The sequence below is a fragment of the Halomonas sp. BLK-85 genome (assembly GCF_044792155.1).
Lineage (GTDB): Bacteria > Pseudomonadota > Gammaproteobacteria > Pseudomonadales > Halomonadaceae > Vreelandella.
Window position 1 is genome coordinate 1,671,059 of the sequence record NZ_CP087731.1, and the last position, 922,746, is coordinate 2,593,804.

The 922,746-nt window shown below is 56.5% G+C and carries 835 protein-coding genes, 12 tRNA genes, 1 other RNA gene, 7 pseudogenes and 2 riboswitches (2 of these 857 only partly in view); of the genes and pseudogenes, 307 read left to right on the plus strand and 548 right to left on the minus strand.

Annotated features, from left to right (window positions below; translation table 11 throughout):
• From LL947_RS07530 to LL947_RS07545, 4 genes are all read right to left on the minus strand, one after another.
• A protein-coding gene (locus LL947_RS07530) for a PilW family protein (protein ID WP_499832829.1) crosses the window boundary here: on the minus strand, positions 1–173 show its start. The gene continues 409 nt to the left of window position 1, outside the view; only the first 173 of its 582 coding nucleotides appear in the window; its start codon is at positions 171–173; its stop codon lies off the left edge, out of view.
• Positions 170–604: a type IV pilus modification protein PilV gene (pilV, locus tag LL947_RS07535; RefSeq protein ID WP_499832830.1), complete on the minus strand. Its 435-nt coding sequence runs from the start codon at positions 602–604 to the stop codon at positions 170–172. Before pilV ends, LL947_RS07530 begins: the two co-directional genes overlap by 4 nt.
• Positions 597–1,046, minus strand: a complete 450-nt coding sequence (locus tag LL947_RS07540) for a GspH/FimT family pseudopilin (RefSeq protein WP_499832831.1) — start codon at positions 1,044–1,046, stop codon at positions 597–599. The genes pilV and LL947_RS07540 overlap by 8 nt, the downstream gene beginning before the upstream one ends.
• 302 nt (positions 1,047–1,348) lie before the next feature.
• Entirely contained in the window at positions 1,349–1,723 is a 375-nt protein-coding gene (locus tag LL947_RS07545; RefSeq protein WP_499832832.1) for a type IV pilin protein, read from the minus strand.
• A gap of 186 nt (positions 1,724–1,909) precedes the next feature.
• Here LL947_RS07545 and pilB point away from each other — a divergent pair, with 186 nt between their 5' ends.
• The 6 genes from pilB to LL947_RS07575 are packed head-to-tail and all read left to right on the plus strand — an operon-like array spanning position 1,910 to position 7,611.
• The gene (gene pilB / locus LL947_RS07550; RefSeq protein WP_499832834.1) at positions 1,910–3,664 is read left to right on the plus strand and encodes a type IV-A pilus assembly ATPase PilB; all 1,755 of its coding nucleotides are present in this window, start codon (positions 1,910–1,912) and stop codon (positions 3,662–3,664) included.
• Between the two features lie 17 nt (positions 3,665–3,681).
• The gene (locus tag LL947_RS07555; RefSeq protein ID WP_499832835.1) at positions 3,682–4,908 is read left to right on the plus strand and encodes a type II secretion system F family protein; all 1,227 of its coding nucleotides are present in this window, start codon (positions 3,682–3,684) and stop codon (positions 4,906–4,908) included.
• A 58-nt stretch (positions 4,909–4,966) separates the two neighbouring features.
• Positions 4,967–5,800 (plus strand): prepilin peptidase, encoded by an 834-nt coding sequence (locus tag LL947_RS07560; RefSeq protein WP_499832836.1) that lies wholly within the window; start codon positions 4,967–4,969, stop codon positions 5,798–5,800.
• Between the two features lie 13 nt (positions 5,801–5,813).
• Positions 5,814–6,425: a dephospho-CoA kinase gene (gene coaE / locus LL947_RS07565; RefSeq protein WP_290824126.1), complete on the plus strand. Its 612-nt coding sequence runs from the start codon at positions 5,814–5,816 to the stop codon at positions 6,423–6,425.
• A gap of 22 nt (positions 6,426–6,447) precedes the next feature.
• A complete protein-coding gene (gene yacG, locus LL947_RS07570; protein ID WP_290824124.1) occupies positions 6,448–6,681 on the plus strand; it encodes a DNA gyrase inhibitor YacG in 234 nt (77 codons plus the stop codon).
• A 12-nt stretch (positions 6,682–6,693) separates the two neighbouring features.
• Positions 6,694–7,611, plus strand: a complete 918-nt coding sequence (locus tag LL947_RS07575; protein ID WP_499832837.1) for a DNA replication terminus site-binding protein — start codon at positions 6,694–6,696, stop codon at positions 7,609–7,611.
• Here LL947_RS07575 and LL947_RS07580 read toward each other — a convergent pair.
• The 9 genes from LL947_RS07580 to LL947_RS07620 all read right to left on the minus strand — a co-directional run bounded on the left by LL947_RS07580 (position 7,608) and on the right by LL947_RS07620 (position 19,915).
• Positions 7,608–7,988 (minus strand): hypothetical protein, encoded by a 381-nt coding sequence (locus LL947_RS07580; RefSeq protein WP_499832838.1) that lies wholly within the window; start codon positions 7,986–7,988, stop codon positions 7,608–7,610. The genes LL947_RS07575 and LL947_RS07580 overlap by 4 nt on opposite strands.
• Before the next feature lie 476 nt (positions 7,989–8,464).
• The gene (locus LL947_RS07585; protein WP_404413322.1) at positions 8,465–8,839 is read right to left on the minus strand and encodes a histone-like nucleoid-structuring protein, MvaT/MvaU family; all 375 of its coding nucleotides are present in this window, start codon (positions 8,837–8,839) and stop codon (positions 8,465–8,467) included.
• A 742-nt stretch (positions 8,840–9,581) separates the two neighbouring features.
• Positions 9,582–11,267 carry a 30S ribosomal protein S1 gene (rpsA, locus tag LL947_RS07590; RefSeq protein WP_499832839.1) on the minus strand — a complete coding sequence of 562 codons (1,686 nt, stop codon included), beginning with the start codon at positions 11,265–11,267 and terminating at the stop codon, positions 9,582–9,584.
• 183 nt (positions 11,268–11,450) lie between these two features.
• A complete protein-coding gene (gene cmk, locus LL947_RS07595) occupies positions 11,451–12,140 on the minus strand; it encodes a (d)CMP kinase (protein WP_290823377.1) in 690 nt (229 codons plus the stop codon).
• Positions 12,133–14,358 (minus strand): bifunctional prephenate dehydrogenase/3-phosphoshikimate 1-carboxyvinyltransferase, encoded by a 2,226-nt coding sequence (locus LL947_RS07600; protein ID WP_499834386.1) that lies wholly within the window; start codon positions 14,356–14,358, stop codon positions 12,133–12,135. Before LL947_RS07600 ends, cmk begins: the two co-directional genes overlap by 8 nt.
• A 62-nt stretch (positions 14,359–14,420) precedes the next feature.
• A complete protein-coding gene (pheA, locus tag LL947_RS07605) occupies positions 14,421–15,512 on the minus strand; it encodes a prephenate dehydratase (RefSeq protein WP_290823376.1) in 1,092 nt (363 codons plus the stop codon).
• A 4-nt stretch (positions 15,513–15,516) separates the two neighbouring features.
• Complete coding sequence (serC, locus tag LL947_RS07610) at positions 15,517–16,620, minus strand: 3-phosphoserine/phosphohydroxythreonine transaminase (protein ID WP_404413324.1); 1,104 nt, start codon at positions 16,618–16,620, stop codon at positions 15,517–15,519.
• The gene (gyrA, locus tag LL947_RS07615; RefSeq protein WP_499832840.1) at positions 16,604–19,324 is read right to left on the minus strand and encodes a DNA gyrase subunit A; all 2,721 of its coding nucleotides are present in this window, start codon (positions 19,322–19,324) and stop codon (positions 16,604–16,606) included. The genes serC and gyrA overlap by 17 nt, the downstream gene beginning before the upstream one ends.
• Before the next feature lie 153 nt (positions 19,325–19,477).
• Positions 19,478–19,915 (minus strand): acyl-CoA thioesterase, encoded by a 438-nt coding sequence (locus LL947_RS07620; protein ID WP_290823373.1) that lies wholly within the window; start codon positions 19,913–19,915, stop codon positions 19,478–19,480.
• A 179-nt stretch (positions 19,916–20,094) separates the two neighbouring features.
• Between LL947_RS07620 and LL947_RS07625 the strand changes: the two genes are divergently transcribed.
• From LL947_RS07625 to nth, 6 genes are all read left to right on the plus strand, one after another.
• A complete protein-coding gene (locus tag LL947_RS07625; protein ID WP_499832841.1) occupies positions 20,095–21,024 on the plus strand; it encodes a recombination-associated protein RdgC in 930 nt (309 codons plus the stop codon).
• A gap of 51 nt (positions 21,025–21,075) precedes the next feature.
• Positions 21,076–22,281, plus strand: a complete 1,206-nt coding sequence (locus LL947_RS07630) for a 1-acyl-sn-glycerol-3-phosphate acyltransferase (RefSeq protein ID WP_499832842.1) — start codon at positions 21,076–21,078, stop codon at positions 22,279–22,281.
• Between the two features lie 142 nt (positions 22,282–22,423).
• Entirely contained in the window at positions 22,424–22,705 is a 282-nt protein-coding gene (locus tag LL947_RS07635) for a hypothetical protein (protein ID WP_404413328.1), read from the plus strand.
• Between the two features lie 97 nt (positions 22,706–22,802).
• Complete coding sequence (metG, locus tag LL947_RS07640; protein ID WP_290823370.1) at positions 22,803–24,839, plus strand: methionine--tRNA ligase; 2,037 nt, start codon at positions 22,803–22,805, stop codon at positions 24,837–24,839.
• Between the two features lie 10 nt (positions 24,840–24,849).
• Entirely contained in the window at positions 24,850–25,638 is a 789-nt protein-coding gene (gene rsxB / locus LL947_RS07645; RefSeq protein WP_499832843.1) for an electron transport complex subunit RsxB, read from the plus strand.
• Entirely contained in the window at positions 25,628–26,269 is a 642-nt protein-coding gene (nth, locus tag LL947_RS07650) for an endonuclease III (RefSeq protein WP_404413331.1), read from the plus strand. The genes rsxB and nth overlap by 11 nt, the downstream gene beginning before the upstream one ends.
• 4 nt (positions 26,270–26,273) lie before the next feature.
• On the opposite strand, the gene LL947_RS07655 is transcribed toward nth, so the two are convergent.
• On the minus strand, positions 26,274–27,368 hold the full coding sequence (locus tag LL947_RS07655) for a tRNA-queuosine alpha-mannosyltransferase domain-containing protein (protein WP_499832844.1): 1,095 nt from the start codon (positions 27,366–27,368) through the stop codon (positions 26,274–26,276).
• Positions 27,369–27,557: 189 nt separating this feature from the next.
• Here LL947_RS07655 and LL947_RS07660 point away from each other — a divergent pair, with 189 nt between their 5' ends.
• The 4 genes from LL947_RS07660 to LL947_RS07675 are packed head-to-tail and all read left to right on the plus strand — an operon-like array spanning position 27,558 to position 32,925.
• Positions 27,558–27,932 carry a response regulator transcription factor gene (locus tag LL947_RS07660; protein ID WP_290822811.1) on the plus strand — a complete coding sequence of 125 codons (375 nt, stop codon included), beginning with the start codon at positions 27,558–27,560 and terminating at the stop codon, positions 27,930–27,932.
• Positions 27,929–29,986, plus strand: coding sequence for a 3'-5' exonuclease (locus LL947_RS07665; RefSeq protein WP_290822809.1), 2,058 nt, complete (start codon positions 27,929–27,931; stop codon positions 29,984–29,986). The genes LL947_RS07660 and LL947_RS07665 overlap by 4 nt, the downstream gene beginning before the upstream one ends.
• A complete protein-coding gene (locus LL947_RS07670) occupies positions 29,986–30,186 on the plus strand; it encodes a hypothetical protein (RefSeq protein ID WP_290822808.1) in 201 nt (66 codons plus the stop codon). Before LL947_RS07665 ends, LL947_RS07670 begins: the two co-directional genes overlap by 1 nt.
• A gap of 3 nt (positions 30,187–30,189) precedes the next feature.
• The gene (locus LL947_RS07675; protein ID WP_499832845.1) at positions 30,190–32,925 is read left to right on the plus strand and encodes an ATP-binding protein; all 2,736 of its coding nucleotides are present in this window, start codon (positions 30,190–30,192) and stop codon (positions 32,923–32,925) included.
• 1 nt (position 32,926) lies between these two features.
• On the opposite strand, the gene LL947_RS07680 is transcribed toward LL947_RS07675, so the two are convergent.
• Genes LL947_RS07680 through LL947_RS07690 form a run of 3 tightly spaced genes read right to left on the minus strand, consistent with a single transcriptional unit; the run spans position 32,927 to position 35,700 of the window.
• Positions 32,927–34,078, minus strand: a complete 1,152-nt coding sequence (locus LL947_RS07680) for a DUF294 nucleotidyltransferase-like domain-containing protein (protein ID WP_499832846.1) — start codon at positions 34,076–34,078, stop codon at positions 32,927–32,929.
• A gap of 8 nt (positions 34,079–34,086) precedes the next feature.
• Positions 34,087–34,422, minus strand: coding sequence for an HlyU family transcriptional regulator (locus LL947_RS07685; protein WP_290822802.1), 336 nt, complete (start codon positions 34,420–34,422; stop codon positions 34,087–34,089).
• 57 nt (positions 34,423–34,479) lie between these two features.
• Positions 34,480–35,700, minus strand: a complete 1,221-nt coding sequence (locus tag LL947_RS07690; protein ID WP_290822800.1) for an argininosuccinate synthase — start codon at positions 35,698–35,700, stop codon at positions 34,480–34,482.
• A 217-nt stretch (positions 35,701–35,917) separates the two neighbouring features.
• Between LL947_RS07690 and rnt the strand changes: the two genes are divergently transcribed.
• Together rnt and LL947_RS07700 are read left to right on the plus strand one after the other, a co-directional pair.
• A complete protein-coding gene (rnt, locus tag LL947_RS07695) occupies positions 35,918–36,586 on the plus strand; it encodes a ribonuclease T (RefSeq protein ID WP_290822799.1) in 669 nt (222 codons plus the stop codon).
• Positions 36,587–36,743: 157 nt separating this feature from the next.
• A complete protein-coding gene (locus LL947_RS07700; protein WP_499832847.1) occupies positions 36,744–38,003 on the plus strand; it encodes a 6-phosphofructokinase in 1,260 nt (419 codons plus the stop codon).
• A gap of 73 nt (positions 38,004–38,076) precedes the next feature.
• Here LL947_RS07700 and LL947_RS07705 read toward each other — a convergent pair whose 3' ends face one another.
• Positions 38,077–39,786 carry a bifunctional protein-serine/threonine kinase/phosphatase gene (locus tag LL947_RS07705; protein WP_290822795.1) on the minus strand — a complete coding sequence of 570 codons (1,710 nt, stop codon included), beginning with the start codon at positions 39,784–39,786 and terminating at the stop codon, positions 38,077–38,079.
• A 211-nt stretch (positions 39,787–39,997) separates the two neighbouring features.
• Between LL947_RS07705 and ppa the strand changes: the two genes are divergently transcribed.
• The 9 genes from ppa to LL947_RS07750 all read left to right on the plus strand — a co-directional run bounded on the left by ppa (position 39,998) and on the right by LL947_RS07750 (position 50,377).
• Positions 39,998–40,528: an inorganic diphosphatase gene (ppa, locus tag LL947_RS07710; RefSeq protein WP_290822793.1), complete on the plus strand. Its 531-nt coding sequence runs from the start codon at positions 39,998–40,000 to the stop codon at positions 40,526–40,528.
• A 217-nt stretch (positions 40,529–40,745) separates the two neighbouring features.
• Positions 40,746–42,653 (plus strand): protein-disulfide reductase DsbD, encoded by a 1,908-nt coding sequence (dsbD, locus tag LL947_RS07715; RefSeq protein ID WP_499834387.1) that lies wholly within the window; start codon positions 40,746–40,748, stop codon positions 42,651–42,653.
• Between the two features lie 307 nt (positions 42,654–42,960).
• Positions 42,961–43,434, plus strand: coding sequence for an acetyl-CoA carboxylase biotin carboxyl carrier protein (accB, locus tag LL947_RS07720; RefSeq protein ID WP_499832848.1), 474 nt, complete (start codon positions 42,961–42,963; stop codon positions 43,432–43,434).
• Positions 43,435–43,465: 31 nt separating this feature from the next.
• Positions 43,466–44,806 (plus strand): acetyl-CoA carboxylase biotin carboxylase subunit, encoded by a 1,341-nt coding sequence (gene accC, locus LL947_RS07725; RefSeq protein WP_290822789.1) that lies wholly within the window; start codon positions 43,466–43,468, stop codon positions 44,804–44,806.
• A 141-nt stretch (positions 44,807–44,947) separates the two neighbouring features.
• Complete coding sequence (prmA, locus tag LL947_RS07730; protein WP_499832849.1) at positions 44,948–45,862, plus strand: 50S ribosomal protein L11 methyltransferase; 915 nt, start codon at positions 44,948–44,950, stop codon at positions 45,860–45,862.
• A 114-nt stretch (positions 45,863–45,976) separates the two neighbouring features.
• A complete protein-coding gene (gene dusB / locus LL947_RS07735; protein WP_499832850.1) occupies positions 45,977–47,014 on the plus strand; it encodes a tRNA dihydrouridine synthase DusB in 1,038 nt (345 codons plus the stop codon).
• A complete protein-coding gene (gene fis, locus LL947_RS07740; RefSeq protein WP_404413342.1) occupies positions 47,011–47,349 on the plus strand; it encodes a DNA-binding transcriptional regulator Fis in 339 nt (112 codons plus the stop codon). Before dusB ends, fis begins: the two co-directional genes overlap by 4 nt.
• Positions 47,350–47,399: 50 nt before the next feature.
• Positions 47,400–48,980, plus strand: a complete 1,581-nt coding sequence (gene purH / locus LL947_RS07745; RefSeq protein WP_404413343.1) for a bifunctional phosphoribosylaminoimidazolecarboxamide formyltransferase/IMP cyclohydrolase — start codon at positions 47,400–47,402, stop codon at positions 48,978–48,980.
• Between the two features lie 200 nt (positions 48,981–49,180).
• A complete protein-coding gene (locus LL947_RS07750) occupies positions 49,181–50,377 on the plus strand; it encodes a DEAD/DEAH box helicase (RefSeq protein ID WP_499832851.1) in 1,197 nt (398 codons plus the stop codon).
• Between the two features lie 8 nt (positions 50,378–50,385).
• On the opposite strand, the gene LL947_RS07755 is transcribed toward LL947_RS07750, so the two are convergent.
• The 5 genes from LL947_RS07755 to LL947_RS07775 form a co-directional block, all read right to left on the minus strand.
• Positions 50,386–50,826: a YtoQ family protein gene (locus tag LL947_RS07755; RefSeq protein ID WP_290822777.1), complete on the minus strand. Its 441-nt coding sequence runs from the start codon at positions 50,824–50,826 to the stop codon at positions 50,386–50,388.
• Positions 50,827–50,959: 133 nt separating this feature from the next.
• Positions 50,960–51,727, minus strand: coding sequence for an ABC transporter ATP-binding protein (locus LL947_RS07760; protein ID WP_499832852.1), 768 nt, complete (start codon positions 51,725–51,727; stop codon positions 50,960–50,962).
• A complete protein-coding gene (locus LL947_RS07765) occupies positions 51,724–52,695 on the minus strand; it encodes a FecCD family ABC transporter permease (RefSeq protein WP_290822818.1) in 972 nt (323 codons plus the stop codon). The genes LL947_RS07760 and LL947_RS07765 overlap by 4 nt, the downstream gene beginning before the upstream one ends.
• A complete protein-coding gene (locus LL947_RS07770) occupies positions 52,695–53,618 on the minus strand; it encodes a cobalamin-binding protein (RefSeq protein WP_499832853.1) in 924 nt (307 codons plus the stop codon). Before LL947_RS07770 ends, LL947_RS07765 begins: the two co-directional genes overlap by 1 nt.
• Positions 53,608–55,482 carry a TonB-dependent receptor domain-containing protein gene (locus LL947_RS07775; RefSeq protein WP_499832854.1) on the minus strand — a complete coding sequence of 625 codons (1,875 nt, stop codon included), beginning with the start codon at positions 55,480–55,482 and terminating at the stop codon, positions 53,608–53,610. Before LL947_RS07775 ends, LL947_RS07770 begins: the two co-directional genes overlap by 11 nt.
• A 140-nt stretch (positions 55,483–55,622) precedes the next feature.
• Positions 55,623–55,878: riboswitch (cobalamin riboswitch) on the minus strand.
• A 288-nt stretch (positions 55,879–56,166) separates the two neighbouring features.
• Between LL947_RS07775 and edd the strand changes: the two genes are divergently transcribed.
• From edd to LL947_RS07790, 3 genes are read left to right on the plus strand one after another with little or no spacing between them, the layout of a single operon-like run.
• Positions 56,167–58,053 (plus strand): phosphogluconate dehydratase, encoded by a 1,887-nt coding sequence (gene edd, locus LL947_RS07780; protein ID WP_499832855.1) that lies wholly within the window; start codon positions 56,167–56,169, stop codon positions 58,051–58,053.
• Complete coding sequence (glk, locus tag LL947_RS07785; RefSeq protein WP_499832856.1) at positions 58,053–59,018, plus strand: glucokinase; 966 nt, start codon at positions 58,053–58,055, stop codon at positions 59,016–59,018. Before edd ends, glk begins: the two co-directional genes overlap by 1 nt.
• A 21-nt stretch (positions 59,019–59,039) precedes the next feature.
• The gene (locus LL947_RS07790; protein ID WP_499832857.1) at positions 59,040–59,984 is read left to right on the plus strand and encodes a carbohydrate kinase family protein; all 945 of its coding nucleotides are present in this window, start codon (positions 59,040–59,042) and stop codon (positions 59,982–59,984) included.
• 77 nt (positions 59,985–60,061) lie between these two features.
• On the opposite strand, the gene LL947_RS07795 is transcribed toward LL947_RS07790, so the two are convergent.
• The 3 genes from LL947_RS07795 to zwf are packed head-to-tail and all read right to left on the minus strand — an operon-like array spanning position 60,062 to position 62,929.
• Positions 60,062–60,724, minus strand: a complete 663-nt coding sequence (locus LL947_RS07795) for a bifunctional 4-hydroxy-2-oxoglutarate aldolase/2-dehydro-3-deoxy-phosphogluconate aldolase (protein WP_290824116.1) — start codon at positions 60,722–60,724, stop codon at positions 60,062–60,064.
• Between the two features lie 32 nt (positions 60,725–60,756).
• Positions 60,757–61,422: a 6-phosphogluconolactonase gene (gene pgl, locus LL947_RS07800; RefSeq protein ID WP_499832858.1), complete on the minus strand. Its 666-nt coding sequence runs from the start codon at positions 61,420–61,422 to the stop codon at positions 60,757–60,759.
• A gap of 1 nt (position 61,423) precedes the next feature.
• Positions 61,424–62,929, minus strand: a complete 1,506-nt coding sequence (zwf, locus tag LL947_RS07805; protein ID WP_404413352.1) for a glucose-6-phosphate dehydrogenase — start codon at positions 62,927–62,929, stop codon at positions 61,424–61,426.
• Positions 62,930–63,329: 400 nt separating this feature from the next.
• Here zwf and malE point away from each other — a divergent pair, with 400 nt between their 5' ends.
• The 3 genes from malE (at position 63,330) to malG (ending at position 67,036) form a co-directional block, all read left to right on the plus strand.
• Positions 63,330–64,517, plus strand: a complete 1,188-nt coding sequence (gene malE / locus LL947_RS07810; RefSeq protein ID WP_499832859.1) for a maltose/maltodextrin ABC transporter substrate-binding protein MalE — start codon at positions 63,330–63,332, stop codon at positions 64,515–64,517.
• A 61-nt stretch (positions 64,518–64,578) separates the two neighbouring features.
• Complete coding sequence (gene malF / locus LL947_RS07815; RefSeq protein WP_499832860.1) at positions 64,579–66,135, plus strand: maltose ABC transporter permease MalF; 1,557 nt, start codon at positions 64,579–64,581, stop codon at positions 66,133–66,135.
• A 10-nt stretch (positions 66,136–66,145) separates the two neighbouring features.
• On the plus strand, positions 66,146–67,036 hold the full coding sequence (malG, locus tag LL947_RS07820; RefSeq protein WP_499832861.1) for a maltose ABC transporter permease MalG: 891 nt from the start codon (positions 66,146–66,148) through the stop codon (positions 67,034–67,036).
• A gap of 181 nt (positions 67,037–67,217) precedes the next feature.
• On the opposite strand, the gene ugpC is transcribed toward malG, so the two are convergent.
• The 4 genes from ugpC to LL947_RS07840 all read right to left on the minus strand — a co-directional run bounded on the left by ugpC (position 67,218) and on the right by LL947_RS07840 (position 74,551).
• Positions 67,218–68,333 (minus strand): sn-glycerol-3-phosphate ABC transporter ATP-binding protein UgpC, encoded by a 1,116-nt coding sequence (ugpC, locus tag LL947_RS07825; protein ID WP_499832862.1) that lies wholly within the window; start codon positions 68,331–68,333, stop codon positions 67,218–67,220.
• Positions 68,321–70,000 (minus strand): alpha-amylase family glycosyl hydrolase, encoded by a 1,680-nt coding sequence (locus LL947_RS07830; RefSeq protein ID WP_499832863.1) that lies wholly within the window; start codon positions 69,998–70,000, stop codon positions 68,321–68,323. Before LL947_RS07830 ends, ugpC begins: the two co-directional genes overlap by 13 nt.
• 154 nt (positions 70,001–70,154) lie before the next feature.
• Entirely contained in the window at positions 70,155–72,884 is a 2,730-nt protein-coding gene (gene malT / locus LL947_RS07835; RefSeq protein ID WP_499832864.1) for an HTH-type transcriptional regulator MalT, read from the minus strand.
• Between the two features lie 119 nt (positions 72,885–73,003).
• A complete protein-coding gene (locus LL947_RS07840; RefSeq protein WP_499832865.1) occupies positions 73,004–74,551 on the minus strand; it encodes a carbohydrate porin in 1,548 nt (515 codons plus the stop codon).
• Between the two features lie 409 nt (positions 74,552–74,960).
• Here LL947_RS07840 and LL947_RS07845 point away from each other — a divergent pair, with 409 nt between their 5' ends.
• The 6 genes from LL947_RS07845 to LL947_RS07870 all read left to right on the plus strand — a co-directional run bounded on the left by LL947_RS07845 (position 74,961) and on the right by LL947_RS07870 (position 82,183).
• On the plus strand, positions 74,961–76,232 hold the full coding sequence (locus tag LL947_RS07845) for an ABC transporter substrate-binding protein (RefSeq protein WP_499832866.1): 1,272 nt from the start codon (positions 74,961–74,963) through the stop codon (positions 76,230–76,232).
• 14 nt (positions 76,233–76,246) lie between these two features.
• Positions 76,247–77,224, plus strand: a complete 978-nt coding sequence (locus LL947_RS07850) for a carbohydrate ABC transporter permease (RefSeq protein ID WP_499832867.1) — start codon at positions 76,247–76,249, stop codon at positions 77,222–77,224.
• Positions 77,224–78,066, plus strand: coding sequence for a carbohydrate ABC transporter permease (locus tag LL947_RS07855; RefSeq protein WP_404413356.1), 843 nt, complete (start codon positions 77,224–77,226; stop codon positions 78,064–78,066). The genes LL947_RS07850 and LL947_RS07855 overlap by 1 nt, the downstream gene beginning before the upstream one ends.
• 26 nt (positions 78,067–78,092) lie before the next feature.
• Positions 78,093–79,709, plus strand: coding sequence for an alpha-glucosidase (locus LL947_RS07860; protein WP_499832868.1), 1,617 nt, complete (start codon positions 78,093–78,095; stop codon positions 79,707–79,709).
• 98 nt (positions 79,710–79,807) lie between these two features.
• Entirely contained in the window at positions 79,808–80,914 is a 1,107-nt protein-coding gene (locus tag LL947_RS07865; RefSeq protein WP_404413359.1) for an ABC transporter ATP-binding protein, read from the plus strand.
• 219 nt (positions 80,915–81,133) lie between these two features.
• Complete coding sequence (locus tag LL947_RS07870) at positions 81,134–82,183, plus strand: LacI family DNA-binding transcriptional regulator (RefSeq protein WP_499832869.1); 1,050 nt, start codon at positions 81,134–81,136, stop codon at positions 82,181–82,183.
• Positions 82,184–82,260: 77 nt separating this feature from the next.
• Here the strand turns inward: LL947_RS07870 and gap are convergent, their stop codons facing one another.
• A complete protein-coding gene (gene gap, locus LL947_RS07875; RefSeq protein ID WP_499832870.1) occupies positions 82,261–83,265 on the minus strand; it encodes a type I glyceraldehyde-3-phosphate dehydrogenase in 1,005 nt (334 codons plus the stop codon).
• Between the two features lie 266 nt (positions 83,266–83,531).
• Here gap and pyk (LL947_RS07880) point away from each other — a divergent pair, with 266 nt between their 5' ends.
• The 4 genes from pyk (LL947_RS07880) (at position 83,532) to LL947_RS07895 (ending at position 88,126) form a co-directional block, all read left to right on the plus strand.
• Positions 83,532–85,010, plus strand: a complete 1,479-nt coding sequence (pyk, locus tag LL947_RS07880; RefSeq protein ID WP_499834388.1) for a pyruvate kinase — start codon at positions 83,532–83,534, stop codon at positions 85,008–85,010.
• Positions 85,011–85,039: 29 nt separating this feature from the next.
• Positions 85,040–85,513, plus strand: a complete 474-nt coding sequence (locus tag LL947_RS07885) for a methylglyoxal synthase (protein ID WP_290821606.1) — start codon at positions 85,040–85,042, stop codon at positions 85,511–85,513.
• An 81-nt stretch (positions 85,514–85,594) separates the two neighbouring features.
• Positions 85,595–87,256 (plus strand): glucose-6-phosphate isomerase, encoded by a 1,662-nt coding sequence (gene pgi / locus LL947_RS07890; RefSeq protein ID WP_499832871.1) that lies wholly within the window; start codon positions 85,595–85,597, stop codon positions 87,254–87,256.
• A 138-nt stretch (positions 87,257–87,394) separates the two neighbouring features.
• Positions 87,395–88,126, plus strand: coding sequence for an RNA methyltransferase (locus tag LL947_RS07895; protein ID WP_499832872.1), 732 nt, complete (start codon positions 87,395–87,397; stop codon positions 88,124–88,126).
• A 103-nt stretch (positions 88,127–88,229) separates the two neighbouring features.
• On the opposite strand, the gene LL947_RS07900 is transcribed toward LL947_RS07895, so the two are convergent.
• The 4 genes from LL947_RS07900 to fabI form a co-directional block, all read right to left on the minus strand.
• Positions 88,230–89,588 (minus strand): Na+/H+ antiporter family protein, encoded by a 1,359-nt coding sequence (locus LL947_RS07900; RefSeq protein WP_499832873.1) that lies wholly within the window; start codon positions 89,586–89,588, stop codon positions 88,230–88,232.
• A 110-nt stretch (positions 89,589–89,698) separates the two neighbouring features.
• Complete coding sequence (locus tag LL947_RS07905) at positions 89,699–90,928, minus strand: acetate/propionate family kinase (protein ID WP_499832874.1); 1,230 nt, start codon at positions 90,926–90,928, stop codon at positions 89,699–89,701.
• 2 nt (positions 90,929–90,930) lie between these two features.
• A complete protein-coding gene (locus LL947_RS07910; RefSeq protein WP_290821615.1) occupies positions 90,931–92,367 on the minus strand; it encodes a bifunctional enoyl-CoA hydratase/phosphate acetyltransferase in 1,437 nt (478 codons plus the stop codon).
• A gap of 41 nt (positions 92,368–92,408) precedes the next feature.
• Positions 92,409–93,188, minus strand: a complete 780-nt coding sequence (gene fabI / locus LL947_RS07915) for an enoyl-ACP reductase FabI (RefSeq protein WP_499832875.1) — start codon at positions 93,186–93,188, stop codon at positions 92,409–92,411.
• A 129-nt stretch (positions 93,189–93,317) separates the two neighbouring features.
• On the opposite strand from fabI, the gene LL947_RS07920 reads away from it, so the two are divergent.
• Positions 93,318–93,776 carry an ion channel gene (locus LL947_RS07920; RefSeq protein ID WP_499832876.1) on the plus strand — a complete coding sequence of 153 codons (459 nt, stop codon included), beginning with the start codon at positions 93,318–93,320 and terminating at the stop codon, positions 93,774–93,776.
• Between the two features lie 34 nt (positions 93,777–93,810).
• Positions 93,811–95,346: a cation:proton antiporter domain-containing protein gene (locus LL947_RS07925; protein WP_499832877.1), complete on the plus strand. Its 1,536-nt coding sequence runs from the start codon at positions 93,811–93,813 to the stop codon at positions 95,344–95,346.
• Between the two features lie 35 nt (positions 95,347–95,381).
• Here LL947_RS07925 and LL947_RS07930 read toward each other — a convergent pair whose 3' ends face one another.
• From LL947_RS07930 to LL947_RS07940, 3 genes are all read right to left on the minus strand, one after another.
• Positions 95,382–96,251, minus strand: coding sequence for a metal ABC transporter permease (locus LL947_RS07930; RefSeq protein WP_499834389.1), 870 nt, complete (start codon positions 96,249–96,251; stop codon positions 95,382–95,384).
• 78 nt (positions 96,252–96,329) lie between these two features.
• A complete protein-coding gene (locus LL947_RS07935; RefSeq protein ID WP_404413369.1) occupies positions 96,330–97,100 on the minus strand; it encodes a metal ABC transporter ATP-binding protein in 771 nt (256 codons plus the stop codon).
• An 8-nt stretch (positions 97,101–97,108) separates the two neighbouring features.
• On the minus strand, positions 97,109–98,029 hold the full coding sequence (locus LL947_RS07940) for a metal ABC transporter solute-binding protein, Zn/Mn family (RefSeq protein WP_290821625.1): 921 nt from the start codon (positions 98,027–98,029) through the stop codon (positions 97,109–97,111).
• A gap of 167 nt (positions 98,030–98,196) precedes the next feature.
• On the opposite strand from LL947_RS07940, the gene mntR reads away from it, so the two are divergent.
• Positions 98,197–98,679, plus strand: a complete 483-nt coding sequence (gene mntR, locus LL947_RS07945; protein ID WP_290821628.1) for a manganese-binding transcriptional regulator MntR — start codon at positions 98,197–98,199, stop codon at positions 98,677–98,679.
• Between the two features lie 51 nt (positions 98,680–98,730).
• Here mntR and LL947_RS07950 read toward each other — a convergent pair whose 3' ends face one another.
• Complete coding sequence (locus LL947_RS07950; protein ID WP_499832878.1) at positions 98,731–99,573, minus strand: fructosamine kinase family protein; 843 nt, start codon at positions 99,571–99,573, stop codon at positions 98,731–98,733.
• Between the two features lie 263 nt (positions 99,574–99,836).
• On the opposite strand from LL947_RS07950, the gene LL947_RS07955 reads away from it, so the two are divergent.
• From LL947_RS07955 to LL947_RS07970, 4 genes are all read left to right on the plus strand, one after another.
• Positions 99,837–100,910, plus strand: a complete 1,074-nt coding sequence (locus LL947_RS07955; RefSeq protein ID WP_499832879.1) for a phytoene/squalene synthase family protein — start codon at positions 99,837–99,839, stop codon at positions 100,908–100,910.
• 78 nt (positions 100,911–100,988) lie between these two features.
• Complete coding sequence (locus LL947_RS07960; RefSeq protein WP_499832880.1) at positions 100,989–101,930, plus strand: cobyrinic acid a,c-diamide synthase; 942 nt, start codon at positions 100,989–100,991, stop codon at positions 101,928–101,930.
• 14 nt (positions 101,931–101,944) lie between these two features.
• Positions 101,945–103,117, plus strand: a complete 1,173-nt coding sequence (locus LL947_RS07965; protein WP_499832881.1) for a toxic anion resistance protein — start codon at positions 101,945–101,947, stop codon at positions 103,115–103,117.
• Positions 103,118–103,320: 203 nt separating this feature from the next.
• A complete protein-coding gene (locus tag LL947_RS07970) occupies positions 103,321–104,574 on the plus strand; it encodes a DEAD/DEAH box helicase (RefSeq protein ID WP_404413375.1) in 1,254 nt (417 codons plus the stop codon).
• A 68-nt stretch (positions 104,575–104,642) separates the two neighbouring features.
• Here the strand turns inward: LL947_RS07970 and LL947_RS07975 are convergent, their stop codons facing one another.
• Positions 104,643–106,127, minus strand: coding sequence for a bifunctional 2-methylcitrate dehydratase/aconitate hydratase (locus LL947_RS07975; protein WP_499832882.1), 1,485 nt, complete (start codon positions 106,125–106,127; stop codon positions 104,643–104,645).
• Positions 106,128–106,288: 161 nt separating this feature from the next.
• On the opposite strand from LL947_RS07975, the gene LL947_RS07980 reads away from it, so the two are divergent.
• A complete protein-coding gene (locus LL947_RS07980) occupies positions 106,289–107,572 on the plus strand; it encodes an MgtC/SapB family protein (RefSeq protein WP_499832883.1) in 1,284 nt (427 codons plus the stop codon).
• A gap of 11 nt (positions 107,573–107,583) precedes the next feature.
• On the opposite strand, the gene LL947_RS07985 is transcribed toward LL947_RS07980, so the two are convergent.
• Entirely contained in the window at positions 107,584–108,057 is a 474-nt protein-coding gene (locus LL947_RS07985) for a YehS family protein (RefSeq protein ID WP_499832884.1), read from the minus strand.
• Positions 108,047–108,490 carry a tetratricopeptide repeat protein gene (locus LL947_RS07990; protein ID WP_290821646.1) on the minus strand — a complete coding sequence of 148 codons (444 nt, stop codon included), beginning with the start codon at positions 108,488–108,490 and terminating at the stop codon, positions 108,047–108,049. The genes LL947_RS07985 and LL947_RS07990 overlap by 11 nt, the downstream gene beginning before the upstream one ends.
• A 213-nt stretch (positions 108,491–108,703) precedes the next feature.
• Here LL947_RS07990 and LL947_RS07995 point away from each other — a divergent pair, with 213 nt between their 5' ends.
• A complete protein-coding gene (locus tag LL947_RS07995) occupies positions 108,704–109,183 on the plus strand; it encodes a TspO/MBR family protein (RefSeq protein WP_499832885.1) in 480 nt (159 codons plus the stop codon).
• Positions 109,184–109,187: 4 nt separating this feature from the next.
• On the plus strand, positions 109,188–110,126 hold the full coding sequence (locus LL947_RS08000; RefSeq protein ID WP_499832886.1) for a ketopantoate reductase family protein: 939 nt from the start codon (positions 109,188–109,190) through the stop codon (positions 110,124–110,126).
• Between the two features lie 104 nt (positions 110,127–110,230).
• Here the strand turns inward: LL947_RS08000 and mmsB are convergent.
• From mmsB to LL947_RS08040, 8 genes and pseudogenes are all read right to left on the minus strand, one after another.
• Positions 110,231–111,139: pseudogene (gene mmsB / locus LL947_RS08005) on the minus strand (3-hydroxyisobutyrate dehydrogenase); the annotation flags it as partial.
• A 30-nt stretch (positions 111,140–111,169) separates the two neighbouring features.
• Positions 111,170–112,285, minus strand: coding sequence for an enoyl-CoA hydratase/isomerase family protein (locus LL947_RS08010; protein ID WP_499832887.1), 1,116 nt, complete (start codon positions 112,283–112,285; stop codon positions 111,170–111,172).
• Between the two features lie 47 nt (positions 112,286–112,332).
• A complete protein-coding gene (locus LL947_RS08015) occupies positions 112,333–113,487 on the minus strand; it encodes an acyl-CoA dehydrogenase family protein (RefSeq protein ID WP_290821654.1) in 1,155 nt (384 codons plus the stop codon).
• Between the two features lie 270 nt (positions 113,488–113,757).
• Entirely contained in the window at positions 113,758–114,750 is a 993-nt protein-coding gene (locus LL947_RS08020; RefSeq protein ID WP_290821656.1) for a branched-chain amino acid ABC transporter permease, read from the minus strand.
• Between the two features lie 2 nt (positions 114,751–114,752).
• The gene (locus LL947_RS08025; RefSeq protein WP_290821658.1) at positions 114,753–115,640 is read right to left on the minus strand and encodes a branched-chain amino acid ABC transporter permease; all 888 of its coding nucleotides are present in this window, start codon (positions 115,638–115,640) and stop codon (positions 114,753–114,755) included.
• Between the two features lie 84 nt (positions 115,641–115,724).
• Complete coding sequence (locus tag LL947_RS08030; protein WP_404413380.1) at positions 115,725–116,948, minus strand: ABC transporter substrate-binding protein; 1,224 nt, start codon at positions 116,946–116,948, stop codon at positions 115,725–115,727.
• A 107-nt stretch (positions 116,949–117,055) separates the two neighbouring features.
• Positions 117,056–117,796, minus strand: a complete 741-nt coding sequence (locus LL947_RS08035; protein ID WP_499832888.1) for an ABC transporter ATP-binding protein — start codon at positions 117,794–117,796, stop codon at positions 117,056–117,058.
• Positions 117,793–118,587, minus strand: a complete 795-nt coding sequence (locus tag LL947_RS08040; protein ID WP_290821664.1) for an ABC transporter ATP-binding protein — start codon at positions 118,585–118,587, stop codon at positions 117,793–117,795. Before LL947_RS08040 ends, LL947_RS08035 begins: the two co-directional genes overlap by 4 nt.
• A 350-nt stretch (positions 118,588–118,937) precedes the next feature.
• Between LL947_RS08040 and LL947_RS08045 the strand changes: the two genes are divergently transcribed.
• From LL947_RS08045 to LL947_RS08080, 8 genes are all read left to right on the plus strand, one after another.
• Positions 118,938–119,399 carry a MerR family transcriptional regulator gene (locus LL947_RS08045; RefSeq protein ID WP_290821666.1) on the plus strand — a complete coding sequence of 154 codons (462 nt, stop codon included), beginning with the start codon at positions 118,938–118,940 and terminating at the stop codon, positions 119,397–119,399.
• 149 nt (positions 119,400–119,548) lie between these two features.
• Entirely contained in the window at positions 119,549–120,718 is a 1,170-nt protein-coding gene (locus LL947_RS08050) for an isovaleryl-CoA dehydrogenase (protein WP_499832889.1), read from the plus strand.
• 52 nt (positions 120,719–120,770) lie between these two features.
• Positions 120,771–122,378 carry a carboxyl transferase domain-containing protein gene (locus tag LL947_RS08055; protein WP_499832890.1) on the plus strand — a complete coding sequence of 536 codons (1,608 nt, stop codon included), beginning with the start codon at positions 120,771–120,773 and terminating at the stop codon, positions 122,376–122,378.
• 10 nt (positions 122,379–122,388) lie between these two features.
• A complete protein-coding gene (locus LL947_RS08060; protein WP_499832891.1) occupies positions 122,389–123,219 on the plus strand; it encodes an enoyl-CoA hydratase-related protein in 831 nt (276 codons plus the stop codon).
• Positions 123,216–125,300, plus strand: a complete 2,085-nt coding sequence (locus LL947_RS08065) for an acetyl/propionyl/methylcrotonyl-CoA carboxylase subunit alpha (RefSeq protein ID WP_499832893.1) — start codon at positions 123,216–123,218, stop codon at positions 125,298–125,300. Before LL947_RS08060 ends, LL947_RS08065 begins: the two co-directional genes overlap by 4 nt.
• A gap of 33 nt (positions 125,301–125,333) precedes the next feature.
• The gene (locus LL947_RS08070) at positions 125,334–126,242 is read left to right on the plus strand and encodes a hydroxymethylglutaryl-CoA lyase (protein WP_499832894.1); all 909 of its coding nucleotides are present in this window, start codon (positions 125,334–125,336) and stop codon (positions 126,240–126,242) included.
• A gap of 77 nt (positions 126,243–126,319) precedes the next feature.
• Positions 126,320–128,035, plus strand: coding sequence for an AMP-binding protein (locus tag LL947_RS08075; RefSeq protein ID WP_499832895.1), 1,716 nt, complete (start codon positions 126,320–126,322; stop codon positions 128,033–128,035).
• A gap of 5 nt (positions 128,036–128,040) precedes the next feature.
• Positions 128,041–128,853, plus strand: coding sequence for a class I SAM-dependent methyltransferase (locus LL947_RS08080; RefSeq protein WP_499832896.1), 813 nt, complete (start codon positions 128,041–128,043; stop codon positions 128,851–128,853).
• 12 nt (positions 128,854–128,865) lie between these two features.
• Here the strand turns inward: LL947_RS08080 and LL947_RS08085 are convergent, their stop codons facing one another.
• The 8 genes from LL947_RS08085 to cysM all read right to left on the minus strand — a co-directional run bounded on the left by LL947_RS08085 (position 128,866) and on the right by cysM (position 140,357).
• Positions 128,866–130,308, minus strand: coding sequence for a coniferyl aldehyde dehydrogenase (locus LL947_RS08085; protein ID WP_499832897.1), 1,443 nt, complete (start codon positions 130,306–130,308; stop codon positions 128,866–128,868).
• Positions 130,309–130,439: 131 nt separating this feature from the next.
• Positions 130,440–131,489 (minus strand): 23S rRNA pseudouridine(2604) synthase RluF, encoded by a 1,050-nt coding sequence (gene rluF / locus LL947_RS08090; RefSeq protein WP_499832898.1) that lies wholly within the window; start codon positions 131,487–131,489, stop codon positions 130,440–130,442.
• A 23-nt stretch (positions 131,490–131,512) separates the two neighbouring features.
• The gene (locus tag LL947_RS08095; RefSeq protein ID WP_404413388.1) at positions 131,513–132,058 is read right to left on the minus strand and encodes a DUF924 family protein; all 546 of its coding nucleotides are present in this window, start codon (positions 132,056–132,058) and stop codon (positions 131,513–131,515) included.
• An 82-nt stretch (positions 132,059–132,140) separates the two neighbouring features.
• Positions 132,141–134,789: a phosphoenolpyruvate carboxylase gene (ppc, locus tag LL947_RS08100; protein WP_290823018.1), complete on the minus strand. Its 2,649-nt coding sequence runs from the start codon at positions 134,787–134,789 to the stop codon at positions 132,141–132,143.
• 24 nt (positions 134,790–134,813) lie between these two features.
• Positions 134,814–135,695, minus strand: coding sequence for a nucleoside triphosphate pyrophosphohydrolase (mazG, locus tag LL947_RS08105; protein ID WP_499832899.1), 882 nt, complete (start codon positions 135,693–135,695; stop codon positions 134,814–134,816).
• A complete protein-coding gene (relA, locus tag LL947_RS08110; RefSeq protein ID WP_499832900.1) occupies positions 135,696–137,972 on the minus strand; it encodes a GTP diphosphokinase in 2,277 nt (758 codons plus the stop codon). It lies immediately after the preceding gene.
• A 70-nt stretch (positions 137,973–138,042) separates the two neighbouring features.
• Positions 138,043–139,461, minus strand: a complete 1,419-nt coding sequence (gene rlmD / locus LL947_RS08115) for a 23S rRNA (uracil(1939)-C(5))-methyltransferase RlmD (RefSeq protein ID WP_499832901.1) — start codon at positions 139,459–139,461, stop codon at positions 138,043–138,045.
• Positions 139,461–140,357: a cysteine synthase CysM gene (gene cysM, locus LL947_RS08120; protein ID WP_499834390.1), complete on the minus strand. Its 897-nt coding sequence runs from the start codon at positions 140,355–140,357 to the stop codon at positions 139,461–139,463. The genes rlmD and cysM overlap by 1 nt, the downstream gene beginning before the upstream one ends.
• Positions 140,358–140,448: 91 nt before the next feature.
• Here cysM and LL947_RS08125 point away from each other — a divergent pair, with 91 nt between their 5' ends.
• Entirely contained in the window at positions 140,449–143,157 is a 2,709-nt protein-coding gene (locus LL947_RS08125; protein ID WP_499832902.1) for an ATP-binding protein, read from the plus strand.
• On the opposite strand, the gene acpS is transcribed toward LL947_RS08125, so the two are convergent.
• The 10 genes from acpS to rpoE form a co-directional block, all read right to left on the minus strand.
• Positions 143,138–143,518, minus strand: a complete 381-nt coding sequence (gene acpS / locus LL947_RS08130) for a holo-ACP synthase (protein ID WP_499832903.1) — start codon at positions 143,516–143,518, stop codon at positions 143,138–143,140. The two genes, LL947_RS08125 and acpS, sit on opposite strands and share 20 nt — an antisense overlap.
• Positions 143,518–144,327 carry a pyridoxine 5'-phosphate synthase gene (gene pdxJ, locus LL947_RS08135; RefSeq protein ID WP_290823025.1) on the minus strand — a complete coding sequence of 270 codons (810 nt, stop codon included), beginning with the start codon at positions 144,325–144,327 and terminating at the stop codon, positions 143,518–143,520. The genes acpS and pdxJ overlap by 1 nt, the downstream gene beginning before the upstream one ends.
• Before the next feature lie 70 nt (positions 144,328–144,397).
• The gene (gene recO / locus LL947_RS08140) at positions 144,398–145,117 is read right to left on the minus strand and encodes a DNA repair protein RecO (protein WP_404413396.1); all 720 of its coding nucleotides are present in this window, start codon (positions 145,115–145,117) and stop codon (positions 144,398–144,400) included.
• Between the two features lie 6 nt (positions 145,118–145,123).
• The gene (gene era, locus LL947_RS08145) at positions 145,124–146,023 is read right to left on the minus strand and encodes a GTPase Era (RefSeq protein ID WP_290823027.1); all 900 of its coding nucleotides are present in this window, start codon (positions 146,021–146,023) and stop codon (positions 145,124–145,126) included.
• Positions 146,020–146,712 (minus strand): ribonuclease III, encoded by a 693-nt coding sequence (gene rnc / locus LL947_RS08150; protein WP_499832904.1) that lies wholly within the window; start codon positions 146,710–146,712, stop codon positions 146,020–146,022. The genes era and rnc overlap by 4 nt, the downstream gene beginning before the upstream one ends.
• A gap of 51 nt (positions 146,713–146,763) precedes the next feature.
• Positions 146,764–147,567: a signal peptidase I gene (lepB, locus tag LL947_RS08155; protein ID WP_499832905.1), complete on the minus strand. Its 804-nt coding sequence runs from the start codon at positions 147,565–147,567 to the stop codon at positions 146,764–146,766.
• Between the two features lie 15 nt (positions 147,568–147,582).
• Positions 147,583–149,397: a translation elongation factor 4 gene (gene lepA, locus LL947_RS08160; RefSeq protein ID WP_290823030.1), complete on the minus strand. Its 1,815-nt coding sequence runs from the start codon at positions 149,395–149,397 to the stop codon at positions 147,583–147,585.
• Positions 149,398–149,593: 196 nt separating this feature from the next.
• Complete coding sequence (locus LL947_RS08165; protein WP_499832906.1) at positions 149,594–151,009, minus strand: DegQ family serine endoprotease; 1,416 nt, start codon at positions 151,007–151,009, stop codon at positions 149,594–149,596.
• A gap of 473 nt (positions 151,010–151,482) precedes the next feature.
• A complete protein-coding gene (locus LL947_RS08170; RefSeq protein WP_290823032.1) occupies positions 151,483–152,205 on the minus strand; it encodes a sigma-E factor negative regulatory protein in 723 nt (240 codons plus the stop codon).
• A gap of 197 nt (positions 152,206–152,402) precedes the next feature.
• Entirely contained in the window at positions 152,403–153,005 is a 603-nt protein-coding gene (gene rpoE / locus LL947_RS08175; protein WP_290823033.1) for an RNA polymerase sigma factor RpoE, read from the minus strand.
• Positions 153,006–153,496: 491 nt separating this feature from the next.
• Between rpoE and LL947_RS08180 the strand changes: the two genes are divergently transcribed.
• Positions 153,497–154,573, plus strand: coding sequence for a 3-deoxy-7-phosphoheptulonate synthase (locus LL947_RS08180; protein WP_499832907.1), 1,077 nt, complete (start codon positions 153,497–153,499; stop codon positions 154,571–154,573).
• A 62-nt stretch (positions 154,574–154,635) separates the two neighbouring features.
• On the opposite strand, the gene dinG is transcribed toward LL947_RS08180, so the two are convergent.
• Entirely contained in the window at positions 154,636–156,765 is a 2,130-nt protein-coding gene (gene dinG / locus LL947_RS08185) for an ATP-dependent DNA helicase DinG (protein ID WP_499832908.1), read from the minus strand.
• 5 nt (positions 156,766–156,770) lie between these two features.
• Complete coding sequence (rhlB, locus tag LL947_RS08190; protein WP_404413400.1) at positions 156,771–158,045, minus strand: ATP-dependent RNA helicase RhlB; 1,275 nt, start codon at positions 158,043–158,045, stop codon at positions 156,771–156,773.
• 178 nt (positions 158,046–158,223) lie between these two features.
• On the opposite strand from rhlB, the gene LL947_RS08195 reads away from it, so the two are divergent.
• Together LL947_RS08195 and xthA are read left to right on the plus strand one after the other, a co-directional pair.
• Positions 158,224–158,463 (plus strand): hypothetical protein, encoded by a 240-nt coding sequence (locus LL947_RS08195; protein ID WP_499832909.1) that lies wholly within the window; start codon positions 158,224–158,226, stop codon positions 158,461–158,463.
• Positions 158,463–159,296 (plus strand): exodeoxyribonuclease III, encoded by an 834-nt coding sequence (xthA, locus tag LL947_RS08200; RefSeq protein WP_499834391.1) that lies wholly within the window; start codon positions 158,463–158,465, stop codon positions 159,294–159,296. Before LL947_RS08195 ends, xthA begins: the two co-directional genes overlap by 1 nt.
• 16 nt (positions 159,297–159,312) lie before the next feature.
• On the opposite strand, the gene LL947_RS08205 is transcribed toward xthA, so the two are convergent.
• The 7 genes from LL947_RS08205 to LL947_RS08235 form a co-directional block, all read right to left on the minus strand.
• Positions 159,313–160,125 carry an energy transducer TonB gene (locus LL947_RS08205; RefSeq protein ID WP_499832910.1) on the minus strand — a complete coding sequence of 271 codons (813 nt, stop codon included), beginning with the start codon at positions 160,123–160,125 and terminating at the stop codon, positions 159,313–159,315.
• Positions 160,122–160,529 carry an ExbD/TolR family protein gene (locus LL947_RS08210; RefSeq protein ID WP_499832911.1) on the minus strand — a complete coding sequence of 136 codons (408 nt, stop codon included), beginning with the start codon at positions 160,527–160,529 and terminating at the stop codon, positions 160,122–160,124. The genes LL947_RS08205 and LL947_RS08210 overlap by 4 nt, the downstream gene beginning before the upstream one ends.
• Positions 160,522–161,064: a MotA/TolQ/ExbB proton channel family protein gene (locus tag LL947_RS08215; RefSeq protein ID WP_290824090.1), complete on the minus strand. Its 543-nt coding sequence runs from the start codon at positions 161,062–161,064 to the stop codon at positions 160,522–160,524. The genes LL947_RS08210 and LL947_RS08215 overlap by 8 nt, the downstream gene beginning before the upstream one ends.
• A 1-nt stretch (position 161,065) precedes the next feature.
• Positions 161,066–162,427, minus strand: coding sequence for a MotA/TolQ/ExbB proton channel family protein (locus LL947_RS08220; RefSeq protein WP_499832912.1), 1,362 nt, complete (start codon positions 162,425–162,427; stop codon positions 161,066–161,068).
• Entirely contained in the window at positions 162,424–163,194 is a 771-nt protein-coding gene (locus LL947_RS08225; RefSeq protein ID WP_499832913.1) for a DUF3450 domain-containing protein, read from the minus strand. The genes LL947_RS08220 and LL947_RS08225 overlap by 4 nt, the downstream gene beginning before the upstream one ends.
• Positions 163,195–163,543: 349 nt before the next feature.
• Positions 163,544–163,807, minus strand: a complete 264-nt coding sequence (locus LL947_RS08230; protein ID WP_499832914.1) for a Txe/YoeB family addiction module toxin — start codon at positions 163,805–163,807, stop codon at positions 163,544–163,546.
• Positions 163,800–164,054, minus strand: coding sequence for a type II toxin-antitoxin system Phd/YefM family antitoxin (locus tag LL947_RS08235; RefSeq protein WP_499832915.1), 255 nt, complete (start codon positions 164,052–164,054; stop codon positions 163,800–163,802). Before LL947_RS08235 ends, LL947_RS08230 begins: the two co-directional genes overlap by 8 nt.
• A gap of 77 nt (positions 164,055–164,131) precedes the next feature.
• Between LL947_RS08235 and LL947_RS08240 the strand changes: the two genes are divergently transcribed.
• Positions 164,132–164,299 carry a type II toxin-antitoxin system YafQ family toxin gene (locus tag LL947_RS08240; RefSeq protein WP_499834392.1) on the plus strand — a complete coding sequence of 56 codons (168 nt, stop codon included), beginning with the start codon at positions 164,132–164,134 and terminating at the stop codon, positions 164,297–164,299.
• Between the two features lie 36 nt (positions 164,300–164,335).
• On the opposite strand, the gene LL947_RS08245 is transcribed toward LL947_RS08240, so the two are convergent.
• The 8 genes from LL947_RS08245 to LL947_RS08280 all read right to left on the minus strand — a co-directional run bounded on the left by LL947_RS08245 (position 164,336) and on the right by LL947_RS08280 (position 171,713).
• Positions 164,336–164,734, minus strand: coding sequence for a GFA family protein (locus tag LL947_RS08245; protein WP_499832916.1), 399 nt, complete (start codon positions 164,732–164,734; stop codon positions 164,336–164,338).
• A 204-nt stretch (positions 164,735–164,938) separates the two neighbouring features.
• Positions 164,939–165,916, minus strand: a complete 978-nt coding sequence (gene nrdF, locus LL947_RS08250) for a class 1b ribonucleoside-diphosphate reductase subunit beta (protein ID WP_499834393.1) — start codon at positions 165,914–165,916, stop codon at positions 164,939–164,941.
• Between the two features lie 25 nt (positions 165,917–165,941).
• Positions 165,942–168,110 carry a class 1b ribonucleoside-diphosphate reductase subunit alpha gene (gene nrdE, locus LL947_RS08255; RefSeq protein WP_499832917.1) on the minus strand — a complete coding sequence of 723 codons (2,169 nt, stop codon included), beginning with the start codon at positions 168,108–168,110 and terminating at the stop codon, positions 165,942–165,944.
• Positions 168,092–168,526: a class Ib ribonucleoside-diphosphate reductase assembly flavoprotein NrdI gene (gene nrdI, locus LL947_RS08260; RefSeq protein WP_404413405.1), complete on the minus strand. Its 435-nt coding sequence runs from the start codon at positions 168,524–168,526 to the stop codon at positions 168,092–168,094. The genes nrdE and nrdI overlap by 19 nt, the downstream gene beginning before the upstream one ends.
• Before the next feature lie 8 nt (positions 168,527–168,534).
• Positions 168,535–168,756, minus strand: a complete 222-nt coding sequence (gene nrdH, locus LL947_RS08265) for a glutaredoxin-like protein NrdH (protein WP_404413406.1) — start codon at positions 168,754–168,756, stop codon at positions 168,535–168,537.
• 321 nt (positions 168,757–169,077) lie between these two features.
• Positions 169,078–169,689, minus strand: a complete 612-nt coding sequence (locus LL947_RS08270) for a superoxide dismutase (protein WP_290823911.1) — start codon at positions 169,687–169,689, stop codon at positions 169,078–169,080.
• Between the two features lie 332 nt (positions 169,690–170,021).
• Positions 170,022–170,948 (minus strand): electron transfer flavoprotein subunit alpha/FixB family protein, encoded by a 927-nt coding sequence (locus LL947_RS08275; protein WP_499832918.1) that lies wholly within the window; start codon positions 170,946–170,948, stop codon positions 170,022–170,024.
• 15 nt (positions 170,949–170,963) lie between these two features.
• Positions 170,964–171,713, minus strand: a complete 750-nt coding sequence (locus LL947_RS08280; protein WP_499832919.1) for an electron transfer flavoprotein subunit beta/FixA family protein — start codon at positions 171,711–171,713, stop codon at positions 170,964–170,966.
• A gap of 448 nt (positions 171,714–172,161) precedes the next feature.
• On the opposite strand from LL947_RS08280, the gene LL947_RS08285 reads away from it, so the two are divergent.
• Positions 172,162–173,802 (plus strand): electron transfer flavoprotein-ubiquinone oxidoreductase, encoded by a 1,641-nt coding sequence (locus tag LL947_RS08285; protein WP_499834394.1) that lies wholly within the window; start codon positions 172,162–172,164, stop codon positions 173,800–173,802.
• A 92-nt stretch (positions 173,803–173,894) separates the two neighbouring features.
• On the opposite strand, the gene LL947_RS08290 is transcribed toward LL947_RS08285, so the two are convergent.
• The 15 genes from LL947_RS08290 to LL947_RS08360 all read right to left on the minus strand — a co-directional run bounded on the left by LL947_RS08290 (position 173,895) and on the right by LL947_RS08360 (position 187,291).
• On the minus strand, positions 173,895–176,126 hold the full coding sequence (locus LL947_RS08290; RefSeq protein WP_499834395.1) for an ATP-dependent helicase: 2,232 nt from the start codon (positions 176,124–176,126) through the stop codon (positions 173,895–173,897).
• Positions 176,127–176,140: 14 nt separating this feature from the next.
• Complete coding sequence (locus LL947_RS08295) at positions 176,141–176,692, minus strand: DUF1285 domain-containing protein (RefSeq protein WP_290820565.1); 552 nt, start codon at positions 176,690–176,692, stop codon at positions 176,141–176,143.
• Between the two features lie 36 nt (positions 176,693–176,728).
• Positions 176,729–177,562, minus strand: a complete 834-nt coding sequence (locus tag LL947_RS08300; RefSeq protein ID WP_404413409.1) for a TatD family hydrolase — start codon at positions 177,560–177,562, stop codon at positions 176,729–176,731.
• A 62-nt stretch (positions 177,563–177,624) separates the two neighbouring features.
• Positions 177,625–177,960 (minus strand): PilZ domain-containing protein, encoded by a 336-nt coding sequence (locus LL947_RS08305; RefSeq protein WP_404413410.1) that lies wholly within the window; start codon positions 177,958–177,960, stop codon positions 177,625–177,627.
• 24 nt (positions 177,961–177,984) lie between these two features.
• Entirely contained in the window at positions 177,985–178,974 is a 990-nt protein-coding gene (locus LL947_RS08310) for a DNA polymerase III subunit delta' (protein ID WP_499834396.1), read from the minus strand.
• Positions 178,962–179,618 carry a dTMP kinase gene (gene tmk / locus LL947_RS08315; protein ID WP_290820557.1) on the minus strand — a complete coding sequence of 219 codons (657 nt, stop codon included), beginning with the start codon at positions 179,616–179,618 and terminating at the stop codon, positions 178,962–178,964. The genes LL947_RS08310 and tmk overlap by 13 nt, the downstream gene beginning before the upstream one ends.
• Before the next feature lie 44 nt (positions 179,619–179,662).
• Entirely contained in the window at positions 179,663–180,676 is a 1,014-nt protein-coding gene (gene mltG, locus LL947_RS08320) for an endolytic transglycosylase MltG (protein ID WP_499834397.1), read from the minus strand.
• Between the two features lie 53 nt (positions 180,677–180,729).
• Positions 180,730–181,557, minus strand: a complete 828-nt coding sequence (gene pabC, locus LL947_RS08325) for an aminodeoxychorismate lyase (protein ID WP_499832920.1) — start codon at positions 181,555–181,557, stop codon at positions 180,730–180,732.
• A 16-nt stretch (positions 181,558–181,573) separates the two neighbouring features.
• A complete protein-coding gene (gene fabF / locus LL947_RS08330) occupies positions 181,574–182,812 on the minus strand; it encodes a beta-ketoacyl-ACP synthase II (protein ID WP_290820551.1) in 1,239 nt (412 codons plus the stop codon).
• 317 nt (positions 182,813–183,129) lie between these two features.
• Positions 183,130–183,363, minus strand: coding sequence for an acyl carrier protein (gene acpP, locus LL947_RS08335; protein ID WP_100819851.1), 234 nt, complete (start codon positions 183,361–183,363; stop codon positions 183,130–183,132).
• A gap of 122 nt (positions 183,364–183,485) precedes the next feature.
• The gene (fabG, locus tag LL947_RS08340; RefSeq protein ID WP_499832921.1) at positions 183,486–184,229 is read right to left on the minus strand and encodes a 3-oxoacyl-ACP reductase FabG; all 744 of its coding nucleotides are present in this window, start codon (positions 184,227–184,229) and stop codon (positions 183,486–183,488) included.
• Positions 184,230–184,322: 93 nt separating this feature from the next.
• Positions 184,323–185,294 (minus strand): ACP S-malonyltransferase, encoded by a 972-nt coding sequence (gene fabD / locus LL947_RS08345; RefSeq protein WP_404413416.1) that lies wholly within the window; start codon positions 185,292–185,294, stop codon positions 184,323–184,325.
• A 144-nt stretch (positions 185,295–185,438) separates the two neighbouring features.
• Positions 185,439–186,485 (minus strand): phosphate acyltransferase PlsX, encoded by a 1,047-nt coding sequence (gene plsX, locus LL947_RS08350; RefSeq protein WP_499832922.1) that lies wholly within the window; start codon positions 186,483–186,485, stop codon positions 185,439–185,441.
• A 61-nt stretch (positions 186,486–186,546) separates the two neighbouring features.
• The gene (gene rpmF, locus LL947_RS08355; RefSeq protein ID WP_087109291.1) at positions 186,547–186,717 is read right to left on the minus strand and encodes a 50S ribosomal protein L32; all 171 of its coding nucleotides are present in this window, start codon (positions 186,715–186,717) and stop codon (positions 186,547–186,549) included.
• Between the two features lie 28 nt (positions 186,718–186,745).
• Positions 186,746–187,291 carry a YceD family protein gene (locus tag LL947_RS08360; RefSeq protein ID WP_290820541.1) on the minus strand — a complete coding sequence of 182 codons (546 nt, stop codon included), beginning with the start codon at positions 187,289–187,291 and terminating at the stop codon, positions 186,746–186,748.
• 140 nt (positions 187,292–187,431) lie between these two features.
• On the opposite strand from LL947_RS08360, the gene LL947_RS08365 reads away from it, so the two are divergent.
• Positions 187,432–188,040 (plus strand): Maf family protein, encoded by a 609-nt coding sequence (locus tag LL947_RS08365; RefSeq protein ID WP_499832923.1) that lies wholly within the window; start codon positions 187,432–187,434, stop codon positions 188,038–188,040.
• Between the two features lie 10 nt (positions 188,041–188,050).
• Here the strand turns inward: LL947_RS08365 and sppA are convergent, their stop codons facing one another.
• Genes sppA through LL947_RS08380 form a run of 3 tightly spaced genes read right to left on the minus strand, consistent with a single transcriptional unit; the run spans position 188,051 to position 190,791 of the window.
• Positions 188,051–189,157: a signal peptide peptidase SppA gene (sppA, locus tag LL947_RS08370; RefSeq protein WP_499832924.1), complete on the minus strand. Its 1,107-nt coding sequence runs from the start codon at positions 189,155–189,157 to the stop codon at positions 188,051–188,053.
• A 13-nt stretch (positions 189,158–189,170) separates the two neighbouring features.
• Positions 189,171–189,833, minus strand: a complete 663-nt coding sequence (locus tag LL947_RS08375; protein ID WP_404413421.1) for an HAD family hydrolase — start codon at positions 189,831–189,833, stop codon at positions 189,171–189,173.
• A gap of 16 nt (positions 189,834–189,849) precedes the next feature.
• Entirely contained in the window at positions 189,850–190,791 is a 942-nt protein-coding gene (locus LL947_RS08380) for an RluA family pseudouridine synthase (protein ID WP_499832925.1), read from the minus strand.
• 754 nt (positions 190,792–191,545) lie between these two features.
• On the opposite strand from LL947_RS08380, the gene rne reads away from it, so the two are divergent.
• A complete protein-coding gene (gene rne, locus LL947_RS08385; RefSeq protein WP_499832926.1) occupies positions 191,546–194,797 on the plus strand; it encodes a ribonuclease E in 3,252 nt (1,083 codons plus the stop codon).
• A gap of 99 nt (positions 194,798–194,896) precedes the next feature.
• Here rne and murB read toward each other — a convergent pair whose 3' ends face one another.
• From murB to LL947_RS08420, 7 genes are read right to left on the minus strand one after another with little or no spacing between them, the layout of a single operon-like run.
• A complete protein-coding gene (gene murB, locus LL947_RS08390; RefSeq protein ID WP_499832927.1) occupies positions 194,897–195,907 on the minus strand; it encodes a UDP-N-acetylmuramate dehydrogenase in 1,011 nt (336 codons plus the stop codon).
• Positions 195,904–196,368, minus strand: a complete 465-nt coding sequence (locus LL947_RS08395) for a low molecular weight protein-tyrosine-phosphatase (RefSeq protein ID WP_499832928.1) — start codon at positions 196,366–196,368, stop codon at positions 195,904–195,906. Before LL947_RS08395 ends, murB begins: the two co-directional genes overlap by 4 nt.
• Positions 196,365–197,168 carry a 3-deoxy-manno-octulosonate cytidylyltransferase gene (gene kdsB / locus LL947_RS08400; RefSeq protein WP_404413426.1) on the minus strand — a complete coding sequence of 268 codons (804 nt, stop codon included), beginning with the start codon at positions 197,166–197,168 and terminating at the stop codon, positions 196,365–196,367. Before kdsB ends, LL947_RS08395 begins: the two co-directional genes overlap by 4 nt.
• Positions 197,169–197,378 (minus strand): Trm112 family protein, encoded by a 210-nt coding sequence (locus LL947_RS08405; RefSeq protein ID WP_290820525.1) that lies wholly within the window; start codon positions 197,376–197,378, stop codon positions 197,169–197,171.
• Positions 197,371–198,396 (minus strand): tetraacyldisaccharide 4'-kinase, encoded by a 1,026-nt coding sequence (gene lpxK / locus LL947_RS08410; protein ID WP_499832929.1) that lies wholly within the window; start codon positions 198,394–198,396, stop codon positions 197,371–197,373. The genes LL947_RS08405 and lpxK overlap by 8 nt, the downstream gene beginning before the upstream one ends.
• Complete coding sequence (gene msbA / locus LL947_RS08415) at positions 198,393–200,159, minus strand: lipid A export permease/ATP-binding protein MsbA (RefSeq protein WP_290820522.1); 1,767 nt, start codon at positions 200,157–200,159, stop codon at positions 198,393–198,395. Before msbA ends, lpxK begins: the two co-directional genes overlap by 4 nt.
• A gap of 52 nt (positions 200,160–200,211) precedes the next feature.
• Positions 200,212–202,491 (minus strand): DNA internalization-related competence protein ComEC/Rec2, encoded by a 2,280-nt coding sequence (locus LL947_RS08420; RefSeq protein ID WP_499832930.1) that lies wholly within the window; start codon positions 202,489–202,491, stop codon positions 200,212–200,214.
• 139 nt (positions 202,492–202,630) lie between these two features.
• Here LL947_RS08420 and LL947_RS08425 point away from each other — a divergent pair, with 139 nt between their 5' ends.
• Positions 202,631–203,188, plus strand: a complete 558-nt coding sequence (locus LL947_RS08425) for a DUF2062 domain-containing protein (RefSeq protein WP_290820518.1) — start codon at positions 202,631–202,633, stop codon at positions 203,186–203,188.
• A gap of 5 nt (positions 203,189–203,193) precedes the next feature.
• On the opposite strand, the gene LL947_RS08430 is transcribed toward LL947_RS08425, so the two are convergent.
• Both LL947_RS08430 and LL947_RS08435 read right to left on the minus strand, forming a co-directional pair.
• Positions 203,194–203,907 (minus strand): ABC transporter ATP-binding protein, encoded by a 714-nt coding sequence (locus LL947_RS08430; RefSeq protein ID WP_404413429.1) that lies wholly within the window; start codon positions 203,905–203,907, stop codon positions 203,194–203,196.
• Positions 203,908–203,917: 10 nt separating this feature from the next.
• Positions 203,918–205,159 carry a lipoprotein-releasing ABC transporter permease subunit gene (locus LL947_RS08435; protein ID WP_290820514.1) on the minus strand — a complete coding sequence of 414 codons (1,242 nt, stop codon included), beginning with the start codon at positions 205,157–205,159 and terminating at the stop codon, positions 203,918–203,920.
• A 242-nt stretch (positions 205,160–205,401) separates the two neighbouring features.
• On the opposite strand from LL947_RS08435, the gene LL947_RS08440 reads away from it, so the two are divergent.
• Positions 205,402–206,430, plus strand: coding sequence for an agmatine deiminase family protein (locus LL947_RS08440; protein ID WP_290820513.1), 1,029 nt, complete (start codon positions 205,402–205,404; stop codon positions 206,428–206,430).
• A 68-nt stretch (positions 206,431–206,498) separates the two neighbouring features.
• The gene (locus LL947_RS08445) at positions 206,499–207,404 is read left to right on the plus strand and encodes a carbon-nitrogen hydrolase (RefSeq protein WP_499832931.1); all 906 of its coding nucleotides are present in this window, start codon (positions 206,499–206,501) and stop codon (positions 207,402–207,404) included.
• A gap of 27 nt (positions 207,405–207,431) precedes the next feature.
• Here the strand turns inward: LL947_RS08445 and LL947_RS08450 are convergent, their stop codons facing one another.
• The 4 genes from LL947_RS08450 to LL947_RS08465 are packed head-to-tail and all read right to left on the minus strand — an operon-like array spanning position 207,432 to position 212,877.
• Positions 207,432–208,388 (minus strand): Nudix family hydrolase, encoded by a 957-nt coding sequence (locus LL947_RS08450; protein WP_290820511.1) that lies wholly within the window; start codon positions 208,386–208,388, stop codon positions 207,432–207,434.
• A 43-nt stretch (positions 208,389–208,431) separates the two neighbouring features.
• The gene (gene argJ / locus LL947_RS08455; RefSeq protein WP_499832932.1) at positions 208,432–209,661 is read right to left on the minus strand and encodes a bifunctional glutamate N-acetyltransferase/amino-acid acetyltransferase ArgJ; all 1,230 of its coding nucleotides are present in this window, start codon (positions 209,659–209,661) and stop codon (positions 208,432–208,434) included.
• 37 nt (positions 209,662–209,698) lie between these two features.
• Entirely contained in the window at positions 209,699–212,446 is a 2,748-nt protein-coding gene (secA, locus tag LL947_RS08460; protein ID WP_499832933.1) for a preprotein translocase subunit SecA, read from the minus strand.
• 59 nt (positions 212,447–212,505) lie between these two features.
• Positions 212,506–212,877: a hypothetical protein gene (locus tag LL947_RS08465; RefSeq protein ID WP_404413436.1), complete on the minus strand. Its 372-nt coding sequence runs from the start codon at positions 212,875–212,877 to the stop codon at positions 212,506–212,508.
• Between the two features lie 103 nt (positions 212,878–212,980).
• Here LL947_RS08465 and LL947_RS08470 point away from each other — a divergent pair, with 103 nt between their 5' ends.
• Positions 212,981–213,439: a DUF721 domain-containing protein gene (locus LL947_RS08470; protein WP_290820503.1), complete on the plus strand. Its 459-nt coding sequence runs from the start codon at positions 212,981–212,983 to the stop codon at positions 213,437–213,439.
• Positions 213,440–213,503: 64 nt separating this feature from the next.
• Here the strand turns inward: LL947_RS08470 and lpxC are convergent, their stop codons facing one another.
• The 17 genes from lpxC to rsmI form a co-directional block, all read right to left on the minus strand.
• Positions 213,504–214,415: a UDP-3-O-acyl-N-acetylglucosamine deacetylase gene (gene lpxC / locus LL947_RS08475; protein ID WP_404413438.1), complete on the minus strand. Its 912-nt coding sequence runs from the start codon at positions 214,413–214,415 to the stop codon at positions 213,504–213,506.
• 200 nt (positions 214,416–214,615) lie between these two features.
• Complete coding sequence (ftsZ, locus tag LL947_RS08480) at positions 214,616–215,788, minus strand: cell division protein FtsZ (protein ID WP_290820499.1); 1,173 nt, start codon at positions 215,786–215,788, stop codon at positions 214,616–214,618.
• Positions 215,789–215,822: 34 nt separating this feature from the next.
• Positions 215,823–217,109, minus strand: a complete 1,287-nt coding sequence (gene ftsA, locus LL947_RS08485) for a cell division protein FtsA (protein WP_404413439.1) — start codon at positions 217,107–217,109, stop codon at positions 215,823–215,825.
• 344 nt (positions 217,110–217,453) lie between these two features.
• The gene (locus LL947_RS08490) at positions 217,454–218,155 is read right to left on the minus strand and encodes a cell division protein FtsQ/DivIB (RefSeq protein ID WP_290820496.1); all 702 of its coding nucleotides are present in this window, start codon (positions 218,153–218,155) and stop codon (positions 217,454–217,456) included.
• Positions 218,142–219,098, minus strand: a complete 957-nt coding sequence (locus LL947_RS08495; RefSeq protein ID WP_499834398.1) for a D-alanine--D-alanine ligase — start codon at positions 219,096–219,098, stop codon at positions 218,142–218,144. The genes LL947_RS08490 and LL947_RS08495 overlap by 14 nt, the downstream gene beginning before the upstream one ends.
• Positions 219,099–219,112: 14 nt before the next feature.
• Positions 219,113–220,525, minus strand: coding sequence for a UDP-N-acetylmuramate--L-alanine ligase (murC, locus tag LL947_RS08500; RefSeq protein WP_499834399.1), 1,413 nt, complete (start codon positions 220,523–220,525; stop codon positions 219,113–219,115).
• Between the two features lie 49 nt (positions 220,526–220,574).
• Positions 220,575–221,666 carry an undecaprenyldiphospho-muramoylpentapeptide beta-N-acetylglucosaminyltransferase gene (gene murG / locus LL947_RS08505; RefSeq protein ID WP_499834400.1) on the minus strand — a complete coding sequence of 364 codons (1,092 nt, stop codon included), beginning with the start codon at positions 221,664–221,666 and terminating at the stop codon, positions 220,575–220,577.
• A 34-nt stretch (positions 221,667–221,700) separates the two neighbouring features.
• Entirely contained in the window at positions 221,701–222,882 is a 1,182-nt protein-coding gene (gene ftsW, locus LL947_RS08510; protein WP_290820494.1) for a putative lipid II flippase FtsW, read from the minus strand.
• Complete coding sequence (murD, locus tag LL947_RS08515) at positions 222,879–224,273, minus strand: UDP-N-acetylmuramoyl-L-alanine--D-glutamate ligase (protein WP_499832934.1); 1,395 nt, start codon at positions 224,271–224,273, stop codon at positions 222,879–222,881. The genes ftsW and murD overlap by 4 nt, the downstream gene beginning before the upstream one ends.
• Before the next feature lie 9 nt (positions 224,274–224,282).
• Positions 224,283–225,365 (minus strand): phospho-N-acetylmuramoyl-pentapeptide-transferase, encoded by a 1,083-nt coding sequence (gene mraY, locus LL947_RS08520; RefSeq protein ID WP_499832935.1) that lies wholly within the window; start codon positions 225,363–225,365, stop codon positions 224,283–224,285.
• A 14-nt stretch (positions 225,366–225,379) separates the two neighbouring features.
• Entirely contained in the window at positions 225,380–226,741 is a 1,362-nt protein-coding gene (locus LL947_RS08525; RefSeq protein WP_499832936.1) for a UDP-N-acetylmuramoyl-tripeptide--D-alanyl-D-alanine ligase, read from the minus strand.
• Positions 226,732–228,243 carry a UDP-N-acetylmuramoyl-L-alanyl-D-glutamate--2,6-diaminopimelate ligase gene (locus LL947_RS08530; RefSeq protein WP_499832937.1) on the minus strand — a complete coding sequence of 504 codons (1,512 nt, stop codon included), beginning with the start codon at positions 228,241–228,243 and terminating at the stop codon, positions 226,732–226,734. Before LL947_RS08530 ends, LL947_RS08525 begins: the two co-directional genes overlap by 10 nt.
• Entirely contained in the window at positions 228,240–229,961 is a 1,722-nt protein-coding gene (locus LL947_RS08535) for a peptidoglycan D,D-transpeptidase FtsI family protein (protein ID WP_499832938.1), read from the minus strand. Before LL947_RS08535 ends, LL947_RS08530 begins: the two co-directional genes overlap by 4 nt.
• The gene (gene ftsL / locus LL947_RS08540) at positions 229,958–230,293 is read right to left on the minus strand and encodes a cell division protein FtsL (RefSeq protein ID WP_499832939.1); all 336 of its coding nucleotides are present in this window, start codon (positions 230,291–230,293) and stop codon (positions 229,958–229,960) included. Before ftsL ends, LL947_RS08535 begins: the two co-directional genes overlap by 4 nt.
• A gap of 2 nt (positions 230,294–230,295) precedes the next feature.
• On the minus strand, positions 230,296–231,252 hold the full coding sequence (rsmH, locus tag LL947_RS08545; RefSeq protein ID WP_499832940.1) for a 16S rRNA (cytosine(1402)-N(4))-methyltransferase RsmH: 957 nt from the start codon (positions 231,250–231,252) through the stop codon (positions 230,296–230,298).
• A 101-nt stretch (positions 231,253–231,353) separates the two neighbouring features.
• Positions 231,354–231,705, minus strand: an RNA gene (gene rnpB / locus LL947_RS08550) — RNase P RNA component class A.
• A gap of 32 nt (positions 231,706–231,737) precedes the next feature.
• Positions 231,738–232,610: a 16S rRNA (cytidine(1402)-2'-O)-methyltransferase gene (rsmI, locus tag LL947_RS08555; protein ID WP_290820479.1), complete on the minus strand. Its 873-nt coding sequence runs from the start codon at positions 232,608–232,610 to the stop codon at positions 231,738–231,740.
• 184 nt (positions 232,611–232,794) lie between these two features.
• On the opposite strand from rsmI, the gene LL947_RS08560 reads away from it, so the two are divergent.
• The 4 genes from LL947_RS08560 (at position 232,795) to LL947_RS08575 (ending at position 236,014) form a co-directional block, all read left to right on the plus strand.
• A complete protein-coding gene (locus tag LL947_RS08560; RefSeq protein ID WP_499832941.1) occupies positions 232,795–234,300 on the plus strand; it encodes a penicillin-binding protein activator in 1,506 nt (501 codons plus the stop codon).
• Entirely contained in the window at positions 234,287–234,661 is a 375-nt protein-coding gene (locus LL947_RS08565) for a YraN family protein (RefSeq protein WP_404413448.1), read from the plus strand. Before LL947_RS08560 ends, LL947_RS08565 begins: the two co-directional genes overlap by 14 nt.
• Positions 234,662–234,683: 22 nt before the next feature.
• Positions 234,684–235,277: a phosphoheptose isomerase gene (locus tag LL947_RS08570; protein WP_290820473.1), complete on the plus strand. Its 594-nt coding sequence runs from the start codon at positions 234,684–234,686 to the stop codon at positions 235,275–235,277.
• Between the two features lie 164 nt (positions 235,278–235,441).
• Entirely contained in the window at positions 235,442–236,014 is a 573-nt protein-coding gene (locus LL947_RS08575) for a BON domain-containing protein (RefSeq protein WP_499832942.1), read from the plus strand.
• Between the two features lie 84 nt (positions 236,015–236,098).
• Here the strand turns inward: LL947_RS08575 and LL947_RS08580 are convergent, their stop codons facing one another.
• The 8 genes from LL947_RS08580 to zapE all read right to left on the minus strand — a co-directional run bounded on the left by LL947_RS08580 (position 236,099) and on the right by zapE (position 242,490).
• Positions 236,099–236,623, minus strand: coding sequence for a ClpXP protease specificity-enhancing factor (locus LL947_RS08580; protein ID WP_404413450.1), 525 nt, complete (start codon positions 236,621–236,623; stop codon positions 236,099–236,101).
• Between the two features lie 64 nt (positions 236,624–236,687).
• Positions 236,688–237,314, minus strand: a complete 627-nt coding sequence (gene sspA / locus LL947_RS08585) for a stringent starvation protein SspA (RefSeq protein WP_171701374.1) — start codon at positions 237,312–237,314, stop codon at positions 236,688–236,690.
• Positions 237,315–237,469: 155 nt separating this feature from the next.
• Positions 237,470–238,237: a cytochrome c1 gene (locus tag LL947_RS08590; protein WP_404413451.1), complete on the minus strand. Its 768-nt coding sequence runs from the start codon at positions 238,235–238,237 to the stop codon at positions 237,470–237,472.
• Positions 238,237–239,496 carry a cytochrome b gene (locus LL947_RS08595; RefSeq protein WP_404413452.1) on the minus strand — a complete coding sequence of 420 codons (1,260 nt, stop codon included), beginning with the start codon at positions 239,494–239,496 and terminating at the stop codon, positions 238,237–238,239. Before LL947_RS08595 ends, LL947_RS08590 begins: the two co-directional genes overlap by 1 nt.
• Complete coding sequence (petA, locus tag LL947_RS08600) at positions 239,496–240,095, minus strand: ubiquinol-cytochrome c reductase iron-sulfur subunit (protein WP_499832943.1); 600 nt, start codon at positions 240,093–240,095, stop codon at positions 239,496–239,498. Before petA ends, LL947_RS08595 begins: the two co-directional genes overlap by 1 nt.
• Positions 240,096–240,302: 207 nt before the next feature.
• On the minus strand, positions 240,303–240,692 hold the full coding sequence (rpsI, locus tag LL947_RS08605; RefSeq protein ID WP_290820462.1) for a 30S ribosomal protein S9: 390 nt from the start codon (positions 240,690–240,692) through the stop codon (positions 240,303–240,305).
• Positions 240,693–240,705: 13 nt separating this feature from the next.
• Positions 240,706–241,134, minus strand: a complete 429-nt coding sequence (gene rplM / locus LL947_RS08610; RefSeq protein ID WP_290820461.1) for a 50S ribosomal protein L13 — start codon at positions 241,132–241,134, stop codon at positions 240,706–240,708.
• A 204-nt stretch (positions 241,135–241,338) separates the two neighbouring features.
• Positions 241,339–242,490, minus strand: coding sequence for a cell division protein ZapE (gene zapE / locus LL947_RS08615; RefSeq protein ID WP_404413454.1), 1,152 nt, complete (start codon positions 242,488–242,490; stop codon positions 241,339–241,341).
• Positions 242,491–242,773: 283 nt separating this feature from the next.
• Here zapE and LL947_RS08620 point away from each other — a divergent pair, with 283 nt between their 5' ends.
• Positions 242,774–243,241, plus strand: a complete 468-nt coding sequence (locus tag LL947_RS08620; RefSeq protein ID WP_499832944.1) for a ZapG family protein — start codon at positions 242,774–242,776, stop codon at positions 243,239–243,241.
• 30 nt (positions 243,242–243,271) lie between these two features.
• Here the strand turns inward: LL947_RS08620 and LL947_RS08625 are convergent, their stop codons facing one another.
• Entirely contained in the window at positions 243,272–244,036 is a 765-nt protein-coding gene (locus tag LL947_RS08625; protein WP_499832945.1) for a Nif3-like dinuclear metal center hexameric protein, read from the minus strand.
• A gap of 222 nt (positions 244,037–244,258) precedes the next feature.
• Between LL947_RS08625 and LL947_RS08630 the strand changes: the two genes are divergently transcribed.
• On the plus strand, positions 244,259–245,524 hold the full coding sequence (locus LL947_RS08630) for a trypsin-like peptidase domain-containing protein (RefSeq protein WP_404413457.1): 1,266 nt from the start codon (positions 244,259–244,261) through the stop codon (positions 245,522–245,524).
• 85 nt (positions 245,525–245,609) lie between these two features.
• On the opposite strand, the gene hisD is transcribed toward LL947_RS08630, so the two are convergent.
• From hisD to LL947_RS08675, 9 genes are all read right to left on the minus strand, one after another.
• Complete coding sequence (gene hisD / locus LL947_RS08635; RefSeq protein ID WP_290820451.1) at positions 245,610–246,929, minus strand: histidinol dehydrogenase; 1,320 nt, start codon at positions 246,927–246,929, stop codon at positions 245,610–245,612.
• A gap of 39 nt (positions 246,930–246,968) precedes the next feature.
• Positions 246,969–247,625 (minus strand): ATP phosphoribosyltransferase, encoded by a 657-nt coding sequence (gene hisG / locus LL947_RS08640; RefSeq protein WP_290820449.1) that lies wholly within the window; start codon positions 247,623–247,625, stop codon positions 246,969–246,971.
• Positions 247,626–247,652: 27 nt separating this feature from the next.
• Complete coding sequence (gene murA, locus LL947_RS08645; RefSeq protein WP_290820447.1) at positions 247,653–248,915, minus strand: UDP-N-acetylglucosamine 1-carboxyvinyltransferase; 1,263 nt, start codon at positions 248,913–248,915, stop codon at positions 247,653–247,655.
• An 11-nt stretch (positions 248,916–248,926) separates the two neighbouring features.
• A complete protein-coding gene (locus tag LL947_RS08650; protein WP_290820445.1) occupies positions 248,927–249,178 on the minus strand; it encodes a BolA family protein in 252 nt (83 codons plus the stop codon).
• Positions 249,179–249,298: 120 nt separating this feature from the next.
• Entirely contained in the window at positions 249,299–249,640 is a 342-nt protein-coding gene (locus LL947_RS08655) for an STAS domain-containing protein (protein WP_499832946.1), read from the minus strand.
• On the minus strand, positions 249,637–250,236 hold the full coding sequence (locus LL947_RS08660) for an MlaC/ttg2D family ABC transporter substrate-binding protein (protein WP_290820569.1): 600 nt from the start codon (positions 250,234–250,236) through the stop codon (positions 249,637–249,639). The genes LL947_RS08655 and LL947_RS08660 overlap by 4 nt, the downstream gene beginning before the upstream one ends.
• Before the next feature lie 136 nt (positions 250,237–250,372).
• Positions 250,373–250,837, minus strand: coding sequence for an outer membrane lipid asymmetry maintenance protein MlaD (gene mlaD, locus LL947_RS08665; RefSeq protein ID WP_290820441.1), 465 nt, complete (start codon positions 250,835–250,837; stop codon positions 250,373–250,375).
• Positions 250,838–250,852: 15 nt separating this feature from the next.
• Positions 250,853–251,653 carry a lipid asymmetry maintenance ABC transporter permease subunit MlaE gene (mlaE, locus tag LL947_RS08670; protein WP_290820439.1) on the minus strand — a complete coding sequence of 267 codons (801 nt, stop codon included), beginning with the start codon at positions 251,651–251,653 and terminating at the stop codon, positions 250,853–250,855.
• Complete coding sequence (locus LL947_RS08675) at positions 251,654–252,475, minus strand: ABC transporter ATP-binding protein (RefSeq protein ID WP_290820437.1); 822 nt, start codon at positions 252,473–252,475, stop codon at positions 251,654–251,656. It lies immediately after the preceding gene.
• Between the two features lie 246 nt (positions 252,476–252,721).
• Here LL947_RS08675 and LL947_RS08680 point away from each other — a divergent pair, with 246 nt between their 5' ends.
• The 10 genes from LL947_RS08680 (at position 252,722) to LL947_RS08725 (ending at position 259,930) form a co-directional block, all read left to right on the plus strand.
• Positions 252,722–253,711, plus strand: coding sequence for a KpsF/GutQ family sugar-phosphate isomerase (locus LL947_RS08680; RefSeq protein ID WP_499834401.1), 990 nt, complete (start codon positions 252,722–252,724; stop codon positions 253,709–253,711).
• A gap of 48 nt (positions 253,712–253,759) precedes the next feature.
• Positions 253,760–254,302, plus strand: a complete 543-nt coding sequence (locus LL947_RS08685) for a KdsC family phosphatase (RefSeq protein ID WP_290820435.1) — start codon at positions 253,760–253,762, stop codon at positions 254,300–254,302.
• Positions 254,303–254,304: 2 nt separating this feature from the next.
• Positions 254,305–254,886: an LPS export ABC transporter periplasmic protein LptC gene (gene lptC, locus LL947_RS08690; RefSeq protein WP_290820433.1), complete on the plus strand. Its 582-nt coding sequence runs from the start codon at positions 254,305–254,307 to the stop codon at positions 254,884–254,886.
• Positions 254,887–254,900: 14 nt separating this feature from the next.
• Positions 254,901–255,410 carry a lipopolysaccharide transport periplasmic protein LptA gene (gene lptA, locus LL947_RS08695; RefSeq protein WP_499832947.1) on the plus strand — a complete coding sequence of 170 codons (510 nt, stop codon included), beginning with the start codon at positions 254,901–254,903 and terminating at the stop codon, positions 255,408–255,410.
• Positions 255,411–255,419: 9 nt separating this feature from the next.
• Positions 255,420–256,187, plus strand: a complete 768-nt coding sequence (gene lptB, locus LL947_RS08700; RefSeq protein ID WP_290820429.1) for an LPS export ABC transporter ATP-binding protein — start codon at positions 255,420–255,422, stop codon at positions 256,185–256,187.
• Between the two features lie 131 nt (positions 256,188–256,318).
• Positions 256,319–257,734 (plus strand): RNA polymerase factor sigma-54, encoded by a 1,416-nt coding sequence (locus LL947_RS08705; RefSeq protein WP_404413463.1) that lies wholly within the window; start codon positions 256,319–256,321, stop codon positions 257,732–257,734.
• A 140-nt stretch (positions 257,735–257,874) separates the two neighbouring features.
• On the plus strand, positions 257,875–258,183 hold the full coding sequence (gene hpf / locus LL947_RS08710; RefSeq protein ID WP_290820425.1) for a ribosome hibernation-promoting factor, HPF/YfiA family: 309 nt from the start codon (positions 257,875–257,877) through the stop codon (positions 258,181–258,183).
• Between the two features lie 4 nt (positions 258,184–258,187).
• The gene (gene ptsN / locus LL947_RS08715; protein WP_290820423.1) at positions 258,188–258,655 is read left to right on the plus strand and encodes a PTS IIA-like nitrogen regulatory protein PtsN; all 468 of its coding nucleotides are present in this window, start codon (positions 258,188–258,190) and stop codon (positions 258,653–258,655) included.
• A 60-nt stretch (positions 258,656–258,715) separates the two neighbouring features.
• On the plus strand, positions 258,716–259,624 hold the full coding sequence (rapZ, locus tag LL947_RS08720; RefSeq protein ID WP_404413464.1) for an RNase adapter RapZ: 909 nt from the start codon (positions 258,716–258,718) through the stop codon (positions 259,622–259,624).
• A 36-nt stretch (positions 259,625–259,660) separates the two neighbouring features.
• Positions 259,661–259,930 (plus strand): HPr family phosphocarrier protein, encoded by a 270-nt coding sequence (locus LL947_RS08725; protein ID WP_290820419.1) that lies wholly within the window; start codon positions 259,661–259,663, stop codon positions 259,928–259,930.
• A 17-nt stretch (positions 259,931–259,947) separates the two neighbouring features.
• Here LL947_RS08725 and pmbA read toward each other — a convergent pair whose 3' ends face one another.
• On the minus strand, positions 259,948–261,288 hold the full coding sequence (pmbA, locus tag LL947_RS08730; protein WP_499832948.1) for a metalloprotease PmbA: 1,341 nt from the start codon (positions 261,286–261,288) through the stop codon (positions 259,948–259,950).
• A 97-nt stretch (positions 261,289–261,385) separates the two neighbouring features.
• Here pmbA and yjgA point away from each other — a divergent pair, with 97 nt between their 5' ends.
• Complete coding sequence (gene yjgA / locus LL947_RS08735) at positions 261,386–261,907, plus strand: ribosome biogenesis factor YjgA (RefSeq protein ID WP_499832949.1); 522 nt, start codon at positions 261,386–261,388, stop codon at positions 261,905–261,907.
• A gap of 74 nt (positions 261,908–261,981) precedes the next feature.
• On the opposite strand, the gene tldD is transcribed toward yjgA, so the two are convergent.
• From tldD to LL947_RS08770, 7 genes are all read right to left on the minus strand, one after another.
• Positions 261,982–263,433, minus strand: coding sequence for a metalloprotease TldD (gene tldD, locus LL947_RS08740; RefSeq protein ID WP_499832950.1), 1,452 nt, complete (start codon positions 263,431–263,433; stop codon positions 261,982–261,984).
• Positions 263,430–267,278 (minus strand): YhdP family phospholipid transporter, encoded by a 3,849-nt coding sequence (locus LL947_RS08745; RefSeq protein ID WP_499832951.1) that lies wholly within the window; start codon positions 267,276–267,278, stop codon positions 263,430–263,432. Before LL947_RS08745 ends, tldD begins: the two co-directional genes overlap by 4 nt.
• Before the next feature lie 4 nt (positions 267,279–267,282).
• Positions 267,283–268,746 (minus strand): ribonuclease G, encoded by a 1,464-nt coding sequence (gene rng / locus LL947_RS08750; protein WP_404413469.1) that lies wholly within the window; start codon positions 268,744–268,746, stop codon positions 267,283–267,285.
• 81 nt (positions 268,747–268,827) lie between these two features.
• On the minus strand, positions 268,828–269,424 hold the full coding sequence (locus LL947_RS08755; protein ID WP_499832952.1) for a Maf family protein: 597 nt from the start codon (positions 269,422–269,424) through the stop codon (positions 268,828–268,830).
• Between the two features lie 24 nt (positions 269,425–269,448).
• Entirely contained in the window at positions 269,449–269,934 is a 486-nt protein-coding gene (mreD, locus tag LL947_RS08760; RefSeq protein WP_290820404.1) for a rod shape-determining protein MreD, read from the minus strand.
• Positions 269,934–270,887, minus strand: coding sequence for a rod shape-determining protein MreC (gene mreC / locus LL947_RS08765; RefSeq protein ID WP_404413471.1), 954 nt, complete (start codon positions 270,885–270,887; stop codon positions 269,934–269,936). The genes mreD and mreC overlap by 1 nt, the downstream gene beginning before the upstream one ends.
• A 26-nt stretch (positions 270,888–270,913) precedes the next feature.
• Positions 270,914–271,951 (minus strand): rod shape-determining protein, encoded by a 1,038-nt coding sequence (locus LL947_RS08770; protein WP_290820401.1) that lies wholly within the window; start codon positions 271,949–271,951, stop codon positions 270,914–270,916.
• Between the two features lie 236 nt (positions 271,952–272,187).
• Here LL947_RS08770 and gatC point away from each other — a divergent pair, with 236 nt between their 5' ends.
• From gatC to gatB, 3 genes are read left to right on the plus strand one after another with little or no spacing between them, the layout of a single operon-like run.
• Positions 272,188–272,475 (plus strand): Asp-tRNA(Asn)/Glu-tRNA(Gln) amidotransferase subunit GatC, encoded by a 288-nt coding sequence (gene gatC / locus LL947_RS08775; protein WP_290820566.1) that lies wholly within the window; start codon positions 272,188–272,190, stop codon positions 272,473–272,475.
• A gap of 49 nt (positions 272,476–272,524) precedes the next feature.
• Complete coding sequence (gatA, locus tag LL947_RS08780; protein WP_290820399.1) at positions 272,525–273,985, plus strand: Asp-tRNA(Asn)/Glu-tRNA(Gln) amidotransferase subunit GatA; 1,461 nt, start codon at positions 272,525–272,527, stop codon at positions 273,983–273,985.
• On the plus strand, positions 273,985–275,439 hold the full coding sequence (gene gatB / locus LL947_RS08785; RefSeq protein ID WP_499832953.1) for an Asp-tRNA(Asn)/Glu-tRNA(Gln) amidotransferase subunit GatB: 1,455 nt from the start codon (positions 273,985–273,987) through the stop codon (positions 275,437–275,439). The genes gatA and gatB overlap by 1 nt, the downstream gene beginning before the upstream one ends.
• Positions 275,440–275,507: 68 nt before the next feature.
• Here gatB and sixA read toward each other — a convergent pair whose 3' ends face one another.
• The 4 genes from sixA to LL947_RS08805 form a co-directional block, all read right to left on the minus strand.
• The gene (gene sixA, locus LL947_RS08790; RefSeq protein WP_499832954.1) at positions 275,508–276,008 is read right to left on the minus strand and encodes a phosphohistidine phosphatase SixA; all 501 of its coding nucleotides are present in this window, start codon (positions 276,006–276,008) and stop codon (positions 275,508–275,510) included.
• On the minus strand, positions 275,992–277,068 hold the full coding sequence (locus LL947_RS08795; RefSeq protein WP_404413473.1) for an NAD(P)H-dependent glycerol-3-phosphate dehydrogenase: 1,077 nt from the start codon (positions 277,066–277,068) through the stop codon (positions 275,992–275,994). The genes sixA and LL947_RS08795 overlap by 17 nt, the downstream gene beginning before the upstream one ends.
• A 150-nt stretch (positions 277,069–277,218) precedes the next feature.
• Positions 277,219–279,123 (minus strand): molecular chaperone HtpG, encoded by a 1,905-nt coding sequence (gene htpG / locus LL947_RS08800; RefSeq protein WP_499832955.1) that lies wholly within the window; start codon positions 279,121–279,123, stop codon positions 277,219–277,221.
• 112 nt (positions 279,124–279,235) lie between these two features.
• Positions 279,236–279,583, minus strand: a complete 348-nt coding sequence (locus LL947_RS08805; protein ID WP_290820392.1) for a YkvA family protein — start codon at positions 279,581–279,583, stop codon at positions 279,236–279,238.
• A 180-nt stretch (positions 279,584–279,763) separates the two neighbouring features.
• Here LL947_RS08805 and LL947_RS08810 point away from each other — a divergent pair, with 180 nt between their 5' ends.
• Entirely contained in the window at positions 279,764–281,686 is a 1,923-nt protein-coding gene (locus LL947_RS08810; protein WP_499832956.1) for a transglycosylase SLT domain-containing protein, read from the plus strand.
• A gap of 14 nt (positions 281,687–281,700) precedes the next feature.
• Here LL947_RS08810 and LL947_RS08815 read toward each other — a convergent pair whose 3' ends face one another.
• Positions 281,701–282,357 carry a LysE family translocator gene (locus LL947_RS08815; RefSeq protein ID WP_499832957.1) on the minus strand — a complete coding sequence of 219 codons (657 nt, stop codon included), beginning with the start codon at positions 282,355–282,357 and terminating at the stop codon, positions 281,701–281,703.
• A gap of 213 nt (positions 282,358–282,570) precedes the next feature.
• Between LL947_RS08815 and LL947_RS08820 the strand changes: the two genes are divergently transcribed.
• Positions 282,571–282,774: a cold-shock protein gene (locus LL947_RS08820; RefSeq protein ID WP_100819763.1), complete on the plus strand. Its 204-nt coding sequence runs from the start codon at positions 282,571–282,573 to the stop codon at positions 282,772–282,774.
• Positions 282,775–282,881: 107 nt separating this feature from the next.
• On the opposite strand, the gene LL947_RS08825 is transcribed toward LL947_RS08820, so the two are convergent.
• The 4 genes from LL947_RS08825 to LL947_RS08840 form a co-directional block, all read right to left on the minus strand.
• Positions 282,882–283,721, minus strand: coding sequence for a hypothetical protein (locus LL947_RS08825; RefSeq protein WP_499832958.1), 840 nt, complete (start codon positions 283,719–283,721; stop codon positions 282,882–282,884).
• Positions 283,722–283,764: 43 nt separating this feature from the next.
• Positions 283,765–284,760 (minus strand): YegS/Rv2252/BmrU family lipid kinase, encoded by a 996-nt coding sequence (locus LL947_RS08830; RefSeq protein ID WP_499832960.1) that lies wholly within the window; start codon positions 284,758–284,760, stop codon positions 283,765–283,767.
• 43 nt (positions 284,761–284,803) lie between these two features.
• Entirely contained in the window at positions 284,804–287,434 is a 2,631-nt protein-coding gene (gene pepN, locus LL947_RS08835; RefSeq protein ID WP_499832961.1) for an aminopeptidase N, read from the minus strand.
• Between the two features lie 80 nt (positions 287,435–287,514).
• Positions 287,515–288,000 carry a YajQ family cyclic di-GMP-binding protein gene (locus LL947_RS08840; RefSeq protein WP_404413480.1) on the minus strand — a complete coding sequence of 162 codons (486 nt, stop codon included), beginning with the start codon at positions 287,998–288,000 and terminating at the stop codon, positions 287,515–287,517.
• A 267-nt stretch (positions 288,001–288,267) separates the two neighbouring features.
• On the opposite strand from LL947_RS08840, the gene cobO reads away from it, so the two are divergent.
• Entirely contained in the window at positions 288,268–288,867 is a 600-nt protein-coding gene (gene cobO, locus LL947_RS08845) for a cob(I)yrinic acid a,c-diamide adenosyltransferase (RefSeq protein ID WP_290820378.1), read from the plus strand.
• A 71-nt stretch (positions 288,868–288,938) separates the two neighbouring features.
• Here the strand turns inward: cobO and LL947_RS08850 are convergent, their stop codons facing one another.
• The 11 genes from LL947_RS08850 to LL947_RS08900 form a co-directional block, all read right to left on the minus strand.
• Positions 288,939–290,234, minus strand: coding sequence for an adenylosuccinate synthase (locus LL947_RS08850; RefSeq protein WP_290820375.1), 1,296 nt, complete (start codon positions 290,232–290,234; stop codon positions 288,939–288,941).
• Positions 290,234–291,427, minus strand: coding sequence for an ATP phosphoribosyltransferase regulatory subunit (locus tag LL947_RS08855; RefSeq protein WP_290820370.1), 1,194 nt, complete (start codon positions 291,425–291,427; stop codon positions 290,234–290,236). Before LL947_RS08855 ends, LL947_RS08850 begins: the two co-directional genes overlap by 1 nt.
• A 201-nt stretch (positions 291,428–291,628) precedes the next feature.
• A complete protein-coding gene (gene hflC / locus LL947_RS08860) occupies positions 291,629–292,516 on the minus strand; it encodes a protease modulator HflC (protein WP_499832962.1) in 888 nt (295 codons plus the stop codon).
• Positions 292,517–293,761, minus strand: coding sequence for an FtsH protease activity modulator HflK (gene hflK / locus LL947_RS08865; RefSeq protein ID WP_404413482.1), 1,245 nt, complete (start codon positions 293,759–293,761; stop codon positions 292,517–292,519).
• Positions 293,762–293,910: 149 nt separating this feature from the next.
• Positions 293,911–295,221 (minus strand): ribosome rescue GTPase HflX, encoded by a 1,311-nt coding sequence (gene hflX / locus LL947_RS08870; protein ID WP_404413483.1) that lies wholly within the window; start codon positions 295,219–295,221, stop codon positions 293,911–293,913.
• Between the two features lie 37 nt (positions 295,222–295,258).
• Positions 295,259–295,504 carry an RNA chaperone Hfq gene (gene hfq / locus LL947_RS08875; RefSeq protein WP_171701339.1) on the minus strand — a complete coding sequence of 82 codons (246 nt, stop codon included), beginning with the start codon at positions 295,502–295,504 and terminating at the stop codon, positions 295,259–295,261.
• A 173-nt stretch (positions 295,505–295,677) separates the two neighbouring features.
• Complete coding sequence (gene miaA / locus LL947_RS08880; protein WP_290820357.1) at positions 295,678–296,616, minus strand: tRNA (adenosine(37)-N6)-dimethylallyltransferase MiaA; 939 nt, start codon at positions 296,614–296,616, stop codon at positions 295,678–295,680.
• Between the two features lie 36 nt (positions 296,617–296,652).
• The gene (gene mutL, locus LL947_RS08885) at positions 296,653–298,653 is read right to left on the minus strand and encodes a DNA mismatch repair endonuclease MutL (protein WP_499832963.1); all 2,001 of its coding nucleotides are present in this window, start codon (positions 298,651–298,653) and stop codon (positions 296,653–296,655) included.
• A gap of 122 nt (positions 298,654–298,775) precedes the next feature.
• Positions 298,776–300,248 carry an N-acetylmuramoyl-L-alanine amidase gene (locus LL947_RS08890; protein ID WP_499832965.1) on the minus strand — a complete coding sequence of 491 codons (1,473 nt, stop codon included), beginning with the start codon at positions 300,246–300,248 and terminating at the stop codon, positions 298,776–298,778.
• Between the two features lie 104 nt (positions 300,249–300,352).
• Positions 300,353–300,814, minus strand: coding sequence for a tRNA (adenosine(37)-N6)-threonylcarbamoyltransferase complex ATPase subunit type 1 TsaE (tsaE, locus tag LL947_RS08895; protein WP_499832966.1), 462 nt, complete (start codon positions 300,812–300,814; stop codon positions 300,353–300,355).
• Positions 300,815–300,826: 12 nt separating this feature from the next.
• A complete protein-coding gene (locus LL947_RS08900) occupies positions 300,827–302,320 on the minus strand; it encodes an NAD(P)H-hydrate dehydratase (RefSeq protein WP_499832967.1) in 1,494 nt (497 codons plus the stop codon).
• Positions 302,321–302,423: 103 nt separating this feature from the next.
• On the opposite strand from LL947_RS08900, the gene queG reads away from it, so the two are divergent.
• Positions 302,424–303,563, plus strand: a complete 1,140-nt coding sequence (gene queG, locus LL947_RS08905) for a tRNA epoxyqueuosine(34) reductase QueG (RefSeq protein WP_290820347.1) — start codon at positions 302,424–302,426, stop codon at positions 303,561–303,563.
• Positions 303,564–303,571: 8 nt separating this feature from the next.
• Here queG and orn read toward each other — a convergent pair whose 3' ends face one another.
• The gene (gene orn, locus LL947_RS08910; protein WP_290820346.1) at positions 303,572–304,153 is read right to left on the minus strand and encodes an oligoribonuclease; all 582 of its coding nucleotides are present in this window, start codon (positions 304,151–304,153) and stop codon (positions 303,572–303,574) included.
• A gap of 133 nt (positions 304,154–304,286) precedes the next feature.
• Here orn and rsgA point away from each other — a divergent pair, with 133 nt between their 5' ends.
• The 3 genes from rsgA to asd are packed head-to-tail and all read left to right on the plus strand — an operon-like array spanning position 304,287 to position 307,043.
• On the plus strand, positions 304,287–305,312 hold the full coding sequence (gene rsgA / locus LL947_RS08915) for a small ribosomal subunit biogenesis GTPase RsgA (RefSeq protein WP_499832968.1): 1,026 nt from the start codon (positions 304,287–304,289) through the stop codon (positions 305,310–305,312).
• 11 nt (positions 305,313–305,323) lie between these two features.
• Complete coding sequence (locus LL947_RS08920) at positions 305,324–306,175, plus strand: sulfurtransferase (RefSeq protein WP_290820342.1); 852 nt, start codon at positions 305,324–305,326, stop codon at positions 306,173–306,175.
• A 7-nt stretch (positions 306,176–306,182) separates the two neighbouring features.
• Entirely contained in the window at positions 306,183–307,043 is an 861-nt protein-coding gene (gene asd / locus LL947_RS08925; protein WP_290820340.1) for an archaetidylserine decarboxylase, read from the plus strand.
• Here the strand turns inward: asd and epmA are convergent.
• On the minus strand, positions 307,018–308,031 hold the full coding sequence (gene epmA / locus LL947_RS08930) for an EF-P lysine aminoacylase EpmA (protein WP_404413491.1): 1,014 nt from the start codon (positions 308,029–308,031) through the stop codon (positions 307,018–307,020). The two genes, asd and epmA, sit on opposite strands and share 26 nt — an antisense overlap.
• Positions 307,994–308,560, minus strand: coding sequence for an elongation factor P (efp, locus tag LL947_RS08935; protein ID WP_290820336.1), 567 nt, complete (start codon positions 308,558–308,560; stop codon positions 307,994–307,996). Before efp ends, epmA begins: the two co-directional genes overlap by 38 nt.
• A 122-nt stretch (positions 308,561–308,682) precedes the next feature.
• Between efp and epmB the strand changes: the two genes are divergently transcribed.
• Positions 308,683–309,717 (plus strand): EF-P beta-lysylation protein EpmB, encoded by a 1,035-nt coding sequence (gene epmB / locus LL947_RS08940; RefSeq protein WP_404413492.1) that lies wholly within the window; start codon positions 308,683–308,685, stop codon positions 309,715–309,717.
• Positions 309,718–309,786: 69 nt separating this feature from the next.
• Here epmB and leuA read toward each other — a convergent pair whose 3' ends face one another.
• A complete protein-coding gene (gene leuA, locus LL947_RS08945; protein WP_290820332.1) occupies positions 309,787–311,493 on the minus strand; it encodes a 2-isopropylmalate synthase in 1,707 nt (568 codons plus the stop codon).
• 739 nt (positions 311,494–312,232) lie between these two features.
• Here leuA and LL947_RS08950 point away from each other — a divergent pair.
• Genes LL947_RS08950 through LL947_RS08975 form a run of 6 tightly spaced genes read left to right on the plus strand, consistent with a single transcriptional unit; the run spans position 312,233 to position 318,066 of the window.
• Positions 312,233–315,064, plus strand: coding sequence for a monovalent cation/H+ antiporter subunit A (locus LL947_RS08950; RefSeq protein ID WP_290823810.1), 2,832 nt, complete (start codon positions 312,233–312,235; stop codon positions 315,062–315,064).
• The gene (locus LL947_RS08955; RefSeq protein WP_171701327.1) at positions 315,064–315,399 is read left to right on the plus strand and encodes a Na+/H+ antiporter subunit C; all 336 of its coding nucleotides are present in this window, start codon (positions 315,064–315,066) and stop codon (positions 315,397–315,399) included. The genes LL947_RS08950 and LL947_RS08955 overlap by 1 nt, the downstream gene beginning before the upstream one ends.
• The gene (locus tag LL947_RS08960; RefSeq protein ID WP_499832969.1) at positions 315,396–316,907 is read left to right on the plus strand and encodes a monovalent cation/H+ antiporter subunit D; all 1,512 of its coding nucleotides are present in this window, start codon (positions 315,396–315,398) and stop codon (positions 316,905–316,907) included. The genes LL947_RS08955 and LL947_RS08960 overlap by 4 nt, the downstream gene beginning before the upstream one ends.
• Positions 316,904–317,401 (plus strand): Na+/H+ antiporter subunit E, encoded by a 498-nt coding sequence (locus tag LL947_RS08965; protein WP_290823815.1) that lies wholly within the window; start codon positions 316,904–316,906, stop codon positions 317,399–317,401. Before LL947_RS08960 ends, LL947_RS08965 begins: the two co-directional genes overlap by 4 nt.
• On the plus strand, positions 317,395–317,664 hold the full coding sequence (locus LL947_RS08970; RefSeq protein WP_290823817.1) for a K+/H+ antiporter subunit F: 270 nt from the start codon (positions 317,395–317,397) through the stop codon (positions 317,662–317,664). Before LL947_RS08965 ends, LL947_RS08970 begins: the two co-directional genes overlap by 7 nt.
• A 15-nt stretch (positions 317,665–317,679) precedes the next feature.
• A complete protein-coding gene (locus LL947_RS08975) occupies positions 317,680–318,066 on the plus strand; it encodes a Na+/H+ antiporter subunit G (RefSeq protein WP_290823819.1) in 387 nt (128 codons plus the stop codon).
• Between the two features lie 82 nt (positions 318,067–318,148).
• Here LL947_RS08975 and serB read toward each other — a convergent pair whose 3' ends face one another.
• The 4 genes from serB to pgi (LL947_RS08995) form a co-directional block, all read right to left on the minus strand.
• Entirely contained in the window at positions 318,149–319,354 is a 1,206-nt protein-coding gene (gene serB, locus LL947_RS08980) for a phosphoserine phosphatase SerB (RefSeq protein ID WP_499834402.1), read from the minus strand.
• Positions 319,355–321,607, minus strand: a complete 2,253-nt coding sequence (gene parC, locus LL947_RS08985) for a DNA topoisomerase IV subunit A (protein ID WP_499832971.1) — start codon at positions 321,605–321,607, stop codon at positions 319,355–319,357. It abuts the gene before it with no gap.
• 6 nt (positions 321,608–321,613) lie between these two features.
• The gene (gene parE, locus LL947_RS08990) at positions 321,614–323,521 is read right to left on the minus strand and encodes a DNA topoisomerase IV subunit B (RefSeq protein WP_499832972.1); all 1,908 of its coding nucleotides are present in this window, start codon (positions 323,519–323,521) and stop codon (positions 321,614–321,616) included.
• 179 nt (positions 323,522–323,700) lie between these two features.
• On the minus strand, positions 323,701–325,380 hold the full coding sequence (gene pgi / locus LL947_RS08995) for a glucose-6-phosphate isomerase (protein WP_499832973.1): 1,680 nt from the start codon (positions 325,378–325,380) through the stop codon (positions 323,701–323,703).
• A 119-nt stretch (positions 325,381–325,499) separates the two neighbouring features.
• On the opposite strand from pgi (LL947_RS08995), the gene cmoA reads away from it, so the two are divergent.
• Together cmoA and cmoB are read left to right on the plus strand one after the other, a co-directional pair.
• Positions 325,500–326,243, plus strand: coding sequence for a carboxy-S-adenosyl-L-methionine synthase CmoA (gene cmoA / locus LL947_RS09000; protein WP_404413497.1), 744 nt, complete (start codon positions 325,500–325,502; stop codon positions 326,241–326,243).
• A 1-nt stretch (position 326,244) separates the two neighbouring features.
• Complete coding sequence (gene cmoB / locus LL947_RS09005) at positions 326,245–327,231, plus strand: tRNA 5-methoxyuridine(34)/uridine 5-oxyacetic acid(34) synthase CmoB (protein WP_499832974.1); 987 nt, start codon at positions 326,245–326,247, stop codon at positions 327,229–327,231.
• A 7-nt stretch (positions 327,232–327,238) separates the two neighbouring features.
• On the opposite strand, the gene LL947_RS09010 is transcribed toward cmoB, so the two are convergent.
• The 5 genes from LL947_RS09010 to LL947_RS09030 all read right to left on the minus strand — a co-directional run bounded on the left by LL947_RS09010 (position 327,239) and on the right by LL947_RS09030 (position 330,725).
• The gene (locus LL947_RS09010) at positions 327,239–327,913 is read right to left on the minus strand and encodes a zinc metallopeptidase (RefSeq protein WP_499832975.1); all 675 of its coding nucleotides are present in this window, start codon (positions 327,911–327,913) and stop codon (positions 327,239–327,241) included.
• The gene (locus LL947_RS09015; protein ID WP_499832976.1) at positions 327,910–328,644 is read right to left on the minus strand and encodes a metallophosphoesterase; all 735 of its coding nucleotides are present in this window, start codon (positions 328,642–328,644) and stop codon (positions 327,910–327,912) included. Before LL947_RS09015 ends, LL947_RS09010 begins: the two co-directional genes overlap by 4 nt.
• A gap of 12 nt (positions 328,645–328,656) precedes the next feature.
• The gene (locus LL947_RS09020; RefSeq protein WP_499832977.1) at positions 328,657–329,097 is read right to left on the minus strand and encodes a DUF1249 domain-containing protein; all 441 of its coding nucleotides are present in this window, start codon (positions 329,095–329,097) and stop codon (positions 328,657–328,659) included.
• Positions 329,098–329,264: 167 nt separating this feature from the next.
• On the minus strand, positions 329,265–329,933 hold the full coding sequence (locus LL947_RS09025) for an NUDIX domain-containing protein (RefSeq protein ID WP_290823492.1): 669 nt from the start codon (positions 329,931–329,933) through the stop codon (positions 329,265–329,267).
• Positions 329,934–330,080: 147 nt separating this feature from the next.
• The gene (locus tag LL947_RS09030; protein WP_290823491.1) at positions 330,081–330,725 is read right to left on the minus strand and encodes a TRAP transporter TatT component family protein; all 645 of its coding nucleotides are present in this window, start codon (positions 330,723–330,725) and stop codon (positions 330,081–330,083) included.
• Between the two features lie 246 nt (positions 330,726–330,971).
• Between LL947_RS09030 and greB the strand changes: the two genes are divergently transcribed.
• Positions 330,972–331,511 carry a transcription elongation factor GreB gene (gene greB, locus LL947_RS09035; RefSeq protein WP_290823490.1) on the plus strand — a complete coding sequence of 180 codons (540 nt, stop codon included), beginning with the start codon at positions 330,972–330,974 and terminating at the stop codon, positions 331,509–331,511.
• Here the strand turns inward: greB and LL947_RS09040 are convergent.
• Positions 331,490–332,509: a methyltransferase gene (locus LL947_RS09040; protein WP_499832978.1), complete on the minus strand. Its 1,020-nt coding sequence runs from the start codon at positions 332,507–332,509 to the stop codon at positions 331,490–331,492. The two genes, greB and LL947_RS09040, sit on opposite strands and share 22 nt — an antisense overlap.
• Before the next feature lie 42 nt (positions 332,510–332,551).
• Positions 332,552–333,388, minus strand: coding sequence for a methyltransferase domain-containing protein (locus tag LL947_RS09045; protein ID WP_499832979.1), 837 nt, complete (start codon positions 333,386–333,388; stop codon positions 332,552–332,554).
• Between the two features lie 441 nt (positions 333,389–333,829).
• Between LL947_RS09045 and katG the strand changes: the two genes are divergently transcribed.
• A complete protein-coding gene (gene katG, locus LL947_RS09050; RefSeq protein ID WP_290823487.1) occupies positions 333,830–336,004 on the plus strand; it encodes a catalase/peroxidase HPI in 2,175 nt (724 codons plus the stop codon).
• A gap of 257 nt (positions 336,005–336,261) precedes the next feature.
• On the opposite strand, the gene LL947_RS09055 is transcribed toward katG, so the two are convergent.
• The 16 genes from LL947_RS09055 to LL947_RS09130 form a co-directional block, all read right to left on the minus strand.
• Entirely contained in the window at positions 336,262–336,570 is a 309-nt protein-coding gene (locus tag LL947_RS09055) for a kynureninase/PvdN C-terminal domain-containing protein (protein WP_499832980.1), read from the minus strand.
• Positions 336,571–336,849: 279 nt separating this feature from the next.
• Entirely contained in the window at positions 336,850–337,356 is a 507-nt protein-coding gene (locus tag LL947_RS09060) for a hypothetical protein (RefSeq protein ID WP_499832981.1), read from the minus strand.
• A 118-nt stretch (positions 337,357–337,474) separates the two neighbouring features.
• A complete protein-coding gene (gene ppk2 / locus LL947_RS09065; protein ID WP_499834403.1) occupies positions 337,475–338,080 on the minus strand; it encodes a polyphosphate kinase 2 in 606 nt (201 codons plus the stop codon).
• A gap of 6 nt (positions 338,081–338,086) precedes the next feature.
• On the minus strand, positions 338,087–338,488 hold the full coding sequence (locus tag LL947_RS09070) for a hypothetical protein (RefSeq protein WP_499832982.1): 402 nt from the start codon (positions 338,486–338,488) through the stop codon (positions 338,087–338,089).
• Positions 338,489–338,685: 197 nt separating this feature from the next.
• Positions 338,686–339,414 (minus strand): amino acid ABC transporter ATP-binding protein, encoded by a 729-nt coding sequence (locus LL947_RS09075; protein ID WP_499832983.1) that lies wholly within the window; start codon positions 339,412–339,414, stop codon positions 338,686–338,688.
• Positions 339,395–340,051, minus strand: coding sequence for an amino acid ABC transporter permease (locus LL947_RS09080; protein WP_499832984.1), 657 nt, complete (start codon positions 340,049–340,051; stop codon positions 339,395–339,397). The genes LL947_RS09075 and LL947_RS09080 overlap by 20 nt, the downstream gene beginning before the upstream one ends.
• Positions 340,048–340,725, minus strand: a complete 678-nt coding sequence (locus LL947_RS09085) for an amino acid ABC transporter permease (RefSeq protein ID WP_499832985.1) — start codon at positions 340,723–340,725, stop codon at positions 340,048–340,050. Before LL947_RS09085 ends, LL947_RS09080 begins: the two co-directional genes overlap by 4 nt.
• Positions 340,726–340,733: 8 nt before the next feature.
• Entirely contained in the window at positions 340,734–341,588 is an 855-nt protein-coding gene (locus LL947_RS09090; RefSeq protein WP_499832986.1) for a transporter substrate-binding domain-containing protein, read from the minus strand.
• 363 nt (positions 341,589–341,951) lie between these two features.
• A protein-coding gene (locus LL947_RS09095) for an IS3 family transposase (RefSeq protein ID WP_499832987.1) occupies positions 341,952–343,117 on the minus strand; the annotation gives its coding sequence in 2 pieces (ribosomal slippage) (positions 341,952–342,856 and positions 342,856–343,117; 1,167 coding nt in all).
• A 65-nt stretch (positions 343,118–343,182) separates the two neighbouring features.
• Complete coding sequence (locus LL947_RS09100) at positions 343,183–344,058, minus strand: MurR/RpiR family transcriptional regulator (RefSeq protein WP_499832988.1); 876 nt, start codon at positions 344,056–344,058, stop codon at positions 343,183–343,185.
• A 357-nt stretch (positions 344,059–344,415) separates the two neighbouring features.
• Positions 344,416–345,825, minus strand: a complete 1,410-nt coding sequence (locus tag LL947_RS09105; RefSeq protein WP_499832989.1) for a YbaY family lipoprotein — start codon at positions 345,823–345,825, stop codon at positions 344,416–344,418.
• Positions 345,822–347,543, minus strand: a complete 1,722-nt coding sequence (locus LL947_RS09110) for a glycine betaine ABC transporter substrate-binding protein (RefSeq protein WP_499832990.1) — start codon at positions 347,541–347,543, stop codon at positions 345,822–345,824. The genes LL947_RS09105 and LL947_RS09110 overlap by 4 nt, the downstream gene beginning before the upstream one ends.
• A 2-nt stretch (positions 347,544–347,545) precedes the next feature.
• Positions 347,546–347,743, minus strand: coding sequence for a hypothetical protein (locus LL947_RS09115; protein ID WP_499832991.1), 198 nt, complete (start codon positions 347,741–347,743; stop codon positions 347,546–347,548).
• The gene (locus LL947_RS09120) at positions 347,743–349,311 is read right to left on the minus strand and encodes a BCCT family transporter (RefSeq protein ID WP_404413508.1); all 1,569 of its coding nucleotides are present in this window, start codon (positions 349,309–349,311) and stop codon (positions 347,743–347,745) included. The genes LL947_RS09115 and LL947_RS09120 overlap by 1 nt, the downstream gene beginning before the upstream one ends.
• Positions 349,312–349,374: 63 nt before the next feature.
• Positions 349,375–349,935 (minus strand): DUF4136 domain-containing protein, encoded by a 561-nt coding sequence (locus tag LL947_RS09125; protein ID WP_404413509.1) that lies wholly within the window; start codon positions 349,933–349,935, stop codon positions 349,375–349,377.
• A 140-nt stretch (positions 349,936–350,075) separates the two neighbouring features.
• Positions 350,076–351,362 carry a lipocalin-like domain-containing protein gene (locus LL947_RS09130; protein ID WP_499832992.1) on the minus strand — a complete coding sequence of 429 codons (1,287 nt, stop codon included), beginning with the start codon at positions 351,360–351,362 and terminating at the stop codon, positions 350,076–350,078.
• Between the two features lie 116 nt (positions 351,363–351,478).
• On the opposite strand from LL947_RS09130, the gene LL947_RS09135 reads away from it, so the two are divergent.
• Positions 351,479–351,820 (plus strand): hypothetical protein, encoded by a 342-nt coding sequence (locus tag LL947_RS09135; RefSeq protein ID WP_499832993.1) that lies wholly within the window; start codon positions 351,479–351,481, stop codon positions 351,818–351,820.
• A 92-nt stretch (positions 351,821–351,912) separates the two neighbouring features.
• Here LL947_RS09135 and LL947_RS09140 read toward each other — a convergent pair whose 3' ends face one another.
• Positions 351,913–352,053, minus strand: coding sequence for a hypothetical protein (locus LL947_RS09140; protein WP_404413512.1), 141 nt, complete (start codon positions 352,051–352,053; stop codon positions 351,913–351,915).
• Between the two features lie 40 nt (positions 352,054–352,093).
• Positions 352,094–352,696 carry a Spy/CpxP family protein refolding chaperone gene (locus LL947_RS09145; RefSeq protein WP_499832994.1) on the minus strand — a complete coding sequence of 201 codons (603 nt, stop codon included), beginning with the start codon at positions 352,694–352,696 and terminating at the stop codon, positions 352,094–352,096.
• 268 nt (positions 352,697–352,964) lie between these two features.
• On the opposite strand from LL947_RS09145, the gene LL947_RS09150 reads away from it, so the two are divergent.
• From LL947_RS09150 to LL947_RS09160, 3 genes are all read left to right on the plus strand, one after another.
• Complete coding sequence (locus tag LL947_RS09150) at positions 352,965–353,720, plus strand: MauE/DoxX family redox-associated membrane protein (protein WP_404413514.1); 756 nt, start codon at positions 352,965–352,967, stop codon at positions 353,718–353,720.
• 86 nt (positions 353,721–353,806) lie between these two features.
• A complete protein-coding gene (locus LL947_RS09155; protein ID WP_404413515.1) occupies positions 353,807–354,175 on the plus strand; it encodes a copper resistance CopC family protein in 369 nt (122 codons plus the stop codon).
• 3 nt (positions 354,176–354,178) lie between these two features.
• On the plus strand, positions 354,179–355,078 hold the full coding sequence (locus tag LL947_RS09160; protein WP_499832995.1) for a CopD family protein: 900 nt from the start codon (positions 354,179–354,181) through the stop codon (positions 355,076–355,078).
• Positions 355,079–355,167: 89 nt separating this feature from the next.
• On the opposite strand, the gene LL947_RS09165 is transcribed toward LL947_RS09160, so the two are convergent.
• From LL947_RS09165 to LL947_RS09175, 3 genes are all read right to left on the minus strand, one after another.
• Entirely contained in the window at positions 355,168–356,349 is a 1,182-nt protein-coding gene (locus tag LL947_RS09165) for an MFS transporter (RefSeq protein ID WP_499832996.1), read from the minus strand.
• Between the two features lie 110 nt (positions 356,350–356,459).
• A complete protein-coding gene (locus LL947_RS09170) occupies positions 356,460–357,308 on the minus strand; it encodes a sulfurtransferase (RefSeq protein WP_499832997.1) in 849 nt (282 codons plus the stop codon).
• A gap of 108 nt (positions 357,309–357,416) precedes the next feature.
• Positions 357,417–357,890, minus strand: coding sequence for a hypothetical protein (locus LL947_RS09175; protein ID WP_290823946.1), 474 nt, complete (start codon positions 357,888–357,890; stop codon positions 357,417–357,419).
• A gap of 468 nt (positions 357,891–358,358) precedes the next feature.
• Between LL947_RS09175 and LL947_RS09180 the strand changes: the two genes are divergently transcribed.
• Together LL947_RS09180 and LL947_RS09185 are read left to right on the plus strand one after the other, a co-directional pair.
• A complete protein-coding gene (locus tag LL947_RS09180) occupies positions 358,359–359,561 on the plus strand; it encodes a tyrosine-type recombinase/integrase (RefSeq protein ID WP_499832998.1) in 1,203 nt (400 codons plus the stop codon).
• 89 nt (positions 359,562–359,650) lie between these two features.
• Positions 359,651–359,959: pseudogene (locus tag LL947_RS09185) on the plus strand (transposase); the annotation flags it as partial.
• A 341-nt stretch (positions 359,960–360,300) separates the two neighbouring features.
• Here the strand turns inward: LL947_RS09185 and LL947_RS09190 are convergent.
• The 9 genes from LL947_RS09190 to LL947_RS09230 all read right to left on the minus strand — a co-directional run bounded on the left by LL947_RS09190 (position 360,301) and on the right by LL947_RS09230 (position 385,353).
• A complete protein-coding gene (locus tag LL947_RS09190; RefSeq protein ID WP_499833000.1) occupies positions 360,301–362,028 on the minus strand; it encodes a DEAD/DEAH box helicase in 1,728 nt (575 codons plus the stop codon).
• On the minus strand, positions 362,025–366,788 hold the full coding sequence (locus LL947_RS09195) for a protein NO VEIN domain-containing protein (protein WP_499833001.1): 4,764 nt from the start codon (positions 366,786–366,788) through the stop codon (positions 362,025–362,027). Before LL947_RS09195 ends, LL947_RS09190 begins: the two co-directional genes overlap by 4 nt.
• Before the next feature lie 377 nt (positions 366,789–367,165).
• Positions 367,166–369,298 (minus strand): DEAD/DEAH box helicase, encoded by a 2,133-nt coding sequence (locus LL947_RS09200; protein ID WP_499833002.1) that lies wholly within the window; start codon positions 369,296–369,298, stop codon positions 367,166–367,168.
• The gene (gene brxD, locus LL947_RS09205) at positions 369,295–370,614 is read right to left on the minus strand and encodes a BREX system ATP-binding protein BrxD (RefSeq protein WP_499833003.1); all 1,320 of its coding nucleotides are present in this window, start codon (positions 370,612–370,614) and stop codon (positions 369,295–369,297) included. The genes LL947_RS09200 and brxD overlap by 4 nt, the downstream gene beginning before the upstream one ends.
• 10 nt (positions 370,615–370,624) lie before the next feature.
• Positions 370,625–373,465 (minus strand): BREX-2 system phosphatase PglZ, encoded by a 2,841-nt coding sequence (gene pglZ, locus LL947_RS09210; protein WP_499833004.1) that lies wholly within the window; start codon positions 373,463–373,465, stop codon positions 370,625–370,627.
• Positions 373,465–377,178 (minus strand): DUF6079 family protein, encoded by a 3,714-nt coding sequence (locus LL947_RS09215; RefSeq protein WP_499833005.1) that lies wholly within the window; start codon positions 377,176–377,178, stop codon positions 373,465–373,467. The genes pglZ and LL947_RS09215 overlap by 1 nt, the downstream gene beginning before the upstream one ends.
• Before the next feature lie 19 nt (positions 377,179–377,197).
• Complete coding sequence (gene pglX, locus LL947_RS09220) at positions 377,198–380,863, minus strand: BREX-2 system adenine-specific DNA-methyltransferase PglX (protein ID WP_499833006.1); 3,666 nt, start codon at positions 380,861–380,863, stop codon at positions 377,198–377,200.
• Between the two features lie 120 nt (positions 380,864–380,983).
• Positions 380,984–385,150, minus strand: a complete 4,167-nt coding sequence (pglW, locus tag LL947_RS09225) for a BREX system serine/threonine kinase PglW (RefSeq protein ID WP_499833007.1) — start codon at positions 385,148–385,150, stop codon at positions 380,984–380,986.
• The gene (locus LL947_RS09230; RefSeq protein WP_499833008.1) at positions 385,147–385,353 is read right to left on the minus strand and encodes a helix-turn-helix domain-containing protein; all 207 of its coding nucleotides are present in this window, start codon (positions 385,351–385,353) and stop codon (positions 385,147–385,149) included. Before LL947_RS09230 ends, pglW begins: the two co-directional genes overlap by 4 nt.
• Before the next feature lie 164 nt (positions 385,354–385,517).
• On the opposite strand from LL947_RS09230, the gene LL947_RS09235 reads away from it, so the two are divergent.
• Both LL947_RS09235 and LL947_RS09240 read left to right on the plus strand, forming a co-directional pair.
• A complete protein-coding gene (locus LL947_RS09235) occupies positions 385,518–386,789 on the plus strand; it encodes a hypothetical protein (RefSeq protein ID WP_499833009.1) in 1,272 nt (423 codons plus the stop codon).
• Between the two features lie 276 nt (positions 386,790–387,065).
• Positions 387,066–387,323: a hypothetical protein gene (locus tag LL947_RS09240; protein ID WP_499833010.1), complete on the plus strand. Its 258-nt coding sequence runs from the start codon at positions 387,066–387,068 to the stop codon at positions 387,321–387,323.
• Positions 387,324–387,429: 106 nt separating this feature from the next.
• Here LL947_RS09240 and LL947_RS09245 read toward each other — a convergent pair whose 3' ends face one another.
• Complete coding sequence (locus LL947_RS09245) at positions 387,430–388,638, minus strand: DUF4236 domain-containing protein (protein WP_499834404.1); 1,209 nt, start codon at positions 388,636–388,638, stop codon at positions 387,430–387,432.
• Here LL947_RS09245 and LL947_RS09250 point away from each other — a divergent pair.
• Entirely contained in the window at positions 388,528–389,874 is a 1,347-nt protein-coding gene (locus tag LL947_RS09250) for a hypothetical protein (RefSeq protein WP_499834436.1), read from the plus strand. The two genes, LL947_RS09245 and LL947_RS09250, sit on opposite strands and share 111 nt — an antisense overlap.
• Here the strand turns inward: LL947_RS09250 and LL947_RS09255 are convergent.
• The 3 genes from LL947_RS09255 to LL947_RS09265 all read right to left on the minus strand — a co-directional run bounded on the left by LL947_RS09255 (position 389,855) and on the right by LL947_RS09265 (position 393,055).
• Positions 389,855–390,928: a YagK/YfjJ domain-containing protein gene (locus LL947_RS09255; protein ID WP_499833011.1), complete on the minus strand. Its 1,074-nt coding sequence runs from the start codon at positions 390,926–390,928 to the stop codon at positions 389,855–389,857. The genes LL947_RS09250 and LL947_RS09255 overlap by 20 nt on opposite strands.
• A gap of 192 nt (positions 390,929–391,120) precedes the next feature.
• Positions 391,121–392,674 (minus strand): YfjI family protein, encoded by a 1,554-nt coding sequence (locus tag LL947_RS09260; RefSeq protein ID WP_499833012.1) that lies wholly within the window; start codon positions 392,672–392,674, stop codon positions 391,121–391,123.
• A 21-nt stretch (positions 392,675–392,695) separates the two neighbouring features.
• Positions 392,696–393,055: a helix-turn-helix transcriptional regulator gene (locus LL947_RS09265; protein WP_499833013.1), complete on the minus strand. Its 360-nt coding sequence runs from the start codon at positions 393,053–393,055 to the stop codon at positions 392,696–392,698.
• Positions 393,056–393,566: 511 nt separating this feature from the next.
• On the opposite strand from LL947_RS09265, the gene LL947_RS09270 reads away from it, so the two are divergent.
• The 6 genes from LL947_RS09270 (at position 393,567) to LL947_RS09295 (ending at position 397,465) form a co-directional block, all read left to right on the plus strand.
• The gene (locus LL947_RS09270; RefSeq protein ID WP_499833014.1) at positions 393,567–394,535 is read left to right on the plus strand and encodes a DUF932 domain-containing protein; all 969 of its coding nucleotides are present in this window, start codon (positions 393,567–393,569) and stop codon (positions 394,533–394,535) included.
• 119 nt (positions 394,536–394,654) lie between these two features.
• Positions 394,655–394,840 carry a hypothetical protein gene (locus LL947_RS09275; protein WP_499833015.1) on the plus strand — a complete coding sequence of 62 codons (186 nt, stop codon included), beginning with the start codon at positions 394,655–394,657 and terminating at the stop codon, positions 394,838–394,840.
• A gap of 10 nt (positions 394,841–394,850) precedes the next feature.
• Positions 394,851–395,588, plus strand: a complete 738-nt coding sequence (locus LL947_RS09280) for an ERF family protein (protein ID WP_499833016.1) — start codon at positions 394,851–394,853, stop codon at positions 395,586–395,588.
• 60 nt (positions 395,589–395,648) lie between these two features.
• Entirely contained in the window at positions 395,649–396,260 is a 612-nt protein-coding gene (locus tag LL947_RS09285) for a lambda exonuclease family protein (RefSeq protein ID WP_499833017.1), read from the plus strand.
• Between the two features lie 11 nt (positions 396,261–396,271).
• Positions 396,272–396,769: a RadC family protein gene (gene radC / locus LL947_RS09290; protein WP_499833018.1), complete on the plus strand. Its 498-nt coding sequence runs from the start codon at positions 396,272–396,274 to the stop codon at positions 396,767–396,769.
• A 396-nt stretch (positions 396,770–397,165) separates the two neighbouring features.
• Positions 397,166–397,465: a hypothetical protein gene (locus LL947_RS09295; RefSeq protein WP_499833019.1), complete on the plus strand. Its 300-nt coding sequence runs from the start codon at positions 397,166–397,168 to the stop codon at positions 397,463–397,465.
• 249 nt (positions 397,466–397,714) lie between these two features.
• Here the strand turns inward: LL947_RS09295 and LL947_RS09300 are convergent, their stop codons facing one another.
• The 3 genes from LL947_RS09300 to LL947_RS09310 form a co-directional block, all read right to left on the minus strand.
• Positions 397,715–398,026, minus strand: coding sequence for a hypothetical protein (locus LL947_RS09300; protein WP_499833020.1), 312 nt, complete (start codon positions 398,024–398,026; stop codon positions 397,715–397,717).
• A 243-nt stretch (positions 398,027–398,269) separates the two neighbouring features.
• Positions 398,270–399,634 carry a PEP/pyruvate-binding domain-containing protein gene (locus LL947_RS09305; RefSeq protein WP_499833021.1) on the minus strand — a complete coding sequence of 455 codons (1,365 nt, stop codon included), beginning with the start codon at positions 399,632–399,634 and terminating at the stop codon, positions 398,270–398,272.
• A gap of 270 nt (positions 399,635–399,904) precedes the next feature.
• Positions 399,905–401,260 carry a hypothetical protein gene (locus tag LL947_RS09310; RefSeq protein WP_499833022.1) on the minus strand — a complete coding sequence of 452 codons (1,356 nt, stop codon included), beginning with the start codon at positions 401,258–401,260 and terminating at the stop codon, positions 399,905–399,907.
• Positions 401,261–402,020: 760 nt separating this feature from the next.
• Between LL947_RS09310 and LL947_RS09315 the strand changes: the two genes are divergently transcribed.
• Entirely contained in the window at positions 402,021–403,403 is a 1,383-nt protein-coding gene (locus tag LL947_RS09315; protein WP_499833023.1) for a CHAD domain-containing protein, read from the plus strand.
• A 213-nt stretch (positions 403,404–403,616) separates the two neighbouring features.
• On the opposite strand, the gene LL947_RS09320 is transcribed toward LL947_RS09315, so the two are convergent.
• The 13 genes from LL947_RS09320 to LL947_RS09380 form a co-directional block, all read right to left on the minus strand.
• Positions 403,617–404,081, minus strand: coding sequence for a hypothetical protein (locus tag LL947_RS09320; RefSeq protein WP_499833024.1), 465 nt, complete (start codon positions 404,079–404,081; stop codon positions 403,617–403,619).
• A gap of 364 nt (positions 404,082–404,445) precedes the next feature.
• A tRNA-Ser gene (locus LL947_RS09325) sits at positions 404,446–404,533 on the minus strand.
• Positions 404,534–404,628: 95 nt separating this feature from the next.
• A complete protein-coding gene (locus LL947_RS09330; protein WP_499833025.1) occupies positions 404,629–405,141 on the minus strand; it encodes a YiiD C-terminal domain-containing protein in 513 nt (170 codons plus the stop codon).
• Position 405,142: 1 nt separating this feature from the next.
• On the minus strand, positions 405,143–405,703 hold the full coding sequence (locus LL947_RS09335) for a nitroreductase family protein (RefSeq protein ID WP_290823949.1): 561 nt from the start codon (positions 405,701–405,703) through the stop codon (positions 405,143–405,145).
• Between the two features lie 48 nt (positions 405,704–405,751).
• Positions 405,752–406,585 carry an NADPH-dependent 7-cyano-7-deazaguanine reductase QueF gene (gene queF, locus LL947_RS09340; RefSeq protein WP_499833026.1) on the minus strand — a complete coding sequence of 278 codons (834 nt, stop codon included), beginning with the start codon at positions 406,583–406,585 and terminating at the stop codon, positions 405,752–405,754.
• Complete coding sequence (locus LL947_RS09345; RefSeq protein WP_404413521.1) at positions 406,582–407,355, minus strand: ABC transporter permease; 774 nt, start codon at positions 407,353–407,355, stop codon at positions 406,582–406,584. The genes queF and LL947_RS09345 overlap by 4 nt, the downstream gene beginning before the upstream one ends.
• Entirely contained in the window at positions 407,352–408,353 is a 1,002-nt protein-coding gene (locus LL947_RS09350) for an ABC transporter ATP-binding protein (protein WP_499833027.1), read from the minus strand. The genes LL947_RS09345 and LL947_RS09350 overlap by 4 nt, the downstream gene beginning before the upstream one ends.
• 157 nt (positions 408,354–408,510) lie before the next feature.
• Positions 408,511–408,585, minus strand: a tRNA-Gly gene (locus tag LL947_RS09355).
• A gap of 21 nt (positions 408,586–408,606) precedes the next feature.
• Positions 408,607–408,682 (minus strand) — tRNA-Glu (locus tag LL947_RS09360).
• A gap of 102 nt (positions 408,683–408,784) precedes the next feature.
• Positions 408,785–408,859 (minus strand) — tRNA-Gly (locus LL947_RS09365).
• A 19-nt stretch (positions 408,860–408,878) separates the two neighbouring features.
• Positions 408,879–408,954, minus strand: a tRNA-Glu gene (locus LL947_RS09370).
• A gap of 332 nt (positions 408,955–409,286) precedes the next feature.
• A tRNA-Gly gene (locus LL947_RS09375) sits at positions 409,287–409,361 on the minus strand.
• Positions 409,362–409,399: 38 nt separating this feature from the next.
• A tRNA-Glu gene (locus LL947_RS09380) sits at positions 409,400–409,475 on the minus strand.
• A 174-nt stretch (positions 409,476–409,649) separates the two neighbouring features.
• Here LL947_RS09380 and msrB point away from each other — a divergent pair.
• The 4 genes from msrB to htpX all read left to right on the plus strand — a co-directional run bounded on the left by msrB (position 409,650) and on the right by htpX (position 413,488).
• Positions 409,650–410,048: a peptide-methionine (R)-S-oxide reductase MsrB gene (msrB, locus tag LL947_RS09385; RefSeq protein WP_290822444.1), complete on the plus strand. Its 399-nt coding sequence runs from the start codon at positions 409,650–409,652 to the stop codon at positions 410,046–410,048.
• Positions 410,049–410,145: 97 nt separating this feature from the next.
• Positions 410,146–411,099, plus strand: a complete 954-nt coding sequence (ylqF, locus tag LL947_RS09390) for a ribosome biogenesis GTPase YlqF (RefSeq protein WP_290822446.1) — start codon at positions 410,146–410,148, stop codon at positions 411,097–411,099.
• Between the two features lie 103 nt (positions 411,100–411,202).
• Positions 411,203–412,450 (plus strand): pyridoxal phosphate-dependent aminotransferase, encoded by a 1,248-nt coding sequence (locus LL947_RS09395; protein ID WP_404413523.1) that lies wholly within the window; start codon positions 411,203–411,205, stop codon positions 412,448–412,450.
• A 132-nt stretch (positions 412,451–412,582) separates the two neighbouring features.
• Positions 412,583–413,488: a protease HtpX gene (gene htpX, locus LL947_RS09400; RefSeq protein ID WP_290822448.1), complete on the plus strand. Its 906-nt coding sequence runs from the start codon at positions 412,583–412,585 to the stop codon at positions 413,486–413,488.
• Positions 413,489–413,549: 61 nt separating this feature from the next.
• Here htpX and pdxB read toward each other — a convergent pair whose 3' ends face one another.
• Positions 413,550–414,698: a 4-phosphoerythronate dehydrogenase PdxB gene (gene pdxB, locus LL947_RS09405; protein WP_499833028.1), complete on the minus strand. Its 1,149-nt coding sequence runs from the start codon at positions 414,696–414,698 to the stop codon at positions 413,550–413,552.
• An 85-nt stretch (positions 414,699–414,783) separates the two neighbouring features.
• Here pdxB and LL947_RS09410 point away from each other — a divergent pair, with 85 nt between their 5' ends.
• Positions 414,784–415,065, plus strand: coding sequence for a hypothetical protein (locus tag LL947_RS09410; RefSeq protein WP_290822451.1), 282 nt, complete (start codon positions 414,784–414,786; stop codon positions 415,063–415,065).
• On the opposite strand, the gene LL947_RS09415 is transcribed toward LL947_RS09410, so the two are convergent.
• Together LL947_RS09415 and rlmKL are read right to left on the minus strand one after the other, a co-directional pair.
• A complete protein-coding gene (locus LL947_RS09415; RefSeq protein ID WP_499833029.1) occupies positions 415,062–415,397 on the minus strand; it encodes a glutaredoxin family protein in 336 nt (111 codons plus the stop codon). The two genes, LL947_RS09410 and LL947_RS09415, sit on opposite strands and share 4 nt — an antisense overlap.
• Positions 415,394–417,631, minus strand: a complete 2,238-nt coding sequence (gene rlmKL / locus LL947_RS09420; RefSeq protein ID WP_499833030.1) for a bifunctional 23S rRNA (guanine(2069)-N(7))-methyltransferase RlmK/23S rRNA (guanine(2445)-N(2))-methyltransferase RlmL — start codon at positions 417,629–417,631, stop codon at positions 415,394–415,396. The genes LL947_RS09415 and rlmKL overlap by 4 nt, the downstream gene beginning before the upstream one ends.
• A 403-nt stretch (positions 417,632–418,034) precedes the next feature.
• Here rlmKL and rmf point away from each other — a divergent pair, with 403 nt between their 5' ends.
• Positions 418,035–418,244 carry a ribosome modulation factor gene (gene rmf / locus LL947_RS09425; protein ID WP_100819694.1) on the plus strand — a complete coding sequence of 70 codons (210 nt, stop codon included), beginning with the start codon at positions 418,035–418,037 and terminating at the stop codon, positions 418,242–418,244.
• Positions 418,245–418,289: 45 nt separating this feature from the next.
• On the opposite strand, the gene LL947_RS09430 is transcribed toward rmf, so the two are convergent.
• The 5 genes from LL947_RS09430 to LL947_RS09450 all read right to left on the minus strand — a co-directional run bounded on the left by LL947_RS09430 (position 418,290) and on the right by LL947_RS09450 (position 427,111).
• Complete coding sequence (locus LL947_RS09430; RefSeq protein ID WP_499833031.1) at positions 418,290–419,327, minus strand: quinone-dependent dihydroorotate dehydrogenase; 1,038 nt, start codon at positions 419,325–419,327, stop codon at positions 418,290–418,292.
• Between the two features lie 154 nt (positions 419,328–419,481).
• Entirely contained in the window at positions 419,482–424,305 is a 4,824-nt protein-coding gene (locus tag LL947_RS09435) for an NAD-glutamate dehydrogenase (protein ID WP_499833032.1), read from the minus strand.
• A gap of 158 nt (positions 424,306–424,463) precedes the next feature.
• Complete coding sequence (gene trmA / locus LL947_RS09440; protein WP_404413528.1) at positions 424,464–425,579, minus strand: tRNA (uridine(54)-C5)-methyltransferase TrmA; 1,116 nt, start codon at positions 425,577–425,579, stop codon at positions 424,464–424,466.
• A 94-nt stretch (positions 425,580–425,673) separates the two neighbouring features.
• Positions 425,674–426,465, minus strand: coding sequence for a glutamate racemase (gene murI / locus LL947_RS09445; protein ID WP_499833033.1), 792 nt, complete (start codon positions 426,463–426,465; stop codon positions 425,674–425,676).
• A gap of 100 nt (positions 426,466–426,565) precedes the next feature.
• Positions 426,566–427,111, minus strand: a complete 546-nt coding sequence (locus LL947_RS09450; RefSeq protein WP_499833034.1) for a hemerythrin domain-containing protein — start codon at positions 427,109–427,111, stop codon at positions 426,566–426,568.
• A 253-nt stretch (positions 427,112–427,364) separates the two neighbouring features.
• Between LL947_RS09450 and LL947_RS09455 the strand changes: the two genes are divergently transcribed.
• Positions 427,365–428,729, plus strand: a complete 1,365-nt coding sequence (locus tag LL947_RS09455; protein WP_499833035.1) for a replication-associated recombination protein A — start codon at positions 427,365–427,367, stop codon at positions 428,727–428,729.
• On the opposite strand, the gene lolA is transcribed toward LL947_RS09455, so the two are convergent.
• Entirely contained in the window at positions 428,710–429,321 is a 612-nt protein-coding gene (lolA, locus tag LL947_RS09460) for an outer membrane lipoprotein periplasmic chaperone LolA (protein ID WP_404417958.1), read from the minus strand. The two genes, LL947_RS09455 and lolA, sit on opposite strands and share 20 nt — an antisense overlap.
• A gap of 209 nt (positions 429,322–429,530) precedes the next feature.
• Positions 429,531–432,626, minus strand: coding sequence for a DNA translocase FtsK (locus tag LL947_RS09465; protein ID WP_499833036.1), 3,096 nt, complete (start codon positions 432,624–432,626; stop codon positions 429,531–429,533).
• A gap of 314 nt (positions 432,627–432,940) precedes the next feature.
• On the opposite strand from LL947_RS09465, the gene aat reads away from it, so the two are divergent.
• From aat to infA, 3 genes are all read left to right on the plus strand, one after another.
• Positions 432,941–433,708: a leucyl/phenylalanyl-tRNA--protein transferase gene (gene aat, locus LL947_RS09470; protein WP_404413533.1), complete on the plus strand. Its 768-nt coding sequence runs from the start codon at positions 432,941–432,943 to the stop codon at positions 433,706–433,708.
• A 33-nt stretch (positions 433,709–433,741) separates the two neighbouring features.
• The gene (locus LL947_RS09475; protein ID WP_404413534.1) at positions 433,742–434,476 is read left to right on the plus strand and encodes an arginyltransferase; all 735 of its coding nucleotides are present in this window, start codon (positions 433,742–433,744) and stop codon (positions 434,474–434,476) included.
• Positions 434,477–434,676: 200 nt separating this feature from the next.
• Positions 434,677–434,895, plus strand: a complete 219-nt coding sequence (infA, locus tag LL947_RS09480; RefSeq protein WP_066318014.1) for a translation initiation factor IF-1 — start codon at positions 434,677–434,679, stop codon at positions 434,893–434,895.
• A gap of 218 nt (positions 434,896–435,113) precedes the next feature.
• On the opposite strand, the gene clpA is transcribed toward infA, so the two are convergent.
• The 3 genes from clpA to LL947_RS09495 form a co-directional block, all read right to left on the minus strand.
• Positions 435,114–437,390: an ATP-dependent Clp protease ATP-binding subunit ClpA gene (gene clpA / locus LL947_RS09485; RefSeq protein WP_290822477.1), complete on the minus strand. Its 2,277-nt coding sequence runs from the start codon at positions 437,388–437,390 to the stop codon at positions 435,114–435,116.
• Between the two features lie 138 nt (positions 437,391–437,528).
• Positions 437,529–437,861 carry an ATP-dependent Clp protease adapter ClpS gene (gene clpS / locus LL947_RS09490; protein ID WP_290822494.1) on the minus strand — a complete coding sequence of 111 codons (333 nt, stop codon included), beginning with the start codon at positions 437,859–437,861 and terminating at the stop codon, positions 437,529–437,531.
• 308 nt (positions 437,862–438,169) lie between these two features.
• Entirely contained in the window at positions 438,170–440,407 is a 2,238-nt protein-coding gene (locus LL947_RS09495; RefSeq protein WP_499833037.1) for an NADP-dependent isocitrate dehydrogenase, read from the minus strand.
• Between the two features lie 254 nt (positions 440,408–440,661).
• Between LL947_RS09495 and LL947_RS09500 the strand changes: the two genes are divergently transcribed.
• The 11 genes from LL947_RS09500 to LL947_RS09550 all read left to right on the plus strand — a co-directional run bounded on the left by LL947_RS09500 (position 440,662) and on the right by LL947_RS09550 (position 451,095).
• Positions 440,662–441,258 (plus strand): pseudouridine synthase, encoded by a 597-nt coding sequence (locus LL947_RS09500; RefSeq protein ID WP_290822480.1) that lies wholly within the window; start codon positions 440,662–440,664, stop codon positions 441,256–441,258.
• Positions 441,255–441,707, plus strand: coding sequence for an NUDIX domain-containing protein (locus tag LL947_RS09505; RefSeq protein WP_499833038.1), 453 nt, complete (start codon positions 441,255–441,257; stop codon positions 441,705–441,707). Before LL947_RS09500 ends, LL947_RS09505 begins: the two co-directional genes overlap by 4 nt.
• A 139-nt stretch (positions 441,708–441,846) precedes the next feature.
• Positions 441,847–442,959, plus strand: coding sequence for a tRNA 2-thiouridine(34) synthase MnmA (mnmA, locus tag LL947_RS09510; RefSeq protein WP_499833039.1), 1,113 nt, complete (start codon positions 441,847–441,849; stop codon positions 442,957–442,959).
• Entirely contained in the window at positions 442,956–443,597 is a 642-nt protein-coding gene (gene hflD, locus LL947_RS09515) for a high frequency lysogenization protein HflD (protein ID WP_499833041.1), read from the plus strand. The genes mnmA and hflD overlap by 4 nt, the downstream gene beginning before the upstream one ends.
• A 93-nt stretch (positions 443,598–443,690) precedes the next feature.
• The gene (gene purB, locus LL947_RS09520) at positions 443,691–445,076 is read left to right on the plus strand and encodes an adenylosuccinate lyase (protein WP_499833042.1); all 1,386 of its coding nucleotides are present in this window, start codon (positions 443,691–443,693) and stop codon (positions 445,074–445,076) included.
• Positions 445,077–445,132: 56 nt separating this feature from the next.
• Positions 445,133–446,311 carry a JmjC domain-containing protein gene (locus LL947_RS09525; protein WP_499833043.1) on the plus strand — a complete coding sequence of 393 codons (1,179 nt, stop codon included), beginning with the start codon at positions 445,133–445,135 and terminating at the stop codon, positions 446,309–446,311.
• On the plus strand, positions 446,308–446,742 hold the full coding sequence (locus tag LL947_RS09530; RefSeq protein WP_499833044.1) for a GNAT family N-acetyltransferase: 435 nt from the start codon (positions 446,308–446,310) through the stop codon (positions 446,740–446,742). Before LL947_RS09525 ends, LL947_RS09530 begins: the two co-directional genes overlap by 4 nt.
• 502 nt (positions 446,743–447,244) lie before the next feature.
• Positions 447,245–448,843 carry an isocitrate lyase gene (locus LL947_RS09535; RefSeq protein WP_499833045.1) on the plus strand — a complete coding sequence of 533 codons (1,599 nt, stop codon included), beginning with the start codon at positions 447,245–447,247 and terminating at the stop codon, positions 448,841–448,843.
• Between the two features lie 253 nt (positions 448,844–449,096).
• Positions 449,097–449,831, plus strand: a complete 735-nt coding sequence (locus tag LL947_RS09540; protein ID WP_499833046.1) for an AzlC family ABC transporter permease — start codon at positions 449,097–449,099, stop codon at positions 449,829–449,831.
• Positions 449,821–450,129: an AzlD family protein gene (locus LL947_RS09545; RefSeq protein WP_290823042.1), complete on the plus strand. Its 309-nt coding sequence runs from the start codon at positions 449,821–449,823 to the stop codon at positions 450,127–450,129. Before LL947_RS09540 ends, LL947_RS09545 begins: the two co-directional genes overlap by 11 nt.
• 498 nt (positions 450,130–450,627) lie before the next feature.
• Complete coding sequence (locus LL947_RS09550) at positions 450,628–451,095, plus strand: outer membrane lipoprotein (protein ID WP_290823043.1); 468 nt, start codon at positions 450,628–450,630, stop codon at positions 451,093–451,095.
• Positions 451,096–451,212: 117 nt separating this feature from the next.
• Here the strand turns inward: LL947_RS09550 and LL947_RS09555 are convergent, their stop codons facing one another.
• On the minus strand, positions 451,213–451,494 hold the full coding sequence (locus LL947_RS09555) for a hypothetical protein (RefSeq protein ID WP_499833047.1): 282 nt from the start codon (positions 451,492–451,494) through the stop codon (positions 451,213–451,215).
• Between the two features lie 181 nt (positions 451,495–451,675).
• Between LL947_RS09555 and LL947_RS09560 the strand changes: the two genes are divergently transcribed.
• Complete coding sequence (locus LL947_RS09560; protein ID WP_290823045.1) at positions 451,676–452,158, plus strand: FKBP-type peptidyl-prolyl cis-trans isomerase; 483 nt, start codon at positions 451,676–451,678, stop codon at positions 452,156–452,158.
• Between the two features lie 82 nt (positions 452,159–452,240).
• Here LL947_RS09560 and LL947_RS09565 read toward each other — a convergent pair whose 3' ends face one another.
• The 4 genes from LL947_RS09565 to LL947_RS09580 all read right to left on the minus strand — a co-directional run bounded on the left by LL947_RS09565 (position 452,241) and on the right by LL947_RS09580 (position 456,706).
• Positions 452,241–453,425 carry an MFS transporter gene (locus tag LL947_RS09565; RefSeq protein ID WP_499833048.1) on the minus strand — a complete coding sequence of 395 codons (1,185 nt, stop codon included), beginning with the start codon at positions 453,423–453,425 and terminating at the stop codon, positions 452,241–452,243.
• A gap of 15 nt (positions 453,426–453,440) precedes the next feature.
• The gene (locus tag LL947_RS09570) at positions 453,441–454,013 is read right to left on the minus strand and encodes a C40 family peptidase (protein WP_290823047.1); all 573 of its coding nucleotides are present in this window, start codon (positions 454,011–454,013) and stop codon (positions 453,441–453,443) included.
• 230 nt (positions 454,014–454,243) lie between these two features.
• Positions 454,244–456,250: a DUF1266 domain-containing protein gene (locus LL947_RS09575; protein ID WP_499833049.1), complete on the minus strand. Its 2,007-nt coding sequence runs from the start codon at positions 456,248–456,250 to the stop codon at positions 454,244–454,246.
• A 210-nt stretch (positions 456,251–456,460) separates the two neighbouring features.
• Positions 456,461–456,706, minus strand: a complete 246-nt coding sequence (locus LL947_RS09580; protein ID WP_290823049.1) for a GlsB/YeaQ/YmgE family stress response membrane protein — start codon at positions 456,704–456,706, stop codon at positions 456,461–456,463.
• A 112-nt stretch (positions 456,707–456,818) separates the two neighbouring features.
• Between LL947_RS09580 and LL947_RS09585 the strand changes: the two genes are divergently transcribed.
• From LL947_RS09585 to LL947_RS09600, 4 genes are all read left to right on the plus strand, one after another.
• Positions 456,819–457,691 carry a D-hexose-6-phosphate mutarotase gene (locus LL947_RS09585; RefSeq protein ID WP_499833050.1) on the plus strand — a complete coding sequence of 291 codons (873 nt, stop codon included), beginning with the start codon at positions 456,819–456,821 and terminating at the stop codon, positions 457,689–457,691.
• Between the two features lie 76 nt (positions 457,692–457,767).
• Positions 457,768–457,968, plus strand: a complete 201-nt coding sequence (locus LL947_RS09590; protein ID WP_171701272.1) for a hypothetical protein — start codon at positions 457,768–457,770, stop codon at positions 457,966–457,968.
• A 27-nt stretch (positions 457,969–457,995) separates the two neighbouring features.
• Positions 457,996–459,399 carry a YcjX family GTP-binding protein gene (locus LL947_RS09595; RefSeq protein ID WP_404413548.1) on the plus strand — a complete coding sequence of 468 codons (1,404 nt, stop codon included), beginning with the start codon at positions 457,996–457,998 and terminating at the stop codon, positions 459,397–459,399.
• Positions 459,396–460,484, plus strand: coding sequence for a YcjF family protein (locus tag LL947_RS09600; protein ID WP_499833051.1), 1,089 nt, complete (start codon positions 459,396–459,398; stop codon positions 460,482–460,484). Before LL947_RS09595 ends, LL947_RS09600 begins: the two co-directional genes overlap by 4 nt.
• Positions 460,485–460,497: 13 nt before the next feature.
• Here the strand turns inward: LL947_RS09600 and LL947_RS09605 are convergent, their stop codons facing one another.
• Complete coding sequence (locus LL947_RS09605) at positions 460,498–461,373, minus strand: HAD family hydrolase (protein WP_499833052.1); 876 nt, start codon at positions 461,371–461,373, stop codon at positions 460,498–460,500.
• 182 nt (positions 461,374–461,555) lie between these two features.
• Here LL947_RS09605 and LL947_RS09610 point away from each other — a divergent pair, with 182 nt between their 5' ends.
• Positions 461,556–463,496 carry an exoribonuclease II gene (locus tag LL947_RS09610; protein WP_499833053.1) on the plus strand — a complete coding sequence of 647 codons (1,941 nt, stop codon included), beginning with the start codon at positions 461,556–461,558 and terminating at the stop codon, positions 463,494–463,496.
• Positions 463,497–463,626: 130 nt separating this feature from the next.
• Here LL947_RS09610 and sucD read toward each other — a convergent pair whose 3' ends face one another.
• The 9 genes from sucD to sdhC form a co-directional block, all read right to left on the minus strand.
• Positions 463,627–464,499: a succinate--CoA ligase subunit alpha gene (gene sucD, locus LL947_RS09615; RefSeq protein WP_404413555.1), complete on the minus strand. Its 873-nt coding sequence runs from the start codon at positions 464,497–464,499 to the stop codon at positions 463,627–463,629.
• Positions 464,499–465,665, minus strand: a complete 1,167-nt coding sequence (gene sucC / locus LL947_RS09620) for an ADP-forming succinate--CoA ligase subunit beta (protein WP_404413557.1) — start codon at positions 465,663–465,665, stop codon at positions 464,499–464,501. Before sucC ends, sucD begins: the two co-directional genes overlap by 1 nt.
• 154 nt (positions 465,666–465,819) lie before the next feature.
• Positions 465,820–467,259 carry a dihydrolipoyl dehydrogenase gene (gene lpdA / locus LL947_RS09625; RefSeq protein WP_404413559.1) on the minus strand — a complete coding sequence of 480 codons (1,440 nt, stop codon included), beginning with the start codon at positions 467,257–467,259 and terminating at the stop codon, positions 465,820–465,822.
• A gap of 90 nt (positions 467,260–467,349) precedes the next feature.
• Positions 467,350–468,912 (minus strand): 2-oxoglutarate dehydrogenase complex dihydrolipoyllysine-residue succinyltransferase, encoded by a 1,563-nt coding sequence (gene odhB / locus LL947_RS09630; protein ID WP_499833054.1) that lies wholly within the window; start codon positions 468,910–468,912, stop codon positions 467,350–467,352.
• A gap of 38 nt (positions 468,913–468,950) precedes the next feature.
• Positions 468,951–471,785, minus strand: a complete 2,835-nt coding sequence (locus LL947_RS09635; protein WP_404413562.1) for a 2-oxoglutarate dehydrogenase E1 component — start codon at positions 471,783–471,785, stop codon at positions 468,951–468,953.
• 320 nt (positions 471,786–472,105) lie between these two features.
• Positions 472,106–472,816 carry a succinate dehydrogenase iron-sulfur subunit gene (locus LL947_RS09640; RefSeq protein ID WP_290823060.1) on the minus strand — a complete coding sequence of 237 codons (711 nt, stop codon included), beginning with the start codon at positions 472,814–472,816 and terminating at the stop codon, positions 472,106–472,108.
• A 27-nt stretch (positions 472,817–472,843) separates the two neighbouring features.
• Positions 472,844–474,616, minus strand: a complete 1,773-nt coding sequence (gene sdhA / locus LL947_RS09645; RefSeq protein WP_499833055.1) for a succinate dehydrogenase flavoprotein subunit — start codon at positions 474,614–474,616, stop codon at positions 472,844–472,846.
• A gap of 3 nt (positions 474,617–474,619) precedes the next feature.
• Positions 474,620–474,967 (minus strand): succinate dehydrogenase, hydrophobic membrane anchor protein, encoded by a 348-nt coding sequence (gene sdhD / locus LL947_RS09650; protein WP_290823062.1) that lies wholly within the window; start codon positions 474,965–474,967, stop codon positions 474,620–474,622.
• A complete protein-coding gene (gene sdhC / locus LL947_RS09655) occupies positions 474,961–475,338 on the minus strand; it encodes a succinate dehydrogenase, cytochrome b556 subunit (protein ID WP_404413565.1) in 378 nt (125 codons plus the stop codon). Before sdhC ends, sdhD begins: the two co-directional genes overlap by 7 nt.
• A 548-nt stretch (positions 475,339–475,886) precedes the next feature.
• On the opposite strand from sdhC, the gene gltA reads away from it, so the two are divergent.
• Together gltA and LL947_RS09665 are read left to right on the plus strand one after the other, a co-directional pair.
• The gene (gene gltA, locus LL947_RS09660; protein WP_499833056.1) at positions 475,887–477,173 is read left to right on the plus strand and encodes a citrate synthase; all 1,287 of its coding nucleotides are present in this window, start codon (positions 475,887–475,889) and stop codon (positions 477,171–477,173) included.
• Between the two features lie 152 nt (positions 477,174–477,325).
• Positions 477,326–478,207, plus strand: a complete 882-nt coding sequence (locus tag LL947_RS09665) for an NAD(P)-dependent oxidoreductase (RefSeq protein WP_290823290.1) — start codon at positions 477,326–477,328, stop codon at positions 478,205–478,207.
• A 408-nt stretch (positions 478,208–478,615) separates the two neighbouring features.
• On the opposite strand, the gene LL947_RS09670 is transcribed toward LL947_RS09665, so the two are convergent.
• From LL947_RS09670 to gltX, 3 genes are all read right to left on the minus strand, one after another.
• Positions 478,616–478,691: transfer RNA gene (locus LL947_RS09670), tRNA-Glu, on the minus strand.
• Between the two features lie 29 nt (positions 478,692–478,720).
• Positions 478,721–478,796 (minus strand) — tRNA-Ala (locus tag LL947_RS09675).
• A gap of 93 nt (positions 478,797–478,889) precedes the next feature.
• Positions 478,890–480,371: a glutamate--tRNA ligase gene (gene gltX / locus LL947_RS09680; RefSeq protein ID WP_290823292.1), complete on the minus strand. Its 1,482-nt coding sequence runs from the start codon at positions 480,369–480,371 to the stop codon at positions 478,890–478,892.
• A gap of 423 nt (positions 480,372–480,794) precedes the next feature.
• Between gltX and LL947_RS09685 the strand changes: the two genes are divergently transcribed.
• Positions 480,795–481,325 (plus strand): helix-turn-helix domain-containing protein, encoded by a 531-nt coding sequence (locus LL947_RS09685; protein WP_499833057.1) that lies wholly within the window; start codon positions 480,795–480,797, stop codon positions 481,323–481,325.
• Here LL947_RS09685 and LL947_RS09690 read toward each other — a convergent pair.
• Positions 481,322–481,936: a hypothetical protein gene (locus LL947_RS09690; protein ID WP_499833058.1), complete on the minus strand. Its 615-nt coding sequence runs from the start codon at positions 481,934–481,936 to the stop codon at positions 481,322–481,324. The two genes, LL947_RS09685 and LL947_RS09690, sit on opposite strands and share 4 nt — an antisense overlap.
• Positions 481,937–482,281: 345 nt before the next feature.
• Between LL947_RS09690 and dusA the strand changes: the two genes are divergently transcribed.
• Positions 482,282–483,304 carry a tRNA dihydrouridine(20/20a) synthase DusA gene (gene dusA / locus LL947_RS09695; protein ID WP_499833059.1) on the plus strand — a complete coding sequence of 341 codons (1,023 nt, stop codon included), beginning with the start codon at positions 482,282–482,284 and terminating at the stop codon, positions 483,302–483,304.
• Here dusA and LL947_RS09700 read toward each other — a convergent pair.
• Positions 483,293–484,324 carry a succinylglutamate desuccinylase/aspartoacylase family protein gene (locus LL947_RS09700; RefSeq protein ID WP_290823296.1) on the minus strand — a complete coding sequence of 344 codons (1,032 nt, stop codon included), beginning with the start codon at positions 484,322–484,324 and terminating at the stop codon, positions 483,293–483,295. The two genes, dusA and LL947_RS09700, sit on opposite strands and share 12 nt — an antisense overlap.
• A gap of 146 nt (positions 484,325–484,470) precedes the next feature.
• On the opposite strand from LL947_RS09700, the gene LL947_RS09705 reads away from it, so the two are divergent.
• Positions 484,471–485,094 carry a TetR family transcriptional regulator gene (locus tag LL947_RS09705; RefSeq protein ID WP_499834405.1) on the plus strand — a complete coding sequence of 208 codons (624 nt, stop codon included), beginning with the start codon at positions 484,471–484,473 and terminating at the stop codon, positions 485,092–485,094.
• 86 nt (positions 485,095–485,180) lie between these two features.
• Here the strand turns inward: LL947_RS09705 and LL947_RS09710 are convergent, their stop codons facing one another.
• From LL947_RS09710 to LL947_RS09720, 3 genes are all read right to left on the minus strand, one after another.
• Positions 485,181–488,339: an efflux RND transporter permease subunit gene (locus LL947_RS09710; RefSeq protein ID WP_499833060.1), complete on the minus strand. Its 3,159-nt coding sequence runs from the start codon at positions 488,337–488,339 to the stop codon at positions 485,181–485,183.
• On the minus strand, positions 488,336–489,604 hold the full coding sequence (locus LL947_RS09715) for an efflux RND transporter periplasmic adaptor subunit (RefSeq protein ID WP_404413580.1): 1,269 nt from the start codon (positions 489,602–489,604) through the stop codon (positions 488,336–488,338). Before LL947_RS09715 ends, LL947_RS09710 begins: the two co-directional genes overlap by 4 nt.
• Before the next feature lie 83 nt (positions 489,605–489,687).
• The gene (locus tag LL947_RS09720; RefSeq protein ID WP_499833061.1) at positions 489,688–491,133 is read right to left on the minus strand and encodes a TolC family outer membrane protein; all 1,446 of its coding nucleotides are present in this window, start codon (positions 491,131–491,133) and stop codon (positions 489,688–489,690) included.
• 200 nt (positions 491,134–491,333) lie between these two features.
• On the opposite strand from LL947_RS09720, the gene LL947_RS09725 reads away from it, so the two are divergent.
• Together LL947_RS09725 and LL947_RS09730 are read left to right on the plus strand one after the other, a co-directional pair.
• Positions 491,334–492,224 carry an alpha/beta fold hydrolase gene (locus tag LL947_RS09725; protein ID WP_499833062.1) on the plus strand — a complete coding sequence of 297 codons (891 nt, stop codon included), beginning with the start codon at positions 491,334–491,336 and terminating at the stop codon, positions 492,222–492,224.
• 12 nt (positions 492,225–492,236) lie between these two features.
• Positions 492,237–492,548 (plus strand): YqfO family protein, encoded by a 312-nt coding sequence (locus LL947_RS09730; RefSeq protein ID WP_404413585.1) that lies wholly within the window; start codon positions 492,237–492,239, stop codon positions 492,546–492,548.
• 3 nt (positions 492,549–492,551) lie between these two features.
• Here the strand turns inward: LL947_RS09730 and LL947_RS09735 are convergent, their stop codons facing one another.
• Positions 492,552–493,109, minus strand: coding sequence for an NUDIX hydrolase (locus LL947_RS09735; RefSeq protein ID WP_290823302.1), 558 nt, complete (start codon positions 493,107–493,109; stop codon positions 492,552–492,554).
• 88 nt (positions 493,110–493,197) lie between these two features.
• On the opposite strand from LL947_RS09735, the gene LL947_RS09740 reads away from it, so the two are divergent.
• The 4 genes from LL947_RS09740 (at position 493,198) to LL947_RS09755 (ending at position 496,798) form a co-directional block, all read left to right on the plus strand.
• Entirely contained in the window at positions 493,198–493,821 is a 624-nt protein-coding gene (locus tag LL947_RS09740; RefSeq protein WP_290823303.1) for a CoA pyrophosphatase, read from the plus strand.
• A gap of 83 nt (positions 493,822–493,904) precedes the next feature.
• Complete coding sequence (locus tag LL947_RS09745; protein ID WP_404417964.1) at positions 493,905–494,570, plus strand: 2OG-Fe(II) oxygenase; 666 nt, start codon at positions 493,905–493,907, stop codon at positions 494,568–494,570.
• 5 nt (positions 494,571–494,575) lie between these two features.
• A complete protein-coding gene (locus LL947_RS09750) occupies positions 494,576–496,102 on the plus strand; it encodes a PAS domain-containing sensor histidine kinase (protein ID WP_499833063.1) in 1,527 nt (508 codons plus the stop codon).
• A 36-nt stretch (positions 496,103–496,138) separates the two neighbouring features.
• Positions 496,139–496,798, plus strand: coding sequence for a response regulator transcription factor (locus tag LL947_RS09755; RefSeq protein WP_499833064.1), 660 nt, complete (start codon positions 496,139–496,141; stop codon positions 496,796–496,798).
• A 15-nt stretch (positions 496,799–496,813) separates the two neighbouring features.
• Here the strand turns inward: LL947_RS09755 and LL947_RS09760 are convergent, their stop codons facing one another.
• The 3 genes from LL947_RS09760 to LL947_RS09770 all read right to left on the minus strand — a co-directional run bounded on the left by LL947_RS09760 (position 496,814) and on the right by LL947_RS09770 (position 499,974).
• Complete coding sequence (locus LL947_RS09760; protein WP_290823180.1) at positions 496,814–497,716, minus strand: L,D-transpeptidase family protein; 903 nt, start codon at positions 497,714–497,716, stop codon at positions 496,814–496,816.
• A gap of 180 nt (positions 497,717–497,896) precedes the next feature.
• Positions 497,897–498,754, minus strand: coding sequence for an MOSC domain-containing protein (locus tag LL947_RS09765; protein WP_499834406.1), 858 nt, complete (start codon positions 498,752–498,754; stop codon positions 497,897–497,899).
• Positions 498,754–499,974: a cation:proton antiporter gene (locus tag LL947_RS09770; RefSeq protein ID WP_499833065.1), complete on the minus strand. Its 1,221-nt coding sequence runs from the start codon at positions 499,972–499,974 to the stop codon at positions 498,754–498,756. The genes LL947_RS09765 and LL947_RS09770 overlap by 1 nt, the downstream gene beginning before the upstream one ends.
• A gap of 186 nt (positions 499,975–500,160) precedes the next feature.
• On the opposite strand from LL947_RS09770, the gene LL947_RS09775 reads away from it, so the two are divergent.
• Together LL947_RS09775 and yghU are read left to right on the plus strand one after the other, a co-directional pair.
• Positions 500,161–500,586, plus strand: coding sequence for an organic hydroperoxide resistance protein (locus LL947_RS09775; protein WP_290823173.1), 426 nt, complete (start codon positions 500,161–500,163; stop codon positions 500,584–500,586).
• Positions 500,587–500,724: 138 nt separating this feature from the next.
• Positions 500,725–501,588 (plus strand): glutathione-dependent disulfide-bond oxidoreductase, encoded by an 864-nt coding sequence (gene yghU / locus LL947_RS09780; RefSeq protein ID WP_499833066.1) that lies wholly within the window; start codon positions 500,725–500,727, stop codon positions 501,586–501,588.
• Between the two features lie 86 nt (positions 501,589–501,674).
• Here the strand turns inward: yghU and LL947_RS09785 are convergent, their stop codons facing one another.
• The 5 genes from LL947_RS09785 to LL947_RS09805 form a co-directional block, all read right to left on the minus strand.
• Complete coding sequence (locus LL947_RS09785) at positions 501,675–502,214, minus strand: YaeQ family protein (protein WP_499833067.1); 540 nt, start codon at positions 502,212–502,214, stop codon at positions 501,675–501,677.
• A 152-nt stretch (positions 502,215–502,366) separates the two neighbouring features.
• Positions 502,367–503,140, minus strand: a complete 774-nt coding sequence (locus LL947_RS09790) for an enoyl-CoA hydratase-related protein (protein ID WP_499834407.1) — start codon at positions 503,138–503,140, stop codon at positions 502,367–502,369.
• 115 nt (positions 503,141–503,255) lie between these two features.
• Positions 503,256–504,104 (minus strand): 3-hydroxybutyryl-CoA dehydrogenase, encoded by an 849-nt coding sequence (locus tag LL947_RS09795; protein WP_290823170.1) that lies wholly within the window; start codon positions 504,102–504,104, stop codon positions 503,256–503,258.
• Positions 504,105–504,142: 38 nt separating this feature from the next.
• Entirely contained in the window at positions 504,143–505,768 is a 1,626-nt protein-coding gene (locus LL947_RS09800; protein ID WP_499833068.1) for an acyl-CoA synthetase, read from the minus strand.
• A 45-nt stretch (positions 505,769–505,813) separates the two neighbouring features.
• Entirely contained in the window at positions 505,814–507,595 is a 1,782-nt protein-coding gene (locus tag LL947_RS09805; protein WP_499833069.1) for an acyl-CoA dehydrogenase, read from the minus strand.
• A 207-nt stretch (positions 507,596–507,802) separates the two neighbouring features.
• On the opposite strand from LL947_RS09805, the gene LL947_RS09810 reads away from it, so the two are divergent.
• The 7 genes from LL947_RS09810 to LL947_RS09840 are packed head-to-tail and all read left to right on the plus strand — an operon-like array spanning position 507,803 to position 516,001.
• Positions 507,803–508,837, plus strand: a complete 1,035-nt coding sequence (locus LL947_RS09810; protein ID WP_499833070.1) for an aminoglycoside phosphotransferase family protein — start codon at positions 507,803–507,805, stop codon at positions 508,835–508,837.
• Positions 508,838–508,860: 23 nt separating this feature from the next.
• Positions 508,861–510,090, plus strand: a complete 1,230-nt coding sequence (locus tag LL947_RS09815) for an ABC transporter substrate-binding protein (protein ID WP_499833071.1) — start codon at positions 508,861–508,863, stop codon at positions 510,088–510,090.
• Between the two features lie 35 nt (positions 510,091–510,125).
• The gene (locus LL947_RS09820; RefSeq protein ID WP_499833072.1) at positions 510,126–511,799 is read left to right on the plus strand and encodes an ABC transporter permease; all 1,674 of its coding nucleotides are present in this window, start codon (positions 510,126–510,128) and stop codon (positions 511,797–511,799) included.
• Positions 511,800–511,822: 23 nt separating this feature from the next.
• On the plus strand, positions 511,823–512,461 hold the full coding sequence (locus LL947_RS09825; protein ID WP_499833073.1) for an ATP-binding cassette domain-containing protein: 639 nt from the start codon (positions 511,823–511,825) through the stop codon (positions 512,459–512,461).
• On the plus strand, positions 512,421–513,155 hold the full coding sequence (locus LL947_RS09830; protein WP_499834408.1) for a TIGR04283 family arsenosugar biosynthesis glycosyltransferase: 735 nt from the start codon (positions 512,421–512,423) through the stop codon (positions 513,153–513,155). Before LL947_RS09825 ends, LL947_RS09830 begins: the two co-directional genes overlap by 41 nt.
• Positions 513,145–513,789: a TIGR04282 family arsenosugar biosynthesis glycosyltransferase gene (locus tag LL947_RS09835; protein ID WP_499833074.1), complete on the plus strand. Its 645-nt coding sequence runs from the start codon at positions 513,145–513,147 to the stop codon at positions 513,787–513,789. Before LL947_RS09830 ends, LL947_RS09835 begins: the two co-directional genes overlap by 11 nt.
• A 28-nt stretch (positions 513,790–513,817) precedes the next feature.
• Positions 513,818–516,001 (plus strand): dihydrolipoyl dehydrogenase family protein, encoded by a 2,184-nt coding sequence (locus LL947_RS09840; RefSeq protein ID WP_499833075.1) that lies wholly within the window; start codon positions 513,818–513,820, stop codon positions 515,999–516,001.
• A gap of 50 nt (positions 516,002–516,051) precedes the next feature.
• On the opposite strand, the gene LL947_RS09845 is transcribed toward LL947_RS09840, so the two are convergent.
• The 5 genes and pseudogenes from LL947_RS09845 to LL947_RS09865 all read right to left on the minus strand — a co-directional run bounded on the left by LL947_RS09845 (position 516,052) and on the right by LL947_RS09865 (position 518,459).
• Positions 516,052–516,321 (minus strand): hypothetical protein, encoded by a 270-nt coding sequence (locus LL947_RS09845; RefSeq protein ID WP_499833076.1) that lies wholly within the window; start codon positions 516,319–516,321, stop codon positions 516,052–516,054.
• A 1-nt stretch (position 516,322) separates the two neighbouring features.
• Positions 516,323–516,478 (minus strand): annotated as a pseudogene (locus LL947_RS09850) (transposase); the annotation flags it as partial.
• Positions 516,453–517,064 (minus strand): hypothetical protein, encoded by a 612-nt coding sequence (locus LL947_RS09855; RefSeq protein ID WP_499833077.1) that lies wholly within the window; start codon positions 517,062–517,064, stop codon positions 516,453–516,455. The gene LL947_RS09855 and the pseudogene LL947_RS09850, both read right to left, overlap by 26 nt.
• Positions 517,065–517,080: 16 nt before the next feature.
• Positions 517,081–517,797, minus strand: a complete 717-nt coding sequence (locus LL947_RS09860; protein ID WP_499834409.1) for a HupE/UreJ family protein — start codon at positions 517,795–517,797, stop codon at positions 517,081–517,083.
• A gap of 470 nt (positions 517,798–518,267) precedes the next feature.
• Positions 518,268–518,459 (minus strand): BrxA family protein, encoded by a 192-nt coding sequence (locus LL947_RS09865; protein WP_499833078.1) that lies wholly within the window; start codon positions 518,457–518,459, stop codon positions 518,268–518,270.
• A 183-nt stretch (positions 518,460–518,642) separates the two neighbouring features.
• Here LL947_RS09865 and LL947_RS09870 point away from each other — a divergent pair, with 183 nt between their 5' ends.
• The 3 genes from LL947_RS09870 to LL947_RS09880 all read left to right on the plus strand — a co-directional run bounded on the left by LL947_RS09870 (position 518,643) and on the right by LL947_RS09880 (position 520,820).
• On the plus strand, positions 518,643–519,776 hold the full coding sequence (locus LL947_RS09870) for an FAD-dependent oxidoreductase (protein WP_499833079.1): 1,134 nt from the start codon (positions 518,643–518,645) through the stop codon (positions 519,774–519,776).
• A 133-nt stretch (positions 519,777–519,909) separates the two neighbouring features.
• Positions 519,910–520,359, plus strand: a complete 450-nt coding sequence (locus LL947_RS09875; RefSeq protein ID WP_290823159.1) for an Xre family toxin-antitoxin system antitoxin — start codon at positions 519,910–519,912, stop codon at positions 520,357–520,359.
• A complete protein-coding gene (locus LL947_RS09880) occupies positions 520,356–520,820 on the plus strand; it encodes an RES family NAD+ phosphorylase (protein ID WP_499833080.1) in 465 nt (154 codons plus the stop codon). Before LL947_RS09875 ends, LL947_RS09880 begins: the two co-directional genes overlap by 4 nt.
• A 164-nt stretch (positions 520,821–520,984) precedes the next feature.
• Here LL947_RS09880 and LL947_RS09885 read toward each other — a convergent pair whose 3' ends face one another.
• Genes LL947_RS09885 through LL947_RS09895 form a run of 3 tightly spaced genes read right to left on the minus strand, consistent with a single transcriptional unit; the run spans position 520,985 to position 522,417 of the window.
• Positions 520,985–521,449 carry an META domain-containing protein gene (locus LL947_RS09885; RefSeq protein ID WP_499833081.1) on the minus strand — a complete coding sequence of 155 codons (465 nt, stop codon included), beginning with the start codon at positions 521,447–521,449 and terminating at the stop codon, positions 520,985–520,987.
• Positions 521,450–521,453: 4 nt separating this feature from the next.
• Positions 521,454–521,894 (minus strand): VOC family protein, encoded by a 441-nt coding sequence (locus LL947_RS09890; RefSeq protein WP_290823156.1) that lies wholly within the window; start codon positions 521,892–521,894, stop codon positions 521,454–521,456.
• Between the two features lie 28 nt (positions 521,895–521,922).
• Positions 521,923–522,417: a DUF411 domain-containing protein gene (locus tag LL947_RS09895; protein WP_499833082.1), complete on the minus strand. Its 495-nt coding sequence runs from the start codon at positions 522,415–522,417 to the stop codon at positions 521,923–521,925.
• 75 nt (positions 522,418–522,492) lie between these two features.
• On the opposite strand from LL947_RS09895, the gene LL947_RS09900 reads away from it, so the two are divergent.
• Positions 522,493–523,560 (plus strand): metal-dependent hydrolase, encoded by a 1,068-nt coding sequence (locus LL947_RS09900; RefSeq protein ID WP_499833083.1) that lies wholly within the window; start codon positions 522,493–522,495, stop codon positions 523,558–523,560.
• Positions 523,561–523,698: 138 nt separating this feature from the next.
• Here the strand turns inward: LL947_RS09900 and LL947_RS09905 are convergent, their stop codons facing one another.
• The 10 genes and pseudogenes from LL947_RS09905 to LL947_RS09950 form a co-directional block, all read right to left on the minus strand.
• Positions 523,699–525,618, minus strand: a complete 1,920-nt coding sequence (locus tag LL947_RS09905) for a polysaccharide biosynthesis protein (protein ID WP_499833084.1) — start codon at positions 525,616–525,618, stop codon at positions 523,699–523,701.
• Between the two features lie 223 nt (positions 525,619–525,841).
• A pseudogene (locus LL947_RS09910) lies at positions 525,842–527,255 on the minus strand (MBL fold metallo-hydrolase).
• Positions 527,256–527,670: 415 nt separating this feature from the next.
• Entirely contained in the window at positions 527,671–527,802 is a 132-nt protein-coding gene (locus LL947_RS09915) for a hypothetical protein (protein ID WP_404413626.1), read from the minus strand.
• Positions 527,803–528,083: 281 nt separating this feature from the next.
• Positions 528,084–529,313 (minus strand): type II toxin-antitoxin system HipA family toxin, encoded by a 1,230-nt coding sequence (locus tag LL947_RS09920; protein ID WP_499833085.1) that lies wholly within the window; start codon positions 529,311–529,313, stop codon positions 528,084–528,086.
• Positions 529,314–529,386: 73 nt separating this feature from the next.
• The gene (locus tag LL947_RS09925; RefSeq protein WP_499833086.1) at positions 529,387–529,890 is read right to left on the minus strand and encodes a helix-turn-helix domain-containing protein; all 504 of its coding nucleotides are present in this window, start codon (positions 529,888–529,890) and stop codon (positions 529,387–529,389) included.
• A gap of 322 nt (positions 529,891–530,212) precedes the next feature.
• A pseudogene (locus LL947_RS09930) lies at positions 530,213–530,325 on the minus strand (electron transfer flavoprotein subunit alpha/FixB family protein); the annotation flags it as partial.
• A 142-nt stretch (positions 530,326–530,467) separates the two neighbouring features.
• On the minus strand, positions 530,468–531,634 hold the full coding sequence (locus LL947_RS09935) for a nucleotide sugar dehydrogenase (RefSeq protein WP_499833087.1): 1,167 nt from the start codon (positions 531,632–531,634) through the stop codon (positions 530,468–530,470).
• A gap of 20 nt (positions 531,635–531,654) precedes the next feature.
• Positions 531,655–532,203, minus strand: a complete 549-nt coding sequence (locus LL947_RS09940; RefSeq protein ID WP_499833088.1) for a sugar transferase — start codon at positions 532,201–532,203, stop codon at positions 531,655–531,657.
• Complete coding sequence (locus LL947_RS09945; RefSeq protein ID WP_499833089.1) at positions 532,200–533,129, minus strand: UDP-glucose 4-epimerase family protein; 930 nt, start codon at positions 533,127–533,129, stop codon at positions 532,200–532,202. Before LL947_RS09945 ends, LL947_RS09940 begins: the two co-directional genes overlap by 4 nt.
• 68 nt (positions 533,130–533,197) lie before the next feature.
• On the minus strand, positions 533,198–533,980 hold the full coding sequence (locus LL947_RS09950; protein ID WP_499833090.1) for a glycosyltransferase family 2 protein: 783 nt from the start codon (positions 533,978–533,980) through the stop codon (positions 533,198–533,200).
• Positions 533,981–534,723: 743 nt separating this feature from the next.
• On the opposite strand from LL947_RS09950, the gene LL947_RS09955 reads away from it, so the two are divergent.
• The gene (locus tag LL947_RS09955; protein WP_499833091.1) at positions 534,724–534,912 is read left to right on the plus strand and encodes a hypothetical protein; all 189 of its coding nucleotides are present in this window, start codon (positions 534,724–534,726) and stop codon (positions 534,910–534,912) included.
• A 35-nt stretch (positions 534,913–534,947) separates the two neighbouring features.
• Positions 534,948–536,021, plus strand: a complete 1,074-nt coding sequence (locus LL947_RS09960) for an IS3 family transposase (RefSeq protein WP_499833092.1) — start codon at positions 534,948–534,950, stop codon at positions 536,019–536,021.
• Here LL947_RS09960 and LL947_RS09965 read toward each other — a convergent pair.
• From LL947_RS09965 to LL947_RS10030, 14 genes and pseudogenes are all read right to left on the minus strand, one after another.
• A complete protein-coding gene (locus tag LL947_RS09965; protein WP_499833093.1) occupies positions 536,013–536,309 on the minus strand; it encodes a glycosyltransferase in 297 nt (98 codons plus the stop codon). The genes LL947_RS09960 and LL947_RS09965 overlap by 9 nt on opposite strands.
• 169 nt (positions 536,310–536,478) lie before the next feature.
• Complete coding sequence (locus tag LL947_RS09970) at positions 536,479–537,267, minus strand: glycosyltransferase family A protein (RefSeq protein ID WP_499833094.1); 789 nt, start codon at positions 537,265–537,267, stop codon at positions 536,479–536,481.
• A complete protein-coding gene (locus LL947_RS09975; protein WP_499833095.1) occupies positions 537,242–538,564 on the minus strand; it encodes an O-antigen ligase family protein in 1,323 nt (440 codons plus the stop codon). Before LL947_RS09975 ends, LL947_RS09970 begins: the two co-directional genes overlap by 26 nt.
• Positions 538,561–539,655: a polysaccharide pyruvyl transferase family protein gene (locus LL947_RS09980; RefSeq protein ID WP_499833096.1), complete on the minus strand. Its 1,095-nt coding sequence runs from the start codon at positions 539,653–539,655 to the stop codon at positions 538,561–538,563. The genes LL947_RS09975 and LL947_RS09980 overlap by 4 nt, the downstream gene beginning before the upstream one ends.
• A gap of 57 nt (positions 539,656–539,712) precedes the next feature.
• Positions 539,713–541,164: an alkaline phosphatase family protein gene (locus LL947_RS09985; protein ID WP_499833097.1), complete on the minus strand. Its 1,452-nt coding sequence runs from the start codon at positions 541,162–541,164 to the stop codon at positions 539,713–539,715.
• Complete coding sequence (locus LL947_RS09990) at positions 541,161–542,486, minus strand: flippase (RefSeq protein ID WP_499833098.1); 1,326 nt, start codon at positions 542,484–542,486, stop codon at positions 541,161–541,163. Before LL947_RS09990 ends, LL947_RS09985 begins: the two co-directional genes overlap by 4 nt.
• Before the next feature lie 52 nt (positions 542,487–542,538).
• A complete protein-coding gene (locus LL947_RS09995; protein ID WP_499833099.1) occupies positions 542,539–542,754 on the minus strand; it encodes a hypothetical protein in 216 nt (71 codons plus the stop codon).
• Positions 542,755–543,351: 597 nt separating this feature from the next.
• A pseudogene (locus LL947_RS10000) lies at positions 543,352–544,362 on the minus strand (nucleotide sugar dehydrogenase); the annotation flags it as partial.
• A 33-nt stretch (positions 544,363–544,395) separates the two neighbouring features.
• Positions 544,396–545,561, minus strand: a protein-coding gene (locus tag LL947_RS10005; protein ID WP_499832987.1) for an IS3 family transposase whose coding sequence is annotated in 2 segments (ribosomal slippage) — positions 544,396–545,300 and positions 545,300–545,561 — 1,167 coding nt in all. Because the reading frame shifts where the segments join, the coding sequence is not laid out codon by codon here.
• Between the two features lie 63 nt (positions 545,562–545,624).
• Positions 545,625–545,780 (minus strand): annotated as a pseudogene (locus LL947_RS10010) (UDP-glucose 6-dehydrogenase); the annotation flags it as partial.
• Positions 545,781–545,878: 98 nt separating this feature from the next.
• A complete protein-coding gene (locus tag LL947_RS10015; protein ID WP_499833100.1) occupies positions 545,879–546,682 on the minus strand; it encodes a Wzz/FepE/Etk N-terminal domain-containing protein in 804 nt (267 codons plus the stop codon).
• Between the two features lie 453 nt (positions 546,683–547,135).
• A complete protein-coding gene (locus LL947_RS10020; protein WP_499833101.1) occupies positions 547,136–547,873 on the minus strand; it encodes an MliC family protein in 738 nt (245 codons plus the stop codon).
• A gap of 433 nt (positions 547,874–548,306) precedes the next feature.
• Positions 548,307–548,669: a ribbon-helix-helix domain-containing protein gene (locus LL947_RS10025; RefSeq protein ID WP_499833102.1), complete on the minus strand. Its 363-nt coding sequence runs from the start codon at positions 548,667–548,669 to the stop codon at positions 548,307–548,309.
• 56 nt (positions 548,670–548,725) lie between these two features.
• Positions 548,726–549,295 (minus strand): DJ-1/PfpI family protein, encoded by a 570-nt coding sequence (locus LL947_RS10030; RefSeq protein WP_499833103.1) that lies wholly within the window; start codon positions 549,293–549,295, stop codon positions 548,726–548,728.
• Positions 549,296–549,503: 208 nt separating this feature from the next.
• Between LL947_RS10030 and LL947_RS10035 the strand changes: the two genes are divergently transcribed.
• The gene (locus tag LL947_RS10035; protein ID WP_499833104.1) at positions 549,504–549,725 is read left to right on the plus strand and encodes a hypothetical protein; all 222 of its coding nucleotides are present in this window, start codon (positions 549,504–549,506) and stop codon (positions 549,723–549,725) included.
• On the opposite strand, the gene LL947_RS10040 is transcribed toward LL947_RS10035, so the two are convergent.
• Together LL947_RS10040 and LL947_RS10045 are read right to left on the minus strand one after the other, a co-directional pair.
• Entirely contained in the window at positions 549,722–550,756 is a 1,035-nt protein-coding gene (locus LL947_RS10040) for a proline racemase family protein (protein WP_499833105.1), read from the minus strand. The genes LL947_RS10035 and LL947_RS10040 overlap by 4 nt on opposite strands.
• 14 nt (positions 550,757–550,770) lie before the next feature.
• A complete protein-coding gene (locus LL947_RS10045) occupies positions 550,771–551,952 on the minus strand; it encodes a zinc-binding dehydrogenase (protein ID WP_499833106.1) in 1,182 nt (393 codons plus the stop codon).
• 122 nt (positions 551,953–552,074) lie between these two features.
• Between LL947_RS10045 and LL947_RS10050 the strand changes: the two genes are divergently transcribed.
• Complete coding sequence (locus tag LL947_RS10050) at positions 552,075–552,560, plus strand: methylated-DNA--[protein]-cysteine S-methyltransferase (RefSeq protein ID WP_499833107.1); 486 nt, start codon at positions 552,075–552,077, stop codon at positions 552,558–552,560.
• A gap of 109 nt (positions 552,561–552,669) precedes the next feature.
• The gene (locus tag LL947_RS10055) at positions 552,670–553,881 is read left to right on the plus strand and encodes an MFS transporter (protein ID WP_499833108.1); all 1,212 of its coding nucleotides are present in this window, start codon (positions 552,670–552,672) and stop codon (positions 553,879–553,881) included.
• Here LL947_RS10055 and LL947_RS10060 read toward each other — a convergent pair.
• From LL947_RS10060 to LL947_RS10100, 9 genes are all read right to left on the minus strand, one after another.
• Positions 553,853–555,250: an SLC5/6 family protein gene (locus tag LL947_RS10060; protein WP_499833109.1), complete on the minus strand. Its 1,398-nt coding sequence runs from the start codon at positions 555,248–555,250 to the stop codon at positions 553,853–553,855. The two genes, LL947_RS10055 and LL947_RS10060, sit on opposite strands and share 29 nt — an antisense overlap.
• A riboswitch (TPP riboswitch) is annotated at positions 555,240–555,350 on the minus strand. (Overlaps the previous gene by 11 nt.)
• A 51-nt stretch (positions 555,351–555,401) precedes the next feature.
• The gene (locus LL947_RS10065; protein ID WP_499833110.1) at positions 555,402–555,992 is read right to left on the minus strand and encodes a peroxidase-related enzyme; all 591 of its coding nucleotides are present in this window, start codon (positions 555,990–555,992) and stop codon (positions 555,402–555,404) included.
• 99 nt (positions 555,993–556,091) lie between these two features.
• Complete coding sequence (locus tag LL947_RS10070) at positions 556,092–557,591, minus strand: CoA-acylating methylmalonate-semialdehyde dehydrogenase (protein ID WP_499833111.1); 1,500 nt, start codon at positions 557,589–557,591, stop codon at positions 556,092–556,094.
• The gene (locus LL947_RS10075; RefSeq protein WP_499834437.1) at positions 557,560–557,817 is read right to left on the minus strand and encodes a hypothetical protein; all 258 of its coding nucleotides are present in this window, start codon (positions 557,815–557,817) and stop codon (positions 557,560–557,562) included. The genes LL947_RS10070 and LL947_RS10075 overlap by 32 nt, the downstream gene beginning before the upstream one ends.
• On the minus strand, positions 557,765–557,980 hold the full coding sequence (locus LL947_RS10080) for a winged helix-turn-helix domain-containing protein (RefSeq protein WP_499834410.1): 216 nt from the start codon (positions 557,978–557,980) through the stop codon (positions 557,765–557,767). Before LL947_RS10080 ends, LL947_RS10075 begins: the two co-directional genes overlap by 53 nt.
• A gap of 441 nt (positions 557,981–558,421) precedes the next feature.
• The gene (locus LL947_RS10085) at positions 558,422–559,165 is read right to left on the minus strand and encodes a response regulator transcription factor (RefSeq protein WP_499833112.1); all 744 of its coding nucleotides are present in this window, start codon (positions 559,163–559,165) and stop codon (positions 558,422–558,424) included.
• Positions 559,166–559,726: 561 nt separating this feature from the next.
• Entirely contained in the window at positions 559,727–560,992 is a 1,266-nt protein-coding gene (locus LL947_RS10090; RefSeq protein WP_290823867.1) for a TRAP transporter large permease, read from the minus strand.
• Positions 560,989–561,552, minus strand: coding sequence for a TRAP transporter small permease (locus LL947_RS10095; protein WP_290823865.1), 564 nt, complete (start codon positions 561,550–561,552; stop codon positions 560,989–560,991). The genes LL947_RS10090 and LL947_RS10095 overlap by 4 nt, the downstream gene beginning before the upstream one ends.
• Positions 561,552–562,535 carry a TRAP transporter substrate-binding protein gene (locus LL947_RS10100; RefSeq protein WP_290823863.1) on the minus strand — a complete coding sequence of 328 codons (984 nt, stop codon included), beginning with the start codon at positions 562,533–562,535 and terminating at the stop codon, positions 561,552–561,554. The genes LL947_RS10095 and LL947_RS10100 overlap by 1 nt, the downstream gene beginning before the upstream one ends.
• Before the next feature lie 236 nt (positions 562,536–562,771).
• Here LL947_RS10100 and LL947_RS10105 point away from each other — a divergent pair, with 236 nt between their 5' ends.
• Positions 562,772–563,665 carry a universal stress protein gene (locus LL947_RS10105; protein WP_499833113.1) on the plus strand — a complete coding sequence of 298 codons (894 nt, stop codon included), beginning with the start codon at positions 562,772–562,774 and terminating at the stop codon, positions 563,663–563,665.
• A gap of 16 nt (positions 563,666–563,681) precedes the next feature.
• Here the strand turns inward: LL947_RS10105 and LL947_RS10110 are convergent, their stop codons facing one another.
• The gene (locus LL947_RS10110) at positions 563,682–564,398 is read right to left on the minus strand and encodes a DUF3581 family protein (RefSeq protein WP_499833114.1); all 717 of its coding nucleotides are present in this window, start codon (positions 564,396–564,398) and stop codon (positions 563,682–563,684) included.
• 140 nt (positions 564,399–564,538) lie between these two features.
• On the opposite strand from LL947_RS10110, the gene LL947_RS10115 reads away from it, so the two are divergent.
• The gene (locus LL947_RS10115) at positions 564,539–567,580 is read left to right on the plus strand and encodes a hypothetical protein (protein WP_499833115.1); all 3,042 of its coding nucleotides are present in this window, start codon (positions 564,539–564,541) and stop codon (positions 567,578–567,580) included.
• Here the strand turns inward: LL947_RS10115 and LL947_RS10120 are convergent.
• The 3 genes from LL947_RS10120 to LL947_RS10130 form a co-directional block, all read right to left on the minus strand.
• Positions 567,562–568,296, minus strand: coding sequence for a trimeric intracellular cation channel family protein (locus tag LL947_RS10120; protein WP_499833116.1), 735 nt, complete (start codon positions 568,294–568,296; stop codon positions 567,562–567,564). The genes LL947_RS10115 and LL947_RS10120 overlap by 19 nt on opposite strands.
• A 95-nt stretch (positions 568,297–568,391) precedes the next feature.
• Positions 568,392–568,562, minus strand: a complete 171-nt coding sequence (locus LL947_RS10125; RefSeq protein ID WP_404418058.1) for a hypothetical protein — start codon at positions 568,560–568,562, stop codon at positions 568,392–568,394.
• Complete coding sequence (locus tag LL947_RS10130) at positions 568,559–568,690, minus strand: hypothetical protein (RefSeq protein ID WP_499834438.1); 132 nt, start codon at positions 568,688–568,690, stop codon at positions 568,559–568,561. The genes LL947_RS10125 and LL947_RS10130 overlap by 4 nt, the downstream gene beginning before the upstream one ends.
• A 145-nt stretch (positions 568,691–568,835) precedes the next feature.
• Between LL947_RS10130 and LL947_RS10135 the strand changes: the two genes are divergently transcribed.
• On the plus strand, positions 568,836–569,000 hold the full coding sequence (locus LL947_RS10135; protein WP_404413684.1) for a YhfG family protein: 165 nt from the start codon (positions 568,836–568,838) through the stop codon (positions 568,998–569,000).
• Positions 569,000–569,368, plus strand: coding sequence for a Fic/DOC family protein (locus LL947_RS10140; RefSeq protein ID WP_499833117.1), 369 nt, complete (start codon positions 569,000–569,002; stop codon positions 569,366–569,368). Before LL947_RS10135 ends, LL947_RS10140 begins: the two co-directional genes overlap by 1 nt.
• 132 nt (positions 569,369–569,500) lie before the next feature.
• On the opposite strand, the gene astB is transcribed toward LL947_RS10140, so the two are convergent.
• From astB to fabV, 8 genes are all read right to left on the minus strand, one after another.
• A complete protein-coding gene (gene astB / locus LL947_RS10145) occupies positions 569,501–570,844 on the minus strand; it encodes an N-succinylarginine dihydrolase (RefSeq protein WP_499833118.1) in 1,344 nt (447 codons plus the stop codon).
• Entirely contained in the window at positions 570,841–572,313 is a 1,473-nt protein-coding gene (gene astD / locus LL947_RS10150; protein WP_499834411.1) for a succinylglutamate-semialdehyde dehydrogenase, read from the minus strand. Before astD ends, astB begins: the two co-directional genes overlap by 4 nt.
• A 23-nt stretch (positions 572,314–572,336) precedes the next feature.
• Entirely contained in the window at positions 572,337–573,365 is a 1,029-nt protein-coding gene (astA, locus tag LL947_RS10155; protein WP_499833120.1) for an arginine N-succinyltransferase, read from the minus strand.
• Complete coding sequence (locus LL947_RS10160) at positions 573,365–574,495, minus strand: arginine N-succinyltransferase (RefSeq protein WP_290821065.1); 1,131 nt, start codon at positions 574,493–574,495, stop codon at positions 573,365–573,367. Before LL947_RS10160 ends, astA begins: the two co-directional genes overlap by 1 nt.
• Positions 574,496–574,505: 10 nt before the next feature.
• The gene (locus LL947_RS10165) at positions 574,506–575,720 is read right to left on the minus strand and encodes an aspartate aminotransferase family protein (protein WP_499833121.1); all 1,215 of its coding nucleotides are present in this window, start codon (positions 575,718–575,720) and stop codon (positions 574,506–574,508) included.
• A 220-nt stretch (positions 575,721–575,940) separates the two neighbouring features.
• Positions 575,941–576,918 carry a GlxA family transcriptional regulator gene (locus tag LL947_RS10170; RefSeq protein WP_499834412.1) on the minus strand — a complete coding sequence of 326 codons (978 nt, stop codon included), beginning with the start codon at positions 576,916–576,918 and terminating at the stop codon, positions 575,941–575,943.
• A 168-nt stretch (positions 576,919–577,086) separates the two neighbouring features.
• Positions 577,087–577,290 (minus strand): hypothetical protein, encoded by a 204-nt coding sequence (locus LL947_RS10175; RefSeq protein ID WP_404413694.1) that lies wholly within the window; start codon positions 577,288–577,290, stop codon positions 577,087–577,089.
• A gap of 65 nt (positions 577,291–577,355) precedes the next feature.
• On the minus strand, positions 577,356–578,552 hold the full coding sequence (gene fabV, locus LL947_RS10180) for an enoyl-ACP reductase FabV (RefSeq protein ID WP_499833122.1): 1,197 nt from the start codon (positions 578,550–578,552) through the stop codon (positions 577,356–577,358).
• Positions 578,553–578,741: 189 nt separating this feature from the next.
• On the opposite strand from fabV, the gene LL947_RS10185 reads away from it, so the two are divergent.
• Complete coding sequence (locus LL947_RS10185) at positions 578,742–579,131, plus strand: DUF7079 family protein (RefSeq protein ID WP_290821071.1); 390 nt, start codon at positions 578,742–578,744, stop codon at positions 579,129–579,131.
• 34 nt (positions 579,132–579,165) lie between these two features.
• On the opposite strand, the gene LL947_RS10190 is transcribed toward LL947_RS10185, so the two are convergent.
• The 6 genes from LL947_RS10190 to rho form a co-directional block, all read right to left on the minus strand.
• The gene (locus LL947_RS10190; RefSeq protein WP_499833123.1) at positions 579,166–579,684 is read right to left on the minus strand and encodes a DUF3087 family protein; all 519 of its coding nucleotides are present in this window, start codon (positions 579,682–579,684) and stop codon (positions 579,166–579,168) included.
• Between the two features lie 94 nt (positions 579,685–579,778).
• Positions 579,779–580,888 carry a 3-deoxy-7-phosphoheptulonate synthase gene (locus LL947_RS10195; RefSeq protein ID WP_499833124.1) on the minus strand — a complete coding sequence of 370 codons (1,110 nt, stop codon included), beginning with the start codon at positions 580,886–580,888 and terminating at the stop codon, positions 579,779–579,781.
• 486 nt (positions 580,889–581,374) lie between these two features.
• Positions 581,375–581,506, minus strand: a complete 132-nt coding sequence (locus LL947_RS10200; RefSeq protein WP_290821077.1) for a hypothetical protein — start codon at positions 581,504–581,506, stop codon at positions 581,375–581,377.
• Between the two features lie 128 nt (positions 581,507–581,634).
• On the minus strand, positions 581,635–582,369 hold the full coding sequence (locus tag LL947_RS10205) for an NAD(P)H-flavin reductase (RefSeq protein WP_290821078.1): 735 nt from the start codon (positions 582,367–582,369) through the stop codon (positions 581,635–581,637).
• A gap of 39 nt (positions 582,370–582,408) precedes the next feature.
• Positions 582,409–583,908 carry a 4-hydroxy-3-polyprenylbenzoate decarboxylase gene (gene ubiD, locus LL947_RS10210; protein ID WP_404413703.1) on the minus strand — a complete coding sequence of 500 codons (1,500 nt, stop codon included), beginning with the start codon at positions 583,906–583,908 and terminating at the stop codon, positions 582,409–582,411.
• Positions 583,909–583,985: 77 nt separating this feature from the next.
• Complete coding sequence (gene rho, locus LL947_RS10215) at positions 583,986–585,245, minus strand: transcription termination factor Rho (RefSeq protein ID WP_290821081.1); 1,260 nt, start codon at positions 585,243–585,245, stop codon at positions 583,986–583,988.
• A gap of 514 nt (positions 585,246–585,759) precedes the next feature.
• Here rho and ppx point away from each other — a divergent pair.
• Positions 585,760–587,316, plus strand: a complete 1,557-nt coding sequence (gene ppx / locus LL947_RS10220; RefSeq protein ID WP_499833125.1) for an exopolyphosphatase — start codon at positions 585,760–585,762, stop codon at positions 587,314–587,316.
• Here the strand turns inward: ppx and tilS are convergent.
• The 18 genes from tilS to rpsB form a co-directional block, all read right to left on the minus strand.
• Positions 587,299–588,627 carry a tRNA lysidine(34) synthetase TilS gene (tilS, locus tag LL947_RS10225; RefSeq protein ID WP_499833126.1) on the minus strand — a complete coding sequence of 443 codons (1,329 nt, stop codon included), beginning with the start codon at positions 588,625–588,627 and terminating at the stop codon, positions 587,299–587,301. The two genes, ppx and tilS, sit on opposite strands and share 18 nt — an antisense overlap.
• Positions 588,608–589,564, minus strand: coding sequence for an acetyl-CoA carboxylase carboxyl transferase subunit alpha (accA, locus tag LL947_RS10230; protein ID WP_404413709.1), 957 nt, complete (start codon positions 589,562–589,564; stop codon positions 588,608–588,610). The genes tilS and accA overlap by 20 nt, the downstream gene beginning before the upstream one ends.
• A gap of 95 nt (positions 589,565–589,659) precedes the next feature.
• Positions 589,660–593,160 carry a DNA polymerase III subunit alpha gene (gene dnaE, locus LL947_RS10235; protein WP_499833127.1) on the minus strand — a complete coding sequence of 1,167 codons (3,501 nt, stop codon included), beginning with the start codon at positions 593,158–593,160 and terminating at the stop codon, positions 589,660–589,662.
• A 59-nt stretch (positions 593,161–593,219) separates the two neighbouring features.
• The gene (gene rnhB / locus LL947_RS10240; RefSeq protein ID WP_499833128.1) at positions 593,220–593,861 is read right to left on the minus strand and encodes a ribonuclease HII; all 642 of its coding nucleotides are present in this window, start codon (positions 593,859–593,861) and stop codon (positions 593,220–593,222) included.
• Positions 593,854–595,029: a lipid-A-disaccharide synthase gene (gene lpxB / locus LL947_RS10245; protein WP_499833129.1), complete on the minus strand. Its 1,176-nt coding sequence runs from the start codon at positions 595,027–595,029 to the stop codon at positions 593,854–593,856. Before lpxB ends, rnhB begins: the two co-directional genes overlap by 8 nt.
• A 45-nt stretch (positions 595,030–595,074) precedes the next feature.
• Positions 595,075–595,842 (minus strand): acyl-ACP--UDP-N-acetylglucosamine O-acyltransferase, encoded by a 768-nt coding sequence (gene lpxA, locus LL947_RS10250; RefSeq protein ID WP_290821095.1) that lies wholly within the window; start codon positions 595,840–595,842, stop codon positions 595,075–595,077.
• A complete protein-coding gene (gene fabZ, locus LL947_RS10255) occupies positions 595,839–596,282 on the minus strand; it encodes a 3-hydroxyacyl-ACP dehydratase FabZ (protein WP_404413717.1) in 444 nt (147 codons plus the stop codon). The genes lpxA and fabZ overlap by 4 nt, the downstream gene beginning before the upstream one ends.
• A gap of 134 nt (positions 596,283–596,416) precedes the next feature.
• Positions 596,417–597,454, minus strand: a complete 1,038-nt coding sequence (gene lpxD, locus LL947_RS10260) for a UDP-3-O-(3-hydroxymyristoyl)glucosamine N-acyltransferase (RefSeq protein ID WP_404413720.1) — start codon at positions 597,452–597,454, stop codon at positions 596,417–596,419.
• Between the two features lie 54 nt (positions 597,455–597,508).
• A complete protein-coding gene (locus LL947_RS10265; protein ID WP_499833130.1) occupies positions 597,509–598,015 on the minus strand; it encodes an OmpH/Skp family outer membrane protein in 507 nt (168 codons plus the stop codon).
• A 138-nt stretch (positions 598,016–598,153) separates the two neighbouring features.
• The gene (gene bamA, locus LL947_RS10270) at positions 598,154–600,496 is read right to left on the minus strand and encodes an outer membrane protein assembly factor BamA (RefSeq protein WP_404413724.1); all 2,343 of its coding nucleotides are present in this window, start codon (positions 600,494–600,496) and stop codon (positions 598,154–598,156) included.
• Between the two features lie 151 nt (positions 600,497–600,647).
• Positions 600,648–602,006 carry an RIP metalloprotease RseP gene (gene rseP, locus LL947_RS10275; protein ID WP_499833131.1) on the minus strand — a complete coding sequence of 453 codons (1,359 nt, stop codon included), beginning with the start codon at positions 602,004–602,006 and terminating at the stop codon, positions 600,648–600,650.
• Between the two features lie 44 nt (positions 602,007–602,050).
• Positions 602,051–603,241, minus strand: coding sequence for a 1-deoxy-D-xylulose-5-phosphate reductoisomerase (gene ispC / locus LL947_RS10280; RefSeq protein WP_404413728.1), 1,191 nt, complete (start codon positions 603,239–603,241; stop codon positions 602,051–602,053).
• Positions 603,238–604,044: a phosphatidate cytidylyltransferase gene (locus tag LL947_RS10285; RefSeq protein WP_499833132.1), complete on the minus strand. Its 807-nt coding sequence runs from the start codon at positions 604,042–604,044 to the stop codon at positions 603,238–603,240. Before LL947_RS10285 ends, ispC begins: the two co-directional genes overlap by 4 nt.
• Positions 604,037–604,843, minus strand: coding sequence for a polyprenyl diphosphate synthase (gene uppS, locus LL947_RS10290; RefSeq protein WP_499833133.1), 807 nt, complete (start codon positions 604,841–604,843; stop codon positions 604,037–604,039). Before uppS ends, LL947_RS10285 begins: the two co-directional genes overlap by 8 nt.
• Before the next feature lie 71 nt (positions 604,844–604,914).
• The gene (gene frr, locus LL947_RS10295; protein ID WP_404413734.1) at positions 604,915–605,472 is read right to left on the minus strand and encodes a ribosome recycling factor; all 558 of its coding nucleotides are present in this window, start codon (positions 605,470–605,472) and stop codon (positions 604,915–604,917) included.
• Position 605,473: 1 nt separating this feature from the next.
• Positions 605,474–606,253: a UMP kinase gene (gene pyrH, locus LL947_RS10300; protein ID WP_404413737.1), complete on the minus strand. Its 780-nt coding sequence runs from the start codon at positions 606,251–606,253 to the stop codon at positions 605,474–605,476.
• 271 nt (positions 606,254–606,524) lie between these two features.
• Complete coding sequence (gene tsf, locus LL947_RS10305) at positions 606,525–607,394, minus strand: translation elongation factor Ts (protein ID WP_404413739.1); 870 nt, start codon at positions 607,392–607,394, stop codon at positions 606,525–606,527.
• A 128-nt stretch (positions 607,395–607,522) separates the two neighbouring features.
• Positions 607,523–608,281, minus strand: coding sequence for a 30S ribosomal protein S2 (gene rpsB, locus LL947_RS10310; protein ID WP_171701127.1), 759 nt, complete (start codon positions 608,279–608,281; stop codon positions 607,523–607,525).
• Positions 608,282–608,700: 419 nt separating this feature from the next.
• Between rpsB and map the strand changes: the two genes are divergently transcribed.
• From map to LL947_RS10345, 7 genes are all read left to right on the plus strand, one after another.
• Positions 608,701–609,492, plus strand: a complete 792-nt coding sequence (gene map / locus LL947_RS10315) for a type I methionyl aminopeptidase (RefSeq protein WP_290821119.1) — start codon at positions 608,701–608,703, stop codon at positions 609,490–609,492.
• A complete protein-coding gene (locus tag LL947_RS10320) occupies positions 609,492–612,167 on the plus strand; it encodes a [protein-PII] uridylyltransferase (protein WP_290821121.1) in 2,676 nt (891 codons plus the stop codon). The genes map and LL947_RS10320 overlap by 1 nt, the downstream gene beginning before the upstream one ends.
• A gap of 91 nt (positions 612,168–612,258) precedes the next feature.
• Entirely contained in the window at positions 612,259–613,455 is a 1,197-nt protein-coding gene (gene dapC / locus LL947_RS10325) for a succinyldiaminopimelate transaminase (protein WP_499833134.1), read from the plus strand.
• A 48-nt stretch (positions 613,456–613,503) separates the two neighbouring features.
• Complete coding sequence (locus tag LL947_RS10330) at positions 613,504–613,842, plus strand: Spx/MgsR family RNA polymerase-binding regulatory protein (RefSeq protein WP_290821123.1); 339 nt, start codon at positions 613,504–613,506, stop codon at positions 613,840–613,842.
• A gap of 59 nt (positions 613,843–613,901) precedes the next feature.
• Entirely contained in the window at positions 613,902–614,927 is a 1,026-nt protein-coding gene (gene dapD, locus LL947_RS10335; RefSeq protein WP_290821124.1) for a 2,3,4,5-tetrahydropyridine-2,6-dicarboxylate N-succinyltransferase, read from the plus strand.
• Positions 614,914–616,098, plus strand: a complete 1,185-nt coding sequence (gene dapE / locus LL947_RS10340) for a succinyl-diaminopimelate desuccinylase (protein WP_499833135.1) — start codon at positions 614,914–614,916, stop codon at positions 616,096–616,098. The genes dapD and dapE overlap by 14 nt, the downstream gene beginning before the upstream one ends.
• Positions 616,095–616,484: a hypothetical protein gene (locus tag LL947_RS10345; protein ID WP_499833136.1), complete on the plus strand. Its 390-nt coding sequence runs from the start codon at positions 616,095–616,097 to the stop codon at positions 616,482–616,484. Before dapE ends, LL947_RS10345 begins: the two co-directional genes overlap by 4 nt.
• Positions 616,485–616,572: 88 nt before the next feature.
• Here the strand turns inward: LL947_RS10345 and LL947_RS10350 are convergent, their stop codons facing one another.
• Positions 616,573–617,133: a cold-shock protein gene (locus tag LL947_RS10350; protein ID WP_290821129.1), complete on the minus strand. Its 561-nt coding sequence runs from the start codon at positions 617,131–617,133 to the stop codon at positions 616,573–616,575.
• A gap of 114 nt (positions 617,134–617,247) precedes the next feature.
• Between LL947_RS10350 and LL947_RS10355 the strand changes: the two genes are divergently transcribed.
• Entirely contained in the window at positions 617,248–617,496 is a 249-nt protein-coding gene (locus LL947_RS10355; RefSeq protein WP_499833137.1) for a SlyX family protein, read from the plus strand.
• A 29-nt stretch (positions 617,497–617,525) separates the two neighbouring features.
• On the opposite strand, the gene ald is transcribed toward LL947_RS10355, so the two are convergent.
• From ald to radC (LL947_RS10385), 6 genes are all read right to left on the minus strand, one after another.
• On the minus strand, positions 617,526–618,641 hold the full coding sequence (ald, locus tag LL947_RS10360) for an alanine dehydrogenase (protein WP_290821133.1): 1,116 nt from the start codon (positions 618,639–618,641) through the stop codon (positions 617,526–617,528).
• 163 nt (positions 618,642–618,804) lie between these two features.
• Complete coding sequence (locus LL947_RS10365; protein WP_499833138.1) at positions 618,805–619,995, minus strand: class I SAM-dependent rRNA methyltransferase; 1,191 nt, start codon at positions 619,993–619,995, stop codon at positions 618,805–618,807.
• A 19-nt stretch (positions 619,996–620,014) separates the two neighbouring features.
• Positions 620,015–620,857 carry a bifunctional DNA-formamidopyrimidine glycosylase/DNA-(apurinic or apyrimidinic site) lyase gene (gene mutM / locus LL947_RS10370; protein ID WP_499833139.1) on the minus strand — a complete coding sequence of 281 codons (843 nt, stop codon included), beginning with the start codon at positions 620,855–620,857 and terminating at the stop codon, positions 620,015–620,017.
• A 141-nt stretch (positions 620,858–620,998) separates the two neighbouring features.
• Positions 620,999–621,154 (minus strand): 50S ribosomal protein L33, encoded by a 156-nt coding sequence (gene rpmG / locus LL947_RS10375; RefSeq protein ID WP_027337782.1) that lies wholly within the window; start codon positions 621,152–621,154, stop codon positions 620,999–621,001.
• A 55-nt stretch (positions 621,155–621,209) separates the two neighbouring features.
• The gene (rpmB, locus tag LL947_RS10380) at positions 621,210–621,446 is read right to left on the minus strand and encodes a 50S ribosomal protein L28 (RefSeq protein ID WP_290821137.1); all 237 of its coding nucleotides are present in this window, start codon (positions 621,444–621,446) and stop codon (positions 621,210–621,212) included.
• 347 nt (positions 621,447–621,793) lie between these two features.
• Positions 621,794–622,468, minus strand: coding sequence for a RadC family protein (gene radC, locus LL947_RS10385; protein WP_499833140.1), 675 nt, complete (start codon positions 622,466–622,468; stop codon positions 621,794–621,796).
• A 111-nt stretch (positions 622,469–622,579) separates the two neighbouring features.
• Here radC (LL947_RS10385) and coaBC point away from each other — a divergent pair, with 111 nt between their 5' ends.
• The 5 genes from coaBC (at position 622,580) to slmA (ending at position 627,387) form a co-directional block, all read left to right on the plus strand.
• The gene (gene coaBC / locus LL947_RS10390; RefSeq protein WP_499833141.1) at positions 622,580–623,824 is read left to right on the plus strand and encodes a bifunctional phosphopantothenoylcysteine decarboxylase/phosphopantothenate--cysteine ligase CoaBC; all 1,245 of its coding nucleotides are present in this window, start codon (positions 622,580–622,582) and stop codon (positions 623,822–623,824) included.
• Positions 623,825–623,893: 69 nt separating this feature from the next.
• The gene (gene dut, locus LL947_RS10395; protein ID WP_290821140.1) at positions 623,894–624,367 is read left to right on the plus strand and encodes a dUTP diphosphatase; all 474 of its coding nucleotides are present in this window, start codon (positions 623,894–623,896) and stop codon (positions 624,365–624,367) included.
• Between the two features lie 71 nt (positions 624,368–624,438).
• A complete protein-coding gene (locus tag LL947_RS10400; protein WP_499833142.1) occupies positions 624,439–625,827 on the plus strand; it encodes a phosphomannomutase/phosphoglucomutase in 1,389 nt (462 codons plus the stop codon).
• Positions 625,828–625,862: 35 nt separating this feature from the next.
• Positions 625,863–626,762, plus strand: a complete 900-nt coding sequence (argB, locus tag LL947_RS10405) for an acetylglutamate kinase (RefSeq protein WP_290821142.1) — start codon at positions 625,863–625,865, stop codon at positions 626,760–626,762.
• A 16-nt stretch (positions 626,763–626,778) separates the two neighbouring features.
• A complete protein-coding gene (slmA, locus tag LL947_RS10410) occupies positions 626,779–627,387 on the plus strand; it encodes a nucleoid occlusion factor SlmA (protein WP_404413762.1) in 609 nt (202 codons plus the stop codon).
• Between the two features lie 74 nt (positions 627,388–627,461).
• Here slmA and rpoH read toward each other — a convergent pair whose 3' ends face one another.
• From rpoH to ftsY, 4 genes are all read right to left on the minus strand, one after another.
• Positions 627,462–628,328 carry an RNA polymerase sigma factor RpoH gene (rpoH, locus tag LL947_RS10415; RefSeq protein ID WP_499833143.1) on the minus strand — a complete coding sequence of 289 codons (867 nt, stop codon included), beginning with the start codon at positions 628,326–628,328 and terminating at the stop codon, positions 627,462–627,464.
• Between the two features lie 138 nt (positions 628,329–628,466).
• Entirely contained in the window at positions 628,467–629,438 is a 972-nt protein-coding gene (gene ftsX / locus LL947_RS10420) for a permease-like cell division protein FtsX (RefSeq protein ID WP_499834413.1), read from the minus strand.
• Complete coding sequence (gene ftsE, locus LL947_RS10425; protein ID WP_290821146.1) at positions 629,438–630,106, minus strand: cell division ATP-binding protein FtsE; 669 nt, start codon at positions 630,104–630,106, stop codon at positions 629,438–629,440. The genes ftsX and ftsE overlap by 1 nt, the downstream gene beginning before the upstream one ends.
• Positions 630,103–631,386 (minus strand): signal recognition particle-docking protein FtsY, encoded by a 1,284-nt coding sequence (gene ftsY / locus LL947_RS10430; protein ID WP_499833144.1) that lies wholly within the window; start codon positions 631,384–631,386, stop codon positions 630,103–630,105. The genes ftsE and ftsY overlap by 4 nt, the downstream gene beginning before the upstream one ends.
• On the opposite strand from ftsY, the gene rsmD reads away from it, so the two are divergent.
• Positions 631,385–632,083 carry a 16S rRNA (guanine(966)-N(2))-methyltransferase RsmD gene (gene rsmD, locus LL947_RS10435; protein WP_499833145.1) on the plus strand — a complete coding sequence of 233 codons (699 nt, stop codon included), beginning with the start codon at positions 631,385–631,387 and terminating at the stop codon, positions 632,081–632,083. The two genes, ftsY and rsmD, sit on opposite strands and share 2 nt — an antisense overlap.
• Before the next feature lie 90 nt (positions 632,084–632,173).
• Positions 632,174–632,371 (plus strand): cell division protein ZapB, encoded by a 198-nt coding sequence (gene zapB / locus LL947_RS10440; RefSeq protein ID WP_290821148.1) that lies wholly within the window; start codon positions 632,174–632,176, stop codon positions 632,369–632,371.
• A gap of 16 nt (positions 632,372–632,387) precedes the next feature.
• Here the strand turns inward: zapB and LL947_RS10445 are convergent, their stop codons facing one another.
• The 8 genes from LL947_RS10445 to LL947_RS10480 all read right to left on the minus strand — a co-directional run bounded on the left by LL947_RS10445 (position 632,388) and on the right by LL947_RS10480 (position 640,366).
• A complete protein-coding gene (locus LL947_RS10445) occupies positions 632,388–632,867 on the minus strand; it encodes a GNAT family N-acetyltransferase (protein ID WP_499833146.1) in 480 nt (159 codons plus the stop codon).
• Complete coding sequence (locus tag LL947_RS10450; RefSeq protein ID WP_499833147.1) at positions 632,864–633,742, minus strand: hypothetical protein; 879 nt, start codon at positions 633,740–633,742, stop codon at positions 632,864–632,866. Before LL947_RS10450 ends, LL947_RS10445 begins: the two co-directional genes overlap by 4 nt.
• On the minus strand, positions 633,739–634,047 hold the full coding sequence (locus LL947_RS10455) for a BolA family protein (protein ID WP_290821151.1): 309 nt from the start codon (positions 634,045–634,047) through the stop codon (positions 633,739–633,741). The genes LL947_RS10450 and LL947_RS10455 overlap by 4 nt, the downstream gene beginning before the upstream one ends.
• A 52-nt stretch (positions 634,048–634,099) precedes the next feature.
• Positions 634,100–635,503 (minus strand): MFS transporter, encoded by a 1,404-nt coding sequence (locus tag LL947_RS10460; protein WP_499833148.1) that lies wholly within the window; start codon positions 635,501–635,503, stop codon positions 634,100–634,102.
• 81 nt (positions 635,504–635,584) lie between these two features.
• Positions 635,585–635,971: a hypothetical protein gene (locus tag LL947_RS10465; protein WP_290821153.1), complete on the minus strand. Its 387-nt coding sequence runs from the start codon at positions 635,969–635,971 to the stop codon at positions 635,585–635,587.
• 150 nt (positions 635,972–636,121) lie between these two features.
• Positions 636,122–637,633, minus strand: a complete 1,512-nt coding sequence (gene lysS, locus LL947_RS10470; RefSeq protein ID WP_499833150.1) for a lysine--tRNA ligase — start codon at positions 637,631–637,633, stop codon at positions 636,122–636,124.
• 78 nt (positions 637,634–637,711) lie between these two features.
• Positions 637,712–638,810, minus strand: a protein-coding gene (gene prfB / locus LL947_RS10475; protein ID WP_499833151.1) for a peptide chain release factor 2 whose coding sequence is annotated in 2 segments (ribosomal slippage) — positions 637,712–638,734 and positions 638,736–638,810 — 1,098 coding nt in all. Because the reading frame shifts where the segments join, the coding sequence is not laid out codon by codon here.
• A 209-nt stretch (positions 638,811–639,019) separates the two neighbouring features.
• Positions 639,020–640,366 carry an OmpP1/FadL family transporter gene (locus LL947_RS10480; protein ID WP_499833152.1) on the minus strand — a complete coding sequence of 449 codons (1,347 nt, stop codon included), beginning with the start codon at positions 640,364–640,366 and terminating at the stop codon, positions 639,020–639,022.
• A 273-nt stretch (positions 640,367–640,639) separates the two neighbouring features.
• Between LL947_RS10480 and LL947_RS10485 the strand changes: the two genes are divergently transcribed.
• Together LL947_RS10485 and LL947_RS10490 are read left to right on the plus strand one after the other, a co-directional pair.
• Positions 640,640–641,059 carry a MerR family transcriptional regulator gene (locus LL947_RS10485; protein WP_290823806.1) on the plus strand — a complete coding sequence of 140 codons (420 nt, stop codon included), beginning with the start codon at positions 640,640–640,642 and terminating at the stop codon, positions 641,057–641,059.
• The gene (locus LL947_RS10490; protein ID WP_499833153.1) at positions 641,056–643,638 is read left to right on the plus strand and encodes a heavy metal translocating P-type ATPase; all 2,583 of its coding nucleotides are present in this window, start codon (positions 641,056–641,058) and stop codon (positions 643,636–643,638) included. Before LL947_RS10485 ends, LL947_RS10490 begins: the two co-directional genes overlap by 4 nt.
• A gap of 94 nt (positions 643,639–643,732) precedes the next feature.
• On the opposite strand, the gene LL947_RS10495 is transcribed toward LL947_RS10490, so the two are convergent.
• The 11 genes from LL947_RS10495 to ffh all read right to left on the minus strand — a co-directional run bounded on the left by LL947_RS10495 (position 643,733) and on the right by ffh (position 654,818).
• Complete coding sequence (locus LL947_RS10495) at positions 643,733–644,350, minus strand: YitT family protein (RefSeq protein WP_290823802.1); 618 nt, start codon at positions 644,348–644,350, stop codon at positions 643,733–643,735.
• Between the two features lie 96 nt (positions 644,351–644,446).
• Entirely contained in the window at positions 644,447–646,243 is a 1,797-nt protein-coding gene (locus LL947_RS10500; protein ID WP_499833154.1) for a single-stranded-DNA-specific exonuclease RecJ, read from the minus strand.
• A 28-nt stretch (positions 646,244–646,271) separates the two neighbouring features.
• A complete protein-coding gene (gene thrC, locus LL947_RS10505) occupies positions 646,272–647,660 on the minus strand; it encodes a threonine synthase (protein WP_499833155.1) in 1,389 nt (462 codons plus the stop codon).
• A 4-nt stretch (positions 647,661–647,664) separates the two neighbouring features.
• Positions 647,665–648,981: a homoserine dehydrogenase gene (locus LL947_RS10510; protein WP_290823795.1), complete on the minus strand. Its 1,317-nt coding sequence runs from the start codon at positions 648,979–648,981 to the stop codon at positions 647,665–647,667.
• Between the two features lie 219 nt (positions 648,982–649,200).
• Positions 649,201–649,935, minus strand: coding sequence for a DsbC family protein (locus LL947_RS10515; RefSeq protein ID WP_499833156.1), 735 nt, complete (start codon positions 649,933–649,935; stop codon positions 649,201–649,203).
• A 7-nt stretch (positions 649,936–649,942) separates the two neighbouring features.
• Positions 649,943–650,824: a site-specific tyrosine recombinase XerD gene (gene xerD / locus LL947_RS10520; protein WP_290821920.1), complete on the minus strand. Its 882-nt coding sequence runs from the start codon at positions 650,822–650,824 to the stop codon at positions 649,943–649,945.
• Positions 650,825–651,010: 186 nt separating this feature from the next.
• A complete protein-coding gene (rplS, locus tag LL947_RS10525; protein WP_290821918.1) occupies positions 651,011–651,367 on the minus strand; it encodes a 50S ribosomal protein L19 in 357 nt (118 codons plus the stop codon).
• A gap of 138 nt (positions 651,368–651,505) precedes the next feature.
• Entirely contained in the window at positions 651,506–652,285 is a 780-nt protein-coding gene (gene trmD / locus LL947_RS10530) for a tRNA (guanosine(37)-N1)-methyltransferase TrmD (protein WP_499834414.1), read from the minus strand.
• Between the two features lie 52 nt (positions 652,286–652,337).
• Entirely contained in the window at positions 652,338–652,883 is a 546-nt protein-coding gene (gene rimM / locus LL947_RS10535; protein ID WP_290821914.1) for a ribosome maturation factor RimM, read from the minus strand.
• Between the two features lie 50 nt (positions 652,884–652,933).
• Positions 652,934–653,182 (minus strand): 30S ribosomal protein S16, encoded by a 249-nt coding sequence (gene rpsP, locus LL947_RS10540; protein WP_100819297.1) that lies wholly within the window; start codon positions 653,180–653,182, stop codon positions 652,934–652,936.
• A gap of 226 nt (positions 653,183–653,408) precedes the next feature.
• Positions 653,409–654,818 carry a signal recognition particle protein gene (gene ffh / locus LL947_RS10545; protein ID WP_499833157.1) on the minus strand — a complete coding sequence of 470 codons (1,410 nt, stop codon included), beginning with the start codon at positions 654,816–654,818 and terminating at the stop codon, positions 653,409–653,411.
• A 227-nt stretch (positions 654,819–655,045) separates the two neighbouring features.
• Here ffh and LL947_RS10550 point away from each other — a divergent pair, with 227 nt between their 5' ends.
• Positions 655,046–655,843, plus strand: a complete 798-nt coding sequence (locus tag LL947_RS10550; RefSeq protein WP_499833158.1) for a cytochrome C assembly family protein — start codon at positions 655,046–655,048, stop codon at positions 655,841–655,843.
• Positions 655,844–655,952: 109 nt separating this feature from the next.
• On the plus strand, positions 655,953–657,227 hold the full coding sequence (locus LL947_RS10555) for an HlyC/CorC family transporter (protein WP_290821906.1): 1,275 nt from the start codon (positions 655,953–655,955) through the stop codon (positions 657,225–657,227).
• Here LL947_RS10555 and LL947_RS10560 read toward each other — a convergent pair.
• The gene (locus LL947_RS10560) at positions 657,224–657,904 is read right to left on the minus strand and encodes a 1-acyl-sn-glycerol-3-phosphate acyltransferase (RefSeq protein WP_499833159.1); all 681 of its coding nucleotides are present in this window, start codon (positions 657,902–657,904) and stop codon (positions 657,224–657,226) included. The two genes, LL947_RS10555 and LL947_RS10560, sit on opposite strands and share 4 nt — an antisense overlap.
• Positions 657,901–658,515: a TetR/AcrR family transcriptional regulator gene (locus LL947_RS10565; RefSeq protein WP_290821904.1), complete on the minus strand. Its 615-nt coding sequence runs from the start codon at positions 658,513–658,515 to the stop codon at positions 657,901–657,903. The genes LL947_RS10560 and LL947_RS10565 overlap by 4 nt, the downstream gene beginning before the upstream one ends.
• Positions 658,516–658,725: 210 nt before the next feature.
• Here LL947_RS10565 and LL947_RS10570 point away from each other — a divergent pair, with 210 nt between their 5' ends.
• Entirely contained in the window at positions 658,726–659,412 is a 687-nt protein-coding gene (locus LL947_RS10570) for an SOS response-associated peptidase (protein ID WP_290821902.1), read from the plus strand.
• Positions 659,413–662,244: an insulinase family protein gene (locus LL947_RS10575; protein WP_499833160.1), complete on the plus strand. Its 2,832-nt coding sequence runs from the start codon at positions 659,413–659,415 to the stop codon at positions 662,242–662,244.
• Between the two features lie 23 nt (positions 662,245–662,267).
• Here the strand turns inward: LL947_RS10575 and sbcB are convergent, their stop codons facing one another.
• From sbcB to minC, 4 genes are all read right to left on the minus strand, one after another.
• Positions 662,268–663,764 (minus strand): exodeoxyribonuclease I, encoded by a 1,497-nt coding sequence (gene sbcB, locus LL947_RS10580; protein ID WP_499833161.1) that lies wholly within the window; start codon positions 663,762–663,764, stop codon positions 662,268–662,270.
• Positions 663,765–663,823: 59 nt separating this feature from the next.
• Positions 663,824–664,075 (minus strand): cell division topological specificity factor MinE, encoded by a 252-nt coding sequence (gene minE, locus LL947_RS10585; protein WP_171701084.1) that lies wholly within the window; start codon positions 664,073–664,075, stop codon positions 663,824–663,826.
• Positions 664,072–664,893, minus strand: a complete 822-nt coding sequence (minD, locus tag LL947_RS10590) for a septum site-determining protein MinD (RefSeq protein WP_290821895.1) — start codon at positions 664,891–664,893, stop codon at positions 664,072–664,074. The genes minE and minD overlap by 4 nt, the downstream gene beginning before the upstream one ends.
• A gap of 231 nt (positions 664,894–665,124) precedes the next feature.
• A complete protein-coding gene (minC, locus tag LL947_RS10595) occupies positions 665,125–665,916 on the minus strand; it encodes a septum site-determining protein MinC (protein WP_290821893.1) in 792 nt (263 codons plus the stop codon).
• 203 nt (positions 665,917–666,119) lie between these two features.
• On the opposite strand from minC, the gene LL947_RS10600 reads away from it, so the two are divergent.
• Positions 666,120–668,954, plus strand: coding sequence for a DUF349 domain-containing protein (locus LL947_RS10600; protein ID WP_499833162.1), 2,835 nt, complete (start codon positions 666,120–666,122; stop codon positions 668,952–668,954).
• A gap of 158 nt (positions 668,955–669,112) precedes the next feature.
• On the opposite strand, the gene phbB is transcribed toward LL947_RS10600, so the two are convergent.
• The gene (gene phbB / locus LL947_RS10605) at positions 669,113–669,859 is read right to left on the minus strand and encodes an acetoacetyl-CoA reductase (RefSeq protein ID WP_290821891.1); all 747 of its coding nucleotides are present in this window, start codon (positions 669,857–669,859) and stop codon (positions 669,113–669,115) included.
• A 423-nt stretch (positions 669,860–670,282) separates the two neighbouring features.
• Between phbB and LL947_RS10610 the strand changes: the two genes are divergently transcribed.
• From LL947_RS10610 to LL947_RS10620, 3 genes are all read left to right on the plus strand, one after another.
• Positions 670,283–670,359: transfer RNA gene (locus LL947_RS10610), tRNA-Met, on the plus strand.
• A gap of 412 nt (positions 670,360–670,771) precedes the next feature.
• Positions 670,772–672,889: an AAA family ATPase gene (locus LL947_RS10615; RefSeq protein ID WP_499833163.1), complete on the plus strand. Its 2,118-nt coding sequence runs from the start codon at positions 670,772–670,774 to the stop codon at positions 672,887–672,889.
• 35 nt (positions 672,890–672,924) lie between these two features.
• Entirely contained in the window at positions 672,925–673,305 is a 381-nt protein-coding gene (locus LL947_RS10620; RefSeq protein ID WP_499833164.1) for a gamma-glutamylcyclotransferase family protein, read from the plus strand.
• A gap of 78 nt (positions 673,306–673,383) precedes the next feature.
• Here LL947_RS10620 and LL947_RS10625 read toward each other — a convergent pair whose 3' ends face one another.
• The 3 genes from LL947_RS10625 to LL947_RS10635 all read right to left on the minus strand — a co-directional run bounded on the left by LL947_RS10625 (position 673,384) and on the right by LL947_RS10635 (position 677,562).
• Positions 673,384–675,105 carry a DEAD/DEAH box helicase gene (locus tag LL947_RS10625; RefSeq protein ID WP_499833165.1) on the minus strand — a complete coding sequence of 574 codons (1,722 nt, stop codon included), beginning with the start codon at positions 675,103–675,105 and terminating at the stop codon, positions 673,384–673,386.
• 421 nt (positions 675,106–675,526) lie between these two features.
• Positions 675,527–676,525: a glutathione S-transferase family protein gene (locus LL947_RS10630; protein ID WP_499833166.1), complete on the minus strand. Its 999-nt coding sequence runs from the start codon at positions 676,523–676,525 to the stop codon at positions 675,527–675,529.
• 116 nt (positions 676,526–676,641) lie between these two features.
• Positions 676,642–677,562 (minus strand): LysR family transcriptional regulator, encoded by a 921-nt coding sequence (locus tag LL947_RS10635; RefSeq protein WP_290821881.1) that lies wholly within the window; start codon positions 677,560–677,562, stop codon positions 676,642–676,644.
• Between the two features lie 386 nt (positions 677,563–677,948).
• Here LL947_RS10635 and LL947_RS10640 point away from each other — a divergent pair, with 386 nt between their 5' ends.
• Positions 677,949–679,616: a peptidoglycan DD-metalloendopeptidase family protein gene (locus LL947_RS10640; protein WP_499833167.1), complete on the plus strand. Its 1,668-nt coding sequence runs from the start codon at positions 677,949–677,951 to the stop codon at positions 679,614–679,616.
• A gap of 67 nt (positions 679,617–679,683) precedes the next feature.
• Here the strand turns inward: LL947_RS10640 and LL947_RS10645 are convergent, their stop codons facing one another.
• Positions 679,684–681,288, minus strand: a complete 1,605-nt coding sequence (locus LL947_RS10645; RefSeq protein WP_499833168.1) for a L,D-transpeptidase family protein — start codon at positions 681,286–681,288, stop codon at positions 679,684–679,686.
• Positions 681,289–681,529: 241 nt separating this feature from the next.
• Between LL947_RS10645 and LL947_RS10650 the strand changes: the two genes are divergently transcribed.
• Entirely contained in the window at positions 681,530–682,237 is a 708-nt protein-coding gene (locus tag LL947_RS10650) for a murein L,D-transpeptidase catalytic domain family protein (protein WP_499833169.1), read from the plus strand.
• Between the two features lie 46 nt (positions 682,238–682,283).
• On the opposite strand, the gene LL947_RS10655 is transcribed toward LL947_RS10650, so the two are convergent.
• On the minus strand, positions 682,284–682,835 hold the full coding sequence (locus LL947_RS10655; protein ID WP_290821871.1) for a DUF1415 domain-containing protein: 552 nt from the start codon (positions 682,833–682,835) through the stop codon (positions 682,284–682,286).
• Positions 682,836–682,959: 124 nt separating this feature from the next.
• Here LL947_RS10655 and LL947_RS10660 point away from each other — a divergent pair, with 124 nt between their 5' ends.
• The 4 genes from LL947_RS10660 to ltaE all read left to right on the plus strand — a co-directional run bounded on the left by LL947_RS10660 (position 682,960) and on the right by ltaE (position 689,528).
• A complete protein-coding gene (locus LL947_RS10660; RefSeq protein ID WP_290821869.1) occupies positions 682,960–684,801 on the plus strand; it encodes an ABC transporter ATP-binding protein in 1,842 nt (613 codons plus the stop codon).
• A gap of 112 nt (positions 684,802–684,913) precedes the next feature.
• Positions 684,914–686,488, plus strand: coding sequence for a Re/Si-specific NAD(P)(+) transhydrogenase subunit alpha (locus tag LL947_RS10665; RefSeq protein WP_499833170.1), 1,575 nt, complete (start codon positions 684,914–684,916; stop codon positions 686,486–686,488).
• A 16-nt stretch (positions 686,489–686,504) separates the two neighbouring features.
• Positions 686,505–688,001 (plus strand): NAD(P)(+) transhydrogenase (Re/Si-specific) subunit beta, encoded by a 1,497-nt coding sequence (locus LL947_RS10670; protein WP_404413819.1) that lies wholly within the window; start codon positions 686,505–686,507, stop codon positions 687,999–688,001.
• Between the two features lie 501 nt (positions 688,002–688,502).
• Positions 688,503–689,528 carry a low-specificity L-threonine aldolase gene (ltaE, locus tag LL947_RS10675; protein WP_404413821.1) on the plus strand — a complete coding sequence of 342 codons (1,026 nt, stop codon included), beginning with the start codon at positions 688,503–688,505 and terminating at the stop codon, positions 689,526–689,528.
• Here the strand turns inward: ltaE and LL947_RS10680 are convergent, their stop codons facing one another.
• Together LL947_RS10680 and LL947_RS10685 are read right to left on the minus strand one after the other, a co-directional pair.
• On the minus strand, positions 689,529–690,143 hold the full coding sequence (locus tag LL947_RS10680) for a LysE/ArgO family amino acid transporter (RefSeq protein WP_499833171.1): 615 nt from the start codon (positions 690,141–690,143) through the stop codon (positions 689,529–689,531).
• Positions 690,144–690,224: 81 nt separating this feature from the next.
• Complete coding sequence (locus LL947_RS10685; protein ID WP_290821861.1) at positions 690,225–690,782, minus strand: cytochrome b; 558 nt, start codon at positions 690,780–690,782, stop codon at positions 690,225–690,227.
• A gap of 259 nt (positions 690,783–691,041) precedes the next feature.
• Here LL947_RS10685 and LL947_RS10690 point away from each other — a divergent pair, with 259 nt between their 5' ends.
• Positions 691,042–691,425 (plus strand): septal ring lytic transglycosylase RlpA family protein, encoded by a 384-nt coding sequence (locus LL947_RS10690; RefSeq protein WP_499833172.1) that lies wholly within the window; start codon positions 691,042–691,044, stop codon positions 691,423–691,425.
• Between the two features lie 45 nt (positions 691,426–691,470).
• Here the strand turns inward: LL947_RS10690 and LL947_RS10695 are convergent, their stop codons facing one another.
• Complete coding sequence (locus tag LL947_RS10695; RefSeq protein WP_290821857.1) at positions 691,471–691,947, minus strand: nucleoside deaminase; 477 nt, start codon at positions 691,945–691,947, stop codon at positions 691,471–691,473.
• Positions 691,948–692,057: 110 nt separating this feature from the next.
• Between LL947_RS10695 and LL947_RS10700 the strand changes: the two genes are divergently transcribed.
• Positions 692,058–692,234, plus strand: coding sequence for a hypothetical protein (locus tag LL947_RS10700; RefSeq protein WP_290821855.1), 177 nt, complete (start codon positions 692,058–692,060; stop codon positions 692,232–692,234).
• 508 nt (positions 692,235–692,742) lie between these two features.
• A complete protein-coding gene (locus tag LL947_RS10705) occupies positions 692,743–693,168 on the plus strand; it encodes a hypothetical protein (RefSeq protein WP_499833173.1) in 426 nt (141 codons plus the stop codon).
• A gap of 217 nt (positions 693,169–693,385) precedes the next feature.
• Here LL947_RS10705 and LL947_RS10710 read toward each other — a convergent pair whose 3' ends face one another.
• Positions 693,386–693,961, minus strand: a complete 576-nt coding sequence (locus tag LL947_RS10710) for a hypothetical protein (protein WP_499833174.1) — start codon at positions 693,959–693,961, stop codon at positions 693,386–693,388.
• A 290-nt stretch (positions 693,962–694,251) separates the two neighbouring features.
• Here LL947_RS10710 and LL947_RS10715 point away from each other — a divergent pair, with 290 nt between their 5' ends.
• Entirely contained in the window at positions 694,252–694,776 is a 525-nt protein-coding gene (locus tag LL947_RS10715; protein WP_404415622.1) for a porin family protein, read from the plus strand.
• Between the two features lie 153 nt (positions 694,777–694,929).
• Here the strand turns inward: LL947_RS10715 and LL947_RS10720 are convergent, their stop codons facing one another.
• From LL947_RS10720 to LL947_RS10790, 15 genes are all read right to left on the minus strand, one after another.
• Positions 694,930–695,190 (minus strand): hypothetical protein, encoded by a 261-nt coding sequence (locus LL947_RS10720; RefSeq protein WP_499833175.1) that lies wholly within the window; start codon positions 695,188–695,190, stop codon positions 694,930–694,932.
• Positions 695,191–695,203: 13 nt separating this feature from the next.
• Positions 695,204–698,410, minus strand: coding sequence for a type I restriction endonuclease subunit R (locus LL947_RS10725; RefSeq protein WP_499833176.1), 3,207 nt, complete (start codon positions 698,408–698,410; stop codon positions 695,204–695,206).
• A gap of 15 nt (positions 698,411–698,425) precedes the next feature.
• Entirely contained in the window at positions 698,426–699,589 is a 1,164-nt protein-coding gene (locus tag LL947_RS10730; protein ID WP_499833177.1) for an HNH endonuclease, read from the minus strand.
• A 15-nt stretch (positions 699,590–699,604) separates the two neighbouring features.
• Positions 699,605–700,543, minus strand: coding sequence for a GIY-YIG nuclease family protein (locus tag LL947_RS10735; RefSeq protein ID WP_499833178.1), 939 nt, complete (start codon positions 700,541–700,543; stop codon positions 699,605–699,607).
• The gene (locus LL947_RS10740; RefSeq protein WP_499833179.1) at positions 700,540–701,853 is read right to left on the minus strand and encodes a restriction endonuclease subunit S; all 1,314 of its coding nucleotides are present in this window, start codon (positions 701,851–701,853) and stop codon (positions 700,540–700,542) included. The genes LL947_RS10735 and LL947_RS10740 overlap by 4 nt, the downstream gene beginning before the upstream one ends.
• Positions 701,850–703,826 carry a type I restriction-modification system subunit M gene (locus LL947_RS10745; RefSeq protein WP_499833180.1) on the minus strand — a complete coding sequence of 659 codons (1,977 nt, stop codon included), beginning with the start codon at positions 703,824–703,826 and terminating at the stop codon, positions 701,850–701,852. The genes LL947_RS10740 and LL947_RS10745 overlap by 4 nt, the downstream gene beginning before the upstream one ends.
• Before the next feature lie 177 nt (positions 703,827–704,003).
• The gene (locus tag LL947_RS10750; RefSeq protein WP_499833181.1) at positions 704,004–704,261 is read right to left on the minus strand and encodes a hypothetical protein; all 258 of its coding nucleotides are present in this window, start codon (positions 704,259–704,261) and stop codon (positions 704,004–704,006) included.
• The gene (locus tag LL947_RS10755; protein ID WP_499833182.1) at positions 704,251–704,970 is read right to left on the minus strand and encodes a hypothetical protein; all 720 of its coding nucleotides are present in this window, start codon (positions 704,968–704,970) and stop codon (positions 704,251–704,253) included. Before LL947_RS10755 ends, LL947_RS10750 begins: the two co-directional genes overlap by 11 nt.
• Positions 704,967–706,970 (minus strand): DUF927 domain-containing protein, encoded by a 2,004-nt coding sequence (locus LL947_RS10760; protein ID WP_499833183.1) that lies wholly within the window; start codon positions 706,968–706,970, stop codon positions 704,967–704,969. The genes LL947_RS10755 and LL947_RS10760 overlap by 4 nt, the downstream gene beginning before the upstream one ends.
• A complete protein-coding gene (locus LL947_RS10765; RefSeq protein ID WP_499833184.1) occupies positions 706,946–707,896 on the minus strand; it encodes a toprim domain-containing protein in 951 nt (316 codons plus the stop codon). Before LL947_RS10765 ends, LL947_RS10760 begins: the two co-directional genes overlap by 25 nt.
• Positions 707,897–707,983: 87 nt before the next feature.
• Positions 707,984–708,442 carry a hypothetical protein gene (locus LL947_RS10770; RefSeq protein WP_499833185.1) on the minus strand — a complete coding sequence of 153 codons (459 nt, stop codon included), beginning with the start codon at positions 708,440–708,442 and terminating at the stop codon, positions 707,984–707,986.
• A complete protein-coding gene (locus tag LL947_RS10775; protein WP_499833186.1) occupies positions 708,439–708,699 on the minus strand; it encodes a helix-turn-helix transcriptional regulator in 261 nt (86 codons plus the stop codon). Before LL947_RS10775 ends, LL947_RS10770 begins: the two co-directional genes overlap by 4 nt.
• A gap of 113 nt (positions 708,700–708,812) precedes the next feature.
• A complete protein-coding gene (locus LL947_RS10780) occupies positions 708,813–709,448 on the minus strand; it encodes a hypothetical protein (RefSeq protein WP_499833187.1) in 636 nt (211 codons plus the stop codon).
• Between the two features lie 97 nt (positions 709,449–709,545).
• A complete protein-coding gene (locus LL947_RS10785; RefSeq protein ID WP_499833188.1) occupies positions 709,546–710,823 on the minus strand; it encodes a tyrosine-type recombinase/integrase in 1,278 nt (425 codons plus the stop codon).
• 110 nt (positions 710,824–710,933) lie between these two features.
• Positions 710,934–711,010: transfer RNA gene (locus tag LL947_RS10790), tRNA-Ile, on the minus strand.
• 114 nt (positions 711,011–711,124) lie between these two features.
• Between LL947_RS10790 and LL947_RS10795 the strand changes: the two genes are divergently transcribed.
• Complete coding sequence (locus tag LL947_RS10795) at positions 711,125–711,283, plus strand: hypothetical protein (RefSeq protein WP_499833189.1); 159 nt, start codon at positions 711,125–711,127, stop codon at positions 711,281–711,283.
• Here LL947_RS10795 and LL947_RS10800 read toward each other — a convergent pair.
• A complete protein-coding gene (locus tag LL947_RS10800; RefSeq protein WP_499833190.1) occupies positions 711,280–713,118 on the minus strand; it encodes an ABC transporter ATP-binding protein in 1,839 nt (612 codons plus the stop codon). The genes LL947_RS10795 and LL947_RS10800 overlap by 4 nt on opposite strands.
• A 140-nt stretch (positions 713,119–713,258) precedes the next feature.
• On the opposite strand from LL947_RS10800, the gene LL947_RS10805 reads away from it, so the two are divergent.
• The 5 genes from LL947_RS10805 to LL947_RS10825 all read left to right on the plus strand — a co-directional run bounded on the left by LL947_RS10805 (position 713,259) and on the right by LL947_RS10825 (position 719,766).
• Positions 713,259–714,134: an AEC family transporter gene (locus LL947_RS10805; RefSeq protein WP_499833191.1), complete on the plus strand. Its 876-nt coding sequence runs from the start codon at positions 713,259–713,261 to the stop codon at positions 714,132–714,134.
• A 79-nt stretch (positions 714,135–714,213) separates the two neighbouring features.
• Positions 714,214–715,425, plus strand: a complete 1,212-nt coding sequence (locus LL947_RS10810) for a PQQ-dependent sugar dehydrogenase (protein ID WP_499834415.1) — start codon at positions 714,214–714,216, stop codon at positions 715,423–715,425.
• Between the two features lie 339 nt (positions 715,426–715,764).
• Entirely contained in the window at positions 715,765–716,190 is a 426-nt protein-coding gene (locus LL947_RS10815) for a universal stress protein (RefSeq protein WP_290822699.1), read from the plus strand.
• Between the two features lie 68 nt (positions 716,191–716,258).
• Positions 716,259–717,914: a BCCT family transporter gene (locus tag LL947_RS10820; protein ID WP_499833192.1), complete on the plus strand. Its 1,656-nt coding sequence runs from the start codon at positions 716,259–716,261 to the stop codon at positions 717,912–717,914.
• 202 nt (positions 717,915–718,116) lie between these two features.
• Complete coding sequence (locus tag LL947_RS10825; protein ID WP_404413864.1) at positions 718,117–719,766, plus strand: BCCT family transporter; 1,650 nt, start codon at positions 718,117–718,119, stop codon at positions 719,764–719,766.
• Positions 719,767–719,860: 94 nt separating this feature from the next.
• On the opposite strand, the gene LL947_RS10830 is transcribed toward LL947_RS10825, so the two are convergent.
• The 3 genes from LL947_RS10830 to LL947_RS10840 form a co-directional block, all read right to left on the minus strand.
• Complete coding sequence (locus tag LL947_RS10830) at positions 719,861–720,583, minus strand: 3'-5' exonuclease (protein ID WP_499833193.1); 723 nt, start codon at positions 720,581–720,583, stop codon at positions 719,861–719,863.
• Positions 720,583–722,496 (minus strand): DUF294 nucleotidyltransferase-like domain-containing protein, encoded by a 1,914-nt coding sequence (locus tag LL947_RS10835; RefSeq protein ID WP_499833194.1) that lies wholly within the window; start codon positions 722,494–722,496, stop codon positions 720,583–720,585. The genes LL947_RS10830 and LL947_RS10835 overlap by 1 nt, the downstream gene beginning before the upstream one ends.
• A gap of 262 nt (positions 722,497–722,758) precedes the next feature.
• Positions 722,759–723,148, minus strand: a complete 390-nt coding sequence (locus LL947_RS10840) for a DUF4168 domain-containing protein (RefSeq protein WP_499833195.1) — start codon at positions 723,146–723,148, stop codon at positions 722,759–722,761.
• 186 nt (positions 723,149–723,334) lie between these two features.
• Between LL947_RS10840 and LL947_RS10845 the strand changes: the two genes are divergently transcribed.
• Positions 723,335–724,261, plus strand: a complete 927-nt coding sequence (locus tag LL947_RS10845; protein WP_499834416.1) for a DMT family transporter — start codon at positions 723,335–723,337, stop codon at positions 724,259–724,261.
• 29 nt (positions 724,262–724,290) lie between these two features.
• On the opposite strand, the gene mtgA is transcribed toward LL947_RS10845, so the two are convergent.
• From mtgA to rpsU, 6 genes are all read right to left on the minus strand, one after another.
• Positions 724,291–725,019, minus strand: a complete 729-nt coding sequence (gene mtgA / locus LL947_RS10850; protein ID WP_290822692.1) for a monofunctional biosynthetic peptidoglycan transglycosylase — start codon at positions 725,017–725,019, stop codon at positions 724,291–724,293.
• Positions 725,020–725,028: 9 nt separating this feature from the next.
• Positions 725,029–725,883 carry an S-formylglutathione hydrolase gene (fghA, locus tag LL947_RS10855; RefSeq protein WP_290822690.1) on the minus strand — a complete coding sequence of 285 codons (855 nt, stop codon included), beginning with the start codon at positions 725,881–725,883 and terminating at the stop codon, positions 725,029–725,031.
• Positions 725,884–725,993: 110 nt separating this feature from the next.
• Positions 725,994–727,103, minus strand: a complete 1,110-nt coding sequence (locus tag LL947_RS10860) for an S-(hydroxymethyl)glutathione dehydrogenase/class III alcohol dehydrogenase (protein WP_290822688.1) — start codon at positions 727,101–727,103, stop codon at positions 725,994–725,996.
• 195 nt (positions 727,104–727,298) lie between these two features.
• Positions 727,299–729,149, minus strand: coding sequence for an RNA polymerase sigma factor RpoD (gene rpoD / locus LL947_RS10865; RefSeq protein ID WP_290822686.1), 1,851 nt, complete (start codon positions 729,147–729,149; stop codon positions 727,299–727,301).
• Between the two features lie 218 nt (positions 729,150–729,367).
• Positions 729,368–731,200 carry a DNA primase gene (gene dnaG, locus LL947_RS10870; protein ID WP_499833197.1) on the minus strand — a complete coding sequence of 611 codons (1,833 nt, stop codon included), beginning with the start codon at positions 731,198–731,200 and terminating at the stop codon, positions 729,368–729,370.
• 208 nt (positions 731,201–731,408) lie between these two features.
• A complete protein-coding gene (gene rpsU / locus LL947_RS10875) occupies positions 731,409–731,624 on the minus strand; it encodes a 30S ribosomal protein S21 (RefSeq protein WP_086622362.1) in 216 nt (71 codons plus the stop codon).
• 297 nt (positions 731,625–731,921) lie between these two features.
• On the opposite strand from rpsU, the gene tsaD reads away from it, so the two are divergent.
• The 3 genes from tsaD to folK all read left to right on the plus strand — a co-directional run bounded on the left by tsaD (position 731,922) and on the right by folK (position 733,973).
• Positions 731,922–732,980, plus strand: coding sequence for a tRNA (adenosine(37)-N6)-threonylcarbamoyltransferase complex transferase subunit TsaD (tsaD, locus tag LL947_RS10880; protein WP_290822673.1), 1,059 nt, complete (start codon positions 731,922–731,924; stop codon positions 732,978–732,980).
• A gap of 91 nt (positions 732,981–733,071) precedes the next feature.
• Positions 733,072–733,425, plus strand: coding sequence for a dihydroneopterin aldolase (gene folB, locus LL947_RS10885; RefSeq protein ID WP_290822671.1), 354 nt, complete (start codon positions 733,072–733,074; stop codon positions 733,423–733,425).
• Between the two features lie 2 nt (positions 733,426–733,427).
• The gene (folK, locus tag LL947_RS10890; RefSeq protein WP_499833198.1) at positions 733,428–733,973 is read left to right on the plus strand and encodes a 2-amino-4-hydroxy-6-hydroxymethyldihydropteridine diphosphokinase; all 546 of its coding nucleotides are present in this window, start codon (positions 733,428–733,430) and stop codon (positions 733,971–733,973) included.
• Between the two features lie 17 nt (positions 733,974–733,990).
• On the opposite strand, the gene LL947_RS10895 is transcribed toward folK, so the two are convergent.
• The 7 genes from LL947_RS10895 to LL947_RS10925 are packed head-to-tail and all read right to left on the minus strand — an operon-like array spanning position 733,991 to position 741,828.
• Positions 733,991–735,154, minus strand: a complete 1,164-nt coding sequence (locus tag LL947_RS10895; RefSeq protein WP_499833199.1) for a tRNA nucleotidyltransferase/poly(A) polymerase-related protein — start codon at positions 735,152–735,154, stop codon at positions 733,991–733,993.
• Positions 735,151–735,969 (minus strand): symmetrical bis(5'-nucleosyl)-tetraphosphatase, encoded by an 819-nt coding sequence (locus tag LL947_RS10900; protein WP_499834417.1) that lies wholly within the window; start codon positions 735,967–735,969, stop codon positions 735,151–735,153. Before LL947_RS10900 ends, LL947_RS10895 begins: the two co-directional genes overlap by 4 nt.
• A gap of 45 nt (positions 735,970–736,014) precedes the next feature.
• A complete protein-coding gene (gene apaG / locus LL947_RS10905; protein ID WP_404413880.1) occupies positions 736,015–736,392 on the minus strand; it encodes a Co2+/Mg2+ efflux facilitator ApaG/CorD in 378 nt (125 codons plus the stop codon).
• A complete protein-coding gene (gene rsmA / locus LL947_RS10910) occupies positions 736,389–737,207 on the minus strand; it encodes a 16S rRNA (adenine(1518)-N(6)/adenine(1519)-N(6))-dimethyltransferase RsmA (RefSeq protein WP_404413882.1) in 819 nt (272 codons plus the stop codon). The genes apaG and rsmA overlap by 4 nt, the downstream gene beginning before the upstream one ends.
• Before the next feature lie 22 nt (positions 737,208–737,229).
• The gene (gene pdxA, locus LL947_RS10915) at positions 737,230–738,297 is read right to left on the minus strand and encodes a 4-hydroxythreonine-4-phosphate dehydrogenase PdxA (RefSeq protein WP_499833200.1); all 1,068 of its coding nucleotides are present in this window, start codon (positions 738,295–738,297) and stop codon (positions 737,230–737,232) included.
• Positions 738,297–739,355, minus strand: coding sequence for a peptidylprolyl isomerase (locus LL947_RS10920; protein WP_499833201.1), 1,059 nt, complete (start codon positions 739,353–739,355; stop codon positions 738,297–738,299). The genes pdxA and LL947_RS10920 overlap by 1 nt, the downstream gene beginning before the upstream one ends.
• A gap of 31 nt (positions 739,356–739,386) precedes the next feature.
• Positions 739,387–741,828, minus strand: coding sequence for an LPS-assembly protein LptD (locus tag LL947_RS10925; protein WP_499833202.1), 2,442 nt, complete (start codon positions 741,826–741,828; stop codon positions 739,387–739,389).
• 70 nt (positions 741,829–741,898) lie between these two features.
• Between LL947_RS10925 and LL947_RS10930 the strand changes: the two genes are divergently transcribed.
• The 4 genes from LL947_RS10930 (at position 741,899) to speD (ending at position 745,005) form a co-directional block, all read left to right on the plus strand.
• Positions 741,899–742,921, plus strand: a complete 1,023-nt coding sequence (locus tag LL947_RS10930) for an aminoglycoside phosphotransferase family protein (RefSeq protein ID WP_404413890.1) — start codon at positions 741,899–741,901, stop codon at positions 742,919–742,921.
• A complete protein-coding gene (gene murU, locus LL947_RS10935; RefSeq protein ID WP_404413892.1) occupies positions 742,918–743,580 on the plus strand; it encodes an N-acetylmuramate alpha-1-phosphate uridylyltransferase MurU in 663 nt (220 codons plus the stop codon). The genes LL947_RS10930 and murU overlap by 4 nt, the downstream gene beginning before the upstream one ends.
• 49 nt (positions 743,581–743,629) lie before the next feature.
• Positions 743,630–744,049 (plus strand): OsmC family protein, encoded by a 420-nt coding sequence (locus tag LL947_RS10940; RefSeq protein WP_290822649.1) that lies wholly within the window; start codon positions 743,630–743,632, stop codon positions 744,047–744,049.
• Between the two features lie 161 nt (positions 744,050–744,210).
• Positions 744,211–745,005 carry an adenosylmethionine decarboxylase gene (gene speD / locus LL947_RS10945; RefSeq protein ID WP_290822647.1) on the plus strand — a complete coding sequence of 265 codons (795 nt, stop codon included), beginning with the start codon at positions 744,211–744,213 and terminating at the stop codon, positions 745,003–745,005.
• A 112-nt stretch (positions 745,006–745,117) separates the two neighbouring features.
• Here speD and lpxL read toward each other — a convergent pair whose 3' ends face one another.
• From lpxL to LL947_RS11010, 13 genes are all read right to left on the minus strand, one after another.
• Positions 745,118–746,032 carry an LpxL/LpxP family Kdo(2)-lipid IV(A) lauroyl/palmitoleoyl acyltransferase gene (gene lpxL / locus LL947_RS10950; RefSeq protein ID WP_290822645.1) on the minus strand — a complete coding sequence of 305 codons (915 nt, stop codon included), beginning with the start codon at positions 746,030–746,032 and terminating at the stop codon, positions 745,118–745,120.
• A 6-nt stretch (positions 746,033–746,038) separates the two neighbouring features.
• Entirely contained in the window at positions 746,039–747,157 is a 1,119-nt protein-coding gene (alr, locus tag LL947_RS10955) for an alanine racemase (protein WP_499833203.1), read from the minus strand.
• A 165-nt stretch (positions 747,158–747,322) separates the two neighbouring features.
• On the minus strand, positions 747,323–748,300 hold the full coding sequence (gene rpoS, locus LL947_RS10960; RefSeq protein ID WP_290822641.1) for an RNA polymerase sigma factor RpoS: 978 nt from the start codon (positions 748,298–748,300) through the stop codon (positions 747,323–747,325).
• Between the two features lie 220 nt (positions 748,301–748,520).
• Positions 748,521–749,567: a peptidoglycan DD-metalloendopeptidase family protein gene (locus tag LL947_RS10965; protein ID WP_499833204.1), complete on the minus strand. Its 1,047-nt coding sequence runs from the start codon at positions 749,565–749,567 to the stop codon at positions 748,521–748,523.
• Between the two features lie 8 nt (positions 749,568–749,575).
• Complete coding sequence (locus LL947_RS10970; protein WP_290824002.1) at positions 749,576–750,544, minus strand: DUF368 domain-containing protein; 969 nt, start codon at positions 750,542–750,544, stop codon at positions 749,576–749,578.
• Complete coding sequence (locus LL947_RS10975) at positions 750,541–751,221, minus strand: protein-L-isoaspartate(D-aspartate) O-methyltransferase (RefSeq protein WP_499833205.1); 681 nt, start codon at positions 751,219–751,221, stop codon at positions 750,541–750,543. The genes LL947_RS10970 and LL947_RS10975 overlap by 4 nt, the downstream gene beginning before the upstream one ends.
• Positions 751,205–751,954: a 5'/3'-nucleotidase SurE gene (gene surE, locus LL947_RS10980; RefSeq protein ID WP_404413903.1), complete on the minus strand. Its 750-nt coding sequence runs from the start codon at positions 751,952–751,954 to the stop codon at positions 751,205–751,207. The genes LL947_RS10975 and surE overlap by 17 nt, the downstream gene beginning before the upstream one ends.
• A gap of 14 nt (positions 751,955–751,968) precedes the next feature.
• Complete coding sequence (gene truD, locus LL947_RS10985) at positions 751,969–753,045, minus strand: tRNA pseudouridine(13) synthase TruD (RefSeq protein WP_499833206.1); 1,077 nt, start codon at positions 753,043–753,045, stop codon at positions 751,969–751,971.
• Positions 753,042–753,524, minus strand: coding sequence for a 2-C-methyl-D-erythritol 2,4-cyclodiphosphate synthase (gene ispF, locus LL947_RS10990; RefSeq protein WP_499833207.1), 483 nt, complete (start codon positions 753,522–753,524; stop codon positions 753,042–753,044). Before ispF ends, truD begins: the two co-directional genes overlap by 4 nt.
• Positions 753,525–753,562: 38 nt before the next feature.
• The gene (gene ispD, locus LL947_RS10995; protein ID WP_404413907.1) at positions 753,563–754,261 is read right to left on the minus strand and encodes a 2-C-methyl-D-erythritol 4-phosphate cytidylyltransferase; all 699 of its coding nucleotides are present in this window, start codon (positions 754,259–754,261) and stop codon (positions 753,563–753,565) included.
• Positions 754,258–754,614, minus strand: coding sequence for a cell division protein FtsB (ftsB, locus tag LL947_RS11000; RefSeq protein ID WP_499833208.1), 357 nt, complete (start codon positions 754,612–754,614; stop codon positions 754,258–754,260). The genes ispD and ftsB overlap by 4 nt, the downstream gene beginning before the upstream one ends.
• A 143-nt stretch (positions 754,615–754,757) precedes the next feature.
• Positions 754,758–755,885: a GNAT family N-acetyltransferase gene (locus LL947_RS11005; RefSeq protein WP_499833209.1), complete on the minus strand. Its 1,128-nt coding sequence runs from the start codon at positions 755,883–755,885 to the stop codon at positions 754,758–754,760.
• A complete protein-coding gene (locus LL947_RS11010) occupies positions 755,872–756,039 on the minus strand; it encodes a hypothetical protein (RefSeq protein ID WP_499833210.1) in 168 nt (55 codons plus the stop codon). Before LL947_RS11010 ends, LL947_RS11005 begins: the two co-directional genes overlap by 14 nt.
• Before the next feature lie 429 nt (positions 756,040–756,468).
• On the opposite strand from LL947_RS11010, the gene LL947_RS11015 reads away from it, so the two are divergent.
• Positions 756,469–757,332, plus strand: coding sequence for a MurR/RpiR family transcriptional regulator (locus tag LL947_RS11015; protein WP_404413911.1), 864 nt, complete (start codon positions 756,469–756,471; stop codon positions 757,330–757,332).
• A 13-nt stretch (positions 757,333–757,345) separates the two neighbouring features.
• Here the strand turns inward: LL947_RS11015 and LL947_RS11020 are convergent, their stop codons facing one another.
• Both LL947_RS11020 and LL947_RS11025 read right to left on the minus strand, forming a co-directional pair.
• On the minus strand, positions 757,346–757,720 hold the full coding sequence (locus LL947_RS11020) for a RidA family protein (RefSeq protein ID WP_499833212.1): 375 nt from the start codon (positions 757,718–757,720) through the stop codon (positions 757,346–757,348).
• A gap of 175 nt (positions 757,721–757,895) precedes the next feature.
• Positions 757,896–757,982: transfer RNA gene (locus tag LL947_RS11025), tRNA-Leu, on the minus strand.
• Positions 757,983–758,122: 140 nt separating this feature from the next.
• Here LL947_RS11025 and queA point away from each other — a divergent pair.
• The 5 genes from queA (at position 758,123) to secF (ending at position 763,686) form a co-directional block, all read left to right on the plus strand.
• The gene (queA, locus tag LL947_RS11030) at positions 758,123–759,154 is read left to right on the plus strand and encodes a tRNA preQ1(34) S-adenosylmethionine ribosyltransferase-isomerase QueA (RefSeq protein WP_499833213.1); all 1,032 of its coding nucleotides are present in this window, start codon (positions 758,123–758,125) and stop codon (positions 759,152–759,154) included.
• Positions 759,155–759,217: 63 nt separating this feature from the next.
• Complete coding sequence (gene tgt, locus LL947_RS11035) at positions 759,218–760,336, plus strand: tRNA guanosine(34) transglycosylase Tgt (RefSeq protein WP_499833214.1); 1,119 nt, start codon at positions 759,218–759,220, stop codon at positions 760,334–760,336.
• A gap of 75 nt (positions 760,337–760,411) precedes the next feature.
• Entirely contained in the window at positions 760,412–760,738 is a 327-nt protein-coding gene (yajC, locus tag LL947_RS11040) for a preprotein translocase subunit YajC (protein WP_171702420.1), read from the plus strand.
• A gap of 133 nt (positions 760,739–760,871) precedes the next feature.
• A complete protein-coding gene (gene secD / locus LL947_RS11045; RefSeq protein ID WP_499834418.1) occupies positions 760,872–762,728 on the plus strand; it encodes a protein translocase subunit SecD in 1,857 nt (618 codons plus the stop codon).
• A 34-nt stretch (positions 762,729–762,762) separates the two neighbouring features.
• Positions 762,763–763,686 (plus strand): protein translocase subunit SecF, encoded by a 924-nt coding sequence (secF, locus tag LL947_RS11050; protein ID WP_499833215.1) that lies wholly within the window; start codon positions 762,763–762,765, stop codon positions 763,684–763,686.
• Between the two features lie 166 nt (positions 763,687–763,852).
• Here secF and LL947_RS11055 read toward each other — a convergent pair whose 3' ends face one another.
• Positions 763,853–764,647 (minus strand): inositol monophosphatase family protein, encoded by a 795-nt coding sequence (locus LL947_RS11055; RefSeq protein ID WP_499833216.1) that lies wholly within the window; start codon positions 764,645–764,647, stop codon positions 763,853–763,855.
• Between the two features lie 289 nt (positions 764,648–764,936).
• Between LL947_RS11055 and LL947_RS11060 the strand changes: the two genes are divergently transcribed.
• From LL947_RS11060 to der, 14 genes are all read left to right on the plus strand, one after another.
• Positions 764,937–765,710: an RNA methyltransferase gene (locus LL947_RS11060; RefSeq protein WP_499833217.1), complete on the plus strand. Its 774-nt coding sequence runs from the start codon at positions 764,937–764,939 to the stop codon at positions 765,708–765,710.
• Between the two features lie 132 nt (positions 765,711–765,842).
• A complete protein-coding gene (cysE, locus tag LL947_RS11065) occupies positions 765,843–766,745 on the plus strand; it encodes a serine O-acetyltransferase (protein ID WP_499833218.1) in 903 nt (300 codons plus the stop codon).
• 56 nt (positions 766,746–766,801) lie between these two features.
• A complete protein-coding gene (locus tag LL947_RS11070) occupies positions 766,802–767,269 on the plus strand; it encodes a Fe-S cluster assembly transcription factor (RefSeq protein WP_404413926.1) in 468 nt (155 codons plus the stop codon).
• Between the two features lie 28 nt (positions 767,270–767,297).
• Entirely contained in the window at positions 767,298–768,455 is a 1,158-nt protein-coding gene (locus LL947_RS11075; protein ID WP_499833219.1) for an aminotransferase class V-fold PLP-dependent enzyme, read from the plus strand.
• Between the two features lie 18 nt (positions 768,456–768,473).
• A complete protein-coding gene (locus LL947_RS11080; RefSeq protein WP_290822904.1) occupies positions 768,474–768,800 on the plus strand; it encodes a HesB/IscA family protein in 327 nt (108 codons plus the stop codon).
• Positions 768,801–768,951: 151 nt separating this feature from the next.
• The gene (ndk, locus tag LL947_RS11085) at positions 768,952–769,377 is read left to right on the plus strand and encodes a nucleoside-diphosphate kinase (RefSeq protein WP_404413930.1); all 426 of its coding nucleotides are present in this window, start codon (positions 768,952–768,954) and stop codon (positions 769,375–769,377) included.
• An 86-nt stretch (positions 769,378–769,463) separates the two neighbouring features.
• Positions 769,464–770,651, plus strand: a complete 1,188-nt coding sequence (gene rlmN / locus LL947_RS11090; RefSeq protein WP_499833221.1) for a dual-specificity RNA methyltransferase RlmN — start codon at positions 769,464–769,466, stop codon at positions 770,649–770,651.
• A gap of 113 nt (positions 770,652–770,764) precedes the next feature.
• The gene (gene pilW, locus LL947_RS11095; protein ID WP_499833222.1) at positions 770,765–771,502 is read left to right on the plus strand and encodes a type IV pilus biogenesis/stability protein PilW; all 738 of its coding nucleotides are present in this window, start codon (positions 770,765–770,767) and stop codon (positions 771,500–771,502) included.
• Positions 771,503–771,551: 49 nt separating this feature from the next.
• Positions 771,552–772,691 carry a RodZ domain-containing protein gene (locus LL947_RS11100; protein ID WP_499833223.1) on the plus strand — a complete coding sequence of 380 codons (1,140 nt, stop codon included), beginning with the start codon at positions 771,552–771,554 and terminating at the stop codon, positions 772,689–772,691.
• A gap of 8 nt (positions 772,692–772,699) precedes the next feature.
• On the plus strand, positions 772,700–773,812 hold the full coding sequence (gene ispG / locus LL947_RS11105; RefSeq protein WP_499833224.1) for a flavodoxin-dependent (E)-4-hydroxy-3-methylbut-2-enyl-diphosphate synthase: 1,113 nt from the start codon (positions 772,700–772,702) through the stop codon (positions 773,810–773,812).
• A 158-nt stretch (positions 773,813–773,970) separates the two neighbouring features.
• Positions 773,971–775,272, plus strand: a complete 1,302-nt coding sequence (hisS, locus tag LL947_RS11110; RefSeq protein ID WP_499833225.1) for a histidine--tRNA ligase — start codon at positions 773,971–773,973, stop codon at positions 775,270–775,272.
• A 63-nt stretch (positions 775,273–775,335) separates the two neighbouring features.
• Positions 775,336–776,013, plus strand: a complete 678-nt coding sequence (locus tag LL947_RS11115) for a YfgM family protein (protein WP_499833226.1) — start codon at positions 775,336–775,338, stop codon at positions 776,011–776,013.
• Positions 776,010–777,206 (plus strand): outer membrane protein assembly factor BamB, encoded by a 1,197-nt coding sequence (gene bamB, locus LL947_RS11120; RefSeq protein WP_404413942.1) that lies wholly within the window; start codon positions 776,010–776,012, stop codon positions 777,204–777,206. The genes LL947_RS11115 and bamB overlap by 4 nt, the downstream gene beginning before the upstream one ends.
• Positions 777,203–778,606: a ribosome biogenesis GTPase Der gene (gene der / locus LL947_RS11125; RefSeq protein WP_499833227.1), complete on the plus strand. Its 1,404-nt coding sequence runs from the start codon at positions 777,203–777,205 to the stop codon at positions 778,604–778,606. Before bamB ends, der begins: the two co-directional genes overlap by 4 nt.
• Here der and LL947_RS11130 read toward each other — a convergent pair whose 3' ends face one another.
• Positions 778,607–779,476 carry an ATP-binding protein gene (locus LL947_RS11130; protein ID WP_290822886.1) on the minus strand — a complete coding sequence of 290 codons (870 nt, stop codon included), beginning with the start codon at positions 779,474–779,476 and terminating at the stop codon, positions 778,607–778,609. It abuts the gene before it with no gap.
• A gap of 134 nt (positions 779,477–779,610) precedes the next feature.
• Between LL947_RS11130 and LL947_RS11135 the strand changes: the two genes are divergently transcribed.
• Positions 779,611–780,411 (plus strand): M48 family metallopeptidase, encoded by an 801-nt coding sequence (locus LL947_RS11135; protein WP_290822885.1) that lies wholly within the window; start codon positions 779,611–779,613, stop codon positions 780,409–780,411.
• A gap of 33 nt (positions 780,412–780,444) precedes the next feature.
• Positions 780,445–780,702 (plus strand): hypothetical protein, encoded by a 258-nt coding sequence (locus tag LL947_RS11140; protein WP_290822883.1) that lies wholly within the window; start codon positions 780,445–780,447, stop codon positions 780,700–780,702.
• A gap of 44 nt (positions 780,703–780,746) precedes the next feature.
• Here the strand turns inward: LL947_RS11140 and aroE are convergent, their stop codons facing one another.
• From aroE to LL947_RS11165, 5 genes are read right to left on the minus strand one after another with little or no spacing between them, the layout of a single operon-like run.
• Complete coding sequence (gene aroE, locus LL947_RS11145; RefSeq protein ID WP_290822881.1) at positions 780,747–781,565, minus strand: shikimate dehydrogenase; 819 nt, start codon at positions 781,563–781,565, stop codon at positions 780,747–780,749.
• Between the two features lie 15 nt (positions 781,566–781,580).
• Positions 781,581–782,510, minus strand: coding sequence for an oxygen-dependent coproporphyrinogen oxidase (gene hemF, locus LL947_RS11150; RefSeq protein ID WP_499833228.1), 930 nt, complete (start codon positions 782,508–782,510; stop codon positions 781,581–781,583).
• A 55-nt stretch (positions 782,511–782,565) separates the two neighbouring features.
• Entirely contained in the window at positions 782,566–783,117 is a 552-nt protein-coding gene (gene tsaC, locus LL947_RS11155; RefSeq protein WP_404413949.1) for an L-threonylcarbamoyladenylate synthase type 1 TsaC, read from the minus strand.
• A gap of 57 nt (positions 783,118–783,174) precedes the next feature.
• Positions 783,175–784,323 carry a DNA-processing protein DprA gene (gene dprA / locus LL947_RS11160; RefSeq protein ID WP_404413951.1) on the minus strand — a complete coding sequence of 383 codons (1,149 nt, stop codon included), beginning with the start codon at positions 784,321–784,323 and terminating at the stop codon, positions 783,175–783,177.
• Positions 784,324–784,353: 30 nt separating this feature from the next.
• Positions 784,354–785,352 carry a LysM peptidoglycan-binding domain-containing protein gene (locus LL947_RS11165; protein WP_472980887.1) on the minus strand — a complete coding sequence of 333 codons (999 nt, stop codon included), beginning with the start codon at positions 785,350–785,352 and terminating at the stop codon, positions 784,354–784,356.
• A gap of 243 nt (positions 785,353–785,595) precedes the next feature.
• Between LL947_RS11165 and def the strand changes: the two genes are divergently transcribed.
• From def to LL947_RS11200, 7 genes are all read left to right on the plus strand, one after another.
• The gene (gene def, locus LL947_RS11170; RefSeq protein ID WP_290822873.1) at positions 785,596–786,108 is read left to right on the plus strand and encodes a peptide deformylase; all 513 of its coding nucleotides are present in this window, start codon (positions 785,596–785,598) and stop codon (positions 786,106–786,108) included.
• Between the two features lie 3 nt (positions 786,109–786,111).
• On the plus strand, positions 786,112–787,092 hold the full coding sequence (fmt, locus tag LL947_RS11175) for a methionyl-tRNA formyltransferase (protein WP_499833229.1): 981 nt from the start codon (positions 786,112–786,114) through the stop codon (positions 787,090–787,092).
• On the plus strand, positions 787,089–788,426 hold the full coding sequence (gene rsmB, locus LL947_RS11180) for a 16S rRNA (cytosine(967)-C(5))-methyltransferase RsmB (protein ID WP_499833230.1): 1,338 nt from the start codon (positions 787,089–787,091) through the stop codon (positions 788,424–788,426). The genes fmt and rsmB overlap by 4 nt, the downstream gene beginning before the upstream one ends.
• Positions 788,427–788,477: 51 nt before the next feature.
• Positions 788,478–788,681, plus strand: a complete 204-nt coding sequence (locus tag LL947_RS11185; RefSeq protein ID WP_290823325.1) for a dodecin — start codon at positions 788,478–788,480, stop codon at positions 788,679–788,681.
• A gap of 89 nt (positions 788,682–788,770) precedes the next feature.
• On the plus strand, positions 788,771–790,144 hold the full coding sequence (gene trkA / locus LL947_RS11190; protein ID WP_290823324.1) for a Trk system potassium transporter TrkA: 1,374 nt from the start codon (positions 788,771–788,773) through the stop codon (positions 790,142–790,144).
• A 39-nt stretch (positions 790,145–790,183) separates the two neighbouring features.
• Positions 790,184–791,632, plus strand: coding sequence for a TrkH family potassium uptake protein (locus LL947_RS11195; protein WP_499833231.1), 1,449 nt, complete (start codon positions 790,184–790,186; stop codon positions 791,630–791,632).
• 62 nt (positions 791,633–791,694) lie between these two features.
• A complete protein-coding gene (locus tag LL947_RS11200) occupies positions 791,695–792,942 on the plus strand; it encodes a TraB/GumN family protein (protein ID WP_499833232.1) in 1,248 nt (415 codons plus the stop codon).
• 9 nt (positions 792,943–792,951) lie between these two features.
• On the opposite strand, the gene LL947_RS11205 is transcribed toward LL947_RS11200, so the two are convergent.
• The 3 genes from LL947_RS11205 to aceK all read right to left on the minus strand — a co-directional run bounded on the left by LL947_RS11205 (position 792,952) and on the right by aceK (position 796,279).
• A complete protein-coding gene (locus tag LL947_RS11205; RefSeq protein ID WP_499833233.1) occupies positions 792,952–793,689 on the minus strand; it encodes a tRNA-uridine aminocarboxypropyltransferase in 738 nt (245 codons plus the stop codon).
• A 94-nt stretch (positions 793,690–793,783) separates the two neighbouring features.
• Positions 793,784–794,494 (minus strand): SIR2 family NAD-dependent protein deacylase, encoded by a 711-nt coding sequence (locus tag LL947_RS11210; protein ID WP_290823320.1) that lies wholly within the window; start codon positions 794,492–794,494, stop codon positions 793,784–793,786.
• 30 nt (positions 794,495–794,524) lie between these two features.
• Positions 794,525–796,279, minus strand: a complete 1,755-nt coding sequence (gene aceK / locus LL947_RS11215; protein WP_290823319.1) for a bifunctional isocitrate dehydrogenase kinase/phosphatase — start codon at positions 796,277–796,279, stop codon at positions 794,525–794,527.
• Between the two features lie 181 nt (positions 796,280–796,460).
• Here aceK and LL947_RS11220 point away from each other — a divergent pair, with 181 nt between their 5' ends.
• Both LL947_RS11220 and LL947_RS11225 read left to right on the plus strand, forming a co-directional pair.
• Entirely contained in the window at positions 796,461–797,099 is a 639-nt protein-coding gene (locus LL947_RS11220; RefSeq protein WP_499833234.1) for a class I SAM-dependent methyltransferase, read from the plus strand.
• 20 nt (positions 797,100–797,119) lie between these two features.
• A complete protein-coding gene (locus tag LL947_RS11225; protein ID WP_290823317.1) occupies positions 797,120–797,395 on the plus strand; it encodes a TIGR03643 family protein in 276 nt (91 codons plus the stop codon).
• A 7-nt stretch (positions 797,396–797,402) separates the two neighbouring features.
• Here the strand turns inward: LL947_RS11225 and LL947_RS11230 are convergent, their stop codons facing one another.
• From LL947_RS11230 to lptF, 9 genes are all read right to left on the minus strand, one after another.
• Positions 797,403–799,400: a RecQ family ATP-dependent DNA helicase gene (locus LL947_RS11230; protein WP_499833235.1), complete on the minus strand. Its 1,998-nt coding sequence runs from the start codon at positions 799,398–799,400 to the stop codon at positions 797,403–797,405.
• A gap of 30 nt (positions 799,401–799,430) precedes the next feature.
• Positions 799,431–799,649 (minus strand): DUF1653 domain-containing protein, encoded by a 219-nt coding sequence (locus tag LL947_RS11235; RefSeq protein ID WP_499833236.1) that lies wholly within the window; start codon positions 799,647–799,649, stop codon positions 799,431–799,433.
• Positions 799,650–799,651: 2 nt separating this feature from the next.
• The gene (tcdA, locus tag LL947_RS11240) at positions 799,652–800,485 is read right to left on the minus strand and encodes a tRNA cyclic N6-threonylcarbamoyladenosine(37) synthase TcdA (protein ID WP_499833237.1); all 834 of its coding nucleotides are present in this window, start codon (positions 800,483–800,485) and stop codon (positions 799,652–799,654) included.
• Positions 800,486–800,518: 33 nt separating this feature from the next.
• Positions 800,519–801,295 (minus strand): pseudouridine synthase, encoded by a 777-nt coding sequence (locus LL947_RS11245; RefSeq protein WP_499833238.1) that lies wholly within the window; start codon positions 801,293–801,295, stop codon positions 800,519–800,521.
• A 186-nt stretch (positions 801,296–801,481) separates the two neighbouring features.
• Positions 801,482–801,967, minus strand: a complete 486-nt coding sequence (bfr, locus tag LL947_RS11250) for a bacterioferritin (protein WP_290823312.1) — start codon at positions 801,965–801,967, stop codon at positions 801,482–801,484.
• 138 nt (positions 801,968–802,105) lie between these two features.
• Positions 802,106–802,312 carry a (2Fe-2S)-binding protein gene (locus LL947_RS11255; protein ID WP_290823311.1) on the minus strand — a complete coding sequence of 69 codons (207 nt, stop codon included), beginning with the start codon at positions 802,310–802,312 and terminating at the stop codon, positions 802,106–802,108.
• An 82-nt stretch (positions 802,313–802,394) separates the two neighbouring features.
• Complete coding sequence (locus LL947_RS11260; protein WP_499833239.1) at positions 802,395–802,892, minus strand: RDD family protein; 498 nt, start codon at positions 802,890–802,892, stop codon at positions 802,395–802,397.
• A 30-nt stretch (positions 802,893–802,922) separates the two neighbouring features.
• Complete coding sequence (lptG, locus tag LL947_RS11265; protein WP_290823309.1) at positions 802,923–803,987, minus strand: LPS export ABC transporter permease LptG; 1,065 nt, start codon at positions 803,985–803,987, stop codon at positions 802,923–802,925.
• The gene (lptF, locus tag LL947_RS11270; protein WP_404413978.1) at positions 803,987–805,063 is read right to left on the minus strand and encodes an LPS export ABC transporter permease LptF; all 1,077 of its coding nucleotides are present in this window, start codon (positions 805,061–805,063) and stop codon (positions 803,987–803,989) included. Before lptF ends, lptG begins: the two co-directional genes overlap by 1 nt.
• A 137-nt stretch (positions 805,064–805,200) precedes the next feature.
• On the opposite strand from lptF, the gene LL947_RS11275 reads away from it, so the two are divergent.
• From LL947_RS11275 to LL947_RS11300, 6 genes are all read left to right on the plus strand, one after another.
• Positions 805,201–806,721, plus strand: coding sequence for a leucyl aminopeptidase (locus LL947_RS11275; RefSeq protein WP_499833240.1), 1,521 nt, complete (start codon positions 805,201–805,203; stop codon positions 806,719–806,721).
• A gap of 150 nt (positions 806,722–806,871) precedes the next feature.
• Positions 806,872–807,972: a branched-chain amino acid aminotransferase gene (locus tag LL947_RS11280; RefSeq protein ID WP_404413982.1), complete on the plus strand. Its 1,101-nt coding sequence runs from the start codon at positions 806,872–806,874 to the stop codon at positions 807,970–807,972.
• A 53-nt stretch (positions 807,973–808,025) separates the two neighbouring features.
• Entirely contained in the window at positions 808,026–808,457 is a 432-nt protein-coding gene (locus LL947_RS11285; RefSeq protein WP_499833241.1) for a DNA polymerase III subunit chi, read from the plus strand.
• A gap of 34 nt (positions 808,458–808,491) precedes the next feature.
• The gene (locus tag LL947_RS11290) at positions 808,492–808,872 is read left to right on the plus strand and encodes a hypothetical protein (RefSeq protein WP_499833242.1); all 381 of its coding nucleotides are present in this window, start codon (positions 808,492–808,494) and stop codon (positions 808,870–808,872) included.
• Positions 808,873–808,879: 7 nt separating this feature from the next.
• A complete protein-coding gene (locus LL947_RS11295) occupies positions 808,880–810,046 on the plus strand; it encodes an MFS transporter (protein ID WP_499833243.1) in 1,167 nt (388 codons plus the stop codon).
• A gap of 100 nt (positions 810,047–810,146) precedes the next feature.
• A complete protein-coding gene (locus LL947_RS11300; protein ID WP_499833244.1) occupies positions 810,147–812,993 on the plus strand; it encodes a valine--tRNA ligase in 2,847 nt (948 codons plus the stop codon).
• Positions 812,994–813,070: 77 nt separating this feature from the next.
• On the opposite strand, the gene LL947_RS11305 is transcribed toward LL947_RS11300, so the two are convergent.
• On the minus strand, positions 813,071–814,129 hold the full coding sequence (locus LL947_RS11305; protein WP_404413992.1) for an NAD(P)-dependent alcohol dehydrogenase: 1,059 nt from the start codon (positions 814,127–814,129) through the stop codon (positions 813,071–813,073).
• Between the two features lie 424 nt (positions 814,130–814,553).
• On the opposite strand from LL947_RS11305, the gene LL947_RS11310 reads away from it, so the two are divergent.
• From LL947_RS11310 to LL947_RS11335, 6 genes are all read left to right on the plus strand, one after another.
• Entirely contained in the window at positions 814,554–815,375 is an 822-nt protein-coding gene (locus LL947_RS11310) for a bacteriorhodopsin-like (protein ID WP_290822144.1), read from the plus strand.
• 64 nt (positions 815,376–815,439) lie between these two features.
• Entirely contained in the window at positions 815,440–816,528 is a 1,089-nt protein-coding gene (locus tag LL947_RS11315) for a polyprenyl synthetase family protein (RefSeq protein ID WP_499833245.1), read from the plus strand.
• The gene (crtI, locus tag LL947_RS11320; RefSeq protein WP_404413996.1) at positions 816,528–818,102 is read left to right on the plus strand and encodes a phytoene desaturase family protein; all 1,575 of its coding nucleotides are present in this window, start codon (positions 816,528–816,530) and stop codon (positions 818,100–818,102) included. The genes LL947_RS11315 and crtI overlap by 1 nt, the downstream gene beginning before the upstream one ends.
• Positions 818,099–819,169 carry a phytoene/squalene synthase family protein gene (locus LL947_RS11325; protein ID WP_499833246.1) on the plus strand — a complete coding sequence of 357 codons (1,071 nt, stop codon included), beginning with the start codon at positions 818,099–818,101 and terminating at the stop codon, positions 819,167–819,169. Before crtI ends, LL947_RS11325 begins: the two co-directional genes overlap by 4 nt.
• A gap of 2 nt (positions 819,170–819,171) precedes the next feature.
• Positions 819,172–820,371, plus strand: a complete 1,200-nt coding sequence (locus tag LL947_RS11330; RefSeq protein ID WP_499833247.1) for a lycopene cyclase family protein — start codon at positions 819,172–819,174, stop codon at positions 820,369–820,371.
• A 1-nt stretch (position 820,372) separates the two neighbouring features.
• A complete protein-coding gene (locus tag LL947_RS11335) occupies positions 820,373–821,236 on the plus strand; it encodes a Brp/Blh family beta-carotene 15,15'-dioxygenase (protein ID WP_404414001.1) in 864 nt (287 codons plus the stop codon).
• Positions 821,237–821,263: 27 nt separating this feature from the next.
• Here the strand turns inward: LL947_RS11335 and LL947_RS11340 are convergent, their stop codons facing one another.
• From LL947_RS11340 to LL947_RS11365, 6 genes are all read right to left on the minus strand, one after another.
• Positions 821,264–822,754: a PH domain-containing protein gene (locus LL947_RS11340; RefSeq protein WP_499833248.1), complete on the minus strand. Its 1,491-nt coding sequence runs from the start codon at positions 822,752–822,754 to the stop codon at positions 821,264–821,266.
• Complete coding sequence (locus LL947_RS11345) at positions 822,751–823,386, minus strand: PH domain-containing protein (protein WP_499833249.1); 636 nt, start codon at positions 823,384–823,386, stop codon at positions 822,751–822,753. Before LL947_RS11345 ends, LL947_RS11340 begins: the two co-directional genes overlap by 4 nt.
• Positions 823,383–823,742 (minus strand): hypothetical protein, encoded by a 360-nt coding sequence (locus tag LL947_RS11350; RefSeq protein WP_499833250.1) that lies wholly within the window; start codon positions 823,740–823,742, stop codon positions 823,383–823,385. Before LL947_RS11350 ends, LL947_RS11345 begins: the two co-directional genes overlap by 4 nt.
• Before the next feature lie 33 nt (positions 823,743–823,775).
• Positions 823,776–823,898 (minus strand): hypothetical protein, encoded by a 123-nt coding sequence (locus tag LL947_RS11355; protein ID WP_499833251.1) that lies wholly within the window; start codon positions 823,896–823,898, stop codon positions 823,776–823,778.
• Positions 823,899–824,002: 104 nt separating this feature from the next.
• Complete coding sequence (locus LL947_RS11360; protein ID WP_499833252.1) at positions 824,003–827,131, minus strand: efflux RND transporter permease subunit; 3,129 nt, start codon at positions 827,129–827,131, stop codon at positions 824,003–824,005.
• Positions 827,128–828,372, minus strand: coding sequence for an efflux RND transporter periplasmic adaptor subunit (locus LL947_RS11365; protein WP_499833253.1), 1,245 nt, complete (start codon positions 828,370–828,372; stop codon positions 827,128–827,130). Before LL947_RS11365 ends, LL947_RS11360 begins: the two co-directional genes overlap by 4 nt.
• A gap of 126 nt (positions 828,373–828,498) precedes the next feature.
• Here LL947_RS11365 and LL947_RS11370 point away from each other — a divergent pair, with 126 nt between their 5' ends.
• Entirely contained in the window at positions 828,499–830,280 is a 1,782-nt protein-coding gene (locus LL947_RS11370; RefSeq protein WP_290822122.1) for an ABC transporter transmembrane domain-containing protein, read from the plus strand.
• A gap of 75 nt (positions 830,281–830,355) precedes the next feature.
• On the plus strand, positions 830,356–830,586 hold the full coding sequence (locus tag LL947_RS11375; RefSeq protein WP_290822119.1) for a hypothetical protein: 231 nt from the start codon (positions 830,356–830,358) through the stop codon (positions 830,584–830,586).
• Positions 830,587–830,790: 204 nt separating this feature from the next.
• On the opposite strand, the gene LL947_RS11380 is transcribed toward LL947_RS11375, so the two are convergent.
• From LL947_RS11380 to LL947_RS11405, 6 genes are read right to left on the minus strand one after another with little or no spacing between them, the layout of a single operon-like run.
• Positions 830,791–831,402: a LysE family translocator gene (locus LL947_RS11380; RefSeq protein WP_290822117.1), complete on the minus strand. Its 612-nt coding sequence runs from the start codon at positions 831,400–831,402 to the stop codon at positions 830,791–830,793.
• Between the two features lie 24 nt (positions 831,403–831,426).
• Positions 831,427–831,921, minus strand: a complete 495-nt coding sequence (locus LL947_RS11385) for a TlpA family protein disulfide reductase (protein ID WP_499833254.1) — start codon at positions 831,919–831,921, stop codon at positions 831,427–831,429.
• Between the two features lie 11 nt (positions 831,922–831,932).
• The gene (locus LL947_RS11390; RefSeq protein ID WP_290822113.1) at positions 831,933–832,853 is read right to left on the minus strand and encodes a heme o synthase; all 921 of its coding nucleotides are present in this window, start codon (positions 832,851–832,853) and stop codon (positions 831,933–831,935) included.
• Entirely contained in the window at positions 832,846–833,904 is a 1,059-nt protein-coding gene (locus tag LL947_RS11395) for a COX15/CtaA family protein (protein WP_499833255.1), read from the minus strand. The genes LL947_RS11390 and LL947_RS11395 overlap by 8 nt, the downstream gene beginning before the upstream one ends.
• Before the next feature lie 46 nt (positions 833,905–833,950).
• Entirely contained in the window at positions 833,951–834,451 is a 501-nt protein-coding gene (locus tag LL947_RS11400; RefSeq protein ID WP_499833256.1) for a redox-active disulfide-containing membrane protein, read from the minus strand.
• A complete protein-coding gene (locus LL947_RS11405; protein ID WP_499833257.1) occupies positions 834,448–835,215 on the minus strand; it encodes an SURF1 family protein in 768 nt (255 codons plus the stop codon). Before LL947_RS11405 ends, LL947_RS11400 begins: the two co-directional genes overlap by 4 nt.
• Here LL947_RS11405 and LL947_RS11410 point away from each other — a divergent pair.
• The gene (locus tag LL947_RS11410; protein ID WP_290822105.1) at positions 835,214–835,402 is read left to right on the plus strand and encodes a DUF2909 domain-containing protein; all 189 of its coding nucleotides are present in this window, start codon (positions 835,214–835,216) and stop codon (positions 835,400–835,402) included. The genes LL947_RS11405 and LL947_RS11410 overlap by 2 nt on opposite strands.
• 38 nt (positions 835,403–835,440) lie before the next feature.
• Here LL947_RS11410 and LL947_RS11415 read toward each other — a convergent pair whose 3' ends face one another.
• The 13 genes from LL947_RS11415 to doeA all read right to left on the minus strand — a co-directional run bounded on the left by LL947_RS11415 (position 835,441) and on the right by doeA (position 850,111).
• Positions 835,441–836,298: a cytochrome c oxidase subunit 3 gene (locus tag LL947_RS11415; RefSeq protein WP_499833258.1), complete on the minus strand. Its 858-nt coding sequence runs from the start codon at positions 836,296–836,298 to the stop codon at positions 835,441–835,443.
• Positions 836,291–836,857, minus strand: coding sequence for a cytochrome c oxidase assembly protein (locus LL947_RS11420; RefSeq protein ID WP_290822102.1), 567 nt, complete (start codon positions 836,855–836,857; stop codon positions 836,291–836,293). Before LL947_RS11420 ends, LL947_RS11415 begins: the two co-directional genes overlap by 8 nt.
• An 18-nt stretch (positions 836,858–836,875) precedes the next feature.
• Positions 836,876–838,525 (minus strand): cytochrome c oxidase subunit I, encoded by a 1,650-nt coding sequence (gene ctaD, locus LL947_RS11425; RefSeq protein WP_290822101.1) that lies wholly within the window; start codon positions 838,523–838,525, stop codon positions 836,876–836,878.
• Between the two features lie 101 nt (positions 838,526–838,626).
• Positions 838,627–839,772: a cytochrome c oxidase subunit II gene (gene coxB / locus LL947_RS11430; protein WP_499833259.1), complete on the minus strand. Its 1,146-nt coding sequence runs from the start codon at positions 839,770–839,772 to the stop codon at positions 838,627–838,629.
• Between the two features lie 136 nt (positions 839,773–839,908).
• A complete protein-coding gene (locus tag LL947_RS11435) occupies positions 839,909–840,646 on the minus strand; it encodes a DUF2189 domain-containing protein (protein WP_499834419.1) in 738 nt (245 codons plus the stop codon).
• Positions 840,647–841,186: 540 nt separating this feature from the next.
• Positions 841,187–842,668, minus strand: a complete 1,482-nt coding sequence (locus LL947_RS11440; protein ID WP_499833260.1) for a metal-dependent hydrolase family protein — start codon at positions 842,666–842,668, stop codon at positions 841,187–841,189.
• Between the two features lie 168 nt (positions 842,669–842,836).
• Positions 842,837–843,184 carry a putative quinol monooxygenase gene (locus LL947_RS11445; protein ID WP_290822095.1) on the minus strand — a complete coding sequence of 116 codons (348 nt, stop codon included), beginning with the start codon at positions 843,182–843,184 and terminating at the stop codon, positions 842,837–842,839.
• Positions 843,185–843,253: 69 nt separating this feature from the next.
• A complete protein-coding gene (locus LL947_RS11450; protein ID WP_499833261.1) occupies positions 843,254–843,931 on the minus strand; it encodes a haloacid dehalogenase type II in 678 nt (225 codons plus the stop codon).
• 165 nt (positions 843,932–844,096) lie between these two features.
• Entirely contained in the window at positions 844,097–845,530 is a 1,434-nt protein-coding gene (locus LL947_RS11455; protein ID WP_290822091.1) for an aspartate aminotransferase family protein, read from the minus strand.
• Between the two features lie 121 nt (positions 845,531–845,651).
• Complete coding sequence (locus LL947_RS11460; protein WP_499833262.1) at positions 845,652–847,154, minus strand: NAD-dependent succinate-semialdehyde dehydrogenase; 1,503 nt, start codon at positions 847,152–847,154, stop codon at positions 845,652–845,654.
• A gap of 216 nt (positions 847,155–847,370) precedes the next feature.
• On the minus strand, positions 847,371–847,847 hold the full coding sequence (locus LL947_RS11465) for an Lrp/AsnC family transcriptional regulator (protein ID WP_290822089.1): 477 nt from the start codon (positions 847,845–847,847) through the stop codon (positions 847,371–847,373).
• A 17-nt stretch (positions 847,848–847,864) separates the two neighbouring features.
• Positions 847,865–848,881, minus strand: coding sequence for a N(2)-acetyl-L-2,4-diaminobutanoate deacetylase DoeB (gene doeB, locus LL947_RS11470; protein WP_499833263.1), 1,017 nt, complete (start codon positions 848,879–848,881; stop codon positions 847,865–847,867).
• 27 nt (positions 848,882–848,908) lie between these two features.
• Positions 848,909–850,111 carry an ectoine hydrolase DoeA gene (gene doeA, locus LL947_RS11475; RefSeq protein ID WP_499833264.1) on the minus strand — a complete coding sequence of 401 codons (1,203 nt, stop codon included), beginning with the start codon at positions 850,109–850,111 and terminating at the stop codon, positions 848,909–848,911.
• A 220-nt stretch (positions 850,112–850,331) separates the two neighbouring features.
• Between doeA and LL947_RS11480 the strand changes: the two genes are divergently transcribed.
• The 4 genes from LL947_RS11480 (at position 850,332) to LL947_RS11495 (ending at position 854,359) form a co-directional block, all read left to right on the plus strand.
• Positions 850,332–851,258 carry a 2-hydroxyacid dehydrogenase gene (locus LL947_RS11480; protein ID WP_290823852.1) on the plus strand — a complete coding sequence of 309 codons (927 nt, stop codon included), beginning with the start codon at positions 850,332–850,334 and terminating at the stop codon, positions 851,256–851,258.
• Positions 851,259–851,441: 183 nt separating this feature from the next.
• Positions 851,442–852,122, plus strand: coding sequence for a hypothetical protein (locus LL947_RS11485; protein WP_290823850.1), 681 nt, complete (start codon positions 851,442–851,444; stop codon positions 852,120–852,122).
• A 3-nt stretch (positions 852,123–852,125) separates the two neighbouring features.
• Complete coding sequence (locus tag LL947_RS11490) at positions 852,126–853,058, plus strand: LysO family transporter (RefSeq protein ID WP_499833265.1); 933 nt, start codon at positions 852,126–852,128, stop codon at positions 853,056–853,058.
• A gap of 68 nt (positions 853,059–853,126) precedes the next feature.
• Entirely contained in the window at positions 853,127–854,359 is a 1,233-nt protein-coding gene (locus LL947_RS11495; protein WP_499833266.1) for a nucleoside recognition domain-containing protein, read from the plus strand.
• 3 nt (positions 854,360–854,362) lie between these two features.
• Here the strand turns inward: LL947_RS11495 and LL947_RS11500 are convergent, their stop codons facing one another.
• From LL947_RS11500 to LL947_RS11525, 6 genes are all read right to left on the minus strand, one after another.
• The gene (locus LL947_RS11500; RefSeq protein ID WP_404414046.1) at positions 854,363–856,552 is read right to left on the minus strand and encodes an OsmC domain/YcaO domain-containing protein; all 2,190 of its coding nucleotides are present in this window, start codon (positions 856,550–856,552) and stop codon (positions 854,363–854,365) included.
• A 406-nt stretch (positions 856,553–856,958) separates the two neighbouring features.
• On the minus strand, positions 856,959–857,216 hold the full coding sequence (locus tag LL947_RS11505) for a HigA family addiction module antitoxin (RefSeq protein WP_499833267.1): 258 nt from the start codon (positions 857,214–857,216) through the stop codon (positions 856,959–856,961).
• A gap of 293 nt (positions 857,217–857,509) precedes the next feature.
• Positions 857,510–857,782: an antitoxin gene (locus LL947_RS11510; protein ID WP_499833268.1), complete on the minus strand. Its 273-nt coding sequence runs from the start codon at positions 857,780–857,782 to the stop codon at positions 857,510–857,512.
• 216 nt (positions 857,783–857,998) lie between these two features.
• The gene (locus LL947_RS11515; protein ID WP_404414052.1) at positions 857,999–858,298 is read right to left on the minus strand and encodes a type II toxin-antitoxin system RelE/ParE family toxin; all 300 of its coding nucleotides are present in this window, start codon (positions 858,296–858,298) and stop codon (positions 857,999–858,001) included.
• Positions 858,299–858,568 carry a type II toxin-antitoxin system Phd/YefM family antitoxin gene (locus LL947_RS11520; protein WP_404414054.1) on the minus strand — a complete coding sequence of 90 codons (270 nt, stop codon included), beginning with the start codon at positions 858,566–858,568 and terminating at the stop codon, positions 858,299–858,301.
• Between the two features lie 438 nt (positions 858,569–859,006).
• Complete coding sequence (locus LL947_RS11525) at positions 859,007–859,273, minus strand: hypothetical protein (RefSeq protein ID WP_499833269.1); 267 nt, start codon at positions 859,271–859,273, stop codon at positions 859,007–859,009.
• Between the two features lie 647 nt (positions 859,274–859,920).
• Here LL947_RS11525 and LL947_RS11530 point away from each other — a divergent pair.
• Together LL947_RS11530 and LL947_RS11535 are read left to right on the plus strand one after the other, a co-directional pair.
• On the plus strand, positions 859,921–861,147 hold the full coding sequence (locus tag LL947_RS11530; RefSeq protein ID WP_499833270.1) for an efflux RND transporter periplasmic adaptor subunit: 1,227 nt from the start codon (positions 859,921–859,923) through the stop codon (positions 861,145–861,147).
• The gene (locus tag LL947_RS11535) at positions 861,144–864,233 is read left to right on the plus strand and encodes an efflux RND transporter permease subunit (RefSeq protein WP_499833271.1); all 3,090 of its coding nucleotides are present in this window, start codon (positions 861,144–861,146) and stop codon (positions 864,231–864,233) included. Before LL947_RS11530 ends, LL947_RS11535 begins: the two co-directional genes overlap by 4 nt.
• Before the next feature lie 92 nt (positions 864,234–864,325).
• Here the strand turns inward: LL947_RS11535 and LL947_RS11540 are convergent, their stop codons facing one another.
• From LL947_RS11540 to pqqA, 6 genes are all read right to left on the minus strand, one after another.
• Entirely contained in the window at positions 864,326–865,243 is a 918-nt protein-coding gene (locus LL947_RS11540; RefSeq protein ID WP_499834420.1) for an alpha/beta hydrolase fold domain-containing protein, read from the minus strand.
• Between the two features lie 147 nt (positions 865,244–865,390).
• Positions 865,391–866,548: a pyrroloquinoline quinone biosynthesis protein PqqE gene (gene pqqE, locus LL947_RS11545; protein WP_290823478.1), complete on the minus strand. Its 1,158-nt coding sequence runs from the start codon at positions 866,546–866,548 to the stop codon at positions 865,391–865,393.
• Positions 866,538–866,834: a pyrroloquinoline quinone biosynthesis peptide chaperone PqqD gene (gene pqqD / locus LL947_RS11550; RefSeq protein WP_499833272.1), complete on the minus strand. Its 297-nt coding sequence runs from the start codon at positions 866,832–866,834 to the stop codon at positions 866,538–866,540. Before pqqD ends, pqqE begins: the two co-directional genes overlap by 11 nt.
• Before the next feature lie 52 nt (positions 866,835–866,886).
• Positions 866,887–867,651 carry a pyrroloquinoline-quinone synthase PqqC gene (gene pqqC, locus LL947_RS11555; RefSeq protein WP_290823474.1) on the minus strand — a complete coding sequence of 255 codons (765 nt, stop codon included), beginning with the start codon at positions 867,649–867,651 and terminating at the stop codon, positions 866,887–866,889.
• Between the two features lie 64 nt (positions 867,652–867,715).
• A complete protein-coding gene (pqqB, locus tag LL947_RS11560) occupies positions 867,716–868,645 on the minus strand; it encodes a pyrroloquinoline quinone biosynthesis protein PqqB (RefSeq protein WP_499833273.1) in 930 nt (309 codons plus the stop codon).
• A gap of 105 nt (positions 868,646–868,750) precedes the next feature.
• On the minus strand, positions 868,751–868,822 hold the full coding sequence (gene pqqA / locus LL947_RS11565; RefSeq protein WP_290823484.1) for a pyrroloquinoline quinone precursor peptide PqqA: 72 nt from the start codon (positions 868,820–868,822) through the stop codon (positions 868,751–868,753).
• Positions 868,823–869,123: 301 nt separating this feature from the next.
• On the opposite strand from pqqA, the gene exaC reads away from it, so the two are divergent.
• Entirely contained in the window at positions 869,124–870,644 is a 1,521-nt protein-coding gene (gene exaC, locus LL947_RS11570) for an acetaldehyde dehydrogenase ExaC (RefSeq protein WP_290823470.1), read from the plus strand.
• Between the two features lie 75 nt (positions 870,645–870,719).
• Here exaC and LL947_RS11575 read toward each other — a convergent pair whose 3' ends face one another.
• From LL947_RS11575 to ercA, 3 genes are read right to left on the minus strand one after another with little or no spacing between them, the layout of a single operon-like run.
• Positions 870,720–872,897 carry an insulinase family protein gene (locus LL947_RS11575; protein WP_499833274.1) on the minus strand — a complete coding sequence of 726 codons (2,178 nt, stop codon included), beginning with the start codon at positions 872,895–872,897 and terminating at the stop codon, positions 870,720–870,722.
• A gap of 6 nt (positions 872,898–872,903) precedes the next feature.
• Complete coding sequence (locus LL947_RS11580) at positions 872,904–874,595, minus strand: PAS domain-containing hybrid sensor histidine kinase/response regulator (protein WP_499833275.1); 1,692 nt, start codon at positions 874,593–874,595, stop codon at positions 872,904–872,906.
• The gene (gene ercA, locus LL947_RS11585) at positions 874,592–875,752 is read right to left on the minus strand and encodes an alcohol dehydrogenase-like regulatory protein ErcA (protein WP_499833276.1); all 1,161 of its coding nucleotides are present in this window, start codon (positions 875,750–875,752) and stop codon (positions 874,592–874,594) included. The genes LL947_RS11580 and ercA overlap by 4 nt, the downstream gene beginning before the upstream one ends.
• A 308-nt stretch (positions 875,753–876,060) precedes the next feature.
• Here ercA and LL947_RS11590 point away from each other — a divergent pair, with 308 nt between their 5' ends.
• The 3 genes from LL947_RS11590 (at position 876,061) to LL947_RS11600 (ending at position 881,584) form a co-directional block, all read left to right on the plus strand.
• Positions 876,061–877,701 (plus strand): alpha/beta hydrolase family protein, encoded by a 1,641-nt coding sequence (locus LL947_RS11590; RefSeq protein ID WP_499833277.1) that lies wholly within the window; start codon positions 876,061–876,063, stop codon positions 877,699–877,701.
• A 99-nt stretch (positions 877,702–877,800) separates the two neighbouring features.
• Entirely contained in the window at positions 877,801–878,991 is a 1,191-nt protein-coding gene (gene nosP / locus LL947_RS11595) for a nitric oxide-sensing protein NosP (RefSeq protein ID WP_404414076.1), read from the plus strand.
• The gene (locus tag LL947_RS11600) at positions 878,981–881,584 is read left to right on the plus strand and encodes a hybrid sensor histidine kinase/response regulator (protein ID WP_499833278.1); all 2,604 of its coding nucleotides are present in this window, start codon (positions 878,981–878,983) and stop codon (positions 881,582–881,584) included. The genes nosP and LL947_RS11600 overlap by 11 nt, the downstream gene beginning before the upstream one ends.
• Before the next feature lie 78 nt (positions 881,585–881,662).
• On the opposite strand, the gene LL947_RS11605 is transcribed toward LL947_RS11600, so the two are convergent.
• Together LL947_RS11605 and LL947_RS11610 are read right to left on the minus strand one after the other, a co-directional pair.
• Positions 881,663–882,331, minus strand: coding sequence for a response regulator (locus LL947_RS11605; RefSeq protein ID WP_404414080.1), 669 nt, complete (start codon positions 882,329–882,331; stop codon positions 881,663–881,665).
• A gap of 18 nt (positions 882,332–882,349) precedes the next feature.
• Complete coding sequence (locus LL947_RS11610) at positions 882,350–883,072, minus strand: rhodanese-like domain-containing protein (RefSeq protein WP_499833279.1); 723 nt, start codon at positions 883,070–883,072, stop codon at positions 882,350–882,352.
• Between the two features lie 170 nt (positions 883,073–883,242).
• Between LL947_RS11610 and LL947_RS11615 the strand changes: the two genes are divergently transcribed.
• From LL947_RS11615 to LL947_RS11625, 3 genes are read left to right on the plus strand one after another with little or no spacing between them, the layout of a single operon-like run.
• Entirely contained in the window at positions 883,243–884,229 is a 987-nt protein-coding gene (locus tag LL947_RS11615; RefSeq protein WP_499833280.1) for an ABC transporter substrate-binding protein, read from the plus strand.
• Positions 884,226–885,026, plus strand: coding sequence for an ABC transporter permease (locus LL947_RS11620; RefSeq protein WP_499833281.1), 801 nt, complete (start codon positions 884,226–884,228; stop codon positions 885,024–885,026). Before LL947_RS11615 ends, LL947_RS11620 begins: the two co-directional genes overlap by 4 nt.
• Positions 885,007–885,615, plus strand: a complete 609-nt coding sequence (locus tag LL947_RS11625) for an ATP-binding cassette domain-containing protein (protein WP_499833282.1) — start codon at positions 885,007–885,009, stop codon at positions 885,613–885,615. Before LL947_RS11620 ends, LL947_RS11625 begins: the two co-directional genes overlap by 20 nt.
• Before the next feature lie 107 nt (positions 885,616–885,722).
• On the opposite strand, the gene LL947_RS11630 is transcribed toward LL947_RS11625, so the two are convergent.
• Genes LL947_RS11630 through LL947_RS11645 form a run of 4 tightly spaced genes read right to left on the minus strand, consistent with a single transcriptional unit; the run spans position 885,723 to position 889,442 of the window.
• A complete protein-coding gene (locus LL947_RS11630) occupies positions 885,723–886,517 on the minus strand; it encodes an ABC transporter permease (RefSeq protein WP_499833283.1) in 795 nt (264 codons plus the stop codon).
• Positions 886,514–887,269 (minus strand): ABC transporter ATP-binding protein, encoded by a 756-nt coding sequence (locus LL947_RS11635; protein WP_499833284.1) that lies wholly within the window; start codon positions 887,267–887,269, stop codon positions 886,514–886,516. The genes LL947_RS11630 and LL947_RS11635 overlap by 4 nt, the downstream gene beginning before the upstream one ends.
• Positions 887,256–888,254 (minus strand): PQQ-dependent catabolism-associated beta-propeller protein, encoded by a 999-nt coding sequence (locus LL947_RS11640; protein ID WP_499833285.1) that lies wholly within the window; start codon positions 888,252–888,254, stop codon positions 887,256–887,258. The genes LL947_RS11635 and LL947_RS11640 overlap by 14 nt, the downstream gene beginning before the upstream one ends.
• 57 nt (positions 888,255–888,311) lie before the next feature.
• Positions 888,312–889,442 carry an ABC transporter substrate-binding protein gene (locus tag LL947_RS11645; RefSeq protein ID WP_499833286.1) on the minus strand — a complete coding sequence of 377 codons (1,131 nt, stop codon included), beginning with the start codon at positions 889,440–889,442 and terminating at the stop codon, positions 888,312–888,314.
• Between the two features lie 409 nt (positions 889,443–889,851).
• On the opposite strand from LL947_RS11645, the gene pedF reads away from it, so the two are divergent.
• The 5 genes from pedF (at position 889,852) to LL947_RS11670 (ending at position 895,060) form a co-directional block, all read left to right on the plus strand.
• Positions 889,852–890,307, plus strand: coding sequence for a cytochrome c-550 PedF (gene pedF, locus LL947_RS11650; RefSeq protein ID WP_499833287.1), 456 nt, complete (start codon positions 889,852–889,854; stop codon positions 890,305–890,307).
• Positions 890,308–890,359: 52 nt separating this feature from the next.
• On the plus strand, positions 890,360–891,319 hold the full coding sequence (locus LL947_RS11655) for a substrate-binding periplasmic protein (protein ID WP_499833288.1): 960 nt from the start codon (positions 890,360–890,362) through the stop codon (positions 891,317–891,319).
• Complete coding sequence (locus LL947_RS11660; protein ID WP_499833289.1) at positions 891,276–892,118, plus strand: quinoprotein dehydrogenase-associated SoxYZ-like carrier; 843 nt, start codon at positions 891,276–891,278, stop codon at positions 892,116–892,118. The genes LL947_RS11655 and LL947_RS11660 overlap by 44 nt, the downstream gene beginning before the upstream one ends.
• An 86-nt stretch (positions 892,119–892,204) precedes the next feature.
• The gene (locus LL947_RS11665) at positions 892,205–893,095 is read left to right on the plus strand and encodes a quinoprotein relay system zinc metallohydrolase 1 (RefSeq protein WP_499833290.1); all 891 of its coding nucleotides are present in this window, start codon (positions 892,205–892,207) and stop codon (positions 893,093–893,095) included.
• A gap of 171 nt (positions 893,096–893,266) precedes the next feature.
• The gene (locus LL947_RS11670; protein WP_499833291.1) at positions 893,267–895,060 is read left to right on the plus strand and encodes a PQQ-dependent methanol/ethanol family dehydrogenase; all 1,794 of its coding nucleotides are present in this window, start codon (positions 893,267–893,269) and stop codon (positions 895,058–895,060) included.
• A 113-nt stretch (positions 895,061–895,173) separates the two neighbouring features.
• Here LL947_RS11670 and LL947_RS11675 read toward each other — a convergent pair whose 3' ends face one another.
• The 18 genes from LL947_RS11675 to puuE form a co-directional block, all read right to left on the minus strand.
• Positions 895,174–897,423, minus strand: a complete 2,250-nt coding sequence (locus LL947_RS11675) for an ATP-binding protein (RefSeq protein ID WP_499833292.1) — start codon at positions 897,421–897,423, stop codon at positions 895,174–895,176.
• Positions 897,413–897,925 (minus strand): putative pterin-binding protein, encoded by a 513-nt coding sequence (locus LL947_RS11680; RefSeq protein WP_404414109.1) that lies wholly within the window; start codon positions 897,923–897,925, stop codon positions 897,413–897,415. The genes LL947_RS11675 and LL947_RS11680 overlap by 11 nt, the downstream gene beginning before the upstream one ends.
• A 405-nt stretch (positions 897,926–898,330) precedes the next feature.
• Positions 898,331–899,128, minus strand: a complete 798-nt coding sequence (locus LL947_RS11685; protein ID WP_404414111.1) for a DUF2189 domain-containing protein — start codon at positions 899,126–899,128, stop codon at positions 898,331–898,333.
• Between the two features lie 288 nt (positions 899,129–899,416).
• Positions 899,417–899,845 (minus strand): universal stress protein, encoded by a 429-nt coding sequence (locus tag LL947_RS11690; RefSeq protein ID WP_290822069.1) that lies wholly within the window; start codon positions 899,843–899,845, stop codon positions 899,417–899,419.
• Positions 899,846–899,856: 11 nt separating this feature from the next.
• The gene (locus LL947_RS11695; protein ID WP_499833293.1) at positions 899,857–902,451 is read right to left on the minus strand and encodes a TRAP transporter permease; all 2,595 of its coding nucleotides are present in this window, start codon (positions 902,449–902,451) and stop codon (positions 899,857–899,859) included.
• 193 nt (positions 902,452–902,644) lie between these two features.
• On the minus strand, positions 902,645–903,625 hold the full coding sequence (locus LL947_RS11700; RefSeq protein ID WP_404414115.1) for a TAXI family TRAP transporter solute-binding subunit: 981 nt from the start codon (positions 903,623–903,625) through the stop codon (positions 902,645–902,647).
• 459 nt (positions 903,626–904,084) lie between these two features.
• Positions 904,085–904,321, minus strand: coding sequence for a DUF2798 domain-containing protein (locus LL947_RS11705; protein WP_290822064.1), 237 nt, complete (start codon positions 904,319–904,321; stop codon positions 904,085–904,087).
• A 101-nt stretch (positions 904,322–904,422) separates the two neighbouring features.
• The gene (locus LL947_RS11710; protein WP_499834421.1) at positions 904,423–905,736 is read right to left on the minus strand and encodes a TRAP transporter large permease; all 1,314 of its coding nucleotides are present in this window, start codon (positions 905,734–905,736) and stop codon (positions 904,423–904,425) included.
• Positions 905,726–906,205: a TRAP transporter small permease gene (locus LL947_RS11715; RefSeq protein WP_499833294.1), complete on the minus strand. Its 480-nt coding sequence runs from the start codon at positions 906,203–906,205 to the stop codon at positions 905,726–905,728. The genes LL947_RS11710 and LL947_RS11715 overlap by 11 nt, the downstream gene beginning before the upstream one ends.
• A 76-nt stretch (positions 906,206–906,281) precedes the next feature.
• Positions 906,282–907,292, minus strand: a complete 1,011-nt coding sequence (locus LL947_RS11720; RefSeq protein WP_404414119.1) for a DctP family TRAP transporter solute-binding subunit — start codon at positions 907,290–907,292, stop codon at positions 906,282–906,284.
• A 106-nt stretch (positions 907,293–907,398) separates the two neighbouring features.
• Positions 907,399–907,920: a DUF192 domain-containing protein gene (locus LL947_RS11725; protein ID WP_499833295.1), complete on the minus strand. Its 522-nt coding sequence runs from the start codon at positions 907,918–907,920 to the stop codon at positions 907,399–907,401.
• 10 nt (positions 907,921–907,930) lie between these two features.
• Complete coding sequence (locus LL947_RS11730) at positions 907,931–909,070, minus strand: ABC transporter ATP-binding protein (protein WP_404414123.1); 1,140 nt, start codon at positions 909,068–909,070, stop codon at positions 907,931–907,933.
• Positions 909,063–909,734 carry a molybdate ABC transporter permease subunit gene (gene modB, locus LL947_RS11735; protein ID WP_290822050.1) on the minus strand — a complete coding sequence of 224 codons (672 nt, stop codon included), beginning with the start codon at positions 909,732–909,734 and terminating at the stop codon, positions 909,063–909,065. Before modB ends, LL947_RS11730 begins: the two co-directional genes overlap by 8 nt.
• Positions 909,731–910,519, minus strand: a complete 789-nt coding sequence (gene modA / locus LL947_RS11740; protein ID WP_499833297.1) for a molybdate ABC transporter substrate-binding protein — start codon at positions 910,517–910,519, stop codon at positions 909,731–909,733. Before modA ends, modB begins: the two co-directional genes overlap by 4 nt.
• A 3-nt stretch (positions 910,520–910,522) precedes the next feature.
• Positions 910,523–912,001 carry a pyruvate kinase gene (gene pyk / locus LL947_RS11745; protein ID WP_290822046.1) on the minus strand — a complete coding sequence of 493 codons (1,479 nt, stop codon included), beginning with the start codon at positions 911,999–912,001 and terminating at the stop codon, positions 910,523–910,525.
• A gap of 132 nt (positions 912,002–912,133) precedes the next feature.
• Positions 912,134–912,628, minus strand: coding sequence for an ureidoglycolate lyase (locus tag LL947_RS11750; protein ID WP_499833298.1), 495 nt, complete (start codon positions 912,626–912,628; stop codon positions 912,134–912,136).
• Between the two features lie 11 nt (positions 912,629–912,639).
• Entirely contained in the window at positions 912,640–913,464 is an 825-nt protein-coding gene (locus LL947_RS11755; protein WP_499833299.1) for a bifunctional allantoicase/(S)-ureidoglycine aminohydrolase, read from the minus strand.
• A 9-nt stretch (positions 913,465–913,473) separates the two neighbouring features.
• Positions 913,474–914,412 (minus strand): allantoinase PuuE, encoded by a 939-nt coding sequence (puuE, locus tag LL947_RS11760; protein ID WP_404414129.1) that lies wholly within the window; start codon positions 914,410–914,412, stop codon positions 913,474–913,476.
• A 61-nt stretch (positions 914,413–914,473) separates the two neighbouring features.
• On the opposite strand from puuE, the gene LL947_RS11765 reads away from it, so the two are divergent.
• A complete protein-coding gene (locus tag LL947_RS11765) occupies positions 914,474–914,782 on the plus strand; it encodes a hypothetical protein (protein ID WP_499833300.1) in 309 nt (102 codons plus the stop codon).
• On the opposite strand, the gene LL947_RS11770 is transcribed toward LL947_RS11765, so the two are convergent.
• The 3 genes from LL947_RS11770 to LL947_RS11780 all read right to left on the minus strand — a co-directional run bounded on the left by LL947_RS11770 (position 914,779) and on the right by LL947_RS11780 (position 916,890).
• Complete coding sequence (locus LL947_RS11770; RefSeq protein ID WP_499833301.1) at positions 914,779–915,486, minus strand: GntR family transcriptional regulator; 708 nt, start codon at positions 915,484–915,486, stop codon at positions 914,779–914,781. The two genes, LL947_RS11765 and LL947_RS11770, sit on opposite strands and share 4 nt — an antisense overlap.
• 130 nt (positions 915,487–915,616) lie before the next feature.
• Positions 915,617–915,982 (minus strand): phasin family protein, encoded by a 366-nt coding sequence (locus tag LL947_RS11775; protein WP_499833302.1) that lies wholly within the window; start codon positions 915,980–915,982, stop codon positions 915,617–915,619.
• 194 nt (positions 915,983–916,176) lie between these two features.
• Complete coding sequence (locus LL947_RS11780; RefSeq protein WP_404414133.1) at positions 916,177–916,890, minus strand: glutathione S-transferase N-terminal domain-containing protein; 714 nt, start codon at positions 916,888–916,890, stop codon at positions 916,177–916,179.
• 298 nt (positions 916,891–917,188) lie between these two features.
• Here LL947_RS11780 and LL947_RS11785 point away from each other — a divergent pair, with 298 nt between their 5' ends.
• The 4 genes from LL947_RS11785 to glcE form a co-directional block, all read left to right on the plus strand.
• Positions 917,189–918,895 (plus strand): L-lactate permease, encoded by a 1,707-nt coding sequence (locus LL947_RS11785; RefSeq protein ID WP_499833303.1) that lies wholly within the window; start codon positions 917,189–917,191, stop codon positions 918,893–918,895.
• Between the two features lie 304 nt (positions 918,896–919,199).
• On the plus strand, positions 919,200–920,879 hold the full coding sequence (gene dld / locus LL947_RS11790; protein WP_290822030.1) for a D-lactate dehydrogenase: 1,680 nt from the start codon (positions 919,200–919,202) through the stop codon (positions 920,877–920,879).
• Positions 920,880–921,020: 141 nt separating this feature from the next.
• Positions 921,021–922,520: a glycolate oxidase subunit GlcD gene (glcD, locus tag LL947_RS11795; protein ID WP_499833305.1), complete on the plus strand. Its 1,500-nt coding sequence runs from the start codon at positions 921,021–921,023 to the stop codon at positions 922,518–922,520.
• Between the two features lie 16 nt (positions 922,521–922,536).
• Positions 922,537–922,746, plus strand: the 5' end (the start) of a protein-coding gene (gene glcE, locus LL947_RS11800) for a glycolate oxidase subunit GlcE (RefSeq protein WP_499833306.1). 891 nt of this gene lie beyond the right edge of the window; 210 of the gene's 1,101 nt are visible here — the first part of the coding sequence; it begins with the start codon at positions 922,537–922,539; its stop codon lies beyond the right edge, outside the window.

Genomic DNA, 922,746 nt, shown 5'->3' on the forward strand with positions numbered 1-922,746 from the left:
AGAACATGCGCAGAAAAGACAACTGCCTCTTGGTTACGACTGATCACCTCAACTTGTTTATAAGTATCTAATGTCACCAAAAATAATTGGCCAGCGCCAATAACAACCAAGGTGCCTACTGCAAGAGCAACCAGCAACTCCACTAATGAAAAGCCTTTTGATTTTTTTTTCATTCTTTATCTCGCAGATCTGGCAAGCGAATATTATTGAATGAAAGCGGCTCTTCCGTAGCAGTTATGCTTACAGAAAACTCACACTCCTCAGCATCTTCACTATCTTCTAGATCAAGGCTATAAGTCTGTATACGTAATAAAGGTGAATTAGGTGAGTCATCAGCATTAAACCAATTATCTATCCAAGCCTCTCTAATTTCTGTCAATACTGAACTGTTAATAGTTGTACAGTCTCTATCTTTAACTAACCTCGCCCATAACCTTTCCTGAGCATCCACTGCTGCCAGTGTTGCAACAGATTCCAGGTAGCTATTCTGGGCACTGATAAGTGCCTTGGTTTGCATACCGGCCATGCCGATCAGGCCGACTGACAACACCAAAAGTGCAATCAGGGCTTCTATCAGACTGAAACCTTCCTGGCGTTTAATCACTGCGGACACCTCCAGCCGGGGTAATCCTGATAACTTTTTTATCTTCTTTACCCAATCGGGAATGGATCAACTCTATTTGGCAAGGGCAGCTCTGAGCCGCCCCCAAAAAGTCAAAACTCACACTGGAAGTTCCGCTCAGCGATACGGCAGCTTGCCGGCCAATGGCAATTCGCAAGACGTCATCAGTGCTAACCTCAATCCTCCACAGGCTGTTCTGTGATATCTCGGCAGTCACCTCTTCGCGCCGCTTTATCGCCTCACTGCGGGCAAAGCTGAGCATGGATACCACCTCGATGACATCGCTACGCAGCTGCTGGCGGGCAAGGAAACCCGAAAAGGAAGGCACGGCTATCGACGCCAGAATGCCGGCCACCACAATTGCTAACAGCAGCTCCAGCAGGGTAAAGCCTTGGATACGATGATTTCGGGAATTGAAATTCATTTGTGAATGCCACTCAGCAAATAACAATAAAAATTTACATCTAGGCATATCAAGTTTAAATTATGAAAGATAACTGGACGATGATAATTGGAGATTACCGTTATAAACATTAAACACTTCTATATAAAACCGAAATTCTCATACTGCATATAAGTCACAGAATAATATCCGAGATAAAAGACTGATCAAACTAGTTAGTAAACCAATTTTTAAAAAGAGCAATAAAAAAATGGCTGAAAGAATCGGCAAAAAATGATTGACACTATCAGCCATTGGCATTATGGAGTTTCTTATACTAAGAATTATGAGTTCACTGAAATATTTACTGTAAAAGTATCATCAGTCCTTCGCGGAGTAGCTTCTAGCTCATTACCATCATTATCAGCAAATTCGAGAGTTTTACAAACGTTATCATCAACGTTATCACCATCATTCCAGTGATCTTCTACTTCATTATTTTCATCGTCACCATCTATTCTTGCTGCTGCTATGGCGCTAGCAACGCTTCGAGCTTCGCTTCTGCAAGCGTTTTTATCTGCTGTATCTAGATAACTGCCATATTGAGGAACTGCGACTGCTGCCAGAACACCAATGATGGCGACCACAATCAGCAGCTCGATCAGGGTGAAGCCGCTTTGGCGTAGGCGGCGGGTGTTACAGAATTGTTGCTTTTGCATGTATAGATCTCCAGGGGATGGAAAGACGACAACGTTAATATATATTAACGTAACCAAAATACTGTAGAATTTCAATTTATTTCGGTTGTCAGCTCCGTTGCCATTGGAAACATTCCCGAACGCGTGCGGTTTACAAATCGAGTATGGTACAAAAGGGACCATCATGCCTCCTTAAAAGGTATCACCATGAGCCAGGACCACGAATCAACCCTTAGCCACGCGGCCGCGCGGGGTGGCCTGCGGGGCATTGCCTTGCGTCTGGTCAAGCATGGCCTGCTGTCCAACGACCAGGCCATCAGCGCCGAAGCTGCGGCTATCCGCCATGATGTCTCCATTCTGCGCCACGTGATTGATAACGGCCTGGTAAAAGCCGAAGACGCCGCTACCGCCGCCGGTTGGGAATATGGCCTGCCAGTGATTGATCTGGATGCGGTGCGCATCAGCTCGCTCCCCCCGGTAGTGGATTACCCGGTGCGCCTGCTGCGGCAACTGAGTGTGCTGCCACTGGTCCGCCACGGCCACCGCCTGACGGTTGCCGTGCCCTACCCTGCCACCCTGACAGAGCTGGATGAACTGCAGTTTGCCACCGGCCTCAGCGTTGAAGGAGTACTGGCACCGGTTGACCAGCTGAGAGTCACACTCGAGGACTATCTGGCCCAGAATGAAGCCAGCATGATGGATGAGCTCGACGGCGTGGATGATTCCGTCTCGGCATTGAGCTTTGCCCAGGACGACGACCCGGCTGACGTACCCCTGGATGAACTCGAAGCTGAAAATGACGATGCGCCTATCGTCAAGTTCGTCAACAAGATCATGCTGGATGCCATTCGCCGCGGTGCTTCGGATATACACTTCGAACCCTATGAATCGCAGTTTCGGGTGCGCTTCAGGGTTGATGGTATGCTGATCGAGATTGCCCGGCCGCCTTTCACCATGCGCAATCGCATTGCAGCACGTCTGAAGATCATGTCGCGCATGGATATCTCCGAGCGGCGCCTGCCCCAGGATGGCGCCATGAAACTCCAGCTCTCCCGCTCCCGCTCGCTGGATTTCCGTGTGAACACCATGCCCACCGTCTACGGTGAAAAAATTGTCATGCGTCTGCTGGACCCGGCAGCCGCGCAAATGGGCATTGATCATCTGGGTTTTACCCCCACCCAGCGGGAATATTATGAAAAAGCCCTTGGGCAACCTCAGGGGATCATTCTGGTGACCGGGCCCACGGGGAGTGGCAAGACAGTATCGCTATACACGGGCATCAATATTCTCAACCAGACCCAGCGCAATATCTGCACCGCTGAAGACCCGGTGGAAATCAAGGTACCCGGCATCAATCAGGTGAACGTGCTGCCCAAGATAGGGCTGAACTTTGCCCAGGCACTGCGCGCCTTTCTCCGCCAGGACCCGGATGTCATCATGGTGGGCGAGATACGCGACCTGGAAACCGCTGATATTGCCATCAAGGCATCACAGACCGGTCACCTGGTACTCTCGACCGTGCATACCAACTCGGCGGCAGAAACCTTGACGCGCCTTTCCAATATGGGCGTGACCACCTTTAACATTGCCAGTGCCGTCAGCCTGATTATTGCCCAGCGCCTGGCACGCAAACTCTGCAACAACTGCAAGACGCCCATCGAGATACCCGAACAGGCGCTACGCCATGAAGGTTTCAGCGATGAGCAGATTGCCAGGGCGACGCTTTACGCCGCGAATGGCTGTAAGCAGTGTACCCAGGGTTACAAGGGGCGCACCGGGGTCTATGAAGTGGTCCCGATTGGTGATGCCCTGAGCGAACTGATCATGCGTGATGCCAACGCCATTGACATTGACCGTCAGATGCGTCTGGAAGGCCACTTCAACCTGCGCACCAGCGGGCTGATGAAGGTCATGGAAGGCACTACCAGCCTGGAAGAAATCAACCGCATTACCCGCGAATAACGCATAGAGACAACAACATGGCGACCAAGAAAAAAGCCCGTCCGGAAATTCAGCTCTACCGCTTCAAATGGCAAGGGTCAGATGAGTCCGGCCGCAGGCTGAGCGGTGAGCTGGTCAGCCGAAGCCAGGCAGCCGTGCAGGATGAACTGCAGAAACACAGAATAAAGGTCAAGCGGGTTCGCAAGAAAGGCTCGCTGTCTACCCGCGGCCGGATCAACGCCAGGGATATCACCGTCTTTACCCGCCAGATGGCGACCATGATCCGTGCCGGCATCCCCATGTTGCAGTCTCTTGAAGTGGTCTCGGAAAGTGTCAAGAAGCCCAGTATGGTCCGGCTGTTGCAGGACCTGGCCAATGATGTCTCCTCCGGGTCGAGTTTTTCCGAAGCGCTGCGACGCCATCCCCGCCACTTTGACCGCCTCTTCGTTAACCTGGTGGATGCCGGTGAGCAGTCTGGCTCGCTGGACCAGATGCTCGACCGAGTGGCCAGTTACAAGGAGAAAGTCGAATCCCTCAAGGGGCGGGTCAAGAAAGCCCTGTGGTACCCGGCGGCCGTGTTACTGGTGGGCCTTGGGGTGACGTCCTTGCTGCTGGTCAAGGTCGTGCCGGAATTTGAAAGCATGTTTGCAGGCTTTGGCGGCGAGCTACCCGCCATGACCCAGGCAACCATCCGCCTGTCTGACGCCGCCCAGGCCTATTGGCTTCATGCCCTGAGTGCCATTGTCGGCGCGATATACCTGCTGCGTACGGCCATGCGCCGTTCTGCCAAGGTGACCTATCGGGTGCATTCCATGATGCTGCACATGCCGATTCTTGGCGACATTCTGCACAAGTCGGCCGTCTCGCGTTTCACCCGCACGGTGGCCACGACCTACTCGGCCGGGGTGCCCTTGATCGAGGGGCTGTCCACCGCGGCGGGAGCCACCGGCAATGCCGTCTATGAACGCGCGGTGGAACAGGTGCGCCATGATGTAGCGACCGGGCAACCGCTGCATTTTGCCATGCGCATGACCAACCAGTTTCCGGCACTGGCTATTCAGATGGTCAGCATCGGCGAGGAATCCGGCGCTCTGGATGCCATGCTCAGCCGGGTCGCGGACTATTTCGAGGAAGAAGTTGATAACAAGGTGGACGCCCTGACCTCGTTGATGGAACCTGTTGTCATCGTGGTACTGGGCGTTCTCGTGGGCGGTGTCATTGTCTCCATGTACCTGCCGATTTTCGAGATCGGGACAGCGCTTTAGTGGTGAGTGGTGAGTGGTGAGTGGTGAATTCAATGTTTGAAAATTCAACTGGAGAATTATGTTTATCTGGCTGCTGGTTCTGATGGTCGGGCTGTGTGTGGGGAGCTTTCTGAATGTGGTGATTACCCGCCTGCCGGTAATGCTGATGCAGGCGTGGCGCAATGAGGCGCTGGCAGCGCTTGAGCAGCCTGAAGAGGTACAGGAGCGCTTCAATCTTGTCTGGCCGGGTTCGCTATGCCCCGCCTGTCGCACGCCGATCAGATGGCACGATAACCTGCCGCTGATTGGCTGGTTGAAACGCCGTGGGCACTGTGCAACCTGCCATGGGCGCATCAGCCCTCAGTATCCACTGGTTGAGCTGGCCGGCGGTATCATTGCGCTGGTAGTGATCGCCCTGTTCGGACTTACCTGGCAGGCACTGTTCATTGCCGCTGCCTGTTATACCCTGCTGACCATGGCGGTCATCGACCTGCGCACCCAGCTGTTACCGGACATCCTGACGCTGCCGCTTCTATGGGCCGGCCTGCTTTATCAATTGCTGTTCCAGCCGATAATGCTGCCTGCTGCAGTGATCGGCGCCATGACAGGCTACCTGGTGCTTTGGAGCGTTTACTGGCTATTCAAACTGGTCACGGGTAAGGATGGCATGGGCTATGGTGACTTCAAACTGCTCGCCGCCCTGGGGGCCTGGGTTGGTTGGCAGACCCTGCCGCTGGTGTTGATCATTGCGGCTGGCCTGGGCGCGCTTTTTGGTATTGCCTGGCAGCTGGTGCGAAAAGACCAGCGCGGCATGCCGATGCCTTTTGGGCCTTTTCTGGCCCTTGGCGGCTGGGTCGCCCTGCTGATGGGTGATTCCCTGATAGCGCTGTATCTGACCGCCACAGGCGTTTAAAGGAGATGGCTCAATGATAGTTGGCTTGACCGGCGGGATCGGTTCAGGAAAATCCACCGTTGCCCGCGCCTTTGGTGAACGCGGCATCCCCTGGGTAGATGCTGATGACGTGGCGCGGGAGATCGTTGCCCCGGGGGAACCTGCGCTGGCGGCCATTCGCGAGCGCCATGGTGAGGCTGTCATCCACCCGGATGGCAGCCTGAACCGGGCCGCCCTGCGCGAGATTATCTTCAACCACCCACACGAACGCGCCTGGCTGGAAGGCGTGACGCACCCCAGAGTGCGTGAACGTCTGCTTGAACATCTACAGCGGCTGTTACAGCAGGGCGCACCTTATGTGCTGCTGGTCTCACCGCTGCTGTTCGAATCCGGCCAGCAGGCGCTGGTAGATATTACGGTGGTGGTAGATATCCCCGAGTCATTGCAATTAAGCCGCACCCTGGCTCGGGATGGGGTGAGTGAACAGCAGGTGCATGCTATTCTTGAAGCTCAGATGCCGCGTAGAGAACGCCTGGCGCGGGCAGATGAAGTCATTGACAACCAGCATGACCCGGCGACCCTGCGCGAACAGGTCAGGGCACTGGATGCCAAATGGCGCCAGGCGGCGACACCGACTGACACTTGACACTTATCAAACCGAGCCCTGTATGCATAAAGCTGCCAATGATGCCCCCCTTGAAGTCGCTTGCCCACACTGTGCGCGCAAGGTCGCCTGGTCGACTGACAATATCTATCGCCCCTTCTGCAGCAAGCGCTGCCAGTTGATTGACCTGGGTGCCTGGGCGGATGAGTCCCACCGTATTGTCGGCGAGTCCGCCATGGATGAGGCCGACCTGGACACCCTCCTGCAACAGGCAGATCGTGATACGCCTCTCAACTGAAGAAAACGCCCAATGGCGATAAACGACACCTCCCCTGCACGGACCCCGCTTGATTACCAGCTTCGCCATGCCCTGGACCAGGCCTTCGATCAACTGATTGAGGCACTTGAACAGGTAGTGACTCGTTTTCAACAGGGCCCTCAGGCAATCTGGCGATTTGATGGCCCTGCTGGCGATGGTGCCTCCGGCAACCGGATCGATAACGTCAGCTGGCTGCGCCAGGCCTTGCTGGATATGTGGCATGCGCACGGCCAGGACGGGCGCGAAACGCGCAATTATATCGGCCTGGTTGCCGCTGACGATGCCCTGCTGGCGGCTGTGGATGCAGCCAATCTGGCCAAAGCCGACATGGCTGCCTGCCTACAGCGCATCAAGGCGCAGTCAACCGGCATGCTCAGTGATGCCAAAGCGCAACTGCCCAGACGTCACCCGGATGTGGTACAGGTGCTGGAAAAGACCGGCCTGGCCCGGCTGCACCTGAAACAGTGCTGGCGAAAACTGCCGGTTGCCGAGGCCCCTGTATCGCGGGTGCGCTTTGCCTGGTACAGCAGCGGGCGCTCCATCAAGAAATTGAGCGTGCGTGACGCCGAGCAGAAGCTGTTGGCACTGGATAGTGAGGCGGCCCACATTCGCATTCAGCTGCGTAAACTGGCGGGCATTCCCAGCGGCGAGATACTTGCCCAGGTACAGGCGCAGGCACCTTTGATGCGTGCCAACCTGTTTTTTACCGAGCCTCTGGAGGATGGCCATACGCGCCGGGCACTGAACGCTGCCATGCCAATATTTGTGCCCAGCCATGATGGCCGCCTGCCACATACCAATCAGCCACCGCCAACGCCGCCAGACGCCCGAACGCGGGCACGTCGCCGGGATGAAAAACTGGAAAGTGATGTATTTCTGCCCAGCCTGAGAGTTTTCCGCTATCGCTAGAGTCTGTTGACCGACAATGGCGCTTTTGCCACCTCGGGCGGTTGTTCCAAAGGCCATTGCCCCAGATCAACCAGCGTATGGATAACGCTCAGGACCTCTTCACGGCTCATCGGTGCTGTGCTCAGCAAAGCTTCCAGACGTAACCTGAACGCTTCCGCCTGCTGTTCTTCCCTGGAGGGCACCTCGGCTTCACGCTCCCTGCGCTCGTCATCTTCGAGCGTCGCCAATGAACGCACCGGCGGGCCAGTCGGAATATTCAGATTATTATTCGGATCTTCCAGTTCACGCAGTGCCTTGGCAAAGGCATCATCAAGCTCACGGAACTGACGCAACTTATCGCGCTCATCAAGAGGCTTTTGTGTTTTCTGGTATTTCATTAGTTTTCCATCTTTGCCCTTACCGTCATGACAATTTTTCAGACAGGCACTATGCGGGCTTGAGATGCACGGTCAATGCAATACGATTATTGCAGTACGATTATTGCAGTACGATTATCAAGATACGATTCTTAAAAAAATGGCACGCTATTGGCGATGTCGGCTTGGCTGCCAGCATTCTTAACACTTACGGGTTATGCCCTAGTCAGCTTAAGACGGGCACAATATTTCAGATTGTTATCATTTTGTAGGTATGGCGATGACCATCTGGCATGGTATGAAACGGAATAGGTTTGGCAAGTGCATCAGATGATGCCAATTAACAAGATAGCCCACATGCTCGTCATCATCAACGTCAAGAAAGTATTCAATTTACCTGGCTGCATGACGTGCTGGAAGAGTAACAGATTCATGATTTTAAAGCCCGACATCATGAACTGATCGATATCGGGCAGCAAATAGGCTATTCAAAGACGTCAGTCTTCCATACGGTCCAGCCAGGATTCCACTGTTTCATCACCATACTGATCTTTCCAGGCGCGCAATCCCTTGTGATTGCCACCGCGAGTTTCAATCACTTCACCGGTGTGAGGATTCTTGTAGACTTTCAGGCGACGCTTACGACGGCCATCCGTGCTTTTAAGCGGCTTGCTGCTGCGCTGATCGGCATTGGGGTCAAGCAGCGCAATAACATCTGCAGCCGACTTATGGAACTCTTCCATCAAGGCTTCAAGCTTTTCCTTGAAAGCCAGTTCGTTCTTCAGGCGCTGGTCGTTCTCAAGACGATTCAGGTCTTCCTGCAGCTGCTTTAGTTGCTGTTCTTTTAGAATGTATTCGTTTAACAGGGACATATTAGGCGTTCCTTTTGATGTAAAAATGTCTTGCCAGTAGCATCAGTCAGCAATGAAACCTTGGTTATCCACTGCACACTTACCTTTTGATAACAGGTTCACCAGGAAAACAACCTGCTTTCTCGCCTGGTCAGTGACCAACTTCACAGCTCCCGGCGACAAATCCTGTACCTCCTGCTTCACGTGGTAAGCAGGCATTACACTTTCAGCATTGTCGCGCTACTACTATCCGGGTGCTGGTCATTAACATCACGTCTTAAAACCAGATTATCAAGTTGAGTCATGTCAGCCAAGCGCTTAAAAGGTAACCATTAGGCCTTAGCCATGAAATTACATTTATTGTTCGAGTACCGAAAGCTGATTGAGTTCATTAACTCAACTGCTAATAGTTTAACCTATTTCAGCCAATTGCAAAGGGCACCTGATTAAATATGTCGGTCTTATTAACCAAATAGGCTAAATTTAACCCGACTGAGCATCAGTTTGCAGTGCACAACAAGTCGTGGCAATCTATTAATTAGTAAAATACAATTTTAAAAACATCAGGTTAGCGACGAAAACCAGAGCAGAAAAGACGGCTTCTCAAGACGGGCCAGGGCCACCTTCAAAAGAGTAAACAAAAATAACAGCTGTCTCTGAACTAGCTGACAACCGGGCCACATTGCCAGCGAACCGGTATAAAAAAACGTCGCCCGTTAAGGCGACGTTCTGCGTAACATGGCGCTGGGTCAGGTCAGGAGGTTCAGTCCTGCCCACCTCCCATCTGCTGTTTGATGAGATCACCAATGGTGGTCGGGCCGCCGGCGGTTTCCGGCTCCTGATCACGGATCTTTTTCAGGTTCTGGCGGGTATCATCCTGCTCTTTCGCCTTGATCGACAGATTGATCTGACGGCTCTTGCGATCGACATTGATGATACGTGCCTCAACGCTATCACCCTCATTCAGCACGTTGCGCGCGTCTTCAACACGGTCAGCGCTGATTTCAGATGCCTTGAGTACGGCAATCACATCCGTTGCCAGCTCAACGTGCGCTTCCTTGGCATCAACCTCAACAATGCGGCCCGTTACGATGCTGCCCTTGTCGTTGACGGACAGGTATTCAGCCACCGGATCGGAATCCATCTGCTTGATACCCAGAGAAATGCGCTCGCGCTCAGGATCAATCGACAGGATAACCGCTTCTGCCTCATCACCCTTCTTGAAATGACGAACCGCTTCTTCGCCAGTCTCTGTCCAGGAAATGTCGGACAGATGCACCAGGCCATCGATGCCACCTTCCAGACCAATGAAGATACCGAAATCGGTGATCGACTTGATGGTACCGGAGACACGGTCGCCCTTGTTGTGCTCGGCGTTAAAGGTTTCCCATGGATTGGCAGTACACTGTTTGACGCCCAGGGAAATACGACGACGCTCTTCATCGATATCGAGAATCATGACGTCAACATCATCACCGACCTGAACCACCTTGGACGGGTGAATGTTCTTGTTGGTCCAGTCCATTTCAGAGACGTGAACCAGACCCTCGACACCTTCTTCCAGCTCGGCAAAGCAGCCGTAGTCGGTAAGGTTGGTGACAACGGCGTGCACCTTGGTGCCTTCCGGGTAACGATCCTTGATGTTGACCCAGGGATCTTCGCCCAGCTGCTTGAGGCCCAGCGACACGCGGTTGCGTTCGCGGTCAAACTTCAGCACCTTGACGTTGATCTCGTCGCCAACGGCCACGATTTCAGACGGATGCTTGATGCGCTTCCAGGCCATATCGGTGATGTGCAGCAGACCGTCGACGCCGCCCAGATCAACAAAGGCACCGTAATCGGTAAGGTTCTTGACGATACCCTTGATCTGTTGACCTTCCTGAAGCGTCGCCAGCAGTGCTTCGCGCTCGGCACTGTTCTCGGCTTCGAGAACGGCACGGCGGGAAACCACCACGTTGTTGCGCTTGGGATCAAGCTTGATAACCTTGAAATCCAGTTCCTTGTTCTCCAGGTGCGCGGTATCGCGAACCGGGCGAACATCAACCAGAGAGCCAGGCAGGAAGGCACGGATTGAATCAACTTCGACTGTGAAGCCGCCCTTGACCTTACCGTTGATCACGCCCTTGATGATTTCTTCTTTCTCGAAGGCTGCTTCCAGAATCTTCCACGCTTCAGCGCGTTTCGCCTTCTCGCGAGACAGACGTGTCTCACCAAAGCCATCTTCGACCGCTTCCAGTGCAACGTGGACGTCATCGCCAATGGCGATCGTCAGTTCACCGTTATCATCACGGAATTGTGCCGCGGGGATCTGGCCTTCGGATTTCAGACCTGCGTTAACGGTAACCCAGTCACCGTCAATGTCGACAACCTGGGCGGCGACAATGGCGCCGGGTTCCATATTGATGTCGTTAAGAGACTGTTCAAACAGTTCAGCAAAGCTTTCGCTCATGATGTTCCTACGTGATCAACGTTGTTGAGGCAGTTGTGCCTTCTCCGCACCACCAGCAAGTGCGGGCCTAATGTCATTCTACTCTTGAGGGCGTTAACACTGGTTAGGCCTGACGGGGCTTTCCGTTTGGGGTTACTGCCCTGCCACGTCATGACGCCTCATCAAGAGCGCCGCAAGGGAGAATCAAGCGCCGGGGGCAAGGCCTCGCTGGGCCAGCCAGTCGGTCAGTTGTTCAACCACTTCCGGTATACTCAGGCGCGTGGTATCCAGCAATACAGCATCATCTGCCGGTTTGAGGGGTGCCACACTGCGCTGCGTGTCGCGTGCATCGCGTGCCTGAATCTCCTTCAAAAGACTCGAGAGATTAGCATCCACGCCGGCTTCCTGCAACTGCAGATGGCGCCTGCGCGCCCGCTCCTCAGCAGAAGCTGTCAGGAATACCTTGAGGGTCGCACCAGGGAAGACCACCGTGCCCATGTCCCGCCCGTCCGCCACCAGCCCGGGAAGCTGTCGGAAATCGCGCTGGCGCTGCAGTAACGCCGTGCGCACCTCAGGAATGGCCGCTACCCTGGAGGCCCACTCGCCGACCTGCTCATTGCGAATCGCCTGACCAACGTTCTCCCCTTCCAGCACGGTCAACGGCTGGCCATGCTCAATCGGGAAGCTGACATCCAGCGCCTTGGCAAGCTCGGCCAGGGGGGTGGGATCATCCAGTGCCACCGCATGCTTGTTGGCCGCGTAAGCAGTCAACCGATAGAGGGCGCCGCTATCCAGAAGGTGCCAACCCAGGCGCTCGGCCATCAGGCAGCTGATGGTCCCTTTACCTGCCCCCCCGGGGCCGTCAATGGCCAGAACCGGAGCTGAGTCACTCATCTTTTCCCTCCACGTTCAGCGTCATGCCGATGCGGGTGGCCAGTTCAATAAAGTTGGGGAAGGACGTCGCCACATTGGCACAGTCCTCGATTACGATTTCATCACTGGCGCGCAGGGCGGCAATCGTAAACGCCATGGCGATACGGTGATCTCCCAGGCTATTGATTTGCCCGCCAGCATAGCTGGCCCTGGCCGCCTCACCGTTGCCGGTGATGTCGATACCGTCCTCAACCACCTGGTGTTCAACGCCCAGCACAGCCAGGCCATCCGCCATGGCCTGAATACGGTCGGACTCCTTGACCCGCAGCTCTTCAGCGCCGCGCAGCCGGGTAACCCCCTCGGCGTTGGCCGCCGCGATAAACAGGGCCGGGAATTCATCAATCGCCAGAGGCACCTGATCCACCGGAATATCAATACCTTTTAAAGGCGCATAGCGGATACGGATATCGGCCACCGGCTCGCCGCCCACTTCTGCCTGGTTGCCAAGCTCAAGGTCGGCCCCCATCAGCGTAAGGATATTGATCACTCCGATACGCGTCGGATTGATACCCACGTGTTCAAGGGTGATATCCGACCCCGGCGTAATCGCGGCGGCCACCAGAAAGAAGGTGGCAGAAGAGATATCCGAGGGCACGTCAATCGGCCCGGCGGTAAGCTGCCCCCCGCCTTCCAGCCAGCAGGTGTCACCTTCTCGCGCCACCGGGTAGCCAAAACCATTCAGCATGCGTTCAGTATGATCACGGGTGGGCGCAGGCTCCCGTACGCGGGTTTCACCGTCGGCGTAGAGTCCGGCAAGCAGCAGGCAGGACTTGACCTGAGCGCTGGCCATCGGCATCAGGTAGTTGATGCCCTTGAGTGGCGCGCCGCCGCGTATCTTCAGCGGTGGGCGTCCGCCTTCAGCCGTGTCTATGGTTGCGCCCATCTTGCGTAACGGATCAGCGACCCGGTTCATGGGGCGCCTGGTCAAGGAGCCATCGCCCGTCAGTTCACTGTCAAATGCCTGCCCGGCCAGCAAACCGGCAAACAGGCGCATTGCCGTTCCGGAGTTACCTACATAAAGCGGTCCGGAAGGCGCCTTCAGACCCTGCATGCCGACCCCATGAATGGTCACATTGCCCTGATGCGGGCCTTCAATGGCGACCCCCATTTCGCGAAACGCCTGCAGGGTAGCCAGGCTGTCTTCACCTTCAAGAAAGCCTTTTACCTCGGTGACGCCCTGCGCCAGTGCGCCCAGCATGATGGAACGGTGGGAAATGGACTTGTCGCCCGGAACGCGCAGCTGCCCCTGGGCGCTGCCACCCGGCTGCACTCGATACGTCACTTGACCTTGTGGTTGCATGTGATATTCCGCTTGATAGCTGGTTTTGTTAATTAAAGAATCAAAATAGTGCCGGGCGTGGCTGGCACGATCAAAGGTGGCCAGCATGGCGTCGCTATCACCAATCGCGACGGCATTTCGCAGACGTTGCAGACCGGCTTCAAAATCATCCAGCGAGGCCAACACCGCCTCGCGATTGGCGATAAAGATATCCCGCCACATCACCGGGTCGCTGCCCGCGATCCGGGTGAAGTCACGAAAGCCACCCGCGGCATAACGAAAGATATCCAGCCGCTGGTCCTGGCGGGCCAGGGTATCGACCAGCGAGAACGCCAGCAGATGGGGCAGATGGCTGGTTCTTGCCAGCACCTGATCGTGGCGCTCCACATCCATCTCGATCACTTCGGCGCCACAGGCCTGCCACAGCTGGCGGGTGCGTTCGAGGGCGTCGGCGTCGACATTGGCTTCCGGGGTGAGAATAACCTTATGGTCAAGATAGAGCCTTGGGTTGGCCGCCGCCACACCACTTTTCTCCGAGCCCGCGATGGGATGACCCAGCACCAGGGTGCTCGGCAGGTAGCCGAATACCTGGCGGGCACAGTCACGAATAGCCGCCTTGGTACTGCCAACGTCGGTGATCACGACCGTCGAGAAATCGCTCAGCGTCTTGGCCAGCTCGCGCATGACGCTTTCCATGGCCAGTACCGGAACGGCCAGCACAATCATGGATGCCTGAGGGGCCAGCTCTGCCAGACAGCTGCCGCCAGCATTAATCAGGCCCATATTGATGCCGCGCTGAACTTCCTCACTATCCGGGTCGCAGGCAATGATGGTCTGGGTGAAGCCTCCCTGACGCAAGGCTGCGGCCAGTGAACCGCCAATCAGGCCAAGCCCCACCATCAGGATACAGGGCTCGCGCAGCTGAGTAGCGTCCAGACAGCCTTGCTGCTGTATTGTCAGTGTCACAGCACACCCAGGGGATAGGAACCCAGTACCTTGAGATCTGCTGCACGCAGGCGCACTTCTTCAAGCATGGCGGCCACCTGGGGTTCCGCATGATGCCCCTTGAAGTCGATGAAGAACACGTAGTTCCAAACGCCGGAGCGCGCCGGACGGGTCTCCAGGCGTGTCATATCGATCTGGTGACGGTGAAAAGGCTCCAGAAGATCATGCAGGGCGCCAGGCTGATTACGCATGGCCACCACCAGAGACGTTTTGTCATCACCGGACAGGGGCACATCCTGGCTGCCGATAATCAGGAAACGGGTGGAGTTATCCGGGCGATCCTCGATCTTTTCAGCAATCCGATCAAGACCGTAGAGTTTACCCGCCATGTCTCCCGCAATCGCTGCGCTGTGCCATTCTGTCTTGACCAGCTTGGCCGCTTCGGCATTGGAGGCCACCGGTACCCGCTCGGCATGGGGAAAATGCGCGTCCAGCCACTTGCGGCACTGGGCAAAGGACTGAGGGTGAGAGTAGATGCGGGATACCTTGTCGCGGCGGGTGTTTTCGCTGACCAGCAGATGATGATGGATGCGCAGCACCACCTCACCGCAGATATTGATCGACGACTCCATGAAGGTATCCAGGGTGTGGTTGACCACCCCTTCCGTGGAGTTCTCGACCGGCACCACCCCGTAGTTGACCGCGCCGGCTTCGACCTCGCGAAACACTTCGTCAATGGCCGCCATGGGCAGGCTGATAGCACTCTCCCCAAAATGCTTGAGCGCCGCCTGTTGCGTAAAGGTGCCTTCAGGCCCGAGGTAAGCCACCTTGATGGGCTGCTCGAGTGCCAGACAGGCCGACATGATCTCGCGGAATAGCCGCGCCATTTCCTCGTCATCCAGCGGGCCATTGTTCAGTGCCATAATGCGCCGCAGTACCTGAGCCTCGCGCTCAGGTCGATAGAAAACCGTTGTGGGGTCATCAGCAAGCTTTACATCTGCCACCTGCTTGGCGCAGCTGGCACGCTCACTGATCATACGCAATATATCGCTATCAAGTTGATCGATACGCTGGCGCAGGTTTTCCAGCTTGATGGAGATATCGCTCATCAATTCAGCCCTTTCTTTGTTCGAAATCGGCCATGAAGGCCACCAGCGCATCAACGCCCTCTTCCGGCACCGCGTTATACAGGCTGGCGCGCATGCCACCCACGCTGCGATGCCCCTTGAGATTCAACAGCCCGGCCGCATCCGCTTCTGCCAGAAAGGCGCTGTCCAGGGCGGCATCTGCCAGCACAAAGGGCACGTTCATGATGGAACGGTTGGCCACCTTGATAGGGTTGCTGTAAAAATCGCTGTGATCGATCGCCGCATATAGTTTTTGCGCCTTGCGCTGATTGATCTCGGCCATGGCCTTGAGGCCACCAATCTCATGCTTCAACCACTGGAACACCAGGCCCGCCAGGTACCAGGCATAGGTCGGCGGCGTATTGAGCATCGACCCCGCTTCGCTGATACCCTTGTAATCAAAGAGCGTTGGAGTGCCGGGTCGCGCCTGGTCCAGCAGGTCATCGCGCACCAGCACGAGCGTCAGCCCCGCGGGGCCGATATTTTTCTGGGCACCTGCATAGATCACCCCGAATTTCGACACATCCAGGGGCGCGGAAAGAATGCTTGATGACATATCGCACACCAGCGGCACCTCACTGCCATCAGCACGCGTCAAGGCTGGCGTGTAATCGTAGGCCAGGCCACCGATAGTCTCATTGGCGGTATAGTGGGCGTAGCACACATCGCTGCTCAGCTGAATATCCTGCGGGCGAGGCACAGCGGTAAAACCGTCTGGTTCGCTGTCGGCGGCTACATGGTAGGGCAAATCAAGACGCTTGATTTCCGCCAGTGCCTTCTTGCCCCAGATACCCGTCTGGATAAAGTTGGCACGGCCCCCCTTGCCCAGAAGGTTCATCGGCAACATGGCAAACTGCAGGCTGGCACCGCCTTGAAGAAACAGCACCCGGTAGTTGTCCGGTACGCCAAGCAGTTCCCGGAAGTCGCTTTCTGCCTGCCGGGCAATGGCCACAAATTCATCACTGCGGTGACTCATTTCCATTACCGAGAGGCCGTGCCCCTGGTAATCGAGCATTTCCGCCTGGGCGCGTTCCAGAACAGCTTCCGGCAGAGCGGCTGGCCCTGCACAGAAATTAAAGTGACGTGTCATCGGTTCCAGGTGCCTCCTCGCCGTTGGCCTTTTGAATGGTTTCATCTTCCAGCAATGCTGCGTCAAGCTCGCTATCTTCCGGCTCATCGACACGCACGGTTTTCACCAGTTGCTCTTCCTTGCCGAGACGGATCAGCATCACACCCTGGGTATTACGCGACGTGGTCGAGACCTCCTCGACCCGGGTGCGCACCAGGGTGCCGCGGTCAGTAATCAGCATCATTTCGTCGCTGTCATACACCTGCATACCGGCAACCATCTGGCCGTTGCGCGCACTGGTCTGCATGGCGATAACGCCCTGGCCGCCGCGACCGCGCAGCGGAAACTCTTCCAGACGGGTGCGCTTGCCAAAGCCGTTTTCGCTGGCGGTCAGGATATAGATCTGACCGTCAGAATGGGAAACGGGCAGGGCCTCAGGTGTCAGGTTTGCTCCCGGTTCGTCCTCGGCTTCCACGCCCGTTTCAGCATCAATCTGCTGGCTTTTGGGAATAATCAGGCTGATGACTTCCGCATCATCGGTCAGGCGCATACCGCGAACGCCTCTGGCCGTGCGGCCCATGGCGCGGACATTGCCTTCTTCAAACCGGATCGCCTTGCCGTTGGAAGACAACAGCATGGCGTGATCATCACCTGAGGTAATCGCCGCGCCGATCAGACGATCATTCTCTTCAATGTCGATGGCGATCAGGCCGACGCTGCGCGGGCGTGAAAACTGTTCAAGACTGGTACGCTTGACGGTGCCCTTGGCAGTGGCGAAGAAAATGTAGTGGTTGGGATCATAGTTGCTGACCGGCAGGATGGTACTCACCTGCTCGCCTTCATCCAGCGGCAGGAGATTGACCAGCGGTTTACCACGGGAGCCACGGCTGGCCACCGGCATTTCGTATACCTTCAGCCAATAGACCTTACCGCGGTTGGAGAACAGCAGAACCGTGTCGTGGGTGGAAGCCACCAGCAGATGTTCGATGACGTCCTCGTCCTTCATCGAGGTAGCCGACTTGCCGCGCCCACCTCGGCGCTGGGCCTGATAATCCGACAGGGGTTGGGTCTTGGCATAGCCGGAACGCGACACCGTGACCACCATATCCTCTTCAGCAATCAGGTCGGCCATGGAAAGATCCAGGTGGCTGGCCTGAATCTCGGTGCGCCTGTCATTGCCAAACTGGTCGCGCACGGCGTGAAGTTCCTCACGGATGACCTGCATCAGGCGATCGGGTGACGCCAGGATGGCGGTCAATTCGGCGATCTTTTCCAGAATTGACAGATACTCATTCAGCAGCTTTTCGGTTTCAAGGCCGGTCAGACGATGTAGACGCAGCTCAAGAATTGCCTGAGCCTGGGCCGGTGATAACCGATACTCGGTCGCTGACGGGTTGAGGCCAAAACCTTCCTCCAGCTCTTCAGGCTTGCAGGATGTCGCGCCCGCCCGTTCGAGCATATCGGTCACCTGGCCTGGCTGCCAGCTGCGCGCCAGCAGCTTTTCCTTGGCCTCCGACGCATTGGGTGACGCCTTGATCAGTTCAATGACCTCATCAATATTGGAGATAGCCACTGTCAGGCCTTCAAGAATATGACCACGCTCGCGGGCTTTCTTGAGTTCAAACAGGGTCCGACGAGTCACCACTTCGCGGCGGTGGCGGATGAAGGCCTCAAGCAGCTGCTTCAGATTCAGCGTCTTGGGTTGGCCGTTCTCCAACGCCACGATGTTGATGCCGAACACATTCTGCAACTGGGTTTGCGCAAAGAGGTTGTTGACCACCACCTCACCGGACTCGCCACGCTTGATCTCGATCACCACGCGCAGGCCGTCCTTGTCGGATTCATCACGCAGTTCGGCAATGCCTTCAATGCGCTTTTCCTTGACCAGTTCGGCAATTTTCTCGATCAACCGAGCCTTGTTCACCTGGTAAGGCAGCTCGGTAATGATGATGTGGTCACGGCCGGTTTTATCGTCGTGTTCGATAGTGTGGCAGACACGCACATAAATGCGCCCACGCCCGGTGCGGTAGGCCTCAAGGATACCCGCACGGCCATTGATGATACCGCCGGTCGGGAAGTCAGGCCCAGGGACGTATTCCATCAGGTCATCGACGCTGAGGGTGTAATCGTCAATCAGCGCCAGACTGGCATCGATCACCTCACGCATGTTGTGCGGCGGAATGTTGGTCGCCATTCCGACGGCTATCCCTGAGGAGCCGTTAATCAGCAGATTCGGCACCTTGGTAGGCAGGACATCGGGAATACGCTCGGTACCATCGTAGTTATCTACCCAGTCAACCGTGTCCTTTTCCAGATCCGCCAGCAATTCATGCGCCAGGCGTGACATGCGTACCTCGGTGTAACGCATGGCGGCGGCGCTGTCACCGTCAATGGAACCAAAGTTGCCCTGGCCGTCTACCAGCACGTGACGCATGGAAAAATGCTGGGCCATACGCACAATGGTGTCGTAGACGGCGCTGTCACCGTGCGGGTGATACTTACCAATCACATCCCCCACGACACGCGCTGATTTCTTATACGGTTTGTTCCAGTCATTACCCAGCTCATGCATGGCAAACAGTACGCGCCGATGCACTGGTTTCAGGCCGTCGCGCACGTCTGGTAGCGCACGGCCGATAATGACGCTCATCGCATAATCGAGGTACGACTGCTTGAGCTCGTCTTCAATATTGACGGGCAAGATTTCTCTGGCGATGTCACCCATGAAAGTCAGATCCTTTGCACTGCTTTGGCGCTGCGATAGTGGAAAGCGCTGAAAAAAACCACCTTCCTCAATTTGACAAGGTGGTGCGCAAATACGCCACCATCATACCACTGCATAAGCGGCAAGGGCAGTCAGTGACATCGCTTGATGCGATCAGGGCAAAAAGTCGGATTTGGCCAGGGTCAGCGCGTCAAGCGCCTCACGCACCTGACCTTCGATTGGCACTGCCTTGTTGGCGTGAATATCCAACAATACAAAGGTCAAATCCGCCCGGGCGACCAGTGCGCTGTCGCGCTGCCTGATCACCTGGTGATGGCAGACGGCGCTGCGCTCACCCACGTGGATGATCCCGGTCAGCACCAGAAGGTCATCGCGCTCCAATGCAGCCTTGCAATAGTCGATGTTCAGGTTGACCACCACAAAGGCGTAACCCGACTGCTTTAACTGCTTGATAAGGGCAGGGTGATCATCAAAAAACCCCCAACGGCCTTCTTCCATGAATTCAAGATAGCGGGCGTTGTTGACATGGCCATAGCCGTCGAGATGATAACCGCGAACTCTTAAGGTGTGGCGCGACAATGGATCGGACATAGGTATCTCCTGATACTGGCTGGCTGAAAAGTGAACCACCACGAATCAAACACATGTTTGAAAATGATGCAATCCTTATGTCGCGCGACATACTTTTACCCCAGAGAGTCGTGAATCGCGCTGGCAGCCAGGCGCTGCATTCGACATAATGAGCCACTTTTCATTTGGGTACAGGCGTCATGTGGTTTAAAAACCTGTTGTTATACCGTCTACACGGCAATCAGGAGCTTTCACAAGAAGCTCTGGAAGACGCGCTACAAGCGCATAAAGCCACGCCATTGGGCAATGCAGATGCCCGCAGACTGGGTTGGACGGCTCCCGCAGGACGTGCTGGCCACGGGCAGTTGCTGCATGACGTCCAGGGCCAACGGCTGATAAGCGCCTTGCGCCAGGAACGTCTGTTACCTGCCTCTGTGGTCAAGGAGGAAGTTGACGAACAGGTGGCTGAAATCGAAGCAGCCGAGGGCCGCAAGGTGTCTCGCAAGGAAAAAGCCGCCTTGAAAGAGCAGGTGACTGAAGCCCTGCTGCCACAGGCCTTTGTACGCAGCCAGAAAGTGGATGTCTGGTGGGATACGCGCCATCAGCTGATTGGCGTTAATGTCAGTTCTCGCACCCGGGCGGAAGACATCCTGGACCTGCTGCGCGAAACCCTGGGCAGCCTGCAAGTCACGCCGTTAGCTGCCAATACCTTGCCGCTGCGCGCCATGACGACCTGGTTGAACGATGCCAGCACCCGCCCCCATGATATGCAGCTGGGCGATCAGGTTGAACTCAAGGCAAAAGGTGATGACAGCGTCCTGCGCGCACGCCAGGTGGACCTGGATAGCGACGATATCCAGCAGTTGCTGGCAAGTGACCGTCAGGCCAGCAAGCTGGCGCTAGGCATTGAAGGACGACTAAGCTTTGTCTTACATGAAGACCTCGCTCTCAAGGGCCTGCGTTTCAGCGATGCCCTGATTGAAGAGGCCGAAAATGCCGACGATGCGGATGATGCCCTCGTTCGCCTGGAAACCGACTTTATCCTGATGGCACAGGCACTGGCAGAAGATACTGAACGTTTGCTGGCCTGGCTGGACGGCGAGGCCACACCGTCATCTCTCGACACTTAACGTCTTGAGAGATCAAACGGTGCCACACAAGGGAGTATTTGTAAGGATCGCATGACTGATTTCAAACCAACCTCCAATACAATAAAAGAGACTGTCGATCACGCCAGCCAGACACAGGACCCTTGGGCAGACATTCGTCCCTATATGGATCACGAGGTGGCTGACGTCCTGGCGCGACTGTCCCGTGACAGTGAACTGCTCACCGCCCTCACCCGCTTTCGCCTGCCGCGTATGGCCCGCTGGGCACCTCCCCTGGCACGAGCGCTAGCCAGCCATGCGGTGCGCCGTGAAGTAAAGGACGTTTCGACTGTCTACGATTTCCAGATGCGGATCGCCAGCTATATGGAGCGCATGATCCGCACCACTACCGACAGTTTCGAGGTATCCGGCCTCGATAAGCTTGATGACAACAGTGCCTACCTGTTTATCGGCAACCATAGGGATATTTCCCTGGATCCGGCCTTTGTCAACTACGCCCTCTACCTGGCAGGCCGCGATACGGTGCGTATTGCCATTGGCGACAATCTGTTAAAAAAACCCTATGTCACCGACCTGATGCGGTTAAACAAAAGCTTTATCGTACCCCGCAGTGCACGGGGCAAGCGCGCCATGCTGGCCGCTTATCAGCAGCTTTCCGCCTACATCCGCCACTCGATTACCGTGGACAAACACTCCATCTGGATGGCCCAGCGCGAAGGCCGTGCCAAAAATGGCATTGATCGCACCGAGCCGGCGATCATCAAGATGTTGACCATGGCGCGTCGCAACGCCGAGCGCCAGGTGGCCTTCGGGGATGCCATTGCCGAGCTGAAACTGGTCCCGGTGTCAATCAGCTACGAATACGACCCCTGTGACCTGCAGAAGGCCCAGGAACTGCACGACGTTGACCATCAGGGCAGCTACGCCAAAAGCGAGTTTGAGGATATCCAGTCGATTGTTGCCGGTATTACCGGCCACAAGGGCCGTGTACAGCTTCGCTTTGGTTCGCCTATCGGCACCGACATGGCCACGCCTGACGAAGTGGCCGCAGAAATAGACCGTCAGGTCATTGGCGGCTATCGGCTTTTTTCAAGCCACTATCTGGCACTTGACACCATGGGCGATGCGCCGGAACTGGTCGCCCGCAAGGCCATTACGCGTCAGGACAAGGAGCGCTTTCAGGCGCGTCTGGCCGGAGTGCCTGAACACCTCAGGTCGTACTGGCTGGCGCAATATGCCAATCCGGTCAAACATAAGGCAGGGCGCCTGATGGGATAAGCCCTGTTGAGGCGCGCAGGAGTGCTCGCGGTTAGCGGGCGTTGGGCGTTGAGATGCCCTGAAAAGTAAAAAATGCTATTGTCGCAGTGATTATCACTGCGCTAGGTGGCCCTGCAGGCCAGGCCAAACAAGGAGACCTATCATGTCTGCTTCAGAAATCCAGAAAACGCGTATTATCAACGAACTGCAAGGGTTTATCCGCAAACTGCTTCAGGATCCGAAAATTCTCGAGCAGTCACTGGAGGTGGCACGCAAGGAATTCGCCAAGGACAGCTCTCAGGATGTCATGGCGCGTATCGCCAATGAGATTTCTGATACGACCAGCGTGCATATTCCAGAGGACCCCGCTGAGCATTCAGAAGCCGACAAGCTGTTTCTGTCTCTGCTACGTGAGGTGATCATGGAAGAACAGGCGCTCTACTAACCCTGTCAGTCTCCTTTTTACCACCGGTTTCCGGCGTCGCATCGGCCTGCTTCGCCGGGCCTATTTCAGCCTGATTTCAAGAGAAGTGTCCTCACCTATGTCACATACTGCCACGCGCAATATTCTGGTCACCAGCGCCCTGCCCTATGCCAATGGCGATATCCACCTTGGCCACTTGTTGGAATATATACAGACGGACATCTGGGTGCGTTTTCAGAAAAGCCGTGGCCAGGCATGCTATTACGTCTGCGCTGATGATGCTCACGGCACCGCCATCATGTTGCGCGCCGAACAGGAAGGCATCACCTCCGAAGCACTGATCGAGCGTGTTTCACGCGATCATCAGGCTGACTTTGCCCGCTTTGGTGTCAATTTTGACAACTATCATTCCACTCACTCTGCAGAAAACCGCTATTTCAGCGAACTGATCTATACGCGCCTTCGCGACAAGGGGCATATTGCCACTCGCGATATCGAACAGATGTTTGATCCCCAGAAAGGCCTGTTTCTGGCCGATCGTTTTATCAAGGGTACCTGCCCAAAATGCCACGCTGAAGATCAATACGGTGATAACTGTGAAAAGTGCGGTGCTACCTACACCCCCGCCGAGCTGATCGACCCGGTTTCGGCCATTTCCGGTGCCAAACCGGAAGTGCGCAGCTCTACCCACTACTTCTTCAAGCTGCCGGATTTTGCCGAATTCCTGCAGCAGTGGATCAATGACGGCCATGTCCAGCCGCAGATTCGTAACAAGCTGATGGAATGGTTTGAATCCGGCTTCAACGAATGGGATATCTCTCGCGACGCGCCCTATTTCGGCTTTGAGATACCCGACGCGCCGGGTAAATATTTTTACGTCTGGCTGGATGCCCCGATAGGCTATCTGGCCAGCTTCAAGAACCTGTGCGAGCGAGAGGGCATTGATTTCGACGCTTTCTGGCAACCCGGTTCTGACGCCGAGGTGTATCATTTCATCGGCAAGGATATTGTCTACTTTCATGCGCTGTTCTGGCCAGCCATGCTCCACGGGGCAGATTTTCGCACCCCAACGGCGGTGAACTGCCACGGTTTTGTAACCGTTGACGGCGCCAAGATGTCGAAATCCCGCGGCACTTTCATCAAGGCCGCTACCTACGCAGATTTCCTCAACCCGGAGTACCTGCGCTATTACTTTGCCGCCAAGCTGACATCCAAGGTTGATGATCTGGACCTTAACCTGGATGATTTCGCCGCTCGGGTGAATAGCGATCTGGTGGGCAAGGTAGTCAACATTGCCAGCCGCTGTGCCGGATTTGTGAAAAAGCTGGGAGACAGCAAGCTCTCATCCAGCTGCGCCGAACCTCAAATGCTGGCACGTTTTATTGCCGCCGGTGATGACATTGCCGACGATTACGAAGCCCGTGAGTTCAGTCGCGCGATGCGTCGCATCATGGAACTGGCCGACGAAGCCAACACCTATATCGCCGATGCCGAACCCTGGGTGCTGGCCAAACAGGAAGGCCGTGAGCAGGAGGTGCTGGATATCTGCTCTGTCGGCATTAACCTGTTCCGTCAACTGATGGTTTACCTTGCCCCTGTCGTGCCCGCCATGGCTGAACAGGCACAACTATTCCTTAACCTTCATTCACTTGATTGGCATAGCCGGCACACGACCCTGATGAGTCATACCATCAACAAGTTCAAGCCGCTGATGACCCGCGTTGAGCGTGACCGCATCGATGCCATGATTAACGCTTCAAAGGAAGATCTGGTGGAAGAACAGAAACTCAAGGATGCCGTCAAAGGCCCGCTGGCTGATGAGCCGATTGCCGAAGAAATCAGCTTTGATGACTTTATCAAGGTCGACCTGCGCATTGCCCGGATAGCCAAAGCCCAGTATGTGGATGGCGCGGACAAACTGTTGCAACTGACACTGGACCTGGGTGGCGAAACCCGCAATGTCTTCTCCGGTATCCGCAGCGCCTATGCACCGGAAGCGCTGGAAGGTCGTCTGACGGTTATGGTCGCCAACCTCGCCCCGCGCAAGATGCGATTTGGCATGTCAGAAGGCATGGTATTAGCGTCAGCCAATGATGATGGCATCTATCTGCTGTCGCCGGATACCGGTGCCGAGCCGGGTCAACGGGTCACTTGAGGAGCCATTGGTGACCGATACGCGTGCCCTCATCGACGCCGTTGACGCCCTGCTGCCACAGACCCAGTGCGGAAAATGCGGGCAGCCAGGGTGCCGCCCTTATGCAGAAGCCATCGCCGCCGGCGAAGCAATCAACCGCTGCCCGCCGGGTGGCCAGGCCACAGTGGAGCGTCTCGCCGAGCTGACGGGCCGGCCTGTGCTGCCTCTCGAGCAGCCTGCCCAACCGCCCCTGGTGGCTTATATCCGAGAGGCAGAGTGCATCGGCTGCACCAAGTGCATCCAGACCTGCCCGGTGGATGCCATCCTCGGCGCGTCAAAACGTATGCATACGGTAATCAATGACGAATGCACCGGCTGCGAGCTTTGCGTGGCCCCCTGCCCGGTAGACTGCATTGATCTGCTCCCGCATCCTCAGTGGCAAACGGCAGAAAGCCCGGCTGAGCAGGACAGCTACCTGGCTCGCCGTGCATCCAAGGGACGGGCTCGCTTTATGGCCCGTAACCAGCGCCTGGCCCGCGAGCAGCGCCAGAAACGCCGAGAGCGCCAGAAGCGCCGTATTCAACTTCGCTCACGCGCATCGCGCGGCGCAGGCGCCACCGAACAGCGTCAACGGCAAATGGCAGTCAACGCGGCTGAGCAGGCCCTCAAGCGGGTTCTGCAGCAACTGGAAAGTGCTCAACGCCGTGAGGATGCCAAGGCTGAGGCCACCGCGCAGGCACAGCTCCCTGATGCTCAGCGAATGCTGGATGAAGCCAGGCGTGCGCTGGCGCAGACTGCCAAGGAACAGTATGAACGCTGACAAACGCTATCAGATCTTTGCTCGGTTACGGGCGGAAAACCCCCACCCTACCACCGAGCTTGACTGGTCATCGCCCTTTGAGCTGCTGGCAGCGGTGCTGCTGTCTGCCCAGGCCACCGATGTTGGTGTCAACAAGGCCACAGCGCGGCTATTTCCAGTTGCCAATACGCCGCAAGCAATCATTGATCTGGGCATTGAAGGTCTGAAAGAACATATCAAGACCATTGGCCTTTACAACACCAAGGCTGAAAACCTGATGAAAACCTGCCACCTGCTGGTCAACCAGCATGGTGGTGAGGTACCCAGAACACGCAAGGCCCTGGAAACCCTGCCCGGCGTGGGACGTAAAACCGCCAATGTGATTCTCAATACCGCTTTTGGCCAACCGACCATGGCAGTTGACACACATATTTTCCGGGTATCCAACCGCACTGGCATTGCCAAGGGTAAGGATGTCGTTGAGGTCGAGAAGAAGCTGGTTCGCCATGTGCCACGGGAATTCAAACAGGACGCGCACCACTGGCTCATCCTGCACGGCCGCTATACCTGCGTGGCACGTAAACCACGCTGCGGGAGCTGTATTATTGAAGACCTGTGTGAATTCAAGGAAAAAACTCCGCTGGACGCCTAGTTCATCATGGCTGCGACAGAGGCCCTAGCAGGCGCTGGTAGGCAGCCTGCCATTGGGGCCATTCCCAGCCACCGGTTGAAAGCAACGGCGGGCGTGCTGTCGGGTTCGTCAGCCATGTTTTCAATCTGCGCTGTAAATCTTCAACACTACCGTCATAGCGATATTCGGGCGGATAGAGCTCCGGAAAGCACAGCCGATCCGGTACCAGGGGCAATACACCGCGCTGAGCAGCTTCCATGATGGCCAGCCCCTGAAATTCATGCCAGGTGGTCGACACGACAATTCCCCCTTCACCGAGCAGTGCTTTGTAGTCACTGTCTGGCTGCGGCCCCCAGGCAATGATATGCGCGTCAAGCCGCTCCCGGGCCTGCTCAAACACCTCAGGCGACTGCCGAAACTGTTGCCCCATCACGGCCAGTTCAAATGGTACGCCTTCTGCGCTCAAGGTATAAAGCGCGGTAAAAAAGTCCTCTGGGTTCTTATCGTATTCCCAACGGTGGTTCCAGATAACGCGAGCTGGCCTGTTGCTACTGGGCAAGCCGCAAGATAACGGTATAAAAAAAGTAGGTAAAACAGTTGCAGGCAAAATAGGGACGGGCAGAATATGGGCGTTGTTTCTCAGCCTTTCCAGGTGCGCAGCGGCAGGCAGATTTTCAGGCATCTTTTTCAGAAAGGCGCGCACGCCGTCGACAAAGGAATCCCGGTTATAGGCGCTGTTAAATACCACTTTATCCGCTGCCAAAGCGGAATAAAGGTTAACCATTTTGGCGTCTACCGAGGATACCTGCTGAGCAGATTCAGGGTAGGCAAACTGGTTTTCATGGAAGTACACCACCTTTCTGGCACTGCCCAGGCCAGGATAAAGACCAATCAGCGTGGCAAGATCGACCATCGACGTTGCCAGTAACAGGTCGTAGGGCTGACTGAGGGTTGCATGCTCCTTGAGCACCCAGGTCAGCGGGTTACCGCGTACTCGCCAGCTGAAATGGCGCGGCGGCAAGGTAAGAGTCGTCCAGTCGGCTTCAACATGCGCCATTACCTGTTCTGCCCAGAATTGATGACTGACTGCGGAATAGGCAGACAGCAATAACGCACGCATGGAGATATTTATCCTCGATGATTTATGTATGGGTTGAGCATAGCCGGTCGACAGCTACTTTAGCAGCATTCGGCCAAGGTCGTCTTTGCCTTGACTGAGGCTACCCATACACTTGAGTCAGACGGCGATAAACCAAGCCTGGAGCACCAACATCAATAACAATGCCACACAGTACCTCGGGAGAGTCACATGGCCAATATCCTGGTAGTCGATGACGAGCCCAACATTGTTCTTTCGCTGGAATTTCTGATGGAACAGGCGGGTTACTCGGTCACGACAGCAGAGGACGGCGAGCAAGCCCTCGCGTGCGTGGAGAACGCCACACCGGACCTGATCCTGCTGGATATCAGCCTGCCGGGTATCAGTGGCTTTGACGTCCTGGAACAACTGCGCGCCCGGCAAGCAACCGAACACTTGCCCATCATCATGCTGACCGCCCATGGTCGTGAGGTCGAACGCGAGAAAGGAATGGCCATGGGTGCGGATGACTACATCACCAAACCTTTTTCCACCCAGTCTCTGGTTGAAAAAGTCCGCCAGTTAATGGGTGAGGCGGATTCATGAACCGGCGCGGGCTGCCCAAGCGCCAGCGCCTGATTGGCCTGTGGCTGTTGCTTAGCGGCATCAGTTTCCTGGGTGGCGCCATTTTTGCGGCTCTGCTGGATGCGCAGCTGGCTCCTCAGGGCTGGCAGCGCTGGGTACTCTGGCTGGGCAGCTTTTCCGGTGGCGCCACCATTTTTCTGGTGGGTCTTCTGCTGGAGCGGATGCTGTTTACCCCGCTGCGCCATCTCCAGGTGCAGCTGGCCAGGCTGGTCGCCAACCCGGATGCGCGTAATGAACATCCGCCCGAGGGTTGGTTAAAAGGCCTTGGCCCGGATCTGCGCAGGGTGCATGAAAGCTGGCAGGCTGACCGCAGCCGCCTGGCAACGGCTCACACTGAAGGCGCGCGCAGTGCCGCGCGCATCCGTCAGGAGCTGGAGACCCTGTTGCAGGTGCTTGAAACGCCGCTGTTGCTGTGTGACAAGCATCGCCGTGTCATGCTGTTCAATCAGGCTGCCGAAGACTTTTTCCACGACCAGGATGGCCTGGGGCTAGGCAAGCGACTGGAGTCCCTGGTGCCCAGCCCCAGCCTGCAACAGGCCATGTCCCTGCTGCCTCAGGATGGCTCCCCACGTGAACTCTTGGCCCCCTGTGCTGAGCGCTGGCTGAAAATACTCCTGCGCCGGGTACCTGGCAGCGAGGGCGAGACCCTGCTGACCTTCACCGATGCGACTGCCTCATGGTCAAACGAAATGGGGGTGCGCGCCGACCTGGCCGCCATGCTCACCCCTCTGCGCCAGCACACCGCCAGTCTTATCAGTGCCGCTGATGCGCTTATTCAACTTCGCCAGCAGGGCGACCGCAGCGTTGAACTCTGCGAGCGCCTGGAAGGCGTCATTCAGTCAGAAGGCCAGACCCTGGGTGACAACGTGGCGCGTATCGGCCAGTTGCTGGATGACATGCAGCATCAGGGTGAGCGGCTGTCACCCATGTGGTCGAACGACTTCTGGCAGGCCCTGGATGAACGGCTTGACCCCGAGCACCGGCTGATCACACCGGTTGGCATGCCCGCCTGGTTCAAGGGCGATGCACCGGCGCTGATTGCCCTGATGGCCTCGCTGATCCAGCATCTCAGTGCCTATCTGCCCGAAAGCGGTTTTGAAGGTGAGGTCTGCCTGGGCAATAAACGGGTCTATCTGGACTTTATCTGGAAAGGTAGCCCCCTGCCCGAGCGCGCACTGGCCGAATGGCACCGACAGCAACTCGAGGTACTGCCTCTTTCGCCCACCGTTGCCGATGTCCTGCGTCAACATGCCAGTGATACCTGGAGCCTCGCGGATGAAGACAGCGGCTATTCGCGTATCCGTTTGCCTCTGCCCGCCACCGAGCGGGTTGGCGCGCCCCGTGAAGCGATGCCGCCACGGCCGGAGTTTCACGATTTCGGGATTGCTGACCTGCCTGCCCCGGATGAAGCACTGGCCAATCGCGCCCTGCGTAGCCTGGAAGTGGTTGCCTTCGATACTGAAACCACCGGCCTGGAGCTGCGCCGCGGCGACACCGTCATCAGCGTCGGCGCCTGCCGGGTAGTGAATGCCCGTCTGCTGGCCAGCGAGACCTTTGATTGCAAGGTCGACCCGCAACGCCCCATTCCCTCCGCCAGTACGGCCATACACGGGCTGACCGATGCCGACGTGGCAGGCGCCCCCCCGCTGGACATTGTGCTCAACCGTTTCCGCCAGTACCTGGGCGATGCAGTGCTGCTTGCCCATAATGCGTCCTTCGATATGCTGGCGATCAGCCACCACGGCGTCGACTTTGACGTGCCAGTCCTCGATACCCTGTTGATTTCCCGCGCACTGGATGAAGCCATTGACGGCCATGACCTGGATAGCCTGGCCAGGCGCTATCACCTGGCGTTTCCCCCCGGTACCCGGCATACCGCCTTGGGGGATGCCCGCGTCACAGCAGAGCTGTGGCTGGCACTGCTGCCGCGCCTGGAAGCCCGCGGCATTGACACCCTGGAAAAACTGCTTGCCCTCCAGGCCAATGCTTTTGACAAAGCGGATGGGAGTGCCTGATGAAACCCTTCACCCAAGCTTCCCGACGTAATGAGCGCCTGGCGGCGCTGACCCTGCTGATGGTGGTGCTGTTCAGCCCGCCGCTATTGATCGCCGTGGACCGTCTGCCCGGTTGGGCCAGCCTGACCCTGTATCTGTTTGCTGCCTGGGGCAGCGTGATTGGGCTGACCGCCTGGCTGATGGAACGCTCGGCGCCCTAGCCCATGCGTACCGATCTGGTCATCCTGGGTGCCGCCTTCAGCTATCTGGCACTGCTGTTTGTGGTCGCCGCCTGGGGAGACAAACGCGCAGAACAGGGCCGAACGGTCATTGGCTCACCCAGCATCTATGCGCTGTCAATTGCGGTTTACTGTACCGCCTGGACCTTTTACGGCAGCGTTGGACGGGCAGCGGAATACGGACCGAGCTTCCTGCTGATCTATCTGGGGCCCACCCTGGCCATGCTGACTGCTCCCTTCCTGTTGCGCAAGATGGTGCGCATTGCGGCTCGCCAGCGTATCACCTCCATCGCGGACTTCATCAGCGCCCGTTACGGCAAGAGCTCTGGTTTGGGGGCATTGGTCGCCTTGATGGCGTTGATTACCATCACCCCCTATATTGCCCTCCAGCTCAAGGCCATCACGGTCAGTCATGCCGTCCTGATCAACTATCCCGACTCGCCCGATGCCCGCCTGGCGACTGAGGGGTTCTGGCTGGATAAATCCCTGTGGGTCGCCCTGGTACTGGCAGTGTTTATCATCCTGTTTGGTACCCGCCACCTGGATGCCAGTGAGCGCCATGAGGGCATGGTCGCCGCCATTGCCCTGGAATCCCTGGTCAAACTGGTCGCCTTCATGAGCGTCGGCGTCTTTGTAGTGTTTGGGCTGTTTGCGGGCCCACAGGACCTGTTTCAGCAGGTGGCGCTGCAACCTGAGCTGACAGACACTTTAGGCCTGAATCATGTGCCCGGAGGCACCACCGGATGGGTAGGTATGTTGATTCTGGCATTTCTGGCGTTTATCACCCTGCCCCGCCAGTTTCAGGTACTGGTAGTGGAAAACGTCGATGAACATCACCTTACCCGGGCCAGCTGGCTATTCCCTCTTTACCTTTTGTTGATCAACCTGTTTGTGGTGCCGATAGCGCTGGCAGGTCTGCTGCTTGGTGATGTGGCCGGCGATCCGGACAGCTTTGTACTGACCCTGCCACTTTCAGCGGGCGCCGAAGGCCTGCCGCTGTTTGTGTTTATCGGCGGCCTCTCCGCCGCCACCGGCATGGTGATTGTCGAAACCATTGCCCTGTCTACCATGGTCAGTAACCAGTTGATCATGCCTCTCTTGCTGCGTTTCAGGTTTCTGCACGCCAGCCAGCCGGGCCAACTGGCGGGCTGGTTGCTAGGCATTCGCCGTGCCGCCATCGTGCTGCTGCTGTTACTTGGCTACCTTTATCATGCCTTGATGGGAGATGCCTACAGCCTGGTGACCATCGGACTGGTCTCCTTTGCCGGTGTGGCTCAGTTCGCGCCTGCCTTGTTGATTGGCCTTTACTGGCGTGGCGCCTCACGCCTGGGCGCCATCCTTGGGTTGCTCGCCGGATTTGGGGTCTGGGGGTATACCCTGCTGCTGCCCGGCTTCGCACAGTCTGGCTGGTGGGACATGGCACTGGTTGAGCAGGGGCCCTGGGGCATCGAATGGCTAAAGCCCTATGCGCTGTTTGGCTTGCAGGAGTGGGATATCTATACCCATGCCCTGCTGTGGAGCATGCTGGCCAACGTCGGCCTGCTGGCCGGCGTGTCACTGTTCAACCGCCCCACGCCGCTGGAACAGACCCAGGCGGCGCTGTTTACCGAAGCCATGCACCCCAACCTGCAGGGCACGACTCTGTGGCGAGGGCAAACCACTCAGGGGGAACTGCGAGACCTGCTGGCACGCTATCTGGGTGCGGCGGCCACCCAGCGGGTATTTGCAGATATCGCTGAATCCCGGGAAGCTGCTGATCAGATTGCCTCTCACGCCCTGGTCACCCGTGCGGAACAGGCACTGGCGGGCTCACTGGGCAGCGCCTCGGCCAGAGTGCTGATCAATTCGGTGGTACGCGGCGAGGCTCTGGATCTTGAAGGGTTGCTGAGCATCCTCGACACCACATCGCAAACCCTGGAATATAACCGCCGACTGGAGCAGAAATCGGCTGAGCTGGCGCGCATTGGCGAGGAGTTACGCAGCGCCAACGAGCGTCTGCGCGAGCTTGACCGCCTCAAGGATGAGTTTGTTGCCATGGTCAGCCATGAACTGCGCACACCGCTGACCTCCATTCGCGCCTTTGCCGAGATACTGCGTGACGGTGACACCTTGACTGAACAGAAACGCCAGCATTTTCTTGGTGTTATCGTTCACGAAAGCCAGCGTCTTTCGCGGCTGATAGAGGAAATTCTTGACCTTGCCCGGCTGGAAAGCGGCCGATTGACACTTGACCCCAAGCCGCTTGACCTGGCCCAGGTGGCCCAGCGCAGCGTGGATGCCATTTCCCGTCTCCAGGAAAAACGTGGTATCGCCTTGGATAGCGCCATTGACGTGGCACCCGCCACTATTATTGGTGATCCTGATCGCCTGGAGCAGGTCGTCATCAACCTGCTCGATAATGCCGGAAAATTTGCTGATGCCGATCATCCCAGAGTGCGCCTGCGTCTTTACCGGCACAAACGCCATTATCGGCTGAGCGTTGAGGATAACGGTAAAGGAATCAGCGAGGGCGAGCGTGAAAGGGTCTTCGAAAAATTTCACCAGATTCAGGAACAGGGAGAAGCACCGCGCGGCAGACCCAAGGGCAGCGGGCTGGGACTTCCTATCAGCCGGGGCATTGTGGCCCATCTGGGCGGGCGGCTATGGGTGGAAGATGCCCCTAATCTGGGCGGCGCCTGCCTGATCATGGAACTGCCCGAAGCGCCTGAACAGGCTCACTAGATCAGGTAACTCGGCGGCGGCTGCGCACCTGAGCCTGCACCCAGCTGACAAAACGCCGGACCGCCTGCAGGTCATACACCAGCATATATTCCTGGTCCGCTCGCAGGCGGGTAATATCCAGCCAGCTGTCTGCCGTCAGTCCGATGGCCAGCTGGTGACACTGCTGATCCAGCATCAACTGCTGCAAGCGCTGAAAGGTCGCCAGTACAGTTTCAGCCTTCCCAGGTGTTAGCGGGCAATCAGGTGCTACTCCAAGGGCCATTAATCGGCGACAGGTTGATACTTCCTTACACCCCTGATGCACCGCCAACAAACGCACCGCGCTTACCAGCGGCATCAGGCCCTGGTGCTTCAGGTCAATCGCCTGCTCAAAAGGCCCCTCACGGGTAGAGGTGTTAGCCAAGCGCCCACGGCGATTCAGCGCTACCGGTAACTCATCCAGCAGGGCGGCCATTTCATCCATAAACAGGGCTCGCCTGGGCACTATCTGGGTCACTGAAAGGGCCAGATCATTGGCCAGCGAGGTTTCACCATGCACTGGGCTGAAATCCAGCAGGATATTGGTTTGCTGAACCCGCTTGACCTGCCTGTCCTGTGTCCAGAGTTCCAGCTGCGCCTGCCACTCGCTCAGACGCTTACGCCACATCGGCCAGCGAGCCATGACGTGGCCTTGACACAGCGGGATGCCGGCCTGATCCAGGCGTCGGGTAAACCCATCCCCCAACGCCTGGAAATAGGCATCGATGTCTCGCTGACGGGCATCCGGATAGTCTTCAATGATCAGGGCGTTGTCCTGATCCGGGCCCAGCAGGCTTTCATCTCGGGCACCTGAACCCAGCACCAGCACACAGTAGCGTGCAGGCTCAGGGCCCCAGCCCTGGCAGTTCATTTCTTCAAGGGATTCATCAATGGCCCGACGATATAGCCAGGCATTGTAATCACTGATCAGCTGGCTGATTCGCCAGGCGGGAAGGTCGTAACGAAGCAGCACCTCTACCCACTGGCGTTGCCACTCATGGGCCGAGGATAACGTTGCAGGAGCAGACGAAAGGATACGCCGCAGGGGCTCCGTCAGGCGCTGTTCACCGACCTCGGGTTCAAATGGCGGCTCAAAAAGACAGCGCCATGGCGAGGCACGGTGCAACCAGTGCATAAGGTGCGTCAGACGCTCGAATCACCCGCCGCCTGTTGGCGGGGGTCGGGTTCAAACATGGCGTCACCCACTTCCTCGATATACCGCTTGGCCTTGGTGATCATCATCTCATCGCAGGCATCACGGCTTGGCAGCATGTCCGAACGTTCAAAACGGTGTTCACGCAGCTCACCCTGGTCAAGCCGCTGCTGAATCACGCCGCTCACCCGATACTGGCCGCCCTGCATATCCGGTTCGGATATAATCAGATAGCCTGCATATTCAACCGCTTCGGCGGCTTTTGCCCGGCTGTTGGCGTCACCCTCACCTGCACTGAACAGGCCTGAAAGCAGCTTTTTCAGCATACCGACTCCTTGAATGGCAAGCAGCGGCAGCTCAATGCTGCCGCACACATGGGATGGTTAGCTCTGCTGACGGCCCTTACCGGCCGCAATCCGCAGGCGCAAGGCATTCAGCTTGATGAAGCCTTCCGCATCCTTCTGGTCATAGGCGCCCGCATCGTCTTCAAAGGTGGCAATCGATTCATCGAACAGCGACGCGTCCGACTTGCGGCCGACCACAATGGCATTGCCCTTGTAGAGTTTCATGCGAACCACACCATTGACATTTTTCTGGGTCTCGTCAATGGCCGCCTGCAGCATGCGACGCTCTGGACTCCACCAGTAGCCGTTATAGATCACTTCGGCGTATTTGGGCATCAGCTGATCTTTCAGGTGCGCTTCTTCACGGTCCAGGGTCAGCGATTCTATCGCACGGTGGGCGCGCAGCATGATGCTGCCCCCCGGTGTTTCGTAACAGCCTCGCGACTTCATGCCAACGTAGCGGTTCTCAACGATGTCCAGACGGCCAATACCGTTATCGCCACCCATCCTGTTGAGAGTTTCCAGCACTTCATGAGGCTTCATGGCCTGGCCGTCAATCGCCACGATATCGCCCTGATCAAACGTCAGTTCGATGTAGGTGGGTGTCTCGGGGGCGGCCTCAGGGGACACACTCCAGCGCCACATGTCTTCCTCAGCCTCGGCCCAGGGGTCTTCCAGAATGCCACCTTCATAGGAGATATGCAGCAGATTGGCATCCATGGAGTACGGCGATTTTTTCTTCTTGCCGGAGAAATCGACCGGGATGTCATGCTCTTCACAGTAGGCCATCAGCTTTTCACGGGAAGTGAGATCCCACTCGCGCCAGGGCGCTATGACCTTGACGCCCGGTTTGAGTGCATAGCCGCCCAGCTCGAAACGCACCTGATCATTACCTTTACCGGTTGCACCGTGGGAAATGGCATCGGCGCCGGTTTCGTTGGCAATTTCGATCAGCCGCTTGGCAATCAGCGGGCGCGCGATGGACGTGCCCAGCAGGTATTCACCTTCGTAGATCGTGTTGGCACGGAACATGGGGAAGACATAGTCGCGAACAAACTCTTCGCGCAGGTCCTCGATATAGATTTCTTTCACACCCAGCGCCTGCGCCTTGGTACGGGCAGGCTCGACTTCTTCACCTTGACCGATGTCGGCGGTAAAGGTCACTACCTCGCAGTGGTAGGTTTCTTGTAACCACTTGACAATTACAGAGGTATCCAGGCCGCCTGAATAGGCCAGAACCACCTTTTTGACATCGGACATTCTTGACTCCTAGCTGATAAAAGAACTCGCTGATAGACGCGCAGCGTCCTGATATGGCTTTCAAAACACAGAGTATAGCGCTCTGGGCTGTCAACGAACACCCAGCCAGCGACGACGGACAATGAAAGCTGGTAGAATCATGCCACTCAATGACCTAATTGATCACCCATTTATCAGTGGCACTGAGCACCACTGACTCGCTACCAAGGAGAGCTGCATGAGCGAGGCAATTGCCCGCGACTTGATGGCCCAGCGTTTTCGCAGTTATCTACCGGTTGTAGTGGACCTGGAAACCGGTGGGTTCAACGCCGAACGCGATGCGGTGCTGGAGATTGCGGCCGTTACCCTGACCATGGATCCGGAAGGTAATCTGCTGCCTGACGCTACTTATGCCTACCACCTCCATCCGTTTGAAGGAGCCAATGTCGAACAGTCGGCACTGGATTTTACCGGCATTCGCCTGGATGACCCGTTGCGCCGTCAGGTTGCCTTGTCTGAAGAAGAAGCCCTGGGGGAAATTTTTCGCCCCATCCGCAAGGCGATCAAGGCACATGGTTGCACAAGAGCGATACTGGTCGGGCACAATGCAGCCTTTGACCACGGCTTTCTGAATGCGGCGGCCAACCGTAGCGGCATCAAGCGTAACCCCTTTCATCCCTTTTCCAGCTTTGACACGGCGACCCTTGCCGGTCTGGTCTATGGTCAGACAGTGCTGGCCCGCGCCTGCCGCGCTGCCGGGATCGAGTTCGACAACAAGGCGGCGCACTCGGCCCGTTACGATACCGAACGCACGGCTGAACTGTTCTGTGCCATGGTCAATCGCTACAAGGACCTGGGCGGCTGGCAGTTGGCCGTGCGCGAACAGGCCATGGATGACAACGAGTAATAAGCCAGCCGTATCGAGCGGATGCAGGCCCGGGCCCTTTACGCTAAACTTCGTCGACCACTGACAGCAGATGTCGAGGAACCCCTGTGTTTTCCTTGCCATTCGTATGCATGAAGCAGTTCAGTCACAGCCCCCTTTCAGGAGAGAAAGCGTTTCCATGGCCCAGCACAATGCCTTTTATGCCCAATCCGGAGGCGTCACCGCCGTCATCAACGCCAGCGCCTGCGGCGTCATTGAAGCCTGCCGTGAAGCTCCCGAACAGATCAACAGGATCTATGCCGGCCACAACGGTATCATCGGTGCCCTCACCGAAGACCTGATTGATGTCACGCAGGAAAGTGAAGAGGCCGTGACGGCCTTGCGTCATACCCCGGGCGGTGCGTTTGGCTCCTGCCGTTACAAGCTCAAGGATATCGAAACCCACCGTACCCAGTACGAGCGGCTGATCGAAGTGTTCAAGGCCCATGATATTCGCTATTTTTTCTATAACGGTGGCGGCGACAGCGCGGATACCTGCCTGAAGGTATCCCAGCTTTCCGAAAAGCTTGGCTATCCGTTGACGGCCATCCATGTGCCCAAGACCGTCGATAATGACCTGCCGATTACCGATAACAGTCCGGGGTTTGGCAGCGTCGCCAAGTACATTGCCACCTCGACGCTGGAAGCCTCACTGGATATCGCCTCCATGTGCGCCACGTCCACCAAGGTGTTCGTGCTTGAGGTCATGGGTCGCCACGCAGGCTGGATCGCCGCTGCAGGTGGCCTGGCCGGTGAGAGTGAAGGCGAACCACCTCACCTGATCATCTTCCCGGAAATTGCCTTTGATCGTGCCGCCGTGATGGCCCGGGTGGATAAATGCGTCAAGGATTATGGCTACTGCGTGATTGTCGTTTCAGAAGGGGCACGCTATGAAGATGGCACCTTCCTGGCCGATGCAGGCAACACAGACGCTTTTGGTCACCGCCAGCTGGGCGGCGTGGCACCTACCCTGGCCGGCATGGTCAAGCAGGATCTGGGCTATAAATACCACTGGGCAGTAGCGGATTACCTTCAACGCGCAGCTCGCCACCTGGCTTCAAAAACCGACGTTGAACAGGCCTATGCGGTGGGCCGCGAAGCGGTCACCCTGGCTCTCGCGGGTAAAAACGCCATGATGCCGGCGATTCGTCGGGTTGCCGATACGCCCTACCAGTGGGATGTGATTTCAGCGCCGTTGAAAGATATTGCCAATCAGGAAAAATTCATGCCGCGTGACTTCATCAGTGATGATGGTTTTGCAATCACCGATGTGTGCCGCAAATACCTTTCACCGCTGATACAGGGTGAGGATTTCCCGCCGTTTGAAAACGGCTTGCCCAAGGTAGCCAACCTAAAGCTGGCCAAAGCCGGGAAACGCCTGCCGGTGTTTACGCTCTAGACTATCAGCGTCAGTATCTGTCATAAGAAGGCCGGGCCTGGCGCCCGGCCTTCTGGATAAACGCCGTGTCTCATTAGCGCAACAGCCAGGAAAGCACCAGCAAGAGAAGCAGGATGCCTGCCACGCCTTGCCAGAAACGCCGAGAATCCTGGCGGCTTTCCTTTCGCGCACGCCCCAGCGGTACACGCAAGGCACGCAGGAATTCAGACATGCGGCGAAAACGCAGGGCCCGCTGTGGATCAAGGGCGCGACGCAATGCATCGTCAAGATCTGTCGATACTTCCGGATTGGTTCCTCGGGCACTCCGATAGGCAAGCCCTTCCAGATCCGTATGGCTACGCAGCTTATCCGGCGTTAACTGGTAAGGCAGCTGGCCGGTCAGCAACCAGTAGGTGGTTGATGCCAGCGAATATTGATCACTGCGTCGTCCGACGCTGTCGCCCAGCGCATATTCAGGTGCGGTATGCTGGCTATAACCCACTTGCGCGAGCAGCTCACCGGAATGACGATGACCGTCCGCCTCACGCACATGGCAGGCGCTGAAATCTGCCAGCACAAGTTTGCCGTGGGGGTCTATGAGAATGTTTTCCGGATTGATCTGCTGATGGAGTACGTCACGATTGTGCAGCGCCTGCACGGCCTTGCCCAGCTGGTTGGCAATTTCAAGCCGCTGGTTCAGGCTTGCCTGGGGATGACGTTCTGCCCAGGAATGAAGCGTCTCGCCGGCCACATAGGCCATCAGGTAATACAGGTAGCGGCGAGGCCGAGAAGGCTCCATCACCTTGACGACATAGGGCGAATTGACCCGTTCCACCACCCACTGCTGAAGCAGAAAATGCTCCAGATAGGCGTTGCGCAAGGATAATTCCGGACTTGGCGCCTTCATCACCATTTCGCGCTGGCTATGTACATCACGTACATGGTAAACCCGTGATTGCGCCGTTCGGGAAAGCACGCTGAGTATCTCAAAACCGTCAAAGCGCTCGCCGGGTGAAAGTTCAGGGGGAATGGGTAAGTCACCATAGACACGCCCGGGATGGTCATTGACCTCATCCGGCAATTCATCAATGCGCACCAGCTGGAAGCAGAATTGCTCTCCACCATAGCCGCGCTCCTGGGCGCGGGCCTTGGCTTCATCGGCCAGGCGTTCACAGGCAGCATCCAGGTCACTGGCATCCTGTCGGATCAGGCGAACATAATCGGACGGTAGCAGAGTACCGCCAACGGCCTGGGTGGTGAACAGAAAGAGATCGCCCTGTTTCAGCGCCAGCGGGGTATAGTCAATATCCAGGCTGCCATCCAGGCCGAGTGCTCGCGAGGGGTAGCGGTAACCGCCCAGGTCCGTCACATGATCACGGGAAAGCTGTTCAAACTCGGCGCCGCGCAGGCGAAAGACCAGGGTATCGCCCATATGGAAGAGATGCCCTTCCCGGTGTCGCAGTATCAGCGCCGATAATGAGGATACAAAACTGCCGTTACGTACATGCTGGCTCTGGCTGTAACACCAGCTGTTCAAGGCTCTCAGCACTCGGGTAGCCGATACCTTGAGATCCCAATGGTCAGGCGTTGAAAAGTAGTCAGCCAGAAAACCACGTACGCTCAGGTCCCCCGCCTGTTTGGCAAGGCTGTTACGCGCCACTGAATCGCTGATGATCGCGCAGCCGCCCTTGGCCTGAAGCGTGGGCGCTTCAGGAATGCGCACTGACATGGAGCTGCGATGCTCTCGTCGGTCTGGCGCTACAAAGGCTTGTCCATAACTTATCAGCAGTTGGGCTTTGGCCAAGTGCGCCTCCTTGATTGGCTGAGCTGAATCATCATTTACATCAGCGCATGATACACCGATGCTCTTTATAGACCTAAACCCGGGCCACCGACCTAGGTGTAAGAAACCTAGGTCGCATTGGTAATTGCGTGCCCATGTTCGTATAATTCCCCCCATTAAGTCTTATAGACGTTATAATCCCGCGCGATTCAGTACCACCAAGGAAACCAAGATGAACTTTGATAACATCCCCGCCGGTAAGGACCTGCCCAACGACGTTTACGTGGCAATTGAAATTCCGGCCAACCACGCACCTGTCAAATACGAAATCGACAAGGACATGGGCGCCTTGATGGTTGATCGTTTCATGGCTACTCCGATGTTTTATCCAGCCAACTACGGGTTTATTCCGCATACGCTGGCTGACGACGGCGACCCCATTGACGCTCTGGTAGTGACGCCATACCCGGTAGCGCCAGGCAGCATTATCCGCGCTCGCCCAGTGGGTGTTCTCAACATGACCGATGAAGCGGGTGAAGATGCCAAGCTGGTCTGTGTTCCCCACGCCAAGCTCTCCTCCCTGTATGATGATGTGCAGGAAGTGACTGACCTGCCCGAACTGCTGCGCCAGCAGATTGCGCACTTCTTTGAGAACTACAAGGACCTCGAGAAGGGCAAATGGGTCAAGGTAGAATCCTGGGAAGGCGCCGATGCCGCGCGCAAGGCCATTGAAAAGGCGTTAGCGGCTCATCAGAAAGCCTGAGCCCGCCTGGCTGACTTTCAGGATTGCCTGAGTCAGCCTGAGCAGACATCCTGTTCCAACGGGTCGCCAAAAGGCGGCCCGTTTGCATTGCATCCCGAATTAACCGGCGATTAAACCCCGCGGCATGAAAGCGCACGACCTTACGCGGGGAGTTTTGCCAGGGTAAGCTGTCTAAGCGACATCGATTGCCATGATTCAAGGACATTCCGTGCCACTCATCCGTCATTTATCACGCCTTACAGCAGCTCTGCTCCTGACAGTGCTGACCCTTGGCTTATGGCCCCAGGCCACTCAGGCCCAATGGTTTTCCTCCAACGAGCAAGGCGAGTTTCTGCCGGTTCAGGAAGCCTTCCAACCCAGCGCCTGGCATGATGGCGATACGCTATATATCGGGATGGAAATCACCCCGGATTACTATCTCTATCGTCATCAGTTTGATGTGCAAAGCACCGACAAGAACACGACTCTAGAGGCTCCACAGCTGCCCGAAGGGCAGTTTATCACCGACGAATTTCTTGGCGATGTCTATGTATTTCGCGACCAGTTGGTGTTTGAGGTGCCCATTGCAGCCCCTCATGGTGGCCCCTTACCTATCAGCCTGACCTACCAGGGCTGTGCCGATGCCGGACTTTGCTACCCGCCGGAAACAGTCTCTGTGGAGGCAGTTCAGGCCCAGGCGCCTGCGGCATTTGCTGATTGGCAGCCTTCCCAGGGGTCTATGCAGGAAAACGCTTCCGGCCAGGCCAGCAACAGCGCTGCCAACCAGGCAACAGCCAACGAGAGCACGGGAGGAGAAAGCAACTTTAGCGGCGCGCCCAGTGACGATCGCCGCTTTACCACCCTGCTCAGCGAAGCCAGCCTTCCCCTGGCACTGGGGCTGTTCTTTATCGCTGGCCTGGGGCTGACCTTCACGCCTTGCGTGCTCCCCATGATCCCGATCCTGTCATCCATCGTGGTCGGGCAGAACCCGACCAGGCCGCGCGCCTTTGTGCTTTCCGCCAGCTATGTGCTCGGCATGGCCTTGACCTATGCGCTGGTTGGTGTGCTGATGGGGCTGTTTGGCGCCGGCCTCAACCTTCAGGCACACCTGCAATCAGCGCCGGTGTTGATTGTGTTTGCCATTCTTTTCACCCTCTTTGCTCTGGCCATGTTTGGCGCCTTCAACCTCCAGCTGTCTCCCCGTCTTGCCAACCGTATTGACCGCTGGCAGACAAGAGCCCAACGTAGCGGTCCTCTGGGGCTGGCAGTGGCAGGCGCATTATCGGTTCTGGTGGTTTCCCCCTGCGTTACCGCCCCCCTGGCAGGTGCCATGGTGTTCATTTCCTCCACTGGAGATGCCTGGCTAGGGGGTGCAGTGCTTTTTGCCCTGGGCATGGGCATGGGGCTGCCGCTTTTACTGGTAGGCACCTTCGGCACCACCCTGTTGCCGCGATCAGGCGGCTGGATGGAGGGGGTCAAGATTGCCTTTGGTCTGCTCCTGCTCGGCGTTGCCATCTGGATGGTTGAGCGCCTGGTACCCGCAGCACTGGCGCTGTTGCTGTGGGCTGCCCTGGCTGTTGGTTCGGCGCTGGCACTCGGGGCACTCAACCTTAATCAGCCGCAGGGCTGGGGTCGTGCACGCCAGGCATTGGGCATCCTGCTGCTTGCCTGGGGTATTGCCCTGGTGTTGGGTGCCGCCCAGGGAGGCAGCAACCCGCTGCGGCCATTGCAAGTGTCTTCCAGTCCTTCTTCAGCCAGCACTGAGCAGGCCACTTTAGCCTTTCAGAACGTCGACAGCCTGGCTGCTCTCGAAAACGCCATCAACCAGGCGGGCACCCGGAACCAGCCCGTGTTTGTTCACTTCACGGCTGACTGGTGCATCTCCTGCAAACAGCTGGAACGCGAGGTTTACCCAACGCCCGAGGTGGCCTCGGCGCTTGACGACTATATACTGATCAAGGCGGATGTGACCCGGACGGATGAACGCAGCCGGGAACTGCTTGAACACTTTGGGCTGTTCGGCCCGCCCAGCCTGCTGTTTTTTGACCAGGGGGAAGAAGTCGTCGATGCACGCATACAGGGTGAGGTCAATGCCTCTCAGCTGTCGCGTCACCTGGGGGAACTGAATCGCTGGCTGGCAGGTTGAGGAACCTGACAGTCATCGCCTGTCATCAAGGAAATCTGGCGGCAGGATCAATAAACCGGCCCATACTGACCCCAGCGGGCTCGCTGGACAATGGCGTCGTTTTTCGGCAAACTTCGCGGTCATCAAGATCAAAACCTGCCGCATAAATTGACGGACTCTCGAGCAAGATTCATCAACGTGTCGGTTTATGGCTTTTTTTGATTCCGGTTTACTACGCCTAGCCAGGCTGTTTCCAAGCGCCGTGTTACACGTCTGCCATCAGATTGAGCAAGGCCATATTTTCATATTTCGAGTGCAGGACAAGTCAATGGATATCCGTAAAGTCAAGAAACTGATCGAGCTATTGGAAGAATCCGACATCAGCGAGATCGAGATTCAGGAAGGTGAAGAGTCGGTCCGTATCAGCCGACATCCCAACGGCATCCCCATGGCTTCCTATCCGGCGCCTCAAAACGTGCCTCAGGCCCCACAGGCCCCGGCGCCAGCCGCTGCTGCGCCGGGTCCGGCCGAAGCAGAGCCAGAGGCAAGCGCCGAATCTGCCTACCGCGGTGTCACTGTCAACTCGCCCATGGTAGGCACTTTCTACCGCAGTCCGGCGCCGGGATCCAAATCGTTCGTTGAAATCGGCGACAGCGTCAAGAAAGGCGACACCATCTGTATCGTTGAAGCCATGAAGATGATGAACCAGATCGAAGCCGATCGCGATGGTGTCATCGAGGCCATTCTCGTCGAGGACGGTGAGCCGGTTGAGTTTGATCAGCCCATGCTTTCCATCGCTTGATCTCCTCTTTCTGACACGGGTGGACTTTCCCATGCTGGACAAGGTACTCATCGCCAATCGCGGCGAAATTGCCCTGCGTATTCTGCGCGCTTGCAAGGAACTGGGCATCAAGACCGTGGCAGTGCATTCAAAGGCTGACCGCGAATTGATGCATGTGCGCCTGGCAGACGAAGCAGTCTGCATAGGCCCTGCCTCCTCTGCACAATCCTATCTCAATATTCCCGCCCTGATCAGCGCGGCAGAAGTCACCGACTGCAGCGCCATTCACCCGGGTTATGGTTTTCTCTCTGAAAACGCCAATTTTGCGGAACAGGTTGAGCGCTCAGGCTTTACCTTCATTGGCCCTCGTGCCGAGACCATCCGCCTGATGGGCGACAAGGTCTGTGCCATCGAAGCGATGAAAAAAGCCGGGGTGCCTACCGTGCCCGGCTCGGACGGCCCGCTCGGTGATGATGAAGACACGCTGCTGGCCACTGCCAGACGCATTGGTTACCCGGTGATCATCAAGGCCGCTGCCGGTGGCGGCGGGCGCGGAATGCGCGTTGTGCACACCGAAGCCCACCTGCTTTCCGCCATCAACGTCACCCGAACCGAGGCACACTCCTCGTTTGGCGATGGCACGGTGTACATGGAAAAATTCCTTGAGAAACCTCGTCACGTAGAAGTTCAGGTACTCGCCGATGGCCAGGGTCATGCCATCCACCTGTATGATCGCGATTGCTCCCTGCAGCGTCGTCATCAGAAAGTACTCGAAGAAGCGCCAGCCCCCGGCATTGACCCGGAATCCCGCGCCAGGGTGCTGGAAGCCTGCCGTCAGGCTTGCCTGACCATCAACTATCGCGGTGCAGGCACCTTTGAATTCCTGTATGAAGATGGCGAATTCTTCTTTATCGAGATGAATACCCGCGTTCAGGTTGAACATCCCGTGACCGAGATGGTTACCGGCGTGGATATTGTCAAGGAGCAGCTGCTGATTGCTTCCGGACACCCGCTCTCGATCACCCAGGAGGATGTCACGGTCAACGGCCATGCCTTTGAGTGCCGGATCAACGCTGAAGATTCACGCACTTTCATGCCGTCGCCGGGCAAGGTATCTCTCTACCACTCACCGGGTGGCCTGGGCGTGCGTATGGATTCTCATCTGTATACGGGCTATACGGTACCGCCCCACTACGATTCGCTGATTGGCAAACTGATCACCTGGGGCGCGGACCGTGATATTGCCTTGACGCGCATGCGCAATGCCCTTGATGAACTGCTGGTGGAAGGTATCAAAACCAATATTGACCTCCAGAAGGATCTGGTCCGCGACAGTTATTTCCGCCAGGGGGGTGTCAATATTCATTATCTGGAAAAGAAACTCAGTTCCTGATTGCCCCATCAGGCGCTGAACAGCGGGGCGGTCACTATCGCCCCGTCTAATTTTTCCAGCGTGCCGGCCTTTTCGCTGCCACCATGCTGACAAGACAGTTAGTGGCTGCCCTCTTTGCCTTCCCGTGCCGTGGAGATCCTAATGCCCTGGCTACAACTCAGCGCTCATGTCGCGCCCGAACAGGCCGAATTACTTGAAGACCTGCTGGTGGATGAGGGCGCGACCGCCATCGCTCTTCAGGATGCTCATGATGATCCTGTCTTTGAGCCAGAACGTGGCACAACCCCCCTGTGGCAGGATACTGTTCTGACCGGCCTCTATGATGATCTTGAAGATATTGAGGCCATGCTAGAACGCTTGCAGGCCGCCTGGGCGGCGCACTATCCGGAAGATCCCTGCCCGACGATCGACTATGAACTGCTCGCCGACCGCGATTGGGAACGCGAGTGGATGGAAGACTTCAAGCCACTGCAGATGGGCAAGCGCCTGTGGATTGTTCCCAGCTGGCATGCGCCCCCCGCACAGGATGCGGTCAATCTGATTCTTGACCCGGGCCTGGCATTTGGTACCGGCACCCACCCTACCACCGCCCTGTGTCTTGAATGGCTTGATGGCTTGGCGGTGCAAGGTGAACTGACCCAGGCAAGGGTGCTGGATGTGGGCTGTGGTTCAGGCATTCTGGCCATAGCCGCCCTGAAACTGGGCGCTATCCACGCTGACGCCACTGACATTGACCCCCAGGCTTTGCAGGCCAGCCGTGATAATGCCCAACGCAACGCCATAGAAGAGTCGCAGCTGGCGCTTTACTACCCGGAGCAACTGCCCGCGGGCAACTACCCTCTGGTAACGGCCAATATCCTGGCTGGCCCGCTGGTCGAGCTGGCAGCCATGATTGCCGGCCATGTGGCAGCTGGTGGACGCATCGCCCTCTCCGGCATTCTTGCCAACCAGGCTGAGGAGGTTCGCGACGCCTATCAGGCTCAGGGCTTGCGGATGGATGAACCCACACTGCGAGAGGGCTGGGTCAGGCTGACAGGATACCGGCCGACAGACTGAGCGAACCGCCTGTCAGACCTATTGTGTTGTCAGTGGCCTTCACCCATGGAGCGAGTCAGCGTATCATACGACCCCCTATGTGCCGCGTATCGGTTAACCCATGAGCTGAATGCTATGCCTCAAACCTCATCACTGCCGACCATTGGCAACTACAAGCTACCCAATCAGGTTATCCTGGCCCCCATGGCGGGCGTTACCGACCAGCCTTTCCGGCAGCTCTGCCGCCGCTTGGGAGCCGGCTGGGTGGTCGGCGAGATGGTTACGGCAGACCCCAACCTCTGGCATACCCGTAAGTCTCGGCAGCGCATGAACCATGCAGGTGAGCCTTCCCCCAGAGTGGTCCAGATTGCCGGCGGCGACGCAGCGATGCTGGCCCAGGCAGCCCGCCTGAATGTCGATCTCGGTGCCCAGGTGATTGATATCAACATGGGCTGCCCGGCCAAGAAGGTCTGCAATAAAGCGGCGGGGTCTGCGCTATTGCGCGATGAGCGTCTGGTTGCTCAGATCCTCGACGCCGTCGTGGCCGCCGTGGATATTCCGGTGACCCTCAAGATTCGCACCGGCTGGTGTGCCGAAAGCAATAACGCGATGACCATCGCCAGACTTGCCGAATCAGCCGGCATTCAGGCACTGGCCGTCCACGGCCGACATCGCCAGCAGCGCTATAATGGTCAGGCGGAATACGACACCATTGCCGAGATAAAATCCCGGCTGTCCATACCGGTGTTTGCCAATGGCGATATCGACAGCCCGCATAAGGCCTGTGAGGTGCTCCGCCACACCCAGGCCGATGCGCTCATGATTGGCCGTGCCGCTCAGGGGAACCCATGGATATTCCAGCAGATCAGCCATTATCTTGAACATGGCAGTGAGTTGCCCCCTCCCAGGCTCAGCGAGCGATGTCATGTCCTCGGCGAACACCTTGGATCACTGCACGCATTTTACGGCGCCACCATGGGCCCGCGTATTGCCCGCAAGCATATTGGCTGGTACCTGGATACCGATAAACGCTTTGATGCTGACCAGATACGTGAGCTGAAGCGTCAGTTTAACGCCTTGACCTCGCCCAGCGCACAGCGGGTATGGATCCACAAGGCGATGGCTGATGATGCTGATGAGCGCCTCTTCGCTAAAGGAAGCCATGCCGCATGAAAGAACCGGCTATTTCAACCCATTCTGCTTTATCGAATTCGTGTTCAAGCCCGCCGACCGGCGAGGCCCTTTCCAGGGAAAGTGTGTCACCTCCACAACCTCTGCGCGAAGCCGTTGAAGCGTCAATGCAGCGTTATTTCGAACATCTGGATGGCGGCGAGACCAGCGATCTTTATGCCATGGTCATGGCAGAAGTGGAAGCGCCCCTACTGTCTTCCGTGCTGGCGTATACCGACGGCAACCAGACGCGCGCCGCCGCTGTTCTGGGGCTTAATCGTGGCACGCTGCGTAAAAAACTCAAGTACTACGGTCTTCTTGAAGGCGATGCCCCCTGAAGCGGACCTTGCTGTTTTCTATCCATCATTTCTGTTTAAGAGCACCCTTAATGGCTGATACAACTGCAACTCCCGTGCGTCGCGCTTTACTCAGCGTGTCGGACAAAACCGGTATTGTTGACTTTGCTCGCGGCCTTTGCGAACACGGTATAGAACTGCTGTCGACGGGTGGCACCTTCCGCCTGTTGCAGGAAAACCGGATCGCGGTCAGGGAAGTCTCTGAACACACGGGTTTTCCCGAAATCATGGACGGTCGCGTCAAGACCCTGCACCCCAAGATTCACGGGGGTATTCTGGGGCGTCGCGGTCAGGATGATGCCGTCATGGCCGACAACGATATCGCCCCGATCGACATGGTGGTTGTCAACCTCTACCCCTTTGCCGCAACGGTCGCCAAGCCGGACTGCACCCTGGAAGATGCGATTGAAAATATCGACATCGGCGGCCCCACCATGGTCCGCGCCTGCGCCAAGAACCATGCCTACACCACCATCGTCGTCAACGCCGATGATTACCCTCGCATTCTGGGCGAACTGGCCGCCCAGCATGGCGAGGTCAGTGCCGCAACGCGTTTTGACCTGGCCGTCAAGGCTTTTGAACACACCGCAGGTTACGACGGCGCCATTGCCGACTTCCTCGGCCGCCAGATCGGTCACGCCGACCAGGAGTTCCCGCGCACGTTCAACCTTCAGCTACACAAGCGCCAGGATATGCGCTACGGTGAAAATCCCCACCAGGCAGCCGCCTTCTATGTCGAGCCTGATGCCAGTGAACCAGGCGTGGCAACGGCCGAAATGCTCCAGGGTAAACCACTCTCCTATAACAATGTCGCCGACACCGATGCCGCCTTTGAATGCGTCAAGGCCTTTGATGAAACCGCCTGTGTGATTGTCAAGCATGCCAACCCCTGTGGGGTTGCGGTCGGCGAAAGCCCGCTGGATGCCTACGACAAGGCGTTTGCCACCGACCCGACCAGCGCCTTTGGGGGAATTATTGCCTTTAATGTTGCCTTGGACGCAGAGACAGCCCGCGCCATTATCGACCGCCAGTTTGTCGAGGTATTGATTGCCCCCGGCATCAGTCCGGAAGCTGCCGCCATCGTGGCTGAAAAGCACAACATCCGCTTGCTGGATGTCAGCGCCCACTGGCCTGCCAGCCCAAGGGCCTCAATGGATTTCAAACGTGTCAACGGTGGCCTGCTGGTTCAGCAGGCGGATGATGGCATGGTCGGACGTGACGACCTGAGCGTAGTCAGTGCGCGTACCCCGACCGAGCAGGAACTCCGCGATCTGGCCTTTGCCTGGCGCGTCGCCAAGTTTGTCAAGTCCAATGCGATTGTCTATGCCAAGGGGGGGCAGACAATCGGCGTGGGCGCCGGACAGATGAGCCGGGTATATTCGGCCAAGATTGCCGGCATCAAGGCGGCAGACGAAGGCCTTTCAGTGCCAGGATCGGTGATGGCGTCTGATGCTTTCTTCCCGTTCAGGGATGGCATCGATGCCGCCGCCGCTGCCGGCATTACTGCGGTGATCCAGCCCGGTGGCTCCATGCGTGATCAGGAAGTCATCGACGCTGCCAACGAAGCCGGTATCGCCATGGTGTTCACCGGCATGCGCCACTTCCGTCACTAAAACCGATCAGAAAGGCCCCTGCCTAAGGCTCACCCGTAAAAGCATTGCCTGAATGAGGTGAGCCTGCAATTACTATGAATATCACTGACGCCCGGCAAGCCTACGCCTGGCGTTGATTCAGCTACCACACGACGCTTTTCCGTTATACTGGTGTCACGTTAACGTTCGATACACCATACGCCCACCTTCCTGAGCACCCCATGCCATTTTCAAAACTCGGCTTATCCCCGCCTCTTCTTCAAGCGGTTAATGAACTCGGTTATAAAACGCCCACACCCATTCAGGAACAGGCGATTCCTGCCATTCTTTCCGGAAAAGACCTCATCGCCACCGCACAAACCGGAACAGGCAAAACCGCTGCCTTTGTCCTGCCGCTACTGGAAAAATTCAGTCAGGCGCAAACCTTGCGCGGCAAACGCATCCGTGGGCTGATTCTGGTGCCAACCCGGGAGCTGGCGATTCAGGTCGCAGCCAGTGTGGCGCAATATGCGAAACACACGGGCTTAACCTCTATGGCCGCGTATGGTGGTGTGGATACCCAACCGCAAAAAGAACGCTTAATACAGGGCGTGGACATTCTGGTGGCTACACCGGGCAGGTTGCTTGATCTGGCGCATCAGCGCGCGCTGCACTTTGATGAACTGCAGGTCATGGTGTTGGACGAAGCAGACAGAATGGTCGACATGGGGTTTGTCGATGACATCCACAAAATCATGGTGCGCCTGCCTGAAGAGCGTCAGAACCTGATGTTTACCGCTACCATGACCCATGACGTTCGTGCCCTTGCCTACGGGTTTTCAGATAGCAGGATGACTGACCTGGCGGCTGACATCGCCATTGCTCCGAACATCCGCGCCGCGGCCAATATCAAACAGTGGCTGATCACGGTAGACAAGGACACCAAATCCGCCTTGCTGAGTCACTTGATCAGCGAACAGGCGTGGGATCAGGCTCTTATTTTTGTCGAGAAAAAACACAGTGCGGCCAAGCTGGTTGCCCAACTGGAAAAGCGCGGCATCGACGCAGATGCTATTCATGGCGGCAGAAGCCAGGCCATGCGCGAAAAGGTGTTGGCACAGTTCAAGACAGGCGAACTCAAGTACCTGGTGGCTACAGGCGTAGCCGCCCGGGGCTTGGATATCGGTGAATTGAGCCGTGTGGTGAATTACGATTTACCCTTCCAACCGGAAGAGTATATCCACCGGATCGGCCGAACGGGCCGTGCGGGCGCCTCAGGTGAGGCTATTTCTCTTGTCGACATCAGTGACTTTAAAAACCTGTGTGCGATAGAAAAGCGTTTGAAAAACACGCTTGAGCGCAAAGAAATTGGGGGCTTTCCGGTTAAAAAAGCAGTGCCCGCTTCCAATCTGAACCACGTTAAAAAAAGCAGGCGTTAAACCCTGACTCAGGCTTTCAGAACATAGCGCAGCGTTTCCACCACCTGATCGGTTGTCGTACACCATGCCTGGGCCTGGGCATCGACTTCTTTCAGAGGGTGAACAATCTCTTCGCCGTGCAGGGTGATATAGGGTTTGGCCAGGGCTGCGCAGTAGCCCGCATCAAAAGCGGCATTCCACTGCTTGTATTTATCGCCAAAGCGCACTACCACCAGATCCGCCTGTTCGATCAGCGTACGGGTGCGAATGGCGTTGACCTTGGATGACTGGTGATCACGCCAGAAGCCATCGGCCGGTATACCCAGGTGGTCGCCGGCGGCATCACTGGCGGCGTGATCGGTGACCGGCGCGGTGAAGACGACGTCCAACCCGGCGGCCTCTGCGCCCTGCTGAATCTCTTCACGCCAGTCGGTGTGAATCTCGCCGGAAAGGTAAACATAAAAACTCATGGTAGATCCTGCGCATTGTGGAGGTTGTGGTTAAAGGCTCTATATTAGCGCACACACGCGTTATGGAAAAACATTCCATAAATTCACGACACCCTTCCCAGCATATTCTCATATTGAGTGAGACGTTGGAGATTTACTTAACAGGCACAAAGACGGGCGCACCATCGACCTCGACGCTGGCCAGGCGTTGCCGGTAAAGCCGCTCCAGCGCAGAGGTCACCAACATCTCGTCTTTAGGCCCCCAGCAGGCCTCCCCGCCGGGATACAGCAGCAGAATATGGTCACACCAGCGGGCCGCAAGGTTCAGATCATGCAGGCACATCATCACCGCCGCGCCCTGCGCCGCCTGTTCGGCCAGCAGCGCCATCACGGCACTTTGGTGGTGCAGATCCAGATGATTGGTGGGCTCGTCGGCCAGCCATATATCCGGCTTCTGGGTGAGTACCGTGGCTATGGCTACCCGCTGGCGCTCACCGCCTGACAGCGTACTGGTCAGACGCCTGGCCAGATGAGCGGCATCCAGGCGCTGCAAGGCGGCCTTCGCCAGACGGTAATCCTCGGCACCTTCACGCTGCCAGGCAGAAAGAAACGGGTGCCGCCCGATCAGGGCGGTTTCCATGACCGTGGCCGGAAAGTCATCATGGCGCTCCTGAAAGACCATGCCCAGGCGGCGCGCAATCTGGCCACGCTTTAGCTGCGCAAGGCAGACACCGTCAAGCACTACCCGACCTGAACGCGGTGCCAACAGCCCCGCCAGCGTGTGCAATAGCGTGGTTTTTCCCGCCCCGTTAGGCCCCAGCACTCCCCACACCTGCCCGGCCTCGAGGTGAAAGGAGAGCGGCACACCTGGTGCGCGCTGCGGCACCCTGATCACCAGGTTATCGGTTTCCAGGCGCGTCATGAACGGCTCCGGTTGAGCAAAAGCAGAAACATCGGCACGCCCAAAAGCGCCGTGATTACCCCCACCGGCAACTGCTCGGGGGCCATCACGCTGCGCGCCAGGGTGTCCGCGACCACCAACAGCAAGCCTCCGCTCAGCGCACAGGCAGGCAGAATCAGGCGTTGATCGTTGCCCAGCACAAGGCGCAGCATATGCGGCACCACCAGCCCCACAAAGCCGATAGTACCGGCACTGGTGACGGCAGTCGCGGTCAACAGGCTGGCAATCAGATAGATGCCCCAGGAAAGCCACCTGACATCCACCCCAAGGGCAGCGGCCTGCATGGGCCCGCGCGCCAGCACGTTCAGGTGGCGGCCAAGCGGCATCAACATCAGGCAAACCATCAACAGCAGCGTCAATGGCATCCAGGGGGCTCGGGCGTAGGAAAGATCCCCCATCAGCCAGAACAGCATGCCAGGCAAGGCCTGGGTGGGGCTGAGCGATAGCAACAGGGTGATCACAGCGCCCCAACCTGAGGCCACCACAACGCCGGTCAACAGCAGGCGCGAAGGTGTCCAGCTGCCTTCGCCCCGCGCTAAAGCAAATACCAGCAGCATGGAGACCAAGGCACCACCAAAAGCGGAACCTGACAGAAGCACACCGCCTAATCCGGCCAACATGGCCGCCAGTGCCCCTACTGCCGCACCGCCGGAGATGCCCAGTACATAGGGGTCGGCCAGGGGGTTACGCAGAAGGATCTGCATCAGGGCCCCGGCCACTGCCAGAAGCCCGCCTACCGCAAAGGCAGAGAGCGCCCTTGGCAGACGCAGCTCCATCACCAGGGTATGCGCCAGCGGCTCCCCCTGGCCCACAAACACGCCCGCCACCTGCTCAATATCCAGGGTGGCACTGCCCACTATCAGCGCACCGCCGATCGCCAGCATGGCCAGCAGGGCTAACACCATCAGTGGCAGCACAAAGCGCGGCATCACGGAGGCGGCTCTGCCAGCATGGTCTGGCGGACGTTATCGAGCTGTTCGCATAACAGGCGCGCCCCTTGCGCCAGGCGCGGCGTGGGCCGCTGGATCAGGGAAGACGGCACAACAAAGAGATGATCATTGGCGACGGCTGAAAGCTCAGGGTATTGTCGCCAATGCTCGAGCCCGTTGCGGCTATTTTCGCCGTTACCCCCTGTGACAATGGCCGCCGGGTCCTCTGCGATAACCACTTCGGCGTTGAGGCGCGGCACCTGTCGGGCCTGTTCCCCCATGATATTGTCGCCACCGCACAGGCTGATAATCTGGCCGATAAAGTTTTCGTCATTGACACTCATCAGGGGTGACTCCCAGACCTGATAGAAGACGGACACGGGTTCAAGGTCGGCATACCGGGCTTTTAGTGCTGCCATCTGGTTACGGAAATCCTCCGCCGCCGGATAACCCTGTGCGTCGCTGCCGGCGAGGCTTGCCAGTCGTTCGATAGCACTGGCAATGCCGTCGAAATGCTGCGGTTCCAGATAGAAAACCGGCAAGCCCAGTGCGGCGAGTTTTTCCAGCTGGGCCGGTGGATTGCCGGAGACCCAGCCAATCACCAGATCCGGCTGCAGGGAGAGCAAGGCTTCCAGGTCGATGCGCTGATGATCGCCCACCGAGGGCAGGCCTTCAGCTTCTGGTGGGTAATCACTGTGCGCCACCACGGCTACCACCTGCTCACCGGCCCCGGCAGCAAAGGCCAGCTCAGTGGCGCCCGGCGACAATGCCGCAATCCGCTGGGCCGGGGCGTCAAGGCAAAGCGGGTCACCCAGATCATCCGTCGCGCAGTAGGGCGAGTCGGCACTCACCGGCAGGCTGACCGCCAGTAAAAGACCGGCCAACCCACGGCACAAGGCACCCATGGTGCGTTTACTGACCATAGTGAACGCTGAGGAAGCCTGCACGGCCAGCGTTGATGTAGTCAAAGGATGTCGATGCAAAGGACACCGGATCCAACTCCTGACCTTGGGCGGTGGTAAAGGTGTTATCCAGCACGTTATCAAGGGTCAGGCGCAATGACCACTGGGGGGCGAACTCCCAGCCTGCGCGCAGGTTCAACAACCCATAGCCTGGCAGGCGCTGCTGATTGGCGGCATCGTTGTAACGATGATCCTGAACGACCCAGGAACCGCCCAGTAACACCTCATCAAGCTGGTAATCCACATCCAGCCTTGCTGACTGGCTGGCGCGCCGCTGCAGGCGCTTGCCCTGATTATCACCGCTGCGGCTTTGCGGATCAGTGTAGGTCAAGGCACCGGCAAACAGCCAGCTGCCAAGCTCGGCGCCCAGGCTCAATTCCGCGCCCTGAATGCGCGCCTTGTCCACATTGACGGGGGTAAAGTTGGCATCCAATGCAATCAGCTCATCCACCTCTGTCTGGTAGATGGCGGCGTCCCAGAACCAACGCTCATACTGCCCGCGCACACCCAGCTCAAATGTGTCTGATGATTCAGCGTTGAGATTTGGGTTGCTCGACCCGACAAACGGGAAATACAGCTCATTAAAGGTCGGCGCCCGAAAGGCCGTGCCGTAGCTTGCCCGCGCCACATGTTGGTCATCAAAGGCAAAACCGAATGCCAGGCTGCCGGTAACTTCATCGCCAAAGGCTTCGTTATCATCGTAGCGCAGGCTCAGCTGAGTCGTCAGCGGATGGAAATCCAGCAGCCCCTGTGCAAAAGCAGCGCGATTGTAGCGGCTGTTTTCATTGAAGTTCAGGCCTGATGTCTCGCTATCGCCCAGGTCATCCTCGGCCATTTCAGCGCCAATGATCACTTCATGCAGGCCAAACGCCAGAGTATTCAACCACTGAGCAGTACGCGTGCGACTTTCAAAAAGGGATGTATAAGTAGGTGCCTGGGTATCGCGCTCGTCACGTGCCTCTGACAGAATCAACCGGCTTTGCCAGCTATCCGTGACGGGAAGTTCCGCGTATACGCCAGCTACCTGTTGAACAAAATCATCTTCAGCGGGCCCCGGGCCTTCAAATTCACTGTTACCGCGCGAACGCAGCGCCAGAAGCCCTACTTCAGCGTCATTATCATAGCGATGCAACAGCTTGACCAGCCCACTAGTGGCGTCAAAGCTTTTATCTTCCCCATCACGGCGTACCGGCCCACCGTCAGTGTCGAAGCGGCTACCTGCAAAGGTATAGCGGGTGCCGCCCTGCTGGCCGGAAAGCGATGCGGATACGCGCTTGCTACCGTGGCTGCCACCGCCGATGGACACCCGAGGGCTGACGCCTTCCGCCTGGCTATCCGGAGTAAACAGCTGTATTACGCCACCCACGGCATCCGCACCGTACAAACTACCACGCGGTCCACGCACGATCTCGGCGCTCTCAAACATCCGTGGATCGAGAAACTCCCACGAGGCGGCACCGGTAGTGGCCGAACGCAGACGAATACCGTCGATCAGCAGCACATTGGCATTACTGCCGGTGCCACGCATGAACAGGCTGGTCTGCTTGCCGTAGGTGCCTTGAGTGGTGATATCAACACCTGGCTGGCCTCGAAATACCTCGGTTATACTGATCGGATCCTGACGACGCAAGGCCGCTTCGTCGATGACACTGACAGAGGCCAGCGACTCATTGGCAGTGCGCGGCGCCAGAGTTGCAGTGACAACCACAGGGTCAAGTGTGGCATTCTCAGCACTGCTTGTTGACTGAGCCTGAACGGCCTGGGGAATGGCGGCCAGCGTAAAAAACGCCAGGCCGGCAAAGGCGGAAGTAGGATAGGACATCATGGTTCCCTTGCTCTGCGTGCTCACCCGCACGGCATTGATAAATGCCAGGACACATGGGACAAAGGAAGCATCAAGCGCTGACGATATCAGCGCTTGACGACTTCAGGAACGCCCACCGCGTCCTGGTAGGTAACGGCTTTTTTCAAGCCTTCATTCGGGCCGGTCTCCGGGCTGACGAGAGAAAGACGCCATGGCACTTTCCGAACGACCGCCTTCCCATGCGCTGTCAGCAGGCACAGTGGCGTTATGGTCGCTCTTGTCTCGATCACCGTTGCGGGGGCAGCGTAGGAATCAAAGGGCATGTAACCAAAAATGACGGTCAATTATCCCCTTCACCTACTTCCCGTTTCACCGACAGTTCAGAAAACTGCCAGCACCCAAACGATGGCGTAAACTAGCAACTTGGCGTGAGCGGGTCAATTTATCAGGGTATCTTCACAGGCGTGACGTGGGTGGCGGAAACGAAAAATTAATCAAAAATATTATGTAATATAACTACAAAAAACTCGAAAAATACGTATAGTAGTAAAATAAGAAGGACTATATGAGTAATAAAACTACAATAAGGTGCCCTTTATACTGTCAGGTGCAGAAACCGCCTGCCTCCAGTGCCAAAAGCCAATAGTGCTTTTGATAGGGTATTCACGTCACCAACACCTAGACTCCCGATTCGCGAGGTTTGCTATGGCCACTTCATCATCACCGCTCCACCCCACGATTGCCAGGATCACGCAACGTATCCGCGAGCGCTCTGCCGAGCGGCGTGCCCTCTATGAGCAGCGCATGGCTGATCAACATCGCCAGGGAGTCCATCGCGGCAGCCTGTCCTGCGGCAACCTGGCCCATGGTTTTGCCGCCTGTGGCAGCGAGGAAAAAAATGCCCTCAAGCTGATGAACAGCGCCAACCTGGGCATTATTTCGTCCTACAACGACATGCTGTCCGCGCACCAGCCGTTTGAGACCTTCCCTGCCACCATCAAGGCGGCCGCTCGCGATATGGGGTCGACTGCCCAGTTTGCCGGTGGTGTACCCGCCATGTGTGATGGTGTCACCCAGGGCCAGCCGGGTATGGAACTCTCGCTGTTTTCCCGCGATGTCATTGCCATGGCCGCCGCTGTTGGGCTTTCTCACAACATGTTTGACGCCGCCCTGTATCTGGGTGTCTGCGACAAGATCATTCCGGGGCTGTTTATTGCCGCCGCGCGATTCGGCCACCTGCCCGCCATGTTTGTGCCGGCCGGCCCCATGCCCAGCGGCTTGCCCAACAAGGAAAAAGCACGCATCCGCCAGCTGTTTGCAGAAGGCAAGGCCAGCCGTGAAGACCTTCTGGAAGCCGAGTCGGCCTCCTACCACAGCCCGGGCACCTGCACGTTTTACGGCACTGCCAACTCCAACCAGTTAATGATGGAAATGATGGGCCTGCACCTGCCGGGCACCTCCTTTGTGAACCCCGGCACACAAATGCGTGAAGCCCTCACCCGCTACGCCACCGAACAGGCTATTCGCAATACGGAGTCGGGTGGCGACTATCGTCCCTTCTACCAGCAGATTGATGAACGTGCCATCGTCAATGCCGTGGTGGGGTTGTTGGCTTCTGGCGGTTCCACCAATCACACCATGCACCTGATCGCCATGGCGGCAGCGGCCGGTATCACTTTGACCTGGGACGACTTTACCGACCTCTCTGCTGTCACCCCCAGCCTGATGCAGGTCTACCCCAACGGCCAGGCAGATATCAATCACTTCCAGGCCGCTGGTGGCATGAGCTACCTGTTCCGCGAACTGCTCGGCGCTGGTCTGATCCATGGCGATATCCCCAGCGTATTTGGCACCGATATGACCGCCTACACCCAGGAGCCCTTCCTGGAAGACGGCAAACTGGTGTGGCGCGAAGGCGCCGACCATAGCCTTGATGAGGATGTATTACGCCCGGTTGCCCGGCCCTTTGCCCCCACCGGTGGCCTGACGGTGATGAAGGGCAACCTGGGACGTGGTGTGATCAAGATATCTGCGGTAGCGGAGGAACATCGCATCATTGAAGCACCGGTCAAGATTTTTGAAGACCAGAATGAGCTTAAAGGCGCCTTTGAAGCCGGAGAGCTGGATCGTGATGTGATTGCGGTCGTGCGTTTTCAGGGCCCCAAGGCCAATGGCATGCCTGAACTACACAAACTGACGCCTTTTCTGGGTGTGCTTCAGGATCGCGGCCACAAGGTTGCCCTGGTGACTGACGGAAGAATGTCCGGCGCCTCCGGCAAGGTGCCCGCCGCCATTCACATCAGCCCTGAAGCGCTAGACGGTGGCCCCCTGGCCAAGCTGCGCGATGGCGATGTAGTACGCCTGGACGCTAACAGCGGGACGCTGGAAGCCAAGGTAGATGCGGCCACCTGGCAGGCCCGGGAAAGTGTGGTTGGTCATCTGGATCACTACCACGTCGGCCTGGGCCGCGAACTGTTTGGCGGTTTCCGTCACCTGGCCATGCGCGGCGAGGAAGGTGCCGGCGTTTTCGGTGGCTTTGAAGCCGATGACCTGGCCCGTCAGGAGGGTCAGATTTTTGGAGAGGATGCTTGATGCGACCGGCACTGATTGGCGACATCGGCGGTACTAATGCGCGCTTTGCACTGGTGCCGCCCGGGCAGATGATACCCCAAGAGGTTCTTAACCTGCCTTGCGCCGACTACCCGGGCGTTATTGAGGCGATTGAGGATTACCTGGAACGTGTGGGGGCCAAGGGCAAAAACGCGCCGCTGGAAGCCTGCCTGGCGTTTGCCTGCCCGGTGCATGCCGAGCGGGTCAAGATGACCAATAACCACTGGGATTTCATAAAACGCGACGTTCAGCTGGCATTGAACCTGTCGCTGTTCAAGGTGATCAACGACTTCACTGCCCAGGCGCTGGGCGTCCCCCATGTGGATGCCGAACACCTGGTCGAAGTGCAGGCAGGCGTCGCGCTGCCCCACTCAACCCGGCTGGTGATTGGCCCGGGCACGGGGCTTGGCGTGGCCGGGGTCTTTCCCGGCCAACATGCCTGGATTCCCTTGCCGACGGAAGGTGGCCACGTCACCTTTGCGCCCACTGACAGCACCGAACGCGCCCTGCTGGACATTTTTCTGGCCCGTCACTCAAGGGTCAGCGTCGAACGCATCCTGTGCGGCCAGGGCTTGCTGGAGCTGTATCAGGCTCACTGCCTGCTGGCAGATCAGGCGCCAGAATATCAGTCACCCGCCGACGTCACCCAGGCAGCCAATCATGGCGACCCGCTTGCCAGCGCAACGGTGCTGCGCTTTTTGAAGATACTGGGGGATGTGTGCGGTGATGCCACCCTCACCATGGGCGCACGAGGCGGTGTCTACCTGTGCGGGGGCATTCTGCCTCGCCTGCTGGACTGGCTACCCCGGTCAGAGCTGCGCCAGGGCTTTGTCAACAAAGGCCGCATGGGCGCTTATAATGCCGACATTCCAGTCTCGGTTGTCACTCACCCGTGGTCGGGGTTACTCGGTGCTGCCGAAGCGCTGCATAATGAAGAAGTCTTTTAACGCCAACAAAGGGTTCCGACAATGATACCGCTGATTGCCTTTGGTGAAGCCTTGGTAGACATGTTGTCCAGCCGCCTGGGTGATGACACTGGCCAGGAAGCCTTTACCCCTTATGCGGGAGGTGCTCCTGCCAACGTGGCGGTTGCCTGTTCGCGCCTGGGTGTGCCCAGCCAGTTTCTGGGTATGGTCGGTGATGACCGCTTTGGCCATTTTCTGGTCAGCGAACTGGCCGCTCATGGGGTGAATACCCAGGGTATGGTGCTGACCCGTGAAGCGCGCACGGCGCTGGCGTTTGTCTCCCGGGATGCCAGCGGCGAGCGTACCTTTGATTTCTATCGCCCACCGGCTGCCGACCTGCTTTATCGCCTGGAGCATCTGCCCCACGGCGTTTTCGAGCAGCCGGCAATTGTCCACCTGTGCAGCAACAGCCTGACTGACCCAGAGATTGCCGATACCACCCTGGCCATTGCCAACATGGCCAAACGCGCCGGCTGTCTCGTCAGTGTGGACGCCAATCTGCGCCATAACCTGTGGCCCAAGGGGGCCGCAGATGCCTGGCGGGTGACCGAGCTTTTAGATGGCGCCGAACTTGTCAAGGTATCCCTGGAAGAACTGGATTATCTGCGCGGCGACCATCCCCAGGATACCTGGCTTGCTGAGCGCCTGGCAGCAGGCGTCAAGCTTATCGTGATCACCGATGGCCCCAACCAGGTCACGCTCAAAGGCATTGGTCTGGATCACACCGTCACGCCACCCCAGGTAACGGCGGTGGATACCACCGCTGGCGGCGATGCCTTTGTTGGTGGCCTGCTGGCGGAACTATCCCGCCACGGTATTGATGACAACTGGCACCAGGACAGCGCCTTTCTTGCCCAGGCAGTGGAGGTTGCCTGCCGCTGCGGTGCCTTTGCCGTCACCCGCCCGGGCGCCTACGCGGCACTGCCCACCGCCAAGGATATTGACTGACCGCTCCCCCGCGTTGCGATGACAACAGCCAACCCTACTGAACATAGGGTTGGCTGAATATAGGGCTTGGTGGATTGTCAGTGGTGGAAGCGCTCAGCCGCCTGACGCGCCAGCTCGCGGATGCCGTCCCAGTCTTCCGCGTCAATCAACGCCTTGGGCGTCAACCATGACCCCCCCACGCACATGACATTGGGCAGGTTGAGATAATCGGCCGCATTGTCGACGGTGATACCGCCCGTGGGGCAAAAATGCGCGCCAGGAATCGGTGCACCGAACGCTTTCAACGCCTTGGCGCCTCCGCTGGATTCTGCCGGGAAGAACTTGAAGCGGCGGTAGCCATACTGCCAGCCGGTCATCAGCTCGGAAATTGTCGATACACCCGGCAACATGGGTACCGGGCTTTCCACCCCGTAGCGGTAGAGCGCTTCGGTAGCCCCGGGGGTGACCACAAAATCGGCTTCAACCTGCTCGGCCTGACGGTACTGGGCAGGTGTCAGTACCGTGCCCACCCCAATGCTGGCACTGGGCAGTGCCTCGCGCATGCGCTTGACGGCTTCCAGGGCACAGTCGGTGCGCAGAGTGACTTCCAGCACCGGCAAGCCTCCTTCCACCAGCGCTCGGCCCAAGGGAACGGCGTCTTCCAGGCGATCAATGGTCAACACCGGGATCACTTCCGCCTTCAGGCAGATGCTGTCCAGCTCGGCGGTGCGGGTTGAGGGAAGCTGCTTATCGATTGTCATGGGTCTTACTCCTGAAATTTTGTGGCTCGCCATCAAGGGGCCCAGTAAATGGCCAACGGGCTGGCCAGAAAAGCGCGAATAGGCAATTGGCGTACATCGTCGCCCTGCATGGCCTGGGCCAGCACATTGCGTTTATCGTCACCGCTGATGTGCAGGAAATGGCGCTGCGCCTGATGCAGCTGCCCGGCTGAAAAGGTAATACGCGGTTGAGGCTGGCTGGGCGTCCGCACCGCGACCAGAGGCTCTTCAGTAGTCAGCGCCAGATCCAGCTCCAGGCTATCGGGGAACAGCGAGGCGGTATGACCATCACCGCCCATGCCCAGAATCACCACACTGGCCGGCCAGGCCAGGCGAGCGGCTTGAGCGGACACTTCTGCAACGCCCTGTTCCGGGGTGGCTGCCGAGGTGGTCAAGGGTAAGAAGTGCGCGGCACTGGCGGGCCCTTGCAACAGGTGCTGGCGCACCAGTCGGGCATTGCTGTCGTCGCTTTGCGCATCCACCCAGCGCTCATCCGCCAGGGTGATGTCAATACGCTCCCAGGCCAGCGGCTTGGCGGCCAGGGCCTGAAAAAAAGGCACCGGCGTTGAGCCACCAGACACCACCAGAAGTACGCGTTCGCGCTGCTTCAGGTCGCTGCAAAGCGCTTCTGCCACGGCTTCAGCCAGCTGAGTGGCCAGGTGCTTACGTGCTTCGCTCATGTCAATAATCCTCGTACCAGCTGCGGCCATCCTGGGTAATCATGGCAATGGAGGCTACTGGCCCCCATGACCCGGCAGGATAGCGACGCGGTGGGGTATCACGGTTCTGCCAGCCTTCAATCAACTGGTCGCACCAGCGCCAGGCATATTCCACCTCATCACGTCGCACAAACAGGTACTGCTGCCCTTTCATCACTTCCAGCAGCAGGCGTTCATAGGCATCCGGAATACGCGACTTGGGAAAGGCGCTGTTAAAATCCAGATGCAAAGGGCCAGGACGCAAACGCATGCCTTTATGCAGGCCGCTATCCTTGGTCAATACCTGCAGGGCAATACCTTCTTCCGGCTGCAGACGGATGATCAGCTTGTTGGCAGCAATGCCACGCTGATCCGGGTCAAAGATATAGTGGGGCTGCTGGCGGAAGTGAATCACGATCTGGGAAAGCTTTTCCGGCATCCGCTTGCCAGTGCGCAGATAGAAAGGCACCCCCGCCCAGCGCCAGTTGGACACTTCGGTTTTCATGGCCACGAAGGTTTCCGTCTGGCTCTGGATATTGGCATCCTCTTCCTCAAGATAGCCGGGCACCGGCTGGCCATCCGTGGTACCGGCAATGTACTGGCCGCGCACCACATCACGACCCAGGGCATCGCCGGTAAACGGCTTGAGTGCCTTGAGCACCTTGACCTTTTCATCACGGATGGCATCAGCGTCAAGATTGGAAGGCGGGTCCATGGCGATCAGGCAAAGCAACTGCAGGAGATGGTTCTGCACCATATCACGCAGCTGACCGGCGTCATCAAAGTAGCCCCAGCGCCCTTCTATACCAACTTTTTCCGCGACCGTGATTTCCACATGGGAAATATGGTTCTGATTCCATTGGGTACCGAACAGCGGGTTGGCAAAACGCAGGGCAATCAGGTTCTGCACCGTTTCCTTGCCCAGGTAGTGGTCGATGCGGTAGATACGCGACTCTGGAAACACGGCACCAATCGCATCATTGATCTGCTGAGAAGAAACCAGGTCAGCGCCAATCGGCTTTTCGACAATCACCCGGGTTTCATCGTCCAGGCTGCCGCTGGCCTGCAGGTTATGGCAGATATCGCCGTAAATCTTGGCGCCGACTGACAAGTAAACCACCATGGGCCGCGGCGCCCCTTCCCGCCAGGCCTTGATGGTTTCAAAACCTTTGGCAGAGGTAAAATCCAGCTGACGATAATCCAGTCGGCCAAGAAAACGCTTGAGGCTGACCTTGTCCTGCTCATCGGTTTTCAGGCGTTTAAGAAGAGCCGCTTCAACCTCCTGACGGAACGAGGTCTCATCATGCTCCTGTCGCGCCAACCCCATGATGCGCGTGCTTTCCGGCATCAGGCCTTCACGGTCAAGGTGGTAAAGTGCCGGAAACAGCTTGCGTAACGCCAGATCGCCCAGTGCACCAAACAGGGCAAGATCAATGGCATGGTTCGGGTCACCCAAAGGGGATGTTGACGCATCACGGGGCTGGCTCATGATCGCTCCTTAATTCGGGGTCGATTGGGGTTCGGATAGGCAACAATCGTTCATACTCGCTTTATTTTAGTTAGATTAGTAAAAATATAACCAATATCGGCCATAAAAAGCAATTTAAAATGTAATTTTACTACAAAAAAATTACCTTTCTGCTTCCATCGCCTTTTTGCCTGACTAGCTATACAACGCATTCATTCTGCAACTTGTATGTTAGCGCTTTACTGCTACCTATTATTCCACTCTACGCCCCTTGGATACGCCATCGCCACGCCCATTGAGGATGAGGTGCGATTGCGTGTATTTGGCGACGCTAGTGATGAAAAAATGCTGCTCTATTGATTTTATTCCGACAGCGCTCAGTAACAACACGCTATGACAACAACAACGAGGTAAACACGCCATGGCTATATACAGAACCTTAATTTTGCCGTTGGCCGCCGCCACGCTTGCCGCCAGCGCCACCCTGCCTGCTTTTGCATTTAAAGACGACCGCCTGACGATCTGGATGGGCGATAATAAAGGCCAGGAAGGCATTCGCGCCGTTGCCGAAAAGTTTCTTGAAGACACCGGCATAGAGGTTGAAGTGATTTTCCCAGATAACCTGACCGACCGATTCCAACAGGCGGCAGGCAGCGGCCAGGGCCCAGATATTGTTATCTGGGCTCACGACCGCATGGGGGAATGGGCGCAAAGCGGCTTATTGAAACAGGTAGCCCCCAGCGACAGCTTCCGTGATGAATTTTACGATTTCACCTGGGAGTCCGTTCTCTGGAATGATGAAACCTACGGCTATCCGATATCCGTTGAATCATTGGGGCTGATTTATAACAAAGCACTGGTAGAAACCCCGCCAGAAAGCTTTGCTGAACTCATAGAACTGGACGCAGCTCTTTCCCAGGAAGACAAAAAAGCCATTCTGTTTGATTACAGCGAACCCTATTATGGCTGGACGCTGCTGGCGGCCAATGGCGGCTACCCGTTCAAGCAGACCGATGGCGGTTATAACGTTAGTGATATCGGCGTCAATAACGCGGGTGCCTTACAGGGAGCAGAACTACTGGTTGAGCTGATCGAAAGCGATGTAATCCCTCGTGGAACCGATTACAACCTGATGGATACGCGCTTTAATCAGGGTGAAGTCGCCACCATGATCAGCGGCCCCTGGGCATGGCCTAACCTAGCGCGCAGCGACATTGACTTCGGCGTTGCTCTGCTACCCAAAGTCGGTGATGAACGCGCCAAACCTATGTTCGGCGTGATGACAGCGATGATCAACTCCGCCTCGCCTAATGACTTTCTGGCAGTGGAGTTTTTAGAAAACTACCTGCTTAGCGAAGACGGCATGCGCACTTTCAACAATGATGGTTCATTAGGCGCTGTTGCCCATATTGACTATCAGGCAGAACTTGCCGACAACCCCAATATTGCTGCAACCCTGGAAAATGCGGAAATTGGTGTGCCAATGCCCAATATTCCTGAAATGGGTGCCTTCTGGGCCGCAATGGAACCTGCACTGCAAAACATTGGCAGTGGACGCCAGTCGCCTCAGGAAGCTCTGGACGCTGCCGCACGACGTATGCGGCAGTAGTCTTTTCTCTGCTCTTTTTGCCCGGTAGCCAATGCCACCGGGCAGCTTTCAGGATGTCCTCATGTATACCAGCAACGCATCGCGTGGCCTTCCCCGCCACCGTTCTCGCCATCTAGCCGAACGCTACACTCGCTGGGCTATGCGCAGCACGATTGCTGTTATGGTAATAGCGCTACTATGGCTGGTATTGGCGTTTCACCTTAACGGCCAGTGGATGTTTGCGCTGCTGTTTTTAGTCCTTGGTACCTCGCTGGGTGTGGTGTTTACCAGACGCACGTTAATGAGCCATCGCTATGTTTTTCCTGCCGTGGCCGGATTAGGGGTGTTTGTTATTTTCCCTTTGCTTTACACCATTGGTATAAGCTTTAGCAACTACAGCTCAAGCAACCTCTTATCTGAAGAACGCGTGCGCGGCCAGCTATTAAGCCAAACTTTCCAGCAGGAAGGAGCCGCCTTTGACCTGAGCTTGTATGGCGAGGATAAACTCACCCGACTCTTACTGGAGAACGATACCCAGCGTTTTCTTTCCTCACCACTGAACCTGACCAATCAGGAAAAGCGTCAGGTTGATGTTCAAACCATCGACACTGATCCCGCTGGGGAAGTCCTGAGCATGCGCGCCATCATCCAGGCGCGCGATACCCTTCAGGAACTGCGGCTGTTAATGCCTGAAGGCGGCGAGCTTCGCATGGCCGGATTGCGTCAATTTGCGCCGGTGGTGAACCGTTATGAAATTCGTGAAGACGGCTCGCTTTATGATCGTCGGGATGACCGTATATTGACACCTGACCCTACCATTGGCTTTTTTGTAGCGGATAACGGCGATCGGATAACGCCCGGCTGGCCAGTTAATGTCGGGTTGGCCAACTACACGCAGATTTTTAACGATCCGGACATTCGTGGTCCCTTCATACAGATCTTTGTGTGGACCTTTGTGTTTGCCGCTTTAACGGTAGTGTTTACTCTGGCGGTTGGTTTTGTTCTGGCATCACTGCTGCAGTGGGATCAACTCAAAGGCAAGGCCGTTTATCGTACGCTGTTGATCCTTCCTTACGCAGTGCCTGCGTTTATCTCAATTCTGATTTTCAAAGGCATGTTCAACCAACATTTCGGTGAAGTGAACATGATTCTGGATACACTGTTTGGCATTCATCCAGAGTGGTTTACTGACCCGTGGATGGCACGTTCCATGCTACTGATTGTAAATACTTGGCTGGGCTACCCGTATATGCTGCTTTTGTGTATGGGGCTGATACAGGCTATCCCTCAGGATCTGTATGAAGCCTCGGCGGTCGACGGTGGTGGCCCGCTGACTAACCTGTTCCGGATTACCCTGCCGCTGATCATAAAACCGTTGACGCCTCTTTTGATCGCGGCGTTTGCTTTTAATTTCAACAACTTCGTGCTGATCACACTCTTAACGGGAGGTAGCCCGGACATCCTCGGCGCCAGCACCCCCGCGGGCACGACAGACCTTTTGGTCAGCTACACCTACCGCATTGCATTTCAGGATGCTGGGCAGAATTTCGGATTGGCAGCCGCTATCGCCACGCTCATTTTCCTGTTGGTAGCCGGCTTGTCGCTGCTTAATTTGCGCCTTTCTAAAGTAAAGGTTTAGGAGATTAACCATGGCGATGGTTCAACCCCGCTCTGTCGGTGCGCGACGGTTAGGCGCTCATCTGGCGCTGATCTGTTTTGTTTCACTGATCGTCTTCCCGCTGCTGTTGGTGATTTCGATTTCCTTCCGCGAAGGCAACTTTGCCACCGGCAGCCTGATTCCCGAGCATTTCTCGCTAGAACACTGGTCACTGGCTTTGGGCATTCCCTGGGAACGTGCGGACGGCAGCATTGTTCAGCCTCCCTTCCCCGTGCTCCTGTGGTTATGGAACTCCATCAAGGTCGCGATCGTGTCCTCGGTATTAATACTGATGCTTGCAACCACTAGCGCTTACGCCTTTGCACGCATGCGCTTTAAGGGTAAAGAACCGCTTTTGAAAGGCATGCTGATCTTTCAGATGTTTCCGGCAGTACTGTCGCTGGTGGCGTTATATGCTCTGTTCGACCGTTTGGGCCAGTTTGTTGCCTGGCTGGGGATCAATACCCATGGCGCACTAATCGTGGCGTCACTGGGGGCAGTGGCACTACATATATGGACCATTAAAGGCTATTTTGAGTCGATTGATGGTTCACTTGAAGAAGCCGCAATGGTGGACGGCGCCAGCACCTGGCAAGCATTTCGTTATATTCTGTTGCCGCTTTCGATTCCCATTTTGATGGTGGTATTCATTCTGGCCTTCGTGATGAGTATTATGGAATATCCTATGGCCTCGGTACTGCTGGTGGATGAACACAAACTCACCCTGGCCGTCGGCGCCCAGCAATATCTTGCGGACCATAATCAACGTTGGGGAAATTTCGCTGCGGCTGCCGTGCTTTCCGGGCTGCCCATAACTGTTGCGTTTCTAATCTGCCAACGTTGGATTATTGGCGGCTTAACTGCAGGAGGAGTGAAAGGCTAACGCTCCATCAAGTCCTAAAGAACTCCTCTCTTGAGCAATTTGTTCATGGCCGGTGTGATTCGAATCGACACCGGTTTTTTTGTAGCCATGCAGATATCTAGCGCTTTACCATCAGGTAGTCCAAAAAAAAGCGCTTTAACAATGTCAGGCGCTTTTTTCTGTATATGAACCGGTTAACTGGCTATTGGCTTACCCCCTCGATATCAACCTGCCGAGGACAGGCATTGCCATGCGGATCAAACAGATGACAGTGCTGGCCCGCCAGACCCAACCGTGCCGTCTGGCCCTCGTCCAAGCGGGTCAAGCCATTTAAACGCTGAGTGAGCGTGGTTTCAATGCCATCTACCTGCCAGTGTCCCAAGGTTTCGTAGCCGAGCTTTTCCGCCACCAGTAAGGTGGCACTCAAACTGGCTTCAGCATGCTCGGTCTCAACAAAATCCTCTGCCCGCAGCCCAAGTGTAGCGCTATCTCCCGCCTGTAAGTGCTGGCCGTTTACGGCCACTGCCAGGATGTCATCATTATGCAGACGCACCAAGGTATGGTGCTCACTCGGTTCAACCACCGAAACGGGGAACGTATTAATACGTGGCGAGCCGATAAATTCAGCCACTTCAAGAGTTTTAGGAAAGTGATAGAGCGAGAGTGGCGCGCCCACCTGAGCGATACGGCCACGGGAAAGCAGCACGATGCGATCCGCCAGGGTCATGGCTTCCACCTGATCGTGGGTCACGTAGATCATGGTGGCGTTCAGGCGTTTGTGCAGTGCCGCAATCTGCACCCGCATATCGACCCGCAGCGCGGCATCCAGGTTGGATAACGGCTCATCAAACAGGAATACGGCCGGCTCTTTGACCAGCGTTCGGCCAATCGCGACGCGCTGACGCTGACCACCAGAAAGGTCTTTCGGCTTACGTTTCAAAAGTTCGGTCAAGTGAAGCATCCCTGCGGCATGCTGCACACGTTGGCTAATTTCGGCTTTGTCCGTGCGCGCCAGCTTCAGGCCAAAAGCCATGTTTTCCGCCACACTCATGTGCGGATACAGCGCATAGGATTGGAACACCATGCCGATATCCCGCTCTTGGGGCGGAATCTCGTTTATCCGCTGGCCATCAAGCTGCATGTCGCCTTCGGTGATATCTTCTAGACCGGCAATCATGCGCAGCAGGGTGGATTTTCCGCAGCCAGAGGGTCCGACGAATACCACAAACTCGCCATCTTCAATCGTGAGGTCGATATCCCGCGAAATTTCTACGCCGTCAAAGGATTTACCAATCCCATTCAATGTTAAACGTCCCATGGTGCGTCCTCCTCGGGTTGTGGGCAGCAGGCAATGGCCACGCCATAGGGCGGCAGCGTTAACTGGCCATCCTGCCAGTCGCCGTTCAGCCATCCCGGAGCCCCCTTGAGAGATTCAGCGCTGTCAGGCGCCGGCCGAGTGACAGCGTAATGGCTGAAGTTCAGCGCAATCAGCAGGCGTGTGTGCTGATAGGTACGTTCCAGACACAACACATCATCGCGCACGGGGTGATAGCGAACCTGGCCTTTTACCAGCACGGGCTGGGTGCGTCGAAAGGCCAGAAATCCGCGGTAGGCATTGAGTAGCGAACCAGCATCATTATCCTGCTTATCAACGGCAAGACGTGCATGCGATTCAGGCACCGGCAGCCAGGGCGTCGCCTGGCTAAAGCCAGCGTGTCGGGCATCAGCTTGCCAGGGATGCGGGGTACGGCAGCCGTCGCGGCCTTTATAGGATGGCCAGAAGGTAATGCCCGCCGGGTCAACCAGCTGATCAAAGGTCAGCTCAGCTTCAGGCAAGCCCAGCTCTTCGCCCTGATAAAGACACACGCTACCGCGCTGAGTCATCAAAAACACCATGTAAAGGCGCAGCTTATCCAGTTGCCCTTCAGCCTGCCAGCGCGTGGCAAGGCGGATAACGTCATGATTGCCCAGCGCCCAGCAGGGCCAGCCATCACCGATACGCGCCTCCATTTCTGTCAATGTTTCATGCAGATAGTCGGGGGACGCTTTATCTGTCAGCAGATTGAAGGAGTAACACATATGCAGGCGGTTACCGCCTTGGGAATATTCCGCCATCACGCCCAGGGCGTCATCGTCACCGACTTCACCCACGCTCGTCGAGCCGGGGTATTCATCCATCAGGCCACGCAGGCGCTCCAGAAACAGCACGTTTTCCGGCTGGGTCTTGTCGTACTGATGTAACTGATAACCGTAGGGGTTATCCGGACGCACGCCGAGAAAGCCTTCCGTCACGTCTGCCCGAGGCGGATTGTCTTTGAGTTCGCCGTGCGTGCAGAAGTTGACGGCATCCAGACGGAAACCGTCGACACCCCGCTCCAGCCAGAAGCGTACCTCCTCCAACATTGCCTCCACGACAGCCGGAGTGCGGAAATTCAGATCCGGCTGACTAACCAGGAAGTTATGCAGATAATACTGGCAACGGCGAGTATCCCACTGCCAGGCACTGCCACCAAAGACTGACTGCCAGTTGGTCGGCGGTGAGCCGTCGGGCCTGGGGTCAGCCCATACATACCAGTCGGTTTTTGGGTTATCGCGGCTTTGGCGGCTCTCTTCAAACCAGGCGTGCTGGTCAGAGGTATGTGACATGACCTGATCAATGGTGACCTTAAGCCCTCTCGCATGGGCCGCTTCCACCAACCGATCAAAGTCATTCAGGGTGCCGAACATGGGGTCTACGCCGCGATAATCGCTGATGTCATAGCCGAAATCTTTCATCGGTGAGGTAAAAAATGGAGATAGCCAGATAGCGTCGACATTGAGTGAGGCAATATAATCCAGCTTTTCGATCACGCCCTGCAGATCACCAATGCCATCGCCGTGGCTATCCATAAAACTGCGTGGGTAAATCTGGTAAATGACGGCGCCACGCCACCAGTCAGCGCCCTGGTTACCAACATAATCTGAGGTAGAAGGTGTCTGCATCATTATCTTGTCCTTATGTTTGCCTAGGCTGGCATGATGCAGCCTTGCCACGCAGATAAAATCCTCCCCGACTCACCCCCTCAGGCGTAGTTGCCTGGATGAGTTCCTGGAATAGGTCTCTGGAATGGACAGGTCTTTAAAGCCACCCTGCCATCACTCAAACCGAGGCGTCTCCCTGAATATGCGCCAGCAACTGCCCTGCCAGTGCAATGGCATCACTGCGTCGCTGAATATTCTGCTTCTGATACAGACTGCGGATATGGGTCTTGATCGTCGTCGGTGCCACGGATAACTGCTCAGCAATCTGTTCATTGGAAAGCCCGGCATGAATCAGCCCCAGAATCTGCCACTCGCGCCGCGTTAGCGGCGATGTACGGATCAGTTCGGGCACATCGGGGCGTGCCACGATGTCAGCAATCACAGTTTCATCCAGCATCAGTCGCCTGGCGTTACCAAAATCTTTCTGACGGCCCACCAGACTCAGCAGCCGCTCAGCGCGCCCTTTTTCAAGCGAAGACACGTCAGAGGAAGACGAGCTTTTGCCTGTCAGTAACATCGACAACAGTTCACCCAACGGCTTGCCCAAGCGTAAAAAGCTGCCAACCAGCGCCGTGCGCGACGCCAGGCTCAGTGCCTGTTGAAGATGGCGGCAGGCCTGATCGGTCTGACCCTGATGCCATGCCACAGCTGCCAGACAGATCTCGTTGCGGTTTGCATCCGTTATCAGACCGAGACGCTGGGTTTGAATTTCAAGCGCTTCCAGAAATGTTCGGGCCTCATCATAATGGCCCAGTAAGGTTAGCGCGCGGGCATGATTGCGCACATTGCATTGAGAAAAGTGGTTAGTGGCATGCTTGGTCAGTGGTGCTGGAGCTTCCTGACGCCAACGTTCAACGGCATCCATGTCATTCGTCAACTGCCACCAGGTCAGAAGCGCGGCGTGGGCATTGGCCACCCAGTCAATATGGTAATCACCCTCGGCGAGGATTTTTCGCATCCGCCGGATATAATCAGCACACTGGGCTTGATCGCCACGGCTCTGAGCTACTTTGACAAGCTGAATATGGCATTGAAGCGTCCAGCGCTCCCCCTGGTTATCAAGTACTGCAATGCCTTTCAGTGCTGCCTGTTCGGCTTCATCAAGCCGGTGCCATTCCCACAACACCTGGCTGCGAATGCGATACAGAAACTCCGCCACCGGGAGGTGTTCCAGTTCCTCTCGCTCCAGATGCACCAGGGCGCGTTCCTGAATATCGTAGGCGGCCTGCAGGCGACCTTGAGCCACCAGCGCTTCTGACTGATGGCAACATGCCCACAGCAACCGCTGATGGTCATCATGCTGGCGCGCCTGACGCTCGACGTCACGCACCCGCTGCAATGACTCTTCTAGGTAGCCTTGTACAAAGCGTGCCTCGCTGAGAATGGCCGTCGCGGTCAATGGCGTTGACGCTAGATAACGAGGCGGCACTGACAGCGCTTTTTCAGCCAGTGGCGCAGCCAGCTCGGCATTACCGTGGTTAATCGCCAACTGAGCACGCAGGGTGGCAAATTCAGCCATTAACGTCTGCCATTCAGGTTCATCCAACTGCGCCTCTATCCAACCAATCACTCGTGCCGTTACATCAAACTGAAACTGAGCGTGTGACACCCAACCATAAAGCAGCATATGCTCAGGACTTTTCGAGAGACGCGGCTCGCCCAACAGCGCAAAGCCTTGCGCCAACAACGCATAGGCACCGCTGGCCAATAACGCCGGCCCCTGGGCCGTCATCAAGCTAGCAATGTCTTCCTGCTCCTCCGCCAGAACCGCCTGTCGCAGTGCCATCACAGGGTAGTTAAGCGCCAGCCAGGCGTGGCTGGCTCGCTGGTGCAACCTGCGCTGGGTGGCAAGGCTCAGTTCATGACGACGGTGACGAAGGTACTCGCCAAACAGCCTTTGAAAGCGAAACCATTGGGCATGGGGGTCTAGTCGCTCAATGAATAATCCAGCCTGCTCAAAAGCTTCAAAACGCTGGGTTAACCGCTCACCTTCCAGAAGGCGCGCCATTAACTCAGGGGAAAATCGCTCGAGCACCCCCAACTGAAGTATCAGCTCGCGTTCTTCTGGTGGAAGCGTCGCCGCAAGCATTTCATCAAACCAGGCCACAAAATCAGGGTGTGCACCGCTTAATCGCTCTACCAGGGCATCAAACCCTGCTCGGGTAGTAGTTCGTTCTATCAGCCAGTTAAGCGCCATTATCCAACCGCCACTTCTGCGCAACGCACGCTCAAGACTGACGCGGGCAGGAGGAAAACTGAGCTGTTCAGCACACAGGGTTTGCGCCTCTTCGCTATTAAAGGCCAACTCATGATGGCCAATCTCTTCAAGTTCTCCTTTCAAACGCAGACTTGCCAGCCCAAGCGCAGGACGCGAGCGGCTGACAAGTGTCAGGGTCAACCAAGGCGGTTGGTGATTCAGCCAATGCGTAATCCCTGACAGAATATCGGGGTGATCCAGATGTTCAAATTCATCCACGACCAGCCGACACGGCGAACGTTGCGCCGGTAATTCTCCCAACCACCATTCAAGCTGCGTGATACTGTCAATATTATCGGCCATGGCGGAAAGTGGCCCTGAATCACCAAGCAGCGAACTCAGTGCGGCCTGCCAGTAAGTTAAAAAGCGCGCAGGCTGATTATCCTGTGGGTCCAGGCACAGCCAGGCAGCTTCCTGTTCCAGCGCAGGCAGTCGCTCGGCCAGCAGGGTGGTTTTGCCATAACCCGATGGCGCCTCAAGCACAAACAGGCGAACATGATCGTTCAAGATAAAATGATCATTCAGGCGTGGACGGGCTACTACGCTCAGTGGCAGCAGCGGAGCTTTTAGTTTTTCTTGTAATAGCGGCATCTGCGTTTCTCTATATCAGGCCCTTTTAATAAAAAAAGCCCGCGAGAACGCGGGCAAACCATCAGCGAAACAGGTCTTGATCCATCTACTAGCAAGGCAACCCAATGGTGGGTCAGCGATTAAAACCAGACTTCAGTCTGTACACCGAAGCTCCACTGACCTCCGGTGAAACCTTCATCACCAAAGGCGTCATCAGCCGCATAGCCGTTAAGTTCTTCATCCCAGTCGGTATAGGACGCGAACAGACGAATTTCGGGGCGCTTCCAGAAACCCCCGACCTCCGGTTTGAAGGTTGGCGCTATGGTCAACTTGCCAAAGTTACCGCTTGCCGCATTACCATCACCGCGGTCCAGATCCATATACTGGTAGCTGCCTTCATACTGCATTTCAAAGTTCTGGGTAATCTCATTAGCCAGGCGCAGGTTGAAGGTTGCCCAGTCAAAGCTATCGCCTTTGTTGAGCCGATCCTCACTGGTCTCTGCCAGTACAGAAGGTGCCGCACGCCAGTTAGGCGCTACATAAGTGGTGCCATACATGGCCAGACGTGTAGCGTTAGCGTCTTCAGTCAAATCACCGTTACTGCCCAAGCTTTTCACTTCAGCGCCCAAGCCCTGACCGTGAAGTACCGCGGCTTTGAAGTTGCCTTCACTCCCAAAGAAGTTATCACCATGATAAGCCACCATGGTATGCCAACCGCTGTCAGCTGCTTGCTGGCCTGCACCGATATCACGTTCGTCGTTATCGGCGGCCGACATGGCATTGACCATCACCTGAACGTCACCGAAATAGTTGTTCGAGGTCAGTACCAGGTTATCGGTATCGCTGCTATCTCCGTCCAGGGTTCCATAATCGCTGAAGCTGCGGCCGTAAAGAGAAAAGCTGGACTGCCAGTTATCCGCAAACTGCATATCGTAGATACCCGCACCGGTACCGGCCAGGAAGACCACATCGCTATCCAGCCAGTGGATATCAAAGTTGTTACGATCAAAGCGCTTACCTGCCCAGATAGAGGCATTCTCAAACGCACCGGTAAAGCTGGGCAGGTCGCTGAACTCGGCGTACACCTGACGCACGTTCAGGTTGGTGTCATCGCCTACCCAGTCATTGCTGGAGTCTGTACCGTGGGCCAGCATGGTGGTGTATCGGGCCTTGGCGCCATTATCGAAGCGCATGCGATAATTCAGGATTGCCTCTGAATAGGTATCCGGTTCATTACCCAGACGCCCGACGGCGCCTCCCAGGCTGCCTGCAGGAGTCACATAAGGACCGCCATTAATACTTTTACCGTCTTCGCCAAGCAGCAACCCTGAGCGGGCGTAAACATTGAAAGAGAAACCTTCCTCACCGCTGGCCTGGCGTTCAACAGCTGCCAGACGCTCTTCGACATCCTGGCTGGCCGCTGCAGGTGCGCTGGAGGCAGGGGCACTTTCCAGATTCTGCTCGGCGATCTCGGCACGCCTTTCGGCGTCAGCGGCACGCTGCTCAGCAGAAGCAATACGCGCTTCAAGCTCAGCCAGGCGCTCTTCAACACCGGTATTGGCTGAGGCAACGCCGCTGAGGCCGAGAGAGGCGGTAGCGACGGCAACGGCAAGAGGTGTTCTGAAGGTCTTCCGGGAGACTGCAGTAACTGTTGTAGCGGAAAATATTCCGGGCGTTGTTGTATGCATGATTCGACAACCTTGTTGTGGTCGTGTCCGAAGTGGCGTTCTCTTCGATCAACACATTATTATTGATTTACACTTTTGAACGGCAACAAGATCAATTGTCACGAACAGATGGCCTTGTAACCGTATGGGAAAACTTAATCGATTAAGTGCACCAAAACCAACCCGAGTGTCCAATATTTCGACCAATGTCTAACAAAAAATCACTAAAACGTCATATCTCTGCCACATATGCAACAAAAGTCTATATTGAATTTACCCACTTCAACCCGCTAAGTTGGCCTTGCAGTATCTTAATCGTTTAAGATGCACTGCAAAAAAATAGTCAATCACGATTTTTCACGCTTGAATGAGCATGCCATTATTTCCGTCCCTTAAGCGTCGACAACAACAATCAGAGAGGAATGCACCAATGAAAAAGACCCTGATCTCTACCGCGATTGTACTTGCCAGTTCCACCGGGGCTGTTAGCCACGCACAGGCAGCAGACCTGACCATTTCCTGCGGTGCCGTAGGCGCAGAACTGACACTCTGCGAGGAGGGTGTTGCCGCATGGGAAGACAAGACCGGCCATGAAGTCGATATTGTTTCTACGCCAAACTCTTCAACCGAACGTTTATCCCTGTACCAGCAGATCCTGTCGGCCAATTCCAGCGATATTGACGTCATGCAGATTGACGTTGTCTGGCCTGGCCTGCTGGCTAACCACCTGCTCGATCTCAACGAAGCGCTGGGGGAAAATATTGCCGATGACCACTTCGAAACTATCGTGACCAATAACACTATCGACGATCGACTGGTCGCCATGCCCTGGTTTACCGATGCAGGCGTGCTCTACTACCGCAAGGACCTGCTCGAAAAGCATGGCTTCGAAGCGCCAGCCACCTGGCAGGAGCTGACCGATATTGCCAAGACCATCCAGCAAGCGGAACAGGAAGAAGGCAATGAGCGTATGCGCGGGTTTGTTTTCCAGGGTCGCGCCTATGAAGGTCTGACCGTCAATGCGCTGGAATGGGTCGCTAGCCACGGTGGCGGCAACATCGTCGAGGCAGACGGCGAGATCAGTATCAACAATGAGAACGCCGCCGAGGCTCTGGATCTGGCCGCTTCGTGGATCGATGATATCTCCCCCAACGGTGTGCTGAACTATACCGAAGAAGAGGCCCGCGGTGTTTTCCAGGGCGGCAATGCCGTCTTTATGCGTAACTGGCCCTATGCCTGGTCACTGGCCCAGAGCGAAGACAGTGATGTACGCGACAAGGTCGGCGTTATTCAGCTGCCTGCCGGGGGTGAGGACGGCCAGAGCGCTGCAGGCCTGGGCGGCTGGAACCTGGCGGTTTCCCGCTACAGCGAGAACCCGGAGCTGGCCGCTGATCTGGTAGCTTACCTGACCGGTAAGGAAGAACAGAAACGCCGCGCTATCGAGGCATCCTACAATCCCACCATTGATGCGCTTTATCAGGATGAGGAAGTACTTGATGCAGTGCCCTTCTTCGGCACTCTGTACGACACTTTCACCAACGCGGTCGCCCGCCCGTCTGCGCCCACCGGCGATGCCTATGGCCGGGTGAGCAACGCCTTCTTCAGTGCCTCTCATGATGTGCTGTCTGGCAACATGACCGGCGCAGAAGCAGTGGAAAGGCTCGAACGTGACCTGATGCGCCTGAAGCGTCGTAACTGGTAAGCGCGGAGCGCCTTATGTCAACTTCACTGGATACCGATGCGCCCCAAGGGGCGCATCCTCTCACACCCCAGGGGCGCAGCACCAAGGTGCGCCGGCAGCGGGTAAAGGCTGCCTGGCTATTTCTGGCTCCCATGCTGATTGCCCTGACGCTGGTGGCGGGCTGGCCGCTTTTCAGAACATTTTTTCTCAGCCTGACCGATGCCTCGCTATCGGATTTGGGCGATGCCAACATGATTGGTTTCGAGAACTACCTGGTCTACGACAATGGCCGCTGGTTTGGCGTGCTTGCCGATCCTGTCTGGTGGCAATCTGTCTGGAACACGGTGTATTTCTCGATTGTATCGGTTTCTCTGGAAGTCATTTTCGGCGTCATCGTAGCCTTGATCCTCAACGCCGAGTTCAAGGGCCGCACCATAGTGCGCGCTGCCGTGCTGATACCCTGGGCCATACCCACCATTGTATCCGCACAGATGTGGGCCTGGATGCTTAACGACCAGTTCGGCATCATCAATCACTTGCTGATGATGGTCGGCATTATCGAGGATCCGGTCGCCTGGACGGCCAGCGCTACTTACTCCATGTGGGCGGTGATCATGGTCGATGTCTGGAAAACCATTCCTTTTGTGGCCTTGCTGGTACTTGCCGCCCTTCAGATGCTGCCCAAGGACTGCTACGAAGCCGCCGAGGTCGACGGTATTCACCCAGTACGCGTCTTCTTCAAGGTCACCTTGCCGCTGATTACCCCGGCGCTCATGGTGGCGGTGATTTTCCGCCTGCTGGATGCCTTGCGGGTGTTCGACGTCATCTATGTCCTGACTTCCAACTCGACCAGCACCATGTCGATGTCTGTCTATGCCCGCCAACAGCTGGTGGAGTTCCAGGATGTCGGCTACGGCAGCGCTGCCTCTACCCTGCTGTTTTTGATCATTGCCCTGGCCACCATTGCCTACCTCTATGTCGGGCGCAACAAAATTCAACTGGGAGGTGACTGATGAACCAGCGTCAGCTAGCCAAAATTGCCAAACGCGTCGGTTTCTGGGCGCTGATTGCCCTGATCATGGTGTATGCCGTATTCCCCTTTTATTACGCCGTGATCACCTCCATCAAACCCTCTGGCGATCTGTTCATGGTCGAGCTGTGGCCGTCCAGGTGGAACCTGGATAACTACGCCCAGATCTTCAGCCAGTCGAGCTTTTTGCGCGCCATCCTCAACTCCATCATAGTGGCATTTTCGGTGGTGTTTATCGCTCTTTTACTGGGGATTACTGCTTCCTATGCCCTGGGCCGCGTTCGTTTTCGCGGACGCTCCACCATCATGCTGGTGATTCTTGGGGTCTCCATGTTTCCTCAGGTCGCCGTACTCTCAGGCCTGTTCGAGGTGATACGTGCCCTGAACCTCTATAACAACCCAGCTGGCCTGATACTCAGCTATACCATTTTTACGTTGCCCTTCACCGTGTGGGTGCTCACCACCTTTATGAAAGAGCTCCCCATGGAACTGGAAGAAGCGGCCATCATGGATGGTGCAACACCGTGGATTACGATCACCAAGGTATTTCTGCCGTTGATGTGGCCTGCCATGGCTACTACCGGTTTGCTTGCCTTTATCGCCGCGTGGAATGAGTTCCTGTTCGCCCTGACCTTCACCCTGACCGACACCCAGCGTACCGTGCCTGTCGCAATTGCCCTGCTGTCGGGTGGTAGCGCCTTCGAGCTGCCCTGGGGGCCGATTATGGCAGCGTCAGTGGTCGTTACAGTTCCACTGGTAATACTGGTGATCATTTTCCAGCGCCGTATTGTCTCTGGCCTGACCGCCGGTGCGGTTAAAGGCTGATTTCTCCCTACATGATGGATTCCTTTATGCATGACACAACTTCTTGGTGGCGCGGCGGTGTGATTTACCAGATCTATCCGCGCAGCTTTATGGACAGCCGCGGCGACGGCATCGGCGATCTGCAAGGCATCACCAATAAGCTGGAGTATGTGGCTTCGTTGAACGTGGACGGCATCTGGCTATCCCCTTTCTTCACGTCACCCATGCTCGACTTCGGCTATGACATCAGTAACTACCGCGATGTCGACCCGATGTTCGGCACTCTGGAAGATTTCAAGGCCCTGCTGGAAAAAGCGCATTCTTTAGGGCTCAAGGTCATGATCGATCAGGTCATCAGCCATACATCGGATCAGCACCCGTGGTTCCAGGAAAGCCGCCAGAACCGCAGCAACCCCAAAGCGGACTGGTTTGTATGGGCAGATCCGAAACCCGATGGGACCCCGCCCAATAACTGGCTTTCCATTTTTGGGGGTCCGGCATGGACCTTTGATTCGCGTCGCCAGCAGTATTACCTGCATAACTTCCTGACCAGCCAGCCGGATATCAATTTCCACAACCCCGAAGCGCGTCAGGCACAGCTGGACAACATGCGTTTCTGGCTGGAATTGGGCGTCGACGGTTTCCGTCTGGATACTGTCAACTTCTACTATCACGACCAGCAGCTACGCGATAATCCACCTGTGCCATCGGGAGAATCCAAAACCCTGGGAGCGCCGGAAACCAACCCCTATACCTGGCAGCGCCACGTGTATGATATCAGTCGTCCGGAAAACCTTGGCTTTCTCAAGGAACTGCGCGCCCTGACGGATGAATACCCCGGTACCACCACAGTGGGTGAAATTGGCGACGACAATCCGCTGGAACGCATGGCCGAGTACACCGCAGGTGGCGACAAGCTGCATATGGCCTACACCTTTGATCTGCTTAACAAGCCGCACTCTGCCAGCTACCTGCGCGAGGTCATCACCCGCTTCCAGCAGCTGGCCGGCGATGCCTGGCCCTGCTGGGCCACGTCTAATCATGATGTGGTACGCAGCGCGACACGCTGGGGGGCCGATGAAGATCCACGCGCCTATCCCAAGGTAGTCACGGCCATGCTGCTGTCACTACGCGGCAGCGTCTGCCTTTATCAGGGCGAGGAACTGGGCCTGCCAGAAGCAGATGTATCCTATGACCGCATTCAGGACCCTTACGGCAAAGTACTTTGGCCAGAGTTCAAGGGGCGTGACGGCTGCCGCACACCGATGCCCTGGAACAATGGCTTGCATGCTGGATTTTCAGTGGTCGAGCCCTGGCTGCCGGTTGACCCGCGCCATCTGGGTCTCGCGGTCAGCCATCAGCAGCATGACCCACAATCAGTGCTCAGCGCCACAGCTAGATTGCTGGCTTTCCGGCGTCAGCACCCGGCGCTGTTTGACGGTGACATTACGCTGGTGGATGTTGGTGAAAACCTGCTGGGCTTTGTTCGCGAATCTGCCAACGAAAAAATACTGTGTGTGTTCAACATGACCGCCAAGCAGCAAAGCACATCGTTACCCGTCGATATTCAGGAGGAGCTCTGCGGGCACGGCTTTGATACCCAGCTGAATGGGACCTCATTGACACTACCCGCTTATCAGGCCGCTTACCTGCTGACCACTTGAAACAGGTAATATCTGGCAAGTAAAGGTAGCCATTAACGACAACAATTGATAACAGAGCCGCCAGGGATATTGCATTGGCGGCTTGTAAGGAGTCACCCATGGCAAGCGTCACACTTGAAAAAATCAACAAGGTATTTGGGCGCGATCACATTATAAAAGATGTTGATCTCTCAATTGGAAACGGCGAGTTTGTGGTCTTTGTAGGACCTTCCGGTTGTGGTAAATCCACCCTGCTACGCCTGATCGCCGGTCTGGAATCGATCACCGACGGTGACCTTAAGATAGGTGACGACGTGGTCAACGAACTGCCTCCCAGAGAGCGCGGCGTGGGCATGGTCTTTCAGTCCTACGCGCTCTACCCGCACATGACGGTCTACGAAAACATGGCCTTTGGCCTCAAGCTTGCCAAGGAAAATGCCGAGACCGTCGACGAGCGGGTCATGAGCACGGCCAGAATCCTGCAACTTGAAGAGCTTTTGCACCGCAAGCCCAAGGCCCTTTCAGGTGGCCAGCGCCAGCGAGTTGCCATGGGCCGCGCCATGGCCCGGGAGCCACGTATTCTGCTGTTTGATGAGCCACTATCCAACCTTGACGCCTCCCTGCGTGTGCAAATGCGTAACGAGATTGCTCGCCTGCATAACCGCCTGGGCTCCACCATGATCTACGTGACCCACGATCAGGTAGAGGCTATGACCCTGGCAGACAAGATAGTTGTGCTTAATGGCGGGCATATTGAACAGGTAGGTTCACCCCATGAGCTGTATCAGCGTCCAGCTACCCGATTTGTTGCTGGTTTTATGGGCTCTCCGACCATGAACTTCATGCCAGCCACCCTGGTCAGCAGCGATAACCTGGGCTGTCGACTTAACGTTCCGGGCGTTGGCGAGGTAGCCCTGCCCCAGGATGCTCAACACCTCGACAAGGGAGCGGAATTGACGATCGGCGTTCGCCCCGAGCACCTTCGCTTGGCAGAACCAAAGGCAGATAATCGTTTTGATATTGTCAATGTTGAATACCTGGGGAACGAAGTCTACGTTTATCTTGAACCTAAAGAAGGTGATATCCTGATCGTCCATCGCAGTGAAGCCCCCAGCCAATGGAAGCAGGGTCAGGCCGTGTCGCTGCTACCTGACACTACACACGTACATGTGTTTGATGGCAACGGCAAGGCATTGTTGGCTACCCCGACAAACGCTGCTGCCTAGCAGGGGTTAAAAAAAGTATCGGCTCAGCCCTGCCTTTCATTCAGACAGGGTGACGATAGCAGGGTTGGGCCGTTATCATCTGACTGTTTTAACGCGTAAGACAAGTGCGCCAGAACCGTTGTCTCATTCACCTGACCAAAATCACTCAGTGACCTTGTCAGTTACAATAATACAGAGTACCCAAACAATAGTTGGCGCTACAAATTACTAAGGAAGATCGTGACTCCACCACGCCGAATGACACTCAAGGATCTTGCGCGCGAGCTCGGCGTCTCAACCGCCACTATTTCCAATGCCTTCAACCGGCCAGATCAACTCTCACCTGCCTTACGCAACAGGGTGCTGGAAAAGGCGCGTCAGCTCGGCTACGCAGGCCCTGATGCCAAGGCACGCAGCCTGCGCACAGGTCGTTCGCGCATCGTTGCGGTGGTGCTTGCTGAAAGCCTGACCTACAGTCTGAATGATGCCGTTGCCAGTGAATTTCTATCCGGCGTTGCCGAAGTGCTTGACGCCCGCGGTCACACCCTGCTGCTGCTGCCGGGACGTGGCCATGCCTCGCAGCCATCGGGGTCGGGGAATATTGCAGATGGCTTTATCGTTTACGGTCTGATGCCCAACAGTCAACTGATCAGCGAGCTTGCGCCCCAAAGACCGCTGGTGTCGGTGGATTTTGATATCGCAGGCTCCCCAGCCATTCATATTAATGACACCGCTGCCAGTCAGCATATTGCTGAACATGCTCTGCGAAAGCGCCCCCAGCGGCCGGCTATCATCAACCTGCGTTTGACGGAGCAAGCCTGTAACGGACGTATCACCCCAGAACAGAAATTCCTTCCTCACAGCAGCACCATCAGCCGTGCGCGTCTGAGCGGTTTTCATCAGGCGCTCCAGGCCTGCGGTTTTGCATCCCAACAGGTGCCCATGTGGAATATAGAGGAAAACACCTTTGAAGTTTGCGCGCCGGTCGTCGAAGAAATTCTGGACCAGCCAGAACATCAGCGCCCTGACCTATTGCTATGCATGTCTGATCGTATTGCGCTGACGGTGCTGACCTGTGCCGAGCAGCGCAATATCCGCGTACCGGAGGACCTGCAGATTACCGGCTTTGATGGTATTGCTGAAGGCCAGTACCGTGCTCCACGACTGACTACGGTTCGCCAGGACAGTGTCGAAAAAGGCCGCATCGCCGCCAAGATGATTCTTGGAAGTATGCCCATGGTTCCTCAGGAACTCACTACCGAGCTTATTATCGGCGAAAGCTGTCCATGAATGACACAATCAAAAAAGTCCGCCGGAATCAACGCCCGGCGGACTTCTCTACTCTCAAAATTCAGAGGATTGCTGCGTCAGCCTCTCGCGGCCTGCATGGCCAGGGCGGTATCAATCATGCGATTGGAGAAGCCCCATTCGTTGTCATACCAGGCCATGATTTTAACCAGGCGCCCGTTGACACGGGTGTGGTTGGCATCAAAGGTTGATGAATGGGCATCATGGTTGAAATCAATCGACACCAGCGGCTGGGCGTTGACCGCCAGTACAGCTGATCCCTCAGCGGCTTTTTCAACGATAGCGTTGATCTCTTCCTTGCTGGTATCACGGCTGGCATTGAAGGTCAGGTCCACCAAGGAAACGTTGATCACCGGCACGCGCACCGCCAGGCCATCGAACTTGCCCGCCAGCTCCGGCAACACAAGGCCTACGGCGGCTGCCGCGCCGGTTTTGGTGGGAATCATGGAATGCGTCGCACTGCGCGCCCGATAAGGGTCAGAATGGTACACATCGGATAGATTCTGATCGTTAGTGTATGCATGCACCGTGGTCATCAAGCCATTTTCAATTCCAACGGCGTCGTTCAGCACCTTGGCGATCGGTGCCAGGCAGTTGGTGGTGCAGGACGCATTGGACACCACCTTGTGTTCAGCCTTCAGCGTCTGTTCGTTAACACCAAACACTATGGTGGCATCCGCATCCGGACTAGGCGCAGAAATCAGCACCCGCTCAGCACCCGCCTCAATATGCTTGGCTGCCGCCTCTCGCTTGGTAAACAGGCCCGTGCACTCCATGACCAGATCGACGCCCATGGCCTTCCAGGGCAACTGGGCAGGATCACGCTCCGACAGAATCGCGATGCGCTGCCCATCTACCTGCATGCTCTCCTTGTCATGTTCCACGGAAAACCCGAAATGACCATGAACGGTGTCATGGCGCAGCAGGTGTGCGTTCATTGACGGGTCGCCCAGATCATTGATCGCCACAACTTCCAGATGGTCCCGGTAAGCATTTTCATACACGGCGCGCAGCACATTGCGGCCGATCCGGCCGAAACCATTAATGGCAATTCTTATTGTCATGAGGTCACCTTTTTCGTTGAGTGGCTATTAAAAGCCGCTGCATGGATGAAATGTTGTAAAAAAACAAAAAATTGCTAAACATACCTATATAAAGCATCTTTTATCGATTTATATCGCTTTGTTTAATCTCTTAAAGGCAAATATACGTCCTTGATGTGGTAAAATTACTACACAACGGCTATCTTAGTCTACTACTAGATGATCAAAAACGCTTGTTACAACAACACTTATATGAGGCCAATCTAATGAGTACCGCTACCCAGCCCATGCCTGCTACTCCCCATACTTCCAAGCAGTCACTGCTTGCATTGCGCCGTACCAAGATTGTCGCGACCCTTGGCCCTGCCAGCGATCGCCCAGGCGTGCTGGAAGCCATGCTGAAAGCAGGTGTTGATGTAGTACGGCTGAATTTCTCTCATGGCGCGCCGGACGACCATCGCCGCCGGTTGACAGAAGTCCGCCACCTGGCTGAACAGCTGGGCCGTAGCGTTGCTGCACTGGGGGATTTGCAAGGCCCCAAGATCCGCATTGCCCGCTTCGCTGAAGACGCTATTCACCTCAAGGAAGGCCAGCCCTTTGTGCTGGATATGGCGCTGGACGAAAACGCCGGCAGCCTGGAGCGCGTTGGCTGTGACTACAAAACGCTGGCTGAGGATGTCAGCGTCGGCGATCGCCTCTTGCTGGATGATGGCCGAGTGGTACTTGATGTGACGGCCGTTCAGGACCAAGAGGTACATACCCGGGTTCACGTGGGCGGCAAGCTCTCCAATAACAAGGGTATCAACAAGCAGGGAGGTGGACTTTCCGCACCGGCTCTGACCGAAAAAGACAAGGCCGATCTGAAAACTGCCGTGGAGATCGGCGTGGATTATCTGGCGGTCTCTTTTCCTCGTTCCGCAGCGGATATGCAAGAGGCAAGGGAGCTGCTGGGCGACGCTGGCCGTGAGATCGGCCTGGTGGCCAAGCTGGAACGCGCCGAAGCCGTCGCCAGCGACGACACCCTGGATGGCATTATCAACGCCTCTGAAGCGGTCATGGTGGCCCGCGGCGACCTGGGCGTGGAAATTGGCGATGAAGCCCTGATCGGCACCCAGAAGCGCATCATCAAGCACGCCAGAACCCTCAACCGGGCGGTGATCACAGCGACTCAGATGATGGAATCCATGATTGAATCACCACTGCCCACCCGCGCTGAAGTGTTTGACGTGGCCAATGCCGTACTCGATGCCACGGATGCCGTCATGCTGTCTGCCGAGACAGCGGCGGGCGACTATCCGGTTGAAACCGTGGAAGCCATGAACCGGGTCTGTCTTGGCGCCGAGCGCGAGCGGATTGCTCAGGAGTCAGGCCACCGTATCCATGAAGGCTTTGAAAGAGTCGATGAAACCATCGCCCTTTCTGCCATGTATGCCGCTAACCATATGGCTGGCGTGGATGCTATTGCGTGCATGACCTCAACAGGTTACACCCCGCTGATTGCGTCACGTATACGCTCTGGCTTGCCGATTGTCGGCCTTGCACACAGCCCGATTGCACAACGGCGGATGGCGCTTTATCGCGGCGTGGTATCACTGCCTTTTGATACTTCTGACATCGCCGCCAAGGATGTCAATCAGACTGCCATGAAGTTACTTGTCGAGCATGGCTTGGCACACCCTGGTAAACACGTCATTCTGACCCGTGGTGACCACATGAATGCCCATGGTGGCACCAACACCATGAAAGTGATGGCTGTAGACGCATAATAACGTCGAACCACCCGGAGAGTTTCGCCATGCCTGACATTCGCCCACCCCGCCAAGCCGTGCGTACCCTGCAGGCCCGCAAACGGATTGCACTGATTGCCCACGACGGCAAGAAAACCGAAATGCTTGAATGGGTCACGCGCTGGCATAAGACGCTCAGCCAGCACAGCCTGATCGGTACTGGCACGACCTCCGGGCGTCTCAAGCAGGCACTGGGCCTTGAGGTGGAACCTTTGATGTCTGGGCCGCTGGGCGGCGATCAGCAGATTGGCGCCCGGATTGCCGAGCAACAGCTGGATATCCTGATTTTCTTCTGGGACCCCTTTGCTCCCCAGCCGCATGACCCGGACGTCAAGGCGCTTCTTCGTCTCGCAGCGCTGTGGAATGTTCCGGTTGCCTGTAACGCCGCCAGCGCCGATTTCCTGCTTTCATCGCCATATTTCAGTGAATGCTACGATATGGCGATACCTGACGCCGAGGCCTGGGCCCAGGCGCGCACCTGAAAATCAGGCAAGCCAGATGCCAAGTCAAGGTCGGGCAAACTCTATGTCATCATCGACTGATCAAAAAAATGCGAGCCCCTTATGTTTCAACTCACCCGCAGCGTGACCTGGCAGGCCCTTGAACGCCTGCGTGATAGCACCACCGATGACCGCATTCGTGATTATTTCGCTCAGGATCCACAGCGCTTTGAAAAGATGAGCCTGCGGGTGGGCGGCCTTTTTCTGGATTACTCCAAGCACCACGTCTCGGATGAGGTGCTCAAAAAACTGCTGGAACTGGCCGACCATTCCGCCCTGGTACAGCGCCGCGCACAGATGTTTTCAGGTGATATCATCAACGTCACCGAGAACCGCCCGGTACTTCACACTGCGTTGCGTAACCTAAGCGCTGACGCCGTGCACGTCGACGGCAAGGATGTCATGCCGGAAATCAACCGCACCCGGGAACAGATCAAGCAGTTTTCAGAAGCGGTCAGAAGCGGGGAATGGAAAGGCTATAATGGCCAGCGCATCAGGGATGTGGTCAATATCGGCATCGGCGGCTCCGATCTGGGCCCGAACATGGCAGTGCGCGCGCTGCTCAAGTATCGCCACCCGGAACTGCATTTCCACTTTGTTTCCAACGTCGATGGCACTCATATCCAGAAGGTGCTGTCGCGGCTTGACCCGGCCACCACTCTGTTCATTGTCTCGACCAAGACCTTCTCCACTCAGGAGACCCTGCTCAACGCCAAGACGGCGCGGCGCTGGTTTCTGGAAAATGCCGGTGAGGATGCCGACGTCGGCGCCCACTTCATTGCTGCGTCCACCAACCGCAAGGCGGCAATGGCATTCGGCATACGTGAAGAGAACGTGTTCGAGTTCTGGGCCTGGGTGGGCGGGCGATATTCCATGTGGTCGTCAATTGGCCTGCCGATTGCGCTTTCGGTAGGCTTTGAAGGCTTTATCGAGCTACTGGAAGGCGCCCATGAGATGGATCGCCACTTTATCGAAGCGCCCTTCTCGCAGAATATGCCGGTGCTGATGGCACTGATCGGGATCTGGTACATCAACTTTGTAGGCGCAGAAACCCAGGCCATCGTGCCCTACGATCAGGCCCTCAACCAGCTGCCCGCCTTTCTGCAGCAGCTGGATATGGAATCCAACGGTAAGTCGGTGGACATTTTCGGTCATCCGGTCAATTACAAGACCGGCCCGATTGTCTGGGGGCAGACCGGTTCCAATGGGCAGCACGCTTTCTTTCAGTTGCTGCACCAGGGCACCCGCTACGTACCGATTGATTTTATTGCCTCGCTGAAACCCGAGCCCGGCATGGAGGATCATCATTTCGCCCTTCTCACCAATATGCTCGCCCAGGCTAACGCCTTTATGGAAGGCAGTCAGGGAGACAGCAGGGAACTGAACCAGCACGACCCTTACAGCTGCCCCGGTAACCGGCCTTCCAGCACGCTGTTGCTGGATGAGCTTACCCCCAAAAACCTGGGCGCCCTGATTGCTCTCTACGAACACAAGGTGTTCGTGCAGGGCGTCATCTGGAATATCAATTCCTTTGACCAATGGGGTGTCCAGCTGGGTAAGCGGATTGCCGGGGAAATCAGCGAGCGAATCGACACCAATGCCGCCGATTTTGATGCCTCCACCCAGGGGCTACTGGAGCTGGTGCGCGGCCATTTCCCCAGCGCTAACAGCGAGCAGACAGAGGCATCAGCCAAGGCAGCCAGGAAAACCAGGGCTTGCCCCTGATGCTGCCCCACAGATGATTCCATTCCAACTGCCCGGCAAAAGTGTCAAAGGGCGGGTAGCGGTTGTCTGGCACCTCAGCGGCGCTGAAAGCGTGATAAAATCGCGTGTATTATTTGGCTGCTTGCAGGTGCCCATTCCGTGCTTTCCAATATCCGCATTATCCTGGTACAGACCTATCATCCCGGCAATATCGGCGCCACAGCGCGCGCCATGAAAACCATGGGATTAACCCGACTGATACTGGTCAACCCACGCGCCTTCCCCGACGCCGACGCCACTCGGCTGGCCGCTGGGGCAACTGATGTGCTCGACAGCGCCCAGGTAGTCAGCTCGCTCGAAGAAGCGGTCAGCGGGTGCGTGCAGGTCGTCGGCGCCAGCGCCCGCTTACGCAGCATGCCACTCCCGCATTTTGATGAGCCCGATGACATGGCCCAAAGGGTCATGGACAACGCCCAGCACCAGCCGGTGGCTCTGGTATTTGGCCGCGAGCGTTCCGGCCTGACCAACGCCGAAATCCGCTCCTGCACCCATCAGGTCAGTATTCCGGCCAATCCGGACTACGGCATTCTCAACCTCTCACAAGCGGTGCAGATTCTGGCCTATGAGCTTCACCGCCAATGGCGCCGCCGCGCAGACAGCGGTTTTGTCTATCAAACACCCAGCGAGGCCATACCACCTACCCGCGAGCAGTTCGGGCATTTTCAGGCCCACCTCAGCCAGGTCATGCAGCGCAGCGGCTTTCTTACCCAGCCCCACGCCCGCACCGAAGAACAGCTCCAGGCACTGTTTGCCAGAGCTGAACCCAGCCGCAAGGAGCTTTCCCTGCTGCGCGGCTGGTTAAGCGCCCTGGATGCTCACCTTCCCCAGTAGTCGGATAGTTAATCAACGCTAGCTGAGCCGTAATAGTTGGTATAAAAAAGGCAGCCTCGAATCGCAGGCTGCCTTTTGTCTTGCCGGGTCTGTTGGCGGATGACTAGAGCATCATGGCTGCCAGCCAGCCAAAACCGATCAACGGCAGGTTGTAGTGTAGAAAGGTCGGAACCACGCTATCCCAGATATGGTCATGCTGGCGGTCGACGTTCAGCCCCGAGGTGGGCCCCAGAGTAGAATCCGATGCCGGTGAGCCGGCATCGCCCAGCGCTGCGGCGGTACCCACAAGCACCACAGTAGCCATCGGTGAAAAACCGAACTGCAGGGCCAGCGGCACAAAAATCGCTGCAATAATCGGTATGGTAGAAAACGACGACCCTATACCCAGGGTAATAAACAACCCGACCAGCAGCATGATCAGCGCCGCCAGGCCGCGATTATCGCCAAACACCGCAAAGGCGCTTTCTACAAGAGCGTCAATCTCGCCGGTGGTTTTCATGACTTCGGCAAAGCCCGCCGCTGAAATCATGATAAAACCAATCAGCGCCATCATGCGCATGCCGCTGGTAAACAGGTCGTCGGCCTCGCGCCATTTGAAGATGCCGCCCAGCGAGAGCAAGGCCACACCCACCAGGCCACCCAGAATCATCGAGCCGCTGTACAGCTGTAATCCCAACGCCGCGACGATGGCCACGCCTGACATGATCAGGCCCAGCTTATGCGGCTCGGGGGTGCCGGTATGGCGCTCGCCTCCCTGCTGGGAATGCTGGCTGGCCACCTCCAGTGCCTGATAGTGACGCGGTTTGCGATAGCTCCAGAACAGCGCCACCAGAAGCCCCATGGCCATACCGCCCACCGGGATGGCCATGGCCAGTGGCACCATGGAGCGGGTCACTTCCAGCCCCAGGGGTGCCCCGGCGCTGTTCAGGTTAGCCAGCAGGATATCGTTCAGGAAGATTGCCCCAAAGCCCACCGGCAGCAGCATATAGGGTGCGGTCAGCCCGAAGGTGAGCGCGCAGGCAACGGCACGGCGGTCAAGATTGAGTTGATTCATGACTTTCAGCAAAGGCGGAATCAGAATGGGGATAAAGGCAATATGCACCGGAATCAGGTTCTGGGAAAACACCGCCACCAACAGCACGGCGCTGAGGAGCAGGGTTTTCACTCTGGCCTGCTGGGCGGCATTGGCTTCCTGACCCAGCAGACTGATCAGACGCAGCGCCAGCATGTCCGGCAAGCCTGAGCGTGAAATAGCCACCGCAAAAGCCCCCAGGGTGGCGTAAGCCAAAGCCACCTGAGCACCACCGCCGACCCCGGTATTGAAGGCATCCAACGTCTGTTCAAGCGACAAGCCCCCGACCAGACCACCCACCAGCGCCCCGGCCACCAGGGCAAACACCACAGACACCCGGACGAGCGAAAGTGCCACCATCACCAGTACAGCAAGAATAACCGCGTTCATCCGGACTCCAGCAGATTTAATGAATTATCAAGTTCACAAAAGCGGGAGATTCTATCAGATAAGAACGCTATCGGTAGTCGAATTTGCTTTTCTTTCAGTTGAAACCTGGTTCAGTTCAGCTCAAGCAGGTTAAGGCAATCAACAGCAATCACTCTTTCTTCATCCGTGGGAATAACCCAGATGCCCACCTGGCTGTCGGCGGACGATATGCAAGGGGCATTTTGCTGATTGGCACTGCCATCCAGCTGCATGCCCAACCATTCACACTGGGCTACAATATCGGCCCGCACCTGTGCGGCGTGCTCGCCCACTCCGGCGGTAAACACCAATTGCTCCACACCGCTCAGGGCACCGGCCAGGCTAGCAATTTCCCGCGCCGCCCGGTAGCAGTAGAGCTCTATGGCTTCACGTGCTTCGGGGGTATCGCTTTCCAGCAGTTCACGCATATCACTGCTGATACCGGACACCCCCAGAAGGCCTGAGCGCTTGTAAAGCAGAGTCGAGACCTCCTCCAGACTCATACCTTCATGGCTGGCCAGATGCAGCACCAACCCAGGGTCAAGAGAGCCCGAGCGCGTTCCCATCGGCAAGCCATCCAGGGCGGTAAAGCCCATAGTCGAGGCAACGCTGACACCCTCGCGAATGGCACACATGCTGGCGCCGTTGCCCAGATGGGCCACAATCACCTTGGAGCGTGGCGCATCAGCGGGCAGCACCCTGGGCAGAGTGCGCTGGATATAATCGTAGGACAGCCCGTGGAAGCCGTAGCGCAAAAGTCCTTTGGCGGTCAGCTCACGCGGCAGGGCAAACTGGCGTGCCTGCCAGGGCTGCTGGGCATGGAAGGCAGTATCAAAGCAGGCGACCTGGGGCAGCTCCGGGCGTTTTTCCATCAGCACCTTGATGGGTGCAAGTCCATGGGGTTGATGCAGCGGAGCCAGGCTGGTCAATGCCTCCAGACGATCAACGTCTTCAGCACTGAGCTTCACCGCTTCATGATAGGTCTGCCCGCCATGTACCACGCGGTGGCCAACCGCCGCCAGACGGGCCTTGTCATCTCGCTGTTCAAGCCAGGTCATCAACAGGGTGATAGCCTCTTGATGTGTCTCGGCAGACCTCAGGCCAAGGGCTTCAAGCGCCTCTGAGGAGAAGGGTTCTGCACCCTGCTCCTCACTCCAATGCGCCAGAGACACCTGGCTTTGTGATGTTGCCAAGCCGGAAAAATGGCCGCTATAGGTCAGCGTCAAGACCCCTTCGTCGTTAGCCGCTTCCTGCTGGCTAACCCGGTAGAGTGCAAACTTGACGCTGGAAGAACCGCTATTAAGTACCAGAATATCGTCCATGTTCAGGCTCCGTGTGAATCATCAGGCAGGCTGTTTTTCATCTGATAGTCCGCCAGCAGCAGGGCCAGCGCGCTGGAGGCCATTCGCGTCAGAGCATCGTCAGCACGGCTGGTCAGAATGATCGGTACCCGCGCGCCAACCACCAGGCCGGCGCCGGTGGCATCGGCCAGATGAGTGAGCTGCTTCATCAGCATATTGGCGGCTTCCAGATCCGGCGCGACCAGAATATCCGCATGACCGGCCACCTTGGAGACAATGCCCTTGGTCTCGGCGGCCGCTTCGGAAACCGCATTATCAAAGGCCAGGGGGCCATCCAGATTGCCACCGGTTATCTGGCCGCGGTCTGCCATCTTGCACAGCGCTGCGGCATCCAGCGTAGAGAAGATTTTCGGATTAATGGTTTCAACGGCAGACAGTAGCGCCACATTCGGCGTTGAATTACCCAGCGAATGAGCCAGCTCAATGGCATTCTGAACAATATCGCGCTTTTCAGCCAACTTGGGATAAATGTTGATCGCTGCATCGGTAATCAATAGCGGACGCGGGTAGGTCGGTACGTCAAACGCCATCACATGGCTCAGGCAGCGCTCGGTACGCAGTCCGGTGTCATGCTTGAGCACTTCATGTAAAAGCTCATCGGTGTGCAGTGTGCCTTTCATCAGCGCGCCGACCTTACCTTCACGGGCCAGAGCGACGGCTTTCTCGGCGGCGGCATGACTATGGGGTACATCCACCAGTTCAACATCGCTGATATCCACCTCGGCCTGATCTGCCGCTGCCTGTATCTTGGCTCTTGGTCCGACCAGAACGGGAATAATCAGCCCTTGAGCGGCCGATTCCACGGCCCCGCGAATGGCACTTTCATCCACCGGGTGAACCACGGCCGTCAACATCGCCGCCGGATGGTCAGCGGCGGTCAGGATTTCATGCAGCCGTCCGCGCTCGGTCAAGCGCACCTTGGGCAGCAAAGTACGTGGTCGGCTGATTTTCCTGGTCGGCGCCAGCACCCGCGCATCGCCTTCGATTACCGTATCACCGCGCTGGTTTTCACACCGGCAGGCAAAGGTGATCTGGTGACGCTGGTCGTCCTTTTCCATGGCACGTACTGATACCCTGAGCACGTCACCCAGGCGCACCGGCGCCTTGAAACTTAGCGTCTGACCGAGATACACCGTTCCCGGCCCGGGTAGCTGAGTGCCCAGTACGCTTGAGATCAGCGCCCCGCCCCACATCCCATGGGCAATGACTTCCTGGAAACGGCTACTCTTGGCGAAGTCCTCATCAACGTGCGCTGGGTTGACGTCGCCCGACATCACTGCAAATAACTTGATATCCTCGATAGTCAAGCGCTTTTCGAGGAACGCTTCTTCACCCACTTCTATCTCGTCATAGGTGCGGTTTTCAATCACATTATTTTCAGTTAACTCGTGTGCAGACATACCGTGCCTCCTTCAGGTAGTAATGCTTTAACCGGCGCCGTCTAGAAGCGCAGGTGATGACCAGCATCCACATAGTGGGTCAAACCGCTGAGTGCAGCGCCTGCATCCGATGTCAGGTAGACAACGGCATGACCGACATCCTGTACGCTGGCCAATCGGCGTAGCGGGGAACGGGTTTCGCCATCATGAATCAGTTCGTCAAAATGCTTGAGGCCCGATGCTGCGCGGGTATGAATGGCACCAGGAGACACGCCGTGAACGCGAATGCCCTGGGGGCCCAGCTCGGTCGCTATATAGCTGGTGGCGGCTTCCAGAGCAGCCTTGACCGGCCCCATGAGACTGTAGTTATCGACGACCTTTTCTGCCCCATAGTAGGTCATGTTGATCAGGGTGCCGCCGCCCTCCTGCATCAAGGGTTCAGCACGCCTTGCCATGCGGATGAAGGAATGACAGGAAATATCCATGGCCTGGGCAAAGCCATCACGCGAGCAGTCAACCACTCGCCCATGCAAATCTTCCAGCGGGGCGAAGGCAATCGAGTGAACCACAAAATCGACCCGGCCCCAGCGCTCATGGGCACGCGCAAACAGGGCATCGAGCTGGTCATCCTGCTGCACATCGCACAGCATCAGTTCAGGGTTACCCATTTCTTCCAACAAGGGTGTGACAAATTTCTCGGCTTTCGGCGTGGCATAGGTCACCAGGCATTCAGCACCGGCTTCATGTAACGCCTGTGCGCAACCAAAGGCAATGCTGTCATGATTGGCAAGACCCGCTACAATGCCGACTTTGCCAGTCAATGAAAAGGGGTTATGAGACATGCGGACTCCTTGGTGGCAACAAAAAAATCAATACTCCGTGAGCAGAATCAAGTTATATTGCACTGCAACAAAATTAGCAGTTTTTTACGTTTCTTGCATGCTTAATTCCCGGCTGAACAGCGATTGATAATGTTGACGTTTCCCATACCTTATTCAGAACACGTTACCGTTGTGTTAGCGACCACACTGGCCGTCGTCATCGCTGTGCTGATTCACTATGAATTCCTGATGATCATCTCAAAACTCATTGACCGTTCCTTTCGCCCACACCGTCAACGGATTCTGGGCATGGCTTTTGGCTTGCTGACCGTCCATACCATTGAAATCTGGGTATTTGCCGGTATCGGCTGGCTACTGACTGAATATGCCGGCATTGGCTCGCTGGAGGGCTACACAAGCTTTAACTTTCTGGATTACGTATTTTTTTCAGCGGTTACCTACACCACTGTGGGTTACGGTGATATCTACGCTCTGGGCGCCGTGAGATTTTTATATGGCACCCTGGCACTTACTGGTTTTGTACTGATTACCTGGTCAGCCTCGTTCACGTTTCTTGAGATGCAAAAGCACTGGATGAAAGGCAGGTAACCCTGGCCGCCCGATACATTACAAAGGATTCCTCATGCTGGAAGTTATTGCCCTTTCCATTGCCTTTATAGCCGGCATACTGGCCCGGCAGTTTAACCTGCCGCCCCTGGTTGGCTTTCTGGTGGCCGGCTTTGCACTCAACGCCGTAGGCCCCAGCATTGGCTTACCCAGCGATGCAAGCCCGGTTCTTGAACATATCGCTCACCTTGGGGTGTTACTGCTGCTGTTTACCATCGGCCTGAAACTTAATATCAGGAGCCTGGTACAACCCGCCGTGCTGGGGGGTGCCTTTATCCATCTGGCAATAACCAGTGGGGTATTTACCGCAGGTTTTGTGTTTTTTCTGGAACTGCCCCTTGAAAAAGCCCTGCTACTGGCCATTGCACTGTCTTTTTCCAGCACCGTATTGGCGGCCAAGGTACTCGAAAGCAAGCGCGAATTGCGTGCCTTTCATGGCCGCATCGCGATAGGCATTCTTATCATTCAGGACCTGGTTGCCTTGGCAGTGCTGAGTATTGCCAGCGGCCAGTCCCCCTCGATTTGGGCACTCTGGGTGTTTGCCCTGCCCCTGTTACGGCCAGTTTTTTATTGGCTGATGGACGTTGCCCAACATGACGAACTCTTGGTGTTGATGGGTGTGGTCCTGGCGATCGCCGTCGGCGGAAAGGGGTTTGAAAGTGTTGGGTTAAGTTCTGAAGTCGGCGCCCTGGTAATGGGCTTGATGCTGGCCAAACATCCACGCGCCCAGGAACTTTCCAATGCCTTATGGGGGTTGAAGGAGATGCTGCTGATCAGCTTCTTCCTGCAGATTGGCATGTCGGGCCTGCCAAGCGGGGAAGCGCTGATTTTCGCCGTGGTCATGGCCTTTATTCTGCCTCTGAAAGGGATACTTTTTTTCGCCTTGCTGATTGCTTTCAGGGTTCGCGCCCGCAACGCCTTTCTGGGTGGCCTCAGCCTGACGGCCTACAGCGAATTCGGCCTGATTGTGTCTGCGGTTGTATTGACTGAATGGTTGGTGCCTTTGGCCATTACGGTGGCACTTTCGTTTGTAATTGCTGCTCCGCTGAACCGGGTAGCACACCCACTCTTTGATCGTTGGGAAAACCGGCTCAGTCGCTTTGAAATCGATACCCAGCATCCGGACGAGCAGCCCATTGATCTGGGCAATGCCCAGGTACTGGTGCTGGGCATGGGTCGCACCGGCAGTGCCGCCTATGACTTCTTTGCTGAGCGCCAGCTACCGATTGTCGGGATTGACTCCGATCCCAACAAGGTCGGTCACGCCCAGCGTCACGTCGTCTACGCTGACGTAGAAGACAGCGGCTTCTGGGATAAACTCAATATTGACAACCTCAAGGCGATTGCCCTCACCACTCCCAACATGGAGAGCCGATTGCTGGCAGCCACGCAGATACGAAAAGCGGGCTTTGCCGGCAAGATTATTGCCGGCATCGACTTTACTGATGAAGAGGCACCGCTCAAACAGGCAGGCGTGGATCAGACCTATATGGTCAAGTCCGGCGCGGGAATTGGTATTGCCGAGAAAACCTGGGAATGCATGTCACGCTAACTTTCTGCTTTGGCCAACGGCCCGTTACAAATGGTCTACGCCATCATGCGCCAGCGTCGCCACTGGCGCATGATAACGCCATGCCTGGGTGAAAACAGCAGGGCCATGAAAAACATACCGGTAGCGACCATCACGATACTGCCCCCTGAGGCCACGTCCAGCACCACCGAAAGCCAGAGACCCAGTACGGCAGAGCTCACCCCGACTGCTACTGAAAGCCACAGCATGGTGGCAAAACGGTCAGTCAGCATATGCGCCGTTGCCCCCGGCGTGATCAGCATGGCCACTACCAGGATGATCCCCACCGTCTCCAGGCTTGCCACTATGGTCAGGGTCAACAGCAGTATCAGCCCGTAATGGACAATACTGGTGTTGAACCCCAACGCCTGAGCCTGTTGCGGGTCGAAGGTGTAAAGCATCAGGGGACGATAGGCCAGCCAGATGACTAACAGGGTGATAACACTGGCCGCCAGCGTCAGCAGCATATTGGTGGGCTGCACGCCCAACACATTGCCAAACAGGATATGCATCAGGTGAGTACTAGTCGCAATCTTGCTGATAATCACTATCCCCAGCGCAAAGGCACCGGTAAACATCAGGCCCATGGCGGCATCCGACTTGATCCGCGTGTGCCGCTCGATGGCACCGATACCCAGTGAGGTCAAGGCACCGGTGATAAAGGCGCCGATGAAAAATGGCCAGCCCAGCAGGTAAGCAATGGCCACACCGGGCAATACCGCGTGGGAAATGGCATCGCCCAGCAGCGACCAGCGTTTGAGCACCACGTAACAGGACAGCAGGCCACAGATGGCGCCTACCAGCACCGATGTGAGCAGTGCCCGCTGCATGAACGCGTACTGAAAAGCATCTGCTACGCCAGCAGGCAGCAGATTGACCAGCACCATAAGGGCGCTTATCAGCGGCGCAGTGACTTGATCGGCAATTGCCTGCACTGATTATGTCTCCTCGTTGATTGGGCAGGTTCAGTCCTGCAGGTCATCTTCCGACGGCCCGACAGCCAGCGTGGCCAGGCGCGCATCGCTGAGCATGTCTTCAGGCGCACCGACTCCGCGCACGGTGCGGTTTATGAGCACCACATGATCCACATAGCGCCGCGCTCCGGGCATATCATGGGTGACCATGATAACGGTACGACCTGCTTTACGTTGGCCAGCCAGCACCTCCAGAATCAGTGCTTCACTGGGTGGGTCCACGCCTGCAAGAGGTTCATCCAACAGCAGGATATCTGCCGACTGGGCCAGGCAGCGGGCAAGCAGGACGCGTTTTTTCTGCCCGCCAGAAAGCGCACTGATATGCCGATCTGCAAAGCCCAGCATATCGACATCCGCCAACGCGGAACGCACGGCGTCAGTATGACGTGAATGCACAAAGCGGCCAGGTGTCAGTCGCCGCCACAAGGGATCTACACGCATGTGGCCAAAACGGCCGGTCATCACGGTATCCCACACGGAAATCGGAAAATCCCACTCAATGGCTTCACGCTGGGCCATATAGGCAATCCGTCCGGCGCGACGTGCTTGAAAAATATCCGCACCGAAGGCGCTGACGCGGCCCTTCAGCGGTGACATGCTACCGGTCAATACACGAAACAGGGTGGACTTCCCCGCACCGTTTGGCCCTACGATGGCTGTCCAGCGGCCACTCGGGAAATCCAGGTTGATATCACTGAGCACTGGCTGACGCTGGTAGGCGGCATAGACGCCCTCTACCCTGATCGCCGAATGATTGGCCATATCGCTGCTCATGTATCGCTGTCCGCCGTCAGATGCTTGCTTAACAACTGGGCGTTGTGGCGCATCATATCAATATAGCTGCTCGCCGGCCCATCAGTCTCGCCGAGTGAATCCACATACAGTGGTCCTGCCGCCGGAACACCGGTATCGCGGGCGATACTGCTGACGTGACGGTCAGAGATGGTGCTTTCCCAGAAAATGGCCCCGGGCTGACGTTCCATCACCAGATCAATGACTTCCATCAGTTGACGCGGCGCACCGGCAGATTCAGCATTATTGCCCCAGATACCGCTATGTTCGAAATCATAGGCCTCGGCAAAATAGATAAACGCCGCTTCGCTGGTTAACAGAAAGCGCTGCTCATCGGGAATCGAAGATAATGTCTCTGTGATGTCAGCATGCAGCGTCTCAAGCGTATCCTGCAGCGCCTCAGCGCGGCGATTGAAGCCTTCTGCACTGGAGGGCCGGGCCTCTATCAGGGCATCCGCAATCACCTCAACGTAAGCGGAGGCCGCGCGCGGATCCATCCACAGGTGCGGGTCGATATCGCCGCTCAGCTCACCGGTTACGATGCCACGGGTCGGATAGCCGGAAGCTTCTGCAACGCCCACCAAGGGCACATCGTCACGGGCGGCGGATTCTACCTGACCCATCCATTGTTCCAGTTGGTATCCGTTATAGAAGATAACATCGGCTTCTTCGATATCGGAAAAATTACCGGGCGTCAGCTCCCAGTCATGGACTTCCGCATTAATGGGTGTCAGCTGAGAAACCTCAGCATCATCACCTGCCACCTGCTCCACAAGGTCGCCCAGCACCGTAAACGTTACCGCGACGCGCAGTGGCGACGACGCATCAGAGGCCGCCTGAGCAAACGACGTGACCGATAATAAAAGCCCACCCAGCCAGTATTGGTAGTGTTTGGTCATGACAACTTTCCTTATACCATTCAGTTGAGGCGATCGATGACAACTTTAGCGCAATGATAAAGCCTTAGGCAAATAGTTTAGCCTAGACTAACAATTTTACTCCGTGCTAGGTTATCATTGTGGTTATTATCCCCTGCCATCGGCATTTTTTTACAAGCAGATGAGTCATGAACCAGCACACGCAGCCCACCGAAACGCCTATATCATTGGACAGCGGCGATGCCTTGCCGCCCGTCAAGCAACATGCGCGACAGTATGAAACGGTACGCGTTGCTCACGAAACCGAGCTGATTGAAGACTATGTGGAATTGATCGGCGACCTTATTGCCCATCGCGGTGAGGCTCGCGCGGCAGACATTGCCAGCCGAATGGGGGTCAGCCAGGCCACGGTTTCCAAGATGATCCGCCGCCTTAACGAACTGGGCCTGGTCACCAGTCAGCCCTATCGCTCGTTATTCCTGACAACGGCTGGCAAGGATATGGCCCGGATTTCCCGGGCACGCCACGATATTGTACTGAACTTCCTGCGCGCACTGGGGGTTGACGATACCACCGCCCGTATTGATGCCGAAGGAATGGAACATCACGTCAGCGATGAAACCCTTGACGTCATGCAGGCATTTATCCGCAAAACCTCAGATAATTCATAGCACTTACCAGACATTCCTGTGCGCTGAACATCTTGCACGCATCAACAGGCCCTAGGGCCCTGCTTGCAGTTTTTCGATCGCGCCCACCACTGCCTGACGATACCCGCCGCCGAACAGCAGTAAATGGTTAAGGAGCGGATAAAGCTGAAAAAGCGCTTCACGCGGCCCCCACCCAGCGGGAGGGCTGCCATTCCAGTAAGCGTCGAAAAAGGCATCTCCCGGTGAACCAAACAGCGTCAGCATGGCAATATCCACCTCCGGGTAATGCCGGTAGACGGCTGGATCGATAATGGCGGGCCCGCGCGGCGTATATAGTACGTTACCTGACCAGAGGTCACCGTGAACAAGGCTTGCGGGTACATCCTCCAACCAGGTTTCAAGGCTTTCTGCAATGGCTTCAACAGCCACTTTCAGACGCTTGTCCAACAGGCCTCGTTCGTAACAGGCCCGAGCAAGCGGCAACAGTCGCCGCTCGCGCTGAAAGACACGCCCATCAGGCAGTGGCTTGTTGGGCTGAGGCGTGCTGCCACAGGCGTTATCCCGGGGCCAACCGTGCGCCTCACCGGTATTGCCATGCAGCTTGCGTAGCCCTTCCCCCAATGCGGCCGCACGGCGTTGATGGGCTGGCGCCGCTTCCAGCGCTTCCATCACCAACCAAGCACCCTGCTGGCCCAGCACTTCAGGTACAATCAGGCCACTATTGGCCCTGGCCAGCGCCTGCAAACCTTCAGCCTCGCCCGCCAGACGCGCTGGAACATCGGATTTGACCACGACATCGCCCTGGTCGGTTGTCAGGCGGTAAACCGCTGCGATATCGCCACCGCTGAGTGGTAGAAGTGAGCCTCGTCCGGTCAGTCCTGCCGTTTCAAGCAATGCGTCAAGCGAATCCAGCATCGAGCATCTCCCGGTTGTGTGTGGCTCTCTGCCACATACCTTATACGATGTCACAACGCCACACAGTATCAAGCGCCTTGCCTCTCGATCATCAGGATGTCATTGTCTATGCCAACCTCTATAGTCACGGCCAGACCACGGGAATTCACCTTGTTCATTGCTCACCAGTGCTTACCCACCCGCCCCGCGAGAGCGCTATCTTCTTTTTGGATCAGGTTTGAACGGGATACGTCCATGCCTTTACAAGAGACGATGATACTGTCATGAAACCTGAGTCCATTGCTTTACAGAACCGGTTATTGCCGGGTGTTTCGCGCACGTTCGCCCTGACCATTCCCCAGCTGCCTGAATCCCTGCGCCCGGCTATCACCAACGCCTACCTGCTGTGCCGGATTGCTGACACCGTTGAAGACAGCACCGAGATGGCGCCACAGGACAAGGATATTCATTATCAGCGCCTGCTCGCGGGGCTGGATAACGCGGAAACTGCACAAGCGTTCGCCACTCGTTTGCTGGCGTCCGGCCTGATCATTGACCCCCTGGAACGAGAGCTTGTGGCAGAGACACCTAGCGTATTGCGCGCCTTTGGTGAGCTGCCACAGGAGCAACGAGCAGCGCTCAGGGACTGCCTGCACACCATGTGCCAGGGCATGGCCGAGTTTGAATACCTGAAATCCCCTTATGGGCTGGAGAGCAGCAGCTGCATGCGAGACTACTGTTATATCGTGGCAGGCTGCGTCGGTGAGATGCTTACCCGCCTGTTCGCTGACACTCACCCTCTGATTCATGCCCGGCAGGAAGAGATGCTGCGCCTGTCCGTTGCCTTCGGCCAGGGCCTGCAGATGACCAACATTCTGAAAGACGTCTGGGATGACCAGCAACGCGGCATCTGCTGGCTGCCGCGCGATGTGTTTGCCGCACGAGGTGTCGACCTGACACAGGCAGAGAACTGGCAGAACCACCCCGGCTATCGCGACGGTATTCGTTATCTGGTCGGCGTTGCCCACCACCATCTCCAGCTGGCACAGGACTATACGCTGCGCATACCGGCGTCAGAAGTCGGCATGCGGCGGTTCTGCAGTTGGTCAATCGGCATGGCACTATCAACGCTACGTAACATTGCGGCAACACCGGGGTATTCCAGCGGCCAGGAGGTCAAGATATCACGAAGGCGTATGCGCCTGATCATTGCCGCCTCCAACCTTGCTGTCAGCAATGACACCCTTTTGCGCGGCGTTTTCCGCTGGGGCCGCCATCGGCTACCTTACCTTCAGGCAGCCGATATTGGTGCCCTGCAAGCAGCGCCACGCCAGCACATGCAGCCAGCAAAGGGTTAGCCCCTGCATATCTGGTGCTGGACACCTGATCTCGGTTAACCTGTTTGCCATTACTTCAACAACCAAGGATGCGTGTTCATGTTGGGATTCCTGCAGGGGTTTTCCTATGGTCTGTTCATGACCTGTCTGCCCTGGTTGCTGATAGGGCTTTATAATCCCGGGCTGGCGCTTGCCGTTAAGACTCCCAACCGGTTACAGGTCATCCTGCGCTACTGCCTGGGCATTCCCTTCGTAAGCATCCTGCTATGGCTGACCTCCTTGTGGGGTGGCTTCAGCCCTAGCCTGATGGGGTGGCTGGCGGGCATTGTGGCCATTCCTGTTGCGCTGCCTGTTGAACGCACACTGCGGGGTTGGCTGGCACAGCGCCGTGAACGGCGCCACCGGCAACAGATGGACTCAGAGGCACGCAAGCAGCGTGCTCGGCAGGAACGCACGGCATCTGAAGCTGGCGTCAGAGTACTTGACCCGGACCACCCGCCTGAAAACGCCGACGAGCTGGTGTTGGCCATGTGTCAGGCCAAGCAGCGCCTGCTTGACGTTCAGCGGCCTGACCTGGCGGTTCTGCCTGACCGCCTGTACAGCCGCTACCGGCATGTCATGGAGGTGCTCGGGGAGCGTTTTCATAGCGGTGAACTGGCGTTTGAGCGTTCCCGCGGGCTGGTTAGCCAGGTGTGTTATGGCGCCATTGATACCTTGACTACCATGGCATCCCAGGCGCGCGGCGTGGTCAGCGTAGATGGCCACTATGTACGCGAACGCCTCTCCCGGGAGGGCCAACGCCTGAGCCATGAAGAACGCACTGCTCTGCAGCGGCGCCTGGATCTGCTCAACGAAACCGAGCAACGCCTGAAGGGGCTTACCGCGCAGATTGAATCGGCGCTGACCGTGCTAGACGATACCGCCGTTTCCATGGCGCAGATTGAAACAGCCCGCCCGCAGGCCTCAGTGACCACTGAACAGGCACTGGAAGATCTGCGCCTTTTTGTTGAAGGTGCAGACCGCTATGCCCGCAGAGAGTAACTCAAGGAGATGCCATGAACTCGTCAGCCGATGACAACCGCCGCCTTTCGCTGCCGCCGGTTGAAGACATTGCCGCCTCTGTGACCTCTGAATCTGCCGACAGTGACCCCGAGCTTGAGGCGATGGCAAACCGCTTCGTCACGGATATTCTCGCGGCAGGCGACCAGGAGGCACTGGCTCGTCAGCGTCAGGCCGTGGACGAGATGGGGCTGGAGTTACAGCAGCAGGCAGCCCACCGCAGCGCCATGCTGCAAACGCCGCTGCGCCAGCTGGCGCATCAGGGCGATGAAGGCGGCCCGGTAGCCAAGGCGCTGAACGACCTGCGCAGACGCATGGAAGGGTTGGACCCTTCCCGCCATCGTCTGACGCCAAGCGCCTTTGATCGGCTGGTGGCCATGATTCCCGGCCTTGATAGCCGGCTGCAGCGCTACTTCCGCAAGTTCGAGAACGCCCAGCAGGCGCTCGATGCCATCATCGAGGAACTGGAAAGCGGCCGTGACATCCTGTATCGCGATAACCTTACCCTGAGCGATGATCAGCAGGCCTTGAACAAGATACTGTCTGAACTGAATCGTCAGGTGGCGCTTGGCCGCCTGATCGACCAACGCCTGCAGGAGGAAATACGCTCCCTTGACGACGCGCCTTCCCAGCGTCAGTTTATCGAAGAGGAACTGCTCTTCCCCCTCCGTCAACGCGTTGTGGATCTTCAGCAACAGCAGGCCGTCAGCCAGCAGGGGGTGTTGGCGCTGGAAGTGATCATCCGTAATAACCGCGAACTGATACGCGGCGTGGACAGAGCCATTAATGTGACCGTCTCGGCGCTGACCGTGGCCGTCACCGTGGCCATGGGCATGGCCAACCAGCGCCTGGTACTGGACCGTATTGAAGCGCTGAACACCACTACCTCGCAGATGATAGGCGGCACGGCCAAGGCTCTGCGCCAGCAGGGCGTGGATATCCAGCAGCGCGCGTCATCGGCCATGCTGGACATGCAGGTGCTGGAGGAAGCCTTTGGTGACGTCATGGGGGCCATTGATGACCTGTCCCGCTACCGTCAGCAGGCTCTGCCCCAGCTTGATGAGCAGATCGACCGCCTGGCGGCTCTCTCCCGGCAGGGCGAGGCCGCTATCGAACGCCTCCAGGAAGGCAACCAGCTGCAGCCAGGTCGGGATCATTCCAGCGACTGAATTGCCAGAAAACACCCTTTCCCAGGCTTTCAGCCTGACGAATTTCGCACTGCAAGTACCAAATTGTAAAAATGATCATCGCGACAGCGCGCTTTATCTGGCAAACTTCGCTGCCGCGAGGAGGATCCTTCCTCGCCTTTGAACCTTATGCTCAGCGACAGCGCCACTGCGTGCCTTGCTTGTTGAGCGCTTGCGGAGAACGCATGAGCTTTTCTGAACTTGGTCTGCACGACGATTTACTCCGCGCGGTGACCGCGCAAGGCTATACCCGCCCCACCCCGATTCAGCAAAAGGCCATTCCGGTTGTCCTGGAAGGCCGTGACATGCTGGCCAGCGCCCAGACGGGCACCGGCAAGACCGCTGGCTTCACGCTGCCGATGCTGCAGCGCCTGGCCGGTGGTAAAAAGCCCGGCAAGCGCCAGGTAAGAGCCTTGGTACTGACCCCGACCCGCGAGCTTGCCGCTCAGGTCGGCGAAAGCGTCAGCGTGTATGGCCAGCATTTATCGCTGCGCTCGCACATTATCTTTGGCGGCGTGGGCCAACAGCCTCAGGTGGATGCACTCAAAGCCGGGCTTGATGTGCTGGTGGCCACCCCGGGCCGGCTGCTTGACCTGCACCAGCAGGGCCATGTGGATCTTTCCAGCGTCGAGATCCTGGTGCTGGATGAAGCCGATCGTATGCTCGACATGGGCTTTATCCACGATATCAAGCGGCTGTTACGTTTGGTGCCCAAAAAGCGCCAGAACCTGCTGTTCTCGGCGACCTTCTCCAATGAGATTCAGGCGTTGGCCCAGCAGTTGCTGGACAACCCGGCGTTGATCGAAGTGGCCCCGCGTAATACCACCGCTGAAAAAATCCTGCAGACGGTTTACCGGGTCGATCGCGACCAGAAACGCCACCTGTTGGCGCATCTGATTCAGCAACACGGCTGGTTCCAGGTGCTGGTGTTTACCCGCACCAAGCATGGCGCCAACCGCCTTGCCGAACAGCTTTCCAAGCAGGATATCCCGGCCATGGCGATTCACGGCAATAAAAGCCAGGGCGCCAGAACCCGGGCCTTGGGTGCGTTCAAAAGCGGTGACCTCCAGGTATTGGTCGCCACAGATATTGCGGCTCGCGGGCTGGATATTAACGAACTGCCCCATGTGGTCAATTTTGACTTACCCAATGTCGCCGAAGACTATGTGCACCGCATTGGCCGGACAGGCCGTGCCGGCAGCAACGGCGAAGCGGTATCCCTGGTCTGTGTTGATGAACACGGTTTGTTGAGCGGTATCGAACGCCTGATCAAGCAGAACCTGCCCAAACGCATTGAACCCGGCTTTGAACCTGACCCAACCATAAAACCCGAGCCCATCGAGAATGGCCGCCGTGGCCAGCAGCAACCTCGCGCCAAGCGGAAAACCGACGGCCAGGGCGCAAAACCTGGCGGCGAGCGCCGCCGCACGCGTCGCTAACCCGTCTGATCATGGGCCGTGTCATCTCTGTTGATACGGCCCCCTTACGATTCAGACCGCTGGGCCGTTCAGATCATCAAAAGATCCATAAACTTATTGACCGGATAGGCCTCAAGACGGGCAGGCGCCTTGCACAGTTCAAAAATCTCGTCCGAGCGCCCATGGGGAAACCGCGTGGCCAGATTACGCCTGAACTTTTTCTCCAGCTCCCTGATGCCTTCTTCACGCCGCCGCCGATGACCGATGGGATATTCAACCGCGACCTTGTCTGTGGCACTACCATCGTTGAAAAACACCTGAATGGCATTGGCAATCGAGCGTTTTTCCGGGTCGTGATAATCCCTGGAGTAGTTCTCGTCCTCAACCACCTCCATCCTGTCACGCAACTGATCAATGATGGGGTGGCTGGCATGGAAATCATCTTCGTAATGTTCAGCCACCAGATCGCCAAAGGCTAACGGCACGGCGGTCATATACTGCAGACAGTGATCCCGATCAGCAGGATTGGCCAAGGCCCCCGACTTGGAAATGATACGAATGGCAGAGTCATGGGTCGTCAGCACAATCCGGCTGATATCACCCAGGCGGTCGTTGACCTGAGGGTGCAAGATAACCGCTGCCTCACAGGCCGTCTGGGCGTGAAACTCGGCCGGAAAAGAGATCTTGAAAAGTATGTGCTCCATCACGTAGCTGCCAAAATCGCGCTGGAAGCTGAACCGGCGTGCCGATTCAGGTTTCAGTGCCAGATCTTTATTGGTCTGACTGAACAACACATCGTAGAAGCCCCACTGGGGCGCCGTCAGCGCGCCAGGAATGCCCATTTCGCCGCGCATGGCAATATCGGCAAGACGCACGCCACGCGACGTTGCATCACCCGCCGCCCAGCTCTTGCGCGACCCCGCGTTGGGGGCATGACGGTAAGTGCGCAAACTCTGGCCATCTACCCAGGCGTGTGAAAGGGCCGAGAGTAACTGCTCACGGTTGGCTCCCATCATTTTGGCCGTCACCGCCGTGGTCGCCACTTTTACCAGCACCACATGATCGAGACCTACGCGGTTAAAAGAATTGTCCAGCGCCAGGACCCCCTGGATTTCATGGGCCATGATCATGGCTTCCAGCACATCGCGCATGCTCAGCGGCTGGCCGCCTTCTGTCAGCTTCTTCTGGGAAAGGTGATCCGCCACCGCCAGGATACCGCCCAGATTATCGGAAGGATGCCCCCACTCCGCCGCCAGCCAGGTATCGTTATAATCCAGCCAGCGGATAATGGCGCCAATATCCCAGGCGGCTTTTACCGGGTCGAGCCTGAAAGAGGTACCGGGAACCCGAGCACCATTGGGTACCCGCGTTCCTTCGACCAGCGGCCCGAGATGCTTGGTGCATTCCGGAAAACGTAACGCCAGCAGTCCACAGCCCAGGGTGTCCATCAAACAGTTGCGGGCAGTGTCCCAGGCTTCACTACTGTTAATGCGATAGCCAAGCACGTAATCGGCGATTTTTTGTAGTTCGTCATCATAATCCGGGCGAACATTGGTTTCGACAGTCGCGCTCATCCTGTTAACTCCCTAGTATTTGAAAGTCGGCATTTAAAAATCGGCCTTTGAACATCAGTATCGGAACACGGCGTTTTGAAAGTTGACTTTTAATACCTGTCTTTCAGCGTAGCATCGTAATCAGCAGGGGTCATTGGTATGAATCTGTTCCAAGGGGTTCCATGATGGACGAAGTCACCAATCAGTTTTTGGCCAACAATCAGGCCACGATCAACCTGGCCATTGCCCTGCTGCTCGGCGCCATTATTGGCCTGGAGCGTGGCTGGGGCGCCAAGGAGCAGGCCTCAGGCGAGCGTATAGCCGGCATTAGAACCTTCGCCCTGATTGGTTTATTGGGGGGTGTTGCGGCGCTATTGGCCATGGACGTCACCGAGTGGGCCTTTCCGGTATTGCTGGTCAGCGTCGTTGCCTTTGCGCTTGTCGCCTTCCACGAACGGCTGGCACATATCCGCAATTTCAGCATCACTGGTGCGATCAGTATGGTGCTCACTTTCTGTTATGGCGCCATTGCGGTGGCCATTGATCCGGCAATTGCAACCGCCGCTGCCGTTGTGACGGCACTGATTCTGGACAACAAGCAGGAAATTCATGGCTTAGTCGACAAGTTACAGGAACACGAGTTGGATGCAGCGCTGAAGCTACTGGCCATCTCGGTGGTCATGCTGCCTTTGCTACCCAGTCAGGACCTGGGCCCGGGAGGCGTGCTCAACCCGCGTGAAATCTGGTGGATGGTGGTGCTGATCGCCTCGGTGTCTTTCGTTGGCTATTTTGCGATCCGCCTGGCAGGTACCCGCAAGGGAATTCTGTTTACCAGCCTGTTTGCTGGCTTGAGTTCCTCGACTGCCTTGACGCTTCACTATGCCAGACAATCCAGGCAGTCACCGGATATCAATCCACAGTTTGCCTGCGGTATCCTGATCGCCTGCGGCACCATGTTCCCGCGCATCCTGATCTATTGTGCGTTAATCAGCCCGGCGCTATTGCCACGGCTTGTCTGGCCAGTGCTGGTGATGACCCTGCTGCTCTATGTGCCTGCCTTCATCATCTGGCGGCGCTACGCCGGGCGTCTCAACGTCAGCCGACCAGAGCTGACCCAGAACCCGCTGGATCTGAAAACAGCCCTGTTGTTCGGGCTGCTTCTGGTGGGAATCCTGCTGCTGGGTGAGTTTTTGCAGACCTGGCTCGGCGAGTTGGGCATTTATATGCTGGCGACGACATCGGGTATCGCCGACGTCGATGCCATCACCCTTTCACTGACCCGAATGTCACAGGATTCCCTGGCCCAGCAGACAGCGGTGGTGGGTATAGTGATCGCTGCAGCCACCAATAATCTGGTCAAATCCGGCATTGCCTGGGCGGTCGGCCAGAAAGCGCTGGGTATCAAGGTGGCCGGCCCCATGCTGATGTCCCTGGCTGCCGGGCTGACAGTCGCCTGGGTACAGTAAAGCAGCGACCGTTAGTGGCCAGAACTCTCCGGGCGCATCTGACGCTGAATGCCCAACAAAAAGTTCCGCAGGATCTGGTCTTTGCACTCCCGGTAGTTCTTATGGCTGGGTTTCCGGAAAAAGGCACTGAGTTCATGGTGGCTCAAAGGCAAGTCCACCTGCTCAAACACAGCCAGAATATCGTCAGCTTTAAGGTTCAGCGCAATGCGCAGCTTCTGAAACACCATATTGTTAGTTAAATGTGTTTCCGGCTTGGGGGCAGCGCCTTCCCGTTTGCCGCGTCTGAAACTGATAAAGCCGTTAAGAAACGCGGCCAGCTCTCTGTCTTTCATGGTAATGAAGTCATCATCCTCTTCTTTTTTCAACCAGGCAGCCACCTGTGCTGCCGTTACCTGGTAGTCGGCAAGCGCGAAGATATCCACCATGGTGTTATCCTTGATATCAAAGGCATAGCGGATACGGCGGAGAATGTCGTTATTGGTCAAAATGCGGTTCCTGGCCTTGGGTTAACTGATTAAGTAAGTCATCTATTTCTGCTTTCAGGTCATTATCTTCGATCTTTTGCGCACTGGCTTTGGCCTGCTGGAGGCTTTGAATGGCAGCTGCTGGTTGACCTGTTTCTACCTGCAAGGTGGCCATGGAGAAACCGATTGAAGCGATATGGTCTTTCGATGCCTTTTCAACGGCTTTATCCAGCGCTTTCTGATAGATCACCAGCGCCTCATCCAACGCTTCGGTAAAGTCAGCCAGAGTTTCCCACTGTTCCGGGTGATCTTTCTCGCTATCTTCGTTGGCAACGCAAAGCGCTTTAAGCTCTGCATAAAGCGCATCAAAGGACGCTCGATCATCCTTGGCAGCGGCTTTCATCAGCTTTTCAGCCAGCTCATACACCGCCTTGTAGACTTTGGTATTAATCATTCACTGCTCTCTGTGACACCTTGACGCTTATTGATTTAACCATGGACAACCCAGGATCAGGCCGCTGCTTTTGACTCAACAGACCCTAGAATATCAGATGTAGACCGTCAGGACGCATTCTATCCCTGCCGTCGTTCACATAATGCCTGGCTATACCTGCGCATGGATAGGCTGTTAATCTATTGATTATCATGATTTAACATCAGGTGAGTTATGCTTTATTCGCTATTGGCTCTATTAGTGTCTCTACTGCTGGTGGCTGCGACAGCTTCGACGGGCGCACGCTTTCGCCCGGATGAGTGGTACCGCCAACTGCAAAAACCTGGCTGGACACCCCCTGATATCGTTTTCCCGATTGCCTGGGGAATACTTTATTTACTGATGGCTATTGCGGCGTGGCGTATCTATATGGCCGAAGACTCCCCGTTCCGCACGGCAAGCCTGGCCGTGTATGGTTTTCAGCTGATCACCAATGCTGCCTGGTCGTGGTTATTCTTTGGACGCAAGCAGATAGCGGCCGCGCTGGTGGATATCGCACTGCTTCTGGGGTTGCTGACGCTGGCCATTGTGCTGTTTGCCAATGTCAGTGTACTGGCTGCCTCGCTCATGGTGCCCTATTGGCTTTGGGTACTGCTTGCCTTAACGCTGAATGCCAGCGTCTTGCTGTTGAACCGTGGTCAAGGACAAAGTTGAATCCATGATCACATCCCACTGGATACTCGGCCCCGGGGCCATTGGCCGCCTGTTGGCGCATTCTTTGGCCCCTTTGGCCCATCTCTGCGTTGTAAGCCGCCGCCCCCTTCCCATACAGCAGATACTCACCACGCCAGAGGGCGAGCAAAAGGTGCAACGCCTTGACATCCTCACAGTGGAAAAGCTGGCTGAACAGGCGCCCGTCGCGCCGGATGCTGTGCATATTACCACCAAGGCGATGGCAGCAGAGGCAGCGCTGGCCAGCCTGGCCGAGCGCCTTCCTGCCACCACGCCGCTGGTACTGTGGCAGAACGGTTTTCTGACTCAGCCACGGATTACCCGAACGTGGGCAGGCCCAGTGCTATGCGCGACCACTACTCAGGGTGCCTACCTGACCGGCGATGATGGTGTGGTTCACGCTGGGCGCGGCCCTACCTTTATCGGTGACCTGAATAACCGGCACGGCGTACTGGCAACACTCCTGGCCCAACAGTTGACCCAGGCAGGGTTTGAAACCACTGCCGTTGCCGACATTCACCAACGCCTATGGCAGAAGCTGGCCGTGAATGCGGCGATCAACCCACTGGTGGCGTTACATGGCATACGCAACGGCGAGCTTCGCAACGCATCCTATCAAGGCCAGGCCAATGCGGTCATCAAAGAGGTGGCGGCCATCATGCAGGCCGAAGGCATTCAGCCGCCAGGCGGCGGCCAGGGCGAAACGAACTGGCTGGCGCTGGTCTGGCAGGTGGTGGAGAATACCGCCGGCAACAAAGCCTCCATGCTGCAGGATCTGGAGGCGGGGCGCCCCACCGAGCGCAAAGCGATACTTGGCCCTTTGATGCAAAGTGCCGCGCAGCATGGATTGACGTGCAAAAACCTCGAACAGCTGGATGACCAACTGGCAAGCGAAGAAGGTGCCATTCACCAGCGCCGTCTGTAATCAGCAAAGCCGGATAAATGAGTCTTTTGATGGAAGCATGATGAACCAGACGGGTGGCTTGCTTCGCCAAGCCACCCCGCGATGCACTTTACGCTTCTCGCCATTCAGGCGTCACCATCCTTGTAGAACTCCATCAGGCTGGAGAAATCCTTGCTGCCATTGCCCTTGGCGCGGTGAAGGGTAAACAGAGAGCGCGCAGCAGACCCCATGGGTACCGGTGAGCCACTGAGCTGGCTGACATCCATGGCAAGCCCCAGGTCCTTGAACATCAGGTCCACCATAAAGCCGCCCTGATAGCCATTCGAGGCCGGCGCATTTTCCATCACGCCCGGATAGGGGTTATAGACGTTAAGCGCCCAGTTTCCGCCGGAGCTCTGCTTCATGATTTCTGACAATACCGCTGGATCAAGACCGTTCTTGACCCCCATATTGATCGCTTCACAGGTGCCTGCCATCAGAATTGACAGCAGCATGTTGTTACATACCTTGGCCACCTGCCCAGCGCCATGATCACCGGCATGAAAGATATTCTTGCCCATGGCCTCAAGCACTGGCTTGGCCTGGGCAAACTGCGCCTCGCTGCCACCGACGATAAAGGTCAGCGTACCGGCCTTGGCACCGCCGACGCCCCCGGAGACCGGTGCATCCACAAAACCGACGCCTTTTTCAGTGCCAGCCGCGGCCACTTCACGGGCGGTATCCGCGTCGATGGTCGAACAGTCAATGGCCAATGCGCCTTTGTCCATACCATCAAATAGCGGTGCTGCGCCATCGACATAGAGCCCACGAACGTGCTTGCCGGCAGGCAGCATCGAAATCACCACGTCAGCACCGCTGGCCGCTTCCAGGGCAGAGTCAACCACATGGCAGCCCTGCTCACTGGCTATATCCAGTGCCCGATCAGACAGGTCAAAGGCACGCACCTCAAAACCGGCCTTGGCCAGGTTGGCCGCCATGGGCCCACCCATATTACCCAGACCGATAAAAGCAACTGTCGTCATCTTGTTATCCTTGTATGCGTTTCGTTGATCAAAAAAAACGTCCTAGCCCAGGTCATCCAGAGGATTGTCTGTCCAGGGTGGCGTCAGCAAACCGTCAATAAAGCTGTCTTCTACTGAGGTAACATCCGGATAAGTCCACTGTGGCTGGTTATCCTTATCGACCAGTAACGCCCGCACACCCTCCGGGAATTCGCGGTGGCGACAGCACTGCACTGAAAGCGCCAGCTCAGCCTGGAAGACCTGCGCCAATGACATATGCTTGGCGCGTTTGAGCAGCTCATCAATCAGCTTGACTGAAACAGGACTGCCATGCGCGAGCGTTTTCTGAGCTTTCTGGAACCACTTATCGTCGCTTTCAACCGCCAGAATAGCGCCGACTGCCTGCTCGATGGTGTCATGATCCATCAACTTGCGAATCAGAGAACCAAACCTGTATACCGGTGAGTCCAGCTCGGCAAACGCGGGTTGGGAGTCGCGCTCAAGCTGTCGAAGAACGCGATTCACAACGCCCTGGGCATCAATGCTGTCTTCATTGCTCCACTGCGCCTGGGTTAACTGTTCGACCAGAGTGTCGCGTCTATCGCTGGCAATCAGCCGATCAGCCAGGCCCAGATGGTGGGCATCAAGCGCATTGATCTGACTACCGGTAATGGCCAGGAAACGCCCGGTGCCGTTGGAGAGACGATTAAGAAACCAGCTGGCACCCACATCCGGGTAGAGGCCAATGGTGACCTCTGGCATCGCCAGGCGCGAGGTTTCGGTAACTATACGGTGACTGCTGCCACTTAACAGCCCCATCCCCCCGCCCATGACGAAACCATTGCCCCAGCAGATAATGGGCTTGGTGTAGGTATGCAGGCGATAATCCAGACGATATTCCCGATCAAAAAATCGCTGTGGAAACGCCGGGTCCCCATCACCGATGATCGCCTTGTAAAGATTGACCACATCGCCGCCCGCGCAGAACGCCTTTTCGCCGGCGCTATCAAGCAGAATGGCGACTACCTGCTCATTGCTTTCCCAATCGTTGAGTTGCGGCAGGATTTCCTCAATCATTTCCAGGGTCAGCGCGTTCAGGCTGCGCTCTGCGTTGAGGCATATCTCGGCAACGATATGACCATCCCGGGTCGGGTGTTCTCTGAAAATCACACTGCTCATAGGCACTCCTGTTAGCTCGTCTATCCGTTTGACTGACCTTGACCAGCCTATAGTTCAGCGGCGTTATCAGCCAACACACGGCGGGAAATGATCAACCGCATGATTTCATTGGTGCCTTCCAGTATGCGGTGAACCCGCGTATCACGCACATAGCGCTCCATCGGGTATTCCTTGATGTAGCCATAGCCACCGTATAGCTGTAGAGCTTCATCGCATACATTGAAGCCAATGTCCGTGGCGTAGCGTTTAGCCATGGCACAGTACACCCCCGCGTCCGGCGTACCGGCATCCAGCTTGGCAGCAGCCATGCGCACCATCAGACGCGCCGCCACCAACTCGGTGACCATATCCGCAATACGGAACTGCAGCGCCTGAAAATCCGCCAGATGCTTGCCAAATTGCTTACGCTCAAGCATGTGCTCCCTGGCCTTGTTGATAGCCTGCTGTGCCGTACCGATCGAACAGGTCGCAATGTTGATCCGCCCGCCATCCAACCCTTTCATGGCTATTTTGAAACCATCACCCTCGTCACCCAGCATATTGCTCTCTGGTACACGTACATCTTCAAAGATGACCATCCGGGTGGGCTGGCTGTTCCAGCCCATCTTTTCCTCCTTGCGTCCGTAGCTGATACCGGCGCTCTTGGCATCCACGGCAAAGGCGGAAACACCTCCGGGACCCTCGCCGCCGGTACGCGCCATCACCACCAGAAAATCGGTGCTACCGGCGCCGGAGATGAACACCTTGCTGCCATTGAGGACAAACTCATCGCCATCACGCTTGGCGGTGGTTTTCAAAGAGGCCGCATCAGAGCCCGCATTGGGTTCGGTCAGGCAGTAGGAGCCCAGCAGCTCCCCGGTTGCCAGTTTCTCACCCCATTGCTCTACCACTTCAGGCTTGCCGAAGTCCGCCAGCATCCAGGTCACCATGTTATGGATCGTCAGATACGCGGTGGTTGACGTGCAACCCATGGAGAGCTGCTCAAAGATGATGCTGGCATCCAGCCGCGATAACCCCAGACCACCGACGTTTTCTGGCGCATAGAGTGAGCAGAAACCCAGCTCGCCGGCCTTGCGGATCACATCGACAGGAAAAATAGCGTCCTGATCCCACTTGGCAGCATGGGGTTCCAGTTCGTTTTGCGCGAAATTGCGCGCCATATCGGCGAAGGCTATCTGATCTTCGTTGAGCTCAAAATTCATGAGGTTCTCCACTTGGTCAGCCAGGGGCTGATAGCTTGCTGTTATGGTTATTGATAGTCTTGAACAGGTAAACCAGCCGCCGCTGGCTCATTGACGTTTACGTTAACTTACTATCTCACACCCCCGCAGGCAATGACTTGCCTAATGCGACTTTTGGCTAGAGTCTGTTGAGGTCATGCAAAGCAGCCACAAAAAAGGCGCCCTAAAGCGCCAAACCATCGGACAGACAATCATGGGGCGCCTTTGACTGACGCTGGATAGAAGAAATGTTTATTTGAAATTCTTGTTATACATGCGGGCAATTTCACCCACGATACCACTGCGGAAACTCAATACGCAGATCACGAAGATAATCCCCAGAATGACACTTACCCAATTGCCAAGCGGCGATTGCGACAGGACGTGCTGCAGGCTGACCACGATACCGGCGCCCATAATTGGCCCCAAGAGGGTGCCTACGCCACCCAGCAGGGTCATCAGGATCACCTCGCCTGACATATGCCAATGCGCATCTGTCAATGACGCCAGCTGGAAAACCACTGTCTTGGTGGAACCCGCCAGCCCTGCCAGGGCCGCAGAAATCACAAACGCCACCAGCTTGTACATATCCGTGTTGTAGCCCAGAGAAACGGCACGCGGTTCATTTTCACGAATGGCTTTCAGTACTTGTCCATAAGGAGAATGCACCGTGCGCTGGATCAACGCAAAGCCGAACAGGAAGACCGCGAAGACAAAGTAGTACATGGCCAGGTTGTTGCTCAGGCTGATAAAGCCCAGCAGTTCACCGCGCGGCACACCATGCAGACCGTCTTCCCCACCGGTAAAAGGCGCCTGAACGAACACGAAATACACCAGCTGAGCCAGCGCCAGAGTGACCATGGCAAAGTAGATGCCCTGCCGGCGGATTGCCAGAATCCCAAACAGTGCACCCAAAGCAGTGGCCACCAGCGTGCCTGCCATAATGCCAATCTCCGGCGTCAGGCCCGGGTAGCTTGCCAACAGATAGCCTGTGATGTAGCCACCTGTCGCCAGAAAAGCCGCATGACCAAACGATAAAAGCCCGGCATAACCCAGCAAAAGGTTAAAGGCACAGGCAAACAGGGCAAAGCACAGCACCTTCATCAGAAAAACGGGATAGGCCACAAAAGGAGCCACTAACCCCACCACAACAAGCGCAACGTAAAACAGGTTGCGGCGCATGATGGCACGCTTTTGACGTTCCATTACTGCCGAGGGTCTAGCGAGGGTTTGAGCGTCTGACATGATTATGCCTCCTTACCGAACAGGCCCGCGGGGCGGAACATCAGAACTAGAATCATTACCAGGAAAATCACCGTATTGGCGGCCTCCGGGTAATACACCTTGGTTAGACCTTCGATAACACCCATCGCCAGGCCTGTCATGATGGCGCCGAAAATCGACCCCATACCGCCGATAACCACCACGGCAAATACCACAATCAACAGGCTTGAACCCATGGTCGGCGAGACGGGATAAAGCGGTGCCGCCAACACGCCGGCAAACGCTGCCAGCCCCACACCGAAACCGTAGGTCAATGTAATGAGAAGCGGTACGTTGACACCAAAGGCCTGCATCAACTGGGAATTCTCGGTACCGGCGCGTAGATAGGCCCCCAAACGGGTACGCTCAATCATGAACCAGGTAAACAGGCACATCGCCAAGGCCGCGACGAGCACCCAGGCACGATAGGTCGGCAGGAACATGAAGCCCAGATCCAGACCGCCCTGAAGCACTTCCGGTGTGGCATAGCGTGCGCCTGAAACCCCGAAGAAATTGACCAGGGTTCCTTCAATAATCAGCGCCAGGCCAAAGGTCAGCAGCAAGCCATAGAGATGATCCAGGTGACTGATTTTACGCAGCAGATACCGCTCCAGCAGCATTCCGAAGGCACCCACTACCAGCGGAACAAGAATCAGTGCCAGCCAGTAATTGATCCCCAGATAGCGAAAACCCAGAAGCGCCGCAAATGCACCCAGCATGTATTGCGCGCCGTGAGCAAAATTGATTATTTTCAGCAAGCCGAAAATAACCGCTAACCCAAGACTCAGCAATGCATAAAAGGCGCCGTTGACCAACCCCAGGGTAAGCTGCCCCATAAACACCGCCAGGGGCACGCCAAATATCATCGTCATGGTGAAATACTCCTCGCCGTCACGCGAAGCGGCCGATGATTATCGGCCGCCTCAGTCACTTATCCTGATAAACTGTTACGCGGCTCAGTTCTGTACCAGATCGCACTGGCTTTCGGACAAAGGACGGTAAGCTTCGTCGGCAGGGATGGTGCTCAGGATATTATAAAGATCCCATTCACCCGTTGACTCTTCAGGGGTTTTCACCTGAGCCAGATACATGTCGTGCACCATACGGCCATCTTCACGGATCTGACCGTTGCGGGCGAAGAAATCGTTGATCGGCTCAGCCGCCATCTGGGCACGCACTACCTCAGGGTCGTCAGTCCCTGCCGCTTCAACAGACTTCAGATAATGCATGGTGCTTGAGTAGATCCCTGCCTGCACCATGGTTGGGCGGGCACCCACTTCTTCGAAATAGCGATCTGACCAGGCACGCGCTTCATCATCCATATCCCAGTACCAGCCAGTCGTCAGCAACAGGTTTTGGGTGGACTCCAAACCGAGAGAATGAACATCGTTGAGGAAGATCAGCAGACCGGCAAGCTGTTGACCGCTTTGGGTCAGGCCAAACTGGCTGGCAGTGGTAATGGCATTGACCGTATCGGCACCGGCATTGGCCAGACCAACAATCTTGGCACCAGACCCTTGCGCCTGAAGAATATAGGAGGAAAAGTCACTGGTCGGGAACGGATGACGGACGCCGCCAACAATTTCGCCACCACTCTCCTCAACCACCTCGGTGACGTCGCCTTCCAGCGCATGGCCGAAGGCATAATCGGCGGTCAGCATGAACCAGCTATCGCCGCCCTGATCAACCACCGCTTTCGCGGTGCCGTTCGCGAGTGGGTAGGTATCATAGACATAGTGAATGTGATTGGGCGTGCAGTGCTCATTGGTAATGCTCGATGCAGCTGATCCAGAAATAATGGCCAGTTTGTTATTTTCTTCAACAACCTTGGTAACAGCGATAGACACAGACGAGGCCACCAGGCCACCCACCATATCGACGTTGTCCTGATCAATCCATTCGCGCACCGTGTTGGCGCCTACATCCGCGCTGTTACGATCATCGGCACTTAGAATTTCAATTGGTGCACCGTTAACACTGCCACCGAAATCCTCGATCGCCATTTCCATGGCTGCCTCACCACCCGGGCCAGCCAGATCACGATAGGTACCCGACATATCGGCCAGATACCCGATACGCACTTCGCCATCGCTGATGTCAGCCTGGGCGGTCGATATGGCCATGCTGGTCGCTGCGGCAAGAGTAATACTGGCGGTCAGCGTTTTTTTCATGAACGTCATGCTCGTCTCCTGGCCCTGAGGCCTTTGTTGTTGTGTTACGACTTACAGTTATGCTGTTTTCAGGTCTGGAACGTACTGTTGGCTTACGTGAGTAATGTTATGTGTACTTACACCCCCAGCATGCTGTTGAGATGTTCCCGGCGCGAAGGTAGATCGGCCGCTGAAATTTCCTCGACAATCTGGCCGTGATCCATCACAAAGTGGCGATCCGCCAGCGGTGCGGCAAAACGAAAGTTCTGCTCAACCAATACGATTGTCATGCCCCGCTCTTTTAACTGTGTCAGCACTTCTGCCAGTTTCTGGACAATCACCGGCGCCAGGCCTTCGGTAATTTCATCGAGCAGCAGAATACGCGCTCCCGTTCGAAGAATGCGTGCCATGGCCAGCATTTGCTGCTCACCGCCGGAAAGGCGCGTACCCGGGCTACGCCGACGCTCATAGAGATTGGGAAACATGGCATAGATATCATCCAGCGACATGCCATCCGAACGCACCGTGGGCGGTAACAAGAGGTTTTCATGCACATCCAGGCTGGCAAAGATTCCGCGCTCTTCCGGGCAGTAACCGATACCCAGGCGTGGAATATGATGGGGTTTCATGTACAGGGTTTCATTGCCATTAATCATGATCGAACCCGTTCTGCGCCCCACCATGTTCATGATTGACTTGAGTGTGGTACTGCGCCCGGCACCATTACGACCGAGCAGGGTCACCAGTTCCCCTCGTTTGACGTTGAAGTCAACGCCATGCAGGATGTGTGACTCACCGTAAAAAGCATGCAGATCCTGCACGCGGATCATCTCAGCCTGCTGCGGCTGCTGCGTTTCAAGCGATTCTGCCGTATTCATGCCTGCGCCCCCTCTTCTTCCGCGGCTTCACTGCCCATATAGGCCTCACGTACCAGCGGATTACAGGAAACGTTGTCATAATCACCCTCAGCCAGAACTGCCCCACGGGCAAGCACCGTAATACGATCACACAAACGACTGACAACACTCAGGTTATGTTCGACCATCAATACCGTACGCCCTTTGGAAACCCGTTTGATCAACTCGACAATACGGTCAACGTCTTCGGCCCCCATGCCCTGAGTAGGCTCATCAAGCAGCATCAGGTCGGGCTCCAATGCCAGGGTCGTCGCCACCTCAAGTGCACGCTTGCGCCCATAGGGCATCTCCACGGTCAGAATATCGGCGTAATCGCGTAGCCCTACCTCATCCAGCAATGCCAATGCCCGCTCGTTAAGATGATCCAGAGATTTTTCCGACTTCCAGAAGTGAAACGAAGTACCCAGATTTCTCTGCAACGCTACGCGTACGTTTTCCAGAGCTGTCATGTGGGCAAATACAGCGGAGATCTGAAATGAGCGGATGATGCCCATGCGGGCAATCTCATTGGACTTCAGACGGGTGATCGACTTTCCACGATAGAGAATCTCACCTCGGGTAGGCGGGAGGAATTTGGTAAGCAGGTTAAAGACGGTTGTCTTTCCGGCCCCGTTTGGGCCAATCAGGGCATGAATATGCCCGTCCTGAACCTGGAGATTAACGTCGTCAACCGCCGTAAAGCCCCGGAACTCCTTGGTGAGTCCGCGGGTTTCAAGAACCATTCTGCTGGCCAGAGCTTCGTCTGCACTCATACCGTAACAAGCCTCTTTGTTGTTATTGTGCTGACTGAATCCACCGACCAGACAACTTGGTTAGCCGGCGCTCTTTCCTTACCTGAACGTAAGATGTAACCTCAACCTAGCAACGCATATGGGTGCCTGACAATTAGAACTTTGGTCTATCCATGGTTTCACAAGCACTGCAAATTAACGACATGGCTCAGTATATCAATGACTTGAACCTGAAAGACGTGACAATCGCAATATTTAATTTATCCTTTACGTTAACGTGAACTTGTTTTAGCCTCAATTTCAAGGTTCGATAATGACGTATCCCCTGACACCTAACCTCGTCGAGAGAACCTAACAAGGGACATGATGCGATGAGCAAAACATACACCATCAGCGAATTGGCCAGTGAATTTGATGTGACCACACGCAGCATTCGCTTTTATGAAGACCAGGAACTCCTGCACCCCAGCCGCCGCGGTCAGACCCGCGTTTACAGCAGCAAGGACCGTGTACGTCTCAAGCTGACGCTGCGCGGCAAGCGGCTGGGTTTTTCCCTGGCAGAGATCCGTGAACTTTTCGAACTTTGGGATGAAACCCGCAGTGGTAGCGAGAAACAGCTGCACCTGATGCTAAGCAAGATTTCCGAGCGCCGCGCTGCCCTGGAACAGCAGATGAAAGATATCACCATGGTGCAGCTGGAACTGGAAAGTGCCGAGATTCGCTGCCGCCAGGCACTGGAAGAGCTCAATGAACGCCAGGAGATCGAGCCCCAGGACAGAGAAGGGAAACCATCCTCCACCAAAGGCAGCGATAAATCGGCCACGGTGCATTGAGTTTCAGGATTGGAGACACGTCTGTCCAATCACGCCCGGAGCGGCTGATTGCTGATGGGAGTTTCTCCGACAACCAGGAAGACCCGGATATCCAGAGCCAGGGGCAAGCTGCTCTGCCTCTATCGCTGACACGTAAAAGGTGATTGACCATGTTTACCCACTACTCAGAACTGAATTTCGGCCTTGACGATGAACTGAACATGCTGCGTGAGCAGGTCAATGCCTTTGCGCGGGATGAAATTGCCCCACGCGCCGCCGAAATAGATGCCAGCAATGAATTCCCTCATGATCTGTGGAAAAAGTTTGGCGATATGGGCCTGCTCGGTATTACCGTCTCGGAAGAAGACGGTGGTAGCGGTATGGGGTATCTCGCCCACTGTATAGCCATGGAGGAAATTTCCCGGGCGAGCGCTTCCGTTGCCCTTTCCTACGGTGCCCATTCCAATCTGTGTGTTAACCAGCTGAAAATCAATGGCTCGCCGGAACAGAAAGCCAGCTATCTGCCCAAGCTGATCAGTGGCGATCACATCGGTGCTTTGGCCATGTCTGAGCCGGGTGCAGGATCGGATGTGGTCGCCATGCAGCTTCGCGCGCGTAAAGACGGCGATCACTATATTCTCAACGGCAACAAGATGTGGATTACCAACGGGCCGGATGCCGATGTGCTGGTGGTTTACGCCAAGACCGACCCGGACGCCGGCTCGAAAGGTATTACCGCCTTTATTATCGAAAAGGGCATGCCGGGCTTCACCACCGCCCAGAAGCTCGACAAACTGGGCATGCGCGGTTCCAACACCTGCGAACTGGTCTTTCAGGATTGCGCCGTGCCGGCAGAAAACATACTCGGCCAGGAAGGCAGAGGCGTGCGCGTTCTGATGAGCGGACTGGACTATGAACGCGCCGTTCTCGCTGCTGGGCCGATAGGCATCATGCAGGCGGCCATGGATGTGGTCATGCCCTACCTTCATGAACGCAAGCAGTTTGGCCAGCCAATCGGTGAATTCCAGCTGGTCCAGGGCAAGGTCGCCGATATGTACACCACCATGAATGCCTGTCGTGCCTATCTTTATGCGGTCGCCGGCGCTTGCGACCGGGGCGAAACCTCACGCAAGGATGCCGCCGGAGTAATTCTCTATTGCGCTGAAAAGGCTACCCAGGTGGCGTTGGACGCCATTCAGCTGCTGGGCGGCAATGGCTACATCAATGAATACCCCACCGGCCGCCTGCTGCGCGATGCCAAGCTGTATGAAATCGGCGCGGGCACCAGCGAGATCCGCCGAATGCTGATCGGCCGCGAGCTGTTCACCGAATCAAACTAAACATGGCTCATCACCCGTCATTTTCACTATCAAGCGTTAATGGAGCCGATCAATGGCCATGTTAAAAACCCAGGTCAATTCTCGCAGCGAAGCCTTCCAGGCCAACGCGGCCGGTATGCAGGCAGAAGTCGACAGACTGCAAGCATTGACTGCTGCCATTTGCCAGGGTGGCGGTGAACAAGCCCGAAAACGACATGAATCAAGGGGCAAGCTGTTTGTCCGTGATCGCATTGACCACCTGATTGATGAAGGCTCGCCTTTTCTTGAGTTTTCAGCGCTGGCCGCCCACGACGTTTACGAAAGCGCCGTACCTGCGGCAGGGGTCGTTACCGGCATTGGGCGGGTGTCCGGGGTCGAATGCGTCATCGTGGCCAACGACGCCACCGTCAAGGGCGGCACCTACTTTCCACTGACCGTCAAAAAGCATGTCCGCGCCCAGGAAATCGCCCGCAAACACCGTCTGCCGTGTCTGTATCTGGTCGATTCCGGCGGCGCCTTCCTGCCTCGCCAGGATGAAGTCTTCCCGGACCGCGACCACTTCGGTCGAATCTTCTATAACCAGGCTACTCTGTCCGCTGAAGGCATTCCGCAAATCGCCGTGGTCATGGGTTCCTGTACCGCAGGCGGCGCCTACGTACCCGCCATGGCGGATGAATCTATCATCGTCAAGCAGCAGGGCACCATCTTTCTGGGTGGCCCGCCGCTGGTGAAAGCAGCCACCGGTGAAAGCATCAGCGCTGAAGACCTGGGGGGTGCCGACGTTCACGCCAAACTCAGCGGCGTGGCAGATCATTACGCTGAGAATGACGCCCACGCCCTGCAACTGGCGCGCGCCTGTGTATCACGGCTTAACTGGCAGAAACGCGGCGAACTGGCCATGCAGGCACCCAGACCGCCACAGCTCGACCCGGAAGAGCTTTACGGCATTGTCGGCACCGACCTAAAAAAGCCCTTTGACGTTCGGGAAGTGATTGGTCGCATCGTCGATGGCTCTGATTTTGATGAATTCAAGCGTTACTACGGCGACACCCTGGTCACCGGCTTTGCGCATATTCATGGTCATCCGGTCGGCATCCTGGCCAATAACGGTGTGTTGTTTTCGGAAAGTGCCGTCAAGGGCGCACACTTTATCGAGCTGTGCACCCAGCGCAAGATTCCGCTGATCTTCCTGCAGAATATCACCGGCTTTATGGTCGGCTCCAAATATGAGCATGAAGGCATCGCCAAACACGGTGCCAAACTGGTTACTGCCGTGGCCTGCGCCAGGGTGCCTAAATTCACCGTGCTGATTGGCGGCAGCTTCGGCGCGGGCAACTATGGCATGTGTGGTCGCGCCTACGATCCCAACCTGCTGTTCATGTGGCCTAATGCACGTATTTCGGTCATGGGTGGCGAGCAGGCCGCCGGCGTGCTTTCCCAGGTCAAGCGCGAGCAACATGAACGTGAAGGCCGCGAATGGACGTCTGAACAGGAAGAGGCGTTCAAACAGCCCACCCGCGAGCAATACGAACACCAGGGCCACCCCTACTACGCCAGTGCCCGGCTGTGGGATGACGGTGTGATCGACCCTGCCCAGACCCGGGAGGTACTGGGCCTGTCCCTGGCGGCGGCAATGAATGCCGAGATTGAAGAAACGCGCTTCGGCGTGTTCCGGATGTAAGGAGCAAACCGTGGCTTATTCCTCACTTGAACTGCACGACAATGGTGTTGCCTGGCTGCTACTCAACCGCCCGGACGTTCACAACGCCTTTGATGATCATCTGATTGCTGAACTCAACGCCCACCTGGAACAACTGCATGTACTGGCAGACGCTGGCGACGTTCGGGTGGTGGTGCTGGGCTCTGAAGGCAAGAGTTTTTCGGCAGGCGCTGACCTTAACTGGATGAAGCGCATGGTGGATTACTCCCTGGAGGATAATCTGGCCGATTCGCGCAAACTGTCCGCTCTGATGCATGGCCTGGATACCCTGCCCTGCCCCACGGTGTGCCGCGTTCAGGGGGCAGCGTTTGGCGGTGCGGTCGGGCTGGCCGCCTGCTGTGATGTGGTGATCGCCTCTGAAAAAGCCCGATTCTGTCTGTCAGAAGTCAGGATTGGCCTGTCGCCGGCGGTTATCAGCCCCTACGTGCAGCGAGCCCTGGGCGAGCGTCAGATGCGCCGCTTTGCGCTGACGGCGGAAGTCATGGATGCCGCCACCGCGCTGAATCTGGGTCTTGCCCATCAGATAGTTGCTCCTGACGCCCTGAACGATGCCATCGCAGACATGTTGGAAACCCTGCTGGGCGGTTCTCCCCAAGGCCAGCGCGCCACCAAGGCGCTGCTTGCCAGCGTTGCTCTGTCACCCACCAGTGACGCCACTCGCGAGCATACCTGTGAAGTGATTGCCCGCCTGCGCGTCAGCAATGAAGGCCAGGAAGGGTTGGCAAGCTTTTTCGACAAGCGCCGCCCGGCCTGGACAGAGCCTCACACCACAACAACAAACGCTGCGGAGCCACGCTCATGACTTCTGAACATTCTCTCGAGCAGACACGACAACAGACTCGATTCGACACCCTGTTAGTGGCTAACCGCGGCGAGATTGCCTGCCGGGTAATGCGAACCGCCCGGCGGATGGGCCTGAAAACCGTGGCGGTTTATTCGGATGCCGACGCCAACGCCCGCCATGTGCGTGAGGCGGATGAAGCGGTACGTATCGGCCCGGCCGCCGCCCGTGACAGCTACCTGGATATGAGCGCCGTGGTGGAAGCGGCCAAGCGCACCGGCAGCGGTGCGATTCACCCTGGTTACGGCTTCCTTTCGGAAAACGGTGCCTTTGTGGAAGCCCTCGACAGGGCCGGTATTACCTTTGTTGGCCCTCCGGCTTCGGCGATTGCCGCCATGGGCGATAAGTCTTCCGCCAAGGCGCGTATGCATGCTGCTGGCGTGCCGCTGGTGCCGGGCTACCACGGCGATGATCAGGATGACGCCCTGCTCAAGGCCGAAGCCGACAAGATTGGCTATCCGGTGATGCTCAAGGCCAGCGCCGGAGGCGGCGGTAAGGGCATGCGGGTCGTTGAATCCACTGAAGCCTTCCAGGCTGCGCTGGATGGCTGCCGGCGAGAATCCAAAGCCGCTTTCGGCGATGACCGCATGCTGATCGAGAAATACCTGGTACAGCCCCGCCATGTGGAAGTTCAGGTTTTCTGCGACCGTCACGGCAACGGGGTGTACCTGTTCGAGCGCGACTGCTCGGTGCAGCGTCGTCACCAGAAGGTCCTCGAAGAGGCCCCGGCGCCTGGCATGACACCCGAATTACGCGCCGCCATGGGCGACGCCGCTGTACGCGCCGCTCAGGAAATCAATTATGTGGGCGCGGGCACCGTCGAATTCCTTCTCGATGCTGACGGCTCTTTCTATTTCATGGAAATGAACACCCGTCTGCAGGTCGAACATCCGGTCACCGAGATGATTACCGGCCAGGATCTGGTGGAGTGGCAGCTAAGGGTGGCCATGGGCGAGGCACTGCCGCTTTCCCAGGACGCCCTGACCATCACCGGTCACAGCTTTGAAGCCCGCCTGTACGCAGAGGACCCGGAGCAGGACTTCCTGCCAGCCACTGGCACCCTGAGCCGCTTCGCGCTGGATCTGGAAGGCGCTGGGCTGGGCACGGATCAGGTACGCCTGGACAGCGGCGTAGAAAGCGGCGACGTGGTGTCCATGCATTACGATCCTATGCTGGCCAAGCTGATTGTGCATGGTGTTGACCGCAATGCGGCGCTTGCGACGCTGAACCGCGCCCTGGCGGCGCTGGATGTTCAGGGCGTGGTGACCAACCGGGCATTTCTGCAGCGATTATCCACCCACCCCGGTTTCAGGAACCTTGAGCTTGATACGCGTTTTATCGAGCGCAATGAAGCCACCCTGTTTGCGCCCCGCCAGTACCGGGTCGAGGAATACGCCAGCGCAGCGCTGATCGGCCTGGGCCAGTTGGCCCATGAGTGCGAAAGCGACTCCCCCTGGGATCGGCATGACGGCTTTCGTCTGAACGCCCCGCATACCATCCGGATTGCGCTGTGCGACCCGGATCATGCCAAGGACGATACGTCAGACCAGATTGTGGTCGTTGAAGGCACTCGGGCCAACGGCGAGGCTCCCTGGCAGCTGACATTCAACGGCGGCAATGTCGACGGCCAGACGCTGAACGCCAGCCTGCAGCAGCTGGCAGGTGATGCGGTTGCAGTAACGCTGGATGGTCACCGCCAACGCCTGCAGGCGCGCCTGGTCGGTGATGAACGCAATCTGGTGGTGCTGTCTGACCCGGCAGGTGAAACCCGTCTGTTCTGGCGGCGTATTGATGCCATCGACCACGGCCACCATGAGGCGGAATCCACCTTGACTGCGCCTATGCATGGCACCGTCGTCACTCTGCTGGTAGCGCCCAATCAGGCGGTTGAGAAAGGCATGCCGCTGATGGTCATGGAAGCCATGAAGATGGAACACACCATGACCGCCCCGGCTGATGGCTATGTAGCGGCCTTCCACTTCAGCGCCGGTGATACGGTGGGCCAGGGTGATGTGCTGCTCGAATTTGCGGCTGACGACTGATCTTCCACCATGACCCAGACACAGGAGATTGCCATGTCACTGCCTGATTCAGTCCGGCTGTTTGAAATGTCGCCCAGGGACGGGCTGCAGAACGAGCCCGGCACCCTGGTGCCCACTGCGACCAAGATTGCCCTGATTGAGCGATTGGCGGATGCAGGTATGACGCATATCGAGGCCGCCAGTTTTGTCTCGCCAAGGTGGGTACCGCAGATGGGCGACGCCAGTGACGTCATGACGGGTATCCGGCGCAGAGAAGGCGTTGTTTACTCTGCCCTGACGCCCAACCTCAAAGGGCTTGAGAGTGCGATTGCGGCCAGGGTCGAAGAAGTGGCGGTGTTTGCCGCCGCTTCCGAAGCATTTTCACACAAGAACATCAACTGCACGATTGCCCAGTCCCTGGAGCGTTTTGAACCGGTCATGGCCCGCGCCAGCGAAGCGGGCGTTCGGGTGCGCGGCTATGTGTCTTGCGTATTAGGTTGCCCCTACGAGGGCGATATCGACCCAGAACGCGTGGCTGAGGTGGCCAAAGCGTTATGGGAGCTGGGCTGCTATGAAATTTCCCTGGGCGACACCATTGGCGTTGGCACACCGCTGAAAGCCAAGCGCATGCTGGACGCGGTCAACCGCCAGATCCCCATGAATCATCTGGCCGTCCACTTCCATGACACCTACGGCCAGGCAATTGCCAACCTGTATGCCGCACTTGAAGAAGGCATCAGCGTGGTGGATGCCTCAACGGCAGGTCTTGGTGGCTGCCCCTATGCACAGGGCGCCTCGGGCAACGTCGCTACGGAAGACGTTCTCTACCTGCTGGAAGGACTGGGTATCAACACCGGCATTGATCTGCAGGCGGTGATTGATATCGGCTACTGGATTACCGCTGAACTGGGCCGCACCCCAGGTTCACGGGTAGCGCAGGCAAAAGGCCGATCCCATACCTAGCGCCTGACCCCACTTCCTATAATAAAAACTGTGTTGGTATTTCGTTCGGACAACAAAAAAATCTCGGAGACACACCCATGGCACCACAACCTTCAGCCCTCATGCTTCCCAGCTACACCAGCAGCACCGCTCAAAAGCCACTGCTGGGCATGACGATTGGCGACAAGTTTGACCAGATTGTTGCCGAGTACCCGGATAACGATGCACTGATCGTGCTCCATCAGGATATTCACTGGTGCTATCGTCAACTACAGGAGGAGGTCAACCGCTGTGCCCGCGCTCTGTTGGCCATTGGCGTCACACCTGGCGACCGTGTGGCCATCTGGGCGCCCAACTGCAGCGAGTGGACGCTGACCCAGTTTGCCACCGCCAAGGTGGGCGCCATTCTGGTCAATATCAATCCGGCGTATCGCACCCACGAGCTTGAATACGCTCTCAATCAGTCCGGCGCCCGTTTCCTGGTCACCGCTGACAGTTTCAGGTTATCCGATTATCGCGCCATGCTGATGGAACTGGCACCGGAGCTTACCGCCAGCGCCGAGGGTCAGCTGAAATCCCAGAAGCTGCCGGAACTGGAATGCGTGATCAATCTTAGCGCTGAAAAATACCCCGGTATGTGGCGCTGGACGGATTTCATGGCGCAGTCTGACACCGTCAGCCAGCAAGACGTTAACGACTTGCAGGCCACCCTGCAGTTTGATGACCCTATCAACATTCAGTACACCTCGGGCACTACCGGCTTTCCCAAAGGGGCGACCCTGTCTCACCACAACATTCTGAACAACGGCTTTTTCGTTGCTGAAAGCATGGGCTTTACCAGTGACGACCGCCTGGTGATTCCGGTCCCCCTCTACCACTGTTTTGGCATGGTCATGGGTAACCTTGGCTGCATGACCCATGGCGCCGCCATGATCTATCCGGGTGAAGGGTTTGAACCGGAAGCGGTGCTCAAGGCGGTTCATTCCCAGCGCGCCACGGCCCTTTTCGGGGTGCCGACCATGTTTATTGCCGAACTGGACCATCCTGAATTTGATCAATTCGATCTTTCAACTCTGCGTACCGGGATCATGGCAGGCTCTATCTGCCCGGCCGAAGTCATGCGCCAGGTGATCAACAAGATGAACATGAAAGGTGTGCAGATTGCCTACGGCATGACCGAAACCAGCCCGGTTTCCACACAGACCGGCGCCGATGACAGCATTGAGAAGCGCGTTTCCACCGTCGGCCGTACCCAACCGCACCTGGAAACCAAGATTGTTGACCCGGGCAACGGCGGCATTCTGCCACGTGGCGAGATCGGCGAGCTGTGCACCCGGGGTTACAGCATCATGCTCAAGTACTGGAATAACGACAAGGCCACCCAGGAAGCCATCGATGAAGCCGGCTGGATGCACACCGGCGACCTCGCCACCATGGATGAAGAAGGCTACGTCCAGATTGTCGGGCGCATCAAGGATATGGTGATCCGCGGTGGTGAAAACGTCTATCCCAAGGAAATCGAGGAATTCCTGTATACCCACCCGGCAATTTCCGAGGTGCAGGTCACCGGCGTGCCCGACAAGAAATACGGCGAGGAACTGATTGCCTGGGTCAAGCTCAACGGTAGCAACGACGACATCACCAGCGAAGATCTGCGGGCCTTCTGCAAGGGCAAGATCACCCACTTCAAGATTCCGCGCTACTTCAAATTCGTGGAGGACTTCCCGATGACCGTGACCGGCAAGATCCAGAAGTTCAAGATGCGCGAAATCTCCATCCAGGAACTCGGACTGGACGATGGCAAAAAGGACTAGCGCAGATGACGCTTGCCCAGCATTACCAGCAGCATCTCAGCGTAGATAGCGTGCTCGACAAGGTGGCCAAGCACTACCCTGACGGGCCAACATTTTTTCAGTTGGCCCCACTGGATCAGTTGCATATCGGCGGCATCAAGGCCTCTGCCCGACTGATAGGCCTGCTTGACCCGCACACCCACCCCAGGGTGCTGGATATTGGTGCCGGTGCCGGTGGCTTGATGCGTCAGGCTGCTGACGCCGGTTTCGAAATGCTCGGGCTGGACATTACTCATGGGTTTAACCGTTTGAATCAGGGGCTTTCGCAGCTGGCCGGGCTGGAACAACGTGCTCACTGCATTACCGCGGATGCGCTGAACCTGCCCCTGGCAGATGCCAGTATGGACGCCGTGCTGTTCCAGCACAGCTTTCTGAATATGCCGGATAGCGCTAGTGTGCTGCATGAATGCCACCGGGTATTGCGGCCTGAAGGGAGGCTGGTAATGCATGAAGTGGTCCGCGGCCCGCATGCAAATACCATGCACTATCCGGTACCCTGGGCAAGCGATGCCCGGCACTCTCATCTGGAAAGCGCCGATCAGCTACGCCAACAGCTGGAACAGGCCGGCTATCATATCGATCAATTTGTTGACTGGAGTGACGACGCCCTGGCCTGGCGCCAGCGCCAGCGGAAAAAAGAACGCCAGCAGAGCCGTCAGGCAGCATTATCTCCTCAACTGGTCTTCGGTGAGTGCTTTATCACCATGGGCAAGAATCTGGTCAGCAATCTGAGCAAAGGTGCTATCAGCGTCGTGGAGGTAGGCGCCAGGGTTGGCTAGATTTTCGGTCCCCTAAGTCAGAAAATGTTTTCTAATCAATCTATGCACGAGTCGGCCATAGGGCGGCAGGATATAGCGGGAGGCGTTAAACTTGCCCTTTCTGTAAATGCCCTTGGCCTGGGAGAAGGTCCTAAACCCCTCCGGGCCGTGATAGGCCCCCATACCGGAGTCGCCCACACCGCCGAAGGGAAGATCATCAACGCCCACATGGGAAACGGTGTCGTTCAGGCAGACTCCGCCGGAATGGGTGTTCTTCAGTACTCTTTCGCAGTGGTGCTGATTCCAGTCAAAGTAGTACAAAGCCAGTGGACGCGGGCGCTCGTTGACATACTCAATGGCATCGTCCAGATGCGTGTAAGGCAGCACCATCATCAAGGGGCCAAAAATTTCATCCTGGGCAATCTGCATAGTGTCGGTCACGTCAAGAACCAGGGTATGCGGCATTTTCTGTGTGCCGGTGAGATCTTCGCCGGCCGGGTTGATCTCGATGATCTTTGCGCCCTTTTCACGGGCATCCGTCAAATAGCCTTGCAAACGCTTGTACTGGCGCGGGTTGACGATAGCGGTAAAATCCGGGTTGTTGCGTATACTGGGGTAGGAACGGGTTATCTGCGTTTTCCAGGCATTGACGAATTCCTGCACCCGGCTTTCCGGGCACAGAACATAATCCGGGGCCACACAGGTCTGACCGGCGTTCAGACACTTGCCCAGGGCAATCCGTTCGGCGGCCTCCTGCATGGGATAGTCCTGGCCGATTATACAAGGGCTCTTGCCGCCCAGCTCCAGAGTCACCGGGGTCAGATTGGCCGCGGCAGCCCGCATGATGTGCTTTCCGACGCTTGTCGAACCAGTAAACAGTAAATGGTCAAACGGCAGACTGGCGAATGCTTGCGCCACGTCGACTTCACCATTGATGACGGCCACCTGATCTTCCGGGAAGGTTTCGGCGATCAGCGTTTGCAACAGGGCGCTGGTTTGCGGGGTGGCTTCACTCATCTTGATCATTACCCGGTTACCCGCAGCCAGAGCGGTGATCAATGGCACTACTGCCAACTGAATGGGGTAGTTCCAGGGCACCATGATCCCCACCACGCCCAGCGGCTGATATTCCACCCAGGCCTTGCCGGGCCAACTTAACGCGCTGACGCTGCGCTTCTGGGGCATCATCCATTTGCGCAGTTGTTTGATGGTGTACTTGAGCCCTTCGAGGGTAACCATGATCTCCGCCATTCTGGTTTCATCGGCAGCTCGCGCTGTGAAGTCCTTGTTGAGGGCCTCAACAAGGGCATTCTGATGATTGAGCAGCATCGGCCTGATGCGACTGATCAGCGCGATACGCTGCTCTGCATCGGGGTATGGGGACTGGCGGTAGGCCGTTTTCTGGGCAGCAAAGGTCTGCTGCATAGCGGCGGTGTCGGCGTTATTGCCGTGGAGATTTTTCGCGTCGGCGACCATGGCCCATTGCCTCGAATAAGGAATTCATTATTTATGATGGCCAGATAAACGCCACCAGCGCAACGTAAACATCATCACCCCGCACACCCTCTCGGGCATTGTACCGATCAGCAATGAAAACATCCGCCGGATCACCGCCTGCCTCCAGGCCGTGACGGTCTGGTTGAGGCAGGTTTGCCTGCACGCTCGGATCGGTTTTTCCCCGCTTTTTTAACCGGGGTTTTCTTTTTTACTCCCGTACCCTTTGCTGCGGGTTTGGAGGGATGCTTGCCCGCCGGTTTGTCTTTTGGCCCACTGCGTACCTGACCCGTTGGTTTTTTCTTCTTGCTTGGCTTTTTGCCAGGCCCTTTGCCAACTCCCTTACCGGCACCACCGTTGTAGTCGGGTCGGGCCGCGTTCGGTCGGGCCGCGTTCGGTCGGGCCTTGTTTGACCGTGCAGCTGATTGTTTATCAGGTGCCGCCTGAGACGTTTCGGTCAGTTGGATAATGGTGTCAATTTCCTTGGGCGTCAGATCCCGCCAATCGCCCAGCGCAATGCCCTTGAGGGAGATATTCATGATGCGGGTACGCACCAGTTGGGTCACTTCATAGCCGAAATATTCGCACATACGGCGAATCTGGCGGTTCAGGCCCTGCACCAGGGTAATGGTAAATACAAAGGCCGATTCCTTGCTGACCCGGCATTTTTTGGTCACCTGACCAAGAATCGGTACACCGTTCTGCATGCCTTCAATAAACTCATCGGTAATCGGCTTGTCCACCGTCACCGTATATTCTTTTTCGTGGTTATTATTGGCACGCAGAATTTTATTGACCAGATCGCCGTTATTGGTCAGCAAGATCAGTCCCTGGGAATCCTTGTCCAGCCGACCGATGGGAAAGATACGCACGGCGTGCTGGACAAAATCGACAATATTGTCTTTTTCCGCCTTTTCAGTGGTGCTGACGATGCCGACCGGTTTATTCAGCGCAATCAGGATCAGGTCTTCTTCCTCCTGGGGCTCAATGGCCTGGCCGTTGACCTTAACCCTGTCTGCAGCCGTTACCTGGTCGCCCGTTGTTGCGCGGCGGCCATTGATCCAGACGTTGCCCTGCTCCACAAAGCGGTCGGCTTCGCGGCGAGAACACAAGCCACTTTCGCTGATGTATTTGTTGATGCGGGTCGATTTTCGTAATGACATAAAACGCCTGAACACTGAAAACGTTAAAAAGAAGAACCCGGCTGGTTGAGAAAGTCTACCTCAGCCTGGCTGGAGATTCTGCCCAGCACGGCATTGCGGTGTGGATAGCGCCCAAAACGCTCAATCATCGCCTTATGGCGCTTTTCGGCGTCAAGATTTCTTTCCAGCCCAGGCTGATCAAACAACTGCACAGCACGATGATGAATCACTAATGACTCGCTGTGCATATAGGGCATATACAGAAAACTGCGCTCGACCACTGACAGCGACTGATCAACGCCCTTGGCGACCGCCTCCTGGGCCAGCACCAGAGCCTGCGCATCGCTGGCAAAGGCTCGGGCATCACGACGGTAAATATTGCGCGAGAACTGGTCCAGGACAATAATCTCAGCCAACCGCCCACGCGGAGCTGCACGCCACTCAAAGCATTCACAAGCGATCGCTTGAGCGTGCAGTGCACCAAAGCGCTGAGCAATCTCTCGATCCAGTGCCGGGTCTTTTCTGAACCACTGTGCGGGCCTCAGTTCCTCAAACCAAAAGGCCAGCACCGCTTCCACGTCTGCTGTCATATGGGGTGACTTTGATCAAGAACATAAACAGCCGCGCCACAACCCAAGAAGGTAGCGGCGCGGGAAGAGCAGAAAAGCACGGTCAACCGGTATTGCGCAGGCCTGCCGCTATGCCGGCCATGGTCACCATGAGGGCACGGGAAAGATCAGCGCTGATCGCACCATCAGCATCACGATTACGCTGCAGAAGCTCTGCCTGCAGCCCGTGGAGCGGGTCGATATAGGGATTACGCACGTCAATCGCCTGTCGGATCAGCGGCGTATTCTCCAGCAGCTCCTCCTGCTGGAGGATATCCAGCACCCCCTCTTCCAGGCGCCCGAAGCGATCACGCAGTTTCTGTCCCAGCGCTTTCAGTGAAGGCTCGTCGACCAGGCGATATTCGTAATAGCCAGCAATCGCCACATCGGCCTTGGCCAGCAGCATTTCCAGCATGTCCAGATAGGTGCCAAAGAAAGGCCATTGGATGCGCATTTCCCGCAGCACTTCCCGCCCGCCTGGCTCTTCGAGGCGGCGTGCAAACGCTTCTCCGCTGCCCAGCCAGGCGGGCAGCATCAAGCGGATCTGAGTCCAGGCAAAAATCCACGGAATCGCCCGCAAGGTTTCCACGCCGCCGTCCTGGCGACGCTTGGTCGGACGTGACCCCAATGGCAGGCGGCCAAGCACGCCTTCCGGCGTGACCGCACGGAAATAAGGGACAAAGTCAGGATTTTCTCGCACCACGCCGACATACGCAGAATGCGCCACCTCAGCCAGACGATGCATTTCTTCCCGCCAGTGGGGTTCAGGCTCCGGCGGCGGTAACAATGTTGCCTCAAGTACCGCACAGGCATAAATCTCCATGGAACGCAGGGCAATATCAGGTTGCCCGAACTTGAAGCGGATCATTTCACCCTGCTCGGTCACCCTCAGGCTGCCATTCACCGACCCGGGAGGTTGAGAAAGAATCGCTGCATGGGCGGGGCCGCCGCCTCGGCCCACCGTGCCCCCCCGCCCGTGGAACAGGGTCAGGTCCACAGCGTGTTTTTCACATACGTTTACCAGTGACTCCTGGGCGCGGTACTGCGCCCAGGCAGCCGCCAGCTGTCCGGCATCCTTGGCGGAGTCTGAATAGCCGATCATGACTTCCTGACGATCACCGGCCAGCGCCCGGTAACCGGGCAGCGCCAGCAGTTGATCAATCACCTCTGCGGCATGGTCCAGGTCATTCAAGGTTTCGAACAGTGGCGCTATCGGCAGCTTGACCTGCCCCCCTACCTCTTTCATCAGCAGCGCCACCGCCAGTACGTCCGACGGCTGAGCCGCCATGGAAATGATATAGGTCCCCAGGGCCTCCTGATGCTCCTGGGCAATCACCCTGAACGTATCCAGCACTTCCCGGGTCTCCGCCGAACATTCCCAGCGCCGCGGAATCAGCGGCCGCTGAGAGGCCAGCTCGGCCAGCAGAAATTCCTGACGCTGGGTCTCATTCCAGTCACCATAGTGGCCAAGCCCCAGGGTAGCGGTCAGCTCTTCCATCACCTGGGCATGGCGGCTACCTTCCTGACGCAGATCAAGCTTGGTCAGGGTCACGCCGAACACTGCCACCCGGCGCAGGGTGTCCAGCAGGGCACCGTTGGCAATCGTATCCAGCCCGACATCGCACAACGAGCGGTAGCAGGTCAAAAGTGGCGCATACAGCTGATCGCGGGTTTCAATAATCGGGCCCGGGTCGATCCGTTGGCCGTCCAGCTGCGCCTTGGCCCATTCGCGGGTGGCTTCCACACGCACCAGAAGACGCTTGAGCAACTCACGGTAGGGTTCTGCCACCTCACCCACGTCGGCTCTCAAAGCACTGTTGGCTTTCCACATCGAAAGCTCGATTTTCAACTGTTCCAGATCGCGCAGATACAGGTCCGCCGCCATCCAGCGACCGAGCAGCAGCACTTCCCGGGTCACCTTGGCGGTGACGTTGGGGTTGCCATCACGGTCACCGCCCATCCAGGAAGCGTAGCGGATCGGGGCGGCATCCAGCGGCAGGCGCTCCCCCGCCGTTTCCAGCAGCAGGTTATCCAGGTCGCGGTGAAAATCCGGCACCGCCTGCCACAGCGAGTTTTCAATCACTGCAAAGCCCCATTTCGCCTCATCAACGGGGGTGGGCCTTTCATGGCGAATTTCGTCGGTGTGCCAGGCCTGACTGATCAGCTCTTCCAGGCGCCCCTGGGCTCGGGCACCGCGCTCGGGGTAATCATCACTGCCCTCAATGGCTGTCAGACAATCGTCAATGGCGTCATACTTCTGAATCAGGGTGCGACGGATGACCTCGGTCGGATGAGCGGTCAGCACCAGCTCAACGCGCATGCTGGCCAGCGTCTCCACCAGAGTGCGCGGCGAGTTGCCGGCTTTTTCCGCCCTCGCCAGCAACTCACCAAGCATCGGCTGACTGCCGGGCTTGTAGTCTTCTACCCGACGAAAGCGCGCCCTGTAGTGCTGCTCGGCAATATTCGCCAGGTTCAGAAACTGGTTGAAAGCCCGAGTGACCGGCAGCAGATCCTGCTCGGGCAACTTGCGCAGGTAATCGATCAGCTCTCGCTGATGCAGGCTGTCACCCTGACGGCCCTGCTTGGCATGGGCGCGGATGGCTTCAATCTTGTTAACAAACGACTGGCCCAGATCGTCTGCAATAGTGCGGCCTAGACTGTCACCGAGAATGCGTACGTTATCGCGCAGCGACTCATGTAGGTCATGGCTCATTGGATATTGCCTCCTGGCGGGATCTTATAGGTTGTTAGGTTTTTTTTTAAAATCGGTTTCGTCTGCAGAATGCTGGTTCATCGCCTTTTCCTCTGCCTTGGCTACCCGCCAATGGGCCTCCATTTCATCCAGCGACGCGTCGGCCAATGGGCATCCGGCGGCCGCCAGCGCCTTTTCGACATAGCGAAAGCGGCGTTCAAATTTCCCGTTAGTAGCCCGCAGGCATTGCTCCGGGTCAGCCTTTAGCGTGCGTGCCAAATTAGTGACGGCAAACAGCAGATCCCCGACTTCCTCACGAACATGCCTATCGTCACCAACTTCAAGCGCTTCCTCTACTTCGGCAAGCTCCTCTCGAATCTTGGCCAGCACACCTCGGCTGTCGGGCCAATCAAACCCGACCCGTGCAGCCCGCTTGGTCAATTTGTTGGCACGGCTCAATGCCGGCAGCGTGCGCGGTACGTCATCAAGCACAGATGGCGGCTGCTCGGCCCTGTCCGCTCGCTCCTCGGCCTTGAGTGCTTCCCAGCGTGACTTGACCTGACCCGCCTGTACATCTTCAGCGCTAATCCCCGGCGGACGGCGGGATGCCAGAGTACCCTCAGGGAACACATGCGGGTGACGACGCAACATCTTGGCGGTCAGTGTATCCACCACCGTATGGAAATCGAAACGCTGCTCTTCAGCCCCGAACTGGGCGTAATACACCACCTGAAATAGCAGATCCCCCAGCTCACCAGGCAACTCGTCAAAGGCACGCCGTTCGATCGCGTCGGCGACTTCGTAGGCTTCCTCAAGGGTATGAGGGATAATACTGTCCCAATCCTGCTGGATATCCCAGGGGCAACCCTGTTCACTGTCACGCAGCACCGCCATCAGAGCCAGCAGATCATCCAGTTGATAGCGCATTCAGGCACCTCCCTGACGAGACGACTTGCCGGGGTTGGCATCGCGCAGGCGCCGTACTTCAGTAACATTCGGCAACTGCTGAATACGCGAGAACAAACGGCCCAGCGCTTCAAGCCCTTCCACTTCAAGGGTTATTCGCAGACGGGCGATGCCTTCATCGGTATCGGTCAGGGTATTCACCGCCAATACGTTGACCTTTTCATTGCCCAACAGGCCAGTAACGTCGCGCAGCAATCCGGAGCGGTCCCAGGCCTGGATTTCAATAGTGACCGGATAGCGGGTCTGTGCCTGCTCGCCCCATTCCACTTCGATAATCCGCTGGGGTTCGTCGACCCGTAACTGCAGAATGTTCGGGCAGTCCTGACGATGGACGGTGACGCCCCGCCCCTGGGTAATAAAGCCGACGATCGGTTCATTGGGCACCGGGTTGCAACAATTGGCCATGCTGGTCTTGAGATTACCAACCCCCAACACGGTGATGTCACTCTTGTTCGCCTTACTCGGCTGGCGCCGGGGTTTGGCCAGCAGGCGGTCAAGCTGCTCCTGGTCGTCATGCTCGCCAAACAGCTGCTGTGCCTGGTTAAGTACCTGGCCAATCCGCAGGTCGCCAGCCCCCAGAGCAGCGTACATATCCTCTGGTGCTACATAGTTGACCGCTTGCGCCAGTTGCTTGAGGTCAAGACCTTCCACGTCCAGACGACGCATCTCACGCTCGAACAGGACACGACCCTCTTCCACATTCTGGTCGCGGGCCTGATACTTGAACCAGGCCTGGATCTTGGCACGCGCCCGGGACGTACGCACATACCCGAGATTCGGGTTCAACCAGTCGCGACTTGGCCCGCCTTTGCTGGCGGTAAGAATCTCGACCTGCTGACCGGTCTTAAGCGTGTAGGTCAGCGGTACAATACGCCCGTTGACCTTGGCGCCCCGGCAGCGGTGCCCGATCTCGGTATGCACCCGGTAAGCAAAGTCGATCGGCGTGGCGATACGCGGCAGGTCAATGACGTGACCATCCGGGGTAAAGACATAGATACGGTCTGGGGCAACATCGCTGTTCAGCCCTTCGCGCAGGTCACTGAAATCACCTACTTCGTCCTGCCATTCAAGCACCTGGCGCAGCCAGGCAATTTTCTCTTCGTAGCTGCGGCTTTTGGCATTGGTATCATGGCCTTTGTAGCGCCAGTGGGCGCAAACCCCCAGTTCGGCTTCGTCATGCATGGCAAAGGTGCGTATCTGGATTTCCAACACCTTGCTTTCAGGACCGAATACCGCCGTGTGCAGTGATTGATAGCCGTTCTTCTTGGGATTGGCAATATAGTCGTCAAACTCGTTAGGCACGTGGTGCCAGCGCGAATGCACAATGCCTAGCACCGTGTAGCAGTCTGTCACTTCAGGCACCAGAATACGCACCGCACGAATATCGTGAACCTGGGAGAAGTCAATCTTCTTGCGCTGCATCTTGCGCCAGATCGAATAGATATGCTTTGCCCGCCCGCTGACATCGTAGTGGTGGATATGCTGGGCTTCCATCAGCTGCTTGAGGGTATCCATTACCTCGGTGATATAGCGATCACGATCAAGGCGCTTTTCGGCCAATAGTTTGGCAATTGCCTTGTAATCGTTTTCATGCAGGTATCGAAAGGAGAGATCTTCCAACTCCCATTTGATCTGCCCAATACCCAGGCGGTGTGCCAGAGGGGCATAGATATCCGAGACTTCACGCGCCACCTGAAGGCTTTTTTCCAGCGGTGCGTCCTTGACCTGACGCAACGCGCAGGTGCGTTCGGCAATCTTGATCAGTGCCACACGCACGTCATCAACCATATTGACCAGCATCTTGCGCAGGTTTTCCTGCTGATTGTGCTGATTCATGGTGTTGTTAGGGGTGTACGGCTGACTAATGGCTGCCATCTGCAGGACACCACCGATCAGGCTGGCCACCTCACTGCCGAAGCGCTTTTCAACGGCTTGCGGAGTAATCAGCGTTTCACGCACCGAACGATACAGCACAGCGGCTTCCAGCGCCGTCTGATCCAGCTTGAGCTCCCCGAGAATATCGGCCATCTCAAGTCCCATCCGGAAACTTGAGCGTGGCCCTGAGCGCACTCTATGCGTGTCAGGTGCCTCGTCTTCCAGTTTCTGGGCCCATTCGCAGGTCTGCGCCAACCGATCAGGGTCACGCAGCCGCACATCTTCTTGCAGACGTGCCAACCATTGCTGAATATCGACCTTTCCGCTTGAAGTGAGCGGCTGGTCTTCACGCACTTTGACCATCTTGGTTATTCACCTTTATCCAGGCTACCGTCAACGACGACGCATCTTGAATTGGAGCTGACTGAACGATCTAGGCTTCCAGCAGCATCACGGTTTCCATATGGGCCGTGTGTACAAACATATCGGCCATTGCAACCTGTTTGATGCGATAACCGCCATGCACAAGGTGTGCCGTATCTCGCGCAAGGGTCGCCGGGTCGCAGGAAATATACGCTACCCTTGGGCGCTGTTTACCCTGCGCTACCAGCTTTCCAAGCGCCTGACAGATCGTCTCAGCACCATGACGCGGTGGGTCGAGAATGACAGCATCCGGTTGCCGTGTTGCAAACAAGTCGGCAACGCTATCCGCATCGTTCAGGTCCGCCTGTTGCCCACTGACCGGAAGCTGATGGTGCCGGGCATTGGCAGCAATGCGCGCCACCATGGCAGAGTTCCCTTCGACGGCATGCACATTGGCACCCGACATGGCAATCGGTAAACTAAAGTTACCGATACCGGCAAACAAGTCCAGTATTTGTTCACCGTCAACCGGTGCCAGCCATTCGATCACTTGTGCCACCATGAGGGCATTGACCTCGGCATTGACCTGAATGAAGTCGCCAACAGCAAACGATAATGCCAAGGCATTCTCTTTAGGCAAGGTCAGTGAATCGACCAGCTGCGGCTCTGCACCATGCCAGTGCACCTGACCTTCCTGAAGAGCAGTTTTATCCCGCCCGAGCAGCATGCCCAACGCGACATGGTGCTCTTTGGCGAAGGTCTGCCAGCGCTGCTCATCAGTCGGCCGTGAGGTCAGTTGACGAACAACCACCACGCATTGCTCCGGCGTGGCCAGCACTTCAATGTGGCCGACATCCCTGGGTGCCTCAAGGCTGTTCAGTAGCGTTCGTAACGGCGCCACCAGCGCCTGCAGGGCGGGAACCAGCACCTTGCAGTGGCTTATATCCACCAGGCGATGGCTACGCTGAGCTCGAAAGCCCATCAGGACATGGCCATCGCGACCCACGTTGACCCCCAGACGAGCGCGTCGACGATAGGCTGTCTGATCCGTGGCCAGACAGCCAATGTCGCCTGACCACTCAAGCCCCTGACGCGCCAGTAGCTCAGCCACCACCCGGCGTTTATGCTCACGCTGGGCCACAAGCGCCATGTGCTGTAAATCACAGCCGCCACACTGGCCGAAATGGGCACAGGGCGGAATCACCCGCCGGGACGATGACTCTTGCAAGTGGCGTACATGGGCTTCATCAAAACGTTTACGCGTGCAATGCACGGCGACGTCGACACTTTCTCCCGGCAGAGCCTGATCAACAAACACAGCCTTGCCTGACGGCCAGTGGGCGACGCCACGGCCATCATGGGCCAGGCGTTCGATGACCAGGCGTGCCTCTTCGCTTGCAACGCTTACGGTGTGCTTTTTTTCCTGGCGGGCCAGCCCCGATTTAGCTGAGAAAGGTCTGGCGGGACGACGTTTACCTAGCATTGCCATTACTGCTCCGGCGCAAAAAGGCCAGTGGATAGATAGCGATCGCCACGGTCACAGACAATAAAGGCGATAACCGCGTTTTCACTCTGCTCGGCGATGCGCAGTGCCCCGGCCAGACCACCACCGGCAGAAACACCCGCAAGAATACCTTCTTCCCTGGCCAGGCGGCGCATGTGATTTTCCGCTTCCTGCTGGCCGATATCCAGGGTGATGTCTACCCTTGGAGATTCAAAAATACTCGGCAGGTAGGCTTCTGGCCAGCGGCGAATACCGGGTATGCTGGCGCCGTCCTCTGGCTGCAGACCGACGATCTGGATCTCGGGATTTTGCGCCTTGAGATAACGCGACACTCCCATGATGGTGCCTGTTGTGCCCATGGAGCTGACAAAGTGTGTCACCTTGCCCTGTGTCTGGCGCCATATTTCAGGGCCTGTGGTGCGGTAATGCGCCAAAGGATTATCCGGGTTCGCGAATTGATCCAGACGCTTGCCCTCGCCACGGCAAATCATCGCATTGGCGGTGTCCCGTGCATCTTCCATACCGCCAGACTGAGAAACCAATATCAGTTTGGCACCATAGGCCGCCATCGCCTGTTTGCGCTCGGCGGAGGCATTTTCAGGCATCACCAGCACCATCTTGTAGCCTTTGATAGCCGCCGCCATGGCCAGGGCAATCCCGGTATTGCCTGACGTTGCCTCGATCAAGGTATCGCCGGGCTGTATTTCGCCACGGGCTTCTGCTTCGACCAGCATGGACAGCGCCGGTCGATCCTTGACAGAGCCTGCCGGGTTGTTGCCTTCCAGCTTGCCAAGCAGCGTATTGTTACGCCCTGCCGTGATACGCTTGAGGCGAACCAGTGGCGTATTGCCAACCATGTCTTCTAGCGTGGGAAAATCCATCATGCATTCCTTATCTTGACCGTTATGCGGCATTATATCGGTGAGAGCCTGGGGTGGACAGGCAACCACACTGAATTACTGAGCGATTTTCATGTCTTTGAGCACCCGTCTTGTTGTGACACTAATGGGTATTCCATTAACCGTTTACGCCGCCATGGCGTTGCTGTTTGTGATTCATAATGATGGTAAGTCCAAGCGTCTGCTGAATGAACGCCTGATTGACAGTAGCGAGATAGCTGCCCCGTTGCTTTCCCAGGCGTTGAGCGATAACGATGCGGCCACTCTGGATCAGATTGCCAAACGGTTTGTCGAGCAGGTTGAGCTGCGCTCAATGACGCTATACGACGATCAGGGTCATCAACTGGTTTCCCTGGGACGCTCTCCCCTGTCGGCCTCATTGGACGCACCTGAAGAAGATTTTCAGCTCAATGACCAGGCACCTGTATGGCAGCTGACCAAAGCCTTACCTGCCCTGAAGACAGATGACATCTCGCCAGGCTGGATCAGCGCAGAGATAGATACCCGTGTTCTGCAGCTTGAACAGTATCGATGGATTGCAATTTTCAGCCTCGGCGGCCTGGTTCTCGGTCTGGCCCTGTTTCTGGTTGCCTATGTCGTTACCCGTTTTGCTACCTACCCGCTGGAAGAGGCCAATCAGGCACTCTATCGGCTATCACGAGGAGATTACCGTTTTGCACTGACCCCACCGGACACTGATGAACATCGTGATCTGGCTGACAACATCAACACGCTGGCCAATAACATGCAAAGGGCGCAGCATGATATGCAAGCCCAGATTGAACAGGCGACCAGTGAACTGCAGGAATCGATGGAAACCATCGAGGAACAGAATATAAAACTTGACCTGGCGCATCGCAGCGCCCTGCGGGCCAACGCGGTGAAATCAGAATTTCTGGCCAACATGAGTCATGAAATCCGCACCCCCTTGAACGGCATTATCGGTTTCTGCCGTTTACTCGGGCGCTCAACACTTGAAGAGCGCCAGCAGGAGTGGCTCCAGCATGTGCATCGTGCCTGCGATAACCTCCTGATGCTGGTCAATGACGTTCTCGATTTTTCCAGGCTCGAAGCCAATCAGCTGATCCTTGAAAAAACCAACATTGATATGGTGGGTCTGGTTGAGGAAGTGATTGGTTTGTATGCGCCTGAGGCACAACGCAAACAACTGCAGATTCTCGGCATGGTCTATGATGATGTACCCACGCCCGTTCAGGGGGATCCGCTGCGAATACGTCAGGTGCTTAGCAACCTGATCAGCAATGCCGTCAAGTTTACCCAGCAAGGTGATGTTATTGTGAGGGTCATGCTGGATGATTCAGGCGATGTACTAAAGGATTCACATCGCGCCGTACTGCGCATCAGCGTCAGCGACACCGGCATCGGCTTGAGCGAAGAACAGCAACAGCAGCTTTTCAGAGCGTTTTCTCAGGCCAAACCCAGCCATAGCCGTGAATTTGGCGGCAGTGGCCTGGGACTAAACATCTGTCGCCAGCTGATTCAGCGGATGGGCGGCGATATCGAGCTGAAGAGCACCCAGGGAGAAGGCACCACTTTTTCGTTCACGCTTTCCTTGCTCGCCAACCATGCCGGATCCCGCCCCCATGAGCTCAGCCTGGCAAGCCCAGCCATATGCCTTCTTGAACGTCATACGCCGACGCGCTTCATGTTGGAGCATCTTATCCAACGCTGGGGCGGTCAAATCATGCCGATTTCCGCTCTGGATCAATGCCGGCTACTGGTGGTGGGCGTCACACTTGAAGACTGTCAACCACCTAATCACGCCGAACTAGAGAGCATTATTCAATCCGCCCCTTGTCCAACACTGATACTGGCCAACAGCCAGGATATCGATGCCAGAACCTTTCACCTGCCCCGGGGCGGGCAGCTGGTATGTAAGCCTGTGGGCCGCGATTCACTGGCCAGGGCTCTTCAACAGCAATTGTCAAAGCACACGCCGGAGATATCGTCATCGTGTGTCGATAAGAATGTTTTCTCACAGGCGCGCAGTGTGCTGATCGTCGACGATAATACCTCTAACCGGGAATTGCTCCAGACCCTGCTTGAACATGATGACATACAGGTCACTACCGCGGATAGCGGAACACAGGCACTGACGCGGGCCAGGGAAACCAACGCTGCGTTTGACCTGATTCTGATGGATATCCGTATGCCGGACATGAGTGGCGTTCAGACCCTGCAGGCCATTCGCCGCCTTGGCGGATCCTGGACCTCATGCCCGGTGGTTGCCGTCACGGCTCATGCACTGCATCAGGAGCGCCAGGAGTGGCTGGATGCCGGCATGCAGGATGTGCTGATCAAACCGGTAAATGAACGCCAGCTTGATCAGCTGGTCCAGCGCTTTCTGGGCATTAACCTTTACCCAGCCACTGCCAATGCTCCATCAGCAGAGGGGTTGCCAGGCCAGAGCACGGCCCTGCCGATTATAGATCTGGAATTGGGCGCTCAACTGATCAGAGGTGACGAAGACACAGCCAGACAACAGCTGACGGCACTGATTGATACCCTGGGCGAAACCCAACGGCGTATCGCGCTGGCACTGGATGAAGAGGATGAACAGGCGCTACTCGATACCGTTCACTACCTGAATGGAAGCAGTCGCTATTGCGGTGCCCCTGAGCTGGCCCTGCTGGTTGAAACTCTGGAGACACGCATTCGCACCGGCGGTATTGAGGATGCCAGGCCCCTGATGGAGGACCTTTACGCGTCAATTGAGCGGCTTAGAGACGAGCGTGAGCACCTTAAGCGCGCTCGAGAATGACAAACGCCAACGCATAGTCGGCCTCATCACTCAGGCTGACATGCATGGCACTTACTTCAAGTGTTTGGACCTGGGCCCGGGCAAGGCCGTCAAGCTGCAGGTAGGGTTTACCAAGGCGGTCGTTGAGTACCTGAATGTCCGCCCACTGGATACCGTGACGAAGCCCCGTGCCCAGCGCTTTAACAAACGCTTCTTTGGCAGCAAAGCGCTTGGCCAGGTAACCGGCAGGCTGAGCGTGGGAGTCCAGGACCCGCTGTTCCTCGAGACCGAGTATACGTTGGGAAAAGCGCTTGCCGTGACGCGTCATTGCCTGCTCAAAACGCCCTACCCGAGCAATATCAGAACCTATGCCAATGATCATTACTGCCCACAACAGCTCTGATGATCGCCATGGTCATGATCATGGGCATCCAACGCTGCCATCAGGCCGGCTTCCTGACCGGCAATGATCAGCCGTTTCATTTCAACCACAGCTTCCTTGAGGCCCACAAACATCGCTCGGGCAATAATAGCGTGACCGATGTTGAGCTCATTGATCCCCGGAATAGCAGCAATGATTTCACAATTATGGTAGTTGAGGCCGTGCCCGGCGTTGACGACCAGACCCGCCTCGCTGGCTACGTGGGCTGCCTGAGTCAGGCGCTGGTACTCGTCCTCGGCCGTCTGGCTGCCAATGGCCGCCTCGGCAAAGGCACCGGTGTGCAGCTCAATGGTCGGGGCGCCTGCACGAACGGCCGCATCAATCTGGGCCTGTTCAGGATCAATGAACAAGGATACGTCACATCCCACGGCTGCCAAACGCTGGCAGGCCGCCTCAATGGACTTATAACCCCCGACAACATCAAGCCCTCCTTCTGTGGTCAGCTCCTCACGCTTTTCAGGTACAAGGCAAACATGGGGCGGGCGCATCTCTTCCGCCAGCGCCAGCATTTCTTCAGTGACCGCCATTTCCAGATTCATTCGGGTATTAAGCACTTCCGCCAGCAGGCGCACATCCCGCGGCTGAATATGACGCCGGTCTTCCCGGAGATGAACGGTGATACCGTCAGCTCCGGCCTCTTCAGCCAGCAAGGCTGCCTGAACCGGGTCTGGATAACGGGTGCCACGTGCCTGGCGCAGGGTGGCAATGTGGTCAATGTTCACGCCAAGTAGAATACGTGGGGGATGCATAACGCCTCCAGCTGGGAAATCTTGATGGCTTGATAATAACGCTTGATGACAGAATCTTGATAATGAGTCATCAACCATTGGGATCCGACGTATCATCTACACGTCGGCGACGCTGAGCAAGGTCCTGCATAAGACGGCGGGAACGCAGCTCCTGTGTGCCCAGCAAGGGTGCCAGCGCTGCACGCATGACCATTTTCAACGCCTGCGCCAGTGCTGGCTGCTGCCAGTCGCCCTGTTCAATGTGCCTCAGGGTGCGGCCTTCCAGGCCACCCTCAGCGGAATAAAATCCGCGACTTGCGACGTCAAATCGATAACGCTGATGCGTATCCAGGGCTTCGCCCTGTGGCGTAGTGAAGCGCGGAGTGGCATCCAGAGCTTCCAGCAGCGCCCATTCATAGCGGCGCAGTGCCAGGGCGCGTTCGGCGGGTATTGGCAGCGCTTCTAGCAAGGCGGTATAAAACGCAAAGACTTCATTGCTGGGCATCTCAAGTGGCAGCAGACGGGTGGCAATTTCATTGGCATAAAGCCCACATAACAAGCCTTCTCCCACCAACAATGCAGTATGGCCACGGGACTCCATCACCACCAGGGTTTTCAGTTCACGCTCGCCCCGCCAGGTGACGAATAGCGGCGTAAATGGCTGCAAGCGCTGACGGGCTTTGGCACTGGGGCGTTGTACGCCCCGTGCAACGGCCCGTATCCGGCCGTGATTGAGGGTCAACAGATCGACCAGAGCACTGGTTTCGCGATAGGGGCGCCGATGCAGCAAAAACGCCGGTTCAGGAATCATGGGCGGTTAATCGAGATCGTAACCGAGGCTTTTCAGGGCGCGTTCATCATCAGACCAGCCGCGTTTTACCTTGACCCATAAATTCAGCATGACCTTGGTATCCAGCACTCTCTCAATATCCAGACGCGCCTCACGGCCAATATTCTTGATCCGCTCGCCGTTGTCACCAATCAGAATCACCTTCTGCCCCTGGCGTTCCACCAGAATCAGGGCACTGATATGGGTTACCCGATCCGTTTCGCGAAATTCTTCAATCTCGACCGTGACCTGATAGGGCAACTCATCGCCCAGCTGACGCATGATCTTTTCACGTACCAGTTCGGCGGCCATGAAACGCATGCTTCTGTCGGTGACCTGGTCTTCCGGGAAGAAATGCACGCTTTCCGGCAAATGTTTAGCCACCTCTGCTTCCAGCGTCTCTACCTGGGTGCCATGCTTGGCTGAAATCGGCACAATGGCCGCAAATTCACGTCGTGCGCCCACCTCGGAAAGCCAGGGCAGCAGTGACGCCTTATCCTGCAGGCGATCTACCTTGTTGACCGCCAACACGATGGGCGCTTCAACATGCTCCAGGCGCTTGAGCACCGCCTGGTCTTCATCACTCCAGCGGGTGCGATCGATAATAAACACCACGCAATCTACATCGCGCAGGGCCTGGGTCGCCGCCTGGTTCATGAAGTGATTGATCGCCTTGTTACGGTCCTTGGACATGATATGCATGCCCGGCGTATCCACGAAGACAAACTGGGTGTCACCGTCGGTCTTGATGCCCATGACCTGATGCCGCGTTGTCTGTGGGCGCCGGGAGGTAATGGATACCTTCTGGCCAAGAATACGGTTCATCAGCGTTGATTTACCCACGTTGGGGCGCCCAACGATGGCCACAAATCCACAGGTCTGGCTCATTGGGTCTCTTCTCCGGACGGTTCCAGGAAACTTAAGGCTTCGGCGGCGGCTTGCTGTTCCGCGTGTCTGCGGCTGGCCCCTTTGCCGACAGTGTGCTGTTCAATAAGGTCGATGTGGCACTCCACGGTAAACGTCTGGGCATGCGCTTCGCCCTTGACAGAAACGACTTCGTAGCGCGGCAAGGCCGCCTGACGGGATTGCAGGAATTCCTGCAAACGGGTTTTGGGATCTTTCTGGGTATCCTGCAGTGAAATATTATCCATCCGCTGGCTATACCAGGCCATGACGCGTTCACGCACTGCCTCCATGCCGGCATCGAGATAAATGGCGCCAATCACGGCTTCAACGGCATCAGCAAGAATGGATTCGCGGCGATGGCCGCCACTTTTCATCTCTCCGGATCCCAGTCGCAAGCACTCTCCAAACGCCATCTCGCGTGCCAGTTCGGCCAGCGTCTGGCCCTTGACCAGACGTGCCCTCAAGCGTGAAAGCTGACCTTCACGCGCCTGGGGAAAGCATTCAAACAGCGCTTCGGCAATCACAAAGTTGACAATCGAGTCACCCAGAAATTCCAGGCGCTCATTGTTGCGACCACCATAGCTGCGGTGTGTCATTGCCAGCTCCAACAGGCCAGTGTCATTAAACTCATGACCTATTCGCCGACAAAAAGCGGTCAAGGAATTACTCACGGGACTCCTGCGTCATTGACGGTTACCAATGGGGGCACGATTAACATCCATTCATTCAATGGGGCGCACCTCGCTGAAACTGGGAAGACCACCGTCCCATTGCATCCATACGGCAAAGGCACGGCCGACTATATTATCTTCAGGCACAAAGCCCCAGTAGCGGCTGTCGTTGGAGTGGTCACGGTTATCACCCATGGTGAAATAATGGCCTTCCGGCACTGCAACTTCACGCAACTGCGGACCTGGGTCACGAGGATTGTTGTATATCCGGTAGCGCGCCTGGTCAAGCTGCTCTTCCAGAAGCAACTGTTGTGGCGAGGCCTCCGGCTCTTCTTCCAGCAACTGCTTGGCGACCCTTTCGCCGTTGACAAACAGCTGCTTGCCTTCATAGCGGATGATATCGCCAGGCAGACCTACTACCCGCTTTATAAAATTGACCGAGGGCTCGTCAGGGAAGCGGAACACCATGACATCACCGCGTTCCGGATCATCAACGTCAAGGACTCGGGTATGTGTTACAGGCAGGCGCAATCCGTAGGCATACTTGTTTACCAGGATAAAATCACCCACTTCCAGCGTCGGGCGCATGGACCCGGACGGGATCTGAAACGGCTCAACGATAAAACTACGCACCACCAGCACCACAACCAGCACCGGAAAAAAAGAGCGTGCATAGTCTACCGGCCAGGGTTCCTTGAGCAGGGCTTCCCGACTGGCGGGATCCAGGCCGTGTTCACTGGCAGCCTCTGCTGCCTCGGCGCGTTTACGGCGTTGAGGCCGGAAAGCCAGTATGTCCAACAGATAGACAGCGCCTGACAGCAGGACAGCGATAACCAGCAATAATGAAAAATCCATGGGGCTTTGTGATCCCTAGTCGTTGACCTTGAGCACGGCCAGGAAAGCGTCTTGAGGGATTTCCACACGCCCTACCTGTTTCATGCGTTTTTTACCGGCTTTCTGCTTTTCCAGCAGCTTCTTTTTGCGCGACACATCCCCACCATAGCATTTGGCCGTCACATTCTTGCGGAGCGCCTTTACCGTTGAACGTGCCACAACCTGACCGCCCACTGCAGACTGGATCGCTACATCAAACATCTGACGGGGAATCAGTTCTTTCATTTTCTCAACCAGAATACGACCGCGGGACTGGGCATGATCACGGTGGATGATCACCGCCAACGCGTCCACCTTATCGCCGTTGATCAGTACGTCCAGCCGCACCAGCTTGGCCGCTTCAAAACGTTCAAAATTATATTCAAGCGACGCATAACCTTTTGAGATGGACTTCAGACGATCGAAAAAATCCATGACCACTTCTGACATGGGCAGTTCATAGGTCAGCTGAATCTGGTTCCCCAGAAACTGCATGTCCAGCTGGGTACCCCGGCGCTGCTCGCACTCGGCGATCACATTGCCGACGTAATCCTGTGGCACCAGAATGCTGGCGCGCACAATCGGCTCACGCATTTCATCCACATCGGCAAGATCAGGCAGCTTGGACGGGTTAGAGACATACTGGATATCGCCATTCTTCAACGCCAGTTCATAGACTACCGTCGGCGCTGTGGTGAGCAGATCAAGGTCATACTCACGCTCCACACGCTCCTGAACGATTTCCATATGCAGGGTACCGAGAAAGCCAACGCGGAAACCAAACCCCAGCGCGTCCGAGTTTTCCGGCTCATATTCCAGCGATGCATCATTGAGTGACAGCTTTTCCAGTGCATCGCGGAAGTCTTCATAGTCATCGGCACTGACCGGAAACATCCCTGCATAGACCTGCGGCTTGACTTTCAGGAAACCCGGCAGACGTTCAACATCCGGCGTCTTGGCGTGGGTAATAGTGTCGCCAACTGGCGCACCATGGATATCCTTGATGCCCGCAACCAGAAAACCAACCTCACCTGCGCGCAGAATATCCGTCTGTTTACGCAGTGGGGTAAAGATACCAACTTCTGTTGCGCCCCAGTCGCGCCCGGTCGACGTGATACGGATCTTGTCGCCTTTGCGCAAAGTGCCATCAAACAGCCGCACCAGCGACACAACGCCCAGGTAGTTATCAAACCAGGAATCGATAATCAGGGCTTGCAGCGGTGCCTCACGGTTGCCCCTGGGCGGCGGAATATCGCGCACCAGACGCTCCAGAAGCTCATCTATGCCAATGCCGCTTTTGGCAGAAACCTGGCAGGCATCCGTTGCATCAATGCCAATGATTTCCTCGATCTCCTGGGCAACACGATCCGGATCTGCCTGAGGCAGGTCTATCTTGTTCAGCACCGGCAGTACCTCCAGCCCCTGCTCAACAGCGGTGTAGCAGTTGGCGACCGACTGGGCTTCAACGCCCTGCGCTGCATCCACCACCAGCAAGGCACCCTCGCAGGCATACAGGGAACGTGAAACTTCATAGGAAAAGTCCACATGCCCCGGCGTATCGATAAAATTGAGCTGGTAGGTTTCGCCGTCGGCTGCGTGATAATCAAGCGTGACTGATTGCGCCTTGATGGTAATGCCCCGCTCACGCTCGATATCCATCGAATCAAGCACTTGCTCTTTAAGCTCGCGTTCGCTCAAGCCATCACAGGTCTGGATCAGGCGATCTGACAGGGTGGATTTGCCGTGATCAATATGAGCAATAATGGAGAAGTTGCGTATCTTACTGAGATCTTTAGAATTTTCTGTCATCATTTGCCGATAAATTCCGGTCTGTGTACGCAGCCATGCACAAAGTTATGGGCATGCCATTGGGCGCTAGAAAATAAAATTGGGATGCATTGTACACCGGCAAGGCGGGGCTGTCGTCATATCGCCACGTCTATTGAGACAAGAAAGCCCGGCATAAGCCGGGCTATGGTCATGCAGTTGATCCAGGTACGCCCTGGCGTTAGTCCATTCGCAGGGCCACGAACAGCGAACGACCATCACGGAAAAGACGCAAGGGAATGGCTCGGTCGTCGGGCAACGCTGCTACGATTTCACTGAGCTCTGACGCCGATGTCACTTCACGATGATCAATGCTGACCAGAATATCGCCAGCACGGATACCTGATTGGGCTGCAATGCTTTGCGGCTCAACCGCTGTGACTTCAACACCACCAGAAATATTCAGCCGTTCGCGGGTTTCCGCATCCACTTCATTGACACTGACACCCAGGCGCACCTGATTATCCCGATCGGCCAAACCGCTTTCATTTTCGCTGTTAGGCCAGCTTCCCAGGGCAACTTCCTGCGTGATTTCACGGCCATCACGAAGCAACAGCAGGGTGACATCATCCCCGGGAGAGACCCGGCCAATCAAGCGCGGCAGCACGCTGGAACGCTCGACTTCTTCACCGTTCACTTCAAGAATGACATCGCCTGCACGAACACCCCCATCAGCGGCCGGGCCTTCAGGGTCAAGGTCCGCCACCAGCGCACCGGTGGCATCATCCATGCCAAAAGATTCAGCCAGGTCACGAGAAACCGGCTGGATCATCACCCCAAGCCAACCGCGACTCACTCGACCATCGTCGCGTAACTGGTCAGCCACATCCATGGCCACATTGATCGGGATTGCAAACGAAACCCCCATGAAGCCGCCACTGCGAGTAAAGATCTGGGAGTTGATGCCGACAACTTCGCCTTCCAGGTTGAACAGCGGCCCACCGGAATTGCCTGGATTAATGGCAACATCCGTCTGGATGAAAGGCACGTACACATCACGCGGCAGGGTGCGATTGATAGCGCTGACAATACCCGCCGTGACGGAATAGTCAAAACCGAACGGAGAGCCGATGGCGGCAACCCATTGGCCTACCTTGAGTTCTTCAGAATCACCCAATTCCAGAGTCGGCAAATCGTCAGCATCCACTTTCAACAGGGCTACATCGGTTTGAGGGTCGCTGCCAACAAGCTCTGCCGGCAATTCTCTGCGATCATTCAGGCGTACCAGTATCTCATCGGCTTCCTCCACCACATGGGCATTGGTGAGCACATAACCCTCTTCACTGATGACAAAACCTGACCCTAGCGACTGACGCTCCTGACGTTGGCCAGGCGCATCATTACCGGGTGGCATGGGAAGGCGGTCGCCGAAGAAGTGACGGAAAATTTCCGGTATGTCCTCATTGTCAAACCCTTGGAATGAGGAAGAACTGCGACTAGGCAATGTTCGGGTAGTGGAAATGTTCACGACGCCTGGCGAAGTGTCTTCAACCAGCTCGGTAAAGTCGGGTAAAGAATCGGCCTGGGCAACGACGCTAAAAGACATCAGCACCATCAAGCTCCACCCGAGCACAGCAGGGACAATCAAACGCTTCATGAATAGCTCCTGTATTTTTGTTCACAAGGCTTCAGACTAACAAGCCGGGTTACAGCATTTAGGGTCAGTGGAATTCAGGCAAGAGATACAGCATGCTTTCAGCAGCAGTCCAACATCCGGGAAACGTCATGCCTAATCATTGACAAGATTTGAACGGAAGCGTTCTGTAACAATTGATGATTTATATGTGGGGACAGACAGCGTCATTATCAAGGCGATTGAAAGCGCAGTTGAAACGTCCAGATAGGAAGTGGGCAAGATTGGGAGAGCAATCAAGCATGCTTGATGCATGCGTAATTGATGACTTCGTGCCGGCAAGCCAATATTGTTCAAACTTTGCCTGCCGTGAACTCATAGAGCCGCGACAGGCTGGATCTCTTTCGGCCAATAGGCGTTAGGAATGCCTCAATAACGGGATTCAGGCGACTCTAGGGCTGCTGACAATAGGGTCAGGCGCTCATTGATCAGAAACATTACTCCGAGGCAGCTGAAGAAGCCGAGGTTGACCAGGCATCAGCATCATATTGACCGTGCTCTTCGAAGTAGGATTTCAGCAGGCGCAATTGCTCACTATCCATGGCAAAGGATTGAATATTCATGCTTGAAGAGGACTGGACACTGGGCATGGCCAGATTGCCATCGCTGACTGTCATCAAGCCATTACCTGATGCGCTGTCGCCGGATAACCGGAATGGCATCTGCTCGAACATGGGAACTTCATTTGGCGTATCACTGACCATGGGGTTGGACGCCGAAAATGATGAGAGGTTGACCGGCTGTACCTGCTGAACAGGCTGAGTGGCATTGTTGGCCACATTACCGGGTTGCTCGACCGGGTCAGTGCCACTATTGAAATACTGAACACCCGTAATCACCATCAGGGATACTGCCGCTGCAATGCCGGCACCACGTGCGAATGACATTGAGCCGCTTTTCTGGCGAGGTGACGTTTCAACAGGTGTCTCCATCTGTTCGGATGACTCTTCCTGAATACGCGCCATAATGCCAGCGGAAAGATCCATACTGACATCAACCTCTTTATCACGCTGCATCATGCTGCGGGCAAGATGGTAGCGCCGCCAGGTATCTGCGGCATCACCTTCATCGTCCAGCCCCTTGAGTACACGGCGCAGTTCCAGCTCGTCACTTTCGCCGTCCATTAAAGCTGACAGTGACTCGTGCGTGTTCTGACTCATACTTCACATCCTCACAATAATCCGGGGTACATGAATACTGTTCCCCTTGCCAAGACCCTATCGTCTCTCCCACCCTAGCAGTGGAAGTCACCTTCTACGGATGACCATCTTCACTGCATCGCACTAATGTGACGCCAGATTATCTTAACAGTTCAATGCATGCTGGCTATCCGATCAAAAAAATCGCCGTCATTCGGTCAGGCTTCGTCGCGGCTGTTGCGCGCCGTGCTCACCAGAGGGCGAATATGTTCATCGACGGCTTCACGTGCACGGAAAATACGCGAGCGCACGGTCCCCACCGGGCACTGCATCACCTGAGCAATATCTTCATAGGCCAACCCATCCAGTTCGCGCAGTGTAATGGCGGTGCGCAAATCATCCGGCAGGTTTTCAATTGCCTCATACACAGCGGTTTCCAGCTGATCCCGGGCAATGGATGCTTCCGGCGACTCGCTATCTGACAGACGCCCGCTCTGATCCACAATTTCCGCATCGCTAATATCCACATCATGGCCTGGTGGCCGGCGACTGCGGGATACCAGATGATTCTTGGCGGTGTTGATGGCGATACGGTACATCCAGGTGTAGAAGGCACTCTCCGAGCGAAAGTTTCCCAGCGCCCGATAGGCCTTTATGAAGGCTTCCTGAGCCACGTCCTGCACCTCGGAATGATCGTGGACATATCGGCTGATCAGACCAATAATCTTGTGCTGATATTTCCTGACCAGCAGATCAAACGCCCGGTTATCACCTTTCTGAGCCCGTTCGACCAGCTGCTGGTCGGTTTCACGAGTGCCCATGCAAACACTCCTTCAGCCTGCTTGGAGTGGCGGTATTGTCCAGATACGGTCCCTGATTAAAATGGGCATTCTCGGCAAACGGCATAGCGTCCCTTGAGCATATGGTTAAACTGTTTATTACCCGGGTCGTCAAGCAAAAGTGTCACAATGACTAACCGGAATAACGAAAAGCGGACAGGGTACAAGTATTTTTCGCACTTTGTGACATTCAGCCGACCCTTTTCGTTGAGCAATTTACAAGGTGAATAGTGTTACGCGTTATGGCCCTGGCATCAAGCGGTTGATCCATTGATCTGCCGCAGGGCTTCAGGAGATTGCGCTGCAATTGCCGGTCGATCACTGGCCAAGCGATGTCAGGCACTATAAAGTTGCATCTATTCCAAGGTGCTTGACCTCTGAACGTTACAACTTCCTGAAAGCCCGACCAGATTGACTTTTCATTATTATATCCAGACCCTTTTACCAACCCTCATACACATACAGGTAGCAAGATGTCAGAACAGCAAGTGAATAACCTTAACGTGCTCGCTCAGGATGTCCTGATCACGCCGGAAGCACTCAAACAGGCCGTCCCCCTTACCGACAGAGCCGAGCGTTGCGTCATTGAAGGCCGCCAGACCATTCAGAACATCCTCGATGGTCATGATCCGCGTCTACTCGTGGTGGTAGGCCCATGCTCCATCCACGATGTGGAGGCCGCCAAGGATTACGCCAGGCGCTTACGCGAACTCGCCGACAAGGTCAGCGACAGCCTGTATATCGTCATGCGCGTCTATTTTGAGAAGCCTCGCACCACTGTAGGCTGGAAAGGCCTGATCAACGATCCTCACCTTAACGGTTCCTTCGAGATCGAGGAAGGCCTGCACATTGCCCGCCGCCTGCTGGTTGACCTGGCTGAAATAGGTCTGCCGTTGGCTACTGAAGCTCTGGATCCGATTTCACCCCAATATCTGCAGGATTGCATCAGCTGGTCAGCTGTCGGTGCACGCACCACAGAATCCCAGACGCACCGGGAAATGGCCTCCGGACTTTCCGGCCCGGTCGGCTTCAAAAACGGTACCGACGGCAGCCTGGATGTGGCCATTAATGCCCTTCAGTCAGTGGCCAGCCCACATAATTTTCTGGGCATCAACCATGCCGGACAGGTGTCGATCATTCGCACACGCGGTAACGCCTACGGCCATGTAGTCCTGCGCGGCGGCAATGGTAAGCCGAACTACGATAGCGTCAGCGTGGCACTGGCCGAGCAGGAGCTCAAAAAAGCCGGCCTGTCGCCCAACATCATGATCGACTGCTCGCATGCCAACTCCAACAAGGATGCCGCTCTTCAGTCACTGGTGCTGGAAAATGTCACCAACCAGATTCTCGACGGCAATACGTCGATTATCGGCCTGATGGTTGAGTCCAACATTGGCTGGGGCAATCAGAAGGTGCCTGCCGACCTGAGCCAACTGACATATGGCGTTTCGATTACCGACGCCTGCATTGACTGGGACACCACCGTGGACGCTTTTTCCACCATGGATCAAAAGCTGGCAGCCGTGCTGGCCAAGCGTGTTGCTGCCTGAGCTGTATTCATCAAACGCTGCAGCGTACGCCCGGCTTGCCTAAGCGGGGCGGACGCCTATCACTAACCCGCAATTTCGCGCCGAAACGGTGGCAAGGCATCCAGCAGTGCCTTGCCGTAGCGACGCGTCAACACTCTCCTGTCCAACAGCGTGATCCTGCCCCGGTCATTTTCCTTGCGAATCAGACGACCACAGGCCTGCACCAGCTTGATTGAAGCGTCAGGCACACTGATCTGCATAAAGGCGTTCCCGCCCTGGCTTTCGATCCACTCGGCCAGCGTGGCTCCTACAGGGTCATCTGGCACCGCGAATGGCAGCCGGGTAATGATCACATGAGTCAGGTAGGCGCCTGGCAAGTCTATTCCTTCAGCAAAGCTGGCAAGCCCAAAGATGATACTGCCCTTGCCCACATCCACGGCTTCACGATGGCGTTCAAGAAGCTCGCGCTTGGGCAGGGCATCCTGAGCCAGCACACGCTGTTTCACGCGCTCGGGCAAAGCCTTTTCGACGGCTCTTAACTGGGCCCGAGAGGAAAACAGCACCAGCGTGGCTTCGTCCTTGCCCAGCGCCGCCACAAACTCAACGATTGCCTGCTCGTGAACATCACGGTTGCCCGGGTCAGCGGCTGCCTGGGGCACACTGAGCACCGCATTGGCGTAATCAAACGGACTGGGCAACGCCTGATAGCGATATCGGCTGGCAAGACCCGCGCGTTCCTGCAGACGTTCAAAACGTCCCAACGCCGTCAGCGTCGCGGAGGTCACCACGGCGCCATGGCAGCGGCCCCAAAGGGTTTTGGCCAGGGTTTCTGCTGCTGAAACCGGGCTTGCCGAAAACTCAATATCCGGCTCACCATTGACCCGGCTCAGGCTGATCCAGCGCGCACTGGGTGGCGATTTGGGCGGGTCCACCTTACTGAAAGCCACCCATAGCGCATGAGCCTCATCGGCCCGGCCATGCACCAGGGCCACCAGTGGCAACCAGGCTTCAGCCTGCTCACGGGCCAGGCCCGTCTGCTTATCAGGATCCAGGCTTTCGCGCAGGATATCGCTGATGCTTTCCAGAGTACGGGCCAGGTTGGCAAATACCTTCACTAACTGGGTGGCCTGCTCGCGCAGCCCATCAGGTGCCTTGCCGCCTTCAAAACGCACCTGCTGGAAGGTTTCATCGTCGTGCAGGCCGTCAGGGCGCCCTGCCAATTGGTAGCCGGTCTGGAACACATCGCCGAGCAGGGGCTCAAGCGCTTGCAGGGTATCCGGTAGCGTCGCCAGCAAGCGCGCCACCGTCGTCTGTGCGGCCAGCGCCTGATTGAGTTCGGTCAGGCTATTCTTGAGGGTTTTCAGCCAACCCAGGCAAGCATGTACCGCAAAACGATGGGCAAAGTGCGATAGCGCTTTATCAGGCAGATGATGGCCTTCATCAAAGATAAAGATGGCCTCTTCCGGCTCAGGCAGGATTGCACCGCCACCCAGCGAGAGATCCGCCAGCACCAGATCGTGGTTGGCGACAATCACATCGGCTTCTTCCAGATCACGACGGGCACGAAAAAAGGCGCAGGCTGCAAAGTGACCGCAACGGCGGTTGGTACACTGGCGGTGATCCACCGTCAATCGCCGCCAACTCTGGGCATCAATGCTTTCCGGCCAGCTGTCCCGGTCTCCCTGCCACTCCCCCTTGCCATAGGCGTCCACCATGCGCGTCGCCAGCGCTTCAAACTCGCTGTTACCCGCGGCCAGGTCCTGCTCGAACAATGACATGGCCGGGTTGGGTTCAGCTCCACCGGTAGCCTGATCCAGGCGCGCCACACATACGTAGCGGCCGCGCCCCTTGGCAAGAGAATAGCGAAAGGACAGCCCACTTTCTCTGGCCAGCATGGGCAAGTCCTGATTGAGCACCTGTTCCTGCAAGGCAATAGTGGCCGTCGAGACAATCAGGCGCTTGCCCTGGGCCTTGGCAATTGGCAGCGCCGCCAGCAGGTACGCCAGGGTCTTCCCCGTACCGGTGCCCGCTTCCAGCACGCAGACATGGGTATCGTTCTGGCGCTTGCCATCGCTGTCCATGCTGATACCGCCCAGGGTACGGGCAATTTCAGCCATCATCAGGCGCTGGCCATAACGAGGCGTCAGCGACAGCTGTTCTACCACCCGGCGATAGGCTGCCTGTATTTCGCTTTTCAGCGCATCATCCAGCATGAGCGTTACAGCAAGCCTTCCGGCGGATGTTCGCAGGGCAGCTTTTCATCGATGTAGCGCTCGATTTCCGGCAGCGAGAAAGCATCTTCCTCACCGACAAAACTGATCGACACCCCCTTGGCGCCGGCACGGCCGGTACGTCCGATACGATGGACGTAATCTTCCGGGTCTTCCGGGAGGGTATAATTAATCACGTGGCTGACATCATCAATGTGAATCCCACGACCGGCCACATCGGTCGCCACCAGCACCTGGATCTCGCCTTCGCGGAAGCGCTCCAGGGTCTTGATCCGCTGCGCCTGAGGCACATCACCAGACAGCATGGCGGCGTTGATACCGGCCTTGCCCAGCACATCATTGAGCTTGCGCACCAGGTCACGACGGTTGCCGAAGACCATCACGCGCTCAAAGCTTTCCTGCTCCAGCAGGCTGACCAGCAGGCGCTGCTTGTCATCGTCAGACACCATATACACACGCTGATCGATATCCGCCTGATTTTCCAGAGTGACTTCAATCTCAACATGCGCCGGATCCAGCGTCCACTGGCTGGCCAGATTGAGGATATCCTCGGTAAAGGTCGCCGAAAACAAAAAGGTCTGGCGCTCTTCCTTTCTGGGCGTATAGCGGATAATGCGCTTGACGTCAGGAATAAAGCCCATTGACAGCATACGATCGGCTTCATCCAGCACCAGCACTTCCACTTCCCCCAGGTCGATGTCTTTTTTCTGATGAAAATCGAGCAGACGGCCTGGCGTGGCCACCAGAATATCGATTTTCTTACCCAGGCCATCACGTTGCTTCTGGTAATCCATACCGCCAACAACACTGGCGACATTCAGCTTGGTGAAGCGCGCCAGCGCACGGGCATCTTTCTCGATCTGCAGGGCCAGTTCCCGAGTAGGCGCAATCACCAGCGCGCGTGGGGCGCCCTGTTTCTGGCCTTCCGGCGCGGGCTCTTCCAGAAAGTAGGCTAACATTGAAATCAGAAAGGCGGCCGTCTTGCCGGTCCCCGTCTGTGCCTTGCCCACAATGTCACCACCCAGTAGCGTCTGGCGCAGGGCTTCGGCCTGGATTGGCGTGCAGTACTCAAACCCCTGGGCGTGAATGGCACGCATCAGGGGTAGCGGCAGATCAAAATCATGAAAGCGCCATTTACCCGCCACAGCGGGCACCTGAAACTGGCGCAGATCCCAGTTCGACTGGCGACGACGCGGCTTGCGACGACGACGTTTAGGCTTACGGTTCTGGGCCGATGCGGGGGTCTGTTCCGGCTCGCTCATAGGCTCTCTATTCGTTTGTTACGGTGAATGTTGCGTACTGATCTTAAGTTCTAGGGGCAGCATTGTAACAGGCTTTGCCCGCCAGGCACCCTTATCAATTGTGTTCTCCATGTGTGATGGCGTCTGGACTGTTAGAATACAGTTCAACACCAACGTTTTTATATCAGCGGAGCGTGATATGACGCGCAAGAAAAAAACCCGTTCACTCGCCGACAAGGTGACGATTCGCACCGGTCGGCGCAAGGATTTCAAAAAGTGGCGCCACGACAACCCGGATCAGGTCGCGCCTTCACGGCGTTTCGTCGCCAAGAAGCAGCAGCAACGCAAGCTGCAGGCGGCCCGCAAGATAGCCCGCCAGGAAAGCGGTCAATCCATCCAGATCCACCCCGGCGACAAGGACAACAAAGAGGACTCATGATGCGGCTGGTCTCTTTCAATATCAATGGTATTCGCGCCCGGCTGCACCAGTTGCAGGCTCTGATCGATCAGCTTGCGCCTGATGTGATCGGTCTGCAGGAAACTAAGGTGCATGATGACGCCTTTCCACGCGACGCGGTTGAAGCCATGGGTTACCACGTCTTCTATTTTGGCCAGAAAGGCCATTATGGCGTTGCCCTGCTTTGCCGGCAGAGGCCGGAAGCTGTCTTTTACGGCTTCCCCGATGAGGAAGAAGACGACCAGAAGCGCATGATCGGCGCCCGCCTGACAGCTGAGGATGGTGAGTCCGTAACGGTCTGGAATGGCTATTTTCCCCAAGGGGAAAACATTGCTCACCCCACCAAGTTCCCCTATAAAGAGCGTTTCTATCAGCAACTGGCCCGCCTACTTGATCAGCAGCATCGCCCGGATGAGCGTCTTGCCGTGATGGGCGATTTCAATATCTCGCCACAGGATCAGGACATCGGCATTGGTGAGCCGAACCGCAAGCGTTGGCTGCGCGAGGGCAAGACCAGCTTTCAGCCGGTTGAGCGCGAGTGGCTGGAAGGCATCAAGGCCTGGGGGCTAAGCGACAGCTATCGTCTGATCCACCCTGAGCGCAATGACCATTTCAGCTGGTTCGACTACCGTTCCAAAGGCTTTAATGATGACCCCAAACGCGGCCTGCGGATTGACTATATTCTGGTCACCCAACCGCTGGCAGACTGCGTTTCCGGCGCGGATATCGACTACCCACTGCGCGCCATGGAAAAGCCTTCCGACCATGCGCCTACCTGGAGTGATTTTTCCATCACCCTGAAAGATGCCCCCTGATCCCCGCTGGTGCTGCCTACCTTAGCTGAAACTCAATGCGTTGAGTGGCACGCCTGAGCTGCTCGCTGGCCTCAAACTGCCAGCGAGCAATGGCGTCCGACGCCGCTTCTTCAAATACCCGCTGCGGCCGGGCCTGGATCACGCGAATCGTGCGGCTATCCACGCTACCATCACGACGGATCATAAACTCCACCTCAACGAACCCTTCCAACCCGCGCCGTTGGGCGCGCCGTGGGTAGGTGGGATTTACCCGGCTGGCGGGGGCCAGCTGGCCGACATTCAGCGGCTCATTTGAAGGCGCAGCCTGTGCCTGGGCAGGCGCGTCTTGCTGAGGTGAAGCAAATGCATGTTCGTCCGCAGACTTGGACGCGGCATCTGCCTGGGGCGTAGGTTCAGGCTTGGCTGCGGGTTCTGATTCTGGTTTGGGCTCGGGCTTTGGCTCGGGCTCAGGTTTGGGTTCTGGTTCCGGTTCCGGTTCTGGTTCCGGTTTCGGTTCGGGCTCAGGTGTTGGTTCGGGCTCAGGTTCCGGTTGCGGACTTTCACTTTCATTGACCACTTGACTGTCAGCGTCCGCTAACACATCCGGCACCGGCTCCACCTGAGGAGGCCGCGCCTTTGCGTCAGGCCGGCTTTCGCTGGCGGCAGGCGTTGGTGCTGACTGTTCAGCTGGCGTTTCGGTTGACTCGGTGGCTTCCAGCAGGGTCATCGACATCGTCATTTCGGGGGCTTCCACTGGCCGCTCCGGGGGGGTGACCATCAGGGCAATCAGCCAGAACAGGCCTACGGCCAGCGTCATCCCTCCCAGCATGGAAAGCAGATGGCGCATCATTGTTCGCTCCGGTTTGCCGCTACCGCGACCTGTTCAACGCCGGCCTGCTTGAGGTGGTCCATCACTTCAATCAGCACACCGGTAGTGGACGCCCGATCTGCCTGAATAACCACAGCGCCGTCATCGGTCAGCATGTCGGCTACCTGCTGGCCAATGCGATGTACATCCACTGGCTTGCCATCCACCCAGACAGCGCCTTCAGGCGTAATGGCCACCAGCACCTGAGCCTCCGGGCGAGGCGTTGCCGCTGAGGCGTCTGGGCGCTCGATCTCGACGCCGCTTTCCTTGATGAAGCTGGTGGTGACGATAAAAAAGATCAGCATGATAAACACCACATCAAGCATCGGTGTCAGGTTTACCTCATTGCTGTCTGTCGTGGATTCCATAGAACGGCGTCTACGCATTGTTTTCCTCCAGCGCGCGAGCCAGACGATCATGCAGGCGCTGGTCTTCCCGGCGGATTACATGCTCCAGACGGCTGATCAAGAGTAGCCCGACCAACGCAATGGCCATGCCGGTCAGGGTGGGCAGCGTGGCCCGCGCCACACCGTCGGCCATGGCCCGGGCCTGATGGGTATCGCTGAGGGCCAGGCTATCAAAAACGCTGATCATGCCGGTCACCGTACCCAGCAAGCCAAGCAATGGACACAATGCCACCAAGAGCTTGATCCAGGGTAAGGGGCGGCGCAGCCTGGCCACCAGTGCCTGAGCCCACACCTGTCGAAGCGTGCGAGCACTCCAGCTGCGATGATCGCTGCGCATCGTCCAACGGCGGACCAGCTGGCGGCGGGCAAGGCGCCAGCTGACGCGGTAATACCACCAGCGTTCAATTGCCATACCAAATACCATCACCGCAACCAGTGCCAATACGCCCAGCACGGGCCCGCCTGCATCTAACAGGCGCTCTACCGGTGTCAGCCACAAAGGCAAGTCGGGCATTTCATAGCCCTCCGTGCTTATCAGAAGGAAGGGTGAAAAACGGTAAGGATGAACCTGATTCGAGATGATCCGCCAGAGCAGCACTCGCTTCGCCTTCCAGGGTCTGAATGATCAGGCGGCTGCGGGTCGCCAGGGCCGTCTGGGCAAACAGCAGCGGCACGGCCGTCACCAGCCCCAGCACCGTGGTGACCAGCGCCTGGCTGATACCGCCAGCCATCAACTGGGGGTCGCCGGTGCCGAATACAGTAATCGCCTGAAAGGTCACTATCATGCCGGTCACCGTGCCTAACAGGCCAAGCAGCGGGGCAATGGCGGCCAGCAGCTTGACAATCGGTTGCCCGCGCTCAATACGTGGAAGCTCCGCCAGCACAGCCTCATCCAGGCGGGCCTCCAGCGCCTCCGGAGCCTGATGCTTGTCCAACTCCTTGAAGCGCGCCAGCACCCGGCCCAGGGGATTGTTCGCCAATGGCTGACCCAAGGCCTTGCACTGGCGGCGCATCCGCAGACTGACCACGCTCAGGTAGCCATACTGTATCAGGGCCACCAGCATTCCCAGACCACCTAAAGCGACGACGACATAGCCCACATAGCCCCCCTGATGGAAGCGCTCCAACAGGCTGGGCTGTTGAGCAAGGGCGTTCAAAACGCTTCCCTGGGTCGGGTCGATGGCAAACACGCGGCTGGCTCCTTGGTGATAGTCCGCCAGCACCTCACTGATTGCCGAGGGCGTTCGCGGCACTTCAGCCAAATGCCCTTCTTCCTGGGGCATGCTGAGCAAGGCAGTATCGGTAAAGGCCGCAAAATCCCCCAGGCGCACAATATCACGCACGGCAATCTCGCCGCTGGCATCCGCCACGGGCCGCTCGAGGCGCTCGGCCTGCCCGGTGCGCTGAGTCAGCCGCGCCAGGCTATCCACCAGGGTTTCAATCTGCTCAGGCGCCAATACGTCAATATCATCCAGGCGCGGTGGCAGCGCATTGGCCTCTAAAGTTAACCAGCTATCGCCGCCCAGTTCGTTGCGCACGTCTTCACTATGCCGGGAGAGATCCGCCAGCAGCGCCGTTAGCGTTTCGCCCTGCTCACCTTGGCGCTCAGTCAGGGTTTGTGCTCGCAGTATTTGCTGTTGCTGCTGTTCCACCAAGGCTGCCTGCTGCTGCTCAGCGGCCTGGTACTTGGCTCGGGCATCATCCAGCGCCGCATCCAGCGCCTGCGGGTCATTGAGCAGCGCTTCAAGCCTGGCTTGATCCAAGGCGCTTGCCGCTTCCCGGGCGTCCTGTAGCGACACCAGGCCCTCGGTCTGGCTCAACGCCTTGCCGCTGGCGGTCAGGCTGGCCAGCAAGATTAGACAGATCAGCACTTTCATCGCTGACCTCCTGCAGCGTCTTCCACCCTCACCGAAAGCGGTAAACGCAAAAGCTCGGGAGTTCGCTGTTCATCGGCAATTCGCAGGCCGTTTCGCACCTCGCGCCGGGCAGTTTCATCCAGCGTGAGCCATTGGCGGCTCTCGACATCCCATACGCCGCCCTGGCGACCGTCTGGCGTGAGGTAGTACAGGCCAATACGGCCAAGGCGCAGGAACTCGACGTCACGGGGGCTGCCTTCATCCGGTTGCAGGCGCCCGCGCCAGCTATCCACTGCGCGGCCGTAGGCCAGTTCGGCGCGCCAGGCTTCCAGCAAGCCCGCAATCCGGGTGGCGCTATCGGCCTGGGCAGGTTCGGCGGGCGACACACGCGCCAGGCGCTCGTCTTTCAGAAACGGCAGATCAGCATTGATCCAGGCGGTTAATTGCTCCCTCATCAGCTGCTCGATCTCTGGCAAGGCAGCGCGGGTGCCATCCAGGTTATTCAGCGCTCTTTCAAGGCGCTGCTGGTGTTGGGCCTCGCTGACCAGGCGGGTACTCAAGGCAGCGTTGGCGGCTTGCAGCTGGTGGGTATCGCGTTCAAGGCGGCGCAATTCTTCAATGGCTGAGCGGGTCGAGTCATCCGCTGCCTCAATCTGCTGCTGGAACGCAGACGGCGCCCCACCCTGCTCTTCCTGCGCCATGATGTTGCTACTTGCCATCAGCGTGCCGCTGGCCAGAACACCGGCAAGCCAGCATCCCTGCAGGGCGAGTAAAGGCCTTTTCAGCACGTCATGCCTCCGTTACTGGCAGGTGCGCTGAAAAGATCGCGCACCGCCTCAATTAGATATGAGAACCATTTACGTTTGATTGCAAAGCGCATAGCCTACCACCTGCAGAGCAAATAACAATACTTATCATTAACATTTATTGGAGCCGAAACGAATAGCTAGTGCTATGCTGGCAATCTGCCTCAATTGAGGCGAGGCGTACAATTAAGAAAAGGTACAGGAGAGAAAGAAGAAGTAGAAGATAACGGTATATTGTTGGTTTCAAACCCATATGGTTAGAATAGCGGAAACTGATGACCGGCAACCGCTGATTTATAAACAGGATTGGAGCACGAATAAACGGCCTGATTCAATAATGATAGCGACACGAAATGATAGTGATTGCATGGTCATCAGCTGCATAGACCAACCGATTCGTATCATCAATCCGCCTTGACCAAAAACCCGCGAGATTTTCTTTTAGCGGTTCAGGTTTGCCGATACCGTCAAAAGGTGAGCGTTTTACGTCACTTATCAGCTTATTTACCCGTTCAAGCGTTTTTTTATCTTGCGTTTGCCAATACAGATAATCGCTCCATGCTTCGTCAGTCCACGAGAGTAAACGGCTACTCATCAATCAAAGCTCTTTGCTTTACCTTACCCGCTTTGAATTGCGCAATTGAACGGTTCAAATGCTCAGCATTTGCAGGTGAGCGCATTAAATGCACCGTCTCCATCAGGCTGTTGTAATAATCAAGAGACATAACAACGGCATCTTCTGAATCACGACGCGTAATCACGGCGGTATCGGCATCGTTTACCACAGCGTCCAGCACGGCTTTCAAGCCATTCCTTGCCTCTGTAAAAGATACAATTCTCATAAACCCTCCACTTGCACAGTTTTGCGTACAAGTATAGCCTCGCCCTCAGACATGTGCAATAAAATGTACATATCATTCTGTCAGCTAGCGCTTGGCATGGTTTTCACGATTGCCACATTCTGCCTGATCTTGTTCTGATCTATAGAATCAACAACACACACTACAACTTGCATGCATTGGTTCTCACAGCGAGTTTTTCTAGCTGCTGCATACCTCAAATAACGCGCAGCAAAGCGGCGGCCTAACGAGATGTCCATCTTACGCGGTCGTTTATTACTGTTTCAGTCGTACTCTGCATGCTGGGGCAGATCATCGGTAATCTCGAACCAAGGAGCCTTATTGCACACGAATACATGGCGCCCTGCTTTTACCTCGGGGTCAGTATCAAGTGTTCCGAGTGGGAAACCATACATCTCAGGGGCTGCATCAAATTTGGTATAGAGGCTGGAACCGCAGTTTGAGCAGAACCCTTTGTGCTCACCCGGAGACGATTCATAAAATTTCAGTAGCTCTTGGCCTTTGACGGTGTACCAATCTGAAGACCTTACTTTAGCACGGGTTCTAAAAGCCGAGGCATGAAGCTTGCGGCACATTGAACAGTGACAGTTCAGAACATCGGTAAGCGGACCGTTGATTTCATATTGAACCCCTCCACAGAGACAACTACCTGTTTGCTTCATTAATGCGCCTCCTTTTTGCAATAGCAGTGATTTACCTCGTTTGCATAACTTAAATAAACCCGACAGCACGTGTATTGGAGGTATCTGGTCTGCTTGGGCTAGCGGTTATTCCAACCACACATTCAGCCTGAGCGCAGCAGAGTTTACTTATAAAGGGTGTGGCGAGCACTCGCTCGCCACATTTGGGCAGGAAAAATCGTAGGCTTAAAACGCCCAGTCGTCGTCTTCTGTGGCGACGGCTTTGCCGATGACGTAGGAGGAGCCGGAGCCGGAGAAGAAGTCGTGGTTTTCGTCTGCACTCGGGGAAAGTGCTGCCATGATGGTCGGATCGACATCCGTGACGCTGCTGGGGAAGAGTGGTTCGAAGCCCAGGTTCATCAGCGCCTTGTTGGCGTTGTAGTGAAGAAACTTTTTCACGTCTTCCGTCAGACCCACTTCATCATAGAGTGATTCGGTGTAGCGCACCTCATTATCGTAGAGTTCCAACAGCAGTTCATAGGCGTAGTCCTTGACTTCCTGCTGGCGTTCCGCGGTGGCTTCTGACAGGGCTTGCTGGAATTTATAGCCAACATAGTAGCCGTGTACGGCTTCATCGCGAATGATCAGACGAATCAGGTCGGCGGTATTGGTCAGCTTGGCATGGCTGGACCAGTACATCGGCAGGTAAAAGCCCGAGTAGAACAGAAACGACTCCAGAAAGACGCTGGCGACCTTGCGCATCAAGGGGTCATCCGAGCGGTAACGCTTGAGAATCAGCTCGGATTTCATCTGCAGGTTGGGGTTTTCCTCACTCCAGCGGAAGGCGTCGTCCACGTCACGGGTGTTGCAAAGGGTCGAGAAAATCGAGCTGTAGGAACGCGCATGCACAGATTCCATAAAGGCGATATTGGTGTATACCGCCTCTTCGTGGGGAGTACGGGCGTCGTCCATCAACACCGGCGCGCCCACGCTGCTCTGGATGGTATCCAGCAAGGTCAGGCCGGTAAATACCCGTATGGTCAGCTGTTTTTCCTGCTGGGTCAGGGTATTCCAGGACTGAATATCATTGGACAGCGGCACTTTTTCCGGCAACCAGAAGTTGCTGGTCAGACGGTTCCAGACCTCCAGATCCTTATCGTCTTCAAGGCGGTTCCAGTTGATGGCATCAACCCGCGATAAACGTTGCATCATATTCATGTGAATTACCCTTGTCAGTCGCGTGATCAGGTTAGAGGGTGCAGGAAACGCAGCCTTCCACTTCCGTGCCTTCCAGCGCACTCTGGCGCAGGCGAATGTAGTAAAGCGTCTTGATGCCCTTGCGCCAGGCGTGAATCTGCGCCTTGTTGATATCCCGGGTAGTCGCAGTGTCCGGAAAGAACAGTGTCAGCGAAAGCCCCTGGTCGACGTGCTGAGAAGCCTCGGCGTAGGTATCGATAATCTTTTCCGGACCGATTTCGTAGGCATCCTGGAAATAGTCGAAGTTCGCCTCGTTCAGGAAAGGCGCCGGGTAGTAGACACGTCCCAGTTTACCTTCCTTACGGATCTCGATCTTCGCCGCCACCGGGTGAATACTGGACGTGGAATGGTTTATATATGAGATCGAACCCGTCGGCGGTACCGCCTGCAGGTTACGATTATACAGGCCGTGGGCCATCACAGATGCCTTCAGTGCCTGCCAGTCTTCTTGAGTCGGCAAGGCAATACCGCTGCGCTCAAATAGCTGGCGTACTTTTTCGGTGCGCGGCAGCCAGGCCTGGTCGGTGTACTTGTCAAAGAAAGTGCCCGAGGCATAGGTGGAATCCTCGAACCCCGCAAAGGTCTCGCCGTGTTCAATGGCCAGCTGGTTTGAGGCGCGAATGGCATGGAAGGCCACGCAATAGAAATACAGGTTGGTGAAGTCCAGGCCTTCATCAGAGCCGTAATAGATATGCTCACGGGCCAGAAAACCGTGCAGGTTCATCTGCCCCAGACCAATGGCGCGGGATTTGGCGTTACCTTCGGCAATGGAGGGCACGCTCTGCAGGTTGCTCATTTCAGAGACAGCCGTCAGCCCGCGAATGGCAATATCGACACTGGTACCGATATCTCCCGCATCCATCACCTTGGCGATATTCATTGAGCCCAGGTTGCAGGAGATGTCATGCCCTACGTCACGGTAGCCAAGGTCATCATCGTATTGGGTGGGCGTGTTAACCTGCAGGATCTCGGAGCACAGGTTACTCATATTGATGCGCCCGGCAATCGGATTGGCGCGGTTAACAGTGTCTTCGAACATGATATACGGGTAGCCGGACTCGAACTGCAGCTCGGCCAGCGTCTGGAAAAACGCGCGCGCATTGATTTTCTGCTTGCGGATACGCGCATCAGCGACCATTTCGTGATACTTCTCGTTAACGCTGATATCACCAAAGGGCATGCCATAGACCCGCTCAACGTCATAGGGCGAGAACAAGTACATGTCGTCGTTGCGCTTGGCCAGCTCAAAAGTGATATCCGGAATCGTCACGCCCAGAGACAGCGTCTTGATGCGAATCTTTTCGTCGGCATTTTCCCGCTTGGTGTCCAGAAAGCGCAGGATATCCGGGTGGTGGGCGTTGAGATACACCGCCCCGGCGCCTTGTCGCGCACCCAGCTGGTTGGCATAGGAGAAAGCATCTTCAAGCAGTTTCATGATCGGGATAATGCCCGACGACTGGTTTTCGATACGCTTGATCGGCGCCCCTGACTCGCGGATATTGCTGAGCAGGAAGGCTACCCCGCCGCCGCGCTTGGAAAGCTGCAGCGCCGAGTTGATCGAACGGCCAATCGATTCCATGTTGTCTTCGATGCGCAGCAGAAAGCACGACACCAGCTCGCCGCGCTGCTGCTTGCCGCAATTCAGGAAAGTCGGCGTTGCCGGCTGAAAACGCCCGCTGATGATTTCATCCACCAGCGACCTGGCCAAAGCCTGATCACCGCGCGCAAGCGCCAGGGCGACCATGCAGACACGGTCTTCATAGCGTTCCAGATAACGTTTGCCATCAAATGTCTTCAAGGTATAGCTGGTGTAATACTTGAAAGCACCCAGGAAGCTTGGAAAGCGGAACTTGTAGGCGTAGGCCTGTTCAAATAATCCCTTGATAAATTCGGCCGAGTACTGGGCCAGGACATTGGCTTCGTAATAGCCCTCTTCCACCAGGTAATCCAGCTTCTCTTCCAGTGAGTGGAAGAAGACAGTGTTCTGATTCACATGCTGAAGAAAGTACTGACGCGCAGCCTCACGATCCTTATCCAGCTGCAACTCACCGTTGGCACCGTAAAGGTTCAGCATGGCATTCAGAGCATGATAGTCCAGCGCACGCCGGTCTGGCGCGGCAGCGTCAGGTGCTTGTTGTTGGTCTAGAATTGACGTTTCCAAAATGCATTTACTCCTTCACGAACTCTGATGACATCCTCATCGGTGCCAAACAGCTCAAATCGATACAAAAACGGTACCTGGCACTTTTCGGCAATAATCTGCCCGGCCATTCCAAATGCATCGCCAAAATTGGTATTCCCGGCGGCAATCACGCCGCGGATCAGGCCCCTGTTATGTTCATCGTTCAGGAATTGAATCACCTGCTTGGGAACGGCCCCCTTGGCATGCCCTCCACCATAGGTAGGGGTGACAAGAATATATGGCTGCTCTACCCGTAAGCTGGCTTCCTGACGATTCAGCGGCAATCGCTGAGCATTGAACCCCAGCTTCTGCATAAAACGGTGGGTATTCCCTGACTTGGTGGAAAAATACACCAGCGTGCCTGCCGGCTCGGCTACCGTATCCGCCATCTGCATGACAAGGATCAGGCCAGTGCCTGAATTCGATCCGGACGGAACCCTGACCAGTGCTCTTCACCTGCCACTACGACCGGCAACTGTCGGTAGCCAAGCGCTTCTACCTGCGCTTGGGCGCTGTCTTCGGCGGTGATATCGATGACGGTATATTCAAGGCCCTGCTTATCCAGTGCGCGATAGGTGGCAGTGCATTGAACGCAGGCAGGCTTGCTATAGATCTGGATTCCCATGGCTATTTTTCCTTTTCATCGCAGTGTTTTTCAGGTAAGGCACATCTAGTGCTTCGTATTCTTTGAACGTACAATGCATACTATATATAGATACTGGAAAAATCAAACCAGGCACATGTAGTATTTTTCATCCACAGGTTATTGACAGTTACTACCCAGTATCCTACCCAGGCGCAGCATGCGGACAGCCCGCGGCTTCGCCTTGAAGTCTCATGCAATGACTGAGTTTGTTGTTTTATCCACAAAAAAACCGCCCCCTTCTCAGGGAGCGGTTCTTGATGACGACCTCAGTGCTGAGGTGTCGTCAATCCCGGTTTGGGATCAGGCAATAGCAGCCTGATAGCGACGTTCAACGTCTTCCCAGTTGATGACGTTGTAAAAAGTTTCCACGTAATCAGGACGCTTGTTCTGGAACTTCAGGTAGTAGGCATGTTCCCATACATCCAGACCCAGAACAGGAGTGTTGCCGTGCATGATCGGGCTGTCCTGGTTCAGGGTGTTTTCTACCACCAGCTTTTTCTCAGGCGTAACTGAGAGCCAGGCCCAGCCGCTGCCAAAACGCCCAAGCGCCGCTTTTTTGAAAGCATCCTTGAATGCATCAAAACCGCCCAGTTCGGCATCAATTGCTTTGGCCACATGGCCCTGCGGCTGACCGCCACCCTGAGGAGACATCATTTGCCAGAACATGGAATGGTTGGCATGACCGCCACCGTTGTTGATGACCGCCTGACGCTTTTCTTCAGGAACTCGATCCAGATTGGCAATCAACTCTTCAACCGGCACATCCTCAAGGCCAGTACCTTCGAGCGCGGCGTTAAGGTTAGTGACATAGGTATTGTGATGACGCGAATGGTGAATTTCCATGGTCATCGCGTCGATGTGCGGTTCAAGTGCATCATAAGCGTAGGGTAGTTCAGGCAGTGTATGTGCCATTGTTATCATCTCCTTGCGTGGCTTTTACGAATATCATGGCGTTCAACGACCGGTGCTGTTGTCAATCTCATGAACGCCTTGTCATGAATTCAATGCTTGGCATTTACGCTCTAAAAACTATATGCGGACTGTATGACAGTTTTTCAACTGTTGCAGTCACCATTTTCCGATGTAGTGGCCTGATTATACCGTGCCGCATTGACCAAGTAATTTAGTCAACTATTTAAAGTCTACCTAATTTTTTGGCCAGAAAAAAGCCGCCTCTCTTTGAGAGCCGGCTGTTCAGGGAGAGATCTACACACGACAAGCAGAGGCGCGTTTAGCCAAATGCCTTATAGTTTGCTTTCCAGTTCCGGAAGCACCTCGAACAGATCACCGACCAGACCATAATCAGCCACCTGGAAAATCGGTGCTTCTTCATCCTTGTTGATTGCCACGATCACCTTGGACTCTTTCATACCCGCCAGATGCTGAATGGCACCGGAAATGCCCACAGCAATATAAAGATCCGGCGCAACAATCTTGCCGGTCTGCCCCACCTGCATATCATTGGGCACAAAACCTGCGTCAACGGCTGCTCGTGAAGCCCCCATGGCAGCACCCAGTTTGTCAGCAATGCCTTCAAGCAGCCTGAAGTTATCTCCATTGCCCATCCCACGACCCCCGGAAACTACCACCTTGGCACCGCCCAGTTCGGGCCGGTCAGACTTGGCCAACGCTTCGCCAATGAAGGTGGACTGGGTGTTTTCCACCACGATATCGATTGTTTCAATACTGGCAGAGCCACCCTCTGCCACGCCATCAAACGCACTGGGACGCACAGTAATTACCTTGAGGGCGTCCTCACTTTTGACGGTAGCAATCGCATTACCTGCATAAATGGGGCGCTTGAACGTATCTGCGCTTTCTACCGCTGTGATGTCGGATAACTGATTGACGTCCTTCAAGGCAGCCAAACGCGGAAGAACGTTCTTGCCCGTGGTAGACGCAGAGGCCAGGATGTGGGTGTAGTCATCTGCAAGTGTCAGTAGTAGCTTGCCCATAGGCTCAGCCAGCTGATGGGCATAGATAGCGTTATCGGCAATTCGCACCTTGCTAACCCCATCAAGTTTGGACGCTGCGTCAGCCGCTGCCTGCACATTCTCACCCGCCACCAGAACGTCAATATCGCCGCCAATGGCCTGAGCAGCGGCAACAACATTTGCCGTAGCGGCTGCCAGTTGGTCTTCGTGCACATCCGCCAATACCAGAATGCTCATGAATCTGACTCCTGTTTAAAGCACCTTGGCTTCGTTTTTGAGTTTGTCGACCAGCTCATCTACTGAGGCTACCTTCACGCCACCCTGACGCTCTGCGGGTGGCTCAACGCTGACAAGGCTGACCTTGCTGGCCATTTCGACGCCCAGATCTGCCGGTGACATGATATCCAGCGGCTTTTTCTTGGCCTTCATGATATCGGGAAGTTTTGCGTAACGTGGGTCATTCAGGCGCAGGTCAGTGGTGACAATGGCCGGCAAAGCAAGCTCAACGGTTTGCAGCCCCCCGTCGATTTCCCGGATGACCTTGAGCTTTTCACCGTCGACACTGACCTCTGAGGCAAAAGTGCCCTGGGGCAGGTCGGTTAACGCTGCCAGCATCTGGCCCGTCTGATTGTTATCACTGTCGATTGCCTGCTTGCCGAGTAGAACCAGACCGGGCTGCTCTTGCGCCACCAGTTTGGCAAGCGCCTTGGCGGCTCCCAGAGAATCGACCCGCTCATCGGTTTCAACATGAATCGCCCGGTCGGCGCCCAGCGCCAAGGCAGTGCGCAATTGCTCCTGCGCCGCCTTGGGACCAATCGTCACAGCCACCACCTCTGTCGCCACGCCTTTTTCTTTGAGGCGCACGGCTTCTTCAACCGCAATTTCACAAAACGGATTCATGGCCATTTTGACGTTGGTGAGATCAACATCCGATTTATCCGCCTTTACGCGAATCTTGACGTTGTAATCAATGACGCGTTTCACCGCGACGAGTACTTTCATGGAATCCTCGCTTGGCTTTCTGGTAAGCCCTTACTGAAAAGGGTATTCACAAACACTCGACCATTCTTTAGGGCCACTCTTCAAATTCATGCAAGCGTTTGATAGGTTAAACGCTGTAAAACACTTCAAACATGCCACATCTGATCAAGGTGCTACAAGACTCTTGTAGCCTAATGCGCCTACGTCCTTGGTATTATCCCGAGTTACCTCGCGCGATGCTGGTTGAATAATTCAGAGGTGACTTTAACCGCTTATTATGCCTATCATGATGTAGAAGCTGAAGCAAACGACCGTTTAATCATCAAGTTTATATTTACATAACGTTATAAAATTATGGTTGTGGCGATTGCCTCTCACACAGCCATACTACCAGCTCATCGATTCGCTGGGACCTGTTATAGGAGATGCTGCCGTGGAACACACCGAAGACACTCTCGAACGCGATGTGATGGAAGTTGACGTCGTGATTGTCGGCGCCGGGCCGTCCGGGCTTTCCGCTGCCTGCCGCCTGATGCAGCAGGCCAACGCCGCCGACCAGGAAATGACCGTCTGTGTGGTCGAAAAAGGCTCTGAAGTCGGCGCGCACATTCTCTCCGGCGCGGTGTTCGAGCCGCGCGCCCTGGCTGAGCTGTTCCCCGATTGGGAAGCGCGCGGCGCGCCCCTGACCACCCCCGCCATCCGCGATGAGGTCTACCTGCTCAAGGATGCCGAGAAAAGCCAGCAGATCCCCCATGCCCTGGTGCCCAGGAGCATGCATAACACCGGCGGGGACATGACCCGCTATGTGATCAGCGCGGGTAACCTGTGCCGCTGGCTGGGCGAGCAGGCCGAGCAGCTGGGGGTGGAAATCTTTCCCGGCTTTGCCGCCCAGGACGTCATCATCGAAGACGACTGTGTGCGCGGCATCCTGATCGGCGATATGGGCGTGGGCGCCGATGGCCAGCCCAAAGACGGGCATATGCCGGGCATGGAGCTGCGCGCCAAGTATACGCTGTTTGCCGAGGGCGCCCGCGGGCATCTGGGCAAGCGCCTGATCAGCGAGTTCGCCCTCGACGCCGGCCGCGACCCCCAGCATTACGGCATCGGCCTGAAAGAGCTGTGGGACGTGCCTGCCGAGCAGCATGAACCGGGCCTGGTGCTGCACGGCTCCGGTTGGCCGCTGGATAAGGACACCCACGGCGGCTGGTTCCTCTACCATGCAGACAACCAGCAGGTGGTGGTCGGGCTGATCATGGATCTGTCCTACCAGAACCCCTGGCTCTCGCCGTTTGACGAGTTCCAGCGCATGAAGCATCACCCGGTGCTCCGCCAACACCTTGAGGGCGGCAAGCGGGTGGCCTACGGCGCCCGCGCGCTGACCAAAGGCGGCCTGAACTGCCTGCCGAAAATGACCTTTGCCGGCGGCCTGCTGATCGGCTGCGATGCGGGCACCCTGAACTTTGCCAAGATCAAGGGCCTGCACACGGCGATGAAATCCGGCCTGGTGGCGGCGGAAAGCGTTTTTGAGGCCCTTCAGGCGGGGGATGAAGGCGGCCAGGAGCTGACCGCCTTCAGCGAAAAATGGGAAGCCAGCTGGGCCTATGACGAACTCAAGGCCAGCGCCAGCTTTGGCCCGGCGATTCACAAGTACGGCACCGTGATGGGCGGCGCCTACAACTTCGCCAACCAGCTGCTGGGTAACAAGCTGCCCAACCTGCACGACACCACCACGGACCACGGCGCGCTGAAGCCGGCGGCGGAGTTCGAGAAAATCGACTACCCCAGGCCGGACGGCAAGCTGTCGTTTGACAAATCGACCTCGGTGTTTCTGTCCAACACCAACCACGAGGAAGACCAGCCCTGCCACCTGCAGTTAAGCGACCCGGCGCTGCCGATTCGCGATAACCTGCCCACCTACGCCGAACCCGCTCAGCGTTACTGCCCGGCAGGGGTGTATGAAGTGGTGGAAGACGACGCCGGCAACCCACGCTTTCAGATCAACTTCCAGAACTGCGTGCACTGCAAGACCTGTGACATCAAGGACCCGGCCCAGAACATAAACTGGGTGGCCCCGGAAGGCGGCGGCGGGCCCAACTATCCCAATATGTAGGAATGTGCCGGTTAGATAGCAAAAACACCGGCCAAACAGGCAGCAAAAAGCCCCTCGCTGAGGGGCTTTTGGGGTCTTGCCAGCCGGAAATATCAGGCCTGCTTGATATCCAGCACTTCAATCGGCGCTTGTCTGGCGACCAGGCGACGCCTGCCTGCTTCAATAAAACGCACATCTATGACCGGATTATCGGCGCTGCCTTCCACACTGGCAATCTCCCCTTCACCAAAGAAATGATGACGCAGTCGCTGGCCGGGGTAATAGTCCACGCGGGTAGAGTAAGCCGTGCTGCTTTCGGCAATATGCGGCGTCCTGGGGCTGACGGTAAGCGTTATATCGTCACGCCCGATCTTTGTCAGGTAACGGCTGATAATGGAAGGTGATGTGACACTCACGGGTGGTTGTGCGTCGTGTTGCGACGGATCTTTTGCTGCAACCTGCAAGTGTTTCGCCACCTGCATACAATCCTGCCAGGCGCTTTCGGCGATAAACCGGCTCGGACGGTGCTCACCGCCATCATGCAATAGCAATAGTGTCCGCTGGGCGCGGGTAATTGCCACATAGAACAGCCGACGTTCTTCTTCAAGGCGTTCATCGTTGAGAGGGTTGTCGCGGCTATAATGGGGAAAATCCTCTTCATTCACCCCGGCCACAGCCACCAGTGGCCATTCCAGTCCCTTGGCACCATGAACCGTGCTGATCAGCACCCCATTGGCCTGATTTTCAACCGGTCGTTCTAACAGTTCAATAAAGGCATCCGGATTTTGGACACTGTTCGCCTGCTCAATCAGCACATCCAGCAGACGCACATCCTCTTCGCCCTTATCACGCCGCGCGGCGGCCCGCTTAAGGGTTTTCTCGGCATCAATGCTATCCACCACATGCTGCAACAGCCTTGAAGTAGGCCATTGGCCTAGCCTGGGCAGTTCAATCAGCAGCATCCAGCGCCTTTTGAGGGTACGTTTCTGCCCGGGCTTGAGATCTGCCAGCACCGCAGCATCACGCTGGGGCCACTGCTGCGTGCGGGCCAGCTCAAAAGCCAGCCGTTGCAGGCGCTCACGGGCAACAAAAGGCGTGGGTTGCGCCAGCAAGAGAGTGACCAGCTCAGGGTCATTAAGCAGGACTGGCTGGCGTGCCAGCTTCAGGTAACCGGCCAACGCCTGAACCAGCGGCAAACGGAACACAAAACGGTCTTCCTGCTGCATGCGAAACGGTATACCAGCCTGGAGCAGTGCCAACTGAACAGGCACCGATAGCGCCCAGCTGCGCACCAGCAGACAGGCATCACTCAAAGGCCACCCCTGGGATTTCCAGTCAAACAGGGTATCCAGCAGCAGGCGGCTACCCTGCGCTACGTGAATCTCGGTGGTCGGGTTCCCGTCCGCCGCCAGGCACAGTTGATCCGGACGACGCTGGTTGGCGTGAATGGCGTGATTGGCCGCTAGCGCCAGAGCATGGCCATGGCGAAACGTTGTTGAGAGTGGGTAATCCGTTGCACTGCCAAAAGTAGCAGTGAAATTTTCCAGCATGGTATCCGGCCGGGCGCCTCGCCATTCATAGATACACTGATTGGCATCTCCTACCGCCATGACTTCTGCCCGGGTACCCGCCAGCACCGCCAGCAGGCGCTGCTGGGCAGTATTAATATCCTGATACTCGTCAATGATGACATGATCCAGATAACCTTCCACCCGTTGGCGCAAACCGGTATCAGCCTCCAAGGCACGCAAAGGACGATAAAGCAGGTCTGCATACGTCATGACCCCTGTCTCCTGCAGCAATGCTTCTGAGGCCTGAAAGGCAGCTGGAAAATAGTCGGTATCCGACTCATAACCCAGCCGCTGATGAAGCTCGTCCGGATCGGCCATCTCGGCTTTCACCAGCCCGCAGAAATGTGCCAATGCTTCCAGCCGTTCTCCCTCCAGAGCAGCTTCACGGCGCTCAGGCTGATCAGAAAGCACGTTCAGGCTGGCCTGTTTGAGCAGACGTTCCAACTGCCAGTCAGCGGATAGCAGACGACGGGGCTCAAGCGACTGCCAGCGGCTCAGGCTATTGGTCAGACGATAACCCAGGGAGTGAAAGGTACGAATATCCGGCAAAGGCTGGCCCGGCTGGGCCATCTGTTGCAACCGCCGCTGAAAATCATCGCGTGCCGAGCGGTTGAACATCAACACCAGGATGCGCTTGGGTACGACACCTTGGGCTAACAGATACAACACACGCGCCGCCATGGTAGTGGTCTTGCCGGCACCCGCCACCGCCGCCACCCGGGCGTGCCCGGCCTGATGTTCAACCACCGCCTGCTGCTGTTGCGTCAGCGGTATGTCCATCATGCTTTTCACGGCGCCTCGCCAGAGTCAATGACACCCAGCGTCTGCCAATGACCGCCGCTCCAAAAGCCGACGTCATACTGCCCGTCTTCGCCCTCGTGGGTTTCAGCACTATCAACCAGCTGATAGTAGACATTGCGACTCAATCGCCCAGAGAGGCCAAAACGAACCATGACCTGAGGCACCTGCTCACCTTCAGGCGTTGTCGTCACTTGCAGGACATGGCTTTGATCCAGGCATAGTTGATCACCATACTGGGTGGTAAGCCACCAGTTACCACTGTACTGACGGGCCGCAACGATCAAAAAGGGGCAATCGGCGACTTCTATGCGCCAGCGCTCGTCTGGAGTCACCAGACAGATACCTTCAGGGTCCTGACGCAACAGACTTGCCATTAGACGCACCAGGTGTGGACGCGTAAAGGGTCGACCCTCATGCAGCCATTGACCATCTGCCTGAATAAGCAATGGCATATCACCCAGCAACGGAGGATGCCACTCATCAAGCCGCGGGATTTCTGCTGCACCATCACCATGATGAAGGAGACGATCAATCTGCATGACGTTGCACCTCGATAGCAAAAGCAACCTGGTTGCTCAGTTGATCAGACCTGCCATGTTAAGCGCTTCACGTACCTTGGCCGGCGCTTCAGGCACAGCGGATCGAAACAAGTGATAAAAATTGGCCGTCGTTTGCATGGCCACTTCATCAACGCTGATACCACGCACCTCGGCTATACATTCGGCCACCGGCACAACCCAGGCAGGCTGATTAGGCTTGCCTCGATGTGGCACGGGTGCCAGATAGGGGCTATCCGTCTCGATCAGCAACCGGTCTAACGGGATCTGCCGGGCAACCTCGCGCAGAGACGCCGCTTTGGCAAAGGTCACCATGCCTGAAAATGAAATATAGAAACCCAGCCTGACGGCTTCCCTGGCCATCTCCAGATCCTCACTAAAGCAGTGCAGAACACCGCCCACCTCGGGATCAGAGTATTCACGCAGCAGCGCCAGGGTGTCTTCCTTGGCCTCCCGGGTATGTACGACTATGGGTAACTCCAGCTCCCGGGCAGCCAACAGGTGGCGCTTGAAACGTGCATGCTGAACATCGACGGGCACACTGTCCCGGTAGTGATAATCCAGGCCGGATTCACCTATCGCTACCGCCCCATACTGGTCGGCAGCGGCGACAATATCAGCGACGTCAGGCTCTTTTTCTGCGCTATGCAGGGGATGAAGCCCGGCTGAAATCACCACGTCCTGATGCTGCCGGGCAATTGCAGCCAGTCCAGGCACGTCTTCCAGGGTCACTGCAATAGCCAGAAACTGGCTGACATCAGCGGCACGGGCAGCGTTCAGGGTGGCGGCCAGATCGCCAGCGTGAGTTTTATCCGACAAACGGTCCAAGTGGCAGTGAGAATCAACAAACATGGGGGAACTCAACAGAATAAGTGAAAAATGATAGCCGACAGACGTTCACACAATGTCTGCATTCACAAAGTATAAGAAGGTGCGGCCTGATCCAGCTGCCCGGCCAGCAAGGCTTCTATACGATCGCGTGCATGGTGGTCCTGCTGAGTGAAGTGGACGCCAATGCCCGGAATGCGCCGTCCGCTTACGCCCTCTGGCGAGAGCCAGGCCACCTTGCCATTGATCACCAGACGCTCGTCATCACCCGGCAGGGTCAGAAGCAACACCACCTGTTGACCCAGGCTATAAAGCTTCGGCGTAGGCACAAAAATGCCACCGCGCTCCAGAAAAGGCATGTAGGCAGCCAGCAATGTAGGTATATCCGGGATCTGAAGCGATAATGCCTTGTGAGCAGTCATACCTGGCAACTCCTTTATCGCGGTTCATGAGCGCAGAAGCGCTGCCCAGCGCACCAGCCAGGCCTCCAGAACCAGCTGTGGATTGGGGTTTGCCCCTACCGCCAGCAAGCGTCGCTGTTCCTGCGCGTAATCAAGCAGACGAAACCAGTCCTGAACACGGCCATTTTTGAGTGCCTGACGGTATAGTGGGATCAGATCGGTATTATGCAATCCTGACGGATGACCGGAAAGACCGAAACGGATGAGATCCTCCAACCATGTAATACCGTACCACAGGATGGCATCCAGCGCCTGACGGTCTAACCGGGCCGCCTCACCGACAGGCTCGGCGCCGCGCATCAACTGCTCAAAGGTATCGTGCAGCTGATGACGAAGGGTACGCTGATCAGGTGCTGCCAGCTCCACTGCCAACAGCGGCAAACCGGCAGACACCTGCCACCAGAAATACGCTTCTTCTTCGCTGTTAAGCTGCTCGATCAACCAGCCTCTGCACTGTGCAAAGTCAACCGTCGGCAGTGACCACTGTTGACAGCGTGAACGGATTGTCGGCAGCACGCGTGAGGGCACATCCGAAAGCAGGATGAAGAGGGTCTTGCCTCCCGGCTCTTCAAGGCTTTTGAGCAGCGCATTGGCGGCAGCTGTATTCATGGCTTCCGCCGGTGAAATCACGATCACCCGATACCCGCTTTGCTGAGCCGTCTGTGAGACAAAACGGTTGACCTCACGAATCGGGTCAATACGGATCTGGCGCTTGCCTTCCTCCGGTGAGATGCGCAGGAGGTCAGGATGGTATCCGGAAGCCAGCATCTGGCAGCTATGGCATTGTCCGCAGGGCATATCGCCTGGCTGGGCGCACAACATGTGCGACACCAGGGCATCCGCGAGTTGCTGCTTGCCCACGCCATGTGGTCCGTCAAGCAGCAGCGCATGGGGAAAGCGCCGGCTATCATGCAGGCGCATCAATTGCGCCCAGACCGCCTGATGCCAGGGCAATACCCGGCCTAGCGCATCCATGAGGGCACCCGCTCGGCCAGTACGCACTCAATGGACGCCTGCACGGCTTCCAGCGACTGTTCAGCGTCAATCACGGCAAACCGCTGGGGGGCCTGCTGTGCGCGTTGCAGATAGGCATCGCGCACGGCGCTGAAAAACGCCTGTTGCTCGCGTTCGAAACGGTCTCTCTCGCCCCCTGATTGCGAAAGCCGCGAGGCCACCCGCTGGGCACCTGCTTCGGCGGGCATATCCAGCAGCAGGGTCAGATCGGGTTGCAGGTCATGCTGAACAAAACGTTCCAGGGTAGCGATGCGCTCGACATTAATACCCCGACCGCCGCCCTGATAGGCATAGGTGGCGTCGGTAAAGCGATCACATACCACCCAGGCACCTTGCTTCAGCGCAGGCAGAATCTTTTCATTCAGGTGTTGAGCACGGGCGGCAAACATCAGCAATAGCTCAGCATCGCTGCTGAGCGGTTCGACCGGTGCCGGGTCAAGCAGCAGTTCCCGAATGGCTTCTGCCCGTGGCGTACCGCCAGGTTCACGCGAACTGATGACCGTAAGTCCCTGCTGCTTCAGCCATTCAACCACCCACTGAAGGTTGGTTGACTTTCCCACGCCTTCACCGCCTTCCAGGGTAATAAAACGCCCGCGCTGCTTCATGATGGCCTCTTATCCTTTGGCTTCCAGTGGCGATAACCGGGCCTTCAGTTATCTCGGTTACGGATGTAACGATTGACTGCATTGTTGTGTTCTCGCAAGGTGCGCGAAAAATGATGAGTACCATCGCCTTTGGCGACAAAATAAAAGGTATCCCCTGGCAACGGATCGACGGCGGCTTCAAGCGATGCCTGACCCGGCATGGCAATAGGCGTGGGCGGCAAGGCATCAATCACATAGGTATTGTAGGCCGTTGCCTCGCGAAGATCCGCATAGGTGATCCGCCCGTCATAATCTTCGCCCATGCCGTAGATCACCGTCGGGTCAGTCTGCAGACGCATGCCGCTCTCCAGACGACGCTTGAAAACGCCGGCAATCTGGCGACGCTCTTCAGGCGCTCCGGTTTCACGCTCGATCAGCGACGCCATGATCAAGGCCTCATAAGGCGATTCAAGCGGAAGTTCGTCCTGACGCTCGGCCCACACCTGTTCAAGCGCGCGGTCCATCTTTTCCAGCGCCTGGCGCAGAATATCCACATCACTCATGCCCAGGTGGTAGCGATAGGTATCCGGGAAAAAGCGCCCTTCAGGATGGTCGCCTTCACGCCCCAGGAGCGTCATCACCTCGGCATCACTGAGCCCGACGGTGCGCTGTTCAAGCTTCGCTGCAGCCTCCAGCTGGGCGCGCATCTGACGGAATGTCCAGCCTTCCGGAATGGTCAGGGGATAAGTGACAATCTCGTTGTTTTCAAACATTGCGAGCAGATCACGGCCCTGCATTTCAGGCAGCAGACGATATTCACCTAAACGGATTGAAGGCACGTCATCAGGCGCCAGACGCGTCAGCAAGCGAAACGCCCAGGCATCGCTGATCACCCCTTGAGCAGCAAGGTCGTTCACCACGCGATTAAAACCTGCGCCAGACGGCACTTCATACAGGGTGGGCGTTTCTATGCTCAGGGGCGCATCAAGGCGGCTTTGCCAGTAATAATAGCCTGCTGCTCCGCCCATCGCCGCCAACAGGGCAACTGCCAACAGCACAGCCAGTAAACGTTTCACGATGGCAGTTCTCCAGATCTCGGTAGACTTGCTTGAAAATACAGTTCAACCAGCACTTAGCCTGCATTATCCGGCGGATAACCCATCAGCGGGTGAGCCAGCGCCTGAAGTGGGTCATCCGCTGCCAATGGCAAGCGCTGAAGGTGCTCACCCGTCGTTGACGACACCAGCACCGTCACGGGCCAGACGCCCTGAACCGAATTCGCCACCCAGAGCCGCTCGACGTCCTGAAGACTGGATAGCGGCAGAGTCCCCTCTCGCACCCATCCCTGCTCAAGCAGTGCTGCCCTCAAGGTACCGGCCACGCCACACTGCTCCAGTTCCGGCGTCCAAAGTCGGCCGCCCGCCTGCCAGAACACATTCATGCTCGTGGCTTCAATCAGATTGCCCTGCTGGTCAGCCAGCAACCCCTCAGCAATGGCCGGATGCTGGCATTCCCGCCGTGCCATCACATTTTCAAGCCGATTCAGATGCTTGATACCTGCCAGCAGAGGCTGATGCCCAAGGCGCAACTGGCATACACAGACTGAAATGCCTTCTCGCCAGCGCTGGGGTATCGGCGTAAAGGATGAACGGTGGCTTAACAGGCGAGGCGCTGGATCTGGCGGACACGCATAACCCCGACCACCGCTGCCCCGGGTGACAATTATCTTGAGCACCTCGAGCCCAGTGTCAGACGCCTGGCCTGAAGATGCCTGCCAGCAGGCCTCCAGCGCTTGATCACTGGGCGGGGAAATAGCCAGCGTGGCACAGCCACGTAATAACCTGGCACGATGATATTGCCAGAGTACGGGCTGACCACCGCGTAACAGCACGGTTTCAAATACCCCATCACCATAAGCCAAACCGCGGTCATCAAAGGGCACCGTGGACAGTGTCGACATCCAGGCTCCGTTTATCTCAGACTTTCTTGAACAGCAGAGAGCCGTTGGTGCCGCCAAAACCGAAAGAGTTGGAGAGCGCCACATCAATATTCATCTTGCGTGCTGTGTGTGGCACGTAATCCAGGTCGCAACCTTCCTGAGGGTTATCCAGGTTGATGGTGGGCGGGGCCACCTGATCACGAATAGCCAGGACACTGAACACGGCTTCAACCGCTCCGGCAGCACCTAGCAGGTGGCCAATCATCGATTTGGTTGAGCTTACCGCTACCTGCTTGGCAGCGCTGCCCATCACATATTCAATCGCACGGCTTTCTGCCAGGTCTCCGGCTTGCGTCGAGGTGCCGTGGGCATTGACGTAATCCACTGCTTCCGGATTGAGCTGGGCATCGCGGATCGCATTGCGCATTGACAGGGCAGCACCGCGACCGTCTTCGGGCGGCGCCGTCATGTGATAGGCATCGTCACTCATGCCAAAACCGGCCAGCTCGGCGTAAATAGGCGCACCACGCGCAACAGCATGCTCGTATTCTTCCAACACCATGACCCCTGCACCGTCAGACAGTACAAAGCCGTCACGGTCAGTATCCCAGGGACGGCTTGCCGCTTTGGGGTCATCATTACGGGTCGACAGCGCGCGTGCGGCAGAAAACCCACCCAGCCCCAGCGGGGTGGTCGCCATTTCGGCGCCACCGCAGATCATCACATCTGCGTCACCATAGGCGATGGTGCGAGCACTGTAGCCAATATTGTGCGTCCCGGTGGTGCAGGCGGTAGTGATCGCGATGTTGGGCCCTTTAAAGCCGTGCTGGATCGCAATGTTGCCGGAGATCATGTTGATAATAGAGCCCGGCACAAAAAAGGGCGAAATGCGACGTGGGCCACTTTTCAATAGCGCTGAATGGTTGTGCTCGATCATCGGCAAACCGCCAATCCCGGAACCAATCGCCACGCCAATGCGCTCAGCGTTATCTTCAGTACACTCAATACCTGAATCATTAATTGCCTGTGCGCCGGCAGCCATTCCATATTGAATGAAAAGATCCATCTTGCGTGCGTCTTTAGGGTTCAGATAGGGACTGATATCAAATGCCTTGACCGAACCCCCAAAGCGCGTATTAAAACCACTAGTGTCAAAGTCATCAATCAGGGCAATTCCACTGTTGCCTGCTGTAATATTTGCCCATGATTCATCGACAGTGTTTCCTACAGGGGTCACCAGGCCTAGCCCAGTTACCACTACCCTTTTACGTGCCATGCGTTTTCCTCCAGGCATCCATGGTGACTTAACCCGTTCAGGTTATTGCGGCACCTGCCATCACTGTGACGAGTGCGCCCATTCCATTTGTGAACTGGGCGATGTGAGCTGAACTGTCTTCCATCAGCAGAAACGACCGCTGAAAGAAAATGACGTTGCCACAGCTTCACAGTATAACGAAATTTAACCGCTGCGTAGATGCCCGGCGTTTGTCCGCGTGAATGTTTTAAAGGCTGATACAAGAAAGCCGCCCCATTCAAGGGCGGCTTTTCATCAGGCGGTCAGGCCGCCTCGGCTCGTGCCATCAATGCCGCCCCTTACTGGTGGGCGTTGACGTAATCGATAGCTTCCTGAACCGTGGTGATCTTTTCTGCTTCTTCGTCAGGAATTTCAGTGTCGAATTCCTCTTCAAGCGCCATCACCAGTTCAACGGTGTCGAGAGAATCAGCACCCAGGTCTTCGGTAAAGGAAGATCCATTCTGGATATCTTCTTCTTTAACGTTCAGGCGCTCAGCCACTACTTTTTTTACGCGCTCTTCGATTGTACTCATTAACGTACTCCAGTCATTCACGTTAGCCGTTAGGTAAACAGCCATTTGGAAACCGCAAGCCAAAAGCTGCGGAGTAGTTTATAGACGCCCCTTGATAGACGCAACCGCGAAAATCAAAGGCATCATCGCATATTCATACCGCCGTTAACCTGTAGGGTCTCACCGGTGATGTATCCTGCTGCATCGCTGGTCAGAAACCCGACAGCGGCGGCGATTTCTTCGGGTGCGCCCAAGCGTGCCAGCGGAATCTGTTTCAATAACATTTCATGCTGCGCTTCCGGCAATGATTGCGTCATATCGGTCGCGATGAATCCGGGAGCCACATTATTGACGGTAATATTTCGTGATGCCACTTCCCTGGCCAACGAGCGGCTGAAACCCTCCATACCCGCTTTGGCGGCGGCATAGTTAGCCTGGCCCAGGTTCCCCATGGTGGCCACCACCGAGCTGATCGACACAATGCGCCCAAAGCGGGCTTTTGTCATCCCACGCAGGCACGCCTTGCTTACACGATAGACAGATTTGAGATTGGTATCCAGAACCTCATCCCATTCGTGTTCTTTCATGCGCATCAGCAGATTATCGCGGGTAATACCGGCATTGTTGACAAGGATAGTCGGCACATCGAAATTTTCACCAATCTGCTTTAGCACGCCATCAATGCTGACCTGATCGTTGACATTCAGGCACATGCCCGCACCGTCGAAACCTTGCGCCTTGAGGTCTGCGTCAATTTTTTCAGCGCCCGATTCGCTGGTGGCCGTGCCCACCACGATTCGTCCTTGACGTGCCAACTCATGAGCAATCGCCCGCCCGATACCACGGCTAGCCCCTGTGACCAGGGCCACTTTGCGTTCTTCTGTCATCAGCTCAGTCCTTAACTCTGTCTTCAGCTCGATTATCTGGCTAGTCAGCGGCGATATTGACAGGCATCCGCATCAATTGCCCCGCACACTCATCTAGCGTTGCATATCGCTACTGGCAGCGACCGTTTCACGTGCCAGCTCCAGTGCCGCACTCAAACTGTCCGGATCGTTGACTGCCAGCCCCCTGCTGCCACGAACAATTCGCTTATTCAGGCCGGTCAACACTTTACCGGGCCCGCACTCAATAAAGGTTTCAGCTCCCTGTTCGCTCATGGCCTCAACGCATTCGGTCCAGCGTACTGGACGATATAACTGCTCGACAAGTCGGGTGCGCAAGGTATCAACGTCGGCATGCGCTCTGGCATCAACATTCTGGATAACGCTGTAGCGCGGCGCCCGAAGATCAATGGCCTGTATCGCTGCAGACAGACGTTCTGCCGCTGGCTTCATCAGAGCACAATGAGACGGAACCGACACCGGCAGGGGCATGGCACGTTTGGCGCCGGCGCCCTGACAAGCTGCAATCGCCCTTTCCACTGCAGCTTTGGAGCCGGCAATCACCACCTGGCCGGGCGCGTTATAGTTGACGGCCGATACAACCTCTCCTTGCGCAGCTTCAGCACAGGCTGCTTCAACTGCTTCGTTTTCGAGCCCGAGAATGGCTGCCATCCCCCCTTGACCGGCAGGTACGGCTTCCTGCATGGCGTCACCGCGCAGGCGAACCAGCTTTATACCTTCAGCAAAGCTCATCACACCTGCGCACACCATGGCACTGTATTCACCCAGGCTGTGACCTGCCATGACGACTGGACGAGGACCTTCCAACTCCTGCCAGACACGCCAGATGGCGACACTCGATGCCAACAGTGCCGGCTGGGTGCAGGCAGTCGCATTCAACGATGCTTCCGGGCCTTCCTGCACAACCTTCCAGAGGTCATAACTCAAAGCATCCGCTGCTTCTTCAAACGTTGTACCGACTACACTGTAGCGCTCGGCCAGCTCTCTAAGCATTCCCAGCTGTTGAGAGCCCTGCCCGGGAAATATGAGGGCAAGGGGTTGAGACATGTCGTTCACCTTTGCTCTGGTTGGCGTTTGCTCTTATGAGCGATAAACCACTGGCGACCAATGTTTTTATTGGGCACGTGTTGCAAAGAACCATCCCCGATGTTCTCTGCATTAAAATATCTGCCTTTTCGACGATCAGCTCAGTCACTCAGAACGTCTTGGCAACTGCATCAGGCGATGGGCAAGTCGTTCGGGCAACTGTTGAGCAACTTCATCGATGGCGCGCACCACAGCGTAACAAAAGCCATCTGCGTGGCTGGCGCCGTGACTCTTGACCACTGTTCGGGAAAGCCCCAAAAGGCTGGCCCCATTATAGCGCACTGGATCAAGCTCCTGCTTGAGCCGTTTCAGCGCGGGTCGAGCCAGAAAGCCTACCAGACGCCCTGTCAGACGAGACTCAAACGTTGCCTGAACCCTTTCCACCAGCATGCGAGCCAACCCTTCACTGGATTTAAGCACCGCATTACCCACAAAACCATCGCAGACAAGCACATCAAGGTAACCCTGAAAAAGATCGCCGCCTTCTGCGTAACCCTGATAATCAAATAGCGAGGCCTCGTTTATCGAGCGGATAAGTATATCCGCCTCACGCACGACCTGCCCCCCTTTGGTGGCTTCAACCCCCACATTGAGCAACCCAACCCGAGGCCTGGCAACACCATCAACACATTGGGCCATGACAGCGCCCATCAGGGCAAACTCCACCAGACGCTGGGCAGGGGAGTCGACATTGGCACCCAGATCCAGCAGGTAGCAGTGCTTGCCATTGCGGGTCGGGATGGAGGTACTGATAGCTGGACGGGTAACGGTGGGTAAGGTCCCTAGTTCTCGACGTGACAAGGCAACCAGCGCCGCCGTGTTGCCGGCACTGACACCGGCGTCGGCGTCTGGAGGCCTGTCAGGATGCACAAGTGAACGAAGCATTCTTGCCATGCTCGTCTGCTGACCATGACGAAGCGCCCATGCAGCTGATGCCTCAGGAGGTACCACGTGTGTAGCATCGCATACTGACATACGCGATGCTGCCGCAACCAATGGCTGCGGCAAGCGCGAAAGTTCGGCAGTAATCTGCCGACTTGGACCAAACAGCAGAAATCGCACATCAGGATACAGGCACGCTGCCTTGGCAACACCTTCGATAATCGCGGGCGGACCCAAATCACCGCCCATGACATCTATTGCAATGCGCACACTAATGAACCATGTCTATTGGATCACCGCTGTCTGGCTGAGCCAGCGAACGTTGCAAGCGTTATACTTCAACCACTTTACGGCCACGATAGAAGCCGTCAGCTGCCACGTGATGACGAAGATGAGTAGTACCTGTTTCCTTGTCCTGAGACAGGGTAGGTGCACTCAGAGCATCGTGACTGCGACGCATGCCGCGCTTGGAACGGGTTTTACGGTTCTTTTGGACTGCCATGATTAATTACTCCAGATGTAGAGAAAAACTATTTTTTGCCTTTTGAAGTGCTGCTGTCTTTCAACGTGTTCAGCACGGCAAAGGGGTTTGTGGCTGATGAAGCACCAGTATCATCATCAGCCTTGCTGACCAACTGCTGTGCTGAAACACCACAATCCTGCTCGTCGTGATAGACAACCTGGGGAAGACTGAGAATTAGCTCATCTTCCACGACGGTCAGCAAGTCAAGCTGTTCATTTTCCACCAGCACAGGCTCATGGCTTGACGGCAACTCACCGGCAAGCGCTTCATCGCTGACCATACCGAGCAGAAAATGGCTTTCGACCATCTGCACCATAGGCTCCAGGCAACGTCGGCAGGCAAGCGACAACTCTGCCTGCAAATGGCCACGAATTTCACGACGCCCCTGGGCATTGACAGCAAACTCAAGTACCACCTGGCACTGACCGGTTTGCGGACCAGCCTCTTCGGCCAGACGCGCCAGTGAATCAAGCGCAACCGTGCCTTCAAGGCGTTCGTGGCGGGCTGCAAGCTTATAAGGCTCGACCCGGCTGGGAATTTGTGAGGTCAACATAGGCGCGCAATGATAGGCACTCCCCCCGTCGCTGTCAAAGCCAGCGCGATATTTATTGCCGGTAGGCGTGCAACTCCCGCTTGGTTACACTGCAACCAGACTCTTATAACCAGCGTCGATTACCTCTGAGGAACCTCAAGATGCCCACTGACACCCCTTTGATTCTCGCCTCAAGCTCTGCCTCACGCCGAGATTTGCTTGACCGCCTGCGTATCCCCTATCGGGCTCACTCACCGGACATTGATGAGACACCGCATCCAGACGAGACGCCCGAGGCCCTGGTGCATCGCTTGGCATTGAGCAAGGCGCAGGCGATTGCAGATGAGTATCCGCACCACTGCATTATCGGCTCGGATCAGGTGGCCATCTTCGGAAATGATATTCTTGGCAAGCCGCTCAGCGAAGAAAAAGCCTGCGCCAACTTACGCCGCTTTTCAGGCCAGCGCGTCACTTTTCTGACCGGCCTGGCGCTGGTCGACACACGGCACGGGCAACATCAAGTGCATGTAGAACCATTCGAAGTAGTCTTTCGCCGTTTGTCAGAAAACGAAATCCGTTACTACGTTGCCCAGGAACAGCCACTTAACAGTGCTGGCAGCTTTCGCATGGAAGGGCTGGGGATTGCTCTGTTTGAGGCCCTTGAGGGCCAGGATCCCAACGCCCTGATTGGCCTGCCGATGATTGCCCTGTGCCGGATGCTGCGCCAGGCGAGCATTGACCCGCTTGACGCCAGCACCTTTATGCCGTGACCTATCAACCTCAGTAGGAGGCGTCCGACGGCACCTGCAATGAAACCGGCGACGGCGAGCTTTTCAGGCCCAACAGCTGAGCCGCTGTCTGGGCAAAGCGGCGTGAAAGACGCTCAAAAGGATCCTGCGCTGGGGTATAGTCCTCCCAGCGCGCCTCATCGAAATACGATCGGGATAATGATTCCAGTGAATCAAGGCGATCAATCAGGCCCAGCTCTATTGCCTGCTCGCCGCTCCAGATCAGACCTGAAAAGATCTCGTCGTCATCGCTCAATCGTTCACCCCGCCCAGCGACCACATCATCAATGAACTGCTGGTGAGTGTTATCCAGTACCTGTTGCCAGAACTCGGTAGTGTCTTCATCCAGCGGCTTGAAAGGATCGAGAAAAGCCTTGTTTTCACCCGCCGTCAGCACACGACGCTCGATCCCAAGCGAGTCAATTGCGCGCTCAAAGCCAAAACCGGAATAAATGACACCGATGCTACCCACCAGGCTGGCAGGTGAAGCGGCAATCTCATCTGCTGCCGCTGCAATGTAGTAGGCGCCACTGGCTCCAATATCCTCTATCAGGGCAATAATGGGTTTATCGCCCGCGTCGCGAAGGCGCATGATTTCCGCATATATGCGCTGCGACTGGACGGGACTGCCCCCCGGGCTGTTGATATGCAGCAGGACCGCCTCGGTATGCTCGGCCTCCCAGGCACGATTCAAGCCGCTGATGACACGCTCAGCATTGGCGGGTGAGTCACTGGCAATCACGCCGTCCACCGTGACAATCCCCAAGTGCGGCTGGGCAGGCATGCCGCGACCCGCCCCGACCAGGATGGCGCTGGAAAAAGCACCCCACAGCAAAGCGACAATAATCGCTACAAATATAAAACGGAAAAACAGCTTCCAGCGACGGCTGCGGCGCTGTTCGGTGAGCACACCACCAATCCAGCGATCCATCATCTCCAGCTGCATCAGACGCTGACGCTCCACGAGCGCCTCAGCATCCTCACTCGCCGCAGGCTCAGCCTCCTCGGTTTGGCGTTTCTGCTCGCCCGCCCCAACCTCCTGGGTCCAGGGATCCGGCCCGGGTCTATCGTCTTCGTCAGGCGTATTCTCTTTGCTCATACCAGCTCCTCGTTCAGGTTTCAAGCTCGCGGTTCAGCCAGTCAAACAGGCTATCGACACTATGGGCGATAAACTCCGGTTCACAGGTGGTCAGCCGCTCCACGCTGTGCACACCATAACTCACCCCGACACTAGGCATGCCCAGCGCGCGCGCCATTGCCAGGTCGTATTCGGTATCCCCGACCATGACAGCCCGCTCTGCGGGCAGAGAGAGTTCTTCCAATAATTCACTGAGCATCTGCGGATGCGGTTTGGAGCGGGTTTCATCCGCCGTGCGGCTGGCGTGAAACCAGTCACCACTTCGGGTCTGTTCAAAGATGCGTGCCAGCCCCTTACGGGTCTTGCCGGTTGCTACCGCCATTTTCAGCTCGGAGCGCTCTCTAAGCCCGTGAATATGCTGCTCAACGCCCTCGAAAAACGTCATTGGCGTGTTATCGGCATGCACAAAGTGATGGGCATAGCATTCACGTAGTCGCGTTGATTGCGCCTCACTTATACCAGGAAACAGGGTCGCCACTGCCTCGGGCAGCCCCAGGCCAATAATATTTTCGACCGCTTTATCCGTCGGCGAAGGCAACTGTGCATCCCGGGTGGCCTCCCGCATGCAGGCAACAATTTTAGGCACTGAGTTCATCAGGGTGCCGTCCCAATCAAAAATCACAAGATCAAAGCGCATAATATCTTAATGTCCGCTATTGTCGGGCCTGACGTAATACATCTTCCAGCGTGTCAGGCAAAGCAGCCTTGACGGTTACCGGACGACCATTGGTTGGCTCAGGAAAGGTTAATGCATGGGCATGCAGGAATAATCGACCTACCTTCATGCGGCGTGATAATTGCTCGCTTTCACGGCTGGGATATTTGTCATCGCCCAACAGTGGATGCCCTGCATGGGCGGCGTGAACACGAATCTGATGCGTTCGGCCAGTCACTGGCTCGGCTTCAATCAGGGTTGCACGTTCGTAGGTTTCCACAACTGAGAAGCGTGTGCGTGACACTTTGCCAGTCGGATCTACCCGCACGCGTCGTTCACCGTTACCAGCATCATAGCGGTCCAGTCGGGCACTGACATAGCTTTTCTTGGCTGGCCAGCGGCCACTGACCAGCGCCAGGTAACGCTTTTCCATGGCATGCTGTTTCAACGCTGTGTTCAAGGTTACCAGTGCATCACGGGATTTTGCCAGCAACAGACATCCCGAAGTATCACGGTCCAGCCGGTGCACCAGCTCCAGGAACGTCAGGTCATCCCGCACCTGGCGAAGCGCCTCAATCAAGCCAATCTTGACACCACTGCCACCGTGCACTGCAAGACCGGAAGGTTTGTTAAGCACCAGCCAATCCGGCCCTTCCATGATCACACTACCCAGCAATACATCGCGCAGGTTGTCGCTGACTTCCTTGACCGCCTCACGGGGCGCCAGGCGCAGCGGGGGCACACGCACCCGATCACCACCCTGGAGGCGGTAGTCCACCTTGACCCGCTTCTTGTTAACCCGCACCTCGCCTTTACGCACGATGCGATAGATCAAGGCTCTAGGCGCCCCTTTAAGGCGCGTCATCAGGAAATTATCGATGCGTTGCCCGGCCTGTTCGGGGGTAATCTCAACCCATTGCACTTCACGCCCTTCGGCCATGCGTCTGCGCTCCTGCTGAATGAACCAAAAGCGGCATTCTAGCCCAGACGCCAACGTATTGCGTCAATTGCTGGTGAGCCGCTTTACTGTTATATTCCAAGCTGCTCACTATAAAAGCGCCTGCTCGACCAACACGCAGGCCTGAGCGAAGCGGAAATGGCCGTGTATGCACGGCCATAAGCGCTGATTAAAAATTGCAGGACTCTGCCGCTAACGTTGGTTTGTTGGCAGTTGCAACTCATAACAGATCGTCACTGGTAATCAGCAATAACCAGTTGCAGATAAACAGTTTGAAGCTGTTAATTTGCCGTTGATTGACCATGGTGGTGAATTAACGGCAGGAAACAAAGCGTCAGCCGGGGACACTGACCCAACGCTGAAAATAGCGACAGTCCTAGTGGCTTCGGTTGAAAGATATAGATGTAAGTTACGCCACGTCAGGCAGCTAGGCGTTAAAATGTCATTAAACGCATGCCTGCCTGATAACTATGTTCAACGTTGTGCCGGTAGCCGACGTTGGCAAATCGATGAATGCCAGGTGTTGGCGGAGTCAGCAGGGCCGGGGGATATGACATCCGCCGAAATATGTCCAGCCTTCGCCACGTACTCAAGAACCTCGTCAGCCGAGCAGTTATGCTTGCCCGGCATGATGCGTTTGCATATCCATGCGCCGAGCACAAGCACGCAGCAGCGCGATTTGCCACTCGTCTTCCCAACGGGTGGGGCACCGGCACGCATCGCTATGTGAGACAACATGAAACGTATGCTCATCAATGCGACCCAGCCAGAAGAGCTGCGCGTCGCCCTTGTCGATGGCCAACGCCTGTATGATCTGGATATTGAATCCGGAGCACGAGAACAGAAAAAAGCCAACATCTATCGCGGCAAAATCACCCGCGTAGAACCTTCTCTTGAAGCCGCCTTTGTTGATTTTGGCGCAGAACGTCATGGTTTTCTGCCACTCAAGGAGATTTCTCGCGAGTATTTTGTCAAGGATGTGTCAGGGCGCCCCAGCATCAAGGAAGTGCTGAAAGAGGGACAGGAAGTCATCGTTCAGGTTGACAAGGAAGAGCGTGGCAATAAAGGCGCTGCGCTGACAACCTTTGTCAGCCTCGCCGGCCGCTTTCTGGTACTCATGCCTAATAACCCACGTGCGGGGGGGATTTCCCGGCGTATCGAAGGGGAAGAGCGCAGCCAACTCAAAGACGCCATGAACCAGATGACGGTGCCCAACAAGATGGGGCTGATCGTACGCACCGCTGGTATCGGCCGTTCTCCTGAGGAACTGCAATGGGATCTTGACTACCTGGTTCAGGTGTGGGAATCCATCACGTCGGAAGCCACCAAACGCCCGGCCCCCTTCCTGATCTACCGGGAATCCAATGTTATCATTCGCGCCATGCGTGATTACCTGCGTCAGGATATTGGCGAAGTCCTGATTGACAGCCCTGATATCTACAGTGATGCGCTGAATTTCATTCGCCAGGTCATGCCTTCGTATCAGCAGAAGATCAAACTGTACGAGGACGAAGTCCCTCTATTCTCACGTTTCCAGATCGAATCCCAGATCGAGACGGCCTATCAACGGGAAGTCAAATTACCCTCCGGTGGCTCCATTGTGATTGATCACACTGAAGCACTGGTATCCATTGATATCAACTCGGCTCGAGCCACCCGTGGCAGCGATATCGAAGAAACCGCCCTGCAGACCAACTCGGAAGCTGCCGATGAAATTGCCCGGCAACTGCGCCTGCGTGATATCGGTGGCCTGGTGGTTATCGACTTTATCGATATGGGACCGGCACGTAACCAGCGTGAAGTTGAAAACCGCATGCGCGATGCCTTGAAGCTCGACCGTGCGCGGGTTCAGATCGGACGCATTTCACGCTTTGGCCTGATGGAAATGTCGCGCCAGCGACTGCGCCCATCTCTTGGCGAAACCAGCGGCGTGGTCTGCCCACGCTGTAACGGTCAGGGTACTATCCGCGACGTGCGCTCTCTTTCGCTTTCCATCATGCGCCTGATCGAAGAAGAAGCCATGAAGGAGCGCAGTGCCCAGATCCGCGCCATTCTGCCAGTACCAGTGGCGACTTATCTGCTTAATGAAAAACGCAGTGTACTCGCGGATATCGAGGCGCGCCAGGAAGTGCGCGTTGTCCTGTTACCTAACCCGGAAATGGATACACCGCATTACGACGTTCAGCGCCTGCGCGATGATCATCTTGATGAAGAAGATTTCCAGTCAGTTTCCAGCTTTGAGATTTCGACTGACAGCGATGTTGGCAAAGAGCCGGAGCACAGCTTCAAGCCAACCGCCCAGCGCGCTGAAGCAGCCGTCAAGAGCGTCGTCCATAACGCCCCGGCACCCGCATCGCTTCAGAATGATACGCAGTCTGACCCACTGGCACCGGCGCCCGCCTCTTCAACTCTGGTAGGCCGCTTGATACGCAGCGTAGCGAAACTGCTGGGTGGTGAAGACGAACAGCCCGCCAAGGACAGTGCGACACCGCAGACGACTGCGCGTCAACCAGTCGCTCAGCCATCGGGAAAGGCCACCCAAGCTTCTCAACGAAGCAATGATGGCAAAGGCACGAGCAGTAAAAACAGCAGCGCCAGAAACGGTTCAGGTCGCAATAGTTCCAATAAGGACAGTTCCAATAGAAAGATTTCGAGCAGAGACAGCACAGACAAGGATAGTGGCAGTAAGGAAACTCGCACTCAGCAGGACGATAACAAACGCAGCCCAGCAAAATCTCGCCGCCAGGAAAGCAGCGCTCAGCAAGACGTAGCACCTCCCAGGGAAGACACGACCAAGGACGATACCGCCGAGAAACGCAGTGGCCCCAGTCGTACACGCAACCGCCGCAAGCATCCTCAACAGGACAAGAACAGCGGGCAGGGTCGTCAGCAGAACGCTGCTGATAAGCCAACGACAGCCAGCGCTGACGCTGACAACGCCGCCAAATCTCCTGCCAATGAAGCCACAAAGCAGGCTCCCAAGGATAATAAGGCATCGCCAGAGACAGTCCAGGATGACGGCAAGCCCAAGCGTACCCGCAACAATCCGCGTAATCGCTCACGCAAGTATGCGTTGAGCCCGGACGCTCAGGCTGAGCAGGAAAAACTGCAGAAAGAAGCCGAGGAAACCGCAGCAGAAAGGCAGGCAGCGCTTGCTGAAGCGCCCGCAGCCGATGTGTCTGCCAATGATACATCGACCGCTGTAGCGCCCGCGGCTGATAAAGACGTTGCTGACACTGCTGACCACGGCCAGACGATGACCGAACGCCCGGAGGTTGACAATCCGATTGCTGACCAGCCTGCTGAAATCGATTCAGCTGAACAACCGGTCGTTGACCTACCGGCTGCTGAGCAAACGGCAACTGCCCAGCCAGTGCCTGAACAGGCTGACGCTGATCGGCACATGCCCAGTGAGCAAAACGCTGAAAAGGCCACCGCTGAGCCTGAGATGGCTCAAGCTGACGCTGCCGCCACTGACCAACCAGCGCCATTTAAGCCTGAAACAGTGCCAGCAACTGACGTTGAATTAAAGCAGGAAGCGACTGAGGAAAAAGCCCCTGAAACTGAGTCCAAAACTGACGTTGAGATAGCGCAGGAAGCGGCTGAAGTGCCCGAGGAAAAAGCGCCTGAAACAGCGCCAGCAACTGACGTTGACGCTGAATCAGACACTCAGCCAGGCGCAGATGAAGCCGCTTCTGAACAGCCAACGCCAGATGACAACGCTTCCGTTGACACCCCCACTTCTGCAGCGGCAGATGAAGCATCCAACGCTGATGTGATAACGTCTCCCTCTGATGATGAAACGTCCGAAGCGAATGAACCGCAGGTTACCGCTACGACGGATATGTCCTCGGCTGATCATTCTCAGGCGTCAAAGGATGATACAGATCAAGCACAGCAACCACGTGCTTCACGGCGGCGGCGGCGTGCCCACAACGACCCACGGGAGCTGCGCAAACGCCAGCAACAGGACGCTAGCGGCGAATAACCCAGCGCTGTATATGGCTGCTCAAGGACGAGCGACTGTTACAAAAAAATCCCGAGGCGTCTGCCTCGGGATTTTTTGTATCTGGCATTCACTTCCGCGTCATAGCAGGCGCGGCTCAATTTCCAGTAACACGCCAAACCGCGCCTTTACTTCAGCGGCTATCTGCTCGGCGACGGCCAGCAGTTCTGGCCTGTTACCACCGCCAAAGTGTACCAGCACCAATGCCTGACGGTGATGCACACCAAAGGCACCAAAACGAGCACCTTTCAGGCCACATTGATCAATCAGCCATCCAGCCGCCAGCTTGACGGTACCGTTTTGCTGGGCAAAATGCGGCATGGCCGGATATGCATCCAGTAACACCCTGGCCTGTTCAGCGCTAACCAGGGGATTCTTGAAAAAACTGCCCACGTTGGCCAGTTGGGCAGGGTCCGGAAGTTTTTCGCTGCGCACCCGACACACTGTGTTCGCCACGTCCAGGCTGCTCGGACTTTCTCCCAGCCGCTGAGCCAGGTCGCCATAACCGAGTACCGGTGCAGCATGGCGTTTAAGGCGTAGTACAAGCCGGGTGATCACTACCTTACCCAACAGTTCGGATTTGAAGATGCTCTCACGATAACCAAAGGCGCACTCCTCAGCGGAAAGCCAGGCCAGATGACCGTCCGCAAGGTACATCACCTCTACAGCTTCGAGCACATCAGCCAACTCGACCCCGTAGGCGCCAATGTTCTGCACTGGTGCTGCGCCACAGCTACCGGGTATCAGGGCCAGATTCTCTAACCCCCACAAGCCCTTTCCCACCGTCGCCATTACCAGAGCGTGCCAATTCACTCCGGCACCCACATGGGCCAGCAGGCTATCACCCCGAGGTTCCATCCACCATTGTGTCAGGGCCGGATGGACGACCAGCCCCGCCAGATACTCGGGCAGCAACACATTGCTGCCTCCCCCCAAAAGCTGAATTGGCAGCATTTCCTGGTGGGCTCGGCGCAGACAGTCCTGAAGCGCTTTGAGCGTGACCGGCGCACAAAAATATTCAGCGCTGGAAGGAAGCTGCAGCGTGTTGGCAGGGCTAAGATCAACCTCAGACAGCCAGTTGCGAGGCGTCATAAGGATAGCCGAACATGCTGCAACAGGCCGTTTGAGGCATCTTCGATCATGTCGAGAACGTTCTCAAATCCCTGTTCTCCCCCGAAGTAGGGATCCGGCACAGGGGTCTCCGGCTGGCCTGCAAAGCGCATAAAAAGGCATGTCGTGCCCTGATAGCCTTCGGGCTGTATGGCCTGAATGGCCCGGAGGTTGTCATCATCCATCGCCAGAATGAAATCAAACACGGCAAAATCTTCTTCACTCAGCTGGCGGGCACGCAGACCGCTGATATCAATGCCTCGGCGCATGGCAGCCTGCTGAGCGCGAGCGTCCGGGGCCTTGCCTATGTGCCAGTCACCAATACCGCAGGAATCCACTTCCACCCTGTCCTGCAACCCCTGAGCTTCCAGAAGTTTGCTGAACACCCCTTCTGCGCTGGGCGAGCGACAGATATTACCCAGACAGACAAATAGCACCTTCATGTTCCCTCCTGGTCGTCAGCACCCATCAGTTGACGAACCCGCTCAAGATCCTCAGCCGTATCAACCCCAGGCGGGTTGACAGCACAGGCCAGCGCTACCTGGATCACATGGCCCTGCTGCAGTGCGCGCAGCTGTTCAAGCTGCTCCAACTGTTCCAGCAGGGCGGGCGGATAGTCACGATAGTCTTTCAGGAAACCAACCCGATAGGCATATAACCCAATGTGCCTGAGCCAGGCATCAGTCTCCAACAGCTCAGGGCGGGAGGCAAAATGCTCACGATCCCAGGGAACCGGCGCCCGGGAAAAGTACAGCGCCCGACCCTGCAGGCTACGCACGACCTTGACTACATTGGGATTGAACAAGGCATCGATATCCGTGATAGGTTCTGCCAGCGTCGCTATTGAAGCCGCCGGATCATCTGCAAGCCGCTGGACAACCTGGTTGATCAGGGCCGGAGGGATCAAGGGCTCGTCACCCTGCACATTGACGACCAGGGCCTCGTCATCAAGCGCCAGCGTATCGGCAACTTCGGCCAGGCGATCAGTGCCGGACGGATGCTCGGCTGCAGTCATGACCACCTCGGCGCCATAAGGCAGCAGCGCTTCACGGATTCGCACATCATCAGTGGCGACCACGACTCGACTGGCCAGACTTTGACAGGCGCGGCGCCAGACGTGAACCACCATGGGTTCTCCACCAATCTCCAGCAACGGCTTGCCCGGCAGACGGCTGGAACCAAAACGGGCGGGCACGATGGCAATAAATTCAGCCGCCGATGTACTTGCCTGTGAGCCAACCATTCATTCTTCTCCACTGCGGCCAGGAGAGGTCGGCAGTTTTTCATCGGCATCCATTGCGCGGGCTTCTTCAGGCAACATTACCGGAATATCGTCCTTGATCGGGTAGGCCAAGCCATCATACAGGCACTGCAGTTCCCCTGACTCGCGTACATACTTGAGTTTACCCTTGCACATCGGGCAAACCAGCATGGCCAACAGTTGCTTATCCATCAGTTCGTCTCCTCGCAGTAAGCGCGGTTAGCCGTTTAGCTAACCAGTACTCGAATTCAGGTGGAAGACTGGCTTCCACATCCAGGACCCAGCTGTCTGGCGGGGCTATATGTCGACATTTAACCGCGTCTTTTGCTGTCATCAAGAGCGGACGTGCGGCCTGCCGGCCGGCGAACTGCAATGACGACGCCTCATAATGGTAGTGATCACCGAAAGGATACCAGCCCCCATAAACCCCTAGGGTGCCCAGCGTCTCAAAAAAACGCTCGGGCCGCCCGATACCGGCAATGGCATTGACCGGCACGCTGAACGGCAAAGGTATCAGGGGCCGCTGTTCGCCAGTGGCCAGGTGGCGCCAGGTAGTGGGTACCAGCTGCATGAGGGTGGCGTGTTCAGGTAACGAGGGAGAAGGCGTGCCATTCACCAGAACGGCATCCACCTGCTGCAGACGGCTGGCCGGTTCACGCAGTGGCCCGGCTGGCAGACAGCGGCGATTGCCCAGTCCCCAGCAACCATCCAGCAAGGCCAGTTCAATATCCCGACCCAGAGACAGGTGCTGGAGGCCATCATCGCTGACGATGACATCGCAGCCCGCTGTCACCAGCTGTTTTGCTCCTCTTGACCGCTGCGGGTCAGCTACCACTGGCACGCCCGTCTGCTGGGCCAGCATCAGCGGTTCATCACCGCTTTGAGTGACGTCAGTATCCGCAGTAACAACAAGCGGATAGTCCGCGGCCTTGCCACCATAGCCCCGGGTCACAATACCTGGCGTATAACCCTGAGCTTTCAGCCAGCGCACCAGCCAGGCCACCAGAGGTGATTTCCCCGTACCGCCCAGAGTGATATTGCCCACCACAATAACGGGCACTGGGGCTTGCCATACATCACGCTTACCGCTTACATAGGCGTCATAGCGACGTTTCATCACCCACGCATACAGGGCGCCCAGCGGCCGCAGCGGGGCCAGCCAGAAGCTACCTTGATACGCCGCTTTCAGCCAGCGCTGGGAAAGAGTCATGGTACCACTTTACCTGTGGGCGGTTTGCGACCGCTGTCCTGAAACTGTAGGCGATAAAGTGCCGAATAGGCACCATTCTGTGCCAGCAGTTCAGGATGCGAGCCTTCTTCAACGATCCGACCCTGCTCCATCACCACAATGCGGTCCGCCTGTTCAATAGTAGATAAGCGGTGAGCAATCACCAGCGTGGTCCTGCCCTGGCAAACGTAGTCCAGCGCCTGCTGGATATAGCGCTCGGACTCGGTATCCAGCGCCGAGGTGGCTTCATCCAGAATCAGGATCGGTGCGTCCTTATAAATCGCTCGGGCAATCGCCAGGCGCTGGCGCTGGCCGCCTGACAGCATGACACCGTTATCTCCCACCCGGGTCTGATACCCCTCGGGTAGCTGTTCAATAAACTCGTCAGCATGGGCCGCCTTGGCAGCGGCCTCAATGGCCGCAGAGTCGGCATCATCCACGCCATAGGCAATATTACCGGCAATGCTGGTATTGAACAGGGTGATCTGCTGGGAAACAATGGCGATGTTATGGCGCAGCGGGCCCAGTTGATAATCACCTATATCAACGCCGTCAATGGCAATCCGTCCGCCGGTAGCCGTATAGAAACGCGGCAACAGGTTGACAAGCGTCGATTTGCCGCTGCCTGAACGCCCGACCAGGGCCACCAACTCACCTGGGGCAATGTGCAGGTCAATACCATGCAGCACATCGGGCTGCTCAGGCGCATAGCGGAAACGTACCCCTTCAAGGGCCAGCTCACCACTCAGGCGCTTCGGCAGCAACTTGCCTTCGTCGACTTCTGGCGGTTCATCCAGCAGAGTGAACAGCTCTCCGGCCGCGGCTATGCCTTTCTGTATCTCGCCGTTGATTTCAGTCAGCTGCCTGACCGGTTTGACCATCAGCGCCGCAGCGGTAATAAAAGCCACAAACTCGCCAGGCGTCATGTCATCGAGCAATGCCGGCGCCATGGCCAGCCAGACCAGCAAGGCCATCGAGATGGCCACCAGCATCAGGATCACCGGTGAACTGACTGCCTTGGTCATGGCTTCCTTCATGCTCTGACGGCGATTCTCTTCACTGACCCGGTTAAAACGCTGCTTCTCATAGTTTTCAGCACCGTGGGTACGCACCACCCTGTGCCCCGAAATGGCCTCAGAGGCTACATGGGTAACATCGCCCATGGAATGCTGAATGCGCCTGGAGATGCGTCTGAAGCGCTTGCTGACATAGTTGACCACCAGGCCAATCAGTGGCGTGACTGCCATAAATAGCAAGGTCAACAGCCAGTTGGTCCATAGCAGGTAACCCAGAAGCCCAATCACGAACAGCCCTTCACGCAACAGAATGGTGACCGCTTTAGTGGCGGCTCCCGCCACCTGCTCAACGTGATAGGTCACTCGTGATACCAGATGCCCACTGGAATGGTGGTCAAAGAAAACGCCGGGCAAGTGCAGCATGTGGGCAAACACATCGCAGCGCAGGGTGTGGATGATATAGCGCCCCACATACGCCATGAAATAGGTACTCAGAAAAGTGCCCAGGCCGCGGGCCGAAAACATGATGATCACGAACATGGGCAGGAAGAGTCGAAAGGCAGCATCCGGGTTCTGGATCCCGTCAATCAGACGTTTCATTAACTCAGCCAGCGCGGTGCTTGATGCGGCATAGATGACGAAACCCAGAATGGCCAGACTGAAGGCTCGCCAGTGGGGTTTGACATAGCTTAGCAAACGTTTATAGATGGATAACCCAGATTCAGTCACGTGCTCTCCTGACCGTTATAGATGGCAAAATTCTACCTGATACGGGCGGGCTTCAACACCGCTGGCGTTTGCCATGTAACACGCGCTGAGGTGTGACCCTTGGCGTTTCCCCCGGTATCAACCAGAAGGTAAGAGCACCGTCATGAGCCGTATTCCACAAACAGCTGCCCGCTCGGCGAAAACGCCTGACGACTGCCTGAATGGGGTGCCCGAAAGCGTTATCCCGACCGGCACTAAAAACCACATGACGGGGTTGGGTGGAACGCACAAACTGTTCTCCAGAGCTGGTATTACTGCCATGATGCCCTGCCACCAGAACCGAGAGCGGCGTATCAAGCAGCGTCAGCAGCCGCCGCTCGACGTTCACTCCCACATCGCCGGTCAGCAACAGAGAATGCTCGCCCACGGTGACAGACAGGACACAGGAGCGGTCGTTGGCAGACAACTCGTTTATACCGGGTGGCGGCCAAAGGTAATGAAAGCCGATGCCATCGATCGACCATCGCTGGCCAGCAGCGCAGGTCCGGGGAGTCGGCATGGCCGACACATCCGTGTCTTCTCCCTCGGGCAGCCACCAGGCCATTACCTCATGACCATCTAGCAATGCGCTGATGCCGCCCGCATGATCGTTATCAGCGTGACTTACTACCACGTGATCAAATTGCTGGCTGCCTGGCCATAACGTATCAAGCGGCATGAAACCAGAACGGAACCGCGGGCCGGTATCATACAGCATTCGTTGCTGTTGACTGCGTAATTCTACCAATTGCCCTTGCCCCACATCCATCACGCTGACCCTGAGTGCGCCTTCTGGCCAGTGTTCTTCATTCGGCCATACCGCCAGAAGAGTGACGATCACTACAGCGAAGGCGCGCAGGGCCCAGGAAATGGCGGGCAGACCCCAGCACAGTGCCAGCCAGATAAAGCCTACCGCCAGGGCTTTATATCGGCTGAAAGAAGGCTCCCAGAGCGGCAGATACGCCACATTGAGCGTCAGTAACGCATGAAAAAGATCGAGCGCCTGCTCAAACACCCACCAGCTCATCTCTGACAGGGGCGTAACCGGCAGCAGCAACCAGCCCAGCATGGCACTGGGTACCATCACCAGGCTCACCCAGGGAACCGCCAGCAGGTTGACCAAGGGCGCAAGTGGGGCCAGACGACCAAAGGCAAGCAGCACCGCACCTGCCATCAGCGGAGCCAGTAGAAGCTGGGTGCGCACCAGGGCCCACAGCCAGCCTCTGATTCCGCTTGGGCGGGACCGACCATGCCAGATCACGATCAACCAGGCCACAGCAACAAACGACAGCCAGAAGCCGGGCCGCCAGGCGGCCAGCGGATCTACCATGACAACCATCGCGACTGCCAGCCACCATGCCTGCCAAGGGCCTGGCGCATGCCGCCCACTGGCAACCCATAAGCCCACCAGCGCCATCAGCATGGCGCGAAGCGCTGGAGGCGCCAGCCCTGCCAGAGTGGCATACGCAATTGTTGAAGCGGCCGCCAACCACCATGGCCAGGTACGTAATCGCCAGTTTCCCGGGCTTATCACGCGAGCGACGAGACGCGCCAACAGCAGGCTAAAGGTCGCTACCAGCCCCACATGTAACCCTGAAATCACCACCAGATGGGTCGTGCCACTATGATTGAGCAGATCCCAGTCCTGACGTTCCAGCTGATCGCTATCGCCCAGCGTCAGCGCCGCCAGCCAGCGTCGAGAGCGCTCCGTCAAGGGTTTTTCAGCCAGGTATTCAAGCCCGAGACGGCGTAGCGAAAAAGATGATTCAGCCAGCCTGACGGCAGGCGGTGACTGGCGAATATAGCCGGTGGCGTGCAAACGCTCACGCCACAGCCAGGCCTGATAATCAAAAGTATCAGGATTGCTGAAGCCTCGCGGGGGGCGCAAACGCAAAGTCATTCCCCAGCGCTCACCGGGCTGAAAGGCAGTACCCTGATAAGCACTGACGCGCACTTTGCCAAGCGCCTTACAGCTTGGCTGACCCGGCGGTGACACACAGCTCTGCAGCCGCAAAGTCAGTCGCGCCACACCGTTATCATCGCGCACGTCAAGCACCCTGGCCTCGACGCGTAGATCGCTACCGCTCAGGCCAGCCGGTAAGGCCCGCCCCTGCTCCATTGTCAGCAGCGCGGTAATGGTGCCCCAGAGTAGCCAGAACACAAGGCCTGTAAAGTGGCTGCTGGCTATCCATAGCCCTGCCAGCAGGTATGCCGCCAGGATGAGTGCTGGATAGTGAAGAACAAGTCCGGATGCAACAGCCAGCACGCCCCCTAACAGGGCCAGTGCCGCTGGCAGCGCTTTACCTGTGCGCATGTCGCCCTCCCTGGCGATCCTTCGTCAACTCCCTCAATGTAGTGATATCCAGCCGCGTTTACCTGACCTGATGCGTTTGCATAGCCGAATGCTGGTACTATATGGATAATAGCTTTTTTACCTGGCGAGAGTATCGTCTATGCCGCGTCGGTTTTTACATCGCTATATGCCAAAACCCGACACCCTTCGGCGGCAACCTTCCTTACGGCTGGTAGCTCCCTTACTGGCTGACACCCGGCTGTGGCTGCTGACCCGCCGCAGCGTTGCCAACGCGTTCAGCGTTGGCCTGTTCTGTGCCATGCTGCCAATTCCCTTTCAAATGGTAATCGCTGCCCTGGGTGCCCGCCTGACCCGCTGCAATCTGGCACTTTCCATCGGTCTGGTATGGGTGACCAATCCTTTGACCATGCCACTGATTTTCTATATCAACTACGTCATTGGTGCCTTCTTCCTCGACACGCCGGTTCGTGAAGCACCGTCGCGCATATCAACACGCTGGATCGCCGAGCAGATGCAGGACATCATGCCGGCCCTGTTTCTCGGCTCTCTGATCACTGCGGTGACACTTGCCATTCTTGCCAATATCGCGACTCGCCTGATCTGGCGCTGGCATGTCTCACGCAACTGGCGCCATCGACGAGCGAGGCGCCAGCTACGTCGCGCCAGGATGGAATCCCAGTTCGATGATGAACATTGATAACGCTAGCTGGTGACCACCAATTGGCCATTATCCAGTTGTAAAACCCGATCCTGATGGGCGGCGAGGTCCCGGTCATGGGTGACAATTACAAAGGCACAGGCGCTCTCCCTGGCCAGCTCATCCATCAAGTCCAGAATGGTTGAGGCGGTCTGCTGATCAAGGTTACCCGTCGGCTCATCCATCAGCACCAGGCTAGGGTCAGTCACCAGAGCTCTGGCGATTGCTACCCGCTGGCGCTCCCCGCCTGACAGCTCGCCTGGTTTATGGTCACCCCGCGCGGCCATCCCCACTCTGGTGAGCAGCGCCAGTGCACGTTTTTCTGCATCGCGCTTACGCTGGCCCCTGATGATCAGCGGCAAGGCAGCATTTTCCACTGCGGTGAACTCGGCCAGCAAGTGGTGGAACTGATAGACAAAACCGATATAACGATTGCGGAACCGCCCCATGGCGGCCTCCCCCAACCCAGCCAGCGATTTGCCGGCAATGATAATGCTGCCATCAGTGGGACGATCAAGCCCCCCCATCAGGTTCAGTAAGGTGGTCTTGCCTGAGCCGGAGCTTCCCACGATGGCCACGCGCTCTCCCGCATGCACGCTAAGCGACAGCTTATCCAACACAGTCAGGTCCCGCGGACCTTCGCTATACACCCGTGAAATGCCCTCACATACCAGCATCACAGGCGCAGCGGGCTGCTGGGGCATAGATTCGTTTGACATGACGGTATCCTTACTCATAGCGCAATACATCGGCGGGTTGCACGCGGGCGGCGCGCCAGGCGGGATAAAGGGTCGACAGGAAGGTCAGCCCGAAAGCAGCGGCAACAATATTGCCCACATCACTCCACAAAAGCCTTGAAGGCAGATCGCTGATAAAATAGACGCCTGCATCCAGAAACTGGATACCTAGGACGGATTCGGCCCAGCCAATCAGGTCTGCAATGGTCAAGGCCAGTAACACTCCGACACCGACACCAACAGCTATCCCAATGATACCAATCGCCAGCCCCTGAACAATGAAGATACCCATGATAGAGCCGGGGGTGGCACCTATGGTGCGCAAAATGGCGATGTCAGCGCGTTTATCAGTCACGACCATGACCAGGGTCGAGACAATATTGAACGCCGCTACTGCTACGATAACGGTCAACAACAGGGCGATCATGCGTTTTTCCATCTGGATCGCCTGAAACAGGTTTCCGTGTGAAAACGTCCAGTCACGACCCTGATATTCAGGCCCCAGCGTATTGAGAATAGCCCGCGTTTCCTGCCCGGAAGTAAACAGATCATCAAGCTCCAGTCGCAGTCCCCCCACCGCATTCCCCATACGGGCCAGCGTCTGCATATCATCAATGTGGGCATAGGCCAGACTGGCATCAAGCTCAGCGCCGACGCTGAAAATGCCACTGACGGTAAAGCGCTTCAGACGAGGAAACACGCCTGCCGGAGTTATCGAGGCTTCCGGTACCAGCAGGGTCACACGATCACCCACGCCAACCCCCAACTGTCTCGCCAGCATGGAGCCCAGAACAATATGCCATTCACCGGCCTCGAGGTCGCTCAAGCTGCCTTGCTGCATATGCTCCCCGATGATTGACACTCGGTCTTCCCACTCGGGATGAATGCCATTAACCATGGCCCCCTGATTACGTCCCCCCACGGAAAACATGCCTTGCTGCTCGATATAGGGTGCGGCACCTATCACCCGCTCACGCTCGATCAGCTGATTGGCCAGAGCTTCCCACTCCACCATGCCGTTGCGGGCCTCGATCTTGGTGTGAGGCACCATGCCCAGAATGCGTGTGCGCAGTTCTTGATCAAAGCCATTCATCACCGATAGCACCAGAATGAGGACGGCAACCCCCAGCATCAAGCCAAGCATAGAGGTCATTGATATAAATGAAATAAAATGATTTCGGCGTTTTGCGCGGACATAGCGCAAGCCCACCAGAAAGGGCAAACGATCAAGCATGGCATGATTCCTTATTAGCGAGCGCTCATGGTACGGTTTTTCGTCCTGACTGCACAGGGTTGGCGGCTTGATTGGAACGCCAAACGGACGCGGTGTTCCCTTGCCTTGATTTTCAGGCAGCGAATTTCGTAAAAGGCTTGCAACCCGGACAGCGCCGCCCTACATTGCGCGGCGTAGACACACGCCAATCATTTACGCCCCCCTATCCAAGAGGCCTCAGGTTGTCGAACGCTCTCTTTCAAATGCTGCCCGAATGGGCCCCCCAGGACGCCATTCAACTGACCTGGCCACGCAAGGATGGTGACTGGGCGCCACTGCTGGAACGCATCGAGGCAACCCTGGAGCGCATTGTTCTGGCAACGGCGCGCTACCAGCGAGTACTTGTCTGCGTACCCGACGAGACGACCCGACGTCGCCTTGCCCAACGATTCCGCGGCTACGCAGTCGCCGACCAGCAGGTTCAGCTGCTGGTCGGCGCCAGCAATGATACCTGGGCGCGCGATCATGGTCCGATCAGCGTCGCCAACTCAGCAGGGCACCTCAAACTGCTCGACTATACCTTTACCGGCTGGGGTGGCAAGTTTCCAGCACTTTTGGACAATCAGCTAACCCGCCAGCTGGATGCAGCTCAGTGCTGGGCATGCCCGGTTGAAACCCGCGACCTGGTGCTCGAAGGCGGCGGTATCGAAACGGACGGTGAAGGCACTTTACTGACCACTGAAGCCTGCTTGCTCAACCCCAATCGTAATCCGGGACTTTCGCGCAGGGACATTGAAACACAGCTTGGCCAGGACCTGGGCGCAAAACGTATTCTGTGGCTCAAAAACGGCTACCTTGAAGGCGATGATACCGACAGCCATATCGATACCCTGGCGCGTTTCTGTTCACCCGACACCATCGCCTACGTGCAATGCGATGATCCGGATGACCCTCACTACCCTGCATTAGCTGCCATGCAGGCCGAGTTACAGGCCTTTCGCCAGGCTGATGGCCAACCTTATCGCCTGATTCCACTGCCCTGGCCTGCTCCCTGCCATGCACCCGACGATGGGAGACGCCTACCGGCCACCTATGCCAACTTCCTGATCATCAATCAGGCTGTTCTGGTGCCGACCTATGGCGACCCGGCGGACTGGCGCGCACTGGAAGCATTGGGAAACGCTTTTCCAGGCCGCCAACTCATTCCGATTGACTGCACCAGCGTGATCCGACAGCACGGCAGCCTGCATTGCCTGACCATGCAGCTACCCCGGGGAGCGCTTAAACGCTGAGATGGAATCAAGTGGCGCCTCGATTGCCCAACCATCCAGACATGATTCTATTCAGGACAGGAAACAGTATGCTGGAAAAATCCCTGACAGTGGGCCTCGTTCAACAACACGCCTGGCCCGACAAGACCCGCAGCCTGGCGGCAAGCGAAGCCGCCATTCGTGAGCTTGCCCGGCAAGGCGCTGAGCTGGTGGTATTACAGGAACTGCATGCGACTCATTACTTCTGCCAGTACGAAGACCCGGCTCTGTTTGACCTTGCAGAGCCCCTGGATGGCCCAACAGGCCAACACCTGGCAGACCTCGCACGCACCCTGAATATCGTTCTGGTCGGCTCGATTTTTGAACGTCGCGCAGCCGGACTCTACCACAATACGGCTGTGGTATATGACCGCGCCCAGGGGCGGGTGGGCCATTACCGTAAGATGCATATTCCTGACGACCCGGGCTTTTATGAGAAGTTTTACTTCACTCCCGGAGATCACGACCCGGCACGCGCCAGTGGCTTCAGCCCGATTGAAACGTCAGTGGGCCGCCTGGGCGTTCTGGTGTGCTGGGATCAATGGTATCCGGAAGCCGCGCGACTGATGGCGTTGGCAGGTGCAGACATACTGCTTTACCCGACAGCTATCGGCTGGGATCCAAACGATGATAGCGCCGAAAAGACCCGCCAGAAAGATGCCTGGACCCTGATACAGCGCGCCCATGGCGTGGCTAACGGTGTACCGGTGCTGGTTGCCAACCGGGTCGGCTTTGAAGCCGACCCGTCCAAGGTCGGCAGTGGTATTCAATTCTGGGGCGGCAGTTTTGCCTGTGGGCCACAGGGGGAGCTGTTAGCCCACGGCGGGGAAGAAGCCGACAATCTGCTGGTCACCCTGGATATGGCACGCGGCGAGAATACAAGGCGTATATGGCCTTATCTGCGGGATCGGCGCGTCGAGGCCTATACTGACCTGACGCGCCGCTACCGGGACTGATCCAGCGCCGTGCAAGACAGCGAGGGTCTATTTCCAGAAATCGCGAATAGACGCAATACCCTGGGCACCGACTGCCCGTGCGTGATGTGCATCGAAGCGGGTCATGCCCCCCAGAGCAAACACCGGCATGCCGGCGCGCTCCACCAGCTGCTGGAAATCATGCCAGCCCACAGGGGGTACTTCCGGGTGTGAGGGCGTGGTGCGCAGTGGTGACAGAGTCACGAAATCACAGCCCAATACGGCGGCCTGGCTAAGTTGCGCCTGATCATGAGTTGAGGCGGAAAGCCACTGATTTTCCGCGATCGGGCGGCGTTCCAGATTCATCAGACGCGCACTGGTCAGATGGATCCCGTCTGCCTCCACGTCCTTTAGAAGGTCAGGCTCACCGTTCAATAGTAGGCGCGCTCCGTAATGCTTGCACAGCGTCAGGGCGCGTTGAGCACGAGCCAGATAGGCCGACCTTTCCAGTTGCTTGGCGCGCAGCTGCACCAGACGAATGTTATCTTCACGCAGGGCTCTTTCCAGGCGGGCATCAAAGCGCGCCTCGTCGTCTTCCTCAGCGGTAATCAGATACTCGGTCGGCAGCATGACAGCGCGCAGGATCGGTAGATTCGCGGCCGGAAAAGGATAGTTTGCCAATTCGTTCATTGGCACCCAGCGCACTGCCTGGCCTTCGCGGCCAAAGGGTTCGCCGGAAAATTCATGAACCTGCCAGACATCGAGCAGGATATGCTTGTCGGGATATTCGTGATGAACACGAATCAGAGGCTGGGCATTTCTGATCTCCACGCCCAGTTCTTCGTGCAATTCACGCTTGAGCCCTTCCAGGCCCGTCTCATAGGGGGCCAGTTTGCCACCGGGAAACTCCCAGAGCCCTCCTTGATCCACATTCGAGGGCCGACGCGCAATCAGCACCTGTTGTTGATCAGCGCTGATGATTGCTGCCGCAGCGACATGCACCCGTCTTTTTACCATTACACTCATTGCGTCAGTACCCACTGTTTTGCTCACCTGCCAGCGTTCAAGGCTAGCTGCGATAATCGGCGTTAATCGATACATAGTCATGCGAGAGGTCTGTCGTCCAGACAGTGGCACTCTCTTCTCCGCGATCAAGATCAATCCTTATCGTGATTTCCTCGCGGGCCATCACCGCGCTCCCTGCCGCTTCGGAGTAGCTTGGCGCACGGCCACCCTGCTCCACCAACCTCACTTCATCCAGTGCTATGACGACACGGTTCACGTCAAACGCTTCTACTGGCGCACGGCCAACTGCGGCCAAAATCCGCCCCCAGTTGGCATCAGAGGCGTATAAGGCGGTTTTGACCAGAGGGGAATGAGCCACCGTGAAGGCGACATCCAGTGCCTCCTGACGTGAGCGGGCATTCTCCACTTGCAGCGTGACAAACTTGGTTGCCCCTTCACCATCGCGCACTATCGCCTGAGCAAGCTCGGTCATGACTCTCTGCAGACCATTGCGGAAAATAGCAATCTCGTCCTCGGTTGCCACCACGGCTCCCTGACCGGTCGCCGCCAGCATGCAGGCGTCATTGGTCGAGGTATCGCTATCGATAGTAATGCAGTTAAACGACCGCTCGGTCGTCTCACGCAACAACTGGTCCAGAAGTGGCTGCTCAATACTGGCATCGGTGACCACAAACCCCAACATGGTGGCCATATTGGGCCGAATCATGCCGGAACCTTTGGCAATCCCGTTGATGGTCACTTGCTGAGCGCCGATGTTCACCACGATACTGGCTCCCTTGGGACGCGTATCCGTGGTCAGAATACCTTCACCGGCCTGTTCCCAGGCATCCGCATGCCCATGGCGGGCCGCAAAGGCAGCAGGAATGCCGTCAAGCAGCTTCCCCATCGGCAAGGGCTCACCGATCACCCCGGTTGAAAAAGGCAGGACACTTTCCACCGGCACTCCGGCGGCGTCTGCCAGGGCAACGCACGACTGCCTGGCATCTACCATCCCCTGCTCGCCTGTTCCCGCATTGGCGTTACCGGTATTGATCAGCCAGTAACGTGGCGCCTGATGATTTTCCAGACACTTGCCAAGGTGAGCCTTGGCCACATGCACCGGTGCGGCACAGAAGGCGTTAAGTGTAAACACGCCCGCCATCGTCACGGTTTCAGGCAGTTCTATCACCACCAGATCCCGGCGGCCGGCTGTTTTAATGCCTGCCATGGCACTACCCAGGCACACCCCTTTAATCCGGGGCATGGCCGGAAAAGGCACAACTCCTACTGCCATGCTGATTACCCTCTACCTATGATGGACTCAACGCTGACTAATCAAGCTTGCCACAGCACTGCTTATATTTTTTTCCGGACCCGCAGGGGCAGGGATCATTGCGTCCGACCTTGGGCCCTTCACGGCGTACCGGACGACCATCTGCGCCCGGCGGCACAGGCGCTTCATTTCCTTCGGCCTCTGGCGCCTGGGCCTCCGTGGGCTCATCGTGACGGCTGGCGGCTGAGGCCTGTTCACGGGCCAGCGCCTCACGCCGCTGTTGTTCCAGCGCATCGACTTCTTCTGGCTGGCGTACCTGAACGTGGCTAAGGATACGCGTGACATCCGCCTTGATGTTGGTCAGCAGACCTTGAAACAGCTCAAAAGACTCACGCTTATATTCCTGCTTGGGATTTTTTTGCGCATAGCCGCGCAGATGAATCCCTCGACGCAGATGATCCATGGACTGCAGGTGTTCTTTCCAGCGGGTATCCAGCACCTGCAGCATAACCTGCTTTTCAAAGCGCCGGATCAGGCTTTCACCCGCAGCCTCCACCTTGGCGGCGTAGGCTTGTTGATGCATGGCCTGCAGACGCTCGCGAAGCTTTTCTTCACTGAGACGCTGGTCTTCCTTGGCCCACGCCACCACGGGCGCGTCAAGATTGAACTCGGTCTTGAGATGCACCTCAAGACCCGGCAGGTCCCACTGTTCCGCCAGACTCTGAGGCGGCACAAACTGGCTGACCGCCTCGTCCATGACCTCTTCACGGATGCCGACGACCGCCTCGGCGACTTCATCCGCGGCAAGAATCTCATTACGCTGCTCATAGATTACGCGGCGCTGGTCATTGGCCACGTCATCATATTCAAGCAGCTGCTTACGAATATCAAAGTTGCGCCCCTCGACCTTTTTCTGTGCACGTTCAACAGCATTGGAAACCATCTTGTGTTCGATGGCCTCGCCGTGCTCAAGACCCAGTGCCTGCATCAGGCGCTTGACCCGATCAGAACCGAACAGGCGCATCAGGCTATCTTCCAGCGACAGGAAAAAGCGCGTTGAACCAGGGTCTCCCTGACGCCCAGCGCGGCCGCGTAACTGGTTATCGATACGCCTGGATTCGTGACGTTCAGAACCGACAACGTGAAGGCCACCGGCATCCAGGACAGCATCGTGGCGCTTCTGCCATTCATCCTTGAGTGCCTCTATCTCAGCCTCAGATGGGTTTTCAAGTCTGGCGGCTTCCGCTTCCCAGTTACCGCCCAGCATGATGTCGGTCCCCCGCCCGGCCATATTGGTAGCAATGGTAATCGCTCCGGGGCGACCTGCCTGGGAAATGATTTCAGCTTCGCTCTGATGCTGTTTGGCGTTAAGTACGTTGAAGTCGAGCTTCGCCTCACGCATCAGACCTGCCAGGTATTCCGATGTTTCAATCGAGGCAGTGCCCACCAGCACAGGGCGGCCGGCTTCTGTTTCTGCCTTGACATCCTTGATGATGGCTTCAAATTTTTCTTCAGCACTCAAGAACACCAGGTCATTAAGGTCTTTACGGACCAGTGGACGGTTGGTCGGGATCACGATAACGTCCAGACCATAAATCTGACGAAATTCAAAGGCCTCGGTATCGGCCGTGCCCGTCATACCGGCCAGTTTTTCATACAGACGGAAATAGTTCTGGAAGGTAGTCGATGCCAGCGTCTGGCTTTCACGCTGGACAGTAACGCCTTCCTTGGCCTCCACGGCCTGGTGCAAGCCTTCAGACCAACGACGCCCGGGCATGGAGCGGCCTGTATGCTCGTCAACGATCACTACTTGCCCTTCATTGACAATGTAATCCACATCGCGGTGATACAGGTGCCTAGCCCGCAGGGCAGAATGCATATGCTGCAGCAGGTTAAGATTCTGGGCCGCATAAAGGGACTCGCCTTCACCCAGCAGGCCTTCCGAGCGCATCAGGTCCTCTACCTTGTTATGGCCCTGCTCGGTCAATTCAACCTGCTTCTGTTTTTCATCCAGCAGGAAATCGCCTGTAACCGTGGCTTCTTCATCCTCCATTTCCTCACCGGCTTCCAACTGCTGGGCAAGGCGGTTGACAACGCCGTACAGGTCCGTGTTTTCGTCCACAGCACCGGATATGATCAGCGGCGTCCGTGCCTCGTCAATCAGGATGGAGTCAACTTCATCGACAATCGCGTAATGCAGTCCGCGTTGAACCTTGTCATCCAGCGAGAAGGCCATATTGTCGCGCAGGTAATCAAAGCCAAATTCGTTGTTGGTGCCATAGGTAATGTCGCACTGATAGGCGTGACGCTTTTCCGTGCTGGTCTGCCCTGCAAAGATCACCCCGACGGAAAGCCCCAGAAACTCGTATAAGGGCCGCATCCATTCGGCATCCCGGCGAGCCAGGTAATCGTTGACAGTGACGACGTGCACCCCCTTGGCAGGCAAGGCGTTGAGATACACCGCCAGGGTTGCGACGAGGGTCTTACCTTCGCCTGTCTTCATTTCCGCAATGCGCCCACGGTGCAGCGTCATACCGCCCACCATCTGCACATCAAAATGGCGCATTCCCATCACGCGCTTGCTGGCTTCGCGAACCACGGCAAATGCCGTTGGCAGCAAGCTGTCCAGTGGCTCGCCGTCGTTCAGGCGCTGACGCAGCTGGGGCGTTTTTTCCTGCAGTTCATCATCATTCAACCCTTCAAGCTCTGCCTCGAAAGCATTGATATGATGAACACTTTTGTGCATTCGTTTAACTTCACGGTCGTTTTTCGAACCGACCACCTTGCGCAATAAATTATTAATCATGAACTGTCCAATTGACGTAGCTTAGCTCAAGGAGCCTAATAGAAATGATGTTACCAGGATCATATTGTCTGACGTCGATTGGACGGTGGACCACGACGCGTGAAAACATCTTGAGCGGCTACCAACCATACAATAATGACACCGGATCGTTTTCCAGACGTCACTTGAACATCCGCGTCGGGTGGCGCACTACCCAGCCAGCGCTGATAAACCCGCCGCACCCAGGCAATATGGCGGGAGTGGGCTCTCAACACCGCGGGCACAAATAACACCACACAAGCGCTGCGCTCGCCGCTGCGCATGACATCAACCGGGGAAAAGGTAACCGGCAGCAGACAGCCCACCAAGAGGCCTGCCAACCACCATCGCGCAACCCCATGGCGACGTGAACGGCGCTCTGACAAAGGTCGCGATAAAGATGGCAAAGACATGCTGTGGCTAAACTCCTGAGCGTGTTAGGCTTTATTTTTAAACGGCAAACATCATGTTTCCTCCCCAAACGCCCATTTGAGGATCAGCCGAAGAGCCAAGCGCATGAGTATAAAGGTTAAGCGTTCGAGAGCACAGCCCATCGGGAAACTCCTCGAACAACGCAGCGGTGCCAGCCTCCTGATTCGCCAATCGCGTCTGATTGACCAGGCGCAGCGCCATGTCAGAGCTCATCTGCCGCAAGAAATGCGCGCACATGTTTATGTGGGCGGATTTCGTCAGGGAAAATTGACCATCATCAGTAGCCAGGCCAGCTGGATAACCTGGTTACGCTTTGAGCAGTCAAATCTGTTGAGGCTCCTGCACCAGCTACCAGGGTTCGAGGGCGTTAGCGCATTGGTATTCAAGGTACGGCCGGTTCATCCCGTCAAGGTACCTGAGCGTAACACCCGCGAGCTCTCTAAAGATGCTGGCGAAACCCTGGCGGCCTGTGCACAAGAAACCGGTGACCCGGCACTCAAAGACGCTCTGAGCAGATTGGCATCGCATGCCAGAAAACGTTAAAAGCACCGCCAAGGCGGTGCTTTAGACATAACGATTCAAAGCCCTGGGAACCTCACCTTCTAGGTTAAGCCATTGCCGGCGCTGAATACGAAATCGGCGCCACTGATGATGCTTCTTCAAAGGTGATGATTTCATAGGCATCAGGCTGTGCCAGCAATTCACGGCACAGCTGATTATTCAACGCATGGCCTGATTTTACGCCACGAAACTCACCGATCAGACTGTAACCTAACTGGTAAAGGTCGCCAATGGCATCCAGCACCTTGTGCTTGACAAACTCGTCGTCGTAGCGCAAACCGCCCTCGTTGACGATGCGATAGTCATCAACAACGATAGCATTTTCCAGGCTGCCTCCCAGCGCAAGGTTGTTCGAACGCAAGAATTCAATATCGCGCATGAAGCCAAATGTCCGCGCCCGGGAGACCTCTTTGACAAAAGAAGTGGTGGAAAAGTCAATCCGTGTGGTCTGGTTCTGACGATCAAAAGCAGGATGATCAAAATCGATGGAAAACGATACCTTAAAGCCTTGATGAGGCAGAAAATGGGCTTCCTTATCGTCTTCAACCACGGACACCGGGCGTTTGATACGCATGAATTTCTTGGCTGCCGGCTGCTCCATGATACCTGCAGACTGAATGAGAAATACGAATGGGCTCGCACTGCCATCCATGATCGGCACTTCAGGTGCGTTGACATCAATGTAAGCGTTATCAATACCCAACCCAGCCAGAGCCGACATCAAGTGCTCTACCGTTGCCACTTTCACGCCTTCCAAGGAAAGCGCCGTACACAGCATGGTGTCTTCTACCAGATTGGCACGCGCGGGAATTTCTACAGCAGGTTCAATATCCGTTCTGACAAAAATAATTCCCGTATCAACGGGAGCAGGACGCAACGCCATGTTGACCTTTTTACCGGAGTGCAGACCCACTCCAGTGGCACGAATAACGTTCTGCAGGGTGCGTTGTTTGATCATGGTCAGTGGTCATACTCTAATTATTTATGAAAGACAGATGATTGATGGAGAACTGCTGCGACATGAAGGCTGGTCATGGAAATCTGACATGGAAGAAAGACAAGGCAACAGTAATCGAACAGCGTTCATTTTAGCAGCAAACGTACGTTTTAACTAATTGAAAACGACGCTTGCTGCCTAGATGACACTCATGTTGAGGCTTAATCGGCCTGGCGGCGCAGAAAAGCGGGAATATCCAGATAATCATCAGCTTCGGGAGCACGACGTTTTTCAGTACGAGGCTGCTGCTCTGATTCCTCGGAACGCGCCGCTTGTTGCTGGCGCATAACGGTAGGTTGCTGAAGTTTACGATAGTCTGCGGCATCGGCGGCCGTGCGACGCAGTGCTTCCCGCGCGGGGGGTGCCTTGGCTTTATTATTGTCAAGACCAGCTGCAACGACCGTCACCCGAAGCTCGTCGGTCATTTCCATATCAATCGACGTACCAACAACAATCGTAGCTTCCTGGGAAGCAAACTCCTGAACAGTAGCCCCCACATCGTTGAACTCACCAATGGAAAGATCAGGGCCTGCGGTAATGTTAACCAGGATACCGCGGGCACCATGAAGGTCGATATCTTCCAGCAGTGGGCTACGGATAGCTTTCTCCGCGGCCTCTCTGGCACGGCTTTCACCTGTTGCACCGCCGGTACCCATCATCGCCATGCCCATTTCAGACATAACGGTACGTACGTCTGCAAAATCGACGTTAATAATACCCGGACTGGTAATCAGTTCAGCAATGCCTTGTACTGCCCCTAAGAGCACGTCATTGGCAGCACTGAAGGCAGTCAGCAAGGTGGCATTCTTGCCCAGCACCGAGAGAAGCTTTTCATTGGGAATAGTGATAAGGGAATCAACGTGCTCGGAGAGCTCTTTCATGCCCTCTTCTGCTGCACGCATCCGTTTGGGGCCTTCAAACGGGAATGGCCGGGTAACAACTGCAACAGTCAGTATACCGAGCTCCTTGGCCACCTGGGCGACGACAGGGGCTCCACCGGTTCCAGTTCCACCGCCCATGCCGGCAGTGATAAAGACCATATCGGCCCCATCGAGCAGTTCAGCAATACGCTCGCGGTCTTCCATGGCAGCTTGGCGGCCAACATCAGGATTAGCGCCGGCCCCCAACCCCTTGGTGATTTCACTACCCAACTGGAGGACTGTCTTGGCGGAGACGCGTTTAAGTGCTTGGGCATCCGTATTGGCACAAATGAATTCCACGCCTTCAATACTGCTTTCCACCATGTGATTAACAGCATTACCGCCGCCACCGCCAACACCAACAACTTTTATGACCGCACTGCTCGAGGGTGCGCTATCTACCAATTCGAACATAAGCCCCGTCTCCTGAATCGTATATACGATCCTGTCAGAAATTTCCTTTAAACCAGCCCTTGATTTTTGCCAGCGGTGATACATCGATTGTCAATTCGTGCCGAGAGCTACTCTGGCGCCGAGCTGTCGATCTATCACTGCTTGCGCTCCCATAGCGTTGGCCATGACGCGCTTCCTGCAAAGCATAGTGCAATAACCCCACCCCTGTGGCATAAATCGGGTTGCGCACTACGTCAGATAAACCCTTAACATTTTGCGGAGAAGCAATCCTTACCGGCATATGAAAAATTTCTTCGGCAAGTTCGCTCACTCCTTCCATCCGTGATGTGCCGCCTGTCAGGACAATGCCTGCGGCCACCATGTCTTCATAACCACTGCGACGCAGTTCGTCTCGCACCAGTGTAAACAACTCTTCGTAGCGTGGCTCGACGACCTCAGCCAATGATTGTCGCGACAGATCACGGGATTGGCGGTCACCAACGCTTGGCACCTTGATCATTTCATCACAAGAGGCCAAATGCGTGAGTGCGCACGCATATTTGACCTTGATTTCTTCTGCATGCTGGGTCGGTGTCCGCAATGCCATGGCAATATCATTGGTTACCTGATCTCCGGCAATGGGAATCACTGCGGTATGACGGATGGCGCCTTCAGTAAAAATGGCCATATCCGTGGTACCTCCACCAATATCCACCATACACACACCCAATTCACGTTCGTCTTCTGTCAACACTGCCATGCTTGAGGCAAGCTGTTCAAGGATGATGGCATCAACTTCCAGACCACAGCGTCGAACGCATTTTTCGATGTTCTGAACCGCATTGAGGGCAGCTGTCACAAGATGAACCTGTGCCTCAAGCCTGACACCAGACATGCCCAGCGGTTCGCGGACACCACCCTGATTGTCTATGGCAAATTCCTGTGGCAGTACATGCAAGACTCGCTGACCTTCAGATATGGCTCGAGCGCGGGCTGAATCAATCACTCGATCAATGTCGGAAGAGGTAACCTCGCGCTCCTTGATGGCCACCACACCATCAGAATTCATTGAGCTTATATGGCTACCCGCCACCCCCACATAGACTGAATGTATTTCACAACCCGCCATTAATTCAGCTTCTTCAACGGCTCGTTGAATCGATTGAACCGTAGATTCTATATTAATAACCACACCGCGTTTCATGCCGCGCGATGGATGAGCCCCGATACCCACAATCTCGATACTGCCGTCATCGGTAGGCTGGCCGACAATAGCCACTACCTTGGACGTACCTATGTCCAACCCGACCACCATATCTGAAGCGTTAGGTGTATCTGCCATGAGTCGGGAAATCTCCTTGGAAGTGGCTGAATGAAAAAATGAACCGATCAATAATTGTTCGAGCAATAGTCAAATGCTCACGTATAACTGCAGTGCTGTTAGTTGTTTGCTAATCGCGTCGAGCCAATACAAAGAGGCTGCTCTGAAAACATCGCTTAACAATAACATCATTTTCTGTCTACCCATATTATAAGATCAATGAGTAAATACAAGAAAACTAAACTAAAGAAATTATTTTTTTGTATGTCGCAACCCTAATGCACAATCCGTTTCTGGAAAAAGCATTTACAGCCTGCGTCGCTTAAATCACCTTCCGCCTTCGATCATCAAGCTAATTTCGACAACTATTCGTAATTTTCATCACCATGCCAGGAGACCGCAACGCCATTAGGGTAACGCAGATCAATATAACGGATGCTTCCCTTGAAACGTTTCAGTTCGCGCTCCCAGGAGGAAACCAGGCGGGCAAGGCGAATATCATGCTGCTGACGCCCCAACATCACCCACATGTCATCATCAAACTGCAGACGCCAGGCACCACGCGGCTCCAACCTTAACTGATCCAGTGAAAGCTCCAGGGAAGAAAATGCCGGCTGAAGGCTCTGATAATAACTCAATACTTCCTGGCTACTGCCGTCTGGCCCTCCCAGATCAGGCAGCCCATCTGGCGCCGCCATGGGGGCAAAAACAAAGGGCACCCCCTGTTCATTCAGCAAATAGCGGTCATTCCAGCGAGCCACGGGAAGCTGTTCGACCAGTTCAAACACCAGAGTATCAGGCCACTCTCTGGAGAGTCGCACCTCATGCAGCCAACCAATATCCAGAGCGTCATCACGCAGCTTACCCAGGTCAGCAGACAGCCAGGTCGTATTACTTACCAAAGGAGCCAGTTGGGTTCGCAGATAGTCAGCATTGACATAATCCCAATCTCCTCGAATAGAGACACGCTCAATCGGACGATCAAGCCACAACCACAGCGCGCGTCCACCCGCGACGAGTAGAAGGGTCAATAATGCCACCCCGAGCCAGCTACTACGCTGCTTCATGGTCACTCTGCCAACCTGCCGTGGCAAGAATTTCCATTACCAGCTGATCAAAGCCGATACCTGCATGAGCGGCCGCCTGAGGCACCAGGCTATGATCCGTCATACCAGGCACGGTATTGACTTCCAGCAACCAAAACTGGCCAGTTGAATCGCGCATTACATCGACGCGCCCCCATCCAAAGCCACCAATAGCGGCAAACGCCTGTTGGCAAAGCTCCGCAAGGGCTTGCTCATCGTCGCCCGAAAGGCCACAAGGCAGATGGTATTGAGTCGTATTGGAGAGATACTTGGCCTCGTAATCATAAAAGCCACCGGGCACCTCGACCCTGATGGCTGGCAGTACCTGCTCGCCTAACAGTGCAACCGTGTATTCATCACCGACAACAAAACGCTCAGCCATGACCTGGGCATCAAAACGTGCTGCTTCATGGTAGGCAGACACCAGCTCATCCTGGGAATTCACAATAGTAATACCCAGCGTGGACCCTTCATGGACGGGCTTGACGATCAACGGCAGCCCAAGCTGATTGACGACATCCTGCCACTCACTTGAGCCACTGAGAATGACACTTCCCGGAGTGGGCAACCCCAGCGCCTGCCAAACCTGCTTGGTGCGCTGTTTGTCCATCCCCAGGGCAGACGCCATCACGCCGCTTCCGGTGTAGCGTATATCCAGCAGTTCAAGCGCGCCCTGCAGGCAGCCATCTTCTCCTCCTCGACCGTGCAGAGCGATAAACACCTGCTCGGGCGCCAGCTGTTCAAGACCTGTCAGCCCGGCTTCATGGGGGTCATAGCCAACAGCGTCAACTCCCTGACGGCGAAGCGCCGCAAGAACGGCCTGCCCGCTTTTTAGCGAGACATCCCTTTCTGCTGATGTGCCGCCATAGACAACAACAACACGGCTCTCCTGTACATCTGTCTCTGATGCACTGATTGTTTGCATCGCTGGATGACTACTCAAAATGACACCTCATCAAGCATTAGCTGCGCCTGAGCAAGCGACTGGGCGATACCGCCTATATCTCCCGCTCCCTGTGTTATCAGAATATCTCCCGGGCGTAATACATTTTGCAGGATACCCGGCAGCTCCTGCTTGCCTTCTACAAACAATGGATCAATTTCACCGCGCTGACGAATTGAACCGGCCAGTGAACGGCCTTCGGCACCGGGGAGAACATTTTCTCCAGCACTGTAGACATCCAATAGCACCAGAGTATCGACCTTGGACAGAACGCGCACAAAGTCATCGTAAAGGTCCCGGGTGCGCGAATAGCGATGGGGCTGATAGAGCATAACCAGACGTCTCTCGGGCCAACCGGCCCTGACGGCCTGTATGACCATATCAACTTCACGAGGATGGTGACCATAATCATCCACCAGCATGACATCGCCGTCTTGTCCGGATAACGAATAGTGACCATGCACCTGAAAGCGGCGTCCTACCCCGGCAAAACTTTCCAACCCACGCAAAATGGCTGCATCGCTCACGCCAGCATCGCTGGCCACCACTATGGCTGCCATGGCGTTCTGGGCATTGTGCCTTCCCGGCATGGCCAGGCGCACTTTCAGAGGGGCGGCATTGCCAGGACGTAGCGCCGTAAAGGTGACATCCCCCTGATACTGGGTAAAGTCAGTGATTCGATAGTCAGCGTCAGCAGCAAACCCATAAGTGACAAACTGGCGTTTAACCTGACCACACAGGTCACGAACATGACCATCATCCAGGCACAGCACGGCCAGGCCATAAAACGGCAGGTTGTGCAGAAACTCGATGAAAGTCGTTTTCAGGCGCTCGAAATCGCCTCCATAGGTCGCCATATGATCAGCATCAATATTGGTAACAATCGATACCAAAGGCTGCAAATGCAAAAAAGAGGCGTCCGATTCATCCGCTTCTGCCACCAGGTAATCACCCTCGCCCAGCCGGGCATTGGTCCCTGAGCTTGTCAACTTACCGCCAATCACAAAGGTCGGGTCAAGCCCGCCTTCAGCCAACAGGGTCGCCGTGATACTCGTGGTAGTGGTTTTGCCGTGAGTACCGGCTACAGCAATGCCATGGCGAAAGCGCATTAACTCTGCGAGCATTTCTGCCCGCCTGACAACAGGCACACGGTGCTCATGGGCCCAGTGGATTTCAGGGTTGGTTGCATCAATAGCAGTCGACACCACGACAACGTCGGCACCCACGACATTCTGTTGTGCATGGCCAATGGCCACCATCACACCGCAGTCACGCAGACGTTCAACCACGGGAGACAGCTTCAGATCGCTACCGCTGACCTGATAACCCTGATTGGCCAGCACTTCCGCTATGCCACACATGCCTGCACCACCGATTCCGACGAAATGGATTCGCCGGATACGTCGCATGCCAGGGCCACTGATACGGCCTGACAGCGACGCTTCTTCTAAATTCACTTCAGTCACGCTTATGCTCCTTGTCAGCAAGCATTAAGCAGCCTTCCAACAGCCGCTGTGTTGCATCCAGATAAGCCGCCCGACGCGCATTGGCCGCTTTGCCTGCCAGCACCTCGGGGGATAACAGCTGTTTCAGTTCGCTTCGCAAACGTTCTTGGGTCAACTCGGACTGTACCACGCAAACCGCTGCTGATTCCCTGACCAGCGCCTGGGCATTGACCGCTTGATGGTCATCTACCGCATGGGGGAAAGGCACAAACAAGGCCGGCTTGGCAGCGGCCGCCAGCTCGGCCACTGTCAGGGCGCCCGAGCGGCAGACCACCAGGTCAGCCCATTGATAAGCCGCTGCCATATCATCTATGAAAGCACTTACCCTGGCATCAACGGCGTACTCGACGTAGTGCGCACGGGTCGCCTCTTCACGGCCTTTTCCGGCCTGGTGCCAGACTTCTGGACGGGCGTCTGCATCGAGCCCAGCCAACGCCGGAGCCAGGCGCTCATTCAGAGCAACAGCCCCCAGGGAGCCACCCACGACCAGCAGTCGCAGTTTGCGACCGCGCATGGCATCTGCTTGACGAGGGTGCTCACCGAGTGTGGCAATCTCATCGCGCACCGGATTGCCGATTACTTCCGCTCGCGTCCCAAATGCCTGAGGGAAGGCCGCGTAGGTTTTTTTGGCCAGATAGCTCAAGACCCGATTAGTAAGCCCCGCCACGGCATTCTGCTCGTGAATAACCAGAGGAGTCCGGGACAGCCAGGCGGCAATGCCCCCCGGGCCGCTGGCAAAACCTCCCAGACCCACCACGACATCCGGGTTGAAGTCGCGGATGATGCGACGTGCCTCACCCACTGCCCGATATATGTTAAGCGGTGCCGTCAACCAGCCCACCAGGCCGTTGCCACGCAGACCGCTGATTTTCAACGGGTGTAATGTTATCCCAGCGGCTGGAACAAGCTGGTTTTCAATGCCCCTCGGGCTTCCCAGCCACTCCACCTCGATGCTCTGCTGGCGCAGTGCCTTGGCAAGCGATAGCGCAGGAATAACATGTCCGCCCGTTCCCCCTGCCATAATCAATATGCGCTGACCTGCCATTATCATCTGTACTCCATCATCGTTGAAGGCATCATCAACGGCGCACTTGCCGAGGCATCTTTCTGGCAATAGGCGCTCGCTTGGGATGCTGACGTGTTTCCACGTCTATGCGCAATAAAAGCCCGATCATCACACCCGTCACCAGGAGACTTGACCCGCCATAACTGATCAAAGGCAGGGTCAAGCCCTTGGTTGGCAGCAGACCAGAGCTGACAGCCATATTGATAAATGCCTGGGCCGCAATGACAAAGGCAATGCCGTAAGCGACATAGGCGCCGAACAGGTGCCCGGCAAGCTCAGCACGGCGGGCAATCAACAACGCACGCAGGATAAAGAGTGTGAACAGAATGATCAGACTGATCGCTCCCAGCATGCCCATTTCTTCTGCCAGTACAGCAAAGATAAAGTCGGTATGTGCTTCAGGCAGATAGTGGAGCTTTTGCACACTGTTACCTAGCCCGGTGCCGGTCACCTGACCGCGACCAAAGGCAATCAACGCCTGGGTCAACTGGTAACCGGTGGCAAACTGGTCAGCCCATGGATCAAGAAAGCTGGTCCAGCGCGCCAATCGATAAGGCTCCATGATGACGAGCAGAGTAAAGGCACCTCCCAACAGAAGGGAGATGCCGATAATGATCAACAGAGAAGCCCCCGCCATGATCAGCATGCCGATCACACAGACGGTATAAACGACCACTCCTCCAAAATCTGGTGCCTTGAGCAACAGGAGCCCTGGAACCGCCAGAATCATTAGCGGACGTATGATGCTCAAATGGTGTTGACGTAACTCTAGAACAAACCGGCTCATGAATGCTGCCATATAAACAATCAGCCCCAGCTTGCCAAACTCGGACACCTGAATGCTGGGTAGCGGCCCCGGCAAGGCAATCCAGCGCTTACTGCCATTCACCTCCTGACCGATGAACAGCACCAGCAGCAGCATCACGATGCTGATCACCATCAGCAAGCCGGCGTTCTGTCGCCAAGCCTCTGTGGGCAAGCTGACCACCAGCACAGTGGCGATTACCGATACCGCGAGATACAAGCCGTGTTGACGCACGTAGTGATAACTATTGTCAAGCAGGCCAATGGAAGCCGAGCTGACCATTACCCAGCCGATGGCTGCAAGAGCGGCGGCCGTCATGACCAGCCAGATATCACAGCTCAAGTGACGCGTACTGACCTTGTTATACAGCTGCTCGAGCATTGCCTTCATGATGGCCCTCCGGCCGTGCATTGCCTGCTTTCAATCCATTGACAAAACACATCACCACGCTGTTGGTAATCAACAAACTGATCAAGGCTTGCGCAGGCCGGGGATAACAGCACACAGTCACCCGGCTGAGCAATCTCGTATGCAGTCTGCATGGCGCTTGTCAAATCCTCCAGGCGACGGGTTTGCAGGTGCCGGCACAAAACTTTTTCGAACTCTTCAGCATCCCTGCCAAACAGCAGCACTTCACGGGCATAAACGGCCAAGGGTTCAGCCAAAGGCGAAAAATCCGCACCCTTCCCCACGCCACCTGCCAGCAGAATCAGCTTGCCGTCCAGTCGAGGACCCAAGCCCTGAACAGCGGCCAGGGTTGCCCCCACATTGGTGGCTTTGGAGTCGTTAATCCAGAGCACGCCGTTGACCACTGCCACTCGCTGGCTACGATGGCGCAGGCCTCTGAAATCACGCAGCACTTGTCGCATGGCATCGCGCTTGAAACCGCAGTGTTCACCAACCGCCAGTGCTGCCAGGGCGTTAAGAAAATTGTGCTCCCCGTCCAGGCCAAGCTCACAGGCCCTGAGCCATGGGCGCTGGCCCTGCATCAACATCACCTCGCCGTCTTGAATACCCAGCCCCCACTGACAATCCTCACGGGGTGACTCTCGGGTAAAGCGGCTGATGCTTGGCGGCATATGCCCTGTTTCAGGCCAGGTCGCTGGGTCATCACCATTGACGACAGCGCTGGATGCGTCGATAAAAATGCGTCGCTTGGCAGCCCCATAAGCATTCATTCCAGCATGGCGATCAAGATGATCTTCGCTCAGATTGAGAAAGACACTGCATAAGGCGCCAAGCGCAGGCGTGGTCTCCAGCTGAAAACTGGAAAGCTCCAGAATGTAAAGCTCTGCCTGCGGGCAATCCGCCAATAAATCCAGGGCTGCTGTCCCCAGATTACCGCCAACAGCCGCCTTTATTCCTGATGCATGCGCCATCTCACCAACCAATGTAGTGACGGTAGACTTGGCATTGGAGCCGGTAATCGCCACGATCGGTGCTTTGGCAGCGCGCCTGAACAGGGCAATCTCGCCCACCAGCCGAGGCTCTCCTGTTCGGGGATTGAAAGTGTTCTGCAGCCCTTCAAGGCCTGGCGTACCTGGGTCGACGCCAGGGCTGAGCACGATTTCCTCGGCATCCTGAAGATCCAGCCCGGTCAGCGGGCCACAGTAAATTTCAACGCCAGGGTAACGCTCTTGCATGGCGGCAAGCCCGGGGGGCTTATCGCGCGTATCTGCCAGCATAAACGACCTGCCCAACCGAGCCAGATGACGGCAGATCGCTTGACCGGACACCCCCAGCCCTATCACCAGCGTTGTTCCTTGGGGAATACGCAACATCTGGGACTCCTAACGGATTTTCAGGGTGGCCAGACCCAGCAGCACCAACACAACAGTAATTATCCAGAAGCGCACGATAACCCGCGGTTCAGGCCAGCCTTTTAGCTCATAATGATGGTGCAGAGGTGCCATACGGAAGATCCGTCGACCAGTCAGTTTGTATGAGCCGACCTGCAGAATGACCGAGATGGTTTCCAGAACGAAAATCCCCCCCATGATAAACAGGATAATTTCCTGGCGGACAATCACGGCCACGACACCTAGGGCGGCTCCTAGCGCAAGCGCCCCCACGTCTCCCATAAAGACCTGAGCAGGATAGGTGTTGAACCACAAAAACCCCAGCCCCGCCCCAGCAATGGTGGCACAGAACACCGCCAGCTCACCGGTGCCAAGAATGAAGGGAATGTGCAGATAGTTGGCAAAAACAGCGTTACCACTCGCGTAGGCAAAAATCGACAATCCCATCGCAACAAGCACCGTCGGCATGATCGCCAGCCCATCCAGACCATCCGTCAGGTTGACGGCGTTGGAGCTACCCACAATGACAAAGTAGGTCAAAACGATGTAAAAAACGCCCAATGGCAGCACAAAATCCTTGAACAGTGGCACCAACAGGCTGGTTTCAACCGGAGAACCAGCCGTCCAGTACAGAATAACCGCAGCCCCTAGCCCTACCACTGATTGCCAGAAATATTTCCAGCGTGCTGGCAGCCCCCGCGGGTTCTTCTCAACCACCTTACGGTAGTCATCCACCCAGCCAACGGCGCCAAAGCCGAGGGTAACACCCAGCACAATCCATACATACAGATTGGTCAGATCCCCCCACAAAAGGGTACTTGCTGCCATGGCAATCAGAATCATTGCCCCTCCCATGGTGGGCGTTCCTGCCTTGGAGAGGTGTGACTGCGGACCGTCATCGCGAACTGCCTGGCCAATCTGACCTTCTACCAGGCGACGGATGACCCAGGGCCCAAGCCACAGGCACAACAAGAGTGCAGTCAACGCGGCGAGAATGACGCGCAGTGTCAAATAGTTAAAGACCTGAAATGCACTTTGAAACTGACTTAGAAAATTCGCCAAATGAAATAACATGAGCGGCGGTTACCTTATTTTTTATTGACGCGCAGGGCAGCGACCAGTCGCTCCATCTCTGCACTACGAGAGCCTTTGATCAACAGATTGGCATCTGCGGGCAGGTGTTCAATCAGGTATGCCTGTAAATCAGCATAGTCGTCGAAGTGTGTGTTACTGCCAAACGCCTGACTGGCAGCCTGCGCTGGATCCCCCAAGGTGATAAGCCTATCCACCCCTAGTGCGGCGGCATAGGCCCCCACTTCTGCATGCAGTGCAACAGAGTCGGCGCCCAATTCCCCCATGGCACCGAGTACGCACCAGCGAGGCCCGGAAAATCTCATCAACGTCTCCAGGGCAGCCTTGACCGCCCCCGGATTAGCATTATAAGAATCATCCAGCAATCGACTTCCTCTCAACCCTGGCACGAGGTTCAGACGGCCCGGCAAGGATTGCAAACTGTTCAATCGATTGACCACTTCTTCTGGCGCCACATCCAGACTCAGCGCGACAGCCGCTGATGCCAGGGCATTAAGCACATTATGGCGGCCTATCAATTCTAGCGAGACCTTCCCCAGGACCTTGTCTTTCCAACGAAGTTCAAAGCCATAATGCCCCTCGGGGTCACAGGCCAATGAAGTCGCGCTGACATCAGCCGCTGGATGAAAGCCGAAACTTATGATGTGGCGAGGCAATGCCCACTGCTGCCAGAATGGAAAGTAGTGATCATCACGATTAAGAACCGCCACGCCGTCAACCGGCAACCCATTAAGGATTTCACCTTTAGCCTGAGCAATCATGCCCATCCCCCCAAACTCACCCAAATGGGCACCGGTGACATTGGTAATGACGGCCACTCTGGGCTGGGCCAGTAAGCTCGTCCAGGCGATTTCACCAATATGATTGGCACCCAGTTCAACCACTGCCGCACGATGCTGCTCACCCAACCCGAACAAGGTCAAGGGGACGCCATAATCGTTGTTAAGGTTGCCGTGCGTCGCGTGTACCGGCCCCAGTGCCTGCAAAAGGGTAGCGGTGATTTCCTTGACGGTTGTCTTGCCACTGTTACCTGTAATGGCCACCAGTGGCCCAGATGACCACTGTTGACGCCAGAAGCGTGCCAGCAAGCCCATTGCTAACCGAGTGTCTGCGCATACCAGTTGCGGACTCTCAAGTCCGTCAACATGTTCAGAGACCAGTGCCGCCACTGCACCCTGCCTGAATGCCTCGCCTATATAAGCGTGACCATCAAAGCGTTTTCCCTTGAGCGCTACAAACAGACAGCCTGCAACAATCTGACGGGAATCAGTGACAACCGAGGTTATTGTTTGTTCTGCAGCATTCGGTGGGCAAGACCCACCCACTGCCTCAGCAATTTTACCCAGTGTCAGTTGCATGCATCATTCCGTCCATTCAGAGCCTTGTTCACCTCATCGCTGTCCCGATAGGGATGACGCAGGCCGTTGATTTCCTGATAGGCTTCGTGGCCTTTGCCCGCAACCAGAATAACGTCCTCAGCAGCCGCATTAGCCGCTGCGTAAGCAATCGCCCGTCGACGATCAGCAATTTCCACTACTTTCCCATCAGCCATACTGACGTCACTGAAGCCTTGCATGATCATTGCGCGAATGACGTCAGGGGCTTCGTTGCGAGGGTTATCATCTGTCACCACAACCGCATCAGCATGTTGATCGGCTTTTTTGGCCATTTCAGCCCGCTTACCAACATCACGCTCTCCCCCGCAGCCAAACACGCACCAGAGCCTGGCCTTTGTACCCAGGTGGGCTTTCAATGCCACTAAAGCATTATGCAGTGCATCAGGCGTATGTGCATAGTCGACAACCATGCTTGGAGAACCCGTTTTTCGATGGAGCTCCATGCGTCCTGGCACAGGCGTGAGCAGTTTAGCCGCAGCCACAAGGTCATCGATTTTTTCACCCAGACCATACAGCGTTGCCATGGCCAGCAACACGTTGTCCAGATTGAAGCGTCCCATCAGAGCCAGATCCAGCACTTTCTCTTCATCGGGGGTAGCAATAACTGCCTGCTGGCCATCAGCATGTGGGTGCCACTCCAATACTCTGAGAGTCACTGCTTCATGCTGGCCGCTGGCCAGAACACGTACCTTGTCAGCGCAGCCGGAAAGCATCAGGCGGGCCAATGGGTCATCACCGTTCACCACGGCAAGAGACAGCTCCGCTCGTCGGAACAGCTTGGCCTTGGCCGCCGCATAGGCCGCCATGCTGCCATGGTAGTCCAGATGTTCACGACTCAGGTTGGTAAATACACCGACGTTGACATTAACAGCGTCAAGCCGATTCTGATCCAACGCATGAGACGAGGCCTCCAGCGCCACGCGTTTGACCCCTTGGGAAGCCAGGCTACCCAGAGTTGCCTGTAGCGCGAGAGGGCCAGGGGTTGTCAAACCATTCTCGGAAAGATCGCCGCAACGCCCGCCTCCAAGGGTTCCGATCAGCCCTGCCGGCGTACCTAAGCGTTCGCTCAGCTCAGCAATATAATGCGTCACCGAACTCTTACCGTTGGTGCCGGTAACCGCAATCACATCGAGTCCTTCAGGTACCCTGAACAGCGTGCGTCCGAACTCACCCAGACGAAGGGAAAGAGACGGCAGGGGCAAGATGCCACCTTCAAAGTCAATTTCACCATCACGCGCGTGACTCAACACCAGCGCAGCTCCTGCCTCGAGAGCAGTGTCGATAAAGTCGCGACCATCCTGCTGACTGCCAGGAACGGCAACAAAAACGTCACCTGGCTGCACCTCGCGCGAATCGGCAATCAGGCGGACGTGATCAGGCAAATCAGACAACACTTCCGCCAGTGGCAAACCGGGCCAGACCTGCTGCAATGCCTGAATAAGATCGCGCGAGGGTATTGTCATGGCATATCCTTAGTTAATTGATTATCATCAGGCGGGACATCCAGAAGACGCAGTGCGTTGCCGGTGATACTGGAAAACACCGGCGCTGCAACAGCGCCGCCGTAGATATCACCTGCTTTAGGATGATCAATCATGATAACCGTCACGACTCTTGGGTCAGAAACCGGCGCAATGCCCGCAAAGACGCTCCGATATGCGGTTTGTGAATAACCCGATGCATCTGATTTGCGTACTGTCCCTGTTTTACCAGCGACACGGTAGCCTTCTACCCTGGCACGCCGTCCTCCGGTATCCGGGCCTACAGAGGTTTCCAGAAGACCGAGCAGCTGTTCTGCCGTATTGGATGCCACGACTTGAGTTCCCTGTGGGATATCATTCAGACGCAACAAGGACGGCGACATACGCTGCCCCTGGTTAGCTATGGCAGTATAGGCGCTCGCCAGCTGCAAAGGCGACACAGACAACCCGTAGCCATAAGAAAGTGCCGCTCGCTCACTACGCGACCAGCGAATCGGGGCAGGCAGGCTGCCAGCAGATTCACCCGGAAAGCCTGTACCAGGCGCCAGTCCAAAACCCAGCTGGCTGTACTTTTCCCATATCGCGGTATCTGGCATCTGCAGTGCCAGTTTCGACATGCCGATATTGGAGGATTTTTCCAGAATACCGGAAAAATCAAGCGTGCCGTAATTACGGATATCGCGAATGGTAAACTGATCAATACGCATCCATCCAGGGGAAGTATCAACCACCTCGTCCGCTGAAAACTCACGGCTTTCCAGTACGGCCATCATCGCCAGCGGCTTCATAACTGAACCTGGCTCGAACACGTCGACCACTGCCTGATTGCGTAACCCTTGAGGATCAAGTCCAGCACGATTATTGGGGTTATAAGAAGGATAATTGGCCATGGCCAGCACTTCGCCATTGCGAACGTCCATCATGATGGCAACACCGCCATCTGCCTCATTGTCCATCACCGCACTACGCAATTCCCTGTAGGCCATGAACTGCAGACGCTGGTCAATCGACAGTACCAATTCCCCGCCAGGCTGAGCTTCCCTGACCACGCCCAACTCCCTGACCAGGCGACCGCGGCGATCCTGAACAACCCGCCGCTGACCGGTATGTCCAGCGAGATAAGGCTGGTAAGCCAACTCCATCCCTTCCTGCCCCTGATCATCGATATTGGTAACCCCTAATATCTGGGCTGCCACCTCACCGGCCGGGTAGTAACGCTTGTACTCAGGCCGGGAATAAACACCCGGCAACCGCAAATCAAGCACGCGCTGTGCATCGTCAGGTGTCATATGACGGCGAAGATACATGAACTCATGTTCACGATAGCGTTCAAGACGCGCCTGGAGCGCTTCCAGGTTGATTCCCAACTCCCCCGCCAGAAGCACCTGCTGAATGCCATCTTCAGGCAGTTCCTGCGGATTCGCCCACAGGGTGACAACAGGCGTGGAAATAGCCAACGGCTCACCGTTGCGATCGGTAATCATTCCACGGTGGGCGGGAATTGTTTCGTGGCGGAGGGTTCGCGCGTCACCCTGATTCTGCAAGAAAGGCCGATCAAACAGCTGTAACAACGTCACACGACCAATCAGAACAACCGCGACCAGCAGTATCGACACAACGACCAGCAAAAATCGCCCACCGCGCAGGGGCAAAGCGTTAGAAGCGCTGCGCCTGGAGTTGCGGTCAGAATGCACTGTCACGGCTGAATCACCTCAACATCATGTACATCGGGAATGCGCATATCCAATCGCTCAGCAGCGATACGTTCAATGCGCACCGGAGAGGACCAGGTACTCTCCTCAAGCAGCAGCTGCCCCCACTCCGTATTGAGCTGGTTTTTTTCCTGATTCAGTCGTTGCCATTCTGCAAACTGCATTCGCGTTTGATGGGTCGTCGCGACAATAGCCAACCCTGTTGTCAGGCAGGCAACAAAGAGCAGGCACGTCAAAACGGGCCACAACCCAAGGCGCAGATGAAAGGGCCACTCTGCGCGCAATGACATGATCCATTGTCTCAGGCCAACTTTCTCCATGTTCAGGCTCGTTTTCTGGCGACTCGCATGACAGCACTGCGGGCACGCGGATTGTCGGCAATTTCAACTGCACTGGGTCGCTGGCTTTTACCGACAGCTTCCAGGCGCCGGTTAAGCTGGTCGTCTCGGACCGGAACGCCGCGGGGCAGATGAGTATCTCCGCGTACGTGATAGCGAATGAAACGTTTCACCCGACGATCTTCCAGGGAATGGAAACTGATGACCACCAGGTGCCCCCCGGGCGCCAATGCTTCGAGTGCTTCGTCAAGCGCGGCGTCCAATTGCTCCAGTTCACCATTGAGAAAAATTCTCAAGCCCTGAAACGCTTTGGTGGCGGGGTGGCGGCCCTTTTCCCAAGCCGGATGCGCCGTTTTCAGAATCTCGGCCAGATCCAACGTATGTGTAATAGGCTGTTTTGACCGTCGATCAACCACTGCACGGGCCAAGCGTTTAGCAAAGCGTTCTTCCCCGTAGGTTTTGAAGACTCGGGCAATTTCCGCTTCACTGGCACGGGCCAGAAATTCAGCGGCACTTTCACCCCGGGTAGGATCCATACGCATGTCCAGCGGGCCATCACGCATGAAACTGAACCCGCGTGAAGGATCATCAAGCTGCGGGGAGGAAACCCCAACATCCAGCAGGACACCCGACAGCCTGCCGTGGACACCCTGCTCTCTCGCCACTTCCCCTAAACGGGCAAAATCACGCTGCACCAACTGAAAACGCTGGTCACTGACCTGCTGGCCGGCTTTTATGGCTTCCGGATCTCGGTCGAGGGCTATAAGGCGTCCATGAGGTTCCAAATGCTCCAGGATCAGTCGCGAGTGCCCCCCACGACCAAAGGTGCCATCAAGATAGACGCCACTCGCATCCTGCACCAGGGCATCAATTGCTCCGTGAAGCAATACACTGGTATGGCGAAAGGAGTCAGCGGCCGTTTCCGCTTCGGGTGATGACATCTGGTTCTCACACTTAAAATAAACGCGGTACCCGTCAGAGATGACAAGCGTTGCATATGCAAACATTGTTTACATATTACTATGTTACTGATGCAAAAATGAGGGGGAGTCGGCCGATAAGCCGGGTTCTGTCTAAGACAGCCATTCCTCTAGGCGCTACGTTACCGCAGCGCTCAAGCAACCTACCCGGACCCAGCGCGGGCCACGCCATTGGGTCCCTATTTGGTCTTGCTCCGAGTGGGGTTTACCTTGCCACGCACTGTTACCAGCCGTGCGGTGCGCTCTTACCGCACCCTTTCACCCTTACCGGCCCCGAAAGGCTTAGGCGGTTTACTCTCTGCTGCACTTTCCGTCGGCTCACGCCGCCCAGGCGTTACCTGGCACTCTGCCCTGTGGAGCCCGGACTTTCCTCCCCCACGCACAAGGCGCAGCGGCGACTGTCTGGCCAACTCCGAACGCAAGCATACCAGCGCCCCCGTCCTGCCTCAATCACCGCTTTTGATTGCTTGCAATTTTGTATACCAGTTTTGCTTACGCCCACCGAGTAACCTTGCCGCTACTGCGGCTCCCTGCTTGACGCCAACCCCCTCAGCCAACAGGGCTTCCAGCAGCATCTCTTCTGAAAAAGCCAGCGCTGTCTGCGGTTCGCTGGCCTCGGCTCCTTCAATCATGATGACGAACTCGCCGCGCGCCTGATTGGGGTCGCTCTGAATGGCTGACAGCAACTCTCCCGGCGAACCTGACAGAAAAGTCTCAAATGTTTTGGTCAACTCCCGTGCAATCACCACCCGACGTTGATCCAGTACCTCGGCCATTGCCGACAATGTGTGCATGATACGGTGGGGTGACTCATAGAACACCTGGGTTTCCTCTCGGAGTTTGATCGTCTCAAGTGCCTGACGACGTGCCGTCGGCTTGGCAGGCAAAAAACCACCGAAGGTAAAGCGATCCGTGGGAACACCTCCCGCACTCAGGGCAGCAATCAGAGCGGATGCACCTGGCACTGGCACGATAGTGCGCCCACGCTCACGTAATTCATGAACAACTGTAAAACCAGGATCACTGATCAATGGCGTTCCAGCATCACTAACCAAGGCGATACTCTGTCCGGCCAGCAGATAGGCATCCAGCTGCTCAAGTCTCTGTTTTTCATTATGATCATGCAACGACAGCATAGTGACATTGATACCCAGATGGGCCAGTAGCCGACCGGTATGACGGGTATCTTCTGCCGCAATCACGGACACACTCCCCAACACCTTGACCGCCCTGGCAGAAAGGTCTTCCAAATTCCCAATTGGTGTTGCAACCACGTACAATGTACCTTGAGATGCTGCGTTCAACTTCACGTGCGTCATCATTACTCCTGACCAGACTTATTGTGAAACATATGACGTCATAAACGGATTTATTGATGGCAGCTTCTGAAAACGCGATGCATACGCCAAACCGATTAACACCTTGCGTCGCCATTAGTTGTATACCAGTAATTTATGTACCACCCGTAAAGCGGTAGCGCCATTGGAACCTAAGGAAGGATACATGAAACAGTTATATCGTGGCTTATTCAGCATTGTATTAACGGCGCTTTTTCTTGGCGGTTGTGCCGGCCAGCCGTCACCCCCTGAAGTCGTTGAGCGCACTCCCCCCAACGCCGAGCAACTGCTCCGTGAAGCGGAACAGCAGCCCCCTGAACAGGCGGCCATTACACGCCTGGAAGCCGCTTTCACCTTTGACCGCCAGGGGCAGCAATCATTGGCGTTTGATACCGCTGGTGACATTGATGAAAGCCTGCTGTCGATGGAAGACCGGATTCGCTGGGCACTCTTCTATTCCGCAATGGCACAATCTGCTGACCAGCCAGAAGAAGTGCTACGTGCGACTGAGCTCCTTGAGGATGAACCGGGCATGTCAGCTGATCAGCTTCAGACACTTCAGGAGCGCAGACGTTGGGCCTTGTCCTCCTCCAGACAGCTCAATGCCGAACAGCTGGGCCTTACAGAGTTGGGTACTATTGGGCACATTGGCGTTTTCCTGCCAAAATCTGGCGCCCTGACCAACATTGCTTCAACCATTGAAGACGTTATCAAAGCACATCATGACCTGCAGAATAATGCCATCCGTCTGAGCTTTTTTGACTCCAGTGACGCTTCACTCGGCGAGCTCTATGAGTTGGCTCGCCAACAGGGGGTTGAGTTTGTCATTGGCCCCTTGAGCAAGGAGAACGTGACAACACTGGAAACGCAACAAAGCGTGCCATTGCCTACCCTGGCACTCAACTATGGCCGCAGCGAACGCAATCAGGCACAAAAGTTGATTCAGTTTGGGCTTTCTGCAGAAGATGAAGCACGCCAGGTTGCACAGCGTGCCTGGACTGACGGCCACCGACAGATAGCTATCATGGTGCCCGACAACGACTGGGGACGCCGCGCTGGAGAAGCGTTCTGGGACACCTGGAGCGAAGCAGGCGGTCGCGTAACGAACGCCGTCAGCTATGCGCCAGACGATGCCGTCACCCGTGCGGTCGAATCGGCGCTGAACGTTCGCGGTGAGCGCGCTCAACTGGAAAATATCGATGCGCTGTTCTTGCTTGCACTGCCTGAATATGCACGCCAGGTCCCACCTACGCTGGATTTTTATTACGCATCCGATTTACCCATTTATGCAACCTCACACCTGCATGAAGGCCTGCTGCAGCCACGCCTCAATCAGGATCTTGACGACGTGTTCTTTGTCGATATTCCCTGGCAGATTCCTGATGCGGCGGTAGGCGGAGAGGAAGTCCTGCCGTCTTATGAGTCCTATCGCCTTTTGCGTGAGGAAGGCGAAATGTCGATGTTCAGATTGATGGCTATGGGGGTTGATGCCTATGAAATTGCAACAGGTATTGAGGACTTTATCGAAAGTGAACGTATATCCGGGGCTACTGGACAGTTGACCCTGACAAGTGATGGCAGGATTTACCGTGAGCTTCCATGGGCAAAATTTCAAAACGGCATTCCAAGCCCTATCATGACCCCGGACTTTCAGACTGATGGCGAATCGTAATGCCCAGACGGCACGCGCACGTGGCGCCCTGGTCGAGCGGTTTGCTGCGAACTGGTTACAACAACAGGGCCTTGTCCTGGTTGGTCGTAACCAGTTTGTTAAAGGCGGTGAGCTGGATCTGATCATGAAGGATGGCGACATACTGGTTTTTGTCGAAGTCAAACATCGCGAAAATTGTCGTCACGGACATCCTCTGGAAACCGTAACGCCAGTAAAGCAGCACCGCCTTGTGCATGCAGCCACTATTTACCTGGCAAGACACGCGCTGTCTTGTCCTTGCCGATTTGATATTCTTGCCGTCACGGGCACCCCACCCGATATTTCTTTTGAATGGGTCAAAGCCGCCTTTGACGCATTTTGATGCTTAAACACAGGAAGGCCAGATGGACTTTCAATCTCGGATAATCAGTCATTTCAATGCCAGTATTGATACTAAAACCTATGCCAGTGAGGTTTTACCTCCTTTTATAGAAGTCGCAAGTCAGATGATGGTGCAAAGCCTGGTCAGTGACGGCAAGATTCTTGCCTGCGGCAATGGAGGCAGCGCTGGAGATAGCCAGCATTTTTCTTCAGAGTTACTAAACCGCTTTGAACGTGAGCGCCCAAGCCTGCCCGCTCTGGCGCTGACGACCGACACGTCCACGCTGACCTCGATTGCCAACGACTACAGCTATAACGAGGTATTTTCCAAACAGATTCGCGCCCTGGGCCAACCAGGCGACATTCTGCTGGCGATTTCTACGAGCGGTAACTCAGCCAACATAGTGCAAGCCATCCAGGCCGCCCACGATCGTGATATGGCAGTCGTGGCGCTGACAGGCAGAGACGGAGGTGATATGGCTTCCTTACTGGGCCAAGACGACTGTGAGATTCGCATACCCGCCACTTCCACAGCCCGCATTCAGGAAGTCCACTTATTGGTTGTCCACTGCCTATGCGATCTGATTGATGAACAGCTGTTTGGCGAAGCCGTTTAATTACTTCAGTTCCTGTGCAAACTCGGCTATTTTGAACACACCATCAATCTTGTATGCCTCACTGTTGGCAACTGTCGTTTGACGTATCATCACGAAACTCTTTTCTAACGACAGCGATGCCTGAATGCCAGCTTGGCCCACATTTCAACTACAGGGAATTCACTATGTTACAGACGCTGTCATCACGCCTACCTCTGGCTCTGATCATTACTGCCGTTTTGCTGTTAACGGGCTGTGCCACACAATCAGCACATGATCCAGATAATTACGGCACACGTTCAAGCGATGTTGAAGCCATTGATAATACAATTGCCAAAGAAGTCGAACGCGCACTCGAGCGTACTGATGGACGTCTTGCCCAGGCCAGAATCAAGGCAAACGTATTTAATGGCGAAGTGCTTCTGGTGGGCCAGGTGCCCAGCGAAGAACTTAAATCAACGGCAACGCAGGTGGCTGAGGATATTCGCGGCGTCAGCAAGGTACACAACGAGCTAGCCATTGCAGCGACCATACCTGCGACTCAACGACTGACTGATAGCTGGATAACCACTAATGTGGTCAGTCAGATGGCGACCAATAACCGCATTGATTCTTCCAAGATTGAGGTGACAACAGAAAACGCGAGTGTTTACCTGATGGGCATCGTCGCTCGCTCAGAAGCAGAGATGATTGTCAATGAAGTATCCACCGTTCGTGGTGTTCAGCGTATTGTTAAGGTATTTGATTATCTGGATTAACCCAATGTAATTAAAATGCTTGAATATGCAGTCTTATTAAAAAAGCCTCAGTTGAATGAGGCTTTTTTGGGCTATGATGATAGGCTACTTGATGACTCGCAACGTCGGCTTTTTGCCGCTTTTCTTGCCATCCTTCTTTTCTGTGTCTCTGGCCTCCCGCCGGCCTTGCTTGTTGCTATCCGCTGGTGGAGAAGACTCAGCAATCGATAACGTCGGATTGTGGTCTTTATCATCATCCTGTTCCTGTCTCTTGTCTTCGACCGAAGACCCTTCAGACTTGCTATCAGGCGCATCAAGCTCTGGCTCATGACCAAATACCATGCCTGCACCATTTTCTCTTGCATAGATAGCAATCAAGGCGGGTAATGGAATCATTACCTGCATAGGATGACCACCAAAACGAGCATTGAAGCTTATGGCATCATTTTCAAGCATAAGATCACGCACAGCCGTTGGCGCGACATTCAGCACGATCTGGCCGTTCTGAACGAACTGACGGGGCACCTCAACGTCAGGCAGGGTAGCATCGACAACCAAATAAGGGGTTAATTCGTTATCTACCAGCCACTCATAAAGGGCTCTTGCCAGATAGGGACGACTAGAGTGCATCTTGCTCCCCTGTTTTAATGCCCGCCCCACCCTGCATGCAACAGGGCGGCACGGTTAATGTGTGTTAAGCGCGCATCTCTTTTTCGAATTCGTTCAATGCCGCCTGGAAGGTTTCACGTTCAAAGACCCGCGTCATGTAATCAATCAGTGGCTGAACCTGCTTTTCGGGCAGCTCAATATTCAATTCGGGCAAGCGCCACAGAATCGGTGCCAGACAACAGTCAACCAGAGTAAATTCATCACTCATGAAAAACGGCATGTCTTCAAAGATGGGTGAAATACCCACCAGGCTTTCACGTAATTCCTTGCGTGCCTTATCCGCTTCTTTTTTGCTACCCGTTCTAATCGTGTCCACCAGCGGACACCATTCTCGCTCTACACGATGCATCCACAAACGACTTTGTGCACGTGCCACAGGGTAAACCGGTAACAAGGGAGGATGGGGAAAGCGTTCATCCAGATACTCCATCATCACCTTGGACTCGTACAACACAAGATCTCGATCCAGCAATGTCGGCACGCTGTTATAAGGATTCAACTCAGCGAGTTCCTGCGGCGGCTGCTCGTCGTTAACATCAACGATGTCTACCGTTACCCCTTTTTCAGCTAGCACAATACGCACACGATGACTGAAATGATCATCATTGCCCGAATAGAAGATCATCGACGACCGTTTGGCCACAACACCCATGAAATCATCCTCACATCAAATCAACTTGACATCATAACACGCAACCAGGCCAAGAGGGTAAAAGCAGAAACAGACTTTGCCTCATAACGCAAAAGGCGCACAGCCGATGCCATGCGCCTTCAGGTTACGTCTTACCTGTATCTGGTGATGATCACTTAGTGAACATCGCGCCAGTACTCACGTTTCAGGAAGTAGGCTACCACACCAAAGATGATGATAAAGATCAGAACTTTGGGAGCTAGTGCCTGAGCCTGCAGCTTGGAAGGCTCACCTGCATAGGCCAGGAAGTTCGTGAGGTCATAAATGGCCTCTTCAAACTCGTCTGGATCCATGGCACCTTCTTGAGTGACCTTCAGAACATCACAGGATTGATACTTACCAGACAGTGGATCGGGCGACTGCCCTTCTACCGGCTGATCTGTCTCAGCGCATACCATTTCCTGAACCCCTTGCAGTGGTTCAAGTACGTTAGGCATCGCCGAGGCTTCAAGCACTGTATTATTCACGCCAAGCGGTTGACCTGGATCCCGGTAGAACCCTAACAGATAGGAATAGATGTAGTCGGTTCCACGTAGACGACTCATCAGCGACAGATCGGGTGGCGCAACACCAAACCAGGATTCACCGTCTTCGCCATGCATGGCAATCTGCATCTGATCATTGAAAGCCAGATCCGGCGAGAAAATCAGATTTTCCTCGACAAGATCCTGTGGAATTCCAATATCCTCGGCAGAGCGCGCAAAGCGCTGATGCTCCATGGAATGGCAGCCCATGCAGTAGTTGACGTATAGCTGCATACCATTCTGCAGCGATTCCTTGTTGGTCAGATCAGGATCCATGGAATGCGGCACGCTGGCACCACCCGCAGCGAATGCCGTTATCGGGAGCAGTGCAAAGAGCAGTGCGAATAGTTGCTTTTTCATTAGCCAGTCACCCTTTCCGGAACGGGTTTAGTCTTCTCCAGCCGGGTATAGATCGGCATCAGCAGGAAGAATGCGAAATACATGGCCGTGCATGCCTGTGCAAGAAGTGTACGTCCTTCAGTTGACGGCAACACGCCCAATATACCCAGAATGACGAAACTGATGCAGAAAAGGGCCAGCATTGTTCTGGATATCCATCCTTTGTAACGCATTGAACGGACCGGGCTGCGATCAAGCCATGGAAGTACAAACAGGATAGCAATCGCCCCGCCCATGAACACTACACCAAGGAACTTGGCATCAAGACCGAACAGCGAGAAGGTAATCGCCCGCAAAATGGCGTAGAACGGCGTGAAATACCAGACAGGGGCAATATGATCAGGCGTGACGAGCGGGTTCGCCGGTTCAAAGTTGGGCTTCTCAATAAAGTACCCGCCGCCTTCCGGGAAGTAGAAGACCACAATGCAGAAGACAAACAGGAAAATCGCAATACCAACCAGATCTTTCACGGTGTAATAAGGATGGAATGCAATGCCATCCAACGGCTTGCCGGTCTCATCTTTCTTCTGCTTGATGTCAACGCCATCCGGGTTGTTGGAGCCGACTTCATGCAAGGCAATGATATGCAGTACAACCAGCGCCAGAATAACTATGGGCAATGCAACCACATGCAGTGCAAAGAAACGGTTCAGGGTAATTCCCGAGATCAGATAGTCACCACGCACCCATTGGGCCAGATCAGGACCAATCCCCGGAATGGCAGAAAACAGAGAAATAATAACCTGTGCGCCCCAGTAGGACATCTGCCCCCACGGCAGCAGGTAACCCATAAAGGCTTCGGCCATCAGCGCCAGGTAAATGGTCATGCCAAAAATCCACACCAATTCGCGCGGCGCCTTATAGGAGCCATACATCAAGGCACGGAACATGTGCATGTAGATAACAACAAAGAAAGCTGAGGCGCCCGTGGTGTGCATGTAGCGAATCAGCCACCCCCACTCCACATCGCGCATGATGTACTCAATGGAGTCAAAAGCACCTTCCGCGGAAGGGTTATAACTCATTGTCAGCCAGACACCGGTCAGTATCTGGTTGATCAACACCAGCAACGCCAGTACCCCAAAAAGGTACAGGAAGTTGAAATTTTTGGGTGCGTAATATTTAGTCAGATGATCTTGCATCATCTGAGTGGCTGGAAAGCGGTCATCGACCCAGCGCATGACACCGCTTTCAGCTTTGGCCTTGTTCGGGTTAGCCATCAGGCAGCCTCCTCATCTTCGCCAACGATAATGAAATCGTCACCCTCGAAGCGGTAGGGTGGAACTTCGAGGTTTGTAGGTGCAGGAACTCCTGAATAGACGCGCCCAGACAAGTCAAAGCGTGAACCATGGCAAGGACAAAAGAATCCTCCCGGCCAATTATCAACGCCGACACCTTCAGCGTCCGGTTCAGGACGGTACAATGGTGAGCACCCAAGATGGGTACAGATACCAATAAGAACGCCAATTTCGGGTTTGACAGAACGCAGAGTACCCGTCGCGTAGGCAGGTTGCTGCGGTACTGCTGAATCAGGATCTGCCAGAAGACCGGTATCCAATGCTTCTGTCCGCTCGATCATTTCATCAGAGCGGTTGATAATCCATACTGGCTTGCCGCGCCACTCTACCGTCATACGCTGACCAACTTCGAGCTTGGACACATCTGCTCGAACCGGCGCACCAGCCGCTCTTGCCTTGGCACTAGGCTGCCAAGAAGCCAAAAAGGGAACCGCAACCCCAACAGCGCCCACCGCACCCACAACGGAGGTGGCACCAACAAGGAAGCGGCGCCGACCTTTGTTTACGCCGTTATCTGCCATTTCTGGTTTCTCCCATCAGCTTACCCGCACCGCCACCAGAGTATACCGTGACGACGAATATCAAATACTGCCTATATTAAAAAAACAAGGCGCATTACACAAGAACAAACGCCATTGACCATGGTGGTAGATGCTATATAACTTTTTGATAGTGCAAAAAAAACGCCCAGGCGCATGACCTGAGCGTTGTGCTGAATAACGCTGGAATTAACGCTTTGAGAACTGAGGGCGACGACGCGCCTTGCGAAGGCCCACTTTCTTACGCTCTACCTGACGCGCATCGCGTGTAACATAACCCGCTTCGCGTAATGCAGGCCTAAAGTCTTCATTGTAAACCATCAGCGCACGGGTAATCCCGTGGCGAATTGCCCCAGCCTGAGAAGAGCCACCACCGCCTTCTACAGTGACATAGACGTCAAACTGATTCAGCGTTTCAGTCAGTTCCAGCGGCTGGCGAACCACCATACGCCCTGTCACGCGACCAAAATATTGATCCAGCTCGCGATTATTGACAGTGATCTTGCCGGAACCCGGCTTCAGGAAAACACGGGCGGTGGAAGTCTTGCGGCGCCCGGTACCGTAATACTGCTGTGTCATGACGAAGATTTCCTTAAATGTTCAGTTCAAGCGGCTGCTGTGCAGTGTGCGGATGCTCGGCGCCAGCATAGACTTTAAGTTTTGAGTACATGGCGCGACCTAGCGGCCCTTTTGGCAGCATGCCCTTGACAGCTGATTCAATGATACGCTCAGGCGCATGATCAATCATCTTGTCAAACGTCATGGAACGCAGACCACCCGGGTAACCGGTATGGCGGTAGTAGGTCTTGGCTTTGGCCTTATTGCCCGTGACATGCACTTTTTCAGCGTTGATGACGACAATATAGTCGCCAGTATCAACGTGAGGAGTAAATTCGGGCTTATGCTTGCCGCGCAGGCGGCGAGCAATCTCGGTTGCCAGACGACCGAGCGTCTTGTCCGTAGCATCGACAACATACCAGTCGCGCTGGACGGACTGCGGCTTAGCACTGAACGTCTTCATGGATGAAATCACCAATTAAAGTTGATTGGGTATCTGTGTCCTTCTATAAGGCCAGATACCATCCCTATTTTTTTTGGTTGCTGAAATGAGCATAGTTGCTGACACATCACAACAACATCAAGCGAGGCGGCATACTACAGGAGTTGCCCATACAAGTTAACCCTCAGCCCGATTTTTTTATCCAGCGTCAGCTCATGCAAGCCTTCAAGGCTTGTGCGCCAGCGCCAGATACTCATGCGACTGCATTTCCTGAAGACGTGACAATGTTCGCTGAAACTCGAAGTTCAGCCTGCCGTCGGTATACAATTCATCAATGGGCACCTGGGCTGACATCAGCAGCTTGACGCCACGGTCATAGAACTCATCTACCATATTAATAAAGCGCCTGGCCTGATCTTCATTGCTGGCGCCCATCTGACTGACATTGGACACCAGCACAGTATGGAATTCACGGGCAAGTTCGATATAGTCATTCTGGCTGCGCGGACCATCACACAGCTCCAGAAATTCGCACCAGAGCACATCATCATGTAATCGCTTTGCCCTGATGGAACGATGGTTCACTTCCAGAGGAACATCCACTTCACCTTCATGGCCGGAAATTTCGCGAAAACTTCTCAGCAGTTGAACTTCCGCTGCTTCATCCAGGGGAGAATGAAATATTTCGGCTCTCTCAAGGGCTCTCAGGCGGTAATCAATTCCTGAATCTACGTTAACCACCTCGCAATGCCGATTCAAAAGCTCAATAGCCGGAATGAAACGTGCCCGCTGCAGACCATCCTTGTAGAGGTCATCGGGCACGATATTTGAGGTAGCCACCAGCACAACACCTTTATCAAACAGGGCTTCAAGCAGGTTGGCCAATATCATGGCATCCGTTATATCCTTGACAAAAAACTCGTCAAAGCAGATGACCCGCGCCTCGGCAGCAAACTTTCCGGCAATCAGCTGCAGCGGGTTCTTTTCACCCTTATAGTGATTCAGCTCATTGTGTACTCGCTGCATGAAACGGTGAAAATGAGTGCGCATTTTGTCAGCAAATGGCAAGGATTCATAAAAGGTATCCACCAGATAGGTCTTGCCTCTTCCCACCCCACCCCAAAAATAGAGCCCCTGGAAAGCAGGCTCTCCAGCCCCGAAAGCGGCATTGGAATGACGCTTACCGAACCAGCCAGTCAAGCGCGCCTTGACCCCCTTGGTGCTCGCAGGTGATGAAGGAGCCGCCTGCGTCGCCACCAGATCATCATATAGACGTTGTAGGTGTTCAACAGCTGCTTGCTGAGCAGCATCAAACTGAAAATCGTCGCGCTGTAGATCAGCACGATAACGTTCTATGGGAGTTGCAAGTGTTGTCACAGTGTCTCCATAGGCGACAGGTCAATGGTTACAGGCCTGGCAAGCCATGGCGGAACCAACGTCAGCCTCTTTTGCTTCCAGCCACTTAGTGGCAAGAGTTTATACGCTGGCGACGGATAACGCACATCATGGATTGACCTCAACGTCTTAGTGGCGCCTATAATAGTCAGGTAACTGATTGATGAGCCGTTTTAGGGCCTGTCGACGCTCCCTCATGCCAGCGATTAAACGTCAACGGGCCCAGATATTGGCGCATAGTATTCCCAGACGTTAGGAGATAAGTGTGCAAGCAAGTTCTGAACTGATATTTGCTCTTTCAGGCGTCATTACAGGCATCATCCTTGGCATTCTCGGCTATCGTCTACTCAGTAGAAATCACCGTGAAAGCAACCTGATGCAACAAAAACTACTAGAAAGCGAACGCCAGGTTGAAGAGCTCAAAGCGCGCATGGGCACTCATCTGCTTGATGCCCATCAGCATATTGATACACTGCGAACAACTGCCGACCAGCTTGAACAACAGCTGGCTCATGAAGCCCGGCACTGGCAACTCAATGATGAAAAACTCCAACGTCTGAACCTGAGCGATGTTGTCAATCGAGACGCGCCAGCATCCAACGTGCTCAACGCGTCTGAAAGCACCCTGAAAAGCGGTGTACCCCGCGATTATGCTGACGGTAAGAATGGCACCCTTTCGGAAGATTTTGGCCTGAAAGAGCGCGAACAGGCACCTCAACCGCCTCGCTATTAGGGCCTGTTGAGTGTCTTTACCGTGCTCACATCATGCGGGGTTGTCAATATCGACAAAACGGTGATCTATCGAAAACCGGTTCGCCAACCAATCACCCAGGGCTTCTACCCCATAGCGCTCGGTAGCATGGTGACCGGCAGCAAGATAATGAATGCCCATTTCCCGGGCCAAGTGCGTTGTGCGTTCGGATATCTCACCTGACACAAACGCCTGAGCCCCCCCTTCAAAAGCCTGGATGATCATGTCCTGCGCGCCACCTGTGCACCAGGCAATACGTTCGATGCGTTCAACACCCAAGGCTGACTCAATCGTTAGCGGTGAACGGTTTAGAACCTTTGCCGCCTGGGCTTCAAGTGACGCCAGGCTGCAGGGTTCCGCTGTACGCCCAAGCCACAGCAGGCCAACGCCCTGCTCGCCATCCAGACACCGCTCGAACTGCCAGCCAAACCGCCTGGCAAGCTGGGCATTGTTGCCCAGGACGGGATGTGCATCGAGGGGCAGATGATAGGCCAGCAGATTGATATCGTTCGCCAGCAAGGTACGGATGCGTCGCTGTTTCATACCGGTCAAGGCGACAGGTTCGTTTTTCCAGAAGTAACCGTGATGCACCAGAATCGCATCGGCCTGCCATTCAACGGCTTCGTCTAACAATGCCTGGCAGGCCGTCACTCCGCTGAGTACTCGCTGTATTTCACCGCGACCCTCTACCTGCAGGCCATTAAGCGTGTAATCCTTGAAGCAGGGTGCCTTCAATTCCTGATCACAGATGTCGACCAGGCGAGCACGTTCAATCATTGCGCCAGTTCTCCTCATGCAGTATGGGTGGGTAAGCATTTTGATCAGCAGGCCAGGGCCTATTGGTATTAAAAGGGACCTGGGCTCTTTTTCTGCTATGCACAAATCTATCATGATGTAATGTTATGATAATGGCATTAAAGCGCAGTAGCTTAAAAAGCCAATGAAACAAGGCTTGAATTAACACTATTTTCATCCAGGCATACATGCAAGGAAGAACTCATGCACCGCTATGTAACGCTGTATTTAGGCCCTATCATCATTGGCATATTACTGGCGGTGTTGCTGTTGGCGCTGTTTCCCGAGCAGATTCCTAACCCATTTACCGCGCAAGAGAGCACGACCACAACACCGCCGCCTGAAGACAGAGCCTTCGTATCAACTGTCGGTTCCGAGCGACGGGTTCCAAAGCGCCCCCTACCAGAGGTCACCCGTGCTGAACCACTTAGCCGCGAAAAAGGCCCTGTCAGCTATTCCCATGCAGTCAGCACGGCGGCACCAGCGGTGGTCAATATCTATTCTTCACGGGTAGTCAACCGCGACGATCACCCACTACGCTCCGACCCTTTTTTCGAACAGTTCTTTAATGGCGACGATGCCACCAGTCAACAGCGCATGCTATCCAGCCTGGGGTCTGGCGTTATTGTCAGCCCGGACGGCTATGTATTGACGAACCACCATGTCACCAACGGGGCTGACAAAATCCAGGTAGCGTTACGTGATGGACGCGAATCCATTGCCGAAGTGATCGGCACCGATCCCGAAAGCGACCTGGCGGTACTGCGGATTCCGCTGGATAACCTGCCAGTGATCAAGCTAAGCAACTCCGAAAACACGGCCATCGGGGATGTTGCCCTGGCTATCGGCAACCCCTTTGGCGTTGGCCAGACAGTGACCATGGGCATCATCAGTGCGACTGGCCGTAGCCACCTTGGCATTAATGCCTATGAAGACTTCATACAGACAGATGCTGCAATAAACCCAGGCAACTCGGGCGGCGCCCTGATCAACCCCAACGGCGCACTGGTCGGTATCAACACGGCCATTTTTTCACGCTCGGGCGGATCACAGGGGATCGGCTTTGCCATTCCTGCCAACCTGGCGCATAGCGTGCTGAATGAGTTGGTGACTCAGGGGCGTGTGATTCGGGGCTGGCTGGGTATTGAAGCGCAGACCCTGTCCCGAGAACTGGCCGCCTCCTTCGGGTTACGCAATCCTCAAGGTATGATCATTGCCGGTGCCATCAAGGGTGGCCCTGCTGATCAGGCAGGATTGCAACCCGGTGATGTATTGCTGGCGGTGGATGGCCAACCAGTACTTGATGCACGTGCCACCATGAGTAATATTGCCGCCATCAAGCCGGGCACTCGCCTGCCGGTCACCATTGTCAGAAATGGGGAACGCCAGGATCTGACCCTGGAGGTAGCTGAACGCCCCATTCCCAGCGTGCCGGTCGAAGAGCGAAGCGAACAGAATGCGGATGAATAAGAATTTGTCACCTTACTCCCGAAATACACAGGCCACCGCAAGGTGGCCTGTGTTGTCTTGGCAGAACATTTGGACTGACGGCTTGTTAGCGCTTCAGACGATACTCCGCAGAGCGGGCATGGGCCGTGAGTGACTCCCCCCTCGCCAGCACTGACGCCACTTCACCCAGTGCGCTGGCTCCATCTGCCGAGCAATGAATAATCGACGAGCGTTTCTGAAAATCATAGACGCCAAGCGGCGATGAAAAACGAGCCGTGCCTGACGTCGGCAGCACATGGTTCGGGCCCGCGCAATAATCACCCAAGGCTTCTGCGGTGTAACGCCCCATGAAAATCGCACCGGCATGGCGAATGCCAGATAACCAGGCATCAGGGTCGCTTACCGAAAGTTCAAGATGTTCCGGAGCGATTCGGTTGATCAATGCCAGCGCTTCCTCCTGATCGTCACATAAAATCAGCGCTCCCCTTTTGCTCATTGAAGCACGCACAATCTCATGGCGCTCAAGCGTTGGCATCAGGCGATCAATAGCCTCTTGAACGGCACTGAGGTGCTCCTCATCCCAGCTGACGAGAATCGCCTGCGCGTCTTCATCATGTTCAGCCTGGGAAAAAAGGTCCATGGCGATCCAGTCCGGGGAGGTCTGGCCGTCACAGATCACCAGAATCTCTGACGGTCCGGCGATCATGTCGATCCCGACCTGGCCAAATACCGCACGTTTAGCGGTTGCCACATAGATATTGCCGGGACCCACAATCTTATCAACCCGTGGAACACTTTCGGTTCCATACGCGAGTGCCGCAACAGCCTGTGCCCCGCCAATGGTGAAAACGTAATCCACTCCTGCCAGGTATGCAGCTGCCAACACCATATCATTAAGGATACCGTCAGGAGTGGGGACCACCATCACGATTTCCCTGACCCCGGCCACATGCGCTGGAATCGCATTCATCAACACTGATGACGGATATGACGCCTTGCCCCCCGGTACGTAGATACCCGCCCGATCAAGTGGCGCCACCTGCTGGCCCAACACGGTTCCGTCCTCTTCGGTGTACTGCCAGGATGACGGCTTCTGGTGCTCGTGATAACGGCGAATGCGCTCAGCAGCCAAGGCAAGCGCCTCGCGTTGGTCAGCTGGTAATGCGTGGTAGGCGGTCTCCAACTGCTCCTGAGACAGGCACAACTCCTGCATGGAGGATGCCGACAGACGGTCAAAGCGGTTGGTCGCTTCAACAACGGCGGCATCGCCGCGCTGCTTGACCTGGTGAAGGATATCTTCCACGCGCTGCTGAACGGCGCGATCCGAAACGCCTTCCCAATCCAACAATGCATCAAGGCGCTGATCAAAATCGGCATCGCGGGTCGAAAAACGCGCCACCGATGACATCTTCATGGTTTCGCTCATGGCTACCTCGCTCATGGATAACGGATTCGCTCTCGTTGATCAGTTGCTCACAGCCGCACTTTGACGACTTTCAACCGCCGTACGCAGGCGCTCGATAAGCGGCTTGATCTGGCGGTGCTTCATGGTCATGGCGGCCTTGTTGACAACCAGACGGGTACTGATGGACGCGATCAGCTCACGTGGTTCCATACCGTTGGCTCGCAGGGTGTTGCCGGTGTCGACAATATCGACAATTTCATCGGCCAGGTTCATCAGAGGGGCCAGTTCCATCGCCCCGTACAGCTTGATCACTTCGGCCTGGATGCCTTGCTCTGCGTAGTAACGCCGCGCAACGTCGACAAACTTGGTAGCCACACGACGGCGTGCATGCCCTGGCAATTCTCCCTTGATACCCGCGGTCATCAATTTGCATCGAGCAATGTCCAGATCCAGTGGCTCATAGAGCCCCTGCTCACCATGTTCAAGCAGGACATCCTTGCCGGCGACCCCTAGGTCGGCAGCACCCAACTGAACATAGGTGGGCACATCCGTCGCCCGGATAACCACCAGCTTTATCTCCGGCAGATTGGTATCAAATAAAAGCTTGCGGCTTTTCCCCAGATCTTCAACAGGGGTAATGCCAGCGTCGGCCAGTAAAGGTAAGGTTTCCTGCAAAATTCGCCCTTTGGAGAGCGCCAGAATCAATTGCTTACTCATCTTGGTTGCCAATGGTTAGTGCATGACTCAGCCCGGAATACGACGAATGCGCGCCCCTAACTGCTGAAGTTTTTCCTCGATGCATTCGTAACCACGATCAATGTGGTAAATGCGATCCACCAGGGTGTCACCCTCGGCCATCATGGCGGCAATCACCAGAGATGCCGAAGCACGCAGATCAGTGGCCATCACAGGCGCTCCGGATAGCTTTTCAACCCCCTTGATCAGTGCTGTATTGCCTTCAAGGACGATATCGGCACCCATGCGATTGAGTTCCTGAACGTGCATGAATCGATTTTCAAAAATCGTCTCAACCACTCTTGATGTACCATCGGCAATGGCATTCATGGCCACAAACTGCGCCTGCATATCGGTTGGAAAAGCCGGATAAGGCGCTGTCCGCAGGTTGACAGGTTGAGGACGCTGGCCGTGCATATCCAGCGCAATCCAGTCATCACCGGTGGTAATTGATGCGCCAGCTTCTTCAAGCTTGGCGAGAACAGCCTCAAGAATATCGGCTCGCGTCCGGGTGATCTTGACCCGCCCACGCGTCATGGCGGCAGCTACAAGAAAGGTGCCCGTTTCGATCCGGTCTGGCATTACGTCATGTTCACAGCCGTGCAGACGCTCTACGCCGTCAATCACGATCGTATCCGTGCCGTGCCCGCGAATCTGTGCTCCCATCTTGATCAGGCATTCGGCCAGATCCACTACCTCGGGTTCCCGCGCGGCATTTTCAAGTACCGTCGTGCCATCCGCCAGAGTCGCCGCCATCAACAGGTTCTCTGTACCGGTGACAGTCACCGTATCAAAGAAAATCGTCGCTCCCTTCAGGCGTTTATCAACCCGGGCACGTATATAGCCATTTTCCACCCGGATCTCGGCACCCATGGCTTCAAGGCCGCGTATATGCAGATCAACCGGGCGTGACCCAATGGCACAGCCACCCGGGAGAGAGACATCGGCGTGGCCAAAATGCGCTAACAGAGGGCCAAGCACCAGAATGGACGCGCGCATCTTCTTGACCAGCTCATAGGGCGCATGACAATCGGTGACCTGAGAGCCATCAAGCTGGATGGTCATTCTGTCGCCCATGACGGGCTCAACGCCCATTCTGCCCAGCAGCTCCAGGGTGGTCGTAATATCCTGAAGATGAGGCAGATTACCTATGACCACAGGCCCATCAGCCAGCAGGCTGGCACACAAAATCGGCAAGGCCGCATTCTTTGCACCGCTGGCCCACACTTCGCCGTCTACAACTCCGTTGCCTGTAATCAGTAATTTATCCATAAAATCTGCCGTTATTGAGCGCTTTCAGGCGCGCTTTCCCACTGCGTCGGAGTAAAGGTCTTGATACTGATGGCATGCAGCGCGCCCGAGGCTATTTCATTGCTCAAAGCACCATAAACCAGCTGCTGACGCTTGACCGGGGTCAGACCATCAAAAACATCACCGACAGCGGTAACCTGAAAATTGCAGCCTTCCCCCTGAATGTAAAACTCACACCCTTCCAGGCGGGATTCCAGTAATGCCTTAACTTCATTGGGTTGCATTAGCAAACTCCTGTTGGAAATAGCCTAAAAAACAGGGCTCATGATAAAGAAAAGCAACCGCTTTGGCGATTGCTCCATTGCATTGCGCGTTTCCAGGTCCTTTAAATGGCAGGTTCACGCTCAGCCAGGCCTAGGGGAAGGGGCCGAAAATGCCAGTAAGGTTTCCAACTCTGCCAGATTGGCCAGACGACGCAGCGGTGCCGAGAGTTCAACCGCCACAACATCAAGAGAGTACTGGCGACTGATGCGCAACCACTCAAGCAGCACACTGAGCGCGGCACTGCTTGCCTTGTCAACACCTTCAAAACTGATTCGCAACTCACGGATGGACGTGCTGACCAGCCACTGACTGCCTGCAGCCGCGAGTGCGGCGGCCGTTGTAGCATCCACACCGCCGCTTACCCACAGGGTATTGCCACGCTGTTCAAGCGCCACTCCCTGATGAGAGAAAAGCTCAGTCACGCGTCGTCTCCGCCTTCTTCCAGCTCATCCACACCCACTGCAGGCGACCAGTTATCGATAACCGCGTCATAATCACGGTTATTATCACGCATGGCCTGGTCGAACTGGTTACGGAAGGTCAACCCAAGGTTAATGCCGTTAACAATCACATTAACGACTCGCCACTCACCATCAGAGAGACGAAGGCTATAACTTACGGGATAGACATTGCCATCATTCGCCACGATTTCCATGTCCACGCTGGCCTGGTCATCATAACGCTGGGCACGCTGGGTGTCCGTCACGCGTATTTCGTCATAGTCAAATGTCACAAGGCCACGGGTATAGGTATCGATCAGTGTCTGTCGAAAAACCGCTACAAAATCCCTGCGCTGTTCGGGAGACGCGTTGCGAAAGTAGCTGCCCATGACGCTGGCCCCGATGTAGCGAAAATCAGCCACATTCTCAAGATTCTCATCAACAAGTTCTTTTAATTCATCAACGTTATCGGCGTAGTAGTCCTTACGCGATTCCAGCTCACCCATAAAGGTGTCTATATTGTTACGCACAACCTCTTCCGGCCCCATGGATTGCGCCTGGGTTGGTGGCGCAAACATCAGCAGGAGCGCAAACAATGTTGCCAGCCATGCAGTCGGCTTTTGAAATCCTTTGTCACTTCCTATCATCATGCTTTTCCTTTTTGATTACTGTTTCACGCAGCGTCATTCACTAAAAATAAGACACGCCGCCACATCAACCGTTCGCCATACTCGATACAAACTGCTGAATCAATTCTTCCAGCACCACGGCTGATTGGGTATCACGTATGGTCTCGCCATCAGCCAGCGTCTCCGGGTCGCCACCAATGCTCAGACCAATATACTGTTCACCCAGCAGGCCAGCCGTCAGAATCGCAGCGGTTGAATCGCGGCTGATCTGTCCTTCCAGATCACTGTCAAGCTTCATGACAACCCGGGCATCATACCATTCGGTGTCCAGCTCAATGGATTCCACCCGCCCCACGGTAACCCCGGCCATGGTGACCCGGGCGCGCGGTTTAAGGCTGCCGATATTGGCAAAGTTAGCTTCGAGGTGAAATGTCTGCGTTGAAGAAGCAAGCGAAAGGCCACTGACCCTCAAGCCGAGAAATATCAGCCCGACAATACCGGCCAGCATGAAAAGCCCAACGCCCAACTCCATGGTTTTACTACGCTTCATGTATCTGCTCCAACGTTAAAGGCCGCCAAACATTACGGCGGTCAAGACAAAATCCAACCCGAGTACCGCTAGCGAAGAATATACAACGGTGCGCGTTGTCGCGCGTGAAATCCCTTCCGATGTTGGCACCAGATCATATCCCTGAAAAACGGCTATCCAGGTCACCACCACGGCAAACACCAGACTCTTGACCATACCGTTGCCCACATCATTCAAGAAGGTAACGCTGGCCTGCATATTGCTCCAGTAGGAGCCTTCGAATACGCCTAGCCATTGCACCCCTACCAGATATCCCCCCCAGACACCTACCACACTGAAGCCCACCGTAAGAATCGGCAGCGACACAAACCCTGCCCAAAGGCGAGGGGCGACTACACGGCGTAGCGGATCCACTCCGATCATCTCCATGCTTGACAACTGTTCAGTGGCTTTCATCAGGCCAATTTCAGCCGTCAATGCTGAACCTGCACGACCAGCAAACAAGAGTGCGGCCACCACAGGCGCCAGTTCACGTAGCAATGATAAAGCGACCATCTGGCCTAAGGCTTCCTCCGCGCCAAACTCAACCAGAATAGTGTAGCCCTGAAGTGAAATCACCATGCCTATAAACAGGCCGGAAACCAGCACGATGGCTAGCGACAAAACGCCAACAAAATGCATCTGCTGCATCCATAGTCGCCAGCCTTCACGAGACGGAACGCTTATCGCCGACTGACCAAGAAAAAGACCGGCACGCCCCAGGGCTTCCAACAGATCAGACCCCTTGCGTCCCAGCCTGGTCACCCGTGCAAGGATGTCGGAAAAGTTTGCATCCATCTAACCAATCCTTGTGGTTGCATCGTGATTAAGAATGTCGTCGTAAAACGGCTGCGCGGGATAATGAAAGGGCACGGGGCCATCCGGCTGGCCATGCATAAACTGCTCGACGCGGGGGTCCTGATGCGTATCCAGCATCTGTGGCGTACCGTGAGCAACAACTTCGCCGTCTGCGATCAGGTACAGGTAATCGGCAATACTCAAGGTTTCCTTGATATCGTGAGACACCACCACCGAGGTTAGTTCAAGCGCCTGATTGAGGCGCTTGATCAGCTGCACAAGGACCCCCATCGAAATGGGGTCCTGACCCACAAAAGGCTCGTCATACAGAATCAATTCAGGGTCCAGAGATACAGCACGGGCAAGCGCCACGCGACGGGCCATTCCACCCGAAAGCTCGGATGGCATCAGCTCTCGAGCCCCTCTAAGCCCTACCGCCTGCAGTTTCAAAAGCACGATATCGCGCACCATCGCATCCGGCAGATTGGTATGTACCCGAAGAGGAAAGGCCACATTTTCGAACACATCCAGATCGGAAAATAAAGCGCCGCTCTGGAACAACATTCCCATGCGTTGGCGCAATTTGAACAACGCCTTCCTGGAAAGCCTGTTGACATCCTGCCCATCGATCAGGATGCGTCCACTGTCTGGCGTCAACTGCCCGCCAATCAACTTGAGCAATGTTGTTTTGCCCGTGCCGCTCGGCCCCATGATAGCGGTTACCCTTCCACGAGGAATGGACATGTTAACGCCACGAAAGATCTCATGATCTCCCCGCGTAAAATGCAGATCCTGTATTTCAATAAAAGCAGTATCAGTCATATAAAACCCGGCACTCACCTTGTGCGCAGAAAGCATCAGATACCTGGCGAAAGCCCAGTAGCAAACAGACATCTGACGGTGAAGGGCGTTCAAAAACGTAATCGAACATTGTATTCTAACTCAATTCAGAATTTCTAAAACATCTATTGTCGCACGTGAGCGGGAATAAATATGCGGTCACCTCGCTACGGATGTTAATATAAAATGTTTCATTTACCGATCGGTGATCGTCAAGTGAGTCATGCCATGCCCCATGCGATACCCCCAGCTACCAGCTTGATGCGTGAAAGCGCACTGCGCACGTTACAGATAGAACAGGAAGCGATTGGTCATCTACAAGCCAAGCTTGACGAGCACTTTGACCGCGCCTGCGAACTGATCCTCGCCTGCAAAGGACGCGTTGTGGTCACGGGCATGGGCAAATCCGGACATATCGCGGGCAAGCTTGCGGCCACCCTGGCCAGCACCGGTACACCCGCCTTTTTTGTTCACCCCGGAGAAGCCAGCCACGGCGACCTTGGCATGATCACTCGCAGCGACGTCGTCATTGCCCTGTCAAACTCTGGTGAAACCAGTGAAGTGACCGCCCTGTTGCCCCTCCTCAAACGTCTGGGAGCCCCCTTGATAAGCATGACTGGGCGAGTGCATTCCACCCTGGCTCGTCACGCCGATGCCCACCTGAACAGCGGGGTTGAACGAGAAGCTTGCCCTTTGGACCTGGCACCGACCAGCTCTACAACGGCAGCGCTCGCCCTGGGCGATGCTCTTGCGGTGGCCCTGCTTGAGGCACGTGGTTTTACGGCTGAAGATTTTGCCCTTTCACATCCGGGCGGCACTCTCGGCAAGCGTTTGTTACTTTGCGTGAAGGATGTAATGCACGACGGCGAGCGTCTGCCAAGCATCCCCCTTGGGAGCCCTTTGCGGGATGCCCTGCTGGAAATTACCCTAAAGGGGCTGGGGTTTACCTGCGTGATCGATTCCCAAGGTCGGCTTGCCGGGGTTTACACCGATGGTGATTTACGCCGCACTCTGGATCACCATTACGATCTGCGAGATGTGCTGGTGGATGACGTCATGACTCGCCCTGGCAAACGCATCGCGCCCAGCATGCTGGCCGCTGAGGCAGTGCGGCTAATGGAGGAAAGCAAGATTACCGCTCTGGCAGTGGTCGATGATGAGCAGCGCCCAATCGGCGCACTTCACATGCATGACTTGCTCGTCAGTGGCGTTATCTAGCAAGCATACTTGGCAAAAATATCAACTGCCTTCTCAGATGGAGTTTTCATGAGCCAACCCGCCAACCTGGTTGATCACCTGCGCCGCGTGCGCTTATTTGCTATGGACGTCGATGGCGTACTGACCGATGGCCGGTTATATTTTCAGGCTGATGGCGTGGAGATAAAAGCCTTTCATACGCAGGATGGACAGGGTCTCAAGCTGCTTAAACGGGCCGGGTTGCATGTTGCCATCATTACCGGGCGGGATTCCCCCATGGTCAGCCAACGCGCAGCGGCACTCGGCATCCCCCACGTCTATCAAGGCTGTGAAGATAAACTTGTCACTCTCCGAAAGCTTTGCCAGCGTTTGAATCTCGAGCTCGATCAGGTCGCCTACTGCGGCGATGACCTGCCAGACCTGGCCACTATAAAGCGCTCTGGCGTCGGCATTACGGTGCCGAATGCCCCTGATTACCTGCACACTCATGCTGACTGGATCACTGAGCGGCTGGGCGGGCACGGCGCAGTTCGCGAAGTATGCGATGCCTTGCTCGATGCTCAGGGCCATTGGGGCACTGTGATAGACACTTATCTACACGGTCGCCGCTGATAATGACCGAGAGCCGCTCTTTCGTTACCTTACAACGCCTGGTTCTGGCCGGTCTCATCCTTGCGTTGGGTGGGTTGCTGGCCTGGTTCGATTGGCAAGCAGACTCAGGTCACACAATCGACCCGGACGCCAGAGCTGAAGAACCCGGACATGTGGTCGATAATGCTGTGCTCACGCTGTATGACCAGCAAGGCGATCGCCATCAGCGCCTGACGGTCAAAAAACTGACGCATACGCCCCAACGCCAGACCACTCAGCTTGAGTCTCCGCGCGCCCTACTGGTCGATAGTCAACAGCGCGAGTGGCACGCAAGTGCGCAGCAAGGCCACATCGACAATCAGGGGGAGCATCTTGTTTTACGCGGCAATGTCCGCCTAAGGGAGCCTCAGGAAACCTGGCTGCTGACCACACAGCGGCTTGATTATCACAGCGCAGAAGCGCACGCCTTCAGCAACCGCCCTGTCATGCTGGAACAACCGCCTCAATCCATTCAGGCTCAACGAATGGATTTATGGCTTAACGAAGACCGCATGCAGCTGGCGGGCCAGGTGCGTGGTTATCACCCGACCGAGATGGCACCTTAAAGGAGTATTACCCGATGAATATCCCTGCCTTGACCACTCGTGTGTTTTTCAGCCTCTTGCTCAGTGCGGCCAGTTTTCAGGTGCTGTATGCCGCCCCTGGCGATCCTGTTGAAGTAGAAGCCGACCAGCTCGATATCGACCAGAACGCAGGCACCGCCGTTTACACTGGCGATGTGCGCATACGCCAGGGTGATCTGCGTATAGACGGCACTCGAGTAGAAATTCAGCGTAACGCCAATGGCGAACTGTCCAGAGCAATTGCCACGGGTGACCGCGCCTATATCCGTAATCGTTTCGAAGGCCGGAAAGAGATTACCGAAGGCAAGGCCAAACGCATCACTTACCATGTCGCGGAACGCCGGGTGGTGCTGACAGATCGCGCTGAACTCAGTCAGGGAGACGACCGTTTCACCGGCGGCCAGTTGGAATATTTCATCGATCGGGGTGTCATTCAGGCCCGATCGGATGTCGAAGGCAGTGAAAACCAACGCATTCGCATGATCTTGCAACCTGAGCAGCAGTAGGAGCCTTCAGTGTCTTTCGATGACGTCACGGCTGCAGTACTGAGCCCACCCGGCAAAACACTTTCAGCACGCCACCTGGCCAAAAGCTATAAGCGACGCCGAGTTGTCAAGGATATCAATCTTGATATTGCCCAAGGCAGCATCGTTGGGCTTCTTGGCCCCAATGGCGCAGGCAAGACCACATCTTTCTACATGATTGTCGGGTTGGTTAAAGCCGATGCTGGCAAGGTATATATCGATGACCTGAATCTTAGCCGGGCACCCATGCATGAACGCGCCATTGCCGGGATCGGCTATCTGCCTCAGGAAGCCTCCATTTTTCGCAAACTGAGCGTCGCTGACAACATCATGGCGATTCTGGAGACCCGCCAGGGGCTTTCCCGCAACGAACGTAAAGATCATCTCGAGAAACTGCTCGAGGACTTTCATATCACTCACATTCGCGACAACCTTGGCATGAGCCTGTCCGGCGGTGAAAGGCGTCGCGTTGAAATTGCCCGCTCGCTGGCCACTGATCCGCTTTTCATCCTGCTTGATGAACCTTTTGCCGGGGTTGACCCAATTTCTGTTGGTGATATCAAGACCATCATCCGTGCACTCAAGGCACGCCACATTGGCGTATTGATTACTGATCACAATGTCCGGGAAACCTTGGATATCTGTGATACCGCCTATATCGTCGGCGACGGCCACATCATTGCCAGCGGCTCCCCCGATACGATTCTGGACAATCAGCAAGTCCGGGATATCTATCTTGGCGAGGACTTTAAACTGTGATGTCAGTCGTCGCCCAGACTGTTAGTCATCACATTCACAGGTAATTTTTTTCGATGGCATGCTTATTGCTGCTTGCGCCTGAAAGCCGGTGGTTTTAGGGTAAAGCTTTATATGCCACGGGTGGTTCACGAATGGTCATGAAAGCGTCCCTTCAACTGCGTCTTGGCACTCAACTGACGATGACTCCCCAGTTGCAACAGGCAATCGCCCTGCTGCAGCTGTCGACTCTGGATCTTCGTCAGGAAATCCAGAACGCACTGGATGCCAATCCTTTACTGGAACAGGAAGAAGAGTTTGGCGAGCACGCCAGCCAGGAAGACAAGGAAGCTGACTGGTCAGAGGATATTCCCAGCGAACTCTCGGTCGATAGTGACTGGTCAGACACATACCAGGATTCATTCGGTTCAGGCAGCCCTGGCCAGGAAGGCCCCGACTTTGAGCGTGACACGGCAGTACAAAGCCTGCACGGACATCTTTTGTGGCAACTTGCCATGACAGATATCAGCCCCCGTGAACACATTATCGCCGAAACCCTGATTGATGCGGTGGATAACAATGGCTACCTGTCACTGACGTTAAGCGAGATTCGTGAAAGTCTGCAGATGACTGCCCATGAAGGTATACAGCAACGTGAAATCGAGAGCGTCCTGTTACGCCTACAACAGTTTGAGCCTACTGGCGTATTTGCCCGCGATTTACGTGAGTGCCTGATGCTACAGCTGGCAGCGCTACCCGACACGACGCCATTGCTTGTTGCGGCCAAACGCCTGGTCAGGCAGTTTCTGGAAATACTCGGCAAACATGATAGCCGCACTCTGAAACGCCGCCTTAATCTGGACGACGACCAACTCAGCGAAGTGATTGGCCTGATACGAAGTCTGGATCCTCGTCCGGGCAGCACCTTTGGTAGCACCGCCAGCGGTTATGTCACACCCGATCTGGTGGTGCATCATGATCATCAGGGTTGGCACCTGACGCTTAATCCTGATGCCATTCCTCGACTACGCATACAACCGGAATATGCCAGCCTGATCAAGCGTGCTGACAAAAGTGAAGATAACCAGTTCCTCAAGGATCATCTTCAGGAGGCGCGCTGGTTGATCAAAAGTCTGGCCAGCCGCAACGACACCTTGCTGCGTGTCGGCCAGGAAATCATTGTTCGCCAGATAGGCTTTCTGGAACAGGGCGAAGAAGCCATGAAACCGCTGATTCTTGCGGATATTGCCAGCGCCGTGGATATGCACGAATCGACCATATCCCGCGTCACCACCCAGAAGTTCATTCATACCCCGCGCGGAGTATTCGAGCTCAAGTACTTTTTCTCAAGCCACGTCAGCAATCAGGACGGAGACCATCACTCAAGCACTGCCATTCGGGCACGGATCAAAAAACTGATCCAGGAAGAGCCGGCTCATAAACCGCTATCCGACAGCCGTCTGGTGACGCTGTTGAATAAGGATGGCGTAAGCGTGGCGCGACGCACCGTGGCCAAATACCGTGAAGCCATGGGCATTCCGTCTTCCAGCGAACGCCGCCATCTGAGCTGACTCCTCAACGGCTATATGGCAACCGGCTCAATCGTTTTGTCAAGAAGTGGCTGAGTTCAAAGGAAACTTGCCCCAAAGGGCTTTGCTTCATAAAAAAAAGGGTTACAATCAAAGATCAGTCCGATGAAAGGAGTACGTCAATGCAAGTCAACATTACCGGCCATCACGTAGAATTGACCGACGCCCTGCGCGACTATGTCAACGAGAAGCTCACTCGGGTAGAGCGCCATTACGATAATATCACTACGGTTCAGGTCACTCTGTCGGTAGAGAAAGAGCGTCAGCAAGCTGCCTGTACGCTGCACGCTTCCGGCGCAGACTTGCATGCTGAAGCTACGGATGTCGATATGTATGCTGCTATCGATGCCCTGGCAGACAAGATTGACCGTCAGCTGGTTAAACACAAGGAAAAAGCCCAAGCACGCGCCCAAGGCGCAGGTGTGCGGTAAACCAATGACATTGGAAACCATCCTGCCTCCGGAGCGCGTTCTCTATGATGTGCCTGGGGGCAGCAAAAAACGGGTGCTGGAATTTTTCAGCACCTTTATTGCCCAGAACACCCCCAGCCTCGACAGCCAGGAGGTATTTGGCCGTCTGATCAATCGGGAGCGCCTGGGCAGTACCGGTATCGGCAATGGTGTGGCCATCCCGCATGCCCGTAGCCCACACTGCTCAACCCCGATTGGCAGCTTTCTGAAACTTTCTGAAGCGGTTGATTTTGATGCGATCGATGGCGAACCGGTCGATCTGGTATTTGTGCTTTTGGTACCCGAACAAGCAGATGACACCCATCTTGCGCTGCTCGGTCAGGTAGCCACTATCATGAATGACGCAAACGTTCGGGCTCAACTTCGCAAGGCAGGTAGTCAGCGGGAACTACTTGACCTGATCAGTGAGAAAATACGCGATAGCGCCTTCTGATCCAGATGCTTCCAGTACACCCGAAACACTTTCAGGGTGTCCCCATGCAAGAGAGACGCTATGCAACTGGTCATTATCAGCGGCCGTTCCGGCTCAGGAAAATCCATTGCCCTGCAAGCGTTGGAAGACCTTGGTTATTACGCCATTGATAATCTTCCAGCGATGCTTCTGGCTTCTTTGGTTGATGAACTACGCGACCAGGGGGAGCAGTCACGCCTGGCCGTCAGCATTGATGCCCGGAATCTGCCCGGGGCCCTTGAAAAACTCCCCAGACTGCTCACTGAACTGCATCAACGCGACATTCATTTTCAGATTGTCTACCTGACCACAGACGCACGCATCCTGCTTGAGCGCTATTCGGCAACCCGCCGCCGTCATCCGCTGACCCGCCATAGTGATCTCACCCTTGAGGAAGCCATCAGCAAGGAAGAAAACACGCTGAGTGCTGTGCGCGATCTTGCCGACCTGACGATTGATACCTCCCGGATGACCGCTCATGATCTGCGTAGCCGGATCACTGACCAGGTGGCGCTGCACAAGAGCGACAAACTGACGATCACCTTTGAATCTTTTGGCTACAAGCGCGGCGTTCCACTGGATGCCGACCTGGTGTTTGATGTGCGTTGCCTGCCGAACCCTTATTGGGATCCGATGCTACGCGAATCCACCGGACGCGACAGCGATGTTCAGGCATTCCTTAATGATTACCCGATTGTCAAAGCAATGGGCGACGATATTCATGCCTGGATCAGTCGCTGGCTCCCCGCCTACCAGAGTAGCCAACGCAGCTATATGACCATTGCCATCGGTTGTACAGGCGGGCAGCATAGGTCGGTGTATACCGTAGAGCAATTGGCTCAACGCATGGCTGACAATGGCATTGAAACCCATATTCGACACCGGGAACTGGGACTGACGTACTCAACAACGACAGGTGCAAAGATGGCGGATAGCAACACTGCCCAATGAGCCGACCGCCGACACCGCTTGGAAAAAGGAACCAGGGTGCCTGAAAGAACACTGACATTGACCAATAAGCGTGGCCTACATGCCCGCGCCGCCACCAAGCTCGTCACTTGCTGCCAGGCATTTGATGCCTGCATCAAGGTAAGCAAAGGGACTCAAGAGGCAGATGCCAGCAATATCATGGCGCTGCTCATGCTCGCCGCCCCCTGTGGCACTCAACTGGAGTTCAAGGCCGAAGGGAGCGAAGCGGAGCGGGCACTGGAAGCCATAGAGGCTTTGCTCGATGCCCGCTTCGATGAAGATATCTGATAGCCAGGCCTGGTCCATCAGTCACCCGCCACCGTCATACTGTCAACCAACCAACTGCCCGTGTGAATACTGCCTCGCGTATCGGTATCATTACCTACTGCCACCAGCCCGCTGAACATGGTGTTCAGATTACCTGCAATGGTGAATTCTTCCACCGGGTATTGAATCTGACCATCTTCAATCCAGAAACCGGCCGCTCCTCGGGAATAGTCGCCCGTCACACCATTCACGCCCTGGCCCATCAGTTCTGTTACCCAGACACCACGATCCATTTCCTTGAGCAGATCTTCGAATGAGCGCAACGGAGCCGCCAGACGCAAATTACGCGCCCCTCCAGCATTCCCCGTGGTCTGCATACTCAAGCGGCGTGCGCTGTAGGACGACAGCATATAGCTGGCAACCTGGCCATCCACAATAAAACGATTATTGCGCGTCTGTACGCCTTCACCGTCAAAGGGTGAACTCGCCGCGGCGCCCACTTCCATGGGACGTTCTTCAAGGTTGAACCATGCAGGGAAAAGCGGTGTACCGAGTCGATCACACAGGAAAGACGCTTCTCGATACAGGGCACCGCCGGCCAGAGCCCCCATCAGATGACCGACCAGCCCACTGGCCAGCATCGGATCAAACAGCACCGGAAAACTGCCGGTTTTAGGCCGCTGCGCGCCCAGACGGCGCAGAGTGCGCCGAGCCGCTTCCTCGCCCACTCCACCCGGAGATCTAAGCGCCTGGGGGTCGCGCGCCGAGGTATAGTCGTAATCGCGCTGCATGCCCTTATCATCTTCGGCAATCAACATACACGAGAGAGAATGGCGACTGCCCTTCTGGGTCCCCAGAAACCCATGACTGTTGGCATACACCCGCACACCTTCACCCGTAGACAGCGAGGCGCCGTCGGACTTGGTAATGCCCGGACAATCACGCCCCGCACGTTCGCATTCGAGGGCAATGGCAGTGGCTTCCTCGGTGCTCAGCTTCCATGGATAGTGTACTTTAAGATCAGGTAGCTCGCGCGCCATCAGTTCAGCTTCGGCAAGCCCCGCCGCGGGATCTTCACCGGTGTAGCGGGCAATCGACAGGGCTTTTTCAACCGTTGCGCGGATGGATTCAGCCCCCGCATCGGTTGATGATGCGCTGCCTTTGCGCTGGCCCACATAAACGGTAACGGCGATACCTTGATCCCGGGACAACTCTACTGTTTCGACTTCACCCAGACGCACGCTAACGCCAACGCCCTGATCGACACTAGCGCCAACTTCAGCACTGTCTGCCCCAAGCTGTCTGGCAAGCTGCAGTGCCTGTTCAGCCCGTGAAGCGAGCAGCGCTTGCTGTGCGTTTGCCTCAAATGCCTGTGCCATACTGTCTCCTTTACCTTATCTCGATAGGCGAGATAACCTGTTATTTCAAAACGGGCTGTTATAATGCCGTTTCTAAAATCCACGTTGTGAATGACTCATGCCCAAAAAACGTCCGCAGCACGATGAAATTGATGACCAGCCCGTTGTGCCCAGTAAATCGCAGCTCAAGCGGGAAATGCACGCTCTCCAGCAGTTAGGCGAAGCCCTGATTGCCATGACGCCGGCTGAGCGCAGCCGCTTTCCATTATCTGATGATCTGCTTAGGGCCATTGATGAGACCGCGCGTATTCGCTCCCATGAAGGGCGCCGGCGCCATATGCAATACGTGGGCAAGCTGATGCGCAAGGAAGACCTTGACGCCATACGGGCACAGTTCGATGCCATCGAGAATGAGCGTGAACTGCGCGATCATGCTTTCCATCGTCTTGAAAAATGGCGTGACCGGCTGATTGAAGAAGGCGACGCAGCGGTTGACCTCTTCCTTGACGATTACCCTGCCGCTGATCGCCAGACACTGCGCCAGCTGGTGCGCAATGCACAGCGTGAGCGAGAACAGTCAAAACCCCCTACCAGTGCCCGTAAGCTGTTCAAGCACCTGCGCGAGGCAGCAGCCCTCTAGAACCGGCACTATCAGTGCTTTTCATGCGTCGCAAGCTGGTACCTTGTGGTCATCATGAACGGCTAAGGCGGCCATCAGGACTGAGTGCCGCCGACGGTCAGCTCATCAAGCTTGATGGTAGGTTGCCCCACACCGACTGGCACGCCCTGACCTTCCTTGCCGCAGACGCCAATGCCCGGGTCGATTTCCATATCATGCCCCACCATGGAAACATGCTGCATGGCTTCTGGCCCGTTACCAATCAGGGTAGCCCCTTTTACCGGCGCGGTAATCTTGCCATCCTCGACCAGATAAGCTTCGTTGGCAGAAAAGACAAATTTGCCGGAGGTGATATCGACCTGTCCTCCTCCGAAGCTGACCGCATAGATACCGCGTTTGACCGAGGATATGATGTCATCGGGACTCTCCTGACCGGCGAGCATCACGGTATTGGTCATCCTTGGCATAGGCAGATGGGCAAAGGATTCACGCCGCGCGTTGCCGGTAGGCATCATACCCATCAAGCGGGCATTCAGCTTGTCCTGCATGTAGCCGGTCAGGATGCCGTCCTCGATAAGCATGGTACTCTGGCCTGGGGTACCTTCATCATCTACGCTAAGCGACCCTCGAGAATCAGCCAGGGTTGCATCATCGACGACTGTGACACCTCGCGCCGCAACACGCTGACCCATTTTACCGGCAAAGGCCGAACTACCCTTACGATTGAAGTCGCCTTCCAGCCCATGGCCGACGGCTTCGTGAAGCAGGATACCTGGCCAACCGGCGCCCAAGACCACGGGCATCTGTCCTGCCGGCGCATCAACGGCCTCAGTGTTTACCAGCGCCTGACGAACTGCCTCCTTGGCGAAACGTTCAGCGACATTGTCATCCCGTAGCCTGGCCATTGAGTAACGTCCACCTCCCCCTGCGCTACCGCGTTCACGACGGCCATTCTTACTGACAATCACACTGACATTGAAACGTACCAGCGGGCGAATGTCGGCTGCCAGGGTGCCGTCGCTGGCTCGCACCAGAACCACCTCATAGGTACCAGAAAGCGATGCGCTTACCTGAATAACACCGGGATCTGCCGCACGGGCAATGCGATCGGCCTGGTTGAGCATTGCCACCTTTTCATCGGCGCTCAAGCCGGCAAGCGGATCAATGGCGGCATAGAACGGCATGGCAGTAACGATCGACATCGCTTGCCCGGGCAGCTGTTGACCGCTGCGCACAATACCAGCGGCTGTTTTACCGGTATCCACCAGCGCATCCGCGGTAATCTGGTTGGAATAGGCAAAACCGGTTTTTTCACCCGCCAATGCTCGCACGCCCACTCCGCCGTCAATGTTGTAGCTGGCTTCCTTGACTTTACCGTCTTCCAGCATCCAACCTTCTTCCCAGATGCGCTGAAAATACAGATCGGCATAATCAATGCCAGCACCCATGGCGTGGCCAAGCCCCACATCCAGGGCATCAATATCCAGGCCGCCTGGTGTCAGCAAAACCGAGACAGCCTGATCAAGATCAGAAGCATAGTGCGTCATTGAGAACCTTTTCGAATTACTTGCGGTGCGGCCCAAGGGCCCTGAATAAGATAATTGAGCGTTGTCACTTCTCCCAGCGTATCACCGAACAAGGAGTGTGCAAGCAGCAGTGCGCCTCCCACCACGGGAGCCCCTACCGCCAGTGCGGCAATGGGCAGGCCCTGACTGATAGGCAATGCAATCGACAGACGCTGGTCAAGCTCTCGGCTGAGCAAATCGGCACTCCCGGTGATACGGATCTGGGTCGCGGGGGCATCGATGATTAACGGGCCTTCAAGACGCAGGTGGCCATTATCCACATTGGCGCTGCCGTAAACTCGGTCAAAAGCAGTGCCTTTACCCGTTAGATCGGAGAAATCCAGGCGCAGACGACGCAGAATGTTGTCCATGTTCAACAGACCGACCAGCCGGGCAGTCGTCGAGTTCAAACTGACAAAACGACCGTCGCGTACATCGGTTGTCAGGCGTCCGTCAGCACGCAGCAGGGAAAACTGCCAGGGAGCACCAGGCCAGTTCAGATCAGCCTGTAGATCAGCGCTGTGGCTGCGCATGACCACCGGCTGGCCAAGGCGTTCGAGTGCTGTCCCCACATCGCCGCCCTGAATCGTCACGTCAGCCTTGGTCGAACTGCGGGCTGATGAGCCCGTCCACTCTAGCTCACCACGCATCGATAACTGGCCCAACGTAAGGCCTACCGGGGCGAGCGTAAAGCGTTCACCCTGAGTTTGCCAGTAGGCCGTCATCGGCCCTAGACGCTGCCCGACAACCCCCAGTTCGGCCAGACGGAGACGCCCATCCGGCAGTCTGGAAAGCCACTCGGGGATCCCTGACAAATGTGGCTTTTGGGTTTGCACCTCGTCCCACCAGGCGTCCGGCTGCACCAATCGCTGATCCTCCAGCGGCGATGTGGGCATATCCAACAAGGTATCCAGATCGATATGGTCAACCATTATATCCAACGGGTTCTGAGCCAGCGGACGGTAGTAACCCCGGCCTGACAACACCTCCCCATCCACGTCCAGATGGATGCCGTCAGCGGTTTGCGCGCCGCTGGCTGACAAGCGGCCCAGGCAGATTTCGTGCCACATAAGGCAAGCAGTATTCAAGGAAAGCTGCCAGTCAGGCAATGCGGCCGACGGCTCAGCAGCTGAAGACGAGCCATGCCGCAGTGGTGCCAACGCTGACTGCCAAGCTAACACGTCCAGGCGCTCAAGATCCGCATGCAGTTGCCAGCCCGGCTTAGAAGGCCACTCAGAACTATCAGCTGCATTACCTAACTGCAGCTTGGCCGCCATCTGACCGTTGACCGGCTGGCTGCGCCAATGCGCGCGTCCATTCAGGTCGCTTTCAATCCGCCCGTTGGACATATCGACGTCCAGTGTCCAGGGCCAATCATCGCGAGCTGACTTGGCAAATGGCGCTGGCAGGTCTATACGAACACCCTCCAGGGCACTTTCAACCTTGAGCCTGGGCTGCTCGCGCCAGTCCAGCTGGCCTCGCCAAGGCGTAGTGCCCGAGAGCCATGGCAACTGTGCTTCAGCGTTCATTCGCGCCAGCAATGCCGAGACCCCCAACTGCCCTTCAAGCACCACCTGACGATCAGCCTCGAGTGATGCATTCACCGGGCCGTCCAGCCAGCGCCCAGACAGGTTGCCCAGCAACTCTCTTGGCTGGCCTGCGGCCTGCTGCCAGTTCAGCTCACCGCCTATATTCTTGAAACTCAGTTGATGGGGAAGATAGGTCACTTCACGTATATCGGGGGTGATACGCACTGCCAGATCAAGTTGCTCTGGGGCCTTGATGGGCAGCCCCAGATCAAGCTCTGCTGCCAGCCGCCCGTCAGCGCGAATATCATTCAGCTGACCATTGTCGAGCAACGGCGATTTAGAAAGAAACTGCTGCAGGGACGCCATATCGCTGCCCAGCTGGCCATTCACCTCTAACCGTCCATCCTGCATCCTGACCTCACCCTGGTGGACCTCAATCCCCTGACTGAAGGCCTGCCGAACCTGAGCACTCAGCCCCTCTTCCGGGCGCCAGCTCAGCGTTCCTGCGATATCGGTCAGCCGGGGCCAGTCAGGTAAAAGGGGCAGGCTTGCCTGACGGATATCCAGATCTACGATCGCCGTTGGCGTCGTCTCAAACCCTGACGCTCCGAGCGGCAGGCCAACCTGAATACTGCCCTGGTCGACGACCCCATTGACGCCGGACAGCCATTCGCGCAGGTCAGCATCAATGACTGAGACGGGTAACCACTCATCCAGAGGACGGTTAACCGCGTCCACATCGCTAAAGGCCAGATCCAGACCAAAGCGCCCCTGCTCTTTGGTATTCACCAGACCGAAACCACCACTTACCTCGGCATCATTCCAACTGACCTTTAGCTGTTTTCCACTGACCAGTGCCGTCGGACCATCGTAAACCCATTGAATCTCGCCTTCTGCGTGGTCTAGATCAAGCGGTGCAGGAAACAGTTCAGGCAGGCCTAGCGTACTTTTCTCCTCGCTTGAAAAAAGTACCCGGCCACGAACATCGCGTGCCTGCACCCAGGCATCAAAGGGCCCACCACCGGGTGCCTGCTGCCACGGAGACGCCATCAGGCGACTGATGGCGGCATCCACACGCCATTCACCATTCCGCTGACCCAGACGCAGGCCATCTACCTGACCGCGTGGATTAAGGGTGCGCAGTGCCCGGGTCACTGATTCAGGCAACAACATATAGTCCCGCCAGGCCGCCAGAGACGAGAGTTCAAACTCACTGGTCAACAGCTCCCAACGACCGGGCTGATGCGTAAATTGCCAGTGACGTGGCAATGCCGGGCCTTGTCCAACGGCCTCAGGTTGCGCCCACTCAACACTTTCAGCATCGCCGCTCAGCCAGGCCTTGCCGCCTTTGCCCTCGCGCTGCCAGATACTCCTGGCCTGGACATTGCTCAGTACGGCGCTTTGCTGATCCTGCTTTAGCGTCAGACGCGGCATGTCCAACCCCAGCCGTGCTTCCTGCAGTGTTGCTGATTGCCAGCGTCCCCAAAGCTGAACCTCGCCGCCGGCGTCGGTAAATTGAGGCGTATCTTCTGGCTGCAGAATGCTGGCCAGCAGGGCCAGATGATCAAGCTGCATATCCAGTTGCATGGCGGCAGAAAAATCACGCAAGCCCTGACTGCCCGGCTGAACCTCGGCACGCAGATGGGCCGCTGACAAGGAGGAATCCTGCACCTGACGCCCAGGGGTATCGATATTGACCCGCCCTTGCAGGCGCGTGCGGCGTTGATCACCGGAAAGGCTGAGCAAGGGAGCGTGCAAGGTTAGTTGCTCACGGACACCGTGGAGTACGATGCGCGAATCCTCCACCTGAATTTGCTGGCGTAGAATCATGCCGACCCAGGCATCAATCACTGCCAGGTCAATAGTCGGCTCTGCCCCCAGAGCCAGTGGCAGCTTGGCCGGTTTGGGCCACTCCCAGGCCATACCCGATGCCTGGTAAAGATGCACTGCAAAACCTTGCATATAAGCATCATTGAATACCGGCGTCAGGGTTTTCAGCGTTTGCCAGCTGTCCAACCGCAAGTGTAATTCATCCAGCGCAAACAACCGCTCCCCTGCCGGGGTGATGGCGCTCACACTGCTCAGCGTCAGGGAAGGATCATTACCGCTCAGCGATAACCCCAGGCGCTGGATATCGACCGGCGCGCCAAGGCGGCTTTCAAGCAGGCTTTCCACATGGGGTTCCAGCCACCCCGCCTGGCTCATGGCCAGGCGGAGCATCATCAGTAATCCGGCCAGAATGCCAAGGCAAGACGCCAGGAAGAAAACAAGCCATTTGCGCAAGACATGAAAACTCATCTGTTTACATTAGCACGATGTCATACTGCTCTTGCGAGTAATGTTGTTCGACCTGAAAACGGATGGTCTTGTTGATAAAAATTTCCAGGTCAGCCACCGAGGAAGACTCCTCGTCGAGCAAGCGGTCAACCACGGGTTGTGACGCTAACACCATGTAGGTTTCAGCACTGTAGGCGCGCTCTTCACGCAGAATCTCGCGAAATATTTCATAGCAGACGGTTTCAGGGGTTTTCAACGTTCCGCGACCAGCACAGGTAGAGCAGGCTTCACACAGCGTCTGCTCAAGGCTTTCACGGGTACGCTTGCGGGTCAGCTGCACCAGTCCAAGCTCGGTTACCCCGGTACACTTGGTTTTGGCATGGTCCTTTTCCAATGCCTTCTCCAGCACACGCAACACCTGACGCTGGTGCTCGACATCCTCCATATCAATGAAATCAATAATGATGATGCCCCCCAGGTTACGCAGGCGTAGCTGCCGGGCAATCGCGGTTGCAGCTTCCAGATTGGTTTTGAAAATGGTCTCTTCCAGATTGCGATGACCGACGTAACCCCCTGTGTTGACGTCGATCGTGGTCATCGCTTCGGTCGGATCAATGACCAGGTAACCGCCTGACTTCAGCTGCACCTTGCGTCCCAGAGCCTTGTGAATCTCGTCTTCAACGCTGTAGAGATCAAAAATCGGTCGTTCACCGGGGTAATACTCTATTCGCTCCACTGCGTCCGGCATAAACTCTTCGGCAAACTCGACCAGGCGAGTAAAATTTTCCCGTGAATCGATACGCACCTTTTCAATGTCATCGCGCATGACATCTCGAAGGGTGCGCATAAAGAGCGGCAAATCATCATAGATGACCGAAGACGGCGCGGCGTTTTCCTTGCGTTGGCTGACCTTTCGCCACAAGCGCAACAGGAAATACATGTCGCTGGCAATTTCCTCTTCGCTGACGCCTTCAGCGGCTGTACGCACTATAAACCCACCAGTGACCTCAATGCTCTGCTGGGCAATGCCTGCGTCCAGGGCCACTTTCAGACGTTCACGTTCACGCTCATCTTCAATGCGCTGAGACACACCGTGATGCGGCGAGTCAGGCATATACACCAGATAGCGCGACGGTACCGACAGATGAGTGGTCAGGCGCGCTCCCTTGGAGCCAATAGGGTCCTTGGTGACCTGCACCACCAGGGCCTGGCCTTCCTGCAGTAATTGGCCAATGGTTGACTGTTCCTCACTGGGCGTCCCTGAGGGCGTCACTTCATGAGCATGAATAAAGGCGGCGCGTTCCAGGCCAATATCGACAAAGGCAGCCTGCATGCCAGGCAGTACCCGAACCACCTTGCCTTTGTAGATATTGCCCACAATGCCACGACGGCGTGATCTTTCGATCAACGCTTCCTGCAGTACACCGTTTTCAACCAGCGCTACGCGGGTTTCCATCGGTGTCAGATTGATGAGAACCTCACCGCTCATTCACGTTCCTTATTGGTTAAAAGGGTACAAAGACAGGGCGGCTGACACTTGGCTAGACACTCCATCCAAGCCTGGCCGCTGCTATTCAAGCATATTATTCCATACAGGTACGCCCTGCTCACGAAGAAGTGTTGCTGTCTCGTACAGCGGCAAGCCCACAACAGCAGAGTAACTGCCTTCGATAGCGGCAACAAACACGGCCGCCAAGCCTTGGATAGCATAGCCACCCGCCTTATCCAGGGGCTCTCCCGTATGCCAGTAGGCAGCTATCTGCTTATCGCTGATATCGCCAAGGCACACCTGGGTGGCCACGCAACATTTCAACATTCCTGCAGGGCCTGTCAGGGCAACAGCCGTCAGTACTTCATGTCGGCGCCCGGACAGCGCGGCCAGCATTTCAGCCCCATGCGCCTGGTCACGTGGTTTTCCCAGGATACGACCGTCCAGTACCACCGCCGTGTCAGAACCCAGGGTAGGCAAGGATGTCAAGGTGTCGGCTTCCAGTGCCTTCTCAACTGCCAGACGAACAACGTAGTCATCGGGAGATTCACCGGGCTGAGGCGTCTCATCAATATGGCAGGGTTTAACGTCAACTTCCACGCCAATGGATGACAGAAGGTCCCGTCGGCGTGGCGATGCTGATGCCAGACACACGAGGGGTTGACGGGCAGAAGACATCCTATTACCTCGGCTCTACGATGATCATGAAAAAAGACGACGTTCCAGCGCCATAAACATGGTTGCCAACCAGGGCCAGAGTACCGCGCTGATAAAAGAGGGGATCAGGAATGCCAGGTGAATTGAAAAATCTCCCGACAGGGTACGCACCCATTGTTCCAGCAGCTGTACCAGCCCCAGCAGCAGCATCACCAACAGCGCCTGCTGAACCAGTGAGTAGGTACGAAAACGTCCATAGACCAGGGCACACAGAAAAGCCAGCACTGACAGTGTCAGGGCATTCTGGCCCAGCGGCACGCCTTCAATCAGGTCAAGCAGCAGCCCGAGTACAAAACCGTGAAAGACCCCGACTCTATCAGGGGTACGCATGCACCAGTAAATGAGTAGCAGCCCCAACCATTCAGGTCGATATACCTGCCACCCTTCAGCCAACGGCATCACTTGCAGGCATAGGGCAAACAGCAAGGTAATCCATACCACAGCTAACGGTACGACCGATGCCTTCGCCATCAGGGAAGCTCCATGGTAGACGGGTTGGCCAATAGCGGGAAAAGCCCGTTGACCTGCAGCACCCCTTGAAGTGTCTCATAAGACAGCGCAAATGACGCATCCCAGATAGCGATTTGCGACGAGGGCAAAGGTTGAGGAAACAGTAACAGGAAGTAGCGCGAACGCTGCAAACGGGCCATCGGCTCGGCCCGCACCTGGGCAAATGGCTCGCCTGGGTCATGGACCACAGAAGTGATTCTGGCCACTGGGTAGCCGGCAGGGAAGCGTCCCGCGAGACCTGACGTCGTCAGCAGATCCCCTTCACGCACATCGGCCGTATCCGGCACATGGAGAACGTCAAGGACATCGTAGTTGCCCGAGCCTTGAACAATATAACGCAGGCCATTTCGGTTGATACGGACTGGCAGCGCATGACTCGCGTCTCCCAGCAGGAGGACCCGGCTAGAGTAGGCCGATACAGCGGTTACCTGGCCGACAAGGCCATAGGCATCAATTAATGGCTGTCCGACATAGACACCGTTTCGATGCCCCCGATCAATGACCATCTGGTGGCTAAAAGGATCATTATCAAGGGAAATGAGCTCAGCGCTGATGAACTCGACGTCGCGATACTCAGCAGCGTTCAGAAGACGCCGTAACTCGGCGTTTTCAGACACCAGGCTGGCGATACGTTGGCCACGGTGAGACAGTGTCAGCATCTGTTCCCGTAGCCGCTGATTTTCATCCAGCAATGCCTGATGGTCAGACAGCGCCAATGTCCCCCAGCTGAGCAGATCACTGGGAAGGCTGACCACCCATTGTATCGGAGCCACCACCATCGACAGCTGTGCACGCACTGTTTCCATACGCGTAAAGTGTTGGTCGACAAACATCAGGGCACTCGCCGCCAATACGCAGAAGAACAGCCGATAGCCGGGCAGAGCACCGTGTGAAAACAGCGGCTTGATAATCAATCCCCCCCGCAGATCAAGCGCTGGCGTTAATCACTGGATAACAGCTCAAAGGTATGCTGATCAATCATTTCCAGTGCTTTACCGCCACCGCGCGCCACACATGTCAGTGGATCTTCAGCGACGATAACAGGCAGGCCGGTTTCTTCGGAAATCAGCTTATCAAGATCGCGCAACAGCGCGCCGCCTCCGGTGAGTACCAGACCCCGCTCAGCGATATCGGATGCCAGCTCCGGCGGAGATTGTTCCAGGGCGCTTTTGATAGCCGCCACGATAGAACTCAGAGTTTCCTGCAGGGCTTCCAGAATCTCATGAGAATTCAGGGTAAAGCTTCGCGGAATCCCTTCAGCCAGATTGCGCCCACGCACATCAATTTCGCGCAACTCCCCTCCCGGATAGGCGCAGCCAATTTCTTCCTTGATGCGCTCTGCGGTTGCTTCGCCAATCAGGCTACCGTAGTGGCGACGCACGTAGGCCGTGATGGCTTCATCAAAACGGTCGCCGCCCACCCGGATGGATTCGGAATAGACCACGCCATTAAGCGAAATGATGGCAATCTCGGAGGTGCCTCCGCCGATATCCACCACCATCGACCCCTGGGCTTCCTCTACGGGCAAGCCGGCACCAATGGCAGCGGCCATGGGCTCCTCGATCAGAAAGACTTCACGAGCGCCGGCGCCTTCGGCTGATTCACGAATGGCCCGCCGCTCAACCTGGGTCGACATGCAGGGCACACACACCAGTACGCGGGGACTGGGCGTCAGGAAGGTACTCTGGTGAACTTTGCGTATGAAATGCTGAAGCATCTGCTCGGTGACCGTAAAGTCAGCGATGACGCCATCTTTCATCGGACGGATAGCCGTAATGTTGCCTGGGGTCCGCCCCAGCATCCGTTTGGCATCGGCGCCAACAGAAGCAACACTGCGCATGCTGCCTGATTGACGAATGGCAACGACAGACGGCTCATCGAGGATAATACCGCGACCTCGAACATATATAAGTGTGTTGGCCGTGCCCAGATCGATTGATAAATCGCTGGAAAACAGCCCCCTTAAACGTTTGAACATGGATGTTGTTACCTAGTGCTGACCGAGAACCCTATGCGGAAGCAAACGTTATCACCGCAACCCACCGTCAGCAAGCAGAACAGCGGCAGATACTGCCCGACTCAGGGAAATATGGTATATTTTAACGCTATTTGATGATCAAAATGACGCTGATCCCTATATTCTGGAGGATCTGACGTTGTTTACACGGCGCAAAACGAATGCGCTTATCACTTGTTAACGAGGACGTTCCCACCATGGCGCTTGAAGAAACACACGTGCGCCGGGCTGCCCATCTGGCCCGGCTGGCGGTTAGCGATGATCAGGCCAAGGGGTTTGTTGATGACCTCAGCCAGATCCTGGAAATGGTCGACCAGTTACAGCGCGTTGACACCCAGGGTGTTACGCCCCTGGCACACCCGCTTGATGCCACTCAGCGCCTGCGTGCCGATGAAGTTACCGAAACCGATCAGCGTGATCACTTCCAACGCTGTGCACCGGCCGTTGAAAATGGTCTTTATCTGGTTCCCCGAGTGGTTGAGTAAGTTATTTCCTCTCTTCTGATAATCGTCACCCGAACGGAGTTTCCGGGTTATGCATGACAAGACATTGACGCAAGTTGCCGCGGCACTTGCCAGCGGTGAAGTATCCAGCCGCGAACTCACCGCGCACTACCTGAAGCGCATTGAACAGACCAACCGCCAACTCAACAGTTTTATCAGCGTGACCAGCGAGCAGGCATTGCAGCAGGCCGATCAGGCTGACCAGGCCAGGGCCAGTGGCGATGCAGGACTGTTGACCGGGGTTCCTCTTGCGCTCAAGGATATTTTCTGTACCCAGGGGGTTAAAACCAGCTGCGGTTCCAGAATGCTGGATAACTTTATCGCCCCCTATGACGCTCATGTTGTTGAAAAGCTGAAGGCCGCTGGCTGCGTCAGCCTCGGCAAGACCAATATGGATGAGTTCGCCATGGGCTCCTCCAATGAAAACAGCTATTACGGCGCGGTCAAGAATCCCTGGGACGTCACGGCGGTTCCCGGTGGCAGCTCTGGCGGCAGTGCCGCGGCTGTGGCGGCGGGCATAACCCCTGCAGCACTCGGCACTGACACTGGTGGTTCAATCCGCCAGCCCGCCGCCTTTTGTGGTATTACCGGCTTGAAGCCCACTTATGGGCGGGTTTCACGCTATGGCATGATTGCCTATGCCTCCAGCCTTGATCAGGCTGGGCCCATGGCACGCAGCGCTGAGGATTGCGCCCACTTGCTGAACGTTATGGCAGGCCAGGATCTGCGTGACTCGACCAGCGTTGCCCGTGGTGTCCCTGATTATACCGAGACACTGAATGCCCCCTTGTCGGGTCTCAAGATTGGCCTGCCAAAGGAGTATTTCGGTGACGGCCTCGACCCCGGGGTTGAAAAGGCAGTGCGCGAGGCCGTGAAAATTTATGAAGCATTGGGAGCGACGGTCAAGGAAGTCAGCCTGCCACATACGCATTTTGCAATTCCCGCCTATTATGTAATTGCCCCCGCTGAGGCCTCTTCCAACCTGTCTCGCTTTGATGGCGTTCGTTTTGGGCATCGCTGCGACGATCCTCAGGACCTGGTTGACCTTTACAAGCGCTCTCGCGCTGAAGGCTTTGGCGATGAAGTCAAGCGACGCATCCTGATCGGCACGCATACCCTGTCAGAAGGTTTTTTTGATGCCTACTACACCAAGGCTCAGCAGGTACGCCGCCTGATTCGCCAGGACTTCCTGGATGCCTTTGAAGACGTCGATGTCCTGATGGGACCTGCCTCACCGACGCCAGCCTTTGATATAGGTGCCAAAAAAGATCCGGTTTCCATGTATCTACAGGATATCTATACCATTGCCGTCAACCTGGCCGGGATTCCCGGCATCAGCGTACCGGCTGGCAGGGTCGGACACCGCCCGGTAGGGCTGCAGATCCTGGGCACACATTTTGCAGAAGCCCAGCTGCTAAACGTGGCGCATCAGTTCCAGAAAGCCACTGATTGGCATCAACAACGTCCCAGTTTTGCTGAGGAGAAGGCCTGATGGAATGGGAAACCGTAATCGGGCTGGAAGTGCACGTTCAGCTCGCCACCAAATCGAAGATTTTTTCCGGAGCATCCACCGCATTCGGCGCTGAGCCCAACTCCCAGGCCTGCGCTGTCGATCTGGGCCTGCCTGGTATTCTGCCTGTCGTTAATGAACAGGCGGTGGCCATGGCCGTACAGTTTGGCCTGGCCGTACATGCCGATATTCCTGAAGTATCCGTATTTGACCGCAAAAACTACTTCTATCCCGACCTGCCCAAGGGCTACCAGACCAGCCAGATGTATCACCCCATTGTCGGCACTGGCAGTATTGACGTGACCCTGGAGGATCATTCCACCCGAAAGATCCGCATACATCACGCGCATCTTGAAGAGGATGCAGGGAAATCTCTCCACGAAGACATCCACGGCATGACCGGCATTGACCTCAATCGCGCGGGTACCCCGTTACTGGAGATTGTCTCCGAGCCGGATATGCGCAGCGCCAAGGAAGCCGCCGCCTACCTCAAGGCCATTCACTCGATTGTGACTTATCTGGGCATTTCCGATGGCAACATGGCAGAGGGCTCCATGCGTTGTGATGTCAATGTCTCGGTACGACCGAAGGGGCAGGAAAGCTTTGGCACCCGGGCGGAAGTCAAGAACGTCAATTCTTTCCGCTTTGTCGAACGCGCCATTGCCTTTGAAGTTGACCGTCAGATCGAGTTGATTGAAGACGGCGGCAAGGTTGTTCAGGAAACACGCCTGTATGACCCGGAACGTGACGAGACCCGAAGCATGCGCACCAAGGAAGAAGCCAATGATTACCGCTACTTCCCCTGCCCGGACCTGCTACCGGTAGTACTTGACCTGGCCTACGTGGACCATCTGCGCGAACAATTGCCCGAACTGCCGGCTGACAAACGCGAACGTTTCCAGAACGGGCTTGGCTTATCCGCTTATGACGCTCACGTCTTGTCAGCAAGCCGCGCTGTTGCCGATTATTTCGAAGAGGTCATGGATGTGTGCGGTGACGCCAAGCAGGCCGCCAACTGGGTACAGGGCGAACTTTCCGGCGCCCTGAACCGGGAGAACCTGAACATTGAACAGAGCCCCGTTAATGCCCGCCAATTGGGAGAACTGGTCGTCCGCGTGATTGACGGCACCATCAACGGCAAGGCGGCCAAACAGGTCTTCCAGGCGCTGTGGAATAATCAGGGCGCCAGCGCCGATGAAGTCATCGACGCCAAAGGCCTCAAACAGGTGACCGATAGTGGCGCTATTGAAGCCATGATTGACCAGGTGATTGCCGACAGCCCCGCACAGGTAGCTCAGTACTGTGACGCTGAACCCGACAAGCGTGGCAAGATGATCGGTTATTTCGTCGGCCAGGTAATGAAGGCCTCACGCGGTACTGCCAATCCTCAGCAGGTCAATACCCTGCTCAAGGAGAAGCTTGACGCTAAACTTTAAGCGTGAGGCGTGAGGTAAAGCAGTCATCTACCGGCCCCTCAATCAGGGGCCGGTTTTTTATATTTTGATCAGCTTAACTGGCGAGGGTCGGTCATACTGATCAGGTCAGCACAGCCGGATGCCCAGACGTCGGCACTTAATTCCGCCACCCCCGCCGTGGCAAAACTGACACCAAAGCCTGCATGCCCTCTGGTCAAAACGCCGGTCAGCTCGCCTAACAGCGGCATATGGCTGACCAGCAACAGGGTATCGCTATCAGGCTGAGCCATCAGCCAGTCACACACGGCATTGGGTGAGTCGTCAGGGGTGATACCCTCATAGGTTTCCACCTGCCCCCCTAACGCCGTGGCAACTGCATCAGCGCTTTGCTGGGCGCGCGTATAGGGGCTGGCGATAATCCGCAATTGTCCTGACTCCTTGCTGGCCACACGGTCTGCCAACCAGCGAGCCATCAGGGTGACTTCCTGCTCACCCTGTGTGCTCAAACGGCGTTGATTATCCGGCGCACCAGCGACTGCTTCGCCATGGCGCATCAGTAATAATCGCGACATGTTATTGATTTCCTGCATGCCAATCTCCTGTCTCTCGATGAGCCTGTTGAACAGCTTCACGTGGCAGCACGAATTCAACATCGCTGCTTTGCTCGCCCATCATCAGCATTCTTGCCATCTCCTTTGCCGGAACGCCGTCAAACAATACATGGTACAAACCTTCTGCCATCGGCATGTAGACCCCCATCTGGGCAGCCTTGGCACATACCAGCCGGACAGTATTCACCCCTTCGGCGACCTGCCCCAATGCTTCTATAGCTTGATCAAGACTGCGACCTTCTCCCATGGCGAAACCCACTCTATAGTTACGCGACAGGTGGGAAGAACAGGTGACGATCAGGTCACCGACACCCGCCAACCCCAGAAAGGTCATCGGGTTGGCGCCATGCGCCACCGCAAACCGGCTCATTTCTGCCAGTGCGCGGGTCATCAGCATGCTTCGGGTGTTTTCCCCCATCCCCAGTGCAGCGGCCATACCGGCAGCAATGGCGTAGATATTTTTCAAGGCACCGCCCAGCTCAACGCCGTGACGATCATTACTGGCATACACCCGGAAGTAGCGGCAACCCAGTGCCTGCTGCACCCGTGTGCGAGTCAGTGGATCAGCACTGGCAATTACTGTGGCGGTTAACTGCTTGTCAGCGATTTCAGAGGCGAGGTTAGGCCCGGCAATCACGCCGATATGAGCAAAGCCGGTTTCTTCACTCAGCACATCGCTCATCAGCATAAAGCTATCCGGCTCGATACCCTTGGTGGTACTGACGAGTATCTGCTCGGCGCTCAGGTAAGGCTTGGCGGCTTGAACCACACTCCGAAACGCACTCGACGGAATGGCCACCAGCACCAACTCAGCGTCACTCAAGACAGCGGCAATATCGGTGGAGGCCTCCACGGCTGCGTTCATTTCATAATCGGGCAGATAGCGTCCGTTACGATGTTCTTGGTTGATTTGGGCGACCAGACGCTCATCGCGCATCCACTGGCGCACCTTGGCTCCATTGTCGGCGGCAATGCTCGCCAGTGCCGTGCCAAAGCTCCCTCCCCCCAGCACGGCCACACTAATCTGCTGTTCCGCCATATGCCTGTGTCCTTGCTACTTGAAGTATCTGCTCATGACATGATCATCATGAGATGAGCACACTGATAGATGTAGAGATAGTGCAAGTCTAACAAACCAAAAGGCCCGGCAGGGAATTCCTGCCGGGCCGTGGCTTACTTAAACACGGATTTACGCCGTGAGTACGCTGTTAAGGCGTTTGACGTAAGCCGCCGGGTCGTCCAGATGGCCGCCTTCAGCAATGATCGCCTGATCGAGAAGGATATGCGCCAGATCCGTAAAGGTGTCGCCATCAGCTCCTTCCAGACGGCCTACCAGGGCATGCTCGGGGTTGAGCTCAAGAATCGGCTTGACCTCAGGCAACGGCTGGCCTGCCGCTTCCATGATGCGGCGCATCTGGAACCCCATCTCATGCTCGGGCAGGACAACACAGGCAGGTGAGTCGGTCAGGCGATGGGTAACCTTGACTTCCTGAACTCCCTCACCCAGCGCATCCTTGACCCGTTTGACCAGATCTTCCTTGGATTTTGCGGTTTCTTCCTGTGCCTTCTTCTCTTCTTCGTCTTCCACATCCCCCAGGTCAAGCTCACCCTTGGCGACATCAGCAAATGATTTACCGTCAAACTCGCTTAGATGGCTCATCAACCATTCATCAATGCGGTCATGCAGCAACAGGACCTCGATGCCTTTCTTGCGGAAGATTTCAAGATGCGGGCTGTTTTTCGCCGCATTGAAGCCGTCAGCCACAATGTAGTAAATTTTCTGCTGACCTTCCTTCATGCGCTCGATGTAGTCCGCCAGCGACTGATCCTGAGTAGCGCTATCGGTATGGGTGGAAGAAAACCGCAGCAAACCGGCAATTTTTTCCCGGTTAGACGGGTCTTCGCCCGGGCCTTCCTTCAACACGCTGCCAAAGGTGTTCCAGAAGGTCTGATAGCCGTCATTATCCTTGGCCAGCTTCTTGAGCATATCCAACGCGCGCTTGGTGAGTGCCCCCTTGATCTTGTCGACTTTGGGGTCCTGCTGGAGCAGTTCGCGGGACACGTTCAGCGAGAGGTCACGGGTATCCAATACGCCTTTGATAAAGCGCAGGTAAAGCGGCAGGAACTGTTCGGCATCATCCATAATAAAGATGCGCTGCACGTACAGCTTGACGCCACGAGCACCGTCCCGCTCATAAAGATCGAAAGGCGCACGGCCTGGGACATACAAAAGGCTGGTATATTCCAGCTTGCCTTCTACCTTGTTATGGCTCCATGTCAGCGGGTCACTGAAGTCATGGGCGACATGCTTATAGAAAGCCTTGTATTCCTCATCGGAAATTTCACTTTTTGGGCGCACCCACAATGCCGTGGCTTCGTTGACAGTTTCCCAGGTAGTCACTTCACTACCCTCGATTGCGTTGCCCTCATCATCCTTGGCAGTTTCGGTCTTGGGCATGCGCACCGGCACTTCGATGTGATCGGAGTATTTACGTACCAGGCTCTGCAAGCGGTAGTCGTCGGCAAACTCCTTGGCATCTTCCTTCAAGTGAAGAATGATTTCGGTGCCATGGATCTCGCGTTCAATATCCGCCACCGTAAATTCGCCCTCACCCCTGGAGCGCCATTCAACGCCTTCACTCTGGTCACTGCCGGCTTTGCGGGTGCGCACGGTCACTTCATCAGCAACAATAAAGCCAGAATAGAAACCTACCCCGAATTGACCGATCAAGCGGGCATCTTTCTGTTGTTCGCCGGAAAGTTGCTTGAGAAAATCAGCCGTGCCGCTGCGCGCAATGGTGCCCAGGTTGCTGATGACATCATCACGGTTCATACCAATGCCGTTATCGCGTACGGTGACCGTGTTCGCCTCGCTATCGTGTTCGATCTCGATACGTAGCTCGCTATCGCCTTCATAAAGGGCATCATTATCCAGAGCGGCATAGCGCAGCTTGTCGCAGGCATCCGCCGCATTGGAAATCATTTCACGCAGAAAGATTTCGCGATTGGAATACAGCGAATGGATCATCAGATTCAGAAGCTGTTTAACCTCTGTCTGAAAACCAAGTGTTTCTTCGTGTGTGGCGGTGGTCATTCGTTCAGCCCTCAACAAGTAATTGCATATTGTTTATGGCACAACAGGCAACGGATGTTGCATGTTGCTATGTGAAACAGGTGTTGCAGATATGGGGCTGTACGGTTTTTTTTCAAGGCGTACTGGACGATGTGTCCTGACCGTCATCAGGCCCTTGCTTCCAGAGGCGGTAACCCTCCAGATGCAGGTCAATACGATTGAGCAGCCAGCCGACAATCACGACGTCATCCACCAGGCCGATCAACAGCAAAAAGTCGGGAATCAAATCAAAGGGCAGCACAAGATAGGCCAACGCCAACAGCATATAGCCAAAGGCACGCCAGGGGACGGGGCGGAAATTGCCGCGCAAGACATCCCGGGTCATGGGAATAAACCATTTAAGCGCACGCATGATGCGTTTTATCACCCAAGCGCGGGACGTCAGTCGCTTTATCAGCCATCCACCAGATAAGGGCTTCATCTTAATGCAATCCTCATTTCAGCTAATTTAGTGAAAGTTATTTAAACGCTTTGTTCATCTCCTGTTCACGTTAAGCTATCTTGAGATATGCCGCCGCACGGCTTCCTGGAGAGATTATTCATGGGTTTCATTCCTTGGTTCCGGTCTAATAACATACTTTCAACATACGGATTTTATCGTTTGCTCGCCTTGGTGAGCACCCTGTTCCTGGCACCCCCCGCTGTCGGACAATTCATCAGTGACGCCGATATGCGCAGCGCCCTCAGTGATGCCCGCGCCCAACGCTGGGAAGATATCAACACTCAGGCCACCGGCCAGCATATTCTGGGTGGCTACATTGAGTACCATCAGCTGAAAGGGCGTTTGCCAGACCTCGCGCCTGAACGTGTTAAAGAGTATATGGACAGACACAGCGACGCCCCCTTGGCGGACTGGTTACAGGGCCAGGCCATTGATGCCTATGGTAAAGCACGCCAATGGGCTGATATCAGGGTTATCGCGACACAGCCTCCTGCCAATACCGAACGCCAGTGCTATTTCTACACGGCCTGGCTGGATATAACGCCTCAACAAGCCTACGACGGTGGAAAAGAGCTATGGCTGACCGGGCGTTCTCAACCAGATGCCTGCGACAGCCTGTTTGATAGTTTGCGCAGCCGTGGCGTGATTGATCAGCAAGCCATCTGGGAGCGCAAGATGCTGGCATGGGAAGCCGGCGAACGCGCCCTGGTGAACTACCTTGGGAGTCTGCTCGATAACCGCTGGCAGGCTGCCATCCAGCGCGTCGAATCAACCACGGGGGCTGGCTCCCTGTATGATGCGCCAAGTTGCCTTGGCCCTGAGTGTGCGGCAACCCCAACGTTTTACCAAGCAGCCATGCAGCGCCTGACCCAAGAGGACACTCAGGGTGCCCTGGCCGTCTGGTCATCACTTGCCGATCGGCTATCGCTACCGCCCAAGACCCAGCAGACAATTGAAGAGGAACTGGCTTTCTATGCGTTGCTCAGGGAAATCCCCGGTTCATACGCCTGGGTCGACCGCACCCTACCAACGCTCGAGAGCGAAAGAGTGCTGGAACTCCGCGTACGCCGGGCTTTACAAGCCAACGACTGGGCGGCCGTGCAGCAGTGGATCGCCAGCATGAGCGATGGCCAGCGAAACGACAGCCGCTGGCAGTATTGGCTCGGGCGTGCCACCGAGCAGCAAGGCAACCAGCAAGCCGCCGAGGCGCACTTCTTTCAGGCCGCCGGCCAACGCGACTTTTTTGGCTTCGCAGCCGCTGAGCGCATCAATCAACCGCTCCCCCTGAATATCGAGACCTATACCGCCAACCCGGACGACCGCCAGCGTATCGCCAACATGCCCGCCGTTCAGCGTACCGAAGCTCTGATGCGTATCGGCGAAGAGGGGCTGGCAAGCAGTGAGTGGCTCAATGCCGCCCGTCATGCGCCAGAGCAGACGGCCAGGGCAATGGCAGAGTATGCCGATTCACGCGGTTGGGATGCCCTTCTGGTGCAGACCACCATAGCCGCGCAACTCTGGGATGCCCTTGCCTGGCGTTTTCCCGAAGCTTACCGCGAGCAGTTCATGCACTGGGGGCGGATGACAGACGTGGACCCCTACCTGCTGATGGCCATTGCCCGGCGCGAAAGTGCCTATAATCCGGCAGCACTTTCCCCCGCCGGCGCGCGTGGTTTGATGCAATTGATGCCTGGTACCGCCACTCAACTTAGCCGAGAACTGGGCATAGCCGACCCTGGCCCCTACGGTGTGCTTGACCCTGAGCTGAACATCCGCCTGGGGAGCACCTATATCCGCGATAAGCTTGAGCGTTACCGGGGCAATCGATTGGCTGCCGCTGCCGCCTACAATGCCGGCCCAAGGCGGGTTGACCGCTGGCTGAGAGAAGAAGGTATCAATGAATTCGACTTGTTTGTTGAACGGATTCCGTTCCGTGAAACCCGCCAATATGTGCAGGCCGTGTTGACCTATCGGGCGATTTACGCGGCGCTCAACCAGGATGGCAGCACTCAGGGAATCTCCCTGCTTAACCCGCAAGAGCAAAGCGTACGCTATGATGCCAGCCTGCTGAATCGCCCATAATCCTCATTGGGCTGTCAGCCAGGCCTTTGCTCCAGGGCCAGCTTGAGGCCAAAGGCCACCAGGACACTGCCTGTCAGCCCATTCAGCACTTGGGCAAAACGGGCGCTGGCCAGCCATTGGCTGGCGCCCCCTATCATCAGAGCAACACTGATCTGCCAGGCATTGGCAATCACGAAGTGGATGCCCGCCAACCATAAGGACTTGACTAGGGCAGGATCGCCGGGGGCAATAAACTGGGGCAGAAAGGCCATATAAAACACTATCGTCTTGGGGTTGAGCACATTGGATAACAGGCCTTCCTTGGCGGGTTGCCAGCGCCCTACAGGCTTGGCGCCATGCAACACGCCCTTTACCCGCAAGCCCTGACCGCGCCATGCGGCTTTAAGACTGGCTACGCCCAGCCATACCAGATATGCCGCGCCCAGCATTTTAAGCGCATGAAAGGCCCAGGCCGACTGAAGCAGAATGAGCGAGATCCCCAGCGCTGAAATCGTGGCGTGAACAAACAGGCCGCTACAGATGGCCAGACTGGTAACAACCCCGTCCTTGACGCCACCGCGAGCGGTGTTGCGAATTACCAGCAAGGTATCCACGCCCGGGCTGATTGACAGCAAGGTAACTGCTATCAGGAACGCCCAGAGCTGACTATCGATAAATCCCCAGTCTGTCATTGATCTCACTCTTGCAGAAGAAATACGTGATGGTAAATCGAGAATCGAGACTATCAATAATACAGGCTCAAGATAACGTATTTAATGACGTCAAGGAGCGTTCAGAAAGATCATTTTTATTTCGCTGGACGCGCATGAGCAGAACATCTACATTATCTGTGTAAGCAGGAGATGCCTGCTTGCAATAACATAAAGCTTGTAAGGAAATTGATAATGGCAACTGGTACTGTCAAGTGGTTTAACGATACAAAAGGTTTCGGCTTCATCTCTCCTGATGACGGCGGTGATGATCTTTTTGCCCACTTCTCTGAAATTCAGGCTGAAGGCTTCAAATCCCTTCAAGACGGCCAAAAGGTTTCTTTTGACGTCACACAAGGCAAGAAGGGCCTTCAGGCCTCCAATATTCGTCCTGCTTGACTGCATGCGTTTATTGAACCGTCACTGACTGCATTATCAGAACGGTTATTAAAAAAGGCCCACAGTCATGACTGTGGGCCTTATCACTGGAAGCCACTACCAACCAATCACTCTTCGTCCGCCTCCTGATCAGTATTGTCCTCATTCATGCTGCTCTCGGCGGCTTCAGCTGATTCCGGCATGTCACTTCCCTGCTGCTCTCTGAGTTCGTCGAACTGATTGTCAAGTTCCTCCTGAGCTTCTTCAAAGCGCCGCTCAGTATCGTCAATAAATTCCTGGACATTCTCAGCCACCTGGCCTTCTCCCTGCTCAAGGCTCTCCAGCATGTCGTCTGAAGACTCCCCATCTGGAGTAGCCTTAAGGTCAGCTTCCACTTCATCAGCGATAGACTCAACCTTCTCGTCAGCTTCATCAGCCAAAGAATCTATATCCGATTCAAATTCGCTATCCGCCTCATCAAGCTGATCTTCAGCGTCTTGCAGCGTATCGCTGGACTGCGAACGCGCTTCCTCATATTGCTGATCGAGTGCTTCCTGGGCTTCATCGAAACGCTGTTCCGTGGCATTGATCACGTCATCAACGTCCGAGGTCGTCACTTCACCGGGCAAGGCTGAGTCTTCATCCAGCACGGTGTCTGGTTCCGTTGTCAGTGTTTCCTCATCGGCGGCAACCTCTTCACCACCTGACTCAATCGGCTCTTCGGATACGTCTTCAGCCTGTTGATCCAGTGATGCTTCTTCACCAGAGGTATCTTCAGCCTGCTCTGCAGACAGATCTTCATTGTCACTGGCAGTGTCCTGCCCGGTATTGTCCTCCTGCTGGTCTACCTGTTCAGTTGTGCCGGCGCTTTCGTCTGAAGCCGTACTTTCAGGTTCTGAACTGTCGCCACAGGCGCTTAACAGAAGTGAAACAGCTATCAGGGTGGGAAGCCAAAAACGGTGTGCCATCTGTATATTCTCCATATCAATAAATTAATCATCGGGTATTCCTTTAAGGCGCCAGCAGGACAGAGTCGGCGCGCATGGCGACCGACAGTGCCAATGGCTCCACTTCTGCTGTAAAAGCCTCAAAATGACGCGTCTCGCCATCCAGTGTCAGTGGCCAGCAAGCTTCCATGGGCTGACTTGTCACCGTGATTCTGCGGGTTGCAAAGTAGCTCAGAAACTCGCCGTCTGCGGGAAACGACTTCAACTCCTCCATTAATCGGGGTAGTCTGGCAAGACTACTAAAATCATGCACCATCAGGACATCCAGGTAACCATCGTTCAACCTTGCCCTGGGGGCCAACATCTGGCCACCCCCTGACTGACGCCCATTGCCCAGTGCAAGCAGCAGCAAGGAAACGTCAATTTCCCCATCTCCCCAATTAAGCCTGCCCTGATAGCTGCGATGTCGCCAAGCCTTGGCAGCCCCCATGATGGAGTAGGCCCCACCGCCCAACAGGCGCTTCAGACGTTTAGGTGTGGAAGAAGTGACTTCAGCGCCAAAGCCACCTGTCAGCATGTTGATATAGTACTGGCTCACATGGAAGTGATCTGGAGAATCCTGAATGCCATTAATAGCGGTATCAAAAGATGACTTTGACTGGGTGGCATTGATAAGGACCGCATCAATTGCCTGCGGTTCCAGCTCACAGACTGCCTCCAGCGCTTGTTGCGGTGCCAATGGCAAGCCTATCGACCGGGCAAAATCGTTAGCGCTTCCCAAAGGCACAACCCCCATGATCGGGCGCTGCTCTCTGGGCAGGCGCATTATTCCGTTGACCACCTCATTGACCGTGCCGTCACCGCCTCCGGCAATCACATGGGTAAAACCTTCCTGTCCCGCCTGATGGGTAAACACGGTTGCGTCACCCTCTTCCCAGGTGACCCGCACGGTAAGATCCATTCCTGCCTTGCGCTGCTGAATTACAGCGTTGCGCAAGGCTGGTTCACCAGATACCTTTCCGTTGACAACCAAAAGGTACCGGAGAGGACGCTGACTCAATTTAAGGTTCCTTTATCCTGATGGGGTTGGCGTCCTGATCCCTCTAGGCCAGGGCCTTCTCAATTACCTCATAGACATTGGCCGATAGCGGCTCTTGCTGAATGCGTGACAAGGCCTCTTTCATCAAGGCCTGACGCGTCTCATCAAAACGCTGCCAGCGCGTCAGAGGTGTCACCAGGCGCGCGGCAATTTCAGGGTTAAGACGATTCAGCTCAATTACCACATCGGCCAACAGGCGGTAGCCTTCACCGTCGATACGGTGAAAATTGACCCGGTTCTGGGTAAAGGCGCCAAGCAGGGCACGGACCCGATTGGGATTTTTTAGCGAGAAGGCGGAGTGCTGCATCAGATATTTGACCCGCTCCAGCGCATCTTGCTGGGGTCTTGTGACCTGGACGCTGAACCACTGATCCATCACCAGGGGATCATGCGCCCATTTTTCACCGAACGCCTTCAATGCCGGGGTTGCCAGATCGTCGCGGGAACTGTGTACCAGCAACATCAGGGCATGGCGCACATCGGTCATATTGTGGGCCGCCTGAAACTGCTGCTGGCAAAGTGCGATCGCTTCGGCATCCTCAATTGCCATCAGATAGGCAAGCGCTACATTTTTGAGGCTACGTTGGCCAATCTGCTGCGGTGTCGGTGCATAGGGCTCTGCACCAATGTTGGCCTGATAGACCGCCAACAGTTCGTCACGCAACGCCAGGGCCAATGACTGCCTGACAAACTCACGCGCTGCATGAATCGCCTCCACATCCACCAGCGGCTGCTGTTCAGCAATATAGGCTTCGGAAGGAAGCGCCAGCATCTCGGCCAGAACCGCCTTGTCGTCGGTGTGAGTCGTCAGCAATAGCCGATAGGCGTCAGTGACCCGGTTATCCATAACCTTTTCAACACCGTTGCGATGAGCGGCAATCAGGTCATCCAGCGCCAACATGGCAAGCCGCTGCCCGGCATCCCAACGGTTGAATCCATCACTGTCATGAGTCAGCAGAAACGCCAGTTCTTCGCGTGAATAAGGGAACTGCAGCTTCACTGGCGCAGAAAAGTTGCGCAACAGAGATGGCACGGGAGCCTCAGCCACATCCGTAAACACAAAGGTCTGTTCAGTTTCCTGTAAATGAATCACCCTATCCTTGCCGTGTTTTTCACCGTTCAACGTCAGGGTCAGATCCTGACCGGACTTGGTGCCAACCAGCCCCATCCTGATGGGTATATGCAAGGGCTGTTTGTCCGCCTGGCTAGGCGTTGCCGGCGTTCTCTGACGCAGGGTCAGGCGATACTCGGCATGCGCATAATCATATTCACCGTGGGCGTCGATTTCCGGCGTACCCGCCTGATCATACCACCGCATGAACTGGCCAAGATCCAGATGTGAGACCTCCGCCATGCAGTCAACGAAATCCTCGATGGTCACCGCCTGGCCATCAAAACGTTCAAAATAAAGATCACTGCCCTGACGGAAGGTATCCCAACCAACCAGATTACACAGCATACGAACAATTTCGGCGCCTTTTTCATAAATGGTCAGGGTGTAGAAGTTGGTAATCTCGATATAGTGGTCGGGCCTGACTGGATGAGCACTCGGCCCTGCATCCTCAGCAAACTGAGCGGTACGGTAAAAGGACACATCCTGGATACGCTTGACCGGCGCTGAATTGGTATCCGCCGAAAAGCATTGGTCACGGAAAACCGTAAAACCTTCCTTGAGAGACAACTGAAACCAGTCGCGGCAGGTGACCCGGTTACCTGACCAGTTATGGAAATATTCATGAGCCACAATGCCTTCTACCTGCTGGAATGCCGCATCCGTGGCGGTATCCGGGTGGGTCAGCACTGCAGCCGAGTTGAAAATATTCAAACCCTTGTTTTCCATCGCCCCCATATTGAAGTCGTTGACCGCCACGATCATGAACAGATCCAGATCATATTCGCGGCCATAGGTCGTTTCATCCCAGGCCATGGCTCGCTTGAGCGCGGCCATGGCGTGGTCAGTCTTACTGAGGTTTTCTTCTTCCACCCATAGCTGCAGGGTCACCTCGCGGCCACTCATGGTGGTGAAGTGATCTTCAACCTTGCGCAAGTCTCCCGCCACCAGAGCAAACAGATAGCAGGGTTTAGGATGAGGATCTTCCCAGGTGACAAAATGGCGACCACTTTCAAGCGCACCCTCATTCACCCGGTTGCCATTGGCCAGCAGTACGGGTTCCTGGCCTTGATCACCGATCACTGTCACCCGGAAGGTCGCCATCACATCGGGGCGGTCAGGGTAAAAGGTAATCCGCCGAAACCCTTGCGCTTCACACTGGGTACAGTATATGCCGTTTGATTGATATAGCCCCTCAAGCGCGGTATTTTGCTCAGGCGCAATCCTCACTTCACTTTCAAGCACAAAAGCGGCTGGCACCGTATTGATCACCAGCTCATGGTCATCCATGCGGTATTCATGCTCACCTAACGGCTGACCGTCTATAGCAAGGGCTTCAAGCGTCAGCTTTTCACCTTCAAGCACCAGGGGGGTTGCACTGGCCACCTCCGGATTGCGCTCTATCGACAGGCGCGCTCGAACGCGAGTATGGGAAGGGTCAAGATCAAAGGTCAGCTCGGCATGCGTCACCCGGTAGGCAGGTGGCTGATAGTCGTTAAGGTAAACCGGCTGGGGCTCAGACATGATGCATGACTCCTGGTGCTATGAAAGCAGTTGAAATAATGGAGGAAAGGCAAGCGCCTTTGCTATCCGTGGCGCTGGCATTAATCGCGGAAATTATCGAACTGTAAGGGCAGGTCAGGTCCTTCCTCGCTTCGTAAAAGTGCCATGATGCCTTGCAGATCATCGCGCTTTTTACCCGTCACCCTTACCTTCTCGCCCTGAATCTGCGCCTGTACCTTGGCTTTGGTGGCCTTGATACGCTTGACGATGTCCTTGGCATCGGCAGCTTCCAGCCCTTGTTTGAGCTTGACCGTCTGGCGCGCCTTGACACCTGAAAGCTCAGGGTCTTCAGGCTCCATGCAACGCGCATCAATGCCGCGGGCAATCAGCCGATTACGTAACACATCAAGCATCTGCTTAAGCTGGAAATCAACCTCCGCTTCCAGCGTTACATTTTCCCCTTCCAGTGTGTAGCTGGCATCCACGCCTTTGAAATCAAAGCGTGTTTGGACTTCGCGGTTAGCCTGATCCACCGCATTGGTGGCTTCGTGCTGATCAAACTCAGAGACAATATCAAATGAAGGCATGACGTATTCCTGATTCAAGACAGAGTTCTATTCTAGAGCAGCAACCCTGCCCACGGCCAATGCTAAGGCCATTTTGGCTGGCCGATGCGTGTCGAAAAATCACACACCTTTTACAACAGGACCCTTTTTTACCAGGAAACTTATACACATATTGTTACGACTGATTCCCTTGTCCACTATCAATCAGGCATACTAACCCTACCCAACCTTGACGACCCATTCTCAAAGGCAGGCTAAAACCGCCACCACTTGGCAAAGAGGCATTTCATGACCGATCGCGATTCACGTCACAAGGCGTCGATGGAAAAACTTAAAGCCCATGTTGACGAGAAAGTCGCCAATGCGACCGAGCAGCGCGGGCTCTTGCTGATCAATACCGGCAATGGCAAAGGCAAAACCACCGCCGCCTGGGGCACAGTGACACGTGCGCTGGGCTACGGGTATCGCGTGGGCGTCGTTCAGTTCATTAAAGGGCTGTGGGAGTGCGGGGAACGCAACCGCCTGGAAGACGACAGCAATCTGGAAGTCGCCATCATGGCAACCGGTTTCACCTGGGATACTCAAAACCGCGAAGAAGATACCCGCGCCTGCGCGGAAGTCTGGCAATCAGCCGCAAAAATGCTGGCGGATCCGGACGTCTATCTGGTGGTACTCGATGAAATCACCTACATGCTGAAATTCGGCTATCTGGACATTGATACGGTAAAGAAGGCGCTGGAAAACCGTCCCCACGAACAGACCGTCGTGATCACCGGCCGTAACGCCCATCGCGAACTGATTGACATGGCCGATACGGTGACCGAAATGCAGGAAGTCCGTCACGCTTTCAATAACGGTATCCAGGCTCGCCGCGGTATTGATTACTGATTATTCCGCGGCCAGGGATGTAAACCAAAAAAGGCGCCTGACGGCGCCTTTTTTTGAGTGCTCGCTCGCCTCTAACCATCAAACGGGTTGCGCAATACGATGGTTTCGATACGGTCAGGTCCGGTCGAGATGATATCAATACTGGTACCCACCTGCTCCTCAAGAAAGCTGATGTAGGAACGCGCATTGGCAGGCAAGTCTTCTACCTGCTTCACGCCCAGCGTTGATTCTTTCCAGCCTGGCAAATCTTCATATAGCGGCTCAACCGCTTCATAGCCTTCTGAGTCGACCGGCGTATCCAGAACATCGCCATCCTTGCTGCGATAGCCAACACACACACGGATGTTCTCAAGACCGTCGAGCACATCCAGCTTGGTCAGGCAGATGCCCGACACCGAGTTGATCTGCACCGCATGGCGCAGAGCCACCGCATCAAACCAGCCGCAGCGACGTGGGCGACCCGTCGTCGCACCGAATTCATGGCCTCTTTCAGCCAGATGACGACCGTGGTCATCAAACAGTTCGGTCGGGAATGGCCCGGAACCCACGCGAGTCGTGTAAGCCTTGGTAATGCCCAGGACATAATCCAGGTAGAGTGGGCCCACACCGGAACCAGTCGCAGTGCCGCCAGCCGTCGTGTTCGAACTGGTGACGAAGGGATAGGTGCCATGATCAATATCCAGCAGCGAACCTTGCGCACCCTCAAACAGAATATTGTCGCCCTGACGGCGCAGTGCATGCACCAGTCCGACAGTATCGCTGATCATGGGAAGCAGCTCTTCGGCCATACGCATGGCCTCATCAAGCACTTCCTGAAAATCGACGGCTTCTTCACCGTGATAGCGGGTCAGTACAAAGTTGTGATAATCAAGCACTTCACCCAGCTTGGAGGCAAAACGCTCACGGTGCAGCATATCGCCCAGGCGCAAGCCGCGCCGTGCCACCTTGTCTTCATAGGCTGGCCCGATACCGCGTCCCGTGGTGCCAATCTTGGCAATACCACGCGCTTTTTCACGCGCCTGATCCAGACGTACATGGTAAGGCAGAATAAGCGGGCAGGCCGGAGAAAGTCGCAGGCGCTTACGCACCGGGACACCCTTGGCCTCAAGTTCCAGGATTTCTTTGAGGAGCGCTTCCGGTGAAAGCACGACACCGTTGCCGATCACGCAGGTTTTATCCTGACGCAGGATGCCAGAGGGGATCAGGTGTAGCACTGTCTTTTCACCATCAATCACCAGAGTATGGCCCGCGTTGTGCCCGCCCTGAAAGCGCACCACTGCCGACGCCGACTCAGTCAAAAGGTCGACGATCTTGCCCTTACCTTCATCACCCCACTGGGTGCCTAGTACTACGACATTCTTACCCATTATGCTCTCGTCTCATCTGCCAGCGTCGTTGGCTGCCAACGACCATCAATTAACTCAAGATGGCGGTCACATGAATGCGCCGCCGGCCCGGTGTCCTGCCCAGGCAGCGCCTGAATAACTCTTTCGCCACGCTCTCGCAGCACTGCAATTGCCTGATGCAGCGCCTCATCTTCCTGCGCCGGCGCCCAGATAGCCCCTTTCGCTGCAGCAGCGGGTGCCAGAGACGCCAGCTGCTTTAGATCCATGGAGAACCCTGTCGCTGGCCGTGCCCGCCCAAAGGCTCGACCGGTGTCATCATAACGGCCTCCCTTGGCCAGCGGCTGGCCGTAGCCGGGCGCATAGGCAGCAAACATCATACCCGTGTGATACTGGTAGCCACGCAGTTCCGCCAGATCCAGATAAAGGGCAACATCGTAGCGAGCGCGAATGCCTTCATACAGCGCTTTCAGTTCGTCCAGAGCCGCTTTCACACTCGGCGGTGCTCCAGCAAACAGTTGACGTGCCTGATCCAGAATCGAAATATCACCATGAAGGTCAACCAGCGCCTTGAGCATGCCTGCCAGTGCCGGATCATTGACGTTGGCGTCTACATGCTCGGCCAGCATGCCGGGTGATTTCAACGCCAATGCATCAAAGATGGCCGCTTCCTGATCATCATCGAGCCCGGCTTCCTCTACCAGGCTGCGGTAGATGCCGATATGGCCAAGCGCCAGATGAATCTCGTCAGCACCCGCGGCCGTCAGGCTGGAAATCGCCAGATGGATGATTTCGCCATCCGCTTCAAGGCCTGCATGCCCAAACAGTTCGACGCCCACCTGAACAGGGCTGCGCCCGCCCTGGTTCTGATCGGCCTGCGCACGCAGCACATTGGTACAATAACAAAGCCTGACTGGCCCTTGGTGGCGCATTGAATGGGCATCCATGCGTGCAACCTGAGGCGTTACGTCAGCTGTGGCCCCCATCATACGGCCAGTCAACTGGTCCGTCAGCTTGAAGGTCTGTAAATCAAGGTCTGTTCCTGTACCGGTCAACAAAGAGGCCAGAAACTCAACTGGCGGCGGCATTACCAGATCGTACCCCCAGCAGTAATAGAGATCCAACAGGGTACGGCGCAGCTCTTCCATGCGGCTTGCCTGAGGCGGAAGCACCTCATCCATGCCGTCGGGCAACAGCCAGCGGTCAGCAATGGTCATGTCAACAATCCTGCGAGACGACGGTGAAGGCCTGACAAGGCGATCACTCAGAACACCCTGTCAAGACCACAAGATATGGACCACAAAAAAACCGGGCGCCGCCCGGTTTCTAGGTCTACAGGAGTGAAAGTCTATCACGTTTCGATTATGGGTGAACCCCACCAAGGCAGCAGGGTCACCCGAAACACCCAGGTTAGTGCTTCATTCTTCATCCGTTGAAGGCATGGCACTTCGCAGATACTGGAAGAAGTCACTATCCGGCTCGAGCACCAGCAGATTATCGCTGTCCGCAAAGCTCTCGCGATAGGCATTCAGACTACGCCAGAAGGAGAAGAACTCAGCATCCTGGCTATAGGCTTCGGAGAACACTCTGGCGGCTTCCGCGTCACCTTCACCACGTAACGTTTCGGAACGCTCATTGGCCTGAGCGATCAATACCGTGCGACGACGATCAGCATTGGCGCGGATCCGTTCGGCTTCTTCCTGACCCTGAGCGCGCCATTCCCGGGCTTCACGTTCACGCTCAGAGCGCATACGATCAAATACCGCGGCCGACACATCTTCCGGCAAGTCGATACGCTTGATGCGAATGTCACGAATCGCAACACCCAGCTCGTCGCGCATCAGGCTATCCAGCTCTTCCGTGGGGTCTGTCATCAGATCATCACGCCGTTCGGCAATGATTTCCTGCAGGTCCAGGCGGCCAAACTCGTTACGCAGGCTTTCATCGACGCGGGGCTGAATCAGACGGGTAGCCATTAACTCATCCCCTGACGTTGCCTCGTAGTAGCGGGTCGGGTTGACCACTTGCCACTTGACGTAGGAATCCACAATGACCGCTTTCTGCTCCAACGTAAGATAGCGGCTGGTATCCGTATCCAGCGTGAGAAGACGAGTGTCGAATTTGCGAATCGTCTGGGTGATCGGCACCTTGAAATGCAGGCCCGGCTGGATATTTTCTTGAACCACTTCACCAAAGCGAAGTTTTACGGCGCGCTGGGTTTCATCAACGACATAAAGGCTGTTACTGGCTAACCAGGCAACGGCGGCTAAACCGCCGACGATTAGCAGGGATCGATTGTTAATCATTTAGCGGCCCTCCCTGCGAATAGAGCTGTTACTCGAGTTGGACGATGAACCACTGCTCTGACCGCTACTCATGCGTTCCAGCACGCGCGGATCAAGTTCTTCACCGTTATTACTGCTTGAAGAGGACGCGTTGTTACCGCGCATCTCATCGAGGGGCAAATACATCAGGGGAGCATTTTCGCTGACATCCAGAAGCACCTTGGGCGTGCTGCCAAAGACTTCTTCGATGGCATCCAGGTACATGCGTTCACGCATGATATCCGGAGAGTTGCGGTATTCACTCAGCAGGGAGTTGAAGCGGTTAGCCTGACCCTGGGCTTCTGACACCACTGATTCACGATAACCCTGACCCTGTTCAACCAGGCGCTGAGCCTGACCCTGGGCTTCCGGAATAATCGCGTTAGCATAAGCAATACCCTGGTTAATCGTGCGCTGACGGTCTTCACGAGCACGAATAACGTCATCAAACGCATCAATTACCGGATCGGGTGCCGATGTGGACTCGATATTGATCGTCTGCAGACGGATACCCGCCCCGTACGAATCCAGATAGGACTGCAAACGGCTCGAGACCGAGCTGCCCAGAATTTCACGCCCCGAAGTCAGAATATCAATCATGTCGGTTCCGCCCACCACGTGGCGAAGTGACGAATCGAGAGCATTTTCGATCGACAGGTTGGGATCGCGCAGGTTGAGAACGAAGTCGCTCGGATTGGAAACCTGGTACTGTGCCGAAATTTCCACTTCAACGATGTTTTCGTCACGCGTCAGCATGGACTGTGTCTGAGTTATCGAGCGAACCCGTGTGACGTTGACCATGCGCACGTCGTCAATCAGCGGTGGATTCCATTGTAGACCCGGAGTGACAACTTCCTGAAATTTGCCAAAACGCAGAACAACACCGCGTTCAGACTGGTCAACCAGGTAGAACCCGGAAGCCGCCCAGATCGCCAGAGCGACAACAAGCAGCAAGCCCGGCAAAGCAAACGTATTGCGCGGCTTGTTGCCGCCGCCCTGTCCGCCGCCACCTTTCTTCTTGCCGCCGCCCCCTAACATGGCGTTGAGTTTATCCTGAAACTTTTTCAGTGCTTCATCCAGATCGGGCGGGCCCTGGTTGTTTCCACCACCGTTATTCCCACCATTATTACCGTTGTCAGACCCCTTGTTGCCACCACTACTACCACGGCGACCACCGCTGCTCCAAGGGTCGTGCTGGTTTCCACCACCAGGCTCATTCCAGGCCATACGTTTTCTCCGCTAAGGTGTCCTACTAAATAGTACTCGCTGATGCGGCTACAAGAACGATTGCTAAAAATTTACGCTTAGATTTCAGTGTAAAATGTGGCTCAAATAAACTTATACCATTCTAATACAAATGACAAAGAAAGTTGTACTCACCATTCTACAGATGTCTGTAATGCAGTGGGGAGATAGGCATCGGCATGTTCGCCAGTCTGTGCCATCAGCTGATTGAAATCACGCCTTGGCAGACGGACGTTCAGTACGGATCGCCCCTGTTCATCGAACGCTTCTTCTTGCACCGCGTTCAGGTCATGCAATCCGGCTCTCAGTCGTCCTTGCTCAGGCTCAAGAGTTAACGAGAAACTGATGACATCCACTGCCAGGCGCTCACTCAGTGCCTGCTCCAATAATGCCAGACCCTGACGCGTCTGAGCCGATAGCCATACCACTTCCGGCATTCCATTGCCATCGCGCTCGATCCTCGGGGCGCTATCCAGTTGGTCAATCTTGTTCATTACCTTGAGCATGGGAACATCATCAGCGCCAATTTCTTTCAGAACGCTGTTGACCTGTTCCACGTTCAGGTCACGATCAGGATCCGCAGCGTCAATTACGTGCACCAGTAATGAGGCTTCGGCAGCTTCCTGCAGGGTGGCCTGGAAGGCTTCTACCAGCTTGTGCGGCAGATGACGGATAAACCCGACTGTATCCGCCATTACCACCGGCCCCACATCGTCAATTTCCAGACGCCTTAGTGTGGGGTCAAGCGTGGCAAAAAGTTGATCGGCTGCATAGACGTGAGCGTCGGTCAGCGCATTAAAAAGCGTTGATTTGCCCGCGTTTGTATATCCTACCAGCGAAATACTATGGATCTCAGCTCGCGAACGGGCACGGCGATTCTGTTCACGCTGGCTGCGTACTTTATCAAGACGTTTATGAATCGACTTGATACGACCACGCAGCAGGCGACGGTCCGTTTCCAGCTGGGTTTCACCTGGACCACGTAGACCGATACCCCCTTTCTGGCGTTCCAGGTGTGTCCATCCACGCACCAGGCGAGTCGACATATATTCAAGCTGAGCAAGTTCAACCTGAAGCTTACCCTCGTGGGTGCGAGCACGCTGGGCAAAGATGTCCAGAATAAGTCCAGTGCGATCAAGAACACGACATTTGAGTTCGTGTTCAAGATTACGCTGCTGGGAGGGGCTTAATCCATGATTGAATATCACCAGCTCAGCGCGATGAGCGGCAAGCATTGACCGCAGTTCATCGAGCTTGCCCGTACCGATAAAGGTGCGCGAGTCAGGCCGATTGCGACTGGCAGTCAGCAGTGTTGCCGCTTCGGCACCAGCAGAACGCACAAGCTCCAGGAACTCACCGGCGTCTTCGCGAGCCTGATCATCATGAAAATCAACATGAACAAGAACTGCCGTTTCACCGGCATCTGGGCGCTCAAAAAACAATCAATACCTCATAGGTTGGCTGACCGAACTCAAGGCTCTAGTCTTCTGATTCTGCTGCCGGATCCTGCACTGGCAGACGTACATTACGTGAAGGCACGACGGTCGATATGGCGTGCTTGTAAACCATCTGACTGACGGTGTTGCGCAACAGGATCACAAACTGATCAAAGGATTCGATCTGGCCCTGCAGCTTAATGCCGTTCACCAAGAAGATGGAGACCGGAATGCGCTCCTTGCGCAAGATGTTCAAGTATGGGTCTTGAAGGGACTGCCCTTTGGACATGTTACTCTCCCTAAAACTGTCGTTGGGGTTGGTTATTTAAGGCATGTCACCTGGACACACCACAATCTTGTTACCCGAACGGCCTGCTGTCGCATGACCCTTCGAAAAGCTTTCTCAATAAGCCGTCGTAAAAACCGCTTAAAAAAAACCAGCCATGAATTAACTATCTTACGCTAAGCACTGCTTTCACGCACGAGTTTCAGCATCTTATCAAGTGTGTCAGCCTTCTGAATGTTAAACCAGCAGGCGTTTTTCCAACTTCGCAACCAGGTCAACTGACGTTTGGCTAGCTGGCGGGTCGCGATGATACCCTGCTCCTCAAGACGCCTTCTGTCGTAGCGACCCTCAAGGTGCTCCCAAACCTGACGATACCCGACGCTTTTCAAGGCGGGTAGACCAGCATGAAGGTCATTACGCTTTCTGAGGGCACTCACCTCATCAATCAAGCCCTCTGCCAACATTTGTCGAAAACGCAAGGCAATGCGTTGGTGCAAAAAACTGCGCTCTTCAGGTGCCAACACCAAGGTGACCACTCGCCAGGGGAAAGGTGTCACCATCTGTTCATCCCAGAGCTCGCTCATTGGCCGCCCCGCTAGCAGATACACCTCAAGCGCCCGCAGTGTTCGCTGCGGGTCATTGGGGTGTATGCGCTGCCCAGCGATCGGGTCCACCTGCATTAGTCGGGCATGTAAAGCTGCCAGGCCATCATTGGCCAATACCTGCTCAAGTTCAGCGCGCACTTCGGGTGAAGACGATGGCAGGTTTCCAACGCCCTCCAGCAGATGTTTAAAGTAAAGCATGGTGCCACCCACCAGCAGCGGCACCTTGCCAGATGCGCTTATTTGTCGCATCTCTTGCAGCGCGTCCGTGCGAAAATCCGCTGCCGAATAAGTGTCTGCAGGATCGCGTATATCAATCAGGCGGTGCGGCGCACGCCTGAGCTCTTCAGGACTGGGTTTAGCGCTACCAATATCCAGCCCGCGGTATACCATGGCAGAGTCCACGCTGATCAATTCACAGCCACATTGATCGTGGAGCGCCATGGCCGCTTCGGTTTTACCTGCGGCTGTCGGGCCCATCAGAAAAAGCGCCAGCGGGCGTTCATCAATCATGCATTGACCCTGTTGGATGATATTGATCGAAAAAAATCACTGCCCACGCAAAAACAGTCTATCAAGGGCTTTCATATTCATCTGGGTCCAGGTCGGACGTCCGTGATTACATTGATCACTTCGCTCAGTAGTTTCCATATCACGCAGCAAGGCATTCATTTCATCCAGCGTCAGCCTGCGGTTGGCGCGTACACTGCCATGACAGGCCATTGTGGAAAGCAACGCCTGAATGCGTGCCTCTACCTGATGTGAACGCCCGAAACGCGCCAGTTCATCCAGCAGGCGACGCACCAACGGCTCAGGGTCAGCATTGGCCAGTAACGCAGGCAATTGACGCACCAACAGGGTTTCAGGCCCGGCAATATCTATTTCTATCCCCAGTTGCGCAATCGCCTCGTGCTCGCTTTCTACCGTAGCGACTTCACCTCGGCTGGCTGCCAGTGAAACGGGCACCAGAAGTGGCTGAGTATCAATACCGTTTTGACCCCACTGGGTTTTCATTCGCTCATAGACAATCCGCTCATGGGCGGCATGCATATCCACCAGCACCAGCCCTTCCTGATTCTGGGCAAGGATATAGACGCCATGTAACTGACCCAGCGCATAGCCAAGAGGCGGTGCGGCGGTCGGGTCTTCAACAGGCATCAGATTGGCCAAGGGTTGTTCATTGACCTCTTGCCCTGAGACAGGTGTTGGATGTTCCGACGCCTTGCCTTGAGGCGTCAACAAGGCAGCCTCATGGTCAGGATGCAGTGCCTGGTAGCCTTGCATGAAACGTCGCACACGCGCCGCGCCGGGGTGACGTTGGCCATGCGAAGACAGCGCCATACCCTGCTGCTCCCAACGGGCCTCCGGCGCTGCCTGGGTAATTCCGTCACCCTCTTGGGAGTCAGCCCCTGGCTGGCCGCCACCTGCTTCCATGCGTTGGTTGCCAACAGCATGCCTATCACTGTCCTGATGATCGACGCCTTGAGACTCATCCGCTTCTTGAGGTTGCGTATGCGCCAGGCAGTGGTGAAGACTGGAATACAGGAAATCATGCACCATGCGGCCATCACGAAAACGCACTTCATGCTTTGTCGGGTGAACATTGACATCCACGACGTCTGGATCGAGATCCAGATACAGCACGAAAACCGGATGACGACCGTTGTAGAGCACATCCCGATACGCCTGACGCACGGCATGAGCCACCAGGCGATCGCGCACGACGCGGCCGTTCACAAAGAAGTATTGTTGATCCGCCTGGGAACGAGAATGAGTCGGTAGGCCCACCCAGCCGGACAGGCGCACTGAACCGGCCTGACGTTCGATATAGCGGGCATGTTCTATAAAATTACGCCCCAACAGAGAAGCAATCCGGCGCTCACGAGATGCAGAAGAATCTGTTGAGGGCAGCTGGTGCACCACTTTCTGGTTATGCCTAAGCACCCAGCCAATGTCATAGCGTGAAAGCGCCTGACGACGGAACGCCTCTTCCACGTGACCAAACTCGGTTTTTTCCGTACGCAGAAACTTGCGTCTTGCCGGCGTATTGAAGAAAAGGTCACGAACGCTGACGCTGGTACCCCGCGGATGAGGCGCCGGTGAAACCCGCGCTTCCATACTGCGCCCCTCTGCCACCACGCGCCAACCGTCCGTAGGGTCTTCAGATGCGTTCGACACCAACTCAAGGCGTGAAACAGAACTGATCGACGCCAATGCCTCACCACGAAAACCCAGAGAACTTACACCCTCCAGATCCTCGAGACTGCCAATCTTGCTGGTGGCGTGTCGCGCCAAGGCCAATGGCAAATCCTGCTGGCCAATGCCAATACCGTCATCACGCACCTTGATCAGGCGAGCGCCCCCCTGTTCAATATCCACCTCAATACGATGGCTACCGGCATCAATGGCGTTCTCGATCAACTCCTTGGTGACTGACGCTGGGCGTTCGACCACTTCGCCAGCGGCAATCTGGTTGGCAAGACGCGTATCCAGTACCTGGATGCGAGCGAAAGACGTTGACGCTTCGGACGCCAAGTGAGTATCTGACACAGTCACCTCGTGTTTAAAGCCTTACCCGGCTGGCTTCCCAGCATATCGTCCACCTGATCAGACTTTTCGAAAAACGCTAGCAAAGGCGCAATGCACTCAGCTGTATGATCAGGCTGGGCAGCTCAGGAGCGTGGTATTCGCAGTACCTGCCCAACGCGGATCACATCGCCATTGAGGTTATTGGCCTGTTTTAACCTGGAAAGCGGCACCCCGTGACGAGCCGCAATGGCAGAAAGCGTATCTCCCGTTTCGATACGGTATTCGTTGCCATCCGGGCGACGCTGATTATCCCGCTGCCAGGCCAGGAGGCTGGTGGGTGGGGGGTTACTTTCAAAGTGAGCGAGCAGGCCATTAAATACCGCTGTCGCAATATTCTCCTGATGCTGATCAGTTTTCAGGCGGCGTTCCTCCTCAGGGTTGGAAATAAACCCGGCCTCAATCAGCAGGGAAGGAATGTCTGGCGACTTGAGCACCATGAAACCGGCCTGCTCAACCCGCGACTTGTGGAGACGGTTGACTCTACCCAACTGGTCAAGTACTTGACCACCGATCGACAATGAATCGTTCAGAGTGGCTGTCATCGTCAGATCCAGCAGTACGCCGCGTAACACATGATCCTTGTCCCTTAACGACAGGCTACCATCGACGCCTCCGATCAGGTCAGCCCGGTTTTCACTGTCCGCCAACCATTGAGCCGTTTCAGAAGTAGCCCCGCGTTGAGAAAGCGCGTACACGGAGCTGCCATTAGGGCGAGGGCTGGTAAAGGCGTCTGCATGGATGGATACAAAAAAATCAGCTTTCTGGTCGCGTGCCAGCTGAGTACGTTGGCGCAAACCAATATAATAATCGCCGTCACGGATCATCACTGCCCGGAACCCGGGTGCCGCGTTAATTTGCGCCGCCAGGCGCTGGCTGATCTGCAGGACTATATCCTTTTCCCGGGTTCCCTTTGGCCCGATAGCACCCGGGTCTTCTCCACCGTGACCGGGATCGACGGCAATGATGATATCCCTGCGGGGATGTGGCTGCGCTTCACGATTGACCATTTCGTCGGAGGGTGTGGATGGCGTTCCGCTGACAGCCGCTTCAGCCCTGGTGCGCTGAGCTTCAATTTCCTGCTCACGAACCAGCGCCTCTATTGGGTCAATCGGATTTTCTACCGGCGCCTCTCCAGGATATTCAAGGTCCACCACAAAACGATGACCATACTGATCATTGGGTGGCAGCATGAAATGACGTGGCGATACTTCCCGATCAAGATCCAGAACGATGCGCAGGTCCTTGCCGTTACGGACACCGCTACGAATACTCGAGATAGCACTGCCTTCAAGTGGGAGGGTACTGATATCCGTTTCCAGTTGACTGTCATCCAGATCAATCACCAGGCGGTTGGGCGACTCCAGTTCAAACAGAGTGGCGTTGCCTGCACCGGAAAGATCAAATACCAGGCGTGCATGATCAGGTGCCGCCCACAGGCGCAGGCTTTCAACATCAGCCGCCAGCACCTTGCCGGTGATGGATAACAGCAGCCACACCAGACAGACGCCGGCTGGTTGGCACCTCCCCCTCCTTTTGTACGACCACCGCTGATTCATAACGACTCACTACGTGGATTGACTGATCAATGGTTATGTCCGAACAATGCCGTAACATCGACCAACCCAGGCCTGAAAGACCTGCTGAATAAATTGATAAATTTTTAATAACCGTCTGTCGGCAACTTTTTTAACCATCGTTGACCGCGCTGTGTGAGACCTTCAAGGGTTGCCCGTCGCCCCGCGCCTTCCAGGGTCAGGTGAATATGGAGATCTGCCTGGGGCAGCCATCCGTCACCGCGACTTGGCCACTCCACCAGACACAGGGCGTCATCGTCGAGCACATCACGCCCACCGATAAATTCCAGCTCTTCCGGGTCCCCCAGGCGATACAGATCCAGGTGGTAGATTCGCTGATCACCCAGCTCATACGGCTCGATCAAAGTATAGGTCGGGCTTTTGACCGCCCCCTGATAGCCATAGGCACGCAGAATACCGCGGGTAAGCGTTGTTTTGCCGGCACCGAGATCTCCTTCCAGATAGACCCGGCCATGCCCTTCAAATACTCCCCCCAATGTTTCACCAAAAGCGATTTGATGAAACTCATCAACCAAAGACAGTTGCATACGCCCAGAACCTCAAGGGTTGATCAATTGACGTGCATAGAATGCCAGATCACTGGCCAGCAAGCCACGCTCACCTTGCGCATCCGCCGCCCTGTCAGCCGCCAGGGCATGCACAAGCGTCGCCAGCCAGGCACTCTGTTCAATATTATAGCCCTGTGCCAGCAGTGCCCCCAGAATCCCGCTCAGGGCGTCACCCATACCACCACTGGCCATTCCCGGATTACCGTATGGGCAGATCACCAGGCCACTGGGCCCAGCCACCAGCGTGCCAGCGCCCTTTAAAATGACACTACCACCGTAGCGCTCTTGCAACGCTCGAACAGCCGCCGGGCGATCTTCCTGAACGGCTGCCGTGGTAATATCCAGTAAACGCGCAGCTTCCCCGGGATGAGGTGTCAATATCCAGTCGTCACGCTGCTTTTCGGGCCAGTAATGCGCCAGAAGGTTCAGACCATCGGCATCGACCACCAGTGGGCAAGGCATTTCCAGTGCCGACTGAAGCATTGCCTGCCCCCAGGCCCCCTGCCCCAGACCGGGCCCCACCACCAGGGCATTGCTCTGATGGGTGAGCTCACCCAGATCTGCCACGCCGCGCACATTGTGCGCCATAACTTCAGGACAGCTTACCAGGCTGGCAGTCGTATGTTCGGGTGCTGTCGCAAGACTTACCTTGCCGGCCCCCAGGCGCGCCGCAGTCTGAGAGGCGATCAGGGCAGCCCCACCGAACCCCGGAGCCCCCCCGAGCACCAGAAGGTGCCCCATATCCCCCTTGTGGGCAATTCGCTGACGCGGTGAAAAAGCTTCTTCCAGAAGGCACTCATCCAGCAGCCAGGCGTCGGGAGGAATATCGGGAAACGCCTGGGATTTAACCCCCAGCGGGCGAAAATCAATATCGCCTGTGTAGGCAGGGGCATCACCGGTATGGAGGCCGATCTTGTCACCAATAAACGTCACCGTGCAGTCCGAGTGGGTGGCACATCCGAGCACGGCGCCTGTATCAGCTTCTACACCAGAAGGAATGTCAATCGCCAACACCGGCTTGCGCGCCAGATTAATGGCCTCAATCACCTGACGAAAGTCACCCTCCACCGGACCACGCAGGCCGGTGCCAAGCAGTGCATCAACAATAACTTCACCGTGAAAAACGCTACCAGGCTGCCAGTGTTCACAGCCGACACCGGCTGCCGTCGCCAGTTCAGCGGCCTTGGCGGCATCACCGTCCAACGTCTCCAGCGCAGCGGTGGTAATACGCTGCACTTTCAGACCGGACTGAGCCGCCAGCGCAGCCAGCACGTGGCCATCACCCCCATTGTTGCCTTTCCCACACATCACACTGATGCTGCGTACCTGCGGCCAGCGGGCACGAAAACCATGCCAGGCACTCGAAGCCGCCCGTTGCATGAGTGCAAAGCCATCAATACCACCGGCAATGGTACGACGATCCAGTTCGCGCACCTGGTCTGCGCGGTAAAGCGGTCTCAATCGAGCGGTATTCAAGAGACTCACGGGCGCTCCTTTAGCCAATATTCAACGTGCATGTTGTCACTCGGGTTAATCGGTTAGCATAGCAGGTACATTCTGACCGCCTGATGCTTGCGCTGTTCATACCATGAAGAATACACCCAGACCTGCAAACCTTGAAACAGCGGCACAATCGCGCCCTGCATTATCCTCTGAGCAGCTTGCCCGCCTCGCCGCCGATATCAAACGCTGGGGGCAAGCACTGGGGTTTCAGCAGATCGGTATCAGCGATATCGACCTGGATACCCATGAACAGCATCTGAACGACTGGCTGGCCCAGGGCTATCATGGAGAAATGGGCTTCATGGCCAAGCACGGCACCCGGCGTACACGCCCTGACGAGCTGGAGCCCGGCACCCAACGAGTCATCTGCGCGCGAATGGATTACTTGCCCGCGGATGCCCAGAGCATTGAGCAGCTCAACGACGCCGAAAATGCCTACATTTCGCGTTACGCCCTGGGCCGCGACTATCATAAACTGATGCGTAAACGCCTGGCTCAACTGGCTCAAAAAATCGAAGCGGCGGTGGGGCCCATCGGCTACCGTGCCTTTGTTGACTCTGCCCCAGTGATGGAGCGGGCTCTGGCCCAGAAAGCCGGACTTGGCTGGTTTGGCAAAAACGCCATGCTGCTTAATCCTGGCGCCGGCTCACTGTTCTTTCTCGGCGAGTTGTATACCGATCTGCCGCTTCCCGTTGACCCGCCGTTCGAGAATGAACATTGTGGCAGCTGTAACGCCTGCCAGACTGCCTGCCCGACCGGCGCTATCGTGGCGGACAAGGTCGTCGATTCGCGCCTGTGCATCTCCTACCTGACCATTGAACTGCATGAGGCAATTCCTGAACACCTGCGTCGTTCCATTGGCAATCGCATCTACGGTTGCGATGACTGCCAGCTTTTCTGCCCATTCACACGCTTTGCACAGCCCACGCAGGAAACCGATTTCCAACCTCGCCACCAGCTCGAACGAGCCGAGCTACTCACCTTGTTTGCCTGGAGCGAAGCTGAATTTCTGGACAAGACAGCCGGTAGTGCGATTCGGCGCATAGGCTATCAGCGCTGGCTGCGCAATATTGCCGTGGCGCTGGGCAACGCTCCCTGGAGCGCGGCAATCGAAGCCGCGCTATGGGCACGCCGCAGTTACCCCAGTGCCCTGGTGCGCGAACACGTAGCCTGGGCGCTCAATGAACAGCACTGCAAACGACGTAATGTCATTGCCTCTGACTGACGCCGGCTTCACTCTTCCTCATCATTTCCCTCAGGCAGGCGCAGAAAGGTATTACGGTAGTGCGCCAATTCATCAATGGACTCCTTGATATCGTCCATAGCCAGGTGCACATTGCGCTTCTTGAAACCGGCAAGAGCGCCAGGGTTCCAGCGCTTGGCCAGCTCCTTGAGCGTCGAGACATCCAGATTGCGGTAATGAAAAAACGCCAGTAGCTCCGGCATCTCGCGTTCCAGGAAACGACGATCCTGATGGATACTGTTGCCGCACATGGGCGATGAACCTGGCGCCACGTATTGACGCAGGAAGGCCAGGGTTTCTTGCTCGGCCAAGCGAGTGTCAGTCTGACTGGCCTTGACTCTTGCCGTGAGGCCCGATTCCCCATGGGTCTTGGTACACCATTCATCCATCGCTGCCAGCAGCGCATCTGGCTGTTTGACAGCCAGCACCGGGCCTTCCGCGACAACCCTGAGGTCAGCATCAGTCACCAGGGTCGCCACCTCGATAATGCGCTCCTTCTCCGGATTCAGGCCGGTCATTTCCAGGTCAATCCAGACCAGCCGATCTTTACGCGGCGCGCTTTTTTCGCTCATGCTTTGCTCCATGGGTGAAGAATATTCAAAGGTTGTAAAAAGTGATTTTTATAAATAGTGCATCACTCGCCTGACGAAAATCCGTACAATAGCCACCATTGTACCTGTGAATGGTACCGACAATCAGGTGGTCATGAGTAAACGTAAATTAAGTCGCCAACAGCGCTGGCGCGTTGAAAAAATTCAGGCTGAACGCGAGAAGCGCTCTCACAGACAGCAGGCGAACGACGACCAGAAACTGGCAGCCGGCGAATACGGTGCAGAACAGCCTGGCCGTGTCATGGCTCATTTTGGCCGCACGCTGGAAGTACAGGATGCTGACTTCAAGGCAGTGCGCTGCCATTTGCGCGCCAATCTCGGTGGCCTGGTTACCGGTGATAATGTGATCTGGCGTGCAGGTCAGGACGGTTCAGGCGTCGTCGTTGCCCGCAGTGAGCGCCGCAGTGTGCTCAAGCGCCCCGATGCCCGTGGACAGCTCAAACCGGTTGCGGCCAATGTGGATCAGTTGCTGATTGTGTTTGCGGTGGAGCCTGCCCCCCATGCCAATCTGATCGACCGCTATCTTGTCGCTGCTGAAGCGACGGGCATCAAGCCGGTACTGGTGCTAAACAAGGTGGACCTGCTACCCGAAGAGGGTGGCGAACTGGGGTTACTGCTGGCCCGCTATCAACAGCTAGGTTACCCGGTCGTCAAATCCACCACCGCCACCGACGCCGGCCTCACCGCTCTGCGCCAGCAGCTGGCCGGATGCACTTCAGTATTTGTCGGCCAGAGCGGTGTAGGCAAGTCTTCGCTGATCGATCAGCTGTTGCCGGATGAAACTTTGCGCATTGGCGCCCTGTCGGAAGATTCGCGCAAAGGCACCCATACGACCACCACGGCGCGCCTTTACCGCATGCCGTCGCAAGACCGTCTGCAGGGCGAGTTGATCGATTCCCCCGGGATTCGAGAGTTTGGGCTGACGCATCTGGATGAAAAAACTGTCACCGAGGGTTTTATCGAATTCCATGCGTTTATGGGCCATTGCCGTTTTCGCGATTGTCGGCATATCAACGAGCCCGGCTGTGCTTTACTTGAGGCCGTTGAGGCAGGCAAGATTCATCCTCAGCGCTTTACCAGCTACCGCCGAATTCTCGCCAGTCTGGATACCGACCGTTAAAGGAGGCCATTATGAGCCAAGTGTCTCACCCCTCGACAGGGTCTGAAGCCAATGTGCTACCGCTGATTGTGGAGCCCGAGCAGCTGAATGCTCACCTTGATGACCCGCAGCTACTGATTGTTGATGTGCCGATCAATCCGGACAGCTATGGTGAGGGCCATGTCCCTGGCGCGGTTTTCCTGGATTTTCGCTTCCTGATGCGCGGCGAGGGGCCGGTACCCAATGACGTGCCGGACGTGAATGTTCTTTCAAGGCTGTTCAGCGCTCTGGGGCTGACCCGGGACACACATGTTGTCGCCTACGATGACGAAGGCGGTGGCTGGGCGGCACGCCTGCTGTGGACCCTGGAACTGATCGGTCATACCCGCTACTCCTACCTGAACGGTGGTATTCACGCCTGGCGAGGCGCAGGCATGCCGCAAAGCACCGAGCCCGCCGCGCCGACACCCAGTGAGTACCGCGCCGAGATACTCAAGCCGGATACCCTGATTAGCGCTGAGGATATCAAGGAAAAGCTGGGTGATACTGACTTTGCCATCTGGGATGCTCGCTCAGCCGGTGAATACAACGGCCAAGTGGGCAACAACCGCCACCTGGGACATATCCCTGGCGCCGTCAATATGGATTGGCTGACCGTCATGGATCGACAGCGCGATCTGCGTATTCGCGATTATGCCGAGCTGATCACTGAACTTGAGGCCATCGGCCTGACCCCGGAAATGGAAATTGCCACCCATTGCCAAAGCCACCACCGCAGTAGCTTCACCTGGTTGGTAGGCAAAGCGCTGGGCTTTAATATGCGCGGTTACGCAGGCTCCTGGAATGAATGGGGCAACCGTAATGACACCCCTATAGAGAAATGAAGACACCGTGACTTTTGCCCAGCGAGCCTTTGCGCTACTCCAATACCCACTGCCGCATCATGCCCTTTCACGTTTGATTGGCTATCTGGCAGAGTGTGATTCTCCTCGCCTGAAGAACGCCTTGATCAAGGCGTTCATCCAGCGTTTTAACGTCGACATGCGCGAAGCGTTGAGCGAGGATATCAGCACCTATACAAGCTTCAACGATTTCTTCACCCGCCCTTTGAAAGACGCTGCCCGTCCCATCGGCGCAGGCGTTGTCAGCCCGGCTGATGGCACTCTTTCACAGTTCGGGCAGATTCGTGCTGGCCAGTTAGTGCAGGCCAAAGGACATACTTTTTCTGCCCAGACCCTGCTCGGTGGCGATGCCGGCCTGGCTGAATCATTTCTGGGTGGCAGCTTTGCCACTGTGTACCTTTCACCGCGGGATTATCACCGCGTACATATGCCGATAACCGGCACCTTAAGAGAAATGATCTACGTTCCTGGCAGGCTTTTTTCAGTCAATCAGGCAACCGCTAATCATGTGCCCGGGCTGTTTGCCCGCAATGAACGGCTGGTGTGTGTGTTTGATACTGAACAGGGGCCAATGGCAGTCGTCCTGGTTGGTGCCATGATAGTCGCGGCCATTGAAACCGTGTGGGCCGGACAGATCACACCGCTTGCGGGCACACCCCAGCACACCCGTTTCGACCAGCCTATCACCGTCAAAAAAGGCGCTGAAATGGGACGTTTCAAGCTTGGCTCTACGGTAGTGATGTGCTTTGCCAGGCCGCTTGACTTCAATGACTGGACAGCCAACAGCACGATCCGGATGGGTCAGACACTTGCTGCGGCAAAGGTTAGCAGCGCGGAGTTGCAAAACTGATCACATCCTCCAGGCGTGGCTTGCCCAGCACCTGCTGAACCAGCCGATCCATGCCCAAGGCAACGCCGGCACCTTCAGGCAGGCCATGTGCCATTGCCTGAAGTAGTCGCTCGTCAATATCGACTTCCTCAAGCCCCAACGCCAGGCGCTGGGCATTATCCGCCTCAAAACGCTGCCGCTGCTCGTCGGCATCGGTCAACTCGTCATAGCCATTGGCAAGCTCGACGCCGTTCAGGTAAAGCTCAAAGCGTGAAGCCACCCAATCCCCATGGGCATCCTGATGGCGCTTGGCAAGCGCGGCCTGGCTGGCGGGATACTCTACGACAGCCGTTAATTGCTGATCGCCCAGGTGCGGTTCAATCCGGGCGCTCATCAGTATATCAAGGCATACCTCACGCGGCTCTTCCGCCATGGTAGCGGGGGGCATACCGGCGTGGTGTTCAGCCAGCTCACGCAGGGAAGAAAGACGCTCGGCAAAAGGGTCCAGTGCCAGATAGTGATAAAACAGTTCGCGATAGCGATAGCACCTGACCGGCAGCGCCTGGCCCGTCAATTGTCGGACCAGGGTTGTCGTTTCGTCTATCAACTGGTTCAGGGTAAAGCCAGGGCGATACCATTCCAGCATGCAGAACTCGATGTTATGACGACCGCCTACCTCGCCATTGCGAAAGCTTCGGGCCAGCTGGAATATCGGCCCACTTCCCGCCGCCAGAAGGCGCTTCATATGAAACTCGGGCGACGTCTGTAGCCACAGGCGGCGGCGTCCTTTATCTGTGTGTGCTCTCGTAGAGAGTGATGCCAGATACACATCGGTGCTGCCAGCCTGGCCAAGTACCGGTGTCTCTACCTCCAGCACGCCACGCTCGGCAAAAAACGCACGCACCTCGGACAGCAGTGCAGCGCGGGCGCGCAGGGTTTCCAGCTCGGCCGTTGGCCTCCATGCCGACGTCTCAGGCACGCGAGACGTAATCACCTGAGCGGGTGTCAATTTTCAGCACCTCACCCTGATTGATAAACAGCGGCACACGAACGACAGCGCCGGAAGAGAGTGTTGCCGGTTTGGAGCCGCCCTGGGCGGTATCACCTTTCAGGCCAGGATCGGTCTCTACCACCTCAAGCTCAATAAAGTTGGGCGCAGATACGGCAATCGCATTATCATTCCAAAGCGTCACTGTGTACGGCACCTGCTCCTTGAGCCACTTTTCCGTATCGCCCAGGGCTTTTTTCTCAACAGCATATTGCTCAAAGGAGCCATCCGTTTTCATGAAATGCCACATTTCGCCATCGTTGTAGAGATATTCCATCTCCAGTTCCATGACATCGGCGCCTTCAAGGGATTCACCTGACTTGAACGTACGCTCCCAGACCCTACCCGTCATCAGGTTACGCAGCTTGACACGATTGAACGCCTGGCCTTTGCCCGGCTTAACAAACTCGTTTTCGACGATGGCACATGGGTCGCCATCCAGCATTACCTTCAAACCGCCTTTAAATTCATTGGTAGAATAATTAGCCATACTGTCTCTCAATTTCAGTTTTTGAGCGTGTCTTGTGTCACGCAATATCCAGAGCCTGACATACTGGGTAAAACGCAACGCCTGAACAAGTGTGGCGCATGATAACCCGAAGGAGGGATTTTTTGCAGGACAACCTTATTTTTGGCGCGGATGCGTCATCGTATCGTGCCAGCGAGCCACTGCCTTCATGGCAACGTCAGCTGTCCCAGGCCATACGTGATCCTGCCGAGCTGTGCAGGCGCCTTGAACTGCCGGATACCTGGGAAGTCGGTGCCAGTGCCGGCCATGCATTGTTTGAAACCTGTGTGCCAGAGGCCTTTCTGCGCCGCATGAGCCCCAATCAGCCGGATGACCCCTTGCTGCGCCAGGTACTGCCATTGGGCGATGAAACACTGCAAACGCCAGGCTATATCAATGATCCGCTGGATGAGGCGCATCAGCGCCCGGCCAGGGGAGTCATTCACAAATATGCTGGCCGGGCGCTATTGATTGCCAGCCCTAACTGCGCGGTCAACTGCCGTTACTGCTTTCGGCGCCATTTCCCCTATGCCGATAACTCGCCGTCGCGAGCTCAGTGGCAGGAAGCCTTTGACTACCTGCAGGCAGACGCCAGCATCCGCGAAGTAATTCTGTCCGGCGGCGACCCCCTGGCCGCCAACGATCGTCATCTGGCCTGGCTGGTCACACAGTTGGAACAGATTCCCCACCTCAAGCGGCTGCGGATTCATTCCCGTCTGCCGATCGTGATTCCGGATCGCGTGGATCAGCCGCTGCTTGACTGGCTAGAAGCCACCCGGCTGCAAACCGTCATGGTCTTGCATGTCAATCATGCCAATGAGATCGACCAGACGGTTCACCAAGCTTGTCAACGATTACAGGGCGCCGGCGTCACCCTGCTCAACCAGAGCGTATTGCTGCGTGGCGTCAACGACAGCACGCAGGCGCTGGCAGCGCTTTCCGAACGGCTTTTTGATGCCGGCGTGCTGCCTTACTACCTGCATGTACTCGACCCGGTGCAAGGTGCTGCACACTTTAATGTCCCCGACGCTGAAGCCCGGCAGCTGATCATCGCTCTGCGTGACGAACTGCCTGGCTTTCTGATGCCTCGACTAGTTCGCGAAATACCGGGTGAAGCCAGCAAGACGCCGCTGGTGTAGTTATACCGTCTCTTGTATAACGCAACGCCCAGGCCATCTCTGCCTGGGCTTGTGACCAACACCCCCAGCTTACGCCAGGGTGTCAGCGGTGACGTTAGCCGCCGGCGCCTGAGTCGAGTGGTGCCGGTTGATGGCGCTCAGCACCCCTTTCATGGAAGCGCTGGTAATGCTTTCGTCCGTACCGACTCCGAAGACCGCTTTACCTTCAATTCGTACTTCCACATAGGCAATGGCTTCCGCATCAGAGCCCTGCCCCCTTGCGTGTTCGTGATAGTCAATAATCTCCACATCATGCCCGGCCCCAGCCAGCGCCTTGATAAATGCCGCCAATGGACCATTGCCCTCGGCCGAATACGTCTTGCGCTCGCCGCCTTCAGCAATCACTGCTTCAAGGTGCACTGCCGGGCTGTCCGGCTCGGAGGACATACGATGGTTGATCAGGCAGAAAGGCGATTGCTGCTCCAGATACTCATCGGCAAACGCCTGGTAAATCATCTGCGACGTGATTTCCTTGGCAGTACGATCAGCCACTTCCTGTACCACCTGGCTGAACTCGATCGACAAGCGGCGCGGCAGCTCAATACCGTGCTCCTGCTCGAGCAGGTAGGAAATACCGCCCTTACCGGACTGGCTATTGACGCGAATGACTGCTTCATAGCTGCGCCCGACGTCCAGCGGGTCGATAGGCAGATAAGGCACATCCCAAGGTGCTTCGGGGTTATCCCGGCGGTCCGCCATGCCTTTCTTGATGGCATCCTGATGCGAGCCGGAGAAAGCGGTGAACACCAGATCGCCCACATAGGGGTGGCGTGGATGCACCGGCAACTGGTTGCAGTATTCAACCTCACGCATCACCGGCGTGATGTTGGAGAAATCCAGTTCAGGATGAACGCCCTGGGTATACATGTTCATTGCTAACGTCACGATATCCACGTTACCGGTACGTTCACCGTTACCGAACAGGGTGCCCTCTACCCTGTCGGCACCTGCCATCAGGGTCAATTCAGCGGCGGCGACACCGGTGCCGCGGTCGTTATGAGGATGTACGCTGACGATCAGAGTGTCGCGGTTTTTCACATTACGGCAAAACCACTCAATCTGGTCGGCATAGTTATTGGGGGTGGCAACCTCGACAGTGGCCGGCAGATTGACAATCATGCGGTGATCAACGCTCGGCGCGTAGGTATCCATCACCGCCTCGACGATTTCAACGGCAAAATCCATCTCGGTCGTGGTGAACAGTTCCGGCGAGTACTGAAATGTCCAATGAGTTTCCGGAGCGGCGTTCATCTGCTCGCGAATCTGACGTGTCGCATCTACCGCAATCTGGATACATTCTTCCTTGTTGACGTTGAACACCACCCGGCGGAACATCGGGTCAGTGGCGTTATAAACGTGAACAATGGCGTTCTTCGCGCCTTTTAGAGCCTCAAAGGTGCGTTCAATCAGGTGTGGACGCGCCTGAGTCAACACCTGAATGGACACATCCTCCGGGATTTTGTCCTGTTCGATCAATGCACGTACAAAATCAAAGTCTGTCTGTGATGCGGATGGAAAACCTACCTCTATCTGCTTGAAACCGACATTGACCAACAGATCGAACAGACGTTGCTTGCGCTCCTGGTCCATGGGGTCGATCAGAGACTGATTACCATCACGCAGGTCAACACTCGCCCAGATGGGGGCCTTTTCAATACGCTGATTGGGCCACTGACGGTCGGGGATATCGACGGCGACAAAGGGGCTATATTTTTTAGCGGGATCAGACAACATCATGGCAGTTCTCCTGGTTCGTGGCGGTTTGTAGGTAACCTGTTCAAGAATGATACGCAAATTTAAGGCGCGTGAGTCATACAAAGGTCCAGAGGATGGCTTTTGACCAACGCCAACAAAGAAAAACGCCCCAAGGCGTGCAAGAGCCATGGGGCGTTCAGAATACGTCCAGCAATATGAGACACTCGGCAGAACCGACGGCGGGCACAGCATTGACTATCTGCGCTTTTATCTGGCTGTGAAAAACACCAATACCTTATGTAAACCGCCATAACCACCTCGTTATTGAACCCAACGACAATGCCAACCAGCACTGCCCGCCTCTAACCATTCAGAGACGGGCGCTTAGTAGTCGTAGATCCAATGTGAGATTCGTCATGGCACTATTCATGGCTATTAGAAAATCAATCCTTGACGGCTTTGTCAACACCCTTTTGCCTGACGGGCTGCCGTTGAGCAGTTAACAGTGTTTCCATCCGGCTGGGCTGCGCCTGCCGCTGGTAAACATTGCCCTGCATATTGTTCAGTTGTACCTCGTTCCTGCTCCATCATTTTTAGTGCCTGTTTCACACTTTATTTGCATGAAGTCATCATGTTTAAGGGAACGCTTCAAAATCTCGGTACAATTGATACGCTGTGAAACTGACTGATGTATCCTAGGGCCTGTTGATGCATCGCTTGAGCAAGCGACACATGACAGGACGACCTCAACACATCAAGACATTTTCACTGGATGCCCCCCATGATACTGCTGTGGATAGCTTTACTGCCCTTGCTGGGTGTTTTGGTGCCCGCATTGCTGGGCCAGCGGGATCGTGTTCTGAGCACACGGATCACGGCCATTGCTCCTGCCCTTGCCCTGTTGCTCACCTTTTCTCAGGTGCCGGCACTCATTGATGGTGAGACGTTGCGTTTTTCAGTCGGTTGGCTGCCAGAACTGGGGCTGGATCTGGCGCTGCGCCTGGACGGCCTGACGCTGCTGTTCAATCTGCTGATTCTCGGCATTGGCCTGTTGATTCTGCTTTATGCGCATTTTTACCTCAGCCCTGAAGAGCCGTTCGACCGTTTTTATGCCTATCTGATGCTATTCATGGCGTCCATGGTCGGTATTGCCATGTCAGACAACCTGATTCTGCTCTGGTTGTTCTGGGAACTGACCAGTATTTCGTCTTTCCTGCTGATTGGCTACTGGTCTCACCAGAGCGATGCCCGCAAAGGTGCGCGTATGGCGCTGACCGTGACCGGCGCCGGGGGGCTTGCCTTGCTGGCCGGGCTATTGCTGCTTGGCGACATGGTCGGCAGCTTCGATATGAATGTGGTTCTGGCAAGTCAGGATGTCATCCTGGCCGATCCACGCTACCCCTTGATGCTGGTGCTGGTGCTGCTCGGTGCCTTCACCAAGTCGGCCCAGTTCCCGTTCCAGTTCTGGTTACCCCATGCCATGGCGGCACCTACGCCGGTGTCTGCCTATCTGCACTCGGCCACTATGGTCAAGGCCGGTATCTTCCTGATGGCGCGCCTGCATCCCGCCATTGCCGGCAGTGAACTTTGGTCGGTGACTGTCTCGCTGATCGGGACCATCACGCTGTTATACGGCGCCTGGTTTGCCCTGCTGAAAACCGACCTTAAAGGTATTCTGGCCTTTTCTACCGTCAGCCACCTGGGCCTTATCACTGTCCTGCTCGGCATCGGCAGCCCCATGGCAGTACTTGCTGCCCTTTTCCATATTCTCAACCACGCCATTTTCAAGGCAGCCCTGTTCATGAGCGCGGGCATCATTGACCATGAGACCGGCACTCGCGAGCTCAGGATGCTGGGTGGCCTGAAAAAGGCCATGCCGGTAACGGCCCTGCTGACCACTCTGGCCGCTGCCGCCATGGCGGGTATTCCCTTGTTGAACGGCTTTATTTCCAAGGAAATGTTCTTTACCGAGACCCTTGCCACGCCGGTACTGGGGGGGCTGAGCTGGCTGCTGCCTGCATTGGCTACTCTGGGCGGCATTCTTTCGGTGGCATACTCGCTGCGACTGGTGCATGCCGTCTTCTTCAAACCCGCCCAGAAAGCACCGCCCAAATCGCCCCATGAACCACCCCACCTGATGCGCTTGCCGGTTGAAATCCTGGTTGGTCTTTGTGTCGTGGTCGGCCTGTTACCCGGGTTGATGGCGTCCGGGCTCTTATCGCTTGCTGCTCAGGCTGTACTGGGCGAGCCTCTTGAATTTCATCTGTCTATCTGGCACGGCTTCAACCTGCCACTGCTGATGAGTCTTGCCGCTCTGGCGTTCGGCACCCTGATGTACTGGCGCCACCCTGACCTGCGCCAGCTGACCCAGCCGTTTGCAAGCGTGGATGCGAGACAGGTATTCGAACGCGTTATTGGCAATATGAACCAGAAAGCAGACTGGCTGATCAACAAGGTTGAAGGTCATTCACTGCAGCGCTACATGGGGCTTTTACTGTTATCTGCGCTGGTCATGGGCGTGATCGGGCTGGCACCGATGGACTCACTTACCGGGGAATTGGGCAACCAGCCGGTTGATGCCATTGTGCTGCTGGGGGCCGCCATGTTGATATTTGGAGGCATCGCTACCGCAGCGACCCACCGCTATCGCCTGATTTCACTGTTGATGCTCTCCGTCGTAGGTCTGTTCGTAGCGCTGACCTTTGCGCGCTTTTCTGCCCCGGACCTGGCCTTGACCCAGCTCTCAGTGGAAGTAGTGACCATGATCCTGTTGATGCTGGCGCTGTACTTCCTGCCCCAGAAAACGCCGCGCGAATCCAGCCCACTGCGCAATGTGCGCGATATCCTGCTGGCATCAGCCCTGGGTCTGGTGATCGCCAGCCTTAACTATGCCGTTTTAACCACGCCTACGTTGTCGATTTCCGATTACTTTCTGGCCAACAGCAAACCCGGCGGCGGGGGCTACAACGTCGTCAATGTCATCCTGGTCGATTTCCGTGGTTTTGATACGCTCGGTGAAATCACCGTACTGGCACTCGCCGGGCTCGCAATTTTCAAGCTACTCAACCGACTGCGCCTGTTCCTGCCACATAGTGATGGTGAAGGCCGAGTCTGGTCGCCGGACCGCTACCCGGCCATCCTGACATCCATTTCAATGGCCCTGCTACCATTGGCACTGCTGGTGTCTGCGTTTATTTTCCTGCGTGGCCACAACCTGCCGGGGGGAGGCTTTATTGCCGGACTGGTCACGGCGGTCGCCCTGATCCTGGTGTACATGGCGCGCGGTGTGGAGTGGGCTCAGGAGCGTCTGGACTTTCCTTTCCAGCCAGTGGCCATCGCCGGCGTTGCAATTGCAACGCTTACCGGCCTGGGCAGCTGGGTGTTTGGTTATCCCTTCCTGACATCGACCTTTGCCTATTTCACTCTGCCCCTGGTGGGCACTTTCGAACTGGCGTCGGCCATGCTGTTTGATCTGGGTGTCTACCTGGCCGTTGTCGGCGCCACCCTGATGATTCTGGCCAACCTGGGTAAGGTCACCACATCCCACCGGCCAACGCTTGAACCCTCAGAAACCGAGCCCGAAGCCTCTTCGCCCAACAAGGAGACTCGTTAATGGAACTGCTGTATGCCATTACAACCGGGGTGCTGACTGCCTGCGGCCTCTATCTTACCCTGCGTGGACGCACCTTCCCGGTGGTCGTCGGCCTGACGCTATTATCCTACGCGGTGAACCTGTTCCTGTTTTCCATGGGTGGCTTGACGACTGACGGCGCTGCCCTGGTGAATCAGCAACAGGGCGCGATTGCCGACCCCTTGCCTCAAGCCCTGGTGCTGACAGCCATTGTGATCGGCTTTGCCATGACAGCCTTTGTTGTCATTCTGGCTATGCGCGCGCGCAGTGAAGCGGGTAACGATCATGTAGACGGTAAAAAGGAAGACCGCGAATGACTCAACATCTGATTGTGTTACCCGTCATTCTTCCCTTGATTGCCGGTATTCTGCTGCTCTATCAACGTCAGGGGATCGTCCGCTACAAGCGGATTGTCAGCATTGTTTCCACTGCCTTGTTGCTTCTTGTCTCGATTGGCCTGGTCCACCAGGCCGCCAGCGGTGAGATAACCTATTATGCGTTGGGTGACTGGCAGCCGCCCTTCGGAATTGCCCTGGTACTGGATCGCCTGTCGGCAATGATGGTACTGCTGACTTCGGTACTCGCGGTCGGGGCCGTCATCTACGCCTGTGCCGGCGATGACGAAAAAGGCAGTAATTTCCATGGCCTTTTTCAATGGCAGCTAATGGGCATCAACGGTGCTTTCCTGACTGGCGATCTGTTTAACCTCTTTGTGTTTTTTGAAGTCCTGCTGCTGGCCTCCTATGCGCTGCTGCTTCACGGGGGCGGCAAGGCGCGCATTCAAGCCAGCGTTCATTATGTGGTGCTTAACCTGGCCGGTTCATCGTTGTTTCTGATTGGCGTTGGCGTTCTATACGGCGCCACAGGCACGCTGAATATGGCTGATATGGCTCAACGCCTGACGGAACTGCCACCCGAGCGGGAAGGCCTGGTGACGGCGGGTGCCTTGATCCTGCTGGTGGTATTCGGCTTGAAAGCGGCCATCCTGCCCTTGTATTTCTGGCTCCCGCGCGCCTATGCCAACGCGCCAGCCCCGGTGGCAGCCCTGTTTGCGATCATGACCAAGGTGGGTATTTACGCCATTTTGCGGGTCTATAGCCTGATTTTCGGTGACCAGGCGGGTAACCTGGCCGCTCTGGAACAACCCTGGGTGTGGTGGTTCGCGCTGGCCACGCTGGCGATTGCCGGCGTAAGCGTACTGGCTGCCAAGGATCTTCGCCTGCTGGTCGCCTATCTGGTACTGGTCTCGGTGGGCACCCTGCTGGCGGGTATCGGCATGCGCACGCCCGAAGCCGTGTCTGCCCTCCTGTATTACCTGATTCACAGCACTCTGGTCACCGGTGGGCTTTTCCTGTTGGCCGACATGATTGGTGCCCAGCGCGGCAAGCCCGGCACCCGATTGGTCAAAGGCCGCCCCCTGGTTCAGGGCCAATGGCTGGCACTGGCATTTTTTATCGGTGCGATCGCGGTGGCGGGCCTGCCACCACTTTCCGGCGCACTTGGCAAGGCGCTGATGCTTAACGCAGCGGAAGGCATGCAGCGGCTGTGGCTATGGCCGCTGTTGCTATTGGCCGGGCTGAGCTCACTGATTGCCCTTTCCCGTGCGGGTTCCACGCTTTTCTGGCGCAGCCAGCGCGGCACTGCCACGGGCAAGAAACTTCCCCGTGAGCAATGGTTCGGGGTCATATGGCTACTCAGTGCCGCGCCCTTGCTGGTGATCTTTGCCGGCCCTATTAGCCATTACACCTCAGACGCTGCCGAACAGCTTGCCAACCCGCTGGGGTTGATTGAAACGCTGATGCCTGACGCAGGAGATAACCCATGATCAAACCACGCTCCTGGTTGCCCACGCCGGTTCTGTCAATCCTGCTGCTGCTGGTCTGGCTGCTGCTGGTGCGCAGCGTTGCATTTGGCCAGATTGTATTGGGTAGCGCCCTTGCCGTGGCCATCCCACTGGCCACTTATCGTTTCTGGGATGCCGAACCGCGAATTGGCAAGCCTCTCAAACTGCTGCGCTTTGCTTTGCGCGTCCTTAAGGACATCGTTATCGCCAATTTTGAAGTGGCTTATCTTATTTCCAACCCTTGGCGCAAACTACGCCCCCACTTCATCGAGTATCCCTTGATGCTTGAGGAGCGCTTTACCATTACCCTGCTGGCCAGCACGATCAGCCTGACACCGGGCACGGTGTCTGCCAACCTGCGCATGGATGGCAAGTCGCTGCTGATCCATGCACTGGATGTAGACGATGAGGAGGCCCTGATCGAACAGATCCGCCAGCGCTACGAACAGCCGCTCAAGGAGATTTACGAATGCTGATGTTCGCCCTTTACATCACCCTGACACTGGTCAGCGCGGCATTGATCCTCAACCTTTACCGCCTTGCGGTAGGGCCGGATCTGCCTGACCGGGTGCTTGCGCTGGACACCATGTACATCAATTCCATCGCCCTGATTGTGTTGCTGGGTCTGTGGCTGAACAGCAAGACCTATTTTGAATCCGCCCTCTTGATTGCCATGCTGGGCTTCATCAGTACCGTTGCCGTGTGCAAGTACATTCTGCGCGGCGACATCATTGAATAGACCAAAGGAGTTCCCATGGCCTGGATTGTTGAAGCGTTGGCATCGCTGTTATTGATGGCTGGCGGTGTGTTTCTGTTTATTGGCTCCCTGGGCATGGCGCACCTGAAAGATTTCTATATGCGCCTGCACGGCCCTACCAAGGCCACAACCCTGGGTATCGGGTTCATGCTCATCGCCTCCATGCTGTATTTCTGGAGTTATGAAGGCGTGCCAGACATTCAGGAAGTGTTGATTACGCTGTTCCTGTTTATTACTGCACCGGTCAGCGCCCACCTGCTGGCCAAGACGGGGCTGCATCTAAAGCTCAGGCGGATTGATGTGACCGAAGGCAAACCCGTCGAGCTTCGCTCGGAAGAAGTCGGCGAACGCCCTGTTCCTCACCCGGACAAGGGCCACGGCTAATCTGCAGGCTCTGGCTTTCACCATAAAGCTAACGGGGCGCATCAGCGCCCCATTGTGTACTGACTTCAAGTGACTCTAGCGACTAGTCAAGCAGGTCGCTATGGCGATAGCCAATCAGGTAAAGCACCGCATCCAGCCCCAGGGTGGAAATCGCCTGACGCGCCTGAGCGCGGACCAGCGGCTTGGCACGATAGGCAATCCCCAGGCCGGCCTTAGCCAGCATTTTCAGGTCATTGGCGCCGTCGCCAACCGCAATGACCTGGTCAAGGGTCAAGCCCTCACGAAGGGCAATAGCCTCAAGCAGTTCCGCCTTGCGTTCAGCATCCACAATCGGCTCCTGAACCTCCCCGGTAACCTTGCCGTTCTCGATCACCAGTTCGTTGGCATGAATTTCATCGAAGCCAAGCTTCTCCTGCAGGTGGCGGGCAAAGTAGGTAAAACCACCGGAGATGATTACCGTGCGGTAGCCCAGCCGTTTGAGGTTGGCCATCAGGCGCTCTACGCCGTCCATCAGCGGCAGCTCGTCAGCAATGTCCGCCAGCACGGCCTCATCCAATCCTTCAAGCTTGCTCATCCGCGCGCGAAAGCTCTGTTTGAAATCCAGCTCCCCACGCATTGCCTGCTCGGTCACGGCGGCCACTTCATCGCCTACCCCGTGGCGACGGGCAAGCTCATCAATCACTTCGGTCTTTATCAGGGTGGAATCCATGTCAAAGCACACCAGACGGCGATGGCGCCGCCAGATGCTGTCCTCCTGAAGGGCAATGTCCACGCCGTGCTGGGCGCCGAGCGCCAATGCTTTTTCATGCAGCGCAGCCAGGTTGACGTCATCGCCTCTTAACCAGCACTCAACGCAGGCACCCTTGCCAGGTGCTTCGCCATCCAGCGGTTCGCGCCCGGAAAGCCGGTGTACCAGTTCGACATGCAGACCAAACTCGGCTGTCAAGCCACCCACTTCCGCCAGAATGCCTGCCGGCAGGCGTGGCGCTAACAAGGTCAGGATCAGGCGCGGCTGGCTGGCTTCCAGGCTCCAGCGGTGATAGTCATCTGCACTGACGGCGATCGCCTGGATATCCAGCCCCAGGTTGTCGCCGGCTTCGCTGAGCATGGCTTCCAGCGCGCTGTCATGCTCCAGCGCCACCAGTGCCTCCAGCGACAGCATGCCAAAGGTTACGCTCTGGTTAATATCCAGAAGACGCGCCCCGGTTTTTGCCAATACCCTGCCAAGCCCGGCAAGCTGGTCGGGTCGCGCCCTGCCCGTCGCACGAATCAAACAGCGTTTCATGATTTATTCCCCCGCCTCAAGCCGGTCAACTTTCTGGAAACCGCGTGGCAGCTTGTTGCCCCGACGGCCACGTTCACCCCGATAGTAGGACAGATCCTCTGATTTGAGGGTCAGTTTACGTTTACCCGCATGCAGCACCAAGGCGCCACTTTCGCCCAGCACGGTGATATCCAGCATGAATTCTTCCCGTCGCGCAGCCCGTGGACCAGGGATGTCCAACATCTTGTTGCCTTTACCTTTGTTCATCTCCGGCAGCTGCTCCAGCGGGAATACCAGCAGGCGCCCCTCATTGGACACCGTGGCTACCCACAGGGATTCGCCCTCGGGTATCATCGCGGGCGGCATGACGCTGCAGCCTTTGGGAATGGTCAGCACGCTTTTGCCCGCCTTGTTCTTGCCGGTCAGCTCACCCAGGCGGGCAATAAACCCGTAGCCACCGTCACTGGCGAGCAGAAACCGGCTTTCGGGTGCGGCCATCAATATACCCGCCATCTGTGCTCCAGCGGCGACGTTGGCCCGCCCGGTGATCGGCTCGCCCTGGCCACGGGCACTGGGCAGGTTGTGGGCACTCAATGTATAGGCACGCCCGGTATCATCCAGCATTACCAGAGGATGGTTGGTCTTGCCCCTGGCCGCCATGAGGAAGCGGTCGCCTGCTTTATAAGAGAGACCTTCCGGGTCAATATCGTGACCTTTGGCGGCGCGAATCCAGCCCTTCTCCGAGACCACGACGGTAATGGGGTCAGCCCCAAGCAACTCCACTTCAGACAGCGCCCGGGCTTCAGTGCGCTCCACCAGCGGCGAGCGGCGCTCGTCGGCGTGCTCCTTGCCGGCCGCGCGAATCTCCTTTTCGATCAGGTTGGTCAACTTGGCATCACTGCCCAACAGGCCCTGCAGCTGTCTGCGCTCTTTCTCCAGCGCTTCCTGCTCACCGCGGATTTTGATTTCTTCCAGTTTGGCCAGGTGGCGCAGGCGCAACTCCAGAATGGCTTCTGACTGGCGTTCGGAAAGGCCAAAGGCCGCCATCAGTGCCGCTTTTGGTTCATCTTCTTCACGAATGATGCGAATCACTTCATCCAGATCAAGGTAGGCGATCAGCAGGCCTTCCAGAATATGCAAGCGATCTTCCACCTTACCCAGACGATGTTCCAGCCTACGGCGCACGGTGGCACGCCGAAAGCGCAGCCATTCGGCGAGCATATCCGCCAGTGGCATGACCCGCGGGCGGCCGTCCAGGCCGATCACGTTCATATTGACCCGTACGCTCTTTTCCAGGTCCGTGGTGGCAAACAGGTGAGCCATCAAAACATCCACGTCCACGCGATTTGAACGCGGTTCAATCACCAGGCGCGTCGGCGCTTCATGGGTGGATTCATCGCGCAGGTCCGCCACCATGGGCAGTTTCTTGGCCTGCATCTGGGCGGCAATCTGTTCCAGCACTTTGGCCCCGCTGACCTGATAGGGCAGCGCGGTGATCACGATGTTGGCGCCCTCTCGCTCAAAGCGCGCGCGCAGCTTGACTGAACCGCGCCCGGCTTCATAAAGCTTACGCAGATCCGCCTGAGGGGTGATGATCTCGGCGTTAGTAGGGAAATCCGGGGCCGCTATATAGGCCATCAGATCCGTGGTGGTCGCCTCAGGGTGGCGCAGTAGATGACAGGTGGCATCTACCACTTCGCCAACATTGTGTGGCGGAATATCGGTGGCCATGCCAACGGCAATTCCGCTGCCACCGTTGAGAAGCACGTGGGGCAGCCGCGCAGGTAATACCACCGGCTCCTGCATGGTGCCGTCAAAATTGGGTGTCCAGTCTACGGTCCCCTGACCCAGCTCGCCAAGCAGCACGTCGGCAAACTGTGAAAGCTTGGCCTCGGTATAGCGCATGGCCGCAAAGGATTTGGGGTCATCCGGGCTCCCCCAGTTACCCTGGCCGTCCACCAGCGGGTAGCGATAGCTGAATGGCTGGGCCATCAGCACCATGGCTTCATAACAGGCGCTGTCACCGTGAGGGTGGAACTTACCCAGGACGTCACCCACGGTACGTGCCGATTTCTTGTACTTGGCATTGGCATGCAGTGCCAGCTCGCGCATGGCGTAAATAATCCGCCGCTGCACGGGTTTCATGCCATCGCCGATATTCGGCAGGGCACGGTCGAGAATGACGTACATCGAGTAATCGAGGTACGCTTTTTCGGTGTAATCGCGCAGGGAGATGCGTTCAACATCGCCTTCCGCGACCTGGATATCCATGGTCATCTGGGGTTATACCTCGATATCTGCGAGATTGCCGTAGTCTTCCAGCCATTTCTTGCGATCACCGGCGCGTTTCTTGGCCAGTAGCATGTCCATCATTTCCTGAGTGCCATCGCCTGCCAGGCGAGTCAGCTGCACCAGGCGGCGCGTCTCGCTCGCCATGGTAGTTTCACGCAGCTGCAGCGGGCTCATTTCACCCAGCCCCTTGAAACGCTGAACATTGGGGGCGGCCTTCCGTGTACCGCTTTTTTTCGCCAGCTGCTTGAGTATCGCGGCTTTTTCACTTTCATCCAGGGCGTAGTGAACCTCCTTGCCCAGGTCGATGCGGTACAGGGGCGGCATAGCCACAAAGGCATGCCCCGCGTCCACCAAGCTCGGGAAGTGGCGCAAAAAAAGAGCGCACAACAAAGTGGCAATGTGTAGCCCATCGGAATCCGCATCCGCCAGGATACAGATCTTGTGGTAACGCAGTTTCTCCAGATTGGCGCTGCCCGGGTCGGCACCAATCGCCACGGCGATATCATGGACCTCCTGGGAGCCATAGATATCATGCGTCTCGACTTCCCAGGTGTTGAGGATCTTGCCGCGCAGCGGAAGAATGGCCTGGGTTTCACGGTTGCGCGCCTGCTTGGCACTGCCGCCGGCAGAATCTCCTTCCACCAGAAACAGTTCGCTCTGAGCCGGGTCCTGGCCGGAACAGTCCGCCAGCTTGCCGGGCAAGGCCGGGCCTGAGGTCACCTTCTTGCGGGCGACCTTCTTGGACTTTTTCTGGCGCTGCTGAGCGGCACTGATCACCAGTTCAGCCAGCATTTCGCCCTGCTCCACATGGTGATTAAGCCACAGCGAGAAGGCGTCCTTGACCACGCCGGAAACAAAGCCCGCAATGGTGCGCGATGACAGTCGCTCCTTGGTCTGGCCGGCAAACTGGGGGTCGAGCATCTTGACGGAGAGCACAAAAGACGCCCGCTCCCAGAGGTCATCGGCGGTCAGCTTGACCCCCCTTGGTAAGAGGCTACGGTATTCACAGAACTCGCGCAGGGCATCCAGCAGCCCGGCACGAAAGCCGTTCACATGGGTACCGCCCTGAGGCGTGGGGATCAGGTTGACGTAGCTCTCCAGCAGCGCTTCACCGCCTTCAGGCAGCCATTGAATGGCCCAGTCAACGCCATGTTCATCGTCGCTGAAGTGGCCAACAAAGGGCGCATTGGGCACCACTTCATAACCATCAGTGGCCTGAGCCAGGTAGTCGCGCAGGCCATCGGCATAGGCCCATTCAGTGCTGGTGCCATCAGGTTCCAGCAGGGTGACGGCAAGTCCGGGGCATAGCACCGCCTTGGCGCGCAGCAGGTGCTTCAGCCGGGAGAGCGCAAGTTTGGGGCTGTCAAAATAACTGTCATCCGGCCAGAAACGAACCAGGGTGCCGCTGGCCTTTTTCGCCGCCTTGCCCACGCTATGCAGTTCTTCAACCTTGGCGCCAAACTCAAAGGCCATGGCGTGTCGCGCGCCGTCACGGGTCACTTCGACTTCCAATCGGCGTGACAGGGCATTAACCACAGACACCCCAACCCCATGCAGGCCACCGGAAAAACGGTAGCTGGAAGACGAAAACTTGCCACCGGAGTGCAGCTTGGTAAAGATCAATTCCACCCCTGACACGCCGTGCTCGGGGTGCATATCAATCGGCATACCACGGCCATTATCGGTCACCTCGATACCCCCATCGGCCAGCAGCGCGACCTTGATGGCATTGGCATGCCCTGCCAGCGCTTCATCGACGCTGTTATCAATCACTTCCTGGGCCAGATGGTTGGGCCTTGAGGTATCGGTATACATGCCGGGGCGCTTGCGCACCGGCTCTAACCCCGATAAGACTTCGATGGAACTGGCGCCGTATTGAGAGGCATCAAACTGAGTCATGAAGCGTATATCCTGAAAGGTCAAACCTGTATTCGCAGCCGCTGACGAGGCGGCGGCGCAATGGCATGGCAATTAAATGGGCCCGAAAAATCAAACAGACAGCATAGCGGAAAAGCAAAATACTGTATATATGGTCATATGGCTCGACATCCATCGCGGACCACGCCTGTTCTTGACGCTTACTCATCCGCTGCCCAAAAGGCTTCAATCAGGCCACGCGTGGAGGCATCCATGTGGTCAGCGGGTGCCTGCCCGTCGATGATCTGCTGGGTCTCGGTGGCAATCTGCTTGCCCAGCTCCACCCCCCACTGGTCAAAGGGATTGATATCCCAGATCACGGCCTGGACGAATACCTTATGCTCATAAAGGGCAATCAAGGCGCCCAGGGTGTGCGGGGTCAGCTGGTCAAGCAGCACGGTGGTCGATGGCTGATTGCCGCGATAGCGTTTATGCGGCGGGCGCGGGCCATCGTCATCAATGGCATCGTCGCCCAACATCAGTAGCCGCGACTGGGCGAAACAGTTGGCCAGCGCCAGCCGGTGCTGAGTCTGCAGGTGGCGACGGGTCTCAGGGTCTTCCACATCATCATAGCGTTTGAGGGGGGCAATAAAATCGCACTCCACCGGCTGCATTCCCTGATGCAACAGCTGATAGAAAGCATGCTGGGCGTTGGGGCCTAACTGCCCCCATAGCACCGGGCAGGTCGAGTAATCAATCGCCTGGCCCTGGCGGGTCACGGATTTGCCGTTGGATTCCATTTCCAGCTGTTCCAGGTAGGCAGCAAAATATTCCAGACGGCCATCATAAGGCAAAATGGAGTGGGCGCGGATATCCAGGAAATTGACGTTCCAGATACCGGCCAGCGCCAGCAGCACGGGCAGGTTTTCAGCCATGGGTGCCGCCTGGAAGTGACGATCCATGGCATGGGCACCGGCGAGCAGCGCGCGGAAATTGTCCATGCCGATGACCAGCGCAATCGGCAGACCGATGGTTCCCCACAGCGAGTAGCGCCCGCCGACCCATTCCCAGAAACGCAGCTGATGCGCCGGGGCGATGCCCCAGGCGGTCATCTTTTCCGGGCTGGCAGAAACACCGATAAAATGCTGACGAATCACCAGCTCTGCGCTGATCGGAGTCGCCCCGTGCCGGGTCAGACGCCCCAGCAACCAGTCCTTGGCGGTATTGGCATTGAACAGGGTATCGATAGTGGTAAAGGATTTCGACGACAGCACAAACAGCGTCACTTCAGGGTTCAGGCGGCTGAGGTAATCCGCCAGCTGGGAGCCATCCATGGTGGAAGCAAAATGTACCTCGACCGGATGCACGTCGTCAGGGCGGTAGTCAGCCAAGGCGTGAGTGACCATCAAGGGCCCCAGATCCGACCCCCCGACCCCCAGATTGACCACATGACGAATCGGCTTGCCGGTGGCACCTCGCCATTGCCCAGCGTGCAAGCGGCTAACCAGAGTTTCCATCTGCTCAAGGCTTGCGTGTACGGCGGCCACTACATCTTCGCCATCAACCTCAAGGCTTGCCTCGGGCGGCAGGCGCAATGCCGTGTGCAACGCCGGACGGTCTTCACTGGTATTCACCCGCTGACCGCTTAGCAGGGCCTTGATAGCGCCTGGCAGCTCGGCTGCTTCTGCCAGGGCCAGCAGTTTATCCAAGGTTTCGTCCTGCCAACGCTGTTTGGAAAGATCCAGCATCACCCCAGCCGCCTGATGCGCAAAATGTTCAAAGCGGGTCGATGATTCGGAAAACAGGGTCTTAAGATGAACGCCCTGCAGCGCATCGGCATGCTCCTGTAACGCCTTCCATGCCGGTAATTGATCCGGCGTTGCGTTAGCGACTGATGACATTGGCCCTCTCCTGTGGCGATGTTGGGTGCAGCAGGGTCTGTTCCGGGTGACGCTTGAGGCGTAAACTATTCGCCCATTGATTATCAACGCTGTCTCTTTATGATGAAACCGGCCTGCCCATGAGTGATGCATCTTACCGTGACGCCATCTTTTCGACACCCCTGGATCGCGTCGCGCGTTTCTCCTTCGATGAGCAGGTCGTTGCCTGCTTTCCTGATATGATCCGCCGCTCGGTGCCGGGTTACGGTCAGATCCTTGGCATGCTCAGCCTGATTGCCCAGCGTCATCTGCGCCACGGTGCCCACGTCTATGACCTCGGCTGTTCACTGGGCGCTTCTGGCCTGGCCCTGGCCGGCGCCCTGCCGGAAGATGCCTTTTACTATACCGGGGTCGATCTTTCTCCCGCCATGGTGGAACGCGCCCGGCAAACTTTTACGGATGAATGCCCTCAGCATAGCCTGCAGGTCATGGAAGCCGATATCCGTCAGCTGGACTATCAACCCTCCGGCATGATCATCCTCAATTTCACCCTGCAATTCTTGCCACCTGAAGACCGTGACACCCTGCTGGCCAGGCTGTATAACGCCCTTGAACCGGGTGGCGTGCTGATTCTGTCCGAAAAAACCATTGATGCCGATGAGCGTGATAACGCCTGGCGCGTCGAGCGCTACCATGACTTCAAGCGTGCTAACGGCTACAGCGAGATGGAAATCAGCCAGAAACGTACCGCGCTGGAAAACGTGTTGATTCCCGATACGCTGGATGCCCTGCATGGACGTCTGGCCCAGGCAGGCTTTCCACGCTCAATGACCTGGTTTCAGTACCTGAACTTTACCTCGCTGATTGCCTTCAAGGAGAGCTAGGGTGCCCCTCGCCGACGACCACCGCGTGCTTTATCAGGCGTTTCTCGATCAGGAATTGACCGAATGGCTCGCCTTGCTACCCGAACAGCTTGCCAAGGGGCTGGATCGCCATCGCCATGGGGATCTGCCGATGTGGGAAAAGGCAGTGCGCAAGCTGCCGCCGTTGCCGGCAGAGCGCAAGGTACACCTTGATCAGGACACCGTCCGCGTGGATATGGCCCTAAGCGACAGCCAGCAGCGCCAGTGTTTCAATCTGCTGCGCAAGCTGGCCCCTTGGCGCAAGGGCCCCTACTCGCTGGGCGGCATTGACATTGATACCGAATGGCGTTCCGACTGGAAATGGCAGCGGCTGGCGCCTCACCTTGCCCCGCTCCGCTACCGCAAGGTGTTGGATGTGGGCGGTGGCAGCGGCTACCATGCCTGGCGCATGGCCGGCGCCGGAGCGGACTTTGTCCTGGTCATCGACCCGTCACCACGTTTTTATTGGCAGTTTCAGGCAGTGCGCCATTTTGTCGGCGATGCTGATCAACACCGCACTCACTTTCTGCCGGTCGGTATTGAAGACGTACCCGCCAGGCTGGGCTTTTTCGATACGGTCTTTTCCATGGGCGTGCTTTACCACCGGCCCTCTCCCCTTGAGCATTTACAGCAGTTGAAAGAGGCCCTGGCCCCAGGGGGCGAACTGGTATTGGAAACCCTGGTGGTGGAAGGCGATGAGCAGACCGTCTTCATGCCCGGCGAGCGCTATGCGGCCATGTCCAACGTGTATTTCCTGCCTTCCTCACAAGCGCTGTGCCATTGGCTTTCGCGCTGTGGGTTCAGCAATATCCGCGTGGTGGATGAAGCCGTAACCACTCTGGACGAGCAGCGGGCCACCGACTGGATGACGTATCAATCACTGGCAGATTTTCTTGACCCCGACGATCCATCACTCACCCGGGAAGGCTATCCGGCGCCGCGGCGGGCAGTGATAATCGCGAACCGTTAAGCCGATATTAACGGCGCAGAATCACCAGCCAGCGCCCCAGATTGAGAATACTCGCCAGGGAGGCCGCCACATAGGTAAACGCGCAGGCAGTCAGCACATGACGGGCACCCTGCATATCCTTGGGGGGCACATAGTCTTTCAGAATCGGCAAGGCACGATTGAAGCTGGCATCAAACTCCACCGGCAGAGTGACCAGGTGCACCACCGCCGCCGTGCCAAAGCTGATCACCGCCATGATAATCACCAGTGCAAGGCCACCCGGAAGGCGGGTCAGCACAAACAGGAAAGGGGCTGCCATCATCAAGAGGGCACCGATCTTTTCCGCCTTTTGCGCCAGCAGCACCAGGCGTGAGCGCGCCAGTAGCGGCGTGTAGCCCTGATGATGCTGCAAGGCATGGCCCACTTCATGGGCGGCCACAGTCACCGCCGTCAAGGTGCGCCCGTCATGGTTATCCGCCGACAGACGAACCGTGCGGGCTTCCGGATCGTAATGGTCGCCGTATTCAGTGCGCTCCACCTTCACCCCTTCGACGTTAAAGCGGCGAAGCAGATGCTCAGCCAGCTCTGCGCCTGTTCCCGGGTAATCATCGCGCCCGCGGGCATGGCGTTTGAGCACCCATTTGGCCCACAGGTTGGGCAGCACGAAAATGGCCAGAACAAAGGCGATCAGCAGGATAATCATGATGCCACCCGCTCAATTCGGGTATGCCAGTCAGCACCTTCAATATCTACAACACGATAGCCAGGACGCGCAGCCTCATCCACGGCAAACGCCCTGGCATGCGGCAGAAACTGATCAGCCGTGGCGGGGCTACCGTAAATACTGACGCTGAAGCCGTTCAACGCCTTTTCCTCTGCGTAGGCCTGATGGGCATGGCCAAACAGCACTACTTTGACCTGCGGGTAGCGGCCAATCAGCTGCCAGAAAGCGTCTTTGTCTTCCAGGCCGATGGCATCCATCCAGGCAGCACCTACTTCAACCGGCGGATGGTGCATGGCTATCAGCGTTGGCGCCGTCTGGCGATCAAGCTGGGTTGCCAATGCCGCCAGTTTATCGCTTCCCAAGGCACCGCCCGGCGCGCCAGGCACCTGAGTATCCAACAACAGTAGCCGCCACTCATTCAGCATCAGCGCCTCTGCCAGCGGATGAACCGCTTCCATCATGGGGCGCTGATCATGGTTACCCGGCAGCCAATGCCAGGGACAAGCCAGACGATTGAGCTGTTCAACTGCCAATGCGTAGGCCTGTGCCGAATCATCCTGGCTGATATCGCCGGTCACGATGACCAGGTCAGGCGCTTCCTGCTTGATAGCGTCCATAACCGCCAGGAACTGACGATAGGGAACCCCAGACCGGGAAAGGGCCTGAGGGTCAGCATGCAGATGCAGGTCAGTCAGTTGTACAAGACGCATTGGTGATGCTCCTCAAGGCACTTCGTGAAGGTATTCACTGTGCCCATGGGCCAGGCCGTGCGCCAGCCATTCGCCCAGAAACCGGTTGAGCTGAAGCTTTTCATCCGGCTGGTGCATACGCGGATTCGGGTAACGGTAGCGGCCATGGAAGTGCCTTTCACGCTGAAAGTGGGTTACTTCCGCCATGCGCACATCATGGTATAGGTGGACGCGCATCTTGGGGGTTTCCAGCAGATGGTCCATCAGGCCCGTCTGGGAAACGTGCACCATGGTGGTATAAGGCGCATTTTCATGGATATAAAGATGCAGGGCGTTGTCGCCCTGTTCCCCTAGCTGAATGGCGCGACGCTGGCCTTGCTCCATATCACCCACCAGCCGAATCAGACGCAGATAATTTGCGCTGCATTCACCTTGCAGGGATTTCAGATCAGTGACATAAGCATTTCGAACCATTGCGGGCTCCAGTTCTTGTTACATTCAGTCTTCAACACGCGTTCTAAAGACCGACCCTTGGATATGGACGTTTGATACGAGCTTGAAACATACTTGAAAAATACTTGAAACTTACCTGCAGTCGTCAGTTTTTAGCCTGTTTTGGCTTTAATGTTCAAACAAGGATTTCAACGAAAGCGCGGCGTATTATCCGGCAGGGCACGCAGCGACGCTCGCTCGCGTGCCAACCAGTGCATGCCGATCAGGCTCATGGCGTTATCGAGCCGCCCCTGCATCATCATTTCCCAGGCATCATTAAAGCTGACGACATGCACCCGGATGTCTTCGTGTTCATCTTCCAGGCCGTGGATGCCGCCCATTCCCTGGCTATCAATCAAGCCGCAAAACAGCGTAACGCGTTCATCGCAGGCGCCAGGGCTTGGGTAGTAAGTATGCAGGTGCTTGAGCTCGGCGACCCGACAGCCTGCCTCTTCCTGAGCCTCACGGCGGGCCACGTCCTCAAGCGTCTCGCCCTCTTCCACCAGGCCTGCGACAAACTCAAGCTTCCATGGCGTTAGAGGATCATCTACCGCTCCTGCCCTGAATTGCTCGACAAATACCAGCGCATCGCCAACCACATCGTAAAGCAGCACCCCCACCGCATCCTTGCGCATGTGGACTTCCCGGCGCATGGGCTCGCTCCAGCCGCCCTCAAACAGGCGATGACGCAGGGTAATGGCTTCCAGGCGGAAAAAGCCTTGCTGCAGCACATCCCGGGAAATCAGCTCAACATCCTCACCGGTAAACGCAGGTGACGCTGATGAAGGTGAATCTGGTGCAGGGGACTCGGCGCCCATGGGTCACTCCCGATAAAAAACGTTATCCCATTATCGGGAGTTGTTATCGGGAATGCCAATTTACCTGCAGCAAGCAGCGACTATCGCCTTGCAAGGCAGACGCTATCACGCCGGCAGTGATAATTTCCTGCGTGCTGTGACCGTTGATCAGGACGACAGCTGATCGAGTAGTTGTTGCGCGTCTTGACGCAATGCCGCATCTGACGCTTCACGCCCTTGACGTACATCCCCCTCCAGCGCGCGCTGAGCATGCTCACGGGCTGCCTGGGTGTTGCCTTCCTCGGCCAGAAACGCGGCATAGTAATAATTGACATCGACACCCGCCGGACGAATTTCCAGGGCACGCTGAAACATCTGCTCCGCCCTGTCGCTATCACCAAAGCCGATCAGACCACCCGGCACACGGTCATAAAGCGCCCCCAGAGTCACATAGGCTGACCCTTGAAGACCTTCAGGGTCGATGGTAATAGCCCGCTCCAACACATTCCGGGCGGCCTTGGCATCGCCCAGCGCACCCAGACCGCCACGTTCCCGCGCATAGGCGGCCAGCACTATCCCCTGCCAGACCAGCACATCGGCCTCATCGGCATGCTGCCCGGCCAGGGCTTCGGCCTCCCCTGCCAACGCTTGCAAAGCGTCTTCACGCTGGTTGGCAGGCATTTGTGTCACTGTGTTTTCCCAACGGTTCTGCAATGAGAAAAGCGCGTCCTGGTAAGCGCCGGCTGATAACGAAGTAACGCAAACAGCGGTACTCAACAGCGTCTTGCTAATTCTTTTTTTGGATACTTGCATGGGCGACTCCCAATGAATACTGGTTGGAATTGTTATTGCATTGCACGGCTGGCTAAAGCTGACTTCGCCAACAGCCCTCTAATGTAACGAACGTTTGAATGATACGCCAACCGGAATACTACTATTGTGTTGACTGGCGTCCCCGTAATTGCCTGGCGGTTAGGGATTTAACGCAGTGAGTAGCGTATGCTGGAAGACCCCCTATCGAGATAAGCCACAACATCGCAACATGGAGCAGCGCATCCGATGAAAGGCAGGAATATGACCCGCTGGCGCGACCCGGCAAAAGACCCGCGCCAGGCGCCGAAAAGCAACCTCATCACGCCGGCAGGTGCTCAACGGCTGCGCGGCATCCTGGATCATCTTGTGCGCGTCAAGCGTCCGGCACTATCTGCCAAGGTCGGCGAAGCGGCCGCTCTGGGCGACCGTTCGGAAAACGCTGATTACACCTATAACAAAAAAGAGCTGAACCGGGTGATTGCGCGGATTGGCTATCTGACCAAGCGCCTTGACGAACTTCAGGTGGTTGATCGCTTGCCGGCCAACACTGACAAGGTATTCTTCGGTGCATTTGTGGAGCTGGAAGACGAGGATGGCAAGGAAATCGCCATACGCATCGTCGGTCATGATGAAATAGACACCCAACAGCGCTGGATCAGCGTTGACGCCCCCTTGGCCAAAGCATTACTGGGTAAAGAGCTGGATGATGAGGTCAGTGTCAAGACACCCGGTGGAGAAACCACCTACCTGATTACCTCTATTCATTACCGTACACCTGCTCGATAAACTTTAAAGCGGCGGTTGTCTGCAAGAACTTCAAAACTGCCAAAGGTGGCTTCCAGGTGATCTGCATAGGGTAAGAAGGCATTGGCCACCAGAATCAGCTGCCCTCCTCGGGCCAGGTGCGCTGGGGCCTCACGTATCAGTTGACCAGCTGCCCCGTAATGAATATCCCGCTCCTGATGGAACGGCGGGTTACTGACAATCAGATCAAACTGTTCATCGCCCAAAGCTGAATACACATCACTGGCCAGTACGCGGGCCGTCAACTGGTTCGCGGCCAGTGTTCGACGACAGGCTTCTACGGCGAATGCATTGATATCGACGGCGGACACGTCCTGGCTGCGCTGAGCCAGCCAGGTGCTGATAATGCCATCACCGCAACCGATATCCAGGCATCTTCGCAGCGTGCCGGGCAATTTGTTTTCCTGCAGCGCGCGTTCCAGCGTATCCAGCAAAAGCGCGGTGCCTTCATCCAGCTTGCCATGGCCAAAGACCCCAGGGTGGCTATGCAGCTGCATACCGCGCAGGTTAAAGGCTTGCCACGCAGCAGCGCTGGCAGTGGGCAAGGCCTGAGTCTGGGTGGCAAACAGGGAACAACGCCGCGCGTTATCCAGCTTGTCACATCGCAGACCTAACGCCTCCAGCACCTTGGGCACGCGCTTGATCCCACCGTTATGTTCCCCGACGATCTCCAGCGGCGTACCCGGCGGCAACTGCTCACACAGCCAGGTTAACCACCAGATACCCAGCTGATGGGTTTTTGGCCAGAACAGTACCCAACCTGAAGGCAATGTCATATCGCCATCGTCCATGGGCGAAAACGCACTAATCCCGCGCTGCCGGTAGGCTTGCAGAATACTGTGATCGGCGCTTGCCACGCCTTCCACCTGATCCGCCAGCCAGTCATCCACGGGGGGTGCGACGGCAACCGCAGGCGCGTTGGCGCCAGACGATGGGTGGAAACGTTGCAGTAACTGGCAGGCGGGTGTCCGTGCCTTCATGGTGTTTTCTCTGTGCGGGTGATCATTGAGTATAGCGTGCGTTCAGCTCGCCTTGACCAAGGTATAGAGCAGGTAGCGCCCCAGGCGCCAATGAGGTTCTCTGCGACAAAACTGTTTTTCCAGCGCTATTAAGCGTTCCAGTTCGCCAACCCCCTGAGGGGGCTGGCGCAGGTAGTCCTGAAAAATACGAATGCCGGCGACCTGCTGGATTTTCAGCCCGTGTTCCTGGCTCCACGCCTCTATCTGGGCGTGAGTCAACGGAGAGATCGGTGTCAACCGCTGGCCTAGGCCCAAACCCTCCAATCGATCCTCCTGGGCTTTTTGCAGATTGCCTTTGAGCACGTTGGAAAAACGTAGTGCATCTCGGTTGAAAACCATCAAACTGAGCTCTCCACCCGGCGCCAGCAGCTCGCTTAGTTGTCTCAGCCCCTGACGGGGATTACCCAACCATTCCAGCACCGCATGGCATACAATCAGCCGCCAGGGACCTGGCAATGCATCAGACAAGTGTTGTAGCGCCAGCGGATAGCAGCGCACACGTTCAGCCAGTTCAGGTCTGGATTGCAGCGCCTTTTCAGCGTGCTTCAGCATATCGCTGGAAGGCTCCGTCAGATTGACCTGAAAACCACGTTGCGCAAACCATAGTGCCTGCTGGCCAAGTCCACCGCCTACATCCAGAACGGTGGAGGTGCTCGCAAGACGCTGAGGGGCATCTGCCTGCAAAGACGCCAACATATCAGGCAGCAAGGCATCCAGAAGCGCCAGGCGTAGCTCCCCACGCGGGGCATTATAAAGTGATCGGGAAAACTTGTCGGCCAGACCATCAAAGTAACGGTCACCGTCGGATGACAGTTCAAGCGCGTTTGCAGAAGGCTTCACACAGACACCCAGTAGGCATGTAAAAGCGTTTATTCTACGCGGTTTGATAAGATAATTTAATGCTTAACACACTGGCCTACACCTACACAGCCAGGCAGTTCGCTGATCACGCATTCGGGTCTGTTGACGCGGACAGAGGGGAAGGCCCGTTCAGGCAACGCACTGGCAAGCATAGGCAAAAACTATCAGAACAGTGCTTATTTGCAAATTGAAACTATAGGGAGCATGCTTTATAAAATGTACATCAAAAAAAGAATATAGTTAATACCGAATTGACGACGTAAGCTTGGCTGAGTCAGCTCAGTGCATGAAATTGTCATCAGAATTCGCTTAACATCACCCTTACGCCTGAGGCGCGATGGTGAATACAATGATGATCCCTTTATTACAGGGAAAGATAACAGACGTTATCTATAGCAATACACAGAGTGGAGGCTACGAATGAGCGACAACGCAGGTAAATGCCCCGTCATGCACGGCGGCAACACAAACGCTGATGCATCCAAGGAATGGTGGCCAGAAGCGCTGAATCTGGACATTCTTCACCAGCACGATAGCAAGTCCAACCCGATGGGCGAAGACTATGACTACCGTGAAGAAGTCAAGAAACTTGACTTTGAGGCCATCAAGAAAGATATGCATGCCCTGATGACCGATAGTCAGGACTGGTGGCCGGCCGATTGGGGTCATTATGGCGGCCTGATGATTCGTCTGGCCTGGCACGCCGCAGGTACTTACCGTATCGCTGATGGTCGTGGTGGCGGTGGTGCCGGTAGCCAGCGTTTTGCCCCGCTCAACAGCTGGCCGGATAACACCAATCTGGACAAGGCGCGTCGCCTGCTGTGGCCGATCAAAAAGAAGTACGGTAACAAGGTCAGCTGGGCGGATCTCTTTATTCTGGCAGGTACAGCCGCCTATGAATCCATGGGTCTGCCGGCCTACGGGTTCTCCTTCGGCCGTGAAGATATCTGGCATCCCGAGAAGGACATTTATTGGGGCGCTGAGAAAGAATGGCTGGCCCCGTCTGATGAGCGTTATGCAGACGTTGATCAGCCAGAGACCATGGAAAATCCGCTGGCCGCTGTGCAGATGGGCCTGATCTACGTTAACCCCGAAGGTGTTAACGGCAACCCGGACCCACTCAAGACAGCCGAGCAGGTACGCGTTACCTTCGCCCGTATGGCGATGAACGACGAGGAAACCGCTGCGCTGACCGCGGGCGGCCACACCGTGGGCAAATGCCACGGTAATGGCGATGCGGCCAATCTCGGCCCAGAACCGGAAGCCGCAGACGTACACGAACAGGGGCTCGGCTGGAACAACCAGGTAACCCGTGGCGTCGGCCGAGATACCGTCACCAGCGGTATTGAGGGTGCCTGGACCACTAATCCTACCCAGTGGGATAACGGCTACTTCCACTTGCTGCTCAACTATGAGTGGGAGCTCAAGAAAAGCCCGGCCGGTGCCTGGCAGTGGGAACCGATTGACATCAAGGAAGAAGACAAGCCCGTTGATGTAGAAGACCCGTCCATTCGCCTCAACCCCATCATGACCGATGCGGACATGGCAATGAAGATGGACCCGGAGTACCGCAAGATCTCCGAGCGTTTCTACAAAGATCCGGCCTACTTCTCCGATGTGTTTGCCCGTGCCTGGTTCAAGCTGACCCACCGTGATATGGGTCCAAAAGACCGGTACATCGGTCCGGATGCACCTCAGGAAGATCTTATCTGGCAGGATCCCGTGCCGGCTGGCAGCACCGATTACAACGTCGAAGCTGTCAAGCAGATGATCGCTGACAGTGGCCTGAGCATTAATGAAATGGTCAGCACCGCCTGGGATAGCGCTCGCACCTTCCGTGGTTCTGACATGCGCGGAGGCGCCAACGGCGCGCGCATTCGTCTCGCCCCGCAGAAAGACTGGGAAGGTAACGAGCCGGCGCGTCTTGCCAAGGTGTTGGGCGTCTACGAGAAGATCTCTGCTGAAAGCGGCGCCAGCATTGCTGACGTGATCGTGCTCGGCGGCAGCGTCGGTATCGAGCATGCAGCCAAGGCGGCGGGGTATGATGTCCTCGTGCCCTTCACCCCGGGTCGTGGCGACGCAACCGACGAAATGACGGATGCCGATTCCTTCGCGCCGCTGGAGCCGCTGTGTGATGGCTTCCGCAATTGGCAAAAGAAGGATTACATTGTCAAACCCGAGGAGATGCTGCTTGACCGGGCACAGCTGCAAGGCCTGACAGCACCGGAAATGACCGTGCTGATGGGCGGCATGCGCGCCCTCGACAGCAACTATGGCGGCAGTCAGGATGGTGTCTTTACCGACCGTCCTGGGCAGTTGACCAATGACTTCTTCGTCAACCTGACCGACATGGGCAACCGTTGGGTACCGGTCAGCAACAACCACTACGAGATTCGCGACCGCAAGACCGATAGCGTCAAGTGGACAGCCTCTCGCGTGGACCTGGTATTCGGAACCAATTCGGTTCTGCGCTCCTACGCAGAAGTCTATGCACAGGACGACAATCAGGAGAAGTTCGTCAAGGACTTCGTTGCCGCCTGGACCAAGGTGATGAACGCTGACCGCTTCGACCTGGAAAAATTCAAGCAAGCGTAATGCACTCGCCGCACAACAGGGCCGGATTTATTCGGCCCTGATCCAGAAACGCTCGGGCTAATCACCCGAGCGTTTTTTTATGCCTGTGTGGCTGTTTTATGCCACGGCCAGATAAATAACCATGATTCAGATCACCGCGGAACAGTCCTGAAAACGCTCCTTGCGATACTCCCCGATTGCGAGGACCTCACGAAAATACCTCGCTGCCTGCCACACATCTTCACAGCCCAGGCACAGGGGCGTAAAACCAAACCGCATCAGGCCAGTTCACGGTAGTCACCTATCGCACCTCGGGCGATCAATGCCTGGACCACCGCGTAGCCATTGTCAGGATACATAAGCGCTACCTGGCTGCCGCGCTTAGCCTTCAAGAGCATAACGTCGTCAATACCATAGGTATGCAGCGCATATTCCAACAAGTGCCGAAATAGCTCTGTGATAGCCAGGCTTTTATCAAGCAGCGCCTGCATATCCACGTCTTGCCAGATATCCTGCGATGCCTCAATAGCGGCATACACCAGCGCCGAATGCGTACCGGTGCGGGGGTAATCCGGTGGCAGGCGCATAATCTCCTTCAAACGCAAAGGGCGCGGCATGACCGTGCCAACCGGCCTGCGGCTGCCAGCTCTGGTTCTTAGCGTCTTCAGCCACATACACAAAGGCGGGCGCCCCCGGCCCGCCATTAAGATATCTATTGGTACAACCCACCGCAAAGCGAACGCCGCATTGGTTAAGCACCACAGGCAAGGCTTCGGCGGGATGGGGCCAGATCACAGATAACCTCGGCCCCATGCTGATGGATAAGCGCTGTGGTCGACGCCATATCACGCAGCCAGCCGCTAGACCTAGTTAAGCGCCACAATGGACACTGCGTCGTTGAGATAATCCGCTAGTTCAGCCTCTGGTGGCAAAACGCGATGTTCAGAACCGGCAAAATGGCAGAAACCCTCGGTAATATAACCATCAGCCGGGAAGTTACGCCCCTCGCTTAAAATAAGCCGACGCGCCCTACTCTGGGCCTGGCTGGCATAGCCCAACAGTTTATACAGATTAAGGGTAATCCTATCGGTGACCAGCACCTCATGGCTCTGGGCACCTATCAGCGGCGCCAGCTTTTTCCCCAGGCGTTCAGGCGCATCAAACCAGCCCTGGTTCCACCCCTTGATCAACTCATCGCGCCATTGATCCATTATCTTTGCCACATACTGGCACGCCTTGAGCGGCTGCGCGCCCAGGGAATTACCATCGGGATAGAGGGTGTTTGCGGGTAGTGAAAACTGCGCCTTGAACCCAGTCAATGGTTCCTGGCGATCCATTGCGCGAACATCATCAAGGCTGATCGATATGGCCATTCCCTATCGTTGTATCGGTGACTTAAAGCCTGTTGTCAAAAGCACCTCATCATCAGGAGTGCGAAAACTCGGCGCGCCCGGCGATCAAGGGGTCAGCGGCACCGATGTTATTGATGTCCTAGCCTTCATAGTCAAACGCATTGAGCACGTAACGCATGGCGTTCAGGCGGGCGCGCTTTTTGCAGTCTGACTTGATCACCACCCAGGGGCACTCGGAATTATCCGTGTGAAAGAACATGGCTTCCTTGGCAACGGTGTAATCTTCCCACTTTTCCAACGACGCCAGATCAATTGGGCTGAGTTTCCAGCGCTTGAGCGGATGCAGTTCACGCTCCTTGAAACGGCGCAGCTGCTCTTCACGGCTGACCGAAAACCAGAACTTGATCAGGTGCAGGCCGCTGCCCACCAGGTTACGCTCAAGCTCCGGTGCCTGACGCAAGAAATCCTGATACTGCTGCTCAGAACAAAATCCCATGACCCGCTCAACGCCCGCCCGGTTGTACCAGGAACGGTCAAATAGCACCAGTTCACCCTGGGTGGGCAGGTGCTTGATATAACGCTGGAAATACCACTGACCCTGTTCGGTTTCCGTCGGCTTCTCAAGCGCCACGACCCGAGAGCCGCGCGGGTTCAGGTGTTCCATAAAGCGCTTGATAGTACCGCCCTTGCCTGCCGCATCACGTCCTTCAAACATAATGACAACTCGCTGACCGGTACTTCTGATCCAGGCCTACAGCTTCAGCAACTCAACTTGCAGATAATACTTCTGTTTTTCATAGGATTTACGGGTCAGGCGATTCTTGTAGGGGTAAGCCGCCGTTCGCCAGTCTTCAACCAGCGCCTCATCCTTGGAAACAACACGGCCTTTTTCAAACTGCTTCCAGTTGATCAGGGCTTTCTTCAGTTCCGCAACATCATCCAGCGAGGCACCATCGATAATATCCGCCACGGCCTTTAGAGTTTCTTCATGCGGCTCAGGCAAAGGGCCTTTCAGCCCCAGAATATCGGCAATCGCCGCCGCCTGGGCTTCCTGGGCACCACGCGTCTTCTGCATAACGCTGAATTCGTCCACTAACGCCGCCTTCGCAGCTGCGTTTTGTGTTGTGTCTTTGGTCTTGTTGGCAAGTGTCATAGCGCTTCCTTGTCGTCGGATCGTTCAACGCGAATCAACCCCTTGCTCACATCATACCCCGCCACTCACATGGCAAGGTTGATATGTATCAAGTCGCATTAAGGTGTGGCAACCAAGAAATCGAACGAACCTGGCTGAAAACTCAAGCCCAGTCGTTACACTGACCAGTATTCTTGCATTCCCCAGCCTGTCATCTGTTAGAGTACCGCCGAAATAAATTGCTGCAATTCAGGCGTTTGAGGGTTACGAAACAATTCACTGGGGGCACCTTCTTCGTGAATGCGGCCTTGATGCATGAATACCACACGATCAGCAACGTCTCGGGCAAAGCTCATTTCATGGGTGACCAGAATCAGTGTCATTCCTTCTGCTGCCAATGCCTCAAGTACACGCAGCACCTCCCCCACCAACTCTGGATCAAGTGCTGATGTCACCTCATCACAGAGCATCACTTTAGGACGCATCGCCAATGCCCTGGCAATGGCAACCCGCTGCTGTTGCCCTCCGGAAAGCTGAGCAGGGTATACATCGTATTTATCAGATAAACCTACTTTTTCCAGCACCTCACGGGCAATTTTCTCAACCTCAGCTTTCTCCTCACCACGTACGACAATGGGGGCCAGGCACACGTTTTCCCCCACCGATTTATGCGGGAAAAGGTTAAAGCTTTGAAATACCATGCCAACATTTTCACTGAGTTCTCTAGGCGACATTGATGCAGCATCAAGCTGCTTGTCAGCAATGGTAATCTGGCCACTATCGTGTATTTCCAGCTGATTCAGGCAGCGCAGCAAGGTGCTTTTACCCGAACCGCTGCGACCAATAATCGCCAACACTTCGCCTTGCGCGACCGAAAGGCTGATACCTTTAAGCACTTCCAGCTTGCCAAAGGCTTTATGCAAGTTATCAACGTAGACCAGCGTCATAGAGCTTCTTCTCCAGATAGCGCGCGTAGCAGGAAAGGGGGTAACACAGCCCAAAATAAAGCAGTGCCACAAGGGCAAAGATGGTGAAAGGTTCAAAGGTGGCATTATTTAGCATGGTGCCTGCCTTGGTCAGCTCGACAAAGCCAATGATCGAGGCCAGTGCAGTGCCTTTGATGACCTGTACCGAAAAACCTACCGTGGGTGGAATCGAGAGGCGCAGTGCCTGAGGCAAAATCACATGACGCATGGACTGAAAGTAGTTCATCCCCAACACCCGAGCCGCATGCCACTGTCCTTTGGCAACCGCCTCCAGGCAACCACGCCAGATATCGCAAAGAAACGCGCTGGTAAACAGCGTGAGGGCGATAGAAGCAGCCAGCCAAGCAGAAATCGGATATCCCATGGCAGCAGCACCAAAGAAAATCAAAAACAGCTGCATCAACAGTGGTGTTCCTTGGAAAAGATCAACATAGAGCGAGGTTAAACGCTGCAGCCAATGGTTGCTGGAGAGACGCATGAAGGTCAACGCAAGCCCTACCACTGCCCCGCCGGCAAAGGCAATCAATGAGAGCGCTACCGTCCAGCGTGCTGCCAATAAAAGGTTGCGCAAGATATCCCAGAAGCTGAAATCAATCATCGTTGCTCTCCTTGCTGATAGGCAAATATCCGCTTACCTATCAACATAAAGCTGCGCCGCATGCCAAAGGCGAGCAGCAAATACAGCAGGGTAATCAACAGATAAACTTCAAAACTGCGGAAGTTGCGCGACTGGATAAAGTTAGCCGCGTAGGTCAGGTCAAATACCGAAATCTGCGATACCACCGCTGAACCCAGCATCACGATAATCGACTGACTGATTAGCGCCGGATAAACCCGAGCAAATGCAGGTACCAGTACCACATGGCGATAATTTTGGAGCGTCGTCATGCCCAATGCGCGTCCTGCTTCCAACTGTCCTTTGGCCGTTGCATTGATACCGGCACGCAGAATTTCCGCGCTATAGGCGGCCAGGTTCAAGGTCATGGCAATAAATGCCGCGGTAAGCGCATCAATCTTGATACCAAGCCCTGGCAACCCGAAAAAAATAAAGAAAAGCTGCACAATAAAAGGCGTGTTGCGGGTCACTTCGACGTAGCTGCCCAACCCCCATCGCACCCAAGGCTGCGCATTAACCCGAAGATAGGCCACAGCTACTGCCAGTGCTAACCCTGTCAAGGTGGTCACCACGGTCAGCATGACCGTGGTGGAAAGACCTTTAAGGAGATCACTGACATAGGGCAACAAAGTGAGGAAGTCGAGTGTTGGCCCCATGATGAACCTCAGCTACCAAAGTTTTCTGGCAAATCAGCATTAAACCAGCGCTGGGACAGCTCATTCAGGGTGCCATCCTCAAGGGCTTGCTCAATCAGGCGATTAACTTCGGCCATCAGGGCTGGCTCATCTTTGTTCATGCCCACATAGCAGGGTGAATCCTTTAGCTGGTATATCAGCGAAGGCGCACGATCACTATTACGTTCAGCAATCTCAGCGGCTACCACGTTACCAGTTGCCACGTAATCGACCTGCCCGGAAAGAAATGCCGAAATAGTGGTGGCGTTGTCTTCAAAGCGCTGTACTGTCGTCGAGTCTGGCGCAATGTCAGAAAGCTCCATGTCTTCTACTGCACCACGTGTTACCCCGATGGTTTTATCGGCCAGCCCATCCGGACTATCGATACTTTCATCCGCATCGGCGCTAAAAACGCCCAAGAAAAACGGTGCATAAGCATCAGAAAAATCAATAGCAGCTTCACGCTCAGGATTCTTTCCCAGACTTGAGATTACCAAATCCGCCTGGCCTGTCTGTAAATAGGGTATACGGTTAGCACTGGTAACTGGGATCAGCTCTAACTCAACGCCCAATTCGTCGGCAAGGTACTGGGCCATATCAATATCATAGCCGCGAGGTTCTAGATCAGTACCGACTGAACCGAAAGGCGGAAAGTCTTGTGGTACAGCAATACGAATAGTGTCTCGTGCTTCAATCTCTTCCAGAGCATCTGCGTGGACACTTGGAGAGGTCGACATCGTCCCGAGGGCTACTACCGCACTTAGCCCTGTCGCTAACAACTGGGTCTGTACGCTCTTGAAGCGGCGGATAAATGAGTGATTAATACGCTGCGCTATAGATTTCATGGTGTTCTCCTGACCAGGACAACCTGGCCCCTGGCAAAGGCATGTTGTTAAGTGATCAGCCGTGGCGGCATGAGCAAGCAATGGAGCGAATGAAAGCTTTGTTTCATAAATTCCAAAAAAGAAACTTTCGTTTCACTTGATCACTTAGAAGCAAGCGCGATACCACAAGAAGCTAAATTTTTTTATAACAGTAGCTTAAGAGACACGGGAAGTGACGACTCGGCCAGCGCAGAGCTTAAAGAGGGCTTAGCAGATGTGTGAAACAAGATGAATGCAATGCTTTGGTGCACGTTTAACCCATTTAACGGGGAGATGCACCATGCCTGGATGGAGTGATCTTACCCAGCAAAAGTGGACACTGGTTTAAGCGATCATTCGGGCTTCAAATGCCTCTGGGCTGATCATCCCAATAGCACTGTGCCGCCGTTGCTTGTTGTAGTCCAGTTCGATGTATTCAAACACCTGTCTTCTCATCACGTCTCGTGTTTTAAACTGCTCTCCGTGAATTGCTTCCACCTTAAGACTGTGGAAGAAGCTTTCTGCACAAGCATTATCATAACAGTTGCCTTTAGCGCTCATGCTGCACTTGAGCTCATGCCGCATCAGCAGTGATTGATAAAGCATGGAACAGTACTGACTGCCTCGATCAGAGTGGACAATCACGCCTTTGGGCATTTTGCGTTTCCATAACGCCATCTGCAGGGCATCACAAACGAGGTCGGCCGTCATACGTTCGCTCATTGCCCAACCAACCACTTTACGAGAGTAAAGATCAATGAGCACGGCCAGGTAAAGCCAGCCCTCGCCCGTCGCTAAATATGTGATGTCACCCACCCACTTTTGATTGGGAGCTGATGCCATGAAGTTTTGCTCTAGTAGATTTGGCGCCACTGGCAGCGAATGCCGAGAGTTCGTGGTGGCCTTGAACTTGCGGGCTGCTTTAGCCCGTAAGCCTTGGCGCTGTAAGCTGGCAGCCACCGTCTTACGATTGATTGGCATTCCATCATCTCGCAGGTCTAGCGTTAATCTCGGCGCGCCTGAGCGTCCCTTACGTTGGTGATAAGCCTTGGCCACGCGCTGATCGATAATGGCTTGCTGGCTGCGTTTTGGAGAAGAGGCCCCCTCGCGCTGCCGCCAAGCGTAGTAGCCGCTTCGAGCGATCCCAACAACATGGCACATACGTTGAACGCTGAAAGCCTGACGATGACGATGGATAAAGGCGTACTTCACTTCAGGCTCTTCGCAAAGTACACCGCGGCCTTTTTTGTGATGGCCAGCTCCTCATTGGCTTCGGCTAACTGTCGCTTCAGGCGAGCGTTTTCTTCTGCCAGTGACCGCTCTCGCTCCGACGTATCTTGTTGTTGCTGAACTTTAGAACGCCACTGATAAAGCTGACTCGCATGTATGCCCAGTTCACGAGCCGCTGCAGCGACGCCTATGCGATCAGCAAGCGCTAACGCTTCTTGCCGATAGGCATCTGAATAACGGGTATAAGATTTTTTCTTCATTGATGTCGTCGATCTTGCCATAGTTCACCTCATCGTAGCGTATAACATTCTTGAGGTGTCTACTATTACTGGGCAAGATCAGAGAACTACTCAGCGCTCAAATCAACATCAATTGAAGAGGTCTCTAGTTCACTGAGATCGGCATAAATTTCACTGATTGCGCTAATCCGCTCTCTGCCTTGCGACAAATGCCAGTGCAGCACGCTGTTGGCAAGCAGGCAGATTAGGCTGTTGGCCGCTGCGTAGCTATCAAATGCAGAGAGGCTTTCCAGTGGTATATCCACAAACCAGTTTACTTGAGCAGTAAAGTTAACCGCTGTCGGATCGGCCACCAAGGCTATTTTGGCAGGCGAGTGCTCTAGGGCATTTACCAGCGTTGGAAACGCCGCTGGCCGTCGGCGAAACCCAAACAGTACAACCAGATCCTGTTCACCAAGATCCACTATTTCTTCAGCGATTGACTGATTGGGTTGAGGAATCAGCCGAACCTCGGAACGCACCTGTATCAACTGCTGGCGCAAATGCAACGCCAGTGGGTAGCTGTTGCGAAACCCGATCACCAGTACCTGTCGCGCGTTACCAATATGTTGCACGAGGTCATCAAGATTATCGGCAGACATGCTGTTAAAGCCACGTTGCAGGTTTTCCTTTTCACGTGACACATGCCGCTGAAACGAACCCAAAGCGTCTTCTTGCATGGCATCAGGATCAATGACTAATGGCACACCCAGGTTTCGAAGCTGGCGCGCGTGGTCTTTGACTGTGCGGTAGCTATCAAAACCCAGGCGTTTGAAAAGACGGCTGACCGTCGATTTGGACACTCCGGTTAAACGAGCCAGATCCGCCGCGCTGAATACCGCAAGGTCATCAAAGTGATCGAGTATGAAGCTCGCTACTCGCTGTTCTTGAGCACTGAGAGTCCCAAACTTGGCGGTAATCCGCTCTCCAATATGCGGCGTCATAGCATCCTGACCAGGTCATTTTTGAAAGACGAATTAACGTCAAGTGTTGGCGTTGGGTATAGAAAAGCCTGCAAACCAGTTCACTCACATAGCAGGTTGTGAATTCTTTCATATTGAATCCAGCAACGGGTCTGATAGTCAAGCTTGACCAGACTAACACCCAAGTAAAATCAAAAGACAACTTCTTACCTGTTTATCTTTGGTCAGCTCAAAAGTCATGTTCGTACAAGGACTGATAGCATGGCATACCGCTTATATTTAGGACCCTTCCCGTATTTTTGCCACTTAATGCTAAGGTAGATAAGAATATTTCCTTATTATCTAGCGGAAAAAATCATGGCATTTGATAACAAGACTCTATAAAAGCGCGACGCCTTCGAAACGCAGTTGCAACTGGCCTGACGCATCACGCATTTCGAGGTGATTGCCTATCACTTGATACGAGGTGATGGTCGCCAGCGTGTCGAGAAACGTTTGTGCCTGCCGCATACCCTTCACACAGGCTTTTCGCGTGGTCGCCAATTGAGAAAATGTCAGTGACGCGTCGTCACGTGTATAGGCGCCAGTCAGATTATTACAGCCATCAGCACCGCTTACACGTCCGTCCTGATTAAACACCAGATGAGGTTCGCGCTGATTATCCTCGCGCTGAACACCTTCTGAACCCAGTAAGGTCAATCGCCAATAGGTATTCTGGAACGCAACCCGCTGTGTCAACGGTGGGCATGTCTGGTCGGGCCATACTCCGATAAAACGCTCTGGAACCAGTGTACGTACCGGTTCATCTCCTTCAACCGGCATGCGCTCAACCAACCTGCCTTCCAGACTTACCTTCATGGTTTCTCCGGGTTCGTTCTGGGCAGCCAGATACGCCTCTTCAAGGGCGCGATTATCACCCTCGGATGCCACCGGCATTTCCAGGCCAGTCAGACATTCCTTAAACCGACCTGCACCCGCCATATAACGGTACTGCCCGCCTAGCAAGAGTTGCGGTTCCAGTGGCATGAAATCAGCTTGCCGTACAAGACTCTCCTCTGGTCCGGCGTCAATGTGTTGCCCCTTTCTGTCGAGCAGGAATATCCGCAGCTCATCTTGGCCTAGCCGCTCAAACCTGCGGGGCGCTTCTCGCCCACCATGCAGTGTCAGTTGCCTTCCATCCGATGAAAGTAAATAGCGGCCAATGTCAAAAGACGCCTCTGCGTCACTGCCCTGATAGGCTTCGCTCAGTATATATGCGCCTCCCGGCAGGAGATTCAAGTGGACGTCCATACGCAGACAATCCTCACAGGGGAGCGTATCAGTATAGGTGGCCGGAAAACTCCCAATGAAGGTGGCTGGCAAATCCTCTGTTGATGAGGGCGTCGAATCATTTACGACACGCCGCATTCTCAGCGTTGCTTCAGTGGGAAACCCGCGCGTGATGACCTGATGCACTTCATCAGTTCTGAATAACAGTTTATCGCCATCGTACAGACGTGCTGCTACCCGGTAGGTATGACGCGGATCAATCAGCTCAGGGTCGTACTCAATCGTAAATGGATATGGCGGCTGACCAGCATCACTGACGGTCACGCTGGCTATCCTTTCCGCCGGCGCATCAGCGCGGCTGACATCTTCCAGCACTACTTCCAGCCTGACATCGGGCGGAACCGCTATCCGCTCCAGGTAAATGGCCTGGCCAGTCACCTTGGCCTTCTCCTGCCCAACAGGCAATCCACTACACGCTGCCAACAGCATAAAAACCCAGGCACTCAAGAGTAGTTTCATACGATATCTCCCTTTCGGGGTTTCATGACGATGAGGGAAGCCACCCAGACCAACAAGACAATAGCGAGCACCGAAAGCAACGATGCCATTGGAGACGGGTTAAGCGATTGGGGTGGCTGAGGTAATCGTGGCGCCAGAAAAGGCGCCTGTGGCAGAACCGGATAAATCGCTTCTGATGAACCGATAGCAGAATTGATACGCTCAACGGCCTGATTGGTTAAGGGAAGCGCACCAGGTACAAAGCTTGCACCAGGACCTTGAGAGGCTAGTCGCGCATCGTCCGGCCCTGCCGGCCCTGCTAACAAAAGCTGGGTAGCGAGGGTATTCACCGGCTGAGTAAAACCGCTCATCAATCTCCCGCTTTGCGGGTCCGCCAAAAACCGCGTGTAGTCAGCAGGTGAAATACGGGCTGGCTGTAAATACGGGTAGACAATCCGGTTATTACGCTGAACCCAGTTTTCCACCTCCATTAGCGAAAGGCCACGCTGTAAAAGAATTTGGGCTGTGGAGTTTCCAATTGGTTGCATCAGCATCGCAATATCAGCACCGCTTTCAACCAGGGCATCCGCCAGTGTAGTGGGAGAATCTTTCTCTATCGGGCGGATTTCGGCATTGAGCGACAACCCATTTATCACCGATTCTGCGGCTCTGTAGCCACTTGATCCCACCGGGCCAGTCGCAATAGAGGTCACTTCAGACAGTTCAGACACGCCGGGATTCAGGGCAAAGGTATGCAAAAAACTCGTGCCTACCAGAGCGACTGCCTCAAAGCCCTCGCGCAAGGAGGGCTGCCCCGTTGCAGGATCCACGGAGCCGGGAGAGAAAAAGGCCGGCGCACTCACCAGGGCAAGGCGCACACTTCCATCAGCCACCGCACCCAGTGGATCAGGTGACCGGATCAGGTTGACATTACTGGTGGGAAACGACCGTCTTAGCTGGCGCAGTACTGCACCAGCCTCACCTTCCGCATTTGCGGATAAAGAAACAGCAAGGCTCAAGGCTTGGCGGTTCCTGTCTTCGAGTTCTCCATCAATTAACCCCAGACGGATCAACTCGCGTCGAACCACCTCTCTCGGATCCTCTCCGCGCAGCGCGACCTGCATGCTCAGCGCCTGAATCTGGGCCTCACCAATCGCACCTTCGAGTTTTTTAATAATACCTTCCAAGGCGGGATAGCGCTGCAAAACCGATTGACGGTAGACAATGGCCGCATCATGACGGGAAAAAAAGGCAAGATCATCGCTGAGTCGCTTAAGATCAAACAGTGCGATACGCGGATCTGACGAACGTACCTGAACAATATCCACCTTTCCATCCATCAACTGTTCAGTCAGTTGCCCACGGTCACTGGTAGGCACCTCGACCACCTGATCGACGTTCATGCCATTGCGCCTCAACAAGGGCCCCAGACCGTCCACAGGGCGCTCACGGAAGTCGCTGTCAACGCCCAGTGTCAAGCGGTCGGCATGTTGTGCAAGGTCCGAGTAGCGCTGGATACCTAATTCACGTGCACGCTCACGCAACATGACCAGTTCAGGCCGGCTCTCAAAGCCAAGCGGTTCGCTCCAATCCAGTCCGAGTGAAGAATAACGCTCTCTTAGCAACTGGAGCGTCTCCATCGAATCGGCGTCAGGTGGTTGAGCGAGTCCTAGCAAAGCCAGCCCGGAACCGGTGTATTCTGGGTAAAGGTCAACCTCACCACGCTTCAGGGCCTCCATGGTCACTCGGCTACCGCCCAGCCCGATACGCCGCTGAACCGGATACCCTCGGCCTGGGCCATTTCAGCGATCAACTCAGCCACAATCAGGTCTTCCGGTGACTGTTTACCCCCCACCTGAAGTGGTTCACGATTGGCGTTGCATGCGGTCAGAAAAACGAGCATGGCGGTCAGGGTCAAAAAGCTACGCAGGATCATCATCACGACGCTCCTTTATGTTCTGTCGCGCCGGTAGAGGCTTTTACGATGCCTCCGCCAGACCTGCTGGAGCGCTCTTCACGAATTGCCCGGATAAATCCTGCTACCTGCATCAGCAGCACGACTGAAAATGGAATGGCCCCAGTCACGGCCATGGCTTTGGCCACCTCCACCGAGCCACTGAACAAGGTCGCCACGGTTAATATGGCAACCAAGGTGCCCCACACCAACTTGTAGGTCAGCGGAGGATTCAGTTGACCATCACTGGTCATCATTGACAGTACGAAGCTGCCGGAATCTGCCGACGTCACCAGAAATATAAAAATCAGAAATAATGCAACGAAGCCAAGTAGCTGACCCAAAGGGAAGAAATCAAGAAACACAAAAAACGCTCGGCTGACATCTTGTGACACTAATTCAGCAATGCCACCGCCGCCGTACATTTCAATGAAGACGCCAGCACCTCCCAGCACAGCGAACCAGAAGAGTGAGAACAGGGTCGGCACAATAATGACGCCTGCACAAAATTCACGAATGGTACGACCGCGACTGATACGCGCAATAAAAATCCCGACGAAAGGCCCCCAGGCAAGCCACCAGATCATGTAGGTGAGCGTCCAGCTTGCGGTCCACTCCTGAAGACCTTCAAATGGCATCAGATGAAAGGCCATGGATGGCAACTGCGTTATATAGGTGCCAATCGAATCAATCAGCGTCTCGAATATGAAGGCGGTTGGCCCAAGCACGGCAATATAAATCACCATCAGGACGGCTACGGCCATATTGATATTGGAAAGCAGTTTGATACCACGATCGACCCCGACGGAGGTCGACGTCATGTAGGTGGCATACATGACAGACATGACTAAAAGCGACATGGTGAAGTTCAGCGGCGTTCCCATCAGTTCACCCAAGCCCGCCCTGATCTGTAGGGTTCCCATGGTCAGGGAGCCCGCTAGCCCGAATACGACCGCAAATACTCCAAGAACATTGGCAACCTGCCCTAAACGCTGGCCACCTTTTCCAGGAAAAAGCGATTCAATGGGCGCCGAAATCAAGGGTTTTTGCTTTTTCCGGAATGTGAAATACGCAATCACCATCGCGCACACTCCGTAGATTGACCAGGCATGCAACCCCCAATGCAGATTGGTCAGTTTAAACGCAGCGCGCGCGGCTTCAGCCGTCTCCCCCGGCATACCGGGTGGGTCACGGAAATGATACAGCGGCTCGGCAACCCCCCAAAAAATCAGCCCCGCCCCCATCCCGCCGGCAAATAGCATGGCGATCCAAGACACTGTCGAAAACTCGGGTTCTTCATCGTCGTCGCCAAGCTTGACACTCCCATAGGGGCCTAATGCCAGGAATCCGGCAAGGATCAAAAAGCCGGTACTGATCAAAAGCCAATACCAGCCAATACTGGTTAACATGAAAGTGGTAAAGCCCAATGACGTACTACTCATGCCATCAGGATCAATCAACCCCCATCCGCCAAAGGCAGCCACAAGGATCAAGGATGTGACAAAGACGCGATTGGGTATAAAAGACCTCGAGGCATTGGCGGGACGGGTCATTACATTACTCCTGATTCTGGCGGGATATTGGCATGTTGAATGCAACCTTTATTGTGTTGACCACTAGGGGTACTGTTCGAAAATCCTTGCGATCATGTCATCAATAGCAGCAGCAGCATCCCGACGCGTTTTTTCGGTGATGACATTCCGCGCAGTACCTTCCCAGACCATCATCTGCTCATTTGCATCAATCAAGTCGATGGTGAGGGTGCCCACGGTATATTGAGAGACCTCGGTACGGGTCGCATAGCTCGGCCAGGCCGAGTAGAATCCATAACGGTAATCCAGGTAGGACGGCCCAATAAACGGATCGACCACCTCGCGAACCCTGATCTGCTCATCGAGGTGGGTATGTGCATTAACAAGCATTTCGGCCTGCTCAGGGTCGTCTGAAAATATTAGCCCTTGGGATTCAAGTTCACGCCTGATTGAAAACATAACCTGCTGGGAAATCAGCGAGGCGTACCCAGCCCTGTCAGTGCCCAATGGCTCGACAAAAGCAAACGTCGTGTAATCGGCGAACTCAACTTCAGGTGCCCGCAATGTCTCGATTTGCGGAGTACTAGCACAAGCGGTTAGAAAAACGGCCACCAAAAGCGTCACTATCGATCTGCTCAGCTGCATGTTGCTTCCTCGGTAAAACATTATTGATATGATTAAAAAGCCTGGGCATCCAGGCCCAAGCCTTTTCAAGTAACACTTCCTTGACATGCCTGCTAAGAACATTACTTTTCACAGGCATGTCTGAGAGAAGCGCAAGAGCGTCAGTCCTGTTCATCCCGCTGCCATGGTGTCCACGGCATATCAGGATCATCCGGAAGACTGCGAGACACAGGCGGGCCGTATGAGGGATCCGTGCCGTCAGCGTACGGCTCTGTCAACATGATCATTTCGGTAAACCCTGTGGCTACGATCGGCCCATCCGGAGAACCTTCACGCAACTGAATGGCGCCTTCAATATACGGTCCGGCCAGCCCGTATCCTTCCTGGTCGGGATAAGTCGGTTCGTAGTAATAGGTTCCCTGAGGGGTCTCGATACGCCCCCACCATGGGTACTCTTTACCCGACTTGGGTGATGTCCACATCTTGGAAGGAATCAGCTTGAAGGCATCGCCGAAGGCGTAAGAGCGTTCATGGGTTTCACCGTCCATGAACAGGTAGCGATTGACGTGGTAGTTGGGGTCGCGGAAATCATCGTCCTTGTAATACTGCCTGAAGGTCAATACATCATCATTTTCAAAACGGAACCAGGCCCAGAAATAGCGATACTGAAAAGTATTCCGGAAATTACCCCACTGGTGTTCGAACCAGCCTTCCGCATCAAACTCAATCGTTCGTCCGCCCACTTCTACCGAACCTTCTACAGCCATGCTCGGAGCAGTGTAGTAGTAAGTCAGCCCATACATGGTTTCAGGATTCTGACGATCCTGAGGATCTATACCAATGCTTTCCAATCCCCAATAAGCCATCGGCACATAGCCCGGTTCCTGTAAAGTGGCAGTCATATTCAACTTAAACGGCTGATTCCATTTGTCGTCCTTGGTGTTATAACCGGAAAACTGCCAGGTCTCTGTAGGATGGTCGTATTGGGTTGTAAAACCGTTACTACCATCATCAATGGAGTACTTGAAACCGAAATCATCGGCATCCGGGTCCGTGCCTTCAGTCTGCAGCGGCCCCGTAAGATAAGGCATTGACGTGTGAAACTCACCGGTATCCAGATTATGGAACGCAAAAAGAACATTATGCAGTGGGCGTTGCTTTTCTTCCTGGCTCATCCAGCCTTGCGCAAGAGGAACCCAGAAAACTGATATCCGTTCACCCGTCTCAACATCTTCACCGATGGCGGTTATGTAATGCCATTCATTGTAATCGTTGGATTGATAGAAGCTCCCCCCATGCCAGGCATGATCGCGCGGAAACTGATAAAGGGCCTGACCACTCTGGGTTTCAATACCCGAGCCTTCAACCGGCGGCGGCATTTCGCCCGAAGCTGTCTGAAAAGTGCCCGCCATGGCCAACACTGTGGCCGCAAAAGTTTTTGTGTTCATTCATGACCTCTCAGGATGTGGCTGATTAACGGAGGTAAGCAATAGAAAGCAGTCAATCCAAGCTTTAAACCACTAAAAAAGTATAGAAAACATTACTCCATTAACAAGGAGAAAGAGTGCAGAATATTGCATCAATAAAGAAAGCTACTAAGAAGGCTAACAACTTCAATTATTTTATAAACCATTCGTATATATACAATAGTTTAATCGTTTATAATTCTTTTATTCTATATACCTTACCCACGGCGATTCATACCGTAAAAAATGGCAGCCAGAGCAATCTCTTTTATCACCATCATGAGGAAAGCAATCACAGTGAAGCTGATAGCTTAATGCAAAACGGCACCTATCAACTGATAAGTGCCGCTGGTTCGCTGGTCAAGCTTGTAGTACGTCTGGGGCCTGTTGACGTTTCATCTCTTGTAATGAAACGTCAACAGGCCCTGGAGTGGGGGTGATTCAGAATGGCTTTAGCTCGCCAGGCTCCCTGGGCAGATGCCGACTTCAACATCATGCTACCAGGGAGGAACACTATGACTTAACGGTCGCATTAATCCTTACGTGAACCGCTGAAGAGATACTTGGCCAGTGCGGCAATCGCGAAGCCAATTAATAGCAGCATGGCGGCAGGCATCAACCAGCCAAGCCACCCCATTGACCCCATGAAAGCAAAGCAATCGGCATTCATCATGGCAGTACTCCTGAAACAGGAAGTTGTTGAATCAGACTTATTACTGGCCTTGGTCATTGAGACCGCCGTGGCCTGACATATTGCCTCTCATCCGGGCGCGTTGTTCGTCGGTCAGCAAGTCTTGGACCTGATTACGCATGCGCACGTTATCAGCCATCATCTCGCCATGCAGACTGGCCATCTGACCGTGCAGCGCCTTCACTTCCTCAGGGTCCGGGCGTTCAGCCTGCATGATCTGCATCATGTCATCGCGCATATTCATCATCTCACCCATTCGCTCCAGCTGAGTAGCACGATGCTCCTGACGCATTTCACGCATACTGCTCATCTGAGCCTCATCAAGCATATTGGTCATGCCCGCCATCGACCCCATGCCATCTATCATCATGCCGGGGCTCATACCATTCATCATTCCGCCCATCATCATGCCTGAGCCCATACTACCCTGGCCGTTCATCAGGCTACCCTGGCGTTGATTTCCCATCCCGTGCATCATCATGCCGGAACTCATTCCGCCCTGGCCGTTCATCATACCCCCCTGGCCCTGGGCTCCCTGGTTCATACCTTGAGCCAGCGCCGTTGCGGTTACAGCAGTGAGGCTTGTCACCAATGCCACAGCCATCATCTTATGATGCTTAACCATATGATTTACTCCCAACATGTCACAGATAAAACAGCTCGTCTTAACACCATTTTTTACCAGTATGAAAAGAAGCAAGCATCAATCTTGCACTATCAGCGTACAACCTATGGGCCGCACCAAGGTCAAGCGGAAACAGTATTTGACCTAGCGGCATTGCCTCTCAGCATGATTCCGGATCATTTTAAAGCTGTCTAAAAACTTGACTTTCGGCCTGCCCAAGGCTCTAAGCTGTTAGTCACATTCCAGACTGACATCAGGAGGCCTGATCATGGCATCCACCTCGCCGTCTAATGCGCGTGTTTATCGAATGAAAACAGCAGAGCACATGTGTCCGTTTGGTTTGAAAACCGTCGACTTGCTCAGGCGCAAAGGTTACCAAATCGACGACAACCCGCTGACCTCGCGCGAGGAAATCGACGCGTTTAAAGAACAGGCAGGCGTTGAAACAACACCTCAGGTATATCTGGGCGATGAACGCATCGGTGGCTATGAAGAGCTGCGTGAGCACCTGGGGATGAGCGTTCCCGATGCTGATGCCACCAGCTACAAGCCGGTGTTGGCGATTTTTGCTACTGCGCTGTTGATGGGTTTTGCCATCAGCTGGGCGGCTCAGGGCAACCTGTTCAGCGCCAGAATGCCGGAGTATTTCATTGCGACTGCCATGGTGCTGTTGGGCCTGCAAAAACTGCAGGACGTGGAGAGCTTCAGCTCCATGTTTCTTAACTACGACTTACTGGCACAGCGTTATGTCCCTTATGCATATCTCTATCCTTACGCCGAAACCCTGGCGGGCCTGCTTATGCTCGCTGGCGCCTTGATCTGGCTTGCTGCGCCACTGGCGCTGTTTGTAGGCACGGTAGGCGCCGTATCGGTGTTCAAGGCAGTGTATATCGACAAGCGTGAACTGAAATGCGCCTGCGTCGGTGGAAACAGCAAGGTGCCCCTGGGGTTTGTGTCACTTACCGAAAACCTCGTCATGATGGGCATGGGCCTCTGGATGCCATTGCGTATACTGCTTGGATGATGGCTGATATCTTAAGTCACCAGGGTGCAAACGCTGCGCCAAAAACACCGCCCCGAGAACGCGTGACAAACCGTAAGGAATTCAACATGAGCAAGCGTATCAGAACCTTTCCGACCAGAACGGCCTTGGCGCCATTGTTACTGACGTTGGCAGTACCGGTACTGGCTCATCAGGAAACCACCGAGACCTCACCGGAGAATGGCACCACTGTAAACGGGTCCCCTGAACAGATTGGTGTTGCCTTTGATGGCGTGATGCGGATTACCCAGTTCGAGGTGACCGGCCCTGACGGTGTTGTGAACCTGGAGCGTCAACCGGGGAGCGAAGAAGTTGAACGCTTTTTTACCCAACCGCAGCAAGCGCTTCCCGCAGGAGACTATGAGGTCAACTGGCGTGGCCTATCCACTGATGGGCATATGATGTCGGAGAGTTTCAACTTTTCGGTTGAGGATTGATCAGTGGCCTGGTGGTCAGCCATTAAGGAACTCGACGCCTGGAGCGCCATGATGATTGGCGTGGCGGCCGGGGTCTATCTTAGTGCTCTTATTGCAATGGGAGCAGTGTTGTTTCGCCTGGCGTTTCCAACCCTTCCTGATGACGAGCGAAGGCGTGTCGCCCGTATGGGCATTATCACCGCCTGGATAGGGATTGCTCTGGTGATACTGCAATGGCCATTACAAGCCGGTTACCTGGGTGGCGCCAATATCACTGCTGCTACAGATCCTATGTTGCTTGGTATGGTGTTCGATAGCGCCCAGGGCAGACGTTTGATTCTTTTAGTGATCGGGCTGTTGCTGATTCAGGCACTTCAGTTTAATAAACCAACACTATCCAAGCTCACTATCAGCCTGAGCATGGCGGGCATCCTGCTGGTATTGCTGGCTTTCACACAGGTTGGACATAGCGTCAATTCCCCGCGCCTGCTGCTCGCTGGCTTATTGATGGTACACGTGCTGGCAGCGGCTTTCTGGGTAGCGTCACTCTGGCCGCTTTACTGCCTGGCAGGCAGCCGACATGACCCGGCCAACACTGCCCGAATACTCACCCGCTTCGGACAGATTGCCATGCTGGTCGTGGGCTTGTTGGTCATCGCGGGTATCACGCTGGCAGCATGGCTAACCGGAGGGCCTTTAGCACTATTGACCACTGATTATGGCCAGCTATTGGCCGGTAAAGTAATGATTGTCGCACTACTGCTGCTGTTAGCGGCAGCCAATAAATGGCGTTGGGCACCCGCCTTTGAACGTGGCGAGGTTAATGCTTCCCGGCAGTTGCAACGCAGTATAGCCTTAGAGATTCTGCTGGTGATGTTTATCCTTGTGATCACCGCGACACTGACAACGACCACATCCCCTTAGACAGTCCCTTCCAGGGGTGTGTCAACACTATTGTCGGCTGATTTATTTTCAGAGCGAGATCGCCAAGCCAGGTAAATTGTCAGGCTGCTTTAATGTGCAGGCCATAGCTGCATTGCGGCCAGAGTAGATACCAACGCCATAACGCCTAGAACGGCAAAAGCCACCGTCATACCCTGCGAAGCACCTAACCAGCCAGCCAGTGGATAACCGATCAGCCAACAGGCATGAGACAGTGAAAATTGAGCCGCAAAAAGGGTCGGTCGTTCGTCAGCCTGGCAGGACTGCTTCAATAGCCGCCCGCTAGGCGTCATGACCATCGAGGACCCTGCTCCCAATACAAGCCATAACAACAGCAAGCCATGAAAACCGGGAGACAACAGCCCGCCGAATAATGAAGCACTCATCAGCATCCCTCCGGCCAGCATCACAGCCCTCTGGTTCAAGCGTTTAAGCAAGCGAGGCAGTGATAGTGCTATCAACATCGAACCACTGCCTGCCGCCGCAAATGCAATCGCTACGCTGGTCTCCCCCTCGCCCAGAACATGGCGCACATAGACCACAGTATTGACAATCTGCATGGCGCCTGCAGAAGCGACGGCCATATTCAGCGCCAATAAACCTCTTAATCTGGGAGTACGTAAATAGAGAACGACACCCTGGCTCAACCGCGCCCACACGCCTCCTACTACCTTGGGCGGCACCTGCGATGACGGCAGCGAGACGCTCACCACCAGCAGCGCCGACAGCATAAAAGCAGCGGCGTTAAGCACGAATAACGCATTAAACGACATGACCGCCAATAACATGGCAGCAGATAGTGGGCTCAACAGATTTTCCAGATCATAGGCCAGGCGGGACATGGAAAGCGCTTTTGTATAACGACGCTCATCTTCAAAAATGTCGGGGATAGTTGCCTGAAATACAGGGGTAAATCCCGCTGAAAACGTATTAAGAAGAAAAATAAGCACGTAAACCTGCCATACCGCTGTCACAAACGGCAAGCTGACCACCACCAAGGCGCGCATCAGATCGAGCGCTACCAACAGAGCGCGTCGCGGTAGCCGGGTGGCATAGGCGCCTACCACAGGGGCTATGACCACATACGCGATCATCTTGATGGCCAGTGCGGTACCCAACACCTCACCCGCACGGTTTCCCGCCAACTCGCTGGCCAGCAAGGCAAGTCCTACGGTGGTCAAGCCCGTGCCGATCAGCGCCATTACCTGTGCCAAGTAAAGATGGCGATAGCGCTTATCCTGAAAGAGTTCCATGACACACCTTACGCGAACAAACACGCCTATTGGTGACATATTTGCCCAACGATGAGCAAAAATCTGTTCACATCAGGTAAATTTTTTCCACTTGCAACCTAGGGCCTCACTCAAGCCACTGGCAGCGAGGCATCTCTTCCCCACTCTGACCAGGAACCGTCATACAGCGACAGATAGTCATACCCGGCCAGCTCAGCGGCCAGTAAAATAATACAGGCGGTGATACCGGACCCACATGAAAACACCATCTGTTGCTCATTAGCGGATTGCAAGGTTGGGGCGTACTGAGAAAATATTGCCTTGAGTTCGCTGACGGGCTTGAAACGGTCACCCTCCAGCACGTTAGCAAAGGGGAGATTGTGGGAGTTAGGGATGTGTCCAGCACGCACCCCTGGGCGGGGTTCTGGGACCTGCGCCAGAAAACGCTCACGAGACCGGGCATCGATGACTGTTACCTGATCATTCTCCAGATGGTTGAAAACGTATGACCAGCCCCGAACCCGGCTATGATCAAAATTGGCCACAAAACTGCCGGACATTGCCGCATTGGCAACCGGTGCAGACACCACCTCTCGTCCTTCGGCCAGCCACTGAGGCAGGCCGCCATCCAGCACAAAAACGTGTTTGACACCCATCGCCCGAAATATCCACCAGGCTCGGGGGGCTGAATAAATGCCCTGATTGTCATAGACCACCACCAGGCTTTCAGAGGTAATGCCCAGCCTGCGCGCTTCCTCAGTAACCTGATTCTCAGTTGGAAAGGCGTGCGGTTGAGAGGATTCGGTATCGCAAAGCCGCCCTTCAAGATCAACCTGGTAGCTACCCGGTATGCATACCGGTTGATCATAAACTATCGGCTCTTTACCAATAACCGTCGCCATGCTTGCATCGATCAGCACCAGATTGTCATTATCCAGATTTTCCTGCAGCCATTGGCACGTCACAAGGGGTGAGGACATAATGTTCTCCGCTCTGAAGTGAACACACTGACGGTTTTAGAGTCTTGAATTGCCGTGATAATCAAATAGAAAAAACCTGATTGTTTGCCAAAACGACAGGTTCAGAGGCTATTTCAATTCGCGGCAGGCCAAGGCAACCAATGCTAGATAGTCACTGCGTTTACCAAGATATTGATCAGCCAGGGCATCTGCCATCATCGCAGGCGGTATCCGATCGAGTTGCGGAGACAATAGTATGGTTAGCGTCTGCATTGCATCATCATGATCAGCGTTTACCTGCTCCACCAGGGCCAGCGGAAGCTCAAGTTCAATCCACCCACCTGCAGCCTGCCAGGTAACAAGCGGACCGTATTTGGTTGCCATTGCATCAATACTCTGCTCAATCTGCTGCAGCTCAGCCTTTTCAATGTCTTCCAGTCCAGCATCTATCATACCCATCAGCTTGCTGCACATTTTTTCGCGCTGATGTACCGGATACTCTGCAAGCAGTTCAACAGCGGCACTGGCAAGATTGGAAAGATTTAACTGCTCTGCTCTGGCACCTTCACCATTGTCGTCAATTTTGATGATATGACGGCTCATATGTCTGTGTTCTCCCATTCTGTCAGCAAGGAGGTGGTCAACAACTTCTCGCTTGTTAAGCGTATCATGGATTTTATAACGCACTGACGTCAGTCTTGAGCTACCTGAAGATTGAAGCTGATTTGTCAAAGCAATCACAACGCTATCGGCTTCAATAGAAAAGCTGATAAATGGTCAAGTCAAGCAAGGGCGCAATATATTAATAGGTAGGGCAAGTAACAAGCACAAAAAAACCGCTGGAATCAGCGGCTTAATCTATATTCTGGCGGAGGGGGAGTCCGCTTGTATAGCATCCAACAACCTCCATATAAAACTATCAAAATGCTGATTTTATTGGCTTAACCTCTTTTTTCCGTCCAGACACGTGCAATCCAGTCACGTTGAAGCCAGCCCAAGAGTGTGGGTCAAAGTGTGGGTCAGGTTGTGGTAGGCTGCTTGGCATTACACATCAGGGCAGTGAGACAGCACATGGGCAAGCTCACCAGCAAGGCGGTTCAGAAGCTCGCGAAGGAAGGCAAGAAAGGCATGACCGGCGATGGCCAGGGGCTATACCTGCAGATTACCGCAGGAGGGTCGGTCAGCTGGATCTATCGCTTCAAACTGAACAGCAAACAGCGCTACATGGGGCTCGGAAGCTATCCGGACGTCAGCCTGGCTCTGGCACGAGAGCGCGCTGGCGATCACCGCAAGCTGGTCAAGAACGGCCTCGACCCCATGGGGGTCCAGGGCGAGCAGGAACAAGCTACCGAGGCGACGCCCACCTTCAACAACTGTGCCGCGCGCTATATCAAATCCCACCGCCGCAGCTGGCGAAACAGCAAGCATGCACGGCAATGGGTCAGTACCCTGAAGGCCTATGCCCGCCCAATAATCGGCACCAAGCCGGTCGATGAGGTCACCACCCAGGATGTCCTGAAGATCCTGTCACCGATCTGGACCAGCAAAACCGAAACAGCCAAACGGGTACAGGGGAGGATCGAGAACGTCCTCGACTACGCGGCGGCTCATAACTACCGGGATCCTGTGAACCCGGCTCGCTGGCGAGGCCACCTCGACAAGCTTTTGGCCAAGCCATCCCGCGTCAAAAAGGTGACCCACCACCCGGCCATGCCATATGAAGTGGTTCCAGCCTTCATGGCTGAACTCCGGGGCTACTCGAGCATCTCCGCCAAGGCGTTGCAGTTTCTGATACTAACAGCGACGCGAACCTCAGAAGTGCTTCGTTCGGAGTGGCCCGAGATTGACCTCGAGAATGAGACTTGGACGATCCCAGCCGACCGAATGAAGGCACGTCGTGAGCATCGGGTGCCGCTGTCTCGGCAGGCGATGGAGCTGCTGACCCAGCTGCCACGGGTGAATGGCAATCCGTATGTCTTCCCCGGAGCTCGCCAGGGTCGTCCCCTCTCAAATATGGCCATGCTGCAGCTGATGCGCGGAATGGGCTATGGGCCGGATGGCGAGCATGGCGACTACGTGCCCCACGGCTTTCGATCGAGCTTTCGTGACTGGACAGGCGAGGTCACCAGCTACCCTCGTGATGTGGCCGAAATGGCGCTGGCCCACACCATCGAGAACAAGGTTGAAGCCGCTTACCGCCGAGGCGATCTGTTCGAGAAGCGGCGAGCGATGATGCAGGAGTGGGCAGACTGTCTTACCCCGCCTAATTCATGAGGCCGAATTAAAAACGAAGATGGCGAGTGATTTTCTCATGTAGAATCAGGGCGTTCCTGACAGAACATGATTCAAGAGGACCACTCGCCATGGGTGAAAGCCTATCCACCTGGACGCCTTCATGCAACGGCTCTGTCCGCGTCGAGCTGAGCGGCCATCGAACCACCAGCGACAGCGGCGCGCTGCTGCTGCGTGAAGCCCTCGACTGCAGCGGCGTGAACGAGGCGCTCGAAGCCAATCTGGTCGATCCGCGCCACCCTCTGCGTATTCGGCATTCGCTGGCCAGTCTGTTGCGGACCCTGGTGCTGCAGCGCGCGATGGGATGGATCGATCTCAGCGATACCAACACCCTGCGCCGTGACCCGCTCTGGCAGTTGGCCTGCAGCGATGCGCGCGGTAGACGATTACCCGCAGATCGAGGCTCTACTGGAGGAGATCACGGGCAGCTTCTAAAAGGAGTACGAAAACCTTGTAAGGAGCGGTGAACGCCAGCGCGAAGAAACTATCAAGCGGCTTCTTCAAGGGCGCCAGAGATTTCCGATCCAGCTCCCCGACTACAACAATTACCGCTGCGCTCAGCTGAAGGCCGATATAGACGAGCTGACAACACTTATTTCCAAGCGCGATCAGCAGTAGCCGTGCTCTTCCCCCCCCCCCAGCACACCCCGCAATAGCTGCATAGGGTGTGAAGAAACCAAAGGGTCATTGCAAAGCAATAGCAAACTTAATTAACAATCAGTCAAGAGCTCAAAACTTCTTGCTGAAGATCGCCACAGGTGGCTGAAGTCCCTACTACGATCAGTAGCGATTTCGCCCTACTCATTCCCACATAAAGAAGCTCATTGCTACGAGTCAAATTAATGGTATCCAAGCCCCACAGAAAAACTATAGGAGACTCCAGCCCTTTGAATCGTTGAATAGTTTCAACCAGAACAGTGTTACTGGCACGAACACCTTCCTCTAACCAAGTTGCCGGCTTTGGTAAAGGAAGCTTCCTTAAAATAGCGAAATACTCAGCTTTGCGCTGCGAATCTGCAATGAGAACAGTAATATCTCCAGCAGAAATTCCTTGACGAGCAACGAGATCAACTATCTTGGAATTTATTTTTGCCGCTTGAGCCTCGCGCCCTGGAAGCTCCTCAAATTGCAAATCGTCTCCTTCGATATCAGGAGGGCTAACAGGAACCCCCTTATAGTGTTTATAGGCAGCCAAATGAATTGGGGCGGTGTTCCTGCAGTTAATTGTCAGAGTAAAAGGTTCCTCACGTATCGGAAACGTACCCGCACGGGAATAAATATTCTGGTTATCATCGTAAAATACGTAAAGCGGTGAATTATCGAAATCTGACAACAACAGTTCGAGAGGGACCCAAAATTCTTCGCGGAAATCTTGACCTTCGTCGCACACGATTGCGTCATAGCGATCAGGAAGCACCTCAAGGGAGTACGCAAAAGCATTAGGCAACTGTACATCATAAAGCCCCTTTCCTGGATACGTCACTTTAGCTTCAGATACAAGATCCCGACCCGAAAAATTATTAGCTTTCTCAACCTGGCGATAGCAAAGTTGGTGAAAACTCATTACATCAAGATTTTTCATGCCGGCGCAAATTCTCGACAAATGATCTGCCAACTGTCTATTATAACAGGTCAATAGAGTCTTGAAGCCTTCCGATGCAAGACGACGAGCCTTCTCAAGGGCTAACACCGTCTTGCCAGTACCGGCGCCGCCACTCACTGCGACCCTACGATGTGAGCGAAGGGAATCAAGGACACGCATTTGGTCTTTTGTGAGCAATAGTCTGCGAGCTTCTTGATCAGCAAGCCGAGATGCGACCAGAGGAGCGACGATAAAAGATCTAGCAAAAACGTCTCTAAAAACACTAATGCCACGCCGACCTATCTTCTTAAAAGTACCAGCATCATTACCCCAGTAGATAAAGGCCCCATCAATCCACGGCTTAGGATCTTGAAGAGACCTGGAAACTCCAATCAGTTCAGCTGGCATATCTGGTCGACTTAACGCTCTTGAATCACCAATATCAGGGAATAAAACAGCATGACCTCGAAGTACATTTCCCAGCCCAAGATCACGCCACCTTGGAGTTTCGTTAAGCTTAGATCTGATCGAGTATTTAGCTTTTAAAGCCTGACTTACTGGATTATTGATGGAGTGCTTCTTGTGATAACGGTCTACAGAAAACCATTCCCCTCTGTCCGCATCAAATCCGACGCCACCACCTTTTACTTCAATACAGAGATATCCATGGTCGGGATGACATACTACGAAATCCGTTTCGCCATCCTTTGCTTGCTCCTCTTCTCGGCGCATGATCCACCCGACTTGAAAAAACACGACATACTCTTTTGGAAGATTATCCCGCAATGACCGGTAGACCTTAGCTTCAGCTGACGATGGAAGACTATTGAGCTGTGTCTCAGAAAGTTCAGGAATAATTTTTGTCATTCGGACTCATCCACAACACGCATGCGATGCAAGTTCAAAGTTACATTAGGAGTGGGGCGCTCCTTACCATCAAATAGGATCGTCAATAGCTTGGTACTCCCGCGAGTTACAACATCCTGAATCTCTCCACGCCCCATATCCTGGTGTTGTACACTGGCACCAGGAATAAACATTGCGGAAGGTTCCGCTCGCTCCTCCGTCACTGCATCCCGCCAGTTACCGTCAAACATAAACGCTGCAACTTGATTTGCCGGACTTTGAATGGGATGCACTCGAATATTTTCAGCATCGGAAACGAATTCAACGACATAGAGCCAGTAACGCCCCCCGTAGTCTTGAGCATTGATAAACTGGAGGCGTGATAGACCGACACCAGTTTGGTTCCACTCTCCATTGATGCCCTTCACTTCGATGAACCGGTCTTCGCCGGTCACCGGGTTACAGCTGATGATATCATAACCAGGGTGCGTTTGAGCCATCTGCTCCGGCACACGACCGCGCTCCTTTTCATAGTTACATACCGCTTCACGTGCGACGACCTCGACAGCAAGGTTGTGCGCCGATGGTTCCTCCTGATCGCCTCCCTCTGAGGAACATTCTTGTATCTGACGAACGTATGAAAGCAGTCTACGGTCCCACTGTTCCTTGTGCTGAGAGCGTGATTTTCTCTCGCGACTCTCGCCTTGCTCTGACCGACTACTGCCGCCCTCGCCAATTATAGAACCATTTCGTTTAGTAGTATCTTTTTCGGAACTCTTAGAGCCTTCATCAGAGCTGCTGCGCACTGTTCGCTCTGCTATACCCTGATGTCCGGAATGTTCGGTCAGTTTCCGACCTATCCCATCAAGTTGAGTTTCGCTTTCTTGCGAACGCTGATCTGAAACAGGCGTTATAGAAGTTTCCTCTGGCGAGGAAAGACCTATGTCGCTGCTCATTTCATCAAGGTCAGGTGAGGTTAAATCCTCAACGCTGCTGGCTTCTAAATCTAGATATGGAAATCCGGCATCGCTCAACTCCCTATGGGCCTCCTCTACCGTCATCCTCATCAAAGGTCGAGCGCTGAGAGTCAGTTTCGAGATTTCGATCCCTGATTCCCCTGGCATTAGTTGGTGGAATAGTGCGTTGAGAATATGAGCCCAACTACGGTCTCCAACGGGGCGCGCAAGGAACAAGCACCCATTCTCAAGGTCGTAAAATGCTTTGGCCGAGGCAGGAGGAGCATCTACTTTATCTTCCCCAAGATGGACGGAGGCTTGGATACGGACCAGGTCATGGCTAACAGCTTTCAAGCCAGAGAGTGCCTCTCGGATTTTTTTACGAATTCTTGTCGGCTTATCGTGGAGTAAGCGTGAGAGAATGTCTGCTCGGTCCATCAGCTCAACGGCAAGTGCCGATTCGTCAGCTTCCAAACCATCAACGAACTCGAGTACAACCTGTGCTCTTTCGCTGAGCCGTCTAACACCAACCACTTCGATAAATGGCCAGAGCTCAGGAACTGGTTTGCACAATGCTTGGTCAAGCTCTCCGTCGAAAAAACCCGCGTGCCATTCACTATCTTGCAGTAAGACTTCGTCCGGATAAACTAGACGATCCTGCAAGTTCAAGATGGTTGGTGCCTGCTGCAATCGAACGAGGTCGGATGGAGTTAATTCTTCGTGGGCATGAGCAGCAGACACACTGTCCAGACAGGAGTCATAGACAGCGCGGTCTTGACCTGTCAGCAGCTTAGACTGTTCGAAGTATTCCCCGACGATATCGAGAAGAATATCTACAAAATCCTTTGCGATTGGAGCATTCTTTACACCGATAGCTTCAAAGAGTGGCTTGAACGACTTGTAATTGCTTGGAATAGTGTAAGTGAAACGCCCTAGCTGTTGCGGCTCCCAGTACAAACGGTTGGGACGCACGAAAGTCTTTATGCTTTCAACATAAATGCACTGCATATCAGCGAGGCTAGAAACAAATGGATCTGATCGTTGGGCACGCTCATTAAGCACCTGATATGTAGAAACGTGAGGCTGCACCTGCTTCATAATGCAGTGTTTAAGATGATCAATGACTAAACGAGTGTCAGGATTTATGGAAATAGAGAGCTCTTCCAACAGCTCTGTTTTCAGACGCCCCGTGTTTCTGTAATCAAGAATATTGGCTTGTGAACGGAATGCGTCAGCTCGGTGAGGGGCGTATAGGGAGTCGGCCGTATACCATTCTTCCTCGTCCCCATCAGCTGGGAAACATGCGGAATGTCGAAGATTATCAAGCGCCTCTTTAAATTCCTTATTATTTTTCCATTCCTCGTAGTTTTCACACAAGACGTAAAAAGCCTCACTGCTTGCACGCTTACTATCGTCGGTAGGAAGGTATTTTTGAGATATGAACCGCATTCTTTCAACCAGATGTCTGGGAATCGGCGATTTTCGAATCCCAAGACTATCGATGAAAGTATTTACCGATCGAGAGCTGGGGATGCGATTGGTGTCAAGCCAAAGGTAGAGCGCATTCCCAAGCACTTTCACGAGATCGTCCTTCCGCCGATAGGTATTGACCGGACGAGACCAGCCTCCATCTTGAGTAGGAACAATTGGAAGTGATCCCAAAAGCCGAAGGATGTCATCGTCGTTCATCAAGCTTGGATGATTGGCGAGTTCGTTGATGAGTCGGCTGTATTTAGATGAATCCAACGGACCATTATCATCAAAAAAAGTCGGCAGCACAGTTTTCACAAACGCCTCGATCGTTTGCGTCTGCACCCCTATTTTTGTTGATAGCAGATCCTTGGCTGATTCGGTTAAGACCGAAACGTCCAGCAAGTCCGCTTGACCGGTAGGGTCTTTGAAGTCTCCGGGTAGAAGCGCTTGATTGGCTTTGACAAGTCCGCGGCTTGATTGCCAAATGGGCAGATCGCCGAGCTTCTGATAAACCGTCTTTTCGACGGTGCCTTTCTCGTCTAGGTCAGCAAGCAGTGAGTAGAGATCACGCAGACCCCTCGGGTCGACGCCGATGACCTCTTCGACCGGTTCGCTGGCGCACATCACTTCGATGTGTGAGACCACCTCACTGAGGTTCAGAACATTGATAAGTTGAGGTATCTTCGAGTACTCTGTTACAAGGTGGGAAGCAATGGCGAGCCTAGGCAGCAATACTGCAACACGCTCTGCATCCAGCGGAGTGGGAGCAATGAAAGACTGGTTTATAGTTACCGCGAATAGATCCTCTGTGACGATAAAAGGCAACGCCAGCAACCGTTGCAATGATGGATTCTTGCTCGGGCTGACCTTTACGGTATCTGGAAGTAGGTCGTTGATAATACTCCAAAGAGGGCGATAGAAATACTCCATCCTCTCATGATCGACCTTCGTCTCGCCCGCCACCTGCTGCACCATCGCTGATTCCAATAACACAACCAGCCGTTCAAGTGTCAAGATCGGGGCACCCAATTGGTTCATCGCCGTTTGGAATGGACGCAGTACTTCATTGACGAGTCTGCCACCTACCTCCAGAAGTGCATTTGCCTCATAATCATTCAGGGGGCTGCGGGGGAGGAAAACACCTTTGGGGCTCTGGAAGGTGCCGTCATATGCTACCGCAATGTGTGCTTGTGGTGCAGTGGCCTTTAAGTGTACCCAAAAGCGCTTGAAACAAGCCGGCTGCCCGGAATGCTTGGAGAACAGGGTGTACGCTCGGCTGAGAATCTGCCACAACTGGACGTGACCGAGCATTTTCAGCAGACCCTCCGGATCTCTTGCTAGCTCGGTCGCTGCGGCGTCTATAAGCATCTCATTCCACGCCTGCTCATGCTGGTGCCCGGCAAAAATCACTGCTTTACGATCAGACTCTGGAAAGAAATCAGCGTTAATGTGCAGCGGAAGGCCTGTCTTCTGCTCGGTAGGCAAGAATGCATAGAGCAGTCCCTCCTCAATCTGCTCGGGATCAATACGTATACCAATACTTATGTTAGTACTTCGATTTAGCCTCTCTAACTGCGGGTGCTTTGCGTAAAGTTGTTGCGCCTTATCATCTACATTAGCCCGAAGGATGTGCCAGTGTTCAACAGCGCCACTTGGCCTGTAACCGACAATTAGATCTGAACCTTCGCTTCTATCAAGATCGCAAGCGAGCAAGAGTTCACCATTTCGGCGAACTTCAGCTTTTCGAACATGTCGCAGAAATAGAAGACTTTTTCTCAAAACAGCTTGAAAATCGCTAACAAGCTGATCCATGTGAGAAGGCGTGACATGAGAAATCCCAAGTGCAAGGCGCGCCTCAGTGTTAGGATCGTCTGCCCAAGGCAAAAAAAATGATGTTCCGTTTGGCTCATTGAAATCTTCAACTAACCATTCTCCTCGTTCTGGATAGAGGGCTAGCTTAATACCTGATGAGCGTATCTCGGGATGGTCTGTTATCTGGTATGTGGATACAAAACCAATACCAAAACGACCGATATTCTCGCCACGTGACAGCTTCCCACCGCTACCGACATCTGTTATACGATGATAATCGCACTTGTAATTACCATCTACAAGAAACTTGCACTCATTGTTCAAGTCACCACAGTAAGTGAATTCCCCACTGTTACATACCAGCAGGCCGCTGTCCGTGATATCAAATACGATTTCTTTTGCTTTCGCATCATCCGCATTTTGAATGAGCTCCAGCGCCATCACATCGTAGCCATGCAGCCCAGCCAAATGGCTTTTAATATTTCCGAGAAGATTGGCAGTGTATGAACCGCTTACCTTTTTTTTGACTTCCTTTTCCATTGGCGCCCACCGACTTAATTATGTTCAGGGTGACCTACCAGACCTTCTTCGCCAGCTCAGAGAGTACGCAGCCAGGTCATTCCCTCGACCAACCCATGGTATAAACTTTCTAATCGCTCCAAGCTTAATGCAACTGAGCAACTATCACAAGGAACAATATTTTCGCGATCATTCTCGATTTTTTATAAAATTCTCTATTTTGGCCACCTCGACAGTTTCTACACCAATATTTCATTTTTTAATATTTTTTGGTCTTTGTAGTGACATGTCGCAGTCCTTTAAAATCAATAATTTATTTTTTATCTATCAAAGTTAGCAACTTCAGGCTGCCAGCAATAGCGCCAGAAAAACAAGGTGCTGGCAAAAGGTTGATAGTTTCACACTAGGGAGTTCCTACCATGAGCAAAGGAATTGATTATCGTCAGCTGTCTCTCCGAGTACTTTTCATGTTGATACACGCATGAGTACCTTGATGAAAGCTCCCCATCGACTAGCTCCTGAGGCAAGCACTCCATAAATTTCAGCTCCTGGATGAACCCCGTATCCAGAGGCACCTTCACCACCTCATCGCCCTCAGCATCCAACAATTGCCTGATTCGCTTCTTCAGCCGTGATGTGTCGACGACCTTGCTGAGCGATATTGCCAGATTGTCGGAGCTGACCTTGTCAGCCAGGTCACCCAGCGCATTAGCCATGGCCGCGTTGAAGACAGCGCCGGCGAAGGTCCACCAAGTGGCGTTACAATCGTTATCAACTAGTACCGAAGTCTGCCCCGCCTCCAGCCAGCCGAATTCCTCTCGCAGTCCATCAAGCAGCGTCGAGGCTCGTTTTGAATACCCGTAAGGGACGTCCGTCGAGAGCAGTTCAGATTCGATTGCCTGACAAAGCTCGAAGTGCATCGGCTGCCCCGAGCCAAGCCACTGTGAACGCCCCCTCAGCTCAGTAGGTTCCACGAAGGCCCGCCTTCTTGGCCAGTCGACATAGGTGGTGCACCAGTTCCTTCCCCCTAGCGTGAGCAGAGCTGGGCTGTCCGTATCACCAACCGCGAACGTCAATTCATGGACCTCACCCAGCTCCTGCCTGCCATGGAACACCTTAACCATCGGCGGCGTCGTAAAGACGGAGACGAGCTCCATGAAGTGCCGGTAGCCGAAAGTGCGCTCTCCTCGATCGCCGATACTGAGCAAGCCACCGTCACTGTGCAGGATGCCGGTCTCCTGCATGTGGCGAAGTACAGCGCTGCGCTGCTCAGGGGCGCTCCGCTCGAAGCCAGGCATCTTGCCGATCCATCGCTTGATATCCGCCTCGATGATGCCACGCTCCTGCAGGCACAGCGCCATGATCTGCTGGGCATAAATGTGCAAAGGAAGCGCGGGAGGCTCGATAGGTTCCACAAAGCCAGAACGCCAGAGGGAAAGCAGCCCGATACTTCTGAGGAACGCGTCCTCGGTAGTCGCCAGAAATAGACAGTTCCGAGCCACATCAGCTCTGCGCCCGGTGCGACCGATACGCTGCAGGAATGAGCTAACGCTATATGGCGCGTCGACCTGAATCACTCGATCCAGATCGCCAACATCGATACCCAGCTCAAGGGTGCTAGTTGCCACGATGACGCAGTTCGCCCCCTCGGCAAAGGCGCTCTCTGCAGCTTTCCGCTCTTCGAGGCTGAGGCTACTGTGTGAGACGAAGGTGTTGACGCCCAGTCCACGCAGTTCCATAGCCAGCAGTTCCACCCGAGATCGGCTATCGACGAATACCAGCCGCTTCTCACCCCGGTGCAAGCGAGAGATGACGATGGCGGCGTTCTTGAGTGATCCGACCCAATCGAGCTCCACCTCTGACGATTTTGTTACCTCCGCCAACGGATTGATGACACTGCGCCGTGCGCTACAGCCACCGGCCAGCCACTCACACAACCCTTCTGGGTTGCCGACGGTCGCAGATAAACCAATACGTTGGACTTCATGGCCCACGAGACCCTGAATACGTTCCACGAGGGAGAGCAAATGCCATCCACGGTCATCGCCAGCGAAAGCATGCACCTCATCCATGATCACGCTGCGGACCCGACCCAGCAACCAACGGTGATCAATGCGGGACGAGACCAGCATCGCCTCAAGCGACTCCGGCGTGGTCAGAAGGATGTCCGGGGGCTCCGCGACAATCTTCACCTTGCGCGAGGCACTGACGTCGCCATGCCAGAGCGCCACGCTGCGACCCAGCAAGCCGGCGTAGTATTCGAGACGGGGCAGCAGGTTGTTGAGCAGCGCCTTGATCGGGCAAAGGTACAGGACACTGATACCGTCCCAGTTCTCCGAGAGCATGCGCGAGAGGATCGGAAAGCACGCCGCCTCGGTCTTACCCCCTGCAGTGGGTGCCAGGAGTATGGCATGCTCGCCCCGCAGTACCGGCTCGATGGTCGCCTCCTGCAAGGGGCGAAGACGCGGCCACCCCAGGCTATTTACGATATGGTGTTGAAGCGCCGGATGCAGCCGATCGAACGCACTCATAGATCCAGCTCGATATCATCCGTCGAGTCAGCCCGACGGGCTGCTCGCTCAACAGGCGAGAGCTCGGTGTCCGAGATCGTCAGGGCGTAGTGCTGACGCGGGTCGAACTCCTCGAACTGGTCGATGCGGTCCATCACCTCCCCTACCAGCTTCTTAAGGAAAATACGCGGGGCGATGCCGATCTTGCCTCCGAGGTCACCTGTTACCGCCATTGCCAAGCTCTCGACATAGGCATCATCGGCCCGGGAACGAATCCGCTCGGGCACCTCGCTGTTAGCGGCATAGAGGTCGCGTACCTTGCTGCCCACGTCCTGGAGCAGGTCGGTGTCGAATCCCTTCAGCCGGATCTGCACGGCACGCGGGTTATCGAAGCGAGCATCCGTGGCGAAATCCACCGCCAGACGCTGGGCGAGAGGCGGCAGGCGCTGCACACCCATGGGTCCTTCGAAAAATGCCGTAGTGCCGGTCATCACCAGGTAGAGCCCAGGAAACCGACCGCTGTCTATCTCGTCCATCAGCTGTCGCAGCGCGTTGAGGCTCTTATCACGCACGTCTCCCCGCATGCGCTGCAGCGTTTCGACCTCATCGAGTACCAGCAGCAGCCCGGGATGCCCGGAGTCCTTCAGAATGGTCAGGATGCCCTGCAGGAAGCTCAGGGCACCGAAATGATCAATATCGCCCTTGATGCGCGCATAGCGTTTGACCGCGGCGGCAATGTTGGGCTGTCCCGCCATCCAGGCCAGCAGCCCATCGGCGATCTCCTCTTCGCCCTCCAGCAGCGCCTTGCGGTAGGCGCGCAGCGTCAGGGAGAAGGCCGGCGCCGAACGCACTACCTCACCCAGGCGCTGCTCCATCAAGCGGTCGGTGGCTTCCACCAGGGCTTCCACGTCATCGGGATCGATCGACTGCTGGGTCAGCACATCTTCTTCCAGGGTGTAAAACCAGGATTCAATGATGCTGCGGAAGGCTCCCGTGGGTGAGTCTGCGGTGGTCAGTCGTTCCATCAGCCGGCGATAGACGGTCTCCAGGCGATGCAGCGGGGTCTCGGTCTCCGAAACCTGCACCTCGGCACACGCGAAGCCCAGGCCATGGGCGCGCTCCCGCAGCCAGCGGCTGACGAAGGTCTTGCCGCTGCCATACTCGCCGCGGATTGCCTTGAACACGGCACCGCCTCGAGCCACCTTGGCTAGCTCATCATCGAAGGCCTGCTCCAGATGGCCCAACCCCACTGCCAGGGCATCCAGGCCGTATTGGGGCACCGTACCTCGGCGTAACGCATCGATGATGTCTTGGCGGCGCTGGCGGCTGATACTCACGGCGTACTCCTTACAGCTCAAACTGGAGTTTGAGCGATTCCCTGTCCAACACCACGGTACGACTTTCCCGGTCGGTCTTCAGCACCGGGTAGCCATCCACGTTGAGAATCTTCTGCACCGCGGAAAGGAAGCCCCGCAGGCGGATGATGGGAATCGCCAGGTGCTTGGCCACCTGAGCCTCCATGGCACTGCCCTTGCCCTGGTCGAGCAGCTCCAGCAGGCGACGAATCTGTTCATTGGTCACGGGCACCCGTCCGGCACGCTGCAAACTCTGCTCGAAGACCGGGGAAGCAAACAGCTCATCGACCCAGCTACGTGACCCCACGGCCTCAATGGAGAGACTGTGCTCTTGCTGCTCGACTGAAGCGCTTTGCTCCGACGTAGCCTCGGCGAACAGATCCGGCATGGGGGTATCAGGCTCGGCGGGCTTCTTCGTCTTGTGTTTCGTCTTGGCAGGCCTCGCCGACGCTTTGGCAGGTGACTCGGCCGCTGAGCCATCAACTTCTTCACCTTGCGCCTCGTTCTGCCACCAGGTCGGTAGGCGACGAGGCAACTCGCGCCAACCTGGCATGCCCACAGGGTCGCTGGCACTGATATAGATACCCAGGGGAATCACCATTTCCTGCAGGCTGCCGCCACCGTGATAGCCACGGTTGCGGCTCTTGGTGTAGCGCAGTTTCTCCGACCAGGGCACTACGGCATGCTGTGATGCGGTCAGGACGCGTAGACCGCTGACCTCGATCTCCTGCTCGGTTGGCGCGGCACCCTCCTCGCGATAGCGCTCGCCGTTGTGGGTCTCGACCTGGGTCTGGGCGAACTGGGAGTCATGATCCAGCACGTGGCCATGGTCACTGGTGATGACCACGGCGCGTCCGCCCTCTCGCGCGGCTTCCAGCACCTGGCGCAGCATGGGAAGCGTCGACTGCAGGTTCCAGTGCACCACGACCTGGGAACTGCTGGAGAGCTGATCATCGATGGCGTTGATCACCACCCCGACAAGCTTGTGTTCGGTACCGGCGATGCGAGCTCTCGCCTCCGGGGCCAGGCCACCACTCCCTGGCTGCTGAATGTCCTGCTTGTGCAGCAGCACTGGCGGAAAGCGCGTCGAGAGCTTCTGTCTCAGTTTGTTGTGGCCGGCGAAGGCCTGCTTCTCCTGAGCCGCATTGCCTCTCACCAGGGCACCGGAGAACAGCGAGCAGCGGCTGAACTCGGTGGCGGAAGGCAGCGCTGAGACCAGGCAGCGCGGCGGTGGGTCGGCCTCTTCACTGACCTCGATCCACCCGTAGGCGGCCAGATCTTCCTGCAGTTCTCGGTAGACGGCCTCATTCATGCCATCCAACACCAACAGCAACGTGGGCTTCTTCTCGGCCAGAAGCGGCGCTACAACCGTTTCCAGTGCTCTCTCCACCGGCACCAGGGAAAGTGGCAGGGTATCGCCTCGAGCAACGGCCGGGAGATGCCGGGCAAACCCGCGGTTCTGCTGCTCACGGCGCAGAGTGACCGCCTCGGAGAGTGCGGCGTAGACGCGGCCCAGGGCCTCGTGATCTTCCCCCGCCCATAGCTGGGTACGTGCCCAGTCGACGAAGCTGCCGTCGCTAATGTACTGGCTGAGCATTTGCGGCGCCGTCTCGTTTCCGGTGCTGGTTGCCTGTCCCAGCCAGCGCAGCAGCCGTAGCGCCATCTCGGCGCGGCGCATCTGGTCATGGCGCTGGGTCTCATGGGCCAACGTATGGTCCTGGAGATGCGCCCAGGCCTGCTCGGCCTGGGCCACCAGCAACGGTTTGGCGTCCTTCTCCAGGGCCTCTCCTAACGCAGCCGCAAAGGCATCCAGGCGCTGCGTCAGCGCCCCCGGCAGCAGCGGCGATAGCCGCAGGGCCGGCATGAAGTCGAGACTGGCCAGGATCTGCTCCGCCTGGCTCAGGCTCGCGCTGATCGTCTTTTGCCCTTGCTGGCGTAGCAGCGACTGTGCCGTCTCCAACGCCTCGCTGCCGAAGGCCTTGAGTACGTCCGGGGAGAACTTCCGGCCGCCCAGGTAGCGCTCGACAAAGCGACCCCGCCCCGAATAAATCACTGGCGCGGTCATTTCCTCAGCGGCTTCCAGCTCGCTTGCATACATCACGCTGCAGGCCAGACCCACGGCCAGCAGCTCGTGGGCATGGCCCTCTCGCAGCAGCGTCTCTACCACCTCACCCGTGCGCGGCAACTGGGGTTCTAACCATTCTCCCAGGTGCTCACGCATGCTGTCGGGCAGGGCCTCCACTCGACGCTTGGCCGAGTCCTGCAGCGACCAGCGGAATAGCGCCGGCAGTTCCGGCTTGCCCTCGGTGTAGTCCAGATAGCCCCAGGCCAGCGCCTGCCAGGCCGTCTCCTGGTCCAGCACCTCGCCGAACACAATATGGCCCTGAAAACGATCGAAACCGTTTAACAAGGCGTCGGCCATCCAGCGGTGGTGGCGCGTCAGTCTCGGATCGATGGTCTGTACCCGGGCCAGCTGCTCCAGGGTTCGCCAAGGGCTGATACGCTGCGGCTCGTTCTTCCACAAACGGGCTAATACATCCTTGCCCAGCTGGCTTTGGTCCAGGTTGGCCAGGATCACTAGCTTCTCAGGGCTCGCCTTCTCCGAGGCATCGTGGGAGACCAGCGCCTCGCGCATGGCGAGCTCGGAGGGGCACCAGACGAGCTTGACCGTCTGAGCGCCGATTTGCCGAGTCTGTACCTCCGGCTGCAGTGGATCGCGCCACAGCAGCGCCACCCTGTCGGCGCTGGCGTCACGCTGCAGGATGGCCTGAAGCTGGTTGTAGATCGCGCCGGGCAGCGTATCGGCATGTCGAGTGAGTCGCGTGGCCGGCATCAGGCATCCTGTCCTTCACGGGTCGTGATCGTAAAGTCCACATCCAGCTCCTGGTCGTCCGACAGCTGGGCCTCAAGCTCAGCGAAGAGCTGCTTTGCCTGCTGACGGGTGAGGCCATGGCGCTGCTCCTGACGCACCACTCGCTTGATGGGTCCAGAGCCGGTGCCACCACCTTCACCACCAGGTGGCTTTGGCGGGTCGACCACGGGTGGCGTCGGCGCAATCAGCGCGGTCGCATCTTCCTGGGCGCGCTCCAGCACTGGGCCGATGGGCTTGGCAAGCTCATCCGCCTTGAGCGCCTCGGTAACGCGCTCCTTGATCGCCTGTGCCTCGGCATTGCCCCCCTTCCAGATCTTCTCCAGCAGGGCCCAGTTGTTGTGCTTGACCCGGCTGGCCACCTCCTGGGCAGTCTTGAGGCTGCGGCCCAGGGCCTGATCGGAGCTGGGCGCCTGGCAGTTGGCCAGTGCCTCGATGAGCGCCGTACCTTCACGGTCACGCAGCTCGTTCATCAGCGACAGGGCGTACTCTGCCGTGGCCAGTCGCTGCCCCTGATCACTGACGCCAAGCTGGGCAAGCCGGTGACGCAGCACCTCGACCAGTGTCTCGGCACTGGCCACATAGGCCTGGGCCTCTTCATGTACCTGTTTGACCAGCTCATTCTGATGGTTGGCGGTACGCAGCTGGCTGCGCAGCGTCACACCAAGGATCGCACCGGCCTTGTCGAGCGCGCCCTTCCACACTGCGGGCTCGGCCAGTTCCTGCTTGCTCAGCACAAGGCTGTCCGGCAAGTCCTTGAGGCCCGGGTCGTACTCCTGGCCATGCAGCTGGCAGGCGTAGTGGCCGTGCTCCATGAACACCAGGATCAGCAAGTTCTGCACCTCGGTGGGCAGCCCCCTGGGGTCTGGGTAGTCGATGGCACTACGCAGCTGCGCCACGCTCAGCGAGGTGTTGCCCTGCCCCATCTTCGCCAGGTTGGTGCGCAGCAGGTTGGGCCAGTCAGGTTTGAATACGAAATGGCGCTCGTGCATGGTACCGAGCCCCAGCGGCTCGGCGATCTTCTCCATCAGGCCACGCAGTGAGCCCTCCACGTCGATGCGCCCGTTGGGGGCATGCACCGCACGCCGAATTTCCGCCAGCACCTTGCCCAGGTCGTTGACCCGCACCTCGGTCTTGAACTCGGGGTGATCGGGATACTGGAAGCGCAACGCCTGGTCGAGCAGCTGCTCGAAGGCCTGACCTAGGTTCACGCCATGCGGCAGACGCGGCTTGAAGCTTGGCTCCAGAGACATCACCTGCTCATCAAGGGTCGTCGCCTCATCAAGGCTCCCAGGAACGGGGCTGCTTGCACCATAAGCACCTAGCAAACAGTCCTTGAGTCGCTGCTGAAGCTGGCTACGCTGGTTCTCCAGCAGGGTGCGTGCCTGGGCCCTATCCACCGGCGTCAGGTGCTTGCTGAAGGAGCTGAAGCGGTCGTCGCTCTTGAGCACGTAATCGAGCCGCACCAGGATGCCCAGGTCCCGTTGAGCCGACCGGCTGAGAAAAGAGGGCAGCCAGCACAGCGCACGCGTTGTGTTACCAGTATCAAGATACTTTTGGACCCGCGCTCGGTCATCCGCCGGTGTGTGACCACCAGAATCGAAAGGAAAGTCGACGATCAGCTTCCAGTCGTCGCCGTTGGCTTCGAAGGTATTTAAATCGTCGATCTCCCAGACGTTCTGGAACAGCACGTCGACGTGCCGCCAGGTGCCCCGCCACTGCCAGCGGTGCTCGATGAACAGCTGCCCATCGTCATGGATGCCAAACGCCTCGAAGATGAGGTCCTTGATCATCTTGCGGCGAGAGCCGTCGCTGTCGTGGATCGCCGCCTGCTCGAGAATACTCTCGGTATCGACCCCGGCGATCTGAATGGCGATGGTCGGATTACCGCTATTATCGGTGATCTTTATCTCGCCGACCTGGCCACCCCATTTCCGGCAGCGGGTCATTACCGCTTGGGCCTCGCGACCGGGTATCGGCGACTTGATGGTGCCGTGGTTGAGAGCGGCCAGCTTGCTAGCAGTGAGCTGCTTGAAACACTCCACCTCGGGAACCAGTGCTGCCAGCAATAAGGTCTTAAGTAGCCGCAGATCGTTGTTGAACGACCGCACCTTGGCATCGCCGGCCGGCAGCGCCTGGAACTCGGCGTAGCTGATCTCGTGTTCGGCCTCGAGCAACGGAATCAGCTTGCGCTCGAACAGCTGCTTGGCGTTCTCGAAGTGGGCGCGCATCTGCTCGGAAAAGGGCTCCGCCTCGGACGCGATCACGTCGTAGAGATCCCCCACCGGGATCACCCCGCCCAGCTCCAGGGTGTCACGCTGCTCCACCAGCAGCATAAGCATCACCTTCAGGGCGGTGCGCTCTCGCTGCAGCGCCGAGGAGAGCGCCACCAGCGCCTGGATCAGCGCCGGGCTGAAGGGATAAAGCTCACGGAACATCTCCCGGTCACCCTGGGAGGTCAGCAGAACGTTGTGCACCTCTTCGCGCAGGCCCCTGTCGATGGCGTCAAATGCCTGCTGGATCTGCAGCCGCGCAGACTCGTCCTTGGGCTTGAGCAGGCGCCGCTGGGCGATCACCGGCAGGTTGCGATCTTCCAGCTTGATGGTGTGAAAGCGCCCCTCCCAGTACTTCAGTGAGTCGCTCAGGGCCACCTGGTCGGCGCCCACCGCCTGTTCGCCGACGAACTCGCGCAGCTCGCGCTGACGGGCGATAAAGCTGGCCACAGGCAGCGCACGCGGCTCGCTGGGCTCCACCAGCTTCACCACCTTCTGGATATTGTTAGCGATAAACTGGTGATCGGAGATATGGCTGGCCAGCCACAGGATCAGCTCATCGAGGAACAGCACGACGGCGTCGTATCCCAGCGACTTGGCGTGCTGGGTCATGATACGCAGGCCTTCGTCGAAATCGACGTAGCCGACCTTCTCGCCCGACTTCAGCTCGTCGCTGGAGGTGTTGGCCAGGTCCGCCATAGACTGGAAGAAGGTACCCACCAGCGCCGAAACCAGCGCGGTGTGGTCCTCCATGCTTGCCCTCCCCTGCAGCACCGCCTCGAAGCTTTGCGGTGTCCAACGCTCGTCACCCACCTCGCCCCAGCCATCGTCATCGGCCGGGCCAGAGTCCTCTTGATTGAGGATCTCGAAGAACTTGTCATCACCCAGCTTGCTGCGCATGCCCTCCGCATCGCGAAATAGGCGGTCGCTCAGGTAGAAGCCCGGCTGGGGAGCCTCCGGGTGGCGCTTCCTGATGTAGCGGACATAGCCGCCGAGGATACCCGCCTCAATGCTGGGCGCCCCGATCATGTGGTACGGCACCAGCAAGATGTTGTGCTGCTGCAGCCAGTCATCGTGACGGCTGACGGTAGGCGCCAGTTCCTTGATTGCCCGCGCCTCGGGGTTGCCCTGCAGTAGCAGGTGCAGCACCGCCATGAAGTGCGACTTACCGCTACCGAAACTTCCGTGCAGATAGGCACCCTTCTGGCGGTTCTGGTTGTCCGCCACGGTGCTCTTGATGAAGGCCAGGGCCTCATCGAAGGCCTTGGCGAGCTGCGGCGTCACCACATACTGGGCCAGGGTTTGGTGAACGGCGTCGCCTTCCAGCCCCTGGGAGAGGTTAAGCACGAAGTCCCCGCGCTGAACCTTCTCGGGGATCTCGATCAGCTCTTTAATCAGTGTCATGAGTACCTTTCCTTCACTGTCAGGCGCTGGTGGTCTTGCGGCGGCGGCCACGCTTGGCTGCCGGGGGCTGCCAGGCCAGCAGGTCATCGCGGGTGAGTTCGAGCTGACGCAGTTCCTCGAACAGGAAACCTTCGTAGAAGTCGCCCATGCGCTCGCCGTACTCTGGGTCCAGCTCGTTGTGCCACTGCTTGAGCCAGGGGATCAACTCCTCCAGGGCCACCAGCATGGGCATCAGCTTATCGGCTTCCCAGCCGTCCTGGTCCTTACGGCCCATGTACCAGCCGGCGATGGCCTGGGCGCGCTGCAGATGATCCAGGCCGGCCCAGCCGATGACCGGGGTGCTGTCGCCGGGCTTCTCGCAACAGGTCAGGCTGAAGAAGCGCTCCTTGGGCACATCGAGCTTGCCGCGCAGCGACCAGTAGCTGCTCTTGCGGAAGTGAGTTGAGCTATACCGTGGTGGGACTGGAATGGTCCCCACTTTCGTAGCCTTCTTCGCCTCAGCCTGCTTCTTGGCGTCCTCGTAGGCCTTCACCTTCTCGGCATTTTCGGCGTCTTCAGCGCTCAGCGGCTCGGCCACGCCGAACTCAGCATCGATGGCATCTTCCTGACGCTGCTTGTCCCAGGTCTCCTGCCATGCCCTGAAGATGTCCATGGCCGCGGGCTTGAGCCGCGCCGGAGCCATCTGCGGAACCTCGTCGACGGCAATCAGCTCGGTGACCAGCTGCTGGGCGTCGAAGAGTTGGTTGTCGGTGTAGAGCTCGCCAACCTGCTGGAACTTCTCGTCGTGGCGCACGCGGTCGGCCAGCTGGGCGCCGGTGATCAGATCGGGGCCCTTCGCCTTGGCCTCCTCTTCCAGACGACCCAGCAGCCACTCCTTAAGGGCACGCTGCTGGCGTTTCTCCCAGGGCTCGCGGTTCCAGCGGCGCTTGTACTCGGGCTGCTCCACCAGCTTGACCCAGCGGTTCTCCTCAATGGCCTGGAGGCGTCGCTCCACCAGCTCGCGGTAGTTCTCGGGCCAGTGGTCGGGAATCTCGGTAATTGGGCTGCTGCGGTGACGCTCGAACCAGGTAGTTTCGATCTCGCCGGCCGCCATACGGCGAGCCAGCGCGATCTCGAATGCACGCTCGCTCAGCTTAATGGGGGGTGGAGTGCCCTGGTAGCAAAGGTCAACATCCAATAGGCCGTATAATTTATAGCAATGCCAGTCCAACTCTTCTTGAGAGGAAATCATTTTCTCCCAAACCAAGCCGTCTTCTTGACGGGCAAGCGCAAGCCCACGCTTTAAGCCACTGCAATCTTCAACCAGCTCACCAGCATCAAGCTCATCTAACTTACATGAAAGACTATCCAGCCTACGCGAATAAAAAACTAACTTATTCTCAAGATCTCCAACAATAGGGAATTTTTTCAGTTTAGTCCCATCCCACTCTAGTCGCTCTTGCCATTTACCGTCAGCAAACCCACCTTTCGGAAAGAAAACCTGCCGCCCCCAGAAGCACGCAACAGAACTATTAAGCATCCCTAACAGGACGAGATGATCATCTTCACCAGCCCCTTCATACAGTTTGATGACCGGTGCAGACTGCTTAAAAACCTTACCACCCCTATCTAAAAAAAAGTGGTTGTGTGTAGCAACAAATGCAAAAGCTATCAAAAGATCTGCGGTACATTTACCCTTAGAAATGTAGCCATACTCGTACCAAAGCAGGCCCCGCTCCTCTTGCCTTCGGCCAAAATAAACGCGAGATTTCAAAATCTCCCTAAATGGCCACAAGGAAGCCAGCTCTGGTCTCGAGATAGAGGCAACAACACCTAATTCATTATACGGAAAGAAGGCAACATATGAAGAGTCGACCTGCCAATCCCTAACAGAATCTCCTTCAACGAAAACCCTGACACTTTTATCTAAATACTTTCTTGACTTAAAATAGTTCTTTGGACCGGTGAAAACTGAATCTTCGCCGGTAATACCCCCAAACCCTAGCTCCTCTTGAAGCTGATCGAGTTGGCCCGTAGCACTTCCTTCAATCACAGCCATTAAATCCGCGGCACCGCCACCTTGAAGACTCCAGGGGTGAGTTGCCATAGACTGTCTATCACGGTCTTCTACTGTAATATAGTTATTCTCAAAACCTGGACTTTCTACACCTTCAACAATAGAGCGCCAGACCAAGCCATCTTTTGGCTCAACTGATGTTGTAGGATCACCCTTAATCCCAAGCACAGTGCGAACAGGATAGGAGCCAGCTTCTTGATTCCTAGCAAATAGAATTACTGTTGGCGTACTATGCCCAGGAATAGTGCACCCAGAGGTATCGACAACATGCGTCAAGTCCTTCTGTGGTAAATAATTCTCAATAAGAAACTTTCCGTACTCACGCTTCATGAAACTATTAGTAGTTATCATCCCTACAAAGCCTGAGCTTTTCTGACCATCCCTAGGAAGACAAAGATCAAAAAAACGCTCGGTAAAGGGCGCCCCAAGGGAGTACTTTCTAAAGCACGTGGAATACAAGTTCCTATAGAGCTTATTGAGAACCTTGTCTTTAACTGTAATATAGGGAGGGTTGCCCACCACAACATGATACCGCTTCCCTAATATCTGATTCAGCTTAGCCAAATCTTCAGTCTCGAAGGCGTGCTTAATTGAATCATTAAAGGTGTCAAGTTGTAGGCCTTTCCCCCTAGACTCATGGCGTTTACCGTGCAACAGCGAGTCGCCTACTGCAAGATGGAATTCAAAGTCCGGGGCATTGCTAACACTTTTTTCTCCTGCTGCTTTTAAAACAGCAATCAATAAACGAAATTTGGCCACGGCGATGGCGTAGGGGTTTATATCCACCCCGTGCACCACGTCCAGGGCGCGCTGGGCCAGGTGGCGCGCATTGGTGGCCGGCTCGCGACGCTGCCAGGCATCAAACACCCGCTCGAAGGTGGTCAACAGAAAGTGGCCGCTGCCGCAGGTCGGGTCGATCAGCCGTAATCCCTCCAGGCCAAAGGTCTCGATGGCCGGGGCCAGGGTGTAGTCGAGAATGAACTCTTCAATGAAATCTGGTGTTTGCAGTAGAGCATATTTGTCCCTGACGGCTTCAGAGAGATCCTGGTAGAGGTCGCCCAGGAAGCGGGTGTCCCACTCCGGATCGGTGAAATCGTGGACCAGCTCACCACTCTCCGGGTCGATGCGCTGAAAGAAGTCCACCAGGCGTTTGGCGCCGTCATCGGAGACCGGGACCTGCCACAGCGGGTTATGCCGCGGGTCAAGCAACGCATCGATCACCGGGAACTGGTCGAGCTCACGGAACAGGGCCAGCAGGTACTCGCGCTCGGCGTGGGCGGGGTGCTCGCTGAAGTGGTGGGTAATGCGCTCCTTGGCATGGGCCAGGGGGCGGCTACCATCCTCGCGGGACACCGGGCCGGAGAGTACCGGTTCATCCATCAGGCCGTTGTCCTCCAGGAAACGCACGAACACACAGGTCAGCACCCAGGCCGCTGCGGCCTGGGTGATCTGCGCCTCCCGCCAGGCGACGAAGTGCTCGGCAGTACGGCCGGCCTCCACCGCCTTCTGGTACTCCTCCTGCAGGTGCTGGCCCAACTCGACGTGGCGCTCGCTGTAGTGGAGGATGTCCGCCTCGATCTTCGGCAGCTCCCCCTTGAGGTCGCTCAGCAGCTTCTCGCGATCAATCATTCCTTGTTCCCTACGTAGTCGTTGTGCGGCGATCAGTGCGCCGTCAGCAGATGCCGGATGGCCGTCTCGGACGGCAGACCGGCGATCGCTTTATTTTGGGCGTATTGCTTGAATATGCGGTCAAGCCACGCTGGCCATGGTGTCACTCTCCAGCCAGACCTTAGGAATCCTTGCCCATTCACGGGTGCCCGCCCCTCGCGGCACGGTCACGCCATCGATGGCGGCGCCATCGTGCTGGGCATCGGCAGCGATCAGTAGCAGCAAGGCATGAGCGGTGGTGTCATCACCAGCGGAGGTTACCAGCTGCTGACGCAGGTCGTTGAGCCAGGTGGTGACCAGCTCATAGCGAGCCAGCAGGCCGGGCTCGGTAAGCAGTACCGGTTGGCCAGCCCGACGGATCTCATCTGCCATGGCCGGGAGCACCCGGGCCACAAGACGTTGCAAGTTCTGCCAATCGCGGCTGGTGCGCTCGGCGCCATCGGCCCTGAGCACCACGGACCAGTCCGGCGGGCGCTTCATGCCCTGGCAGAGCTGATGCAGATGACGCAGCAGCAACTCGTCAAAGCTGATCAGCATCAGCGAATAGTTGTAACGCAGCTTGGCCTTTGCCTGCTCCCACTGACGCGGCCGCACGGTCAGCGCCAGGAAGCGGGCGCCTTCCAGGGCGTTGTCGATGGACTGCTCCAGGGCCTTGACGTCCTGCAGGGTGACTCCAGGCTCATCGTCGCTGCTGCTGAGGTGGCTCTGGCTCAGGCTGCGGGTACCACTGGTGCTGAAATTGGCCAGCGGCAGGCAGTAGGCACCCCACCGCTTGCCGCCAAGTTCATAGTCACCGTCCCAGTCGAAGCCCATGTCCAGGCCACGGATCAGCTCATCCAGCTGGGGCCTTCCCGGCAGCGCTTCGGCCATGGGATAGCGCCCCTGTACGCGTTCCTGCACCTCCTGGACCGTCAGCGCCTTGCTGCCGAGTAGCGCCCCCTGGGCCAGCTCCAGTGCACGCTGGTCCTTCATGCCGATGGGATAGAACTCGGCCCGACTGGAGAGGGCCGCCTTCTGCGACGCCGCTGCCGCAAGGCGCAGCAGACGAGCATTGCTTAGGCCCATGGAGACTTCCGGTGCGGGGACGCTGCGCACCTTGTCGAGGGTACGGCTAGGCGACAGCAGGGTGTCCTGCTCCGCGCATTCGTCGGCAAGCTGCCCCAGCGCCTCGGCGTAGTCGGCGAGCTCCTCGCCGCGCCCCTGAATGTTGTCGGCCAGCACCAGACGACGCCCAATGCGACGGATGATCCAGCGCGGCTCCTGCTTGGTGAGCTCGGTATCCACAGCGGAACGAGCAACAGCTTGGGCCCAACGTTCGCGCAGAGGACTCTCCTGCAGGGAGCCACGACGAAGCAGAAGCGCTTCGGAGATCTCCAGCGCGGTAATCACGCCGCCGTTGTCGGCCAGGATCTCGGCGATCTCGTCCCGGACCTCGGTGATCGCCTTGTTCTTGCTCCACAGGGCAATCACCTTGTCCTGGAAGGCGCGCACCTCACTGGTCTCGAGGCCAGTATGGGCGCTGATGCTGAGCATGGTCGGCCAGTACACCGAGTGGCTGTCGCTGGGCTTGTCGCCATCCAGGCGCCCCAGGTACTCGTTCAGGAACTGCTCCCGACGAGGGTCGGTGCGCCGAGCGGGCATCACCATGCCGAACAGACGATCGATACTGGCGTGCTCATCGCTGCTCTGGACCTGCTCGCGGGACTGCTGCTCGGTCTGCAACCGCGCTTGCAGGGTGCCAATCGCCTCGGAGAGCTCAGCACGGGTCTGGCTGCCGACGCCGACCGACACTCTCACCTTGCTGCGGCTCAGTCCAACCAGGTCGGCGACGGTGTTCACGCCACGGCGAGTGAGCACATCTAAAGCAGCGGCAGATAGTGGCAGCAGGCCGATCTGGGTATCGAGCGATGCCTCGTCGAAGGGACAGGTGCCGGCGGTTTCGAGACGCGGATGCTGTGTGGCTGGCTGGGCGTTGAGGAAGACCAGCCGCCACTCCTTGAGCATCTCCTCAGCATTGGCGAAGCGCTTGCGCACATCCCGGGTCAGCGCCTTGTGGAAGAAGGCCGACAACCGATCCCGCACGTTGGGGTCGAACACGGTGCTGTCGATCTGCAGCTGCCCCTCGATCAACGCCGGAAGTCCACTATCGCTGGCCCAGCCAGGCAGGCTGCCTGCCGCCATTTCATACAGCGTCAACGCAGCGGCGAAGCGCTCGGCATAGTCATCCCAGCGGCGCCGGCCGGGATCGCGAATGAAGGGATCCATGTAGGCCAAGGTGCCAGCGGTGATGTTGTCAGCTCCGACTTTGGAGAGCGAGAAGTCGAACATCACCAGGTGCAGTTGGCTGCCACCCAGCTTGAGCAGCCCCAGGTTCTCCGGCTTGATGTCGCGGTGGAAGATGGCGTGGTCTTCCAGGTGCACCAGGGCACCCAGCAGGTCTTCACCGAAACGCTCGAGCATTCCGAGCGGCACGGCCCCTTCGCGCCGCAGGCGCTGCGCCAGGGTGCCCTGATCGGCATAGTCGAGCACCAGGCCGACATGTCCATCCAGCTCGACTCTGTCGTAATAGCCGACGATCGCCTGGTGACGCAGGCTTGCCAGGGTGTTGGCCTCCTGCTGCAGGCGCGGGTTGTGGTCCGGCGTCACCGCCAGCTTGAGCACGCGCTCCTGGCCCTGGTAGTCCACCAGGAACACCACCGACGAAGCGCCCTTCCCCAGGCGTTTGATGACGCGAATGCTCTCGGCCAGCAGCTGCTCGGGTTGGGCCTCGGTGGGAGACGCTGGTACCTCGCCTTCGGCATGGGCAAGCGACTGCTCGAGCTTGTCGAGCAGCTCCAGGAACTCCTCCACGGAGTCGATGCGGCTACTGGCGTCAGGGTGGGTGGCGTACTGCACCAGATACTGCATTTCGGGGCTGGCCCCATTGAGCGCATCGGTGACCTGCAGTCCCTTGCCGTGACTGAGCTTGTCCTGGAGCTCCAGGTCGTTCTCTGCAGGCTTGAAGCCGGTAAACAGGTGGTAGGCGATGGCGCCTAAAGAGAAAACATCCATCTGCACGCCATCACCCTGACCCTGGTGCGCCTCGAGCGCCACATAGGGACCAGCTTCCTCACGCACCAGATACGTCAGGTGGCTGAGCACGCTCAGCTGCTGAGAGTCGCTCTCAAAGATCCGACTGGCTGTGGACCAGTTGGCGATCTTGCAGCGCAGCTCACCACCAGGAAGCTGTTTTACATAGACGTTCTGTGGACTAAGCGCGCGATGATAGAGCCGCTGGCCATGGGCGAATTTCACCGCCTCGGCGATCTGGCGGATCAGGTCGATGGCTTGAAGGGTGTCCAGCCGGCGAACGTTATTACGCAACAACAGGTCCAGGCGGAAGGCTTCAGGATCGTGCTCATAGACCAGCGCCGGCCCGTGGTCGTGCTGCTGCAAATCCAGCGCGCGCTGGATGCCGGGGTGCTCGATGCCTTCCAGGATCCGGAACTCCAGCTCGGCAGCCTTCTGCAGACGCTTGGCCTCTTCGACTGGACGATGCTGAGTGAGGTAGATGCGCACCTTGCGGGCCATGCCTACGTCGAGGTGCCGAGCCAGCCACTCCTGGTAGTAATCCGATTCGTCCAACAGCTCGATCAACTCATACTGGCCGACGCGACGAAGCCGCTTGGACTCCTTAACCCCTGCCTCTTCCATGGCCCGCGATAGCAGGGTGGCTACCGGACGCGTCATGACACGATGCGGCCAGTCCTCGTGCATCTCGGTCAGCGTGGCCAGCACATCATCACGTGTGCACACATTGATGCGTGCGGGACCTTCCAGGCGGGTCGTCAGGTTCTCCGACGAGAGGAACACCATGGAGGTAATGAAGGGGATCCGCTCCTTGTTGGTCCTGCGGCTGGAAGGCTGACCCTGAAGCACTGACGCGAGCTTCTTGGCCTTGCGATCGGCGAGCAGCCGCGGATTGTCGAATGACTGCCGGCGACCGTTACGCTTGATTTGCACCCAGGTGCTGGCATCACCGCTCAGCTCGCCGCTGTGCGACTTCACCTCCACCAGGAAGCAGCCCTTGGGCGTCAGGACCAGCAGATCGACTTCGTTGATGGAGCCGTCCTGAGCGATGAACTCAAAATTCGACCAGGCCCGGTAGGGATCATGATCCGGGAGCGCCTCGCGCAGATACTCCAGCGCCTCGCGCTCCCAGGCATAGTCTGAGGGGGTGATCTGCTTCCAATGGGTGGACATGCTCATGACTCACCTCCCCGGCCCACTTCAGCACCGTTGGCTTCGCTGGCGGATGAGCGCGTCTGCTGGCTGATCCAATGATCGATATCCTGCAGGCGGAAGCGCCAGGCGTTAGCGACCTTGAAGGCTGGCAGCTCGCCCTTGGCGGCAAGCCGGTAGACAGTCCTCTCGTGGACCTTGAGGTAGCCTGCTACCTCCTTGATGGTCATGATCTGCTCTGTCATCCCCTGCCCGGCCTGTCAAAAGAGTTCAATTCTGGACAGTGTAGTCATGGCATAGCATGCTAACAAGACTTGACTAAGCCATTCAGCTCAGTCCCTCATGAGGTGGGTAGGAAAACTGTCTGGTTTAACCAAGTTGCAAGGAGTGCGACATGGCCAGCGAGAAAATTAAGTTCGATATCCCCGATAGCCCTTTTCCTTTCATGCCACCTGTAGCAGAACTGCAGGGCTGGTTGGGTGGGCCCACGGGGGTGCATACTCCGATTCACTGGATGCAGGAGGAACTGAAACAACCCAAACCTGACTTGAAGACATTGAGGAAGGCCTGCCGAGAGGGCGTAACACCTCGCATTGCAGATATCATAAAAAACAACATTTATGAAGCAGTTAGGGAATTGGGTTTTCCTGATCCACTTGATTATTCAAACGCAGCAGACCCTATTGTTAATGTCACCAACGGTGCGAAATGGTTAGCACAAGCGCGAGCGTTTCTTGACGGCATAAATCTTCACCAGCAAATCAAACTGGAGTTACCTCGGACATTCGCATTTTTACAACGGCGCTCCGAAGCAGAAAGCCAACTGGTGCTGACATTTCACCGCACCAAAAAACTGGAGGTATCGACCGAAGAAAGGCTAGCACTAATAAATAATGCTTTCTGCGACACCTGCCGACATCACACGCTCCTCCAGCTACAAGAGATCCAAACCTATGGTACTGCCATAGTCGACATCAACCGGCCTGAATACACCAAAACACCAAAGCTGTTAGCTGATGTATTCAAGTGCACGTTCGACCTTCGAGTGGACTTCTACCATCAGCTCCTGGCCAGTTTTATGGCAGACATGCTTCCGCTTCGAGAAACGCTGCAGTTGCCTCCCATCCTAGTTGATACTCTGATGGATCATGGCGCCATGGGGCAGCTGATGCCACTGCTGGAACAGGGAGAGCTGATCACTCCGACTTATCGACTGTACGAGCTCTGGTGTGAGGCCTTCAGCCCATCTGGCGAGTCGCTGTCGTACCGAGCCATGGCTATGTACCTGCCTCAGCCTGACAAAGTGCGAACGCGAGTCCATGACAATGCAGGCCTGCAAGATATTCTGGACGCCTCGAATGATACTCGTTACAGAATACTTAAGGAATGGAGATCCGGAACAGTTCCTGAGACTTACCACCTCACGCAGTTCCTGGAATCCCTGTCCGGAGAGGACTATGGCGCCTTCCTGCCATTTGTCATGACACGCGTTGCCACAGCGTGGAGCAAATGGATCATTCAAGAGCTAGCGAGCTTTGATAAGCTCTTGCAGGAAACATCGCCTCTGACCGGACTGCTAGATAGGGAGTGGCTTTTACAGAAATTCTCGCGGTATCCAGAGCATTGGAGACACGTTAAGGCTCAGGATATCCCGACGACATCCTGAGCCTGATATGCCATTCAAAAATAGTTAATCATCATCGTCTTCTTCGGCTTCCTTATCAGCCTGACAAGACACACATAGATCGCCATTCACAATAGAGTAATACGCCTCCCCCTCATTACAAGAGTCCATGGAGAGTGTGCAGTAGCAGTTCGCACATTGATAGTGATAAGCCATATCATCCTCCGCATTATGATCGTTGGCATGCTCCATCTATTGGAAGCTTAATTATCATAGATGAGCGAAGCAGTGCCGTAACAAGTAGTCGTGGTAGGAAAAATGGCCACGTCCAGAATACAGGCACCGCACCATGGCTCAGGCGACCAAGGGCCAACCCGAGCCATAGCAGTCACCGGTTACTTCTTCCCGCGACCACCCGCGGCATTACGGGCGCTTGCACTCGTTGCTCTTGAAGCGAAGGAGCCTTTGGGCACCGTGCCTCCGTTTGATTTGGCAGTGTGGCTCTGGATGCGTGAGGCAGCTGCCGGGGTCATGGGTGTCTTGCCTTTGGCCATGGTCATCATCTCCGTTGGTTAGTGAGCCAGCAGTAGAGTGAGCTCTCTCCGCTGCTGGTACTGAGATGATCGCCCTAGAGGCGAATTGCTGGGAGGGGAGTCGATGTGGGAATTTTTCTGACCAAGCGTCATACCAGCTTGAACGGCTCGATGTCGCGAAAGATACCAGTTTTGGTCATGTCGCGGCGCAGGGTGAAGGCTTCCATGGCCGCCACGGGATCGACCTGATCCAGCTTGACGAAGTGGATCTTTCCCCACTGCGTGCGGGTGACCTTCACACTGAACAGGTACTGATCGCGCTCGCCGCCGGTGGCGGGGTCGGTGATCTGGCGATAACCGGAAATTCGCGCCTCCTGCACAGCGGGCAAGCGGTCGAATACAGCGCCGAGCACGCGGAAGGCGATGCCATGTACATGATCTCGGTAGAGCTTGCGCTGCCGAGTGTCACTGAGCTTACGCGGGGTGAGCTTCACCTGCTTGGCCGGCATGGTCCAGTAGCGGTCGGGCATTTCCTCTTCGCCTGGGAGATCGATGTCCACGGCGATGGTGCCAACGTCGCTGCCCAGGTCGAAGTCGATCGCGGTTTCACGAGGCCAGTCGATCTCTTCCAGACGCTCTCGCAGGGTCTGCTCCATGGCATCCGAGTCGTGCCACACCTCCTCGGCCTCCCGGTGCTGGCGAGCAAACTCCGCGGCATCATGCTCGGCCTTGCGCCACTCCCAGTCGCGATAGACCTCATCGAACGCCGCCTGATGGCGTCGAATCTCATCTTCCAGACGGCGCTTGGCCGGTGGCCACAAAACATGCCACCAGGCCGGCTGCTGTTGTTGTGGAGCTAGCGGCGGAGCTACGGTGAAATCCTGCGTGACATAGCCGTACTGGTCCGTATGAGGCGTTTCCTCGTGCAGCTGGGCCAGACGGTCAAGATCCGCGTTGAGACGCTCACAGTGGCGCTCCAGCTGCTCTCGCAGCGGCTCCCTGGCATGTCGCCGAAGCACACGGGCCTCGTCATCGCTCATTGGCGTGCCGTCGCCATGGAAGTATTGAATGCCGCCATCTGCTTCGATCTCGAGCCGCACTGGGAGCGATTCGCCTTCTGCCAACAGCCCCTCAAGAGCGGCAGCGGGACTGGAACCAACGCTGGCAGCACCCGAGCGTTCACCACCGCGGCGTGATCGGGTATTCAGTTTCTGCCGATAGGCCAAGCCGGAGCCGGGAATACCGGCATGGCCATGCACGCCGCTCGGCCCCACGCTGAGGCTGGCACCTCGCGGACCGACCGAGAGCCCGAGGCCCCGCTTGCTGAGGTTGAGCCGAATGCCCGGAGCGAGCGTGATGCGGCGTTGAAATCGAAAGGCCATAGCTCTCCTTGGTTATGCTGCTCCCCACCAAGTGTCTCTCCTGATAGCCTATCAACTTTTCAGATGATGAATACCGGACCCATCATGCCCATGCAGACCATCGACCAACTCCGCCGGGACACGCGACCACTGACGCAGCTAGGCACTGTCAGCGACGTGACGGGCGAGCCACTTGGGAGCCTTCTCTCCCGCCTGGCGGCCAAGAACATACCACTGTTCGTGGAGCGGCCTCATGAAGCTCATCTCTATTGTGTGCCACAAAAACAAGTTGGGAAGTATCAAGAGGTAATCGTAACCTCAACATCAGAGTTCATGCCTTCTGTTCCGCACATCACTAAAAAAGAAATCGCGCCTGTTGAAGCCAACCACTTCAGATACTTAGTATTATCATCTCAAGACTACAGCCATCTTCTCGATGGCGATATCGCCTTATCAGCAAAGCTCTTCAGCCAAGTGGCTTTTCGCGAGAGCGAAGTTACAGATCTTTCTTTAGTGAGCGCGCCACAATTTATAAAAGAACACCTTCCGAACGCACATTTCCATCAGCGCATCAAAGCGAAATTTGCATGCTATTTTGAAGAAAGACCTAACAATGAGAAAACTCCAGACACTCTAAAAATGAAAAGGGTGCAAGCCAATGCTGAAAATTTATTGATCTCTCGCAAAGCATTGCTTGGCCTCCTCGGCTCAGAAGAAAAGCCAGATGAGCCATATCCACCTGAACTCACAGAGCACCTGCAGCCATGGAAAAGCGAAGTGCTTCAAGCTTTAAACAAGACAGCATATGACTTATATTCATACAACTACAATACGGATGAAACTGATAAAAAATTAAGTTCAACAGCTATAGAAGAAGCCATATCAACCCCGGCTCCTCCGAAAAGAGCGGATGAGAAAGAACTAAGTGAAACAACAATTTCATTATGTGCAACAATGCTTCGTCCCAAGAACAACAAACCCCATATCCGTCAATTTCTTGGCCAAAAGACCATTGATTGCTACCCTTTTTATTTTAGCCTAAAACTCATGTATATTAATGAAAAATCCAAAGAATATCATGATAACCACTTAGCCGGAGGAGAGATTCCAGAGTATATACAAACCGTCGAAAGAAATCTTCTGAAGGACAAAATTTTAACCCTAGACTTATGCAACCGGCTAGCCAGTGACATACTGCCAAATTACAAAGAAATCAACCGTCCTGAGAAATAAACCGCCTGGGTCTGCCACGCCGTTCTGGGACCAGGGGAGCCTTGTGGGCTGAGCGAAACCACACCCGGTCACCAGGGGCCTCAGCAGCGAGGACAAAGTCCGTCTTGATCATATATTCGACCACCAGGTTCACCAACGCAGAATATTTGGCGTGGTCATAGTAATCCAACGTGCCTATGCCTAGATAACGATAGTCATTTTTATGCCGGTTGCAGTTAAAGTACCGCCCCTCACCCGGTGGCACCACGTGATGTTTCCAATGTTCCCCCAGCATCTGGACCCGTTGAATATCATGCCAATGCTTTGACCCATTGCAGATAACCACCACATGGAAGTGAAACCCACTCAGCAGCCCGTACTCGAGCTTGGCCATATACCCCAGCACCCCGGGTATACAAAGCCCGTTAGCGAGGTCATGACGAAACCTCGCCCAATCGTGCTTGACGTCTGAAAGAGCGGCTGCGAAATCGTCAAGGTCCACATACTTGCCCTTGCGGTAGTTGAGATCAAGCCGAAGCACTTCAACCCGGGCATGCTTATCCCTCAAAGCGTTTATAATGGTCTGAGCGCTCTGCCGTCGCCGCTGCTTGGCCTTATCAAGCTTGGTGATGTACTGCCTCATTGCCGTGCTCTGGATCACCCCGCGGATCATGGTGACCGCTGCATTGAGCCTTTCGACTTGTTCGTGAGGTCCGTAATTATCTAGGCTTTCCAAGCCCAACTCTTCCATAGCAGTATGATGGGCCTGCACATAGGGATTGTCGTTGACAAAAGGAAGAAACCGACATCTGTCATCACACCCCTGGCGGATCACATCAACAAACTTCTTGCCGGTCAGGCTACCAGTACCCACTTGACCAACTCCATCTTTCCTCACCCTGACGTCAAATAGCGTCTCCTCAGTTTCGAGGAGTCTCAGGACAACAGCCTCGACCTCCTTCAAATGCGCAAGGAAGCGCTCGTCACGCTTCTCCTGCTCCTCTGCCAGGAGAGCATCAATATACAACTCACACTCTGGCCATACTGCCTCTGCGTCACTCATGTCATCGTCCATAGCCTTCCCCTCCTGATCGTAGGGCAGGCCCCTTTTGGGGAGCCTGCCTGTTTACTATTTGATATACTGTGAGATTGATAACTTCTAATTAACATATAATCCAAAATTCATTGCAACGTCGATTCACCTCCAAGCCCCAGGATTAACAGAAAACTAAATAACTATTATCCTTAATGGCGTTATAAGTTAGTATCAATAAACTCTCCCAGAGTAACCCAACAACATAGCCTCCACACTGTCGACAGGCGACCAAGGCATCAGATCTACACATTCTGTCCTAACAGCCATGTACCCTTTTATCTCTCCGCGCTGCTCCAGTCTTTCCAAGGCCGGGTTAAGCCTCTTTGCATTTCTGAGATCAATAGGGCAGACCTGTTGGCGTATATGATTTTTCTTAACATATCTAATTCCTTGATGGCGTTTTTTTCTCACCCATTCAAGTAACAGCTCATCGTCCTTATCCTCGGGTGATTGGCATTTGAAGATTCTCACGTGTTCGTGAGCATAATACATCCCTAAATAAAGCGCATGTTCTACAGCGCCCGCACAAATATCGGAATCGAGACCTTTTTCGAATATGTTAAGCAGGCAGGCAAGGCGTAAGATTATTTCAGCGAGCTTTGAGGCATATTCCTCATGCCCTTCAAACATACCCCCGGGGTTCGTCTCATGCTCAATGGCATTGCCGATGGAGACCATCTTTTTATCAGCATTTTTCGATAGTTTAATTACCACTCTCGGCTCATCACCGGAAAGAACACGGGGGAGCTTCTCCAAGTAGCCCGTCATCCTTCTAGCATATTCATCAAAGTGGGTGTCTCCGTCTTCAAACTCCTCAGCATGTTCATCATCACGACAGTCGTGATCGCCAGACTTCTCGAAGTAGCGGCTACCGATCAACGAGTCTGGCCAGGTAATAAAGCATCGCGCAAAAAAGCCCGACGCGCTCAGGGCCTTGCCCTTTTTTTCCAAGAAGTCTTCAAAAACCTCTGGCTGAACATCAAGGCTTATGGTTAGCCTTCCATCAAGCACTACACTTGACTGTGTTGTTTTCCTTGCTTTTCTCGCAACCTCCCCTCCCCACAAGCCGTTCAACATAGGGGAGTCGTTAAACAAAGCACTGCGTAGCACAGATCCACCTTCTCCTGAAGCGATAGCGGCAAATTTGCTCCCTCGAGCCATGCCATCGAGCAACGCCTCAGATGTGGTGTCCGTGTTAGTCAGTTGGATGTCACGCGGACACTCTGGCTTGACCTCAAACAGCTCCTCTATTTTCCTTTCAATTTCTTCAGTATCTTCTTCTTTTGAGACAGCTTTCCTCAGGTCTTTTTTTAAAGCTTTCAGCTTCTCCTCGAAAATCAATAACTTCCTGGGATAATGCCGCATGAGCTCAGCGTGAATTTTATCGAACTCTCTTTGGACATCAGTGATAGGCTTGTAAATTTTTTTCTCAGCACCCGATTTTCTTTCCCCCGATTTCGCAAGGATAAAAAAATAACTTGAGGTTGGAATTACCCTCCCATCTGGTGTTTGTACGTCGGCCAGCGGTTGCAGGCCAATACATAATGCAGAAAGTAATTTTGTCAACACAAGGGCTCGCGGCGCTTTAATCAACTCCGCCAATTCGTATGAAACCTGCTCAATCAGAACATTTTCGTAGAGCTTAAAATTTTCCCCTTGATTATAGTCAGCCAAAATCACCCGGCTGTTGTCTATTGCATATCGTATATCTTCATAGCCACTCATTTGGCCTCCTATTTACCCCCCCTACCTAATTTTCATCCTAGAATCAATCCAGTCTTCTATCTCTGATTTCACCCAAGCCACTGACCTAGGTCCGGTCATGATTTGGCGGGGAAACGTCCAGTCGTAGTAACGGGACTTGCTATTCATCCTGTTATAAATGCCTGATCGAGACAGGCCTGTCATCCGCACTACGTCTTTCAGCTTCAACAGCACTAGCGGCTTGTTGCCATCTGTGGAATTGCTCATTGCCATGCTCCTCGTTGGTTCGACATGGCAAGGATGGCCAAGGAACTTCAGAGGCGCATCTGTTAACAGGTGTGAGGAGGTGTTAACCCGGCTCAAGCAACAGGTGAAAACGGGACGAATACGCCCGATGCTCATGCTATTCCCGCTACTCAGTAGCAGGAATAGCCGCGTAGCAACGCTGTCCCAATTTTTTTGAGACCTATATCACTCCTGTGAGCTGAGCCTACTACGGGCTTGTTTCACCGCCACAGGAGACATGACATGCCCCCACCCTGCTCGCGCTGTGTCTCGCAGCGCGTGATCAACCTCGAGACTGCCCGCAAGTTGGGGACGGCGACCGGTGCACTGGCCGGCTCCCTCAAGGGTGCCTACGCAGCGCTCTACACTCCCGGCCGGTTACCGGCTTCCTCGGCGCACTTCCCTCTCAGTCGAGTCGCCGTCGCCGTGATGGCCGCCGCATCGAGCGGTATCGCCGGGGCGGCCGCCGGCCATCAGATGGTCCAGCACCTGTTTCCGCCCGGGGAAGGCTCACCCTGGCTCTGCCTGGGGTGCGGCCATGCCTTCCGGGTGCTGGACTGATCCCATCACCCCACTGTCATCCCCACCGCCGGCGACCTGCCGGCTTTTTTCGTCTTGGAGGTTTCTCATGGCACATCAGATCGAACACATGGCCTACGTCGGCGATATCCCCTGGCATGGCCTGGGGCAGCAGCTGTCGCGTCACCAACCGCTGGAGGTCTGGCGGCAGCAGGCCGGTATGGACTGGCACATCGAGGCCTCCCCGGTACGCTTCATCGCCGATGGCACGGGCCGCCTGGGCAGCATCCACTCCTTCCCGGAGCAAAAGGTGCTCTACCGCTCGGATACCCGGGCCCCGCTGTCGGTGGTCTCCCAGCGCTACAAGGTCGTCCAGCCGGAGGAGGTGCTGGAGTTCTACCGGGATCTGACCGAGTACGCCGGTTACGAACTCGAGACCGCCGGGGTACTCAAGGGCGGACGCAAGTTCTGGGCGCTGGCCCGCAGCGGCCTGGGTACCGCCCTGAAGGGTCAGGACCAGGTCAACGCCTACCTGCTGCTGGCGACCTCCTGTGATGGCTCGCTGGCGACGGTAGCGACCCCGACCTCGGTACGGGTGGTCTGCAACAACACCCTGACCATCGCCGTGGACGGCATGGCCCAGGGTGTGAAGGTGCCGCACAGCACCGAGTTCGATCCCCAGCGCGTCAAGCAGCAGCTGGGCATCTCGGTCTCCCAGTGGGACGACTTCATGTACCGCATGAAGACCCTGGCGGAGCGCAAGGTCAGCCAAGAGGAGATCAAGACCTACTTCCAGTCGGTGATCTGCAACGCCGAGGAACCGCTGGACGATCCCTCCAAGCTGCCCAACGTTCGGGCGCTCAACCGCGTGCAGAAGCTGTTCCATGGCGAAGGGCGTGGCGCCCGGCTATGCACCGCGCAGGGCACCGCCTGGGGCCTGCTCAACGCTATCACCGAGTACGTCGACCACGACAAGCGCGCGCGCAGCAACGATTACCGCATGGACTCCGCTTGGTTCGGCCAAGGGGCGAGCCTCAAGGACAAGGCGCTGGCGTCCGCCATGGCGTTGGTGAGCTGATCATCAGCGAGCCTTTCGTCACGGCTCGCTCTCACTCAAACCGTCTTCATCCACGTTCCCACATCACGGCATAGCGCCCGGCCCGCCACGGCCGGGCGTTAGCGTTTCTGGAGGTACCGATGCAACCGCCCATGACCTTCGAGATCTGCCACGCCCTGACCCAGCTGACCCGTCAGCTGCTGGAGGCCAGGGAACACCAAGCCCAGACCCACGTGCTGGCCAAGGGCCATCTCTATCGCGTGGTCGTGTCGCTGGAGCCGGTCCCTACCGACCAGCTTCAGGACGTCATCAACCGCTACCAGTAAGGAGAGCCCCATGGCCACTCCCATCCACCCCGATGCCAACGGCAAGACAGCCGTCACCCCGTCCCTTCAGGAGAGCACCGCGATCATCCAGGTGATCGAGCGGGCCGCCCTCAATCCCGAGGTCGACATCGACAAGATGGAGCGTTTGCTGCAGATGCAGGAGCGCGTGCTCGATCGCCAGGCCCTGATGGCCTACAGCGCCGCCATGGCGGCCATGCAGACCGAGCTGCCGAGCATCGCCGAACGCGGCCAGGGCAACAACGGCGCCTACGCCACCCTGGAGGACATCGTCGACACCGTGCGCCCGATCATGCAGAGGCACGGCTTCGCGGTGAGCTTCCGGATCCAGACCCAGGAACGCGGCATCCAGGTGACCGGGGTGCTGATGCACCAGGACGGTCACCGCGAGGAGACCAGCATGCTGCTCCCAGCGGATACCAGCGGCAGCAAGAACGCCGTGCAGGCCTTCGGCTCCTCGACCAGCTACGGCAAGCGCTACGTGCTCTGCGCCCTGCTCAACATCACCACCCGCGGACAGGACGACAACGGCCATGCCGCCGCTCCCGTGAAGCTCGTCACGCCCTTCCAGGCGGGCCAGCTCCGACAGCTGATCGCCGTCTGTCCTCCCGCCACCCAGGAATGGTTCGTCGGCAAGTACAACGAAGCCGAGCGGGTGCCGCGCGGCGACTTCGACAAGCTGCGGGCCTCCCTGCACAAGCGGGCCCGTCCCAACCATCCACGTCACTGACCGGCCAGCGTGGGGGCAGCCCCTCGCCGCCTATGCCGTGTTATCAAGAAGGAAACCGTCATGCAGATCCTGACACTGGAACAGGGCACGCCCGAGTGGCATGCCGCCCGCCTCGGCATCATCACCATGTCGGAGCTGAAGACCTTGCTGGTCAAGGGCAAGGGGCCGGCGGGCTTAGGCGCCGGCGCGCTGAGCTACATGCACCAATTGATCGGCGAGCGCATCACCGGTGAGCCCTCCGATGCCTTCCCGGGCAATACCCACACCCAGCGGGGCCACGAACTGGAGCCCGTAGCCCGCGAGCTCTACCAGGAGGCCACCGGCCTGCCTCGGCTGGAGCAGGTCGGCATCATCCTCAACCACGGGGTGGGCTACTCCCCGGACTGCCTGGTCGACAGCCGGGGCCTGGTGGAGATCAAGACCAAGCTCCCCAAGTACCAGATCGAGTTGCTGCTCGAAGGCGAGCTGCCCCAGGAGCATGTGGCGCAGTGCCAGGGCGGTCTGTGGGTCAGCGAACGGGAGTGGATCGACTTCGTCAGCTACTGGCCGGGGATGCCGCTGTTCGTCAAGCGGGCCTACCGCGACGAGGCGATGATCCGCAACATCGCCGAGCGGGTCGAGGCGTTTTACGCGGAACTGGAGCGCCGCATGGCGCTGGTGATGGCAGCCTGAGGAGAATAACCATGAACCACCGCAAGCTCAAGGCCGGCGAAGTCGCCGGCACCTATGACATCACCGCCCCGATCACCGAGGCGGAGCTGGTCAGCATCGCCCAGGCCTTCGCCAGACGGCGACTGGCCAGAGGTCGCAAGCTCACCCGGCCAGACCTGGTCTTCGACTACCTGCAGGTGCTCTTCCATGGCTATGAGCACGAGGTGTTCAGCGCCCTGTTCCTCGACACCCAGCATCGCCTCATCCACTTCGAGACGCTATTCCGAGGCACCATCGACTCGGCCAGTGTCTATCCTCGCGAAGTGGTCAAGCGTGCCTTGGCGCACAACGCCGCTGCCGTGATCTTCGTTCACAACCACCCCTCGGGTGAACCCGAGCCTAGCGACGCGGACCGGCGCATAACGGAGCGACTGCAAGAAGCGCTGGGCCTGGTGGATATCCGCGTCATCGACCACATCGTGGTCGGGAGCGAGGGCTTTATCTCCTTTGCCGAACGTGGCTACTTGTAACCTGACGAAATGTACGCCACCACGGCGCTTCCCAAGAGGAGGCGCTGTGGTGGCATGTAGGACAAGTGCCTCTTTTTTGAATCCAGGAATGACAGGTCTCAATGGCTTATAAAGCAATTGACGGATGGGGCTCCAGTCCACCTTATGGTCTGGATGTTTAGCTTGGCCATTGAGACAGCCCACCTAGACTAAAAAAGGAGGCCAGCATACGGTGACCCACTGAATCTCAATGGGTTGGAATGCGGCACGGGTGGCTACTGACGCTCCCAGGCGGCTGTAGGTAAGGAACGCTGCGTCATCGTCAAGAAAAATTCACCACATCATCACCTGTCCACTGGAGCCGTTGGCTATTGTTTTCTCAGCGCCATGAACAGCGGGTTGAGGAGCCTTGTGGTCATGATTAATATCAACATGGTTAAATTAGGCACAAATGAATTTAAAAGCGACCCTGCATTGCATTCCGACGTGATTTTTGCGATCCCAATTGGGCAGGAGGTTCGCGGAGTCGGCCTTGATCCACGCAATGGTTTGTTTATTATTCTTAAGTCAGGGAGAGAAAAAATATATCCGATCACCACTGTAAAAAATGAAAAAGACATCTCCAGTCTCAAAATGGTTGCTGTCGAGGTGGAAGATATATATGACATAAATTCGATCGAAGAAGGATGCGGAGAATTCATGCGCCACGACGCGTAATCTCAACAAGCCACACTCTTAATGAAAAACAAATTACATGATAAACAAGGTCGATGACGAAGTTATAATTTCGGCTCTTCCATCACCAGCCATTGCCACTTATTAAATAGTAGAAAATAACGCAGAACCCGATATCTGTTCATATAAACAGTTGTTAATCTAAGAGCTGAGAGTGCATCAAGGCACCACAAGCTGAACTAGTCCGCTCAGTATGCTTATCCAACTCGTGGAGACTCTTCACCGGATACATCACGTTTGACCAATGTTAATTTCGGATTGATTGCCTCCTTTAGTAACGACATCCAAGTACCACGCGGATTCTCGGTCACCCACGGTAAGGTCATCAACGACCACGGCGCATTCGTAGCCTTTTACATTGTCCAGTGGCTTAGTATAGAGCACCTTGGCCTGGATTGAACCAGCCTCGATGATGTCGCCGGCATTCGGTATCCGATCAGTTTCGAGGCAGTCAAGAAGGGAGCTGCCGGGGGTATAGCTGATGACAAGAAGTTGCATTTGCGTTTCCTCCCTCGTCAAGACATCCGCTTCAGTCTCGACCATGATGGATTGCCTGTCACGGACAAAATAGCCTGATGGCAAGGCACTGATACAACCCCTTGATCCATGGCAATTTCTATCTGTACATTAAGAATAAGTTGATTAAATCGACGTCGATCGGGTGATGTGTTCATGGTGGTAACAGGTATGTCATCAAGTACCGTTTCCGGTAGATCAAAAAGCCACGCAATGTTTAGCCAGCGAGTGCTGGTGTGAGCAAATGGCGCTACTGCCGGAGTCCTCAGCTCATACGTGCTGGTGATCGGCAGCCACCTCTCTCAATCTGGCAAGGCGATCCAGCAGTGCCTCAGGCACTTGGTCCACAATGCGTGTCTCGCCGAGATGAATGGTCCCTTCATTAGCATCCAGGGTCAGAATATCGCCCTCTACAAGCTTTCGCTCGCCAATGCTCAGGGTTCTTGCCTGCTCGTCGACCGTCATCGCCGTGCAACCGACCAGGCAGACCTTGCCCAGTTGGCGCGCCACGACAGCGGCATGGGAGGTGCGTGCACCGCGTTGGGTCAGCAAGCCATCAGCGAGTTCCAGAGCGGCGATGTCATGAGTCTCGGCATCACGACGTACCAGTATGACCTGCACACCGGCAGACTTGCTTGCTCGCGCCCGGTCCTCATCCAGGACAATTTCGCCGCATGCGACGCCACTGCTGGCACTGGCAGCCCGAGCCAGAGGCGTGAGGGGGTCGCCGTTGGCACTTGCGACCCTTCGCAGCGTCAGCGCTCGAGCATCCAGGTGGCGGGTCCGCTCCAGGGCAGTCGCCGCATCGATCACGCCGTCTTCCCAGAGGTCCAGGGCAATGCGTGCGCACGCCTGGGGGGTACGCTTGCCGTTGCGGGTCTGCAGCAGATAGAGCTGACGATCCTGCACCGTGAACTCAACGTCCTGCATGTCGCCAAAGGCTTGCTCCAATTGAGTACAGATCTGCTTGAAGTTTTCCCACAGATGGGGGGCCACCGTGGCCAGTTCATCATACCCCTGAGCGCTGCGGCGGCCACTGACCATGTCCTCACCCTGGGCATTGAACAGAAAGTCGACCCAGGGCACGGGATCGCCACTGCTGGGGTGTCGGGTAAAGCCAACCCCCGACCCTGACAGCCCACCGGCATTGCCGAACACCATGCGCTGTACCGTCACCGCGGTGCCCATGTCGTGGGATAAGCCGTGCAATTCACGATAGGCGCGGGCCTTGGGGCCATGCCAGGACGCGAAAACGGCGGTAATGGCGTCGCGTAGCTGTACTCGTGCATCCTGGGGGAAAGGCTCGCCGGCTTCACGGGCATAGGTCGCCAGATGACGCCTGGCGATCTCACGCAGGGTAGCGAAATCGAGTTCACGCTCATCATTCGTCTGACGCACGGCATCCAGGTCGGCCTCGAAGTGAAACCCCTCGATGCCGGCCACGATCTCTCCATAGCCGGCAATCAGACGACGGTAGGCATCCCAGGTCAGGCGGGGATGCCCGGTAAGACGCACCATGCCGGGCAGCGTGGTCTCCGTCAGTCCGATGTTGAGCAGGGTTTCCATCATGCCTGGCATCGAGACGGGAGCCCCGGAACGCACCGAAAGCAGCAGCGGACGGCGGGGGGTCGCCAAGGCCGAGGCCGGTTACCTTCTCCAGTCGCTTCAGAGCCTCGGGCCAGAATTGATGTACGGCCTCAGGTTGCCGGCACCAACGCGTGCCGAGCACGAAGGCGGGGGGTACGGGTAAGCCCAGGGCATCCATCCGAGCCAGGTTCCACGCCTTGGCGCCGAACGTGGAGGGCGATGCCTTGTCCGGAAGCGGAACATCGTCGCCGATCACGTAGATCGACTGCTCTACCTCATCCGCGTCGAGTGTTGCCCTGTCGTCGGTGGTAAGCGGATTCACAGGCTGTCTCCCATCCGGCTGAATGCCAGCTTGCGCAAGCCAAAGCCTGTCGCCAGCAGGGCATCGGTGGCTTGTTCGAGTGCGGTCGAGAATTCAGTGGCCAGATTGAGGGTCGCCGCGTGATTGACGTTGAGCATCAGGGCCCGGCGAACCTCGCGTAGCAGACTGTCACTGCGTCGCTCGGCACTCAGCACACGCCACAGGGCTGCCACGAATTCCTCATGGTCCACGGCGCTGCTCTGTTCATCGAGCGTGCCAGCAATCGCCAGCGCCTTGACGTGATCCTGCGTGGCCGTGAGCACCTCATCGGCGAGTCGCTGCATGGCGTGCTGAACGTCTCCCTGCCATCCTTCGTGGCCGGCTTCCGCGATCAACGACAGCAGAAAAGCCGCTTCCTCCAGATGATCCGCGACATCGTCGGCACGTTCGATCAGCCCGGTGAAGGGACGCCAGCGCGGCTGCACCTCGGCTCGCGAACGCGAGCGCATCACCATCATGTCGGCCTGATGCTCCCACTCCTTGGCCCGCTCTGAAAGCCTCGCTGCGGCCTGATGCTTGAGGTAGTGACCGTGGGCCAGGGCATCACGCAGGCCCTCTGCCAGCGCGTGGCAGTAAGCGGCATGTTCGCTCAGCAGGTCAAACTCGTCGCGGCGCCGTTGCAGGTGACGTAACAGCAGCAAGCGGGTCTCATCGGCGATCAGGGAGGGACTCTGTCCCTCTCTCGTCGACTGGCTGGCCAGGGTCAGTGCCTCGACCAGAAACTCTCGGGTTGCCGCGTCGCCCAGGACCTGGTCGAGACGCTCGCCGATATGAAAGTAGTCGCTGCCCAGTGCCTGCATGGCGTCGTAGATAAGACGCTCGGCGCCGGCTGCCAGCCAGGCCATGTGGCCCGCTTCTCGACGGGAGGTTTCTTCCAGGACGGCGATGGCCGAGGGCTTCTTGACGAAGTGCACGAGGCGTTTGCGAGCGCGGTTCCAGTCAATCAGAAAGACGATTCGTGCACCGATGCCTTCGAGCGCCTGCTGTAGCGATGCTTCGTCGTCACAGGCGAAATCGGCGGTGCCAACGAAGTAGGCGTTCCCTGCATTCAGGCCTCGGGTGGTGCGAGCCTCCGATGTCGACCAATAGGCACCGATGTCGCGCAACATTGTCTGGAAAAAGCTGAAGCGCTGGCGGTGCAGGTCGGAATAGGTGAGCGTGATATGCAACGCCTCGACCTGGATGACCAGGACATGGGCGTCGTTGGTGCCGATATCATTCTGCAGCAGCAGGCGTTCGCCATCGCGGGTCGCGGCCGTGTCCAGCCCCGGGTGGTCCAGCTTGAGCGGTCGCGTCCGGTTGACACCGCGCATGAACGCGGCCACGCGGGGGCGGTCAGCTGCCAGACATGGGCCCCATCGACGGAATCATCCGACAGGTTGGCGGCCATGTGGTTGAGTGCCTTGTGCAGATCCATGATCAGGATATGCACGCTGTCGCCCCGGCTGCGGTTGCCACCGGTCAATGCCTGCAGCTGTGCCTCATCGAGGGTGCCATCGCTGAGTGTCTCCAGCCAGGCAGCCCATTGGCTGACGCGCTGCTGCAGCTCACTGCCGTCATTGCCTTCGGTGAGTGGTCGAGCCATGGTGAGAAAGTCTTCTCTCAGCAGCGCCATTAAGCGTGGTAGCTCGGGGATAGTGAGGAGGCTGCCCGTTCGAAAGGCGGTGCCGGGAAGCTCCTTGAGCCATGCCGCGTTAAGGCTGGCACTGGCGATTTCGGAAGTCAGGTCGATGGGGGCCGAGGTGGGCTGGTCAGCATAGGTCCAGGCAGCCTGCAACAGTGTCAGGTAGACCTTCAGCCGGTCATTTGCTCGCAAGGCAGCCTTGACCCAGGTCGGTCGCAGAAGCTGCGACTGGCCGAGTGATGCCACCACATCCGCCTTGTCCATCCGAGTCCCCCTGCCGTCCTGACGCTGCAGATGCCGATAAAAACGGAATCAGACAGGATGAGTCTCGTCGGTTCACATGACACTGGTGTTACGCGCCTCCACCTATCGGCGGTGTGGCATGGACGGTAACGGGGCAGATAGGCCTATCATGGGCCCTAGGGATCACAATCGGGAGAGAGAGGCTCATGCGGCAACTGTTCTTGATGCGCCACGCCAAGGCGAAACGCGGCGATAATAAGATGGCCGATCACGACCGGCCACTGCGCAAACGAGGCAGGCGCCAGGCGGCGGCCATGGCCAAGGCGCTGCAGCGTTGGAAGGCCCTGGAGGGTGAGATCCACGTCAGCGGTGCGGTGCGCACGCACCAGACACTTGACGAGATAGCCAAGCAGCTTCCCGAGCTTTCCTTGACAGAGCGAGCCTTCTTCGACGAGGCGCTTTACACCTTCGATGCCCAAGCACTGCTGGCCTGGCTGCGGGGCCTGCCCGAGGCGACCGACAGGGTACTGATAATCGGTCACAACCCGGCCTTGCTGGAGCTGGCCCATTGGCTCTGCCCCGCCACGCCGGATGTGCTGCCTACCGGCGGCCTGCTGCATCTTTCGCTGCCCGATACGCCCTGGCACTCCCTGGAACACCAGGCCGCCGAGTACATGAAAGGCCTGACGCCGGAGCAGGCCAGTCATGCGCTCTTCAAGCGCAAGGCACTTGGGAAACCGTCCTTGCACAAGGCCGGCCTGGCTAAGCACATTCGCAGCCAGCTGGAACACCAGTATCTGATGGTCAGGACCCTGGAGCCCGGCGTCATGGCCGGTATCGACCCCGAGTTCCTGCATCAGTATCGCGTCAATCTGCGCCGCAGCCGGGCGATCGGCGAATCCGTGCGAGCTGCCATCAAGGTACCCGGCTTGAAGAAGCGCTTGAAGTACCTCAAGCGACGTGCTCAGGCGACCAGCGACCTTAGGGATCTTGATGTCTTCCTGGAAGGCTTGAACGAGACACCGCCGCCGCTGATACCTCGCTCCCGTCAGGCCCTGGAGAACTGGTTGCTAGCCCACCGCGAGGAGGAGCACGCGGCACTGCGCCAACAGCTCGTGCAATCTAGTTACCTCGAGGAGATGCAGGACTGGCGAGATTTCATCGGCTCCCAAGACTTCAAGGAAGCGCTGGCCGAGCTTTCGAGCAAGCGCATCGCGACGGTACTGACCGAACGCATCGACCGCCACGACCAGACACTGGCAGCGCTGACCCCCGAGAGCGATGACGAGACGCTTCATGATCTGCGCAAGGCAGTGAAACGCATCCGTTACCTGGCCGAGCTGGAACCCAGGCGCCACCGTGATTTTCTCTCGGGGCTCAAGCATCGCCAGAGTGTGCTGGGTGACTTTCAGGATCTCTGCTCTCACCAGGCCTGGATCGAGGCCTTTGCCGCCAGCTCCCGCAATGCGCCCAGGCGCAAGCAGGAGTGTAATGAGTGGCGTTCTGCCCTGGAGGTACAAAAGAAGGCTATGCGGGAAGAGGTGATGGAACTGACACCGCTATCAGACCTCTACCAGGCGACTCTCTAGCGCTGGACCAACCTCGACCGACGCGTGCCGATGCTCAGCAATTCCACATGGATGTGAAACGGAATGCGTTCGTGCATCTCTTGCACAGGGGAGATCACGCTCATACGAAGCCTGAAGGCCTGCAGCCTGCCAGTGCTCCTGTGCCTCAGGAAGACCGAGGCGACGCGCGATACGAGGAAGATCCGAGAACAGCGCGAAGCGGCCGCACATGGGTCAGCCGTTCCTGGTGAGTTCATCGGCCTCGACCAGCAGGCGGCTGACCAGCCGGGACGAGGTTTCCCCCGTCACCTTCTTGAGATGCTTGAGCGCCGCTTCAGCCTCGGCTGGCAGGTCGATGATCATGGCCCTGGGTGGCGCCTCTGGCACCAAGGTGCCCGAGGCCTCGAGCCAGTGCCGGAGCTCCACCAGCCGGGACACGTTGATGCCCGGCGGCTGACCCCGCTGGATGCCACCCTTCTCCCACGCCTCGACCAAGGTCTCTCGGCTGGTGATGCTGGCCTTCTCGAGGCAGTGCACGGTGTGGATGTTCAGACCTTCGTGCCAGAGTGGTGCCTGATCGGCAATCTCAGGCCAGCGACAGATCCAGCGCTCGATGGCGCTGGTCGGCTTGCCCATCACATCGGCGATGTCATCGATGGCATAGGGCCTGCTCCCTGAGCTGCCACGCTTGCCGAGCAAGCGTCTCGATGTGCGGCATGGTGACGGGCCTCCTTGCTGGTCATCTGTTCAGAGTAGCAAAGGGGGGTGGGAGGCGCTGAGTGGAAGATCAATCCAGACACGAGACCAACAGGTACTGCTGCAGGAGGTCTAGCTTGAAGTGGTTCCACCCGCGCCTGACCGGAGCAGATGACGCGCAGTGCTTCGAATTCAGAACTCGGAAAGCCTCGGAACAGGGTTCAAAGGTTTGATCACTGGAGGGAATTGTCCAAGGGAGTCCTGAACGGACCCGTAGAAGCCAATCAATAGGTGTGGGTCAAAGTGTGGGTCAAAAAATATTGGGCAAAGAAAAAACCGCTGAAATCAGCGGCTTATTCGATATTCGTGGCGGAGGGGGAGGGATTCGAACCCTCGAAGCCTTTCGACTTACACACTTTCCAGGCGTGCTCCTTCGACCACTCGGACACCCCTCCGCGTTTATTGCTCCGAAGTTTAAGGCGCAGCCTTTCTCAACAGAACGGCGCATATCTTATGGCCTAAGAGGCAAAATAGCAACTCTTTTTCAGCGTCAGCCGCTGGGCAGCACAACATAGCGCCCTGTTGCTTTCAGGCACAATGTAGTACCACAAAACAGCTGCTGTTTGAGGGTAATGCTTCCCTTCCCGCGGGTTTGCAACTTATCAACCAATAACCGGGCACCAGCGGGGTCTTCAGGCGCACATATTACCCGATAGTCATCAGTGACAGGCGCGAAAAATTGCTGGTTGGCGTCAGCGACGACTACATCACGCTGTAAACCAAGCTGGCGCAGGAAGAGTGTCACCCAGCACCAACCTTGCAGGGTTGTCTGGGCCGTCAGGGCGCCCCCGAATCCAGTGCCTTTGTCATTCAGGCTCGCCGAGAGGGCCAGCTGCCATATCAAGGCGCCCTCCTCCTCACTCATGGCCTGAATCCCCAAGGCACCCACCATGGGAATGGCCTCTTCCAACCAACGCTGAAAGACGGTCAGATCTTCAAGGCCTTCAGGCAGTGACAAGCGTGGGTAAGCAATGCCGGGCTGACGCCCCAATCCACTTGCCATATCAGTCCCAACGCTCAACAAAATCGCTGGTAACGTGCTTGGCAACCGGCTTGTGCCGCCCAGCCAGGGTGCCCAGATAAATAAAGGCAATCACTTGATCCTCCTCCCCCAGGTTCAGTCCCTTGCGTACCACTGGATCAAAGGCGTATTTGCCGCTGCGCCACATGGCGCCGTAACCGAGCGCATGGGCCGCCAGAAGCATACCGTGCGCGGTACAGCCTGCAGAAATCACCTGCTCAATCTTGGGCACCTTGGGATTATCCGGAATGACCTTGGCGACCACCGCAATCACCATGGGCGCCCGCTGTGGCTTACTGCGAGCAGCATTCAGGCTGGCATCATCAGCGTTGGGATCTTCCTGGAAATCTGCTTCTGCGAAAAGCTCTCCCAGCCGCTCCAAACCTTCTCCGCTGAACTCTATAAAGCGCCAGGGGCGAAGTTCCTTGTGGTCGGGCGCACGCAAGGCGGCTTGATAGATGGTTTCCATCTCTTCAGGTGATGGCGCGGGGGCCATCAACTTACCCATTGAACTGCGCTCAAGCAGTAGTGTCATTGCGTCCATTAGTGACTCCCTGATCTGAAATAACCGGGCTTTACAAATGCAATATGTCTATTGGCGTGCCAATCGCAGCGGGCTGGGTGGCGCCATGCCGGGGGTTGCCCTCCATGGGCTGATATCCAGACCACCCCGCCGTACATAGCGAGCAAGCACCAGTAACTCGTCCGGAGCGGCAATGCGCATCAGGTCAGTAAAGATATGCTCGACACAGTGCTCATGAAAGTCCTGATGTTGGCGATAACCGATAACGTAGCGCAACAGGCTCTCATGCTCAATCTTGCGCCCTTTATAGCGAATCAATACGCTTCCCCAATCCGGCTGGCCAGTCACGGGGCAATTCGATTTCAGCAGATGGGAATAAAGGGTTTCCTCAACCCACTCACTGCCAACTTTCAGTTGGTTAGCTGAAGGCGTATAGGACGCGACTGCAATATCCAGAACGTCCAGACATTCTCCCGGTAGCGTTTGAGGCGCAAGCTCTGGGCTGTCAACATCGAGCAGCTCAACCTTCACAGCGGCACCTGCTGCCTTGGAAAGGTCTTCTACCAGGCGCTCGCCAACCGCGTCAAAACTTGCAAAGTGTATCTGGTTAAAGCTGTTGAGATACAGCTTCCAGGATTTGGATTCAATCAGGTTTGGTGACTCAGCAGGCAGCGTAAAACGCGCCACAGCAACAATCGGCTTGCCACGCGGGTTAAGCCAGCTCATTTCAAAAGCGTGCCATTCATCCTCACCCGTAAACGGCAGCGCAGCATCATCAATACCCAAGGGGGCGCGATTCGCGGCGCGGTCAAGGGGGTATAAAAGCCCGGCATCATACTGCTCCGGGTAGCTTGATTCCCGCCCTAGCGGTGCGTTGGCAAGCGTTTCAGGACGATGATTCATGCGCGAATCCCCTTACCGCGTTCCAGCATTTTCAGCGCCACCACAAACAGCATCAGTATAAAGCCAAAAATGGCGGCCAGCGCCCAGCCAACCGGTATATCCGACACGCCCAGAAAGCCATAGCGGAAGACGTTGACCATATACAGAATCGGATTGAGCATGGAAACGCCCTGCCAGAAGTCAGGCAGCATGGAAATCGAGTAGAACACACCGCCCAGATAAGTCAGCGGCGTGAGAATAAAGGTCGGCACGATAGAAATATCATCAAACTTGTTGGCCAGCAGCGCATTGATAAAGCCGCCAATCGAGAAAAGAGCCGATGTCAGCACCACCACCAGCAGAGTCAGAAAGGGATGCTCCAGGGTGAGACGGGTAAAGAATAGCGACACAAGTGTCACTATCAGGCCAACGCCCAAACCACGTGCCATGCCGCCAAAGATATAACCCGAAAGAATTACCCAGCTCGGCATCGGCGAGACCATCATTTCTTCCACGGAGCGCTGAAACTTGTTCGAGAAGAAACTGGAGGCCACATTGGAGTAACTGTTAGTGATCACCGCCATCATGATCAGCCCCGGCACGATAAAATCCATGTAAGTAAAGCCATCCATCGCCCCAATCCGCGAACCGATCAGGTTACCAAAGATGATGAAGTACATTGTCATAGTGATGGACGGCGGCAAAAGCGTCTGCGGCCAGATACGTGTAAAGCGCTTGATCTCCTTGAGCACTACCGTCCACAAGGCGACCAGCGTTTGCATTGCATTCATGCGCGAGCCTCCTTTGCCGGTGCAGAACCCTCTTTGGCTGGAATACCTTGCACAGCGGCTTTCTGATCAATGGCGTGATTGCCGGCCTCGACCATGGAAACAAACATTTCCTCCAGCCGATTGGCGCGATTACGCATGGAAACCACCTTGATGCCCTGCTGGCTAAGCGCCTCAAACACATCGTTCAATTCCTGACCACGATGGAACACCAGGGCTAACTGGGTAGGCTCTATCAGGCTCAGCTCAAAGCCTTCCACTTCCGGAGCTTTATCGAGTGGCTGAGTAATATCCAGCAGAAAGGTTTCGGTATTCAGCTCTTTAAGCAAGGCGCGCACGCTGGTATTGCGGATAATATCGCCGTGGTTGATGATGGCGATATTACGGCACAGGCTTTCAGCCTCTTCCAGATAGTGAGTCGTGAGAATAATCGTGGTGCCTTCATCGCGATTAATGCGGCGCAGGTATTCCCACATACTGCGGCGCAGTTCGATATCCACGCCGGCAGTCGGCTCATCCAGAATCAGCAATTTGGGGCGATGCATAAGTGCCCGGGCAATCATCAGACGACGCTTCATTCCGCCGGACAACATACGAGCATTGCCGTTGCGCTTGTCCCAGAGCCCCAGGTCAGAGAGCAATTTTTCCGCCCTCGGCAGCGCTTCGCGGCGAGTCATGCCGTAATAACCCGCCTGAGCCAACACGATATCAAGCACTTTCTCGAACTGGTTGAAGTTGAATTCCTGCGGCACCACACCCAGCTGATACTTGGCCTTGGCAAAATCGCGATCTGTATCGATACCAAAAATGGTTATCTTACCGCTGGTTTTCTGCACCAATGAACATACGGCGCCCAGGGTGGTGGACTTACCCGCGCCATTGGGTCCCAGCAAGGCGAAAAAATCGCCCTGTTTTACATCAAGATCAATACCTTTTAGCGCATAAAAGCCGTTGTCATAGACTTTGGTCAGTCCACGAATCGACAATGCCGGTTCGGCCATAGAAATGTCCTGTCAGCAATGAAAGTAAATATAGGATATATAAGGGCGAATCTGCCGTTTTCAAGCTTTTCGGGAATATACAGATGCGTTTAAGAGCGAACCATTCGATCAACTTTTGGTTGCCAAACAGATCGGAGAAGGAGGGGGATGATGATTCTGGAGCGGGAAAGGAGATTCGAACTCCCGACCCTCGCCTTGGCAAGGCGATGCTCTACCACTGAGCTATTCCCGCTTGATGTCCTGCTAGCACTGATGGCGTCCCATAGGGGGTTCGAACCCCTGTTACCGCCGTGAAAGGGCGGTGTCCTAGGCCACTAGACGAATGGGACTTATTAAATCTTGGAGCGGGAAGGTGATTTGATGGGGCGGCCTTCCGCCGGGCTGGCGTTCCAGCTCACGACCCTCGCCTACCGTTCCGTACTGCTAGATATTGGAGCGGGAAAGGAGATTCGAACTCCCGACCCTCGCCTTGGCAAGGCGATGCTCTACCACTGAGCTATTCCCGCGTAAAACCGGCATATCGGATGGCGTCCCATAGGGGGTTCGAACCCCTGTTACCGCCGTGAAAGGGCGGTGTCCTGGACCACTAGACGAATGGGACATTCTTAAATCTTGGAGCGGGAAGGTGATTCGACCGGGCTGGCGTTCCAGCTCACGACTCTCGCCTACCGTTCCGTGCTGCTAGATCCTGGAGCGGGAAGGTGATTTGATGGGGCGGCCTTCGACCGGGCTGGCGTTCCAGCTCTCGACCCTCGCCTACCGTTCCGTGCCGCTAGATCCTGGAGCGGGAAAGGAGATTTGACCGGGCTGGCGTTCCAGCTCACGACCCTCGCCTACCGTTCCGTACTGCTAGATATTGGAGCGGGAAGGTGATTCGACCGGGCTGGCGTTCCAGCTCACGACCCTCGCCTACCGTTCCGTGCCGCTAGATCTTGGAGCGGGAAAGGAGATTCGAACTCCCGACCCTCGCCTTGGCAAGGCGATGCTCTACCACTGAGCTATTCCCGCAAACCTGACAGCAATGCCAACTGACCTGACTGGGAAAGTGGCGTCCCATAGGGGGTTCGAACCCCTGTTACCGCCGTGAAAGGGCGGTGTCCTGGACCACTAGACGAATGGGACGCTGCATTACCTCGTCGAGGTGGCGCGTATAATAATCAGCCCATGAATAGGTGTCAAGTATCAATCTCAGCTGGTATCCAGGCCACTGATATCGCATGCTGTCAGGCTAGGGTCTGAACACAGAAAAATGGATTTTGCCATCCTTTGCAATACTGCCTGTTCAAGGAGGCTAACATGACGAAACTGGAAAAATCCGCAGAGCAATGGCGCGAACAGCTGACACCCGAGCAATATCGTGTCACCCGTGAGAAAGGTACCGAGCCACCCTTCAGCGGCGACTACAATGTCAGCAATGCCCACGGCATCTATCATTGCGTTTGCTGCAACGCGCCGCTGTTTGAAAACGAGCACAAGTTCGATGCCGGGTGCGGCTGGCCAAGCTTTGACCGCCCATTCAGCCCGAACCGTGTTGAAGAACACACTGATAACAGCCACGGCATGCAGAGAACCGAGGTGGTATGTGCCAAATGCGATGCCCACCTGGGGCATGTGTTTCCGGATGGCCCTGCAGAAACCACTGGATTACGCTATTGTATCAACTCGGTAGCCATTGAGTTTCATCCTGGCGAATAACACCCTGCTTGAGTAGCATAGCGAATTGTTAATCCGGCAATGCGAGCGCCTTCTGCTAGAATGGCGGCTCGCTTTTTTGTGCCTTCAGGAGAAACCCATGCTCGGCTGGTTCCCCGGTCATATGAACAAGGCGCGCCGCCAGATCAAGGAAGCGCTGCCCGAAATCGACGTTGTCATTGAAGTGCTCGATGCCCGCCTGCCCTACTCCAGCGCCAATCCTATGCTGGCAGAGCTTGCGCGGCACAAGCCGGTGCTGAAGGTTCTCTCGCGGGCTGATCTCGCCGACCCTGAGCGCACCCGGCAATGGGTAACTTTCTTTGATAGCCAGCCTGACACCCGGGCACTGGCCATCACCACAACCAACAGCCGGGAACTCAAAAGTATCCCGGCGCTGTGCCATGGCCTGGCAGGCGAAGTGCGCCTGGACCGCGATGTTCGCGTGATGGTGATGGGCATCCCCAATGTGGGCAAATCAACGCTGATCAACGGCCTGGCCAAACGCAAGATCGCCAAGACCGGGAATGAGCCAGCAGTAACCAAGCGCCAGCAGAAAGTACGTATTGATGGTCGAGTAGCCTTGGTCGATACGCCCGGAGTGCTTTGGCCCAAGATTGAAGATCAGGCAAGTGCCTATCGGCTGGCCGCCAGCGGTGCCATCCGCGATACTGCCATTGAATATACGGATGTGGGCATTGTCGCCTGCGCTGAACTGGCAAAACGCTACCCGGAGGCACTGAAAAACCGTTACAAATTGTCTTCCTTGCCTGCCTTTGAATCGCTGCAGGAACCCCAGAGTGTTGAGGCCGATGGTCCGGAACGTCCAGATTTTCTGGCCCTGGCAGGGTTTGATGGTCACGCCATTCTCAAGCAGATCGCTAGCCGCCGCGGCGGACTGAGAGCCGGTGGTGAGGTCGATCTTCACCGCGGTGCTGAAGTGCTGCTGCATGAGCTAAGAGATGGCAAACTGGGCCGCATCACGCTGGAAACACCCGACGACATCCCGTCACCGGAAGAAGAATCAGATGATAAACGCACTGATGCAGCTGAATAACCGGGAAAAAACGACCTAGTGCATGCAGTGAATTCACTGTTTACCGATTATTGGTTATTCCTTGCCTGCACGCCAGGAGTAACGACGTTTATTGGAAGGCACCATGACCCTGACACAGACTTCACAACCACCCGTGCTGCGCAAGTCACACAAGCTTGACAGTGTTTGCTATGACATTCGCGGGCCAGTGCTGGATCACGCCAAGCGCCTGGAAGAGGAAGGCCAGCGCATCCTCAAGCTTAATATTGGCAACCCTGCCCCCTTTGGCTTCGAGGCGCCTGAAGAAATTTTACAGGATGTGATGCGCAACCTGCCGACTGCCCAGGGGTACTGTGATTCCAAGGGGCTCTACTCTGCCCGTAAGGCGGTCATGCAGGAGTGCCAGCGCAAACAGATACCGGGTGTGGGTATTGAAGATATCTATATCGGTAACGGCGTTTCCGAGCTGATCGTGATGGCCATGCAGGCATTGCTGAATGACGGCGACGAGGTGCTGATTCCTGCTCCGGACTATCCATTGTGGACAGCTGCTGCCAACCTTTCCGGTGGCCGCGCCGTTCACTACCTGTGCGACGAGCAGTCAGAATGGGCGCCTGCGATGGACGACATTCGCGCCAAGGTGACCAGCCACACCCGGGCGATCGTGCTGATCAACCCTAACAATCCGACCGGGGCCGTCTACCCGCCGGACGTTGTGCGCGAAGTGCTGGCGATTGCCCATGAGCACAACCTGGTGGTGTTCTCTGATGAAATCTACGACAAGATTCTGTATGACGGTGTAGAACACACCGCTACAGGGGCACTCGCCGAGGATGATCAGTTGGTCATCACCATGAACGGGCTGTCAAAAAGCTACCGCTGTGCCGGTTTCCGTTCAGGCTGGATGACGATTTCCGGTGGCCTTGCCAAGCAGCGCTCACGTGATTTCATCCAGGGGCTGACCATGCTGGCCTCTATGCGTCTGTGTGCCAACGTGCCGGCCCAACACGCCATTCAGACAGCTCTGGGCGGCTATCAATCGATCAATGACCTGATTCTGCCCGGCGGACGTTTGCTGGCCCAGCGGGACATTACCTTCGACAAGCTGAATGCCATCCCCGGTGTCAGCTGCATCAAGCCCAAGGGCGCTCTCTACGCCTTCCCAAAGCTCGACCCCGCTGTATTCAATATCCAGGATGACCAGAAGATGGTGCTTGACCTGCTACTTCAGGAAAAAATCCTGCTGGTACAGGGAACGGCCTTTAACTGGCCTGACCCGGATCATGTGCGTATCGTCACCCTGCCCTGGGCTGACCAGCTGGGCAATGCGCTGGACCGCTTTGCGGATTTTCTCTCCCGCTATCGTCAATAGGCCCAGGCAGCAAAAGCTGTTAAACATTATTCATCAATAAAAATGCGGGTAGAGATTTGAAACCTCCTCGTTTCTCCCCCATCTAAGCGATATCTCAGGACCTGTTTCTCATTATACCAAGGAGATTCCATAATGCTGCGAATCGTGTTGTTTCTGGCCACTAACCTGGCCGTCGTGTTGGTCGCCAGCCTGACATTACGCCTGTTTGGGGTAGAGGGTTATCTGCGTAGCCAGGGCATCAACTTCACCAGTTTGCTGCTGTTCTGCTTTATCATTGGCATGGCCGGGTCGGTAATATCGCTGTTGATTTCAAAATGGATGGCCAAGCGCTCGACCGGTACCGTCATTATCGAGAAACCGTCCAACGCCACCGAACAATGGCTGGTCGATACGGTGGCCGAACTGGCCCGCGATGCCGGGATCAAGACACCGGAAGTAGGTATCTTCCCGGCGCAGCAATCCAATGCCTTTGCCACCGGCTGGAAAAAGGATGACGCCCTGGTCGCGGTGTCGGCCGGGCTACTTAACCGTATGAAACCCGATGAAGTACGCGCCGTTCTGGCCCACGAGATTGGCCATGTGGCCAATGGTGACATGGTCACCTTGGCGCTGGTTCAAGGGGTGGTCAACACCTTTGTGATGTTCTTTGCTCGTGTGGTGGCACACCTGATCGATGGTTTCCTGAAAAGCCGCACAGATGGCGAAGGCGGCCTGGGCTTTATGGGCTATTTTGGCGTGGTCATGGTCGCCGAGATTATTTTCGGTATTGCCGCGTCGGCCATTGTGGCCTGGTTCTCTCGCTTTCGTGAGTATCGTGCCGATGAGGCGGGCGCACGCCTGGCCGGTTCGGGCGCCATGGTCAGTGCTCTGGCAAGGCTGAAATCGGAAACTGAATTGCCTGACCAGATGCCGGATACCCTGCGCGCCATGGCCATCACCAAGGGGCAGACCCGCTCGTTGGTAGAACGCCTGTTTGCCAGCCACCCGCCACTGGATGACCGTATTCGTGCGTTACAGGAAGCTTCCTATCGGCAGTAATTAACGCTTCTGAATGACGTCATAACAGCGCCCACCCAATGCAGTGGGCGTTTTTATATGTTCAAGTCTCTGTCAAGACATGAAAACCAGCGGCGCGCAGGCCAGGGGCAAGCGAGCCAGCGTTTTCACACAAGCGCACCTTGAGGGTGGCGAACTCACGTCGCAAGGGGTAATCGGCGCGGCAATGGTCAAAGGCGCTTCCCATCGCTTGCGGTTGTATCTCGCGCGTCCAGCGGTCGTGATCCCGGCGCGGGTCATAAACTGCCCGCATACAAAGGCGTAGAGCGTCTTCGCTGGGTATGGCCTGTTGCAAGGTCAATTCGCCAAGCGCGGGTAAGGGGCAGATATCGCCAAGCGTCAAGGTGCTTTGGCGACCCAGGTACTCAGCCAGAGCATGATGCACCATCAGGCTGCCGCGCAGCTTGCCGTCCAGGCTGTAGCCCGCCACATGGGGCGTTGCCAGTTCGGCCAATGCATGCAGTTGCGGAGCAATATCCGGTTCGTTTTCCCATACGTCGAGCACAGCACTAAGATCCGCCTGCTGGGTCAGACGCGTTGCCAGGGCGTCACTATCCATACAGTCACCGCGCCCCGCGTTCACCACTATGCTGCCTGGTTTGAGGGCGTTGATTGCTGAAGCCCCCAGCAGATGGTGAGTTCTGTAGGGGCCCTCTGTTACCAGCGGCGTATGCAGGCACAGCACGTCGCACTGGCTGATCAGCGTGTGAAGCGTTTCAAAGCCTGCGCTGCCCTCTTGCGCCGCCCGTGGCGGATCACAGGCCAGCACCTTGACGCCTAGCCCCTGCAGGCGCGCCAACAGGCGGCTGCCCACGTTACCCACGCCAACAACCCCTACGCAGCGCCGGGCTAATGACCATCCCTGGCGCTCGGCAAGGGTTAACAGGCTGGCCAGCACGTAATCCACCACCGCCTCGGCGTTACACCCGGGGGCGCTGGAAAAAGCAATTTCATGCGCCTTCAGGTAAGCGGTATCAATATGGTCAGTGCCTATGGTGCAGGTGCCCACAAAGCGCACCGGGCTACCGCCAAGCAGCGCTTGATTGACTCGGGTCACTGAGCGCACCACAAGAGCATCGGCATCCTTGACATGCCGGGCAGTAATCTCGCGGCCCGGCAGGCGGACCACCTCGCCAAACGCGGCAAAGCAGGCCTCACTGGCGGGGATGTTGGCATCAACGACAAGTTTCATAGCGTTTTTCATCTTGGGCTATACAATGGGCGCTTGACGGCGCAAGGCACCGACAGACAAGGCGCAATTAACAAGAGGACAAGGTGTGATCGTACGCTGGGAAACCGACCATGACTATGTGCTGGTGCATATTCATCAGGATATGTTTGGCGACTGGATCTTCAGCCGCGCCTGGGGGCAGATTGGCACCCAGTTCGGCGGCCTCAAACACCAATTGGCAGAAAACCGCGAACAGGCCCGGATGTGGCTTGACGACGAGAGCACCATTCAGTCCTCGCGTGGCTTTCACAAGGTGCTGGATGTGGACGATGACTCCCCGGAAGGCCAGGAAGCCATGCGCCAGCTCTCTCTATTGGATGCCATCTAGCCAAGATAGCGGCGGCCATTGTGGGTATAAGCAAGCTTGGCAGGTTCAGGCTCAGGCGGCGACGTCAATGCCTGAAGCGCAGCCCGATCGAGCCAGTCACGCGCTTCAAGCCAGGTGGCTAGCCGTTCTACGTCAAATCCTCGATCCAGCTCCTTGCCCTCGGCATCTGCGAGCACGGGAATGCGAGAGGCATAGCGCGCTATCAAGGTATCGTCATTGCTGATCTCAACCGCTGTAAGCATTACTGCCTGGTTGGCTAGCTGGTGCACCAGGGCCTCCAACTGCTCGCACAGATGGCAACCCAGGGTCGTGTAAAGCGTCAGCGCTATCATGAGGACTCCCTGTGGCGGAGCAGGAAAACATGATGCAGGTTATGGCGCCGCTGGAAATCAGGGTCAAAGGTCTTCGCTGATATATCCTCCACCGCGAACTCTTCGCGCAAGGTGCTATCCAGCTCGAAACGCCGCTGATTATTGGAGAACACCAGGGTGCCTTCAGGCATCAGGCGCGCCATGGCAAGCCGCACCAACTGCGGATGATCGCGCTGAATATCCAGGGTATCGCGCATTTTCTTCGAGTTGGAAAACGTCGGCGGATCCATGAAGATAAGGTCAAACTGGGTACTCGCCGTTTCCAGCCACTTGAAGCAGTCATCCCGTATGACTCTGTGTCGGCTGGGATCAAGCCCATTGAGGGCAAAATTGTCCTGCGCCCAGCTCAGGTAGGTATTGGACATATCAACACTGACGCTGTCACTGGCGCCGCCCAGAGCCGCATGCACTGTGGCGGAAGCGGTGTAACAGAACAGGTTAAGAAAACGTTTGCCCTGCGCCCTCTCTCCCAGCAGACGCCGCACTGGACGATGGTCCAGAAACAGCCCGGTATCCAGATAGTCGCGCAGGTTGACCCATAACCTTGCAGACCCTTCCTGCACCTCGAAACGTTCGCCGCTGGCATCGCGCTTCTGGTATTGCGACTTGCCGGCCTGACGCTCGCGCTGCTTGACATAAATCCGACTGGCATCCACTTCCAGAGCGTGAGGCAGAACTTCAAGGGCATCGAACAGGCGCTTCTGAGCCTGGGCCGGATTCACCGACCGTGGCGGCATATATTCCTGAACGTGCACCCGGTCAGCGTAAACATCAATGGCCAAGGCAAACTCCGGCATGTCGGCATCATAAAGCCGATAGCAGCTTTCACCGCTTTGCTTGAGCCATTTCTTCAGGCGTTTCTGGTTCTTCTTCAAACGGTTGGCGAACATCTGTGCGTTATCAGACGATGCTTGCTGTGGCGAACTCTCCGCCGCCTGTGAGGGCGTATCGTCTGACGTTGATGTGGCGTGGCTGTCAGCGCTGCGGGCGGAGGTCCTGTACGCAGTGTCAGCGCCAATTTCCATCAACAGCAGCTTGGCATCCAGCGGGCCGTTTTTCAGCGCGTATTGCTTATGAGCTCTCAGCCCTAGACGGTGACCAAGATCCGGGTTGCCGGTAAACACAGCCAGCGTCCAGCCGGGAAACAGCGCTTTGGCTTTTTCGCCCAGTGCGGCGTAAAGGCCGACCAGCTCAGGCAACTCCCCCAGCCGCTCACCGTAGGGTGGGTTGGTGATCAGCAACCCTGATTCTGATGCCAGGCCTTCCGGGCGCTCAAGCTGGGCAACGCCCTGGCCATGGAAATTAATCAGCGCAGGTATACCCGCGCGCATAGCGTTGGCCTTGGCGGCTGACAAAGCCGCCGGGCTTTGGTCAAAGCCGAACAGTACATTCCTGCAGCGTTTACGACCGATGCTGGCGCGCGCCTGGGCTTCACGCTGTAATTGTTCCCACACCGCTGGCTGATGATACGCCCAGCCGTGAAACCCAAAGCGTCGACGGTTCAGGTTAGGCGCCTGATCTGCTGCCATCAGCGCTGCCTCAATCAGCAGGGTGCCAGCGCCGCACAGTGGATCAATCAGAGGCTCACCGTCCTTGATTCGTGCTTGCCAGCCCGCACGCACCAGCAAGGCAGCGGCAAGGTTTTCCTTGAGGGGGGCATGCCCCACCTCAAGGCGATAACCCCTCCGATGCAGACTTTCCCCGGACAGATCGATACCCAAGGTCAGGTTATTGCGGTGCAGGTGAGCGTAAAGACGCACATCCGGAGACCTGGTATCTACCTGTGGTCGCTCGACGCCCGCCAGGGTCATGGCATCCACCACGCCATCCTTGACCGTCTGGGCACCAAAACGCGTATGGCGGATATGCTCGCTGCGGCCATGGAAATCGACCGCCAGGGACTTGCCTGGTGCGATATGCCCTGCCCAGGGCACACCAGTGACCGCACGGAGCAGTTGGGCCGCAGTATCAACCATGGACGCGCGCTGCAGAATCACAATGACCCGGTTGGCCAACCGCGACCACAGGCACAGACGATACGCCGTTTCCTGGCTGGCGCTGACATAAATACCTGCCACCGTTGTTTTGCCTGGCGAGGCACCTAGCTGAACGAGTTCTTCTTCCAGCAGTTGCTCGATACCTTTTGGGCAGGTCACCAGCAGGTCAAGCACGTCGTTTTGGTATTGGTCTATCATAATTACTCAATCTTGGAAGCTTGATTATGGCGGATCAAGCAGGGTGATCATCGTCTGGCGGCGGTGCTTCAGGGCTGATATTACTATTTATGTCAATTCCATGTAGCTCTTATGACAATTTAATGGTCGACAAACCCAGGCTGCATAGTCTAATTATAAAGGTGTAGCTACAAAATAATGCATGCGTTTACTGTCGGGGATCCAGAGTCCGGTTTTGGCTCACTTTTTGATTCACGACATTCAGATGGCACTGGGGTAGACATTTCATAAGTACAGTCATGTTGCGTTCAGCACGTGAGTGCTTTACATCATCAACATGACCTTTCTCCCCCTCACCGCCAGCTCCTGAAATGGTGCTTTCTGCCATTTCTCATCAAAGGCTTTCATTAGACGAGGTTAGCCAATGAAAAGACAAAAACGTGATCGCTTTCAACGGGCTTATGTCCATGGCTATAAAGCAGGTGTCACAGGACGCTCACGGGATGACTGCCCCAGTCAGGATGTTAATTTACGAGAATACTGGATGAGTGGTTGGCGTGAGGGTCGCGGCGATCAGTGGAGTGGGATGACGGGGGTTTCCGGCATCCACAAAAATCCCATGGTAATGACCTGAACCAAAAGTGCATCGGTCTTTCACTGTGAATATTGAAGCCTGCCCCTAAGCGGCAGGCTTTTTGCTGCCTGATGTGCCTGACAGCGCAGCGGCGCAGTCATTGATCAGGCCTGGCCCCTGATAGATCAACCCGGAGTATAGCTGAACCAGATCGGCACCCGCTTCCAGCTTCTGCCGAGCTGCTTCACCGCTATCAATCCCCCCTACCCCGATAATCGGTAAAGCAGGCAAGTGATCGCGCAGTTGGCTGATGACCCGGTTGGAGGCGTCAAACACAGGTTTACCCGACAGTCCACCGGCCTCATCGCTTTGCGGATCATCCTCTACCGCCTGACGCTCAATGGTCGTATTGGTCGCAATCACACCGTCAAGCTGGTTGCGTTGAATACTTTGGGCGACCAGGGCAATTTCATCTTCACTCATATCGGGTGCAATTTTAACCAACAGCGGGACAGGCTGCTGGCGGATATCATCCAGCTCAGTGGTGCGCGCTCTGATCGGCCCAAGCAACGCATCCAGCTGTTCGCCAAACTGCAGAGTTCTCAGTCCCGGCGTATTGGGTGAGGAAATATTCACTGCGATGTAATCCGCCACTTCGTGCACAGCGTCCAGACAAAGAAGATAATCAGCCAGCGCATCCTCTACCGCCGTGCTCAGGTTCTTGCCGATATTGATGCCGACAATACCGTCAAAACGGCTTTTCCTGACCTGCTCGACCAGATGCGTCACCCCTTTGTTATTGAAGCCAAATCGATTGATGATGGCATCATGATCGGCAAGGCGGAACAAGCGCGGTTTTGGATTGCCCGGCTGCGCCTTGGGGGTGACAGTCCCGACTTCGATAAAGCCAAATCCCAAGCCCCCCAGCGCATCCAGATGATCAGCATTTTTATCCAGCCCGGCCGCCAGGCCCACTCGGTTGGGAAAGCGCAACCCCATCAGTTCTACCGGGTCATCGACCCTGGCGCCTGCCAATTTCTTGGCCACTCCCAGGCGATGCAAGGTGTCCAGCAACCCCATCGCCAGGGTGTGTGAAGCTTCGGGGGCAAGGCGAAAAAGCGCGGGGCGAATAGCGTGGTACATGGTAATTTCTCCAGCCAGGCAGCGGTAAGCGCCCGACAGTATAGCGCAAAGCAGGCAGGAGCGGCAGGCTGGCGTGACGGCCCCCACCCCACAACCAGAACGCCGCGCCCGGCTGGCCGGGCACGGCGTTATTTAAGCCAGGTACGCGTATGGATCAGGCTTCGCTATCACTTTCGGCCAGATCCACCAGTTCACGCACGGCAACCGCAAAGAGGGCAAAACCACTTTCACTGCCGCTGCGCACTTCCTCTATCAGGCGGCACCAGCGACGATGCAGATCGGCATGCTGATCAAGCCACTGCCCAACCCGCTCGTCCACGTCGTGGTTGCCGGTTTCAAGCTTCAATACGCTGGTCGTCAGCGCCAGCTGTTGGCGATCGATATCATCACGGAAGGTTTCCCGCGCCTGGGCCTGCCAGGCATCGCGCACGTCCAGCCGGGTGACCTGCTGAATCATCCAGGGCAGTTCCAGGCGGCTGCCCACTTCATAGAACACCTCAGCAACGCGCTGGGGCTTTTCGTTGACGTGACGCGCAGCCTGAATGATACCCAGCCCTGCATAAAGGCTGGGGGCTGCAGCAACGCTTCCAGCCAATTCTTCAGGAACACCCGCTTCCAGCAGTTCCTCACGGCGCTGCTGCCAGGCAGCCAGTTCTTCACCGCTCAGCAGCTCGCCAATGCCTTCCTGCAGCTGAGCCAGGCGTGGGCCAAAGTATTCGACGGCATCCTGAGTGGACAGCCCCAGATGCTGACGCAGGAACCAGCGGGTAGCGCGACGAACCATGCGCATCAGGTCCAGCATCATGCCGTACTGCACCTGGCTGGATACAACATTATCCAGCGCCTCGATGTCTGCCCAAAGACGCGGCAGGTTAAAGCTGTCACGCGCGACAATATAGGCTCGGGCAATATCGGCGCGGCCAACCCCGGTAGAGTCTATCAGGCGACGGACAAAGACCACGCCCATGTGATCCACCAGATCGTTGGCGACCTGGGTGGCGACAATTTCCCGCTTCAGGCGGTGCTCGTACATCTCGATGAGATAGTTATCCACCAATGGCTGCGGAAAAAGGCGTTCAAGATGCCGGCGAATGTAGGGGTCATCCGGTACCTCAGACGTGATCAGGTCACCTTTCAGCGTGCTCTTGGCATAAGAGATCAACACCGAGAGTTCGGGCAGGCTCATCCCTTCGCCGTTGCCTGAACGTTCTTTGAGGACGTCATCCTGCGGCAGGAACTCAAGCTCGCGATCAATCTGCCCCACCGCCTCAAGCTCACTGATGAAGCGCCGATAGGGACCGATCCCCTGCTTGGATATCAGAGCCGACAGATCCAGAGCCTGGGTCTGACGGTAGTTGTCGAGAATGACCAGGTCCGCCACTTCATCGGTCATGTCAGACAGCAACCTGTTACGCTGCTTCTCGGTCATGTCACCCCGCTTGACCACTTCATCAATCAGGATCTTGATATTGACTTCATGGTCGGAGCAATTCACGCCACCGGCATTATCGATAAAATCGGTATAGACCCGCACGCCCTTGTTGGCGGCCTCCATACGGCCCAGCTGGGTAAACCCCAGATTACCCCCTTCTCCGATAACCCGGCAGTTCAGCTCACAGCCGTTAATGCGCAGCGCATCATTGGCCTTATCGCCCACCTCGGCATCGGTTTCCTCCGAGCCTTTCACGTAGGTGCCGATACCACCGTTCCAGAACAGATCAACCTTCGCCTTGAGCATGGCACGGATCAGGTCATTGGGGGCCATCTGGGTGTCACTGATGCCAAAGACGTCCTGCATCTGCGGCGTGATGCTGATGGATTTGGCGCTGCGGCTGAAGATACCTCCCCCTTCAGAAATCAGCGACCTGTCAAAATCTTCCCAACTGGAGCGCGACATATTGAACAGGCGCTGGCGCTCTGCAAAAGTCGTAGCGGCATCCGGACACGGGTCAACAAAGATATGCAGGTGGTTGAAGGCACCCACCAGCTGAATATGTTCGGACAGCAGCATGCCATTGCCGAAAACATCGCCGCCCATATCACCCACGCCTACCACGGTGAAATTGTCACGCCGGGTATTCAGCCCCAGGTTACGAAAATGGCGCTCAACCGACTCCCAGGCACCCCGCGCGGTAATCCCCATTTTCTTGTGGTCATAACCATTGGCGCCGCCGGACGCAAAGGCATCACCCAGCCAGTGACCATATTCAAGCGAGATTTCATTGGCAATATCCGAGAAGGTAGCCGTTCCCTTGTCGGCAGCGACGACCAGATAGGCATCATCGTCATCATGGCGAACGACATTTTCCGGGGGTACAACGTCGCTGCCTACCAGGTTATCAGTGACGTCCAGCAAAGCACGAATGAAGGTCTTGTAACAGGCAATGCCCTCTTTCTGTATGGTTTCCCGATCAGCATTTTCGGGCATCCGCTTGCAGACAAAGCCGCCTTTTGCGCCGACCGGAACAATCACTGCGTTTTTTACCTGCTGGGCCTTGACCAGCCCCAGCACCTCGGTGCGGAAGTCTTCCCGCCGATCAGACCAGCGTAGCCCGCCACGGGCAACCTTGCCGCCGCGCAGATGCACACCTTCCACTCTGGGCGAGCAGACAAAGATCTCATAGGCAGGGCACGGCTTGGGCATGCCCGTCACTCTGGTGGGTTCCAACTTGTAAGCAATGTAATCCTTGAAACGCCCTGGTCCGACCAACTGGTAATAGTTGGTTCGCAGAGTCGCCTGGATCAGCTCCACAAAGCGTCGCACCAGCTGGTCATCGTTAAGGCTGGCCACCTGTTCAAGGTGTTCATTGATGCGGGCGAGACAGGCGCTGCTGTCGCGATCCTCGCACTGAGGGTCAAAACGCAACCGGAATAATGCCACCAGTTCACGGGTAATGTGCGAGTGGTTAGCCAGCGTAGAGGCAATGTAGTTCTGCGACATGCCAAAGCGAATCTGTTTCAGGTAACGCGCATAGCCGCGCAACATCGCCACTTCACGCCAGTCCAGGTTGGCACCGATGATCAGCCGGTTGAAGGCATCATTATCCGCTTCACCGCCCCAGATACGCTTGAATGCCTCTGTGAATGCCTCACGCATTTCGCTAAGGCTGAGGTCGGCGCCGCTGTGCTCCAGTTCAAAATCATGTATCCAGTAACGCTCGGAAAGGTCGTTGATCTCGTAAGGACGCTCACCAATGACCCGCAAGCCCAGGTTCTCCATCATCGGCAGCACATCCGACAGGGGAATCTGTGAATCGCGATGGAACAACTTAAGGTTCAGCCCACCACCCTGCTCCTCCAGCGGGCGATAGAGCGACAGCGCCAGATCATCGCCCTTGTCCAGTGCCAACAAATGCTGGATATCAAACACGCCGGTCCGGGCACTGAAATCCTCCCGATAGCTGGCAGAGAAGGCGCCACTGAAGCGCTCCATCAGCCGGTTGGCACTTTCTTCACCAAAGCCCTCAATCATGGCGGCCTGAAGCTCATCCTTCCAGCTGCGCGCCAATTGTGCGACCTTTTGCTCGATACGCTTCAGGTCAAACTGGCATGGATTATCACCATTGAAACGCAGAATCAGCTGAATACGCGCCAGTACCGATTCGGACAGATAGGTATTGAAGTCACCAAAATGTGCATCCATCTCTTCGCACAGCAGATTCTGGATACGCTGGCGCAAGTCAGTGGAAAACACGTCCCGAGGCACAAAAATCAGGCAGGAATAGAATTTGCCACTCACATCCGCACGCACAAACAGACGCACCTGACGGCGTTCACGAATATTGAGAATCCCCAGTGCTGTTCCAGCCAGGGATTCGGTCGAGGTCTGGAAAAGGTCATCACGTGGATAGACTTCCAGCACCTGCAGCAACTGTTTGCCGTTGTGGCCCTGAGGATTGAAGCCGGCAATATCCATCACCGCCTTCAGTTTTCGCCGCAGAACCGGAATATTACGCGGTGACTCGTTATAGACAGTGGCCGTAAACAATCCAAAGAAACGCCGCTCACCCACCACATTGCCGTCGTCGTCATAGCGGTCAACCGTGATGTAATCAGGGTAGGTGGGGCGATGAACCCGGGAATGGTGAGCACTTTTGGCAAACGATAAAAGCTGCGGCACGAGGACATAATTGTTGTTCTCATCAATGCCCTGCTCGGTTCGGATGCGTTCGCAGTAGCGCGGATAATCCAGCCGGAATACGCCCAGAACACTAGCATTGTCGCGGACCAGTTCACCGTCCTGCAGGGTGTATTCATCATAGCCAAGGTAAGTGAAATTATCCTTGAGCATCCATTCCAGAAACGCAATAGCCTCTTCGTGGTCATCCGGATCGATCTGAGGCGGGCAGACTTTCTCAAGTTCCTGGATGGCCTCCCGGGTCCTCGCGCACATGGCGTCGTAATCCTTCACTGCCGTACGCACATCGCGCAGAACATCATGGAGATTCTGCTCGATAACCGTCAGGGCATCGCGGTCCGTATGACGATCTACTTCGATAACGATCAGCGATTCACGGCTGTCAGGCGCATCGTCATCCCGGGATGAGACCAGTCGCTCAAGTTGATACTGGTCGTCACGCTCCACGGCCATGACAGCGTTCTGGATGGCATGGACGGTCAAACCACGCCGATTAAGCTCGATGCGCACAGAGTCAACCAGAAACGGCATATCCGTATGCAATACCGCCACAAAGGTGTGAGTTGACTGCCAACCATGCTCTTCAAAATCTGGATTGAACACCGCCACCTTGGGGCTTTCCGGTTCATGGTGCTGAAGAAATTGCCAGATGGACAACGTGGCCCCATAAAGGTCATCCAGCCGCCGGTCAACCAGATCTTCGACAGGCACGGTGGCATAAAACTGCCGTGCAAACGCATCAATCGCCGCCGCTCTGGCGGGGTCCAGACGCGATTCCAGCCGTTCCTTTAACTGTTTGAGAAGATCCTGTCGGCTTTCTTCAATCGCAATGTAATGCATTTATCACCTCAACTGCCAAGGCCATTACCGGCCAAAACGAAGATCGTCGGCTGTTAAGCCACCAAGGCGTCGAGCCTACGTGACCTGTTCGGACAACCCCAGCCAACTGACGTCTTACTCATGACGCATACTCATTGTGCATTGTTATCCATACGCGGCTACGGCTGGTACTCTCGACGGGTTAACAGTACCCCGGCCTCCATATGATCCGTGAACGGAAACTGGTCAAAAAGCGCCAACCGTTCTATACGATGCGTCTGAGTCAGTATGGCCAGATTTTCAGCCAGTGTCGCAGGGTTACATGAAATATAGACAATCGAAGGATAAACGCTGATCTGATGACAACTGGCTTCATCCAGCCCGGCGCGCGGCGGGTCTACCAGAACCGTCGAAAACTGATAGTCCTGCAGCGCCATGTCGGCAACCCGCCGGCCGCCTTTCTCTCCTTTCAGCGCCTGGGCAAATTCTTCTGCTGACATCCTGACCACCTTAGCATTGGTGATACCGTTTGCAGCAAAATTCACCTTGGCGCTGGCCACCGAGGTGCGAGAAATTTCTGTCGCCAATACCCGCCGAAAGTTTTCCGCCAGGGCCACAGTAAAATTGCCGTTGCCGCAATATAGCTCAACCAGATCACCTGACTGGCTTCCGGCGGTTGCGGATCGCGCCCAGCCGAGCATTTTCTGGCAAATAGTGGCGTTAGGCTGGGTAAAGCTGTTTTCAACCTGCTGGTAGTGCCATGGCTGGTCGTCGACTTCCAGCGTCTCCCATACATGATCACGGCTCAACACTTTACGCTGTTTGCGAGAGCGCCCGATAATCATGATACCCAACGACTTTTCCAACGCCCGCGCTTCTTCTTCCCAGGCATCACCCAGCGGTCGATGATAGATAAGCGTGACCAATGCCTCACCCGACAGAGTGGTCAGAAATTCCACCTGAAACAGACGATGGCGCAGTTCCTGGCTGGCCAGAAACGCATTGCGTAGCAAGGGCATCAAGGCATTTATCTGGGCACTGGCCACCGGATACTGATCCAGCCTGACCACCGCTTTATTGGCTGGGTTTTCAGGGTCCACCTCAAACATGGCGTAAAACAGATCGTCGCCTTCATGCCAGATTCGAAACTCACAGCGCTGACGGTAATAACCGGGGGGTGATTCCAGGACCTCCAACGACGGAGGCGAGAATTCGGCCAGCAAGGCTTCAAGGGTTTCACGCTTGGCATTCAATTGTTCGCTATAGCGTTCGGGCTCAACCACTGGGATTGCCAAAGATAAACTCCTCTTGTTAAACGGGTAATAATCGACAGGTAATACGTGTGAATGGATAGAGCAAGCAGCTTGCTTGTCAGATTACGTCTGGGTATCAGTTTTTCAGATGCAAAAGCTCTGGTGGTGCAAAGCCATAATCCGCCAGGCCCGCACACAGGCTGTCTGCAGTCGCTGTGGTAAAGCTGCGGTTATCATGATGCCCAAGGTTAAATGTTTCGCTGACTTGCCCTACTCGACGTGCGATCGCTGCTCCGGAATCTACCCAGTTCAGCGCGACAGGAGACAGGGCTTCCAACCAAGGCAGCATCAATGGAAAGTGAGTACATCCAAGCACGACCGTATCCATAGGTGGAGTATCACGAGCCGCCTGCCATAGCGGGGTCAATATGGCGTTCAAACGCATCTGACTAGGTGGGTACCCGCCTAGCCAACGCTCAGCTTCCACCACCAATCCATCGGCAGCGACACGTGTAATGCAGCAGTCACTGGCAAAACTATCAATCAGGGTCTGTGTGTAAGGTCGTCTCAGCGTGGCCGAGGTCGCCAGCAGCGCAATATGGCGGCTGGTTGATAGATGGGCCGCCGGTTTTATGGCAGGTACGGTCCCGACCACAGGAATCGTCAGCGCAGCGCGAAGCTGCTCGAGCGCCAGCGTGCTGGCCGTATTGCAGGCCACTACCAGCACACTCGGCTGACAGGCTCCCACCGCCGCCAGACAGACAGCGACAATCCGTGCGGTCAATTCGTCATCCTGACGAAGCCCATAAGGCAGCCAGGCATTATCACATGCATAGCAAAACGCTGCCCCAGGATAGGCGCAGCGTAATGCATGAGCGACCGAGAGGCCTCCCACACCTGAGTCAAAGATTAAAATGGGGCCGGTCATGACGGCTTGCCCTTATCAGCACACACATAAAAACGGAGCGGCCAATGATAGCACGCTCCGTTGTAAGCCTTGAGAGTGGCCAGGCACCCTCGTGGCCATGTCAAACCACGGGTACGTCGGCACCTTTGAGTTTGGCATACAGTTCCGGGTAAGCCTGCTGCAGACGCCCCAACTCTTTTTCTGTACCCTCCGGCAACGCCTGACGCAAGGCGGCAATATCGTCTTCATCAAACTGCTTTTCAACCAGCGGAAACAGATTTTCACGCTCCTGGCGCAGATAGGAGCGGTGGGCTGCCAGATACTGCCTCAGGTCTTCTGCAAAGCGGTCCATGGGTAACACCATGTCCATCAGCACGGTATCAATATCTGCAGAAAGCCGCTCAAGCCGTGGCTTGAGTCTGCGATAGTCACTCAGCATGTTATCGACTTGCGACACCTGATCCGGCGCTTTAGCCTGTAAGCGCTCAACCAATACGCGTTCCAGTGGTGCGGTAAAATCCTCCATGTAGGCCAGAATATAGTCCACCACTTCGCGCATTAACTGAAAGTTGGGACGCTCCCCCTTTTCAAGCTTTTTCTGTTTAAGCTGCAGGACGTGGAGCATTCGCGCCATATTGGCATGATCCAGACGCAGTTGATTAAGCATGTTGCCGCCTCCTTTTATCTCAGGCTTGCCGCTGGGGTATAGCCAGTGACACGCAATCTTCGCTGGAAAAAGCAAATCCTGATCTACCAGCGTTATTATTAGATTTCGTTACTGTCAGGTGAAACACAAGCAGTCTAGCAGGGCTTTGTAGAGAATAACGAATACAGTAGCCTGTTACAGCCCTCGTTAACAATGTTGACTTTCTAAGGACAATAACACCCCCGTTTTGTTCATACCCGTACATGGAGCCAAGATGGATCTGTTTACCCAGACAAGTGACTCAGCCAATGACACTCCTTTGGCCTACCGCATGCGTCCTGTCACCCTGGATGATTATATCGGCCAGCAGTCACTCGTGGGCATTGGTAAACCGCTGCGCCGAATGGCCGAATCCGGTGTGGTTCGCTCAATGATTCTGTGGGGCCCACCAGGCGTTGGTAAAACCACACTGGCGGAAATACTGGCACGCGCCTCTGACTCCCATCTGGAAGCCATCAGTGCCGTGATGGCGGGAGTCAAGGACATACGCAACGTCGTAGAACGTGCCCGCCAGCGGCCCGAAGAAACGGTAATTCTCTTCCTGGATGAGATTCACCGCCTTAACAAGGCGCAGCAGGATGCCCTTTTGCCGCATGTTGAGTCCGGCCTTTTGACCCTGATCGGTGCCACGACTGAAAATCCCTCCTTTGAGGTGAATTCAGCCCTGCTGTCTCGAGCGCGGGTTTACGTACTCACGTCATTAAGTGAAAGCGAACTCGTTGACGTATTACGTCAAGCGCTCAACGATCCTCAACGTGGCCTTGGCCAGAGACATATTCGGGTCGATGATGGTGTACTCGACATCCTGGCGCGCGCCAGTGCGGGCGATGCCCGCCGGGCGCTTGGCTTGCTGGAAACCGCGTGTGATTTCACCCAACCGCGACAGGATCACGAGCACCTTGGCCCTGAGGCATTAACAGACATACTGGGGCATTCGGCCAGCGCCTTTGATAAACAGGGTGATGCCTATTACGACTTGCTATCGGCATTACATAAATCCGTGCGTTCGTCTCGGCCCAACCCTGCCTTGCTGTATATGGCGCGGTTTATCCAGGGCGGCGGTGACCCGCTGGACGTGGTTCGACGTTTGGCAGCCATTGCGTCCGAGGACGTTGGCAATGCTGACCCACGCGCCCTGCCTCTGGTGATGGCCGCCTGGGATGCCTATTTAAGACTGGGGGATTACGAGGGACAGCGGGCAATAGCTCACGCCCTGATCCATCTTTGCGTGGCCCCGAAAAGCAACCGTATTGATCTGGCCTGGAAAGCTGCCCAACGCTATGTTCGCCAAACATCCGGGCTTGAGGTGCCCGGCTACCTGCGCAATGCGCCCACCCGTTTGATGGAACAGCTGGGGCACGGCCAAGGGTATCGTTATGCGCACCACGAGCCGGATGCCTATCCGGCCGGTAGTAATCACGATTGCTGGCCAGACTCTCTGGACCGCGAGGAATTCTACCAGCCTAGCCTGTATGGCCAGGAAAAACGCTTTGCCGATATCATGGCCTGGCGCCAGGCTATGGACGAAGCGGCTGATAGAGGGGACGTCCCAACGGAGCCTAGGGGTCCTCACGAATGACATCCGCGCCTTCCGGGATGTCAAAGGTGAAGCGTTCATCGTCAATAGCATCATTCTGGCGGATGGCACTGAAAATTATTGCCGTACGTTGGCCGGTACTGTCCGTCATCCACAGCTCCGTCAGCGTTTCGCCTTCAAACATCAGATTAAGTTCTTCAAACAGGGTATCTGGGGTTGAAGGCACCAGCGTGAATGTGTCTTGATCATCTTTCTCGTAGTGCACATCGTAACTTGCTGTCAGATCGTCAATATTGCCAGAAAGCAGTAACGCCGGTGTATGGGTGACACGTTCATCAACGGCCTGGACAGTCACTTGTTCCAGATCCGGGTCGTACAGATAGACATCTTCACCGTCTGACATGACGGTCTGCGAATAAGGCGCATCAACCTCCCAACGTAACAGCCCGGGGCGCGCCAGCCACATCTCGCCCTGCGCTTCCTGAAGGTTATCGCCACTGCCATCCAGAATTTTCTGCTCAAAACTGGCGTGATAGGTTTCCAGCGGTGCCAGGCGCTCACTCAGGCGTTCAGCAACATCCTGCGCCCAGGTGTTTGAGCTGACCATCAACCCAAGCGCCGTGAACGTCAGCATCAGCCCCAAAAAGCGCTGACGGTTAACAGAAGGAACAGCGTCAGTCGTGAGTGCCACAACAGGCGTATCAGTGCGATTCATAGCGATTTCCTTTATCTTCCTGAAGGATGAGTGTTCATCCTCAATAAGGTTGTTGTGGTCTCAGACGCTCGCTGCGCCGCAAGGTTTCACCTACGGCGTGGTTTTCTTGATAGTTGCACGATTGGGGATCAGTGCCCTGTGGGCGCATTAGCCAATACTTCACGCTGACCATTGGACCCCATGGAAGACACAACGCCTGCGCTTTCCATGGCATCCACCAGGCGTGCTGCCCGGTTATAACCAATCTTGAAGCGACGCTGAACAGCAGAGATCGAGGCTTTGCGGGTTTCAGTGACAAACTGCACGGCTTCGTCGTAAAGCGCATCCTGCTCGGCATCATCATTATCTGTTCCTTCCGCCTCCAGCCCTGCCAACGCATCCGCTGATACCCCGCCGGTCAGTATTTCCTCAATGTACTCAGGCTCGCCACGCAGCTTCCAGTCCTCAACAACGCGGTGAACTTCATCATCATCGACAAAGGCGCCATGTACGCGATTGGGCGGTCCCGAGCCGGCAGGTAAATACAGCATATCGCCATGGCCCAGCAGGCTTTCAGCGCCGCCCTGATCAAGAATTGTCCGCGAATCAATTCGGGACGACACCTGAAATGCCATACGAGACGGGATATTGGCCTTGATCAGACCGGTCACCACATCCACGGAAGGCCGTTGCGTGGCCAGGATGAGATGAATCCCGGCAGCACGCGCTTTCTGCGCCAGTCGAGCGATCAATTCTTCCACCTTCTTGCCCACGATCATGAACATATCGGCAAATTCATCAATGACCACCACGATGTAGGGCAGCTTTTCCAGTACCGGGGGCGCCTGATGCATTTCCCAGGGCTGGGGCTCCCAGAGAGGGTCAGCCACCTGGGCACCCGCCCTGTCTGCCTCATCCAGCCGCGAATTGAAGCCAGCAATGTTGCGGACTCCCATTGCCGCCATCAGCTTGTAGCGGCGCTCCATTTCAGCCACGCACCAGCGCAGGCTGTTGGCGGCTTCTTTCATATCGGTCACGACAGGTGCCAGCAAATGTGGAATGCCGTCATATACGGATAGCTCCAGCATTTTAGGGTCGACCATGATCAGGCGCAGTTCATCAGGCGTGGCTTTAAGCAACATCGAAACCAGCATGGCATTGACCCCCACCGACTTACCTGAACCCGTTGTGCCGGCTACCAGCAGATGAGGCATCTTGCCAAGGTTGGCCACGACAGGGCCACCGCCAATATCCTGGCCCAGCGCCATCGTCAGCGGGGAAGTTTCCTGTTGGTAGAGATCAGAATCAACGACCTCACGCAGGCGAATCATGGCCCGATTAGGGTTAGGGATTTCGATACCGACAGTCGGACGGCCAGGAATCACTTCGACCACGCGGACACTTTTTACCATCAGCGACCGCGCCAGGTCCTTCGCCAGGTTGGTAATCTTGGAAACCTTGACGCCAGCGGCCGGCTTGATTTCAAAGCGGGTAATGACCGGACCTGGCCAGGTATCCACAACCTCGGCTTTGACGCCGTATTCCTTCAGACGTATCTCCAGAAGTTCTGCCATATCGGCCAACTGCTGTTCGCTGTAGTTGGGTTTTTGCGGCTCGGGTGGCGTCAACAGGCGCAGGCTGGGCACGTCACCATCAGGCTCTGGCATGCCCTCCAGTACCGGACGCTGATTTTGCAAGTGTTCAACGGTCCATAGCGTCATGCTTTCATCATCCACCGGGCCAGCGGTTGATACCGATGGAGGAGCTGACGCTCCCAGCATGGATGCTGGCTCTTGTTCTCTCGGGTCACCTGTTTTTGATAATTCACCTTCCGTCTGCGGCTCAGCAGCAAAAGCTGATTCCAGGGCTTGCGGCCAGTCAGGGTCGTCGTCCAACACCGGTTCCGGGACAATTTCCGGTACACGTCTTTCAGGCACAGGCTGTTCAGAAACTGCTGCTGTCCTCTCATTGGCATCGGGCGCCTGCTCAGGCCCGGACGCTGAAAACGCAGTTGATTCAGACGGCCATTCAGAGCCAAGTCGGGGTTCAATACGCTCGGGAAATTTTGCAGTCACTTCTTCATGGGGGGCCGAAGTATTATTCTCAGATGCTGTAAACGCAGCCGGATTAATGGCGTGGCGAGATGGCTCTGGAACGCTTTCAGCCGTGTTGTTATCAGCGTTGTCCTCAAGCCTTTCCACGCCACTGTGCGCAGCACGCTCGACAGCGGAATCTGCGACGCCGGGGGAAGCGTTGCTTTCAGAGGTGGTGGGTCTTGGTGAATCCTCAGCCGCAAGAGCAGACTCTGTATGCCGAGAGGCTGTCAGGCGTGTGGCTGCCCAGGCACCACCGGCTGCAGTAGCGCCAGCAGCAGTTCCCAGGGAGACACGCGGCTCTCGTTGTGGGCTGGCTGATTCAGCAGATGCGGGCTCATCTGCCGAAAAGACAGGCTGCTTTTGAGTGCCAGGCGTTTCTTGCTGCGAGTCATCATCACCCAGATATGGCCTGCGCTTGGCTTGATGCTCGCGGCGCTTTGTCTCCAGGCCGCCGAGCAGTTGACGTACCCGACGTCCCAGCCGACATGCCTGATGCCCGATTTCATCCGTCAGTTCAAGCCATGAGACGCCGGTAAGAATCGGAAAACCACCCAAAATCAGGGCCCCTGCCACCAGGCCAACGCCTGAGTGGCTCAGGACCGGCAACAGGGTAGTGACCAGACCTTCACCAATAATGCCGCCGGCGCCGTAAGGCAGAATGCTATCCGGACTGAAGAAATGCTGGGCACCCAGCAGGGTGGTGCCCAGCAGAAGCATCACAAAGCCGGCTACACGCACGGCCAATGCCAGCATATCCAGTCTAAATGTGACCTGGCGTGAACGCATCAGCCACCAGGCAGTAAACGCCAACACCCCAGGGAACCAAAGTGCACTGGAGCCCAATAATGAATACATGACGTCCGCCAACCATGCACCCAGTGCGCCCATCCAGTTAGCCACCTCGGTTTCGGGTCCTCGATACGACCAGCCCGGGTCGCCAGCCTGATAACTGAACAACGCCAGGAGCAAAAATACACAAAGTGCCAGCAGCACAATGACCACGGCCTCGCGTGCCACGCCCTGCAGGCGAACACCGACATGCCTGGCTCCTGCCTTTGCTTTGGCCTTGGCGACATTAACCCGCTCAGACGATGCCTTGGGTGTTCCGCCTGAGCCCTGCGACGCTTGCCTGTTAACAGTTTTTTTCACGTTCAAGCAATTCTCCCTTCATACCTGACACTGACAGCCACAACCCGCAAGAAGTCTTTTCCAGCGCTGCGGCCATAAACCCTATCGAAAATGATCGCCGGATCAGAACACACTTTTCAGACAATTCGGCAACAGCCCGTCTTTCGTCGCGTGCAAGGGCGTTCTTTTTCAGATAGCTACTTGGCGCTTGCGCTCTGCCATCATACCGAGCATCCTTTTGCCGTCACAGGGTCTATTACCACTGTTGACAATTGAGGTTGAGAATAACAGAGATCCGATTCCATTGGTTCATCAGCTCATTTCAGGGAGCCCTTATGCTACCTTGGCTGGATAGTACATCACCCTGCTTTCCTGACGTATCCATGGCACTCGATAGCCCTGACGGCCTGCTGGCGGCGGGCGGTGCATTAACTCCCCCCTGGCTGGTAAGCGCCTACCGTCAGGGAATCTTTCCTTGGTTCAGTGAAGGAGATCCTATCCTGTGGTGGAGCCCTAATCCAAGAATGGTGCTATATCCTGAAAATTTCAGGCAAAGACGCAGTCTCACCAAACGCTTACGCAATGGTGGCTTCTCGGTCACCCTGGATCAATGCTTTGAAAGGGTCATCTTGGCCTGCGCTGCGCCGCGTCAGGGTGAAGCCGGCACCTGGATTACCGATGAGATGCTCTCCGCCTATGCGCATCTCCATCAGGCTGGCATTGCTCATAGCATTGAAGTGCACCGCGACAACGCCCTGGTAGGCGGGCTTTACGGACTGGCCATGGGGCCAATATTTTTTGGCGAATCAATGTTTTCAAATCAGGCGGATGCGTCCAAGGTCGCCCTTGCCTACCTGACTGCGGCAATGCGCCAGGGGGGTGGCACCCTGATTGACTGCCAGATGCACACGCCTCACCTTGCCCATATGGGGGCTGAAACCATTTCTCGCACAAGCTTCATCAAGTATCTTGAACTATGCTTACCGCAGAGAGATTTCCGGTCATCTGCCGATCACGAGGAAGCACCCAGAGTACCTTCCTCAGCGTGGCTGGGTGCCCTCGCGGCACCGGACAATCAGGGACTGATAGAGACCGCCCACTGATACTTTCACTCATTCGCCATCAGGAGGCCAACCGTGAGCAGCAACACGCCACGTCGACCCGTGAGGGATTTGCGCTTCTTTCTGACAGTGCCACATGACTGTAGCTACCTGCCTGACCGCGAAGCGACCACCCTCTTTCTGGATCCTCAGGAAGCGCCTCTGCCTGGCGTTTACGACTCACTGTCATTGCTGGGTTTTCGTCGCAGCGGGCGGCACCTCTACCGCCCACATTGCGAAGGGTGCAATGCCTGCCGCTCGGTGCGCATTCCGGTTGAGCGCTTTGAGCCAAACCGCACTCAGCGCAGGGTGTTGCGCCGCAATTCAGACATTCAGACCCGTGTCGTGAATGCCAGCTTCAACAGTCGCCATTATGCCCTGTATGCAAATTATATCTGTCACCGGCATGCTGACGGCGACATGTATCCACCCAGTCACGAGCAGTACCGTACTTTTTTGACGCTTAACGAGCCTTATGCCTTTCTGCTGGAGTTCACCCTCGGCGATGAACTGGTAGCCGTCGCGGCTTTTGACCAGCTTGAACACGGTATTTCTGCGATCTATACCTTTTTTGCCACTGACCCAGCCTTCGAGAAACGCTCCTTGGGGACACTGGCCATTCTGAAACTGATTGAAATAGCCAGAACGCAGGCACTGCCCCATCTGTATCTAGGCTACTGGATCGAAGAGTGCCGTAAAATGAACTATAAAAAACACTTCTCGCCAGTTGAAGTACTGAGTGGGCGTCATTGGCAACCTCTGATAACGTGATACGCTTTTTTGCCTAAAAAAAGTAAAGCTTTTTTGCCTTGTTGGCGGGCTTGCGGCACAATATAGCGCTGTTAATGCCCATTTGGGCAAATACCGATTGTCTCTATCGGTGTACTGAGTCATTTCAGTGCTGATATTGAGTATGTTCAGTACTTGTTGTCAGTACTCACTTAAAGCACTACAAGCGAGGATCTGCCTATATGGCACGCGAAGACCATATTGAAATGGATGGTGTCATCGTTGACACCCTACCCAACACCATGTTCCGTGTTGAACTGGAAAACGGCCACGTAGTCACTGCCCATATCTCCGGAAAAATGCGCAAGAATTATATTCGCATTCTGACCGGCGACAAGGTCAAAGTTGAGTTGACCCCGTATGACCTTTCCAAAGGACGGATCGTCTACCGTTCGCGCTGATGGCGGCTCCATTCTGTCGCTAATATTCCTCACGTCGCACGAACGCCTGGTCGCGGAACTGGGCTCTCACAGGCTGCCTGGTAAAAACCTTCATGCTGGCCGATACAAAAAAGGCCCAGCCTAACGGTATTGATTTTCTGCCCCTGAAGACGAAAACGCCCCGTCAATGACAGGGCGCTTTTTTAAGCCTGAAAAGGCGTTGATTCGTTCAGCCCCCGTCAGGGCGCATCAGCCATTTCAGGCTCGGTTGACAGATGCAGCTCATTGTCTCCAAGGCTGACATGCACAATGCCACCGTACTCTGCCAATTCACCAAACAGGATCATTTCGGCCAACGGCTTTTTCAGCTTTTCCTGAATCAAGCGCGCCATCGGACGGGCCCCCATATCTGGGTCATAGCCCTGTACGGCCAGCCAGTCTCTTGCCTGCTCATCCACTTCAAGCTGAACGCGCTTTTCATCCAGCTGAGCCTGCAGCTCAATCAGGAACTTGTCGACCACATTACGCACCACATCGGTTGCCAGCTCGCTGAACTGAATAATACCGTCAAGGCGGTTGCGGAACTCGGGTGAGAAGGTGCGACGGATAACTTCCATGGCATCCGTTGAGTGATCCTGGGTCTGGAAACCGATCGAGCGGCGCGAGGCCTGCTCGGCACCCGCATTTGAGGTCATGATCACGATGACGTGACGGAAGTCTGCCTCGCGGCCATTGTTATCCGTCAGGCGACCATGATCCATCACCTGCAGCAGCAGATTGAAGACCTCAGGGTGCGCTTTTTCGATTTCATCCAGCAACAGAACACAGTGCGGCTGCTTGGTGATCGCCTCGGTCAGCAGGCCACCCTGGTCGTAACCCACATAGCCGGGCGGCGCCCCGATAAGGCGTGAGACAGTATGCCGCTCCATGTACTCAGACATATCAAAACGTACCAGCTCAATGCCCATGATATGCGAGAGTTGCCTGGCGACTTCGGTCTTACCGACACCTGTCGGACCGGCAAACAGGAAGCTGCCTACCGGTTTGTCAGGTGATTTCAGGCCGGCTCTGGAAAGCTTGATGGCCGCCGTCAGGCTGTCAATGGCTTCATTCTGGCCAAACACCAGCATTTTCAGGTCACGATCAAGGTTTTCAAGCAGTTTACGGTCGGAGCTTGAAACACTCTTCGGCGGAATCCGTGCAACCGATGCCACCACGGCTTCCACCTGATCTACATCAATGGTATCGACGCGCATTTCTGAGGGCAGCATACGCTGATGGGCACCTGCCTCATCAATAATATCGATTGCCTTATCCGGCAAGAAACGGTCATTGATATAGCGGTCGGATAAACGCGCAGCAGACTCCAGAGCACCATCGGTGTACTTGAGTTCGTGATGTTCCTCAAAGCGCGAACGCAGACCTTTAAGAATTTTGATAGTGTCATCCACAGACGGTGCCAGCACATCAACTTTCTGGAAACGACGCGCCAGGGCACGGTCTTTCTCGAAGATACCGCGGAATTCCTGGAAAGTGGTCGACCCAATACAACGCAGCTCACCCGATGACAGTAACGGCTTGAGCAGATTGGAGGCATCCATCACACCACCAGAGGCGGCGCCGGCCCCAATCACCGTATGAATTTCATCGATGAACAGAATCGCGTTAGGCAGCTTTTTCAGTTCCGCCAGCAGACCTTTGAGGCGTTTTTCGAAATCACCGCGGTATTTGGTACCTGCCAGCAGGGCGCCCATATCGAGTGCATAGACCACCGCGTCAGAAATCACCTCGGGTACATCTTCTTCAACGATGCGCTTAGCCAGGCCTTCGGCAATGGCCGTCTTACCCACACCTGCTTCACCTACCAGCAGGGGGTTATTCTTGCGCCGACGCGCCAGAATCTGCACCACTCGCTCAAGTTCGTGGTCACGTCCGATCAATGGGTCAATCTTGCCTTTTTTGGCTTCTTCATTGAGGTTGGTGGCATATCCTGTCAACGGATGCGATGCCGTCTCACCGCTGCCTTCTTCGCTTTCTTCCTGCTCTGACTGCGATGGTGAAGGAGAGGCGCTATGCCCGGCCACCTTGGAAATTCCGTGGGCAATATAGTTCACCGCATCGACACGGGCGACACTTTGCTGTTTCAGGAAATACACCGCCTGGCTTTCCTGCTCGGAAAAAATGGCGACAAGCACGTTAGCGCCGGTGACCTCGCTCTTACCTGACGACTGAACATGGAAAACAGCACGCTGCAGCACCCGCTGGAAGCCAAGGGTAGGCTGCGTTTCGCGCTCACTCTGGCCTTCAGGGATTAACGGCGTTGTTGAGTTGATAAAATCCTGCAGATCAGACCGCAGTTTATCCAGATTGGCCCCGCAGGCTTTCAGCACATCGACCGCTGACGCGTTGTCCAGAAGCGCAAGCAAAAGGTGTTCAACGGTCATGAACTCATGGCGTTTTGAACGCGCCACGGTGAAAGCCGTATTCAGGGTCAGTTCAAGTTCTTTGCTCAGCATGGCAGTCCCCTTCTCGCTTAGACCCAACCGGCTCGATTTTCTCGGGTCAGATTGAATCAGTATAATTGACCGTCACTCTCAACATCGGGCACAACGTGCGTGGTTGCAAGCCTCGGATAATAAAATCGTTCAACGCTATCAGTCAGCTGCCTCTATATCACTCATCAATGGATGCTCACATTCACGCGCATATTCATTAACCTGATAGCTTTTGGTTTCGGCAATGTCGCGTGTGAAAATCCCGCAGGTCGCCTTGCCTTGGGTATGTACAGCCAACATCACTTGAATGGCTTTTTCATGATCAAGGTCGAAAAAACTCTGCAATACTTCAACTACAAACTCCATTGGGGTGTAGTCGTCATTATGCAACACCACCTTATACATGGGAGGCTTTGCCAGCTCGGGCTCGGCAGGCTTTACGGCCAGATCGCCATCTTCATCAGGCTGTGACGGTCGCGTCATGCCTGTCATCTTGATAGCGTCAGCGCCACGCCTGGCAGTTGCATCGCCTGGCAGCAGGTATAACGTCGGCGACGATGTGGCGGTCGATAAGAACATAGTGAATTGGAATCGCATAAGAAGCATTAGTTCAATTATTTACCTTGGGTACCCGGTGACGAACCTTGTGCAATAACTATACACGCTATGTCGCTATTGTACATACAAGGTTCAGAAAAGCACTACCCGCAAAAAACCCCTCGCCCACCAAAGCGAACGAGGGGTATGACAGCGTTAACAGGCGAGAAGCCCAGCAGTTGCCGCTATTGGCTAATGCAGAATTAGCCGTTAGCCACCATGGAAAGAGCTTCATTGAGTGTTTTGCTTGGACGCATGACCTGATTGGCCAGTTCACCGTTGGGATGATAATAGCCCTCAAGATCAACCGGCTGCCCCTGAACGCCGTTAAGCTCTGCCACAATAGTGTCCTCATTGGCTTTCAGCGTATCAGCCAAACGAGCAAACAGGGCTTTCATATCCGCGTCTTCATCCTGAGCCGCCAGGGCTTGCGCCCAATATAGCGCCAGATAGAAATGGCTACCGCGGTTATCAAGCTCACCGACCTTGCGCGAGGGCGATTTATTGCTTTCCAGGAACTGGCCAGTCGCTTCATCCAGCGCGTTGGCCAGCAGCTTGGCGCGGTCGTTGTCAAAACGCTTGGCAAGGTGCTCGAGAGACGCCACCAGCGCCAGGAATTCGCCAAGACTGTCCCAACGCAGGTGATTTTCTTCAAGCAGTTGCTGCACGTGCTTGGGGGCGGAACCACCGGCACCGGTTTCAAACAGGCCGCCACCGTTCATCAGGGGGACGATGGACAGCATCTTGGCACTGGTACCCAGCTCAAGGATCGGGAACAGATCGGTCAGATAATCGCGCAAAATATTACCAGTGACAGAAATGGTATCCAGACCACGAGTGACACGCTCCAGGGTATAGCGCATGGCCCGTACCTGGGACATGATCTGGATATCCAGCCCTTCGGTATCGTGATCCTTGAGGTAGGTTTTGACCTTCTTGATCAGCTCATTCTCATGGGGACGATAAGGGTCGAGCCAGAAAACAGCTGGCATGCCGGAATCCCGGCAACGGTCAACAGCCAGCTTGACCCAGTCACGAATCGGTGCATCCTTGACCTGACACATACGCCAGATATCGCCTTCTTCGACGGTCTGGGATAGCAGCACTTCACCGGTGTCAATGTCTGTAATGTTGGCGGTGCCCGCTGCCGGCGCTTCAAAGGTCTTATCGTGAGAGCCGTATTCTTCCGCTTTCTGCGCCATCAGGCCGACATTTGGAACAGTGCCCATTGTGGCTGGATCAAAGGCGCCGTGCCATTTGCAGAAATTGATCATTTCCTGATAGATGCGCGCGAAAGTGGACTCCGGCATGACGGCCTTTACATCCTTAAGTCGACCGTCAGCACCGTACATCTTGCCACCTGCACGAATCATTGCCGGCATGGAGGCATCCACGATCACATCGCTGGGTGAGTGGAAGTTGGTAATACCGCGCGCCGAGTCCACCATGGCCAACTCAGGACGCTCGTCATGGCAGGCGTGCAGGTCGCGGATAATCTCGTCGCGCTGGCTCTCAGGCAGGGTGTGGATCTTTTCGTAGAGGTTGGCAATACCGTTATTGACATCCACACCCAGTTCATCAAACAATTCGCCGTGTTTCTCAAAGGCTTCCTTGTAGAAAATCTTGACGCAGTGGCCGAAAACGATGGGGTGCGAGACCTTCATCATGGTGGCCTTGACGTGCAGGGAGAACATCACTCCCGTCTTGCGAGCATCTTCGATCTCGCGCTCGTAGAAGTCCATCAGCGCTTTCTTGCTCATGAACATGCTGTCGATGACTTCACCTTCCTGCAACGCAACCTGAGGCTTGAGCACCAGGGTTTCACCGTTTTCAGCGATCAGTTCCATCTTGACGTTACGCGCACGATCCAGGGTCATCGATTTCTCACCGTGGTAGAAATCGCCTTTGTGCATGTGCGACACGTGGGTACGCGATGCCTGGCTCCACTCGCCCATGGAGTGCGGGTACTTGCGTGCATACTGTTTGACCGCCTTGGGGGCCCGACGATCAGAGTTGCCCTCACGCAGCACCGGGTTGACCGCACTGCCCTTGACCTTGTCGTAACGCGCCCTGACATTCTTTTCTTCATCAGTGCTTGGCTCATCCGGATACTCGGGCAGTGGATAACCCTGTTCCTGCAGTTCCTTGATCACGGCACGCAGCTGCGGCATGGAAGCGCTGATATTCGGCAATTTGATAATGTTGGCTTCAGGCACCTTGGCCAGAGCACCCAGCTCGGCCAGGTGGTCGTCGATGCGCTGCTCTTCGGACAGGTAGTCAGGAAACAGGGAAAGGACGCGGGCCGCCAGGGAAATATCCCGGGTTTCCACCTCAATACCCGCAGCATCCGTAAAGGCATCGATAATCGGGAGGAAGGAGTAGGTCGCGAGTGCAGGTGCTTCATCGGTGAGCGTATAAATGATCTTCGGCGTTTTAGGCATTGTGCATTAACCTCTTTTGTCTATTGCTGTGATGATAAGAATCCGGAACGATGCGACAGAAAACCTTGCCGCGATGCAGACAGGATTGGTTTGTATGGCGTTCCCGGTTATCAGTTGATGCGTGTGCCACCATCATAATAGCTGCGGCAATTAGACGCAGCTGCAGAATAAAAATTGTTTAGAAGTATAACAGCGCCCCATTCTAATCACATGAGAGATTGTCGACAAACCAGGGACATACAACCAAAGAAATTATGAGCACCCTATATTTACTGCATAAGCCGTATCGTATGCTATCGCAGTTTACCGACAAACAAGGCCGCGCCACATTAGCCAATGTTATAGAAGTGCCCGGGATTTACGCGGCAGGACGACTGGATTACGACTCGGAAGGCCTGCTTCTGTTGAGCGATGATGGCAGCCTTATTCATCGTATTGCTCACCCGCGCCATAAGCTGCCCAAAACCTACTGGGCACAGGTGGAAGGTCAGCTTGATAACACTGCCCTGCGCGCTCTGGCCAAGGGCGTTGAATTAAAGGATGGCCTTACTCAGCCTGCCAGGGCGCGGCGCATTGAGCCGCCCACCATTGCGCCGCGCGACCCAATGATTGATCCCAGACGCCACCCGGATACCAGCTGGTTGGAGTTGACCATTACCGAGGGCCGCAACCGTCAGGTGCGCCGTATGACGGCTCATGTCGGCTTTCCGACCCTGCGCCTGATTCGTGTCGCGATTGGCTCATGGCGGCTTGATAACCTCAGACCAGGTGAATGGCGCAAAGAAACGCTTCACGCGCCTGCCAACAAGGCGCACCGCCCCGCCAAGGCCAGAACAAGGAAAAAATCATGAGCATTCGCGCCACCGTTGCCTGTGTGATCGAACACAATGGTCGCTTTCTGATGGTCGAGGAACAGCGTGACGGCCCATCGACAGTGTTCAATCAACCCGCTGGCCATATTGAACCGGGTGAAGGACCGATAGCCGCCATCCTGCGCGAAGTCACCGAAGAAACCGCCTGGCGCGTGCGCTTGACGGGCTACCTGGGGCTTTACGTGTTCATTACGCCCGAAGGTCTGACCTTTCATAGCCATGGGTTTATCGCCGAACCGACTGAATTCATGAACACTTTGCTGGACCCGGACATTCTCGCTACCCACTGGTTGAGCAGCGACGACATCAAGGCGCTCGATGACCAGCGGCGATTGCGCAGCCCGCTGGTACGAGCAAGAATTTCCGCCGCCCGGGAAAAGCGCATCTATCCGTTAAGCGTGATTCATGAAAACACCGCAAATCAGTAACTATCAGACTCGAAGGCGCTCATCAGCATCGTGTATAATAGATCGCTATTTATAGACTGTTGTACATGGTTGTCTTCTCAGGACATTGCATAAGGCATTATGTAAACAGGCATAAAACCATTTTCAACCGAGGATGCCCATGACATCCACTCAAGGCAAAGTCATCGTTGGTATGTCCGGCGGCGTCGATTCCTCCGTTTCCGCTCTGCTACTGCTTGAACAAGGCTATCAGGTTGAAGGCCTGTTCATGAAAAACTGGGACGAAGACGACGGCACCGAGTACTGTACGGCCAAAGATGACCTGATTGATGCAGCGGCGGTCTGCCGTAAGCTGGGAATACCCCTGCATACCGCCAATTTTGCCGCTGAATACTGGGATAATGTATTTGAGCATTTCCTGGAAGAATATCGCGCCGGGCGCACGCCCAACCCGGATATCCTGTGTAACCGCGAGATCAAGTTCAAGGTCTTCCTCGACTACGCCAAAAAACTGGGGGCTGACAGGATAGCTACTGGTCATTATGTTCGCCAGGCGATCAGAAATGGCCGTCCACGCCTGCTCAAGGGCCTGGATGACAACAAGGATCAGAGCTATTTCTTGCATGCAGTGCCCGAGGCTGCCATTGCACGCACGCTCTTTCCCGTGGGTGAACTGGAAAAACCTGCTGTACGCGCCCTGGCCGAACAGCACGACCTGATTACCGCCCGGAAAAAGGATTCCACCGGCATCTGCTTTATAGGCGAACGACGATTCCGTGATTTTCTCCAGCAGTACCTGCCTGCGCAACCCGGACGAATAGAGACGCCCGAAGGCGATGTAATCGGCCAGCATATGGGGCTGATGTATTACACCCTGGGCCAGCGCCAGGGCCTGGGAATCGGTGGGCTTGCCAACTACTCGGAAGACCCCTGGTATGTGGCCACCAAGGATCTTGGTCGCAACGTGCTTGTCGCGGTGCAGGGCAAGCACCACCCCCTGCTTTATTCCAACGCGCTGGCAACCGAAGCCATGGAGTGGGTAGCAGGCACGGCGCCTGCAGAACAGGGCCGGTTCACCGCCAAAACCCGCTACCGTCAACAAGATCAGCCCTGTACATTACGCAGCCTGCCGGACGGCAGTGCCGAGGTTCACTTTGACGAGCCACAATGGGCCGTCACTCCGGGACAGTCACTGGTGATCTACGACGGAGACATCTGCCTGGGTGGCGGTGTCATCCGTACAACTTGGAATGCCCAGGAGGCGGCTGCATGACATCGACGACCCCTATTCACACAGCCCCGGACAGCCCGGTAGCCCGCCAGACCCTGGCACTGGCGGGTGTATTCCAGGCGGCCAGCCTGGTGGATGAGCTGGCGCGTACAGGCCAGGTGGATCAACGTGCCTGGGACACCCTGATCCAGGCGACCGTGAATACCCATCCGGAAAGCTTTGAAGCCATCTACGGTGGCCACCCCAACAATCTGCGCCGTGGCCTGGATACACTGGAAGCCCTCTCGGGGCGCCAGCAGGCCAACCCGGCAGTACTGCGCTACGGTTTCACTCTGCTGTTACTGATGAACAAACTGCGTAACAATAGCCAGATGATGGATCAGCTGGGCGAGAAACTGTCACGTATCCAGAGTCAGGCCGAACATTTTGGCAATACGCATGAGAACGTGATTGCCAGTCTGGGGGAGGCCTATCAGGAAACACTTTCAACGCTGAAGACGCGCATTGTGGTGCAAGGCGACCCCTCCATGCTGCAAAGCCGCATGATGCCGGAACGGGTTCGCGCCTGCCTGATGGCCGGCATCCGCTTTGCCTTGCTTTGGCATCAACAAGGTGGCCGTCGCTGGAAGCTGGTCTTCCAGCGCAAGGCCATGCGTCGCGCCCTGGATGATCTAAGCTGAGCCGCTGACGGCTTCATTTTTCGAACCTGTAGTTCAGTTTCAAAACCGCACACCATATTACGCCTTTTTGCTGACGACCTGGAATCACTGCCCATGCAACTCTCTGCCCTGACTGCCCTTTCCCCTGTTGACGGCCGCTATGCCTCAAAAGCCGAATCGCTGCGCGAACATTTCAGTGAATTTGGCCTGATCCGTGCCCGCGTGATTGTTGAGGTGCGCTGGCTGCAGCGGCTTGCGGAACATACCCAGATTGTTGACGTTCCCCCGCTTTCGGCGCAGGCCACCGCCTTTCTGGAAAGCCTGGTACGTGATTTTTCGGTTGACGATGCGCAACGTATCAAGGACATCGAACGTACCACCAATCACGACGTGAAAGCGGTTGAGTATTTTCTGAAGGAAAAGGTGGCCGACCAGCCTGAGCTCCATGCAGTCACCGAGTTTATCCACTTTGCCTGTACCAGTGAGGACATCAACAATCTTTCCTATGGCGTGATGCTGGCAGACGGCTTGGCCGCTTTGCTCCCCGAGATGCACCAGGTGGCCGATGACATTGCCCGCCTGGCCAACGCGCATGCGGGCCAGCCGATGCTCTCCCGCACTCATGGCCAGACGGCCAGCCCCACGACTCTGGGCAAGGAAATGGCCAATGTCGCCTACCGTCTCAAGCGCCAGCTTAAACAGATCGAAAGCGTGGCCATACTTGGCAAGATCAATGGCGCGGTAGGCAACTATAATGCTCACTTGACGACCTACCCGGAAATTGACTGGGAAGCCAACGCCCGCAGTTTTGTGGAAGGCCTGGGGCTAAGCTTCAATCCCTATACCACCCAGATCGAGCCCCACGACTATATTGCCGAACTGTTTGATGCCATCTGCCGCTTCAATACCATCCTGATCGATTTTGACCGCGACATATGGGGCTACATTTCACTCGGCTACTTCAAGCAGAAAACCGTGGAAGGTGAGATCGGCTCGTCGACCATGCCGCATAAGGTCAACCCGATTGATTTTGAAAACTCCGAAGGCAACCTGGGCCTGGCCAATGCGATTCTTGCCCACCTGGGTCAGAAACTGCCTATCTCACGCTGGCAGCGCGACCTGACTGATTCCACCGTCTTGCGCAACCTCGGCGTTGGCCTGGCCTATGGGCTGATTGCCTACCATGCTTCGCTGAAAGGCATCAGCAAGCTCGAAGCCAACCCCGAACGCCTTGATGCCGACCTGGACAACAGTTGGGAAGTTCTCGCCGAACCGATCCAGACCGTCATGCGTCGTTACAATATTGAAAAGCCCTACGAAAAGCTCAAGAAACTGACCCGCGGCAAGCGGATCGACCAGGCAGGATTTGCCGCTTTTATTGATTCACTTGAGTTGCCTGACGACGTAAGAAGCAACCTGAAAGAACTCTCGCCTGCCCGCTATATCGGCAACGCGGAAGCACAGGCCAAGGCACTGCTGGCTCATATTGAAGCTTTGTAACCCAGCATCACTGATTTCGATTTTTTTTGCTACATCATCAACAGGATATAATAGCCATGAGCCAACGCGATGAGCCGCTTACCCTGCTAGGAGACCTGACCCCGGCTGAATTTATGGCCGAATACTGGCAACAGAAGCCGCTGCTTATTCGCGGCGCTTTTCCCGATATGCTCAGCCCGCTGGACCCGGATGAGCTTGCCGGGCTTGCCTGCGAGGAAGGCATAGAGGCGCGCCTGGTGGAAGAAAATGGCCCTGATGGCCCGTGGCAGGTTTCTCATGGCCCCTTTGATGACGCCACCTTTGAACGTTTGCCCGAGGAGAAATGGAGCCTGCTGGTGCAGGCCGTTGACCACTATGTGCCTTCGGTCGCGGCCCTGATGGATGAGTTTGATTTCCTGCCCCGCTGGCGTCTGGATGACATCATGATCAGCTATGCCCCTCCCGGTGGCAGCGTCGGCCCGCATATTGACCAGTATGATGTGTTCCTGCTGCAAACCAGCGGCCAGCGCCGCTGGCAGCTAGGCGGCATGACCGCCGACGCTGCGCCTATCATCCCCGGTATTGATCTGCGCATTCTCAAGGATTTCGAGATTGAAGCCGGCTCTGACTGGGTGCTGGAGCCTGGTGACATGCTGTACTTACCGCCGGGCTGGGCGCACCACGGGGTCAGCCAGACGGATGACTGCATGACAGTCTCCGTCGGTTTTCGCGCGCCTTCCGCCGATGAAGCCGTTACCTCCTATGCGGACTACCTGGGCGAGCAGCTGCTGCCCTCCCAGCGCTATAGCGATGCTGGCATGGCACCGGCCGACGATGCCAGTGAGATTGACGATGCCGCACTGGAGCGCATGCGCCAGCTGATTCTTGAAACCCTGGATAACCCGACTCAACTCAGCCAGTGGTTTGGCCGTGTGATGACCCAGCCCAAATACGTTGATCAGCTGGTGCCGCATGACCCGCCCCTGAGCGTGCCTGAGCTTGTTGCTGCGCTACAGGGTGATTCACCTCTCTATCATGCCCCAGGCTCTCGCCTGGCCTGGCGCGCTGATGGCGATACCGTCACCATGTTTGCCGATGGCGATGGTTACCCCTGCAGCCCCGAGCTGGCCCAGCGCCTGGCCGACCCGAGACCCATTCATGCAGATGTTCTGAGCCTGGCAGGCGCCGATGCCTTGCTGACCCAACTGGTGAATGTCGGCAGCCTCTACTGGCCCCAGGAGGACGACGACGAGTGACCCTGACCATTGAAACCGGGCGCTGGGAAGCGCTCGGGTCACACGCCGCACCGATCCGGCGCCTTGTCTTTGTTATCGAGCAGCAGGTGCCGGAAGAAGAAGAATGGGATGGCATGGACACCCATAGCACCCATTTTATTGCCTGGCAGGACGCGGATGGCGATCAACCCAGCCCCATCGGCACGGCGCGCCTGCTACCGGATGGCCATATCGGTCGGGTGGCGGTGCTGAAAGAGCAACGCGGACTGGGGGTAGGCGTTGCCTTGATGCAGGCCGCCATTGACGCTGCTCGCCAGCAGGGCCACGCCAGGGTCGTGCTCAGCGCCCAGTTGCATGCCTTGGCATTCTATGAACATCTCGGCTTTGTCGCCTACGGCGACACCTTCATGGATGCCGGCATTCCTCATCGCGAGATGGTGCTCACCCTATAGAACGCATAACGCCCTGCTTTCGTAACCGCTGAACCAGGCCTCAGGTATTGGCAGGTGTTGTTAATGATGCTGCTTCCTGTGTTCGCTGTCTGGCGAGCGCTGCAGTTCTCATGCATCGAAGGCATCCAGAGGTTCCTGCGCTTCTTTATCCAGCCGTGATTGGACTGCATGTCCTGGTATTGGATGAGCAATCGAGTAACTTTACCTCCCTCTGGAAATATCACTACACGGCTGCACCTTTAATGGCAGCCGTGTAGTCAAGCTACAACCCTGTCTGCCCCCAAGGAGCAATTGTTGCAGTGCATTGATTGGGCGATAGTGTCTACAACGCCGCATCACTGAAAGGCATTAGATCAAACAACGCAGATTTAGACCTTTGGATAAGCGACGTTTGACTAAAAGACACCAGCCGCCAAATCAATGATGCTAGACGCAATCTCGCAGGTGCAGCATTAGCTATTACGTATCTGCGAACGGTAAACACGACACTGAGGGATAGCAAATGACCGGTCTACTCGACGAAATCAAGGCACTCAAGCAATTGCGCGATGAGCAAGGCAGCAAGTGGGACAACATCACGGCGGAACACGCCGCCCGCATGCGCGTTCAGAACCGTTTTCATACCGGCCTGGATATCGCTCGCTACACTGCCAAGATCATGCGTGAAGATATGGCGGCCTACGATGCAGACAGCTCAAAGTACACCCAGTCACTTGGCTGCTGGCATGGCTTTATCGGTCAGCAGAAGCTGATCTCGATCAAGAAGCACTTCGGCACCACCAAGCGCAGCTACCTCTACCTCTCTGGCTGGATGGTTGCCGCTCTGCGCTCCGAGTTCGGCCCGCTGCCAGACCAGTCCATGCACGAGAAAACCTCTGTCGCTGATCTGATCGAAGAGCTCTATACTTTCCTTAAGCAAGCGGATGCCTGGGAACTGAACCACCTGTTCCGTGCTCTGGATGAAGCCCAGCAAGCCGGTGATGAAGTCAAAAAGCGTGACCTGATCAAGCAGATCGACAGCCACGAAACCCATGTCGTGCCGATCATTACCGATATTGATGCCGGTTTCGGTAACGCAGAAGCCACCTACCTGCTGGCCAAGAAGTTCATTGAAGCCGGCGCCTGCTGTATCCAGCTGGAAAATCAGGTATCCGACGAGAAGCAGTGCGGTCACCAGGACGGTAAGGTGACCGTTCCTCACGAAGACTTTATCGCCAAGATCAATGCCGTACGTTATGCCTTCCTTGAGCTGGGCGTTGAAGATGGCGTAATCGTTGCGCGTACTGACTCCCTCGGCGCTGGCCTGACCCAGAAGATTGCTGTTACCAATGAACCGGGTGACCTGGGCGATCAGTACAACAGCTATCTCGACGGTGACTTCATTGATTCTCCTGAAGAGATCAACAACGGCGACGTGGTTATCAAGTCAGAAGGCAAGCTGAAAAAGGTCAAGCGTCTGGCCTCCGGCCTTTACCAGTTCAAGCCGGGCACCGGCGAAGACCGTGTGGTGCTGGACTGTATCACCAGCCTGCAGAACGGCGCTGATCTTTTGTGGATCGAGACCGAGAAGCCTCACGTTGGCCAGATTGCTGGCATGGTTAACCGCATTCGTGAAGTTTGCCCGGATGCCAAGCTGGTCTACAACAACTCTCCGTCGTTCAACTGGACACTCAACTTCCGCCAGCAGGTGTTTGATGCCTGGCAGGAAGAAGGCAAGGACGTCTCTGCCTACGAGCGCGACAAGCTGATGAGCGAAGAGTACGACAACACCGAGCTTGGCCAGCTGGCTGACGAGTGGACGCGTAACTTCCAGCGTGATGGCGCTCGCGAAGCGGGTATCTTCCACCACCTGATCACCCTGCCGACCTACCACACGGCGGCGCTGTCTACCGACAACCTGGCCAAGGGCTACTTTGGCGACGAAGGCATGCTGGCCTATGTAGCCGGCGTTCAGCGTCAGGAAATCCGTCAGGGCATCGCTACGGTCCGTCACCAGGATATGGCCGGCTCCAATATCGGTGATGATCACAAGGAATTCTTCCACGGTGATGCAGCGCTGAAAGCAGGCGGTAAAGATAACACCATGAATCAGTTCGGCTAATCGCTGATTAGACGAGGCGCTCATCGCGCCAACGTTATTCATGAACGTTGAGGAGGCTCCCTGGAGCCTCCTTTTTTGTGTAGCTTTTATTTATAGGTCTTATTGTCGAAAGTTCCTGCTAATCATATACAATTGCACTATATTACTGGTTATATGCGGTACTTAGTGCTTTTCAGCATAGAAAAGACAGTCACATACACTAATAAAGCCTGCAGAAACCCTCTTTTCAAACCTCTTCGAAAGCAGCCGCCCAATGCACAAACAGCAAGACACCTCAAGCGATGACGTCATACTGCATCACTTCGACAAGGCGTTGGTCTGGGACGGCTTCAAACAGCTGGTTCCCCTGTCCCTCTTTGTGATTGCCTTTGGTGCTGCTTTTGGACTGGCTGCGGCTCAGGCGGGCGTCGATGGCAATATGGCGATTGCCATGAGCACCCTGGTATTTGCAGGCACCTCGCAGTTTGCAGCACTGGATCTGTGGGCCGCTGAAATTCCGCTGTTTACGCTGGTGATCACTGTCTTTGCCATTAATGCCCGCCACCTGCTGATGGGGGCTACCTTGTACCCTTGGCTGCATCACCTCCCCAAAAGCAAGCGCTATGGTGTCATGCTGGTAGCGTCAGATGCCAACTGGGCCATGTCAATGCAGGCGTTCAGCCGAGAAAAACCGGGCTTTGGCATCCTGCTCGGTGGTGGTCTTGCCCTGTGGTTTTTCTGGGTGATCGGTACCTGGCTGGGGATCTATTTTGGCAATGTTGTCAGCGACCCCAAACGCTTCGGGCTGGATATGGTGATGGGTTGCTTTCTGCTGACCATGGTGGTCAATGGTGAAAAAAACCTGCGCATGCTGTTTATCTGGTCAGTCGCGGCGATTGCCTCGCTTCTGGCGTATCGTTTTCTACCTGAGAACAGCCACATTGTGGCAGGTGCCTTTGCCGGCGGCCTGGCAGGCCTGACTTGGGGGTATCAAACTGATGCTCGTTGAAACCACTGGCACCGGCACCCTACTGATTATCCTGATCATGGCCGTCGTCACTCTGGTAACCCGCTGGGGCGGCGTCTATATCATGTCATTCATTCCGATTGGCTATCGGGTCAAACAGTTTATTCATGCCATGTCAGGGTCTGTTCTCGTGGCCATACTCGCCCCCATGGCCGTCAATGGCGATAACGGCGCACGCCTTGCCCTGCTGACTACCGCTGTAACGGTATTGGTGCTCAAAAAACCTTTACCCGCTATTTTTGCCGGCATCCTGGTCGCTGCCCTGTCCAGGCAGTTTTAAGCGAGGGACCATCAACACCCAAAAATGGGGATGGCGAGTCATGATTGTGCTGGTGTTATGCTAGGGCCTGTTGACGTTTCATCACGGCCGCGACATAGGTCCTTTTGGTGCAGAACAAGGCGTGAGGAGCGTGGTTGGGTGGCACCCAATCAGTGACGAACAATGCAGGGCTGTGCCAAAAGGGTCCTGTCCCTTCGGGTTGCGCGCCAAAGAACGCCATGCGGCGTTGCGTCACTCGGTAAGGGCACCACCATTGCCGTCGTGTCGCGCCTTGCCTGACGTCCTTTGGCGCAGCAACGCGGTTCGCGATGAAACGTCAACAGGCCCTAGGGTCTGTATTCAGCATAGCCATCTCATTTCCGAGAAAATTTTCGAACACTGTTCTATAATTTCGGTCTGAAATAGCACCTATCGCCGGGATTGCGGTCATAGGCATATGTCAGGCGGTCTCGTTGACACTCATAAACAGTTAAACGGATTTATCCATCGGAGGCTTTAATGAAACGTATTCTTCCTATAGCGGCACTCAGCCTGTTAAGCCTGGCAGGTTGTGCCAACACCTCTCAATTCTCGGGTGACGTCTATCGTGGCGATGACGCCAAAACAGCCCAAAGCGTTAAGTACGGCACTGTCGTGGCCATTCGTCAGGTACAGATTCAGGCAGACAGCCGCACAGGCAACCTGATTGGCGGCGGCGGCGGCGCTGTTATCGGCGGACTTCTGGGTAACCAGATAGGCGGAGGCAGCGGTCAGGAAATTGCGACGGCCATTGGTGCCATCGGGGGTGCTCTGGCAGGGACAGCGGCTGAGGATGCTGCGAATCGTATTAATGCCTGGGAAATGGAAATCCGCACTGACTCCGGTGAAGACCTGGTGGTTGTTCAGCGCGCAGACCGCCAGTTTGAACCTGGCCAGCGCGTACGCCTGATTGGCAGCGGTCGCAACCTTAGCGTGGCCCCCTACTAGATGTCAGACTCAATGCCTGAACTGCCACTGCTAAGTGACTGGTAAACGAAAACCGGTATGGCGAACCATACCGGTTTTTTTATACTGACTGCGGGTCTACAACGAACGTCCAGCTTATTAATGAGCCGCTTTTCCGGCCGCCCAGCTGGCCAGCTTGATCACCACCAGGGCAATGATGCCGATCAGAATGCTCACCAGCAGAATATCTACCGGACGCACCAAGGTTGTGGCCCCGAGCACTGCCAGCGCGACTACCCACACCAGTCGATTTTCACCGTGGGTCTTGAGAACTTCAGGCAACATCTTGTCCAGGCTATCGCTGAAACCGTTTTCCCAACGCTTGTGGGTGAAATAACCAATCAACACGAATGCAATCACCCAAATCAGAAAAACCGTCATTACAAGCTCCATAAGGTAGTAAAGGGATGGGTTACAAATCTCCCGCTAGAGTAGCCTTGCGCACGGTATCACGCAATACCGCCAACGTTTAAATGGAAGGCGAAAATCGCTTCTCCCCCCTGACAAACCCCCTTTTGCCGCGTTACCATATAAGAACATGCACTCACCGAAAGGTTATTAAATGCAAATTGCGCAAAACTCGGTTGTCGCTTTCCACTATACCCTGACCAACGACGCAGGTGAGGTGCTTGACAGTTCCGAAGGCCGCGAACCGCTGACGTATCTGCACGGCGCTGGCAACATCATTCCCGGCCTGGAAAAAGAACTCGAAGGTCGTGGTGCAGGTGAAAAGCTGGTCGTCAAGGTAGCTCCAGAAGAAGGCTATGGCGAAGTTCAGGAACAGCTGATGCAGGAAGTGCCGCGCGATGCGTTCCAGGGCGTCGAGAGCGTTGAGCCCGGCATGCAGTTCCAGGCTCAGACTCAAGGCGGCCCTCTGATGGTCACCGTCAAGACAGTTGAAGGCGACACCGTCGTCGTCGATGGCAACCACCCGCTGGCGGGTCAGCATCTTAACTTTGATGTTGAAATCGCTACCGTGCGTGAAGCCAGCGAAGAAGAAGTCGAGCACGGCCATGTACATGGAGAAGGCGGCGTAGAGCACTGATTCTACTGTTGTCGAAATATATCGCCTGGCATTCATTGCCAAGCGACCAGAAAGCGGCCTTTGGAGGCCGCTTTTTTATTTCTCACACCTGAGAGCGCTCCATTTGCCACATGCGGAGGGCGATAAGCAGTGTGATCGTCAGCAATAACCATGAGCCAATGGCGATACCCAGCCAACCTGCCCATTGCCAGAAGGGCTCCAACCAGAACCCGCCAAGGCTGGCCCCAACATAATAAAAAACCAGGTACAACGCAGACGCGCTACCTCGTGCCCCCTGAGCGTATCGCCCCACCCAGCCCGACGCCAGGGAGTGAGCAAGAAAAAAGCCAAAGGCATTGATTGTGAGTCCCACAATAATCAGCGGTAGTGATTCAAACAGGGTGACAGCAGTGCCCGTCATCAGAATTACAACGCCCATGACAATACAGCGCGCAGGAGAAAAACGGCTGGCCAGTCGCCCAGACAGTGCAGACCCCAGGGTTCCCCCCAGATAGGTCAGAAAAATCAGCCCCAGGCTGGTGGCCGCCAGTTGATAAGGGGCGTCGGATAAACGGAAGGTGACGTAGCTGTACTGATTGATAAAAATCAGAAAATTGATACCGCCCAGAGCGTAGGCAGTTATAAGAACGGGTGATCGCAGGTGACCGAAAAGCCCTTGCAGTGCTGTCCGCAAATGAAAAGAGTGAGTACGAAAAGCACGGCTTGGGGGCAGCAGACGCCAAAACAGCACAGCGCCTATAAGCGTCATCAGGCCCACCGTCATGAATGCCGCACTGGCACCGCCCCACTGAGCTACACTGCCGCCAATCACACGCCCGCTGATTCCCCCCAGCGAGTTGGCGCCAATATATAGCCCAACAGCGCTGAGTAAGGCTGGCCGATCAAACTCATCACCCATCCAGGCAATCGCCACGGCAGGCAGGCCACCAAGGAAGAAGCCCTGCACAAAGCGCAGCACCAAAAGGGTTTCAATGTCAGGAGCAAAAGCCAGCAACAGAGAACAAAGACCTGCAATGCACAGGGTGTAGCCCATGATGCGCGCTCTACCGATGGCATCTGATAACGGCCCAAATACCAAAAGCGATAGCGCCAGCGACAGGGTAGCAATCGACATTACCAGACTGACGCCCAGTGTCGAGATACCATAGGCTTGACGTAATTCAGGAAGTAGCGGCTGAGGAACGTATAGATTGATGAAAACAACAAACGAGCCAAGGCAAAGAGCAGCCGTTGCACGCCACCAAGCGGCTGTTCTGGCTTCAATCATACCCTCCCCTCAACGCTAGAGTGAATCATTCAGCCCAGCCAGATGGGTAGGTTCAAGCGTGCGGCGAGACTGCCAGTAATAACGTTGCCAATAATGGTTATCCAGGCGAGAAATCATCACCCCTTTTGATGATGAGGCATGCATGAAGCGACCATCGCCGATGTATATACCGGCATGCCGAAGCGCCCCGGGTGGGTTGAAGAAGACCAGATCGCCGGGTTGAAGCTCGCTTTGATCAACCCGGCTCCCCTGCTTGACCTGTTGGCGGGTAGTACGCGGCAGTTGCAGATTGAAGGTGTCACGGTATACGTTCTGGATTAATGCCGAGCAGTCAATGCCGCGCTCGTTGGTTCCACCCAGCCGGTAAGGTGTGCCGACCCAGCGTTGGTGCTGAGCCAGCAGGGCCCGCCGCACAGCAGTATTCCGGGAAGTCGTACCAAAATCCTGCCAGGCAGCCGAAGAATCCGCGGGCGACATCAACACTTCATGACTGCCGGGCATATCCGGTAGCGACATGGCAAAATAGTTGTCCGGTGCAGCGATGCTCGCCTGCTTGGAAGAGCTGGCACAGCCCGATACAAGCAGCATTGTGCTCGCCAGACACACCCCCTTTAAGACTTTATTACCAGCCATCGGCAAACTGTTTTGCGTGGCATTGCTTTCCCCATGGGGAAACTTAGTGAACGCTACCATGCGCCTTTGTCCTCTCATCCAACCGCGGTTTTTCACTGGCGGTGCATTTCTGATCTTGTATACACAGGACTATAAGCGAAAACACCTCATATTGGCGAATAAAGCAGCCATTCAATGAGCCCTCGTTAATGCAAGGTACGTTGATCACCCGGCAAGGTGTCTATGTGTAGTGGTGCAAAATGGCGCGGCTTATTGCCGGGAAAATCCAGGCTTGCCCAGGGCCCTGCCAATAGAGGAGCAGCGCACAGCCAGGCGGTCAGGGCCTGGCGCAGACCGGCCAGAAAACTGTCGCGCTCGGGGGTATCCCCCATAAAGAAAGAGAATCCGGCGTACAGCCCCTCGGCGTAGGTCTGCCAACTGCTGTAGTGTTGGCTTGCCAAACCATACGCCTGATCCAGCAGGTGATGAAACTCTGCCAACGTCAGCCAGTCCAGTTGCCGTCCGGCAATTGCCAGGTCAACTACCTGAGCAATATCCCAGGCGGTCATATCCATCTTGTTGCAGCCATCTTCATCGTCGCGCACGCGCTGAAGGCGGAGCAGGTGCTGAAGTTCTTCCGGGCCACACTGCCCGGATTCCAGAATGGCAATCTCGGCATCCAGGCGCCCAGGGTTGAGCGTATAGGGCGCGTAATTGACCTGATAGTCCTGACGGTCGCCGGAGTCCAGCATAAAGCGGATAAATTCCTTCAACTCAGCGGCGTTCTGTAACTGATAGTGGTTCTCGACCCAAGCGAGAATTTCACGCTGCTCGCGCTCACTTTCCGGATACGGCTCTCCCCAGGCGGCGCTATTCAGCGGTCCGGCAAGCGCCATGGCCGTAAAGTAACTCAAGGCCGGCCTTACGCCCGGTTCACGCCAGGTTCCGGCTTGCCAGTCGAGCCAGTTGAACAGGCTGCCCGGGTCATCAAGATGCCAGGCAATTTCATGCACCAGTGACTGGCTGTCGGTATCCGGCAGACACTGTTCCCAGGCCAACCAGGCCCGGAGCAGGCTGTGGGCATCAGGATAAAAACGGCACAGGCTGCTTTTCAGCGCCACGACATAATCCAATAGCGCGTCCTGATCAAACAGCTGGCTATCCAATGCCATATGCAGGTAAAAGGCGAATTTTTCGGCCATATGAATCGTCGCCGAATGGCGACTGATCAATTTCAGCGCATCACGCTGTTCCTGCCATTGGGGGTCAGCTTCACCAAACACACTGTGCAGTGCTGGCCGGATACCATGATAGGCGTCGGCAGCCAGCTGATTAAGGTGGTGCGCCTGGGCGGGCAACCAGTAACGGGCCATGGCTCCGGCCCCTTCATCCGCATGCAGCCCCAGGGTATCCTGCAGAAAATGCGCCACTTCCATACGCCTGGCTTCAGGCAACATCAGGGCTACGCCACCCTGGCGCAGCATCAACTCAGGCTCACGCACGCCGGCCAGAGCCAACAACCAGTGGTAGGCACTCTCACGCCATCGCCTTAGCGTCTTGCGAGACGCATCACGTACCTCGCTATTCAACAGACTCTGCAGAGGCTCAGCCCACGGGCTATGGGGAGATACCAACAGCTCCTGCTCATTGGCCGAGCAGCCAAGGTCGCGGCGATCCTCACCTTCAAACAGGCTCAAACCACGCACGAAGGCACTTAACAGTTCTGTCCAGTCCGCGTAGCGCTGACACAAGAGATCAACCGAATGGGCTGCAACATGATCGGCATCCTGCTGGGTAAGGTAACCACAGCACGCACCCGCCCAAGCAAGCTCGGCCATGCGCAGCCAGTCCCAGGCGGCCCAGTCCAGCGGTTCTTGCTGGGCTATATACGTTGACAGCAGACGTGCATGCGGCGCTTCCTGATGCTCATCCAGCCAGGCGGCATGCTCGGCATCATTCAGCGTTTTCAACAAACCGGCCTCAACGTCCCAACGCTGGCGTTCCCCCTGGGCACTCAACCACAGTAGCGTTGTCATCAGGGAGTCGTGGTCCTTGATATCCCAGGCCTTATGCAGCCACTCTGCCGCGTCCGGCCAGGCATTGCCGCTGCCCGGATACTCGGTGACCGGCCTGAGCAGCGCGCAGACACGCCAGCAACGAGCCGCTGAAGCCTGTGGCCAGTGTTGAAATGCTGGATTCATCTTCCGGGGCATCAGCAATGACACCCTGAGGTTATTGCATCGACCAAGAATCACCTCGTCTTGCTTCAGGGGTGGCCTGGCACCATTATTTTTCAGCGCCAGCTCATTAGGGCCGCGTAGTGTAACCCAGGTGACTTCAGCCAGCCCACGCCAATAGCAAAAACATCTCCGCCCGGTATGACCGGGCGGAAATAGCAGGCGGTGTTAGCGAGCTGGGTGTTTTCAATCTGACTGCTTGACCTTGCTGATTATCCACAGCAATACCACAGCACCCACAATTGCGGTGACCAGAGAACCAATAAAGCCACCCGCTTTCAGTCCGAGCAAGCCAAACAGGAAACCGCCCAGCACGCCTCCAACAATGCCAACACCGATGTTGCCCAGAATGCCGAAGCCGCCTCCACGCATAATATTGCCAGCAATCCAGCCTGCCAGCCCCCCGATAATCAACCATGCAATCAAGCCCATATCAGACTCCAAGTCCTATCATTTGTGTGGAATTTTACCTGTATCATTCGCATGTTCTACCATAGCATATCCTCCGATAATATCGGCCGACCACACAGGAGCACGATAACTGATGATTCCCGATTCGCTTCGCCATTTGATTCAGGCTACCCAAGGCCAACAGACGGTTATCTGGCAGGAGCGTGAGCTGGTGCTTTTCAACCAGCCCTGGGGTGAGCTTGCCATTGCCTTGCAGGGTGGGCAGGTAGTCCACTTTCAACCGGCCGATGATACCGTGCCCTGGCTATGGATGACGCCCAACCCCCAGGCACTTCCCGGAGCACTGCGCGGCGGCATTCCCTTATGCTGGCCGTGGTTTGGCGACGAGCGCTATGCCGATGAAAGTGACGACCGCAGTGGCCCCTTCCATGGGCTGGCCCGCCATGCGTTGTGGAACCTTGAGGCGGTTGACGAGCATGAAGAAGGTATTGAAGCCCATCTTTCACCCCAAGACCGGCTGCATAGCCAGCTTAATGTGCGCGTGGTGATCCAGGCCAACGCCCAGCGCCTGCACGTTGAGCTGATCAGCGAGAACTGCGGCACAGCACCGGTCAAGATCAGTGCCGCCCTGCACAGCTATCTGGCGGTTGACCAGGTTCAGCATTGCCGCCTGGAAGGGCTGGCCGGTGCGCGCTATCTCGACAAGCGGCGTGGTTTCGCCGAAGACGAGCAGCAAGGCACCCTGGCGATTCGCGGCCCTATCGACCGTATCTACCACAGCAACGCAGCGGTCATTCTTGATGACGGCAGCCGTCAACTGCGGATTGCCAAACACGACAGCGATTCGACCGTGATCTGGCATCCAGGCGACGCATTGCCAGCGGATACCCCGGCAGAGGCCGCTGGACGCTTTTTATGCGTGGAAGCGGCCAACACCCGGCTCGACCCGGTCTGGCTGGTGCCAGATGCCCAGCACATGCTGGGTACCACCATCAGCCGCGCCTGACACTGGCTGCTCAAATCCGCAGGCGTTACATCATCCTGATCTTTGATCCCTTTTAGCCAACAAGGAACGCTTATCCATGAACCCTCAGTACTGGCTTGAAGCCGCGACGCTGGTTTTCAATCTGCTCGGCATGGTGGTTTGCCTGGTTGGGCTGACGCTCGCGCAGAAAATGACCCGCCGCTGGCCCGGCTATGTCATTGCCGTGATAGGTTTTCAGATTGCGACCCTGCCGATGTTTTACCAGTTGGTGCAGATGCTACGCCAAAGTGGCGCATAGCGGCGTCTTCCAGAGGAGCCACGCCTGATGCCATCCCCCTTTAACCGCGAACGCCTGGGGCGGGAACTGACCAACCTGATGGAACGTACCCGTGATCGGCAGCTCAGGCTGGCCGTTACCGGCCTTTCCCAGGCGGGAAAAACCGCTTTTCTGACGTCTCTGGTCAACCAGCTGCGCCATGCCGGGCTTGAGGCGCAACTCGACCTCTTGCCAGCGGCACGCGAGGGCCGCTTGCTCGGCGCCCAACGCTTGTCCCAGCCGGATCTGGGCGTTCCACGCTTTCCTTACGATGCCGCCCTCGATGCGCTCAACGCCAAACCGCCGCGCTGGCCAGAACCGACGCGCGGAATCAGCGAGTTGCGCCTGCAGTTACGCTATCGCCCTGCCCAGCGCGGCTGGTTAGCCCCGGAGTTCAACCACCTGACCCTGGACCTGTTTGACTACCCGGGTGAATGGCTGCTCGACCTGCCCATGCTGGCCCATGACTTCGACAGCTGGTGCCAGGCCCAGACCCAGCATAGCGGCGTGCATCGTCAGGCGTTGTTCAGCGCCTGGCAAGCCCGAGTCGAGCAGCTTGACCCCGCCGCTGAGGCGGATGAAGCCCAGCTCGCCGACCTGGCAGCGGCCTACGCTGATGGTCTGAAACAGGCCAAACAGGCCGGTTTTTCAGACCTGCAGCCTGGGCGCTTCCTGTTACCCGGGGAACTTGAAGGGGCGCCGGTACTGCAGTTCTTTCCTTTACCGGCTATCGGGCTATCGACCGAGCAGCGCCAGGCGCTGCCTGAAACCAGCGTCTATGCCACCCTGGCCAAACGATTCCGTTATTATCAGCAGCATATCGTCAAACCCTTCTATCGTGACCATTTCCGCCGCTTTGACCGTCAGATTGTGCTGGTCGATGTTCTCGGGGCGCTGAACGCCGGCCCCGAACGGTTTGAAGATCTGTCTCGGGCGCTGCAGCAGCTGATGCACAGCTTTGACTACGGCCAGCGCAGCCTGCTGACCCGGCTGTTTTCGCCGCGCATTGACCGCCTCGCCATTGCCGCCACCAAGGCAGACCATGTCACGCCTGATCAACACAGTAATCTGGTCCGCCTGCTTGAAGCGCTACTGGCCGAGCCGCTCAAAGATCTGCGCTTTGCCGACATTCCGGTCAAGGCGCTGTCGCTGGCGGCGATCCGGGCCACCCAGGCCCGCGAGGTCAATCAGCAGGGCCAGCGCCTGGCCGCCCTCTACGGCACCACCCTGCAAGGTGAAGACGTGCTAATTTACCCAGGCGATGTGCCGGCGCGCCTGCCAGAAGAGCGCTTCTGGCAGCAGCAGGGCTTCGACTTTCCGCATTTTCGCCCCATGGGCTCATCTGATCAGGCTCTTGCCCATATCCGCATGGATGCCGCCCTTGACTGGTTACTGGGAGACAAACTCGCATGACCGACCCTCAGACAGAGAACAGTAACGCACCCCAGCCTCGTCCGCGGCGTCACTTTTCGCTTGATGACGCACAGGCCGACAGCGCGAAGCGCCCGAACAGTGACACTGAAGATACCCTGCGCGGCACCCGTCGCTTTGATGCACACACCGCCCACCAACCGCTGGAAACCACACCGTCAGACCACAAGGCGTTACCTGAAGAAACCCTGTCTGCGCCGCGCAAACGCCGCTGGGGGCTGATCTTTTCCCTGGCAGGAGTGGCCGCGTTAGGGAGTGCCGAATTGGTATCGGGCATTCCCGTTGCCTTTGAACAGGCACGCTGGCTGGATGCTGCCTGGCATCTCTTCGGCCTGGGGCTTATTGGATTTGGCGCTGTTTCACTTCTGCGAGAATTAACGCGCCTCAAACGCCTTAAACGCCATGACACACTACGTGAAGCATTGGCGGAACTTCCCCAGCGCTCCCCCCGTCAGGCCATGCAACAGGCCGATACCCTGCGACGCCAGCTGAAGCTCAGTGATGACGACCCGCACTGGCAAGCCTTTCAACATGCCAGCCAGCCGCATCACAGCAGCGCAGACATCATGACCCTGCTCGATTACCACCTGCTGGCCCCACGCGATCGGGAAGCCCAGCGGCTGATTTCGCGCATGTCCGGGGAAACCGCCATCATGGTAGCCGTCAGCCCGCTGACACTGGTGGATATGGCGCTGGTCGCCTGGCGCAGCCTGGCAATGATCAACCGCCTCTGCCGACTGTATGGACTGGAGCTGAGTTTTATCAGCCGTCTGAAACTGTTTCGCAGCGTGCTCTACCAGATGGCCTTCGCCGGTGCCAGCGAACTTGCCACCGATGCCGGTATGGACATGCTGTCTCTGGATGTGGCCGGGCGCCTTTCCGCACGTGCCAGCCAGGGCCTGGCCACCGGCCTGCTGAGCGCCCGGCTGGGGCTGAGAGCCCAGCGGCTGTGCCGACCGCTGGCCTTCACTCCCGAACAGCAACCGCGAATGACAGACCTGCGCCAGGATCTATGGCGCCAGATCCGCCGCCTCGATACCCAGCGCAACGCCCAATCGGAGGATTAGAGTCTGTTGCCGTTTACTCACGCCTTGCTCTGCAACAACTCTGTACCAAAAAGGGCCTCTGTCGCGACCGCGATGAAACATCAACGGCCTCCTGTAACTTAAAGCGTTTTGTCAGCCACTGAGCAACACCCGCATCGCTGTGATGGCCGATGCGCCGAGCACCAGTAACGCGCTGAAACAGCGCCGGGTGGGCATTGGCCATCACCTGGGCTTCACCGGCCAGGTTGAGCATCTCGATATCATTAAGGTTGTCGCCAAATGCCAGGCAATCCGCGGCAGCCAGGCCCAACTTTTCCAGCAGGGCAGACAGGGCAACGCCCTTATTGACGCCGCCGGCCATGATTTCCAGGGCATTGGAGGTGGAGTAGGTAATATGTAGCCCCTGCCCATGCGCTTGATAGGCCTGGCTTTCCAGTTCGGCCAGCGCCGCGGGGTCCCCCAGATACAGCACCTTGCCCACCCCATCAGCGTCCATTTTTTCTGGTGGCACTACCTGATAGGTAAAACCGGTGGTGGCATGAATTGAGAGCAGATGCGGTGCGGGTGCATCCACATGCCAGCCACTTTCCCGGTACAGGCTCAGCCGCACCTCGGGTGGGCGGGGCAGCTGAATCAGCGTTTGCGCATGATCGGGCTGAAGATAGCTGGCATTCAACAGTTGGCCTGCAGGGTCATGGGTATAGGCGCCGTTGGTGCTGATAAGATGAATGGGAATATCCAGCTGATCGCGGAACACCCGCATGTCATGGTAATGGCGGCCGGATGCCAAGGCGATGTGGTGACCTTGTTCGGCCAGCAAACGCAACACCTTGATGGTGCTTGCATGCAAGCGGTGGTGAGTGTCCAACAGGGTTCCGTCCAGGTCGGAAACAATCAGCTGCACTGCCATTACACCCTCCTCGTTTGATATTCAGCAGACACGCCTGCACTTTCAGCAGCTTAACCGATTCACATGGGCGACGCTAAGATATTGATGCTCAACAAACGATCAGCATCTGTGAGCCGGGTGATTGGCCTGGCGCACGGGAATCCGTATAGTGTGACCCCTACCCTTGCCAACTGATTGACCTCATGCTGCAAAATAATTCGGTACTTGCCCAACTCAAGCAACAGATTCGTGACACCACCCCGCGCGCAGAAGGCGTGATCAAGGCCACTGAAAAAGGCTTTGGCTTTCTGGAAACCGACGCAGGTGAATCCTATTTCGTCCCACCGCCCGCCATGAAGCAGGTCCTGCATGGCGATCGCATTGAAGCCGTTATTCATGAAAATGGCGACAAGCAGTCTGTCGAACCGGAAAAACTGCTTGAAGCCGGGCTCGACCGTTTTATTGCCCGCGTCCAAAAACGTGAGGGACGTTTGGCGGTGGTGCCCGATCACCCGTCTATTCGCAATGTACTCAAGGCCCGCATCAAGAACAGCCTGGATGAAGCCAGCATCGCAGACGGCGACTGGGTGGTTGCCCGCCTGGTTCGCCATCCGCTGAAAGAGAACGACCGGGGCTTTTTTGCCCAGATTGATGAACTGGTGGCCAAGTCAGATGACCCGGCCGTGCCATGGCGGGTAACCCTTGCCCGCCATGCACTGGAACAGGAATGCCCGGATGCGGGCACCGACTGGCCGCTGCTGGACGAAGGACTGAACCGCGAAGATCTGACTGCCTGGCCGTTTTTTACCATTGATGGTGAGAAGACCCGGGATATGGATGACGCCCTGCATGTCGAAACCCTGGAAAGCGGCGGCTGGCGCCTGAGCGTAGCCATTGCCGACCCGACCGCTTACGTCGAAGAAGGCCATGCGGCTGATCTCGAAGCACGTACCCGCGCCTTTACCGTCTACCTGCCGGGTCAGAATGTCACCATGCTGCCTGAACAGCTGGCCGATGACCTCTGCTCGCTGTGGGAAGGTCAAAAGCGTCCTGCCCTGGCCTGCACTCTGGATATTAACGCCGATGGAAGCCTCGGCGAATATCGCTTCTTTGCGGCTAACGTCATGTCACACGCCAAGCTGGCCTATGACCGTGTCTCCGACTGGATTGAAGGCCAGGGGTACTGGGCGCCGGCGGACAACATCGCCGAACAGCTCACGGCGTTGCAGGCACTGACCGAAGCACGCACCGCCTGGCGTAACGAGCATGCCCTGGTGTTCAAGGATCGTCCGGATTACGTCTTCGACCTGGACGATGCAGGCAACGTGCTGGGAATTCGCACCGAAGAGCGCCGCATCGCCAACCGCATGATCGAGGAATCGATGATCGTGGCCAACGCCTGCTGCGCTGATTATCTGGCCCAGCATATCGGCCACGGCATCTTTAATGTCCACCGTGCCTTTGAGCCTGATAAAGCCGAAGCCGCCCAGGAGTTTCTGGCCGGGCAGGAGATTGAGGTTGCCCGTGAAGCGCTGCTTGAACTGGCCCACTACAAGGATCTCAAACGGGCGCTGGAAAGCCGTGAAGACGCCTGGCTGGACGCGCGTCTGCGGCGCTTCCAGGGCTTTACCAGCATGTCAGCCCAGCCTGGGCCGCACTTTGGCCTGGGCCTGAATGCCTATGCCACCTGGACGTCACCGATTCGCAAATACGGTGATATGGTCAACCATCGCCTGATCAAGCGTATCCTCAAGGGTGAACAGGCCCCAGCAGAAGCCAGCCAGCAGCTCACCGAGCAGCTCACCGAGCGCCGCCGTCTGAACCGCATGGCTGAGCGCGACGTCAAGGACTGGCTGTATGTACGCTACCTGACCCCGGCGGCAGAGAATCAGCAAGCCTTTGACGCCGAAGTGATGGCCATCAACCGGGGGGGCATGCGGGTACGCCTGCTGGAAAATGGCGCCACCGCCTTTGTGCCCGCCCCCCTGATGCACAGTGACCGCACCAAGGTAGTGATCGACGACAAGGAAGGCCGCATTCAGATTGAAGGCGAAGAACGCTTCAAACTGGGCGACAGCCTACGCGTGGCGCTGACCGAAGCCCGTGAGGAAACCCGCTCACTGGTGGCTCGCCCGGTTGTCTAGCCTCACTGTCTGGAGACAACGGCAGGTACTCCGCAAACGGCGCTTTTCAGCGCCGTTTTTATTGCCTGCACAAAAAAGAGCACCCTGGGGTGCTCTTTTTACATTTTACAAGCCACTGCAAGGCAGCGTCTTACCAACCGGTGACTTCTTTCAAGGCGTCGCCGATTTCAGCCAGAGAACGTACGGTCTTGACACCGGCGTCTTCCAGGGCAGCAAACTTCTCATCAGCGGTACCTTTACCGCCTGAGATGATAGCGCCTGCGTGGCCCATACGCTTACCGGGAGGGGCTGTCACACCGGCAATATAGGACACCACGGGCTTGGAAACGTTGGCCTTGACGAAGGCAGCCGCTTCTTCTTCGGCGGTGCCGCCGATTTCGCCGATCATCACGATGGCTTCTGTCTTCGGATCGTTCTCGAACATTTCGAGAATATCGATGAAGTTGGAGCCCGGAATCGGGTCACCACCGATACCGACACAGGTCGACTGGCCGAAACCGTGATCCGTGGTCTGCTTGACGGCTTCATAGGTCAGGGTGCCTGAACGCGATACGATACCGACCTTGCCCGGCTGATGAATGTGACCCGGCATGATGCCGATCTTGCATTCACCCGGGGTAATGACACCCGGGCAGTTCGGGCCAATCAGGCGTACGCCAAGCTCGTCGCACTTCACCTTGGCTTCCAGCATATCCAGCGTGGCAATACCTTCGGTAATGCACACGATCAGCTTGATACCCGCATTGGCCGCTTCAAGGATGGAATCCTTGCAGAAAGGGGCCGGTACATAGATAACGCTGGCTTCCGCGCCGGTTTTCTCGACCGCGTCTTTCACGGTATTGAAAACGGGCAGGCCGAGGTGCTCCTGGCCGCCTTTGCCCGGCGTCACACCGCCGACCATCTGCGTGCCATAGGCAATCGCCTGTTCGGAGTGGAACGTGCCCTGGCCACCGGTGAAACCCTGGCAGATGACCTTGGTGTTCTTGTCGATCAGGATGCTCATTACTTGCCCTCCGCCGCTTTAACGACCTGCTGAGCCGCGTCGGTCAGACTGGTAGCCGCGATGATGTTGAGACCACTGGACGCGAGTTTTTCCGCACCCAGTTCGGCGTTGTTACCTTCCAGACGTACGACCACCGGTACGTTAACACCGACTTGCTCAACGGCACCGATAATGCCTTCAGCAATCATGTCGCAACGTACGATGCCGCCAAAGATGTTGACCAGCACGGCATTGACGTTGTCGTCAGACAGGATGATCTTGAACGCTTCTGCAACGCGTTCCTTGGTAGCACCACCACCCACGTCGAGGAAGTTGGCCGGCTTGCCACCGTTAAGGTTGACGATATCCATGGTACCCATGGCAAGGCCTGCGCCATTGACCATGCATCCGATGTTACCGTCGAGCGCTACGTAGTTCAGCTCCCACTTGGCAGCATCCGCTTCACGCTCGTCTTCCTGGGACGGGTCACGCATGGCCTGCAGGTCCGGATGACGGTAAAGCGCATTGCTGTCGAGGCCCAGTTTGGCGTCGAGGCAGTGCAGGTTACCTTCATCGGTAATGACCAGCGGGTTGATTTCCAGAAGCGCCAGATCTTTCTCGTGGAACAGCTTGGACAGCCCCAGGAAAATCTTGGTGAACTGCTTGACCTGATCACCGCTAAGACCCAGCGCAAAGGCCAGTTCACGGGCCTGATAAGGCTGTGCACCCACCAGCGGATCAATCTCGGCCTTGAGAATCTTCTCAGGTGTTTCTTCCGCAACGGTCTCGATTTCAACACCGCCCTCGGTCGATGCCATAAAGACAACGCGACGGGTCGTACGGTCGACCACCGCACCCAGATACAGCTCATCGGCGATATCCGTGCAGGTCTCAACCAGGATCTTGGCCACTGGCTGACCGTTTTCGTCTGTCTGATAGGTCACCAGGTTCTTGCCAAGCCAATGCTCGGCGAAGGTCTTGGCTTCAGCGGGATCCTTGATCAGTTTAACCCCGCCCGCCTTTCCACGACCGCCTGCGTGAACCTGAGCCTTGACGACCCACATATCACCGCCGATTTTTTTACACGCTTCTTCGGCTTCTTCTGGCGTATCCACGGCAAAGCCCTTGGATACAGGTAAACCATAATCGGCAAACAACTGCTTGCCCTGATACTCGTGAAGATTCATCGATTCATGCCATTGGTTGCATGTGACTCGAACGATGGCAAACGTCAGTGATTACCATCCCCGTGCTTGCGGTTCCTGCCGGCGAGGTAACAGACCGGCATGGCCGAAAGCGTTGCGCCACCTTACGGTGGCGCTTTCTTATAGGTTAGCCGGCTTATTTACGCTTCTTGCGGTTGGCCATATGGATAGCATGGCCATCAACGGCAAGCGCTGCCTCGTGCACGGCTTCCGACATGGTCGGGTGGGCATAGCAGGTCAGGGCCAGATCTTCGGCGCTGGAACCAAACTCCATGGCAATTACCCCCTGAGCAATCATTTCACCGGCGTGCTGGCCGACGATGTGCATGCCCAGGATACGATCCGTTTCAGCGTCCGCAATGACCTTGGCGGTTCCTTCCGTTGCGTTATTGGCCATGGCACGACCGCTGGCGGCAAACGGGAAGGCGCCAACTTTTACGTCAATGCCCTTGGCCTTGGCTTCCTGCTCGGTAATACCCACCCAGGCCACTTCCGGGAAGGTATACACCACATTCGGAATGGTGTCGTAGTTCATCTCGGCTTTATGGCCAGCAATGATGTCTGCCACCATAATGCCTTCTTCGGATGCCTTGTGTGCCAGCATGGGGCCACGCACACAGTCCCCAACCGCGTAAACGCCAGGCAGGTTGGTACGGCACTGGTCATCAACAAAGATAAAGCCGCGCTCATCCAGCTCAATGCTGACACCATCAGCAATCACGCCCTTGGTATAGGGGCGACGACCCACGCAGACGATCAGCTTGTCAAACGTTGTTTCCTGCTCGCCGTTGGCATCGGTGTATTTCACCACCACTTCATCGCCCTTGACTTCAGAGCCAGTCACCCGGGCATTCAGCTTGATATCCAGACCCTGCTTCTTGAGGATCTTCTGGGTTTCCTTGGCGATGGAGGCGTCTACCATTGGCAGGAAATCATCCATGGCTTCAAGCATGGTGACCTCTGAACCCAGGCGGTTCCAGACACTACCCAGCTCCAGGCCGATGATGCCCGCACCAATCACGCCCAGACGCTTGGGCGTTTCCTGAAACTCCAGTGCCCCGGTCGAATCAACCACCATGCCTTCAACCAGCGGGGTCGGTGGAATTTCAATCGGTACCGAACCCGCCGCGATGATGATGTTATCGGCATCATACATCGTGGTCTTGCCATCATGCCCGGTGACCTCAACCTGCTTGCCCGAAGCCACTTTACCCGCGCCTTCGATAGAAGTAACACCATTGGCCTTGAACAGGCCGGAAATACCGCCGGTCAGGTTCTTAACAATCTTGTCCTTGTGCGACATCATCTTCGTGACGTCCATGGAGACATCAGGTGCCTGAATGCCCAATTCGTCAAAGTCATGCTTTGCTTCGACGAACTTGTGTGAGGCTTCGAGCAGCGCCTTGGAAGGGATGCAGCCAACGTTGAGACAGGTACCACCGTGAACAACATTACCTTCCTTGCCAACCCATTTTTCGACACAGGCCGTCTTGAGACCGAGCTGAGCTGCACGAATAGCGGCCACATACCCACCGGGGCCGGCACCGATTACGATCACATCAAACTTATCAGCCATGTTGGCTCCTTTAGCTTGGTTGCCTCCCCCCGTATGGGGCGGGAGGCGAAGTGCAATTGAACGTGAATGCGTGTTCGTTTGTGGCGAGACTTACACGTCCAGCAACAAGCGTGCAGGGTCTTCCAGAAGTTCCTTGATGGTCACCAGAAACTGGACGGCATCCTTACCGTCGATCATGCGGTGATCGTAGGAAACCGCCAGATACATCATCGGGCGAATCTCCACTTTGCCGTTCACTGCCATCGGGCGATCCTGAATCTTGTGCATCCCCAGAATCGCGGTCTGCGGCGGATTGATGATCGGCGTCGACATCAATGAACCAAAGGTACCGCCGTTGGTGATAGTGAAGGTGCCACCCATCATATCATCCATGCCCAGCTTGCCTTCGCGGCCACGCTTGCCGAAATCAGCAATGTTACGCTCGACATCGGCAATTTTCATGCTGTCAGTGTCTCTCAGAACCGGCACAACCAGTCCACGATCGGTGGACACCGCCACGCCTATATCCTGGTAACCGTGGTAGACAATATCGGTGCCGTCAATAGAGGCATTGACGTCAGGAAAACGCTTGAGCGCTTCTGAAGCGGCTTTTACAAAGAAACCCATAAAGCCCAGCTTGATATCATGGGCCTTCAGGAAAGTATCCTTGTATTGAGCACGCAGGGCCATGATCTCGGTCATGTCCACTTCGTTATAAGTGGTCAACATGGCCGCCGTCTGCTGGGCCTGAACGAGACGCTTGGCGATCGTCTGGCGCAGACGGCTCATGGGTACCCGCTTCTCGGGGCGCTCACCGTCATCAACCGCAGGCATGGCCGGTTTGGCGGATGCTGACGGGGCAGGTTTGGCCGCTTTCTTGGCAGAGCCATCCTTGACCGCTTTCTGCACGTCTTCTTTCAGTATACGGCCGCCCTTGCCGGTGCCGGCAATCTTGCTGACATCCAGGTCATGCTCAGCCACCATCTTACGGGCCGCTGGCGCCAGAATCTTGTCACCCACCTGTTCATCCGAGCTTTCATCACTGCCAGCAGCACTCGCAGGTGAAGGTGCAGCAGCCTGATCCCCAGCGTCACCACCAGCGCCCTCAACAAACAGCCCGAGCACAGCTTCTGATTCTACCTGGCTGCCTTCTTCTGCCTTGATTTCGCTCAGGGCGCCATCAGCCGGCGCGACCACTTCCAGAACGACCTTGTCAGTTTCGATTTCAGCCAGAACATCATCACGCTTGACCGCTTCACCCACCTGCCTGGTCCAGCTGGCCACCGTTCCTTCCTGAATGGACTCAGGGAAGGTCGGTGCCTTGACCTCATGGGTCTTGCCGCCTGACGCGCCAGACGTGGCCGGTGCACTTGATGTGTCCTGCTTTTCTTCAGCACCTTTATCAGCATCCGCATTGCTGGATGCCTGCCTGGCGCCCCCCTCACCCAGGGTGCCCAACACCTGCTCGGATGCAACGGTATCACCTTCTTCAACCATGACATCGCTCAGTGTGCCGGCTTCCGGTGCCACCACTTCCAGGACGACCTTGTCGGTTTCAATTTCAACAACCAGTTCGTCTCGTTCGACGCTATCGCCCGGCTTCTTATGCCATGCTGCCACCGTGCCTTCGGCAACAGACTCTGGAAAGGTTGGCGCTTTGATCTCAGTAGCCATTTCGTTTCCCTTTTAATTTCTTTGAACCCGGTGGGCGCTTATTCGTTAAAGGCGTCTTCCACCAGCTGGCGTTGCTGTTCAGTGTGAACGGACATATAGCCTGCCGCGGGTGCAGCAGATGCGGGACGTCCGGCAAATTTCAGTCTGCCCCCCAGACCTTCCTTGAGCATCTCAGCAACAGCACGCATATGGTGCTGGCTGGAATACCAGGCCCCCTGGTTGAGTGGCTCTTCCTGGCACCAGACAATATCTTCAATCCCCGCATACACCTGAAGCGCTGCCAGCAGCTCTTCTTTCGGGAACGGATACAGCTGTTCCAGACGCATAATAGCCGTATCCTGGCGTTCGTTTTCACTGCGCCAGGCCGCCAGATCATAGTAGACCTTGCCAGAACACAGGATGACACGCTTGACCTTCTCGGCATCCAGACCCGCCTGATCGGGCAAGACCATCTGGAACTTGCCTTTTGCCAGATCTTCAAGACTGGACGTGGCTTCCTTATGGCGCAGCAACGATTTCGGCGACATGACGACCAGTGGCTTACGCAGTGGGCGAATCACCTGACGGCGTAGCAGATGGAAGATCTGTGCCGGCGTGGTCGGAACACACACCTGCATGTTGTGCTCGGCACACATTTGCAGGAAGCGCTCCAGGCGTGCCGAAGAGTGTTCCGGCCCCTGGCCTTCGTAGCCGTGTGGAAGCAACATGGTCAACCCACACAGGCGGCCCCACTTGGTCTCACCTGAAGAAATGAACTGGTCGACCACGACCTGAGCGCCGTTGAAGAAATCACCAAACTGCGCTTCCCAGATCACCAGATCGTTAGGCGCTGTGGTGGCATACCCATACTCGAAGGCCAGCACGGCTTCCTCAGACAGATAGGAGTCATGGATGGTAAACGCTGGCTGCCCTTCTGCCATATTCTGCAATGGCACATAGGTGTTGCCATCTTTCTGGTTATGAACCACGGCGTGACGGTGTGAGAAAGTGCCCCGCCCGACATCCTGACCGGTAATACGCACCGGGTGCCCCTGATCCAGCAAGGTGGCATAGGCCAGTGTTTCCGCAAAGCCCCAGTTGAGCGCCAGACCACCGGCCTGCATCTTGCGGCGATCCTGGTAGATCTTGGCCACCTGACGCTGAACATCAATGCCATCCGGAATATCACACATCTTGGCGGCAAGACGCTGCAGACGCTTCATATCGAAAGACGTATCGGCGTTACCACTCCATTCATGACCGATATAGGGCGCCCAGTCCACAAACAGCGATGTATTGGGCTCCTGCACCAGAGCATTAGCAACGTGATTGCCTGCCATCAGGTCTTCACGGTACTTTTCCATCATCGCCTTGGTGTCATCCTCAGTGACCACACCCTCCTTGATCAGACGCTCGACATAGACGCTGCGAGAAGACGGATGATCCTTGATCTTGGAATACATCATCGGCTGGGTGCCGGAAGGCTCATCGGCTTCGTTATGACCCCGGCGGCGATAGCAGACAAGGTCAATCACCACGTCCTTCTTGAACTGATGACGGTAGTCGAGTGCGACCTGAGTCGCATGCAGGACTGCATCCGGATCATCGCCGTTAACATGGAAAATCGGCGATTGCACCATCTTGGCAATATCGGTGCAGTACTCTGTCGAACGCGCATCCAGCGGATGGGAAGTAGTAAAGCCCACCTGGTTATTGATGACGATGTGGACGGTACCGCCCGTCTTGTAGGCGCGGGTCTGGGACATCTGGAATGTCTCCATCACCACACCCTGGCCAGCGAAGGCAGCATCGCCATGCACACTGATTGGCAGGACTTTCTCGCCGCTTGGATCATTACGGCGATCCTGACGGGCACGCACCGAGCCTTCCACGACAGGTGAAACAATTTCAAGGTGTGACGGGTTAAACGACAGCGCCAGATGAACTTCGCCGCCCGGCGACATCACATTGGAACTGAAACCCTGGTGATATTTGACATCACCCGAGCCACGCTCGATGACCTTCTTGCCGTCGAATTCATCAATCAGATCGGCAGGATTCTTGCCCAGGATATTGACCAGCAGGTTAAGACGGCCACGGTGGGCCATGCCGATGACGACCTCTTTGGTGCCGTATCCGCCGGCTCGCTGAATCAGCTCATCCACCATGGGAATGAAAGACTCACCGCCCTCCAGACCAAAACGTTTGGTACCCGGGTACTTCGAGGCCAGATAGCTTTCCAGCCCTTCGGCGGCCGTCAGACGTTCCAGCACATGCTTGCGCGTTTCCTCACTGAAAGCCGGAGCGCTACGCACCGACTCAAAGCGGCGCTGCAACCAGCGTTTTTCCTCGGTGTCGACAATGTGCATGATCTCGCAGCCTATTGAGCGGCAGTAGGTGCGCTCAAGAGCGTCTACGATGTCGCGCAACGGGGCTTTGTCGATACCCAGAAAAAAGGAACCTGTCTGAAACTCGACGTCCAGATCAGCTTTGGAAAGCTGGTGGAAGGAAAGATCAAGATCGGGGACGGGGGTGGGATTTCGCAGTCCTAGCGGGTCAATATTGGCCTTCTGATGGCCCCGGAAGCGATAGGCGTTGATCAGCTGCAGGACTTTAACCTGCTTCTTGTTCTCACCGTTATCGGTTGCCGCAGCAACACGACCCGGACGCGTCTCGCGGCCGAGCTGGTAGAACTGATCACGTATCGGGCTTAGGGGTACATCGTGGGAGGCACTGCCCTCGGGGCGAGGGAGCGAATCAAAATAATCGCGCCACTCGTCAGGGACAGCATTGGGATCGTCGAGGTACTGCTCGTAAAGCGCTTCCACGTAGTGAACATTGCCGCCACTTACGTGCGAAGAACGCCACATCAACTCCATTATGCCTTGTTGCATCTCTCGGTCACCCTGCACTGATGGGGTGGTATCGGTGCCGCCACACCATGCGACGACAACGCTATAGCCCTGCCGGCGGGGCGGAACATTTGCCGGCGGCACCGGCCGTGGCCGGAAACCCTGTTACTGTTACTCGCGTTCCTGTTTCTGAACAGTCCATGCTCAAAAGCCGGTACTTTAAGCACCGGCTTTTAAACCTGGCTGGCCAGTGGTGCGACTCCCTGCCGCACCAGCTGACTTGCCCTATGATAACAACTGAAGCGTCACTATTTAAGTAGCATTGATGCGCAACTTAAGTGGCATAGGCTTTTTTATGACACTCAGGTGGCATCCGCCAGCAGCATGTCGCGGATTTTACCAATCGCACGGGTCGGGTTCAGACCTTTCGGGCACACTGCAACACAGTTCATGATACCGCGGCAACGGAACACGGAGAAAGGATCTTCGAGTTCACTAAGACGCTGCTCAGTAGCGTTGTCCCGCGAGTCTGCCAGAAAACGATAGGACTGAAGCAAGCCGGCGGGGCCAACGAACTTGTCCGGATTCCACCAGAAGGATGGGCATGACGTCGAGCAGCAGGCACACAGGATGCACTCATATAGCCCGTCCAGCTTGTCACGATCTTCAGGTGACTGCAGACGCTCAATGGCAGGCGCGGGCTCATCGTTCTGCAGATACGGCTGTATACGCTCGTATTGCTTGTAGAACAGGCTCATGTCCACAACCATATCGCGAATGACCGGCAGGCCCGGCAGCGGGCGCAGGGTCAGCTTGTTACCCTTGATCACATCCGAAAGAGGCGTGATGCAGGCCAGGCCATTCTTACCGTTCATGTTCATGCCATCGGAACCGCAGACACCTTCGCGGCAGCTGCGACGGAAAGCCAGGCCGTTGTCCTGCTCTTTCATCATATGCAGAACGTCCAGCACCATGAGATCCCGCCCCTTGGTGTCGACCTGAAATTCCTGCATGTAAGGTGCGGAGTCCGTTTCCGGGTTATAGCGGTATATGGATACCTGTAGATTGGACATAATGACTCCCTCTTTTCAGTGCGGAGATTAGTAGGTACGAACCTTGGGTTCGAACGTATCAACGGTCTTTGGCTTGAAGTTGACGTCACGCTTCTTGAGCTGTTTGGTCGCCGGGCAGTAAAGAGAGTGCTTCAACCAATTGACGTCATCACGATCCGGGAAGTCGTAACGCGAATGGGCGCCACGGCTTTCCTTACGCTCCAGTGCAGCAATCGCAGTCGCTTCTGCCACTTCCATCAGGTTGTCCAGCTCAAGTGCTTCGACACGGGCCGTGTTGAAAGCGTTCGACTTGTCAGGCAAGTAGGCATTATCGATACGATTGCGCAGATCGGCCAGCTTCTGAACCCCTTCCTGCATGTTCTTCTCTTCACGGAACACACCAAAGGAGTTCTGCATGATTTCCTGAAGCTCAGCTTTCAGTGCGGGAACGGTTTCGCCACCTTCAGACTCATTCCAGCGGCTCATGCGCTTCATGGCAAACTCGATATCCGACTCGCTGGCGTCCAGGTACTCGACACCTTCATTCAGCGCGCTCTCTATGAACATGCCCGCTGCACGGCCAAATACCACCAGATCCAGCAGTGAGTTACCGCCCAGACGGTTGGCACCGTGAACTGATACACAAGCCGCTTCGCCACAGGCATAGAGGCCGTTGACGATCTGATCGTTGCCGCTTTCGTCCTGCATGATTGCCTGACCATGCACGTTGGTCGGAATACCGCCCATCATGTAATGGCAGGTCGGCACGACGGGAATCGGGTCCTTGGCCGGGTCAACATGCGCGAAGGTCTTGGATAGCTCAACGATACCCGGCAAGCGCTTGCCCAGTACATCTTCACCCAGGTGATCCAGCTTCAGGAACACGTGGTCACCCTTGTCGCCACAACCACGCCCTTCGATAATTTCCATGACCATCGAACGTGCGACTACATCACGACCCGCCAGGTCCTTGGCGTTCGGCGCATAACGCTCCATGAAGCGTTCGCCGTCCTTGTTGATCAGATAACCACCCTCACCACGGCAACCCTCAGTTACCAGGGTACCTGCACCGTAGATGCCGGTCGGGTGGAACTGCCACATTTCCATGTCCTGCATCGGGAAACCGGCACGCAACGCCATACCAATACCGTCACCGGTGTTGATCAGCGCATTGGTTGTCGACGCATAGATACGGCCAGCGCCACCGGTTGCCAGCACTGTCGCCTTGGACTTGACCTGAACAACCTCGCCAGTCTCGATGCACATGGCAATACAGCCCACCACATCGCCTTCACTGTTCTTGACCAGATCAACCGCGTACCACTCATTCAGGAAGGTGGTGTTATTCTTCAGGTTGTTCTGATAAAGCGTATGCAAAAGCGCATGACCCGTCCGGTCAGCGGCTGCGCAGGTACGTGCGGCCTGGCCGCCTTCACCAAAATTTTTCGACTGACCGCCAAACGGGCGCTGGTAAATACGGCCGTTGTCAAAGCGTGAGAACGGTAGTCCCATGTGTTCCAGTTCAAATACCGCTTTCGGGCCCTCGGAGCACATATATTCGGCCGCATCCTGGTCAGCAATATAGTCGCCGCCCTTGACGGTGTCGTACATGTGCCAGCGCCAATCATCATCCGGATCCGACGATGCAATGGCACAGGTAATACCGCCCTGGGCAGAAACCGTATGCGAACGGGTCGGGAAAACTTTCGACAATACCGCTGTCTTTTTGCCCGACTTCGCCAGTTCCAGGGCAGCGCGCAGGCCGGACCCACCACCACCGATGATAATAGCGTCGTATGTCAAGCTACGAAGGTTAGACATGTATCAGGCTCCCCACAGGATTTGAATGCTCCAGACCAGAAAGGCAAAGATGGCCAGAATGACGAACATCTGGACACCCACACGCACATTGGTCGGCTTGATATAGTCGGTTGTGACTGTCCAGAGACCGACCCAGGCATGTGCCGACAGCGAAATAAACGCCAGCAGCGAGAAGATGCGCATCCAGGTCTGCGCGAACAGACCACTCCAGGCGTAGTAATCAAGCCCCGGATTGAACAGCAGATAGGCAACAAGGAAGACGGCATAGAATGCCATCACCACGGCTGAAACACGCTGCATCAGCCAATCAGAAAGACCGCTGCGGCTAAAACTAGTGATATTGGTTACCATACCCAGACTCCTGCCAAAATGATCAATACAGCGCTGACCACAACAGTGATCTGTGCTTTCTTCTCGCCGCCCTCAAGGGTTACCCCGATATCGGCGTCCATTACCAGGTGTTTGATACCGGCAACAAAATGGAAGGCAAATGCAGACAACAGTCCCCAGGCAATCAGCTTGGCCAGGAAGTTGTTGGCCAGCGCGCTGCTGACCGCATCGAAACCGGCAGGTGACGAGAGCGATGCACTCAACGCCCAGAAGGCAAAGATCAAACCAACGAACAGGATGACACCGGTAATGCGGTGTGTGATCGACGTCAATGCCGGGAGTGGGAAATGTATCGTAGAAAGATCTAGATTTACGGGTCGTTTGCTATTCACGGCTTTTTACACACTCTCTTGGCCCGCTCTGCGACTGGTCGGGCATGGCCCGAGCGGGCAGTGGTTGCTGGAAGGGGCTCGGCCGTTGCCAAGTCGGGCACGAACACCATCCTGCATGGGTGTCGCGCGACTCAGATTATAAGAACCTAATGCCCCGCTGACAAACTGAACAAAAGCGTTACTCGACCATGGTGCAACAAAAATCGCCTCCGAGCGGTCGATTTTGCAATGCAGCATGTCTATAGTAGTCAGGTAAACCGCTTCTTGGAACACTGACATGCACTTTTTCGGATGCATCGTCTGTCACCACAAGGAATGACGCACCAAGGCTCTGAAGAATCGATTGCACTAGGTGAATAGAGCAATGAACGTCAGTTAGGACAATCATATACAAATATTGTTCAAGGTAACAACCCTGTACTATTGTAGCTAGCATTTAGGCTAATTGACAATCTGTCGAACACTTCTATAGTGGGCAAGCCTTTTCGCCGGCGCGGTATCCAAATAATGACATCACGTCCCCAAACCGAATTCGAAAGGAGGCCTGCATGGCTGACAGGAAAGCAACACTGACGGTAGATGGCCTGGACAAGGCAATTGACTTACCCATTTATTCCGGATCACTTGGACCGGACGTTATTGATGTGCGTGCCCTGGGTAGTGAAGGCCTATTCACTTATGATCCTGGCTTTATGGCTACGTCCTCCTGCCAATCAGCCATCACTTACATCGATGGTGGAAAAGGTATCCTTCTTCATCGTGGCTACCCGATTGACCAGTTGGCCAGCGAGTCCAACTTTGTTGAAGTCTGCTTCACCCTGTTGTTTGGTGAGCTGCCAAGCGAAGAAGAATACACGGATTTTGAGTCGCGTATCCGTAACCACACCATGGTACACGACCAGATCAACAACTTTTTCAAGGGCTTTCGCCGTGACGCCCACCCCATGTCGATCCTGTGCGGTGTGGTAGGTGGTCTGGCCGCGTTCTATCACGACCACATGGACATCACCAAAGAAGAAGATCGGGTTATCAGCGCTATTCGCCTGATTGCCAAGATGCCCACTATAGCGGCCATGTCGCACAAGTATAATGTCGGCCAGCCGTTCAACTATCCACGCAATGACCTCAATTACGCTGAAAACTTCCTTTACATGATGTTCAGCAATCCGTGCGAGGACTACAAGATTAACCCGGTCTGTGCCAAGGCCATGGATCGTATCTTTACCCTGCACGCAGATCATGAACAGAACGCATCGACCTCCACGGTCCGCCTGGCGGGCTCTACCGGTGCCAACCCGTTTGCCTGCATCAGCGCAGGTATTGCAGCCCTTTGGGGTCCGGCACATGGTGGCGCCAATGAAGCCGTTCTGAACATGCTGGATGAAATAGGCGATGACTCAGAGGAAAACATCCAGCGCTTTGTTGACAAGGCAAAAGACAAGAACGACCCCTTTAAACTTATGGGCTTCGGGCACCGCGTCTATCGCAATTTTGATCCCCGCGCCAAGGTCATGAAAGAGACCTGCGACGAAGTGCTGGCTGAACTCGGCCTGGCCGATGATCCCCAGCTCAAGATCGCCAAGCGCCTGGAGCAGATTGCCCTGGAAGACGAATACTTCATCGAGCGCAAGCTCTATCCGAATGTCGACTTCTATTCAGGCATTATTCTCAAGGCCATGGGCATTCCAACCAACATGTTTACCGTCATTTTCGCGGTATCGCGCACAATTGGCTGGATTTCGCACTGGCACGAGATGCACAGCGACAGCTACAAGATTGGTCGTCCTCGCCAGCTTTACACTGGCTATGACCAGCGTGACTATCCCAGAAAATGATCGATTCGACCATCGAACCCTGCCAGTACTTTCTGGCATGATCAACAAGGCCACCTCAGGGTGGCCTTTTGTTTGCTTCAATACCCTGCATAAATGCTCTACATAAATACTCTGCATAAATACTCTGCATAACTACTTAGGGAGACGCTGAAATGCGCACAATTTCTACTGTTGCCTTTATCGGCCTGGGCGTAATGGGCTATCCCATGGCAGGGCACCTGTCTCGCCAGGGGCTCACTGCACGGGTCTACAACCGCACACCTCAAAAAGCCGAGCGCTGGGTGGAAGAACATGGTGGCAGCGCCCATGCCACGCCTGCAGAAGCCGCTCAGGGTGCCGATCTGGTATTGGTCTGCGTCGGCAATGACAACGATGTACGTGAGGTTATCTGCGGTGAGCAGGGCGTCCTGGAGAGCATGCAGAACGGTACCTACCTGGTTGATCACACCACGGCCTCTGCAGACCTTGCGCTGGAACTGGATACAGCCTGCCAGGAAAAGGGGATTGCTTTTTTTGATGCGCCTGTCTCGGGCGGACAACAGGGCGCAGAAAATGGTGCCCTGACCATCATGTGCGGCGGCGACGCTGATCACTTTGAACACGTCAGACCGGTTCTTAAGCATTACGCTCGTGCCGTCACCTTGATGGGTGCTGCCAGCAGCGGCCAGTTGACCAAGATGGTCAACCAGATCTGTATCGCCGGGCTGGTTCAAGGCTTGGCAGAAGGCCTGCATTTTGCCGAACAGGCAGGACTTGACCAACATCAGGTGGTCGATGTCATTTCGCAAGGCGCCGCAGGTTCATGGCAGATGGAAAACCGTCACGCCACCATGATTGACGATCATTACGAACATGGTTTCGCGGTCAACTGGATGCGCAAGGACCTGGACATCTGCCTGACACAGGCACGCCGTCTCGATGCCACCCTCCCTGTCACCGCACTGGTCGATCAATTCTATGCCGATGTCCAGGCAATGGGCGGTGGAAGATGGGACACATCCTCGCTACTGAAACGTCTGCGCAAGCCCGAATAACACTTGACTTTTTTATCCCCCGGGCAACAACAGGGTTTTTCCACACCTTCTGTGGATAACCCTGTTCACAACCGCTAGAAAACGTCTCAGAATCGCCATTATATGCGGGCTTGCCTTAAATTGATCAATTTTTGACCTATTATAAAGCACTGATTTTAAAGGAATTACGCTCAAGCATCTGTTTTCTGGGCAGTGTTGCGACGGTTGTGCACAACCAGTCAGAAAGGATCAGCAAAAGTGGACAAGTCAAGCCCAAATTGCACATCATTCGAGTAATAAAGCGAAAAATTAATCGGCAGGAATGTAACAACACAACGACGACAGATGCCATCATTGCAGAACATGATAAGGGGCGTTCCATCAAAAAGGAGAAGGATGGTGTGTTAACTCTGAAAACAGGATAAGGAGTGGCGTCCCATAGGGGGTTCGAACCCCTGTTACCGCCGTGAAAGGGCGGTGTCCTGGACCACTAGACGAATGGGACGTTGACACAATGACTTCGAGTGCAGTCTTTGGTGGAGCCTAGCGGGATCGAACCGCTGACCTCAACACTGCCAGTGTTGCGCTCTCCCAGCTGAGCTAAGGCCCCACATGCCCTGAAGACGAGACGTATATTACTTCTCCGCCCCGCCCTAGTCAACCTGTTTAACTCAATTAATTGAGATCCTGATCAAGGCCATGGTCAGCCAATATCACGAAACTCCTTCTCGAATCGCTTGGTCTGTTTTTTAGAAACGCCTCCAAGTACCTCAATGGCATGACGCAAGCGTGCTCGTGTCATGTCGGACCCCAGAATAACCATGCCATGCAAAACAGAGGTACTGGTTGTACTGCCTGTAATGGCAATAAACACCGGCGCAAGAAAGGCTTTCATCTTGAGCTCAAAGTGCTCTGCCAGGAGCTGCACTTCGCCTTGCAGCGACTCCTTGTTCCAGGCAGGAACAACCTCCAGGCGCCAGGTCAAAAACTGCAATAGCTTGACCAGGGTTTCCTGTTCCAGTTTGACTGATGCAAACGACGCCTGATCTATCGCCGGTAGACCGGCAAAAAAATGTCCTGCCAATGGCATCACCTGAGACAAGGTCTCAACACGCGGTCTGACCTGGGGAATAATCTGACGCGCGTAGTCTTCATTGAATGCCCATTCACGCAGTGCCTGGAGAAAGGCCGTATCATCAAGGTCCTCGCGGATGTACACACCGTTCAACCAGGTCAGCTTTTCCAGATCGAACACAGGCCCACCCAAGGAAACGCGCTGAATGTCAAAAGAAGCCAACATTTCATCCAGGCTGAACTTTTCACGTTCATCCGGCATGGACCATCCCATACGCCCGAGGTAATTAGTCACTGCCTGAGGCAGAAAACCCATGCGCCGGTAATAGTTGATCGAGGTAGGGTTCTTGCGCTTGGACAGTTTTGACTTATCCGGATTGCGCAACAGCGGCATATGGCACAGCACCGGCATCTCCCAACCAAGGTACTCATAAAGTAACTGGTGCTTGGGGGCTGAATTAATCCATTCCTCGCCTCTCAACACATGCGTAATCCCCATCAGGTGATCATCCACCACGTTGGCCAGGTGATATGTCGGCATGCCGTCGGATTTGAGCAGGATCTGCGCATCAACCTGACTCCACTCCACCTCGATACGCCCGCGCAGCATATCCTCCACCACGCAGACACCCTCACTGGGCACTTGCATACGCACCACATGGGGCCAGCCTTCCTGCTCGCGGCGTGCCACTTCTGCAGCGTCAAGAGCCAGGTCAGACGGCTTGAGTGCCAGATGCATGCCAGCTGCCTTACGCGCTTCGCGCAATTGATCGAGCTCTTCAGAAGTACGATAGCACTTGAACGCATGACCAGAATCAATCAGTTGCTGGGCGTACTGGGCGTATATATCCCCCCGCTCACTTTGCCGATACGGGCCATGGGGGCCGCCCACGTCGGGGCCTTCATCCCACTCAAGACCCAGCCAGCGCATGGAATCAAGGATCATCTGCTCGGACTCGGCCGTAGAGCGCACGCGATCAGTATCCTCTATCCTCAATACAAACTGGCCGCCATGCTGACGGGCAAAACAGAGATTGAATAACGCGATATAGGCAGTGCCCACATGGGGGTCACCCGTTGGCGAAGGAGCAATACGAGTTCTTACAGTCATGGAGGCTTCCTTGGAAAACAGCAAAGTGGATCGACTTACGTGGGCGCATTATACGCGTTCATGGAGATACCGGCAGCTGTAGCGCGCACCCTGAACAACGCTTGAAAGGTTCAGACTTGGTGACGTTTCATCGCTAACCGCCTTGCTCTGCACCAGAAGAGCCTCTGTCGCGGCCGTCAGGAAACGTCAACAGACCCTGATCAGAGGTTGGATTTGCCGTTTTATAGGCTAAGCTTTGGGCAAGAGCAGGATAACTCTGCATGAGCAATAACTAAAATGGATAATAGAAGACCAAGCTAATCTTTGGCATATTGATTAATGAATCCTTAATGCAGCGTCGTGTCTGCAGCGTAATTTCTTGTTAAGACCATCAGGTTTCATCAATATTCACCTGCATTCTCAGGTGCTCAATAGGAAACTCCCATGCAACCGTTAGGCGCCCGCATCAAGGAACTCAGGCTCAGAGCCGAACTCAACAAAGCTGAATTAGCCCGAGAGATTGGTGTATCCGATGTCACTATTTCCTATTGGGAATCGGGTGCTATCAAGCAGATCGGGCACGAACGCCTGGTGGCCCTGGCGGATGCGCTGAACTGCTCATTATCCACCCTGCTTGAAGGCGATAGCCATTCTGCGCTACCTGTTTTGACACACAAAGGGGAGTTACCCTGGAAACAGATAAATGCCAGCCCGATTGAAGTGAATGGCAGTTTTCTACCCGTCAAAATTGCCTGGCAGTTTCCCGCCTATATGGCCACACCCGGCACCAATACGTATTTTGCTCCCTTGAGAACAGGTGATCTGGTCTTACTGGGGCCCACACAGGCTTTCCACCAACCGGGTCACTATCTCGTATCTGAAGATGGACAAAGGGAATTGAAGTATTTCAACACCCTTCCTGATAGTGAGCTTACCCTGCATGCCATCCTGCTATGCCACTGGAAGGCCGCTTAGGTATCGGGAACGACCAGAACTTCGACTTGATCCTGTGTCCGACGGGGTTCGGCACCAATCATGAAACGGCGTGAATAGTTGATCACCTGCCCTAGACCATGGCGAGACTGTTCAACAAGGTCGCCCGCCAGGTTTTCGCCCTGAAGGCCAATTCGCTGACGCACATTCTCGGGTTGGATACTGGATTCCATCAGCTCAACTCTGATGCGATAGCCGCCATCTGGCAAACCGCTCCCCGGGCCCAGAGGCCCCACTTGGAAACGGCCATCCTCTCCAACCTGCGTTCTTTCCCGCCAGCGCACACTGCTTAACTCACGCTCGACCATGACACTGATATTGGAACTCACCGGCAGATTTGTCTGACCGGCCACAATGATCCGGCGGTCACTGCGCAGCTCCATGGATGCTTCCACCGTCACTTCCAGGGGTTGAGTCGCCGTCGATGCCTGCCCTTCGGATCCTGAAGACGTGTCAGATCCCTCGTCAGCAGAGCGCGTCGTCGTATAATCCCTGCCCAACGTGGCCTGTTCCTCATCGCCAGAGCCGCCACAACCTGCCAACAACGTCAATACCAAACCTATTACCAGCCACTGCATTTTGATGACCGCCATTCAAGCCTCCTCAGAATTTGGCAATGCCACGGCAACACCCATAGATAATGCCATGACATTACGCCGTTAGCATCCCAGCGTACAGGCACATCACGTACAAGTATTGGAAAATAATTGAGCAACTTTCCGGAGCCAGTTTAATTGACGGGGACACGCGCGGCGCCAGGGGCGTTCAGCTTTGTACTGAAGGGTATTTATTGCGTACAATTGCACGCCAATAAACACCCCACTTGTGGCCTGTTGCAATGACGTATCACCGATCATTTCGCCATGTGTACCCTGCCAGCTTTCCAGAGGCGCTCAAACCGTCTTTCTATAGGGCGTCATAAGATGCAAGTGATTGATATGAAATCTATAAGCCCAGCAGGTGCTGCTCGTCGATTTTCCGTAGCCCCGATGATGGACTGGACCACACGAGATTACCGGGCATTCGCACGTACCCTGACCCAACGTGCACTGCTATATACCGAAATGGTGACGACGGGGGCCATTTTGCATGGTTCACCGCGTGAGCGTTTTCTGGGCTACAACGAGGTTGAGCACCCTCTTGCCCTTCAGCTTGGGGGGTCCGATGCCGGTGAGCTGGCCGAATGCGCGGCGATTGCCGAAGCCTGGGGCTACGACGAGGTTAACCTGAATGTGGGTTGTCCCAGCGATCGGGTGCAGAACAATCTGATCGGCGCCTGCCTGATGGGCCACCCTGAAAAGGTCGCGGCAGCGGTCAAGGCCATGCAGGCCGCCGTATCGATTCCGGTCACGGTGAAGTGTCGAATCGGTATTGATGATCAGGACGAGGATGCCGACCTTGAGCATTTTATTCACCAGGTGGCAGATGCGGGTTGCGATACCTTTATCGTCCATGCCCGCAAGGCCTGGCTGCAGGGACTGTCTCCCAAACAGAACCGCGATGTGCCGCCGCTGAACTATCCACGCGTCCAACGTCTTAAGCAGCGCCACCCTGAACTGCATATTGGCATCAATGGCGGCATCAAGACGCTGGAGGCCTGTCAGGCTCAGTTAGCCCAGGTGGACAGCGTTATGGTCGGCAGAGAGGCCTACCAGAACCCCTGGTTGCTGGCCAGGGTGGATAGCACCTTTTTCGGCCAGGCTGACCCGGCCAGCAGTCGACTGGCTGCAGCTCAGGCGTTTCGTCCTTATATCCAGGCGCGCCTGGATGAAGGCGCCAAACTGAATCATGTTACCCGCCACCTGCTGGGGCTGTTTCAGGGCTGCCCCGGCGGGCGCCGTTTCCGCCGCCACCTGTCTGAACATGCGCATCTGGAAGGCGCCGGTTTACGCATCTATGATGATGCCCTTAGCCTGGTGCACGAGCCGCAAGAAGCGGCGGCCGCTGTCTCAATAGAGTGAGTCCGGCGGCGGTTCCAGGGAGGAGTTGAATGACTCAATCGCGGTTTCAGCCTCCTCAATGGCATCAAAGCGGGCAATATGAAACAGGGCCTCCCCCTCGTTGGCCAGCGGTAAACGACTCATGCCGATGACAATACCATCAGCGACGGCGCGCACCTCGTCCTCGTCGTTACCAAAGGGGTCGGCCACCTTGCCCAGCACCTCCCCTTTCGCCACTCGAGCACCCAGGCGCACCTTGGGGCGCAGAATGCCATCAATCGGTGCCCGCGCCCAGCTTGAACCATTGGCCAGCTCAGCAGGAGAAGGACGCCGGCGGCGCTGCTCGCCTGTGAGCATGCCCAGACGACGCATTACCCGCAGCACGCCGCGTACCCCGGGCGCAATCGCCCATTCATCAAAGCGCAGCGCCTCACCTGCCTCATAGGTCAGCACGGGAATACCCCGGTTCTGGGCATAATGACGCAGGCTGCCCTCGCGCAGCTCGGCATTCAGAATCACTGGCGCCCCAAAGGCATCGGCCATTTGTTCGGTTTCACTGCCGGTACTTAACTGGGCGCGAATCTGCGGCAGGTTGGTGCGGTGAATGGCACCGGTGTGCAAATCAATGATATGGGTGGCGCCATCAACAATTTCCTCTCTGAGCAGGGCGGCAATCCGCCCTCCCAGGGAACCGGATTCACTGCCTGGAAAACAGCGGTTGAGGTCGCGCCGGTCAGGCAGGTATCGCGTCTGCTGCAGGAAACCGAAGACGTTGACTACCGGAACCGCAATCAGGGTGCCCCGCAGGCTGTTGATGGCTTTGGAGCGCAACAAACGACGGACAATTTCCACGCCATTGATCTCATCGCCATGAATGCCACCGCATACCAGCAACACCGGCCCTTCCTTGCGGCCATGAACCACTTCAACCGGCATATGCAATTGCGTATGGGTGTATAGTCGAGCAAGGGGAAGATCAATTTCCAACCGTTGGCCGGGCCGAACGGTTTTCCCCGCTAATGTAAAAGGTGCTCTCGCCATATCGGGTCTGCCTTACGATGAAAACAGGAGTTGGATCATCTTACACCTGAAGGCCCGGCGGGCGAAGAAAATGACGCCCCTTTGGCGGGTAAAACCCTGATGAATCGGGTAAAATGACGATTGATCCCATCATGGATACTGGCGTTATGGTACGTAAGACAAAAGAGGAGGCTGCCGCGACACGCGAACTCTTGCTGGATGCTGCCGAGGACATGTTCCTCGAGCACGGGGTGGCACGCACATCCCTCGAGCAGATCGCCCGTCACGCCGGCATGACGCGAGGAGCGGTCTACTGGCACTTCATGAACAAGGGGGATCTGTTCAACGCCATGCTGGAACGTGTACGGCTGCCCTTTCAGGGGCTGGTAGAAGAGCTCGACGATCCTGAACTGGCCAGAAAAAAACCTCTGGAAGCCATCCGGCTGGCCTGTATCAATGGTTTCAGGCGCCTGGAGCAGCCACGTTATCGTCGGGTACATACCATCCTGATTCACCGCTGCGAAACCTTTGGGGATATTGATCCAATCCGCATGCAGAACGAAATGGCCGACGAAGCCTGCAGCACTCTGGTCGACTATTTCCGCTGCGCTGCCCGCTATCATCAGTTGCGCGAGGATCTTGCTCCGGAAAGGGCGGCCGATATCATGAACGCCTTGCTCAGCGGCCTCTTTCACCACTGGCTGCGCAACCATGTTTCCTTTTCTATCTACCAGGAGGGTTCACGCCTGGTAGAAACCCAGCTGGCCCTCATGCAGCCTGTCAATACCTGACGCCCGCCTACGCCGGAAAGCAAAACACCGGCGCCAGGGCCGGTGTTTGCGTGCGTGACGCCCCTCAGAGAGACGCCGGGGAGCCCCTAGATCCTGGACGCTTTGCCACTGCCCAGGCGCTTGTTGTTGAGCCACTGGGCAATGCTGGCAATCATGGCGTAGAAACTGGGGATGAACATGCTGCCCAGAATCGCCACTGTGCCCATGCCGACGGCCACCGTGGTGCCGATATGATGGCTGCTCACATCGCTGGCGCCAGTGGCCAGCGCCAGCGGCAGGGTGCCGAAGATAAACGCCAGCGACGTCATGACAATCGGACGAAAACGCAGTTCTGCCGCGCTCACAGCCGCCTCACGGATGGTCTTGCCCAGTTCCTTGCGCTGCAGCTCAGCAAACTCGACAATCAGGATGGCGTTCTTGGCCGCCAGCCCGACCACCACCAATATGCCGATTTCCACATACACACTGGTGTCCAGCCCTCGCAGCACAATGCCGCCAATACTGCCCAGGAAGGCAAAAGGTGTCGCGGTCAGCACCGCCAGGGGCAACGACCAGCTTTCATATTGGGCGGCCAGGATCAGAAACACCATGAGCAGGCCAAAGATGACCGCCATCGAGGCCGTGTTGCCCAACTCGCTTTCCTGATAGGCAGTGCCTGTCCAGCCCATGCCCCACTCGTTGCCCAAGGTATCCCGCACCACGTCCTCCATGGCCTCAATGGCCTGGGTGGAACTATAGCCCGCTGCCGGGCCGCCCTGAAACTGGGCGCCCAGGTAGACACCAAAGCGCGATACCACAGCGGGCTTGGCCTGGCGCTCCAGGGTCACAAACTCCGAAAGCGGAATCCGCTCACCATTGCCGCCGCGAACATAGATATGGTTCAGGTCATCCGGCGTCTTGCGGTATTCGTCCTCGTTTTGCAGATATACCTGGAAGTTGCGGTTCTGGTAGCTGAAAAAGTTCACAAACCCATTGCCAAAGGTGTTCGACAGGGTTGCGTTGAGATCGTCCAGTGACACGCCATAGCTCAAGGCCTTCTGCTGGTCGATCTCTGCCCGGTAGCCGGGCACGTTGACATTGAAGGTGGTAAAGACCCGTTCAAGCGCCGGATGCTCGTTCGCCGCCTGCATGACCTGCATGGAGGCCTCGAACAGCTCACGCGAATCCGCGCCGCCAAAGGATTGCAGGTAGCCGGTAAAGCCCCCTGTGGTGGAAAGCCCCATGATGGGGGGGACGTTGAAGGCCATGGCCGAACCGCCCGGTATCTCGGCGCCCAGCTGCATGATCCGGCCCACCAGTTCATCGGCGGTCAGGGAGCGCTCTCCCCATGGATCAAGGTTGATAAACATGATGCCGCGGGCCGTATTGACCGCGCTGGAGAGAATGTCATAGCCCGCCACTGCTGAGGAAAAGCGCACGCCATCAATGTCTTCAACCTGGGAACTCAGCTCATCCATATACGCCTGGGTACGCTCGAGAGAGGCCGAATCCGGCAGCTGCACCGCCGCCAGCACAATCCCCTGGTCGGTTTCCGGCACCAGGGAGGCCGGCGTCGTCTCATACAGCCACCAGGAGCCGGCCACCACCAGCCCGGTCAACAGCAGTGCCAGCCCCCAGAAACGTACCAGCACCCTGACAATCGCCATATAGCCTGCAGTAATCGCCGCAAACAGACGATTGAACAGGCGCAACGGCAAGCCCAGAGTGTGCATTATCTTCGATTCACTCTTGGGCTTGTGCTTGATGAAAATCGCCGAGAGTGCCGGCGTGAAGGTCAGGGCCATCAAGGCGGAAAATGCCACCGAAATGGCCACCGTCAAGGCAAATTGCTGATAGATCTGGCCGGTAAAACCGCCCAGGAAGGCAACCGGCACAAAGACAGCGGCCATGATCAGAGAGGTGGCGATTACCGGCCCGCCGACTTCCTTCATGGCGCGGGTTGTCGCCTGGATGACGCTGATATTCTCATCTTCGTTCAACACCCGCTCGACATTTTCCACCACCAGGATCGCATCGTCCACAACGATGCCGATGGACAGCACCAGCGCAAACAGCGTCAACAGGTTGATCGAGAAACCGAACATGTAGAAACCGGCAAAGGTAGCCAATACCGACACCGGGACCACCGACATGGCAATCACGGTAAAGCGCCAGTTCTGCAGGAAGATGAACAGGATCACCCCGACAATCAGGAAGGCTTCAATAAACACCTTCAGAACGGTATTCACCGAGGCATCAATAAACAGGGTGGTGTCATAGGGCACGACGTATTCAAGCCCCGGAGGAAAACGTTCCTTCAGATCCCCCATGGTATCGCGCACCGCCTCGGCGGTTTCCAACGCATTGGCACCTGGCTGCTGGTTGATAATGATCGGCGTCATGCTGGCGCCGTTCAGCTTGGCATCCACCCCATAGAAAGAGGCGCCCAGCTCAATCCGCGCGACGTCGTCGAGTCGCAGGGAAGACCCATCCGGATTGGTACGCAGAAAGATGTCACGAAAATCATCCACATCGTTCAGGCGTCCGCCAGCCGTGATCGTGTAAGTGAAGGCGCGTGGATCACGTTGCGGCGTTGCGGCCAGGCTACCGGCCGGTACCTCGGTATTCTGGGAGCGAATGGCGCTGGCCACCTCTGAAGGCGTCAGGTCATACTGGGCCAGCTTGTTCGGGTCCATCCATACGCGCATGGCGAACTCGCCGCCGCCCAACACTTCAGCCTCCCCCACCCCGGACACCTGACGGAGTTCGTCAAGGATATTCAGGGTGGCGTAGTTCTGCATGTAAATGCGGCTGTAGTCATCTTCCGGTGAGATCAGGGCTACCAGCATCAGGATCGAGCTGGAATTCAGCTCTACCGTCACCCCCTGGGACTGCACGGCTTCGGGGAGCTGGGAAAGCGCGCCCTGAACCCGATTGTTGACGTTGATGGTATTGATATCGCCAGAAGTACCAATATCAAAGGCCACTTCAAGCGACATCGAACCGTTGTCAGCACTGGTTGAGGTCATGTAGAGCATGTCCTCAACCCCGTTGATCGCTTCCGCCAGGGGCGCGGCCACGGTCTGTGCTATGGTTTCGGCATCTGCCCCGGGAAACTGGGCGCTCACCGACACAGTGGGCGGCACAACGTTGGGATATTGCTCAATCGGCAACACGCGCATACTGACCACACCGACCAGAGTCAGGATGATGGCCAGCACGGTGGCAAAGATGGGTCGCGCAATAAAGAAATTGGAAAAACTCATGAGGCATCGTCTCCGCCCGCGTCTGAATCCTCACCCTGGGAATCATTCTGGGCACCTTCCGCCTCTTGCTGCGCTTCTTGCTCAGCCTGCTCTTTTTCTTCCTCGATATTTTCCACCAGATTGTCAGCATCGCCGTCAAAGGCGCGCGGCTCAATCGTGCGGCCCGGTTCGATACCCGCCGGGTCGCCCACGATAATTCGCTCACCCGGCTCCAGGCCACCGTCAATCACCTGCCATGGGCCGGCCAGTTCGCCCAGCTCAACCGTACGTGCCCGTGCTTTATTGTCCTCATCCAGCACAAACACCTGCGGCCCCATCAGCCCCTGGGTAACGGTAATTTCCGGCACGGCGATAACGTCATAGCGCTTCAACCCATCAATGCGTACGCGCACAAACTGCCCGGGCAATACCTGGCCGTCCGGATTATCGACATTCGCATTGCCCTGAACCGTACTGGTGCCCTGGCTGACCCGGGAGCCCAGATAATCCATATAGCCTTCAAGCGGCGATTCATGGCCCGCGATATCCAGCAGCACCCTGATATCGGCCAGTTCGGTGCCGTCGTTCATCTGGCGACGCAGCTCAAACGCATCCCGTTGGGGTAATTGAAAACGCACTTCCAGCGGATCAAGCGGCGTGATAGTGGTCAACGCCGTACCCGGGGTCACCAGGTTACCCACGTTGACCTCACTCAGGCTGATCATGCCAGCCACGGGCGCCTTGACGTCCGAATACGCCAGATCAATCTGTGCCCGGGCCAGCGAGGCTTCGGCCTGAGCCACGCTGGCCCGGGCCACCTGCATTTCTGCCAGGGCCTGATCATACTCCTGACGGCTGACCGAGTTCTGGCTCAACAGACGTTCGAAGCGCTCGGCATCGCGCTGGGCACGGGAAAGCTCGGCACGGGCACTCTGCAGGTCAGCGTCACGCTGGTTGACAGTCGCCTGATAGACATCCGGTTCAATGGAATAAAGCCGCTGACCTTCTTCCACCATCTGCCCTGGCTCGAAGTGACGCTCTTGCAGCACTCCGGTGATCCTGGCCACCAGCGCCACCTCATTATCGCTGCGCAACAATGACGAGTAGGAGCGTTCAAGCTCGATGTCCTGTCGCTCCACCTCCGTCACCTCCACCTCATGAGGCGGCTTATCCTGCTGCTCAGCGCCCTGCTGAGCCAATACCCGTTCATGCGGAAAAGGGCTGAGCGCTATACCTGCGCCCATTACCAGCGCAATCAGTGCACGCCGTGACGACAATAACTTCATGGGTGATATGTCCGTTGGGAGAATTAAACAAGTACAATAATTGCAATCATACACGCATGAATGTCATTGCCGTAAACAAAATTTTACCCGTTGCGACGTGGACGCTCGCCTATATTGGTCACGCTGTCGAGGTTATCCTCGGGCAGGGTAAATTCGACCCTTTCCTCTCCCAGCCATTCGTTGACGTCTTCCAGAGCGGCAACATCCAGCGTACCCGCCTGCTGGCGAAGAGACAGCAGGTTAATGACATAGTCGTAACGGGCACTGGCATGATCAGCAATGGCATTGTAGAGGTTCTGCTCTGCATTCAGCACATCGACGATATTACGCGTGCCAACTTCATAGCCTGCACGGGTGGCATCCAGGGCACTCTGGTTAGAGACGATCGCCTGCTGGCGCGCTTCAACGGTCGACACATTATTGCTCAGCTGGGTATAACGTGAACGTATCTGCTGAACAGTTTCACGGCGCTGATCCTCAAAGTCATACTGGCTGGATTCCAGCAGAAAGGTGTTTTCCTGAATGGTCGCTTCCGTGGTACCGCCAGTGTAAAGCGGCATGCTGACCCTGAGTCCGACCTCACCGTCCGAGTTGTAGCCGGAGACCCCACTGCGGTCGTTATCGGAATAGTTGTAGCTGGCAAACGCATCCAGCGTCGGCAATTCCTGCGCCTTGGCAATCTCCAGACTGCTGCGCCTGAGTTCAACGCCCGCCTCGCTGGCCAGCACCAGGGGGTTATTTTCCATGCCCAGCTCAACCCAGTAATCGCGGTCTTCAGGGGTGGGCAGCGTCACCGGCATCGCATCCGTCAAGGCGTCAATGCTGTCATAGCGCTGGCCCGTCAAGCGCTCCAGCGCTTCAAAACGCACCTGCAGATCACTGTCGGCGGCAATCCGTACGGCACGCGCCTGGTCAAACGCCGCCTTGGCTTCCTCCACTTCAGTAATCGCAATCAGGCCCACTTCAAACTGCTCCCTGGCCTGTTCCAGCTGACGGCCGATGGCCCGCTCCTGGGCACGCCGGGCATCCAGCACTTCATAGGCACGCAGAATTTCAAAGTAGGCGGAAGCCACATCAATCAGCAGCTGCTGTTCGGTCGCGGCCAGCTGAAAAAGCTGCTGATCAATCTGGCGATCAGCCTGGTCAACCTGGCGGCGCTTCAATGCATCAAACAGCGCCTGGGTAGCTTCCAGCGAGAGCCCCACACTGTTGACGTTATCGCCGCCGCCAGACGGGGGTAAAGGTGTACTCTGACTTTCAAACTCACGGTTGTGCGACAGGCTGCCGCTGACACTTACCTGAGGCTTCAACTCGCCTTCCGTCGCATCGCGGGCCGCTTCGGTGCTCCGTGTCACCAGGCGCTCGGAAGATAACGCCGCATTGTTGTTCAGTGCATCCTGGGTAATCGTCAAGAGATCCGCTGACCATGCGGGCGCCCCCCAGGCAGCGGCGACCAGCGAGGGTAAAAGCGCACGCTGGAGCCAACGATGGCGGGATAATGACGGGGTGTGGGCGAAAGATCTTGGCATGTTAACGTCCTCGGTATAATCCTTCATAAGGAGTGGCGATGGTGTAACTGGGTTTGGCAATGCAAGCGTATCAACAGAATTCGATGATACATACATTAACGCATCTGCATTACCATGGCGCTGTGGCGGCGTGGTTTTCCACACATTTTGTCATATCCTTAACGGAACCTGTTGTTTAACACCTGTTGCGAGAGTGCGCCATGGATGCCATGAAATGCCTGAAAGTCGGCCCGCTGGACGTCGTTGTACGCATCTGGAATCCAGACGCCCCGCATAGCCTTATTGCCTGGCATGGGCTGGCACGTCACGGCGGTGATTTTGAGCAACTGGCCCGCCAGCTAGGCCCGCAATGGCGGGTGCTGGCACCCGACACCCCTGGCCGGGGGCTTTCAGGATGGTCGCTTTATCCTGCCAAAGACTACCTTTACAGTCACTACATGACCGTTGCCACCCAGGTGATGGATCACTTTGAGCTGGAAAGTACTCCCTGGATCGGCACCTCCATGGGCGGGCTGCTGGGCATGCTGCTGGCCGCCGATGATGACACGGCGTCACGCATTCGCTGCCTGGTCCTCAACGATGTCGGCCCTGCCCTGGAACCCGAGGCGCTGACCCAGATGGCCACCTACTTCAGCACACTCAAACGCTTCACCACGTTTACACAACTGCGCAACGCGCTCCAGGCAAACTACCAGGGGTTTGGCATCACCCGGGAACAGGAGTGGTTAAGCATGGCGCACGCCAGTGCCCGCCGCCTGCCCGACGGTGCCTGGAGCTTTCATTACGACCCACGTATTGCCGAGCAGTTTATTCACGACACCCCAAGGGATACCTGGGCCGATTGGCAAAAGATCCGCTGCCCGCTGATGCTGGTCAGAGGCGAGGATTCCCCACTGCTCAGCCGGGCCACGGTGGATGACATGCGCCGTCAACAGCCCCGGATGCATTTTTTTGAAGCCCCAGGCTGTGGCCACGCCCCCATGCTCAATGTGCCTTCCCAGGTCGAGCCGATCCGTCAGTTTCTGGAAACATCCGTTCCAGGCGCACGACGCCCCTGGTGGCAATCAATGCTGCAACGCTTGAAACCATGAATGGAGCTGACCATGTATAAACTGGCTTTTTTTGTTCCCGCTGAAGACGCCGAGGGCGTCAAGGAAGCCGTCTTTTCCACCGGTGCCGGCCGCATCGGTGACTATGAAGCCTGCTGTTTTACCACCCCGGGCACCGGGCAGTTTCGCCCTCTGGCCGGTGCCCAGCCGCATATCGGTAACCTCAACCAGCTCACTCAGGTGGAAGAGCTCAGGATCGAGCTGGTATGTCACGATGAACTGATCGAATCGGCCATTGCCGCCCTTAAACTGGCACACCCCTATGAAACCCCTGCCTATGATGTCTGGCGGCTGGCCGATCTTTAGCCATCAGGCACTGCCGAAGTAGCGCTCGCGATCTTCCGGGGTAATCACGCCGGTATGCAGCGGGAAAAGTCCTTTATGGCGATCGGCATAGAAGTGGCGCAGGGTATGCTCGATGGTCGGGAATGCCAGCGCGTCCCAGGGGATTTCATCTTCTTCAAAAAGCGCCACTTCCTCGCTTTCGGGGCCAGCTGCAAAGCCCCCCACCAGGTCAGCCTTGAAAATCATATATACCTGGTTGATATGCGGAAGGTCGATCAGCGTATACAGGTTGGCCATGGCCACTTCGGCACAGGCCTCTTCCCAGGTCTCTCGCGCAGCAGCCTGGGCAGTGCTTTCGGCGTTTTCCATATACCCGGCAGGCAGCGTCCAATAGCCTTTGCGTGGCGCGATGGCACGTTTGCACAGCAACACCTGGGAACCGCTGACCGGCAGGGTGCCTGCTACAATGCGCGGATTCTCATAATGAATGGTGCCGCAGACATCGCACAGGTGGCGCGGGCGATCATCACTTTCCGGAATGGCAAAACGGACTTTTTCACCACATTGACTACAGAAGTTCATTGGCACTCTCGCTTGAGGGCAACGCATGGCGCCACTTGACGACAACGCTCGCTGCTGGGTAAAAGACAACAAAGACTCGGGAAACCTCATGTTAGAGAAACTCAGCCAACGGCTGCAACAGCACCGCCCTCAACGCTTGAAGGATATGAACCTCCCCAGGGCTGCCGTACTGCTACCCATTGTTGATCGGCCACAGCCTACCCTGCTGCTCACACGACGTGCCAGCCATATGGCCACCCACAGCGGTCAGGTGGCGTTTCCCGGAGGCAAGCAGGAGCCGCAGGACCCGGACCTCTACGCTACCGCTCTGCGCGAGGCCGAGGAAGAAATATCGCTGCGGCCTCATCAGGTTCAGCCGCTGGGGCGACTTTCCGATGTCATTTCCCTGCATGGTATCCAGGTCACCCCCTGGGTAGGGCTGATTCCCCCCGACCTGCCGCTCAGGGCAGACCCCAGCGAGCTGGATGCCATTTTCGAGGTGCCCGTGCAGCACTTTCTTGACGACCGCCGCACCCACACCGATGTGATCACCGTTGATGGCGTTGCCCACTACGTGCCAAGCTACCACGTTGACGGTTTTGTGATCTGGGGGCTGTCTGCCATGATGCTGGTGGAACTGCTGGCGAAGGGATTTGATATGCCCATCAGCCTGTATGAAAAACCCGGCGGTTTGTTACGCCGCCACCCGGTTCGCGGCATCTACAGCCGCTGACCATCTTTGACGGATAAATACCCGGTATCGCGCCACTTCATGCTATAACGCAGTATTTGACGGATAACTGGCTCTTGACCATGATGTCACCCTCTTTATTGGCAGCGCCCCTGCTTGACCCCACGACCATCAACCGCATTGTGGATGCCCTGGTGGAACAGGGATGGTTTGCAGACAGCGAGGTATTGGACCCTGGTCTGTGCCAGCAGCTATATGCCGAAATCTGTCACCTCGCTGACCATGATGGTCTCGAAGCAGCGGGTATCGGGCGCGGCACACACCATCACCTGCGCAAGGATATCCGTGGTGACGCCATTCACTGGCTGGACCGTGAAAGCCAGGCCCAGCGCATCTACCTGGCCAGCATGGCCGAGCTGCAGGAGTCGCTTAATCAGGCGCTGTTTCTCGGCCTGTTCGAATATGAGGCGCACTTTGCCCACTACCCCCCGGGCGCCTTCTACCAGCGCCACCTGGACAGCTTTCGCGGCCGCGCCAACCGGGTCATCTCCACCGTGGGTTACCTGAACCCTGACTGGCCCGCAGACGGCGGCGGGGAAATGGTCATCTATCACCCGGAGGCTACTGACCAGGAAGTCGCCCGCGTAGTGCCACAGGCAGGCACCTTTGCCTGCTTCCTGTCAGAAACCATTCCTCATGAAGTGCTGCCCACCCGCCGACCCAGAACCAGTATCGCCGGCTGGTTCCGGCGCAATGCCTCTCTGGGTGGGGTTCTCGACCCTGCGAACTAGACACTATGGATAAGGCCACCGAACAGAGGCTCACCGCCCGAATAGCCGAGCTTGAAGCACACAACCAGCAATTGCAGGAAGACAAGCAGCACTATCAATGGCTGGCAGAGAGCACCACGGACCTGATCTCCCGGCATGCCCGGGATGGCACCTTCCTGTACGCCTCCAATGCCGCGCGGGAGCTGCTGGGCTATGAGCCGCAGGAACTGATCGGCGTCTCCGCCTATCAGCTGTTCCATCCCGCGGACCTGAGTGATCTGTTGAACAAGTCACCGCGGGTGTATTACCACGCCGGCTTCTACCAGCAGACCTATCGCTTTCGCGCCAAGAGCGGCCATTACGTCTGGTTTGAAACCACCAGCCGTACCCGTCGCGACCCTGCGACGGGCGAACTGATCGATATTCTCTGCGTCTCCCGGGATGTAGGGCGGCGTATTCAGGTGGAAGCCCATCGCGAACGCCTGGCCCAGGTAGTGGAATCCACCTCTGATTACGTGCTCTTTGTGGCGGAGGATGGGTCGATTTTCAGCGCCAATGAAGCGGCAAGACGACGCTTTAGCCTGCCCCGCGCCGGCCAGCCCACGCCGCTGAGCAAGGTTTACAGCGATGCCTCGCTGAGCCTGCTCGACGAGGTGGTGTTTCCCGCCGTGGCCCGCTATGGCTCATGGAGCGGCGAACTGGAAATGCATCGCCTTGATGAACTGATACCGGTGCTCAGCGTTGTCCAGGCCCATCGCGGCCCGGGCGCTGAACCCGGCCATCATTCGCTGCTGAATCACGATATCCGGCTACGCAAGCACGCCGAAGAACAGGCCCGCCGACATCAGGAACAGATAGCCCATGCCAACCGGCGGGCGACGCTGGGCGAGCTGACCTCCAACATTGCCCACGAGCTCAACCAGCCGCTGGGTGCCATCGCCAATTATGCCAACGGCGCCCTGCTCACCCTGCAGGCAAACCCTGAGCTGCCCGCTCAGGCACTGGCCCATCCGCTCACCCAGATTGATCACCAGGTTCAGCGCCTGGCTGAACGTCTGCGCCATATCCGACGCTTTATCCGCACCGGAGGCACCCAGTCTCGCCGTGTCCCGCTTGCCGGCGTGATAGAAGCCGCCCGACAGCTGTGCGAATGGCGCTACCAGCAAGCCGGGCTGGACATTCAGGTACACGGTTCTGGCGGCGATGTGGTCGTCATGGCCGACCCGGTGGCGCTGGAGCAGGTATTCGTCAATCTTTTATTGAATGCGCTGGAGGCCAGCCGCCAGCATCCCGGCGCACAGCGGGTGCAGCTCAGCGTTGAAGCCGCTGCCCGACACGCGCTGAGCGTCCATGTGGATGACCAGGGGCCGGGGGTGCCGGACGAGCAGCAGGCCGAAGTGTTTACCGCCTTTCACTCTACGCGGTCAGAGGGCCTGGGGTTGGGGCTGGCCATCAGCCGCTCCCTGATGGAAGCCATGGGCGGATCACTGAGTGTTAGCCATAGCCCGCTGTTCAGCGGCGCCCGCTTTAGCGCTAGACTACGCTTCGCGTAAACTGTGCATGCATGTTGACTAACGGAAAAGGACTTGATGGATACATCGTTACAAGAAAATGACCGCGGCGGTAACAGCCCTGACCATGAGATTGCCATTGTGGATGACGACCAGGCACTGCGCGAGTCACTTGTCTGGCTGCTCGGTTCAGTGGGACTGGAGGCCTCTGCCTTTGCCGACGGCGAGCACTTCCTGGCCAGCCCGCACAGCTGGAAGGTGGTGTTGCTGGATGTGCGTATGCCCGGCCTCAGCGGCCTGCAGGTGCAGCAACTGCTGGCTGACAGGCAAGCAAACGCCATGGTCATCATGATGACCGGCCATGGGGATGTTCCCATGGCCACGCAGGCGCTCAAGAACGGGGCCTTTGATTTTATTGAAAAACCTTTCAACCACCAGCAGCTGATCGATAGCCTGCAGAGTGCCCTGGTACAGGCGCAGCAACGTCAGCAACACAACCTGCAGCAGCAGGAACTGAACCGCCGCTTTGCCATGCTGCGCCCCAAGGAGCAGCAGATCATCCGCCTGGTTGCCCAGGGCATGACCAGCCGCGAGATAGCCCAACAGATGGCCATCAGCGCCAAGACAGTCGAAGTCTACCGGCAAAAAGCCATGAAGACCCTTGGCGCCAACAACCTCGCAGAGCTGGTCAGACAGGCCGTTGCCCTGGGCCTGGTGGCTGCGCTACCTGACGCCTGAGACGCCAGCAGCCGCTCAGATCAGGGGCACAATCTCGCCGTCGGAGCTTTCCAGAGTCTGACTGAAACGCTCAAAATCCACAGACTGCTCGCCAGTCTGTTGCTGCTTGAGCTCACTCAACATACCCAGAAGGGTATCCATGCCGTTTTCCTGTTCGTCCAGTGCCGCAAAAGCCTGTAGGTAGGGTGCCCCCTGATCATCAAAGCCAAGCTTGATGGGTGCGTCGATAATGTTGACCCGGGTGCCCTCCGGCACGCGCCCGAAAATGGACTCGATATCCTCCGGGTACATACGGATACAGCCACGGCTGGCACGCATGCCAATGCCATCCGGCTGGTTGGTGCCATGAATCAGATAACCGGGAATATCCAGCAGAATGGCGTATTCACCCAGGGGGTTATCCGGGCCAGGGGGCACCACGTCGGGGGGCGGCTCGCCTTCGGCGGCGGCTTCTTCACGCATGGATTCCGGGGGATACCAGGCCGGGTCCTTCAGGCGCATGGTGGTTTCGGTCGTTCCCAGCGGGGTATTGTAGCCATCGCGACCAATCCCGATGGGGTAGGTCTCCACATGGGCAACCTCGCCCTCGGCAGGCTCAGGGTAATAGTAAAGGCGCAGCTCAGCCAGATTGATCACAATCCCGCTACGCTCGGCATCCGGCAGTATATGCTGCCCCGGAATCACCACCTCGGTTCCCTCGCCCGGTACCCAGATGCTGACGTCAGGGTTGGCGCGAATAATTTCCTCGTAACCCACATTGTGGTCACGGGCAATATCAACCAGCGTATCTTCATATTCCGCCTGGACGCGATAGACCTCGCCGACCATATTGCCGCTGTCAGGCAAGGGGTAGTGGCCTTTCGGCCATTCAGACTCTTCCGCCTGCGCCGCCAGGGCAAAGCACCCGATTGCCAGCATCGCGGTGACCCGCCTGCCAACCCGATGGTTGCCGGAAAAATGCGGGCGCATAGCAAGGGCGTGGGGCAGCAGGCTGGACAATGGCCGCAGCGGGCGTGACAAAGCGTTTAACAATAAGGACATGACAGTTCCTTTCACAGATCATCTGGCAGCATCTTAACAAAGCAGCCACACAAAGCGTCAGATTTCGTTGCGCGGCATGATAGGATCGCCCACACGCAAAAGCGTCCCTTCACGGCTGTCCAGCAACGCATTCTGGCCAAAATGGGCACCTTTCAGGGCTGGCTGGGTATTCAGCGCCAACAGGGTCTTCAAGGGTTCCGCGGGCACGGGTATCTGCGCGGTCTGCTGGTCAATGGTGGTCACTTTACAGCGCTGGCAGGGCGTGCAGAAAGCCAGTTCAGCGCCATCGCCATCAGTGGCTGGCAGCGTCTGGATGCCGGCCCACCTATCCTCATCCCAGGCTCCATCATGGCCGATCACGATATTGGGCCGAAAACGACTCATGGGCACCGTCTCAAGGCCTTTTTCATTAAGCGCTTGATTAAGTGCCTGCAAAGAAGCCGTTGTGGTGACCAGGTAGGGGTAACCGTCGGCGAAGAACGTATGCGCCGCTTGATGGCCAGACGTTTCTTCAGCCACCGCGCGCGTGAACCCGTCAGCAAAGCGCATCAGGCGCAGCCCCTGTGCCGCCGGCCCAAGCGCGATTTCAAGCCATCTGGATACCTGAGCACTTTCTGGCTGTGCCTGACAGTCGTCCTGCCAGACGCGAACGCTCTCCGCCGCAGATGAAGGCGCCTCCAGCGGCACTTCAACGCTGCCTGCCCGGGGGTGAGCAAGCACCAGGGCGCGCTCGGTGATGGCGACCTGCAAAGTCGCCAGGGCAGGCAGCTGACGCTGGGTAATAAAGCATTGCTGGCGGTCGACCAGCATCCAGCGGCGGTCCCATTCAAACCCGTGGCGATACAGCCGCGCCTGATCGAGGCGAATACCCTGCATGGACTTGACCGGATAACAGAAAAGCGCCTCCACCTGCATCACGAGGACTCCGATTGCTTGATGACACGTTTGACCCAGACAGGGCCAAACAGCTCAAAAAGAATGGTGGACGTCACCACTGTGGTGACGATCAAGGCACCCTGCTCAGGGAAGCGCTCGGCGGCCAGCAGCGCCATCCCCATGGCAACGCCGGCCTGGGGCAAGAGCCCGAGACCAATGCGGGGCTCAAGCCCCGACACATTGCGGCGTAACATGCGAACCCCCAGATAACCACCGACAAACCTTCCCACTATGCGCAAGACAACATACGCCACAATCGGCACAAGCGCGGCATGCAGATTGGCCAGATCCAGGCTGGCCCCGGCCAGCACGAAAAAGAACACCAGAAACGGCCACTCAATCTGCTCAATCTCGGCAAAGGAACGGGTATGGTGCGCAGAGACGTTGACCACCACAAAGCCGGCCACCATGGCCGCCAGCAAGGCCGACACATTGAGGTAGGCAGACAGGCCGGCAATCAATAACATCAGCGCCAGCGCTTCCGCCTGGGTGGGCCGCCCGGGTTTCAGACGACCGGTCAACCAGGCCGCGGGCAAGCCCAGTGCAATCCCCAGCAGCACGCCACCGCCCAGCTCCCAGAGCGAATGCACAAGCGAGCCCGTGCCGCCATCGGCCAGGCTTATCCAGCTCATGGCCGCCATGGTCAGCCCGAAGATAATCACCCCCCAGGCGTCATCAATGGCCACAATCCCCAGCATCACCCGCGCGTTCAGGTTGGTCTGGCCGCTCTCATCAATGGCTTCACTGACGGCAGCCGGGTCGGTCGCCACCGAGATGGCCGCCAGCGACGCAGCAACGGCCAGCGGGAACCCCAGAGCCCATAGCCCGACAAAGACCACCAGCAGCGAGCCCAGCACCACGGCAGCAGAGAGCAGCGCAATGATTCGCCCGGTTGATTTCAGCCGCGATAAGGTCAGCTCGCCCCCCAGCAAGAAGGCCACCATGACCAGCGCCAGGTTGATCAGCGGCTCACGCAAACCTTCCAGAGGCGCTTTGGCCGAGTCCATCACCAGCTGCTGAACCACGGCATACCCGACCCCCACCAGCACTAACAAGGAAATACGCGGCAAGGCGGTACGCCGTGACACCGTATCAACCACAATACTCAAAAACAGCAGCACCCCCAGCAGGATCAAGGCCAGGGTGCTCGCGTCAAGCGTTTGAAGCTGAGCCTCGATATGGCTCAGTAAGGTCACCATGATAGATTTGCTCTTCAGAGTTGATTATTCGTTTGGCGTCTCCACGTTAACATGATGGCACACCAGCGATGACCACGCAGGAAGTGCTCACGCATTCTCCCTTGTCTGTCAATACATGGACACCGGTTAACAATCTGCTACGCTGCATCTGGTCGTATAAGGCCATCAATATAAAAGGAGTCCCTCATGACAATTGAAACAATCGCCTATCGTGCCCATGCCACCGCTACCGGTGGCCGTGAAGGTCATGCCGCCACGTCTGATGGCGCGCTGGATGTCAAACTCAGCACGCCCAAGGAATTGGGTGGCCCGGGCGGTGATGGTACCAACCCGGAACAGCTGTTTGCCGCCGGCTATTCTGCCTGCTTTCTCGGCGCCATGAAGCATGTTGCCAGCCAGGAAAAGATCCAGCTGCCGGAAGACGTCAAGATTGACGGCCACGTGGGTATTGGCCCCATCCCGACAGGCTTCGGCATTGAAGTTGAACTCAAGATCAGCCTGCCAGGCATGGACAAGGCGCAGGCCCAAAGCCTGGTCGATAAAGCCCATATTGTCTGCCCCTACTCCAATGCTACCCAGGGCAATATCGACGTCACCCTGACGCTGGTATAAGCCAGCCTGCCAGGGTAGGCCTGAGTATTCTGGGCCCTACCGCCCATGAACGACACCACCGCATGGCAGTGCCTGCGGTGGTGTCGTCTTTTGGATGCGACACGATCCGACACACAGACAGACGGCAAGGAGAAACTGATGAGCAAGACAACCTATACACCACCCAAGGTGTGGCAGTGGACGCCGGGCAACGGCGGCGAGTTCGCCAATATCAACCGCCCCGTCGCCGGAGCAACGCATGAGAAGGCACTGCCAGTGGGTCGTCATCCCTTGCAGCTTTATTCCCTGGCAACGCCTAATGGGGTCAAGGTCACTATCCTGCTTGAAGAGCTGCTCGAAAAAGGCATCAGCAGCGCGGAATATGATGCCCACCTGATCCGCATCACTGAAGGTGAACAGTTCAGCAGTGGCTTTGTCGAGGTCAATCCCAACTCAAAAATCCCGGCGCTGGTGGATCACAGCACCCAACCGCCCCAGCGGGTCTTCGAGTCCGGCGCCATTCTGCTGTATCTGGCCGAAAAATTTGGCGCCTTCCTGCCTGAGGACCCCGCCAGACGCACCGAATGCCTGTCCTGGCTGTTCTGGCAGATGGGCAGTGCGCCCTTACTGGGCGGCGGTTTCGGGCACTTTTATGCCTATGCGCCGGAGCCGCTGGAGTATCCGATTGACCGCTTCACCATGGAGGTCAAGCGCCAGCTGGATGTCCTCGACCGCCACCTGGCAGACAACCGCTATATGGCCGGTGATGAATACACCATTGCCGATATGGCGATCTACCCCTGGTACGGTGCTCTGGTCAAGAACCGGGTCTATGACGCCGCCGAGTTTCTTCAAGCCCACACCTATACCCATGTGCAGCGCTGGGCCGACGAGATCGACGCCCGCCCCGCCGTGCAACGTGGCCGCATGGTCAACCGCACCTGGGGTGACCCCAGCGAACAGCTCCACGAACGCCACGATGCCAGCGACTTTGAACTCAGGACCCAGGACAAGCTCGACTGATACTGCAAGACAAACCGCGCAACGCAAACGGCCCGCACATTGGCGGGCCGTTTTGGGTCTTGCTGATTCGTTAAAGATGCCTCAGGTTAACGATCACGCAACAGCCATTGCGGCGTTATCTCATGCTGGCCATTGGCGTCGGTAATAAATAAAGACCCTTCACTTATCATCACCGCCCAGTCAATTGTGCGCGGCAAGCCCGAGGCAATGACGCTCAGGCTTTCCTGGGGCAAGCTGGCCACATGCACATTCTTAAGCGCCGACACCGCCGGTAACACCTTACTCTCCCAGATATCCACCCGCCCATACGCCAACAGCGACACCCGCTCTGCCCGGCGTGAGCACCAGGTCAGGCGCTCCGCATCCGGCAGGCCGACTTCTATCCAGTGCAGCACGCGGCCATCCAAGCTTTTATCCCACAGGGCAGGCTCATCCACATCCGAAAGCCCGCGGCCAAAAGCCAGTGATTCGCTGTACCAAAGAAGGTAAGCGATCAAGCGGCTGCACATCCGGTCTTCTGTTTCAGACGGATGACGGGCCACGGTAAAACGCAGGGTGTCAAAGACGTTACGATCAAGGTCGGTCAGGTTCACATCAACTTTATACGGGGTCGCGCTCAACGCCATGGGAGACATCCATCTGAAATTTGCGCCAGTGTAGCGGATTTAACCCTGAGCGGGAGGCCCCAGGGTTATGCGTGCGAGTTTCTAACGATAAAAAGGGTAGCCATTTGGCTACCCTTTTAGTTTTACGGTCAGGAGCTATGACGGCTGGCCGGTCAGAAATCAGGCTTACGCTTTTCAACAAAGGCGCTCATGCCTTCTGTCTGCTCTTCTCCTGCAAAGCAGAAGGCAAACAGGCTGGTTTCCAGCGCCAGGGCGCTGTCGAGATCCTGATCCATGCCGTCGTGAACGGCTTGCTTGGCACCACGCACCGACTGCGGGCCGTTGCCCATCAGCTGCTTGGTCAACTCTGCTACGTAGTCTTCCAGCTCCGCCTGGGGCATCACGCGATTAACCAGGCCGATACGCAGGGCTTCATGGGCATCGATCTTGCGACCCGTGGTCACCAGGTCCAGCGCCATGGCTGGCCCGACGCGGCGCGGCAGGCGCTGGGTGCCGCCGAAACCCGGAATCACCCCCAGCAGCACTTCCGGCTGGCCGAAAACGGCGTTATCACTCGCTACTGCCCAGTCACAGGCCAGCGCCAGCTCGCAGCCGCCGCCCAGGCAGAAGCCGTTGACCAGCGCCACCACCGGTACCGGCAGGGTTTCCAGGCGCTTGATGGTGCGCAACGCCTGACCGGCGAAAGCACGCGCCTGCTCGGGGGTCTTGTCGCGCATTTCGGCAATATCCGCCCCGGCAACAAAGGACTTTTCCCCCGCGCCAGTGATCAGTACCGCACGCAGGCTGGGGTGCTGTTCCAGTTCGGCCAGCTCTTTTTCCAGCGCGCTCAATACATCGCTGTTCAGGGCGTTCAGCGCCTTGGGGCGATTGATCATCAGGCGAACCACACCGGCGTTATCGACTTTTTCAATGACTGCTTCGCTCATCATGACTCCTTGGTTGTTATTGGACGCCCACTGTTATTAAAACTCATCAGGATAGTAAACCCAGCCTAGCGAACGCTTGGTAGGCTGGCAATCCCTTCTTTTCGTTGAGCAGTCATTAACGATAGTCATGAAAGCCTCTGCCCGACTTGCGGCCCAGGTAGCCCGCATCCACCATGCGCTTGAGCAGCGGGCAGGGGCGGTATTTTGGGTCGCCAAAGCCGTCCTGCAGTACTTCCATGATCGCCAGGCACACATCCAGGCCGATCAGATCAGCCAGCGCCAGCGGCCCCATGGGGTGGGCGGCACCCAGCTTCATGGCCTCGTCCACGGCGTCTGGCGTGGCGGCGCCTTCCTGGACCAGAAACGCCGCTTCATTGATCATCGGCACCAGCAGGCGATTGACCGCAAAGCCAGGAGAATCGCCTACTGGCACTGCGGTCTTGCCCAGTGCCTTGGCCAGGGTCTGAATCTGTTCAACGGTGGCATCGCTGGTCTGCTCGGCGCGAATCACTTCCACCAGCTTGAGCACCGGCACCGGGTTGAAGAAATGCATGCCGACAACCCGCTCGGGGCGCTCGCACACCGCCGCCAGCCGGGTCAGCGACAGCGACGACGTGTTGGAGGCCAGAATCGCCTGGCTGCTGAGGTTGCTCAGGTCACGGAACAGCTTTTCCTTGAGTGCCGGCTGCTCCGGCGCGGCTTCAATGATGATCGCGCAATCGGCCAGGGCTTCCAGGGCGGTGCTGGTGGAAAGCCGTGCCATGGCCGCGTCCTTGTCGGCAGCCGCCATTTTTTCCTTGCTGACCAGCTTGCCAAGCCCCTTGTCGATATTGCCCTCTGCGCGGGCCAGCTGCTCATCGGCCACATCATAAAGGCGGGTCGAAAAACCGCTGGCAGCCACCACCTGGGCAATCCCCTGGCCCATGGTGCCGGCACCCACCACACCGATTACCTGTTCACTCATAGCCTGCTCCTGTCTGCACTCGTTTAGATATGGCTTGATTAATGATTGCGGGCTTCGTCACGCAATACGAATTTCTGGATCTTGCCGGTGGAGGTCTTCGGGAGATCGCTGAAGATGATCGTCCGGGGCAGCTTGTAGCTCGCCAGCCGCTCACGGCAATAGGCAATGATGTCGTCTTCGGTCACCTCGCCATAGCCAACCTTGAGCTTGACGAAGGCGCAGGGTGTTTCACCCCACTTTTCATCCGGCTTGGCCACCACCGCCGCTTCTTCCACCGCCGGGTGGGAATAGATGGCATCTTCCACTTCAATGGTGGAAATATTCTCACCGCCGGAGATAATGATGTCCTTGGAGCGGTCCTTGATTTCGATATAGCCATCGGCATGCCAGACGGCCAGATCACCGGTATGGTACCAGCCGCCTTCCAGTGCCTGCTCGGTGGCTTGCTTGTTCTTGAGATAACCTTTCATGACGTTGTTGCCGCGCATCATGATTTCGCCCATGGTCTTGCCGTCCTTGGGCACCGGCTCCAGGGTGGTCGGGTCGGCCACGCACAGCGCTTCCAGCATGTGGTAGCGCACCCCCTGGCGGGCTTTCAGGCGTGCGCGCTCTTCCAGCGGCAGCTCGTTCCAGGCAGCGTGCCAGGCGCACACGGTCACCGGCCCGTACACTTCGGTCAGGCCGTACACATGGGTGACTTCAATCCCCAGGGCTTCCACCCCGGCGATCACCGAAGCCGGCGGCGCGGCCCCGGCAGTGGTGACCTTGACGGTGTGCGCGAACTGGCACTGATCCTCTTCCGGCAGGTTGATCAGGCCGTTGAGAATAATCGGCGCACCGCTGAAATGAGTGACCTTTTCCTGCTCGATCAGCTGCATGATACGTTGCGGATCAACCTTGCGCAGGCAGACGTTGACACCGGCATTGGCAGCAATTGTCCACGGGAAGCACCAGCCGTTGCAGTGAAACATGGGCAGTGTCCACAGGTAGGTGGCATGGTGCGGCATGGCCCATTCCAGAATATTGCTCACCGCGTTCAGGTAGGCGCCGCGATGGTGATAGACCACACCCTTGGGCTTGCCGGTGGTGCCGGAGGTATAGTTCAAAGAAATCGCCTGCCATTCGTCTTCGGGCAGCTGATAGGGGTAATCCGCATCGCCTTCTGCCAGCAGCGCTTCGTACTCAAGCTCACCGATACCCGGCACGGCACCGAGAAATGCTTCATCGGCCACGTCAATCACCAGCGGCTTGGTATCCAGAGTATCCACCGCGGCCTTGACCACCTCGGCAAACTCCGGGTCCACCAGCACCGCCTTGGCTTCCCCGTGGGCCAGCATATAGCCAATGGCCTCGGCATCCAGGCGAATGTTCAGGGTATTGAGCACACAACCGGCCAGCGGCACGCCAAAATGCGCTTCAAACATGGCCGGCACATTGGGCAGCATGGCGGCGACCGTATCACCCGGCTTCAGGCCATGCCCGGCCAACGCCGAGGCCAGCTGGCGGCAGCGCGCCCAGGTCTCGGCCCAGCTGCGGCGGATCTCGCCATGCACAACGGCGGGGTAATCCGGGTAGACGCTGGCCGAGCGCTCAATAAAGGTCAGCGGCGAAAGCGCGACATGGTTAGCCTCTACCTTGGGCAGATCCTGTTCAAAAATTGACATGCTGCTACTCCCTTCTCATTGTTGGATGGCGTTGATAATGACGCCCTATACCTGCGCATCAAAGGCATGCAGGCATTGGGTGCCGGCCTCAATCACGGCGCGCTGGGCGCGTCCGGCCGGCAGCCACTGGTGGATCACATACTCGGCGCAGGCCAGCTTGCGGGGGTAGAAAGGATCATCACTGCCCTGGTCCAACGCGGCCTGGGCCTTGAGCGCTGCCTCGCCCATCTGCCAGGCACACAGCAGGTGGCCCGCCAGATTCAGAAACGGCGTCGCGTAGGCTTGCACGGCATCAGCCCCCTCGGCCTGCCCCTGTTCCAGCACCACCGCCATGGCCGCGCGCAGATCCTGGTTGCCTGCCGCAAGCGCCTCGCCCAGGTGGGCCAGCGACGGCTGGGCCTTAAGCTGCTCGGCTGTCTCCGCCACGTCATCCAGCAGCTCAGAAAACGCTGCGCCGTTATCCCGTTGCAGTTTGCGCCCAGCCAGGTCCAATGCCTGAATACCGTTGGTGCCTTCATAGATAGGCGCTATGCGCGCATCGCGCAACAGCTGGGCGGCCCCGGTTTCTTCCACATAGCCCATGCCGCCATGCACCTGTATGCCCAGAGAGGCAATCTCCACAGCCTGGTCGGTCGAGAAACTCTTGATCACCGGAATCAGCAGGTCCACCCGCGTCTGGGCGTTGTCGCGTTCGGCAGCGGACGCCGCGTGACGCACGCTGTCCATTTCAGCGGCGCAAGTCAGCGCCAGGGCACGCAAGGCATCGGTGCGGGCGCGCATGGACAGCAGCATACGGCGCACATCCAGGTGGTCACTGATCGCACAGTCCGCCTTGCCGGAGCGCGGGCTGCGCCCCTGGGTGCGGTCATTGGCATAGGCCGCGGCATGCTGGCAGGCGCGCTCAGCGACCCCGATACCCTGCACCCCCACCTTGTGGCGGGCTTCGTTCATCATGGTGAACATATGATTCAGGCCACGCCCTTCTTCCCCCACCCGATAACCAATCGCGCCGTCTTTTTCACCAAAGCTCAAGGTACAGGTGGGTGAGCCATGAATACCCAGCTTATGTTCGATGGAGGCACAGGTCACATCGTTACGCTCGCCCAGAGAGCCATCGGCATTTACCAAATACTTGGGCACCAGGAACAGCGAGATGCCCTTGTTGCCTTCAGGGGCATCCGGCTTGCGGGCCAGCACCAGATGAATAATATTCTCGGCGACGTCATGCTCGCCCCAGGTAATATAGATTTTCTGCCCGCTGATGCGATAGTGATCGCCCTCGGGCACTGCCTTGGTGCGCACCCTGGAAAGATCCGACCCGGCCTGGGGCTCGGTCAGGTTCATGGTCCCCGTCCAGGTGCCTTCTACCAGTTTGGGCAGATAGAGTGCTTTCTGCTCCTCGCTGCCATGGTGGGCAATGGCTTCAATAGCGCCTGCGGTCAGCATGGGGCACAGGCCCAGCGCCATATTGGCACCGTGGAGCATTTCCTGAACGGCGCTGGCCACCACCTCGGGCAGGTTCTGGCCGCCCAGGCCTTCAGACACGCCTATCCCGTTCCAGCCGCCGTCGGCATAGGCCTGATAGGCCTCGGCAAAGCCCGGTGCAGTGGTAATGCTGCCGTCTTCATGGCGCTGGGTACCCTGCTTGTCACCCACGTCATTCAGCGGCGCCCAGACGTCATTGGCCAGCTTGGCGGCCTCTTCCAGCACAGCGTCAATCAAATCAGGGGAAGCGTCTTCAAACCCCGGCAGGGCCAGCGAACGGTGCGACAGCAGTTCTTCAAGCACAAAACGCATATCGCGTACGGGTGCGGCGTAGTAATTCATGCAGGGCCTCGATAGAAATGGCGACATTAGTAAATATTCTACTCGGGATAGTAGATTCCCTAGTCTTGCGCGACCATTCGCCTAACGTCTTAGGCGTTTATAAGGTCAAATTTATCCGCCAAAACGTGTAAGGTTGGTACAAGAACACTCACCGAATAACGTAAACACGTTTAATATGACGCTTTCCGCCATAAACAAGGGCACTCCATGCCAACACCTTTAAAGGCAAGCTTGCAGGCGCTGGCCGCTCAGTTGCAGCAGGCTGGCATTGACTACCAGCATCTGTCAGCCATGGCGGACACCGGCCTGGCCCATGATCATGTCTGGATTCACCGCAAAGCTGACGACTGGGTGGCCCGGCTGCCCAAGCAGAGCCAGATGGACCTGGGCCCCGCCGATAACCTGGCCTACGAAGCCGCCTGCTATGAGCGCGCCAGCGCCGGTGGTTATGTCCCCCGGCTACACGGCCTTTTACCGGTCAGTGAGGCGCTGCCTCGCGGCGGCCTGGTGGTCGACGCCATCGCAGGCCGGCTGGCCCAGCTGCCGGACGACCTGCCGCGCATTGCCGAGGCCCTGGCCAGCCTTCACCAGCTGCCTTTACCGGAACACACAGCACCGCTGCTGGCCCCCGAAGCACCCTGGCAGGCCATGCGTGAGGAAGTCAGCCGCCAGGCCGAATGGCTGGACAAGGCCGACCTGACCCCGGACACCATCGCGCGAGTGCGTGACGAACTCGACGCCCTGCCGGTCAGTCTGGCCGATGCTCAGCGCTGCCTGATCAGCTTTGACACCCACCCCGGCAATTTCCTGATCACCCGGGATGGCCGGGCCGTGCTGGTCGACCTCGAAAAAGGCCGCTATGGCCTGCCGGGAATTGACCTGGCCCACACCTCGCTTTACACCTCGACCACCTGGGATGTGAACAGCCAGGCTGTGCTTACCCATGATCAGGTGATCGATTTTTATCGCCACTGGCAGGCGAACATGGGGCAGTCGCCGAGTGCCGATACCCTGATCGCCTGTCGCCGGGCCACCTGGCTGTGGTCGCTGACCTGGTGTGCCAAGTGGCGCGCCCAGCATTTACAGCGTCGCGATGCCGAGCACCGCGGCCAGGACTGGTCGGCAGAGCTGACCGATGCCAGCGTGATTGCCCATGTGCGTGACCGGGTCGAACACTATCTGTCGCCAGCGGCCATCGAGCATGTTCACAACGAACTGCTGCACCTGCAAACGACGCTCTAGCACTTGGTTTAACGAGGTAAATAATGAAACGTACGTCTCTACTCTCGGCGATTATCGCCACCGCCCTGCTGGCCACTGCACTGCCCGGCGCACTGCCTGCAGCGGCGGCGCCCGACACGGACAACTGGCAGGCAGTGCTGGAAGAGGCCGATGGCCAGACCGTCTACTGGAACGCCTGGGGCGGCGATGCGCGCACCAACCGCTATATTGCCTGGGTCGCCGAACAGATGCAGGCAGACGTCGGGGTCGAGGTGGAGCACGTCAAACTGGATGACACCAGCAGCGCGGTGTCACGGGTGCTGGGGGAAAAACAGGCCGGCAACGATGATGAGGGCAGTATCGACCTGATCTGGATCAACGGCGAAAACTTCGCGGCCATGCGCGAACAGGACCTGCTGTTCGGGCCCTTCGCCGACGCACTACCCCACTTTGCCCTGACCGATCCAGACAACAACCCGGAAGTGGTCACTGATTTCACCCTGCCTACCGACGGCTACGAATCCCCCTGGGGCAAGGCACAGATCACCTTCTATTATGACAGCGCCCAGGTGGACGCACCGCCCCAGAGCATTGACGACCTGCTGGCATGGGCCAGGCAAAACCCCGGCCAGTTCAGCTACCCGCGGATTCCTGACTTTACCGGCAGCACCTTCCTGAAACAGGCGCTGATCGAACTCAGCGACCAGGATGATGCGCTCTACCAGCCGGTGGAAGACAGCGACTTTGACGCCATCACCGCCCCGCTATGGGCCTACCTGGATGAGTTGCATCCCCACCTGTGGCGCAGCGGTCGCAGCTTTCCGGACTCCGGCCCCAACCTGCGCACCCTGATGAGTGACGGCGAACTCAGCCTGGCATTTTCCTTCTACCCCACGGATGCCGCTGTGGCCGTCATGGAGTATGAGCTGCCTCCCAGCGTGCGCAGCTATGTGCTCGAAGACGGCACCCTGGGCAACGTTCACTTTGTGGCGATTCCCTATAACGCGCCGCACAAGGCAGGCGCCATGGCACTGGCCAACTTCCTGCTGTCGCCCGAGGCCCAGGCAAGAAAGCAGTCGCTGGACATGTGGGGCGACCGCAGCGTGCTGGCCATCAGCCAGCTGGACGACAGCGATCAGGCGCTGTTCGAGCAGGGCGAGCAGCACCCCTCAGCGCTGCCGGTGGACGCCCTTTCCAACACCCTGGCCGAACCACACCCCAGCTGGATGACCGCCCTGCAGGACGCCTGGCTTGAGCGCTACGGTGTCAACTGATAGGGGTGTCAACTGATAAAGGTGTCAGCTGATTGATGTTGCGCTATGTGCCGGTCGTGATGATTGCCCTGCTGGTGATTCCCGTCAGCGCGGGGCTGGGCATGGTACTGCTGCCTGCCTTCGGCTATCTGCCGGTGCTGGGTGGCGAACAGTTCAGCCTGGCGCCCTGGCAGGCCCTGTACAGCCAGCCGGGGCTTGGCCGCTCGGTGGCTGTCAGCTTTACCAGCGGCCTGGCCAGCACGGCGCTGGCGCTATTGATCGTGGTGCTGTTTCTGGCCGCCAGCCAGGGCACCTGGCTGGACCGCAGCCTGCGCCGGCTGGTCTCGCCCTTACTGGCCATTCCACATGCTGCGGTAGCCTTTGGTTTTGCCTTTCTGATCGCCCCTTCCGGGCTGATGGCCCGGCTGATTTCCCCCTGGCCCTCCGGCTGGCAAAGCCCGCCGGATGCGCTGATCGTCAACGACCCCTGGGGGCTGGCATTAACCCTTGGCCTGGTGCTCAAGGAAACCCCCTTTCTGCTGCTGATGAGCCTGGCAGCGCTGCCCCAGCTGCAGGCAGACAAGCGTCTGCAGCTGGGGCGTTCATTGGGCTATGCCCCGGCCATTGCCTGGCTGAAAGTGATCCTGCCCGCCCTCTACCCGCTGATTCGCCTGCCAGTGTATGCCGTGATTGCCTATGCCACCTCGGTGGTGGATATGGCGCTGATACTTGGCCCGCGGCTGCCCTCGACCCTGAGCGTCTCGATTCTGGGCTGGTTCAACGACCCGGATATCACCCGGCGTTTCATGGCCTCAGCGGCGGCGGTCCTCCAGCTGGGCGTCACTCTGACCGCTCTGGTCAGCTGGTGGCTGCTGGAACAGCTGGTCCGCCGCTTCAGCCGCCACTGGCTGACCAACGGCAGCCGCCGCCGTGGCGCGGCAACCTTAACGGTGGCAGGCCGTGGCGGCCTGGCGCTGACCAGCCTGACGGCGCTGGCCGCCCTGCTCGGCCTGGCACTGTTTTCGGTGGCCGGCTTCTGGCGCTTTCCGGAGTTTCTGCCTCAATCCCTGGTGGCTGATCACTGGCAGCGCAGCGCCGCCATGCTCGCAGCGCCTCTGGTGAGCACGGGGGTGATTGCGCTGCTCGCCACCGGCCTGGCCACCCTGCTGGTGGTTGCCGCGCTGGAAAACGAACAGCGCCAGCATCTGCATCCACGCCGGGCGCTGTGGCTGTTATATTTACCCTTACTGGTGCCACAGATCGCCTTTCTGTTTGGCCTGGTGGTGGCCGCGGAACAGATCGGCGTGCGCCCGCAGCTGACCTTGGTGATCGCCGGCCATGCGCTCTTTGTGCTGCCCTATGTGTATCTCTCGCTGGGCGAATCCTACCGGCGCCTGGACCCCCGCTGGCTGCAGATCGCCCAGTCGCTGGGCGTCTCCCGCAACCGGGCATTCTGGAAGGTCCGCCTGCCGCTGCTGCTGGCCCCGCTGCTCACAGCAGTGGCCGTCGGCCTGGCGGTGAGCATTGGCCAGTACCTGCCGACCCAACTTCTTGGCGCGGGAAGGGTCACAACGGTAACCACCGAAGCCGTCGCCCTGGCCTCAGGCGGCAACCGACGGCTGATCGGCGTCTGGGCACTGGTGCAGGCCGGCCTGCCGCTGATCGGCTTTATCATCGCCCTGGCACTGCCCCGCTGGCTAGGTGTCACCCAGCGGGAATCCACTCGTTAACCGCCTATTGATCAAGGAAGCCTGTGAACGACGCTGCAACTGAATCACTGACCCTGACAGACGTCAGCATTCGCCTGGCTGGCCACGAGCTGCTGCAGGTCAGCACCCGGATTGCCCCCGGTGAGGTGCTCAGCGTGATGGGGCCCTCCGGTTCGGGCAAGTCGACCCTGCTGGCCTTTGTGGCGGGTTTTCTGGATAGCGCCTTTGATGCCCGGGGCGAGGTGCGCCTGGGCAAGCAGGACCTGCTGGCCCTGCCCGCCGAGCAGCGCGGCATTGGCCTGCTGTTTCAGGACCCCCTGCTGTTTCCGCATTTAAGCGTGGCGGGGAACCTGCGCTTTGGGCTGCCCCGGCATGTGCCCGACAAACACCGGCAGGTTGCCCAGGCGCTGGAAAAGGTCGGGCTGGCAGGCTTTGAACACCGCGACCCGGCAACCCTTTCCGGCGGCCAGCAGGCCCGGGTAGCGCTGATGCGTCTGCTGCTGTCGCAGCCTCGCGCCGTGCTGCTGGACGAGCCGTTTTCCAAACTCGACACTGCCCTGCGCCAGGAAATGCGCGCCCTGGTATTCGGCCAGCTGCGCGAGGCGGGCCTGCCGACCCTGCTGGTGACCCACGATGAAGCCGATGCCGCCGCGGCCGGGGGGCCGATCATTGCCCTGGGCTAACCCGGGCGCTGAGGCACCGACGCTCAGCCTCATCATGCCCATGCTCAATGAAGCAGCCGGCATTCAGGCCGCCCTGGCGCCGCTGCAAGGGTTACGCGACGCTGGCACAGAGATCATTGTGGTCGATGGTGGCAGTCACGATAACAGCGTGGCGCTTGCCGCCCCGCTGGCAGATACGCTGCTGGTCAGCGACCCCGGCCGGGCCCGGCAGATGAACCTGGGAGCCGAGCACGCCCGCGCAGCAGCGCTGGTATTTCTGCATGCCGACACCCGGCTGCCTGCCGATGCGGTTGAACACATCACCCAGGCGCTGACCACCCATTGCTGGGGGCGCTTTGACATTCACCTGGAAGGCCACAGCCGTTGGCTGCCCCTGATCAGCCGGATGATGAACCTGCGCTCGCGGCTGACCGGCATTGCCACCGGCGATCAGTGCCTGTTTATCCGCCGCACGACCTTTGCAGCGGTGGGCGGCTTTCCCGACCAGCCACTGATGGAAGATATCGAACTCAGCCAGCGGCTGAAACGCCAACAACGCCCCGCCTGCCTGCACGCGAAAGTGGTAAGCTCAGGCAGGCGGTGGGACAAGGGCGGCGCCTGGCCCACCATTTACCTGATGTGGCGGCTGCGCTACCGCTACTGGCGCGGCGAAAGCGCCCATCAACTGATCAAGGACTATCATCATGCCCGCTGACACTGCGCCAACCCTGCACCTGCTGGCCAAGGCACCGATTGCCGGCCAGGCCAAGACCCGCCTGATTCCGCTGCTGGGTGCTGACGGCGCCGCCGAGGCCCATCGCCAGCTGTTGCAGCAATGCCTGGCCAACGCCTGCCAGGCCCTGCCCGCTGAACGCATCACCCTCTGGACGGCACTGGACCATGAACATCCGCTGTTTATCCAGCTTCAGCAGGCCTATGGCATTCAGCTCAGGCCCCAGCCGCCAGGTGATCTGGGCACGCGCATCCAGGCCTGCCTGCAGGCCGAACCGGGCCCGGCCATGGTGATGGGCAGCGACTGCCCGAGCATCACCCCGACCATGATCCAGCAATGCGCGGCGCAGCTGGCCCACGCTGAGGTGGTCATACTGCCCGCAGAAGACGGCGGCTACGGGCTGATGGGCACCTGCCGCGCGCTACCCGAGTTGTTGACAGATATCCCCTGGGGCACACCCCAGGTGCTGGCGCAGACCCGCCGGCGCCTTGAAAAGCTCGGCCTGACAGCCACCTACCCCGCCATTATCTGGGATGTCGACCACCCCGAGGACTGGCAACGCTGGCAAACACACCTTGGTACACGTAAGGAATCGCAACGTTTGCCCACTGAGTAAGTCCTTACCCTAACGCCCTGGAGTTTTTGTGAATCGACAACGCGTGTTACTCATCCTGATAGTGGTGGCGGTGGTCGCTGCGTTTTACCTCAGCGGTGCCCACCAGTACTTCAACCTGGCCACCATGCAGGCTTACCGCAGCGATTTTATTGCCCTGTTTGAGCAATCCCCCTGGCAGGTGGCCGGTATCTTCTTTGCCCTCTACGTGGTGATGACGGCGCTGTCCTTGCCCGGTGCCACCCTGCTGACCCTGCTGGGTGGCGCTCTGTTCGGCCTGGGCTGGGGTTTGTTGATTATCTCCTTTGCCAGCACTATCGGCGCCACCCTGGCCTTTGTCATTTCACGCTTTCTGTTTCGCAAGCCGCTGGAAAAACGCTTCCCGCGCCAGCTGGAACGTATCAACCGCGGCGTGGAGCGCGACGGCGCCTTTTACCTGTTCACCCTGCGCCTGGTGCCCTTGTTTCCGTTTTTCATGATCAACCTGCTGATGGGCCTGACCCGGATCAGAACCGTCACCTACTACTGGGTCAGCCAAGTGGCCATGCTGCCGGGCACGGCGGTGTATGTGAACGCCGGCGGTCAGCTGGGCGAGCTGGAAAGCCTCGGCGGGATTATCTCGCCGGAGCTTCTGGCCTCCTTTGCCCTGCTGGCGGTATTCCCCTGGGTGGCCAGGCGGATCGTGCTGCTGGTGCAGACCCGCAAGGCCTACCAGGCCTATACCCGGCCGGCCGCGTTCGACTATGACATCCTGGTGATTGGCGGCGGCTCCGCCGGCCTGGTGACCAGCTATATCGCCAGCGCCGTCAAGGCCCGGGTAGCGCTGGTAGAAAAGCACAAGATGGGCGGCGACTGCCTGAACACCGGCTGCGTGCCCTCCAAGGCGCTGATTCGGGCGGCCCATGCGGCCCACGAAGTGCGCACCGCCTCACGCTTTGGAGTCAACGCCGGCGAGCCGGAAATCGATTTCGCCAAGGTGATGGGCCATGTGCAGCAGGCCATTGGCGATATCGAACCCCACGACAGCGTGGAGCGCTATGCCGGGCTGGGCGTCGAGGTGTATGAAGACACCGCCACCCTGCTCTCGCCCTGGGAAATCCAGATAGGTGAGCAGACGGTGACCGCCCGCCACGTGGTGATTGCCACCGGCGCCCGCCCGCGGATTCCCGCCCTGCCGGGGATTGACGGCGCACCGGTCGTCACCTCGGAAACCTTGTGGTCGCTCAAAGAGCAGCCGCGCCGCCTGGTGGTGCTGGGCGGCGGCGCCATTGGCTGCGAGCTGAGCCAGAGCTTTGCCCGCCTGGGCAGCCAGGTCACCCTGGTGGAAGGCGCCGCCCGGCTGCTGGGGCGCGAGGATAGCGAAGTCGGCGAGCACATGGCCACCACCCTCGGCCAGGAAGGCGTCACGGTGCTGACGGCAAGCCACGCCATCGAGATTCTCAACGAGGCCGACGGCCATCAGCTGGTAGTGGAACAGGACGGCGAGCGCCTCAGCCTGCCCTTCGATGCCCTGATGGTCAGCGTTGGCCGCCAGGCCAATGTAGAAGGCCTGGGGCTGGATGCCCTGGGCATCAACACCACGGACGCAGGCACCCTGGAACTCAACGAACGCCTGCAGACGCGCCTGCCCAATATCTGGGCCTGCGGCGATGTGGCCGGGCCCTACCAGCTAACCCACGCCGCCGCCCACCAGGCCTGGCATGCCGCGGTGAATGCCCTGTTTGGCGAACTGAAGAGCTTTGCGGTGGATTACCGTTTCATGCCAGCGGTGATCTACACCCAGCCGGAAGTGGCCCGGGTGGGGCTGAACGAGCAGGACGCCCAGGCCCAGGGTATCGCTTATGAAGTGACCCGCTACGCCATGGCCGACAGCGACCGGGCGATTACCGAAGGCGCCACCCAGGGCTTTATCAAGGTGCTGACCGTGCCCGGCCGCGACAAGATCCTTGGTGCTACCATTGTCGCCGAACACGCCGGGGAATGGCTGGGCGAATTTACGATTGCCATGAAGCACGGACTGGGCATGAACAAGCTGTTGGGCACCATTCACCCCTACCCGACCCTCGGCGAAGCCGCCAAGGCCAGCGCCGGAGTATGGAAGAACGCCCACAAGCCCGAGCGGGTACTCAGGTTGCTGGCGCGCTATTTCCGCTGGCGGCGCGGCAATCAAAACATCCCGCAAGGCAAAGATACCCAAAAAGGAGACCAAGCGTGATCCAGCGGTGACGTTAAGGTAGGACAGAGGCAATCTCTGTAGGGTGATAGCTACTCCACCCCCAACGTTTTCACCACCGCATCCTCGGGTTCCGAGTAGAAACTGGTCTGGAACTTGGTGAACAGCTCGCCGGGAATGGTCGGGATATCCACGGCGCTGCTCATCGGCAGAGTGACGCGCTTGCCGCCGGCATCAAAGGCCACCTGCAGGCACTTGGCGAGGTTTTCAATGGGCTTCAGGCTGCCGCCCAGGCTCATATCGCCTAACACCACCATCTGGCTCTGGGTGGGCTTGGCCAGCTTGCCACTGCCAGCGGTCACCTGGAGCAAATACGCCGTGGAACCGAGTCAGGTTAACCCGTGCTTTGGGGATCAAGGCCGCCAGTTTGGCGATGAAATCTTGTGGGCTGAACTTTGTCCGGCAATGCGTTCGGTGTTCGCCGGACACATGCTTATTCGTCCCGGACGATGGTGCTATAGTCGCCGCGCAGTTGAAGCGTCACTGTCACCGCCTCGTCATCGCGGTTTCGCCAGAACCAGCCGTGATTACCTGCGAAAGGCGTCTCAAAGCTGCCCTCACCCGAGGTTTCGCCACGCCCTTTTTCATAGGTCACGTCCTGACCATCCGCATGGGCATGAAGGTCGAAATTGATTCGCCCCCCCTCGGAACTCCACTCGTAGAACAGGCTCGCGCCTTCCTCCATCGTCGCTTTTATCTCAGTGTATTCGCCCGGCGCGAGGGTAAAAGTGATCTGATCTTGCCATGCCGCCTGAGCATGGGCAGTACCGACGAAAACACCAAGAATATCGTCCATAAGCAAAGAGGACTGATCGCCATGTGTCTCCGCGTCCGCAGCAGCCTCTGCGGCCAGCTGCTGCTTGATTTCGCCCATTTCTGTCAGCCCCAGAATGCTACCGACCCCGGTGGGGTCTTTCCCCAGTTCGGCGGGCATGTAGACCAAGACGCCGATGGCCAACGCGCCGATACTGGCAATGATCGACGAACGGCGAAGCTGTGCTTTGGTGGGCAGGTCTTCGAGCTTGGGTTTGGGTGCATTATGCATGAGATGTCTCCTATTCTTATGTGTTGGCGATGTATCCGGCGATCTGCTGATAGGTCAGCAGCACGCCCAGACCGGCCATGATGATGTTGGCAAGGATGCCCTGACGCATGAAGTGGGGGCTGCGCCGCCAATAGCCCATGACGATCAGGATCACGAAAAGCGCCAGAAGCTGGCCCAGTTCGACGCCTACGTTGAACGACAGCAGATTGGCCAGAAGACCGTCCTCGGCGATCTGGTATTCGAGAATTTTCGAGGCGAGACCGGTACCGTGGAACAAGCCGAAGATCAAGGTTGCCGCCTTGGTATTAGGTTGAAATCCAAGCCATTTCTGGAACGCACCAAGATTGTCGAGCGCCTTGTAGACGACCGAAAGCCCGATGATGGCGTCGATGATGTAGGCGTTGATGCCCCAGCCGAACCAAACGCCCAGAAGCATGGTAACTGAATGGCCAAGAGCGAACAGGCTGACGTAAATCGCCACGTCCTTCATGTGATAGAGGAAGAAGACGACGCCCAAAAGAAACAGGATATGGTCATATCCTGTGATCATGTGTTTGGCCCCCAGGTAGATGAAGGGGATGATGTGCACCCCCCAGATCTCCTGAATATAGCCCGCGTCACCAGGCGTGACGTCATGGGCCAAGGCCATGCCAGGGATCAGCACCAGTGTGTACAGGGCGAGAATTGCCAGCGGCAGAAAAACGCCCCTGCTGCCCCTTGAAAGAGTGTTCATGGATAGACTCCGCTTGTCTTTGAAATGGTCGGTGATGCGCCCGCTCGCCCTTAGAAAGACCCTGACACCTTCGCCGTTGTGGTGCTCGATAATGCCAGTATGCATCGCTCCATGGCCTTCAGAAGAAAAATAGGGCTCTTCTTCGTCGGGTGTGGAATTCGCCCACTGAGCTAAGCCATAATATTACCTCCATATTAGCAGGAGGTACGACATGGACGGCACCCAGATTTTGACACTCGGCCTTGGCCTGGAAGCGCCCTGGCTGAGTTACGCTGTGCCCTGTCTGTCAGGAACTCTTCCCATTGATACCGGGCCAACCATCATGCCCGCGCGGCAAACGCATCGGCAACCAAGGTTTCCAGAAACTCTAAAAGTAAAAGGTTGCGTTTAACGGCGGCAAAAAAAGATACCTGAGTGGCCAGTTGATCATCGCCATCGCGCAGTGCCAGCCAGAACTCTGAAGTAAGCGGTTACAGACGCTTACGAATCGCCTGAGCCATGCGTTTGGCGGTGGCTGGGCGTTTTTTTTGCAGGCAGTTATCTACCATGATGGCCTGATGCCTAGCCGCCGCATAGGCCTTTTCCAATAGCAAGGCGGCGATAAGGCGGCTTTCCCGCACTATGAGGCTTCCGCCGATCAAATCACCGTGGTATTGGAACAAAACGATGTTTCTCCTGGAGGTGATAAGATGCAGACTTGATGGTAAGTAACACTACAAACGCCGAGGTGGGATATCAAAGCCTTGGCTGAAGCACCTGAGCACAGAACCTGGGGCTATCACCACAACCATCACCACACTCACTAAGTCAAAAACAGCCAAAAACAGCCAAAAAGGAGACCAGGCGTGACCCAGCTTTTACTGATCGGCGCCGGCCATGCCCATGCCTTTGTGCTCGAGGCCTTTGGCGACACGCCTGACCCTGAGGTAACCATCACCGTGGTCAGCGACAGTGCCCTGGCCGCCTATTCCGGCAGTGTGCCCGCGTGGCTCGCCGGTGAGTGCTCACTTCGCGACACCCAGATCGATGTGGCCGCCCTGTGTCAGCGGGCGGGCGCCACTCTGATTGAATCCCCGGTGGTCGCCCTCGATCACCAGGCGAAACAGGTCAACCTGGCCAACGGCCAGAAACTCACCTTTGATGTGGCATCCATTAACGTCGGCTCGACGCTGGAACTCCCCGCGACCCGGGGCGAAGGCCTGCCCTACCTGCTGGCCATGCGCCCGTTGAGCTCGCTGCATCAGCGCTGGCAGGCGCTGCAGGATCAACTCAAAGGCCTGCCTGACGGCTCCACCCAGCAGATTGTCAGCGTGGGCGGCGGCGCGGCCAGCTGCGAAACCCTGATGAGCGTTCTGGCAAAGCTGCGCCACGACCGCCCGGATATAGACTGGCAGGGTCACCTGCTCAGCGCCGCGCCTGGCCTGCTGGGTGACGCCGGCTGGCTGCCCCGCCAGCTGACCCGCCGCGCCCTGACCCGCGCGGGTATCCAGATTCACACTCAGCGGCGCGGCAAAGCCCTGGTGACAGGGGGCGTTGAGGATGATCAGGGCCAGACCCTGCCAGCGGATATTGTGCTGTGGGCCACCGGCGCGGTCGGGCACCCCTGGCTGGCTGACACCAGCCTACCGCTGGATGACAAGCGCTTTATTCCCACTGATCGCACCCTGGCGGTAGCCGGGGCGCCAGACCTCTTTGCCGCCGGCGACTGTGCCCAGCTAAGCCCGCCCCAGCCCAAGGCCGGGGTATACGCCGTGCGCCAGGGCCCCGTACTGGCCGCCAACCTGCGCGCCGCCTGTCACGGCCAGGCACTGGCCGACTGGCAGCCGCCCAGCCGGGTGCTGGCGCTGATCGGCACCGGGCGCGGCCATGCCATCGCCAGCTACGGGCCCATCGGCTTTGCCGGGCACTGGGTGTGGGAATGGAAAAAGCGGATTGATGCGCGCTTTATTGCCCGCTTCAATCCGCCTTTTGATTCCTGACGTCGATACCCTATCCGTTCGTCTGTCTTCAATAACCGGTTCTTGATGATCAATGCTTGGCCACGGCTTTTACAGACAGCTTATTTTTCCTGTGATATATTTGAAATCTATCATTTGATAAAAGGTATCTGTCATGGCGCATGCTATTAAGGAATACCAGATTACCCAGGCATATTCAGCCAGCTTCTGGGATCAGCTGGGTCTACCGGCGCGTGGCAGCCCTCTGCATCAGGCATTGCACAATGGGGTGCCCTACGGTGTTTTCAAACAGTTAGCATCAATCGCCAACCTGGAACACAAGGCGCTTGCCGAATACCTGGCCATTCCTCAGGCCACCCTGCATCGACGCGCCAAACAGGGGCGTTTCAGGGTGGACGAAAGCGACAGGCTTTACCGTTTCGCGGAGATACTCAAGTCGGCAACCGATCTGTTTGAAGGTGACCGCCAACAGGCTCGCCAATGGCTTCTTCGCCCGGTGAAAGGCCTGGGAGGGCGGCGGCCGGTTGAGATGCTCACCACCTCGGCGGAGGCGGGTGCCGTGCTTGATCTGATAGGCCGCCTCGAGCACGGTGTTTTTGCATGAGTGAGGTGCTCGCTTATCGGCTGGTAAAACGAAAATGGCAAGAAACAGCCTTTGATGGCGAAGGCGCACGACTCTACGGAGGGCGCTGGAATAGCAAAGGCAACGCCTGCGTGTATGTGGCCGGTTCAGAGTCTCTGGCACTCCTGGAAATCATGGTTCACCTGGAAGAGTATCGCCTGCTAGCGCATTATGCGCTTCTTGAGATCTCCCTTGATGAAACATCCATCCTTCGCTTGAGTGCTCAACACTGGCCAGATGACTGGCGGGACGAACCCGCACCGTATTCAACAGCCGAAATAGGCGATGGCTGGCTATCCCGCCAGGCAAGCCTGGCCCTGGCGGTGCCCAGCGTGATTGTGCCGCGGGAGTGGAACTACCTGTTGAACCCGGCACATCCCGATTTCATCAGCGTCACGCGTGAAGCAAAGGCGCTGGACTTCCTGCCCGACCCTCGACGTTGACTCACAAGGCGCCTTGCCTGACGCCCTTTGGCGCAGCAACGCGGTTCGCGATGAAACGTCAACAGACCCTCATCAAAAAAGCGGATTGATGCGCGCTTTATCGCCCGCTTCAATCCGCCTTTTAAGGGGTAATGCTCAGTGTGATGTATCAGCACAGCAGCTGATCAATCCGCCTGACGCCAGCCGCCCAGCACCCGGCTATCGGCGCCGAAAATCGTCAGGCGGTCGTGGTCAATCAGGTAGCGGTAGGCATTGGTCAACATAGCCGTGACCCGCTGGGCATCGTCCATGTTCGGGCACGCCTTGCGGGTGGAGACCATCTGCTTGAACTCAATGCGCTGGTTATCCCCCAGCTCAACGGCGCCGCTGAACTGGTTGCAGCCATCAAAACCACTGACGCGCCCGTCATCCCCGATAAGGAAATGGGGGCGTTCGTCAAAGTCCAGTCGTTCCCTGGTTCCCAGCAGCAGGAAATTCCAGCGCTGATCCACCACTGCAGATGTCTGGCCACTGGCACGCTCGTCTTCCTTGTCGGCCGGCGCGTCCGGGGTTGAACTGCAGGCAGCCAACACCAGCAGGCAGGCCCCCACCAGGGCCAGACGCCCCGTCTTGAACGTTAGCGTATTCACTGACTTACCAGCTCCCTGTATTTTCCATTGAGGCCCAAGGCTCCCGGGGCGGTTGCGCATCGCCTTTCTGCAACAGCTCCACGGAAATGCCGTCGGGTGATTTAACAAAGGCCATATGGCCATCCCGGGGCGGCCGATTGATCGTTACCCCGTTATCCTGAAGTTTCTGGCACAACGCATAGATATCCTCTACCCGGTAGGCCAGATGGCCGAAATTGCGTCCGCCGCTGTATTCTTCCGGGTCCCAGTTATAGGTGAGCTCCAGCTCGGGCGCCTGCAACTCGGCCGAACGCGCCTCGTCTTCCGGCGCGGTCAGGAAAATCAGCGTAAAGCGGCCTTTTTCACTTTCCTTGCGACGCACTTCCTTGAGGCCCAGCAGATCGCAGTAGAAGTGCAGGGAAGCGTCAATATCGCTGATGCGCACCATGGTATGTAGAAACTGCATACGGACTCCTTTTGACGATATTAAAGTACTACTGCGTATATTCGCTAAAGATTTCCGGAGGCTGGCGGTCACGGGTCCAGCTCAACACCGCGTAGTCATCTACCCGGCCGGTTTCCATGCCCGGCGAGCCGTGAGGCATGCCCGGTACGGCAAGCCCTGCCACATCAGGGCGCTCTTCCAGCAGCGTCTTGATGTCTTCGGCAGGCACATGGCCTTCAATCACGTAGCCATCCACCATGGCGGTATGGCAGGAGGCCAGTTCGGGCGTGACGCCCTGCTCAATCTTGACGCCACGCACATCGTTATGGCGCTGATGATCGACCTCGAAGCCGTTGTCCTCAAGATGCTCTACCCAGGCGCCACAGCAGCCGCAGTTAGGGTCGCTGTGTACCTCGACGGAAGAAGCAGCCATGGCCGACGTCGTCAGGCCCAACAGCGCCAACGGTACCAGGCAGCGAAGGCCGGCATCCAGCAGGGCAGGCCTCCGAGTCGGCGGTCTATTATCTGTACAGTTATGAGACATACAGGCACCTGTATTGAACTTTGTGTATAGTAAACCTCTTTACATACTAGCGGTGTTTACGCTCGGGAGAAAGCCGTGGACTCAATGACACAAGCAGCGCTGGGGGCGGCCATCGGTGGTGCGGTGCTGGGCCGACGGCTGGGGCGCAAGGCCATTCTGCTGGGGGCGTTCGTCGGTACCCTGCCAGACCTTGATGTGGTGATTGACTACGGCGATGCCGTTGCCAATGTGACTCAACACCGGGGGTTCAGCCACTCGCTGTTGGTGCTGGCCGGGCTGGGCACCCTGCTGGCCCTGCTCAGCGCGCGATTTGCCCCGGCACGGGATATCCCGCTGCGCCACTGGCTTACGTTCTTTCTGCTGATTCTGCTTACCCATCCGCTATTGGATGCTTTGACCACCTACGGCACCCAATTGTTCTGGCCGATGACCTCGCCGCCGATTGCCTGGCCCATCGTGTTTATCATCGACCCCCTCTATAGCTTGCCGTTACTGGTGGCGCTTGTCTGGGCCCTGGTTGATCGCAAGGTAGTGTACCGCTGCGGTTGGGCGTTGGGCCTGTCCAGCCTTTACCTGCTGTTTGCGATTGGCGCCAAGGTCAGCGTGGAGCAGCGCATGGCCCCGGTGCTGGCAGCGCAGGGGCTGGAATCTGCCCCGCGCCTGGTGCAGCCCGCGCCCTTCACCACCCTGCTGTGGCGGGTCAGCGTGATGGACGGCGACCGCCACTACGAAAGCCTTGTCAGCCTGTTTGACCAGACCCCGCCGCAGCTGGAAGCGCTGACACGACAGACCCCGCTGGCCGAAGGCTTCCAGCAGGATGCGCGCATTCAACGCCTCAATTGGTTCACCGGGGATTTTCTGCGCTATGACAGCCGCTCAACAAACGGCCAGGAAACCCTGCAGGTGACCGATGTGCGTCTGGGCTTTCCCGGCTTTTACCCGTTTACCTATCAGCTGGCGACGCGCCCCGCAGACGACAGACCCTGGCAGGCCGTTGACGTGTCTTTTCAGGTCAGCAGTGAACGCGGCCTGTCCGGCGATACCTTCAAACGCCTGGGGCTGAGAGCGCTCGGCAACCCGCAGGCGCTATGCGCCACTGCGTTTGTGGAGGCGCGCTGGAAGCTGACTTCATCGGGATGTTGAAGGCTGTGCGGAAGGCTGATGTGTCTAGTTTCAGCGCAAAAATACAGCAGATTCTGCCCTTAAAACCACGCTGCTGTTCAATTCTTCACGACACCAGATTTAAAATCAACATGGCTAATATACAAGTTTATCAAGACGTTACTGCTCTTTTATCAGCCAGTCTACCAGAGGTGAGCTGGGTTCAAATCCGTTGACTGCCCGAATGAGAATGCGCCTTGCAAGCATCATATCCTGGTTATTTTCAGCAGCGACCAGATCCGCTATGTAGTTATGCAGGGTTTCATGGTCCAACATGTCTTCATTGGCACGCATGATCTTGGGGTGGTCTGTGCCAACAACATCCTCTCCGATAATCAGCTCTTCATACAGCTTTTCGCCGGGGCGCAAACCAGAAAACTCTATGGCGATATCCCCGTCCGGGTGTTGCTCATCAAGCACTTCCAGGCCGCTCAGCTCAATCATTCGTCGTGCGAGATCCACAATCTTGACCGGTTGCCCCATATCCAGCACGAACACATCACCGCCCTGCGCCATGGAGCCGGCCTGAATCACCAACAGTGCCGCCTCCGGAATCGTCATGAAAAAGCGGGTAATGTCCGGGTGGGTTACCGTCACTGGGCCACCATCGGCTATCTGCTGCCTGAATAACGGCACCACAGAACCAGAAGAGCCCAGCACATTGCCAAACCGCACCATGGAGAACACGGTATCACCGCTCTGCTTGGCCAGATCCTGCAACACGAGTTCAGACAGGCGCTTGCTAGCTCCCATGACATTGGTGGGGCGCACGGCCTTATCGGTTGAGACTAGGACACACCGCTCTACATTATAGCGCCTCGCCGCCTCTGCCACGACCTGGGTGCCCAGTGCATTGTTGCGAATCCCTTCAAAAACATTGTGCTCTACCATGGGCACATGTTTGTAGGCAGCGGCATGGTAAATGGTGTGCACCTTACACCCGGAAAAAATGGCATCTATACGGCTGCGATTGCATACCGACGCCAAAAAAGGCATTAAACGAACATTCAGCCCGCACTCAATACAGAGACTGCGCAGCTCCTGATCTATCTGATATAAGCTAAATTCACTGGCCTCAACCAGCACCATCCGCTTTGGCCCGCAGCGGATAATCTGGCGGCAGAGCTCAGACCCAATAGACCCTCCCGCCCCCGTCACCATGACCACTTTGTCGCGGATGCTGATATCCAGTAATTGCCCGCGCGGCGGGACAGGATCACGGCCCAGCAGGTCTTCAACTTCCACGTCACGAAACTGGTCTACTGATGCCTCACCAGAGACAATTTCCGGCATGGAAGGCACCGTTTGCACGTACACCGGCAGCCCTTCGAGGTAATCAAGCGCACGCTTACGCTGTCGCTTGGTCGCCGACGGAATCGCCAGCAGGATGCGGGTGGGTTGTGCTGCCTGAACCACCTCTTTCGCCAGGCGCGGGTTGTAAACCGGTATACCCATGACAGACGCACCAGAAATACCCGGATCATCATCCAGAAACGCCGCCACATAAAATTCTCGGCCACCATTCAGCGCGGTGGCCAACTGAGCACCCGCTCCACCTGCGCCGTAAATCACTACGGGTTCTTTATGAGTAAAATGGCGAATTAACCATTGATAATACCCACGCACCAACAGCCGGCTACCTCCTACGTACAACATCGCCACCAAAGCGAAATTGATAGGCACGGAGCGCGGCAGCTCAAATGTTTGCCAGAAGTAAGCGGCCGCAAACAATAACAGGGAAAGCAGTACAACCCCCTTGGCAACCGCCCACATCGCTTGAGCACCCAGGTAACGCACCACCGCCCGATAAAGGCCCAAGCGAGCAAAGATAAACACCCCGACAAAGGGCAATGCCACAAAAAGCGGCCAGCCAGCTTCCAAATAGGCGTGCGGCCAAGGGTCTGATAACCGCAGTGCATAGGCTGACCAAAGCGCCACAGGCAAAACCAGGGCATCTGCAATCACCATGATCAAACGCTTAACGGGCCGGTTCATGGTGGCAATAACATTGTGCAAGCGCCCCTGCCGCGGCGGGGCCAAAAAAGGCTTCCTGCTCTTTTTCAGCTTTTTAAAGCGCGTGTGCTTGTTCACTAGTGATCCTTTACAAAGTGAGTGGTTCTAGGTGTCTCATGCATTAAACAGTCTAGCGGTTTTCCTCATTAATCATAACCAAGTGTAATATCAAATTTCTGACCTATGTCAGCCTGAACCAATGCAGGGAGACCATCGCGGGATGGTGAGATTCATCATCCCGCTAAAAACGTCACCCATACACCACAGGCAACACGACATCAATCTGCCGACCGGCTTTCTGCGCCATGGCCGCGATAGCGCCTTTCAATGCGTGGCGGGCGTGGTCATCGCCATGCACCAACCTTACCTCGCGCGGCCAGCGGCGCATGCGCTTGATAAAGTTCAGCAAACCGCGCTGCCCGGCGTGGGCGGAGTACCCGCTGATGGTGGTAACCCCCGCGCGAATATCAATGCGCTCGCCATCGAGCACAACCCAACCGCCTTCCGGCCCATAACGCTGAATTTCCCGCCCTGGGGTACCCGCCCCCTGGTAGCCCACAAACAGCACCTGATGGCGAGGGTCACCCAGCATCGCCTTCAGGTAGTTCACCACGCGCCCGCCCGCACACATACCGCTGGCGGCGATCACCACCGCAGGGCGCCCACTCTCCGCCAGGTAACGCACGGTCTGTTTGTGAGTCGCGTGGTCATCCACCGTGTACACCGTCTCGAAACTCAACGGGTGCCACCCAAAGCGCAAGCGGCGCTGGGCCTCGGCATCCCAGAAAGGCTTTAACGAGCGATACACCTGCGTAAAGTGCGCCGCCAGGGGGGAATCGACAATTACCTCCAGCGAGTGCCAATCTGAGGTTGGTGCAGCGCCATGTACGATGGTTTCCAGCTCGTACAGCAGCTCCTGGGTGCGGCCAATACTAAACGCCGGGATGATCACCGTTCCCCGGTTAGTCAGCGCTTGCTCAATGGCGGTTTTCAACGCCTGCCCATGCGCTTGGCGGCCCTCATGGTTACGGTCGCCATAGGTGGACTCCAACACCAACACATCCGCCTGATAGGGAGATGTCGGCGCAGGCAACAGCGGCGTATGCGGCGCGCCCAAATCGCCGGAAAACACCACGCGTTGCGCATTGCCACGGGCGGTATCGTTCAGCGCCACTTCCACGTAGCTGGAGCCCAGAATATGCCCCGCCCGCTTGAGCTTCACCCGCACGGTCAGCGCGTCGTCCTCCACCACCGAGTGCCACTGCCCGTAAGGAACCGCCACCAACTGCCTTTTCAGCTGCGCCTGAAACTGCTCGATCAAGCGCGCGTTGCGGGTAAAGCCAATCTTCAGCGCATCCTCAATGACGAGCGGCAACAGCAAGGCGGAAGGCTCGGAGCACAGAATCGGCCCTTTGAAGCCTGCGGCCAGCAAGTACGGCAAGCGGCCCACGTGATCAATATGCACGTGAGTAATCACCAGCGCTTTCAGCGTGCTGATATCAAAGCCCACCCTCAAGCTGCGCCAGGGTATCCTCCCCCTGGAAAAGCCCGCAGTCCACCAGCAGCGAGTGCTCACTGCTGGCCATCAACTGATGACAGCTCCCTGTGACCCCACCTGCCCCACCGTGATGACGAATTTCCGGCCACTTTTCCTGTGCATCCATGCTTATTTCCTTAACTAGAAACACTACATAAGAAATCTATCAAATAAAAACAAACATCGCCCAACAAGCCTCGCTCCCACAAGCCCCAATGATAAGGATCTCTAAAGCAAGATACCCAAAAGCCAACATATTGGGTAACAAGCGTGTCGTATTCGACATCAGCAAGTTCGGCTGGCCGCCAGTGTGGGTGGAAAATAAAATCGCATCCCCCCTAGTTTTTATACACTCATCCTGATTGTTGCTGGCGTCTTATACCGATTGACACCCTAAACTGGCGCCTCTCGCACCACGCCTTGCGAAGCGTCTCGGTCTGCAAGACGGTGTACTGCTCCGCTGTCGTAGTACACCGACGAGCGACTCAGCTTAAGCAGCTCACATTGGCGCGACATTCTGACTTGGGGATGACCTTGCTCGATCATCGCCAAGCCGCGTTGACGGCTTTCTGATCGAGCTTGCGCGACAAAAAATCGCGTTCCACCGTCAGTCGGTCAATCTCGCGATAGAGCTCATCGGCACTGGGTGCTGAGTAGGAAATTGAGGATCGCATGGTCGCGCCTCCTCACTATGAACGAACAGCAAAACTAAACGGCTCAAGAACTCGGCGAACGGCACCTGCTCTTTTCAATGCTACTGAACGAAACCGAGCCTGACACGCCGGACCGCCGCAATATTCTGGCAACACCCAAAAATATCGAGCGAACCATGGGCTGCGGTGCAAGGCCATTATGCCGATACCAAGCCGTTCCAAAGCCTTGTCTGCCAGACAAGGCGTTGGGCTATCCGAGCCCCGCCACCTTCGATGGCTTCGCGCTTGATCGTGGCAGCCCTTTATCGCGCTATAGGGACACTCTTGATATGAGCCTCGATAGCTTCACGGACTTGCTTTGTCATCGAGAGATTGTACTTCTCGGCCTGCCAGTGCTGGTGAAAGCGTGCAACAGCCTCGTGAGCCGTATCCAGAACAAGCTTTTCGGGAATGGCGGCTTTGGCTGCCAAATGCTCAAGCTCATCGTTGGTCAGTTCTGCAAAGACTTGAGTCCGGCTTATTTTGAGCGCCATATCGTCGTTGGGGATATAGGGGATGGTCGAAACAAGATCGTAGGCCGGAGCCAGCGCGGCGTTTCGTCGGTCGGGATAAATTAGCGACCAGTTTTTCATGTGCATGTCACCGTTTCCAGTCAGAACGCAGAACACCAGCCGCCGGATGAATTCGGCGATATCGGCGTCGCTGGTCTCAGCGGCAAGTACCTGTGCGATATTGCGCAAGGTGGCCGTTTTGTATTTTCGCTCAGCATAGACATCGAAGATCTGTGCGAAATCCTCGATATGGACGGCGCTGTCGTCAGAAAGCCTATCGAACCGTTCGATAACGAAGGCGCTTTGGCCGATCTTGTCGATTCCTCCGGGCAGATTCTTGATGCTGGCGACATCGACAAGATCAATCGGTGGGGCATCTATTCCGATAAGGCGCGCAAGCGTCATCATCGAAAACTCGTTTTCGGGAACGCCTTCGAACTCGCGCGATGGGAGTTTCACGATCCAAGAGCCGCCAACGCCGGATGCGGGAATAGTCAGGCCGCCGGTCGGTGCGAGAACCGCCGAGAATTTAAGCTGCACCCCTGCAAGCGAAAACCGCAAGGCGTTCTCGCGGCGATCATCTTCAGTGTCACCGGCATCGGTACTATCACCTCTAATCGGCGGCCATGCCTCGCCATCAGCGGATTTGATCGTGACCGCACCGGGCAGGTCGTGACCAAGCGCCCAAAGTAGATGAAACTCGCGCTCGGGATTTACGCCCGCATTCTCCGCAAGGTATTGACGCAGATGGCCTTCGGGCAGAAGGTTCGAGAAAAACTGCATCACGCGCTTCTGATAGGCTCGAAAGTCCGTGAGCAGCGCGCCGAATTCGTCCTTGAAGGCCAGCCCCAATGTCGGCCTGTCAGGGTTGTCGATGTAAGCGTCGTTGAAAGCAAAAATCGTCCGGTCTCCACCGACATTGGTAAGCGTGCCGATTGGCTCCCCATAAAGCAGGACATCAAGCACAGAGACATCAGCCATCTTGGTCCTCCTCCAGCCGATAGGCCGGTCTTGGAGCATGCGGCGTCTCTTGGGACGAGGCGCGATGGGCGAGCTAGTTGCGCAAAGAGCGGATTTTTTCGACAGCTCGATTGACGGTCTCATTGCTGCCAGACGACTCGATAGACTCGAGGGTGCGCCGTACCATCTGCAGAAGGTCGGGATCAAGCTGGCTCTGGATTTGGGTGATCTCGCGGATGCGGCGCTGGAGGTTGTCGATGTTCGCACTGGATGCATGGGGCGCGAGTGCGTCCACCGTCTCGCGGATGCGGTCGAGTTCCCGCTGAGTAGCCGCGTTGATGACCGGCGCGCTGGAGACGCTGCGGACGATAGACTGTACAGCCGGAAGCGCCTTGCGGGGAACGAGCATCAATTCCAGGTCTAGCGCGTGGGCGATGGTAGAAAGGCTTGATACGCGCAGGTCAACGGCATCATTTTCTATCTTCGAGATGTGCGACTGCGGCACATCGGCAAGCGCGCTCAGTTCCCGCTGACTCAGCCCTTTAGCTTCTCGTGCGGCCTTGATTCTTGCGACCAGTTCTTCAGTTGCATAGCTCATTTGATCTACTTTTCTACATCACATGGTAATTATGATCTATCAAATTATATCACAACGTGCGATGAGGCTCATGAAGCATTGATCTACTTTAATACATCATAGAACGATTTTGATCTTTTTTTATAGATCAATAAAAGTCAGTAGTTTGGTTCAATCCTCCTAACGAGGCGTTGGAGCAAAGTCCCGATCAAGCTCTGCGAAACAGAGACCGGTGCAAAAAAGTATATCGGATGCTGCACGCCATGGAGTTGGGGGGCTGAGCGGCCCTGCAAACCCGAGACCCACATTCAATCGGCTAGATGTTGGAACTTGAGGGTGCCATTTATAACTTGCTCTCAAGCTCCGGCAGGATCTCGAACAGATCGCCCACCAAGCCATAACAACAACTTGGAAGACCTGGGCTGCGTCGTCATTGTTGAGGGCGACGATCACCTTGACACACAGGCCCTCACCCCAACATTCGCGCGGGCCATTAACGTGAATGACCACTTTCCAGACCCTAAAAACACAACAGGCCGTGCCAACCAGGTTGGCACGGCCTGTTTATCAAGCACGTACACGCGTCTACGTGAAGGCGTCAATCGCTCCCGAACAGATCTCGGGTGTAAACCTTGCTCGCGATATCCTCAAGCTCTGGCGCCATACGGTTGGAGAGCACCACATCCGCTTCCTGCTTGAACGCGTCCAGATCGCGTAGCACGCGAGAACCAAAGAAGGTCTCCTCTTCCAGCGCCGGTTCGAATACGATGACTTCAACCCCCTTGGCCTTGATACGCTTCATCACCCCTTGCATGGCACTGGCGCGGAAGTTGTCCGAGCCGGTTTTCATGATCAAGCGGTAAACACCGACCACCTGAGGCTGGCGCTTGAGTACCTGCTCGGCCACGAAGTCCTTGCGGGTGCGGTTGGCATCCACAATCGCCTGCACCATATTGCTCGGCACATCTGCATAGTTGGCCAATAGCTGCTTGGTATCTTTGGGCAGGCAATAACCACCATAGCCAAAGCTCGGGTTGTTGTAATGCTTGCCGATGCGCGGGTCCAGCCCTACCCCTTCGATGATCTGGCGGGTATCCAGCCCGTGGGTTTCAGCATAGGTATCCAGCTCATTGAAGTACGCCACCCGCATGGCCAGGTAGGTATTAGCAAACAGCTTGATGGCCTCGGCTTCCGTGCTGTTGGTAAACAGCACATCAATATCCTGCTTGATAGCGCCCTGCTTAAGCAGCGCCGCAAAGGTTTCCGCTCGCTCAGAGCGCTCACCGACGATAATCCGCGACGGGTGGAGGTTGTCAAAAAGCGCCTTCCCCTCGCGCAGAAACTCCGGCGAGAAGATCAGGTTGCGGGTGCCAAAGCGCTCGCAGGCCTCAGCGGTATAGCCCACCGGCACGGTGGACTTGATGACCATCACCGCGTCAGGATTCACCGCCAACACATCTTCAATCACCGCCTCAACGCTCTGGGTGTTGAAGTAATTGGTCACCGGGTCGTAATCCGTAGGCGTGGCAATCACCACATAATCCGCATCGCCATAGGCCACCTGCTTATCCAAAGTGGCGGTAAAACTCAGCTCGCGGTTAGCCAGAAAATCGCTGATTTCGGTATCTTCAATCGGTGATATGCCCTGGTTCAGCAGATCGACCTTCTCCGGCACGATATCCACTGCCACCACGTCATTATGCTGAGCCAACAGCATGGCATTGGAAAGCCCCACGTAGCCGGTGCCTGCAATTGCGATTTTCATTAACTCTTCCTTGGATAAAATCAACGAACTCGGTCGCCTTTACCCTTTCCTAATACAGTTTGAATAATATATCGAAAGTAATCAGTGATTGTCAGGCTCTGTAACATCTTCTGATCTGTTTCAGACAGCAACTGTGGGGTCGACATATCAATATCATTGATTTGCGCCAATCCAGTAATTCCTGGTCGAACAGCCAACACGCCACGTTGCTCACGTTCAGTAATTAATTCTTCTTGGTTGAATAAACATGGCCGTGGACCAACAAGACTCATTTCACCTTTCAACACATTCCAGAGCTGAGGCAGTTCATCCAATTTAGTGCGACGAAGAAAACGCCCAAAAGGTGTAATGGCGCTGGCACTAGCTAGGTGACTAGCAACTGATGCAGTATCCTTCTTCATGGTACGAAACTTTACCAATGTGAATGGCTTTTTATGGCGACCCACACGCTCTTGTCGGAAAAGTGGTGAACCAGTATCAAAAAAACCTATGACCCAAAGAAGTACCAATACAGGAAAGCCAAATAGCAAACCAAGTAAGGATAAAGAAAAATCAAAAAAACGAATCAAGATACACTCTCCGAAACAAAGCAACGCCGCAACCCTTCCTCCACCGAAAGTGGCGGCTCCCAGCCCAATACATTACGTGCTTTAGAAATATCCACCTGCAAGGAGCCCAGTAACCGCTGGGCGACAACTTGCTCACCTAGCAGGCTAGCACCGAACATCAACATACCCGCAGGCACAGGAATCAGCCGGGCAGGCTTGCCCATTGCCTGGCCAACGCCGCGCAATAGTTCAGTGGTAGAAACATCATGACCATCACCGGCAAGAAACACCTGGTTAGCAGCTGCGGGGTGGTCAACACAGGTAATAATCAAATCGACTAGGTTATCCAGCGCAACGAGGGAGCGTTTGTTGTGGATGGAGCCCAAGGGAAGTGGAAGACCTCTATCAATCCACCGGACCAAGCTATTGAAGTTACCTGGTGCATTAGGGCCATAAACTAGTGGAGAGCGAATTATTACAACATCAATCCCGGTTTGTCGATGAATATCCCACAAACCCTTTTCGGCTTCACTTTTGGACTTGGCGTAAGGTTCAGCAGGGCAAGGCGTGTCAGTTTCAGTAAACGGCCGGCTACTTAGATTACCGTTTACGCCAATTGAGCTGACAAAAATAAACCGTCGAACGCCAACTTGAGCAGCCTGCGTGGCCAAGTTCAGCGTTCCCTCCACATTAACCTTACGGTATTCTGCTAGCGGGTCCTGCACTTCGTCTTTTATAATGTGGGCGCGTGCGGCAGCATGAATCACCACCTCTGTGCCAGTTAATGCCTGATTCCAATCAGTACCGCATTCAATAGCACTAATTTTCTCTTCATGATCTAAACTATCATTTCCAAGATTACGAACTGCAGATCGCAGATTAAAAGCCGGTTTAACTTGCAGACATTGAGCAACAGCTTTACCAACGAAGCCAGTAGCACCGGTCAACAGGATTCTCAAAAATCACCTCTACAAATTCCACATGATCACAAGTCTTCCACAAGTCAGACTAATGATCAGATTGATAAAAGCTTTGCCAGCTTCGGAGCTTTTGATCGTAAACCATTTCTAATTGCATAATTAAAAAAATAATAGAAACTCTTGATCAAACCAAAACCTTCTTCTTCTCTATAAATACGCCAAGTGTACTTCGCAGCACTGGCTTTACTCGCAGAAATTGAATCCGAGCGGACTAAATATTCAGCGAGTGGCTCTTGAATTCCATGCACGAAATCCACCTTCTTCAAAAGCCTGAGCCAAAGCCCAAAATCTTGGCGTTTTCTAATCAATGGCATGTACACTTTCCCAGTAATTTCAGTATCATACATCGCAGTTAAACATCCAATGCGTGGGGTTTTCAACGTTGATTTATAATCTACCTTTACCGGAGGTCTAGCAATATCTAGAAACTCACCACGTTCGTTGACTTTTCGATATGCTCCACAGGAAAATGCCAATTCGTTTTTCTGCATAAATTTCAACTGTTTCTGAAGCTTATTTGGAAGCCAAACATCATCACTATCAAGAAACGCTATATAACGACCTAGGGCAGCCTCAATACCAGTATTTCTTGCCACTGCAGCGCCAGAGTTTTCAGATAAACTGATTATTCTAAACCGTTGATCGGCATTAGCAAGTTCGGTAGCTAATTGTAAAGACGAGTCAGACGAACAGTCGTCAATTAAAATCATCTCCCAGTTCTGGAAGCTTTGATGTTTAACTGACTGCATGGTTTTCTCGATGAATAACTCGGAGTTATACAAAGGAGTGATAACAGAAACAATCGGTTTATTGGTCATAGAATAGCTTCGACACTTTTTCAATAATATTTCACTACACATGTCCAGCAGCACTGGCTTGGTTGCTGCCAATCTGAAAAAATGGTCACCATGACGACCTCAGGATTATGCTCAAATTCTGTGTTGTCACTACTGTTAGGAATAACAGCTACGTTAGATGCAGGATAGCGTGGGCGATCTCAATGACCAAGTGCAACACCCTCTTTCATACCAGGAGATAATGCAACGACGCATGAAGCATTATGATACGCCGAGTACTCTAGTCTCTTAGCTGCAAACGTAACATCGGGTTTCTAAGCACACCAGCGGCTATTGGCATTTCAGGTCATAGATCCCGTACTTCGAATACCATCGGAATTCTCTTTTTTCGAGCGGCAGGAACGGCGGGCGGAGCGATCGTTAGTGGTGTGCTCGTTGCGAAAAGAATATCGCTTTCCAACTCCGAACCCTGTGTGTCAACCTGAATCCATACACCGGCTCAATGAGTTAAACTAAATATCAGAGCCCGAGGTTCAGGAGTCCATATCATACCTAAACCGCCAACCGAGCTGCCTGATCACCAGGTCACGCCCACCCCCAATCTGGAGAAACGTACGCGTCGCTAGTTTTCGACCGAGTATAAGCTGCGCATCCTCGCGGAAGCCGATGCTTGCCAGCATGGTGAGCTCGGGCAGCTGTTACGCCGTGAAAAGCTCTACAGCAGCCAGCTAACGACATGGCGCAATGAGCTTACCGAGAGCTGCGTGGAGAAACTCCACAAGACCTCTCCGGGGCCGACCCCGAGCAAGACGCCGGAGCAGAAGCGTATTGAAGCACTGGAACGAGAGAACGCCCGACTTCAGCAAAAGCTCTCGACCGCCGAAGACTGCCTGTCGCTCCAAAAAAAAGCCTTTTCGATGCTCGATCGCCTGAACAATGGGAGCGAACCATGATCACGGTGCTTTAAGAGCGCCCAGCGCAGTTCCCATTGGCCATGGCCTGTCGATCCTTGGGCATCAACCGCAGCACGGTGTACGCCTGGCGAAAACGCCGCCACGAGCCATCTACCAGGGCATCGACGTCGCGCCGACACAGCCCGCAGCCGAGAGCCTTGTCGGCAGAGGAGCGAGGGCAGATGATTGAGATCGCCCATAGCGAGCCCTATCGGGATCAGCCGGTGTATGAGATCTACCATAACCTGCTGCAGCAAGGGATCTATCTCGGCTCGCTCAGCACGTGGTATCGGCAGATACGTGAGGCCAAAGAGAGCGGTGACCGCCGTCCTCAACGCGCGCCCCAACACCATGCGGTACCACGGATCACAGCAAGGGCCGCCAATGAGGCGTGGACGTGGGACATTAGCAAATTGCCCACGCGGCGACGCGACGTCTACCTCAATCTCTACGTGGTGCTCGACCTTTATAGTCGCTTCATCGTGGCCTGGATGATCTCCCACGAGGAGAATGCTGCCTTGGCTCAGCAGCTCTTCCAGGAGGCCGTGGATCGCTACGGAATCCAGCATGGAGCGCTGACGCTCCACCGGGATCGAGGCTCACCGATGATCGCGCGCAGCTACCTGGACCTCATGGGAGAGCTGGGAGTAACGTGCAGCCATAGCCGGCCGCGGGTCAGCAATGATAACCCCTTCAGCGAAAGCCAGTTCAAGACCAGCAAGTACCAGCCCGACTATCCCGGGCGCTTCGAGAGCATCGTCCATGCCCGGCAGTGGTACAGCACCTATGTCGACTGGTACAACCTGGAGCACCATCACAGCGGGCTTTCGGGCTTTACGCCGGAGCAAGTCTTCACCGGCCGATATCGCGAAATTGCGAAGGTCCGACAGCAAGCGCTCGATCACAGCTTCGAGGCGCACCCTGAGCGGTTCCTACGCGGACGTCCCAAGGTGGCGATGCCACCGGCCAGTGTCTCGATCAATCCAGTACAGCTCGATGACGACGACCCGGCGACCTACAGCGTGGTGAACTTCCCGACGCTATCGGCGGCAAGCGATACCGCCACGAAATCGGCATTAATTTTTAACGATGTGTCCAAATCAGGTTGACAGGTTCCGCGAAGCCTTTCTTCGAGCAGCAAGCGCAAACGCAAAAAAGGCTTTTAAGCGTTGTGCAAAACCCATATGGTTGGAATATGGCACTGGGTACCAATGAACATGAATGCCAGATTCTTCGGTTTTAAACCAACCCCTTCGACTCTCGCCTTGTTCACGGTAACTGGTAACCATATGGACTTCATGACCAGAAGAAACCATGCGGCGTGCCATTTCGTAGGAGCGGGTCCCGCCTGATATTTCGGGGGTGTTGAAGTATTGGTGAAGGTAGATGATTTTCAAACGATAACTCCATCAATTAAAGTATTCGCAATCTTTTCAGCCAGCTTGTCTCACTACATACACTAAAAGTGTTGGGGAGAGGGCTGAGCTTAACGTGTGAGATAGGTGTTTTCTGCATAGTAGGATAGTGTGACGATTCTGATTATGGGAGCGTTTAAGCTAGGCATTCTTAAAAAATTCTTCTTAAATGCTTCATCGAGGCTGCAATCCTACTGAAGATGAATAGCAAATTGCTCCCATTAAAAAGCATTGTTCCGTAGGTAGCAACAAGGTAAGAGACTCTTTTTATCTCTTCCATACGGACAACCTTTTCCCGAGAGGCAGACCCTTCTCGCTGGTAGACGTAATAGCAGGCAGAGCTATCCGTTTTACTTATACCTTGGACTCGCTTGCTGAGTTCGGCCATAAATAAAGAGTCTTCACCGACCTTTAGCTTGAGGTCAAAACGGGTAGACCCGACAATTTCTCTGGGAATCAGCTTTGCACAAGGAGAGGAAAAGTATTTTCTAGCCTTAAAAAGAGAGGTTTCGGTGTCTTTTAGTGTGGCAAAACTTTTACCTATGTAGTTATCAGTTAAATTATCAATAGAATCAGTGAAATTCGCCACATCACTCACTGATATGTGGTCAGCAGATACATTGTGTAGAAGCTGCTCAAGGAATCTCTCGCTTATTATATCATCATCATCAATGAAGGTTATGTATTCTTCTTTGGATATATCTATAAGCCTATTTCTTGCGTAAGAAACACCGGCCTCTTCTATGTAAAGATACTCATGCGTAAATGAGTATTTTGCTAGAAGATTTAGCACAAATACCTCATAATCACCCTTGGGGCCGTTAAGAGCGATATAGATTTTGAATTTGTCTTTTGAAAGTGACTGATTCTCTAAAGAAAACAAGCAGCGGTCAAGATACCACGATGGCTTGTAGCTAGGTATAATTACAGCTATTTTCACTGTGGCGCCTTCTGATAATTGGGCTTTCTGTAATCAGGTATATAGTGTAAAGAATTATAAAAAATCTGGCAGAAGAATAGTCAGCTCTAAATAAGCTTGAAAACATTATCTCAAAAATAAAATAAAAAGCTATGAAGGTACAAGTTTTTCCTATTTTAGATCTAAATATTCGTACAAACACCAGTACAAAGAAAGAAATAAGAAGCATGAACCCAATCAGTCCAGACTCCCAAAAAATGTCTGTGTAAATGTTATTAGATGTTATGTGAACGGGAACTCCGGAGGGAAGACTATAGTAGCTTCCTATAATTGAGTAGCTTTTAACTCCGTACCCAAATAGAATATTAAACAAACTTCCTTCAATAGACCATAGGTACGGCATAACAATCATGTAAAATCTTCCACTATTACTGGGGGCGGCATTAAATATTCGTCCATATATATATTCAAAAATCTGCTCATTCATTAGAATAAAAACAGAAAAAATAGCGGCACCTATTATAAAAAAAACTATTTTTTTAATCTTTATTTTTCCAGAAAAATATTTTATTTCTGAGAAGCCCCAAGCGGCCACCGCAGCTCCAATTAAGGTAATGAAGCCTGATGGCGACAAAGAGAATACAACCATCACTAAACCAAGTGCGACCATTGATTTTCTTTTTAGACCGGAATAAAAAAGAAGTGACAACCCTATAAAGTCTATGGCGAGCATGACGAAGAAGCTTGGTTCTCTAGCAACGCTAGTTAATCGTTGAGAGAATGAATAATTGCTTCCATAGGTACTATGTAGATGCGATCTGGTCTCAAAAGGAAATGGAATAGATGAGTAGAAAGATATAAACTGCCAAGCCCCAATCAGCATAACAATGAAAATCCCTAACTGGTAGGCCCTAATTACTAAGAAATAGTCCTGTAGAATTTCTCCAGTTTTCCTGTGGAATGAATGAATTAATATAAAAACAATAAAAAGCAAGGCAAGGTTTATCATTCGGCCAAAAACTTGCATGTCGGAATAGTTGAACCTTTTCTCAATTACAATGCTAATCGGGTAAGAGACGACCCCTATAAAAAAGCAAGAAAGGAATAGAGAAAAGTATGCAGTCAAATTCTTATCAATTCTTACATTTTGACTCAGAGAATACAGAAACAGCGTTCCAACTAAAGAAAAAAAACTTAAATAATAAACATATATAGGTATAAAAGTAACTTGAGTAAATGCCACTACACCGAACAACCATATCATAGATGCTGGTATACAGTTCTTGCTAATTTTTTTCATAAATAAATTATTATTCATTGATTTATGAGGAAGGAACTGGAGATTTCTCTTATTTCATAAATCTTTTTTACTGCTCTTGAATACTCAATCTCTTCTTCAAGTAAACTTATGGTATTCTCTTTATTTAACACCAATCGGCTACTCAAACCAATCTCATCAAGAAAATCAGAAAACCGTGAAAGCCCTCTTTTTTCATTCCCGATAACAATGAACTGTTTTTCGAAAAGAATAGAGAAAACCATGCCGTGAAAAGAGTCAGTCACAATAAACTCAGCTTCTTTTATATTCCACAGCCATTCCTCAACACTATAGAACCTGTTACTCGCCTTTTCTACGAGGTTCACTTGCTGCAAGGGGCCTGTACTGGGTTCCAGGCTAGCTTTGACTGAGTTTATTATCTCCTGCTTTTCATCGCTCCGGTCCAGGATGTATGTGGCGATGGCCTTAGGGTGAATAGACGCATTAAAACCATCAAAAAAACGGTCATAAAACTCAGCGCCTACTAGCATAGTAGGGTCCAGAACGCTTACTGCTCCCGAGATACCAAATGTGTTCTCGCACAAATCAACACCGCTCTTTTCACGCGTTGAGATAGCATCAAAATTACGTAACAGGCGAGAAATCTCTACTGTGTGCTCAGGGGCTTCCCATTCATCCTTACCGAAAGAAGCAGCGTAGGCAATTTTTTTAACGGGCCTGGTGGTATCAAAATCCAGGAAGAATACATTGTGATGACCATCCCCAATATACTGATAGCGCCACACCTGATCACTTCCTACTATGACGGCATCCAACCCTTCGTCCTCGACCAGTTTCTTTAAGTCCTGGGCAGATACGATTTCTCTGGATTTCCTAGGAAGGTGCTCTTTAAGAAATGGCTTAAGTTGCTTTGTTTTTAAGTAGTCTTGCCGTTTGTTTTTTATATTTTGAAAAGGCAGCCGCTCAAGCAACTCTATCGCTATCCTGGAAAACAGTGGCTTTTTAAAGCGTTCTTTATTTAAGAGAACAACATCATGCCCTTGGCTTTGAAGGTGGCCGCAAAGGGCCGTTGCCTGCAAAATTCCACCGTAGTTATTTTTTGGTGTTAGAGTCAGTAAGCCTACTTTCATCAGACAACCTGTTAAATAAATTTTGTCAGAAAAAATCGTTTTCTCTGAAAGTAATGATTAAAATCTTGAAAGAATGTGCTGGTAAACCAATGTCAGGTCAGTACCGTCTTCGGTTGACCAATTGTTATTTATGTTGACAGCTAGAGGTGTGTGACCCTTTACTACTGTCCGAACGCCTTTTTTAATTTCCCGTAAATCAAGCGCTTCTTTAGGGATGTCTGTTTTCACTATAAAATCTTTAAATTTGTTGTTTGTGAAATACCCATCAGGGCAGTCTAAGATAATATCTGGGAATTTGTATGCGGCAAGGGAACTGCTTTCAGGCTTGGTTTTCGCTGTCAGCCCGTGCTGCTGAGCTATTGGGTGGGAGTTAAACTGAGCTGAGACTTCCTCTGCGATTTTCTTAATGTCATCTGGTTTTACTGGCCCACCAAAACGCTTTTCATCGTTAATGTAGATGCCATGCTGACCACTGCTGAACGACTGGCTAAATGCTTGTGTCTCCTTGGGATTAAAAGTAACCATGGACTGATACGCACTTTTTATATTTTTATTTTTCTTGATCTTTGCTTTCAGAGAGTAAGGGACAAGGTGTTTATAGGTTTTTATTACATCCAGAAGCCCCCTGCGGCGCTTATCATTAGCCTGATAACCTTTTTCAACCAGAAACGCATTCGCATTCACCGAGTATCTATTGGTAACCATAGAGTGGTCGGAAACTAGTAGCAGCTCTGCGTCGCTGTAGGTCTCAACTAGCGTCCTGATATTTTCATCCAGATCACGGTAAAACACTTCGGACTGCTTAATGTAGTCCTGGTTGACCTCTCCATGGCCTGCTGAAAGCTTTTCAAGCTCAGGAACTAGCATAGTTTCAGTGGATACAGTGGATGACTTATAAACGACAAGGCCCAAATCAACAGCAAATTCGTTTGATAGCTCGATAAATGCTTGCGTGCGCTTTTCATTCATTTCTCTAAATCGAGCAAAAAAATCGACCGGGGCATATAGTCCTTTTTCCGCAAGAAGCGATGGTCTTCTTTCATCAAGTATGTAGCCCATGTCTTGCAATCTAGGTGAAAGGGATGATGGGTAGCACTGCTCTGGTGCAACATCTTGTGATACTGGCCCACCACCGCCACCACCTGAGACCAAGAACCCATTCACTTCAGGCGCTGGAAAGGTTGTTGGCACATTCATAATGCCAACCTTGTAACCCCGCTCGTTCAGGGCTTGCCACAAGGGTTTCGTTTGCACCCCCAAGCCCGGCACGTCACTGATTTTGAAGGCTTCGGTCCAGTCCAGATTACCCTTTGCTGTTGGCCCTTCATATAAAGCGCCTGTCTCCAGGGCATGCTTCCCTGTGACAATTTCTGACCAGCCTCGACTGATCAGGTCTTCTTTTAGCTGTAGCTTTTGGCCTTTGTCGAGAAGAGACTTAATAAATGGTGTCCAGCCCCTGTCAAAGGTCTCCAGGCAGACCCCATCCATACCGATAACCAACATTTTCATAGAAATTTCCTTTTACTGTATCCCAAAGCAGAGCTTTCAATAGAGAGACGCTTCAACACTGCTTTGCGTAAGATGAAGTTCCAGATTATAAAAGAGGTGCTGGTGGCTATCGCTGCGCCTTCCATTCCCCACAAAGGTATTAATATAAAATTCAATAAAATATTGACGGATATAGCGATGCTCAGACCCCGTACCGTATCGCGTTCATGCCCTGTCATATTCAGCAATGCACCAACAGAGCCAAACGCGGCGTTAGCTAGCTGACCAATGACCAGAATGGATAATGCTAACGCCCCTGATTTGTACTGATATCCGAATACCCATTCCATCAGTGGCCCACCAAAAAACACTAAAATCAATGCAGGCGGGAGCGCCAACATTAAGATGCCTCTTGCACTCAATGTAACCAGTCGTTGCAGTTTTTGCATATCCCTGACTGTATAAATTCGTGCAAAGTGCGGGTGGAGAACCTGATTGATCGCTTGTAATCCAAAGACCACCAGCAAGGCAACCTGAAATACAGCCCGATAAACCCCTACTTCCTCATCTGGTCTAAATGTGCCTAAGATAACAAGATCGGCATAGTTATTAATAAGGTGTAAGCCCGTTATCATTGCAAGGGGAATAACAGATTTGAGCCAAGCTTTACTTTCGTAACGCAGTGCAGTGACCTGGCTAAGCTCTTTAGGCTTTATTTTTAACAACATCAAAGATGCGATGATGAATGAGCAAGCTGCAGCGATGACATGCATTCCCATCACCGACTCTGCAGAATAAAAAGCACCTGACACGGGAGTTATGAAATAACCACCAATCATGCCAAGAAAGATAATTGGCCGAAGAACACTATCAGGAAGCTGCCCAATGACAACCCTGTGTAGCCCCCTAAGACATGAGCTGCGCACAGCCGTCAGAGCTATCAAAGGAATCAAAGCTATCCCGGTTGCGATGATTGTTAAACGCCCTGCATTGTTGTCTAGCTGCATCAGTAAAACAACGACAACGATAGCAAATAAAACACCAAGGACGGAAAAGCCAGCGACGGCATAATTCCCCCAACGCCATAATCCGCGCATCAATCCCCAGTCTTGGCTTGCTTGATTCTTCGCTGTTTCTCTTACTATCAGCTGTGGTATTCCCATTTGAGCTGGTATCGCTACCAGCATTATAATAGCAAAGGCAAATGAGTAGGAGCCGTACTCGGATGGCCCCATAAACCTAGCTAGAACAACGGCCAAAATGAAAGCTAGGCCTGCTCGTGCCACATTAACTAGCAGGCTGCCTATGCTGCCTTGCAGCAGCTTTTTACGTAACCAACTCATCTATTTATCTTCATAAACAAAAACCTCTAGAGAAAACTGGCGCGGCAAACACTTACCAATACTTACTAAAATGAAGAGAAATACTTACACCAATAGTCGTAATACCCATAGCTGGGGTGACGGCTTTGCTTTCTATTGCATTTAAAATGGAGTCTTTGGTGGTTACGCCTGCTGTTTCTAAACGCCGCTGGGCAATTTGTAGCCCTTTAATCGGGTTTAGCTGAAAGCGCATTACTATTAGCGTGGTGCCGCACTGCTTGCCCAACACGGCAGTATCGCTTACGACCAGAATGGGCAGGGTGCCAATTGCTAACAGGTCATATCGTTTGGCCTATTCTAAAAATTAGCTGAAGCATTGATTAAGAAGTTTCTCTGAAGGGTTGCGCGGTATGCTGCCCTGAGAAATATAATTTAGCCCTTGCTGGTTGTACTTTCGAACTACTTCATAAAACGTGACTTTACCGGAAAGTAACAACGGTTCTACATAAATTGTATATATAAGTTAAGGCCAAACAATTTAATTAAAGCTTACTAGTTCCTGATCCCCAGATTTAATGTTGCTTAAGTGAACATCTTCAAACTGTCGCTTAGGTAAGTTTTTTGCACATTTGCAGGGTGTGGCATTTCATCACACATCTTGCAATTTTGCAGACCTACTTCGCATTTTTACAAGCAGTTTGCCTTGACCGCCATCGTCGGATAATGTGAAATTATGCAATTTTGCAGAATTTCAAATTTCGTCGAGTGGCCTGCAAAACTGCAGAGCTTCACGATATTTTGCTGATATAAAAATTAACAGTCTTCCGTAAACCAGTGATTTTTCTACGCGCTAGCGATAAGCCTGGGTTATTAATTACATCCAAGCTTAATCACTACCAAACAGATCCCGCGTATACACCTTGTCTTTTACATCCAGAAGCTCATCATTCAAGCGATTGGCGAGGATAACATCACACGCCTGCTTGAACCTGGCGAGGTCTTTGTACACGGTGAAATGGTAGAAGGTATCTTCTTCCAGTACCGGTTCATACACCACTACTTCGATCCCTTTGGCCTTGATACGCTTCATCACTCCCTGCATTGAGGAGGCACGAAAATTGTCGGAGCCGGTTTTCATGATCAGCCGATAGATGCCCACTTTAGTTGGGTCGCGGCGGATAATGGATTCGGCGATGAAATCTTTGCGTGTTGTGTTGGCATCCAATATGGCCTTGATGAGGTTGTTAGGCACCTCGTCGTAGTTGGCCAGCAGTTGCTTGGTGTCTTTCGGCAAGCAGTAGCCGCCGTAACCGAAGGAAGGATTATTGTAGTGGTCACCGATACGCGGGTCGAGGCCAACGCCCTGGATGATCTGCTTGGTATTGAGCCCGTGGTGTTCAGCGTAAGTATCCAGTTCATTAAAGTAAGCCACGCGCATGGCGAGGTATGTATTGGAGAACAGCTTGATCGCTTCGGCTTCGGTGCTGTCGGTAAACAGGGTGGGAACATCCTGCTTGATGGCACCTGCTTTCAACAGATTGGCGAAGGTTTCAGCGCGCTCTGACTGTTCGCCCACGATGATTCGCGAAGGGTAAAGGTTGTCATAAAGGGCTTTGCCTTCACGAAGAAATTCCGGGCTGAACAGGATGTTGGGATTGTTGAAGCGCCTGGCGATGTCTGCGGTAAAGCCTACCGGCACGGTCGATTTAATAACCATGACAGCATGAGGGTTGATGGCATTCACATCCTGGATAACACTCTCTACTGTGCTGGTATTGAAGTAGTTAGTGTCGGGATCATAGTCAGTAGGGGTGGCGATAATGACAAAATCGGCATGGGCGTAGGCGTCTTCTTTTGCCAGGGTCGCGCGAAAATTGAGCGGGCGGTTTTGTAGGAAGTCTGATCTTACCCAGCAAAAGTGGACACTGGTTTAAGCGATCATTCGGGCTTCAAATGCCTCTGGGCTGATCATCCCAATAGCACTGTGCCGCCGTTGCTTGTTGTAGTCCAGTTCGATGTATTCAAACACCTGTCTTCTCATCACGTCTCGTGTTTTAAACTGCTCTCCGTGAATTGCTTCCACCTTAAGACTGTGGAAGAAGCTTTCTGCACAAGCATTATCATAACAGTTGCCTTTAGCGCTCATGCTGCACTTGAGCTCATGCCGCATCAGCAGTGATTGATAAAGCATGGAACAGTACTGACTGCCTCGATCAGAGTGGACAATCACGCCTTTGGGCATTTTGCGTTTCCATAACGCCATCTGCAGGGCATCACAAACGAGGTCGGCCGTCATACGTTCGCTCATTGCCCAACCAACCACTTTACGAGAGTAAAGATCAATGAGCACGGCCAGGTAAAGCCAGCCCTCGCCCGTCGCTAAATATGTGATGTCACCCACCCACTTTTGATTGGGAGCTGATGCCATGAAGTTTTGCTCTAGTAGATTTGGCGCCACTGGCAGCGAATGCCGAGAGTTCGTGGTGGCCTTGAACTTGCGGGCTGCTTTAGCCCGTAAGCCTTGGCGCTGTAAGCTGGCAGCCACCGTCTTACGATTGATTGGCATTCCATCATCTCGCAGGTCTAGCGTTAATCTCGGCGCGCCTGAGCGTCCCTTACGTTGGTGATAAGCCTTGGCCACGCGCTGATCGATAATGGCTTGCTGGCTGCGTTTTGGAGAAGAGGCCCCCTCGCGCTGCCGCCAAGCGTAGTAGCCGCTTCGAGCGATCCCAACAACATGGCACATACGTTGAACGCTGAAAGCCTGACGATGACGATGGATAAAGGCGTACTTCACTTCAGGCTCTTCGCAAAGTACACCGCGGCCTTTTTTGTGATGGCCAGCTCCTCATTGGCTTCGGCTAACTGTCGCTTCAGGCGAGCGTTTTCTTCTGCCAGTGACCGCTCTCGCTCCGACGTATCTTGTTGTTGCTGAACTTTAGAACGCCACTGATAAAGCTGACTCGCATGTATGCCCAGTTCACGAGCCGCTGCAGCGACGCCTATGCGATCAGCAAGCGCTAACGCTTCTTGCCGATAGGCATCTGAATAACGGGTATAAGATTTTTTCTTCATTGATGTCGTCGATCTTGCCATAGTTCACCTCATCGTAGCGTATAACATTCTTGAGGTGTCTACTATTACTGGGCAAGATCAGTCTTCAATTTCTGCATCAACAATGGGGCTTTGCTGGTTGTTGAGCGCGGTAATTTTGTCTTCCATGATATCAAGCGCCACAACGTCGTTGTTTTGTGCCAACAACATGGCGTTGGAGAGGCCGACATAGCCGGTACCGGCCACTGCGATTTTGGTCATATTTACTCAGCGCTTTATTGAGTTAGTGAAGAGGATAGTGATCGGTTGGATTAGCGCCCAATGAATTTGATGCCGCCCCAATACAAGTATCATGCCTTTTAGACTGTGCCCTTTTCTTCTTTCATGGCGTGGCGAACGCGTGAGCCGAACTCGGCAAAAAAAGCAGCCATGACACCGATTACGCCGCCCAAGACAAGACCGAGGACCAAAATGAGAATACTACTGGGGCCGTTGGCTGCCTTGTCACCGCGCGCGGCGTATTGAATAACGTCTCCTTCACGCAGGGATTCCAGCACTGCTTCCAACTCGAGAAGTTGATCACTGTATTGTGCGTAGAGCTCCCCTGCCGAATCAAAGTCAGCCGTTTCAACTGTCTTCATCTGTGTCTGAATCCGTTCTGCTTGGCTCTGTAATACACGCTGGCGATTTTCAATTTCTTTCTGTTGTGTATCGATAATGGGGGCTAGAAGACGGCGATGAATGTGTTCCACTTCCTCTTGATCGCTCTCCTCAGCCGGGGTTACTAATGAAATTAAGTGAGTATCCTCGGGGTTGTTGAATACGAGTTCAAACGGCATTTCATCCAGCTCGCTATGTTCTGCCAAATAGGCACGTCGCAGCTCTGGCCAGTGAACAGTTTGCAGACGCTGGATTAAGCCATTGGTACTTTGTGTTGGTTGTTCTTGCCCCTTTTCGTCAATGTACTGCGCTGTTTCATAGATCGATACCATTTGGTAGCTGGGTTCGCCACGAACAATCAGCGCATACGCAAGTGCTGCAGCAAACACCACGGCACCGCTTCCTATCACCCACCAGCGGCGTTTGATCAAAACGAGCGCCAAGTCGACAAGCGAGATTTCATCTTCATAGGGTTGTGGCTGACGGTACTGGTGTTCAGTCATGGGGTTGTCTTTTGCGTTGGATGTTGAATGACAAAAAATGCGGCTTGGTTGGGCCTTCGTACCGCGTCTTGCCTCTCGCCCTTTGGCGCAGCAATGGACTACGCGATACAACGTCGGCAGGCCTTGAGACAATTCAGGCACGCTACCGCCCAGAGGTTGTATCCGGGCCATCCTCTTGCCCTATATTTACTTAATATTTTTCTACATTTGTTGCTTTTTACTTACCTGGTATAAAAATCAAGTCATTGATTTATCGTATTATGCGCATTATATTCGCGCATTGAATCTTACAAGCTGTTTACTACGGTTAACGGCTATTATCGGTCAGCCTGCTGCCCGCGCTTTTAGCCAATTACTACCGTTGATATACAGAATAAAAAAGAGGCGATTCATAACATTTTTTGCACCACATTGCAGGGCAGTAGCCATTCTCTATCCGCTTATTTTTCAGGCTCACTGTCTTATGGGTGCGATACCTTGCCCACAACCGGCGTATTGTTCGCCATCGATGCTGAGGGTTACGCGGGCGGGAAAGGGTTCGCCGCTCATGTTGTCGAAGCAGGCGCTGGCTTCGATGCTTACGCGGAAGAAGTCATCCGCCTGGGCGTTTTCAATCACCACTCGCCCTGCGTCGTTGTCCATCACGCTGACCATGTACGGCAGGGTGCGGGTTTCGCGGCCGTAGTTGGAGACCAGGGTCATTTCCGGGGTCTGGCTGGAGAGTTTGATCATCCAGCCGGGCTCGTTGCCGCGGCCCATGAACATGACATCGGGGTAATCGGCCCGGGTGAAGGCCTGGCGCTGTTCGGCCAGTTCACATTGCAGCTGGCCGCGTGGGGTTTCTACCCGCGCTTCCTGGCCTTTGTTCCAGAAGCTGATGTCGCCTTGCTGGAAGCGCTCGCCGCTGGCCACGATGGCGCGCGGCAGCTGCCAGGCGCCGTGCATGGACCACAGGCGCAGGGTGTCAGCGCTGCCTGCCGTGACCAGGTTCTGGTTGGCCGGTTCACATTGCCAGGCATCAAAGCGTTGTGATTCGCCGGCAAACAGGCTGGATGGCAACAATGGCGCTTTTTCCGCCAGCGTACCGCTGCTTGAGGGGGCTGAGGTTGCGGCACAACCGCCAAGCGCCAGGGCCACCACGCCGGCTAATACGCCAGCGGCCCGATGTTTGTGGGTATTGTGTCTGGTCATCACACGCTCCGTTTTATGAGTGCCTATGGAGATCATATAACAGGTGAGCGGTCAGTGGCATTAGCGCTTAGGCTGGATTCCTGGTGTTATCCGCCTGGCACGCAGCTTGAAAACATCATAATCTTGACGGCGGATGATCGGCGCAATCCATCGCTTTTTGGTGCCTGCGCGATGTATCGTGGGCACTGCTGCCCGCCTGCGGCGGGTTGGTGGCTTGCTTCGCGAAGCCACCCTACGAAACACCCACGGATCATCATGCGCCGCCCGCCTGCGGCGGGTTGGTGGTTTGCTTCGCGAAGCCACCCTACGGGATAAACCCAGGCACCATCAGGCAAAGGTCAAGGTGGATTCCCGATTACCCCTTCGGGAATGACGGTTTGGTGGGTGGCGGTGTTTTGGGCTACCTGGCGCCATCCCTGGCTGAGGGGCCGGGTTAATGCAGTGGTCGGTTGGCCTTGATGTGTTCACGTTCAAGGATGGCGTCGGCATCCAGCGAATTAATGGGCACATCGGAGCTGACGGGAATTTCGCCGCTGGCTAAAAGTGCCTGATAGCGAAGGACACAGACCCGCAGGAAAGAAGTGAAGTTACCAAGATCGTGTCCAGCATCTATCGATTCATGATAAAGCCGCGTGATCAACTGCGCGGTATTCATGGCGTCGCGGCAGGCCATTTCCTCCAGCAACTGCCAGAAGTAGTTTTCCATGCGTACGCTGGTCACCATGCCATCAATGCGCAGCGAGTGGGTCTGACTCTGCCATAACCTTGGGTCAGCATTGATAAAAAGCTTGCACATAAGCTTCTCCTGGTCGGCGGCGATTCAGCTCAATTCATGGCACAGTTTATTATCCCTCAGCGATTCAACAACGTCATGAACTGGGCGAGCCAAGCGGGGTGTGCGGGCCAGGCAGGGGCAGTTACCAGGTTGCCATCGGTAACGGCATCCGTCACCTCAATATCGGCAAAGCGGCCGCCGGCCAGCTCCACTTCTGGCTGGCAGGCCGGATAGGCAGAGCATTGCTTGCCCTTGAGCACGCCCGCTGCCGCCAGCAGCTGGGCACCGTGACACACTGCAGCGACCGGTTTGTCGTGTTCAAAAAAGTGATTCACCATGGCCAGCACCGCAGCGTTGAGGCGCAGGTATTCCGGCGCTCGGCCACCAGGGATGACCAGAGCATCATAGTTGGCCGGGTCGATGTCGGCAAAGGTGGCGGTCAGGGCAAAACGGTGGCCGGGCTTTTCGGTGTAGGTCTGGTCGCCTTCAAAATCGTGGATGGCTGTTGCCACGCTGTCTCCAGCTTTTTTGTCCGGGCAGACGGCGTCCACCTGGTGGCCCACCGCCATGAGCGCCTGGAACGGCACCATGGTTTCATAGTCTTCGGTAAAATCACCGGTAATCATTAGAATGCGTTTGGCGCTCATGGTCGTGCTCCTATTGGAATTGTTTGGAGAGCGTAGCAACTCCTTCGGCACGACGGGTATTAAGGGGATACTACGGTTGAATGGTACGCCGTCATTCCCGCGTGCTTTTAGCGGGAATCCATTGGTTATTCAAATCTTCGCGTAGGGTGGATTCCCGGCGTCATCCGCCTGGCACGCAGCTTGAAACACATCATAATCTTGACTGTGGATGATCGACGCAATCCACCGCTTTTTGGTGCCTGCGCGATGTATCGTGGGTACTGCTGCCCGCCTGCGGCGGGTTGGTGGCTTGCTTCGCGAAGCCACCCTACGAAACACCCACGGATCATCATGCGCTGCCCGCCTGCGGCGGGTGGGTGGATTGCTTCGCGAAGCCACCCTGGGGGGATGTGGGCGTAGCGACCTTGGATCGCTACTCGGTGTTGTCTAGCGATCAGTGAGGATGTGGTGAAGTTTGCCGCAGTTGACCATGGGGTCGTCGCAGTTGATGACGATGTCCGAGTTGGCCAGTACATAGCTGCGCCCGGTAATCGTGTTTTCGACTACCTGGTACGCGCCTTGCTGGTGCCGGCCGGTGGCGGTGCCGATAAAGCCGGTTTCACGCAGCGAGACGGTTTCCAGCTTGTCGCCGATATTCAGGCGCCCTTCATGGTTCATCAGCGCCAGCCGGGCTGAGGTGCCGGTGCCGGTGGTGCTGCGGCAGATCACGCCGGGGTGTACATAGGTGGTGGAACGCGAGCGGGTATAGCCCTCGGCCACCTGCTCTTCCGGCCCCATAAAGTGCAGAAACGGCAGCGGCCCGACATCGCCCAGGGTGTAGTGGGAGAAGCCGCGTTCCGCCTTGATGGCTTCAACAATCTTGTAGGCCGCTTCTGCCAGGGCGCGCTCTTCTTCACGCACCAGCTTGAAGCCGAGCTGCTCGGCGTCCACCAGCGCATAGAAGCCGCCGCTGTAGGCCACGGAATAGGTGACCTCCCCGATACCCGGTACCTGGATGGAGGCGCGGTAGGTATCGATATAGCTGGGCAGGCCCTCGCAGGTCACCGCTTCCACAACGCCGTCCTTGACGCTGGCTTCGATGTTGACCAGGCCGGCCGGGGCTTCCAGCTTGAAGTGCTGCACGCCTTCGCGCTTTTCAACCAGGCCGGCTTCCAAGACGGCCGTGGCAGTACACAGGGTGTTGGAGCCTGAGTAGATGGGATAGCCCATCACTTCCATGATGATATAGCCCGCGGCGGCCTGTGGGTCAGTGGCGGGCACAATCAGGTCCACCGACATTTCGGGAATGCCGTAGGGTTCGAACAGTAGCAGTTCGCGCAGGCCATCGGCGTTGTCGCGCAGGTATTCCATCTGCTCGCGGACTGTCTTCCCGGGAAGCGAGTCAATCCCGCCGGTAACGATACGGCTGACATCCCCACCCGCATGGGTATCCATGAGCTGGATGCTGTGACGTGTTTTCATGCTGTTCTCCTGGCTCAGCCGTTCAGGCTGAAGGGGGCGCCGTGAGTGTGCCACTGGCTGTCGGGGACGATGACGATCTTGCCCAGGTAGTTGCTGCCGCGGTTGACGAAATAGCGCTCGGCGTCGTGCAGCTCGGAAAGTTTGAAAGCCGCATGCAGCACGGGCTTGAGGTCGCCGCTGCGGATCCAGGCCATCAGCTGCTCGGCTTCTTCGCGGGTGCCGTGGGAGACGCCGAAGATCTGCACCTGATACAGGTAGATCCGCGTCCACATTATTTCGCTGAGGTTGCCGCCACTGGCGCCAGCAATCGACAGCCGTGGGTAGCTTTTTCGCGCCTGCATGTCATTGATCATGGTGTCGATAAAGAGATTGGTCATCTCACCGCCGACCAGATCCATCACCGCGTCAACCGGCGCGCCACCAGTCGCTGCCAGTACGCGCTCAACAAAGGTGGGCAGGTCGCCACGGTCGATGACGTCTTCTGCGCCCATGGCTTTCAGCGCATCGGCCTTGTCCCGCTGACTGACCGCGTAGGGAATAGCGCCAACGATACGGCATAGCTGAATCAGTGCCGTGCCCACCCCGCCGCTGGCACCCGTGACCAGCACCCGTTCCCCACGGCTAACATTGGCCGAGGTCATCATGTGATACGCCGTCTGGTAGGAGCACATGCCCATACTGGCCAGCTCCGCATCGGCCAGTTCCGGGTTGGGTATATGATGGAACTGATCGGCTGGCACGGCGACGTATTCGGCATAGCCGCCGTCGGCACCGTGGCCGTAGTAATCCGGCGTGAGGTTGATATCCCGGCGGGCATCGGCGTAGAGGTTGAAATCCAGCAGGCCGCGTTCGCCTATCCGGCTGGCATCAACGCCCTCTCCTACCGCGGCAATGCGCCCGGCGATATCGGCGCCCTGAATGCGCGGAAAGGTAAATGTCGTCTCGCCGCCCATGGCAAAGGAGGTGACATCGCCTTTGTCCTTGGTCGGGTAAAGCCCTTCGCGGGCCTTGCGGTCGGTGTTGTTCTTGGCCGTGGCGGTCACCTGCACCAGTACTTCCCCCGCCGTGGGTCTCGGCACCGGTACATCCTGGCGATATTCCAGCTTGTCGATATCACCGTGGCCGGTCAGCACCATGGCGGCCATGGTATCCGGCAGCACGGGTGCAGGCTTGGAAGAAGAGACTGTCTGGGTCATCGATGGCTCCTGAAAATACTCAAACGCTGCTATGGTTTGTTAGGCTTGCCAACACACAAGCAGATGCAGGCTGTGGGAAGATAACAAAATTCCCTGCCTGTGCCAGCTCAAAAGGAATCATCGTGGCCAGAATCTATACAGCGTACCTCACTGCCCCTGCGCCCTTCGGTGTCATTCGTCTTGAGGGCCATGATGGGGGCATCACGTCGATTGACTTGAATCAGCAAGCGTCGGCGGTTGATGCAGGTGTATCTCACCCGCTGCTTGAACGCTGCCGGAAGCAGTTGGAGGGGTATTTTCAGGGCCAGCGCCAGACGTTTGATGTGCCTTTGGCCGCGGAAGGTACGGCTTTTCAGCATCAGGTGTGGGCGGCGCTGCGGGAGATTCCGTTCGGTGAGACAACAAGCTATGGGGCGATCGCCAGCGCGCTTGGCAAGCCCGCCGCCAGCCGTGCGGTGGGCATGGCCAACGGGCGCAACCCGCTGCCGATTGTGGTGCCCTGCCACCGGGTGATTGGCGCCAATGGCCAGCTGACCGGCTACTCGGGCGGCCTGGCGTGCAAGCGCTGGCTGCTGGAACATGAGCAAGGTATTAATCGACTAACCTGATTGCCATCTGCTGTGTTTTATCCCTGCGGCTTGCAGCCCGCCTTAAGGCCCTTCAAGCTAGGCGGCTTTTTGTCTTTATCCGTGTACTTCTACTAACGACGAGTCCTGCATGCTGCCCTTTGCCACTGACTATCACCGCCGTTTGACCTGGCGTTACTTTGCGCTGTTTATTGCCATCGGCATGACCGGTGGCCTGCTTGGCCCTGCCTTGCCGCACCTGGCGGATAGCGTGGGCGCCAGCATGAGCCAGATTGCGATTCTGTTTACCACTCGGGCGGTGGGTAATATGAGCGGTGCTTTTGTAACGGGCCTGCTGCTCGACCGCTTTGATGGCCACAAGGTGCTGTTTGCCATGGGGGCCATCATGGTGGCAGGGCTGGCGATGACGCCTTTCAGCCCCCTGCTGATACTGCTGGCGGGGCTGTTTGGCGTGCTTGGCTTTGCCGAGGTGGCGCTGAATTCCGGCGGCAATACCCTGCTGGTCTGGCTGCACCGTGATGATGCCGGGCCGAATATCAGCGCCCTGCACTTCTGCTTCAGCTTTGGCAATATGCTCACGCCGCTGGTGATGGTGGCGGCGCTTTCCGTTACCGGTCAGTTTTATTGGGCGTTCTGGGTCGTTGGCGCCTTTGCTCTGCTCACCCTCCTGCCTTTGCTGCGCTTTGCCAGCCCCCTCAAGGCGCCGCCGGTGGGCAGCACCGTGCCACCCGCCACGCCCAAGCACAGCGATATCATCCTGCTGGTGTTGATCATGCTCATTTTCGCGCTTTATGTGGGCATGGAAATCACCTTTGCCGGCTGGGTGACCTCCTATGGGGTGCTGGTGGGGATGGCCGCCAAGGACGCCGCCATTCTGGCCACCCTGTTCTGGCTGACCCTGTCTGCCGGGCGGCTGCTGGCCATTCCTTTACTGCGGGCGGTCTCGCCCTGGTGGATACTCTGCGGCTGTACGGCACTTGGGCTGGTGACCGCCTGGGCGCTGCATGCGCTGTGGGTGCCGCTGACGGTTGGCGCCCTGCTGTTCGGGCTGGCGGCGTCAGCCTTCTTCCCGACCCTGTATGCGCTGAGTAACCAGGTCATGGAAATGCGCGGGCGCACCACGGGGGCGATTTTTACCGCCGCCGGCAGCGGCGCCCTGGTGGTGCCCTCACTGACCGGCCCCTTGCTTGACTGGCTGGGTGCGGGGGCCTTCCCGCTGCTGCTGGCGGGTCTGGTTATATTGATGGGTGTGGGCCTGGCACTGCTGGCACTGCGGCTGCATGACCTGGGCCAGGCTGCTCACCCCGAGACCGTCAGGCCGTTACCCTCGGGCGAGCGCTAAGCGCCCACCCTACGCTGACCAGCGTGGAGGCCAGCAGTGCCCCGGCAAACGGCGCCAGGGTAGGAATACTGTTGGGAAAGCTGGCCGCCAGCAGCCCAGCACTGAAGCTGCCCTGCATCACCCAGCCGGGCAGGATGGCGCCGAGCATGCCAGCAAGCCCGCCGGCAATGGCCGCAAACGGCGTCATCCGCTGCCACAGGCCAAGCAATACCGGCACCACGATGGCAGCGCACAGCAGGTCGGCGATCAGGAACAGCCGCAGTACCGAAACGCCCTGCAGTGCCAGGATCACCACCGGCACCATCAGGGCCACCGTGGCCCAGCGGGCCAGGGGCAGCGAGCCGCCCCGGGTAGAGAACTGTTCGCTGGCCAGCGAGGCAATGGCGTTTTGCAGGGTATCCACGCTGGAGGCCACCAGAGTGACCGCCAGGACCAGCGCCGGTAGCGCCAGCCAGGCGGGGGCTTCGGAAAGCAGCGCGAAGAACGGAATCGGCGGTTCGCCGAGGGCCACCCCGCTCATGGCGGCAATAATGCCCAGGCCACCAATCACCATTACCACGACCACAGTGGCACCGCCGCCCAGCCAGGCGCCCCGCGCCAGGCTGTGGTTATCTTCTGCCGCCCACACTCGCTGCCAATAGCCCTGATGGAAAAGATTGGCGGCAGTCACCGCAATCACCAAGGTCAAGGCCACGCTTAGCGCACTGCCCAGTGGCGCCGAGGGCATGGCTACTTCACTGGGCAGCGCCGGCAGGGCCGTTAACGCCACGCCGCCGACAATCACCAGCAGGGCCATCAGCAGCCAGGCCTGCCAGCGGTCGGTGGCCAGGCTGGCGCGCAGGCCACCCACGGCGGTGTAGAGCAGTGTGGTCAGCGCTACACCCATCACCACCAGCGCCGGCGGCACATCCGAGAGCAGCGCGGTAATCGCGCCGATGGCGGTGAGCTCGGCGGCCAGAAAACAGGCCATATAGGCCACCGAGACCAGCGACACCCAGTGACGCACGCCACGGCCGTAGCAAGCCTCGGCAAACTCGGCAATGCTGCGCCCCTGGGGCAAGGCGCGGCGGATTTTCGGGCCGTAGAGGCCCAGCACAATAAACGGCAGCGCCGAGCCAATGGCGTAGCCGGCCAGGGCCACCGGGCCGACAAAGGCGCCAATCTCGGGGGGTGCAAACAGAATCCAGGCGCCCATGCCGGAAGCCAGAAAGGACAGGCCGATGGTCAGTGAGGATTGCGAGTTGCGCGCCGACAGATAGTCATCCACGGCATTGGCACCGTTCAGGCTGTTGGCCCGACGTGCCCGCAGGCCCAGAAATGCAAAGCAGAAAAGTGCCGCGCCAAGCGCAGCGGCGGTCAGGTATGGCATGTCGCACTTCCTCCGCCGGTATTAACCGGATCAGGTTCCAGGGTCTGCAGCGCGAACGAACGCTTGCCTTCTCAGCCGGATGGCTCCCCTGGCGACAGTGAATGTAAGTTGTCTTAATTATTGTTGCGGATTGATGGGCCAGAGTAAAGCGTCAGGAGTTATCTCGCGGCACCCGACCCAGCATGTAGAACTCCGGATTCGGCGGCGTACCGGTCAGGGTGACCAGACGGTTGGATAAGCCAAAAAAGGCGGTGATGGCGCCAATATCCCAGATATCGTCACGGGTGAAGCCGACCGCCGCCAGCCGCGCTTCCCAGTCGTCGGTCAGCTCGCCTACGTCCAGCCCGCAGTGCAGGGCAAAATCCAGCATCACCCGATGGCGCTCGCTGATCGGCGCGGTGCGATGGTTGATGGCCACCTGGTCGGCCAGCAGCGGGTCCTTACTGTAGATACGTACCAGGGCGCCGTGGGCCACCACGCAGTAAAGGCAGCGATTGCGGGCACTGGTAGCCACCACGATCATTTCCTTTTCGGCCTTGGTCAGGGTATCGGCTTCCCGCTCCATCAGCGCATCGTGGTAGGCAAAAAAGGCGCGGAACTCGTCCGGCCGATGGGCCAGCATCAGAAATACGTTAGGCACGAAACCGGCTTTTTCCTGCACAGCGAGGATGGTGTCGCGAATATCGGCGGGCAGATCGGTGAGCGCTTCCGGCACGCCAAAACGGCTGAGTGAGCTGTTCATGGTAGCTCCTTGTTGTTGTTACAGGTGATTTGACAGCATAACGCCCCGTCGAGGCGGGGCGTTGTGTTGCAGTCGGGCTCTAGGCTAGTGCTTGGCCGGTCAGCTTAGCGAGATGGTGCTGTTGATGCCGCTGGAGACGTTTTCCGGCTCAAACCAGCGGGCGGTGACCGTCTTGGTTTGTGTCCAGAAAGCAATGGCCTGCTTGCCGTTGGGCCCCAGATCACCCAGCTTGGAACCGCGTGAGCCGGTGAAGCTGAAATAGGCGACCGGCACCGGGATGGGCACGTTGATGCCGATCTGGCCAACATCGATATCGGTCTCGAAGCGGCGGGCAACCCAGCCGGAATTGGTGAAAATGGAGGTGCCGTTACCGTTGGGGTTGGCATTGATGAAGGCAATGGCGTCATCCAGGGTTTCAACGGATACCACACACAGCACCGGGCCAAAGATTTCTTCGCGGTAGATGGCCATATCAGCGGTGACATCGGCAAACAGGGTCGGGCCGACAAAGTTGCCGTCCGGGTAACCTTCCACCGTGCAGCCGCGGCCATCGACCAGCAGACTTGCGCCTTCCTGTTCACCCGCGCTAATCAGGCGCTCGACGCGCTCCTTGGCCTGGGGCGATACCAGGGGCCCGAGATCGGCGTCGCGCTGGGTACCCGGCCCTATCTTCATGCCCTTGGCACCGGCAACAATATCACCGAGCCATTCCCGCGCCTCGCCCACCAGCACCACCACGGAATTGGCCATGCAGCGCTGGCCGGCTGCCCCAAAGGCCGAGCCCAGGAGGTTATTGATCGCCTGGCTGCGGTTGGCATCCGGCATCACCACACAGTGGTTCTTGGCGCCCAGCATGGCTTGCATGCGCTTGCCCGCGACGGCGGAGCGGTTGTAGAGCAGCGCGCCCACGTGGCTGGAACCGATAAACGACAGCGCCTTGATATCCGGGTGATCGGCAATCTGGTTGGCCACGTCCGGCCCGCCGTGCACCACGTTCAGGACACCGGCCGGAATACCGGCTTCGTGGGCCAGTTCGACCAGGCGCATGGTGGAAGTCGGGTCCTGCTCGGAGGGCTTGAGCACAAAGGTATTGCCGGTAGCAATCGCCAGCGGGAACATGAAGCACGGCAGCATGATCGGGAAGTTGAAGGCGGTAATGCCGGCGCCGACGCCCAGCGGCTGGTGCATGGTGTAGACATCCACTTCGCTGGCGGCGTTCTCGGCCAGCTCGCCCAGCTGCAAGGAGGTTATCGAGCAGGCGTGCTCGACCACTTCCAGGCCACGGCCCACTTCACCTTCGGCATCCGGCAGGGTCTTGCCATGTTCCTCGGTGATCAATGCTGCCAGCTCAGCGGTGTTGTCACGAATCAGCGCCTGCAGCTTGAGCATGATGCGCATGCGCTTGCCCAACGGTACCTTGCGCCATGTCTGGAAGGCTTCCTTAGCGCTGGCCACCGCACGCTCCACCTCTTCCGCACTACAGAAAGGCACCCGGGCCACCACTTCCTGGGTGGCCGGGTTGACGACGTCACGCCAGTCCTGACTTTGTGATTGTACTGGCTGGCCATCAATAAACATGGGGATTTCGCGAATCGGCATTGCATCTCTCCAGTTGGCTGGCGCGCTCCTTGAGGGGCGGCGCTCTTGTATTTATCGGGCGCCCCTGCCGGCGCGCCACAGGAAACAGGATAGTGGTAACAGGATTCATGGTATAGCAGGAAGTTAACGTAAGCGTCAAGATTTGGGGAAGGCGGTCGATATAAAAGGCTTGGTCACAGCGAACCGTATCTCTTTTTAGCGCGATACAGCCGATATCCATGGCCATAAACGGACTCCAGAATCCAGTGAGATTCTCCGCTCATACCCAGTTTCTTACGTATACGATGTATATGGACATCGAGGGTGCGAGTATTGGTTACCTGGCTCAACCCCCAGACATACTCGTAAAGACAGGAGCGCGACAATACAGTGCCTGAACGACTGAGCACTACATACGCCAACTTGCGTTCTTGACGCGTCAAGGCGACTGGTTGGCCGTTAACGTAAGCAACCTCGTTTGTCTCATCCAGGCGAATATTGCCAAAGTCAAATCAGTTTTCTCAGCTTCACGTAACAAACTGCACAGTCGTCGTCACTCGCAATATTTATAAAATTCCCACCCGGTTCAAACGGTACTGTTTTGAAAAAAGATAACATCTAGCGGGATGGCCTCTTCTGGTTCACACAAGGAAGCAATGTATCAAGAACATATTACCGCGAATATTATAAATAATTAATTTAACAAATACTGATATATAGAGCGCTGACAGAAAAGAAGACGCTATAACAGCCAGGATGATTATTTTACTCGCTCAGGCAGAAATATGCTGCCGAACCGATAGTTATCAATCCGGACAGCCGAGAGTCTCGTGAGTGCTTTGAAAAGATATCTACGCTGACGGGCTTGTCGAATACAATTTCGGCCCGGTGCGTTCGAGCCGATAGCCATGGCCGTAAACGGATTCCATGTACCATTCGTGCTCACCGTTCAGGCTGAGTTTTTTACGTATCCGGTGAATATGCACATCCAGCGTGCGCGTTTTGTCTGTTTGCGTCATCCCCCACACATATTCGTACAGATAGGAACGCGAAAGAATACTGCCAGAGCGGCTAAGCAGCACGTACGCCAACCTGATTTCCTGGCGAGTAAGTGCCACAGGCACTCCTAGAACGTAGGCAAGCTCATTCTTTTCATCGAGTACGATGCTGCCAAAATCGAGATCCTTTTCCTGGGCATCGCGCAGGGAACTGAAAGACTGACGCCGAAAAGCTGAAAAAGTGCGTGCGGTCAACTCTGCCGGGCGGAAGGGTTTACTAATGAAGTCATCAGCACCTGCATCCAGTGCTTTAACAATATCCTTTTCTTCATCACGTTGCGTCAGCATGATAATCGACGGTAGCGAGTCGAGAAATTCTTCCATCCAGTTGAGCAACTCGATGCCGGTTTTGTCTGGCAGGTTCCAGTCCAGCACTACCACATCAAACGTCTCTTGACTGGCCTTGCCAATAAAATCCGCCCCCGTCTGAAAAGCAGTTATGTCGGCTGTCAAACCACGTTTACTGAAACCTTTGACAAGAGCGCTGCTGGCAAGCCTGAGGGCAATTGGATCATCTTCAACGATGGCTACACGCATGGTCTTTATTTCCGTTTAACTGTTGTAGAGATGACACTGGTCCTTCTTTTAGTAACGCTATTTATTAACAATCGTGCCTATATATAACACGTATCTTTAAGAACAAGCCAATACGAAATAATTATTGGTATATTGTAGACATTTTACCATTCTGATAAAAACGCCATGGCCCATGACCCCCAGCAAATTAGCAGGTCTTAAAGGGGCATTTTTTTATGCAGAGAGATAGTGCGAGCATTTTTATATACCACCTTCTGATATATAAGTTTGTGTGAGTAAACGTAAGTATCAGTTACAGAAAATTTATATGATTATGACATACAATATAGCCTGTTAATTAAAATTATACTGAAAAGCAGCAGGCTGACAATCAAAGTATAGAAATTTTTTTAACTTTTTCCTGACCTCTGTAACCTATTGATTTTTTGTATCTTACTGCGATACCCCAGGCGCGTTAGTCAGGTCGTGTCACGAACGCAAGCCATGGTCACATTATGACCGAGTGGTTAATCGCCTCTCCTATGAAATCGCTTAGCGATGCGTCAGACAGGTTCCCAGGCCTTAGCGCCCAATCAGCCCTTCGGTCAACCAGGGTTGCCAGGCAAGCAGTATCAGGGTGACCAGAGTGGCCAAAAGGAATGGCAGCAGCGATCGAAAGATGCGCATGGGCGGTACGCCGGTCATCGAGGAGGCAACGTAAAGGCCTGCGCCCACCGGGGGTGTCAGAAGCCCCATCACCAGCGTCAGGCATACCACAACGCCAAACTGATAGGCGCTGATATCAAACTGGTTCTGGGCAATCGGCAGCAGGATAGGTACCACCAGGATCAGGGCCGCAATCCCATCGATGACCATCCCGACCAACAGCAGCACGCCTATCATCAGTAGCAGAAATATAAAGGGGTCGGTGGTCAGGGCGGCGATCCAGCTCGCGGCCATCTGCGGCAGCTGCTCATAGATCACGACCCAGCCGAATACCCCGGCAGCGGCGATCAGCATGATCACCAGGCCGGCATTAATGGCCGTGCGTCGCAGCACCTCAGGCAGCAGTGTGAGTTTAAGATCGCGGTAAACGAAGCGGCCTATCAGCAGGGCGACCAGCGATGCCAGGGCCGCGGACTCGGTGGGGGTAGCAACCCCCCATAGAATGCCGCCGATGATGATCACCGGAATCAACAGCGCTGGCAGCCCCCATAAAAAATCATGCAGCGCCTGGCGCCGGCTTGGCCACTCGCCTTTCGGGTACTGCTGCACCAGCCCCACCACGGCAATCACGATAAAAAAGGTAAACCCCAGCACCAGCCCCGGCAGCACGCCGGCCAGAAACATCTCCGCAATTGGCACCTGGGCCATCACGCCAAACAGCACAAACAGCATCGAGGGCGGGATGATGGGTGACAGCAGCCCTCCGGCAGCGGTAATGGCGGCACTGTAGGGCCTGGGATAACCCTCCTGCTGCATGGCGGGCACCATGGCCCGGGACATGATGGCGATCTGCGACGCAGCAGAACCAATGATGGCGGCCATCATCATGTTGGCAACCAGATTGATATAGGCCAGCCCGCCGCGAAACCCGCCGACAAAAATCCGCGCCAGAGCAATCAGGCGGCGGGTCAAGCCGCCTTCATTCATCAGTTCGCCGGCCAGCATGAACAGCGGAATCGCCAGCAGGCCATAGCTTTCAATCGCACTGAACAGCTGCTGGGGGTAAGACGCGAACAGCACGGTGTTGCCTGAGGCCTGGATATACCACATGGCAGTCAGGGCCAGCACCAGTGCAATCGGTACGGCGGTAAACAGCAGCAGGAAGAACACCACAACGGTCATGACAACGTCTCCGTAGCCCTGCGCTTTGCCGGGTCGCGCCAGTGGGTCAAGGTGTCGATCAGGTTGGTTACCCCGTGCAGGCTGAGCGAGACGGCAAACCAGGGCAGAATCAGCCAGAACCAGACCTTCTTCACGCCCAAGGTGGAGGTGTTTTCGGCATAGATGAAGTTGAAGGTCTCGCCTTGAAAGGCGCCCACATCAAATCCCGCCTGCCAAAGCGCCAGCGGCTGAAACCACTGCCAGCACAGCCACACCATGGCCAGGCCGAAAAACGCCACGCTCAGGTCAACCCAAAGGCCTATGATGCGCCGCCCGGACAGTGGCAGAAGATCGCTTAACAGGGTAACCGCTACCCCCTGGCGGCGCTTGAGGATAGCGCTGGCAATCAGCAGGGTCATCCAGATCATGGCGTAGATTGCCAACTCGCTGACAAAGTACAGCGGGCTGCCCAGGGCGCGCATGGCCACGTTCGCCAGGATCAGACAGGTCACCGCCGCGGCAAGCAGCGCGGCGATAATCTCTTCAGCGTGGGCGATAGCAGCAGATAGGCGTTGCAGCATCAGTCCTCTCGCAGGCGGTCTGCCTCGGCACGCAGGGTTTCCAGCATCGGCGCCTTGGGTGCCCAGATGCTCTCCCACTCGGCAATGGCCTCGGAAAAGAATTCGGCGTCCGCTTCGACGATATTGATATCCAGTTCGCGGATGGTCTCTTCCTGCTCGGCGTCCACGGCTTCAAAGCCGGCCAGCACGTTTTCAAGGTGCTCAGCCATGGTGGTGTCAATCAGCTCGCGGTCTTCTGCGGAAAGCTCGCGCCATACGCGGCCGGATACCACGCCCACCATGGGGAACATCATATGGTTGGAGATCAGCAGGTTCTCGGCCTGCTCATAGAATTTCAGAATCAGGATGGAATCAAAGTCCATGTCGATGGCGTCCACCTGGCCGTTGGCCAGGGCATCGTAGACCTCCAGCAGCGGCATGGGCTCGGGAGCGGCGCCCGTGGCGGTATAGAAATCGCGGATGGGCTCAAAGGGGGTAATCCGCAGGCGCTGGCCATCCATGTCGTCCACCGAGGTGATCGGGTCCCGGCTGAGCACCTGGCGCATGCCTACCATGCCATAGCCAACACCCACCAGGCCCACCTGTTGCGGCATCAGATCGAGCAGTTCGGCAGCGGCATCGGAACGTAACAGATCCGCCGCATGGTTGACATCATCCACCAGATACGGGGCGTACAGGGCGCCGAAATCCGGGATACGGTTGGAAATCTCTGCAATGGTCAGAAACGCCATATCCAGGGCACCGGTTTGCAGCTGCTGTACCATCTGGGCTTCATTACCCAGCTGCTGGGCAGGAAAAACGCTGACGCTGTGTTCACCGTCTGAGCGCTCGTTGAGGGTCTCGGCAAAGGCCACCGCTTCCGTTGACCACATGTGTTGCGCCGGTGTGATCAGGCCAAGCCGAAAATCCCGGGCGCTGGCCGTTACGGATGCTGTGGCCAGGGCCGTGGCGGTAACCGCGAGGGTGAGCGTTTTCAGTCGCATCTTGAGTATCCTTTGAAAAATCCGGCGGTGAGTCTGGTTGTCATGGCGCCAGTGGGGTTGTTGTCATGGAAACACCTTGCATAACAACAGAGAATACCCCAGCCAGACACGCAATGGCACCCATCAGGGCCAACCAGCAAGCTGGCGGACACGCTGTGAATATTGCACCTGACTGACCACTCGGCCTATGCTGACAACCTGACTGAGCAGAGGCCATCGCGCAGGAGTAGAGAGTCATGAGCAACCCTATTGCCGTCGTCATCGTGCCGGTTGACCGCTCGCCCGCCTCGCGCGCCGGTGTGGTACATGGCGCCTTGCTGGCACACCTGCTGGGTGCGCGGCTGGAACTGTTGCATGTACTGCCTCTGCATCCGGCAGAGCTCAGCGATCTGCCTGCCAACCGCAAGCCGACTGGCGATCGCGCGCTGGAACAGTTTGACAGCAAGGCCGCAGCCGCTCTGGCAGATGCCCACAGGATACTGGCTGAATTACCCTATACCAGCGAGCTCAGGGTTGACGATATTGTCCTGCATGAAGGCAGCTATGTTCCCCACCCGGATCGCGCGATCGTTGCCCATGCCCGGTCCCGCCCCGATGCCATGCTGGTAATGGGCGGCAGACGCCTGGGGGAACTGGGTAAACTGGTGCGCGCCAGCGTTACCAACGCGGTAGTGCATAGCACGCATAACCCGGTCACAGTACTGCATGAAAACAGCCAGGCGCTTGAGCGGATCGAGCGGATTCTGCTGCCCACCGATGGTTCTCGCCACAGCCTTAACGCGGCGCGTGTTGCCGGCCAGTTGGCCCGCAGTGCGGCGCTGGCCGTTGATGTGCTGTTTTGCCAGCCGGCTGGCAACCAGAAAACCCAGGCACTTGCCGATCAGGAGACCGAACGGGTCTTCGCGCTCACCCGTGAAGCCCTGGGTCATGTGCCCAGCGGCCTGGCTCAGCGGGCGCTCACATCAAGCCAATACGCCCAGGCGATTGTCGAACAGGCCGAGGCATCCTCCGAGCCGCCGGTGATCATCATGGGCCGACGCGGCCTGGGGCCCTGGCAGGCGACCCTGATGGGCAGCATCAGCCAACAGGTCATGTCCCGGGCCTCCTGCCCGGTGACCCTGGTGGTCTAGGTCCTGTTGACAGACCCTAGACGTCAGCAGGTTCTTCATAGGCGGCCTTGAGGCGATAGAACTCGGCGACGATAGCGTCCATCTGCGCAGGGTCGTAGTCGCACAGCCCGCTCACCACCAGCTTTTTGGAGCCCACCCCCACGGCTTGCCCGCCAGACTGGATCGAAAATTCCAGCCGGGCATCGGCACGCTTGCCGTGCACCGACAGCGATGAATCGGCCAGCTCAAGCCCGGGCGCCCGGGTATCCAGGCGTTCCAGCCTGAAGCCCATGCTGTCGTAGATCACCAGCGGGCGCTTGGGATTGAACATGACACCCTGGGTTTCCATCAGCGGCTTCAGATAGTGCGGGAAGTTCTTGCCCGAAAACGCGACATAGCAACGCGTAAAGGCGTCTATGGCGGCCGCATCATGGGTGACCTCGCCACTGCGCGTGGCGGTCAGGTAACATTTACCCTGGTCATCACACACCTGCACAACACCGTCATCCGTTTCATGAAAGCGCAACGGGGTATCCGCGCCCACCATGTTGGTGAAACGGAATTCCATCTGCTGCCAGAGGCCAAAGCGCTCAAGCACCAGAGCAAACAGCAGGTCGCCCGGCACGCAGAAGCGCCGCGCATCCGGGTTATGAATCGGGTTGTAGTCACCGGCAACGCCTTTGGCGAAGCGGCTGGCTTGTATCGCGGAGATCACCACCTGATCACCGTCCTGCGTGTAAAAATCCTCGAACATGGTGGTCGCTGCCTGCCTAGCGTTATCGTTAAATAGTGGAGGAAAAATCATAACAGTCTGATTGCTGCCGCGCATCATGCCATAAAAGCGTGGCAAACTGGAGTCACTCACAGTGGCAAGGGTCATCATGAGGTTTACGTTTGACAACGGATACACCTGAAAACACGCCGACCACCACCCCTGCGCCGGTCGCTGACAAGCCCGGGCGCCGCTGGCATCGCTGGCTGACCTTCACGGCGGCGGCCACCCTTGGCCTGGTGGCGCTGTGGCTGGCCGGCACCTACTGGCTGCTCAATAGCCAGTGGCTGCCAGAGCGGCTTTCTCGGCTGGAGGGCATTGAGATCCAATGGGAACAGGGCCACAGCCGCCACCCCGGCCGCTGGGAAGTGGAAGGGCTGGTCATCACTCGCACGGAAGAGGCATTGGACCTGCAGATCCAGGCGGAACGTGCCAGCCTCACCCTGTCGCTGACCGGCCTGCTGCGCGGTGAGCTGAAAGTTGTCGCATTGGACGCCGACGGCATCCGGCGCCTGAGCATCGGGGACCTGGCGATTCAGGGCGATGGCCGTTTCAGCCTGCGGGAGACGACCCTGAATGGTGACACCCTGGCCATCCCCCAGGCCCGCTTACAGCTTGAAAACGCAAAAATCATACGCCATCAGGACAGTGCCGTCATGGCCCGGGATATCGTGATTGACGCCAGCGCCCAACTGGCGGCCATCACCCTGACCACAGACCAGGGGGCACTCAACCCGGAGCTGGCCGCGGCGCTGTCCGCCACTGTTCAACTCGGCGCCCGCGCCGATGCCTGGGATGTCTTCATGCCCTACCTGGCACCACTGCCCTGGCTGACGGTAGATGGCCGCGGTGAGCTTGACGCGCGGTTGAACATTGTTAACGGCCTCTTGCAGGAAGACAGCCAGCTGACCCTTGCCGCGCCAGCCCTGGGCGTGCGTGTTGACGAGGCCGCCTTGCGTCAGGACGCTTCCCGCTGGATTGTCCCCAGCGCTCAGCCGCCCAGCCATCAGGCCCGTGGCGACGGCATCATTACCCTGACGGCAGCTGATAGCGATACGTTGACTCTCGAAGCCGCCCTTGAGGGCGTCAGCATCCATGAGCGACCCAAGGGTGGGCACTCGTCGGGTACTCCGCTTTCCAGTCCCTATGTGGACAGTGCCACATTGAGCTTTGCGACCACGGCGGATAACACCCGTATCGACCGGTTTGCTGTGCCTGAGCAGGCGCAGCTGTCCTTCAACGGGCAGGTCACCCGGCTGGACATGCTGGAACGGCCGATAAACGAAGCGCTTGAAACGCTGTTGGACGATGACGTCCTGACCCTGTCCGGCAATGGCCGGATCAGCGCCAGCGGGCAGTTTTCTGCGGATCGACTGCAATCAGCCCAGCTTGAGGTCACCGCCAATGCCCTGGAGGCGACCGCACTGGATGTCACCACCCGTGGCCGAGGGCGCCTGACCGCTCAACTGGGTGATGCCGAGACCTTGAACGCACGTTTGATGCTCAGTGACGCCGGTTTGAACCACCGGGGGCGCCCCCTGCTGCAAGGCGCTGAGCTAACGTTTGATCTTGATAGCCCCATCGACCCGGAACGCGCCCGCGAGGATGCCATCGCCAGATTAGGCTTTGCCGAGGCTCGCCTGCCGGATATTGCTGCCCTGCAAGCCTACCTCGCCCCCTATCTGCCCTCTCCCGCGCCCATTACCCTGATCAGCGGCGAGGCGCACAGCCAGGGCAACTTCACCCTGACGCCCCGGCGTCTGGAGGGTTCAGCCAGGCTCAGCGGTGCTGCCTGGGTGACGGACTGGCAAAGCGCCACCCGGACCCACCGCATGACCAGCCAGATGCAGTTGGATCTGGAGGTCAATGATGCCCAACTGGATGGCAGCCGTCTGGATATCGGCGGCACCCGCCTGGGTTGGCAGTTGGCCAGCGATGCCCGACAACCATCGCTGGAAAGCCAGCTGGTGCTGCGCGAAGGACGGTTCTACCAGACACAGGGGCCACCCAGCGGGCACTTTGTGCTGGAGGGCAGCGTGCAGCAGCTAGGCTTTCTGAACACCTTTCTGCCCGACGCCCATGGGCTCTCGCTCAGCGGGGGTGGCCAACTGGTGGCGGAAGGCCAGTTTGCCGATGACCGCCTGACAGCACCCAGCCGCCTGCGCGTGGATGCCTCCCCGCTGGAAGTGCGCTTTCTGGACTACCAGGCCAACGGGCGGGGTGAGCTCACCGCCCAGCTTACCGGCCCAGAAGAGGCCCAGCTGACCCTGGGCATTCCCCGCTTCAGACTCAAGCGCCAGGACGATGCACGCGCCTATCTGGAAGGGCGCCACCTGGCCCTGACCACCACCACACAGGCGGTTTCCCGATTGATGGACAGCCAGGACCCACGGCATGCCACGACGCGTATCAGCCTGCCGGTTGTCAGCGTGCCGGACCTGAGCCGTTACAACGGCTACCTGCCCGCTGGCACCGGCATCGCCCTGCACGGCGGCGAAGCCAGCCTGAGCAGTGAGCTGGTGCTGAAAGGCCTGGAGGGCTCGGGTGCGGTGACCCTGCGCGCCTTTGGCGCTGAACTGACCCTGCTTGATCAGCGCCTGAAAGGCGATCTGGCGCTGGATTTCCAGCTGACCGAGGGCGAGCTTGAACAGATGCGCTTTAGCGCTGATAACTCCTCATTGCGCCTGGACAACGTGCGCCGTCTCAGCGATGAAGGGCATCAGGATGCTGGCTGGTGGGCAGAGCTCGGCCTGGAGGACGCGACCCTGGTCTGGCAGACCCCGCTTACCCTTGAAGCGGATGTAAACCTGTCGCTGCGTGATAGTGGCCTGCTGGCACGCCTGTTTCTGGCCCGCGCCAGAGACAGCGACTGGCTGGGGCGGCTGCTTAGTGTGCGCGACATTCAAGGGCGCACGCATCTATCGCTGGCCAGGCAGCAGCTGGCCTTGAGCGGGCTGGCCCTGAGCGGTGGGCCGCTGACCCTGCTTGCCGAACTGACCCTGGCCGACCGTACGGCCAACGGCGCTCTCTATGCCCAGCTGGGCCAGCTGGGGTTGGGGATAGAACTGATCGACCGCGAGCCGACGCTCAAGGTGTTACAGCCGCGGCGCTGGTTTGAGCAGTGGCGTCAAACCCGCCAGGCCGCTCAGTCCCTGTCGCGCTGACGACGAATCATCCGCACTCGTTCCCGGGCTTTTTCAGGCGTGGTCAGGGGGGCATTGTCTGCCTTTTTGGGTGTGTTTTTGGGGGCGTTTTTGGGCGGCAGCGTCACCCAGGCAAACACCGGCAGGGAGAGGTGCCAATGGATGGCGGCCAGGCGTAGCCCCAGGGTCGTGAACAGGGCCGCCGGAATGGTCACCGCCGGGGTGACGCCCATTGTATGCAGGACCACATACACAGAGCCGCCGGCCATTGCCGCGGTGGCATAGATTTCTTCGCGCAGCACCATGGGCACCCGCTGGGCCAATACATCGCGAATCATCCCGCCGGCCACGCCGGTCATCATGCCCATCAGCACCGCCACCACCCCAGGGCTACCCAGCAGCAGCGCCTTGTGGGCACCAATCACGCTGAACAGGGCCAGGCCAAAGGCATCCGCCACGGGCAAAAAGCCCCGCGACAGGCGGTGAATATAGTGAAAGCCCAACATGGCAAGGCCCACGGTGGCGAAGATCACCCACAGGTAGGTCGGGTCGCTCACCCAGAAGACCGGCCTGACCCCCAGCACCAGATCGCGCAGGGTGCCGCCGCCAATGCCGGTCACCGCGGCCAGCACCAGCATCCCGAAAGGGTCCATGCGATGGCGACACGCCAGTACCACGCCAGATAGCGCAAACACCACTACTCCGGCCATATCCAGCCAATAAACGACTTGCGACACGCCTGCTCTCCTCAAAAAAATAGCGGCCGCAAGCCTAGCACAGCCGGGCCAGCCACGTTCAGCCTTGTAGCGAATTCAGTACTCAGGTTCAGCACTCAGGGCGTGTCGGTGGCCAGAAAGTGTTCGATAAAGACCCGGTAATCCTGGGTGGCGCAATCCGCGTAAGCAAATGCCAGGGGGGTCACCACATGCACAAAGCTGTCTTCACGGGATGTCAGGCGCTGACAGACAGCCTTGGCAAAGCCGCTCAGGTCTCCCTGGTTCAAGGCGCTGGCCCCGCGCAGATACCACCTCCACGACGAAACGTGCCAGATTGGTCGTCGGGCAGCCACTCGTCCACGGAGGGCGGCAAGAGATAGCCGGTCTGGCGGTCAACGGGAATAAAGCGGATCATGGCGGCGTTCCAGTGATGGCGGTACAATGGGGTGTTACCCCCTAATATTGAAAACCCGACAGCCTGCTAGATTAGACCTTTTTAGACGCTTCACCGCGAACTGTGATGAAGCTTCAACAAGCCCCCAAAGTGTTCAGGAGGCAGTATGAAAAACGTTTCTCTGGAAACAAAGCGTCGCTATTACGCTGCAGTACGCCGCTCTAATTATCAAGCGAGTATGGCGCTGGAAGGAATCACTGTTGATTCTAAAGCACCAAAGGCCAACAAAGCCGACGTACTGGCGAAATATCAAAAGCATAAAGTACGCTGATGGATAAATATGGAACTGGGCAGGATCCCTACTGTTACAAGGATACCGACGTACTGCGTAATAAACTGGAGATTTTTGACACTCAAGCGCTTGAGGAGGCTGAGCGCGATCTATCACTCATAAATGCTGACCGTATTGAATTCTCGCCACCACCCTACGATTTCACATATCTTAAACGTCTTCATCATCAGCTATTTCATGACCTTTATGACTGGGCTGGAGAAGTAAGAACAATTGATATTGCTAAAGGTAATACACGGTTTTATAACGTTAACCGTATCGTTCCAGAAGCTGAAAAACTATTCACCAAGCTGGCGGAACACAGCTACTTCACTCAACTTGAAAAAGCAGGCCTTATATCAGGGTAAAAGCCAACCTTGTTGGCTATTACTGCGATTACCGACCTTTAGAATTAATTTTCGAGCGTTGTATCGGCACGCCACTATACGATTAACGCCAAGGAAAGCACCTTGGCGTTTTAGCTGTTTAACCCGTTACTTTCACCCCAACTGAAACGGATAAACAGCACCAATTTTCAGCAGTTTCGTCAGCTCATCCAGGGCGGTTAACGATTCGTTCGCCAGCTGCGGGTCGGCCAGGTCATCCGCCGCCAGGCGGTCTCGGTAGTGGCGGCTGACCCAGGCGGTCAGATCCGCGTAAAGCTCATCGTTGAGCAGAACCCGCCCTGACAGGGCTGCCTGCTCGGTTTCTGACAGCGCCACGCGCAGGCGCAGGCAGGCGGGGCCGCCGCCGTTGCGCATGCTCTGTTTGACGTCCTTGACGATCACTTCGCCAATCGGGTTGTTGCCGGCCAGGATGAAATCCTGAAGGGTCCGCCATACCGCTTCGCGCTCCTGGCATTCACCGGGCACCACCAGGGTCATGCTGCCATCCGGGTTGGATAGCAGCTGGGAGTTGAACAGGTAGGAGGCGACCGCATCCTCCAGGCTCACCGCCGCTAACGGCACCCGTACCGGGATCAGCGGCGTGGACAGCTTGGCGCGCAGTTCCTCCAGAGTACCTTTCTCGTCCATAAAGGCCATTTCGTGGTACAGCAGCACCGGGCCGTTCCCTACGGCAATCACATCATTGTGAAAGACACCGGCATCGATGGCATCCGGGTGCTGCTGGGCAAACACCGTCTGTGCCGCACTTAAGCCGTGCTGGCGGGCGACGGCCTGGCTGGCTTCCAGGGTCTGGCGGGCCGGGTAGCGCTGAGGTTCCCGCTGGCCGCCAAAGGCCTGGCGGCCATACACAAACAGGTGCACGCCGGGCTCGCCGTAGTCGCTGCACAGGCGAGTGTGATTGGCGGCGCCTTCATCAGAAAAGGCCGGCGTGCCGGGCAGTGCCGGATGGTGGGCAAAGTGTGCGTCGGCGCGGAAAATCGCCTGCAGGACACGCCTTGTGGTGGGCGGCTCCAGAAAGCGATGAAAGCTCGACTGCAGGTTGGCCGGGGTAACATGCACCCGGCGATCCGGCGCATCCACGCTGGGCGTGACCGTAGCGGCGTTGGCCGTCCACATGCTCGACGCCGAACACACCGCGCGCAGCAGCTGAGGGGCCTCGCTGGCGGCGTGCCTGAGAATCTCGCCATCCGTGCCGCTGAACCCCAGCGCCCGCAGGGCACCAAGGTCGGGGCGCTGCTGAGGCGGCAACACCCCTTGCGCGTAGCCGGCATCCATCAGCGATTTCATCTTGGCCAGGCCCTGTAAGGCCCCTTCCCTGGGGTTGGAAACCCGACCACCATGGCTCATGGACGCCACGTTGCCATGGGCCAGCCCGGCATAATTGTGGGTCAGCCCCACCAGGCCATCGAAATTGACTTCACGTACTGTATTGATCATAACTTGATACCGGGAGGCAGTTTTTCCGGCATTTCCAGGCTGTCGGCTTCCATCGAGGCCACCGGATAGGCGCAGTAATCCGCGGCATAAAAGGCACTTGGCCGGTGGTTCCCGCTCTCGCCCACGCCCCCGAAAGGCGCCTCTCCTGAAGCGCCGGTGGTCTGGCGGTTCCAGTTGACGATGCCCGCGCGGATACGCAGCAGAAAATCCTCCCAGTCCGCCTGGTCGCCGCCGATCAGGCCTGCTGACAGGCCATAGCGGGTATCGTTGGCCAGACGCAGGGCCTCCTCCCAGTCGCGGTAGCGATAGACTTTCAGCAGAGGGCCGAAGTGTTCTTCATCCGGCACGTTCAGACCGGTGACATCAATCAGCGCCGGGCTGACCAGGCTGGTATTTTCCTCCAGACGCAGCATGCGGTTGATGATGGTGCCGCCGAGGTTTTCAAGCCTTTCCTGGGCTTTGAGCAGGCTGTCTGCCGCTGCCACGCTGACCTGGCCTGAGAAAAAGGGCTCAGGGTCAACGCTGAACTGTCCGGCCAGATGCAGCTCACCGATGGCCTCGGCCAGGGCATCAATCAGGTGATCCCCTACCTCGTCATCCGGCACGATCAGTCGTCGGGCGCAGGTGCAGCGCTGGCCGCCGGAGAGAAACGCCGATTGCAGTATGGCCAGCACGGCGGCCCGCTGATCGGGCACATCCTTGACCACCAGAGGGTTGTTGCCGCCCAGCTCGAGGGCCAGAATCTTGTCGAGCTGGCCGGCAAACTGCTTATGCAGGAGGCTGCCTACCGTGGCGCTGCCGGTAAACAGCAGGCCGTCGATATGCGCAGACGCCGCCAGCGCCTGACCAACGGCCACGCCGCCCTGCACCAGGTTGATTACCCCGGCCGGCAGGCCGGCCTCTCGCCAGCACTGCAGGGTCAGGTCCGCGGTGAGCGGGGTCTGCTCGCTGGGTTTGAACACCACGCAGTTGCCCGCCAGCAGCGCAGGCACCATGTGCCCATTGGGCAGGTGGCCCGGGAAGTTATAGGGCCCGAACACCGCCATGACCCCATGCGGCCGATGGCGAAGCACCGCCCGGGTATTGCCTGTTGCCCGCTCGCGCTCGCCGGTGCGCTCATGGTAGGCCTTGAGTGACAGGGCCACCTTGCCAATCATGGCGCCCACTTCTGTTCGCGCTTCCCACAGGGGTTTGCCGGTTTCGCTGGCAATCGCCACGGCCAGGGCTTCACGATGCGTTCCCAGCACCTCGGCAAAACGTTCAACCAGTGCCTGGCGCTCGGCAAAAGGTTGGCGCGCCCAACCGGGAAACGCCTGATGCGCGGCGGCAACGGCGGCGTCCACCTGCGTCGCTGAGGCACTGGGCCCTTGCCATAGATGGGTCGCGGATACCGGGTCATGCTTGCTCAGTTCAGCGGCCTCGCCGGTCACCCAGGCGCCATTGATCAACTGCTGTTGCTGGGGATTCATCGAGGGGGTGTGCATACCGTCTCCTAGGTTTCAAGCAAGCGCAGGCAATCCCCGCTGGCAACGCCGAGACGCTGCGCTTCTTCTTCGTTGAGGGTGATGACATCATCTTGTGGTGCCCGGCCGATCCAGCAGGCCGAAAAGTCTTGCATATCAGTCGTCGCGGCCAGCCAGCGGCTGACACTTTCCTCGCCCGCCGTGGCTGACACCTTGACGTTGTAACAGTGAGAATGGCGCACGGCACGCACATCGTCGATATAGGCTTCCACCGTCGGGCCGCCGTCGAAGATATCGATAAAGCCTTCCCAGCGCAGACCTTCCTTCTTGAGCATTTCCAGCGCCGGGCGGGTATCACGATGCACCTGACCAATACAGGCGCGCGCCTGTTCCGACATGAAGGTGGTGTAGATCGGGAACTTGGGCATCAGCTCGCCGATAAAGCTCTTCTGGCCCAGGCCTGTCAGACGGTCGGCCTCGTCAAAGTCCATCGGAAAGAAGTGCTTGCCCAGGCTTTCCCAGAAGGGGCTGCGGTTATTGTCATCAAACATGCCACGCATTTCCGCCAATACCTTGCCGGGGAACTGATCGCGGAACTGGGCGATGAACAGCCAACGCGCCTTGGAGAGCAGGGCGCCGTTACGCAGGTGCCGGTGGGCCTCACCGCGAAACTCCGGACGCAGGAACAGCGAACAGACTTCGGCATCACCGGTGTGGTCAGAGCTCAGAAAGAGCGTATCGATAGTGCGATGCAGGTCCAGTTGCACCGACGAATGCGCGAGAGTACCCAGGCGATAATGGTAGAACGGCACCTCGTGACCAATCTCACCTTCAATGGCACAGCAGCCGGCCAGTTCGCCGCTGGCGTCATCTTCCAGCACAAAAAAATACAGACGATCATTGCTGGGGGTGCGCTGTTCAAAGGCATTGACGGCCAGCTCTATCTTGCTGGCCAGAAACTCGCGGTTATCCGGCAGCGAGGTAAAGCCGACGCCTGCCTGCTGCGCAAGCACCTGTAGCCCATCCAGATCACCGCGGGCGATGGGTCGAATGCGCATTACATTTCTCCTTCATCGTGGGCATCGACGGCCGCCGCCAGGGACAGCGGTGCCGCCAGCACGGCGCGCCCTTCCTCCACGCCGAGATGCTCGGCATCTTCAGGCGAGAGCATCAGCTGGTCGGTCGGGGAAAGTGCATAGCGCGCAACCAGACAGCGGAACTCCCCCAGCTTCTGATTGGCAATCATGGCGGGTTCTGCATCCGGCAGGGTGTGCGCCGGGCGAATACGTACCGGGTGCCAGGCGGCACGTTGAATGCTTTCCAGGCGGTCACGCTCGGCTTTGACTATCGGCCCGGCGTCGAAAATATCCACATGCCGGGAGCGCACAAAGCCTTCCGCCAGCATTTCTGCCAGGGCGTCCTCGTGGGCGGGGTGCTCGCGCCCTATCGCGGCCCTTGCCTGGGGCGTCAGCAGCGGCAGATACAGCGGGAACTGCGGCATTACCTCGGCAATAAAGCTTTTCGAGCGCACCCCGGCAATGTGGTTCATTTCCTGATAGCCACGGGCAAAAAAGTGCCGCCCGACGCTTTCCCAGAAAGGCGACTGATGGTCGGCATCCAGGTAGCCGGGGAAGGCCACCGCCAGGATGCGTGAAAAACGCTCCGGATACTGGGCAATGAACATCAGGCGCGCGCGGCGTAGCAGACTTTCAGCGGTGGTGCCCTGGTAGCGCGGATCCAGCGACATGGCGCACAGCAGGGTGGCATCCGAGGCTTCATGAGACAGTGAGAGCGTCTGCACTTCTCGGCGCACGTTCAACTGCTGGGAGGCGTGGATCAGGGTTTCCTGCCGGTAGGTGTAATACGCCTCTGCGGCCCCTGCCTGGGCGCGAATGGTCGCCGTGCCCAGCACCTCTCCCGGGGTGCCTGTTGCTGCCATCCCTGGCGTTTGTTCATTACTCTTTTTTTCAACAACCTGCTTTTCAATAACCTGCTTTTCAATCACAAAGGTGTAGTGCTGGTCGCCGGGAAACTCAACGTCCTGACTGAAGGCAGCCTCTGAACGGGCAATCCGTTCTTCCAGGCGCTCACGACTGGCAGGCAGATTGGTCAGCCGGGGCCTGGCCTGCTCGGCAAGCGCCAACAGGGCATCCAGGTCGCCGGAACATACCGGTCGGATGATCAACATCCCGTTCTCCTCAGCCCTTGGCTACCAGGCGCTTGATGGCGCGCTCAAGGCCAGCCATGCCTTCTTCGATGTCTGCTTCCGGGATCACCAGTGATGGCGCCATGCGCAGCACGTTGGGGCCGGCAATCAGCGCCATGACGCCCTCTTCAATCGCCAGAGGCAGGATGTCCTTGGCGCGATCATGATAATCAGGCGACATTTCCGCGCCCATCAGCATGCCCATGCCGCGAATTTCCTTGAACACACCGTACTTGTGATTGATGACCTCGAGGTGCTCGCGAAACAGCGCATGGCGCTTTTTCACGCCGTCGAGCACTTCGGGCGTGTCGATAAACTCCACGGCTGCCAGGGCCACGGCAGAGGCCAGGGCGTTACCGCCATAGGTAGACCCATGGGTGCCAATGGCCAGCGATTTGGCAATGACCTCAGTGGTCAGCATGGCGCCTACCGGGAAGCCACCGCCCAGGGACTTGGCACTGGTCAGAATGTCCGGGGTAATGCCAAAATTCTTGTAGGCATAGAGTTCGCCGCTGCGGCCGACCCCTGTCTGCACTTCATCAAAGATCAGCAGGGCGTCGTTTGCATCACACAGATCCCGCAGGCCCTGGAGGAAGGCCTGGGTCGCCGGGACAATGCCGCCCTCGCCCTGCATGGGCTCTACCATGATGGCGCAGGTATCCTCGCCCATCAGCTGGCGCACGCTGTCGAGGTCGTTGAAGGTGGCATGCAGAATCCCACCCGGTACCGGGCCGAAGCCCTGGGAATATTTGGGTTGGCCACCCACGCTGACGGTAAAGAAGGTGCGGCCATGAAAAGACTGGGTAAAGGAAATAATCTTGTCTTTGTGCTCACCGAAATGATCCACCGCATAGCGCCGCGCCAGCTTGAGCGCCGCTTCATTGGCTTCGCCACCGGACGAACACAGGTAGACCTTGTCCGCGAAGGTACGCTTGACCAGGGCCTCTGCCAGTTTGAGCGCCGGCTCATTGGTGAAGACGTTGGAGAGGTGCCAGAGCTTTTCGCTTTGCTCCTTGATTGCCTTCACCAACACCGGATGACAGTGGCCCAGGGAGTTGACCGCGATGCCTCCGGCAAAATCAATAAACTCGCGCCCCTGCTGATCCCACAGGCGACTGCCCTCACCGCGCACCGGAATCACCTGCTGGGGCGCATAGTTGGGGGCCATGTAGTGATCAAAATCCTGGCGCGTCGGGGTCGTAATCATGAATCCTACCTCCGGAAAAGCGATGAGCCGTGGACAACCTATCCATCCTGGCACGGTGTTAGATAACGATCTTTGCATCTCTGAGCACTGATTGGCAGCGCATCGAGCAACCATAAATGAATGCGATGATAGCGAATTGAATGACATCCAGTATACGGTGACGCAAGGGTACTTCGCTTACAGGGATGGGACAGCGAATTATCAAAAACGCTGTTCCCGCTTAGACCAGACGCTCTTCGCGCGGCGTCAGACCAAAGTGATTGCGGTAGGCCGTGGAAAAGTGCGCGCCGGAGGAAAACCCGGTGCTCAGGGCAATATCGCCAACCGGGCTATCGCTTTCGCGCAGCTGCCTGCGCGCTTCAGTCAATCGCAGGTCCAGATAATAGCGGCTGGGAACCGACTGCACGTATTTCTTGAACAGGCGCTCCAGCTGACGCCGTGAAATTCCCAGGTGTTCTGCCAGCTCCAGCGTCGATAGCGGTTCTTCGATATTGGCTTCCATCAGGGTCACCGCATCAATCAGGCTTTGTGGCGCATGGCCCAGACGGTTTTTCAGCGGTACGTGCTGGCGCTCATCTGCCAGGCGTATCCGATCGCATACAAAGTGTTCCGAAACCTGCTCAGCCAGGCGGGCACCGTGGTGGCTGGCGATCAGCGTCAGCATCATGTCCATGGCTGCCGTACCGCCGCCACAGGTGACCCGATCGCGATCCATCTCGAACAGTTGCCGTGAAAGCGCTACCTGAGGATAGGCCTGGCGAAAGGTCTCAAAGCGCTGCCAGGGCAAGGTGGCCCGGTAGTTTTCCAATAACCCACAGCGCGCCAGCACTTCAGTACCCCCAGCCAACCCGCCCAGGCAGGCCTTGCGGCCCTGCTGCTCGCGCAACCATTCGTTGAGCCGCGGCGGCAAGGCATAGGGCAAGGGCGCGGGGGCGCATACCAGCACCATATCCAGCGGCCCATGCGGCTCGCCCAGGGCATGCTGGGTATTGAGCGACAGCTCGGCACCACTGCGCACAGGCGACTCACTGAGACCGATGGTAATGGTCTGATAGAGCAGCTGGCCACTGAGCTGGTTGGCCACCTGCAGGGGTTCCAGGGCGCAGGCGTGTGCCAGCAGTGAAAAGCCGGGTAACAGCACAAAGGCCACTCGCCGTCGGTGGAACGGCTGGGCGCTTTCCGTCACGCTTTCAGGCATGGGCATTCACGTTGTTGATCCATTCAGGGGCAGGCTCCATAGCATGCCTTCATGTATTGCCATGCCCTTGAGATAGAAGCAAGTCGCGTCTCTCCTTGGCGAAAAAACAAGGCCCCAGGATGTAAAAAGCCGGGCTGGCACCCGGCAATTGTCCTCGTCCCGCGTGTGTCAGTTTGCGCCGGAAAAGAACCAGACGGCGAGTATCGCAATCACTCCAACAATCACCGCTATCAGCGCCCAGGGGAGCTTGCCGGGTGACTTTTGCGCCTCAGGCTGGCGGTGGGGTTCGGATATTTCAAACGTTTCGGGTTTACGCCGTTCCAGAATATCCTCTTCAGGTTCTTTTGAGGTCTGGTTGTCTCGGGTATTCATAAAACCCTCCTTGATGAACGACAGCAACATTTGCGGGCCGCTGATTGGCGTCCCGAAATATGGCCCTACAGGTTGATGACATCAAACTCGGCGACAGGGTTCACATCTGCCTCATAATCCACGTCGTCGCGCTCAAAGCCGAACAGCTTGAGAAACTCATGTTTGTAGCCGGCGTAATCGGTGATCTCGAAAAGGTTGTCGGTGGTGACCTGAGGCCACAGGTCCTTACAGGCCTGCTGGACGTCCTCACGCAGTTCCCAGTCGTCCAGGCGAACACGGCCCTGATCATCGGTGCTGTGGTCATCGCCGTAGAGCTTGTCAGCAAACAGGCGGTTAAGCTGATCAATGGTGCCCTCGTGCAGGCCCTTTTCCTTCATGATGCGGTAGACCATGGCGATATACAACGGCATCACCGGAATGGCGGCACTGGCCTGGGTGACCACCGACTTGAGCACGGCCACATTGGCGCTGCCGCCGCTCTGACTGAGCTTGTCATCGATGGCGCTCGCCGCCCGATCGAGATCTTCCTTGGCCTTACCCAGGGCGCCATGCCAGTAGATTGGCCAGGTAGTTTCGGTGCCGATGTAGCTGAAGGCCACGCTGCGCGCGCCTTCGGCCAGCACGCCCGCCTTGTCCAGGGCGTCCATCCACAGTTCCCAGTCCTCGCCGCCCATCACCATGATGGTGTCATCGATTTCCTGCTGGGTCGCCGGCTCCACTTCGGCCTCGATGATGGCATCCTTGTTGGTATCAATGGCAGTTGCACGATAGGTCTCGCCAATCGGCTTGAGGCTCGAGCGCTTGAGCTCGCCGCTGTCTGGCAGCTTGCGTACCGGCGACGCCAGCGAGTAGACCACCAGATCCACTTCTCCCATGTCCTGCTTGATCAGCTCGATGGCTTTTTCCCGGGCTTCGTGGGAAAACGCATCGCCATTGATCGACTTGCTGTAAAGCCCTTCCTGCTTGGCAAACTTGTCAAAAGCGGCAGAGTTATACCAGCCCGCCGTACCGGTGCGCTTTTCAGTGCCTGGCTTTTCGAAAAAGACCCCCAGGGTGTCAGCGCCGTAGCCAAAGGCTGCTGTGATCCGCGCCGCCAGGCCATAGCCGCTGGAAGCCCCGATCACCAGCACCTTTTTGGGGCCATTGGTTTTATCCAGCCCGCGGGCGCGGGTCGCTTCAATCTGTTCACGTATGTTCTGTTCGCAGCCAACAGGGTGGGTGGTGGTGCAGATAAAACCGCGTACCTTGGGTTTGATAATCACATTGAGCCTCGCTGTGTTGGGTCACTGTCATGCGCAGTTGCGCTAATTGTGTCGGCAATTCTAACTGGCTGCAGGCGTTATGTCCGCCCCCTTGTACCGGCCAGTGCCGTCCCACGGCACTGGCGCTTGAGAATGGCTGAGGTTCAAGGCAGGATAGCAGGCTGAATCAGGGTCTGAGGGCATGAGTCTATGAACGCACAGCAATTGGTCGATGAGCGCGGTGACTTATGGTTGGCGTTGGCGCCATTATGGCTCGATCGTGAGCCAGGTGAGCGGGATTATGCGCGCATGATCGAGGTTATCGAACGCTACGAGTTGAGCCTGAAGGAACTGGAATGGGTGTTTCGCCTGGAGCTGGCGCCGGTGATGTCGCGTTACCAGCTATCGGTCGCCAGCGAGTGGCGCAAATTTGATGACTACCAGCTGATGAAACGCCTGGTACACCATAACCTGCGCCTGACCGGCTGGCGGCGTAAACGCTGGATGCTGTTTTCAGGCCTGACCACCATGATGACCCGTCATCGCATCAACGAGCTGATGAACCGCCTGATGGTACATCGCGGCCAGCTGCCTTCGTGACCCGCACGGTCAGGCCTGGTTTGCTATGGCCGGGCTAGCTTCTCTTGAAGGCACGTAGATCCTGAGGGTCAAAGCGGGTGACGTCTTCCGGCAACCCCAGCTCTTCACGCTTGAGCTTGACCTCAAGCTTTTCTGCCAGGCGCTCGGCGTCGTCATCCGGGGTACGGCCGTTGAGTTCGGCCAGTTGCTGCATGCCCTGGTGATAGAAGGTCAGGATATCCAGGGCAACGCGATTGTCGGCGTTGGCTTCCCGACGCAGGGTGGACAGGTAGCCACTGATCTGGCCCAGATGATGCTTGAGCTGCCAGACGTAGCGGACTTCATTCATCCAGGGTCTATCCTTCAAGGCGGCAAACAGGGCGCTGGTGGCCAGAAGACCCAAAAGAACCCCCAGGGCGTTCAGCCAGAAGCTACTGCCAAAGGTGGTGGTCAGCAGCATGGCAAACAGCATACCGAAAACAATCAGCTGGCCGGCCATGGCCACACTGATCATGCGCGCCTTGCGGCGGTACACCTCAGGTTCGTACGCTTCCAGTTGAAATACTCCCGCCATGGACGACCTCTTATCCTTCGTTGAATAACGCGTTAACCGTTATTTTACCGGCCCTTGTCCGCTGGGCAAGGGCCGTGCGTCTTGTGCCTGGTGTTCAGTTGGCGCCTGCCAGCCGTTCAGCGGCCGTCTTAAGCAGGTGTTCTGTGGTTTCCCACCCGATGCAGGCATCGGTAACCGATACACCGTAGCGAAGGGCCCCGGGCTTGAGGGGCTGCTTGCCTTCATGCAGATGGCTTTCCAGCATCAGTGCCGCAATATCGGTATTGCCGTCGCCACGCTGTGCCAGGGCATCCAGCATGACCTCACTCTGGCGGCGGTGATCCTTGCGGGCGTTGGCGTGGCTGCAATCAATCATCAGGCGCGGGTTCTGGCCTGCTTCGCGCAGCGCTTTGCTGGCGGCGTTAACGTGGCGTGCCTGGTAGTTGGGCTCGCCGTGGCCACCGCGCAGCACCAGCTGGGTATGCGGATTGCCGGGGCTTTGCTGCATCACCGGTTGGCCATTGGCATCCAGCGCAAAGCGCTGATGGGGATGAGCGGCGGCGTTCATGGCATCAATGGCCACCTGTATATCGCCGTTGGTGGCATTCTTGAAGCCCACGGCTGCCGACAGATCGCTGGCCAATTCGCGGTGCAGCTGGGATTCCGTGGTGCGGGCACCAATCGCGACCCAGCTGAGCAGGTCATCCAGGTACGGCGCCAGCATGGGCTGCAGCAGTTCAGTGGCGATTGGCAGGCCACACTGGGCAACGCGGCGCATCAGTTCGCGGGACAGCTCAAGCCCGGTGGGCATGTCGCCACTGCCATCCAGCGCGGGGTCGTAGGCCAGGCCTTTCCAGCCAACCGTGGTGCGCGGTTTTTCCACGTAGACGCGCATGACCGGCAAAATCTGGTCGCTGACCTCTTCACTCAACCGGGCCAGACGCTCGGCGTATTCCAGCGTGGCTTCCGGGTCGTGTACCGAGCAGGGGCCTACTACCACCAGCAGGCGCGAATCCTCGCCGCTGAGAATGCGGTGGATCGCCTGACGCTGTTGGTGGATCTGCTGTTCAAGCCCAGCCTCCACGGCAAGCGATTGGCGCAGTGCCGCAGGCGTTGGCAAAGGAAGACGGGATGGATCACCGTCTGACGGCAGGGTCGTAGCCGCTGTAGCTGTAGAAGAAAGTGAGGCGTGACGCTTCGGCAAGCGGGAAACAGGGGCATTCATGGTTAACTCTCCAACAGTAAAGGACATCGTGATACCGGATTGCCACCTGCTTGAACGCGACCGGAGGTGGCAGCTGTGACCCGTCGCGCGGCGCTAAATCGCCAGCCATATCCATAGCCGATATAGGGGATGGCGATAGCATTGAAATGGGCGCGAACGGTCATGGTGCTGCTCCTCCGAAAAGTCTGGTTTTCAACATCTTGCACTATGTATCTTACACATTTTTCACAACATCAAACAAAAGTCCTGACAAACAGAAGCCCCGGCTGGGGTTACCAGCCGGGGCTTTATCATGGCAGGCAACCCTTGGGGTGTGCCCGTCGGCGCGACGTCAGCCGTCGGCCTGAGGCACCGCGTGGCTAAACCAATAACCATAACGCGCCGGGCTGGCTGATAAGAACCACAGACGTTCAATGCTGAAAATTTTCATCCTGAATGCCTCTGTGCACGTTACAGGGTTGGCGACGCGGGTGCCGAACAGGCGGATCAGCCGGCAAACAGCTGAAACCAGCCGATGGTGGCCGGCAGCGCGCTCATGCTGATCAGCACCACCAGGCCTGCAATTATCGCCAGCACGCCAGAGTTATCTTTAAAGTTTTCGTCATCATGATGGGCCATGAGTAAAGCTCTCTTTAATGGAAGATGGTTTCAGAAGGAATATAATGACACCATATTAACCGATCATTATCCCGACGACGAGTGTAATACCGCGCGTACCAGACGTTTTGACGGTGCGGGCTCATCGATCAGCGCGGCGCGTAAGCAAACACATCCGAAAACAGGCGCGACTGATCCAGCCCCTGGGGCGCGAGCGCATCAATGCTGGCATACACCATACCCGGCGAGCCGGAGAGGTAAATATCGTAATCCTGCGGCGACAGATCAGCATTGGCAAGCACCTGATCAATACGCCCCTGGTGATGATGGATACGCTCGCTGGACGTCATCCCTTCCTGCAGCGGCATTTCGGTCACGGCGTGAAAGTGGATATTGTCATGTTCCAGCGCCCACTGGCAGGCCAGGGGTTCCAGGTAAAGATCACGGTGTTCACGAGCGGCCCACCACAGCGAGATTTCACGTTCGGGCTGATGCTCCAGTACCGCCTCGATGATCGCCTTCATTTGTGAAAACCCGGTGCCTGCGGCTACCAGCAAAAGCGGCCGCTGGCTATCCGGGTCAAGCACACAGTCACCGCCAGGCAGACGGATCGTCAGCTGGTTGGCGACCTGTAGCAGCTCGCGCAGGCGAGCAGAGTTATCGCGTTCCGGCCAGTGCTGGATATGCAGTTCAAGCCTGCCGTCGCCGCGCTCTGCGCTGGCGATCGAGAACGGCACCCAGGTCTGCTCATCCAGGCCCAGCTCAAGATACTGGCCGGGGGCATGACGCATGGCTTCTGCCCGGCCTTGCAAGGTGACGCCAAACACGTCCGGGTTGAGGTCTTCTACTTCGGTGACCTGGCAGGTCAAGGTTTTTGCGCTCATCAAAGCCTCTTGTTGTTACGGTCAGGGAGTGCGGTCAATTTATTCGCTTCCTTTGCGGGCGTCCGGCAGTGGAATGCCAATCCCGAAGCTTTCCCAGCGCTCATCCACCCGGGTTTTGACCTCTTCATCCATGGTGATGGGCTGGCCCCACTCACGGTCGGTTTCACCCGGCCACTTGTTGGTGGCATCCCAGCCCATCTTGGAACCCAGGCCCGCCACTGGAGAAGCAAAATCCAGATAGTCGATTGGCGTATTTTCCACCGTCACCGTATCCCTTGCGGGGTCCATACGGGTCGTCATCGCCCAGATCACATCCTCCCATTTACGAGCATCGACGTCATCATCGAGGACAATCACAAACTTGGTGTACATGAACTGGCGCAGAAAGCTCCACACGCCCATCATCACGCGCTTGGCGTGGCCAGGGTACTGCTTCTTCATGGTCACCACCGCCATGCGATAGGAACAGCCTTCCGGCGGCAGGTAAAAATCAACGATCTCCGGGAACTGCTTGCGCAGGATCGGCACAAAGACTTCATTGAGAGCCACGCCGAGAATCGCCGGTTCATCCGGCGGGCGGCCGGTATAGGTGGAATGGTAGATGGCATCACGACGCATGGTCATGCGGGTGACGGTAAACACCGGGAAGTGGCTGACTTCGTTGTAGTAGCCGGTATGATCGCCAAAGGGCCCTTCGGGTGCCATGTCATCCGGATAGATGAAGCCTTCCAGAATGATTTCCGCCGAGGCAGGCACTTCAAGCTCGGCGTGACCACACTTGACCAGCTCGGTGCGTGAACCACGCAGCAGGCCGGCAAAGGCGTATTCGGACAGGGTATCCGGCACCGGGGTCACGGCGCCCAGAATGGTGGCTGGATCAGCGCCCAGGGCAACCGCCACCGGGAAGGGCTCGCCGGGGTGGGCTTTCTGGAACTCCTGGAAATCCAGCGCGCCGCCACGATGGGAAAGCCATCGCATGATCAGACGGTTACGGCCAATTTTCTGCTGCCGGTAGATGCCCAGGTTCTGACGTTTCTTGTGCGGCCCCTTGGTGACCACCAGTGCCCAGGTCACTAGTGGTGCGGCATCCCCCGGCCAGCAGTGCTGGATCGGCAGGTGATCCAGGTTGACGTCGTCACCGGCGTAGACCACCTCCTGCACCGGTGCCCGCCGGACGACCTTGGGGCCCATGCTCAACACCTGCTTGAAGATGGGCAGTTTCGACCAGGCATCCTTGAAGCCCTTGGGTGGATCAGGCTCCTTGAGAAAGGCCAGCAGCTTGCCCACTTCCTGGAGGGCTTCCACCGAGTCTTCCCCCATGCCCAGCGCCACCCGCTTGGGGGTGCCAAACAGATTGCCCAATAGCGGCATGCTGTGACCCTTGACGTTTTCAAACAATAACGCCGGGCCACCGGCACGCAGGGTGCGGTCACAGATTTCGGTCACTTCCAGATAGGGGTCAACTTCCACGCTGATACGCTTGAGCTCTCCCCTTTCTTCCAGCGCAGCGATGAATTCACGCAGATCGTGGTATTTCAAGGCAGACTCCCGCAGCTAATGCCCCGCTCAAAGGGACGACAGACAATACTTTTCCAGCCGGAAGCTGAAAAACCCGGCTAGCGACGCTTCATGGCTTCAAAGAATTCCAGGTTGGTCTTGGTATCCTTGAGGCGATCAATCAGAAACTCGGTGGCAGCCACATCCTCCATGGGATTGAGCAGCTTGCGCAGGATCCACATGCGTTGCATTTCGTCTTCGGTGGCAATCAGGTCTTCACGGCGCGTACCGCTGCGGCGAATATTGATCGCCGGGAAAACGCGTTTTTCTGCCAGCTTGCGATCCAGATGGGCTTCCATGTTGCCGGTGCCCTTGAACTCCTCGAAGATGACTTCATCCATCTTGGAGCCAGTGTCTACCAGGGCCGTGGCAATAATCGTCAGGCTACCGCCTTCTTCGATATTACGGGCGGCACCAAAGAAGCGCTTGGGTTTTTCCAGCGCATGGGCATCGACACCGCCGGTCAACACCTTGCCGGAACTGGGCACTACCGTGTTATAGGCACGCGCCAGACGGGTGATGGAATCCAGCAGGATGACCACATCCTTCTTGTGCTCAACCAGCCGCTTGGCTTTTTCGATCACCATCTCGGCGACCTGAACGTGACGCGCCGGGGGTTCATCAAAGGTAGACGCCACGACTTCACCGCGCACGGTGCGCGACATCTCGGTGACTTCCTCCGGGCGTTCATCGATCAGTAGCACAATCAGGTGACATTCCGGATTATTGCGCGTAATGGAGGTGGCAATATTCTGCAGCATCAACGTCTTGCCTGCCTTGGGCGGCGATACCAGAAGCCCCCGCTGGCCCTTACCGATCGGGGCGGCCAGGTCAATAATCCGGGCTGTCAGATCTTCCGTCGAGCCATTGCCGATTTCCATATGCATGCGCTGATCGGGAAACAGCGGCGTCAGGTTCTCGAAGAGTATCTTGTGCTTGGCGTTCTCAGGGCGGTCAAAGTTGATCTGACTGACCTTGAGCAAGGCAAAATAACGCTCGCCTTCCTTCGGCGGTCGTATCTTGCCGGCAATGGAATCGCCTTTGCGCAGGTTGAAACGGCGGATTTGTGAAGGCGAGACATAAATGTCGTCTGGCCCAGCGAGATAGGAACTGTCCGCGCTGCGCAGGAAGCCGAAGCCATCCTGGAGAATTTCCAGCACACCGTCGCCATAGATATCCTCGCCACTTTTGGCGTGTTTCTTGAGGATGGCGAAAATGATGTCCTGCTTGCGCGAACGAGCGAGGTTATCGATGCCCATTTCGCGGGCAAGGTCGAGTAACTCGGGGACGGATTTTTGCTTGAGTTCAGTGAGATTCATCGGTGTGTTTAAACGTTGCTCATGAAAGCTGGGCGCCAGGCGCCGGGAATAAGAAAGGAGGCATGGTAACAGCGCTTACAAAGACGCTGTAAGGTGCGTTCAGACCCCGGTAGGCATACGCTCTGGAAAGTGCAGTGCTGAACCCGGATACCCTGTTCAACTGGTGAGCGCAATCGCTTGTGGTCTGGCCTTTAAGTGATTCCAGAAACTGTTCGGTGCCTGTCGACTGCCTGTCCGTTGATCACGATGCAGAACAGGAAGCGAAGAGAACCGGAAAGAGCAAGACCAGCGGGCGATCTGACGACTTGGACGTTGAGATGGCTTCATACATGAGTTGCTAAAGCCCGAGGCAGTGGATACGGCGGTAGAGCTGCTCGCATCACGCCAATGGCCTGATGTTAGTCAAGCGCCGCCATAAACGCAAGCCCCCTCTTGTCCTGTCGAGCACAAGCAGACAATTGACAACCGGCAGAGAGCACCGCAACCTTGGCACAGCCAACCTGAAGGATCACTTATGCCCAAGGACACATCGCCCGCCATGACCTCGCCATCAAACGCCAACGACCCCGCTGACGCCGCGGCGAATGGTAGTGACCCGCGTCGCCTTGCTGCTATTGATATGGGGTCCAACAGCTTCCACCTGCTGGTCGCCAACTACCAGAATGAGCGCCTGCAAGTGGTGGCCCGTCTGGGTGAGAAGGTCCAGCTGGCGGCCGGCCTGGATGACGACGGCAACCTCACTGAAGACGCCATGCAGCGCGCGCTGGATTGTCTTGGCCGCTTTGCCCCCTTTCTGAATGATATTGAAGGGCAGTACCTGCGGATTGTGGGTACCAATGCCCTGCGCGATGCGGACAATAGCCAGACGTTTATCGATCGCGCCGAAGCGCAGCTTGGCCATGCCATCGAGATTATCGCCGGGCGTGAAGAGGCCCGCCTGATTTACCTGGGCGCGGCCCACGCGCTGGCCGAAAGCGGGCGTCGCCTGATAGTGGATATTGGCGGTGGCTCGACGGAATTTATCATCGGCGAGGACTTTGAGCCCAAGGCGCTGGAAAGCCTGCGCATGGGATGTGTGACCTTTTCCAGGCGGTTTTTCGCGGATGGCGAGTTGACCGAGAAGCGCATGCGCAAGGCTGAACTGGCGGCGCTTTCCGAACTGGCCAATATCCAGCGCCCGTATCAAAAGCTGGGCTGGGAAGATCCGGTGGGGTCCAGCGGTACCATCAAGGCCGCCGCCAATGTGCTGCAAAGCTATGGTGATACCACACAGGAGGGCATGATCACCCGCGCAGGGCTCAAGAAACTGCGCGAGCGTCTGATAAAATGCAAGCATCTGGACAAGGTGGCGCTGGAAGGCCTGAAAAGCGACCGCGCCAGGGTGTTTCCGGCCGGCATTGCCATTCTCAGTGCCGTCTTTGAAGCCTTTGACATTGAACAGATGCGCTTTGCTGACGGCGCCCTGCGCGAAGGCGTGCTCTATGATATGGCAGGACGCAACAGCGCCGAGGACTCGCGCCTCAAGACACTGACCTTTCTCAAACGCTGTTACGATGTTGATACCCGCCAGGCTGACAACGTGGCAGACACCGCCGAACGGCTGTTTTCGCGGCTCAGGGAAGACTGGCAGCTAAACGATGATCATCGCCGCTATCTGTGCTGGGCCAGTGAGGTGCACGAGATTGGCCTGGCCATTTCCCACAGCCAGTTTCACCGCCATGGGGCCTACCTGCTGGAGCATTCCGACCTGTCCGGATTTTCACGCCCGGAGCAGCGCCTGCTGGCCTTTCTGGTGCGCGCTCATCGACGCAAGTTCCCGGTCAAGGAATGGCAGGCACTGCCCGCTTCCCAGCAGGCCAGCGCTGCCAAACTGGCCCGCCTGCTGCGCCTTGCGGTACTGTTCAACCATTCCCGCCCCGAAACCCCGCCGGAACTGCCCAGACTGACCTGCAAGAAGGACACCCTGCATATCCATCTGGATGCCAGCGACGAACCTACGCTGCTCAGCACGGACCTTGAACAGGAGCAGGCCTTCTTGAAGGCCGCCGGTTTCTCACTCCAGATCAGCTAGCGCGGACGGGGCCTGCCAGACCAGCCGCCACCCGCCCGCTACCCAGCTCAGACCGCTGGGCGGATGCAGAGCAGCGATACACTGCCCAGCCCGGGTAAGGACGACCACTACCCGCTTGCGCTCCCAGGGTGGCAGGCCGGCTTCCTGGAGCAGGCGTTTCAGATCCCGCCGGCCCCGCCCCGCCAGCGGGAGCACTTCACCGCCCTGGCGCCAGCTGACCTGGAAGGCCTCGTGACGGCACTGTGTGCCTGCCTCCGGCAGAACGCTGAAGGCGCGTCCGCCCAGCGGGGTAACCAGCGGCGTTCTGCCGCGCCATACCTGCGTCCATTGTTCCGGCGCCGATATGGTGGTGAGCAGATAAAGCCGCCCCCGCCAGAGACGCCCTTCGCCCTGCGGCCAGGCCACCCTGACCTGGGCATCCGGAGCGGCGTCGAGTTGATCAAGCAGGCTCTCCAGGCGTTTGGCTGGCGGTGTTGGCAGGCCCAGGCGCTGACACTGGGTGCGCACCAGCAAGCGCTGACGGGCCCGCGAGCGCGCCATCATGCCCGCCACATCCAGCCCACCGGCAGGGCTACACAGGTCCGGCAGTTCAGCCAGGGCGTATTCACTTAACAGGGTGTCGGCGTCTGCCGCCTGGCGAGCCACCCTGGCCAGGCGCTGCCCTGCCCCTTGCCAGCGGCTTTCCAGCGCCGGCAGGATGCGGTGGCGCAGGAAGTTGCGGTCTGCCTCACATTGATCATTGGTAGGGTCGTCCACCCAGTCAAGCGAACGCTGCTGCGCTGCCTCATTCAACTGATCCTGAGGAATGTCCAGCCACGGGCGTACCAGCGTCACCCCCTGCCAGTGGCGAACGCCTGGCATGCCGGCCAGCCCGCGGATGCCGCTGCCCCGCAGGGCCGCCAGCAGGAAGGTTTCTGCCTGGTCATCCTGGTGCTGGGCCAGCCATAGCGTGTCCCCTCTGCCGAGCTGCCTGGCAAAAGCGGCATAGCGAGCCTGTCGGGCCGCGCCTTCAAGCCCCTTTCCGCTGACGGTATCGACGGCCACATGGGCCACTGTGAGAGGCACCTGCAGGCACTGGCATAACTGCCGGCAGTGCTGTTCAAAGGTGCCCGCCGCTGCCTGCAGGCCGTGGTTGACATGGATCGCTGCCAGGCGGTGACCGCTGCGCTGGCACGCGTCAGTTGCCAACGTCAGTAGCAGGCTGGAATCCAGCCCGCCAGAAAGCGCCACCCAAACACAACGCCCCGGCGGAGTTTCCGCCAGGGCGTTATCAAGCCGGGCTGTCAGGGCGTCAAGCGGCAGGAGCGCCATAGCTCATCAAGCGCTCATAGCGGCGTTCCAGCAGGGCCTCGGTGTCCAGGGCTTGGAGGCGTTCCAGACTCTGGGTCAACGCCTCCCTGATGCGTTCAGAGGTATTGACCGGATGACGGTGTGCGCCCCCCAGCGGTTCCTTGATCAGGGCATCGACAAAGCCAAGCTCCTTGAGCCGCTCTGCGGTAATGCCCATGGCCTGGGCAGCTTCCGAGGCCTTTTCAGCGCTCTTCCACAGAATCGATGCGCAGCCTTCCGGCGAGATGACCGAGTAGGTGGAATACTGCAGCATGTGCAATTCATCGCACACCCCGATCGCCAGAGCCCCCCCCGAACCGCCCTCACCCACGACGGTGGAGATAATCGGCGTTTTCAGCCGCGACATCACCGCCAGGTTGTAGGCAATGGCTTCTGACTGGCCGCGCTCTTCTGCATCGATGCCCGGGTAGGCGCCGGGCGTGTCGATAAAGGTCAGAATCGGCATCGTGAAACGCTCGGCCATTTCCATCAGGCGGCAGGCCTTACGGTAGCCCTCAGGGCGTGGCATGCCGAAATTGCGGCGTACCTTTTCTTTCACATCACGTCCCTTCTGATGACCGATCACCATGACCGGCTGATCGTTCAGGCGGGCGATACCGCCAACGATGGCCGCATCATCGGCAAAATGCCGATCGCCATGCAGCTCGTCGAAGTCGGTAAAGATGCTTTCCAGGTAGTCCAGCGTGTAGGGGCGCTGGGGATGACGAGAGATCTGCGACACCTGCCAGGGGGTGAGATCCTTGAAGATGGATTCGGTCAGTTTGCGGCTTTTTTCTTCCAGTCGCTCAATCTCTTCACTGAGATTGACGTCGTTGTCAGAGCTGACCAGACGTAGCTCTTCAATTTTTGCCTGCAATTCGGCAATCGGTTGTTCGAAATCAAGATAGTTCGGGTTCATGAGCTAGCCTTAAAAATGGGCCTTTCGGGTCACATGATCATCATCAATCAATTATTGGCACGCATTATCGCACCTTGATTCAGGGACGCAAACCATTAGCGGTAGCGTAACTGGACGCCCGCCTGGCCTTCTACATCGCGCAGCGCCAGCAAGAGGTCATCACTGGGAGCGACGTGCCAGTTGTCATCCAGCTGCAGCCAGGCGCTGGCCTCGGGATGACGATAATGCAGGCGCACAGGTAGCCCGGTCGGGTCGCAATAGGGCGTCAGGCAGCTGCGCAGGGTTTCCACCAGACGGCCGTTGATCCGCTCGGCATTCAGCGCGATATCAACGGATGCCCCGTAGCGCACGCGAGCAGTGACCATGGGCGTGACATCCCTGACGCGCAGCTTGAGACCGCCGGAAAAGTCATCATTGGAGACATCGCCTTCCACAATCAGCACCTGGTCAGACTCTATCTGGCTGCGCACCTGGTCAAACAGTTCCCCAAACAGGGAGGCCTCAATGCGACCGGTGCGGTCATCCAGGGTGACAAACGCCATGGTATCCCCGCGTTTGGATTTCATTGTGCGTACACCGACCACCAGCCCCGCCACACGCTGCGGTTCCCGGGAAGCGGAAAGGTCAACAATGCGCGTCGACACAAAGCGTTTCAGTTCGCGCTCGTACTCGTCAATCGGGTGGCCGGTCAGGTACAGCCCCAGGGTGTCTTTCTCACCGGCCAGGCGCTCGCGATCGGTCCACTCGCGCACCTGACGGTATTCGGCGTAGACGTCATTGTCTTCTGCCGCCTCAAAGGCATCGCCAAACATATCCAGCATGCCCAGATTCTGGTTGGTGTGGTTCTGGGCGGCCGCTTTCAGGGCGTCTTCCACGGCGGCGGCGAGCACGGCGCGGTTGGGGCCCAGGTTGTCCAGGGCGCCGGAACGGATCAGCGCTTCCAGGGTGCGCTTGTTCATCCGTTTGGGGTCGATACGCCGACAGAAATCAAACATATCCTTGAAAGGCCCTTCGCTTTCCCGGGCGGCCACAATGGCACCGATGGGGCCTTCACCCACGCCACGAATCGCCCCCAGGCCATAGACGACCCGTCCCTGCTCGTCGACGGTAAATCTGTAGCCGCCAACGTTGACATCCGGAGGCGTGACGGTCAGCTTGAGGTGGCGGCACTCTTCAATCAGCGGTACCACCTTGTCCAGGTTGTCCATTTCCGTGGACATTACTGCGGCCATGAAAGGCCCTGGATAGTGCGCCTTGAGCCAGGCCGTCTGGTAGGACACCAGCGCATAGGCGGCTGAGTGGGATTTGTTGAAGCCGTAACCGGCAAACTTTTCCACCAGATCGAAGATATTGCCGGCCAGGTCTTTATCGATGCCGTTGGCCGCACAGCCTTCCATGAACCCTGCGCGCTGCTTGGCCATTTCCTCCGGCTTCTTCTTGCCCATGGCACGCCGCAGCATATCGGCCTGGCCAAGGGAGTAGCCGGCCATGACCTGGGCAATCTGCATGACCTGTTCCTGATACAGGATGATGCCATAGGTCGGGCTGAGCACCGGCTTGAGCAGTTCGTGCTGGTAATCCGGGTGCGGGTAGGAGACTTCCGCGCGGCCATGCTTACGGTTGATGAAGTCATCGACCATGCCGGACTGCAATGGCCCGGGGCGGAACAGCGCCACCAGAGCGATCATGTCGTCCAGGGAATCCGGCAGCAGACGCTTGATCAGCTCCTTCATGCCGCGGGATTCCAGCTGGAACACCGCCGTGGTCTCGGCACGCTTGAGCATTTCAAAGGTGGCGCCGTCGTCCAGGGGTATGGCATCGATATCCAGCGGAGCCTGATCATTGACGGCGCGCACCTTGTCGACCATTTCCAGCGCCCAGTCGATAATCGTCAGGGTACGCAGGCCGAGAAAGTCGAACTTGACCAGGCCGGCCTCTTCGATATCGTTCTTGTCGAACTGCACCATCAGGCCGGAGCCGTCTTCATCGCAGAGCAGCGGGGCAAAATCGGTCAGTTTGGTGGGGGCAATCACCACGCCCCCGGCGTGCTTGCCGGTACCCCGGGTGGTGCCTTCAAGTTTGAGCGCCATTTCCCAGATTTCCGCCGCGTCCTCATCGGCGTCGATAAAGTCCTGCAGGGCGCTTTCCTGTTCAATGGCTTTCGAAAGCGTCATGCCCACTTCAAAGGGAATCAGCTTGGAGAGTTTATCGCCCAGCGAATAGGGCCTGCCCTGGGCACGGGCGACATCGCGCACCACCGCCTTGGCCGCCATGGTGCCAAAGGTAACGATCTGGGAGACCGCATCGCGGCCGTAGCGGTCGGCCACATAGTCGATGACCCTGTCGCGCTTTTCCATGCAGAAATCGACGTCGAAATCGGGCATGGAAACACGCTCAGGGTTCAGAAAGCGCTCGAACAGCAGGTCGTAGCCAATCGGATCAAGATCGGTGATCTTCTGGGCATAGGCTACCAGCGAGCCAGCACCGGACCCCCGCCCCGGCCCGACCGGCACCTTGTTATCCTTGGCCCACTGGATAAAGTCCATCACGATCAGGAAGTAGCCGGGAAAGCCCATCTGGATGATGATATCCAGCTCGAAATCCAGACGTTCACGGTAACGCTGATCAATGGCCTGGTATTCTGCACTGTCGCGTGGGTATTGCGCTTCTGGAAACAGAAAGTCCAGACGTTCGGTCAGGCCATCGTGGGAAATCTTGCGGAAAAATTCGTCCTGGGTCATACCGTCCGGAATTTCATATTCAGGCAGGAATATCTCCCCCAGGCGCACATCCACGCTGCAGCGTTTGGCGATCATGACGCTGTTTTCCAGCGCCTCGGGAATGTCCGCAAACAGCGCTGCCATCTCTTCAGGGCTTTTCAGATACTGCTCTTCCGAGTAGCGGCGCTCACGGCGCGGGTCGTCCAGCGCCTTGCCCTCACCAATCGCCACCCGGGTTTCATGGGCCCAGAAATCCTCACGCTCAAGAAAGCGCACATCATTGGTGGCCACGACAGGCGTGCCGGTATCAATGGCCAGACGCACGCTCTCATGCACACAGGTTTCTTCCAGTGCCCGGCCGGTGCGTACCAGTTCCAGGTAGAAGCGCTCGGGAAACGCCGTCTGCCACTCGGCCAGCAGCGCCCTGGCCTCGGCATAGTGCTCGCTCAGCAGGTGGCGGCCCACCTCACCGTCACGCCCGCCCGAGAGCGCAATCAGACCGTCACTCTGCGCCATGACCCAGCGTTTATCGAGAATTGCGCGCCCCTGGCGCTGGCCGTGGGTCCAGCCTCTGGAGATCAGTTCGGTCAGGTTGCGGTAGCCAGTGGCATTCATTGCCAATAGCGTCAACCGGTAGGGGTGTGCGTCGTCATGGGGGTTATGCAACCAGAGGTCACTGCCGATGATCGGTTTCAGGCCGGCGCCCTGAGCGGCGGTGTAGAACTTGACCAGACCAAACAGGTTCGCCTCATCCGTCAGCGCCAGGGCGGGCATTTCCCGGGCGGCGGTGGTCGACACCAGCGCTTTGAGCTTGACCAGCCCATCGACCAGGGAGTATTCGCTATGCAATCGCAAATGAACAAAGGGAACCGTCATGACACTCTCGTATGGAAAACAATGATGACTGAAAAACGCACCGGCCAGGGGCCCATCCGCTAAAGCAGCGCCAGCTGGCGCTGAACGGGCGCAAAGCTGCGCCGATGCTCGGCCAGCGGGCCATAGGCTTCAAGCGCGGCCAGGTGCTGGCGGGTCGGGTAGCCCTTGTGGCGGTCAAAGCCGTAATCCGGATAGCGCTCATGCAATGCCTGCATCTGCGCATCCCTGGCGACCTTGGCAATAATCGATGCCGCTGCTATGGCCTGATGGCGGGCATCACCCTTGACCACTGCCTGGCCTGGCAAGTGGTGGCCTGGCAGTCGGTTACCATCCACCAGCAAGTATTCTGCGGCGGGCCTGAGGCCATCAATCGCACGGCGCATGGCCAGGTGCGTGGCATGATGAATATTCAGCTGATCCACCTCGGCGGCGCTGGCTTGTGCCACGCAGTAGGCCAGCGCCCGGGCACGAATCTGAGCGTCGAGCGCAGCGCGCCTGGGTGCGGTCAGCTTCTTGGAATCGCTCAGGCCATCAATGCCACGCTGTGGATCGAGAATCACGGCAGCAGCCACCACGCTGCCCACTAAAGGCCCGCGCCCCACTTCATCCACACCGGCGAGCAGGTGTCCCTGGTAGGCAATCTCGATAGGCGGCCATTCGGTTGGCGTCTTGCAAAGGGCCTGTCTGTTAACACTAGCCATTGGCACTGACCTCGCCAAGTGGCTGACCGGCGATCAGGGCTTCAATGGCATCAACCGCGCGGCGGCTGGCGTTGCGCTGCAGGTCAGCATGCATGTCGGCAAAGCGGGTTTCCAGAGCGCGTCGCGCTGTGTCATTGCCCAGCAGCTGAATCAGCTCGCTGGCAATGGCGCTCGAGGTGGCTGCCTCCTGTATCAGCTCCGGCACGATGCTCTCCTGAGCAATCAGGTTGGGCAGCGAAATCCAGCGGGTTTTGACCAGACGCTTGGCCAGCCAGTGGGTCGCAGGCGCCATCTTGTAAGCCACCAGCATGGGCCGGTGACACAGCATGGCCTCCAGTGCCGCCGTGCCGGACGTCAGCAGTACGGCATCGCTGGCCACCATGGCCTCACGCGCCTGCGCCTGAATCACGACGATACGCGACTGCAGGGTGGGGAATTCCGCCAGCAGCGCGGTGATTTCCTGTGAGCGCTGGGGCGTGGCCGCAGGAATCACGACCTGCAGACCTGGAAACTGCTGGCTGACCTGCTCGACCGCCGTCAGGAAGGTAGCGCCCATAAAGCGTATCTCATTGGCCCGCGAGCCGGGCAGCAGCGCCAGCACCGGCTGATCGACCGCCAGCCCCAATGCCTTGCGGGCACCTTGACGATCATTTTCCAGCGGCATCTCATCGGCCAGCGGATGACCGACAAAGCTGACAGGCACCTGATGCTGGCGGTAAAACGCGGCTTCAAAGGGCAGCAGGGTCAGCATGCCGTCAACCGCCAGGGCAATCTTTCTGACCCGCCCCTGACGCCAGGCCCATACCGATGGGCTGACATAGTGCGCTGTCTTGACGCCCCTGTCGCGCAGGGTACGTTCCAGCCCCAGATTGAAGTCGGGTGCATCGATACCGATCATGATATCCGGCTGCCAGGCCAGCGCATCCACCACCAGATGCCGGCGCACCTTGAGCAGTTCAGGAAGATGTTTGAGCACTTCAACCAGGCCCATGACGGAAAGGGTTTCAAGCGGATAGCGGCTTTGCATGCCCAGGCGCAACATGCGCGGACCACCAATACCGCGAAACGCCACCTCAGGGTGGCGAGACTGTAGCTCACGTATCAGGCCAGCCCCGAGAATATCGCCGGAGAGCTCTCCGGCCACCAGATAAACGCGCTTGATGGTCATCCTGCCTGCTCCTTGCCTATGACGTCTTGTCGGCGACGCTAGACGTTAACGCACGATACCACGCGATGAACGCTCAATGGAGGCAGCAAAACGCTCGATTTCAGGCAGCATGTAACGTTCGCGCATGGTGGTCAGTGCCTGCTCGACGGTCAGCCCCTGTCGATAGACAAGCTTGTACGCATCCGTCAGCCCATTGAGGGCCTCACGGCTGAATCCCCGGCGCTTCAGACCCACCAGGTTCAGGCCGCGCGCTTCGGCGGGGTTACCGTTGATCATCATGAAGGCGGGTGTGTCTTTGGTGATGATGGATCCGCCACCCGCCATGGCATGCTCACCGAAGTGGCAGAACTGATGGACAGCGGACAGGCCGCCCAGAATGGCATGGTCCCCCAGCGTCACATGGCCTGCCAGGGTGACCTGATTGGCCAGAATACAGTCATTGCCCACCACACAGTCATGACCGACGTGCACATAGGCCATGAAAAGATTGCGTGAGCCAATGGTGGTTTCTGCACGATCCTGCACGGTCCCGCGGTGCAGGGTCACGCCTTCACGGATGACGTTATCGTCGCCCATGACCAGCCGCGTTGGCTCACCGGCATACTTCTTGTCCTGGCAATCCTCGCCAACTGAGGCGAACTGGAAAATACGCGTTCGTTGACCCAGCACCGTTGGGCCCTTGATGACCACATGGGGGCCAATCACCGAGCCAGCGCCAATGGTGACGTTGGGACCAATCACGGTGAAAGGCCCTACCTCCACGTCGTCTGCCAGTTGGGCCGCTGGATCTACCAGAGCAGTAGGATGAATCAAGCCACCTTCCTCTCAGCGCAAATGATCTCAGCTTCGCAGGCAAGCTCTCCGTCTACCGTGGCACGACAGGCAAATTTCCAGATTCCCCGCTTGCCGCGAATGACCTTGGCTTCCAGCACTAACTGATCACCCGGCATGACCGGGCTTTTGAAACGGACGTTATCACTACCTACCAGATAATAGACATAACCGTCGGCGGGTAGCTTGTTGACCGTTTTAAAGCCTAGAATACCGCATACCTGAGCCAGTGCTTCAAGCACCAGCACCCCCGGCATGATGGGGTGATGGGGAAAATGGCCGTTAAAAAACGGCTCATTGATGCTGACATTCTTGTACGCAACGATGGATTCACCAACGCTTAACTGCGTTACCCTGTCCACCAGCAGAAAAGGATAGCGGTGGGGTAAATATTCGCGAATCTCGTTGATATCCATGACCATCGTAGCGACCTCTAATAGCAAAAATCCCGGGGTTGACCCGGATACATCCAACGCTTGCGCTGGCAAAAGGCGGGCATTATAACCTGCTGAAAGGGCGCCTCAACCTTTCAGCGCATATTAAGGCGTGCGCCAGGTCAACCCAGTTGGCGTTTTTCGAGCCTTGCCAGACGCTTGGCCATCTCATCAAGCTGTTTGAAACGCACGGCATTCTTGCGCCACTGCTGGTTCGTCATGGCGCCGGTGCCGGACGAATAGACCCCGGGCGTATGAATCGAGTTGGTCACCAGACTCATTCCCGTCACCTGAACGCCGTCGCACAGGGTGAGATGACCGGACAGGCCTACGCCGCCCCCCAGCATGCAATGCCTGCCCACCCGGGTGGAGCCGGCAATGCCTACACAGCCGGCAAGGGCCGTGTGATCGCCAATGTGGACATTGTGAGCAATCTGTACCTGACTATCGATTTTGACGTCATTACCGATGACGGTATCGCCTAGTGCACCACGATCAATGCTCGAGCAACTGCCCACTTCAACGTCATCGCCCAGAATGACGCCACCCAGCTGGGCGATCTTGTGCCAGCCAGCGCCGTCATGGGCAAAGCCGAAGCCGTCGGCCCCAATCACGCAGCCACTGTGCATAATGGCCCGTTTACCTATGACCACACCGTGATAGAGGGTGACATTGGCATGCAGGTGAGATTCTTCACCCAACCGGCTATCCGCACCCACGATGCTTCCCGGGCCGATCACCACACGGTCTTCAAGCACTGCCCCCGATCCCACTACAGCGTTGGCCTCGATACGCACTCCCTCGCCCAGCACCGCATCTTCGGCCACGATGGCACTCGGGTGCACTCCCGCCTCAAGACGCGCCACGGCCATGGGATCGAACAGTTGCGACAGCTGCGCATAGCCGACATAGGGGTTGGCTGTTTCCAGACAAGCTACCGGACATTCCTTTGCATGCTCAGGATGCAACAATACGGCAGCTGCCCGGGTTGATGCCAGGTCTTTCAGATAGGCGCGGTTGGCCAGGAAAGCCACCTGGTCCGGTCCGGCATCTTTCAGAGTCGCCAGACCTCGCACGGCAATGCTGTCATCGCCCTTGACGGGAATATTGAGGTGGCGTGCGATATCGGCCAGCGTCATTGAAACGTGTGGGTGCGTCATAAAAACCCGTCATGCCAGTGGTGCGAGCGGGTCGCACCGGAAACGATCAGCTGTTTAGAGCGTGTTGAATATTTCAGTCACTTCATCGGTCAGATTGGGAAGATCCATGGAGGAATGCAATACGCCCTGCGGCTCAACCAGGATATCAATGCTGTGACGCTCGATGACCTGATCCACAGCCTGCTCCAGCTTGGCTTCCGACTGTTCGAGAAATGCCTGCTCCGAACGCTGCTGAGCCTCCAGTACTTCCTGACGCAGCTGCTGGAAACGGGCGCCTTTCTGCTGCAATTCAGCAACCAGTGATTCTCGCTGTGCGTCTCCCATGGAATCACCCTGATTCTGTAAACGTTCCTGTATGGACTGTAGCTCATTGCCCAGACTTTGCGCTTCGTTCTGCTTGGCGCCAATTTCACTTTCCAACTGACTCAATGATGACTGGGCGGACTGGGTATTCATCAGTGCAGCACGCCAGTCCAACACCGCCACTTCAGCGGCAGAGGCCGCCTGAATCGGCAGGATCATGGCGGCCGAAACCCCCAGGGCAGCAATCAGTTTACGCATGATTCACTCCTTGTAGCTTTTAGTGCGTCAATTGAGTATATCGCTGCACGCATGCAGATAGCGATCACTCACTTCCTTTAAGCGACTGAGTCGCGCCTGACTTGACCCAGGCTCACTCCATCGATGACTCGTATAGACCTAGAACGACTGCCCCAAAGAGAACTGGAAGAACTGGGTGTCGTCATCCTGCTGGCTATCCACCGCCTCAGCAAAGCTGAAAGTCAGCGGGCCCACCGGCGTCAACCATGAAAAACCAATCCCGACACTCGAACGCAGATCATTCAGATCCACTCCGGACGAACAGCGCGATGTGCCAGACTCAATCGCATAGCAATCAGTCAGGAAGGTATTACCCACATCATAGAACAAGGATGTCTGGAAGGAGTTCTGGTCTTCAATAAACGGCAAGGGGAAAATAATCTCGGCCGAACCTTCTACCAGCACGTTACCCCCCAGGGTGCCGGTACGCGTGCTACCCTCGGGTGGCGTGGTACGTTGCCCCAGCGTGTTGGCGGTAAAACCGCGCACCGAGCCCAGGCCGCCCGCATAAAAGTTTTCGTAGAAGGGATAAGGATCGTCCCCCCCCAGGGTATTCGCGTAGCCCAGGTTACCGCTGAACTTGAGCGACCATTGATCATCGTCATCTATCGGGAACAGCTGCTGGGCTCTTGCCCGCGCCTTGTAATAGCTGGTGTCACTGCCTGGCGCAGCCGTCTCCAGAGATAGGCGCTGGTAGTTACCTGCGGTTGGCATGATGCCACGGTTGAGGTTATTGCGTGTCCAGCTGCCGGTCAGTTTCAGGCTCTGGGCATTATCGCCAACGTCGGTGACGTACTGGCGTATTTCCTGAGCCGTATCGTTGTAGGTCTTGACCGTTATGTCTTCGATGCTGGCGCCAAAATTGACGCGCGATAATTCACTGACGGGGTATCCAAAGTTGATGCCTGCACCAAAAGCATCCGTGGAATAGGTGGAAATATCCGAGTCTTCGTAATCTGTCTCGCGATAGAAGAGATTATAGCCTCGTGAGATGCCGTCCTTGGTCCAGTAAGGGTCTGTAAAGCCAAAGTTGACGCTGGTAAAGGTATCGCTGCGCTGGGCACCGATATTCACCCGGTTACCGCTGCCCAGAAAATTGTTCTGGGACAATGAGGCACCGTATATGATACCGGCACTCTGCGAAAAGCCAACACTGGCGGAAACAGAGCCTGACGGCTGCTCTTCAACCTCATAGGTGACATCCAGCTGATCCGGTTCTCCGGCCACCCGTCTGGTATCCACTTCTACTTGGCTGAAAAAGCCCAGCCGCTGGAGCCGCGCTCTTGACTGGGAGATCGCATCGGTGGAAGCGGGCGCCCCCTCCATCTGAATCATTTCACGGCGCAAGACTTCATCTTCTGTTGTGGTATTGCCCACAAACTCGATGCGTCGTATGTAGGTTCGCTGACCGGGGTTGACGCCAATCACCAGATCCACCGAGGAACCATCACTGGCCAGTTGCGGCCTCCCCTCCACTTCAGCAAAGGCAAACCCTTCGGCACCCATGCGCTCGCGAATCGCTTCGGTTGACGCATTCAGATCGCTGCGTGAAAAGATTTCACCCTGTTCGATCTGCAGTAATGAGCGGGCTTCCGATTCTTCAATCTGCAGATCGCCCTCAAAACTCACGTCTCCCACCCGATACTGCTCACCTTCATCCACATTGAGGGTGATAAATATCTTGTTTTTTTCCGGGCCGATCGACACCTGGGTAGAAGCCACCTCAAAACCGACATAGCCGCGATCCAGATAGTAGGAGCGCAGACGTTCGATATCACCCGACAAGGCTTCACGTGAATATTTGTCGTTTGAGAACATGCCGAAGAAGAAACCCGGCCTGTCTTCAAGCTCAAACAGGTTCAGCAGGGTGTCGTCATCGAAAGCCTGATTGCCCACAATGTTAATCTGATGAATCCGGGCAATGTCGCCTTCGCGAATATTGATATCGACCTGAACGCGCCCCTCATCAATCTGGTCGACGCTTGTTTCGATTGAGGAGTTGTAACGTCCCTGGGACTGGTAGACGCCTTCCAGTTCACGCTGGATCTCGTCAAGCGTTGACAGCTGCAGCACCTGGCCTTCTGAAAGGCCAGCCTCGTTGAGTCCCCGGCGCAGGTCCTCGTCCTCGATCTGTTCATTTCCTTCGATATTCAGGCGGGCAATGGTCGGCCGCTCCACCACCTGAATCACCAGCACATCGCCTTCGCGGGCCAGAGAGACATCATCAAAAAGACCGGTTTCGAACAGTTCCCGCGCAGCATCAGCCAGGGCACGCTCATCCACTGTATCACTGGCACTGACGGGAAAGGCGTTGAAGACCGAAGCCGCAGAGACGCGCTGCAGCCCTTCTACACGAATGTCGGAAACGTCAAAAGATTGTGCTTTGGCTCCGCTGGCTGCGGCCAGCAGTAAGGCCGCCATCCCTAGTGTTTTGATTTTCATGCAGTCAGTCCGCTCGCTTTGGTCTGCCATTGTTTTTACAGACAGGCACCATATACATTTGTGCAGGGGGATGACAAGTTGACTTGCCCTCTGCACACGTTATCACTTACCCACGCGACCCGAGGTTCACGCTGATGACCTTCCCACTTCACTACCAGAGGCGCATGAGATCAAAATAAAGCGCCATGATCATCAGGGTACCTACCAGGGTAATGCCGATCCGCAGCCCGATAGCCTGAGCCTGCTCAGAAACCGGCCGCCCACGGACCACTTCCACCAGGTAGTAAAGCAGATGCCCCCCATCAAGCACAGGAATTGGCAGCAGATTCAGTACGGCCAGGCTGATCGACAGATAGGCAATAAAGCCGACAAACGCTTCCAGCCCTGCCCGAGCGGTGTCGCCGGAAATCTGTGCAATGGTAATCGGCCCGGACAGGTTGGACGGCGAGATAAGCCCCACCAGCATCTTGCGAATAGCATCCACTGTCAGCAGTGACATCTCGCCTGTTTTTGCCACCGCCTGCCCAACCGCTTCCACTGGACCATAACGGATCTCACGCTGCAGCTCTTCGGGCCAGGAGACGGGCTCAGCGCCTGCACCAATATAGCCAATCTCAGCGCCGCCAGCCTGGGGATTGGTGCCCGGCGTCAGGGTAAGTGATTGCTGATCACCGTCACGTTCAATATCCAGGGAAAGCTCTTCCCCTGCACTGACTCTGACGATATTGACAAAGTCCATCCAGTCGCTGACCGGCGTGCCATTAACCTCAACAATTCTGTCGCCTGCCTTCAGCCCGGCCTGAGCGGCAGCCTCCCCGTCAATCACCTGGCCAAGCACAGCGGGCATGTCCGGTCGCCATGGATCAAACCCCAGAGTGTCAAAGGGCTGGGGCGGGTTCTGGCGGGCCAGAAAATTGTCGACTTCCAGGCCGTAAGTGCGCGTCGCTTGTGATCCGTCAGGACGGGCATCGACTTCCAGCCGGCCATCGTATCCGATCAAGGCCACCAGCTTGAGATTGATCTCATCCCAGGCGCGCACCGACTCCCCCTGAATCGCCACGATTTCATCGCCGCGCTCCAGCCCGGCCTCAGCGGCGGGCGAGGCAGGCGTAACATCACCCACCAGAGGGGCTACCGTGGTGGTCCCGGCGACAAAGATGGCCCAATAGGCAACGATAGCAAGCAGGAAGTTGGCCAATGGCCCTGCAGCGACAATAGCGATACGCTGCCAGACGTTCTTGCGATTGAAGGCCTGATCAAGCTGTTCATCCGGCACCGGCCCTTCGCGCTCGTCAAGCATCTTGACGTAGCCCCCAAGCGGTATGGCGGCGACGGCAAATTCTGTCCCGTGGCGATCAGTCCGTGACCAGAACGGCTTGCCAAAACCTACCGAGAAACGCAGTACCTTGACACCACAGCGCCGGGCCACCCAAAAATGGCCGAATTCATGAAAGGTCACCAGCAGACCCAGGACGACGATCACCGCCAATATGTTCTGAATCAGGCCCAAGCGTTTCTCCTCTTCCTACCGTTACCGAGACGTTTTTGATATCGCTAGCGACATCGTTGCGTAATGTATTGCTGCGCAAGCTGCCTTGCGTGTCGGTCTGCATCCAGCACTGTTTCAAGGCTATCGACGTTGCCGATCGGTGCCTGATCAAGTACTGATGCCACAATATCGCCAATGCTGATAAACCCCAAGCCTTCCTCCAAAAAAGCCTGAACAGCCACTTCATTGGCCGCATTAAGAATCGCAGGTGCCGTTCCTCCTGCCTGCATGGCCTCACGCGCCAACCTCAGGCATGGAAAATGCTGTTCATCCGGCGACTCAAAGTCCAGCCTCGCCACCTGAAAAAGATCCAGTGGCTTGACGCCCGCGTCTATCCGTTCAGGCCAGGCAAGCCCATAGGCAATCGGCGTACGCATATCCGGATTGCCCAGCTGGGCCAGCACGGACCCGTCATGATAGGCCACCATGGAGTGAATCACGCTCTGGGGATGCACCACCACACAAATCTGTTGAGGCGTGGCATCAAACAACCAGCAGGCCTCTATCAGTTCCAGCCCCTTGTTCATCAGGGTGGCGCTATCCACCGAGATCTTGCGGCCCATTGACCAGTTGGGATGGGCACAGGCCTGCGCCGGCGTGACATTTGCCAGGGCATCTGGCCCCCAGCCTCGGAAAGGGCCACCCGACGCCGTCAGCAGCAGTTGCTCGATCCCGTGCTCTGCAAGGCCACCGCGATGCTGGAGGGGTAGACACTGGAACATGGCATTATGTTCAGAATCGATGGGTAAAAGTGTTGCACCGGATTGCTCAACCGCCTGCATGAATAAAGCGCCGCTCATCACCAGGGCTTCCTTGTTGGCCAACAAGACCCGCTTGCCGCTTTGCGCAGCGGCCAGAGCCGGCAACAGGCCCGCTGCCCCGACAATGGCCGCCATCACAATATCCACGCACGAAGCGGAGGCAACCGTGTTGTGTGCCTCAACGCCCGTTTCCACCCAGGTATTCAGCCCGGCGCTTGCCAGTTCGTGACGCAACCACTGACCATCCTCCGCCGAGTTCAGCACTGCTATCTGTGGACGGTGGCGCAAACACTGGGCCAGCAGGACGTCGCGCGAGCGATGGGCCGTCAGCGCATAGACGCTGTAACGCTCAGGATGCAGCGCGATCACGTCCAGCGTACTGGTGCCGATAGAGCCGGTAGACCCCAGCACGGTGACCCACTGTTGTGAACTCATAAAACGGGCACCAGGGGGTAAAGGAGAGCAAAAAGAGGCACGGCTGCGGTCAGGCTATCCACCCTGTCCAGTACGCCACCGTGACCGGGCAGTAACTGACTGGAGTCCTTGATCTGACGGTGACGCTTCAACATGCTTTCAAGCAGATCCCCAAGCACTGAAGCCAATGTAACGACCAGGGTTATCAGCACAAGGAGACCGCTGCCCAGAATCCCGAGCTGCTGCCAGACACCAAATACCAGCGCCAGCAACACAGTTGCCATCATCCCCCCCAGAACGCCCTCCCAGGACTTGCCCGGGCTGACGCTGGGCGCAAGCTTGCGTTGCCCCCAGGCACGACCCGCGAAGTAGGCGCCAATATCTGCCGACCAGACGAGCAGCAAGACAAACAGCAGCCAGACACTCCCTGCTGCTTCCAGCACGTTAAACCCGACCCAGCAGGGCAGCAGCACCCATAACCCCATGATCAGACGCCATGACGGCGCCTGCCAATGGTTGGTTTTATCCGGGTAGTGAGTCACCCAATACAGATTGACCAGCCAGCCCAGCGCGCCTACCCATAAAAGCCCGCCAGCCCCTTCGCTACCAGCCAACCAAAGCAAGACCATGAGAACCGCCATGAAAACCAGGTAAGCGGTGCGTTGGAGTGGCGAGGCGATACCTGCCAGATTGCTCCACTCCCAGGTTGCCAGCAGGACAATCAGCGCCGTAAACAGCGCGTAAGCGTTACCTTCAAGGCCAAACAGGCCTGCTATGACCAGAGGTGCCAGCCAGGCGGCTGTTATGATTCGTTGCTTAAGCACCCTGAACCTCTATCTGTTGCCCTGTCTTGCCGAACCGTCGCTGCCGCCGCGCAAAATCTGCCAGCGCTTGATCAAACGCATCAGCATCAAAATCTGGCCACAGTAGCGGTGAAAAATACAGCTCTGCATACGCCAGCTGCCAGAGCATGAAGTTGGAAAGACGCTGTTCACCACTGGTGCGAATACACAGATCAACGGGTGGCACCTGATGCATGTCCATGGCTTCATTCATGCAGTTTTCATCAATCTCGTCAGGGGCCAGACTCCCCTCGGCTACCTGCTGAGCCAGCCGGCGTGCGGCACAGGTAATTTCCCATTGACCGCCATAGTTGGCCGCCACAATCAGATGCATACCCGTGTTGTCAGCGGTCAGTGCCTCGGCGCGGCGGATCTGCTTCTGAATGGCGTGAGAAAACCCTCGCCGATCGCCCAGAATGGTCAGCCGGATGTCATTTGAATGGAGCTTTTTGACTTCGCGCTTCAAGGCCATCAGAAAAAGCTCCATCAGGGCATTGACTTCCGTCACGGGCCGTTTCCAGTTTTCACTGGAGAAAGCAAACAGGCTCAAGGTATCAATGCCCTGCTCAGCCGCACGCTGCACGACGTTGCGAACGGACTCTGCGCCGGCGCGATGACCACGTACACCCGCCAGGCCACGCGCTTTTGCCCAGCGATTATTGCCATCCATGATAATGGCGACATGAGAAGGCCGTGGTTCAGACACCTTTCCTCCTTGATAGTGGGCAGCTGGCTGTCTGTGTGGAAGCAACGGCGACGTCGTGAAGTTTTTTTCACCCATGGTCATTCATCCAGCCGGCCCTGAAAGCTGCTCGGGCAGCCTGGCTGCCCGAGACGTTAGCTTCTTGAATGTCATACCTGCATCAGGTCGTGTTCTTTTGACGCCAGCGCCTTGTCAATTTCCGCGACAAACTTGTCCGTCAGCTTCTGGATCTCATCTTCGCCCTGACGCTGGTCATCTTCGGTGATTTCCTTGTCTTTCAACAAGGACTTGAAATCACCGTTGGCATCACGGCGTACGTTGCGAACGGCCACCCGCGCATGCTCGGCTTCCTGGCGGGCCTGCTTGATGTAGCCCTTGCGGGTTTCTTCAGTCAGCATCGGCATGGGCACTCGAATCACATTACCTGCGCTGGCCGGATTAAGCCCCAGATCAGACGTCATGATGGCTTTTTCAATCTTGGGCACAATACCCTGTTCCCAGGGAGAAATCGTCAGCGTTCTTGCATCTTCCACGTTGATGGATGCCACCTGACTCAAGGGCACTTCACTGCCGTAATACTCAACGGTAACTGAATCCAGAATACTGGGATGCGCGCGCCCGGTGCGAATCTTGTTGAAGTTGGTATGCAGCGCTTCAACGCTTTTTTTCATGCGCCCTTCTGCATCTTTCTTGATTTCGTTAATCACCCTATTCACCTCTGTCTATCAAAGTGCCTTCCTTACCCCCAACCACCAGGTTAAGCAGAGCACCAGGCTTGTTCATATCAAACACCCGCACTGGCATGTCATGGTCACGTACCAGGCAGATAGCGGTCAAATCCATTACGCCAAGCTTCTGTTCAAGCGCATCATCATAGCCAAGACGCTCGTACTTCACGGCATCGGCATGCTTGACGGGGTCCTTGTCATAAACACCGTCAACCTTGGTGGCCTTGATCACCACATCAACGTCGACCTCAATACCCCGCAGACAGGCTGCCGAGTCAGTCGTAAAGAAGGGGTTGCCGGTACCGGCAGAAAACAATACCACGTCACCCGATGTCAGGTAGCGGATGGCCGTTCGTCGATCGTAATGCTCGACAACGCCGCTCATCGGAATGGCCGACATCACCCGTGAACGAATATTGGAGCGCTCAAGGGCATCACGCATGGCCAGTGCATTCATCACCGTTGCCAGCATCCCCATGTGGTCACCCGTCACTCGGTCCATCCCGGCTTCATTCAACGCTGCCCCACGAAACAGGTTGCCGCCGCCAATCACCAGACCCACCTGAACACCAATACCCACCAACTGACCGATTTCAAGTGCCATACGGTCCAGCACCTTGGGATCTATGCCGAAATCGTGCTCACCCATCAATGCCTCGCCGGAAAGCTTGAGCAAAATACGCTTGTATTTCGACTTTGAACCCTCAGGTTTCTTGTTGGGAATAACAGCGGTCAAAGGCTCATTTGCATCGTGGGACATGGCTTTTCTCCTCGGCAGGATGTAGTGGGCAGACAGGGCGGTCGGGCCCGACGGCAGCGCAAATTTTTGCCCCATGCATAAAGGTGATTGCATGTGCAATCCTGCATGGCAACACGCGTCACATGTGCCCGCTGCGACGCAGGTATCTTGGTTACACAATTAATTATATACATGTGCAAATCAGATACATAGAGGCATGACAAAATGCCAGGGCCAGACACGCGAAAGCGTGCGCAACTGCGCACGCCGTCACTTTCTGAAACGTGCGGGCTTAACTACGGCCTGCCTGTTCCATTACTTCTTTGGCAAAATCAACTTCTTCTTTCTCAATGCCTTCACCGACTTCAAAGCGGATAAAGCTCAGCACTTCACCGCCGGATGCTTTCGCGTATTCGGCAACCGTCTGGTTAGGATCCTTGACGAAGGGCTGTTCGGTCAGACTGTTTTCAGCCAGGTACTTCTTGAGGCGACCCTGAACCATCTTTTCAGCAATGTTTTCCGGCTTGCCGGCCATATCCGGCTGCGCCAGAATGATGGCTTTCTCATTGTCCAGGTTTTCCTGCGGCATATCTTCAGGACGGGCGACGGCCGGGTTGATGGCCGCTACATGCATGGAAATATCCTTGGCAGCGTCAGCATTGCCGCCTTGCATGACAGTCAATACGCCGATGCGCCCACCGTGAACGTACTCACCCACCCGGTTGCCTTCACCTGCGTTGATGACCGCTGCACGGCGTACGCTGATGTTCTCGCCGATTTTCTGTACAAGCTGTTCGCGAACGACTTCCAGCTCACCGTCCATCACAGCCGCGACGTCTTCACTCTTGGCGGCAAAGACGGCGTCAGCAATCTTGTCTGCGAAATCCTTGAAGTTGTCGTCACGGGCAACAAAGTCGGTTTCAGAATTGATCTCGACCATCACTCCATAGCTGCCATCTTCTGCAACGCGCGTGACAACAGCGCCTTCTGCAGCAGTGCGGCCCGCTTTTTTGGCGGCCTTTAGGCCGGAGTTCTTACGCAGGTTTTCGATAGCCACGTCGATATCGCCACCTGCTTCGGTCAGTGCTTTTTTGCACTCCATCATGCCAAGGCCGGTACGTTCGCGCAGTTCCTTCACCTGAGAGGCACTGATAGCTGCCATGATAATTCACCTCTGATCTAATGGGATCTAGAAAATTAAAGATAAGGTCCGCCTGAGCGGGAAAAGGGGGCGCTGGCCCCCTCCTGATGCGATGCGGTGCAGCGCACCTCATCTTGTGGCGGCCAGGATTACTCGGCAGCCGCGCTGTTTTCTGCGTCAGCAGATGTCTGTTCAGCGTCCGTCACTTCAACGAACTCATCCGGACGGCCTTCTTTGGCACTGGCGCAGGCATCGGCGATGGCCTTGACGTAAATCTGGATCGCACGGATGGAGTCATCGTTACCCGGAATAACGTAATCAACGCCGTCAGGGTTAGAGTTGGTATCCACCACGCCGATCACCGGAATACCCAGCTTGTTCGCTTCATTGATCGCGATACGCTCATGATCAACGTCGATAACAAACATGGCATCAGGCAGTCCGCCCATATTCTTGATACCACCGATGGAGCGCTCAAGTTTTTCCTGCTCGCGGGTGGCCATCAGGACTTCTTTCTTGGTCAACTTCTCGAAGGTGCCATCTTCGTGCATGGTTTCAAGGTCACGCAGACGCTTGATGGACTGACGAATGGTCTTGAAGTTGGTGAGCATGCCGCCCAACCAGCGATGATTGACGAACGGCTGACCAACACGGTTGGCTTCTTCCTTGATGATCTTGCTGGCGCTACGCTTGGTACCGACAAACATGATCTTGTTGTTGGAAGCGGCCATCTTTTCAACCACGTCGATCGCTTCATTCAGCGCCGGCAGCGTATGTTCAAGGTTGATGATGTGGATCTTGTTGCGCGCACCGAAGATGTATTTGCCCATCTTCGGATTCCAGTACTTGGTCTGGTGACCGAAGTGAGCGCCTGCCTTGAGCAGGTCACGCATATTGACGTGTGCCATGATAAAACTCCTGAAAACTCGGGTTAGGCCTCCATGCACCCCATGGATCCGACCAGTGACGCTACCGGACAGGCTCAGCACCTGGCTGAACGCATCGCTCTGCAATAACACTGGCCATAAAAGGCTTGCTGGCGCAGTGTTGCAGGTAAGCAGCACGCAAAGGCACCCGGGACCATGTGACGGTGCATGTGTGTTTTAAGGCTTGCGGTCTGGGTAGCGGCACCATTGCACACTACCTGTTGTGCGCGACTGCAATCACTGGGCACCGATCAATTGATCAAGAATGCGGTTGACGATTGCAGTGAAGCGCGCGGCTTTATACCATAGATCCAGATCAAGATGAAGCCGTAACGCATTGCGCGGCTCTCCTTACAGCCCGTTCTATTGTGTGAATTGACCCCCTACACCATCGAGACCTCATGAACGTTACGATTAAAACGCCTGCTGAAATCGACAAGATGCGCGAAGCGGGCCGCCAGGCGGCTCGTGTTTTCGAAATGATCACACCTTATGTCAAAGAAGGCGTCTCGACAGGTGAAATTGACCGCCGCTGCCATCAATTCATTGTCGATGAACTGGGCTCCACCCCGGCACCCCTCAATTACCATGGCTTTCCCAAGGCGACCTGCACGTCGATCAATCATGTGGTGTGTCATGGCATCCCTGACGATGAGAAAAAGCTAAAGAACGGCGACATCATGAATCTGGATATCACTGTCAAGACGGCAGACGGCTATCATGGCGATTCCAGCGTCATGTTCGTGATTGGCGACAGCATTCAGGGCGAGCGCCTCAGTCGCGTGACCCAGGAATGCCTGTATAGAAGCATTGCGGCAATCAGACCCGGTGTTCATCTTTCCGAGCTGGCACGGGTGATCCAGAAGCACGCCGAGGGGCACGGCTATTCCGTGGTTCGTGACTTCTGCGGACACGGCATTGGCGCAAGCTTTCATGAAGAACCCCAGTTCCTGCACTATGATGGCTATGCGCCCGACGCTGATATCGCGCTTGCGCCTGGCATGTGCTTCACCATTGAACCGATGATCAATGTGGGTGGTTATAAAACCAAGGTATTGCGCGATGGCTGGACCGCGGTCACCAAGGACCGCAGCCTGTCAGCCCAATGGGAACATACCTTGCTGGTGACCGAGAGCGGCGTGGAAGTACTGACCGCTCGTGACGATGAAGACATGAGCTTTCTGGGCGCCTGATGCTACTTCACCATTACCGCTTCCAACCCGATCGGTCGCTTCTCAACCTGGATGCCTTCAAGGCTGAAATGGCGGGATCGCGTTCACCGATTGCGCCCTTCAAGGCTGCCCTGCGTGACCTTCAGGAACGCCTGGATGAGCGCTTCCGTGCTGGCGCTGATATCCGCGATCTGGTGCGCGGGCGTGCCTGGTACATGGACCAGCTGCTGGCCATCGCCTGGGAACAGCATGCCTGGCCGGATGACGGCATTGCCCTGATTGCCGTCGGCGGCTATGGGCGCGGTGAACTGCACCCGCATTCTGATATCGATTTACTCCTGCTGCTTGAAAACGACGACGATACCCCTTACCGCGAACCGCTGAGCGCTTTCATTACCTTCCTGTGGGATATTGGCCTGGATATTGGCCACAGTGTCCGTTCTCTCAACGACTGCGAGCGGGAATCAAATGACGATGTCACCGTGATCACCAACCTGCTCGAATCACGCCTGATTGCCGGACCCAAGCGACTGCGTCAGGCCATGCGCCAGCGCCTGAGCGCAGACCGCCTGTGGCCGGCTGACCGGTTTTTTGAAGCCAAATGGCAAGAGCAGATTGCCCGTCACTACCGTTATAACAACTCTGAATACCACCTCGAGCCCAACCTGAAGAGCTCACCGGGCGGGCTGCGCGATATCCAGATGATTGGCTGGGTGGCCAAACGCCATTTCGGTACCGAAAAATACGCGGATATTGTTGCCAACGGCTTTATGAATGACGCTGAGCTGCGCATTCTCAGCCAGGGCCAGGCGTTCCTGTGGCAGGTACGCTATGCCCTGCACATGTTGACAGGGCGCGCTGAAGACCGCTTGCTGTTTGATCATCAACGCACCATTGCCGAGCTGTTTGGCTTTCGTGACACGCCTGAGCGTCTGGCTGTTGAACAGTTCATGAAGCGCTACTATCGCCATGTCACGGCCCTGGCCGGGCTCAACGACATGCTGCTGCAGCATTTCGACGAAGTAATTCTGCGCGGACAGCAATCGCTCGAAACCGTGGTGCTCAACGAGCGGTTCGAAACCAAGGGCGGCTATATTCAGGCGCGCTCACGCACCCTGTTCCGCGACAAGCCATCGGCCATGCTGGAGCTCTTTTTGATGATGGCCCAGCATCCGGAAATCGAAGGCGTGCGCGCCGACACCATTCGCCTGATTCGCGATCACCGCCATCAGATTGATGACCACTACCGCGAAGACCCGCTTCATCAACGTCTGTTCCTGGCGCTGCTGCGCTCTCCCGGCAATGTGCCGCGTCAGTTACGCCGCATGAACCGCTACGGCATTCTCGGCAAATACCTGCCGGAATTTGGCCGTGCGGTGGGCCTGATGCAACATGATCTGTTTCATATCTACACCGTGGATGCGCACACGCTGCGCCTGCTCAAGTTCCTGCACGGCTTTCGCAAACCCGAATGCAAGAAAGAATTTCCTGTCGCCGCCGCCCTGATGCCTCAGCTGCCCAAGCTTGACCTTTTGTGGATTGCCGGGCTTTTCCACGATGTGGGCAAGGGGCGCGGCGGCGACCATTCGGTGATTGGTGCCCAGGATGTCGAGCAGTTCTGTTTGCGCCATCGCCTCTCAAGCCCTGATACCAGCCTGGTGCGCTGGTTGGTAGAGCATCATCTGCTGATGTCGATGACCGCCCAGAAACGCGACATCACCGACCCGGACGTCATCCGCGACTTTGCCCTGACGGTGCGCAACGAAAGCCGCCTGGATTACCTGTACGTGCTGACGGTCGCCGACATCAATGCCACCAACCCTACGTTATGGAACGGTTGGCGCGCTTCCTTGCTCCGTCAGCTTCATGCGGAAACCAAGCGGGCCTTGCGGCGAGGTCTCAAGAACCCGCCCGACCGAGACGACTGGGTACGCGAAACACGCACTGAGGCACGTTCACTGCTGAACACCATGGGAATCGCCTCCGAACAGATTGACCCCCTGTGGGATTCCCTGGGTGAAGACTACTTTCTCCAGTATGCGCCCAGCGAAATTGCCTGGCAGACCCAGGGCATCCTGGCCCACCAGCCCGAACAGCTTCCCCTGGTACTGGTCAGCGCCCCGGCCAAGGGCATGACAGAAGGCGGCACCAAGGTATTTATCCACACCCGATCGGTCGACGACCTGTTTGCCGCCACCGCCGCGGCGATGGAACAGCTCGGGCTGTCCATCCATGATGCCAGGATTGCCACCTCCAACAATAACTGGACGCTGAATACCTTTATTGTCCTGGATCATCAGGGCCACGCGATCTCGGAGCCCGAACGCATCGAGGAGATGCGTCGTCATCTGGTCGAGGAGCTCGACGACCCGGATGACTACCCGACTATTGTGTCGCGCCACACCCCCCGCCAGCTCAAGCACTTCAAGGTTACCACTGAAGTGCTGATCGAACAGGATCCGGCCAACGAACGCACCCTTGTAGAGCTTAGCGCCCCTGACCGCCCGGGGCTGCTGGCGCGCGTCGGACGTATTTTCATGGAACAGGATATCGCCCTGTCCGCGGCCAAGATTGCCACCCTGGGTGAGCGGGTCGAGGATGTTTTCTTTATCACCACCAAGGCCGGTGAGCCACTGACCGACCCTGAATGCCAGCAGCAATTGCGTGAACAGTTGATCGATGTGCTCAGCGTCTGAATCCGCGGGTGTTTGAGCTCGCCTGGCGCCTTGCCTATAATCGACTGGCATTTCCCATTTCATAACGCTGCACTCTGGCCACTGGACGCTCATGAACCCTGATCTCGACGCCTTGCACCCTTATCCGTTTGAAAAGCTGGCCGCGCTCAAGGCGGCACTTTCTCCCTCGTCGGATCTGGCACACATTCCACTGACCATCGGTGAACCGCAGCATGCGCCCTATGCGGCAGCACTTGAGGCACTGCATGCCCATCAGACAGAATTTGCCCGCTATCCGGCGACAGCCGGTCTGCCGGCCCTGCGTGAGACCATTGCCGGCTGGGCCAGCCAGCGATTCGGGCTTGAGGGGCTCGACCCGGATTCCCAGGTACTGCCGGTCAACGGCACCCGGGAAGCCATCTTTGCCTTTGTGCAGACGGCTCTTGACCGTAACCGTGCTGCCCGGGTGGCTGTCCCCAACCCTTTCTACCAGATCTATGAAGGCGCCACCCTGCTGGCCGGCGGTCAGCCGCTATATCTCGACTGCACGGCAGAAAACGGCTTCCGCCCGGATTTCAGTGCGGTGCCCGCCGATACCTGGCGAGACGTCCAGCTGGTTTTCGTGTGCTCACCGGGCAACCCGACCGGCGCCGTGACTCCCCTTGAGGACTACCAGCAGCTCATTGCCCTGGCTGATGAGCACGACTTCCTGATCGCCTCTGACGAATGCTATTCGGAACTCTATCTGGATGAAGCGGCCCCACCCCCCGGGCTGCTGCAGGCATGCGCTTCACTTGGCCGCCACGACTACCGTCGCTGCATGGTCTTTCATTCGCTTTCCAAGCGCTCAAACCTGCCGGGGCTGCGCTCCGGTTTTGTCGCGGGTGATGCGGATCTGCTGACCCCTTTCAAGCGCTACCGCACCTATCATGGCTGTGCCATGTCACTGCCCCTGCAACACGCCTCTATCGCCGCCTGGCAGGATGAAGCCCATGTGCTGGATAACCGTGAAGCGTATCGCGAGAAATTCGCCGCAGTCACCGCTGAACTCGCGCCGGTCATGGATTTCCCGACACCTGAAGCAAGTTTTTATCTCTGGCCAGCCGTGCCGGACGGTGATGATATAGCTTTCACCCAGCGCCTGTATGAAGACATGCACGTCAGTGTCCTGCCCGGCAGCCTGATGGGGCGCCCCGGCCCTGATGGCGTTAACCCGGGCAGCGGCCGGCTGCGTCTGGCGCTGGTGGCCGATGTTGGCTCCACTCGGGAAGCCGCTGAACGGATCCGCCGCCTGGTGGAGCGCGGCTGACAGGCCCCTGCATTGCCCTGATTACCGACTGAACCTGGAGAAGACGCCATGCTGACGCTTTATATCATCAAGAACTGCGATACCTGCCGTAAGGCGCAGAAGGCGCTGGACGCCAAAGGAATACCTTACAAGACCCACGACTTGCGTGACGATGGCCTGTCGGCGGCACTGCTTGAACATATCCTCCATCGCGTGCCGCTGGTCGAGGCCATTAACAAGCGCAGCAAGACCTGGCGGGAACTGTCTGCCGAAGAAAAGGATTACGATGCCAACTCGGCGCGGCAGTTGATTCTCAAGCATCCCACACTGCTGAAGCGTCCGCTGCTGGAAGTCGATGACGACACCATCCTTGTTGGCTACAAGGACGGCGATTACGACAAGCTCTAAAAGAGCAACTCACTGGCCCCAACCCGATCATTCACTGACACAACCAAGGAAGCACCCCTATGCTGAGCTTTGCGCTTGGAATCGGCACCCAGAATACTCAAGGTGACTGGCTGGAAATTTACTATCCTGCCCCTGTGTTGAACCCGGATGACAGCCTTGTCGAAGCGGCCCAGAAGGCCCTGGATGCACCACAAGGAACGGCTGCTATCAGTTTTCTGCCTGAAGACTGCCCGGCGCTGGCAAAGGCTCTCGAAACCGCGGGCCATCCGGCTCAGGCAGAGCTTGCCGACTCTCTGGGCGTCAGCCACCGCCCGCTGGTCGCCATGTTTATCGATACCGACCAGCCACCGCAGACAGCACCGGAGGTATACCTTAAGCTTCACCTGCTCTCACACCGCCTGGTCAAGCCTCACGGCCTGGACCTTACCGGCATGTTTGGCCTGCTGCGCAATATAGCCTGGACCAACGAAGGCCCGATCGATATTGAGGAGCTGCCCACCCGCCGTTTGAGGGCGCGTCTTGCTGGCCGCACCCTGTCCGTTGACTGTGTCGACAAGTTCCCCAAGATGACCGATTACGTGGTGCCTGCAGGTATCCGCATTGGCGACACCTCGCGGGTACGCCTGGGCGCCTACCTGGGCGAAGGCACCACGGTGATGCACGAAGGCTTCGTCAATTTCAATGCGGGCGCCGAAGGCCCGGGCATGATTGAAGGGCGCATTTCTGCCGGTGTGATGGTTGGCAAAGGCTCGGACCTGGGTGGTGGATGCTCTACCATGGGCACGCTTTCCGGTGGCGGCAACATCGTCATCAAGGTGGGTGAAGGCTGCCTGATCGGCGCTAACGCTGGCATCGGTATTCCTCTGGGCGACCGATGCACGGTGGAAGCTGGCCTTTATATTACCGCTGGCGCCAAGGTCACCCTGCTGGATGACCAGAATCAGGAAGTGAAGACGGTCTCAGCCCGTGAACTGGCCGGCCAGGATGACCTGTTGCTGCGCCGCAACTCCCAGAATGGCCGCATAGAATGCCTGACCAACAAGAGCGCTGTGGCATTGAACGAGGCATTACATGCCCATAACTGAGCCGGATGCCCTGTCACCGACGTTACAGCTGGCGTTTGATCTGCTACGCCGCCCTTCGGTGACCCCCGATGACGAAGGCTGTCAGGACGTCCTGATCGAGCGCCTGGAGGCGCTCGGTTTTCATATCGAAAAGCTGCCCTTTGGCGATGTTGATAACTTCTGGGCGATGCGCGGCCACCACGGCCCCGTGCTGGCGTTTGCCGGGCATACGGATGTGGTGCCCAGCGGGCCGTCAACCCACTGGGAGTTTCCGCCATTTGAACCGTGTATCGATGACCATGGCATGCTGTGCGGCCGAGGGGCTTCCGACATGAAGGGCAGCCTGGCCGCCATGATCACCGCCGTTGAACATTTTGTTGGGCAGTACCCGGATCATGACGGCCGCATTGCCTTTCTGATCACCTCGGATGAAGAAGGCCCGGCCATCGATGGCACCCGCGCCGTGGTCGAACATCTGCGCGAAACTCACGAACGGCTGGATTACTGCATCGTCGGTGAGCCGTCTTCAACCCGTGAACTGGGCGACATGATCAAGAACGGTCGCCGCGGCTCACTGGGGGGTGTGCTGCATGTCAAGGGCATACAGGGTCACGTGGCCTATCCTCACCTGGCCCGCAACCCGATTCATCAGGCCCTGCCCGCTCTGGATGCGCTAGCCAATGAACGCTGGGATCACGGCAATGCGTTTTTCCCGGCCACAAGCTTCCAGGTGTCCAATATCCGCGCAGGTTCGGGGGCCACCAATGTGATTCCGGGTGAGGTGGAAGTGATATTCAACTTCCGCTTTTCCACTGAAGTCACCCATGAGCAACTTCAGACGCGTACCACCGCCATCCTTGATGCTCATGGGCTTGAATACAGCCTGGACTGGACGCTTAACGGCGACCCCTTCCTGACCGCTGAAGGTGCCCTGGTGGATGCGGCTATTCAGGGCGTTGAAGCGGTGACCGGTCGGCGCCCGGCCCTCTCTACATCGGGCGGTACCTCTGATGGCCGTTTTATTGCCACGCTCGGTGCCCAGGTAGTAGAACTCGGTCCGCGCAATGACACCATCCATAAGGTCAACGAGCGCGTTCGCGCCGCGGATCTGGATGATCTCAGCCGCATTTATGCTGCCACGCTGGAAGCGCTGTTTATCGCGCCTGAAAGCCACTCAAAAGGGACTGCATGATGGAGCCGTACCCGGATATCGAAATCTACCTGGCTCAGGCATCCCATGATGCACTCAATGCCTGGCTGGGTGACGTTCTCAAAGCTCCGCCGCTGGCCTCGGCGGGCAAGCAGCGCTGGCGCACCCAGGGCCTGTATAACGGGCATGGTGTGCCCATTCTGCTGGTCGAAAATGCCGCCGACGGCTATGCCAGCCTATGGTTCGATAGCCCCCACACGCCCTGGCACACGGATCAGGAGGCAGCTCAGGAAGCCGCTGACGTACTCCAGCTCGAGGTACGCTGCTCAATGGGTGGATGGCATCCCGGAGCTGACCCCGACCGTTTCTGGCAGGTACTTCCCGGCGGCAAGGAAGGCGTCATTCATTGGCCGGATTCCGGCCGCTGATCATGGCATCGTCCCGTGTTATCCATCCCGAAACGCCAACGGCCCCGCAAAAGCGAGGCCGTTGAACCGGGTGTTGCCATTCAGTCAGTCAATCAATAATACTGACGTCATCGGCTTGTAAGCCGCGATCATTTTCAATCACGTAGTAGCGTACTATCTGCCCTTCCGTGAGCATACGTGGCCCACGCCCGCGAATAGCGCGAAAATGCACAAATACGTCTTCGCCATTATCGCGGGTTATAAACCCATATCCTTTGTTGGTGTTAAACCACTTTACTTCACCGTCTTCACGACCATCATTGGGATCAATGACCTCTTCATCATCGTCATATTGCGAATCATCTTCATCTGACTCGGGCTGGGCGACAGGCTGTCGCGCAGCCGGCTTGGCCACAGGTGCCACGTCGGGTGTTACCAGCATCGGCGGTGCCAGCGCGGCAGCGCCTAATGCGCCCAACAGAATGACAATAAAGCTGCCAACGGCAACCGCCAGGTAAATGCTGGCGATACCGCTTACCGCCAGTTCAGATATCAAGGATGCTGCAAGCTCCGCGTTGAACATGTACATCATGGCGGTCAGCAGCAAGGGCGCCGGGGCGGCAAGTAAAATACTGATAAAAACGCAGCGAAAAATAACTTTCGGATTCATAAATATAAAAAGCTCTCTTGTTGGATAGGTAACAGACAAAGGACAATATCTCGTCCTACGACTTACCGCTGCATGCTGGCAGCGGTCATACTTCTACAAGAGTGCGATGTTACCATGACCGAAACATTATCGCCTGCTGAGCTTTACCAACGCATTGAAACACTTGAAACCCGCCTGGCGTTCCAGGAAGACTGGCTGGACACGCTTGATCAGGCCGTGGCCAGACAGGGCCAGCGCCTGGATCAACTGGAACGCATCAGTGACCTGATGCGTCAACGTCTGCGTGAACAGCCGCAAGGCCAGCAAACCGATAACGAAACGGCGGCATCCCGCCCTGAGGACGAAATACCGCCGCATTATTGACTCCTACCAGTGCCTGGCTGCTGGATGTATCAGTTCACCACACTGGCAGGGTCAACGCTCTCAAGGTCAAAAGCATTGGCAACTGCCTGATAGGTGACCTGGCCGGCGTGCACATTCAGACCCGGCAGGAAATGCGGATCATCGTGCAGCGCCTGCTGCCAGCCCTTATCCGCCAGCGCCAGCACAAACGGCAGGGTGGCGTTGGTCAGCCCCTGGGTGGAGGTACGCGCCACCGCACCCGGCATGTTGGCCACGCAGTAATGCACAACGCCATCCACGATATAGGTTGGCTCGGCATGCGTGGTGGGCCTGCTGGTCTCGAAACAGCCGCCCTGGTCAATGGCCACATCAACCAGTACGCTGCCTGGTTTCATGATGCCCAGCATCTCACGGGTAATCAGCTTCGGCGCAGCGGCGCCGGGTATCAGCACCGCACCAATGATCATGTCCGATTCACGCGCCGCATGATCCAGCGCATCAGCGGTCGAGTAGACCGTCTTGATGCGCCCCTGATAGCGGTCGTCCAGCACCTCCAGGCGCGGTAGTGACTTGTCCAGAATGGTCACCTCCGCCCCCAGGCCCAGGGCCATACGGGCCGCATTTTCCCCCACGACGCCACCGCCAATCACCGTCACCTTGGCGGGTGCTACCCCAGGGACACCCGGCAACAGAATCCCGGCGCCACCCTGGGCTTTCTCAAGACTGTGGGCGCCGGCCTGAACCGCCATCCGTCCGGCGACCGTGCTCATCGGCGCCAGCAGCGGCAGACCGCCACGATTATCCGTGATGGTTTCGTAAGCGATACAGGTAGCACCGCTTTCTATCAACCCCTGGGTCAGCGATGCCTCTGCCGCCAGATGCAGATAGGTGAACAGAGTATGCTCAGGCTTGAGGCGTGCCACTTCTTCTGGCTGCGGCTCTTTTACCTTCAGGATCAGTTGTGCGTTGTGCCACAGCGTTTCAACATCCGCTTCAATCTGCGCACCTGCGGATTGGTAGTCAGCATCACTGAACCCTGCGCCTTCACCAGCACCTGCCTGAACCGCCAGCTGATGGCCGCGGCCTGCGAGCTCACGGGCACCTGTTGGCGTCAGCGCTACGCGATACTCATGATTCTTGATTTCCTTGGGAACGGCAATCCGCATGGAGTCTCTCCTGTTTCAGGTGGCTTTGATGAAACCATTACAGCACAGCAGGATGCTCTTCTAATACCCGAAACAGAAAAACAAAAAAAACGCCCTTACAGGCGCTTTACAGAAGAAAAAACAGTAAATATTGCGAACAGGCAGCTGATTTTTTCATAGCGGATCAATCGCGAAAAACCCGCACCCCCAAAGCCTTGAGGTAGGCCGTTTCGGCAATCGCTGGATGCACCGGATGATCCGGCCCCTGATGACCCTGGAAAAGAATCTGGCCGTGGCGATCCTGATGGCGCACCGAGCCGCGCACCACATCGACCAGGCGCTCTGGCGCCAGGTGCATGGAGCAGGAAGCTGACAGCAGCAGACCATCCCGGCCCAGCAGGCGCATGGCTTCGCGGTTCAGGCGCGCATAGGCACGTTCGCCGTTGGGGATATCCTTGCGCTTCTTGATGAAGGCAGGCGGGTCAAGAACCACCACATCAAACTGTTCGCCATCCGCCTTGAGCGCTGCGAGGGCATCAAAGGCGTCTGCTTCAGCAATCGCTACCTGCTCGTGGACACCGTTGAGCGCCGCATTACGGGCGACCTGCTCCAATGCCGGACCGGAAGAATCCACACACAGCACGTCACTGGCACCACTGGCGGCGGCCTGCACACCCCAACCGCCCACGTAGCTGAACACGTCCAGAACACGCTTGCCCGCCACGTGGCGATTGAGCCATTCGCGGTTAGCGCGGTGGTCAAAGAACCAGCCGGTTTTCTGACCATTCAGCACCGGCACCACGAAATGCACGCCATTTTCCTCGATCAGGGCTTCATCAGGCAGTTCGCCTTTGACCACCTCAACCTGAGCTTCCAGGCCTTCCTGTCGGCGTCCGCCGGTGTCATTGCGGAATACAATGACACTGGGTTTCAGCACTTTGTCCAGGGCATCCACAATCTCTTCGCTCATTCCCTGCATACCTGCGGTATTCAGTTGCACGACCAGAATATCGCCAAAGCGGTCAACTACCAGCCCGGGCAGAAGATCACCTTCACCATGCACCAGGCGATAAAACGGCGTGTTGAATAGCCGCTCACGCAGCGCCAGCGCCTGATTGAAACGGTGAATAAACAGCGAACGATCCAGGCGCATGGAAGGATCACGCGACATGATGCGCGCGCAGATCAGCGAATGCGGGTTCACATAGGCCACGCCCAGCGCACGCCCGTTGGATTCCTCGACAATCGCGCTCTCACCGCCAGTAAAGTTTTTGAGTGGTGTTTCCTTGACGTCCACTTCGTTGGAGTAGATCCACAAGTGACCGGCTTTCAGACGGCGTTCAGCGTTTTTATTCAATCTCAGGCGTTGGGTCACACAATTCTCCAAATAGCGGCTAACGCTGACATACGGGACAATAAACGCTGGCGCGCTGCCCGAGTGTAATGCGTTTTAACTCCTCGCCACAGCGCCGACAAGGCTCTCCATGACGACCATAAACATTCAGGCGCTGGGCAAAATAACCCGGCTCTCCCTGACCACTGACAAAATCACGCAGGGTAGTGCCCCCTTGGGTAATCGCTGCTGCCAACACTTCCTGGGCAGCAGCCGCCAGACGCTGATAGCGCGCCAGCGAAACTCTGCCCGCCTCTCGGCGCGGATCGATACCGGCCATGAACAGCGCTTCACTGGCGTAGATGTTGCCGACTCCGACCACTACCTGATTGTCCATCAAAAAAGGCTTGACGGCGACACGCTTACCGCGCGAGAGACGATACAACCGCTGGCCGTTAAAGTCGGCTGACAGGGGCTCAGGCCCCAGGTGTATCAGGCGTTTATCGCTCTGCTCATCCTTGGCCAGCCAATCCACAAAACCGAAGCGGCGCGGGTCGTGATAACGCAGTATGTGACCCGTGGTGAACACCAGATCAACATGGTCGTGTTTTTTGGGCAGATCACCCACCTGGGCGATACGCAGGCTGCCTGACATCCCCAGATGCCATATAAGCGTGCGCGCTGGCTCCGTGGTTTCCGCCTGATCGTCTTCCAGTGGCAACAACAGATACTTGGCTCGTCGATGCAGCGTGCCTATCTGCTTCCCTACCAGATCGTCTGCCAGCGCTGCAGGCACGGGTATCCGCAACCGGCCATTGCGGACAATCACTTCACTTATTTGCTGATGTTCCACGTAAGGCGCTATGCCGCGCCGGGTAGTTTCAACTTCCGGGAGTTCAGGCATGATATTCGCCGCCAACCGTTACACTGTCATGACGCACACTGAACACACGCATCACGGGTCCATATGCAAAAACCCGGCGGTTAGCCGGGTTTTTAGCAGGCAAACTCGCCTGCGATGAAAGCCGATCAATGTGCCAGAGGCTTACTTGATCTTGGCTTCCTTGTACATCACATGCTTGCGTACGACCGGATCGTATTTCTTGAATTCAAACTTGTCCGGGGTATTACGCTTGTTCTTGTCAGTGGTGTAGAAATGGCCTGTACCGGCACTTGACACCAACTTGATCTTGTCGCGCATGGTCTTGCTCTCCCAATATGCTGCCTGGCTTGGCCTGAATAGCCCTTGGCTCGGCTTAGATAACGTCGCCGCGCTTGCGGATGTCTTCCAGAACTGTCTCGATACCGCGCTTGTCAATGATACGCATGCCTTTGGAGGAAACGCGCAGCTTGACGAAGCGGTTCTGGGACTCTACCCAGAAACGATGCGTGTGCAGGTTCGGCAAGAAGCGGCGACGCGTCTTACGCTGGGAGTGAGATACATTATTACCGGATACCGGGCGCTTGCCGGTAACCTGACATACTTTGGACATGATAGCCTCCAACCGCTTGGCGAGTTGTTCAAAACTGTCGGGCAAACCGGAGCAGAGAAGCAGTCGGCGCATACCTATTGCCGGATATTTCCCAAGCCCGTTATTCAACCCAAGTTCAAAGGTGGCATTTTATACCAGAAGACTTTGCAGGCAGCAAGCAAAACTGCCAGAAAAGACCTGAAAGATGCCTTAACGGCGTCTTCCGGACTCTGGCTGGTTTCCTGCGCTACCCCAAAAAATAACTGGAAATACGAGGTTCAAAGATGGGCAGCCAGCATACTAAAGGGCATGGACCGCATTATTGGTGCCAATCTCTAAAGGCCGCTTATGATCCCACAACTTGGCGTCTATATCCAGCCACGCTCAGCAAAGGAGACCACTTCACCGTCACCGACCACAAAGTGATCGAGCACACGAATATCAAACAGGCCCAAGGCATCTTTAAGGCGATCCGTTATCCGGCGATCCGCATCACTGGGTTCGGCCACGCCAGACGGGTGATTATGGGCAAGAATCAAGGCACCGGCTCCCAACTCCAACGCCCGCTTGGCAACATCCCGAGGGTATACTGAAGCACTGTCGAGAGTGCCACGAAACAGGGATTCATAGCGAATGATGCGGTGCTGGGTATCCAGAAACAGCACGGCAAATTCTTCATGGCCCAGATGGCGCAACTGGGAGGTCAGGTAATGACGCACCAGAGCAGGCGAGGTCATTGCATTACCTCGCGCCAGCTGGCTGGCCAGATGGCGTCGGGAAAGCTCCAGCGTGGCCTGCAGCTGCGCATATTTGGCACTGCCCAGGCCGCGGGCAGCGCAGAAATCGCGCTGGTCTGCCTCCATCAGGGCGCGCAGGCCACCAAAACTGGCCAGCAGATCCCGCGCCAGATCCACGGCTGAGCGTCCCTTTACCCCAACCCTCAGGAAAATTGCCAGCAGTTCAGCGTCAGAAAGTGCCTGTGAGCCGAATGTCAGTAATTTTTCACGCGGCCTATCGACTTCCGGCCAATGATTAATGCCCATCTGCGTCCCTGCCTCATGGCGTTATTGATCCTTACTCCTGAAGGGTAGACATGCCAAAGCCACCCTGCCAGTGGTAAGGTAAAGCCTTTTACAGGCATGGATACAGTCAGCATGGCCAGATTGACGGGTAAACGCGTGTTGCTAGGCGTCAGCGGAGGGATAGCCGCCTACAAAAGCGCCCTCATTGTTCGTCTGCTCAAGCAGATGGGCTGCGATGTGCGCGTAGTGATGACCGAGGGCGCCCAGGCCTTTATCACACCGATGACATTGCAGGCACTATCCGGTGAAGAAGTACGCACCTCCCTGCTTGACCCTCAGGCCGAGGCCGGCATGGGCCATATTGAACTGGCCCGCTGGGCGGATCTTATTGTGATTGCCCCGGCCACCGCCGACCTGATGGCGCGCCTGACCCAGGGCATGGCTGATGATTTGCTGACCACCCTGTGTCTGGCCAGTGACGCACCACGCCTGATGGCACCCGCCATGAATCAGGCCATGTGGCGCCATATTGCCACTCAGCGCAACCTGCACACCCTGATTGACGACGGCTGGCAGATGATCGGCCCCGCCGCTGGCGAACAGGCCTGCGGCGATTCCGGGCCAGGTCGCATGTGCGAGCCTGACGCGATCAGTGACGCTGTCATGGCTCACTTTACCCCGGCGCCACCGCCTGATGGCACTGCCCGGCATGTAGTGATAACGGCTGGCCCAACCCGCGAACCGCTCGACCCGGTCCGCTATATTTCCAACCACAGCTCTGGAAAGATGGGCTTTGCCCTTGCCGTCGCCGCTGTGCGCCAGGGCCTGAATGTCACTCTGATCTGCGGGCCGGTCAACCAGCCGACCCCTGATAAAGTTGAGCGCGTGGATATCGAGACTGCCCGCGAAATGGATGCCGCTGTTCAGCGTCTGGCGCCTCAGGCAGACCTTTTCATTGGCTGTGCGGCGGTGGCTGACTATCGCCTGGAAGCCCCCTCCACTCACAAGATCAAGAAAACCGATGATAGCGAGACACTGACCCTGACGCTGATCAAAAACCCCGATATCATTGCCCGTGTCGCCGCCATGCCCGCATCCCGGCGCCCTGTCGTGATCGGCTTTGCGGCCGAAACCAATGAGATCGAGCATTACGCGCGTGACAAGCTTGTGCGCAAAGGGTTGGACATGATTGTTGCCAATGATGTGTCTGCATCGGGGCTAGGCTTTGGTAGTGACGATAACGCGGCCTGGCTGCTATGGCGCAGCCAGGAGGGCACCGAGAGCGAGTACCAGCCCGCGCAGTCCAAGCAACAGCTGGCGGAGGCGATTATCCAGCGGGCACTGAGGCTGTCCAAGCGCAGCCAGAAGCACCCCTGAGCCTATCCGTGCTGCTGTCAACACGCGCTTGACGCGCAGTAATATACCCAATACCTGAATGAGACGTGAATGACATTGCCAACTGACCTGACGACACCATTGCTGCAATGCCGGATTCTTGATGAACGCATCCGCGACTACCTTCCCTCCTATGCCACAGAAGGCTCGGCTGGCATGGATCTGCACGCTCTGCTGGATGCTCCGCTGACTCTGGCCCCCGGGGACTGTCAATTGGTGCGCACCGGGCTTGCCATCCATATCAGCGCCCCCCAGCTTGCCGGCATGATCCTGCCTCGCTCGGGACTTGGGCATAAGCATGGCATCGTCCTGGGCAACCTTGTCGGGCTGATCGATTCGGATTATCAGGGGGAGCTGATGGTGTCGGTGTGGAACCGTGGACAGCAGGCTTTTACGCTTGAGCCCTTCGAACGTCTGGCACAGTATGTGATCGTACCCGTCGTACAGGCACAGCTACAGATTGTTGAGCAATTTGACGACTCAACCCGTGGCACCGGTGGCTTTGGCAGCACCGGTAGCCATTGAGTGTTTCGACAGCGCCTGGTCGACACTGATTTAAATATGCCTCCAACCTTTCCACTTCGCTGACAGGACTGATGATGACCCTCTCACCTCCCGCTTCCATTTTTCGCGCCTACGACATTCGCGGCATTGTTGATGACACCCTGACCGAAGCCGGTGTCGAGCAGATTGGTCAGGCGATTGGCAGCGAAGCTGCTGCTCGCGGGGAATCCACGGTGGTGGTTGCGCGTGACGGCCGCCTTTCCGGCGAGCGCCTTCAGGACGCGCTGATACGTGGCCTGACCGCTGCGGGCCAGCACGTAGTCAACATCGGTATGGTACCCACCCCAGTCCTGTATTTTGCCACGCATATTCTTGAAGGTACCGCTTCAGGCGTGATGGTGACCGGCAGCCATAACCCCCCTGATTACAACGGCTTCAAGATTGTCCTGGGCGGGGAAACACTCTCGGGTGAAGCCATCAACGCTCTGCATCAGCGCATTTTCGACCAACAGCTGGCAAGCGGCCAGGGTGAAGTGCGCCAGGCAGATGTGCGTGAGCACTATCTTGAGCGGATTATCAGTGACATCCAGGTCAAGCGCCCTCTCAAGGCCGTGGTGGACTGTGGCAATGGCGTGGCAGGTGAATTGGGGCCGCAACTGATCGAGCGTCTGGGCGTTGAAACCCTGCCTCTGTTTGCCGAGATCGACGGTACCTTTCCCAACCATCACCCCGACCCGGGCAAACCTGAAAACCTCAAGGACCTGATTGCCAAGGTTCAGGAAACCGGCGCCGATATTGGCCTGGCCTTTGATGGGGATGGTGACCGCCTCGGCGTAATTACCCCCAGTGGCAAACTGATTTACCCTGACCACCTCTTGATGGCCTTCGCCACTGACATGCTGACACGCAATGCCGGTGCCAGGGTGATTTTTGACGTCAAGTGCACGGGTAACCTGACGCCAGTGATTGAGCAGGCAGGCGGCGAGCCGGAAATGTGGCGCACTGGCCACTCCCTGATCAAGGCACGCATGAAAGAAACCGGCGCCCAGCTGGCAGGTGAAATGAGCGGACATATCTTCTTCAAGGAGCGCTGGTACGGTTTTGACGACGGCATATATGCGGCGGCTCGTCTGCTGGAGATCCTTGCGGGCCAGCCGAACGATGCTGACCGCTACTTTGACAGCTTCCCGCTGGACATGGGTACGCCAGAAATCAACATCGCCGTCACCGATGACAACAAGTTTGCCCTGGTTGACAGACTGGCCCGTGAAGGAGATTTCGGTGACGGGGTCAAAACCACGCTGGACGGTATTCGCGTTGACTATCCAGACGGTTGGGGGCTTTGCCGCGCGTCCAACACCACCCCCATGCTGGTGCTGCGTTTTGAAGGCAAGAATGCCGATGCGCTGGCGCGTATTCAGGCCAGTTTCGGCGCAGCCCTGCGTCAGGTGGATCCTGGCCTTGCATTGCCGACCGAATAACGCTAACGCCCATTGGATCAGGTGAGGAAAATACCATGCAATCAGCCAGTCGCGACCCCCAGGTCGTTGTGGAAGTGCTCTCCGAGGCGCTTCCCTACATCCAGCAGTTCTCAGGCAAGACGGTAGTCGTCAAGTACGGCGGCAACGCCATGACAGAAACCACTCTGATTGACTCCTTTGCCCGTAACATCGTGCTGATGAAGGAAGTCGGCATCAACCCGGTCGTCGTTCACGGCGGCGGGCCCCAGATTGGCGACCTTCTGGCCAAGCTGAATATTGAATCCCGTTTCGTCAACGGCATGCGGGTTACCGATGCGCGCACCATGGACGTGGTGGAAATGGTCCTGGGTGGGCTGGTCAACAAAAGCATTGTCAATCTGATCAACCAAAGCGGCGGCAAGGCCATTGGTCTGACCGGCAAGGACGGCGCCCAGATTCGTGCCCGTCAGCTCAAGGTCGAGCACCAGAGCCCGGAAATGACAGCCCCGGAAATTATCGACATCGGTCATGTCGGGGAGGTGGAATCGATTTCCACTGACCTGATCGAAATGCTGGCTGCCCGGGATTTTATTCCGGTGATTGCCCCTATCGGTGTCGATCAACAAGGCAACAGCTACAATATCAATGCCGACCTGGTGGCCGGCAGGATCGCCGAAGCGCTTAACGCCGAAAAGCTGATGTTGCTGACCAATGTGGCAGGCCTGATGAACAGCGAAAGCGAGGTGCTGACCGGGCTAAGCACCGCTCAGGTGGATGGCCTGATCGCCGATGGCACCATTCACGGTGGCATGCTGCCCAAGATTCGCTGTGCCCTGGAAGCAGTTAAAGGCGGCGTCAACAGCGCCCACATTATCGATGGTCGCGTTCCTCACGCTGTGTTGCTGGAAATTTTCACCAATGCCGGGGTAGGCACACTGATTACAGATGCAAGCTAACGCAAGGAGGCAGCACATGGGGGGTGACTCAACAATGGATCGTCGCCAGCAGATTCTGCAGGCATTGGCATTAATGCTGGAAGAAGATAGCGGTAAACGCATTACCACCGCCGCTCTGGCGCGCCAGGTAGGCGTGTCGGAAGCCGCGCTTTACCGCCACTTCCCCAGCAAGGCGCGCATGTATGAAGGCCTGATCGAATTTATCGAGGAGAGCCTGTTTACCCGGATCTCCCGTATTCTGGATGATGTGCCTGATGCCATTAGCCGCTGCGCCAGGATTCTTACCCTGGTGCTCGCCTTTGCCGAAAAAAATCCCGGCCTTGCCCGTGTCATGCACGGTGATGTGCTGACCGGTGAAACCGCTCGACTGCGCCAGCGAGTACACCAGCTTTTCGAGCGCCTGGAACTCCAGCTGAAACAGGTGCTACGTGACGCCGAAATCCAGCAGGGCCAGCGGACCGTTATCACCACGACAGCCGCCGCCAATCTCCTGGTGGCTCAGGCTGAGGGCCATATCGCGCAATATGTACGCAGCGATTTCAAACGCCTGCCTACCGAACACTGGGAGGATCAGTGGGCGCTGGTCTCCCGTTCACTGCTACGGGAAGTTCAAGCGCCCGCTTGAGTTCACCCCCAAAAAAACCCCGAAGCCTGAGAGGGTTCGGGGTTTTGCTATATATGAACAAGTGTCAGCGCGTGTCAGGCCGCCAGCGAATCACCCATTTTATCACGCAATTTTTTCATGGCGTTCTTTTCAAGCTGGCGAATACGCTCGGCACTGACACCATAGACATCCGCCAGCTCATGCAGCGTGGCTTTGTCTTCTGCCAGCCAGCGACGCTGAAGAATGTCACGCGAGCGTTCATCCAACCCTTCCAGTGCACCCATTAACAGATGAGTGGAGTTCTGTTCATAATCACTGTACTCGAGCTGGGTCGCCGGGTCAGCGTCAGCATCGTCAAGATACTGCGCTGGCGACTGATACACACTGTCTTCATCATCGCTTGGCGAGGCATCAAATCCTGCGTCGAAGGATGACAGGCGCCCTTCCATGTCGCGCACTACTTCCGGCTTGACATCCAGGTCTGCGGCTATCGCATTGACCTCGTCGTTATTCAACCAGGCAAGCCGCTTCTTGGCGCTGCGCAGGTTGAAGAAAAGTTTACGCTGGGCCTTGGTGGTCGCGATTTTAACGATGCGCCAGTTGCGCAACACGAACTCGTGAATTTCTGCCTTGATCCAGTGAACGGCGAATGACACCAGGCGTACACCCTGGTGAGGGTCAAAACGCTTGACCGCCTTCATCAGCCCAACGTTACCTTCCTGGATCAGGTCTGCCTGAGGCAACCCATAGCCCGAATAGCTACGGGCGATATGTACGACAAAACGCAGGTGCGAAAGTACCAGACGACGAGCAGCCTCAAGATCGCCTTCATTGTGCAGGCGGAACGCCAGATCGCGCTCTTCTTCGGCGCTCAGCACCGCAATGCTGTTGACCGCCTTGATGTAGCCGCCCAGATCATGGCCTGGTGATAGCTGTCCCACCGGTAGAAGACTGTTGCTCATGTGCAGATGGTCTCCCTTAAAATATCCAATATGGCTTTTTAACCTATGACAATTACTAGCAGTAAATAGTTCAACTCGCAAACCCGGAACGCGCCAGGGTCTGACCTTCCTGATCTACCGCGGTTGACCAAAACGGCGCTATTCAGGCTTGATGCTGGAGAGATGACGGGACACCGCAAGCCAAGCACCCAACCAGCCGAACAGTGTACTGCAAAACAGCAGAATTGTAGAGCCGCCGACCCCTAATGAAGGCATGGAGAAATCAGCCCCGTAGCTTTGCGCCAGGGTAGTAACCGGTAACGCCAGCCACTGCCCACCCAGCAAGAGCAATAGCAGGGCCAGAACCCCCCCACCCAGCCCGTACCAGGCGCCGCTATACAAGAAGGGACGACGCACGAAACCATGTGTCGCCCCGATCAGCATGACGACTTCAATTTCGCGTCGGCGACTTTCCACTGCCAGGCGAATGGTATTGCCGACAATCAGCAGAACCCCCAGCCCAAAGAGAACCCCCAGCCCTAACGCAATCCGGTTGCCCAAGGCGGTAATCTGACGCAGCCGCTCCACCCAGGCCAAATCAAGACGCACTTCGTCCACACCGGCCATATCCGCAAAGTGATCCGCGGTGGCCTGCATTGCCTGCGGTGACACATCGTCCGGGTGCACCACTATGCTGAACGGCAAGGGGTTCTCGTCAAGGCCACCCAGGGTGTCCTCCAGGCCCAGAGACTGATTTAGCTCATCCAGGCCTTCATCGGCATCAATCAGGCGTGTCTGGGTCACTTCCGGCTGGGCCATGACTGCCTGGTGAATACGCTCTGCTTCAGCGCTATCTACCCGCTGTTCAAGGTAGACCGTCAAGGTGGCACTCTGGGTCAGTTCGGCATCCAGGCCACGGACGCTATCAAGCGTCAGCCACAGGCCTGCAGGCAGCATCAGCGCTATGGCAATTGCCAGCATGGTCAAAAGACTGCCCAGGGGATAACGCAGCAGTCGGCGCAAGCTATCCGTGGCCATGGCACGGTGGTGCCGTTTCCAGGATTCAAGGCGACTGGCAAAACGCGATTGCTGGGCACACGCACCGCGACGCTGACTGGGTGGGGAGGACATCATTCGACTCCCTCGTCAGCAACCAGCCGGCCTTCATGCAGGCGGAGTATGCGATGGCGCAAGCGGGCAATCAGCGCCAGGTCGTGGCTGGCGACCATGACGGTCGTCCCGATCCGGTTGAAATCCTCGAACAGGGCCATGATGTCAGCGGATAATTGCGGATCAAGATTCCCGGTCGGTTCATCGGCCAGCAGCAGTGCGGGCTTGTTGACCACCGCACGCGCAATGCCGACACGCTGCTGCTCGCCACCGGACAACTCGATTGGCAGGGCTTTTTCACGGTGTAACAAGCCAACTTTATCCAGTGCAGCCCGGGTGCGCCGTGCCGCATCACGCGGCTCCAGGCCCTGAATTTCCAGCGGTAGGGCAACGTTGTTAAAAATGGAACGATCAAACAAAAGTTGATGATCCTGGAAGACCACGCCGATCTGGCGTCGATAAAAGGGAACCATGCTGGTATGCAGTTTCGCCAGGTCGTGCCCGGCGACCACCACGCGTCCACGGCTGGGTTTTTCGAGGCGCATGATGAGACGTAGAAGCGAGCTCTTTCCGGCACCGGAATGGCCAGTCAGAAACACCATCTCTCCGCGGTCAACGCGAAAATTCAGGTGCGCCAACGCTTCAAAGCGCCCTCCATAGCGCTTGGCCACATGCTCGAAATCGATCATGCGCGGTCATCTTCACTCTGGCGGTCAAACAGAGCGCCGATAAAATCATTCGCTGCAAAGGGGCGCAGGTCATCCAGGCCTTCACCCACGCCGATAAACCGAATGGGCGTTTCCAACTGCTTGGCCAGGGCAAAAATAATCCCCCCCTTGGCTGTACCATCCAACTTGGTCAGGGTAATCCCGGTCACCGGAATGGCTTCATCAAAGGTAGTGGCCTGTGCAATGGCATTCTGGCCGGTACCTGCGTCCAGCACCAGCATGACTTCATGGGGTGCGCTCGGGTCAATTTTTGTCATCACGCGTTGGACCTTTTTCAACTCTTCCATAAGATGGCCCTTATTATGCAGACGTCCCGCCGTGTCTGCGATAAGCACATCAACACCGCGTGCCTTGGCGGCCGCCACTGCATCATAAATCACTGAAGCACTGTCTGCACCTGTATGTTGGGCAATTACCGGGACGCTGTTGCGCTCCCCCCAAACCTTCAACTGCTCCACGGCGGCCGCACGAAAGGTATCCCCGGCCGCCAGCATGACGCTTTTGCCTTCCCGCTGAAAACGCTGGGTCAGCTTGCCGATGGTGGTGGTCTTGCCAACACCGTTGACCCCGACCACCAGAATGACAAAGGGCCCCCCACCGTCCTTCTCGAGGGATAACGACTTGGCGACCGGTTCCAGCATGGCCGCCAGCTCTTCCTGCAAACCACGATACAAGGCCTGGGGGTTGTTGAGTTCCTTACGCGACACGCGATCTTCCAGGCGCTCAATGATCTCGGAGGTGGCCTCGATACCGACATCCGCCATTAACAGTTGGGTTTCCAGGTCCTCAAGCAGCTCATCGTCTATCTGCTTCTTGCCCAGAAACAGATCGGCAACGCCATCGGTCAGGTTGGCACGGGTTTTCCCCAAACCTGCCTTGATGCGCGAAAACCAGCCTTTTTTGTCTCCCGCCCTGGGTTTTTCCGGTAATTCGGCGGCAGGTGGCAATGTGGACGCCAGCGCTTCCGCCTCGGGCACCGGCTCTGGTGCAAATGCGGGTGAGCTTTCCGGCTCTGGCGAACTGATCGACTCAGCCTCTGACAACGCTTCCTCGGCAACGTCCGGACTTTCAGCGGCTTCCTGCGCCTGAGCCAGGGGGTCTTCAGAAGCAGATGCAGGAGGAGGATCAGCGTCTTCGCGGCTCTCCGGTACATCCTCTTCATCCGGACGATGATCAGCCTCCTGCTCAGAGGCCTGATCCACCGCTTGCTGCTGTTTCTTGCGTTTTAAAAAACCGAACATGGCTATCATCCGAGAAAAAAGTGAACATGGCTGCCATCCTACCACCCTGCATCAAGACTTTGGATACACAGCCCGCTACAATCTGATCATGAAAAGAAAACGCTCAACCCCCTCTGCTCGCGCCAGTACCCGGCTATCATCCAGTGTTGGCAAACTGCGCATTATTGGCGGTGAATTTCGCCGCCGCCAGCTCCCCGTGCTGAATAGCCCGGGGCTTCGCCCGACGCCGGATCGCGTGCGCGAAACCCTGTTCAACTGGCTGGGCCAATCGCTGTATGCCCAGCGCGGGGTGGACCTGTTTGCCGGCACGGGTTCTCTCGGTATAGAGGCGCTTTCCCGTGGCGCCAGTGAGCTTGTATTTGTTGAACGTGAGCGCAAGATCGCCGATCAGATCAGCGCTAACCTGACAACCCTGGGCGCTGAGAACGGGCACGTGCTCAGCGTCGACGTTGATGCCTTCCTGACGCAAACGGGGCGCCCTTTTGACCTGGCCTTTCTGGATCCTCCCTTTCATCAGGGACTGGCAGCGCCCTGCTGTGCGAAACTGGAAGCTAACGGCTGGCTTGCTGACAACGCCATGATTTACCTTGAATGTGAAGCATCACTAGCCCCTGAAACCCCTGCCAATTGGTCACTTCACCGCGAGACACGTGCCGGCGATACGGTGGCGAGACTTTATCAGCGCATGCCTGGGTAAATTTCCGCCCTCTAAACGCTTGTCGCGCCGGGCGGGTAACGATACGCTTGGCCGAACATTTAATCCAACCGAGTCCCCAAGGAGAAGTCAATGAGCCAGGAACTGTTCAACCAGCTCGACCAGAAAGTGGCTGCCACCGTCGAAGCGCTGGAACTGATGAAGCTGGAAAACGAAGAACTGCGCGAAGAAAACCAGCGACTCAAGCAGGAGCGCGAGGAATGGGAACAGCGCCTGACCGGCCTGCTCAGCAAGTTCGATGACATGACAGAAGGCACGGCCGCATCGTAATACGACGGGCATGGCGTCAATCTTTCATGGCTCGCGACATCAGCAGTGCATCGACACGTCTGCGTCCGGCAGTGTCCCCCACTGCCGGATAGTAACCCTTTCGGCGTCCATCGAAGGTGAAACCAAAGGTCTGATATAGCCTGATCGCCGGATCATTGGTTTCCCTGACGTCAAGCAACAGCCGCTCACTGTCGGCTTGGGTCACTTCCTCAATGACCGCCTGCATCAGCCACCTTGCCACACCCTGTCGTCGCCAGTCTGGCCGAACCCCCATGGCTTCAATCTCGGCATCAAACGGGCCGATCGCCACAATGGCATAGCCAATTGGCTGGCTTGTCCTTTGTTTATCTGCTGCCTGCCAGGCACTCAGCACCTTTATGTCCGGCGCTGTCAGTGCCGACGCCAGGGCTGCGGGTTGCATGCCACTGCCAGCGGTGGCTTCCAGATCAAGAAGCGCCGCCAGATGGTCGCCGGACAGCAACCGGATGCCCATCATCCTGTCTGGGCACCAAGAGATTGGCGCAGATCAATCAGTCTGGGCAGTAACCGACGCTTGGCATCACTGCTTTGAGCCAGCTCCTCCAGCGCAGCGCCCTGCCAGACCGGCAGATCCAGCGTCTGACTCTGCCCATTGTGCAGGTTGAGCAAGGCCGCAAAAGGGGTTGCCTGGGGCTCCCCCCACCACAGGACACGCTCCAGCTGCCAACCATGGCGCCGCGCCGTACCGCTGACAAAGGCATTAAGCCCATCGCGGGCCTCGTCGAGCGGATCATCTGGCTGAGGGCCGTTGGCCATTGGCGGCCAGCTGAAGGTCATCACATCGACGGATGTCGCAAGCGTGCCAGTCATGACAGCCAAGAGGTTATTCAGCAATGCCCGCTCAGTGTGTTTTAGCGTGCCCGGCACCAGATTCAGCCAGCGGCCTTCCAGGCAGCAGGATGACAGGGTGAATACCAGTGGCGCGGAATCCGCCTCCGGCAGACTATCCTGCTCGCTGTGAAGGGCGCGACCGGCAGGCGCCGTTGGCAAGGACGTTGACGTTGTGGGTGGTTGTGGCGTGTCAGCAATCTGCTCAGCCGTACCCTCTAGCAGCGACCGCAGTGCATGAGGAGACGCGGCGGGGTCTGAAGGCGCCCGGGGGGCCACCTCCTCTGTATCGCCAATAGCTGAATGCGCCTGGCGCTGGTCTTCGGCATGCTGGGCATCATCCAGCAGCGCATGCAACCGCTGGCTGGGGGACACCCGCTGGGGGGTCAGGTCCTCCCATTCACAGGCAGGCGTTTCCAGCGCATGAGGTAACTGATAGCGGGAGGCCCAGGTGGTAATGCCCATGGCATCCAGATACTGGCGTCGAATGGCCTCGCCGATCACTGACCGCCCCCTCGGCAATCGGGTGAGTCCGGACGCGCACCACCCCGTGCCTGCCATTCTTCTGGCGTATATAGGTGCAGGGCCAAAGCATGCACCGGGCCGGAAAGCTCATCGGCCAGCAAGGCATATATCTGCTGATGACGTTTGACCGGCATCAGGCCATCGAAGCGCCCACTGACAAGGGTAACCTTGAAATGCGTTTCCGAATTGACAGGCACATTGTGCCGGTGGCTTTCGTTCTCGACCTGCACCATCACCGGCTCAAGTGTCGCGAGTTTATGCTCGATCTGCGTCTGTAGCGACATGACCTTCTCCTGTGCGTTAGAACTGTCTTGGCAATTGGACAATTATACGCCGTCAGCGCCCTTCAGACGATAAACGCCGTTGACGTAGTGCCTGACCGGCCAACGGAACTCGCGCCAGGCTGGCCAAAAGGGCCATCAATGTGGTCAGTGCTCCCAGCCATAGCGTCCATTGCACAGCAAGCCCCAGCCCCAGCGCCGCGCCAACCAGTGCCACGCCCAGCGACTGACCCACGGTGCGCGTGGTGCTCATCACTCCGGAGACATTGGCACTGCGCTCAGGCGGCAGGCTGGCCATCATCTCCCGGTTGTTAGGCGGTTGGAACATACCAAAACCGATGCCACACAGTGCCGTGCGCCACAGACTGCCCAGGACACCGGTACTTGCGTCCACCAACCCAAGCGATATCAGACCGCTGATCAACAACACCAGGCCTGTGCTGGAAATCAGGCTGGGGTTGATACGGTCCGCCAGGCGTCCCGCCAGGGGCCCCACCAGCATGATCGCCAGCGGCCAGGGGGTAAACAGCCAGGCCGTTTCCAGGGGGGTAAACCCCATTTGCTCCTGGTAGAAAAACGAGAGCGCGACAAAGCTCAACCCTTGGCCAATAAAGGCAAGACCTGACGCCGACACCGCCAGACTAAAGCGCTTTTCGGCAAACACACTCAAGGGTAACAAGGGGTACGCGGCGCGACGCTGGCGCCGGATGAAGGCCGTACACGCCACGACGGCGATGCCCAGCCAGCCACCGCTTTGCCAGACAGGCGCCGTGTGGGCAATGGCATCCATGGCCAGAAAAAAACTGGCCAACATCATCATCGACAGCAAGGCGCCCGGGATATCAAAACTGCCCTTGCGGGGCACATCCCGGGGCAGAGCGCGACGCGCCAGCAGCAGTGACACCAGCCCCAGCGGCACATTCAGGGCAAACAGCCAGGGCCAGTCGGCAAACGACAGAATCATACCGCTCAGGGTAGGCCCTGCTGCATAACCGCCGGCGACCACCAGAGCAGAAAGGCCCAGGGCACTGCCCAGCAGCCGCGACGGAAAGATTGCCCGATATAATGACGGGCCAATCGACAGGGTTGCCGCCGCCCCCAGCCCCTGCAGGGCCCGAAATATCAGCAGGGTTTCCAGCTGCCTTGAAAGCGCGGCCCCCAGGGCAGCCAACACGAAAACACTGAGCCCGAACAGATAAAGGCGGCGACGGGTCACCAGCTCGCTGATACCTGCAAACACCAGCAGAAAAGCCGCACAGACCACCTGAAAGAGGTTGGTGATCCATACGGCGCGGGCACCGGAAACGCCCAGATCTGCAGCAATGGTGGGCAGCGCCAGATTGATCATGGTGGTATCGACCACAGCCATCAAGGTGCCGGTAATCAGTGCCAGAACGGCGAGGAAACGCTCGGCGCCCGGGAGACCATCGTCGCCAGGGCGAGTTTCGAAAAGCCGCATATCAAAGGGTCCTGAAAAAACCGGCCTGGGCCGGTCTAGTTATCGCGCAGGTGGTCGCGAATTCAAAGGGATGGGGATGAATCAGTTATCGTCATTATCCAGCAGCAGGGCGTCGTCCACTTCTGAAATTTCCAGGGCAGTATCATCGTCCAGATCAATGGCCAGATAGCTATGCTCAACTCTCAGGAAGTGTTGAAACAGCGACCAGTCCAGCGTCTCTGGCCATTGCGCTTCATCCTCTTCCCAGGCACGCAACTCGGTTTCAAGAATTACCTGATGGCGCTCATGGACAAAGGTCTCCAGCGCTTCAGGAGTGTCCATCTCGGGAATCAGATAAATGGTGCTTTCGCGTTCGACGTCGTCCAGGGTCAGGTCGTCGCCTCCCAGAGTGGGTTCGAGCGCGTTGATCCAGTCCACAAAGGCTTGGGTCGGCCTGACACTCAGGGCAGAGCGGTTTAGCAGTTTCATGGGATTCTCCTCGCCGTCGAAACGCCACCATTATGGGCGCTAATCGCTCAGTTTGCCATTAATGCAACGCTTTGTCGTTGAATGCCCAAAATGGGGTCGATACCGGTCAATCGTGGTATCAGCCCCATTTCCTGACCATCGCAAAGGCCCTTACTCGCTGACTTCAGGACGCATGGCCGGGAAGAGCAGCACATCACGGATGGAAGGGCTATCGGTAAACAGCATCACCAGACGGTCAATGCCGATGCCCTCACCTGCCGTTGGCGGCAGGCCATACTCCAGCGCACGCACGTAATCGGCATCAAAATACATGGCCTCCAGGTCACCGGCGTCTTTTTCAGCCACCTGCTCACGGAAGCGCTCAACCTGGTCTTCGGCGTCGTTAAGCTCCGAGAAGCCATTGGCGATCTCTCGCCCACCCACAAAGAACTCGAAACGGTCGGTCACAAAGGGGTTGGCGTCATTGCGCCGCGCCAGCGGGCTGACTTCTGCCGGGTATTCGGTAATAAAGGTAGGCTGATCCAGCTTGTGCTCGGCGACTTCTTCGAAGATCTCCGTCTGCAGTTTGCCCAGACCCCAGCTCTCTTTCACCTTGATACCCAGCGTTGCTGCCAGCGCCTGTGCGGCGTCCAGGTTATCCAGGTCTGCACCGGTGATTCCATCGCCATGATCCAGAATCGCCTGGCGCAGGGTCAGCCGGGCAAACGGCTTGCCAAAGTCATAGTGTTCGCCCTGGTACTCGATCAGCGTGGTACCCAGTACGTCTTCTGCCGTAGCGCGCAACATGGCTTCGGTCATATCCAGCAGATCGCGGTAATCGGCGTAGGCCCAGTAGAACTCGACCATGGTGAATTCCGGATTATGCCGGGTGGAAAGCCCTTCATTACGGAAGTTTCGGTTGATCTCGAATACTTTTTCAAAGCCGCCCACCACCAGGCGCTTGAGATAAAGCTCTGGTGCAATGCGCAGATACATATCGATATCCAGCGCATTGTGGTGAGTGATAAACGGACGTGCTGTAGCACCACCGGGGATCGGCTGCAGCATGGGCGTTTCCACTTCCATGAAGCCGCGCGCCTCAAAGAAGCGACGCATGGCGCTGATCACCGCCGCCCGAGTCTCGAATACCTTGCGTGACTGCGGGTTCATGATCAGATCCACATAGCGCTGGCGATAGCGGGCTTCCTGATCGGTCAGGCCATGGAACTTGTCCGGCAGCGGGCGCAGGCTCTTGGTTAACAGCTGCGCCTCTTTCATCATCACGTACAGATCACCCTTGCCGGATTTATGCACCGGGCCATGCGCTGCCACGATGTCACCGATATCCCAGCTTTTGATATCTTCCAGCACCTCGGCGGGTAAGCCTTTTTTGTCCACGTACAGCTGGATCTGCCCGGCCACGTCCTGAATCACCACAAAGGGCCCTCGCTGGCGCATGACTCGCCCGGCCACAGAAACATGCTGGTCCAGCGTTTCAAGTGTCGCCTTGTCTTTATCACCATAGGCTTGCTGGAGCTCAAGCGTCAGGCTGTCGCGGCGAAAGTCGTTGGGGAAAGCACTCCTGCCCTGTTCGGCGGCACGTTCACGGCGCGCGGTGAGTTTTGCACGGCGCTCGGCAATCAGATGGTTTTCGTTTTCGTGTGATCCGTCGTGGTTTGCCATATGGCACCCTGTCTGTAAAAGCTGGTCAATAAAAAACCGGTCAGTGATTCGAGACCGTCATCCATGGCGATGGCGCACTCAAAGCCCCTGTTTCAGGCTGGCAATGATGAACTGTTCAATATCGCCATCCAGCACCTTGTCGCAGTTACTGGACTGGACGCCGGTGCGCAGATCCTTGATGCGCTGATCATCGAGCACATAGGAGCGAATCTGGCTGCCCCAGCCAATATCCGCCTTGGACTCTTCCGCTTCCTGCTTGGCGGCGTTGCGCTTGTCCATTTCCATTTCCCACAGCTTGGCCTTGAGCTGCTTCATGGCAAAATCGCGGTTGGCATGCTGGCTACGCTGGTTCTGGCAGGCCACGACAATCCCGCTGGGCTCGTGGGTAATCCGCACCGCTGAATCCGTGGTGTTGACGTGCTGGCCGCCCGCGCCGCTGGAACGGTAGGTATCCACGCGCAGGTCTGACGGATTGATATCCACCTCAAAACTGTCATCAATTTCAGGCGACAGAAACACCGACGCAAACGATGTATGGCGGCGCCCGCCCGAATCAAACGGGCTCTTGCGCACCAGGCGATGCACGCCGGTTTCGGTGCGTAGCCAGCCAAAGGCATAGTCACCCTGGATATGAATGGTCGCTGACTTGATACCCGCCACATCTCCGCCGGAAAGTTCGATCAACTCGGCCTTGAAACCGTGATGCTCGGCCCAGCGCAGATACATGCGCAGCAGCATGTTGGCCCAATCCTGCGCTTCGGTACCCCCCGAGCCGGACTGGATATCCAGGTAGGCGTTGTTGGCATCCATTTCGCCAGAAAACATCCGCCGGAACTCAAGCTTTTCCAGTGCCTGCTGTAAGCCATCAAGCTCTGAGCTGACTTCCTCAGCGGTGCCTTCGTCCTCTTCCATCTCGGCAAGTTCCAGCAGGTCCTGGCTGTCTGCCAGCCCCTGCTCAAGGTCATCAATGGTTGCCACGATACCTTCGAGGGAGGAACGCTCCTTGCCCAGTTTCTGGGCGTAGTCCGGATCGCTCCAGACGTTGGGGTCCTCGAGTTCGCGGGTAACTTCCTCTAGCCGATCTTTCTTCTCGGCATAGTCAAAGATACCCCCTAAGAACCTCTGTCCGCTCAGACAGGTCCTTGATTTGATTATGAATCGGGTTGGTTTCCAGCATGATGGTTCTGGCCTTGATAAAAAAGTGACAGAAAAAACAACAGACGCCGCGGCAACATAAGGTAGCGTCCATATACCTTATGCCGCAGCGGCCTCACATGATAAGGGCCAATAGTGTAACCAAACACCGCCAATATCGCATCCATCACGAGCGTCTGCACAGCAAAAACCCGGCCGAAGCCGGGTATGACTGATCCGCTAGCGGTTGCTCTAGAAACGGTACGTCAGCTGGGCACCAATGCCATGCGCTTCGTTTTTGTAGTCGGCTGAGTAGTTAGAGGTGATCGGCGGTGTTTGCTGGCCCAGTACCGTAAAGCTGTCAGTCTTAGTTTGTTCAACTTGGGTGCTGCGCTCGGTGAGGTAAGTGTAGGCAACATCCAAGGTTAAATCAGGCATAGGGCTCCACCCTGCACCAATCGAGAAAATACGACGATCGTCAGAGGGAATCCGCACGCTACGGGTATCATCCTGTGTGGGTGTAAAATCTAACGCGACCCCAGCACGAAGTGCCAACGTCGGCGTTAACTGATACTCACCACCTGTAGAGAATGCCCACGCATTTGAGTAGTTCTGCTGCTCATCTGTGATTACTGGACGCTCACTACCAGTGACTAAAATCTGGTCAAAACGGCTCCAGCGCGCCCAGGAGGCACCAAACATAAGTTTAAGGTTGTCACTCATCTGCTGAGTAAGCGAGAAGTTGACCGTTTCAGGTGTGGTGAGATCCAGTGCCGCAGTATCCGTGACTGTGCCAATCCCTATTTGATCTAGCAGAGGCGAGCTACCTGAGAAGCTACCTTCCAGATTGAAATCTACCTTTGAACGGTAAGTCAGGCCAAACGTAGTTTCAGGTGCTGGCTGATAAATAACACCTAAGTTGTAGCCCCATGCCTCATCATCGCCTTCCACTCGAGAATCCACTTCAGAACGGCCCAAATCTGTTACCACAGGCACCTGACGATGCAATTCGCCCTCCACACGGTTATAGGTGAGGCCAGCCCCCACAGACCACTGGTCGTTGAAGCGATAAGACACCGTTGGCTGTGCAGTCATTACTTTAACTTCAGTATAATTACCCTGATTACGCCCCTGAAATCCATCTTCGTAATCGGTTTTGGAACCAAATGGTGCATACACACCAAAACCGAATGCCAGTTGTTCGTTAACTGGATGAGCATAGAAGGCAAAAGGTATTAGCGTGCCTGGCACCATGTCGCCGTCGTTAGTCCCTTCGACTGGCAACGTATCTGTTGCGCCACCAGTTTCTTGTAGAAAAGCGGGACTACTCTGTGAGGCACTTACGTTAGAAATATCGCTATTTACGCTGAGATAGGTCCCGCCAGCCGTTACCTGGGCGCGATCCAGAAACGACATCCCGGCCGGGTTGCCAAATACGATGGTGGCATCATTGATGTTGGAGCTGCGTCCGGCATGGCTATAGCCCTGGCCGCTGACACTTTGTTCATTGATCTGATACCCGCCGGCGTGGGCCTGAGATGCCATTGTTATGGCGGCAACTGCCGTGGCCAGTGTCAATTTATTGAATTTGTTATGCATACGTACCCCAAGTTGTGATTATCCTGCGGCGCTTCCCGTCGCCGTTATTGATTGTACATGTGTGTTTTCTCGCACTCAGCGCTCAGGATCAAGAGCAAACGGGCGTTTTATCCTATTTTTACCTTATACATTGGTAGAACGGTCGTTTTAAGTAACCGTTTAAAAAACAATTAATGCCAGGCATGCCTTGACCTATGGGTAACACAAAGGTTCTAAACTGTTTATCAGGATACGTTGAGAACCCCTGAACCTGTGTTCAGTAAGGAGGCCTACTTGAAAGTCAGTGATATAGCGCGTCAAGCGGAGGTCACCAGTGAAACTGTACGCCATTACGTGCGCGAAGGGTTATTGACCCCTGAACGCCACCCTGACAACGGCTATCAATTATTTACCCAGGGCGACCTGGAGCGCCTGCGTTTTGTGCAGCGCGCCCGCAAGCTCGGCTTCAGCATCGCCGAGGTTCGCGACATCCTCGCACACGCGGATCATGGTGACTCCCCCTGCCCACTGGTGCGCGACCTTCTGGCTCATCGCCTGCCTCAGGTGCGCGCCCAGATTGATGAGCTTCAGGCGCTTGCCGCGCGCATGGAAGCCGCACTGGAAAGCTGGCAGCACATGCCCGATGCGGCACCGGATGGCCACTCGCTCTGCCGCCTGATTGAAAGCTTTCCCAACGAACAGGAGACCCAATGAGCCACGACAACACACCTCACCAACAGCTGACCCGAACAGTGCCCGGGATGAACTGCCAGGGCTGTGTCAAGCGTATGCGAGAGGCCATTCAGGCGTTGGACGACAACGCTGAAGTGATCGGCACTCCCGCCGAAAAACACCTGGATGTGACGACCACACTGGATGACGCGCAACTTGATCAGGCCCTGAAAGATGCTGGCTACCCGCCGGGTGACGTGGCCACGGCAGATGATGAGCCAGACAGCGCTGTCGATACTCAACCCAGCGCTCAGACGACCGGCAGCCAGGCAGCGGACCACAAGGCGTCAGGAAACCAGCAGACCCGCCTGGCGATCAGCGGCATGTCCTGCGCCAGCTGCGTCAAAAGCGTACAGAAAGCACTGGAAAAGACCCCGGGCGTTGAAACGGCCAGCGTTAACTTCGGCACCCATACCGCCCAGGTATTTGGTCAGGCAGACTCGCAGGCGCTAATGGACGCTGTGGATTCCGCCGGTTATAGCGCCGAGCCGATCGTCGATATGCGCGAGGCGGAAAACACCCGCGCCGAGCAGGAAGCCAGGCAGTATAAACAACGCCTCAAGGGTAGCGCTTATGCCTTGGCGCTGGCCCTGCCCCTGATGCTCAGCATGTTTGTCTACCATCCTCATCCGGTTGGTGGCGGACGCCTGTTCTGGCTGGTGATCGGGCTTCTGACGCTGGCCGTCATGGCCTTCCCGGGTCGCCACTTCTTTGTCAACGCCTGGAAGAACTTCAAACATCATCAGGCCAACATGGACACCCTGGTGGCCATGGGTACCGGTACCGCCTGGCTGTATTCCATGACGGTGGTGGCCTTTGCGCCCTGGCTTCCGGAGGTCGCCCACGGCATCTACTTCGAAGCGTCAGCCATGGTGATCGGCCTGATCCTGTTGGGTAATGCCATGGAGCTGAAGGCACGTGGTCGCACCAGCGATGCATTGAAACGCCTGCTTGATCTGCAAAGCCGCACCGCTCGGGTGATCCGCGACGGTGAAGAGCAGGAAGTCGAGATTGATGCCGTGCGCAGCGGTGACCATATCCGTGTCCGCCCTGGCGAACGCCTGCCGGTGGATGGTGAGGTGCTTGAAGGCACCAGCCATATTGATGAATCCATGCTGACCGGCGAGCCGGTGCCCGTGAAAAAAGCGACGGGTGATGAGGTCAGTGCAGGTACGGTCAACGGCAAGGGCGGCCTGGTCTATCAGGCCACCCGGGTGGGCGCTGACACCCGCCTGGGGCAGATAACCGAGCAGGTCGCCAACGCCCAGAATTCACGCCCGCCGATTGGCGAACTGGCCGATAGGGTATCGAGTATCTTCGTGCCTTCGGTGATGATTATTGCCGTCCTGACGGCTCTGGTATGGTTCAATCTTGGCGCCGAGCCACGCGTGATTCATATGCTGGTGACCGCCACCACCGTCCTGATCATTGCCTGCCCCTGTGCGCTGGGCCTGGCCACGCCTATCTCGACGATGATAGGGGTTGGCAAGGCAGCTGAGCACGGCGTGCTGGTGCGCAACGGTGACGCCCTGCAAACCGCCAGTAAGCTGACCACCCTGGTGGTCGACAAGACCGGCACCTTGACCGAGGGCAAGCCCAGCGTCACCGAGGCGCATACGCTTCAGGGTGATGAAGCAACCGCTCTGAGCTATGTGATGGCACTCGAACGTGGCTCCGAGCACCCACTGGCGGCGGCGCTGACTGCCCATGGCGAAGATGCCAACATCCAGGCCGCCGAGATCACTGACTTTGATAGCGTGACCGGTGGCGGCGTCAAGGCGGAAACGTCCGATGGCAAGGCTCTGCTGCTGGGCAATGCGCGCTTGCTGGAGAATGCGGGTATCGAGCTGACCGATGGACAGGACACCGCCCGGGAACTGGAAGACAAGGCACGTACCCTGGTGTATCTGGCGGTTGACGGCCAGCTGACAGCGCTGTTCGGCATCAGCGACCCGCTGCGTCAAGACACCAGGGCAGCGATTGAACGACTGCAGGGCGATGGCCTCAAGGTCGTCATGCTGACCGGTGACAATCAGCACACCGCTGCGGCGATCGCCCGCGAGGTAGGCATTGACGACTACCGCGCCGGCCTCTTGCCCGAGGACAAGCACGCAGAGATCGAGCGCCTGCAGAAAGAAGGCGAGGTCGTGGGCATGGTCGGTGATGGCATTAACGATGCCCCTGCCCTGGCGCGCGCCAATGTCGGTTTTGCCATTGGCCAGGGCACTGATGTGGCGATTGAAAGTGCCGGCATGACCCTGATGCGCGGCTCACTGCATGGGGTGGCGGATGCTATCGAGATCAGCCAGGCCACCCTGCGCAATATCAAGCAGAACCTGGTGGGCGCCTTTGGCTACAACGTCCTGTGTATACCGATTGCCGCCGGGGTGTTCTACCCGCTGACCGGCATGCTGCTTTCGCCGATGATTGCCGGGGCGGCCATGTCACTGTCCTCGATTACCGTGGTCAGCAACGCCAACCGCCTGCGGCTATGGAAAACCCAGCGCCAGAACGCTGCCCATCATTCAGATACCCTCACCACACAGGAGCAACACGCATGAGTATCCTGGTTAACCTTACCGGTCTCATCCTGATCGGCGCCATTGTCTGGTGGTTCTGGTTGAGCAACGCCGACTAGGGCCTAGGCCTGCCCGCTCAACTGACACCGATATAGCGCCCGGGTTTGTGGTTCAGAGCAATGATCAGGTTCAGGGTGACGGCGCCGACAACCGAGTAGCCCACCCTGTCTAGCGGCAGCTGGGTCAAGGCCACCAGCAGGATGAGGCCATCAATCCCCAGCTGCACGTAACCAGCCCGCCAACCGTGGCGCTGCTGCAGATAAAGCGCCAGAATATTGATGCCGCCGAGACTGGTACGATGGCGAAACAGCATCAGCATGCCCACGCCGATCAGGGCACCGCCCATGACAGCAGCGTAAAGCGATGGCACTGACTCAAACGTCACCCAACGCTGGGTCAACTCCGAAAACACCGAAACCAGACCGATAGCCACAAAGGTGCGCAGGGTGAAACTCCAGCCCATGCGTTTGATGGCCAGATAATAGAACGGCAGATTAATGGCAAAAAACCACACCCCGAAGCCCCAGCCGGTCAGATAGTTCAGCAGCAGAGCCATGCCGGCCGTGCTGCCCGTCAGCAGTACCGCCTGGGTATAGAGCGTCACGCCAAGGGCCACAAACAGCGTACCCAACAGCATGGCCATGACATCTTCATAGGGTTGATGCGGATCTTGAGGTAAATTGTCGTCACGCATGATGCGTCCTCTGCAATGAACAAGCGGCGGGATCTCTCCGCCGCTTGCAGGAAAAACTCACTGACCTGTCGGGGTAACGATGGCCAGTCATGATGGTCAGGCCAGGCCGGCGTGCTCCACCATCAGCTGGAGCGATTCGCGGCCGCGCCAGCGATTACGGTTGAGTTTATAGGCACAGTGCAGCGTATCGCCCACGTCAAAAGAGGGTAACTCGCCTGGCGTCAGGGCACGAAACCAGATCGCCTTGCAGGTCACTGGCCCATGGGAAAGCTCCATCATCAGGTGTGATCCATCCGCCCCCACGGGGCGCAGGGCTTCAACAATAAAGCGGCCTTCAAACAACGGCGGGTCGAACTCGCGACCATACGGACCCAAAACGTCAATATCGTCCAGGGTCGCAAGCGTCAATTGCTGACTGGAAAGTTCTCCATCGGTCCAAAGCCTTGGGTAAAGTGGCGTATCCCCGAGCTGTTCGTTGACTGCCTGCAGAAAAGCCGCCTTGAAGGCTGCCAGCTGCTCTCTGGGCACACCGACTCCCGCCGCCCCGCTATGCCCTCCAAAGCGGGGCAAGGCTTCTGGTGCCAGCTCATGGGTACGCTGCAGGGCATCGCGCAGGTGCAGCCCATCGATCGAGCGGCCAGAACCGGTGAGCATGCCGGGCTGGGCGGCCCGCGTCAGCACCAGCGCCGGCCGCCCATAGGCCTGCACCAACCGTGAGGCCACTATGCCCTGCACACCGGGATGGCCATCTTCCAGCAGCACCACCAGCGCCATGGCGTCTGCCGCCAGTTCCACCGCGGCCAGGGCGCGTGCCTCCTGGGCCATATCCGCTTCAATGGCCTTGCGCGACTGGTTATCATCATCCAGCACATCCAGCTGGCGGTTGGCGATCGCATCACTTTCCGCCAGCATGAAATGCAGCGCCGCGTAAGGGTCATCCAGACGCGAGCGGGCGTTGATGCGCGGGCCCATCTGAAACGCCAGGGTCTCAGCGTTGAACGGCATGCTATCCTGACCCAGACGCTGCGCCATAGCCCGCCAGCAGGCCGCATCCATACGGTTGATCAGGGTCAACCCCTGGCTGACCACAGCACGGTTGGCCGGGCTGCCCCCCAGGGAAACGCAGTCAGCCACCGTTCCCAGGGCCACATAGGAAAGCCACGGCGACAGCTTCGGCGTGGTCTCGGGCAAGGCCCCCCATTCGATCAACACATGGCGCGCCAGCGACATCACGAGCCACGCCACCATACAACCGGCAATGGTTTTGTCCGGGTAGGTACAATCGCTGCGGGTCGGGTTGACGCAGGCATAGGCAGAGCCAGGCGGCCCTTCAACGGCGAGGGCGTGGTGGTCGCTGACGACCACATCGATACCCGCCTCTTTGAGGCGCGCAATACGCGGCTCATCGGAACTGCCACAATCCGCGGTAATCACCAGGGTTGGGCGTGGCGACAGGCTCAAGGTGCGCTCCACCAGCGGCAGGCTGATACCGTAACCGTCATGGATACGATGGCCGATAAGGCTATGCAGCCTGGCTTCTGGCACACCAAAAAGCTCCACCAGGGTGCGCCGGATCACAACGTGCGAGGTGATCCCGTCTACGTCGTAGTCGGTCAGAATCCCGATCGACTCACTCTCGGTCACCGCCTGGGCAATGCGTTCCGCTGCGCGCCGCCCATCGGCCAGCTTTTCAGGATGGGCCAGATAGCGCAGGCTCGGCGCCACCAGAGGCTTGAGCGCGCCCTGGTAGCCGGGCAGTCGGGACGCCAGCAGCCGCGCCTGAAGTTCATTCAGGCCTTCGAGCTGTGCCCGGGCATAAACTGTCTCGTCCAATGGGCGCGGCTCCAGGCGGGGCTGGGTCACACTGGACGGTAGATCCTGACGTGCATTCATGCTCAATGCTCAACCTGCTGGACAAGGCTCACCGACGGTTATCAACCACAAATTGCTGCACCGCTTCCAGCGTGGCAGGCAATACGCTGTAACGCTCTTCGCGATCCAGCAGGTCATCCATATGGGTCGGCAGCGGCACTCCCTGAAAGCCCGCCTTGACGACGGCTTCGGCAAACTTGGCCGGGTGAGCGGTGGCCAGCGTCACCATGGGTGTTGACTGATCGGCACGGGCACGCTCGGCAGCACGATAGCCGGTCGCCGTGTGCGGGTCGAGAATTTCACCCGTGCGGTGATGGGCTTCGCGAATCACTTCAAGAATAGTGGCATCATCGACGCTGAAACTGGAGAACTTCGCCCGCAACTTGGCCAGCGGTGCATCTGCCAGCGCCGTTGGCTCCGTCTGGAAGCGCTCCAACAGGGCGGCAACGGCGTCGCCGTCACGCTCGTAGGCGTCAAACAGCAGGCGCTCAAAGTTGGACGACACCACGATATCCATGGATGGCGCCAGGGTCGCGGCCAACTCACGCTTGGAGAAATCATTGGCGGTCAGGGTGCGATGCAGGATGTCGTTGGCATTGGTGGCGATAATGAACTGCTTGACCGGCAAGCCCATCCTGTGGGCCATGTAACCCGCAAAGACGTTACCAAAGTTGGCTGAAGGCACGCTGAAGCTGACCTCGCGATGCGGCGCACCCAACGCCACCCCAGCCGCAACGTAGTAGACGATCTGCGCCATGATGCGCGCCCAGTTGATCGAGTTCACCGCCACCAGGCGAGACCCGTTGAGGAAGTCCTGGTTGGCAAAGCTTTGCTTGACCATGGCCTGGGCATCATCGAAGTTGCCTTCAATGGCCACATTGAACACGTTATTGGCCACCACCGTGGTCATCTGGCGACGCTGCACCTCGGAAACGCGGTTGTGTGGATGAAGGATGAAAATATCCAGGTTATCGCAGTGACGACACCCTTCAATCGCCGCCGAGCCGGTATCCCCGGAGGTAGCCCCCATGATGACGGCGCGCTCGTTACGCTTTTTCAGGAAGTGATCCAGCAGCCGTCCCAGCAGCTGAAGGGCGACATCCTTGAAGGCCAGGGTCGGGCCGTGGAACTGTTCAAGCAGAAAGTGATTGGCATCCAGCTGCTTGAGGGGCAGGACGGCATCATGGTTGAAGGTGGCGTAGGCATCGGTCACCAGGCCACGGAAAGTATCGTCGTCGATCTCTCCATTCACAAACGGCTGCATGACCCGAAAGGCTATTTCCGCGTAGGAAAGGCCCGCCATATCGGCGAGCGCTTCAGCGGAAAAATGCGGCAGGCTCTCCGGCACATAGAGGCCACCGTCATTTGCCAGCCCCGTAAGTACCACTTCTTCAAACGACAGGGCGGGGGCTTGCCCGCGAGTACTGACGTAGCGCATGGCCTTACTCTCCTTCGTCCAGGCTTTCGACACGGATGCGGGTTATCGTGCCGGGAATATCCGCCATGGACTCGATTTCACGAATGGCTTCGTTCATCTGCTTTTCCTTGGTGCGATGGGTCATCAGGATAATCGGCACCAGGTCGCCATCCGGCGATTCTTTCTGGATCAGGGCTTCAATCGAGATGCCCTGCTCGGCAAGAATGGTTGCCACTCGCGCCAGCACACCCGGGCGGTCGACGGCCAGCAGGCGCAGATAGTAAGCCGTGGTGATATCTTCCATCGGCATGATCGGCACGGCATTGACGTCCTGACCCACACCGCTGAACGCCAGGTAAGGCACGCGATAGTGATGATCTGTAGCGATATCCCGGGCAACGTCGAGAATATCCGCAACCACCGCTGAAGCTGTTGGCTCTGCACCCGCGCCGGCACCGTAGTAAAGGGTGGGACCGACCGCATCACCCATGACCTCAATGGCATTCTTGACGCCATGAACGTTGGCCAGCAGACGCTCCTTGGGTATCAGGGCGGGGTGAACGCGCAGCTCGAGGCCGTTTTCGGTGCGCTTGGAAATTCCCAGGTGCTTGATGATGTAGCCCAGATTGTCTGCCTGTTCAACGTCTTCAGCAGTGATTCGCGAAATACCTTCGGTGTAGGCTTTCTCGAACTGCAGCGGCACGCCATAGGCAATCGAGGCCAGGATGGTCAGTTTGTGAGCCGCATCAATGCCTTCCACATCAAAGGTCGGATCGGATTCGGCGTAACCCAGCGCCTGAGCTTCGGCCAGCACGTCCTCAAAGGCCCGCCCCTCATCGCGCATATGGGTGAGAATATAATTGCCCGTGCCATTGATGATACCGGCAACCCACTCGATGCGGTTGGCGCCCAGACCTTCGCGCAGCGACTTGATGACCGGAATACCACCGGCAACGGCAGCTTCAAAAGCAACAATAACGCCCTTTTCATGGGCAGCCTGAAAGATCTCGTTGCCATGCACGGCAATCAGCGCCTTGTTGGCCGTGACCACATGCTTACCGTTTTCAATCGACGTCAGCACCAGCTGGCGGGCTACGTCATAGCCGCCAATGGCTTCTACCACAACATCGACATCAGGATTGCAGGCAACTTCAAAAACATCCGTGGTGGCCTTGATGCCGGTGATATCACAGTCCGGGTGAATACTGCGATGCCCGACCTGTTCAATGACAATGGGGCGCCCTGCACGACGGGCAATATCATCCGCGTTGCGTGTCAGCACATTGAAGGAGCCGCCACCCACCGTACCCAAGCCACAGATGCCTACTCTCACCGGTTTCAAAATAATTCCCCTTTTATATGTCGTTTTGCACCAGACGCTGCCTGTTACAGCGTACCGGATTCATGCAGGCGCAGACTCACGGGCGCAAGACGCCGTTCTCTGACACCTGTAATGTTATGACGTTATCTGTATCCAGCGCGGCAACCTAGCGCTGATTATCCTGAATAGCACGCTTAACTATTCACTATTCACTATTCACTATTCACTATTCACTATTCACTATTCACCAAGACCGAGCATGCCGAGCAGGCGCTCTGGCGGTACGAAGCCGGGTACCAGCTCGCCGCCTGGCAGGATGATAGCGGGTGTCCCCTGCACGCCCAGCGTCATACCTGTCTGGTATTGGGATGCTACCGGATTATCGCAGTTGGCGCTGCCTGAAAGTGCCTCACCCTGTTTGGCATCGGTCAGGGCCTGCTGAGGATTGTCAGCGCACCACGCCTGCTGCATGACCCGGGCGGCGTCGCCGTTCATGCCGGTACGCGGAAAAGCAAGGTAATGCACGGCCACACCGGCCTCATTCAGCTCGGGCACAGTCTCGTGAAGGCGTGTGCAGTAAGGGCAGCTGGTATCGGTAAACACGACGACAGTGGCTTTCGGCTCGTCCACAGCGCGAAAGACTATTCGCTCGTCTTCCGGAATGGCGGCAATCACCTCCGCACGCTCCTGATTGCCTTCCTGCTCGGTCAGGTTGACCAGGCCACCGTCCTGATTGGCGTACAGGTCACCGACCAGAAAGTAACTGCCATCGGCGTTGGCATAAAATGTTTCACCGTTGGTCAGCTGTACCTGATAGATACCCGCCATTGGCGTTTCGTTGACGTTTTCCACCGGCATTGGCTGGCCGTTGACACTCAGCGTTTCGGTAAGTGCTTCCGGCACAGATTGCGCCATGGCCGCCGAGGACAAGAGTGCGCCCCCTAGCAACAGGGGTAATAATGAGAGACGACGCATATTCCTTTTAACCTCTTGGATGATGGTGAGCGTGCAGACTTTCCAGACGTGCCTGAGCCACATGTGTGTAAATTTGTGTTGTGGACAAATCGCTATGACCCAACAACAGCTGTACGACCCTTAGATTGGCCCCATGATTCAATAGATGCGTTGCAAAGGCATGCCGCAGGGTATGTGGAGACAGCGGCTTTTTGATGCCGGCCGTCAACGCATGGGCCTTGATGCGATGCCAGAAGGTCTGGCGCGTCATGGCGCGGTTGGCTCTTCCCGGAAAAAGGGCTGGCCGCATCGGATCTGACATCAGTTCGTTCCGCGCGCTGCGCAGGTAGCGCTCTAGCCAGGCACTCGCCTCATCCCCCAAGGGTATCAAGCGATCCTTGTCACCTTTACCACGCACCCTGACCACCCCCTGATTAAGATTCAGCGCATCTAACGTCAAGCCTACTAGCTCGGAGACACGCAAGCCACAGGCATAGAGTAATTCCAGCATGGCCCGGTCTCGCACACCCAGGGACGTGGATGTATCCGGCGCTTCCAACAGACGAATCACCTCGTCTTCATCCAGGCTACCCGGCAGCGCTGGCGTTACCCGTGGCAGCTTTACATTTGCCAGCGGGTCACTGTCGACATGGCCATTCAAACGCGCCCAGCGATAAAAGCTCCGCAAGCTGGAGAGCAGCCGGGCGTTACTGCGTAGCTGATAGCCCTGGGCTCGTCGCTGATCAAACCAGCTGACCAGCTGTGCAGACGAAGACGTTGTCAGGCCATCGCCCTGGTCTGCCAGATAGTCTTGCCAGGCCGACAGATCACGGCGATAGGCCGCCAGGGTATGTTCGCTGACACCACGTTCCAACCATAAGGCATCCAGGAAAGCATCAATCAGGTCCATAGGCTGCTCATCATCCTGCTATTCTTCCTCCAGCACCTTCCTTGTGACCTGACAGCCTGGTCAGATCTGGCAAGGGGTATCCTGCCGTCTGGCCAGGCAAAAATAAACCCCGCCCCGCAAAGCGGTGACGGGGTTATCAGACCAGCTATCCACTGACCGGCAGTGCAGATCACTGCCGACCCAGCATCAGGACAGCTTTTCCTTGATACGTGCAGACTTACCGCTACGCTCACGGAGGTAGTAGAGCTTGGCCTGACGCACATCACCACGACGCTTGACGGCAATCGAGTCCACCAGCGGGCTGTAGGTCTGGAAGGTGCGCTCCACGCCAACACCGTTGGAGATCTTACGTACGGTGAAAGCGGAGTTCAGGCCACGGTTACGCTTGCCGATCACGACACCTTCAAATGCCTGCAGGCGCTCGCGGTTACCTTCTTTTACCTTTACCTGGACAACAATGGTATCGCCGGGAGCAAAAGCAGGTATTTCCTTGCTCATCTGCTCGCTCTCAAGCGCCTGGATCACTTTGTTCTTACTGCTCATAATCTACTCCTGAAATATCAGTTGGCTTTTCCGCTCTGCAATGGATGGCGGAAGCCGTGATCCCGGCGCTCAAGGCGAGCTGCCCGGGAGTCGTCATGGGTGACACAGATCCGTAAGACGGTTAATCCGCAAGGATTGTCAACTGTCTTCGCCCTGCACCGCCGCCTTTCTGGCGTATTCTTCGATGAACTCATCCAACAGTTGCTGCTGGGTCTTGTCCAGCTCGCGGCCTTCAATCAGATCCGGCCGCCGCTGCCAGGTACGCCCCAGCGATTGCTTCATGCGCCAGCGCTTAATCGCCGCATGATTGCCACTCAGCAGCACATACGGCACCTTGCGTCCATCAATCTCTTCAGGACGGGTGTAGTGCGGACAATCCAGCAAGCCGTCGTTAAACGAGTCCTCGACGGCGGAATCCTGATGCCCCAGAACACCGGGAATCAGTCTGGCCGCCGCGTCAATCAGCACCATGGCAGGCAGCTCACCACCGCTCAGCACATAATCACCAATTGACCATTCTTCATCGATATCATGTTCAACGATACGCTCATCGATGCCTTCATAGCGCCCCGCCACCACAATCAATGGGCTGCGTCGCGCCAGATGCTGCACTCCGGCCTGATCCAGCTTACGCCCCTGGGGCGAAAGATAGATCACCGTGGGCGTTTTGCCCGTCGCCTCCAGGGCACTCTGGCGAGCATCCGCAATGGCACCGCGTAACGTATCTACCTTCATCAGCATGCCCGGACCACCACCATAAGGGCGGTCATCAACGCTGCGATGGCGGTCTGTGGCGTAATCACGCGGGTTCCAGAATTGCAGTGCAATCTGGTGTTTCTCGACAGCTCGCCCCGTGACACCGTGCTGGGTTAATGCAGCAAACATCTCGGGAAACAGGGAAACGACACCGATCCACATTGCAGGATTTCTGGCGTGATTGAAAACGGCTTGTTCACTCAAAACTTGTGTCTCAAAATTCCGGATCCCAATCCACTTCCATACGTTGTGCCTCAAGATCCACCTTGATGATGACATCACCCGGCAGATAGGGCAGCAAACGCTCACGCTTGTCGATGGCATCCTGACTACCGCGCACCACCATGACATCGTTGGCGCCGGTTTCGAACAGATAGCTTACCTGCCCCAAACACTCTCCAGACCTGGTATAGACATGCAGGCCTTCAAGTTCGTGCCAATAATACTCTTCATCAGCCAGCTCGGGCAGTTCACTTTTGGGCATGACAATATCTGCCTGGGCCAATGCTTCAGCCGCATCACGATTATCAATACCTTCAAGCTGAACAACCAGCCCCTTACCTTGCCGACGTCCCTGAATCACAGTGAGAGGTTGCAGCGTTTCGCCTTGACGAACCCACCATTCAGAGTAATCAAATATGCTGTCTATCGGGCTCGTGTAGGCATACACCTTCAACCATCCTTTCACCCCGTGGGGGCTAGTCAGCTTGCCAAGCACCACGTAGGTGTCGTCTGATTGCTGTAATGCGTTATGCGTCATTGACGACCCCGGTTCAACAGCTGATGACGCTCAGCGCGTCACTGTGAGGCTTACGCCTGCTTGCGTGCTTCCTTGACCAGCTCAGCAACACGGCCAGACAGCTGTGCGCCATGGCTTTGCCAGTGAGCAACACGCTCAAGGTCAACACGCAGACGCTCTTCCTGACCGCGGGCGACCGGGTTGAAGAAACCGATACGCTCAATGAAACGGCCGTCACGGGCGTTCCGCGAATCCGTCACGGTAAGGTGATAAAAGGGACGCTTTTTGGCGCCACCACGTGCCAAACGAATGGTAACCATACGATAACTATCCTTCGGTTGAGGTTACAAGAGAGCCAAACCGCTATGGTTTAGTGCCTCTATATCAACGATATAAACGATCAACGATAAGAATCGATCAACGACCTAAAATCGTGTCCAAGCCCACATGGTGCAGTAAGCGGCATATACCGGGCACACCCCTACACATGAAGAGGCAGCATTCTACGCAAATGCGGGCTATTTGGAAAGCCTCGGCCGCTGAAATCTAGCGCCACGGCAAGCCACCCGGGCCGCCAGAACCGCCCATACCGCCAGGACCGCCCGGCCCCTGACCTCCCATCATGCCGGACATCCCGCGCATCATTTTCTGCATGCCGCCTTTTTTACCGGCCTTCTTCATCATCTTCTGCATCTGCTTATGCTGTTTCAGCAAGCGGTTCAGGTCGGGCACCTGAAGGCCGGCCCCCCCTGCAATCCGGCGTTTGCGCGAACCATTGATGATTTCCGGCTTCTGGCGTTCCTTGGGCGTCATCGAGTTGATCAGCGCTTCAAGCTTGCCCAGCTCCTTTTCGGGCCCAGGCCCTTGTGCCATTTCGGCCATCTGCCCCATACCGGGCAGCTTACCCATCAATCCACCCATGCCGCCCATTTTCTTGAGCTGCTGAAGCTGGTCACGGAAATCTTCCAGATCGAAGCCATCGCCTTTCTTGACCTTCTTGGCCAGCTGCTCGGCCTTGGACTTGTCGACCGTGCGCTCGGCCTCCTCGATCAGCGAGAGCATATCGCCCATACCCAGGATACGAGAGGCGACGCGATCCGGATGGAAGGGTTCAAGCGCATCGACTTTCTCACCGACCCCCATGAACTTGATCGGCTTACCGGTCACATGGCGCACTGACAACGCCGCCCCTCCACGCGCATCACCGTCCGCCTTGGTCAGGATGACACCGGTCAGTGGCAGGGCTTCATTGAACGCCTTGGCGGTATTGACCGCATCCTGGCCGGTCATGGCATCAACCACGAACAGGGTTTCCTGGGGAGTGATCGCCGTATGCAGTGCCTGGATCTCCGCCATCATGGCTTCATCAATGGCAAGACGGCCGGCAGTGTCTACCAGGAGTACATCATGGAACTGGATTCTGGCGTGCTTGATGGCCGCCGTGGCAATATCCACCGGCTTCTGGTCCGAGCGGGAGGGGAAGAACTCCACCTCAACCTCTTTTGCCAGCGTCTCCAGCTGGTCGATGGCCGCTGGGCGGTAGACGTCAGCGGAAACCACCAGCACCTTTTTCTTCTCGCGCTCGCGCAGATAGCGTGCCAGCTTGGCCACAGAGGTGGTTTTACCCGCGCCCTGCAAACCTGCCATGAGCACGACGGCAGGTGACCCTTTGAGCGTCAGGCCTTCGTTGGCCTCGCCCATGGTCGCTTCAAGTTCCTGCTGAACAATCTTCACGAACTGCTGCCCGGGGGAGAGGCTTCTGGAAACCTCCTGCCCCACGGCCCGCTCGCGGACACGCTCGATGAAATCCTTGACGACAGGTAGCGCAACGTCGGCTTCCAGCAGTGCCCGACGCACTTCCCGAAGGGTTGACTGGATATTGTCATCAGTCAGGCGCGCCTGACCCTTGATCGACTTCAGCGTCTGGGAAAGACGCTCGCTGAGATTCTGAAACATGGGGCCTCTCTGCCTCCGTCTTGGTCACCCGGCGCAAGCACCGTGGACATTGAATGTAATGATTATACGCGTTGACGGCGCGACTCTCCATGGTGGAAGTAGCGAAGACGCTTGTTTCATTCTCGACGACTGTGCGCAGCGCAAAGGATTGGTTATAGTAGGGTCATCAGTCCTGACCCTGAAGCTGACAGGTTTCACTTACTCGCTTAACGCGCACGGATAGCATCATGCAGGCGCTCCCATTCGCCACTCTTGCTCTTGTACTTTATATAGCGGCCGCCCTCTGGCAGGGGCTTTCACTACTTCGCCGCGTGCCGGCCCGCCCGATATTGGTGCGCATGCTGGCCACACTGGGACTGTTGCTGCACATCCCACTGGTGGTCAAGCTGCTGGGACAATCCCCAGGGTTACTGCCCGGCTTTACGACCAGCATCACTCTCTTCATGGCCGTTGCCGTCAATGTTGTTCTCGTCGCCAGCCTGTTCAAGCCGGTGCTTAATGCGGGTGTGGCACTATTTCCGATTGCCGGCATTGCCTTGATAGCGGCAGCCAGCCTACCTGGTGAGGGCAGCGCAAGAGGGCTTACGCCAGGCATACTTCTGCACGCCATCAGCTCGGCCCTGGCCTTTGCCATTCTTGCGATCGCGGCGGCGCAGGCAGTCCTGGTGGGCCTGCAGAACCAGGCCCTGCGCCATCATCATATTCGCGGCATTGTCCAGTCACTTCCGCCACTTACCACCATGGAACGGGTACTGTTCGAACTTGTCTGGGCCGGCGTATTATTGTTGACCCTTTCAATCATCAGCGGCTTTCTGTTTCTGGATAATCTGTTTGCCCAGCACCTGGCGCATAAAACAGTCCTGTCGATTACTGCCTGGCTGATATTCGCTACACTGCTGGTAGGCCGTTACCGCTTTGGATGGCGCGGCATGCGGGCCGTCAAGTGGACACTGACAGGAAGCGGTTTTCTGATACTCGCCTATTTTGGCAGCAAGTTCGTTCTGGAGATCCTGCTTGGCACCTGACGCACGTTTGGAAAGACCATGACATCCTGTGTTGCCACCCGGATCGATTTGACACCCTGCGCATTACCTTCTGACTATCGGACTACCCAGCAATAAAGGAACCTTCAACTTGAGCGACGACTTCCCCCTGGGGTTATTGTTCGGATTACTCGCCCTACTGATTCTGCTTTCTGCATTCTTCTCGAGTTCTGAGACCGGCATGATGTCGATTAACCGCTATCGCCTGAGCCATCAGGCCAATAGCGGCGACACTCGAGCCAAGCGGGTGCTTCGTTTGCTGGCGCGCCCGGACCGACTGATTGGCGTTATCCTGATCGGCAACAACTTCATCAACAACCTGGCGGCGTCCATTGCCACCATCATTGCCATTCACTTTTTTGGGGAAGTGACCGGCCCCGCGATCGCCACCCTGATGCTGACCATCACTATCCTGATTTTTGCTGAAGTCACCCCCAAGACCTATGCAGCCATCAAGCCTGAACGTATTGCCTATCCGGCCTCACGGATCCTTGAGCCGCTGCTCAAGCTTCTTTATCCACTGGTGCTGTTGGTCAGCCTGATATCCAACGGACTGCTTCGCATCCTGGGAGTCAAAAGCGTTGAAAACGGCGGCGACAGCCTGACCCGGGATGAATTACGCACGGTTGTTCATGAAGCGGGCACCATGATTCCTTACCGCCACCAGACCATGCTGCTGTCGATCCTGGATCTTGAAAACGTGACGGTGAACGACATCATGGTGCCGCGCCATGAAGTGCTGGGCATTGATCTTGATGACTCACTGGCGGACATCCTTGCCCAGATTCGCACCAGCCAGCACACCCGGCTGCCGATTTTCAAGGGCGACATCAACAACATCATCGGCATGTTGCACTTGCGCAATGCCGCTCGCTTCCTCTCCCGCTCAGAGGTCACCAAAGCAGCCATCGTACAGGAGGCGCGCGAGCCCTACTTTATTCCCGAGTCCACGCCCCTGCATACGCAATTGCTCAACTTTCAGAAACAGAAGCGCCGGATTGGTATCGTTGTGGATGAATACGGCGATGTCGAGGGCCTGGTCACGCTGGAAGATATTCTGGAAGAGATTGTGGGTGAGTTCACCACGGACGTTTCCGAAGACCAGGAAATTCATCAGCAGGATGATGGCAGTCATGTGATAGAAGGTACCGCCAACATCCGGGAGATCAATAAAATGCTGGGCTGGAAGCTGCCAACCGATGGGCCCAAAACGCTCAATGGCCTGATTCTGGAACATCTCGAGTCTTTCCCGGAAGGCCCTGCCTCGCTACAGATAGGCTCGATCCGCATGGAAATTCTCGAGATACGTGACAACCTGATCACGTCGGCACGCTGTTGGCCGGCAAACCGCCTGCCACGTCGCTAATCGTCAGGATGGCCGCCTCTCTCGGCCTCCGACTTGAGGCTACGCACCTGAGCCTCCAGATAGCGTCGCAAGGCGATCTCATGGCCTGACGCTTTTGAGATCATCAGTGGGTCAATAGCCTTGCCGAAGTTCAGCGTTACCCGGGCGCGCCAGCGACGTGGCCACTTCTTCAAGGCGGGCCCGTTCGCATTGGATGTCCATGACCCCCATAGCCCCGCCAGGCCGACGGGCACAACCGGCACATTATCTCGCGCCAATATGGTTTCAATGCCGCGCCGAAAGCTGCCTACCTCACCATCCCGGGTCAGCCTGCCCTCGGGAAACACCATGACCACTTCGTCATTGGCCAGCGCGGCGCTCACCTCGTCAAGCGCACGCCTTAGTGACCCTGGGTCGCGACGTTCAGAGACAATCGGGATCACCCCGACCCATTTGAACCACCAGCGCAACAGGGGTGAGTTAAAGATGGTCTGGTCCATCACAAAACGTATTGGCCTTGGGCAGGCGCCTCCCAGGACCAGCGCATCCATGTAACTGACGTGATTGCATACCATCAGCGCCGCTCCATGGCGAGGAATATTCTCGCGCCCCTGGATGCGCAAACGGTAGATCATCCGGACAAGCGCATAAATGACCTGACGCAACAGGCGGCGTGTCTGCACGCGTGCCAGGGTCACACATCGCCCTCGATATGGCGCAAGCCGGCAAGTACGGTGCTCAATAACTGCTCCAGCAGCTCATCGACTTTTAACTGCTGACTCTGCCAATAACCCAGGCGCTCATTCAAACCCAGCTGAACCAGGCCGTGTACACTGCCCCACAGAGTGCGCCCCAAGCGCCTCGCCTCCAGGTCATCCAGAGCGGGCTGGTATTCTTTGAGACTGGCTTCTACCTGAGTGAACAGCGCTTCAATCAAGTCGCTTTGGCGCTTGTCAAGCTCACCTTCCTGAGCCAAAGGGTAATCAAACAGCAGTTGCCAGCGGTAACAGTCCTGTCTGGCAAATTGCCAGTAAGCATGGGCCAACGCCCTTAACCAGGGCTCTGGTGCATTGGTATTCAGGCTACTGATGGTATGCTGCAGGCGAGCCAGCGTCTCAACGTTGACATATTGAAGCAGGTTATTGAAGCTGCCATAGAGTTTGAGCAAGGTGCTGGGTGCGCAGCCAACTTCTCGGGCAATCGCGCGCAAGGACAACCCGTGAACCGGTTTTTCTGCCAGCCAGGCATCACAGGCATGCATTACCTGCGCATGGAGGGCATCGGGCGCATGCTGTCTTGGGCGTGCCATGGCATTCTCTTCAGGTTTACTGCGGGAGGTCTGATTCCATGCTGTTGTACATGACCAGGATCATATAGGATACCTTATATCAAACACTGTTTTCGATACTATTGTATAGCTTATTTATCATTTTGCCTGCAGATCATCAATCTCACAGCATCAAGCGCCACCTGCGAGGTGTAAACTCCCCAGCGCAAGATTCATTGAACGGAGAGTGACGTGACAGGCCGCCTTTATGTGCGTGATTTACCACTGGCTGAATGGTTAGCCCCGATCAGCTGTTCAGATCATCTGATTGCCTCGCCCAACCTGGCGCCCCGACAAGGAGTGTCTGCCATTCGCTGGGAACGTGGTAAGCGTCAACTTGATACCCTGTTCTGGGGATTAACCCCGCCCTGGCTTGAGGTGCTTGATCATGCTCCGCACAACGCACGTGCTGAAACACTGGAAAGTCGGCCAATGTTTCGCGAGGCCTTGCAGTCCCGACGTTGCGTCGTGCCCGTCAGCGGCTTTTATGCCTGGAAGGTTCAGCCGCGTGGCAAACAGCCTTACCTGGTCACGCATACCCAGCGTTCTCCCCTGTTGCTGGCAGGGTTGTGGTGTCGCTATCACACCAGCCTGACCACCTTTAACGATTCCATGGCACTGATTACCGTGCCTGCCAATGCCTGCCTGGCAACCGTGACCGACCGTCTTCCCGTGGTGATTCCGCCACACCAACTGGATACCTGGTTACACCCGGCAAGCGCATTAGACACTATCAGACCGCAACTTACCCCTGCCCCTTTGGAACTGTTGGGCGCTTTTCCGGTATCAATACAGGTCAACAACCCTGCCTATCAGTCACCAGCTTGTGCCTACCCGGTTGGGCCAATGCTCAAATGGGCCTCGACTCAGGAGTCGTAAATGTTACGTTTTTTCTCTTTTTCCCCTGGCTACCCTCTGGTCTCCTCTGCCGTGCTATCGCTGGGAGTTCTCTACATTCCGCTGGCCAATGCCAGCTCAACCGACGGTGTCAGCCAGGTGGAAGACCCTATTGTCAGCCCTCATGATGAACGTGATTACCGCCTTCTGACCCTGGAAAATGGCCTACAAACCCTGTTGGTCAGCGATCCGCAGGCGGACAAGGCCGCCACCTCAATGAATATACGCGTGGGCAGCGCTCAGGATCCGGAGGATCTTCAGGGCCTGGCGCATTTTCTTGAGCATATGCTGTTTCTGGGTACCGAGCCGTTTCCTGAATCTGACGCCTATCAGGGTTATATTTCACGTAACGCCGGATCTTTTAATGCGTTTACCGCGCCTCAGGACACCAATTACTTCTTTGATATCGAGCCATCCGCATTGCCCGGAGCATTGGACCGCTTCAGTGCCTTCTTCCTTACTCCGCTGTTCAATGCCGACAAGCTCGATAGCGAGCGCAATGTGGTTCATTCGGAATACATGGCGCGCATCCGCGACGAAGGCCGCCGCGAAAACGATGCCCTCAATCAGGTGCTTAATCAGGAACACCCCATGACACGCTTTGCCGTGGGTAGTCGTGAAACCCTGTCTGACCGGCCCGACGGTGAGCTTTCACTGCGCGAGCGGGTAATAGAATTCTACCGTCAGCATTACGATGCCAGCGTCATGACGCTCGCGATTGTGGCCCCGCAACCCTTGGATACCCTGGAGAACTGGGTGGCCGAGCGCTTTGTAGATATTCCCAACCATGGTCTCAGCGCACCGGAAATTGATGTTCCCTTTGTACGGGACGCCAGCCTGCCTATTTACCTTCAGCGCCAGTCGCTACAGGATCGCCGCCAGGTGCGTTTTCACTTCCCCATTCCAGACCCTATCCGTGATTACAAGACTCAGCCGACTCAGCTGCTTGGTCACCTTTTGGGAGATGAAGGCGAAGGCAGCATCTTGGCACTGCTGCGTGATGAAGGTCTGGCTGACGGCCTGTCCGCCGGTACCGGCCGGCGCGATGGCCAAAACGCTTTCTTCACCGTATCAGTCAACCTGACACCTGAAGGCGCTGAACGCCTGGACGACATAGAGGCCACCCTGTTTGCCGCCATCAATAACATTCGTGAATACGGCCTGGATGAATGGCGTTACCAGGAACAGGCCAGCCTCCGTGAACAGGCTTTCCGCTTCCAGCAGCCCGGCGCGCCCAGTCAGGAAGCTACCCGCCTGGCCATGAATCTGTCGCGCTACCCGGCCGAAGATGTTCAATATGCCAGCTACCGCATGGACGGCTTCGATCCTGAACGTCACCGTGCTTACCTGGATGTATTGGCACCTGACAACCTGATTCGGGTCTATTCAGGTCCTGATGTGGAAAGCGAGCAAATATCCCCCTGGTTCAATACCCAGTGGCGCCGCCTTGACGAGGTAAATTCCGGCAACCCTCTGGCCGGCCTGAGCTTGCCTGAGCCCAACCCCTTCATTGCCGATGACCTGACCCTGCTTGAGGGCAGCGACGAGCAGCCTCAAGCCCTGATAGAGGCGCGCGGTTTTCGTGCCTGGCACATGCAGGAAGAGCGTTTCAACACGCCCAAGGTGGAATGGCGCATCAGCCTGCAACACCCTAGCGCCAGTTATTCAGCGGAAGAAGCCGTACTGACGAGGTTGCTCGCCAACTGGCTGAATGACAGCCTGAACGAATCCCTTTATCCGGCCTGGCTGGCGGGACATTCAGTTGATAGCTATGCTCACTCCAGGGGCATCACATTGGCCCTTTCCGGCTGGCGGGATGGCCAGACGCCCCTTATCGAGCAGACGCTCTCACAGCTTGCCAACGCGTCCATTTCAGCCAACGCCTTTGAGCGGGTGAAATATCAGCTGCAGCGCGAATGGCGCAACGCACCGGAGTCATCACTCACCCGCCAGGCTCAGCGCGCACTGGGTGAGGCCCTGCTGACGCCTCAATGGTCAAGCCGTGAACTGCTCGCGGCCAGCCAGCGGCTGCAGATCCACCATCTGGAAGATTTCCGCCAGCGCTTCCTTGAAAAGCTCTACGTTGAGGCCATGGCGGTAGGTAACCTGAGCGAAGACCAGGCCGAGCAGCAAGCTGAGCTGATACGCGGCAAGCTGCGCCCACGCCTCACCCGGGACGCTATTAGCGAACTGACGCCCCTCCAGGCCAAGGCGGGTGCCAGTGTTCTGCGTCCGGACAGTACCCGCGACGAGTCACTGGTGCTTCGCTATCTGCAAGGTAATGACACCTCGCTGCGTCATCAGGCGGCAGTGAACGTCCTGGCCCAATGGCTGGAGACACCATTTTACCAGCGCCTGCGTACTGAAGAGCAGCTTGGTTATATTGTCAATGCCGGTTATTCACCGCTGCTGGAAGCACCGGGGCTGGCCATGATTGTCCAATCCCCGGACACGCCAAGCGCCACAATTGCCGAGCGCATGGATGCCTTCCTGCAAGAGGCCGATGAACGTTTGGAAGCGCTGGATGACGAGGCCCTTGCGCCCTATCGTCAGGCAGTGTTTGAGCGGCTAACCCAGCGCGATACACGGCTTGAAGCACTCGCCAACCGTCACTGGCAGGCCACTGCCCTGAAGGAGGTTGAATTCAACCGCCGCGAACAGCGCGCTGAACGGGCGCTGGATATCAGTGCGGAGGAATTACGCAAGGTGTGGTCAACACTGCGCAAGCGCCAGCTGGATATCCGCTTTGATCCCGATGATGCGAAAAGTGATATCCGTGCCTTTCGTGAAACGCTGACTCCTTTCTCGCGCTAAGGTCTGGTAGCCATCCTGTTCGCTCAGGCATCAAATGCCTGGGCGGGCAGGATGGATTCCACATACATCACCACTTCTTCAAGAATCTGACGCTGATGGTCATCCAGTGTCTGCTGGTTGTAACGCTCGATTTCACGAGCAAAATCTTTCAGGGTGAACCCTGTCAACCCCGGATCATTCAGACGTGACCAGCGAAATGCCTCCCACTGGGCCAGCTCCTCCCCTTCCAGCGTATGCGGATAACTGCGAGCCCGAAAACGAAACAGCATTTCTTCCAGACGTGGATCCTGAAAGGCAAACCGCTGACCCACCAGGTCCCAGGGAGATAAACTGTGTACACGTGCCATGGCCTGACGGTCTGCTGCAGAAAAGAAGGCGCCGCTATATAGCATCAGGTCAGGGTCGTGAGGCTCGTCGGCAAACGTCTGCCGAAATACGTCAGCCACCTTGCTGGCCACTTGCGCCTTCTGGGCATTCAGCGCTTTCCAATGCTGACGGCAGGCATCTACATCCAGCCCCAGGCGCTTGACCAGAGCGCCATATTCACCCTGATGCGGCCCTTCCACATCTTTCAGCGCTCCCGCCGGGAACACCACCGGGCAGCGATTGATATGAATGACCTTCAGCGGAATGCGCGCCTCGCCTTCCGCCAGATCCTGCTGGCTGACAAACACCCGCTCGCGCACCTGCTCAGCGGATAGGCTCAACAGCTCACCGGGGTCAACGCTCAGGTCGTATACAATCACGCCGTTGGGGTTGGTAGGATGCTCAGCCAACGGCATGACCAAGGCACTACAGGCGCGGCTGGCCGGGTAACGACGGGAGATATGCACCAGGGGTTTGGCATGAGGGATATCCAGAAGCCTGCTCACTGCGCGCTTGCCACGCAAGCCGAGCAGATAATCGAACAGCTTGGCATTACATTCACGCAGCTTCTTTGCCAAGGCGATCGTCGCCCGCACATCCGCCAGGGCGTCATGGGCTCCCGCATGTTCAATCCCGTTGGCCGCCGTCAGGTCTTCCAGCTTGAAACTGGGCGAACCCTCTTCCTTCACCGGCCATTCAATGCCCGCCGGGCGCAGCGCATAGAATGCCCGTACGACGTCGATCAGATCCCAACGGGAGTTGCCGTTCTGCCATTCCCGGGCATAGGGGTCAAGCAGGTTGCGATAGAACAGATGTCGCGAGATTTCGTCGTCAAAGCGCAAACTGTTATAACCTACCACGCAGGTGCCCGGCACACTCATACTGTCCAGTACCTGGCGGGCAAACTCGGCCTCGGGCAGGCCGCGCCGCTGGGCTTTTTGAGGGGTGATCCCCGTAATCAGGCAGGCCGTCGGGTGTGGCAGGTAGTCATCTGCTGGCTTGCAGTAGAGCTCAATCGGCTCACCCACCTCATTAAGTGCGCCATCCGTACGAATGGCGGCAAACTGGGCTGGTCGATCACGCCGGGTGTCGGCGCCGAAGGTTTCATAGTCATGCCAGAGAAAACTGCTGGGAACCGTCTGGTTGGGCGCCATGAAAAGCCATACTCCGCGTCGACCGTGAATAGTGATGGTGAGTCGTTATCGTGAACTGTCTATGACTTGGGCAAGGTGACGTTGAGCTCAAGCACTGAACAGTTGTCTTCGCTATCCAGAGAAATCTGGACAGCATCGTCATCAATCTGGACATAGCGGCGAATGACTTCAACCAGCTCTTTTTCCAGCATGGGCATATAATCCGGCTGGCCACGCTGGCTCCGCTGGTGCGCGACAATGATCTGCAAGCGCTCTTTGGCCACTGATGCAGACTTCTTGCGTTCGCGTTTCAGAAATTCCAAAAGTTTCATCGACGACCCCCTCCCCCAAACATGCGTGTCAGAAAGCCTTTTTTGCTGGTCTGATGAAAACGTAAAGGTACCTCTTCACCCAGCAGGCGCGACACTGTATCAAGATAGGCCAATCCGGCATCACTGGCGCTTTCATGGATAACCGGAACCCCCTGGTTGGAGGCGCTCAGGACGGCTTCGGACTCGGGAATCAGCCCAAGAAGCTCTATCGCCAGGATTTCGCGGATATCATCCAGCGTCAGCATATCACCACTTGTCACCCGATCCGGATTATAACGGGTAATCAGCAGATGCTCGCGAACGGGTTCGCTGCCTTCTTCAGCGCGCTGGGTCTTGGATGCCAAGAGCCCAAGAATACGATCAGAGTCACGTACCGAGGAGACTTCCGGATTGGTTACCACCACTGCTTCATCAGCAAAATGCATCGCCAATTGAGCACCACGCTCTATCCCAGCCGGCGAATCACAGATGATAAAGTCAAATTCCTGGCGGAGTTTTCCCAGCACATCCTTAACGCCCTCCTGGGTTAGGGCGTCTTTATCCCGGGTTTGCGAGGCCGGCAGAATAAACAGGTTTTCAACCCGCTTGTCACGGATCATCGCCTGATTAAGCCCTGCCTCACCCTGAATGACATTTACCAGATCATAGACAACGCGACGCTCACAGCCCATGATCAAGTCCAGGTTACGCAGGCCAACATCAAAATCGATGACAACGGTTTTCTGGCCACGCATCGCAAGGCCAGTCGCAATTGACGCTGCACTGGTTGTTTTGCCTACACCGCCCTTTCCTGAAGTAACTACAATGACTTTGGCCAAGATACCCATCCTTTTTAATATCGTGTGCCGTTGGCGCGCTGACGCAGTTCAATCATTTACGCCCATGAACGGCCCGGTAAAACCCTGATTGTTTTTATCTCTGCCGCGCGCAGAAAAAATGAATGTGGATTGCAGCGCCAGAGCCCCTTGACAGTACTTTCTATATTACGTGATAGCGGCCCGGCTGAATACGGCATGACCTGCTTATTGGCTCACCGTCTGGCGAGCGAATCATGCAAGAGGCTTGATTTCAAGCTGTTCGCTGCTGTAGTGAACCTGGGCAGGCTCACCCAACAGGCGTAAATCAACATCTTCAAGACGTTTATAATTGCCTGCCACTGAGAGCAACTCGGCCTTGAGTTCGCGACAATAGATTCCTGCAGACAGGTTGCCGTGAATCCCCGCCAGCGCTCGCCCCCGCAGCGGACCATATATATGAATACTCCCGCCTGCCAATACTTCAGCGCCTGCATTGACAGCCCCGATCACTATCAGGTCACCCTCTGCTGCACTGACCTGCTGGCCTGATCGCACCGTACCGCGATAAAGCCGCGTAGAAGCGGACTGTTGATCATCAGGCGCTGGTGTTGAATGCTGTTGCTGGTCGGCGGCCTGGCTTTCCCCGCCGGGACCGTCAGCTGGTGTGGAGGCCTCCTTGGTATCGACGGCGACACTTGCCAGACGCCGTGCCCGATCGCTTTCGACCGGCGCAAACCAGCCAAGCCCCAGCGCCCAGGCTGATTGGCGCACAGGATCTGTGCCACCTCGAACGGCCACCGGCAGCAACTTATGCTCGCGACACACGGCACAGATACGCTCGAGTGCCAGATTAGGCGCATCCAACTTTTCCACGCCAAGCACAACAGGTGTATGCTGGAAAAAAGCGGGTGACTGCACCAACTTGCCCTGAAGTTGTTGACGAATTTGCTCGGGATCGGCGCTACTCAGTTCCATTATGGTCATGGGTAGCATGCCACCTTTAAAAGTAAAGGCCACATCGGCCGTATCCGCTTTAAGGCTCATTGCCGTGACTCCCTAACGTGGTCAGGTTGATTCCCTGATCAGGTAAAATAGGTAGGATGAATTAGAAACACTCTGACGGCGACACTTCTTCAGTAGCTTCGCCCGTATACTAGATAAAGCTAAGCGAGAGTGGAGGTGACTGCAACCGCCAAACGCTTTGGCTAAACTTTTTTTAACGCTAGGCACCCGACTCAGGATGATCCATGCACGGACTGTTACGACGCCTTTTCGCCCCCCGGTGGCAACATCCGGATCCCACAGTACGCCGTCAGGCGCTTGATCGCCTTGACCCGGCACAGCCTGACCATCAAAAGGTACTCAAGGCACTTTCAGAAGACACTGACCCAGGGATTCGCCTGGCGGCGTTATGTGCCTCGAATGACCTTGCGGGTCTGATGGAGGGCTATACTCAACACAGCGACAATAGCGCCTGGTTTGAGGCAATCGCCCAACGCCTGAGCGGAAAAACGGGCCAGATTGAACTGGGCGAACGCCTCCGCCATCTCGCACTCACTTCAGATATCCAGCTTCTGCACGCGGTTGCCCACACTGGAGACAACCTCGACCTGCGCCTGGCCGCACTTGAGAAGCTACAGGATGAGGATGATATTATCCAGCAGGCTTGCCACAACGGCGTTGTGGCTGTCCGCCATCGCGCTGCAGAGCGAGTGATCAGCGAGCAGGGCTTAAGGCGGCTGCTCAAGGAATCTCAGCGTGACCGACAGGTCATGCGCCTGGCACGTGATCGCCTTAATGCGTTGAAAGAAGATGCCGAATGGGAAAAGAACCAGCGCCAGAAGCGCGACGATATACTCCACGCCATGGAACAGCAGGCCAGACGCCCCTGGGAGCCTCTGTATAGCGGCCGGCTGCGCCATCTGGAACGCGAATGGCAGCAAGTGGAACAGGCGCCTGATGCTATTCAGGAAAAGCGCTATCATGACGCTCTGCTCGCTTGCCGCAAGATCCTTCACGACCATGAGACCAAAGAGCGTGAACGGCTTCATCAGGAGCAGCAACAAGCAGAAGCAGAGCAAACTCGCGAACAACTGTTGGACGGCCTTGAAGAAAGCCTGGAAGGGCTTCTACACAGCGACGCGCTGAACCTGCAGGATATTGACAGCTTACGTGCCCAATATCGTCTGTTCACCCAACGCTGGCAGGTACTGGCTGATAGCTACCCCTGTAGCGACGATCTTCGCCTGCGGCATGCTAATGTCATCAAGCATTATGAGCAGGTCATCAATGCCTGGGAACGATGGGAGGCATATGTGCCTTTGCTGGAGCAGGCGCTGGCAGACAACCAGATGCCTGACCTGCACCAGCATCTCAATGCCTGCCGCTGGCCAGAAACACTTCCTCCACCGGCCTTGATGCAGGAGGCCAAGGCGGCTCTGGCGGCCCAGGCCAAAGCTCACGTCCCTCAGCATGACCAGGGTGCACCCAGCGCAACGTCGCCGGACGTCCTGAATAACCAACTCAATGACCTTGAGAACCTGCTTGAACGCGGCGCCTTCAAAAGTGCCAGCCGTCTCTATCAGCGACTCAAGCCGCATGTTGACGCTCTGGATAACGCATCAACCAAACCGCTTATATCCCGCTTCAGACACCTTGGTGCGCGACTGGCAGAACTGCGTGACTGGCGAGGCTTTGTCGCCGGACCCAAACGCTTGCAGCTGTGCGAAAGCATTGAAGCACTCGCCGATGACCAGCACATGGCAGAAGCTGCACTGGATCAACATCACCGCCAGTTGGTCAAGGAATGGAAATCACTCGGTGACGCAGCCGCCAACCGTGAATTATCCACCCGCTTTCGAGGCGCCTCAGACCGCATTCACGAGCGGCTTACCCCCTGGCGTGAAAAACTTGCTCAGCAACGTCAGCATAATCTGGAAGCGCGCATCGCCATGTGTGAACAGCTTGAAGCCCTGCTTGAACAGCCTGCAGAAGATGCCGACCCTGATGTATTGCGCGAGATTCGTGACAAGGCGCGGCAACAATGGCGTCTTTACTCACCTGTCACGCGCGAAGACGCCGAGCAGATTGGTCGTCGCTTCGGTAAGGTCCGCCACCGTTTGCAGGCACTGATTGATGATCGTGCGCAAGCAATCGCTGACCAGAAACAGGCAATGGTTGATCAGGCTCAAGCGCTTATCCGGCAGGAAGACACCCCGATTGACGAACGCACCCGTCAGCTCAAGATATTGCAACAACAATGGCGCAGTCTGGGCAGGGCACCAAAGGGCCAGGAACAACTGCTATGGAAAACCTTTCGCCAGGCCTGCGATCAGCTTTTTGCTCAAAGGGATGCCCAGAAAAACGAGCAGGTTTCGCGCCAACAGCAACGCCTTGAGGACATGCAGGCCTTGATCGAGCGCATGGATGCCTGGCAGCCCAATCATGCAGACGATGTCACCACACTGGAGGCTTTTCTGGCTGATGCGGCAGCACTGGAGCCGCTTCCCCGCAACAGACGCAGCGATGGTATGCAAAAACGCCTGAGTGGCATTGTTCGCGCCCGCCGTGAACGCTTGGAGCGACTCAAGGTCGCTGCGCGGGTGCAGCAGTGGCAGTCAATCCTGCCGCTCGTTAACGCACACCTGGAAGCAGACCAGGCAGTGCTTGACAACACAGCGCTGGGTACTGACGTCAATGCCAATGATGTTCTGGATACCCCTCTGCCCGCTGAATTCAAGGCGGCCCACCAGCAGCGTAACCAGCAGCGGCATCACGTTAAGACCAGCCCACTCCAACTGCAACAACTGCAACAACTGCAAGACGAACTCGCACGTTTACGTGTGCATCTATCACTACTCGCCATTGGCCGTGTCAAGCAAAGTGATGAGCCACTGAGGTTGGCCATTCAGGTAGAACGCCTGAATGAAGGTTTTCAACAGGAACGTAGCCAGGAAGTGGAGCTCATTTCGATTCTTTCCGCCCTGCTGGCCCTGGGTCCCATGCCGCGCTCGCTATGGCAGGCTGATATCCGCGAGTTTGATGAGCTGCTAAGCCGTCTTTCACGACTGCCACCGCATTAAGGGTGCATTGTCAGACCCCCTTGCAGGCGATAGCAATCATCAACCACCAGACCGCTGCAAAAAACAGAACGGGAGGCATAAGCCTCCCGTTCTGTTGGATTGGCAGGTGTCAACACCACCACCTGCAAGATTGGCGATGTCATGGGTTAATCAAGCGATTAACCCATGAACTGGCCGCCATTGATGTCAATATTGGCACCCGTAATGAAGCCTGACTCCTTATCGGCCAGGAAGGTTACCAGGCGACCAATCTCTTCTGGCGTACCATAACGCTTTACCGGAATGGTTTCACGAATGGCTTCGCGCACCTTCTCGGGAATTTTCATTATCATATCTGTTGCAATATAACCGGGCGAAATGGTGTTGACGGTAATGCCTTTGGTGGCCGTTTCCTGCGCCAACGACATGGTCAAACCGTGCATGCCTGCTTTGGCTGCGGCATAGTTCGCCTGGCCAAACTGACCTTTACGGCCATTGACTGATGAAATATTGATGATACGACCATAACCTTCGCCCAGCATGCTTTCGATCACACCACGACAGGTGTTGAAAACACTGTTGAGGTTGGTATCGATCACCTCGTTCCATTGCTCATGAGACATCTTTTTCATGGTGCCGTCACGTGTAATACCTGCACAGTTGACCAGCACACTGATGGGACCGTGCTCGGCTTCAATCGCACGCGCGCCCTCAATACACGCGTCAAAATCAGAAAGATCAACGCCGGAAAGCGCAATATTCTGATAACCGTTTGCCTGCTGATCTTCCAGCCATGATTTGGCTTTTTCTGGATTATTATACCCGGCAACTACCTGGTAACCAGCATCAGCCAGCGAACGACAGATTGCCGAACCGATACCACCAGTTCCACCAGTTACCCAGGCGACGGGGGCTTGATTGGCCATTGACTACCTCCCTGAAATAACAAACGGCTTGTTTTGCAATGCAGCGTCTATAGCAAGCCATTATGTGTAAGCGCATTTGCGCCCGAATCTGCAGCATGCTCAATTGCAATTGTTGGTCTATGGCATGCCGACAGCTATAACCTAACAGGAGCCACGGTGACGCAGTCAACATTATCAACGGCACACCGACTCTGCTTTGTCTGCTTTTATTACCCGCTTCATGGTCCAGGACACCGGTATCACCAGCATAATTTTTCCAAATCAGGACCTTGTACCGATACCTAGGCCAAAAAGGGGCAAACTCAATAAACAGTCTGAACCTCTATCATGTTGAAGCACTATGACGGTTACGCCTATAAGGCAAAAGTTGATAATGACGACTTGACGTTTGTGTACAAACCCGTAGAATACGCCACACGTTGATGCGGGGTGGAGCAGTCTGGTAGCTCGTCGGGCTCATAACCCGAAGGTCATCGGTTCAAATCCGGTCCCCGCTACCAATTTTTATCAGGCAGGTCAGTCATTTACTGGCCTGCCTTTTTTGTTTTTGTTGCCAGGTCAACGTCCATTCAGAAAATATATTTGCCTGTTACATGGCTCGCCTGGAAAAATTTTTAGCCGCCGCTACCAGTCAATTCTAAAAAACGTTTAACCGTTTTTCTTTTGTCAACGAAACTGCATCCTCTCAGATACAATCAGCAACATGGTAACGCTTGCAACGATCTGCCGCGGACCACTGATGACTGGCCGAAAGCAACGTTGCATCAAGCGTTGCTCTCGGTTAAGAACATACGGAGCAGTTTTCTGTTGAAAGTAATAAAAAGGAGTCAAGCAGAAGACCTGACCATGCTACGACGAACGCTGTCGCACCCAACCGTTATCATTGGTGTGTGCTCATAACGGGAGAAAGACATGCAGTGGGGACAGTTACTCGATATTGATGCATCCGCACGCGACGACGAACGGCAGGACCCGGAAGAGCGCCTGCTGGCCCAGATGATTACCGTCAAAATGGTCATGTTCCTGGGCAAGGATACCAACCTCGACAGCGATGAATGGCGTGGGCTGTTCAGCTGGCTAGGGCTTAAGATCCCCAAAAGGGTCGATGATAGCCATCTTTACCGCGACTATGCCCCTGCCTTGAAGCGCTGGTGGCGCCAGCAAACCAGCACACTGGACCCAAACGCCAGGGTCCAGGGCACACTCACCCTGCTGTGTGATGAAGTGGCTGATCTGCTTCAGCTCAACCCGCTGGAAAAAAAGCTGCTGATGTTTACCTGGCTGCGCCTCCGCCACCCCATCATCAACCCGGTGCTGCTTTCAGTGGAAGAGAACCGAGCCAGAAAACTTTTGGCACTGCTCACCGGCCATGGCAGCGATGAAGTTCACCTCTGCCTGCAGGACAATGGCCGTTTGAAACGCCTGGGCCTGCTGACCACCCAGAGTAACGGTCGCCTGCTGCTTGATCTGGATGATGTCCTGTCTGCGGGCCCCATGCTGCGGAACCTGGCGCCATTAGTAAACCATGACGTAGGCCTGCTTTCCTCCACCGCACTGCGTACCTTCATCACTGACAACCTGATGAGCCTCTGCCCGATCCAGGAAGCCGGAGGCTTCTCGATGGCCAGCTTTGGTGCGGTACCCTTGCGCCAACTCGCGGTTGATTACCTGCAACAGGCTATCAACAACCACCAGGCCGGTGCCAATATCCTGATTTACGGCCATCCGGGCGTTGGCAAGACCGAACTGGTCAAAACCCTGGCCACCCAGCTAAAAGTGCCACTTTACGGTGTGCCTGTGGTCGACAAGGGCGACGACGTGCTCACGCCCAGCAAACGTCTCCACCGTTACCAGGTGGTGCAAAAGCTGATTGACCAGCGTCCCGGCATGGTAATGTTTGACGAGATCGAAGATGTCATCAACGACGAGGACGCCCTGCCCAAAGGCTGGATGAACCAGTTGCTTGAGAGCAACCCCAAGCCAGGCCTGTGGATCAGCAACAGCGTCAACTGGCTGGACCCTGCCTACCTGCGTCGCTTCGACCTGATCATTGAAGTCAAGACACAGCGCGGTGAACAGGCCCGTGAACATTTCCAGCAATTGCTGCAAGCCTTACCGGTCACCGCTCAGGGACGCGATTACCTTTCACGCCAGGAATGGATGACGCCTGCCGCCGCAGAGCAACTGTGCCGCCTTGGGCAGCTGTTGAACCCGCGCACCCCACAGCGCAACGAACAGCACCTGGATACCCTGATGAGCCACCGCCTCAAAGCGCTTGGCCACAGCGCTGACCGCCCACAAGTGCAGCTTCACACTGATGGCCCCCGGATGCCTGAATACCGCCTTGAATGGCTCAACACCCGCCCCGGACTGGACAGTATTGTACAGCGACTGTCCCGTCGTCAGCGCGGTCGACTTTGCCTGCACGGTTTGCCTGGCAGCGGCAAGACGGCCCTGGCCCGCCATCTGGCAACACGCCTGGAACGTGACTTGATCACTGCCCACGCCAGTAGCCTGATGGACAAGTATGTGGGAGGCACCGAAGCCAAGCTGGCGGCTCTGTTCGAGCGGGCGCGCGAACAGAAAGCCGTGCTGCTATTGGATGAAGTGGATACCTTGCTGATGCAGCGCGATAATGGCATGCAGAGCTGGGAAATCTCCCATACCAATGAGCTGCTGGTACAGATTGAAAACTTTGCGGGGATTCTGCTTGCCACCACCAACCGGGTAGACAGCCTGGATCGCGCCGTCATGCGTCGCTTTGATCTTAAGGTCGAGTTCTTACCGCTTGCCCCGGAACCATTGCGCGATCTGCTAAGAGCAATATTGCCCGAACGTGATCATGCGCGCCTGGCCGACATACCCAAGACCCACCTGGCCAGCCGTCGCCTGACGCCAGGCAACGTGCGCACGGCACTGGATCAGCTTGACCTGCGCGGCCTACCCCTGCGCCTGAATACACTGCTGGATGCCCTGACGCTGGAGGAACGTGAGCAGCACGGCCAGCGCCAACCCATGGGTTTTGTGTAGCACAGACGTCTCACCAGCCTCAGAAGGAGCGACTCATGGCACACCTGACACACGATATCCTTGAGTGCCCCCGCGTCGCCGTTTACGGCACCCTCAAGCAGGGGCACCGCAACCATCACTGGACGGAAAATGCCCACCTGCTCGGCCAGGACCGGCTGACAACCCTTTCCCTCTATGATCTGGGCCCCTACCCAGGGGCAAAAGCCCTGCCCTCTCAGGGTGTGTCAGTCGAAGTCTACGTTATTAGCGCTGAACAGCTTGCCTTTCTCGATCAATTGGAAGGCTACGCCGCCGCTGCACCGAGCGAAGGGCTTTACAACCGTGCCACCTTTCCCACCCGACACGGTAAAGCCTGGTGTTACCTCTATAACCCCGAAGTCAATGAACGAATGAAGATTGAAACGGGAGAGTGGTGAAGGGTTGATATGACCCCATAGCAAAACGCCCCCGCACTTTTCAGTGCGAGGGCGTTATCAGCCTAACGCGTCAGCGGATCAGGCGGTTTCGCGACGACGCACCGGCGCACCACCTTCAGGGCGTCGACGGGGCGCACGCTCAGGCGCACTGTCTTCGCTGATTTCCAGCGGACGACCGGCAACCCGGGCACGTCCCATCTTGGCAAGAATGGTGCTTGGCAAGCCGGTGGGCAGCTCGACCACTGAAAAGGCGTTGCGGATATCGATGCGCCCGATACGCGCGCCCTCAATGCCACCTTCATTGGCCAGTGCGCCCACCAGTTGACCCGGTTTGACGCCATCTTTATGGCCTACTGATACGCGATAACGGGTCATGCCTTCAGACGGCGCGCGCTCACGGCGCGGGCCACCGCGGCTTTCGTTGCCGCCTGCACGCTCACGCGGTGCACGTTCTTTGCGTGGTGCCTGCAAGCGACCAATCGGTGCTTCATCCGCACGCGCCATGGCAGAGAATGCACAGGCCAGCTCAATCGGGTCATAACCTTCTTCAACCAGACGCTCAACCAGAGCACGCTGTTCGTCAGCGCCCTTGGTCAAGGCAGCGATGACGCGCTGATGGAAGGCTTCATCACGATGTGCACGGATGGCGGATTCGTCCGGCAGCGGCATTTCGCTCATTTTCTGGCCGGTTGCCTGTTCCATCCAACCGATCTTGCGGGCTTCACGGAAACCGGCGAAAGTAATTGCGATACCGCTACGTCCGGCCCGGCCTGTGCGCCCGATACGGTGGGTATAGGCTTCGGAATCCTGCGGCAGATCGTAATTGATTACGTGTGTAATGCGCGAGACATCCAGGCCGCGTGCGGCCACGTCAGTGGCAATCAGGACATCAACCTTGCTGCGCTTGAGACGGGTAATGGTGCGCTCTCGCAGGCTCTGATCCAGGTCACCTGACAGGCCGGCCGCGTTGACACCACGAGCAGTCAGCTGCTCCACCAGGGTTGTACAGGCGGCGCGGGTACGCACGAAGACGATAGCAGCATCAACTGGCTCGACTTCAAGAATACGCGCCAGGGCTTCCAGTTTGGCACCCCCATCGACACGTACAACGCGCTGCTCGATATTCTCCCCCGTCGTGGTACGCGACTCAATCGCCACCTTGACCGGATCAACCAGGTAACGGTTGACGATACGCTCGATTTCAGTCGGCAGCGTGGCTGAGAAGAACACCCGCTGAGCGTCTTTGGGTGTATCGGCAACAACACGCTTGACGTCATCAATAAAGCCCATGCGCAGCATTTCATCGGCTTCATCCAGCACCAAGGCAGACAAGCCGTTAAGTTTGAGGCTGCCGCGGTCTAGGTGATCAATGATACGCCCCGGCGTACCCACTATCACCTGAGCGCCACGCTTGAGCGCCTGCATCTGTTCGCGGTATTCCATGCCACCGCACAGGATGGCCACTTCCAGACCTTTCAGATTCTGGCCATAGCTTGAAAACGAGGCAGCAACTTGCTGCGCCAGCTCACGGGTTGGGGCCATTACCAACACCTGAGGCTCACGACGGGTCAGGTCCAGACGTGACAGTAGCGGCAGTGCAAATGCCGCCGTCTTGCCGGTACCGGTCTGAGCCTGGCCCAGCATATCGCGGCCTTCGAGCAGCGCGGGAATGGTTTTCACCTGAATGGGTGACGGCGTTTTATAGCCGAGAGTTTCAACAGCAGACAAAACGGCAGGCAAAAGAGCCAGATCGCCAAAACTTTCGCCAACAGCGGGCGAATCGACAGAAGTCGTGGTCATTAATCACACCTTGGTAGGCCGATATATTAAACGGCAAAAAAACGTCAAAAGCGTCTCTGACTCGATGACGAGCAGAACTCGATTCATGCAGCACAACTGCAAGCGGCAGAAGGCGTTATAGGGAGTCGGAGACGCCGGTCGCACCAAGCATTGACAGCCAGAACCGCGTTGGCGGGCTGACCGCTGTGGCGACCTTCTGCGCCAGCTTTGGAAACAGACCTTGAGTCTGTTCAGCGGCGCGCCATCTTCACACATCAATGAGCGCTCTCGAAGAGGCTCTGCGCTAGCCTGAACATTCAGTTCGGGCATTCGTCATGATGGAGGGGTCAACACATGCGAGGAAGGCACATACTAACATCGTGCTAATCATCTGACCAGCAGGATCATGTTTCTTTATGACATCTCCCCCGCAAGCGCGACATCAGTCATGCTGCTGCCATACGCCTTTACCGGCCAGGCGGGAACGATCATGTGCACGCTCAAGATCAAGCAAGGGACCCGCCGGGACGATGCGTGTGGGATTGATCATGTCATGACTGTAATAATAGTGCCGTTTGATATGCTCCATATTGACCGTTTCAGCCACACCCGGCCATTGATAGATTTCACGCAGATAATTGGAAAGGTTAGGATAATCTTCAATACGCTTCAGATTACATTTGAAATGGCCGTGGTAGACAGCATCAAAGCGCACCAGAGTGGTAAAGAGACGAATATCTGCTTCGGTCAACCACTCACCGGCCAGGTAACGCTGCTGATCCAGACGTTGCTCCATGCGCTCCATGGAGTCAAACAGGGCGGTCACGTGCTTTTCATACACTGCCTGATCAGTGGCAAAACCTGACTTATACACGCCATTGTTGATGTGCTCATAAACGTCGGCGTTCACTGCATCGATTTCTTCTTGCAATGCAGGCGGATAAAAATCCAGCCGACTACCCGTCATGCCATCAAAGGCCTGATTAAAAATGCGCAACAGATCGGCGGACTCATTATTGACAATCACATTGCGCTGCTTGTCCCACAGCGCGGGCACGGTAACCCGGCCGGTGTAGTGCGGATCGGTCAGCGTATAAAGCTGGTGATGATAGTACACGCCATTAACCGGATCACCGCTTGACCCTTCGCTTTGCTCATAGGTCCAGCCCTGATCCAGCATTAGCGGGCTGACATGGGAAGCGCCGACCAGGCCACCCAGCCCCTTGAGTGCGCGCATGATCATGACCCTGTGGGCCCAGGGGCAGGCAAGCGACACATAAAGATGATAGCGATCAGCCTCTGCCGGGTAGCTATTAACACCCTGCGGCGCTTGACGACCTATCCAATCGCGCAGCTGGGCAGATTCGCGCACAAATTCTCCGCCGTGCTTATCAGTGTCATACCACTGATCCTGCCAATTGCCGTTAACCAAAAGCCCCATGATGCGCCTCCTGAACTGATGAATGGCATTGCAAGCGACAATGTTGAAAACACCCGCTGGACAACACCTTGAACACATCAGCATACTTAGTCGGCCGTATGCCACAAGCGCATGTTTTACGGTGTAACGTTCGACTCAGTCGAATCATTCGACGTACGCTCAGCGACTGCCTGTTTCAGCGCTTTTGCCATGGCATGAGCAGCAGGCCCTGCCCGATCACGGTCACGAAAAATAATCTGGATAGGTACTTCTCGTATTGCACCTGCCGCAAGAGGGAGTGGTTTAAGGCATTGGGCGGCAAGGTCCTCGGCAATGCGGGTTTCCGGTAGCCAGGCAAAACCCAGCCCGCGCTTGACCATATCCAGGGATGTATGTAGATGCCCGACCGTCCAGCGCTGTTCAGCCTTGAGCCAACCCGCGTTGACTGATTGACGAAGAGCGCTATCGCGCACGACCAGTTGGCGATACTGGGCCAGATCACGCAGATCCAGTTCACGCCCCAACTGATGCAGAGGATGCTCCGGATGAGCCACTGCAATAAAGCGAACGTTGACCAGAGGTTCTCCCAGGAAACCCTGAGCCTCCAACCCTGTGATCACCAGGTCTGCCCGGGCGTCGTAGAGCATTTCGATTCCGCCATTGAGGACGCTTTCATGCAACTGTACCCGCACCTGGGGAAAATCTGCTGAAAACTGTTCAAGTGCACGGGCCTGTGCCGCCTCAGGAAACGTCTGGTCGATCGCAACGACAATTTCAGCTTCGAGACCTGACGCCAGCCTGGCAGCAACATCTTCAAGGGAAGCGGAGCTTTCAATTAATTGCCGTGCACGCCTCAGCAGCAGTTCACCGGCTTCGGTCAAACGCACCTGACGCCCAACCGGCTCAAGCACCTGAACGCCAAGCTGTTCCTCAAGCTTATGGACAGCATGGTTCAGGGTCGACGGGCTTTTATGAATGGCTTCCGCCGCGCGAGCAAAACCACCGTGATCGACAACAGCGGCCAACATCTGCCATTGGGCAAGTGTGACTCGTGACATTTCGAATTCCTCGACGCCTAACAGCAAAATTTTCGCTTAATTTTCGAAAAACTTGCACCATGATGCCATCAAATTCATTCAGGTAGTGATGCGCCCGTCAGACACAGTAAAAAAAGCGACCGATAGGCAGCATTTGCGCGGCCTACCTAGCTCACCTTTATTTACATTTTGGCTATTATTTTTAGGCACGGTAGCTGTTAAAGTATAAGAAAAGCTAAAAAAGATAACACTTACTCTCCTAGCATAGTGTGGCAAGCCTCATGTCTTCCGCCGCATTTTTTCTGTATGTCTATACAGTCTGTTCACTGACCATGACATAGGGTAAGGTAAAACAACATATATTTTTATCGTCATGTTTATTTATCAAGCCGGTGGTCAATTTACCTATGCTGCGAATACTTCATTCGCTGCCTCGCACTCATAAGTTATTGTTATTACCAGTGGCCACCATGGTCACGGTGCTGGGCACACAAAAGTTACTGACGTTGTATCAGGGTTATCAAATTACAGACGCATCTTCCGAGAGCGTTTACCTTCCCCTCTCCGAAAATGCTTCTCCTGGCCTGCCTTCCTTGAACGAAGAAAAAACGCCTGTGGCAAACGCCATTGACAAGGCTTCCCGCGCCATTGACATTACTCGGCACAGCCTTGTACCCCCCGAGTTACAGCCAATGGAGCTGGCTGACTTCAACATGATCGACAGTGCCAACGCCACCTCCCAGCCAGATCAGGACACCCAGCCAGTGACAGCTCTTGAGGACGGGGCGCTGCATATAGCCGTTGTGTTGGGTACCCTCACCAACGGCATGCTGGAAGCGCATTCAAGCCCCGATCAGGATGACGCAGTTGCCGATGCCACCTCCTATGAGGATTATGACATCGACCTTATTGATACAAGTTCTTATCTTGATTTTGAGTTGGCCGCTGAAGAACCCTATGTTCCCGAATGGCAAACTCACCTGGTCAGTTCCGGTGAAACTTTTGCTGTTGTTGCTCAAGACGTGCTGAGCATGGGGTACAGCGAAGTGTTGACGCTTCTTGAGGCGATGCCCAACCCGCGCCTTTTGACCCACTGGCGATCCGGCCAGCATTTTAATTACCAGCTTGACGAGCAAGGCGAGCTTCTGGCCTTGAAGATGATGCATAACCGCCGCGACGGCGTGCTCATTGAACGTGCTGAAGATCAGCTGGACATCACCGTTATTGAACGTCAGGGTGAACCGATACAACGTCTCTACGCGGGCACCCTGAGTGGCAGCTTTGCCCGCTCTGCTCAGTCAACCGGGCTAGGCAGTGATGTTGTCACTGACGTCACCCAATTGCTTGAAAAAAAGTACGACTTTCGGCGCGACAGCCGACGCGGTGACAACTTCCAGGTTCTGGTTGAGTCTGACATGATTGATGGTCAAGCCTTTGATTCGCGAGTATTGGCTGTGCGCTATGAAGGCGAACGCATGGACCTGACGCTGGTGCGTAATACATCCGATGACAACTTCTATACCGAAGAAGGCAACAGCCTTGACCCCTCTTTCTCTCGCTATCCATTCCAGGGCAGCTATCGGTTGAGCTCCCACTTCAACCCGCGTCGTAAACACCCGGTTACCGGGCGAGTCTCACCCCATAATGGCACTGATTTCGCCATGCCGATTGGTACACCGATTACTGCCCCGGCAAACGGACGCGTTGACCGCGTCGATTATCACAATGCGGCTGGACGCTATGTTGTCATCAAGCACGATAATGGCTATCGCACGCGTTACCTGCATCTATCCCGCTCATTGGTGAAGCCTGGAGAGCGTGTAGAAATGGGTGAAGAAATTGCATTGTCAGGCAATACTGGTCGCAGCACAGGCCCTCACCTGCATTACGAGGTTCATGTCAACAACAAGCCAGTCAACGCCATGAACATTGATCTCCCGGAGAATACCGGCTTGAGCGGGAATGCACTGCTGGCCTTCCAGCGCCAGGCGGCGCCTGTTCTAGCCGCTTTGGATAGTGGTGAAACCGGCAACGTAAGCGTGGCAACCTATGCCGCCGAAGGCGACGTCGAATAGGTTTTCACTCGTCTTTTGATATCGTCAGCCATGACTCGTAAAAAGCTTCGAGAAACGGCTGATGATATTATCGTTCCTGGTCCAGCGCCGTCAGAATACGTGAATCCCGCTGATAGATATCAGCCCGGAACGTTACCTCACCGTCTACATCAGGCCAAGCAGTCAAATAATGTAGGGCCACTGGGATCTGCTCGGGCAAATTTACTTGAATATCACTGCGCGAAGAGCGCTTAAGTGTTTGCAGCCCTTGGCGACTGCCCGAATCTTCAAGCAACTTTTTTGCCAGCTCGTCGACGCCTTCCACTCTTACACAACCTGAACTGAGTGCCCGACGTTCACGCCCGAACAGACTGCGCGATGGCGTGTCGTGAAGATAAATCATATCGCTGTTGGGGAAGCGGATAACGACGCCGCCAAGTGGGTTAGCACGTCCGGCTGGTTGACGAATCATGATATTACCAGGCGATGCCCAATCTATTTCAGACGCATCAAGCGGCTTACCCGAATAGTCAATCACCTGCATATTGCGGCGCTCAAGATAGTCTGGGTCACGGCGCACCTGTGGCAGGATGTCTTCGCGCATGATGGTAGGCGGTAGGGTCCAGGACGGATTAATGGTCAGGTGTGTTATCCGCGAGTGAATGGCCGGTGTTTCGCGCTCGGCAGAACCTACCACAACCCGTGACTGCCAGCGTTCACCCGAAGGACGCACATAAATCAGCGAATAACCGGCAAGATCCACCCATAACCTCGGCGGCTGTTGTTCAAAGACAGGTGCCAGCCAGCGCGCCCGCTCCAGATTAACACGCAGCTGATCAATACGTGATGCGATAGAGGCGTTCAGCGCCTCGCGCGTATTACGCCCGACCACGCCATCATCCTTGAGCAGGTGGCGGCGCTGAAAACGCTTGACGGCGCCCTCCAGTTCGCTGTCAAAGAACTCTGGATCATTACTTTCAAGCCCCAGCGCCGGGTAGGCTTCTACCTGGCCAGTCAATAACCCCGCTGCACCCCAATAAGTTAGCCGTTGGCGCAGTGTCATTACATCCGGATGACGATCCCCCTGACGCAGTGCTTCATCGCGTGGCGGAAAAAAGGCCACACTGGCCTGGTCCATGGCGCGATATTCAGCCAGCGCCTGACGCAACGCTTGATAATGGGCCTGCCCGGGGCGAACTCGCTCAAAGGCACCGGCCACATCATCAGCAAGAAGCCGTTGAATGATATCAGCCATCGGCAAAGGGCGGCCTTCAGGCCCATCCCAGTCTGGCATCAAGCGGCGAGGATCTGTTTTACCATTCTGAAGATGGGTCAGGGCTTTAAGCAGTTGATGCGTGACATCAATGTCAAAATCCGCTTTACCCGCAGCATCGGCTGCACGACTGGCCTTATAGTCAGACAGCAATTTATCGATGGCGTAGTCTTCCACCGTCAGCCCATCGCCTGTCAGCTCACTCAGCGCCTCTACCAGGGCATTAACGCGGCGTTCGCTTTGCCATACCAGCGCATTGCCCAGCTGGGCATAAAAAACGTCCAATGGCTGATCGGCCGCAACGTTTTCGCCAGCGCTTTTCTGTGCCAGGACAGCGCGTACTGCCTCACTCTCCGCCACTCCGGCCTGCGTGGCGGGTTGCGCGGGTTCCAATAAAAGTGAATCGGCAAACGTTGGCATGACTCCGTCTTTTTTATCTGCCATGGCAGGTAGCATGACGCTAATAGAGGCCGTCAACACCATGCCAAGCGGCCATCGGCATATGGAGCTCACCCAATGTTTTAGGGATATTTTCTCGTTCATCGCCTCTCCTTGCGTTATTATTCTAACAATTTTCCTTGGCTTTCTCTTCAGGCTTTAACAAGAACAAGTCGGACACCTTTACTTCAAACATCCGGCACCACAAACATGGAACTTACAGATGATGTTTCCCTTAAAGATAGCAGCATTGCTGATCAGCTTCTCGACCTTACCCGCTCACGCTTCTAATTTCTTCGCCAACAGCGCCACTGCCCCACCATCCGGCACATCACCACTCCATCATCAACTCAAGCAGTTGGCACCACAGGCGACGGCTGATGCCTTACGAATGGCCGCTCAGGCACTCAACTGTGCCGACCCGAATGCAGAGCGTCTGGCGGTGATTGATTATTCACTTCCTTCTTCCGAACCGCGCATGTGGGTGTTTGACCTCGAACAGCATGAGCTTTTGTTCGAGGAACTGGTTTCCCACGGGCAAGGTTCTGGCGATGCTCTCGCCGAGGAATTTTCCAACACCCCGGACAGCCATCAGTCCAGTCTCGGCCTGTTTCGAACCATGAACAGTTATTACGGCAGCAACGGTTACTCATTACGCCTTGAAGGTCTGGAGCCAACGGTCAATGACCTGGCTTTTGAACGGGCCATTGTCATACATGGCGCTGATTATGTCAGTGAAGATTTCATCACCCAGACGGGTCGTCTGGGCAGAAGTCATGGCTGCCCGGCTGTGAGGACTGATGTGACTTACCCCTTGATCGATAGCATCAAGGAAGAGCAGTACGTGTTCGCCTATTCCCCAGATCCGGTTTTTCTTGCCGAATCCACCTACCTCAACTGCAACAATGATGCGCAAATGGCACAACGGTGAACCGCTTTGAGGTTCGGGCAATCAATCCCAGAGGGGCTGGGAGATGCTATTGATCGAAGCAGGCGACCAGACGACGTTGGGCTTCAGCAGCTCCCACCTCATTCATCCTGGCAATATTGTGATCAGGTATCTGCTGCGTATCGCCGTAGTATTCGATCGCCTTGCTCAGGCTTTCCTCTCTTAGCAAGTGTACCATTGGGTAGGGGGAGCGATTGGTGTAGTTGGGCGCATCATCCGGGTGAGCGTCCGCAAAGCAATAATCCGGATGAAAACTGGCAAGCTGGTAGATGCCTTCATAGCCCTGATCCACCAACAGCCGGTCCGCCAGTTCGATAAAATCCAGATAATGTTCGAAATCCTTGAACAGGGTCGGAAACACAATCAAGGTGGTTTCCGTTGTCGGCTGCTCGTCCAGCCACTGAACTTCCTTTATCAGTTCTTCCAACGCCAGTGCCAGCTTTTTTACCCGTGAAACAGCGACCCTGATGCTGCCCCGATCACGTTCCCGCCGAGCAAACGGGCAAATATTCATGGCCACAATCACATCACTGACCCAGCGACGGGTGTGGCGAATGACATCTTCATCGTTGCCTTGCATAGAGACCTCTTGACTGAAAAATCTACTTTTCACCACAGTACCGATTTGATCACCGCCACTGGTACTCATGACTTAACTCACGCATCATACTGTTTTCACGCTTCAATAGGCAGCTTCTCTCGCCATGTCACCCAACCTGATACCTGCTCCCCCGCGTCCCTTCCAGGGGTTTTTCGGCGTTTTCCGCTACAGCAGCCGAGCGCTCTCTCTGGTGTGGCAAACGTCTCCCAAAATGATGATTGGCCTTGCCGTGTGCACGCTGGTGGCAGGTGTGCTGCCGGCTGTCGCGACCTGGGTGGGACAACTGATAGTGGATGGCGTGGTCGCAGCCATGGAATCCTATCAGGCCAGCAGTTCATTGATGGCAGTGATTACGCCTGTTCTCTGGCTGGTTGCTCTGGAAGGCGCCATCATTGCGCTGATTACGCTGGCCCAACGCGGGCTCAGTGCTCAGCAGTCGTTGCTGCGGGCAATGCTGGGCCAGAAAGTCAACGTCATGATCCTTGAGAAAGCCGGTACGCTGTCGCTCAGCCAGTTCGAGGATTCCGAGCTTTACGACAAGCTTACCCGTGCACGTCGCGAAGCCTCGACCCGGCCCTTGGGGCTAGTAAACAAAACCTTCAGCCTGTTACAGAATGCCATTTCTCTGGTCAGCTTCGGGGTATTGCTGGTGCAGTTTTCTCCCTGGGCGCTATTGATCCTGATAGCGGGCGCTCTGCCGGTGTTTCTCTCTGAAGCCAAGTTTTCCGGCGATGCCTTTCGCCTGTTTCGCTGGCGTTCACCCCAGTCGCGCATGCAGATGTATCTGGAGACGGTGCTGGCCCGGGAAGACAGCATCAAGGAAGTCAAACTGTTTGGCCTGGAGCCTCTTTTTTTGCAGCGCTACCGTGATATTTTCGCTCGTCTGTTCAAAGAGGAAAGGTTGCTTACCCTGCGCCGCGAAGCCTGGGGGTTCGGGCTTGGCCTGATTGGCACCCTGGCCTTTTATATGGCCTATGGCTGGGTCGTGCTTGAAACCGTGGTCGGCGCCTTGACCCTGGGACAGATGACCATGTACCTGATGGTGTTCAAGCAGGGCCAAAGCGCGCTGTCAGCCTGCCTGACCTCGATCAGTGGCATGTACGAGGACAACCTCTATCTGTCCAACCTGTATGAGTACCTTGAGCAGCCCACCGAGCAGGAAAACGGTGAAATCACCGTCGGTGCCACCCCTGGCGACGGCTTACGCTTCGAGCAGGTCAGTTTTGCCTATCCAGGCGGGAGTGAAGTACTGCACGATATCTCCCTGCATCTGAAACCTGGCGAAAGTCTTGCCCTGGTGGGTGAGAATGGCTCTGGCAAAACCACCCTGATCAAGCTGTTAACGCGTCTTTACCACCCGACACAAGGCCGTGTCCTGCTGGATGGTAGTGACCTGCGCGACTGGGAAACAGCGGCACTGCGACAACGCATCGGAGTGATCTTCCAGGATTTCGAACGTTATCAGTTACAGGTAGGCGAGAACCTGGGGGTAGGTGATACGCAGGCATTCAGTGATGAACAACGCTGGGCACGCGCGGCTCATCACGGACTGGCCGACGACTTTATCAACCGTATGGAGAAAGGCTATCATACCCAGCTGGGCCGATGGTTCAAGAATGGCCAAGAACTGTCCGGCGGCCAGTGGCAGAAAGTGGCCCTTTCCAGAGCGTATATGCGCGAAAATGCCGACATCCTGGTGCTCGATGAGCCAACAGCCGCCATGGATGCCGCAGCAGAAGCCGCCGTCTTTGCACGTTTCAGGGAACATAGCCGCGACAAAATGACCATCCTGATTTCACATCGTTTTTCTACGGTAAGAAGTGCCGAGCAGATTATCGTGATTGATCAGGGCCGCATTATTGAGCGCGGCACACATCAAGCACTTTTACACAGCGATGGCCGCTACGCGTCACTGTTTCGCCTGCAGGCAAAAGGCTACCAATAAACGGAGCCAGGCAGGCAGATTGTCTTACTCGCAGTTGTGCCAAATCGCAATGTCAGGTATAGCTATTAGCTACATCTGTAATTCACCATAAAAGCCATTAGGGAGATCCAACGTGAAGATTGGTGCACCCAAGGAGATTGCTCCCGGTGAAGCGCGCGTCGCGCTGACCCCGGAAAGCGCTCTTCAACTCCAAAAGCTTGGACACGACTGCTTCATCGAAGCCGGTGCCGGCAAGGCCGCCGGCTTCGATGACGCGGCTTATCGCGACGCCGGAGTCAGCATTATTGACGGCGGGGCCAAAGCGCTCTGGGATGCGGTGGATACCGTCATCAAGGTGCGCGAGCCTTATGAAGAAGAAGCTCACTACTTGCACAAAGGACAGACCCTGATCAGCTTCTTCTGGCCCGCCCAGAATGAAGCGATGCTGGAAACCTGCAAAGGTCAGGGCGCCAGCGTGATTGCCATGGATATGGTGCCACGGATTTCCCGCGCCCAGAAGATGGATGCCCTGTCATCCATGGCCAATATCGCCGGTTATCGTGCGGTGATCGAAGCGGGTAATAACTTTGGGCGCTTCTTTACTGGCCAGGTAACGGCGGCCGGTAAGGTTCCACCCGCCAAGGTGCTGGTTATTGGTGCCGGCGTTGCGGGGCTTGCGGCCATCGGTACGGCCACCAGCCTGGGCGCCGTGGTGCGCGCCTTTGATGTGCGCCCGGAGGTCTCTGAGCAGATCGAATCGATGGGCGCCGAGTTTCTGTTCCTCGACTTCGATGAAAACCAGGACGGTTCCGAGACCGGTGGTTACGCCGCGCCCTCCAGCCCCGAATTCCGCGAGAAGCAGCTGGAGTGCTTCCGTGCCCAGGCACCGGATATCGATATCGTGATCACCACGGCACTGATACCCGGCCGCCCTGCTCCCAAGCTGTGGCTTGAGGACATGGTAGAAGCCATGAAGCCCGGTTCGGTCATTATCGACCTGGCCGCGGAAAAAGGCGGCAACTGTGATCTGACCAAGCCCGATGAGCGGGTTGTCTCTGATAACGGCGTGGTTGTCGTAGGTTATACTGATTTCCCGTCACGCATGGCGACCCAGGCATCACTCCTGTACGCCACCAACATCCGCCATATGGTGGCCGACCTGACGCCGGAAAAGGATGGCGTGGTGGTTCACAACATGGAAGACGACGTCATTCGTGGCGCGACGGTCACCCATCAGGGGGAAATCACTTATCCGCCGCCCCCGCCCAAGGTCAAGGCCATTGCTGCTGCCCAGCCCAAGGCCAAGGAAAAAGAGCCCACGCCAGAAGAGAAGAAGGCGGCCGAACTTGCCAGCTTTAAGGCACAGACCAAGCAACAGGTCAGCCTGATTGCCGTGGCGGCGGCGCTGTTACTGGCCGTCGGCCTGGTCGCGCCTGCCAGCTTCATGCAGCATTTCATCGTCTTTGTACTGTCGGTCTTCATTGGTTTCCAGGTGATCTGGAAAGTCGCACATTCGCTGCATACGCCGCTTATGTCCGTCACCAACGCCATTTCGTCTATCGTTATCCTGGGCGCACTGATCCAGATTGGTTCATCCAGCCTGCTGATTACCGTTCTGGCCGCGGCTGGGATCTTTATGGCGTCGATCAATATTTTCGGCGGTTTCCTCGTGACACGGCGCATGCTCGCCATGTTCCAGAAATCGTAAAGCGGGGGATAACAGTATGGTATACGGATTCACAATTGCGACCTATGTAGTCGCGGCAGTTCTTTTTATCCTCTCGCTGGGCGGCCTATCCGGGCAGGAAAGCGCTAAGCGTGCTGTCTGGTACGGCGCTGTTGGCATGGCAATCGCCGTCATCGGCACGCTGATCGGACCGGGTCAGGGGCTATGGCCGGCATCCCTTGTGCTTATCGCCTTGGGCGCAGCCGTCGGCTACCAACTGGCCAACAGGGTAAAAATGACACAGATGCCCGAATTGGTGGCGATCATGCACAGCCTGGTCGGGTTGGCAGCAGTGATTGTCGGCTTCAATGCCGATATCATGATCAACACCATTGCGGATATCTACGCAGCCAATGACCTGGTCTTTGGCGCGGTCGGTGCGGATGGGTACACCGCCATCGGCCTGCCGCAGCAAATCAACGATGGCCTGTCGTCTTTCGGTCAGCTTATCGCCAAGAAATCGTCGGTCGAAATTACCATCCTGCGGGTCGAACTGGTGCTGGGCATCTGGATCGGTGCGGTCACCTTTACCGGGTCGATCATTGCCTATGGCAAGCTCGCAGGCCGAGTGAACACCGCCGCTCAGAAGCTGCCGGGCGGGCATCTGCTGAACGCAGCAGCGGCCATTGGCTCTCTGGTATTGGTGTTTGCCTATCTGGGCGGCGCGGGCAGCTGGACCCTGATCTTGCTGACGTTGCTGGCCCTGTTCATTGGTTACCACCTGATCATGGGTATCGGCGGGGCAGACATGCCCGTCGTCGTGTCCATGCTCAACAGCTATTCCGGTTGGGCAGCAGCGGCTATCGGTTTCAGCCTCGGCAATGACCTGCTGATTGTAGTGGGCGCACTGGTGGGCAGCTCTGGCGCAATCCTGAGCTACATTATGTGCAAGGCCATGAACCGCAGTTTTATCAGCGTTATTCTGGGGGGCTTTGGTGGCCCTAGCGGCCCGGCGGCAGAAATCGAAGGCGAGCAGATTGCGATTGATGCCAATGGGGTGGCGGCAGCGCTTAACGATGCAGACAGCGTGGTTATCGTGCCCGGTTACGGCATGGCAGTAGCTCAGGCCCAGAATGCAGTGAATGAACTGACCCGCAAACTGCGCGCAGCAGGCAAGGAAGTACGTTTTGGCATACACCCGGTTGCAGGGCGCCTGCCAGGGCATATGAACGTACTGCTGGCAGAAGCCAAGGTGCCTTACGATATCGTGCTGGAAATGGACGAAATCAACGATGACCTGTCTTCTACCGATGTGGTGATCGTGATTGGCTCCAACGATATCGTTAATCCGGCCGCTCAGGACGACCCGAACAGCCCGATTGCGGGTATGCCGGTTCTTGAGGTCTGGAATGCCAAGCAGGTGTTTGTATGCAAGCGCGGCCAGGGCACTGGCTACTCGGGCATCGAAAACCCGCTGTTCTTCAAGGAGAACACGCGCATGTTCTACGGCGATGCTAAATCCAGCATTGAATCATTGCTGCCGCAGATTGATTAATGGCAAGCTGATCAGCAGGTTCTTACGCCTTAACTGAATCAGATCTGGTAATGCGAACGCCCCTTCGGGGGCGTTTTTTGTGGTTTTTTGCCATTCAGCAAAAACATTAGTCAAGCTTCATGCTGCATTGCAATAAATAAGGTCTATACTGCTTAGGGTACCCTTTAAAGGAGTGACACCATGACAACCCTGATCAGCAGCCCAACGTTCGATACCGACGTATTACGCGCCTGGTTACGCCAGGCTGAGTTTCAAACTGCACTGACCAATGCCTGGATACGTCATTTCGATGAAGAATAGAATGATTTGAGGAAATAGACCTTACGTCAGGCATTTGCCTGGCGTTTTGTTTCGACTGAGAGTTTTGCGGATCGGTGATCTTCAACCAGAGGCTTTTGAAGTCCCTTTTCAATCCATTATTCTGCATGGCTGCCCATCGCCTATTGTCAGTTGTATTGTCAATAGACACACCATGTCCCGGAAACCTGATCAGGAGACAGAATGATTGATCTTCGAAGTGACACTGTTACTCGCCCCACCCCCGCCATGTATGCCGCGATGCAAAATGCGCCGGTGGGCGATGATGTATGGGGCGATGATCCGACTGTTAATACCTTTCAGCAGCGCCTTGCGCAAGAAACAGGCAAGGAAGCAGCGCTGCTGTTTCCAACCGGCACCCAAAGCAATCTGGTGGCACTGATGGCTCACTGCGAGCGCGGGGACGAATACATTGTGGGTCAGTCCGCACATACATACCGCTGGGAAGGCGGTGGTGCCGCTGTGCTGGGCAGTATCCAGCCTCAACCTATCGATAATGCTGCCGATGGCAGCCTGCCGCTGGAAAACATCCGAGCAGCGGTAAAAGAAGACGACTTCCATTTTGCCCGCACGCGTTTGCTGGCACTTGAAAACACCATTAGCGGCAAGGTTCTTTCGGCTGATTACGTTCACCAGGCTACCGACCTGGCTCGCCAACATGGCCTGGCGACACACCTTGATGGCGCTCGCCTGTTTAATGCTGGCGTAGCTACCCAGACGCCCCTTCAGCACCTCTGCCAACCCTTTGACAGCATTTCACTGTGTTTTTCCAAGGGGCTCGGCGCACCTATCGGGTCAGCCCTGGTAGGCTCTGAGACCTTGATTGGGCGTGCCCGTCGCTGGCGTAAAGTAGTCGGCGGCGGCATGCGCCAGTCCGGGGTGGTGGCGGCCGCCTGCCTGCATGCGCTTGAGCATCATGTTGACTCACTGGCCGAGGATCATCGTCGAGCCGCCGCGCTGGCAGATGGATTGGCGCAACTCCCTGAGGTCGAAATAGCGTCAAAGGCCACCAACATGCTGTTTGTACGCTTTCCCGCTGATCATCTGGACGCCCTGACCGCCTGGTTCAAACAACACGCGATTCTGATCGAACCTCTTTACAGTCAGGGTACGACCCGCCTGGTCACTCACCGGGATATCAGCGACGACGATATCAACACCGTCGTCACGACTGCCAAGGCCTACTTCGAAAACGTACTTACGCCTTGATCAACTCAGAAGGGCACTCCCCAGGGCCAGCTGAATGGCGACAGCCGCCATCATGGCGCCTATCAGGCCATCGATACTCCGCCACACCCGGGGGCGTGACAGCCAGGGCGACAGCCTGGCGCCTCCCCAGGCCAGTAGACTGAACCAGCCTATCGAGGCGGTGGCAGCGCCCGCCAAAAAGGTCGAGGCACTGCTTTGCTGAGCACCAACGGCAGGAATCAGCAGCAGGGTGTCCAGGTAGACCTGAGGGTTAAGCACCGTGACGGCCAGTGTCGCCAACAGCACCTGCACCAGGCTACGGCTTTTTTCCACTTCAGCATTCAGACCCTGGCGCCCTGTGGCCGTGCGTATAAAGGCCATGGCCGCCAGATAGCTCAAGAACACCACACCGACCCAGCGCAGGGCTTCCATGGCGCTGGGCATGGTCAGCAATACCGCGCTGATACCGAACATGCCCGCCGTCAGCAATGAGAGATCTACGCTGATACACATCCCGGCGGACCACCAATGATGCTCACGGCGAATGGCTGTTCCCAGCACATAGGCATTCTGGGCACCTATCGCCATGATAATGCCGCCGCTGACAATCAGCCCGGTCAGGTAACTTTCCCACATAATCCTGTTTGCTTCCTGCTTTTATCGGAGACAAGCGTTAACGTTACCCTGACACCAGATCCCTTGCACCTGTGCGGCTCGTCACTCAAACAGGCTCATGCGCTTCATCACGTTATCGCGCTTGATTCGCCAGTGATAAAGCGCTCCCGTGATGTGCAGTACCGTCAGGGCAAGAATCGCCCAGGCCAGGCGCCCATGCCAGATGAACAGGGTTTCCGAGAGGCTTTTGTTTTCAGCAAACAAGGGCGGCAACGTCCAGTGGAAAAACTGCACGGGAAAGCCACCCGCTGCCGTTGCCCACCAGCCCAACAGCGGCATGGCAACCAGTGCCAGATACAGCAGATGGTGCACACTGGTGCTGGCAATGCGTTCAAAGGCATTCAGGGGTGGCTCATGGTCGGGCACAACAAAGGCCAGGCGCGTGATAATGCGCAGGGTCATCAATAACAGCAGCCCGACACCCAGCGTTTTATGCGCTGTGTATAGCGAGTTGGTCAGCTCCTGCCCCACCAGTGCCACTGCACGTTCAAAACCCAGCGTTCCCAATACGGCACCACTGGCCAGCGACACCAGGATGACAGCGGCTACCAGCCAGTGAAGTACCCGGTGCGGATAGATGTAATGGTCAAGTTCGTGCATTGGCATTTCTCCAGAATTTTTAAATCACTCTCAGCGGATGATCCTCGAGAAAATCCGCCAGAAACGTCTGGTACATCAACCACTGTTGACGAGAGGCGCCGCAGCAAATATCGCCACTCACTCGCTATTCAGCCTAACAATGCGCATAAAAGTGGATAAACTTGCCTGAAACCCGTGCAAAAGCTATTATAAGAAAAAATTAATATTCAGTAGTCAGCTTTTTTGCCAACCTGACAAGTCAACATCATGAGGTCATTTTATGCCAAGTATCAAGCGTGTCATGCAACGATTATGTTTTATCGTGGTGCTGTTAGGTACTTCCAGTAGCCTGCAGGCGAACACCGACAGCCGCGTTATTGAGGAAGGCATTGCCTCTTATTACAGTGACTACTTTCAGGGTAGAACCACCGCCAGTGGCGACACCTTTAACCAGCAGGAACTGACGGCAGCCCATAAAACGCTGCCGTTTGGCACTCGAGTCAAAGTGGTGCGTACCGATACAGGCCAGGAAGTGGAAGTGGTTATCAATGACAGAGGGCCCTTCATAAAAGGTCGCGTCATTGATCTTTCCAAGCGTGCCGCACAGAAACTTGGCATGCTGGATCGCGGCGTTGCCCCCGTGCTGATTACTCAGACAGATTGACCATACACAATCATCTGCCCATCAGGCCATGCTCAGCCAGCCTCTTCAGGAATGGTGACAGCGCCAATGTAGCGACTGCATTTTGCTTTCCATTTCAAGCCAGGGGCCATCCACCTGCAACTTCGGCACGACCTGTTGGATGGCCAAGGTAGCCACCGGTGGAGGCGCCACTCCCCATTCGTCCAACCAGCGACCAAGCTGCTCTGAAGAGCTGACATAGACAATTCTCCCCAAGCCTACCCAGCCATGCGCGGCTGCGCACATTGGGCAATGCTCACCCGAGGTGTAGACACAGGCAGCCTGGCGCTCATCTGGCGTTAAATTCTCAGCTGCCCAACGGGCCAGAGCAAACTCTGGGTGACGGGTCGAATCACCGTCCGCAATGCGGTTGCGGTCTTCCGCCAACACCTCATTTTTTGCACTAACCAGCACACTGCCAAAAGGCTCATCACCAGCCGCCAGGGCTTCTTCAGCCAGTTCAATACAGCGGCGTAGGTGAATCTTGTCTGTGGGGCTAATCATGACAGGCTCCATAATGAGGGGTTTGAACTCACCATAGCGCCTGAACATGAGCGCGTACAAGGTGCGCATTCAGCAAGCGACGCCAGAATAAAGATTAGCCAGGTTGCCCCATGAGCGTTTTTGATGACCTGTACACATCGTTGCAGGAAGTCATTGAAATCAAACAATGCAAAGCACAAGCAGGCAGCGTCAAACGCCATGCAGTAGCCGATGGATTAACGCGCAAACACTTGGTTGACACTTGGCATAAAAATACAGCGAGGAGGGAAGAAAACGCGGATAAATAATTGAAAAATGGTGGGCCCAGTAGGACTTGAACCTACGACCAAGGGATTATGAGTCCCAATCAAAAACTTTTTTTTCATGGCTTTGCGTCTAGCATTTACTCTTTACCAACATCTCTACCAACATCTAACGATGCGCTTGGCGACCTCGCGGTGCCACATTATGCCACGCCTGTCGCCGCCTTTTCTCGCTGCTACCTGCCCGGTATCAACCGCCCTTTTCTGCCTGCCCGGTGCGGATCGCCCGAAGGGCCAGGGATGGCATTGGCTAAGCACCAGCAGCAAACAGGAAACGTAAGCGAAGTGAAACCGCCGTAAATAGCGCGCGGCTGAGACTCGGCGGCCCCTCGGATACGGTGTAGGAGGTGGAGTACCTTTTACGTAGGCAATCTCCTACGGCAACCCGGCGCGTTTATGTCTATGCTGGAATGAGTTGAGCTTATTAAGTTACCTATCATATGCCACGATGGACTGAGAGAATCAGCCTTGCTGCTAAAATGAGATTTTTTTCATGCATAAAATCATCGGAATCGCGCTACTGACAACCGTCATTTCCCTGCCTGTCTACGCCCAGACAACCATCACCCCGCGCGCAGGTGGTGGCTACAACACGTATGACTACGGCACTGGAAACTCCGGCACCATCACCCCACGCGCAGGTGGTGGCTACAACACGTATGACTACGGCACTGGAAACTCCGGCACCATCACTCCACGCGCAGGTGGTGGCTACAACACGTATGACTACGGCACTGGAAACTCTGGCACCATCACCCCACGCGCAGGTGGTGGCTACAACACGTATGACTACGGCACTGGAAACTCCGGCACCATCACTCCACGCGCAGGTGGTGGCTACAACACGTATGACTACGGCACTGGAAATTCCGGCACCGTCACCCCGCGCTCAGGTGGTGGCTACAACATCTATGAATAATGATTACTGGCTAGCGCTCTGGATCCTCTCACAGGTGCGTCATAGGGAAAGGTTGCCCTCTTGCCCCTTTCAGACCCGGTCACGAATGGCCAGTCCCTGAGCTTAGCATCCGCCACGTCATTGGCGCGGCACCAGGCGCGATAGCGCTTGCGTAACTCGGGGTGCGGATCCATTGACGTTTTCCTCAGTGTTTACCCTTAGTGAAACCTGAGTGTGCTCATGGGGTCTGGTCATTCACCTTGGCCGATAACATCAGGATGCGCTCGTCCAGCTCGTCGTCTGTTAGTGGCGCTACCGATTTCATAAGCTGCTCGAAGGTTTGCTCTTCACCGCATTCCCCTTTGGCATCCAGATTGAAGGCTTGACGTTCCATCCTGATCAGCTTGCCCAGGGCATCGACACCACTGTTAAGCGTGCGGGCGAATTCGTTGACGTTATCTTCTGTCACTTCCACGTGTTCCAGGGTGGTGGCGAGTGTATTGCTTAGGCTTTTCCAGCGATTAATCGACTGCCGGTGCTCGTTAATGAGGCGAATGTTTGTATCAGCAGCGGCTTCCACCAGCGCCTGATCATCGTCAGGAAGGTACGCATCACTGTGCGTACTTTCACTGCGTACCAGTTTGGCATTAGTAGCGGATTTGACGTGCTGGCTCAAGTCACGTTGCCAGCCTTCGGAGCGGGCACGTTTGCGAATCGCGCCTTCGGTAACACCGTGCTTTGTGGCGAGTGCCCGGACGCTGTGCTGACCGGTGCGGTAATCAGAATGAATGGCTTCCCAATCGAATTTACTCATATGGCGATCCTCACGGATGGCTGCAATGTATCTAGTTTACTGCACTGTGCAAAAATTGACGAAGTCCCTACCTGGCGTGGCTCAATAATCACCAATTGCATCTGTTAGACTTGAGAGATACCTAAAATGATGGCGAACCAAGCTGTTATCTGTGCCCGACATTCGTTATTACACTTTTGTTGTAATACATTTATTACTTTTATCTAATATATAGACTGCATCCAATTACTCAATCACCATTTAAAATTGCCTTTTCATTTAAACCACAGATAATTAAGGGCAACTTTAACATGAAGCTAAAGTATTTGATTACCGCAATCGCAGCTACCTTGGTGTCTACACCTGTTTTTGCAACTGATGCAGGTGAAGGGTATGTGGGAGGTCAATTATCTATGACTACCTATGATGAAGCTGGGTTAGATGATGTTAACCCTACTGCTATCATCGGTCGCTTAGGTTATTTCGTCGTTGATAATTTTGCTATCGAAGGCCGCTTCGGTACTGGCATTGGTGATGATTCAACGTTGGGGGTAGACGTTGAGATTGATTCCATTGCTGGCATTTATGGAGTAGGCCATCTACCTCTAGGTGACGTAGCTTCTGCATATGCAGTTGCTGGCTTTTCACGTGGCGAAGCCAGTTTTTCAGCTCCCGGCTTCTCTAATAGCGATGACGACACAGATTTTTCTTACGGCGTAGGTCTTCAGGCAAAATTTGCACCTACACTTTCTGGGCATGTTGAATACATGTCTTACCTTGACAAAACAGACTATGAGTTTACAGCTATTGGGTTAGGTCTCAATTACCACTTTTAATTTCCTTGGCTAAGCTTCTGTTTTTAATACTTAAGCGCTGGAAACAGCGCTTTTTTTAAATTTGGGCCCACCTCATTTTATGTGAACTTGCCCTGATCAAGCCGGTGGCCCAATCGGCTGCAAATCAGGAAAATCATGGCAATGAAACTAGCTTCACTTCGGTAGACGCGTGCGCGCCATTGAGCCATCTGAAACAAAGTGTTCATTTCTTGTAGTCTCGTGCTTTTTAGCCTCGAGGATCAGGGCCTGATACTGCATCAGTGTACCGCTTAAGTGCTTTAACGCTGCCCACACCAGCTTCTCCAGTTGAGATATTAGCATTTGGGAATGAGCCGGGCTGACGGCTAGCATCAACACTTCCTGAACGGGGGATGGCTCGTTAGGCGGCATCCATACTGCCGTTAAGTTATTCATTTTGTTCAGTTCCCTAGTTTTTGATTTCCGTCCTTTTGTCGCCTCTCCCCGCCAACAATTTCAGTATCAACAGCGCAAACTGCCGCCCGGTTTCCTCGTTTTCCAGCAGGGGCATGCTGAGCTTTTCGTGGTCGGTGATAGCATCCAGCACGGCATCAGTCACGCGCTTGGGGAAGAGGCCGTGCATGATCTGGTCTTCACTGTGATTATTGACCTGGGCCATCACGGCCTCATCGCGCTGGATGCGGTCGGCAATGCCGTTGGCGAAGTGCAGCTTGTCGTCGTCGCTGATATCGGCGCCGTAGAGGTCGTTCAGACGCTCGATGATCTCGTTGAGGCGCTGGGTTTCCGGGTCATGGGGCTTGCCGGAGCCCACCTCGGAAATCGGTTGCAGGCCGTAGTCACCGTCCTCTTCTTCCAGTGACAGGCGCTGTTCGGCGCGCTTGGTCAGCCGGTAGCTGTCCAGCTCAAGCTCGCTGACGTCGATGGGATCATCTACCAGCAGTCGGTCGATTCGCAGCAAGGGGTAGAGGTGCTTGGCGTAGACGCACAGCTGCTCCAGCTCGGTATCGTCAAAGGCGATGATCTGGCTCAGGAATTCATAGGTACGCACAAAGCTCTGCAGGTTCTTGCGGAACAGGTCGAGCTCATCGCGGGTCTTGCCGGCGTCTTCCAGCTCCTGCTCGGCGCGTTTGATGCCTTTTTCATCGCCTTGCTGCTCGGCCTGACGGCGAGCGTCTTTCCAGATTTTCTGCTGTTCGACGATGACCTCGTAACGCTTTTTAAAGCGTTCCTGGGCGGGCTGGCAGTGGTAACTCAGCCGCGAGGCCGGCGCCTTGGGGTCGAAGAAAGCCGTCGCAAAGGCCTCGACTTCAGACCAGTGATAGATGCCGCTGGCATCCAGGTTGCGCTTGAGATCAAACACCACCTGGGGATCGGAGACATCCGCCAGCTCCGCTTTGCGGTAATACGGGGCGAAGGCGTCCAGAATTTCCTGCGCTTCGTTGTAGAAATCGAGGATAAAGGTCTGCTTGCCGGGAAACAGGCGGTTCAGCCGTGAAAGGGTCTGCACGCAGTCCACGCCATGGAGCTTTTTATCCACGTACATGGCGCACAGTTTGGGCTGGTCAAAGCCGGTCTGGTACTTGTTGGCGGCGATCATCACATTGAAGTCGTCAGTATCCAGCGCCTTGGCCAGATCCCGCCCGCGCACGTCGGGGTTTAGCAGTTGGCTGGCTTCGGTGACTTCTTCGGGAATCACCTCATCGGCCGGGACGCTGCCGGAAAATGCCACCAGGGGGTGAACGTCCTGGTAACCCTTGTCTTCCACATACTGGCGCATGGCCAATTGATAGCGCACCGCTTCCTGGCGGCTGGCGGTGACCACCATGGCCTTGGCCTGGCCATCCAGCAGATGGCGCACATTGGCGCGAAAGTGCTCAACAATCACCTCTACCCGCTGGGCGATATTATACGGGTGTAAACGCACCCACTTGGCCAGGGTGCGTGCGGCCTTTTTGGCATCTACCTCCGGGTCGTCTTCCTCACTGTGGGCCAGCTTCCAGGCAGTGCTGTAGGTGACGTAGTTTCGCAGCACATCGAGAATGAAGCCTTCCTCAATGGCTTGGCGCATGGAGTAGAGGTGAAACGGCTCCGGCGCGTTATCAGCGCTGGCGGGCAGGCTGGGGTCGGGCACTCGGCCAAACAGCTCCAGCGTTTTCGCCTTGGGCGTGGCGGTAAAGGCGTAATAGTTGATGCGCTGGTTGGGGCGGCGTGAGGCAACGGCGGCGTCCAGCATCATCTCAGCGCTGACCTCTTCATCATCGTCAGCCGCCTCCCCGCCAGCGGCCAGCAGGGCTTTCAGCTTGGTGGCGGAGCTGCCGGTTTGCGAGGAATGGGCTTCGTCGGCAATTACCGCGTAGCGCCCTTCGGCCAGCGTAGGCCTTTTATCCAGCGCATCAAACAGCGCCGGAAAAGTCTGGATGGTGACGATGATAATACGGGTATTACTCGCCAGCGCCTCGGCCAGCTGTTCGGACTTGCTCTGGTTGCCTACTTCGCGGGTGATCGGGCAGACCACGCCGTGGGCGTGCTCAAACTGGTAGATGGTATTCTGCAGCTGAGTATCCAGCACGGTACGGTCGGTGACCACAATCACCGAATTGAAACGTTTGTGCTGGCCGCTTTCGTCGTAGAGGTTAGCGAGCTGATGCGCCAGCCAGGCGATGGAGTTGGATTTTCCCGAACCGGCGCTGTGTTGCACGAGATAGCGCTGGCCGCCGTCCTCTTCCTGAGTGGTATCAATCAACTGGTTGACCACTTCCCACTGATGGTAACGCGGGAATATCAGGGTCTCTTTGGTTTTACGCCGCCCGTGGAAGTCTTCACTGGTTGTCTGCTCCAGATGCAGAAAGCGCCCGAGTATCTTCAGCCAGGCATCCGGGGCGAATACCCGTTCCCACAGGTAGGCGGTGGCGTAGTGGTTCTCATCCTCCGGCGGCGGATTGCCGGCCCCACCGCCTGGGGTGCCCTGGTTAAAGGGCAGAAAAAAGGTGTTCTTACCCGCAAGCCGGGTGGCCATTGCCACCTCGGCCTGGCTGACGGCAAAATGCACCAGGGCGCCGCGCTTGAACGCCAGCAGCGGCTCGACCTTGCGTGTCACCGGGTCTTTCAGGGGGCGGTCGTTGCGGTACTGGCGCTTGGCGTTTTCCACCGACTGCTTGAACTCGCTTTTCAGCTCCAGGGTGGCGGTCGGAATACCGTTGACGAACAGCACAAGATCCAGACGCGGGTTATAACTTTCGCCGCCTTTGCCCTTCTCCCGGGCATGGGGTGAGTAGGAGACTTCCGGCACCACCCGCAGGCGGTTGGCCTGATAGCGGGCAAGTGCGTCCGGGTTCATGGCATGGTCAGGCTTGAAGCTGCACAGATCAAAGGCCACCCCCGGCACCTTGAAGCCGTGACGCAGCACATCCAGCGTGCCCGCCCGCTCCAGCTCACGCACCACCTTCTGCACAAACACCTGCTCGGACGCTTGCGGGTTGGCCTTGCAGAACTTGTCCCAACGCTCTGGCCAAGCCTCCTGCACATAGCCGAGCAAATCTTCGGTATAGAGCGCCGTGGCGCGTTCATAACCGCTGGCCGTGCCCACCCGCCAACCACCGGCGGCCATGGCGTCGATGATATCCTGCTGGAACTGCGCTTCCTTGCTATCGGCCATACTGCCCCCCGGTTTTTATGTTTCACGTTTACAAAAAGTCCTATAATGCTGGCTCAAAAAATAGTCTGATGCCAACACTTTACCCTTCATCACCTGTTTTCCATCCAGATGCCTATACTCAGAATCATTTTTAATTTTTTGACTTATTTTTACCTCTCGTTTTTCAGGGTCAATAGAAAGCAGGAAGTTATCAAAAAGTCTATGTATATCAACACGCAGGCACAAACCGTTATCTAACCTATTCGAATGATGTCCCGTATAGGGGTTTATGTGAGCTGCTTCCAGAACTGTTCTTATTCGACTACCTGAAATGCAACAACTGCCATAGTAGTTGTTAAGCACTTGTTGTCGAAAATCTTGCTGTCCCTCCCGAACAACAGAAACGCTTTTTCGGCGCTTTTTTTCATCTAAGGCAATAGACTCTAACGACTTTTTATCAAATTTACTATTATCAAGGCTGGAAGCAGAGCCTACGTAAGGAAGATCATCTTTTAATTTTTCTATTTCATCGTGATTGATTAGTGCTTGCCATGCGCTAGAGTTAACCACACCAGCTTTTTGTCTTAATAGAGCAAGTGCTTGACAAGCAGCCTCAATACTAAAAAAACTAGTAGGCCTATTTTTCCAAGCTGATTCAAGTTCTTCATTACTTAACTCTAAAACCTGAAATATAGTCAAAGCGTTTCGATCAACTATCTTAACGTAGCTTTCTTCTGATCCGTCAGGCAAAAACGGAGCATTCAACTCAGCAATCTCAGCTCTATTTATATAATCTTGCCATCCGTGATAGCTATCTACTACTCCAGATGCAGCCTCGATAATTGCAAGAGCTTCCGCTGCAGCTTCTTTAGATCCACAAAAATGCTCCCTGTTCTCCCATACTTCAATAACCTCATCGACCGACATTTCATCAAGATCACCAGGTTCATAAACCCACAGGTAATTTTCTGAAACGTCAGGCTCAGGTCGCTCTAGGTTAAGCTCTCCTTCAGCCTCTACAGCTGAGTCATAAGCATCCCACCCATCATCTCGAACAGTTTCTAACTGCCTAGCTATTTTTTTGTCCCGCGCTTTAGCACCAATTTTATGCTGATGGGCTTCAATTCTTTGCCAGGCATCCCATGACCATGACCTCCGCATACCAACTTTTCTTTTTTGTCTCTTATTTTTATTCGACATGCCTGCACCTCAACACTATTGCTCCGGGGCCGTCTCCGCCACCGCATTAACCTGCTGGTCTTGCCATTCACCGTAAGTCTTTCGGCTAATTTTCTCTACCCAAGCGGTGCGACCATTCGCTGGACGACCAGACACCACCGCAGCAGCGGCACTGGGGCTTGAAAAAGCATGATCACGAGTGAAGCTCACGTCTCCCGCTTCATCTGCTACCAGCACACCTTCTTCTGTCAGTTGTTGGTAAAGGGGCTTATAACTGGCGTAGTCAGTGCTGCTAGCCCAGCGCTCGCGGGCTTTGCTGCCTGCTAGCACGACAAATTCACCATCCACTTCTTGTGCCCAGGCAGCGATTTTGTACTTAGGTATGTTCAACTCAAAATTGGTGGTGTGCGCTTGTAGCGCAGGCTGTTCCTTGCTTTGCGTCAGCGGGCTTTGACGTTGACGAAGGAAGTCCAAGCCCAGCACCGGCAGCACGGTGCGGATCTGCTCGACAAAAAACGCCATATCGGCGCGGTCGGATTCAGGCAGGTTGATGTAGTCGTGGGCGGTGCCATTCACCAGCTTGCAGCGGCCAAGCTCGCCTGCTGACTGGATCAGCAGGCTTTCAAGGTATTTCACATGGGCTTTGGTGAGGTTCTGATCCTTGCTGGTCACCAGGCAGACCTTTTCCCAGAAGTCCTTCCCGCCTTTGTCTTCTGGCCGATTGTGCTGTTTCAGGCGAGTGCCCACGTCATCGCTCTCGCCGATATACACCTGCGGGCGTGGGCTGCCTTCCAGGTCAGGGCCGACCAGAAAGTAGATGCCGGTGCGGCCGCACTCGGGGCGCTGCACCAGTTCGGTCAGCTTGGTGCGCGGGCCAGTTAGCACATGCCCTGTCCAGTTCATGATCTCGGCAGTTAGTAAGCCGTTCGGCGTGCCGTCTACCAGAAAAAGCCGAATGCTGCGCCCTTGCGTCATACTGCCTCCTGCTGACTCGACTCTTGAGTCGTTGAGCTTTCTGACGGCTGCCAGCCACGCACATCGATCTTGCCGGTAACGGCGGCGGAAATCAGGGCTGAGCGGCGTTCCTCAAGAAAGCCGATGTTCTTACCTGCTTCACTTTCCAGGGCTCTGGATTTAATAATAATTTTCTGCAGCCAGTTTATAATTTCTTGCCGCTCCTCTCTTGGAGGAAGCGCAATTTTTATGTTTTTGAAATTTTCCCAATAAAGCCTAAGACGGAAATCAGTAATCCCATATGAACGACTTCGCATTTCTTCTACAGCATTAGCAGTTCTCAAGAGTTGCTCGATAAACTCTGACACGTCGTCGAGCTTTGGACGTGCCACTACATAGGCAGGGCTTACCAATCCATCTACCAATACAGCACCAAATCCACCTTGCCAGGCCCGCATCATGTTATAAACCAGGTCGCCATGACGGACCCTTTTATATTTCTCCCGATCCTCTATCCGAGTGACCTTCCGATCAGACTCTTCCTCATTGAGCTCCCTATCAGAAACCCCATGATGAATCGAAACACGAAGTACAGGCAGTTCAGGCAACCCTTTTTCGGCAGCCTCGACATATACCGTGCCAATGCGAAGAATATCCCAATGCGCCGGCACTTCCCCCAGCCACTCTACCCCGGAGTCTTTCATCGGCACATCGGGATCGAGCCCTTTGGTCACAGCATGCGAAATCACCGCCTGGCGCTTTTCCTTGAGCAACGCGATCAGGCGCTGCTGCTCTTCCACCAAGGCGTCGATGCGGGCGGTTTCGTGGTCGAGGAAGGTGGCGATGGCCTTCTGTTCAGTGGTTGGTGGATTAATAAACGGCATGTTGCCCATCACTTCCCACCCTACACGTGGCATTTTTGCTCCGTGAGTTGCTCCATCAACTACCGAAATAAATTGGCTTTGCAATAGCTGATGGAATGCGAACTCGGGCACCAGTTTGGCACTTGGGCGAATTACGTGAAAATCACCTAATGCCTCTCCTGGTAATTTAGAAAGGTAGACTTTGGCCAAGTACGGACGCAACTTACCGAACAAAAGATCCCCCGCTTGAAAAGCAATTCCTTCACCAGAAAAATCGGATTCTGTCTCGATATAACACCCTGACCAACTCTCAATATTCTCCAACGCAATTGGATTAGACCGCCGATTTGCTCGGTCAGTTATTTGTATCAGAAGATGCTTCAGCCGTTTAACTTCCCAATGCACTGGTACTTCCCCCAGCCATTCAACGCCGGAGTCCTTGTACTCGGGATAGGCGGGATAGCTCATGCCGATAGCTCCTCAATCATCTGCTTGATCTTATCGGTGCAGGCTTTGAGGTCGGCGTCGATTTCCTCCAGCGGGCGCGGGGGCGTGAACTGGTAGAAATGGCGATTGAAAGGAATCTCGAAGCCGACAATGCCGATGCGGCCATCCAGCTCGTCGCGCTTGTTCTCGTCTATCCAGGCATCGGGTACGTGGGGCTTCACTTCCCGATCAAAGTAGGCGTAGACCGATTCACCATAGGGCACGTTCTCGTTATCGCGCAGGCTGGTGTCAGGCTCAGGGTTGCCGTGTTTGTCGAGGCAAACATCCGCGTCGGGGTCACGCTCGGATAGCGCATTGAGAATCGCCTTCTGCACTGGCGCGCCGACCTTCAGCCCTTCGGCCTTGAGTGCGTTTTTCAGCGCCTTGGTAAAGGTATCGCGGTTGGTATAGCGCTGCTCACCCAGGCTTTCACAGGCGGCTTTAAGTGCGGCTTGCTCAGCGTCCGCCAGCTTCTGAATAGGCTTCTCGTCATTCAGCCGAGCCAGGCGTTCGGCGCTGGCTGCAAAGTTGAGGCGCAAGGGCCGTTCGACGGTGATACGCCGGTAGCCAAAGGCTTCCACCGGGAAGAGCTTGCTTTCATCGGTTTCTTCATAGGCGCCATACAGGCGGACGATATCGTCAATGTCGCGGTCGGTGATGTATTGGCGCTTGCTGCCCAGCGATTTGCGCATCTTGCTAGCCCGGTCGGTGGCGTTGATCAGCTGCACCTTGCCCTTGCGCTCGGCGGGCTTGTCGTTGGAGAGCACCCACACATAGGTGGCAATGCCGGTGTTGTAGAACATATCGGTGGGCAGGCCGATAATGGCATCGACCAGATCATGCTGCAGCAGGTAGCGGCGGATCTCGGATTCGCCACTGCCCGCCCCGCCAGTAAACAGTGGCGAGCCGTTAAGGATAATGCCGATCCGCGAGCCGCCATCCTGGCGAGCACGCATCTTGGCCACCAGGTGCATCAGAAACAGCAGCGAACCATCAGATACGCGCGGCAGGCCAGGGCCAAAACGGCCATCGTAGCCGCGCTGTTTATGCTCATCGGTGACCTGCTTCTGGACCTTTTTCCACTCCACCCCGAACGGCGGATTGGAGAGCATGTAATCAAAGCGCTCGCCCGCTAGCTGGTCGTCAGAGAGCGTATTGCCCAACTTGATCTGCTCGACTTCCTGGCCCTTGACCAGCATATCGCCTTTGCAGATGGCGTAGGATTCCGGGTTAAGCTCTTGGCCGTGAAGCGAGACGGTCACGCTTTGACTGACTTGCTGAATATAGTCGTCGCTCTCGGAAAGAAACCCGCCGGTGCCCGCTGTCGGGTCATAAACGGTGACGATGCTGTTGGGCGTGAGCTTTTCTTCCTGGCCGGTCAGCACCAGTGAGGTGGTCAGGTGGACGATATCGCGGGGCGTGAAGTGTTCCCCGGCCGTTTCGTTGGAGCTTTCAGCAAACTTGCGAATCAGCTCTTCGAAAATGCCGCCCATGCCGTGGTTACTGACCCGCGCAGGGCTCAGATCAATCGCCGCGAACTGCTGCACCACCTTATAAAGCAGGTTATTGGCGCTGAGCTGCTGAACAAAGCTCTCGAATTCGAAGTGCTCGAAGATCTCCCGGGCGCTGTGGCTGAACGACTGCACATAGCTCATCAGGTCATCGCTGGTCTGGGTGTCGGACAGCGACCCCAGCGCCAGCGGTGAGGCATTGAAAAACGGCTGATCCGCTGCGCGCAGCAACAGCTTTTCGCGCACGGCTTCCGGCTTATGCTGATGGATGTCGGCAGCGGCCAGCACCTCGGCCTTGGTGGGGGCCAGTACACATTCCAGACGACGCAGCAGGGTAAACGGCAGGATGATGCGGCCATACTGGGACTGTTTGAAATCGCCGCGCAAAAGATCAGCGACCGACCAGATAAAGGCCGCCAGCTGAGAGTGACTTTCCGTGTTCACGGTGCATCTCCACGTCTAAGAACAATGAATGATAGATAGGACTATCATACACAGTCTGGCGCGCTTGATCAGTGGACGAAAAGTGACGTTCTGATTAGCTGAAAATTAAAACGCCCCGGAGAGTGCCGAGGCGTGTCGTGCATGTGGATGCGTGCTATTTCAAAACAAAATGGAGGATCATTGATACGTCTCAAGCAGGGCGTTCACCAGCCCTTTCAAATGCACCAGGCGAAAGCGCACCAGTGACGCGAGCATGCCCGGTGGTAACTGCCCTTCGATCACTTCCAGTCTGGCAGCCGCGCCCATTAGCGCCTTGTGGCTGGGGTGGCCTGCGAGCGCCAGCGATACTCCCTTGGCGCTCTTTGCTAAGTCGGCGTCGATACTGCGCAGGCTGGCCGCCAGGCGCTTCGCCTCGATCGCTGCTTCACTTTGCATGCTGGTTCTCCCATAAGCTCCGGTTGGCGGCGCGGCGGCCTGCATTGTCTTTGCGGTGTGGTGTGGGCTCTGCATCGGCGGCTTGGTGCCAGGCAGAGACGTAACGCCTTGCGGCTTGCATGGCGTCACCAGTGGCTAGACTGCTCAAGCAGCGAAGCAAGTACAGTTCATCCTCCCGGGTCAGTGGGCATTGCTGTTTGATGAAGTCGTACCAGGTAGCCGGGTGCTCAATGACAAGTGCCGGGGTATCCGGTTGCTCTACTGGCAGTGTCGCCAGGTCAGGCCATAAAGCCTTGGCGGCTTCCAGCGCTCGGGGATCGTTCAATACCCGCTGGCATTGGCTCCTTGCCACGTCCGCACCAGGGGCAGTTTCATGCAAGTCATCCAGCACAGCCACCAGTTCAGCAGCAGCGGCTCGGGTCAGCTTGAGCAAGGCAGCATGGGCGAGCGCTTCCACCTCCCCAAGGTCACGACCAACGGCTCGCAGGTTGGCCAGCATGGTTTCCACTTCATCAGCGGTGGCCAGCGGGGTGTTATTGCTGACGGTTTTTTGTTTCGCTCCTATCACATCCGAGCGGGAACAGCGGGAACGCTGGGAACACCATTGTTTTAAATGGTTTTTTTCTGTTCCCGTTGGTGGGGGCGCTGCGGGAACAGCGGGAACACTTGCTCTTAACCGACGCTGTTGGAGTACATCACGCAAGCTCATTGGTCAGCCTCCTTGGGTAGCACCGCGTATAAACGTTTGACTGTGCCGTTTACTCGCTTATTCACGGCCAAGCGCTTGGCTTCTTTCTCATAAAGCCAGTTGGCCTTATCCAGAACAGCCGCAATGGTCTTGGCATCAAAGCCTCTGGCGGCTTCCTCAAGCTCGGCTTTCTGGAAGTAGAAAACTCGGTCGTCTCCTATATCCGACCAGTACCCCGCTCGCTGGTGAACGGTAGGAGTATGTTGGGCTGGTAAGTAGTCGGGCCTCGAAGGTGTTAGCTCGCTGAAACGACTATCCCCATGGCGCTCAATAAAGCTCCTAACGCCTTCCAGGATCGCCATGTCTTCAGGGGGTAGACTGCCGCGTTCGCTCTGCCATAGCGCAAAGCAGGTGGCGATAGCGTCAAGTGAGTGACCCGGCTGCCAGCCTGTAATGCCTGCCTCTGTGGCTAATTCACCTGCCATAGCCAGTAAGCCAAACGCGCCAGCGGCACGACTGGAAACTCCGTCCTGTGTTCCACTGAAGGCCGGATCTTGCATGGTTTCGTGATACAGCGCTGGCAGGTCGTCCTGTTTCAGTAAGTGGTTTATAAAGGCAGTCCCTGCATGGCCGTAATGCTCTGCCGTGGCACTTTTGATGGCATTGGCAAAGTCACTAGGGTTTATGCCCTGAGTATCATCAAAGGCACCGTATAGACGACCAGTGGCAGGGATGTCCAGCAGCCGGGCATCCTGCCCCGCCTTGGCGGTTCTGCCTGCTTCGCTCATGTGAGATGCCAGGCTTCGTTCCCCGCTGGACAGCAGCATTAAACGCCAGTGCTGTGCTTCACGTATTCCGCCAGTTCGCGCGGCTCGCTGCTTGCCAACACCGTTCGCCACCATGTAAACCATGCTGCCTGCTTCGCGCGGGTTCGCTTGGCTCAACTCGTCTAGCACCATGCAGGTGTCATTCTGAGACGCGGCTAAGGCTTCCACACCATTCCCGGTCGCGGCCCATGGGCGTAAGAACTGTGGGCTTCCCCATACACTAGCCGCCATTTGCAGCCCCGTCGTTTTGCCTTTACTGGATCCGCCACGGAGGTTAAAACCCAGCCCTCCCGCTGCTTGCTGCTTGCCGGGCCATATCAACGGCCCCGCCAGAGCTACGCACACGCACAGTATCAATATCGGGTTACTTTTGGCGTTGCTTGCTACTTTATCGCGCCAGCCCTCAAGGCTTCCTCTGGCCTCAAAGTAAGTGGAACGCATAGCCTCGGCGCTGAAGCTGTAATCCTGATTCCCCAGCGTCCGGTTTGGCAGTACAAAGGCACTTGCGTTGTCGTGCCAGCCTGTCGTGGTGGCGGCGACAATACGGTCTTTGGGGTGGCTCTCCATGATGAAGTCAGCTAGCTTGGCGCGGTGCTTCAGGCTGTGGGTGTGGCCCATGTCCAGCAACTCCCGGCGAAGCTCGGCACCGCATTCACTGAGCAGGCGCATAGGTAGCACACGCTCACACCAGCGACCCTCACTGTTTCTAAACCGCAACTGACGGCCAAAGTTACCGCCGTGTTCGTCTCGGCTGATCGCTGTTACTTCGATGGGGTCGGCAATCCGAACATCATCGTTCACCAACTCCCCGTTGTGCTGCTTAGTTCCATGCCACCAAAGCCCAGCAGGCTTTACCTTTTTGCCTACCTTAAAGGGCGCGTTATGGTTGGCGATGCAGGGACGTTTTATATCAGGGGTCAGCGGCTCGCCATCTTGCGGATCGGTCTCTTCTCCCAATGGTGCGTTTGTTCCCGGTGTTCCCGCCGTGTTCCCAGTAGGAACGATGTCAGTTTTTTTTGATAAGGCTCTGTTTTTGCTTCCCTCATTAGTGGCTATTCCCGTTGTTACCGTTGTTCCCGCTGGAAAGGTATAAAGGTGACCCTGGGTGGCGGCTGTCGTGCTCTGGTCGTCCAGCTCAAATAGGTTGCCGTTATCGTTGGGTTTCCAGTTCATTGACCACGCTCCTTGCGGCATACCGCTACATCCGCAAAATCAGTACAGCCGTTGCAGCCAGGGCAGAAGATAGGCATCAGCACCTTGCTCCCGATAGTGAGGGCAGCCAGCCGGGCCTTGGTGGCACCGGGATTGCCTTCGGTGAAGCGGTCATCATCGGCGGCGATGGTGATATCCACGTTATCAGGTAGGCGCCGGCGTAGGCGGCGGGATACCGGCTCCAGGTTGTTAGCATTGCGAGCGACGATAACCGGAACGCCCATAGCCTCATGAAGGGCAACGGCGGTTGCCCAGCCTTCAGCCACCAGTACACGGTCAGCGCCAGTAAGGGTTCCTACCAGGCTGGCCACGCCTTTAGTGCGTCCACCAAAAAGTACCTTCTTGGCACCGTCCGGATAAACGCGCTCCAAATTAACCAGTTCACCGTCATAGTAGAGGGGAACCAGCAGCATAGAATCCCGCTGGCGTAGCCCACGCGGTGCCAGGTACTTCCGTTGCAGGTAGCGGTGTGATGGGTCGGCAGGGCCAGCCATGGCCCACCAGCGTCGGGCCTGCTCAGCTGTCTTGACGTATTGGGCGCGGCGCTCTGCCTCGCGTTGCTCCCTTGCCCGCTGTGCTGCCAGGCGGGCCTCAGCAGCGGCGGCGGGATTGGTTTCCCCGCTAGTGCTCAGAGTGTGCTGTTCGCCGGTATGCCAGAAGCCATAAACAGCCACGTCCAGCGAGGGACAAACGTACCAGCCGTTGCGGTTGCCCTTGGGCTTGTCGGTACTATCAAAACGGTGGATGCGGCCATCACCACGAATGGCCAGGCCGGTGATACCGTAGGCGGCCAGGGCTTCGGCCAGCGCCGCCTCGATGCTGCTATACTTGGGAGGCGCTTTGGCTGGCGCTTCAGGTTGGGTCCGGCCCCTGACGGGGGGCCGGGCCTTTTGCGTTTCGGGTGTCATGCCTCGCCCTCCTTGCGTCTACCGCGTTCACTTTGTCCACCTTGGCCGGTGATCCGGCGCCAGGCGCGGGCCAGCAGGTGCGAAAGCTCAAACATGGCTGGCGCCCTCCTTTGCCCTAATGGGCTGCCATTGGCCGCCCTCCAGTCGCTCGCATCTCAACTCCTCCAGGGGCAAGGGGCCACCCAGTTCAAACCAGTGCCGTGGATCGCTTCCAACCTCGGCGCCTACCGCCTCCAATGCCCAGCGGTCGCGCCTGGAAATTCCGGCAAACCTACACGCTCGGCGCCAGTCCATAAGCCGGCCATCATCAGCGGGTAAAGCGAAGCGCACGCAACCGAATACGTCGTGGTACTCCTCGAAGTTTTGCGGGACCAGCAGGCCGCCCAGCCAGAGGGATTTGGTGGCAGTGGGCTCCCAGAAAGGATGGGCAGAGAACCAAATCAGCGGGCGCTCGCCGGCCACATCGGCACGGCCTTGAAGCTCACCGCTCGACACGATCAACGGCAGGTGTTGACGCTCGCTGGTGTAATGATAAACCGCTCTCATGACGACGCCTCCCGCTGGGCTTGCTCCCAGCTTTCAACGTCACTCAGTGGCCAACGAGTAAGGTTGCCGGCCAGCTTCACAGGGGCGGGAAAGCGGCCCTCTCGCGACCAGCGCCAGATGGTGGCCTCATGGGTGCCGTACCGGGTGGCCAAGTTTTTGACGGACAGCCAGGCCCGCCAGACGTTGCTGGCGCCTTGTTTGTCCGATGCGGAGGTGTCATGGCCGCCAGCAGCGGCGGCGCGGGTGGGGTCTTCCATGTGGTACTGCCTCGCGTTGTGGGTTCACGGGCAGCATGGCGTGGCGCTCTCGCGCCTTGTCCCAAATGGAACGGGTGGCGCTCCTCATGGGCTCCAGATAGGCGTATCTCGAATCATGGCCGCTCGCTGGCGCGCTCATCACGGGCGGCCTGTATCTCCTTCACAGTGTTGGCTATCGGGTCTTTGTCCAGCTTCAGCCCTTGGCGCTCCAGTACTGCTTGTAGTATGCCGGCGGCCTTGTAGGGCTCGAGTGGTATCTCACCGCCCAGCGCCTCAAGCGCCAGCGCCTCAATCAATGTCAGATAGGTATGCCGTCGGCGATGATGAAGGGGCTTGTCTTGCAAAGCTGGTGCCTGGGGCTTGGGCATGACACGCAGCGCTTCAGGTATGTCATCGTCGGTAACGCCTGACGCCTTCAGCCAGCGGTAAACCTCTTGGCGTCGCAATTTTAGTCGAACGCCATCGACGTACTTTGTTTTCCATTCATCAAAAAAAGATGGTTCCCATGACCATTCATCTCTAAGCCCTTCAGATAGCGGTACAGGATCATTTTCACAGGTTTCTGCCCATTCGGGTTCCAAGTTGCCTTCCTGTGCGGCTCTTACTAGCACGCGATGCCATTCGTTTTTTTCTTCAATGTCCTCAGATTTTGGCCAAATCAGGAAGTCGGTGACATCGTTTCCAGTCAGCAAAATGGAAACTTCTTCACTGCTCAACCGGCTCTTGATATGCCAAGGTGAAAGTGCCATTGGCGCCACTCCTCGCGCTCACTCCGGGAAAGGTTGGCCGGCGGGCGCGGTGGAGTCGCCGCGCTTTCAGGTGTACGGCCCTAGCCGGCCAAATCGGTTAATCGATAGATGCCTCGCGGATCGCTGTCACCTTGTCGCTAGCGCTGACAGGGGTGGCCAGGAAGGCGGCCCATTGCTTCATCACGCGGGCGCGCTTGGCCAGCAGGTCACCCCGGCGGTAGGCGGCTTCGGCTTGGTTGCCAATGGCGTGGGCCAGCACCATCTCGGCCACGTCATGCGGGGTCGCGGTGCGCTCGGCCATCCAGTCGCGCAGGCTGCTACGAAAACCGTGGACGGTGGTGCGCTCACGGTCGCCCATATCGTCCAGCACGTTGATCATTGCCCGGTCGCCCAGCTTGCGGCCCATCTTGTTGGGGAATGCCAGCCCCTCCTCGGCCTGGGGCAGTGATCGCAGCAGCTCGACGGCAGCCGGCGCCAGCGGTACGCGATGCTCGCGGCGCCCTTTCATTCGCTCAGGAGGCACCGTCCAAACTGCTCCGGCCAGGTCGATCTCCTCCCAACGGGCGCCCAGCACCTCGCCGGAACGGCTGCCCGTCAGGATGGTGAACGCCAGCGCCTTGGATGCCATATCGTCGCGCTCGCTCAGCCGCGTCCAGAAAGCCGGCATGTCATCAATCGGCATCGCGCGGTGGTGGGCCTTCTTCTTTATCTTGGCGGTGGACGGCAGCACGGCATCCAAATTGCCCTTCCAGGCGGCGGGGTTGGGCCCGTCACGATGCCCGTGGGCAGTCGCCCACGCCATTACGCTCTCGATGCGCTGGCGCACGCGGGCGGCGGTGGTGGGCTTGCTCTGCCAGATAGGCTCAAGGGCTTGCTTGACGTGGACCAGCTCAATATCGGCCACGCTCATGGCGCCCAACTCCGGCAAGGCATATGCTTCCAGGCTCTTGCGCCATTGCTGGGAATGTCGCGGGCTGCTGGCCTCGGCTTGCTTCACTTTAATGACGGCTTCGGCTGCCTGGGCGAATGTCAGGCGGCGCCGTTCGGCTGCCAACCGCGCTTGCTTGGCGGCCTTCTTTTGGCTCAGGGGGTCGATACCCTCGGCCAGCAGCTCGCGGACCTTGCGCGCTTTCTCGCGGGCCATGGCCAGGGATGTATCGGGGTAGCCGCCCAAACCGTGGTCCCGGCGCACCTTGTAGGGCTTGCCGCTCTTGGCCAGGCGTGATTCGCCAGTGGAGTAGCGCAGAATCCACGAACGAGCGCCGCTCCTATCGACTCGCAGCAGCAAGCCGGCCACGTCGCCCACGGCATGGAAACCGGGGGTGGTAAGTCGCTTCACCTCAAGGGCGGATAGGGGACGAGCTTTCTTGGGCATAGACTCTTACCAACATAGCTACCAACATAGGATGTGCTATTGGATGCTAGTACATGCCACGCGATACTACAAGTACAGGTGGGGAAGCTTCTGATTTTAGGGGATTTGACTGGTGGGCCCAGTAGGACTTGAACCTACGACCAAGGGATTATGAGTCCCCTGCTCTAACCAACTGAGCTATGGGCCCGTAAAGCGCGCATATCATAGCGAAACTTGATCGCCGGGGCTAGCCTTTTCCATTCAGCACAGGGCACTTTTATGCATGTTGAGTCTATGGGGGTAGCCCATCTGGAGATGACTTATGAAAGGCATGTTTGTCGTGGTGTTTTTACCCCTGCCACTGGATGGCAATGCCCTGATGGCCAACTCGACGGTGCGCACGCTGCTGGCCCTGGTAGGCTACCAAACGCCTGAGCCTTATGTGCCAGTAAAGCTGTCCGCCCGGCTGGTCAATCGCTAGTCGACCAGGGTATCTCTATCGCCTGCCCGGGCAGCCCCGGTCTGCACCCGCCATTGGGCAGCATAATGGCCGTTGGCTGCCAGCAAACTTGAATGGTTGCCTCGCTCAGCGACCTGGCCTTTTTCAATCACCACGATTTCATCGGCATCAACTATGGTGGACAGCCGGTGGGCAATCATGATGACGGTACGCCCGCGGGCAATGCGTTCAAGGGAGCGCTGAATCGCTGCCTCGGTTTCGTTGTCAACCGCGCTGGTAGCTTCATCCAGCACCAGTATGGGCGGGTCTTTAAGTAGCGCTCTGGCCAGGGAGAGCCGCTGGCGTTGCCCACCCGAGAGCCGTACGCCCCTCTCGCCCACCGGGGTTTCCAGGCCTTGGGGTAATGTTGCGATAAAGCTCCAGGCCACGGCGGTTTTCGCGGCGTCAATAATGTCGGCGTCTGGTGCATCGGGTCTGCCGTAGGCAATATTGTCACGGATGCTACCTTCAAACAGGTAGACATCCTGGCTAACCAGGCCAATCGCCTGGCGTAACGAGTGCATGCTGACCGCATTGATCGGCTGGCCATCCACCAGCACTCGGCCGCTGGTGGGGTCATAGAAACGCAGCAGTAGCTTGATCAGCGTGGATTTACCCGAACCGGTAGCCCCCACCAGGGCCAGGGTGTTGCCTGCAGGCACATATAAATCCACGCTTTTCACGCCGACCTGGCTGGCGTCATAGTGGAAGCTTACTGCTTCAAAGCAGACCTCACCCATAACAGGCGCTGCCAGTGGCGTGGCACTGTCGTCTTTAACGGTAATCGGCACTTCCAGCAGGTCGAGAATCCGTTTGGTGCTGGCCATGGCGCGCTCGAAAAGGTCAATCACCTGAGCAAGCCCCGTCAAAGGCCAGAGCAGGCGCTGGGTAAGGAAAACCAGCACACCGTAGGCACCAACGTTAAGATTACCGTTAAGCGCCATCATGCCACCCACTGTAAAGGTCGCCAGAAAGCCCGCCAGAATCGCCATCCGAATCACGGGAATAAACGCAGAGCTGACCTGAATCGCCCGGCGATTAGCGTCTACATAGGCTTCACTGACCTCGCGTAGGCGCTCGGCTTCACGCGCTTCACTGGTAAAGCTTTTGATGGTGGCAATGCCGCTCAGGTTATTTGACAGGCGGCTGCCCAGATCGCCGACCTTTTCACGCACATCGCTGTACAGCGGCCCGGCCTTGCGCTGAAAGAAGAAGGCGCCCCAGATGATCAGCGGAATCGGGGTAAACGCCAACAGCGCAATCAGCGGGGAAAGTACAAAAAATACCGCGCCCACCGCCACAACTGTAACGCCGACCTGAATCAGGGCATTGGCGCCACCATCCAGGAAACGCTCCAGCTGATTGACATCGTCGTTCATGGTGGCTACCAGCTGGCCAGAGCTTCTCGACTCAAAAAACGCCATATCTAACCGCTGGGCATGTTCATAGGTGTCCTGACGCATATCGGCCTGTAATCGCTGAGCCAGATTGCGCCATAGCACCTGAAAAAGGTATTCAAACAGCGATTCGCCTGCCCAGATAAAGAAGGTCAGCACGGCCAGTATGGTGATCTGCTCCTGAGGGGATTCAAACCCCAGGCGGGCAACAAAGCTTTTCTCCTGGTTGACGACCACATCAATCGCGACACCAATCAGGATTTCCGGAGCGATATCAAACAGCTTATTGATAATCGAGCAGGCGCTGGCCGCCACTATGCGCCGCCGGTAGCCCCTGGCATAGCGCAACAGCCGGATAAGCGCCTGAAAGCTTTGGCTTGAAGACGAATGGGGTTGCGTTGAAGGCGAAGAAGTCGTCACGTCGTTTCCTTGGTTGTCGGGCCTTTCCAGCCTGAAAGGCGCTGCATTGACAGTATCGATTAGCCAGCGGTGGCTGACAGCTTGCCAGTTAGCGGCCTAATTAACGACAATGAAGCCTGAACAACCCTTAAGGAATGTTAATGCTTGCCGAGCTGTTTGCCGTCATGGCCCCCGTTATTGCAGGTGCAGGCCTGGGATATACCTGGGTACGCCTGGGCCATCCCTACCCCGTCGACTTTGTGACCCGCCTGGTGTTTAACATTGGCACACCTGCTCTGGTGCTTGCCTCACTCAGCGGCGCGGAGATTGATGCCACAACCTTCGGGCGTACCATGCTGGCAACCTCGCTGGTCATGGTCAGCATGGCAGTCGCCACCTTTTTTGTCGCCAAAATGCTGGCCCGCGACTGGCGCGTATTACTGGCCCCGATGATGTACCCCAATACAGGCAATATGGGGCTGCCTGTGGTGTTGTACGCTTTCGGTAGTGCGGGCTTTGCCTACGGCATTACCGTCATGGTGACGGTATCACTGTTTCAGTTCACCCTGGGAAGCCTTCTCGGCAGCCACGGCAACCCACTGAAGACCTTGGCCAAAACGCCGACGGTCTATGCCATTGTCATGGCAATGACGCTACTTTTGACCGACACGTCACTGCCGCTCTGGCTAGCCAACAGTGTCGATTTGATGTCCGGATTCACTGTACCGCTGATGCTGATTACCCTGGGAGTCTCACTGGCCAGCATTCAGGTGAAGAGCCTGCGCTCCGGGATTCGCTTCAGCCTGATACGCATCCCTTTGGCGGCGGCGATCGCCTGGGCCATTGGTTATCTGCTCCACTTGCCCGCCATGGCCCACAGCATCCTGATACTGCAGATGAGCATGCCGGTCGCCGTGTTCAATTACCTGTTTGCCCAACGCGCCAACCGTGAACCTGGATACGTGGCAAGCCTGGTATTCTGTTCAACCCTGATGGGCCTGTTCTATCTACCCATCCTGCTGGCGTTATTGATGTAGCGTCATCAGCCGTTGAAGCCCCGAACGCGTTTCCCTGCTAGGCTGTAATCATCGTTCTGGAGGGAGAGTCCACGTGGCCATCTTTTATTGCCAGCCTTGGTGCAGGCACATAACCAGCACCCTTCTTGCCATCACCGCCGCCCTGGCCTTGAGTGCGACTACCCATGCCCAATCCTCACTCAGCGTTGACACTCAGCACTTTACGCTGAACATTGAACGCGTGGCCAGCGGACTGAACCGCCCCTGGTCAGTCGCCTTCCTGCCGGATGCCCGCTACCTGGTCAGCCAGCGCTCCGGGGAACTGATACTGATTGATCAACAAGGCAACAAGCAGACCCTGAAAGGCATGCCTCAAGTGAGCACTCAGGGTCAGGGTGGCTTGCTGGATATCAGCCTGCATCCACGTTTTGGACAGTCGGATGGCCAGAACGATTGGATCTACTTTACTTGGAGCAAGCCTGAAGGCAACCTGAGCCGCACGGCGCTCTCTCGGGCCAAGTGGCAGGGAGATTCCCTCGGGCCCGTTGAACATATTTTTGAACAGGATCGCGCTTCTGCACCCGGGCGCCATTACGGTTCACGCCTGGCCTGGCTTGAAGATGGCACCCTTTTGATGAGCATTGGCGACCGCGGACGCGATCCCAACCGCGCCCAGGCGCGGGATGACCATGCCGGTTCAACCCTGCGCCTGAACGATACCGGTGGCGTGCCTGACGATAACCCCTTCATTGGTGACCCCGATACGCGGGATGAAATCTACACCCTGGGTAACCGTAACATTCAGGGTTTAACGGTTCTCAGCAACGGCGATCCCTGGGCAACCGAACATGGGCCACGCACCGGTGACGAACTCAATCACTTGATGGCAGGTGACAATTACGGTTGGCCAAAGGTCAGTCAGGGCAACGATTATTCGACCAATCAGCCCATTGGTGAGGACTCCCTTCCCGGCATGCGCGATCCTCTACACGTATTCCAGGGCCGTTTCGCACCCTCTGGGTTAACTCAAGTAACGTCTGATACGTATCCGGAATGGCAGGAGCACTTACTGGCCGGCGGCCTCGCCAGCCAGCAGCTTATTCGCCTGACACTGGCCAATGGTGAACAAAGCAATTCTGACAACAAAGGCAACATCACCGAGAACAACACAGAAATTATCGCTCGCGAGGTCGTTTTAAACGGGGAACTGGGTCGCCTTCGTGATATTCGCCAGGCTCCCGACGGTGCACTCTATTTATTGACAGATGCGCCAAAGGGGAGCCTGTACCGTTTAAACAGACACGCGCCATAACCTGTCCATCACCCTCAAAAGTACGTAGTGTTTGGCTGGGGTAGATTGCACGATTCCTGTACTCTGACATTGACAGCTCATCTATGTATAATTGTTGATGATAGTAAGCAGGCTTTTATCCATCTTTTATTTTATGAAACTGTCGGGCTAGCGTTCTCCAGATACGGCGCACCCTGAAAGGCATCACCTTTATTCATCATTTTTAACCGCAGGCTTGATAACGATCACACCACATCAACACGACAGTACGCTTTACTGAGCTGATTCCCAGGCCAGTCAAGCCGATTGGCGTTGATATTTCGCCAATCCCTCTGTCATTGACAAAAGAAGGAGTTTCGCATGTTCAAGCACATCATGGTTCCAGTCGACCTCGCTCACATCGAGGTGCTCGAACCCTCGCTGGAAGTCGTTGCCGATACAGCCAAACACCACGATGCTTCTATCACCTACGTGGGAGTAACCTCCACTGCGCCTAACAGCGTGGCCAGAACACCAGACGAGTACCAGCAGAAGCTTGAAGCCTTTGCTCAAAAGCGTCATGGCGTTCATGGTCAACCGGTGACGGCCAAGGTATACAGCTCCACGGATCCCATCGCCAATGTCGATAACATACTTGTGAAAGCCATTGAGGAACTCGGCGTCGACCTTGTCATCATGGCAACCCATCTGCCGCGTCATCTTGATGCCGTCATGCCCTCCCACGGTGGCAAGGTGGCGACCCACACCGATGCATCCGTTTTCCTGGTGCGCCCGACTGAAACGTGAACCAATCTTCTGCGCTGACAGTAATGCGCAAGACTGGTCTGCCCAAATAAAATCGACGGAGATGTCCAATGGACAACAACTCTCAGAATCCGGATGACTATACACCGGCTCCCTCCGAGGGTATTCCTGCTCCAGAAGGTGCGGCGAACCTGATTGATACCGATTACGTGATCGGTCAAGACAACATCACTGCCTCGCCAATGGGCTTTAGTATCGACCTGCACGGCAAGGTATTCACCATCTCCTCCTTGCTGATCGTGCTGTTCGTGGTGCTGACCCTGGCTCTTCAGGATCAGATCGCCCCCATATATGATGCGGTCTTCAACTTTCTGACCGGCAACCTGGCCTGGTTCTTCATCCTGTCGGCCAACATTTTTGTCATTCTGTGTCTTTTCCTGATCGTTTCACCATTAGGTAAAATCCGCATTGGCGGCGCGGCTGCCAAGCCGGACTTTACCTACATGGGCTGGTTCTCCATGCTGTTTGCAGCTGGCATGGGCATTGGCCTGATGTTCTACGGGGTCAGCGAACCGTTAACGCATTTTGGGACTGCCTATGATGGCGGTAGCTGGGCACCACTCGGTGGTGCAGCAGGTGACTTTGAAGGTGACGAAGCCGGCTCTGTTGCCGTGGGTATGGCTGCGACCATTTTCCATTGGGGCCTGCACCCCTGGGCAATCTATTCGGTGGTCGCGCTCTCGCTGGCGCTGTTTGCCTTCAACAAGGGCTTGCCGCTTTCCATGCGCTCGGTGTTCTATCCCATTCTGGGTGAGCGCGTCTGGGGGTGGCCAGGACATGTCATCGACATTCTGGCGGTGTTCGCCACGCTGTTTGGCCTGGCGACCTCACTGGGGATAGGCGCCTCACAGGCAGCAGCAGGTCTGACCTATCTGTTCGGCGCGCCAGAAAGCGATATCACCATGATTCTGCTGATTATCGGGATCACCATTATTGCCATTGGCTCCATCCTTGCCGGGGTGGATAAAGGCGTACAGCTACTCTCGAAAATCAACATTGGCCTGGCAGCCGCCTTGCTGTTCTTTGTGATTGGCGTCGGCCCTACCCTGATTATTGCCACCGGTTTCTTTGAAAACCTCATGAGCTATGTGGTGAACCTGCCAGCGCTCTCCAATCCTTTTGGCCGTGAAGATGCCAACTTCAGTCAAGGCTGGACGGCCTTCTACTGGGCCTGGTGGATTTCCTGGTCTCCGTACGTGGGTATGTTTATTGCCCGGGTATCCCGGGGCCGTACCGTGCGTGAGTTCATCATCTCGGTTCTCCTGGTTCCTTCCACCGTCTCAATCCTGTGGATGACCGCCTTTGGTGGCACCGCCATTGATCAGTACCTCTCACAGGGAATTGAGGCAGTCCGCGATGCCGGATTGGAGCTGCAGCTCTTTGTCATGCTGGAACAGCTGCCGCTGTCTGGCATCACCAGCTTTATTGCCATTGTGTTGGTGATTGTGTTCTTTGTGACCTCGTCGGATTCCGGCTCACTGGTCATCGATTCGATTACCGCAGGGGGCAAGGTCGATGCACCCAAACCGCAGCGCGTGTTCTGGGCCATTATTGAAGGTACTATCGCCATTGCCCTGCTGCTGGGTGGCGGTTTGACCGCCCTGCAGACCATGGCGGTTTCTACCGGCTTCCCGTTCACTATCATTCTGTTGGTGGCATGCTATGCCATTATCAAAGGCTTGATGAGTGAACCCAAAGCGGTCTGATCAAGCGATCAGCACCCCAAGATCAAGAGCAGCCTCAGGGCTGCTCTTCTTGTGTGGTGCTTTGCCAAGTTTTCTATCGTTAATAATTTAAACAACTACGGCGTGATGCTGAAATGTCATTCCGGTCAACGATAGATATCCAGGAGTGCTGTGGTCCAAGTTGCAGCGCTCAATCATTACCCACCTATGACGGAGATGTCCTATGGACTCAAACTCTCAACGTCCTGAAGAAAAAAAACGTTCCGAGGGGGTGCCTGCCCCTGACGGCCCTGCCAACCTGATCGATACCGATTATGTAATCGGGCAGGACAACCTGACAGCCTCGCCAATGGGGTTCAATATCGACCTGCATGGCAAGGTATTCACCATTTCATCCTTGGTGATTGTTCTGTTCGTGGTCCTGACTCTGGCATTACAGGATCAGGTTGCCCCTGTTTATGATGTGGTTTTCAGCTACCTGACCACCAACCTTGCCTGGTTCTTCATTTTTGCAGCCAACATCTTTGTGTTGCTGTGCCTTTTTCTGATAGTTTCACCGTTCGGTAAAGTACGCATTGGTGGCGCCGAGGCCAAGCCGGACTTTACCTATATGGGCTGGTTCTCCATGCTGTTTGCTGCCGGGATGGGCATTGGCCTGATGTTCTTCGGCGTCAATGAGCCGCTTGCCCACTTCGGCACCTCCTTTGATGGCAGCAACTGGGCGCCGCTGGGTGGCGCAACTGGCGAGCTGGAAGGCGATGCAGCCGGCTCTGCGGCTCTCGGCATGGCCGCCACCATTTTCCACTGGGGCCTGCACCCCTGGGCGATCTACGCGGTCGTTGCCCTGTCGCTTGCCCTGTTTGCCTTCAATAAAGGTCTGCCGCTGTCCATGCGCTCAGTCTTCTATCCGCTTCTGGGCGAGCGCGTCTGGGGATGGCCAGGGCATATCATTGATATCCTTGCTGTTTTTGCAACCCTTTTTGGTCTGGCAACGTCACTGGGGCTCGGGGCTACCCAGGCAGCAGCAGGCCTGAGCTATCTCTTCGGTGCCCCCGAAGGCGATGTCACCATGATACTGCTGATTGTGGGCATTACCATTATCGCCATTGCCTCCATCCTTGCCGGGGTCGAGAAAGGTGTTCAACTGCTGTCAAAAATCAACATTGCCATGGCAGCAGGCCTGCTGTTCTTTGTGATTGCCGTCGGGCCAACCCTGCTGATTGCCACAGGCTTTTTCGATAACCTGCTGAACTATGTGGTTAACCTGCCCGCCCTCTCCAATCCCTTCGGCCGTGAAGATGCCAACTTCAGCCAGGGCTGGACAGCCTTCTATTGGGCCTGGTGGATTTCCTGGTCTCCGTACGTAGGCATGTTTATCGCGCGCGTCTCCCGCGGGCGTACGGTGCGTGAATTCCTCGTCGCGGTTCTGTTGGTTCCTTCACTCGTGTCAGTGCTATGGATGACCACCTTTGGAGGGACAGCCATCGATCAGTACCTGTCTCAGGGCATTGAAGCCGTACGTGATGCTGGCGTCGACCTTCAGCTGTTTATCATGCTGGAGCAACTGCCGCTGTCGAACATCACCTCCTTTATTGCCATCGTGCTGGTCATTGTCTTCTTCGTCACCTCATCGGATTCCGGCTCTCTGGTCATCGACTCGATTACCGCTGGTGGCAAGGTGGATGCCCCGAAACCTCAGCGTGTATTCTGGGCTATCATTGAAGGCTCCATTGCCATTGCTCTGTTGTTGGGGGGTGGCTTGACGGCGCTGCAGACCATGTCGGTCTCCACCGGTTTCCCGTTCACGATCATTCTTCTGGTGGCGTGTTATGCGATCATCAAAGGCTTGATGAGCGAGCCTAAGACTGCCTGACAGCTAGTATCATCAGGAGACCGTAGGGCAGCCCAAGGGCTGCCCTTTTTTATTGGCTTCAGGTTACCAGGGTGTTGACGGCAAGCATCACCGGTCAGGTCCAGAGATCCCGCAATGGTGTTTCCGGTTGATAATGATGAGCAATCTGCGCCTGCAGCAGTTCCGCCGTGGCCAGCGCATCCAACAGGGCATGATGGCCCTGGTAAGCGGGTAGACCATAGCGTTGACGGCTGGCATTCAGGCGAATGGATACGGGTGGACGTCCCAGCCAGCGACGAAAACGTGCCCACAGTGACTGGCGATGCAGGCGCGCTTCCAGCGACATGGTATCGATCATCGGGAAAATCACGCTTTCACCGCGCCGTGACTTGACCGCTGCATCCAGAAACGGGCGTTCGATATGCCGAAAATGCACAACAACCAGGCGGCCTGCCACAGCATCCAACAACTCATTCAATACGTCGTTGAGATCCGGAGCATGAGCAATTTCTGAATGGGTAATATGATGGAAGGCAATCGACTCCTCCGCCAGCGGTCGCGGTGGCTTGACTACCCAGTAACGGCGCTCGGCCAGCAGAATCCTGTTCATGTCAAAAGGCACAATGCCAATACTGACAATCGCATGGCGGCGTTCATCCAGCCCCGTGGTTTCCATATCCAGCGCCACCATGGGCACCTGAGCAATTGGCGTATCGCCGCCGGGCATGGGGGTTTGAAAAAAACGTTGCATGGCAGGATCGCGCACCTGCTGACCGCGCTGGGTCAAATAGGCATTCCAGTCCGACTGAACGACCTTCTTGCGAGGACGTATCACCATCAGCTACGCCCCTGCCTGCTTGCCGGCATCGGATAGCGGAATTTCAGAAACTTCTGGGCGTTACTCAGCACCTGAAAAGCATCTTTCAGCGTATGCCGCTCGTTGCTGGCAACGTTTTCCGGCTCGATGTTGTTATCCGGTGTGCGCTCTTCCTGGAGGTCAATCACCTGATGGCGAATGCGCGACATGCATAGGAACTCCAGTGCATAGCGCAATTTATCACTGACCCCATTGGCCAGCAGCTGTGTTTTAGCAATGTCATCCAGTCGTTCAAAGGAGTTTTGCGCCTTTGAACCACAGGCCAGGGCATGAATCCGGATAAGGTCCACCATGGGGGCGGTACCCCGCCGCTTGAGGTTGATGGAATTATTATGCTTGCCGTCTTTTTCCATCACGAACGTACGGAAGAACCCCAGAGGTGGCGTACGGTTAAGCGCATTACGTGCCATGGCAGCCAAAAACAGCGGTGACTTTGCTGCCTCACTTGCCACCAGATCCTGCAGATCATCGACATACACGTCTTCACCATAGGCGCTGTCAAGATCAAAGAAAATCGAGCTGTGGAGGAGTTTTTCAGGCGATGGATTATTGATCCAGTCACGAAAGTAGTCCTTCCAGACCCGGAGCGGTTGGCGCCACTGCGGGTTAGTGGCCATGACATCGCCTTTACAGTAGGTGTAACCGCAGGCATCCAGGCCATCACTGACAAACTTTGCCAGTTGATAGAAATAGTCATCGTGCAGTCCAGGATCAAAGGCATCATCAATCACCAGCGCATTATCCTGATCGGTCACTATGGTCTGTTCGTTTCGTGCCATGGAACCGTTGACCATAAAACTGTAGGGGACGGGAGGCGGCCCAAGCGCTTCCTCCGCCATCTCAAGCAGGCGGCGGGTAAAACTGCGCCCTATGGTCGACAGCGCGCTGCCGACCATATGCGAGTTGGCTTCTTCCTGAACCATGCGTACAAAAGCCGCACTGACATCCGGCGCCAGGCGAGCCAACCCCTCAACGCTGGACTGACTGAAAATATTGCTGACCAGATAGAGCCCGCTGTGCGTTTCATAGCGGATAATATCGGAAAGATGCACCACCCCAACCGGGCGCTGGCGGTACAAGACAGGCAAGTGATGCACATTACTGCGCAACATGGTCAACATGGCTTCATAGACCGAGACATCGGACTGGACAGTAATCAGGTTAGAGCCAATCACATCACCTACCGGCGTCTCGGGGGGCAGTCCCTGAGCAACAATGCTCTTGCGAAAATCACTGTCGGTCAGGATACCGCACATCTGCCAGGCAACCCCTTCACTGTCATTGAAGCTGAAGCGTGGATTATCCTTGCCAGGTTTGAGCACCAACAGCGCCGAGGCCTGGGCATTACTCATCTGTTGAGCCGCCGCCTGCACTGTGGTGGTGGCCTCCACCATGATCGGATAACGCGATAACAGTTTGCGAATCCGTGTGACCATCATGTCGTTGGACTTTTTCTGCTCTTCTGCAACGCTTTCCAGCCGCGGCCTTTCCACTTCGATAAAATCCGCAAAATGGTCGTCTTCATCACACAGCTGCTGAAAAACAGCCCCGGGAATGAAGTAAATCAGGGTATCTTCAATCGCCTTGGCCGGATAGCGCACCCGGTGCCCGCGCAAAAGGCTGAAGTGGCCGAAGATGTCTCCTTCACCCAGGCGGTTATAGAGCTCCCCCTGGCGGCGATAGACCTCAACGGCTCCACTGCGTATATAACACAATTCGTTGACAGTTTCGTTGAGACGCAGAATCTCGCTACCTGTCTTGAAATAGCGAACTTCAATACTTTCGGCAATACGATCAAGCAGCTCATCTGACAAGCCATCAAAAGGTGGATACTTACCCATGTGCTGATGAATTTCCAAAAGCTCAACGTCCATGCACTTCTCCTAGTCGACTGACTGTTTCCAGGCCTTAAATAACCATCCGTTACTGACAATTTGTCGCCTGCCGCTTGGTTTTGCGGCATATTGAATACAGTGTGCAAGCATCAAGGCACAAGATAAAGCAGTGGGACACAAAAAAGGCCCGACACTGCTATGGTGCCGAGCCTTCTGTGATTCTGGCCCTATCAGAGTATGATCACGGGTGATTTTGACATTAACCTATCATCCCGCCACTGGCCAGATAACACCAATGACATTATGACTCTGAGGACATTTCCTGCACGCGCTGCATCATCTCAGGGTCCTGCTGAATGGCTTGGCCAATCGCATTGAAGGTTTCGACGTCCAGGCCGCTGTCTTCGACGACTTCGATCATCTTGTCGTTGGCTTCAGCTCGCACTTCCTGCTGGCTCTCTTCATCTTCTGCTTCTTGAAGGCGCTGGGTATAATCCTGGGAAATAACCGCGATTTCTTGGGATGCATCAGCAAATTGTTCTAACTGATCATCTGAGAAATCCTGCGCTGGCGCTTCCTGGGTCGCCATGGGATCTTGAGCAGGGTCTTGTGTCTGCTGGGCGTGAGCGGCAGTAGCTACCAAACCGGTGGCGAGAAGAGCGGCAGAAAACAGTGCAGTTAAACGTTGCATAGAAAACCTCGGTAATTTCTGAGGTGAATGTAAGGCGTACGTTAGTTAACGTACAGACTCTGACGCGAGGCAGATGCACAGGTTCAATTTTTTGTGTAACTTAATGTAAAAAAACCAGGATAGGTCCATGCCGCCTTCTAACTTATTGAACAGGATGCCTTTATGCTCAGCCGCTCACTTCAGGAAATGATCTCGACCACTCGCCGTGCCACACCGAGTGAGCTGAGCCTGGCCGCCATGCCCGTCCTGTTTGTTCTACTATGGAGCACCGGCTTTATTGGCGCCAAATTTGGCCTTCCCTATGCCGAACCCTTTACCTTTCTGTTTATCCGCATGATGCTGACGCTCTTGATCCTGATCCCGTTGGCACTTGTCATGCGCATTCCCTGGCCCTCCAGGGCCAGTTTGTGGGGGCATATAGCCATTACCGGCTGCCTGGTTCACGGCGCGTATCTGGGGGGTGTTTTTTACGGCATTTACCACGGCATGCCCGCCGGGCTCGCTGCACTATTGGTCGGTTTGCAACCGCTGCTGACGGCCGCCTGCGCTGGCCCTTTGCTGGGTGAAAAACTCAACCGGCGCCAATGGATCGGTCTGGTTCTTGGCCTGGCAGGCATAACTCTGGTGTTGGGTAGTAAACTTGATATTAGCGACACCTTATTTGCCGGTTTTGGGTTACCGGCGCTGCTCAGCGTGATGACCGCTTTGGCAGGTATCTCGATTGGCACGCTTTACCAAAAGCGTTTTTGCACCAGCATGCACCTGATTTCAGGTACAGCGATTCAATACCTGGCCGCAGGCGCCCTGTTTGGCGTTGGCGCACTGTTGCTGGAAACCCGCAGCGTGAATTGGACACCCACCTTTGTATTGACCCTTGGCTGGCTGGTACTGGTGCTGTCCATTGCCGCCATCATGCTGCTAATGGCGCTGATCAAAAAAGGCGAGGCTTCAAGAGTAGCCAGTCTTTTCTACCTGGTTCCCCCGGTAACCGCCCTGCAGGCCTGGTGGCTATTTGACGAACGCCTGCCCTGGCCAGGCCTGCTGGGAATGGCCATCACTATTCTGGGTGTCGTGATGGTGGTTAAATCATCACAGGCTGGCAGCCAGGCATAATCTAGGGTGACACTTCTACTCACAAGGATTCAGGGTGCGGGAGGTAACCGTTGTAGGTAGCGCGGCCCGCCCAGATTGTGCATCTGTTGACGAATCCATTGGCTACGCTGCTCGACCTGAGGGCTTGGCACGGAGGCACTACGGGTCAGCGGGCTGGGTAGAATGGCGGCTAACAGACTTGCCTGACGGTCACTCAACGCATGGGCCGATGCGCCAAAATAATGCTGGGAAGCGGCTTCCAGGCCAAACACGCCTTCATCCCACTCGGCGACGTTCAGATACACTTCAAGGATGCGCTGCTTGCCCCAGATCAGTTCTATCAAAGCGGTGAACCAGGTTTCCAGCGCTTTACGCCCCCAGTTGCGTCCGCTCCACAAAAAGACATTCTTGGCGGTCTGCTGGCTGATGGTGCTCGCGCCGCGTAGGCGTCCACCGCTGATGGCGGTCGACAGCGCCTGGCGGATTTCAATCAGGTCAAACCCGGAATGAGAAGGAAAGCGCTGGTCCTCGGCGGCTATCACCGCCAGCTTGGCCGCGTCCGCCATGGCCTCCCAATCCCGCCATTGATGGTTAAGGGTGATGGGCTCATTGGCTAGCCATCCTTGAACCTTACGTTCCAGCATTACCATGGAACCCGGCGGCGGCACATAGCGAAAGAGCAGCACCAGAACAACGGATACCAATATAAAAACAAGCGCCACTCGCCAGAGGATTCGCCAGATAAAACCGGCTACATGCGAGAGCGCTCGTTTCAACATCAGGGTTCCTTAGCGCTTGTATAAATGCTCAGCATGATAGCGCAGATGGTCATCAATAAAAGTGGCAATGAAGAAATAGGAATGATCATAGCCCGGTTGACGCCTGAGCGTCAGCGGATGGTCATGCTGATCGCAGACGGCTTCCAGATGATCCGGCTTGAGCTGTTCTTCAAGGAACTGGTCAGCTTCCCCCTGATCAATGAAAAGCCGCTGGCGTGAAGCGCCGTTGGCCACCAGTTCGCAGGCATCATATTGGCGCCAGCGGGTAATATCGTCGCCAAGGTAATGGCTAAACGCATTACGCCCCCAGGGGCACGCCATAGGGTTGACCACTGGAGAAAAGGCCGACACCGAGCGAAAACGCCCTGGGTGGCGCAAGGCCAGAATCAAGGCACCATGGCCGCCCATGGAATGGCCACTGATCGATTCGCGCCCATTGACCGGAAAGTGCTGACGTACCACAGAGGGCAGTTCTTCAGCCACATAATCGTACATACGGTAATGCGGCTTCCATGGTGCTTCAGTGGCATTGACATAAAAGCCCGCGCCAGAGCCCAGGTCATAGCGCTCATGTTCACCGGGCAGGTCGGTACCTCTCGGACTGGTATCCGGGCAGATAATGGCCACACCCAGCTCGGCGGCAAGGCGGTGGGCGCCGGCTTTCTGCATGAAGTTTTCATCATTGCAGGTTAAACCTGACAGCCACCAGAGCAGTGGTACCCGCTCCTCTTCCGCCTGGGGCGGCAGATAAACGGCAAAGATCATGTCGCAATCCAGCGCCCGCGAATAATGACGATAGCGCTTGTGCCAACCGCCAAAACTACGGTTGGCCGATACCAGCTCTAGGGTTTCACTCATGCTCATAGGCACGCTCCTGACAACAGGCTCCGGAATCCTTGCCTGGCGCAGCCACCAAGGCCACGCCACGCATCCTGCGCCCTTACGGGCGCCAGATCATGATGCCACCATCATAATCAGTAATGCAGCACGGTACGAATGCTCTTCCCCGCGTGGAGCAGGTCAAAGGCTTCGTTGATCTGCTCAAACGGCATGTCATGAGTGATAAAATCATCGATATTGATCTCACCGTTCATGTAGCGTTCAACATATCCGGGCAACTCGCTACGGCCTTTGACGCCGCCGAATGCAGAGCCTTTCCAGACCCGCCCTGTGACCAGCTGGAAAGGCCGCGTGGCAATTTCTTCCCCGGCGCCGGCCACCCCGATGATGATCGACTCCCCCCAGCCTTTGTGGCAGCACTCCAGTGCCGAACGCATGACATTGACATTGCCGATGCATTCAAACGAGTAGTCAACGCCACCATCCGTCAGGTCAACAATCACTTGCTGGATCGGGTCGCTGTAGTCCTTGGGATTGACAAAATCGGTTGCCCCGAACTGTTTGGCCAACTCAAACTTGTCGGGGTTGACGTCAATGGCAATAATCCGTGACGCCTTGGCCATCATGGCGCCCTGAATCACCGCCAGACCGATCGCCCCCAGGCCAAACACGGCCACGGTTGAGCCTGGTTCTACCTTGGCAGTATTCAGCACAGCACCAATACCGGTGGTGACGCCACAGCCCAGCAGGCAGATTTTGTCCATGGGGGCTTCCTTGGAAACTACCGCCAGAGACACTTCCGGAAGCACCGTATACTCACTGAAGGTAGACGTGCCCATATAGTGGTGGAGCATCTTGCCTTCCAGCGAAAAGCGCGAGGTACCATCCGGCATGACCCCTTTCCCTTGAGTGGCGCGCACTGAACCACACAGGTTGGTCTTGCCCGACAGGCAGAACTTGCACTGACCGCACTCTGCCGTATACAGCGGAATGACATGATCCCCGGGTTTGACACTGGCCACCCCTGGGCCCACTTCCTGAACAATGCCGGCGCCCTCATGACCCAGCACCGCCGGGAAGTTACCTTCCGGGTCTGCCCCTGAAAGCGTATAGGCATCGGTATGACAGACGCTGGTCGCCGCCATTTTAACCAGCACCTCACCGGCTTTTGGACCTTCCACATCAATGTCTACCAGCTCAAGTGGCTTGCCTGCTTCAAGCGCCACTGCTGCACGTGATTTCATGGTCATCGTCCTTAGGTTTTGGGTAGTGTTGAATGGATATTCATATATTCACCAATATAAACAACGACATCAATGCCGGCTTGTCTGAATGCGCCATCATTAACAGCTAAAAGCCCCTGCAGAAAATTATCTACAAGGGCTTTGTCTTATCAGTACGCCTGGCGGCCTTGGTCACTCAGCCGCCGGTACATTCCGTTATTCATCAAGAAATGAGCGAAGGGGCTCCGAGCGGCTGGGATGACGCAATTTACGTAGCGCCTTGGCTTCAATCTGGCGGATCCGTTCCCGGGTCACGTCAAACTGCTTACCCACCTCTTCCAGAGTGTGGTCAGTATTCATATCAATACCGAAACGCATGCGCAGCACCTTGGCTTCCCGTGCCGTCAGCCCACCTAGAACGTTGCGGGTGGCTTCAACCAGCCCTTCGCCGGTGGCCATATCAATCGGCAACAGCATGGAGCTGTCTTCGATGAAATCGCCCAGATGCGAATCGTCGTCATCACCGATCGGCGTTTCCATGGAAATCGGTTCCTTGGCGATTTTGAGCACCTTGCGAACCTTGTCTTCCGGCATTTCCAGACGTTCGCCCAGCTCTTCAGGCGTCGGCTCACGGCCCATTTCCTGAAGCATCTGCCGAGAGACCCGATTGAGTTTATTGATGGTCTCAATCATGTGTACCGGAATGCGTATAGTACGCGCCTGATCCGCAATCGAGCGGGTAATCGCCTGACGGATCCACCAGGTTGCATAGGTCGAGAACTTGTAACCACGACGGTATTCAAACTTGTCGACGGCCTTCATCAGGCCAATGTTGCCTTCCTGAATAAGATCCAGGAACTGCAGGCCGCGATTGGTATATTTCTTGGCGATGGAAATAACCAGACGCAGGTTGGCCTCGACCATTTCCTTCTTGGCACGACGAGCCTTGGCTTCCCCAATGGAGAGCTTGCGATTCACTTCCTTGAGTTCGCCCACATCGAGCTGAACCATGCTCTCTTCAAAAGCAATCTTGCGCTGGGAGCGGGCAATATCGGCACGCAGTGGCTCCAGTCGGTCAGCGTACTTGGGGAAAGCTTCCTGAAACTCATCCAACCATGACTTTTGCGACTCATGCCCCGGAAACGACTTGATGAACGTCTTGCGCGGCACCTTGGCCTTCTTCACGCATAGCTGCATGATGGCCTTCTCCTGAGCGCGCACCTGTTCGACACTGATACGCACCTGCCCGACCAGGCGCTCGAAGTGTTTAGGCACCAGCTTGATCGGCGAGAACAGCTCTGCCAGGCGGGCCTGTTCAGCTTTCACTTCCGGGCTACCACGACCATGTTTGGCAAAAGCAGCCTCAACGGCCGCATTCTGCTCACGAATCTGTTCGAAACGTGCCCGTGCCTCTTCAGGATCCGGACCACCCTCGTTGGCCGACGAATCTTCTTCATCGTCATCAGCGTCGACATCATCATCGCCGAGCTCGGTCTGTATTTCCGGCTCCTCGATCACTTCAGCCTCGGCAACGCCGGGAATGCCTTCATCAGGGTCGATAAAGCCGGAAAACAGATCAGAGAGACGCCCTGGCATCTCTTCATCCTGTGTCGCATCGTAGGCATCCAGAATCGATGCCACTGCACCGGGCAGATAAGCCAGTGCCGACATGACTTCACGGGTGCCTTCTTCAATACGTTTGGCTATCTCGATCTCGCCTTCACGGGTCAGAAGCTCAACCGTCCCCATTTCGCGCATATACATGCGCACCGGATCAGTGGTTCGGCCAACATCGCTTTCCACTGCAGCCAGGGCTGCCACTGCTTCTTCAGCAGCGGATTCATCCGTGGAGTGATCCGACATCATCAAGGTGTCTTCATCTGGCGCTTCTTCAACAACACTGATGCCCATGTCGTTGATCATGCCGATGATGTCTTCCACTTGATCCGGATCAGCGATATCCTCGGGTAGATGGTCGTTGACCTCAGCATAGGTAAGGAAGCCTTGTTCCTTGCCCCGCGCGATCAACTCCTTCAGACGTGACTGCTGCTGCGCATTTCCAGCCATAGAAACCCTATCTCGACGAAGAAGAATGAAGCACCTGAAACGCTGGACGTATTACGTCCAACAAGCCGAACAGTATAGCGTTAGCAATGGGTATTTTTCCAGCTTGGCATATTTGCGCGGTGTTTCAGGTGTGTTAGTTTGTCCTGTTCGGCCAGTGCCTTTCGACATGACCTTTATGTGGTGATGTTTGCGCGGAATTCAACCCCGCCTGCTGATCTCTAGCGCCGGGTCAGCTCCCTGATCAATTGGGCGAGACGCTGTCTCTGATCGGCATCCAGTTTTTTTCCTGCCTTTTCCTGCTCGATAAGCGCTGCATACTCCTGCTCCGGCGAACGTTTGCGCTGTGCCTGCTGCAGATGCTCAATGATACCCTCCACCTCGGCTTTGCGCGTTTCCCGGGGTATCAATAGCTCCTGCTGCGCCAGGGCCGTCAGCCATTGCCCCTGGGTGCTGCCCTGAAAATGCGCCAATACGACCTGCGGGCTACGAAAGCGGCCTGCCTGCAACAGCATAATCAGCTCCCTGCACAGGCTGCCCTCTTCATTGTCCGGCAACCATTCCAGCGAGTCGCCAACAACGTCAATCAATACGGGTTCATGCAGCAACAGCTGGATCACCCGCTCAATGGGTGACAGGGCTGATCGCCGCTGGACACCTGACAAAGGCGCCACGGCCGAATGCGCTGACTCACTTTCAGCTGACGCACTGGACGCCTGCTGGTTCATCGCAGGCAGCCGACGCGCTTGCTGCTGATGAAGCAGGGTATTCAGCTGAGCTTCTTTCAGCCCGCTTCGCCGCGACAACTCTTCAAACAGCAATGAACGCAACATGCCCTCGGGCACCTTGCTCAGCGCTGCCAATACCTGGCTGGCGAAACGCTCGCGCCCTTCAACAGCATTCAGGTCACGCCCTTGCGCCGCCTGTTCAAACAGAAACTCGGACAGCGGCATGGCGCAGGTCACGCGATCCCTGAAGGCCTGAGCCCCTTCACGACGTACCAGATCATCAGGGTCATCGCCTTCCGGCAAGAACAGAAACCGCGCCTCACGCCCATCAATCATCTGCGGCATCACCGTTTCAAGCGCTCGACTGGCTGCCTGACGGCCAGCTCGGTCACCGTCAAAGCAGAACACCACTCGACTGACCATACGAAACAGCCGCCTGAGGTGATCTTCCGTTGTTGCCGTCCCGAGGGTCGCCACCGCATTTCGAACGCCAAACTGCGCCAGCGCCACCACATCCATATAACCTTCGACAAGGACCAGCTGTTCCAGTTTCTCAGGTGCCTGACGAGCCTCATAAAGGCCGTATAGCTCGCGCCCTTTATGAAAAACCGGCGTTTCGGGAGAGTTCAGATATTTCGGTTTGGCATCCCCCAACACCCTGCCACCAAAAGCGATGGTCCGACCGCGCAAATCGCGGATCGGAAACATGACCCGGTCACGAAAGCGATCATAGGTGCGCCCTGAATCCTCGTGGTGAATCAATAAACCGTACTCAATCTGCACGGCCTCGCTGACACCTTTTGCAGATAAGTGCGTCTTGAGCGCATCCCATCCTGCTGGAGCGTAGCCCACGCCATAGGTTTTCACCACCTCCGGCGATAGCCCGCGCTGTTCCAGATAGGCCTGGGCAGCCTGCCCTTCCTGCATGACGATCCGCTCCCGAAAGAAGCTTGCCGCCAGCTCCAGCAGGTTGACACCCTGGTCACGTTTTTTCTCTCGCTCCCTGGCTCTGGGATCGTCGCCACCTTCGCGAGGCACCTCAATCCCTAGCCGGCCGGCCAGTTGCTCAACCGCCTCTGGAAAGGGCAGCTTGTCGTACTCCATCAGAAAACGCAGAGCGCTGCCGTGAGCACCGCAACCAAAGCAATGATAGAACTGCTTGTCAGCGCTAACCGTAAACGATGGTGACTTTTCCTGGTGAAAAGGGCAAAGGCCAGAATAATTACGCCCGGATTTTTTAAGCTGTACGCGCTCACCGACCACCTCGACCACGTCGATGCGGCTCAACAAATCATCGATGAAGCGCTGGGGAATCTGGCCTGCCATAGAAACGCGGATACTCGCTGGGTCGATGCACAGCTTCCGGGAAACTGGCTTTTTTCAGCTGTCTGGGTAACACCCACCCTCATTCATTATCTGTCATGAAGGCATTAACCGGACATCTGTCAAAACAAAAACAAGCGGCCACCAGAGTGGTAGCCGCTTGGCATCCTTCTAGAAGCGCTTTCTGAAAAGAAGACGCTTCCGGTACGGATCAATAGAGACGTTCGAAACGCTTACGCTCACGCTGAAGCTTCTTCGCGTGACGCTTGACGGCAGCGGCCGCTTTGCGCTTGCGTTCAGCAGTCGGCTTTTCGTAGTTCTCACGACGACGCACTTCAGAGAGAACGCCGGCTTTTTCGCAAGAACGCTTGAAACGACGCAAGGCGACGTCAAACGGCTCGTTATCACGTACTTTTACAGAAGGCATTAAGCACTCACCTACCTTAAGGAGTCTTGAGTTCGGATAGCCCGTAGATCGGCAGGACGGGTAATGCACATTGATTACCCTACCCAGCTTATACGGACCTGTTTTACAGCGCACAATAGTTTAGTGGTGAATACAACACTTTGCAAACAATCCCAGCTCAAAAGCCAGATCGACCGCATACAAAAACCCACCCAGCTGGTATTATAACTGACGCTCCAGGGCAGACTGTTATCGTGCTTATGCTTGGTTTTCATGCCCTTATCCTTCATTTTATCCCGATAATGTCAGGACTCCCCCATGCGTGTACTCGGCATCGAAACATCCTGTGATGAAACTGGCGTGGCCATTTACGACACCGCCTATAGCGGTGGCAAAGGCTTGCTGGCCGACGCCCTCTATAGCCAGATGGACATGCACGCCGACTATGGCGGCGTGGTGCCTGAACTGGCCTCCCGAGATCACACCCGCAAACTGTTGCCGCTGGTAGAAGAAGTGCTCGCCGAGGCCGGACTGACCCGCCAGGCGCTTGATGGCATTGCCTACACGGCTGGGCCTGGCCTGGTGGGCGCGCTGATGGTGGGGGCGGCCACGGCCCACGGCATGGCTCGCGCGCTGGACATTCCAGTATTGGGCGTTCATCACATGGAGGGCCATCTCCTCGCGCCCATGCTCGAAGACGATGCCCCCGAGTTCCCCTTCGTTGCCCTGCTGGTCTCCGGGGGCCACACCCAGCTGGTCAGTGTTGAGGGTATCGGCCGCTACCAGCTACTAGGGGAATCCGTGGATGACGCCGCCGGCGAAGCCTTTGACAAGGCCGCCAAGATGCTCGATTTGCCCTACCCTGGCGGCCCTCATGTCGCCAGGCTTGCCGAACAGGGCGACCCCAAACGCATGCGCTTTCCGCGCCCGATGACCGATCGGCCCGGGCTTGATTTCAGCTTTTCCGGGTTGAAAACGCACACCCTGACCACCCTACGCGAACTGCAATCAAAAGGCGCTCTGGATGGGCAGACCCGCGCCGATGTGGCGCGTGCCTTTGAGGAGGCCGTCGCCGACACCCTGGTCATCAAGTGCCGCCGCGCGCTGGACCAGACCGGCCTGAAGCGCATCGTCATGGCTGGCGGGGTCAGCGCCAACATTCGACTACGCGAACGCCTGGCGGTGGAATGTGAAAAACGCAACGCCAAGGCCTACTACCCCCGCGGGCGTTTCTGCACCGACAACGGCGCCATGATTGCCTACGTCGGCGCACAGCGCCTGGCCGCCGGCGAATGCGATGCCCCAGGGCAGATGCAGGCAACGCCACGCTGGCCGCTGGACCAGTTGCGTGAACCCAGCGCCTGCAAGACGGCCTGAAAACGACCCTTGCACAACGTTTTCCGACCAGGGTGGCTGTTGTTTCATCAGTGGCTCACGTACAATTTTGGCTCACTGCCGGGGGGAGTTTATGGACTGTATTTTTATTGAAGCGCTCAAGGTCGATACCATCATTGGCGTGTATGACTGGGAGCGAACCCTTCATCAGTCGTTGTGCCTGGATCTGGAAATGACCACGGATATCCGCCCGGCAGCCACCCGTGACGATGTCAGCCTGACCCTGGACTATGCGGCGATTTCACAACGCATCCAACATTTTGCCGACGAGCACCAGTTTGCCCTGATTGAAACCTTTGCGGAGAAGCTCATTGAGATACTGCGCGATGAATTTCCGATTACCCAGGTTAAATTGACGGTACGAAAGCCGGGGGCCGTGGCGGCAGCACAAAGTGTCGGATTAACCATCATCCGCGGTGAGGCCTGACGATGGCGTTGATTACCCTGAGCCTGGGCAGCAATATTGCCCCTGTCGAACATATCCGGCTATGCCTGGACGCCCTGTATAAGTCCTTTGGTGAGCTGCAGATATCCCGGGTATTTGAAAGCGAACCGGTAGGCTTCAAGGACGCCCGCAACTTTTACAATCTGGTGGTCGCCTTGCACAGCGATTGGGCACCGGGTGAGCTTCAGGCCTGGGCCAAGGCGCTGGAAGCCCGCCACGGGCGGCGCCCGGACACCCCCAAGTTCAGCCCCCGCGCCCTGGATATTGACCTGTTGACGGTCGGCAACCTGCATGGAACGGTGGACGGCATTTTGCTGCCCAGGGCAGAAGTGCCCCATAACGCCTTTGTGCTTCAGCCCCTGGCGGAACTGCTGCCCGAACAATGCCATCCGATCTGCGGCACATCTTACGCCGCGTTATGGGCGCAATTCGATCCGGGTGAGCAGCGCCTCTGGGCGGTGGATTTTACCTGGCAAGGTCGGCGGATCTCCCAGGCTGACAGACCTCTTGCCTACGCAGCCGCCCGCTAAGCTAACCGAGTCACCCGTCAGGCACCTGCATCAGCCAGACAGCCGGCGATCGCTTGCTTGCGCTGGGTTTCCAGTGCCCGGCCGATCTCAGCGCCTTTCAAGCCTCTGTCTACCAGCGCCCTCGGGCTGATCGCCGCCGCATTTCTCCAGGCCCGATGCAACATCACCGCGAGTCTATCAGTCACCAACAACGCCACCAGCGCCAGTTGGCCCTCTACCTGTGCTGGCTTGCGCCAGGCATCCAGCTGGTTCAGCCAGGCCAGCACCGACTCAGCAGCGGGATAAGAGTGCTGCCAATGGCTCAGGTACCCCTGGGTGAGTGCCACCTGAACCGCCAGTCGTGCCACTGCATTGGGTAGCTTGAGTCGTTCGGCCAAGGCCTCACGCTGCTGGTCAGTCAGCACTGAAACCAGTCGCGCATAGCGCCAATGGGCCTGACGGGTCTGCATATCCAACCCGCCCGTTTCCGGCACCGTTGCCATGGCTGCCAGCCCCTGTGCCAGAGGGCCATCATCAAGCTCAGGCCACCAGACAGGCAGGGCCTTGCACTGCTCAAGAGCCTCGAAATATGCCTGCGGTGTCGGCTCGCCCAGCGCTTTCTCGGTTTCCACCCAGACGCGCTCCGCGGCCAGGTGGGTTAGCTCACCGCTTTCGCTGACCTTTGTCATCAGCTCAAGCGTGGGTGCGGCAATCTGAAAACCACGGCTTGCATAGCGGGCCAGAAAGCGTGCGGTGCGAAGAACCCGCAGTGGGTCTTCGCTGAACGCCGCCGAGACATGACGCAACAGGCGGTCCGCCAGGTCCTGCTGACCATTAAAGGGGTCGATAAGCTGGCCGGCAGCATCTTCAGCCATGGCATTGATCGTCAGGTCACGGCGACCCAGATCCTCTTCCAGGGTCACCTCCGGACTGGCATGAACTTCAAAACCACTATAGCCATGGCCGGACTTTCGCTCTGTTCGCGCCAGGGCGTATTCTTCTGCCGTATCCGGATGCAGAAAGACCGGAAAATCCCGCCCGACCGGCTTGAACCCCCGGCGCTGAATTTCCCGGGGCGTCGCGCCAACCACTACCCAGTCGTTGTCATACACTGGCCAGCCCAACAGCGCATCGCGCACCGCACCGCCAACCCGATAGACCTTCAACCCGTTAAGGCGTTGATCCAGAAAAAACCCGCTCATTCTGTGCCGTTCTTTTGGTTGGCAACGGCGATACGCTCACCGCTTTCCAGTTTCAGGGCCGTCAGGCTTCCCCCCCAGGCGCAGCCGGTATCCAGCGCATCTACCGGGATCCGAGCGCCTGGAGTTTGCCCGTTCAGCGCTGCCCAATGACCGAACAGCAGATGAGCGTTGTCCTCACGGGGGTACTGAAACCAGGGGGCATAACCTTCCGGCGCACTTTCCAGCCCCTGTTTGGCGGCAAAATCCAGGCGCCCCCGGGGTGAGATAAAGCGCATTCGGGTCATCACATTAACAATGCAGCGCAGACGGTCCATACCTTCCAGAGAATCCTGCCAGCGGTCAGGCTGATCGCCGAAAAGCTCGGCCAGAAAGGCGCCCGAATGCTCACTGCGAAGCGCCATTTCCACTTCCTTACCCAAAGCCTCAGCCTGTGACATTGACCACTGCGGCAGAATGCCCGCATGGGCCATCAGGGTCGACTCCTTTCTGACGCTAAGCGATTGCTGCTGCAGCCAGTCCAGCAGAGGCTCACGGTCCGGGGCGTCGAGAATTGCCTCCAGTGTATCCTTTTTACGCAGCTTACCCTTGCCGCGCGCGACCACCAGCAGATGGAAGTCGTGATTGCCCAGCACACAGCGGACGGCACCCCCCAGCTGGCGAGCTTCACGCAAGCATTCCAGCGAATCGGGGCCGCGATTGACCAGGTCCCCCACCAGCCACAGGCAGTCATGCGCTGGATTGAAAGCGAGCTTTTCCATCAGGCCGACAAACGCTGCATGACTGCCGTGAAGATCACCGATCACATAAGTGCTCATCATGACTCCTTGTTGATAGGGGATGTAACAGGGCGCAATGGGGAATCAGTGAATCGCCAGCGGTATTGCCAGCCGGAAGGGTGCGATATCAACATCAAAGGAACGCTGGGTCGAGGTATCCAGCAAGGTGTAGGTACCTTCCATCGTGCCGACCGGCGTCTGAAGAATCGCCCGGCTGGTATAGCGAAAGCGCTGCCCCGGACCAATCAGAGGCTGCTGGCCCACCACGCCCTTACCACGGACTTCCTGATGCTCACCGCTACCCTGGGTAATTTTCCAGTAGCGCGCCAGCAGCTGCACACTGTGCGGACTTTTATTATCAAGAGTCACCCGATAACTGAACACATAACGTCCCTGACCCGCATTCGACTCGTCCGCCAGGTAGTGGCTCACCACAGAGACATGGATATCAAGCACACTCACGACTCACCGCCTTGCACCGCATCATCAGCCGTCACGCGGTTGGCTATCCGCACATACTCCTCAACGTTCAGGGTCTGGGGACGACGCCCCGGATCAATACCAATATCTTCCAGAGTTTCGGCGCTTACCCGGCCCTTGAAGTTGTTGCGCAGCGTTTTACGCCGCTGGCCGAACGCCATCTTGACCAGCGCAAACAGCTGCTCGGTATCGTCGGCGGGATGGGGAATCACTGCATGTGGCGTCAGGCGAACAATCGCAGACTCCACCTTGGGGCGCGGCACGAAGGCTTCCGGCGGGACGATAAACAGCTGCTCGACCTGACAATGGTATTGCGCCATGACCGACAGCCGACCCCAGTCCGGGCCTCCTGGCTCGGCGGACAAGCGCTCGACCACTTCCTTTTGCAGCATGAAGTGCATATCCGCCACAGCGCTTTCCGCCTGCAGTAAATGCACAATGAGGGGCGTGGAGATGTTGTAGGGCAGGTTGCCCACCACCCGCAGTGCTGGACCGCTGCCTTTCAGGGCGGCAAAATCAAAGGTCAACGCATCACCTTCATGGATCTCGAACTGCGGATAGTTGAAAAACTTGACCCGCAGGCCGGGAATGAGGTCACGATCCAGCTCGATCACCTCCAGCTTGCCGGTGGCTTCCAGCAGCGGCTCGGTCAGCGCTCCCTGGCCGGGGCCGATTTCTACCAGGCGATCCTGGTCACGCGGACCAATCGCGCGAACAATGCGCCCGATGATACCCGGGTCGCGTAGAAAGTTCTGGCCAAAACGTTTGCGCGCGCGGTGCTGCGGGACTTGAGACATTAAACAGGGTTCCAGAGGTTGATCATGAAGATTGACTGGCCGACTGGGTATCCGCCAATTGGCGGGCCAGACGAATGGCCACTTTTAGGCTATCCGGCGATGCCATGCCATGCCCGGCCAGATCAAGCGCTGTACCGTGGTCCACTGAAGTACGCACCATCGGCAGGCCCAGGGTAATATTGGCCGCACTACCAAAGCCTGCGTATTTCAGCACGGCTAGACCCTGATCATGATACATGGCCAGTACTGCATCGACTTCGGCCAGATGACGTGGAGTAAACAGGGTATCGGCCGGAAAAGGCCCGCGCACATCCAGCCCTTCTGCCTGGAGTGCCGCCAGGGTGGGAATAATGATGTCCAGCTCTTCGCGGCCCAGGTGGCCGTCCTCGCCGGCATGGGGGTTCAGGCCACACACCGCGATTCTGGGGGCCGCAATCCCGAACTGGCGGGTCAGGCCCTCAGTCAGAATGCGGCAGACTCGGCGGATACGTTCAGCGTTGACGGCATCAGCCACCGCTCGCAGCGGTAAGTGAGTGGTTACTAAAGCCACGCGCAAGCTGCCATTGTGTTGCCAACCATTGGCTCGGGTATGCAGGGCATCATCAGTGGCCAGCAGCATCACCACTTCTTCCTTGTCACAGGCATCACGCAACCATTCCGTATGGCCGGTGAACCCCGTATAGCCCCCGTCAATAATCACGCCCTTGTGCAGGGGGGCGGTAGTCATGGCCGCGGCCTGCCCGTTGCGGCAGGCATCAACGGCAAGCTGCAGGGTATCTATCACGTAACCCGCATTGGCCGGGTTCAAGACGCCTGGCTGGCAAGGCGCTCCCAAGGGGCAGTGCCAGACGGCCAGGACGCGATCGCCTTCAGGCACTGGATCGCCCGGCTGGCAAGCTAACAGAGTGACTGCCAAGCCCAGCGCTTCAGCCCTCGCTTCAAGCAAATGGAAATCCGCAATCACGACGCAGTTGCCAGGCAACTGGTTATAGGCCGCCAGCATCAACACCAGTTCTGGGCCAATACCTGCGGGCTCTCCACCGGTAATCGCGACGGGCAAGGCCATTGAGGCAGACGCTTGTACCACCATCAGAGCCGCTTTTCCACAAAGGCCTGTTCACGAATCTCACGCTTCCAGGTATCCACTTCCTGATTGGCACGGCGCTGGAAGATGGCCTGTCGAACCTGTTCACGCATATCTTGATTACTAACCGACGAGCGCCGACGATCCAGCACTTCAATAATGTGGTAGCCAAACTGCGAGCGTACCGGCGAAGACACCTCACCCACGTCCAGTTCACTCATGGCTTCATCAAACTCAGGTACTGTCTGCCCGGGACGTAACCAGCCAAGATCACCGCCATTGACTGCACTCCCCTGATCGTCGCTCATTTCACGCGCCACAGTGGCAAAGGACTCCCCCTGCTCCAGCCGGGCCATGGCCTGTTCGACAAAGGCCTGCGCCTGGGATTCACTGCGCCCGGAGCCCACCCCGACCAGAATATGACGCGCGCGCGTCTCGGCCTGATTGACATCCCCTCCGCGCTCTTCAAGGAAACGTTCGACATCACGGTTAGTGACTGACACCCGCTGCCCCACCTGACGCTGCTGCACCTGCCGGGTGAGCATTTCCCGGCGAATTTCTTCACGCACCTGAGCGAGGCTGGTACCTTCTGCTTCCAGACGGTCAGCAAATGCCTGGAGCGTCATGTCATTGGATTCGGCAATATTGCGCACCTGACGATTAAGATCGGTATCATCAATACTCAGATTGGCATCACGTGCCATTTGCAGCTGGATTTCTTCCAGCACCATCTGATCCAGTACCTGTTCCTCTATCTCGTCGCGGCCTGGAGCCTCTTCGCCCTGAGCACTGATCTGGTTGATCGCCTGATCCAGGCGCCTGTCAAGATCACTGCGCATAATGGCACTGTCGTTTACCACCGCCACGATGCGATCAAGCATCTGGCGTTCACCGCCTGAAAATGACTGGGCCAACACACTGGAAGACACCACCAGGGTACCCGCCCCCACCAGCAGCGATAATACACTCCCCCAGGCAAGGTGTTTCGCCCGGCGCAGCCAGCGCTTGCCACGCGTGCCTGTCATTGAATGGATGAAGGTTGACGTATTTGCATTGTGGATCATTTAAACGGTCTCTTTCTTGAGTCCTGAACAGTTAAAGCGCCGAGGGGCGATAACCAGGAATTGTGCGTTCAAAATAGTTGTCTGCGTCTTGCCCGACGCCACCCAGGCCGTGAAGTACAAAGCGCAGGAAAAGGCCACGGTCGTTAAAGTCATCAACAACCTTTGCCGTGTCGTTGTCATCTACCCAGCTTCGCCAGACCAGCTGCAGGCCATAACAGCAGTTGTTCCATTGTACGCCGGCGAGCTTTTCCAGTGCACGGTTGTTGGTCTGGTCGTGCAGGTAGCGGCCAATCAGGTCAATCCCGGGGTTGGCTTTCCAGGCGAAGGACAGGTCCCACTCTTCGCGGTTGTAATCACGAAAATTATCGTCACCCCGGTCCAGCGCCGGGTCGAAGCCTTCGATTTCCCAGCGGTAGCCCAGGTTCACCACGTGGCCATCGGAATGTCGGTATGCAATATCGACGCCCGATCGCTCAGTACGTTCCCGCTGATCATCATAAAGCCATTCGGCCGATGTGCTCCAGCGCTGGTTGATCTGCCACTCAAGCCGGGAAACCAGAGGTGAGCGGTCTCGAGTCGCCTGATAAAAGCGTTCTGGATTGACGTTCGTACTGGTATCCGGCTGCTGGGGCAGCGACTGGTCATTGCCGTCGATCCCCACTCGCCGGTCAGAGAAATAGATACTCTGGCCAACGCCAAGACTGAGGTGCTCCTGGCTATTGGCATTTTCTATCAGACGCGATTCCAGCCCGACCGACAGGCGATTGAGATCCCCCACTCGGTCATTACCGGAAAAGCGTTTGGGTGACCACAGCTGATCCCACGAAAATGCCCGCTCGCGGCTGTCAAACTCCGGCATGTCTACCTGATCCGTGCGCGGCACAAAGGCATAGTTGAGGCGGGGCTCCAGGGTCTGGCGGTAACCGCGCCCGCCCAGCGCCAGTTCGCGTTCAAAGTTCAGGCCGGCATCAACGGAGGTGATGGCCACACTGCGATCAGGCGATGTATCCCGTGAGGTCTGAAGGCTGCCGTAATCCAGGGCATAGGCGGTATGCCAAAGCTCAGCGCGGGGTGCCAGATAGCCCCAGGGTTTTTCATAGCGCCAGCCCAGGACAGGCGCCAGGTGCACCCGGCTGCCATTGGCCGCTTCACGAATCGGTACGTCGCGCTGATCCACATCCCGCCAGAAATAGGTCGCATTACTGTACCATTCGGCATACTGGCCGGCATCTCCGGTCCAACTGGCCGCTGCGGTCAGGCTGGGCAGGCGATAGAAAGGTTTGTCGCTGTCACTGAGTGGATCGTCCAGACGTTGATAGCCTTGCATGCGGGCATCCAGGCGCCAGCGTTCACCCTGATAATCCACCTGGGCCAGCCGCTCCATACCGGAACGCTCGCTGGATCCGAAATTATCACTGAAATCGTTAAAATAGCGTCCATCACTTGCTGCGCCGTAGCGTAACCGGTACGCACTGGCGGCACTGATACGTCCACTGTGCTGGACATCCAGATACCAGCGATCCTGCCCTTCATAGCGGTTGGCATCCCCCCCGGAGCCACCATTATCGCTGTTGAGCCAGGCGCCTTCCAGGGTGCCGCGGCCGTATTGATCAGTCAGGTAGCGATATTGACCGCCCAGCAATAGCCCGCGATCACTCAGCCAGCGCGGGGTAATGGTGGCATCCTGATTGGGTGCAATATTCCAGTAAAACGGCTGGGTATAATCGACTTGCTGATTGGAAAAACTGACCGATGGCGACAGCAACCCCGTCTGACGACGGTCGTCAATCGGAAAGCGTAGCCAGGGCCAGTAGAAGACTGGCACCCCCTTGACTTCCAACCGCGCATGACGGGCAACCCCGAACCCTTCAGCCTGATCAAGGCGAATATCACCACTGACCAATTGCCAACTGTCCTGACCAGGCTCACAGGTAGTAAAACTGGCTTCCCTCAGGCGGTAGGACTGCTCACTCAGTTGTTCCAGCTGGCGGGCCTCACCGCGGACGCGCTGTTCATAAAGCACATACTCACTGTCTTCAATCGAGCCGCGATCCTGCTCCAGGTACACGGTGGCTTCTTCCCCGCGCAGCAGCGCCTTGCCATCACGCAGTTCGAAATCACCCTGCGCCTCAACCCGTTCACGATTGACGGGCACAAAGAGCCTTTCTGCCTGAAGTTCCCTGTCACCCTGACGCAGAACAACGTCTCCCTGCAACAAGGCCTCGCCATCAGCGGCATAGTCGGACCTATCCGTTTCAATCCCGATTTCACGCAAGTTGCGGCCTTCGGGCAACCGGTAGGCGGGCATGACATAACGCCCGCTGCATACCTGGCGGCGTGCCTCTTCCTCGGCCCAGGGCTGCCAGTCCAGGCGGTTGGCTTCTGCCGGCTGGGCAACCGATGTTGTTGCAGCGCCCGCCAGAAGCCCCCCTGCAAGTGCCATTGGCATAGCCCGCAAAATTCGCTGGCCCATAATCATTATCCTTGGCATCGAGAAACGGTATTATACAGCTAGCATAATGCCCGACCAGCCAGGAGCTTGCATGTCTTCATTGCGGATGACCGCCCTTACCCGCTGGGTTGCCCAGCAGCACGGCCTTGATATGGATGAAATCAATCTGCAGGAGGCAGGGGGGGACGCCAGTTTTCGGCATTATTATCGCCTGACACTGCCGGATGGCAACACCCGGATAATCATGGATGCCCCGCCCGGCCAGGAGGACTCCACCGCGTTTGTCAACATCGCGCAGCAGTGGCAGGCCGGTGGGCTGCCGGTTCCGCATGTGTTTGCCAGCCATCTGGAAGAAGGTTTTCTGCTGCTGGAAGATCTGGGCGACACGCCACTACAGCAGCGTTTTAAAGATTCGGCCAGCGTTCACCACCACACCCACAATGCACTGGCACTGATTGGCGAATTACAGAATCGTGCCTCCCCTGAACCACTGCCCCGCTATGATAGCGACCTGCTGGGCCGTGAACTGGACCTCTTCCCGATCTGGTGTCTTGAGCGATGGCTGGCCATGCCCGCTCCAAGCCAGTGGCCAGCACTCCGCCACGCCCTGATTGAACAGGCGCTGTCGCAACCGGTTGTCAGCGTTCACAGGGATTTCGATGCCATGAACCTGATGGTGCATCACGACAAGCTGTATATGATTGATTTCCAGGATGCTGTGGCTGGCCCGCTGAGCTACGATATGATCTCCCTGTTGCGGGGACGCTATTGGCGCTTCAATGCCGAGGAGTTTGCTGCTGCGGTTGACGCGTTTTACCGGCGTGCCCGTCAGGATGGGCGCCTGACCTCTCGCACCCGCGACGTCACCTTCCTGGGGCAGTGTCAGGCCATGGCCGCCCAGCGCTCCCTCAAGGTACTGGGCATTTTCTGCCGTCTGACGCTGCGTGATCACAAGTCGGGTTATCTGGCCCGTCTACCGCACTTTCTTGATCATCTGGAAGACAGTCTTGCAGCCCTGCCAGAGCATGCTGGCTTCGCTCACTGGGTGAGTGAACAATTGCGTCCGGCCCTTGTTCAGCGTTGCGTTGAAGCCGCCTCAATGGAGTCAACATGAAGGCCATGATACTGGCGGCCGGCCTGGGTAAACGGATGCGCCCCTTGACCGATGCCTGCCCTAAGCCGTTGTTACCCGTGGCTGGCAGACCCTTGATTGTGCATCACCTCCATCGCCTTAAGCAGGCGGGCATTCAGGAGGTAGTGATTAACGTCAGCCATCTGGCTGATCAGATCATGGGGGCGCTGGGTGACGGCAGCCAGTTCGGGCTCAGCTTGCAGTTCAGCCGCGAAGACGCTCCTCTGGAAACCGGGGGTGGCGTCCGCAAGGCCTTACCCCTGCTCGGCGACACCCCTTTTTTACTGCTTAACGGCGATGTATGGTGCGAAGCACTGCCCAAGCAGCAAGTCCTGCAGGGTAATGATCTTGCCCATCTGATGCTGGTGGATAACCCTGCGCACCATCCAGAGGGCGATTTCAATCTGGCTAATGGCCGCATTCAGGTGTCAGGCCAGCCAAAGCTGACCTTTTCAGGCCTGAGCATTATTCATCCAGCACTGCTGGCAAAGCAGCCCCTGGAGGCTTTTGCCCTGGCACCTCTATTAAAAGACGCCATGCAGCAAGGGCGTGTCAGCGGTGAACACTTCAATGGACACTGGGTCGACGTTGGCACCCCCCAACGGCTCAAGGCACTTGACCGGCAGCTCAACCGTCAATAAACCATCAATCTTCACGTCTCACCACACCTCAACCAATGGAGTCTTACCAATGAAGGCACTCGTTAAATGGACAGATGGTCGTCAGTTTGTTGCCGAATCTGGCAGCGGTCACAGCGTGGTCGTTGACGGCCCACCGGACCACGGTGGGCGCAACACCGGTCCGCGCCCAATGGAAATGCTGCTAATGGGCATGGGCAGTTGCACCGCCTTTGATGTGCTGAATATTCTCGATAAAGCTCGGGCAGATGTCACCGATTGCGTCGCCCAACTGGAAGCCGAACGAGCCGACAGCACACCCTCGGTATTCACCCGTATTCACGTCCATTTCGTGGTGACCGGCAACAGCCTCAAGGAAAAACAGGTGCAGCGGGCGGTCGAACTTTCGGCTGAAAAATACTGCAGTGCCTCTATCATGCTGGTCAACGGCGGCGTAGATATCACGCATTCCTTTGAAATCCTCGCTGCCTGAAATGTTTTCAACACAAAATAATGACTTGCTGGGTGCATCATGTCGCTCAGCTGGGCATAATACGCGCGCTTGTGATTAACGGCGTTTAACCGCACAACAAGTCAACCGGTTCCGGCGCAGGCTCGTCGGGGTGTCTTCATCCGCCATAAGGAGGTTCGGACATGTCAGATAGTCTCCGACTCCATGGGTTTAACAACCTGACAAGCTCTTTGAGCTTCAATATCTATGACATCTGTTATGCCAAGACCGAAGAGCAGCGGTCTGCTTATATCGATTATATCGATGAGCTATATAACGCTGAACGCCTGACCCAGATTCTCAAGGATGTGACCAATATCATTGGCGCTCATGTGCTGAACATCGCCCGTCAGGATTACGAGCCACACGGGGCCAGCGTCACTATTCTGATCGCAGAGCATGAGCTGGAGGAAGCAGCTCTGGAGCAGATAGAACCCGGCCCCGGCCCACTGCCAGAAACCGTGGTTGGCCACCTGGATAAAAGCCATGTCACGGTGCATAGCTATCCGGAATCCCATCCGGATAATGGCATCAGCACGTTTCGGCTGGATATTGATGTTTCTACCTGTGGCCATATCAGCCCGCTGAAGGCCTTGAATTACCTGATCCACAGTTTTGATTCCGATATTGTCACCATGGACTATCGGGTACGCGGATTTACTCGTGATGTAGATGGCAAAAAACTGTTTATCGACCACGAGATCACCTCGATTCAGGATTATCTGGCGAACGATACCAAAGAGGCCTATCAGATGATTGATGTGAACGTGTACCAGGAAAACATGTTCCACACCAAGATGCTGCTCAAGGATTTCGACCTGGATAATTACCTGTTTGGCACCTCACGGCGCGATATCACCTTTGAGGAAGCCCGCGATATCGAAAGCCGCCTGCGCAAGGAAATGCTGGAAATTTTCTATTCCCGCAACATGTCCTAGGGTTTGCTTCATAGCACTACCATGATCTGAAAAGCCGGGTCTCCCGTATGGCGGTCCCGGCTTTTCGCGTTGGCAAGCGAGGGACTGTCAATGGCTGCTCAGACAATGCAACCTAATAGATTTTCTCTTCGCCTGGCGGACGTGTCTTGAAGCGGCGGTGCAGCCACAGATACTGCTCAGGGTGCTTAAGAATTGCCTGCTCAATGATGGTATTGATGCGAGAAGCATCAGCCACTTCATCACCGCTGGGAAAATTTTCCAGCGCGGGAAGCCACTCGATGGTATAGGAGCGGTTATCCGGGTTGCGGTGGAACATCATTGGCACTACCGGCGCACCGGTCATACGGGCAATCTTGGCGGTCAGTTTGATGGTCGCGGCCTGCTGGCCAAAGAAAGGTGCGAATACGCTGACATCACGCCCGAAATCCTGGTCCGGCGAATACCATACGATACGCCCGGCTTTAAGATGACGCACCACACCACGCAGATCATGGCGGTCGATGGTACGGCCAAAGGTACGCGAACGTGCTCGGGTCATGAAATGATCAAACAGCGGGTTGTTATGCGGCCGATAAACCACATCCGCTGGGTAAAACAGCGAATGCAGGGCGCCCCCCAGGTCCAGCGTCGAAAAGTGGATGCCAATCACCAGGACACCACGCTTGTGTACCAGCGCTCTGGAAAGATGATCCTGGTTGATTCGGCTCACTCGATGGCGCAGGTCTTCCGCATTCCGACACCAGGCAGTGGCCGTCTCGATCAAACCAATGCCGTTAGCAAGAAACGTCTCCTTAACCAGCGTTGCCTGCTCAACGGCCGTCTTATCAGGAAAGCACAAAGCGATATTGGTTTCGGTGATCCGTCGGCGACGTTTCGCCAACCGCCAGGCCAGGCGACCAATGGCCTTGCCACACCCGATTTTCATCGGCCATGGTAACCAGGCCGCCGTATACATGGCACCTATCGCCAACCAGGTGAGCCAGTAGCGGGGATGAAAATAGGCAGGTGAGAAAGCAGATTTGGCCATGACTGATTACATTGCAGTGGGTGAAGAAGGCGGACAAGGGTGGTAGCGACGCGGCACGCGCGGCAGGACACCGGTCAGCAGTGTATAGCTGATGGTGTCGCAATAGCGGGCGACATGATCAACCGGCAATACCGCTCCATTGGCCGCCCGCCCCCACAGCACCACTTCACTGCCGATTCGCGTATCAGGTACATGGGTGACATCCACGGTCAGCATATCCATGGAGACCTTGCCTGCAATCCTGGCAGGCTGGCCATTCACCAGCACTGGGGTGCCGTCAATGGCATGACGATCGTAGCCATCACCATAACCGGCCGCCACCACAGCCACTTTCGCACGCCCTGGCGCTCGCCAACGACCGCCATACCCTACCGGCTCGCCTGCTTCCAGCTCGCGGATCGCCATCACTTCCGAACGTAATGTCATCACCGGAGCCAACTGGCGCGACGTGGCGTTGGCCACTTCCAGCGGGTCACTGCCATACAGCATGACGCCGGGCCGATTCCAGTGGCCGTGGGCAACAGGATGGGCCAGGGTAGCCGGCGAGTTGGCCAGACACATAGGCGCATCCAGACGCGCTGCCAGCGCCTGCAGCATTGTCATCTGGTATTGCAGGTAGTCAGTATCTTCAGCATCAGCAGTGGCAAAATGGCTCATCAGGTGCAACGCTGTCACCTGAGGAGCCTGTGAAAGTGTCTGCCATATCTGCTCGGCACGTGGTGGGGAAAACCCCAGGCGGTGCATACCCGAATCGACTTTCAGCCATACCGGAATTGGCTGGCGCGGTTTAAATGCCAGCAGTGCGTCCAGCTGCCAGTCGGTATGCACCGCCATCCATAGGCGATGTTCATCCACCAGCGCCAGCTCCGAGACCTCGAAGATACCTTCAAGTAGTACGATCGGCGACTGAATGCCTGCGTGACGCAGGACAAGTGCTTCTTCGGTACTGGCCACGGCAAAGGCCGGTGCCAAACCTTCAAGCGCACGGGCACATTCAATGGCACCATGGCCGTAAGCATCCGCCTTGATGACAGCCACTGATTGGCTGTGCGGTGCGCACTCACGGGCCAGACGGTAATTATGACGCAGGGCACCAAGGTCGATTTCAGCCACTAGGGGGCGCATACGCTTGCTCACAACAGGATTTTAACAGTATCAGGGGCAAGCCGGGCCAATGGCGTGACGGCTCTCGATTTGAACCTGGAAAACCATTATACACACCCGTACCCGCATGGCGGCGAGTAACAGGCAGTCTTTTGAACCCTGCAAAACGTCAGGCCTGGATCACGATCAACTTTCGAAAATAGCATCCAGCGATAGGCCCTGCTTTTCCAGCGAGCGGCGCAATTTCTTGAGTGCCTCTACCTGGATCTGGCGAACGCGCTCACGCGTCAAGCCGATTTCCGCACCAACATCTTCAAGCGTCGCTGCTTCATGCCCCCGCAGCCCGAAACGCCGAACCACCACCTCACACTGCTTTTCGCTCAAGTCACTCAGCCAATGATCCACATGGGCTTTTACATCCCCATCAACCAATAGCGCTTCAGGCCCATGATCTTCATCATCGGTCAACGTATCCAGCAGGGGTTTATCACTATCACCGCCCATGGGGTAGTCCACCGAGGAAACCCGCTCGTTCAGACCCAGCATCTTCTTGACGCTCTCCACCGGTTTATCCAGGTGCTCAGCGATTTCTTCCGGCGTCGCCTCGTGATCCAGCTTCTGAGTCAGCTCGCGCGCAGCGCGCAGATAGATATTGAGTTCTTTGACAACATGAATCGGCAGACGAATGGTGCGCGTCTGATTCATCAGGGCCCGTTCAATGGTTTGGCGGATCCACCAGGTGGCATAGGTCGAGAAACGAAAACCACGTTCAGGGTCGAATTTCTCGACGGCCCGAATCAACCCCAGGTTGCCCTCTTCGATCAGATCCAGCAGCGTCAGACCGCGGTTCAGGTAGCGCCGCGCAATCTTGACCACAAGACGCAGATTGGACTCGATCATCCGTGAACGGCCAAGCGGGTCTCCCTTGCGTGCCAGACGGCCGTAATAAACCTCTTCTTCCGGTGTCAGTAACGGCGAAAAGCCGATTTCATTGAGATAGATCTGGGTCGCATCCAGGCTTTGACGAGGCGCTTTACCCTCCCGCCCCAGGGCTTTCTCGAAGGCATTTTCCTCGGCAGCAACCGTCTCTTCATCCGCCTCACCCAGGGCTTCTTCCACGGCATTCAGGTCTATATCCTGAAGATCCTGTTCCAGCATGCTCATCGCTTTCCCCCATCATCTCACCATGTTTATGCCACCGGGCCTATCATTTCAGATATGAGCGTTGATATCCCGAAGATGCAAACTTCTGCTTGACGCACGAAACGCTAGAGGCTGGTTTTATAGTCGCAATTATTAGTATGTACCCTGTGAACCAAGCTTTAGGCCCGATATGAGCACCGGGCCAGGCCTGAATGATGCACTCAGCATGCTGACAGAATGATTACCGCCCTGGTAAATACGTCAAAGGATCTTCCGGCTTACCGTCCTTTCGTATTTCAAAATGCAGCCTTACCCCTTCGTCAGAGCTACTGTTTCCCATGGTGGCAATAACTTCCCCGCCTTCAATCACATCATTTTCCTTTACTCGCAGCGTGTCATTGTGAGCGTAGGCAGATAGATACTCATCGTTGTGCTTGATCAATATAAGGTTGCCATAACCTCGCACACCGCTGCCCGCATACACGACAACACCAGGCCCAGCTGCCATTACAGATTGCCCCTTTTGTCCTGCGATATCAATCCCGGCAGTAGTGCTTCCGCCTTCACCAAAAGTCCCAACAACATCACCTTCTGCTGGCCACTGCCATTCAATAGTCTCTGCTGGCGTATACGTCCGGTCGCTGCGATCTACTGACGCCGTCTGGCTGGGTGCGGCATCCGCCTGCGTTTCGGTTTCGGTTTCAGGTTCAGACTGAGTCTCTGGCTCCTCTTTCTCTTCTGGCTTTTGCCTTTCAGGTGCGTCTGTTTGCGATGCTTGTGACTCAGTCTCTAGCGGCTCTGGCTCCTGTGTTTCAGCTTGTTTATCACTCGCCTTGTCATTCTGACGGGATGCCTCGGTTGCGGCGTCATCCGGCAGCAACCAGTCCACTTCCTGAACGCTGGCGGCCGCCTGCACAGGCGTTTCGCCAAGGCCTGTCGCCACTGCACCGGCGGTATCAGCCGTATCACCATCATCGGGCGACGCAGACTGCGATGCCTTCGCTGCTTCCGGGTCAACGCCTGCGCCTGACGACTGCAGCGCAAGCTGCTGGCCAGGATAGATATTATAGGGTGGCTCAATGTCATTGAGAGCTGCCAACTCGCGATAATCCAGGCCTTGCTGCCAGGCAATACCATAGAGAGTATCCCCTTGCTCCACCCTGTACTGACCGCCGGCCTCAAGGTTACGCTTTACCTCGCCAATATCACGCACTTGCGGGTTTCCCTGGTAATTTGCACAACCGGCAACAGCCAGGGCAAGCGCCGATAAAAGAAACATTTTACGCATTGAGGTGACTACTCCTTGTTAGCGCCTGATGGATCGCTTGAAAATGAAGACGGTGCCTTGTTTGCGTGATAATTCAAGCCAACGACCAGCATAGCGCCTAATAGCATCAATAGAGCGACAGTTCCAAACTGTGCCGAGTCGCCAATCAAGACAGCATACTCGCTGGGCATCAGATAGCGGAAAGCCAGAGGGATGATCTGGCCGTCCGGGCCCAGCTGATAGCCAACAAGCTCTCTCCAAGGCCATAAGACCGGCAAGGATCCAATAATAAAACCCAATAGCAGTTGCATAGTGGCATCGTGCTGGCGTTTGAACAACCAGACCAAAAGGCGTGAAAACAAAGCCAACCCGATCAGGCAGCCAAGGCCAAACAATCCGATAACTGCCAGATCAAAACCACGAATCGCCTGCATGATGGTCCCGTAGAGTCCCATGGTCAGAAGCAGGAAACTGCCGGAAACGCCTGGCAGAAGCATGGCACTGATGGCAATCGCGCCCGCCACTACAACAACCATATTTTCGTTACCCAGAAGCAGCACCGTCGGCATTAGTCCAGGCAGGGTCTTGGCCAGCAATAAGCCAGCCACCAATGGCAAAAGGTACCAGAACTTCCAGCTTTTCATGGCGTTATGCACCACCAGTGCCGAGGCCGCCACCAGACCGAAGAAGAAGCCGTCCAACAGCAGGGGGTGAGCCTCCATCAGCCAAAGTGCCAGATGTGCAACACTGACCAGGCTTGCCGCCACACCCACCAGCAAAGGCAATAAAAACGTCAGGTTAAGATGCGCGTAAAGGTGCTTGATGCCCCCCTGGCGCCAGGCTTCCCAGGCACCTGGGCCAAACTGGCGGACCGTCTGGATCAACTCTTCATAGATGCCGGTAACGAAGGCAATGGTGCCACCGGACACACCGGGCACTGCATCAGCAGCGCCCATGCCGACCCCTTTCAGAAAAATAGCTAACCTTTTGCCCTTCAATTCACGACTCCTTGCAGTAGCGGGACAAACCGAACCGGCTCTAGTCGACGTTTCTCGTACACACTGCCAACGCGGCGTACCTGGGTTAACCACTGACGGCCGCCACTATCTTCAAGCGGCGCAATCAGTACACCGCCATCACGCAGCTGTTCCAGCAGCTCGCTTGATACGGTCCGGGCACAGGCAGTTAGCAGGATGACATCAAAAGGGGCAGCGTCTGGCCAACCGTGGTTACCATCGGCCACGGCAAGCCTGGCCGACACCTTCAGTCGCGCCAGGCGTTGGGCGGCGCGTTCGTGGAGTATCTGGATTCTTTCCAGCGAGTAAAGTTCATCTACCAGGCTGGACAGCACAAGTGTCTGATAACCGGAACCGGTGCCCAGCTCCAGCACTCGCTTTGGCGCTTCGCGCAGCGTGAGCTCTGTCATTCGGGCCACGGTCAGGGGTTGGGACAGGGTCTGACCAAACCCGATAGGCAAGGACGCATCCTCGTAGGCATTATGGGCCAGGGCCTCGTCAACAAAGAGGTGGCGAGGCGCGCGGGCCATAACGTTGAGCACCCGCTCATCGTTAATCCCCTGGCGCGTCAGACGCTTGACCATACGGTCGCGTGTGCGCTGGGACGTCATCCCGCGGCCACGCATTTCAATGGGTGATATATCAGGCTGTAAAGGCATCCAACCAGTCCTGTACGTCACTGCATGCCGTGTGGCGTGTAAGGTCGGTCTGCAGGGGAGTAATCGAGACAAAACCGGCCTCAACAGCTGCAAAGTCTGTATCATCACCGTCGTCAGCGTTGGCCCCAACGGCAGCAATCCAATAACGGGTTCGTCCCCGCGGGTCCTGCATCGCCAACGGTTTTTCGGCCGGGCCGCGGTACCCCATGCGGGTAACCCTGACGCCACGAATCTCGCTCCAGGGCAAGTCGGGCACGTTGACATTGAGAAGCGTACGCGGCGGGAGGGACAGCTGATCCGCAGCACCCACCAGTGTCGATGCAACACGGGCCGCTGTGGCAAAGTGACGCTCGCCACACAGCGACATGGCAATTGCCGACATCCCCAGATTGCGCCCTTCCATCGCGGCCGCGACTGTGCCGGAATAGAGCACATCATCGCCCAGATTGCTGCCATGGTTGATCCCCGAAATCACCAGGTCGGGTTTTTCATCCCAAACGCCATTGACGCCCAGATAGACGCAGTCGGCCGGCGTGCCATCCACGCTGTAAAAACCGCTATCCAGGGCGCTGAGCAGGAGCGGGCGCGAGAGCGTCAGAGAATTACTAGCACCGCTGCGATCACGATCCGGTGCCACAACACGTAAATTGGCATGCGATGTCAGTGCATCGTGCAAGGCGCGAAGCCCCGGGGCGTGAACACCATCATCATTGGAAAGCAGCAGTCGCCGCATGGGTTTCCTCCTGATTAAATATTTTTAGGACTTGCTAGCGTATCAGCATTTGTTGGCTGGGTGATCAACTCACTCAACACCGCGGTAGCAAACGCCCCCCTGGGCAAGGAAAAACTTATCACCGCCTCGTCATTGCGCTGGCCGCGTTCCAGTACTGGCGTATCAAGACATACGCGCAGTGCGCGTCTTGCTGACTTGACACCACTTTGGGCAAGGCCGTTCGTCAAAACAGGATGTTGTTCGGCGAGGGCGGCTTCCAGTTGCTGCGCCGCTGAATCATCGGCGTCGAAATCAGCCCCCCAAAGCAGTCCAGTGGGGTGAATGTCACGTTTTGCGGCCCGTTCAACAAGGGTGGTGTCCAGCTGATCAACCCGAAAAAGACTATGGGTTCCCTCAAGCATGACCGTTTCGCCCTCAAGGAGCGACTGCCAATCACCTCTGGCCACCCGCTGACCCAGCAGTTCGTTGAACAGAAAGCTTCTTGCGCAGGACAGCAGCATGCCCTGGCGATCATCTCGCTTGCGCCAACCCCGCGCCAACAGGGCTTCAGCACGCTGAAGATTTTGCCCATGGGTGCCAAAACGTTGCGGCCCAAAGTAATTGGGTACGCCTTCACGGCAGAGCCTTTCCCAGCGGGCCTGAAAGTCATCCTGCTCAACGGCCTCGCCCTGCAGGCGCAGGATAAAGCGATTGGTACGATGAACGCCGCGCTTGAGCTTACGCGGATGGCGCGCCTGCTCCAGCACAGTGATACCCAGGGTGGCCAACTGTGCGGCCAGATCGTCCGGTGCATTGCGGCCAGGCAGTTGAACGCTCAGCCACTGACGCGTCACCGCCACACGATCCTTCATACCGGAATAGCCAACCGCTCTGGGCGAAACATTACACAACCGGGCAAGCTGTCTGGCCGCTTCCAGAGTACTCTGATTGCGTTTCTCGATACGCAACCAGAGATGCTCGCCCTGCCCTTCAGGTTTGAAATCAAGCTGTTCATCGACCCTGAAATCTTCGGGTGAGAGACGAAAACCGGCAGGCCTGGGAGCCCCAAAGGTAGCGTCCAGACAGCGTGGCCACACAGGAAGAGCGGTCATTCAACGCTCCGGGGCAGCAACAGCACCACGGCTTCTGCTGCCATGCCTTCACCCCGCCCGGTAAACCCCAGGCGCTCGGTTGTGGTGGCCTTGACACTGACCTGATCCAGCCCGACGTCAAGATCTTCTGCAATGACCGACCGCATGGCGTGGATATGGGGCGCCATCTTGGGCGCCTGAGCCATCAGGGTGGCATCCAGATTGCCCAGCCGCCAGCCCGCCTGGCGAACCAGTGCATTGACCCTGCGCAACAGAATCCTGCTATCCGCCCCCTGATAGGCGGGATCAGTATCGGGGAAATGATGACCAATATCACCAAGCGCGCAGGCACCCAAGAGGGCATCCGCAATGGCATGCAGGAGTACGTCACCGTCTGAATGGGCAACAAATCCCGCGCCAAACGGCAGCTTCAACCCGCCAACGACCAGGTAATCTCCCGGCCCAAAACGATGAACATCAAAGCCGTGGCCGATGCGCATGACAGTCTCCTGAATACGTTGAAATGAGGGTCATTTTTTTAAATATATGCATGCTTTTGAGCATTCAGAATGGCGCTTGCCAGGGCCAGGTCATCCGGGTGAGTGACCTTGATGTTATCGCGCCTGCCGCTAATCAGCTGGGGAGACTCGCCCATGGCTTCAAGCGCCGACGCTTCATCAGTTACCTGGCTTGCATGCGCCCGCGCATGCTCCAGAGCGCGACGCAGCGGCCCATAGCGAAACCCTTGGGGCGTCAGCGCATGCCAAAGGCCTTCACGCGACTCGGTATGGGCAATGCTGCCTGAGGCCGCGGCACGCTTCATGGTGTCCGCCACTGGCATGGCAAGCAAGGCACCACTGACATTTTCACGCGCCGCTTTCTCTACGGCTTTAAGGTCTTCCACTGCTATGCAGGGCCTGGCCACATCATGCACCAGCACCAGGTCATCTTCAGCGGCATTCAATGTCTGCAGGGCGTTAAGCACGCTATCCATACGCTCTGTGCCGCCCGACACGCGCTGCCAGCGCTCAAAGGGTACCCAGCCTGGTGAAAACCACTGGTCCTGGTCATCCAGGCAAAGCACCAGCCGGGCATCCGGCAGTGCCGCGTACAGGCGATGCAGGGTCAAGGCCATAATCGGCATTCCCTGCAGATCAAGGTACTGTTTCGGGATTTCTGCGCCCATGCGTTTGCCTTGGCCAGCGGCAGGCACCACTAGCCAGGTGATCTCGCTCACTCAGGGTTCCTCATCTGTGGAAAGTCATCCAGCGTCACACCCGGCACCCAGAAAAACTGCTCATCGGAGCGCACCATACCCGTATCACTGCGCGCGCGTTCCTCAATGGCATCCAGGCCGGTTTTAAGATCCGCAATTTCGGCGCTCAGCCGGGCATTGCGGTCCCTTAGCGGCGCATTGAAGGCGTCCTGATCGGCGACCCGCTGCTCAACCTTTTTAAGATCATACCAACCGCCGGTCCCCCACCAGAGTTGATATTGAAGCAGTGCGAACACCACCAGGAGTGCCACAACCAACCATTTCCGGGCTGGCCAACGCTCGCTCCCTGTGTCTCCCTTTTGACCCCTGTGCATAATGCCATTCACCTGATTATCAACTGCACGACTAGAAGATTGTCTTCATACAACGATACGTTTGCGTGATGCACAGCATTATGCCACCAAGCAGGATCATCGGCGAGTCGCCGCCCATTTCAGCAGGCTTCTCAGGTGCACCATCATTCAGGCACTTTGAATGGTAAAGCGTCCAGTGCCGCCCGGCGGTATGCCTTGACATGCTGGGCTTCTTCCCGGCAGAACTGCGCTACACCGGCTTCAAGACCCGGGTGCGCGACATAATGCAGCGAACACAGCCGCTGGGGATGAAACCCTCGCACCAGCTTGTGCTCGCCCTGAGTACCTGGGTCAAACAGCGTCAGGCCATGCTCCAGGCAGTACTCGATACCCTGGTAGTAACATGCCTCGAAGTGCAGGCAGTCCGCGACGACTTCACTCCCCCAATAGCGCCCATACAGGCTCTTATTACCTTTCAGATAAAGGGCAGCGGCGACTGGCCTGCCTTCCAGGTGGGCCTGCACCAGCACAAGGGCATCAGGCATGGCATTACGCAGGCGTTGGAAAAAGTCCAGGTTGAGGTAGGGTGGGCGACCCCGCTCGTGGTAGGTAATCGAATAGCATCGGTAGAAATGTATCAGGGCTTGTGACGTAATCGCCTCGCCTTCCAGACGCTGCAGGGTAAGCCCCTGATCGGCGACCAGACGTCGCTCGCGCTTGATCATCTTGCGCCGCTTGGAGGTCATGGCCGCCAGAAAACCCTCAAAATCCTCGAAACCCTTGTCACGCCACTGAAACTGAACGCCCTCGCGAGCCATCAACGCTGGCCACTGGCGCTGCCAGGCGCTGACATCAGTCTCGCTACCAAACAGAAAGTGCCAGCTGGAAAGCGCCTCATCATCACAAATGCGTTTCAGCTCACCGGCAAGCACCTCGACAACGGTTTCAACCGCCAACCCTGAAGCCACCAGAATGCGCTGCCCGGGCACTGGCGTATAGGGAATGGCGCTCAATGCCTTGGGGTAATAACGTCCGCCGGCGCGCTCGAGGGCATCCGCCCACGCCCAGTCAAAGACGTACTCACCGTAGGAGTGATATTTACGATAAAAAGGCATCGCGCCGACAAGCGTCCTGCCTCGCCAGACAGCCAGATGCGCGGGTACCCAGCCGGTCTTTTCACACACCGAACCGCTGGCTTCCAACGCCTGCAGATAGGCATGACGAAGAAAGGGGTGATCTGCATCTACCAGACTATCCCATTGACTGGCATCTACCTCATCAATACTGGCCAAGGAAGCGCCAGACAAGTCGTCGGCTGATGAACCCGCAGCTGGCCGGGTGAATGTCGACATCGGTGGCTTGCTGCCTTGTGACATAGATTGCCTCCGCCAGAATCGCGCCATAGTCGGATGAAATGATGCCATCAGCATCGGTGAAAAACGTCATTCCTTTTCATCGTCGCCGCTTGCGCCCCTTTTGACAAGACTTCTACAGCTTATAACAACAGCAAAACTATTGATGCTCACAAGCATTTATTACTTTGCTGAACGATTCAACATGACACCTTGCACAGGAAAAGCAGCGCTAGCGCCAGAATGTCCCAAGAGCCCTGCACCGAGCCTGCGGTCGGGTTAAAATGCTGATAGTCTGTCAAGACAGATAACCGCCTTTCAGATGCCGCCCCCTTGGCCAAGGGGCCAGGGTGAGGCGTCGTTGCTGAAGGCATTGAAATCGCTGACGGGACACACCCGTTAAGTGCCATTGGCTGCAGAATCGGCCAAGGCTATCATTATGCCTGACCACGGCCTGCTGAAACATTCGCGCGATGGTGCGCGCACTGGACACCAACCTCTACCTCTAACGGAGACACACTGAATGGCTCACGACCTGATTGAGCGCTTACGCCAACGTCTGGAAGAACTGAATCGCTCCGAGCGTAAGGTCGCCAATGTAATTCTTGAAGACCCGGCCTCCGCCACCAGCCTGAGCATCGCAAGCCTTGCCCAGGCGGCCAGCGTCAGTGAGCCCACCGTCAACCGGTTTTGCCGCAACTTTGGGGCCAAGGGGTTTCCTGATTTCAAGATCAAACTGGCCCAGAGCCTGGCAGGCGGAACGCCGTATGTTACCCGTGCGGTGGAACCGGACGATTCTGCCAGCCAGTATACCGACAAGATTTTTGACGCCACTATTGCGGCTCTGGACGAAGCGCGCCGCGCGGTCGATATGCAAGCCGTCGAGCGTATGGTCGATTACCTTACTCAAGCCAAACAGATTCACTTTTTTGGCTTGGGGGCATCAGGCGCCGTGGCTCAGGATGCCCAGCACAAGTTCTTCCGTTTCAACCTGCCGGTGGTGGCCTATGTGGATGTGCTGATGCAGCGTATGGTGGCGGCTGCCTGTCATACCGGTGATGTGGTGGTGGTGATTTCCTACACCGGGCGCACCCGTGAACTGGTCGATATTGCCCGGGTCGCACGAGAAGCCGGCGCCGTGGTGCTGGGCATTACCGCCCCTGCTTCACCGCTGACCAATGAATGCACCGCCACCCTGGAAATCGCGACCCCGGAAGATACCGACCACTACCTGCCCATGACCTCAAGAATGATCCAGCTGACCCTGCTTGATGCCCTGGCAACCGGGGTCACCCTGCGTCGCGGTGAAGATTTTCTGCCCCATCTGAAGAAAATCAAGGACAGCCTGCGCGACACCCGCTTCCCGGTCAGGAAACCAGGTGGCTGATTAACTGAGGGTGTCAGGCGTTGACCGCCGTTGTCACGGTAATTTCCACCTTGAGTTCATCCGCCGGTAGCGGCGCGCAGACACAGGTACGGGCTGGCGCATAGCCGTCTGGCACCCAGGCGTCCCAGACAGCGTTCATGGCGGCAACCTCATTACCGTCTTTCAGGTAAACGGTCGCACTAAGAAGCTGCTTACGGCTGGAACCAATTTCCTTGAGCAGCGCATCCAGCCGCGCCAGCATGCTTTGTGTCTGCTCGGTAATATCCCCTTCGCGTGCGTCCGGCCCTGCCACCTGGCCGCATAGATAGGCGACACCGTTATGAATGACGGCACGGCTCATACGTGTGTTGGTATCGTGACGCAAAACGACATTGTTTGTGGGTGTCATAGCTCTTACTCCTGGAAGAATATCGTAAATTATCCGCTTCCTGCTTATCAGAAATACCGGCGGGGCTTTCAGAAACCAATAATATGCAAATCCTGCAAACGCAAAAAAGCCTGGCGAGGAACGCCAGGCTTTCAGATTCGTCTGTAGATGATATATAGACACACTACAGTTTGTGTGGTGCCGGTGGCCAGACTCGAACTGGCACACCCGTAAAGGCGGCGGATTTTGAATCCGCTGCGTCTACCAATTCCGCCACACCGGCAACGAGGCGCATTATACGTTATCTTCCTTGCGGGTCAATCGCATAAACTGACTTTTACTGACGACCCTTACTTTCCCGCCTGACTTTATCAAGCGAAAGCGCTATCCTGTGCGCCCTGTTTTCATTGAAAGAGCTTCGTCATGCAGCGTGCCGATTTTTTCTACGAGCTTCCTGAAGAGTTGATTGCCCGCTACCCTTCCGAGCAGCGCAGCGACTGTCGCCTGTTGCATGTAGACGCTCAGAATGGCCATTTAGCGCACCGCCGTTTTACCGATCTGTTGGACATTCTTGAGCCTGGCGACCTGCTGGTATTCAACGACACCCGAGTCATCCCGGCACGCTTACACGGCCAGAAAGCCAGCGGCGGCAAGGTCGAAATGCTGCTTGAACGCCCGCTGGATGCCTACCGTGGCCTGGCCCATCTGCGTTCCAGTAAATCTCCCAAGCCGGGGACCGAACTGATCTTCGAAGGCGATATTCCTGCCGTGGTTGAGGGGCGTCGCGACGCCCTTTTTGAGCTGCGCTTTCTCGGTGAGACACCCATGATCGCGCTGTTGGAAGAGCACGGCCATATGCCGTTGCCGCCCTATATTGACCGCGAGGATGAGCTGAGTGACCGCGAGCGTTACCAAACCGTTTACGCGCGCCGTGATGGCGCGGTTGCTGCCCCCACAGCGGGGCTGCATTTTGACCAGCCTCTGCTCGACGCCCTGGCTGAGAAAGGCATTCAGAGCGCCTTTGTCACCCTGCACGTTGGCGCTGGCACCTTCCAGCCCGTGAGGGTTGAGGATATTCGCGAGCACCCTATGCACAGCGAGTGGGTCGATGTCTCTGAAGCCACCTGCCAGCAGGTTCGCGACGCCCAGACAGCAGGCAAGCGGGTGATTGCCGTTGGCACTACCAGCGTGCGCTGTCTGGAAAGTGCCTGCGCCCAGACAGCAGACGGCAGCATCGCCCCCCTTACCGGCGATACCGATATCTTTATCTATCCCGGCTATCAATGGCATTGCGTTGATGCCCTGATCACCAACTTTCATTTACCTGAATCCACCTTGATGATGCTGGTTTCGGCCTTTGCCGGTTATGACACCATCATGCGGGCATACCGGGTTGCTGTAGAAGAGCGCTACGCTTTTTTCAGCTACGGCGATGCCATGCTGTTGACGCGCTGATCCCTCAGGCTTATCGCCTTTACCGAGACTTTGACGAGTTACCTGATGCGAAATGAATGCTTTATGCGCTTTGAGCGCCTCGCCCGCGACGGTCGTGCTCGTCGCGGCCGCCTCCACTTCCCGCGTGGCAGCGTAGAAACCCCCGCCTTTATGCCCGTGGGCACCTACGGTACCGTCAAAGGCATGACACCTGAATCAGTCAAACAGATTGGCGCAGAGATCATTCTCGGCAATACCTTTCACCTTTGGCTGCGCCCTGGCACTGATGTCATTGAAGCGCATGGTGACCTGCATGATTTTGCTCAGTGGGACAGGCCTATCCTGACCGACTCCGGTGGCTTTCAGGTGTTCTCGCTGGGTGAAATGCGCAAGATCACCGAGCAGGGCGTCCACTTTCGTTCGCCGGTCGATGGTGCCAAGGTCTTTATGGGGCCGGAAGAGTCCATGGCCGTGCAACGCTCACTGGGGTCGGATGTGGTGATGATTTTCGATGAATGCACCCCTTATCCGGCCACCTTTGAGGAAGCTGAAACGTCCATGCAACTGTCGCTGCGCTGGGCCAGGCGTTCGCGTGATGCCCATGGCGACTCGCCTTCGGCATTGTTCGGAATTATTCAGGGCGGCATGCACCCTGAACTGCGCGAGCGCTCCCTGAAAGGCCTGATGGACATCGGCTTTGATGGTCTGGCAATCGGTGGGCTGTCGGTCGGCGAACCCAAGGACGAAATGATCAAGGTGCTTGATTACCTGCCGGACTGGATGCCGGATGACAAACCCCGCTACCTGATGGGCGTCGGCAAGCCGGAAGACCTGGTAGAAGGCGTGCGGCGCGGGGTTGATATGTTTGACTGCGTGATGCCCACCCGCAATGCCCGCAACGGCCATCTGTTTACCCGTCATGGTACGGTCAAGATCCGCAACGCCAAGCATCGCTTTGCGACCGGGCCGCTTGAAGCGGGCTGCGATTGCCATACCTGCCAGCACTTTTCGCGTGGTTACCTGCATCATCTGGATCGCTGCAACGAAATGCTGGGTTCCATGCTCAATACCGTTCATAATTTGCGTTATTATCAGCGCGTCATGGCGGATTTGCGCGCGGCTATCGAAGCGGGTACATTGACGACCTTTGTGGAGCATTTTTACGCTGAACGCGGCTTACCAGTGCCCCCCAACCCGAATTAAGGTGCAGTGCGCGTGTGGCGTACTGTACCGGCACTTTCCTACTCACCGTGATTAATCAACTCAGGAGTTGCATTCATGCTGGATTTCTTTATCTCCCCAGCCCACGCTCAGGAAGCAGCCGCCGGCGGCGGTATTGCCCAGATCGTCATGCTGGTCGGCTTTGTGCTGATTTTCTATTTCCTGCTTTGGCGCCCCCAGGCAAAACGCGCCAAGCAGCATAAACAGCTGATCAACAGCATCGACAAAGGTGATGAGATCGTCATCGGCGGCGGTCTGGTGGGGCGTATCACCAAGGTGAGTGATGAGTTCGTTACCCTGGAAGTTTCTGAAGGCACCGAGGTCAATGTGCAAAAGAATGCCATTGCCGCCGTGTTGCCCAAGGGAACCATCAAGTCCATCTGATCTTCCCTTTGCCCCTGCCGGAAAGGTGCCAGCCACCCCGGCAGAGGTGAGAGGGTCACAAAGATGATGAACCATGCCGTGCGTTGCCCAGGTAATGCACGGCATTCCGTTTGACACTGAAGGCAGGGCTTGCATGCTCAACCGTTACCCCCTGTGGAAGTATCTTCTGATATTGGTCATTCTAGTGGCCGGCCTTATTTATTCGCTTCCCAACCTGTTTCCTGAAGATCCCGCCGTCCAGATCAGCACTCGCCAGGCTGACAGCACTCTTAATCAGGACGATATCGAACGCATTGAAGCCTCGCTTACCGACAACGATATCCGCGTAAAATCGACCGAAGCCAACGGTAACCAATGGCTGATCCGCCTGCGTAACAGCAGTGACCAGTTAGCCGCCCGCGACCTGGTCAGCGAGCAGCTCAGTGAAGATGCCACCGTCGCGCTTAATCTGGCAGAAGCTACCCCTGGCTGGCTGCGCGCTTTATCAGCTTCGCCTATGACGCTCGGGCTCGACCTGCGCGGTGGTGTCCACTTCCTGCTTGAAGTGGATATAGACGCAGCCGTCACCCAGCGCCTTGAAGTCAATGCCAGCGCCATGCGTGAGCTGCTGCGCGATGAACGCATTCGCTACCGGGATACCGAGATTGACGGTCGCACGCTTTCCCTGGCCTTTGTTAATGAGGAAGACCGCGCTGAAGCACGCACCTTGATCAGCCGAGAATTCCCTGACTTCGAATACGCCAGTGAAGGCGATGGACGCGGCGCTCGCCTGCTCATGACCATGAGCGAGCAAACCGTCACCGAGATCCAGGATTACGCCATCAACCAGAACCTGACAACCCTGCGCAACCGTGTCAATGAGCTGGGAGTTGCCGAGCCGTTGGTGCAGCGTCAAGGGCCCAACCAGATTGTGGTCGAGTTGCCCGGCGTTCAGGACACCACGGCTGCCAAGCGGATTGTCGGCGCCACCGCCAACCTGGAATTTCGTCTGGAGGCCCGCTCGGACACTCCTGACCGGGAAACCGAGGAACATACTTTCCGTAATGACCCCAGCCGCACGGCGACCCTGATGCGCGATGTCATCATTAGCGGCGACCGGGTATCCAGCGCCAATCATAGCTTTGATGAAAATGGCCGACCCCAGGTCAACATCGACCTGGATGGCACCGGCGGCACCCTGATGAATCGTGCTACGCGCACTAATATCGGACGCAACATGGCGGTGCTGTTCATAGAGCACAAAAGCGAAGAACGCACCGTCACTGACCCGGAGACCGGTGAAGAAACCACGGAGCGTGAGCCTTACGTTGAGCGCGGCCTGATCAGCCTGGCGACCATCCAGAGCGCGCTGGGCAACAATTTCCGGATTACCGGGCTTGACTCTGCCAATGAGGCGGCTGACCTGGCACTGCTGCTGCGTTCAGGCTCATTGGCAGCCCCCATTTACTTTGCCCAGGAACGCACGATTGGCCCAAGCCTTGGTCAGGAAAATATCGAGCGTGGCATCCTCTCCGTACAGATCGGGCTGCTGTTGGTGGTGCTGTTCATGCTGGTGCGTTACAAGATGTTTGGCGTATTTGCCAACGTGGCACTGGCACTCAACCTCACCCTGCTGGTGGCCGTCATGTCGATGCTGGGCGCCACCCTGACCCTGCCAGGCATTGCCGGTATCGTACTGACACTCGGCATGGCCGTGGATGCCAACGTGCTGATATTCGAACGTATACGTGAAGAGCTGCGTAATGGCTTATCGGTACAACAGGCAATCAACGCGGGTTATGAGCGCGCCTTCACGTCTATCGTGGATGCCAATATCACCACCCTGCTGGTCGCTATCATTCTGTTTTCCATCGGTACCGGGCCGGTCAAGGGCTTTGCCGTAACGCTGTCCATCGGCATTCTGACCTCACTGTTTACCGCGCTGCTGGTCACACGTGCCATGGTTAACCTGACCTACGGTGGCAAACCCGTTAAAAAGCTGTGGATTTAATCGCAGCGTTTGGCACAGATTTCAAGAGGTGATAATGAAACCCATCATGGATAGGCAGATCGACTTCATGGGACGCCGCAAACTGGCCTTTATTGTGTCAGCGGCAGCCCTGTTGATCTCGATCATTGCGATCTTTTTTCTACAGCTCAACCTGGGACTGGATTTTACCGGCGGCACCCTGATTGAAGTTCGTTACGCCGATGCGCCGTCGCTGGACGCCATTCGCCAACTGCTTGAAGAGCAGGGTTTCCGCGACGTTGCCGTACAGACCTTTGGTGCCTCGACCGAGGTACTGATTCGTCTGCAGCAGGCGTTCGACCCCGACGTGGGTGATCAGGTGGTCAGCTTACTGAGAGACAGCGGTACAGACGTGGATCTTGTACGCGCCGAATTTGTTGGCGCCCAGGTGGGCGATCAGCTGCGCGACCAGAGTGGCATGGGCATGCTCGTCGCCCTTGGCGTGGTGATGCTCTATGTGGCCTTTCGCTTTCAATACAAATTTGCGGTTGGCGCCCTGATGGCCCTCTTGCATGACGTAACGATCGTTATCGGCCTCTTTGCACTTTTCAACATCGAGTTCGACCTGACCGTTCTGGCCGCCATACTGGCGGTGATCGGCTATTCATTGAACGACACTATTGTGGTCTATGACCGCATACGTGAAGCCATTCGCACGTCGCAGATTGATGACATGCCGGCCATTTTCAATGAAGCAATCAACGCTACGCTTTCACGCACATTGGCCACCTCGGGTACCACCTTGCTGGTGTTGCTGGCGCTGCTGCTGTTGGGCGGCGACATGATCGAGAACTTTGCCCTGGCCCTGCTGATTGGCGTGGTGATTGGCACCTTCTCCTCCATCTACATTTCGGGTGCCTTGCTGCTGCCCCTGAAACTCAAGCGCGAAGACCTGATAACAGCGCGCAAGGAGACAGAAGAGGAAGAGGAATTGCCTTGAACAGGCTTGACCTGATGCCTGATGTCGAGTGAGACAAGCTATCAGGCGCTAAAAAAAACGCCCTGCGGAGTAAGACTCCTCAGGGCGTTTTTACGCGTGACAGGCTGGTGTGACAGGAACCTTTCCAGACAAGCCGCCAGCCTGTCAGACGGTTATCAGCCGCGTTTCAGAAATGTGGTGCCAACTGCTTGATCAATGCCTTGTAAAGGCGCGGGCCCGCTGCCATCAAGGCACCTTCGGCACTGATTGACGGCTTACCATCAGGCGCACCGATTAATGCACCGGTCTCTTTGAGAAACAGGGTTCCAACCTGCATATCCTGTTCTTCAATACCCAGCACAAAGGCGCTATCAACGCGACCAGTGGCCACTTCACAGATGTCCAGCAAGCCAGTGCCTGTGGCCATCAGGGTTTCCAGCTGCGGCGCCAGCTGCTGGGTAAGCGTCAGGTAAGCAGGTAAATGACGCGCTCGTAGCCAGCTTTCAGGAAGACTCATTGCACTGCGTGTTCCAGCCACCGCCGTGGGCTTGCTGACCCGCATCCGCTTGCCGTTGTATTGGGCACCGCGGCCTCGGCTGGCGATATATTCGTCATCAGCAAAGGGGGCGAGGATGACCGCATGTTCCGGGCGGTTTTTCACCAGACACACCACCGATAGCGCAAAACCTTTACCCGCTACTGCCAGGTTGGAGAACCCGTGCATGGGCTCGATTTTCCAGACGACATCGGCCCCTTCATCCACGCCGGCCCTATGGTCAGTATAGCGGCCTACCACGCCATGCTGCGGATAACCACGCTCAAGTTGCTGAACAATAGTGGCTTCTGCTTTGCGTGCAGCTTCTTCAAGCAAACGCTCAAGGTTGGCTTCATCGTGAGCATTTTCGATGCGCTCACGGATACGTAAAAATTGCTCGACAGCGCTACGCGCAGCACGCAGGGTAAACTGAACCATTGGATTCATGAGAGGGCCTTTATGCGAACTTCCAGCCTCTCCTTGAAAACGGGATTCAAGGAGAGCTCTAAAGAACAGAAATGTTAAAGAACGAATATTCTCAACGGCGGCAAGCTCTGCCGTTGCGTGCACGCATTCTAACAGAGCCCCCTTCAGCCCGCCATGCGCTTTATAGCATCGGCCGTCATTCGTGCTAGAATTTTACCTGGCCTATCATTTTCTTGAGTCATAACCGCTAGCCCCGTTTATCAGCTCATCAACGCCATCTCCTTCACCTGTTCCTAACGCGGATCCCACTATGCTTGATCGTCTGCGCATTGTTCTTATCGGTACCAGCCATCCTGGCAATATCGGCGCCGTTGCCCGCGCCATGCACAATATGGGATTGAGCGACCTCGCTCTGGTCGCGCCGCGCTGCGAGGTAATTCACCAGGAGAGCATTTCACGTGCCTCTGGTGCTGACCATCTGCTGCACAGTGCTGCCCGGCATGCAACGCTCGAAGACGCCGTGGCTGACTGCACCCTCACCGTGGGTGCCAGCGCCCGCTCGCGCACCCTGCCCTGGCCAATGGTGTCTCCACGGGAACTGGCAGAACGCCTGCCCTCGGAATGCCAACCGCCTGCTTCGCGCGTCGCTCTGGTGTTCGGACGTGAAGACAGCGGACTGACCAACGCCGAACTACAGCGCTGCAATGCCCATATACACATCCCTACCAACGCTGATTTCAGCTCACTCAACCTTGCCGCTGCCGTGCAGGTGGTTGCCTACGAGTGCCGTCTCGCCTGGCTTTCAACACACACTGCGACTGAACCCTCAACATTGCATGAGGATACGCTGGCCTCTCACGCTGACCTGGAACGCTACTTTGAGCACCTGGAACGCACCCTTGTCGCCATCGAGTTTCATGACCCGGCAAAACCGCGCCAGCTGATGGCACGATTACGCAGGCTCTACCTGCGCGCAAGGCCAGAACAGATAGAACTCAATATACTGCGCGGAATATTGACCGCCACCGAAAAGCAGACGGCCAGGCGACTGGTCACCCAGGACACATCGTCGACGCATGATTGAGCTGGCTTGAATCGCGCTATGTCTGCCCTCACCATGAAGATTCGAGTTATTCTAAACTCCTTCTTAACGACTGACATCGCGCTGCTTGACCTGGCCGATGACATGTATCGATAACCACGATAGGACTACCGCATGTTTGAACGCCTGCGTGAAGATATCAACAGTGTGTTTGACCGCGACCCGGCGGCGCGTAATTTCATGGAGGTGCTTACCAATTATCCGGGCCTGCATGCCCTGCTGCTGCATCGGCTGAACCACTGGCTGTGGAAAAAGAAGGCCAAATGGCTGGCGAGAACACTTTCTACGTTTTCCCGCTGGCTGACCGGTGTCGAGATTCACCCTGGCGCCACTATTGGGCGGCGTTTTTTTATTGACCATGGCATGGGCGTGGTGATTGGAGAAACAGCGGTCATCGGTAATGACGTCACGCTTTACCACGGGGTGACCCTGGGCGGAACCAGCTGGAATAAAGGGAAACGCCACCCTACCCTTGAAAATGGCGTGATTGTGGGTGCTGGCGCCAAGATTCTGGGCCCCTTCACCGTCCGGGCAGGCGCCAAGATTGGTTCTAACGCCGTCGTTACCAAGGAAGTACCGGCAGGCGCAACCGTCGTCGGCATTCCCGGCAAGATCGTCAAGCGCGCCGACCCTGATGTAGAAGAGGAACTTGATATCGACCCTGCACGGCGGGAAGCTATTCACGCGAAATTCGGCTTTGATGCCTATGGCGTCAGCCAAGACATGCCCGACCCGGTGGCGCGCTCCATGCAGGCCATGCTTGATCATATGCATGCGGTGGATGAGCGGATCGAGCGGATGTGCTCAACGCTTTCGAAGCTGGACGCCAGCTATCGTGGAAGTCAATTGCCAGAACTGCGCGATGAAGACTTCGCTGACGTGCTTGAAGAAGCCGATAGCGGCTGTCCGCCACAGTCGACTCAGGACAAGCCAGCGCATCACATTAGCGATACTGACATCCATGATACAGAAGGCAAGGCTACTGGCACCCATACGACGCCCACAAGTAAAGGTTGACCAAAGCAGTCGGGCTTTCCCATAATGGCATCACTATTGTTATCCAAGGTGTCGCCATGCGATTAACGACCAAAGGCCGCTATGCGGTGACCGCCATGCTTGACCTGGCGATCAACGCGGGCATCAGCCCCACCAGCCTGGGCGATATTTCGCAACGTCAGGGGATTTCGTTGTCATACCTTGAGCAACTGTTTGCCCGTTTGAGGCGTGCAGGCCTGGTCAAGAGCGTCCGCGGCCCTGGCGGTGGTTATCTGCTGGCACAACCGGCCAGTGAGATCAGTGTTTCCCTGGTGATTGATGCAGTCGATGAAACCGTTGATGCCACTCGCTGCCAGGGGCTCTCTGATTGCCAACAAGGTGACACCTGCCTGACCCATCACCTGTGGTGTGAGCTGTCCGGTCAGATTCGCCAGTTTCTTGATGACGTCACGCTGGAACAGCTGTTGCAGCGCAATGACGTTCAACAGGTGGCGTCTCGCCAACAGGCTCGGCTGGATGCCGGTATTTTTGCCTCAACGCCATAATCACAGCGCGCCCATCACAGAGTGTTTCATGTCTTCCACGACTAACCGCCCCATTTATCTTGATTACGCGGCCACTACTCCAGTGGACGAGCGCGTGGCAGCCGTGATGCAACGCTATCTGACGGTTGATCAGCTGTTTGCCAATCCGGCCTCGCGCAGTCATATGTCCGGCTGGCAGGCGGAGCAGGCGGTGGAGCATGCGCGGCGCCAGGTGGCTGATACCATCAACGCCGACCCGAGAGAAATTGTCTGGACCAGCGGGGCAACAGAAGCCGATAACCTGGCCATTACCGGTTTCATGCGAGCCAATCGGGAACGTGGGCGCCATTTGGTCACTTCCATCATCGAACATAAAGCCGTAGTGGACACCGCCAAGGCACTGGAGCGCGAAGGCGTAGAAGTGACCTGGCTCAGGCCGGGCAATGATGGCTGCATAACGCCTACACAACTGCAGGAGGCCATGCGCGATGATACCGCTCTGGTCTCCTTGATGGCGGTCAATAACGAGCTTGGCAGCATCAATGATATCAAGGCGCTTGCTGACGTTGCCCATCAGTCCGGTGCCGCCTTTCATACCGATGCCGCTCAGGCCATTGGCCGCATCGAGCTGGATGTCGTTGCCCAGTCAGTAGACCTGATGTCACTTTCCGGGCACAAGGCCTATGGCCCCAAGGGTGTGGGTGCCCTGTATGTCAAACGGGATCCCTCATGGCGTATCGACGCCTTGATTCACGGCGGTGGGCATGAACGCGGCATGCGCTCCGGCACCTTACCGACGCATCAGGTTGCCGCCATGGGAGAAGCTTTTGCGATCGCGCAGCAACAGAGTGGAGAAGAGCAGCAGCGCATCGCCCTCCTCAGGCAGACGTTTTTTGACGGCCTGGAACAGATTGGTGGCGTCTTTCTGAATTCACCCGTTGACAATGCGGTACCCAATATTATCAACGTTGCGTTTGACGGCGTCGAAGCAGAACCCTTGCTGATGGCGCTACGCGATATTGCGGTATCCACCGGCTCTGCCTGTAACTCAGCCAGCGTGGATCCGTCCTATGTCCTGACGGGGATAGGCATTCCGCGCAGACTGGCATTGGCATCTCTGCGTTTCAGCCTCGGGCGTTACACCACCCAGGACGACATTGCGCATACCCTGCGCGTGTTGAACCACGCTGTCGAAGGCTTACGCTAATATTTTCAGGAGATCATCATGGCATCATTAACCATCACACCCGCCGCAGCCGAACAGATCCACCACGTTCTTGATGAACGCGGCAAAGGGCTGGGGCTTAAAGTGTCCGTCAAGCCCAGTGGTTGCTCGGGCTTTAGCTATGTCCTCGATTTTGCAGATGAAGCGGATGCTGCAGATGTCAGCTTCGAGGCCCATGGCGCCAGAGTATTTGTCGACCGTGAAGCGCTGGAGATGCTCGATGGCAGCGAGGTCGACTTCGTTAACGAAGGACTCAACCGCTATTTCCGCTTCAACAACCCGAATATCAAGGATGAATGCGGCTGCGGTGAAAGCTTTACTGTTTAGATCGCCAACACCCTTCGCCCGTATTCATTACCGGCGGGAAACGCTATAATCGCCTCGCGCAGCTCGGGGGTACTGGCTGCCAATCATTTCTACATGCCGCTCTGGTCATCCAGGGCGGTGATTTCTGTTATAGCCTTTTCAGGAGATCCACATGGCGACTGAACGCACGCTTTCTATTATAAAGCCCGACGCCGTAGCCAAGAACGCCATTGGCGATATCATTGCCCGCTTTGAAAAAGCTGGCCTCAAGGTAGTGGCTGCCAAAATGCTGCACCTTTCTGAAGAAAAAGCCGGCGGTTTCTATGCCGAACACAAAGAGCGCCCTTTCTTCAAGGATCTGGTTGGCTTCATGACGTCTGGTCCAGTCGTGGTTCAGGTACTTGAAGGTGATGATGCAATTAGTAAAAATCGCGAACTGATGGGTGCCACCAACCCGAAAGAAGCCGCTCCCGGCACCATTCGCGCTGACTTTGCGGAAACGATTGATGCTAACGCTGTCCATGGCTCTGATTCACCGGAAAGCGCCGAGCGTGAAATTACCTATTTCTTCGGCAACGACGAAATCTGCCCGCGCTAAGCAGGCAGAAAGCGCCGTCCCAACGCCTGTTGCCGGCCATTTTCGCGGGGGCCCAGCCCCCGCCTCTTCTCTGAACGCTGACCATCATGACCACCACTGCTGCCCAATCTGATCCTGCTGTATCGTCACACATGCCAGAGCAAACGCCGACGGCTGAATCCACCCCACAACGCCAGAACCTGCTGGGGATGTCCCGCGAGCAGATGGAAGCTTTCTTCCTGGCCATTGGCGAAAAGAAATTTCGCGCCAGCCAGATGATGAAATGGATCCATCATGAAGGCTGTGACGACTTTGCAGCGATGACCAACCTTTCCAAGCCACTGCGCGAAAAGCTGGCCCGGGTAGCTGAGGTTCGCGGCCCAGGGGTGGTTTATGAGGGCGCTTCCAACGATGGCACGCGCAAATGGGTGCTGGAAGTGGAAGATGGCAGCTATGTCGAAACCGTGCTGATTCCTGCGGATAATGGCAAGCGTAGAACCCTGTGCGTTTCTTCTCAGGTCGGTTGCTCCCTGGACTGCAGCTTCTGCTCCACAGGCAAACAGGGCTTTCAGCGCAATCTGACTGCTGCTGAAATCATTGGCCAGGTATGGGTGGCGCAAAGAAGTGTCGGCCCACGCCGGGATTCAGGCAACCGCCCGGTAACCAATGTGGTAATGATGGGCATGGGCGAGCCGCTGCTCAACTATGACAACGTAGTGCCCGCCATGAAGCTGATGCTTGATGATAATGGCTATGGGCTGTCAAAACGCAGGGTTACCTTGTCCACATCCGGGGTAGTGCCGATGATCGACAAACTGGGCGATGACATTGACGTTAGCCTGGCGATCTCCCTGCATGCGGCCAACGATGCGCTGCGCACAGAACTGGTTCCTCTCAACCGCAAATATAATATCCGGTGCTTGATTGACGCCTGCCATCGCTATCTGTCCAAGTGTGCTGATAACCGCCTCATCACGATTGAGTATACCCTCATCAAGGACGTCAATGATCAGCAGCAACATGCCGAAGAGTTGGCGACACTGCTTGATGAACTGCCTTGCAAGATCAACCTGATTCCGTTTAATCCATTTCCTCATTCAGGTTATGAAAAACCCTCACGCAATCAGTGTATGCGTTTTCAACAATGGCTTTACGACCTGAAGCATACGGCTACCATTCGCACCACCCGCGGTGACGATATCGATGCCGCCTGCGGCCAGCTGGTCGGCCAGGTCAAAGATCGCACCAAACGTCATGCCCGTTATATTCAGTCAATCCAGATCGATGCCGATTAGGCTGGCAATAATAGCCTCTGGCATACGGCTTCATCAGGCAGAGACTTGACTTACGCTTTACTCAGCGCTTTGATGGATACATTTTGACGGCTCACCCTGCACTGAGGATAACGATGATCAATCCACGCAGATGTCATCTCCCCCCTTCCGGGGCACTGCTGACGGCGCTATTGATCACGCTGTGGTTATCCGGCTGTGCGGTAAATAACGATATGACGGCCCAGCAGCGTCCTGAGGCCGCAGACGCCTACACCGAGCTGGGCGTGGCCTACCTTGAACGTGACAACCTGCGCCGCGCGCTGGACGCCTTGAACCGCGCGCTGGAAATTGCGCCCGAGCATGCCGAAGCACTTCAGGCACAGGCGTTGGTGTATCAACGTCAGGGGGAAATGGTGCTTGCCAGAGAGCACTTCCAGAAAGCCCTTCAGAATGCGCCGGAATTTACACAGGCACGCAATAATTTTGCTGCCTTTCTGTATGAACAGGGGGATTACGAGGCGGCTTGCGAGCAGCTTGAAACGGCTTCTCAGGACGCCAACTACCCCCGCCGTTCGCGGCTTTTTACCAATTTAGGACAATGCTATATTGCGCAGGATCAGATTGACCTGGCGCGCAAGGCGTTACAGCGCGCTCAGCAGATAGACCCGCGCTATTCGCGCAGTTATTACCTTTTAGCAGAACTAGAGTTTTCACAGGGCAATGAATCACCGGCCTGGCAGTCCATACAGACCTATTTACAGTTGGCGACGCCAGACCGCGAGGCACTGCAGATGGCCATTGATATCGCCTACAGTCATGGTGAAGACAGCATAGCAGACGACTACCGGCGTCAGCTCGACCAAATCGAATAATGTTGCCATAAGCCCTGTTCACCGCTTATTTATTGAAGGATGCTCATCTATGAGCGAGACACACACATCAGAACAATATAACCAGACGTCCACGGCTTCTCCCGGTGAGCAACTCAAGCATCAACGGGAACAACTCAATCTTTCTGTCGAAGAGGCGGCCGAAGCGCTGCATTTGCGCCCTGCTGTCATCAAAGGGCTTGAGCACGACAATTACGATGAAATTCCGGTGCCGACCTACCGTCGTGGTTACCTCCGCGCTTACGCCAAGTATTTGAATATCGATGAGACGCGGGTACTTGATGCCTACAAGGCACGCCATGGCAGCCAGGAAACAGTGGAACGCAAGGTCACACCCGTATCAGTCAAGAAACCCCCTTCACGCCTTGGTGATGTGCTTTTCAAACTGGTCACTCTGGCGGTTATTCTCGGTCTGATTGCCGTTACCGTGATGTGGTGGCAAAGCCGAGGTGGAAGCAGTCCCCCGGGACTGGAAGGCACGTCTCAACTCAGCGCTGAAGACGAAAGCACTGTCGCCAGCAATTCGGATGCACTGGAGGCGGATAGCAGCACTTCTACAACTACGACGACTGATGCAGATCAGCAATCAGAAAATGCCAGCTCTGCCGGGGATGAACCCGATGCCTCGCTGAATGATTCAATGCCTTCAACGCTGGCTGATGAGCCTGCTGAAGACACGGCTAATGTTGCATCGCCCCTGCAAGACACTGAAGCTGAACAGGTCAGTGCGGATGCTGACACGGCCATGCAGGACGCTGACCTGCCCGCCAACAATGAGCAGAATGATGTCCAGGTGGATGCAGGACAGGCAGGCGACGAACGGCTTGACGAGGAGGCCCTGGGGGACATTGAGACCCCGGCTAGCACCCCGCAAACGTCCGATACAGACGCAACAGACGCAACAGACGATAACACCACCGATAACGTTGGCAACCGCCTTGAACTCACCTTCAACCAGCAGTCCTGGACCGAGATCTTTGATGCCAATGACCAACGTGTTTTTGTGGGTCTTCAGGAACCTGGCACGTCAGCAACCGTTGAAGGAGAGCCCCCCTATCGGCTGACAATCGGTAACTCCACTGGCGTTGAATTGCGCTACCAGGGTGAGGCCGTCGATCTTGGCGAGCGCGCCGGTGCCAACAACGTTGCCCGCTTTACATTAGGAGAGTAGATCACCGTATGCATGCCCCATCCCCGATCAAACGTCGTCACTCACGCCAGATTCATGTCGGTCAAGTCGCCGTCGGTGGAGATGCGCCTATCTCTGTGCAGAGCATGACCAACACTGACACACTGGATGTCGCTGCCACTGTCGCCCAGATTCGCCAACTGGAAACCGCCGGCGCAGATATTGTGCGGGTCTCGGTGCCTGATATGGATGCTGCCGAAGCCTTTGGCAAGATCAAGCGAGAAGTTCAGTTACCCTTGGTGGCCGACATTCATTTTGATTACAAGATTGCCCTGCGCGTGGCTGAGCTTGGTGTAGATTGCTTGCGCATCAACCCCGGCAATATTGGCCGTGAAGAGCGTGTCCGCGCGGTCGTCAGTGCCGCTCGCGACAACGGCATCCCGATTCGCATCGGGGTGAATGCCGGGTCCCTGGAAAAAGATCTGCAAAAGAAATACGGCGAACCGACACCCGCGGCGCTGGTTGAATCAGCCATGCGGCATATCGATCACCTTGACCGCCTTGATTTCCAGGAATTCAAGGTCAGCGTCAAGGCCTCGGATGTGTTCATGGCCGTAGCGGCTTATCGAGATCTGGCCAGCCGCATCGAACAACCCCTGCATCTGGGTATAACCGAAGCGGGTGGACTACGCTCAGGTACGGTCAAGTCCTCAATTGGCCTGGGCATGCTGCTGATGGATGGGATCGGTGACACTATCCGTGTTTCCCTGGCAGCAGACCCGGTAGAAGAAATCAAAGTCGGCTTTGATATGCTGAAAAGTCTCAAGCTGCGTTCCAAAGGGATCAACTTTATTGCCTGCCCAAGCTGCTCGCGTCAGAACTTTGATGTCATTGACACCATGAACCAGCTGGAGGAACGACTGGAAGACATCATGACACCCCTTGATGTGTCGGTGATTGGCTGCGTGGTCAATGGTCCGGGAGAAGCCAAGGAAACCGATATTGGCCTGACCGGTGGGTCACCCGCCAACCTTGTCTACGTTGACGGCAAACCTGCTACCAAGCTGCGTAACGATCATCTGGTTGATGACCTTGAGCGCCTGATTCGCGATAAAGTGCATGAAAAAGAACAGCGCGAACAGGATACGATTGCCCGAGGTTGACAGCGGCGCCCACGCAACATTGTCATCCCCCTCGCGACAGGTTGCCTGTTGGCCACTTGCCGCCCTTCAACAGTGTCTGACAGTTTTTATCCGGCTATCAGAACACAATGGAATTAACTGAACCGTCTTTGCAGATAAAGACAACCAAGGAGTCATCATTGAGCCAGCCTGCTGCCAAGTCTGCCAAGAAAATCCAAGCCATCCGGGGCATGAACGATCTGCTGCCCGGAGACAGCCCTCGCTGGCAGTTCTTCGAAAGCAAGGTTCGCCAGCTAATGGCGCGTTACGGTTTCGACGAGATCCGCACACCGATTGTGGAGCAGACAGCCTTGTTCGCTCGCTCGATTGGCGAGGTCACCGATATCGTCGAAAAGGAAATGTACACCTTTGAAGATAGAAATGGCGACAGCCTGACCCTGCGTCCCGAAGGCACTGCCAGCTGTGTCCGAGCGGCCATGGAACACGGCCTGCTGCACAACCAGACACAGCGGCTGTGGTACCAGGGGCCGATGTTTCGCCATGAACGGCCACAAAAAGGACGCTACCGCCAGTTCCACCAGGTCGGCGTGGAAGCCTATGGCTTTGAAGGCCCGGATATCGATGCCGAAGTGGTTTTACTGTCAGCACGCCTTTGGCAGGAGCTTGGCCTTACCCAGCACGTGACCCTGGAGCTTAACTCATTGGGTTCAGCCGAGGCCCGTGCGGCTTATCGTGAGACATTGGTAAGCTACTTTGACCAGCATCGTGAGATTCTGGATGAAGACTCCCTGCGACGCCTTTCCAGCAACCCACTGCGAATTCTCGATTCCAAGAACCCTGCCATGGCCGAGATGCTGGAAAACGCACCGCGTCTGATCGATCACCTGGATCAAGCGTCCCGGGAGCACTTTGAACAACTCAAGGCCATGCTTGATGCAGCGGGCATTCACTACGTGATTAACCCTCGGCTGGTGCGTGGCCTGGATTACTACTGCCGCACAGTCTTTGAGTGGACAACAGACGCCCTGGGCAGTCAGGGTACGGTCTGTGCGGGTGGCCGCTATGATGGCCTGGTGGAGCAGCTTGGCGGCAGACCCACCCCGGCCGTCGGGTTTGCGATGGGCATCGAACGTCTGATCCTGTTGCTGGATACCTTGCACCTGGTGCCTGAAGAAGCATTAGGCGGCTGCGATATCTACCTGCTCCCCATGGATGACGCCGCGACATTCAACGCTCTCACCCTCGCCGAGCAGTTACGCAGTCACTTGCCTGAACTACGTTTGCAACTGCATTGCGGCGGCGGCAGCTTCAAGAGCCGCATGAAGAAAGCGGATAAAAGCGGCGCAAGGATTGCCTTGCTGATTGGCGAGGAAGAACGCCAGACAGAGACTGTTACGCTCAAATTCCTGCGCGAAGAACGTGCCCAGCAACGTCACCCTCAGTCAGTGCTGAAGGAACTGTTGCACGACCTGATTGCCTGATACACCGATTTCCTGACCCATGCGCCCAAACGCCATGACATATGACAGATAAGGAGGCCGCCCATGGCGGAGCTGAGAACAGAAGAAGAGCAGCTGGAAGCCATCAAACGCTGGTGGAAAGACAATGGGACCTCGCTCATTGCCGGCGTTGCCATTGCAGCGGCGGGCGTGTTTGGCTGGAATGCCTGGCAAAACTACCAGGACAATCGCGCTGAAGCCGCGTCAGTTCGCTACCAGGAACTGGTCAACCTGACCACCACCAACGCCAACGCCAACGCCAACGCCAACGATGAGGCTATGCTGGACCAGGCCCGTGAACTGGCCACGGAAATCACCGACGAGTATGACGGCACGCTATACGCCGAGCTTGCCCAGTTGCTTGACGCCCGTCTGGCGGTTCAACAGCAGGATCTTGAGGGTGCTTCCCGCGCCCTTGAGCAGGTGATTGAAGACTCGTCGCGTCTTTACGTACAGAGCCTTGCACGCCTGCGTCTGGCGCGCCTGGCGATTGCCGGTGACGAACCACAGGAGGCGCTTGATTTACTGGAGCAACCTATAGTTGACGCTCTGGCCGCACAGCGTGACGACCTGCGTGGCGATGCTCATTTTGCGCTCGACCAACACGAAGATGCCAGAAATGCCTGGCAAAATGCCTTGACACTGGCACAGGAACAGAGTCAACCGCTTTACGGCGTACAGCTTAAACTGGATGACCTCGGCACCAAGGAGACTGCGCTATGACCGCCCCCTCATGTCAACTCCAAGGCTCTTCACGCTCACGTTTACCGCGCGTGCTGCGTCTGGCGCTGGGCGCCAGTATCGTGGCTCTGTTGAGCGGTTGTGCCAGTAACAGCGCGCCTGTCTATACGCCCAAGGAATTGCAGGCATTTGACGCCAGCGCTGAACTGGAAGAACGCTGGAGCACCCGCGTAGGCAATGGCCTCGGCCGAGCCCGTTACCCGATAGCCCCTGCCCGTGACGGCAACCGTCTGTTTGCTGCTGACGCAAAAGGGGTGGTTGCCGCCTACAGTGCAGACAGCGGCGAGCGCCAGTGGGAAGTGGATCTGGATACCGCCATTTCCAGCGCATTGAATGCGATTGCCGGTGAGCTTTACCTGGGCACTCGCAACGGCGAAGTGCTGGCACTCGACCAGGAAGACGGTAGCGTCCAGTGGCGTTCACAGGCTTCCAGTGAAGTGCTTGCGGCACCCCAGGCCAATCAGCAAATGTTGGTTGTACAGAGTACTGACGGGCGCATTACAGCATTGAACCGATCCAACGGCGATCAGTTATGGACCCATAGCAGTCAACTCCCTGCCTTGACTCTGCGGGGCACGGGTACGCCCCAGACCATTGAACCAGTGACCTTTGTAGGCTTTTCCAACGGCCGTCTGGCCACCCTGGACAACCGCAATGGCCAGCCTCTCTGGGAGCAGCAGATTGCAACACCCAGCGGTCGTAGCGATGTCGAACGCCTGGTTGATCTTGCCGGCCAGCCGGTCATCACCCCGGATGGCCGGCTATTCGTGACCAGTTACAACGATCAGGTGGTTGCTCTCGAAGCGCTGCGCGGCGACGTCATTTGGTCACGTTCGTTGTCCAGTCGCCATACCCCTGTACTCGTAGGCGACCTGCTGTTTATCGCTACCGACGACAGTCATGTGGTTGCCCTGACCGCTGACAACGGCCAGGAAGTCTGGCGTAACACCGACCTCGAAGGCCGTTGGATAACCGCTCCTGCATTTGCCGATGGCCATCTGGTGTTCGGTGATTATGAAGGTTACCTTCATCTTATTGATGCCCGCGACGGCGAACTGGCCGCACGCCAGGAAATCGATGATGCTGGCATCAGCGTCCGCCCGGTCACCGATGGCAGCACTATTCATGTCCAAGCCGACAATGGTCGCCTGGAAACTCTGGAAGTCACTCAATGACACCTGTGATTGCCCTGGTTGGCCGCCCAAATGTGGGCAAGTCAACCTTGTTTAACCGCCTGACCCGCTCTCGCGATGCGCTGGTCGCTGATTTTCCTGGCCTGACACGTGACCGCAAATATGGCAACGGCATGCTGGGTGGCAAGGCCTACACGGTCATTGACACCGGTGGTATCAGTGGTGACGAGGAAGGCATCGATGCCGCCATGGCCGAACAGTCGCTGGCGGCCATTGATGAAGCTGACATCGTCATGTTTCTGGTGGATGCCCGCGCCGGACTCAACGTGGCGGACGAGGCCATCGCCAACCACCTGCGCGTCAACCAGAAAAAAACCTGGTTAGTGGTCAACAAGACCGATGGCCTGGAAGAACATTCCGCCATGGCCGATTTCTGGTCTCTGGGGCTTGGCGACCCCTGGCCGATTGCCGCTGCCCATGGCCGTAATGTTTCCACTCTGATGGATCTGGTACTGGCGCCCTTTACGGAGCGCGATGACAGCATCCCTGCTGATACTGGCACCAAGGGCATCCGCATTGGCGTTATTGGACGTCCCAATGTCGGCAAATCCACTCTGGTCAATCGCCTGCTGGGAGAAGATCGCGTTGTCGTCTTTGATGAAGCCGGCACCACTCGGGATGCGATCGAGATACCTTTCGAGCGCCGTGGCAAGCCCTATGTACTGGTGGATACCGCAGGGGTCAGGCGGCGCAAGAATGTCAGCGAGATTGCGGAAAAGTTCTCCATCATCAAAACCCTGGAAGCCATCAAGGAATGCCATGTAGCCATCATGGTACTGGATGCGCGCAACGGCCTGGTTGAACAGGACCTGCACCTGCTTGACTATGTTTTGACCACAGGACGTGCCCTGGTACTGGCCGTCAACAAGTGGGATGGCCTGGAGCAGGATGCCCGGGAAAAAATCCGCACCGACATCAAGCGCCGCCTTGGCTTTGCCGACTATGCCGAATTGCACTTTATTTCAGCGCTGCACGGGACCGCTGTGGGCGATCTTTACCCTTCCATCGAGCGTGCCTTCAACGCCGCCAATGCCCATTGGTCCACCAACCGGCTGACAACCCTGCTCCAGGATGCCGTCAGCCAGCACCCGCCGCCGATGATTAACGGGCGGCGGATCAAGCTACGCATGGCCCATCAGGGCGGCAGCAACCCGCCGATCATAGTGGTGCACGGCAACCAGACGGAATCACTGCCGGAATCCTACCGTCGATTTCTGATCAATACCTTCCGCAAGGTGCTCAAGGTACGCGGTACCCCCATGCGTTTCGAGTTTCGTTCGGGGAACAACCCCTATGACCATATGGCAGGCGCCAGCGACAAGGAAAAAGCCAAAAAGCGCGAACTCAATCGCACCAAGGAAGCGCGACAGAAACGTCGCTGATCATGCATCCGAATGCAGCCGTTTGCGACCCACCCACTGGGTTGCAAACTGCCAGGCTGCTCGCCCGCTGCGGCCACCCCGCAAGGTGGCAAAACGCACCGCTTCCGCCCGCGCCTCTGCGTTCCAGTCGCTGGCCTTGCCCAATTGAGACACCCAGTGGCAACAGGCTTCCAGATAAGTATCCTGATTGAAGGGATGAAAGCCCAGCCACAGTCCAAAGCGGTCTGACAGGGAAATCTTTTCCTCCACCGCATCACCATGGTGCAACTCTTCCCCGACCAATCGCGACCCCGCGTTGTCATCCATTGTTTCAGGCATCAGGTGGCGACGATTGGATGTGGCATAAAGCAGCACATTGTCGGGTGGGCCGGTCAAGGCTCCATCAAGCACGCTTTTCAGTGCCTTATAGGCATCGTCATGGCCTTCAAAGGAAAGATCATCGCAGTAAACGATGAAACGTTGCGGTAAATGGCGCAGCTCTTCGACCAGCATCGGCAGACTGCTCAAGTCATGGCGATCAACCTGAATCATGCGCAGCCCCTCGGCAGCCAAGGAGTTGAGCAAGGCGCGCATCAGTGACGACTTGCCACTCCCCCGCGAGCCCCACAGCAGCGTATGATTGGCAGGAAATCCCTGCAGGAATGCCTGGGTATTATCCACCAACGCCAGTTTCTGGCGCTCAATGCCCAGTAGGTCATCCAGGTCGAGCGCATCTCTCGGCGGCACGGGTACCAGACGGCCACCCAATGGATGAGGTTGCCACAAGGCCGCCACATGCGTGTTCCAGTCAACCTGCTCCGGCACTGGCGGCAACCAATGCTCAACCCTGTCCAATAACAGCGCCAGGCGGCGCACTAACTCAGCATCCATGGAGCCTCCTTTTGTTAATTGTTCACCTATCAACTCACCTCCGATGATACCCATTGCGTTCTGGTACCAGGAAGCTGACAATTCACCCAGAATTTCAGCAAGTGTGACCCTGTTTGAACTACAAGGAAATGTTTATGCGCTGGCGCTTGATATTCATATTGGCTGTCTGTGTGTCCCTGACTGCCTGTTCTACATCGCCCACTGGCCGCTCTCAACTGTTGCTGTTGTCCGAAGATCAGCTCAATCAGATGGGGCAGCAGGCCTTCACCCAGTACCAGTCTGACCTGCCCGCCGCCAACGCCGCCAGTCAGCGTTATGTACAGTGCATCACTCGCGCGATAGTGGCAGAGCTGCCGGCCGAACAGCAGCAGATGGATTGGCAGTCCAAGGTGTTCGAATCCGAACAGCCCAACGCCTTTGCATTGCCAGGGGGGTATATGGGTGTCAACAGCGGCATGCTGGAGGTAGCGCGCACCCAGGATCAGCTCGCGTCGGTGGTCGGTCACGAAATTGCCCACGTTCTGGCACGCCATGCAAACGAGCGAGCGTCAACCAAGAGCGCGACACAGGTGGGGCTGTCGATTCTGTCCAGCACTTCTGGCATGCAGACACCGGGCGGCCAGCAACTGATGGGCGTACTGGGAATGGGTGCCGAATACGGCATTATCCTGCCTTTCTCGCGCAAGCATGAAAGTGAGGCAGATATCATCGGGCTGGAGCTGATGGCCAACGCCGGGTTTGACCCCCGCGCCAGTATTACCCTGTGGGAAAACATGCAGCAGGCCTCTGGCGGTGGTCAGCCACCGGCCTGGATGTCGACCCACCCAAGCCATGGCCAGCGCGTGGATGAGCTGGATGCCAACATGCAAAATGCCCTGGCTCTCTATGAGCAGGCTCGGCAGCAAGGCCGCACACCCAATTGCCCACGCCCCTGATCGGGGCTTAACCATACTGATAACGGGAGCGCCATGATTCGTCTCGGCTTGTTACTTCTGATACTGCCATTGTTTGTGTTGATGGGTGTCTATTTCTGGGAGCTCAATGACGTGCGTGCCTGCCAACTGGACGGCGGCCACTGGAACTACCTGACGGAAACCTGTCGTCAATCGCCTCAGCCCTTTGTGCCCTGGGTGGATCGCGCACCCTTACTGGTCAATGGCGGTATGCTGCTGTCAGTACTCGGGCTGGTACTGTGCATGATTGGATTCTATCAAAAGCGGCGCTAGGCCGCTTTTGGGTTGATAGCTCATTGACCGCCTCGCACAGGCAATCAATAATTAAGCGATTGGCGCAACGCTTCCCTGACGGAGGCAGTTTCGGGGCGCACATTGCGCCACAGGAAAAAGGATTCTGCTGCCTGCTCGACCAGCATCCCCAGGCCATCCAGCAACCTGGCACCACGCGGGCCTGCCCACAACAGAAAGGCTGTCGGGTCAGCGCCATACATCATGTCATAGGCCCAGGCGCCTTTGGCAAACAGATTCTCAGGTAGCGGTGGCACTTCCCCTGCGATACTGGCGCTGGTACCGTTAATGACCAGATCAAACTGCCCGCTGATCGCCTCAAAACCACCGCCTTCAATCTTACCCAGATCCGTAAAGTCACTGGCCAGTGCAGTAGCTTTCTCGGCCGTGCGATTGGCGATCACTACTTCACTGGGTGAAGCCGCCAGCAAGGGCTCAAGAACACCGCGCACAGCCCCGCCTGCCCCGACGACCAGTATCCGCTTGCCTGCCAGCGTCAGGCGATGATAGGCAAGATCCCGCACCAGACCGATGCCGTCGGTGGTGTCACCATAAAGGCGCCCGTTACCGCCTAGAATCAGGGTATTGACGGCCTTGGCCCGCTGCGCTCGATGGCTTAGCGTATCGCAGAGCGCAAAGGCATCCTCCTTGAAAGGCAGGGTGACATTGGCACCCCGCCCACCTTCAGCCACAAAGGCCTCCCAGGCCTCGACAAAGCCATCCAGCGGCGCTTCAATAGCGGTGTAATCCAGTTTCTCGCCGGTATCATGGGCAAATTCCGCATGAATCATCGGTGATTTTGAATGACTCACCGGGTGACCGAATACGGCATAACGATCCGTCATCACAAGACTCCTGGTTTAGGGTGTAGCAGAGGCTTCGCCCAACCAGTCACGCGGGCGAAGAAATTCCTCGGTCAGGCGCGCTTCAGGGCTACCTGGCACGGGCGTATAGCCATATTCCCAGCGCGCCAGCGGCGGCATCGACATCAGAATTGATTCGGTACGCCCACCACTTTGCAGCCCAAACAGGGTGCCTCTGTCCCACACCAGATTGAACTCCACATAGCGGCCACGCCGATAAAGCTGAAAATCACGCTGCTGGTCATTCCAGCCATCATCCTTGCGGCGCTCGACAATGGGCAGATAGGCTTCCAGAAAGCTGTCGCCGATGGCACGCTGGAAAGCAAAGCAGTCCTCGAAACTGCCTGCGTTCAGATCATCAAAGAAGAGCCCGCCCACGCCACGTGTTTCGTCACGATGTTTTAAATAGAAGTAGTCATCGCACCACTTTTTGTAACGTGGGTAGACGTCTTCACCAAACGGTTGGCAGGCCGCCTCGGCAACGCGGTGCCAATGCACAACATCCTCCATCACCGGGTAGAAGGGAGTGAGGTCATAGCCGCCGCCAAACCACCAGACCGGCGGCTCTCCGGTTTTTTCGGCAATAAAGAAACGCACATTGCCGTGACTGGTAGGCACATGAGGGTTCTCCGGGTGCAGTACCCAGGAAACGCCTACCGCATGAAAGGCCCGGCCTGAAAGTTCAGGGCGTGCAGCCGTGGCCGAGGGCGGCAGTTCAGCGCCGTAGACGTGAGAGTAATTCACCCCACCTTTCTCGAAGACAGCGCCGTCCTCAATCACCCGGGAGCGTCCGCCACCACCTTCTTCGCGCGTCCAGCTTTCCTCCTTGAAGCTTGCCTGGCTATCGGCTTTGGCAAGGCCGTCGCAGAGACGATCCTGAAGTGCCAAAAGGTAGTGTTTTACATTGTCTAGGTGCTCGTGAGCCAAGAGATGCTCCTCGCATTATGTCGTTGATTCAGCAGTGTGTGATAAGCGATCCTCATCAGGCACGAAGTACCTTGCCGCTGACCAGGTCGCGAATGGTACTGGGGCGGGGATTATCGCCCAGTTCGCCGTGAATGATAGCGCCCAGTTCATCGCCGAACAGCGCTGACACCTCACCTGCCGACATAGCCGGAGGCTCACTGGCTCGATTGGCAGAGGTCGACACCACAGGCCCATCAAAGGCGTTACACAGTGCTTGCATGACAGGGTGTGCAGTGACTCGCAGAGCAACGCTTTGGTGCGCTCCCCGCACCAGAGGGTGACTACGCCCATTGTCAGGCACCAGCCAGGTGTTTGGTCCAGGCCAGCTGGCCACCAGGGGAGCATGCAGCTCCAAAGGCAAGCCGGCAAGCCAGGGCTGCAGCTGATCTATCGAGGCAGCAACCACGATCACGCCCTTTGCAGGGTCTCGCTGCTTCAGGCGCATCAGATGTGCCAGCGCTTCATCATTATCCGGGTCACAACTCAGCCCCCAGACCGCTTCTGTGGGACAGGCTACAATTTTCCCCTGACGCAGGGCGTGTACCGCTGAATGTATATCGAACGCCATCGATATGGGTCTCCTGACGATACGGTGGGCAGATAAAGATATCGTGACAATATCCTATCATGGCTTCGTCAGCCGTACCCATCCTCCCGAGCGCTGTTCGACGTGGTTATCCAGCTCCAGCATCAAAAGCCGACGTTGACACTCGCTCACGGCGATATCCGCCAGTTGCACCAGACGATCAATGGGCATCGGTGCTTCGCCCAGCAGTCCAAGCAGCTCATCGGGCAGTTCTTCTTCGCGCAAGGGTAAAGGCGCAGCCTGGGGACGGGTATGCATGCGCTCGGCTGCTGCCTTTGACTGCCCGTTAACAGGCACCGGGGGCATAAAGGTCTCGGCCCAGTGTTGCAACTCATCGAGGATATCCTGGCTGCTACGTGCCAGGGTCGCGCCGTTGCGTAACAGGCGCAGGCAACCATGGGCCTGAAGGTTGTGTACCGAACTGGGAATGGCAAACAGTTCCCGCCCCTGCTCCAGGGCGAGACGAGCACTGACCAGTGAACCACTTTTTTCAGCGGCTTCTACCACCAGGGTACCCAGTGAAAGCCCGGTCACTATGCGATTGCGACGCGGGAAGAACGCCGGCCTGGCCTGGGTACCCAAAGGGTGCTCAGCCAGCACCAGGCCTCCGCTGGTATCACTCAGACGCTGGTAGAGGTCACGGTGACGGGCCGGATAGATTGAATCAATACCACTGGCCAGAACGGCAATACTGGCGCCGCCGGCATCCAGGGCAGCACGCTGGGCCATAGCGTCCACACCCAACGCCATACCACTGACAACGCACCAGCCACGGCTTGCAAAATCCCGGGCAAACGCCTGGGCGTTCTGTGCGCCTTCCGATGTAGGATGACGCGTGCCGACCATGGCAAGCCCGGGCAAGGAAAGCGCGGCCAGGTCGCCTTGCGCCCAGAGCACCGGGGGCGGATCGGCGATTTCACCCAACAGACCAGGCCAGGCCGAATGGCCGGGGTGTAAGAGGGCACGTCGCGAGCTTGCCGCTTCCCAGGCCAGGTTATTTTCCAGCATGGATTGCAATGGGCTCCGGCCGGGGTGATCGAGCCAAAGGCGCAGCTCGGAAGCAGCCTGCCTCGGCAGCAGCGCCAACCAGCCACCAGGCCACTCAGGTGATTGTTCTGCCAGCCTGGCAATCCGCTGGGTGCCAAGTCCTGGCAGCGCATTCAGCACCAACCATTCAGTCGCCTGCATACCACCTCCTTGTGTGATCTCACTCTCGCTTCAGCGCGGCGTACGTACCGGATCACCTACCTCAAGCGTACGCGATGCCTCCATGACCAGAGCATAGCTGATGTTGTCGTAGGGCTTGAATACCATTAACAAGCCAGCCTCTTCTGCAGGCATCTGGAGCACTTCCTGAGTGCGCGGATCATTAACCCGCTCACCGGCCTGGTCAATGCTCAGCACATGCCCCGGCTGCAATCCATCCCGACTACCCAGATCAATGGCTACCACCTGCAGGCGCCCAATAAAACGCACCCCTTCGGGAACTGCGAGAAGGGTGCCGGTTAGCTGGGCAAGCGGCGCCCGGGGCATAAAGTTATCGTCCAGAGTGGCATCTTCCGGAGGCAATATAAGATCGTCATTGCGCACTTCCTGATTGGCTTGGCGAACGTCCAGCTGGATAATATCGCCTTCGCGGCGCGCAACAACGGCATCTCCTATCTTGATCAGCTCCAGCCCAAGCATCTCGCCACGGGCACTCTGATAGGGTTGGCCTTGCCGATAGATCTCGACCGCTTCTCCACGTACGATGCGGTTTTGACCCGTATCAGTGTCTGTCGAGCGGGCAAAGATCAGGTCACCGGCACCGCTGATCAGGCGCTGGTTATCGCCAGCGACCACATACGCCAGTTCCTCCAGCTCGTCTTGGCTATCAACAATGCGATGGTCACGCAAAAAGGCCCTGACCGTTTCCAGAGGCAGCGGTGTAATGGCTTCACGATGGGGCAAGGTGCGCACCTGAGGCGACAGCTTGACGGTCTGCTGGCCGCGTTCCATGACAATGCATGGGCTTCCCTGACAGTCATCAAGATTCAGATGATCGCCAGGGTATATAAGGTGCGGATCACCAATCTGTGGATTGTCTCGCCAAAGCTCGGGCCACTGCCAGGGGGAATGCAGAAACTCTCCGGCAATGTCCCATAGAGTATCGCCCTTGCTGACGGTATATTGTGACGGCGCATTATCGCGCACACGTTCCCAGGCGTTTACCTGCATGGGTGCCAGCAGCAGGCCAACAACGCTGAAAACGCCAAGCGCGAGCGGCGCTCTGTGAATACTTGAGAAAAGCTTACAGCTGTGCGGCTTCACCGTGATGCTCCCGATTTATCCAAGACGACAATGACGCCCCATGCTCAGTGGTTATTGGCATGCTATAGTGGCCATTAAATGGAACATCGCCGGCAGACAATAGGTGGCGTGTTCACTTCAAAGATTCAGCATAACGGTAATTGTAACGCTATGGCCAAACTTGTGATTCTAGAATTTCCCGATGAGCGCCTGCGCACCAAGGCAGTTGAGGTTGAAAAGGTCGACGACGAAGTGCGTCAGCTGGTCGATGACATGTTGGAAACCATGTACGACGCCAGTGGCATCGGCCTGGCAGCCACTCAGGTTGATGTGCATCGTCGCGTGGTGGTCATGGATGTCAGCGATGATGGCAGCGAGCCGCTGGTATTGATCAACCCCAGTTATACGCCCATTGGGGATGACAAGGATTTCCTGTCTGAAGGCTGCCTCTCCATTCCTGAGTACTATGCTGAAGTGCCACGCTATCTCAAGGTCAAGCTCAACGCTCTCGACCGCAATGGCGATGCCTATGAGCTGGAGGCCGATGGCCTTCTGGCGCATTGTATCCAGCATGAGCTGGATCACCTGGAAGGCGTGCTGTTTGTGGACTACCTCTCCTCCCTGAAACGCAACCGGGTTGCAAAGAAGATGCAAAAGCGCCATAAACAGACACAGGGTGCCTGATTGATGTCTTCACTGCGCGTTGTGTTTGCTGGAACGCCCGACTTTGCTGCCACCAGCCTGGCAGCGCTGCTTGAAAGCAACCATCAGATTGTGGGCGTTTTTACTCAACCCGACCGCCCTGCCGGCAGGGGCAGAAAAATGCTGGCTGGGCCGGTGAAACAGCTGGCGCTGGACAACCACCTGCCCGTTTATCAGCCCACGTCGCTGAAAACGGCGGACAGCCAGGCGACGCTGGCCGCTCTGAAAGCGGATGTTATGGTGGTAGTGGCTTACGGTTTGCTGCTGCCACAGGCAGTGCTGGACATTCCTCGTCTGGGCTGCATTAACGTGCATGGCTCACTGCTGCCGCGCTGGCGCGGTGCTGCCCCGGTTCAACGCGCCATTGAAGCCGGTGACAGCGAGTCGGGCGTGGCCATCATGCAGATGGATGCCGGGCTTGATACCGGCGCCGTCTTCAGTGAAGCGCGCACGCCGATTACACCGATGACCACCGGCGGTGAACTGCACGACACTCTGGCTGAACTGGGCGCAACACTGCTGGTGGATACCCTCGATGCCCTGGCCAGAGGCGAGGCCACCGCCACGCCCCAGCCTGAAACCGGGGTAACCTACGCCGCCAAGCTCACCAAGGCCGAGGCAGAACTCGACTTTACGCAGTCGGCGGCTGATCTTGCTGCCAGGATCCGGGCCTTCAATCCGTGGCCAGTTGCCTGGTGCGCGGTCGAAGACAAACGCCTGCGCCTATGGATGGCCACTACCGGTCATCGCGCGGATCAACCTTCGGTGCCCGGCACTCTGCTCGATCACGGTGTTGACCATTTACGCGTTGCCTGCGGGGCTGATGGTCAGCAGGTTCTTAATATCTATCAGGCCCAACTGCCGGGCGGTAAGGCGCTGTCCGCGCGTGAACTGCTGAATGCCCGACACGCCTTGCTGACACCGGGCACTCATCTGGGTCAGCCGCTATCAGGAGCCCCCTCATGACATCCACGCCATCCGCGCCTGCCGGTAGCGGCCAGGAAGTGCGCGCTGCGGCGGCCCGCGCCTTGTTACCCGTATTGACCGACCAGGGGTCGCTGGCAGGGCTTGATGAGCACAGCGTCATCACGCGTGATCGTGCGCTGCTCAAGGAGCTGTGTTTTGGCACCTGCCGCCGCTTGCCGCGCCTGGAAGCACTGGCGCGCCGATTACTCAAGCAACCGCTGAAAAAACGCGATCAGGACATACAGGCGCTGCTACTGTTAGGCATTTACCAACTGCTCTACATGCGCATCCCCGCCCATGCGGCCGTGGGGGAAACCGCAGGCGCAGCCCGCCTCATGGGCAAGGAGTGGGCCACGCGGGTACTCAATGGCTGCCTGAGGCGCCTGCAGCGGGAATCAGAGGCTCTCCAGGCCCAGGTTGATCAGGAAGAACATATTGCCCTGGAGCACCCTGCATGGTTGCTGGCAGCATTGCGCGAAGCCTGGCCGGACCACTGGCAGGAAATTGCGACTGCCAACAACCAGCCTGGCCCCATGACGTTGCGTGTCAACCAGCGCCATAACGACCGTGAAGCCTATCTTGCCAGGCTTGATGAACAGGGCATTCAGGCCCACCTCTGCCCACATGCGGCAGATGGCATCACCCTGCAGACACCCTGTGATATCAGCACGCTGCCAGGCTTCGACCAAGGTGATGTCAGTGTTCAGGATGAAGCGGCACAGATCAGCGCGGCGCTGCTCGGGCCCGCCATTGCCCCGCGCCCCGGTGCCCACGTGCTGGATGCCTGCTGTGCGCCGGGGGGCAAGACAGCCCACCTGCTGGAGCAGTTCGACATGGCACTCACCGCTGTCGATAGCGATAATGAACGCCTGGCCCGGGTAGAAGATACGCTTAAACGCTTGAAACTCAAGGCTGACCTGCATCACGGCGACGCCACTCAACGCCAATGGTGGCAAGGCACCGATTTTGATGCCATTCTGCTGGATGCTCCCTGCTCCGGTACCGGTGTGATACGTCGCCACCCGGATATCAAAAAGTTGCGCCGCAGGGAAGATATCCGCCAGCTGACAAAACTCCAGGCACACCTGCTCGATAACCTCTGGCCGCTGCTTAGCCCGGGCGGTACCCTGCTGTATGCCACCTGCTCCGTATTGCCTGAAGAAAACACCCACCAGATTGACAGCTTTCTCGAACGCACCCCCGACGCCCGGGTGACCACGCCGCAAGCGCTGGCCTGGGGCATTGCAAGTGGCGCCGGAAGACAACTTTTCCCGCAGCCGGACAGTCACGATGGCTTTTTTTATGCGAGACTGGAAAAGCAGTCAGGCATCTGAGCGATGTGACGTCGGCTATTTAACCACTAACGACTTTCTGAGGAGTCACTCATGAGCCATACCTACAAGCATATCGAACTTACCGGTTCGTCGCCCGCAGGTATTGAAGAAGCCGTGCAGAATGCCTTGGCAAAGGCCGCAGAAACTGTCAAGAACATGCGCTGGTTTGAAGTCACCGACACGCGTGGCCACATTGAGGATGGCCAGGTGGCCCACTGGCAGGTCACCATCAAGGTGGGTTTCACCCTCGAATGATGTGAACCTGCATCCTGGCGGCGACTGAGCAAAAAGTCGCCGCTTTTTCATTGCAATGTAACGTCTGCGCATTGAGATAACCGCAAACCATGAAAATTATCATCCTCGGTGCTGGCCAGGTGGGCGGCACGCTGGCAGAACATCTCGCGCGTGAAGAGAATGACATCACCGTGATTGATACCGATGCTGACAGGCTGCGCGAACTGCATACCAAGCTGGATATCCGTACCGTGACAGGGCCGGGCTCCTACCCCATGGTGTTGCGCCAGGCAGGCTGTGAAGATGCTGACATGCTGATCGCCGTCAGCAGCGCCGATGAAATCAACATGATTGCCTGTCAGGTCGCCCACACCCTGTTTCGTACCCCGACCAAGATCGCCCGGGTGCGCGCCACTGCCTACCTGACGCGTAAAGGGTTATTTGCCCATGAAGCCATTCCGATTGATGTCCTGATCAGCCCCGAGCAGGTAGTCACCGACCATGTACGCCGCCTGATTGAACATCCCGGTGCCCTTCAGGTACTGGAGTTTGCTGGCGGTCTGGTGCAACTGGTGGCCGTCAAAGCGTTTTATGGTGGCCCTCTGGTCGGCCAGGATCTGGCCTTTCTTCGCCGGCACATGCCCAACGTCGATACCCGCGTAGCCGCTATTTACCGCCAGAACCGGCCCATCATCCCCCGAGGGGATACCATCATCGAGGCCGATGACGAAGTATTTTTTATCGCCGCCCGACGTGATATCCGCGCGGTCATGAGCGAATTGCGCCGCGTTGAGCGTGACTTCAGGCGTGTGGTCATTGCCGGTGGCGGCAACATCGGTGAGCGCCTGGCCGAGCACCTGGAGCATAGTCACCAGGTCAAGATTATCGAGCACAGCCTTGAACGTTGCACCACGCTCTCCGAACGGCTCGATCGAACTGTGGTACTCCACGGAAGCGCCACCAGCAAACGCCTGCTGGAAGAAGAAAATATCGAAGACTGCGATATTTTCTGTGCGCTGACCAATGATGACGAAGTCAATATCATGTCGTCGCTGCTGGCCAAACGTCTTGGCGCCAAGAAAGTGCTGACCCTTATCAACAATGCCGCCTACGTGGATCTGGTGCAGGGGGGAGACATTGATATCGCCATTTCGCCCCAGCAGGCGACTATCGGTAGCCTGCTGACCCATGTGCGGCGCGGTGATATTGTCAATGTGCACTCACTCCGCCGTGGCGCCGCTGAAGCGATCGAAGCCATTGCCCACGGGGACAAGCAGTCTTCCCGAGTGGTGGGCCGGGCAATTGGCGACATTGACCTGCCTGAAGGCACTACCATTGGTGCCATAGTGCGCGGCAAGGACGTGTTGATTGCCCACGATAATGTCGTGGTGGAGTCTGATGATCACGTCATTCTGTTTGTCATCGACAAACGCCGCATACGCGACGTGGAACGCCTGTTCCAGGTTGGCCTGACGTTCTTCTGAACCGCCCTTGGGCAGTCACACAAGGAGTAAACGCTTACTATGAGCCTAAGGGTGATTTTGCGGATTCTGGGACTCTTGCTGATGCTGTTCAGCCTGACCATGCTGCCGCCCATACTGATTTCTTTGTGGTTTCGCGATGGCGTTTGGGAAGCCTTCATGAGCGGTATCGGCATCACGGTAGTCACCGGCCTGATACTTTACTTACCCAACCGCAAAGCACAAAAAGAACTGCGCATTCGCGACGGTTTTATCATCGCCGCCATGTTCTGGACGGTACTGGCGCTGTTTGGTTCGCTGCCGCTGATGCTGTTCGGGGCAGATTCGCTATCGCTGACGGATGCGGTGTTCGAGTCCTTCTCCGGGTTGACCACCACAGGCGCTACGGTGATCACGGGCATCGACTTTCTGCCCGAATCAATTCTCTATTATCGCCAGCAACTGCAATGGCTAGGTGGAATGGGGATTGTCGTGCTAGCCGTTGCCATTCTTCCGACGCTTGGCGTGGGTGGCATGGCGCTCTACCGCACAGAAATCCCCGGGCCGCTGAAAGATTCCAAGCTGACCCCACGCATTACCGAAACCGCCAAGGCACTCTGGTACATCTACGCAGCGCTGACAGTGACCTGTTTGATCGCTTATATGGCGGCCGGCATGAGCTGGTTTGATGCCCTGGGGCACAGCTTCTCGACCGTGGCGATTGGCGGCTTCTCTACCTACGATGCCAGCATCGGGCATTTTGACAGCGCGACCATTGAGCTGATCTGCGTCGCCTTCATGCTGATTTCCGCCTTGAGTTTCAGCTTGCACTTCATGGCCTGGCGGGAAAAAACCCTGAGCCACTATTTCCAGGATCCTGAAGCGCGCTTTCTGCTGCTGTTCCTGCTCGCTCTGACCGCTGTCACTGTGGTATCTCTCTGGCTAACAGGCACTTATGACACCGAACGCGGTTTACGCCACGGTATCTTCCAGGTGGTGTCAGTTGCGACAACCGCAGGCTTTGGTGTGGCTGACTTTTCTGCCTGGCCAGGGGCGCTGCCCTTTTTGCTGTTTATGGCCGCCTTTGTGGGTGGCTGCTCCGGCTCTACCGGCGGCGGCATGAAAGTCATCCGCATCATTCTGATTATCAAACAGGGGATGCGTGAGGTGATGCGCCTGATCCACCCAAATGCGGTCATTGCCGTCAAGGTCGGCAAGGTCAGCGTTCCCGATGGCATTGCCCAGGCCGTCTGGGGGTTTTTCTCCGCCTACGTCATGCTGTTTTTCCTGATGCTGGTAGGCGTCATGGCGACCGGGGTAGATCAGGTCACTGCCTGGTCCACTGTTGGCTCAGCGCTTAATAACCTCGGCCCTGCGCTAGGCGAGGCCAGCGGCCACTACGGCAACCTGCCGACGCTGGCCAAGTGGATTCTGGTCCTGGCCATGCTGTTGGGTCGCCTTGAGATATTTACCATCCTGGTGCTGTTTACGCCAGCTTTCTGGCGGCGTTGAGGCCAGGGTAAACGCCTTGATCTACGCCTGCCGGCTTTTTACCTTTTTAATGAGAACACTCAATGAGTCTCACTGATTCCTATTCAAATATTGATTCAAGTACCTTGCCCGCCACCAGCGGGCCACTCAAGACTCTGACCGTTGACAACACCCGGTACACCTTGTTGGGCACGGCCCATGTGTCGGCGGAAAGTGCCGAAGATGTTACCAGGCTGATCAATACCGGCGTTTTTGATGCGATAGCCATCGAGCTATGTGATGCCCGCCATCACAATATGGCGAACCCTGACGCCATGGGTGAGCAGGACCTGTTTCAGGTATTCAGGCAAGGCAAGGCGGGCATGGTCGCGGCAAGCCTTGCCCTGGGTGCTTTCCAGCAGCGTATTGCTGAACAGTCAGGCATAGAGCCGGGGGCTGAAATGCGTGCCGCCGTTGAACAGGCGCAGGGGCACGAACTGCCCCTGCTGCTGATCGACCGGGATGTGGGTATCACCCTCAAACGCATCTACCGCAACGTGCCCTGGTGGCAGCGTTTCTCGCTGTTTTCCGGTCTGCTGGGGAGCGTACTGTCACGGCAGGATGTGTCTCATGAGGATATCGAGAAACTCAAGGAAGGCGATATGCTGGAGGCCACCTTCAGTGAGTTTGCTGCCCAGTCAGAAGCCCTTTACACGCCCTTGATTCGCGAGCGCGACCGCTATATGGCGCTCCGCCTGGCCGAAGACGCGCCACCAGGGCGCTACCAGCATGTCTTGGTGGTGCTGGGGGCAGGCCATCTGAAAGGAACAGCCGAACATCTGGAATCGCCGCTTCCCGAACAGCCGTCCACTGAGCGCCAGACGCTGGAGCACTCTCCCCCGCCAGGCAAGTTCTGGAAGCTATTGCCCTGGATGATTACCGCGCTGGTACTGACCGGTTTTGCGATCGGTTTTTCACGCAATACGGATCTCGGCTGGCAGCTGGTGCTCGAATGGTTCCTGATCAACGGCGTCTTGTCCGGCGCGGCTACCATTGCGGCCCTGGCACATCCGGTCACGGTGATCGCCACCTTTTTTGCGGCACCGCTGACCTCGCTTAACCCGACCATTGGTGCAGGCTTTGTCGCCGCCGGTGTCGAGCTTTTCATGCGCAAACCCAAGGTGCGCGATTTCTCAACCCTGCGCCATGATGTCACCCAGCTCAAGGGCTGGTGGAAAAATCGGGTTTCCCGCACGCTGCTGGTGTTTATCATGGCCACCCTGGGCTCGGCGGCGGGCACCTGGATTGCAGGCTTTCGTATTGCAGGCACCCTGTTTGGCCAACCTGCCTAAACGGTGGCGCTACCCCTTGCGATCTAACAACCGCTGCATGGCAGCGGTTGGTTGCGCTATCTTGCGATAGTAGCGGCTCTCTGCATAGCTATCGTTAAAGACATCAAAATAATCGTCTAGCACATCAGCAGCATTCTCATCGCCACTTTGGCGCAGCAGCTCAATAGCCACTTCTGCCGTACACAGGTGCGCTTTAGAGGCTGGTTTGCGGAGCCGATAGCGAGTCTCCCGTTCTGTGCGCAATGGCAATACCGGCAGCGCATCCAAATAAGGGCTTTTGCGAAACATCCGCCGCGCCTGGCGCCAGGTGCCATCTAAAATCACAAATACCGGAATACGTGCTTGCTGCTTCACCGCGTGCACGGCATTAATATCGACCACGCGTTCTGCGTAATCAGGCTGGTCATCAGGAAATATCACAAAAGGCGCGTAGCGTGGGTCGTCAAGCAGCACTGCCAGTTCTTCATCCGGTGCAGTGCGATACCAGGTAAACACTCTGGTTTGCGTCAGCACATCGCCAATTAACCGACCCGTGTTGGTGGGTTTGAAGTGCTCTATAGAGTGAGTCAACAGCCATACCTGGGCGATACTATCCGCTTTCACCTGGTAAGGGCACAGACAGTTGAGCTCAGGAAGATTACAGCCCAAGCAACGTGTGACGAAACTGCCCCGTGCCTTGAATTCACGCCGTGGCGGGCGTGGATGCCCGGTAGCGGGGTCACGTTCGCCATTCTCTGAATCAGACATTAACGCCTTCTATGTTGGCAAAAGGGGAGCATTATACGCCAGCGCGCCAGCACCCACCATTAACGCAGGCATGACGGATTGTCGTTAGCGGTCTTCAAGGCAACAGCAGGCTGCCCTGGCGCTGCCACTGATTGACCAGGGCAGGCACGCCTTCTCCCGCCGTGGTGTTGATGGCCAAGACGCCAGGCGGGCTGAGGGCATCGGCATCAGGATCAACCACGACACAGGGTGTTTCCATGGCCACGTGTTTAAGAAGCGATGCTGCCGGCATGACCGCCAACGAGGTGCCAACCACCAGCAGAAAATCAGCGTCAGCGACAATATCGCAGGCCTCAGGAAATAAGGGTACCGACTCGCCGAACCAGACGACATCCGGGCGCAGCTGGCTGCCCATATCGCACAGATCGCCGATCCGGATGCCACCTCTGGGCAGGGGATAACGCATGCGGTTATCCACCGAGGAGCGGGCATTGAGAATTTCGCCATGCAGATGCAGGACATGCCGTGAGCCTGCCCGTTCATGCAGGTCGTCAATATTCTGGGTAATCACGCTGACGTCAAACCCGGACTGCTCCAATGCAGCCAGCGCTTTATGAGCGGCATTGGGGCGCGCTTTGCGCACCTGATCACGGCGCTGGTTATAAAAATCCAACACTCGCTGCGGGTCGCGCCGCCAGGCATCCGGCGTTGCCACCTCTTCGACCGGATGGTTATCCCACAGGCCATCGCTGGCGCGAAAGGTTTTGATGCCGCTTTCAGCACTAATACCCGAACCGGTCAATACCACCAGGTGCGGTGCTGCCATACCCACCTCATCGCTGTTATGTTGGAAACATCAATATACTAGCTGCCCCACACTGCCCGCAAAACGCTGCTTGTTACGGTAGGGGTAGACATCAATCACACGCCCGTCCCGTATGGTCTGCTGCAACCCCTGCCAATAGCCTGCATCCAGAAGTTCCGGATGCAGCTCAAGGAAGCGTTCACGCAGCCTGGGGTTGGCAAACAGGAAGGGGCCGAATTCTTCCGGAAAAATATCATTGGGACCCACCGAAAAACCGGCATCTCCGTCCAGATAGGATGACTTGGGAATATGGCGGAAGTTGCACTCGGTCAGGTAGCAGATTTCATCATAATCATAGAAGATTACCCGCTTTTGCCGGGTCACCCCGAAATTTTTCAGCAGCATGTCACCGGGAAAAATATTCGCTGCCGCCAACTGCTTGATAGCATTGCCATAGTCCTTGAGTACGACCCGTGTTTCTTCGTCGCTGCACTCCTCCAGATAGATATTCAGTGGTGTCATCATCCGTTCGGTATAGCAGTGCTTGATAATCACCTTATCCCCTTTCAGATACACCGTTGACGCACACACGTCCAACAGATGCTCCAGACACTCCGGGTCAAAGTGATCCTGTCGGGCAATGAAATTGGAGAACTCCTGGGTATCTGCCATGCGCCCCACCCGATCGTGACGTTTGACCAGACGATATTTTTCGCGCACATCCTCACGGCTCATTTCCTTGACCGGATCAAACTGGTCCTTGATGATCTTGAACACCGTTCTGGATGAGGGCAGGACAAACACGGCCATCACCATGCCGCGCACCCCGGGGGCAATAATGAACCGGTCTTCACGTTTGGCCACCTGATGATTCAGCGCGCGGAAAAACGCTGTCTTGCCGTGCTTGAAAAAACCGATCGCCGCATACAGCTCACCTTCCGGCTTATGTGGCATCAGCTGCTGAAGGTAGTTGACGAATTCACCGGGCACCGGCACATCCACCTGAAAGTAGGCACGGGTGAATGAAAAGATGATCGAGACCTCGTCGGTTTCAATCAATACCGTATCCAGGTGCAGGCGGGAATCAGCGCCCTCCTGTTCGCCGTATCCCTCGCCGTGCAACACCGGCAGCACCAGCGGCACCTGTTCGCCGCCGCCGAGAATACGCCCGACAAGATAGGCGCCCTTGTTACGATAGAAAACCGGTGTCAACAATTCAATCTGAGCGTCACCGGCGTGCAGAATTGCCCTGGGGAGATGGTTTTCCAGAAAGCGTGCTCCCAGGGCCGTATCGCTGTCCAGGTCGGCAAACGGATTATTAAAACCAGCGCCAGCCAATGCCCACCCCAGGGCACTCTGCCAATCCCCGTTAACCTCTCGACGCCGACACAGTTCAATCCCTGAATGATGCGCGGCATCTTCCCGGGAGCTATAGACAAACATCCATTCATTACGGATATGCCGGTGGTGAAAGATCGAGCAGAACAGCGAGTTGAAAAAGGTTTCTGCCAATTCGTAATCCAGTCGCTGGCTGATCAGCTGTGCGTAGTGGCTGCGTGCCTCGCGCCAGCATTCGCAGTGCGCCATGACCTCATGAGGAAAGGTACGCTGCATACGCGCCAGCGTATCCCCCACTTTTTCTTCGTAAAGGTTGATGCGCTCAGCCGACGCCTGCTGGGCTTCACGCCAGGCCGCTTCGCAAAAACGTCGATTGGCATCCCGGGTGATTTCCTGGAAACGCGCCCGGTATTCATCAAATCCGTGCAGAATGGTCGTCGCCAAACGATAGGCGGGGGATAATTTCACGGCACATCTCCTCAAGTGTTTTTTCAACGTCCCTGACAGTGGCGCTTGATGCGAAGCGGACCTGATGAAGGTCAGCACCTTACCTTAGCAACACCCGATTGGCGTGTAACGGAGACTTTGGCTTAGACTCATGTCTTATGGGCCAGCGTTAATTACCCGCCCATTGACTGCGGGGGTCACCATGTTCAACGCCACTGATTGGAACCGTTTGCGCTACACGGCTTATGCGCCGCTCTATGATGCCGTTACCGAACGCGCACTGCGTCGCCCAAGGCGGATTTCACTGGGCCAGATAGACTGGCAGCCAGGCATGCGGGTGCTGTTGATAGGAGCAGGTACCGGCCTGGATATGCCCTTCATTCCGCCGGATATAGAGCTGCATGCCACTGACCTATGCCCGGCCATGGTCAAGCGCAGCCAACAGCGTGCCCAGGCCTTGCATCGCGACGTGGCCTGCCGGGTAATGGATGCCGAGGCGCTGGCCTATCCGGATGGCCATTTTGATGTGGTGATCATGCACCTGATTATCGCTGTGATGCCCGACCCGGTGCAGGGCCTGGCGGAAGCGCACCGGGTGCTCAATAATGACGGCCAGCTGGGTGTGATGGACAAGTTTCAGCCTGACGACCACCCTGCCGGCGCGCTACGCCGCGGCTTCAACGTGGTGACATCAGCGCTGGCCACTGATATCACCCGCCATGCGACGCCACTGTTACACAACGCCGGCTTCAGCATCCGTCACGACGAACCCGTGATGATGAACGGCCTGTTCCGCGCCCTGCTGGCCGCCAAGCAGGCACGGCCTGACGACGCTCACTGATTCAACAAGGAGACAGCTTTATGCCCTCTGCGGCCATCAAGCATTTTCGCCAGTTACCGGAAGATGAACAATCCCGGATCATTGAAATGGCCTGGGAAGACCGTACTCCCTTTGAAGCCATCGAAAGCCTGTTCGGGCTGGGCGAGCCGGACGTGATCAAGATCATGCGTCACCAGCTCAAACCCAACTCGTTCAAACTCTGGCGCCAGCGGGTCAGCGGTCGCAACACCAAACACAAGGCCTTGCGCTCGCCAGAGGTCAGCCGCGCCTACTGCCCCACCCAGTACAAGCGTTGAGAATTGTTCAGCTTGCGTCCAGTAATCCTGACGCCCATTCACGCACATCGCGGTAGCTGCGCTGCTCAAACACGCCAAAACCATTAATGCTTCGGGCTTTGAGCGGGGTAAACACCGGCATGCTCAGACCGCATAGAAAGTGGGCCAGCCGCTGGGCATTGGGTGGCTGGCCCAACTGGGTCGTGTGGCGTTCAATAAAAGTGGCCGCGTAGCGGTTGACATCAGCCGCGGTTAACCCAGGCAAAGGCGGCGCCTCGGGCAGCCGTGCGGGTTGGCCTTTACACACCGAACAATGGCCGCAGCGGCCCTGAGCAGTGTCGAGTGGCGCTTCAAAGGTCGTATCGCCAAAGTGCTCTGCCAGGCGCCGCGTCAGACAGGTATCAGATTCAAACAGCGCCAGCATGGCATTAAGCCGTTCGATCTCGGCGCGTTCGCGCATCAGACAGTCGTCGTACAACTGACGGGCAAGCGCCTCGATAGAAAAATCGGGCTGGCGGATGTCATAGACATCGGTCATTCGCTTGCCTTCCAGGGTCAGCCAGCCCTTATCCTGGAAGTATTCAAGGGCGGTAACCACTCGGACGCGAGAAGCGTCAATCTGGGCTGCCTGCCCGGCCTGGTGCAGGCGATCAAAATCCACGGTTCCCCAGGTGCGGGCAATTGGAATGTTATCGACCAGCAGGCGCACGAAAGCAGCGCGTTCACCGTCAAAGTAACTGATCAAGGCTTGTGGCTCGATATGGTAACGCAGCCGGTATTCCGCCAGAAACGCAAAGCGCGGCGCAATGATGCCGTGCATTTCAAGACGCACCAAAAGCGTTTTCAGTGGCAACAAGCGAATATTGGTATCCCGCGAAAGCGTGTTCAGCAGCACTTCCCATTGGCGATCCGGCGTTTGCGCCGCTGACTGTATCTCTTCCAGCAGGCGGCAAATACCGGCGTACTCAGGGGTATCGCCGTATACAAAGTTCTCCAGCACGCGCAAGCCATCACGCCCGGCGAGGGTCAGGCAGATCGCTGGCTGGCCATCGCGCCCTGCCCGGCCAATCTCCTGACTGTAGTTTTCGATCGATTTGGGCAGATCAAAATGCACCACATTGCGAATGTTGCCTTTATCAATACCCATACCAAAGGCAATAGTGGCCACAATGCAGGGCGATTCTCCCTGCATGAACTGGTGCTGAATAGCCTCCCGGTGGGCGGAATCCAGCCCCGCATGGTAGGCCTGGGCTGCAATGCCCCGGGCACTGAGCGCGCGGGCCAGCTGCTCGGCCGTTTGCTGCAGGGTCACGTAAACAATGGTGGGCGCTTGATTAGCTGGCTGCATCTGCGGCGCTAGCCACTCCATCAGCTGCTGCTGGCGATTTTCCATGGCAGGGGTCACCCACAGCGTCAGGTTGGGCCGGTAAAAACCGGTGGTGGTGACGTGCTCCTCGGCAATGGCGAATTTTTCGCGCATATCGGCAATGACCGCAGGCGTTGCCGTGGCGGTGAGCAGCAATACCTGGGGAATCGCAAACGCCTGTTGATAAACCGCCAGTTTAAGGTAATCCGGGCGAAAGTTATGCCCCCACTCAGATAAGCAGTGGGCTTCATCCACCACCATCAGGGAAATACGCACCTGGCGCAAAAAGTGGCGAAAACGCTCGTTTTTCAGCCGTTCTACCGAGATCATCAGAATTTTCAGCTCGCCATGCCGGGCGCGCTCCATCACATCACGCGTCGTGTCGCGATCCTGAGTGGAATCAATACTGGCCGCCGCAATGCCCAGGCGTTGAAGGAAGGCGAGCTGATCCTGCATCAGCGCCAACAGCGGCGACACCACCAGGGTAAGATGCGGCAGGTGCAGCGCAGGCAACTGATAACACAGTGACTTACCCGCGCCAGTGGCAAAAATGGCTGCCGCCGAATGCCCGTTCAGAATATTCTCGACCACCGCCTGCTGGCCGCCGCGAAAGTCATCAAACCCGAATACCTTTTTCAGCGTCTGCTGCGGTGTCGTCATGTCGCTCCCCTTCCCTGTGCAGCTACTGCCTTAGAATGGCTTCTCAAGGGCAAAACGCGGCTGGGTTTGACCGTCCCTGGTCACGCTTTCGGTAAACATTTCAAGCGGACGTACCCAGAGGCCGTAATCGCCGTAGAGCGCCCGATAAACCACCAGCGGCTCTTCACTTTCGCTATGCTGCGCCGTTCCCAGCACTTCGTAAAGTGCGCCTTTATAATGGCGGTAGATCCCTGGAGCTGGAAGTGTCATGGTCATTTCCTCTCGTGTGAAGTGGCTTTACGGGTCAGCCGCGCCAACACGCGTGAAGCGGCGACAAAGCCAAAAGTGCCTGTCAAAAAGGTAGCGGCACCAAAGCCCGAGGCGCAATCCAGCCGGGTGGCTTCTGCGTTAGACGGTTTCTGCGCGCAGACTTCGCCATCCGCGCCCGGATACATCAGCTGCTCATCCGAGTAGACACACTCCACCGCAAAGCGCCGCTTGGGGTTGCGCGAAAAACCATGGTCGCGACGCAGCCGAGAACGCACCTTGGCCAGCAGAGGGTCCTGCTCGGTGCGGGTGAGATCCGCCACCTGAATCCGCGTCGGGTCACTTTGCCCTCCGGCCGCTCCTGTAACGGTAATCGCTATTTTGCGCCGCTTGCACCAGGCAATTAGTGCCGCCTTGGCCACGACGCTGTCAATCGCATCCACCACATGGTCGGCGCTATCGGGAATGCGTTCAGCCAGATTCGTCGGCGTGACAAAGGCACTGTCAGCGATCACCTCCATCTCCGGGGCAATCAGCCGGCAGCGCTCGGCCAGCACCTCTACCTTGGGGCGGCCAATGGTGCCATCCAGGGCATGCAGTTGGCGGTTCACATTGGAGACACACACATCATCCAGGTCAATCAGGGTCAAGCGGCCAATACCGGAACGCGCCAATGCCTCGGCGGCCCAGCTACCCACCCCACCAACGCCTACCACCACCACATGCGCCGTGCGGAAGGCCTCTGCTGCACGGCGGCCATACAAGCGCCGGATACCGCCAAAACGCAACTCATAATCCTGATCAGCCAGTTCACGCACAGGGCTTGCTTGCACCGCCATGAAAACTCCACAAAGTTAATCAACCAGCGCTATTCACACTGGAGAAATGGATGAACGGCCTTCACTGCAGGGCGGCGTCCGTACGCTATCCACCGGCAGGTGCCCTGCCCAGCCGAGGTGATCAAACAATGCCGTCATGGTGTCATCCAAGGCACAGCTGAGCTGAACACGCTTGTCCTGTTGCGGGTGATCAAACGCCAGCCAGGTGGCTGCCAGCAGCAAACGTGGGGTCGCAAAACGCTCGGCAAAAAAGCGGTTATGGATACTCTTGCCATGTTTGGCATCACCGATGATCGGGTAGCCACGCCGGGAAAGATGACGGCGTATCTGATGGCGTCGTCCGGTCAGCGGCCGGGCTTCAATCAGCGAATAGCGGGCCACCGGATAACGATCCACCTGCACCGGCAGTTCTACGCTATCCAGGCGGCGGATATCGGTCATGGCAGGCATTGCCGGCATTTGTGCCTTGGGGCGAGTACCGTCTTCCTCACGCAGCGGATAATCCAGCCGTTCCTGCTCTGGGGCTACGCCACGCACCACCGCCAGATAGCGTTTTTCTACCTGACGTTCCGAAAAGGCAGCACTTAGACGTGCCGCCACCTCGGAGGAGAACCCAAACACCATCACACCTGAGGTCGGGCGATCCAGTCGATGCACCGGATACACCCGTCTGTTAAGTTGATTACGCAAACGCTGGAGCAGAAACTCACGCTCACCACGCGCCAGTTGCGAGCGATGAACCAGAAGACCAGCCGGCTTGTGAACCGCCACCAGATCATCATCCTGGTAAAGTATTGTCAGTGGCAACATCCTTTTCTCCGCCAGCGTTCAGCTGACTATCGTTAATCCTGATAGGGGCCAGGCAATCATTGTCGCGGCTTGCGGGAAGAATGTCATCCAGCGGTCAGCGCAAATACCAGACGTAGGGATAAACAACGCATAACGGGCAGCCCATTGGCTGCCCGTTATGCTGGGTGTAAAAATTTTCTGTGCGGGTCACTCTTCGTCGGAGGCCAACTGCATATGTGTTTGCAGGTAGTTCTGGATACCTATTTTTTCAATCAGGCCAAGCTGGGTTTCGATATGGTCAATGTGGCCTTCTTCATCAGCCAGCAGGTCGCGCAGCAGATCGCGGGTGACGTAATCCTTGACGCTTTCACAGTAGGTGATGGCTTCGATGTAATCCTTGCGGCCGTCATGTTCAATCTTGAGATCGCATTCGAGCATCTCCTGAACATTTTCGCCGATGTGCAGTTTGCCCAGATCCTGTAGATTGGGAATACCTTCCAGAAAGAGAATACGTTCAATCAGCTTATCGGCATGCTGCATTTCTTCGATGGACTCATCGTACTCCCACTTGGCAAGCTCCTTGAGACCCCAGTCCTTGTACATCTTGGCATGCAGGAAGTACTGGTTGATAGCAACAAGCTCATTGCCCAGGGCAATATTGAGATGCTGAATAACTTTCGGATCACCTTTCATGATGTCACCTTGGTTGATATCAGTGTGCTTTTAGACAGAAGAATCTAATAAAGAGTATAGCTCATGAGCAGCAAACTCCCAACATCCTTAACGATAAAACCTGGCGGTTAAAGCACAATAAAATCAGACCACTGGACATCAGACTGCGTAAGAAAGCCCCATGTTTGCTTCGCAGCGCGCTTCCTGTACCGCATCACGCGTCACGGATTTGCCAACACAGGCGCACTTGCCGCACTGAGTGGCGCACCCCGTGGCTTCGCGCACTTCACGCCAACTGCGCGCTCCGTCGCTGACATGCTGGCGGATCTGATGGTCGGTTACTCCTTTGCAGACACAAACATACATGGCAACACCTCATGAAAGTCATGAGTTAAATGTAAATGATTCGCATATATTTTTGCAAGTAGTTTCTTATCACTTTTATTGGCTATTGCTTGGCCCTTTGCTTTCTGGAGGCTGGCTTGGGCTGAACCACCGTCCGGGTGCCAGAGACAATATCCGGCCAACTGCGTCTTTCGCCATCAAACAGAACCCACCAGTAACCTAGCCCGAAAACGGCCAACGAGACCCAGGCGGTGAGGCAGCGCACCGCACTCTGCCGCCAGGTAATCGAATACCCCTTCGGGGTTTGTACCCGTAATCGCCAGGCCTGCATGCCGAGCGTCATGCCACCCCGAGTCCAGGAGTAGGCAAAGAAAAAAAATGCAGACAACACCAGCAAAAGGCGCAGCGTGACGACCGAGAACAGTGTTGCCCCGACCTCATCGGCGCTTTGCCCCAACACATAGCGGAACAGCGCAACATGTGCCACCGTTACCGCAATCCAGATGGCAACAATCAGAAAGCCATCATAGACCATCGCCCCCAGCCGTCGCCCCAGAGTGGCAGGCCATACGTTATCCAGTTGATCAAAACGTCGTTGCATGATGCCTCTCTTGTCCATCAGTTTTGAGCGCTAACCATTGCGGCGCAGAAAATGGATACCTACCAACGCACAGGCCAGAGTTGGTACCAGCACCGCCCAGACCGGTGAAAAACCAAACAGTGTCGACGCAGGTGCCAGCAGATCCTGGGTATACTTGAACAGCAAACCGGTAATCACGCCGTAGAACACCCGAGTGCCCGCTGCCACGCTGCGCAAAGGGCCGAACACAAAGGAAGCCGCAATCAGCACCAGTGACCCCATGGTCAGCGGCATCAGCATCTTTTGCCAGAAATGCAGCAAGGGTTCGTCCGCCTGCTGACCCTGTGCGCGCAGAAAGCCTGCATAGGCATAAAGCTCACTGGGTGCCTGGCTATCAATATCGCGCAGCAAACGCTCCAGCTGCACAGGCGTCAGGTTGGTTTCCCAGCGCCGGGTGGCATGCTGTTCGGCTTCGGTGTGCTCCTCATAAAGCCGGGTAGTAGCGACATTTTCCAACTGCCACTGATTGTCTTCCCAGCGCGCCCGCTGGGCATAGGAAACTTCCACCAGTTGACGCTCATCAAATCGATAGCGGGTAAGATCCAGCACAACATTATCAGCGCGGATGGCGCCAAACCGGTAGATGCTGTCATTCTCGATCTGCCAGCCGCTGCGGCTGGTCAGGACGGCGCCAGACCCCTGGCGTTTTTCCAGTTTCCAGGCTTCGGCAAACTGCTCGGTACGCGGGCTGATGTACTCTGCCACCAGCAGCACCACCACAATCACCAGTAGCACCGGCTTCATGACCCCCCAGACAATGCGAGCCAGCGAGCGCCCTGCTGCGCGCATGACGGTCAACTCGTTGCTGGAGGCCATACTGCCCAGGCCAATGAGGGCACCGATCAATACCGCCACCGGCGCATACTGGTAAAACCGCCAGGGAACGCGCAATAACAGATATGCCAACACATCCAGGGCGGTATAGCCCTGCTGCACATCGCCAAGGTCATCAATATAGGCAATGGTGATATCCAGTCCGAGGAGTACCACCTGAACGACTATTATGGCGGCAAGCACATTACGGGCAATGTAACGGTCCAGCTGATCCAGCAGCATTAGCGCATCCCCTTGCGTTGTGAATGCCACAGTAACATCAGCCCCAGCCCCAGGAATAACCCGTGAACCGGCCAAACGCCCAGCGATGACGACCAGCTACCGCTGCCGATCATGTCAACGGCCGCCAACAGCAGGCTGAGATAGGCCACGTACAGAAAAACCGCGGGCAGGAGTTTGGCAAAGCGCCCCTGACGCGGATTGACCCGGGATAACGGCTGAGCCATCAGGGCCAGAACAAAGACCATCAACGGCAACCCCGCTCGCCACTGCCACTGAGCCTGCGCACGAGGATCAGGGTTGGCCAGCAAAGCAGGCGTGCTAGCATATTCCAGCGCGTCGACTTCTTCTACGCGACCGCTGGCACCCAGCCTCAAGGTGTAGCGTTCAAAGACGAGTTTTTCTGCCTCAAAGCGGCCAGGCGTTACGCCGTATCGCTCGCCGTTTTCCAGCACCAGGAAGCGGCTGCCCGTATCATCACGCAATTCCTGATAGCCGCGGGCAGCTCGGGTAACGTAATGATGTTCGCTTTCAGCCGTGTTGCCTATCTCATTGACAAAAACATTTTTCATCTCGGTGCCATCACTGGAAAAACCGCTGATGTAGGCGGTACGCCCCTGGCCAAACTCCTGAAAGCGACCGGGTGCCAGGATGGATACATCCAGACGGCTGCGCTGCTCTTCCAGCAGGGTTTCAGTATTGAAAGCACCCAGCGGGGTCAACCACAGGCTGCATACGCCCACCATTACGGCCACCACTAGCGCAGGCAGCAGCGTTACCTTCAGCAAGCGCGTCGGGCTGACACCACAGGCCACCATGACGGTAATCTCGCTGTTCATGTACAGCTGGCCATAGGCAAGCAGAATGCCCAGAAAAAAGGCCAGCGGCAGAATCAGCTCCATAAACCCTGGCAGGTGAAAAAGCATCAGGCTACCCAGAATAGTTAACGGAATATCACCTTCTGCAGCGCTGGAAAAATAGCGGATAAACCGGCTACCCATGATCACCAGCAGCAATATACCCGCCACTGCGGTCATGGTTAGCAGCACTTCGCGGGTTAAATAGCGAAATAAAATCAACGCACTCTCCGGCCAATCGTGCAGGATGCCATGCAATGCGCCCAAGGCTTGGGTACACTTGTTTCAGAGGGCACAATAACAGCTCACTTTTGGGGCATTATCCCGAATCCTGCGATGCTTGTCTTGTTGGAGACGTCATGGAATTTTCCGTTCATACAGCCAACCCGGCGAAAGCCGAAACGGCTTGTCTTGCTGTACCGGTATTTAACGATAGTGAACTCCTTCCTGCGGTTGCGAAACTTGATGACGCCAGCGAGCGACTGATCAGTCAGCTGGTTGAAAGTGGCGACTTCGACGCGGCAGTTGGCAATACCCTGATGTTGCCGTTTGCTCCCGGGCTTGGCACTGAACGCTTGCTGCTGGTGGGGTTGGGCGCGCGTGAAAAATGCAAGGATGCCGCCTTCCTGAAGGCCCTTGACGCCGCCGCCAGCGCGCTTATCAAGCTCCCTATCGATGAAGCTTGCCTGGCATTTACCGATGTGCCACTGGAAGATCGCGACTCGGCATGGAAAGCGCGCAAGGTCATGGAAGCCGGAGAGCGTGCGCTCTACCGCTTTGATACCTTCAAGTCACAACCTTTACCGCGAGCCTCCCTGCAGCGCTTTACCCTGCTGCTCAGCGAGAGCGATGAAGCCGAGCAGGCCCGGGAAGGTGGCCATATCGGGGTGGCGGTCGGCCAGGGCATCAATGCCGCCCGCACGCTGGGCAACCTGCCAGGTAATATTTGCACGCCGCGCTATCTGGCGGAGCAGGCCGAAAAATTGGCTGCCGGTTCCGAAGGCCGACTGACCACCGAGATTCTCGATGAAGACGCGCTTGAAACGCTCGGCGCCCATTCGTTACTGTCAGTCGGCCATGGCAGCCGCGAACCTTCCCGCCTGATTGTAATGCGTTATCAGGGTGCAGAAGATACCACTGAGGCTCCCCATGTACTGGTCGGCAAGGGTATCACCTTTGACACCGGCGGTATTTCGCTCAAGCCCGGCGAGGCCATGGATGAAATGAAGTTCGATATGTGCGGCGCGGCCAGCGTGTTTGGCACCGTTAACGCCGTTCTGGCCATCAAGCCCAGGCTCAACCTGGTATTTATTGTAGCGGCGGCGGAAAACATGCCCGACGGCGCGGCCACCAAGCCGGGAGATATCATCCACACCTTAAAGGGCTTGACGGTTGAAGTTCTCAACACCGATGCCGAGGGCCGGCTGGCGCTGTGCGATGCGCTCACCTACGCGGAGCGCTTTGAACCTGCCAGCGTGGTGGATATCGCCACCCTGACCGGCGCCTGCATCATCGGGCTTGGCCATCATGCGACCGGGCTTTTATCCAACGATGACGACCTGGCACTGGATATTCTTGACGCAGGCGATACCGCCTGGGACCGCGCTTGGCACCTGCCATTATGGGATGAGTATCAGGAGCAGCTGGATTCCAACTTTGCCGACCTGGCCAACATCGGCGGGCGCCCGGCAGGTACCATCACTGCCGCCTGCTTTCTGTCGCGCTTTGCGGATCACTTCCCCTGGGCACACCTGGATATCGCCGGCACCGCCTGGCACTCCGGCAAGCAGAAAGGCGCCACTGGCCGGCCGGTGGGGCTGCTGACCCAATACCTGCTGGATCGTGAAACCGATGTCCAGGTAGAAAATAGCGACGACTAACTTCAAAATCAGGCATCTGGCGGTTGCCTTTCAGTGACGCAACCGTTACATCTTGGGGCAGTGATACGTCGTATAGGCACCGGGCTGGCTGGTGCCTATATCTGGTTAACAAGTTTAAAAGCGTTTTAACGCTAGCTGTGGAGAATCATCGTGCCCACCGACCGCTTTACCCTGCTGCCGTCCAATCAGCCGACGGCAGACAACATCCGCGATAGCATCCTGCAAAACCCCGGGTTTGGCAGCCACTTTACCGATCATATGGCCCATGTTCGCTGGACCCTTGATAGCGGCTGGCATGCCCATGAAGTTCGCCCCTACGGCCCTTTGACTCTCGACCCGGCGGCTTCAGTGCTGCACTACGGTCAGGAAATTTTCGAGGGGATCAAGGCTTATCGGCATGCCGATGGTTCCGTATGGACATTTCGCCCGGAAAAGAATGCCGAGCGCTTTCGTCGCAGTGCCCGCCGTCTGGCCCTGCCGGAGCTTTCTGATGAAGACTTTATCGGCTCACTGAAAGCCCTGCTGGCTCAGGATCATGCCTGGGTGCCCACACCTGTCAGTGATTCCGACGAGTGCAGCCTTTATTTGCGCCCCTTCATGATTGCCTCAGAAGCTTTTCTGGGCGTACGCCCCGCCCATGAGGTTGATTACTACGTGATCGCCTCACCCGCGGCGGCCTACTTCAAGGGCGGTATTGATCCGGTATCGATCTGGCTGTCTACCCACTATAACCGCGCGGCCCCGGGTGGCACCGGTTTTGCCAAGTGCGGCGGCAACTACGCCGCCTCACTGGCCGCCCAGAAAGAGGCGTCTGCTAACGGTTGCAGCCAGGTAGCGTTTCTGGATGCGGCGGAAGGCAAATGGATCGAAGAGCTTGGCGGCATGAACCTGTTCTTCGTGTTCAAGGATGGCCGCGTCGTCACCCCGCGCCTGACCGACACCATACTGGAAGGCGTTACCCGCAACTCGGTACTCACCCTGGCCAAGGACGAAGGCCTGACACCGGAAGAGCGCCCCATCAGTATCGATGAATGGCGCGAAGGCGCGGCCTCGGGCGAGATCAGCGAAGTCTTTGCCTGCGGCACGGCAGCAGTGATTACCCCGGTAGGTGAGCTGGTTACCGACAGCGAACGCATCACTCTGACCGCTGGCGGCAACAACGATATTGCCAAGCGCATTCGCACCAAACTGCTTGACCTGCAGTACGGCCGCAGCGAAGACAAGTACGGCTGGCTGACCCGGCTGGTCTGACCCTCGAAAATGCCTGCCACCCACGTTGCGGGTGGCAGGCGCTGGAAACCGCCATGGCCCGCATTGATTTCTACATCCTGCCAGACACCACCCTGGACGCCCGCCTGCAGTTTGCCTGCAAATTAGCGGAAACCATCTGGCGCAAGGGTTACCGGCTGCACCTGCACTGCGAGGACGAGGCCCTGGCCCGGCAGGCCGATGACGCCCTGTGGCGCTTTCGCCCGGACGCCTACCTGCCTCACGCCCTGGAAGACAGCACCCTGGCTGCCCAGGTGCCAGTCACCCTCGGCTGGCATGCCCTCCCCGCCCCGGCACAAGACGCCGCCCTGCTCAACCTGCACCCGGAAATTCCCGACGGCTTCGACGCCTACGCCCGTGTTGCGGAAATCATCAACCAGCACCAGGACGTACTCATCGCCAAACGCGCCTGCTGGAAACGCTACAAGGAAATGGGCCACGAAGTCGTGCCGCATCAACTGGGGTGAAGAACAATCATCGAGATCAAATGGGTGGCTAATAATGCATAACACCAAAACATGGCTGACTCTCTTCTTCACCATGGCATTATCGGCCTGCTCGACGCTGGATGAAAACAAGACATCAAGCGTTACCTCGCTAAGCGAGCAGGATCAGTATGCGCTGGAGATAGGGCAAAAGGTGCTCACAATTCAAAAAGCACTGGAAAATCCCGAACGGCACGCCTCGATAGAAGCTGTTAAAGCACTGGGGCTGGATTCGCGGCATTATGTGATGGTCAGGGGTTGGCTGATTCAGGCGCTGCGTTCAGCCGAAAGCGGGCAGGATACGTCCACTTACCAGACTTCCGCTGCCTATAAAAACGCCACCGATAAGCGGATTAGCGCTTTGCGCCGTATGATACGTGCCATTGACCTGGAGTAGCCCCGCCATGCTCAAACGCCACCCGCTGATCACTATCGTGGTTGCCCAGTTATTCGGCACGTCGCTGTGGTTCAGCGTCAATGGCGTGGGCACTGCCCTGCAGCAGTCTGCCGGGCTGAGCGGCGCGGATCTCGGTCTGCTGACCATGGCAGTGCAGGCGGGGTTTATCAGCGGTACTCTGGTGATTGCCACCAGCGGTCTGGCCGACCGTCTGCTTGCCAGCCAGCTGTTTGCCATGGCTGCCGTCTGCGGGGCAATCATCAATGCGGCGTTTATTGTCAGTCTGGAAAGCCTGACAGGTGCCATCCTGCTGCGTTTTATGACCGGGCTTTGCCTGGCCGGCATTTACCCTTTGGGCATGAAGCTGGTGGTCAGCTGGACGCCTCAACAGGCGGGTGCAGCGCTAGGCTGGCTGGTGGGCATGCTGACCCTGGGTACCGCCTCACCCCACCTGTTACGCGGGGTAACCCTACACATGCCCTGGCAGACGCCTCTGCTGCTATCTTCTTTGTTGGCGCTGATGGCCGCCGCCATGATCTACCGTCTGGGGGTTGGTCCCCACCTACCGCCAACAGCCGCAGGTGGCCGCCCCTGGGCGGGACTCGCGGCCTTTCGTCGCCGGGACTTTCGCGCCGCGGCACTGGGGTATTTTGGCCACTGCTGGGAGCTTTATGCCTTCTGGACGCTCACGCCCTTTCTGGTCGCCCGGGAGCTGGCTCGCCTGGATGCCCCCACCACCGGTATTGCCTGGCTGAGCTTTGCGGTGATCGCCATCGGCATGCTGGGCTGTGTGCTGGCAGGCCGCGCCAGCCAGCGTTTTGGCAGCGCGCGGGTGGCCTTTGTTGCCCTGGCCACCTCCGGCGCCCTTTGTCTCTTTTACCCCTGGCTGGGTAGCGCGCCACCGTTAATCTTGCTGGCCTTACTGCTGCTGTGGGGCTTTAGCGTCATTGCCGATTCGGCGCAGTTTTCTGCGCTTGCTTCAGTCTCGGCACCCAGCGACCGGTTAGGCGCCGCATTGGCGATGATGAATGCCATCGGCTTCAGCCTGACCCTGCCGGCTATTGCGCTGGTCACCTCGCTGTGGAGCACCCAGGGGCTGACGGTGATCTGGTGGCTGCTGCCCGGGCCGCTGCTGGGGTTGCTGGCCATGCGGCGGCTAACGCTCAGGGCCTGACGTCAGCGCCTGTGACGCGCTATACTAACGGCCATTTTGCGAACCCAATCAATGCATTCGCTGCCCGCTAACCCAGGGCACCGCCGCTGTGAGCCAATCCATGGAAAAGACCTACCAACCCGAACAGATCGAAACCCGCTGGTACGCGCGCTGGGAAGCGGATAACCGCTTCGCCCCTTCCGGCCAGGGCGAGCCTTACGCCATCATGATTCCACCGCCCAACGTGACCGGCAGCCTGCATATGGGCCATGCGTTTCAGGATACCATCATGGATACCCTGATCCGCCTCAAGCGCATGCAGGGCAACAACACCCTCTGGCAGATCGGCACCGATCATGCCGGTATTGCCACCCAGATGCTGGTGGAGCGCAAGGTGGCCGCCGAGGAAGGCAAGACTCGCCATGAGCTGGGCCGCGATGCGTTTATTGACAAGGTGTGGGAGTGGAAGGAAGAGTCCGGTGGCCACATTACCCGCCAGCTGCGCCGCATGGGCGCCAGCGTGGATTGGTCGCGGGAGCGCTTCACCATGGATGACGGCTTCTATAAAGCGGTGCAGGAAGTTTTCGTGCGCCTGCATGAAGACAACCTCATCTATCGCGGCAAGCGGTTGGTCAACTGGGATCCAACCCTGCACACCGCCATTTCCGACCTGGAAGTGGAAAACAAGGACCAGCAAGGCAGCTTCTGGCATTTCCGCTACCCGCTGGCCGATGGCGTGACCACCGCCGATGGCAAGGATTATCTGGTGGTGGCGACCACTCGCCCGGAAACCCTGCTGGGGGATACCGGCGTGGCGGTCAACCCGGACGACGAACGCTATGCCTCACTGGTCGGCAAGTTTATCGAGCTGCCGCTGGTCGGTCGGCGTATTCCTGTCGTCGCCGATGAGCATGCCGATATGGAAAAAGGCTCCGGCTGCGTCAAGATTACCCCGGCCCACGACTTTAACGACTACGAAGTCGGCAAGCGCCAGAATCACCTGCTGATCAATGTGTTCAGCAAGGATGCGACTATTCTTCAGCGCGCCGAGATCTTTGACCTCAAGGGTCAGCCACAGCCTGAAGAAGACGCCACCCTGCCCGCCAAATACGCAGGGCTTGACCGCTTCGAGGCGCGCAAGCAGATCGTCGCCGATATGAACGCCCTGGGTTTGCTGGCGCAGATCGAGACGGTCAACAACACCCTGCCCTATGGCGACCGTTCCGGCGATGTGATTGAGCCACTGCTCACTGATCAGTGGTTTGTCGCGGTGGAAGAGCTGGCCAAGCCCGCCATTGCCGCGGTGGAAAACGGCGATATCCAGTTCGTGCCCAAGAACTACGAAAACATGTACTTCGCCTGGATGCGCGACCTGCAGGACTGGTGTATCTCCCGCCAGCTGTGGTGGGGCCACCGTATACCGGCCTGGTACGATGCGGACGGCAATGTGTATGTGGCGCGCACCGAAAAAGAAGCCCGCGAAAAGCACGGCCTTTCCGCAAACGTCACGCTGACGCAAGACGAAGATGTTCTCGACACCTGGTTCAGCTCAGGCCTGTGGACCTTTGGCACCCTGGGCTGGCCGGAAAAGACCCCGGAACTGGAAACCTTCCACCCCACCAGCGTGCTGGTCACCGGTTTTGACATCATCTTCTTCTGGGTCGCCCGGATGATCATGATGACGCTGAAGTTCATGGACGAAGTGCCGTTCAAGACCGTCTATGTGCATGGTCTGGTGCGCGATAGCCAGGGCCATAAGATGTCCAAATCCAAGGGCAACGTGCTGGACCCCATTGACCTGATTGACGGCATCAGCCTGGACGATCTGGTTGAAAAACGCACCGGAAACATGATGCAGCCGCAGAAAGCCAAGGCGATTGCAAAGGCCACCCGCGACGAATTCAAGGACGGCATAGAAGCCCACGGCACCGATGCCCTGCGCTTCACCTTTCTTTCCCAGGCCACCACCGGGCGGGATATCAAGTTTGATATGAACCGCCTGGACGGCTACCGCAACTTCTGCAACAAGTTATGGAACGCCTCGCGCTACGTGCTGATGAATGCGGAAGGCGAGGATTGCGGCGCAAACGGCGGTGAGGTGAGCCTCTCTCTGGCGGATCGCTGGATCATTTCCCAGTTGCAGAAGACCGAAACCCAGGTCACCAGGGCGCTGGACGAATATCGCTTCGACCATGCCTCCCAGGCGCTGTATGAGTTTGTCTGGAATGAATACTGCGACTGGTACCTGGAGCTATCCAAGCCGGTGCTCTGGGATGAAAATGCCAGTGAATCCGCCAAACGCGGCACGCGGCGAACCCTGGTGCGGGTGCTGGAAGTCATCCTGCGCCTCGCCCATCCGATGATGCCGTATATCTCCGAAGAGATCTGGCAGCGGGTTGCGCCACTGGCGGGCACCTACGCCGGTGATAACCCTTCCATCATGAACCAGCCCTGGCCACAGGCCGATGAAAGCCGCATTGACGAGCAGGCCACCCGGGATATCGAATGGCTGAAGGGGGTGATTATCGCGGTGCGCAATATCCGCGCCGAGATGAACATTGCCCCCGGCAAGCCGCTGGATATTTTGCTCACCAAAGGCAAGGCGGAAGATGCCGAACGTCTGGAAAGCAATCGCCACTTCCTGGCCAAACTGGCCAAGCTGGAAAGCGCCACCTGGCTGGCCAACCCGGACGACGCACCGCTGTCAGCCACCCAGCTGGTGGGTGATATGGAAGTCCTGGTGCCCATGGCAGATTTAATCGACAAAGACGCTGAACTCAAGCGGCTGGCCAAGGAAATCGACAAGCAGGACAAGCTGATCAGCGGCATTGAGAAAAAACTCGGCAACGAAGGCTTTATCGCCAAAGCCCCGCAAGCCGTGGTGGAAAAGGAACGCGGCAAACTCGCCGAATTCCAGGCCGCTAAAAAACTCTTGGAAGAACAGCAAACTAAAATCTCCGCTTTATAAAGCGGCTATGCATAAGCAGCAACGGCACCCGTGGGTGCCGTTGCTGCTTATGACTGATTGGCGTTAACGCTTGGCAACTAGGCCGCGTTTTTCATTGACGCCATGTCGATGACAAAGCGGTAACGTACGTCGCCTTTTTGCATGCGCTCAAAGGCGGTGTTGATGGTTTGCATATCAATCATTTCCACGTCGCAGGTAATCTTGTGCTCTGCGCAGAAATCCAGAAGCTCCTGGGTTTCAGCAATACCGCCGATCAGTGAACCTGCCAGTACCCGGCGTTTGAAAATCAGGTTGGCGCCTTGAACAGCCGGTTCAATCGGGTCCATCAGGCCCACCATGATGTGAGTACCATCATAGCGCAACGCGGCGAGGTAAGGGTTGATATCGTGCTGTACCGGCACGGTATCCAGCATGAAGTCGAAGGTTTCGGCCACGGCTTTCATCTGTTCCTCATCGGAAGAGACCACCACATGATGGGCACCATGTTGCTTGGCCTCTTCCACCTTGGCATCCGAACGGGTGAAAACTGTTACCTCGGCACCCAGCGCCCTGGCAAGCTTGACGCCCATATGGCCAAGCCCGCCCATGCCGATTACGCCCACCCTGTGGCCCTCACCCACGCCATGATGGCGCAGCGGCGAATAGGTGGTGATGCCCGCACACAGAATGGGCGCGGCCGAGGGCAGATCGATACCTTCCGGCATGGTCAGCACGAAATGCTCGCTGACCACGATGGATTCGGAATAACCGCCTTGGGTCAGGGTACCATCATGGCGATCATCGCTGCCGTAGGTCATGGTGAAGCCGTTCAGGCAATACTGCTCCACATCATCCTGGCAGGCTGAGCAAGTTCGGCAGGAATCGACCATGCAGCCCACACCCACCACATCGCCAGTTTTGAAACGTGTGACATCACTGCCAACACTGGTCACCCGCCCCACAATCTCGTGCCCCGGTACAATAGGATAACGGGTTAACCCCCAGTCATTTTTAGCGAAGTGCAGATCACTATGGCAAACGCCGCAGTACAGAATTTCAATGGCTACGTCATCGGGACGCGGGGTACGGCGGTCAATTGACAGCGGTGCCAGAGGCTGATCGTCAGCATAGGCTGCAAACGCTTTCGCTTCAGTCATCATATTCTCCTTCAGATTTGTTAATGATGTTGCGCTTCATGGCGTTTGGCTGTCAATGCTCTGGGGTCTGCTGAGCTTTGCTGCTACCCGTTGGAGGCTGAGCATAGTATGGATAACCACTTGATCCATCACGCGACACTCATTAACAGCTTGCTGTCTGGACACGTTTTGCATGGTAAGCATCAGTAAAAACTAAATTAAAAGGCATTTATTCATACAATAGTATCAATTTGGATAAAATCTGTATAACTTCTTGAAGTTCAGCGCCAGCATGTCTAAGCTCGTTTTAGTTGTTCAGCACCTGAAAGCTGAATAACTTCTGTAACGGATTATCTGTCGGCAGTTCACCGCTTGCGTGCTCAAATGCATTGAAAGTTCGTATACGGTGCCTGCTTGCATAACCAACGCTGCTGGAGACAAACTCATGGAAATTGAAGCTTTATCCCTAGGGCAATACTCATTCGTACAGAATGGTTATTCGTTCGGCTTTGCTGTCATGGCAGCTGCCACCCTGTTCTTCTGGTTGATGAAATCAGAAATTGCACCTTCCTATCGCCTCGCTATTACGATTACTGGTCTGGTAACGGCAGTAGCAGCCTACCACTACCTGCAGATTATGCTGTCGTGGAATGCCGCCGCTGATGTTTCTTCAGGCGAGGTACTTTCAACCGGCAAGCCCTTCAACCAGGCTTACCGGTATGTCGACTGGCTTTTGACCGTACCGCTGCTGCTTATCGAGCTGATTCTGGTCATGCGCCTTTCAAAGGCAGAAACCATCAAGAAGTCAACCATTCTGGGTGGTGCTGCAGCATTGATGATCGTTCTGGGTTATCCGGGTGAAGTATCCGATATTGGCGGTCTGCGCTTCGTGTTCTGGGTACTCTCCATGATCCCGTTCGTATTTATCGTGTACCAGCTGGTAGTGGGTCTGAAGGAGTCTATCTCCAAGCAGCCTGAAAGTGTTCAGAACCTTGTACAAATTTCTATCTATCTGGTCATCGGTTCCTGGTTGTTCTACCCGATCGTCTACCTCTTCCCGCTGGTCGGCCTCGACGGTGGCGCTGCCATCACAGCCGTAGAGATCGGTTACACAGTCGCTGATATCGTCGCGAAAGCTGTCTTCGGTGTGTTCATCTTCGTCATTGCCATGCGCAAGTCGCAGGCTGAAGGTGAAACAGCCCACAGCGAAAACGCTGTGCTGGAAGACGATAGCGCCGAAGGTGAAGAAACGTCGAAATTCTCGTAAGCCTCGGCCTTTCATAACAGGAGTATCATCGGCCATGGATGGCCATGATCAAAAGGACGTTGGTATGGTCACTGCAACACTCAATCAAACTGCCATGTTCAATGTCACAGATGCTGTCAGCATCGACCAGCCATTGTCGCAACATGCCGACGCCGCTGCTATTGACAGCCGTAATGACGATATGGACATTGAACTTGATCACGTTGAGAAACTGATGCGCAGCAGTTTGAATGCGCCTACCGACTGGCCTGCAACGCAAGCCAGTCTTTATCATCTGGATACCCAGGGCAGCCAATTACGCGCTCGCCTGGCCTTGCTAAGCGGTATGGCATTCGGTGCATCAATTAATCATCGTATCGCTGCCGCTGCCGCCGCAGAGCTGATTCATAACGCCTCGCTGGTTCATGATGACTTGTGTGATGGTGATGAACAGCGGCGTAACCAGGCAGCTGTCTGGAAACGCTACAATCCTAACGTGGCCTTGTGTACCGGAGACATGATGCTGACCGCTGCCTTTCGTGCGGCGATGGAAAGCGATAGCTCTGAACACAAGCTGGCACTTGTACAACTATTGACCGATCGCACCAGCCAGGTCATTGCTGGACAAAGCATTGAAATTGCTAATCCTGAACAGAAACCAACAGACATACCCTATCCTTTTACCTGCCGGCATTTAAAGAAAATCTGTTTGAATGACTATCTGCAGGCGACATTAGCAAAGACAGCTCCCCTGATTGCCCTGCCTCTCGAGGCTGGCGCGTTGGGCGGTAAGTTGACTAGCGGCGAGCATACGACTATCCGCTATTTTGCCAATGCCGTCGGGCTGGCTTACCAAATTATTGATGATCTGGACGATGTGGATATCACCCGTCTGGATGGTTGCCAGCCAGATAATTTCCACGACTATCATGCCTGGCCACAGCATTGGCCGTCAGGCTCCTGTCTTCCTGACGACCCAGTAGCGTCTGCCATGCAACGCGCTGTTCGGCACGCCTCTGCAGCACTGTCACGCGCAGAGAGACTGATTGAGCATTTTCCTGATCAGTTGGCAGGGGCCCTCACTGCCATACTTGCCAAACTTCGACAGCAGCTTGCAGCGCATCGCCAGTCAATCGCGAGTCACCATCATTATTATCCAGGGAAACCGGCCTAATGAAGTCCTCAGACGCTTTAGCATCTCATTCCTCCATCCGCACGGACAAACAAGCAAACAGAGCAGTTGTCATTGGTTCAGGCTTTGGCGGCTTGGCCGTTGCTCTGCGTCTGTTGTCTGATGGCTGGAACGTGGAGTTGCTGGAGCGTCATGGTGACCTTGGTGGTCGCGCCCGCGTATTCCATCTTGACGGAGTGGCGTTTGATGCCGGCCCCACCGTGATTACGGCTCCATTTCTCTTTGAAGAACTGTTTGAGCGTTTTGGGGAAAAATTTGATCAGCATGTAACGCTTTTGCCGGTAGAGCCGTTTTATCGGATGGATTATGCCGATGGCAGTTATTTTGATTATAAAAGTACTACCGATGAGATCATGGGTGAAATTGAGCGCCTGGCCCCTGGCACTAGCAACCGCTATAACGATTTCCTGATAGCGACAGAGAAGATGTATCAGCGAGGGTTTGTCGATCTGGCCGAGCAACCGTTCACCAAGGTGACCGACATGCTCAAAGTACTGCCCGACCTGATCCGCCTGCGCGCAGACAAAAGCCTGTACACGTTTGTTTCGCGCTTTTTTGACGATGAGCGTCTAAGACGCGCTTTCTCTGTGCCATCCTTGCTGGTCGGAGGCCACCCGTTTCGCACTTCTTCGCTGTATGGCCTCATCCATGCGCTGGAACGACGCGGTGGTGTCTGGTTCCCCAAAGGCGGTACTGGCGCTCTGGTCACGGCGCTTGCTGACCTTTTCCAGCGGCATGGCGGTATCATTCGCACCCGTCAAGACGTTACTGGACTGAGTGTCGAAAATAACCAGGTGTCCGGAGTCGACGTCCGTGGCGGTCAACATTATCCGGCTGATATTGTGGTCAGCAATGCTGATCCTTTGCATGTCTATGAGAACTGGTTGCCCATGAAGGGCTGGGGCAGGCTTCTGAATGGTTTTCGGCGGCGTATGAAACAGTCCATGGGGCTCTTGGTGGTTTATTTCGTGACCAAACGCCGCTACACCGAACTGGAACATCACACCATCGTGTTTGGCGACACCTTCAAGGAAATCCTCGATACCATATTTGATGATCATGAATTACCCGAAGATCTGAGCCTTTATCTGCACAGGCCCAGCGCCACTGACCCTGAAATGGCACCACCAGAAGGTGATGCATTCTATGTTCTGGCACCGGTACCTAATCTTCAGGGCCGTCAGGACTGGGAAACACTCGAGCCACAGATTACACAGAATATTCTGTCGACCTTGCAGCAACGCCTGATGCCTGATCTGTTTGAACAGCTTGGCGCGACCCATACAGTGTCGCCACGCTATTTTCACGATGCCCTTTCCACCCCGTTCGGGAGCGGCTTTTCCATCGCGCCAACACTGACCCAGTCAGCGGGCTTGCGCTATCACAATCGCTCACCCCACTATTCAAACCTCTACTTTGTCGGCGCCGGCACACACCCCGGTGCTGGTGTTCCTGGTGTGGTATCGTCAGCAGGAGTTGTCGAAAAGCTGGTCAGAGAAGATCACGTCATCAACCATGACCCCCTTGCGACGGCTCAGGACAAATCTGCGGTATGACAACTGAAGCCGCCACCTCCCAGGCCACCCTGCGCCAGCATGGGAAAAGTTTCCACTGGGCGGGTTTTTTTCTACCCAGACAACAGCTGGATGACGGCGCGCAGCTTTATCATGTCTGCCGGCAAGTGGATGACATTGCCGATAACGCCACCACCATGACAGAACGCCAGCGCGCCCGTCGGGTACTGTCCTGCCTCCAACACAAGCTGTGCGCCAGATCACCCGCTCAACAGCCTTTTCCGACGGCGAGCAATACAGCCGACACCGATGCCAGGCTGACAGAGACCGAGCAGTTGCTTGTTGATTCACTCGAGTCGGATATAGTGGCGTTATTCGGGCATGATTCTCGCTGCCTGCAGGCCATGCATGACCTGGTTGCTACCATGGTGATGGATCTCTCACCTGTATTGCTTGAGGATGAGCCGGCCCTGCTAGGCTATGCCTATGGCGCAGCAGGGACTGTCGGGGTGATGATGTGCCAGCTGATGGGGGCTCGTGAGCCAAACCACTCACTGGCCTTTGCCATTGATCTTGGAATGGCGATGCAGATGACCAATATCGCTCGGGACGTTCTGGAAGATGCCCAGCGTGGCCGTGTTTATGTGCCGCAAACCTGGATGAATCAACCCATATCGGCAGACGCCATTGCGAGTGGAGATGCCCAGGCGCGTCAGCAGGCCTGGCAGGCTATCGGTTACTTAATAGAAAGAGCTGAAGCCTATTACGCCAGTGGCTGGCAGGGGTTAGCGTATTTACCCCCCCGCACCCGGCTGGCCATTGGCGTTGCCCTGCGGGTTTATCGCCAGATTGGCCGGCGAATTCAGAGTCTGAGCGCAGATAACTACTGGTCTCAACGAGTGGTGGTTCCCAAGGCAGGCAAGCTGCAGCAAAGTCTGATGGCGCTGCCAGCTCTGATCAATAGATCCTCTGCGATTCATGACGCGGCATTACATAAGCCGTTGGAAGACCAGCTCTCTCCCTATGCGCTTGATCCTGAAACGCTTGACGACAACGTACCCCGAGACAACGCACCCGGAAGGAAAAAGCTTCATTCAGGAAAGGCATGACCATGAGCCTGCCAAAGGAAACCGACATTGCCATTCTCGGCGCCGGCCTGGCGGGGCTCAGTATTGCAAGCTGGCTGGATGAACTGGTGCCGGCAGGAGCCGACATGCCGCGTCTTCATCTGCTTGAAGCCCGCGAAGAAGATACGCATGACCGCACCTGGTGTTTCTGGGATCAGTCTGCCCACCCCTTCAGGGATGCCATCAGCCACCGCTGGCAAAACTGGCAGGTCAGTCATGCAGGGAAGCAGGTGGTATATAATGACCCTGATTACCCATACGCCATGCTACCTGCCGATGCCATGCGTCGTTCAGCGTATAGCCGAATTGCAATACGCAATGAACTCTCTCTTGTTCGGGGCGTCAAGGTAGAGGCCATCACGCCACAAAGTGAGTCATTGCACCTTACCACTTCACAGGGCCAGCTCGATGCCAAGGTTGTGATTGATACCCGCCCTCCGCCACTGGAAGCGCTGGCGGAATCACAGGGTGTCTGGCAAGTCTTTCACGGGGTGGAAGTTCACCAGCCCCATCACGGCCTTGGTCTGTCGAAAGCCGGCCTGATGGACTTTCAGGCTGGGCACGCGGGCATTCATTTTGTCTATCTGCTTCCGCTGGACGAGCACCACCTTCTGGTAGAGTGGACCTGCTTTGAGGCTGACAGGCACAGTGAGATGTGCCAGATTCTGCTGGCACCAGAGCTTCCCTGGATGCTGGCAAACTGGTTGGATAAGCACCTGGGCAAGGACTGGGCCGTCCAACGCAGTGAAACCGGGTGTCTGCCCATGATGCCAATCACGCCCCCCCACATCAATTCGCGCTACCTGTCGGCTGGCATTCGCGGCGGCTGGATGCGCCCGGCCACCGGCTATATGTTTGCCAGCTGTCAACGCGGCGCCGAAGATGTCGCCCAGCAGTTGTTAAAAGCACACGCCCAGAAGCGTTGGCACCTAACGCCGCCGCGTATTCGCCCTTCTGCACTCAACTGGATGGACAAGGTCTTTCTTCAGGCGATGCGTCAACACCCGGAGGCTGCACCAGGCTGGTTCCTTCAGTTGTTCGCCAACACCACGGCTGCTCAGCAACGGCGATTCCTGGGCGATCAGCCCAGCGCTGGCGACCTGCTGGCCATTATGCAAGCGCTGCCCCCAGGGCCTTTTGTGCGCGCTGCACTGCCACGTTTTTCAATATCACGAGGGCACTGACATGCAGGCAACTCATCATCCACCCGCTTTCTGGCTGTTCCCTATAGGCCTGGTAGTCGCACTTGGCGTTTCTGCCTTGCCTGGTGAATGGCCGCTATATGCCATCCTGGCGATCAGTACCGCCGTGCTCGGCTTGCCTCATGGCAGCCTGGATACCGCTGTGGCCAAGCGTCACCTCCCGCTGAAAGGCCCTTTGCAACTGGTGGGGTTCCATCTTGGGTATCTGGCATTGGGCGGAGTCGTGTTGGCGATCTGGTGGCAGGCGCCCAATGCGGCACTGGCGGCTTTTCTGCTCTATTCAGCGGTACATTTTGCCGATGATATTGCCGTGCGGATTGGCCATATCGGCGGTACCGCCTACGGGCTTTGGGTACTTTCCCTTCCAGTGACCTTTCACCCTGAACAGGTGCAACCCCTGTTTGAAATGCTCGGTGCTGATCAGGCCGCTCGAATCGTTGCAGTGGCGCCTTATACCCTGGCGCTCGGCGGTGGCGTGCTGGCCATCTGCCTGGCGCGTTGCCCCCAGCGGGCAACCAGCGACTGGCGAGACCCCTTGCTGCTGGCAGCAGGAGCCGCCCTGCTTCATCCCTTGGCCTATTTCATTGCTTACTGGTGCTTTCTGCACAGCCCGCGCCACCTTGAACTGGCCGCGCGGGATCTGGGCATTCACGGCTGGCGCGATCGCCTCAAAGCGGTCGCGCCCATCACCCTGGCGACCTATGCGCTCGCGCTGATCGCTGTGCCTTTTCTGATGGAGCTGCCCAGTGATGCCGCCCTGATGCGTATCGTTTTTATCGGCCTGGCCGCCTTGACAGTGCCTCACATGGTGCTTGAGCTGATTGCCAGCCCGCGTCGAGCGGGCTAGCGTCATCAAACCAGTCTGTTGATATCTCTATAAAATATCGCCGCTGGCTACTTCACACAATAATTCGTCCCGCCAACGTTCTGCTTGCCGTCGGGGAATCCACGGCAAGACAATCCGCCCACTGGCTGCGCGAACATCCAGGCTGGCCAACCCCAGTCGTCGCTGCCAGAGAGGCTGCAGCAGTGACACCGATTGCACGCGAGCGGTCGGCAGCCAGCGCACAGTCCGGCCAAGCACTCCCTGGCGAAGCCCAACCCATTTCGCTTCGCGGCATAGCCTTAGACGCCACCAGCCAAGGGCGGCAAGCATGCTGATCACAAACGTCACCGCCGCTAACGAAAGCAACACACCGCCTGGTGCTCCTTGTAGCATCAGGCTTCCGATCAAGAGTGCACCGAATCCCCACCAACGTCCGATTCCCGTCAACATGGCACCGGCATGCGGTCGCTGCCAGTCTGGCTGAAGCGGCAAATGCAGTTCCTGCATCAGATTCTGCAGGGCACAGCGATGCAGGACCGGCACCACAAAGTGCTCGGTATCCTGCCCTGCCTGTCGATCGCCGGCCTTGCTGATCATTAGTGAATGGCGCCCCATCAGTCGCCCCATCCAGCTAAGGCGCACCGTTACCATCTGAATGCGCTGCCTGCGTACACTGCGGGTCAACACCGTCATCAAACCGGCACGATAGCGAAACTGCTCACCATGACGCTCCAGCTGATAGCCGTGATAACGCACCAGCCCCAGTCCCATTGAAACGACGGCCATTAACAGCACCAAACCCAGGAGTAGCCCGCCAACGGCCAGAAACCGCTGCCCTCCGGCCAGGGTCTCGGCGGTCAGCCAGTTCGGCGCGATCACGGCGATGACCTCTTCGAGACGACGCAGCAGTATCTCTGAGAAAGGAGCCAGCACTGGCAGCAGGACCAACAGGGTGTTACGCATCAGCCCATAGCGCAGGACTTCACAGAGGGGCAGAGACAGGCTGAAATCAGCGTTGAGGCCAGGCTCTTCGGCCTCTGCCGCTGCGGGGCCCGCTTGGGCGCGTGCAATCAGAATCTGTTCGCGCAGGGCTTCGGCGCGCGCCGCGGGAATGCCGGACAGATGCAGCGTTTCACCGCTGGCGCCAGCGCTATCCAGGCTCAGTACGGCCAATCCGAAGGGCCGGTAATACCAGGGCACCTGTACATCAGCCTGTTGTACGCGCTGATAATCCAGCGACAGCGTGCGACGACGGACAACGCCCTGACGCAACAGGATTCGCTCGTCGCTGACGGCATACAGAAAGGTCAGATACCAGGCCAGTGCCCCACCTGTTAACAGCAATAATGCAGCCGGCGGCCCGTATTGGATGGCCAGCTGACGCAGGGTTTCATTGAACACAACCACCACCAGGAGAGGTGCGAGGTTGGCCGAGGCGCCAATCAGTCGGCGCAGCCCATGCAAAGCGAAAAACACAACGGCAACCGGTGACACGCGCTGCCAGTGAACGAGCTCGCCAGGGTCATTACCAGGCTTCATGCGTCGCCCTCCGATGCCTCCCGCTCCCCTACGTCAGGCTCACCCAATTGCTGCAGCACATACAAACGAAGCTGATCGGCACGCACCTTTGCCAAGCCTGGAATGGCCAGGTCCTGGCCACTGCCGCCGGCGGTGTAGATCAGCAGGCGAGCAATGCCTAACAAGCGCTCCAGTGGCCCCTGGCTGACTTCCAGATGCTGGATGCGGTTCAGAGTGACCGAGGTAGTGCGCCGCCAAAGCGCCCCGGTGCGCAAATGCAGGTCATGTTGTCGCAGGCAATAACCGGTTAACCGGTAGCGCCTGGGCGCCCAGAACAGGGCCAGCAGGATGATGACAACGCCGGGAACCAACAGGGCCAGCCCGGTGACCCAGGGCAGGGTCAGTGGCAGCGGGTAAAGCTGCCAGCCCAGAGGTGCTGCCAGCAGCAGGACGGGCAACAGAGTTAACCGCAATTGCTTCAGGTAAGCGGGATCTACCGGTTGAAAATCCGTTTCCTGAAGAGGCGTAAAACGGTCTGGTTCAAGGACGGGATTTACCTGCTCGGTCATCAGCGATTCTGCCATTTCATCAATATCTTGAGCTGCCGCACCAGGTGCAGAAGTCTGAAGCGGGTCGCCAGGAAGGTCGCTCACGGATCAACCGGGTTCACACTTTCCACCTGCAGCAGACGACCTGTCTCGCGGGAGAAGCTGAAGTGGCCTTCAACTTCGACGTTCTTGCCCTGGTGGGGAGCAATCAGTTCGTGCGGTTTGATTTCTACCCGGTTGAGATCAATATCTTCGATCCAGTAATGCAGCGGTTCATCAAACGAACGTACTCGACCCGACGTGACCACGTTTTGCTGGTCATGGGCACTGCTATTGGCGACCAGTACAGCCAGCGTGGTTTCCCTCGGCTGATCAGCATCGCTACCGCACCCCGCCAGCGACAGTACGATCGCGAGCCAGATGGCCAATACGGCAAGGCCAGCGGTGGGTCTTATCTGCATGGAATACCTCGCATCCGATCAGTTTGACAGCTGTCAACGCGCCGGCATTCGCCAGGGGCGCCCGCCACAGGTAGCAAAGTTCTTGCAGTCAGCGGTGCAACCCCGGCATGGCAGGCGGGTCGGCTGGGTGGTGCTGGGTGTCGTGGGCGTCGTCATGGCGGTCTCTTTTGTGAATCGTGAATCGTGAATCGTGAATCGTGAATCGTGAATCGTGAATCGTGAATCGTGAATTAATAGTCGCTTGATAGCAATCAGGCGTTTCAACCCTTTTGCGGCCGCATTCTGTCGCGGGCGTTTTCCAGCCAGGACAACAAGGCAGGAATCACCAGCAGCACCAGAAATGTGGAGCCTCCCAGTCCAAAGGCAATCGAGGTGGCCATCGGGATCAGGAACTGGGCCTGCAGCGAGGTTTCAAACAGCAGCGGCAAGAGGCCACCAATGGTGGTCAGCGAGGTCAGCAGTACCGCCCTGACCCGCTGCACCACCGCCTCGTTGAGCGCAGCGGTAATGTCCAGCCCCTTACCGCGCTGCTGGCGGTAGAAACTTACCAGGATGATAGCGTTGTTCACCACGATACCGGAAAGCCCGAACAGGCCAAACAGCGACAGTATGGTCAGATCGATACCCAAGGCCCAGTGGCCCAGCAAAGCCCCTACCAGTGAGAAAGGGATAATCGCCATGACAATCAGGGGCAGGCTCCAGGATGCAAACACCCAGGTCAGGACGCCATACATCAATCCCAGCCCGATCACCAGACCGGTACGCATATCCGCCAGGGTTTCACGCTGGTCAGCGGCTCGCCCCTCAAAGCTGGCCTGCAGGAAATACTCGCGCTCCAACTGAGGGATCAGCTCAGCGGAAAGGCTATCAAGCACGTCCTCGGCTGACGTTACCTCACCGTTGATTTCTGCCGTAACCTCGACCGCCAGTTGGCCTTCGGCGTGGCGCAGGGTCTCGAAGCCCTGGCGATGGGAGAACTCCACCACCTGATCAAGCGGGACCTGTCGACCATCGGCCAGGTTGACCGCCAACTGCGACAGGGTCGAGAGGCTTTCGCGCTGCTCTCTGGGCAGCTGGACACGCACTTCGATTTCATCCGCGCCGGACTGATGCGTCTGCACAAGCTGGCCATCAAAGGCGGTACGCAGCTGGCTGCCGAGGTCTTCAGTGGTCAACCCCAGCGCCTCGCCGTAGGCGTTAACCCGATAAATCAGCTGCTCACGCCCCCAGGGCATGTCATCCTCGGTGCTCAATACGCCGGGCAGCCCGGCCATCGCCTGGCCCAGACGGTCAGCTGCGTCTTTCAACCCTTCGGCGTCTTCCCCGGTCAGGCGCACGTTGACATCCTTGCCCGGCGGGCCTGCTGCACGTTCGTTGATATTCAGGCTATTCAGGCCAGCGGGCCGCTGGATGCGCTCCCGCCAGGCTTCGATAAAGGCGGCATTGCGGACGTCGCGGGCATCCGGCGAGATCATTTCCACCATCACCGAGCCCACCCCATCGCCGCTGCGGCCAGACCCGTCACTCGACTGGGTGGTGCCATAGTGAGAGACCGCCGTGCGCACCAGGCCACCGCCCATTGACTCATCGGTTTGCTCCAGGGTGGTTTGCAGATGATCAACGAAACCTTCCATTCGGGAACGCTCGGTACCGGCCACAAAACTGGCGTTTGCGTAGATAATGCTCGATTCGGGGGATGGGAAAAAATTGAAGCCCACGCGCCCACCGACCAGAAGCCCGGCAGTGACCAGAGTCACCGCCAGTGCAGACGCTACTGTGGCGCCACGGTGACGCAGGGTAAACATCGAAAAGCGCCGGAAAGGCCCTTCGCGGAACGCATCAAAACGCGCCTCGAAGCCCTCTCGCATTCGCACCACACTCAATGCTGAACGACGGGTTGTCTTTTTTGCTGATGATTTTTTCGGCAAGAAGGCGTTGCGCAGGTGAGCGGGCAGGACAATAAAGCATTCCATCAAGGAGGCAATCAGCACGCATATCATGATGACCGGAATATCACCCAGAATGTTGCCGATCACCCCACCCACCATCAATAGCGGCATAAACGCGGCCACCGTGGTCAGCGAGGAGGCGACTACCGGCCATAGCATACGTCGTGCAGCGCCGGCAGAGGCCAACTTGGGGTCTTCCCCCATGCGATGATGGGCATCGGCATCCTCCCCCACCACAATGGCATCATCGACGATAACCCCCAGCGCCATGATCAGCGCAAACAGCGACAGCATATTGATTGAGCCGCCAATCAGCCAGAAAACACCCAGAGATGCCATGAATGCAGTCGGAATCCCCACGGCTACCCAGAACGCCACCTGAGCAGGCAGAAAGAAATACAGCAGGACGATAACCAGCAGCAAACCGGTCATACCGTTCACCAGCAGCAGTGAAATACGCTCGTCAATCAGCTGCCAGGATTCATCAAACACCTCAAGCTCGACGCCAGGCGGCAAGGTCGGGCGCGCCTTTTTTAACCAGTCATCCAGACGCTCGGCGGATTCCAGCGAATCGCCACTTTCGGCGCGCTGAAGGATCATTTCTGCCGCGGGTTCCCCGGCGTAGGATAGGGTCACTGCTCCTTCGCGTGGCTCCTGATGAATGATGGCAATATCCCCAAGGCGCAGCTGTAGGCGGTCACTGCTCATCACCGTCAGATCTTCAAACCCCAGGGCGTCGCGGCGCTGCTCCAGCGAGCGCAGTTCGCGTGTGCTGTCCTGCTGGCCAAGCAGACCGGCGGGCAGATCCCGGGACATGCCCTGCACCCGAGAGGCTATTTCCTCAAGCGAGAGCCCCAGTGTCTGCAGGCGTTCAGAAGGCACTTCAATGCTGATTTGCTGGGCAGGCAGGCCATTGATTTCTATTCGGTCAATCCCTGCCATCAGCAGTTCGTCCTCAAGGCCCTGGGTCACCTGACGCAACTCCTGAGGCGCCATATTGCCATGTACCAACAGGCGCGCTACCGGCTCATAGCGGGCAACACGCGACACTTCCGGGGTTTCGGCTTCCGCCGGCAGATTGGTAAAGCTATCCACTTGCTGGCGGACATCATCCAGCACCAGGACAGGATCGCTGCCTTCTTCAAACTCCAGGGTGATGTTGGAAACCCCCTGGGCTGACGTAGAGGTCATGCGTTTGAGGCTATCCAGGCTGCGCAGGCGCTGCTCAAGAGGGTTGGTAATACCCTGCTCAATATCTTCGGCAGAGGCACCGCTCCACACCACCCTTACGCTGACCACATCCAGCGCGAAGGTTGGGAAAAACTGGATATTCATGCGTGCAATACCCAGTGCACCGCCCAGCAGCATCACCAGCATTATCAGGTTGGCGGCCACCCTGTGGTGGACAAAAAAACCGATCAGGCCACCGCGCTGCATCATGAATCCTGCCCTGTTTCTGCTGGCCCGTCAGTCACCTCCACGCGCAGACCCTGCACCGCATTGGGCAGATGGGTCGACATGATACGCTCGCCGTCATTCAACGCCTCAGCGCGAACCAGCAGCCAGCGTCCACCATCACGCTGGCGAACTTCGCCCAAGCGCTCAACCTGTTGACGTTCAAGACGATTATCAGCGTTGATACGGTAAATCAGGTCTGCACCATGCAGGGCGGCATAGGGCACTGCCATGGCATCTTCCACCGCCGGGCGTTGCAGCTGCAGCGTCACCATGGCCCCTGGGCGCAGCCCGCTGGCCTCGTCCTCCACTGCAAAAATGGCTTCGATACCCATGGGGTCACTTTCTCCCGCCAGGCGTTCCAGCCTGAAGCGCTGACCGTCTTCACCCACGGCTATCAGTGGCGTACCTGCATCAAGGGCAGCCTCAAGCTCCACCTGAAAACGGCGTGGAAGGCGCGCGCGCACTTCCAGGCCATCCAGAGAAAAGAGTGACAAGAGCGATGCCTGGGCGGCAACATCATCACCAGGGGCCACATCGACACGGGTGATCCGACCATCAAAAGGGGCCTCTACACGGCCACGGGCCAGATCACGGCGGGCGTTTTCCTCTACTACCCGGGCACGTGACAGACGCGCCTCCAGGCTGGCCAGGCGCGAGGGAAACTCGGCAATGGCACTTTCACGACCTAGAACATTGAGCTGGGCGCGAGCCACCGCATCGCGGGCAGAATCAACATCCGCCTGGGACGCCAGGTTACGCCCCGCCAAGGAGCGGCTACGTTCAAGCTGACGGTTGGCACTGGCCAGAATATCGCGCTCCTGGGTTAATAGCCGCTGGTTGTTCTCGTGGCGAATACGTTCATTTTCCAGCTGGGCTTCCAGGTCGGCCACCTCGGCCTCGGCCTGGCGCACCGGTGATAGAAGATCCTCGTCATCCAGCGCCACCAGCAATTCGCCCTCAGCCACCCGCTGGCCATCGCTGACCGGACGGGCCGTCACGCGGGCCGCAATGGGCGCCACCAGATTGACCATCTCAGGTGCCACCACCTCACCGTAAAGTGGCAGCATCGGCACATGCTCGCTCTGCGCGACCTCTATCGCCTCAACTGGCCAGGTCCGCTCCTGCGCTTCCACCGGAACCGGCTCGGGTCGCGTCAGACGCAGCGCCATAAAACCGCCCACCCCAAGGGCAAGAATAATCACGGGAATTAAACGCTTAAGCATAAACATATCTGTGTATAGAATAAATCGACGCCATCATAACGCATTGTCGCACTGAAGGCCTGTACCACTGTTAAAGGTTGTACAATACAGGCTGCGACACACCCGCGCAGCACAAAAGGCAGCCTAATGAGTCAACGCCCGAACCATCGAGTACTGTTCAGACTGGTCAGCCTGCTGCGCCCTTATCGGCTACGCCTCGCCCTGGCGGGTATGGCCTTGCTGCTGGCCGCTGGCAGCGTACTGGCACTTGGCAATGGCCTACGCCTTTTGATTGATAACGGCTTTCTCGCCGATGATGCCCAGGCGCTGGGCAAGACCCTGGGCCTGATGCTGGGGGTGGTCAGCGTGCTGGCTATGGCATCGGCGCTGCGCTACTACCTGGTCAGCTGGATTGGCGAACGCCTGGCCGCTGATCTGCGCCAGCAGGTCTTCGATCACCTGCTGAGCCTGGAGCCCAGTTTTTTTGAAAGCGCCAGTGAAGGACGCTCAGCCGGAGATATTGCCTCGCGGCTGACCGCCGATACCAGCGTGCTACAAAGCCTGTTTGGTTCTTCCATTTCCATGGCGCTGCGTAATCTGGTCATGCTGATAGGCGCTGTTGTGTTGATGCTAATTACCCAGCCGTGGCTTTCGGCCATGGTGCTGATTGGCATCCCCACTACCCTGTTGCCAATTGTCTGGTACGGGCGCCGGGTACGTCGGTTGTCACGTACCAGTCAGGACAGAGTGGCGGAGCTTGGCCGCTATGCCGAAGAAGCGCTGCGTGGCATTCAGACCCTTCAGGCCTTTTCCCATGAGGCTCAGGACAGACACCACTATCGTCAGCGCGTCGAGCAGGCGTTTGGCTCTGCCGTGGCACGCACTCGCCAGCGCGCCTGGCTCACCGGCATCGCCTTACTGGTGATTTTCAGCGCCGTAGGCCTGATGCTGTGGCAAGGTGGGCAGGCGGTGCTGGCGGGCACCTTGAGCCCCGGCGAGCTGTCAGCGTTTATCTTCTACGCCATACTCGCCGCCGGGGCAGTCGCTACCCTGGCGGAAGTCGCCGGTGATGTGCAACGCGCCGCCGGTGCTGCGGAGCGGCTGCTGGAACTGCTGGATACCCAACCCGGCATCCAGGCGCCCATGGCGCCCGCCACCCTGAAGCAGCCCGCCCAGGGCACTCTCACCCTCAGCGACATTCACTTTACCTATCCAGGACGCACGCTTGCGGCGTTGAATGGCATCGATATTAATATTCAGGCCGGTGAACAGGTGGCCGTGGTAGGCCCCTCCGGGGCGGGTAAAAGCACCTTGCTGGGGTTGCTGTTGCGCTTTTACGACCCGGCACAAGGCTGTGTGCTGCTAGACGGCATGGATATCCGTAAACTCGACCTCACCCAGCTACGCGCCACCATGGGGCTGGTGGCTCAGGAACCGGTGTTGTTCAGCGGCTCGGTGGCAGATAACCTGCGCTATGGCGACCCCCAAGCCGATCTCGACAGGCTGCGCTGCGCCGCTAGGGATGCCAGCGCGCTGGCGTTTATTGATGCCCTGCCCAATGGCTTTGATACCCCGCTTGGCCCAGGCGGTGTGCAGCTCTCCGGCGGCCAGCGCCAGCGCCTGGCAATTGCCCGTGCCTTGCTCAAGGACCCGGCCGTACTGCTGCTGGATGAAGCCACCAGCGCCCTGGATGCCGAAAGTGAACGCTTGGTACAGCAAGCCCTGGACCGGCTGATGCAGGGGCGCACCAGTATCGTGATTGCTCACCGCCTGGCCACCGTGGTAAACGCTGACCGCCTGCTGGTGCTCAAGGACGGCCAACTGGTAGCATCAGGCACCCATAGCGAACTTATCCAGAGTAGCGACCTGTACCGCCACCTGGCCGCTCTGCAGTTTGGCGCTAAAGCGCCTGTTGAACGAACCCACTGAACCCTGTCTTTTGATCATCAGCGCTCAAACACAACAAGACTGTGAAAAACTCAACGCATCAGAAGGTTAACTGCCATGCCATCACGTCTACGTGACCCCCGCGTCTGGTTCTCGCTGCTGCTTGGCCTGCTGGGGCTTATCTATCTTTACAGCATGTCCGAAAGCGGCCTGGCCGAATTCCCCCACCTGATGGCAGGCCTGACAGTGCTTATTCCCTTGACCCTGTTCGGTGTGGTACTGCGCAGCCCCTGGCCTGCCGTCGGCGCCTTGATGATGCTGGTGGTGATCAACATCACCCTGGGGTAGCAGCCTGCGGGCATCTGATATACCCACTCGCAACGTTAGGCAACGACCACGGCACCTGCTTCACCAGACTCTCTGACGCTGACGGATACGGAGGTGATCGATCAGCTCCTGGCTGATTTCTGTTGAGGGACTGCCGTGGTGGTGAACGGCATGACAATCATACGTTTGCTGTGCGGGATACCCACATCCAGGCCCGGCTGCTTCTTACCCTCTAAGCGGCAAAGCTGCACCGATGACCATAAACACCCCGCCGCAGGTACGATTGAAACCGCGGCCAACCTTCTTCAGCCAGTGGCGAATGCGGTTGGCCATGTTGGCCAGCAGGCCTTCCACCAGGCATTCAATCGCCACAAAGGTGCTCGCCAGGATAAAGAATTGCACCACCAGGCTGCGCTGCGGATCAATAAACTGGGGCAGAAAAGCGCTGAAAAAAAGCAGCACCTTGGGGTTGGTAATGGAAGAAAGCGCGCCTTGGCGATAGAGCTGCCAGCCGTTGGTCAGGTGCGTATTGACGGCCAGATCGCCGCTGATCGGCGGTGAACGCCAGACCTGAATCCCCAGCCAGACCAGGTAAGCCCCGCCAATCCACTTGAGCACCGTCAGCCAGAGGATCGAGGATTTGACCAAGGCCCCGATACCGAACAGGCACAGGGCAATCACCAGGAAAAAACCGGTGGCCCCTCCGGCAATGGTAAACAGGGTTTTACGGCTGCCGTGGAGTGCCCCATGCGTCAGGGCCAGCAGACTGTTTGGCCCCGGCGAGAGTGACAAACCGATACAGGCCACCAGATAGAGCAGCCAGGTATTTAACAGCATGAGGTGGCCTTATCGATGGAATGTTTATTCAAGATGGTTTTGCACAAAGCGTGCCAGATGACCATCATCCAGCTCACCGGCGTGCTGATCAACCAGACGACCGTCGGCGTCATAGAAGAGAGTGGTCGGAACGCCGCGCACTTGCAAGGCCTGCTGGGCGGTATAGACAGGGTCCAGCAGGCTATGTTCAAAGCGGACCTGGGTGCCTTGCATGTAATCGGTGATGGCTTGGAGCGTATCGCCCTGATTGATCAACACCATGGTCAGGCCGTCATATTGTGCATACTTTTCGAGCATCGGCATTTCACGGCGACAAAAGGTGCACCAGCTTGCCCAGAAGTTGATCACCAGTGGCTGGCCCTGAAAATCTTTCAGATTGACCGTCTGGCCATCCAGGCGGGTGAGCGTCAGCGAATCCGGCAGGCGAGGGGCCGGTTTGAAATAGTGGGCACCCCACCCGGCAGCGCCAGCCAATACCAGCAGTGCGGCGATAACAATAGCGATGGATGAGCGCCTCATGAGGTGTTTCCTTAGCCCATCAGGGCCAGATAATGGTCCAGCAGCAGCCAGCCAAACAGATACATGATGTAGCGGATGGAAAACCAGAAGGCGGCCAGCGGTGCCTTGGGGTCATCGCCGCGCCAGACTTTCCAGTTCCAGTACATGAACCGACCGTTGAGCCCAATGACACCCAGCAGATAGACCCAGCCGCTCATCCCCGTTGCAAAGGGCAAAAGCGTGGCGGCCACCGTCAACCAGCCATACAGCCAGAGCTGCAGGCGGGTGAAACGGTTACCGTGAGTGACCGGCAGCATCGGCACACCGGCAGCGGCGTATTCTTCACGCTTGTGGATAGCCAATGCCCAGAAATGTGGCGGCGTCCAGGCAAAGATGATCAGCACCAGCAGCAAGGCATCCGGGCTTGGCTGGCCGGTCATCGCGGTCCAGCCCAGCAGGGGTGGTGAGGCCCCGGCCAGCCCGCCAATGGTGATGTTCTGCGGCGTGGCGTGTTTCAGAAAAGCGGTGTATATCACCGCGTAGCCCAAGAGTGCTGATGCGGTCAGTATGGCGGTCAGCGGATTGACTTCACTCCACAACAGCCCCAGGCCCGCTAATGACAATAAACAGGCATAGGCTGCCGCCTGCCAGTCGCCAATCCGGCCCTCTGCCACAGGTCGCCGGGAGGTTCTCAGCATCAGCTTGTCCAGCCGCCGATCCAACAGGTGATTGAAAGCCGCCGCGCCCATTGCCGCCAGGCCAATCCCCGTAAGCCCGGTCATGGCCAGCCAGATATCCGGCAGCCCCGGCACGGCCAGCGCCATGCCAACGGCGGCACACACCAGCATGACCAGGACCACACGAGGCTTACCCAGTTCAAAATAGTCTCTGGCCAGGGTTAAGTACGCTGCCAGTTCCTGCTTTGAGTCTATTACCAGTCCTGTATTACGCATGAACCACCTTCCTGTCAGCAAAGACCTGCGGTGTGGATTGACGGTTGCCGAGCGCCCAGCCGCTATGCAGCAGCAGTAGCATCAGCACGGCCGCGCCGGCGGTGTGCAACAGCGCGACCGAGAGCGGCAGGGCATTCAACACCAGAATGATGCCCAGTGAGACCTGTAGCAGATAGGCGCCTAGTGCCACGCTCAGCCAGTGGCGGGCCTGGGCGTGGTTTCTATAACGCAGTGCCAGCACCAGAAGCCCCACCCCCAGCAGCAGCGCCCCAAGGCGATGCGTGTAATGAATGGCGGTGCGTGCCCCGGCATGCAGTTGGCCGTACAGATAATTGGGGCCGACCTCCTGAGTCAGGTGGAAGCCTTCATTGAAATCCATATTCTCCGGCCACCACTGATAGTTACAGGTAGGAAACCCGCTGCAGGCCACGCCGGCATAATTGCTGGATGTCCAGCCACCCAGCGCCACCTGCAAGGCCAGCAAGAGCACCACCAACCACCAGAGGCCGGGCAACTTCACGTTGGGCTGACCGCCATCGCGGCAAGCCTTAAGACGCCGATACAACCAGAAAAAAGTGGCCAGGACGCTAAAGCCGCCCATCAGGTGCAGGGTGACCACCTGAGGCCAGAGTTGCAGGGTGACCGTCCAGGCGCCAAAAGCCCCCTGCAGGCAGATAAGGCCAAGCAATACAAAGCTTGCCAGCAGCGGATAGCCGGGGATATGCCGATTGCGCCACCCCAGCCAGGCCAGCGCCAGGCCTACCAGCCCCAGGCCGGAGGCAATATAGCGGTGGAACATTTCAACCCAGGCCTTGAAGGCATCCAAAGGCGCATCCGGTGCGAACCCGGCGGCACGCTCGGCATCCGGCACCACAAGCGCACCATAGCAGCCGGGCCAGTCCGGGCAGCCCAGCCCGGCATCTACCAGGCGCGTCCAGACACCTACCAGAATGACCACAAAGGTAAAACCTACGCCAAGCCAAGCCAGCTGCAAGGCACGTTGAACAGCATGGCGATCACGTTCCTGAAGATTGCTGTCAGCTATCATCATAGCGACCCCTTGTTATTGTTATCCGGGTATATCGTGTTCCGGCCGGTTACTCCGGATTGCGTTTCAGCAAACGCGCCAGATCCTGATGCACATCCTCTATATCAGGGAGCGCCGAATAGCGGGTCACTACGATGCCCTGAGGGTCGACCAGCCAGACCTGAAAGTCCTCCACCCATATTGGCGGGCTGCCTTGCCATTGCAGGTTGGCCTCTCCCGGCAACACCTTCTGTTGCTGTTCACTCAGGCGCAGACGCTCTACCCTGGCGGCCTTGCGCCCCAGGGCTCTGTGCATCCGCCACCATTGATCCGCCTGGGCCTGACACTTGGTAATGCAGTCTTCCGGTGCGCTCCACACCAGTGACCAGCGCTCATTACTGGCCTGCCATTCCAGCGGCCACTGGTTCAAGGGGGGCAGCTGATGATCCAGCTCCCCCCGGGCGACATCCGTCTGCGGAATACCGACCTGCCAGTGCAGCATCGCCCAGGCCACCGGCACGGGCGCGCCCAGCACCACGATCAGTACAATAAGCTGCAGCTTGGCTTTCATACTGTCTCTCCTCGACGGTTATGACGCTTGTCTTGATACAGCACCCGGTGTCCGGCTACGCCCATCACCAGTGCCAACAGCGCCAGCAATAGCCATTGAACGGCATAGCCGATGTGCCGCTCGGGAGGCATCTGGCTGGGCGTCCACCAACTGGTCAGCTTGCCCTCGCCGGCATTCTGGTGCAGCACGCCCTGAAAATGCGGTTGCGTCAGCGTTTGCCAGGGATCTAGCGTAATTGACTGCAGGCGGTTACCTTCGCGGTTGTCTCCCAATACCAGGTTGCCTGTCTGAAGTTGCTGCCAGACACCGCTGATTTCCTGTGGCCCCTGCGGCGTGCTGACCTCCGGCTCGACGCTGCGATCGACGACTGTGGGCATAAAACCACGCTGTACAAGCCACCAGTGGCCGCTATCCGCCACGAAGGGCGTCAGCACCGCAACCCCGACCTGCCCCTCCAGCACCCGGTTATCCAGCCATAGGGTCTTTTCGCCCAGAAAACGGCCAGAGAGCGTTACCTTGGCCAGATTGGCGGGGGCCTCCTGAGGGTTGTGCAGCCTGTCAGTAGCGGCTTGCTGAGCGATCAACTGGGTTTTCTCTGCGGCCCGCTGCCACTGCCAATTGGCCAACAATAGCCCTGCCAGCGTCAGGCTCACCCATAGCATCCACCAGCATGTCAGGCTGACAAGGCGTTTGACCTGGCGGCGGTTATTTGGTCGACTGAATGCCTTGCCACCTCTGCGCTTCAGCGCTGTGGAGTTGAACATGCTAAAGCTCCTGATTGCCCTTACCTTTATTGCCATGCTGGCCAGCCTGGCAGCCGGCGCCGGTTTTCTGCTCAAGGACCCCTCACGTTCCAGACGCACCCTGACCTCTCTGAAACTGCGCATCACCCTGGCCGTGGTGCTGATGCTGCTGTTGATCTATGGGTTTTCCCAGGGCCAGCTCAGCTAGGCGCGCGGCATTAAAAAACCGATCTCAGAAAACCTATGTCAGAAAACATAAACAAACAGAAAGAGACCAATCCAGACCACGTCCACAAAGTGCCAGTACCAGGCACCCGCTTCGAAGGCAAAGTGGTTGTCCGCACTGAAATGGCCTTTCAGCACGCGGACCAGCAGCACCGCCAGCACAATGGCACCAATGGTGACGTGCAGACCATGAAACCCTGTCAGCATGAAAAAGGTCGAGCCGTAGATACCCGCTTGCAGCGTCAGGCCCAGATGGTTCCAGGCTTCCACATACTCAACGCCCTGAACCACCAGAAACACCAGCCCCAACAGCAAGGTAACGATCAGCCACTGGCGCAGTTTGGGCCTGTCATTCGCTTTCAGCGCATGGTGGGCAATGGTCAGGGTTACACTGGAGGTCACCAGGATCAGGGTATTGATCAGCGGTAACTTCCACGGGTTGACGACTTCCCACGGCCCGCCAATGCTCGGGTCCGGGGTAGCCATCAAGGGCCAGCTGGCGGTGAACTCCGGCCACAGCAGCGCAGTAACGCCCTTGGCACCCTCGCCATCCAGCCAGGGCACGGCAAATACCCGGACATAGAAAAGCGCCCCGAAAAAGGCCGCAAAGAACATCACTTCCGAGAAGATGAACCAGGCCATTCCCTGGCGGAAGGAGCGATCCATCTGGCTATCATAGAGCCCGCCCATGGATTCATTGACCACATCCCTGAACCAGCCCGCCATCACCAGAGCAACCCCCACCAGCCCTACCACCAAAAACGGCAGGCCAGTGCCATAGCTCATCAGGGAACCGGCACCAATGGCGGTACTGCCTGTCACTACCACGGCAATGATCGGCCACTTACTGGTAGGGGGAACATAATACTGGCTAGTCATAAGCGCCTCCCAGTGCGACCGTTTCATCTTCATCGCCTGGATAAAGCGAATAGGCCAGCGTGAGTGTTTCAATATGCTCAGGCAGATCCGGGGCAATCTGGAAGACCAGTGGCAACTCAAGGGTCTCGCCTGCCATCAACGATTGCTGCTGGAAACAGAAACATTCCATCTTGCGGAAATGTTCTGCCCCGGCCGACGGCGTGATACTTGGCACCGCCTTGCCTGAACTGGTGATATCGCCCCGATTGGAAAACCGGAACATGGCCTGGGAAATTTCTCCGGGATGCACGGTGATCACAGGGTCCAGCGCCTGCAACTGCCAGGAAAGCCCAGTGCCTGTGCGGGTGACCAGCTGAACGCGCACCTCACGGGATTCATCCACCTCACCGGCGCTGACTACCTGGGCCGAGTTGGCCGTCTTGCCATTGAGGCCGGTGATTTCACAAAAGACGTCATAAAGCGGTATCAGTGCCAGGGTAAAGCCCACCATACCGACCAGAACGCAAAGCGTCCTGATCACGGTTCGCCTGACCCCGGCACGTGCGTGTGTTGTGCTCATGGCAACCTCCAGAAGCGGCTAGTGACGACTCGGCGACTCCGTCAGTGGGTCGAAAGGGGGGGGTGTATCAAAGGTATGCAGCGGTGCCGGGCTGGGTACCGTCCACTCCAGGCCATCCGCCCCTTCCCAGGCGTGGGCATGGGCTTTTTCTCCGCTGCCACGTATGGCCTTGATCAGCACCCAGACAAAAATCAGCTGGGAGAAACCAAACAGGAAGCCGCCAATTGAAGAAAGCATGTTGAAATCGGCAAACTGCAGGGCGTAATCAGGAATGCGCCGTGGCATACCGGCCAGGCCGGAAAAATGCATGGGGAAGAAGGTCAGGTTGACGCCGATCACCGACAGCCAGAAATGCCACTTGCCCAGGGTTTCACTGGCGTAGTAACCGGTCCACTTGGGCATCCAGTAATAAGCGGCTGCCATGATCGCAAACAGCGCCCCCGGGACCAGCACATAGTGAAAATGCGCCACCACAAAATAGGTATCGTGATACTGGAAATCAGCAGGGACGATGGCCAGCATGACGCCTGACAGGCCACCAATGGTGAACATCACAATGAAGCCCAGGGCAAACAGCATGGGGACTTCAAAGGAAATCGAGCCTCTGAACAGGGTGGCAATCCAGTTGAAGATTTTCACTCCTGTGGGCACCGCAATCAGCATGGTGGAGTACATGAAGAACAGCTCCCCCACCAGCGGTATACCGACCGTAAACATATGGTGCGCCCACACCAGGAAAGACAGTAAGGCTATCGCGGCTGTGGCGTAGACCATGGAGGCATAGCCAAACAACCGCTTACGGGCAAAGGTCGGGACGATCAGTGAGACAATGCCAAAAGCTGGCAGTATCATGATGTACACTTCCGGGTGCCCAAAGAACCAGAAAAGGTGCTGGAACAATACCGGGTCGCCCCCTCCGGCGGCATTGAAGAAGCTGGTGCCAAAGTTGATATCCATCAGCATCATGGTCACCACACCCGCCAGCACCGGCATTACCGCGATCAGCAGAAAGGCGGTAATCAGCCAGGTCCAGACAAACAGCGACATATCCATCAGGCGCATCCCCGGCGTACGCAGGTTGAAGATGGTGGCAATGATATTGATTGCGCCCAGAATCGAGCTGATACCTGCCAGGTGAATCGACATGATAAAGAAGCTGGTTGAAGGCGGCGCATAGGTGGTTGATAGTGGCGCGTAGAAGGTCCAGCCAAAGTTAGGCCCGCCGCCTTCCATGAAGAGTGTTGATAACAAAATGCCGAATGCCACCGGCAGTAGCCAGAAACTGAAGTTATTCAGCCGCGGCAAGGCCATATCCGGCGCACCGATCTGCATCGGGATCATCCAGTTTGCCAAACCAACAAAGGCGGGCATGATGGCGCCAAACACCATGATCAGGCCATGCATGGTGGTCATCTGGTTAAAGAATTCTGGCTGAATAAACTGCAGGCCTGGCTGAAACAGCTCGGTACGAATCACCAGCGCCATACTGCCGCCGACAAACAGCATTGCCAGCGAAAACAGCAGATACAGAGAGCCGATTTCTTTATGGTTGGTGGTGACGACCCAGCGCAGTATGCCGGTCGGCCCGTGGGAGTCGTGTGCGCCATCCCCCTGAGCGACAGCGCTCGTGCTCACCTGCACGGTCGCTTGCGACGTATCCGATGCCATAACATTAGCCTCTTGTTTTTACGCTCTTTTTATACGCTTTCCGTATTTCTTGTTATGAGCGTTATTAAGAGCAGTTTATGATTGTTGTTGTCAGCGTTACGCTATTCAGATGCCAGCATTGACTTAATTTCCGCTGGCTGTACCACATCACCCGTCTCATTCCCCCAGGCATTACGCTCGTAGGTAATGACTGCCGCAATTTCAGAAGGCGAAAGGTTTTCACCGAAGGCAGCCATCGCCGTACCCGACTTGCCGTGCAGAACGATTTGCTTATGGCCTTCCAGCGCATCCGGGTCAACCGAGATGCCTTCGCCAGCCAGAGCGGGGAAAGCCGGTGGCACCCCTTTACCATCCGGCTGATGGCAAGCCGCGCAGTAAGTGGTGTAGGTCGCCTCGCCGCGTTCCATCAGCTCATCCATTGACCATTCACGCCCAGAACCTGCCGCTTCAGCCGCGGCGGCATCGCGTTTGCTATCAAGCCAGACGGCGTAGTCTTCCGGGGTCACAGCCCGTACCTCAATAGGCATCATGGCGTGGCCACTACCGCAGAGTTCGGCACACTGGCCACGGTAAACGCCAGGTTCATCCACTTCGAACCAGGTTTCGTTGACAAAGCCGGGGATAGCGTCTTTCTTGACCGCCAGATCAGGCACCCACCAGGAATGAATGACATCATTGGCTGTCAGCAACAGACGGATTTTCTGGCCCGTGGGCACCACCATGGCCTCATCCACTTCCACCAGGTAGTTATCCCCCTTGGCTTGCGATCCATGGATCTGCTCTCTGGGCGTGGCCAGGTTACTGAAAAACTCGACATCGTTTTCGAGGTACTCATAGCCCCAGCGCCATTGATAGCCGGTCACCAAGATGTCGATATCAGCCTGTGAGGTGTCGTACATCTTTTTCAGGGTGGCGGTTGCCGGCACGGCCATCAGCACCAGTATCACCATGGGAACGGCTGTCCATATAATTTCAACGGCAGTATTTTCATGGAAATGCGCGGCGCTGGCGCCTTTGGATTTACGGTAGGCAATCAAGGAATAAAACATGACGCCGAAGACCACGACGGCAATAGCGACGCAGATCCAGAAGATGGTCATATGCAGCCCGAATACTTCCCGGCTGATCTCGGTGACCCCGACCGGCATATTCCAACCGGATGATGTATTGATGGATGATGCCTGTACGGTAGCCGCTAGAAACGGCTGAGACGCGGCGCCCAGGGCGGCCCAGGTAAGTCGGCTCATCAATCCCCCCCTCTTATTGTTATCAGTCAGGAAGTGCAGCCAGAAGATAGATAGCGTTAGAAATTTTCTATCGGTCTTGTTTGAATTGTCATTCAATTACCCAAGGGGCGCTCCCCACGCCCGCGGGGTGTCCCTTTCAGGATTTTTCAGGTTCTTCAAAGCGCACCAGATCTTCATAGGCATGCCAGCTGGCATAACCGAGCACGGGCAATACCAATGCCAGACCGATATAGAAGGTCAGCACACCGGCGACCACACAGCCCGTCAGGATGGCGGCCCACAGCAGCATCGGGCGGAAATTATGGGCAACACTGCGGATACTGGCTTCAATACCTTCCATAAAGGTGAGGTCACGATCCATCAGGGTGGGGATGGCCACGACGCTGATGGTAAAGGCGCCAAAAGCCAGGACGCCGCCAATGGCCGTTCCCACCGCCAGCATGGTCAGCCCTTGAAGGGTGGTAAACAGGGACAGATAGATGGTGTCAACATTGGGCACATTCATGCCGAAGAACAGTGCGAACAACAGCGTCGCCAGGCGAATCCAGGCCAGAAAGAAAATCATCATCATCAGGCCCATCATCGCCAGCTGGCCGGCATGTGGCCGCCAGCACCCCAGGGCGTGCCCAAGGTGAGGCGTTTGTCCACGCTCGATTGCCTGGCTGACCCCATAGGTGCCTACCGCGACCAGTGGCCCGATAAACATGAAACCTGCGATCAGCGGCAGCAGCACGTGCCAGAAGCCCATTGTCACTGCACCCGCGGTGACAGCCAGGCTCAGCCCCACCCAGAAGATACCGTAAGCCAGACTGACCACTGGCGCCCGGCGAAAATCCTCCACACCCGCCAGCAGCCAGGACTTGGGGTTGTCCATCGTCACTGTGTTGATATGAATCTTGATTATCGGCGGTTGTTGAGAAGCAGCGGATGCGGTTTCTTCACCTTGCCCGCCAGAGTCGGGTGCGATCCCGAGTGACGAACCGGCTTTTTCGGGTGAGTCTTTGGCAGCGCTTTTCACATCAGTGCTGTTCATCGCGTAGCCATCTACGGAAGAACTCTTCATGGCAGAACTCCTTTTATTGTTATTGGCGTTGACCTTGCCAAGTCGATATTGTCCATCATCGCCGCTTCCGGATAAGTGGCTAAGAGCCATCCAGCCACAAAGTCATGACATTAAGGATTTATTAAGCAGGCTATACTCACTATAGATGATTCCTCGGCTAACGAAGGCGCCTACCGACAACGAGTACAAAAAGTACACGGATCGCGCAGTTAGCATCGAAAAAATTGGCGGATGGGGCATATGAATAACATTGGTTCTTGATAGCGGCACTGACTCATTCACACTTCACTACTTCAGAAACACCAACACCCTCAATGGAGGGTGTTGGTGATAAGTCAATGCTGATAACGCTTAACGTTGATCTTTGTAGATGCGCCCTCCTTTCATGATCATGCTCAGGTTGCGCTCAGGATCATGCAGAAAGTCCAGGTTTTGGCTTGGATTGCCCTCCACCAGCAGCAGATCAGCCAGCGCACCTTCTTCTATTTTGCCCAGCACGCCGGGATAAGGGTTACGCGGGCCGGAAAGTGCCAACAGCTCGCCATTGCGCCCGGTAGCCATGGCCAGCGCTGTCAAGGGATCGTAAAAACGCGTCAGCTTGGCCAGGTGGCGCAATTGGTTAGGGGTATTCTGGGGATTAAACAGAATATCGGTTCCCCAGGCGGTCTTGACGTTAAAACGCTGGGCCATTTCATAGGCACGTAGCGTACCTTCCGCCACCTGCCGCTGGGATTCACGGCGCGCGGCGTCTGGATAGACGTTAGCATCCTCATCCTGCAGAAAAGGTTGCAGGCTCCACCAGGCGTCGTGATCGGCCATCATGCGCACACTGTCTTCATCTGCCAGCTGGCCATGTTCGATCGATCTGACCCCCGCCCGCAGCGAGCGCTGAATCCCCTTGGAGGTATACACATGCACCATGACGTAGGTGCCCCAGTCGTCTGCCGCTTCTACCGCTGCGCGCAGTTCACGCTCGGTAAACTGGGTGCTGTCCAGGGGGTCATAGGATGACGCGACGCCGCCACCCGCCATCAGCTTGATCTGCGAGGCCCCCAGCATCAGCTGCTCACGGGTACGGCGTAACACCTCCACTTCACCGTCGGCAATCATGGCCACGCCCTGGCGCTCGGCTTCGCTTAGCGGGGTTGTCGTGCCGCGCGGAACTTCATGGCGCATACGAAAATCGCCATGCCCGGAAGTCTGGGAGATCATCGCACCGGCTGGAAAGATACGCGGCCCAACGGCGACGCCGTTGTCAATGGCGCGTTTGAGCGCAAAGGAAGGGCCGCCCACATCACGCACCGAGGTTACTCCACGCATCAAGGTGCGCTCGGCTTCCCGAGCTGCCACCAGGTGCACGTAACCGATATCAGCCGTCATGGCTTCCACCTGGGAAATCGCCGCCAATGTAGTATGCCAATGCGCATCAATCAGGCCGGGCATCAATACCCGCCCGCCGCAGTCGATGACATCAGCCTCTCCGGTGTCAGCATCGGCGGGCAGAACGGCGGTGATCTTGCCACCCTCCACCCTGACCGACATGCCGTCCTGCAGGGCCCTGCCTGTGCCGTCAAACAGTTTCAGGTTGGTCAGAAGCATGGGCCCATCACGCTGTTCGGGCTGCTGACCCACCGCAAAAGGCGTATGCAGCCCCGCAAACATGGCCATGACCGCAGCCGTCCCGCCCAGCATCTGCCGCCGAGTGATCTCGGCCATCACACGGCCATGAAACTGCTGCAGCACTGGCGAACCACAACAGCAGGCGCCATGATGATGCACTGTCGCTGGCTGACGTTGGAAGAACGGTATCAACATTGAACGGGAATCAGACATGAATGGCTTCCTTATAACCCCATAATCCCCCAAAAAGGGCAGCGGATGACACCCTTGCTAACCCGCACCCTCTTAAAAGGTCCTGTTACAGTGTTCCAGCCTGGTGAATGAAGCCTGGCCAGTATCGGATTCATTTCAGCGCCAGGAGCGCTCAGTTCCTGTTATCGCTCAGACCTGAGGCGCATCAAAGTTCCAAGGTTCATCAGTGTAGACACACACGTTGGCATCTTCGATATCGCCGTCTTCAGCTGCCACATGGCGGGCAAAAAAGTCCTGGATCTCGCGGCGCTGGCAGTGCGCTTCAAATGCTTCCCGGCTGGCCCAGATTTCGTGAAAGACGATCGGATCGCTGTTCCCTTGAGCAAAGGGGTTATCAATCTGGCGGGTCACAGTGTACTGAAGGCAGGCATCCTCCCGTCGGGTGTTGGGTTCGAGAGCCTGCAGCGCCTTGAATACGGCTTCTTCCTTGCCGGGCTTGGGTTTAAAACTGGCAATACAATAGATTTTTTTTGACATGTTAGCGCCTTGTCGTGTGCATCAATAAAGGGTGGCAGTTTACTCAACCACCGTGGTTTCGGAGATACATCAGGTCAGTAGTCGTTCCGTTAGCGCCTGCAAGTCCATGACCGTCATGTCCGGTTCGATCCCCCAGGGATCAAACGGCGCATCCGCATGGCGGCGTACCCAGGCACTGCGTAAGCCGGCATGGCTTGCTCCGATGACATCGAAGGCATTGCTGGAAATCAGCCAGGTATTCTCAGGACGCGATTCCAGCCGGGTGCGCAGATGGGTGTAAACCGCCGGGTCGGGTTTAAAGCGTTTCACTTCGTCGACGCTGATAATGTCGTCCATGAATTCACCCAGGCCGCTGCGTTCAAGCAGTTGGCTGACGGCTTCCCGGGTACCGTTGGAAAAGGGCACACAGCGCACATCGGCGACTTTCAGACTTTGCAGGGCAGGCGCGGCATCAGGAAAAGCGGGCAGCTCGGCATACACGGCCATCAGATGGTCGCAATCGTTATCCGTCAGCCCGGCCTGCAATGCACGGTCGGTAAAGATCAGCGCTTCGCGGGTACATTGCCCAAACGGCAGGTAATGCCCCATCAGGGTATGGCGAAAGCTGTACTCCAGCTGTTTGTCCCGCCAGCGGCGCGCAAATTCAACGGCCTTGCCAGGCTCTCCCAGGCGCTTTTCAAGCTCAGCAGTGACCCCCTGGGTGTCAATCAGGGTGCCGTATACATCAAAGGCGATCACGGGGTGCATACTTTCCACTCCAGTTGTCTTGAGTTGTCACGTTACCTGAGTTGTTAGATATAACACCATCCCTCGATGCACAATCATCAAACACTCTGGCGACCGAAACAGCAACGCCGCTGCCTGGTCAATCAGGCAGCGGCGTCAAGAAAACACGACAGAAAAAAGTGTGGGTTATACTGCCAGCACTTCTTCCTTCTCGCCTTTGGTCAGATCACCGGAGCGCACCAGCTCATCGGTGACGTTATCGACGGCACGCTTGGCGCGGCTGATCATTTCATCCACCTCGGCGCGATTGATGGTCAGCGGTGGGGCAAAACCAAGAATGTCACCCTGCGGCATGGCGCGCACAATCAGGTTCTCTTCCAGAGCGGCCGCCGAGACCCTTGGGCCGACTTTCAATGCCGGGTCAAAGTGCAGACGCTGCTTGGCATCGGGAGAGAATTCCAGAGCGGCCATCAGGCCCACGCCGCGTACATCCCCCATCAGCGGGTGACCTTCAAACGCTGCCTTGAGCTGCTGCTGGAAGTAGGCGCCGGTATCCGCGGCATTACCCACCAGGTTCTCGCGCTCAATGATATCCAGGTTGGCCAGGCCAGCGGCACAGCCCAGGGCATGACCGGAATAGGTCCAGCCGTGGCCGAACGGGCCAAACTCACCGGTGCCCTGCTCCAGCACTTTCCAGACTTTATCGCCAACAATCACGCCAGAAAGCGGCTGATAAGCGCTGGTCAGGCCCTTGGCGATAGTAATCAGGTCAGGCTGCATGTTGTAGTGGTGGCTACCGAACTCGGAACCGGTACGGCCAAAGCCGCAGACCACTTCATCGGCAATCAGCAGGATGTCGTACTTGGCCAGCACGGCCTGAATACCTTCCCAGTAACCTTCCGGCGGCGGCACAATGCCCCCTGTACCCAGCACTGGCTCGCCGATAAAGGCAGCAACGGTATCCGGGCCTTCTTCAAGAATCATGGCTTCGAGCTTTTCCGCGCAGAACGAGGAAAATTCGCGCTCGGTCATGCCGTGCTGTTCCGCCGCCCGGTGGTAGTAGTAAGGTGCTTCGGTGTGACGGATAGTGTCAATCGGCAGATCGAACTTGTCATGGAACGCTTTCAGGCCGGTCAGCGAGCCGGAGGCAATACCGGAGCCATGGTAGCCACGCATGCGCGAGATGACTTTTTTCTTCTGCGGACGCCCCAGTACGTTGTTGTAGTAGCGCACGATCTTGAGCTGGGTTTCATTGGCATCAGAACCGGACATACCGTAATAGACCTTGGACATGTTCATGCCAGCGGCCTTGATGATGCGCTCGGAAAGCTCGACCTGAGGCTCGTTGGAGTGGCCTACATAGGTGTGATAGTAGGAAATTTCCATTGCCTGCTTGTAGATGGCTTCCGCGACTTCCGTGCGGCCATAGCCAATGTTGACGCAGTAAAGGCCAGCAAAGCCATCGATAAACTCACGGCCATCCTTGTCGACGATATTGATGCCCTTACCCCCGGTGATAACCCGACCCGGTGCATCCCCGTGAGCGAAATCACGCAGGTGGGTAGAAGCGTGGAAGGTGACCTTGCGGTCACGTTCAATCAAATCCTGATGCAAGCTCATAGCGTACTCTCTGTTCAGATAGTGTCTCCTCTTGCATGACGAGTGTTAACTGAGGAGAGCGTTTATAGATTAAGGCACCCCTTTCAGAAGGCGGTGCCTGTCAGTTATTGACCGTCGGGAATCAGCTTCCTGATACGGAACCGAGGGCGCCCAGGCAGTAGTATTTGGTTTCCAGGTATTCATCAATCCCGGTTGCTCCGCCTTCACGGCCGAGGCCGGACTGCTTGACGCCACCGAAAGGCACGGGGGGCCCCGTCATCTTGACCGAATTGACACTGACCATGCCGTATTCCAGGGCGCGCATCAGCTTCCAGATACGCCGAATATCATGGGTATAGACATAAGCGGCCAGGCCGTATTCGGTGTCGTTGGCCAGCTCGATGACTTCATCATCATCGCTGTAGGCGGTAATACCGGCCACCGGGGCGAAGTTTTCTTCCCGCCATACCTGCATGTCAGGCGTTACCTGAGTCAGCAGGACCGGCATGAAGAAGTTCTCACCCGGCGCCTGACGTTGGTCACCCGCCACCAGGGTCGCCCCGCGGGCAATCGCATCATCGACGATTGCGCTGGCTTTTTCCACTGCCTGACGATGAATCAGCGGGCCAAGGTCAACTTCGCTTTCCAGGCCATTACCAACCGTCAGGGCGGCCATGCGCTCGGCAAACTGTTCGACGAATTCATCATGAATGGATTCGTGAACCAGAATACGGTTGGCGGCCAGGCAATCCTGGCCTGAGGTCTGAAACTTGGCATCCACAGCGGCGTAGGCCGCTTCTTTCGGGTCCATGTCAGGGCCGACAATAAAGGGCGCATTGCCGCCCAGCTCCAGCGACAGGCGCTTGACAGTGCCAGCGCTCTGCTCCATCAACAGGCGGCCTACCCGGGTGGAACCGGTAAACGACAGTGCCTTGATGCGCGGCTCGGCGCACAGGATCCTGGAGACTTCAGCCGGCTCGCCCAGCACCACATTGAAGATGCCCTTGGGGATACCCGCGCGCTCAGCCAGCTCGGCCAGTGCCAGAGCAGAAAACGGGGTCTCGTTGGCGGGTTTGACGATGACCGGGCAGCCTGCGGCCAGGGCAGCGGCTGCTTTACGGGTAATCATCGCCAACGGGAAGTTCCAGGGCGTAATCAGCGCGGCAATGCCTACCGGCTCCTTGAGGGTGCCCAGAGACGCATTGGGAATATGGCTGGGAATGGTTTCGCCATAGGTGCGCTTGCCTTCTTCGGCAAACCAGCGCACAAAGCTGGCGCCGTACTCGACCTCACCCCGGGCGTCCGGCATGGGCTTGCCCTGCTCCAGCGTCATGATGGTGGCCAGGTCTTCACGGTTGGCCTGAAGCAGGTCATACCATGCCAGCAGTCGCTCGCAGCGCTCATCGGCACGCAGCGCACGCCAGTGAACAAAGGCCGACTCGGCGGCATCAACGGCAGCAGTGATCTGGTTAGCGTCCAACAAAGGAATATGGCCGAGCACTTCCCCCGTTGCCGGATTGGGAACCGCTTCTTCCCGATGGCCGTGGGTCCACTTGCCATCAATATAGGCATACTGACGAAACAGACGCGGGTCTTCCAGGCGCTCGGCCAGAGTGATTGCGTGGATGGCGGTCAGTGCTGACATGGAAACCTCCCTGAGCGATCACGCCGTGGCATTGACCACGGCGCAACATCATTGATTCACGATATAAAGGCACAACAGCCAAATAGACCATTGGCGATTCGATGAACTCAGAGTAAGCCATAAGTCGCACGAAGTGCTTTTGAAAGCGCCCGTTAAAAATGGCGTTTTTTTTGTGTCTAGCGGTTTAACATGGTGTTTTTTTGGCCCGTCCACCCATCAGCCAATATCGTTCGGATCGATCTCAAGTTCACTACGTTTGACTGATTTGGTCACAATATAGGTGAAGTAACGCTCTATACCGGCCTCAGAGACAAGCCACTGATCCATCAGGCGTTGATAGCCGTCGATAGTGCGAGTTTCAAATTTCACCAGGTAATCCACGCCGCCACCCACAGCCACGCATTCGGTCACTTCCGGCGTTTCCATCACCAGGGCTTCGAAGTAGGCAAAGCTGGCTGCATCGTGCTTTTTAAGTTCGATCTGCACCCACACAGGGTTACGGGGTACCAATATCTGTGTATTGATGCGGGCGCTGTACCCCTGGATCACACCGGCCTTTTCCAAACGTTTTACCCTTTCCCAACAGGGGCTGACCGACAGATTGATCGCCTCGGCCAGTCTGGATTTGGTAATTCTCCCGTCTCGCGAGAGGATGTTCAGAATTTTCAGATCATAACGGTCAAGTTTCATCATGGAAGGTATTTGTCGCCTCAGGCGTCAAGGGTCTCCACTACGTCGGCAATCACGGCCAGCGTATCGCCCATGTTGATCAGCGCCGGCGCACGCCGCGCCATCAGCACACCGTCACGCTCGGCATGATAGGTCACCGGTGCGCTGCCGCTGCGTGTCATATCGTATACACGGGCAATGGGCTGGCCTCTTGTCACGCTATCACCCAGTGCCACCAACAGTTCCAGCACCCCACTGTGCTGACTTTGCACGTAACAGCTGGCATCCGGCATATCCAGATACTGCTGGCCGCCTTGCGGCATTTCCACCTCGCCCTGAATCAAGCCATAATGAATCAGGAAGTTGCGTACACCGCGTTCGGTAATCGCCATGCTGTCAGGCGTGGAGGTACCACCGCCGCCCAGTTCAGTGGCAACAAACACCTTGCCCTGGCGTTCACAGGCAGTATCAAACAGCTTTTCTGCATCAAGCTCGAACATCACCATGGCATAGGGGGCGCCGAATGCCTTGGCGCCTTCCAGTGCGGCTTGCTGCTGACCTTTATCATCCAACACATGCGAAGCGCCAAAGGGCAGAATATCCAGCGTGCGACCACCCGAATGCAGATCCAGCACCACATCACTCATGGGAACCAAGACGCGCGTAAAGTAATCGGCGATCTGCTCGGTGACGCCACCGTCAGGGTTGCCCGGAAAACTACGGTTGAGATTACCACCATCCAACCCTGAGGTGCGCTTGCCAGCCATTACCGCGGGTGTGTTCATACAGGGCACAATAATCACACGTCCGGCCACATCTTCCGGCTGCAGGGAAGACGACAGCTTCAGCAAAGAAGTGATGCCCTCATATTCATCACCGTGATTGCCCCCGGTTAACAGGGCCGTAGGACCGTCGCCATTCTTGACCACAGTGACCGGAATCATCACCGCGCCCCAGGCGGATTCATCAGTAGAAATCGGCAATTTAAGGAAACCGTGCTGAACGCCTTCGGCATCAAAATCCACGGTGGCAGAAATCGGGCTGGGCCGCATGCTCATGGTAGTTCCTTGTTCACTGATAGAAAGTTATTTAACGAACAACTGACGCGGAAAATCCGCCAGCGTTTCACAGCCATCCTCGGTAATCAGGATGCTTTCGGTAATTTCCAGCCCCCAATCATCCACCCAGAGTCCGGGCATGAAGTGAAAGGTCATACCGGGGCGCAACTCGTTTTCATCTGAAGGGCGCAGGCTCATGGTACGCTCACCCCAGTCCGGCGGGTAGGAAATCCCGATCGGATAACCACAGCGGGCACCGCCACGGTCAAAGCCGTATTTATCCATGGCCGCGCCCAGCGCCATGGCGATATCCGCCGTGCGGTTGCCAGGTTTGGCCACGGCCAGACCGTTTTCAATGCCTTCCAGCAGCGCCGATTCAGCACGCAGGAAATCCTTGGGTGGCGTACCCAGATAAACGGTGCGCGACATGGGGGCATGATAACGCTTGTAGACACCGGCAATCTCGAAAAAGGTGCCCTCCCCTTCGCGAAACGGCGTATCGTCCCAGGTCAGGTGAGGTGCTGCGGCATCCTTACCGGTGGGCAGCATGGGCACAATCGCCGGATAATCGCCGCCAAACACCTTGCCGTGGGCATCAACATAGCCTTCGATCCCGACCCGGTAGATCTCGGAAACGAGCTTGCTTTTTGGCAAGCCCGGTTCGATCATTTCCAGGATGCGTGAATGCATACCTTCAACAATCTTGGCTGCACAGCGCATATAGGCAATCTCCTGAGGAGATTTGATCGCTCGGCACCAGTTGACCAGACTGTTAGCGTCCATAAAGCGCGCATGTGGCAATTCACGCAGCAGGCTCAGATAGGCCTTGGCAGAGAAGTAATAGTTATCCATTTCCATCCCGACTACCCCATCATGCCAGCCACGGTCCGGCATGATGGATTGAGCCAGATATTCCATCGGATGCATGTCAGGATTCTGCACATAATGATCCGGATAGTAGGTTATATTGTCCGGATCAATCCAGCAGGTGCGCAGCGCGCCGTTTGCATCCATACGGCGGCCGTACCACACCGGCTCACCTTCAAGACCGACAAGCACGCACTGGTGCACATAAAAGGACCAGCCATCATAGCCGGTCAGCCAGGCCATATTGGAAGGGTCACTGACAATCAGCACGTCAATGCCGCGGCCCGCCATTTCAGCGCGGACCTTCCAGAGGCGATTAGCGTACTCTTCACGAGTGAAGGGCAGGGAAACCTGAGTCGTCATCGGGCAACTCGTTATCAAAGGGATCACCAAGAACCGAAAAAGCGACTCTCGTCGCTTTTTCGGACCACCGGATCGACCTGGCCACCCCCGCAGTAGGCCCGCCAATGTCGTCTTAAAGCGATACTAGCACCCTACCTTGGTTGCGGGTCAAAGCCTTTATGACAAAAAATACACCAACCCTGGAAACAGACATCATCGTTAACACAAAAATGGAGCCAGCATGAAAATAGTGGTGCATATTGAAGACGCTCAGCAGTGGCAAAACGCCCTTGCCCAGGCTTTTCCCGATGCTCAGATCACCACCAGTGATGCGCCGCCACCAGCCCGTGCCAACGCTGATTACCTGGCCGTATGGAAGCCTTCGGAATCCCTGTTGCGTGAGCAGACCCGGCTCAAGGCCATCATCAATCTGGGCGCCGGAGTCGACTATCTGCTTCAGACACCTGGCCTCCCCGATGATGTGCCTGTCGTCAAACTCCGCGATGCCGGCATGGGCGAGCTGATGGCTGACTATGTGCGCTATGGTGTACTGCATTTTCAGCGCAGCTTCGACCGTTACCTTGCCCAGCAGCCCAAGGCTCACTGGCTGACCCACGAAGTGCCTGACAAGGCTGACTGGCCAGTCGGTATTCTCGGCCTGGGCGCCATCGGCACGCATGTGGCGAAAGCGCTCAGTGGCGATGGTTTTCCGGTGCTCGGCTGGAGCCGCTCACCCAAGCAGATTGACGGTGTCAGCTGTTATCATGGTGAAGAAGGCCTGGCTGATGTATTGCGCCAGGCACAAACCCTGGTGACGCTGCTGCCGGATACCGCGGCCACCCGTGGCCTGATCAACGCCGAACGTCTGGCGCTGCTGCCTGATGGCGCCAGCCTGATCAACCCGGGACGCGGCACCCTGCTTGACCATGACGCCCTGCTGAGTGCACTGGGCGACAGCGGCCATCTTCGCGGCGCACTGCTTGATGTATTTGCGGAAGAGCCACTGCCAGAGTTCAGCCCGTTATGGCAGCACCCCAAGGTAATAGTGACCCCGCACATGTCAGCCCCTACCCCGCTGAATGAGGCCATCGATCAGGTGATCGACACCTTGCGCGCCTTTGAGGCAGGAGAGCCCGTCGCCACTGTCAATCGCCAGGCCGGTTACTGATGACGCATTTTTTAAATACCCGTTTTAAAAACGCTTTTTTATTAGCAGTTGATCAGGAACCGAATAGCGCCTGCCAGGTTCACAACAGGGTGTACGCTTCCTTCAGAGATATGCCGCCTCATGATAACCCTTGAAGACCCATCGTTATCGAAACCACCCTCTAGCGTGCCCTGGTGGAAAGCCATGGCAGTCAGTGCCGCGCTGCTGATGCTACCCGTGAATAGTTTTGGCATGGCTGACAACATGGCTAAAGATGATGACTTACAGCCCCTGGCTCCCTTTGAAGCCCAATATCGCCTCGAAGTGCGTGGTTGGCCAAGCGCTACCATTACCCATCAGCTGCGTGAGGAAAGCCAACACTGGCTCAGTGACATGCGCTTTTCCATCACCATTGCCCGCGGCCAGGAGCGCAGCCGATTCACAACCGATGACGCCAGCACACACGCCTTGATGTATGACAGCAGCTATTCGGTACTGGGTATCGGTGACAGTTACCAGCTCAGGGCAGACGATATTGCGTCCCTGGATCGCCAGACCGCGATCATCGACCTGGCCAGACGCGCAGACAACGCCAACTGCTCATTCGCGTCTCCTTGCGATATCCACTTCGCAGATCATCGCGGCCGTGAGGAGCACTTTCAGTATTATATGGCGGATATAGATCGCCTTAAGGTGCCTGCTGGCGAATTTGATACCCACTCTGTGATACTGTTCGACAGCGAAAAGCCCGATCGTGAACTGCGTATCAGTTTCCATGCCGATTTTCCAGGGCTGATCCTCGAGGCGCTCTACCAGAAAGACGGTAAACGCGATACCCATATCACCCTCACCCGAATGACCTCAATGGGTGATAGCAAAGACTGATTTATGCTCTCCGGACTCGTTATCGTTTTATTGCCGTTGCTGCTTGGTTACCTGATACCTGTGCGCCAATCCCACTGGCAGGCGGTTATCAACCACGCCGTCAACGGCTCTGTGTATGTCATCCTGCTGCTCATGGGCATCAGCCTTGCCGGGCTTGAAAACCTGGCCTCCCAGCTTTCCAATCTTGGCAGCAAAGCGCTCTTGCTGTTTACCCTGACCACGCTGTTCAACCTGGCGGCCTTGTGGTGGCTTTCTCGCCGCCTCACGCTCAAGGCAGGTACCTCGCCAGTGGTAAAAGACGCTCCTACCAGCAAGCTGGCCGCCATGCAGGGTTCCCTGTTGCTTGTGGCGGTGGTGGTCGCTGGTGTCATTATCGGGCTGCTATTGGGGCCGGCCGTCGGCCAGGCACTGTTTGATACCGCCGACCGCCTGGCGGAGTGGGTGCTGTATGCCCTGTTGGCGCTGATTGGCTGCCAGCTGCGCAATTCCGGCATGCCGCTGCGCCAGATTCTGCTAAACCGCATGGGGCTGGCGATTGCGCTAACGCTGGGCGCCAGCTCACTGTTGGCAGGGCTAGTGGCGGCACCGTTGCTGAGTTTAGCCTGGAACGAAGGCCTGGCCATGGCCGCCGGCTTTGGCTGGTATTCACTCTCGGCGATTCTGATCGGCGATCAGCTTGGCCCCCTGATGGGTGGCGTGGCGTTTTTCAACGACCTGACCCGTGAACTGCTGGCCTTTATCCTGATCCCGCTGGTCATTCATCGCTACACGGCCATGGCGATTGGCTATGGCGGCGCGACCTCCATGGATTTCACCCTCCCAGTCATCCAGCAGCATGGCGGGGTGGCCTGCGTGCCCGTCGCCGTGGTCAGCGGTTTTATTCTGTCGCTGCTGTCGCCGCCGCTGATTCTGTTCTTTTTATCGTTATCAGGATGAATGTCGTCCAATAAATGGCCTAGCATAGGCATTGAGCCTTTTCATCCACGCAAGGACGCTTTGGCACCATGTTAAACGGCATCTGGTTAAGCTTTTTTATCGCGGCCTTTGCCGCCTCATTGTGGCAATGGCTGGTCGGCGGTGATCATGAAGTCTTCGCCCGTCTGGTCGAGTCGCTGTTTGATATGGCCAGGGTCAGCGTGGATATCATCCTGGTGCTGCTGGGCACCATGACGTTGTGGTTGGGGTTTCTGGCGATTGCCGAAAAAGCCGGGCTGATCCGCCTGCTGGGGCGCGCGCTTGACCCACTGTTCAGTCGCCTGATGCCTGAAGTACCCCGCGGCCACCCGGCTATGGGGCTGATCAGCATGAACTTTGCCGCCAACATTCTTGGCCTGGATAACGCCGCCACGCCAATTGGCATCAAGGCAATGCACTCCCTGCAGGAACTCAACCCCAGCCGCGATACCGCCAGCAATGCCCAGATCCTGTTTCTGGTACTCAACACATCCTCGCTGACGCTGTTGCCAGTGACCATCTTTATGTACCGCGCCCAGCAGGGCGCCGAGGACCCGACGCTGGTCTTCCTGCCCATTCTGCTGGCCACCAGTGCCTCCAGCCTGGCCGGGCTGCTGGTGGTGGCGATCGTGCAACGCATCAAACTCTGGCAGCCAGTCATTCTCGCCTACCTGCTGGCCGCCGCTCTGGGGCTCGGGCTCTTGCTGACAACACTTGCCGGCATGTCCGCCCAGGCACTGGCCGCCGCCTCTACTCTGGTGGGTAACCTGACGCTGTTCAGTATTGTCATGCTGTTTCTGTGCGTGGCGGCGCTGCGCGGGGTCAAGGTCTACGATGCCTTCATTGAAGGCGCCAAGGAAGGCGTCAGTTTCACCATTACCCTGCTGCCCTATCTGATTGCCATGCTGGTGGCCGTCGGCGTGCTGCGCGCCAGCGGTGTGCTGGATGGCGGCTTGAGCCTGATTCGCTGGCTGATTGAAGGCGTGGGCTGGGATACGCGTTTTGTCGATGCCCTGCCCACCGCCTTCGTCAAACCGCTTTCCGGCAGCGGCGCCCGGGCCATGATGATTGAAACCATGGACACCTTCGGCGTCGACAGCTTCCCCGGCCTGCTTGCCGCCACCATGCAGGGCAGCACCGAAACCACCTTCTACGTACTGGCGGTGTATTTTGGCGCCGTCGGCATTACGCGCATCCGCCACGGCCTCGGATGCGCCCTGTTTGCCGATGCGGCAGGCATCATCACCGCCATTCTGGTGTGCTACTGGTTTTTTGGTGGATAGAGCTTACGCCGCCCGCACTGAGCGCGCTGCCCGCGCGGCATGGAGCTTCTGATAGCTTTCGATCAGGCGCTGGTGGCGCTCTAACCCTTCCAGCGCCTGGCTGGTGGGCTCCAGACCAAAAAAGCGAACCTCACCCGCGACCGACCCCACCACGGCTTGCATGGTGGCTTCACCAAACATGCGTGTCAGGTTAGGCAGGTAGTCTTCCAGCGCCAGCTCCTCATCGAGGACAATTTCCAGCACAGCGTTCACCGCCTGATAGAAAAGCCCGCGCTCAACGGTATTGTCGTTGTACTGCAGGAACATCTGCACATACTCCAGCGCCGCTTCATGCGCCTGAAGCGCCAGATGGATCAGCAGCTTAAGCTCCAGAATGGTCAACTGGCCCCAGACGGTATTTTCATCAAACTCGATGCCGATCAGGGTGATGATATCGCTATGCTCGTCCACCTCGCTGTCTTCCAGGCGTTCCAGCAGCGCGGCCAGCTGCTCATCATCCAGACGATGCAGATTGAGGATGTCCTCACGAAATGCCAGCGCCTTGTTGGTGTTATCCATGATCAGGTCTTCCAGCGGGTAGACCTCTGAATACCCCGGCACCAGAATACGGCAGACAGGTGCCCCCAGGTCTTCATGCACGGCCACATAGACGTCGGCTTCAAGGTCTTCAAAAATGCCGAACAGCGTATCGGCCTCTTCCTGAGTGGAACCGGAGAAATCCCAGTCGCAGAAATCGAAATCCGCCCGGGCGCTGAAGAAGCGCCAGGACACCACGCCCACGGAATCAATAAAGTGCTCAACAAAGTTGTTCGGCTCGCTGACGGTCTGGGAGTTGAAGGTCGGTAGCGGCAAGTCGTTCAGGCCTTCAAAACTGCGCCCCTGCAACAGCTCGGTCAGGCTGCGCTCCAGCGCCACTTCAAAGCTTGGGTGCGCACCAAAGGAAGCAAACACCCCGCCGGTACGCGGGTTCATCAGGGTCACACACATCACCGGGAACTGCCCGCCCAGGGAGGCATCCTTGACCAGCACCGGGAAGCCCTGGGCTTCAAGCGCCTCAATGCCTGCCACGATGCCGGGGTAGCGGGCCAGCACCTCAGTGGGCACATCGGGCAGGGTCAGTTCCTGCTCCAGAATCTCCCGCTTGACCGCCCGCTCGAAAATCTCTGACAGGCACTGCACCTCGGCTTCTGCCAGGGTGTTGCCGGCGCTCATGCCGTTGCTGAGAAACAGGTTCTCAATCAGGTTGGAGGGGAAATACACCGTCTCGCCGTCGGATTGGCGGGTAAACGGCAGTGCAACAATGCCACGGTCGGCGCGCCCGGAATTGGTATCGATCAGATGCGAGCCGCGCAGCTCGCCTTCCGGGTTATAGATCGCCAGGCAGTGCGCATCCAGGAGCCCTGCCGGCAGTTCGTCATTCGGCCCAGGCTGGAACCAGCGCTCCTTGGGGTAGTGGACAAACTCACTGCCCGCGATCTCCGGCCCGAAATACTGATCGTTATAGAAGAAGTTACAGCTCAGACGCTCGATAAACTCGCCCAGCGCCGAACACAGGGCGGCTTCCTTGGTCGCGCCCTTGCCGTTGGTAAAGCACATCGGCGCCGCCGCATCGCGGATATGCAGCGACCAGACGTTGGGCACGATATTGCGCCAGGAAGCAATCTCGATCTTCATGCCCAAATCGGCCAGCAGGCTGCTCATGGTGGCGATGGTCTCTTCCAGCGGCTTGTCCTTGCCTTCGATATAGGTCTCGCCACCTTCGGGGGCGCCCATCAGCAGCGCCTGGGCGTCCTCGTCGATATTGTCGACCGTCTCGATGACAAACTCCGGCCCGGTCTGCACCACCTTCTTCACCGTGCAGCGGTCAATCGAGCGCAGCATGCCCTGGCGGTCTTTCTCGGAAATATCCTCCGGCAGCTCGATCTGGATCTTGAAGATCTGCTTATAGCGGTTTTCCGGGTCGACAATATTGTTCTGGGACAGGCGGATATTCTCGGTGGGAATATCCCGGGCGTTGCAGTACACCTTGACGAAATAGGCCGCGCACATGGCCGATGAGGCCAGAAAATAATCGAACGGCCCCGGCGCCGAGCCATCGCCCTTATAGCGAATCGGCTGGTCAGAAATAACGCTGAAGTCGTCAAACTTCGCTTCCAGACGCAGGTTATCGAGATAGTTGACTTTGATTTCCATGCGGAGTCCCGGATAAATGAATGAGGGTCGCCTTTAGGCGAATGGCGCCATTATCCAGTTTTTACCCCGGTACGTCTTGGGCTGTGTGGCGAGCGGATGAAATATCCGAGCGTTTTATGAATGGTTCTCACTGGGTAGTGCGCCGCCAGCCAGGCATAGCCGATTTCATCACCCGTTATCGCGCTCAAAATGATTATTCAGCCCCGAAAAGGATTAAAAACTCCAAAAATCATAAAAAAACGACTATAGCAGTAGAGAGGGAAAGAATCTCAGCGCGCCGTGATTCCTGCTATCGGCCAATAGCTTCTGCCAGCTGGCACTGCGTAAATTGTAGGGTAAAACAACCTTTTGCCAGTGCGTGACATCTTGAATTTCCGCCAATTCATCTTCTTCGACTTGTTGCGTCTTATAAAGATCCCACCTGACCTGCAGGTTCAACCAGAAATCGGCTGAGACACCAAAGAATCGAGCCAAACGCAGCGCAGTGCTGTGCTGTGCTAGGCGTAATACCACGCTTCTGATTAACGAGTTCATTAACCCTTTGATAAGGAAAATGAATAGCATCAGCTAGCTGGCGCTGCGTAATGTGCATTGGACGCAGGAACTCCTCTACCAACATTTCGCCGGGATGAGTCGGCTGCCTATGTGTAGGAATACGGACCATACGTCACCTCTAATGGTAATCAGTTAACTCTACTGCGTCGGGCCCAGCATCAGTCCATTTGACGCAAATCCTGTATTGATCGTTCACTCGAATGCTGTGATCACCACCGATAGCGTTCTGGTCGTAGTTATAAGCATTGAAGCACGGCATGTTGATGACGCCGTGTCTGTATGCTTAATCCTACCAAAAACCAGGTATCCTTGGCGTTTATCTGCAGCCTCAACGCTCGCCATCACTGGTGACAAAACCGCAGCGAAGCGGAGAGTTTTGCATCCGGTGCATGGCTTGGTTAGCTATCGATCTTCGTGCAAGCGCCCTTCCACATATTTATGAAGGATGCTGGCAACAAGTGTTTGGTAGGGGATGCCTTCCGCTAGGGCTTTCTTCTGGAGCCCCCGAAGATCCTTGGAGGATAGCCTGATATTAATACGGGCATCTTTCTTGAACATGGCCTCGGCGTATTGTTGATGCCGCTGTTGCCTGTCTTCAGTATCTGGCGACCGCTTTAGTTCTCCTGCATCGAAGGCATCCAGAAGTTCTTGCTCTTCTTTATCCAGCCTACTCATTTTGGACCTCCCAAATAGGTTTTAGTGGCTTTCCGGCTCGGGATGATCGTTTTCAGAAAAACCTCATCCTCAGACTCCACAAAGGGCACCAAATACGCATACGCCTCTATCTCAATCACATGAATTTGTTGTCCCGGATATCCGATCAACGCCCGCCATCACAGGTGAAAAAAACCGCAACCAAGCGGAGAGCTTGGCATCCGGTGCATGGCTTGGTTATGTATCGTTTGCTGGTAATTCGAGCTGTCTCTCACTCCTCCAGACTCGTATGAGCACAACCTCTTTAGCCTGCCTGAGATAGACAACTCGAAACGGCGCGTGAATCAACTCGCGAATATGATCCACGTTGAATTCAGGAACAACTCGGCCAGCATCAGGGTGGATTTGAAGCATTTCACCGTGCGCCAGGATAGCAGCCACGAAATCATCACCGATATGTGGCACATCCTGCTCTTTGTAATACTCCTGAATAGCCTGCAAGTCCTCAACAGCGGACTGTGCGATGCGTAATTCCATTTACTGGATACCCAACGTTTTCCTGGCGTCTTCCAACGATACGGTGTTGCCCTCGCGAACATCCCAAAGCCCCTGCGCCACCGCCTTTACAAACCGCAATTCCTCTGCGGTTCTCTCATAATCCTCGAGCCCCTGAACAACCGCTATGCCGCGGCCACGGCTGGTGAGCAGGATGGGGCGATGCGTATCTTGCGCTCGACCAACCACCTTTCCGGGATTGATCTTCAGGTCGGATAGAGGAACGACATCCTCGGAAAATTTCACTTGCATAGTGATTACCTAGCCAATGATTTGGTGCCATCAATAGCACCGGTTAACAGGTGCGGTCAAGAAACATAATAGTGATTGGACTGCTCCGTCATTCCCGCCACCCCACCACCATGACATTCCGGTGTGCCCATCACCCCGTCATTCCAGCATATCCATCACCCCGTCATTCCAGCATACCCACCACCCCGTCATTCCCGCAGGCTTTTAGCGGGAATCCACCTTGACCTTGGGTTTTGGTGGCAACGGAAAAAAGGTCAAAATAGATTCCCGATTACCCCATTCGGGAATGACAGATTAGCGCCCCACCACAAAAGGCCGCTGCAGCTCAGGGATGGCGATCTTGTCGCTGCGCACATCGGCCAGCACCTGGCTGACGGCGGTTTGTTTGACTTCGTACTTGGCCATGTAGCGTCCTTGTTATCTCTGCTGAAAACCGCTTTAACCGGGCTTGTCCATTGCTGCTTCCAGGGTATAGCAAATAGCGTCCAGCTCCTCAAGCAACGCCTGGCTTTGCAGCTCTTTCATTGATATTGATAGATCGCCAACGATCAACGCCAGCCATGTCTCCTCGACGGTTACGCGATGGAAGCCGTCAACGCCCGCTACGTTCTCAAAAATGGCCGCTTCGTCGGGAAAAGGATACCCGTACTTTAAGATCAGGCTTGCTTCTCTGCCTGTGATCTCTACCTCAATACTGTTTGACACGTTGGCTCTCTGATATGTGGCTGAAAGGTTTGAAATGCGGTATGCCGAGTCTGTTTAATTGATACTGCCAAAATCAGTTATCAATGGCGGTCTCAACCCCGTTTTTCTGGGAAGGGGGTTGATGGCGTGGAACCAGAAGCTTTCCTGCAGGTGCTCCTCGCCCCACACGGTGCGTAAGAAATTGCGGCAACGGCAATAAAGGGGGTCTGGCCCACATTAAATAGAATCCCTGAAGCGTAAGGATGAAGAGAGCCGATCATTTAATTTGGATCTGACCCCTTTTATTCCAAATTAAATATGATCCCTGAATGTAAGGATGACGAAACCCGATCATTTAATTTGGATCTGCCGCCTTTTATTCTTATCTATGATTTACCTGATTGGTAGCCCGGTGGGCCGCCTGCTTGATCAGGCCAAATCCACATGAAATGACGAAGAGCCAAATTAAATCACCCTTTATGGTGCCAATCAAAAAGCGCGAATTACCGATTGTCATCCCGGCCTTGCCACTGAGCACCTTTCCCACCTTCCACACACGTTGCACATTGTGTGTCGATTGGTTGCGTATGCATCGCGCATGCTGGGGCATGTTATCGTTATGGCCTTTTCGCCTGACGTTATTTTGAATCTCGGAAGTGTTCACGCCTATGCCTGCTGCTCGCCTGTGTCTTACCCGTCAACGGGGCCGTTTTCGGCCCGGTATTCTGATTGCCCTGCTGGTGCTGGTAGGCGGGTTGGGGGGTGCCTGGTGGCTGTTGAATGAGCCGCCGCGGGTGGAGCGTCGCCCGCCGCCAGAGCCGGTGCCGCCTCGCGTGGAGGTGGTGCGTGTCGAGGCCAGCGAGCAGGCGCCGCGCTTGCTCGCCTTCGGGCGGGTGGTGGCCGAGCAGCAGGCCAATATCGCCAGCCGTGTGGCGGGGCAGCTGGAGCGCTTTGGCGATAACGTGGTGCCCGGCAGCGTGGTGGAAGCGGGCGCTGCGCTGGCACATATTGATCAGGCCGACCTGCAGCTGGCGCTTGCGGATGCCGAGGCCCAGTTGGCCAATGCCCAGGCCCAGCGGGCCCTTGAGCAGGCAGAACAGCAGCGCGCGCGCAGCGAGTACGAATCCTTTGGCCGCCAGCTCTCGCCGGAGCGCCGTGCCCTGGTGCTGCGTGAACCGCAACAGCGCCAGGCCGAGGCGCAGCTGACCCAGGCCCGGGTCGCTCGCGATCAGGCGGCGTTGAACCTTGAACGCGCCACCCTGCGCGCGCCCTTCCGGGCCATGGTGCAGGAGCGTTTGGTGGGTGCGGGCAGCCTGCTTAGCCAGGGCACGGACGTGGTCAGCCTGATCAGCGTGGAGCAGTTCTGGGTGCGTGCCTCCCTGCCCGGCGAACACGCAAGCTGGCTGGCACCTGGCGATAGCGTCACCCTCACCAGCCGGGGCTGGCCTGACGATAGCCAGCGCCCGGGCCAGCTGCTGGCCGTGCTGCCCAGCCTGGAAGAAAACGGCCTGCAGGTGCAGCTATTGATTGGCGTGAATGACCCCCTGGCCCTGGAAAGCCCCGGCCCGGCCCTGCGCCTGGGGGATGTGCTGCGTGCCGAGATTGACCCGGCAAACACCCAACCCCTGATTGCCCTGCCCGCTGCAGCGCTGCGGCCTGGCAACCTGGTGTGGTGGCTGGATGATCAGAGTCAGCTGCAGCAAAGCCAGGTCATCCTGGCCCACCGTGGCGAGCGGGAGGTGCTGGTCAGCAGCGGCCTGGAAACGGGCCAGCAGGTGGTCGTCGCGGGGCTTGTTAACCCCCGTGAAGGCCAGCGCGTGCGCACGGGTTTGGAAGCGGATGAAGAAGAAAGCAGGAAAGACAGTGAGGAAACCGGTGAGGAGGCAACACCATGAACCGCCGTGGCCCGCTTGCCTGGATGGTCGACCATGGCGTCGCCCCCAACCTCTTGATGATTCTGCTGATTGCCGGCGGCCTGCTCGCCTCGCTGAGCATCAAGAAGGAAGTATTTCCCGATTTCGAGACAGAAATTGTCAGCATCAGTATCAGCTACCCGGGCGCAACACCCGAAGATATCGAGCAAAGCATCCTGCTGCCGGTGGAAGCGGCGCTGGCCGATGTCGAGGGCATTGACGAACTGACCGCCACCGCCAATCAAGGCAGTGGCCGGCTGCGCGCCGAGCTGACCGAGGGCGTCAACGTGATGCGCGCCTATCAGGATATCCAGCAGGCGGTGGATGCCATCACCATCCTGCCAGAGGCGGCCAACCCGCCGCGGATCAGCCTCTCGGGCGGGTCGCGCAGCGTGCTCAGCCTGCAGGTTTACGGCCAGGTGGGCTTGGGCGCCCTGCACGATGCCGCCGAAAACGTGCGCGCTGAACTGCTGGCGGCCGAGGGTATTTCACGGGTGGAGGTTTCCGGCGACCGTGACCGGGAAATCCAGATCCATCTGGACGAGGAAGCCATCCAGCGCTACGGCATTGACCACCAGGCGCTGGCCAATATGATTGGACAGGAAGCCCTGGACCTGGCCAGCGGCCAGCTGAGCACCCGGGAAGGCGAATGGCTGGTGCGCTACCAGGGGCGGCGCAACGGTGCCGATGCATTTGCCGATTTACCGATTATCACCAGCACTCAGGGCACACCGGTGCGCCTCGGGGATATTGCCCGTGTGCAGGCAGGCTTTGCCGAAACCGACCGCGAAGTTTTCTATAACGGCGAGCCAGCGCTGTCGGTCAATGTGTATCAGGTGGGCAACCAGACCCCCACCGGGCTTTCCGGTGCGGTCCAGGGCGAGCTCGAGCGCCTGCGCGCCAACCTGCCGGTAAACGTGGGCCTGGATGTCTCACGCGACACCTCGGAGATCTATCAGGGCCGTCTGGATCTGCTGCTCAAGAATGCCTGGCTGGGGCTGACCCTGGTGATGGTGCTGATGGCGCTGTTCCTGCAGGCCCGGCTGGCCTTCTGGGTCACCCTGGGCATTCCGATTGCCTTTCTGGGCGCCCTGCTGTTTCTGCCCTGGATGGGCGTCTCACTGAACATGATTTCCATGTTCGCCTTTATTATCGCCCTCGGTATCGTGGTGGATGACGCCATCATGGTGGGTGAAAACATCTACAGCTACCGCGAGCAGGGCTATTCCCTGCGCGATGCGGCGGTTATCGGGGCACGCGAGATTGCCACGCCGCTGACTTTTGCCATTCTGTCCAACATCGTGGCCTTTCTGCCGCTGCTGTTCCTGCCCGGTTTCCTGGGGCTGATATTCGCCACCGTGCCCCTGGTGGTGATCACCGTCTTCACCATTTCCTGGGTGGAAGCGCTGTTTATCCTGCCCAACCACCTGGCCCACAGCCAGGTGAACAAGAGTGCTCGTGCCAACTGGCTGGATAGGCTTCGCCAGCGTATGCAGGCCGGGTTGCATCATTTCACCTACCAGCGTTTCGAGCCGTTTCTGCAGCACGCCCTGAACCAGCGCCTGCTAACGGTGTCGATCGGAGTCGTCATCCTGGCGCTGACCCTGGCCTGGGCAATGAGCGGGCGGCTGGGCTTTTCGCTGATGCCCAGAGTCGAATCCGATCAGGTGCAGGCCAGCGTCACTCTGCCGATTGGCAGCCCCATCAGCCTTAGCCGCAGTCTGAGCCAGCAACTGCTCGACGCCGCCGATACCCTGGCAGAAAGCGAAGACAGCCTGAGTTTTAGCAGCTCACGCACCCAGCTGGATGGCGAAAGCCTGAGCATTCGCCTGGATATCGCCGCAGAAAGCCTCGACGACTGGCCGCCCTCGCGCATCGCCCCGGCCTGGCGGGAGCTAAGCGGTGATCTGGTGGGCGCCCAATCAGTGCGTTTTGAATCAGACGTTGGTGGCCCGGGCAGCGGCGCGGCGCTTAGCCTGCGGCTTTCCCACCCGGATACCCAGGTGCTGGAAAGCGCCGCCGAACGGCTGGCGACGGAGCTGGCAGACTTTGGCCTGATTGATGTCGACAGCGGCCTGGGCGATGGCAAACCCCAGCTTGAAATGCGCCTTTCCAGCGAGGGCCGAGCGCTGGGCCTGACCGGCGGTGACCTGGCGAGCGCCCTGCGCGGCCCCTTGCAGGGTGCCACGGCCATCGAGCAGTTCAGCGGCCGCAGCGAGGTCAGCATTGAGGTACGTCTGCCCCCTGATGCCCGCGACAGCCTCGACACCCTTTATCGGCTGCCTATCCAGACCCCGGAGGGGCTGAGCGTGCCGCTGTCTCAGGTCGCAGCGTTCACCCTGAGCCAGGCGTCCAGCAGCATTCAACGCATTGACGGCCGGCGGATCATTAGCGTGACGGCGGACAGCGAGGGCAATGTGGCGATCAATCAGGTGCTGGCGACCCTGCGCGAGGAAGTCTTCCCCAACCTTCAGGCGCAGTTCAGCGGTCTGGACGTCGGCCTGGGTGGCCGCCAGCAGGACACCGCCGATAACCTGGCCACATTGCGCACCGCCATGTGGCTGATGCTGGGCGCGCTGTATGCCTTGATGGCCATTCCGTTTCGCAGTTATACCCAGCCGCTGCTGGTGCTGGCAGCGATTCCGTTCGGCATCGTCGGGGCCATGGGCGGGCATGTGATTCTGGGCTTTGGCCTGTCGATTATCAGCCTGCTGGGCATGCTGGCGCTCTCCGGCGTGGTGATCAACGATGCTCTGGTGCTGATTGACTACGCCAACCGCAAGCGCCGCCAAGGCCTGGCCGCCCGGGAGGCAATTGTCGCCGCTGCGACCCGCCGCCTACGGCCGATCATGATGACCACATTAACGACCTTTCTGGGGCTGGCCCCCATGATGCTGGAAACTTCCCGCCAGGCGCGTTTTTTGATTCCCATGGCTATTTCACTGGGCTTTGGCATGCTGTTCGCCACCCTGATCCTGCTGGTACTGGTGCCCTGCCTGTACCTGGGCCTTGAGAATCTACGCGAGCGTTTTACCCGTCAGGCAACCCCCACAGAGACCACGCCATGACGCTTTTGGGAGTGTTGCGCCAGACCTCGCGGCTGGGGCAAGTGGATCAATGTTGACAATGACGATAAGAGACCGCCCTTGGGATAACACCTTCAAGGCGTGTTGACCTGCTGGTTAAGAAAGGCGATACCTGCCTCGATTGCTTGCCCTTCGAGGACAAAGCTGGTGATATGCCCGCGCCCGCGCAGCAGGTAAAGCTCACTTTCAACGCCCTGCGCTTTGAGCTGAGCGTAAAAATCCGTGGCGTGGTCTACCGGCACCAGCTGATCCAGCCGGCCGTGGTAGATAAAGAAAGGAGGTGCATTGTCGCCGATCTGGCGCGCCGGCGACGCCAGAGCATAAGCCTCGGGCTTTTGCGCCCGCGTGCCGCCAATAAACTGTACCACCAGGCGACCGTCATCAAACTTGAGCAGGTCACTGGGCACACCGCCCGCCATCACTGCCGCCAGGCGTGTATGCTTGCCACCATAAGGCTCCGCCAGGGGGGGCTGAGCGCCGGCCAGGGCCAGCAGGCTGACCAGATGCGCACCGGACGAAAAGCCCACGCCGACGATCCGGTCGGTATCCACCTGCCAGTCATCAGCATTGTTATGCAGCCAGCGCATGGCCTGCTGCAGGTCATGCACCTGGGCAGGAAAGTGATACTCTGGCGCAAAACGATGCTCGATATTGACAGTGACATAGCCTTGGGCCGCCAGCTGTTCAGCAATACCGTTCATGTCCTCAGGCCCACGATTTCGCCAACCGCCGCCGTGGACCACCAATGCCGCTGGGCGAAGATCGTCGTTTGCCTCAGGCAGGTAGACATCGGCATTTAACCGCTCTGGCCAATCTTCCGGGGTGTAACGCTGGGCGGGCAGTCGGGTAAAAGCAACCGGCGCATTCAGCCCCTGTGTTTCCAACGCCGTTTCTCCCTGGCTCGTCTGATGAATCACACCACAGCCTGACAGCAGCGCCGCCGCAAGACTCAACCCGGTTAAACGGGCAAACTGGCTGAATCGGCCAGACATCCGAGAATTCTCCATCGCTGACGGCGTTCGGTGCGGTTTGGCAAGCTTCATGGTAGGGCTCCTTAAGCGTGATTAACCTCCCCCCTGAGCACAGTCTGCCCCGCCCTAACCTGGATGTCACGCCTGCCCGGTGGCTTGGGCTTAGTGCTATTCAGAATCCTTGGTGGATGTCTGCTGCCTGGCCATGTGTACATTGCGCGGAATGGCGCCACTCTCCAGCACTCGAATCACCTGGGCGTCCTCTACCATCGATTCCAACGCCGCATGGTGAGGCGAAAACTCACAGACAGGGTCTGTGTCTGTCATGTCGCCCGTCAGCAGGTAGGCCTGACAACGGCATCCTGCAAAATCGACACTATGTTGATCGCATTGCTGGCAACGCTGAGGCATCCACGCAGTGCCACGAAAGCGATTGAAGGCATCGCTCTGATACCAGATGTCGTGCAAGGTAAGATCATTGACGGTCGGAAAGCTCATTGGGAGCTCGCGGGCACTATGGCATGGCAGTACAGCGCCGTCCGGTGCTACTGTCATGAAAATGCTTCCCCAGCCTCCCATACAGGGCTTGGGCTGTTTTTCGTAGTAATCAGGCACCACAAAGTGAAGCGTCATGTCCCGCCCACGGGCCTGAAGGCGTTCGCGCCAGCGCCGGGTTTCATCTTCGGCTCGCTTTAACTGGTCACGGGTTGGCATCAACTGGCGTCGATTAAGAAACGCCCATCCATAGTATTGACAGTTGGCCAGTTCTACCTCGTCTGCACCGAGTTGGTCGCAAAGGGCAATAATGTCACCTATCTGATCAATATTCTGGCGGTGAATCACCACGTTGAGCACCATCGGATAGCCTGCATCCTTGACGGCTCGAGCCATGGCAAGCTTGTTGGCGTGTGCTTTTTTGGAACCGGCGAGCGCAGAGGCCAGGTCGGGGTCAGCTGCCTGCAGACTGATCTGAATATGATCCAGACCGGCGGCAGATAAGGCGTTTACGCGCTTTACGTCCAGCCCTACCCCGGACGTAATCAGGTTGGTATAGAACCCAAGGCTGCGCGCCTCTTCAACAAGCACCTCCAGATCCTTGCGGATCAGCGGCTCACCACCCGAAAACCCCAGTTGTGCCGCACCTAACCCACGCCCCTGGCGCAACACATCACACCAGGCCTGCGTATCCAGTTCCTGATGATAACGATGAAAATCAATCGGATTGGAACAGTAACTGCATTGTAGTGGGCAACGGTAGGTCAACTCGGCAAGCAACCATAACGGCGGAGTAACGCTAGGCACAACTGAAGCATGATCAGCGGACATGGTGTTTCTCCTCCCTTAAATGCAACCAGCCGTTGTCATAGGCTTCTGCCAAAAAGGCTTCGACATCCCTTACCAGCTCCGAGGGTTCTGCTTGCGGGTAGTGTTGGCATAGTGTGTGAATGATGTCGCTCACATTCTGTTGGCCGTCGACCTGTTCCAGAATAGCCCCCGCGCTTGCACTGAGTTTTACCATCCCTTCGGGATAAAGAATAACGTGGCAGCCCTGAACAGGCTCCCACTGAAGGCGCCGGCCTCGGCGTAATTGATAGATATTAGTGTGGTTCATGCCGAGCTCTCCAGTGACGCTTCTGGTGATGTCTGTTGATGTTAAGCATCCGTTAGACGCCGTTATGAAAAACAGCCTGATCTGTCACCGTGTGATATGGCGGACGATCCAATAGATAGGCCATCTGCATGGCGTCCAACATGCTCCAGAGCACATCAAGTTTAAACTGCAGAATATTCAACGCCCGTTGCTGGCTTTCAGCCGTCACACACACATCTAGCGCCACTTCCAGGCCGTGTTCAACATCACGCCGAGCCTCACTAAGGCGTTTGCGAAAGTAGGCGTATCCATGCGCATCAATCCAGGGGTAGTGGGTGGGCCAGGTGTCCAGACGATTCTGATGAGCCAAGGGGGCAAAAAGCTCCGTCAGCGAGGAAATCGCGCCTTCCTGCCATGGCGCTGTGGCAACAAAATGTCGGTAGGCATCCACCGCAAAACGAACACCCGGCAGAACATGACGCTGATCAACGAGCTCTTCTCTGGATAGGCCCACAGCATCCCCAAGGGCAAGCCAAGCCTCAATACCGCCGCTATCATCCTCATGTCCATCATGATCAAGCAGACGCTGTATCCACCGACGCCGCGCTCTGGGATCATCACAGTTCGCCAATAACGCCGCATCTTTCTGGGGAATCATCAATTGATAGTAAAACCGATTGGCTACCCATCCTTGCAGCTGTTGTTGGGTTAACTCTCCTTTGGCCATCGCCTGTTGGAAAGGGTGGTAAAGATGATAAAAGCGCCCCTTGTCCATGAGTGCCTGACGAAATTCATCTGGCGGCATGGCAAGCTGGCGTTCAGTTATTGAGGTTGTCATCGAGGTCCTCCTGGTTACAGCCGAGCACTGGCCGAACAGTGTCAGGGCATTATCTGGGGCGTCATCATTCAAGCGTCAGATGCAGCCCATCATGCGCCAGTTGGATATTGTGCTGATCGAGGGTCTTGAAAGCATCGCTCTCGGCATTGAGCACCGGGTTGGTATTATTAATATGGATGAGAAAGCGTAGGGTGCTGGCCGGCAGTTCATCGAGTAACGCCAGCATGCCATTATCGCCACTGGCTGCAAGATGTCCCATCTGATGGCCGGTCGAGCTACCCACCCCCATCGCTTGCATCTCGTCATCTTTCCAGAGCGTGCCGTCTACCATCACCACATCTGCAGCGTTGAGGTACGCCATGCTGAGAGCGCTGGGCATGCCCAGCCCGGGGGCATAGCACAGCGATTTCCCCGTGGTCCGATCTTCAATATACAAGCCGATATTATCACCATTGGAAGGTTGATTTCGGCGTGGAGAATAAGGCGGTGCATTGCTGTCGATGGTAAACGCCGTCAAGCGGATACCCGGCAGGCATGGCACCCTGAAGCTATACTCAACGGTGTCTTCGACCACCTTGATGGGTTGCCAGTTCAGGCCACCGTTCCAGTGCGACAGCATGGGAAAAATTGGAAATCCATCGTTAAGGTCAGCATGCACATTAGGCGTACACCACACATCCAGCGGGCAACCCTCACGCAGCGACAGGAGCCCTGTCACATGATCAATCTGGGCATCCACCAGCAGAACTTCCTTGACTCCGCTGCCGCGCAATGACTTTGGCCAGAGAGAGGGTGTCGCATTAATCTGGGTACGCACATCAGGTGAGGCATTGCATAAAAGCCAGTGTTCACCGTCGGCACTGATAGCGATTGAAGATTGGGTACGTGCCTGATAGTGGGGGTGTAGTTTGCGGACGCCAGCACAGTTCTTGCAGTTACAATTCCACTGGGGAAAGCCCCCGCCCGCGGCAGAGCCTAGAACAATCACATGCATTGTGCAGGGCCTTATGATGGTTGAGTAATGATGCCTGGAATATGGGCGTTCAGGTTGCAGGAGACAATGCGCTTACTAACCCGATGGCTAATAAGCGCCTCGTGTTCAACGTGTGGAGATATAGAGGGTAACTTCAAAACCCAGGCGTAAATCTTCGTATGTCGGTTTGGTCCACATGGTTTATGCTCCTCAAAGAAGTGAGTTGTAACAATCTGATTGCATCAGGTATGGCTGGGGATAAAGGTAACTTACCCACAACAATCAGTTAAGCATGCTGTCCCGGTGAGTGCATGCAGTACTTTAGACGGAGTTTTATAGCCTTTTCGTGGTGTGCGCGAAAGCATGGGTAAAAACAGTGCAGAGGTGGCATTTTTAGCTTGTCGCTGCACTGGCAAAATGGCAATGTTTGAAGCGTACAACGCTATCTGAATTATCCCGGTAACAACAAAGACAACGACATAAGCGCAGGAGTTAACAAATGATCTACGCCAATCCCGGAGAGTCCGGCTCAGTCATTACCTTCGATAAGCGTTACGGCAACTACATTGGTGGCGAGTTCACAGCACCCGTCAATGGTCAGTATTTCGACAACGTCAGCCCGGTCAACGGTGCAGTATTCTGTGAAATTCCCCGCTCCACTCAGGAGGATATCGACAAGGCGCTGGATGCCGCCCATGCCGCCGCACCCGCCTGGGGAAAGACCTCCGCAGCCGAGCGTAGCAATATCCTGCTTAAAATTGCAGATCGCATGGAGCAAAACCTGGAAATGCTCGCGGTCGCAGAAACCTGGGATAACGGCAAGGCGGTGCGTGAGACCGTGAACGCCGATCTGCCGCTGGCCGTTGACCATTTCCGCTATTTCGCTGGCTGCATCCGCAGCCAGGAAGGCACCGCCGCCGATATTGATGCCAATACGGTCGCCTATCATTTCCATGAACCGCTGGGCGTGGTTGGTCAGATCATTCCCTGGAACTTCCCGCTGCTGATGGCGACCTGGAAGCTTGCTCCTGCGCTGGCAGCAGGCAACTGTGTGGTACTCAAGCCCGCTGAACAGACGCCTGCTTCCATCCTGGTGTTTGCCAAACTGGTGGGTGATCTTCTACCGCCCGGCGTATTGAATATCGTCAACGGTTACGGCGCTGAAGCTGGCCAGGCGCTGGCGACCAGCAAGCGTATCGCTAAAATCGCCTTTACCGGGTCAACACCGGTGGGTTCACATATTCTTAAATGCGCGGCCGAGAATATCATTCCTTCGACCGTTGAGTTGGGTGGCAAATCGCCGAATATCTACTTCGCCGATGTGATGAACGCCGAGCCTGAGTTCATTGATAAATGCGTGGAAGGCCTGGTGCTGGCCTTCTTTAACCAGGGCGAAGTATGTACCTGTCCTTCCCGTGCCCTGGTTCAGGAATCCATGTACGATGCCTTCATGGAAAAAGTCATTGCAAGAACCAAGTCGATCAAACGCGGCAATCCTCTGGATACCGATGTGCAGGTCGGCGCTCAGGCCTCCCAGGAACAGTTCGACAAGATCATGTCCTACATGGATATCGCCCGTGACGAAGGCGCCCAGTTCCTGACCGGTGGCGACAAGGAATCACTGGATGCCAGTATCAATGACGGTTACTACATTCAGCCTACCCTGCTCAAGGGCCACAACAAGATGCGCGTCTTCCAGGAAGAAATCTTCGGACCTGTGGTAGCGGTCACGACCTTCAAGGACGAGGCGGAAGCGCTGGAAATTGCCAACGATACCGAGTTTGGTCTGGGCGCGGGTGTCTGGAGCCGAGACATGAACGTTGCCTTCCGTATGGGGCGTGGCATTCAGGCAGGCCGCGTATGGACCAACTGCTATCACCAGTACCCGGCGCACGCGGCCTTTGGGGGTTACAAGAAGTCCGGTGTTGGACGCGAAACCCACAAAGTGGCACTTGAACACTACCAGCAGACCAAGAACCTGCTAGTCAGTTACGATATTAACCCATTGGGCTTTTTCTAACGCTTCGTCGTTGAAACCGTACTTGAAATCGACGTTATGCAACGCCCCTTGCCTGCTGGCAAGGGGCGTTTTTCATTATATTTCTGATGATAAAAACCGGTACTCGCGCTCATCTGTACGCTGAACGGTCGCCTTGAGCGCTTTAATATCATGTTCACTGGGTGGCCATGGCGTTATCAGTCGATGCAGAGGGATTTCTCCCCCGCCCAGCAGCTGCCGCCATTGCACATCCAAGGCGCCAATGGGTGTTTCGGGTGTATTGATCACAGCATCGGCTTGAGGCAAGGTGCTTTGATCGTCAAGCACCTCAAAGGTTGCCTCCCAAAGGCGAGTAATGATATCGCCCAATGCAGTCATCAAAACCTGTCCAGAATGCTGTGAAGACTGCACCACATAGCCTATGCGGATGAACGGCACAGCATCATCACGACGAATTGCGGCCACATAGCCCAGTTGATGTTGATGCCTTACCAGATGAAGAAACTCCCCCGCTTGTTGGCGTTCTGCGAAGGCCGCCAGGTAGCGGTTGGCTGGCGTCGCCGGCAAGGAGATAATCACCATGACAGCCAGTTCCCCTGACTTATCGCCAGGGCAACGGCTGGAAATTCGACATGGCACGCCAGAGTGGCGTTGGCCATATCCCCTTTGCAACATCCGTAACAGGGCAGATGCTGGCGGTGCGTCAGGGCTCCACACTGCCGGGATGTGAGGACGGCGATAGAGGTTGGAGATTAACCTCTGCGCCAGAATGCCCGGGGTCTCATACGGCAAGTATTGCATAGCGTCAAAAAGCCCTGCACAAGCCGTCGCCACTTGTTCACTCGCCCCCATTAATAAAAGACTCGCGCCCGTCTGTATGTGTTTTTCATACAGCACCACCCCCTGACATGCCAGCTGTTGGCGGGTGAGTGGTGGGAGACTGACCTGAGCTGCCGGTAGGTAACAGGCCAACCATTGTTGTTCGATCAATTCACTGGCATCCACCTCAACGCCGTAGCGGCCAACCCATTGCTTAACAGGCGCAGGGCGATGATCAGTTGGCGAACTCTTTACTTTAATTGGCGTGCAGGATGGACGCGCAGTGGATGGCCGCCAGGCAAGACAGCGCAACTGTGAACGACAAAAAACGGGCGATGTGTCGGACGATACTGATGGCAGTAGTCGCTCCACAACCGCTTGCTGACGCACCCAGTGCCACCAGGGTGCCGCCAGAGAAGGGAAGTGCTGCCAGATGGATAACATTGGTGGTGGTATTTTGTGGTTAAACATCCTCCACTGCTGTGCAAGGGCGTCACTGAGTATGTCTTCATCCGATACATTCAAACGGCGCCCATGACAGATCAGCTGCAAGGTATCGCTTGCTCCCTGCGGAGCGAGTTCAACGCGGTAATCCTTGACCTCTGGCGGCAGCATGCCAAGCAGCCCACCCTGATCAAGATAATGAGCAAAACTCGAAAGGTAAGAGGCTGACGTAGCGGGCCAGGTGTCAGCCGGCCACAACCACTCCATGGCGGTAAGACCCGCAGTGAGAGAGTGATAGCGTCGATTGCCCCAGGCGCTGCGCACAGGAGCGACCTGGGGTACCGCGTTATCCACTAAAAAATAATGGGCGACCTTTTCTGCCAGATGCTGCATTTCTGCTTCCGGCAGGCTGCTTAGAATCCCCACCGTGAGTCGCGGCTGACAGTAATAACGCTGATGAAAATCCATTAATTCATCATGCAGAAGGTCAACGGATGCCATCAGCGTAGTGGCATTGCCATGATGGCAGCAAGACGCTGAATGACCCGGTCTCGAGAGCGCTCTCAATCCCCCCAGACGCTGCATCTGTGCAGTGTTCTGTCGCGCGTGGAACTCTGCATCAATCACCTTGACTTCGTTCGCAATTGTATCGAGCGCTAACTGCGGCTGGGCGAGCTGACGCGCCATGGCATTGAGGGCAACGTCTAACAGACTGATCGGTACGCTGGCATGAAAATCAGTCACTCTATCTTCAGTATTAGCGTTGATACGCCCATGGCAGCCTTGAATAAACGAAATCAGGTCCACATCCTCATGACACGCCATAGGGCTGGTCATCAGCACATGTTCCAGCAAGTGAGCAAGGCCCGGATGATCAGAGGGCTCATCGAGATATCCCACCTGCAACGCAATACTGACGTGGGCTTCTCGCAAGTGCGGCACATGTAGCAGATGGGTGCGGACACCATGGATCGTTGACTGGCTTTGAATAGCCTGCTCAACACCCGCCATGACCGATCAGGCCTCCACCAGGCTGCGCAATAAGGCCCTTAACCGCGCGGGGCGAACAGGCTTATTCAACAAGGGAATTCTGGCCTGATTCAGGCGGTGCTGCCATTCAGGCGACCGGTCGGCTGAAATGACCACCGCAGGGAGGCGCGGATTCTTCCAATGCCGGCGCAGCTGGTGTATGACGTCAACACCCGTGATATGGTCATCCAGATGCAGATCAACCAGCAGAACATCCGGCAGCGTTTGAGACCTCAGGGCATTATCTAGATCTGACGCTGTATCGCACGTGATCCCCCAGTTTTCCAGCACCAGTGCCATCCCGGAAAGAATGCTGGGCTCATTATCAATCACCAGAGCACGCAACCCTTCAAACTCATGCGCGTTGGTGGGCTTCTCAATCTTGCCTGGCTTGTCGAACGTCATCTCGGCTAAAGGAAGCCTCACACTGAAACATGAACCACGCCCCGGCCAGGAACGCACACTCAAAGGGTGCTGCAGGTGGTGACTGATGCGCTCCACGATGGCAAGACCTAACCCTACCCCCTGGCCATGAGCAGTCTGCCGCGCATTCAACTGCTGGAATTCCTGGAAAATCCGCTGGAACTCATGTTCCGGAATACCCATTCCAGTGTCCCAGACTTCTATCACTACGCTCTCACTTCCGCGCCGGCGAATGCCAAGACAGATGCCTCCCTGTTGGGTGTAGCGACAAGCATTGGACAGAAAATTGCGTATGATACGACCCAAGAGACTGGGATCGCTGGTAACCCCCAAACGCGATGGCACATACCTCAGCGCCAGCCCTTTCTCCTCAGCACAGGCTCGAAATTCATTCACTAAACTATCCAGCACTTCAGCTACGCAGAAATGACGGATATGTGGCTGAATCTGACCATGCTCAAGCCTGGCAATATCCAACAAATCACTCAGAATCGCTTCCGCACCAGCGAGTGAACTTTGAATATTGGAGACAATAGCGCGATTTTCAGGCTCATCGAGTCGATCCTGGAGAGAATCAATCATCAGGCGTGCGGCATTCATCGGCTGTAACAGATCGTGGCTGGCTGCCGTCAGGTAACGGTCTTTGCTACGCTTGGCCACCACGGCTGCATCACGGGCCTTCTCAAGCGCCTGATTGAGCTGTTCAAGTTCTCGGGTCCTTGAGGCAACTCGGGTTTCAAGATGCATATTGAGCGCCTCAAGGTGACGCCGCGCCTGCTCACGCTCTGTTACGTCTGCCACAAAACCTTCAATCAGATTGTCCTGCTCAGCTAACTCTGAAGGCTTTCGGATCAGGGTCATGACAACAGGCACCTGTCGACCGCTGGCGGTCTTCAGCCATAAAAGATCACATTTAAGGGAATCTCTGCTGGATAGACGCCGTTGCACATCACGCGCCGTTAACGGGTCGACAAAGAGGCCGTCAAAACACAGGCAGTTTTCCAACATCGCCTGAATGGAAGGGTACTCCAGCATCCTGGCCAGGGCGGGATTGACGGCATGCAGTTGACCCTTGAATGACGCCTGAAAAATGCCGTGCACGGCGTTTTCAAACAGCCATTTGTAGCGGTTACGCTCAACTTCCAGTTCTTCCATACGCGCCGTTAGTTGGCGATGATAGCTTTTACGCGCTGACTGCTGTCCAAAACCTAGCAGATGATTAACCGGGAGATCATCAGAACGGTCTTGACGGCTCATAACGCTTCCCGATAAACACTTGAAACATCGTCCTTATTGGAACGGCGGGGGTTGGTCAGAATACACGGATCAACGAGGGCATTGTGGGTCAGAAAAGGAACATCAGTACCAGAAACCCCGACAAGCCCCAGGGTTCCTCCCATCCCGACGTTGTGTTTCAGCGCCGAAAGATAGTTGAAAAGCGCCTGTTTGATTTCCTGCTGTGTAAGGCCGCGACACTCGATACCCAGAGTGACTGCCACCCGCCCGAAGCGCTCTGGTGCGGCCTCATAGTTATACGCGACCACATGTTCCAGCAGCATGGCATTACACAGCCCGTGAGGCAGGTCGAGATAGCCGCCCAGACTGTGAGACATCGCATGGACGGCGCCCAAAATGGCATTTGAAAAGGCCAACCCGGCTTGCATACTGCCCAACATGACCTGGGCACGTAATTCACCGTTACCGGGGTCAGCCACCAGCGCTTCCAGATGCTGGCTGATCAGGCGCATGGCTTCCAATGCATGCGCGTCTGTTAACGGCCCACTCCCGGTGGAGACAAAGGCTTCGATCGCATGCACCAAGGCATCAATGCCGGTACAGGCAGTGAGATATGGCGACATGGTCATGGTGACTTCCGGGTCAATCAAGGAGACATCCGGCACCACTGATTTACTGATAATGGAAAACTTCATGCGCCGTTGCTGATCTGAAATGATCGCGAACTGGGATATATCCGCTGAAGTTCCTGCCGTTGAGGGGATAAACACCAAGGGGGGAATGGGTACATCAAGCCTATCCACGCCTTCAAATACAGTGATCGGTTTATTGTGAGCCACCACGATTCCGATTCCCTTGGCACAATCCATAGGGCTGCCTCCCCCAATGGCCACGATGGCCTTACAGCCCGCTTCCCGATAGCACTCTGCCCCGGCCATCACTTCTTCAATGCGTGGGTTGGGCGATACCTGGGTAAAGCAGGTCACTGCAATACCAGCCTCATTCAGACTGGACGTCACATCACGCACCCAACCTGCCGACTTAACACCTGGGTCAGATACCAGCAGGACAGCGTCGGCACCGAAGGATTTGATATAGTTTGACGCTGAGTGGCGTGCGCCATCACCGAAGATAATTTCAGGCGCGACAAACTTGCGAAGCGACGTCAATGAGGCCATAAAAAGCTTCTCGATTTGTAAAGTGATCAATCACCGTATTGGCCATTGTTTTTATCTGACTGTAGTGTTTAGTTTATACGCTCATACTCATCAGTTGAAAACGATTAGAATCACTCATGCCATCGACTTTAGCCGCTGCCCTGAGACAGGCCAAATCAGCAATGTCCCCATCCGTTGCTCACGCAGCTCAACCTTCAGACGGTTTTAGCGAGTTGAAGCTGAGTGCTTCCGGACAGCCACATCTGCTCGTCTCTAATGGCGTCAGTGGTCGCCAGGAACTGTGGCAATTCGAATTAAACACAAAACAGATGGTTCGCCTTTCTCCGCAAGGGTGGGATATCGCCAGCCGAGTCAATGGCTATGGCGGGGGGAGCTACGCATTGCTTGGCGATAAACCCGTCGTGGTGGCACGTGCGGATCAATCTCTTTATACCCTGCAATCGGGGGTGGCGCGGCTGTTTTTCAAACGCGCTGGCTGTGCATACGGGGGGCTTGTACCAGACCCCTCTCGCCATCGGGTTATCGCCGTAGAAGAAGAAGGAAAAGGGGCTCAGGCGCTACAGCGCCTGGTAGCCATCAGCCAACACGGCCGTCAGGTTCTGGCCGAGGGTGCCGACTTTTTTGGTGCTCCCGCCCTTTCACCCGATAACCACGCCATCGCTTGGGTCGAATGGTCATTACCTGACATGCCGTGGCAGCATTCCCGTTTGTGTCTGGGGTATTTCAGATCAGACGGCACAGTGCAGCGTCGGCCTTCATTACCTCAGAAAGGGGCGGTGACTCAACCCCAGTTCAGTGCCGATGGACGTCTGGTGTGCATGAGCGACTGCGGAGGCTATTGGCAACCCTGGGAAATACAGGGTGACCATTGGCGATGTCTTAGCCACCAACCCTTCGATCATGCCACTACGCCATGGCAATTAGGCGAATCTCAGCATGCCTGGTGGCCTGGAGGTGGCGTCATCATGCGGTTGCGTGACGGCTGGGGCAGCCTTGAAAGCGCAAACCCTGATAACCCTTGGCGCCTCCCGGATATTGGCCGTGTCAGCGCTGTAGGCGCCGACCATGACGGTATTTATGCCTTGGCACAAGGGCCTGGTCATTTCACTCGCCTGATCCGCTGCGACCATCAAGGCAACCAAGTGGTCACACTTGCAGAGGCAGGTAACGCCTGCACGACGACCCTGCCAATTCGCTACTCGGCGCGCGTCGGCCTTCATTTACAGGAAGCGGTTTCTGCGTTTGTCTATCCCTCCCATTTTTCTGCACCGGCGGCGTTGATTGTACGTATCCATGGTGGCCCTACATCTGCCAGTTACCCCGTTTACGACCCCCTGATAGCCTGGTGGCAATCACTGGGTTACGCCGTGGCTGACCTTAATCCCAGAGGCAGTGCCAATCAGGGGCGTCGTTTTCGCGAAAGGTTGGCAGGAGAATGGGGGTATCTCGATGTTGAAGACGCCCTTGCCATGGCAGACCAGCTGGTCTCTGAAGGCGTTGCTGACCCGGATCGTCTGTTTGTCCGCGGGCAGAGTGCTGGTGGCTTCAGTGTGCTGAATATCCTTGCCTCCTCTCAGCGTTTCCTGGCTGGCGCCAGCCTTTATGGCGTCACGGATGCCGTCCGCCTTGGAAAACTGACCCACCGGTTTGAATCTGGCTATCTGGACTGGCTGATTGGAGACGACGAGGCCAAACGAACGGCAAGCCCGATAAATCGTCTTGGCCAAAAAACCACACCTCCTATCCTGTTCTTACAAGGCGCCAAGGATAATGTGGTGGTTGCGTCACAGACCTTTGCAATGTCCAGACGTCTGAAACAGCACGGGGGAGAAGCTGACGTCATTCTGTTCGCCAACGAGGGACACGGGATCCGTCATCCTGCAAACCGCCAGTATTTGATTCAACGGGAAGCTTCCTTCTTCGCCAGACATGGCGTTTCTCCTACCTAGGTACTACCCCACCCAACACTCAGCAGCACTCAAGTGCTATAGGCAGTTGGCGTAGAGCTTTATAGACTTGAGTTAAAGTTAGTCATCCGAGGTTGGCCCATGATGGCATCACCTGTAGTCCCCGACACCCTTCCTACGGAGTTATTGACAGAGTCAGTGCTCGTTGCACACACGCTGGCCACCTCACCTGAAATCGCCGCGCAAGAACTGGCGAGACAGTTGATGCATCCGTCCCTGTGCGGCGTCATGTTTTTTTGCTCGGTGGAATATACGCTTGACATGCTTGGTGCCGCCATGGAGGCGCATTTTGGTGGCGTTCGCCTTTGTGGCTGTACAACGGCGGGAGAAATTGGCGGTGATGGTTATTCACGGAGTGGCATTATTGCCTTAGGTTTTACGCAAGAGACGTTTTCCTTTGAGTATGCCGTCATTGATGATCTCACTACATTTGACCTGAATACCGCTCAGACCCTGACCGACCGCTTGATTACACGTTGCGAATCCGCTCGTGTGGCGCCTATCAAGGGTCATACCTTTGTCATGACGCTTCTGGATGGTCTTTCTGCCTGCGAAGAGCGGGTGCTTGCCACCCTTAATGCTGCTTTGGCAGGCATTCCTCACTTTGGTGGCAGCGCAGGAGACGACAATCATCTTGCGGGCACCCATGTTTATGGTAATGGTGAGTTTCGTACTACCGCTGCCATTGTGGTGATGATAAATACGCAACTCGATTTCGAGGTCTTTTCCACCCACCACCTGCGCGCCACCGACGACAAAATGGTAGTGACCGCAGTGGACCGCAAGCAACGCAAAGTATTCGAACTGAATGCTGAACCTGCCGCCAATGCCTATGCAGACCTGGTGGGTCTGCCAATCAGCCAACTCAATGAGGATGTGTTTGCTCGTCACCCCTTGGCGGTAAAACTTCACGACCAAACCTATGTGCGTGCGATTCAAAGCGTTAACCCGGATGGCAGTCTTACCTTTTATTGCGCGGTCGAAAAAGGCATCGTACTGACTGCCATGCATGCTGGCCCCATTCTTGATGATCTGCAAGCGTGGCTGGACACCATCGCTGCTCGGCTTGGGCCACCGGCGCTGGTCATAGGCTGCGACTGTTTTTTACGACGGCTGGAAATTGGCCAGGACGATCAGGACAAAGCAGCGAGTCAACTGATGAGGCGCTTTCGTATTGTCGGTTTCAACAGCTATGGAGAACATTATGACGGTGTTCACCTGAATCAGACGTTCAGCGGCGTTTATCTGAGCAGGCCCCGCCATGGCGACTGAGCTGGAATCCTTTCAGGCCCGGGAAATTCAACGCCTGAAGCGGATTAACGCCGCACTGATTGAACGCGTTGAGCTCAGCTCTCTACCCCGCAGCGCACCCTACGCCGCCTTTGAACATACCGCCTTGCTTGCCGAGCAGGTGCGCGAAAGAACCCAGACACTCAATCAGACCCTGCATGAGCTGCGGGTCAGCAACCGGCTTCTCGGGGAAGCCCGCGGACGTGCCGAGGACGCCAACCAGACACTGATTGATGCCATCGAAAGCCTGACGGATGCGTTCGTGCTATTTGATGCTCAGGGCTACATTGCTATTTTTAATAGCCATTTTGCCGTTTTCTGGAAATCTGCAGGCATCAAAATAAAATCTGGCATGCATATCAAGAACCTGCACCAAATGGCGCGTGATGCAGGCCTGATTATAAGTGAAACCAGCGAGGGGCCGAACCAGCCCACGATCTATCACCTGCATGATGGTCGCTGGGTACAGGTCCACCAGCGCCAGACCCGTGACGGCGGCAAGGTGATACTCTACATAGATATCACCGCCATCAAGCGTCAGGAAAACGCACAGCGTGAAAAAGCCCTTGCCGAGAAGTCACAGTTGCTTCAAGCCACTCTTAACAGTCTCTCTCAAGGTGTTGCCGTGATAGATGCCGATAGTCAGCTGGAAATGTGCAACCAGCGGTTTATCACACTGGCCGGCATTGAAACGCCCTGCATGCCTTGCAACCTGGCTTCGCTGAGTGAAGTCAGTCCGCTGATTGAACGCGAGGATGCTCTGGGTGTGACGCAACCCTGTGAGCGACGTTTGCCGGATGGCAGAATTGTCGAAGTACGCGGTCACTCGATGCCTCCCCATGGCCAGGTGTTGACGTTTACCGATGTAACAGAACGCATCCAGTATGCCCAGACGCTTCTCGAACGTGAGCGCTGGATCCGTAACATGACCGATGAATTGCCCGCCATGATCGCTTACCTGAATAAGGACTTGCGGTATGTGTTTGCCAATCGGGTCTATGAACGCTGGTATGGCTGGCCGCGAGGAATGCTCCTCGGCGAAGACATGCAGAAACTTCATTCACCCGAACATTGTCGGCGGCTGATTCCTTATCTGGAAAGAGTGATGGCGGGTGAGACGGTATCGTTTGAACTCGCTGAAGCGGATGCCAATGGTGATGAGCGTGTTTTGCTGCGCGCTTACGTACCACATTATTGTAATGACACGTCTGATACGCATTATCATGGCAAAGAAACCTCTGAGGAAGTCATAGGCGTTTTCGTACTGATACGCGATATTACAGAACGTCGCCGCACCACTGAAGCGCTGCAACATGCCTACCAGAACCTCGAAAAAAGAGTACGAGAACGTACCGCCGAACTGACCCAGCTTAACCATCAGCTTAGGGAAGAAATCACCGAACGCACCCTGGTCGAACAGCGCCTGCGTGAAGCCAAAACAGAAGCCGAAGCCGCCAATATTTCAAAATCCAAGTTCCTTGCGGCTGTCAGCCATGATCTGCTTCAGCCACTGAATGCCGCTCAACTCTTCGCCGGCGCGCTGGAAGAAGTCTTTATGCCTGACCAAGGCCGGGAGTTGACAGCCTCTCTGGCCCGGTCGCTTAAGGATGTCGAGTCACTGCTGGGCACACTCGTTGATATGTCGAGATTGGATGCCGGTGTCATTTCGCCTGAACTCAGTAGTTTCTCGATTGCAGATCTACTCGATAATCTTGCAAGGGAATATCATCAAATGGCGTCCAGTGAAGGGCTTTCACTACATTACGTTCGTTCGAGTGCCATGGTTAAAACAGACAGTGCTTTGCTAGGCCGGGTAATCCGTAACTTTCTGAGCAATGCGGTGAGATATACGCCCCGTGGACGGCTGCTGCTGGGGTGCAGAAAGCGTCCCAATGGATTGGAAGTGCAGGTAGGAGATACCGGTGTGGGCATCAACAGTCATGAATGCAAAGCAATATTTCAGGAGTTCAGGCGGCTGGATGTTTCCGGACGTAGCGACAGGGGACTGGGTCTTGGCTTATCAATCGCCGACAGAATCAGTCGGATACTAGGCTGTCCATTACAGGTGATCTCCCAGCCTGGCAAAGGTTCCTTGTTCAGTATCCTGCTACCCTATGCCAGATGTACGTCCTCCGCTTTCCCGCCAGCCGCTCTGCTGCCGACCTCCTTACCGGCACATGATCGATTGACAGGGCAACGGATCTGGGTGGTGGACAATGACCTCGATATCTGCCTTGGCATGCACACTCTGCTTTCACGCTGGAACTGCCAACCTGTCGTGGCAACGAGTGAAGCAGAATTGGCAAGACAGGTTGATCTGGTAAATGACGAAGTGGACGCCCTCATCGTCGACTACCATCTGGATCAAAGCGATAACGGCATTGAGCTGGCCAGAAGACTCAACGCCAGGCGCAACGTGCCTGTCCCTGTTATGACAGTCACAGCCAACTACAGCAATGAGTTGCGTCAGAGAGTTCGTGAGCTTGGCTATCAACTGGTTCATAAACCGGTTAAACCACTCAAACTGCGCATGGCGCTGAGCCAGTTGACATCCACAGTTCTCCAACCTGAATAACCCTATTCAGTAAAATGGCGCAATCTAGTGCTTACTTGTCTGAACGCCTACGTGAGGCCCGAATCTATGAGAGGTGTGCTAACGACGCAGATAACGGCTAAAGTCAATATCACTGGCTGATAGAATGGCTTGGACACGATTGTTAACACCAAGCTTGCGCAAAATGGCGGAAACATGCGCTTTGACGGTGGTTTCAGCAATATTAAGGTGATAAGCAATCATCTTATTGGATTCACCCCGGGTCATATGCTCCAGCACCTGCAACTGCTTACGGGTTAAGGTTTCTATCTGATCCGGGGTAATGCTGACTTCCTGGGTCATACGTTTGGGTGTGGAGTTATCACACATGATATCTGACGGCAGATATATATTACCTTCCAACACTTGAGTGATAGCATTTAACATTTTATCACGCGGTGATGACTTGGTAATAAACCCCATGGCACCATAGGTAACCGCCTGAAGAATAACCTGCTTGTCTTCTTCCGCCGAAATGATTACCACGGGTAGCGCGGGGAGCTCGTTGCGAAGCTCAATCAGCCCGCCAAGCCCGTTCATGCCAGGCATATTCAGATCCAGCAGCACCAGGTCAAGGGCATCATTGTTACGCGCCAGCGCCAGAGTACTTTCCAGATCTTCGGTTTCATAAAGCGTGCTGTTAGAAAACCCTGTGGCAATGACACGTGTAATGGCTTCACGAAAGAGCGGATGGTCGTCAGCAACCAGAATGGTATAAGGGGTATCCATGAAATTAGCAGTCGCTCGTTAAAAGTTGTTATTAGAAGACTTATCACCAGGGGACTTTGCAAATACCGGTGTTATGGGCTCTACAGTTTCCACGGGCTTTCCATTGGCCATCCAGGTATCAACACCGTTTCGATACCAATAGAGTGAACGATATCCCGCATTGTACAGTCGCAACGAAGCATTCCACGATAGCCAGCAATCTGACTTGCATGCTACCACTACCGGACGGCGATTGTTACCTTCGGTCAGTCGTTGAACCTCGCCAAGCAGATACTGCTCCCAGCGTAATTCCAGGTCACCTTGCCCAGTATTAGGTAGCCAGTGAGCGCCCACTATGGCCTGGTGAGGTTTATCGATAAGAAAGCGATCATTTTGAAAAGTTAGGTTAATGACATCCACTATTACAAGATCTGGTTCCGACGTCATCAATGCATCCAGTGCTTGAGTGTCTACAGTAGTGATGCCTTCAATTCTGACGGGAGTAGGGCTGCGATAATTATCCACCCGATAACCTTGCTGATCAAACAGATGGCTACCGCCAAACTGTTCAACCTCATCCGCTGACATGAAGGCCGTCTGACCATGAACCTTGATCGAAGAAAAAGAAAAAATACAGATTAACAAGGTGGCTGATATTACAGTCCGCCACTTTTCTGCCCCCCGACGAGAAGCGCTCGAGGCGCCTGAAACGCTAACGGCAATGCTCATAAGTGGTGACGCAGTAATTGTTATTCTCGCCATGGAATCACCTGTTAATCAAGAATTAATCTCTGCACAATCTATGCTTTTATTGCTCACATCTGGAATAGGACCATGGAATCAACCTGGCAGGCACCAAAGTACTATTCTGCGGCATAACAGCATTCCGTAATCTTTGGTTAATTTCTTTTTGTAATTTCCAGGTGATATGAATGCGTTTTTTCCGGTTGTCGCACTTCCTTATGGCCGCACTATTACTCGTAATAGTCAGCCTCCCCCTTCAGGCCGGTGATAGCGCAGACCCCCTTCCTGAATTGGAAATCAGCGTCCTGCAATTTGGAACCGCGCATTGGGAACTTGAACATATCCAGCGTCACGGGCTCGATGCTGACGCTGGTTTCCACCTGAAAATACGCACGGTGGCCAACCTGTCAGCTTCGCGCCTGGCCGTTTCTGCCGGTGATGTTGAGGGTGCTGTCGCAGACTTGCTATGGACCCAGGCCCGCTACCACGACGGCAACCCATACCGCTACGTGCCTTTTTCGTCACAGATTGGTGATATTGTGTCAGCCGATCCTGGCATCGAAACACTTCAAGACCTCAAAGGTAAGCGATTGGGCATCGCGGGGGGGCCTGACAGCAAAGGCTGGATTCTGTTGAATGAAGTCGCCACTCGACAGGGTATCGATCTGTCAGAGGAGGTTGAGGCTGTTTATGCGGCGCCACCGTTATTAAGTGCCTCGCTTGAGCGCGACCAGATAGACGTCTTGCTCACTTACTGGCATTTCGCAGCACGCTTGAAAGGCACGGGAGAAGCACAGACTGTGATCGCAATGGCTGACCTGCTTGACGCCCTGTCACTTTCCCGTGATCTGCCGGTGCTGGGTTACGTCTTTCAGGATGACTGGGCAGCGCAGAACCCAGACCTTCTTGAGCGCTTTTCTCATGCATTGGGTAAAGCTAAAGTTCAACTCAAGCAGTCCCCGCAACACTGGGATGCACTTCGTCCTCTTATGCGGGTAGAGAGCGATACAACATTTAATAACCTGCGCGATGGCTTTGTGGCCGGAATGCCTGCTCCCCTCGATGACCAAAGAATTGCAGACCTTCAACAACTGCTGATAATGACGGGGACAAACCCTGACCAGGTAATGCCGGACAGGCTTTTCTATCGTAGCAGCATGGAACAATCACTGTGACCACTGAATCCTCCAGGCATCCTCAAGCACCACCCTCCTGGAGCTACTGGGTGGCACTGCCAGCCATCTTTTTACTCTGGTGGATACTTGCCGCAAGCCTGAAGACGACGCTTCTTCCCGACCCGTTTCAGGTGGCTCACACTGCCTGGGTTGAATTCCAGCGTGGCGCCTTGACTGAGCATCTTCTGATCACTCTACGACGGGTGGCCATTGCCTTCACCTGCGCCATGGCAGCAGGAATTTTACTGGGCGTGTGGATGGGACGTTCTCGTTTTATCAATGCTCTGCTTGATCCCTTACTTGTGCTGTTTCTGAACCTGCCCGCCCTGGTCGTCATCATTTTGCTGTATGTGTGGTTTGGGCTTATCGAGGCCGCAGCAATCCTTGCTGTGGTCATCAACAAGGTTCCCAATGTAGCGGTGACTGTTCGCGAAGGAGCACGCAACCTGGATGTGCGCCTGGAACAGATGGCCAGGGTATATCACTTCAGCCGCTGGCAGTGTGCCCGCCATGTAATCTGGCCACAGCTTTTCCCTTATGTGATGGCAGCCACCCGAGGTGGTTTGGCATTGATCTGGAAAATCGTCCTCGTGGTGGAGTTACTCGGGCGTTCAGACGGCATCGGATTCCAGTTGCACATGGCCTTTCAGGTCTTTGATGTCAGCACGATTCTTGCCTACAGCCTGGCCTTTGTGTTGGTGGTGCAACTGGTAGAGCTTGCGGTGTTACAACCGTTGGAACGTTATAGCTATCGCTGGCGCCAGCAGGAAATACATCATGCTAACCCTGAATCTTGATAGCCATCACCCTGCCAGCATCCTGGGTAACATTCATACGCAGATAAGGCCTGGCGACCATATCTGCTTGCTCGGACCTTCAGGCATCGGTAAAACAACGCTGCTCAATCACATGGCTGGCCTGATTTCGGGTGCGCCCAAGCACACCATTCAGTATGCGCCTGACATTAAGGTGGGCTATCTTTTTCAGGAACATCGCCTGCTGCCCTGGCGCAGTATTCGTCAGAACATCATGCTGGTGGGGTGCTCAGCCGCTGAGGCGGAGCAATTGCTTTTTCGTGTAGGGCTGGCTCAGGACGCCGAAAAATGTCCTGATAGCCTTTCGCTTGGAATGGCACGTCGCGCTGCGCTGGCGCGTTGCCTGGCAGTCAAGCCTGACCTTCTGCTGCTTGATGAACCTTTTGCTTCACTGGATAACGATCGCGCCACATCCCTTCGCTACCTGATTCACGACCTGCTAAAAGAGTCACCTCACATGGCCATGATATGTGTCACCCATGACCCCCAGGATGCAGAACATTTGGCCAACCGCCTTTGGCATCTTGACGGCACGCCTGCCCAACTGGTCAGTGATCAGCGGATTGATTGAGCATTGGCCTGACTGCGTTATTCGTCTTGCCCAGACCAAGTGATTGGGAAGAAAAAAGAGTCATCGTTAGACACGCCAGCCACTACAAAACGCTAACAGCGGTGGTTTCAACCTGCCATGACCCGAGTCCGTTGCGGGCGGAAACTGGTCGTCGCCAGCGTCACCAAGACAACGGCCGTCACTGTGGTGACCACAAAGGCCAGCAGATCCACTTGCAGATAGAGGGAAAACCGGATGGCTTCGACGGCATGCGTGAAAGGATTGAACTGACAAAGCCAGTAAAGCCAGCGGCTTGCATCCTGCATTCGCCACAAGGGATAAAGCGCAGATGACAGAAAAAACATCGGAAAAATCACGAAGTTCATGACCCCTGCAAAATTTTCCAGCTGTTTGATCCAGGTGGCGATCAAAAGCCCCAGAGCCCCCAGCATCAGCGAGGTTACCAATAACGCCGGCAAGGCAGCCAAATACCCCAGATTGGGCGGCGACACGTCAAGCAGCCGGGCGATCAACAGGAACAGGTACACCTGCGCCAGCGACACCGTTGCAGTGGCCAACAGCTTGGTGACCAGTAAAAATGGCCGCGGCAAAGGGCTGGTCAAGAGCACACGCATGCTGCCCAGCTCGCGGTCATAGACCATGGAAAGTGCACCCTGCATGGAATTAAATAAAATGATCATGCCGCAAAGGCCAGGCGCAATATAGGTTTCGTAGGTGATGTAGGTGCTGTAAGGCGGAATGATGGAAACCCCCAGCACGGCCCTGAACCCGGCAGCAAACACGACCAGCCACAAAAGCGGCCTGACCAGCGCACTGAAAAACCGGCTACGCTGCTGCCAGAAGCGTAACCATTCTCGCTTTAGCATGCCCATCATGCAGTAAGCGTACTGGACCGGCTTCATGGATGATGCTCCTTGATCAAAACGTCAAAGGTCGCGGACAGCGAAGGTTGGGCATGCGCCTGACATAGGGCATCCGCTTTGTCATCCGCTATCAGATGTCCTCGATCAAGTACCAGAACGCGATCATCAGGATGGATTTCTTCGATCAGGTGCGTTGCCCAGAGAACGGTCAGCGCACGCTCGGCACACAGCGAGCGAACATGACGGTTGAGGTCGCGGCGACTTTCCACATCAAGCCCGACCGAAGGCTCGTCGAGCAACAGAAAGCGGGGTTCATGCAGTAAGGCACGGGCAATTTCCACTCGCCGCCGGTGCCCGCCGTTAAGCTGACGAATGGCCACCTTGGCGCAGCCTTCGAGCTGCAAACGTTCCAGCTCCCGCGCACAGGCCAGGCGTGCCTCTCGTGGTGACATGCCATGTAAGGCAGCGTGATAGCGCAGGTTCTGATCCACGCTCAGATCCATATCCAGCGCGCTTTGCTGAAACACCACTCCCAGAAAACCCATGACGGCACTGGGCTGATCCCGAAGGGAACGCCCATTCAACTTCAGCGTTCCCTGCTGAAGGGCCAGCAGCCGGGTCGTCAACCCGAACAGGGTCGATTTACCGGCACCGTTAGGGCCGAGCAAGGCATTGAACTCACCCGGCCATAACGCAAAATCAAGCCCTGAAAGCACGGGCTTGCTGGCATAGCAGAAGCTCAGGTTGTGTGCTTCCAGGACGGGGACGTCCGATGAATCAGGACTTGTCATGGGTGATCCTGACGCCCCAGGGATAACGCCCCACTTCAATGGTATCCACTACCTTGAGAGATTCGACATCAATCACCGAGATGTCGCCACTGACGCCGTTGGTGCTCAACAGCGTGCTTTCATCTTCGCTGAGATCCAACTGCCAGACCCGCGATCCCACTAATAAATAGTCAATGACTTCATAGGTCTGCTGATCCACCACGGCGACGTGATTGGAAGGGCCGAGTGCCACAAAGGCATATTTGCCATCGGATGTCAGTTCGATGCCGACAGGCTGGACGCGGTCCTGGTTAACACCCGCAATTTCAAATCGCATCTCGTGTATTTCTTCCAGCCCGTCAACGTCAATGATATGGACAGTGCCGCCAATTTCTGCCGATGCCCAGGCCACGCTGTCATCCTGATTGAATTCCACATGGCGTGGGCGCTGCCCTACCACCATGTTCTTCTCGATCTCAAAGGTTTCTGTATTGATCCAGTGCAGCATGCTGGTGGTTTCACTGGTATTCACCGCCCAACGACCGTTATGGCTCACGGCCATGCCTTCAGGCTCGATACCGACGTCAATCTGTGCCAGCACGTCCTTGGTCTCAACATCCACCACGGTCACGATGGCATCATCTTCATTGGCAATATACAGGTGCCGATCGTTGGGATGCAGGGCAAACTGTTCCGGGTCTTCCCCTGACGGCAAGGTGTCGATGATTTCATGGGTTTCAAGGTCCAGCACCTGAACCGTGTCACTATCACTGGCGCATATATACAGCTTGCTATGATCACTTGACAGCAGAATACCGCGCGGCCGCATGCCGACATCGATCGTATCAACCACGTCATAGGTCGCCATATCAATGACAGAAATGGTGTCATCTTTTTCATTGGAGACGTAAGCCCGACTCTCAGCCAGTGCTGGCAGCGAAAGGCTACATAAGCCCATGGCCAGAAGGAGCGACTTCACTTTAAAAAAACCATGATGTTTTGGCATTGTTGTTGTCCTTTTTGTCATTTCACGCAGAGGTTGAAAGAGTGACTGACGTGTTCATCAGCGTGCCTCAATAGAACACTCACTCTGGGGAGCATCCTGACCCAGGGTATCCAGGTCAGTGTGCTGATGCAGGTAGCCTTCAAATGGCGCCTGGGCCACCAGGGCTCGCGGGTGCACCAGGGCAATCGGTTGACGTAATTGACCGTTCCACTCACGGAAGGTCAATTTGCGCCCCTTGTGGGCACCCAGTTCAAAGTCATCTGAAAACAGATAGTCATACAGGCGTGGCGCTTGTGATTCGCCACTGCGGGTAACGGCTTCACCGATCGCTCTTATCGCCGCCCAGGCAGCATAGTCATCACCTGTCATGTTTCGATCAGCGTGGTCGCGGAAACGGTTCTGCAACTGCACCGCCCCCCAGGCCTCGATAGACGGGTGCCAGGTGACCGGCATCAGCCCCTGGGTGCCGGCCACCGGTCGCGGCAGCCAGGTGTTATAGGGCACGTATTCGCCGAAATCGCCACGTTCATCGGCTACCACCACCACATCGTAATCCTTGCTCTGGGTAAAACGAGGCAACTCCGATGAAGCGGTGCGACGAATATCCGTATCAAAACGCCACGCTTTCTCTTCCACGAGGGTGATATTGAATTTCGCTACGGATTGGCGGAAGGCCTCGGCGTAAGCCTGATCTTGTGGGGTTGGGCCAGTAATCATCAATACATCGTCCCAACGCCTGAGTTTAAGCCATTGCACCAAGGCATCGGTCAGCATGGCGTAGCTGGGTTGGGTATGCAGGACCTGTGGGTGGCACTGTGACCCTCTTAAATCATCATCACGGGCACCGGCATTGAACAACATCTGGCCTTCATCAAGCCTGTCGGCCATCGCGATCAGAGCACTTGCTGGCACATTGGCCACAAACAGATCGATGTCCTGCTCCTGCATTTCCTCGAATGCGTCAAGAAGGTCCGCTTCCTCTTCGGCCACATAGGTAGTGAGCGGATAGTCATGCCCCAGAAATTGGCCACTGGTGAGGTTATCCTCTATGGCCAACTCAGCGCCGCGCAACCCGGAATCTTCCGGCTCAGGAAACACATTGGATAGCACCGGCCCCTGATGAGGTTGCCACTGAAGATAGCCAACGTTTATATCGAGTGCATGGGCACCTGAAGCGAAAAACCCCAAAAAACAAGCCAATGCACTTTGGCGCCAAACATTACGTGGACAGAAAAACTTTTTTTGCTGAACAACCAGATTATTGTAAAAAAGTTTAGTCAGTAAATGTTCGCTGGAATCCTGTTCGCTGAAACCCATGAGCAACACCCTTTATAGATTTTTTAAGACGTTACTCGCCTCACCTCAAGCATGGGAATGCCTCGATGGAATGAAACAACTGCTACTTAGGTGCCATAAAAGAGACTTAGTCAGTGAGCGGCAGGTGCAAACCCATCGCTTACGACCAAGGAAGTAGATTTTGAACCCTAAAGTGGGATGTGTTGAAAAAGAATCCGCATCTACAGTAATTCCTATTAACAAAAGAAATCTATAACAGTGATTCCAACCATTCCCTTGATTCCATCAGAGGCACACAACAATGTTTATTATCAATAACAATCCCTTGAAAGTTAATCGCAAAGAGCGTGCTTGTCTCAAGGCATCACTGATGTTGATTGGCTCAATGTCTTTGGCGGGTTTGGCATATGGACATGGAGACGTAACGCCTCAAGGGCTGGATACCGAAGGCCTGCCTGAGATCAGCAATGATGTACTCAGCAATCCTTTCCGTGAAGATGCCGAACACGGCGAACATTACGACCTCGCTGTCGAGCTGGGCAAAAAAGGCTATGCCGGTAATTGTGCCAACTGTCATGGCATAGAAGCGATGTCAGGAGGGCTTACGCCAGACTTGAGAGAACTGACTGAATGGGACGACGAATATTATATCGGCCGAGTCGTCAACGGAACCGGTGGTGGCATGCCTTCTTTCAAGGATAACCTAGATAGGTCGGCAGCTTGGGCCATCAAGACTTATGTCGAGTCGGTGCAATAATCAATAAAGACTTCTTACTGCTTCCCAACTGTCAAAACAAGAGTCACTTGTCATGAAAAGACACTTTTTTGGTGTGGTAGCGGCACTGCTGCTTTTTCCATGGTTAAGCGTTAATGCCCAGCAGACAGTGACCGTTGTCCCTGATCGGACCTACGACAAAGTAATGGAATCAGGGTATCTGGTTGCCGCTTTCTATGAGGACTTTCCTCCTTACTCATGGCAAGAAGACTTCACCCCTCAAGGTATTGATGTAGACATAGCCCGCCGGATTGCCGAGCGCATGGGGCTGGAGCTCAGGACTTTCTGGATATCTCCCGACGAAACCCTGGAAGGCGATCTGCGCAACGCCATTGGCGTGGGCCATTACATGCGCCGGGGTAATATCGCCGATATCCTCATGCGCGTGCCCTACGACAAGCGTTACGCCTACCAACAGGATGAAATGGGTAACCTGATCAACGAGATGGGCGTTCTGTTCGGCCCTTACAGTGAAGAACAGTGGCGTATCGCTTACAACACTCAGCAGCTTGATAGCGTCAACACCATTGCCGTCTTGCAGTACCACCCGGTCGGCGTCGAGATGGCCAGCCTCCCCGAGACCTACCTCAGCACCTTTATGCAAGGGCGCATTCGTAACCAGGTACGCCAATTCAGAAACATGACAGACGCCTTTGATGCACTCGCCGCCGGTGACGTTAGCGCAGTGATGGGCATGCAGGGTGAAATCGATTATCACCTTGATCGCCTGGCGGATCAGCCCTTGGCCCAGGCTGAGACGGGATTTCCCTCAATTGGTAAGCAGCAGTGGGATGTCGGTATGGCGGTGAGATTTACCTATCGTCAGCTTGGCTATGCCATCGAAGCCGAAATTGATGGCATGGTGCGTGAAGGCGAAGTGGCCGAGCTTTATCACCAACATAATTTGAGTTGGTCCTTGCCTGCCTATTATGACCAGATTCTGGAGCCTGATGATGCTGTCCTGGAACTTGATAATGTATCCATCGATCCATAAGTCGGTAAGAGCTGCCTCAATCATCAGTTTGGCGGTTCTGTTCAGCCTCGTGTCCAGTAAGGCCTTTGCATTACCAGAGGACATTCATAAATCCCCCATGTGGCAATACAATATCGAGCGCTACCTGGGTACGGATGCTGACGTTGTTCATACTGACAAGGTTAGCCTCAAGGTACCTGATTTTGCAGAAGATTCAGCTCAGGTACCGTTGACAATAGCGCTTGACAGGTTTGAGGGTGATATCCGTTCAATTGTCAGTTGGGTTGACCTTAACCCTGTCCCCCATCTGTTCAGCTACCAGCCACATCAGCAAGCCCCCTTAACGCTTGCGCTTAATTTCCGTGTACAACAAGCGACGACCGTCCGTGCGGCTATTCAGGATGAAAATGACGTCTGGCACATAGCCAGTGCGCACGTCGATGCTGCCGGTGGTGGATGTACAGCCCCGAGTGTGACCGCCAGTAACCCCCACTGGTCTGATCAACTGGGTAACAGTCAAGGGCGCTATTTTTCGCGTCCTGCAAGCAACCGGCTCAAACTCAGCATCATGCACCCCATGGATTCAGGCATGGTCGAAAATGTGCCTATTTTCCACATTAATGAGATTCAAATTCACGCTGTCAATAACGATAAAACAATGGATGAAGAGAGTCTCCTGGGTGAAATGAGCCTGTCTGAATCGGCGTCCGAAAATCCTCTTTTTGTGTTCGATTTCGCCGGTGATGATTCGAATCAATATGCTCTAAGGCTTCGCGACACCCAGGGAAATGTGTTCAAGCGAATACTTGGAGACACATGATGACTACCTTCCCACTCATTCAGATCAGGCTACATTGGTTATTTGCTTTTTTTACGGCAACGTCGCTTTTTTTATTTCATAGTTTGGTGAACGCCTCACCGCAGTATGAACTGGTACCGGTTCAAATTACTGATAACGTCTGGGTCGTCGAAGGAAAGCGTGAAAACTTCTCTCGCGATAATGGCGGCAATATAGTGAACACAGCCTTTATCGCCACCGAAGAGGGTGTGGTGGTGATTGATACTGGCCCTTCCTGGCAATACGGCAAAGCACTTCACGACATTATCCGCGAGACAACAGGCAAGGACATCAACCGGGTGTTAATCACTCACCATCATCCGGATCATACCTTTGGCAACCAGGCGTTTGATGTTGAAAAACTGTATGCCTTACCCGGCACCATCAGCAGGCTAAAGGCCGATGGAGACGCCTTTGCAGACAACATGTACCGCATGGTCGGTCACTGGATGAAAGGCACTGAAGTGATTGTGCCACCCAACCAGATAAGCCCGGGAAAACTGACCCTGGGTGAGCATGAGTTTGAACTGTTTGCGATGACCGGCCATAGCGGGGCTGACCTGGTAGTTATGGATCACACCAGTGGCGTTCTGTTTGCTTCCGACATAGTATTTTTCAATCGGGCTTTGACAACACCCCACACCCCCGGCCTCAGGCAATGGCAGCAAGAACTTGAGGAGCTCAACACCATGCCCTTTTCTTTATTGGTGCCCGGACATGGCCCGATCAGCCAGGATGCGTCACCCATTCTTCAGACATCGGCCTACCTTGACTGGCTGGATACGCTGCTGCAGGAAAGCGCTGAGCAAGGCCTGACGCCTAGCGAAATCATGTCGACACCCATCCCAGATCAGTTTAGCGATATCGCAGAAGTGCGGTATGAACTGGTGCGCACCATCAGCCACCTCTATCCAAAATATGAAAAGTCTGCTCTGCAAGCGCTAGCCAATGACCTTTAGTGGCCGCTTATCTTGGCGGTATTACTACCAAGGTGTCGCTTATTTGGGTCATGGGAACAATAGCGACTCATTCAAAGACCCATAACAATCATTATAGGAAAAAGAAAAGCCTGAATTCACCCCAACCCAGATTACTCCAAACAGAATAATTAATTGCCGGAGATACTAGCCATGAAACAACTCACTCGCATTAGCACTACCTTCGCACTCAGTGCTTTAGCGCTGTCAATTGCTGCTAGCAGCCATGCGGTAACCAATGAAGAGATTCTTCGCGACCAGCAAACACCCGAGGATATCCTCAGTTACGGTATGGGGCTCAACGGTCAGCGCTTTAGCCCGATGGACAGTCTTAATAAGGCTAATGTTAACCAGTTAACTCCCGCATGGGCGTTTTCGTTTGGGGGAGAAAAACAGCGCGGTCAGGAATCACAGCCATTGATCAAGGATGGCGTCATGTATGTGACCGGCTCCTACTCCCGTATCTGGGCCGTTGATGCGCGTACGGGTGAGGAAATCTGGCAGTATGATGCGCGTTTGCCTGAGGGCATCATGCCCTGCTGTGACGTGGTCAACCGTGGCGCCGCCATCTATGCTGATAAAGTATTCTTCGGCACTTTGGACGCCAAAATGGTTGCCCTGGATCGTGAAACTGGCAAGCCCGTCTGGATTAAAAAAGTTGCTGACTATCAGGAAGGCTATGCCATTTCAGCGGCGCCCATGGTTGTCGATGGCAAGGTGATTACCGGTACCGCTGGCGGTGAATTCGGGGTGGTCGGCAAAATCGTTGCCTATGATGCTGAGACGGGCGACAAGGCCTGGGAGCGGCCAACTATCGAAGGCCATATGGGCTATATCTATGAAGATGGTGAGGCCGTCGAAAACGGTATCACCGGGGGAGAAGCTAACCTGACCTGGCCAGGGGACATGTGGAAGAATGGCGGCGGTGCACCCTGGTTGGGCGGCACTTATGACGAAGCCACCAATAGCATCTTGATGGGCACTGGTAACCCGGCCCCTTGGAATTCTCACCTGCGCCCAGGCGACAACCTTTTCGCTGCCTCCAGACTGGCGCTCAACCCGGATGATGGCACCATCAAATGGCATTTCCAGACGACCCCCAACGAGGGCTGGGATTTTGATGGCGTTAACGAACTGATTTCATTCGAATATGAAGAAGACGGTGAGACGGTTCATGCCGCAGCCACGGCTGATCGCAACGGATTCTTCTATGTACTTAACCGGGAAAATGGCGACTTTATCCGTGGCTTCCCGTTTGTTGACAAGATTACCTGGGCATCGGGCCTGAATGATGACGGCAGCCCGATTTTCACGGAAGGCGGTCGCCCAGGCAATCCCTTTGGTGATGATGCGGAAGAAGGTAAAGGCGAAACCGTCTTTGCACAACCTTCCTTCCTGGGTGGTAAGAACTGGCAGCCCATGGCCTACAGCCAGAATACTGGCCTGTTTTATGTTCCCTCGAATGAATGGTCCATGGATATCTGGAATGAGGATGTCACCTATAAGAAAGGCGCAGCATTCCTGGGGGCAGGCTTCACTATCAAACCGGTCAATGATGACTATGTTGGGGTACTGCGAGCCATGGACCCACATACAGGTGAAGAAGTGTGGCGGCATGAAAACCCGGCACCTCTATGGGGCGGCGTACTGACGACTGCCGGCGGCCTGGTGTTTACAGGAACCCCGGAGGGTTACCTCAAAGCATTTGATGATGAAACCGGCGAAGAGCTCTGGCGTTTCAATACCGGCTCGGGCGTGGTCGGTAACCCGGTTACCTGGGAAATGGACGGTGAACAGTACGTCTCAGTTGCTTCTGGATGGGGCGGCGCAGTGCCACTCTGGGGTGGCGAAGTCGGCCAGATCGTCAAAGATTTCAATCAGGGCGGTATGGTCTGGACGTTTAAATTGCCATCATCTGCTGGCAGTGCAGACGTAGCGAGTCGCTAATTTCAGGATTCTGAATTCCTAAATCCTGAATTTCTAAATTCTGAATAGTCAACTTAACCCTACGGCGCTGTCTTGACAGCGCCGTTTTTTTGTCCAAAGTCATTGCCCAAGCGTCAACAGGCCCTAGATTGCCAAGTTCCAAGAACATCAAAGGTAAGCACTGCCTGTTTTTCCAATGCCTCGAAATGAGGGTCTATAGCAAAGCCAGCCTCAACAGCCTGTTGAAGATCGTGAGCAGCACTGGCCATGGCACAGGCGCCAATGCTGGCCGCTTCACCACGCAGCTGATGCGTTAGCCGCTGGATATTTTCTGTTGGCATGGGCTGGACAGCGAGCTGACCGCGCAGCTGGTCCAGATACGCGGCCGTATGTTTCAGAAACAGGCCAATCAGTTCATCCAGTGATGGTTTGCTCAAGGTGGTTTGCAGCTGCAGCAGTACCCGCTCATCAACCAGTCCATCATTGCATCCATCAACACCAGGCACTGTTGTTGATGGCAGCTTTTCAACAATCTGGCTGTCGACCTTGATGTACTGCGCCAGCCGTTGGCTTAGCGTGGCAAGGCTTAACGGCTTGGTCAGATAATCATCCATTCCTGCCTTCAGACAACGCTTGCGATCATTGACAGCTCCTCCGGCGGTCATCGCCATAATGGGCACTTTTGCCAGCCAGCCAGGTTGTTGGCGAAGCTGACGGGTCAGCGTCAAACCGTCCAGGTCAGGTAGCTGGACATCCATCAGAATAATATCGTATGACCTCTCTTTCACCAGGCTGAGGGTCTGCTGGGCGTTTTCTGCCACCTCTACCAGACAACCCAGACGCTGTAGCATCCCTACGAGTACGCGACGATTGACGAAATCATCCTCTACCAGTAGTACAGAACCGTCACTGAAATGGCTGATTTGCGGGGCAGTAGCCAACGCCTGTGACGCCACCTCCACGTGTGGCGGCACATCAACTAATGGCAACGCAACCCAGAAAGTGCTTCCCTGCCCCTCCTGACTCTTGACACCAATACTCCCCCCCATCGCGTCGCAAAGGCGTTTACAGATGGCCAGCCCAAGCCCTGTGCCGCCGTAGCGCCGGGAGACTGAGGCGTCTGCCTGCTGGAAAGGTTCAAACAGATGATGCTGTTGCACTGCTGGAATACCACAGCCAGTATCAGCAACCGTCAACAACAATTGGCCTTGATGGCGACCTAGCGAAAGCACTACCTGACCCCGCTTTGTGAACTTGAGCGCATTAGCCACCAGATTCTGCAACACCTGGCGGACCCGGTAAGCATCCAGGCTGACCCAGCGGGGCACTGCACTGTCAATGTGCATTTGCAGCCGGACACCGCTGGCCTGGGCACGCGGTTCGTACAGGTCAATCACGCCACGCATCAGCGCCTCCAGCTCAACAGGGCTTTCTTCCAGGGTTAAATGCCCGGCTTCGATCTTCGAGAAATCCAGAATATCGTTGATCATGTTCATCAGCTGGGTGGCGCTGTCATTAATCGTGCGGGCGTACTCGCGTACTTCTTGAGGGCTGGGTGTATGCTGTTGCGGTTGGACCAACAGCTCGCTCATTCCCAGCACTCCATTCAAGGGCGTGCGTATTTCATGGCTCACCACCGCCAGAAAATCGGACTTGGCCTGATTGGCTGATTGCGCCTGCTTGGCGGCCTCCTCAAGCCGTAAGCCAAGCAGTTCCTGCTCACCGCGCGCCGAAGCACTTTCACGCATTTCACGCACCAGAAAAACCACAACCAGCAAGGCCGAGATACTCATTCCAACCAGTAGTGTGATCAACAAACGATACAGGGTACTGAGCTGAGCGCGCTCTTCAGTGGCTGCTTCAGCCTGAAAGGCATTGATGGTGGTCACCAGACGTTCAGTCAGTCGCGACAACTCTTGCAGATCATTCTCGATCTCGATCACCGCCAAGTGGCGCTGCTGGTCATAGGGCATAATCAGGGTATCAAGAACGTCGAGTGCCTGCCGGATAGCCTCGACAAGCACTCGGGCATTAGGTACCTGCTCCAGCAAACGGGTGAACTCACCCTGGGTTAACACATTGATACGGCTATATAATAATTCAAAACGCAGGTTGATCGCGTTCTGGTCTTCCGCTGCCAGTGAATCGCGGGAAAACTCCAGGAGAGCATTCAGCAACTGGACCGTATCGCGGTCAAGCTTGTAGACCACCCAGGAGGTATCTTCACGTAAGCCCTGGGTCAGGCTGTCCTGACGCCAGGCCGCCAGTGCGGCCACCATCAAGGCCGACGCGAAAAGCACGACAGAAACAATGGCAACAAACTTGAAACGCCTGGGATAGCGCAACAGAGAGTGCGGGTGTCTGGACACAGCGTCAGCGCACATCGATCTTCATTACCTGCCAGACAGCCCGGGAACGGAAGGTTTCACTCAACAGCTCCGCGTTGTGGTCAAAAGGATAGAGTACCCAGAGCGGGCCGTATTCACGAATGGTGATTGGCTGACCATCACGCTTCAGGGCCAGCATCACATCATGTTCAGTGAAGTCGCGAGTAGGAATATAGGCTTCATAGCCGTTTAGCGCCGATACACGCACCTGTTCACTGGCTACTTGCAGATAAGACAGCAGGTTACGCATCAAGGGGCCACTGTACTCATGGGGCTGTCGGGTCCAAGGGGTACCTGTACGATATTGATGCTGGGGCAGGTCAGCCAGCATGGAGAAATCAAAGTGCGCCTCTTCACCGACGTTAGTGCGGGCAATATTGCCGGATATTTTCAGGATGACCCGACCTTCGGGAGCAGACAAGGCATGAGCGACATTGGCGACACTCATCGGCAAGACACAGACAACCCATACAGTCACAATCAATGCGTGTCTTTTCATTATTGGCCTCCTTGCAAGTGCCCTATGAAAACGAGATGACGTAAGAGTACGTCATCTCGCTCAGGAGGTCAGTCAAAAGGAGACCATTGATTGATGTCTGCACTGCAGATAAAAAAAGAACAGTTAGGGCCTGTTGACGTTTCATCGCGAACTGCGTTGCTGCGCCAAAGAGCGTCAGGCAAGGCGCGACACGACGGCAATGGTGGTGCCCTTACCGAGTGGCGCAACGCCGCATGGCGTTCTTTGGCGCGCAACCCGAAGGGACAGGGCCCTTTTGGCACAACCCTGCGTTGTTTGTCGCTGATTGGGAGCCACCCAACCACGCTCCTCACGCCTTGTTCTGCACCAAAAGGGCCTCTGTCGCGGCCGTGATGAAACGTCAACAGGCCCTAAACCTGCGACAGATTATTCAAAACTTACCAGGTCTTCATAGGCGTGCCAGCTGGCATACCCCAACACGGGCAATATCAGCGCCAGACCAATGTAAAAGGTCAATACACCTACCACGAAACTGATCGTCAGCATGGCTCCCCAGAGCAACATGGGGCGAAAATTGGCAATCACACACCGTATGCTGGCTTCAATGCCTTCCATGAAGCTCATGTCGCGATCCATGACAACCGGAATGGCAATCGCACTGATGGCGAAGGCACCAAATGCAAGCAGGCCACCGATAACCGTGCCCACTGCGACAAGGCCTAGCCCCTGAGGGGTTGTCAACAGGGAAGCGTAAAGCACTTCCGGACTGGGCACTTCCAGGCCAAAGAAAAGTGCGAATAACAGGGTAGCCAGACGTATCCAGGCAAGAAAGAAAATCATCATCATTACACCGACCATCGCCAGCTGACTGCCATGCGGACGCCAATGACCCAGTGCATGCCCCAGGTGCGGTGTTTTCCCATCCTCTATGGCTTTGCTGATGCCATAACAGCCGACAGCCACCATGGGGCCCACGAACATGAAACCGGCAATCAGCGGCAATAGCCAGTGCCAGAATCCCAGCTGAATGGCACCCGTTGTAATGGCAACACTTAGCCCCACCCAGAATAATCCATAGGCAAGACTCACGATCGGTGCCCGACGGAAATCTTCAAAGCCGGCGGCAAGCCAGGCTTTTGGCCGGTCTGTCTCGATATGCTTTACGATGATTTTAGTCACGGCTGAATCTGCCTGGTCAAGTGGCTTTGTTATTGATGTACCCATGGTGAAACTCCTTTGTCACGCTTACCTGTCGCTCGCTGCCGGTAATGCTCCAGACTGATTAAGCGTTCATTAATATGAAAAGAGCTGCTTAATCACTAATCTTAACTGTAGCGGACTGAGTGACATCTGCAAATAGTTATTCAAAATATGTACAAAAACCCTACCAAAGTGTCAAAGAGTAATCAAAAGCACCATCAGCAACGCCAAAAAAACCCCGATCAAATGACCGGGGTTCTTGATACGCCTGATGTGTTCTGCTGATGCCTTGCATCCTGGCAATGTTCGTCGTTAGCGAACTATCATCACTGACATCCTGGCATGGTGAACAACGTGCTCGGCATTAGGGCCCAGCACGTAATCAACAAACTTGCGCTTGTTGTGTGAAGCCATCACGATCAGGTCGACCTCCAGCTTCTTGCCTGCCTTGATAATCGCCTCCCAGGGCGAGCCGTCGACAATCACGCTCTGGGTCACAATTTCCTCGGGAATGTGCTCCTTGATAAAGGCATGTTGGGCGTCAGAAATCGCTTCATGCGCCTGCTTGGAGAAATTCTTGGGAAAATAGGCCCCCACCATTGGCATGTTGAACTCTGGCATCACCGTCACGACGTGCAGAGAAGCCCCGAAGGTCTGGCATAGTGTGATCGCTGTTGGCAAAGCCTTCTGCCAGGATTCTTCCGCGTTAAGGTCAACCGGCAATAAAATTTTCTTGTACATCTGTACACCTCCTATGCAGTGGCCGTTTGCGCGTCAGCCTTGCTACGTCGACGGCGTTGCAACACAACCACTAACCCGAACACCACAAAAGCAGGCATCCACATCAGCTCCTTTGTCCAGCGTTCAACCGGGGCCAGTACCTCGATGATTTCCTGGTCAAAGTCAAAGCCAATGTCAGAGGCCTGGCTACCATAGGTCACCATGTCAACAATCGCCCTGTCATCCTCAAACAACAGCATCAGGCCCAGGTTATCCAGCCGTTGTTGACCGGTTTCCCCTTCAAGTACCGGCACCTGCATATAGGTTGTCATCGGATCACCGAAGTCATCCAGCCCTTCAATCTGTACCCGCAGGGTTGAACCTTCGTCAACGTTACCCATCGCCTGTACAAACTCGGAAGGCGGCACAGAGCGGTAGGGGTCGTGAAGCATATCCATAAAGAAGCCAGGACGGAAAAGCGCAAAGGCAACCAACAGCAACAGAATGGACTCATACCAGCGGTTGCGGGTAATCATGAAGCCCTGGGTCGCTGCTGCAAATATCAGCATGGCAATGGTGGAAATGATAAATATCATTATCCCCTGTAGCCAGGTCACATCAATCAGCAACAGGTCCGTATTGAAGATGAACAGAAACGGCAAGGCGGCCGTGCGCAAGCTGTAATAGAACGCCTGGAAGCCGGTACGTATCGGATCGCCACCGGATACCGCGGCCGCAGCAAAGGAGGCCAGCCCTACCGGTGGTGTCACATCCGCCATGATGCCGAAATAGAACACAAACAGATGCACGGCGATCAGCGGCACTATCAGGCCGTTCTGCTGGCCCAGCTGAATGATCACCGGTGCCAGCAGAGCAGACACCACAATGTAATTGGCCGTGGTAGGCAGGCCCATCCCCAGGATCAGACTCAGAATGGCGGTGAAGAACAGGATCAACATCAGGTTGCCCATGGAGATGGTTTCCACTACATCCGCCAGCACCAGGCCAACACCGGTTTGCGAGACGGCCCCGACAATGATCCCCGCCGTTGCCGTAGCGATGCCAATACCGATCATGTTGCGCGCACCGGTAACCAGGCCGTTCCATAAATCCATGGCACCTTCGCGCAGATCCGCCTGCATATCGCCTTTACCACGGAAAATAGCGGTAACCGGACGCTGCGTCAGCATGATAAAGATCATGAAGACGGTCGCCCAGAACGCCGACAGCCCTGGTGACAGACGCTCCACCATCAGACACCAGATCAGCACAATCACCGGCAGGATATACTGCAGACCCACCATGACCGTTGGGCGGGTCTGCGGCAGTTTGATGACCGGCTCATTGGGGTCATCCAGTTCCAGCTCCGGATAAGCCGCCGCCATTTTCAAAAGGGCAATGTAAATAACCGCCAGGCCTGCTGCGATCACCCAGGGCGCAGCACCTCCGAGCACCGGTTTCAGCCAGCCCAGGCCATAATAGACCGCCAGCGCGGTTATCATCATCAACAGGAGGCCGCCCAGAAAGCCAACTACCTTGCTGACCAGCGGCTTGGGCGGGTTAGAGCTTTCCAGCCCCTGCATGTTGGCTTTCAGTGCTTCAAGGTGGACGATGTAGATCAGGGCAATATAGGAAATCAGCGCCGGCAGAAAGGCATGCTTGATCACTTCAACATAGGAAATACCCACATACTCAACCATCAGAAACGCGGCCGCCCCCATGACCGGTGGCATGATCTGGCCATTGACCGATGACGCCACCTCAACGGCACCGGCTTTTTCCGAGGGAAACCCCACCCGCTTCATCATGGGGATGGTAAAGGTCCCGGTGGTAACCGTGTTGGCAATGGAAGAGCCGGAAATCAGCCCCGTCATGCCAGAGGCCACAACGGCTGCCTTGGCGGGGCCACCTTTGTAATGTCCCAGCATTGAAAAGGCCACCTTGATGAAATAGTTACCCGCACCGGCCTTGTCCAGCAGGGCACCAAATAACACAAACAGGAAAACAAAGCTGGTTGACACCCCAAGGGCAATCCCAAAGACGCCTTGCGTGGTCAGCCACTGATGATTGACCAGGCCATAAAGACTGACACCGCCATGGGCCAGGAGCCCCGGCATGTAAGGCCCTGCCAATGAATAGATCAGGAATACGGAGGCAACAATCATCAAGGGGGGCCCCAGCGCCCGCCGGGTCGCCTCCAGCAGCAACAGGATACCAGTAACACCAATAACCACATCTTGCAGCAAGGGTGCTCCTGGGCGTGCCGACAACCCTTCATAGAAAAGGAACATGTAAGCGCCGCAGAATGCGGCGACGCTGGCAAGTACCCAGTCCTGAATGGGAATACGGCCACGCGGTGAACGCTTGAGGGCCGGATAGGCCATGTAGGCGAGAAAAAGTGCAAACGCCAGGTGTATGGAGCGCGACTGTGTCGCATTGAACACCCCAAACCCGAGTATGTAGGGCAGCGGTGAAGCAATCCAAAGCTGAAACAACGACCATATCGCCGCAATGCCCACGAGCAGCTTGCCTGGCATACCCGCAGGCTTACGTGCTCCGGAGTCGGATGAGGCGACCATATCCTCAAGATCAACAGCCGCGCCGGAGGCCCTGTTGTTCTCTGTCATAAGCATGCCCTGCTATAAGTGGAAGACGCCGTCAATGGATAACGTCGCGCCTTGTTAACCCAATGCCTTATGGCACTCTAAATATAATGCGCGGCCCCCTGAGGGACCGCGCATCATTGTTTGTTGAGGCAGTTTACCTCACTGATACAGCTACGCATGGTATTAACAATAGGCGTAGCTGACCGGACTGGATTTACTCGATCCAGCCCTGCTCACGGTAATAGCGAGCGGCACCTTCATGCAGCGGTGCTGACAGGCCTGAAGAAATCATGTCTTCCGGATCAAGGTTCTCAAACGCAGGATGCAGGCGCTTGAAACGATCGAAGTCATCAAACACAGCCTTGACTGTTTCGTAAACGGCTTTTTCTGATGTTTCGGTGGTGGTCACCAGCGTGGCCGCTACACCGAAGGTTTCCACATCATCCGGGTTGTTCTTGTAAAGACCGCCCGCAATGACAGATTTCGAATAGTAGGGAAATTCATCAACAATGCCATCTACATCTTCATCGTCGAGAGGAATCAGGTGTGAATCAACCGTCGTCGTCGCTTCCTGAATAGAGCCATTCGGATGGCCTACCACATAAACCATGGCATCGATGTTGTTGTCCGACAGGGCTGCCGCCTGCTCGGAAGCGCCCAGCTCGGAGACCATTGAGAAGGTGTCCTCATCCCAGCCCTTGGCATCCATGACCACTTCCATGGTGTTACGCTGCCCAGACCCCGGATTACCAATGTTGACACGCTTACCTTCCAGGTCATCCAGAGTTTCGATACCGGAATCAGCGCGGGCCAGCAGAGTCAGCGGCTCACCATGAATACGGAAAATGGCGCGCAGGTCTTCGTAGGCGTCGTCTTCGAAATTGCCGGTACCATTATATGCCTGAAACTGAACGTCTGACTGGGCAACCCCCATTTCCAGTTCACCGGACTTGATACCGTTGATATTGGCAACAGAACCACCGGTCGACGGTGCATTACAGCGAATGTTGTGCTCATCACTGCCGCGATTGACCAGACGACAGACCGACTGGCCCACGACGTAATAGACGCCTGTCTGACCCCCGGTACCAATAGTGATGAACTCCTCGTCCTGGGCAACTGCAGGAGAGGCAACGGTTGCTGCCGCAATCAGTGCACCGGAAAAAGCTGCGGTCGAAAATACATGACGATTCATGGGCTTACCTCTTTTCTTGATGTTGTCTTAAACACATTATGGTAAGTAGCAGTGACTGAACACCGCCAGTACCCTTTTTGAATTGATGCCCTATGGCTTCAGGTCATCATTGAAAGATCAAGCGCTCGGCACATATGTGATGCACCTGAAACAGTAATAAAAAGCCTGTCTGGCAAAATGCTCAAACCGTGTTTGGGAGGTTATACCTTAGCAGAACAACACGAAACATTGGCATGCTTTTATTTTAATGCCAAAGTTGCATAAGACATGACACAAAAGCCTAGGGCCGTGGCGGAAAATTAGCCGCCAGTTTAAGATTATTAACCTTTGATCAAGCATGGCATAGATACCTGCCTTTTCAAACACATTATGTCGGCAGCCATCCTGCGGGCCAGCAGCTCAACCACTATATCAACGTCAGCGCCTTACCGCAGAGGCCGGTAAGCAGACTTCCAAGAGTCATTTTTCAGGCGTCTTGATGAGCTTGGCCGTCACTTTCTGTAGCTGCGGGGCGCCAATCAGAATCAGCAAAAATGCAATCGGCCACGCGATATAGAAGGCTCGCCACCAGCGTCCCATAAAACCCTCTGCCAGGCCGGTGTTGGCCCAGGTGATGACGAATGTCATCAACGTCACCATATAGATTGACATCAGAACCGCAAAGACCCAGCGTGCGTAACGGGGTGGAAACAACATGACACCTCCTCATCGAACCTTTGATTAACCTGCTGACAGTATAAATAACCATAGGAAATATACTGATAACACAAAATTTCAGCAATTCAAGGCGCGACATTTCAGACGTTGTAACCGAGTATTGTTGGCAGCCATAGCGCTATGCCCGGAAACAGCGCCACCAGGGCCAATGCAGCCGCCATTGCTAACACAAACAGCAGCGCCCAGCCGACTGTCTGTTCCAGTCTTATCTTGGCCACCTCAGTGGTCACCATCAGGTTGACAGCGACCGGCGGAGTGAACTGACCAATCGCAATATTCATGGCCAGCAAAATACCAAACCAGACCGGGTTCCATTCAAAGTGCTGCATCACGGGAATCAGAATGGGCATCATGATCAGATAGATGGAAATGGCATCCAGCAGCATACCCGCTATCAGCACCGCCAGCATGACCAGAACCAATAGCAGTACGCCATTATCTGTCAAGCCAATAATCCATTCAGCCAGATGACGGAAAGTGCCCAGCATGGTGCCTGCCCAGGCAAAAATACCGGCCAGCGCAATAATCAGCATCACCACGCCGGAAATGATCGCCGCTTCGCCAAGCAGCTCCCAAAGATCTTTTAATGTCATTTCACGGGTGAGCAGCAGGCCGACGGCCGCCCCATAGGCTACTGCCACCACCGCTGCTTCTGTGGGCGTAAACAGACCGGAACGCAACCCCCCCAGAATAAGCACGGGGGCGAAAAGCGCCGGCAAGGCTTGCCGGAACGTCGTGCGGATGCTTAACCGCTCCACCCCCTCACCGCCTGTTGAGCTCGGGCTGCCTTCCCAACCACGCTGACGGGACACAAGCATCGCCGGCACCAGAAGTGCCAGCCCGGCGAGGATGCCGGGGAAAAGCCCGGCGGCAAACAGCGCTCGCAAATCCACGCCTGGCACCACGATGGAATACAGGATCAGGGCAACCGATGGCGGAATGAGGATTGCCGTAGAAGCAGAGGCCGCGATCAGGGTTGCGGAAAATGGTTTCGGATAGCCTGCTTTGGTCATGCTCGGCAGCATCACCATGGCAACCGCTGCAGCATCTGCCGGGCCGGAGCCACTCATTCCCCCCATCATCATGCAGACCAGAACCGCCACCAGTGCCAGGCCTCCATGGCGCGGCCCGATCAGAGCCTGGGCAAAACGCACCAGGCGTATGGCGACCCCCGCGCGTTCAAAAATAAGCCCGGTCAGGATAAACAGTGGAATCGCAATCAAAGGGTATTTGGCAATACTGTTATACGTATTGGTACCCATGGTGGCGAGCATATCCGGTGACAGCCCGACCATGATCCCCACGGCACCGGAGAGAGCCAGTGAAAAAGCCACCGGCACCCCAGCGATCAAAAGCCCGGCAAAGGCCAGGATCATCCAGGCATCAGCGCTCATCATCAAGCCTCCCGCTCAAGCGGTCGCGGGTTTGCTGAATGAGACGCACCAGCATGGCAAATGCCAATAAAGGTAGCCATAGCAGATACCACCACTGTGGCAGCCCAAGCCCTGGCGACAGCGATTCCCATTGATATTCCTGCCAGACCAGTTTTCCGCCGAACCCGATAATCAGGCCCAGCACCAGCAAACCACAGCCGGCCTGGAAAATAATCAGCATCCGGCGCATGCCTGGGGGCAGCGCCCTCTCCAGCAGGCCAATTCGAATATGACGATTGAGGCGCAGCGCCACCGAGGCACCGGCAAAGGTCAGCACCACCAACAGAAAAACGGAAAACTCTTCAGTGAACGAAAAGGATCCTCCCGTCAGGTAGCGCGTCACCACGTTGCCCAGGCTGATCACAGCAATGATCACCAGTGCCATTGCACCCAGCCAACGTTCCGGGCGCGCATCAGGCATTTGTTTCATCACGATTCCACCCTGTTAAAACAATGACCGGCCACCCGGGCCGGTCATCAATGGTTACTGGCATAAAACAGTGTGCTTAACGGGACTCAACGGCTTCCCGGGCATTTTCAACCAGTTCTTCACCAATACGTGGCACCCACTTCTCATAGACCGTTTGGGTAGCATCCACGAAACGCTGATACTGGTCATCAGTCAATTCGGTGACGATGACCCCGCGTTCCTGGATGGCTGCCAGACGCTCACTTTCTTCTTCACGGGTCATGGCAATCTCCCAGGCGCCGGCCTCTTCAGCGGTTTCGCGCAGCAGCGTTTGATGCGCGTCGCTCAACGACTGCCAGACACTCTGATTCACCGCGAAAATAAGTGGATCATTCATATAGTTCCAAAGCGTCAGATATTCCTGACCGGCCTGATCGATGCGCGCCACATCAAACACCGAGAGCGGATTTTCCTGGCCATCCACGGCGCCCGTCGTCAGGGCGGGCTGAGCATCCGTCCAGCTCATCTGGGTAGGGTCAGCGTCGAGCGCCGAAAAAGTATCCTGAAAAAGCGGCGAGCCGACCACGCGGACCTTCAGGCCTTCCAGGTCGCTGGGGGCTTCAACCGGACCACTGGAATTGGAAAGCTGGCGAAAACCGTTTTCACCCCAGGCCAGTGGCACCACACCTCTGGATTCAATCGCAGCAAACACCTGATCACCGGCCTCACCGCCAGTAACGGCATCAACCGCAGCTTCGTCAGGCAAGAAAAAAGGCAATGAAAAAAGATTCAGCTCAGGTACCTGCGGCGACCAGTTGATGGTGGAACCCACCGCAGCATCAATCAGGCCGGAGCGCATGGCTGAGAATTCACGGGTCTGATCCCCGGAAACCAGCTGGGAGTTGGGGTAAACCCGCAGCGTCAGCTCACCGTCACTGCGCTCTTCAACCAGGTCTGCCCATTTTTCGGCCGCTTGCCCCCAGGGAAACGCATCGGAAAGCACGGTTGAAACCGACAGCTCACGGGCCTGAGCAGACAGGGCACCTGCCAGGAGTACCGCACCGGCGAGGCCTGCCGTTACATGCGTCATCTTGCGTGTCAGCGTCATAATGAATCCTCATTGATTTTATTGTATTGAGCAGCGTGTCATGCGAGTTAAATTATAGGCCCTCTGGGGATGAAAGACAGTCTTCCATAGCTCCCCTGGTTAAACGCTAGCGTGAGCAAGCTGCCTGCCCCTCACCCGGCAAGGCCACGCAGTCACCCACGCGAATACCCCGCTTGGCGAAGTAGCCGGCATTGACTTCAAGGGCGGCCGCATAGGGCGTATGCGGGGTGTAGGAGCGACAGTCGCTGGGGGATGAGGAGCCGCAAGGCTGCATGGTCCTGATCGCCACAATCGTGCCTTCACGGTTGATAAAGGCAATATCCAGCGGTATCAGGGTCTGAAACATCCAGAAGCCATTACGCCCGGACTGCTCGCGGGAGTACATGAACAGCATGCCGTGGTCGGCTGGCAGGCTCTCCCGCCCCATCAGGCCTCGCTGGCGCTGCGCTGAAGTGCGGGCGACCTCCACGTCCAGACGATGCGGCCCTTCAGCACCATGCACGGCCAAAGGCATGCGCTCAAGCGGAGCCATCTCAGATGTTGTGGCCAGTGCCGATAGCGGCCAGGCCAGGGCCAGAAGCGGCATCGCCAGTGAGGCGGTTAAAAACGCACGGCGATTAAGATGCATGGCGGTTTCCTCAGGTTCCATAGGTGCCAGGGGGTATGGATATGTCATTGGCCACTGGCCCCATCACATGAATGCCGGCGGCCAGCAGGGACACCTTCACCATGGCACCGGGCGACAGTTGATTACGCCGCGCTGCATGGGTGCTGATGTCAAACCGAAGCATATCACCATGAGCAACCCTCAGGGCCACCGATGTCATTCCTCCAAGCGTCACAACCTCACTGACCATGGCGGCAACCGGGTTTTCCCGCTCGCCATTGGAAGGGCGAGCGCGGCGGTGCAATACAATATCTGAAGGCGGCAGATACCATTCCAGCCTGTCACCTATCCTGTAGCCTTGCAGCTGGGCTTGTACTTCGGCACTTACTTCAAGCTGAAAGCGCCCCCACTCAAGGCAGTAACGGCCCTGATGACACCTCAGTGTGGCGCGAAACAGGTTATGTCGGTCCAGCAGCCTGGCTACGCCAGGCGATGCCGGACGTCGAAACAGCGTCTCCGGCGGGCCACTTTGCAGGGTAGTGCCATTATGTAATACGCACAGGGTATCAGCCAGGGCCGCTGCCTCGATCAGGTCGTGGGTGACCAGCACAATGGGAATGGCTATCTGCTGACGGAGCAGCACCAGTTCGCGCTGCAGACGACGGCGAGTGACCTGGTCGACGGCAGAAAAAGGCTCATCCAGCAGCAGCACTTCAGGTTCCCGGGCCAGGGCGCGCGCCAGCGCAACCCGCTGACGCTGGCCGCCCGAAAGCTGATGGGGAAACCGTCCCCCCAGGCCTTCGAGCTTGACCCGCGCCAGCCACTCTTCCGCGCGATGAGCCTGGGCAGGCCGGGGTAGATGGCGTAACGGTATGGCAATATTATCCCGCGCATTCAGGTGAGGAAAAAGCGCATAATCCTGAAATACTATCCCCACACGGCGCTGCTGTGGCCTAAGTGAGTATTTACGCTGAGCATCAAACCAGCATGTTTCTCCACAGCGGATAACCCCCTTAGCGGGCTGATAAAGACCGGCAATAGCCCGCAGCAAGGTAGTTTTTCCACTGCCGGAAGGGCCGACCAGCGCCAACAGTTCGCCACTCTGGCAGGCAAATTTAGCCTGCAAGGGAATCGGCCCAGCCTGGGCAAGCTGAAGCGTTAATTTAGCCATGCACCCTCCTGCGCCGCCCGGCAAGACCATACACCACGCCAATGGTGATAAAGGAAACGCTTAGCAGTACAGCGGACATCAAGGCGGCCGCGGCCTCGTCAAACGCCTGCATCCGGTCATAGATGGCAATCGCCAGGGTACGCGTTTCAGCATCAATGGCGCCGCCCACCATCAGAACAACCCCGAACTCACCCAGGGTATGCGCAAAGGTCAGTGCAAAGGCAGACAGCACGCCCGGCCACACCAGCGGCAGCTCGATCCGCCATAGCGTTTGCCAGGGAGACAGTCCACTGCACCAGGCCGCTTCGCGCAGATTGGCAGGAATACTTTCAAAGGCGCGCTGGATCGGCTGGATGGCAAAAGGCAGGTTGGCGACCAGGGAAGCCAGGAGAATACCTGTAAAGGTAAAGTTCAGACCGCTGCCAAACACGCTGGCCCAGAAAGCGCCAAAGGGCGCATCGCGGCTGAATGCCGTCAGCAGATAGAACCCCAGTACCGTCGGCGGCAACACCAGAGGCAAGGCCACCAGGGCCTCAAAAAAACCGCGCCCCTTGAAACGCGCATAGGCCAGTGCCCGACCGGCCCAGATGCCCAAAGGCAGCAGAATCAGGCAGGTCAGCACAGCCAGACGCAGGGAAATGGATAGCGCGGCCCAGTCCATCATTGCGGCACAACAAAACCATAGTCGCTCAATATTGCCCGCCCGGTGTCCTGCTGAAGCCATTGATAGAACTGCTCGGCCACCTCACCGGCCTGGTTTGTCAGCACCATGCGTTGGCGCAGCGGGTTGTGCCAGCTCTCAGGAATCAGCAGGGACTCACTGCGCGCGTCAAGTGCAGGCGCCAGTGCCAGGGAATAGGCCACCAGGCCACCACTGACGTCGTCGGAAAGGGCATATTGCGCCGCCTGTGACACGTTCTCCCCAAGAACCTGCAGGTCGGCTGTCGCCTCCCACAGCCCGGCATGCTTCAGTGTCTCCATGGCGGCGACGCCATAAGGGGCATGCTCCGGGTTGGCCAGGGCGATCCGCTGGCGCTCGCCCGACTGGTGAGCGGCCAGCGCCTGCTCAACGGCGCCCAGAGGATCGTCTTCATCAAGCTCTGCTGCACCGGGGTTCTGCAGCCAGGCCAGGCGACCCACCGCATAGATAACCCCTTCATTCTGCACATGGCCTTCCTGGTTGAGCGCCAGCACATAGGATTCATCAGCGGAAAGGTAAAGCTCGAAAGGCGCCCCCTGGGCAATCTGGCGTCGGAAGTTACCGGAAGAACCAAAGTTGAGCCGCAGGGCATGGCCCGTCTGCTGTTCGAAACGCTCGGCGGCTTCGGTCAGGGCAAACTGCAGATCCGATGCGGCGGCCACCACCGGCGGCGCTGACTGTGCCTGTACGCTGACAGGCAAACACAGGGTTGCCAGCCACAGGCAGGAAACCGTCACGAGACCGCGCATGAATCACTCCCTCCCCAGATGCTGTTGGGTAATGGACATCACCTTCATGGTGTTGGTGCCGCCATGGGCATTCATATGATCGCCACGGGTCAGAATCACATGATCACCGGGGGCGACAATGCCCTGTGCCACCAACAACGACAGAGCGCGATCATTCAGCTCGGTGGCTTGCATGCCAGAAGTATCAAACGGTAGCGACACCACGCCGCGATACAGTGCCATACGGCGTTGGGCAATCGGGTTGTGCGCCAGCCCGACAATCGGTAATCCCGAACGGATCCTCGAGGCAATCAACGGCGTATAACCCGAGGCGGTCATGCAGGCTATGGCGGTGACCCCCTGCATGTGGTTGGCCGCATACATGGCGGAGAGCGCTATGGTCTCGTCCGCGCGCATGAAACCTTCATGGATGCGGTGCCCGGATTCCTGAGCCATTTTTTCCCGCTCGGCGCCCAGGCAGACTCGCGCCATGGCAGTGACGGTTTCCACCGGGTAATCACCCGCAGCGGTTTCAGCCGACAGCATGACGGCGTCACTGCTGTCCAGCACGGCATTGGCCACATCAAAGACTTCAGCACGAGTAGGCATCGATGCGCTGATCATGCTTTCCATCATCTGGGTCGCCGTGATGACGGCACGATTCAGGCTGCGGGCACGTTTGATAAGCCGTTTCTGAATCCCCACCAGCTGGGCATCGCCAATTTCAACGCCCAGATCACCACGTGCCACCATGACCGCCTCAGACGCGTCAATAATCCCGTCCATGGTGGCTTCATCCATCACAGCCTCTGCCCGCTCCATCTTGGCGATCAGACCAATGTCAGCACCTGCCTCGCCCAGCAGCTCACGCGCTTCGAACATATCCTGTGCCGAGCGGGGAAAGGAAACAGCCAGATAATCGACGCCGATGGCCACGGCGGTTTTCAGATCCTGCTTGTCTTTATCGGTCAGCGCGGGGGCTGACAGACCACCCCCCTGCTTGTTGATGCCCTTGTTATTGGAAAGCTTGCCACCGACGACAACCCGGGTAAGTACTTGCTTACCTTCGACCCCAGTCACATCGAGGACCAAGCGACCATCATCCAGCAGCAAACGGTCGCCGGTACTGACATCGTCCGCCAGTGTCTTGTAGTCACAGCCCACCCGCTGAGCATCGCCTGCATCGCTGTCGAGTGCCATATCGAGGATAAAGGGCTGGCCTTCCTTAAGCACGACTGCACCGTCCTTAAAACGCGCGATGCGAATCTTCGGCCCCTGCAAATCGCCCAGTGCGGCAACGCTACGACCCAGGCGGGCGGCAGTATCACGTACCGCCTGCAAGCGGCGCTGATGGTCTTCCGGGCTGCCATGGGAGAAATTCAGCCGCACCACATCCACCCCCGCTGCCAGCATGGCCTCCAGCACCCCTTCGCGATCACTGGCGGGCCCCAGGGTGGCAACAATCTTGGTGCGACGAATGGAGGAATGATGCAGTGCGTTCATAAAGCTCCCGGGTTACGCGGATAAACTGACCAGAATATGCGCCTGAAATCGTCATCACGCGTTCAGGCTGCGAACCGCCGTATGCAAGCTTAGCATTGTAGCGCCATCAAGATGACGGTTTCGATAATGACGTTATTCCCCCGCCAACCTGACCCGCATGGCCAAAGGATACTCATCGCAATTATCACCCTCACCGCCCCGGTCAACCACCAGAAACTCGCCTTCCCGATCAAGCACCGACTGAATGGCATGCCAGGTGCCCGCCCGGTAGTTCACGCCCTGACGGCCGTCGGTCACAAAAGCGCGAACATCGGCTGGGTCAATGCTCTCTCCGGGGGGCGCCACCACAACCATGAAGCGCTCTTCGTGAAGCGGCATAAAGGCCTGACTGCCAAGAGGATGGCGCTCAAGAAACGTCAGCTCCAGTGGCAGGGTCACCGGCTGGCTGACAAAGAGACTGATCAGGGGGCGGGCATTTTTCCCCAGGGTCTGCACCGTTGCCAGATCGTGATGGCGCCGGGTACGGCCGGCATTGATGGGAAATGACGCAGACGTACGGGCATCGATGACTTCGCCAAAAGGGGCAAATGCTTCTGCGGTCAAGGGGTCAGCAATCAGTTCAAGCATGAAATTCTATCCTAAAGCGTTAGCGCTGCGTGGCGGTTAACGTCCTTGTAGAGCAGGTAACGAAACGGGCCCGGGCCACCGGCATAGCAGGCCTGGGGGCAGAAGGCTCGCAGCCACATGAAATCGCCCGCTTCAACTTCCACCCACTGCTGATTGAGGTGGTAGACCGCCTTGCCCTGCAATACATAAAGGCCATGCTCCATCACATGGGTCTCGTCAAAAGGAATGACGCCACCGGGCTGAAAGGTGACGATATTGACATGCATATCATGGCGAACGTCAGCAGGATCGACAAAGCGCGTGGTTGCCCAGCGCCCTTGTGTGCCGGGCATTTCAATCGGCGTGATCGTCTGCTCATTGGTGACAAAGGGGTCAGGCACCTCCAGGCCATCCACAAAGGCGTAGGCTTTGCGTATCCAGTGAAAACGTACCGGTGCGGCTGACGCATTGCGCACCTGCCAGCGGCTGCCGGGAGGGATAAACGCATAGCCGCCGGGCTGCATCAGATGCCGATTACCCTCCAGCGACAGCGTCAGCTCCCCTTCCACGACAAACAGCACGCCCTCGGCCCTGGGGTCCTGCTCAGGCTTTTGGCTACCTCCTTCAGGCTGCACTTCCATAATGTATTGTGAAAAGGTTTCCGCAAAACCGGACAGCGGTCGAGCCAGCACCCAAAGGCGGGTTTTATCCCAGAAAGGCAGGTGGCTGGTGACAATATCGCGCATGACGCCCTTGGGAATCAGCGCATAAGCCTCAGTAAACACCGCCCGGTCAGCGGTCAGTTGCGTTTGCGGTGGATGCCCACCCTGGGGCGCATAATAAGGTGATGGGTGCATGATGGACCTTTAACGATTAGGCGCAGGATGGTGTTCAGCCCAGTGACGGGCGATGTCGACACGACGGGCAACCCAGACATGGTCATGGGCTTCGATGTAATCCAGAAAACGCTGCAATGCGCGGAAACGCCCGGGGCGCCCAAGCAGGCGGCAGTGCATGCCTACCGAGAGCATCTTGGGCGACTCACCACCTTCCGCATAGAGCACATCAAAGGCATCGCGCAGGTAGGTAAAAAAGTGCTCGGCGGTATTAAATCCCTGAGGAGCTGCAAAGCGCATATCGTTGGTATCCAGGGTGTAGGGCACAATCAGATGGTCATGCTCGCGCCCCTGGCTGTCCGTCACCTGCGTCCAGAATGGCAGGTCGTCACCGTAGTAATCGCTATCGTAGAGAAAGCCCCCCTCATCCACAATCAAGCGGCGGGTATTCGGGCTATCCCGCCCGGTATACCAGCCCTCGGGCTTTTCGCCATAGAGTTTCTGGAAGATAGCCATCGCCTTGTGCAGATGGTCACGTTCAACCGCTTCAGGCACTTCCTGATAGTGAATCCAGCGATAGCCGTGGCAGGCAATTTCATGCCCCAGTTCCCTGAACGCCATGGCGACATCTGGATGACGCTCCAGCGCCATGGCAACGCCAAAGACAGTGAGCGGCAGATCGCGTTTTTCAAACTCGCGCAAAATCCGCCAGACCCCGGCTCGAGAACCATACTCGTAGATGGACTCCATGCTCAGGTGGCGATCAGGATAACTCTGCGCGCCGATAATCTCGGACAGAAACTGCTCTGACCCCGGATCACCATGCAACACACAGTTTTCGCCGCCTTCCTCATAGTTGAGCACAAACTGAACGGCAATGCGGGCGTTGCCAGGCCAGCTGGCCTGAGGAGGCTGTCGACCGTAGCCGACAAGATCACGCGGGTATCCCGACAGGGTATCTACAGGCATAGAACACTCTCACCGATTGGATTAAGGATATGACAGCTTCCCAAGGGAAGATATCACCAGATTGAGCAGCACCAATATAGCAGCAATTTTGTATACAATATTAATATTTATCGTACTGGATATTTATGAAACTACGCATCATCAATCCAATACTACTGACGATATGACGCAAACCATCGGCGAGGAGGCACACAGAATTGCAGCGCCAGGATCACTGCGTGGCGACGCAGCCTGTGCCGTGCCGGTTTCGATTGAACATCATATTGATCTAACAACAATTCCTGACGCCTGCCCTGCGTATATCAACAGAAACGCCCGGCTGCAGCCGGGCGTTCTCGTAGGTGTCTGTGTTTGTCACATTCGTGGTTAAACGCCAAATACCTGACGCAGGTCGGGGGTGCTGTTGTCTTCTTCAACAATCGAAAGCGACGATTCGATGGTTTTAAGGTGACGGCTCATAAACGCCTTGGCACGCTCTCCATCGCCTTTCTCCAGAAAGCGGATCAACTCATCATGATCGTGGGATTCACACCCCAGATGGCCCGGGTTGCCATATACGGCCAGAATCAGGGAGGAGCGTGAACACAGGCGTTCAACAAAATCCGCCAGTACCTCGTTGCCGGAAAGTTGCGCCAGACGAACATGGAAGTCAGCGGAAAGGCGAATCGCCGTGCTCTGCTGCCCATCACGCAGTGCCTGTCGCTCCTGGCTTGCCATCTCGCGTAGTTCGGCTGCCTCAGCGGCGCGCATACAACGTGCCACATCCGGCATCAGGCCGCATTCAACCAGTTGGCGGGCATCAAATATATCCTTGGCATCATCGGCACTAGGTCGCGTCACACTGGCACCGCGATGGGGGGTAATGGTGACCAACTGCTCCAGTGCCAGGCGTTGCAGGATCTTGCGAATCCCGGTGCGACTGACACTGAACACATCCGCTAATGCATCTTCACGCAGACGCGCGCCTGGCTTCAGGCGGTGCTCAATAATGGCATCACTGATTGATCGATAAATATCCTCATGACGATATTTGCCTTGCTTGCCGGTGGTCTGCGATTGCTGAACGCCCTGCATATCAATCTCCTTTGCAAGGCCGTTATATTACCTGCCCCAGGCCGATACTTGCCATCTTGGTGGGCCCACGGACAAAAAAATCCCGCTGGCAGCGCAGGCTGTCCAGCGGGGCTGTTGTTGCCAGTAAAAATTAGCTGGCAGCTTTCTGTGTTGCCTCAGTCACGCTTTTCAGGCTGTCTTCAGCCAGTTTCTGGCTGTCCTGCAGATAGCGCTTGCTGAGAGCATTCATTTTTTCTGCGTCGCCTTTAAAGCGTTCCATCAGGTCAGCTGATGCCTTTTGCTGACTCTCGGCGGCCTTCTTCATACTGTCGGCATCCTTGACGTCAAGCCAGGTGCGCATCTGGGCAACTGAGAAGTCGCTGTAGGCACGTGCTGCATCCACCTGGGCGCTTAGCATCTGGTCGCAATAATCGAGCGTCTTGGAAGCATAGGCGCGCATGGGCGCAACTAAGATGGATTCAACCTGCTGGGTGGTCTTTTCGGTAGCTTTATTCATACTTCCTCCGCAACGTTTTTGGATCGGCTGTCTAAAACGTTATGACAATAAATCGGCAATGAATGAGCAGCGATGAGCAACAACCCTCCGGTCATTATCAATCTCTACGCTGCAAGGTTCATGCAGTGGCCTCTGCTATCCATCAAGCTAGCAGGCATTTTTGTGCAGTGCAACATAACTTCTCTTAAGAACTGTCATGCTCCCTGTTTATCAACCAGGTTACGCACCGTAAGTGCATGATTTCCCATGCCATCATAGAAAGCACACAAGCGCCTGAACCAGTCATCAATCATGGCTTCCTCTATGACCGGTGCCTGAAGGGAGACGACGTTTGCCCACATGATACTGCCAAACAGCAGGTAATCGGCGCCGCCGGGCGTCTCTCCATCCAGAAATGGACTGGTGCGTAATACTGCCCTTACCGGCGCCAGGGCTTTATGCAGTAATGACTGGCCCTGTTCGGGTGAATGAAACTCCTCCAGGGTGCAACCAAAGCGGGCTTCACGCGTAGAACGAAAATAATTCCGGTCGTCCGGATGAATCGCCGCCAGCAGATCCAGAGCGACAATACGCAACAGTGCTGGCGACACCTGGCGGTCGACATAGTGACTGAAAAGCAGCGCACGCTGATAGCTGGCACCGTTCCCGAGCACGGATGGCGTGTCCGGGTAGGCATCATCAAGATATCCCATGATCGCGAAGCTATCGGCAACAACCTGATCGCCATCACAGAGCACCGGCACCTTATCGGTGTTGGCAAAGGCAATGGCGTCTTTTTGCTGAAAGCGCCAGGGTTTCAGTTCGACATCCAGCCCCTTATGGGCCAGCGCCATCCTTACACGCCAGCAATAGGGGGAAAAACGTAGTTGCTCATCGCGACCGTAAAGGTCATAGAGAATACGCGCCATTGTTGAATCCTTTTGTTTGATCTTGGAAGTGTCGAATCTCTAAAAATTGTCTATTAGTCTAATAAACCTGGCCTGTCCCCCGCGCAAAGCTTGCGCATATTCCATTTATAAACAATATTTTAGAAATCAGTTGGTGATTTTCGGGCCGGTAAAAACCCCTCACATATTGGTATGACCAATTAACCAACAATAGCCATACGGTGGCTGACTACGTATCTTTGCTGCCGTTATGACAACTGCTTTTGCAGTTGCTCATCGGCGGAGCATATCATTATTAATAACAGGGGAAATGCCTCCCATGAATGACACAATACTTGCATTACTTGCCTTCGTGCCCTTGGTACTCGCAGGTGTGTTGTTGATCGGATTACGAATGGCGGCCAAAACGGCCATGCCGATTGTTTTTGTGGTCACTGCACTGATCGGCCTGCTTGCCTGGGATATGACATTTTCTCGGGTAATGGCCTCAACCTTCCAAGGGTTGATCCTGACAATCTCGATACTCTGGATTATTTTTGGGGCCATTCTGCTCCTCAATACCTTGAAGCATTCAGGTGGTATTACGGCGATCCGTAAGGGTTTTTCGGGTATCAGTCCTGACCGCCGCGTTCAGGCGATCATTGTTGCCTGGCTGTTCGGCTGCTTTATCGAAGGGGCATCCGGTTTCGGCACCCCCGCAGCGGTTGCTGCACCACTACTTGTGGCAATCGGCTTCCCGGCTCTTGCGGCCGTTGTGGTGGGCATGATGATCCAGTCCACGCCGGTCTCTTTTGGCGCCGTGGGCACACCCATTGTCGTTGGTGTCACAGGGGGTATTGACCGTGACGGCATCACTGAAACACTGACCACAGGTGATGCCACCTGGATGGAGTACTTCCGACTGATCGTCAGCGAAGTGGCGATTGTTCACGGGCTTGTCGGTGCTCTGATGCCGCTGTTGATGGTGATCATCATGGTGCGTTTCTTCGGCGCCAATCGCTCCTGGAAAGAAGGCCTTTCCATCACACCCTTTGCATTGTTTGCAGGCGTTTCCTTCGTCGTCCCCTATATGCTGGCAGGGGTTTTCCTGGGGCCGGAGTTCCCGTCGATGATTGGCGCCATGGTCGGCCTGGCTATTGTTGTTCCCGCTGCACGACGCGGCTTTCTGCTGCCAAAAGACACCTGGGACTTTCCCGAGTCCAAGTCCTGGCCCGATGAGTGGATTGGCAAGCTGGAAATCAAGATGGATGACATTGCCGGCAAGGCGCCTGTCTCCACCTTTATGGGCTGGGTTCCCTACGGCCTGCTGGCCATCATCCTGGTCGCATCACGGGTGATCGATCCTTTCCGTGAAGCCCTTCAGTCATTGAGCTTCGGGTGGAGCAATATTCTCGGCGAAGCGGGTATCTCCGGGGCCATTCAGCCACTCTATCTTCCCGGCGGCATTCTGTTGATGGTGGTGGTTTTGACCGCTCTGCTGCACCGCATGAAACTTGGCGAGTTGAAGGATGCTTTCACCGACTCCTCCAAGACCATTCTGGGCGCTGGCTTTGTACTGATTTTTACCATTCCCATGGTACGTATTCTGATCAACTCCGGCGTTAACGGCTCCGACCTTGTCTCCATGCCCGTGGCTATGGCGCAACTGGTGGCCGACAGCTTCGGGGGAGCCTATCCCTTCTTTGCCCCGGCTGTGGGTGCACTGGGGGCCTTCATTGCCGGCTCCAACACTGTCTCCAACCTGATGCTTTCAGACTTCCAATTCAACGTGGCGAATCAGCTGGGGCTTTCAACGGCGTTTATGGTGGCTTTGCAGGCAGTGGGTGCCGCCGCCGGTAACATGATTGCCATTCACAATGTGGTGGCTGCATCGGCAACCGTCGGCCTCCTGGGGCGCGAAGGAACGACCATTCGCAAAACCATCATACCCACGATCTATTATCTGGTGGCGAGTGGCGTGATCGCATTGATTGGCTTTTACGTTATAAGTCTCAGCGATCCGCTTATGCAGGTATTGGGAGGATAACGCCCAACTATTTGCAGACACCTTCGCCGGGGCAACCCCGGCGAAGGATAACGTTAAATTACGTTATGTAAACGCAGATGCTTCCCCTACCCCTGGCATCCTGCTTCCCGCCAAGCCGCTACCACGACAAATGGTTTTCAAAAGCATGTTGCATCCACCCTCTTCAGGTGATTGCACAACTTTACGCCCGGGATCCTTGTCAAACCATCATGACACGTCAGGATACCAGCGCCTTATCTGACACGATTGACTGTCCATGGCGATGCAACCGCTTGTCGCCACCCGACAGACACAGGAGCAGCCAATGTCCGCATCAACGCTTATCAACGACCTTTCCGCCGCCGCCGGCAGTGACAATATTGCCACGGATGACGCCACCAAGCGCCCACATCAGATCGGCTACCGCTCCGGCTCTGGCGAAGCCGCTGCCGTGGTATACCCCACTTCACTGCTGGCGCTATGGGAGGTGCTGAAAGCCTGCCATCAACATGATGCTGTCATCATTCCCCAGGCGGCCAACACCGGATTGACCGAAGGCTCGACGCCCAAGGACGACTACGGCCGGCCCGCCGTGATACTCAGCACCATGCGCCTGAAAGGTCTGCACTTTCTGCAGGATGGCAAACAGGTCGTCGCCTTGCCGGGTGCTACCCTGTTCGAGCTTAGCCAGCAGTTGGCACCCATTGGCCGGGAACCGCACTCGGTGATTGGGTCCACCTCCATCGGCGCTTCTGTGGTGGGAGGCGTGTGCAATAATTCCGGAGGCGCTCTCTGCCGCCGCGGCCCGGCCTATACCGAACTGGCCCTCTATGCCCGGGTGAATGAGCACAATGAGCTTGAATTGATCAATGATCTGGGTATCGACCTTGGCGACACCCCGGAAGAGATCCTGCCACGGGTTGAGCAGGGTGACTTCCCGGAAGATAGCGTGCGCCATGATGTCGGCAAGGCCTCGGACGATGATTATCAGACTATTATCCGTGGCGCCGACCAAGCCGGTGCGGCACGCTACAACAACGACCCGCGCCTGCTGCATGGTGCTTCCGGCAGTGCCGGCAAGGTCGTGGTATTCGCCGTGCGTCTGGATACCTTTGAGCAGGAAAAGGATGTCACCACCTATTATGTGGGCACCAACGATACCCAGCAGCTGGCGGATTTCCGTTTCCGCTTCCTGCTTGAAGCATCACGCCTGCCGATTACCACCGAATACCTGCACCGTGAGCTGTTTGATGTCGCCAAACGCTACGGCAAGGACAGCTTTCTGCTGATCAAGTGGCTGGGCACCCAGCGCCTGCCCGGCGCCTTCCGCCTCAAGAACCGGGTGGACAGCCTGTTTCGCAAGATTCCGTTTTTACCAGAACCCATTACGGATCACGTTCTGCAAACGGTCTCCCGCGTGTTGCCATCCCCGCTGCCCAAGCGCCTGCACACCTGGCGGGATGCCTATGAGCACCACCTGATCATCCGCGTTAACGGCGATATGTGCGAAGAAACCGAGCATTTTCTGAATGAATGCTTCGGCCAGGATGCCTGGTTCCGCTGCACCCCGGATGAAGGCGAGCGCGCCATGCTCCATCGCTTTGCGGCTGCCGGAGCGGCGGTACGTTACCGCACCATCCACCACAAGGATGTCGAGGACATTCTGGCCCTGGATATTGCGCTGTCGCGTAATGACCCTGAGTGGTTCGAGCAACTCCCGGAAAGTATCGCCAAGGATATCGTCCATCGGCTTTATTACGGCCATTTCTTCTGTCATGTATTTCACCAGGACTATATCTTCCGGCGCGGCGCTGATGTGGATGCGCTGAAAAAGGCCATGCTGAAGATTCTGGATGAAAGGGGCGCTGAGTACCCCGCCGAGCACAATGTCGGTCACCTTTACCCGGCCAAGAAGGATCTGGCGGACTTCTATCGCAGGCTCGACCCGACCAACTGCTTTAACCCGGGTATCGGCAAGCTGCCGCGCACGCCCTACTACAAGTAGGTGGCCGTTGACGCATCAATGAATACGCACGCAAAGGGCTGAGCTAACGCTTTTTCATTGCAGGGATGGATTTATGAAAACATTTTTCATAGAATCAAATTAAGCGTTTTTCTTACGCCCTCCTTGCCCTCAGGAGCAGCCATGAACATTCTTTATGATGAACGTATCGATGGTGAACTGAAGTCCTTTGAAAAAAGCGACATTATCGCGGATCTGCAGCAGTCAGTGCCCTCACTGACGCTACTGCACCGTGAAGAAGATCTGCACCCGTTCGAATGCGACGGCCTGGCCGCTTACCGCGTGCTGCCCATGCTGGTCGCTTTGCCCGAGACCCTTGACCAGGTACAGACACTGCTTGAACGCTGCCACGCGCTTGGCGTACCGGTTGTCACACGCGGCGCTGGCACCGGCCTTTCCGGTGGTGCCTTACCGCTGGAACGCGGTGTTCTGCTGGTGATGTCGCGCTTCAAGAAGATTCTGGCCATCGACCCGGATGCCCGGGTTGCCCGCCTTCAGCCCGGGGTACGTAACCTGGCGATTTCAGAGGCCGCAGCGCCCTACGGGCTTTACTACGCGCCAGACCCGTCATCCCAGATTGCCTGCTCTATCGGCGGAAACGTCGCTGAAAATGCCGGTGGCGTACACTGTCTGAAATATGGCCTGACCGTTCACAATGTCATGCGTGTCGATATCATCACCATTGAAGGTGAACGCATGACGCTGGGCTCTGAGGCGCTGGACGCCCCTGGCTTTGACCTGCTGGCGCTGATGAATGGCTCTGAAGGCATGCTCGGTGTGGTCACCGAGATTACCGTCAAGCTACTTCCCAAGCCGGAAACTGCCAAGGTGCTGATGGCAAGTTTTGATGATGTTGAAAAAGCCGGCCGCGCCGTCGGCGACATCATAGCGGCCGGCATTATTCCCGGTGGCCTGGAAATGATGGACAAACTGGCCATCCAGGCCGCGGAAGACTTCGTCAAGGCAGGGTACCCCGTTGAGGCAGAGGCCATACTGCTGTGCGAACTGGACGGCGTCGAAGCCGATGTCGACGACGATTGCCAGACCGTTCGAAAGGTGCTTGAGGAAGCCGGCGCCACTAATATTCAGCTGGCCCGGGATGAGGCCGAAAGAGCCAGGTTCTGGGCAGGGCGCAAGAACGCCTTTCCGGCAGTGGGGCGCATGTCACCGGATTATTACTGCATGGACGGTACCATTCCGCGCCGAGAACTACCTCGCGTACTCAAGGGTATTGCGGCGCTGTCCCAGGAAAGCGGTCTGCCAGTGGCCAACGTCTTTCATGCCGGTGACGGCAATATGCACCCTCTGATACTGTTTGATGCCAATCGCGAAGGCGAACTGGCACTGGCTGAAGAGGTCGGCGGCAAGATTCTTGAACTCTGCGTGGCCGCCGGCGGCTCGATTACCGGTGAACATGGCGTTGGACGTGAAAAGATCAACCAGATGTGCAGCCAGTTCCAGGCCGACGAAATCAGCCTCTTTCATGCCTTGAAAGCGGCTTTTGACCCTGACGGGCTTCTCAACCCTGGCAAGAACATACCGACCCTTGCGCGCTGCGCTGAATTTGGCGCCATGCATGTGCATAACAACGAGCTTCCGCATCCGGAACTTCCCCGTTTCTGAGCCTGCAGGAAAGATTATGACTGAAACCGCCACGCTGAACGCCGATCAAGATATTGCTGATGCTCTTTGCGCCCAGGTCGGGCGGGCCTACGCCGAGCGGACACCGCTGCGTATTGTCGGCGCCAACACTCGGGGCTTCTATGGTCTTCCGGTTGACGGCGAGCCACTGGAAATGGCCGGACATACCGGCATCGTCTCCTACGACCCCATCGAACTGGTGGTCACG

Excerpts from the sequence above, each read along its gene's own strand:
- LL947_RS09265 (WP_499833013.1), bottom strand. The coding sequence starts at position 393,055 with ATGAGCATCGGGCGTATTCGTCCCGTTTTCACCTGTTGCTTGAGCCGG.
- gltA (WP_499833056.1), top strand. The coding sequence starts at position 475,887 with ATGGCTGACAGGAAAGCAACACTGACGGTAGATGGCCTGGACAAGGCA.
- LL947_RS10490 (WP_499833153.1), top strand. The coding sequence starts at position 641,056 with ATGAGCCACGACAACACACCTCACCAACAGCTGACCCGAACAGTGCCC.
- LL947_RS08950 (WP_290823810.1), top strand. The coding sequence starts at position 312,233 with ATGATACTGCTGTGGATAGCTTTACTGCCCTTGCTGGGTGTTTTGGTG.
- LL947_RS09525 (WP_499833043.1), top strand. The coding sequence starts at position 445,133 with ATGAGCCAACGCGATGAGCCGCTTACCCTGCTAGGAGACCTGACCCCG.
- pdxA (WP_499833200.1), bottom strand. The coding sequence starts at position 738,297 with ATGGTGGTACAAGCGTCTGCCTCAATGGCCTTGCCCGTCGCGATTACC.
- LL947_RS10190 (WP_499833123.1), bottom strand. The coding sequence starts at position 579,684 with ATGGCGGGAGTATTTCAACTGGAAGCGTACGAACCTGAGGTGTACCGC.
- acpS (WP_499832903.1), bottom strand. The coding sequence starts at position 143,518 with ATGATCATTGGCATAGGTTCTGATATTGCTCGGGTAGGGCGTTTTGAG.
- LL947_RS10655 (WP_290821871.1), bottom strand. The coding sequence starts at position 682,835 with ATGCAAGGCAACGATGAAGATGTCATTCGCCACACCCGTCGCTGGGTC.
- LL947_RS08425 (WP_290820518.1), top strand. The coding sequence starts at position 202,631 with ATGCCGCGTCGGTTTTTACATCGCTATATGCCAAAACCCGACACCCTT.
- ftsA (WP_404413439.1), bottom strand. The coding sequence starts at position 217,109 with ATGGCAGATACACCTAACGCTTCAGATATGGTGGTCGGGTTGGACATA.
- dnaE (WP_499833127.1), bottom strand. The coding sequence starts at position 593,160 with ATGACGGTTCCCTTTGTTCATTTGCGATTGCATAGCGAATACTCCCTG.
- infA (WP_066318014.1), top strand. The coding sequence starts at position 434,677 with ATGGCACGCGAAGACCATATTGAAATGGATGGTGTCATCGTTGACACC.
- LL947_RS11615 (WP_499833280.1), top strand. The coding sequence starts at position 883,243 with ATGCGTTTTTTCCGGTTGTCGCACTTCCTTATGGCCGCACTATTACTC.
- gyrA (WP_499832840.1), bottom strand. The coding sequence starts at position 19,324 with ATGGGTGACATCGCCAGAGAAATCTTGCCCGTCAATATTGAAGACGAG.
- rpsU (WP_086622362.1), bottom strand. The coding sequence starts at position 731,624 with ATGCCTTCTGTAAAAGTACGTGATAACGAGCCGTTTGACGTCGCCTTG.
- LL947_RS07670 (WP_290822808.1), top strand. The coding sequence starts at position 29,986 with ATGAAACCCTTCACCCAAGCTTCCCGACGTAATGAGCGCCTGGCGGCG.
- queG (WP_290820347.1), top strand. The coding sequence starts at position 302,424 with ATGAAGAATACACCCAGACCTGCAAACCTTGAAACAGCGGCACAATCG.
- dprA (WP_404413951.1), bottom strand. The coding sequence starts at position 784,323 with ATGCAGGCGACTGAATGGTTGGTGCTGAATGCGCTGCCAGGACTTGGC.
- sdhA (WP_499833055.1), bottom strand. The coding sequence starts at position 474,616 with ATGTCTAACCTTCGTAGCTTGACATACGACGCTATTATCATCGGTGGT.
- rapZ (WP_404413464.1), top strand. The coding sequence starts at position 258,716 with ATGCAACTGGTCATTATCAGCGGCCGTTCCGGCTCAGGAAAATCCATT.
- LL947_RS08025 (WP_290821658.1), bottom strand. The coding sequence starts at position 115,640 with ATGACGATGATATTTGGCGTGCCCCTGGCGGTGTTTATGGGGCAGCTT.
- LL947_RS09330 (WP_499833025.1), bottom strand. The coding sequence starts at position 405,141 with ATGGCAAGTGGATTGGGGCGTCAGCCCGGCATTGCTTACCCACGCTTG.
- trmD (WP_499834414.1), bottom strand. The coding sequence starts at position 652,285 with ATGTGGATCGGTGTCGTTTCCCTGTTTCCCGAGATGTTTGCTGCATTA.
- LL947_RS10895 (WP_499833199.1), bottom strand. The coding sequence starts at position 735,154 with ATGAGCGGGTTTTTTCTGGATCAACGCCTTAACGGGTTGAAGGTCTAT.
- LL947_RS07700 (WP_499832847.1), top strand. The coding sequence starts at position 36,744 with ATGGCCCAGCACAATGCCTTTTATGCCCAATCCGGAGGCGTCACCGCC.
- LL947_RS08955 (WP_171701327.1), top strand. The coding sequence starts at position 315,064 with ATGGAACTGCTGTATGCCATTACAACCGGGGTGCTGACTGCCTGCGGC.
- LL947_RS08490 (WP_290820496.1), bottom strand. The coding sequence starts at position 218,155 with ATGAAGCAGCGTAGTAGCTGGCTCGGGGTGGCATTATTGACCCTTCTA.
- LL947_RS07920 (WP_499832876.1), top strand. The coding sequence starts at position 93,318 with ATGTTGACGTTTCCCATACCTTATTCAGAACACGTTACCGTTGTGTTA.
- LL947_RS11290 (WP_499833242.1), top strand. The coding sequence starts at position 808,492 with ATGCATAACACCAAAACATGGCTGACTCTCTTCTTCACCATGGCATTA.
- phbB (WP_290821891.1), bottom strand. The coding sequence starts at position 669,859 with ATGGCCAATCAAGCCCCCGTCGCCTGGGTAACTGGTGGAACTGGTGGT.
- LL947_RS08310 (WP_499834396.1), bottom strand. The coding sequence starts at position 178,974 with ATGGATGCGCTAGGCCGGGTATTGCCCTGGCATCAGGCGGTCTGGGCG.
- LL947_RS08055 (WP_499832890.1), top strand. The coding sequence starts at position 120,771 with ATGGCCATGTTAAAAACCCAGGTCAATTCTCGCAGCGAAGCCTTCCAG.
- LL947_RS11700 (WP_404414115.1), bottom strand. The coding sequence starts at position 903,625 with ATGAATCGTCATGTATTTTCGACCGCAGCTTTTTCCGGTGCACTGATT.
- yajC (WP_171702420.1), top strand. The coding sequence starts at position 760,412 with ATGCTGGATTTCTTTATCTCCCCAGCCCACGCTCAGGAAGCAGCCGCC.
- LL947_RS09740 (WP_290823303.1), top strand. The coding sequence starts at position 493,198 with ATGTTAGAGAAACTCAGCCAACGGCTGCAACAGCACCGCCCTCAACGC.
- LL947_RS07655 (WP_499832844.1), bottom strand. The coding sequence starts at position 27,368 with ATGCGTGCGTTATTGCTGTCTGCCTATTCCGCAGTCAGTCATCAATTC.
- miaA (WP_290820357.1), bottom strand. The coding sequence starts at position 296,616 with ATGATTGATGAACGCCCGCTGGCGCTTTTTCTGATGGGCCCGACAGCC.
- LL947_RS09860 (WP_499834409.1), bottom strand. The coding sequence starts at position 517,797 with ATGAACACTCTTTCAAGGGGCAGCAGGGGCGTTTTTCTGCCGCTGGCA.
- LL947_RS10170 (WP_499834412.1), bottom strand. The coding sequence starts at position 576,918 with ATGCCTGAAAGCGTGACGGAAAGCGCCCAGCCGTTCCACCGACGGCGA.
- LL947_RS11715 (WP_499833294.1), bottom strand. The coding sequence starts at position 906,205 with ATGAAACAAATGCCTGATGCGCGCCCGGAACGTTGGCTGGGTGCAATG.
- LL947_RS07965 (WP_499832881.1), top strand. The coding sequence starts at position 101,945 with ATGAACTCGTCAGCCGATGACAACCGCCGCCTTTCGCTGCCGCCGGTT.
- bamA (WP_404413724.1), bottom strand. The coding sequence starts at position 600,496 with ATGAAAATCAAAACACTAGGGATGGCGGCCTTACTGCTGGCCGCAGCC.
- ftsY (WP_499833144.1), bottom strand. The coding sequence starts at position 631,386 with ATGTTCGGTTTTTTAAAACGCAAGAAACAGCAGCAAGCGGTGGATCAG.
- LL947_RS10615 (WP_499833163.1), top strand. The coding sequence starts at position 670,772 with ATGCAGTGGGGACAGTTACTCGATATTGATGCATCCGCACGCGACGAC.
- lepA (WP_290823030.1), bottom strand. The coding sequence starts at position 149,397 with ATGATGACAGAAAATTCTAAAGATCTCAGTAAGATACGCAACTTCTCC.
- LL947_RS11660 (WP_499833289.1), top strand. The coding sequence starts at position 891,276 with ATGATGCTGTCCTGGAACTTGATAATGTATCCATCGATCCATAAGTCG.
- LL947_RS07930 (WP_499834389.1), bottom strand. The coding sequence starts at position 96,251 with ATGGTGCTGGTCAATCTGCTGCCTGCTGGCGTAGCAGATGCTTTTCAG.
- rnt (WP_290822799.1), top strand. The coding sequence starts at position 35,918 with ATGAGCGAGGCAATTGCCCGCGACTTGATGGCCCAGCGTTTTCGCAGT.
- LL947_RS09130 (WP_499832992.1), bottom strand. The coding sequence starts at position 351,362 with ATGAACACAAAAACTTTTGCGGCCACAGTGTTGGCCATGGCGGGCACT.
- pabC (WP_499832920.1), bottom strand. The coding sequence starts at position 181,557 with ATGTCGACACTGTCCACGGTGCCCTTTGATGACCGCGGTTTGGCTTAT.
- LL947_RS07845 (WP_499832866.1), top strand. The coding sequence starts at position 74,961 with ATGAAAAAGACCCTGATCTCTACCGCGATTGTACTTGCCAGTTCCACC.
- LL947_RS10105 (WP_499833113.1), top strand. The coding sequence starts at position 562,772 with ATGAGCAACCCTATTGCCGTCGTCATCGTGCCGGTTGACCGCTCGCCC.
- LL947_RS07840 (WP_499832865.1), bottom strand. The coding sequence starts at position 74,551 with ATGCATACAACAACGCCCGGAATATTTTCCGCTACAACAGTTACTGCA.
- ugpC (WP_499832862.1), bottom strand. The coding sequence starts at position 68,333 with ATGGGACGTTTAACATTGAATGGGATTGGTAAATCCTTTGACGGCGTA.
- surE (WP_404413903.1), bottom strand. The coding sequence starts at position 751,954 with ATGCGGCGACTGCTGCTTTCCAATGATGATGGTGTTCACGCCCCGGGG.
- LL947_RS08960 (WP_499832969.1), top strand. The coding sequence starts at position 315,396 with ATGACTCAACATCTGATTGTGTTACCCGTCATTCTTCCCTTGATTGCC.
- LL947_RS09580 (WP_290823049.1), bottom strand. The coding sequence starts at position 456,706 with ATGGGCTTGATTGCATGGTTGATTATCGGGGGGCTGGCAGGCTGGATT.
- aat (WP_404413533.1), top strand. The coding sequence starts at position 432,941 with ATGCTACCTTGGCTGGATAGTACATCACCCTGCTTTCCTGACGTATCC.
- rng (WP_404413469.1), bottom strand. The coding sequence starts at position 268,746 with ATGAGCGGTGAGGTTCTCATCAATCTGACACCGATGGAAACCCGCGTA.
- LL947_RS11455 (WP_290822091.1), bottom strand. The coding sequence starts at position 845,530 with ATGAGCTTGCATCAGGATTTGATTGAACGTGACCGCAAGGTCACCTTC.
- LL947_RS09555 (WP_499833047.1), bottom strand. The coding sequence starts at position 451,494 with ATGACGGTTTTTCTGATTTGGGTGATTGCATTCGTGTTGATTGGTTAT.
- LL947_RS07925 (WP_499832877.1), top strand. The coding sequence starts at position 93,811 with ATGCTGGAAGTTATTGCCCTTTCCATTGCCTTTATAGCCGGCATACTG.
- LL947_RS07955 (WP_499832879.1), top strand. The coding sequence starts at position 99,837 with ATGAAACCTGAGTCCATTGCTTTACAGAACCGGTTATTGCCGGGTGTT.
- LL947_RS10600 (WP_499833162.1), top strand. The coding sequence starts at position 666,120 with ATGCACGGACTGTTACGACGCCTTTTCGCCCCCCGGTGGCAACATCCG.
- LL947_RS11420 (WP_290822102.1), bottom strand. The coding sequence starts at position 836,857 with ATGAGCACAACACACGCACGTGCCGGGGTCAGGCGAACCGTGATCAGG.
- LL947_RS11055 (WP_499833216.1), bottom strand. The coding sequence starts at position 764,647 with ATGAATCCAATGGTTCAGTTTACCCTGCGTGCTGCGCGTAGCGCTGTC.
- LL947_RS10130 (WP_499834438.1), bottom strand. The coding sequence starts at position 568,690 with ATGATCCGCTTTATTCCCGTTGACCGCCAGACCGGCTATCTCTTGCCG.
- LL947_RS11500 (WP_404414046.1), bottom strand. The coding sequence starts at position 856,552 with ATGGAAATCAAAGTCAACTATCTCGATAACCTGCGTCTGGAAGCGAAG.
- LL947_RS09805 (WP_499833069.1), bottom strand. The coding sequence starts at position 507,595 with ATGAATTACTACGCCGCACCCGTACGCGATATGCGTTTTGTGCTTGAA.
- LL947_RS11705 (WP_290822064.1), bottom strand. The coding sequence starts at position 904,321 with ATGTTGTTTCCACCCCGTTACGCACGCTGGGTCTTTGCGGTTCTGATG.
- LL947_RS11520 (WP_404414054.1), bottom strand. The coding sequence starts at position 858,568 with ATGCAAGTGAAATTTTCCGAGGATGTCGTTCCTCTATCCGACCTGAAG.
- LL947_RS11535 (WP_499833271.1), top strand. The coding sequence starts at position 861,144 with ATGAACCGCCGTGGCCCGCTTGCCTGGATGGTCGACCATGGCGTCGCC.
- fabG (WP_499832921.1), bottom strand. The coding sequence starts at position 184,229 with ATGACAGAAGAACGCAAAGTGGCCCTGGTCACAGGGGCTAGCCGTGGT.
- murC (WP_499834399.1), bottom strand. The coding sequence starts at position 220,525 with ATGCGACGTATCCGGCGAATCCATTTCGTCGGAATCGGTGGTGCAGGC.
- LL947_RS10860 (WP_290822688.1), bottom strand. The coding sequence starts at position 727,103 with ATGAAATCACGTGCAGCAGTGGCGCTTGAAGCAGGCAAGCCACTTGAG.
- LL947_RS10930 (WP_404413890.1), top strand. The coding sequence starts at position 741,899 with ATGTCTTCATTGCGGATGACCGCCCTTACCCGCTGGGTTGCCCAGCAG.
- LL947_RS11445 (WP_290822095.1), bottom strand. The coding sequence starts at position 843,184 with ATGTCAAAAAAAATCTATTGTATTGCCAGTTTTAAACCCAAGCCCGGC.
- LL947_RS08630 (WP_404413457.1), top strand. The coding sequence starts at position 244,259 with ATGCACCGCTATGTAACGCTGTATTTAGGCCCTATCATCATTGGCATA.
- rluF (WP_499832898.1), bottom strand. The coding sequence starts at position 131,489 with ATGTCATTACGAAAATCGACCCGCATCAACAAATACATCAGCGAAAGT.
- LL947_RS11410 (WP_290822105.1), top strand. The coding sequence starts at position 835,214 with ATGCTAAAGCTCCTGATTGCCCTTACCTTTATTGCCATGCTGGCCAGC.
- hfq (WP_171701339.1), bottom strand. The coding sequence starts at position 295,504 with ATGTCCAAAGGGCAGTCCCTTCAAGACCCATACTTGAACATCTTGCGC.
- LL947_RS10460 (WP_499833148.1), bottom strand. The coding sequence starts at position 635,503 with ATGCGGCTTTTCGAAACTCGCCCTGGCGACGATGGTCTCCCGGGCGCC.
- coaBC (WP_499833141.1), top strand. The coding sequence starts at position 622,580 with ATGGCCAGATTGACGGGTAAACGCGTGTTGCTAGGCGTCAGCGGAGGG.
- LL947_RS09535 (WP_499833045.1), top strand. The coding sequence starts at position 447,245 with ATGACCGGTCTACTCGACGAAATCAAGGCACTCAAGCAATTGCGCGAT.
- LL947_RS08170 (WP_290823032.1), bottom strand. The coding sequence starts at position 152,205 with ATGAGTCAGAACACGCACGAGTCACTGTCAGCTTTAATGGACGGCGAA.
- LL947_RS09880 (WP_499833080.1), top strand. The coding sequence starts at position 520,356 with ATGAGTGAGGTGCTCGCTTATCGGCTGGTAAAACGAAAATGGCAAGAA.
- LL947_RS09800 (WP_499833068.1), bottom strand. The coding sequence starts at position 505,768 with ATGTCAATTTTTGAACAGGATCTGCCCAAGGTAGAGGCTAACCATGTC.
- LL947_RS08065 (WP_499832893.1), top strand. The coding sequence starts at position 123,216 with ATGACTTCTGAACATTCTCTCGAGCAGACACGACAACAGACTCGATTC.
- era (WP_290823027.1), bottom strand. The coding sequence starts at position 146,023 with ATGAGCCAGACCTGTGGATTTGTGGCCATCGTTGGGCGCCCCAACGTG.
- LL947_RS10760 (WP_499833183.1), bottom strand. The coding sequence starts at position 706,970 with ATGCCGCAAGGAGCGTGGTCAATGAACTGGAAACCCAACGATAACGGC.
- LL947_RS09755 (WP_499833064.1), top strand. The coding sequence starts at position 496,139 with ATGGATACATCGTTACAAGAAAATGACCGCGGCGGTAACAGCCCTGAC.
- LL947_RS08085 (WP_499832897.1), bottom strand. The coding sequence starts at position 130,308 with ATGGTCGCCGACGCGAAAAATCTCCACGGCAATAACGCCGACACCGCC.
- LL947_RS11315 (WP_499833245.1), top strand. The coding sequence starts at position 815,440 with ATGGTCACTGCAACACTCAATCAAACTGCCATGTTCAATGTCACAGAT.
- LL947_RS11360 (WP_499833252.1), bottom strand. The coding sequence starts at position 827,131 with ATGATGCAGCGCGGTGGCCTGATCGGTTTTTTTGTCCACCACAGGGTG.
- LL947_RS08470 (WP_290820503.1), top strand. The coding sequence starts at position 212,981 with ATGAGTATAAAGGTTAAGCGTTCGAGAGCACAGCCCATCGGGAAACTC.
- LL947_RS07960 (WP_499832880.1), top strand. The coding sequence starts at position 100,989 with ATGTTGGGATTCCTGCAGGGGTTTTCCTATGGTCTGTTCATGACCTGT.
- LL947_RS07910 (WP_290821615.1), bottom strand. The coding sequence starts at position 92,367 with ATGTCTGCACACGAGTTAACTGAAAATAATGTGATTGAAAACCGCACC.
- rpsP (WP_100819297.1), bottom strand. The coding sequence starts at position 653,182 with ATGGTTACCATTCGTTTGGCACGTGGTGGCGCCAAAAAGCGTCCCTTT.
- LL947_RS10030 (WP_499833103.1), bottom strand. The coding sequence starts at position 549,295 with ATGAGCGCCAAACGCATTCTAATGATTACCGGTGATTTTACCGAAGAC.
- LL947_RS10650 (WP_499833169.1), top strand. The coding sequence starts at position 681,530 with ATGATGTTTCCCTTAAAGATAGCAGCATTGCTGATCAGCTTCTCGACC.
- LL947_RS09015 (WP_499832976.1), bottom strand. The coding sequence starts at position 328,644 with ATGCGTCTTGTACAACTGACTGACCTGCATCTGCATGCTGACCCTCAG.
- dapE (WP_499833135.1), top strand. The coding sequence starts at position 614,914 with ATGCCCATAACTGAGCCGGATGCCCTGTCACCGACGTTACAGCTGGCG.
- LL947_RS09115 (WP_499832991.1), bottom strand. The coding sequence starts at position 347,743 with ATGATGATCCTGCGTAGCTTTTTGACCCTGACCGCCATGCTCGTTTTT.
- rsmI (WP_290820479.1), bottom strand. The coding sequence starts at position 232,610 with ATGACGCACGTGAAGTTGAACGCAGCATCTCAAGGTACATTGTACGTG.
- LL947_RS11210 (WP_290823320.1), bottom strand. The coding sequence starts at position 794,494 with ATGGCAGCACCGCACCTGGTGGTATTGACCGGTTCGGGTATTAGTGCT.
- parE (WP_499832972.1), bottom strand. The coding sequence starts at position 323,521 with ATGACTCAGTTTGATGCCTCTCAATACGGCGCCAGTTCCATCGAAGTC.
- LL947_RS09545 (WP_290823042.1), top strand. The coding sequence starts at position 449,821 with ATGCTCGTTGAAACCACTGGCACCGGCACCCTACTGATTATCCTGATC.
- LL947_RS11165 (WP_472980887.1), bottom strand. The coding sequence starts at position 785,352 with ATGCAGGTAAACGCCTGGGAACGTGTGCGCGATAATGCGCCGTCACAA.
- purB (WP_499833042.1), top strand. The coding sequence starts at position 443,691 with ATGCAACTCTCTGCCCTGACTGCCCTTTCCCCTGTTGACGGCCGCTAT.
- LL947_RS07935 (WP_404413369.1), bottom strand. The coding sequence starts at position 97,100 with ATGGCCAATCATTCGGCGATCAGGGTAGAGGGCGTCTATGCCGCCTAC.
- LL947_RS11695 (WP_499833293.1), bottom strand. The coding sequence starts at position 902,451 with ATGACAGAGAACAACAGGGCCTCCGGCGCGGCTGTTGATCTTGAGGAT.
- LL947_RS07555 (WP_499832835.1), top strand. The coding sequence starts at position 3,682 with ATGGCGACCAAGAAAAAAGCCCGTCCGGAAATTCAGCTCTACCGCTTC.
- LL947_RS09560 (WP_290823045.1), top strand. The coding sequence starts at position 451,676 with ATGCAAATTGCGCAAAACTCGGTTGTCGCTTTCCACTATACCCTGACC.
- xerD (WP_290821920.1), bottom strand. The coding sequence starts at position 650,824 with ATGGACCTGATTGATGCTTTCCTGGATGCCTTATGGTTGGAACGTGGT.
- LL947_RS11350 (WP_499833250.1), bottom strand. The coding sequence starts at position 823,742 with ATGCAGATAAGACCCACCGCTGGCCTTGCCGTATTGGCCATCTGGCTC.
- LL947_RS07850 (WP_499832867.1), top strand. The coding sequence starts at position 76,247 with ATGTCAACTTCACTGGATACCGATGCGCCCCAAGGGGCGCATCCTCTC.
- cysM (WP_499834390.1), bottom strand. The coding sequence starts at position 140,357 with ATGGATTTTCCCACGCTAGAAGACATGGTTGGCAATACGCCACTGGTT.
- LL947_RS07885 (WP_290821606.1), top strand. The coding sequence starts at position 85,040 with ATGCCTGACATTCGCCCACCCCGCCAAGCCGTGCGTACCCTGCAGGCC.
- doeA (WP_499833264.1), bottom strand. The coding sequence starts at position 850,111 with ATGACGACTCAGGTTTCCCTGCCCTTCACTCGTGAAGAGTACGCTAAT.
- folB (WP_290822671.1), top strand. The coding sequence starts at position 733,072 with ATGGACTGTATTTTTATTGAAGCGCTCAAGGTCGATACCATCATTGGC.
- LL947_RS09120 (WP_404413508.1), bottom strand. The coding sequence starts at position 349,311 with ATGACCCGTCCCGCCAATGCCTCGAGGTCTTTTATACCCAATCGCGTC.
- malG (WP_499832861.1), top strand. The coding sequence starts at position 66,146 with ATGGCGATGGTTCAACCCCGCTCTGTCGGTGCGCGACGGTTAGGCGCT.
- LL947_RS08660 (WP_290820569.1), bottom strand. The coding sequence starts at position 250,236 with ATGTTTGCGCCACCAACCCAGGCGCAATCCATGGGGCCGGAAGAGGTT.
- LL947_RS08825 (WP_499832958.1), bottom strand. The coding sequence starts at position 283,721 with ATGGCACACCGTTTTTGGCTTCCCACCCTGATAGCTGTTTCACTTCTG.
- LL947_RS09565 (WP_499833048.1), bottom strand. The coding sequence starts at position 453,425 with ATGATTGAAGCCAGAACAGCCGCTTGGTGGCGTGCAACGGCTGCTCTT.
- murA (WP_290820447.1), bottom strand. The coding sequence starts at position 248,915 with ATGGATAAATTACTGATTACAGGCAACGGAGTTGTAGACGGCGAAGTG.
- LL947_RS09705 (WP_499834405.1), top strand. The coding sequence starts at position 484,471 with ATGGTACGTAAGACAAAAGAGGAGGCTGCCGCGACACGCGAACTCTTG.
- zwf (WP_404413352.1), bottom strand. The coding sequence starts at position 62,929 with ATGAGCCAGCCCCGTGATGCGTCAACATCCCCTTTGGGTGACCCGAAC.
- LL947_RS09785 (WP_499833067.1), bottom strand. The coding sequence starts at position 502,214 with ATGGCGTTGAGCGCGACCCCGTATAAAGTTGATGTGAACCTGACCGAC.
- LL947_RS11330 (WP_499833247.1), top strand. The coding sequence starts at position 819,172 with ATGAGCCTGCCAAAGGAAACCGACATTGCCATTCTCGGCGCCGGCCTG.
- LL947_RS07690 (WP_290822800.1), bottom strand. The coding sequence starts at position 35,700 with ATGTCCGATGTCAAAAAGGTGGTTCTGGCCTATTCAGGCGGCCTGGAT.
- LL947_RS07630 (WP_499832842.1), top strand. The coding sequence starts at position 21,076 with ATGACTGATTTCAAACCAACCTCCAATACAATAAAAGAGACTGTCGAT.
- tmk (WP_290820557.1), bottom strand. The coding sequence starts at position 179,618 with ATGAAGCAGCGCGGGCGTTTTATTACCCTGGAAGGCGGTGAAGGCGTG.
- rsmH (WP_499832940.1), bottom strand. The coding sequence starts at position 231,252 with ATGTCATCACCCGAAGCGGAAACGGCCGCTGACTCCTTTCGCCATACC.
- LL947_RS11285 (WP_499833241.1), top strand. The coding sequence starts at position 808,026 with ATGGCCCGCATTGATTTCTACATCCTGCCAGACACCACCCTGGACGCC.
- bamB (WP_404413942.1), top strand. The coding sequence starts at position 776,010 with ATGACCGCCCCCTCATGTCAACTCCAAGGCTCTTCACGCTCACGTTTA.
- LL947_RS07540 (WP_499832831.1), bottom strand. The coding sequence starts at position 1,046 with ATGAATTTCAATTCCCGAAATCATCGTATCCAAGGCTTTACCCTGCTG.
- truD (WP_499833206.1), bottom strand. The coding sequence starts at position 753,045 with ATGACCGCTCTTCCTGTGTGGCCACGCTGTCTGGACGCTACCTTTGGG.
- lptA (WP_499832947.1), top strand. The coding sequence starts at position 254,901 with ATGAATATCCCTGCCTTGACCACTCGTGTGTTTTTCAGCCTCTTGCTC.
- pgl (WP_499832858.1), bottom strand. The coding sequence starts at position 61,422 with ATGAGCGAAGCACGTAAGCACCTGGCCACTCAGCTGGCTGAAGCCGTG.
- alr (WP_499833203.1), bottom strand. The coding sequence starts at position 747,157 with ATGCGCCCCCTAGTGGCTGAAATCGACCTTGGTGCCCTGCGTCATAAT.
- LL947_RS11365 (WP_499833253.1), bottom strand. The coding sequence starts at position 828,372 with ATGCTTAAGCGTTTAATTCCCGTGATTATTCTTGCCCTTGGGGTGGGC.
- LL947_RS10640 (WP_499833167.1), top strand. The coding sequence starts at position 677,949 with ATGCTGCGAATACTTCATTCGCTGCCTCGCACTCATAAGTTATTGTTA.
- LL947_RS10355 (WP_499833137.1), top strand. The coding sequence starts at position 617,248 with ATGACCGAAACATTATCGCCTGCTGAGCTTTACCAACGCATTGAAACA.
- LL947_RS09240 (WP_499833010.1), top strand. The coding sequence starts at position 387,066 with ATGGCCACGTCCAGAATACAGGCACCGCACCATGGCTCAGGCGACCAA.
- LL947_RS11510 (WP_499833268.1), bottom strand. The coding sequence starts at position 857,782 with ATGAGTAGGCTGGATAAAGAAGAGCAAGAACTTCTGGATGCCTTCGAT.
- LL947_RS10940 (WP_290822649.1), top strand. The coding sequence starts at position 743,630 with ATGAAGGCACTCGTTAAATGGACAGATGGTCGTCAGTTTGTTGCCGAA.
- LL947_RS07990 (WP_290821646.1), bottom strand. The coding sequence starts at position 108,490 with ATGATTAATACCAAAGTCTACAAGGCGGTGTATGAGCTGGCTGAAAAG.
- LL947_RS11300 (WP_499833244.1), top strand. The coding sequence starts at position 810,147 with ATGGAAAAGACCTACCAACCCGAACAGATCGAAACCCGCTGGTACGCG.
- LL947_RS09250 (WP_499834436.1), top strand. The coding sequence starts at position 388,528 with ATGGCCATGCACGCCGCTCGGCCCCACGCTGAGGCTGGCACCTCGCGG.
- LL947_RS11770 (WP_499833301.1), bottom strand. The coding sequence starts at position 915,486 with ATGCAGGGCGTTCAGCAATCGCAGACCACCGGCAAGCAAGGCAAATAT.
- LL947_RS09430 (WP_499833031.1), bottom strand. The coding sequence starts at position 419,327 with ATGTACCACGCTATTCGCCCCGCGCTTTTTCGCCTTGCCCCCGAAGCT.
- LL947_RS10265 (WP_499833130.1), bottom strand. The coding sequence starts at position 598,015 with ATGCGTAAACTGATTGCTGCCCTGGGGGTTTCGGCCGCCATGATCCTG.
- dapD (WP_290821124.1), top strand. The coding sequence starts at position 613,902 with ATGCTGAGCTTTGCGCTTGGAATCGGCACCCAGAATACTCAAGGTGAC.
- LL947_RS10795 (WP_499833189.1), top strand. The coding sequence starts at position 711,125 with ATGAAAGGCATGTTTGTCGTGGTGTTTTTACCCCTGCCACTGGATGGC.
- ltaE (WP_404413821.1), top strand. The coding sequence starts at position 688,503 with ATGATTGATCTTCGAAGTGACACTGTTACTCGCCCCACCCCCGCCATG.
- rpoD (WP_290822686.1), bottom strand. The coding sequence starts at position 729,149 with ATGGCTGGAAATGCGCAGCAGCAGTCACGTCTGAAGGAGTTGATCGCG.
- fmt (WP_499833229.1), top strand. The coding sequence starts at position 786,112 with ATGTCTTCACTGCGCGTTGTGTTTGCTGGAACGCCCGACTTTGCTGCC.
- LL947_RS07865 (WP_404413359.1), top strand. The coding sequence starts at position 79,808 with ATGGCAAGCGTCACACTTGAAAAAATCAACAAGGTATTTGGGCGCGAT.
- LL947_RS07760 (WP_499832852.1), bottom strand. The coding sequence starts at position 51,727 with ATGACGCGCCTGGAAACCGATAACCTGGTGATCAGGGTGCCGCAGCGC.
- LL947_RS08430 (WP_404413429.1), bottom strand. The coding sequence starts at position 203,907 with ATGTCAAACGAATCTATGCCCCAGCAGCCCGCTGCGCCTGTGATGCTG.
- LL947_RS09280 (WP_499833016.1), top strand. The coding sequence starts at position 394,851 with ATGGCCACTCCCATCCACCCCGATGCCAACGGCAAGACAGCCGTCACC.
- pyk (WP_290822046.1), bottom strand. The coding sequence starts at position 912,001 with ATGAACGCACTGCATCATTCCTCCATTCGTCGCACCAAGATTGTTGCC.
- LL947_RS11295 (WP_499833243.1), top strand. The coding sequence starts at position 808,880 with ATGCTCAAACGCCACCCGCTGATCACTATCGTGGTTGCCCAGTTATTC.
- murI (WP_499833033.1), bottom strand. The coding sequence starts at position 426,465 with ATGACCGGCCCCATTTTAATCTTTGACTCAGGTGTGGGAGGCCTCTCG.
- LL947_RS09030 (WP_290823491.1), bottom strand. The coding sequence starts at position 330,725 with ATGCAAGTATCCAAAAAAAGAATTAGCAAGACGCTGTTGAGTACCGCT.
- LL947_RS10070 (WP_499833111.1), bottom strand. The coding sequence starts at position 557,591 with ATGCCGATTCGCGAAATCCCCATGTTTATTGATGGCCAGCCAGTACAA.
- LL947_RS07995 (WP_499832885.1), top strand. The coding sequence starts at position 108,704 with ATGCTTTATTCGCTATTGGCTCTATTAGTGTCTCTACTGCTGGTGGCT.
- ispF (WP_499833207.1), bottom strand. The coding sequence starts at position 753,524 with ATGCGCATCGGCCACGGCTTTGATGTTCATCGTTTTGGGCCGGGAGAT.
- LL947_RS10565 (WP_290821904.1), bottom strand. The coding sequence starts at position 658,515 with ATGGCACGCCCAAGACAGCATGCGCCCGATGCCCTCCATGCGCAGGTA.
- LL947_RS11220 (WP_499833234.1), top strand. The coding sequence starts at position 796,461 with ATGTTCAACGCCACTGATTGGAACCGTTTGCGCTACACGGCTTATGCG.
- LL947_RS09100 (WP_499832988.1), bottom strand. The coding sequence starts at position 344,058 with ATGACGCCGCATATTGGAGAGCGGATTACCGCCAAGTTTGGGACTCTC.
- lpxL (WP_290822645.1), bottom strand. The coding sequence starts at position 746,032 with ATGGCCAAATCTGCTTTCTCACCTGCCTATTTTCATCCCCGCTACTGG.
- glcD (WP_499833305.1), top strand. The coding sequence starts at position 921,021 with ATGAACATTCTTTATGATGAACGTATCGATGGTGAACTGAAGTCCTTT.
- LL947_RS09895 (WP_499833082.1), bottom strand. The coding sequence starts at position 522,417 with ATGTCTCATAACTGTACAGATAATAGACCGCCGACTCGGAGGCCTGCC.
- recO (WP_404413396.1), bottom strand. The coding sequence starts at position 145,117 with ATGATTCCTGAACCGGCGTTTTTGCTGCATCGGCGCCCCTATCGCGAA.
- minE (WP_171701084.1), bottom strand. The coding sequence starts at position 664,075 with ATGAAACTTTTGGAATTTCTGAAACGCGAACGCAAGAAGTCTGCATCA.
- htpG (WP_499832955.1), bottom strand. The coding sequence starts at position 279,123 with ATGACCACCGCCACACACGAAGAAACACTTGGTTTTCAGACAGAGGTT.
- LL947_RS11010 (WP_499833210.1), bottom strand. The coding sequence starts at position 756,039 with ATGACGTTTTTCACCGATGCTGATGGCATCATTTCATCCGACTATGGC.
- ppa (WP_290822793.1), top strand. The coding sequence starts at position 39,998 with ATGAACTTTGATAACATCCCCGCCGGTAAGGACCTGCCCAACGACGTT.
- LL947_RS08465 (WP_404413436.1), bottom strand. The coding sequence starts at position 212,877 with ATGTCTTTGCCATCTTTATCGCGACCTTTGTCAGAGCGCCGTTCACGT.
- lysS (WP_499833150.1), bottom strand. The coding sequence starts at position 637,633 with ATGGCAAACCACGACGGATCACACGAAAACGAAAACCATCTGATTGCC.
- zapB (WP_290821148.1), top strand. The coding sequence starts at position 632,174 with ATGAGCCAGGAACTGTTCAACCAGCTCGACCAGAAAGTGGCTGCCACC.
- LL947_RS09350 (WP_499833027.1), bottom strand. The coding sequence starts at position 408,353 with ATGGCCGAACCGGCATTGTCGATTCGTGGACTGACCAAAGTCTATGAC.
- LL947_RS10685 (WP_290821861.1), bottom strand. The coding sequence starts at position 690,782 with ATGCACGAACTTGACCATTACATCTATCCGCACCGGGTACTTCACTGG.
- LL947_RS08685 (WP_290820435.1), top strand. The coding sequence starts at position 253,760 with ATGAGCCAACCCGCCAACCTGGTTGATCACCTGCGCCGCGTGCGCTTA.
- pglW (WP_499833007.1), bottom strand. The coding sequence starts at position 385,150 with ATGAGCATGTCCACCCATTGGAAGCAGATCACCCCCTCAGACTATGCC.
- LL947_RS10200 (WP_290821077.1), bottom strand. The coding sequence starts at position 581,506 with ATGGCCCATCATGATGACGAAAACTTTAAAGATAACTCTGGCGTGCTG.
- LL947_RS11710 (WP_499834421.1), bottom strand. The coding sequence starts at position 905,736 with ATGAGCGCTGATGCCTGGATGATCCTGGCCTTTGCCGGGCTTTTGATC.
- yghU (WP_499833066.1), top strand. The coding sequence starts at position 500,725 with ATGAGCAAGACAACCTATACACCACCCAAGGTGTGGCAGTGGACGCCG.
- malE (WP_499832859.1), top strand. The coding sequence starts at position 63,330 with ATGGCTATATACAGAACCTTAATTTTGCCGTTGGCCGCCGCCACGCTT.
- LL947_RS11205 (WP_499833233.1), bottom strand. The coding sequence starts at position 793,689 with ATGTCTGATTCAGAGAATGGCGAACGTGACCCCGCTACCGGGCATCCA.
- malF (WP_499832860.1), top strand. The coding sequence starts at position 64,579 with ATGTATACCAGCAACGCATCGCGTGGCCTTCCCCGCCACCGTTCTCGC.
- LL947_RS11640 (WP_499833285.1), bottom strand. The coding sequence starts at position 888,254 with ATGCCAAAACATCATGGTTTTTTTAAAGTGAAGTCGCTCCTTCTGGCC.
- LL947_RS10820 (WP_499833192.1), top strand. The coding sequence starts at position 716,259 with ATGGACAACAACTCTCAGAATCCGGATGACTATACACCGGCTCCCTCC.
- dapC (WP_499833134.1), top strand. The coding sequence starts at position 612,259 with ATGAACCCTGATCTCGACGCCTTGCACCCTTATCCGTTTGAAAAGCTG.
- LL947_RS09190 (WP_499833000.1), bottom strand. The coding sequence starts at position 362,028 with ATGACAAAAATTATTCCTGAACTTTCTGAGACACAGCTCAATAGTCTT.
- LL947_RS09830 (WP_499834408.1), top strand. The coding sequence starts at position 512,421 with ATGCCGCCGCGGCCGGGGGGCCGATCATTGCCCTGGGCTAACCCGGGC.
- LL947_RS10020 (WP_499833101.1), bottom strand. The coding sequence starts at position 547,873 with ATGACCAGACACAATACCCACAAACATCGGGCCGCTGGCGTATTAGCC.
- ctaD (WP_290822101.1), bottom strand. The coding sequence starts at position 838,525 with ATGGCATCGGATACGTCGCAAGCGACCGTGCAGGTGAGCACGAGCGCT.
- LL947_RS10575 (WP_499833160.1), top strand. The coding sequence starts at position 659,413 with ATGTTACGTTTTTTCTCTTTTTCCCCTGGCTACCCTCTGGTCTCCTCT.
- dnaG (WP_499833197.1), bottom strand. The coding sequence starts at position 731,200 with ATGGCAGGCCAGATTCCCCAGCGCTTCATCGATGATTTGTTGAGCCGC.
- LL947_RS09640 (WP_290823060.1), bottom strand. The coding sequence starts at position 472,816 with ATGTCCAATCTACAGGTATCCATATACCGCTATAACCCGGAAACGGAC.
- LL947_RS08770 (WP_290820401.1), bottom strand. The coding sequence starts at position 271,951 with ATGTTCAAACGTTTAAGGGGGCTGTTTTCCAGCGATTTATCAATCGAT.
- LL947_RS09285 (WP_499833017.1), top strand. The coding sequence starts at position 395,649 with ATGCAGATCCTGACACTGGAACAGGGCACGCCCGAGTGGCATGCCGCC.
- LL947_RS10550 (WP_499833158.1), top strand. The coding sequence starts at position 655,046 with ATGCAGGCGCTCCCATTCGCCACTCTTGCTCTTGTACTTTATATAGCG.
- LL947_RS08650 (WP_290820445.1), bottom strand. The coding sequence starts at position 249,178 with ATGCAACCCAATGAAGTTAAGGCATTACTGGAATCCCGCCTGGAAGGG.
- tsaD (WP_290822673.1), top strand. The coding sequence starts at position 731,922 with ATGCGTGTACTCGGCATCGAAACATCCTGTGATGAAACTGGCGTGGCC.
- lpxK (WP_499832929.1), bottom strand. The coding sequence starts at position 198,396 with ATGACTCTTTCCCAGCGCTGGCTGAAAGCGGCGTATCAAGGTAGCTTC.
- LL947_RS10725 (WP_499833176.1), bottom strand. The coding sequence starts at position 698,410 with ATGGCCGATAGCAAGGAAGCGCAGTTCCAGCAGGATATCATCGACGCC.
- LL947_RS10195 (WP_499833124.1), bottom strand. The coding sequence starts at position 580,888 with ATGAATGCCCCTGTTTCCCGCTTGCCGAAGCGTCACGCCTCACTTTCT.
- pdxJ (WP_290823025.1), bottom strand. The coding sequence starts at position 144,327 with ATGCATCCCCCACGTATTCTACTTGGCGTGAACATTGACCACATTGCC.
- LL947_RS11245 (WP_499833238.1), bottom strand. The coding sequence starts at position 801,295 with ATGTTGCCACTGACAATACTTTACCAGGATGATGATCTGGTGGCGGTT.
- rho (WP_290821081.1), bottom strand. The coding sequence starts at position 585,245 with ATGAATCTCACTGAACTCAAGCAAAAATCCGTCCCCGAGTTACTCGAC.
- LL947_RS09270 (WP_499833014.1), top strand. The coding sequence starts at position 393,567 with ATGGCACATCAGATCGAACACATGGCCTACGTCGGCGATATCCCCTGG.
- LL947_RS10025 (WP_499833102.1), bottom strand. The coding sequence starts at position 548,669 with ATGTGCAAGCTTTTTATCAATGCTGACCCAAGGTTATGGCAGAGTCAG.
- tsaE (WP_499832966.1), bottom strand. The coding sequence starts at position 300,814 with ATGCAACTGTCTTTGGTTGATGAGTTTCATCAAATCGCTTTTGGTGAA.
- LL947_RS11195 (WP_499833231.1), top strand. The coding sequence starts at position 790,184 with ATGAGCCTAAGGGTGATTTTGCGGATTCTGGGACTCTTGCTGATGCTG.
- rpmG (WP_027337782.1), bottom strand. The coding sequence starts at position 621,154 with ATGCGCGACAAGATCAAGTTGGTGTCAAGTGCCGGTACAGGCCATTTC.
- LL947_RS09500 (WP_290822480.1), top strand. The coding sequence starts at position 440,662 with ATGAGCACCCTATATTTACTGCATAAGCCGTATCGTATGCTATCGCAG.
- LL947_RS09105 (WP_499832989.1), bottom strand. The coding sequence starts at position 345,825 with ATGAAACTACTCTTGAGTGCCTGGGTTTTTATGCTGTTGGCAGCGTGT.
- lpxB (WP_499833129.1), bottom strand. The coding sequence starts at position 595,029 with ATGACCATCAAGCGCGTTTATCTGGTGGCCGGAGAGCTCTCCGGCGAT.
- ptsN (WP_290820423.1), top strand. The coding sequence starts at position 258,188 with ATGACATTGGAAACCATCCTGCCTCCGGAGCGCGTTCTCTATGATGTG.
- LL947_RS09835 (WP_499833074.1), top strand. The coding sequence starts at position 513,145 with ATGCCCGCTGACACTGCGCCAACCCTGCACCTGCTGGCCAAGGCACCG.
- LL947_RS07600 (WP_499834386.1), bottom strand. The coding sequence starts at position 14,358 with ATGGTGGGGCTTGGCCTGATTGGCGGTTCACTGGCCGCAGCCTTGCGT.
- pgi (WP_499832871.1), top strand. The coding sequence starts at position 85,595 with ATGTTTCAACTCACCCGCAGCGTGACCTGGCAGGCCCTTGAACGCCTG.
- lptG (WP_290823309.1), bottom strand. The coding sequence starts at position 803,987 with ATGCTGCTGGATCAGCTGGACCGTTACATTGCCCGTAATGTGCTTGCC.
- yacG (WP_290824124.1), top strand. The coding sequence starts at position 6,448 with ATGCATAAAGCTGCCAATGATGCCCCCCTTGAAGTCGCTTGCCCACAC.
- astB (WP_499833118.1), bottom strand. The coding sequence starts at position 570,844 with ATGATCAATACAGTACGTGAAGTCAATTTCGATGGCCTGGTGGGGCTG.
- LL947_RS07765 (WP_290822818.1), bottom strand. The coding sequence starts at position 52,695 with ATGCCGCGCTTTGTGCTGCCACTGATGGTGTTAGCCCTGCTGGCCATG.
- sucD (WP_404413555.1), bottom strand. The coding sequence starts at position 464,499 with ATGAGCATCCTGATCGACAAGAACACCAAGGTCATCTGCCAGGGTTTC.
- LL947_RS11580 (WP_499833275.1), bottom strand. The coding sequence starts at position 874,595 with ATGAGCCGTCAAGACCGTTCTGATGATCTCCCGGTTAATCATCTGCTA.
- LL947_RS10785 (WP_499833188.1), bottom strand. The coding sequence starts at position 710,823 with ATGCCCAAGAAAGCTCGTCCCCTATCCGCCCTTGAGGTGAAGCGACTT.
- rne (WP_499832926.1), top strand. The coding sequence starts at position 191,546 with ATGAAACGTATGCTCATCAATGCGACCCAGCCAGAAGAGCTGCGCGTC.
- rpoH (WP_499833143.1), bottom strand. The coding sequence starts at position 628,328 with ATGAGCAACAGTCTTCTACCGGTGGGACAGCTATCACCAGGCCATGAT.
- xthA (WP_499834391.1), top strand. The coding sequence starts at position 158,463 with ATGCGGCTGGTCTCTTTCAATATCAATGGTATTCGCGCCCGGCTGCAC.
- LL947_RS10455 (WP_290821151.1), bottom strand. The coding sequence starts at position 634,047 with ATGTCGCTACAGACGCAGATCGAGCATAAACTCGCGACACTTGAGCCG.
- LL947_RS11370 (WP_290822122.1), top strand. The coding sequence starts at position 828,499 with ATGAGTCAACGCCCGAACCATCGAGTACTGTTCAGACTGGTCAGCCTG.
- LL947_RS08205 (WP_499832910.1), bottom strand. The coding sequence starts at position 160,125 with ATGATGCGCCATCTGCTTTCCATGCTGGGAGGGATGACGCTGGCCGTA.
- LL947_RS09255 (WP_499833011.1), bottom strand. The coding sequence starts at position 390,928 with ATGGACGATGACATGAGTGACGCAGAGGCAGTATGGCCAGAGTGTGAG.
- LL947_RS07660 (WP_290822811.1), top strand. The coding sequence starts at position 27,558 with ATGGCCAATATCCTGGTAGTCGATGACGAGCCCAACATTGTTCTTTCG.
- LL947_RS09315 (WP_499833023.1), top strand. The coding sequence starts at position 402,021 with ATGCGGCAACTGTTCTTGATGCGCCACGCCAAGGCGAAACGCGGCGAT.
- LL947_RS11775 (WP_499833302.1), bottom strand. The coding sequence starts at position 915,982 with ATGAATAAAGCTACCGAAAAGACCACCCAGCAGGTTGAATCCATCTTA.
- LL947_RS08070 (WP_499832894.1), top strand. The coding sequence starts at position 125,334 with ATGTCACTGCCTGATTCAGTCCGGCTGTTTGAAATGTCGCCCAGGGAC.
- astA (WP_499833120.1), bottom strand. The coding sequence starts at position 573,365 with ATGCGCATTCGACCCATCGCCCGCGGTGATCTGGATGGGCTACAGGTG.
- nth (WP_404413331.1), top strand. The coding sequence starts at position 25,628 with ATGAACGCTGACAAACGCTATCAGATCTTTGCTCGGTTACGGGCGGAA.
- yjgA (WP_499832949.1), top strand. The coding sequence starts at position 261,386 with ATGCCCAAAAAACGTCCGCAGCACGATGAAATTGATGACCAGCCCGTT.
- LL947_RS09855 (WP_499833077.1), bottom strand. The coding sequence starts at position 517,064 with ATGCATAATGCACCCAAACCCAAGCTCGAAGACCTGCCCACCAAAGCA.
- LL947_RS10835 (WP_499833194.1), bottom strand. The coding sequence starts at position 722,496 with ATGGACGTTGAGCTTTTGGAAATTCATCAGCACATGGGTAAGTATCCA.
- LL947_RS11260 (WP_499833239.1), bottom strand. The coding sequence starts at position 802,892 with ATGCAACGACGTTTTGATCAACTGGATAACGTATGGCCTGCCACTCTG.
- LL947_RS08280 (WP_499832919.1), bottom strand. The coding sequence starts at position 171,713 with ATGAAAGTACTCGTCGCGGTGAAACGCGTCATTGATTACAACGTCAAG.
- LL947_RS09345 (WP_404413521.1), bottom strand. The coding sequence starts at position 407,355 with ATGAATGCAATGCAAACGCTGGTCGCCTTGTGGACGGTAGTGCTCAAG.
- LL947_RS11225 (WP_290823317.1), top strand. The coding sequence starts at position 797,120 with ATGCCCTCTGCGGCCATCAAGCATTTTCGCCAGTTACCGGAAGATGAA.
- hisD (WP_290820451.1), bottom strand. The coding sequence starts at position 246,929 with ATGAGCGAAACCATGAAGATGTCATCGGTGGCGCGTTTTTCGACCCGC.
- sbcB (WP_499833161.1), bottom strand. The coding sequence starts at position 663,764 with ATGGCGCCCAACCAGACGGTTCCCAGCAGTTTTCTCTGGCATGACTAT.
- lolA (WP_404417958.1), bottom strand. The coding sequence starts at position 429,321 with ATGCTGACGTTCACGGCGCTTGGGTTGATGGTCAGCTCAAACACCTGG.
- LL947_RS09710 (WP_499833060.1), bottom strand. The coding sequence starts at position 488,339 with ATGAGTTTTTCCAATTTCTTTATTGCGCGACCCATCTTTGCCACCGTG.
- LL947_RS10045 (WP_499833106.1), bottom strand. The coding sequence starts at position 551,952 with ATGACCCAGACAGTCTCTTCTTCCAAGCCTGCACCCGTGCTGCCGGAT.
- speD (WP_290822647.1), top strand. The coding sequence starts at position 744,211 with ATGTCAGATAGTCTCCGACTCCATGGGTTTAACAACCTGACAAGCTCT.
- rmf (WP_100819694.1), top strand. The coding sequence starts at position 418,035 with ATGAAAAGACAAAAACGTGATCGCTTTCAACGGGCTTATGTCCATGGC.
- ppx (WP_499833125.1), top strand. The coding sequence starts at position 585,760 with ATGCCCAAGGACACATCGCCCGCCATGACCTCGCCATCAAACGCCAAC.
- LL947_RS08625 (WP_499832945.1), bottom strand. The coding sequence starts at position 244,036 with ATGATTGAACGTGCTCGCCTGGTCGACATCTGTGATCAGGAATTGAAG.
- LL947_RS11690 (WP_290822069.1), bottom strand. The coding sequence starts at position 899,845 with ATGTACAAGAAAATTTTATTGCCGGTTGACCTTAACGCGGAAGAATCC.
- LL947_RS08920 (WP_290820342.1), top strand. The coding sequence starts at position 305,324 with ATGAGCCAAGTGTCTCACCCCTCGACAGGGTCTGAAGCCAATGTGCTA.
- gatA (WP_290820399.1), top strand. The coding sequence starts at position 272,525 with ATGCATGACAAGACATTGACGCAAGTTGCCGCGGCACTTGCCAGCGGT.
- modB (WP_290822050.1), bottom strand. The coding sequence starts at position 909,734 with ATGATGGACTGGGCCGCGCTATCCATTTCCCTGCGTCTGGCTGTGCTG.
- argJ (WP_499832932.1), bottom strand. The coding sequence starts at position 209,661 with ATGGCAGTAGGAGTTGTGCCTTTTCCGGCCATGCCCCGGATTAAAGGG.
- nosP (WP_404414076.1), top strand. The coding sequence starts at position 877,801 with ATGATGGCATCACCTGTAGTCCCCGACACCCTTCCTACGGAGTTATTG.
- LL947_RS09775 (WP_290823173.1), top strand. The coding sequence starts at position 500,161 with ATGACAATTGAAACAATCGCCTATCGTGCCCATGCCACCGCTACCGGT.
- parC (WP_499832971.1), bottom strand. The coding sequence starts at position 321,607 with ATGACCATGGATATCCAGGTCGCGGAAGGCGATGTTGAACGCATCTCC.
- LL947_RS09635 (WP_404413562.1), bottom strand. The coding sequence starts at position 471,785 with ATGCAACAAGGCATAATGGAGTTGATGTGGCGTTCTTCGCACGTAAGT.
- lepB (WP_499832905.1), bottom strand. The coding sequence starts at position 147,567 with ATGGATTTTTCATTATTGCTGGTTATCGCTGTCCTGCTGTCAGGCGCT.
- rplS (WP_290821918.1), bottom strand. The coding sequence starts at position 651,367 with ATGAGCAGTAAGAACAAAGTGATCCAGGCGCTTGAGAGCGAGCAGATG.
- exaC (WP_290823470.1), top strand. The coding sequence starts at position 869,124 with ATGATCTACGCCAATCCCGGAGAGTCCGGCTCAGTCATTACCTTCGAT.
- LL947_RS08220 (WP_499832912.1), bottom strand. The coding sequence starts at position 162,427 with ATGAAAGTGCTGATCTGTCTAATCTTGCTGGCCAGCCTGACCGCCAGC.
- LL947_RS08755 (WP_499832952.1), bottom strand. The coding sequence starts at position 269,424 with ATGTCTTCTGCCCGTCAACCCCTCGTGTGTCTGGCATCAGCATCGCCA.
- fabI (WP_499832875.1), bottom strand. The coding sequence starts at position 93,188 with ATGTCTCATAACCCCTTTTCATTGACTGGCAAAGTCGGCATTGTAGCG.
- LL947_RS09985 (WP_499833097.1), bottom strand. The coding sequence starts at position 541,164 with ATGAAAATGTTGGTTATCGGTATGGATGGGGTCTGCCTGGAGACCTTT.
- LL947_RS08590 (WP_404413451.1), bottom strand. The coding sequence starts at position 238,237 with ATGAAAAAGCAACTATTCGCACTGCTCTTTGCACTGCTCCCGATAACG.
- LL947_RS10965 (WP_499833204.1), bottom strand. The coding sequence starts at position 749,567 with ATGCGTAAAATGTTTCTTTTATCGGCGCTTGCCCTGGCTGTTGCCGGT.
- murU (WP_404413892.1), top strand. The coding sequence starts at position 742,918 with ATGAAGGCCATGATACTGGCGGCCGGCCTGGGTAAACGGATGCGCCCC.
- LL947_RS09395 (WP_404413523.1), top strand. The coding sequence starts at position 411,203 with ATGACCCTGACACAGACTTCACAACCACCCGTGCTGCGCAAGTCACAC.
- LL947_RS09770 (WP_499833065.1), bottom strand. The coding sequence starts at position 499,974 with ATGGTGACCTTACTGAGCCATATCGAGGCTCAGCTTCAAACGCTTGAC.
- LL947_RS09605 (WP_499833052.1), bottom strand. The coding sequence starts at position 461,373 with ATGGCAGTGCAGCTGATTGTTTCCGACCTGGACGGAACCCTGTTGGAC.
- LL947_RS08045 (WP_290821666.1), top strand. The coding sequence starts at position 118,938 with ATGAGCAAAACATACACCATCAGCGAATTGGCCAGTGAATTTGATGTG.
- LL947_RS07900 (WP_499832873.1), bottom strand. The coding sequence starts at position 89,588 with ATGAACGCGGTTATTCTTGCTGTACTGGTGATGGTGGCACTTTCGCTC.
- LL947_RS10140 (WP_499833117.1), top strand. The coding sequence starts at position 569,000 with ATGGATAAATATGGAACTGGGCAGGATCCCTACTGTTACAAGGATACC.
- doeB (WP_499833263.1), bottom strand. The coding sequence starts at position 848,881 with ATGAGCATGCGGCCCAGCCCGATTTCTGCCACCGTGGATTTTGATGCC.
- LL947_RS11135 (WP_290822885.1), top strand. The coding sequence starts at position 779,611 with ATGCGCTGGCGCTTGATATTCATATTGGCTGTCTGTGTGTCCCTGACT.
- LL947_RS10205 (WP_290821078.1), bottom strand. The coding sequence starts at position 582,369 with ATGAGCGCAAAAACCTTGACCTGCCAGGTCACCGAAGTAGAAGACCTC.
- LL947_RS11310 (WP_290822144.1), top strand. The coding sequence starts at position 814,554 with ATGGAAATTGAAGCTTTATCCCTAGGGCAATACTCATTCGTACAGAAT.
- LL947_RS09110 (WP_499832990.1), bottom strand. The coding sequence starts at position 347,543 with ATGGAGGCCCTGAAGCGTGGTGAGGTTGACCTTTACCCAGAATACACC.
- LL947_RS09275 (WP_499833015.1), top strand. The coding sequence starts at position 394,655 with ATGCAACCGCCCATGACCTTCGAGATCTGCCACGCCCTGACCCAGCTG.
- LL947_RS08575 (WP_499832942.1), top strand. The coding sequence starts at position 235,442 with ATGTTACAGACGCTGTCATCACGCCTACCTCTGGCTCTGATCATTACT.
- LL947_RS11075 (WP_499833219.1), top strand. The coding sequence starts at position 767,298 with ATGTCTTCCACGACTAACCGCCCCATTTATCTTGATTACGCGGCCACT.
- LL947_RS09610 (WP_499833053.1), top strand. The coding sequence starts at position 461,556 with ATGCTGCAAAATAATTCGGTACTTGCCCAACTCAAGCAACAGATTCGT.
- LL947_RS10060 (WP_499833109.1), bottom strand. The coding sequence starts at position 555,250 with ATGCCATACCTGACCGCCGCTGCGCTTGGCGCGGCACTTTTCTGCTTT.
- LL947_RS10750 (WP_499833181.1), bottom strand. The coding sequence starts at position 704,261 with ATGCAAAGTGAAGCAGCGATCGAGGCGAAGCGCCTGGCGGCCAGCCTG.
- LL947_RS08970 (WP_290823817.1), top strand. The coding sequence starts at position 317,395 with ATGCTGATGTTCGCCCTTTACATCACCCTGACACTGGTCAGCGCGGCA.
- LL947_RS07940 (WP_290821625.1), bottom strand. The coding sequence starts at position 98,029 with ATGACCAAACACTACCAATACTGGCTGGGTGGGCTTTTATTATCGGTC.
- LL947_RS08405 (WP_290820525.1), bottom strand. The coding sequence starts at position 197,378 with ATGGATAAGCAACTGTTGGCCATGCTGGTTTGCCCGATGTGCAAGGGT.
- LL947_RS11505 (WP_499833267.1), bottom strand. The coding sequence starts at position 857,216 with ATGGTCCGTATTCCTACACATAGGCAGCCGACTCATCCCGGCGAAATG.
- slmA (WP_404413762.1), top strand. The coding sequence starts at position 626,779 with ATGGGGGGTGACTCAACAATGGATCGTCGCCAGCAGATTCTGCAGGCA.
- LL947_RS08040 (WP_290821664.1), bottom strand. The coding sequence starts at position 118,587 with ATGAGTGCAGACGAAGCTCTGGCCAGCAGAATGGTTCTTGAAACCCGC.
- malT (WP_499832864.1), bottom strand. The coding sequence starts at position 72,884 with ATGCCGCTATTACAAGAAAAACTAAAAGCTCCGCTGCTGCCACTGAGC.
- LL947_RS09790 (WP_499834407.1), bottom strand. The coding sequence starts at position 503,140 with ATGAGCGAAGCAGTCATTGAAAAAGTCGATAACGCCGGTGTGGTTCGC.
- fabZ (WP_404413717.1), bottom strand. The coding sequence starts at position 596,282 with ATGGTCATGGATATCAACGAGATTCGCGAATATTTACCCCACCGCTAT.
- LL947_RS08295 (WP_290820565.1), bottom strand. The coding sequence starts at position 176,692 with ATGCAGATTGATCGTCTCCTTCATCATGGTGATGGTGCAGCAGAAATC.
- LL947_RS09335 (WP_290823949.1), bottom strand. The coding sequence starts at position 405,703 with ATGGACGCAATGACACTACTGCTTGAGCGCAGTTCAATGGGTAAGTTG.
- LL947_RS08030 (WP_404413380.1), bottom strand. The coding sequence starts at position 116,948 with ATGACGTTCATGAAAAAAACGCTGACCGCCAGTATTACTCTTGCCGCA.
- LL947_RS08095 (WP_404413388.1), bottom strand. The coding sequence starts at position 132,058 with ATGACAGCAGACGTGGAAGCGGTGCTGGCCTTTTGGTTTGAGGAACTG.
- LL947_RS07580 (WP_499832838.1), bottom strand. The coding sequence starts at position 7,988 with ATGAAATACCAGAAAACACAAAAGCCTCTTGATGAGCGCGATAAGTTG.
- LL947_RS08285 (WP_499834394.1), top strand. The coding sequence starts at position 172,162 with ATGGAAGTTGACGTCGTGATTGTCGGCGCCGGGCCGTCCGGGCTTTCC.
- LL947_RS10715 (WP_404415622.1), top strand. The coding sequence starts at position 694,252 with ATGAAGCTAAAGTATTTGATTACCGCAATCGCAGCTACCTTGGTGTCT.
- LL947_RS11610 (WP_499833279.1), bottom strand. The coding sequence starts at position 883,072 with ATGGCGAGAATAACAATTACTGCGTCACCACTTATGAGCATTGCCGTT.
- crtI (WP_404413996.1), top strand. The coding sequence starts at position 816,528 with ATGAAGTCCTCAGACGCTTTAGCATCTCATTCCTCCATCCGCACGGAC.
- LL947_RS07545 (WP_499832832.1), bottom strand. The coding sequence starts at position 1,723 with ATGCAAAAGCAACAATTCTGTAACACCCGCCGCCTACGCCAAAGCGGC.
- LL947_RS09950 (WP_499833090.1), bottom strand. The coding sequence starts at position 533,980 with ATGACCAATAAACCGATTGTTTCTGTTATCACTCCTTTGTATAACTCC.
- LL947_RS11405 (WP_499833257.1), bottom strand. The coding sequence starts at position 835,215 with ATGTTCAACTCCACAGCGCTGAAGCGCAGAGGTGGCAAGGCATTCAGT.
- bfr (WP_290823312.1), bottom strand. The coding sequence starts at position 801,967 with ATGAAAGGTGATCCGAAAGTTATTCAGCATCTCAATATTGCCCTGGGC.
- LL947_RS11465 (WP_290822089.1), bottom strand. The coding sequence starts at position 847,847 with ATGATGAAACTTGACCGTTATGATCTGAAAATTCTGAACATCCTCTCG.
- LL947_RS11720 (WP_404414119.1), bottom strand. The coding sequence starts at position 907,292 with ATGACGCTGACACGCAAGATGACGCATGTAACGGCAGGCCTCGCCGGT.
- rsmA (WP_404413882.1), bottom strand. The coding sequence starts at position 737,207 with ATGTCTCAAGTCCCGCAGCACCGCGCGCGCAAACGTTTTGGCCAGAAC.
- clpS (WP_290822494.1), bottom strand. The coding sequence starts at position 437,861 with ATGACAGGCATGACGCGACCGTCACAGCCTGATGAAGATGGCGATCTG.
- LL947_RS09875 (WP_290823159.1), top strand. The coding sequence starts at position 519,910 with ATGGCGCATGCTATTAAGGAATACCAGATTACCCAGGCATATTCAGCC.
- LL947_RS09685 (WP_499833057.1), top strand. The coding sequence starts at position 480,795 with ATGCAACCGTTAGGCGCCCGCATCAAGGAACTCAGGCTCAGAGCCGAA.
- LL947_RS11185 (WP_290823325.1), top strand. The coding sequence starts at position 788,478 with ATGAGCCATACCTACAAGCATATCGAACTTACCGGTTCGTCGCCCGCA.
- LL947_RS09700 (WP_290823296.1), bottom strand. The coding sequence starts at position 484,324 with ATGGCGAGAGCACCTTTTACATTAGCGGGGAAAACCGTTCGGCCCGGC.
- LL947_RS10320 (WP_290821121.1), top strand. The coding sequence starts at position 609,492 with ATGCTACTTCACCATTACCGCTTCCAACCCGATCGGTCGCTTCTCAAC.
- murD (WP_499832934.1), bottom strand. The coding sequence starts at position 224,273 with ATGTTGCGTATTCCCCAAGGAACAACGCTGGTGATAGGGCTGGGGGTG.
- LL947_RS10100 (WP_290823863.1), bottom strand. The coding sequence starts at position 562,535 with ATGCGACTGAAAACGCTCACCCTCGCGGTTACCGCCACGGCCCTGGCC.
- mutM (WP_499833139.1), bottom strand. The coding sequence starts at position 620,857 with ATGCCTGAACTCCCGGAAGTTGAAACTACCCGGCGCGGCATAGCGCCT.
- LL947_RS09195 (WP_499833001.1), bottom strand. The coding sequence starts at position 366,788 with ATGGAAAAGGAAGTCAAAAAAAAGGTAAGCGGTTCATACACTGCCAAT.
- pdxB (WP_499833028.1), bottom strand. The coding sequence starts at position 414,698 with ATGAAACTTGTCGTTGATGCCAACATCCCCGCCAGTGAGGCCTGCTTT.
- LL947_RS11480 (WP_290823852.1), top strand. The coding sequence starts at position 850,332 with ATGAAAATAGTGGTGCATATTGAAGACGCTCAGCAGTGGCAAAACGCC.
- ffh (WP_499833157.1), bottom strand. The coding sequence starts at position 654,818 with ATGTTTCAGAATCTCAGCGAGCGTCTTTCCCAGACGCTGAAGTCGATC.
- mnmA (WP_499833039.1), top strand. The coding sequence starts at position 441,847 with ATGACATCCACTCAAGGCAAAGTCATCGTTGGTATGTCCGGCGGCGTC.
- LL947_RS10040 (WP_499833105.1), bottom strand. The coding sequence starts at position 550,756 with ATGAAAACACGTCACAGCATCCAGCTCATGGATACCCATGCGGGTGGG.
- LL947_RS11460 (WP_499833262.1), bottom strand. The coding sequence starts at position 847,154 with ATGTCAGCACTGACCGCCATCCACGCAATCACTCTGGCCGAGCGCCTG.
- ftsW (WP_290820494.1), bottom strand. The coding sequence starts at position 222,882 with ATGAAGGCAATGCTCGAGCAGCTGTATAACAAGGTCAGTACGCGTCAC.
- LL947_RS07625 (WP_499832841.1), top strand. The coding sequence starts at position 20,095 with ATGTGGTTTAAAAACCTGTTGTTATACCGTCTACACGGCAATCAGGAG.
- LL947_RS10780 (WP_499833187.1), bottom strand. The coding sequence starts at position 709,448 with ATGGCACTTTCACCTTGGCATATCAAGAGCCGGTTGAGCAGTGAAGAA.
- LL947_RS11575 (WP_499833274.1), bottom strand. The coding sequence starts at position 872,897 with ATGGCGGGTGTTGAGCAGGCTATTCAAAGCCAGTCAACGATCCATGGT.
- LL947_RS08300 (WP_404413409.1), bottom strand. The coding sequence starts at position 177,562 with ATGTTTGTTGATTCTCACTGCCACTTGGACCGTTTGTCGGATAAAACT.
- LL947_RS08570 (WP_290820473.1), top strand. The coding sequence starts at position 234,684 with ATGGACTTTCAATCTCGGATAATCAGTCATTTCAATGCCAGTATTGAT.
- LL947_RS09730 (WP_404413585.1), top strand. The coding sequence starts at position 492,237 with ATGTATAAACTGGCTTTTTTTGTTCCCGCTGAAGACGCCGAGGGCGTC.
- accB (WP_499832848.1), top strand. The coding sequence starts at position 42,961 with ATGGATATCCGTAAAGTCAAGAAACTGATCGAGCTATTGGAAGAATCC.
- pgi (WP_499832973.1), bottom strand. The coding sequence starts at position 325,380 with ATGTCATCAGTCGCTAACGCAACGCCGGATCAATTACCGGCATGGAAG.
- LL947_RS07830 (WP_499832863.1), bottom strand. The coding sequence starts at position 70,000 with ATGATGCAGACACCTTCTACCTCAGATTATGTTGGTAACCAGGGCGCT.
- def (WP_290822873.1), top strand. The coding sequence starts at position 785,596 with ATGGCCAAACTTGTGATTCTAGAATTTCCCGATGAGCGCCTGCGCACC.
- LL947_RS10730 (WP_499833177.1), bottom strand. The coding sequence starts at position 699,589 with ATGTCGAATAAAAATAAGAGACAAAAAAGAAAAGTTGGTATGCGGAGG.
- nrdI (WP_404413405.1), bottom strand. The coding sequence starts at position 168,526 with ATGCAGATGGCGGATACGGTAGCCGAGCCGGCAGGCACGCTGGTGTAT.
- LL947_RS10085 (WP_499833112.1), bottom strand. The coding sequence starts at position 559,165 with ATGCGTGTAGCCATCGTTGAAGATGATCCAATTGCCCTCAGGCTTGCC.
- LL947_RS11235 (WP_499833236.1), bottom strand. The coding sequence starts at position 799,649 with ATGACACTTCCAGCTCCAGGGATCTACCGCCATTATAAAGGCGCACTT.
- LL947_RS10515 (WP_499833156.1), bottom strand. The coding sequence starts at position 649,935 with ATGCGTCGTCTCTCATTATTACCCCTGTTGCTAGGGGGCGCACTCTTG.
- LL947_RS07675 (WP_499832845.1), top strand. The coding sequence starts at position 30,190 with ATGCGTACCGATCTGGTCATCCTGGGTGCCGCCTTCAGCTATCTGGCA.
- LL947_RS09735 (WP_290823302.1), bottom strand. The coding sequence starts at position 493,109 with ATGAACTTCTGTAGTCAATGTGGTGAAAAAGTCCGTTTTGCCATTCCG.
- LL947_RS07795 (WP_290824116.1), bottom strand. The coding sequence starts at position 60,724 with ATGACAATCGATAAGCAGCTTCCCTCAACCCGCACCGCCGAGCTGGAC.
- LL947_RS09175 (WP_290823946.1), bottom strand. The coding sequence starts at position 357,890 with ATGAGCCGTCATATCATCAAAATTGACGACAATGGTGAAGGTGCCAGA.
- LL947_RS11630 (WP_499833283.1), bottom strand. The coding sequence starts at position 886,517 with ATGAAGCCGGTCCAGTACGCTTACTGCATGATGGGCATGCTAAAGCGA.
- LL947_RS08080 (WP_499832896.1), top strand. The coding sequence starts at position 128,041 with ATGACGCTTGCCCAGCATTACCAGCAGCATCTCAGCGTAGATAGCGTG.
- LL947_RS09235 (WP_499833009.1), top strand. The coding sequence starts at position 385,518 with ATGGCCAGCGAGAAAATTAAGTTCGATATCCCCGATAGCCCTTTTCCT.
- LL947_RS09040 (WP_499832978.1), bottom strand. The coding sequence starts at position 332,509 with ATGAAGGCACGGACACCCGCCTGCCAGTTACTGCAACGTTTCCACCCA.
- pqqD (WP_499833272.1), bottom strand. The coding sequence starts at position 866,834 with ATGAACCACACTAATATCTATCAATTACGCCGAGGCCGGCGCCTTCAG.
- LL947_RS09600 (WP_499833051.1), top strand. The coding sequence starts at position 459,396 with ATGACCGACCCTCAGACAGAGAACAGTAACGCACCCCAGCCTCGTCCG.
- LL947_RS07585 (WP_404413322.1), bottom strand. The coding sequence starts at position 8,839 with ATGTCCCTGTTAAACGAATACATTCTAAAAGAACAGCAACTAAAGCAG.
- LL947_RS09090 (WP_499832986.1), bottom strand. The coding sequence starts at position 341,588 with ATGAAATCTATAGCGCAGCGTATTAATCACTCATTTATCCGCCGCTTC.
- acpP (WP_100819851.1), bottom strand. The coding sequence starts at position 183,363 with ATGAGTACAATCGAAGAGCGCGTAAAAAAAGTAGTGGCTGAGCGCCTG.
- LL947_RS08395 (WP_499832928.1), bottom strand. The coding sequence starts at position 196,368 with ATGAAGGTGCTATTTGTCTGTCTGGGTAATATCTGTCGCTCGCCCAGC.
- LL947_RS10825 (WP_404413864.1), top strand. The coding sequence starts at position 718,117 with ATGGACTCAAACTCTCAACGTCCTGAAGAAAAAAAACGTTCCGAGGGG.
- LL947_RS08305 (WP_404413410.1), bottom strand. The coding sequence starts at position 177,960 with ATGACTGCTCACAAGGCATTATCGCTTCAGATCCCGGATATACCTACA.
- LL947_RS10740 (WP_499833179.1), bottom strand. The coding sequence starts at position 701,853 with ATGAGCTATCCCGCCTATCCCGAGTACAAGGACTCCGGCGTTGAATGG.
- accA (WP_404413709.1), bottom strand. The coding sequence starts at position 589,564 with ATGAACCCGAACTATCTTGATTTCGAACAACCGATTGCCGAATTGCAG.
- pepN (WP_499832961.1), bottom strand. The coding sequence starts at position 287,434 with ATGTCTGAGCCCCAGCCGGTTTACCTTAACGACTATCAGCCACCTGCC.
- LL947_RS10345 (WP_499833136.1), top strand. The coding sequence starts at position 616,095 with ATGATGGAGCCGTACCCGGATATCGAAATCTACCTGGCTCAGGCATCC.
- rnhB (WP_499833128.1), bottom strand. The coding sequence starts at position 593,861 with ATGGCTAGTGTTAACAGACAGGCCCTTTGCAAGACGCCAACCGAATGG.
- LL947_RS11255 (WP_290823311.1), bottom strand. The coding sequence starts at position 802,312 with ATGTATGTTTGTGTCTGCAAAGGAGTAACCGACCATCAGATCCGCCAG.
- ftsZ (WP_290820499.1), bottom strand. The coding sequence starts at position 215,788 with ATGTTCGAATTGGTAGATAGCGCACCCTCGAGCAGTGCGGTCATAAAA.
- nrdH (WP_404413406.1), bottom strand. The coding sequence starts at position 168,756 with ATGGGAATCCAGATCTATAGCAAGCCTGCCTGCGTTCAATGCACTGCC.
- LL947_RS11130 (WP_290822886.1), bottom strand. The coding sequence starts at position 779,476 with ATGGATGCTGAGTTAGTGCGCCGCCTGGCGCTGTTATTGGACAGGGTT.
- LL947_RS09140 (WP_404413512.1), bottom strand. The coding sequence starts at position 352,053 with ATGATGAATGCCGATTGCTTTGCTTTCATGGGGTCAATGGGGTGGCTT.
- ylqF (WP_290822446.1), top strand. The coding sequence starts at position 410,146 with ATGCTCGGCTGGTTCCCCGGTCATATGAACAAGGCGCGCCGCCAGATC.
- rlmD (WP_499832901.1), bottom strand. The coding sequence starts at position 139,461 with ATGGCAATGCTAGGTAAACGTCGTCCCGCCAGACCTTTCTCAGCTAAA.
- modA (WP_499833297.1), bottom strand. The coding sequence starts at position 910,519 with ATGCGCGGTCTCGTGACGGTTTCCTGCCTGTGGCTGGCAACCCTGTGT.
- odhB (WP_499833054.1), bottom strand. The coding sequence starts at position 468,912 with ATGGCTACTGAGATCAAAGCGCCAACCTTTCCAGAGTCTGTTGCCGAA.
- lpxD (WP_404413720.1), bottom strand. The coding sequence starts at position 597,454 with ATGACGCACCCACACGTTTCAATGACGCTGGCCGATATCGCACGCCAC.
- LL947_RS08180 (WP_499832907.1), top strand. The coding sequence starts at position 153,497 with ATGTCAGAACAGCAAGTGAATAACCTTAACGTGCTCGCTCAGGATGTC.
- LL947_RS11785 (WP_499833303.1), top strand. The coding sequence starts at position 917,189 with ATGAATGACACAATACTTGCATTACTTGCCTTCGTGCCCTTGGTACTC.
- fabD (WP_404413416.1), bottom strand. The coding sequence starts at position 185,294 with ATGTCTCAACCCCTTGCCCTCATATTTCCCGGGCAGGGCTCTCAACAG.
- mraY (WP_499832935.1), bottom strand. The coding sequence starts at position 225,365 with ATGTTATTTCATTTGGCGAATTTTCTAAGTCAGTTTCAAAGTGCATTT.
- LL947_RS08450 (WP_290820511.1), bottom strand. The coding sequence starts at position 208,388 with ATGAGTGTAATGGTAAAAAGACGGGTGCATGTCGCTGCGGCAGCAATC.
- LL947_RS09085 (WP_499832985.1), bottom strand. The coding sequence starts at position 340,725 with ATGGGGCCAACACTCGACTTCCTCACTTTGTTGCCCTATGTCAGTGAT.
- LL947_RS10095 (WP_290823865.1), bottom strand. The coding sequence starts at position 561,552 with ATGCTGCAACGCCTATCTGCTGCTATCGCCCACGCTGAAGAGATTATC.
- LL947_RS08020 (WP_290821656.1), bottom strand. The coding sequence starts at position 114,750 with ATGTCAGACGCTCAAACCCTCGCTAGACCCTCGGCAGTAATGGAACGT.
- LL947_RS09145 (WP_499832994.1), bottom strand. The coding sequence starts at position 352,696 with ATGGTTAAGCATCATAAGATGATGGCTGTGGCATTGGTGACAAGCCTC.
- orn (WP_290820346.1), bottom strand. The coding sequence starts at position 304,153 with ATGAGCGAAAAAAGCGCGCCGCGTAAAGATCGGCTGGTCTGGATTGAC.
- LL947_RS08890 (WP_499832965.1), bottom strand. The coding sequence starts at position 300,248 with ATGAATCAGCGGTGGTCGTACAAAAGGAGGGGGAGGTGCCAACCAGCC.
- murG (WP_499834400.1), bottom strand. The coding sequence starts at position 221,666 with ATGGCAGGTCAGCGCATATTGATTATGGCAGGGGGAACGGGCGGACAT.
- rpmF (WP_087109291.1), bottom strand. The coding sequence starts at position 186,717 with ATGGCAGTCCAAAAGAACCGTAAAACCCGTTCCAAGCGCGGCATGCGT.
- msrB (WP_290822444.1), top strand. The coding sequence starts at position 409,650 with ATGACGAAACTGGAAAAATCCGCAGAGCAATGGCGCGAACAGCTGACA.
- LL947_RS09715 (WP_404413580.1), bottom strand. The coding sequence starts at position 489,604 with ATGAAGTTATTGTCGTCACGGCGTGCACTGATTGCGCTGGTAATGGGC.
- LL947_RS09720 (WP_499833061.1), bottom strand. The coding sequence starts at position 491,133 with ATGCCAAGATCTTTCGCCCACACCCCGTCATTATCCCGCCATCGTTGG.
- LL947_RS07755 (WP_290822777.1), bottom strand. The coding sequence starts at position 50,826 with ATGAGTTTTTATGTTTACCTTTCCGGCGAGATTCACACCGACTGGCGT.
- ercA (WP_499833276.1), bottom strand. The coding sequence starts at position 875,752 with ATGGCCTCATTGACGTCGCTTCGCAAGTTTGTCGCGCCTGAAATTATC.
- map (WP_290821119.1), top strand. The coding sequence starts at position 608,701 with ATGAACGTTACGATTAAAACGCCTGCTGAAATCGACAAGATGCGCGAA.
- LL947_RS07750 (WP_499832851.1), top strand. The coding sequence starts at position 49,181 with ATGCCATTTTCAAAACTCGGCTTATCCCCGCCTCTTCTTCAAGCGGTT.
- LL947_RS10075 (WP_499834437.1), bottom strand. The coding sequence starts at position 557,817 with ATGGCCATGGATATCGGCTGTATCGCGCTAAAAAGAGATACGGTTCGC.
- LL947_RS11600 (WP_499833278.1), top strand. The coding sequence starts at position 878,981 with ATGGCGACTGAGCTGGAATCCTTTCAGGCCCGGGAAATTCAACGCCTG.
- LL947_RS09260 (WP_499833012.1), bottom strand. The coding sequence starts at position 392,674 with ATGAGTGGCTATGAAGATATACGATATGCAATAGACAACAGCCGGGTG.
- LL947_RS11395 (WP_499833255.1), bottom strand. The coding sequence starts at position 833,904 with ATGATGATAGCTGACAGCAATCTTCAGGAACGTGATCGCCATGCTGTT.
- hisG (WP_290820449.1), bottom strand. The coding sequence starts at position 247,625 with ATGAGTAAGCAATTGATTCTGGCGCTCTCCAAAGGGCGAATTTTGCAG.
- LL947_RS08230 (WP_499832914.1), bottom strand. The coding sequence starts at position 163,807 with ATGAGTAGCCGTTTACTCTCGTGGACTGACGAAGCATGGAGCGATTAT.
- LL947_RS11100 (WP_499833223.1), top strand. The coding sequence starts at position 771,552 with ATGAGCGAGACACACACATCAGAACAATATAACCAGACGTCCACGGCT.
- LL947_RS10480 (WP_499833152.1), bottom strand. The coding sequence starts at position 640,366 with ATGCATAACAAATTCAATAAATTGACACTGGCCACGGCAGTTGCCGCC.
- LL947_RS10135 (WP_404413684.1), top strand. The coding sequence starts at position 568,836 with ATGAAAAACGTTTCTCTGGAAACAAAGCGTCGCTATTACGCTGCAGTA.
- htpX (WP_290822448.1), top strand. The coding sequence starts at position 412,583 with ATGCTGCGAATCGTGTTGTTTCTGGCCACTAACCTGGCCGTCGTGTTG.
- LL947_RS10770 (WP_499833185.1), bottom strand. The coding sequence starts at position 708,442 with ATGAGAGCGGTTTATCATTACACCAGCGAGCGTCAACACCTGCCGTTG.
- murB (WP_499832927.1), bottom strand. The coding sequence starts at position 195,907 with ATGACGCCTCGCAACTGGCTGTCTGAGGTTGATCTTAGCCCTGCCAAC.
- folK (WP_499833198.1), top strand. The coding sequence starts at position 733,428 with ATGGCGTTGATTACCCTGAGCCTGGGCAGCAATATTGCCCCTGTCGAA.
- puuE (WP_404414129.1), bottom strand. The coding sequence starts at position 914,412 with ATGCCTGTAGATACCCTGTCGGGATACCCGCGTGATCTTGTCGGCTAC.
- LL947_RS09505 (WP_499833038.1), top strand. The coding sequence starts at position 441,255 with ATGAGCATTCGCGCCACCGTTGCCTGTGTGATCGAACACAATGGTCGC.
- ftsE (WP_290821146.1), bottom strand. The coding sequence starts at position 630,106 with ATGATCGATTTCGAGCATGTGGCCAAGCGCTATGGAGGGCGCTTTGAA.
- LL947_RS10680 (WP_499833171.1), bottom strand. The coding sequence starts at position 690,143 with ATGTGGGAAAGTTACCTGACCGGGCTGATTGTCAGCGGCGGCATTATC.
- rhlB (WP_404413400.1), bottom strand. The coding sequence starts at position 158,045 with ATGAGCGAGCCGGAACAGACCCCCGCATCGGCCCAGAACCGTAAGCCT.
- LL947_RS09300 (WP_499833020.1), bottom strand. The coding sequence starts at position 398,026 with ATGGTCGAGACTGAAGCGGATGTCTTGACGAGGGAGGAAACGCAAATG.
- LL947_RS08530 (WP_499832937.1), bottom strand. The coding sequence starts at position 228,243 with ATGACAATACCCTCGCGCGATCTTATTCAGGCATTGCAGCAGGTCTGG.
- LL947_RS10695 (WP_290821857.1), bottom strand. The coding sequence starts at position 691,947 with ATGATTAGCCCCACAGACAAGATTCACCTACGCCGCTGTATTGAACTG.
- LL947_RS09725 (WP_499833062.1), top strand. The coding sequence starts at position 491,334 with ATGGATGCCATGAAATGCCTGAAAGTCGGCCCGCTGGACGTCGTTGTA.
- LL947_RS08380 (WP_499832925.1), bottom strand. The coding sequence starts at position 190,791 with ATGGCCGAAGGGCGTGAAGTGCAATGGGTTGAGATTACCCCCGAACAG.
- LL947_RS09310 (WP_499833022.1), bottom strand. The coding sequence starts at position 401,260 with ATGCGCGGTGTCAACCGGACGCGACCGCTCAAGCTGGACCACCCGGGG.
- fghA (WP_290822690.1), bottom strand. The coding sequence starts at position 725,883 with ATGAGCATGAGTGAAACCCTAGAGCTGGTATCGGCCAACCGTAGTTTT.
- LL947_RS08420 (WP_499832930.1), bottom strand. The coding sequence starts at position 202,491 with ATGCGCACAGGTAAAGCGCTGCCAGCGGCACTGGCCCTGTTAGGGGGC.
- purH (WP_404413343.1), top strand. The coding sequence starts at position 47,400 with ATGGCTGATACAACTGCAACTCCCGTGCGTCGCGCTTTACTCAGCGTG.
- pqqB (WP_499833273.1), bottom strand. The coding sequence starts at position 868,645 with ATGCATGTGATTGTTCTAGGCTCTGCCGCGGGCGGGGGCTTTCCCCAG.
- LL947_RS09890 (WP_290823156.1), bottom strand. The coding sequence starts at position 521,894 with ATGCAGTTTCTACATACCATGGTGCGCATCAGCGATATTGACGCTTCC.
- LL947_RS11340 (WP_499833248.1), bottom strand. The coding sequence starts at position 822,754 with ATGAAGCCTGGTAATGACCCTGGCGAGCTCGTTCACTGGCAGCGCGTG.
- LL947_RS11755 (WP_499833299.1), bottom strand. The coding sequence starts at position 913,464 with ATGCACCCATCACCTTATTATGCGCCCCAGGGTGGGCATCCACCGCAA.
- LL947_RS08705 (WP_404413463.1), top strand. The coding sequence starts at position 256,319 with ATGGTCATGAAAGCGTCCCTTCAACTGCGTCTTGGCACTCAACTGACG.
- LL947_RS08805 (WP_290820392.1), bottom strand. The coding sequence starts at position 279,583 with ATGAAGCCCTTATCTGGTGGATGGCTGATAAAGCGACTGACGTCCCGC.
- LL947_RS08015 (WP_290821654.1), bottom strand. The coding sequence starts at position 113,487 with ATGAATTTTGAGCTCAACGAAGATCAGATAGCCTTCGCCGATATGGCG.
- LL947_RS10840 (WP_499833195.1), bottom strand. The coding sequence starts at position 723,148 with ATGCAACGTTTAACTGCACTGTTTTCTGCCGCTCTTCTCGCCACCGGT.
- gltX (WP_290823292.1), bottom strand. The coding sequence starts at position 480,371 with ATGACTGTAAGAACTCGTATTGCTCCTTCGCCAACGGGTGACCCCCAT.
- LL947_RS10500 (WP_499833154.1), bottom strand. The coding sequence starts at position 646,243 with ATGAATGCACGTCAGGATCTACCGTCCAGTGTGACCCAGCCCCGCCTG.
- LL947_RS11450 (WP_499833261.1), bottom strand. The coding sequence starts at position 843,931 with ATGCACCCCGTGATCGCCTTTGATGTATACGGCACCCTGATTGACACC.
- LL947_RS11730 (WP_404414123.1), bottom strand. The coding sequence starts at position 909,070 with ATGGCTAAATTAACGCTTCAGCTTGCCCAGGCTGGGCCGATTCCCTTG.
- LL947_RS09935 (WP_499833087.1), bottom strand. The coding sequence starts at position 531,634 with ATGAAAATCGCAATTGCAGGCACCGGCTACGTGGGGCTTTCCAATGCC.
- LL947_RS08565 (WP_404413448.1), top strand. The coding sequence starts at position 234,287 with ATGGCGAATCGTAATGCCCAGACGGCACGCGCACGTGGCGCCCTGGTC.
- LL947_RS09075 (WP_499832983.1), bottom strand. The coding sequence starts at position 339,414 with ATGACGCTGGTCTACGTTGATAACTTGCATAAAGCCTTTGGCAAGCTG.
- petA (WP_499832943.1), bottom strand. The coding sequence starts at position 240,095 with ATGGCAGATAACGGCGTAAACAAAGGTCGGCGCCGCTTCCTTGTTGGT.
- LL947_RS10160 (WP_290821065.1), bottom strand. The coding sequence starts at position 574,495 with ATGTTGATCATCCGACCGGTATGTTCCGGCGACCTGGATGCCCTGTTG.
- rpmB (WP_290821137.1), bottom strand. The coding sequence starts at position 621,446 with ATGTCCAAAGTATGTCAGGTTACCGGCAAGCGCCCGGTATCCGGTAAT.
- LL947_RS07685 (WP_290822802.1), bottom strand. The coding sequence starts at position 34,422 with ATGCTGAAAAAGCTGCTTTCAGGCCTGTTCAGTGCAGGTGAGGGTGAC.
- mazG (WP_499832899.1), bottom strand. The coding sequence starts at position 135,695 with ATGCGCTATCAACTGGATGATCTGCTGGCTCTGATGGCGGTGCTGCGT.
- mtgA (WP_290822692.1), bottom strand. The coding sequence starts at position 725,019 with ATGTTGAAACGAGCGCTCTCGCATGTAGCCGGTTTTATCTGGCGAATC.
- LL947_RS10065 (WP_499833110.1), bottom strand. The coding sequence starts at position 555,992 with ATGAACAGCTCACTCAGCCGTTTTGGCGTGCCGGAAGCGCTCACCGAT.
- radC (WP_499833018.1), top strand. The coding sequence starts at position 396,272 with ATGAACCACCGCAAGCTCAAGGCCGGCGAAGTCGCCGGCACCTATGAC.
- glk (WP_499832856.1), top strand. The coding sequence starts at position 58,053 with ATGCGACCGGCACTGATTGGCGACATCGGCGGTACTAATGCGCGCTTT.
- LL947_RS09080 (WP_499832984.1), bottom strand. The coding sequence starts at position 340,051 with ATGATTGATTTCAGCTTCTGGGATATCTTGCGCAACCTTTTATTGGCA.
- pedF (WP_499833287.1), top strand. The coding sequence starts at position 889,852 with ATGTTTATTATCAATAACAATCCCTTGAAAGTTAATCGCAAAGAGCGT.
- LL947_RS09665 (WP_290823290.1), top strand. The coding sequence starts at position 477,326 with ATGCGCACAATTTCTACTGTTGCCTTTATCGGCCTGGGCGTAATGGGC.
- LL947_RS11335 (WP_404414001.1), top strand. The coding sequence starts at position 820,373 with ATGCAGGCAACTCATCATCCACCCGCTTTCTGGCTGTTCCCTATAGGC.
- LL947_RS11605 (WP_404414080.1), bottom strand. The coding sequence starts at position 882,331 with ATGGATACCCCTTATACCATTCTGGTTGCTGACGACCATCCGCTCTTT.
- LL947_RS08210 (WP_499832911.1), bottom strand. The coding sequence starts at position 160,529 with ATGCGTAGACGCCGTTCTATGGAATCCACGACAGACAGCAATGAGGTA.
- LL947_RS08215 (WP_290824090.1), bottom strand. The coding sequence starts at position 161,064 with ATGCCCGACTTGCCTTTGTGGCTGACACCGGTAGAGCGCCTGTTAGAT.
- secA (WP_499832933.1), bottom strand. The coding sequence starts at position 212,446 with ATGATTAATAATTTATTGCGCAAGGTGGTCGGTTCGAAAAACGACCGT.
- dld (WP_290822030.1), top strand. The coding sequence starts at position 919,200 with ATGTCCGCATCAACGCTTATCAACGACCTTTCCGCCGCCGCCGGCAGT.
- LL947_RS09745 (WP_404417964.1), top strand. The coding sequence starts at position 493,905 with ATGTCACCCTCTTTATTGGCAGCGCCCCTGCTTGACCCCACGACCATC.
- LL947_RS11680 (WP_404414109.1), bottom strand. The coding sequence starts at position 897,925 with ATGAAAAGACACGCATTGATTGTGACTGTATGGGTTGTCTGTGTCTTG.
- astD (WP_499834411.1), bottom strand. The coding sequence starts at position 572,313 with ATGAATCCCCAGCAACAGCAGTTGATCAATGGCGCCTGGGTGACCGGC.
- coaE (WP_290824126.1), top strand. The coding sequence starts at position 5,814 with ATGATAGTTGGCTTGACCGGCGGGATCGGTTCAGGAAAATCCACCGTT.
- rsgA (WP_499832968.1), top strand. The coding sequence starts at position 304,287 with ATGAGTAAACGTAAATTAAGTCGCCAACAGCGCTGGCGCGTTGAAAAA.
- LL947_RS09550 (WP_290823043.1), top strand. The coding sequence starts at position 450,628 with ATGAAACGTATTCTTCCTATAGCGGCACTCAGCCTGTTAAGCCTGGCA.
- LL947_RS10175 (WP_404413694.1), bottom strand. The coding sequence starts at position 577,290 with ATGAATACCCGAGACAACCAGACCTCAAAAGAACCTGAAGAGGATATT.
- sucC (WP_404413557.1), bottom strand. The coding sequence starts at position 465,665 with ATGAATCTTCACGAGTATCAGGGCAAGCAGTTGTTTGCCGATTATGGT.
- LL947_RS09455 (WP_499833035.1), top strand. The coding sequence starts at position 427,365 with ATGGATCTGTTTACCCAGACAAGTGACTCAGCCAATGACACTCCTTTG.
- LL947_RS07575 (WP_499832837.1), top strand. The coding sequence starts at position 6,694 with ATGGCGATAAACGACACCTCCCCTGCACGGACCCCGCTTGATTACCAG.
- LL947_RS10110 (WP_499833114.1), bottom strand. The coding sequence starts at position 564,398 with ATGTTCGAGGATTTTTACACGCAGGACGGTGATCAGGTGGTGATCTCC.
- fis (WP_404413342.1), top strand. The coding sequence starts at position 47,011 with ATGAAAGAACCGGCTATTTCAACCCATTCTGCTTTATCGAATTCGTGT.
- LL947_RS10815 (WP_290822699.1), top strand. The coding sequence starts at position 715,765 with ATGTTCAAGCACATCATGGTTCCAGTCGACCTCGCTCACATCGAGGTG.
- LL947_RS11440 (WP_499833260.1), bottom strand. The coding sequence starts at position 842,668 with ATGTCTGATTCCCGTTCAATGTTGATACCGTTCTTCCAACGTCAGCCA.
- LL947_RS10775 (WP_499833186.1), bottom strand. The coding sequence starts at position 708,699 with ATGGAAGACCCCACCCGCGCCGCCGCTGCTGGCGGCCATGACACCTCC.
- LL947_RS11390 (WP_290822113.1), bottom strand. The coding sequence starts at position 832,853 with ATGCGTAATACAGGACTGGTAATAGACTCAAAGCAGGAACTGGCAGCG.
- LL947_RS09925 (WP_499833086.1), bottom strand. The coding sequence starts at position 529,890 with ATGAGCTATGCAACTGAAGAACTGGTCGCAAGAATCAAGGCCGCACGA.
- LL947_RS11325 (WP_499833246.1), top strand. The coding sequence starts at position 818,099 with ATGACAACTGAAGCCGCCACCTCCCAGGCCACCCTGCGCCAGCATGGG.
- pqqC (WP_290823474.1), bottom strand. The coding sequence starts at position 867,651 with ATGACAACCTCAATAACTGAACGCCAGCTTGCCATGCCGCCAGATGAA.
- LL947_RS08360 (WP_290820541.1), bottom strand. The coding sequence starts at position 187,291 with ATGTTGACCTCACAAATTCCCAGCCGGGTCGAGCCTTATAAGCTTGCA.
- fabF (WP_290820551.1), bottom strand. The coding sequence starts at position 182,812 with ATGGCACGTAAAAGGGTAGTGGTAACTGGGCTAGGCCTGGTGACCCCT.
- LL947_RS10830 (WP_499833193.1), bottom strand. The coding sequence starts at position 720,583 with ATGGTGATACGTCCTCGCAAGAAGGTCGTTCAGTCGGACTGGAATGCC.
- mlaE (WP_290820439.1), bottom strand. The coding sequence starts at position 251,653 with ATGGATGCAAACTTTTCCGACATCCTTGCACGGGTGACCAGGCTGGGA.
- LL947_RS08975 (WP_290823819.1), top strand. The coding sequence starts at position 317,680 with ATGGCCTGGATTGTTGAAGCGTTGGCATCGCTGTTATTGATGGCTGGC.
- LL947_RS10735 (WP_499833178.1), bottom strand. The coding sequence starts at position 700,543 with ATGACGCAAGGGCGCAGCATTCGGCTTTTTCTGGTAGACGGCACGCCG.
- LL947_RS10055 (WP_499833108.1), top strand. The coding sequence starts at position 552,670 with ATGCTGCCCTTTGCCACTGACTATCACCGCCGTTTGACCTGGCGTTAC.
- LL947_RS11495 (WP_499833266.1), top strand. The coding sequence starts at position 853,127 with ATGTTAAACGGCATCTGGTTAAGCTTTTTTATCGCGGCCTTTGCCGCC.
- LL947_RS09585 (WP_499833050.1), top strand. The coding sequence starts at position 456,819 with ATGATTCCCGATTCGCTTCGCCATTTGATTCAGGCTACCCAAGGCCAA.
- LL947_RS09010 (WP_499832975.1), bottom strand. The coding sequence starts at position 327,913 with ATGATTATCCTGCTGATCGCCTTTGTTCTGGCCATTTTCGTGCTGCCC.
- LL947_RS09975 (WP_499833095.1), bottom strand. The coding sequence starts at position 538,564 with ATGAATAATAATTTATTTATGAAAAAAATTAGCAAGAACTGTATACCA.
- ftsL (WP_499832939.1), bottom strand. The coding sequence starts at position 230,293 with ATGGAGAAAGTTGGCCTGAGACAATGGATCATGTCATTGCGCGCAGAG.
- rlmKL (WP_499833030.1), bottom strand. The coding sequence starts at position 417,631 with ATGATAGACCAATACCAAAACGACGTGCTTGACCTGCTGGTGACCTGC.
- katG (WP_290823487.1), top strand. The coding sequence starts at position 333,830 with ATGAGCGACAACGCAGGTAAATGCCCCGTCATGCACGGCGGCAACACA.
- LL947_RS09165 (WP_499832996.1), bottom strand. The coding sequence starts at position 356,349 with ATGGAACTCTTTCAGGATAAGCGCTATCGCCATCTTTACTTGGCACAG.
- rplM (WP_290820461.1), bottom strand. The coding sequence starts at position 241,134 with ATGAAGACGTTCAGTGCTAAGCCGCAGTCCGTCCAGCGCGACTGGTAT.
- LL947_RS08495 (WP_499834398.1), bottom strand. The coding sequence starts at position 219,098 with ATGCAAACAATCAGTGCATCAGAGACAGATGTACAGGAGAGCCGTGTT.
- argB (WP_290821142.1), top strand. The coding sequence starts at position 625,863 with ATGCAATCAGCCAGTCGCGACCCCCAGGTCGTTGTGGAAGTGCTCTCC.
- LL947_RS08035 (WP_499832888.1), bottom strand. The coding sequence starts at position 117,796 with ATGAATACGGCAGAATCGCTTGAAACGCAGCAGCCGCAGCAGGCTGAG.
- LL947_RS07860 (WP_499832868.1), top strand. The coding sequence starts at position 78,093 with ATGCATGACACAACTTCTTGGTGGCGCGGCGGTGTGATTTACCAGATC.
- dinG (WP_499832908.1), bottom strand. The coding sequence starts at position 156,765 with ATGCTGGATGATGCGCTGAAAAGCGAAATACAGGCAGCCTATCGCCGG.
- LL947_RS09820 (WP_499833072.1), top strand. The coding sequence starts at position 510,126 with ATGTTGCGCTATGTGCCGGTCGTGATGATTGCCCTGCTGGTGATTCCC.
- tldD (WP_499832950.1), bottom strand. The coding sequence starts at position 263,433 with ATGACGCACTATGCTTCTGATCTTGATCAGGCTGTCTCGGTTTTGCTG.
- LL947_RS07975 (WP_499832882.1), bottom strand. The coding sequence starts at position 106,127 with ATGAGCGCGACTGTCGAAACCAATGTTCGCCCGGATTATGATGACGAA.
- LL947_RS11540 (WP_499834420.1), bottom strand. The coding sequence starts at position 865,243 with ATGTCTGGCCGATTCAGCCAGTTTGCCCGTTTAACCGGGTTGAGTCTT.
- LL947_RS10765 (WP_499833184.1), bottom strand. The coding sequence starts at position 707,896 with ATGACACCCGAAACGCAAAAGGCCCGGCCCCCCGTCAGGGGCCGGACC.
- LL947_RS11375 (WP_290822119.1), top strand. The coding sequence starts at position 830,356 with ATGCCATCACGTCTACGTGACCCCCGCGTCTGGTTCTCGCTGCTGCTT.
- pglX (WP_499833006.1), bottom strand. The coding sequence starts at position 380,863 with ATGATTGATCGCGAGAAGCTGCTGAGCGACCTCAAGGGGGAGCTGCCG.
- dut (WP_290821140.1), top strand. The coding sequence starts at position 623,894 with ATGACATTGCCAACTGACCTGACGACACCATTGCTGCAATGCCGGATT.
- LL947_RS09020 (WP_499832977.1), bottom strand. The coding sequence starts at position 329,097 with ATGGTTCGAAATGCTTATGTCACTGATCTGAAATCCCTGCAAGGTGAA.
- LL947_RS10975 (WP_499833205.1), bottom strand. The coding sequence starts at position 751,221 with ATGCCTTTACAGCCTGATATATCACCCATTGAAATGCGTGGCCGCGGG.
- LL947_RS10920 (WP_499833201.1), bottom strand. The coding sequence starts at position 739,355 with ATGATCCACAATGCAAATACGTCAACCTTCATCCATTCAATGACAGGC.
- relA (WP_499832900.1), bottom strand. The coding sequence starts at position 137,972 with ATGGTCAAAGTGCGTGAAGACCAGCCGCTCACTTCAAGCGGAAAGGTC.
- LL947_RS11415 (WP_499833258.1), bottom strand. The coding sequence starts at position 836,298 with ATGACTAGCCAGTATTATGTTCCCCCTACCAGTAAGTGGCCGATCATT.
- lptC (WP_290820433.1), top strand. The coding sequence starts at position 254,305 with ATGACCGAGAGCCGCTCTTTCGTTACCTTACAACGCCTGGTTCTGGCC.
- LL947_RS08795 (WP_404413473.1), bottom strand. The coding sequence starts at position 277,068 with ATGGCGGAACAGCAGATTAGTGTGGCCGTGCTGGGGGGAGGGAGCTTT.
- pglZ (WP_499833004.1), bottom strand. The coding sequence starts at position 373,465 with ATGCCGGCCACGCGACTCACTCGACATGCCGATACGCTGCCCGGCGCG.
- tgt (WP_499833214.1), top strand. The coding sequence starts at position 759,218 with ATGCGCTTTGAGCGCCTCGCCCGCGACGGTCGTGCTCGTCGCGGCCGC.
- gatC (WP_290820566.1), top strand. The coding sequence starts at position 272,188 with ATGGCGCTTGAAGAAACACACGTGCGCCGGGCTGCCCATCTGGCCCGG.
- LL947_RS10720 (WP_499833175.1), bottom strand. The coding sequence starts at position 695,190 with ATGAATAACTTAACGGCAGTATGGATGCCGCCTAACGAGCCATCCCCC.
- rpsA (WP_499832839.1), bottom strand. The coding sequence starts at position 11,267 with ATGAGCGAAAGCTTTGCTGAACTGTTTGAACAGTCTCTTAACGACATC.
- LL947_RS11655 (WP_499833288.1), top strand. The coding sequence starts at position 890,360 with ATGAAAAGACACTTTTTTGGTGTGGTAGCGGCACTGCTGCTTTTTCCA.
- LL947_RS10900 (WP_499834417.1), bottom strand. The coding sequence starts at position 735,969 with ATGAGCACTTATGTGATCGGTGATCTTCACGGCAGTCATGCAGCGTTT.
- LL947_RS11490 (WP_499833265.1), top strand. The coding sequence starts at position 852,126 with ATGCTCTCCGGACTCGTTATCGTTTTATTGCCGTTGCTGCTTGGTTAC.
- LL947_RS09025 (WP_290823492.1), bottom strand. The coding sequence starts at position 329,933 with ATGGGCGCCGAGTCCCCTGCACCAGATTCACCTTCATCAGCGTCACCT.
- ndk (WP_404413930.1), top strand. The coding sequence starts at position 768,952 with ATGGCGACTGAACGCACGCTTTCTATTATAAAGCCCGACGCCGTAGCC.
- LL947_RS10670 (WP_404413819.1), top strand. The coding sequence starts at position 686,505 with ATGGTATACGGATTCACAATTGCGACCTATGTAGTCGCGGCAGTTCTT.
- LL947_RS09920 (WP_499833085.1), bottom strand. The coding sequence starts at position 529,313 with ATGGCTGATGTCTCTGTGCTTGATGTCCTGCTTTATGGGGAGCCAATC.
- LL947_RS10185 (WP_290821071.1), top strand. The coding sequence starts at position 578,742 with ATGAACGCACAGCAATTGGTCGATGAGCGCGGTGACTTATGGTTGGCG.
- LL947_RS11070 (WP_404413926.1), top strand. The coding sequence starts at position 766,802 with ATGCGATTAACGACCAAAGGCCGCTATGCGGTGACCGCCATGCTTGAC.
- LL947_RS11385 (WP_499833254.1), bottom strand. The coding sequence starts at position 831,921 with ATGAGGCGCTCATCCATCGCTATTGTTATCGCCGCACTGCTGGTATTG.
- pqqE (WP_290823478.1), bottom strand. The coding sequence starts at position 866,548 with ATGTCCGCTGATCATGCTTCAGTTGTGCCTAGCGTTACTCCGCCGTTA.
- ftsB (WP_499833208.1), bottom strand. The coding sequence starts at position 754,614 with ATGCACAGGGGTCAAAAGGGAGACACAGGGAGCGAGCGTTGGCCAGCC.
- pheA (WP_290823376.1), bottom strand. The coding sequence starts at position 15,512 with ATGAGCGATATCTCCATCAAGCTGGAAAACCTGCGCCAGCGTATCGAT.
- LL947_RS10015 (WP_499833100.1), bottom strand. The coding sequence starts at position 546,682 with ATGACTGAACACCAGTACCGTCAGCCACAACCCTATGAAGATGAAATC.
- LL947_RS11080 (WP_290822904.1), top strand. The coding sequence starts at position 768,474 with ATGGCATCATTAACCATCACACCCGCCGCAGCCGAACAGATCCACCAC.
- LL947_RS08855 (WP_290820370.1), bottom strand. The coding sequence starts at position 291,427 with ATGACCATTGCTGACCGCTGGCTGTTGCCCGACGGCATGGATGAGGTG.
- LL947_RS10705 (WP_499833173.1), top strand. The coding sequence starts at position 692,743 with ATGCATAAAATCATCGGAATCGCGCTACTGACAACCGTCATTTCCCTG.
- clpA (WP_290822477.1), bottom strand. The coding sequence starts at position 437,390 with ATGCTGAGCAAAGAACTTGAACTGACCCTGAATACGGCTTTCACCGTG.
- queA (WP_499833213.1), top strand. The coding sequence starts at position 758,123 with ATGCAGCGTGCCGATTTTTTCTACGAGCTTCCTGAAGAGTTGATTGCC.
- uppS (WP_499833133.1), bottom strand. The coding sequence starts at position 604,843 with ATGGGTGAAAAAAACTTCACGACGTCGCCGTTGCTTCCACACAGACAG.
- LL947_RS11230 (WP_499833235.1), bottom strand. The coding sequence starts at position 799,400 with ATGACGACACCGCAGCAGACGCTGAAAAAGGTATTCGGGTTTGATGAC.
- LL947_RS10400 (WP_499833142.1), top strand. The coding sequence starts at position 624,439 with ATGATGACCCTCTCACCTCCCGCTTCCATTTTTCGCGCCTACGACATT.
- hpf (WP_290820425.1), top strand. The coding sequence starts at position 257,875 with ATGCAAGTCAACATTACCGGCCATCACGTAGAATTGACCGACGCCCTG.
- LL947_RS08245 (WP_499832916.1), bottom strand. The coding sequence starts at position 164,734 with ATGAAGCAAACAGGTAGTTGTCTCTGTGGAGGGGTTCAATATGAAATC.
- LL947_RS09180 (WP_499832998.1), top strand. The coding sequence starts at position 358,359 with ATGGGCAAGCTCACCAGCAAGGCGGTTCAGAAGCTCGCGAAGGAAGGC.
- rpoE (WP_290823033.1), bottom strand. The coding sequence starts at position 153,005 with ATGGGCACTCGTGAAACCGACCAGCAGCTGGTCGAACGGGCTCAGAAA.
- lpdA (WP_404413559.1), bottom strand. The coding sequence starts at position 467,259 with ATGGCTGATAAGTTTGATGTGATCGTAATCGGTGCCGGCCCCGGTGGG.
- LL947_RS08050 (WP_499832889.1), top strand. The coding sequence starts at position 119,549 with ATGTTTACCCACTACTCAGAACTGAATTTCGGCCTTGACGATGAACTG.
- LL947_RS08075 (WP_499832895.1), top strand. The coding sequence starts at position 126,320 with ATGGCACCACAACCTTCAGCCCTCATGCTTCCCAGCTACACCAGCAGC.
- pyrH (WP_404413737.1), bottom strand. The coding sequence starts at position 606,253 with ATGTCCCACGATGCAAATGAGCCTTTGACCGCTGTTATTCCCAACAAG.
- cysE (WP_499833218.1), top strand. The coding sequence starts at position 765,843 with ATGTTTGAACGCCTGCGTGAAGATATCAACAGTGTGTTTGACCGCGAC.
- LL947_RS09435 (WP_499833032.1), bottom strand. The coding sequence starts at position 424,305 with ATGCATTACATTGCGATTGAAGAAAGCCGACAGGATCTTCTCAAACAG.
- LL947_RS09795 (WP_290823170.1), bottom strand. The coding sequence starts at position 504,104 with ATGAGTGAACAGGTAATCGGTGTGGTGGGTGCCGGCACCATGGGCCAG.
- pilB (WP_499832834.1), top strand. The coding sequence starts at position 1,910 with ATGAGCCAGGACCACGAATCAACCCTTAGCCACGCGGCCGCGCGGGGT.
- LL947_RS09690 (WP_499833058.1), bottom strand. The coding sequence starts at position 481,936 with ATGGCGGTCATCAAAATGCAGTGGCTGGTAATAGGTTTGGTATTGACG.
- LL947_RS08000 (WP_499832886.1), top strand. The coding sequence starts at position 109,188 with ATGATCACATCCCACTGGATACTCGGCCCCGGGGCCATTGGCCGCCTG.
- LL947_RS10350 (WP_290821129.1), bottom strand. The coding sequence starts at position 617,133 with ATGAATCCGAAAGTTATTTTTCGCTGCGTTTTTATCAGTATTTTACTT.
- rpsB (WP_171701127.1), bottom strand. The coding sequence starts at position 608,281 with ATGGCACACGTCAATATGCGTGACCTGCTCAAGGCAGGCGCTCACTTC.
- LL947_RS11515 (WP_404414052.1), bottom strand. The coding sequence starts at position 858,298 with ATGGAATTACGCATCGCACAGTCCGCTGTTGAGGACTTGCAGGCTATT.
- LL947_RS07775 (WP_499832854.1), bottom strand. The coding sequence starts at position 55,482 with ATGATGTCCTATCCTACTTCCGCCTTTGCCGGCCTGGCGTTTTTTACG.
- LL947_RS08365 (WP_499832923.1), top strand. The coding sequence starts at position 187,432 with ATGCCCACTGACACCCCTTTGATTCTCGCCTCAAGCTCTGCCTCACGC.
- LL947_RS09980 (WP_499833096.1), bottom strand. The coding sequence starts at position 539,655 with ATGAAAGTAGGCTTACTGACTCTAACACCAAAAAATAACTACGGTGGA.
- ald (WP_290821133.1), bottom strand. The coding sequence starts at position 618,641 with ATGCGGATTGCCGTTCCCAAGGAAATCAAGAATCATGAGTATCGCGTA.
- LL947_RS11400 (WP_499833256.1), bottom strand. The coding sequence starts at position 834,451 with ATGAAAGCCAAGCTGCAGCTTATTGTACTGATCGTGGTGCTGGGCGCG.
- LL947_RS11530 (WP_499833270.1), top strand. The coding sequence starts at position 859,921 with ATGCCTGCTGCTCGCCTGTGTCTTACCCGTCAACGGGGCCGTTTTCGG.
- secF (WP_499833215.1), top strand. The coding sequence starts at position 762,763 with ATGAAACCCATCATGGATAGGCAGATCGACTTCATGGGACGCCGCAAA.
- LL947_RS10635 (WP_290821881.1), bottom strand. The coding sequence starts at position 677,562 with ATGTCACGAGTCACACTTGCCCAATGGCAGATGTTGGCCGCTGTTGTC.
- der (WP_499833227.1), top strand. The coding sequence starts at position 777,203 with ATGACACCTGTGATTGCCCTGGTTGGCCGCCCAAATGTGGGCAAGTCA.
- LL947_RS08815 (WP_499832957.1), bottom strand. The coding sequence starts at position 282,357 with ATGACAGACTGGGGATTTATCGATAGTCAGCTCTGGGCGTTCCTGATA.
- LL947_RS07635 (WP_404413328.1), top strand. The coding sequence starts at position 22,424 with ATGTCTGCTTCAGAAATCCAGAAAACGCGTATTATCAACGAACTGCAA.
- LL947_RS11015 (WP_404413911.1), top strand. The coding sequence starts at position 756,469 with ATGGCTCACGACCTGATTGAGCGCTTACGCCAACGTCTGGAAGAACTG.
- gatB (WP_499832953.1), top strand. The coding sequence starts at position 273,985 with ATGGAATGGGAAACCGTAATCGGGCTGGAAGTGCACGTTCAGCTCGCC.
- LL947_RS09200 (WP_499833002.1), bottom strand. The coding sequence starts at position 369,298 with ATGAGTGCGTTCGATCGGCTGCATCCGGCGCTTCAACACCATATCGTA.
- sppA (WP_499832924.1), bottom strand. The coding sequence starts at position 189,157 with ATGAGCAAAGAGAATACGCCTGACGAAGACGATAGACCCGGGCCGGAT.
- ispG (WP_499833224.1), top strand. The coding sequence starts at position 772,700 with ATGCATGCCCCATCCCCGATCAAACGTCGTCACTCACGCCAGATTCAT.
- LL947_RS10690 (WP_499833172.1), top strand. The coding sequence starts at position 691,042 with ATGCCAAGTATCAAGCGTGTCATGCAACGATTATGTTTTATCGTGGTG.
- mreD (WP_290820404.1), bottom strand. The coding sequence starts at position 269,934 with ATGGCGAAGGCATCGGTCGTACCGTTAGCTGTGGTATGGATTACCTTG.
- dusB (WP_499832850.1), top strand. The coding sequence starts at position 45,977 with ATGCCTCAAACCTCATCACTGCCGACCATTGGCAACTACAAGCTACCC.
- LL947_RS10625 (WP_499833165.1), bottom strand. The coding sequence starts at position 675,105 with ATGACCACGACTTCTGTCGATTCGCCCGCTGTTGGCGAAAGTTTTGGC.
- metG (WP_290823370.1), top strand. The coding sequence starts at position 22,803 with ATGTCACATACTGCCACGCGCAATATTCTGGTCACCAGCGCCCTGCCC.
- rlmN (WP_499833221.1), top strand. The coding sequence starts at position 769,464 with ATGACCACCACTGCTGCCCAATCTGATCCTGCTGTATCGTCACACATG.
- hflC (WP_499832962.1), bottom strand. The coding sequence starts at position 292,516 with ATGATTAACAATCGATCCCTGCTAATCGTCGGCGGTTTAGCCGCCGTT.
- LL947_RS08235 (WP_499832915.1), bottom strand. The coding sequence starts at position 164,054 with ATGAGAATTGTATCTTTTACAGAGGCAAGGAATGGCTTGAAAGCCGTG.
- LL947_RS08270 (WP_290823911.1), bottom strand. The coding sequence starts at position 169,689 with ATGGCACATACACTGCCTGAACTACCCTACGCTTATGATGCACTTGAA.
- LL947_RS08440 (WP_290820513.1), top strand. The coding sequence starts at position 205,402 with ATGCTGCCCGAATGGGCCCCCCAGGACGCCATTCAACTGACCTGGCCA.
- LL947_RS08010 (WP_499832887.1), bottom strand. The coding sequence starts at position 112,285 with ATGAGCAGTGTGATTTTCAGAGAACACCCGACCCGGGATGGTCATATC.
- LL947_RS10630 (WP_499833166.1), bottom strand. The coding sequence starts at position 676,525 with ATGGGGCTTTTGGTTAACGGCAATTGGCAGGATCAGTGGTATGACACT.
- LL947_RS09495 (WP_499833037.1), bottom strand. The coding sequence starts at position 440,407 with ATGCCTAAAACGCCGAAGATCATTTATACGCTCACCGATGAAGCACCT.
- LL947_RS11780 (WP_404414133.1), bottom strand. The coding sequence starts at position 916,890 with ATGGCGCGTATTCTCTATGACCTTTACGGTCGCGATGAGCAACTACGT.
- gap (WP_499832870.1), bottom strand. The coding sequence starts at position 83,265 with ATGACAATAAGAATTGCCATTAATGGTTTCGGCCGGATCGGCCGCAAT.
- LL947_RS07855 (WP_404413356.1), top strand. The coding sequence starts at position 77,224 with ATGAACCAGCGTCAGCTAGCCAAAATTGCCAAACGCGTCGGTTTCTGG.
- LL947_RS08675 (WP_290820437.1), bottom strand. The coding sequence starts at position 252,475 with ATGACTGATACTGCTTTTATTGAAATACAGGATCTGCATTTTACGCGG.
- LL947_RS07790 (WP_499832857.1), top strand. The coding sequence starts at position 59,040 with ATGATACCGCTGATTGCCTTTGGTGAAGCCTTGGTAGACATGTTGTCC.
- hflD (WP_499833041.1), top strand. The coding sequence starts at position 442,956 with ATGACATCGACGACCCCTATTCACACAGCCCCGGACAGCCCGGTAGCC.
- secD (WP_499834418.1), top strand. The coding sequence starts at position 760,872 with ATGCTCAACCGTTACCCCCTGTGGAAGTATCTTCTGATATTGGTCATT.
- LL947_RS10845 (WP_499834416.1), top strand. The coding sequence starts at position 723,335 with ATGATCTCGACCACTCGCCGTGCCACACCGAGTGAGCTGAGCCTGGCC.
- LL947_RS08580 (WP_404413450.1), bottom strand. The coding sequence starts at position 236,623 with ATGCACTCTAGTCGTCCCTATCTGGCAAGAGCCCTTTATGAGTGGCTG.
- LL947_RS09750 (WP_499833063.1), top strand. The coding sequence starts at position 494,576 with ATGGATAAGGCCACCGAACAGAGGCTCACCGCCCGAATAGCCGAGCTT.
- LL947_RS07560 (WP_499832836.1), top strand. The coding sequence starts at position 4,967 with ATGTTTATCTGGCTGCTGGTTCTGATGGTCGGGCTGTGTGTGGGGAGC.
- LL947_RS09415 (WP_499833029.1), bottom strand. The coding sequence starts at position 415,397 with ATGATAGCGCTGACGCTTTACACGACCCTGGGTTGCCATCTGTGCGAG.
- LL947_RS10710 (WP_499833174.1), bottom strand. The coding sequence starts at position 693,961 with ATGAGTAAATTCGATTGGGAAGCCATTCATTCTGATTACCGCACCGGT.
- cobO (WP_290820378.1), top strand. The coding sequence starts at position 288,268 with ATGACCGATCGCGATTCACGTCACAAGGCGTCGATGGAAAAACTTAAA.
- pmbA (WP_499832948.1), bottom strand. The coding sequence starts at position 261,288 with ATGGCACAGGCATTTGAGGCAAACGCACAGCAAGCGCTGCTCGCTTCA.
- tsf (WP_404413739.1), bottom strand. The coding sequence starts at position 607,394 with ATGGCAGCTATCAGTGCCTCTCAGGTGAAGGAACTGCGCGAACGTACC.
- LL947_RS10090 (WP_290823867.1), bottom strand. The coding sequence starts at position 560,992 with ATGACCGTTGTGGTGTTCTTCCTGCTGCTGTTTACCGCCGTACCGATT.
- leuA (WP_290820332.1), bottom strand. The coding sequence starts at position 311,493 with ATGATGTTGTCTGATCCCGCTAAAAAATATAGCCCCTTTGTCGCCGTC.
- LL947_RS10645 (WP_499833168.1), bottom strand. The coding sequence starts at position 681,288 with ATGCCAACGTTTGCCGATTCACTTTTATTGGAACCCGCGCAACCCGCC.
- tcdA (WP_499833237.1), bottom strand. The coding sequence starts at position 800,485 with ATGGCGGTGCAAGCAAGCCCTGTGCGTGAACTGGCTGATCAGGATTAT.
- LL947_RS11590 (WP_499833277.1), top strand. The coding sequence starts at position 876,061 with ATGGTTCGCCTTTCTCCGCAAGGGTGGGATATCGCCAGCCGAGTCAAT.
- LL947_RS11275 (WP_499833240.1), top strand. The coding sequence starts at position 805,201 with ATGGAATTTTCCGTTCATACAGCCAACCCGGCGAAAGCCGAAACGGCT.
- LL947_RS11625 (WP_499833282.1), top strand. The coding sequence starts at position 885,007 with ATGCTAACCCTGAATCTTGATAGCCATCACCCTGCCAGCATCCTGGGT.
- LL947_RS08435 (WP_290820514.1), bottom strand. The coding sequence starts at position 205,159 with ATGCTTGATCGTTTGCCCTTTCTGGTGGGCTTGCGCTATGTCCGCGCA.
- LL947_RS09575 (WP_499833049.1), bottom strand. The coding sequence starts at position 456,250 with ATGCCCCGGAAGATGAATCCAGCATTTCAACACTGGCCACAGGCTTCA.
- edd (WP_499832855.1), top strand. The coding sequence starts at position 56,167 with ATGGCCACTTCATCATCACCGCTCCACCCCACGATTGCCAGGATCACG.
- LL947_RS09810 (WP_499833070.1), top strand. The coding sequence starts at position 507,803 with ATGCCAACACCTTTAAAGGCAAGCTTGCAGGCGCTGGCCGCTCAGTTG.
- lpxC (WP_404413438.1), bottom strand. The coding sequence starts at position 214,415 with ATGATCAAACAACGCACCCTGCAGAACGTTATTCGTGCCACTGGAGTG.
- LL947_RS07980 (WP_499832883.1), top strand. The coding sequence starts at position 106,289 with ATGATGGACGAAGTCACCAATCAGTTTTTGGCCAACAATCAGGCCACG.
- LL947_RS09595 (WP_404413548.1), top strand. The coding sequence starts at position 457,996 with ATGCCATCCCCCTTTAACCGCGAACGCCTGGGGCGGGAACTGACCAAC.
- LL947_RS11060 (WP_499833217.1), top strand. The coding sequence starts at position 764,937 with ATGCTTGATCGTCTGCGCATTGTTCTTATCGGTACCAGCCATCCTGGC.
- ftsX (WP_499834413.1), bottom strand. The coding sequence starts at position 629,438 with ATGTCCTCCCCACCCAGTCAGCGTCGCGGTGCGTGTGCCCAGCAATCG.
- rsmD (WP_499833145.1), top strand. The coding sequence starts at position 631,385 with ATGGCTATCATCCGAGAAAAAAGTGAACATGGCTGCCATCCTACCACC.
- LL947_RS09760 (WP_290823180.1), bottom strand. The coding sequence starts at position 497,716 with ATGCTGGCAATCGGGTGCTTTGCCCTGGCGGCGCAGGCGGAAGAGTCT.
- LL947_RS09125 (WP_404413509.1), bottom strand. The coding sequence starts at position 349,935 with ATGCAGCTGAGCAGATCGATAGTGACGCTTTTGGTGGCCGTTTTTCTA.
- LL947_RS10165 (WP_499833121.1), bottom strand. The coding sequence starts at position 575,720 with ATGATTACGACCCCGACGCGCCAGGATTTTGATCACTACATGGCCCCC.
- cmk (WP_290823377.1), bottom strand. The coding sequence starts at position 12,140 with ATGAGTGACTCAGCTCCGGTTCTGGCCATTGACGGCCCCGGGGGGGCA.
- LL947_RS10925 (WP_499833202.1), bottom strand. The coding sequence starts at position 741,828 with ATGGGCCAGCGAATTTTGCGGGCTATGCCAATGGCACTTGCAGGGGGG.
- LL947_RS11305 (WP_404413992.1), bottom strand. The coding sequence starts at position 814,129 with ATGACTGAAGCGAAAGCGTTTGCAGCCTATGCTGACGATCAGCCTCTG.
- serC (WP_404413324.1), bottom strand. The coding sequence starts at position 16,620 with ATGACACGTCACTTTAATTTCTGTGCAGGGCCAGCCGCTCTGCCGGAA.
- LL947_RS07680 (WP_499832846.1), bottom strand. The coding sequence starts at position 34,078 with ATGCACTGGTTGCACCGTGCCTCGCCATGGCGCTGTCTTTTTGAGCCG.
- LL947_RS08595 (WP_404413452.1), bottom strand. The coding sequence starts at position 239,496 with ATGGCTAACCCGAACAAGGCCAAAGCTGAAAGCGGTGTCATGCGCTGG.
- LL947_RS09915 (WP_404413626.1), bottom strand. The coding sequence starts at position 527,802 with ATGCGATCCTCAATTTCCTACTCAGCACCCAGTGCCGATGAGCTCTAT.
- rsmB (WP_499833230.1), top strand. The coding sequence starts at position 787,089 with ATGACATCCACGCCATCCGCGCCTGCCGGTAGCGGCCAGGAAGTGCGC.
- LL947_RS11355 (WP_499833251.1), bottom strand. The coding sequence starts at position 823,898 with ATGACGACGCCCACGACACCCAGCACCACCCAGCCGACCCGCCTGCCA.
- sixA (WP_499832954.1), bottom strand. The coding sequence starts at position 276,008 with ATGCAGGAAATCAATAACATGTCGCGATTATTACTGATGCGCCATGGC.
- rimM (WP_290821914.1), bottom strand. The coding sequence starts at position 652,883 with ATGACGCATAACGCATTACAGCAATCAGACGACACCTACGTGGTGCTT.
- LL947_RS07970 (WP_404413375.1), top strand. The coding sequence starts at position 103,321 with ATGAGCTTTTCTGAACTTGGTCTGCACGACGATTTACTCCGCGCGGTG.
- LL947_RS10465 (WP_290821153.1), bottom strand. The coding sequence starts at position 635,971 with ATGAAACTGCTAAACCGCTCTGCCCTGAGTGTCAGGCCGACCCAAGCC.
- aroE (WP_290822881.1), bottom strand. The coding sequence starts at position 781,565 with ATGACGGATCGTTATGCCGTATTCGGTCACCCGGTGAGTCATTCAAAA.
- pyk (WP_499834388.1), top strand. The coding sequence starts at position 83,532 with ATGCCTGCTACTCCCCATACTTCCAAGCAGTCACTGCTTGCATTGCGC.
- LL947_RS09170 (WP_499832997.1), bottom strand. The coding sequence starts at position 357,308 with ATGTCCTCACCCCTTGTGACGTGCCAATGGCTGCAGGAAAATCTGGAT.
- LL947_RS10495 (WP_290823802.1), bottom strand. The coding sequence starts at position 644,350 with ATGCGTGACGACAATTTACCTCAAGATCCGCATCAACCCTATGAAGAT.
- LL947_RS07620 (WP_290823373.1), bottom strand. The coding sequence starts at position 19,915 with ATGTCCGATCCATTGTCGCGCCACACCTTAAGAGTTCGCGGTTATCAT.
- LL947_RS09450 (WP_499833034.1), bottom strand. The coding sequence starts at position 427,111 with ATGCTTAATCAACTGCGTCTGGATCATGCCAATATGGCGCGAATGCTC.
- efp (WP_290820336.1), bottom strand. The coding sequence starts at position 308,560 with ATGGCTAATTATTCTACCAATGAATTTAAAGGCGGTTTGAAGGTAATG.
- pilW (WP_499833222.1), top strand. The coding sequence starts at position 770,765 with ATGATCAATCCACGCAGATGTCATCTCCCCCCTTCCGGGGCACTGCTG.
- LL947_RS08375 (WP_404413421.1), bottom strand. The coding sequence starts at position 189,833 with ATGCGCTTTGATCTTGTGATTTTTGATTGGGACGGCACCCTGATGAAC.
- LL947_RS09590 (WP_171701272.1), top strand. The coding sequence starts at position 457,768 with ATGAACCCTCAGTACTGGCTTGAAGCCGCGACGCTGGTTTTCAATCTG.
- rpoS (WP_290822641.1), bottom strand. The coding sequence starts at position 748,300 with ATGAGCATGCTGGAACAGGATCTTCAGGATATAGACCTGAATGCCGTG.
- LL947_RS09540 (WP_499833046.1), top strand. The coding sequence starts at position 449,097 with ATGCACAAACAGCAAGACACCTCAAGCGATGACGTCATACTGCATCAC.
- LL947_RS08820 (WP_100819763.1), top strand. The coding sequence starts at position 282,571 with ATGGCAACTGGTACTGTCAAGTGGTTTAACGATACAAAAGGTTTCGGC.
- mntR (WP_290821628.1), top strand. The coding sequence starts at position 98,197 with ATGAACCAGCACACGCAGCCCACCGAAACGCCTATATCATTGGACAGC.
- hflK (WP_404413482.1), bottom strand. The coding sequence starts at position 293,761 with ATGGCCTGGAATGAGCCTGGTGGTGGAAACCAGCACGACCCTTGGAGC.
- LL947_RS08560 (WP_499832941.1), top strand. The coding sequence starts at position 232,795 with ATGAAACAGTTATATCGTGGCTTATTCAGCATTGTATTAACGGCGCTT.
- LL947_RS09295 (WP_499833019.1), top strand. The coding sequence starts at position 397,166 with ATGATTAATATCAACATGGTTAAATTAGGCACAAATGAATTTAAAAGC.
- LL947_RS07665 (WP_290822809.1), top strand. The coding sequence starts at position 27,929 with ATGAACCGGCGCGGGCTGCCCAAGCGCCAGCGCCTGATTGGCCTGTGG.
- LL947_RS09990 (WP_499833098.1), bottom strand. The coding sequence starts at position 542,486 with ATGAGTTGGTTACGTAAAAAGCTGCTGCAAGGCAGCATAGGCAGCCTG.
- LL947_RS10445 (WP_499833146.1), bottom strand. The coding sequence starts at position 632,867 with ATGATGGGCATCCGGTTGCTGTCCGGCGACCATCTGGCGGCGCTTCTT.
- LL947_RS08525 (WP_499832936.1), bottom strand. The coding sequence starts at position 226,741 with ATGCAACTGACACTGGGTAAAATTGCTGAGGCAGTGGGTGGGTCTTGC.
- dusA (WP_499833059.1), top strand. The coding sequence starts at position 482,282 with ATGAAATCTATAAGCCCAGCAGGTGCTGCTCGTCGATTTTCCGTAGCC.
- greB (WP_290823490.1), top strand. The coding sequence starts at position 330,972 with ATGAAAGGCAGGAATATGACCCGCTGGCGCGACCCGGCAAAAGACCCG.
- LL947_RS09230 (WP_499833008.1), bottom strand. The coding sequence starts at position 385,353 with ATGACCATCAAGGAGGTAGCAGGCTACCTCAAGGTCCACGAGAGGACT.
- LL947_RS11200 (WP_499833232.1), top strand. The coding sequence starts at position 791,695 with ATGAGTCTCACTGATTCCTATTCAAATATTGATTCAAGTACCTTGCCC.
- LL947_RS10620 (WP_499833164.1), top strand. The coding sequence starts at position 672,925 with ATGGCACACCTGACACACGATATCCTTGAGTGCCCCCGCGTCGCCGTT.
- LL947_RS08840 (WP_404413480.1), bottom strand. The coding sequence starts at position 288,000 with ATGCCTTCATTTGATATTGTCTCTGAGTTTGATCAGCACGAAGCCACC.
- LL947_RS09055 (WP_499832980.1), bottom strand. The coding sequence starts at position 336,570 with ATGCGCCTGCCACCGGATTACCCCCGCACCGGTACGCATTCGGCGCTG.
- coxB (WP_499833259.1), bottom strand. The coding sequence starts at position 839,772 with ATGAGCCGACTTACCTGGGCCGCCCTGGGCGCCGCGTCTCAGCCGTTT.
- rpsI (WP_290820462.1), bottom strand. The coding sequence starts at position 240,692 with ATGACACAGCAGTATTACGGTACCGGGCGCCGCAAGACTTCCACCGCC.
- LL947_RS08745 (WP_499832951.1), bottom strand. The coding sequence starts at position 267,278 with ATGAGTTTTCATGTCTTGCGCAAATGGCTTGTTTTCTTCCTGGCGTCT.
- LL947_RS11020 (WP_499833212.1), bottom strand. The coding sequence starts at position 757,720 with ATGACACCCACAAACAATGTCGTTTTGCGTCACGATACCAACACACGT.
- LL947_RS08165 (WP_499832906.1), bottom strand. The coding sequence starts at position 151,009 with ATGAAGCGTTTGATTGTCCCTGCTGTGCTCGGGTGGAGCTTGATGGTG.
- LL947_RS10035 (WP_499833104.1), top strand. The coding sequence starts at position 549,504 with ATGATCGACGCAATCCACCGCTTTTTGGTGCCTGCGCGATGTATCGTG.
- LL947_RS10805 (WP_499833191.1), top strand. The coding sequence starts at position 713,259 with ATGCTTGCCGAGCTGTTTGCCGTCATGGCCCCCGTTATTGCAGGTGCA.
- minC (WP_290821893.1), bottom strand. The coding sequence starts at position 665,916 with ATGAGCCTTAAAGCGGATACGGCCGATGTGGCCTTTACTTTTAAAGGT.
- LL947_RS08195 (WP_499832909.1), top strand. The coding sequence starts at position 158,224 with ATGACGCGCAAGAAAAAAACCCGTTCACTCGCCGACAAGGTGACGATT.
- LL947_RS11635 (WP_499833284.1), bottom strand. The coding sequence starts at position 887,269 with ATGACAAGTCCTGATTCATCGGACGTCCCCGTCCTGGAAGCACACAAC.
- queF (WP_499833026.1), bottom strand. The coding sequence starts at position 406,585 with ATGAATCATCGTCCTGAAACGCTTGCCAACGCACCGCTAGGGCGGGAA.
- prmA (WP_499832849.1), top strand. The coding sequence starts at position 44,948 with ATGCCCTGGCTACAACTCAGCGCTCATGTCGCGCCCGAACAGGCCGAA.
- LL947_RS11115 (WP_499833226.1), top strand. The coding sequence starts at position 775,336 with ATGGCGGAGCTGAGAACAGAAGAAGAGCAGCTGGAAGCCATCAAACGC.
- LL947_RS08680 (WP_499834401.1), top strand. The coding sequence starts at position 252,722 with ATGCCCCATGCGATACCCCCAGCTACCAGCTTGATGCGTGAAAGCGCA.
- LL947_RS08275 (WP_499832918.1), bottom strand. The coding sequence starts at position 170,948 with ATGAGCATTCTGGTATTGGCGGATGTGCACGAAGACCAACTGGCAGCC.
- LL947_RS10660 (WP_290821869.1), top strand. The coding sequence starts at position 682,960 with ATGTCACCCAACCTGATACCTGCTCCCCCGCGTCCCTTCCAGGGGTTT.
- LL947_RS07950 (WP_499832878.1), bottom strand. The coding sequence starts at position 99,573 with ATGCTGGATTCGCTTGACGCATTGCTTGAAACGGCAGGACTGACCGGA.
- accC (WP_290822789.1), top strand. The coding sequence starts at position 43,466 with ATGCTGGACAAGGTACTCATCGCCAATCGCGGCGAAATTGCCCTGCGT.
- LL947_RS10755 (WP_499833182.1), bottom strand. The coding sequence starts at position 704,970 with ATGAGCTTGCGTGATGTACTCCAACAGCGTCGGTTAAGAGCAAGTGTT.
- LL947_RS09060 (WP_499832981.1), bottom strand. The coding sequence starts at position 337,356 with ATGGCCATATCGATCAGCCTTGATGATGTTCGCGCAATGGATCGCCAG.
- LL947_RS09150 (WP_404413514.1), top strand. The coding sequence starts at position 352,965 with ATGGCATCCACCTCGCCGTCTAATGCGCGTGTTTATCGAATGAAAACA.
- LL947_RS10700 (WP_290821855.1), top strand. The coding sequence starts at position 692,058 with ATGAGCGTTTTTGATGACCTGTACACATCGTTGCAGGAAGTCATTGAA.
- LL947_RS11485 (WP_290823850.1), top strand. The coding sequence starts at position 851,442 with ATGGCAGTCAGTGCCGCGCTGCTGATGCTACCCGTGAATAGTTTTGGC.
- LL947_RS11750 (WP_499833298.1), bottom strand. The coding sequence starts at position 912,628 with ATGCTTGAACTGATTGCTGACCCCTTGACCGCAGAAGCATTTGCCCCT.
- LL947_RS09765 (WP_499834406.1), bottom strand. The coding sequence starts at position 498,754 with ATGCAGGTGGAGGCGCTTTTCTGTTATCCGGTCAAGTCCATGCAGGGT.
- kdsB (WP_404413426.1), bottom strand. The coding sequence starts at position 197,168 with ATGGTTGGCTCACAGGCAAGTACATCGGCGGCTGAATTTATTGCCATC.
- cmoA (WP_404413497.1), top strand. The coding sequence starts at position 325,500 with ATGAGTGATGCATCTTACCGTGACGCCATCTTTTCGACACCCCTGGAT.
- LL947_RS11685 (WP_404414111.1), bottom strand. The coding sequence starts at position 899,128 with ATGGGTACATCAATAACAAAGCCACTTGACCAGGCAGATTCAGCCGTG.
- radC (WP_499833140.1), bottom strand. The coding sequence starts at position 622,468 with ATGGGCATTAATCATTGGCCGGAAGTCGATAGGCCGCGTGAAAAATTA.
- LL947_RS08850 (WP_290820375.1), bottom strand. The coding sequence starts at position 290,234 with ATGGGTAAGAATGTCGTAGTACTAGGCACCCAGTGGGGTGATGAAGGT.
- ppc (WP_290823018.1), bottom strand. The coding sequence starts at position 134,789 with ATGAGCCATGACCTACATGAGTCGCTGCGCGATAACGTACGCATTCTC.
- LL947_RS08125 (WP_499832902.1), top strand. The coding sequence starts at position 140,449 with ATGTCTTTGAGCACCCGTCTTGTTGTGACACTAATGGGTATTCCATTA.
- LL947_RS07905 (WP_499832874.1), bottom strand. The coding sequence starts at position 90,928 with ATGGACGATATTCTGGTACTTAATAGCGGTTCTTCCAGCGTCAAGTTT.
- LL947_RS10330 (WP_290821123.1), top strand. The coding sequence starts at position 613,504 with ATGCTGACGCTTTATATCATCAAGAACTGCGATACCTGCCGTAAGGCG.
- mlaD (WP_290820441.1), bottom strand. The coding sequence starts at position 250,837 with ATGAAGCGTAGTAAAACCATGGAGTTGGGCGTTGGGCTTTTCATGCTG.
- LL947_RS09155 (WP_404413515.1), top strand. The coding sequence starts at position 353,807 with ATGAGCAAGCGTATCAGAACCTTTCCGACCAGAACGGCCTTGGCGCCA.
- thrC (WP_499833155.1), bottom strand. The coding sequence starts at position 647,660 with ATGCGCTACGTCAGTACTCGCGGGCAAGCCCCCGCCCTGTCGTTTGAA.
- sdhD (WP_290823062.1), bottom strand. The coding sequence starts at position 474,967 with ATGGTAACCAATATCACTAGTTTTAGCCGCAGCGGTCTTTCTGATTGG.
- LL947_RS08445 (WP_499832931.1), top strand. The coding sequence starts at position 206,499 with ATGCTGGAAAAATCCCTGACAGTGGGCCTCGTTCAACAACACGCCTGG.
- LL947_RS09570 (WP_290823047.1), bottom strand. The coding sequence starts at position 454,013 with ATGCTGCTTGTATCGGGCTGTGCCAGCTCTTCCAAGCAGGCGAGCATC.
- LL947_RS09815 (WP_499833071.1), top strand. The coding sequence starts at position 508,861 with ATGAAACGTACGTCTCTACTCTCGGCGATTATCGCCACCGCCCTGCTG.
- tsaC (WP_404413949.1), bottom strand. The coding sequence starts at position 783,117 with ATGGCGTTCGATATACATTCAGCGGTACACGCCCTGCGTCAGGGGAAA.
- LL947_RS09070 (WP_499832982.1), bottom strand. The coding sequence starts at position 338,488 with ATGACACTTGCCAACAAGACCAAAGACACAACACAAAACGCAGCTGCG.
- LL947_RS08965 (WP_290823815.1), top strand. The coding sequence starts at position 316,904 with ATGATCAAACCACGCTCCTGGTTGCCCACGCCGGTTCTGTCAATCCTG.
- ispC (WP_404413728.1), bottom strand. The coding sequence starts at position 603,241 with ATGAGTTCACAACAGTGGGTCACCGTGCTGGGGTCTACCGGCTCTATC.
- LL947_RS07770 (WP_499832853.1), bottom strand. The coding sequence starts at position 53,618 with ATGGTCAGTAAACGCACCATGGGTGCCTTGTGCCGTGGGTTGGCCGGT.
- sspA (WP_171701374.1), bottom strand. The coding sequence starts at position 237,314 with ATGGGTGTTGTGGCCAAACGGTCGTCGATGATCTTCTATTCGGGCAAT.
- trkA (WP_290823324.1), top strand. The coding sequence starts at position 788,771 with ATGAAAATTATCATCCTCGGTGCTGGCCAGGTGGGCGGCACGCTGGCA.
- LL947_RS11380 (WP_290822117.1), bottom strand. The coding sequence starts at position 831,402 with ATGCTGTTAAATACCTGGCTGCTCTATCTGGTGGCCTGTATCGGTTTG.
- LL947_RS09215 (WP_499833005.1), bottom strand. The coding sequence starts at position 377,178 with ATGACACTGATTAAAGAGCTGATCGAGATCCCCGAGAAGGTTCAGCGC.
- LL947_RS11140 (WP_290822883.1), top strand. The coding sequence starts at position 780,445 with ATGATTCGTCTCGGCTTGTTACTTCTGATACTGCCATTGTTTGTGTTG.
- LL947_RS11675 (WP_499833292.1), bottom strand. The coding sequence starts at position 897,423 with ATGTGCGCTGACGCTGTGTCCAGACACCCGCACTCTCTGTTGCGCTAT.
- tilS (WP_499833126.1), bottom strand. The coding sequence starts at position 588,627 with ATGGCGCTCCTGCCGCTTGACGCCCTGACAGCCCGGCTTGATAACGCC.
- LL947_RS11725 (WP_499833295.1), bottom strand. The coding sequence starts at position 907,920 with ATGCATCTTAATCGCCGTGCGTTTTTAACCGCCTCACTGGCGATGCCG.
- LL947_RS11435 (WP_499834419.1), bottom strand. The coding sequence starts at position 840,646 with ATGGACAACCCCAAGTCCTGGCTGCTGGCGGGTGTGGAGGATTTTCGC.
- LL947_RS11670 (WP_499833291.1), top strand. The coding sequence starts at position 893,267 with ATGAAACAACTCACTCGCATTAGCACTACCTTCGCACTCAGTGCTTTA.